Annotated in this window: 565 protein-coding genes, 2 tRNA genes, 9 pseudogenes and 1 riboswitch; of the genes and pseudogenes, 267 read left to right on the forward strand and 309 right to left on the reverse strand. The window is 44.3% G+C overall.

Annotation, left to right across the window (positions count from 1 at the left end):
• Positions 1–76 precede the first annotated feature (76 nt).
• The 3 genes from GZN30_RS18175 to GZN30_RS18185 form a co-directional block, all read right to left on the reverse strand.
• The gene (locus GZN30_RS18175; RefSeq protein WP_083627248.1) at positions 77–400 is read right to left on the reverse strand and encodes a helix-turn-helix domain-containing protein; all 324 of its coding nucleotides are present in this window, start codon (positions 398–400) and stop codon (positions 77–79) included.
• A gap of 305 nt (positions 401–705) precedes the next feature.
• Positions 706–1,017 carry a stress response translation initiation inhibitor YciH gene (yciH, locus tag GZN30_RS18180; RefSeq protein ID WP_075652614.1) on the reverse strand — a complete coding sequence of 104 codons (312 nt, stop codon included), beginning with the start codon at positions 1,015–1,017 and terminating at the stop codon, positions 706–708.
• A gap of 2 nt (positions 1,018–1,019) precedes the next feature.
• Positions 1,020–1,394, reverse strand: coding sequence for a DUF3319 domain-containing protein (locus GZN30_RS18185; RefSeq protein ID WP_075652615.1), 375 nt, complete (start codon positions 1,392–1,394; stop codon positions 1,020–1,022).
• Positions 1,395–1,502: 108 nt separating this feature from the next.
• Between GZN30_RS18185 and GZN30_RS18190 the strand changes: the two genes are divergently transcribed.
• Complete coding sequence (locus GZN30_RS18190; protein ID WP_075652616.1) at positions 1,503–2,459, forward strand: tyrosine-type recombinase/integrase; 957 nt, start codon at positions 1,503–1,505, stop codon at positions 2,457–2,459.
• A 5-nt stretch (positions 2,460–2,464) separates the two neighbouring features.
• Here the strand turns inward: GZN30_RS18190 and GZN30_RS18195 are convergent, their stop codons facing one another.
• The gene (locus GZN30_RS18195; protein WP_075652617.1) at positions 2,465–3,457 is read right to left on the reverse strand and encodes a D-alanine--D-alanine ligase; all 993 of its coding nucleotides are present in this window, start codon (positions 3,455–3,457) and stop codon (positions 2,465–2,467) included.
• A 153-nt stretch (positions 3,458–3,610) separates the two neighbouring features.
• On the reverse strand, positions 3,611–4,120 hold the full coding sequence (locus GZN30_RS18200) for an SPOR domain-containing protein (protein ID WP_075652618.1): 510 nt from the start codon (positions 4,118–4,120) through the stop codon (positions 3,611–3,613).
• 215 nt (positions 4,121–4,335) lie between these two features.
• On the opposite strand from GZN30_RS18200, the gene GZN30_RS18205 reads away from it, so the two are divergent.
• Positions 4,336–7,023 (forward strand): bifunctional acetate--CoA ligase family protein/GNAT family N-acetyltransferase, encoded by a 2,688-nt coding sequence (locus GZN30_RS18205; protein ID WP_075652619.1) that lies wholly within the window; start codon positions 4,336–4,338, stop codon positions 7,021–7,023.
• Positions 7,024–7,074: 51 nt separating this feature from the next.
• Here the strand turns inward: GZN30_RS18205 and GZN30_RS18210 are convergent, their stop codons facing one another.
• The 5 genes from GZN30_RS18210 to GZN30_RS18230 form a co-directional block, all read right to left on the reverse strand.
• Positions 7,075–7,962: a LysR family transcriptional regulator gene (locus tag GZN30_RS18210; RefSeq protein ID WP_075652620.1), complete on the reverse strand. Its 888-nt coding sequence runs from the start codon at positions 7,960–7,962 to the stop codon at positions 7,075–7,077.
• A 447-nt stretch (positions 7,963–8,409) separates the two neighbouring features.
• Positions 8,410–8,661, reverse strand: coding sequence for a hypothetical protein (locus tag GZN30_RS18215; protein WP_075652621.1), 252 nt, complete (start codon positions 8,659–8,661; stop codon positions 8,410–8,412).
• Positions 8,662–8,664: 3 nt separating this feature from the next.
• Complete coding sequence (locus GZN30_RS18220; RefSeq protein ID WP_075652622.1) at positions 8,665–10,359, reverse strand: SgrR family transcriptional regulator; 1,695 nt, start codon at positions 10,357–10,359, stop codon at positions 8,665–8,667.
• 67 nt (positions 10,360–10,426) lie between these two features.
• On the reverse strand, positions 10,427–10,660 hold the full coding sequence (locus GZN30_RS18225) for a DUF3389 family protein (RefSeq protein WP_075652623.1): 234 nt from the start codon (positions 10,658–10,660) through the stop codon (positions 10,427–10,429).
• Between the two features lie 15 nt (positions 10,661–10,675).
• Positions 10,676–11,140 carry a hotdog fold thioesterase gene (locus GZN30_RS18230; RefSeq protein WP_075652624.1) on the reverse strand — a complete coding sequence of 155 codons (465 nt, stop codon included), beginning with the start codon at positions 11,138–11,140 and terminating at the stop codon, positions 10,676–10,678.
• An 83-nt stretch (positions 11,141–11,223) separates the two neighbouring features.
• Between GZN30_RS18230 and GZN30_RS18235 the strand changes: the two genes are divergently transcribed.
• A complete protein-coding gene (locus GZN30_RS18235) occupies positions 11,224–12,012 on the forward strand; it encodes a M48 family metallopeptidase (protein ID WP_075652625.1) in 789 nt (262 codons plus the stop codon).
• A gap of 69 nt (positions 12,013–12,081) precedes the next feature.
• On the opposite strand, the gene GZN30_RS18240 is transcribed toward GZN30_RS18235, so the two are convergent.
• Complete coding sequence (locus GZN30_RS18240) at positions 12,082–13,164, reverse strand: site-2 protease family protein (RefSeq protein WP_075652626.1); 1,083 nt, start codon at positions 13,162–13,164, stop codon at positions 12,082–12,084.
• A gap of 263 nt (positions 13,165–13,427) precedes the next feature.
• On the opposite strand from GZN30_RS18240, the gene GZN30_RS18245 reads away from it, so the two are divergent.
• Positions 13,428–13,985: a PhnA domain-containing protein gene (locus GZN30_RS18245; RefSeq protein ID WP_075652627.1), complete on the forward strand. Its 558-nt coding sequence runs from the start codon at positions 13,428–13,430 to the stop codon at positions 13,983–13,985.
• Between the two features lie 73 nt (positions 13,986–14,058).
• Here GZN30_RS18245 and GZN30_RS18250 read toward each other — a convergent pair whose 3' ends face one another.
• The 4 genes from GZN30_RS18250 to GZN30_RS18265 all read right to left on the reverse strand — a co-directional run bounded on the left by GZN30_RS18250 (position 14,059) and on the right by GZN30_RS18265 (position 19,653).
• Positions 14,059–15,612 (reverse strand): methyl-accepting chemotaxis protein, encoded by a 1,554-nt coding sequence (locus tag GZN30_RS18250; RefSeq protein WP_075652628.1) that lies wholly within the window; start codon positions 15,610–15,612, stop codon positions 14,059–14,061.
• Positions 15,613–15,824: 212 nt separating this feature from the next.
• On the reverse strand, positions 15,825–16,013 hold the full coding sequence (locus tag GZN30_RS18255) for a hypothetical protein (protein ID WP_075652629.1): 189 nt from the start codon (positions 16,011–16,013) through the stop codon (positions 15,825–15,827).
• 287 nt (positions 16,014–16,300) lie between these two features.
• Entirely contained in the window at positions 16,301–17,257 is a 957-nt protein-coding gene (locus GZN30_RS18260) for a TerC/Alx family metal homeostasis membrane protein (RefSeq protein WP_075652630.1), read from the reverse strand.
• A gap of 383 nt (positions 17,258–17,640) precedes the next feature.
• Positions 17,641–19,653, reverse strand: coding sequence for a TonB-dependent siderophore receptor (locus GZN30_RS18265; protein WP_075652631.1), 2,013 nt, complete (start codon positions 19,651–19,653; stop codon positions 17,641–17,643).
• Between the two features lie 117 nt (positions 19,654–19,770).
• Here GZN30_RS18265 and GZN30_RS18270 point away from each other — a divergent pair, with 117 nt between their 5' ends.
• Positions 19,771–20,745, forward strand: coding sequence for a helix-turn-helix transcriptional regulator (locus tag GZN30_RS18270; protein ID WP_161987108.1), 975 nt, complete (start codon positions 19,771–19,773; stop codon positions 20,743–20,745).
• A gap of 222 nt (positions 20,746–20,967) precedes the next feature.
• Here the strand turns inward: GZN30_RS18270 and GZN30_RS18275 are convergent, their stop codons facing one another.
• Positions 20,968–22,701 carry a bifunctional metallophosphatase/5'-nucleotidase gene (locus GZN30_RS18275; protein WP_075652633.1) on the reverse strand — a complete coding sequence of 578 codons (1,734 nt, stop codon included), beginning with the start codon at positions 22,699–22,701 and terminating at the stop codon, positions 20,968–20,970.
• A gap of 164 nt (positions 22,702–22,865) precedes the next feature.
• On the opposite strand from GZN30_RS18275, the gene GZN30_RS18280 reads away from it, so the two are divergent.
• Complete coding sequence (locus GZN30_RS18280; protein ID WP_075652634.1) at positions 22,866–24,500, forward strand: ATP-dependent endonuclease; 1,635 nt, start codon at positions 22,866–22,868, stop codon at positions 24,498–24,500.
• 33 nt (positions 24,501–24,533) lie between these two features.
• On the opposite strand, the gene GZN30_RS18285 is transcribed toward GZN30_RS18280, so the two are convergent.
• Together GZN30_RS18285 and GZN30_RS18290 are read right to left on the reverse strand one after the other, a co-directional pair.
• Entirely contained in the window at positions 24,534–25,025 is a 492-nt protein-coding gene (locus tag GZN30_RS18285) for a DUF1097 domain-containing protein (protein ID WP_075652635.1), read from the reverse strand.
• A 237-nt stretch (positions 25,026–25,262) separates the two neighbouring features.
• On the reverse strand, positions 25,263–26,165 hold the full coding sequence (locus GZN30_RS18290) for a LysR substrate-binding domain-containing protein (RefSeq protein ID WP_075652636.1): 903 nt from the start codon (positions 26,163–26,165) through the stop codon (positions 25,263–25,265).
• 234 nt (positions 26,166–26,399) lie between these two features.
• On the opposite strand from GZN30_RS18290, the gene focA reads away from it, so the two are divergent.
• Entirely contained in the window at positions 26,400–27,845 is a 1,446-nt protein-coding gene (gene focA, locus GZN30_RS18295; protein WP_075652637.1) for a formate transporter FocA, read from the forward strand.
• Positions 27,846–27,920: 75 nt separating this feature from the next.
• On the opposite strand, the gene GZN30_RS18300 is transcribed toward focA, so the two are convergent.
• Together GZN30_RS18300 and GZN30_RS18305 are read right to left on the reverse strand one after the other, a co-directional pair.
• Entirely contained in the window at positions 27,921–28,490 is a 570-nt protein-coding gene (locus GZN30_RS18300) for a YceI family protein (RefSeq protein WP_075652638.1), read from the reverse strand.
• Positions 28,487–29,026 carry a cytochrome b gene (locus GZN30_RS18305; RefSeq protein ID WP_075652652.1) on the reverse strand — a complete coding sequence of 180 codons (540 nt, stop codon included), beginning with the start codon at positions 29,024–29,026 and terminating at the stop codon, positions 28,487–28,489. The genes GZN30_RS18300 and GZN30_RS18305 overlap by 4 nt, the downstream gene beginning before the upstream one ends.
• 278 nt (positions 29,027–29,304) lie before the next feature.
• On the opposite strand from GZN30_RS18305, the gene GZN30_RS18310 reads away from it, so the two are divergent.
• From GZN30_RS18310 to GZN30_RS18340, 7 genes are all read left to right on the forward strand, one after another.
• Positions 29,305–29,940 carry a hypothetical protein gene (locus tag GZN30_RS18310; protein WP_075652639.1) on the forward strand — a complete coding sequence of 212 codons (636 nt, stop codon included), beginning with the start codon at positions 29,305–29,307 and terminating at the stop codon, positions 29,938–29,940.
• A gap of 64 nt (positions 29,941–30,004) precedes the next feature.
• A complete protein-coding gene (locus tag GZN30_RS18315; protein ID WP_075652640.1) occupies positions 30,005–30,790 on the forward strand; it encodes a lipase family protein in 786 nt (261 codons plus the stop codon).
• 260 nt (positions 30,791–31,050) lie between these two features.
• A complete protein-coding gene (locus GZN30_RS18320; RefSeq protein ID WP_075652641.1) occupies positions 31,051–31,848 on the forward strand; it encodes an EAL domain-containing protein in 798 nt (265 codons plus the stop codon).
• 201 nt (positions 31,849–32,049) lie between these two features.
• A complete protein-coding gene (gene dcuC, locus GZN30_RS18325; protein ID WP_075652642.1) occupies positions 32,050–33,417 on the forward strand; it encodes an anaerobic C4-dicarboxylate transporter DcuC in 1,368 nt (455 codons plus the stop codon).
• A 335-nt stretch (positions 33,418–33,752) separates the two neighbouring features.
• Positions 33,753–34,493 (forward strand): 5-oxoprolinase subunit PxpA, encoded by a 741-nt coding sequence (locus GZN30_RS18330; protein ID WP_075652643.1) that lies wholly within the window; start codon positions 33,753–33,755, stop codon positions 34,491–34,493.
• A gap of 1 nt (position 34,494) precedes the next feature.
• Complete coding sequence (locus GZN30_RS18335) at positions 34,495–35,202, forward strand: 5-oxoprolinase subunit B family protein (RefSeq protein ID WP_075652644.1); 708 nt, start codon at positions 34,495–34,497, stop codon at positions 35,200–35,202.
• Complete coding sequence (locus GZN30_RS18340; RefSeq protein WP_075652645.1) at positions 35,199–36,149, forward strand: 5-oxoprolinase subunit C family protein; 951 nt, start codon at positions 35,199–35,201, stop codon at positions 36,147–36,149. Before GZN30_RS18335 ends, GZN30_RS18340 begins: the two co-directional genes overlap by 4 nt.
• A gap of 145 nt (positions 36,150–36,294) precedes the next feature.
• Here GZN30_RS18340 and GZN30_RS18345 read toward each other — a convergent pair whose 3' ends face one another.
• The 3 genes from GZN30_RS18345 to GZN30_RS18355 form a co-directional block, all read right to left on the reverse strand.
• Positions 36,295–37,743, reverse strand: a complete 1,449-nt coding sequence (locus tag GZN30_RS18345; protein WP_075652646.1) for an FAD-dependent oxidoreductase — start codon at positions 37,741–37,743, stop codon at positions 36,295–36,297.
• Positions 37,744–38,029: 286 nt separating this feature from the next.
• Positions 38,030–40,483 (reverse strand): ABC transporter permease, encoded by a 2,454-nt coding sequence (locus tag GZN30_RS18350; RefSeq protein WP_408646839.1) that lies wholly within the window; start codon positions 40,481–40,483, stop codon positions 38,030–38,032.
• Positions 40,484–40,487: 4 nt separating this feature from the next.
• Positions 40,488–41,159, reverse strand: coding sequence for an ABC transporter ATP-binding protein (locus tag GZN30_RS18355; protein ID WP_075651693.1), 672 nt, complete (start codon positions 41,157–41,159; stop codon positions 40,488–40,490).
• Here GZN30_RS18355 and GZN30_RS18360 point away from each other — a divergent pair.
• The 4 genes from GZN30_RS18360 (at position 41,158) to GZN30_RS18375 (ending at position 46,962) form a co-directional block, all read left to right on the forward strand.
• Positions 41,158–41,760 (forward strand): arylesterase, encoded by a 603-nt coding sequence (locus GZN30_RS18360; protein ID WP_123783682.1) that lies wholly within the window; start codon positions 41,158–41,160, stop codon positions 41,758–41,760. The genes GZN30_RS18355 and GZN30_RS18360 overlap by 2 nt on opposite strands.
• A 74-nt stretch (positions 41,761–41,834) precedes the next feature.
• Complete coding sequence (fabV, locus tag GZN30_RS18365) at positions 41,835–43,043, forward strand: enoyl-ACP reductase FabV (RefSeq protein ID WP_075651697.1); 1,209 nt, start codon at positions 41,835–41,837, stop codon at positions 43,041–43,043.
• Between the two features lie 274 nt (positions 43,044–43,317).
• On the forward strand, positions 43,318–45,231 hold the full coding sequence (locus GZN30_RS18370) for a sensor domain-containing phosphodiesterase (protein WP_075651699.1): 1,914 nt from the start codon (positions 43,318–43,320) through the stop codon (positions 45,229–45,231).
• A gap of 75 nt (positions 45,232–45,306) precedes the next feature.
• Positions 45,307–46,962, forward strand: a complete 1,656-nt coding sequence (locus GZN30_RS18375; RefSeq protein WP_075651701.1) for an ABC-ATPase domain-containing protein — start codon at positions 45,307–45,309, stop codon at positions 46,960–46,962.
• A 130-nt stretch (positions 46,963–47,092) separates the two neighbouring features.
• Here the strand turns inward: GZN30_RS18375 and GZN30_RS18380 are convergent, their stop codons facing one another.
• Positions 47,093–47,713, reverse strand: coding sequence for a DNA-J related domain-containing protein (locus GZN30_RS18380; RefSeq protein WP_075651703.1), 621 nt, complete (start codon positions 47,711–47,713; stop codon positions 47,093–47,095).
• 228 nt (positions 47,714–47,941) lie between these two features.
• Between GZN30_RS18380 and GZN30_RS18385 the strand changes: the two genes are divergently transcribed.
• Entirely contained in the window at positions 47,942–48,559 is a 618-nt protein-coding gene (locus GZN30_RS18385) for a DUF2238 domain-containing protein (RefSeq protein ID WP_075651705.1), read from the forward strand.
• On the opposite strand, the gene cutA is transcribed toward GZN30_RS18385, so the two are convergent.
• Positions 48,523–48,843, reverse strand: coding sequence for a divalent-cation tolerance protein CutA (gene cutA, locus GZN30_RS18390; protein ID WP_075651707.1), 321 nt, complete (start codon positions 48,841–48,843; stop codon positions 48,523–48,525). The genes GZN30_RS18385 and cutA overlap by 37 nt on opposite strands.
• A gap of 290 nt (positions 48,844–49,133) precedes the next feature.
• Between cutA and GZN30_RS18395 the strand changes: the two genes are divergently transcribed.
• The gene (locus GZN30_RS18395; protein ID WP_161987070.1) at positions 49,134–49,340 is read left to right on the forward strand and encodes a hypothetical protein; all 207 of its coding nucleotides are present in this window, start codon (positions 49,134–49,136) and stop codon (positions 49,338–49,340) included.
• A 22-nt stretch (positions 49,341–49,362) separates the two neighbouring features.
• Here the strand turns inward: GZN30_RS18395 and GZN30_RS18400 are convergent, their stop codons facing one another.
• Together GZN30_RS18400 and GZN30_RS18405 are read right to left on the reverse strand one after the other, a co-directional pair.
• Entirely contained in the window at positions 49,363–50,004 is a 642-nt protein-coding gene (locus GZN30_RS18400; protein ID WP_075651709.1) for an HAD-IA family hydrolase, read from the reverse strand.
• Positions 50,005–50,328: 324 nt separating this feature from the next.
• Positions 50,329–50,853: a flavodoxin gene (locus GZN30_RS18405; protein WP_408646845.1), complete on the reverse strand. Its 525-nt coding sequence runs from the start codon at positions 50,851–50,853 to the stop codon at positions 50,329–50,331.
• A 303-nt stretch (positions 50,854–51,156) separates the two neighbouring features.
• On the opposite strand from GZN30_RS18405, the gene GZN30_RS18410 reads away from it, so the two are divergent.
• A complete protein-coding gene (locus tag GZN30_RS18410) occupies positions 51,157–51,624 on the forward strand; it encodes a CreA family protein (RefSeq protein ID WP_075651711.1) in 468 nt (155 codons plus the stop codon).
• Positions 51,625–51,852: 228 nt separating this feature from the next.
• Positions 51,853–53,154, forward strand: coding sequence for an inosine/guanosine kinase (locus tag GZN30_RS18415; RefSeq protein ID WP_075651713.1), 1,302 nt, complete (start codon positions 51,853–51,855; stop codon positions 53,152–53,154).
• Between the two features lie 41 nt (positions 53,155–53,195).
• On the opposite strand, the gene GZN30_RS18420 is transcribed toward GZN30_RS18415, so the two are convergent.
• Entirely contained in the window at positions 53,196–53,795 is a 600-nt protein-coding gene (locus tag GZN30_RS18420) for a beta-phosphoglucomutase family hydrolase (RefSeq protein ID WP_075651715.1), read from the reverse strand.
• 138 nt (positions 53,796–53,933) lie between these two features.
• Here GZN30_RS18420 and GZN30_RS18425 point away from each other — a divergent pair, with 138 nt between their 5' ends.
• Entirely contained in the window at positions 53,934–55,697 is a 1,764-nt protein-coding gene (locus tag GZN30_RS18425) for a methyl-accepting chemotaxis protein (RefSeq protein WP_075651717.1), read from the forward strand.
• 31 nt (positions 55,698–55,728) lie between these two features.
• Here the strand turns inward: GZN30_RS18425 and GZN30_RS18430 are convergent, their stop codons facing one another.
• Together GZN30_RS18430 and GZN30_RS18435 are read right to left on the reverse strand one after the other, a co-directional pair.
• Positions 55,729–59,520: an Ig-like domain-containing protein gene (locus tag GZN30_RS18430; protein WP_139312271.1), complete on the reverse strand. Its 3,792-nt coding sequence runs from the start codon at positions 59,518–59,520 to the stop codon at positions 55,729–55,731.
• Positions 59,521–59,767: 247 nt separating this feature from the next.
• Positions 59,768–75,664: an Ig-like domain-containing protein gene (locus GZN30_RS18435; RefSeq protein ID WP_161987110.1), complete on the reverse strand. Its 15,897-nt coding sequence runs from the start codon at positions 75,662–75,664 to the stop codon at positions 59,768–59,770.
• Between the two features lie 555 nt (positions 75,665–76,219).
• Here GZN30_RS18435 and yddG point away from each other — a divergent pair.
• Positions 76,220–77,146 (forward strand): aromatic amino acid DMT transporter YddG, encoded by a 927-nt coding sequence (yddG, locus tag GZN30_RS18440; protein WP_075647634.1) that lies wholly within the window; start codon positions 76,220–76,222, stop codon positions 77,144–77,146.
• A gap of 69 nt (positions 77,147–77,215) precedes the next feature.
• On the opposite strand, the gene GZN30_RS18445 is transcribed toward yddG, so the two are convergent.
• From GZN30_RS18445 to GZN30_RS18455, 3 genes are all read right to left on the reverse strand, one after another.
• Positions 77,216–80,311 (reverse strand): DUF748 domain-containing protein, encoded by a 3,096-nt coding sequence (locus tag GZN30_RS18445; RefSeq protein WP_075651848.1) that lies wholly within the window; start codon positions 80,309–80,311, stop codon positions 77,216–77,218.
• A gap of 213 nt (positions 80,312–80,524) precedes the next feature.
• Positions 80,525–80,776, reverse strand: coding sequence for a DUF2999 family protein (locus GZN30_RS18450; RefSeq protein ID WP_075651846.1), 252 nt, complete (start codon positions 80,774–80,776; stop codon positions 80,525–80,527).
• Positions 80,777–80,912: 136 nt separating this feature from the next.
• Positions 80,913–81,314, reverse strand: a complete 402-nt coding sequence (locus GZN30_RS18455; RefSeq protein WP_075651844.1) for an NUDIX hydrolase — start codon at positions 81,312–81,314, stop codon at positions 80,913–80,915.
• 400 nt (positions 81,315–81,714) lie between these two features.
• On the opposite strand from GZN30_RS18455, the gene GZN30_RS18460 reads away from it, so the two are divergent.
• Entirely contained in the window at positions 81,715–82,383 is a 669-nt protein-coding gene (locus GZN30_RS18460; RefSeq protein WP_161987112.1) for a winged helix-turn-helix domain-containing protein, read from the forward strand.
• Between the two features lie 882 nt (positions 82,384–83,265).
• Entirely contained in the window at positions 83,266–84,159 is an 894-nt protein-coding gene (locus GZN30_RS18465; RefSeq protein WP_075651840.1) for a DMT family transporter, read from the forward strand.
• 115 nt (positions 84,160–84,274) lie between these two features.
• Here GZN30_RS18465 and GZN30_RS18470 read toward each other — a convergent pair whose 3' ends face one another.
• From GZN30_RS18470 to GZN30_RS18535, 14 genes are all read right to left on the reverse strand, one after another.
• Positions 84,275–86,215: an ATP-binding cassette domain-containing protein gene (locus GZN30_RS18470; protein ID WP_075651838.1), complete on the reverse strand. Its 1,941-nt coding sequence runs from the start codon at positions 86,213–86,215 to the stop codon at positions 84,275–84,277.
• Positions 86,216–86,386: 171 nt separating this feature from the next.
• The gene (locus GZN30_RS18475; protein ID WP_075651836.1) at positions 86,387–88,258 is read right to left on the reverse strand and encodes an EAL domain-containing protein; all 1,872 of its coding nucleotides are present in this window, start codon (positions 88,256–88,258) and stop codon (positions 86,387–86,389) included.
• Entirely contained in the window at positions 88,258–88,701 is a 444-nt protein-coding gene (locus tag GZN30_RS18480) for a hypothetical protein (RefSeq protein WP_075651834.1), read from the reverse strand. Before GZN30_RS18480 ends, GZN30_RS18475 begins: the two co-directional genes overlap by 1 nt.
• Positions 88,694–89,140 carry a hypothetical protein gene (locus GZN30_RS18485; RefSeq protein ID WP_075651832.1) on the reverse strand — a complete coding sequence of 149 codons (447 nt, stop codon included), beginning with the start codon at positions 89,138–89,140 and terminating at the stop codon, positions 88,694–88,696. The genes GZN30_RS18480 and GZN30_RS18485 overlap by 8 nt, the downstream gene beginning before the upstream one ends.
• The gene (locus tag GZN30_RS18490; RefSeq protein WP_075651830.1) at positions 89,141–90,379 is read right to left on the reverse strand and encodes an HlyD family efflux transporter periplasmic adaptor subunit; all 1,239 of its coding nucleotides are present in this window, start codon (positions 90,377–90,379) and stop codon (positions 89,141–89,143) included.
• Between the two features lie 3 nt (positions 90,380–90,382).
• Positions 90,383–91,750, reverse strand: a complete 1,368-nt coding sequence (locus GZN30_RS18495; RefSeq protein WP_075651828.1) for a TolC family protein — start codon at positions 91,748–91,750, stop codon at positions 90,383–90,385.
• Positions 91,751–91,817: 67 nt separating this feature from the next.
• Positions 91,818–117,086 carry an Ig-like domain-containing protein gene (locus GZN30_RS18500; RefSeq protein WP_161987114.1) on the reverse strand — a complete coding sequence of 8,423 codons (25,269 nt, stop codon included), beginning with the start codon at positions 117,084–117,086 and terminating at the stop codon, positions 91,818–91,820.
• Positions 117,087–117,883: 797 nt separating this feature from the next.
• Entirely contained in the window at positions 117,884–118,642 is a 759-nt protein-coding gene (locus GZN30_RS18505) for an SDR family oxidoreductase (protein ID WP_075651143.1), read from the reverse strand.
• Positions 118,643–118,651: 9 nt separating this feature from the next.
• Positions 118,652–119,548, reverse strand: coding sequence for a 3-hydroxyisobutyrate dehydrogenase (gene mmsB, locus GZN30_RS18510; RefSeq protein ID WP_075651145.1), 897 nt, complete (start codon positions 119,546–119,548; stop codon positions 118,652–118,654).
• Positions 119,549–119,557: 9 nt separating this feature from the next.
• Positions 119,558–120,703, reverse strand: a complete 1,146-nt coding sequence (locus GZN30_RS18515; protein ID WP_075651147.1) for an enoyl-CoA hydratase/isomerase family protein — start codon at positions 120,701–120,703, stop codon at positions 119,558–119,560.
• 10 nt (positions 120,704–120,713) lie between these two features.
• Complete coding sequence (locus GZN30_RS18520) at positions 120,714–121,490, reverse strand: enoyl-CoA hydratase (protein ID WP_075651149.1); 777 nt, start codon at positions 121,488–121,490, stop codon at positions 120,714–120,716.
• A gap of 20 nt (positions 121,491–121,510) precedes the next feature.
• On the reverse strand, positions 121,511–122,665 hold the full coding sequence (locus GZN30_RS18525) for an acyl-CoA dehydrogenase family protein (RefSeq protein ID WP_075651151.1): 1,155 nt from the start codon (positions 122,663–122,665) through the stop codon (positions 121,511–121,513).
• 78 nt (positions 122,666–122,743) lie between these two features.
• Positions 122,744–124,237, reverse strand: a complete 1,494-nt coding sequence (locus GZN30_RS18530) for a CoA-acylating methylmalonate-semialdehyde dehydrogenase (protein WP_075651153.1) — start codon at positions 124,235–124,237, stop codon at positions 122,744–122,746.
• A gap of 137 nt (positions 124,238–124,374) precedes the next feature.
• Positions 124,375–125,553: a thiolase family protein gene (locus GZN30_RS18535; protein ID WP_075651155.1), complete on the reverse strand. Its 1,179-nt coding sequence runs from the start codon at positions 125,551–125,553 to the stop codon at positions 124,375–124,377.
• 212 nt (positions 125,554–125,765) lie between these two features.
• Here GZN30_RS18535 and GZN30_RS18540 point away from each other — a divergent pair, with 212 nt between their 5' ends.
• The 6 genes from GZN30_RS18540 (at position 125,766) to GZN30_RS18565 (ending at position 132,843) form a co-directional block, all read left to right on the forward strand.
• Positions 125,766–126,152 carry a MerR family transcriptional regulator gene (locus tag GZN30_RS18540; RefSeq protein WP_075651157.1) on the forward strand — a complete coding sequence of 129 codons (387 nt, stop codon included), beginning with the start codon at positions 125,766–125,768 and terminating at the stop codon, positions 126,150–126,152.
• Positions 126,153–126,198: 46 nt separating this feature from the next.
• The gene (locus GZN30_RS18545) at positions 126,199–127,368 is read left to right on the forward strand and encodes an isovaleryl-CoA dehydrogenase (protein WP_075651159.1); all 1,170 of its coding nucleotides are present in this window, start codon (positions 126,199–126,201) and stop codon (positions 127,366–127,368) included.
• A 75-nt stretch (positions 127,369–127,443) separates the two neighbouring features.
• Complete coding sequence (locus GZN30_RS18550) at positions 127,444–129,051, forward strand: carboxyl transferase domain-containing protein (protein ID WP_075651161.1); 1,608 nt, start codon at positions 127,444–127,446, stop codon at positions 129,049–129,051.
• Between the two features lie 73 nt (positions 129,052–129,124).
• Positions 129,125–129,898, forward strand: a complete 774-nt coding sequence (locus GZN30_RS18555) for an enoyl-CoA hydratase-related protein (RefSeq protein ID WP_075651163.1) — start codon at positions 129,125–129,127, stop codon at positions 129,896–129,898.
• Position 129,899: 1 nt separating this feature from the next.
• Positions 129,900–131,969: an acetyl-CoA carboxylase biotin carboxylase subunit gene (locus GZN30_RS18560; protein WP_075651165.1), complete on the forward strand. Its 2,070-nt coding sequence runs from the start codon at positions 129,900–129,902 to the stop codon at positions 131,967–131,969.
• On the forward strand, positions 131,950–132,843 hold the full coding sequence (locus tag GZN30_RS18565; protein WP_075651167.1) for a hydroxymethylglutaryl-CoA lyase: 894 nt from the start codon (positions 131,950–131,952) through the stop codon (positions 132,841–132,843). The genes GZN30_RS18560 and GZN30_RS18565 overlap by 20 nt, the downstream gene beginning before the upstream one ends.
• A 211-nt stretch (positions 132,844–133,054) precedes the next feature.
• Here the strand turns inward: GZN30_RS18565 and GZN30_RS18570 are convergent, their stop codons facing one another.
• From GZN30_RS18570 to GZN30_RS18600, 7 genes are all read right to left on the reverse strand, one after another.
• Entirely contained in the window at positions 133,055–133,549 is a 495-nt protein-coding gene (locus tag GZN30_RS18570; RefSeq protein ID WP_075651169.1) for a GNAT family N-acetyltransferase, read from the reverse strand.
• Between the two features lie 168 nt (positions 133,550–133,717).
• Positions 133,718–134,155, reverse strand: a complete 438-nt coding sequence (locus tag GZN30_RS18575) for a hydrogenase (protein WP_075651171.1) — start codon at positions 134,153–134,155, stop codon at positions 133,718–133,720.
• 104 nt (positions 134,156–134,259) lie between these two features.
• A complete protein-coding gene (locus GZN30_RS18580) occupies positions 134,260–134,625 on the reverse strand; it encodes a hypothetical protein (RefSeq protein WP_075651173.1) in 366 nt (121 codons plus the stop codon).
• A 235-nt stretch (positions 134,626–134,860) separates the two neighbouring features.
• A complete protein-coding gene (locus GZN30_RS18585) occupies positions 134,861–135,202 on the reverse strand; it encodes a hypothetical protein (protein WP_161987116.1) in 342 nt (113 codons plus the stop codon).
• A 121-nt stretch (positions 135,203–135,323) separates the two neighbouring features.
• On the reverse strand, positions 135,324–135,740 hold the full coding sequence (locus tag GZN30_RS18590) for a hypothetical protein (RefSeq protein ID WP_075647677.1): 417 nt from the start codon (positions 135,738–135,740) through the stop codon (positions 135,324–135,326).
• 198 nt (positions 135,741–135,938) lie between these two features.
• Entirely contained in the window at positions 135,939–136,355 is a 417-nt protein-coding gene (locus GZN30_RS18595) for a hypothetical protein (RefSeq protein WP_075647676.1), read from the reverse strand.
• Positions 136,356–136,374: 19 nt separating this feature from the next.
• The gene (locus GZN30_RS18600; protein ID WP_075647675.1) at positions 136,375–136,734 is read right to left on the reverse strand and encodes a RidA family protein; all 360 of its coding nucleotides are present in this window, start codon (positions 136,732–136,734) and stop codon (positions 136,375–136,377) included.
• Positions 136,735–136,826: 92 nt separating this feature from the next.
• Here GZN30_RS18600 and GZN30_RS18605 point away from each other — a divergent pair.
• Positions 136,827–137,090 (forward strand): annotated as a pseudogene (locus GZN30_RS18605) (IS110 family transposase); the annotation flags it as partial.
• Here the strand turns inward: GZN30_RS18605 and GZN30_RS18610 are convergent.
• Positions 137,065–137,391 carry a hypothetical protein gene (locus tag GZN30_RS18610; RefSeq protein ID WP_075647674.1) on the reverse strand — a complete coding sequence of 109 codons (327 nt, stop codon included), beginning with the start codon at positions 137,389–137,391 and terminating at the stop codon, positions 137,065–137,067. The pseudogene GZN30_RS18605 and the gene GZN30_RS18610 overlap by 26 nt on opposite strands.
• A gap of 389 nt (positions 137,392–137,780) precedes the next feature.
• On the opposite strand from GZN30_RS18610, the gene GZN30_RS18615 reads away from it, so the two are divergent.
• The 3 genes and pseudogenes from GZN30_RS18615 to GZN30_RS21500 form a co-directional block, all read left to right on the forward strand.
• Positions 137,781–138,023, forward strand: coding sequence for a type II toxin-antitoxin system Phd/YefM family antitoxin (locus GZN30_RS18615; protein ID WP_075647673.1), 243 nt, complete (start codon positions 137,781–137,783; stop codon positions 138,021–138,023).
• Positions 138,024–138,029: 6 nt separating this feature from the next.
• The gene (locus GZN30_RS18620; protein WP_075647672.1) at positions 138,030–138,326 is read left to right on the forward strand and encodes a type II toxin-antitoxin system RelE/ParE family toxin; all 297 of its coding nucleotides are present in this window, start codon (positions 138,030–138,032) and stop codon (positions 138,324–138,326) included.
• A 104-nt stretch (positions 138,327–138,430) separates the two neighbouring features.
• A pseudogene (locus GZN30_RS21500) lies at positions 138,431–138,547 on the forward strand (IS110 family transposase); the annotation flags it as partial.
• Positions 138,548–138,903: 356 nt separating this feature from the next.
• Here the strand turns inward: GZN30_RS21500 and GZN30_RS18625 are convergent.
• Together GZN30_RS18625 and GZN30_RS18630 are read right to left on the reverse strand one after the other, a co-directional pair.
• Positions 138,904–139,206, reverse strand: coding sequence for a type II toxin-antitoxin system RelE/ParE family toxin (locus GZN30_RS18625; RefSeq protein WP_075647671.1), 303 nt, complete (start codon positions 139,204–139,206; stop codon positions 138,904–138,906).
• Positions 139,194–139,451: a type II toxin-antitoxin system Phd/YefM family antitoxin gene (locus GZN30_RS18630; protein ID WP_005448240.1), complete on the reverse strand. Its 258-nt coding sequence runs from the start codon at positions 139,449–139,451 to the stop codon at positions 139,194–139,196. The genes GZN30_RS18625 and GZN30_RS18630 overlap by 13 nt, the downstream gene beginning before the upstream one ends.
• A 149-nt stretch (positions 139,452–139,600) precedes the next feature.
• On the opposite strand from GZN30_RS18630, the pseudogene GZN30_RS18635 reads away from it, so the two are divergent.
• Positions 139,601–139,717 (forward strand): annotated as a pseudogene (locus tag GZN30_RS18635) (IS110 family transposase); the annotation flags it as partial.
• 469 nt (positions 139,718–140,186) lie between these two features.
• Here the strand turns inward: GZN30_RS18635 and GZN30_RS18640 are convergent.
• Positions 140,187–141,056: a DUF2971 domain-containing protein gene (locus tag GZN30_RS18640; protein WP_232060535.1), complete on the reverse strand. Its 870-nt coding sequence runs from the start codon at positions 141,054–141,056 to the stop codon at positions 140,187–140,189.
• Between the two features lie 329 nt (positions 141,057–141,385).
• On the opposite strand from GZN30_RS18640, the gene GZN30_RS18645 reads away from it, so the two are divergent.
• On the forward strand, positions 141,386–142,342 hold the full coding sequence (locus tag GZN30_RS18645) for an IS110 family RNA-guided transposase (protein WP_075650306.1): 957 nt from the start codon (positions 141,386–141,388) through the stop codon (positions 142,340–142,342).
• Positions 142,343–142,374: 32 nt separating this feature from the next.
• Here the strand turns inward: GZN30_RS18645 and GZN30_RS18650 are convergent, their stop codons facing one another.
• Positions 142,375–142,896, reverse strand: a complete 522-nt coding sequence (locus tag GZN30_RS18650) for a uracil-DNA glycosylase family protein (protein ID WP_139312260.1) — start codon at positions 142,894–142,896, stop codon at positions 142,375–142,377.
• 117 nt (positions 142,897–143,013) lie between these two features.
• Between GZN30_RS18650 and GZN30_RS18655 the strand changes: the two genes are divergently transcribed.
• Entirely contained in the window at positions 143,014–144,030 is a 1,017-nt protein-coding gene (locus tag GZN30_RS18655; protein ID WP_075650314.1) for an IS110 family RNA-guided transposase, read from the forward strand.
• A 365-nt stretch (positions 144,031–144,395) separates the two neighbouring features.
• On the opposite strand, the gene GZN30_RS18660 is transcribed toward GZN30_RS18655, so the two are convergent.
• From GZN30_RS18660 to GZN30_RS18670, 3 genes are all read right to left on the reverse strand, one after another.
• On the reverse strand, positions 144,396–145,163 hold the full coding sequence (locus GZN30_RS18660; RefSeq protein ID WP_075650302.1) for a hypothetical protein: 768 nt from the start codon (positions 145,161–145,163) through the stop codon (positions 144,396–144,398).
• A gap of 135 nt (positions 145,164–145,298) precedes the next feature.
• The gene (locus GZN30_RS18665) at positions 145,299–145,760 is read right to left on the reverse strand and encodes a hypothetical protein (RefSeq protein WP_075650300.1); all 462 of its coding nucleotides are present in this window, start codon (positions 145,758–145,760) and stop codon (positions 145,299–145,301) included.
• A 156-nt stretch (positions 145,761–145,916) separates the two neighbouring features.
• On the reverse strand, positions 145,917–146,429 hold the full coding sequence (locus tag GZN30_RS18670) for a hypothetical protein (RefSeq protein ID WP_075650298.1): 513 nt from the start codon (positions 146,427–146,429) through the stop codon (positions 145,917–145,919).
• 119 nt (positions 146,430–146,548) lie between these two features.
• On the opposite strand from GZN30_RS18670, the gene GZN30_RS18675 reads away from it, so the two are divergent.
• Positions 146,549–147,703, forward strand: a complete 1,155-nt coding sequence (locus GZN30_RS18675) for an IS110 family RNA-guided transposase (protein ID WP_075650296.1) — start codon at positions 146,549–146,551, stop codon at positions 147,701–147,703.
• Positions 147,704–148,121: 418 nt separating this feature from the next.
• Here GZN30_RS18675 and GZN30_RS18680 read toward each other — a convergent pair whose 3' ends face one another.
• Positions 148,122–148,421, reverse strand: a complete 300-nt coding sequence (locus GZN30_RS18680) for a hypothetical protein (protein WP_075650294.1) — start codon at positions 148,419–148,421, stop codon at positions 148,122–148,124.
• Between the two features lie 250 nt (positions 148,422–148,671).
• Here GZN30_RS18680 and GZN30_RS18685 point away from each other — a divergent pair.
• Positions 148,672–148,959, forward strand: a pseudogene (locus GZN30_RS18685) (phage integrase N-terminal SAM-like domain-containing protein); the annotation flags it as partial.
• Between the two features lie 54 nt (positions 148,960–149,013).
• Here the strand turns inward: GZN30_RS18685 and GZN30_RS18690 are convergent.
• The 13 genes from GZN30_RS18690 to GZN30_RS18750 form a co-directional block, all read right to left on the reverse strand.
• Positions 149,014–149,805, reverse strand: coding sequence for a CLCA_X family protein (locus GZN30_RS18690; protein ID WP_075650292.1), 792 nt, complete (start codon positions 149,803–149,805; stop codon positions 149,014–149,016).
• Between the two features lie 56 nt (positions 149,806–149,861).
• A complete protein-coding gene (locus tag GZN30_RS18695) occupies positions 149,862–151,262 on the reverse strand; it encodes a sensor domain-containing diguanylate cyclase (protein WP_075650290.1) in 1,401 nt (466 codons plus the stop codon).
• 338 nt (positions 151,263–151,600) lie between these two features.
• A complete protein-coding gene (locus GZN30_RS18700; RefSeq protein ID WP_075650288.1) occupies positions 151,601–152,941 on the reverse strand; it encodes a DUF1501 domain-containing protein in 1,341 nt (446 codons plus the stop codon).
• Between the two features lie 4 nt (positions 152,942–152,945).
• Positions 152,946–154,655 carry a DUF1800 domain-containing protein gene (locus tag GZN30_RS18705; RefSeq protein ID WP_083627189.1) on the reverse strand — a complete coding sequence of 570 codons (1,710 nt, stop codon included), beginning with the start codon at positions 154,653–154,655 and terminating at the stop codon, positions 152,946–152,948.
• 150 nt (positions 154,656–154,805) lie between these two features.
• The gene (locus tag GZN30_RS18710) at positions 154,806–155,459 is read right to left on the reverse strand and encodes a methyltransferase domain-containing protein (protein ID WP_232060536.1); all 654 of its coding nucleotides are present in this window, start codon (positions 155,457–155,459) and stop codon (positions 154,806–154,808) included.
• Between the two features lie 65 nt (positions 155,460–155,524).
• On the reverse strand, positions 155,525–156,727 hold the full coding sequence (locus GZN30_RS18715) for a phenylacetate--CoA ligase family protein (RefSeq protein WP_075650286.1): 1,203 nt from the start codon (positions 156,725–156,727) through the stop codon (positions 155,525–155,527).
• Between the two features lie 9 nt (positions 156,728–156,736).
• A complete protein-coding gene (locus GZN30_RS18720; protein ID WP_075650284.1) occupies positions 156,737–157,558 on the reverse strand; it encodes an ABC transporter ATP-binding protein in 822 nt (273 codons plus the stop codon).
• Between the two features lie 57 nt (positions 157,559–157,615).
• Positions 157,616–158,860: an ABC transporter substrate-binding protein gene (locus GZN30_RS18725; RefSeq protein ID WP_075650282.1), complete on the reverse strand. Its 1,245-nt coding sequence runs from the start codon at positions 158,858–158,860 to the stop codon at positions 157,616–157,618.
• Positions 158,861–158,963: 103 nt separating this feature from the next.
• Positions 158,964–160,031 carry a branched-chain amino acid ABC transporter permease gene (locus GZN30_RS18730; RefSeq protein ID WP_075650280.1) on the reverse strand — a complete coding sequence of 356 codons (1,068 nt, stop codon included), beginning with the start codon at positions 160,029–160,031 and terminating at the stop codon, positions 158,964–158,966.
• A gap of 11 nt (positions 160,032–160,042) precedes the next feature.
• On the reverse strand, positions 160,043–160,936 hold the full coding sequence (locus GZN30_RS18735; RefSeq protein ID WP_075650278.1) for a branched-chain amino acid ABC transporter permease: 894 nt from the start codon (positions 160,934–160,936) through the stop codon (positions 160,043–160,045).
• Positions 160,936–162,888: a long-chain fatty acid--CoA ligase gene (locus tag GZN30_RS18740; RefSeq protein WP_075650276.1), complete on the reverse strand. Its 1,953-nt coding sequence runs from the start codon at positions 162,886–162,888 to the stop codon at positions 160,936–160,938. Before GZN30_RS18740 ends, GZN30_RS18735 begins: the two co-directional genes overlap by 1 nt.
• Complete coding sequence (locus GZN30_RS18745) at positions 162,888–163,688, reverse strand: ABC transporter ATP-binding protein (RefSeq protein WP_075650274.1); 801 nt, start codon at positions 163,686–163,688, stop codon at positions 162,888–162,890. Before GZN30_RS18745 ends, GZN30_RS18740 begins: the two co-directional genes overlap by 1 nt.
• Positions 163,689–163,939: 251 nt before the next feature.
• Complete coding sequence (locus tag GZN30_RS18750; RefSeq protein ID WP_075650272.1) at positions 163,940–165,646, reverse strand: electron transfer flavoprotein-ubiquinone oxidoreductase; 1,707 nt, start codon at positions 165,644–165,646, stop codon at positions 163,940–163,942.
• A 153-nt stretch (positions 165,647–165,799) separates the two neighbouring features.
• Here GZN30_RS18750 and GZN30_RS18755 point away from each other — a divergent pair, with 153 nt between their 5' ends.
• The 9 genes from GZN30_RS18755 (at position 165,800) to GZN30_RS18795 (ending at position 176,774) form a co-directional block, all read left to right on the forward strand.
• Entirely contained in the window at positions 165,800–166,552 is a 753-nt protein-coding gene (locus GZN30_RS18755; RefSeq protein ID WP_075650270.1) for an electron transfer flavoprotein subunit beta/FixA family protein, read from the forward strand.
• Positions 166,549–167,475, forward strand: coding sequence for an electron transfer flavoprotein subunit alpha/FixB family protein (locus GZN30_RS18760; protein ID WP_075650268.1), 927 nt, complete (start codon positions 166,549–166,551; stop codon positions 167,473–167,475). Before GZN30_RS18755 ends, GZN30_RS18760 begins: the two co-directional genes overlap by 4 nt.
• Before the next feature lie 219 nt (positions 167,476–167,694).
• Positions 167,695–169,755, forward strand: a complete 2,061-nt coding sequence (locus GZN30_RS18765) for an acetoacetate--CoA ligase (protein ID WP_075650266.1) — start codon at positions 167,695–167,697, stop codon at positions 169,753–169,755.
• 621 nt (positions 169,756–170,376) lie between these two features.
• Complete coding sequence (pdhA, locus tag GZN30_RS18770; protein WP_075650264.1) at positions 170,377–171,471, forward strand: pyruvate dehydrogenase (acetyl-transferring) E1 component subunit alpha; 1,095 nt, start codon at positions 170,377–170,379, stop codon at positions 171,469–171,471.
• On the forward strand, positions 171,464–172,447 hold the full coding sequence (locus GZN30_RS18775) for an alpha-ketoacid dehydrogenase subunit beta (protein WP_075650262.1): 984 nt from the start codon (positions 171,464–171,466) through the stop codon (positions 172,445–172,447). The genes pdhA and GZN30_RS18775 overlap by 8 nt, the downstream gene beginning before the upstream one ends.
• Entirely contained in the window at positions 172,444–173,595 is a 1,152-nt protein-coding gene (locus GZN30_RS18780) for a dihydrolipoamide acetyltransferase family protein (RefSeq protein WP_075650260.1), read from the forward strand. The genes GZN30_RS18775 and GZN30_RS18780 overlap by 4 nt, the downstream gene beginning before the upstream one ends.
• Positions 173,596–173,674: 79 nt before the next feature.
• Entirely contained in the window at positions 173,675–175,333 is a 1,659-nt protein-coding gene (locus tag GZN30_RS18785) for an electron transfer flavoprotein-ubiquinone oxidoreductase (protein ID WP_083627188.1), read from the forward strand.
• Between the two features lie 432 nt (positions 175,334–175,765).
• On the forward strand, positions 175,766–176,398 hold the full coding sequence (locus GZN30_RS18790) for a winged helix-turn-helix domain-containing protein (protein ID WP_083627187.1): 633 nt from the start codon (positions 175,766–175,768) through the stop codon (positions 176,396–176,398).
• Positions 176,352–176,774: a hypothetical protein gene (locus GZN30_RS18795; RefSeq protein WP_075650256.1), complete on the forward strand. Its 423-nt coding sequence runs from the start codon at positions 176,352–176,354 to the stop codon at positions 176,772–176,774. The genes GZN30_RS18790 and GZN30_RS18795 overlap by 47 nt, the downstream gene beginning before the upstream one ends.
• Before the next feature lie 428 nt (positions 176,775–177,202).
• Here GZN30_RS18795 and GZN30_RS18800 read toward each other — a convergent pair whose 3' ends face one another.
• A complete protein-coding gene (locus tag GZN30_RS18800; RefSeq protein ID WP_161987118.1) occupies positions 177,203–177,748 on the reverse strand; it encodes a winged helix-turn-helix domain-containing protein in 546 nt (181 codons plus the stop codon).
• A 668-nt stretch (positions 177,749–178,416) separates the two neighbouring features.
• Entirely contained in the window at positions 178,417–178,740 is a 324-nt protein-coding gene (locus GZN30_RS18805) for a helix-turn-helix transcriptional regulator (protein WP_075650250.1), read from the reverse strand.
• Positions 178,741–179,338: 598 nt separating this feature from the next.
• Here GZN30_RS18805 and GZN30_RS18810 point away from each other — a divergent pair.
• Positions 179,339–180,538, forward strand: a complete 1,200-nt coding sequence (locus GZN30_RS18810) for an Arm DNA-binding domain-containing protein (protein WP_075647882.1) — start codon at positions 179,339–179,341, stop codon at positions 180,536–180,538.
• A gap of 154 nt (positions 180,539–180,692) precedes the next feature.
• Here the strand turns inward: GZN30_RS18810 and GZN30_RS18815 are convergent, their stop codons facing one another.
• The gene (locus tag GZN30_RS18815) at positions 180,693–180,938 is read right to left on the reverse strand and encodes a hypothetical protein (protein ID WP_075647881.1); all 246 of its coding nucleotides are present in this window, start codon (positions 180,936–180,938) and stop codon (positions 180,693–180,695) included.
• An 81-nt stretch (positions 180,939–181,019) separates the two neighbouring features.
• Between GZN30_RS18815 and GZN30_RS18820 the strand changes: the two genes are divergently transcribed.
• A protein-coding gene (locus GZN30_RS18820; RefSeq protein ID WP_408646770.1) for an IS3 family transposase occupies positions 181,020–182,554 on the forward strand; the annotation gives its coding sequence in 2 pieces (ribosomal slippage) (positions 181,020–181,473 and positions 181,473–182,554; 1,536 coding nt in all).
• 3 nt (positions 182,555–182,557) lie between these two features.
• On the opposite strand, the gene GZN30_RS18825 is transcribed toward GZN30_RS18820, so the two are convergent.
• The 17 genes and pseudogenes from GZN30_RS18825 to GZN30_RS18905 all read right to left on the reverse strand — a co-directional run bounded on the left by GZN30_RS18825 (position 182,558) and on the right by GZN30_RS18905 (position 200,405).
• The gene (locus GZN30_RS18825) at positions 182,558–182,848 is read right to left on the reverse strand and encodes a hypothetical protein (RefSeq protein WP_075650998.1); all 291 of its coding nucleotides are present in this window, start codon (positions 182,846–182,848) and stop codon (positions 182,558–182,560) included.
• Entirely contained in the window at positions 182,838–183,080 is a 243-nt protein-coding gene (locus GZN30_RS18830) for an ABC-three component system middle component 6 (RefSeq protein ID WP_075650996.1), read from the reverse strand. Before GZN30_RS18830 ends, GZN30_RS18825 begins: the two co-directional genes overlap by 11 nt.
• Entirely contained in the window at positions 183,080–184,045 is a 966-nt protein-coding gene (locus tag GZN30_RS18835) for an SMEK domain-containing protein (protein WP_075650994.1), read from the reverse strand. The genes GZN30_RS18830 and GZN30_RS18835 overlap by 1 nt, the downstream gene beginning before the upstream one ends.
• Positions 184,046–184,165: 120 nt before the next feature.
• Positions 184,166–185,053, reverse strand: a complete 888-nt coding sequence (locus tag GZN30_RS18840; RefSeq protein ID WP_075650992.1) for an HNH endonuclease — start codon at positions 185,051–185,053, stop codon at positions 184,166–184,168.
• Positions 185,050–186,738, reverse strand: a complete 1,689-nt coding sequence (locus tag GZN30_RS18845) for an AAA family ATPase (protein ID WP_075650990.1) — start codon at positions 186,736–186,738, stop codon at positions 185,050–185,052. Before GZN30_RS18845 ends, GZN30_RS18840 begins: the two co-directional genes overlap by 4 nt.
• 380 nt (positions 186,739–187,118) lie before the next feature.
• Positions 187,119–187,193, reverse strand: a tRNA-Gly gene (locus GZN30_RS18855).
• A gap of 114 nt (positions 187,194–187,307) precedes the next feature.
• Positions 187,308–187,421, reverse strand: a pseudogene (locus GZN30_RS21400) (LysR family transcriptional regulator); the annotation flags it as partial.
• A 4-nt stretch (positions 187,422–187,425) separates the two neighbouring features.
• Positions 187,426–188,844 (reverse strand): oligosaccharide flippase family protein, encoded by a 1,419-nt coding sequence (locus GZN30_RS18860; protein WP_075650988.1) that lies wholly within the window; start codon positions 188,842–188,844, stop codon positions 187,426–187,428.
• A gap of 19 nt (positions 188,845–188,863) precedes the next feature.
• The gene (locus GZN30_RS18865; protein ID WP_075650986.1) at positions 188,864–189,742 is read right to left on the reverse strand and encodes a glycosyltransferase family 2 protein; all 879 of its coding nucleotides are present in this window, start codon (positions 189,740–189,742) and stop codon (positions 188,864–188,866) included.
• 28 nt (positions 189,743–189,770) lie between these two features.
• Entirely contained in the window at positions 189,771–190,889 is a 1,119-nt protein-coding gene (locus tag GZN30_RS18870; protein WP_075650985.1) for a glycosyltransferase family 4 protein, read from the reverse strand.
• A gap of 17 nt (positions 190,890–190,906) precedes the next feature.
• Positions 190,907–191,932 carry an NAD-dependent epimerase/dehydratase family protein gene (locus tag GZN30_RS18875; protein WP_075650984.1) on the reverse strand — a complete coding sequence of 342 codons (1,026 nt, stop codon included), beginning with the start codon at positions 191,930–191,932 and terminating at the stop codon, positions 190,907–190,909.
• 14 nt (positions 191,933–191,946) lie between these two features.
• Positions 191,947–193,227, reverse strand: a complete 1,281-nt coding sequence (gene tviB / locus GZN30_RS18880; protein ID WP_075650983.1) for a Vi polysaccharide biosynthesis UDP-N-acetylglucosamine C-6 dehydrogenase TviB — start codon at positions 193,225–193,227, stop codon at positions 191,947–191,949.
• A 110-nt stretch (positions 193,228–193,337) separates the two neighbouring features.
• Positions 193,338–194,648, reverse strand: coding sequence for an O-antigen ligase family protein (locus tag GZN30_RS18885; RefSeq protein WP_075650982.1), 1,311 nt, complete (start codon positions 194,646–194,648; stop codon positions 193,338–193,340).
• Complete coding sequence (locus tag GZN30_RS18890) at positions 194,648–195,775, reverse strand: glycosyltransferase (RefSeq protein ID WP_075650981.1); 1,128 nt, start codon at positions 195,773–195,775, stop codon at positions 194,648–194,650. The genes GZN30_RS18885 and GZN30_RS18890 overlap by 1 nt, the downstream gene beginning before the upstream one ends.
• Before the next feature lie 585 nt (positions 195,776–196,360).
• On the reverse strand, positions 196,361–198,583 hold the full coding sequence (locus tag GZN30_RS18895) for a GumC family protein (RefSeq protein WP_075650980.1): 2,223 nt from the start codon (positions 198,581–198,583) through the stop codon (positions 196,361–196,363).
• A 35-nt stretch (positions 198,584–198,618) separates the two neighbouring features.
• Positions 198,619–199,149 carry a polysaccharide biosynthesis/export family protein gene (locus tag GZN30_RS18900; RefSeq protein ID WP_083627196.1) on the reverse strand — a complete coding sequence of 177 codons (531 nt, stop codon included), beginning with the start codon at positions 199,147–199,149 and terminating at the stop codon, positions 198,619–198,621.
• A gap of 23 nt (positions 199,150–199,172) precedes the next feature.
• Entirely contained in the window at positions 199,173–200,405 is a 1,233-nt protein-coding gene (locus GZN30_RS18905; protein ID WP_075650978.1) for an outer membrane beta-barrel protein, read from the reverse strand.
• A gap of 550 nt (positions 200,406–200,955) precedes the next feature.
• Here GZN30_RS18905 and GZN30_RS18910 point away from each other — a divergent pair.
• The gene (locus GZN30_RS18910; RefSeq protein ID WP_075652671.1) at positions 200,956–201,294 is read left to right on the forward strand and encodes an ArsR/SmtB family transcription factor; all 339 of its coding nucleotides are present in this window, start codon (positions 200,956–200,958) and stop codon (positions 201,292–201,294) included.
• An 89-nt stretch (positions 201,295–201,383) separates the two neighbouring features.
• On the forward strand, positions 201,384–202,451 hold the full coding sequence (gene arsB, locus GZN30_RS18915) for an ACR3 family arsenite efflux transporter (protein WP_075652670.1): 1,068 nt from the start codon (positions 201,384–201,386) through the stop codon (positions 202,449–202,451).
• A gap of 56 nt (positions 202,452–202,507) precedes the next feature.
• Here the strand turns inward: arsB and GZN30_RS18920 are convergent, their stop codons facing one another.
• From GZN30_RS18920 to GZN30_RS18940, 5 genes are all read right to left on the reverse strand, one after another.
• Positions 202,508–204,541, reverse strand: coding sequence for an EAL domain-containing protein (locus GZN30_RS18920; protein WP_075652673.1), 2,034 nt, complete (start codon positions 204,539–204,541; stop codon positions 202,508–202,510).
• 277 nt (positions 204,542–204,818) lie between these two features.
• Complete coding sequence (locus tag GZN30_RS18925; RefSeq protein ID WP_075652669.1) at positions 204,819–205,679, reverse strand: mechanosensitive ion channel family protein; 861 nt, start codon at positions 205,677–205,679, stop codon at positions 204,819–204,821.
• Between the two features lie 54 nt (positions 205,680–205,733).
• Positions 205,734–206,201 carry a DM13 domain-containing protein gene (locus GZN30_RS18930; RefSeq protein WP_075652668.1) on the reverse strand — a complete coding sequence of 156 codons (468 nt, stop codon included), beginning with the start codon at positions 206,199–206,201 and terminating at the stop codon, positions 205,734–205,736.
• A gap of 78 nt (positions 206,202–206,279) precedes the next feature.
• Positions 206,280–207,509, reverse strand: coding sequence for a peptidase T (gene pepT, locus GZN30_RS18935; RefSeq protein WP_075652667.1), 1,230 nt, complete (start codon positions 207,507–207,509; stop codon positions 206,280–206,282).
• Positions 207,510–207,817: 308 nt separating this feature from the next.
• Complete coding sequence (locus GZN30_RS18940) at positions 207,818–209,026, reverse strand: NupC/NupG family nucleoside CNT transporter (RefSeq protein ID WP_075652666.1); 1,209 nt, start codon at positions 209,024–209,026, stop codon at positions 207,818–207,820.
• Positions 209,027–209,544: 518 nt separating this feature from the next.
• Between GZN30_RS18940 and GZN30_RS18945 the strand changes: the two genes are divergently transcribed.
• Positions 209,545–209,769: a hypothetical protein gene (locus GZN30_RS18945; protein WP_232060538.1), complete on the forward strand. Its 225-nt coding sequence runs from the start codon at positions 209,545–209,547 to the stop codon at positions 209,767–209,769.
• Between the two features lie 269 nt (positions 209,770–210,038).
• Here the strand turns inward: GZN30_RS18945 and GZN30_RS18950 are convergent, their stop codons facing one another.
• A complete protein-coding gene (locus GZN30_RS18950) occupies positions 210,039–211,094 on the reverse strand; it encodes a S1 family peptidase (RefSeq protein ID WP_075652665.1) in 1,056 nt (351 codons plus the stop codon).
• A gap of 1,096 nt (positions 211,095–212,190) precedes the next feature.
• Between GZN30_RS18950 and GZN30_RS18955 the strand changes: the two genes are divergently transcribed.
• Together GZN30_RS18955 and GZN30_RS18960 are read left to right on the forward strand one after the other, a co-directional pair.
• A complete protein-coding gene (locus GZN30_RS18955; protein WP_075652664.1) occupies positions 212,191–213,618 on the forward strand; it encodes an APC family permease in 1,428 nt (475 codons plus the stop codon).
• A gap of 111 nt (positions 213,619–213,729) precedes the next feature.
• Positions 213,730–214,967, forward strand: a protein-coding gene (locus GZN30_RS18960) for an IS3 family transposase (RefSeq protein WP_408646766.1) whose coding sequence is annotated in 2 segments (ribosomal slippage) — positions 213,730–214,101 and positions 214,104–214,967 — 1,236 coding nt in all. Because the reading frame shifts where the segments join, the coding sequence is not laid out codon by codon here.
• Between the two features lie 797 nt (positions 214,968–215,764).
• On the opposite strand, the gene GZN30_RS18965 is transcribed toward GZN30_RS18960, so the two are convergent.
• Entirely contained in the window at positions 215,765–216,277 is a 513-nt protein-coding gene (locus GZN30_RS18965; RefSeq protein WP_075647871.1) for a hypothetical protein, read from the reverse strand.
• A gap of 316 nt (positions 216,278–216,593) precedes the next feature.
• Here GZN30_RS18965 and GZN30_RS18970 point away from each other — a divergent pair, with 316 nt between their 5' ends.
• Complete coding sequence (locus GZN30_RS18970) at positions 216,594–217,637, forward strand: IS110 family RNA-guided transposase (RefSeq protein ID WP_075647785.1); 1,044 nt, start codon at positions 216,594–216,596, stop codon at positions 217,635–217,637.
• 458 nt (positions 217,638–218,095) lie between these two features.
• Here GZN30_RS18970 and GZN30_RS18975 read toward each other — a convergent pair whose 3' ends face one another.
• Both GZN30_RS18975 and GZN30_RS18980 read right to left on the reverse strand, forming a co-directional pair.
• Complete coding sequence (locus GZN30_RS18975; RefSeq protein WP_083627126.1) at positions 218,096–218,896, reverse strand: hypothetical protein; 801 nt, start codon at positions 218,894–218,896, stop codon at positions 218,096–218,098.
• 21 nt (positions 218,897–218,917) lie between these two features.
• Positions 218,918–219,001: transfer RNA gene (locus tag GZN30_RS18980), tRNA-OTHER, on the reverse strand.
• 158 nt (positions 219,002–219,159) lie between these two features.
• On the opposite strand from GZN30_RS18980, the gene GZN30_RS18985 reads away from it, so the two are divergent.
• Positions 219,160–220,314 (forward strand): IS110 family RNA-guided transposase, encoded by a 1,155-nt coding sequence (locus GZN30_RS18985; RefSeq protein WP_075650296.1) that lies wholly within the window; start codon positions 219,160–219,162, stop codon positions 220,312–220,314.
• A gap of 501 nt (positions 220,315–220,815) precedes the next feature.
• Positions 220,816–221,880, forward strand: a complete 1,065-nt coding sequence (locus GZN30_RS18990) for an IS110 family RNA-guided transposase (RefSeq protein ID WP_161987121.1) — start codon at positions 220,816–220,818, stop codon at positions 221,878–221,880.
• Between the two features lie 454 nt (positions 221,881–222,334).
• Here GZN30_RS18990 and GZN30_RS18995 read toward each other — a convergent pair whose 3' ends face one another.
• Both GZN30_RS18995 and GZN30_RS19000 read right to left on the reverse strand, forming a co-directional pair.
• A complete protein-coding gene (locus GZN30_RS18995) occupies positions 222,335–223,981 on the reverse strand; it encodes a hypothetical protein (RefSeq protein WP_075647783.1) in 1,647 nt (548 codons plus the stop codon).
• Positions 223,982–224,115: 134 nt separating this feature from the next.
• Positions 224,116–224,730, reverse strand: coding sequence for a hypothetical protein (locus GZN30_RS19000; RefSeq protein WP_075647784.1), 615 nt, complete (start codon positions 224,728–224,730; stop codon positions 224,116–224,118).
• Positions 224,731–224,853: 123 nt separating this feature from the next.
• On the opposite strand from GZN30_RS19000, the gene GZN30_RS19005 reads away from it, so the two are divergent.
• Positions 224,854–226,008 (forward strand): IS110 family RNA-guided transposase, encoded by a 1,155-nt coding sequence (locus GZN30_RS19005; RefSeq protein ID WP_075650296.1) that lies wholly within the window; start codon positions 224,854–224,856, stop codon positions 226,006–226,008.
• Positions 226,009–226,453: 445 nt separating this feature from the next.
• Here GZN30_RS19005 and GZN30_RS19015 read toward each other — a convergent pair whose 3' ends face one another.
• The gene (locus GZN30_RS19015) at positions 226,454–227,110 is read right to left on the reverse strand and encodes a hypothetical protein (RefSeq protein ID WP_075652749.1); all 657 of its coding nucleotides are present in this window, start codon (positions 227,108–227,110) and stop codon (positions 226,454–226,456) included.
• 703 nt (positions 227,111–227,813) lie between these two features.
• Here GZN30_RS19015 and GZN30_RS19025 point away from each other — a divergent pair.
• Complete coding sequence (locus tag GZN30_RS19025) at positions 227,814–227,942, forward strand: integrase (protein ID WP_083627262.1); 129 nt, start codon at positions 227,814–227,816, stop codon at positions 227,940–227,942.
• A gap of 240 nt (positions 227,943–228,182) precedes the next feature.
• Here GZN30_RS19025 and tdh read toward each other — a convergent pair whose 3' ends face one another.
• Together tdh and GZN30_RS19035 are read right to left on the reverse strand one after the other, a co-directional pair.
• Entirely contained in the window at positions 228,183–229,214 is a 1,032-nt protein-coding gene (gene tdh, locus GZN30_RS19030; protein WP_075652747.1) for an L-threonine 3-dehydrogenase, read from the reverse strand.
• A 159-nt stretch (positions 229,215–229,373) separates the two neighbouring features.
• On the reverse strand, positions 229,374–230,570 hold the full coding sequence (locus GZN30_RS19035; RefSeq protein WP_075652746.1) for a glycine C-acetyltransferase: 1,197 nt from the start codon (positions 230,568–230,570) through the stop codon (positions 229,374–229,376).
• A gap of 421 nt (positions 230,571–230,991) precedes the next feature.
• Between GZN30_RS19035 and GZN30_RS19040 the strand changes: the two genes are divergently transcribed.
• Positions 230,992–231,915, forward strand: coding sequence for a LysR family transcriptional regulator (locus GZN30_RS19040; protein ID WP_075652745.1), 924 nt, complete (start codon positions 230,992–230,994; stop codon positions 231,913–231,915).
• Positions 231,916–231,918: 3 nt separating this feature from the next.
• Here the strand turns inward: GZN30_RS19040 and GZN30_RS19045 are convergent, their stop codons facing one another.
• The 5 genes from GZN30_RS19045 to GZN30_RS19065 form a co-directional block, all read right to left on the reverse strand.
• Complete coding sequence (locus tag GZN30_RS19045; protein ID WP_075652744.1) at positions 231,919–232,767, reverse strand: DMT family transporter; 849 nt, start codon at positions 232,765–232,767, stop codon at positions 231,919–231,921.
• Positions 232,768–232,812: 45 nt separating this feature from the next.
• Positions 232,813–233,505, reverse strand: a complete 693-nt coding sequence (locus GZN30_RS19050) for an aspartate/glutamate racemase family protein (RefSeq protein WP_075652743.1) — start codon at positions 233,503–233,505, stop codon at positions 232,813–232,815.
• 2 nt (positions 233,506–233,507) lie between these two features.
• Positions 233,508–234,266 carry a carbon-nitrogen hydrolase family protein gene (locus GZN30_RS19055; protein ID WP_075652742.1) on the reverse strand — a complete coding sequence of 253 codons (759 nt, stop codon included), beginning with the start codon at positions 234,264–234,266 and terminating at the stop codon, positions 233,508–233,510.
• A gap of 19 nt (positions 234,267–234,285) precedes the next feature.
• A complete protein-coding gene (locus GZN30_RS19060) occupies positions 234,286–235,035 on the reverse strand; it encodes a metallophosphoesterase family protein (RefSeq protein WP_075652741.1) in 750 nt (249 codons plus the stop codon).
• 79 nt (positions 235,036–235,114) lie between these two features.
• Positions 235,115–235,489 carry a hypothetical protein gene (locus GZN30_RS19065; RefSeq protein ID WP_075652740.1) on the reverse strand — a complete coding sequence of 125 codons (375 nt, stop codon included), beginning with the start codon at positions 235,487–235,489 and terminating at the stop codon, positions 235,115–235,117.
• 351 nt (positions 235,490–235,840) lie between these two features.
• Here GZN30_RS19065 and GZN30_RS19070 point away from each other — a divergent pair, with 351 nt between their 5' ends.
• Both GZN30_RS19070 and GZN30_RS19075 read left to right on the forward strand, forming a co-directional pair.
• Positions 235,841–236,317 carry a hypothetical protein gene (locus tag GZN30_RS19070; RefSeq protein ID WP_075649994.1) on the forward strand — a complete coding sequence of 159 codons (477 nt, stop codon included), beginning with the start codon at positions 235,841–235,843 and terminating at the stop codon, positions 236,315–236,317.
• On the forward strand, positions 236,307–237,419 hold the full coding sequence (locus GZN30_RS19075) for a GGDEF domain-containing protein (RefSeq protein WP_083627180.1): 1,113 nt from the start codon (positions 236,307–236,309) through the stop codon (positions 237,417–237,419). Before GZN30_RS19070 ends, GZN30_RS19075 begins: the two co-directional genes overlap by 11 nt.
• A 76-nt stretch (positions 237,420–237,495) precedes the next feature.
• On the opposite strand, the gene GZN30_RS19080 is transcribed toward GZN30_RS19075, so the two are convergent.
• The 6 genes from GZN30_RS19080 to GZN30_RS19105 all read right to left on the reverse strand — a co-directional run bounded on the left by GZN30_RS19080 (position 237,496) and on the right by GZN30_RS19105 (position 245,217).
• Positions 237,496–238,896 carry an undecaprenyl-phosphate glucose phosphotransferase gene (locus tag GZN30_RS19080; protein WP_075649993.1) on the reverse strand — a complete coding sequence of 467 codons (1,401 nt, stop codon included), beginning with the start codon at positions 238,894–238,896 and terminating at the stop codon, positions 237,496–237,498.
• A gap of 574 nt (positions 238,897–239,470) precedes the next feature.
• Positions 239,471–240,220: a phosphate ABC transporter ATP-binding protein PstB gene (gene pstB, locus GZN30_RS19085; RefSeq protein WP_075649992.1), complete on the reverse strand. Its 750-nt coding sequence runs from the start codon at positions 240,218–240,220 to the stop codon at positions 239,471–239,473.
• 46 nt (positions 240,221–240,266) lie between these two features.
• Positions 240,267–241,130: a phosphate ABC transporter permease PstA gene (gene pstA / locus GZN30_RS19090; protein WP_075649991.1), complete on the reverse strand. Its 864-nt coding sequence runs from the start codon at positions 241,128–241,130 to the stop codon at positions 240,267–240,269.
• 14 nt (positions 241,131–241,144) lie between these two features.
• Entirely contained in the window at positions 241,145–242,077 is a 933-nt protein-coding gene (gene pstC, locus GZN30_RS19095; RefSeq protein WP_075649990.1) for a phosphate ABC transporter permease subunit PstC, read from the reverse strand.
• 111 nt (positions 242,078–242,188) lie between these two features.
• Positions 242,189–243,010 carry a phosphate ABC transporter substrate-binding protein gene (locus GZN30_RS19100; RefSeq protein ID WP_075649989.1) on the reverse strand — a complete coding sequence of 274 codons (822 nt, stop codon included), beginning with the start codon at positions 243,008–243,010 and terminating at the stop codon, positions 242,189–242,191.
• A 335-nt stretch (positions 243,011–243,345) separates the two neighbouring features.
• Entirely contained in the window at positions 243,346–245,217 is a 1,872-nt protein-coding gene (locus GZN30_RS19105; RefSeq protein WP_075649988.1) for a fructose-specific PTS transporter subunit EIIC, read from the reverse strand.
• A 202-nt stretch (positions 245,218–245,419) separates the two neighbouring features.
• Between GZN30_RS19105 and GZN30_RS19110 the strand changes: the two genes are divergently transcribed.
• Positions 245,420–245,719: a PTS fructose transporter subunit IIB gene (locus GZN30_RS19110; protein WP_075649987.1), complete on the forward strand. Its 300-nt coding sequence runs from the start codon at positions 245,420–245,422 to the stop codon at positions 245,717–245,719.
• 9 nt (positions 245,720–245,728) lie between these two features.
• Entirely contained in the window at positions 245,729–246,505 is a 777-nt protein-coding gene (locus tag GZN30_RS19115) for a PTS sugar transporter subunit IIA (protein WP_075649986.1), read from the forward strand.
• Positions 246,506–246,547: 42 nt separating this feature from the next.
• On the opposite strand, the gene GZN30_RS19120 is transcribed toward GZN30_RS19115, so the two are convergent.
• Positions 246,548–247,387, reverse strand: a complete 840-nt coding sequence (locus GZN30_RS19120; RefSeq protein WP_075649985.1) for an AraC family transcriptional regulator — start codon at positions 247,385–247,387, stop codon at positions 246,548–246,550.
• Positions 247,388–247,761: 374 nt separating this feature from the next.
• Between GZN30_RS19120 and GZN30_RS19125 the strand changes: the two genes are divergently transcribed.
• Both GZN30_RS19125 and manA (GZN30_RS19130) read left to right on the forward strand, forming a co-directional pair.
• The gene (locus GZN30_RS19125) at positions 247,762–249,666 is read left to right on the forward strand and encodes a PTS fructose transporter subunit IIABC (protein WP_075649984.1); all 1,905 of its coding nucleotides are present in this window, start codon (positions 247,762–247,764) and stop codon (positions 249,664–249,666) included.
• 80 nt (positions 249,667–249,746) lie between these two features.
• A complete protein-coding gene (gene manA / locus GZN30_RS19130; protein WP_075649983.1) occupies positions 249,747–250,943 on the forward strand; it encodes a mannose-6-phosphate isomerase, class I in 1,197 nt (398 codons plus the stop codon).
• A gap of 448 nt (positions 250,944–251,391) precedes the next feature.
• Here manA (GZN30_RS19130) and GZN30_RS19135 read toward each other — a convergent pair whose 3' ends face one another.
• The gene (locus GZN30_RS19135) at positions 251,392–252,354 is read right to left on the reverse strand and encodes a transposase (protein WP_232060540.1); all 963 of its coding nucleotides are present in this window, start codon (positions 252,352–252,354) and stop codon (positions 251,392–251,394) included.
• A 321-nt stretch (positions 252,355–252,675) separates the two neighbouring features.
• Between GZN30_RS19135 and GZN30_RS19140 the strand changes: the two genes are divergently transcribed.
• A complete protein-coding gene (locus GZN30_RS19140; RefSeq protein ID WP_075649982.1) occupies positions 252,676–253,116 on the forward strand; it encodes a PTS sugar transporter subunit IIA in 441 nt (146 codons plus the stop codon).
• An 11-nt stretch (positions 253,117–253,127) separates the two neighbouring features.
• Positions 253,128–254,534, forward strand: a complete 1,407-nt coding sequence (locus GZN30_RS19145) for a fructose-specific PTS transporter subunit EIIC (protein WP_075649981.1) — start codon at positions 253,128–253,130, stop codon at positions 254,532–254,534.
• Positions 254,535–254,735: 201 nt separating this feature from the next.
• Here GZN30_RS19145 and GZN30_RS19150 read toward each other — a convergent pair whose 3' ends face one another.
• The 3 genes from GZN30_RS19150 to GZN30_RS19160 form a co-directional block, all read right to left on the reverse strand.
• Positions 254,736–254,969, reverse strand: coding sequence for a hypothetical protein (locus GZN30_RS19150; RefSeq protein WP_083627179.1), 234 nt, complete (start codon positions 254,967–254,969; stop codon positions 254,736–254,738).
• Between the two features lie 193 nt (positions 254,970–255,162).
• On the reverse strand, positions 255,163–255,903 hold the full coding sequence (locus tag GZN30_RS19155) for a sulfite exporter TauE/SafE family protein (protein WP_075649980.1): 741 nt from the start codon (positions 255,901–255,903) through the stop codon (positions 255,163–255,165).
• Between the two features lie 76 nt (positions 255,904–255,979).
• Positions 255,980–256,813 carry a DUF6279 family lipoprotein gene (locus GZN30_RS19160; RefSeq protein ID WP_075649979.1) on the reverse strand — a complete coding sequence of 278 codons (834 nt, stop codon included), beginning with the start codon at positions 256,811–256,813 and terminating at the stop codon, positions 255,980–255,982.
• 234 nt (positions 256,814–257,047) lie between these two features.
• On the opposite strand from GZN30_RS19160, the gene GZN30_RS19165 reads away from it, so the two are divergent.
• The 4 genes and pseudogenes from GZN30_RS19165 to GZN30_RS19180 all read left to right on the forward strand — a co-directional run.
• Complete coding sequence (locus tag GZN30_RS19165; RefSeq protein ID WP_075649978.1) at positions 257,048–257,410, forward strand: cystatin domain-containing protein; 363 nt, start codon at positions 257,048–257,050, stop codon at positions 257,408–257,410.
• A 208-nt stretch (positions 257,411–257,618) separates the two neighbouring features.
• Positions 257,619–257,996 (forward strand): hypothetical protein, encoded by a 378-nt coding sequence (locus GZN30_RS19170; protein ID WP_075649977.1) that lies wholly within the window; start codon positions 257,619–257,621, stop codon positions 257,994–257,996.
• Positions 257,997–258,171: 175 nt separating this feature from the next.
• The gene (locus GZN30_RS19175) at positions 258,172–259,503 is read left to right on the forward strand and encodes an IS4 family transposase (protein ID WP_075649976.1); all 1,332 of its coding nucleotides are present in this window, start codon (positions 258,172–258,174) and stop codon (positions 259,501–259,503) included.
• Positions 259,504–259,516: 13 nt separating this feature from the next.
• A pseudogene (locus GZN30_RS19180) lies at positions 259,517–259,948 on the forward strand (SLC13 family permease); the annotation flags it as partial.
• 73 nt (positions 259,949–260,021) lie between these two features.
• Here the strand turns inward: GZN30_RS19180 and hmpA are convergent.
• Complete coding sequence (gene hmpA, locus GZN30_RS19185) at positions 260,022–261,194, reverse strand: NO-inducible flavohemoprotein (protein WP_075650975.1); 1,173 nt, start codon at positions 261,192–261,194, stop codon at positions 260,022–260,024.
• Positions 261,195–261,426: 232 nt separating this feature from the next.
• Between hmpA and norR (GZN30_RS19190) the strand changes: the two genes are divergently transcribed.
• The 9 genes from norR (GZN30_RS19190) (at position 261,427) to GZN30_RS19230 (ending at position 271,191) form a co-directional block, all read left to right on the forward strand.
• Positions 261,427–263,022 (forward strand): nitric oxide reductase transcriptional regulator NorR, encoded by a 1,596-nt coding sequence (gene norR, locus GZN30_RS19190; protein WP_075650973.1) that lies wholly within the window; start codon positions 261,427–261,429, stop codon positions 263,020–263,022.
• A gap of 79 nt (positions 263,023–263,101) precedes the next feature.
• Entirely contained in the window at positions 263,102–263,461 is a 360-nt protein-coding gene (locus tag GZN30_RS19195) for a glutaredoxin family protein (protein WP_075650971.1), read from the forward strand.
• Positions 263,462–263,678: 217 nt separating this feature from the next.
• Positions 263,679–264,311, forward strand: a complete 633-nt coding sequence (locus GZN30_RS19200; protein WP_075650968.1) for an HAD family hydrolase — start codon at positions 263,679–263,681, stop codon at positions 264,309–264,311.
• A 30-nt stretch (positions 264,312–264,341) separates the two neighbouring features.
• Positions 264,342–264,959, forward strand: coding sequence for an NAD(P)H-dependent oxidoreductase (locus GZN30_RS19205; protein WP_075650966.1), 618 nt, complete (start codon positions 264,342–264,344; stop codon positions 264,957–264,959).
• Positions 264,959–266,881, forward strand: a complete 1,923-nt coding sequence (locus GZN30_RS19210; protein WP_075650964.1) for a monovalent cation:proton antiporter-2 (CPA2) family protein — start codon at positions 264,959–264,961, stop codon at positions 266,879–266,881. The genes GZN30_RS19205 and GZN30_RS19210 overlap by 1 nt, the downstream gene beginning before the upstream one ends.
• A 110-nt stretch (positions 266,882–266,991) precedes the next feature.
• Positions 266,992–268,320, forward strand: coding sequence for an MATE family efflux transporter (locus GZN30_RS19215; protein WP_075650962.1), 1,329 nt, complete (start codon positions 266,992–266,994; stop codon positions 268,318–268,320).
• Positions 268,321–268,513: 193 nt separating this feature from the next.
• Positions 268,514–269,437, forward strand: a complete 924-nt coding sequence (locus GZN30_RS19220) for a DMT family transporter (protein ID WP_075650960.1) — start codon at positions 268,514–268,516, stop codon at positions 269,435–269,437.
• A gap of 57 nt (positions 269,438–269,494) precedes the next feature.
• On the forward strand, positions 269,495–270,388 hold the full coding sequence (locus GZN30_RS19225) for a DMT family transporter (RefSeq protein ID WP_075650958.1): 894 nt from the start codon (positions 269,495–269,497) through the stop codon (positions 270,386–270,388).
• A gap of 188 nt (positions 270,389–270,576) precedes the next feature.
• Positions 270,577–271,191 carry a glutaredoxin domain-containing protein gene (locus GZN30_RS19230; RefSeq protein ID WP_075650956.1) on the forward strand — a complete coding sequence of 205 codons (615 nt, stop codon included), beginning with the start codon at positions 270,577–270,579 and terminating at the stop codon, positions 271,189–271,191.
• 97 nt (positions 271,192–271,288) lie between these two features.
• Here the strand turns inward: GZN30_RS19230 and GZN30_RS19235 are convergent, their stop codons facing one another.
• Positions 271,289–271,639, reverse strand: coding sequence for a hypothetical protein (locus GZN30_RS19235; protein ID WP_075650954.1), 351 nt, complete (start codon positions 271,637–271,639; stop codon positions 271,289–271,291).
• 243 nt (positions 271,640–271,882) lie between these two features.
• Between GZN30_RS19235 and GZN30_RS19240 the strand changes: the two genes are divergently transcribed.
• Entirely contained in the window at positions 271,883–273,742 is a 1,860-nt protein-coding gene (locus GZN30_RS19240) for a putative bifunctional diguanylate cyclase/phosphodiesterase (protein WP_075650952.1), read from the forward strand.
• Positions 273,743–273,797: 55 nt separating this feature from the next.
• On the opposite strand, the gene GZN30_RS19245 is transcribed toward GZN30_RS19240, so the two are convergent.
• Complete coding sequence (locus tag GZN30_RS19245; protein ID WP_075650950.1) at positions 273,798–274,286, reverse strand: hypothetical protein; 489 nt, start codon at positions 274,284–274,286, stop codon at positions 273,798–273,800.
• Positions 274,287–274,350: 64 nt separating this feature from the next.
• Positions 274,351–274,866, reverse strand: a complete 516-nt coding sequence (locus GZN30_RS19250) for a nicotinate-nicotinamide nucleotide adenylyltransferase (protein WP_075650948.1) — start codon at positions 274,864–274,866, stop codon at positions 274,351–274,353.
• A gap of 114 nt (positions 274,867–274,980) precedes the next feature.
• On the opposite strand from GZN30_RS19250, the gene nadE reads away from it, so the two are divergent.
• Entirely contained in the window at positions 274,981–275,808 is an 828-nt protein-coding gene (nadE, locus tag GZN30_RS19255) for an ammonia-dependent NAD(+) synthetase (protein WP_075650946.1), read from the forward strand.
• Between the two features lie 85 nt (positions 275,809–275,893).
• On the opposite strand, the gene GZN30_RS19260 is transcribed toward nadE, so the two are convergent.
• The 3 genes from GZN30_RS19260 to GZN30_RS19270 all read right to left on the reverse strand — a co-directional run bounded on the left by GZN30_RS19260 (position 275,894) and on the right by GZN30_RS19270 (position 278,972).
• Positions 275,894–276,565 carry a LuxR C-terminal-related transcriptional regulator gene (locus tag GZN30_RS19260; protein ID WP_075650944.1) on the reverse strand — a complete coding sequence of 224 codons (672 nt, stop codon included), beginning with the start codon at positions 276,563–276,565 and terminating at the stop codon, positions 275,894–275,896.
• 413 nt (positions 276,566–276,978) lie between these two features.
• Positions 276,979–278,097, reverse strand: coding sequence for a glycine cleavage system aminomethyltransferase GcvT (gcvT, locus tag GZN30_RS19265; protein ID WP_075650942.1), 1,119 nt, complete (start codon positions 278,095–278,097; stop codon positions 276,979–276,981).
• Positions 278,098–278,348: 251 nt separating this feature from the next.
• Positions 278,349–278,972, reverse strand: a complete 624-nt coding sequence (locus tag GZN30_RS19270; protein ID WP_075650940.1) for a helix-turn-helix domain-containing protein — start codon at positions 278,970–278,972, stop codon at positions 278,349–278,351.
• 413 nt (positions 278,973–279,385) lie between these two features.
• On the opposite strand from GZN30_RS19270, the gene GZN30_RS19275 reads away from it, so the two are divergent.
• The 5 genes from GZN30_RS19275 to GZN30_RS19295 all read left to right on the forward strand — a co-directional run bounded on the left by GZN30_RS19275 (position 279,386) and on the right by GZN30_RS19295 (position 286,824).
• Positions 279,386–280,681, forward strand: a complete 1,296-nt coding sequence (locus tag GZN30_RS19275; protein WP_075650938.1) for a serine hydroxymethyltransferase — start codon at positions 279,386–279,388, stop codon at positions 280,679–280,681.
• 22 nt (positions 280,682–280,703) lie between these two features.
• Positions 280,704–281,084, forward strand: coding sequence for a glycine cleavage system protein GcvH (gene gcvH, locus GZN30_RS19280; RefSeq protein ID WP_075650936.1), 381 nt, complete (start codon positions 280,704–280,706; stop codon positions 281,082–281,084).
• A 388-nt stretch (positions 281,085–281,472) separates the two neighbouring features.
• Positions 281,473–284,343 carry an aminomethyl-transferring glycine dehydrogenase gene (gene gcvP / locus GZN30_RS19285; protein ID WP_075650932.1) on the forward strand — a complete coding sequence of 957 codons (2,871 nt, stop codon included), beginning with the start codon at positions 281,473–281,475 and terminating at the stop codon, positions 284,341–284,343.
• 847 nt (positions 284,344–285,190) lie between these two features.
• On the forward strand, positions 285,191–285,988 hold the full coding sequence (locus GZN30_RS19290; protein WP_075650930.1) for a hypothetical protein: 798 nt from the start codon (positions 285,191–285,193) through the stop codon (positions 285,986–285,988).
• 515 nt (positions 285,989–286,503) lie between these two features.
• Positions 286,504–286,824 (forward strand): hypothetical protein, encoded by a 321-nt coding sequence (locus GZN30_RS19295; RefSeq protein ID WP_075650928.1) that lies wholly within the window; start codon positions 286,504–286,506, stop codon positions 286,822–286,824.
• Positions 286,825–286,919: 95 nt separating this feature from the next.
• On the opposite strand, the gene GZN30_RS19300 is transcribed toward GZN30_RS19295, so the two are convergent.
• Complete coding sequence (locus tag GZN30_RS19300; RefSeq protein ID WP_075650926.1) at positions 286,920–287,150, reverse strand: DUF3820 family protein; 231 nt, start codon at positions 287,148–287,150, stop codon at positions 286,920–286,922.
• 202 nt (positions 287,151–287,352) lie between these two features.
• Here GZN30_RS19300 and GZN30_RS19305 point away from each other — a divergent pair, with 202 nt between their 5' ends.
• The gene (locus tag GZN30_RS19305; protein ID WP_075650924.1) at positions 287,353–289,140 is read left to right on the forward strand and encodes a choice-of-anchor I family protein; all 1,788 of its coding nucleotides are present in this window, start codon (positions 287,353–287,355) and stop codon (positions 289,138–289,140) included.
• An 83-nt stretch (positions 289,141–289,223) separates the two neighbouring features.
• Here the strand turns inward: GZN30_RS19305 and GZN30_RS19310 are convergent, their stop codons facing one another.
• The 3 genes from GZN30_RS19310 to GZN30_RS19320 all read right to left on the reverse strand — a co-directional run bounded on the left by GZN30_RS19310 (position 289,224) and on the right by GZN30_RS19320 (position 291,552).
• On the reverse strand, positions 289,224–289,568 hold the full coding sequence (locus tag GZN30_RS19310) for a helix-turn-helix domain-containing protein (RefSeq protein WP_075650922.1): 345 nt from the start codon (positions 289,566–289,568) through the stop codon (positions 289,224–289,226).
• Positions 289,569–289,839: 271 nt separating this feature from the next.
• A complete protein-coding gene (locus GZN30_RS19315) occupies positions 289,840–291,006 on the reverse strand; it encodes a D-alanyl-D-alanine carboxypeptidase family protein (protein ID WP_075650920.1) in 1,167 nt (388 codons plus the stop codon).
• A gap of 195 nt (positions 291,007–291,201) precedes the next feature.
• Positions 291,202–291,552 carry an NADH:ubiquinone oxidoreductase gene (locus GZN30_RS19320; protein ID WP_075650918.1) on the reverse strand — a complete coding sequence of 117 codons (351 nt, stop codon included), beginning with the start codon at positions 291,550–291,552 and terminating at the stop codon, positions 291,202–291,204.
• 735 nt (positions 291,553–292,287) lie between these two features.
• On the opposite strand from GZN30_RS19320, the gene GZN30_RS19325 reads away from it, so the two are divergent.
• From GZN30_RS19325 to GZN30_RS19335, 3 genes are all read left to right on the forward strand, one after another.
• On the forward strand, positions 292,288–292,497 hold the full coding sequence (locus GZN30_RS19325; RefSeq protein ID WP_075650916.1) for a cold-shock protein: 210 nt from the start codon (positions 292,288–292,290) through the stop codon (positions 292,495–292,497).
• 123 nt (positions 292,498–292,620) lie between these two features.
• Positions 292,621–293,160: a YaeQ family protein gene (locus tag GZN30_RS19330; protein ID WP_075650914.1), complete on the forward strand. Its 540-nt coding sequence runs from the start codon at positions 292,621–292,623 to the stop codon at positions 293,158–293,160.
• Positions 293,153–293,689 carry a hypothetical protein gene (locus GZN30_RS19335; protein ID WP_075650912.1) on the forward strand — a complete coding sequence of 179 codons (537 nt, stop codon included), beginning with the start codon at positions 293,153–293,155 and terminating at the stop codon, positions 293,687–293,689. Before GZN30_RS19330 ends, GZN30_RS19335 begins: the two co-directional genes overlap by 8 nt.
• 40 nt (positions 293,690–293,729) lie before the next feature.
• Here GZN30_RS19335 and azu read toward each other — a convergent pair whose 3' ends face one another.
• Positions 293,730–294,182, reverse strand: coding sequence for an azurin (gene azu / locus GZN30_RS19340; RefSeq protein WP_075650910.1), 453 nt, complete (start codon positions 294,180–294,182; stop codon positions 293,730–293,732).
• Positions 294,183–294,925: 743 nt separating this feature from the next.
• Here azu and codB point away from each other — a divergent pair.
• The 7 genes from codB (at position 294,926) to GZN30_RS19375 (ending at position 302,016) form a co-directional block, all read left to right on the forward strand.
• Positions 294,926–296,164, forward strand: a complete 1,239-nt coding sequence (gene codB / locus GZN30_RS19345) for a cytosine permease (protein WP_075647786.1) — start codon at positions 294,926–294,928, stop codon at positions 296,162–296,164.
• Between the two features lie 9 nt (positions 296,165–296,173).
• Positions 296,174–297,451, forward strand: a complete 1,278-nt coding sequence (locus tag GZN30_RS19350; RefSeq protein ID WP_075647787.1) for a cytosine deaminase — start codon at positions 296,174–296,176, stop codon at positions 297,449–297,451.
• Between the two features lie 662 nt (positions 297,452–298,113).
• Complete coding sequence (locus tag GZN30_RS19355; protein WP_075649703.1) at positions 298,114–298,569, forward strand: dCMP deaminase family protein; 456 nt, start codon at positions 298,114–298,116, stop codon at positions 298,567–298,569.
• Between the two features lie 551 nt (positions 298,570–299,120).
• Positions 299,121–300,551, forward strand: coding sequence for a glyceraldehyde-3-phosphate dehydrogenase (locus GZN30_RS19360; RefSeq protein WP_075649704.1), 1,431 nt, complete (start codon positions 299,121–299,123; stop codon positions 300,549–300,551).
• Between the two features lie 237 nt (positions 300,552–300,788).
• Positions 300,789–301,001, forward strand: coding sequence for a hypothetical protein (locus GZN30_RS19365; protein ID WP_075649705.1), 213 nt, complete (start codon positions 300,789–300,791; stop codon positions 300,999–301,001).
• 148 nt (positions 301,002–301,149) lie between these two features.
• The gene (locus GZN30_RS19370) at positions 301,150–301,635 is read left to right on the forward strand and encodes an acyl-CoA thioesterase (protein WP_075649706.1); all 486 of its coding nucleotides are present in this window, start codon (positions 301,150–301,152) and stop codon (positions 301,633–301,635) included.
• 135 nt (positions 301,636–301,770) lie between these two features.
• On the forward strand, positions 301,771–302,016 hold the full coding sequence (locus tag GZN30_RS19375; protein WP_075649707.1) for a hypothetical protein: 246 nt from the start codon (positions 301,771–301,773) through the stop codon (positions 302,014–302,016).
• Positions 302,017–303,047: 1,031 nt separating this feature from the next.
• On the opposite strand, the gene rnb is transcribed toward GZN30_RS19375, so the two are convergent.
• Positions 303,048–305,063: an exoribonuclease II gene (gene rnb, locus GZN30_RS19380; protein ID WP_075649708.1), complete on the reverse strand. Its 2,016-nt coding sequence runs from the start codon at positions 305,061–305,063 to the stop codon at positions 303,048–303,050.
• 362 nt (positions 305,064–305,425) lie between these two features.
• Between rnb and GZN30_RS19385 the strand changes: the two genes are divergently transcribed.
• Positions 305,426–307,450, forward strand: a complete 2,025-nt coding sequence (locus GZN30_RS19385; RefSeq protein WP_075649709.1) for a DEAD/DEAH box helicase — start codon at positions 305,426–305,428, stop codon at positions 307,448–307,450.
• A 52-nt stretch (positions 307,451–307,502) separates the two neighbouring features.
• Here GZN30_RS19385 and GZN30_RS19390 read toward each other — a convergent pair whose 3' ends face one another.
• The 8 genes from GZN30_RS19390 to rbsD all read right to left on the reverse strand — a co-directional run bounded on the left by GZN30_RS19390 (position 307,503) and on the right by rbsD (position 317,516).
• Positions 307,503–309,620: a TRAP transporter permease gene (locus GZN30_RS19390; RefSeq protein ID WP_161987123.1), complete on the reverse strand. Its 2,118-nt coding sequence runs from the start codon at positions 309,618–309,620 to the stop codon at positions 307,503–307,505.
• Between the two features lie 100 nt (positions 309,621–309,720).
• The gene (locus tag GZN30_RS19395; protein WP_075649711.1) at positions 309,721–310,725 is read right to left on the reverse strand and encodes a TAXI family TRAP transporter solute-binding subunit; all 1,005 of its coding nucleotides are present in this window, start codon (positions 310,723–310,725) and stop codon (positions 309,721–309,723) included.
• Positions 310,726–310,964: 239 nt separating this feature from the next.
• Complete coding sequence (locus GZN30_RS19400) at positions 310,965–312,101, reverse strand: conjugal transfer protein TraF (protein WP_075649712.1); 1,137 nt, start codon at positions 312,099–312,101, stop codon at positions 310,965–310,967.
• Between the two features lie 463 nt (positions 312,102–312,564).
• Positions 312,565–313,566 carry a substrate-binding domain-containing protein gene (locus tag GZN30_RS19405; RefSeq protein ID WP_075649713.1) on the reverse strand — a complete coding sequence of 334 codons (1,002 nt, stop codon included), beginning with the start codon at positions 313,564–313,566 and terminating at the stop codon, positions 312,565–312,567.
• Between the two features lie 17 nt (positions 313,567–313,583).
• Positions 313,584–314,501 carry a ribokinase gene (rbsK, locus tag GZN30_RS19410; RefSeq protein ID WP_075649714.1) on the reverse strand — a complete coding sequence of 306 codons (918 nt, stop codon included), beginning with the start codon at positions 314,499–314,501 and terminating at the stop codon, positions 313,584–313,586.
• A 110-nt stretch (positions 314,502–314,611) separates the two neighbouring features.
• Positions 314,612–315,619 carry an aldose 1-epimerase family protein gene (locus GZN30_RS19415; RefSeq protein WP_075649715.1) on the reverse strand — a complete coding sequence of 336 codons (1,008 nt, stop codon included), beginning with the start codon at positions 315,617–315,619 and terminating at the stop codon, positions 314,612–314,614.
• 55 nt (positions 315,620–315,674) lie between these two features.
• Positions 315,675–316,997 (reverse strand): L-fucose:H+ symporter permease, encoded by a 1,323-nt coding sequence (gene fucP, locus GZN30_RS19420; RefSeq protein WP_075649716.1) that lies wholly within the window; start codon positions 316,995–316,997, stop codon positions 315,675–315,677.
• Between the two features lie 99 nt (positions 316,998–317,096).
• Positions 317,097–317,516 (reverse strand): D-ribose pyranase, encoded by a 420-nt coding sequence (gene rbsD, locus GZN30_RS19425; protein ID WP_075649717.1) that lies wholly within the window; start codon positions 317,514–317,516, stop codon positions 317,097–317,099.
• A 434-nt stretch (positions 317,517–317,950) separates the two neighbouring features.
• Between rbsD and GZN30_RS19430 the strand changes: the two genes are divergently transcribed.
• Together GZN30_RS19430 and GZN30_RS19435 are read left to right on the forward strand one after the other, a co-directional pair.
• Positions 317,951–318,091, forward strand: a complete 141-nt coding sequence (locus tag GZN30_RS19430) for a DUF3012 domain-containing protein (protein WP_375732250.1) — start codon at positions 317,951–317,953, stop codon at positions 318,089–318,091.
• A 201-nt stretch (positions 318,092–318,292) separates the two neighbouring features.
• The gene (locus GZN30_RS19435; RefSeq protein ID WP_075649719.1) at positions 318,293–318,841 is read left to right on the forward strand and encodes an MSHA operon transcriptional regulator; all 549 of its coding nucleotides are present in this window, start codon (positions 318,293–318,295) and stop codon (positions 318,839–318,841) included.
• Between the two features lie 71 nt (positions 318,842–318,912).
• On the opposite strand, the gene GZN30_RS19440 is transcribed toward GZN30_RS19435, so the two are convergent.
• Positions 318,913–319,206: a hypothetical protein gene (locus GZN30_RS19440; protein ID WP_075649720.1), complete on the reverse strand. Its 294-nt coding sequence runs from the start codon at positions 319,204–319,206 to the stop codon at positions 318,913–318,915.
• Between the two features lie 178 nt (positions 319,207–319,384).
• On the opposite strand from GZN30_RS19440, the gene GZN30_RS19445 reads away from it, so the two are divergent.
• From GZN30_RS19445 to GZN30_RS19455, 3 genes are all read left to right on the forward strand, one after another.
• Positions 319,385–319,921: a DUF924 family protein gene (locus GZN30_RS19445; protein ID WP_075649721.1), complete on the forward strand. Its 537-nt coding sequence runs from the start codon at positions 319,385–319,387 to the stop codon at positions 319,919–319,921.
• A gap of 72 nt (positions 319,922–319,993) precedes the next feature.
• Positions 319,994–320,404 carry a VOC family protein gene (locus tag GZN30_RS19450; protein ID WP_075649722.1) on the forward strand — a complete coding sequence of 137 codons (411 nt, stop codon included), beginning with the start codon at positions 319,994–319,996 and terminating at the stop codon, positions 320,402–320,404.
• A complete protein-coding gene (locus GZN30_RS19455; RefSeq protein ID WP_075649723.1) occupies positions 320,401–320,649 on the forward strand; it encodes a Rho-binding antiterminator in 249 nt (82 codons plus the stop codon). The genes GZN30_RS19450 and GZN30_RS19455 overlap by 4 nt, the downstream gene beginning before the upstream one ends.
• Positions 320,650–320,702: 53 nt before the next feature.
• Here GZN30_RS19455 and GZN30_RS19460 read toward each other — a convergent pair whose 3' ends face one another.
• The gene (locus GZN30_RS19460; RefSeq protein WP_075649724.1) at positions 320,703–321,269 is read right to left on the reverse strand and encodes an aldolase/citrate lyase/malate synthase family protein; all 567 of its coding nucleotides are present in this window, start codon (positions 321,267–321,269) and stop codon (positions 320,703–320,705) included.
• Positions 321,270–321,430: 161 nt separating this feature from the next.
• Here GZN30_RS19460 and GZN30_RS19465 point away from each other — a divergent pair, with 161 nt between their 5' ends.
• Entirely contained in the window at positions 321,431–322,942 is a 1,512-nt protein-coding gene (locus tag GZN30_RS19465; RefSeq protein ID WP_075649725.1) for a DUF3612 domain-containing protein, read from the forward strand.
• A gap of 312 nt (positions 322,943–323,254) precedes the next feature.
• Here GZN30_RS19465 and GZN30_RS19470 read toward each other — a convergent pair whose 3' ends face one another.
• Complete coding sequence (locus GZN30_RS19470) at positions 323,255–324,613, reverse strand: sensor domain-containing diguanylate cyclase (RefSeq protein WP_075649726.1); 1,359 nt, start codon at positions 324,611–324,613, stop codon at positions 323,255–323,257.
• A gap of 208 nt (positions 324,614–324,821) precedes the next feature.
• Between GZN30_RS19470 and GZN30_RS19475 the strand changes: the two genes are divergently transcribed.
• Both GZN30_RS19475 and GZN30_RS19480 read left to right on the forward strand, forming a co-directional pair.
• A complete protein-coding gene (locus GZN30_RS19475; RefSeq protein ID WP_075649727.1) occupies positions 324,822–325,403 on the forward strand; it encodes an alpha-ketoglutarate-dependent dioxygenase AlkB family protein in 582 nt (193 codons plus the stop codon).
• Between the two features lie 140 nt (positions 325,404–325,543).
• Positions 325,544–326,611, forward strand: coding sequence for a DUF3541 domain-containing protein (locus GZN30_RS19480; RefSeq protein ID WP_075649728.1), 1,068 nt, complete (start codon positions 325,544–325,546; stop codon positions 326,609–326,611).
• Between the two features lie 54 nt (positions 326,612–326,665).
• Here the strand turns inward: GZN30_RS19480 and GZN30_RS19485 are convergent, their stop codons facing one another.
• On the reverse strand, positions 326,666–327,577 hold the full coding sequence (locus tag GZN30_RS19485; RefSeq protein ID WP_075649729.1) for a DMT family transporter: 912 nt from the start codon (positions 327,575–327,577) through the stop codon (positions 326,666–326,668).
• 92 nt (positions 327,578–327,669) lie between these two features.
• Between GZN30_RS19485 and GZN30_RS19490 the strand changes: the two genes are divergently transcribed.
• Positions 327,670–328,563 carry a LysR substrate-binding domain-containing protein gene (locus GZN30_RS19490; protein WP_075649730.1) on the forward strand — a complete coding sequence of 298 codons (894 nt, stop codon included), beginning with the start codon at positions 327,670–327,672 and terminating at the stop codon, positions 328,561–328,563.
• A 161-nt stretch (positions 328,564–328,724) separates the two neighbouring features.
• Complete coding sequence (locus GZN30_RS19495; RefSeq protein ID WP_083627176.1) at positions 328,725–329,933, forward strand: GGDEF domain-containing protein; 1,209 nt, start codon at positions 328,725–328,727, stop codon at positions 329,931–329,933.
• Here GZN30_RS19495 and GZN30_RS19500 read toward each other — a convergent pair.
• Both GZN30_RS19500 and ppnP read right to left on the reverse strand, forming a co-directional pair.
• The gene (locus GZN30_RS19500; protein WP_075649732.1) at positions 329,865–330,149 is read right to left on the reverse strand and encodes a hypothetical protein; all 285 of its coding nucleotides are present in this window, start codon (positions 330,147–330,149) and stop codon (positions 329,865–329,867) included. The two genes, GZN30_RS19495 and GZN30_RS19500, sit on opposite strands and share 69 nt — an antisense overlap.
• Positions 330,150–330,439: 290 nt before the next feature.
• A complete protein-coding gene (ppnP, locus tag GZN30_RS19505; RefSeq protein ID WP_075649733.1) occupies positions 330,440–330,718 on the reverse strand; it encodes a pyrimidine/purine nucleoside phosphorylase in 279 nt (92 codons plus the stop codon).
• A gap of 221 nt (positions 330,719–330,939) precedes the next feature.
• Between ppnP and GZN30_RS19510 the strand changes: the two genes are divergently transcribed.
• The 3 genes from GZN30_RS19510 (at position 330,940) to GZN30_RS19520 (ending at position 334,020) form a co-directional block, all read left to right on the forward strand.
• On the forward strand, positions 330,940–332,253 hold the full coding sequence (locus GZN30_RS19510) for an ABC1 kinase family protein (RefSeq protein WP_075649734.1): 1,314 nt from the start codon (positions 330,940–330,942) through the stop codon (positions 332,251–332,253).
• A 101-nt stretch (positions 332,254–332,354) separates the two neighbouring features.
• A complete protein-coding gene (locus GZN30_RS19515) occupies positions 332,355–332,837 on the forward strand; it encodes a DUF2850 domain-containing protein (RefSeq protein ID WP_083627177.1) in 483 nt (160 codons plus the stop codon).
• An 88-nt stretch (positions 332,838–332,925) separates the two neighbouring features.
• Positions 332,926–334,020: a mechanosensitive ion channel family protein gene (locus GZN30_RS19520; protein ID WP_075649735.1), complete on the forward strand. Its 1,095-nt coding sequence runs from the start codon at positions 332,926–332,928 to the stop codon at positions 334,018–334,020.
• Between the two features lie 61 nt (positions 334,021–334,081).
• Here the strand turns inward: GZN30_RS19520 and GZN30_RS19525 are convergent, their stop codons facing one another.
• The gene (locus GZN30_RS19525) at positions 334,082–335,182 is read right to left on the reverse strand and encodes an MBL fold metallo-hydrolase (protein ID WP_075649749.1); all 1,101 of its coding nucleotides are present in this window, start codon (positions 335,180–335,182) and stop codon (positions 334,082–334,084) included.
• 155 nt (positions 335,183–335,337) lie between these two features.
• Between GZN30_RS19525 and GZN30_RS19530 the strand changes: the two genes are divergently transcribed.
• Positions 335,338–335,949, forward strand: coding sequence for a TetR/AcrR family transcriptional regulator (locus tag GZN30_RS19530; protein WP_075649736.1), 612 nt, complete (start codon positions 335,338–335,340; stop codon positions 335,947–335,949).
• A 78-nt stretch (positions 335,950–336,027) separates the two neighbouring features.
• Here GZN30_RS19530 and GZN30_RS19535 read toward each other — a convergent pair whose 3' ends face one another.
• From GZN30_RS19535 to GZN30_RS19625, 19 genes are all read right to left on the reverse strand, one after another.
• On the reverse strand, positions 336,028–336,402 hold the full coding sequence (locus GZN30_RS19535) for a VOC family protein (protein ID WP_075649737.1): 375 nt from the start codon (positions 336,400–336,402) through the stop codon (positions 336,028–336,030).
• A gap of 56 nt (positions 336,403–336,458) precedes the next feature.
• Positions 336,459–336,884: a VOC family protein gene (locus GZN30_RS19540; RefSeq protein ID WP_075649738.1), complete on the reverse strand. Its 426-nt coding sequence runs from the start codon at positions 336,882–336,884 to the stop codon at positions 336,459–336,461.
• A 42-nt stretch (positions 336,885–336,926) separates the two neighbouring features.
• The gene (locus GZN30_RS19545) at positions 336,927–337,142 is read right to left on the reverse strand and encodes a VF530 family protein (RefSeq protein WP_075649739.1); all 216 of its coding nucleotides are present in this window, start codon (positions 337,140–337,142) and stop codon (positions 336,927–336,929) included.
• Between the two features lie 144 nt (positions 337,143–337,286).
• Entirely contained in the window at positions 337,287–339,191 is a 1,905-nt protein-coding gene (locus GZN30_RS19550; RefSeq protein ID WP_075649740.1) for a bifunctional metallophosphatase/5'-nucleotidase, read from the reverse strand.
• A gap of 288 nt (positions 339,192–339,479) precedes the next feature.
• Positions 339,480–340,025: an AAA family ATPase gene (locus GZN30_RS19555; RefSeq protein ID WP_075649741.1), complete on the reverse strand. Its 546-nt coding sequence runs from the start codon at positions 340,023–340,025 to the stop codon at positions 339,480–339,482.
• Positions 340,022–340,459 (reverse strand): PTS sugar transporter subunit IIA, encoded by a 438-nt coding sequence (locus GZN30_RS19560; RefSeq protein ID WP_075649742.1) that lies wholly within the window; start codon positions 340,457–340,459, stop codon positions 340,022–340,024. The genes GZN30_RS19555 and GZN30_RS19560 overlap by 4 nt, the downstream gene beginning before the upstream one ends.
• A 20-nt stretch (positions 340,460–340,479) precedes the next feature.
• The gene (locus tag GZN30_RS19565; protein WP_075649743.1) at positions 340,480–340,743 is read right to left on the reverse strand and encodes a hypothetical protein; all 264 of its coding nucleotides are present in this window, start codon (positions 340,741–340,743) and stop codon (positions 340,480–340,482) included.
• Between the two features lie 41 nt (positions 340,744–340,784).
• Positions 340,785–341,627: a class II fructose-bisphosphate aldolase gene (locus GZN30_RS19570; RefSeq protein WP_075649744.1), complete on the reverse strand. Its 843-nt coding sequence runs from the start codon at positions 341,625–341,627 to the stop codon at positions 340,785–340,787.
• Positions 341,614–342,987: a PTS sugar transporter subunit IIC gene (locus GZN30_RS19575; protein ID WP_075649745.1), complete on the reverse strand. Its 1,374-nt coding sequence runs from the start codon at positions 342,985–342,987 to the stop codon at positions 341,614–341,616. Before GZN30_RS19575 ends, GZN30_RS19570 begins: the two co-directional genes overlap by 14 nt.
• A 106-nt stretch (positions 342,988–343,093) precedes the next feature.
• On the reverse strand, positions 343,094–343,384 hold the full coding sequence (locus GZN30_RS19580; RefSeq protein WP_075649746.1) for a PTS sugar transporter subunit IIB: 291 nt from the start codon (positions 343,382–343,384) through the stop codon (positions 343,094–343,096).
• A 38-nt stretch (positions 343,385–343,422) separates the two neighbouring features.
• On the reverse strand, positions 343,423–344,403 hold the full coding sequence (locus GZN30_RS19585) for a 6-phosphofructokinase (RefSeq protein WP_075649747.1): 981 nt from the start codon (positions 344,401–344,403) through the stop codon (positions 343,423–343,425).
• 741 nt (positions 344,404–345,144) lie between these two features.
• Positions 345,145–345,498, reverse strand: coding sequence for a 50S ribosomal protein L20 (rplT, locus tag GZN30_RS19590; protein WP_004401084.1), 354 nt, complete (start codon positions 345,496–345,498; stop codon positions 345,145–345,147).
• 40 nt (positions 345,499–345,538) lie between these two features.
• Complete coding sequence (rpmI, locus tag GZN30_RS19595) at positions 345,539–345,733, reverse strand: 50S ribosomal protein L35 (RefSeq protein ID WP_075650814.1); 195 nt, start codon at positions 345,731–345,733, stop codon at positions 345,539–345,541.
• A 118-nt stretch (positions 345,734–345,851) separates the two neighbouring features.
• Positions 345,852–346,403: a translation initiation factor IF-3 gene (infC, locus tag GZN30_RS19600; protein ID WP_075650585.1), complete on the reverse strand. Its 552-nt coding sequence runs from the start codon at positions 346,401–346,403 to the stop codon at positions 345,852–345,854.
• Positions 346,404–346,406: 3 nt separating this feature from the next.
• Complete coding sequence (gene thrS, locus GZN30_RS19605) at positions 346,407–348,335, reverse strand: threonine--tRNA ligase (RefSeq protein ID WP_075650587.1); 1,929 nt, start codon at positions 348,333–348,335, stop codon at positions 346,407–346,409.
• A gap of 326 nt (positions 348,336–348,661) precedes the next feature.
• Positions 348,662–350,290 carry a methyl-accepting chemotaxis protein gene (locus GZN30_RS19610; RefSeq protein ID WP_075650589.1) on the reverse strand — a complete coding sequence of 543 codons (1,629 nt, stop codon included), beginning with the start codon at positions 350,288–350,290 and terminating at the stop codon, positions 348,662–348,664.
• A gap of 240 nt (positions 350,291–350,530) precedes the next feature.
• The gene (locus tag GZN30_RS19615) at positions 350,531–352,159 is read right to left on the reverse strand and encodes a methyl-accepting chemotaxis protein (RefSeq protein WP_075650816.1); all 1,629 of its coding nucleotides are present in this window, start codon (positions 352,157–352,159) and stop codon (positions 350,531–350,533) included.
• A gap of 260 nt (positions 352,160–352,419) precedes the next feature.
• Entirely contained in the window at positions 352,420–353,415 is a 996-nt protein-coding gene (locus GZN30_RS19620; protein WP_075650591.1) for a porin, read from the reverse strand.
• A 148-nt stretch (positions 353,416–353,563) separates the two neighbouring features.
• Positions 353,564–354,004 carry an Lrp/AsnC family transcriptional regulator gene (locus GZN30_RS19625; protein ID WP_075650593.1) on the reverse strand — a complete coding sequence of 147 codons (441 nt, stop codon included), beginning with the start codon at positions 354,002–354,004 and terminating at the stop codon, positions 353,564–353,566.
• Between the two features lie 119 nt (positions 354,005–354,123).
• Here GZN30_RS19625 and GZN30_RS19630 point away from each other — a divergent pair, with 119 nt between their 5' ends.
• The gene (locus tag GZN30_RS19630; protein WP_075650595.1) at positions 354,124–354,711 is read left to right on the forward strand and encodes a LysE family translocator; all 588 of its coding nucleotides are present in this window, start codon (positions 354,124–354,126) and stop codon (positions 354,709–354,711) included.
• Between the two features lie 121 nt (positions 354,712–354,832).
• The gene (locus GZN30_RS19635) at positions 354,833–355,600 is read left to right on the forward strand and encodes a siderophore-interacting protein (RefSeq protein WP_075650597.1); all 768 of its coding nucleotides are present in this window, start codon (positions 354,833–354,835) and stop codon (positions 355,598–355,600) included.
• Positions 355,601–355,726: 126 nt separating this feature from the next.
• Here the strand turns inward: GZN30_RS19635 and GZN30_RS19640 are convergent, their stop codons facing one another.
• Positions 355,727–356,599, reverse strand: a complete 873-nt coding sequence (locus GZN30_RS19640; RefSeq protein ID WP_075650599.1) for a LysR family transcriptional regulator — start codon at positions 356,597–356,599, stop codon at positions 355,727–355,729.
• Between the two features lie 183 nt (positions 356,600–356,782).
• On the opposite strand from GZN30_RS19640, the gene GZN30_RS19645 reads away from it, so the two are divergent.
• The 5 genes from GZN30_RS19645 (at position 356,783) to GZN30_RS19665 (ending at position 363,707) form a co-directional block, all read left to right on the forward strand.
• Positions 356,783–357,931: an S-(hydroxymethyl)glutathione dehydrogenase/class III alcohol dehydrogenase gene (locus GZN30_RS19645; RefSeq protein WP_075650601.1), complete on the forward strand. Its 1,149-nt coding sequence runs from the start codon at positions 356,783–356,785 to the stop codon at positions 357,929–357,931.
• Positions 357,932–358,038: 107 nt separating this feature from the next.
• The gene (gene fghA / locus GZN30_RS19650) at positions 358,039–358,878 is read left to right on the forward strand and encodes an S-formylglutathione hydrolase (protein ID WP_075650603.1); all 840 of its coding nucleotides are present in this window, start codon (positions 358,039–358,041) and stop codon (positions 358,876–358,878) included.
• A gap of 350 nt (positions 358,879–359,228) precedes the next feature.
• Positions 359,229–359,630: a hypothetical protein gene (locus tag GZN30_RS19655; RefSeq protein WP_075650605.1), complete on the forward strand. Its 402-nt coding sequence runs from the start codon at positions 359,229–359,231 to the stop codon at positions 359,628–359,630.
• 104 nt (positions 359,631–359,734) lie between these two features.
• On the forward strand, positions 359,735–361,414 hold the full coding sequence (locus GZN30_RS19660; protein ID WP_075650607.1) for an RluA family pseudouridine synthase: 1,680 nt from the start codon (positions 359,735–359,737) through the stop codon (positions 361,412–361,414).
• A gap of 133 nt (positions 361,415–361,547) precedes the next feature.
• The gene (locus GZN30_RS19665; RefSeq protein WP_075650609.1) at positions 361,548–363,707 is read left to right on the forward strand and encodes a sensor domain-containing diguanylate cyclase; all 2,160 of its coding nucleotides are present in this window, start codon (positions 361,548–361,550) and stop codon (positions 363,705–363,707) included.
• Positions 363,708–363,780: 73 nt separating this feature from the next.
• Here the strand turns inward: GZN30_RS19665 and GZN30_RS19670 are convergent, their stop codons facing one another.
• Positions 363,781–364,341: a sugar O-acetyltransferase gene (locus GZN30_RS19670; protein ID WP_075650611.1), complete on the reverse strand. Its 561-nt coding sequence runs from the start codon at positions 364,339–364,341 to the stop codon at positions 363,781–363,783.
• 273 nt (positions 364,342–364,614) lie between these two features.
• Here GZN30_RS19670 and GZN30_RS19675 point away from each other — a divergent pair, with 273 nt between their 5' ends.
• From GZN30_RS19675 to yqfB, 3 genes are all read left to right on the forward strand, one after another.
• Complete coding sequence (locus tag GZN30_RS19675; RefSeq protein ID WP_075650613.1) at positions 364,615–365,547, forward strand: universal stress protein; 933 nt, start codon at positions 364,615–364,617, stop codon at positions 365,545–365,547.
• Positions 365,548–365,766: 219 nt separating this feature from the next.
• Positions 365,767–367,755: a U32 family peptidase gene (locus GZN30_RS19680; RefSeq protein ID WP_075650615.1), complete on the forward strand. Its 1,989-nt coding sequence runs from the start codon at positions 365,767–365,769 to the stop codon at positions 367,753–367,755.
• 677 nt (positions 367,756–368,432) lie between these two features.
• Complete coding sequence (gene yqfB, locus GZN30_RS19685; protein WP_075650619.1) at positions 368,433–368,750, forward strand: N(4)-acetylcytidine aminohydrolase; 318 nt, start codon at positions 368,433–368,435, stop codon at positions 368,748–368,750.
• 33 nt (positions 368,751–368,783) lie between these two features.
• Here the strand turns inward: yqfB and GZN30_RS19690 are convergent, their stop codons facing one another.
• Complete coding sequence (locus GZN30_RS19690) at positions 368,784–369,275, reverse strand: hypothetical protein (RefSeq protein ID WP_075650621.1); 492 nt, start codon at positions 369,273–369,275, stop codon at positions 368,784–368,786.
• 383 nt (positions 369,276–369,658) lie between these two features.
• Here GZN30_RS19690 and GZN30_RS19695 point away from each other — a divergent pair, with 383 nt between their 5' ends.
• Positions 369,659–370,174 (forward strand): AAA family ATPase, encoded by a 516-nt coding sequence (locus GZN30_RS19695; RefSeq protein ID WP_075650623.1) that lies wholly within the window; start codon positions 369,659–369,661, stop codon positions 370,172–370,174.
• Here the strand turns inward: GZN30_RS19695 and GZN30_RS19700 are convergent.
• The gene (locus GZN30_RS19700; RefSeq protein WP_408646840.1) at positions 370,171–371,028 is read right to left on the reverse strand and encodes a patatin-like phospholipase family protein; all 858 of its coding nucleotides are present in this window, start codon (positions 371,026–371,028) and stop codon (positions 370,171–370,173) included. The two genes, GZN30_RS19695 and GZN30_RS19700, sit on opposite strands and share 4 nt — an antisense overlap.
• Positions 371,029–371,183: 155 nt before the next feature.
• On the opposite strand from GZN30_RS19700, the gene GZN30_RS19705 reads away from it, so the two are divergent.
• Entirely contained in the window at positions 371,184–372,059 is an 876-nt protein-coding gene (locus GZN30_RS19705; RefSeq protein WP_075650625.1) for an AEC family transporter, read from the forward strand.
• Here the strand turns inward: GZN30_RS19705 and soxR are convergent.
• Positions 372,056–372,499 carry a redox-sensitive transcriptional activator SoxR gene (gene soxR, locus GZN30_RS19710; RefSeq protein WP_075650627.1) on the reverse strand — a complete coding sequence of 148 codons (444 nt, stop codon included), beginning with the start codon at positions 372,497–372,499 and terminating at the stop codon, positions 372,056–372,058. The genes GZN30_RS19705 and soxR overlap by 4 nt on opposite strands.
• 484 nt (positions 372,500–372,983) lie before the next feature.
• Between soxR and GZN30_RS19715 the strand changes: the two genes are divergently transcribed.
• Genes GZN30_RS19715 through GZN30_RS19725 form a run of 3 tightly spaced genes read left to right on the forward strand, consistent with a single transcriptional unit; the run spans position 372,984 to position 376,346 of the window.
• Positions 372,984–373,691 (forward strand): response regulator transcription factor, encoded by a 708-nt coding sequence (locus GZN30_RS19715; RefSeq protein ID WP_075650629.1) that lies wholly within the window; start codon positions 372,984–372,986, stop codon positions 373,689–373,691.
• Positions 373,681–375,111, forward strand: a complete 1,431-nt coding sequence (locus tag GZN30_RS19720; RefSeq protein WP_075650631.1) for an ATP-binding protein — start codon at positions 373,681–373,683, stop codon at positions 375,109–375,111. Before GZN30_RS19715 ends, GZN30_RS19720 begins: the two co-directional genes overlap by 11 nt.
• Before the next feature lie 2 nt (positions 375,112–375,113).
• The gene (locus GZN30_RS19725) at positions 375,114–376,346 is read left to right on the forward strand and encodes an ABC transporter substrate-binding protein (RefSeq protein ID WP_075650633.1); all 1,233 of its coding nucleotides are present in this window, start codon (positions 375,114–375,116) and stop codon (positions 376,344–376,346) included.
• A gap of 86 nt (positions 376,347–376,432) precedes the next feature.
• Here the strand turns inward: GZN30_RS19725 and GZN30_RS19730 are convergent, their stop codons facing one another.
• Positions 376,433–376,621 carry a hypothetical protein gene (locus GZN30_RS19730; RefSeq protein ID WP_075650635.1) on the reverse strand — a complete coding sequence of 63 codons (189 nt, stop codon included), beginning with the start codon at positions 376,619–376,621 and terminating at the stop codon, positions 376,433–376,435.
• A gap of 447 nt (positions 376,622–377,068) precedes the next feature.
• Here GZN30_RS19730 and glgX point away from each other — a divergent pair, with 447 nt between their 5' ends.
• The 3 genes from glgX to GZN30_RS19745 all read left to right on the forward strand — a co-directional run bounded on the left by glgX (position 377,069) and on the right by GZN30_RS19745 (position 381,970).
• A complete protein-coding gene (glgX, locus tag GZN30_RS19735) occupies positions 377,069–379,033 on the forward strand; it encodes a glycogen debranching protein GlgX (RefSeq protein ID WP_075650637.1) in 1,965 nt (654 codons plus the stop codon).
• A gap of 164 nt (positions 379,034–379,197) precedes the next feature.
• A complete protein-coding gene (locus tag GZN30_RS19740; protein WP_332058164.1) occupies positions 379,198–380,964 on the forward strand; it encodes a sensor domain-containing diguanylate cyclase in 1,767 nt (588 codons plus the stop codon).
• A gap of 136 nt (positions 380,965–381,100) precedes the next feature.
• Positions 381,101–381,970 carry a glycerol kinase gene (locus GZN30_RS19745; RefSeq protein ID WP_075650639.1) on the forward strand — a complete coding sequence of 290 codons (870 nt, stop codon included), beginning with the start codon at positions 381,101–381,103 and terminating at the stop codon, positions 381,968–381,970.
• Between the two features lie 64 nt (positions 381,971–382,034).
• Here the strand turns inward: GZN30_RS19745 and GZN30_RS19750 are convergent, their stop codons facing one another.
• From GZN30_RS19750 to GZN30_RS19770, 5 genes are all read right to left on the reverse strand, one after another.
• On the reverse strand, positions 382,035–382,466 hold the full coding sequence (locus GZN30_RS19750) for a YccF domain-containing protein (protein WP_075650640.1): 432 nt from the start codon (positions 382,464–382,466) through the stop codon (positions 382,035–382,037).
• Positions 382,467–382,635: 169 nt separating this feature from the next.
• Positions 382,636–383,370: a sulfite exporter TauE/SafE family protein gene (locus GZN30_RS19755; protein ID WP_075650643.1), complete on the reverse strand. Its 735-nt coding sequence runs from the start codon at positions 383,368–383,370 to the stop codon at positions 382,636–382,638.
• Positions 383,371–383,464: 94 nt separating this feature from the next.
• Positions 383,465–384,673, reverse strand: coding sequence for an MFS transporter (locus tag GZN30_RS19760; RefSeq protein WP_075650645.1), 1,209 nt, complete (start codon positions 384,671–384,673; stop codon positions 383,465–383,467).
• A gap of 7 nt (positions 384,674–384,680) precedes the next feature.
• The gene (locus GZN30_RS19765; RefSeq protein WP_075650647.1) at positions 384,681–384,860 is read right to left on the reverse strand and encodes a hypothetical protein; all 180 of its coding nucleotides are present in this window, start codon (positions 384,858–384,860) and stop codon (positions 384,681–384,683) included.
• A gap of 99 nt (positions 384,861–384,959) precedes the next feature.
• Positions 384,960–385,385, reverse strand: a complete 426-nt coding sequence (locus tag GZN30_RS19770; protein WP_075650649.1) for a rhodanese-like domain-containing protein — start codon at positions 385,383–385,385, stop codon at positions 384,960–384,962.
• Between the two features lie 153 nt (positions 385,386–385,538).
• On the opposite strand from GZN30_RS19770, the gene GZN30_RS19775 reads away from it, so the two are divergent.
• Together GZN30_RS19775 and GZN30_RS19780 are read left to right on the forward strand one after the other, a co-directional pair.
• On the forward strand, positions 385,539–386,498 hold the full coding sequence (locus tag GZN30_RS19775) for a helix-turn-helix domain-containing protein (RefSeq protein WP_075650651.1): 960 nt from the start codon (positions 385,539–385,541) through the stop codon (positions 386,496–386,498).
• A gap of 72 nt (positions 386,499–386,570) precedes the next feature.
• Entirely contained in the window at positions 386,571–386,861 is a 291-nt protein-coding gene (locus GZN30_RS19780) for a putative quinol monooxygenase (RefSeq protein ID WP_075650653.1), read from the forward strand.
• 59 nt (positions 386,862–386,920) lie between these two features.
• Here GZN30_RS19780 and GZN30_RS19785 read toward each other — a convergent pair whose 3' ends face one another.
• Positions 386,921–387,727, reverse strand: a complete 807-nt coding sequence (locus GZN30_RS19785) for a Cof-type HAD-IIB family hydrolase (RefSeq protein ID WP_075650655.1) — start codon at positions 387,725–387,727, stop codon at positions 386,921–386,923.
• Between the two features lie 386 nt (positions 387,728–388,113).
• Here GZN30_RS19785 and GZN30_RS19790 point away from each other — a divergent pair, with 386 nt between their 5' ends.
• The 4 genes from GZN30_RS19790 (at position 388,114) to secF (ending at position 393,467) form a co-directional block, all read left to right on the forward strand.
• Entirely contained in the window at positions 388,114–389,961 is a 1,848-nt protein-coding gene (locus GZN30_RS19790; RefSeq protein WP_075650657.1) for a M3 family metallopeptidase, read from the forward strand.
• 206 nt (positions 389,962–390,167) lie between these two features.
• The gene (locus tag GZN30_RS19795; RefSeq protein WP_228481359.1) at positions 390,168–390,647 is read left to right on the forward strand and encodes a hypothetical protein; all 480 of its coding nucleotides are present in this window, start codon (positions 390,168–390,170) and stop codon (positions 390,645–390,647) included.
• A gap of 106 nt (positions 390,648–390,753) precedes the next feature.
• Positions 390,754–392,568, forward strand: a complete 1,815-nt coding sequence (gene secD / locus GZN30_RS19800; RefSeq protein WP_075650824.1) for a protein translocase subunit SecD — start codon at positions 390,754–390,756, stop codon at positions 392,566–392,568.
• A 2-nt stretch (positions 392,569–392,570) separates the two neighbouring features.
• Complete coding sequence (secF, locus tag GZN30_RS19805; protein ID WP_075650658.1) at positions 392,571–393,467, forward strand: protein translocase subunit SecF; 897 nt, start codon at positions 392,571–392,573, stop codon at positions 393,465–393,467.
• Positions 393,468–393,577: 110 nt separating this feature from the next.
• Here secF and GZN30_RS19810 read toward each other — a convergent pair whose 3' ends face one another.
• The 3 genes from GZN30_RS19810 to ppsR all read right to left on the reverse strand — a co-directional run bounded on the left by GZN30_RS19810 (position 393,578) and on the right by ppsR (position 396,509).
• Positions 393,578–395,005 carry a coniferyl aldehyde dehydrogenase gene (locus tag GZN30_RS19810; RefSeq protein ID WP_075650660.1) on the reverse strand — a complete coding sequence of 476 codons (1,428 nt, stop codon included), beginning with the start codon at positions 395,003–395,005 and terminating at the stop codon, positions 393,578–393,580.
• Between the two features lie 102 nt (positions 395,006–395,107).
• A complete protein-coding gene (locus GZN30_RS19815) occupies positions 395,108–395,539 on the reverse strand; it encodes a hypothetical protein (RefSeq protein WP_075650662.1) in 432 nt (143 codons plus the stop codon).
• Between the two features lie 136 nt (positions 395,540–395,675).
• Positions 395,676–396,509, reverse strand: coding sequence for a posphoenolpyruvate synthetase regulatory kinase/phosphorylase PpsR (gene ppsR, locus GZN30_RS19820; protein ID WP_075650664.1), 834 nt, complete (start codon positions 396,507–396,509; stop codon positions 395,676–395,678).
• 175 nt (positions 396,510–396,684) lie between these two features.
• Here ppsR and ppsA point away from each other — a divergent pair, with 175 nt between their 5' ends.
• Complete coding sequence (gene ppsA, locus GZN30_RS19825; protein WP_075650666.1) at positions 396,685–399,054, forward strand: phosphoenolpyruvate synthase; 2,370 nt, start codon at positions 396,685–396,687, stop codon at positions 399,052–399,054.
• 136 nt (positions 399,055–399,190) lie between these two features.
• On the opposite strand, the gene GZN30_RS19830 is transcribed toward ppsA, so the two are convergent.
• From GZN30_RS19830 to norV, 3 genes are read right to left on the reverse strand one after another with little or no spacing between them, the layout of a single operon-like run.
• Positions 399,191–399,529: a DUF1971 domain-containing protein gene (locus GZN30_RS19830; protein ID WP_075650668.1), complete on the reverse strand. Its 339-nt coding sequence runs from the start codon at positions 399,527–399,529 to the stop codon at positions 399,191–399,193.
• Positions 399,530–399,558: 29 nt separating this feature from the next.
• Positions 399,559–400,710: an NADH:flavorubredoxin reductase NorW gene (norW, locus tag GZN30_RS19835; protein ID WP_075650670.1), complete on the reverse strand. Its 1,152-nt coding sequence runs from the start codon at positions 400,708–400,710 to the stop codon at positions 399,559–399,561.
• 10 nt (positions 400,711–400,720) lie between these two features.
• Positions 400,721–402,220, reverse strand: a complete 1,500-nt coding sequence (gene norV / locus GZN30_RS19840; protein WP_075650687.1) for an anaerobic nitric oxide reductase flavorubredoxin — start codon at positions 402,218–402,220, stop codon at positions 400,721–400,723.
• A 188-nt stretch (positions 402,221–402,408) separates the two neighbouring features.
• On the opposite strand from norV, the gene norR (GZN30_RS19845) reads away from it, so the two are divergent.
• Positions 402,409–403,947, forward strand: a complete 1,539-nt coding sequence (norR, locus tag GZN30_RS19845; protein WP_075650689.1) for a nitric oxide reductase transcriptional regulator NorR — start codon at positions 402,409–402,411, stop codon at positions 403,945–403,947.
• 148 nt (positions 403,948–404,095) lie between these two features.
• Here the strand turns inward: norR (GZN30_RS19845) and GZN30_RS19850 are convergent, their stop codons facing one another.
• The 6 genes from GZN30_RS19850 to GZN30_RS19875 all read right to left on the reverse strand — a co-directional run bounded on the left by GZN30_RS19850 (position 404,096) and on the right by GZN30_RS19875 (position 411,401).
• Positions 404,096–404,827 carry a DUF3726 domain-containing protein gene (locus tag GZN30_RS19850; RefSeq protein ID WP_075650691.1) on the reverse strand — a complete coding sequence of 244 codons (732 nt, stop codon included), beginning with the start codon at positions 404,825–404,827 and terminating at the stop codon, positions 404,096–404,098.
• Positions 404,824–406,563 (reverse strand): hypothetical protein, encoded by a 1,740-nt coding sequence (locus tag GZN30_RS19855; RefSeq protein ID WP_075650693.1) that lies wholly within the window; start codon positions 406,561–406,563, stop codon positions 404,824–404,826. The genes GZN30_RS19850 and GZN30_RS19855 overlap by 4 nt, the downstream gene beginning before the upstream one ends.
• Positions 406,564–406,673: 110 nt before the next feature.
• Positions 406,674–408,278 carry a BCCT family transporter gene (locus GZN30_RS19860; protein ID WP_075650695.1) on the reverse strand — a complete coding sequence of 535 codons (1,605 nt, stop codon included), beginning with the start codon at positions 408,276–408,278 and terminating at the stop codon, positions 406,674–406,676.
• A 114-nt stretch (positions 408,279–408,392) separates the two neighbouring features.
• A complete protein-coding gene (locus GZN30_RS19865) occupies positions 408,393–409,379 on the reverse strand; it encodes a membrane dipeptidase (RefSeq protein WP_075650697.1) in 987 nt (328 codons plus the stop codon).
• A gap of 67 nt (positions 409,380–409,446) precedes the next feature.
• Complete coding sequence (locus GZN30_RS19870) at positions 409,447–410,907, reverse strand: aldehyde dehydrogenase family protein (protein WP_075650699.1); 1,461 nt, start codon at positions 410,905–410,907, stop codon at positions 409,447–409,449.
• 95 nt (positions 410,908–411,002) lie between these two features.
• Entirely contained in the window at positions 411,003–411,401 is a 399-nt protein-coding gene (locus tag GZN30_RS19875; RefSeq protein ID WP_075650702.1) for a RidA family protein, read from the reverse strand.
• A gap of 155 nt (positions 411,402–411,556) precedes the next feature.
• Here GZN30_RS19875 and GZN30_RS19880 point away from each other — a divergent pair, with 155 nt between their 5' ends.
• Complete coding sequence (locus tag GZN30_RS19880) at positions 411,557–412,438, forward strand: LysR family transcriptional regulator (protein WP_075650704.1); 882 nt, start codon at positions 411,557–411,559, stop codon at positions 412,436–412,438.
• Between the two features lie 124 nt (positions 412,439–412,562).
• Here the strand turns inward: GZN30_RS19880 and GZN30_RS19885 are convergent, their stop codons facing one another.
• Positions 412,563–414,140, reverse strand: coding sequence for a phosphodiester glycosidase family protein (locus tag GZN30_RS19885; protein WP_075650706.1), 1,578 nt, complete (start codon positions 414,138–414,140; stop codon positions 412,563–412,565).
• Positions 414,141–414,373: 233 nt separating this feature from the next.
• On the opposite strand from GZN30_RS19885, the gene GZN30_RS19890 reads away from it, so the two are divergent.
• On the forward strand, positions 414,374–415,009 hold the full coding sequence (locus GZN30_RS19890; RefSeq protein ID WP_075650708.1) for an AcfA family outer membrane beta-barrel protein: 636 nt from the start codon (positions 414,374–414,376) through the stop codon (positions 415,007–415,009).
• Positions 415,010–415,197: 188 nt separating this feature from the next.
• On the opposite strand, the gene GZN30_RS19895 is transcribed toward GZN30_RS19890, so the two are convergent.
• From GZN30_RS19895 to GZN30_RS19905, 3 genes are all read right to left on the reverse strand, one after another.
• Positions 415,198–415,548: a DUF3147 family protein gene (locus tag GZN30_RS19895; RefSeq protein ID WP_075650826.1), complete on the reverse strand. Its 351-nt coding sequence runs from the start codon at positions 415,546–415,548 to the stop codon at positions 415,198–415,200.
• Between the two features lie 57 nt (positions 415,549–415,605).
• On the reverse strand, positions 415,606–416,898 hold the full coding sequence (locus tag GZN30_RS19900) for a hydroxymethylglutaryl-CoA reductase (RefSeq protein WP_075650710.1): 1,293 nt from the start codon (positions 416,896–416,898) through the stop codon (positions 415,606–415,608).
• Positions 416,899–417,194: 296 nt separating this feature from the next.
• Positions 417,195–418,124 carry a LysR family transcriptional regulator gene (locus GZN30_RS19905; protein ID WP_075650712.1) on the reverse strand — a complete coding sequence of 310 codons (930 nt, stop codon included), beginning with the start codon at positions 418,122–418,124 and terminating at the stop codon, positions 417,195–417,197.
• A gap of 280 nt (positions 418,125–418,404) precedes the next feature.
• On the opposite strand from GZN30_RS19905, the gene GZN30_RS19910 reads away from it, so the two are divergent.
• From GZN30_RS19910 to GZN30_RS19945, 8 genes are read left to right on the forward strand one after another with little or no spacing between them, the layout of a single operon-like run.
• Positions 418,405–419,388 (forward strand): porin, encoded by a 984-nt coding sequence (locus GZN30_RS19910; protein ID WP_075650714.1) that lies wholly within the window; start codon positions 418,405–418,407, stop codon positions 419,386–419,388.
• A 23-nt stretch (positions 419,389–419,411) separates the two neighbouring features.
• On the forward strand, positions 419,412–419,882 hold the full coding sequence (locus GZN30_RS19915; protein WP_075650716.1) for a copper chaperone PCu(A)C: 471 nt from the start codon (positions 419,412–419,414) through the stop codon (positions 419,880–419,882).
• On the forward strand, positions 419,882–420,508 hold the full coding sequence (locus GZN30_RS19920; RefSeq protein ID WP_075650718.1) for a cytochrome c3 family protein: 627 nt from the start codon (positions 419,882–419,884) through the stop codon (positions 420,506–420,508). The genes GZN30_RS19915 and GZN30_RS19920 overlap by 1 nt, the downstream gene beginning before the upstream one ends.
• The gene (locus GZN30_RS19925; RefSeq protein WP_075650720.1) at positions 420,501–422,180 is read left to right on the forward strand and encodes an Lcl domain-containing protein; all 1,680 of its coding nucleotides are present in this window, start codon (positions 420,501–420,503) and stop codon (positions 422,178–422,180) included. Before GZN30_RS19920 ends, GZN30_RS19925 begins: the two co-directional genes overlap by 8 nt.
• Positions 422,181–422,222: 42 nt before the next feature.
• The gene (locus GZN30_RS19930) at positions 422,223–423,323 is read left to right on the forward strand and encodes a YncE family protein (protein WP_075650722.1); all 1,101 of its coding nucleotides are present in this window, start codon (positions 422,223–422,225) and stop codon (positions 423,321–423,323) included.
• Between the two features lie 10 nt (positions 423,324–423,333).
• Positions 423,334–423,924: an SCO family protein gene (locus GZN30_RS19935; protein ID WP_075650724.1), complete on the forward strand. Its 591-nt coding sequence runs from the start codon at positions 423,334–423,336 to the stop codon at positions 423,922–423,924.
• Positions 423,924–424,451, forward strand: coding sequence for a TlpA family protein disulfide reductase (locus tag GZN30_RS19940; RefSeq protein WP_075650726.1), 528 nt, complete (start codon positions 423,924–423,926; stop codon positions 424,449–424,451). The genes GZN30_RS19935 and GZN30_RS19940 overlap by 1 nt, the downstream gene beginning before the upstream one ends.
• On the forward strand, positions 424,448–424,804 hold the full coding sequence (locus GZN30_RS19945) for a c-type cytochrome (protein WP_075650728.1): 357 nt from the start codon (positions 424,448–424,450) through the stop codon (positions 424,802–424,804). The genes GZN30_RS19940 and GZN30_RS19945 overlap by 4 nt, the downstream gene beginning before the upstream one ends.
• A 47-nt stretch (positions 424,805–424,851) precedes the next feature.
• Here the strand turns inward: GZN30_RS19945 and GZN30_RS19950 are convergent, their stop codons facing one another.
• Positions 424,852–425,568: a UTRA domain-containing protein gene (locus tag GZN30_RS19950; RefSeq protein WP_232060542.1), complete on the reverse strand. Its 717-nt coding sequence runs from the start codon at positions 425,566–425,568 to the stop codon at positions 424,852–424,854.
• 215 nt (positions 425,569–425,783) lie between these two features.
• On the opposite strand from GZN30_RS19950, the gene GZN30_RS19955 reads away from it, so the two are divergent.
• The 6 genes from GZN30_RS19955 to GZN30_RS19980 are packed head-to-tail and all read left to right on the forward strand — an operon-like array spanning position 425,784 to position 431,117.
• The gene (locus tag GZN30_RS19955) at positions 425,784–426,890 is read left to right on the forward strand and encodes an ABC transporter substrate-binding protein (RefSeq protein WP_075650730.1); all 1,107 of its coding nucleotides are present in this window, start codon (positions 425,784–425,786) and stop codon (positions 426,888–426,890) included.
• A gap of 37 nt (positions 426,891–426,927) precedes the next feature.
• Positions 426,928–427,749, forward strand: coding sequence for an alkaline phosphatase family protein (locus tag GZN30_RS19960; RefSeq protein ID WP_075650732.1), 822 nt, complete (start codon positions 426,928–426,930; stop codon positions 427,747–427,749).
• Positions 427,746–428,648, forward strand: a complete 903-nt coding sequence (locus tag GZN30_RS19965) for an ABC transporter permease (RefSeq protein WP_075650734.1) — start codon at positions 427,746–427,748, stop codon at positions 428,646–428,648. The genes GZN30_RS19960 and GZN30_RS19965 overlap by 4 nt, the downstream gene beginning before the upstream one ends.
• 3 nt (positions 428,649–428,651) lie before the next feature.
• Positions 428,652–429,440, forward strand: a complete 789-nt coding sequence (locus tag GZN30_RS19970) for an ABC transporter permease (protein ID WP_075650736.1) — start codon at positions 428,652–428,654, stop codon at positions 429,438–429,440.
• The gene (locus GZN30_RS19975; protein ID WP_075650738.1) at positions 429,437–430,456 is read left to right on the forward strand and encodes an ABC transporter ATP-binding protein; all 1,020 of its coding nucleotides are present in this window, start codon (positions 429,437–429,439) and stop codon (positions 430,454–430,456) included. Before GZN30_RS19970 ends, GZN30_RS19975 begins: the two co-directional genes overlap by 4 nt.
• A 1-nt stretch (position 430,457) precedes the next feature.
• Entirely contained in the window at positions 430,458–431,117 is a 660-nt protein-coding gene (locus GZN30_RS19980) for an HAD family hydrolase (protein ID WP_075650740.1), read from the forward strand.
• A 15-nt stretch (positions 431,118–431,132) separates the two neighbouring features.
• On the opposite strand, the gene GZN30_RS19985 is transcribed toward GZN30_RS19980, so the two are convergent.
• Positions 431,133–432,458, reverse strand: coding sequence for an IS1 family transposase (locus tag GZN30_RS19985; protein WP_139312261.1), 1,326 nt, complete (start codon positions 432,456–432,458; stop codon positions 431,133–431,135).
• Positions 432,459–432,634: 176 nt separating this feature from the next.
• Between GZN30_RS19985 and GZN30_RS19990 the strand changes: the two genes are divergently transcribed.
• The 4 genes from GZN30_RS19990 (at position 432,635) to GZN30_RS20005 (ending at position 435,793) form a co-directional block, all read left to right on the forward strand.
• Positions 432,635–434,182 carry a bifunctional metallophosphatase/5'-nucleotidase gene (locus tag GZN30_RS19990; RefSeq protein ID WP_075650744.1) on the forward strand — a complete coding sequence of 516 codons (1,548 nt, stop codon included), beginning with the start codon at positions 432,635–432,637 and terminating at the stop codon, positions 434,180–434,182.
• A 183-nt stretch (positions 434,183–434,365) separates the two neighbouring features.
• Positions 434,366–434,614, forward strand: a complete 249-nt coding sequence (locus GZN30_RS19995; protein ID WP_075650746.1) for a hypothetical protein — start codon at positions 434,366–434,368, stop codon at positions 434,612–434,614.
• A 70-nt stretch (positions 434,615–434,684) separates the two neighbouring features.
• Complete coding sequence (gene def / locus GZN30_RS20000; RefSeq protein WP_075650748.1) at positions 434,685–435,188, forward strand: peptide deformylase; 504 nt, start codon at positions 434,685–434,687, stop codon at positions 435,186–435,188.
• Between the two features lie 218 nt (positions 435,189–435,406).
• Positions 435,407–435,793, forward strand: coding sequence for a hypothetical protein (locus tag GZN30_RS20005; protein WP_083627195.1), 387 nt, complete (start codon positions 435,407–435,409; stop codon positions 435,791–435,793).
• 20 nt (positions 435,794–435,813) lie between these two features.
• Here GZN30_RS20005 and GZN30_RS20010 read toward each other — a convergent pair whose 3' ends face one another.
• Together GZN30_RS20010 and GZN30_RS20015 are read right to left on the reverse strand one after the other, a co-directional pair.
• Entirely contained in the window at positions 435,814–436,350 is a 537-nt protein-coding gene (locus GZN30_RS20010) for a peroxiredoxin-like family protein (protein ID WP_075650831.1), read from the reverse strand.
• A gap of 109 nt (positions 436,351–436,459) precedes the next feature.
• A complete protein-coding gene (locus tag GZN30_RS20015; RefSeq protein WP_075650750.1) occupies positions 436,460–436,990 on the reverse strand; it encodes a nuclear transport factor 2 family protein in 531 nt (176 codons plus the stop codon).
• Positions 436,991–437,093: 103 nt separating this feature from the next.
• On the opposite strand from GZN30_RS20015, the gene GZN30_RS20020 reads away from it, so the two are divergent.
• The 3 genes from GZN30_RS20020 to GZN30_RS20030 all read left to right on the forward strand — a co-directional run bounded on the left by GZN30_RS20020 (position 437,094) and on the right by GZN30_RS20030 (position 439,952).
• Positions 437,094–437,981, forward strand: a complete 888-nt coding sequence (locus GZN30_RS20020) for a LysR family transcriptional regulator (protein ID WP_075650752.1) — start codon at positions 437,094–437,096, stop codon at positions 437,979–437,981.
• Between the two features lie 135 nt (positions 437,982–438,116).
• Positions 438,117–439,004, forward strand: coding sequence for a hypothetical protein (locus GZN30_RS20025; protein WP_075650754.1), 888 nt, complete (start codon positions 438,117–438,119; stop codon positions 439,002–439,004).
• 168 nt (positions 439,005–439,172) lie between these two features.
• Entirely contained in the window at positions 439,173–439,952 is a 780-nt protein-coding gene (locus tag GZN30_RS20030; protein ID WP_075650757.1) for a lipid-binding SYLF domain-containing protein, read from the forward strand.
• 69 nt (positions 439,953–440,021) lie between these two features.
• Here the strand turns inward: GZN30_RS20030 and GZN30_RS20035 are convergent, their stop codons facing one another.
• From GZN30_RS20035 to GZN30_RS20050, 4 genes are all read right to left on the reverse strand, one after another.
• A complete protein-coding gene (locus tag GZN30_RS20035) occupies positions 440,022–441,380 on the reverse strand; it encodes a phospholipase D-like domain-containing protein (protein WP_075650759.1) in 1,359 nt (452 codons plus the stop codon).
• A 208-nt stretch (positions 441,381–441,588) separates the two neighbouring features.
• The gene (gene gltS, locus GZN30_RS20040; RefSeq protein ID WP_075650761.1) at positions 441,589–442,815 is read right to left on the reverse strand and encodes a sodium/glutamate symporter; all 1,227 of its coding nucleotides are present in this window, start codon (positions 442,813–442,815) and stop codon (positions 441,589–441,591) included.
• A 500-nt stretch (positions 442,816–443,315) separates the two neighbouring features.
• Positions 443,316–443,726: a VF530 family protein gene (locus tag GZN30_RS20045; protein WP_114765165.1), complete on the reverse strand. Its 411-nt coding sequence runs from the start codon at positions 443,724–443,726 to the stop codon at positions 443,316–443,318.
• 103 nt (positions 443,727–443,829) lie between these two features.
• Positions 443,830–445,434 (reverse strand): ABC-F family ATPase, encoded by a 1,605-nt coding sequence (locus tag GZN30_RS20050; RefSeq protein WP_075650765.1) that lies wholly within the window; start codon positions 445,432–445,434, stop codon positions 443,830–443,832.
• A 221-nt stretch (positions 445,435–445,655) separates the two neighbouring features.
• Here GZN30_RS20050 and GZN30_RS20055 point away from each other — a divergent pair, with 221 nt between their 5' ends.
• Together GZN30_RS20055 and GZN30_RS20060 are read left to right on the forward strand one after the other, a co-directional pair.
• A complete protein-coding gene (locus GZN30_RS20055; protein WP_075650767.1) occupies positions 445,656–446,249 on the forward strand; it encodes a LysE family translocator in 594 nt (197 codons plus the stop codon).
• A gap of 63 nt (positions 446,250–446,312) precedes the next feature.
• On the forward strand, positions 446,313–447,140 hold the full coding sequence (locus tag GZN30_RS20060) for an AraC family transcriptional regulator (protein ID WP_075650769.1): 828 nt from the start codon (positions 446,313–446,315) through the stop codon (positions 447,138–447,140).
• Between the two features lie 12 nt (positions 447,141–447,152).
• Here GZN30_RS20060 and GZN30_RS20065 read toward each other — a convergent pair whose 3' ends face one another.
• The 14 genes from GZN30_RS20065 to GZN30_RS20130 form a co-directional block, all read right to left on the reverse strand.
• Complete coding sequence (locus GZN30_RS20065; RefSeq protein WP_075650771.1) at positions 447,153–448,442, reverse strand: dicarboxylate/amino acid:cation symporter; 1,290 nt, start codon at positions 448,440–448,442, stop codon at positions 447,153–447,155.
• A 114-nt stretch (positions 448,443–448,556) separates the two neighbouring features.
• Positions 448,557–449,789, reverse strand: a complete 1,233-nt coding sequence (locus GZN30_RS20070) for an NAD(P)/FAD-dependent oxidoreductase (protein WP_075650774.1) — start codon at positions 449,787–449,789, stop codon at positions 448,557–448,559.
• A 278-nt stretch (positions 449,790–450,067) separates the two neighbouring features.
• Complete coding sequence (locus GZN30_RS20075) at positions 450,068–450,979, reverse strand: dihydrodipicolinate synthase family protein (protein WP_075650776.1); 912 nt, start codon at positions 450,977–450,979, stop codon at positions 450,068–450,070.
• On the reverse strand, positions 450,976–452,664 hold the full coding sequence (ilvD, locus tag GZN30_RS20080; protein WP_075650778.1) for a dihydroxy-acid dehydratase: 1,689 nt from the start codon (positions 452,662–452,664) through the stop codon (positions 450,976–450,978). Before ilvD ends, GZN30_RS20075 begins: the two co-directional genes overlap by 4 nt.
• Before the next feature lie 2 nt (positions 452,665–452,666).
• A complete protein-coding gene (gene dgoD / locus GZN30_RS20085; RefSeq protein WP_075650780.1) occupies positions 452,667–453,815 on the reverse strand; it encodes a galactonate dehydratase in 1,149 nt (382 codons plus the stop codon).
• Positions 453,816–453,825: 10 nt separating this feature from the next.
• The gene (locus tag GZN30_RS20090) at positions 453,826–455,106 is read right to left on the reverse strand and encodes a TRAP transporter large permease (protein ID WP_075650782.1); all 1,281 of its coding nucleotides are present in this window, start codon (positions 455,104–455,106) and stop codon (positions 453,826–453,828) included.
• The gene (locus GZN30_RS20095; RefSeq protein ID WP_075650784.1) at positions 455,106–455,618 is read right to left on the reverse strand and encodes a TRAP transporter small permease; all 513 of its coding nucleotides are present in this window, start codon (positions 455,616–455,618) and stop codon (positions 455,106–455,108) included. The genes GZN30_RS20090 and GZN30_RS20095 overlap by 1 nt, the downstream gene beginning before the upstream one ends.
• A 55-nt stretch (positions 455,619–455,673) precedes the next feature.
• The gene (gene dctP, locus GZN30_RS20100) at positions 455,674–456,675 is read right to left on the reverse strand and encodes a TRAP transporter substrate-binding protein (protein WP_075650786.1); all 1,002 of its coding nucleotides are present in this window, start codon (positions 456,673–456,675) and stop codon (positions 455,674–455,676) included.
• A gap of 20 nt (positions 456,676–456,695) precedes the next feature.
• Positions 456,696–457,343: a 2-dehydro-3-deoxy-6-phosphogalactonate aldolase gene (locus tag GZN30_RS20105; RefSeq protein WP_075650788.1), complete on the reverse strand. Its 648-nt coding sequence runs from the start codon at positions 457,341–457,343 to the stop codon at positions 456,696–456,698.
• Entirely contained in the window at positions 457,333–458,256 is a 924-nt protein-coding gene (locus tag GZN30_RS20110) for a 2-dehydro-3-deoxygalactonokinase (RefSeq protein WP_075650790.1), read from the reverse strand. The genes GZN30_RS20105 and GZN30_RS20110 overlap by 11 nt, the downstream gene beginning before the upstream one ends.
• A gap of 77 nt (positions 458,257–458,333) precedes the next feature.
• Positions 458,334–459,056 carry a FadR/GntR family transcriptional regulator gene (locus GZN30_RS20115; RefSeq protein ID WP_075650792.1) on the reverse strand — a complete coding sequence of 241 codons (723 nt, stop codon included), beginning with the start codon at positions 459,054–459,056 and terminating at the stop codon, positions 458,334–458,336.
• Positions 459,057–459,233: 177 nt separating this feature from the next.
• Positions 459,234–459,596: a RidA family protein gene (locus GZN30_RS20120; protein ID WP_075650794.1), complete on the reverse strand. Its 363-nt coding sequence runs from the start codon at positions 459,594–459,596 to the stop codon at positions 459,234–459,236.
• A 99-nt stretch (positions 459,597–459,695) separates the two neighbouring features.
• A complete protein-coding gene (locus GZN30_RS20125) occupies positions 459,696–461,171 on the reverse strand; it encodes a sodium:solute symporter family protein (RefSeq protein WP_075650796.1) in 1,476 nt (491 codons plus the stop codon).
• Between the two features lie 154 nt (positions 461,172–461,325).
• On the reverse strand, positions 461,326–462,081 hold the full coding sequence (locus tag GZN30_RS20130) for an IclR family transcriptional regulator (protein ID WP_075650798.1): 756 nt from the start codon (positions 462,079–462,081) through the stop codon (positions 461,326–461,328).
• A gap of 191 nt (positions 462,082–462,272) precedes the next feature.
• Here GZN30_RS20130 and GZN30_RS20135 point away from each other — a divergent pair, with 191 nt between their 5' ends.
• The 14 genes from GZN30_RS20135 (at position 462,273) to GZN30_RS20200 (ending at position 475,782) form a co-directional block, all read left to right on the forward strand.
• Positions 462,273–463,331, forward strand: coding sequence for a hypothetical protein (locus tag GZN30_RS20135; protein WP_075650800.1), 1,059 nt, complete (start codon positions 462,273–462,275; stop codon positions 463,329–463,331).
• A gap of 11 nt (positions 463,332–463,342) precedes the next feature.
• Positions 463,343–463,720, forward strand: coding sequence for a RidA family protein (locus GZN30_RS20140; protein WP_075650833.1), 378 nt, complete (start codon positions 463,343–463,345; stop codon positions 463,718–463,720).
• Positions 463,713–464,405, forward strand: coding sequence for an RraA family protein (locus GZN30_RS20145; RefSeq protein WP_075650802.1), 693 nt, complete (start codon positions 463,713–463,715; stop codon positions 464,403–464,405). The genes GZN30_RS20140 and GZN30_RS20145 overlap by 8 nt, the downstream gene beginning before the upstream one ends.
• 152 nt (positions 464,406–464,557) lie before the next feature.
• A complete protein-coding gene (rarD, locus tag GZN30_RS20150) occupies positions 464,558–465,490 on the forward strand; it encodes an EamA family transporter RarD (protein WP_075650835.1) in 933 nt (310 codons plus the stop codon).
• A 336-nt stretch (positions 465,491–465,826) separates the two neighbouring features.
• On the forward strand, positions 465,827–466,936 hold the full coding sequence (locus GZN30_RS20155; protein WP_075650804.1) for a tetratricopeptide repeat protein: 1,110 nt from the start codon (positions 465,827–465,829) through the stop codon (positions 466,934–466,936).
• A gap of 20 nt (positions 466,937–466,956) precedes the next feature.
• Positions 466,957–468,471 (forward strand): 4Fe-4S dicluster domain-containing protein, encoded by a 1,515-nt coding sequence (locus GZN30_RS20160; protein ID WP_075650806.1) that lies wholly within the window; start codon positions 466,957–466,959, stop codon positions 468,469–468,471.
• Positions 468,471–468,782: a hypothetical protein gene (locus GZN30_RS20165; protein WP_075650808.1), complete on the forward strand. Its 312-nt coding sequence runs from the start codon at positions 468,471–468,473 to the stop codon at positions 468,780–468,782. Before GZN30_RS20160 ends, GZN30_RS20165 begins: the two co-directional genes overlap by 1 nt.
• A gap of 67 nt (positions 468,783–468,849) precedes the next feature.
• Entirely contained in the window at positions 468,850–470,055 is a 1,206-nt protein-coding gene (locus GZN30_RS20170; protein ID WP_232060545.1) for an FMN-binding protein, read from the forward strand.
• A 3-nt stretch (positions 470,056–470,058) separates the two neighbouring features.
• Positions 470,059–470,277: a hypothetical protein gene (locus GZN30_RS20175; RefSeq protein WP_075650812.1), complete on the forward strand. Its 219-nt coding sequence runs from the start codon at positions 470,059–470,061 to the stop codon at positions 470,275–470,277.
• Positions 470,278–470,358: 81 nt separating this feature from the next.
• The gene (locus GZN30_RS20180) at positions 470,359–471,231 is read left to right on the forward strand and encodes a helix-turn-helix transcriptional regulator (protein ID WP_075650837.1); all 873 of its coding nucleotides are present in this window, start codon (positions 470,359–470,361) and stop codon (positions 471,229–471,231) included.
• Between the two features lie 426 nt (positions 471,232–471,657).
• Positions 471,658–473,192 (forward strand): IS3 family transposase gene (locus GZN30_RS20185; protein WP_408646770.1). Its coding sequence is split into 2 segments (ribosomal slippage): positions 471,658–472,111 and positions 472,111–473,192, totalling 1,536 coding nucleotides; the frame shifts between segments, so codons are not numbered across the junction.
• A gap of 75 nt (positions 473,193–473,267) precedes the next feature.
• Positions 473,268–473,708, forward strand: coding sequence for a DUF4468 domain-containing protein (locus GZN30_RS20190; RefSeq protein WP_075648407.1), 441 nt, complete (start codon positions 473,268–473,270; stop codon positions 473,706–473,708).
• Positions 473,709–474,040: 332 nt separating this feature from the next.
• Positions 474,041–474,802, forward strand: a complete 762-nt coding sequence (locus GZN30_RS20195) for a DUF2971 domain-containing protein (RefSeq protein WP_075648409.1) — start codon at positions 474,041–474,043, stop codon at positions 474,800–474,802.
• Between the two features lie 548 nt (positions 474,803–475,350).
• Positions 475,351–475,782, forward strand: a complete 432-nt coding sequence (locus GZN30_RS20200; protein WP_075648411.1) for a GNAT family N-acetyltransferase — start codon at positions 475,351–475,353, stop codon at positions 475,780–475,782.
• A 110-nt stretch (positions 475,783–475,892) separates the two neighbouring features.
• Here the strand turns inward: GZN30_RS20200 and GZN30_RS20205 are convergent, their stop codons facing one another.
• A complete protein-coding gene (locus tag GZN30_RS20205) occupies positions 475,893–476,609 on the reverse strand; it encodes a sugar isomerase domain-containing protein (RefSeq protein ID WP_075648414.1) in 717 nt (238 codons plus the stop codon).
• Between the two features lie 154 nt (positions 476,610–476,763).
• Between GZN30_RS20205 and GZN30_RS20210 the strand changes: the two genes are divergently transcribed.
• From GZN30_RS20210 to GZN30_RS20220, 3 genes and pseudogenes are all read left to right on the forward strand, one after another.
• Positions 476,764–477,627, forward strand: coding sequence for an AraC family transcriptional regulator (locus tag GZN30_RS20210; RefSeq protein WP_075648416.1), 864 nt, complete (start codon positions 476,764–476,766; stop codon positions 477,625–477,627).
• Positions 477,628–477,742: 115 nt separating this feature from the next.
• Positions 477,743–478,207 carry a GNAT family N-acetyltransferase gene (locus GZN30_RS20215; RefSeq protein WP_075648418.1) on the forward strand — a complete coding sequence of 155 codons (465 nt, stop codon included), beginning with the start codon at positions 477,743–477,745 and terminating at the stop codon, positions 478,205–478,207.
• A 14-nt stretch (positions 478,208–478,221) separates the two neighbouring features.
• Positions 478,222–478,368, forward strand: a pseudogene (locus tag GZN30_RS20220) (GNAT family N-acetyltransferase); the annotation flags it as partial.
• A gap of 80 nt (positions 478,369–478,448) precedes the next feature.
• Here GZN30_RS20220 and GZN30_RS20225 read toward each other — a convergent pair.
• On the reverse strand, positions 478,449–479,285 hold the full coding sequence (locus tag GZN30_RS20225) for an RNA polymerase sigma factor (RefSeq protein ID WP_075648420.1): 837 nt from the start codon (positions 479,283–479,285) through the stop codon (positions 478,449–478,451).
• A gap of 242 nt (positions 479,286–479,527) precedes the next feature.
• Between GZN30_RS20225 and GZN30_RS20230 the strand changes: the two genes are divergently transcribed.
• Entirely contained in the window at positions 479,528–479,905 is a 378-nt protein-coding gene (locus GZN30_RS20230) for a hypothetical protein (protein ID WP_083627136.1), read from the forward strand.
• Between the two features lie 128 nt (positions 479,906–480,033).
• On the opposite strand, the gene GZN30_RS20235 is transcribed toward GZN30_RS20230, so the two are convergent.
• Positions 480,034–480,633, reverse strand: a complete 600-nt coding sequence (locus GZN30_RS20235) for an FMN-dependent NADH-azoreductase (RefSeq protein ID WP_075648422.1) — start codon at positions 480,631–480,633, stop codon at positions 480,034–480,036.
• Between the two features lie 357 nt (positions 480,634–480,990).
• Here GZN30_RS20235 and GZN30_RS20240 point away from each other — a divergent pair, with 357 nt between their 5' ends.
• From GZN30_RS20240 to GZN30_RS20285, 10 genes are all read left to right on the forward strand, one after another.
• Positions 480,991–482,478, forward strand: coding sequence for a phospholipase D family protein (locus GZN30_RS20240; RefSeq protein WP_075648424.1), 1,488 nt, complete (start codon positions 480,991–480,993; stop codon positions 482,476–482,478).
• A gap of 112 nt (positions 482,479–482,590) precedes the next feature.
• Positions 482,591–483,529, forward strand: coding sequence for a LysR family transcriptional regulator (locus tag GZN30_RS20245; protein ID WP_075648426.1), 939 nt, complete (start codon positions 482,591–482,593; stop codon positions 483,527–483,529).
• A 148-nt stretch (positions 483,530–483,677) separates the two neighbouring features.
• Positions 483,678–485,615: a TonB-dependent receptor domain-containing protein gene (locus GZN30_RS20250; RefSeq protein WP_075648428.1), complete on the forward strand. Its 1,938-nt coding sequence runs from the start codon at positions 483,678–483,680 to the stop codon at positions 485,613–485,615.
• A 16-nt stretch (positions 485,616–485,631) separates the two neighbouring features.
• Entirely contained in the window at positions 485,632–486,510 is an 879-nt protein-coding gene (locus tag GZN30_RS20255; protein ID WP_075648430.1) for an alpha/beta hydrolase, read from the forward strand.
• 219 nt (positions 486,511–486,729) lie between these two features.
• The gene (locus GZN30_RS20260) at positions 486,730–487,731 is read left to right on the forward strand and encodes a metal-dependent hydrolase (protein WP_075648432.1); all 1,002 of its coding nucleotides are present in this window, start codon (positions 486,730–486,732) and stop codon (positions 487,729–487,731) included.
• Positions 487,732–488,066: 335 nt separating this feature from the next.
• Positions 488,067–489,443 carry a hemolysin family protein gene (locus GZN30_RS20265; RefSeq protein WP_075648434.1) on the forward strand — a complete coding sequence of 459 codons (1,377 nt, stop codon included), beginning with the start codon at positions 488,067–488,069 and terminating at the stop codon, positions 489,441–489,443.
• Positions 489,440–490,456 carry a CNNM domain-containing protein gene (locus tag GZN30_RS20270; protein ID WP_075648436.1) on the forward strand — a complete coding sequence of 339 codons (1,017 nt, stop codon included), beginning with the start codon at positions 489,440–489,442 and terminating at the stop codon, positions 490,454–490,456. The genes GZN30_RS20265 and GZN30_RS20270 overlap by 4 nt, the downstream gene beginning before the upstream one ends.
• Before the next feature lie 117 nt (positions 490,457–490,573).
• Positions 490,574–490,918, forward strand: coding sequence for an antibiotic biosynthesis monooxygenase family protein (locus GZN30_RS20275; protein WP_075648438.1), 345 nt, complete (start codon positions 490,574–490,576; stop codon positions 490,916–490,918).
• A gap of 158 nt (positions 490,919–491,076) precedes the next feature.
• Entirely contained in the window at positions 491,077–491,436 is a 360-nt protein-coding gene (locus tag GZN30_RS20280) for a MerR family transcriptional regulator (RefSeq protein WP_075648440.1), read from the forward strand.
• A gap of 45 nt (positions 491,437–491,481) precedes the next feature.
• A complete protein-coding gene (locus tag GZN30_RS20285) occupies positions 491,482–492,054 on the forward strand; it encodes an NAD(P)H-dependent oxidoreductase (protein ID WP_075648442.1) in 573 nt (190 codons plus the stop codon).
• A gap of 60 nt (positions 492,055–492,114) precedes the next feature.
• Here GZN30_RS20285 and GZN30_RS20290 read toward each other — a convergent pair whose 3' ends face one another.
• Entirely contained in the window at positions 492,115–492,654 is a 540-nt protein-coding gene (locus tag GZN30_RS20290; protein WP_075648444.1) for a TetR/AcrR family transcriptional regulator, read from the reverse strand.
• A gap of 309 nt (positions 492,655–492,963) precedes the next feature.
• Between GZN30_RS20290 and GZN30_RS20295 the strand changes: the two genes are divergently transcribed.
• From GZN30_RS20295 to GZN30_RS20305, 3 genes are all read left to right on the forward strand, one after another.
• Positions 492,964–494,019 carry an HlyD family secretion protein gene (locus GZN30_RS20295; protein ID WP_075648446.1) on the forward strand — a complete coding sequence of 352 codons (1,056 nt, stop codon included), beginning with the start codon at positions 492,964–492,966 and terminating at the stop codon, positions 494,017–494,019.
• Between the two features lie 21 nt (positions 494,020–494,040).
• Positions 494,041–495,564 (forward strand): DHA2 family efflux MFS transporter permease subunit, encoded by a 1,524-nt coding sequence (locus tag GZN30_RS20300; protein ID WP_197739803.1) that lies wholly within the window; start codon positions 494,041–494,043, stop codon positions 495,562–495,564.
• A 202-nt stretch (positions 495,565–495,766) separates the two neighbouring features.
• Positions 495,767–496,369, forward strand: coding sequence for a TetR/AcrR family transcriptional regulator (locus tag GZN30_RS20305; protein ID WP_075648450.1), 603 nt, complete (start codon positions 495,767–495,769; stop codon positions 496,367–496,369).
• 90 nt (positions 496,370–496,459) lie between these two features.
• Here GZN30_RS20305 and GZN30_RS20310 read toward each other — a convergent pair whose 3' ends face one another.
• Both GZN30_RS20310 and GZN30_RS20315 read right to left on the reverse strand, forming a co-directional pair.
• Positions 496,460–498,007 (reverse strand): MFS transporter, encoded by a 1,548-nt coding sequence (locus GZN30_RS20310; protein ID WP_075648452.1) that lies wholly within the window; start codon positions 498,005–498,007, stop codon positions 496,460–496,462.
• Between the two features lie 5 nt (positions 498,008–498,012).
• Positions 498,013–499,026: an HlyD family secretion protein gene (locus GZN30_RS20315; RefSeq protein ID WP_075648454.1), complete on the reverse strand. Its 1,014-nt coding sequence runs from the start codon at positions 499,024–499,026 to the stop codon at positions 498,013–498,015.
• Positions 499,027–499,292: 266 nt separating this feature from the next.
• On the opposite strand from GZN30_RS20315, the gene GZN30_RS20320 reads away from it, so the two are divergent.
• Positions 499,293–500,687 (forward strand): glutamate decarboxylase, encoded by a 1,395-nt coding sequence (locus tag GZN30_RS20320; protein WP_075648456.1) that lies wholly within the window; start codon positions 499,293–499,295, stop codon positions 500,685–500,687.
• Between the two features lie 62 nt (positions 500,688–500,749).
• The gene (locus GZN30_RS20325; RefSeq protein WP_075648459.1) at positions 500,750–502,477 is read left to right on the forward strand and encodes an aspartate:alanine exchanger family transporter; all 1,728 of its coding nucleotides are present in this window, start codon (positions 500,750–500,752) and stop codon (positions 502,475–502,477) included.
• An 82-nt stretch (positions 502,478–502,559) separates the two neighbouring features.
• On the opposite strand, the gene GZN30_RS20330 is transcribed toward GZN30_RS20325, so the two are convergent.
• Entirely contained in the window at positions 502,560–503,309 is a 750-nt protein-coding gene (locus GZN30_RS20330; RefSeq protein WP_075648461.1) for a 5'-methylthioadenosine/adenosylhomocysteine nucleosidase, read from the reverse strand.
• 235 nt (positions 503,310–503,544) lie between these two features.
• On the opposite strand from GZN30_RS20330, the gene GZN30_RS20335 reads away from it, so the two are divergent.
• The gene (locus GZN30_RS20335) at positions 503,545–505,095 is read left to right on the forward strand and encodes a glutamate synthase-related protein (RefSeq protein ID WP_075648463.1); all 1,551 of its coding nucleotides are present in this window, start codon (positions 503,545–503,547) and stop codon (positions 505,093–505,095) included.
• 275 nt (positions 505,096–505,370) lie between these two features.
• Here GZN30_RS20335 and GZN30_RS20340 read toward each other — a convergent pair whose 3' ends face one another.
• The 4 genes from GZN30_RS20340 to GZN30_RS20355 form a co-directional block, all read right to left on the reverse strand.
• Positions 505,371–505,985: a trimeric intracellular cation channel family protein gene (locus tag GZN30_RS20340; protein ID WP_075648465.1), complete on the reverse strand. Its 615-nt coding sequence runs from the start codon at positions 505,983–505,985 to the stop codon at positions 505,371–505,373.
• Between the two features lie 56 nt (positions 505,986–506,041).
• The gene (locus tag GZN30_RS20345) at positions 506,042–507,262 is read right to left on the reverse strand and encodes an MFS transporter (RefSeq protein ID WP_075648467.1); all 1,221 of its coding nucleotides are present in this window, start codon (positions 507,260–507,262) and stop codon (positions 506,042–506,044) included.
• Between the two features lie 57 nt (positions 507,263–507,319).
• The gene (locus tag GZN30_RS20350) at positions 507,320–508,483 is read right to left on the reverse strand and encodes a M20 aminoacylase family protein (protein WP_075648469.1); all 1,164 of its coding nucleotides are present in this window, start codon (positions 508,481–508,483) and stop codon (positions 507,320–507,322) included.
• Positions 508,484–508,558: 75 nt separating this feature from the next.
• Positions 508,559–509,890: a D-serine ammonia-lyase gene (locus tag GZN30_RS20355; protein ID WP_075648471.1), complete on the reverse strand. Its 1,332-nt coding sequence runs from the start codon at positions 509,888–509,890 to the stop codon at positions 508,559–508,561.
• 283 nt (positions 509,891–510,173) lie between these two features.
• Between GZN30_RS20355 and dsdC the strand changes: the two genes are divergently transcribed.
• Positions 510,174–511,127 (forward strand): DNA-binding transcriptional regulator DsdC, encoded by a 954-nt coding sequence (gene dsdC, locus GZN30_RS20360; RefSeq protein ID WP_075648472.1) that lies wholly within the window; start codon positions 510,174–510,176, stop codon positions 511,125–511,127.
• 334 nt (positions 511,128–511,461) lie between these two features.
• Here dsdC and GZN30_RS20365 read toward each other — a convergent pair whose 3' ends face one another.
• On the reverse strand, positions 511,462–512,415 hold the full coding sequence (locus GZN30_RS20365) for a glycyl-radical enzyme activating protein (protein WP_083627137.1): 954 nt from the start codon (positions 512,413–512,415) through the stop codon (positions 511,462–511,464).
• A gap of 88 nt (positions 512,416–512,503) precedes the next feature.
• Entirely contained in the window at positions 512,504–514,795 is a 2,292-nt protein-coding gene (locus tag GZN30_RS20370) for a pyruvate formate lyase family protein (protein ID WP_075648474.1), read from the reverse strand.
• Between the two features lie 262 nt (positions 514,796–515,057).
• Here GZN30_RS20370 and GZN30_RS20375 point away from each other — a divergent pair, with 262 nt between their 5' ends.
• The 10 genes from GZN30_RS20375 (at position 515,058) to GZN30_RS20420 (ending at position 527,129) form a co-directional block, all read left to right on the forward strand.
• Positions 515,058–515,744, forward strand: coding sequence for a GntR family transcriptional regulator (locus tag GZN30_RS20375; RefSeq protein WP_075648476.1), 687 nt, complete (start codon positions 515,058–515,060; stop codon positions 515,742–515,744).
• A 375-nt stretch (positions 515,745–516,119) separates the two neighbouring features.
• Positions 516,120–518,039 (forward strand): PTS fructose transporter subunit IIABC, encoded by a 1,920-nt coding sequence (locus GZN30_RS20380; RefSeq protein WP_075648478.1) that lies wholly within the window; start codon positions 516,120–516,122, stop codon positions 518,037–518,039.
• A gap of 201 nt (positions 518,040–518,240) precedes the next feature.
• Complete coding sequence (locus tag GZN30_RS20385) at positions 518,241–518,546, forward strand: DUF1330 domain-containing protein (RefSeq protein WP_075648479.1); 306 nt, start codon at positions 518,241–518,243, stop codon at positions 518,544–518,546.
• A gap of 32 nt (positions 518,547–518,578) precedes the next feature.
• Entirely contained in the window at positions 518,579–519,385 is an 807-nt protein-coding gene (locus GZN30_RS20390) for an SDR family NAD(P)-dependent oxidoreductase (RefSeq protein ID WP_075648481.1), read from the forward strand.
• Positions 519,386–519,802: 417 nt separating this feature from the next.
• Positions 519,803–520,222 carry a hypothetical protein gene (locus tag GZN30_RS20395; RefSeq protein ID WP_075648483.1) on the forward strand — a complete coding sequence of 140 codons (420 nt, stop codon included), beginning with the start codon at positions 519,803–519,805 and terminating at the stop codon, positions 520,220–520,222.
• Positions 520,209–521,750 (forward strand): OmpA family protein, encoded by a 1,542-nt coding sequence (locus GZN30_RS20400; RefSeq protein ID WP_075648485.1) that lies wholly within the window; start codon positions 520,209–520,211, stop codon positions 521,748–521,750. Before GZN30_RS20395 ends, GZN30_RS20400 begins: the two co-directional genes overlap by 14 nt.
• Before the next feature lie 2 nt (positions 521,751–521,752).
• Positions 521,753–523,351, forward strand: coding sequence for a hypothetical protein (locus GZN30_RS20405; protein WP_232060547.1), 1,599 nt, complete (start codon positions 521,753–521,755; stop codon positions 523,349–523,351).
• Positions 523,352–523,360: 9 nt separating this feature from the next.
• Complete coding sequence (locus GZN30_RS20410; RefSeq protein ID WP_075648487.1) at positions 523,361–524,197, forward strand: hypothetical protein; 837 nt, start codon at positions 523,361–523,363, stop codon at positions 524,195–524,197.
• Between the two features lie 58 nt (positions 524,198–524,255).
• A complete protein-coding gene (locus GZN30_RS20415) occupies positions 524,256–525,995 on the forward strand; it encodes a hypothetical protein (RefSeq protein ID WP_075648489.1) in 1,740 nt (579 codons plus the stop codon).
• A gap of 261 nt (positions 525,996–526,256) precedes the next feature.
• Positions 526,257–527,129: a radical SAM protein gene (locus tag GZN30_RS20420; RefSeq protein WP_075648491.1), complete on the forward strand. Its 873-nt coding sequence runs from the start codon at positions 526,257–526,259 to the stop codon at positions 527,127–527,129.
• A 46-nt stretch (positions 527,130–527,175) separates the two neighbouring features.
• Here the strand turns inward: GZN30_RS20420 and GZN30_RS20425 are convergent, their stop codons facing one another.
• Both GZN30_RS20425 and GZN30_RS20430 read right to left on the reverse strand, forming a co-directional pair.
• Positions 527,176–528,072, reverse strand: a complete 897-nt coding sequence (locus GZN30_RS20425; RefSeq protein ID WP_075648492.1) for a LysR family transcriptional regulator — start codon at positions 528,070–528,072, stop codon at positions 527,176–527,178.
• Positions 528,073–528,137: 65 nt separating this feature from the next.
• Positions 528,138–529,040, reverse strand: coding sequence for a LysR family transcriptional regulator (locus tag GZN30_RS20430; protein WP_075648494.1), 903 nt, complete (start codon positions 529,038–529,040; stop codon positions 528,138–528,140).
• Between the two features lie 110 nt (positions 529,041–529,150).
• On the opposite strand from GZN30_RS20430, the gene GZN30_RS20435 reads away from it, so the two are divergent.
• From GZN30_RS20435 to GZN30_RS20460, 6 genes are all read left to right on the forward strand, one after another.
• The gene (locus GZN30_RS20435) at positions 529,151–529,672 is read left to right on the forward strand and encodes an NADPH-dependent FMN reductase (RefSeq protein ID WP_075648496.1); all 522 of its coding nucleotides are present in this window, start codon (positions 529,151–529,153) and stop codon (positions 529,670–529,672) included.
• A 259-nt stretch (positions 529,673–529,931) separates the two neighbouring features.
• A complete protein-coding gene (locus GZN30_RS20440) occupies positions 529,932–530,546 on the forward strand; it encodes a DedA family protein (protein ID WP_075648519.1) in 615 nt (204 codons plus the stop codon).
• A 253-nt stretch (positions 530,547–530,799) separates the two neighbouring features.
• Complete coding sequence (locus GZN30_RS20445; RefSeq protein ID WP_075648498.1) at positions 530,800–532,548, forward strand: SgrR family transcriptional regulator; 1,749 nt, start codon at positions 530,800–530,802, stop codon at positions 532,546–532,548.
• Positions 532,549–532,937: 389 nt separating this feature from the next.
• Entirely contained in the window at positions 532,938–533,927 is a 990-nt protein-coding gene (locus GZN30_RS20450) for an ABC transporter substrate-binding protein (protein WP_075648500.1), read from the forward strand.
• A gap of 87 nt (positions 533,928–534,014) precedes the next feature.
• Positions 534,015–534,914, forward strand: a complete 900-nt coding sequence (locus GZN30_RS20455; RefSeq protein WP_075648502.1) for an ABC transporter permease — start codon at positions 534,015–534,017, stop codon at positions 534,912–534,914.
• Positions 534,907–536,160, forward strand: coding sequence for a quaternary amine ABC transporter ATP-binding protein (locus GZN30_RS20460; protein ID WP_075648504.1), 1,254 nt, complete (start codon positions 534,907–534,909; stop codon positions 536,158–536,160). The genes GZN30_RS20455 and GZN30_RS20460 overlap by 8 nt, the downstream gene beginning before the upstream one ends.
• Positions 536,161–536,220: 60 nt before the next feature.
• On the opposite strand, the gene GZN30_RS20465 is transcribed toward GZN30_RS20460, so the two are convergent.
• Positions 536,221–536,928: a lipoate--protein ligase family protein gene (locus GZN30_RS20465; RefSeq protein ID WP_075648520.1), complete on the reverse strand. Its 708-nt coding sequence runs from the start codon at positions 536,926–536,928 to the stop codon at positions 536,221–536,223.
• Between the two features lie 202 nt (positions 536,929–537,130).
• Between GZN30_RS20465 and GZN30_RS20470 the strand changes: the two genes are divergently transcribed.
• From GZN30_RS20470 to GZN30_RS20535, 14 genes are all read left to right on the forward strand, one after another.
• Entirely contained in the window at positions 537,131–537,751 is a 621-nt protein-coding gene (locus GZN30_RS20470; RefSeq protein ID WP_075648506.1) for a class I SAM-dependent methyltransferase, read from the forward strand.
• A gap of 21 nt (positions 537,752–537,772) precedes the next feature.
• Complete coding sequence (locus GZN30_RS20475) at positions 537,773–538,399, forward strand: HAD family hydrolase (RefSeq protein WP_075648508.1); 627 nt, start codon at positions 537,773–537,775, stop codon at positions 538,397–538,399.
• A 146-nt stretch (positions 538,400–538,545) separates the two neighbouring features.
• Positions 538,546–539,064 carry a flavodoxin family protein gene (locus GZN30_RS20480; protein ID WP_075648510.1) on the forward strand — a complete coding sequence of 173 codons (519 nt, stop codon included), beginning with the start codon at positions 538,546–538,548 and terminating at the stop codon, positions 539,062–539,064.
• Between the two features lie 37 nt (positions 539,065–539,101).
• Positions 539,102–539,908 carry an arylamine N-acetyltransferase family protein gene (locus GZN30_RS20485; protein ID WP_075648512.1) on the forward strand — a complete coding sequence of 269 codons (807 nt, stop codon included), beginning with the start codon at positions 539,102–539,104 and terminating at the stop codon, positions 539,906–539,908.
• 258 nt (positions 539,909–540,166) lie between these two features.
• Positions 540,167–540,490, forward strand: a complete 324-nt coding sequence (locus GZN30_RS20490) for a MazG nucleotide pyrophosphohydrolase domain-containing protein (protein WP_075647766.1) — start codon at positions 540,167–540,169, stop codon at positions 540,488–540,490.
• 17 nt (positions 540,491–540,507) lie between these two features.
• Positions 540,508–540,858 carry a hypothetical protein gene (locus tag GZN30_RS20495; protein ID WP_075647767.1) on the forward strand — a complete coding sequence of 117 codons (351 nt, stop codon included), beginning with the start codon at positions 540,508–540,510 and terminating at the stop codon, positions 540,856–540,858.
• Between the two features lie 7 nt (positions 540,859–540,865).
• The gene (locus GZN30_RS20500; RefSeq protein WP_075647772.1) at positions 540,866–541,507 is read left to right on the forward strand and encodes an HAD family hydrolase; all 642 of its coding nucleotides are present in this window, start codon (positions 540,866–540,868) and stop codon (positions 541,505–541,507) included.
• A 36-nt stretch (positions 541,508–541,543) separates the two neighbouring features.
• Entirely contained in the window at positions 541,544–541,858 is a 315-nt protein-coding gene (locus GZN30_RS20505) for a cupin domain-containing protein (RefSeq protein WP_075647768.1), read from the forward strand.
• Positions 541,859–541,980: 122 nt separating this feature from the next.
• Positions 541,981–542,904, forward strand: coding sequence for a LysR family transcriptional regulator (locus GZN30_RS20510; RefSeq protein WP_075647769.1), 924 nt, complete (start codon positions 541,981–541,983; stop codon positions 542,902–542,904).
• 203 nt (positions 542,905–543,107) lie between these two features.
• A complete protein-coding gene (locus GZN30_RS20515; protein WP_075647770.1) occupies positions 543,108–544,217 on the forward strand; it encodes an NAD/NADP-dependent octopine/nopaline dehydrogenase family protein in 1,110 nt (369 codons plus the stop codon).
• Positions 544,218–544,265: 48 nt separating this feature from the next.
• Entirely contained in the window at positions 544,266–545,672 is a 1,407-nt protein-coding gene (locus tag GZN30_RS20520; protein ID WP_075647771.1) for a YfcC family protein, read from the forward strand.
• A 182-nt stretch (positions 545,673–545,854) separates the two neighbouring features.
• Positions 545,855–548,554: a bifunctional acetaldehyde-CoA/alcohol dehydrogenase gene (adhE, locus tag GZN30_RS20525; protein WP_161987125.1), complete on the forward strand. Its 2,700-nt coding sequence runs from the start codon at positions 545,855–545,857 to the stop codon at positions 548,552–548,554.
• A gap of 508 nt (positions 548,555–549,062) precedes the next feature.
• Positions 549,063–550,202 (forward strand): iron-containing alcohol dehydrogenase, encoded by a 1,140-nt coding sequence (locus GZN30_RS20530; protein ID WP_075647880.1) that lies wholly within the window; start codon positions 549,063–549,065, stop codon positions 550,200–550,202.
• 377 nt (positions 550,203–550,579) lie between these two features.
• Positions 550,580–551,170, forward strand: a complete 591-nt coding sequence (locus GZN30_RS20535; RefSeq protein WP_075649124.1) for an outer membrane beta-barrel protein — start codon at positions 550,580–550,582, stop codon at positions 551,168–551,170.
• 552 nt (positions 551,171–551,722) lie between these two features.
• Here the strand turns inward: GZN30_RS20535 and GZN30_RS20540 are convergent.
• From GZN30_RS20540 to GZN30_RS20555, 4 genes are all read right to left on the reverse strand, one after another.
• Positions 551,723–552,328: a fructose PTS transporter subunit IIA gene (locus GZN30_RS20540; RefSeq protein ID WP_075649125.1), complete on the reverse strand. Its 606-nt coding sequence runs from the start codon at positions 552,326–552,328 to the stop codon at positions 551,723–551,725.
• Between the two features lie 12 nt (positions 552,329–552,340).
• Entirely contained in the window at positions 552,341–554,032 is a 1,692-nt protein-coding gene (locus GZN30_RS20545; protein WP_075649126.1) for an alpha-amylase family glycosyl hydrolase, read from the reverse strand.
• A 22-nt stretch (positions 554,033–554,054) separates the two neighbouring features.
• Positions 554,055–556,721, reverse strand: a complete 2,667-nt coding sequence (locus GZN30_RS20550) for a glycoside hydrolase family 38 N-terminal domain-containing protein (RefSeq protein WP_075649127.1) — start codon at positions 556,719–556,721, stop codon at positions 554,055–554,057.
• Between the two features lie 165 nt (positions 556,722–556,886).
• The gene (locus GZN30_RS20555; protein ID WP_075649128.1) at positions 556,887–558,290 is read right to left on the reverse strand and encodes a PTS fructose transporter subunit IIC; all 1,404 of its coding nucleotides are present in this window, start codon (positions 558,288–558,290) and stop codon (positions 556,887–556,889) included.
• 175 nt (positions 558,291–558,465) lie between these two features.
• Between GZN30_RS20555 and GZN30_RS20560 the strand changes: the two genes are divergently transcribed.
• Positions 558,466–559,113, forward strand: a complete 648-nt coding sequence (locus GZN30_RS20560; protein WP_075649129.1) for a MurR/RpiR family transcriptional regulator — start codon at positions 558,466–558,468, stop codon at positions 559,111–559,113.
• 327 nt (positions 559,114–559,440) lie between these two features.
• Here GZN30_RS20560 and GZN30_RS20565 read toward each other — a convergent pair whose 3' ends face one another.
• The 3 genes from GZN30_RS20565 to GZN30_RS20575 form a co-directional block, all read right to left on the reverse strand.
• Positions 559,441–559,911, reverse strand: a complete 471-nt coding sequence (locus GZN30_RS20565) for an ASCH domain-containing protein (RefSeq protein ID WP_075649130.1) — start codon at positions 559,909–559,911, stop codon at positions 559,441–559,443.
• A gap of 302 nt (positions 559,912–560,213) precedes the next feature.
• Positions 560,214–561,176: a transposase gene (locus GZN30_RS20570; protein WP_171972060.1), complete on the reverse strand. Its 963-nt coding sequence runs from the start codon at positions 561,174–561,176 to the stop codon at positions 560,214–560,216.
• Positions 561,177–561,408: 232 nt separating this feature from the next.
• Positions 561,409–562,800, reverse strand: coding sequence for an MATE family efflux transporter (locus GZN30_RS20575; protein WP_075649131.1), 1,392 nt, complete (start codon positions 562,798–562,800; stop codon positions 561,409–561,411).
• A gap of 280 nt (positions 562,801–563,080) precedes the next feature.
• On the opposite strand from GZN30_RS20575, the gene GZN30_RS20580 reads away from it, so the two are divergent.
• Positions 563,081–563,827 carry a class I SAM-dependent DNA methyltransferase gene (locus GZN30_RS20580; protein ID WP_167521325.1) on the forward strand — a complete coding sequence of 249 codons (747 nt, stop codon included), beginning with the start codon at positions 563,081–563,083 and terminating at the stop codon, positions 563,825–563,827.
• 84 nt (positions 563,828–563,911) lie between these two features.
• Here the strand turns inward: GZN30_RS20580 and fusA are convergent, their stop codons facing one another.
• The 3 genes from fusA to GZN30_RS20595 all read right to left on the reverse strand — a co-directional run bounded on the left by fusA (position 563,912) and on the right by GZN30_RS20595 (position 570,088).
• Positions 563,912–565,936, reverse strand: a complete 2,025-nt coding sequence (fusA, locus tag GZN30_RS20585; protein WP_075649132.1) for an elongation factor G — start codon at positions 565,934–565,936, stop codon at positions 563,912–563,914.
• A gap of 349 nt (positions 565,937–566,285) precedes the next feature.
• The gene (locus GZN30_RS20590; RefSeq protein ID WP_075649133.1) at positions 566,286–569,291 is read right to left on the reverse strand and encodes an efflux RND transporter permease subunit; all 3,006 of its coding nucleotides are present in this window, start codon (positions 569,289–569,291) and stop codon (positions 566,286–566,288) included.
• Positions 569,291–570,088 carry an efflux RND transporter periplasmic adaptor subunit gene (locus GZN30_RS20595; protein ID WP_075649134.1) on the reverse strand — a complete coding sequence of 266 codons (798 nt, stop codon included), beginning with the start codon at positions 570,086–570,088 and terminating at the stop codon, positions 569,291–569,293. The genes GZN30_RS20590 and GZN30_RS20595 overlap by 1 nt, the downstream gene beginning before the upstream one ends.
• Before the next feature lie 280 nt (positions 570,089–570,368).
• Here GZN30_RS20595 and GZN30_RS20600 point away from each other — a divergent pair, with 280 nt between their 5' ends.
• Both GZN30_RS20600 and GZN30_RS20605 read left to right on the forward strand, forming a co-directional pair.
• Positions 570,369–571,067 carry a response regulator transcription factor gene (locus GZN30_RS20600; protein WP_075649135.1) on the forward strand — a complete coding sequence of 233 codons (699 nt, stop codon included), beginning with the start codon at positions 570,369–570,371 and terminating at the stop codon, positions 571,065–571,067.
• 72 nt (positions 571,068–571,139) lie between these two features.
• Positions 571,140–572,390, forward strand: a complete 1,251-nt coding sequence (locus GZN30_RS20605; protein WP_083627157.1) for a sensor histidine kinase — start codon at positions 571,140–571,142, stop codon at positions 572,388–572,390.
• Positions 572,391–572,638: 248 nt separating this feature from the next.
• Here GZN30_RS20605 and manA (GZN30_RS20610) read toward each other — a convergent pair whose 3' ends face one another.
• The 3 genes from manA (GZN30_RS20610) to mngA all read right to left on the reverse strand — a co-directional run bounded on the left by manA (GZN30_RS20610) (position 572,639) and on the right by mngA (position 578,639).
• On the reverse strand, positions 572,639–573,844 hold the full coding sequence (gene manA / locus GZN30_RS20610; RefSeq protein WP_075649137.1) for a mannose-6-phosphate isomerase, class I: 1,206 nt from the start codon (positions 573,842–573,844) through the stop codon (positions 572,639–572,641).
• 83 nt (positions 573,845–573,927) lie between these two features.
• Entirely contained in the window at positions 573,928–576,567 is a 2,640-nt protein-coding gene (gene mngB / locus GZN30_RS20615) for a mannosylglycerate hydrolase (RefSeq protein WP_075649138.1), read from the reverse strand.
• 131 nt (positions 576,568–576,698) lie between these two features.
• Positions 576,699–578,639 (reverse strand): PTS 2-O-a-mannosyl-D-glycerate transporter subunit IIABC, encoded by a 1,941-nt coding sequence (mngA, locus tag GZN30_RS20620; RefSeq protein WP_075649139.1) that lies wholly within the window; start codon positions 578,637–578,639, stop codon positions 576,699–576,701.
• Positions 578,640–578,898: 259 nt separating this feature from the next.
• Here mngA and GZN30_RS20625 point away from each other — a divergent pair, with 259 nt between their 5' ends.
• From GZN30_RS20625 to GZN30_RS20635, 3 genes are all read left to right on the forward strand, one after another.
• Positions 578,899–579,618, forward strand: a complete 720-nt coding sequence (locus GZN30_RS20625; protein ID WP_075649140.1) for a GntR family transcriptional regulator — start codon at positions 578,899–578,901, stop codon at positions 579,616–579,618.
• A gap of 104 nt (positions 579,619–579,722) precedes the next feature.
• Complete coding sequence (locus tag GZN30_RS20630; RefSeq protein ID WP_083627158.1) at positions 579,723–580,358, forward strand: SGNH/GDSL hydrolase family protein; 636 nt, start codon at positions 579,723–579,725, stop codon at positions 580,356–580,358.
• A gap of 47 nt (positions 580,359–580,405) precedes the next feature.
• Entirely contained in the window at positions 580,406–581,296 is an 891-nt protein-coding gene (locus GZN30_RS20635) for a LysR family transcriptional regulator (RefSeq protein ID WP_075649141.1), read from the forward strand.
• Between the two features lie 45 nt (positions 581,297–581,341).
• Here GZN30_RS20635 and GZN30_RS20640 read toward each other — a convergent pair whose 3' ends face one another.
• Positions 581,342–581,728 (reverse strand): VOC family protein, encoded by a 387-nt coding sequence (locus GZN30_RS20640; RefSeq protein WP_075649142.1) that lies wholly within the window; start codon positions 581,726–581,728, stop codon positions 581,342–581,344.
• Between the two features lie 162 nt (positions 581,729–581,890).
• On the opposite strand from GZN30_RS20640, the gene gloA2 reads away from it, so the two are divergent.
• From gloA2 to GZN30_RS20680, 8 genes are all read left to right on the forward strand, one after another.
• Positions 581,891–582,277, forward strand: coding sequence for an SMU1112c/YaeR family gloxylase I-like metalloprotein (gloA2, locus tag GZN30_RS20645; RefSeq protein WP_075649143.1), 387 nt, complete (start codon positions 581,891–581,893; stop codon positions 582,275–582,277).
• Between the two features lie 89 nt (positions 582,278–582,366).
• Positions 582,367–583,767, forward strand: coding sequence for an ATP-binding protein (locus GZN30_RS20650; protein ID WP_075649144.1), 1,401 nt, complete (start codon positions 582,367–582,369; stop codon positions 583,765–583,767).
• The gene (locus GZN30_RS20655) at positions 583,745–584,395 is read left to right on the forward strand and encodes a response regulator transcription factor (protein ID WP_075649145.1); all 651 of its coding nucleotides are present in this window, start codon (positions 583,745–583,747) and stop codon (positions 584,393–584,395) included. The genes GZN30_RS20650 and GZN30_RS20655 overlap by 23 nt, the downstream gene beginning before the upstream one ends.
• A complete protein-coding gene (locus tag GZN30_RS20660; RefSeq protein WP_075649146.1) occupies positions 584,392–585,210 on the forward strand; it encodes a DUF2861 family protein in 819 nt (272 codons plus the stop codon). The genes GZN30_RS20655 and GZN30_RS20660 overlap by 4 nt, the downstream gene beginning before the upstream one ends.
• A 74-nt stretch (positions 585,211–585,284) precedes the next feature.
• Positions 585,285–587,549: a glycoside hydrolase gene (locus GZN30_RS20665; protein ID WP_075649147.1), complete on the forward strand. Its 2,265-nt coding sequence runs from the start codon at positions 585,285–585,287 to the stop codon at positions 587,547–587,549.
• A 301-nt stretch (positions 587,550–587,850) separates the two neighbouring features.
• On the forward strand, positions 587,851–589,194 hold the full coding sequence (locus tag GZN30_RS20670; protein ID WP_075649148.1) for a PTS transporter subunit EIIC: 1,344 nt from the start codon (positions 587,851–587,853) through the stop codon (positions 589,192–589,194).
• Positions 589,195–589,232: 38 nt separating this feature from the next.
• Positions 589,233–590,675 (forward strand): glycoside hydrolase family 32 protein, encoded by a 1,443-nt coding sequence (locus GZN30_RS20675; protein ID WP_083627159.1) that lies wholly within the window; start codon positions 589,233–589,235, stop codon positions 590,673–590,675.
• Between the two features lie 32 nt (positions 590,676–590,707).
• On the forward strand, positions 590,708–591,745 hold the full coding sequence (locus GZN30_RS20680) for a LacI family DNA-binding transcriptional regulator (protein ID WP_075649149.1): 1,038 nt from the start codon (positions 590,708–590,710) through the stop codon (positions 591,743–591,745).
• A gap of 85 nt (positions 591,746–591,830) precedes the next feature.
• Here the strand turns inward: GZN30_RS20680 and GZN30_RS20685 are convergent, their stop codons facing one another.
• From GZN30_RS20685 to GZN30_RS20695, 3 genes are all read right to left on the reverse strand, one after another.
• Entirely contained in the window at positions 591,831–592,340 is a 510-nt protein-coding gene (locus GZN30_RS20685) for a MerR family transcriptional regulator (protein ID WP_075649150.1), read from the reverse strand.
• Between the two features lie 88 nt (positions 592,341–592,428).
• Positions 592,429–593,052 carry an MOSC domain-containing protein gene (locus GZN30_RS20690; protein ID WP_083627162.1) on the reverse strand — a complete coding sequence of 208 codons (624 nt, stop codon included), beginning with the start codon at positions 593,050–593,052 and terminating at the stop codon, positions 592,429–592,431.
• Between the two features lie 164 nt (positions 593,053–593,216).
• Entirely contained in the window at positions 593,217–593,627 is a 411-nt protein-coding gene (locus GZN30_RS20695) for a PaaI family thioesterase (RefSeq protein ID WP_075649152.1), read from the reverse strand.
• A gap of 26 nt (positions 593,628–593,653) precedes the next feature.
• On the opposite strand from GZN30_RS20695, the gene GZN30_RS20700 reads away from it, so the two are divergent.
• Complete coding sequence (locus GZN30_RS20700) at positions 593,654–593,929, forward strand: DUF134 domain-containing protein (protein ID WP_075649153.1); 276 nt, start codon at positions 593,654–593,656, stop codon at positions 593,927–593,929.
• 34 nt (positions 593,930–593,963) lie between these two features.
• On the opposite strand, the gene nqrM is transcribed toward GZN30_RS20700, so the two are convergent.
• The 3 genes from nqrM to GZN30_RS20715 all read right to left on the reverse strand — a co-directional run bounded on the left by nqrM (position 593,964) and on the right by GZN30_RS20715 (position 595,354).
• Positions 593,964–594,158 carry a (Na+)-NQR maturation NqrM gene (gene nqrM / locus GZN30_RS20705; protein ID WP_075649154.1) on the reverse strand — a complete coding sequence of 65 codons (195 nt, stop codon included), beginning with the start codon at positions 594,156–594,158 and terminating at the stop codon, positions 593,964–593,966.
• Positions 594,155–594,592, reverse strand: a complete 438-nt coding sequence (locus GZN30_RS20710) for a NifB/NifX family molybdenum-iron cluster-binding protein (RefSeq protein WP_075649155.1) — start codon at positions 594,590–594,592, stop codon at positions 594,155–594,157. The genes nqrM and GZN30_RS20710 overlap by 4 nt, the downstream gene beginning before the upstream one ends.
• 114 nt (positions 594,593–594,706) lie before the next feature.
• Positions 594,707–595,354: a 3'-5' exonuclease gene (locus GZN30_RS20715; RefSeq protein WP_075649169.1), complete on the reverse strand. Its 648-nt coding sequence runs from the start codon at positions 595,352–595,354 to the stop codon at positions 594,707–594,709.
• 411 nt (positions 595,355–595,765) lie between these two features.
• Between GZN30_RS20715 and GZN30_RS20720 the strand changes: the two genes are divergently transcribed.
• Positions 595,766–597,859, forward strand: coding sequence for a methyl-accepting chemotaxis protein (locus tag GZN30_RS20720; RefSeq protein WP_075649156.1), 2,094 nt, complete (start codon positions 595,766–595,768; stop codon positions 597,857–597,859).
• Between the two features lie 67 nt (positions 597,860–597,926).
• On the opposite strand, the gene GZN30_RS20725 is transcribed toward GZN30_RS20720, so the two are convergent.
• From GZN30_RS20725 to GZN30_RS20740, 4 genes are all read right to left on the reverse strand, one after another.
• Positions 597,927–598,340 carry a GFA family protein gene (locus GZN30_RS20725; RefSeq protein WP_075649157.1) on the reverse strand — a complete coding sequence of 138 codons (414 nt, stop codon included), beginning with the start codon at positions 598,338–598,340 and terminating at the stop codon, positions 597,927–597,929.
• A 51-nt stretch (positions 598,341–598,391) separates the two neighbouring features.
• Entirely contained in the window at positions 598,392–598,631 is a 240-nt protein-coding gene (locus GZN30_RS20730; RefSeq protein ID WP_075649158.1) for a hypothetical protein, read from the reverse strand.
• 70 nt (positions 598,632–598,701) lie between these two features.
• Entirely contained in the window at positions 598,702–599,364 is a 663-nt protein-coding gene (locus GZN30_RS20735; RefSeq protein WP_075649159.1) for a hypothetical protein, read from the reverse strand.
• A 99-nt stretch (positions 599,365–599,463) separates the two neighbouring features.
• Positions 599,464–599,778 (reverse strand): helix-turn-helix transcriptional regulator, encoded by a 315-nt coding sequence (locus GZN30_RS20740; protein ID WP_075649170.1) that lies wholly within the window; start codon positions 599,776–599,778, stop codon positions 599,464–599,466.
• 138 nt (positions 599,779–599,916) lie between these two features.
• Here GZN30_RS20740 and GZN30_RS20745 point away from each other — a divergent pair, with 138 nt between their 5' ends.
• The gene (locus GZN30_RS20745; RefSeq protein ID WP_075649160.1) at positions 599,917–600,237 is read left to right on the forward strand and encodes a hypothetical protein; all 321 of its coding nucleotides are present in this window, start codon (positions 599,917–599,919) and stop codon (positions 600,235–600,237) included.
• 261 nt (positions 600,238–600,498) lie between these two features.
• Positions 600,499–602,412, forward strand: a complete 1,914-nt coding sequence (locus GZN30_RS20750) for a methyl-accepting chemotaxis protein (protein WP_075649161.1) — start codon at positions 600,499–600,501, stop codon at positions 602,410–602,412.
• Between the two features lie 60 nt (positions 602,413–602,472).
• Here GZN30_RS20750 and sigZ read toward each other — a convergent pair whose 3' ends face one another.
• Both sigZ and GZN30_RS20760 read right to left on the reverse strand, forming a co-directional pair.
• Positions 602,473–603,045: an RNA polymerase sigma factor SigZ gene (gene sigZ, locus GZN30_RS20755; RefSeq protein WP_075649162.1), complete on the reverse strand. Its 573-nt coding sequence runs from the start codon at positions 603,043–603,045 to the stop codon at positions 602,473–602,475.
• Complete coding sequence (locus tag GZN30_RS20760; protein WP_075649163.1) at positions 603,029–603,325, reverse strand: ArsR/SmtB family transcription factor; 297 nt, start codon at positions 603,323–603,325, stop codon at positions 603,029–603,031. The genes sigZ and GZN30_RS20760 overlap by 17 nt, the downstream gene beginning before the upstream one ends.
• A gap of 625 nt (positions 603,326–603,950) precedes the next feature.
• Between GZN30_RS20760 and GZN30_RS20765 the strand changes: the two are divergent.
• Positions 603,951–604,928: pseudogene (locus GZN30_RS20765) on the forward strand (IS481 family transposase).
• 82 nt (positions 604,929–605,010) lie between these two features.
• Here GZN30_RS20765 and GZN30_RS20770 read toward each other — a convergent pair.
• From GZN30_RS20770 to GZN30_RS20795, 6 genes are all read right to left on the reverse strand, one after another.
• Complete coding sequence (locus GZN30_RS20770) at positions 605,011–607,149, reverse strand: peptidase domain-containing ABC transporter (protein ID WP_075649164.1); 2,139 nt, start codon at positions 607,147–607,149, stop codon at positions 605,011–605,013.
• Positions 607,150–607,192: 43 nt separating this feature from the next.
• Positions 607,193–608,428, reverse strand: a complete 1,236-nt coding sequence (locus GZN30_RS20775) for an HlyD family secretion protein (RefSeq protein ID WP_232060575.1) — start codon at positions 608,426–608,428, stop codon at positions 607,193–607,195.
• A gap of 328 nt (positions 608,429–608,756) precedes the next feature.
• A complete protein-coding gene (gene lepB, locus GZN30_RS20780; RefSeq protein WP_161987129.1) occupies positions 608,757–609,476 on the reverse strand; it encodes a signal peptidase I in 720 nt (239 codons plus the stop codon).
• A 65-nt stretch (positions 609,477–609,541) separates the two neighbouring features.
• Positions 609,542–609,775, reverse strand: coding sequence for a hypothetical protein (locus GZN30_RS20785; RefSeq protein WP_075647969.1), 234 nt, complete (start codon positions 609,773–609,775; stop codon positions 609,542–609,544).
• Positions 609,776–610,936: 1,161 nt separating this feature from the next.
• Positions 610,937–611,704, reverse strand: a complete 768-nt coding sequence (locus GZN30_RS20790) for a class I SAM-dependent methyltransferase (RefSeq protein WP_161987131.1) — start codon at positions 611,702–611,704, stop codon at positions 610,937–610,939.
• A gap of 17 nt (positions 611,705–611,721) precedes the next feature.
• On the reverse strand, positions 611,722–612,153 hold the full coding sequence (locus GZN30_RS20795; protein ID WP_139312165.1) for a MarR family winged helix-turn-helix transcriptional regulator: 432 nt from the start codon (positions 612,151–612,153) through the stop codon (positions 611,722–611,724).
• An 846-nt stretch (positions 612,154–612,999) separates the two neighbouring features.
• Between GZN30_RS20795 and GZN30_RS20800 the strand changes: the two genes are divergently transcribed.
• Complete coding sequence (locus tag GZN30_RS20800) at positions 613,000–614,076, forward strand: permease (protein WP_075647775.1); 1,077 nt, start codon at positions 613,000–613,002, stop codon at positions 614,074–614,076.
• 99 nt (positions 614,077–614,175) lie between these two features.
• Here the strand turns inward: GZN30_RS20800 and GZN30_RS20805 are convergent, their stop codons facing one another.
• On the reverse strand, positions 614,176–615,414 hold the full coding sequence (locus tag GZN30_RS20805; protein WP_075647776.1) for a peptidoglycan DD-metalloendopeptidase family protein: 1,239 nt from the start codon (positions 615,412–615,414) through the stop codon (positions 614,176–614,178).
• Positions 615,415–615,584: 170 nt separating this feature from the next.
• Positions 615,585–617,327, reverse strand: coding sequence for a gamma-glutamyltransferase (ggt, locus tag GZN30_RS20810; protein ID WP_075652719.1), 1,743 nt, complete (start codon positions 617,325–617,327; stop codon positions 615,585–615,587).
• 207 nt (positions 617,328–617,534) lie between these two features.
• Here ggt and GZN30_RS20815 point away from each other — a divergent pair, with 207 nt between their 5' ends.
• Positions 617,535–621,125, forward strand: a complete 3,591-nt coding sequence (locus tag GZN30_RS20815; RefSeq protein ID WP_075652718.1) for a hypothetical protein — start codon at positions 617,535–617,537, stop codon at positions 621,123–621,125.
• A gap of 125 nt (positions 621,126–621,250) precedes the next feature.
• On the opposite strand, the gene GZN30_RS20820 is transcribed toward GZN30_RS20815, so the two are convergent.
• The 3 genes from GZN30_RS20820 to GZN30_RS20830 form a co-directional block, all read right to left on the reverse strand.
• Positions 621,251–621,676: a GNAT family N-acetyltransferase gene (locus GZN30_RS20820; RefSeq protein WP_075652717.1), complete on the reverse strand. Its 426-nt coding sequence runs from the start codon at positions 621,674–621,676 to the stop codon at positions 621,251–621,253.
• A gap of 106 nt (positions 621,677–621,782) precedes the next feature.
• The gene (locus GZN30_RS20825; RefSeq protein WP_408646841.1) at positions 621,783–622,382 is read right to left on the reverse strand and encodes a GNAT family N-acetyltransferase; all 600 of its coding nucleotides are present in this window, start codon (positions 622,380–622,382) and stop codon (positions 621,783–621,785) included.
• Positions 622,383–622,490: 108 nt separating this feature from the next.
• Complete coding sequence (locus GZN30_RS20830; protein ID WP_075652716.1) at positions 622,491–623,324, reverse strand: helix-turn-helix domain-containing protein; 834 nt, start codon at positions 623,322–623,324, stop codon at positions 622,491–622,493.
• A gap of 274 nt (positions 623,325–623,598) precedes the next feature.
• A riboswitch (FMN riboswitch) is annotated at positions 623,599–623,739 on the forward strand.
• Positions 623,740–623,847: 108 nt separating this feature from the next.
• Between GZN30_RS20830 and ribB the strand changes: the two genes are divergently transcribed.
• Positions 623,848–624,504: a 3,4-dihydroxy-2-butanone-4-phosphate synthase gene (ribB, locus tag GZN30_RS20835; protein WP_075652715.1), complete on the forward strand. Its 657-nt coding sequence runs from the start codon at positions 623,848–623,850 to the stop codon at positions 624,502–624,504.
• A 79-nt stretch (positions 624,505–624,583) separates the two neighbouring features.
• Here the strand turns inward: ribB and GZN30_RS20840 are convergent.
• The 3 genes and pseudogenes from GZN30_RS20840 to GZN30_RS20850 form a co-directional block, all read right to left on the reverse strand.
• Positions 624,584–625,779, reverse strand: a pseudogene (locus tag GZN30_RS20840) (ISL3 family transposase).
• Between the two features lie 109 nt (positions 625,780–625,888).
• Positions 625,889–626,368, reverse strand: a complete 480-nt coding sequence (locus GZN30_RS20845) for a hypothetical protein (protein WP_075648047.1) — start codon at positions 626,366–626,368, stop codon at positions 625,889–625,891.
• Between the two features lie 1,345 nt (positions 626,369–627,713).
• Positions 627,714–628,970 carry an adenylosuccinate synthetase gene (locus GZN30_RS20850; protein WP_075648122.1) on the reverse strand — a complete coding sequence of 419 codons (1,257 nt, stop codon included), beginning with the start codon at positions 628,968–628,970 and terminating at the stop codon, positions 627,714–627,716.
• Positions 628,971–629,115: 145 nt separating this feature from the next.
• Here GZN30_RS20850 and GZN30_RS20855 point away from each other — a divergent pair, with 145 nt between their 5' ends.
• Positions 629,116–630,003: a LysR family transcriptional regulator gene (locus tag GZN30_RS20855; protein WP_075648121.1), complete on the forward strand. Its 888-nt coding sequence runs from the start codon at positions 629,116–629,118 to the stop codon at positions 630,001–630,003.
• Between the two features lie 106 nt (positions 630,004–630,109).
• On the opposite strand, the gene GZN30_RS20860 is transcribed toward GZN30_RS20855, so the two are convergent.
• Positions 630,110–630,841 carry a nucleoside phosphorylase gene (locus GZN30_RS20860; protein ID WP_075648120.1) on the reverse strand — a complete coding sequence of 244 codons (732 nt, stop codon included), beginning with the start codon at positions 630,839–630,841 and terminating at the stop codon, positions 630,110–630,112.
• Between the two features lie 315 nt (positions 630,842–631,156).
• On the opposite strand from GZN30_RS20860, the gene GZN30_RS20865 reads away from it, so the two are divergent.
• Positions 631,157–631,837, forward strand: coding sequence for a Crp/Fnr family transcriptional regulator (locus tag GZN30_RS20865; protein WP_075648119.1), 681 nt, complete (start codon positions 631,157–631,159; stop codon positions 631,835–631,837).
• Positions 631,838–631,966: 129 nt separating this feature from the next.
• On the opposite strand, the gene GZN30_RS20870 is transcribed toward GZN30_RS20865, so the two are convergent.
• The 10 genes from GZN30_RS20870 to GZN30_RS20915 all read right to left on the reverse strand — a co-directional run bounded on the left by GZN30_RS20870 (position 631,967) and on the right by GZN30_RS20915 (position 639,717).
• A complete protein-coding gene (locus tag GZN30_RS20870; protein ID WP_075648118.1) occupies positions 631,967–633,172 on the reverse strand; it encodes a NupC/NupG family nucleoside CNT transporter in 1,206 nt (401 codons plus the stop codon).
• A gap of 6 nt (positions 633,173–633,178) precedes the next feature.
• The gene (locus GZN30_RS20875; protein WP_075648117.1) at positions 633,179–633,733 is read right to left on the reverse strand and encodes an NAD(P)H-dependent oxidoreductase; all 555 of its coding nucleotides are present in this window, start codon (positions 633,731–633,733) and stop codon (positions 633,179–633,181) included.
• A 224-nt stretch (positions 633,734–633,957) separates the two neighbouring features.
• A complete protein-coding gene (locus tag GZN30_RS20880) occupies positions 633,958–634,248 on the reverse strand; it encodes a hypothetical protein (protein ID WP_075648116.1) in 291 nt (96 codons plus the stop codon).
• Positions 634,249–634,451: 203 nt separating this feature from the next.
• A complete protein-coding gene (locus tag GZN30_RS20885) occupies positions 634,452–634,721 on the reverse strand; it encodes a DksA/TraR family C4-type zinc finger protein (protein ID WP_075648115.1) in 270 nt (89 codons plus the stop codon).
• Between the two features lie 123 nt (positions 634,722–634,844).
• Entirely contained in the window at positions 634,845–635,597 is a 753-nt protein-coding gene (locus tag GZN30_RS20890) for a phosphatase PAP2 family protein (RefSeq protein WP_075648114.1), read from the reverse strand.
• Positions 635,598–635,894: 297 nt separating this feature from the next.
• Positions 635,895–637,958: a heavy metal translocating P-type ATPase gene (locus tag GZN30_RS20895; protein WP_075648113.1), complete on the reverse strand. Its 2,064-nt coding sequence runs from the start codon at positions 637,956–637,958 to the stop codon at positions 635,895–635,897.
• Positions 637,955–638,254 carry a YtxH domain-containing protein gene (locus GZN30_RS20900; protein ID WP_075648112.1) on the reverse strand — a complete coding sequence of 100 codons (300 nt, stop codon included), beginning with the start codon at positions 638,252–638,254 and terminating at the stop codon, positions 637,955–637,957. The genes GZN30_RS20895 and GZN30_RS20900 overlap by 4 nt, the downstream gene beginning before the upstream one ends.
• Positions 638,247–638,552, reverse strand: coding sequence for a magnetosome protein MamC (locus tag GZN30_RS20905; protein WP_075648111.1), 306 nt, complete (start codon positions 638,550–638,552; stop codon positions 638,247–638,249). The genes GZN30_RS20900 and GZN30_RS20905 overlap by 8 nt, the downstream gene beginning before the upstream one ends.
• The gene (locus GZN30_RS21405; RefSeq protein ID WP_232060549.1) at positions 638,549–639,388 is read right to left on the reverse strand and encodes a YtxH domain-containing protein; all 840 of its coding nucleotides are present in this window, start codon (positions 639,386–639,388) and stop codon (positions 638,549–638,551) included. Before GZN30_RS21405 ends, GZN30_RS20905 begins: the two co-directional genes overlap by 4 nt.
• Positions 639,385–639,717, reverse strand: coding sequence for an HMA2 domain-containing protein (locus tag GZN30_RS20915; RefSeq protein ID WP_083627130.1), 333 nt, complete (start codon positions 639,715–639,717; stop codon positions 639,385–639,387). Before GZN30_RS20915 ends, GZN30_RS21405 begins: the two co-directional genes overlap by 4 nt.
• Before the next feature lie 216 nt (positions 639,718–639,933).
• On the opposite strand from GZN30_RS20915, the gene GZN30_RS20920 reads away from it, so the two are divergent.
• The gene (locus GZN30_RS20920; protein WP_232060550.1) at positions 639,934–640,221 is read left to right on the forward strand and encodes a hypothetical protein; all 288 of its coding nucleotides are present in this window, start codon (positions 639,934–639,936) and stop codon (positions 640,219–640,221) included.
• Between the two features lie 17 nt (positions 640,222–640,238).
• On the opposite strand, the gene GZN30_RS20925 is transcribed toward GZN30_RS20920, so the two are convergent.
• Entirely contained in the window at positions 640,239–640,673 is a 435-nt protein-coding gene (locus tag GZN30_RS20925; protein WP_075648109.1) for a hypothetical protein, read from the reverse strand.
• 207 nt (positions 640,674–640,880) lie between these two features.
• On the opposite strand from GZN30_RS20925, the gene GZN30_RS20930 reads away from it, so the two are divergent.
• The gene (locus tag GZN30_RS20930) at positions 640,881–641,771 is read left to right on the forward strand and encodes a LysR family transcriptional regulator (RefSeq protein ID WP_075648108.1); all 891 of its coding nucleotides are present in this window, start codon (positions 640,881–640,883) and stop codon (positions 641,769–641,771) included.
• 66 nt (positions 641,772–641,837) lie between these two features.
• Here the strand turns inward: GZN30_RS20930 and GZN30_RS21340 are convergent, their stop codons facing one another.
• The 4 genes from GZN30_RS21340 to GZN30_RS20945 all read right to left on the reverse strand — a co-directional run bounded on the left by GZN30_RS21340 (position 641,838) and on the right by GZN30_RS20945 (position 646,373).
• Positions 641,838–641,990, reverse strand: coding sequence for a hypothetical protein (locus GZN30_RS21340; RefSeq protein WP_167521322.1), 153 nt, complete (start codon positions 641,988–641,990; stop codon positions 641,838–641,840).
• Positions 641,991–642,745: 755 nt separating this feature from the next.
• Complete coding sequence (locus tag GZN30_RS20935) at positions 642,746–643,579, reverse strand: arginase family protein (protein WP_075648107.1); 834 nt, start codon at positions 643,577–643,579, stop codon at positions 642,746–642,748.
• A gap of 5 nt (positions 643,580–643,584) precedes the next feature.
• Complete coding sequence (locus GZN30_RS20940; protein ID WP_164675310.1) at positions 643,585–644,310, reverse strand: IclR family transcriptional regulator; 726 nt, start codon at positions 644,308–644,310, stop codon at positions 643,585–643,587.
• Between the two features lie 386 nt (positions 644,311–644,696).
• Positions 644,697–646,373 (reverse strand): DUF342 domain-containing protein, encoded by a 1,677-nt coding sequence (locus tag GZN30_RS20945; RefSeq protein WP_075648105.1) that lies wholly within the window; start codon positions 646,371–646,373, stop codon positions 644,697–644,699.
• Positions 646,374–646,837: 464 nt separating this feature from the next.
• Here GZN30_RS20945 and GZN30_RS20950 point away from each other — a divergent pair, with 464 nt between their 5' ends.
• Positions 646,838–650,116, forward strand: coding sequence for a mechanosensitive ion channel domain-containing protein (locus tag GZN30_RS20950; protein WP_232060552.1), 3,279 nt, complete (start codon positions 646,838–646,840; stop codon positions 650,114–650,116).
• Positions 650,117–650,196: 80 nt separating this feature from the next.
• Here GZN30_RS20950 and GZN30_RS20955 read toward each other — a convergent pair whose 3' ends face one another.
• Both GZN30_RS20955 and GZN30_RS20960 read right to left on the reverse strand, forming a co-directional pair.
• Complete coding sequence (locus tag GZN30_RS20955; protein ID WP_075648103.1) at positions 650,197–651,243, reverse strand: alcohol dehydrogenase family protein; 1,047 nt, start codon at positions 651,241–651,243, stop codon at positions 650,197–650,199.
• Positions 651,243–651,764, reverse strand: a complete 522-nt coding sequence (locus tag GZN30_RS20960; RefSeq protein WP_075648102.1) for a TetR/AcrR family transcriptional regulator — start codon at positions 651,762–651,764, stop codon at positions 651,243–651,245. The genes GZN30_RS20955 and GZN30_RS20960 overlap by 1 nt, the downstream gene beginning before the upstream one ends.
• A gap of 196 nt (positions 651,765–651,960) precedes the next feature.
• Between GZN30_RS20960 and GZN30_RS20965 the strand changes: the two genes are divergently transcribed.
• The gene (locus GZN30_RS20965; RefSeq protein WP_075648101.1) at positions 651,961–652,902 is read left to right on the forward strand and encodes an alcohol dehydrogenase catalytic domain-containing protein; all 942 of its coding nucleotides are present in this window, start codon (positions 651,961–651,963) and stop codon (positions 652,900–652,902) included.
• Positions 652,903–652,996: 94 nt separating this feature from the next.
• Here the strand turns inward: GZN30_RS20965 and GZN30_RS20970 are convergent, their stop codons facing one another.
• The gene (locus GZN30_RS20970) at positions 652,997–653,578 is read right to left on the reverse strand and encodes a TetR/AcrR family transcriptional regulator (RefSeq protein WP_075648100.1); all 582 of its coding nucleotides are present in this window, start codon (positions 653,576–653,578) and stop codon (positions 652,997–652,999) included.
• A gap of 120 nt (positions 653,579–653,698) precedes the next feature.
• Here GZN30_RS20970 and GZN30_RS20975 point away from each other — a divergent pair, with 120 nt between their 5' ends.
• Positions 653,699–654,580, forward strand: coding sequence for a DMT family transporter (locus GZN30_RS20975; protein ID WP_075648099.1), 882 nt, complete (start codon positions 653,699–653,701; stop codon positions 654,578–654,580).
• Between the two features lie 4 nt (positions 654,581–654,584).
• A complete protein-coding gene (locus GZN30_RS20980) occupies positions 654,585–654,983 on the forward strand; it encodes a TrmO family methyltransferase domain-containing protein (RefSeq protein WP_075648098.1) in 399 nt (132 codons plus the stop codon).
• 157 nt (positions 654,984–655,140) lie between these two features.
• Here GZN30_RS20980 and GZN30_RS20985 read toward each other — a convergent pair whose 3' ends face one another.
• Both GZN30_RS20985 and grxB read right to left on the reverse strand, forming a co-directional pair.
• Positions 655,141–656,328, reverse strand: coding sequence for a multidrug effflux MFS transporter (locus GZN30_RS20985; protein WP_232060553.1), 1,188 nt, complete (start codon positions 656,326–656,328; stop codon positions 655,141–655,143).
• A 9-nt stretch (positions 656,329–656,337) separates the two neighbouring features.
• Positions 656,338–657,015: a glutaredoxin 2 gene (gene grxB, locus GZN30_RS20990; RefSeq protein ID WP_083627129.1), complete on the reverse strand. Its 678-nt coding sequence runs from the start codon at positions 657,013–657,015 to the stop codon at positions 656,338–656,340.
• A gap of 132 nt (positions 657,016–657,147) precedes the next feature.
• Between grxB and GZN30_RS20995 the strand changes: the two genes are divergently transcribed.
• Positions 657,148–658,053 carry a LysR family transcriptional regulator gene (locus GZN30_RS20995; protein WP_075648097.1) on the forward strand — a complete coding sequence of 302 codons (906 nt, stop codon included), beginning with the start codon at positions 657,148–657,150 and terminating at the stop codon, positions 658,051–658,053.
• A gap of 24 nt (positions 658,054–658,077) precedes the next feature.
• On the opposite strand, the gene GZN30_RS21000 is transcribed toward GZN30_RS20995, so the two are convergent.
• Entirely contained in the window at positions 658,078–658,617 is a 540-nt protein-coding gene (locus GZN30_RS21000; RefSeq protein WP_075648096.1) for a dihydrofolate reductase family protein, read from the reverse strand.
• A gap of 88 nt (positions 658,618–658,705) precedes the next feature.
• Between GZN30_RS21000 and GZN30_RS21005 the strand changes: the two genes are divergently transcribed.
• A complete protein-coding gene (locus tag GZN30_RS21005; protein WP_075648095.1) occupies positions 658,706–659,272 on the forward strand; it encodes a TetR/AcrR family transcriptional regulator in 567 nt (188 codons plus the stop codon).
• Between the two features lie 77 nt (positions 659,273–659,349).
• On the opposite strand, the gene GZN30_RS21010 is transcribed toward GZN30_RS21005, so the two are convergent.
• Positions 659,350–659,775 carry a MarR family winged helix-turn-helix transcriptional regulator gene (locus GZN30_RS21010; protein WP_075648094.1) on the reverse strand — a complete coding sequence of 142 codons (426 nt, stop codon included), beginning with the start codon at positions 659,773–659,775 and terminating at the stop codon, positions 659,350–659,352.
• A 155-nt stretch (positions 659,776–659,930) separates the two neighbouring features.
• Between GZN30_RS21010 and GZN30_RS21015 the strand changes: the two genes are divergently transcribed.
• Positions 659,931–660,251 carry a DUF3861 domain-containing protein gene (locus GZN30_RS21015; RefSeq protein ID WP_075648093.1) on the forward strand — a complete coding sequence of 107 codons (321 nt, stop codon included), beginning with the start codon at positions 659,931–659,933 and terminating at the stop codon, positions 660,249–660,251.
• Positions 660,252–660,318: 67 nt separating this feature from the next.
• Here the strand turns inward: GZN30_RS21015 and GZN30_RS21020 are convergent, their stop codons facing one another.
• The 7 genes from GZN30_RS21020 to GZN30_RS21050 all read right to left on the reverse strand — a co-directional run bounded on the left by GZN30_RS21020 (position 660,319) and on the right by GZN30_RS21050 (position 668,359).
• On the reverse strand, positions 660,319–660,615 hold the full coding sequence (locus GZN30_RS21020; RefSeq protein ID WP_075648092.1) for an antibiotic biosynthesis monooxygenase family protein: 297 nt from the start codon (positions 660,613–660,615) through the stop codon (positions 660,319–660,321).
• A gap of 157 nt (positions 660,616–660,772) precedes the next feature.
• Positions 660,773–661,312 (reverse strand): GNAT family N-acetyltransferase, encoded by a 540-nt coding sequence (locus GZN30_RS21025; protein WP_075648091.1) that lies wholly within the window; start codon positions 661,310–661,312, stop codon positions 660,773–660,775.
• A gap of 224 nt (positions 661,313–661,536) precedes the next feature.
• Complete coding sequence (locus tag GZN30_RS21030) at positions 661,537–663,234, reverse strand: ATP-binding SpoIIE family protein phosphatase (protein ID WP_075648090.1); 1,698 nt, start codon at positions 663,232–663,234, stop codon at positions 661,537–661,539.
• A 9-nt stretch (positions 663,235–663,243) separates the two neighbouring features.
• Positions 663,244–663,543 carry an STAS domain-containing protein gene (locus GZN30_RS21035; protein ID WP_075648089.1) on the reverse strand — a complete coding sequence of 100 codons (300 nt, stop codon included), beginning with the start codon at positions 663,541–663,543 and terminating at the stop codon, positions 663,244–663,246.
• A 446-nt stretch (positions 663,544–663,989) separates the two neighbouring features.
• Entirely contained in the window at positions 663,990–665,996 is a 2,007-nt protein-coding gene (locus GZN30_RS21040; protein ID WP_075648088.1) for a tRNA(Met) cytidine acetyltransferase TmcA, read from the reverse strand.
• A 167-nt stretch (positions 665,997–666,163) separates the two neighbouring features.
• Positions 666,164–667,135 carry a ParB/RepB/Spo0J family partition protein gene (locus GZN30_RS21045; RefSeq protein ID WP_075648087.1) on the reverse strand — a complete coding sequence of 324 codons (972 nt, stop codon included), beginning with the start codon at positions 667,133–667,135 and terminating at the stop codon, positions 666,164–666,166.
• 6 nt (positions 667,136–667,141) lie between these two features.
• Positions 667,142–668,359: a ParA family protein gene (locus GZN30_RS21050; RefSeq protein ID WP_075648086.1), complete on the reverse strand. Its 1,218-nt coding sequence runs from the start codon at positions 668,357–668,359 to the stop codon at positions 667,142–667,144.
• Between the last annotated feature and the right edge of the window lie 6 nt (positions 668,360–668,365).

The following is a 668,365-nucleotide window of genomic DNA, read 5'->3' on the forward strand; positions in this document are numbered from 1 at the left end:
AATCACGGCGATAGCGAGACTGATAAATTCTAGGCTTACGTCTAGAGTATGGAGTCCATAGTCCGTCAGCGATCATTCATTTTCGGAGAGTTTCTTTAGAAACAATCAGATTGTGATGCTCAGAGAGTTTTTCTAGCGCAAATGTAGGTGAAAAGTCGGAGTATTGCTCACGTACAATCCTTAATACTTCGGCTCGGTAACGATCATTATAGCGGTGGTTACTTGGACGATCTCGAGCAGCATGTGCCAAGCTTTGAGAACCATAAGTTGCCAATTGATTTAGCAAGCGTCTGACATGTCGAGTAGAGATATTTAAAATATCAGCAGCATCGACTTGTCGTAAGCGTTTTTCTTGTACATCCGTTAGGACTTTGAATCGATTAATCTCGTGATCACTCATAGCAATAACATCAGTTTAGGTCCTCATAAGCAAACAATGATTTAAGCTTATGAGGACAATTCAACGTTGTTCAAACCGGACATTACTATATTGCTTTTACAATCATGGTGCGTATTATCTATCTTATGTTAAATAAGGTTTAGCGATAATGAGCGCTACCTGGGTAACGCTCTCTTCTCTCTTAATTATGGCTAGATTCACGAAGCATTTGATTTTACATAAGTGAATTTACCATAAAATACCTAATAATCAGTTAGTTAATCTTTGATTATCTACCAGTTTATTAGGAGTAAAACTTTTGGTAATTAACCGCCAGCAAGTTTTACTGTGTGTCCTTTTTTCTCAAGGTGCGCTTTGATCTTATCACGCGCATCACCTTGAATTTCAATCGTGCCATCTTTAATAGAACCACCGCAGCCACATACTTTTTTAAGTTCAGCAGCCATAAGCTTTAATTGCACGTCGTCCATATCTAAGCCGGTAACAATACTAACGCCTTTACCTTTGCGTCCTTTAGTTTGCTTTTGAATACGCACAATGCCGTCGCCCTTAGGACGAACTACTTTTTCTTCTTCTGGCTTAATGCGACCGACTTCGGTTGAATATACTAGTGTCATGTTTACTTCTTTTGTTGCTCAGCTTTCTTTTTAGCGATCAAATAGCTTTCGATATGCTTCTGAATAGCGGTTTTGCCGCCTTTTATCAGGCGTCCGTTAAAGAAACAGTACCACGCATTGACTTCGCCAGTGTCATTCTTAATGATATAACCATTGAAGTTTTCTTGCACTGCTTTATCAGAGCTTTCTCTTGGTTTTGCTAATGATGAGAATTCTTTCGGATCTATGATGGTTGCGGAGTCGCAAAACCAATCGATACTTTTTTTAACGGCAGCCATCTGTCCTTGTAATACGCGATTCTTAATTTGGACTTGCCAAATCTCAGTCGATGAACCAACTGTTTTAAGCTCAAAGCCTCGGTATGTTGCTATAGCCATAATTCTCGTTCTTATTTAAGACTTTAGTATTAATGATAATTGTAAATCTCACTTGCGCAAGTAGATTTGTCACGCTACTTTATCAATTTATCAGTTCGGTACCATTTTTTGAAAAAGAATGTTCCTGTAATCACAGATAGTGAAAAAATTAAGTACTTCATAACGTTACTTTCAAATTCAGTAACGAAAGACGTGGTTAATGAATTAACCGCTTCTGAATACTCAAATAGTTCGTTATTAGCACTAACCAAAGATTGGAATCTTTTCGTCGAGTTTTGCCTTAGCAAAAGTGTCGATGCAATACCTGCATCCACAACCGCAGTGCGTCTATTTATAGAAAAGAGTTCGACCAACAGAAAGTTTGCTTCGTTAAAGCGTTACATTGTCACTATATCTCTATTTCATAAAGTATTAGGCTTGCCGGACCCAACCAAAAACTCGCGAGTACAAAGTACCTTAGCTTCACTTCGCATCGATAAGAAAGGCGATCATCAGTCTACAAACGCCCTAACCCGCTCACATTTAACCCAATTGCATCAACAGCTTATCCGATCGCAAGAGATTAAGGATTGGCGCGACCTGGCAATTTATCATGTGATGTTTGAGGGGCTTTTGCGTCGTTCAGAACTGCGCGATCTGCACCTAGAACAGATTAAAGTTAATCACGATTATATTTCCATTTTTATCGGTCAAGATGAATTAACCCTAACCAAGGAAGCGAGTTTAGCGCTATATCGTTGGTTGAATGTGCGTGGAAGCCAAGGAGAATTTGTATTTACTGCAATTGACCGACACGGCAATCTCAGTTACGAACAGCTCAACGATTCCTCTATATATCGAACGATACGCAGAGCGAGTGAAATATTGGGCAGCAAGATCAACTTCTCAGGTCAGTCTTTACGTGTGGGGGCTGCGCAAGAACTTGCCCAGCAAGGTGTGAAAGTTCGAGATATTCAATACGCGGGTCGATGGTTAAGTCCTGCCATGCCTTATCAATATATTGGTAATAAAGCGAAGGCAGAACTTGAGAAAATGCGCTATTTATCCTTCAGTTATCTGGAATGATAACGTTAGATTGACGATTTTACGCAATCCGCTAGGAATTCATGGAATTTGTGACCGTGGTTTTCTAGCATTTTAGGGAACATAGAAATTGGTGTCATACCAGGGAACGTGTTCACTTCATTCAGGTAGATGTTACCTTCTGGCGTTAAGAAAAAGTCGATGCGAGATAGATGACGCAACTTCATTTGCTTAAATACTTTTTCAGCATTGACACGGATGGTTTCCAGTTGCTGCTCTGAAAGATTCTGTGCAACGATGTCAGTTGTAGAATGACTGGTTGCAGCATACTTTTCTTCGTAACTGTAGAAAGTATCTTCAGGTGCTTTCACTTCACCTGGAAGGGTTAGAACAAGTTCACCTTGGTATTCATAAGCTGCCACTTCGAGTTCGCGTGGTTTAACGGCTTTTTCGACCAACACTTGGTTTGAGTAGGTAAACGCATCATCGATCGCTTTCTGTAGTTGTGCGAGTTCTGTTACCTTGTAACAACCAACCGATGAGCCTTGGCAAGCGGCTTTGACAAATACACTTCCCCATTCTTCCATCGCTTTAGCTGTGCGTTGGTAAGCCTCTTGGTTGTTTTCTGAAAGGAACAGGTATGGTGTATTTGGGATACCCAATGCGTCGTACCATAGCTTTGATGTGATTTTATTAAAGCTATTGGTGCTTGCTTCCGCTTGACAGCCAAGGTATGGAATACCAGAAAGCTCTAACATCGATTGAATATCACCGGTTTCACCAGGGAAACCGTGAATGCAAGGGATAACAAAGTCGATATGTAGGCTTTTGCCGGCAAAGTTTAGTTGACCTGAATTGGTATCAAGCAGTGCAAGATCCCCTTGCTCGGTAAACCAGCCGTCTTTCTTCATCTCTACACGGATTACATCAAACTCTGGAGTCAGCTCCAGTTGTGACTGTAGATAATTGGCAGAAACTAACGAAACCTCGTGCTCAGAGGAGCCGCCGCCACAAAGAAGAAGAATGGATGTTTTGTTCATTTAAAATCTTTCCGTGATGCTTTCAAAGCTAGTGAGTCGCTATGATAATAAAATCGCAACCAAGTTACACTTGAAATGCGTGGATTTATCAGTGCTCTGACATTGATAGCTGAAAAAACAGACATTAAAAAAGGGGCTAAGCCCCTTTCGAAATTAGTTCAACTTGTTGAGAGTTGGGTATGGTGAGTTTTTGATTGCGTCAATGCTCTTAACAAAAGGCTTTAATGACTTGAACTCATTTGGTAGTCGGCTAATCGCTTGTTTCGCGTCTGCTTGTGTAGCGTAGTCACCAAACAGGACTGTGTACCACTTAGTGCCATTGACTACTTTATAGTTTTCCCACACAGGTTGACCATTGTTTGGCAAGTTACGCGCAAAGTGATCGACTTTGTTTTGTGAACCGACTGCGACTACCTGAATCGTATAACCGTAACGAGCAACTTGAGAGTTTTGTTGCTTATCAGACGGCGGAACGATAGTAACCGCTGGTGTGGTTACCACTTCTTCAACTACGGTTTCAGTTACGGTTTCAGTCACAGGTTGTTCAACTTGTGCAACTTTGTAGTCTTCACGGTAACTTTCTGAACTCACGTCTGTCGTGTACTGGCTAGAGACACAAGCAGACAGTAAAACAGATAAACCAACGATTGCTATTTTTTTCATGGATTCTTTAAGCCCTAGATATAAATTACATTAAATCATGCCGTTAGAACGCGGCATAATCAAGCTAACATCAGCATTATATTATGAGACTCTGTGACTTGTAACACAAAGTAATCATAGGTTTAGGTGATCTGATTAAAACTCCATCAAAAATCCCCATCTCGGCTATTTTTCTCCGTTAAGATATAGTAACGAACAAGTTAGGAAGATGATTTATGAGCAATCTTAACCACCTGTTGAAACCCAGCTCTATCGCCGTGATCGGTGCATCCACCCAACCAATGCGTGCTGGTAACATTGTTATGAAGAACTTGTTATTGGGCGGGTTTGAGGGTGCGATTATGCCAGTCACCCCTCGGTACAAATCTGTTTCAGGCGTGCTGGCTTACCGAGATATCGATTCACTTCCTATCATTCCTGATGTTGCGATTCTCTGTACTCACGCTAGCCGCAACGTGTCGTTGTTTATGCAATTGGCGGAAAAAGGCGTTAAATCAGTGATTGTGCTTTCTGCTGATATGCATGAATCGACGGCTTCTGGCGAAACTATTCAAGAGTTATGCGTCGCGATTGCGCGTTCGGTCGGGATGCGAGTTCTTGGTCCCAATAGCCTTGGTATTATCTTGCCGTGGCTCAAATTTAACGCATCTTTCTCACCAGTTAGCGCGCAACCGGGAAAAATCGCCTTTATCTCTCAATCAGCGGCGATGTGTACTACTATCCTCGACTGGGCAAATGATAAGAACATCGGTTTTTCTGCCTTTGTTTCTTTGGGTAACGCGGTCGATATTGATTTCGCTGATCTGCTTGATTACTTGAGTACCGATACTCACACCGAAGCGATTCTTCTGTACGTTGACTCAATTAAAGACGCACGACGATTTATGTCCGCCGCTCGCGGTGCTTCCCGTAATAGAAGAATATTGGTACTCAAAGGTGGTAAGACTGTAGAAGGTAGAAAAGCTGCCCAAGCACACACAGGTGGTAGCGACACGTTAGATATTATTTATGATTCAGCGATACGTCGTACAGGGATGCTGCGCGTGCAAAATTCTCATGAATTGTTTGCGGCGGTAGAGACACTGACCCATTCTGTGCCATTGCGTGGAGAGAGGCTGGCAATTATCACCAATGGTGGTGGTCCAGCAATCATGGCAGTCGATACGCTACTCGACCGAGGCGGTAAGTTAGCAAAGTTAGATGAGTATACCTCTGGCAAGCTCGACAACGTATTACCAACCAGTTGGAGTCGCAGTAATCCCATTGATATGGTTGGCGATGCGAGTGCGAAACGTTACGTCGATACACTCAATGCGCTTATGGACAGTGACTGCTGTGATGCTATTTTGATTATGCACAGCCCATCTGCCATTGCTCACTCCGAACAAACCGCCCAAGCCATTGTTGACGCCGTTAAAGCTCATCCCCGTCATAAGCGCTTTAATATTTTGACTAACTGGTCGGGTGAATTAACCGCTCGACCGGCGCGAAATATCTTTACTCAAGCTGGTATCCCAACTTATCGAACGGCTGAGAGCGCGGTCGTCGCCTTCATGCACTTAGTCGAGTACAGACGCAACCAAAAGCAACTGATGGAAACGCCAACTACGGCAGAACCGGTTCACGTCAATGAAGTGGAAAGTGCCAAACAGTGGCTAGCAACCCAATTAAAAGAGCAAGAGAGTGTTTCTTTAGATACGCACCAGATTGGTCCGTTTTTGAAATACTTTAATTTTCAAGTCTTACCAACGTGGATCGCCAGTGATGCCAGTGAAGCTGTTCATGTTGCTGGTGAGATTGGTTATCCCGTCGCGGTTAAATTACGCTCGCCTGATATTGCGCATAAATCGGACGTACAAGGGGTGATGCTTAATTTACGTAACAGCAATGAAGTCGCAAACGCCGCGCAGGCAATCCTCGATCGTACTCAACTCTCCTACCCGTCAGCCAATATTCATGGGTTGTTAGTACAAGGCATGGCAAAACTTGCCGGTGGTGAAGAGTTAAGAATTAAAGTTAAGTACGACGATACCTTTGGTCCGGTTATTTTACTCGGTCAAGGCGGTTCTGAATGGGACGAAAACATTGATGCCGCTTCCGCGTTACCACCACTCAACATGGCACTTGCCCGTTATTTGGTGGTTAGAGCGATAAAGAGTGGCAAAATAAGGCTGCAGAAGCTGCCGGAGCCAATCGATATTGATGGCTTATCGGAAGTACTGGTTAAAATCTCCCAGATTGTGGTGGATTGTCCTCAAGTGCATGAACTGGATATTCATCCAATATTGGCAAACGGCAGCAACTTCACAATTCTCGATGCCGATTTAACCTTGCGCCAATATGAAGGCGATGCTCAAAGACGATTGGCGATCCGTCCTTATCCGGTTGAATATGAAGAGCACAGTAAACTCAAAGATGGTTCGAGTATCCTTCTGCGCCCAATTTTGCCTGAAGATGAGCCACTGCATGCTGACTTTATTCATGGTGTGTCTCGGGATGATCTCTATAAGCGGTTCTTCTCTGAGGTTGGAGAGTTTAACCATGAAGCACTCGCAAAATTAACCCAGATTGATTACGACCGAGAAATGGCATTTGTGGCAGTATCGAATGTCGGCAATCGACAAGAAATCATTGGCGTAAGTCGTGCTTTAATTAACCATGATAATAGTGATGCGGAGTTTGCAGTGCTGATTCGCTCCGATCTGAAAGGTAAAGGACTGGGTAAAATTCTAATGACAAAAGTCATCGATTATTGCCGCAACAAGGGAACGTTGAGAATGTCGGGTATGACCATGCCTAGTAATCGTGGCATGTTGATGCTTGCTCAAAGCCTTGGATTTAAAACTGAGATTCAATTTGAAGATGGCACAGCGGATATGGTGATGCCATTGCAGCAGCAATAGTTCGTATCAAGCTTTGAACCGTTTACGCGGTTCAAAGCTAAAACTTCTTAATTAGTCACTCTTCCAGTGCTTTTTAAGGTACTGAATACACCAAGACTTCGCCTCGCCAATTTGATTACGCTTCCATGCTAAGATTACATCAATAGTCGCAATGTCAGTTCCTGCAATTTGTTTAAGCTTACCTTGCTCGATCAGAGGCTTGGCGATTGAGGTTGGTAATGTGCCGATACCCAACTCTGCGATGAGTGCATCAACCTTAGCAGCAAGGTTTGTCACGGTTAGCCTTGGTTGTCTTTGCAACACATTTACCGACAATGCCGGTTGCTCTCTAGCGGTATCGGCAATCGCAATCACTCGGTATTTTTCGCGCGCTTCATCATTAAACTCGCCTGCTCGGCGATGCACGTAGTGGTTGGTTGCAGCGACCCACATCATCGACATAGAGCCAATGGTTTCTGACTTTACATCCAACGGCAAGGTATCAAGTTTAGGGCAAACTAATAGATCGGCTCTACCCGACTCTAGTGCCTCCCAGCAGCCGGCTAAAATTTCTTCTTGAAGCCGAACTCGGGTACTGCTGACGTTACCCAACGCTTCTACCATCGGGAAAAAGTTTTTCAGCTGCACAATGCCATCAAAGGCGATGGTGATATCCAGTTCCCAACCATTGGCTAACACGCTAGCGTCGTTGACCAATTTTTCAGTAGCAGTTAACAGCACACGTCCGCGCTCAAGGATCAGTTTACCTGCTTCAGTGAAAACCGCTTTGTGACCAGAGCGGTCAAAGATGGTGATATCGAGGTCTTGTTCTAGTTTTTGAATTTGGTAGCTCAGTGATGAAGGCGCACGATCGAGTTCATTGGCTGCTGCTGCGAAACTGCCGCGTCGATCAATTGCATCAAGAATATGTAGAGCTTCTAACGTGATGGGACTTTGCAAAGCGACTTCCTGTATCTTATTAATATAATGCCGCTGTTACATTAGCACCATCTTAGTAATGATCAAGTTACCTGCGGTGGTTTCGTTGCTCCTAAAAACGACAAAAGCCAGCTAAGTGCCGGCTCTTCTGTCATATCATTCAGAAAAGTATATAAAAGTGTGTTGAATGATTGATTACTTAGACTCTGCCATCTCTTTCTTAACCATGATAGCTGCTGCTGCGATGAAAGCGATGATAAGACCTAGTTCCATGATTTACCCCTATTGGACAAAATTTGCGGTTCAAAATTAGTAAAATTCCCGAATAGTTTATCAGTTTTTTCCGAAGAATAAATCCCTGCGCCAAGTCATTATGAATTTTGTGAGTTATGCTGCATTAATAAAGGAATGGTTGGTAAATTTACATTTAAGTCAATCAACCAACCATCGACAGCGAATCAATTGGAACTATTTACTGGTAACTTTACCGCCAATTATCTTGTATGCAGGCGTACCACGTACCAGGGTGTCACGAGCGAACTCTTTTTCACAGTTGGGACAAAAACAGGGTTTAGTTGTGAAATCTTCTACAATTCGTTCTTTGAAACATTTCACTAATGAGCCTTTGCCGCCTTTTCGATACTTAAACAGCTTAAATTTACAGTTAGCGCAGAAAACATCGACAGTTTTGCTCGGTTGTCTCTTGTTCGGTTTTGCCACGCTTTACCCCTCACCGACCGGCTTAATCCATACCTGGCTGAAATCAAACCATCCGAGTGCATTGCATTTAGCATTCTGCAATGAGCCACACTGATCTTTACTTACCCCTAACCAACAGTGAAACATCGGTACAAGTTGCTGGGTGTGAGCCAAGCCTTTACCAATTTCATGCGCTGGAAATCCGTGGCTTTCTTGACTTTGCCAACGGGTAATCACTTCTGACCATGTTTCAAAGTCTTCACTGCGGCTCATTTTCTCAATATCACTGTAATCCAGTAGCCAGCCCGCGATGGCGTCGTCACGGTGGTTAGCGATGCTCATAGGTTTGACCCAAATATCGATATCTTGAATATTTGGCATCTCCATATCATAGGTATGAAGTTGGACCTCTAGCCCATCTTGTTTGAGCAAATGTTCCAATGCTTTCGCCAGCGATGGGAACATAGGATGCTTAGCATGATAGGCGATGTTGACCTTGCGGTAACTCGGCGGTGTGGTATAAGCAGTTTGGCGCGTATGATGATACCAACCAGGCTTTAATCCATGAGCAGGTAATGCACCCAACTCGACGATCTTATCTTGCGGTAGTTGGTGAAATACGTTGAGCGACGAAAGACGCTGACTGAAATAGGCAGCCCACTCATCTGACTTAGCCAGACCATCGCGTCGGTTTAACAGTAAGTATGTACAGCCAGGGTCAAGCTCGACCTCATCGTTGACCACCGCAGCCTGTGGCGCAATCGGTTTCGATAAGCTCGGAAAGACCATCGAGGAGTGAACATCATCAATCACCCACACTTCCACACTATCGATTAGCGGTCTAAATCCAAAGTAACCATCAAACGCCTGCAAGACTAATCGCTTCTCATCATTTTGCGCGACTTTATACGGTCCAGTACCGATTGGAAACTGATCGTATTCTTCACTGCGACTGGTTGCTGGCAGCAATACCTTGGCGCAAGACTCGGCAAGCAAAATAGGAAAATGGAAATCATCGCGGCAAAGGTGAATATCAATAACGTTTTTCTGAGTCGCGGTTATTTCTTCTATATGGGCAAACAACCTGCGTGTACGCAGCCCTCTTAAACTCTCTATAATTGCGTCAGATGTGAGTAGGTCACCATTGTGGAAACGCACCGCCGGTCGAATGTAGAAGCGCCAATGTCGCGCCGTGATCATTTCCCAAGTATGGGCGAGATCTGGCTTAAGCTCTTCGTTTTCATCCAGTTTGGTTAAGCCACTAAAGATTTGTCGAACTATATGACGCTCAGAGCGGCGAATGTTCTTGAGTGGATTAAGTGCCAATAATGGTCGGTAGTAAGGCAAACGAACGACTTGGCGACCTTCTTGCTGCTGAACGCCAAGGTAACTTTCAACTACTTGCGCCAATTTAGCTGGATCTTGATCCAAGACTTTGAGTGCGTGTCCGACTTTACCTTCTTCTAAATAGCGTCTGGCAAGGTTCTCACTCACATCGGAACGACTGCGACGGAAATTGAGTTGGGAAAGTTTGCCTCGCCCTGGCGAAGGATGCCATTCAATCCAACCTTCCTCTTCCATTTTGTTGAGGACAATACGCGCGTTTCGGCGGGTACAACAAAGGATGTCCGTAATTTCTTCGAGTTGAACACCACAATCCGTGCCATCGTAATGCTCGAATAAGGTTTCAAACTGAACTCTAAGGCGGGGGCTACTCATAAAGAGGAAAACTCACGTAATGAAATTACTGCTTATTTTCCTCATTTAATTTAAAACGATCAAGTGGTTACTGTATCGCGATACCAATTTGGTCAGAAAGTTGAACAAGTTGTTGTTCATTATCGAGTTTTATTGACCATTTTGCCTCACTGCAATTGACCGCAACCACATTCGCCCCTCGTCCAATCAATTGGACTGCATCAGTTTGTGCTTGTAATGTTAGCATTTGATCGCCGATGATCTTAATCACGATTTCATGCGGTGTGGCGATGATCTTGCCGACTGAAAATTCAATTACCATATTAAATCTTACTACTTATTGTTCACTTTGACTGGCTGTCATCGGGTTGCTTCTCGACGCTCTATGCTTTTTTACCGCAATCGTTAAGCGACTCGTACAGACTAAGCGTTCACGCTCATCTGTCATGTTGATCTGCCAAACTTGCGTTGAAACACCTAAATGAATGGGTGTCGCTTTACCCGTTACCACGCCTGATCGCATAGCGCGCACATGGTTTGCGTTAATGTCTAATCCAACACAATAGGAATCCTCATCAACGCAAAAGTTAGCCGCGACAGAACCTAACGTCTCAGCTAACACCACTGAAGCACCGCCGTGCAGCATGCCTAATGGTTGATGGGTGAAGTGACACACTGGCATAGTGCCACAAATGTAGTCTTCACCAAGCTCGCTATACTTAATTTGTAGGTGTTCCATCATGGTGTTGCGTGAAGTTTGATTGAGAAGCTCTAAATTAATGTCTCGTTTCCAAATACTCATAAACATATCCGCTTGCGTAGGTTACTGATATTGTAACCTAATGTTATGATTAGCCAACATAATGAATTTACATGGAGAGTGTTATGTCGTGGTTTAAGTTAAGCGCACTCGCAATCGCCGCAAGTTTAACTGCTTGTAGCTCATCGCCCACTGGGCGTAATCAATTACTGCTGTTTTCCGATAGTGATATGAGCAACTTGGGTGCTCAACCTTTTGAACAGATGAAGCAGCAGCAAAAAGTGAGTAACAACGTTAAATTGAACAACTATGTTCAATGTGTCGCGGATGCGGTAACGGCGCAAGTTCCAAAGCAACCCGAATTCGACAAGTGGGAAGTCGTAGTATTTGACAGCGAACAGGTGAACGCCTTTGCCCTTCCTGGCGGTAAAATTGGTGTTTATACCGGTTTGCTTAACGTTGCACAAAACCAAGATCAGTTAGCGACGGTCATTGGTCATGAAATTGCTCACGTGTTAGCTGACCACAGTAATGAACGCCTTTCTCAGTCTCAACTCGCCAATACCGGCTTGCAGCTCACCAGTGTTGCGCTTGGGGCGTCAGAGTACGCGCAATATCGCGAAGCAACCATGGCAGCCTTAGGTCTGGGTGTCCAAGTTGGCGTATTGCTCCCATACGGCAGAACCCAAGAGTCGGAAGCCGATATTGTCGGTTTGGAATTGATGGCTCGTGCCGGGTTTGATCCGCGCCAAAGCATTGCGCTGTGGCAAAACATGGCGAAAGCGTCGAAAGGACAACAACCACCAGAGTTGCTTTCTACTCACCCATCTCACGGTACCCGTATCCAAGATTTAACCGAAACCATGCGCAAACTGCCTAGCTACGGCGCAACAAAGCCGAATTGTAAGGTATAAAAGCAGTAAAGCCGGATAGCAAAAAGGAGCTAATAATAGCTCCTTTTTCATTTTGGTTGATTGTCGCGGTTAAGTACCAAGAATTTGCATTGGTAGCTGTAACAAGGCATCGCCAGACTGAGCGAAATACCAAATGATGCCGACAAGACCACTCACTAACGCAACATACCATACGCCAGCAACCACTTGTCCGTAACGATCAAGTGGTAATAAGTGGCTGGCATGGCGGTAACGCCATTCCATCAGTATTTCCAGCATCCCCATGATCAATAAAAAGCCAAGCAGACTCAAACCAAAGGTGTAGCTGAGTGCAATACCGCCGAGTGCAGCCAATGTACAAAGCACCAACCCGGTAATACTGTTCATCGAAAAGCTAATACTTTTTAAAATATGTCCACCATCTAAAGGCAAAATTGGCAGTAGATTGAACAAATTTAAGAATGCGTTAAAAGCAGCAAGTCCGGCAAAAAAGATTTCACCTGTGACCCAATAAACAACCAGCAGAACTAACGACAGAACAAAGCCAAACATTGGTCCCATGATTGAAATCACGACATCTTGCCAGCGTGTATTTATCTTTTCGTCTGATAAAGCTAACCCGCCAAGGAAGGGAACCAAGTAAATGCCTTTAGTTTTCATGCCAAAGTACTTCATGGCTTTAACATGACCGTATTCATGCACAACAAGACAAGCAATTAATGCTAAAGCAAATTGAAACGAGAACAACCATGAATAGGCGGCAAGGCTTGCAGAGGCTAATACCACTTTTATTAGTTTGGCGCTTTTGAGCATTTTCATACCCAAAGAGAACAAGCCAATCAGGCTAAATCGTCTTTCTGGTTTCGGTGGATTAACGGGTGTTTGCTGTTCAATATCTTTCGTTGAACGTTCACCTTGAGCCAATACTTCACCATTCAGCTTAGCGATATAGTTGAAAGTAAATGGCTGCCAAACTAATGCCACATCGAGCTCACAATGAAGAACCTCTTCCCCTTTCTGTAATTGGAAGCTATGGGATGTATTGTCACCTCGTTCTGAGTCGGCAACAACTTGTGATACCACTTGGTTATCCCAATACAGTTCTTGCCAGCCAGCCATACTGCCTTCCAGTCTTAGAGGTCGGCCAAGAAAATCAATCGAAAGAAGCTCCACTTTTAACCTATTAATTTGCTATATCAACTGAGCTGATTATGCCTCGCAGCACTAAAGAGGTAAAGAAAATGAAGCCTAATGTTACATTGTCACTCAACATAAGTTATTGACTTGATGAAAGGTGTTGGTTATTTAAACAAATAATGGCGTAAAAAATTAGTTTACAGCAGTTAATCCTTTGCTTTACCGAATACCCCTTTTAATTAGTCGGATAAAGTGCATAATAGGCCCCGTTATTAATCCCGACTATATGTGAGTCCATTATGTCTATTGAAGCTACAATGCTACAACGTTGCGAATCTAAGTGTGAATTATGTGCTGCTGAAGCACCTCTTACTGCTTACGCGGTACCACCGCACAGCCACGTAACTGTGGATTACGGCATCATGGTATGTGACAAATGTCTGGGCGAAATCGAAGAACCAAAAGACATTAACCACTGGCGTTGTCTAAATGACAGCATGTGGAGTCAAGTAGTACCTGTTCAAGTAACAGCATGGCGCCAACTTACTCGCCTAAACAGCGAGAGCTGGGCTCAAGATGCACTTGATATGATGTACATGGAAGAAGAAACTAAAAACTGGGCAATGATCGGTATGTCTTCAGATGACAAACCACTTGATTGCAACGGCGTTGAACTGAAAAAAGGTGACGACGTAACAGTAATCAAAGACCTTCCAATCAAAGGCTCAACTCAAGTAATCAAGCAAGGTACTGTTATCCGTGGTATCGGTCTTACAGATGATCCAACACACATCTCTGGTAAGGTTAACGGCGGTCAATCAATGTACGTAATCGCTGAATACTGCCGTAAGAAGTAATTCTTAGAGTACACGAAAGAAAAGCACCTTTTAGGTGCTTTTCTTTTGCCTGCTATTCGCGTTAATCTACTCCCTAACTCGCTATTTTTTCGATAACCAGTTTGAGATCGTTCGTGCTTTGCTGCACTTGAGCGTTCATCTCGTTAGTTTGGGTCATTAATTCGTATGAGTCTGTGTATTTAATGTTGATTGACTGGATGTTCTCATTTATCTCGTCCGAAACATGAACCTGTTCTTCAATTGCCACCGCAATTTGCTGATTGCGATCGACGACGTCTTGAACCAACTCTTCCAGTAACTGAATACTATCTTGAGCCTGCGTGATTGACTCCACAGTACTGCTGGATTTTTCATTACCCTTTTTCAGCGCATCAACAGCAGAATTACTTCCACTTTGAATGTTCTCAATTGCAGATTGAATCTCGGTGGTTGATTCCTGCGTTCTTTGCGCGAGGGTGCGAACTTCATCGGCCACAACCGCAAATCCACGCCCCTGCTCTCCCGCTCTTGCCGCTTCAATGGCTGCGTTAAGGGCAAGTAAGTTGGTTTGCTCTGCAATATCGTTGATGACTTCTACCACCGAACCAATTTGGTTAGTCTGTTGATTAAGGTCGGTAACTGTATGAGAGATTTCTTTCAACTCGTTAACCAGTTCCATAACAGAATGATTGACATTGTTTATCACATCTCGGCTTTCACTCATCGTGTGCTGTGCTTTTAACGTAGCATCAGCGGTCGCCTGCGCATTCTGAGAGATTTCTGCTGACGCAGCCTGCATTTCGTTGACTGATGTAGCCACTATGTCGATTTCAACTTTTTGCTCACTGAGATTTTGTGTCACCCTTTCACTGTTGGTCGCAGCATGATCGGCATTTTCTCGCGTGTCTTGGCACGAATCCATCACTGAGATACCGACTCGACCTAAAAGTGCGTTGGCGTATTGTTTACGCATTTTCATACCCAACTCGATTTCAGCGAGATCATTAACTCGCCCGCAGTAGATATGCTCCATTAATGGGTTATTAAAATCTTCGCGCGCTTGTTGGGCAATTTTTTCCAATGGGCGCGTTAAGGCAAATATCGATGCGACGGATAAAGATGCCATTGTAACGGTCGCGACCATTGCTGACTGTCCATAAGCGACCAATAGATTGGCAATGGCTGTAGATGCACCAATCCAAAAAGCACTGCGCATCCAAAGACGAGTCCTAGGTAACATTAAAGTAAAGGGCGTTTTATTGTTACGAAGCTTGGCGTAAGCTTTTTCTGCTCGTTCGACGTGAATTCTTTCGGGCTTGAAGCGTACAGATTGAAATTCGACTATTTTTCCGTTATGTAAAATTGGAGATGCGAATGCGTCAACCCAGTAATAACCTCCGCCTTTTCTTTGGTTTTTAACCATCCCCATCCAATGTTTGCCACTTTGTAAATGACTCCAAAGATCTTTGAACGCAGCTTTGGGCATATCTCGATGTCTGACGACATTATGTGGTTTGCCTTCTAGCTCACCGGGTTCATAGCCGGCAACTTCACTGAAATGATTACTCGCGTATTTTATATAACTGGATGGATCTGTAATTGAGATGAGGTTGTAACTGGAGGGATAATCGTATTCCATTTCGCCCATAATTATTTCCTTACCTAGACCTACTGACAATGCCACTCAATAGAGCAACAAGTTGCTTATCGAGTTAATGGTAAGCTTAGAGCATAATCCTTACTAATGTGATGGATATCGATTATTTTTGTCGATGTTACATATAAGCAGTTAGAAAGCTTAGATTTATTCCATAAAAAAACGCCAGCTAGTGGCTGACGTTTCTATCATTTGCTCGCTTATCAGTATAAACCGATATCTTTACGCATGTGACCTGACAAATCACTCGCATAATGTGTGCGATGTTCAGGACGATCAGTGAACAAGATATCTAATAAGTGAGCGATTAATCCTTTAATGTTAACCGAGTAGGTTTTGCTGTCCTTAGAGATTGGTGATAAAACTGTGTTAGCGTCAAGAACCTGTGCCATACGCGCCTCTCTTACAATTCGGATAACCTTCGATAGTTAAATATTAACCACTTTTTTTCGGTGCAAATAATGACAAATATTCGAAATTAAGATTAGTTTTTCTAATGAAACACATCGTTAACATTCAAGGTTTGTAAATATTCGAAAAGCAACACTTAGAGTATTTATTCTTGCATAATCGCTGCATAAATATTGAGGTTATAAAAAAGCCCCGTTAACGAATAACATAATATTTACATACTTTTGTTATCGCTACGAGGCTTTTATCACACTTTAATTATATGAGATTAAAGTGTTTCTTGTGTTACTTCTGCTGAACGACGTTGTTTCATCACAGAAGCAATCACTGCAACTGTCATTGTAATCAATAGTACTAGAAGCGATACTGGTGTTGGGATTGCCCACGCCGTACCAACCAGTAGCATTTTCACACCGATAAACATCATGATGAATGCTAGTGCTGGTTTTAGATAGATAAACTTATCCATCATACCTTGCAATACAAAGTAAAGTGAACGTAGACCCAATAGAGCAAACACGTTAGCAGCAAGTACTAGGAATGGTTCACGAGTTACGGCAAAAATCGCAGGAATAGAGTCTAGAGCAAACATCACATCCATAAATGCGATCACACCAATAACGATCATCATAGGTGTTACACAACGCTTACCATTCTCAATCACTGTTAGTGCATTTTCGCGGTAACCGTCAGTAACTGTCGCGAACTTACGAATGATTTTCTCTGGCAGTGGGTTAACTTCTTCTTCTTCACCTTTATCACGAGCAAGCTGAATACCCGTCCAAATTAGGAACGCTGCAAAGATGTATAGAATCCAGTGATATTGAGCTAGAAGCTGCGCACCGACACCGATCATGATTGCACGTAGAACAAGCGCACCGATCACACCCCAAAGTAGCGCACGTGGGCGTAAATGCTCAGGCACCGCATACTGAGTGAAGATAATCGCAAAAACAAACAAGTTGTCTACGCTGAGTGATTTCTCAAGCAGGTAACCAGTAATGAAGGATACGGTTGCTTTTTCCGCGCTGTAGCTACTACCTGGAGCATAAATGTCCCAGAAAAAGTAGATAGATGCCGCGAAAACGAATGCTAAAGCAAACCAGAATACACTCCAGATTGCCGCTTTACGGATGGTGATTTTTCCACCGCGAGTTTGCCAGATATCCAGCGCTACAAGCGTTAAAGTAAGAATGGCAAAGCCAATATAAGTAGACGGGGTCATGCGTCCTCCCAAAAATCGGAGGGATCTGGAATATAAAATAACGATCCCTACCGCAAGCAAAAGACCTCCTTCCCTAAGGAAAGAGAATTTGATTACGTTGGTCTCGTCGAAGCGCTAAGCGCTTATACTTACCGGAAAGGCTTGAAACCTAACGAGATGACGATAAGTAAACCAGAGGCGACTACTCCCCAAACGAGGCGGATTGTAAGGCTCACGCGTTAACTTTGCAACCTGAAAAAGTGCAGATATTGATTTAATTTATGTTTGTTTGTTGTATGAATAGTATGTGTGAATTTATTAAAAGCAAATTGTCGATTTTGTTTAAAAAGAGACCATAATTGGTCTCTTAATACGAAGACAAATAATCTCAAGACATACTCGCCTTAAAATTGGTAAGCGGCAGATATTTTGTAGTTTCTGCCCGGTTCATAATCATCCATCGTTATTCCATTCCAAGGAATAACGCCCGAACGTGAAGCATGTGAGGTATATTGCTCGTTAAAGATGTTATCTATACCAAAGGTCAGGTAGAAACTATCTAGTTCAGAAGGAATCCATTGCACATAGAGATTATGAACGTCATAGCTGGCTTTTGCAGGTTGCCCATCAAAGACATTATCTTCTTCTTTTACCCACATTGAGTTCCAGCCGAAAATACTATCAAGTGCATCTGACTGGTAGTTTACGGTCAACGCGATACTGTCTCCCATATCAATACTTCGACCATTTCCACCCGCGATAGGTTGATTGGTTTGTTTGTTTTTAGTATCGGATTTTGAATATGACACTTTGCTAGAAAGTGACTCATAACTGTACGTTATACTACTTTCAAAACCTTCAATCTCGACATCACCTAGGTTGTAGATATCATAATTGCGAGTCGCGCGGTTATAAGATTCAGCAATATAATCGTCTATCTCGGTTTGGAATAACGTAAAGTTCATGCCTAAAGCATGGCGACCGAATCTTTGATCATAGCGAGCACCACCTTGAGTATTACGTCCGGTTTCAGCTTTGAGTCCTTCTTGTAGATACGCTACGTTTTGATAAGCAATGAACGTTTCTAACAGTTCAGGACCTTTAAATAGCGTTCTAGTGCTCGCAAAGAATGTTAGACCGTCGATGGGTGTCAATTCAGTTGCAAGTGACCATGTCACGTCGTCATAACGATTGTTACCTACTTCAGCTTTACGCTGATAATCATCGTATCTCAATCCAGCTGAAAGGTTGAAGAAATCGGTGAAGATAAACTTGTTTTCTGCGAACAGTGCGGTTGAAACTGCTGACTCATCCATAAACTTACTTGAACCATAATAACTGGTTGAAGTTTTATCCATATAATCAGCACCATAAATCAGTTGGTTGTCAATTCCTAATAATGCTAACCCGGATTGAAACTTAACGTTAAGACCAAAATTCTGATTCTTCGCGCTATTTTTAGATGCTCGATTTCCAGGCCATGAACCAAGCATTACCGACTCATCACGCACGATTTCTGTTTCCGAATTGTAGAGGGTGACATCCCCTTTGTGTTTATCTTTCCGTAATTGATAGTTAAGAGTGATGGTATCACGCGAGTAATCCGTCGGGATAAGTTTATCATTTGATAAACCATTATTTGCGTTTCCTGACATGTCGGGACGAGGATTGTAGTCGCCACTATCTTTATATAGGTCATAGCTAAGTTCCAAACGGTGTACGCTACCAAACTCATAACCTAACTTGGTAAGAATATTATACACGTCCCCTTTCGTACCGAATGTCTTATTACCATCGCCATCTTCGAAGTCATCGCGCGTAACATAGTGACCGTAAATCATCGCATCAACGTTTTCGCCTAGTAAACCATATAGCGTTAATGATCCTTGCTGGCTATCATTGGATGCGTAACCTCCATATAAGCGAGCGCCGTAAGTTTCATCGTATCGAAGTAAATCTCGCGCATCTTTTGTTTCAAAATAGACTGACCCACCGAGCCCACTTTGAGTCACTGAGTTATTACCTACCTGAATATCCGCTGATTTTAGAATGTCCGGGTTCAGCGTTAAGTTTCCGATGTGGTGGAACATATTGGCATGCTGAGAAGCTCCGTCAAGGCGAATATCCAAATCAGTTTCACCTAAACCGCGAATTGCGATACGTTGATTTACCGAATGTGTTCCTCCAACGTCAACCCCCGGCACTTCTCTCAATAAGTCTGATAGATGGTCTGCTTGCTTTACCGACATATCTTCCGCAAAGATCGACTCTGTATTACTTGTAACTTTCGTTCCCCAGACAACAACATCTTCCACCTCAGATATTGCCTGCTCGGCGAACGCGGTATGACTGGTTGCGATCGTGACCGCCAAAGCAAGTGTTGAGGGTGTAAAGATAGATCTTATTGGGCTTTCCATAACAACAATCCTTAGATGGTAATGATAATATTTCGCATTGATGTTAAGGTCGTTATTAATCAATTTGAATACCAATCGGTTATGAAAAATCGTTGATATATTGTGAGGAATCGGCAAATGGTTACAGAATCAACAAAACGAATTAAGTTTGTTAAAGTGGCACTAACCAAAAAACTAGAACAATGTGAAAAACAGATTATCGTCGCGCCCGGTCAGGGTTCTCAGTCAACGCTTGCTGAGGGGCAGTTTTTATCGCATAAATACCATGAAAAAATATTTGTGCATGGTGGGCATAGTACCGAACTGGTCGACCGAAGTATTGTTTCAACAGCTCATCCAGCCCTTTTAATAACCTTGCTGCTACGCGGTAAACTCAATTTTGCGTACGACGACTTAGCGTTTGATCTTCAGACTGACAACGGTGCGCGAGGAGTCGTGGTTAACTTAACTCGACCTGCAAATTTCTATCGTTCTATGACTAAAGACAATCGTGTAAGCAAGATTAATATTCTCATCAAGCCCCATTGGTTGCAGGAACGATATTGCGGGCAAAACTCGTTAGAAGACTTTTTAGCTATCGACAAAAACCATTTTGAACTCATATTTGACTCCCGTCTGACTGATCTTTTAGGAGAAGTTCTTAGTAACCAAAAACCTGATTCCTTATTGGAAAAAATTGAAATAGAGAGTTTAGTTCAACAGATTATTGTTGCGTGCTTGAAACAAGTGCCAGAAAGAAGTGAACAAGTAAATATTTTAACTACCGTGAATAGCGATCTAACAGTTGAAGATATCGTCAGCTACATAGAAACCAATCTTAATCACCAGCTGACCCTCACTCATTTATCGGCACACTTTAATATGAGTGTTTCTAAACTTCAGCGGCTATTTAAACAATCATATAACTTAACAATTAACGGTTATATACGTGCAAGGCGTCTTGACAATGCGAGGCAACAAATTGAAAGAGGTCTAATTTCCATAACACAAGCGGCGTATGAAGCCGGCTATCAGCATCCTGCAAACTTCACTCATGCGTTTAAAAAAGAATTTGGGACAAGTCCGTACCAATGGCTAAATGATTCAAATTGACTCATCAATCATCTCAAAGTAAAAAGGAGCAAATCATTTGCTCCTTTCTATTACATAGCACCACTGGGAATGGCGTACACCATCACAGCCCAAACTAAAACCCAGCTTACTACGACCGCGACATCGAACCAGTCTTTACTCCACATGATGACTCCCTGCTATTGGATAGGATTCAGTGACCCCAAAACATAATTAGCAAAGAGCATACCAGTTGAGCGAAATTTAACCTTTGCTGTCAGCAGCTTGTGACTTTCGTTCAAGAACTTTCGGGTTATCAGTAAAATACGCAATCAAACAGTCTGCCATAGACTCGTTAGAAACTATGCCCTCACCTTGCATATTGAGAATCGCCTCGTAACCCTCTTTGCCTTTCATCGTGTAAGCAGAAGAGGTTCCAGTGTAGCACTCGTCGTCCAACACTGGTTGCCATACGCCATTAAGCATAATCTCGAGATGCGAAACTCTGTTACCCATCGGCGCTGTGGCATCATACTCATAACGTAGGTTGGCAACATATGGATATGAACCTGAGCCCGTCCCTTCCACACCGTTGTTGGTGGCATTGTTAATCGCACCTTCGATAATAGCGGCAATATATTGACCTTTAATCTTATAGACGCCAATTGGAACCAAAAACGGCAATACCTTTCCGGCGATGTCGGCAACCGAGATTTTGCCAGGGTCTATAGAGTTACGCACTCCTCCAGCATTATGAATCGCAAACTGCGCATGATGACCTTGCTTATTCATCATGTGGATAAACGACTCAGCAACAAGTGGTGCTATCTCACTGCCCCCCTTTTCATCGGGAATACGGATATGACGTAATTTACGTTTCGTCGTGGCAATAAATGTTTGCTGTAACTCGCGCACACGAGTCTGATAGCGCTCTTTCAAGATCAATTTTATCGTCGGATCTTTGCGACAAGCGGTCACGAGTGGGTGTCTATCTAGTAAGTCACGCAACGCTTGGTAATCGCTTTCTTGCCACGATTGGCTGCGACTGGTATCGACAAACAAACGACGTCCCACCAGCAGCTCGTTTCGACCACTGAAGTTGGTTATGATGCCATCTTGGTCAAAGTCGATGTCGCAATGACCGAGCGCGAGCGCATGAAAGCCCGCTTGAACCACATGGGTATTATTCACTCTAATGCCGTAAGGGTCGCTATTGCCTAGCCCTAGTGCAGAAAAGTCGCCTTGTAACACGTGACTATGCCCACCGACAATCAACGAGATACCATCGACATGGTTGGCAAAGTCGAGATCCGCGTCATACCCCATATGACTTAACAAGATAATCTTGTTAATCCCCGCCTTATGAATTTGATTGACGGTATTACGGGCGGTTTCAATCGCATTAACAAACGGAGTATCAGCATCTGGGTTTGAGATATCCGCCATTTTGTCCAGCGCCAAAGCGAAGATTGCGATAGGTTCTTGTTCTACGTGCTTAACAATCCATTGTGCCGATTGTGTCGAAGGTTTGTAGCTATACACATTTGGGTTGCCGCTCAAAACTACTGGGTTATCTTTTAATTCACGTGATAAATCCCAGTTTCCCGCTAGCAGTGGAAAGTCAATTCGATTGGCAAATTCTGCGACAGGTAAATTGCCCATGTCCAGTTCATGATTGCCTACTGCCATCGCATCAAGCCCTAACTGGTTGAGCAACGTAGAGTTCGCTTCGCCTTTAAATAGTGAATAGAACAGTGTGCCTTGGAAACAATCGCCGGCATGGAAGAATAGAAAACCGCGATTTTGTTCGGATGATTCGGCGCGCAGTTCTTCAACGCGCGTTTTGATTCTTGCGAAGCCACCAGCGCTGACATAAGGACTGGTTTTGGTCTCGTCATTATTTACATTGAGTTGTAGAGACGTTGGTTCAAAGTATGAGTGGGTATCATTGATATGAGCCACTCTAACGCTTATGGCTCTATTGTTTTTCATTGTCATTTCTCTTCTCACTTTTCACCGCCATGCTACTCCATTCTTTATGACATGTTGATTACTTTTTTAAGTAAAAACAGTGACACATAAGATATGTGACCTAAGCGTATGCTTATATTGAATTTTTCTTTTATGCTTAAATTAAGTTAGCAAAGTTTAAAGGTGAATTTATGTTGCTAGAGCGAATCGAGATTGCCGGATTTCGCGGCATCAAACGACTCTCAATTTCTTTTGAGCAACTCACTGCTTTGATTGGTGAAAACACTTGGGGTAAATCCTCGTTGCTCGATACTCTTTCTGTCGCCTTGCCCCCGGAGGGAGAGCCTTATCAATTCAAAATTACAGATTTTCACGTCGATTACTCAGTCTCTTCTCCGCAAACGCAAGATCTTCAAATCGTAATCAGCTTTTTGGCAAGTGATATCAAAGAGGTAAACTCTCGCCGTTATCGTCGGGTTAAACCTGTATGGGTCGTTAACCAAGACAACGAGCACAGAATCTATTATCGAATCAGTGCCAGTCGCGATGGTCATAACGTAGAAACACATTATGACTTTCTTAATGCCGAAGGCGATCCTTTAGCATTGCATCATTGCGAGAAGATCGCCCAAGAATTAATGACACTGAACCCAGTTATTCGTTTAAAAGACTCACGCCGATTTGAGCGAAACTTTGAAAGCAATGGCAACAGCTTGAATGAACGAGTGGAAAAACGCATCAATAATACATGTCGCCGTTTAATGGCTATCCCCGGTCATGTGAATAAGGGGGAAATGCGCAGTAGCCTCAAATCAATGGGAATGCTGGTCGAGCACTACTTTTCGTTCAAGTCGAACACCCGTATTGAGCATGATCAACCAAGAGATGGGATCTTTTTCGCACGTAAATCCGATTCGCTTTCTATTGGTGAGTACGTTGAGAAATCGAATAACAAACAAACACGATTGCTTTTACTTGGACTACTCAATGCTTACTTACAAGCGAAAGGACCAAACCGCCTTAGAAAAGGCGCAAGACCGATATTGATCATAGAAGATCCTGAAGGTCGCCTACACCCAACCCAACTCTCTCGCGCCTGGGGCTTGTTGCAACTCCTACCGATGCAAAAGATCCTTACCACCAACAGTGGTGCGTTGTTAGGGCAATTGCCGGTTCACTGTATTCGCCGTTTAGTCCGCCAATCTGACAAAACAATTTGCACCAGTCTTTCAACCCAAGGACTTTCGAGGGATGAGTTACGCCGTGTTGGCTTTCATATTCGCTTTCATCGCTCGGGCGCCCTATTTGCTCGCTGCTGGTTGCTTGTCGAAGGTGAAACAGAAGTTTGGCTTTTCAATGAATTGGCAAATCAATGCGGCTATAACTTAGCGGCGGAAGGCGTACAAATCATCGAATTTGCCCAATCCGGTTTAAAATCATTAATTAAAGTAGCAAAGGCGTTTGGTATTGATTGGCATGTGGTGACTGACGGAGACCCCGCGGGGAAAAAATACGCAGCCACAGTACGAGCAAGACTTGGGCACGATCAAGAAAGACACCGTTTAACCGAGTTGCCCGATAAAGATATCGAGCACTTTCTTTACAACAATGGTTTTGAACCGTTTTTCCGCGAGATGGTTAAGATTCCACTTGATCACCAAATTCCAGCCAAAAAGGTGGTCAATAAGGTGTTGAAGAAGTTTGCCAAGCCCGATCTTGCTTTGGCGATAGTTTCACATTGTGAGGATAAAGGGCTTGAGTGTATCCCTCTGCTCCTTCGTTGGACGCTAAAACGGGTAGTCACGATGGCAAACGGTAATACCTAACACCAATTTGGTCTATACCCGTTATCAATTTTCTTAATTGCGGTTTTGTGGTTGTGCTATAGCAGACTCTGTTGTTTGATTTAACTTAGCGTGCAGCCACAGACCCGTCGTTTTCATTGTGTATCCAAAGATCCCGCCAATAACTAGTGATGGCACCACGAGTTGCCAGTCGCCGTTTGCAGCAAAGGTGGCGCAAGAACCAATGAAAGTCCCGGGAATAAAGGCAAGCCAAGCGTTTTTGGCTTGTAGACACATAAATAGTGTCACCACACCAGTCAGCATGTAACCGAGTATTTCCATTGAGATATAATGACTGCCTTGAATAATCATCATCGCCCAAAACACGCCAGTTAAATTAGTGATAAGGCTTATCACTAATCCTTTTGCTCCTTCATAAGGTGCAGCAAAGAAACTTGTGCAGCCAAGAAAACCAGCCCATGCGAGCAAACCTAAACTTACCGCGACCCATCCCCAAATACCGGATAGGATGGCTGTAGTGATAGAAATTGCGACTAGTACGCTCATTGGTTGTCTCTTGGTTTCTAAACTTTGTGCACACTATAGTGGCAAATTGCACAAATAACACAATAGTGATCACACTTTTCAATTTCGAAACAACACAAGTTACACGCAAATATTGACGCAATCGATGTATCAACAGAATCAGTAATAATTAAATCAAACCTATTTATCCACATTCAAACAAAAAAGCCCAAGTCACACAAACTTGGGCTTACGAAATGTTTTAAGAACAATACGTATCTAAAAGACTGATTTACCTTTCATCATCCTTAAGCCTTCTCGTTTGATACACTCAACTAGAGGGTTTTCAATCATGTCAGCCCGCCAAACAAACGACAAAGTACGTTCCATATTGAGATCAGGTACATTCAAAGCAACCAAAGCACCACTTTCGATATAGCGTTCAACGTCCAAGTATGGCAAACAAGTTAAATATTGCCCATTTGCCACCATACGACGCAGCACTGGCACGTGCTCGTATTCACGCCAAACATCCAAATCTTCAACAAGATGATGAATCGAGCTATCAAAAATCATCCGTGTACCAGAACCATGCTCGCGCAATACCCAGCGCGCTTGCTCGAGTTGTGAAAGTGAAACGCGTTCTGACTTGGCAAAAGGGTGATGAGCAGACGCTACGACTGTTAAATGATCTCGACACCACTCTTCTTGGTGTAAACGGTTGTCGTCGCAGCGGCCTTCAATAATGCCAATATCAAATTTGTAATCAATTAACCCTTGTAAAACGTTATCGGTACTCTGCACATTGAGCTTAATTCGTAATTCTGGAAAGTCATTATCAATTCTACTGATAAGGTCAGGAATCAAGTGCTCAGCGGGAGTTTGGCTCGCGCCAATCGTAATTTCTCCACTTAATAGATGTTGTTCGATAAAACCTAGCTCAATTTGTTGAGCATCTTGAAGTAAGCGCTTAGCCTTCGGCCTGAGCCAGTTCCCCCAATGGGTTAATGCCATCTGCTTACCTTGCCTTTCAAACAAAGGTCTGCCCAACATCTTTTCTAATTGCGCAAGCGACATACTGGTCGCGGATTGAGTTAATGCGAGTTTATCTGCAGCTAGACTTACACTTCCGGTGTCAGCTACCGCATCAAAGACTGCCAACTGTTTCAAAGAATAACGCATAACACTCCTTTTCGTTATAACGCTAATGATTGTTGGTATTTAGTGCGATACGCGAGATGCGCACCAAAATCATTCTACTCGCATTTTTTTGCATATCAAATTTTCTGATGAGATTTGTAAACATTATCAATTTTACCTGTACGAAATTCCCCCCTAATCTGAAATGGCGATGCAGAGATTAGCTCGCAAATAAACATAAGGAGGTAATTATGAAAATCACAACTAGGAGCGCGTATGTCATCTAACCACGCGAACAATCAATGTTTTTCTCCTGTTGAAATGATGGCTGAAGCTGAAAAGTTTGCATTAAGTAAAGCCAAGAAAAACACCGGTATGACATTAAGTCTCGCCATCATGGCAGGCGCTTTTATCGGGCTGGCGTTTCTCTTTTATATCACAGTAACCACAGGTGCCACGGAATCTGGTTGGGGACTGAGTCGCCTGGCTGGTGGTCTCGCTTTTAGTATGGGACTGATCCTAATTGTGATATGTGGTGGCGAGCTTTTTACAAGTTCTGTTTTATCCAGCATCTCATGGGCAAATCGCCAAATTAGTTTTGGCAAGATGCTTTCGATTTGGGGAAAGGTTTACGTCGGTAACTTTATTGGGGCGATGTTGTTGCTGGTGATTGTATCTGCTGCAGGTTTGTATCAGATGGATCACGGACAGTGGGGACTGAATGCACTCAACATCGCCCAACACAAGTTACACCACACTACTGTGCAGGCCTTTGCCTTGGGTGTGCTTTGTAACCTTTTGGTTTGTCTCGCTATCTGGCTCACGTTTAGTAGTGGCAATGCAATGACAAAAGCAGCAATGACAATCATGCCGGTGGCGATGTTTGTCTCAAGCGGCTTCGAACACTGCGTAGCAAACATGTTTATGGTGCCACTTGGCATCGTAATTCAAAACTTTGCACCTGAATCGTTTTGGTCAATGACTGGCGTAACAGCGGCTCAATATGCAGATCTGAATATTATGCAGTTTATAACTGCAAACCTTATCCCGGTAACACTAGGCAATATTGTTGGTGGTGCAGTGCTTGTCGGGCTGGCGAACTGGTGTATTTACCGTCGCCCGCAACTTAAAGCAGCCAACATTTCAACAATAACTACTACCGCGAATATTGCGTCAGTTAAGGAGAACACTATGAACAGCAACATCATCGTCAAAAACATTATGAACACTCAACCTGTCACTCTTACTGCAGACATGACCACGCCAAAAGCGATCGATCATTTGCTTTCTAATCAGGAAGTAAGCGCACCAGTAACCGATGTTCAAGGTCGTTTGGTTGGATTCTTTTCTGCGCACGATGTGATGGTTGATTTATGGTGCCAAGATTATATCCCTACTCAGGGGCAAAAAGTGGTTGATTTAATGTCACGTGATGTCATCGCGATTGATGTTAATGACAAACTGGTCGATGTCGCTGAGTATCTTTGCATCGATAAAGAGCAACTATACCCAACAACTTCAATGGGTATTGCAACGCGCTTCTCTACACTTTCGTTAGAAGAACGTGCCAAGAGTATCAAAGTGAACAAACCACACGTATTGCCAGTACTTGAAGATGGTCAAATGGTTGGTGTGGTAAGCCGTCTAGACATTCTTGATGCACTTCGTTCAGTATATGGCAAGCCAACGGAGGTATTAGAAGCTCACCAGCAATCTGCATAGTAAACCGCTAGATAGCATACCCCTTGATAACAAAAAGCGCCTTAAGTCAGGCGCTTTTCTTCATTAATTAAATGATTATTTTTTTATGCCTTCGACATGCAGTTCCATATCGACATAGCTCGAATCCCCCATCACAGGGATATTAAAGTCAGCAAGCTCTAAACGTGTCGTACCAATAAAACCAGCTCGCTCGCCGCCCCAAGGATCTTGTCCTTGTCCGATCACTTCCGCGTTGATGGTAATTGGTTTCGTTACACCATGAAGATTCAAATCACCAATAAGATCAAAGTTACCATCACCTTTATCTACTACTTTATTGCTTGTGAAAGTCGCAGTAGAAAACTTGCTTGCATCGATAAAATCTGAACTGCGTATATGCTTGTCACGCTCAGCATGGTTTGAATCTAGGCTTGTGGTATCCACGTTAACCGTAATACTTGATGCTTCAATATTCGCTGGGTCATAAGAGAAGTTGCCATCGAAGGTATTAAAACGACCTTTGATAAAACTATAACCCAAGTGGCTGACTTTAAAGTTAATTGAAGCGTGAGCCCCTTTAGTATCAATTACATAATCCGCTGCGCTTGCACTCAATGGCGCTAGCATCGCCATAGCTAATCCCGTAGCAAGTAACGTTTTTTTCATTTTGAAGCTCCTATCATTTTGCGTAGCGTGTTGTCTTTATCAATAACGTGGTGTTTTATCGCCGCCAGTGCATGAACTGCAGCCATAAGTATCAGTGTCCAAGCGGCGTAGAAATGGATTTCTCCAGCGATATCAGCCTGCCCTTCAAACAAGGCACCTAAGCCAGGTACCGAGAACCAATCAAATACATCAATAGCTCGACCATCTTCGGTCGAAATTAAGTAACCAGAGACAAATAGCACCAGCAAAACAACGTACATCAGACCATGCACTAATTTGGCGGCGATCTTCTCAAAGGCGTTTCCCTCAACTTTTGGTGACGGCGTAACCCCCTTCCAAACTAAGCGAATCAAAGTCAATATAGCCAGTAACAAGCCAATAGACTTATGCCAGTGTGGCGCGGTTCGGTACCATTCACTGTAATAGGAAAGGTCAACCATCCATAAACCCACCGCGAACATGCCGATAACAACTATTGCCGAGACCCAATGGATCGCCCTGGCGACAATATTGTAATTCTTAACTTCAGGTTTCATCGTGTTGCCCATTCCCTATCTATTTGCTCGCTTTGATGTTGTAACACAATTATTAAATATGACCTGCAAAGTTAACATAAGTTATGATCGATGAACTTATTCAAAAATTTTGAATAGGTTCGAATGACTTAGCGCGTGAGTGATTAGATGTGACCTAAATTCAATCTTAAGCATAAATGTCAGGTGATTACTGAGTAACAACCAAAATGTGCAACGGTTTTTAGTGCACGCATGCTAATCTTTGATTTCTGTTGCAAATGGAAGTGAGGAGAAGAACTTTGTTATTGGATGTACTCATACAGAGTGTTAACGAGTTTCAAGCAGATTGCATGGCTCTGTGTGAAAAACACTACCCTACCATTCACAATCGTGGCATGAGTGAACATCATTTAGCATTGGCTTTTTCTCGTCGTTTAGCCCGAACGCTGACGGAATTTGGGCATGATTGTAACTACGCCCCATTAGAGACTCACCCTATTGTTGAGCAAGCAAGTCATTTCCGCGTTTCTTCGGATGTGGGGACCGTCTGGATATTAACCTCTCACCTATTAAGTGCCGGCAGTACTTGTCGAAATAAGTTGTTTAAAACAATTAAGAACTGGCAAGCGGAGTATGACTACGCAATTCAGCCGAATGACTTGTTATTGCTGTTGTCTGATCATTGGATTACACGCAGTAAGCAGAGCCGAGAATTAATTCATTGGTGGACAGGCTATTTACCTGATGATGTCGAGACTTACCGTGCACAAGGCGTGAGTTTATACACCAGTGATTCTCAACTGTCGCTTTCATTGGAAGAACGGTTCGCTATTTCTCCCTATTACACTAAAGTAACTCATCCACTCAAACGCGCATCAGATCAACAATTAGTGCGCAAGTACGTTCAGCTCTACTCGGTGGTCCAACTGAGTTAGCTTGTCATCTTTTTTTCACGCCCGATCTGGATACTGTTAAAAACCAGTCATCGAGTTTTAGGATTTGAAAAAGCTTAAACGATACCAATATGAACGATACGCAGTACTGTGCAGTCTTGCCTATAATCGCGTCTTAAAACAGACCCGATACGGATTTGCACCCAACGGTCAACGAGTGATTGCCAATCGATTTGGTAAGCCAATGATCAGAGTGTTATGGAGCAATGACCATGACGAAGCGATCGTCGTGATTAAAGGGTCTCATAACCTGGCAGATTGGCTGTTAAACTTAGCACTTTGGCAATATAGAGCCCTCAGAGAACTCAACTATTCCATACATGCTGGATATGGTTATCAAATTAACCAAGAGAGCCAACCTGTTCATAAACAAGATAAACTTGGTAGCACAGTCTACGAACGTCTAATAGCGATTATCTCTCCATTAATCCTTTCTGGTAAACGTATTACCTTCACTGGTCACTCATCTGGCGGCGCAATAGCAAATGTCCTTGCTGATGCTACCGAGTATCGTTTCCCTAATTGCGTTAAGCGTGTGGTAACTTTTGGTCAACCTGCTATTGGAGGCAGAGCTTTTGAGAGAAACTATCGGCTCAAACAACGGACTTATAGAATATGCTGCGATCTTGACATTGTGACCTATCTTCCCCCCCTGCCTATCTATTATCGCCATGTTGGAAAGATGCTTTGGCTATACAATGGTCGTATTTATGAAAATACATCGTCCATAATACGATTAGGTCGTTCCATAGGCTCGTGGTTAATTCGACCATTTTCATACCATCTGATGAGCAAGTATATTCGTAACAAAGATTTCTTTGATGAGCGGTAAGCAACGTCACCAGATAAAGCGTTAAAAACGTAGTAAAAATACCTAATAAAGCATGTTAATAGGGAGACAAGCGATTATTAGGCGTTAGGTCAATAAGATATTGATAATTATCGTAACTTTAGACTCAACATCAAATTTATCGAACTATGTTTTGCGTTATATCGGCTTTATTTATGTTATCCGTTGACAAAAATAGCGTCACAGACAATATGATAAATCGCGTATACACACGCTATTTAGTTCCCTGAGGCACCATAATAATGCTTTTGTCTACACAAACTCAGTTTCAAAGTCGCGTTCATTGCAACGAACACCTCGAACACACAGCTCAATACAAACAACTTCACTTGAGAAGCGTTTATCAGGCGATTTTTGATCGAGATTTACAGGTAATTGGCGTTGAAGCATTAGTCCGTATCACTGACGAAAATAAACAATGTATACGCCCCGATATGTTCTTTGACTCACCCAAGATCGACTTGGAAGATAAAATTAACGTCGAGCGTTTAAGTCGCGTTATCCATATTCGCAACTTTGCTAACTCTATTCATCGAGACAAGCAGCTGTTTCTCAATGTGCTACCATCAGCGGGTGAGTTTTTCGCCTTAGAAGACATCAGAGTCGATCTACTTAGCCGTCGTATTAAAGAATTAGAACTCTCTGCTAACCAGATTGTTATGGAAGTCGTTGAGCAAGATGCTAATGACGAACGTTGTTTGAAAAATGCCATGAAAAGATTGTCTGATGTTGGCTTTCAAATCGCTATCGATGATTTCGGCATGCAAGCGTCAAATCATCAGCGCGTCGAAGAAATTAAACCAAACATCCTTAAAATTGACCGTTCTCTGCTGCTTGCTTATATGGAGGGAAACTTAGAACCATTACTAAATGGCTTAGATCTCGCTAAACGAGTTGACGCAAAAGTCGTGGTAGAAGGCATTGAAACCGCAGAGCAATTAGAAGCAATGAAGTTATTAAATGTCGATTTTTATCAGGGTTACTATCTTGCCATGCCTCAACGCTTAGAAATGGTTAATTTACATACAATTGAGAGTTAGAATTTAGACTGCCCCATTTAATATCATCTATATTCCCGTCAAACTACCGAGTAAATCACTATTCATTCTAAAAATTGCAATTTATTGTTTTAGATCATGAGTAGTACAACTTTTACTCGTGCCACAAATCATTTTTCTGTAGATTTCCCAACACACTTTGACACAGTTTGTCATATTTTTAATTATCTACAGAGGTTATTTATGCTGGAGCTTCTAATTGGATTAGTTGTCACCGTTGCGGTCGGCTATTTTATTGTCAAGGGATACAAACCTGCCGGCGTTCTTCTCACTGCCGGTATTACATTACTGATTTTGACCGGTATTCTTGGTCACACTATTCTACCAAGCAAGATTGCATCAACTGGCAACATGATCACTGACTCACTTGAGTACGTGAAATTTATGCTGCAAAACCGCGGTGGCGGTTTAGGTATGCAGATCATGCTGTTGTGTGGCTTTGCTCATTACATGACTCATATTGGCGCTAACAATGTCGTTGTTAAACAGTTTTCTAAGCCACTATCTGTCATTAAGTCTCCTTATGCTCTGCTTGTTGCTGCGTACATTGTGGCTTGTTTGATGTCACTTGCGGTGAGTTCTGCAACGGGACTAGGTGTGCTTCTGATGGCAACACTATTCCCAATGATGACGGCGATGGGTATTTCTCGTCCTGCGGCTGTTGCCGTGTGTGCATCACCTGCCGCTATCATTCTTTCGCCAACATCAGGTGATGTGGTTATTGCTGCTGAAAAATCCGGCATGGCGCTTGATGTGTTTGCGGTTCAAACAGTTCTGCCAGTATCAATTGCCGCTATCGCAGTTATGTCTGTTGCGGCTTACTTCTGGAATAAATACCTGGATAAGAAAGACAATACCCCTATGGAGCGTGTAGACGTTTCGCATATTGAGGTAAAAGCACCTGCGTACTACTGCATTTTGCCATTCTTACCAATCATCGGTGTTTTCTTGTTCAACGGTCGCACTATCCCTGGTCTTTCACTGGATATCTATACCATTGTTGTGCTGTCAATTTTCGTTGGTGCTTTAGTTGATTACGCCACTAAGCGTTTTGACGGTAAAGCGACGCTGGTCGATTTAGAAGCGTGTTATAAAGGTATGGCTGACGCATTTAAAGGCGTAGTAATGCTGTTAGTTGCAGCTGGCGTGTTTGCTCAAGGTCTGATGTCGATTGGCGCTATTGATAACCTACTTCACTTAGCAGAAACAGCCGGTGCTGGCGGTATTGCATTGATGCTTATCCTGACTGGTTTAACCGTTGCAGCAGCAATCGCGACAGGTTCTGGTAACGCACCATTCTACGCGTTTGTAGAGCTTGCTCCTGCGCTAGCGGCGAAAATGGGTCTAAGCCCTGCGTTCTTGATTATCCCGATGCTACAGGCTTCAAACCTAGGTCGTACAATCTCACCAGTATCAGGCGTCGTCGTTGCAACATCTGGTATGGGTAAAATCAGTCCGTTTGAAGTGGTAAAACGTACTTCAGTACCGGTGTTGGGCGGTTTGATTACGGTCATCCTTGGTACCTTGGTTCTAGTGCCAATGTACGCATAACCCGTACACATAGACCACAATCTATCTTTAATTATGATTAAGGCGCCATTCGGCGCCTTTTTTCTATCTTGACTCCCTACTTATCCGCAGAGAGCGAATCTCATACAAATGCGCGGTTAATCGATATAAATCTGTGACTTAAGCTGGTAACACCATCACAGACGCTATAAGTAAATTTACGTTAAGGTATTACATTGCGGTATGGTGTAGTTAAAGATTAGGCTAGTGTTAGTTATGACAGTGAAAGAGATAAATTTAGTCACGACTCCAGTTTAGACACCTAGACCGACTGTTAGCGTTGATAGAAAAGCGCAGTGATAGCATAAGGAATGATGATGAGTAAGCCAACGATCACCTTGAATTGTGACATGGGTGAAAGCTATGGACATTGGAAGATGGGTAATGACACCGAAGTCATGCCATTGATTGATATGGCTAACATCGCCTGTGGTTTCCATGCTTCTGATCCAAAAACCATGGCAAACACCATCAAATTGGCAATTCAATATGACGTAAAAATTGGCGCCCATCCGAGTTATCCCGATATTCTTGGGTTCGGAAGACGTACGATCCCTATGGACAGTGACGAACTCACCTACAGTTTGATCTATCAAGTCGGCGCATTAAAAGCGATGTGTGAAAGCTTCAATAGTGAGTTGAGCTATATTAAACCTCATGGCGCTTTGTATAACGATATGGTTAAGGATCTCTCTATCTTTGAATCCGTGGTTGATGCTGCGTCCTGTTTTGGCGTGCCATTAATGATGCTGGCACATCCGAATACAGAACCGTTTCTCGATATCGCAGATCGATATGAAGTGCCACTTTTGTTCGAGGCATTTGCAGACCGAGCTTACCAAGACGATGGCACACTCGCTCCCCGTAATCACCAAGGCGCCGTTCACACCGAAGCAGATGTTGTCATAAATCAAGTTGAGCAATTGGTTCAGCATGGCAGAGTCGAAACCATTGATGGTCAAATTATCTCAATCGATGCCGATACGGTTTGCGTCCACGGGGACAACCCTCAAGCTTTAGCCATTCTGCAAGAATTGCGTGATTTAATCGGAGATTAATATGAGCATTGATATAACGGTCAATCCTGTCTCTGAGTGTGCACTCATTGTTGAGTTTAAAGCAGCAGATGAAAGCCTATTACCAATGATCATTGGTGAGTTTACCGAGGAGTTTTATCGCCAATACCATCCGGTGATTATGAATATCACACCTGCGGTCAACACAATCTTAATAGACTATCTACCTCACCGAGTGACTTTAGCTCACCTAAGTGAATTGATCACTGATTGCTTTCAAGAGATTGATATCGAGCAACTCGGTTTGTCGCGAGGTGGACTTATCAAGCTTCCGGTCTATTACAACAACGAAGTCGCTCCTGATATTGAGCGATACGAACGCAATGGGATTTCGTTAGCGCAATTGATTGAACTGCATACCGGACAGGTTTATACCGTTCAATCAATTGGTTTTGCGCCCGGTTTCGCCTTTATGGGCGACGTTAACGAGCAACTCAGGTCACCAAGACTCGAAACGCCGCGCCTGTCTGTACCAAAAGGAAGCGTCGGGATTGCAGAATCGCGCACAGCGGTATACCCGAACCAATCCCCCGGGGGATGGAATATCATAGGTAATTGCCCGATGGAACTCTACTCCCCTGAGAACGTGCCAATGATGCCCTATAAAGTTGGCAGTCGAATCCAATTTTATGCCATCGATCGTAATGAATATATTCAGCTAGGTGGGAGCATCCAAGGAGTGTTCGAATGAGTCAAGGAGTTCTCAAGGTAATAAAAGCCGGACCACTTAGTTTAATCCAAGATCTTGGTCGCTTCGGATTGGCTCACAATGGCATTACTCAAGGTGGGCCTGTTGATGAATATGCTTACAGTTGGGCGAACTATCTACTAGGCAACAAAGTAAATTTGCCTTGTATTGAAATAACTCTAGGGCAAGTTGAGCTTGAGGTGAGTGAGAAAAATGCCTTTGCCATATGTGGTGCCGATTTAAAAGCAACCTTAGATGGCGTACCACTCACCAATTGGGCAACATTCATTGCTAACAAAGGGCAAGTGATTAAGTTTGCTCTCCCAAGTAATGGCTTGCGCAGTTACCTCGCCGTGCTTGGTGGCTTTACTGTTCCTTGCCAACTGGGTAGTTGTGCCACGGTTGAACGAGACTCACTTGGTGGACTTGGTGGTGGCGCGCCGCTCAAAGATGGTGACGAACTTCCCTACCAACCATTGCTGGCTAATCAATACTTTGAAAGGAAGCAGTTAAGCTTCCGTTTTATTCCTGATTATGACCTACCGGTCACCTTACGTGTTGTTGAAGGCTATCAAAAAGCCGCATTGCCTAAAACCGTAATCAATTGGTTCTACAACACTGAATTTGAAGTAAGCAAAAACATCAACCGAATGGGATATCGTCTTCAAATAGATTCAATTGAAAAGCACACGGTTGAAATACCAGACATCAATATGCAAAGTGAAGGTATTGCGTTTGGCGCGATTCAACTGCCTCCAGATGGACAACCAATTGTGCTGCTGAGTGATCGGCAAACCATTGGTGGCTACCCAAAGATTGGCTGCGTATCACGCATTGACTTACCGAGATTAGCTCAAGCGAAACCCGGACAAAAAGTTCGTTTCGTCAAAGGAAATTTAGAAGAACTACAATCCGACTGGGTCATGTGGGCTAACTACTTTGGTTACTAATTTACCCTAGTTACTAAGCTAAAAAAGAAGCCAGCATTAAGCTGGCTTGTAATTATTTCAGTGACCTCATCATCGAAGCTTAAGGCTTATGGGCTTGTTGTTACTAAGCTTTTTATTAGTAGCCATTTTGTTAGTAGCCTTTTAGTTAGTAACCATAGATTTGTGCTAATTCTTGTGGATAGCCACGACTTGCTGCCAGTTGTTTGGCTTTAGCTTCTACGTCTACTTCACTTAAAGCGCACGCTAGTGGGTGAAGCTCCTCAATACTCTTATTTTCAATATCAGCGAGGTCCCACTCAGAAACGATCTTACGCACCGCTTCTAAAGCCGACGAACCTTTAACAACTTCAATTCGCGCATAGTGTTGCTGAGCGAATGAAACATCTGCCGCTCGTAGCGTTTCATCGTCACCCGGAATTTGCTGCGCTCCGAAAAGCGGCAAACCAAACTCTGCAGCACTTTCATAATCAGGTACAAATCGGCTCATGTGCTTAATCGCTTTAACACTACGATCAACACGGACCTCTTCTCGCCAACCGTTGACAATCTTATTCTCTAGTTGCGATGGCAGCTTAGGCTGGGAAGATTGCTGACAACTGCTAACTAAACCATCATCAAATAACGTAATACCTTTAGTCATGCCATGCAGTTGAAATACAGAGTTGGCGTAAGGCGTTAGCTGCGCCATACCATTCTCGGTTCCTCTCGGACCGTGAAAAATCACTTCAGGCCAAAGGGCGTTGTTGTCTGCCCATTTCGTGACATAAGCAGCCTTAAATTCGACCATTCGTTTGCGCGGTGCTTGGGCTAAATCATCAATATGACCGGTTTCATAACCACAAGCATTGATCACATAGTCATAAGCCACTTGCTGTTTAGTTATCAAGCCATCCTCTCGAGTTTCAAGGCTTAACAACCACTGCTGACCATTCCATTCCATATTGCTTAGTTTGGTCGATGTTTTGAGCGAACAGTAAGGTGATTGCTCGAGAACCAGCATTGCCGACGCCGCGATACGAAATACACTCCAACCGTACTCATTGACCGCCACGACCGGATATTTGATGTTGTCTAAGTCAGCGTGCTTTGCAAAAGGGATCAACCATTCATCGTAGTTTTGTGGATCGCTCGGTTGCTCGAGCATTTTCAACGCCTCAAGCTCTTCTCTATGGTAAAGCTTAAAGTACTGTTTCGGATCTCCCAGCACTTGGTTACGCCCATCTTGCTCAACTAGAGTTTGATAAACGGAACGGATTTGCTCTAGACGCGGTAACAATGCTAACGGATCCCCGCCATCGCAATGGGGAACCACGATCAATGTTGGACGGCGATTTAAGGTATGGGGATAAAGACGAACCGACTCAATAGACTGAGCCAATAAGTCAATACACTGTTCTACAGAAATCTCACGATATAGATTACCACCAGCATGCAGGTGACAAATGGGTGGACCGCTAACTAAACTCTCATTCTTTTCAATAAGATCGACTTTTACGCCGAGTTCGGCCAAATGAAGTGCAGCCGTCGAACCAGCGATACCGCCTCCAACAACTGCCACTGTAGGGCTAGAGATTTGATCAATCATTTGATTCATTAGATATTGAAATTCATTAATTCTCGGCACATTTTAATGCCTTTGCGATGTTAATAAAATCACATTTTTTCAAGGCAATTTGAGCTGATTTTCGCCGTAAAAAAAGATAAAAAAAGCTTGACGCATTTTCGCTGAATTCACAAAAAGCCATCTGTGTGAATAATAAAATTGCGCTAAACGCGGGTTTTACTGGCTTGCCGCGTTTGCGCAAATCTAGGGGAGTTAAGTTATCCCAAACTTTATCCACAGCTTCTGTGGGTAACTGTGAATTTTATTCAATACTAGGTTAGCTAAACTCTTTATTTATCGGCACTAATAGCCTTTTAATCAAGCTGTTCACAACTAAGCCAAGTGTGCAAAAAGCCAGCAGAGGAAGTAGGATCCATAAGCCAAAATGCAACTTACTTTCTAGCTCAAAACCCCATCTCATGATCGCGCCCACAACAATTTCTGCACCTAATACTGCAATCGACCCCGCAACGATCGCCATCACCCCATATTCGGCCCAGATGGTTTTCACTACGCGTTTTCGACTTGCTCCTAGAGTTCGATAAAGCTGAATTTCACTTTGCCTTTGCCCCAAACTGAGTCGCAACAAGGTAAAAATTAACACAACACCTGCTATCACACTTAAAGAAGCGAGCAAGGTGACCGCCCATACTATCTGTTTTACCAACTCTTGGATTTTTGCCCCCATGACCCGTATATCCATTAAACTCACGGTTGGATGTTGTCTTGAAAGACCATTAAGTAACTCGTCGTGTTGAGCATCAATTCTAAAGCTCACAAGATACGTCGCAGGGATCTGTGCCAAGACATCTGGGGTGAAGATGAAATAGAAGTTTGGCTTCATATCGCGCCATTCCACATGGCGGATAGAGTCAACCCTCGCTTTCACTGATTGACTGTTGATAACAAAGCTGAGTTCGTCACCCACTTTGATATTAAGATCTTCCGCCACCTCTTTCTCTACTGATACGCCACCGTTTGGCTGCCAGCTACCGTCGAGCAAATCATTGTGACTCGGGATTTGCTCAGCGAAGGTAAAGTTGATCTCACGTCTCAGCGAGTCATTGCCATTGCCGCCATTCGCATACTCTTTTGCTTCCTCACCGTTTATTTGCGACAAGCGCCCACGGATGATTGGATAGGCATTACTACGATTGATATTGTTGTCATCCAACACCTGTAGATAACTCTCTTTCTCATAAGGTGCGATATTCAACGCAAACGCATTTGGTGCATCTGCTGGCAGAGTTTGTTGCCAATCAGACAGCAAATCTGTTCTCACCAGCCACATCACAGCCAGCAGCATAAGCGAGAGTGACAGCGCGCCAAACTGAACACCCGTTGCCAAAGCTGAGCGATTAATACGGCTTAACGCCAATTTAAACTCTGTATTGAGAGGCAGTTTCGCTAAGGTTCGTGTTGCAATAAGGCTGACAAAACCTAACACTGCAAACAACACGACAATGCCGCCTAACACCAACCAAACTAACAAATTATTTTGATAGGCGATTAACATCGGTAACACAGGCACCAGTACTAACGCATACGACCATGGCGTTGTCTTACTCACTTGGGGTTGCATTACGTTAACCGCGTTAATACGCAGCAGATGAATAAATGGAATTCCCAGCGCAGGCACAGCTATAAGTAAGCTAGTACCGATGGCAATGACCGCTGGCATCAGCCCATAGCTTGGTAACGGACTAGGCAGTAGATCGACCAATGGGATTCTGAGCAGGAACTCAAGTCCAATACCGAACAGCACGCCGATGACAGAGGCACTGATCAACAGAATCGCTAATTGAATCGTTAGCCAGCGAATCAGCCAACCACGGCGTGCCCCTAAGCTTTTTAACATCGCGATGCTCTTTTTACGCGTGGCTACGTAATGCTGACAAGTTAATACTAGCGTTGTTGCGGCCATAATGACCACGATGGCGACCGTCAGTGAAAGATATTGCTGGGTACGCTGGAACATATCGTTAGTGCGACTGGCACTATTTTGATCGCGCCATGAATCACTCGGGGTTAATTCGACACTTTGTTTAACCGATTCAATTTGATTCTCTTGGCCATTTAAAAACAAGTTATAGCGCACTCTACTGCCGAGTTGGACGGCGCCTGTCTTATCAAGATCAGAGGAATGGATATAGGCACTCGGCATCTGCTGGAAAGGATTAAAACTGAGTCCAGGTTCCTCAACGATTCTGCCTGTCACTGTAAAGTCAGCATCGCCCACTGTGACAACGTCACCCTCATTAACCTCTAGCTGAGAAAATAGTCGCTCATCAAGCCAAAGTTGCCCTACTTGCACTTCACTTGCGGCTTCGCCCTGCTGACTCAATCTAAGTTCACCTTGCAGGGGATAACTGCTTTCCACCGCTTTCACCGTAATGAGCTTCATGGCGTTATCACTAAACGCCATGGTAGCGAAACGTACCATCGACGAAGATTGCAGATTTTCAGTTTTGACCGCAGACATCAAGGTTTCCGGAATTGGATTTGACGAGCTATAAACACTGTCAGCAGTCAAAGCCTCTTTGCCTTGTTTGACAATCACCTGCTCCATTCGCTCTGTAAGGGCAGTTAAAGCAAAAATCGAGGCGATAATTAAGGTTAAAGCAATAGATACTGGCCAAAGCTGACCATGGCGTATTTCACTAATACTCCAGTTAAACAGATACCGATTCAAAGCACTTTTGTTCAAACTGTTTTGCTTCATATGTGACATAGCACTAAACCTCCAATTGACCTGCTTGGATAGTTATTGTGCGATCACACTTAGCCGCTAATGCCATATCGTGAGTCACCAAAACCAAAGTAGTGCCATGCTTTTTATTCAGTTCAAATAGCAGGTCAATGACCTTTGCGGCTGTTTTTTGATCTAAGTTGCCGGTTGGTTCATCAGCAAAAAGAATTTTTGGTTCAATCATAAACGCGCGTGCTAAAGCGACACGTTGCTGCTCGCCACCAGAAAGCTGAGCAGGTGAATGGTTGATGCGGTGACCTAACCCAACTGACTCCAAGAGCTCTTTAGCGCGCTGTTTATCTTCTGCTTCACCTTTGAGCAAACATGGTAAAGTCACATTGTCGAGCGCCGACAAACTTGGTATCAGCAGAAAACTTTGAAACACAAACCCCACCGACTCACTGCGGATCTTTGCCCTTGCTTCGTCATCTAAGTGAGACAATCTTTGTCCCAATAACTCGACATCGCCCTCGCTCGGTGTGTCTAAACCCGCGAGTAAAGTCATTAAAGTCGATTTACCTGCTCCAGACGTACCAACAATCGCGACACTTTCTCCCGCTTCGATTTGCAGGTTAATGTCTTTTAAGATTGTTAAATTTTCTTGTTTAGTGGAAACTGTCTTATACAGAGACGTTGCCTTAATTACGGATGTTTGCATGTTACGACTTCTTTCCTTACTTCTCGCCAGTTTTATGATTAGTCCTGTGTCAGCGACCACGCTGCTCGTACTTGGGGATAGCCTAAGTGCAGGCTATCAAATGCCTATTGAAAAAGCTTGGCCAAGTTTATTACCAAATGTTTTAGCCGATAAAGGCAAACCCGTTACGGTAATCAATGGCAGTATCTCTGGTGACACCACCGGCAACGGTCTTGCTCGACTGCCAAAACTGCTTGATGAACACAAACCCAACATCGTATTAATCGAACTCGGTGCTAACGATGGTTTACGAGGTTTCCCACCTAACTTAATCGAGAACAACCTTGTTTCAATTATTGGTCAAGTTAAAGCTATCGATGCCCAACCCATTTTGATGCAAATTCACGTTTTGCCCAATTACGGTAAACGCTACACTCAGGCGTTTTCTGATCTCTATCCAAAAATCGCCAACGCGCAGCAGATCCCTCTTGTGCCATTTATGCTTGAGCCCATTATGCGCGACTACCCAGATTGGATGATGGCTGATGGTTTACACCCTAAGCCAGATGCTCAACCTTGGATTGCTGAATTTGTTTCTAAGCAGTTAATAAATCACCTCTAATTGCCATAGCTCAATAAAATTTACCTAGCTTTACGTTAACTTAGCTCTTTGACCTGTTGGTTTAGGAGAAAACAATGATAATTAAACCAGAAATATCGGGCGTGGTAGCACGGAGTGCGCATCCACTTGGTTGTGAAAAGGCAATCCTTCAACAGATTGATTACGTTAAAAAAGCCGTTCCGATCAAACAGGGTCCTAAACGAGTATTAATTATTGGTGCTTCATCGGGTTTTGGGTTAGCAGCACGTATTGCGTTGACCTTTGGTGGAGCAAACGCTGACACAATCGGAGTGTCATTTGAGCGTGGTCCTTCGGAAAAAGGCGTTGGCAGTGCAGGTTTTTATAACAACCTTTATTTCAAACAGCAGGCTGAGGCTGCTGGACGCATCGCTGTCAACATTCAAGCAGATGCTTTCTCACCACAAACAAAAGAAGATGTGATTGAAGCGATTGAGACCTATTTTGAAGGCGAAGTCGATCTAATCATCTATAGTGTTGCCAGTGGCGTTCGCCCTAATTATCAAACCGGTGAAGTCTGGCGCTCAGCGATTAAACCGATTGGTGAATCCGTTAAAGGCGCATCTATTTCTCTTGAGCACGATAAATGGCTTGATGGCGAGCTAAGTCCAGCTAGCGACGAAGAAATCGAAGGCACACTAAAAGTAATGGGCGGCGATGACTGGGAAGCTTGGGTTGATGCATTAATTAATTCTGAATCAATTGCTCAAGGGTGCAAGACCGTTGCATTCTCTTATATGGGACCAGAGCTTACTCACCCTATTTATCTAGATGGAACTTTAGGTCGTGCTAAAATTGATTTGCACCAAACCAGCCACTCACTTCATCTGAAGCTGGCGAATTTCGATGGCGGTGCATACGCAACGGTTTGTAAAGCCTTGGTCACTAAGGCGAGCGTATTTATCCCTGGGTTAACGCCGTATCTCATGGCTTTATATCAAGTAATGAAGCAGAAAGGTACCCACGAAGGCTGTATTGAGCAAATGCAACGTTTGTTCACCACCAAGCTTTATGGCGTGGACAAGGTACCTGTTGACTGTGAACGTTTAGTGCGTATTGATGATCTTGAACTTGACGTTGCGACTCAAAATGAAGTTGCCGAGTTAGTGAAAGCGATGAATCAGAATAATTTCCAACAAATTGGGGATTATGTTGGGTTGAAACGTGAATTTATGCAGCTCAATGGCTTTGAATTCGACGACGTCGATTATCAAACTGACATCGACTTACAAAAACTGGTCGCAACACTAAGTGACCAAGATTAGATAATCGTGACTCAAATGTAATACATTAGTGTCTTATTTATAAGATTGAATGTAATATCGAACAGCCTTCTGGTCTACTAGAAGGCTGTTTTTGTTAGAGTCTTGAATTATCTGTCCCACAGCATCTTACCAAGAAACCATTAGGTAGAGGTGTACATATAAGCAATAACACTGTTTAAACCGTGCGAGTGAAAAACGACGGGATAAATTCAGACTACTATTATTAAAGGAGCAAGGAGCGCTCTTCTCGTTGAGCCTCAAAGGATTACGTTTAATGTCAAAAGTAAATACCCGCGATTTAGTTATCCCACAAGCCATGAGCGATAGTTGGCAAAAAATCGTAAATCTGATTGCACAACTGATCCCGGTACCTTCTGCGCTTGTGATGCGTATCCACAGCAACTCTATCGAAGTATTTTCACGTAATGACAACGCAATCCATCCTTACCAATTAGGTGATAGCGAATGTTTGGGTAACGGTCTCTACTGTGAATACGTGATCGAAAACCAATGCCAATTAGTGGTTGAGAATGCGCTTAACGACGACAACTGGAACCAGAACCCAGATATTAAGCTAGGCATGATTTCTTACTGTGGTTTTCCCATTAATTGGCCAAATGGGGAACCCTTTGGCACAATTTGCGTCCTCGACAATAAACCGAGACAACTCTCAGAAACTGCAACTCAGCTCCTTGAAAGCTATAAGGACTCACTCGAAGCACAACTGGCTACTCTCTATCAAAACGAACAACTCAAGCAACTCAACGCTGAATTGCAATCACGCGTAAACACCCGAACTCAAGACTTAGTGGATTTAAACTTTTCTCTTAACCAAGAAATCGACAAACGCAGAGAAGCGGAGAAAAAAGTCCTTTATCATCAAAGGCACGATTTAGGCACCGGATTTCTCAATCGAAATTCACTCGAATATGAGGCGGTGCGCGCCGTCGACATATCAATTGAACATCCGCAATTTTCAGTTGCCGCCGTCCATATCGGCTTTAGTAATGGCAAATTAATTCAGAGTAAGTATGGGTTTGCCATTTGGGAAAGTATCTTAGTTCAGTTGCGCGAAAAGCTTGGTTACTTATCTCGCTACCATTTGCAAACCGCTCGACCAACGTCAACAGAGCTGGTGTTCTTAATTGAAACCAGCAAACTCGATGAAGATATTGAACAATTCTGTCAGCACCTGATTGATGTCAGTCACTCAGAGTTTGACATTGAGGGTGAATCACTGCATTTACACAGTTATGTCGGTGTCAGTACCACCAACGATGCCTCTTCCGGTGCGGTACTGCTACAAAATGCCTGCGAAGCGATGCGCTCATGTAAAGATTCAGGTCATAAAGTCATTCACTATTCTGAAGCGATCTCATTGGCGCAGAAAAATCTCAACCACTTAGAAAGTTATTTATTGCAAGCGGTGAGAAGCGAAGATTTGCTACTCTACTTCCAACCTAAAGTTTCACCTAAAACGCAACGCTGGATTGGTGCTGAGGCACTTTTGAGATGGCGCCATCCAATATTGGGTGATATTTCTAATGAGTCTTTAATCAAAATTGCTGAGAAAAACGGGTTAATTTTTGAAGTGGGTAATTTCGTGTTACGTTCAGCGATAGCGAAAGCGTCTGAATGGTCAAACAAAATTAGAGATTTTAAGATCGCAGTTAATATTTCCGCTGTACAGCTCAAAGATCAACACTTCGCCGAACAAATTGAAGATCTGCTTACCGCCTACCAGCTACCTGCTGACTACTTAGAATTAGAGGTAACCGAAAGTACACTCATCGCCGACGAACAAGTTGCGCAGTCCACGCTTGTCGCACTGCACCAACTAGGCGTGACATTGTCACTTGATGATTTTGGTACTGGTTACTCATCCTTTGATTACCTTAAGAAATACCCTTTTGATGCAATCAAAGTGGACAAAAGTTTTATTAAGCAACTTGATAGTAATGACAACGATAAAACCATCGTTCAGTCGATCATAAAAATCGCCAAAAAACTGGAACTAACCATTACTGTTGAAGGCATTGAAACACCAGAGCACGAAGCGTTTATCATTGAAGAAGGTTGTGAATATGGTCAAGGGTTCTTTTATGGTCGACCTATGCCATGCGACGAGTTTGAAGTGTGTTTGCTTAACAAACACTATCCAGAAACACTAAATCAAAGCTTTCAGTAGCTTAATACTTTACTCGAAGGCGTGTCATTTCTATAATCGCCGCCTTATTTCATCTCCAAAAAATGTGAGTTCACTATGGATCAATTGATCGCAACTCTGAAAAAAATCGAAAAACAGAACTACCGCGCTTACCAACAAATCAAGGGCAGTTATGATTTTACTGATTTCAACCTGTTTATCGATTATGTACAAGCAGACCCTTATGCTTCAGCTTCAAGATTGCGTGCAATTCGTCCTTGGTCGTTAACTGGTCTTGATTGGCTTAAACAGCAATCTCCAGCTTATCAAATTGCCGCTCGTGACTATATCGCGCGTAAATTTGCTGAATTTGCCAAACAGGAAGCTCACATTGACATTGCACTGTCTGGTCAGACTGTTCTTGATTCAACTTCCGTGCTGTTTACCGAGGAAGGCATTGAACTGCGTTTCCGTGCTCACCTTCCAGCAGAAGGGCGCTCAGCGTTAGGCAAGAAAGCAATCAATATTTTGACTTTCCATCTGCCAAAATTTATTCGCCGTGCAACGATTGAGCGTGAACTCGATAAAGAAGCGTTGATCGCACATTGCCAAGTAATTGAAGACCAACATGCCCTTCGCGAACAACTTGATGCGCACAACTTGGTGGCATTTATTGGTGATGGGTCTGTTCTTCCGCGTCTCGCTGGCAACAGTGATTTACCGATGAAAGAAGCGGTAACATTTATGGCACCGGACTCGCTCGCGGTAACGCTTAATACGCCAAACTATGGTGAAGTACGCGGCATGGGTATTCCAAAGGGTATTACTCTTATTGTCGGTGGCGGTTTCCACGGTAAGTCAACGCTACTAACCGCAATTGAACGCTCTATTTACGATCACATCCCTGGAGATGGCCGTGAACGTATTGTTAGCAATCAAGCGAGCATGAAAATTCGCGCGGAAGATGGTCGATGCGTTCATAATTTGAATCTTTCAAATTACATCAACCATTTACCAATGGGCAAAGATACAGCAGATTTTTCGACTCAAGATGCATCAGGCTCAACATCTCAAGCGGCGTGGTTACAAGAATCAATTGAGAGTGGTGTACAGAGCCTATTGATTGATGAAGACACATCAGCAACCAACTTTATGATTCGTGATGAACGCATGCAGGCGCTTGTAAGTAAAGGGGATGAACCTATTACCCCACTTGTTGATCGTATTGGTCAATTGCGTGATGAGCTGGATATTTCAACTATCATCGTAATGGGCGGTTCCGGCGATTATCTCGATGTTGCAAATACTGTGATTCAGATGCATGACTATCAAGCGGTTGACGTCACTGAAAAAGCGCAACAAGTGATTGCCCAGCACCCAACGCAACGTGAAAATGAAAGTGAATCGGCGCTAGCAACTTTCCGTCCGCGTAGTTTGAATCGTGCTGCACTTCAAAGCATCTTAACTGAAGGTAAATTCCGCGTATCAGCGAAAGGCACTGACTCGCTTCGTTTTGGTAAGGAATTCGCTGATCTATCAGCACTTGAGCAACTTGAATCAGCATCAGAAGTCAATGCGATTGGTTGGCTTTGGTTCCAACTAGCACAATTGCCAGGTTGGTCGAAAAACCCAGCCAAAGAAATCGAGCAAATGCTTGGCGACAACTGGTATTGCACAATGCCAAACCAAGGCGACCTTGCTAAGCCTCGAGTACTTGACGTGATGGCTGCATTAAACCGCATGAGAAAATCACAATTCAAAGCTAGTCACTAAAAAAAGCGCCTTCGGGCGCTTTTTTCTATTTTCACTTTCCTAAACTCTCTATTCTCAGTTCTCAATTCTAAGTTCTTTGAATCTCAACTCTCTGTTCTCTAAATTTCTTTTCTCAGCTCTCCATTCTCCATTAAGCCCTGAGCACATGCCAAGCTTCACATACCAGCCGAAATTGTTCGCTATCACCATTTTGTCTATCTGGATGCCATTTCAACGCGAGTTTACGCCAACGCTTTCTAATTTCCGAATCCGTCGCGTCGTAATGTAAATCAAACACTCTTAGTGCTTTATCTCTAGAGACATTGCCAAACTTTGTATGATGACTGCCGACATAATCACGGTAGCGACTCCAGAATTCATCGAGCAATCGTCTGATTTCCCCCTGCTCTGCTTCATAATTAGCCCAGTCTGTATAGTACTCTCTTAGAGGGTCATGCTCTTCAATGCTACGTCCCTGTTGCATACCTCGACTACTTAACAGCGCAATATTCATCGCCTCGACTTGTAAAAATTGCTCAGGATAGAGAGTTTCTTGCAATTGATAGAGAGCGTTCATAATCAGAAAGTTTCTTTTGAACAGATCTTTTTCCGGTTTACTATCAAGTATTGGTATTAAGCCGTGCTCAATAAGCTCGCTCGCCAATATGTGAACTTTCCAACCAGAAGGCTGCTTACGCAAGACTTCTAAAATGGGCCATAAAAGTGGATTTTCCAAATCTTGAGCAGTGGTTAGGCAAGAGTTTTGCTGCATAACTTCCGGTTTATGTTAAGAATATTATTTCTAGTGTAGCTTACTAAGATTGTTTTTTGATCTTCAACTAAACCACCAAATCGGCGATTAAGTTTTGAACTAACCCCTCATTTGGCAATGATAAAACGATGACACCCCAATAAAACAGTGTTCAAAATATAATTGAACACCGTTTTATTATGGTTTACTATGCTGATGTTGATTAGGAAATAAACATACGGAACGTATATGAAAAGCAATTCAAATCTGAAAGTTCTCACACTACTTACTCTTGCCTATTCGTTAGTCTTTGTGTTTTCTGCAATAGACCCTGTTTCTCGTGCGGTTTGGATTGCTGAGATCATTCCTGTCGTCGGTGCATTAGGTATAATCTGGTGGCTGTCTATCAGCTTTCAATTCTCAAAGACCGCCTACTTTTTGATGTTCGTTTGGATGGTGCTCCATACAATAGGTTCCAAGTACACCTTCGCTGAAGTTCCTTTTGATTGGTTTAACTCACTGATCGGCTCTGATGATCGTAACCACTTTGACCGTGTTGCGCATTACTCGATCGGTTTTTACGCATACCCTATTGCAGAATATCTAATTAGAAAACATGCCGTTAAGCCAGTATTGGCACTTATGTTTGGCTTGTTTTCGATTATGTCGCTCGCTGCGGGTTATGAAATCATTGAATGGTGGTATGCCGAACTTGCTGGTGGTGATGAAGGAATCGCCTTCTTAGGATCACAAGGCGATATCTGGGACGCTCAAAAAGATATGCTAATGGACACTCTCGGTGCCATCAGTGCTTTAACCTTGTTGGTTATTCAAAGACGCGTATTTTCTTTAAGCCATGATAAATAAGGGTTAAAGCCGTCAACAAATGGTAGCTTAACTACTTGTGGAACTTCATAGTTATGCAGTTCCACAATACATTTTTCCACTTGCTGATAACAACTCTGTGTAGATTTAATAATCAGCAAAAACTCATTGTCACTACAAACCTTACCTTCCCATATATAGTGACTCTCAATCGGCATGGTTTGAACACAAGCAGCAAGCTGCCGTCCAAGTAAGCTCTCAATGATTAACTTCTTATTGTCATCTGAATTGGTCGTCGTTAGAACAACACAAAATTCGCTTTCCATTTTTCACCCCATTAGAAATATTTTGAGACTTTAATTCAATTACTGACTTAATTCTTATTAAAATCACACACACATGACTTAACAATAACCAAATAGTGCTAACATTAACCAATATTTCGTAATTCATGAGTTGACTCTCATTGTTTAACGAAAAGCATAAAAAAAGCATATGTAAATACAAAGCTTGAACTAGACTAAATTTGAACAGAAAACGTACAAATAATTATAACAACAATTAATTTCCTACAGATCACTAAATATGATCTCAGTTGCTTGCTTCAGGAGATATTATGAAAGACCAACGAACGTCAGTAGAAGACGTAGAGTGCTGCCCTCTGTGTAACAGCGATGAGTTTTTAATCTCAAGTGCTGGTTCAATGTTATGCGCCCAATGTGGGTCATTTTTTGAGTCAGTGCACTTGATTGTACCCACTGTCACCTATCAAGCCAATGTTGATAGTATGATTTCCAGAACGCCATCCGTTCTTGCTAACTAAGTATAAAGACCCGAAAGGGTCTTTAAATGATTTCTTCTAATTCACTTAAGTTTTGAATCTTTTTACTTATCCCCGGATAGGTAGCTTTATTTACACCTTCCAGTTGAATTGTCATAATCCCAGCTCTAACACCCGCTTCTAAGCCCTTAGGTGAGTCATCAATATAGATACACTCTTCTGGGCGATACCCCATACTCATTGCACTATAAAGGATCGAGTCTGGCTCAGGTTTCCAGCTGTTGGTATCAAACGCAGAAAAGACCTTGCCACAGAAATAGTCAGCCAACCCCGTCAATTCAAGCGCGTGCTGAATTTTGTCTCTTGGACCGTTTGAAACCACACAAAACTCGATTTGATTACTTCCTAGATACTCCAACAAGGATTGTGCGCCAGGCATGGCTTTCAACTCTGACTCATATAAGTTTCTCAGTGTGATGCGATAAAGAGGCTCCAATACATCCAATGAAATTTTCAAGCCCAGTCGGTCTCGTGTTTCACTTAAAATGTCAGCCAATTTCCCCCCAACAAAGTGCTCCATCGCTTGCTGCACTGTCAATTCTGCGCCAAACGTTTCAAATACTGAAGATAAGGCTCGGCAGCATAATACTTCACTATCAACCAAGGTTCCTTCACAATCGAAAATTACACAGCGGGCTTTACTCATAAACTCAACATCTTGTTTTTATTTTTCGTCTCTAAATATTAAGGGCAATTTGTGATTGAGAAAGGTTGCAGTTAACAAATTTTGCCTTTTGATATGACAAATTTTTCAAATATTGCGACGTGTCACCTTTAGCTAATTATTACTCACTGAATGACTTGTTTTGTTTAAATAAAAAACATTTATCACGTTTATAAAATAGCTGAGGTGGTATGTAAACACAGAATGAAATGAAGCGGGCAGTAAAGTATATGTGGCTGAACGTGGCTTTTTAACTTAGTCACCACGCTCTAACGCAAGGGGGTTGTTAATGGCTTGTTGTGTTAATTAAAGCTCTAAATATCGATTTTGCTCATTCACTGACGTTAGTGACAGCTCAGTCTTATTTAATAGACCGTTAATAAACGCCACCTGCATATCATGCTCTTGAGTGTATAGATCTGATATTAAGAATTGCTCTTCGTGAAGCGTAACTATAGCTGTAGCGACCGGTTCGCCATTTTGGAAACCGATGAAGAGTTGACACGGTTCTGAATAGATAATTTGAGTTAAGAATTCAATGATCAATTCTTGATCTTGCTTCTCTTGCCAACGCTGCGCTTGTTGTAGTGCAAACATCACCGTTAAGCGATGAAAGTCAACTAAATAGATATCTTGTGCATCAAAACTGGCAGACGTCGAATGTTCAGCGAGGTACTGGTTCAAATTTACATAGTCTCTTTGGCTCACCCATTGCTGGTAAACGTCTTTGCCTTTCAAACTTTCTTGGGTCGGAAATTCGACATCAACTTGTTGGTACAGCCACTGATTCTTCACAGATGCGATTTGCGGAACTTGAGGAGACATATACATATTGCCATCTAATAATACTGCATGAAGCTTAATCACGCTTTGCTCTTAACACAAGCGTTATATGCCGATTGCTCAGAGAGATAATACCGATTGCTCATAAAATACAATCAAATCTCTGCTTTGATTACGCTTGCTGCATTTTCGCTAGTGTCTAATCACCATGCCCAACACGATTAAATCTCAGCCACGTCTTCCCTGCGCTTAGGCTGAGTGCCACTTTCTGGGTTGAATCTCATCGCTAAAACTCTCAAAGCTGCTGTTTATGTTATAATTTGTCTAAACCAACTCTCTAGGTAACCATAAATGAAAAAAACGTTAGTTGCTCTACTCTTCACTGCGCTACTCGCTGGTTGTTCTGACAACGAAGTAGGTGATGTGAGTTTAGGGATGTTCACTTTAAAAGATATTAAAATTGGTCATCTACAGGATGAAGTGGTAACAGGTGTTACGTGTCATATCGCCTCAATCGAAGCGGATTTAAGCTTGTCTGATCCAAGTGACAGCTCGATTTCATGCCGTCAAACCGGTGATATTACCCCAGATATGATCGCGAAAATTGATAAGAGTAAGTCAGGCGAAGTGGTATTTAAACAATCTAAGAGTATTTTCTTTAAAACCATGAAAGTTCGCCGTATCTACGATGCGGACAGCCAAACACTGCTTTATCTTTCATACACGACTAAAGAAACAGACGGTAGTTTCAAACACAGCCTGTCCACCGTGCCTCTTTGGGGCACCAAAGCTTATGTCGTGCCAGCCTCGAACGAATAACGACAAGTCAATCTTGGGAGTTACTAGATGCATATGCAATTAGTAACTCTCCTACTCTCATAATCCCTACACTCGTCATTTCTGAACCATCAATTGAAATTTGAGCCATCGTACCTGCTCAAAATTAGTTCAAACGACTTAATTGAACACAAATTTATGAAATTTTGATGAAAGGAATCTATCATCAATGTGATATGATGCAGAAAATTTTTTAGCCCCCTTTAAAAGATGAAATTTCCAGGTCAGCGCAAATCTAAGCACTATTTTCCAACTCACGCTCGTGATCCATTGGCTAAAGCAAAACAGCCTTCTAAGCTGTATCGCCCAATTGTTGTTGGTGTGGGTCAAACCATCGTAGACATTGAAGCTCGCGTTGATGATGAATTTCTCGCTAAATATGAACTAAGTAAAGGTCACTCACTGGTTTTAGAAGAGAGCAAAGCTGATGCGCTCTACGTCGAACTGGTTGAACGTGGACTGATTACTCACCAATACCCTGGCGATACTATCGGTAATACGCTTCATAACTATTCGGTACTTGCTGATAGTAAATCTGTATTGCTGGGCGTAATGTCGCGCAATATTGAAGTCGGCTCTTTCGCATACCGCTATTTATGTCGTACATCTGCGCGCATGAATCTTAACCATCTTCAAATGGTAGAAGGTCCTATTGGTCGTTGTTATACACTGATCACCGAAGATGGCGAGCGCACGTTCGCGATCAACGAAGGTCATATGAACCAATTGAATCCGGAAAGTATTCCTGAAAGCGTGTTTGATAAAGCATCTGCACTTGTGGTGTCTTCTTACCTAATGCGTGGTAAGCCAGAAGACCCGATGCCAAAAGCTGTTGCTCGCGCGATTGAGATCGCTAAAGCTAAAAACGTACCTGTGGTTCTAACGCTTGGTACGAAATGGGTGATTGAAGGCAACGCAGAATGGTGGCAAGAGTATCTAAAAGAGAACATCACCATTGTTGCAATGAATGAAGAAGAAGGCGAAGCACTAACAGGCATTAGTGATCCACTACAAGCAGCAGACCGCGCGCTAGAATGGGTTGATTTAGTTCTGTGTACCGCTGGACCAAACGGTCTGTACATGGCGGGCTATAGCGATGCAGAAACACTTCGTGAAAGTGACCATATGCTACAGCACGGCGTGATTTCTGAGTTCAACCGCTACGAATTCAGCCGCCCAATGCGTAAAGTAGATTGTGACACGCCACATAAAGTGTACTCTCACATTGGTCCTTACCTCGGTGGTCCAATTGAGATCAAGAACACCAACGGTGCTGGTGATGCAGCGCTATCGGCATTACTGCACGATATCGCAGCTAACAGTTTCCATGTGGTCACTGTGCCGGGTTCAACTAAGCATGATCGCCCATACTTAACCTACTCTTCTCTATCACAGATTTGTAAGTACGCGAACCGTGTTAGCTATGAAGTATTAACTCAGCACTCTCCTCGCCTATCAAGTTCTTTACCTGAGCGAGAAGACAGCTTAGAAGAAGCTTACTGGGATCGTTAATCGATTGATACAAATAGAGCCGCAATAGCGGCTCTATTGCTTTATTCAGCTGGATAGAATACTAATTCATTACCGACTACTAATATACAATCCATACCTGCCGCATGTGCCGCTTGCTTACCTAATTCTGTATCTTCAAAAACTAAACACTTATTGGGCTCAATATTCAACTTGGTTGCAGCCAGCAAAAAAGTATCTGGGTGCGGTTTATGGTTGTTAACATCATTAGCTGTCACTAGGGCATCGATTTTATCAATCAAGCCACTTTCGCTAAGCAAGTTTGTTGCACTATCTCTTTGACTGCCTGTCCCAATCGCCATTTTTTTCTTTGAATAGAAGCGTCTCAACACTTCGAATGTGCAATCAATAATCGCGACATCGTGCGCTAATTGACTAAATTGCGCCATTTTGTATCTTGATGCACCTTGCGGATCGATAGATAAGTTATAACGGCGATTTATCTCCCCAATAATCTTATAGCTTGGCATTCCGCCCATACTATGTATCCACTCATCCGAATACGGGAAGTTAAACTCTTGCGCCGTTCTTCGCCACGCTTGCAAATGTGTCGGCATGGTATCCAGTAAAGTGCCGTCCATATCAAAAATAAAACCTAGGTATTGATCGTAATTTACCAACATAAATATTCACTTAATCTCATTATTCTATAGATTGCATAGGGTTTAGTTTGTTTCATTAATGTTACATAATGAACATCTATTCAAATAAAAATAATAACAGCATCAGTTTTTCGGTCACCAAAAGTTCGGAAGTCACATATGAAAATAAAAACAAAATTATATCTACTCGGCGCAGTGGCAGTAGTAGGTATCGGATCGCTTTTAGGCACAACAGTTCACTTCGCAAACACCACTGAACAACTTAACAAAGCCAATCAACTTGTTAAAGATTTGGAGATACGCCTCTTAAACCTACGCAGAAATGAGAAGGACTTTCTTCTGCGTGAAGACCTTAAGTATCTGGATAGATTTACAGATAATATTGACCAATTCCTCACAAAAGAAAAAGCGCTGTCTACTGTATTGGTCGATCAAGAACTCACCAACAGCGGTACTCTTGAGCAAGATATCCTGGCTTATCAAAAATCATTTAAACAAGTCGTCGATGCATTTAAAACACTTGGCTTAGGTCCAAACGAAGGTTTATTAGGGGTCTATAACCAAGCTCTAATCTTAGAGAAAAATAAACTCAATAGCCAAGACGCTGCCAATTTAATTGAATTTGATATTCAGCTTAAAAATGGTGAATTTCGACCTGAGTTACTCGCCTACAGTGGCAATGAAATCATGGATGCAGCGCAAGACGTTTTCGATCAAAAACTCACCATAGGTTTGAACTATAAAGATGGTCTACTTGGTGATACACGTGCTGCATCGCACTCTGTCGAAGAACAATTCAAAACCTTTTCAACCGCGCTGACCAAACAAACTGATAAAAAAATTGCACAGCTCAATATGTTTAAGAATGTTCTGAGCATTTCAGTTTCGATCATTATTATTCTTTTTATTGCGCAAATTGCGCGCTCAATTATCACTAAAATCGAATCTCTACTGGCTGTTATCAGAGACATTTCAGACAACAATGATATTTCGCTGCGTGCTCGACTCAAAGGTAATGACGAACTGGATTCACTAAGTCAGTACTTTGATCAATTGTTAGATAAGTTGGAAGGTCTACTTTCCAATACTAAAGGTAAATCTCACGAGTTATATGACAGTACCTCTAACATGCACAACGAGCTCGAATCTGTAATCCAACAGTTCCAAGTCCAAGCTGACCACACCACAACCATGGCGACTTCCGTTCAGGAAATGGTGGCGACCATTCGCGAAATTTCTGAAAGCACCTCTGTGGCAGCAGAAGGCGTTCAGCAAGCGAGTATTAATGCACAAAGTGGACGTGATGTCGTGGTAGATACTGTCGAGAACATTACCCAGCTTTCGGCTCGTCTTTCTGGCAGCCAGACATCTATTAGTTCTCTTAACCACCATGTCGATAAGATTGGCGATGCCGTCAACATTATCCAAGAGATTGCTGAGCAAACTAACCTGCTTGCTCTCAATGCAGCGATTGAAGCGGCTCGCGCTGGTGAACAAGGGCGAGGCTTTGCTGTCGTAGCGGATGAGGTACGCGCGCTAGCAAGTCGCACCCATCAGTCGACGACTGAAATCACTAATGTGGTGGATGCTATCCAAAGCCAAATGGGCACGGTTATCACCGATATCGATCAATGTAATCAACAAGGCAAACTTACGCTTGATGGCTCCGATCAGCTCGATCAAAGCTTAAGCCAAATCCTCTCTGACATGAATGCAATTCAAGCAAACTCGGAACGCATCGCTTCTGCGATAGAGGAGCAAGGCGTTGTTATGTCGCAGGTGAGCGATTCAATTACTGAGTTGAACACCATTTCAGACAATAACACCAACTCCGCGAAGCACTGCTTAGTAGAAGTTGACAAAGTTGCTCTGCAAGCATCCGATATGGATAAAGAAGTCGCTCAATACAAGACGTCAGCGTAACTGAATAGCCCCCATCATGGGGGCTAACTCTTTATGGGTTGGGGTCACAAATTATCATACACAACTGGTCGTCGATTGAGCCACCTAACTGGTCGGCAATGTTTGTGAGTTGAATAGATTGCGACTGACCGCCTTTGGTGATAGTTAGCGTCAGATCATTGTCATTCACTTGAGCATCGAGATTATCCAGTAGGTCATCAATCGTTTCTCCTGGCTCGAGTAAATCTGATACATCAATGAGGTCTTCACCGATAGTGAAGTCATTGATGACATCTAGCCCGCCATCGAAGTCAACTAATTGCCAGGTGAATGTATCACCGCCACCAAAGCCAAACAGAATATCATCGCCCAGATTAGCATCCATGTAGTCTGCATCATCCGTTCCTTGCTGAATTGAGGAGCCTTCAGGTAATACGGTGATATCAATTGGGCTTGATTTTAACTCTACATTGTCTTCACTCAATACCACCACATCGAAACTGTAGTTTCCAGGCTCTGTCACTAAGACTGACAATCCTGACAGATCACCTTGATAAGCACTGACATCAATATGACCATCGCTGTCTGCAAATAGCTCATCGTCACCCATTTTATATTGGCTGCCTTGCGGTAGATTACTTACATCAAGTTTGACCTGAAAATCATCCAAGCTCAACGCGTCGCTACCCAAACTAACCATAATGTTATGCAATGGGAAATAACCATCTTCGTAGCCAACATTATTTAACGTTTCTAATTTGATATTATCAAGTAATGCCCCGTAGCTATCCGCATCGGTAGATTCAAACACCACTTTATAGTCGCCGCTTTCCGGTGTTTGGAAATGGATGATTTCAGATGTCCAACCTTTGCTTTGATCGTAGGTATAAAGTAACTCTTTAGACACGCCATCCGCCGCAACTAAAAAGACTGCCATTGGCGAAAAACAATGGTTTCGTTTGGCGACATCAAATGCCAATGTAAAAAATTGCCCATGTCGTGCATTTGTAATCTCAGTGTAGAGCTGATCATCCCCTCGACGAGCCTCAAGCTCAAAAACCTTATTGTTTCTGTCATCAGGACAATCTCGATAAACCTTCTCTTTACCTACTTCAACGATATCATTGTCGTTCGACGTTCCCCATACACCTTCCGCACCATCGCCTATCCCTTGTTCGGTATTAGCAAGGTTCAGGTTCTCCACATCTAAGTAACTCCAACGTTTACCGACGTCAATTTGCTCAAAATCATGATATGAAATGATGGTGTCTTCTTCTTGCTCTATATATACATCTACAATAGTGCCCGATGACGATACCCCCCCAACCGATAAGGTAAATTGTTCGAGGTTATCATCAAGATCGTCGATCACCGTTGGCAATATCACTGAGAATTCACTAACCCCGACAGGGACGGTGACAAGACCGCTATTGTCATCATAAGTAACGCCATGTGTAAATTGAATGCTGTCTACATCCACATCATCCAAACTTGCTTCATCACCCAAAGCACCGAGCACGAGTGCAAATTGGGTCGGCTGCAGTGCTCCGATATCCAGAGTGACTTTGTAGACTAAATTCTGCCCTTCTACGACGATATCGTCGCACAGCGACACATCGTGCACGCACGCATCAGCGAGTGCAGGATTGATGATAAGATTGACGGTTGCTTCTGCGTATCCGCCTCTATCGTCAGTAATTTGATAATCAAATGTCGTTGGACCGCTAAAGTCATCATCTAAATCAACGTAAACAATGCCATTTTCTACCCATATTTGGGCATTGTTCGCTTCAGAGACATACGTAAAACGAATATGGTCAGAATCAGGGTCGTAGTCATTGCCTAGCAACTCTTCGATTGGGATCTGTAATACCTCACCTTGGTTGGCGGCATATGCGCCAGTTCCAGAGGCAGTAAACCCAGTGAGGAAATAGTCGGAAGAATCACTGCCGCGAGCAGGTTCATTGACAAAATCCACGGCTTCAAACACAACTCGGTCAAAGGCAACGTCACCAGAAAACGTATAGCTGCCCTGGTTATTACCTTGGTTTGCAATAAACAAATCACTGGCGACAACCGTGTCGCCTAAATACGCAACCCACTTACCTTGCTCATGATTCCCTTCTCCTCCTTCGTTTAAAAATAGGTTAGAGAAGGTGAAACTAAACTCTGTCGCTGGCTTTTCTAGATTAAATACGAACTGTTCTGACAGCCCGTCTTCACGATTGAACTGAATTTGGTTAGCAGGTCCACCATTTTCATCGCCAGTAACGCCTCGCTTTAAACCATCCCCTGAAATTTCTCGCATTTCACTATCGTAGTATGCGGTAATCTCTGAACCTTCATATTGCCATACGTCATTATTAAATGTGCCGTAAGCAACACTGAATCCCATTGGGTCATCAATGGCTATTGGTGGTGTGTTTTCACCAGGTGCAATCGTAACGGTACTGACTTCACTGACATTGTTATCACTGTCTACTGCGCGATAATCAAAGCAATCATCCGGCGTGTTGGTTTCGAGGTAACGTAATTCCCAGTTACCCGGACCGTCTGTAGAGACCTCAACGCTGACAATCTTCGCCCCTACCGAACTATCTGGTACAGCGAAACTAACTTCTCTAAACAATTCTGTATTGCCAGACGTTGTTTTGGTCACCATTTCTTCCAGTACGGTACCATCATCTAACGTCACTTTAATCACTACCTTGGTTTCTTTTGGATGCCCTTCTTCAAACCATCCCCCCATACCGTCCAAACCAAGTGTGATCGAATCGGCGGGTCGCTGTGACAGATCAATCGTTATACTCTCGTCTTGCTGGATACCATCACCACCACCGACTCCAAGACCATAACCTATGTGATTCTTGTCGGCATAGTATTGCGTCGGCACCCCACCACTAGTCGTTATAACTATCTGATCGACAATGTTATCTTGGTCATCTCTAAAATTGAGCACGCGCACATTTGGATCATCGGTTGGTTCGCCCCAATTCATGAAGGCGGTCGTACTCTCATCGCCGTCTCTGCCTTCCGGAGCCTCTTTTACACCGAGTATGAAGCCTGTTGATTGGTCATCGTTTTGATAGCTAAACAAGTTAGGATCGAAAATGTTTAAATCTCCAATCACTTCATCGTTCTCATCAAATTGAGTGAGCATATCTTCAGTGACAGGGTCACCATCATAAAGCAAGGTCCCAGACTGAGGTAACTTAGTGATCACAACGCCCACCTGTTCACCTGTACTATCGTCCTCTAGGTCAGATATATGATCACTTTCTTCATCGTCACTGTCGAAAACGATTGGGGCTTGCCCGTCATCATCAAGCACAACTCTGAAATCTTCCGATTCCGGTGGTGTGTTGGACGATCCGCCTGGTGGCTCAACGCCCTCATCAAATGATGAGAGGAATAACGTGCGGAATTGCTCTAGCAAAGTTAAACTTTGAGTCGTCGATAAGCCTAGGCTATTAAATCCTTGAGTTTCAAATAAGGTTGCAGCAATGGTTTCATCGCCTACTCTCGATACGGTATCTAACACGGTACCGCTTGAGCTATCTTCACTGCCTGCTTCTGGATCTAATTCTTCGCTTAATTGCGTTGGGTCTTCGCCTTGCTGAACAGCCTCAATGACTTGGTTGACATCATCGGTTATGTTGATTGGTGTTCCATCTGCGCTGATTAAATTGGCTTGAGGGGCTTGTTGAGGACCTTGTGAAATAATCACCTCGCCAGAGTTTGGTGATTCACCCGGGTTTATGATTCGCGCGTTGCCCAAAGCATCTATGGCAATAGCCTGCCCGGCAGCTAACCTTGCGATTGTTGTCAATCCATCTAAACTCATAGCCATCACCATCCATCATGTCGTACAGGTCTTAGCTATAATTATTGACCATTTTGTTACTATGATTTTCAGCGGTGCTGCTCTGCTACTTGATTCAGAACGCGCAACTACCGCGACGCGTAAATTAACGAATAATAATCAACTGCTTGATTGCAACTACAACCTTGGTCTCAATTTTGAGAAGATGTGACTATGCTGCTTTGCGGGCACAAAAAAAGGACCTTGCGGTCCTTTTTAGATTAAGAATTTAGTCTGGTAAGTTCAGCAAATCTTGCAATATTGCGGTAGAGTCAACGACATCGCCATTAATGTGCTCTCGGAACTGGTTAGCACTATCTTCTAACACTACGTCGTGTTCAGACGTGCCATCACTGATGGTAACCTTGATATCATCGCCTTGCTTACTAGCGACAAATTGTAAGAGGTCATCAACATTATCATTACCACTTTCCAGAATTTCGCTAAAGTCGAGGATGTCTTCACCACGAATAAAATCTTTAATCGTGTCCGTTTCCCCATCACGAATGCCATCACCTTGGTCAACAAACTTAAAGACATCTTGATCGTCACCACCAATCAGAATATCGTTACCAAGACCGCCTATGAGGATGTCTTTGCCTGCACCACCCTCTAGTTCGTCATTGCCCTCTTGAGCGGATAATAAATCGTCTCCTGAACTTCCCGTCAGTTTTTCACCAATATCAGAACCAACAGTAACATTCGCAATTGAAGTGCTACTCTGCTCAGAGCCATTCGCCACCTCTTGTGACGTTGCCGTGACCGATAAATCGAAATCTAGTTCACCTTGATAAGACGATGGAACTTTAAGTTCTGCACCAGTAATCTCTCCTGAGAACGGGTCAGCAAGAGTTAAATCCAACGTATAGGTCTTGATACCGTTATCCAGAACAAAGTTCGTTTGTTCGACGCCATTGATAAAGAGTTCAACGCCATCAGGTACTCCCGTTAAATCAATGGTACCTTTTAGCTGTTCACTTCCATCGGAGTCCGTGACATTTACTTTGATAGTCTCAATAGCGATGGTCCAAGTTGGTCGCTCAACCACCAAACTTCCATTGATGTAGTCAATAAAATAGATACCATCATCAAATTGAATATAGTCAATATTACGCAGTGTCATATCTGTATCATGATCAGCGCGCCTCATTAAAAGAACACGATCATCTACGCCACTGATTTTATACTCTTGCTTAATATAGTCACTTAATGACCCTTGAAGCACTGCAATGTCAAAGTTGTTATCCCCATTTACTGTATAATTACCTCGACCAAACAACGAATCTGCAGCATTACCTGCAACGAGGATATCGCTTCCCCATCCACCTCGCAAATCGTTCTTGTCATTTAAATTGCCGACAAGCACATCGTCATCATCTGACGATGGCGAATGGTAATGGTTACCTGAGAGACTGTCATTTCCGCCGTGAATTGCCGCTATGTAGTCGTTAGATACTCCTTGCTTACCGAAAATAGTGTTTTCGTTACCATCAGTTGTGTCAAAAATCTTGGAATCAATATTGAACTTTTCGAAATCGAAGTTTTCTGGCAAAAAGTCTTCATAGACCATACCCCAAGTTTTAAACTTATCGTGAGATTGCGCAATTGCACCTAGTTTAATATCCACCGTAACGTTATCGGCTAGTGGGTTGATGTCAACAGTTAAGGTGTGCTCACCGGAGGACAACCCATCTTTAACAACCTCAAACTTAATTTCTTGATAGCTATTTTTCTGGTCGCCAACACCCGCTGCAGCGTAATCATTGCTACCGGAGTCATCATTCTCTGGCATATAACGAATGTCTCCCGCTTTGATTCTAGCGGCGCTTATCGAATCGCCATCCAAAATCTCCCACTCGTCATCATTTTTAATCTGCAACTGACCCAGAGTTACGGTGCTCCAATCAATTTCAACCTTAGCATTCACATCCCTAACGCCAAAATCTCCCAGCGTTAGTATGATAGCGGTATCCTCTTGTCCGACAATTTCCTTGCTCTCTGCACTTGGTGGTGGAAGATTGATAATTTGACCGGTAACTTCTTGACCGTTGAGCGTAATTGAATAGGTCTCGGTATCTTCAGCTAGTTGGTCTTTCAAAGTAGGAATAACAATAGAGAATGAACTCACACCAATTGGCACTACTAGTTGACCGTTTTCAAATTTTACACCGTTGGTGAACTGAACTCTGCTCAAATCGACATCTGTACTTGAGGCTGTGTCGTTAATTCCACCGTAGGAGAAATCAAATTTACCCGCTTCACCAAGAACGCCTTGATCAAGTTTGACCAAGAAAACCAACTCGTCACCTTCAGTAACTTCCGGCTCATAAACAGTAACCTGTGAAATTTGTGCAGCTTCAATTTGAGGGTTTACATGTACGGTTACTGTTGCCTCTGATTCTCCACCTTTATCATCCGTAATGGTGTACTTGAAGGTATTCGTACCTAAATCAGAAGATGTAAAATGGACATAACCATCTTTGATATAAACATCCGCGTTAACACCACTTTCACTAATCTGGGTGATGCGAATTGAATCACCATCAATGTCACTATCGTTATCTAATAGCTGTGACAGTTTGATTTTGAACTCTTCGTTCTGAGTCGCAACTAAACTCGTACTCCCTTTACCTTCAAAACCAGATAAGTAGTATTCCGACGAATCGGTACCTCGTTCATCGACAGGTTTAACACTATAGTCTGTTGCTTCGAACACTATACTGTCAAAAGCTACACCACCAAGATCATCTTCTGATACTGAATAACTTCCATCTCTATTGCCATCGTTAGCCACGAACATTCCGCTGGCTACTGCGGTCGTACCAAGGTAAGCGACCCATTTGCCTTGTTCATGGTTACCAGTGACGCCTTCATCTTTATATAGATTTGAAACGGTAAAACTAAACGAAGTGATCGGAGAACCAAGTTCAATCTTTAATTTCTCAGACTCACCTGACGCACGATTGTATTCAATTTGGGTTTCAGGTCCCCCGCTAATAGAATCGCCAAATGTATGGATCCCTAATGCGTCATTTTTCTCCACCACATCTTTCACCACGCCGTTATAGCTAGCAGTAATATTTATCGACTCATCTGTCCAACTGCCGCCGTTAAAGCTACCAAGAGACACAATGTAGTTAGCCAAACCATCATCTACAGCTTGAGGCGGATTATTGGGTGTACCGACTGTCGCACTGTCTTGACCTTGGGCAGAGGTGTTGTCCGCTTGGTCGGTTTGCGTCGCAGTGACAGTGATCGTCTCACCTTCAGCAGGTTTAGTCTCTGTCCAAGTGATGGTGCCCGTGGTTTTATCGTAGCTGTACGTCGCTTGCGCGTCACCATTGCCCAACACCAAGCCGTCTTGGGCGTCGTTAAGTTTCAGTTCGACCTGTTCACCATTCACTTTCAGCGTGACATAGCCGCCGTTGGCTAATTCAGCGTGGTTAACCTCTACCTGCACCTTGACGTTGTCTGCGCTGCCCACTTCACTCTCGTTCAGCCAGCCGTCGTTGTCAGTGTCTGAGCTGATTTCGACCTTAGGCACGAGGTCAGGATTAATCTCGCCGACCGCGATGGTGTCGACCGTGGCACTGTCTTGACCTTGGGCAGAAGCGTTGCCAGCTTGGTCGGTCTGCGTTGCACTGACGGTGATCGTTTCACCTTCAGCAGGTTTAGTCTCAGTCCATGTGATGGTGCCTGTGGCTTTGTCGTAGCTGTAGGTAGTTTGCGCGTCGCCATTACCCAACACTAAGCCGTCTTTGGCATCGTTGAGTTTTAGCTCGACGTCTTGACCATTGATGGTCAGCGTGACATAGCCGCCGTTGGCCAATTCGTTATGGTTAACCTCAACCTTGACGTTGACGCTGTCTGCGCTGCCGACTTCATTCTCGTTCAACCAACCGTCATTGTTGGTGTCTGAGCTGATTTCAACCTTAGGCGCGAGGTCCGGATTATTCTCGCCGACCGCGATGGTGTCAACCGTGGCACTGTCTTGACCTTGGGCAGAAGTGTTGTCCGCTTGGTCGGTTTGCGTTGCAGTGACGGTGATTGTTTCACCTTCAGCAGGTTTAGTCTCAGTCCACGTGATGGTGCCCGTGGTTTTATCGTAGCTGTACGTAGTTTGCGCTTCGCCATTACCCAACACCAAGCCGTCTTTGGCGTCGTTGAGTTTTAGCTCAACGTCTTGACCATTGATGGTCAGCGTGACATAGCCGCCGTTGGCTAATTCAGCGTGGTTAACCTCTACCTGCACGTTGATATGGGCTGCGCTGCCCACTTCACTCTCGTTCAACCAACCGTCATTGTTGGTGTCTGAGCTGATCAGCACTTTAGGACCAAGATCGCTACCGTTGTTACCTTCACCCTCACCGATGGCGGTAGTGTCGACCGTGGCACTGTCTTGACCTTGGGCAGAAGTGTTGTCCGCTTGGTCGGTCTGCGTGGCAGTGACGGTGATTGTTTCACCTTCGGCAGGCTTAGTCTCAGTCCACGTGATGGTGCCTGTGGTTTTATCGTAACTGTAGGTCGCTTGCGCGTCGCCACTACCCAACACCAACGCATCATCGGCGTCGTTGAGTTTCAGTTCGACCGTTTCACCGTTAATGGTCAGCGTAACATAGCCGCCGTTGGCCAATTCGTCATGGTTGACTTCAACCTGTACATTAACGCTGTCTGCGCTGCCCACTTCACTCTCGTTTAGCCAGCCGTCGTTGTTGGTGTCTGAGCTGATCAGCACTTTAGGACCAAGATCGCTATCGTTGTTACCTTCACCATCACCGATGGCGATGGTGTCGACCGTCGCACTGTCTTGACCTTCGGCAGAGGTGTTGTCCGCTTGGTCGGTTTGCGTGGCAGTGACGGTGATCGTTTCACCTTCGGCAGGTGTGGTCTCAGTCCACGTGATGGTACCCGTAGTTTTGTCGTAGCTGTACGTTGCTTGCGCTTCGCCATTATTCAGCACTAAACCGTCTTTGGCGTCGTTGAGCTTAAGTTGAACCTCATCGCCACCATTAACAGTAAGAGTGACATGACCGCCGTTGGCCAATTCAGCATGGTTGACTTCAACCTGTACATTAACGCTGTCTGCGCTACCCACTTCACGCTCGTTCAGCCAGCCGTCGTTATTCGTATCTGAGCTGATCAGCACTTTAGGACCAAGATCGCTATCGTTGTTACCTTCACCATCACCGATGGCGATGGTGTCGACCGTCGCACTGTCTTGACCTTCAGCAGAGGTGTTGTCCGCTTGGTCGGTTTGCGTCGCAGTGACGATGAGCGTTTCACCTTCAGCAGGTTTAGTCTCTGTCCACGTGATAGTGCCCGTGGTTTTATCGTAGCTGTACGTCGTTTGCGCTTCGCCATTATTCAGCACCAAGCCGTCTTTGGCGTCGTTGAGTTTCAGTTCGACCTGTTCACCATTGATGGTCAGCGTGACATAGCCGCCGTTGGCCAATTCAGCGTGGTTGACTTCAATCTGCACATTAACGCTGTCTGCGCTACCCACTTCAGTCTCGTTCAGCCATCCATCGTTGTCACTATCTGAGGTGATTTCGACCTTAGGTCCGAGATCAGCGTTATTGATACCCTCGCCATCACCGACCGCGATGGTGTCAACTGTGGCACTGTCTTGACCTTGGGCAGAGGTGTTGTCTGCTTGATCGGTTTGCGTTGCAGTGACGGTGATGGTTTCACCTTCAGCAGGTTTAGTCTCAGTCCACGTGATGGTGCCCGTGGTTTTGTCGTAGCTGTAAGTAGTTTGTGCGTCGCCATTACCCAGCACCAAGCCGTCTTTGGCGTCGTTAAGTATTAAGTCGACCTGTTCACCATTAATGGTCAGCGTAACATAGCCGCCGTTGGCTAATTCAGCGTGGTTAACCTCTACCTGCACGTTGACGTTGTTTGCGCTGCCGACTTCACTCTCGTTCAGCCAACCGTCGTTATTCGTATCTGAGCTGATCAACACTTTAGGACCAAGATCGCTACCGTTGTTACCTTCACCCTCACCGATGGCGGTGGTGTCGACCGTGGCACTGTCTTGACCTTGGGCAGAGGTGTTGTCCGCTTGATCGGTTTGTGTGGCCGTGACGGTGATGGTTGCACCTTCGCTAGGTTTGGTCTCAGTCCACGTGATGGTGCCTGTGGTGTTGTTGTAGCTGTAGGTCGCTTGCGCGTCGCCATTACCCAACACTAAGCCGTCTTTGCCGTCGTTGAGTTTCAGCTCGACGTCTTGACCATTAATGGTCAGCGTAACATAGCCGCCGTTGGCTAATTCAGCGTGGTTGACTTCAACCTGTACATTAACGCTGTCTGCGCTACCGACTTCACTCTCGTTCAGCCAGCCGTCGTTGTCAGTGTCTGAGCTGATTTCAACCTTAGGCGCGAGGTCCGGATTATTCTCGCCGACCGCGATGGTGTCGACCGTGGCACTGTCTTGACCTTGGGCAGAGGTGTTGTCTGCTTGATCGGTTTGCGTTGCAGTGACGGTGATCACTGCACCTTCAGCAGGTTTAGTCTCAGTCCACGTGATGGTGCCTGTGGTTTTATCGTAGCTGTAGGTAGTTTGCGCGTTGCCATTACCCAACACCAAGCCGTCTTTGGCGTCGTTGAGTTTCAGTTCGACCTGTTCACCATTGATGGTCAGCGTAACATAGCCGCCGTTAGCCAATTCATCATGGTTGACTTCAAGCTGTACATTAACACTGTCTGCGCTGCCGACTTCACTCTCGTTTAGCCAACCGTCGTTATTCGTGTCTGAGCTGATTTCAACCTTAGGAGCGAGATCCGGATTAATCTCGCCGATCGCTATGGTATCAACCGTGGCACTGTCTTGACCTTCGGCTGAGGTGTTGTCCGCTTGGTCGGTTTGCGTTGCAGTGACGGTGATCGTTTCACCTTCGGCAGGTTTGGTCTCAGTCCACGTGATGGTTCCTCTGGTGTTGTCGTAGCTGTATATCGCTTGTGCGTCGCCATTATTCAGCACTAAACCGTCTTTGGCGTCGTTGAGCTTAAGTTGAACCTCATCTCCGCCGTTGACGGTTAAGCTAACATAGCCGCCGTTCGCCAATTCAGCGTGGTTGACTTCAACCTGCACGTTGACGTTGTCTGCGCTGCCCACTTCACTCTCGTTCAACCAACCGTCATTGTTGGTGTCTGAGCTGATTTCAACCTTAGGCGTGAGGTCAGGATTAATCTCGCCGACCGCGATAGTGTCGACCGTGGCACTGTCTTCAGTCTCTGCCGACACGTTACCAGCTTGGTCGGTTTGTGTGGCAGTAACGGTGATCGTTTCACCTTCAGCAGGTTTAGTCTCAGTCCATGTGATGGTGCCCGTGGTTTTGTCGTAGCTGTACGTCGCTTGCGCTTCGCCATTATTCAGCACTAAACCTTCTTTGGCATCGTTCAGCTTAAGTTGAACCTCATCGCCACCATTAACAGTAAGAGTGACATGACCGCCGTTGGCCAATTCAGCGTGGTTAACCTCTACCTGCACCTTGACGTTGTCTGCGCTGCCTACTTCACTCTCGTTCAGCCAACCGTCGTTATTCGTATCTGAGCTGATTTCGACCTTAGACGTGAGGTCCGGATTAATCTCGCCGACCGCGATGGTGTCGACCGTGGCACTGTCTTCAGTCTCTGCCGACACGTTACCAGCTTGGTCGGTTTGTGTCGCAGTAACAATGATCGTTTCACCTTCAGCAGGTTTAGTCTCAGTCCACGTGATGGTACCCGTAGTTTTATCGTAGCTGTACGTCGCTTGCGCTTCGCCATTATTCAGTACTAAACCGTCTTTGGCATCGTTCAGCTTAAGTTGAACCTCATCGCCACCATTGATGGTCAGCGTAACATAGCCGCCGTTGGCTAATTCGTCATGGTTAACCTCAACCTTGACGTTAACGGTGTCTGCGCTGCCCACTTCACTCTCGTTCAGCCAACCATCGTTGTCAGTGTCTGAGGTGATTTCAACGTTAGGTCCAAGATCAGCGTTATTGATGCCCTCGCCATCACCGACGGCGATGGTATCGACCGTCGCACTGTCTCGACCTTCAGCAGAAGCATTGCCGGCTTGATCGGTTTGCGTTGCAGTGACGGTGATTGTTTCACCTTCGGCAGGTTTGGACTCAGTCCACGTGATGGTTCCCGTGGTTTTGTCGTAGCTGTAAGTAGTTTGTGCGTCGCCATTTGCCAACACCAACGCATCATCGTCTTCGTTGAGTTTCAGTTCGACAGTTTCACCATTAATGGTCAGCGTAACATAGCCGCCGTTGGCTAATTCGTCATGGTTAACCTCAACCTTGACGTTAACGCTGTCTGCGCTGCCCACTTCACTCTCGTTCAGCCAGCCGTCGTTATTCGTGTCTGAGCTGATCAGCACTTTAGGACCAAGATCGCTACCGTTGTTACCTTCACCCTCACCGATGGCGGTGGTGTCAACCGTGGCACTGTCTTGACCTTGGGCAGAGGTGTTGTCTGCTTGATCGGTTTGTGTGGCAGTGACGGTGATCGTTTCACCTTCAGCAGGTTTAGTCTCAGTCCACGTGATGGTGCCCGTGGTTTTATCGTAGCTGTAGGTCGCTTGCGCTTCGCCATTACCCAACACCAACACATCGTCGCCTTCGTTGAGTTTTAGCTCGACGTCTTGACCATTGATGGTCAGCGTGACATAGCCGCCGTTGGCTAATTCAGCGTGGTTAACCTCTACCTGCACCTTGACGTTGTCTGCGCTGCCGACTTCACTCTCGTTCAGCCAACCGTCATTGTTGGTGTCTGAGCTGATTTCAACCTTAGGCGCGAGATTTGGATTAATCTCGCCGATCGCTATGGTATCAACCGTGGCACTGTCTTGACCTTCGGCTGAGGTGTTGTCCGCTTGGTCGGTTTGCGTTGCAGTGACGGTGATCGTTTCACCTTCGGCAGGTTTGGTCTCAGTCCACGTGATGGTTCCTCTGGTGTTGTCGTAGCTGTATATCGCTTGTGCGTCGCCATTATTCAGCACTAAACCGTCTTTGGCGTCGTTGAGCTTAAGTTGAACCTCATCTCCGCCGTTGACGGTTAAGCTAACATAGCCGCCGTTCGCCAATTCAGCGTGGTTGACTTCAACCTGCACGTTGACGTTGTCTGCGCTGCCCACTTCACTCTCGTTCAACCAACCGTCATTGTTGGTGTCTGAGCTGATTTCAACCTTAGGCGTGAGGTCAGGATTAATCTCGCCGACCGCGATAGTGTCGACCGTGGCACTGTCTTCAGTCTCTGCCGACACGTTACCAGCTTGGTCGGTTTGTGTGGCAGTAACGGTGATCGTTTCACCTTCAGCAGGTTTGGTCTCAGTCCACGTGATGGTGCCCGTAGTTTTATCGTAGCTGTAGATAGTTTGCGCGTCGCCATTACCCAACACCAAGCCGTCTTTGGCATCGTTGAGTTTTAGCTCAACGTCTTGACCATTGATGGTCAGCGTGACATAGCCGCCGTTGGCTAATTCGTCATGGTTAACCTCAACCTTGACGTTAACGCTGTCTGCGCTGCCCACTTCACTCTCGTTCAGCCAGCCGTCGTTATTCGTGTCTGAGCTGATCAGCACTTTAGGACCAAGATCGCTACCGTTGTTACCTTCACCCTCACCGATGGCGGTGGTGTCGACCGTTGCACTGTCAGTCACTGGTGCCGATACGTTACCGGCTTGGTCGGTTTGCGTAGCAGTGACGGTGATTGTTTCACCTTCAGCAGGTTTGGTCTCAGTCCATGTGATGGTGCCTGTGGTTTTATCGTAACTGTAGGTAGTTTGCGCGTTGCCATTACCCAACACCAAGCCGTCTTTGGCGTCGTTGAGTTTTAGCTCGACGTCTTGACCATTGATGGTCAGCGTGACATAGCCGCCGTTGGCTAATTCGTCATGGTTAACCTCAACCTTGACGTTAACGCTGTCTACGCTACCCACTTCACTCTCGTTTAGCCAACCGTCGTTGTTGGTGTCTGAGCTGATCAGCACTTTAGGACCAAGATCGCTATCGTTGTTACCTTCACCATCACCGATGGCGATGGTGTCGACCGTCGCACTGTCTTGACCTTGGGCAGAAGCGTTACCAGCTTGGTCGGTTTGCGTGGCAGTGACGGTGATTGTTTCACCTTCAGCAGGTTTAGTCTCAGTCCACGTGATAGTGCCCGTGGTTTTATCGTAATTATACGTCGCTTGCGCGTTGCCATTACCCAACACCAACGCATCATCGTCTTCGTTGAGTTTCAGTTCGACCGTTTCACCATTAATGGTCAGCGTAACATAGCCGCCGTTGGCTAATTCAGCGTGGTTAACCTCTACCTGCACGTTGACGTTGTCTGCGCTGCCGACTTCACTCTCGTTTAGCCAACCGTCATTGTTGGTGTCTGAACTGATTTCGACCTTAGGTCCAAGATCAGCGTTATTGATGCCCTCACCATCACCGACGGCGGTGGTGTCGACCGTGGCGCTGTCTTGACCTTCGGCAGAGGTGTTGTCCGCTTGGTCGGTTTGCGTCGCAGTGACGGTGATCGTTTCACCTTCGGCAGGCTTAGTCTCAGCCCACGTGATGGTACCCGTGGTTTTATCGTAGCTGTACGTCGCTTGCGCGTCACCATTGCCCAACACCAAGCCGTCTTGGGCGTCGTTAAGTTTCAGTTCGACCTGTTCACCATTCACTTTCAGCGTGACATAGCCGCCGTTGGCTAATTCAGCGTGGTTAACCTCTACCTGCACCTTGACGTTGTCTGCGCTGCCCACTTCACTCTCGTTCAGCCAGCCGTCGTTGTCAGTGTCTGAGCTGATTTCGACCTTAGGTCCGAGATCAGCGTTATTGATACCCTCGCCATCACCGACCGCGATGGTGTCAACTGTGGCACTGTCTTGACCTTGGGCAGAGGTGTTGTCTGCTTGATCGGTTTGTGTGGCAGTAACGGTGATGGTTTCACCTTCAGCTGGTTTAGTCTCAGTCCATGTGATGGTGCCCGTGGTTTTGTCGTAGCTGTACGTAGTTTGCGATTCGCCATTATTCAACACCAATCCGTCTTTGGCGTCGTTGAGTTTTAGCTCGACGTCTTGACCATTGATGTTCAGCGTGACATAGCCGCCGTTGGCTAATTCAGCATGGTTAACCTCTACCTTGACGTTGACGCTGTCTGCGCTACCCACTTCACTCTCGTTCAGCCATCCATCGTTGTCACTATCTGAGGTGATTTCGACCTTAGGTCCAAGATCAGCGTTATTGATACCCTCGCCATCACCGACAGCGGTGGTGTCGACCGTCGCACTGTCTTGACCTTCAGCAGAGGTGTTGTCCGCTTGGTCGGTTTGTGTCGCAGTGACGGTGATGGTTTCACCTTCAGCAGGTTTGGACTCAGTCCACGTGATGGTGCCCGTGGTTTTATCGTAGCTGTACGTCGCTTGCGCTTCACCATTATTCAGCACTAAACCGTCTTTGGCATCGTTCAGCTTAAGTTGAACCTCATCGCCACCATTAACAGTAAGAGTGACATGACCGCCGTTGGCCAATTCAGCGTGGTTGACTTCAACCTGCACATTAACGCTGTCTGCGCTACCCACTTCAATCTCGTTCAGCCATCCATCGTTGTCACTATCTGAGGTGATTTCGACCTTAGGTCCGAGATCAGCGTTATTGATACCCTCGCCATCACCGACCGCGATGGTGTCAACTGTGGCACTGTCTTGACCTTGGGCAGAGGTGTTGTCTGCTTGGTCGACCTGCGTTGCACTGACGGTGATGGTTTCACCTTCGGCAGGTTTGGTCTCAGTCCACGTGATGGTACCCGTAGTTTTGTCGTAGCTGTACGTCGCTTGCGCTTCGCCATTATTCAGCACTAAACCGTCTTTGGCGTCGTTCAGCTTAAGTTTAACCTCATCTCCGCCGTTGACGGTTAAGCTAACATAGCCTCCGTTGGCCAATTCAGCGTGGTTGACTTCAACCTGTACATTAACGCTGTCTGCGCTACCCACTTCACTCTCGTTCAGCCATCCATCGTTGTTGGTGTCTGAGCTGATTTCAACGTTAGGTCCAAGATCAGCGTTATTGGTGCCCTCGCCATCACCGACGGCGATGGTATCGACCGTCGCACTGTCTCGACCTTCGGCAGAAGCGTTGCCAGCTTGGTCGGTTTGTGTCGCAGTGACGGTGATCGTTTCACCTTCAGCAGGTTTAGTCTCAGTCCACGTGATAGTGCCCGTGGTTTTATCGTAGCTGTAGGTAGTTTGCGCGTTGCCATTACCCAACACCAAGCCGTCTTTGGCGTCGTTCAGCTTAAGTTGAACCTCATCGTCGCCATTAACGGTAAGAGTGACATAACCGCCGTTAGCCAATTCATCATGGTTGACTTCAACCTGAACGTTGACGCTGTCTGCGCTGCCAACTTGACTCTCGTTTAACCAGCCATCGTTATTCGTGTCTGAGCTGATCAGCACTTTAGGACCAAGATCGTTACCGTTGTTACCTTCACTCTCACCGATGGCGGTGGTGTCGACCGTGGCACTGTCTTTACCTTGGACAGAAGCGTTACCAGCTTGGTCGGTTTGTGTGGCTGTGACGGTGATCGTTTCACCTTCAGCAGGTTTAGTCTCTGTCCAAGTGATGGTGCCCGTGGTTTTGTCGTAGCTGTAAGTAGTTTGCGCTTCGCCATTATTCAGCACTAAACCGTCTTTGGCGTCGTTGAGCTTAAGTTGAACCTCATCGCCACCATTAACGGTCAGCGTAACATAGCCGCCGTTGGCTAATTCGGCATGGTTAACCTCAACCTGTACATTAACGCTGTCTGCGCTGCCCACTTCACTCTCGTTCAGCCAACCGTCGTTATCACTATCTGAGATAATTTTAACCTCAGGTCCAATATCGCTATCGTTCTCGCCTGCGCCGTCACCCGGCGCAACCGTATCGAGTTTTGCTGAATCACTGCCTTGCGCCGATTCATTACCCGCTTTATCCGTTTGAGTGGCAGTGACCTTGATCGTGCCACCTTCTGCCGGTGTACTTTCCGTCCAAGCGATAGTGCCGTTATCGTAGTGGTAAATTGTCGCTTCATCAGTCAGCGTCACCAACTTGCCATCTACCAGTTTAAGCTGAACCTCATCACCGCCATGCACCGTCAGTGTGACATGACCGCCGTTGGTCAATTCGTTGTGGTTGACGGATACTTCGACCTGCACTTGGTCATCACCCAGCTCGTCTTTGCTGATCAAGCCGTCGTGATTGGTGTCATCTTTGATGTCGACCACAGGACCTAGATTAGCACCTTGAAGACCTTCACCTTCACCCGGTGCCTTGATATCAACCACTGTGTTGTCATTGACGCTGCCTGTATTACCTGCTTGGTCGGTTACCGTCATATCAACCGTTAGCTGACCGTCACCAAAGCCTTTAGCCGCTAGGTCAAGGTCTGTAATCGTCACCACGCCATTAACCAGCGTGTAATCACCATCTTGTAGCGTGTAGCTCTTATCGTTACCGTCGGTGTCTTCACCGCTGATGATGATCAACTCTAGCGTGCCGTTGGATTCAACTTTGCCGCTGAGGTCAACCGCGCTGAGCTCTTGCTCGTTAATCAAATCGTCTGCAAAGGCGATGCTGTTGGTATCGTTCGCAGGATCGCTGTCGCCATCGACGCCTTCGCCCGGTGCCGTGATATCAACCTGCGTACTGTCATTGACGCTACCTGTATTACCTGCTTGGTCGGTTACCGTCATATTAACCGTGAGCTGACCATCACCAAAGCCTTTAGCCGCTAGGTCAAGATCATTGATGGTCACCACCCCATTAACCAGCGTGTAATCACCGTCTTGCAGCGTGTAGCTCTTATCGTTACCATTAGTGTCTTTACCGCTGATAACAATTGACTCTAGCGTGCCGTTTTCTTCAACTTTACCGCTAAGGTCAACTGCGCTGAGCTCTTGCTCATTAATCAGCTCGTCCGCAAAGCCGATGCTGTTGGTATCGTTCGCTGGATCGCTGTCGCCATCGACGCCTTCACCCGGTGCCGTGATATCAACCTGCGTAGTGTCATTGACGCTACCTGTGTTACCAGCAAGGTCAGTCACCGTCATATCAACGGTCAACTGACCATCACCAAAGCCTTCAGCGGCTAGGTCAAGGTCATTGATGGTCACCACGCCGTTCTCGAGCGTGTAATCACCATCTTGTAGCGTGTAGCTCTTATCATCACCATTGGTGTCTTTACCGCTGATGATGATCGACTCTAGCGTGCCGTTGGCTTCAACTTTACCGCTGAGGTCAACCGCGCTGAGCTCTTGCTCGTTAATCAGCTCGTCTGCAAAGGCAATGCTGTTGGTATCGTTCGCTGGATCGCTGTCGCCATCGACACCATCACCCGGTGCCGTGATATCAACCTGCGTAGTGTCATTGACGCTACCTGTATTACCTGCTTGGTCGGTCACCGTCATATCGACGGTCAGCTCACCATCACCAAGGCCTTTAGCCGCTAGGTCAAGGTCATTGACGGTCACCACACCGTTCTCGAGCGTGTAGTCGTCAGTAGTTAGCGTGTAGCTTTTATGGTTACCGTCGGTGTCTTTACCGCTGATGATGATCGACTCTAGCGTGCCGTTTTCTTCAACTTTACCGCTAAGATCAACCGCGCTGAGCTCTTGCTCATTGATGAGGTCATCTGCAAAGTCGACGCTGTTGGCATTATTAGCCGCATCACCTTCACCCGGAGCAGTAATATCGACCGTGGCATTGTCGGTAACGCTTCCCGTATTACCAGCCAAGTCAGTTGCCGTCATAGATACCGACAGTTCGCCATCACCAAAACCTTTTGCTTTTAAGTCAAGATCAGTAACGGTCACAACACCATTAACGAGAGTGTAGTCCTCGTCTAAAAGGGTATAACTCGTTTCTTTGCCATTGGTATCTTTACCAACGATAATAATCTCGTCTATTTTCCCTGTAGTCTCAACTTTACCTGTCAAGCTTACGGCTTTAAGCTCAGTCTCGTTAATCAACCCGTCGATAAATTCTATATTGTTTAAATCATTATCTTTCGGCGTATCACTATCAACACCTTGGCCTGGTGCTAACGTATCAACAATAAAATCAACTTGGCTAGATACTGGGCCTTGGTTTCCCTGAGGGTCAGTAATTTGAGCTTCATACTGATGGCTACCATCTATGGGTTTTGTAACAGAAATCAGTATGGTTCCGTTATTTATATCTTCTTTTACAACCGTATGAGTCCCTACTACATTTCCATTATTTTCTCTAAGTTCTATCACATCACCAACGCCAGTACCGCGCGGTAATTCAACCATAACGCCAAGGTTTGTGTTAGCCTCATCACTGTTTAGCATGGCATCATCTCCCAACTCTGGGATAAAAATGACTGGGGTTTCATGCACGGGAGCTACGGTTACATCCACTGTGATGGTATCAATACCACCTCTTCCATCTGATACTTGCACTGTGAAGCTATCATCACCGTTAAAATACTCGTTTGGCGTATAAATCCAGTTACCATTTGCATCTACAGTAATTTCACCATTTAGAGGTAGTTCTTGCGCGATGAATGTAAGTTGGTCAAAAGAATTTGCATCAGCAGCAATTAACTTACCGCTAACCTGGGTACCTTCATCAGTTGACACTACAAGATCTTGTCCTGTAGGCGAAAAATTAACAGATTCAGCGTTGCCAATGACCGATTTCAACTGTGTAAATAGCGTATTGGTTTGTTGCTCAGTCAGACCTAATTGCGCAAAGCCAGTTGTTGTAAATGCGGTTTCTACTTTTGTTTCATTGAGGGTTCGTGTCACATTAACAGCATCAGTAATACTTGAGCTAAGTTCGGTGCCCGCTGCTGGCGAAAATGCATCATTTAGTTGTGTCGGGTCTTCTCCGCTCTCTAAACTCGAGATAACTTTTGCGACATCCGCACTGATGTCTCTACCATTGCCATCTGCATCAAACATGGACACTTCTAGTGAACTTGCCTTCTTTAGATCGGTTATTGCATGGTTGCTAACTATGATTTCGCCAGCTTTCGCAACTTCTCCGGGGATGAGTACACGTAGGTTGCCTAATCTATCGATCACCATAGATTGACCAAACACTAAATTCCCAAATGCATTCACTACTTCAATTCCCATATACAACCATCCGAATTAACTTACGCTCAAATAAAAATGAACTAAAAGGCTATTAATTTTTCACTCAATTAATAATTTATCATTATCTTTAAACACCATTAACCCCGAACGTAAACATTAGATTTACAAAAACCAAATATCACAACATGCCTCGCATTTTAATAAAATTATCAACTATGCATTTTCAGGTTTACTCTCTATCCTGTTGTATTTATAGACAATCAACAACGATCCTTTCAAATCATCATCGAGCCCATGTCAAGTATCTTTAACAAATAAATCTATATTTCTCAATTTTAGTAAGTAACAACATCTATTACTTAATTAAGGTTTGGTAAGCTAATTTATAGAATTCTTCCATTTTTTCTCCTATGTTTTTTGAGGTCAAAATATGATTTTTCTTTTGAATAAATATTGCTAATTTTTACTGTTCAATATTCATACAACCATACTCTCCACTAGTATCAGCGTTTAAGTGTGAATCTTGTTTTAAAAAGCATGATTTTCGGTAAAATCCCTCTCTTTGAAATATTAAGTTACATACTGAAGTGGTAAATGGATAAAGAACAATTGCGCTTTACACTGTTTGGTTGTGTCGCCATTCTGTTTTGGAGTTGCCTCTTGGCGAGTGCGCGCGTAGTCACTGAGCAACTTGGACCTGTCGGCGGTAGTGCCATGCTTTATAGTATTGCGGCATTACTGTTAGTAATTTTTATTGGTATACCTAAACCATCATTATTCTCACTGCGCTATCTTTTTTTAGGCGGTGCTTTATTTGTTTGCTATGAGATTTTCTTAACGTTGTCACTAGGCTATTCAAATAACCGTTCACAAGCGATTGAGGTATCTATCGTCAACTATCTATGGCCCGCATTAACTGTGCTATTTTCAGTCCTAGGCAGCAGCAAACGACCTAGCGTTTTTCTCTACCCTGCCATTTTGTTGGCATTCGCCGGTGTTGCTATTACGGTAAGTGGTGATCAAGGGTTCTCTGTTATGAAGCTAGCGGCGAATATAAGTAGCAACTCTTTAGTCTATATATTGTCTTTTACAGGTGCGATTCTTTGGGCAATCTACTGCAATCTCACTCGGCGTCAAAAATCAAAACACAACGCGATCACACTATTTTTTATTGCAACAGCAATTGCATTATGGATTAAGTATGCAATCTCAGACGAACCTGCTTTGATCTTTACATGGGAGTCGAGTTTCAACTTACTGATCACTGCATTTTTAATGGCGGGTGGTTATGGTCTTTGGAATATTGCAATCATAGGCGGGAATATGGTGTTTCTGGCGACACTTTCGTACTTTACACCTGTCTTCTCAGCAATATTTTCATCAATCATTTTGGGCGTTAGCTTGAGTCAAAACTTTTGGTCCGGTGTGGCATTAGTTACGATGGGATCACTAATATGTTGGTATGTGACGAGAGAAGCACCTAGTAAGTCTTTAGCTGAAAGTGAAAAATCAACTAGCTAATTTTTAGTAAAAAAAAAGAGAAGTACCGAGTACTTCTCTTTTTGATGCCTATAACTAGATATTAATAACCTAATTAACCTCCAGTGACAACGTCACCATACTCGCATCTTGATCGACATCGAAACGGCTATCTAATAAAAATACTCTTGACGCATCGACTTTGGTTACATCCACAAGATACGCTTTAACCGCTTGTGCGCGTCTTTGCGCAAGTTGCCCTAACTCTGCAGGCGTTACTTGCTGCTTATTGAGCACCAAATTATACAACGCAATATGCCAACGGCGATCGAGCTCTTCGTCAGTGTAATCCTGGTCTTTATTATCAAGCTCTTGTTCAATCGTATCTCGCACCGTATCTGCTTCAACGCCAAACTCTTGCTGATACATAACCATCAGAGCCTCAGACAATGGTCCCTGTACCGGGATGCTGCTGGCACTTAAATCCTGTGGTAATTGTTCAACTTGCATATTAGCCTGTGAAGCTAAAAGCTGATCAAACTTTGCCAGCGCCAATGCTTTACTGTCTTCAACCGCGTCAACCGAACCATCAACAGATAACGTCAACATTGGACGTGTTTCCAGTGCCTCGCCCAGTTGTGCTAATTTCTCTTGTTGCTCTGCATTCAGCTGATCGACACCAAAGTCGAAACTCACTTCATTGAGCTCATCATCTGCATCAGCAAGACCTGCAATAAACGAGAACGGCGCAGTGACAGCTTTAGTGATAATATTCGACAAGGTCTGCCAGATTACCGCACCAACACTAAAATCAGGATCATTAACATCACCTGATACATCCATACCTAAATCAATCACGCCATCACTATCTTGAAGCAGTGCAATCGCTAGCTTGATTGGAAGATCGGTCGCTAAATCACTTTCACTCGCCTTACCGAGTTGAAGCTGGTCCACTACGACATGGTTTGAACCTTTTAGTTGATTGTTCTCCAATTTGTAGTTTAGCGCCAACGTCAACTGACCTTTATCAATGTAGTGACCTGCGTAGGTACCGGAATAAGGGTTAACCGTTGTGAGTTCAATGCTCTTGAACAATACGTCCAAATCCAGATACGGCTTAGCAATGAGCGGGTTAATCTCACCTTTCACCTTTACTGGCGCATAGCGATCAATGCTGCCACTGATATCAACTGAAGCTTTCGTTCCCGGAATGCTCGATATATCGCCAATGCTGCCGCGTAACTGTTCAATACCAGACGAGAAGTTTGGCGTGAGTGAGTTATCAGCAAAGAAGGCCGAACCGTCTTTAAACGATACCTTGCGCACTTTTAACGCGAATGCTTTGCTGTCGTTTGCTTTATTCGCTTTATTGGATTGGGTATTCGACTTAGCCGATTTTGGCTGCTCGACAACCAAATCACCGATATTCGTCGAGCGATCTTTATTGATCACCACACGCGCATAAGGTTGACTCAAGCTAAGTGTATCGATATCCAACTTTGATTTGTTTAAATCGAAAGCGAACTTATTTACCGCTAAAGATTGCCATTTAACAAATGGCTTCTTCAACTTATTATCACGCACCGAAAGGTGATTAACTGCAGCACTGCCGCTCGCAACAACTTTGCCTGTCGCATCGGCACTTAGCTTCGTATTAGTGGTAAACTCACCACTGGTTAATGTCGCGTTAAGTGCTGTTGCAATGTAAGGTTGGAACTGACCCAATTTTAGTTGCTTAACGGCAATATCAGCATCAACACTCTGCGCAATCGCGTCAGCTTGCCCTTTAACATTTAAGTCACCTTTACCGTTTATCGATGCAGTCACTTCAAAGTCAATTGGCTGTGACAAATCGCTAATGATCTGTTTAGTCGACAGATTGATAGGTGCAACTTGCCATTTATTCGGCTTTTTGGTTAATAGGCTTTCTTCAATATTTAGCGCGTACTCTTTAAGCTCAATCCCACCTAGTGTTACCAACCAAGGCTTATTTTCACTAGGCTTATTTTCACTAGACTTGGTTTCGCGACTTGGCTTCTCAGTCGTTTTAGCGGACGCTTTCGCAGTTTCTTTGCTGTTGGCAGGTTGGGCTAAAGATTTTGGCGTAAATATTGTCGCAAGATCCGCACCTTTAGAATCCACTTTCGCAGAGACGGCTAGACCTTTCGAGCTCACTGCGTCAATCTTAACCTGTTGGCTTTCTGTATCCGCCGCAATTCCCGCAACCACAAAATTTTTCAATGACACTACGGATCTACCATTAGCGTCAAAGTTCACTTGATTGACTGCTAGCTCGCCAGAATGCGTCGAAACCGTTAGCGTATCTTGCTCAGGAGTATCGCCAATGGTTTGAGTCACTTTATATTGTGATGCGAAGTTAAACTCGCCAGAGGTCAGTTTAGCTGCAAACTCATGGTCGGCAAAGCGCCAAAGCCTTGGTAATTGAATGTGTTCAATCTCAACATCACCCGATACACGCAGTGGCTTTAACTGAACTTGACCGTTAAGTGCTAAGCGAGCTGAATCGCTATCAGTAATAACCACGCTATAGTGGTTCACTTTACCGTCTGCATCTAATAAATTTTGAGTTGCGAACTCGCTTAACGTGACATTAATGTCTGGATACGCCAGTTCTGTATCGGTTACTGCATCGCGAAAGTAGGCTTCACCACCAGTAAGCGCTGTTTGCTTGATATACACCGGGAAAAGCGGAGCATTTCTGTCAATGACCTCTTCACTCGTTTGCTCACTTTCTTCAACCGCAGGACTATTTTTTTCTACTGCAGCAACAATGTCACTAAAATTAAAAGTGGTTTGCGAAGAATCAGTGAGCCTTTCAATATTAACAAAAGGCTGGTCGAGCTTAATGTACTCTAACTCTAGGTGTCCGTTTAGAATCGACTGCCAAAAGTTAACTTGCAACGCTGCTTGATTGAATTTAACAAAAGGCTTATCCCCTTCTAAGATCGCAAACTGTTCGAGACTCACTTGCAGTGTAAAAGGATTAATTGTCACTTTACCCAATTGAACTGGACGCTCAATCAAGTTTGAAAGCTGTTTAGGAACCTGTTGCTGTGCAATGTATGGCACCAAAGCGCCGACTAATGCTGCATAAGTTAGATATCCACCAGCGGAATACGTTGCCCAACGAACCGCACGGGGTAAAGCTCGAAACTTAGTCATCGCTTGACTGAATTTGCTCGACATTATGACTTCCTACTCCTTCGCCTATATCGAATATTATGCGCATTATACGCGGAACTAATGGCTCGTTTTGTCAGAACAATCTAATTTCAAATGCTTAGAGCAAACTGAATGTGATCTGTTTCTAGAGAACTATTTATACGAAAGGTCGTTGAGAGAAACGCGAGAATCTCATGCAACGACCTTTTGCGGGTAACTTGATAAAGTTTTGTTAGCTTATTTTTGTAGTTGCTCTTTAGCGGCTTCTACTTTCGCAAAATCAAGACCAAGCTCATCAACTGCTTCTTTGATTAATGCTGGATTTTGCATAACTTGCGCCATCAACATTTGCAGTTTGTCTTGTGGCAAACCTAGCTGTGCGATTGTCGCCATCGCAGCTAGTGGGTTTTGTGTCAGCGTTTCAAAAATTGCGCTGATTTGCTCGTCACTGATATTGTTTTCTTTAAGTAACGCAATAATAGGGTTCATCTAAATACCTTTGAATACGATTAACAACTCTTGTCGCCATTTTACCATCAACTTGTCCCCTGTCTAACAGCAATACAAAGCTCGCCACCTGGTTGGACACTAGTTAAACGATAATGCTTAATGGTGACAATATTGACTAGTTAATTAGTTGTTGTTCAACAAGAGAATCTAATACAACCAACGCCGCTAAAGAACACACCGCTTTGTCTTGGCTATCAATAAAACGAAGCTCTTCGATTTCAGCGTCTGCCGCTAAGTCACCATTGAAATCAGCAAAATAACAAGTCAATTGCACTGTTACACCACTTGCTTTGCCGTCTGCTTGCGCACTATATGTGCCCGCATACTTGATAGAGTCCAACTCTAAGTCAACCGATAGCTCTTCTTTGATTTCACGAACTAAAGCTTGTTCATCACTTTCACCTTGCTCGCGTTTACCACCTGGTAAGTAAAAAAGCTCTTTTCCTTTTGAACGTACAGCAAGAAACTTACCATCGCGAATGCTAATCCAAGCGAGTTTATCAATGATTTTATCCATTTATGTGCCTAGTCATTTCTATTATGTCGCGCAATTATATTCGATTTGCCAAACAACTAGATAGTCCTTCATCTGACTTAACGTGCGCTACCCCATATGATTTCAATGACTGCTTCCTCAAACCACATGTTTATCGATTCACCTGTTTCAATTCTAAATTGATGAACGCCTGAGACACAAAGGAGAAAGGAGAAAGGTTGAAAAAATATTCAGAAAAGCAATGTTAAAAGACACTGATAAATCGATGTCGATCAAAGCTGACTTTCACAAATATGAGCTCATAACACTCTATTTTTATTCATAAATATTAATATTTGCAAGTTTCATACTCAACTGTATACTTGTCCGCCAACTTTATTATCACCCCATAAGAAAACAGAATTTTGACAACGGTAGCCAAGTGAATAACAACTATTTAGTACTAGGTAATTTATATTGGCGAAGGGATTCCAAAACACTATTTAAACCATTAGATGATGGCAGTCTAAAAGAAGAGAATGTTCTAACCCAAAAACAGTACGATTTAATTTGTTGTCTTCTGGATGCCTCACCGAAAACCCTTTCCAAAGAGGACATCATTGAAAAAGTTTGGGATAGTCGACATATCTCTCCTGAGAGTCTGCCACAATTGATTATCCGAACCAGACAAGCACTGGGTGATAGCAAAAAGACCGTATTGATAAATGAACCCGGTATCGGCTATAAACTCAACTTTTCTACTCGTGGTAAGCAAAGTCGAGATGACAATTCAGCCGTTGGCGTAACGACACCAATAAGTTCTCATTTGCAAACAAGCCATCTGAGTAAAAATGCGGTACTAACGCCAGAGCAAAGCACTAGAAAACTCAACTTTGTTAAACTGTTAGTCATAGCAATCCTACTGATCGCTGTTATTTTCCAATGCTTGTATTTATTGAGCGCCGTTCGTTATAAAAATGAATTCAAGAGTATTGGGCACAACACTCCTTACCCATTTGTACAAACTAAAGATGAACAAACAATCGTAACTATTGATAATTATGAATGTATATATCAAAAAGATCGAAAACTACTTAGTTGCCAAAAGTAAATTTCTTGTTGCAACATTGGTAATTGTCAATTTGTCGCTATTTTTCTTTATATCTCAACAAAAAACAGAATGGGTCGGATCAATTGAAACACCTATCTATCATTGGTCGACGTTCACTCAGCAACGAATGAATACTATTGATATGAGTGTGACCTATACAGAGCATGGTATCGAGAAAGGTTTTTCCAACAGCTTTGATTATGAACACATCGCGAGTAATGAATACATCTCATACAATTCAGACATGAAGATTAAGTTCTACCGTCAACGAGTCTATGCGCTTGATGATGAATGCTATTTGGTTTTTAGAGGTAGGACATTAATGCAAATTCACAATGTTTCTATGCGCTGTTTGTTGCTTTAACTTTTATCAATCAACCAGCTCAAGTGGTGTAATAGCTGAGAATGTAATTTATATAATTGATTTTTTTCTCAGTTAAATCAGCTATATCGGCATTTACAACACGATATAAGTGAGATGTAAGTCGCAAAACTTACTCGATACATTCATCATAGCGTCACCAAACAGTTCGTCACTGCATAGCCGACGTTTGGTTGTTAAATTTTGCTAACAACGTCAAGTTAGGCTGCTTTACGCCTACTGGCTCTAAGTCAGTAAGCTGAAGCGTTTTTCATAATAAAGCGACACTTTGATCTGGTTTTGTTTTAGTCACCTATATTTCCGGCTTAGGTGGATGTCACTAAAACAACGCCAGATCCTTTTTTCTCATCAGATTTCTCGCGACTTTCCCCTTCTCCATCAAACTTGAGTAACGCCACTCACAAAATCTACCTTACGAGCTATATTCTCGTATTCATTGGCATATAGTTCGGCAATCATCGTACGTAAACACCTTATCAGGTTGATCTTGGAGTAAACCTTTGCAGTACTTCGGAGAATTTGCCGCACTGTCTGCAGCAGCAGTTTGGGCAATCGCAACATGGATTTATGGGCAATTTAGCCATCATTTTTCTGCCTTACAGCTAAATATCGTTAAGGGCGTCATTGCTTCAGTGATGATGGTTTTGGTAATGCCCGTTGCCGTTACCTTTCCTGATAGTATCGATAGCACCCACCTACTTATACTCGCCATATCCGGTGTGATTGGAATTGCGATTGGCGACAGTGCTTATTTCGCCTCTCTTAAACGGATTGGAGCGAATAAAACGTTGTTACTTGAATCTCTTGCTCCGCCGCTTTCCGGCGTATTAGCACTTGTTCTATTGGGGAGTGTATTACCGCTACAAAGCTGGCTAGGTGTCGTTATTACAACCGTGGCAGTAACATTTGTCATAATGCAGCCAAGTGGCGGGGAAGTAAAAACGATCAACTGGTCCGGTATCGGTTTTGGTTTACTAGCAAGTACCTGCCAGGCTTCGGGGGTGGTTATTTCTCACTATGCTTTGGTTGCTGGTGACTTACCGCCTCTACTCGGCGCAATTATTCGCCTAACTGTTGGTGTACTTGCCGTTACAGCTATCATTATTTTTGTTGAAAAACGTCCTTTCTCTCAAATCAGAGATCATTTTACGCAGCTGACTCAAAAAGCCTTCTTGACCTTACTTCTCGCTATTTTCGTCGGTACCTTCTTGGCACTTTGGCTTCAGCAAGCCGCACTGAAATATGCGAACCCTGCGGTTGCACAAACCATTATCGCGACTAGCCCACTGTTTATGCTGGTGATAAGTGCGGTTAAAGGTGAAAAACCAACGATCAAGAGCGTACTAGGCACGCTTGCTGCCGTTGGGGGAATTTCGCTCTTCTTCCTCGAATAATGTAATTACATTTGATGTACAGAGACTTTAACTCTTTACCTCAAATGTCAGTCTTATTGTCGACTACTAAATCAACCATCTGAGATTTAGTGGTCGAGATACAGAAGCTCGCAAATTAAAGCCGCACTGTCGCGGTTTTAGTCTGCTCTACTCGCTTGTCCTTTACCTCATACACATTTTTAATCTGCCCGAGAATATTGCGATCGTGCGTGACAACTAAAACAATCGCATCTTTAAGTTCATTGCGTATATATTTGAGCATCGAAACGACATCGCCCACAGAAAGATTAATAAAGGCTTCATCAAGCACAACTAAACGTTTATGTTGATCGAGTGACATGTAAAGTAACAGCTTACGCTTCTGACCCGTCGACATCTCAATTGTCGAGATATCTCTTTGAAAAATAAACTCATAATCCAGCGGTATATCTACGAATATTTGTGAGCAAATTTGTGCAATTCTGTTCGGGTCTCGAATACCACGGATATAGAAATTGGAATAAATGGACCCGCGAATGAAGTCACTGCTTGGATCAAGATATGCGACAAAGCGTGAGAATACACTCCGGTCTAAATCGATACCATTGTAGAAATCATTGAACTGAACATTACCTGTGTATTCCGTGTGGTTCTGCAATATCGTCGCCATTAAAGTCGATTTACCGCTACCAATATTGCCACAGAAAGCGTAAATATTGCCTTTTGTTAAAGTTAAATTTACCCCTTCTAACAGCAGTCGTTCTTCCACCGAAACATTGACGTTCTTTAACTCGATTCTTGAGATGGTATCGATAGAAAGCCCTTTTTTCATCAAACGCGCTTCAAGTTTATCGAACACATCTTTAAATGCTGTATTCAAATGGTAAGTAGAAGTCAAAATAAAGAACGTTTTGGTAACCATGCTAATCATGCTTTGGGCTGCGCGACCATTAAGGATCAGCAAAGCTATCAAAACATTAAATATCGCCGCATCGGCTTTCGATGCAAAAAAGATGGTAGAAAACAATACAAAGCTTGCTAGAAACGAACTAAGGCGAACAAACTCATCCCAATTAAAGTTAAAACTTGCGATGCCATGATCACTCTCAAACGACTTTTTACACACTAATTCAAAGTTGTTTAGCGTCGCATCCGTATCCAAGAATCGCAGCTGTTTATTGTTTCTATAGTAAGAAATACGCTCGTTAAGCAAATCCTGTTGGGCGGATTCATGTTCAATGTACAGGGTGTAATTTCGATAACGTAGATACACTGAAATTGCGATGATAGTGAGGTAGAAAACCAGTAACAACAACGCATATTGACCAATAAAGACAAACAGTAAGGCAACGACTAGAGAAAAGTTTACAAAATCAATGATGAGTGAGGAAAGATTATCCCAAATAACCTTGCGGTTTGATTCAACCATTCTGACTTTGGTCAACACATCTTTGTGACGAAAGAATGGTAATACACTCAATATGTAACGCTCAATCTTTAGTGCATTTTTATCAACCGCGCTCAAGTGCTTCAATTTGACGAAATGTTTGAGCGAATATTCTATCCCCCACAACAAAATGAATGCGGTAGTAACATAAAACAGCGTTGTAATCAGCTCATTAAAGATCAGGCGAGTATTGAACAGGTTGGCGTAAAATGCCGGGATCAAAATAAATGGCACTGCCGCCACCAGCAAAAAATTAATCCGGGGGTAGAGCGAGAAAATCGTTTCTATAAATTCACGACTGCTCAGTTTTTTGGGGTACTCGCCGACATGGGCGATTTCTTTTCCTACTAGCTCCGCAGTATCTATCTGCTTTTTATCCTCGCCAACAAATGCATTGCCAACACGATGAATAAAGTTCGGTTCCCCCTCAAGCGTAACAAAAGAATCTGGCAAGTCATTAAAGTCCGCGACCGTAACGCGCTCAATATGATAGTCAAACAAAGTGTCTTGAAACAATGCATCAAGATGAGATAGAAACGAATCTAGGTTTTCGTATTCCAGCCGTTCAAAAGCCTTCCAATCAAAATTTGCTTTCGAGTTTACGATCAATTTTTTTACCGTCGCTTTCATCTACTTCTCACTGCGCAGTTTAGTCAGTTTGACTGATAAGAAATGGTGGGAATGATTGAAATCACTAATTCTTGGGGTTGCCACTCCTAAAAATGACACGGCTTGAGGCGAGCACAACACGCGACAAAGGTTAGACGAACCCTGCCTAACCTTCATCGCACCTATTGGTAATTACGCCTGTTCTAGTGCTTCTACCTTTAAGTATTCAACCTCAAAGTCGTCCGATGCCACTGGCTTACCAAAATGGTAACCTTGGAACAGCTTGCAACCTACTTCGATTAGTTTCTCAACTTGGTCTTGGTTTTCAACACCTTCAGCTTGCACTTGGATATTAAGTTGCTCTGCCATCATCATCACTGATTTCACTAGGCTGTAGCTTGCTTCATCGCCTTCAGCAATGCCTTTAATAATGTCGCGATCCACTTTAAGTCGGTCGATTTCGAAATCTCGCAGGTTAACTAGAGAGGTATATCCCGTACCAAAATCATCAATGAAGGTTTTGAGACCTAGATTATGCAGCTGACGTACTTTATCGCGAGCCGCTTCAGAGTTGGCAGAAATGGTATCTTCTGTAATCTCAATCGCAATAGAGCCAGGGGTCACACCAGACTGCTCAAGCGTCGTTTCGATATCATTGATAAAACCAGGTGAAAGAAGAAGGTCACTTGTTGCATTGATTGATGCCACCCACTCACGATCCCATACTCCTTGTTTCTGCCACTTAGAAACTTGGCGAATCGTTGAATGAACGACCCAAAGTTCGAGATCGACCGACAGCCCTTCTTGCTTGGCTAACTTGAACAGCTCGAAGTTAGAAATCGGTCCACGAACAGGATCAACCCAACGTATAAACGACTCTGCGCCAATCAAACTGCCATCTGCATTAGTCTGCGGTTGATACACCAAAGAAAAACCACCTTCATGAATCGCATTCTTCAATGATTCAGCAATTGGCAGTGCAGTAGCCACTCGAATGTCGTGAAGAATCTCAGCGACTTTGTTTAATTCATGATTAGTTTGTTCAATCACATTAGTGGTCATCTCTTGTGAACGTACAATGTCTTGCGACATTTCAACCACGCGCCCAGCCATCCCATCAACCGCATCAGTGACCTGAATAGCATCACGGCTCATTCTTTCCGCGTGCACTGATAAGATCTGCTCCATGTTTTGGTTAGCGATCGCCATCGACTCCATGCGCGAAGACATACTACTCAAGGTTTGCGCAGCTTCAGTCACTAATGTATTCATGTTTTCCGAATAACTAGAAAGGATCAGTTCCATCTTCTGATTGGTGCGTAACTGCTCTTCTCGCATCAAATCAATCTGCTCGGCTTGGTTTACTGCAATGCGATTGCTCTGCTCCAAACTTTGAGTAAATTGTTTCACTACCGTTGAACCTGAATTTGACTCAAGTAAGGTATGAAGATCCGTCCAGACTTTCTCTTTCGTTTGAACTAATTGCAAAGTGTCTTGCAAAGAGCCATGTACACGCTCAAAGTTTTGATTGATGATCTCATGATCGCTTTCGATGATTTCGTTCGCGCGAACCAATTGTGCATCATCCGTCGCATGAACATCAAAAAACGAGTTGAGGTAGTTAGCAGCAAAAAGGATAGAAACTGAAGTACCAACACCTAAGATCGAAGTCAGAAACGCCAGTGACATGGAGTCTAGCGCCAAGCCAATTGATTCAAGTAGCAGAGCCATTCGTTCAGCGAAGTCACCTTCAGCCGCCAAGCCGGATGCAATACCCGAGATCATATTGGCAAGACCAACGAAAGTACCAATTAGACCAAACGATACCGCCAGTGAAGAGGCAAGTGTTACCTGTGTACGAAAGTACTCGATATTGGCAAACCGATGGTGACGGAAAAAGAAAGCCACACAAAATACTGTAATTGGATAAATATAACTAATCGCAATTAAGGCGGTTATCTCAGGAGACAACTCAAAACACTGGACGATAAAACTTCTTGGTCCTTCAAAATAGTACGCCAATGCTGGAATAGTTATATACACCAACAAACCAAAGATATACATTAATTAGTCTCCCACCTAACTTTTGATATTACTGATTTACTTTCTACAATTTCTGTCGTTATTTTCATTGCTTCTGGAAGGTCCAGAATAGCTAAGAACCTCATGATATTAACCGCACTTTTCCTCTCCGAATCACGGCTTTCTATAATTACTTTTACGTTTTCAACGTCGTTTAATTGTGCTCTTATCTGTTCGACAAGTTGTGGCTCTAACTTGAAGTTCACCACATATTTAATCTCTTTATTCTCTAAGTCAGAACCAAATATTTCTCGATACACTATTGGGGTATAGGCTTGGTCTTCTACTTCGACTACCGCTTCCATTTTTGCAGCAGATGTAATAGCAGCAGACGTCTGAATCAAAAAGAAAATACACACTAAAACCATCACAATGAGTGATGATGCCAATGCATCAACAAACGGGGCGAGAGAGTCATCATTCATTATCAGTCTCCTGTATTGTTTCGCTAACCAAAGGCGATAAGTTGATGTCGATAAAGCAGGTATTAAACATTTCTGACTCTTCAATGGTGAACATCGGGGCTACAGGTACAGAGTCTGCAAAATACTGGGTCATCTTGATGTAGTTAAATGTGCCAACCTCTTCCATTTGGCGCTGCGTTGAATTGAAGCCGTAGTTACAGCCATTCTGATAAGAGATAACCCTCTGATCGATATCAATAACTTCGGATTGCATTATGACTTCGCGAATTAGATTCGCATCCACATAACTACTTTCCATTACATAGCGATATTTCTCATCATTGATTTTCACTAAACCGGTCTCTGGCATAATTGCCTGAACAAATGCAATCAACGTAGCAATTACCACCAAAACGATAACCGCTAAGGCTGATGAAATAGCAGAAACAAATCCAATCATCTACCACACCTCAAACTTAATATCATTTGGTAATACACTTAAGATAAACTCCATTACGTTAATTTGATCATCAATAACGAAGACTTGTACATCGATGCCCAAATTGAGGGACAAGTCTAGAAATTCTTGGTCCGGTTTTATGGTGACACGATAATAACGTTTACCATTTTTATTTTGTTCATCGTAGGCAATTGAGTCAGAACTTAATTCAACTATGGTACCGTTAAATATCTCATTAAAACCGGGAGAATTGATTTTTAGTTTCACTTCGCGACCGATACTTAAAAAATGACGATATCGAGAGTCAAACTTTGCGGTGACCTCCTGAGATGCGCCCTCTTTTTTAAGTACGAACATCTGCGCCGCCTCTTGGACGAAAGTACCAACCGCCAAACCATCCGTAAGCTCTAATATACTGCCGTTTATTGGTGACCGGATGACTGACTTTTTCTTTTTCTCAGCCAGGAGCTGCTTCTGGTAGCTCTTTTCTGTAATTTCTGACTCTAACGACGTTATTTTCTCATCCAATGTGAGTAGTCGCTCTGAGCGACGCATTTGAAATACCATCAGTTTGTCGTCGAGGTTTTTTTTCGCTTCAAGCTCAGACATCTTGAATGAAACTAACTCGCTATTTAGATCTGAAATTTCGGTTTCTAGATCATAAAAGCGAATTGTCTCGCCTTTTCCTCGGCGTAGTGCGCCTTTTTTCTTGGTGAGAATTTTGCGTTTTTTCAGCAGCTCATCGGCTTTCTTTTTGCGCTCCAATGCCAAATCAACCAGGTATTTCTGCTCTTGTAAGTAGTCTTCATAAAAACTCAGGATATAAAGACCACCAGCCCCTGCTGCATGAGATTCTTGATCACAACCGTAGTCAGAATGAGCAATTGGCGAAGCTGAAAAACGGTCACTGACTAAAAAACAGCGTTCGTCTTTATGTTGCGTAAGCAATCTAGAATTCTGCTCAAGCTCAACGGAGATTTGCTGCAATTGGTACTCATCAACCAAGTTTCGATAGCGCAGCATTGCCTGCCCAACTTGAACTTTGTCGCCTTGAGAAACCATTAAATCAACAATGTAGCTACTTGAGGGCGCTTTAAGAGAAACGTTACTCTCTTTGATCCCAGTTAGACCAGAGCCTGGGGCAACCACTTCAACTTGTTTGAACAACAAGATATAGCCTAAAAGACAGGCAATCAGAGCACCGACCGCCAGCTTGTGTCTCTTTTGAATTAGTATCATGTTTTAGTAAATCTTTTGTGACTTGAGCTCCATTAGTGAGTAGAGCTGGTCATAAAGGTTTAACTCCATGTTGAGTAGTGCAATTTCAGACTGATTGAGGGAAGAAATACTTTCCGCAATATCAAGGTAGGTCACTTTGTCAGTGAAGATTTCATTCTTCTGGTTTTCAATAAGTTCTCGGTTGATACGTAGTTGCTCGACCAGATTGTCGCGCTTCGCTAGGGTATTTTCATAGTCCAGTGTCATCGCTTCGATCTTTGCCAGCAACTTTTGCACATCATTGTCATAGCGTTCTTTCTGCGCTTTAAACAGTTTTACTGACGCTTCTTGATCCGCGGCAGTTGCGTGGTTGTAGAGATCAACCGTGACCGTAACTCCAACATAAGACTCATTGGTATCGCCAGGCAAAAATGAATCTTCCCCGCCATATAAAGCAACGCGGGTCTCGTTAACCAAGTCGACTTTAACGCGCTCTCGTTGCGCTTTAGCACTCTTTAAAGCTGCCTTAACTAAATAGTCCGTAGAACGCAGTGAATAGTTGTCTTGAACTAATGTATCGCTTTCAAACTGAGTCACATCTGCATCAAGAACCGAGAGTACTTTGTTATAGTCAAGACCGATTTTTTCAGTTTGCTCTTTGCTGTCAAACACCACACCGGTCTCTACTCGTAGATCACGAAAATACTTATCAATGTTGGAGACCACCGCAAATACTTGTTCTTCAAAGCGAGACTTTGTTAGCTCCACTTCCATCGCGTCTGACTGGGTTGAGACCCCTTCTTTCGTCGCATTCAACTGTTTCTTATAGAAGCTTTCTAATTCAATGCGAATGAGGTCTGATTGACGTTCGAAATGACGGGTTAATTCAATGCGAGTTAAGTACCTCAGTACGGTGTAGTAAATCTCTAACTCTTTACTTTTAAGGTTCATTTCTCCTGACAAACGATTGTTCTCACTCGCGTCAATACGTTCACCGACACTGGAACCCCACACTTTAGTACTGAGTTTAAAAATACCTTCCCCCGTCCCATCAGGGTCTGGGCGAGGATCGCCGTAGTACTCTTTAAGTTCAGAAGAAAGTGTCGCACTGGGGTAATAAAACTTCTCTTCCTTGTCTTGCAAAATTTCGCTCGATTCGAGCTCAAATTGCAGTGCTTTATACTCATGAGATACCGCTAGTGCTTGATCTAAGATCTCGACAAAGCCTAAATCATAGGGTCGAACTTGCGAAGGCGTTCCACTCTGAGAAGCGGAAGCTTTAGTATTGACTGGTAGTGTATCGACCAGCTCATCTGCGAACACAGAAAGTGGCATTAGAGAGAGTGTCGCCGACATTGCCACGACAAGTTTTGTCTTCTGAAAAAAGTTCATAGTGTTTCTTATCAATCCTTGAGTAAAACTAGCGAGCGTGTCACCGCTCGCTACCTCGATCAGAAATTTAGATAGTGAAGTCGTCCACTTTCGTTTCGTTGCCCGCAACATCGGATATAACGATGTCTACCGTTTGCCCACCCGTTATGTCGCTAACCGACCAACTACCGTCGGCAACCGTCGCTTCGCCCAACTCATTGCCTTGCTGGTCAAATATTTCAACGATATCTCCATCGTCTGTCGCTAGACCAGACAACGTTGTATCACTGTAACCAATACTATCGGGTATAATAGTTGGAGCTTGAGTATCTAGGTGGATAGTTCCTGAGTCGTTGCGTGTCACTTCACCATTTTGACTTTCGGTTAATGTGTAGTCGTTATCTCCTTCTGCCAAGGTCAGCAATTCACCGTTCTCAGCACTATCTTTGGATAAATCGATTTTCCACTCACCGTAGGAATCGACCTGCGTAGAAATCTTGTCTCCTGCAATCTCAAGAGTGATCTCTGAATAGGGTTCAGCTCGACCTTCGAAAGTTGGCTGTTCCTCACTAGTGACACCGTCTGTTCTATACTCGCCTGTATCGGTTGAACGCGTTAGCTCATTATTAATAAATGGCATTTGTTCGCGTGAGTCGTAAGTTAACTCGAACTCTTTGTCAGATGAGTTTCCTGCTTCATCTGTCGCCGTAAGTTTGACATCTACCGTCTCACCATCGACTAATTCATCCGTGAAGTTGAACTCCCATCGACCGTTGCTATCAACAGTGACATCAATAGCATCAGCGTCACCAATTTGAATGGTTAGTGAAACATCTCTATCGTTAAGCACTCCAGACAACTTGCCACTCTCGGTATTCCACAGAACATCATCGGTAAGGTAGTCGATATCACCTTCGATTTTTTCCATCGCGATAACAGGGGCGAAGGTATCGATTAGCATATCTTCTTCATAGTGGGTATCATTGCCCCACTTATCTTTGATAATCACATCGATTTCATATAAACCATCATCAAACGTCCGATCAGGGTTAAAAGTCCACGTTCCATCATCGGTAACTTCCACTGTCTCAATAATGCTTGGATTTAATCCGTTGCCAGATATGATAATAGTCACTTGAGCACCAACCTCTGCACCAAACCCCGAAATAACCGGTTTACTTTGACCGATATGTACCTTGTTATCCTCTGTATAGGTAACGCCAGTATCTAGGTCTGTCACTACAAACTCTGTAGTTAAATGAGTGCCTGTAGCAGTCGTTTTTTCATTAACGCTGACGATAAATTCAGTTTTAATATCATTGCCTGCATCATCAGTCGGGGTGTTACCTGCTTTATCCTTGTAAACGAGCTCTATTTTATACTGACTTGCGACACCATCAGTGTGAGGGAGTAGATCTCTGAGCTTAATTTCAAACACATCACCACTCTTAAGTTCATCAGTGCTATAGTTTTTGCTCCACGTCCCATCTAAGCTGGAAATCTTGACATAGAACGCACGTATTCCCTCTCCATCTTGACTGTTTTTATCCACTCGAACTGAGAAATTTGGATCATTGGTATAGAAAATTTCTAAGTCAGTATCCTCATGCTTGTCGTCGCTCTTATTGCGATAGGAAACAACCCCATTTTCATAGATGCTTATTTGTGGGTCTGGCATTTTGTCGAGCTTAGTATCAACAGTAAACTTAACGACTCTGTCATCCGCTGTGTTCCCCGCTTTATCACTCGCTTTGATAGTCATCTCATAGCTACCGTCAGCGTAGATATGCCCCTCATCACGCACATAGGTAAAAGCAGTACTTTCTGCATAGAAGGTTTCCGTATGCGTGTAGCCGTCTGGCCCCGTGATAGTTATTTCAATTAAGTTATCTTTCTCGGTATAGATCTTAACCTCAGGATTTGGATTACTAGTATTGTGAGTCCAATGCCAGCCATCTTCCTCGATAAAGTCAGCTGTTAACGTAATACCCGAATCAAAAATTACCGTCGAATTTTCCGTAACGACATGCCCCACATCATCAAGTGCCTGAATCATAAATGGATATTCAAGATCTGGCATAGGGTCGGTAGTAATCGACCACGTACCATCTTGTTCAACAATCGTCTTATATTCCACACCATGAATCGTAATGCGAATGGTATCGCCAGCTGTAGCTCCCTCACCTTGGAAATAAATCTCTTTGGCGTCATTGGCATCATTGACTACATAAATTGGATTGCCATTTTCATCTACACCGGTTTGTTCAACAGTGTTGTCTTTATCTGTCTTAGCAAGAATCTTCCAAGTACCAATTTCTGGTTCGGAGGTTCTGATGCTTAAGTCCATCTCTATTGGGTCACCAGACAGATTACCGGCTTTATCTTGTGAGGTTACTGCGACGATAAAGGTACCATCAGCTTGGTCGCCTAATAGTTGACCCGGTTCTGGTCGGTAACTCCATGATCCGCTATCACTGACCTGAGTCGACACAACGATAAAGGCATTGCCGCTCTTCTCATATTTTCCACTCGTTTGGTTATAGACAGACTGGTAAACCTTCAAATAGATATCTGCACCCGGTTCACCTTCACCCGTTATAACAGGATTCGCTTCCATGGTTTTGTTATCGGTCGCCACTGCATCATCAAACACTTCAATATCACCAGTGTCTGACGCACCATCCAATCCGATAGTGACCGTCGGTGGTGTTTTGTCGTAAACAATTTCTTGAGTCACTTTCTGATCGTCCGTACTCAAGTGGTTACCCGCTTCATCAGTTACGGTAAACTCAACCGTATATTTACCTTCTAGATACCCTCCATTTGGGTCAACGGGTAACAAGAAGGAGATATTGCTGCTGTTGGTTTGGTCCACCTCCACGTCCAGCGGTCCGCCAACAATATTCCCCTCTTCATCGTAGAGCGTTGCGGTAATCGTGTTATCTGCTTCGGTTAGGCATTTAAAGGTTAAGTAACCTTCTTCACCATCGACTGAGGTGAGATCTTTAGTAACAAAGTCGGTGGATTCCCCACTATCGTTTTCCAAGCTAACTTGGAAGTTGATTGCGGTTTTCACACGCATTACACCTTCAAACGAATCTTCGTTTCCTGCCACGTCGTTGGTGACTAAATCGAAGTTGTAAGTGCCATCTTCTTGATGAGGTAAAGTGTACGACCAATCCCATACGTCGGTTTCACCAGTACGCTCCACCAGAGTAATTACACCACCGTCAACCGCGATAGCTTTTTCACCACCTTGTGCAATGTAGAATTTTTGACTGCCGTTCAGCAAAATATAAGCGTCATTAAAGTCGCCTGTTAACGTTCCTTTAAAGGTCGGCGAATCATCACGGGTAATATAGTGCGCCGTTTCTACTGCATCATCTGGTCCCGGAGTAATATTGTTAGCATCTGCAACAACACCGCCCTCAATTTCTGGTGTGACACGGTCAATAATGATTTGACCAACACTACCACTCGGATATTTATTTGGCTCTTCTGGATTGAAGCCTGTCATATTGCCAGCTTCGTCGACACTTGTGATCCAGTAAGTGTACTCAACACCATCTTCTAAGTCGCTCGCAGCAACGGTAAAGCCACCGCTACTGTTGGCTGTATAAGATAAGTCTAATGCATCATCAGAGTCGTAACTTTCTCCTTTCTTGGTGAGAATAACTCTGACTTCTGCTCCGGGATCAGTCTTACCACTAATGTTGAGAGTTTGGCTGTTGGTTAAACCATCTTCACTACCTTCAACTTGAACGTTAGTAAGCGTATTTTGCGTATCGATTTCTAATCCGTTCAAGCTATTTGATGTGTAACTGTCATCTTTAAAGTCAACACCATCCTTACTTACGTTAACTTCAATATCGTACTTACCGTCTGGAAGGTAATAGTTGCCCGTCGCGAGTTGCTCATCTGTTACTGAAGCATCAATTGGTTTAAATTCACCCGCTGAATCACTGTTGTAAGTGCCAAAATCACCACTACCAAATTGCAGCTCCCATGTACCATCGATTTCTGCTGTGGTGGTAAACGTCACTTTCTGTCCGTTAACCATTAAACTGACTGAAACCGTTGAGTAAGGTGTTGCTTCACCGTAGATTTTCGGGTTGGTAATATTGGTTAAGGTATCTTCTAACGTAGACGAGTTCGCGTCATCATCGAGGAATACAGTCACCGGCAATTGATTTGGACGTATAGTAATTTGCTCTTGAATGACGGTTTCGTTACCCGCTTTATCCGTCGATACTAAGAAGATATCGTGGATACCGTAAGGCATTTCATCGGTCGTAATAGTGTACTTACCAGTACTGATGTTAACTATATCCGATTTGAGCAAGTTATCTGCTGATATAGAACCGACATAAATTGATATAGTCGCTTGGATGCTTTCTCCATGGAGATTCAATGCTTCTGATTGACCTGTGAAGGTCAACGTTCTGTCACTGGTGATAATTTCTTGGTCTTCACCAAGTATGAAATTGCGTGCAACCGTTTCCCCATCTTCAGTTACCAACAGTTTCTGCAAGTCATCGTTAAAGACTGGTGCCTCAGTATCGACAAAGAAGTCGCCAGTCACTTTGTCACTATCTGTTGTCGCGTTACCTAAATGGTCTACCGCGCTAATTTCATAGCTGTACTTACCGTCCGGGAACGGAATTGGATTATTCGGATCTTTGTTACTTGGATTGGTCGCAGTAATTGTCCAATTACCCTGTTCGGTAGCATTGGTCGACTCTTTCCAAACTTCCTTACCGTCTTTGTCAAAGATAGTGACGGTTATTACTGCATTTTCATCACTGGTACCGGTGAATTCTGGTTGTGGATTAAACGTCCAACCATCCTCTGGGTTTGCGGTATCTGACGTAAATTTGGCTTCCAGTTCAACGCTTCGGTCGATTTCTAGTACTGTTTCAAAAGCGTCTGATTCATTGCCTGCCTTATCAATTGCAACAATTTTTATCTCATGGTTGCCTTCGGTTAAGGACTTCGACAAGTCGCCCAACACGAAACTAAAGTCGCCATTGCTGTTCTGGTCTAGTACATCTTCAATATTTAAGCTGATCGCTGCCGTTGACTTGCCATCAATATAGAGATTAATCACCCCACCGTAGATTTCAGAAGGATCGATCTTACCGGTAATGGTTAACTCATCTTTGACGGCGTTAGTGAGCCACTTGTCGTCCGTTAGATCGAGCCCATTAGCGTCACCCGATGAGACCAGTGTAATATCGCTAATTTCAGGTGGCGTAGTATCAATACGGAACTCACCTTCAGCGGAGGTGCTGATATTGCCCACTTTATCGGTAGAAGTGACATAGTAATTGTACTTACCATCGTCACCAAACCAGTTTTCGTTACCAACAGTCATTCGCCACTGACCATCACTGCCGACAAGGTCTACCGCCGAGTATTCAAATACATTGCCCTTACTATCCTCTATGAACAGTTTAATTTGTGAACCTTCTTCCGCTGTCCCCTTGAAGTTCGGCGTCGTGTCACTCACTAAGTCGAGACCAGTAATACCATCATAATGATCAACCCCAGAATTGAGCTCAACCGTTGGCTCAACGGGCGCGGTAGTATCAATCTCAAATTCAAAGTTCTGAGTGGTCTGGTTGCCCGCTGTATCTTCTGCCATAACAGTCACTGTCCAATGACCATCTGCAAGTTGATCTATGCCATGATTGGCATCACTTAAATCGAGGAACCAAGTACCATCAGCATTCTTAGTCACTTCTAGATCCGTGTATACCGTGCCTTCACCATTCGAAAGCTCTACAGAAATTTGGTTAACATCGAGGTCGGTTGTACCTTCTATGGTTGGCGTCGCAACACGAATTATGTTGTCAGTCGGGTTGATGTCACTTTCGGTCAAACTGCCATCAACGCCGCTCTGGTGGTCAACTTTATCTTCTTCGGCAAGTTGAACGGTTAAATTAATCGTCGAGTCATTGGTTACCTGTTGTACAAACGATTCTTCGTTTTTGTTGCCTGCTTTGTCATACACGTCAACCGTAAACTGATAGGTTGAGTCTGCATCCATAATGCTGTTAGCACCTTCACCAAACTGGAAGTGCCATTCATCACTATCTGCTGTTGTGTACTTGGTGTAAGTTTCGGCATCGAAATCAGGATCAATCTGCGGCTTGCCTTCACCATCAAGTATCGGCTTGCCGTCTTCATCAAGCAGAAGTTTATGCACGGTAATGACCACGGTTGCTTCGTGTTCCGCCTTACCTGAAATTACCGGATCATTTTCTTTGGTCTTCCAGTCCCCAACATCACCGGTATCGTTGACCGCATCATTATCACCCCAAGTCGCTGGCATGGTGACTTCTGTGACCGTGTTAGGTAGTACTTTATCCACCACGACTTTAACATCGTCGCCAGAAATTTCGCTGTGGTTACCCTCAATATCCCACGCTTCAATTTTGTAAGGAACGTCTGACACACCGGTTAAACCGAGACTGTCGAACGACACCTCCCAGCTCCCATCATCATTCACGGTAACAATTAGTGACTGCTCCTGAGCATTATCACCAGGATACAGGGTCACTTTGACTCGACTGCCGGCATCATTGTCTGTCACTGTACCTGAGAATTTAAGTACGTCATTGTTGGTATAGCCATCATCACTGCTGCTACCGGAATCACTTTCTGCCGCAAGTTGTCCTTCTACAACCACTTGTGTATCTATCTCAAACACACTCTTGTCTGTAATGGTCACGTTGCCCGCTACGTCCGTTGCTTTGACATAGTATTGGTAATTACCTTGAGCCAGCAGGTTAATGTTGTCACTTGTCAACTCCCAGCGATTTTCACTGCTGTTCCATGTGATTTCATTGTCTGTAGAGCTGTAGCTTTGGATTAGGTTATCGTTTTCATCCAAGATAAAGAATTCAACCGCGGCATCACTTTCGTTCAAGTCGATATTGAACTGTGGTTTAGTCACGCTGGTCTTGTCATCAGAACCAAAACCTAGGTCTGTACCGCTCACTGCAAGATCCATGGAACTATCTGAGCCGAGATCTAAAGTGACATCTGCAATCGACAAACTTGGTGCTGTATCATCGATCACCAAGGTTTTCTCAAACGAGTCTTTGTTTCCATAGTCGTTACTTGCTTCAACTTTGTAGGTGTATGCACCTTCTGGCAGCGCTACATCACTTAACGTCCAAGAGCCCAAGTTGGTTCCATTGTCTGTGATAACTACACTGCCTTCAGTATCGGAATCGAACTGTTTGTAAACAACGCCATCTTTATAGAAGGTCACAGTCACGGTAAACTGCGCATCATCAGGGGTGGCAATTTGACCTGTAAAATCAGGCGTTAGATTATTGGTGATGCCATCACTTTGATTCAGACCTGTATCATTTTCCGTATCGGACTTCAGGCCGTCACTATCGTCAAGTGCTGGATCTTTAAACTTGATGTCGAGGTTGTTGTTGTCGGCATTACTGTCATAAACCGCAGTGTTCCCCGCAATATCGGTAACGGTTACTTTGTATTGATAAATATCACTGAAAGTATCGTTTGCTTCACTAATAAGACCATCAGCGGTGATTGACCAGTTGCCATCTTCATCCGCGATGACATAGTACTTACCGTCATGCAATTCTATTCCATCGCCCGCTGCATTCGGGAAACGTAGAACCGTTCCTCGGTCAAATTCTATATAGATACGCGAACCAGGCTCTGCATCACTACCTTCAATGACAGGAGCAATAACACTAGTTTTGTTATCGTCGTTGTTGGGACCGAGATCGCTACTTGCAGCAAGATCAGCAATGATTGAAGTTTCAGTGTCAATGGTGACTTTGCCATCATTCAGCACCGTTACATTACCTGCTACATCGACCGCCGTAATGATGTAAGGCTTATCAACTTGGTCAGTTAGTGTGACATTGTCACGTGAAATAACTGATTGTGAATTTGTACCAAAACCAATCACTTCTTGTAGCGGCTGCGACAGGTCAATCTCCCAATCACCATTTGACGCTGAAGCTTTAAAGGTTCTACCGTCAATGGTTAGGTAAATTTCAACACTCTCATCACTATCAGCGATAGCAGCATTGATACCACTGTATTCGCCACTGAATGTTGGTTGGTTATTGTTGGTAATACCATCATCAGCAGCAAAACCCGTATCGTTGGCACTGTCACCTGTGACAAAACCGCCGTCGACCTCTGGAGCGCTGTTATCTACCGTGAAAGCGCCTGTACTGCTATCACTGTTACCGGCGATATCAGTACTGTTCACCACGTAGCTGTATTCACCTTCAACAAACGTTGGCGCAGTTCCAGTTGGTTTGAGTAGATTGCCATCTGATAGATCGATTTCCCAATCCACTTGAGTATCAATCTGATCTGCTGTTGGGTATGGAAGCGTTAGTTCATAATCATACTCGACACCGTTATGCGTAACGGTAATCGTAATCACCGAACCCGCTTCCGCCTTACCAGAAATAATCGGATTATTATCACCGTTAGTATTGGTTAGATTGTCATCATTATCTGCACCAAGATCTGTTGAGCTGTCTAAGTCAGCGGTGACTGTGGTTGCACTATCGAATACAAACTCGCCGATATGCTCATCTGGGTTACCCGCAATATCTGTGACCGTGACTTTATATTCGTAGCTGGCTCCTTGCACTGGCGCGAAGGCAGTTAGACCATCGCCTTCACCCACGGTTAATTGCCAGCTCTGGTTGAGTTGCGATTGATCACCATCTAGCTTTTTGTTGGCAACTTTAACAAACTCTCCATCAACTTTGATGTAAATGTCTACCGTTGCACCGCCTTCGGCTTTACCACTGAATTGAGCGACATTAGCAGAAGTGATTTCAATCGCGCTGTCACCTGCAGCTTCATGACGATCACCAGTCACATTTGCCAATTTAACATCTGTCAAATCAACATAAGTATCGACGACCAAACTGCCCGAATCAGTTTTACTATTGCCCGCTGGATCAACCGCGATAATTTCATAGCGGTAGTCACTTCCTTGATTATCAGGATTTAGTTTCAAATCTGGGAAACTCGTTGTAAATTGGCCAGATGGAACAACCTGCTCACTTTCTACCAGTAACTGATCGCCTTTATAAAGTTTAAAAGTGACTTTACTGTTTTCTTCTACATCAACATTAAATGAAGGCGTTAGAACATTAGTGATTGCATCACTGTTGCTTTCACCGGAGTCACTATCGTCGGTTAACGTCACCTCAGCCTTACTCACTGAGTTATCATAGGTAAAGCTGTCACTAAACTGCTCTTTATGACCAGCTGCGTCCTCAACTTCAATTCGATAATGGAATTCACCTTCATTTGTTAACTTATCGACGTCGGCTAACTGAAGTGAGAAACTGCCATCATCACTTTCTACCTTGAAGTCATCGCCGGATTGGACGTAATTGCCGTCTCCATCGCGGATAAACAGTTTCACTATAGCGTTCTTTTCTGCCGTACCGACAAAGACAGGTAGTTCAGCCGAAGTGATTTTATCTTTATAGAAGCTACTATCTCGCCCCGTATCGCCTTGTTCACCCGCTTTCAGACCGACATTTTCAAGTCGCGCACTGGTATCTATGGTAAGCGTTTGGTCTTCGATAGCATTAACGTTACCTGCCGCATCTTCCGCTTCAATGCTATAGGTGTACTCAACGCCATCTGGATTGCTATTGTCGCGACCTGACAGGTCAATATCGATGTCCCAAGTACCATCAGCTGTAGTACCTGAGTCCACGGTATAAGTTTGGCTCCAACCATCGCTACCTTTAATCGTGATGCGTACCTTCGCTTCCGCTTCACCGTCCGTCGGTACTTCGACTGTACCTGTTAGCTTGATGTTTTCCGTATTAAATAACGGACTACCAGTAACAGCATGGTCAACTGTGGTATCGGCTACAGACGGATCGATCCTGTCAACTTTAAACTCCAGCGATTCTACGTCATTGTTACCCGCAAGGTCTGTCGACTTGATGTACAGTTTGTAGCTGCCATCTTTGTCCAGTGAGTCATTGACCGATAAACTCTCTAGCGCAGCGCTCCAACTGCCATCCACTGAAGCAACCACCTCTTGATAGCCCGACACTTCAACTTCTACGCCGTTAACCAGCTTCACCAATTTATATTCAATCGTCGCACCTTGCTCGGCGCTGCCAGAGGTGCCCGTAAAGACGAGGTGGGTTTCTCCATTAAAGTTGGTCAGCATATCCCCTTTATCAGATGAGTTGCTGCCATCACTCATATCGACAGAATTAATGTCGAGCGTGGTTTTTTGGTCGAGTGTATAGTGAATTTGCGTTTCGTCACTCTTGTTACCAGCATCATCTTTGACATACAGGGTGACACTTCTATCTATGCCTTGCTCCAACGATGCATCGCCTACATCTGGCAAAGGTATTGACCACACACCAGTGACATTGTCGGCATCCGCACTATAGGTTTGACCATTGAATTCAAGATAGACGCGCGCGCCCTTCTCTGCGGTACCACTAAAGACTGGATTCGCTTCACCGGTAATATAGTGATCATCCACGAATGCCAGATCACCAAGTAGCTGCTCCGATATCTTCGTCACTTCAACTGGAGCCGGAGCGTCGCTGTCAATGGTAAAGCTGCTTGTTTCACTGTCTGTGTTACCAGCGCGATCTACTGTGCTCACGGTATAGTTATACGTACCGCTTGCCAACTCTTTCGTTGTCACTGACCAATAACCATCGACATTGGTGATTGGGTCAAGAGTGTAAGGGCTGTTGCTGTCACCCTCAATGGTGACGGTAACGATTGAACCCACTTCCGCTTTACCTTCAATGGTTGGCGTGTTTAGTGAGGTTTTCTGATCGCTTAACGTTGCTTGTTTATCATTATCCGTGAGCCCCGTATCACTCGCTTGGTCGAGCTTAATGCTATCGTCGACTAGATCAGTGGTGCTATCAACGGTGAAATCCCCCGTTAATTGAAGTTCATCACCTTCGGCATTGGTGGTGTTCCCTGCAATATCAGTAACGGTGATCGTGTATTCATAGTCAGCACCCTCAACCAAAGAGACATTTTCTAATGCCAAGTCTATGCTCCAATCCCCCGAAGCATTCGCTTCCACAGTAATGGGTTCAGGGTTTAATACGCCTGATGTGCTACTCGTCAGAACCAATTTGATGGTGGCATTTGCATCGGATTGACCGCTAAAGGTTGGCGTTTTACCTGCGTAGTTTTGGTCATTAACATCACTACGGTTAGTGATTTCCAAAGCGCCATCGTCATAATCGTTGCCACTGGCGGTTAATTTTGCCACGGTATCCACAGTCAAAGTTTGGTCTTTAATCGTGGTATTAACGTTACCTGCCGCATCTTCCGCTTCAATGCTATAGGTGTACTCAACGCCATCTGGATTGCTATTGTCGCGACCTGACAGGTCAATATCGATGTCCCAAGTACCATCAGCTGTAGTACCTGAGTCCACGGTATAAGTTTGGCTCCAACCATCGCTACCTTTAATCGTGATGCGTACCTTCGCTTCCGCTTCACCGTCCGTCGGTACTTCGACTGTACCTGTTAGCTTGATGTTTTCCGTATTAAATAACGGACTACCAGTAACAGCATGGTCAACTGTGGTATCGGCTACAGACGGATCGATCCTGTCAACTTTAAACTCCAGCGATTCTACGTCATTGTTACCCGCAAGGTCTGTCGACTTGATGTACAGTTTGTAGCTGCCATCTTTGTCCAGTGAGTCATTGACCGATAAACTCTCTAGCGCAGCGCTCCAACTGCCATCCACTGAAGCAACCACCTCTTGATAGCCCGACACTTCAACTTCTACGCCGTTAACCAGCTTCACCAATTTATATTCAATCGTCGCACCTTGCTCGGCGCTGCCAGAGGTGCCTGTAAAGACGAGGTGGGTTTCTCCGTTAAAGTTGGTCAGCATATCCCCTTTATCAGATGAGTTGCTGCCATCACTCATATCGACAGAATTAATGTCGAGCGTGGTTTTTTGGTCGAGTGTATAGTGAATTTGCGTTTCGTCACTCTTGTTACCAGCATCATCTTTGACATACAGGGTGACACTTCTATCTATGCCTTGCTCCAACGATGCATCGCCTACATCTGGCAAAGGTATTGACCACACACCAGTGACATTGTCGGCATCCGCACTATAGGTTTGACCATTGAATTCAAGATAGACGCGCGCGCCCTTCTCTGCGGTACCACTAAAGACTGGATTCGCTTCACCGGTAATATAGTGATCATCCACGAATGCCAGATCACCAAGTAGCTGCTCCGATATCTTCGTCACTTCAACTGGAGCCGGAGCGTCGCTGTCAATGGTAAAGCTGCTTGTTTCACTGTCTGTGTTACCAGCGCGATCTACTGTGCTCACGGTATAGTTATACGTACCGCTTGCCAACTCTTTCGTTGTCACTGACCAATAACCATCGACATTGGTGATTGGGTCAAGAGTGTAAGGGCTGTTGCTGTCACCCTCAATGGTGACGGTAACGATTGAACCCACTTCCGCTTTACCTTCAATGGTTGGCGTGTTTAGTGAGGTTTTCTGATCGCTTAACGTTGCTTGTTTATCATTATCCGTGAGCCCCGTATCACTCGCTTGGTCGAGCTTAATGCTATCGTCGACTAGATCAGTGGTGCTATCAACGGTGAAATCCCCCGTTAATTGAAGTTCATCACCTTCGGCATTGGTGGTGTTCCCTGCAATATCAGTAACGGTGATCGTGTATTCATAGTCAGCACCCTCAACCAAAGAGACATTTTCTAATGCCAAGTCTATGCTCCAATCCCCCGAAGCATTCGCTTCCACAGTAATGGGTTCAGGGTTTAATACGCCTGATGTGCTACTCGTCAGAACCAATTTGATGGTGGCATTTGCATCGGATTGACCGCTAAAGGTTGGCGTTTTACCTGCGTAGTTTTGGTCATTAACATCACTACGGTTAGTGATTTCCAAAGCGCCATCGTCATAATCGTTGCCACTGGCGGTTAATTTTGCCACGGTATCCACAGTCAAAGTTTGGTCTTTAATCGTGGTATTAACGTTACCTGCCGCATCTTCCGCTTCAATGCTATAGGTGTACTCAACGCCATCTGGATTGCTATTGTCGCGACCTGACAGGTCAATATCGATGTCCCAAGTACCATCAGCTGTAGTACCTGAGTCCACGGTATAAGTTTGGCTCCAACCATCGCTACCTTTAATCGTGATGCGTACCTTCGCTTCCGCTTCACCGTCCGTCGGTACTTCGACTGTACCTGTTAGCTTGATGTTTTCCGTATTAAATAACGGACTACCAGTAACAGCATGGTCAACTGTGGTATCGGCTACAGACGGATCGATCCTGTCAACTTTAAACTCCAGCGATTCTACGTCATTGTTACCCGCAAGGTCTGTCGACTTGATGTACAGTTTGTAGCTGCCATCTTTGTCCAGTGAGTCATTGACCGATAAACTCTCTAGCGCAGCGCTCCAACTGCCATCCACTGAAGCAACCACCTCTTGATAGCCCGACACTTCAACTTCTACGCCGTTAACCAGCTTCACCAATTTATATTCAATCGTCGCACCTTGCTCGGCGCTGCCAGAGGTGCCTGTAAAGACGAGGTGGGTTTCTCCGTTAAAGTTGGTCAGCATATCCCCTTTATCAGACGAGTTGCTGCCATCACTCATATCGACAGAATTAATGTCGAGCGTGGTTTTTTCATCAAGAGTATATTTACCCTCCACAGCACTACTTGCATTACCAGCACTGTCGACAACTTTAATCGTATAATCGCGCTCAATTCCCGAGTCTAATTGGTTACCAATATCATCAACTTTGACACTCCAATCGCCATTTTCATCGACATTAGCGGTGAAAACATCTAAACCTTCAACTTCAATATAAACACGCGAATGAGGTTCAGCTTTACCTGCAAATACTGGGTTTTCTTGGTTGGTCAGATTGCCGTCTGAATCGAACGCTTCACCATGGATAGTTAAATTGGAAACACTGTCTGGCTTACTAGTATCAATAGTAAATTGCAAATCACCACTTTCTAATGTATTACCCGCTTTATCTACAGTAGTCACATTGTAGGTATACTCTTGGTCCTCAAGGTTGTTTTTATCAATCTCAATACTCCAGCTACCATCTTGATTTTCAACCTCGGTACTGTAGCTAACTCCATCAATCACCAAGGTTATTTTTGCCCCGAACTCAGCTTTACCAACAATGGTAGGAGTGCGATCTGAAGTGACTTGGTCCGAACGCGACGCTTCCGCTATATCATCATCACCCTCTAAGCCTGTATCACTATCCGTCGCTAAGCCAATGTCGGATAAGTGCGTTGACGGATCGACAGTAAAATGAGAGTTGATTACAAGCTCATTGCCATCCGAATCTTTGGTATTACCAGCCAGATCTTTCACCGTAATTTGATAGCTATAGTCACCCGCTGTAAGTTGCGAGCCAACTTCAACACTCCACTCGGCAAGTCCATTATCTGGATTAAGGTTTGCGACGGCTTCAATTGGATTGGGAGAAATGTTCAGCTTCGCGCGATTATCATCAAACAGTGTGATGTAAACCGTCGAGCCTTCATCTGCGGTACCGCTAAATACTGGCGTTTGATCGCTGGTGTAATTTTGGTCGGTTACATCAGTGCGGTTAGTTGTCTCCAAGCCACCTGTTAGGCTGGCTTGGGTATCAATAACAAGCGCTTCTGATGACTCGATTTCGGTTTTGTTACCTGCCTTGTCAGTCGCAATTATGGTGTACTTACCATAATCACCGTCTGCTAGTTCAATCGACTCAATCTGCCACTTTCCATCAACGACGGTAACTGGACCGAGGGTCGTTTCACCAAATTTAATCGTTACTGTTGTACCTTCTTCACCCGTACCTGCAAATTCTGGGGTGTTGTCATAGGTAATGCCATCAACAATGCCGGTATCCGATTCTTCGGTGAGTTTACCCGTTACCTCGGGCGCAATGTTATCAATCGTTACTTGTTGCCTTTCGACTATAGAGGTATTACCGGCTAAATCGGTGGCAATGATGTCATATTCGTACGTCTGATTGGCATCAAGTGTTACATCATTCACTACCCAGGTAGTGACAGTGTCACCATTAACAAAGCTGCTTACCGTGGCATCTATCGTATCGACAATAACACCGTTTAAGCGAATCACAAGTTGAACGGTCATTCCTTCTTGCGCTTCAACTTGACCATTGAAGTTCAATGTCGTGTTCTTCGTTTCACCAAACCCATTACTGGTATCACTCGCTAGGCTCAAACCGCCAGAAAGATTGAGTGGGTCTTGATTATCGATTACTAGCTTGTTGCCCGTATTTTCTTTGGTGTTACCAGCGATATCTTCTACCTTGACGCTATAGGTATATTCTCCGTCGGCTAGTTCTTCTGGCACTACAAATTTCCAATCGCCATCTGAATTTGCCTTAAAGCTAGCGTAACTGTTTTCAAAGCCATCAAACTTAATCGTTACAATTGCGTCAGCTTCAGTCTTACCGACTAATATAGGATTACGTACCTGAGTCACATCATCTGTCTGACTTGCACCAGTGTTATTCTCTTTGGTTTGTTCCAGACCAGCCGTCGGTTCCGCCAGTGTGCGATCAACGACTAAGTTTTGCTCAGGAAGTTGAGTATTGTTACCAGCTTTATCCGTTACTTCAACCACATAGGTATATTCACCTTCCGGTAATTGACTATCATGCTGATAAGTCCAACTCGCTCCATATTGAGAGTCATCGCTCGATACTGAGGCGGAAACCACGGTCGTATTATCGTTTTGATCTTTAAACGTAATTTTTACCTGAGAATCAGGCTCTACACTTCCAGAGAAGATTGGGCGCTCGGCTTTGGTTATGCCATCTTGTGTTGATATACCTGTATCTGACGTAGAATCATGTTCCAAACCACCATTGATGAACGCTGTATCGTCAATTGTAATTGAATAATCACTGTCTTGACCGACACCAAGCGTGGTGGTGTTACCCGCTAAGTCCTTCGCTTCAACGGTGTAGAAGTAAGTTTCGCCATGTACCAAGTCAGCCAATGCGCCGCTTGTGGGCGCATCACTTGAGAGATCGACCGACCACTTACCGTTTATAACCGTTGTTTGGTATTGCGCGCCGTTGATATCTAGCGTGATCGTATCACCCTCATCGCCAGTACCAGAGATGATCGGCTGCTTCACGTTAGTGATGGTATCGCTATTTGAACTCGCATCAAAGTCAACGCCACTATCAGACGCTGTGTCTAGTCCTGCTGTCACTGATATCGCGGTGTCTACAGTTAGATCTATCTTGTGCTCTAACTCATCTAACGTGGTGACGTTGCCAACACTGTCTATCGCACTAACTTCTACTGTGTAACTACCATCTGCAAGCACAGTATTGGTTTCAATCAACCATGTACCATCCTCTACATCAACTTGATACTCATCTCGATAGGTTCCGTCATTACTTGTGATAACGAGCGTAACCGTCGAACCAGCCTCGCTGGTACCTTCGAATTTTGGAGCCTGGCTCGTACTTGACTCTTGCAAGTTAGTGATGTTATCGCCATCGATATTACTATCGCTTTCTGCCGCTAGGTTTATAGTCAAGCCTTGGGGTGGAGTGCGGTCAACGACTAGCGTTTGTTCATTAGTCGAGGCGGGGTTGCCAGCTTCATCGGTTGCATGAATGATGTAATTAAACTCACCTTCAAAATCAAAGCCCGCTAGATCCGCGCTCCAATTACTGGTGCCGGCATCAAATACACCGTCCAAGGTAAGATCATCGCCCATTAATGCCTTAAGTTTCGCATCTAGATCAGCGTTACCCGTCGATGCAAAGACAATCTTGACTTGTGAACCTTGCTCAGCAGTGCCAGAGAAGGAAAACTCCTTCTTCGATGTTGCTTCTTTTTGTGTACCAGTCTGATCGACCAGGCTCAAGCCACCAGCAACAAAGGTTTTCGTATCAACAACAAACGAACCGCTTGTTTCACTGGTGTTGCCGGCATCATCAGTCGATACAACTTCATATGTATACTCTTGCCCATCCCAGTCATTGGCTTCGCCACTGTATAGGTCATCAGTTGGCTGCCATGCAGCTAAACCACCCTCTAACTGTACGCTCTCTACTTTTACGCCATCTCGATAGATGACGAGTTCGACGCTGGTACCTGATTCCGAATCGATGGCAAAATCTGGCTTGGTATCATTGGTTAACTGATCGATACTCACCACCGGTACTTTAGGATCGGTTCTATCGATAGTGAATGAATTGGTCACCTCACCTGAAGTATTGCCAGCCTTGTCCGATGCTTCGATTGAGTAAGAATATGACTCTCCATCTTCGAATTTACTCAGTGCGTCTGGTATCGTAACCGTCCAGTTATTCCCATCCAGCACCAAATAGTCACTGTAATCCACACCGGCAATGATAAAGGTCAATTGGTCAAGGTTAGCATCGGATACCGTACCTTTGAAAACCAGCTCATTTTCTTCGTTGGTTAGCTGATCGCCTTTAATCCCACTATCACTTTCTTTGGCTAAATCGCCACCAGTAATAACAGGCTTGGATGTGTCAATCTCCAACGTTTTATCGAGTTTTGTGGTATTGCCAGCTTCGTCCGTAGCAATGATTGCATAGTCAAGATTAATATCGTTGTCGAAAGTAATGCCTGGGGCTGCCGTCCAACTGCCATCGTCATTAACAATGGCGTGATAGGTCTGATTATCAATAACGACTTTAACCGTTGCACCCGGCTCAACCGTTCCGCTGAAGATTGGCGATTGTTCGTTAGTTAAGATTCCATCTTTTTCGCCCGAGTCGCTGCCATCATCCAGACCACCAGTGACTGTTGGCGGTGTCGTGTCGACATAAATATGACCGCTCACCGATGTTTGGTTATCTGCGTAATCGACAGCAGTGATTTTATAAGTATAACCTGGCAGCTCTTTCGACTCTGGCAGTTTCATGCTTTCAGGCAAGGTAAATGACCAAGCACCAGACTCATCATTGACGACAAAAGGTTCTACTTGAAACTCTTGCCACTTACCGTCTTTATCGTAACCTGCAATAACAATCTTAATCTGCGATTTGTGTTCTGCGACACCACTAAAAGTAGGTGTTTGATTGTTCGTTACTTCAAGATCATTCTGGAGACCTTGTGTCAATTCAAGGTCGGAAACCTTATCGTAAACAATAGTGATGGTTTGCGGCGTTGACGTGACATTACCCGCTTTATCGGTTGCTGTTACACTGAATTCGTAGCTTCCCTGAAGTACCACATAATCGCCAAGATCTAGACCATCGAAATCGTTGGTACTCCATTTACCATCACCATCCAAGTCATAGATATCGAAGCTCTTTTCACCTTTGATACTAAATGTAACCTTACCACCCGGTTCAACCGTGCCTTCAAATACTGGCGTCTTATTGGTGACCAAATCTGATTCACCAGCCAGTTCATATCCAGAATCATACCCGTCAGCGAGATCAATTGAGAGATCATCCGGAGCTGTGGTATCGATGACTAAGCTTTCTTGCTCAAGCTTCATATCATTACCAAGTGCATCGGTTATCGACACTTGATACAGGTAGTTGTCGTCTGCAGCGTTATCATCCAGACCTGGAATCGTAATACTCCAGTTTCCTTCCGGATTACCTGTGCTCGGAATTGTATGCGATTTTGACTTAACTACCGTCAAACCATCACTCGCATAGATGGTTACCGTGACTGTGGCACCAGCTTCACCTCGACCATTAAACGTCGGTGTATTGTCCTTGGTAATACCGTCATCATTTTCAAAGCCTGTATCTGATAGTGCACTTAACCCACCCGACACAGATGTTTCTACGTCTATTTTAAGCTCACCTGACAAGGTGTCCGATTGATTACCCGCTTTATCAATCGAATAAACTTGGTATGCGTATGGTGTTTCACTATGCGCGATATCATTTGGCATAGTGACGCTCCAACGTCCTTGATCATCAACGAGAACCGAACGTGTTTGCCCTGAGATACTAACGATAACCGCAGTTCCTGGCTCTCCAGTGCCGCTAAAAGTGGGGGTTTTATCTGCAACAGCCGGAACACCATCCATCAAAACATCAGATAATTGATCAAGAGCGACCGTTGGCTTAGTGGTGTCAATGGTCACGGTCTGTGAAAGCGTCGCTTCATTGCCCGCCTCATCAACAGCTTTGATAGTATAAGTATTATTACCTTCAGGCAGTGGCTTAGTCAGCACAGCTGTCCAGCTGCCGTCACTTTCAACCACCGCTGCGACCGTTTGGTTGGAGAAATAGAGGGTCACTGTCGCACCTGATTCAGCCATCCCCGAGAATGTGGGTTGCTCTTTTGAGGTGTAGTTGTCGCTATTACTACCAAATTTCTCGCCATCAACAATGAGGTTTGGTGCGGTATCTTCACCCGCTTTCAGCCCACCGCTTACGTGGGTTTTGTTATCAAAAATAAAGCTACCGCTAACGACATCACTTTCATTGCCAGCAACATCTGTCGCGACCGCTTCATAATCAATCTTAATGCCATCATAGTTAATTGCATCATCGTTACTTAAAAATTGGCTACCAAACAGCGCATCACCGTCGATTTGCCAATTGCCTGCTTCAATGTTGTTTAGTGTGTAAGAGATACCATCAATGGTCACCGTTATCGTCGCAACATCCTCGGTAACAGTACCACTAACGTCAGGGCGTATCTCATTGGTTAGTGCCGGTATATTTACCACAACATCGGCTGGCGTGTTGTCGATAGTTAACTTACCACTGTCAGTCTGAATATTACCCGCCAAGTCGATTGATTTAAGCGTGTACTCAATATCCTTGCCTTCATCGATACGCTCCGTAACGATTAATTCCCAGTTGCCATCACTATCTGCGACTGATTTATATATATCATCACCAATAAGCAATTGGATTTCTGCATTCGCTTCAGCAGTACCGTTAAATTTAAGCTCATCTTTACCAAGTTTTGCGTAAGAGGTGATGCCGTCACTACTCGAATCCCCAACATCATCACCACTGCTTAAGCCACCGTTAATCGCTTCGGTAGTGGTATCGATGACCAGCTGTTCCTGTTCAAGCGTCGTCACATTGCCCGCTTTATCGACTGCTTTTAAAGTGTAGTTGTAAGTTCCATCCGGCAAAGTCGTTGGCACTGTGATCTGCCAATCACTGTCTGTTACTTTTATCGTATAATCTTGACCCGCAATAGTCAGTGTTACAAAGTGCGGATCTTGCTCAGATGCCCCCGTTAATGTACCCGCAAACGTTGGCGACTGGACCGAGGTAATATCATCACTGTCTTTCGCATCTGCTACGCCGTCATCACGATAATCATCTTCTGCGCTGAGCTTTCCAGTAAAGCCTGTTGGATGTTGCGCATCAACCGTAATACTTCCCGATGTAGCGGCGCTATTACCAGCAGCATCCTCAGCATTGATCGTAAAGTCATGGTTGACGACTTCGCCATCATTGGCGAGCGCCTCGGTGACTTGAATTTGCCAAATACCCGAGTCCAAAACGATTGTGCTATACGTTTTACCACCAATCGATAGAGTTACCGTTGCGCCTGGTTCACCATTACCCTCAAACTTTGGTTTAGTCTCACTGGTATAGTTATCTGAATAGGTGCCCTCTTCGCCTGCATAAGGCACACCGGTATCGTCGGAAGAAGCAAGGTCACCGGACACTTCTGTTTTAGGGTCAACCGTAATCTTGCCAGTATCGCTGTCATGGTTACCCGCTTTATCAGTGACATCTATGGTGTAGTCAAAAGAGACGGATTCGTCAGAGTTTGGTTCCAGAAGGTTCTGAGTTACCTTTAGACTCCAATTACCATTGTCATCCGCTTTAGTGGTGTAAACCTGATTATTAATCGTAATGACTATTTTCGCATCTTTTTCCGCAGTGCCTGATAAGGTAGGCTGAACATGCTTAGTCAAACTATCGCCGCTGACACCAGAATCCCCTAACAACGGGTCTGAACTTAAACCATGAGTATAAGATTCAAGAATTGTGTCGATTGTGACGCTATCAGACTTAACCAGCTTGTTACCCGCAAGATCTTCTGCTGTAAGAACGTAGGTATAAGTGCCATTGGCTAATTCATCGGTGATTTGAACACGCCAACCACCTAATGGGTCGACCTCTGCTGAATACTCTTTACCATCAATTAGCAGGGTAACCGTCGCTTGAGGATCAGTTTCACCACTGAACCAAGGGTCACGAATGTTGGTATAACCATCAAGCTCACCTTTATCACTGTCTGCATCCAATCCACCAGTGAGCTTTCCAGGCACTTGGTTATCAACCTCAAGTTGCCCTTCATACTTCGCTTTGTTGCCCGCAATGTCGACCAAAGTAATTTGATAACTGTAAAGGTTGTCTTGCAAAGAGACACCTTCTTGTGCCAAATCAATACTCCAATTACCCTCTTGATCAACCGTTGTGGTGATGTCACCAATGCCGTTACCCAAGCTTAATGTAACCGTCGCACCAAGATCGCCCTTACCAGCAAAGGTAGGGTTACGAGTTTGAGTGATACCATCACTGTCATAGGCACCCGTGTCATCTTCACTGGCTAACGAACCCGTTACCGATGCTTCATTGTCCACCACTAAAGTGCTGTTGATAGGCGTTGTGTTACCAGCTCCATCTGTCGCGATTATTGTGTATGGATATTCACCATCTTCAAACTCGTTAGTATTGGTAAGTTCAATGGTCCAATTACCATCAGGATCAACCGTGGTCGCGTAAGTCTGTCCATTTAGTGAAAGCTCAACCTTGTGCCCTACTTCACCTTTACCTGAAAACTTAGGTAAGCGTGTTTGTGTTATGCCATCAGTGGTAATGTTTGTATCACTTGATGCAGCAACCCCACCGCTAAACACCGGGTCTTGAGTATCAACAGTGACAACGCCAGACTCAGAATCTGCGACACCAGCTAAGTCTTGGGCAACAACTTGGTAGCTCCATTCACCATCGCCAAGATCATCCTCAACTTGCTTAAACCACGTACCGTTTTCCGCTACTTTAGTGGTGTAAACTTTGGTTTCTCTGTCTGAGCCTTCGCCTTTGGTTAACGTAATAGTAATGATCGCATCAACTTCACCTGTACCGACAAATTCCGGTTTAGTTAGATTAGTATGAGTGTCATCCCAACCTGTTTTGGTCGCACTCGAAAGCGCGGCGGTTACCTCGGTTACGGTATCAAGCTCAATTTGACCTTCAATTGGGTCAAATTGGTTGGTGTTACCTGCCTTGTCTTGCGTTGTGATGGTGTAATCATAGCTACCATCATTTTTTAATTCGTTAGTAACATCAATTGACCATTCAACATCAGTATCAATGACGCCATCACCATTGTCTGCGACTTCCACACTGTATTCTTTACCATCGATGGTTACAGTAACGGTTGAACCTTCTTCCGCTGTACCACTAAAAGTTGGTGTCGTATCGCGTGTGTAGTCGTCATTATCAAAGCGCCCCGTATCACTACTTGCATCTAAGCCGCCTTGCAAATTAACTTCTGTATCTATGGTAATGCTACCCTGTTTGACCACTGGGTTACCCGCATCGTCCTTCGCTGTTAACGTATATGCTTGGTCTCCATCCGCTAATTGATCGGTCACCGTAACCGACCAAATACCTGACGCATCAACGTTCGCATCATATTCAACACCACCAATCAACAAGGTTACGTGTGAGCCAGGTTCTACCTCGCCACTAAACGTCGGTAAATTATCAGAGGTGTAGTTGTCATCATCCGAAGTACCTGTGTCACTAACATTCTCTAGACCACCTTTGAACAACTGAGGAGGTAAGGTATCGACATGGATTTGCGCCGTTGGTAATGAAGCGTCGTTGCCTGCCAGATCAGTGGTTTTCAACGAATAATCATAAGTGCGGTCTTCTAACTCAACATTGTGATCCGCAAGAGAAATCGACCAAACCCCGTTAACAACCGTCGCTTCAAGAGTGGTCTCCGGCGAGGTATTGAGCGTCAGATAGACCGTTGCCCCTTCTTCACCTGTCCCTGAAAACGTAGGTTGATTAAATTTAGTTAAATTGTCTGTATTTGAAATACCGGTATCAAACTCAGCGTCCAATCCACCAGTGAAAGTCACCACTTCCGTATCAATTGTGATGCTCTGATCGATGATCGCCGTTTTGTTACCCGCCAAATCATAAGCATTTAAATGGTAGTTATGGGTACCTTGGCTAAGAGGCTGATCAACGGTGATAGTCCAATTACCACTTGTATCAACTGTAGTTTGGAACGTCTTACCGTCGATAACTAACTCAACAATCGCATCCAACTCAGCAACGCCAGCGAACGTTGGCATGGTATTTTTGGTGATTTTGTCACTGTCACTTACCCCTGTATCTACCAGCGAGTTTTCAACCATGTCACCGCTAAATGGGCTTGGTGGCGTAAGATCTATCGTCAACTGACCGGTTTCATTCGATGTATTACCCGCGTAGTCTGTCGCAGAGACCTGATACTCGTATTCGCCATGAGGAAGTGCATCATCGACACGAACAGCCCAGTTACCCGAAGCATCCGCTTGAGTGGTGTAAGTGTTGCCGTTTATCTCGACACTAATAAAGCTGTTTGCTTCGGTAACACCAGAAATGTACGGGTTCTGTTTATTCGTATACTGGTCGCTATCTGAACGCCCGGTATCACTTGAAGCATCTAATTGCCAAGAGTCTTGCGTCGGTGCAACGCTATCTATGACAAACTGATTTTCAATTTCTTTAACGTTGCCTGCCGCATCTTCGGCAACAATCTTGTATTGATAAGTCCCGTCATCTAAATTCGCCAGGACATCATCGTAAAGTTGGTGACTGCTATCTAAAGTCCAACTACCGTCACTGGCGACATCTACCTCTAGCGCGCTAGTTGAACCATTAAAATAAAATTTTACTGTCGCATCAGCGTCAACCTTACCGGTAAATTCTGGTGACTTATGCTTGGTGATCGCGTCAGTCTGAGAGTAGCCCGTATCAATATCATCGGTTTGCTTCAAACTCCCAGTGAGTAACAGTGTTGTATCAATCTCAACGCTATCGGTTGTCTTATCAGACTTGTTACCTGCGGCATCAATGGCAATAACTTCAAACTCTTGAACACCATCAGCAACCTTCGTCGTCGCAGTCAGGCTCCAATTACCTTCTTTATCGGCTTGAGTTTCATAAGTTCGACCATCGATGGTCAATTGAATGGTGGCGAATGCTTCTGCTTCACCGTTAAAAGTAGGCTTGTCGTCTGAAGTTAGTTTATCACTGTTTGATACACCTAAATCGCTTTCTGCAGCAAGTGATACTGTTGGCGCTTCAGGAGGTGTGGTATCGATCGTCAGGGTTTTGTTTATTGTCGCTTCAGAGCCTGTCGGGCTCACCGCCGTGACTTGAATATCGAATTCGCCTTCAACAAAGCTCTCGTCTACATCGACTTTGAACGCCCCCGTTGAATCAGCAGTCACAATATAAGTTGACGAATTGATGACCAAAGTTACTGCCGCACCAGCTGTAGTGACACCATTAAAAGTCAAATCAGAGGTGACGTTGGTAACAAAATCGCCACTTTTACCGCTATCGTCACCCTTATCAAGAGTCAGTGTTACTTGGATTATTTCTTCTGGCTCTTCTTCTTGTTCACCATCTTGTGTTGGACGACTAGACGATGATGAACTTCCCGTTGGAGCAATCGGTTGAGCTTCTGGAACAAGTTGAACTTTTTTGTCTGGGTTCTCACTCTCACCTTCAAACTCAAATTCAGATACTTCAACGTCTGTTACTTGTTCTTGTACTTCAATAACGAAATCTTCGGCATCTGAAGGTCCATCGGGTTTCGGCGCTTCAGACTCATCAACGATCTCTTCTTGCTCTTTATCGAGTAATTCTTTCTCTTTTTCTGCTAGCTCTTGCTCTGCTTCTTCTAATTGTTCTTTAAGCTCTTCTAACCGTTCTAATTCTGCTTCTAATTCTTGCTGGCGCTGTTCTTGTAACTCTTTCTGTTCTTCAAGCTCTTGCTGAACTTCATTTTCTTCTTCAAATGGTGCACTTTGCTCTGAGGACAATACATTTTCAAGAAATACGTTTTCCAGCGATTCAAGGTTGACCTTAGTCGACTTAACCAGTTCTTGCATCGAAATGACTTTATCGCCTTGCATCACTTCTAGAGTGCCTTTAGCGATATCAATCAGCGCATCTTTAATTATCTGTACTTCGCCTGTCTCCGTTTTTAAGTGGAGATCGAAGCCAAAAACTCTTACGTCATCTAAAGAACTGATATTAACTTGTGCCATGAATCTAAGCCTTCCTTGCCAATCTTTGTCGTTAGAGTTCTCCACAACAAGTAAGAGAACGTAAACTGCGCGTTATTTCGGAAATAAAACACTCTAAGTATTAGATTTCACTATGTGCGTGATAAATATCTATTTTTTTCGCAGTTGAAACATACTACCAACAAAGAGTTCAAGTACTAAAAACACTTAAAGCCCAATATTCAGGCTTTCGAGTCGTATCACATATAATACCAATTGAAATGCAATTCTCATTTTTGATATTTACGGAAAATTATTTTAATTGCAATTGACAAGTAATCAAATTACATAAAACGAGCTAACATTTTATTATTGATAAAAGTGCAATTAGGAAACGCAAGAATAATTAAAATATTGATTTAAATATCATATTTATAAAATAATCCAGTAAAGGCGATAGTTCAGGTAAGCTGCTCTTATTTCAATAAGTTTCAGGAACGAAATGGACGGGTAAATTTTTTAAAATAATAACTTACACAAATGTCAATTGTGGCTGAGAGACAATTTGGCTTTTACATCAAATTACAGGAAGGCATGCTAATTAAAGATTTCATTAATCGCTAATACAAGGGTTCTATTTTTATTTGAGACCGGGTCTGTAAGATAGTTTCGTGGAGATAAAAGTTAGCATTGCAATATACTTAGCCGAGAGTTACCTATTCTGGTTAAAGATGCTCACTAACCAAACACGAATAGCAGGTAACCCTCATGATCCACATTGGAAATTAGTCTCTCGTCGACTCGGTACGGAGGCGATTTTTCTTACTCATGTTGTTCACTCACATTTTCATCCCGCCATCAATTTCTAAAACCCGCCCTGTGACAAAATCATTTTCCAGCACGAATTGAATGGTTGAGGCTATCTCTTGAGCATACCCTAAACGCCCTACGGGAATCATCGAGACCAAGCGCTCCATTGCTTGCGGTTTGATTTGATCAGTCATCGCTGTCTTAATAACACCAGGAGCTATCGCTACCGAACGGATCCCATAGCGCCCTAACTCTTTTGCCCACACTGATGCCATAGTGGCCACCGCCGCTTTAGACGCAGAATAATTGGTCTGTCCGATATTACCTGCTCGCGCGACACTAGATATATTGATCACTACACCTTTACTATCCGTGTTAAGCATCACTTTGACCGCTTCACGACCACAAAGAAATGTGCCCGTCACATTCACGTCCATGACCGATTGAAACTGCTCAAGGGACATGGAAGTCAGATCACCCTCTTTTAATCGAACAAACATGCCATCACGCATAATACCCGCGTTATTGACCACACCATTGAGCTGATTAAAGTCCGTCTCGATTTGAGTAAACGCGCCTACCACCTGAGTTTCGTCTGTAACATTCGCTTGGTAAGTTCGCACTGTCACATCGTACTGCTGGCATTTTTGCTTCGTTTCAGCCAACGGCTCCTGATTTAAATCGATGAGCGCAAGATTGACGCCACGCTTAGCTAAGGACAGCGCAATCTCTCTTCCTAATCCCTGCCCGGCACCTGTAATTGCGATAACTTTATTATCTAACTCCATAAGCGCCCCTTAACGGTTTGATTGCTTCTGATAAAACTCAAACAGACTCGAGAAGTCCTTTTCTCCATTGCCATGCGCGGTATGAAGATTAAATAAATTGCGCGCCACGCTGCCCATTGGGGTAGAAGATTGACTTGCCACTGCGGCTTCCATTGCTAAGCCGAGATCTTTTGCCATCAGTTGGCTCATGAAACCGCCTTGGTAGTCTTTGCTCGCTGGTGCATTTTCCATTACTCCCGGGCAAGGGTTGTAGAGCTCCAACGCCCAGTTACGTCCTGAGCTTTGCAACATAATGTCAGATAACACTTTCGGGTCTAAGCCATTGTCGATGCCCAAGTTGAGCGCTTCACACGTTCCGCTCATTAAGATACCTAACATCATGTTATTGCAGATTTTAGCCACTTGGCCCGCACCAGCTTCTCCCGCATGGAAGATATTCTTACCCATGTGTTGCAAGATATTTTTAGCTTCGGCAAAACTCTCCTCGCTCCCACCGACGATAAAGGTTAGCGTTCCCGCAGCTGCTCCAGCAACGCCGCCTGATACGGGCGCATCAACAAAAGATAACCCTTTTGCGCTGGCTTGAGCGGCGACTTGACGCGCAGTCCCGGGATCAATAGTGGATGAATCAATTAATAATGTTCCCGGGTTTACGCTGTTCAGCACCCCATCTTCAGCGAGATAGACACTTTGCACATGTGTACCTGCTGGTAACATAGTAACAACAACACTGGCACCCGATACTGCTTGAGTTAAAGAATCTGCACTGGTGGCACCTAAGGCCGTCAGTTCCGCAACCGCATTGGGGTTTAAATCAAAGACTTCGACGCTTAAACCCGCGCTTAACAGGTTTTTGGCCATCGGTGCGCCCATGTTTCCTAAGCCGATAAATGTAATCTTGCTCATGCTATTTCCTTATAAAATTGCGCTAACACTTTTCGCGACGACCAATGAATCCTCTGCCAGAGGATATTCGCTCGAATCTAAAGGCGAGAAGAAACGTGTCAGCTCTTGAGTGGTTACTTGATAAACATCGCTATGCATCCAATGCGGTTGATGAGTTTTATCGATCAATAGTGCTCTAACGCCTTCACGGAAGTCCCCTTCTAACCCACAACGAAGAGTTAGACCGAACTCCATTTCAAAACACTCCTTGAGGGTAAGTTGGTGATATTGCGTTAACTGCTGGTAGCATAAATGGAGCGACAATGGACTGGCATAAGCCGTAGTTTTCTTAGCGTTTGATAACCATTTATCATCGCTGTCTAACTGTGCAATCGACTCAACCATTTGCGGTAACGATCCTTGGCAGGTCGTTTCAATCAAATCAGCGTGAGCTAATAACAACCCTTGTTCATCAGGGCTTTGATGATGAGCGTTTAAAACTTGGTTGATAGCAACATCCACATCTTGGCTGTTTTGCCACTCGATTTGTGCAAGTTGATCAAGGACACCCTGTTTCTCACTCGCATTAACCACCCACTCACTCAGCCCTAAGCCTTGCATGTCAGTGGCATTCACTTGGCAGGCAGTAAGCGCAATAAATAGAGCGTAATGCTGGGGAATTTGGCTAAGGAAATAGGTTCCGCCAACATCAGGGTACAAGCCAATCTTAACCTCTGGCATGGCGAATCGGATATTTGCATCAACGACTCGATGGCTTGCCCCCATAAATAATCCAACGCCACCACCCATTAGGTAGCCGTGTCCCCATGCGATGATCGGTTTACGGTAAGTATGAATTAAAAAGTCACAACGATATTCTAGGCGAAAGAAATCAGCTGTGTTCTGAAATGCACTCTCAAAATCATTTTCTTTATTTTCCAGTACCCGATACATCGCCTGAACATCACCGCCAGCGCAAAACGCCCTCTCACCGTGACCGTGTAACATTACTGCCACGACATTGTCGTCCTCTTGCCATAACAGCAATTGATGATAAAGCTGCTCTATCATGTGATGAGTGAGCGCATTCAGCGAAGTGGGATTATCCAGCTCCGCGATCGCAATGATCGAACCATCACTACAAGTTTGATAAGAGAAGTTGACCTTACCTGTCATAGTATCTCCTTTAACTGTTTGTCCAGTTTGCCGCACGTTTTTGCAAGAATGCGTTAACGCCCTCTCGCTGATCATTGGTATTAAACAGCTGCATAAAGAGCTCTCGCTCTAACACTAATCCTGCAGCGTGAGTTGCAGTGCGGCGATTTTGAATCAGGGTTTTGCACGCAGAGACAGAACTTGGCGATTGCCCTGCAACGCGCTTGGCTAAAGTCATCGCTTTATTTAGCGCCTCTCCAGATTCTACTACTTCTTCAACTAAACCAATCCGTTCCGCTCTTTCAGCACCGACTCGCTCACCACATAAAATCATGCGTTTTGCCCAGCCTTCACCGACGAGCGCAGTCAGGTTTTGTGTCCCCCCTGCGCATGGCAGCAAACCAACGGATGCTTCCGGCAAAGCCATCTGCGCTTGTTGCTCAGCGATGCGGATATCACACGCCAATGCCACTTCTAAACCGCCGCCCATTGCATAGCCATTAATGGCGGCTATCGTGACACCATCAAACGCCGACAGCGCTTCAAATGCTTCACCAAATGCATACGCCATATCTAATGCCTCGCCTTTGTCTCCGGAAGCAAAGGTGTTTAAATCTGCGCCCGCAGAAAAAAACTTCTCCCCTTCACCGGTTATCACTAGTGCATAGATAGAGCGATCGAGGCTAAGCTCAACGGCCAATTGTTTTAACTGTTTAAGAGAGTCCAATGTCCAGGTATTGGCTGGCGGGTTACAAATCGTCACCTTGGCAATATGGTTGACTCTTTCTAGCTTTAACTGTTCTGTCATTATCGAATCCTTATGCTGACTTATAGCAGCTCAACGCCTTCCGTGAGTAAGCGTCTTGCAACGATTAAACGCATGATTTCATTGGTGCCTTCGAGGATCTGATGAACGCGGACATCTCGAAAATGCCTCTCAACCGGATACTCTTTGATGTAACCGTAGCCGCCGTGAATCTGCAATGCTTGGTCACAAACCTGAAAACCCACGTCGGTGGCAAAACGCTTCGCCATTGCACAATACGCCGCTTTTTCTACATGCCCAGCATCCAGTTTAGCCGCAGCCAAGCGCACCATTTGACGCGCCGCAACCAAATCGGTGGTCATATCCGCCAATTTAAATTGCAGTGCTTGAAATTGAGCCAGAGTTCGACCAAATTGCTTGCGTTCATTCATATACTGCTTGGCTTCATTCAACGCTTGCTGCGCTGTACCTACCGAGCAGGTCGCGATATTGATCCGCCCACCATCTAACCCTTGCATGGCAAATTTAAAGCCTTCACCTTCTTCACCTAACAAGTAGTCCGCTGGGATACGGACATTTTCAAACGTAATCATGCGCGTTGGTTGGCAATTCCACCCCATCTTGGCTTCTTTCTTACCGTAGCTAACCCCGACACTATTGGCCGGAACGATAAACGCAGAAATGCCCCCCGCGCCTTCCCCACATGAACGCGCCATTACCACCAGCACCTCGGTATCTCCTGCACCAGAGATGAACACTTTCGAGCCGTTCAAAACAAACTCATCACCCTCTCGAACGGCACTCGTGGTTAATGAAGCGGCATCAGAACCTGCGTTTGGCTCAGTTAGGCAATAGGATGCCAACTGCTCACCTGTCACAAGCTGCTCGCTAAACTTCGCGGCAACGTCTGGCTTAGCAAATGAGGTAATCATCCAAGTCGCCATGTTGTGTATGGTCATAAAGGCCGTCGTCGCGGTGCACCCCATCGCAAGGTGCTCAAAAATAATCGCAGCGTCTAACCGAGAAAGGCCTAAACCACCATGTTCTTCCTCGGTATAAATACTAAGAAAACCTAACTCACCGGCTTGGCGCAGAATTTCTTTAGGAAAATAGGCGCTCTCATCCCACTCTGCCGCGTTTGGCGCCAACATTTGCTCTGCGAATTGCTTCGCCGCTTCGGCAAATGCCACCTGGTCTTCGTTTAACTCAAAATCCATCTTGAAACCTCGACTTAGTTGTCGCTATTGTATGGTAAGCCAGACGTTTCTCTGCTCGCCTGACTTACCTTAAGAACACTATTTCAGTTGAATCGTCATGTTTGGACCGCTTGGGATGTCATCATCAAACCAACGTGCCGTGACGGTTTTGGTTTCGGTAAAGAAGCGTACCGCCTGCTTACCATAGGCATGGAGGTCGCCGTAGAAACTGCCTTTCCAGCCAGTAAATGAAAAGAATGGTAGCGGTACTGGAATAGGAACGTTAATCCCAACATTGCCCACTTCGATATTATGTTGATACTTACGCGCAGCTGCACCATTGGCAGTAAAAATTGATGTACCGTTACCAAATGGGCTGGCATTAATCAGGCTGATTGCCTCATCGAGATCGTCAACTTCCATCGTAAGTAGTACCGGACCAAAAATCTCTTCCGTGTAAATAGACATATCGGTGGTCACATTGGTAAACAGAGTCGGCCCTACCCAGTTGCCATTAGGATGTCCAGCGACCTGGCAGTTTGAGCCATCCAGCACACAGTTGGCTCCGGCTGCTTTACCCTCATTAATCAAATTAACGACTCGTTGCTTCGCTTGTGGACTGATAAGTGGTCCATAACCCGCGAGTTCATCATCCCATGCGCCCGGCTGCACTTGCGCTAACGCCTCCTTAAGCTCTGGAATCCACTCTTTTGTTTCACCAACAAACACCGCCACAGAGATCGCCATACAACGTTGACCCGCAGCGCCAACAGAGGCTCCGACCAAATTATTAATCACTTGTTGCTTGTTGGCATCAGGCATGATCACCATATGATTTTTTGCCCCAGCAAATGACTGAACGCGCTTGAGATTGTCAGTGCCAGTTTTATAGATGTACTCACCAACAGAAACCGAGCCAACAAATGAAATCGTACGAACTCGAGGGTCAGTAAGAATATGGTCAACTTGCTCTTTCTTGCCATGAACAATTTGCAACACACCTTTAGGCGCGCCCGCTTTTTCAAATAGTTCAGCCAGCAACATTGCGGTTAAAGGCACCTGCTCGGAAGGTTTCAAAACAAAGGTGTTACCGCAGGCAATCGCCATTGGGAACATCCATAACGGTATCATGGCCGGAAAGTTAAATGGTGTAATACCAGCACAAACCCCAAGCGGTTGCACATAGGAGTAACCATCAATACCCGTTGCCACATTTTCGACCGTTTCGCCCATCATAGAGCTGCAGATGTTCGCCGCTTGTTCAACAACTTCAATTCCGCGCCACACATCCCCTTTCGCGTCAGGTAATGTTTTACCCGTTTCACTGGATAAAAGAATCGCGATATTGTCATGATTCTCCTTAAGGATATGCTGATAGCGCAGCATCAAGCGTGCGCGCTCTGGTGCTGCAACTTCTTTCCACGTTCTAAATACTTCCTCAGCACTAGCAATCGCGGCATTCATCTCAGCTTCCGTTGCACACGGCACTTGAGCAATCACTTCATTGTTAGCAGGGTTGGTCACATCAACCCACTGCTCTGTTTGCGAGTTTGCAAACTCACCGCCGATATACTGTTTCACTTTTTCTGTCATGCTGACGTCCTTGTATCTATCAAGTTATCACTGGAGACTGACCTGCTTGCACACAATGGTTTTTACACAATAGCTTTTGCACAAAGGCATAAACATCGTGGCTTACACGTACAGTTTTCCTGTTTAGTAAAAGCCGATTAGCAGATCTCAATGGCAATTGCCGTTGCTTCACCGCCACCAATACATAAAGAAGCGATGCCTCGCTTACCACCGGTCTGCTTGAGAGCATGTATTAAGCTGACCAAAATTCGGTTGCCACTTGCACCAATTGGGTGACCCAACGCACACGCACCACCGCGAATGTTTACTTTCGCATCGTCAAGCTCAAGCGTTTTCACTGCGTATTGAGTAACCACGGCAAATGCCTCGTTAATCTCCCACAGATCCACATCTGATTTAGTCCAATTAAGCTTATCTAGTAACTTTTCAATCGCAAATACAGGAGCAATCGTGAATTCTTCTGGCACCCTTGCATGAGTCGCGTGGGCTAAAACTCTCGCTAATGGTTGCAGATTGTGGTGTTTACCATATTCACTACTCACCAAAACCATTGCCGATGCACCATCGGAAATGGAACTGGAATTCGCCGCGGTGACCGACCCGTCTTTGGCAAACGCGGGTCTTAAGGTAGGAATTTTTGTCTCATCTAACTGATGGGGTTGCTGGTCATCTTCACAAGTCACGTTAGTTCGTTTTTGTTTGATGGTGACGGGTGTAATTTCCGCTTTAAATAAGCCTTGTTCGATCGCTTGCTTAGCTCGATGTAACGACTGCGTTGCCCACGCATCCATACTTTCACGGCTAAATTGAAAACGCTGCGCTGTTTGCTCAGCAAAGACACCCATCAACTCTCCTTGATAAGCATCTTGTAATCCATCGTAAAACATATGATCGATAACCTGATCATGCCCAAGACGAAAGCCCTCACGTGCATTCGGTAATAAATAAGGAGAAGCCGACATATTCTCCATACCGCCAGCCACGACAGCATTAGCACTGCCCGCTTGAATCAAATCATGCGCCAACATGACGGTTTTCATCCCTGAACCACAGACCTTGTTTAACGTTGTACATCCCACACTTTGCGGTATCTCAGCTTTCAAACTCGCTTGACGCGCCGGCGCTTGTCCAACTCCAGCAGGCAGTACACACCCCATATAAACTTCATCGATAGCATCGGCTGGAACTTGACTTTGTACTAGAGCAGCACGTATGGCGTTAGCGCCTAGCTCAGTAACATCAGTATGAGCAAACTGACCTTGGAATGCGCCGATTGGCGTTCTCTTCGCTCCAACAATCCATGTTTGATGATTCATTTCATTAACCTTTTGTTGACGTTCACGTAATAACTATACTAACATTTACGTTAACGTCAAGTTATGAGGTTATTGTCTATTCGTTTGACGATGTGGATTGCAATAAAAGGCTGTAATTTCAAGGCTCCCGAGATACTGCAATTTATTTACTTTAACGTTAACGAGTTGTATATTCTTATGAAAGGTTATACGAAAGTCGCAAGGGTTAAGGGATGAATACATTTAAGATCAGTGAGCTTGCTAAAGAGTTTGATATTACAACCCGCAGTATCCGTTTTTACGAAGATTTGGGTTTGATTACTCCTCAACGTAAAGGCAGTACGCGAATTTACAATGGTCGCGACCGAATCAGACTAAAACTGATTCTGCGTGGAAAACGCTTAGGCTTTTCACTCGCAGACATCAAAGAGTTATTTGAACTCTACGATACCGATCAAAGTACTGAGCAGTTAACTTACATGATCAGGCTTATCGAAGAGAAAAAGGCGACATTGCAACAACAAGCAAATGACATCAACGCGGTAATGATGGAGCTCAATGCGGCGAAGTTGCGATGTGAAAACACACTTAAATCGATGAAAGGTGATAGCGTCATCTAACCACAGAACTTGGGGATGTAGGTGGCGCAATTGGCAAGGATAAGCAATGAAATCGACCTACTCTTCCCTAAATTTCGTCTACGACGAAAATACCGATTTGCTCCGCGAGCAGATTAATAGCTTTGCAGCCAGCGAAATCGCACCGCTTGCACAATCTATAGACCAATCTAACGAATTCCCCAGCCATCTTTGGTCTAAAATGGGTGATATGGGCTTACTAGGCGTGACCATCGACGAACAGTTCGGTGGTGCAGGCATGGGCTACTTAGCGCACGTCATCGCCATGGAAGAAATTAGCCGAGCATCTGCCTCTGTGGGCTTAAGTTATGGTGCCCACTCAAACCTTTGTGTCAATCAAATCCACCGCAACGGCACACAAGCACAAAAAGAGAAGTATCTACCAAAGCTGGTGTCTGGTGAGCATGTTGGTGCACTCGCCATGAGTGAACCGGGCGCAGGTTCAGACGTCGTCGCGATGCAACTCAAAGCTGAGCGCAAAGGCGATCATTTCATTCTCAATGGCAACAAAATGTGGATCACCAATGGTCCTGATGCCCACACTTATGTGGTGTATGCCAAAACCGATCCTACTGCGGACGCTAAAGGCATCACCGCATTCATTATTGAGCGTGGCTTCCCCGGCTTTTCTCAAGCGCAGAAGCTCGACAAATTAGGCATGCGCGGCTCGAACACTTGCGAACTGGTGTTTGAGAATTGCGAAGTGCCAGTAGAGAACATCCTTGGAGAAGAAAACCACGGCGTCAAAGTGTTGATGAGCGGTTTGGATTATGAACGTGTCGTACTCGCAGGTGGTCCACTTGGTATCATGCAGGCGTGTATGGATATTGTGGTGCCATATATCCATGACCGTAAGCAATTTGGCAAATCCATTGGTGAATTCCAACTGGTTCAAGCCAAAGTCGCCGATATGTATACTCAAATGAATGCCGCCAAAGCCTATGTTTATGCGGTGGCTTCTGCCTGTGATCGTGGCGAAACCAGCCGAAAAGATGCCGCAGGCGCGATCCTATTTAGCGCAGAACTTGCTACAAAAATGGCACTAGATGCGATTCAGCTACTTGGCGGCAACGGCTATATCAACGAGTTTGATACCGGTCGCCTACTCCGTGATGCCAAGCTGTATGAAATTGGCGCAGGCACCTCGGAAATACGCCGCATGCTTATCGGCCGAGAATTGTTTAACGAAAGTGCCTAGTGCACACCTTTAATACGCAGCTTTTCTGTATCAATAAACGCAGAAAAGCTTGTTCACTTAATGGAGAAGCAGTTCATGGCACACATTATTAGCAAAATAAATTCGCAATCCGAGCAATATCAGCAAAACTACCATTCAATGACGCACTTAGTCGATGAGCTCTACACCGTAGTCAACCAAATTGAAGATGGCGGTGGTGAAACGGCGCGTGAACATCAACGTAAAAAAGGCAAAATCGCAGTTCGCGAGCGTATTCTTGCCCTCCTCGACTCGGGCTCATCTTTCCTAGAAATAGGTCAATTTGCCGCCTGGGATGTCTACCCAGACTATGTGCCCTGTGGCGGTGTCGTGGCAGGAATTGGCGTGATCAATGGCACCGAATGCATGATCGTCGCCAATGACGTCACAGTAAAAGGTGGCAGTTACTACCCGCTAACCGTTAAAAAACACCTTAGAGCACAAGAGATCGCGCTCAAATGTCGATTGCCGTGCGTCTACTTAGTCGACTCTGGCGGCGCTAACCTACCAAGGCAAGATGAAGTCTTCCCCGACAAAGAGCACTTTGGTCGTATTTTCTATAACCAAGCTCGCATGTCTGCGCAAGGAATTGGGCAAATCGCTGTTGTTATGGGGCTATGTACTGCGGGCGGTGCGTATGTTCCCGCGATGTGTGACGTTTCAATCATTGTTAAACAACAAGGCACCATATTCCTCGCGGGACCTCCTCTGGTTAAAGCGGCGACCGGTGAAGAAGTGAGTGCCGAAGAGCTTGGCGGTGCCGATGTCCACTGCAAAACCTCAGGGGTCGCGGACTACAGCGCAGATAACGATCATCACGCCTTGGAGCTGGCACGTCGAGCTGTTGGACAACTCAACGTCCTCAAACCTACCCAGCTTAAACTCAAGCCAGTACTCTCTCCACGTTACCCCGCCGAAGAGCTTTACGGCATTGTGGGTAGCGATCTCAAAAAGCCGTTTGACGTCAAAGAAGTGATTGCTCGTATCGTCGATGCCTCTCAATTCGATGAGTTTAAAGCCCAATTCGGTGAAACGCTGGTCTGTGGTTTTGCGCATATCCATGGCATGCCTATCGGCATTGTCGCCAACAATGGCATTCTATTTTCCGAATCGGCACAAAAAGGCGCTCACTTTATTGAGCTTTGCGCGCAACGAAAAATACCTTTGCTGTTTTTGCAGAACATCACTGGCTTTATGGTGGGACAAAAGTACGAAGCCGAAGGGATTGCCAAGCACGGCGCCAAAATGGTGATGGCGGTCTCTTGCGCCGATGTACCTAAATTTACCGTGATCATTGGTGGCTCATACGGTGCTGGTAACTACGGCATGTGTGGTCGCGCTTATGACCCTACCATGATGTGGATGTGGCCCAATGCTCGCATTTCAGTTATGGGCGGTGACCAAGCAGCCAATGTTATGGCGCAAGTCACGCGAGATATCAAAGCACGTAAGGGAGAAAACTGGAGTGACGAGCAAGAGCAACAGTTCAAACAGCCGATCATCGACCAATACCAAACCCAGAGTCACGCCTATTACGCCAGTGCTCGCTTGTGGGATGACGGCATTATTGATCCGGTCAAAACCCGCGATGTGGTTGGCATAGCATTATCAGCTGCGTTAAATGCACCGATTCCAGAGAGCAAATTCGGTATCTTCCGCATGTAAATAACATATTGATCTTTATCTACTAAAATTAAAAAGACAAAGGTTCAACGTTAATTTTGACACAGGACGTCATATGACAGGACTACTGCTTGAAAAAGACAGCAACGGCGTGGCTTGGTTAACCCTCAATCGCCCTGAAAAGCACAACGCGTTTGATGATGTGCTGATTGCCAATTTAATCACCAAACTGGATGAGTTAAAACAAGACTCATCACTTAACGCGCTGGTTTTAGACGCGAATGGTAAACACTTTTCCGCCGGAGCGGATTTAAACTGGATGAAATCGATGGCGAGTATGTCCGAGCAAGACAACTTGCGTGACGCGCAGCAATTAGCCTTGCTGCTGCATAAACTCGATACCTTCCCCAAGCCTACCATCGTTATTGCCCAAGGGGCGGCATATGGCGGCGCGCTCGGCTTAATTTGCTGCTGCGATATTGCGATAGGCACACCTGATAGCCGCTTTTGTCTCAGTGAAGTCAAGTTAGGGTTACTTCCAGCAACGATTGGTCCTTATGTAATGCGCACCATTGGTCAAAGACAGAGCCGTCGTTACTTTTTAACGGCAGAGGTCATCGATAGTGATACAGCATTAAACTTAGCGATCCTCCACCATCTTTCCTATCAGCCCCATGAACTTGCCAAGAGCATCACACAACAGTTAGCCAACCATGGACCCAATGCTTTATCAGCGGCTAAACAGCTCTGTCTGCATTGTGACAATCAACCTATTGATCAAGCCTTGATTGATCACACCAGCCAAGCGATCGCTTCAGCTCGAGTCTCCAAAGAGGGTCAAGAAGGGCTCAGCGCATTCTTTGCAAAACGTTCACCGGTTTGGAGGTAATATGTTTAAACGAATTTTAATCGCCAACCGTGGTGAAATTGCCTGTCGAGTCATGCGCACAGCAAAAGAAATGGGCATCGAAACCGTTGCGGTTTACTCTGATGCTGACCGCACTAGTCAGCATTGCAAGCAAGCGGATATTGCTGAGTATATTGGCTCATCTCCTGCGAGTGAATCCTACTTAAATATCGATAAGATCATCCAAGTGGCTAAGCAGCATCAAGTGGACGCCATTCACCCCGGTTACGGTTTTCTTTCAGAAAACGCTCAGTTCGCCAAAGCGTGCCAAGAGAATGGGATTGTTTTTATCGGTCCACCTGTTGATGCAATTGACCAAATGGGCTCTAAATCCCAAGCAAAAGCGATTATGGAACAAGCCAAGGTACCATTGGTCCCCGGCTACCACGGTCAAAATAATTCACTCAAGCACCTTACCGAGGAAGCAAACAAAATTGGCTACCCAGTAATGCTCAAAGCAGTCATGGGCGGCGGCGGTAAAGGAATGCGGGTCGTCAACCGCGCAGAAGAAATGCCTTTCGCCATAGAGAGTGCTCAGCGTGAAGCTCAGTCAAGCTTTGGCGACCAACAACTTTTAATTGAAAAGTGCATCGTAAAACCGCGCCATGTTGAAATCCAAGTATTTGCAGATCAACATGGCAATTGCCTCTACTTATCAGACCGCGACTGTTCAATTCAACGTCGCCACCAGAAAGTGGTAGAAGAAGCTCCAGCGCCAGGATTGAGCGATCAACTGCGCCATGCCATGGGTAAAGCCGCTGTACAAGCTGCTAAAGCGATTAATTACGTTGGTGCAGGTACGGTGGAATTCCTGCTCGATAGCAGTGGCGAATTCTACTTTATGGAAATGAACACGCGCTTACAGGTTGAACATCCAGTGACCGAGCTCATTACCGGTGTAGATTTGGTCGAATGGCAGTTGCGAGTAGCATCAGGTGAAGCCCTACCAATTAGGCAACATGACATTGTCCATTCAGGGCACGCAATTGAGCTACGCATTTACGCAGAAGATCCTGCCCGTGACTTTATGCCCTCTACAGGGCAAATCCATTATCTCTCTGAGCCAAGCTTTCTTTCTGACGTGCGTGTAGACAGTGGGATTGTGCAAGGCGATAGTGTCAGCGAATATTATGATCCGATGATCAGCAAGCTGATTGTATTCGGCGATACTCGCACCAGCGCCATTAGACTGCTTAAAGAGGCATTAAGCCACTATCATGTCCTCGGCATCACCACCAATATTGGCTATTTGCACAGCATTATCAGCCAGGATGCTTTTGCTGACGTTGCTTTGGATACTGACTTTCTAATCACCCACCAAGAGTCGATCCAACAACGACAAACCTGCGAGCACGGAATCTTGCTGACTATGGCGACCGTCGCACGCCTAAACCAGCCATGCCAACTTCACCACAAGCTTGGAAAGTCGCTACCTGAACCAAGCCGTGAAGGCTTTCGACTCTCGCAGCAGCAAGTGTCTCGATTCAACTTCACTCATCCAAATGAAAGTAAGCAGATAGAAAATCACCAAACGGTCATTACCCATACTGGTCAAAGAAACAATCACTTCAAAGTGAATGTGCAAGACCAACTGTACCGCGTCACGATTATTGACACGAATATTGACTCGACTATTAAAAATGGCGCGGTCATGACTGTAGAAATCGATGGCGTACGCTACCGCTTTCACGCGCAAGTGACTCCAGATTCGACGGCTGTTTTCTATCAAGGGCAAGCTTATGAATTTACTCATCAGCCTAACTATGAATCGGCTCAAGATAACCAAGAAGAGCTCAACCCAACAGCGCCGCTCAATGGCATTGTCTCTGCCCTTCTGGTGGAGAAAGGCGACCAGGTCGCGCAAGGTGACCCATTGTTAGTAGTAGAAGCAATGAAGATGGAATACACCATCAATGCCACCCAAGCCGCAGTCATTGATGATGTGTTATGTGAGTTGGGCGATCAAGTTCAGCACGGCGCCGTGCTACTGCATCTCTCTACCCCAGATGATGATCCCACACCGGAGGTAAAACATGCTTCCAACCAAAGTTAACATCGTCGAAGTCGGTGCACGTGATGGTCTACAAAATGAACAGTCTGTCACACTAGACGATAAAGTTCGCCTAATCAACCGATTAAGCCACAGCGGACTCAAGCACATCGAAGCCGGATCATTTGTATCACCCAAATGGGTGCCACAGATGGCAGACTCCGCTCTGGTTTTTGCCAACATCCACCAGCAGCCAGGGATCATCTATAGCGCCCTCACCCCGAACCTTGCGGGTTTAGAGCGTGCGATAGAAAGTGACGTGAAACAAGTCGCGGTGTTTGGTTCTGCTTCCGAGTCATTTAGTCAAAAGAACATTAACTGTTCTATCGAGGAAAGCTTAGAGCGCTTTGAACCTGTGATCGCCCTCGCTCAACAACACAAAATTGACGTACGCGGCTATCTCTCTTGCACCATGGTTTGCCCTTATGAGGGCAACATCAAGCCAGAGCAGACCGCTTTAATCGCCAGTAAACTGTTTGATATGGGATGCTATGAAATCTCTCTCGGAGATACGGTCGGCAAAGCAACGCCGAACCGAGTCGAAGCGATGCTTGATGCACTGTTTAAGCAACTGCCAAAAGATGCCTTAGCGGTGCATTTCCATGATACTTACGGACAAGCCTTAGCGAACATATACCAAGCATTGTTGATGGGTATTGGTACTGTAGACAGCGCAGTCGCAGGTTTAGGTGGCTGCCCTTATGCGAAAGGCGCCAGTGGCAACGTGGCAACGGAAGATGTGCTCTATCTTTGTCACAACCTAGGCATTGAAACAGGCGTTGATATCGATGCTATCAACCAAGCTGGCTGGGAGATTTGCCGCGCCCTAGGTAAACAGCCAGTCTCAAAAGTGGCGTTGGCTTTGGGGGAGTCGTAGCACTAAATGAACCAAACCGCTCGAATATTGGTAAATCTATCCCAACAACTGGTTTTTTCTTACGCCAACCCTGATCCTGGCGACATCAAGGTTGGTGTTATTGGCTATCCGTATGATTCCAATCATGCCAATTAGATGTGCCTCATTGAAGCGCCAATGCACTTAACGCCACACTAAAGATGCCAAGTGTATATAGACAACTCTTAGCCAACTATCCTATCTCTTTGTATGCGAGCACATGATTTTCATGTAACTCTCCATCAAGGTCGAAGCTTAAGTTACCAACATGGTAGAACCCTAATTTTCGATAGAAATCGCTCGCTTTCTGGTTATTTACCCAAGTAGATAACCAAAATGAAGCGCCATATTGAGCTTTAATTTCATCGATCAGTTTTCTGCCAATGCCCTGGTGCTGAAAATGCTCAGACACATAGAGTGTTGTGATTTCATATCCATGATTTTCAAGATTAAAGTGTGAAGCCAAATCAACCGCAATGAAGCCCACAAGATGTTCTTCGCGCAGGTAAACCCATATTTGGCAATCAGGGTTGTTTAGTAACTGCTGGAAGTGATGTTCTGTAAATGTCGACAAAGCATAATGAGAAATTTTCGCACGCAACCCTTGGGTTGCGTATGTATTTAGCCAAACCTGCAATGATAAAGCCGCTAAATCAAGGCAATCACTTGGTTTTGCTTTCCTGATCATCTGAATACATCCATTTTATCGTAATAACTCCCTGATATTTTGGTCCTGGTATACATAACGTTAATCTGAAATTGCGCCTGTTTTATCAACTCGAGCATGTAAGACTCGTCCTGATCACCGAAAACAATCTCAAGACTAATCAGGTTTAATTCACTTAAATTACATCTATTACGAGTGTCGCAACAGTGGCAGTAATCCAAACGCCAACAAAGCACAGGTAATAAGTGATAGCAGTGATCCTGTAAGCACCATAACTTTAACCGCAATTTCGCTAATGAATGTTGCCGAAAATCCCGCGCCTGCAATAGGAAGCGCCTTACTTGCTCCGGTTATCGATGCGAGAGTTATTCCCAGCCAAATAAGTGTGAACCCCAAGGTGGAACCATAAGCAACAAAAATCCCTAGTGATGCAGGTAGTTCAACCAACGACCATATCACACCAAAAATCACCAGAGCCATTCCACACTGAACAGCCGTCAAGTGACCAGAAAGAGCCATGCGCGAGTTTTTTACTGCGGGTATTAATGCGCCTTGTATTAAGCCGGCGAGGAATAAAAACACGCCAATAAAGATCAGTTGTGCTCCTAGCTTTGTAAGTTCTATCATGACGTTCCTTATACTTGCTTAACAGGCTTGAGATGAGTAACACCTACCTAATCAATAAACGCAAGCATAATCAATGGCTATTGGTTGCCTGTTTGAAAAGCTGGCTATGAACCGTATTTCAAATAGATACCTTCTTGTCTGAGTTGGGCACGTATATCCAACATCTGTATTTTTGTAGAAATAAGTGAAAACAAATTCCCGATTGCTAATGCGAACATCAAACCTGATCCGTAACCCGGCCACATCGCGGAATCAAGCTCATTAAGACCATTAAACGCGAGGCAAAATAGCCCCATACTCTGAATAGACAAGAGTAACTCTCCGCAACTGAATTTGTATGTGTTAGTCGCATAATCATAGGTAACTTTTACTTTTGAAGACAAGCCACCAAGCTTAATGTACATCCTGCTTTCACCACTTTCATAAGCGATATTATTTAGATCTAGCACTTTCTTGATACGGTCAAGCATGTATTTCTTACTCTTTAAATTGAATAATTTTTTTAGGCTATTATCAAAAGCGAGTAAATTCATAATGTGTAAGGAATTTCACGACAGGTTTCACACCAAAACATAAATCATATTCGTTTAGTTCCAATTTCGACCAATTCTAGAAATAATGGTAGATAACTCGCGCTATACTCATTCACACCCATAGCGATCATTGCCCAAATCACCGAATGTTAGTTTTATAATTAAACAATCGTTATATGCTTGTCATACCATTGATCGACTTTATATAAATCTGTAAATCTTTTGTTTTATAATAAATATAAAGAGCTGAAAGCAAATAAAACAATGGTATAGCACCACAAAAAGTTGCAGTTACAAAATCATTAAACCTAACACTAACAACTATGTTAATTGAAAATATCAAAGCACAAAAAATGTAATTCCAGTACTGCTGTTTTAATTGATAGATGTTATGTGTCTCATTTCGCACTATGAAAACTGGCATCGTCGCCCATGAAAAACGAATGCTTATCCTTTCTCTTTCAACTTTTGCCTTGTAGCCTTTTTCGATCAATGCTTTCAGCAAACTATTCATCATCCTCTCCAATATCCACTCGATGCTTTACAAGTTTGTAAACATCAACCCATCAATCACTACACATTCGCAAACTAAAAATGCCCCACTTGGGTTGTCTGTTTGAAGCTTTTTTATACCGTTACTCTGTACCACCACTATTATCATATCCCACTCCAACATCGGTAAGACTGGATGGAGCCAAATTAGCATCGGAGGTATTAGAACTGACATCCGCTGAATACTGAATAACGCTCTCTACAGAGTATTCACCAGACTCATTGAAGAGTGTTTGATAAAATAGTGGATACAAATCGTCTAATTTCCCACATGAAGACGTTGATTCTAAAGACAAATAGAAGCTTTTATCCGCTAACATTGCGTAGGCTAAATGATAGAGGTGTTTATCCTTATCCTTTTCTTTTTCGACAGCAACCAAAGCCCAATCAATTTCAGAAGCATCATAAGCAGACTTTCGACCGTACTTAACAACGAGCCTTTTGGGTAATTCCTTAGCAAGAAACTTTATCGATGCTTTATTCCTAATTCTTTGAAACATTAAGACTCCTTCTAGATCATCGTACTAAATTAGGCGGTGAGCAACGCTACCAACTAATTAAAACTGGATGCAGTAAACACTTAATAAAATTCAAACCGAAAGTGCCACGCGTTGCGAGTCACTCTTAAACTTTTTGTGATAACACGACTATCGTATGACTTATTCCAAAGACCTGGTTAGCTCCAGTTATTAGTTTAGTTACTTAGAAAAAGTCCCAATTTCAATACCATATAACCTTAGCTCATCTAATAGATTGGCAATTTTCTTATCGTTATATGTTTGGATCTGCGATAGAGAATATGAATCATTAGCCGTATTTATAAATAATTTAGTAATTAAGCCTCCTGAATCCTGTTTGAGCTTAACATTTGTTATTTCATCAAGGCACACGGCAAACAATGTTGCTCTACCACTTTTTAATCCAAGACGACCGTTGTCTAAAAAAATGCATGATTTGGGCTTCATATGTCTGATAATTAGCCATGTTAACGCTAGCGCAATAGCTCCACCAACCCCGTTGAAGTACCAAGCAAAAGCGACACACGATACAATAAAAGCCGCAATAATAGCTCGAAATTTTGGCGAAGCTACTTTTTTAACTTGATAAATTTTCATCACTTTTACCCAAATTTTCTTAAGTGTTATAACGCCTTACCGCAGTTACTGTAACCTCAATAAGCACATCGCCTTCTAACGTAACACCAAGACATGCTCGTTGAGGCCAATGTTCGAAATTGTCACCTAACCACTCACACCAAACGTTATCCATGTGGGGTTTGTCTAGCATATTTGCGATAAACACTTGAGCACTGACAATTTGAGTTTTATTTGAACCCAACTCCTCTAGGTTTTTCTCAATCTTTTCCAGTGTCAGTTTAGTTTGGCCAACAATATCTAATGTTGTATCCGATGACGTCGCCACCGTCCAAACTAAGTCTTTATATGCGGAGGACTTATTTCGACCTAGATAAATGCCTCGCTTCCTTTCAATCATTTTGTTCTCCTTGAACTGCTAACGAATGATATGGATTCCCCTTCCCGAGGAACTGCCACACTTAAGTGGTACACATTTGTACCGGAGGCACCATGTCTGACTACTCTTATTATCGGGGGATTGATTTAGCTAAAAACCACTTCAGCATTCATGCTATTGACCAGTATGGCAAAGTTTTACTTCATAAATCAGTCACTCGCTCTAACCTGCTGACTACAATAGCAAATATGCCACCTATGCGAATAGGTGTCGAAGCGTGTGGTGGTGCACATTATTGGGCGAGAACATTACGCAAACTTGAGAATAATGACAGGGGGGAAGATTCATGTATTATGCCCGTCTTTCTAATAACGCCATCATTTCCTTTTTTAACTCATCCGATAGGCGTTCGAACTGCGCTTCTGCAACCAGATTTTCTTCACACATTAGCATGAGCTGAATAAATGCCTTATTCCGAGAATGACCATCAAAAATAAATTTCATTTGCTTTTCAGATGTTTTGGAATATCGGCACATGAAATGAAATCTTTCCCCTGCCGGTTGCGATTCGTCAGTAATAGTTTCAATAATTTCATTTAGTTGTCTTGCACAATACAACTGAATAGCTTCTTTTTTAATTTCACAAAAAACTTTCCAATCAGACTCTTTGATGCTCATACCGCCTCCATAAAATTTCATTTCTCATCAAAGAGTATAATGCTGTGTTCAGTAACTCATATACTGGGTTACCCGATGAACGTCTAGGGAAACGCCTAGTCTGATCCTATGACAAATCATAGGCAGCGGCGAAACCGCAATAAGAGACCTTTTATATGTGTTTGTCGTAAGTAATGCCTAATGACCGAAATGACAAAGCGAAGTAGATAACTTTGTTGTTCGAACAGCATTGGCTGCTCGCGCAGCCAACCGAATGTTATTGCCTATTGACAGGCAGAAGGCTCATATGTGTTAGTTTACCCTTCGCACAAATCGCACGATTTAATTATATTGACCATTTTGTGCGATAAACTATAATCTTACTGTAATTCCAAATTTGGAGATTGAGTATGCACACACTAACAGCAAATGATGCAAAGCGTAACTTTGGTGAGCTACTTCTAAGCGCCCAACGTGAGCCAGTAAAGATTAGCAAAAACAGTAAAGATGCCGTAGTGGTAATGTCTATCAAAGACTATGAAGAACTAGAGGCAATGAAAACTGATTACCTTAAACATTGTTTCGAGTCAGCTAAACAAGACTTAGCACAAGGCAATGTAGTTGACGGTGGAGATTTCCTAAGCGCCTTGTAACCCACTATGCAAAAGAATAAATACAAACTAAGTAAATTGGCTCAGGCTCATTTACGAAAAATTAAAAGCTATACCGTCAACAACTTTTCTGAAATGCAGTGGAACAACTATAAAGATACATTGCTAACTGGGTTTCAAATGCTTGCCGACAATCCAGCCGTAGGTCGCAGTTGCGATGAGATTTATCCAAGCGGTTTCTATTTTCCGGTAGGAAAACACACAGCTTACTTTACAAAAGAAGACGGTTTTATTTTAGTTGTGGCTGTACTTGGTCAATCACAACTCCCACAAAACCAATTGTAGCGAAGACATCACCCGAAATAAAAACTAGGGTGATGATCTTGATTGGTAAACTAACGCCCTGTTAAGGTGATGAGATGGTCTCTCCCTACCACTTCACATGACCATCAGCCATGGTTCATTTTGCTAGAGCGGCTTTAAGACGAGCCAAGTTCAAGTCCAACAAACTCATGCGGATCGCTTGGGCAATTATCGCCAAAAGCGAAGAGTATCAACCCGCTTAAGACACCATGCATCACTAACCCTTTGCAAAGTACGTAGTGAGATGAATAACAGGATAAATCCTACACGTTGAAAACCTTGTGCTCACACTGGCTTTTAAAGTCGATAAGTTGATCAGGACTGCGTGTTCAACTGCCTCATCTTAACCAAGGCAATAGCCGCAAAAACAGACCGTATATATGGTAGTTAACCTGCGCTTTTAATCATGCTACTGACTTGCAAAACTGGGGCAGACCATATATGTGAGCAACGTTGCCACATAGCCTAAGCACTTCACCGTAATCACCAAACCGATTGAAAATATAAGTGCCGAGCGTTGCGAATCAGTCTTAAACAGTTTGCCGCTCATTCCCAAAGGTTACTGTTTACTCAACAGGAACTTACGCAAATCTCTCTCTGCACGCATAACAAACAAAATAAACACTTTGTCACCGTCTTGTTTATAGAAAACGCGGCACGGATTTACTACAACTTCACGATAACTTAAATGTTCTAGCTCAGGTGGAACACGACCTGACTCTGGGAAAGTTTGTAGGCGTTGGACTTTGGAGAAGAACGTTTGCACTAAATGCTTTGCAGCAACGATATTTTCAAGTGCGATGTATTCAGCGATATCGTTGAGGTCAGATAACGCTGGCTCAGTCCAGATTATTTCAGCCATTTTGACATTTTGTCCTTGGCTTCATCATGACTTACCACTTTACCGTCAGCTAGCGCACGCTCACCTCGTGCAATCCCCTCAAGAATAGCTAAACGATTTTGCATAAACTCGTAATCATCAACATCAACGAGATACGCGGACGGCTTACCATGCTCAGTAATTAAAACTGGTTCTTTGGTGTCGTGGAGATCGGCGAGGATCTTAGTTGCTTGACGTTTGAGTGATGTAACTAGTTCTACTTTCATGAGAGCTGCTCCAAAGGAATACTAAAGTGATACTATTCTATCACTTTTAGTATAGCAAGCTCCATGACGGCTAACGAAAAGTTAAAGCGCGAATAACGCAATAACAGTGCCACTGCAAAAACCTTAATCACTAAAATCAACGCTTGTAAAAACGCATGAGCAAAGCCAAAGCGCTATCAGCGTTAGCTCATAAGCTGGGGCGATGTGTCTACTTCATGCTGAGGGACAAAACGGTGATTGATGAGAAACGATTTTTACCCCAATAAGTCGCACAGTGAAGTGAGCTGAAGGTCTAACTGGTGCTGAGTGAGAACACGCCACTGACTCTAATTTACTGGGATTTAGGCCCGAAAAGTCAGTTGTGCCAGGTAGTCCAAGCCCGCTTGCTTTGATTAGCCGCTTCATTAGTACGTATCCATAACAACGAACAGCAAAGTTGCTTACACCTCGGCTTAGCCTGAAGATAACTGGAAAACAACTGTTTAACCATTTTTTTGAATAGTGCCTACTGAGGTTAAGATATGTGTCTAGGGGGACGCCTAGTCTAACCCAACCAACAATGGTTGGCAGCGGCGAGACCGCAATAAGAGATCCTCAATATGTGTTTGTCGTGAGCAATGCTTGATGACAGAAATGACAAAGCGAAGTAGATAACTTTGTTGTTCGAGGAGCATTGGCTGCTCGCGCAGCCAACAGGATGTTATTGCCTATTGGCAGGCAGAAGGCTCATATGTGTTAGCCATCGAACTCAACACGCTCAATTTTACCTTTAACCGACTGAACTTTATACATTTTACATTGTGGATAGTGAGCTGCGATTAAACTAACTAAATTTGCAAGATCCTCATCGGCAATTCGAGCAGAGAAAGTTACCGACACCAACTCTTCTTTGTAAAACTCAAAGTCACTGTATCTTTTATCCTCCCCAGGGCGGCGTGTCATCACACGCCACTCTTTTTCATATTCCCACTTTGCAGTTTTGGTGTAATAAATTGCATCAGCAGTTTTGGCAAGCAACTCTTGACGCTCATCGTACAGTAAGAAGTCCAAAGCAGAGCCCAAATTAGGTTTACTGTCTGTATAAGTTACCTTTTTTGCCATTTGAAAAGGTGTGTCTAGCATTTCAATATGTCTAAACTCAAACATACAACCAGTATGATTGTCTCCATAGTGAGCCCACATAACTTCGTTGTTTTCATCTTCAGATAAGCAGATTATGCGTAAGGCACCGTTGTTATAACGTTCAGTTTCCTCGCGCAGGTTCTCTTCCAAACTCGACAAATTCAACTCAAGTGAAGAAAGTTCTCGATACAGTGTATCTTTACTGACTCCCTGACTTTTAGTCATTTGCATAAGAGAAACTAAACCCTCAGAGTCCGGAGAAAGCGATTTATTCAATTGCAGCTCTTCATACGCAACGTTCATAAGAGTTATTAAATATTCATCCTTACATGCGTCAATCGAAGGTTTGAAAGCAGGCATCCTTTGCAGTTCATTTATATCGTTAAATGAACTTGGGCAGGACCAACGAAGCTTTTGAGATTCAAGCACCAATTTTGCTGTATTAGCACTCATATATTTATATAAACGACTAGGTACTTCCAATTTTCCTCCTAGATGGCTAACGCCGCGTTAACCACCACGAAACCTAACCATACCACCATAAACACTAAACCCAACGATGGAATGAAAAATGCACCGCGTTGGGAATCTGTCTTAAACGCTTTGTATGGATAATAACCACTCAAATCGGGTAAGGCGAGACCCAGACTTTAGCTGCAACTAAAGTTCTTCTATCTGGTAGTTCGATTAAACGTTGGCTCCTCTAATGAGAGACCGGTAACAAGTACGAACGCCTGATAGAACTCCAAGCACCACACTCGAATAGTCTTCTGGGTCTCGAGCCCGCATTTGCAAGCAAGAGTTAGCTTATTATGAATACAGACACACTTCAAAACATTAATGTCGGCGTTGATACTGGCAAGTCACAATTAGACATTTACATCCGTCCACTCGATATTTACTTCACGGTTCCAAACACTGAGAAAGGTATCATCGATGCTATAAAAACCATTAGAAAACATCGGCCTCAAAGGGTCGTTATCGAAGCGACTGGTCGACTAGAAATGCCATTTATTCTAGCCTGTGACAAAGCCAATTTGCCTTATGTTATCGCCAACCCTTTGCATGTAAAAAGGTTCGCTGGCGCTATAGGTCAAAGAGCCAAGAACGACCGATTAGACGCGGCGCTTATTGCTCACTATGCCGAAGCCATTCAACCGAAACTCACTCAGTTAAAAAGCGAAAACATACGCTTAATGAGTGACTTAGTAACTAGACGCAATCAATTACTCTCGATGCAAACCATGGAGAAAAACAGAATACAAGTTCTACCCCAATCTCTTGCTTCTTCGATAAAACCCATCTTAACTGCACTCAAAAACCAGATAACCAAAATAGAAGAAAAGATAACAAAACTTATCGATACCTGCCCTGAGTACCAAGCCAAAAATGAGTTACTACAAAGCATGCCAGGAGTAGGAAAAATAGTCGCCGCTTCTATCATCAGTAACGTACCTGAACTCGGTTATATCACCAATAAACAAGCCTCTTCTCTCATTGGCGTTGCGCCAATAACAAGAGAAAGCGGTCGCCTCAAAGGTAAGCGAATGATCCAAGGTGGACGAGCTCAAGTGAGAACCGTTTTATACATGGCGATGATGTCGGCTATCCAGTGTAACCCCATTTTCAAAGCCACATATGAACGATTACTTGCGGTAGGAAAACCTAAAAAAGTGGCTATCGTTGCCTGCATGAGAAAGATGGTTGTGATACTAAATTCAATGCTAAGAGACGGTGTAATGTGGGATAAAAATAGCGCCAAAAATTAACTATTGACGCCATAGTCTCTTGTTAGCAGTATTTACCACAAAGCATCCAAACTATCTTGTGAAGCACCACCATTGGGATGTTTAGAATTTCTAACTATAAACTTGAATCTACCTGATTTCTTTAATGCAGATATAATTTGATTAGCTTCATCACCAAATGAAATTACTCGTTCGTATTGATGAGTGTTCAAATCGGCAATAAGTTTATCGACACATGAACAAATCGCCAATAAATCTGGTTTATTGTCTCGGCTGCTGGTACTTCCACTAAAGCAACGTATCAAATTTACGATGTCAAAATCATTACGTACAAAACCTGTACGCTCCCAAGATTGATAAATTCGAGCACCAGCAGTTCCACCAGGTTTAGTTATGTTTTGTATTGCTTTTCCGCACTCCCATTCTTCAACCCCAGGAGACTGAAATACGAGTAAAATTTTACTATTGTTGCTTTCGAGCCCTATTGGAGGTTCTAGACGGTTAGTTTTCTGCTTATCGGTGAGATGACGCTGTTGTTTATATGGGCAGTACCCACACGAATCGAAAGAACTCAATATATTCTCCATACTGCTAACGCCGCATTAAGGTGATGAGATGGTCTCCCCCTACCACCTCACATGACCATCAGCCATGCTTGGAGTGTTCAGGTCCTAAAGCAAAAGGAGAAGACCATGACTCAGCATAAAATCATCGGCATCGACTTAGCAAAAAATATTTTCTTTCTTTTTGAAATCAATCATAAAGGAAAGAACATTGGACGTAAAAAGCTTCAACGAAACAAGCTACTTGATTACATCGCTAATAAAGAGCCGTCCACTATTGCAATGGAGGCGTGTTCCGGAGCTCATTATTGGGCTCGTGAATTCAAACAATTTGGACACGAAGTTCTTCTATACCCTCCACAGCATGTCAAAGGTCAACGCCGTAGACAGAAGAATGACTATAACGATGCGGAAGCCATTGCTGAAGTCGCTCTCTATAAAAGACCTCATCCAGTGCCTCATAAATCGGTCGAACAACAAGACATCCAATCCCTCATCCGAATGCGTCGACTGCTTGTTACTGAGAGGACTCGGCTAATCAATCAAGTCAGAGGGCTTATCTCGGAATACGGCATCATTATACCCCAAGGTAAAGTTGCGTTCAGAAAGTCGATTCCTGAAATACTTGAGAGCAATGAAAATCAACTCTCTCCTATTCTTCGAGAGTTGGTATCACACCAATATGAACGTTACTTATATATCGACGAACACATTCAATGGTTCGACGATAAACTCAATCAAACCGTTAAACAATTTGATAATGCCAAGCGACTTATGTCTATTCCCGGCTTTGGACCTCTGACTAGCCAAGCCGTCGCTGTTTGGCTTGGCTCCGGGCAGCAGTTTAAAACTGGGCGGGATGCGTCTGCTGCCATGGGCTTAGTTCCGAAGCAAGACACAAGCGGTGACAAAGTCATTCTTCTCGGGATAACCAAACGAGGGAATACTTATATTCGGTCTTTACTGGTTCATGGTGCTAGAGCGGCTTTAAGACGAGCCAAGTTCAAGTCCGACAAACTCAGTAAATGGATGCTTGAGTTGCAAGAGCGACGAGGTGCCAACCGCGCTGCGGTCGCACTCGCAAACAAACTCATGCGGATCGCTTGGGCAATTATCGCCAAAAACGAAGAATATCAACCCGCTTAAGACACCATGCACCATCAACCCTTTGCAAAGTACGTAGTGAGATGAATAACAGGATAAATCCTACACGTTGAAAACCTTGTGCTCACTCTGGCTTTTAAAGTCGATAAGGTGATTAGGACTTCGTGTTCGACTGCCTCATCTTGGCCAAGGCAATAGCCGCAAAAACAGGTCGTATATATGGTAGTTAACCTGCGCTTTTAATCATGCTACTGACTTGCAAAACTGGGGGAGACCATATATGTGAGTAACGCTACCACGAAACTCAACCAGACCACCATAAACACTGAACTCAACGATGGAATGAAAAATGCTAAGCGTTAGGAATCACTCTTAAATTGTTTGTTATGACACAATTTTCTGCTTAACTACAAACCTAAAATTTCGTCTAATTCACTATTGCTTAAATAAAGTTTATTATCTACATGTATGGTTGTTAAGAAGTCCTCAAATGAAACTGTCACTGGCATATGATTTTTCCAAAAGACCTCTATATAGTCCTCTGGGTACTTCGTTAACATAAGCATCTGTATTGTCAGCAATACTATTTTTGAGCTCGTAGTGAGATCTTCCAAAATTCCGTTTCGGTTTCCATCATCTATAGGTATTTCAAATGCCCCATGTGCAATTTCATTTCTAAGCTGATAAACGGAGTAAACCCCATATCCGTGCTGGGATAAAAACTCACGAGGTTTTCTAATATGCTCAGAAAGGCGCTTCCGCACATTAGAACACTCTAATGAATTTGAAAGCTCGAGGTAACCTAAGGGCAAAGTACTTAAACTATACATGTTCTTTAAGTAGTAACATAATTTGTTAATCTTACCCTGGGGTCCGGCTGAAGTTGGCACATATTTATCTATTGCAACTTCAAGTGCTGACCAACAAAACTGAAACCGCGCGATTTCTGTAACAAGTTTTTGTTGCAACGCAACTTGACGGTCTGCCCAGTCATCCGCTGGTCCACACACCCCAAAACCTGTATTAAATAGGCTAGTATCGTAATCTACAGATTGAATACAAGCAGAAAGATTCAACCAAGCAGCGACATCTTCAGCACCCTCATAACCTCTGAAATCAGCTAATGCACCAAAAAATTGAACAAGATCGGCACAGTGTTCTTGTAATGTTTTCATAACGTTGCCTTTGTTTCATAACGATTAGTTAAGACGTGAGCCACGCGTCCACTAAAGCCACAGTAAACCCCGAAATCACTATACTAAACGCATACTAAAAATGCCAAGTGTGGGGAGTCCGTCTTAAATGCTTTGTTAAATGGCATTGTGCTGCTTAGTTTTAGTAAGCAGTAGATGCGGGTACTTTCTTTGTAAATGGCGCTCCAGTTTGTCATTATCATCCACGACAACAACCACTGTATGTATAGTTTTATTTTTCAAAGAACTATATGTGCTTAGCCTGATAGCACCTGTACCTTTAGGGTCCCCTAAATGTTCGTATGGTCTTTTCCCCAAAGACTTATCTTTACCCCAATATATTGGATATAGATTGCCCTCGATAGGGTTAAAGCTATCAAACGACTTTAAGAAATTTGCACCTCGTTCTTCAGCTTCGTTGAAAAAGTTTTCAGCTTCACATTCCGATAGCTCGACAGCAAACCCATAAATGCTTCCGGGAAACAGTTGAGGTTTAGGTGTTTCAAGAGTAAATGTCCCGGAAGCAATAACTTCTCTGACATCTATTTTCTCAAGCTCTTTTCTAATTATCTCGTACATTTACATTTTCACTTAAATCCCGATGAGTAACTTTCAGCCATTTAACGCCTTGCTAAGGTGCGACTAACCACCACGAAACCTAAGCGAAGCCACGTAAACACTGAAGCCAACCGAACCCAAAATGCCAACGGTTAGCCGTCACTCTTAAGCAATTTGTTATGTGAAATATTGCCACAACGTAGCGACCCCCAGTGAAACAACTAATAGAGCATAAATCTTACGTTTATCAGCAACACTTTTTGGATACACCCCTTCAAATGCGGGTAGCAACATACCAACAAAGAAAACCACCGAATAAACAAAAGCAAAAACAGTAATAACTGAGAGTTTTGCTGTCTCAAGCTCGCCATTGTATGCAATCAAGAACCCTAGCATTGCAGTAAAAAACGGGACTGTGCAGCCTACAGCCACATTGGGTAACCAAAGAAGAATTATCTTTCTCACTCCTGATAGATTCCTAGGAACCTGACCATAAATGAACACATAAATTGCGATGATAAACACTGCAATTGGGGCTACGATATTAAACAGTTCTGATTGAGCAAAATCTGCAATAAATGCGACCATCTGTTTTTGTTGTTCAATGTCTAAATTAGGAAATCGTATGCCTATAAAAACTCCAACCACAAAAGGAAGTAATAGGAATAGAAGTATTTTTAACTTTGCCACATAGACTCCTTTCACATAGACATAATGCCCCCCACGAGGTGCTAGCCTCCAATATCGTGGGTTAGCTTAAAGCCAGAGCCATAATTAGTGTGACTAAACAACTAAATTTGGAGGCTAGCATGAATAACGATAGCATAATTTTCATTGGCTTAGATACGCATAAGTCCTTTATCCAAGTCGCAGTTCTGCAAGGTCATCGTGGTGCTCAACCGCAACAACTTGGTCGTATTAAATCTAACAAGTCGGCGTTGGTTAAATTGGCCCAGCAACTCCAATCAAAATATCCTAAAGCTACCTTTCATTTTGTCTACGAGGCGGGCCCATGCGGATACTGGACTTATCGCCTGCTCACAAGCCTTGGGCACTGTTGCTTTGTTGTCGCGCCATCACTCATCCCCAAAAAACCTGGTGACCGAGTGAAGACTGACAAGCGCGATGCCGCTAAGCTTGCCAAACTCTTCAAGGCTGAAGAGCTCACACCTATCTACGTTCCAGAAGCCGAAGATGAAGCCATACGAGATCTCTCAAGAGCCAGAGAAACCGCCATGAAAGATCTTAAGGACGCTAAGTTCCAACTCAAAGGCTTCCTACTTCGCAATAATGTTCAGGCAACGGTGAATGACAACTGGTCTAAAAAGCATCTACGGTGGCTGACAGACCTCATCCTCCCTCACCATAGCCAACAGATCGTTCTGCAAGAGATGATCATTACTATCAGTGAACGAATGCAAAGGCTTCAGCGACTCGATAATGAACTGCTCCATCAGGTAAAAAATTGGCGATACTATCCTGTGGTCAAAGCGGTTCAAGCCATGCGAGGCGTGCGATTGCTGGTCGCTCTAGGCACCATCGCCGAACTTGGTGATTTACGACGGTTCGATCATCCCAGAAAGCTAATGGCTTACCTTGGTCTCGTTCCGACCGAAAGCTCTAGTGGCGGCAAAACTCGACGGGGCAGCTTAACCAAGTGCGGGAACAGTCGAGCAAGACGACTATTGGTGGAGGGTGCACATACCTACAAGCATAAAGCCAATATCTCTGTAGAGCTCCAACTACGGCAAGAAGGACTCCCCAAGGAGATCGTCGATATTGCTTGGCAAGCACAGCAACGATTATGTCGACGTTACCAACGACTACTTCAAAAAGGTAAACATAGGAATGTTGTGGTCGTGGCTATCGCTAGAGAAATGATCGCTTATATCTGGGCTATCGCAAGAGAGGTTGTCGTAAGCGACGTTGATCCCAAAACGCGCATCGCAAGGCTACCTGCATGAACAACGAATTAGTGTTATCGCAAAGAATGAAGCATCGGGTGTGGCACAACCACCGACGGCGTTAGGACGGCAATAGAGCGTAAGCTGTATTGAACCACGAGCATAGACTGAAGACAGGTGCCACGACGGAACAAGTAAGGTAGGCTCTGCTCACCAATGGTGAGTAATCCACGTATATCAGCATGAGAACCGACGACATTACTTGCTTCACCTATGCGGTAACACTACTACTGATTTACAAGTAAGGCTCTGGAAATGTGGGAGCAGAAACTTCTACGTTTTAATTGACAATGGGGGTCATATCAACGCCCAATTAAGTTGTGAGCAACGCTGCCACCTTACTAAAACACTGCGTCGAAATCACCAAACAAGTTGAAACCGAAAGCGCCGAGCGTTGCGAATCAGCTTGAATTGTTTGTTATGCTGCTGATTCCTCCGACTCAGTTTCTTCATTTTTGCCGCTTAAGTTCTTTATCTCAACATCAAAATATTCTGATAGTTCACGTTGAATGCGGTGGTATTCGTTTACTGGAACTTCGATTACACTGCCATTGAGTTCAGACGTGTAATAACCTGAATTGTTTTTATTTTGGTCTGCGATAACTAGATATTCACCGTTTGCAAGAGCAAGGTGAAAATCGTTTTCAAAAGTAACTACTTGAACAATATTGTGTTTCGCAACAGTAAATTGCTCGTTCAATTTTAAGCCAACTTTCATTATATATTCCTTATTTTCGTTGTTTCGATTTGCAGCATAACAGTTCTTAGACCGAAAAATTCTATAATTAAATACAGATTTTTTCTGCCTATTACTTTTATGAGAGAAACCATACCCCGTTTTTATGCAAAATAACAGTAACTTAAGCATTAAACACTTTACCCTAATCCCAAAATACAGACTTTTTCTATATAGCATAAATCGATGTGCCAAACTACAGGGCATGTATATATAAACAGTGGTAACAAAAGTGAAAAAATCACCATTTCTATCGTTTATAAAAGAGTATATGTTGGGTCGCCACTACGCTCTTCGAACAGTCGAAGCCTATATCTACTGGATTCACCAATACATCCTTTATCATGATAAAAAGCACCCGAAAAGCTTAAATTCGAGACACGTCGAAGATTTTCTAACGCATTTAGTCGTTAACAAAAAATCTGCCCAGAAAACCCAAAACTTAGCGCTCAATGCTCTCGTTTTTTTATACAAAGACATCATTCAAGAACCTATCGATATTGATATGCAGTTCCGTCGCTTGTACATAACTAACGCCCAATAACCAAAGTTTAAGACGCTAGATATGCGTTTACTATCGACTCAACGCCTCACCAAGCGGTTTAAAATAGGCTTGTAGTGCCTCATAAATGATCTGACGATGGTGCAGGTCTGGGAACACCTCGAGTGTTTCAGTGGCAGTAGTGCCAGACACTAAGTAACTATTCGTGATACCGGAGCAAGATTCCACCGCAGCTTCAAAAGCGCGCGCCATCATCTCCGTCGGGGTCGAAAAATAGTTCGAGCCCATCGCGAGATCGGCTTTTACACTGCGTGAAACATAGTCGTGCCGTTCTTTACCATCTTGACTTAGCAGTGTTTTATCAAAAATCGCTAGTAATTTCTCATTCAAGGGATGAGGGAAATGCGTTTTGTTTTTCAACCAACAGTCACTGGCAAACAAAATACAGTGCTGCGGACCGGACCGGTCACCGATATCAAAGGCTTTTTCCGCGATATAGTGATCAAACGCGTGCCAAAACTCATGGGCAAGAGCCCCTGCACCAGCATTTTTCGCCAACGCTAACTCACGCTGATTGGGTGCATAGTGCGCTTGAACCCCTTTACGACCACCAGTACCAAACGCCAAATTTAAGTTACCACGAAGCCCTATTGCGTGGGGAGGCAGTGCCAGTATGTATGCCAAATCCGCCAGTGAATCGAAGATCAAATTCGCTGCTAGGTCTTTTTCCTCTGAGTTAACCCACTTACCTACACGAATACCACCCATGCCAAATGTCTGTTTGATATCAACAAACGACACTTGTTCGCCATGGCGGTAGTCAGGACCTTGACGGGATTTGTATTTAAAATTTGTTAACTGCACTTGGCTATTCGTTGTTACGTTTATCCAGTTGTCACGATCTGACACTAATGTTTGTCTTATTGTACATTATCAACCCAACGAACAGCGACTTGATTACGACCATTATTTTTCGCTTGATACAACGCAGAGCTCGCTCGCTCCATAGCGGATTCAAAACTGTCCTGGTCAATCACTTCTGTAATGCCAATGGAAAGTGAAACCATCGTCTCTTTCACCACATGCTGGTTAATTCGATTGGCAATCGAGATCGTCTGTTTGGCGTTAAGATTCAGCAAAATTAAAAATTCATCACCGCCAAGTCGCAAAAATTCATCAGTTTCTCTGAGACTGCTTTTTACAATCTCTGCTACTTGTTTTAACACCCGATCACCTTCCGCATGACCATAGGAATCATTAATATTCTTAAAATAGTCTATGTCAAACGCAATCATCGAATAACCATTCTGTTTAATAAATTGCCAATAACTACTCTTCTTAATTTGGTTTTCCAGATAGTTGCGATTGCGACACTGAGTCAAAGAGTCATAGAATGCACTATGTTTCAACTGCTTATTTTGAAAAATACTGAGTGCCAAATTTGCAAAGACAACGAGTACAGTCACTGCCAAGCCGAGCAAAAATGAGTAGAAGTGTTGGATTTTCGATTCATTGTAATACTCACTCACATCCAATTTGAGCAGCAATACTCGGTTGATATCTTGCAGATAATGGAAATATACGAGGAATGTTTGAGAGTCATCATACTGCCAAAAAATCTGATCTTCATGGGATGAAGATTGAAAGCGTTCGCTCGTCATCGTAGGAAACAGGTTAAAAATAGATTCGCCTTTGACATTTTTTGGTAGCCTAACTTCACCACCTAGTGTGACGAAGGAGACAAAAATATTGTCATCTAGCCCTTTAATCCGTTCGTAAAACGCTTCGTAATCAATACCGATACCAAAAATTCCGATAACTTCACCATTATTATCTTTAATTTTGTGATCGTGAAAAAAAGAGTAAAGAGCGTCGTACTCTACCTCATCGGGGTCATAGAAGTTATAGCGATATTCTATAGGTTTATTAACAAACTCTTGAATCCACTTATCTCTATCCGAAGTGATATCTAGAGTCAATACACTCCCAAAGCTGTCTATGTAAAGATTTTTCCGAATGTCTACCAACCCCACATTCTTTACCGATAACATCTTCATTGTTTGTTTCAACTCGGTAAGCATGTCTGAAGTACTGTAACCCTCTTGTAATTTGGACGCATAAACACCTGCTAAAACATGACTAGCGTAAGCATAAGTCTGATTAACATCATTCAGAGTTCGAGTAATGTAGTTGGTTGTGCGATATAACGTTGTATCGACTAAGTTGTCGCGAAATACGCGAAGATTCATATAATAGTGCGCGACATTAAGTAGTGAAAACACCACGACTATAAGAATGGCTGTCCGTATTGAATCAACCATATAAACATCCCAAAATTCCCTTTTCCGACTCATCTGTACCTCATGAATAGCCAATTAAGCCACAAAGGTAGTCAATACAAACCATTCTGCATGACTACCCAACGATACTTACTTTAACTAGCCACCAGCGGATTAAACCGCATCTTATTCTTTTTACTAAGATACACAATAAGCTCACTAACATTAGTGACGAGGTTATGCTTTCGTACTTATATAACAACAAAAATGTTTTATGGAGAATGTACTTAGGCATAGGTTTGTAGTGGTCAAAGATGGAAAGTCCTAACGATGTTTATTGGGGGCAACGACTGCCCCACACATTAATCAATTGCTAGTTATTAAACTGCTTTAGTCACTGATATCGCAGCAAAGTTTTTATGGTTGGGAAAGACATGGTTGATCGCAGCTTCACTCGTTAAACCAAACCACTTAGCTAAGCTGATATTGACCTGGTCAGCCGCCGTGGTCGGTAGCAAACGTCCCCTTTCATACACGTCCAAGCCATCAATTTTGTACTCAGGAAATGTGCCAACAAACTGAGCTCCGTCAATATCACCGCCCATCAAAATCTGATGCCCTCCCCATCCATGGTCCGTGCCTGTGCCGTTGGAGTGCAAACATCGCCCGAAGTCCGACATAGTCACTGTGATTACGTCGTTGTGCAAACCGAGTGTCTTGAGATGATCATTGAATGCAGCCATCGCTTCACTCAGTTGCAGGTAGTTTTCGTCTAGAACTTCCGCTTGGTTTGCATGAGTGTCAAAGCCACCAAGGCGTAAGAAGAATACTTGACGACCATGACCAAGCTCCGCACTTTGACGTATCAACCTTGAGGTAATTCTGAATTGTGTGCCTAACATCGTATCGGGATACAAAGGTACATCTTCAGCATCATCAATATTGTTGATCGTATCAATCAGAGCTCCCGCAACATGAATCGAATCTTTACCTATGTTAAGTAATGTGTTGTCGAATGCATCGCCACTGGCGGAGTTAAAGTAATCGTCCATATGCGGTAGCATGGTTTTGCTTGCATTTAACTTAGCGATGTTTTCGCCTCGAATGATATTTTGATTCAAGGCACTAGCACGCAGTAGCTGCGCATCCCCTGCGTGGCTAAATAAAGGGCTTATTGCTGTACCAGTGCTAGTATGGATAACGTCCATCATGCGACCAGCCCAACCAGTAGTTAAACTTTGCCCTACTGCGCCTTTCGCCCATTCACTACGTTGGGAGTTATGTGAAAATAAAAACGGTGGTAACCGATAACCCTCAGTTTCTGCTTCGAGCTTAGTCAAAGGCTCGCGAAGTACACCACTATTGACCACAACTGTTGCGTCAAGATCGTTAAATACCTTCGCTAAAGCAGACATCTGCGGATGTAAGCCTAGTGTAACTTCTCGTCCGTATCTGTCTAAACCCTTGGCTGGAATGGCATGTAACTCTTCTTTTAGCAGTGCGATCTCCGGTCTTATTGATTGATATTCTTGATAGTTAATCTCCGAAGTTGGGATCACCATCTGTGCGGCATCGTTTCCACCATCAAGCAGCACATAAACAAGTGCTTTCGAACCTAGACGAGATTCATCACCTGCAAAACCAAAAGGAGATGCAAGCATAGTTGGCACCGCAAGCGAACCCATCGCGGCACCTTTCAAAAAATTACGACGTGAAACCATATTGTTATCTCTGAATCAAAAACTCTGGGCTAGCCGTTACTAGTAGTAAACCAATCATGACTTTGTTATTTGGATTATTCTCTGTCGCCGCCCCACTGATGATCGCGGAACGTAGTTCATCACTCATTGTGCCCGACAAGAAACGTTGGTTAATTAACTCAGGTAATAGGCTCACATCTTCGGACTGCGCAGCTTGCTGATATTCGCTAAGATCGAGATATACTGCATCATCACAGCGTGTTGGCTGCATTGCTCTAACAATGTATGTCCGAATCGTATTTTGATAACCGATAAACCCTGCCCAAGGCATAATTTCAAATTCAGGAGCAAGTAAATTCCCCTCCATTAATTCGCCACTTGGGGTAAAGTCCGGCGAATAGAAGTTAAAGACCGAGTTAGCTGAATGAATACCTTGGTTAACGTTGTTAATAACACTGTAAGCATCTTGCTCAAACTCTCCGTGAGTTTCAGCGCCTAGTATTCGCATCACTTCAGCTACCGCTAAAATTGGCTCTTTCATTTTTGCCACAGGGTGCAGATTGGTGTCAGAAGACCCACTAAGCGCCTCGGGATCAAGTAATATTGCCGCAAATACGCTTTTTAGATCACCTCGCTCACCTGCACCATTGTCATCAAACACGCCTGCTACGCGCGCGATATACTCAGGTGAAGGGTTTGATGTAACCATGCGTTGAATAAGCTGACGAGCCAAAAATGGACCCGTATTATTGTGCTCAAATAGTATGTCTAATACCGATTGAATATCTTGCAAAGGTGACTGCCCTGCTGGAATCGTGTGTCCTAAAATCAGCTTTTCACCTTCGTCATGATAGGTTCCGTGTTTATCTTCTAGCGGAATCATCGGCTTAACATAGCCATGCCCATGCATTGGTGTGCCGTCCGGATTACTCATCTTATCGGCATATGTCCAGCCACTAAATGCTCTGGCTACTTCTTGTACGTCGGTTTGCGTGTAAGTGTCGATTGGGTTGCCACGATCATCCGTAATCGCACTACCATCTGGATTGAGTTGATATAATCCAACGGTAAATAGTTGCATTACCTCGCGAGCGTAGTTTTCATCGGGATAGGTTCCACGCTTGGGATTGTGCTTTTTACTATTCGCCATACTTAAAAAAGCGCCCATTGATGGGCTCAAAGTCACTTCCTCTAGTAAATCACGATAGTTACCAAATGCATGGCGCTGTAAAATATCGTAAAAGGCGACTAGCGCTTGAGGGTTTCTTGAGTTCACCGGATTGTCTTTTTGACTCACAACCAAAATTTGGCTTAAGGCAAATGCTGCTCGATGGCGCAATGGGTCAACACCGTAAAGAACAGAGTCCCACCAAATACCTTCACGGATATCATGCTCACCATAGTGAATGAACTTACAGCCGTCGATGGGCGTTTTGCCACCAACCGTTGCTTTTGCACTCTCAAATTGCTGCAAGTGATTATTCACCGGTAAGTTAAATTGTTTATCTAACCAATTGATATAACCAAGGTTGGTCATTTCGTTGATTTGTTGTGGCGTCATACCCGCAGCGACACGAGTAGATAAACTGACGATCTGCGTTGGAGTTAAAGCGACTGGCGCGCTTTCAGGTAGCCAATAAGGAGAGTTTTCCAGAGCGATGTGCTCATTCTGATCTCCACCACACCCCGTAAGAGCGGCAGAGATTAGCAGTGCAATGATAACTTTGTTTGTCATCAGTTGTAATTCTATAAAAAAAGAGCGCAATTATAGAGTGATGCTCAATTCCTTCAAGACAGAAAGTCCCTACAAACACTTTCGGTGTAACTCACTGAACAGAAAATAGATCTTTATTCCAATTCAGCTAAGGCGCTTATTCTTGATACCTTATATCTTCTGCCAAATCATCCAATGTTCTTTCCCTGCGAATACCGCAACACTGTCGTCCACTGGTGATGAGCTAATCAGTTCAAATTTCGATCCCAGCGCTTGAGCTAGCTCGTTGGTTTTCAAACAAAATGGCGGGAAGCGAGAGCGGTATTCATCGCTGACAACAAAATAACCGATAATTAAGCCGCCACTTGGCAGTAACCTATCAAGCATGGCGAAATAGTCATGCCAATACTCTCTTGGTAGTGCAGCGAGAAATGCTCGCTCATAAATCACATCGAAAGGTTGCGCGAAGTCGGCTTTAAACACATCCCCAAGTACTACCGAATTACCCAACTCGCCGAGTTGATCTTTTGCCACTGCGACCGCTTGTTCACTGTAGTCCATCGCAGTGACATCACAGCCATAGCGAGTAAAAGCCTTCACTTCATAGGCGGCGCCGCAACCAGGGATAAAAACCCGGGAACAGGATTGCGTTAGCGCAGGCAGAGAATATTTTCCAAGAAACTCTAATAGCTCGTTGGGCGACTGCTTGTTATCCCACGGCATGTTGCCCGTGGTAAATAGCTCATCCCAAAACTGGGCGTCAATTTGTGGTACTGCTGACTTATCCATATTTAACCCTTCACTTAAAACGAAAGGGATAGACATTTATTGCTTCTATCCCTCTTGCTATCGCTTTTGCTACTCCTTTGAGTCAGCAATTGACGCGCTAGTTAACGCCGATCTTCAATCAATGACGGCACCTCTTGCTCATTAGGGGCAAAGATGACATCGCCTTTGAGTTTAGTGACGGATTTTAACGTCGCTTGGATATCTTCGGCAGAAACGTGATTGTCATGGCAATAAAACGTAATGGTGTCTTTCAATCCATCGCTATCAATCAACAAAGAGCCTCTTACAGCATGTCGACGACATATCTCTTGTACCTGATGCGGATAAATAAACAGCCCTTTCACTTTGATGGCAGAATCCGCTCGCCCCATCCAGCCTTTGAGGCGCATATTGGTATGAAGTGAGCTCGCATCCTGATCGACCTGCGCGGATAAATCGCCTGTAGCGTAACGAATCAGAGGGAATTTCTCATCAAACGACGTAACGACCACTTCACCCACCTCACCTATTTCAACTGGGTTGCCATCTGGGTCAACAATCTCGACAATGATGTCTTCCGCCACAACCAGCGCCATTTCTCCAGCGACTTGATAAGCAATCAAACCAAGCTCGGCACTTGCATAGGCTTGGGCGACGCTGACGCCGTGCTGATCAAACAAGGCTTGCATATCTGCAGTAACCGCTTCGCCAGAGACAAGTGCTTTGGTTATTGATATCGGCACTTGATAAATGCACTGATATTGCTCAAGTAGGTTGGCAAGGTAGGAAGGCGTGCCGGTATAGCCACTTGGTTGCAATTGGTGAATCGCTTCAAGTTGCGCTTCGGTGTTGCCGACACCTGCTGGGAAAACCGCACAGCCACAAGCACGAGCGCCGCCATCCATAATAAAACCACCCGGCGAGAAATGATAAGAAAAGCTGTTGTGGACTAACTCTCCTGCGCGGAAGCCAGCGGCATAAAACGCCCGCCCTGTGCGCCAAAAGTCTTGCTCGTGGCTTTGCCCTTCATAGAGCGGCCCTGGTGATTGAAACACGCGGGCAAGTTGCCCGAGAGCAACCGCATTAATGCCACCACAAGGCGGATGTTGCTTTTGCTGCATGGGCAGATGGAATTTGCGCGTAATCGGCAGCGTTGCTAATGTTTGGCGGTCGATAACCTCACTAGAGTCGACATGGGAATATAAAGCGCCATAATGTGCGCTTTGTTGGATTGCTGACTCAATTACACTAGGCAGCTTTGCAAACAAATCGCGCTCTCTTTGCGCGGCATCCTTAGACTCTTTATCATCAAATAGATCGTTCATCACCGCTCCTTATAGCCAACGCTTACGACGTTTATAAGACTTGAGGTTTTTAAAGCTTTTGCGCTCACCTTCGCCACCGCCAAGATAAAACTCTTTAACATCTTCATTGTTAAGCAGCGCGTGTTTAGAGCCATCAAGCACGATCTTGCCTGACTCCATGATGTAACCATAATCCGCAGCCTGCAGGGCAAAGTTGGCGTTTTGTTCCACCAGCAGCATGGTAATACCATGTTCTTTGTTTATCTTATCAATGATGCCAAAGACTTCTTTTACCAGCAGAGGCGATAATCCCATTGAAGGCTCATCCAGCAATATCATTTTAGGGCGTGCCATTAATGCCCGTCCAATTGCCAACATCTGCTGCTCACCTCCCGAGAGATAACCGGCAAGCCCCGTGCGCTCTTTTAGGCGAGGGAAATAGTTAAACACCATTTCAATGTCTTGCTCGACTTCATTGTCTGTTCGGGTGTAAGCACCTAAACGCAAGTTTTCGATAACCGTCATATCTTCAACGATACGACGCCCCTCCATCACCTGAAAGATCCCTGAGCGGACAATCTCTTCAGGGCTTTTGGTATCAATGCGCTCACCCATAAAGGTAATTTCACCTCGGGTAACTTCACCATCTTCAGTTTTTAGCAAACCTGAAATCGCTTTTAAGGTCGTGGACTTACCTGCCCCGTTGGCGCCAAGTAGAGTTACGATTTTTCCTTTGGGAACTTCTAGGCTCACGCCGCGTAAAACCAGAATCACTTCGTCATACACCACTTCAATGTTGTTTACTGACAACAGGATTTCTTCCGGTTCAAGCTGTTTTGCTAATTCACTCATTAAGCTGCTCCTTGCAAGATGAGGGTTACCCCTCATCTAATCAATCATCCTTAAACGTTAGTAACCTAGCCAATCGTCACGGCGTGACAACGTCACTTCGGCAACTTTATTGATATCGACCTTACCGCCTTGGTTATTACCCATAAACACATTGACCGTTGTCGTACCACGGTGATCATCTTGCTGCCAATTAGCCGGAATACACACGCCCTCTAAGCCTTGCGGTACCCAGTTATCGCGCACATACATACCTTTCTTAATGTTTTCACCAGTGATGCCACCGTTCGCTTTTGCCCACTCCATGGCTTCTTTCATGTAAAATGCCGAGCAGACCCCGCGAATATAGTGGTGGGTTCTAAACTGTTCTGGATCGCTTGACGACTGAGCTGAAATCTCTTGCACCAGCTTCATCCCTTCACTGTCATCACCCCAGAATGCTGTCATACCCGGGAAGACATAGTCTTTCAGTCCATCGCCGGCAGCCTCAATCACAGGTTTATCGCCGCCCCAAATATTCGCCATATATTGGAAGTCAGTGCCAACGGTATTACACGACTTAACCAATGAAATCACCGAGCCACCTAAGTTGGCAATGTAACCATAGTTCGTACCCGACTCTTTTAGCGATAGACATTGCGCCTTAAAATCACCTGGTTTGAGAGAAACCACCACTGGGTTTTGAACCTCAAAGCCCAATTCCTCTGCGTATTCAGCACAAGCTTTTTTCGGTGCATTCGGGAATGGGTGGTTATCACCAATATGGGTAAACTTCGGCGCGCCGCTATTGCCTTTGGCATCCCAATCATCCTTGGCCCATTTAACTAAGGCGCGACACGCATCGGAATAGGAAGCACCATAGAAGAAGTTATAAGGGGCAGGCTTGGCTGTTTTTGGGTTTTTACCGGTAGGATCGGTTAAGTGCCCCGAGTAAGAGGCGGAGAATACCGGCACTTTGTCTTTGGTAACAAACGAGATCAGCGCCTCCGTATCGGCAGTGCCCCAACCCTGCATCGCAACCATGTTTTTACGCGCAACCCAACGCTTATAGTTTGAAATCGCAACCGGCACTTTGTAAGCCATATCTACGGTTTCAAACTTAAGCTCTGTGCCATCGATGCCGCCATTGGCATTGATCCATTTCAACGCATCTCGCACTCCTGAACCATAAGGTTTGCTTACGTAAGCCGTCGGACCTGAAAAATCCACCAAGTGTCCAACAAATACCGAATCTTGCGCTTGTACTGTCGCCGTACATAGCACTGAAGATAGCGCCAACGTTGTTGCTAGATATCCTTTGTTCATAACTCGTAATCCTTGTTATTTAGGTTATTTACGCACATGCCAAACTCGGCGTGGCCAGCACGCCAAGTTTAGGTATCACACGTGAACTGCTTTCTGATATTGATTAATAAGAGAACGGATAATGTTTCCAATATGCTCGAATCTGCTGCCAGCGATGCGCGAGGCCCTGAGGTTCGAAAATAAGGAACAGCATAATTACCAGTCCGACAGCCATTTCTTTGATATAAGCCAGACCGTCAGTAAACGAGGTTGAAGTGCCAAAAACCGACAACCCAGCAACACTAAACTCTAATAGTTCTGGCAGGAGGACGATAAATATAGTCCCCATTAAGGTTCCTTTCACCGAGCCCAATCCACCGATAATGATCATGGCGAGAAACTGTATCGACATCATGATGGTAAAGCCCTCTGCCGATACAAAGCCTAAGTAGTGGCCATACAACGCACCACCAATACCCGCATAAAAGGCACAAATACCAAACGATAACAGACGATACTTGGTTAAGTTGATGCCCATGATCTCGGCAGACAGATAGTGATCGCGCACCGAGACAAAGGCTCGACCATCACGAGAACGAATCAGGTTTGCTGCCCACATATACATGAATACCAACGCAAACAGCGCGATATAGAAGAAGCTTTCATCACTGTAGAACTCATAGCCAAACAGATTGACCGGATTGGCACTCGCCCCATATGAGCCGCCACTAAACCATTCTGCGCGAGCAAAGAAATCTTCCAAAATAAACTGCGCAGCTAAGGTCGCAATGGCTAGGTAAAGCCCTTTGATTCGCGCGGCAGGCAAACCAAATAGCATGCCGACAATCATGGTCAAATAACCCGCCAGAGGAATCGCCAACACCACGGGAATATTGAACTGATTATTTAGCCAAGCTGAAGCAAATGCGCCAAAGCCAAAGAACGCGCCATGACCGAGTGAAATCTGCCCGGTAAAGCCAACCAAAATGTTAAGCCCTAGTGCCGCGATCCCTAGGTAAGCGATCTGAATAAACAAGTTTAAAAAGTAGATATCTAAAACCAACGGTGCAGCCAGCATCGCGATTAAACCCGCCACCGCAAGTGAACGGATGGTTTTAGTTTCAAAAATTGGGGTATCACTTTTGTATGTGGTACGAAAATCACCACACGGACGCATACTTACATGAGCCATATTGTTTCTCCTTAAATACGCTCGATGTCTTTCGTACCAAACAGACCATATGGCTTGAAGGCAAGGATGATTAGCAGCACATAAAATGGTGCAATGTTGTATAGGTTGCCCACTTGCAGATATTGGCTATCAACAAACTCGGCGAGGTTCTCCAATAAGCCGATAGTAATACCGCCAACTATCGCCCCTACCACCGAATCTAAACCACCTAAAATCACCGCAGGGAACACCTTAATGCCAATAATCGACAACGCGTCTGATACCCCGTTAACGATACCGATAACAATGCCTGCCGTTGCTGACACCATGGCGGAAATCGCCCAACTAATCGCAAAGACCTTTTTGATCGAAATACCAAGGCTTTGGGCAACCTGCTGGTTAAACGCGGTCGCGCGCATCGCCAAGCCCATCTTGCTGAATTTAAAGAACCAGTAGAAAGCGCCCATGATGATCACGGAGAAGATCAAACTCAGGATGTAAGCAAACTCGACGTTCAAGCCACCAATGTTCACCACATTGGTTTCAAATACTTGCGGGTAGGAAACCGCTGAAACGCCGAAGATCCACTTCATCAATGCTTGGAAAAACATCGATAAGCCAATCGTAACCATGATGACCGAAATAATCGGCTCACCAATTAACGGTCGCAATACGATGGTTTGCACCGCGATACCAAAAATGGTCATAAAGGCTAAGGTGAGTAGAAAGCCGAGAACGAATGGCAGCTGCAAGTGCACTAACGCCGCCCAACACACCCATGCACCAATCAGTAGAAACTCACCTTGCGCAAAGTTCACCACTTGCGTTGATTTGTAAATCAACACAAAACACATGGCGACCACACCGTATAACATGCCAACTATCACGCCATTAATGACGAGCTGTAATAATAAGTCCGTATTCACTATGCGATCCTCCGTTGTTCGCTTTGCTCTGCAACTGGTTCGTGTTCAATCAGTGTTTCCACCACCAGTGAAGTTTTGATACGTGTCTTAGTGCCATCTTGATAAGTGATCACCGTATCGACATCGACATTCGGTTGGTCGCTATAGATGGTCTCGATAATGTCGCCATACTTCTCTGCTACTACACCACGGCGCACTTTACGGGTTCGAGTTAACTCGCCATCATCGGCATCTAACTCTTTGTATAACAATATGAATTTACTTATTTTTTGCGCATCAGGCAGTGACTCATTCACCTTAAGTACTTCTTCGCGGATCGCCTGGTAAACCTCTGGCTGAGCAGACAGGTTGGTATAGTTGGTAAAAGCGATACCTTTTTGTTCTGCCCACTTAGCGACAATGGCATAGCGAATACAGATGATTGCAGACAACCAAGGACGCTGTTTACCCAGCACCACCGCTTCTGCGATAAATGGCGAGAACTTGAGTTTATTTTCAATAAACTGCGGAGAATAACGGTCACCATGGCTGGTTTCAGACATATCTTTCAGGCGATCAATCACCACCAAATGGCCTGATTCTTTAAAGTAGCCCGCATCACCGGTATGCATCCAACCATCACGAACGTCTTCCTCATAAGCCTTCATGTTGTTGAGATAACCGGTGAACATACCGCTGCTTTTCGCAATGATTTCCCCCACACCGTTACTGTCTGGGTTAATCACTTTCACTTCGGCATTATCAAAAGCGACACCAACCGAGTCATAGTCCACATCGTCCGATTGATGCACCGTGTAAGCGCCGCACATTTCTGTCTGACCATAGAGTTGTTTCAGCGGCACACCAATCGCTTGTAAATAACGGAAGGTATCGGGACCCATTGCCGCTCCGCCAGTTGCCGCCGATGTTAAGTTCGAAAAACCTAAGCGGTCACGCAGTGCACGCAGCAAAATAAACTCCGCCAATTTAGAACGTTTGCCTTGTTCAAGGGCTTGGTTGGCAAGCTTCATGCCCCAGTTATACATCTTCTGCTTAAATGGAGTGGAATCCATCATGCGTGCAGACACGTCAGCGACGATGTTTTCCCATACACGTGGGGCTAACAATACAAAGCTAGGACCGATTTCTCGCAAGTCAGACATCATGGTCTCTTGCTCTTCGACGAAGTTTACAATTTGACGCGCCACCAAAGCCTGACCCACCACGTACACTTGCTCCATAATCCAAGGTAACGGCAGTACTGAGACATAGTTATCGCCCGGACTACGGGGATCAGCACGCAGGTAAGCCGCACAATGGTCGAGAAATGTGCCGCTGTGCAATAACGCTAATTTCGGTTTAGACGTCGTCCCTGAGGTGGTACAAAGAATCGACAGATCGTCGCCTTTGGTAGCTGCGACTAGCTGAGTGTATCTATCTGGATGAGCTTGATCGATTGCTTGACCTTGCTGGTAGAGCTTTTCAACATCAATTAAGCGCGGATCATCATACTTACGCATGCCGCGAGGGTCGCAATAAACAATAAACTCAACACTGGGAATTTCATCGCCCAATTCGAGTAGTTTGTCACATTGCTCTTCATCTTCGGCAATGACCACTTTGGCTTTCGCGTAGTTAATTAGGTACGCCACTTCTTCATGCATCGAGTCTTGGTAAATCCCCAGCGAATAGGCTTTGATCGCGTGAGCGGCTAATTCTCCCCATACCCATTCAGGTCGATTGTCCCCTAACAGACCTACGACGTCGGTTTCACCGATACCTAACGCTTGCAAAGCCAGCGCCATCCACTTAACGCGATTTTGGTAATCTAGCCAGGTGAACTCACGCCAAATACCGAACTCTTTCTCGCGCATGGCGACATCGTTAGGCCAAAATTGAGCGTTGAACTGCAATACTTTAGGGAAAGTATCTAGGTTCTCGATGTCTGCCCAGTCATTACGTTGCTGCACCATTACGCGCTCTCCTCTAATGTTGGCATCTCTTCACCTAGATAAGCTTTCTTAACATGCGGATTTTCCATCACCTGATCCGGATTACCCATCGCGATGTGTTTACCAAAATCCAGCACTAACACACGATTCGAGATATCCATCACCACCCCCATGTCGTGTTCTATCATGATAATCGTGATGTCTAGCTCCTCATTGAGATCCATGATAAATCGCGCCATATCCTCTTTTTCTTCGAGGTTCATGCCTGCCATTGGCTCATCAAGCAGTAATAGTTTCGGTTTGAGAGCGATGGCTCGCGCCAATTCCACTCGTTTACGCAACCCATAGGAAAGCGTGCCTGCTGTTGCTTTGCGAATATGCTGAATTTCAAGAAAGTCGATCACTTCTTCTACATATTTTCGGTGTGCCATCTCCTCTTTTTGTGCATTGGAAAACCAGTACAGTGGGCCTGTAACAAAGTTATTCTTAAGCAAGTGATGACGACCGACCATGATGTTGTCTAAGACAGACATATGAGAAAACAGCGCAAGGTTTTGAAAGGTACGTCCAATACCGAGTTGGGCTCGTTGGCTTGGTGTTCGCTTAGTCACATCTTTACCAGAAAAAACGACTGAGCCTTTATTGGGTGTATAACGCCCTGAAATGCAGTTGAGCATTGAGGTTTTGCCAGCGCCATTTGGCCCAATGATTGAAAAGATTTCTTTTTCATTCACGTGGAAGCTCACATCGGTAAGCGCTTTAACCCCACCAAAAGCCAATGAAATATCGTTTACCTGCAATAGAGGTGTCTCCGATACCATAGTTGATCTCCCTATCATTTGTTTCGTGCGTTTCTATCAGCACTATTTGAAATCAAACTTAACTTTGATACCGGCAACAGCTTTAAAACCTATGCATCAACTTGTTAATTCAGTTTACGTAAACGTCAACTAGAATTCAGAATAGTGTCTCGATGGTTAAGTTGCAAACCAGTTCCTGATTAAAGATTTGAACTAGCGCAAGTTTTTGGTAAATAAAATGTTAACAGTTAATAAGTAGTTTATTCACTTAACTACATATTGGGATAGTTTGGTCCACCACCACCTTCTGGCGGCGTCCAATCAATATTTTGACTGGGATCTTTGATGTCGCAGGTCTTGCAGTGAATGCAGTTGGCCGCATTGATTTGCAACACGGGTTGCGCCCTAGATTCCGGCGAGGAGTTCGGCGCAGAATCCAGCGCAGAGTTCGACCCTGAATCAAACATAGTCTGCTTCTGAACTTGTACAATTTCATACACACCCGCAGGGCAATAACGCTGGGCAGGTTCAGCATACAATTCAAGGTTCTGCTCGATTGGAATTCGCTCGCTCTGCAAGCGTAAATGACAAGGTTGATTCTCTTCGTGGTAAATATTTGAGAGAAATACCGATGAGAGTCGATCAAAACTGAGTAACCCGTCTGGTTTAGGATATTCGATCACTTGAGAGGAATTAGCCAACATCAATGTTTGATAGTCAGGCCTGTCGCAACGTATGTTCCACGGGGCCTTGCCGTTTAGAATACTCTGTTCAAGTAACGCAATGCCACCCCCGCCTAATGTGCCATAGCGATGAATGCCATGGGAGAAGTTTCTTGCTTTATAGAGTTCGTCATACAACCAAGATTGCTTAAAATGTTTCTGGTAATCAGCCATTTCCGTTTTATTCGCTAACGCTTCAACCACCGATTCCGCAGCCAACATACCTGACTTCATTGCGGTGTGTGTCCCTTTAATTTTGGCGGGGTTGAGCGTACCTGCATCGCAGCCGATCAATAAGCCACCAGCAAACTGCTGAGTGGGTAAAGAGTGGTAACCACCTTTGGTTATCGCCCTCGCCCCATAGCTTATTCGCTTACCATTTTTTAAGTATTGGCTAAATAATGGATGGTGCTTGAGGCGTTGAAATTCTTCGAAAGGACTAAGGTGTGGATTGCTGTAGTTCAAGTCGACAATCAACCCAACAGCCACTTGGTTGTTCTCAAGATGATAAAGATAGCTACCACCTGTCGCCTCTTTTTGTAACGGCCAACCAGTGCCATGCACCACGAGACCAGGTTGATGCTGCTCGGAGGGCACTTGCCAAAGCTCTTTAAAACCAATGGCGTAATGCTGTGCGACTTGCTCAGAGTCTAGCTGGAAATGTTTGATCACTTGCTTGCCCAAATGCCCGCGCGCGCCCTCTGCAAACAAGGTAAATTGGGCTCTAAGTTCAATTCCAGGCTCAAAATTTGCCTTTTGCTCCCCCGCCTTATCCAGCCCCATATCTCCGGTGATCACGCCTTTCACTCTTCCATCATCAATAATGGGTTGAGCGGCACTAAAACCCGCATACACCTCAACACCGAGCGACTCTGCTTGCTCTGCTAACCAGCGGCACAAATTGCCTAGGCTTATTATATAGTTATCATGGTTATGCAGCGATTTGGGTACCGCCCAAGGTGCCAGTTCATAACTGTCGCTTTCACTAGTGAGATAACAAGTTTTATCCTCAGTCACCGCCGTTTGTAACGGTGCCCCAAAGCTTTGCCACTGGGGAAACAACTCCGCCAAGCTGGTGGTATCAAACAGTGCTCCAGACAAGATATGAGCGCCAACTTCCGAACCCTTCTCTACCACACATACCGAGATGTCTTGCTGCTGCTCAGCGGCTAATTGTTTGATCTTACACGCAGCCGAAAGCCCTGCGGGACCGGCACCAACAATCAGCACATCAAATTCCATGCAGTCTCTTTCCATGGTTTCTTTCCTTTTTATTGTTATGTTGCCAACTTGTTAACCATCAATATATTTTAAGTTGACGTAAACGCAAAGGTAAATTAACATAAATTTAAACAACACAACATGACGTACAAGTAACCACAATATCTTCACTGTAAAAAGGAATAGAACGTGAAAATACTAGTGCCGGTAAAAAGGGTCATCGACCCCTACATTAAGGTTCGCGTAAAGCCAGATAACAGCGACGTAGAAACGAACAATGTCAAAATGACGATTAACCCGTTTTGTGAGATAGCGGTAGAAGAAGCCGTTAGGCTCAAAGAGCAAGGGATTGCCGAAGAAGTTATTGTGGTCAGTGCGGGGGAAACAAGTAGCCAAGAGCAGTTACGCACTGCCCTCGCCCTCGGAGCCGATCGAGCGATTCATATTGATACCGAAAACAATATCGAGCCGTTGATTGTGGCTAAGTTATTGAAAGCCTTAGCAGAACGTGAACAAGTAAGCCTAGTGATCACGGGTAAACAATCGATTGATACTGACAATAATCAAGTCGCACAAATGCTGTCTGCCCTCATGGATTGGCCGCAAGCGACGTTTGCTTCCGAAATATCTATCTCCGATCAACAACTACAAGTCACTCGAGAAGTTGATGGTGGATTGATGACCGTTGCTATGCCTTTACCTGCCGTGGTCAGTACCGACCTTCGCCTCAACGAACCTCGCTTCGCTTCATTACCTAATATCATGAAAGCAAAGAAAAAACCGATGAGTGTCGAGACACCAGAGGATCTTGGGGTTGAAGTGAAATTTTCTCAGACCATTAATGAAGTGAAACCGCCACAACCACGCAAAAGTGGCATTAAGGTGGCGAGCGTTGAAGAACTGCTCGACAAACTACGTAATGAAGCCAAGGTGATCGAATGAAGAACTTAATCATCGCAGAACACGACAACCATCAACTTCATGCTGATACGCTCAAAGTCATTGATGCTGCTCGCCAAGTCAGTGAAGAAAACACGCTTTTAGTGATTGGTAGTGACTGCCAAACCGTTGCACAGCAGGCAAGCCAAGCTAATCATGTCACGCAAGTATTGGTTATCGATAGCCCCAACTATCTCCATCATTTCGCAGAAAACCTGGCTCCTGTGATTGCCAATCTCGCCTCAGACTTTCAAGCCGTTTGGTTTTGTGCCTCTTCAAAAGGTAAAGACCTATCTCCTCGCGTCGCCGCTAAACTTGATGTTGGGCAGATTTCCGATATCGTTCAAGTCGTCAATCAAGACACGTTTATTCGCCCTATCTATGCAGGTAACGCCTTCGCGAGTGTCACAACAAGCGATCCTGTTCGCGTGATCACGGTTCGTCCATCCGCGTTCGAACCTGTTGGGCTTAGCAACACCGCGCCTATCGAAAGTTACCAGACAGATTTAACTCAAGCGCCAGTGACGCTCATCAGCGTTGATAAAACTGAAAGTGAGCGTCCTGAATTAACCGCGGCTGAAGTGGTGGTGTCAGGCGGAAGAGGCGTTGGCAGCAAAGAAAACTTTGCTTTGATCGAGCAAGTCGCGGACAAATTGGGCGCAGCGATTGGCGCTTCACGAGCCGCGGTAGACGCTGGGTATGTCGCCAATGATCTGCAAGTAGGACAGACGGGTAAAATCGTCGCGCCTAAGCTCTATATTGCTGTTGGTATCTCAGGAGCAATTCAACATTTAGCCGGCATGAAAGAATCGAAAGTGATAGTCGCAATCAACAAAGATCCTGATTGTCCTATATTTGAAATAGCGGACTATAGTTTGGTCGGCGACCTATTTGAAATTCTGCCGCAGCTCGTAGAGCAGCTGTAATCAGTACAACTGATCAGTTATCAGGCTCTTTTGTGTATACAACTTTATGCATAATTGTATATTTGGATGTATACGCAGCTGTATACGATAAAGGGGATTAGCGGTTTGATCCCCTTTTGTCGTTACTACACAATCTTTAGTTGCCGTGATCAAGCGCCATCAGCAATAAACACTAACCAGGAACACCGTTTCAAGGGAAACATAACGGAGTAATTCATAATGAAGGAATCACCAATATGGTCGCCAACAGAAGAGCGAATTGCCAACAGTAACCTTGCTCGCTTTATCGATCAAATAAACCATCTTGATAACTCAGAGCCAATTTCGGATTACTCCTCACTTCACCAATGGTCACTAACGCACAACGAGGAATTTTGGCGCCAAACTTGGAATTTCTGTGATGTGGTTGGTGAGTTGGGCGAAAAGACCAAGACTATCGGCGCTCCTAAATGGCAACAGCCAGCCCTAAACAGAGATGCGCTATGGTTTGAAGATAGCCAATTGAATTACGCCGAAAACCTGCTTAAGGATGCGTTAAATGCTGCATTGAAGCATTCAGATCGCGCGTTTGTTACCTTTACTAACGAGCAAAATCAGCAGCGCTCTCTCACCGGACAGCAACTCATTGATCAAGTCTACTGTGTGCAAACTTGGTTACGAGAGTGCGGTGTGAGCCAAGGCGACGTTGTAGCAGGCTATTTGCCCTACATTCCAGAAGCGGTTATTGCTATGCTCGCCGCCACCAGCCTCGGAGCAATATGGACCTCAACCTCTCCAGACTTTGGTGTAGACAGTGTCATTGAACGCTTTGGTCAGGTTTCTCCCAAGGTTCTTTTCTGCTGTGATGGCTATCAGTTTAACGGTAAGATTTTCCCGATGCAGGAAAAGAACGCTGCCATTAGCCAAGAGTTAAATCACAGCAAATCACTTAACGACAAATCATCTAACGGAAAGATAAGCCGCAACATCAAGGTTTGCCAGATCGACTATCTAAATACTCAATCTCAGTCAAACCCAACAACCGAGTCTGACTTCATCACGTGGCAAAATCTTTTAACCAAATTCACAGCGAGCTCATCGTCACCAAGACTCACTTTTCAACGCGTACCATTCAACCATCCACTCTTCATTCTTTACTCCTCAGGAACAACCGGACAACCTAAATGTATCGTGCATTCTGTTGGAGGTACGCTGCTCAATCACTTAAAAGAGCACGTGTTACACTGTGACGTAAAACCTAGTGATAAAGTGTTTTATTACACCACATGTGGGTGGATGATGTGGAATTGGCATGTCTCGTCACTCGCCTCGGGCGCGACATTAGTGATTTATGATGGCAACCCCGTTTACCCTGATAGCAGCACACTATGGCGCCTAGCCGATCAGCAATCCGTCAGCTTATTTGGCACGTCTGCAAAGTACCTAGAAGCGATCGAACACAGTCATTATTCCCCAAATCAAGAATTTAAATTGCCGAACCTGCGCACCCTTTGCTCTACGGGTTCGGCGCTTTATCCGGAACAATTTAGTTATGTATATCAGAACATTAAGTCTGATTTACATCTTGCTTCCATCTCAGGTGGCACTGATATTTGCGGCTGCTTTGTACTCGGCAACCCTATCTCACCGGTTTACAAAGGAGAATGCCAACACGCAGGTTTAGGCGTGGATGCTCAAGTGCTAAATGACAAAGGCGAGCGAGTAATACAACAACGTGGCGAGCTCACCTGCGTCAATTCTCTACCTAATTTCCCTATCGGTTTTTGGAATGATGATGGCGAGCGCTACCACAACGCCTATTGGGACAAATTCCAAGATGTTTGGCACCATGGTGATGATGTCATGCAACGCAATACGGATGGTTTTGTATTCTATGGGCGCAGTGACGCGACCCTAAATCCCGGAGGAGTAAGGATCGGCACCGCAGAGATTTATCAGCAGGTTAATCATATCGCGGGCGTGGAGGATTCGATTGCAGTAGGCAAATTGCGTCTACAAACAGAAGAGATATGGCTGATGGTAAAGCTTGAGAAAAACATTGTTCTTAATCAGACACTTAAAAACCAAATTAGCGCTGTATTAAAAAACAACTGTTCTCCACGCCATGTACCTAAGCAGATATTTGCCATTAGCGATATCCCCAAAACCCGTTCAGGTAAAATCGTTGAGTTAGCGGTAAAACAAGTAATCAATGGTCAAGACGTAAAAAATGTCGGCGCTATCGCTAACCCAGAGATATTAGAAGAGATAAAAGCGCTCACCTCTGCTATCAACTCCTAATATCACGGCTGTATCGCTACCACTTAGCAGTTGTAGCCGTCATAAGATCCGCAATTAGAACGAGTTTTCTAGCTAAGAGGCGCAGGTAAGCACATCCACTTGCGCCTATTGCTAACCTTTCACTTTCAGTCGTTTTGCTTCGCTCTAATTAACCAAGCGTCTTTACCAAACTCGTGATTTATAAGTTATAAATCCCCAAATTACTCATTGACAACACTCTTTATTATGTTGCGAATTTGTTATTTCAACTAGTGATAAGATTCATATTTATTAAGTCGCCTTCTTAATTATTAGCATTTTACACTGTAAAACGCCCCTGTAAGACAGAGTTTACTGATTCCACTCAATAGATTTAATGCAATATTTAACATTTTATTTACACTTAACGTATAAGTTTGTATCGAGATTCGTCGCTGTTTTGCTCCGCTTTGCCAGCAGTAACTAGCAACACACTCTCCATTTGCAGCAGACAGTGTTGTGATTAGCTGAAAAAGCAAGTATTGAGCAAGTCGAAGATCGTTAGAGCTATCAGTAATCTTCAAAGTCTGACTACCCATACGGACTTTGATTAAAGTGAACAGTTGCCGTCCAAAAGACAAGCAACGTCAAAAGGAGCTTGAGATGAACGTTCAGGCATTACCCATGCACCGGTTTATCGACCATGATGGGAACCTCGTCAGCCAACTACCCAACTGGGCTGATCTCGACATTTTAGTCGGGTTTTATCAAGATATGGTGCTAACGCGCACCTACGACAACAAAGCCGTGGCGCTACAACGCACAGGCAAACTCGGTACTTACCCTTCACACCTTGGTTCAGAGGCAATTGGCATCGCCGTTGGGCGTTCACTCAAAGTCAGTGATGTATTCGTCCCCTACTATCGCGATATGCCCGCCATGTGGTGTCGCGGTGTCGCAATGGAAAAGAACCTTCAATATTGGGGCGGTGACGAAAGAGGCAGTGACTTTACGCCGCAAGGCAGCCCTTTTCCGAGTAAAGATTTACCGTTTTGCGTGCCAATCGCTACCCAATGTACCCATGCAGTCGGCGTTGCTTCCGCTCTCAAAATAAAAGGCAATCATGACGCTGCGCTGGTGATGTGTGGCGATGGCGGCACATCAAAAGGTGACTTCCTAGAGTCGATTAATTGCGCAGGTGCTTGGAACATACCTTTAGTATTCATGGTCAACAACAATCAATGGGCGATTTCGGTACCGCGTCGTTTGCAATGTGCCGCTGAATTTCTCTCCGAGAAAGCCAAAGGTGCCGGAATACCGGGAATTACAGTCGATGGTAATGATGTGGTCGCGGTTTACGACGCAACCATGACGGCATTAGAGCGCGCAAGAAAGGGGAAAGGCGCAACCTTAATCGAAGCCATCAGTTACCGTTTGAGCGACCATACCACCGCCGACGACGCAACTCGCTACCGTAACGAAGATGAAGTGCAAACTGCATGGCAATATGAACCGATTCGTCGCTTAAAACTGTTTTTGACCCACCAAGGTGTTTGGAGCCACCAACAAGAAATAGAGTGGCAAGAGCATTGCAAAAATGAAGTGGAATTAGCCGTCGAACGTTACTTAAATACGCCAAACCAAGCGCCAGAAACAGGCTTTGACTACCTCTATGAATCTCTTCCGCAAGAACTCCACCCGCAAAGAGATCATCTGATCAACAAAGCAATGCGTATGCAAGGAGGCAAACATGGCTGAACTAACACTAGTTGAGGCAGTGAACCTCGCTCTCCATCATGAAATGGAGCAAGACTCGAACGTTGTCGTACTCGGTGAAGATGTCGGCGACAACGGCGGTGTTTTCCGTGCCACGGTCGGTCTAAAACAGAAATTTGGTCTTAAGCGTGTGATTGATACACCGCTAGCCGAAGCACTGATTGGCGGCGTAACCGTGGGTATGGCGACGCAAGGACTACGCCCTGTGGCAGAGTTCCAGTTTCAAGGCTTTGTCTTCCCTGCTATGGAACATTTGATGTGTCATGCCGCACGGATGCGAAATCGCACACGCGGTAGGCTCACCTGTCCAGCTGTTTTTCGTGCGCCTTTTGGCGGTGGTATCCACGCTCCCGAGCACCACTCCGAGAGTGTCGAAGCCCTATTTGCGCACACTGCGGGTTTCAAAGTTGTCGTACCTTCTTCTCCACAACGAGCTTACGGTCTATTGCTCGCGGCGATTCGCAGTAACGACCCTGTGATGTTCTTTGAACCTAAGCGCATCTATCGTACCGTCAAATCGCAAGTGGTCGATAACGGCGAAGCGCTGCCACTCGATAGCTGTTTTACCCTGCGTAAAGGACGCGACATTACTCTAGTAACTTGGGGAGCGTGTGTGGTGGAGTCTCTACAAGCTGCACAAGCATTATCTACCCAAGGCATCGAGGTTGAAGTGATCGACTTAGCCAGCATTAAGCCGATTGATACCGCGACGATATTTCGCTCCTTAGAGAAAACCGGACGCTTACTGATTGTTCATGAAGCCAGTAAGACTTGTGGTGTCGGCGCTGAGCTGTTGGCGCGCACCGCTGAACATGCGATGTGCCTGCTCAAAGCACCACCAAAGCGCGTAACCGGAATGGACACCATCATGCCCTACTACCGCAATGAAGACTATTACATGATCCAACAAGACGACATTGTGCTCGCAGCGCGTGAACTTATGGAGGATTGGCAATGAAAACCTTTAACTTACCCGATCTTGGCGAAGGGCTCGCCGAATCAGAAATTGTAAAGTGGCATATCAATGTTGGTGACATGGTTGAGCTTGATCAGGTGGTTCTCACTGTAGAAACCGCCAAAGCCACTGTCGATGTTCCAGCGCCCTATAGTGGTCGCATTGTTTCTCGTCATGGTGAAGAAGGCGATATCGTCAATATTGGCGCTCTGTTACTCGAGATCGATGAAACAGGCGCAACCTCTTCCACTTCAGAGCACAGCAAACAAACAAAGAAAGCGGACGCTGCCACAGTAGTTGGTAACGTTTCCCAACACGCGCACAGTGTAAACGTTGACGATTTTTGGATTGGTGGCGAGCACAACCCATCAGCAGATAATTTAGTGACTGCCCTGCCCTCTGCTCGCTTGCTTGCCAACAAGTTGGGTGTCGATATCAATCGAATCAAAGGCAGTGGGCAGGATGGACTGATTGTTGACGCCGACGTTTACAACGAAGCAGGCAAACAACGCCCTGGTACTGAGGTGCTAAAAGGTGCGCGGCGCACAATGGTGTCGACCATGGCAGAATCGCACCACAACGTCGCAGCCGTAACCATTACAGAAGAGGCGGTACTCGATGGCTGGAAGCCACAAGAAGATATCAGTATCCGCTTAATACAAGCCGTCGTCCACGCTTGCCAAGAAGAACCTGCCATGAACGCTTGGTTTGATGCTGAAACCATGACCCGATGTGTGCACACCACAGTCAACATTGGTATTGCTGTAGATAGCCGCCATGGTTTGTATGTGCCTGTACTGCGCCATGCCGATGAATATCAGCCTCATGATGTGCGCCGCTGGTTAGATGAAACTGTTCAAGGCATTCGCGAGCGAAAAATTGGTCGCGAGCAGCTGCAACATGCCACCATTACCCTGTCTAACTTTGGCGCGATTGCAGGCATCTATGCCACACCTGTGGTGACTCCGCCGCAAGTCGCGATTGTCGGTGCAGGTCGAATAATCGAAAAAGTGGTGATAAGGGATGGAAAAACCATCGCAGTGAAAGCCATGCCTCTGTCGATTACCTTCGACCACCGAGCATGTACCGGCGGTGAGGCAGCAAGATTTACCAAAGCGCTCACTCAGCATCTCGGAAGATCAGGCAGTTAACGCTTTAATCCAGAGGATGCACACAAAACAACGACCAGCTTATAAGCGAGATAGGGACTTATAACCAGAGGGACCAAGGATGGACAGAGAGTGTATGGAATTTGATGTGGTGATTGTTGGCGCGGGTCCTGCGGGGCTTAGCGCTGCATGCCGCTTAGCACAACTCAACCAGCAGGCAGAATCACCGTTATCGATCTGTGTGATCGACAAGGGCTCCGAAGTTGGCGCACATATACTCTCTGGCGCGGTGTTTGAAACTCGTGCACTCGATGAGCTTTTCCCAGATTGGCAATCTCTCGGTGCACCGGTTTGCAACCCAGTCGAGCGTGATGCCATGCTCTATCTCACCACAGAGCATAATCATGTCCGACTGCCCCAGTTTTTAACTCCTAAACCGATGCACAATAGCGCCAACAACCATGTGATCAGCCTCGCCAACTTATGTCGCTGGCTTGGTGCACAAGCTGAAGGACTCGGCGTCGAGATCTACCCCGGCTTCGCGGCAGCGTCGATTAACTATGATGAGCAAAACAAAGTCACGGGCATCAATACCGTCGATATGGGAATCGATAAAAGCGGGGAGAAGAAAAGCAATTTTGAAGCAGGTATTGAGCTTAAAGCCAAGTTTACGATTTTTGCTGAAGGTTGCCGCGGACATTTAGGCAAACAGCTAATCCAACACTTTGAACTGGATAAAGGCAAGCAACCTCAACACTACGCGTTAGGCTTAAAAGAGATTTGGCAACTGCCAGCAGATAGCGCAGCCAAAGCTGGCACAGTAATTCATACCGCGGGCTGGCCACTCAGTGAATCTGATACCACCGGCGGCGGTTTTCTCTACCATATGGAAGATAACCAAATAAGCGTCGGGCTGATTGTCGACTTAAACTATACCAATGCTTACCTTAGCCCATTTGATGAATTCCAACGCTTGAAACACCACCCTGCTATTAGGCAACATTTACATGGCGCAGAACGCATCGCTTATGGTGCAAGAGCAATCGCCAAAGGTGGGCTCTCTTCCTTACCGAAACAACAGTTCCCAGGCGGTTTATTAATTGGCTGTGATGCCGGCACACTCAACGTTGCGAAAATTAAAGGCAGTCATACCGCGATGAAATCCGGCTTACTTGCCGCCGAAGCGATTCATCAAGCGGTTAAAGAGTCTAAGGTCGAGCCTGACTACCAAACTCTGTTTGAACAATCATGGTTATTTGAAGAGCTCCATGAGTCACGTAACTTTGGCGCTTCAATTCACAAGTTTGGCAGTGTGCTTGGCGGCGCGTTGTCGACTCTTGAACACAACCTTTGGCAGCCGCTACTCAATCAACCCTTGCCTTGGACGCTAACAGACCAGCTATACGATCATGAAACGCTAAAATCCATCCGCGATTGTCAGCCCATCCACTACCCAAAACCTGATGGGATTGTCAGCTTTGATAAGCCGACATCAGTCTATTTATCAGCCACGCAGCATGAAGAAAACCAACCTTGTCACTTGCACCTTGTCGACCAAACTATCCCGATTGATGTGCACTTAAGTGAGTTCGATGAACCAAGCCAACGTTATTGCCCTGCCGGTGTCTATGAAGTGATCGCCCACAATGGTACACCTCGCTTACAGATTAATGCCAGCAACTGCGTCCACTGTAAAACCTGTGACATTAAAGACCCGTCGCAAAACATCATTTGGAATGCGCCTGAGGGAGGGGGCGGACCAAATTATCGCAATATGTAATAGCGAAGCACGTGTCAAAACTGCCCCTTGAGCTGTTGCTTGAGTACCTAAAATATGATCGATAAGCCACCTCTGCGCGATAGTCATACGCTACCTTATCGATCAGTATGTTGATGCAGAAAAAGCCACGAACTCACGGATGTTATATAGATAATAATCTACTGTCAGTGACAATTACATTAAATTACATTCCATTACTTTCAAGAACTTACGCAAGAATTACTTGAAAGTAATGTCACTTAATTCGTTTCATATCAACCGATGCATGTAACTATTTTACACCCCCCCCTGCCTCTATAATCCCGCTCAAAATCACCACCACAGATTTTAAGGCGCTAACCGTTAGCAAACTGTCGCCTTAAAACGTTCGCAACTAACAACCGAGCTTGTGTTGCGAATTACATTTTTTGCTTAAGCAATATTAATTGAGCTATGAATAAAACAACGCTAATTATCGGCGGTTTTACATGGGATGTAGAATCAAGAAAACTGGAACGAATCCAAAACGACACAACTGGACACAACAGTAAAGAAGTCACCCTGACGCCAAAACAATTTCGACTACTACATTGCTTATACCACGCTCATCCAAGCGTACTGCAAAGAGATGAGATTGTAGATTTTGTTTGGGAGTCTAAACCGACCTCTCCGGAGAGTCTGCCTCAACTTATTAACCGAACTCGAATCGTTCTTGGAGACACTAATAAGGATATATTGGTTAACGAGCCGGGCGTAGGTTACTCGCTCAATTTCGAGTTGCAGACAGAACAACAAACAGCCGAAAGCAAAACCGCTAAAGAAAGCTCTGCAAAGCGAATCGATTATCTTGAAGCGAAGCCTATCGATCGAAAAATAATGCTCATCATGTCAGTACTGGTTGTATTGACGCTGTGTAACTTAGGTTCTGCCATCGAAGCGAGCTACTACAAACATCAATTTATGAGCGCTTTTTTCGCTAAGCCGTACCCTAACGCAAAACAAATTGACCACAACAATATTTCTATCGTGATTGATAACAATGAATGCAACTACACTAAGAACTCTCAACTACTTAAATGCCAATAAAGCGGTTACGGTAACCGTTCTACTGCTAATTAATATCGCATCGTTTTTTGTGACTTCGAACTCCGAGGTGAACGTTTACGGTCGAATTGAGGCTGAAGGCTACCGATGGGCGACTTACTCTACCCTGCTTAAGCAAGATTTTGAGACACGCATCATCTTCTCAAAGTTGGACGAACCTCATGCAAAAACTATCTCCCACACCAACACGTATGTGGCGTCTGAAGTGCATGGTAACTCATTTATCTCTCTAGGCAATGACGACTCAATCGCGATCAGTCATAACCAAATATTTGCGATTGATGATAAATGCGCCTTGTTCTTTAGTGGAAGAGAAAAATTTGCGATGGAAAACGCTTCACTTCGATGCTTTTACTAACAAACGCCCCAGAGCTCAGACTCTGGGGCTGCTTATTTATTAATTACATCTAATATAAACAGCGTAAAGCGACATTGCGAACCGTCATTTCTGCAAAATTACTGAAAATTAATCCACATCGCTCATCTAGGTAAAACACTCTATTGTGTCTTATGGGGGCGGGCTCTGATTTACCAATGACGATATATTCGCCACCTTTTGATTTACTCAAGCGATAATCATAAGAAAGCGACTTGGTTTGTGTCTCATCATCTGCCTTTTTCACCAAGATAACGAGACTTTCTAGGTTCTTATTGTGAAATTTGGTGTACGAGCTCCAAGAAGCACGCGGAGTCTCAACGGTGCCATAAAATTCTAGAGCACTAAATTGGTAAAGTGCGAAAAGAATGATGTTCACAATAATAAATAGCAAGATTGTCTTGAGCCGATTAGCATCGAAGAACGAGTTTTTTCTTTTCATAAACACATTTAGTTTTACCAATTAACACATCGACTTTACCGCCAGCAGCGCTCAAAACATTTGGATAAGGATTTGCTTGATGTACCTGTTTAAAAACAGAGGCAGAGTAGAAAGATTTCCCCACTTCAACGGCATGGTAAGCGGTACCTAAGCACATCAAAACCAATAGAAACTGCCACAAGCCAAATGTTTGTTTACTGTTAGTTATTTTGGCTGACTGACGCTCACTTAGTTCGCTATCTACCTTATCATCAACTGGCAGCTTAAAGTTAAGCGAGTAACCAATACCAGGTTGATTAACCAAGATCTGTTTTGTTGAATCACCAATTGCTTGTCTAGTACGAATAATCAATTGCGGCAGGCTTTCTGATGACGTAAACGTGTTACACCACACCTCTTCAACAATCTGTTCTTTTTTAAGTACGTTCGGGTAAGCATCATACAGACACTTCAACAACTGATACTGCTTTGGCGTCAACACAACTGCGACTTCATTGGCAGTATCGCCATCCATTTTTTTAAGCTCTTTCGACTCCACTTCCCATATTAAATCACCAAGAATTATAGTGTTACCTTGACTTATCATCGGATAATTACTCTATGGAATACTGTATAAAGAAAGCGCGTATTATACATAAACCACACAAAGTGTGAAGTTAATCACGATTATGTAAGGTTTAGTAATCAGTTAGAAAGGTGATTGAGAGTAATTAACTCGATGTAAATATCAGTGGAAATGAATATTTTTAGAATAGATCTAGTCGTTACTAAGCCATAAAACTTAGATACACAAAAACACGCCGCTAAGCGCTTTTTTCAGTAACTTGGAATTGGTAAACTATAGAAGAGATTTGGAGCGTACTGCGGGAATCGAACTCTTAGTATAGAAAATATTACTCATTGAATTGTATTGAAATTCAGACGGTTAACAAATCACACATCAAATGAAAGAAGCCTTCTATAGCCTAATCTAGCCTGAAAACTTACTAAATTCTTACCGAGTAATCACCGTTTTGAGCGAGTAAAACTAAACTGATCGTAACTCTTTAAGCATGTTTGTGCATCATCCGAATCTCGTATTCCTATATGTGGCGAACATATTAAGTGCTCACAAAACACAACAGATACATCATATGGTACGTTATCAAAATCTCGTAACCCTATATGTAGTCAACATACTATTCAGCCTTTTTGCCTCGCTTTAAGATCGTCGATAACCTGCGTTATCAATTCTTTGTGATTAATCGACAACTCAGAAAAACTTTTAACAGCTTGAGCTAGTTGAGGATCAGACTCATAGAAATACGAGAGCGGTGTGCAGGTTAGTTGAGATAAACTCACCATAAACTCATAGGAAGGAAAATGCCTGCCTTTTTCGTAATGGTTGATTCGACTCGAAGCACGACTTTTATCTAGCCCCAACATCTCCCCCAAATCGGCTTGAGTTAACCCAAGACGCATACGAACTTCCTTGATTCTAACCGCAACTATCGATGCCTCTGACATCCTTGCCAACCTTAGTCATTTATTTCTTGTTTATTTTTAAACCAGATTAACAGATTTACTTAGGAATACGAGATTTAGTATCGCATGGTCTGAGACAACTCAGCACCAATGCCGTGCCTTTCAACCATTTATCTGTAAAACATGCAAGCAAACTCACAAAGCGTGACTTAGATCACACTTTGTGCAAATCATATTTACGTGAGAACAATGTTCTTATTACTAAAAATTCATTTCAACTTAAAAGTAATAATCATAAAGTAAATACCATTAGTTCTTTTAATATCCACACTTACACGAGCCATTTAATATATCTAATAAAAAAAGTAGTCTAAATAAATAATAATTCAACCATAAAAATGTGACCTACATATATTTGTTGCACAAAAACAAATTAATCCTAACTTTAACATGTACGTTAAAACTTATAAGCGAAGCATTATGTGGGTAAAGTCAAATATCATATATAGAGAAATGGGAATATCATTAAATGCCTTAAACAAGAAACGCTATCGAAGTATATGGATCGAAGGTGTTCATTGGACTAAAGCTAAAGACAACGTGATCTACTACGAGATTGACGAAATTCAACGGTGGATTTATGAGAACAAATAAGTACCCAGGTGTTTACGCCAACACATCATCAATAAGTATGGTTTTCAATTACTTCGGTACACAAGTCAAGAAAACTTATAAAATAATCCCAAGTAAAAGAAACCTTTTATACGTATACAACGAAAAGTTAAAAATACTTGAACTCATAGAGAAAGGTGAATTCGACCTTGAAGAGTTCCGATCTGAAAATAAGAAATCAGGTGCTAAGTCGAAAGCCAGATCATACACATTTGAAGATATGTATCACGAGTTTGTATTAGCGTATGGCTCCGAAAGATCGCCTACCACTATGGATGGCTACAGGAGAATTGCAAATAAAATTGCAATTTCTGTTGGCAATAAACCAATGGATTACATTTCACCAAGTGAACTGCGTAAATTACTAAAAAGCGATTATAAAAATAGGAATGTGAAATCAATTTCCGAAATGATAAATGTATGGCGACGGGCGCATGAAATGCTAAGCCAACATCTTAAGGTAACAAGATATCAAACGTCAGAGTTCACTGGTTTAAAGTGGGAAGCGAAAAAACCAGATCCTTATATTCAGGAAGAAGTTCTCGTCATTTTCGAAAATCTGGATAAATTTACTCTTACTCCATTAGCCCTTGCATTATCAATTGCTACAGGGTTAAGACCTTGTGAGGTAGCCGCTCTTGCTCTAGAAGATATCGATATGTCAGCAAATCCGCCTACTCTAACTGTGAAAAGATCACTCACAGTTCGTGGAGGCTATAAGCTTCCCAAGTCCGAGACTTCTTACAGAACCATTGAGTTATCTCAATTTGCCGTAAATGTTATAGAAGCAATATTACCACTCGTTCACCACAAGAAAGAGGTGATTCATGTAATGCAAAAAGACTACCAAACCTTAATACCTGAAGAGATTACATTTCTATTCAGATCAATAAAAGGGGGAAGATTTAAGAGCACAAGCCACTTCACAAGACGTATAGCTGTGTCATTTGAGAATGAGCTTAAATGTCTCAACATCAAATACAAACCACTACGCTTTGGTCGCCAGAGCTTCGCTACGTTTTGTTTAGAAATGGGCGCGACTTTCATGAGCGTAGCAAAAGAACTAGGTCATCGAGATCAAAGGGTCTTGGAGGATCACTACAGTTCTGCAAAACATGCGGAACCTACGCATAAGATTCTAAATCGACGGTTTTATGGAACCAAATAGCAAACTTTTTTAAACTTAAAATAGACGTTACCAATTGAAATTTTTGATTTTATTCTAATCACAGTATTGATATGCCTCTATCGTGAAAAAAAACCCAACAAAAAGCTCAAAGCCTATATGTTGGGTTTTAGTTACTGTATATATCCTAAAGGTCTTAGCAATCAACACATTCTACTGGATTTACAATGTCTTCAATTGCATCCTCAAGGTTTGCATTTTTTAAGTAGAAGTAAAATGTAGAATCAATAATCTTAAGCATTCGAGTATTAGAGTCATATGCTAATACTGGTGGAGTAATGCCTTTTGCACTCTGCAATTCTGCAAGTTTCTTAAGAGCACTAGTTAAATGAGAACCTCTCAAATCATTACTTCGGTGGTGATTAGGCTTAATTTTTTGCATTAAAGTATCTTTGCTTACCCCCTCTGGCAGGATTGTTGTCACTGTTAAAATTTAACCAGTTTGGGTGGTAATGAGTGAGTTTTGAATCGCATTCCAACAGAAAGAAAAGAAGCCATATTGAAGAAGCTACTACCTCCTTATTCAATGTCTGTAAGCCAAGTAGCAAAAGAGGAAGGTATTAGCCCAGCAACCCTGTATCATTGGCGGCAGCAACTTAGACGTTCAGGAGCCGCTGTGCCAAATAGTAATACTTCATCAGAGCAGTGGTCTGCTCAAACTAAACTCGCCATTGTCGCTGAAACCTACTCGATGACGGAGAATGAACTCAGTCAGTATTGTCGCGAGAAAGGCTTGTTCCCTGAACAAGTGCAAGATTGGCGAAGTGAGTGTATGCAAGGGTTTATGTCTGTTAAAGAGCGTGAGGCTGAAGCCAAGAAACAAGCTAAAGCTGACAAGCTTGAAATTAAAGAGCTGAAAAAAGAGTTACGCTTTAAAGAAAAAGCGTTAGCTGAAACCGCAGCACTCTTGGTTCTGCGAAAAAAGCTGAGAGCCTTTTACGGGGAAGAGCCAGAGGAAGATTAACCTCAACCGATGAAAGGCACTACTTGGTCACTCTTATCCACGACGCTCAGCAAAGTGGTTGCCGATTGGAGTACGCTTGCCATGAGGTTCAAATCGACTTGAGGACGTATCGACGCTGGTATCAGCAAGGTGAAATAAGGGCAGACAAAAGACCGACATGCACCAGACCTGCGCCTGCTAACAAACTCTCACAGCAAGAACGTGATGCGATTATCGAGGTGTGCAACCGCCCTGAATACGCGAGTTTACCACCAACTCAAATTGTTCCGACGTTGCTTGATAATGGTGAGTATATCGCTTCGGAGTCGAGCTACTATCGGGTTTTGAAAGCGGAAGGTCAACTTCATCCCCGAGGTCGTCAGCGAAGTCGACAAAGGCAGGCTAAGCCAACAAGTTATACGGCAACAGGTCCCAATCAAGTGTACACATGGGACATTACTTACTTGCCATCTAGGGTTCGCGGTCAGCACTATTATCTCTACGTGATTGAAGATATTTATAGCCGAAAAATCGTTGGTTACGATGTTTATGAATGTGAATGCGGTGAGTTAGCATCACAGTTATTACAGCGGACGCTGATGCGCGAGCAGTGCTTTAATCAGTCACTGGTACTTCACTCGGACAATGGTGCGCCAATGAAGTCACTGACGTTCAGAGCGAAAATGGATGAGCTTGGTATTACTTCATCATACAGTCGCCCGAGAGTCAGTGATGATAACCCGTATGTTGAGTCGCTGTTCCGCACAGTGAAGTACATGCCTAGCTGGCCAACAAAAGGCTTTGAACAACTCGATGCAAGTCGTAGTTGGGTTGAGGCGTTCGTGCGTTGGTACAACACCGAGCACAAGCACAGTAAGTTAAATTACGTTACGCCATCAGAGCGTCACAGTGGTAAAGATAGCGAGATTTTAAGGCGTCGTTCTGATGTATTGTCGATAGCAAGAAAACGACACCCTGCGCGTTGGTCAGGCAAAATTAGGAACTGTGAACCCGTTGGTGAGGTTCATCTAAATCCAGAAAGAGAAGCCGCTTAATAACTAAGCGAATGATGACAACAACCTTGAAAAACGCCGCCTTCCATCAATCTCCACATCCAAAAATATTGGATAGCTTGTATAAACAATGTCTTTCGGCAAGTATTTTAGCCTAGATTTATCTACATCTTTTAAGAGACAGAAATTTATAAACTCTATAGCGATTGACTTACCAACGCCATTTCTTTTTTCAGAACCACTACTTCTTTCTCCTATAATCAGGTTAAAACCATTTTCAAAAAGTATTGGGTCGAAGAAAGAATCATCTGAAGAATAGAGTTTCTTAATTATCATTTACAACCTCAATATATGGTTCTTTAAATTCTATAGTAGATATCGAATACAGGAAGACAAGGGCATGAACAATTCTATTCTGCCCATAATTTGGATGAACCTTTTGAATCCTATTAAACAACTTAAATATTGTCATTCTACCATTATTTTCAACTAGAATTGATAAAATACTTGCTCCGATAATTGGTAGGGAAAATTCGATTGCTTCTGAAGTTTCAATCAATCTATACATTACTCTTCTCCTCTCAATATCGGGAAGACATTACATTCAGTTAAGTGTTTTAATACAAAAAACTTTATCGCAGTTTCATTATATTCAATGCATTGCGTTTGAAATATATGCTCTATGTGTGCAATTAAATCCTTTAATGCTTGCATTGCGTCAAAATCATATTTTAATAGCAACTCTGTACTCATATCCTTCAAGTACAAAGATACTTTGGAATTTTTCACACCATCATACGAGTCGTTACTTTCGACTTCAGCAAGTATGGGCAAATACTCTTGACAAAGATTAAAATATTGATTGTCAACAATAATTGCTTTATCTTTAAATCTCTTTGATATTTTCTTTCTTGGATCGATATCTGTATTTGAGTCAAACTTAGATTTTGCTTCGCTTTCACTTATCAAAGTAACTAAATTGATGATTGTGGCTACTTCATTTGAGACGGATAGCGTTTCACTTGGCAAAATAATGTTATTTTTCAACAACTCAAGTATTTCTTTTTGCAATACAGGATCTAAACCTTGAACTTTTGATAGTATGTCTTTTTTATCAAGTATGTGAACGCCTTTATCAAAGTTAAAGTCATTTCTAGTTATGGGTTCAACTTGATAACTGCGCTGCTTTGACGTTAGTATATATATAAAAAGCTGTCTATATTCTTTGTCTAACTCTTTATCTAAGAAATTAGACAAGCAATTTTTTATTTTTGATATTCTTTTGTTTGAAGTTACTTGAACAGAAATTCTATTATCTTGATCATATAAGTCAATTACATCGGAGTTTTGCTTTATAAGGTTCGCATTCTCAAGTTTGTACCCGTATACTAAATTCATTAACCGAGCACATAAATTTTCGCTTATGACTGAGGCATCATTCAAATTTATAGAGGATAACGTCTCTATATACTCTGACAGTACGCCAAGATACATTGAAATAGACTTAATATACTTTTCTTCAACTAATATCATTTAAATACTTCTAATTATTCTTATGCTAACATCTAATATAATACAAGTAGCTTACTAACACATAACATTTTTATAAATCATTAATGATATTCACCAATGATTTATACGTGTTGTATTTAATTATAAAACCATCTCTCTTTGCTTTACTTTTTGCTTTTTCATTGGTAATTCATCTTCAAGGAATAAGCTATTCAAATAATCTACCAACTCCTGATTTTTGAGAATCCCAATGTATAGTGAGGTTTCCCAGTTTTTGTTTCTCTCATCCAATATTCTTTCGTTTATCCTAGTTTGAAGAACCTCTGAAATATCAAAATCATTTTCTTTTAGTAAATTCTTCCAATGTCTTATTCTTCTATAGCTATATTTTTCAATTCTCTCTTTTATTTTGAGGTTCTCAAAGTGCATTTTCAGCCTAAACTCACCATCTTTATCGATATCATCACTCAAAAAAAATCTTGGCTTTACACTTATAACATTGCTATCTTTTTTATATTCAACATCAATATGAAATCCGACTTTAGATAATATGTCACTGTATAAAGGACTAATAAATATTGCCATACCTCTTTCGTGACAATAGTAACTATCCCCTTTGATAGGAGCACACTCTTTACATTGTGGGACAAGGTTATTCTGGAAAATAGAAAATTCTGGCCAATCGCTTTTTGGGACATAATGGTCTAGTGTACTAGGGGCTGTCGGTTTGCCACAAAATGGGCACTCATTAAGACCATGATCTATGCGTCTCTCTTGTATGAGCTTTTTTAATTTCGTTGGTGGGTGATTATAAAAATCTTTTAAGACATCAGAAGCTGCTAAAAATTTTGACTCCTTGACTTTGTTTTTATGGTTAATAACTATCTTATCATAGTTCTTATATACCACCTTAAGATCATCTTCTATTTTTTTTAACTCATTAACTTTAGCCTTTTTAGAGGACGTTGCTTTAACCAACCATTCTTCGTTCTTTTTACCATCGACTTTGAGCTGTTCTAAATATCTCATTTGTTTCTCTCAAACTCAATTTCATTATTACAAAATGATGATGAGTTAATATAAACTAATGCCTCATCTCCAACATCTTTAGAAATACTGCTTATGACTTTATTCAATTTGGTTTCGTTTGAAATCAATGCATCTATTTCATGTTGAAATGGTTTTATCGTGTCAAAATCATCAAATGCTTCGCCAATAATTACCTCTAAAGACTCCCCATAGGTTTGTATTTCAGGGGTACTAACACTTGTATACCCATCATTTTTCTTGAGTATTAGAATGCCATCTTTCGCTACTTCACGAGCTATAATGGCTGAATGCGTTGCTATTATAGCTGACGAATTCGTCTCACCAAGCAAACGTTTAAGCATGTTTATCAACCCGACCTCTAGTGTCGGATGTAAATAAAGTTCTGGTTCATCTATTATAATTAAGCTTTCATCTTCGATTTCAGAAACCAACGATGGAATCATGTACGAAAAAATTTCCTGTCCTGAACTTAAAGGAATTGGATGCCCATTTTTTAGAAAAAATAATCCTTCTTGTTCATCAATGTCCTCTTTGTACTTGTCAAACTCTTTATAAGAATCATCTTCAACGAGTTGAAACTTATTATTTGATTTTAGCTTAACCGCAATATCATCAAACTCCATACTTAAGGAAAGAGTAGATTTCAATATTTTTAATCGTGTATTATCCGTCCACCAATTTTCTTCTTTATCATATTTCATGATTGACTTCAAAGCATTAACACTAAATACTCTAGGCCAAGTTAAGCTAAATTCATTATTGTCATTTTTGAATCCAATGTATGCATACTTATTTATTTGACTACTTCTTTGCGCTTTGTATTCTTTGTTTTTTCTATTATTTTTGTTTTTCTTCTTATTTTTCTTAGTATCAAGCAAATCAAGAATCTGTTCTTTTGTATAAAAACTTTCAAATGGCGAGTACGCTGCAACAATCAACTTATGAAAAAATGGCCAAGCATTTTTGTTTGATGTTATTCCGAGCATTACCTCTGATAACCTCTTCAAAATATGACTTTTACCAGTCCCATTTTCACCAATCAATAAGCTTATATTGGTCTTAGCAATGCGTTTTGATACGTCAAATTTAAATTCGATCGGGTCTATCGATGCTGCGGGTGGGTCAAGAATTAAACTAAATGCTTCTTTTCTTTCATACGTGCCAATTGCAACATTATAACCTTTCATTATTAAGGAATTAGCCGTTTCTCCATCTCGGAAGATAGTTGCACTAAATCCCTCATAAGATTCATAGGATTCACGCTCTCCAAACAGATAGCTTGCGTCGTGGAGCATTTCAAGTAAGTTGGTAATATCTTTTTTATTATTTTCAAGCACCGCTCTGATTTTTTGGTAGTAACTTTTACTTGCCCCTATAGAGACAGCTTGCAAGCTACCAATTATTGCCGTTACATCCGTGATTTTGCCTGTAACGTCCAGACCTTTATCGAACAAATATTTAGCTGTATTCGTCTCCCCATTTATCAATAGCTTAAGTGATTCGATTTTCGTTTTGCATTCGTCCGATACGTGATAGAGATTAAAGGTTACGATGTAGCCAAAATCATCCCAAGGATTAATATGGCTTGTACCGATATGGTCTTGTATAAGATGAAATCCATCGTAATCATTTATGCCAAGAGTCTTTGAGATGTAAATTTTCATTAGATATGCATTGCGCTGTAATATTATATAACTTGATATTCTACAGCACGCTTATATTCATGCACATCAACAAGTTGCACTTTTTTGATCTAAACATCGTAATACTTACGTGTTAGTTTTGTGGTCGATGCCAGAAGTTAAGCTGCCAAAAGTATAGTTGTAGGTCGGGGAGGATCATCAGCTACCCTATTTCACATAAAGAATCGGAAAAGCTTACAGACACTTCATGGAGATTGAATGAGCTACGACGGTTACAGAGAAATGAAGAGGAGTTGGTTTTGATAAGAAACATAACTGACGTAAGAAACTACTTTGATTACTATAATCTTACTGCTAGTGAAGAAAATTTTGGTAAATGCCTGAAGCAAGAGGAGAAAATTTGGAGCGTACTGCGGGAATCGAACCCGCATCATCAGCTTGGAAGGCTGAGGTAATAGCCATTATACGAAGTACGCTTTATCGTGAAGGCGTAGTTAATATGCCACATATGACTGAAAAGAAAAGCATTTTTTCATCAAAAACCAACCGTTCGGTCATTATGCAACCACTTGGTTGTGTTTTCGTCCATTTTAGAGCTTTAAGCGCGGCTGGATAGCGTCGATAATGACGGATATGCGTCCTGCTGCGCTAGAACTACGATAGTAGACCGCATTAATCAACTCCCTGCCAGTACCCTGCAATCTAGAACTAAAGACTTATTATTTTCTTGAACTTAGCCTTGTCTACCATGCCTAAGAGATATAAACACGATAAGCACAGTGTATAGCTGAACACGCCAATTACGATCAGTAAATATAGGTTTTCGTACTCAAGCCAGTATCTTGAGTAAGCTAATGCCGACAGCATAATGATCGCTGATAGAATCAACCCGATCGTCTCCTTGATCACATTGAGCGTTGTTACACCAAGTAATTTACTCGTCTCACTATCTTGCTTATATAGTAATGGTATCAGGGATAAAAATAGCGCGATAAGTAACCCATAGATTTGCAAAGCAGGCACTAAGAAAACACTGCCTATAATTGCTATGACGGATGACAGAATCGTTGCCCACATTATTTTATGCGTTTGTTGCTTAATAACTAATAATGGAGGAACGAATAACTGCAAAGATAAAACGAGGTAGTAGAAACACAGCAGCATAGTGATGACCGAAGCTTCTGCCCACTCACTACCAAAAAACTGGGTTAGTAGTGGTAGCGAAATTGCTGCCATACCAAGATATGCCGGAGCCAAAACGAGAATACCGATGTGGTTTATCGAAACGAATACGTCTCGCAGCAAAAAATCACTATTCGCTGACGCTCTAAGCTTTCCTATCGCCCAAGTCGTCAATCCATAGCCAATCATCGTTCTTGGCACATCAACCAGCTTCATCGCCAAAGCAAATACGCCAGATGAGTAAGGACCGAGTAGAACGCCGAGCAGGATTAGCGCACCTCGATTTTTAAAGCTACCGTCTATCACCGACAGTCCCGAAGGGATGCCTTCTCTAAACAAAGCAACAAAAATCCCTGTTTCTTTTCGACTAAACCGAGTAAAAACCTTACTCAATGAAAAGAGCTGCGAACGTGTCGCCATAATCACAAGTTGTACCGAAATATCGACAAGGCTTTGTACTAATATCGCCAACTTAACCTTTCCCATATAAGCAAGTGCTATCCCTGCGACGACGCCTAATAGCTTTCCCAACACAGAACGTAATGCGATGGTTTTATATTCCTGATTCCGCAAAAGTTCAGCTAACAGCACTTTGGATATCGATGAGATCGGCACATGACAAATGCAGACGAGCACGAGCAACCAGTATTCGTCACCCCAATATGAGATCAATGCAAAATATAGTAGAGCGACCGTTACAACCGAGATTAGAAGCCAGCCTTTAATGCTGGCATACATTGCACTGGCAAAATCAAGATTAGTTGCAACCAACGGATTTTGCTGCATATTGTTTTGAATTGCTGTCACTAACAACGTTGTTGCAAGAAACATTGAAGCAATACCAAAGCCTTCCGGTCCTAAAAGGATCGCATACCAAAATGCCACAAGCATCGAAAGGGCTGCTAAACCAACTTTTTCAAACAGTACCCAAAGAAGTCCTTTCATTTAGTTGCTTAACCTTGTATTAAGTTTGAACTATTTTGTTTTTGACAATTTGCAGTAAAACTCGAGATGTAATCGCAACTCCAACTTTTTTCAGTGAAAAGTTAATCCACTGCCACACCGCTTGCTTTGTACCTAAATCACCAAGTATTTGAGTAGCAATTCGCCTTAAGTAGTTTTCCTCTCCCAGCCAATGGCGCTGTTTGTTGGCAGCGGTGAAACGATGTTCCATTTGAGCAATGCTAAGATACTTTTTTTGGTTAGTCTTACTGATGTGATTACCCGTTCGATAAAGAAACAGTGGCTCGCTATTAAAGTAGAAATTTCCTCTCTGACTCAAACGCGCAAACAACTCCCAATCTTCGCCAGATGGGACTTCTTCATCAAAGCGCACATTGAGCGCAACGCTCCGCTTGATGATCAAACCCGATGTTCCACAATAACTATTACCTTTTTTAAGTACCTCTTGACTCACACACCCTGTTGCAGGCGTATTTTTACGCTTTCGTCCATCCATAAAAACATAAGAGCACAACGTCGCTTCTAGGTTTGGATTATGAATAAAGTCCTTCGCTGCTGCCAACAAGCGATTGGGTAAAAAAGCATCGTCATCATCAAGAAAAGCAATAAACTCACACTCACTCGAGATCATATCTATTCCTAAATTTCTCGAATGACTCGCGCCATGCCCTTGGTCTTTAGTGATAATAGTGATTGGCAGATGACTAAACTCACTCAGCAGTGTTTGAACATCAAAATCCGAATTATCGTCAACAACCACGATCTCATACGCTGGCAACTGCTGGTCTTCTAAGCTTTTTACCGCGTTTAGCAAGAAATCAGGTCGATTGTAGCTAGTGATAACAACACCAAACTTAATGTCGTTGATTGCATGATTCATCTGGCTATCTCCAAAGGTTATTCATGTTTCAAATCGCCAACTGATAAAACTTGTCGGCTGTGCTTTTCCATGAGTATTTCTGTTTAGCCAATTGCTCTAAACTATCCCCAAGCTCTTCACAAAACTGTTGATCTGTACAGACGCGTTGCAAGTTTTGCTTTAGTAGCTCTAAGTTATCCTTTTCAAATAACGCATGCTCCAACTCCACCACGTCTCGGTTTTCCTCAATGTCCGCAGTAATTATCGCCTTACCGTTCGCCATCGCCGACAGTAAGCTGTTTGACATACCTTCGATAACTGACGGTAGAATAAACGCCCGACAATATTTCATAAGAGGTGCCAATTCTGCAGAACTGACATGACCGATAAAAATGACCTTATCACTCTGGTAGCTTTTTAATGTTGCTTCATACTCTTCACTTTGACAGTTGCCTCCTGCAATTATCAACGGCAACCTTTCCGCATTAGAAAGTGTCGAGTGAGCTTCAAGTAAAAGATGGAGACGTTTCACTGGGTCCAAACGTGCAGCAAACAAAAGATACCCATTTTCAGAAACTTGGTACTGACTAAGTTGTGATACATCCGTGCCTGATATGGCATTACAACCATTGGGAATGAAGTGCCCATCTCTTCTTCTTGTTTCAAAAGCAGTGACTATCTTCTTGCTATTAGCGGTAAAATGGGTCGAGAACTTCCACGCACAATACTCACCCAACTGCAAGATGCCCCTACTTACGCGTCCCCATTTATCACGTTCACTGTCCATACCTCGAATACTGGTCACGACCTTGATACCGAAGATGCGAAGGAATGGCGTGAAAATACATGGTCCTGATGCAAATAACAGCACTGTGGTCGGTCGCAATGAGAATATTGCGTGGAAAACGCAAGCTAGAATGTAGCCGTGCTGACCGAGTTTTTCATATATTAAGCGCTTTATTTCGGTCGAATATAAATTTTCCCCTGGCTCAAATACCTCGTCAGACTCACCTTCTACACCATAAACGTGAACTCTCAAATTTTCCCGTTTCGACAACTCCTTGGCGATCTCTCTCGTTGCATTTTCCACACCGCCATAACTAGAGAACAGTCCTCGCCCACCAATAAATGCAATTTTATGATCACGCATATTACCTACCTTGCTCATTTGCGTTCTTTTATGTTTCAAGCCGACAAGAACTTAATGTACCAAGGCATCGCTTGGCTAATACCAGCAGAAATATGGTACTCAGGCTGGTAGCCCAGTAATTCGCGCGCTTTACTAATATCGGCTTGTGAATGACGTACATCACCCGCTCTGAAGTCTCGATACTTCGGCTCGCCTTTTATCGAGATACCACTATCGCTTAACGCATCGTTGATAGCCTGATAGAGCTGATTTAGCGATGTTCTATCACCGACTGCCACGTTATAGACCTGATTTTTGGCATCTTCACTGGCTGTTGCGGCAAGGATATTCATCTGCACTGTATTTTCGATAAAACAAAAGTCACGACTCGTTTCACCGTCACCATTAATATGAACCTGTTCGCCCTCAATCATTGCTGCGGTCCACTTTGGAATGACGGCTGCATAAGCGCCATTTGGATCTTGCCGCTTACCAAATACATTAAAATAACGAAGTCCAATTGATTTAAAACCGTAGCTACGTGCAAATACATCTGCGTAGACTTCATTTACATACTTGGTCACGGCATAAGGCGACAACGGCTTGCCAATGTTTTCTTCTACTTTCGGTAATGCAGGATGATCACCATAAGTTGAACTGCTGGCTGCATACGTGAAACTCTTTACATTAGCTTCTTTAGCAGCGTTAAGCATGTTTAAAAAACCGGAGACATTTGCAGCATTGGTTTTGATTGGGTTAGCTAACGAGCGAGGAACAGAGCCTAGCGCTGCTTGATGCAATACATAGTCAACCCCTTCCACTACTTTTTCACATGCTGAATAATCAGTAATATCACCCTCGACAAAAGTGAAATTGTTCCACTGCTTCGATGACACCAAGCTCTTTACTTCATCAAGATTATGTTGATGACCGGTTTCAAAATTGTCCAGACCGACTACTCGTTGATCCAGTTTCAACAAAGCTTCCAGCAAATTAGAGCCAATAAAACCCGCTACGCCAGTAACCAACCAAACTTTTGGATCTGCTATTAACGCTTGCTGAACTTGAATAAATTTACTCATTTCTTACTCTCCAATTAAAGTCTGATATCTACTTCTTGTTTAGGTAGTACATATTTCAGGTCATAAACGACATGGTTTGATTTACCTAACGAGCGAATAGCACTTACGCCTAATTGTTTAAATTCTTCATGGGCAACCGCGATGATGACACCATCATAATGACTAGGTTCTAGCTTTGGCTTAAGCGCAATACCGTATTCTTCGAGCGCTTGTTGTGGCTCACACCAAGGGTCATAAACGTCAACGTTAATATTGTATTCGGCGAGCTCTTCGATAATGTCTGTCACCTTGGTGTTACGTAAGTCAGGGCAGTTTTCTTTGAAGGTTAACCCCATAACTAAAATATTCGCGCTTTCAACCTGGATGCGCTTTTTAATCATCTGTTTCACCAATTCAGAAACCACATGTTTGCCCATGCAGTCATTGAGTCGACGTCCTGCCAAGATCATTTCTGGGTGATAACCAACCGATTGCGCTTTATGAGTAAGGTAGTAAGGATCGACCCCGATACAGTGCCCCCCCACTAAACCTGGTCGGAATGGTAAGAAATTCCATTTTGTACCTGCGGCTTCAAGCACCTCAAGGGTATCAATGCCTAGCTTGTTGAAGATAATCGACAATTCATTGATCAAGGCGATATTCACATCACGCTGTGTGTTTTCAATTACCTTAGCGGCTTCTGCTACTCGAATCGAAGAAGCTTTATGGGTACCCGCTTCAATAATGGAAGCATATAAACGGTCAATAAATTCAGCGACTTCTTCATTAGAACCGCTTGTCACTTTAAGGATATTTGTGACCCGATGCTCCTTGTCGCCGGGATTGATACGTTCAGGCGAATAACCGGCAAAAAAGTCCTGGTTGAATACTAACCCCGATACTCTTTCTACGATTGGAATACAGTTTTCCTCAGTTGCACCCGGGAAGACGGTAGACTCGTAAACGATAATGTCATTGCTTGACACAATGGTGCCCAAGGCTTCAGATGCCTTAATAAGTGGCGTAAGGTCTGGCTGCTTATGCTCATCGATTGGTGTCGGTACAGTGACAATGTAAAAATTGCATGACTTTAGATCATTGAGCTCAGAGGAATATTGTAAGTATGTCGCCGCGACCAGTTCATTGTCACTACATTCTAATGTGCTATCATGCCCTCTTCTGAGTTCATCAATTCGGTGTTGGTTAATATCAAACCCCACCGTGTCGTATTTTTTGCCGAACTCTACGGCAAGTGGTAACCCAACATATCCTAGCCCGATAATCCCTATCTTTACGTTGTTAATTTCAAATGACATTTTCCGTCCCTTAATACATCATTAAATATTAGCAATAGCCGTCCCTAGCGAAGAAACACCAGTAAATATAACCATCTATTTAATTTGGAATTTAACTATTTAACAGGCTATTAAAGTTTAAAACTCTCTTTGTTGACCAAAGATTTTTTATTCAAATCAACCAAAGCAATTATTATTGAAAGAAATATAACTCCTTCAATTTGCCACAATGGCATTGTAGCTAAATTCAAGATAACAAAAGCAACAACCGAACCGAGTAAAAATACTTTTGCTAACCAATCAAAGCCATATAATGCCCTCATGATAATCATTATAAAAAACAAAATAAGGAGTATTACTCCAACTATCCCTAGCTCGTAAAAAAATGAGACAAATGTATTATGTGCATATTTTTCAAAAAAACCTTTCCATGAATCCATCCCGTGCCCGAACAATATTTGTAGCGTGGTTCCATTTAATGCTTCATGAATGTATGAAGACCAAAAATAAATTCGACCTGAGAAATATTTTCTTTCGTCACTATCATAAAGTTCAGGAAATACCGTCAGACCAGCAGAGTCATTTATAGCTTGCGGAATTTCCTGAAATCTCTCCATGACAGCGGAACTATCAACGTTAACTAGTACGCCAAGAGCAACTACGGCAAACAACGTAACTATTAGTTTATTCTTTAACTGGCTACGAAAATAGAGAAGTGTTGCAATCGTCATGTACATCCCAACACAAGCTAATATCGAGGTTCTATAATTTATTAGAGCGAGTAATAGCACTAACGTGAACATACTTCCAAGCACTAATTTTATGCGCCTCTCGAACACCCCAATCATTACATAAACAAACACACCACTAAAAATAATTACCGAAAAAACAGCCTCATGATTGAACCCACCGACATAGCTAACTGAACCATCATTTTCTGTGGCTTTTGATATTCCTAATACGACCGACGCTATCATTAGAATGATAGGGTAAAGGTAAGCAAAGCCAATCGACCGAAGCACTTTACTCACACCATCCTTGCTCAAAGCATCGTAAATTAAACTTACCAACAACAACAGCATTAACCACTTAACTATCGAGGCAACACTTTGGACATAGTGAGTATTTATTATTGCTGCTAGTACCATTGATACAAGGATCATAGAGATAATAAAAAAACAATAGTTTCTATTTATCTGAACATCATTAGAAATGATAAATAAAAGCAAAAATGACACAACAAAGATTGAGTAAAGTGAAACAATTGAAAATGGACCAATAATCTGAGGGTATGCAAACTCATGAAATGATGCGAGAACAAACCTAAAGAATACCACCCAAAACACTAATCTTGTCGATTTACTGCACGAATATGTCCACATCCATTTATGAGCAAAAATGGCGATCGTGATAAGAATTAGTGGCTTTAAAATATCTAACATTAGTGAAAACCAGGCACATAGTTTCGAACTATCGTGTTAAACTCGGTATAAAATTTGTCTTCACTGTAATGTTCTGCTCTCTGTTCACTTAGCATGCACAGTTCACGATACAAACCTTGATTATCATTGACTTCATCAAGTGCTTTGGTCAGCGCTACTTTATCTTTCGCGTTGTAAACTAGACCATATTTAGCCGTTTCAAATTCACCATGCTTAGGTAAACGACTAGGTTGTAGAATGTCTACTGGACCATCGGTTAAAGAGGATATTACTGGTTTACATAAAGACATTGCCTCAACCATAGCGTTTGGAAACCCCTCAAAGTGGGAACTTAGAACAAAAGAGTGAGCGCTTCCCATGTAAGGATAAGGGTTAGATACAAAACCTAAAAACTTCACTCTGTCTCCAATACCCGCATCTTTCGCATGCTGCTTCAAGAACTCAAGTTCTTCTCCATCACCAAGAATGACAAGTTCACGTGACAACTTTGACTTGGAAAAAGCTGTAATTAAATCATCAAACCCCTTAAGCTTTACTAATCGACCTATTGCTAATATATAGCCTGGCTCCAAGCCTTCAATGGCACTGTATTTTGCTTTATTTCGGATATCAACCAAGTTGTAAGAGTTATTTAAAATACTTATTTTATCAGGTGCTATACCATAATCATTTTTAAGGCAGTCACCTACACCTTTAGATACACAAATAGTCGTGTCACCACCACTGAAAACAAACTTAATAATCATCTTTTTCAGTGAAAACAATTTCCCCCTTAAACGTGCATTGGTATTACCTCGTTCACTGAGTAAACTCTTGTAGCTAAATAGCTTAGCGCCAATTATGTTGCACCAGTTTGATCGAAACAGGAAACTCACCACAAAATCTGGTTGAATTTTTTTAATTAACTCAATATATCGGTATGTTTGACCTATGACACCAAATTTATTTCCTAGCCTATGAATAGTGATCGACTCTGGAAGGCTATATAGTTCTTCTTTTTCATCTAGAATGATTACTTCCATGTCATATTGTCTTTTTTGGTCAGAATCAATCATTTTCATTAGTTTAGAGAACACTTTCTCAGCCCCACCTCCGGACAATGAATTGATTACAAAGATCCCTTTCATAAAAATACAACCTTACTTATTCACACAAGTATTTACTTAACAACCACGAGGCAAGGAAGCAAACCATCAACTAGAGAAAATTCAAACCTCACTTACATATTGAGCATTGACTGCTCACTAGAATTGCTGCCTTTCAATGTTGACGGACTTACTTATAAACAACTAAAAATAACTATGCCACAGCAACAAAAAAATTAAAGGCATTTAAACACCATTCCATTCTTCGTCTCTATTTTGATACATTTACTTTCTATAGATTTAGTTGCATTCATTATCCGACATTCTAAACATTAAGATTACGCCAAACTAAACCTCAATGATTATTGTGAGCTGGCAACTATCTTATATTTTGGAAAAATCCAACTTTTGAAACAGTTGTGCATTATTACCTTAAAGTTCGATAAACAGAATACATATTCAATCCCATAAAGAACACACTATTAAAATAAACAACAAACTACTGTTAGATCGCAACCAGTTAGCTAGGGACAATTAACACCAAAAATAACCGATGTAATTAAATTTGATACTAGTGGGGTATAAACGCTGCTGTGTAGCATTTATAACCCACTGGCGTACCCACTCTTAAGTGTTAGTTTGACTCTGCAGAGAATACTCTGAATAAGTATGCTTGCCTTCTTTTCTTACGTGGACCTGATTAAGTATCACGCCATCAATGGGGATTCCATGTCGAGAAACTAAATTCATTGCATGTTTGTAGACTGATTTACTAGTACTACTCGCTTTCATTACAAGAAGAATACCTTTCGCAATCTTCCCAACAATAAACGCATCCTTCACTGGCAAAATGGGAGGAATATCGATAATTATTCTGTCATAAGACTGAGAGAGCTTTTCAATAAGCTCTTCAAATGCTCTGCTACTTAATATCTCCTGCGGCTTGGCTACCACCATTCCTGCGGTCAAAACATCGAGTTTACCATCTTCAAAGGATGAAATGCTTTCCTCAATAGAGCTGTTCATAAGTAATATGTTGGTTAACCCTTTATGACTACAAGATAAACCAAAACGATCCGCAACTGACGGTCTTCTAAGATCGGCGTCAATTAACAACACCCTTTCCAGCTTCGACATCGAGTGTGCAAGACTAATAGCGGTCGTTGTTTTGCCCTCTTCCGGTATTGAGGAGGACACAGCTAGCACTTTGCGATTCGTCCCACGTATAGCTAAATATATCGATGTTCGTATAGAATCTACAGATTCCTGGAAAATATTGAATTGACCACTTTTGAAAATCGAGACATCTAGCGGCGCGTTTCTATATTTTCTATCTCTGATCATTGGTATTGTACCCGTTGGCAACAAACCCAATTTGTTTTCAAAATCTCGGCTTGAATCAATACGGTTGTTAAACACATCCAGCGTGATAATTAGCCCGGCAGATAGCATTAAGCTTCCCAATAACCCCAACACGACTATCAAGCCTCGATTTGGCTTAAACGGCAACTCAGGCACCAGTGCATAGTCACTAAAGCGTGCATTAGTTGAACTAAAATCGCTTGTCGCAGATGTCTCTTTCTGGCGAGTTAAGAATAAGTCATAGAGTTTTGCATTAGAGTCGACCTCTCTTTTCAATGCGTCATATTCACGTTCAACAACGCTCAATGTTTGAAATTCCGCTTTCTTACTCATCAATTCATTTTTCAATAGGGATTCTTGCTCTCGAGCTGTAACAAGCTCCTTTCGAATACCTTCGATCAACTTCTCAACTAGCTTGTTAGCTCTTAACTGGATCGACGCAAGTTGAGCTTTAGCCTGAATCATCTTGTCATGCTTGGGACCATAGCGCTTCGATAGCTCACTGACTTGCTTTTCTGTGTCAGCTTCTGCATTCCGAATGTCTCTAATTTGCGGATGGTTTGAAATCAACGAAATCGAAGCAACTGATGATATATCCGTATTTTGGTTGCTTTTTAGCGCGTAGTATAAGGACTGCGCTTCTATTCGTTTACTTGTCGCGTTAGCCAATCTCTCGGTGAGATTGGAGAGCTCTGAACTTGTCAACGCGGAAATCCCACGATTATCGATTAATTCTTGCTGTTTCAAAAAGTCCAGCAAGGCTTGTTCAGAGGCATCTAATTGCTGTTTGAGTGAAGCGAGACGATCATTGATCCAGCCTGTTGCTTGCTCCGTCGCCATTAACTTAGAGTCTAAGTTATTTTCAATGTAAGCGAGACCAATTTCATTTGCTACCAAAGCCGCCAATTTAGGGTCACGGGACTCAAATGATATTTTAACTAACTGAGTTTTACGGATTGGTGTTATGGTCATACTTGCTTTAAAGCGCTTCAAAACGTTCTGATTCACTGTAAGCGCTGTTTCATCCCTATCAATCGTGTCTTGAGTCGATACGCGAGAAAAGTATGTCTCTACTAAGGGCATCATTTTAATTTGACTGACTAAACCCTTAATCAAACTTGAACCTGCCACATCTGTGCTAGAGATAAACTCTGGGTGACTTTCAAGTGCTAATTTTTCTATTACACGTTGCGCTACTTGATTTGATTTAAGTATTTCAAACTGAGTTAAGTAATATTCTTTAGCCGAAGTATCAATTCCTACGACTTCTTCAATCGAAATTGCATTTTTTTGTGAAGATTCGATAAGTAGGGTTGCAGTCGCTTTGTAAGTCGGCTTTATCGACATCGCAACAAAAATCGACGCAATCGTACAAAAAACTGAGAAGAGTAAGACAGATAACCAACGCTTTTTGACTAAATGAAAATAGTAGCCAATATCGATGATTTTTTCCTTTTCAACTTGTCCAGTTTGAAAATTATTAAGCATAATATTATCCGATATAATTTTGTTAAATTGATCGATTAGAAGAAACTTTGATCAACAACGATAATGTCTCCAGGAAGCACGCGCGTAGAAAGACTTACTGACTTCTTTGCGGCTTTATCTGCTTGTGAAATGCTGATTTTATTTCTTGAGGCTCTGTCAGTAAATCCACCAGCTAGCGCGATTGCCTTGTCTACGGTTAGACCTGGGTGATACTGATATCCTCCTGGTTTTTTTACTTCTCCGTTGACATAAATGGAGCGAAACTCAACGATGCTCACTCTCACTTTCGGCGATATAAGATAATCACCTTGTAATCCGGACGTTAATTCATTTTTTAATTGTTCGAGTGTTTTACCCACAACAATGACTTGACCTAAGTAAGGATATTCAAATTTACCACTATTATTTACATATAGTTCATCAATAGAAAGCTCATCCTCACCATACACAGAAATTTGAATTTTATCCCCTGCTCCAATGATATAAGTATCCTCGAAAGCACTGGCATAAAATGAACTTAAAATAATGCTCAAGGCAATTAAAAGCGTATAGACTAATTTATTCATCACTAACATCCGAATTGTTTACTTTAAAAAGCTAAGCTTGCAGATAGATACCACACATTTTGAGAGTATGTATTTGAATTGAGTGTGGAATCATTTTTTTCATACCTCCATCCCATAGAAATATCTGCATCCTCTGTTTCACTATATCCAATGGAAACATCTATATTATTAAGTTTGTCTTTTCTTTCTGACTCAGAATAATCTTCTTTACTCAAAGAAAATCCTACTCGAGTGTAAAAATAGCTGAGCCAAAAATGCTGCCATTGGGATGAGAAATTCATTCGGTCAAGGTATGTCGAATCTTGCGCTGAGTCCTCTGCTTCCATACCTGTCATAATTGATATGGTTGAATGTCCTGCCGGACGCCAATCCAAATCCCCTTTCCAGCTCAAACCACTAAAGTCTTTTCTTGCACTCGATTCATAATCTTTATTTTGCAGACCAAGACGTAATCTTCCTGTCGTTTTTCCAGTGACATCCCACTCCGCACCAAAGTAGTAGAAGCTATTAAAGCTATCTTGCGATTGATTGTTTTCCGGTTCAGCCAAGCTGTAGTTTTTATCAAATAGCTCTAGTTGGGCAATTAACTGCGTACTATGTGATAAACGATAGTAAAACGCCAAACTCCCCCCTAATTGTTCAAAATCTTTATACCGTGTGCTATAGCGGGCTAAATCATCGTTATTAATTTCTCGGTAGTTAATGTGCTCTTTGCGTAAATACTTTAACCCAGATTCAATCTTCCCTTTAGCACCCTTGGAGCCAAAACTGTATCCAAAATCAACATTGTGAATGGTATAACGAACAGGTTCTGTAGCGATTTTTGATAATTCATCTCCAGCTAATAACCCCGTACCACGTTCTTCATGACCTTTGGTTAGCTCATAATTAAGCTGGAAACTATTACGTGGATTTATCTGTATTGTATTATGACTGATAACAAAGTGATCTAAAAAACTGTCATCCATGCTATTGAAATAGCTACCTGACGATAGCCGATAGGCTAATTCATATCGATTGCCATTTCTATTGGATAAAAACACCACACCAGGCTTAAGAATAGACACCGTCGACGATTCTAGCGATTCACTCTCAGACAAACGACCTACATTATCAATATGCTCAATTTTTGTCTCTATAATTGGTATAATATGAATTCCAGAATCAGTAATATATCCAGCAGAATTACTAGAGACACTAGCAAATGATGTCAGTGAACCTGACAACCACAAAATGCATTTGCTCACTCTTTTCATACTGTTCGATTCCTTTCTAAACCATTTATGCTGTGCCAAAATACGTTTTTTTGTCTTAGCAAATCTAATGCTGAAAATTAAACTGTTTTATAAATAGGTTCAAGCAAAGAAGGAATCAAAAGTTTATTATTCATTGTTAATCTCAGGTGTAAGACTAATCTACAACTCTCACTATTTACGCGGCATACTTCACATTTAACTTACAATAATTATTAAATGTCATCATTAATGAACATGGTTAATATTCAAAAAATAATTCAGCTATATATTCTTAGGCAAAATGTCTAGAAACACACAAATAAGTACTAGTTGCTGTTATTATTTACTAAACTTATATATTAGTTTTTATTACTAATGTAATTTAACTAGACATTGTTGGGAGATGAAGTGTTATGGTTTAGCGTGATGAAAAACGAGATCTGCGATCTTAAACGTACAGGGGTAACATCACACCTCTGTAGAATTCGAAGGAACGATTCAGAGATCACTTGATCAAATCGACACTTCGCCCTATTATATCGCCATTCGACGATTAACTATTTTGTAGTCTATGACACAGTGTAACGCAGCAGATGCATCGTTATTGGATGCAACACCAACTCAACTAGAGCTCGAACAACAATTTGCCGCACAAGCAAAAGCGCTGGCTCACCCTGCTAGAGTGCGCATTTTGAAAACACTCTTGGTTCTTGAAAGTATGGGCGGTTGTTTGAATAGTGATTTGGTCTCTCAGTTAGGTTTAGCACAATCAACCGTGTCAGAGCACTTAAGAATCTTGAAAGCTGCTGGCTTTATTATCGCGGAGCCTAATCCGCCGAAAATCTGTTATCGCGTGTCGCCAAATGCGACAAAACAGTTTATTGGTCTTTTCGAGCAGATCACTCAGTAATAACGATTAGTTTGGGGCTCATCCCCCAAACTATTCAAAATTTTTTGCATTATCACATCGTCATTCGACGATAAACGAAGAGAAACGTTATGAATGCTTCAACCCAACAGATAAAAACACCGAAAATGGGCTTTTTAGATCGCTACCTCACTTTATGGATATTTCTCGCCATGGCGCTTGGGGTATCGCTAGGTGCTCTATTCCCGCAAATCGCTCAATGGAATGATGCCATGTCGGTTGGCACAACCAATATCCCACTTGCGATTGGCTTAATCCTAATGATGTATCCACCTCTAGCGAAGGTAGACTACAGCCTACTCGGTAAAGTCAAAAAAGATAAACAAGCTATCAAACTCTCTTTGTTTATGAACTGGATTGTCGGTCCTATCTTGATGTTTATTCTCGCGCTAACCTTTTTAGGCGATCACCCAGGTTATATGGTAGGCATAATTTTGATTGGTCTTGCTCGCTGTATCGCGATGGTTTTGGTATGGAATGATATCGGTGGTGGCAATAAAGAATACGGTGCGGCATTAGTCGCAATCAACAGCGCCTTTCAAATCGTAACATACAGCTTTATGGCATGGCTTTTCATTACCGTATTACCACCACTGTTTGGCTTTCAGGGCTTTGCTGTCGACATTTCTATGCTTGATATTGCTGAGAGTGTATTAATTTACTTAGGCATCCCATTCCTAGCTGGGTTTCTGAGCCGTAAAATCTTAGTTAAAGCAAAAGGCGAAGCTTGGTATAACGAGCGCTTTATCCCTGCTATTTCGCCGATCACTCTAGTGGCACTATTGGCAACGATTGTTTTAATGTTCAGCCTGAAAGGTGAAATGATCCTGGAATTGCCAATGGACGTAGTCCGTGTCGCCATTCCGCTCGCAATCTACTTTGTAGTGATGTTTTTCGTCAGCTTTTATGTCGGCAAGCGTATGGGCATTGAGTACGACAAAAACGCATCCATTGCGTTTACTGCAACCGGTAACAACTTTGAACTGGCGATTGCCGTATCAATCGCTGTATTTGGACTGAATTCAGACCAAGCATTTGCAGGCGTTATCGGTCCACTTATCGAAGTACCGGTGTTAATTGCACTGGTTAACGTTGCGCTCAAACTAAAACAACGTTACCCAGTATTCGCTAAAGTGTAACGTTAATAGTAGATAACAAAAGAGGGCTTTCGCCCTCTTTTGTTATTAAAAAGTGTTTACTGGCAGAACATCTGCTTATCAACAATCTCATTAAATGGCATTGGTTTGTAAAAATAGAAGCCTTGAATTAAGTGAATGTTCTGTTCAACCATAAAATCAATTTCTTCCTGTTTCTCAACGCCTTCAACAACGATTTCCGCCCCTGTTGTTCTTACCAATTGGCTGGTCAAACTAAACATCTCTTTACCGTTCTTTTGGTTTAAGTTTAGAACTAAAGAGCGGTCAATTTTCACTTTGTCGAACTCATAACGGCTCAAGTAACCAATTGACGAGTAGCCGGCACCAAAATCATCCAAAGCAATACGAATACCTTTACTTCGTAATTGCTGTAATACCGACCAAGTCTTTTCTTCATCTTGGATCAGCAAGTCTTCGGTGATTTCAAATTCAACTTGTTCAAAAGATAAGCTACTTTTTTCAATCAGATTCGTCACAATGCTGGCGAAATTTTCCACCAAGAACGTGTCTGGTGAGATGTTAATCGAGACCTTGAACGTTGGATTAACCGCTAGAGGGCTCACTTCAGTCAGAGCTTGTTTCACTACCCACAAATCGAGCTCCGAGGTTAAACCAAGTTTAGCGAAACTCGACAAGAACCAAGGCGGCGTGATTTTACCATCATAGCCTTGGTGACGGATTAGCACTTCCAACGAATTAACACAGCCTCGGCTCATATCATATTGAGGCTGGTAGTAAAGTATGAAGTCACCACTAGACTGCAACTGACTAATCTCGCGTTGAGCCGACAGATTTGCACTCATTTGCGGCAATACCCCCATTACCGATCGGCTATTGCCTAGATCGCGGTAATTAAAGAAATTGTCAGAGAGTCCCTTAGTAAACACGGCATTCATACCAGCAACTTTATCCATCTGCTTAAAAAATGGCAGATAAATCGCGACACCCATCAAAACAATCACTAACTGTAATATTGGTGCTGCAAAGTCGTTACCCGTTGCGAGATAACCACTCAAAAACGCAGGTGTCATCCAGCTGATAAACGTTTGTACCGGTGCAACCCAGCCGATTGAAGTCGCAAAATAGGCGACAACCAAGCCAGCCATTGGCGTTAATAGAAACGGTATCACGAGCACTGGGTTGAAAATGATTGGTAGACCAAACAATATCGGCTCATTGATATTAAAGATACTCAGTACTAAGGTTGCAACCGCTAATGTTCTATAACCTTTATTTTTGGTAAAGAACAACATACATAGCACTAAACTAAGTGTATTACCTGAACCGCCTATACCGGCATAAACATCATAAAAATTGCTGGTTAAGATCGGTAGCTCGACGCCAAATGAACGGTAAAGCTCAAAACTTTGCTGAGTAAACTCATACAATTCACTCTTAATTGGGGACAGAATGATATGTCCGTTCACACCAATAGCCCAAAACAAGTTTCTGACTAATTCATAGACTAAAGCATCACCTAAAGAGTACTCATCGAGACTTGGTATAAGACGTACGAATTCGCTAAAAGACTGAATCCAACCTTTAAACAAAGAACCTGCGCCAGCATAGAGTACAACCATGAAGATACAAGCACCCACTAAGTTGATGGTTTGATCGACCACATTAGGTAGATCACTTTCCATAAACAATTTCTTGCGCTCTAAAATTTGGGTGGTTTTACTAACCAATAAAGGGATGAAGATCGCAAGTGGGTAGTTGGTTGGAATCATAGTACCTGGATGCAACATTCCCCACTCGTGACCCAAAATCACATAGATCAATAAAGAAGGAGTGATGACATTGGTACGAGATGTCTTATGCAGAGTCGCCAAAAACTGCGAGTAGTAGACAACGAGTAGAATTGGAAAAAGTTTCCAAATCAATGTACTAGTAAATAGAATTTTGTCGGCAAGAGCCGTCATACCGACAACAGTAAGACCATTACCTACCAGCATACAGAAAGCAGAAATCAAACTGATCGGTAAAAGCATTAAAAACACGTTACATAAGCCATTGATGTAACTGTTTTCAGATGTGCTCGCGATAAAGCGATACAACGATTTTAAATTCATGTTGGGCTTTTTCTCTTTATTTGCTTTTTTATAAAGCCTTGCAAATAGAAACGCCGCCCCATTCATTCCGTGTGGTGTCACCTCTAACTAGAGATGGTTGTTCTCTCAACAGCGCCAAATTGACTATTCATTATCAATTCACTTGCTTTAATAAGCACATAGAGTGATATATAAGCAAGTCGGCGCACAGTACTCCCAATGAAAGCAAACTTCCATTGGGATTTTTTGTTATGACGATAGCATTATCTAAAATTAGAGTTTTTAGTCTAAAAAGCATCTAAAGTGATGAAATATCGTTCGATTTCTCCACAAAACGTTGCTCATAAAGCACCATAAAATCTTCTCGAATCAATTGCTCAATATGGTTAGCTTGATCGGTTGGACAGAAGATCATTATGTGGATATTTTGCTCACCAGTTGCCGTACTATTAATATGAATATGCGGTTCGGAACCTGGTAGATCGACGCCAGCATGGCGCTCAATGATCGAGTTGTATCGTCTTGCGACTTCAATAAAATCCTGACAGTGGTTTTCAATCTTGTTAGTCAAATCAGGCAGCATTGGGTATAAGTTGACGAAATCACGTACCACAATCGAAAAATCGTGATACACGAATCGCTTCATAAAATTTAAGTTCTTAACTGGATAAGTAAAAAACATACTGTTTGGCAATGTCGCTGTTTTACCCGTAAAGTGATACTGCCCATGGTAAAGATCAATTTCTTGGATTACGGTTGCCATCATGTTGTGCTCTATCACTTCACCGCACAGCTTGCCTACTTCAATCCAATCCCCTATTCGAAATGAGCGCGAACTCGCTCGTTGAATTGATCCTGTAAAACAAAGAATAATTTCTTTACTCGCAACGACCACTGCAACGGCAATGGCTGTTAATGACAGTGCAAACTCATTGATTTCGGACTGCCAGAGAATAAAAAGTAATAAAACAATTGTGGTGAACGAGCCGTTTTTGGTACGCGACATCCATTTGCGTTGATCTTCAGAAACGAACGCCACATCACCACGTATTTTGGACAACGCAATCCGGCGGATGATCGAGATAAAAGTGATAATTAAAACAGAAAAGACTATTTTGTGAGTAAGAAGAAAATCGATTACAACTTGTACTTTCTCCACGAGTTACTCCTGTAAGCAGTTTTATTGGTTTACATTGAATCATTCAATGTTGAGTTAGTTATAGCGAGCCGATGTAATAAACTCACCAAAACTTTCGCACCATACTATCACTGTGTTGTATTCAGAAACATTAACCTCCGGCGGTAAATTCAAACTAAAGCGGTCAAAAGTTTTAATATCACCAATCTGAATCATTGTATCTTTGTACTGAGCAAATGCCTCTTCGGTTTCAATAAATACCGGTGATAGGTAGAGTTTGTAATCAGGACCTGGTGCAAGCTCGCCCATGAACACGATTTGAGTATCGCTGATCGCCACTGAGCCTTCACCCCAGTGCAAAAAGTCACTGTCTAGCCGCTCTCGTTGAAATTCAGCGTTAAACAGTGCATGTTTGGTGATGTCTTGTATCTCTTCTACGGCTGGTGCCGTAGGCTGGGTAAGAATAGGCAAAGCGTAGATCCCTAACGCGAAACCCACAGCAGCAAACGTAAGATGGGACCCAATTAATAAAAGAAATCGCATTTATACTCCTTCAAATTCAGTATTGAGCCAGACCGATTCCCAGTCTGGCTCTTACTAAATCCTAGAGCATTCAGGCGATTAACGGTATTCTAAAGCGGTTTTTTCTGCCAATTTTACTATCACGCTAACAGCTTGCTTCATTCCATCAACCGTAATGAATTCGTGAATACCGTGGAAATTGTAGCCACCAGTAAAGATATTCGGGCAAGGCAAACCCATAAATGACAATCTTGCACCATCGGTACCACCTCGAATCGGCTTAATCAAAGGTTCTACATCACACTCGAGCATCGCCTGTTTTGCTAGTTCAATAATGTGTGGATGAGGCTCAACCATCTCCTTCATATTGAAGTAGCTATCAGTGAGTTTTAGCTCAACACGACCACGGCTTAAGCTAGCATTTATGTCATCGGTAATACGCTGCATGAACGCTTTACGCTGTTCCAATCCATCGCGCTCAAAGTCACGGATAATGTATCCGAGTTCGCTTTTCGCCACAGACATCTCAGCAGATTTTAGATGGTAGAAACCTTGATAACCTTCGGTGCACTCCGGCGTTTCCTCTGCTGGCATCATCATTTGAAAACGCGCAGCGATGTTCATTGAGTTAACCATTTTGTCTTTGGCTGTACCCGGGTGGACATTGTTACCGTAGAAAATGACATCAGCATTGGTCGCGTTAAAGTTTTCAAACTCCAACTCACCTACAGGACCGCCATCAATGGTGTAAGCCCATTGCGCACCGAATTTTTCAACATCAAATAAGTTAGCACCACGACCGATTTCCTCGTCTGGCGTAAAGCCAATGCAGATATCTCCGTGAGGAATGGTTGGATTTTCGATTAGCGTTGCAATTGCTGTGATGATTTCAGCAATACCCGCTTTATTGTCTGCACCTAGAAGCGTTGTTCCATCTGTCGTGATCAGTGTGTGACCATGTAACTTATGTAAATCTGGGTATTGAACTGGTGAAAGAACTTGCTCACCAGTTCCTAAAGCAATATCACCACCTTGGTAGTTTTCAACCACTTGAGGTTTTACATTCGCTCCAGATGCATCAGGTGCAGTATCCATGTGTGCAACAAAACCTATCGCTGGTACTTCATAGTTTACATTACTTGGTAAACGAGCCATTAGGTAACCGTTCGCATCTAATGTTACATCGCTTAAGCCGAGTTCAACTAACTCCTGTTTTAGTTGATTGGCGAAAGTAAATTGTCCATCACTGCTTGGGCATGCAGCGTTAGCTGGGTTTGATTGAGTGTCAAAAGAAACATAACGCAGAAATCGTTTAACCAAATTATCCATATCTGTACTTCTCAAAATAGCTTTCGTTTAGGTATATGAAGCACAATATGAGCGACATCAAGGCTCGAGACAATGACTTAAACAATAGTTTTCCGATTTAATCAGTCAGATTTATTAGAGGATGGGAAAAGTCGCTAAAGTCATCAATAGAGAAGCGCGTTTCGCCTCCTCTCGCTGAATCATCGTCTTTGATATGAGTGAGTTGACTCATTTAAGTTGTTAATCACGCCTTCAAGCCTCATTAGCCTTCCGCGGAACAAAAAAAAGCGCCATCAAATGAAGGCGCTTAAACAAAACTGATTGGTTAATTAAAGCAGAATAAAGATACCCGCTAAACATGCACTCATTAGGTTCGCCAGTGTACCGGCAGCTACCGCTTTAAGACCTAGGTTGGCAACTTCAGAACGACGCTCAGGAGCAATCACACCAATCGAACCAAGCTGGATTGCAATAGAACCGATGTTAGCAAAACCACACAGAGCGAAAGTAATGATCACTTGCGAGTGTTCTGATAGCAGTTGTTTGTGTTCTACGAAGTCAATGAAGGCAACAAACTCATTCATTACCACTTTTTGACCAATGTATGAACCCGCCATCAATACTTCATTTGATGGTACACCGATAACCCAAGCAAGTGGTGCGAACAAGTAACCAAATAGACCTTGCAGCGTGACGCCTGAGAAACCAACAAGCTCACCCAAGTTTTCAAGACCCGTATTGACCATCGCGATAACCGATACAAATGCAATCAGCATGGTACCTACAGCAACGGCTACTTTCATACCATTCATCGCACCGCTTGCAAGCGCATCGATAACGTTAGAGTCTTGAGCTTTGTCCATTTCAATGTCTGACTGATCAACTGGTGTACCGCGTTCAGGTACAATGATCTTTGCCATCATCAAACTACCAGGGGCAGCCATAAAGCTCGCCGCAATAAGGTATTTAAGATCGACACCCAAGCCTGCGTATCCACCCAGTACACTACCCGCTACCGATGCCATACCACCAGCCATTACAGCAAACAGTTCAGAACGAGTCATACGAGAAAGGAAAGGACGAACAAGAAGTGGAGATTCACCTTGAGAAAGGAAGATATTACCCGTTGCAACGAGAGATTCAGCTTTACTTGTACCCAAGAATTTTTGAATAGCGCCACCGATGAACTCGATAACACGTTGCATGATGCCTAAGTAATAAAGCGCTGAGATAACCGCACTAAAGAAGATAATAATAGGAAGGACGCGGACAGCGAAGATAAAACCAGTATTAGCAAGATCGCCAAAAAGGAACTTGATGCCTTCATCGGCAAAAGAGAGAAGACTTGCAACACCACCACTTAAACTGGCTAACGCTACTTGCCCCCACGGGAAATAGAGAACTAAGGCGGCGAAACCAACCTGCAATAGCATCGCTCGCGATACTGTTTTCCAATTGATCGCCTTACGGCTCTCTGACAACAGCACTGCACATCCAACTAGGACTAGGATACCGATTAAACCAAAAATCACATTCACTTAAGATCACCTTTACAAGCATTGAATTAACAGCTGGTCCTGTCCTTGGGGTCATTCACTCGTCCATGTGACGGCTTGTATTGGTAGGGTTTTTGCCCATAACCGGGCGGCAAGTATAGCGATAGATACGAGACATTCATCACATATTTTTACGCAAACGTTCAAGCGCTCATTATTTAACCACGCAAACGTTTTTTAGTTTCATCGCTTTTCCATTCACTCCTGAATAAGGATCACACTTACGAACATAAAAGCAACAGAATGCATATTTAAATTGGCGCTAAACAGACTTTGTTTCTAACTTTAATTTAGTTAACGAATAACTCCTCGCGTTCTTAACATACGTCAGTTTGGCATTAGACATATACAACAACCTTCTGCCCCGCTTTGTGCGGGGTTCTTTTTTTGTATTGAAAAGCTTACAGTAAACATCGCCTAGGTAAACCACGTACTATAGACCAATAATTTGACTGGTGATAAATTGAACGATGTACGGTTTTATTGATAGGAATCAACGGATGATGAAAATCGAACATGCTATCTACCAACCCCATATCCAGCATGACTTAAAATCTGCGACTAAATTCATCGATCAAAGCTTGAAAAACCAAGGTGGTCATTTAAGTGCTTCGCTTAATCAGCACAATCAAATCCAAATTCGCAATGAAGACAATGTCGTGGTAAAGACATTTAAAGGCGAAAATGTTGTTCGAAAGATGCACCACATCGATGAATACGTCTAAATTTCGCCGAGTAATGCAAGCGATTCACTGATCATGTTTAACCTGGGCACAAACTTTCACCGACTGCGCACCTAGAGCACTCGAGAGGGCATTGTCTCCGTTGCTAACAACGCCCTTACAAGAGCGCATTAAACTTACTTTCTTTTTTGATTTGACTTGCCATTCGAACCTTCGCTTTCCAATCTATCGCTACTTGATAATACGATAAACAAGTAGTTATGCGCAGCAAGAAAACGAGCCGTTTGCGCCTCTGAGGATATAAGTGACCATTACGATCTAACAGATAATCGAGCAAAGCCAATCGCAGTTAAGCACAAGAGCATAAACAACGACGTACTACCACCGCTCGAATCGTTTACTGAAAATAATCGGTCTATCTCTTCAAAAGCTCGGTCTCTATCCCTATCGCCGAAATCATCAGATCCCTCGTACTGATCACGCTGCTCTGCCGTAACCGTAAAATTTGGTGTTTCATTCCCAGCAATAACGCTCGCTATCCAACTTGAATAGTCGGCAACTTCCGTGAATACCGAAGTATCATCCGAACTCGACTCATAACAGTCTATCCAACCATAACTCGAAATTCCGACTTGCTTGTATTCTGAACCATCAAACCAGTACAGCGGTCCCCCAGAATCGCCGCTACAGATTGCATTACGCACGTTTGTCGAATTATTGAATTCACCAGAGGTGCAGATCTGTGAATCACTAGCGCCTAGATCGCATGAAAAGCTTGGCTCATAATTGAGTTGAGTTTTTAACAACTCACCACTACTTCCAGTTTCAGTTACCCCATAACCCACGGCAACAAGCGGCTCACCGTCAATACGATAATTGAATGAATCCATCGATTGTCCAAGCTCAACGTAGTCAAAAGCAGAGACATTCATCGCCTCTTCAAGTTGAATGATCGCGATGTCATTTGGCCAGGCTATGCCATTGGCATCAGATGAGTCCACATAGTTAGGATGAATATAAAACGCTTGACCACGCACCTTGCCAGAACTTGCAAATTGACGACTGCTGTTGAGTTGAGGGGCGACCGAAGTGAACACCATGACTTCTTCATCTAAGTTACCATTGTAATATAGGCAATGGGCTGCGGTCATAACATGTCGATTGTCTAGTATCGTGGCGGTACAAAACTGACCATAAACATTGGGATCATCAACCGACTCATAATATAGCCCTGCGATAGACGGCCATTCTGCAGCGGAGGTATTGGCACCATTATAGATAAATGTTGAGATTTCCTGAGAAGCCAATGAATTAACTGCAACACCGCATGTTAATAGTGCCAACATCGCTTCGCGTTTAAGTTTCATACCAATATCCTTTTGATGTGACTTAGAGTTAACGCTAGAGGTTAGAAATATTAAAAATCACCGACTCAAATGATGTTTATCCATTTATAAACAGGCACCACCATCGATCTATCGTTATCTTTAATAATCAAAAGAATAGCACAACAGAGGCACTCACCCTGACTATATCGAATTCTGTGCGAGCAAAATGGGATTTTTATCAGTCAGTTACAGCGACATTCTCATGCTTATAACTACTGTTTATCACCTGACACAAATGCACATATAAACATATATTTATTACTAATCAATTATCTAGCTTTAGTCGTTAAATCTATTCCGCCATCATTTAACTTTATATAAGTTGTTTACATTAATATCTAACGCCTAATATCGCCTTCCCTTAATCGTTACTGAATACGCTTTTATGAACAACAGTACGGTTATCTTGCAACAATCATTAGTATCAAAATCAATCAAGTTCAGAGAATTTCTGGGGTTTTCTTGATTGGTTTATGCTCCGGTATAAGGAACCTAGAATATGTGCACACACCATAAATCGCTTCAAAGACTCCACCGCACCTTTCTACAAAAACTAGTGGGCATAAAAGAAGTTTATCAATGCAGTCAGTGCGGATATTTACTCAAGATCCGATAACGACTAAGCATTAGATATTGAGCAATTAAACAACACAGCGTAAAGTTTAGGTTTCACGCCAAGTAACTCTGTTGAATGAAATGTCATATTCAGATTGTTAGCGATATAAAGCATCTGTCCGTTTAACGCTTAACTTGCCTTTAACTTTCTCTGTGTTGTCTAACCTTTCTCCCGTAGTCCTATCGCGGTCTTTAAATATGCAAAACGACTGACGGAATAATTTGTTATATACATAACCATCATTATGCTTTTTTGTAATAGAATTACACCATTTTCGCCAAAGCAAACGTTTACAACAATCAAAGATCATTGCTCAACTTTTTTCTCCATTTTTGAGTAAATACATACCATTTTTGGCTATATACCAGCGGTTTGTCACCTTCCTACAATACGTACGTCTTACTTGTAGCACGCGCTTTTCCTATGTGTAGTACGCGTCACGATAACTAAAGGTATCGAATGAGCAATATCGCCAAATCCGCCGTCAAACTGAGTGTTTTTTCTGTCATTATGATTACGGTTACCTCCGTTGACAGTATAAGGAACATACCTGGCGCCGCCTTATTTGGCAGTCATGCAATCTCTTTCTTCTTATTAGCTGGGGTTTGCTTCTTCATTCCAACAGCTCTAGTCTGCGCAGAATTAAGCACTACCTACCCTCAACAAGGTGGGGTTTACTTGTGGGGTAAGGAAACCATCGGACCAAACTTCGGTTTTGCTACCGTTTGGTATCAATACGCTGAAAATATCGTCTATTACCCACCATTGATTTCATTCATTGTTGCAACAGGGACATACCCGTTTTTTCCTGAACTCGCACAAAACAACATCTTCATGCTGGTAATGATCAACGTCATTTTCTGGGCTCTGACTTTAGTGAATATATTCGGCTTACGGTTGTCATCCATGATCACCAATGTATTTGGTACTTTGGGCTTAATCTTTCCTATATTGCTGATTATTGCGCTTGGTGGTTACTGGGCTTACACCAACCCGAGCGAATCACATATTTCACTACGTCATGTATCTGACTGGCTACCTGATTTTTCTCAAGATGGCATTGGTGCTGGCTTTACCGCCGTGGTGTTATCACTAACAGGGCTAGAGATTACAACCTCATACGCAAATGAAGTAGACAACCCACAAAAGACCTATCCGAAAGCACTGATTATATCAACCGTGTTGATCTTAGTGTCTCTAACCGCTTGTTCTCTTTCGATCTCTTCTGTTGTATCAAGTGATCATTCAAGCTTAAGTGAAGGTGTTATTCTCGCGTTCAAAGCCTTTTTTGATGATCTAAACATGTCGTTCATGTTGCCAATCATTGCCCTTGCCATTGTCTTCGGCAGTCTTGCGAGCCTTAACAACTGGATCATCGCACCAACCAAGAGCCTACACGTCGCGGCGAAAGACAATTTCATGCCAATCGCGCTATCAAAAGAGAATAAAAACCAAGCGCCAGTACCCCTGTTGCTGCTGCAAGGTGCTATCGTCAGTGTTCTTTCTCTGGTGTTTATCTTGGTACCAAATGTTAACCAGGGGATGTGGCTACTAAACATTCTTATGACTCAGCTATACATGGTGATGTACATTTGTATCTTCATCAGCTTCTTGGTATCGCGTCGCAAACATTCAGAGTTTGAGCGCCCATTTCGTGTTCCGGGCGGAAAAGTAGGTATGGTGCTCGTAGCGGCACTGGGTTTGATGAGTTGCGCCATCACTATCATCGTATCCTTCGATGTACCGGCAGGTATCAGTGCAGAAACTGGCGCGTATGCACTTATTCTTGGCTTTATCACGTTTAGCTTGCCAGCAGTTGCGGCGGTGTTATACCGCAACCGTAAACACCAACAGCAAGCTCTATTGGTTGAAGCGGTGGCGAATTAAGCTCGCAAATTCAGTAACATCTTTAATCCATAAAAAGCCCCAAAATATAATTGGGGCTCTTGGCAATTTCTTGTCCCGTCCTGAAATGTGTTTACACATTGAGGACGAATTATGACCACGTCAAATAAACTCTACATTAAGCGCACTCAGCGTGATTACACACTAGGCTTTAAATTGCAGGTTGTTGATGCTGTAGAAAAAGGCGAAATGACCTACAAGCAAGCACAAGCCATTTATGGTATCCAAGGTCGCTCAACTGTTTTAACCTGGCTGAGGAAGCACGGGAAAATGGATTGGACGCAAAACCCAAGGAAGAACGCTATGCATGAGACTACCAAACCTAGTGAGTCTCCCGCTCAAAAAATTAAACGTCTTGAAAAAGAACTCGAAGATGAGCGAATAAGAAATCTGTTCTTGAATGAAGTGGTTGATATTCTTGACGCTGAGCATGGGACAAGCCTAAGAAAAAAGTATCTCGCCAAGGAGCGAGAAGCCTTCAAAAACAGAAAGGGATCAGCTTAGCTAGAATTTGCCGCCTATGTGGCATATCGAGACAAAGTGTTTACCAAAGAGAAAAGCGAGCAGCTGCCCGTCAAATTAAGCTCGATCCCGTAAAGCAAATGGTTTTAGAGCTCCGACGTTATATGCCTCGAGTTGGAACAAGAAAACTGTATTTCTTACTCAAGCCAAAGCTAGAAAAAGCAGGCATTAAACTAGGTCGGGATGCGCTCTTTGACTACTTACGTAATGAGAGACTCCTTGTTCGACCAAAACGCAGTTTTACAAAGACAACCAATAGCCGACACTGGATGCAAAAGCACCCTAACTTACTGAAGGAGCTTAAGCCGAGTCATCCCGAAGAAGTATTGGTCAGCGATATCACCTACGTCCAATCGGATAAAGGTGTTCACTATTTATCTCTTGTGACAGACGCATTTAGTCGAAAAATCATGGGGTATGAGTTGAGTAATGAGATGAAAGCAACAGATGTTGTAAAAGCTCTGCGCAAGGCGATAAAAGCACGTCAATATCGATGCTCTTGCATTCATCACTCAGACCGCGGTCTTCAATACTGCTCAACAGTTTATCAAGAGCAGTTGAAAAGTGGGCACATAAAGCCATCCATGACTGATGGGTATGACTGCTACCAGAATGCGTTAGCAGAGAGAGTCAACGGGATACTAAAACAAGAGTTCCTACTCGATAGGTGTCAAGACATCAAAGAGCTCAACCAACTAGTAAAAGAGTCTATTAGTATCTATAACAATATGAGACCGCATCTTAGTCTCGGGATGAAAACCCCAAATGAGGTTCATGAAAAAAGCCAACTGCTAACGCAGTTGGCTTAGTATAAAACTGTCAAGGTATTTTAGGACGAGACATCTTTTTATCTTCAGGACGTACCCAAATCAGGCTGCAGAGCCAAAAGCCTTAATCCAAGAAGTACTCGACTCATATGTTTTAGGTAAAAGTAAGTTAGTTACTTTGCCAATTCCTCTTGCAACAAATTATATAAAATATGTTGGACCTGTAATTGGTTAGTCAGTTGACGTATCCCATGATTCGATAAAATTAGCTATTCGAATCACTTTATGATTTGAATAAAAGAAATAATCACATCACCTTAAGCACACTATCACTATCGGCATATCCAATACTGACTGTTCAGATCTATTCATCATCAATCGCCGCTGGTCGTCATGTTAAATCACCAAACTATCAAAAGTGTCACTCATGCCCTCAGGAGATAGTTGATGTTTGTTAATTCAACCCCATCATACTCACCTCTAGCTCTGATTAGCCGCTTCATTGGTGCGCACCCATAACAACGAACAGCAAAGTTGCTTACACCTCGGCTGAGCCTGAAGATAACTGGAAAACAACTGTTTAACTATTTTTTGAATAGCGCCAGATGGGGTTAACCGATATGTGTCTAGGGGGACGCCTAGTCTGACCCTATGACAAATCATAGGCAGCGGCGAGACCGCAATAAGAGATCCTCAATATGTGTTTGTCGTAAGCAATGCTTGATGACCGAAATGACAAAGCGAAGTAGATAACTTTGTTGTTCGAAGAGAATTGGCTGCTCACGCAGCCAACAGGATGTTATTGCCTATTGACAGGCAGAAGGCTCATATGTGTTAGCCTACTTGGAATAGTAGTAACGATCACGTGGGTCGATACCTTTATAAATCCAAGGTTTCTTGCTCTTGAGGATTTCTCTCATTTTTCGACTACACTTCGACCGCCTTGGAAAAACAGGGCGACCTAACCGTAATTGGTGAAAAGAATAAATAGCTCTGTGATACTTTATAGGTGCATGATCATCGAATGTGAAGTAAACCTTATCTTCGACAACTGACCATAGAACAGCAACACTCTTGGTGTGAGAGTACTTTGCATGATGAATACGCCGACCGTTGCCCGTCATCTCGGTTCCAGAGGCTGGCACTACGCGAAAACTTCTTCGTTCTAGGTATTCTTCAATTTCTGGACTGTAGGCAAGCATTTCTTTCTGGGTTATTACTCCACCACCATTTCTAATGGCCAAATCCATAATAGCTTGAATAATCTTATACTGAATACCATTTGAGCTTTTTTTGTCTTTTAGCCAGCTACGATTGTATGTTTGGTTGCAAAAGAAAATCTCTGAATCCATTATTTAGCGTTCTCCTTACCACTGTTTATAAACTCTTCTGTAACGTACTTTAAACTAACAAAGATGCATATTAAATGTTGGCTATAATGTTTGGCTAATTACGTTACTCTTATTGAAGGCTAACGCCCAATTAAGGTGTGAAGCACGCTACCAAGGCACTCAAACTGGACGCCGTAATAACTAAATTAGACCCAAACCAAAAATGCCAAGCGTGCTGAATCACTCTTGAACAATTTGATACTCATTGAGCCTTCTCCTCCAACTTAGCCTCTCGACTAAGCTGGAAGGCGACGAAACCCAAAACGGAGAAGACTCGATGAGATTCTATAACAACCAGCATAACTATTACTGTGGCATTGATCTGCATGCGCGCTTACTTTACGTCTGTATTCTCGATTCACTTGGCAATAAAGTCCTACACAAGAAGATTGATGCAGATCCCGATGCGCTACTTGAGTTAATTACGCCTTACCAAGATAACATCATCATTGGTGTCGAATGCATGCACTGCTGGTATTGGGTTAGCGATCTTTGCCTTGATTATGCATTTGACTTTGTACTCGGTCATGCGCTGTATATGAAAGCGATTCACGGAGGTAAAACGAAAAACGATCGTATCGATTCTTTCAAAATTGCGTCACTGCTTCGTGGTGGTCATTTCCCTATCGCCTATGTTTACCCTAGAGCCATGCGAGCAACACGAGATTTGCTACGACGAAGAACCAAAATCATGCGCCATGGGGCTGACCTCAAAGCCCACGTTGCCAACACCTTTAGCCAATACAATCAGCAAAGCCACAATGTTCAGCTGCGCTACCCGTGCGCACGTGAACAGGTACGCAATCAGTTCGATGAGCCCTCAATCAATCGAAGTATCGATATGGATTTAAATGTCATCGCCTTTTACACCAAGGAATTGGCGAGCGTCGAACACATTATTGAAAAAACTGCCAAGCAGCACAGTGCTCAAGATTATACTCTCATCCAAACTGTGCCTGGTATTGGTCGCATTCTCGCCCTCACTATCTTGTATGAAATTGGCAATATTGAACGCTTCCCGTCGGTGCAAAACTTTGCCTCTTACTCACGGTTAGTCAAATGCAAAGCCGAATCAGCGGGTAAACAAAAAGGAACCAACGGCAACAAGATTGGTAACGCCTACTTAAAATGGGCATTCTCCGAAGCAGCGGTTCTTTATTTAAGGAGCAATGAACCCGCCAAGAAATACATTCAACGCTTGCAAAAACGCATGAGCAAAGCCAAAGCGCTATCAGCGTTAGCTCATAAGCTAGGGCGATGTGTCTACTTCATGCTGAGGGACAAAACGGTGTTTGATGAGAAACGATTTTTACCCCAATAAGTCGCACAGTGAAGTGAGCTGAACGTCTAACTGGTGCTGAGTGAGAACACGTCACTGACTCTAATTTACTGGGATTTAAGCCCGAAAAGGTCGGTTGTGTCAGGTAGTCCAAGCCCTCTTGCTTTGATTAGCCGCTTCATTGGTGCGCATCCACAACAACGAACAGCAAAGTTGCTTACACCTTGACTGAGCCTGAAGATCACTGGAAAACAACTGTTTAACCATTTTTTTGAATAGTGCCTGCTGGGGTTAACCGATAAATGTCTAATGGCCCAACCAATAATGGTTGGCAGCGGAGAGACCGCAATAAGAGACCTTCTATATGTGTTTGTCGTAAGCAATGCTTGATGACCGATATGACAAAGCGAAGTAGATAATTTTGTTGTTCGAAGAGCATTGGCTGCTCGCGCAGCCAACAGGATGTTATTGCCTATTGACAGGCAGAAGGCTCATATGTGTTATGTGTAATGTTCGACTAGATCTTTGATAAGTGCCGGACTAAAAATACTATAATTAACTTCCAACCATCTCTCGATTTGTCGCGTCCTTTTTTCACCTTTTGATTGCTTAGTTAACACAACAAAATCTCTTTCTTTATTCAAAATAGAAATAACATCCGCTATTTTCGTATTATTTACAAGGTTTAAATAATGGTCATCAATAGCATTACAGCATTTGATCAAAAACGTAGTGAGGGTCGTTGCTTCTTTTAAAGTCACTTTATCAGCACGAAAGTCTGAAATAGCTTTGTCCACATCAAAGTGATAATAATCTTTATAAATATCATTAGATTTACTTTGAAGAAATTGTTTATCTTTAGATGAAATATTTGCATTAGACTTAGCATGAACAATTTTATTACGCCAATGACACATTAATTCAGTTAATACGACCCACTCTCTTTCAATTCCAGGAATACTTTTACAAAACGCTGAAACCCTTTTGGCTTTAGAGTCTTGTGATTTCAATGCTATATTGAAATTTATCCCCGATGGAGACCAAAAAGGGTCTTTACTTAACTCTGAAAGATACTCAAATAACATTTCCGCATGAAAAACAATAGATGAGCGAATAGCAAATCGTCTGGCATTTTTGGATGCACCACCAACATTCACGGGCTTCCATGTAATATTTAAACCAGCTGGAGTTGTAGTGCTATTTGATAAATGAGAGAGTGAAACAGCGATTGTATTTAAACTATGGATGCTACCGCCAACTTCATCTGTTAGTTTGTGGAGATAAGGGGACTTTTTTGCCATCATTGAACCTAATGAGTGTAATGGTACTGTCGGGACTCGAACCCGCATTTCCAGATTTAAAGAAACTTTTAGTTTCTGGTGTCTTGCCAATTAGACGATAATACCATTACGCAAAGGATGCTACCACTATATGGTTACTCGATCAATGTATAATTACACATAGACATAATGCCCCCCACGAGGTGCTAGCCTCCAATATCGTGGGTTAGCTTAAAGCCAGAGCCATAATTAGTGTGACTAAACAACTAAATTTGGAGGCTAGCATGAATAACGATAGCATAATTTTCATTGGCTTAGATACGCATAAGTCCTTTATCCAAGTCGCAGTTCTGCAAGGTCATCGTGGTGCTCAACCGCAACAACTTGGTCGTATTAAATCTAACAAGTCGGCGTTGGTTAAATTGGCCCAGCAACTCCAATCAAAATATCCTAAAGCTACCTTTCATTTTGTCTACGAGGCGGGCCCATGCGGATACTGGACTTATCGCCTGCTCACAAGCCTTGGGCACTGTTGCTTTGTTGTCGCGCCATCACTCATCCCCAAAAAACCTGGTGACCGAGTGAAGACTGACAAGCGCGATGCCGCTAAGCTTGCCAAACTCTTCAAGGCTGAAGAGCTCACACCTATCTACGTTCCAGAAGCCGAAGATGAAGCCATACGAGATCTCTCAAGAGCCAGAGAAACCGCCATGAAAGATCTTAAGGACGCTAAGTTCCAACTCAAAGGCTTCCTACTTCGCAATAATGTTCAGGCAACGGTGAATGACAACTGGTCTAAAAAGCATCTACGGTGGCTGACAGACCTCATCCTCCCTCACCATAGCCAACAGATCGTTCTGCAAGAGATGATCATTACTATCAGTGAACGAATGCAAAGGCTTCAGCGACTCGATAATGAACTGCTCCATCAGGTAAAAAATTGGCGATACTATCCTGTGGTCAAAGCGGTTCAAGCCATGCGAGGCGTGCGATTGCTGGTCGCTCTAGGCACCATCGCCGAACTTGGTGATTTACGACGGTTCGATCATCCCAGAAAGCTAATGGCTTACCTTGGTCTCGTTCCGACCGAAAGCTCTAGTGGCGGCAAAACTCGACGGGGCAGCTTAACCAAGTGCGGGAACAGTCGAGCAAGACGACTATTGGTGGAGGGTGCACATACCTACAAGCATAAAGCCAATATCTCTGTAGAGCTCCAACTACGGCAAGAAGGACTCCCCAAGGAGATCGTCGATATTGCTTGGCAAGCACAGCAACGATTATGTCGACGTTACCAACGACTACTTCAAAAAGGTAAACATAGGAATGTTGTGGTCGTGGCTATCGCTAGAGAAATGATCGCTTATATCTGGGCTATCGCAAGAGAGGTTGTCGTAAGCGACGTTGATCCCAAAACGCGCATCGCAAGGCTACCTGCATGAACAACGAATTAGTGTTATCGCAAAGAATGAAGCATCGGGTGTGGCACAACCACCGACGGCGTTAGGACGGCAATAGAGCGTAAGCTGTATTGAACCACGAGCATAGACTGAAGACAGGTGCCACGACGGAACAAGTAAGGTAGGCTCTGCTCACCAATGGTGAGTAATCCACGTATATCAGCATGAGAACCGACGACATTACTTGCTTCACCTATGCGGTAACACTACTACTGATTTACAAGTAAGGCTCTGGAAATGTGGGAGCAGAAACTTCTACGTTTTAATTGACAATGGGGGTCATATCAACGCCGCGTTAAGTGGTGAACAACGCCAACCACCAAACTTAAGCCATTGTACCTTAAACACTTAACCTGACTGGAACTGAAATCGCCAAGCGTTGTGAATCACTCTTAAACAGATTGATACTCATTGAGCCTTCTCCTCCAACTTAGCCTCTCGACTAAGCTGGAAGGCGACGAAACCCAAAACGGAGAAGACTCGATGAGATTCTATAACAACCAGCATAACTATTACTGTGGCATTGATCTGCATGCGCGCTTACTTTACGTCTGTATTCTCGATTCACTTGGCAATAAAGTCCTGCACAAGAAGATTGATGCAGATCCTGATGCACTGCTTGAGTTAATTACGCCATACCAAGATAACATCATCATCGGTGTCGAATGTATGCATTGCTGGTATTGGGTCAGCGATCTTTGCCTTGATTATGCGTTTGACTTTGTACTCGGTCATGCGCTGTACATGAAAGCGATCCACGGGGGTAAAACCAAGAACGACCGAATCGATTCTTTCAAAATTGCGTCACTCCTTCGTGGTGGTAATTTCCCTATCGCCTATGTTTATCCAAAAGCGATGCGAGCAACACGAGATTTGCTGCGACGAAGAACCAAAATCATGCGCCATGGCGCTGACCTAAAAGCTCATGTTGCCAACACCTTTAGCCAATACAATCAGCAAAGCCACAACGTTCAGCTGCGCTACCCATGCGCCCGTGAACAAGTACGCAATCAGTTCGACGAGCCCTCAATCAATCGAAGTATCGATATGGATTTAAATGTGATCGCCTTTTACACCAAGGAATTGGCGAGCGTAGAACACTTTATTGAAAAGACAGCCAAGCAGCATAGTGCTCAAGATTATTCTCTCATCCAAACTGTGCCTGGTATTGGTCGCATTCTCGCCCTCACTATCTTGTATGAAATCGGTAATATTGAACGCTTCCCGTCGGTGCAAAACTTTGCCTCTTACTCACGGTTAGTCAAACGCAAAGCCGAATCAGCGGGCAAACAAAAAGGAACCAACGGCAACAAGATTGGTAACGCCTACTTAAAATGGGCATTCTCCGAAGCAGCGGTTCTTTATTTAAGGAGCAATGAACCCGCCAAGAAATACATTCAACGCCTGCAAAAACGCATGAGCAAAGCCAAAGCGCTATCAGCGTTGGCTCATAAACTGGGGCGATTTGTCTACTTCATGTTAAGGAACAAAACAGTGTTTGATGAGAAACGATTTTTACCCAATAAGTCGCACAATGAAGTGAGCTGAAAGTCTAACTGGTGCTGAGTGAGAACACGTCACTGACTCAAATTTACTGGGATTTAAGCCCGAAAAAGTCGGTTGTGTCAGGTAGTCCAAGCCCGCTTGCTTTGATTAGCCGCTTCATTGGTGCGCATCCATAACAACGAACAGCAAAGTTGCTTACACCTTGGCTGAGCCTGAAGATAACTGGAAAACAACTGTTTAACCATTTTTTTGAATAGTGCCTGCTGGGGTTAACCGATAGATGCTAGGGGGACGCCTAGTCTGGCCCAACCAATAATGGTTGGCAGCGGAGAGACCGCAATAAGAGACCTTCTATATGTGTTTGTCGTAAGCAATGCTTGATGACCGATATGACAAAGCGAAGTAGATAACTTTGTTGTTCGAAGAGCATTGGCTGCTCGCGCAGCCAACAGGATGTTATTGCCTATTGACAGACAGAAGGCTCATATGTGTTATATTATTTTTTGCACTGTACCAATAAACCAACAGGCGAGTTTGATAGTTTTTTATCCGCCTCTGCTAACTCTTTGTATTTTGCCGGTATATCTTTTATTTTAGGCGCATCAACTAATTGACCTACTCCCCAATTTAGAAAACCGTACAATGGTGTACCCGTCGCGACAGCTGTGAGCTCAATAGCACCAGTACAAAGCATAGAGCCTATTTCTATTCCACCAAAGCGCCATTTTTTGCTCCTTAATTCAGCAAGTTTCTTATTGTGCTCATCAAAGGCATTTTGAAAGTTCTTATACACTTGATAGGTTGTCTGCCCGAAATTATCTGGTGATGCTTTGATTAGACTCTCTAAATTGGAACCAACCATTTCACGCAGTTCTTCCAAAGCTCCTTGCTCACGAATTTCAATTAGCGACTGAGGAGGAATACTACCAAGCCAACTCAATTCTGTGCCATCTAAAGAGGTAAGAGCATGGGAGCAATGCAATAACTCTTTGTTCGCATAGTCCAGTTGAGAACTATCGAGTTGTAACTTCCAGTTAAAGTATCGCCACGAAGTTGGCGCATCTATAACTGGAACCCCTCTCAATCTACGACTCTTCAAAAGAGCATCATTGGCTTGCCCCATGCGCCCAAGAAAATTAGTGAACACTTTTTGCCCAACATTAAATTGCGCCATTGCGCCAAAAGGAACATCGCACAACTGTTTAAGCTGCTTTTCAGGATCATTCCCTAACTCTATATCTGCAAGCAATTTAGTGTCATCTTTAACCTCTTTGAGAACTTTAGAAGCACTATCGAGAGAAGAAAAATATTCGTAAGCTTCCTCAATAGATTCAAATTTACGCTCAAACGCTTGCTCTGCAAGCTTAAGACTATCGGCTTCCGCAAGGCTTTGAACAAACTCAGCTTCATTTTCTTCGAAAAATTTGGGTTCTGGAAGTATTGCTACTATGGGTGCAGTAAACTCTGCAAGAGCCAAATCCTTATATGCGAGAACTCCGAGTGCGTGCTTGAGCAAATAATATACTTTTTGTTGGTCGTCCCACATTGGATATAGTTCTAAAGTACGGACAAAGGGACAAGGGAGTACGATTGTATCGCTATAAATTCCACATTTTGATGCAATATTATGAGAGTAAGATGGAAATAGGTCTCCGGCATGAGATAACTTGAGAGTATTCATATCTTCTAAATGATCCCAAGCTACATCCCCACATGACAGCCATAGCTCTCTTATATGATTCAAAAACTCAGGAATAGACTTCAGTAAACCAGCTCTCTTTTCGTGATCCTGCGAAAAGAATCTAGCTGTTAGATCTGGATCTTTATTAGCTTTGATCATCATTTCATAAAAGAAAGAGAAATTCGTTTCGATGAAGCCAAAGTAAGCTTTTTGAATTTCACTCAAAGGTAAAAGCTTTTTATTTTCTTCTCTATCGTGAAACGTCGTAATGGCATTTGCCATCGCTCTAACAGACGCATCAACTGTGTTTAGATCTACTTTCCCATTTGAGTCCATTCGGACAAGTTCAAGGCTTTTTCCAACCTTTTCATAAACTTCTGGACTAACCCGAACTTTTCCTGCCTTAAAGTTTTCCTGCAGGATACTCAAGCGTCTTTGCATTTCATCTTCATTACTACTCATAACTTTCCCAAATAATATAACGCCGCGTTAAGTGGTGAACAACGCAACCACCCAACCTAATAATTACACCCTAAACACCGCAACAAATTTGAACTAAAAATGCCAAGCGTTGGGAATCACTCTTAAATGCTTTGTTATGCATTTTCAATCACATACCACAACTGCGCACCAAGATTGCATGCCTCGAAAGTAACTGGGATTTTACCATCATTTGTCACCTTTGCTTCGTACTTACGTCTTAGTAAGCCAAGATTAGCCAGCTCTTCGGGATGATCAGCATCATAAGCAAAAGCATACCCATTTCCATTGCTGTAATCTCTTGGCAAATACCAAACGTCTAAGGTGCTTTTCAGAGTGGGGCTAAAGCGCTCGATTGTATATACCAGACGCTCGAAAGTATCTAGACAGTAACGCCCCTCAACAAGACCAATAACTGCCTGAGCAATCCATTTGGACTTATCAACATTGCTAACTCTTTCTAGGATGAACACTAGATCACTGCTAATCTTTTGGAGCTGCTTTTTATTTTCAACTCCAACATCGATGTTATCAATATGGCTGTTTTTCAACTTGATAAGGAAAGCCTCTAATTTCTTGGCAAACAAATAGTTCGTTATATCTCCTTTGAGTTGTAATACTTTGACGGCATTTCCCAACAACGGAATGTCCTTAAGCAAACCATTTTCAAGCAGGGAATCAAATATCAGTTCACCATTACTTACAGCTAGATCTACTACTTTTTCTTTCATCTAAACTCCAAGAAAATGCATAGACATAATGCCCCCCACGAGGTGCTAGCCTCCAATATCGTGGGTTAGCTTAAAGCCAGAGCCATAATTAGTGTGACTAAACAACTAAATTTGGAGGCTAGCATGAATAACGATAGCATAATTTTCATTGGCTTAGATACGCATAAGTCCTTTATCCAAGTCGCAGTTCTGCAAGGTCATCGTGGTGCTCAACCGCAACAACTTGGTCGTATTAAATCTAACAAGTCGGCGTTGGTTAAATTGGCCCAGCAACTCCAATCAAAATATCCTAAAGCTACCTTTCATTTTGTCTACGAGGCGGGCCCATGCGGATACTGGACTTATCGCCTGCTCACAAGCCTTGGGCACTGTTGCTTTGTTGTCGCGCCATCACTCATCCCCAAAAAACCTGGTGACCGAGTGAAGACTGACAAGCGCGATGCCGCTAAGCTTGCCAAACTCTTCAAGGCTGAAGAGCTCACACCTATCTACGTTCCAGAAGCCGAAGATGAAGCCATACGAGATCTCTCAAGAGCCAGAGAAACCGCCATGAAAGATCTTAAGGACGCTAAGTTCCAACTCAAAGGCTTCCTACTTCGCAATAATGTTCAGGCAACGGTGAATGACAACTGGTCTAAAAAGCATCTACGGTGGCTGACAGACCTCATCCTCCCTCACCATAGCCAACAGATCGTTCTGCAAGAGATGATCATTACTATCAGTGAACGAATGCAAAGGCTTCAGCGACTCGATAATGAACTGCTCCATCAGGTAAAAAATTGGCGATACTATCCTGTGGTCAAAGCGGTTCAAGCCATGCGAGGCGTGCGATTGCTGGTCGCTCTAGGCACCATCGCCGAACTTGGTGATTTACGACGGTTCGATCATCCCAGAAAGCTAATGGCTTACCTTGGTCTCGTTCCGACCGAAAGCTCTAGTGGCGGCAAAACTCGACGGGGCAGCTTAACCAAGTGCGGGAACAGTCGAGCAAGACGACTATTGGTGGAGGGTGCACATACCTACAAGCATAAAGCCAATATCTCTGTAGAGCTCCAACTACGGCAAGAAGGACTCCCCAAGGAGATCGTCGATATTGCTTGGCAAGCACAGCAACGATTATGTCGACGTTACCAACGACTACTTCAAAAAGGTAAACATAGGAATGTTGTGGTCGTGGCTATCGCTAGAGAAATGATCGCTTATATCTGGGCTATCGCAAGAGAGGTTGTCGTAAGCGACGTTGATCCCAAAACGCGCATCGCAAGGCTACCTGCATGAACAACGAATTAGTGTTATCGCAAAGAATGAAGCATCGGGTGTGGCACAACCACCGACGGCGTTAGGACGGCAATAGAGCGTAAGCTGTATTGAACCACGAGCATAGACTGAAGACAGGTGCCACGACGGAACAAGTAAGGTAGGCTCTGCTCACCAATGGTGAGTAATCCACGTATATCAGCATGAGAACCGACGACATTACTTGCTTCACCTATGCGGTAACACTACTACTGATTTACAAGTAAGGCTCTGGAAATGTGGGAGCAGAAACTTCTACGTTTTAATTGACAATGGGGGTCATATCAACGCCCTGTTAAGGGGTGAAGCACGCAATGACCAAGCCACCGCATTGCACTTCAACACAAAAACCAACGCATACTAAAAATGCCACGCGTGCTGAATCCCTCTTGAACTGTTTGTTAGCTGATACCGACCAACCTCACACCTAGCTTGACTCTTTCTCTCTTTCCCACTCCACACCCAGCCCTTTAAATTTTTGGATGTATGGCATTAGTAATAATGCAATTGAGCCACCAACAAGAGTTAAACGTTCTGCACTTAAAAGCTTTATGCCAAAAAGCTCCAAAGTAAAATCAGCGATTACAATAAGCAATGATAAGAAAGCTAACAACGTTGTAGTCAATTTAAATGAATTAGTTATTTTATCTGACTTAACTACTAAATTTCCTTTCCGTTCTATTGATGCTTGGTTGCAAAGAGCATCATATGTAGGAAACAAAGAATAATCGATTTCGCTAAGCTCATGGTTTTCATCAAACCCATATATTTTTACCTCAGTATCATTTGGTAACAGCGCAACAAGATAGATGGGCATCCTTTCATTATTTCTAGCTTTGCGATAGAGGTCGAGGTCTCTGTATAGAAGTTTTCCGGCATTACTAACACGACAATCTTTAACCTCAATTGCAGCTAATACTTCTTTTCGTTTCGGCTCGATAATGAGAAAGTCCGGTCTATAATGCCTTCTTGGAGCTTCAACAACTATCCATTCAGGGTCGTATATAACAGAGCCAGAAGGAAAACCTTTTTGTGTTAGAAACTCTGAAAAAAGCTTCTCCCCCTCTGATTTTTTTCTATCCATTTTATCCACAATCTTTGATTAATCAGCTAACAGTTCTTAGACCGAAAAATTCTATAGTTAAATGCCGAATTATTCTGTCTAGTATTGTTTTGAGATAAATCATACTCAACTTTTATCATAAACAACAGCAAGTTAAGCATTCAAAGCCCCTACCTAAATCTCAAATTACAGACTTTTTCTATATAGTATGAATCAGTGTTACAAACTCAACAACATGTATGTATAACCAGTTAACATTTAGATAAAAACTCAAGTCTTAGCACCAAATGCTTTCGATATAACCCTTGCTCTTTTTCCCTTACCTTTCACAGCAAATTTGTCGGCTGATCTACCGATGTAAAAATATCCACATAAACAACAAAGACAAATGAAGAAAGAATTGTGGACCTATTTCCACCTGCTATCGAAGCGTTGAAAGCCCAACAGCTCTTGACCTTAACTGAAAGTTTTCCAGCAAAAGAATACAATGTTGAGGCTCCAGACTTAACGTTATATCAGGAATGATTGCGCTTTGTATTTAATCCAAAAGCGGTAAGAGCTCAAAAAGGAAGTGATTATGGGCCATAGAGCCATTGGTCGAATCTGGAAATCAATGTGCAGTATCGCCAGAGTCAAATATCGAAACCCATATCAACTCAGACACACCTATGGGAGTTGGTTAATCACGCATACAAATGTAAATGTTAGCTATTTAGCCGAACAAATGGGACATGCCGCTGTAGCAATGATTGCAAAAATATACGGCAATTGGCTAAAAGAGGCGAATAAAGCCGAGTCTGAACGTGCATGGAAAGCACTGATAGAAGCCCATAGATTGAGTCTTGATGATTGATTTTTCCGATAATGGGCCTTACACATTAAAACGCCACAGAGACTTTCTGCGGCGTTTTCATTTTATATCAGATACTTGGAGGAAAAATGGTCCCAAAGAAAATTAGGCGATTTTCCCCTCTGATTTTGGGACCAAATTGGGACCATTCGCTAGGCTAAATGGGGTTATGTTTACCATTTATATAGTCGAATAACCCGTATTCAAACAAATCGAACGACAGCCGATTTAGCCTGCTTTTAGTTATTCCCAGTCGAGGATAACTTTGCCAGACATCCCGCTACGCATGATGTCGAAGCCTTTTTGGAAATCATCCACCTTGAATTGGTGAGTGATGATTGGCGTCAAATCTAGACCAGATTGAATCAATGATGCCATCTTGTACCACGTCTCGAACATTTCACGACCGTAGATACCCTTGATCACCAAGCCTTTGAAGATAACTTGGTTCCAGTCGATACCCATGTCTGATGGTGGAATGCCTAGTAGTGCAACGCGACCACCGTGGTTCATGGTTTTTAACATTGAGTTAAACGCTGATGGGTTACCCGACATTTCGAGACCCACATCGAAGCCTTCAAGCATACCCAGATCAGACATTACGTCTTCTAGAGACTCTTCCGCTACGTTAACCGCGCGAGTCACACCCATTTGACGAGCAAGGTCTAGGCGGTATTCGTTCACATCTGTAATTACAACATGGCGAGCACCAACGTGTTTTGCCACTGCTGCAGCCATAATGCCAATTGGACCCGCACCCGTGATCAGCACGTCTTCACCGACTAGGTCAAATGACAACGCTGTGTGTACTGCGTTACCAAATGGGTCAAAGATTGATGCTAGATCATCAGAGATGCCATCAGGGATCTTGAATGCGTTGAACGCAGGGATCACTAGGTATTCAGAGAAACACCCCGTGCGGTTTACGCCAACACCAATAGTGTTGCGGCATAGGTGGGTGCGACCAGCGCGGCAGTTACGGCAGTAACCACACGTGATGTGACCTTCACCAGATACGCGGTCACCAATGTTGAAACCACGCACTTCTTGACCAATCGCCACAACTTCACCTACATACTCATGACCTACAACCATAGGTACAGGAATGGTTTTTTGTGACCATTCATCCCAGTTGTAGATATGAACGTCGGTACCACAAATTGCGGTCTTTTTAATCTTAATCAGTAGATCGTTGTGACCAAGCTCTGGCTTGTCCACTTCGGTCATCCAAATGCCTTCTTCAGGCTTTAATTTTGATAATGCTTTGATTTTCATACTACACACCGAAATTTGCTCTGAAACACTCAGAACAATGAAATCTTATCTATAAAAATAGTGTATTTTTTGGCTTAGGCGATTTGTGTCTCTACTCAGAAGAGTTCTATCTGAGTAGAGATCGTTTTATCGGTTCGCTCTAAAACAAGAACTGCAAATTTATTGAATGATGCCCATATCGCGACCTACTTCGATAAATGCATCGATAGCGCGGTCAAGTTGCTCACGTGAGTGCGCAGCAGACATTTGTGTACGGATACGTGCTTGGCCTTTTGGTACCACAGGGAACGAGAAACCTACTACGTAGATATCTTTCGCTAGACAGCGCTCAGCAAACTCTGCCGCGATTTTTGCATCACCTAGCATGATTGGAATGATTGCGTGGTCCGCGCCCGCAAGCGTGAAGCCTGCTTCAGTCATACGTGCACGGAAATGCGCAGCGTTTTCCCATAGGTGGTCACGTAAGTCGCCACTCTCTTGCAGTAAGTCAAGTACGCGTAGAGACGCGTTAACAATGGCTGGAGCAACAGAGTTAGAGAATAGGTATGGACGAGAGCGTTGACGTAGCCAATCGATCACTTCTTTCTTACCAGAAGTGTAGCCGCCTGATGCGCCACCCATTGCTTTGCCAAGTGTACCTGTGATGATATCGATGCGGTCAATAACGTCATGGTATTCGTGAGTACCTGCGCCATTTTTGCCCATAAAGCCCACTGCGTGAGAGTCATCAACCATCACTAGCGCGCCATATTTATCCGCTAGGTCACAAATAGCAGGAAGGTTCGCCACAACGCCATCCATTGAGAATACGCCGTCGGTTACGATTAGGGTGTTACGTGCGCCCGCTTCTTTCGCCGCAATAAGCTGCTCTTCTAGCTCTTGCATGTTGTTGTTTGAGTAGCGGTAACGCATTGCTTTACACAAACGAACGCCGTCAATGATTGAAGCGTGGTTTAGTGCATCAGAGATGATTGCATCTTCAGCGCCAAGAATGGTTTCAAATAGACCTGTGTTGGCATCAAAACATGAGGTGTAAAGAATTGTATCTTCTTTACCTAGGAATTGAGAAAGCTTTTGCTCAAGTTGTTTATGGATATCTTGCGTACCACAGATAAAACGAACTGAAGCCATACCAAAACCGTGTTGATCCATACCCGCTTTACCCGCTTCAATTAGAGCTGGGTGGTTAGCAAGACCAAGGTAGTTGTTAGCACAGAAGTTTAATACTTCTTGACCCGTCGAAATCTGTACTTGGGCTTGTTGCTGTGAGGTAATGACACGCTCAGACTTGTAAAGGCCTTCTGCCTTCACTTCTTCAAGTTGTTGTTGGATCTGTTGGTAAAATGCAGAGGACATGTTCAATTCCTTCCTATCTTTATAGTTTTAATCACGCACATCATCGGGCAGTTTAAGCATGGAATGATGGCATCAGGCTATTGAAGTGATTACTCGAATAGCCTTTTCCATAAAGTGTAATCTAGGTTAGGAATTAGAATTATCCCACTAGGTGGAAAAACATTATTGAATCACAGGCACAAATCAGTTTTACTTACCGCTGTTCATCGTCAACTGTACAGCAGCAAGAAGACATAAAGCAGAGGCAACCATCATAATATTTTCCAGCGTCGACCAAAGGTCGAGCATTGCGTCAGCGTAATACATCTTGGTCTCCTTATTGGTTTTCGTTGCTGACAACATTACAGTGCAAACTGAGCCAAAACCGCGAACTAAATCGCAAAAAACCTTTATTTTCATATATATCAACATGTGACAAATTATGATAAACAGCCGTCTTATAGCCCTACTTCCTGACCTTGCGACCTTTATTCTAATCGTCAACCAAGGCAGTTTTACTGCGGCTGCTAAACAACTCGATGTGACCCCATCGGCGCTCAGTAAACTGATCACTCGCCTAGAGAAAGCACTATCTATCAAGTTATTTGAGCGAACCACCCGCAAGCTAATCATCACCCCTGCGGGTCAAAAAGTGTATGACCAAGCTCTGCTCATGGTCAATGCGGCCCAACAAGCAATAGAACTCTCCAATAGTGACCACACAGAAGTCAGCGGCTCGATTACTGTTGCCGCGCCAGAGGCATTTCTAAACTCGGTGCTGCAACCCCTGGTTGTCCCTTTTTTACAACAGTACCCAGAAACTGAACTGAAGCTGCGTGTAGCCGATGGTGAAATGGACTTATTGCGCGATCGCATCGATATCGCGTTTAAACTGACCGACAAACCCGACGAAAACTTAGTACTAAAAGAGATCGGTAAAACCCATTTACGCTTATGTGCCAGTCCGGATTACATTGAGCAATTTGGCATGCCTACACACCCGACTGAGCTAATCGATCATCAATGCCTCTACCTTGCTGAACGTGAGCGAGACAATGTGTGGGATTTCTTTAAAGATGATGAGTACCACTCTGTAGCTGTTGCGGGGAGATACGCCGTTAACCATTCGCAAATGCGCCTTACCGGGGTTAAAAATGGCTTAGGGATAGGCATTTTCCATGATTTCGTTATCGCCGATGCACTCAAAGATGGCAGCGTGGTCGAAGTGCTGAACGACTGGACTCTTAAGAGTAACTACCATGGTGCCATCGCGATGCAGTACCCACAAACCCAATATATGCCCGCTCGCATAAGAGCATTTATTGATTTTGCGGTCAAACATCTGGTCGAGAAATTGAACGCCTAAGGATTAACTCTCTTGCGGGTCTGAGGCCACACGCTTTCGCTTGGGTTGATAAAGGTTAACGATGTTGCCAACCAACATCAGCAAAGCACCTATCAGCAGTGTCACCTCTATCTTTTCAGCGTAAAAAAGTGCGCCTACGATGGCGATGGCAGGTAAACGTAGGAAATCCATCGTTACCACTATCGCCGCATCGGCGTACTTCATCGCATTCGACAAACAGTAGTGGGCAGACATAGCAGTAATACCAATGGCTGCCATCCACAGCCACTGATTACTATTGGGCGACTCCCAATGAGGTAGCGCAAAAACCAGCGTGATTGGAAACTGAATAATGCACATATAAAACAAAATCGTTAGAGGCGCATCAGTACCTGCCAGTGCTCGCGTGCTGATATAGGTAAAGCTATAACAAATTGCCGCAAGCAAAATAACGACTACACCAAAATCTATTTGCTTAAATCCTGGTTGTACGATGATCAATACGCCAAGAAAGCCACACAGAATCGCAATAAGCTTGCGCGCCGTTAAGGATTCTTTTAGCACCACGTAGGCTAAAATCGCGGTCCAAAATGGCACGGTGAACTCGAGTGCAAATACTTCTGCTAGCGGAAGCAGGCCGATAGCGACAAACCAACCATATTGTCCGGCAAGATGGCTAATATTCCGAAAGCTATGCCATTTCAACCGCTGAGTGCGGAACAGATCAGTTTTGCCGCTGACAGCAATGATCGCCAAAACAACCCCTAAGCTTATCGAACTGCGCACAAACAGTACTTGAAAGGTATTTAGCTCACCGCTGAGTTCTTTGGCACCAATCGCCATCAAGCAAAAAGATGCCAGCGCTCCTAGCATCCATACCGCTGACTTATAGATAACCGGCTCCTTATCTGTGGAAATTTAGCTCAATGCGAATTTAACCGCCGCCTCCGCATGTATCTGCGTCGTATCATACAGTTTTGTATCGGTATGCTGTTGCTCAACCAACAACGCAATCTCAGTGCAACCAAGGATCACCGCTTGTGCGCCCTGCTTGACTAAATCATCGATGATCTCGAGATAACGCTCGCGGGAATCAGGCTTGATCTCGCCCTTGCATAACTCTTGATAAATCACGTCATGGACGACGGTGCGCTGCTCGTCACTTGGGATCACGACTTCAATACCAAACTTATCCACTAAACGCTGTTTGTAGAAATCCTGCTCCATTGTAAAGCGTGTGCCCAATAGACCCACTTTACTGATCCCATCCATAACCAGTTGCTCGGCTGTTGCATCAGCAATGTGCAAAATAGGTTTGGTGATGTGAGGCTCAATCTGAGGAACGACTTTATGCATGGTATTTGTGCATATCAGCACAAAATCTGCCCCACCCGCCTCGACCGATTGCGCAGCCTGAGTGAGGATCTCAGCGGTTTCATCCCACTTCCCTTGATGTTGCAGTTGCTCAATTTCATGGAAATCGACACTATACAGACATATTTTTGCCGAGTGTAAACCGCCAAGCTTATTTTTGATGCCCTGATTCAGTGCTTTGTAATAGCTCGCGGTAGACTCCCAACTCATCCCACCAATCAATCCAATTGTTTTCATTTTTAGCTCTCTAATGGGTATAAGTGACCACTAATTCGGTTGCCGGTAATTTCAACCATACCCAACACTGGGTCGGTTGTTTCCGTCGCAAAACGAAGATTTCCTTTACCACTCCATACTGCGTTATTGCCTGCAGTTTGCCAACCGCCAGTTTCACTGATGTGGTTGGCAAGTAACACTGGGAAGCGATGTTTTTTAGCGATTCTTGCCAGTAATTCCGCGTCCACCTCATAACCGTTTGGTGACACTAACGCACTAACCAAATACACATCCGCTTCATCTTCAGCGGCTTCGCTACTATGAATCGGCTGAGTAAAATCCGCGCAAATTGCTAATGCTAGTTTGTAACCTTTTAGTCGTAACGTGTAATTATGTTGACCTGCTGAACAGTACTCATTTTCACCGCTATGCAGATACTGCTTAGCATAGTAATCAAGCTCGCCTGTTGGCTTGCATATCACAGCGCTTATAGATGGTTTCTTTTTCGCCTGTTTTAAAAAACAACCCGCGACAATCGTGATTTGCTGAGTCACCGCTAATTCCGATAGGTCACGTAAAATACTATGTTTTGCATCAAAACATAATTCTGCCGCCATCGGCAGCACATACCCTGTCAAAGAAAGCTCAGGAAATAAAACCAGATCTGCGCCTTGCTCCGCTGCTGTTTTAGCCGCTCTCAAATGTTGACGAAAATTCGCCTCAACATCACCATCAATCACTGGAATCTGTGCTAACGCCACTGAAAGGTTATTTGTATTCATAACAATACTCCAACGACAACTACTGACCACGACCTGTGGTAAGAAAATGTACCCAGTCTTGCCTGTCGCGCAAGTTCGCTTGTTCAGCGGCAAACTCAACCGGATAAGAAACTTTATGAAATGCTACATCCCATCCACCAGATTCACTCTGTGAGAGAATGGCGTAGCTTGCTTTAGAGCTATAGGTTTCCATCGAATGTAGATGGGGTTCATCATCGGTATAAGCTGGCATCCCCACACTACCAGGGTTAATCACTAGCTGACCTGTCGAGAGTTCAACGCAGCGTGGAATATGTGTATGACCACATAAAATCACCGGTGAAGCGTTGCCTTGAAGCAAGTCCAAAATGTCCTTATCACTACGAAGAATGGGAAAGCCTTGCTCCGTCTCTTCCAACAAATAAACCAAATCATCACTTGGAGTTCCATGACAGGCATAGATATGCTCAGATATCTGACAATCAAAAGGAAGTGATGTCATCCACTCGATTGGTTCTACGCCCAGATCTTGCAAAATGAACTGCATGGTGGGATTCGATGAGATTTCTTGCTCGCCAGCTTGGTAAATTTGGCGATCTTGATTGCCACAAATCGTAATGGTATCAAGCGACTGGAGAAGCTCAAACGTTGCTTTTGGAGCTATTGGACCATAAAGAATATCGCCCAAATTAATAAACTTATCCACGCCCTCTGCTCGAGCATGTTCAACTACCGCTTTTAGTGCGTAGTAGTTGCTGTGAATATCGGAGACCAGTGCGTATTTTGACATCCTACTCAATCCTTGAGTTGTGACTAGTACGTCAATATAGCAGTATAATTATCGTTCAAACAATAAGTTAAAGTGATATTTATAAGACTACTCGAATTATGGGAGGTGCTCTGGGTATTGCAGGTTCAAACCGCGTGCTTTGAGCCAATAAAGCGTAATCGGTCTGCTCTGCAACAAGACTGTGTTTGATGTAGAGTGTAGGTGTCGTCGTAAAGTCTGGTAAAGATGAAAAATAGGCGAAAGGACAGGGTTTACTGTGCTGCGTAGAAGCGGTGGCTTGCTCTACTTGTACATACTCAAAACCATTAATGGTACACAAACGCGCCCACACACCAGCACTAGCGCCATGAGCATTGATTATTGGCATTAGTGTCACCAATACCCAACTCAAAGCACTCACTAGCAACATCCGCTGTTGAAACACATTTCTATGTTTTGGCGTTGGTGTTTGCATCTTTGCCCTCTTAACTTGAAGCACAAATATATAACCAACTTGAAACACAATCAGAAAAAGTGTTTAAAATTCATCCACAGATCATAAAATTACTCAAATTTTCAACCTATCAGACAAGCTTAACTAAAGAGTCCCGATTTCAGATAAGCTCGGCTACCGGTTATCAATCAAGGCATTCAGTATCCGTAGCCCGTTTAACCTTTATGTCACGAATTGCTGTTACTAGAAGGCAATTGAGAATCTTTCGATAAACATTCTTTCATTTATTGATAAAAATAATTTTATTTGTGGAACTATACACATATAATTATAACAAAATCATTAAACTTATAATCCGATCAAGGAATCGATATGAAATACTTGATTACCTTGCTGTTATTTCTTTTTAGTCCTTTGGTTTTAAGCTCACCGCTCAAAATCTATCTTGCTGATGGCACAGCAATTGAAACCAATATGGTTGATTTGCTGGAAGAGTTTCCTACGACAAGCTTTGAAACTCGCCTCCCTTGGTTCCCTGATCAACGGTCATTTACTGGTATTCCCGTGACCAAGCTCGTTGAACGTTATGGTGACGACAACACCTTCGCTGTGACATTCCTCGCTCTGAATGACTACGCCGCCACCAGCACAGTGGATGACATACGAAAGTTTTCTCCAATCGTCGCGGTCAAAATGAATGGAGAGCCTATGAAAATTCGCCACAAAGGTCCCTATTGGCTAATTTTTAATCTTAATAAACACCCTGAAATCGACCATATTGGCTATCATGCCCAAATGGTATGGCAAATTGACGAGATAATTTTACATAGTAAAGACAATGGCAACTGATAAAACTTCTTATATGAAAAGTCTGCTAAAGCGCTCAAAAGTCTTACTTATCGTACTGTCTATCGTACTGGTGCTGGCAAACTACTTTGTCATGCTTGAAACTCGAGATCTCACTCGCTCTTTTTCTGAGCAACAAAATCAAGCAACTTGGTCTTTGTTTCATCTCACAAAAGAGTTTTCTTCGCTAGTGACCATTGCACCACTATCAGCAAACAACAAGCAATATCAGCAAAAAGCAGAATTGGCTTATGAGCTAACGTGGAGCAGATTTGATTTACTGCTTACCTCACAAGAATCCAACAGCTTTATGCAGATTGACGGGACTCGTCAATTCTTCAGCCAACTATTTGATCGCTACAAACAGTTGGAGTCATTGTCACTGCAACTCAATAGCAGTGATAGCAGACAAAAATTCGTTCTGCAGATCAACGGCATTTATCAGGATTTGTTGAACTACTTAAACCACAACTTTCGAATTAAGAATCCATTTTTTCAGAAACAAACTGAGAGAGCCAAATCACTCGAGCACTTACAAATCGCATTGATGTTTTTACTCTTTGCCTGCTGCGCGCTCGTCGGTTATATCCTCCAGCTGGAATCTAAAACCAATAGACGCCTTGCTATGACGGATGTGTTGACCCACATTCCAAATCGATTAGCAATGGCGCAATCTATCCAAGATGATATTGAACAGGGTATCCCTTTTACCCTGTGCATTCTCGACTTAAATGGGTTTAAGCAAATCAATGATTTGTTTGGTCACCAAGCTGGCGACCGTGCTTTACAAGAGCTCGCCAAGCGCTTTATGAGCTCGGAAAACCGCACACAATTTTCCTGTTATCGAATCGGCGGTGATGAGTTTGCATTGATTCTGCGAGATAAATCCAGTCAAGATATGGAACATGCACTGAACTGTGCATTAGATTGCTTTAACGAAAAAATTGAAGTCACCCACGGGATCTATCATGCCTTATCTGCAAGTGTTGGCTTAGCCAGTTTCCCTAGCCAAGCAATCACCTTTAGTGAGCTGATCAATATTGCCGATAGAAACATGTATCAAATGAAGTTTGCGACGCGCCCCCACGCCAAACAGCCACAATAATGAAAAAAGCCAAGTGACAACAACGCTGCACCTTGGCTTTACTCAATGCTACCCGACCTAACAAATTCACCCCGATTTAGTAGGCAGTTTTGCCAATAAAACCTTTAAAAATAGTCAGAAAAATGATCTTAACATCCCACCATAGCGACCAACCGCGAATATAGTTAAGATCATACTCAACGCGCTTTTCCATCTTATCTAATGTGTCGGTTTCACCTCGGTAACCATTGATTTGCGCCCAACCAGTAATGCCCGGCTTCACTTTATGACGAAGCATATATTTATCAACAATTTGGCGATACTCTTCATTGTGGGATACCGCATGAGGTCTCGGTCCGACAATAGACATACGCCCCTGCAATACATTAATAAACTGTGGCAATTCATCCAGAGAAGTGCGGCGAATAAAAGCGCCGAATTTGGTTACGCGAGGGTCACCTTTGGTTGCCTGTTTCACTTCGGCACCATTATCCATCACACGCATGGAACGAAATTTCCACACTTTAATTTTCTTGCCGTCAATCCCATAGCGATCTTGCTTAAAAATAATCGGTCCTGAAGAGGACAATTTAACGCCTAGAGCAACAAACAGAAGAACCGGGCTAATCATCAGCAAAATTAACGAAGAAACAATGATATCTTCCAAACGTTTGACAAATGTCGACATTCCATAAAACGGCGTATCATGAATGCTAAGCGTTGGCACACTACCGACATTACGCCAACGTGATTGAATTAAATCAAACGTAAAAAAATCTGGCACAATATATACACGCGCAGTACTGTCTGCAAAGTAATTCACGACTTCTTTAATTCGACCACTAGCAGCCATTGGCAGAGCGACATAAACGTGGCGAAAATTACGTTCTTTTGCCATTTTAAGAGCGTCATTTATCGAGCCCTTCACTTTCAATTCGTTTTTTTCTTCCGATAATCGTTTTTGACTACGGTCATCAAATACACCAACCAGTTGTAGTCCATGGTCTTTATTCGTTTCAATTTCTTTCGCTAGCGCCAAACCAGAATGAGTGGCACCAATAATAATTGTTTTCTGCGTATAACAATTTTCACGACTAATAGTCCGCGTTTTTTTAGCAACAAATCGGTATAAGACAAATAGAATCGGTGTTGATACAAACCAAATTGATAAGGTCACTCGAGAAAAATGTTCTGTGATCTTAAATCCGAAACTTAGCACTAAGACAAAACCAACAGCACACAGCCATGAGAGTAAAACCGGGGCTAAGGTTTGACGCAAAGAAGAAGTGAACGAAGGGTTATATACGCCTAACAATTCTGCCATAACGCTATATGAAACCAGGGCGATACACGTTGCTAGAACATAGTAAATATCCCAAGTTCCCGTATATAAATAAGACGTAGTTAAAATAGATACAATGATCACCATTATATCCATCACCCGATAAGCCATGATGTGCTCATCGCCGTGTCGTTTAATTATACTGCTTTCTCTCATGAGCGATGTCCCTAGTTATTCAACACCCGCAACCACTCCATGGAACTCAGGCATTAACAATCCATTTAATTTAGTGGCATAGTTTGTATGTTTTCGGAAAAAATAAAACTATTTTTGTAACCACAATTTATTATTTCGCCCATTTGAGATGAAAGAACTTCCAACTATTGAGAAGCCTATTTAAATGAAATGTTTTACTCAAATCTTACACTAACCTAAAGCACAGTATATTTACCAAGCAAAACTACGACTTTACTATTAAATACAGCCACACAAAATTACGTTTAAAGTCAAATATTCATTTTCAATATAACTACAACAATCAACAGATTCATTTTAGAGACATTTCCAACTTAATTATCCATGTAATTACATAACATTTAACTGGTTCACAAGTTAAAAACGCAGCTAGTACTTTTGCTTGTGAGATTAACTCAACATAAATAGGTAAATATTATAATTAATATTACGGTATCAATGACACAGTTAACCGTGCGTACAAAAAAGCCCCTCTAAATAGAGGGGCAAATGTTACCATCGCTTATAGTTATAGTGTTATGCCAGTAAATTCTGCTTAACCGAAATCGCCGTTTACGTAACCTTGAGTGCGGTCATCACGCGGAGCGCTAAAGATCACGTCGGTTGCATCATGCTCGACCAGTTCACCCATTAGGAAGAATGCGGTGCGATCTGAGATACGACGCGCTTGTTGCATTGAGTGTGTCACGATAACAATCGTAAACTTCTTCTTCAGCTCTTCCATCAACTCTTCGATTTTGTGCGTTGCAATCGGGTCCAGAGCTGAGGTTGGTTCATCCATTAGAATCACATCAGGTTCCATGGCAATCGTGCGCGCGATACATAGACGCTGTTGCTGACCACCAGAAAGACCAAATGCATGTGATTTAAGACGATCTTTTACTTCATCCCATAGAGCGGCGCCACGTAGTGAACGCTCTACCACTTCATCAATGTACTTTTTGTCTTTGATACCTTGAGCACGCAGACCGTAAGCGACGTTCTCGTAGATGCTCATTGGGAACGGGTTTGGCTTTTGGAAAACCATGCCAACTTTGATACGCAGGTCAGCGACATCAATGTTGCCATAGATATCTTCATCATCCATGGTCAACTTACCGGTAATTTTTACGCCTTCAATCAGGTCATTCATGCGGTTCAAACAGCGTAGCAGTGTTGATTTGCCGCAGCCTGAAGGACCAATCAATGCGGTTACTTGACGCTCTGGGATTGGTAAGTTGATTGACTTAAGCGCTTGGTTTTCGCCGTAAAATAGGTCTAGGTTTTCGATACTAAATTTGTTCATTTTGTTTATCTCTTAATTCTTAAATTCGTCTGTAATGTGCTTTAGCTTAGTAAGTAGCAGTATTAAAACGGCTTGCAATCAATTTGGTTACCATGTTGATAACCAGCACTACTACAATCAGCACTGTCGCTGTACCGTACGCTTGGTTCCATTCTTCAATGGTGAACAGCTCGGTAGTTAATTTGTAAAGGTGTACTGTCAGGGTTCGACCTGAATCCAATAGCGAGTCTGGAATACGCGCTACCATACCTGCGGTTAAGAACACAGGCGCAGATTCACCAATTACACGACCAATACTCAGAATGACCGAAGTTAAGATACCTGGCATTGCACTTGGCAAAATTAGACGCCAGATGGTGTAGATTCTTGAAGAGCCTAGGGCATATGAGCCTTCGCGGTACGTTTGTGGTACTGCCATTAGCGCTTCTTCAGTGGTACGAATAATCACAGGTAGGATTAAGATACTTAGTGTTAGTGCGCCCGATAGAATCGAGAAGCCCAAACCAAGAATGCCTACAAAGAAAGTCATACCAAATAGACCAAAGATGATTGACGGGATACCGGCAAGAGATTCCGTACAGAAACGAATCACTTTCACTAGGCGGCTACCCACTTTCGCATACTCAGTCAGATAAATTGCAGTCATGATGCCCAGTGGCGCTGCAACTGCGATTGACGCAAATACCATGTAGATAGTTGATACAATCATTGGGAAGATGCCGTGCTCATCCCCTGTTCTTGTGTAGTTGTCGGTAATAAAGTTCCAATCAACATGTTGTAAACCGTTAGATAGGATGTACCAAATAATCCAGAATAAAAAACCAACGGTCAACGCGGCAGCTGCCCAAATAAAACCATTTAGCACTTGGTCTTTCACTTGGCGAGCTTGTTTAAGTTTTGCAAAATCCATCGTCATCACCCGTCTTATTTCGCTTTTTGGCGGTTTAGGTATAGTAGCGCGGCGTTCAGTCCCATGATAAACACCAGTAGAACCACGCCCGTTGCGTATAGTGCATTGGCGTGTACGCCACTTGCGTAAGACATCTCAATCGCAATGTTCGCGGTTAGTGTACGTGCTGAGTCTAAGATGCCCTGTGGCATCGCTGGCGCATTACCCATTACCATGATGATTGCCATGGTTTCACCCAAAGCACGACCGATACCCAAGATCACGCCAGTCATAATGCCCGAACGAGCGGCTGGAACGAGAAGTTTGAAGATGGTATAAATTTTTGATGCGCCTAATGCCAACGAACCTTCTTTGTACGTACGTGGAACTGCGCGAATTGACGTTTCTGATACAGTAATAACTGTTGGCAGAATCATCACACCCAACACGATGATACCCGCTAAGATGGTGTTACCCGCTGGTACATTAAAAATATCTTGGATAAGTGGAACGATGATTACCAAACCAAAGAAGCCATAAACCACAGAAGGAATACCCGCAAGCAGCTCAACTGCCGGACGAATAATGTCTGCAACGCGTTTAGGCGCGATTTCAGCAATAAAGATGGCTGTCAGTACACCCACTGGCACACCCACAACGACAGCACCAAAAGTTGACACCATAGAGGCGACAATCATGGTCGCAACACCGTATAAAGCTGGCGGTAACCAGTCTTGTCCAAATACGATGCCTGTTACACCTGCTTCTTGAAACGCAGGGATAGATTCTTTAACAATGAAATAGGCAATTACTGATAGAGATACAATCCCGATAACAGCACTGGTCAGAAATAAGCCATGGAAAATGCGCTCTTTCCAATCTACTCGCTTCTTGGCGCGTAGACCCGACTTAGCAATTTGAGTCGCTTCAGTGTTCATAAGCTTTTCACTATTTGTTGCGATGGTCATAAATAAATCTCACTAGACTGGCGTGATTAAGACAACCAGCTGTGAAAGAAAGAGCTCAGCCCAATGCGGGCTGAGCAAGGGTATTTCTATTAATTCAAATCTATCGCTAGATTAGTTAACTGAGATGTAGCCTTTTTGGTCTACTAGTGCTTGTGCATTGTCAGATACCATCCAATCTAGGAATTTCTGAGCTTCTGCTGAAGGCTTGCCTTCTTTGTATAGCACTAGGAAAGGACGCGCGACTTCGTAAGATTTGTTCTTAACGTTGTCTACTGTTGGCTCTGTACCGTTGATTGCTAGCGCATTGACTGAGCTATCCACTGTACCTAGCGAGATGTAGCCGATTGCGTATGGGTTAGATGCAACCATAGTCTTAAGTGCACCGTTGCCGTTTGCTACTTGAGCGCGTTGAGAGATTGCCGATACTTTTACATCACCAATCTTTTTCTTAAGCTTCATGATGTCTTCAAATGCACCGCGAGTACCAGAGGCGGTATCACGAGTGATTGCGACGATAGGCTTATCCGCACCACCAACCTGTTTCCAGTTTGTTACTTCACCTTTGTAGATTGCTGTTACTTGCTCAGCCGTTAGACCTTGAAGGTCGTTTTTAGGGTTAACAACAACTGCGATACCGTCTAGAGCCACTGTTAGTTCTTTCAGTGCTGGCTCTTTTTCAGAATCTTTTAGGTTACGTGAAGACATACCTAAGTCTGCACTACCATTTTTTGCTGCTTTCACGCCTGCCGATGAGCCCGGTCCTTGGACTTCAATGAATACGCTTGGATTTGTCTTCATGTATGTTTCAGAGAAAACTTCCATCAGCGGAGTCACACTGCTAGAACCTACTGCTGAGATAGTTTCTTTCGCTAGAGCTGGAGTTACTGTCAGAGTACCTAGTAGTGCGATTGCACCGATAACTGTCTTTTTCATCACAATTTCCTTTAATGGCTTTATTGCCGTTGTGTTTCATTCAACGGTTGTCACTTTAGAATCCGAATATGACAGTTGTGTTTCACTTAATTGAAGCCTATATGACATTTCATCGCGTATTGAACCAATTCGTACAAATAGCATTCAGCTTGGTTATTTTTCATTCTTATCCAAGATTACGGAGTAGATTATCTTGTTACTTCACTGGGATTTAGATGCTAAAAAGCCAGCCGACAATGCCGACTGGCTCAAGCCCAACAACGTTGGTTTGCAGGAGCATAATTGTCTGGGGGAAAGACAAATATACTTGGGGGAACTGTAATATAGCGTTCACGCTATCTTCGCGTAGATTGTAATAACCCTGCCGCGTTGATCATTGCATCTTTGGTACAGACATCGATGATCTTGATATTGCTAAACCGCTCAGGATCCTTAATTGCCACATCATGAGCAAAAATCACGCAACGTGCATTTCTAATGTCGGTACTAGTTATGCGGTTATTTATACCGTTGGCACCTTGGGTTTCGACCTTGATCTTGATACCCATGGTATGCGCCGCTTTCTCAAGCGACTTTGCCGCCAAGAAAGTATGTGCCACGCCTGAAGGGCAAGATGTTACTGCCAACACATCAGCCACACCTTCACCTTCCACCGATGAATAAGCTTGCCTTGTTGTCAGGCTTTCCTCATCTTCAGAGACGGTTTTCTTTAGCAGTATCGCTATCGTTGCTGTCGTTAATGCGCCCGCTAACGTACCAACAATGTAGCCCAGCTTGCCATCAACTACTGGCAGTACTATCCATCCGCCCCAGGGCGCGTGGTTAAGTACATGGAACATAAAGCCGACCACGTTACCGACAATACCACCCGCCACAATCGCCGGCAGTACTCGCGCCGGGTCAGCCGCAGCAAACGGAATCGCACCTTCACTAATGCCAATCATACCCATGATGCCCGCCGCCTTACCGGCTTCGCGTTCATCACGTTTAAATTTCTTTGGCGCTAATATTGTTGCCAAAGCCATACCCAATGGCGGGGTACAAATTGCAATGCCGACGCCGCCCATCAGCCAAGGCTGGGTATTAACTTGGGTTTGCGCAAACAAAGTCGCCACTTTATTAATCGGTCCGCCCATATCAAAAGCCGTCATCGCGCCAAGCACCGTGCCTAATAACACCTTACCTGAACCGGCTAGCCCAGCGAGCCAATCATTGAGCGATGCCATCGCACTGGCGATCGGCGCTCCAATAAGCCACATGACCGCGCCGCAAGTCACAAACGTGCCGATTAGCGGGTAAATGAAAATCGAACTCAGCGATGCCATGCTGTCGGGCAATTGAATTTTCTTTAACGCCGCAACGGTATAGCCCGCTATAAAACCGACAATAATAGCGCCTAAAAAACCGGTATTGTAATGACTCACCGCAATCCAAGAACCAATCATCCCCGGCGCTAAACCGGGCTTATCCGCAATCGAGTAAGCAATGTAGCCACCCAGTACCACGGTAAACAAGGTTAAGCCTGCGATACCCATCTGCGCCACATCCGCAAGGATGCCTTGCGTTGGCAATGCGCCGTGCCCTGACATCATCACTGATAAAGAGAGTAATACCCCACCCGCGACGATAAACGGGATCATATGGGAGGTACCAAACAGCAAGTGCTCTTTGCCACGCGCTAACTGCTGCTTCCAAACACTTGGCGGCTCGCTAATGGTTTCAAAACTGAGCGCCTCAATACTCTCTGATTGATTCGCTTCAATATCCGTGAGCAGCTCTAACGCTTGCTGTGATGATTCAGCAGCCTTTAACTTGGCGACAAAATCATCTTCAATTAACTTAGATGAGATCTGCGCCAGCACTTCAATATGGTGATGATCATCACCATTGGGCGATGCCAACATAAAGAACACATCGGATAGCTCGCCATCTTCTGCGCCGTAATCAATCCCAGCGCGACTGATGCCGATCACCACACCAGGTTTAAGCACCGCGTCACTTTTGGCATGCGGAATCGCAATGCCATCTTCAAATCCTGTATTACCAATTTGCTCACGCTTCCAAATATCACGTAAAAATTGGTCTTTATCAGAGAGCCTGCCGGTGCAGTCGAGAATATCGACCAACTCAGCCAGTACTTCCTCTTTGGTTTGCGCCTGAAGATCGAGGCAAATGGTATTTGTATCTAATAGCGTGGTGATGTCCATTTTGTCTTACCTAACCATTCATGCGCACCGATAGATTAACCAGAGCGATAGCGACACGATATAGTACGAATCAATCATTAACTGGAGTAATGTAACACAGCTTTTAAACTGTGATAGAGGTCTAACCTTTACTTGGCTTATATCAATGCTTTCTGTTACTGATGTGCTAGTATCCTGCAAAAATAAAAAGCCGAGAATTACCATGAAAATTGTAGCGGTGACAGCATGCCCTACCGGCATTGCACATACATATATGGCTGCTGATGCGCTAGTGAAAGCAGCACCAAAATTTAATGTTCAAATCAAAGTTGAAACTCAAGGTGCGATGGGTATTGAAAACCAACTCACCCCCCATGATATCGCCCATGCTGACAAAGTATTGATTGTCTCTGATATTGATATCGAGCAAGCTGCGCGCTTTGAAGGCACCAATAAGGTACATATCTCTATTGAGGAAGTCCTGCTCAATGTCGACAAGGTTTTTCAAGTACATTGCCGCTAAACTAGCCTAATGAACGAATATCAAATCACCTTTCTGGTCGATAGCCCAAGTGGCAGCGCCTACGTCGCGCAGCCACTCAATCGCTTAGCGAAAAAATTCAAATCGTCATTGCATATCATCAATATCACTCAAGACCGCTGCGCTGACCTGTGTAAGCCTTCAGCGATGTTGCGTGCCGGTTTGCAGCAAGGCGATTTATGCCAAATTACCGCCATAGGTATTGATGCCGAGCTTGCCTGCTTTGTACTGAAAGACATTATCGCTGAGCACTTTAGTTTGGTCGGCGCGCATATTAACTATCAGTTCTCAAGCCAACTTGCTGAGCGATTACCGCAAATCAGCCCGCCATGTGAGATAAAATGGCACTACGCCAAAGCGCAAACCGAGCTCACCAAATTCGAGTGTCTTAAAGGTTTAGCGCAGTTGATTTATCCCAAACACCCTGATGAACTGATCTTAGCGTTTGTTAAACGCGAAGAGCGCTCATCGACGTGTGTCACACCCGGTATTGCCCTTCCCCACGTGATGTTTGCGGATGTCAGCGAAATCTCGATTGCCGTCATCAGTAATGATCAGGCGATAGATTGGGCATCACAAATGGGCGAAGTGCATATTGCGATTGCTCTGGTCATGCCACAAGCCCCTTCTCGTGAGCAAATTGTTGCTGCCACCAACCTCACGCGCAATCTGCTTTCTGGTCAAATGGCAGAACGTTTGTTACTGACTCGTTCAAGTGTCGATTTGCAAGCACTGCTAATGTATGCCATGTCACGCCTACTGGCTTGACGCTATTGGTGGCATATACAAGCCCTAGCACCAGAACATTAATTAAATCGAGCCACGGTATTCTGACGGTGTCCGTCCGGTTTTGTTTTTAAATACGCGACAAAAGTAGTTAACATCTTTAAATCCACAACGCACCGCTACTTCATTAAGTTTGAAATTGTATTTCTTAAGCATGAATTTAGCGCGATCGACCCTTACCCACGTAATGTAATCCGCTAACGTCATGTGTCCTTGTTGGCGGAACAAACGCGATAAATGGTTAGCGGAAATACTAAAACGGTCAGCGATACTGTCGCGCGTAATTTGGCGATGAAAGTTCTCTTGGATATAAATGCAGATCCCTTGATAAAGATCTTGCACGCGATTGTGTGATTGCTCGACCGGTTGCTCAAGCATAATTTTGCTGTACTGCAGCAAGGCTTGCAGCAACAGCTCATCCATTGGCTTTTTATTGCTTTCTCGCGCAAGAGAACTCAATGCTTCAAGGATGTTGTCGATAGCAAAACCAGAACGAGTTTGAATACTGTGCTTTTGAATATCATAAAAGCCGGCTTCACCTTTGCGTTTACTGACAAAGCTCAACCCCAGTTGTCTGCGACCAAATAGCATGCTCAGCACGGAACAATCGCTATCCCAATTCGGCTTATTCCAACAGTTTGGTGGGATAAAAATTGCATCACCTGGCTTAGCCACGATTCTTTGCACTTTTCTTTCGTGATCTTCCATCTCATTGATGTATTCGCCATCCAGTACCAACTCTAAACGTGGAAAGTTAACCTGATAACTGCACTCTGGCGGTGTGTGAAAATCTCCAGCAAACCAAATGTTATGGAAAGGTTCGCGTTCACTTAAAACGGTTGAAATCAGGTCATGGAAAATCATCTTGGCACTCTCAAAATGCACCTATGGTGCTATAGACCTAGGTATAAACCCTACATTTAAAAATCGCTATAGCGTCAAATCACAACTCCAACTAGTGGTTACAATATTACAGCAAAAGCCTCTATTTTCCAGCCCAACACCCACCAGCCCAACTCATCACCCTGAATTTACGGAACCAACACCGAAATTACTTATTTTCCACCCAGCCTCAACCAGTTACATATTTCCAGATCACAGTTTGATTAGCGATCTAGTTCACACTCTGTTTTTAGTGATACAAAAATCCAGTCAATGCACTTTTTCTTCACTACCTAACTTTTATAAAACCTCACAAAATAACCTCAATAGATAACGATAAAAAATAGGGGTGTGAGATGATCACAAAACTTATTAATCAAGATTTGATTTCGCTTGATCTTAAAGCGACGACTAAAGAAGAGGTTTTCCTTGAGCTGATTGACGTATTACATGCTCAAGGTCGAATTTCAGATAAAGCACAATTTCTAGCTGACATTAAAGCACGTGAAGAACTGGGTAACACTGGTTTTGAAGAAGGCGTTGCATTGCCGCACGCAAAAAGCGCTGCGGTTATTGAGCCAGCGGTTGTGATTGGTGTGAGCCGCACGGGTATTGAATACGGTGCAGAAGACGGCTTGCCATCAAAACTATTTTTCATGATTGCCTCTCCAGATGGCGGCGATAATCACCACATCGAAGTGCTTGCAGAACTCTCTTCAAAACTGATTGAAGATGGTTTTATTGAGCGTTTCTTTGCAGCGCAGAACAATCAAGAAGCACTTGCACTACTACTTGAAAAGCCTGAAGAACAAGTGGCTGTCCAAGCTGAAGTAAGCAAAGGCTTTGTTATCGGTGTAACCGGTTGTCCTGCTGGTGTGGCGCACACTTACCTTGCCGCAGAAGCGTTAGAAAAAGGTGCAGCCGAGCTAGGTTACGAAATCAAAGTAGAAACCAACGGCTCTATCGGCGTTAAAAACAGCCCGACTGACGAAGAAATTGCTCGTGCAGACGCAATCATCGTGGCTTGTGACAAACAAGTCGACATGGCGCGCTTTGCTGGTAAACGCTTAGTTGAAACCAACGTTAAAGCGCCAATCCGCGATGCAAAAGGTCTGATTAACCAAGCGCTGAGTGCACCTGCTTACCAAGCATCGGCTTCTGCAAGCAAAGCGACAACCGCAGAGAAAGCGTCACAAACTCGCTCTGACCTATACCGCTACCTAATGAATGGCGTATCACACATGATCCCATTCGTAGTAACCGGTGGTCTATTGATCGCACTTTCACTGGCTATTGGTGGTAAACCAACCGAAGCGGGTATGGCAATTCCAGATGGCAGCATGTGGAACCAAATCCTAAACGTAGGTGTGGTTGCCTTTACGCTGATGATCCCAATTCTAGCAGGTTACATTGCTTACGCAATTGCTGACCGCCCAGCTCTTGCACCTGGTCTAATCGGTGGTTGGATTGCAAACAACGGTTCATTCTACGGTGCAGAAGCTGGTACTGGCTTTATCGGTGCTATCATTGCTGGTCTACTTGTTGGTTACTTCGTGAAGTTCATTACTTCAATCAACTACCACAAGTTTATCCAACCGCTTGTACCTATCATGATCGCGCCAATTACAGGTTCGCTATTTATCGCTGGTCTATTCATCTTTGTTATTGGCGCGCCAATCGCAAGCTTGATGGATGGTCTAACCGCAATGCTAACTAGCATGAGCACAGGTAACGTTGTTCTACTAGGTATTGTTCTAGGTGGCATGGCTGGCTTTGATATGGGTGGTCCATTCAACAAGGTAGCGTTCCTATTCTCTGTAGGTATGATTGCAAGTGGTCAAACACAGTTCATGGGCGCAATGGCGTGTGCTATCCCTGTAGCACCACTTGGTATGGCGCTAGCAACAGTGCTTGGTCGTAAACTTGATCTATTCGAAGCTTCTGAAATCGAAGCAGGTAAAGCATCAGGTGCAATGGGTCTAGTTGGTATCTCAGAAGGTGCTATCCCATTTGCGGCGCAAGACCCAATGTCAGTAATTCCTGCTAACGTGCTTGGTTCAATGGTTGCAGCAGTAATGGCATTCTCATTCGGCATCACCAACAGCGTAGCGCACGGTGGTCCAGTGGTTGCTCTTCTAGGCGCAATGAACCTGCCAATCCTAGCTCTAGTGTGCATGGCATCAGGCGCAGTAGTAACAGCACTGACCTGTGTAACACTTAAGAAAATCCGTAAGGCGAAACAAATTGCAGCTACTGCATAACTCGCTATAAACTCTCTAGGCCTAGGCAATTTTGCTTAGGCCTTGTTGCATTTCAAGCTTGCATATTTATGGTGACAATGATGTCTGATTTCCTACACTCTGTATTCTTCCCGATGACTAACGTCATCCAAAACTACGCATGGGGTAGCACTACCTCGGTAAACCAACTGTTTGGTATTGAAAACCCAAATGGCGAGCCACAAGCTGAAGTTTGGATGGGCGCGCACCCTAACGGCTGTTCTATGGTTGAAAGCCAAAGTACAACAACCAAACTTTCTGAGCTGATTGGCAGCGATATGAACGCTTTCCTAAGCGAAAAAGTTGCTAAGCGTTTTGGTGAACTGCCTTACCTGTTTAAGATCCTAGCGGCTGAAAAAGCACTTTCAATTCAAGTGCACCCAAATAAACAGCAAGCAGAAGCTGGTTTTGCTCGTGAAGAGCAACAAGGTATTGAGCTTTCTGCCGCTAACCGTAACTACAAAGATCCAAACCACAAACCTGAATTGGTTTATGCTCTGACCTCTTACCAAGCGATGAACGGCTTCCGCGCGACTGAAGAGATCATTGCGAACTTTACTCGTTTAGATATTGCAGAGCTCGCTACTCTGCTTGCAGGTCTAGTAGCAGACCAAACAGCGCAAGGTCTAAGTGACTTCTTCTCAGGCTTGCTTTCTCTGCAAGGTGAAGAGAAAGATAAAGCGCTGGCAGCATTACTTACTTATGCCAACAACTCTCAAGACCCATTATTGGCACTGATTGTTGAATTAGAGACACAATACCCTGGTGATATCGGTCTGTTTGTACCGCTAACGCTTAACATCATCACCCTTGAGCCGGGTCAAGCAATGTTCCTAGACGCGGAAACGCCACACGCATACATTAAAGGGACAGGTCTTGAAATCATGGCGAACTCAGACAACGTACTGCGTGCTGGTCTAACGCCAAAATACATGGACATTGAAGAGCTCGTCGCTTGCACTATTTTCGAAGAGAAGCCTTTCGACACACTGCTACTAGAGCCAAACGTGAATGACGAAGTGCTGGAGTACCCTATCCCAGTCGAAGACTTCAAGTTCGCGATTATTCCAAGCTCTACAGCGCGTACAATCGAGATCTACAGTGCTGAAATCCTTCTACCTCTAGATGGAACCATGACCCTAACCCACAGCAATGGTCAACATTGCGTGATTGAGAAAGGTCAATCTGTGTTTATTCCTGCTTACGCAGAGCACTACACCCTAGAGAGCCAAGGTCGCGTCGCACGCGCTTATAGCTAATCCTGACTCGCTTCCGGAGCCCTGCAAAAGCAGGGCTTTTTTGTAAGGACACACATCCTAAGATCATACCCTGTTGTTATATCGAACCAACGTATCTTATCTAGAATTTAAGGGCTTTTTATAAGAGGGCTTTTTATAAGGACACACACCTCAAGCTCATACCCTATTGGCATATCTAACCAACATATCTAACCAACATATCTAATCAGGACTATCTAATCAGGACAGACGTCATTATCTAACGAGGACAGGCACTATAAAATAGAAATACTATCGCGTTCAGAATTACACTGAACTATTGCTAATATTAAATCACTTGAACAAAAGGAACCGATTGAGATAACAACGAAGAAAAACTGAAGGGCTGATTTAGGTTTTGCACCATGCCGATACCATTAAGAATAGATTTGAAGTAACAGAAAATGGTTTAAAAGACGAATCGACTAACTTACCCATCCAAACGAAATAAATGCACCCGAGTTTTACTCAATGTCCGCCTGACAAGTTCTCGATGCTCTACTCCACCCACTACCATAGCGCGATGCCTTTCCAGTTCCGTACATGCTTTTGCCCAATTTTGTTGGTTTAGACCAAGCCGCTGCAATATGGGAGGAACTTGAGAGCTTAACGTAAATTTGCCTTCGCGGTATTGCCGAGCTGTCCAATCTACAAGCTCGATATAATCTAACAGTCTAAACGTAATACCATCAAGCTCTGCACCATCACGATTCCCGACAAAAGGATGGAGGCAAGGTGTTGTTTCTTGCTGATTTTTCAATGAATCCAACCGGGCTTGAATTGAAGTAAAATCTGACGTTTCTGGCTTACTCGCGATACCCGCTCTTAAAGGGTTGAGATCAACATACGCCATAGCAGCAAGCAGCGCTTTTTCGTCTAGTAATGCCTGACTCTTAAATCGACTCTCCCAAAAATGCCCACGGCACTCATCTTCCTGGTTCGCTTTGCAGGCTATTTCAAAGTTCAGCTCTTTCATAAACCAACTGAGACTCCATAGACGAGTTCGCCACGAATCGATAATCAGTAAGCACGCATCGATTTCAGCCTCACTTTTTAATTGATCAGACAGCCAACGTTCAACCAGATGTGGCAGCTTATGCTCTTGTTGCCATCGTTCGACCACCTCCCTATTGGATAAACAGAGCGCTTTATCTCGGTTAATGTGTACAACTAAATGATAGTGGTTACTCATTATCGCGTAAGCGCAAATATCAATGCAGTAGACATGAGAAAGCGCGTAGATTTTCTGCTTAATCCACTCTCTGCGGTGCTCGTAGCTTTGTTCTGTAACAGGGTCGACTCCGCATAGATAACTTCGCCTAACACACCGTGATACACAATGATAGTAAGGCGTCGCTTCCACCGATACTTGCTGTTTTCGAGCCGTCGTCATGCTGGTATCCAAATCAAGATGAGTATTCATAGGCTAAAAACTATCAGTCAAAGCGACAAGAATAGATCGCGTAATCTATCGCGGTGTTAACAGTAATTCATACTTTGTTTACTTTACGGTGTGTGTCCTTTTATAAAAAGAAGACAGATTCAGGATGTTCAGCCCGCCTTAGGGTGTGTGTCCCTATAAGGAAAATAATGACCGTTATCACACTCAGATTTGCTTGATACAAAAGTATAGTGATTGGATTTTTTTTGCTATTTCGCTGAATAAGCAATTGATTTAATTTTAGCTCATAGCATGAACACCCAGAGTTAAAAAATGATTACTACACTAACAAACGTCAATTTAATTAAACACCAACTTCAAGCGAACAATAAAAAAGAAGTTTTTGAAGAACTGGCTCAAGCGTTATTTGAAAATAACCGTATTAATAGCAAAGAAGCATTTCTAGCTGATATCGAAGCACGTGAAGCGGTAAGTGTTACTTCAACTGAAGGCATTGCTTACCCACACGCAAAGAGCAAAGCAGTTATCGAGCCTGCAATTGCTGTTGGCGTAAAACGTGAAGGTATCGAGTACGGTGACGAAGATGGTATCAAACCAACCGTATTCTTTATGATTGCATCACCAGATAACGGTGCTGATCATCATATTTATGTACTACAAGAACTATTCGGAAAATTCAGCGATGAATTTATCGAAGAAATTAACAACGCACAAAACCAAGAACAAATTCTAAATATTTTAATCAATTCATAGGTGGAATAATTATGAGTACCCTAACAGCTCAAGCTACCAATAATAATAGTGATCTCAAAAAGACACTTAGCACTTTAAAGGGGCACCTACTTTTTGGTACCTCTCATATGTTACCTTTTATCGTTGCTGGTGGTGTTTTACTTGCTCTTGCGGTAATGGCGTCAGGTAAAGGTGCCGTTCCTGCAGACGGTCTACTAGCAGATATCTCTAACATCGGTATTAAAGGTCTAGTTCTATTCCCAATCATCCTAGGTGGTTTCATCGGTTACTCAATCGCCGACAAACCTGCACTTGCTCCAGCAATGATCTCTTCAGGCATCATGGCTGACATGGGCGGCGGTTTCCTAGGCTGTATCGTAGCGGGTTTCATCGCGGGTGGCGTGGTTTTCCAACTTAAGAAAATCCCTCTATCACCAAACATGACGGCACTAGGCGCATACTTCATTTATCCTCTAATCGGTACACTAGTTTCTGCGGGTATCGTTCTATGGGGTATCGGTGAGCCAATCAAACTGTTCATGACTTCTATGAACGAGTTCCTAGCTTCAATGGCTGGCGCATCTAAAGTGGTTCTAGGTACTATCCTAGGTGGTATGACAGCATTCGACATGGGTGGTCCAATCAACAAAGTAGCAACGCTATTTGCTCAAACTCAAGTTGATACTCAACCATGGCTAATGGGTGGTGTTGGTATCGCTATCTGTACACCACCTCTAGGTATGGCTCTAGCGACTTTCCTATTCAAGAAGAAATTCACTAAAGAAGAGCAAGAAGCCGGTAAAGCAGCAGCAATCATGGGTTCAATCGGTATCTCTGAAGGTGCTATCCCATTCGCAGCAAACGACCCAATGCGTGTTCTTCCTTCAATCGTAGCGGGTGGTATCGTAGGTTGTGTATTCGGTTTCCTAACTGACATCCTATTGCACGCACCATGGGGCGGTCTAATCACGGCACCTGTTTCAAGCAACATCCCAATGTACGTAGTCGGTATCGCACTAGGCTCTCTAACTACCGCTCTTATCGTTGGTTTCTGGAAGCCAGTAGCAGAAGAGCAAGCTGAAGAAGAAACTGAAGTAGCAGCACCAGTTCAAGCAGCGGCAGCAACGCCTGTAGCAGGCGAAGGCGAGTACGACGTAGTAGCAGTTACATGTTGCCCATCAGGCGTAGCACATACTTTCATGGCGGCGAAAGCGCTAGAAAAAGCAGGTGCAGCAGCAGGCATCAAGATTAAAGTTGAGACTCAAGGTCAAAACGGCATCCAAAACCGCATTACTGACCTAGACGTAGCAAACGCGAAGCTAGTTATCCTTGCTCACGATATTCAAGTAAAAGATGCACACCGCTTCGCTAACTCTAAAGTGATTGAGTGTTCAACCAAAGAAGCAATGAAACAAGCAGCAACTTTGATTCAATCATAAATTTTCATCTCTAGCTCCTAACGGTTAGATTGAAAAACAGAGCCGATACCTAGGTATCGGCTCTTCTCGTTTATTGCTACCATTCACCACTCTAAGTTCTCAATTCTCAGCTCTTCAAACTCCAAGCCAACAAAAAAGCACCGTACAACTAACGTTATTACGATGCTTTATCCGTTACCTGCTCGATTTATTAAGTAAACTCTACTCATCAACATGAATGGTCACTTTACCGCTGTGTGCTTTAACCAAAGCATGCGCGTGGCTAAAGTCCACCACCCGATCCTTAATATAAATATAGGCTGCGCAGATTAGAGCTAAAACAGTAAAGGTGAATAGAGCGTGCATGTTCAAAAACCATGCAAATAGAGCAGTAAGAAACGCGAGGAAAGTAACCATACGGCTACTTGTCATAACTTGACCTAACTTTTTATTCATAACCCCTCCTTAACACAGAAAAGCACGAACAAAACTTAATCAGTTTGGTTTGTGGCTCACTAAGTGCAACAACTTGTGAACACAACTATTATCGCTTGATTTTTACACAAGAAACCGTCCTAAGATCTCAATTAGAACAAAATACGATAACAATAATTTAAACTGCGACAGAGAACAAAATGAATTTTGGTTGTTACGCGTAAACGTCAACAAAGAAATACAACGTCATCCCAACACTCGATAGCGTAACAAAATTACGCACATAACTCGGATTAATTTGCCGCGAGACACGTGCAGCGATATAGCCACCAATCACACTGCCAACGAGAACAGCCAAACCGGGCAACCACTCAATCACGCCCTGCCAGAAAAATATCACAATCGCACTCAAGGAGACGCAACTAGAAACGAGTAGTTTTAAGCCGTTCATTTGGTTGATATCGGTGTACTTTGCCACCACGAGATAACTCAGCACCACAATACCTAAACACGCATTGAAAAAGCCACCGTATGCGCTGACGAGCACCAACATGAGTGCCAATAGGATACGAGCCCCTTGGTACTGAGCAAGATGCTGACTGAGCTTATCACCGGCAACAAACAAAAAAGTGGCAAAAAGAAGCAGCCAAGGAATAGCTTGTGCAAACAGTTGGTCGGATATATTAAGCAGGAGAATGGCGCCTAACGCTCCACCAAGCAAGCTCAACAACACAATCGGTAAAACAACTTCCGGTTGCTTGGCAATATCATGGCGGAAACCATAAGCACCACTGATATAGCCAGCACTCACGGCAAAGGTATTGGTTGCGTTAGCCATAATGGGAGGAATACCCACAAACATCAGTGCAGGAAAGGTGATAAAGCTGCCACCACCAGCAACGCTATTCAAAATACCCCCAAACACCCCCGCGACAACCAACACCCACCAATCCATGTATACCTCATTACTCCGTTTGTCTTGCCCTATTGTATCGAAATGAACTCAAGGCGATATTCAACTTTAGCCAAACTTATAGCGTTAAATCCATAGCTATCTCTCGCCAGTCTTCTAATTCACTTTTGACATTGCGGGTTTGCTTTGGCGTCATAAGGTTAATAATTTGCACAAAGTATCGCTGACCCGTTTGGGTGTTTAAGTCAATCCGCGCCGCTAATTGAGGCGGATAATACTGTTGAGGACGAAAGATAAGCTCGCGTATCAAGGCTTGGAGTTGGTCAGGATTACGACGCTCAGCAAACATTTTACTCAGCTCAACTCTAATCTGGGTTTGATACTCTACCCAAAACGGCGTGGTCACCAACCACTGCTGAGACCACGCTTCGACCAACACCTGCTGCTCTTGGGTCAAATCCCCCAGCCAATTCTGCAAGTTTTCTTCCACACGCTGGCGATAGAGTTTACGCAACTCTTGTTCCGAATTAGATTGGTATTTTTTCTTGTATTTAACATGGCGAACACGGATTTCATCCATCAATTGATCGACTTGTTCATCACTCATGTCAGAAACAATTTGGGTAATGGCAGGCAAAAAATGTTCTGCCAAGCGCAGCGAGTGCTGACGAAAGGTCTCTTGCTGCTCTACTAAATCTGCAACCGTTAACTGAGAAGGATTGATCTGAAGCAGCTGATCAAGATGATTAATGTAAATCGGTATTTCTTGAGAACGATGCCACGGTGTCGCCGCTTGAATTGACTGTCTAAGCATCGTTTGCTGGCTATTGTCGAGATCAACAAAATCCTCAACGTATTGGATCGCAAACCAATCTAAATTGTCGTAAACCAATTTAGTGCCGCATCCAACTAATCCCAGTGAACACAGCAATATCAACAACCAGCGCCTCATAACAATCCCTATCCTTGTCCAACATCTGTTGTACGCGCTTCCTACGCGGTTAGTACAGTCAGCTAAAGTTTAATACATTCAAGCCACGCATCATCACCCTAAGTGTAATCGTGTGAATTTTAACGCTGGGATGACGTAAACCGATAAAATAACTTTGACAATAAACGCAACTGAGCTCACATTGACAACAAAACAAAAAATCACTTGAGCTGTCAACTCAAGTAAGGAGAAAACATGAGTCGTACCTTTATCGTTAGCGCGCTTGCTCTTGCGGCACTGAGCGGTTGTAGCTACCACGCAGAACCAGAAAAACCAGTATCACCTATGTGCCAGACAGCAAATATGCCAGGTGGTTGGCAAGATGCTGAAATTACCCCAGAAGTGCAGCAAGCCATCAACACCTTGATGGATCGCATGAATAACGCTTCACCTCTCGAAGAAGTCACTCGCGTTCGTACTCAAGTCGTGAACGGCATTAATTACGCTATCGAGGTAAAACTGGAAAATGATCAATACTGGCATGGTGTCGTCTACCGCAACATCCGTGGCGACTATCTAATTGACAGCGTCGCTCAGCAAGGCAAACTTTGCCCATAGCCTGCCCACATTGAAAGAGCACGTAAGCGCTTAGTGTTAAACTCAACTACCACTAAGCGCTCCAATCCCTTCTCATTTCCTACTGTTCCCATCACGATAGATTGAAGATATTTCAGGACATTTTTTGACAATAGTCACAGTAGCGCTCACATTAAATCTATGCAAAACGTAATTTTTGCCTAATTTATCGCTCGCGAGGGAAGCATCTATGAATAAAATTTTACTGGCAGTTGGTCTGACACTCTTTACTATTCATGGCTACGCAGCCAATCACGACGCTGAGGAATCTAGCACAGCAAAGCCCATGATGAGCGACTGCAGTGCGGATAAAAAGTATTCGACCTGGCAAGAAGCAAAATTAACCGCAGATGTGCATCAAGCGTTCAACCGATTTACCCAAAATATCGAATCCGATTCACCTGTTAAGCAGGTGCTACAAATTCGAACATTGAACATGGATGGTCGTTACTTTGCTTTTGAAGTTGAGTTGAAAAACGGAGAAGTATGGCATGGCAAAATCCACCATAACCCCCGCGGCGACTACTTGGTAAGTGGAATACCACACGAAGGTAAACTGTGTCCTTAGCCGTAAACGTACGCTCAAGCAGGCACTCACACAGTTGGCGATAATGACTACCCTGTAAACAAAAAAGCGCTGAATCATCAGTAATGCCGATCAGTTAAGAAATTTGTGAGATCATTTGACCGATCCTCAAAAGGCTTCAAAATCCGATATTAGGAAACTAATATCGGATTTTTTTATGTCTTTAGAAAGCCAACTTGCCAATACTTTTCGGTCATGTAATACCTTCCACCACTTTGATAAATACTCTGACATTCTTAGTCCAGAGCTTATCCAGCAAGGTTTTGAGCAAGCTGGTGTAGCAACCGTTAGAAGAAGACGGTTACCTTTAGAAGCCGTACTTTGGTCCGTTGTTGGAATGAGTCTCTTTCGTCAACAATCTGTTTGGGATATTGCTAACCAACTCGATATTGTCTTGCCAGACAAACAACGTTTTGTTGCACCAAGTGCAGTTGTTCAAGCGAGACAGAGATTAGGCGAAGAAGGTGTAAAGCAAGTCTTTAAGAAGATGGCTGCGCATAGCTATCAGTCGTCTAACTTCGAAACTTGGTGTGGACTAAACCTTCTATCTGTCGATGGTGTCGTTTGGAGAACGACAGATACACCCGAAAATCATCAAGAGTTTAAAGCGCAGCGCAATCAATCATCTGAGAATATTTACCCTAAGGTCCGCATGGTTTGCTTGATGGAGCTTACAAGTCATCAGCTAATCGATAGTGCATTCTCTGACTATCGCACCAGCGAAATGCGGCTCGCAGAAGAGCTTATTGAACAAACGCCAGATCAATCACTGACCATTTTTGACAAAGGATATTACTCTTTAGGGCTGCTTAATCGCTGGAACAAAGTAGGTCAAGAAAGGCATTGGATGCTCCCTGTGAGAAAAGACTTTCAGTATGAAGTTGTCCATAAATACAGTCAGAGTGATGCTATCGTTGCTATAAAAACATCACCTCAGGCAAGGAAGAAGTTCAGTGACCTGCCTGAGATAATAGAAGCAAGGTTGGTATCGAAAGCCATTAAAGGTAAGGAGTATCAGGTTCTTACCTCAATGCGTGATGGGTTGCGCTTTCCCGGAGAAGACATTGTAGAGCTCTATCGCTATCGTTGGGAAATCGAATTAGGCTATAGAGAAATGAAGCAAACCTTGCTTGATAGTGAGTATACATTGCGAAGTAAGCGCCCAGATATGGTTAGACAGGAGCTCTGGGGGATTTTGCTAGCCTATAACCTTATAAGGCAGGTTATGACAAAAGCGGCGAGCAAGTTAGATAGCGTTTGGCCGAACCAATTAAGCTTTACGAGTAGTGCCATGGCTGTGACTCAATACTTTGCAGCTTTACCTTTAACGAGTCCAGGGAAACTCCCTAAACACTATGAAGTGCTACTACAGCAAATATCCATGTTTATCCTACCCCCCCGAAGAGAAGATAGAAGTTATCCTCGTTGGGTGAAACTGAAACCCAAGAAATATGCGACAAATAGAAAAAATGCCAGTCAGCTTAACTGACTGGCATTACACCGACTGGGGCGTTTTGTTGCTGTTTGGTGGTGGTATCTGCTTAAGCAATATTTTAAAAACTACCGAGACCAGCGCGTTTCTAGCGACAGCATTGAGTCAAATTGTTGCCGATTTAGGCATCGTATTGGTGGTGATGTTGGTGACCGCATTCGTCGTGTTTCTCACTGAGTTTGTGAGTAATACCGCACTGTCAGCGCTATTCATCCCACTGTTTGCAAGTGTCGCAGAAGCATTCGGTATGTCGCCGATTATGCTGTCCGTGTTAATTGCGCTTGCGGCGTCTTGCGCCTTTATGATGCCGGTCGCGACACCGCCGAATGCCATCGTGTTTGGCACAGGTAAGATCAAGCAAAATGAAATGATGCGAGTCGGCTTTATTCTCAACGTGGTTTGTATCGCGATACTAACGGCAATTGCCATCCTAATTTGGTAGTGTTGTGAAACTTTAAACGCCAATAATGACAAAGCTCCCACTCAGGGAGCTTTGTTATAGCTTAAAGATTCACTTATAAATACGCGTGTGGACCAAACACCTCATAGTGGATACGGTCACGAGAAACGCCCATTTGATCGAGCTGTTTTACGGCAAATTCCATAAACGCCACTGGACCACAAAGATAAAACTCACCGTCAGCTAGCGGTAATGAATCAACTTGGGTGAGATTCATCATACCATCTTGATCGCGCAGCCAAACTTGATGCGACCAACCATGTTGACCAATTAAAGCCTCTGTTTCTTGAGCAAAAGTATGCTGTGACTTGGTCTCACAAGCATAGTAGTAGCTAACGTTTTGTTTACCTTCAGCAGCTAAAGTCTGCGCCATCGCTTGAATTGGTGTCGCACCCACACCCGCAGCAATCAGTACTACTGGCTTATCGGTAACTTTATAGAAAAATTCACCCGCTGGTGGGTAAACCATTACTGAATCGCCTGCTTGTAACTCGTTATGTAGGTAATGAGAGACTAGCCCTTGGTACGAACCTTCCGCATCTTGCGTGCCTTCGCGTTTCACCGAAATGCGGTAGCTGGTGCCATTTGACGCTTGTGACAACGAATATTGACGGATCTCAACATGCTCACGGTGAGTCGGTTTAACTTCAATACCCAAATATTGACCCGGTTCGAACTCAGCAATTGGCTCGCCATCGACAGGGCGCAGTTCAAAACTGGTGACCAAATCCGACTCAGGTGTTTTTTTGTAGATGACAAACTCACGAGCACCACGCCAACCACCATTGGTATTCTCATTCGCCTGGTAGATCTCTTCTTCACGATTAATAAACACTTGTGCCAAGAACAGATAAGCAGCTGTCCAAGCCTCTTCGACTTCTTGAGTAAAAGCATCTGGCGCAAGTTCGCGCAAAGTCTCAATTAAGTGATGACCCACAATTTGGTAGTGCTCAGCTTGAATATTGAAGCTGGTGTGTTTATGCGCGATACGCTCTACCGCTTGGGTTAGCGCAGAAAGGTTTTCGATATTTTTAGCGTAGGCAGCAATCGCCTCAAACAACGCTACACTTTGACGCCCGGTCTTTTGGTGCGTCATATTGAAGATGTCTTTTAGCTCTGGGTTGTGGCTAAACATACGTTGATAAAAGTGCTGTGTCAGTGCAGGACCTGCACTTTCGAGCAATGGAATAGTGCTTTTAACAACTGCAATATGGTTTTCGTTGAGCATAAGATTTTTTCTCCTGATTATTTTATCCCCAAGCAACGACATAATGCCTGAGGTATTGCTCTCTATCTTTTGTGAGAGCTTAGTCTCCTAGAGCAGGAATGATGCCAAGTTCGAAAATCCCTAAATCATTAGCATTTCATCGAGTTACACCGCTTAAAAGAGTCAAAATGACTACTTTATTTTGAGTCAAAATGACTCTAAAATAACAAATGAACTCATTTAAGGTTAGCTCATGCAAGATATTTCGATTTCCACCTTGCTGGATATGGCAGCAGGATTAGCCAGTGGTCACAACGACCAAGACAGATTCAACAAGTTACTCGATGCGATCCGCAAAGCCGTTCAATGTGACTGCGTTGCCCTACTTGGTCTACAAGGTGATACGTTAGTGCCACTTGCCATTCAAGGTGTGACACGCGATACCTTGGGTCGACGCTTTAAAGTCAGCGACCATCCCCGTTTCGAGTTGATTTGCCAAGCACAAGGAGTGGTGCGTTTTGATGCCGACTCTAATTTACCCGACCCGTTTGATGGCTTGCTCATCGACTACGACGGTGAATTGCCAATGCACGCTTGTATGGGCTTACCGCTCATCTATGCAGAACAACTACTTGGCGTACTCACCTTTGACAGTCTCACGCCAAACGTATTTGATGCGATTCCTGAACGTAGTTTAGATGCGCTCTCGGCAATTGTCGCCTCACACCTTAAGGTGGCATTAACCGTTTCACAGCTTGAACAGCAAGCCAAGCAAACCCAGCAAAAGCTGGAAGAACTCAACCAAGAAGTTTGGGAGCGTGATGGGGGCGAAATCATTGGCGAGAGCACCGCGATGCAAATGCTCAAACAAGACATTTCTGTTGTCGCCCCCTCTGATTTCACCATTTTAATCCATGGCGAGACAGGCGTAGGTAAAGAGCTGGTTGCGAGAAGTCTGCACCATCAATCTTCACGTAGCCACCAGCCATTAATTTACGTTAACTGTGCTGCGATAGCCGAATCCCTAATTGAGAGTGAATTGTTTGGTCACGTTAAAGGGGCATTTACTGGTGCTGACAAATCTCGCTTGGGTAAATTTGCCCTCGCCGATGGCGGCACACTATTTCTCGATGAAATTGGCGAGTTAAGCTTAACCGCACAAAGCAAACTACTGCGCGCACTGCAAAACAATGAAATCCAGCCAGTGGGACAAGACTCGGTTCAAAGCATTAATGTCCGTGTGCTTGCTGCAACCAACCGCGATCTAAAACATGAAGTAGAACAAGGTCGATTCCGCGCTGACCTTTATCACCGCCTCAGCGTCTACCCACTGACTGTACCACCACTGCGAGAACGCGATGAAGATGCGATATTACTGGCGGGGTATTTCCTCGAACAGGCACGCAAAAAGCTCGGCATTGTGCAGCTTAAATTCACCCGCGAGGCACTATTACATCTTCCGCGTTATGACTGGCCGGGTAACGTGCGCGAATTGGAGCATGTGATAAACCGCGCCGCATTAAGAGCGCGTGCACAAAGTAGCAGTACCAACACGGTCTCAGTTAGTGCCATCGACCTTGCTTTAGACCTTTCACTGAATAACAGCATTCATGCCCCTTCATTAGCAACGCAGCCAGAGAAAAGCAGCGCTATACATCAAGTAGAAATCAAAGATCTTCGTCAAGCGACTGATGAGTACCAAGCTACGTTGATCATTGCCGCACTTGAGCACGCTAAATTCAACTGGGCACAAGCGGCAAGAGAGCTTAAAGTCGATCGGGCAAACCTAGTTAGATTAGCCAAGCGCCTCGGCATACAGGTCACCAAGCAGCACAAGATCAACTACTGATGATAAAGATTCTTGTTTATACAATGTAGCTTACTTGTTACAATAGACGGCATAATTATATGAACTAGAAAGGAATGTTATGAAAGTCATCCGCTGGATTTTAGGTCGCATTATTCTTGTATTGAACTTTGTTTTTTCACCTCGTGGTGTGAAACGTTCACCTGAAGCTCAACAGGTGGTTGATCAGAAAGCTGCTCAGCTCGCACTGTATCAATTTGAAGCCTGCCCGTTCTGTGTAAAAGTGCGCCGTGCGATGAAACGTCAGTCGGTACAGTTCGATTTAAGAGATGCGAAGAACAACGCACAACACCGTTCAGAACTTGAAGCCGGTGGCGGTCAAGTCAAAGTACCTTGTCTACGCATTGAAACTGACGAAGGTACTAAGTGGATGTATGAATCTTCGGACATCGTCGCTTATTTAGAAAAAGAGTTTGCCTAAAACCCTCGCAAGCAACTATCTTAAAATCATATAGATATATCCTTTCTACCACATAAAGTAGGAAGGATAAATCAATGACCAGCGCTTATCTCGCCTCTAAGTACAACACAGTAAATGGACACTGTGACGCGGGTTAAGCAAGTGGAATAGCAGCCACTACTCTCAATTGAAAGCGCCTCAAATATAGAGGAGCAGATGGGATAAGGAGCGTGATTTTATGGATAAATTCACCGTAGTACCATTTGAACCACAAAACATCAAAGCGATTGTATTTGACCTGGATAACACCTTAGTTAGTTCCGATATGGACTTTTTCTGGCTACGTGATGAACTCGGTTGCCCAGCCGACCGAGACCTACTCACTTTCACCGAACAAATCACTTGCCCTGACCAACGCGCGATAGCAGAACAGCGCATTCTCGATCACGAACTGGAAGATGCCAAAAGCTCCTACCCTATGCCCGGCTGCGTCACGATACTGCGCTATATCGAGTTTAAAGCACTGCATACCGCAATCATTACCCGTAACTGTTTTGAAGCCGCTTCGGCTAAAGTAAAACACAATAACCTCAATATCGAACGCATCATCAGTCGTGAGCATTTCGCCCCTAAACCCGCTCCTGATGCACTCAACTCTCTTGCCGATGAATGGCAACTTGCCCCTAAAGAAGTCCTGTATGTCGGTGACTACCTTTATGATTTGCAAGCCGCTCATAACGCCAATATGCCCTCCTGTCTAGTCAATCACGGTGTTGAAAAGCCTTTTGAGCACCAAGCTTCTGTTGTGGTTCCACACTTAAATGACTTAACCGTGTTGCTAAATTTAGACAATCCGAGTAACAATAGGTAACAATTTCAATAATATGGTAGGAAGCCAACAATGCCTAAAAATAAAGTGCTGGTTTTATACGCTCATCCGTCCCAACATCGTTCGGAAGTAAACCAGCCACTCTTCGATGCTGCCAAAAATATTGAAGGTGTTACCACCGTTGATCTTTATTACGAATACCCAAGCTACAACATCAATATCGACCGCGAACAAAAGCGCTTAGTCGATCACGATGTGATCATATTCCAATTCCCACTTTACTGGTACTCTACGCCAGCGATGCTCAAAGAGTGGCAAGACTTGGTATTGGAATATGGCTTTGCCTACGGCAGCCAAGGTACTGCGCTCAAAGGAAAACGCTTTTTATGCGCTCTATCAGCTGGCGGGCGAGCAGACGCCTATCAAACTGAAGGCTACAACCACTTCACCATTCGTGAATTGCTCTACCCAATGGAGCAAATGGCGGCGTTAACCGGGATGAAGTATATGGCGCCTCTTGCGTTGTTTGGCGCTCGTACTGCTAAGGAAGAAGGTCGCATCGCACAGCATGTCGAGCGTTGGAAAAAATTACTCAATGCACTAGTTAACGATCAGTTTGACTACAAACGTGCTTACGAAGTTGAAAAGCTCAATCCATACCTCAAGCAACTGATCTTAGGAGATAAATAATGACAGGTTATTTTCTGCAAGCTTTTATCTACCTAGTGGCAGCTGTGATTGCAGTGCCAATCGCCAAACGTCTTGGTTTAGGCTCCGTGCTGGGTTACCTAATTGCAGGTGTTGTGATTGGTCCAATTATCGGTTTAGTCGGTGAAGAAACCACCACTATTCAACACTTCGCTGAATTTGGCGTGGTGATGATGCTGTTCTTGGTTGGCTTAGAGCTTGAACCTAAAATGCTGTGGAACATGCGCAATCGCCTGTTGGGTTTAGGTGGTCTGCAAGTTGGCTTAACAGCCGCTGCCGTAATGGGTATCGCGCTGGTATTTAAACAGCCTTGGACTATCGCGCTGGCTATCGGTTTGATCTTCGCTCTATCATCAACTGCAATTGTCTTACAGACCTTTAACGAAAAGGGCTTAACCCGCACCGAAGGCGGACAAAATGCCTTCTCGGTACTGCTATTCCAAGACATTGCTGTGATCCCAATGCTGGCGTTTATTCCCCTGCTGGCACTGCCAGAATTAGTCGAGAAAGCACAAAGCGCCGCCGCAACTGCCGCAGAGCATCATGAGGAATTGAGCTTAGTTGCGGGACTGCCGGGTTGGGGCTATGCCCTGGTGATTGTTGTTTCGATTGTGGGGCTAGTCGTTGGTGGGCATTACTTAAGCCGTCCACTATTTCGCTTTGTTGCCAGCTCAGGTTTGCGTGAAATCTTTACCGCTACCGCACTAATGCTAGTTGTGGGCATTGCTGCACTAATGAGCCTAGTGGGTCTTTCACCTGCGTTAGGCACATTCCTCGCTGGTGTCGTTTTGGCAAACAGTGAGTTCCGCCACGAACTCGAGTCCAATATCGACCCATTCAAAGGGTTATTGCTTGGCTTGTTCTTCATCACCGTCGGTGCGGGAATTAACTTCGGAATTCTATTTGATGATTTCTTCTTGATCATCGGTTTAACGCTAGGCGTGATGTTACTTAAAGCACTGATACTTTATGTGCTCGCTTTCTGCTTTAGAATTCGCAAAAGTAACCGTTGGCTGTTTACTCTTAGCTTGGCACAAGCAGGGGAGTTCGGTTTCGTACTACTTAGCTTTACCATGCAAAACCATGTTATCCCGCTTGAAATTGCGCAAACCCTTTCCTTGGTTGTGGCGTTATCAATGTTCCTAACCCCGGGGTTATTTATCTTCTTCGATAAAGTGATCTTACCGCGTTATCAACATGCTTCTAATGAAGGTGAAGCGGATCAAATCGATGAGAAAGGCACTGTCATCATTGCGGGTATTGGACGCTTTGGGCAAATCGTTAACCGCCTTTTAGTCGCTAATGGCATCAAAACGGTTGTACTTGATCACCAAGCCGATCAAGTGGACATGGTGCGTCAAATCAATACTAAAGCCTATTTCGGCGATGCCACTCGTCCCGATTTACTCCATACCGCTGGTATCGAAGAAGCCGCAATGGTGGTCGTTGCCATGGATAACCGCGACGCATCATTGGAGCTGGTTAAGTACATTAAGCATACTTATCCAAAAGTGACCATTCTTGCACGTGCGTTTGACCGTGGTGACAGTTATCTGCTTCGCCAAGCGGGCGCGGATATTATTGAGTCTGAAACCTATCACTCTGCGATTGAACTTGGCGCGCATGCGTTGCGTGAATTGGGACAACACCCTTTCCATGTTGAGCAGCAAAAAGCGAGTTACAAACGAGTGGAAGAGAAAAAGTCAGATATGCTTTATCAAGCTTGGCTTGATGATGCTTCTGGTGAACGTTTCGACAACAATTATCGTCAACTGTTTATTCACCTTGAAGAGCAGATCAAACTGGCTCTTGCAACTGATAGAGCGGATAAACACAACAATGATGAGCGTGGTTGGACTCCGCCACCAAAAGGGTATGCAGAGGATTTTAAAGAAAATCTTTAAAGTGTTTTAACCGCTAACTACTCGATTTATGGTGCGAATCAAGTAGACTAATACTATGTTCCTAAGCCGAGGTTATCCTCGGCTTATCTATAATAAGCGCACTGTTATTTATGACGACTTCCCAAACAACATCACTTGCACGTCAACTATTTAATATGACGTGGCCAATGCTATTTGGCGTACTTTCTCTGATGAGCTTCCAGCTTGTTGATAGTGCGTTTATCGGTCAACTTGGTATTTTACCTTTGGCGGCTCAAGGTTTTACTTTACCGATCCAAATGATCATCATCGGCATTCAAGTCGGGCTAGGTATTGCCACTACCGCAGTGATTGCGAAAGCGATTGGCGCAAATAAAACGCGCTATGCGCAGCAACTTGGCGGCTTGGTTATTGTCATGGGTTCCGTCGGCGTAGCGCTATTTGGCGTGCTGATCTATCTATTGCGCGAACCATTGTTATCGTTACTCAGCGCTCCTGACACTGTGTTCCCTATCATCGACAGTTATTGGATTTACTGGCTCATTAGCTCTTGGACTGGTGCCCTACTCTACTTTTTCTACAGCGTTTGTCGAGCTAACGGTAACACCATGCTACCAGGTACGTTGATGATGGTAACCAGCCTAATCAACCTTGCGCTCGATCCGCTATTCATCTTTACCTTTGATCTTGGTATCAATGGGGCAGCCATTGCAACCATCGTCGCCTTTGGCATCGGCATTCTTGTCGTTGCGCCAAAAGTCACCCGCAAGCAATGGATCTGTTTCGACTGGCATGATCTTGATTTACCCGCCAGTCTAAAATCGATTGGTAATATCATGGGTCCGGCAATGATAAGCCAATTGTTACCGCCGCTCTCTTCAATGCTGGCAACCAAACTACTGGCTGGTTATGGCACCGCAGCTGTCGCTGCGTGGGCACTAGGCTCGCGCTACGAGTTCTTTGCCATCGTATCTGTACTCGCCCTGACTATGTCGATGCCACCGATGGTTGGGCGTCTTTTAGGTGCAAATAAAATCAACGAAATCCGCCAACTGGTGATCATCGCGTGTAAATATGTGCTGGCATCCCAACTTGTCATCGCATTAATCACATTTTTGAGCAGTGGCTTCCTTGCCCGCTTGATGACCAGTGATATTAAAGTTGAACAAATTTTAGACTGGCACTTAATGATCGTTCCTTTCAGCTTGGGACCGCTTGGTATTTGCATGCTGATGGTTTCGATCAACAACGCGCTGGGCAAATCTTATACCGCGCTCACCATTTCGGCACTGCGCCTGTTTGCTTTCTTCCTCCCTTGCTTATGGGTGGGGTCAACCCTTGCTGGCATCGAGGGCATCTTCTGGGGAGCACTTATTGGTAATATTGCCGCTGGCACTTGCGCTTGGTTTATGTACCAAAATGCCGTCTCCCAAGTTGAGCAACGAGTTGAATTAAAATAAGTTGCATTATTTTTAACCAAACGTTAACCTAAATTTTCGCAAATTAGGATGTTCGCTATGCAATTTTCGTTTACTTACCTTTGGCTCCTTCTCCTCAATGCCTGTAGCCGGTAGGTAAACCTATGCCTGGCTACGAGTATGTAGCCAGCTTGCATTAACTCGTAGCCTCTTTTTTACAACAAGGAACGAGTTAATGACCCAACAACAGCAAAGTTTATTGATCCCCAGAATCACTTCACAGCATCAAATTGGCTTATTGTGCGCCTTTATTGGCTGTCTGTTGTTTTCGCTCAAACCTATCTTGGTCAAGCTCGCCTATCAAGCCGGAGGAGACGCTGCCTCTATCATGGCATTACGCGCATTGAGCTCTCTGCCACTCTATTTATTCACTTTAATTTACCTATGCCGTAACGCCGCGAATCGCAGCAAGATTCGCCAGTCTGGTTTTGCCGCGGCAGGTATCGGTATTCTTGGCTATTACGTCGCCAGTTATCTTGATATCTCTGCTCTGGCATTTATCTCCGCTCAATTGGAACGCTTGCTAATCTTCTTGTTCCCCTCTTTTGTGGTTTTGATTAGCTGGGTGGTTTACAAACAAGTCCCGACTAAAGCCGCGGTTGGTGCAACGGTCATCGGTTATGCGGGTACTGCCCTTATTCTTGCCCACGATTTCCAAACGTTGGGAAGCTCAGTAACGTTAGGTGCAGTCCTTGCCATTGCCTCAGCGTTTGTATTTGCGATTTACTTAGTCGCAAGCAAGCCCTTAATCGGTCATTTGGGGAGCTCTTTGTTTACCAGTATTGGTATGGGAAGTGCGGGTGTGGCGATTTTGATCCACCTCTATATCAGCGGCGCACAAGTTGCAGACTGGTCGTTAGAGTTAATTACCATCGGCGTCGTACTCGGCATTGTCTGTACTGTGCTGCCGTCCTATTTTGTCGCGGCAGGAATGGCGAGGCTCTCTCCGACTCAATTGAGTTTGACCAATAATGCCGGACCAGCAATTACTGCGATATTTGCCGTACTGATACTGGGGGAATTGTTCACAATTTGGCACGCAATCGGTCTTGTTTTGGTCATATTCTCAGTAGTTCTAATAAATCGTTCAAAAAATTAGAGAGTTCTAAACCATTAAGTCGTATGATCCACAAACCTTTTTCGAGTATCCGTTTTTATGAGCAGTAATCACCACCCAATTAAAGGCGCAAGCTGGATGCTAACCGCAGGTCTCGCTTTCGCAATTGTAAATAGCTTGGCTCAAGTAGCCAGTATCAACCATGGTCTTTCTTCGACGACGGTCGCTTTGGTTCAATATGCCATCGCACTTGTGGTTATCTTGCCATATTTAAAAACACTCGGTATTCGCCAATCGCTTAGAACCCAAAAGCTAGGCTGGCATGTGTTCCGCGTCTTTCTATCCGTAATTGGTATTCAACTTTGGCTGTGGGCTCTTGCTTACCCGGTACCAATTTGGCAAGGCATCGCCTTGTTAATGACCTCTCCTCTATTCGCGACCATTGGCTCTGGGCTGTTTTTAAAAGAGAAAGTGGGAGCGGCGCGTTGGGGCGCAACCTTGACGGGTTTTGTTGGCGCAATGATCATCTTAGAGCCATGGTCTGATGATTTTAACTGGGCAACGCTACTGCCTGTCGGCGCGGCTTTTTTCTGGGCTTGCTATTCTTTGATGGTGAAAAAGCTTTCTTCTGACGATTCACCTTCAACCATGGTGGTTTACCTACTGATCCTCATTACACCATTCAATATCTTGTTGGCAATTCCAGAATGGAGCACGCCTTCGGGGCTCAACGTTTGGTTGATTTTGCTTGCTGCTGGCGCTGCGACAGCATTAGCGCAATGGGCTATCGTTAAAGCTTACTCTGTCGCTGATGCATCATTTGTGCAGCCTTTTGACCACGCGAAATTACCGCTGAACGTACTTGCCGGTTGGGTGGTATTTGGTTGGGTGCCACCAGGTCGTTTATGGCTTGGCGCAGCGATTATCATTGCTTCGGTCGCCTTCATCACTCAGTGGGAAGCACGTAAACCGCGAGTAACGCAATCTAAATAACTTATTCATTGCTGAAAGAAAATCTCTCGCGGGTCGTTCTACTTAAATAACAAGAATTTTGGGGTGATGCACAATTCACCAAAGTGAACCAAACTCACCCCAAATCAGTAAACGAACTTAACTGCAGTTTGGCTAAGGCGAGAGATACCATCCAAGCGCCTCGCTAAAGAACCTTTAGGGAGATCACCATGACGACACCAATCAAAATTACGCTTTATCGCTGGGCTGGAAGTTGGGGACCATTTAAAGTCAACATTCCTTGTGGTGAATGCACTTTAACTAAAGATATTCTCCAAGATACCTTCGATAACGAACTCGCCGGCATTCCAATCGAGCTTGAAGTAAAAGATTGGCTTTCTCACTGGTGGGAACCACTGAAACTGGGCGCTTGGCACGCACCGATTCTAGTGGTTGAAGGTAAAGTAATTAGCCAAGGTGAAGCGTTAAACCGTGGAGTCTTAGTACAATCGGTGATCCAAAACTGGACCAAGCAAGATACGCTCAAAGGCAATATTGTTTACGGAAAAGCGACTTGCCCATTCTGCGTGAAAGCAAAAAAAATGCTTGATGATGCAGGAATTGAATACCAATACCATGACGTAGTTAAAGAGAGCGCCGCGCTGTATCGCATGATCCCTGAAGTGAAAGCCATCATTGGTATGAAAACACCGGTGACCGTACCACAAATTTGGCTTGATGGGCATTACATCGGTGGAGCAGATAATCTAGAAGCGTGGATTGAAAAAAAGGGGCTGAATAAAGTGCCCGACAATGTCGTCAATCTCGAAGCTAATCAAGGTTAAGCAGCTTTGTTTCTAATACCTCTGCGTCAAATACCATAAACAAACAACCCCAGCACTGGCTGGGGTTGTTTGTTACTAATTACGCTATATTGCAAAATTAGCCGCGCTTAGGCTGCTGGTAAGTCTTACCTGCTGCTTGATAGGTGTCTTTACGCTTCACTTCAAACATTGCGTCAAAGAACCATGCCACAAAACGAATTACGTCATCACCTTCATTCATTACATGCTCAACGAACTCTTGCTCTTCGCCTTGTTCGTTTTCATGCGTAGTAACGTGATAAATGCGTTTTTCGCCTTCAACTTCTGCTAACGCAAATTGACCTGCTAGTGATTCCGCCGCTTCCGCAACTTCTTGATCATCACTGGCTTTGAAAATCGCAAGTGCTTGAGGCAGGTTTTCTTGCTGGCAAGCTTCTTTCACCAATGCTTCGAACTGTTTATGTTCCATTGTGTCACCTAACTGGCTTTGTTCATTGTAATCGGCGGCATTGTATACCTAACTGACTGTTTGAGGCTAGCTTCCTCATCAATCAACTAATAGCTCAGCATTGCCCTAGTCCTTTTGTCTGAATCACTTCCCTCTGTTGATAAAAACACGACACAGTTTGAAAAAATATGCCACCTGTACCATATTTACACCTAAGACATACAAAACTAAGTGACAAAGATCACGTGTCAAAGGAGATGTCAGGTGGCAGAAAACAACATCCCAACGTCGCACTTTATCGACGTAGAAACCATCAACCGCATTGTCGCGCTTGATGGACATGAACTACTGCATCAAGTCACAATGCTGCTGCATCGTGAATTTGGTAGTCAGTGCACTTGCGTGGTTGAACTGGATAAACTTAACTTTTTTGCTCAAACGCTCTCTTATTCATGCCAACAAACGATTCAAACTCCATTTTGCTATTCGTTGGTTGGAACGCCCTGCCACGAAGTGAGCAAATCTAATCAACTGTTTCTCATGTTCAGTGAAAATGTCGCTCAAGATTTCCCTCAAGACGTGTTTCTAGCAGAAAATGGCATCGAGGCTTATTTGGGTATCCCGCTCAAAGCTAATAACGGCGAAAACCTTGGCATATTACTGTCTACTTTCACGACTCCGCTCAGTCAATTAGACGAAGAAAGCCAAAGTCGCTTAATCTACTACCACACATTTTTTGCTAACATCATTGTCCATAGTCTACGCGCTAAATGGTTTTCTGCCCGTTCGGATAGTTTAGTCAACCAACTGAGTTATGAGATTTCTCATGATGCGCTAACCGGTTTACTTAATCGCCGTCGTCTCTCGGATATGTTGGAACACTACTCAGATACAACCAATGAGCCGTTGACGCTGGTTTATATCGATATCGACAACTTCAAATCAATCAATAACTTATACGGTAACTATATCGGTGATCAGGTTATTAAGTTTGTTGGGTTGAGTGTTGAAGAAGCTTTGCCTGAGAAAAACCATGCTTTTCGCATTTCAGGCGATGAATTTGCCTTTATCACCTTCTCTAGTGACCCTTTGACCATTTGCCAAAACATTACTGCGAAATTACGTAACGGGTACAAAGATTCGTCACACAATATAAAGATCAGTGCCAGTATTGGCTTAGCCTGTAAGTCAGATAAAAGCTTGTCGGCAGACCAGTTGATGCTCAATACCTCTTTAGCTTTGAAGGATTGTAAGCAAACGCACAACAACCAAATTCAAAGTTATGATATTCACCTTAGCGATCAATATTATCGCCGCACTATGGTGATTGACGCGCTGAGAAATGAGCTCGATAAGTCCAACACAGAAGAGAGTGAAATATACGTACTGCTGCAACCTATCGTCTCAATCAAAGATAACTCTTGGAACTATTTTGAAACTCTCGCGCGTTGGCAGAGTAAAACTCTGGGTGCGATATCACCAATAGAATTTATTGAAGCAGCAGAGCAATCCGGATTAATTATAGAGCTAGGCGAGCGAATTGTTGAGTTGGCATGTAAAGCCAAGCATGACGTTGAGCAAGGTCTCGATTACAAAGTGAGACTAAGCCTGAACTGCTCAGCCCATGAATTAGCCGATTCAGCGCGTTATATGCGCCATTTAAATAGCTCAATCGCCAAATACCACTTTCATCCCGATGAGTTTACTATCGAATTAACTGAAACCGTGCTGCTCTCTCGCACTAACGAAGTTCGTTACATACTTGATACTTTGAGAGAACAAGGGTTTACTGTCGCGCTAGATGACTTTGGTACCGGTTATTCAAGCTTAAATTACATTCATAGCTACCCAATCGATACTATCAAGATCGATGCAACTTTCGTACGCAATATCCTATTTAATGAAACAGCTGAAAGAGTGGTAAATCTGATCATTCAGCTTGCTAAGCAGCTCAATGTGAGTCTCATTGCTGAGGGGGTAGAAACAGAAGCTGAGCTGCAAAAGCTCACCATCATGGGGTGCACTCAAATCCAAGGCTACTACTTTTCTCGCCCTGAAAAACCAAGTGTCATCATCTCACATGTGCAGAAAACCATTGAACAGTCGCTGTTCCAGGGAGACTAAATGGCGTGTGGATCTGCTTGACCACACGCTATTTGACAACCAAAATGAAGGCAGACTAAAACGGCACCTCAACCTGCATCATGACGTTATCTTGTTCGTCTTCATGCCACATATAATCAAACCTTAAACGTGGCTCTCCGAGCTTTTTCTCACCAAAACCAACACTAAACTGCAAACCATGGTTCATCAGCCACTCTTGTGTCGTCAGTTCTTCTTCATCTTCGAATTCGGTTGGCGACCAAACACCAATGCCAAAATAACTGTCTGAATAATGTTGGCTTAAAAATGGATTGGATTCTGTCTTTAACACCCAATCCGACCAATACCCCTCATAATCTTTTCGCGGGGCATTTCCCAACGAATCATAGTCCAAATGATTGTTTCTTGGCGCATTCAATGAGGGCTCTTTTGGGCTGCAATCAGTAAACACTGAGGTTGTTTCCGCAGATAGACCGTTATCGCGAACCCCATAATACTCGTATTCACAAGCGAAAATACTCGCTGAAAGAAGACTAAAAACAAGCGCGAAGCTTATCTTTGTCATATCGACCTCTAACTTTGTTATTATTGTTTGAACTATACACACTTAGGTGCTTATCACAGTATATTTAGTAGTAACTGTTTTCAGTTAAAATTTTGCAAACTTTTTCGGTTGTTAGGTGATTTATAGACTGCTTTTGCTGTAAAGCCAAGCGAATGTCCGTGCTGCGTACATTCACTCTTTCCGGGCAAGCCATAACAAACCATCGTTTGGCGATTTCTTGCGCATTGTAGAACTTCGCAAAACTAAAAAAGTTATCTGGACCCATAACAAAGGTTAATTCCGCTTCAGGGTATTTCTCTTGTAGTGCTGAGAGCACGGCAAAAGTTGTCACGGGCTGATTAGACTGAGCAAAAAGCTCTTGCTCGATGGTACAACACTCCAGATTAGCTAAAGCAAGATCCTCAATGAAAGCATAAATAAGATCGACTCGAATTGAGTAGTCCAACATCTCCTTTCCCCAAGCATGAGCAATGCTCGGCAATAACAGCACTCGATCAAAATGACCAAGAGACTCTATAACGCTGCGATGACCTAAGCTTGGTGGGTTAAACGCACTACCAAATACAGCGATTTTTGTCATTTTTTGTCCTTGTATGAGATGAATTCCGTGATCTCGGTTTTCTATTTACTGGTTTTCGGTATGATACTAACTATACCTTATGATTTATATAACAATGCTGCAGGAAGAATACTAATGGAACAGTTGATTCGCGATGAAATGCGCGTTCTACCGTCGATTGACCCTCATTTTGAAATCACTCGCCGTGTTGATTTCATCAAACGCAAACTAACCGAAGCTGGCTGTAAGTCACTTGTACTTGGTATCAGCGGTGGCGTTGACTCAACCACATGTGGTCGCTTAGCACAACTGGCAGTAGACCAGTTGAACGAAGAGCAAGGTGGTGGTTACCAATTTATCGCCGTTCGCCTTCCATATGGTGAGCAACAAGACGAAGACGAAGCGCAGCTCGCTCTGCAGTTTATTCAGCCAACACACTCTGTTTCAGTAAACATCAAACCAGGTGTTGACGGTTTGCATGCCGCTTCACATGTTGCGCTTGAAGGCACAGGTCTTATTCCTCAAGACAAAGCGAAAGTCGACTTTGTTAAGGGCAACGTCAAAGCGCGTGCTCGTATGGTCGCTCAATATGAAATCGCCGGTTATGTGGGTGGCTTAGTGCTCGGCACTGACCACTCTGCTGAAAACATCACGGGTTTTTACACTAAATTTGGTGATGGCGCGTGTGATATGGCGCCCCTGTTTGGCTTAAGCAAGCGCCAAGTGCGTGAAGTAGCAGCAACTCTTGGTGCACCAGAGCAACTGGTACAAAAAGTACCGACCGCAGACCTTGAAGAGTTAGCACCACAAAAAGCCGACGAAGATGCGCTAAACCTGACGTACGAACAGATTGATGACTTCCTTGAAGGCAAACCAGTTTCTGCAGAAGTATCTGAGCGCCTAGTGAAGATCTATCAAATCACTCAGCACAAGCGTAAGCCGATTCCGACGATTTACGATTAAGCGTCAAATTTTGATGAAACCGGTCAATCCAGAATCACAAAGGGAGCCAATGGCTCCCTTTCTCTTTAGCACCCGCAGATTGCGTTTAAACGCGCTCTTCTAACCCGATATTATTGTTTGCCCACAGTAGGGCTTGCAGACGGTTCTTGGCGTTAATCTTTTTAAAGATATTATGCAGGTGGGTTTTGACCGTATTTTCGCTCACGAATAGCTCGTCAGCGATCTGTAGGTTCGAAGCGCCATGACCTAGTAAACGCATGATCTCTTTCTCACGTTTAGTCAGGTTGGCGTACGCTTGTGAGGTCGTCACTGAATTGGCACAACGGAAGTGTTCGATGTAGTCTTGAGCGACGCGACGAGACAGCCACATCTCATCTTGCATGATTTTTTGCATGCCTTTAAGCAGTAAACTGATTTCATCATCGACATAAAAGACACCAACAAGATTACGCCACTTAAACAGTTGTGGAGAAGCGACGTCAGTCGGACAGTTAATCACTATCTCTTTTGCACTGATATTCGATGCCTGGCGGAGTTGGTTGTATTTTTCAAAGTTGGCATCATCAAAATAGTTGAAATCAATCAACACATAATCGCCCAACAGAGATTCATCTTCTTCAGCAACTCTTATTAAGTCATCTAACGAAGCCAAGTGAACATCAAGCTCAATTCCTCTTTCCAAAGAGTCCTTAAACAGTTTTGACTGCATGCTCACATCTGACAGCAGGGTGATCTTACAATTTTGTGCAGGGTCCATTCTAATTCTCCGACTTTGCTTGGGTGCTTATTTAAAACTATCGTTTAGTGCCAAATAGTCAACATTGACATAGATCACACTTCTTATGACCAAAGCATAATTTCCATTATAAACAATTAGATACAATCGGATTCTTAATTTTGAGAACCGGTTGGATTACTCATTCCGGGTCAAATTCCACCTTTTCAGATCCCTTGTTGATGTAACTGTCTAAATAGAAAGTCTTAATTATGAGTTATCTGTATCACATTTGAAGCGCACAATTTGGAACGAAATAAAGCCGATTCAGTGGCTTAGAAGTGGATTTGAGGTGCTTAGACACATAAAAAAGCCCCAAACCAAAGTATCAGTGAGGGGCTAAGGGTTAGCTAAATATGGGGTTGTCTATATCAACAAACTTGTTCGTCAGGCAATTAGCCGCGGTAGTAACGCTGTGGCACAAACGGCATTTTTTCTACTGTCATCGCCAGCATCTTGCCACGAACTTCGGCAAAAACTTGTGTGCCAATTGCGGCAAATTCGCTAGCCACATACCCCATTGAAACAGGTTTACCTGCATTTGGTCCGGCAGTACCACTGGTCACGACACCAATCTTATTACCGTCAGCATCAAACAGTTCCGCGCCTTCACGAACTGGCGCTTTGGTTTCGCCTACTAAGCCAATACGCTTACGAGAAACCTGCTTGGTTTCGATTTGTTCTAGGATAATCTCTGCACCAGGGAAGCCACCCTCGCGCTCACCACCCGCGCGGCGGATCTTTTGGATGCCCCAAAGCAGGCTGGCTTCAACTGGCGTGGTTGTTTCATCAAGATCGTGACCGTAAAGACATAGACCACACTCTAGACGCAGTGAGTCACGTGCCCCTAAGCCGATCCACTCCACTTCTTCCTCGGCAATTAACAGCTTAGCCAATTGCTCTGCTTGCTCGTTTGGCACTGAGATCTCATAGCCATCTTCACCGGTATAACCACTACGTGAAATAATGCACTCAACGCCAAGCAACTCTAGCTTCGCCACATCCATAAACACCATGCCTGCCACCGCAGGTTGGAAGCGCTTAAGTACCTCAACCGCTTTCGGACCTTGCAGAGCCAATAGCGCGCGATCATTAATCACCTCGAGTTCCACTCCTTGCGGAAGGTTCGCTTCAAGGTGAGCGATATCTTGCTTCTTACATGCCGCATTAACCACAACAAATAGGTGATCACCCAAATTCGCCACCATCAAGTCATCCATGATGCCGCCTTGCGGGTTAGTAAAAAACGCATAACGTTGATTGCCCGATGGCAGATCAACGATATCTACAGGTACAAGCGTTTCAAGAAATGCTGCCGCACCCTCACCTTTTAGTCGCAACTGCCCCATGTGCGAAACATCAAATAAACCGGCGTGTTCACGGGTATGTAAATGCTCTTTCTTAACACCAAGTTTGTACTGTACTGGCATATCATAGCCAGCAAACGGCACCATTTTAGCGCCCGCTTCAACGTGTAGTGCGTGCAGTGGTGTTATCAGTAGCGCTTCATTCATGTGATGTCTCCAAATATCCGTTTCGAGTTCTGCTTAAGAAAACTTGTTTCCGATAATAAACACGATAGCGCAATCTTTGCACGATTAAACTTTCATCACAGCATCAAAGTGTGACATTTAACATTTTTAGAACATGCAAAAAGCATAGAGGTTGACTGAATCGTAATTGCTGACAACAAAAAAAGAGCCGGCTTACGCCGACTCCATTCAAACTTAACCAAAACAATTTCCAATTGGAAACACTGAGCGTATTACTTAGCCGTCACCCACAAGATTAATGCATCTTCTTCACTGACCGAGACCAACATATGCCCCATGTTTGCATCGTAATACGCACTGTCGCCTTCGACCATTTCGACCGGCTCGTAGAACTCAGAAAAGAAGGTTACCGCACCTGACAAAATCAATAAAAACTCTTCGCCATCATGCCTGACCCAGTCGCTATATTCTTCAAAACTGCGCGCACGAACACGGCTTTTAAATGGCATCATTTTCTTATTAAGCAATTGAGTTGCCAGTAGTTCATGTTCATACGTTTGGGTAGGATGAGGTTTACCTTGCCCTGCTCGGGTTAGATCTCTGCGTCCAGCTGCTACTTTCTTCTCTGGTGGCTCAAACAACTGCGGCATATCGATTTGCAAACCGTGGGCAAGTTTCTGCATCGCTTGAAAAGTCGGAGATATTTGTTCGTTTTCAATCTTACTTAACGTTGAACGGGCCAAACCTGTCCGCTGACTCGCCTCTTCAAGCGTAATGCCTAAACGGCTGCGAATGTCTTTAATACGCTCACCTAATTTAAGTGGCGCAATAGATTGATCTTGGCTCTCTTTAGCTAAGGTCAATGATGGATATTCATCGTAGATCTCTTCTGACATGCATCCCCCATGCAGTTACAACTTCCTGTCTTTCATTTCATTGTGCAATAACCACTGCCAATAAAAAAGGATAAAAGTTGACCAATACGTGTTGCTGTTAACAAAATTAGAAACTATGTTTCCTATAGGAAATTTTTGGTTGATTGTTTTTGCGCCAACCGTTATGTTACCAACTTGTTAGTTAGCGAGATGCTTTTGCCATTGATGCTAGAGCCACATAGAGGGCGAGTGGAAATGGATTTACCCACTTTGGGATGAAATTGATCGTGCTGCCAAATTCGTTTGAGCAACAGTAAATCCAGACAACTTGAAGTAGACGCTAAAAAACCAGCGTGACTGCAAGTGAGAAAGGAATAAAGTCATTTACAGAAGCAAGGTATAACCTTGCCGACCATTAAGGAAGGTCACTGATTATGAACCATCGATATCAAAATCATCATCTAGAGAACTTCTTCTCCACTCAACTCTCCGCCACTGATGACGCTGTTTTTGCCGGCATCCAGGCAGAGTACACTCGCCAAAATGAACAAATCGAATTAATCGCTTCTGAAAACATCGTTTCAAAAGCGGTGATGCAGGCGCAAGGCACCTGCCTAACCAATAAATACGCCGAAGGTTATCCAGGTCGCCGTTATTACGGTGGCTGTGAACACGTGGATACTGTTGAGGCTATTGCAATTGAGCGTGCTAAAAAGCTTTTCAACTGCGAGTTCGCCAACGTGCAGCCTCACTCCGGCGCACAAGCAAACGGCGCAGTCAAACTGGCACTACTGCAACCGGGCGATACCATTTTAGGTATGTCATTGGATGCGGGCGGTCACCTTACCCACGGCGCAAAACCTGCTCTATCGGGTAAATGGTTTAACGCCGTTCAATACGGTGTAGACCGCGACACATTAGAAGTGGATTACGAAGCCGTTCGCCAACTCGCATTAGAACATAAACCTAAAATGATCATCGCGGGCGGCAGTGCGATTCCTCGTACTCTTGATTTCGCCAAGTTCCGCGCCATTGCCGATGAAGTAGATGCCCTATTGATGGTCGATATGGCGCACATCGCTGGGCTTATTGCCACTGGTGCGCACCCTAGCCCGCTGCCACACGCGCATGTAGTCACAACCACCACGCACAAAACCTTACGCGGTCCTCGCGGCGGTATGATCCTCACTAACGATGAAGCGATCATTAAAAAGATTAACTCTGCGGTTTTCCCTGGTCTGCAAGGCGGTCCACTGATGCACGTTATCGCTGCCAAAGCGGTCGCATTTGGTGAAGCGCTGGGACCTGAGTTTAATACTTATATCGATTCGGTGATCGGTAACGCAAAAGTTCTCGCTGAAGTATTGCAAACTCGCGGGTGCGACATTGTAACCGGCGGTACCGATACACACTTAATGCTGGTTGATTTAAGACCAAAAGGTCTTAAAGGCAATCAGGCAGAACACGCGTTAGAGCGTGCAGGTATCACATGTAATAAAAATGGCATCCCGTTCGACACAGAGAAGCCTATGATTACATCGGGGATCCGTTTAGGTACCCCAGCTGGTACAAGCCGCGGCTTTGGCGTAGAAGAATTTAGACTGATCGGTAATTGGATTGGCGATGTGCTAGACGGGTTAGTTGAGAACCCAGAAGGCAATGCAGAAGTGGAACAACGTGTCCGCAAGCAAGTTAAAGAGCTCTGCGCTCGCTACCCACTTTACCAATAAAATTAAATTTGGAGATTTAGCAATGGACAAAACCCTCAAGTTTACTGATAGCCACGAATGGGTACGTGACAATGGTGACGGTACCGTCACAATCGGTATTTCTGAACATGCACAAGAAATGTTAGGCGACGTTGTATTCGTTGACCTACCAGAAGTTGAAGATTCAATTGATGCAGGCGAAAGCTTCTCACTGGTTGAGTCTGTAAAAGCCGCTTCAGATATCTACGCACCAGTAACAGGTGAAATCGTAGAAATAAACGAAGAGTTGGAAGACAGTCCAGAGCTTATCAACGAAGAGCCTTATGAAGGTGGTTGGATCGCTAAAGTGAAACTTTCTGATCCAGCAGAGCTCGACGATCTAAAAGACGCCGACGAATATCTAAGCTCTATTGAAGAAGAGTAATTAAGGAAACAGCAAAAAGCTGCCCGTGAAAGTGGGCAGCTTTTTTTAAAGGTTTGTATATACCCAAGTAACCTCAAGCTGCTTGGTTCAGCGAGAATGCCTTGATTCGCAGACAAGGCAACGATTTGAAGATCTAGTGGTTCTAAATCAAAAATCGTTAACGATGTATGCGAACCAAGGCAACTCGCCCTTTGGGAGCGTGTCATAGCCTCAATTTCGGTGTAAAACAACTTGAAAATAACTCACTATTTCACTGTGTTGTTTTCCTTGAACTTGAACCAATGACAGCGCTCTGAATCCTGCATCTTGAAGTCACTTGGGTATAAGCCGTCGCGAGGGTCACTCAACTCTTTCGCAGAATATGGACCTTTCGAAAAGGTAAAGGACAATGACAACACTACTTCAAAGCCTCAGCACTCAACATGAATTTGTGGCTCGCCACAATGGACCAAATCAAGCCGACCAGCAAAGCATGCTGGCAGCGATCAATGTAAGCAGTTTGGACGAACTAATCGCCCAAACAGTCCCTGCACAAATTCGCCTTGAGCAACCACTTAAACTTGCCGAAGCGCAAAGTGAAGCCGATATGCTCACCGCGATGAAACAGTTCGCCGATCAAAACGAACTTAAGCGCACTTTCATCGGTCAAGGTTACTACAACACCTTTACGCCGAATGTTATTCTGCGCAACGTGATGGAAAACCCAGGTTGGTACACGGCTTATACGCCTTACCAACCAGAGATATCTCAAGGTCGTCTAGAAGCACTGCTGAACTTCCAACAGATGGTGATGGACCTCACCGGCATGGAGATCGCCAACGCTTCATTGCTTGATGAAGCCACCGCAGCCGCTGAAGCGATGACCTTATGTAAGCGTGCAGGTAAGAGTAAAAGCAACGTATTCTTCGTCGCTGCTGACGTGCACCCACAAACTATTGAAGTAGTGAAAACCCGTGCCAAATTTATCGGCTTTGAAGTTTTAGTTGATGAGCTAGATTCACTACCAACTCACGATGTGTTTGGCGCATTGGTACAATACCCGTCAACCACCGGTGAAGTACGTGACATCACCGACCTCATTGCCAACGCGCAAGCCAACAAAACCGTTGTGGCAGTTGCGACCGATCTTCTCGCCAGTGCACTCATCAAACCTGCAGGAGAAATGGGCGCAGATGTAGTGATTGGCTCAGCGCAACGCTTCGGTGTGCCTATGGGTTACGGCGGTCCGCACGCGGCCTTTATGGCAACCAAAGACAAGCACAAGCGTACTATGCCTGGTCGTGTCATTGGCGTTTCTATTGATGCCAACGGCAACCAAGCACTGCGCATGGCAATGCAAACTCGCGAACAACACATTCGCCGCGAGAAAGCGACCTCTAACATCTGTACTGCTCAAGCCCTGCTTGCCAATATGGCGTCATTTTTCGCCGTTTACCATGGCGCAGAAGGCTTGCGTACCATCGCGCGTCGCACGCACCACATGACTGCAATTCTAGCCGCAGGCTTAACCAAGGCTGGTTACGAGCTAGCGCACAACAGCTTCTTCGATACCATCACCGTTAACACGGCGAGTAACACCGAAGCGCTGTATCAAAAAGCACAATCTGCTGGTATCAACCTACGTTTGTTAAAAGCGAGCCAACAACTTGGCGTAAGCTTTGACGAAACCACTACCATCAGCGATGTGGCAGCCCTGTTTGCGATCTTCGATGTGCAAGAGAACGTTGCCAACCTATCAGCAGATATCGAGAACAACGAGTTCGCGGCGATTCCTGAATCTTGCCGTCGTACTTCAGATTACCTAACGCACCCTGTGTTTAACACGCACCACAGTGAAACTCAGATGATGCGTTACCTAAAACAGCTAGAGAATAAAGACTTCTCGCTGACTCACGGTATGATCCCACTCGGCAGCTGTACTATGAAGCTTAATGCCGCCGCTGAGATGATCCCGGTCACTTGGCCTGAATTTGGTGCACTACACCCATTTGCCCCTATCGAGCAAGCCGCTGGTTACAGTGCACTAGCGAAAGATCTTAAAGAGAAACTGTGTGAGATCACCGGTTATGACGATTTCTCACTACAACCTAACTCAGGTGCCTCTGGCGAATATGCTGGTCTTATTGCGATTCAGCGTTACCATGAAAGCCGTGGCGATGCGCACCGCAACGTATGTTTGATCCCAAGCTCTGCGCACGGTACTAACCCAGCAACCGCATCTATGGTTTCAATGAAAGTGGTGGTGGTTAAGTGTGACAACGACGGCAACATCGACCTTGTCGACCTCGCTGAGAAGATTGAAAAGCACCGTGAAAACCTTTCGAGCATTATGATCACTTACCCTTCAACGCACGGCGTGTACGAAGAGCAAGTGAAACAAGTGTGTGAGATGGTGCACGAGGCAGGCGGTCAGGTGTACCTAGATGGTGCGAACATGAACGCGCAAGTAGGTTTGACGACACCAGGGCTAATTGGCTCTGACGTTTCGCACCTTAACCTGCACAAAACCTTCTGTATTCCACACGGCGGTGGCGGCCCAGGTATGGGACCTATCGGTGTGAAATCGCACCTTGCGCCTTTCCTACCAGGTCACATTGAAAATGGCGTGGAAGGTGAAGACTTTGCTGTTTCAGCCGCGGATTTAGGCAGCGCCTCTATCCTACCTATCTCATGGGCATACATCGCGATGATGGGTGAAGTTGGCTTAACCGAAGCAACCAAAGTAGCGATTCTTAACGCTAACTATGTGATGGAGCGCCTGCGCCCACACTACCCTGTGCTATACCGTGGCACCAATGGTCGCATTGCACATGAGTGCATCATTGATATTCGCCCACTTAAAGAAGAGATTGGCATCAGCGAAGAAGACATTGCTAAGCGCCTAATGGACTACGGTTTCCACGCGCCAACCATGTCTTTCCCAGTCGCGGGGACACTAATGGTAGAGCCAACGGAATCGGAAGATTTGGAAGAGTTAGACCGTTTCTGTGAAGCAATGATTGCGATTCGCCACGAGATGGACAAAGTGAAAAACGGCGAATGGCCACTGGATAACAACCCGCTAGTAAAAGCGCCACACACTCAAGTTGACCTATCCGCCGATGAATGGACGCGTCCATACTCACGTGAAATTGGTTGCTTCCCTTCTAAAGCGACTAAGCAATGGAAATACTGGCCGACAGTTAACCGCGTAGATAACGTCTATGGGGACCGTAACTTGATCTGCTCATGCCCTAGTATCGATAACTATGAAGAGTGATTATTGATTTGATCACAGATAACCAAGTTGGAAACGAACTTGAATAACAAAAGGCGAGCCATTGGGTTCGCCTTTTTCACGTTACTAAAACTAGCAATCACTGTCACCAAATTACTAGCAGATAGAACCCCGCTACATCATTTCAATTTCATCTTGAGTAAACCAGCCAGATTCTAAACTCTTCCTCTTTACCGCCTCGGGATCTTTGGCATATGCAACGACAGCTAAACTCTTTTCTGCCCTACTACATATCACATAAAATAACCTTTTAGTTCTTGATAGAACAGTGTCTTTGGTGATGTTTCAATGCATTGATATCAAATTTCGTAGTCAATGTTTTAATTAAAAATAAGACATTTCTAAAGCAGGTTATATGTTTTGAAGTGACTTAACCACACTACCCAAGCCTTAAGGTTTAAGCGCCAAACACAATTTCAGTAAATCTCCTGATCTCTATGCTTTAAAAATTTGGAGAAATTCGTCAAATCTCAACGCAAAGAAAGCCAAAGAGTATTAAGAAAAACAATCATTTGAGAGAGGTTACCTTGCAATATTAATTGACATACCTTATTTGTCGTTAAGATAAATATTGCAAATGAAAATGAATTTTTAATTTGATAAAAAACAATCTATTAAATAATTGTTATCGGTAAAATTCGCCTCGTTTCATATCGAGGTAAAGATGACGGTTGCCGCGCATACCGTAGTAAGTGGGTAAGCTGATAATACAGCGTAGTAAAGCAAATTCTATTTACTCGCGTAGCCTAAGTGTAATGGCATTACTGGGACATACAAAAAACAAAGATAAGAACGCCGAAGCCGCTCAAAAACTAAAATGGATAAACAAATGACTACCGAATTGAATCACCTAAAACCAGAATACGCTGAGTTTCTACCAAAGCACAAAGAGCAGCCAGAATATGAAAAAATGACGGTTACTGCGACAGCCGTTACTTCTACAATGTGTAAAGTGGATGAAGAGATGCAGCGCCGCTATAGAGGAAAATTCCTTAGCTGGATGCCTTCGACAACGCTTAATAAAGTGGAAAAAATTCTGCGCACCCAAGTAAGCTACATTGATAGTAATGGTGAAACTCGCAACTTCTACTTCTACGACTATGAAGGTCTAGTAAATGTTGGCGACTCAGTAACTCTTTTGTTCGTCAAAACAAGCGCATGCCAAGTGCAACAGTTTATCGCATTGGGAAACAACACCACAGGTGAATCAGCGAGCTTCCTAAACAAAAATGCCATTCGCAAAATTGTCGAGCATGCAGAGCAAAAAACATGGAATATTGTTGTACGCCTGCAACAGCTTATCGTGATCGCTATTGCTGCTTGGGTAGGTTTAGACATCTACAATTACTACGCTACTACAGGGCACCACCGTCTATGGCATGCATACTACATGTATTTCTTACCACTTTTCTGTTTTTTCATGTGGGCTTGGAATTTTTACGGTCACCACCTATTGTTCCACCCTATCCGCGAATATAAGTCAATGGCAGTACGTCACGGAATGTTCAACATCGTTAAAATTGAAGTAGGTGGCAAAATTGCACTTCACCGCTTATCAAACCAGAGTAAGCACCACCACAAGCGTTTGATGTCAGGTGTTGTCGACCATGAACCTTGCGCGGATTAATAACAATCCGACAGGCACTAAAAAAGCAAGTCATAGACAACCTCAGCGCTATAGGTAATCAGGAATTTGCGATCCGCAGATAACATGAATATACCGGATTTAAACTACGGACATTCAAGTCGCTTTATGATAGCGCCCATTCAGACAATGCAGACCTGTCGCCTGAGGTTCAACTATTTGCAGCAAATATAGCTGGTAGCGCAGAGACGATAATGAAATAGAGTGTATTCAACGATATTGATCCTGTTTTTGTCTCTGCGACTCGAAAGGCAAGATGTCGTCCACAGAAAAACTAAAATTCAGGATTGAGTACCACAGTAGGTACGAAGAATACTGGATTGGCTACTTCTTCAATGACGATGCCTATATCTATCACCTAAAAAACAAGAGTTGAGATACAAATACATTTCTTAAAAATTATCTTGAAAGTGACTATCAAAATAACGTTAGAACCCCTTCTGTATTTTAAATGGGGCTCAGATGCATTCTAAACTAACAACATAGAGATTATAAAAATGGATTCAATTGTTAACTTTTTCAACGGCTTTATTACTTCATTTCAAGATATTCGTAGCCTTGCTGATTTAGTTATATGGTTACTCTTTGTTATTGCGACTGTACTATTTCCTTTAGTCTTTTTGCTGAAAATCGGCATTCTTGAGGTCAATTTTAAAAAGTTCCTAATTGCAGGTGTCACATTTGCCCTAATGGGATTTGCCTTAGGGTTAATCAGAGGTGGTAACGTAAATATGATAAACTCACTGTTAATCTTCGCAGTTATCTGGCTGTTGGGTATCCCATTTCGTGCTTACCGAAAAGATGAAGCAGAAGACTGAGACAACCACTAAAATATACCTAGAAGCCGCAGAGTCACCTTGCGGCCTTATCCTCTTTAATTGGTTTCGATTCAAGTATCGATACGCGACTGTAACTATGAATCCTCCAGATATTGGTACTTAAGAGGCTTAACTACACTATCCAAGCCTTCAATTTTAAGCGCCAAACATAATTTCAGTAAATCTCCCAACTCACCACTCGGCCAGCCCTTTTTGTCGAACCACAGCAAATACTCTTCCGGCAAGTCAATTAATGCACGCCCTGCATACTTACCAAAGGGCATTTGCATTCTCGCTAATTTAATCAAGTTTTCTTTTTCTAACATTCAAGCGACCCGACTTATTTATGTAATCAGAGAGTAACACTGTTCCATGGCTGTTATAAAGCTCGAGAGTTAACCAACAATACTTGCCTCCAAGCTCGCGCAATATAAGCTTCATAAATTAATCATATCCATTTGATAAATTTCTCAATGATTCATGCAGTTAACTAGGTTCACAAAGTATCGTGGTGAAAAAGGAGATTCAATGACCACCCCACTAAAAACAATCAGTGTTTTGACGTTATCAATATTGGCGGCTGCCTGTGCAAATACCAAAACCACTACTTCAAATGATTTGGCGATCCAATGTATCAATACCAAATCAACCAAGAGTGCGCAGGATACAGACCAGAAGGAAAACGAAGCAACCAATGGAAAAGTAAAAGGACTCACGTTTGTGGGTACATCGGCTTCCAATGCGCCGTTTGACTCGTCAGCAGCTGAAATTGTCAATTACGACAGCTGTACAGATAAGCTCTACGTGGTTAACGCCAACGCAAAGCGCGTGGACGTAATGAGTTTAGACTCAGAGAGCAAACCGACACGAACATCTTATATTGATCTATTCACTGCCGGTATCACTGCCGAAATCAATATTGGCGCTGCAAACAGCGTTGCAGTACATAATGGCTTGGTTGCCGTTGCAATTGAAAGTGAAAACAAACAAGAAGATGGCATCATCGCGCTATATCGTTCAGACGATCTGTCTCTAATTACTACCTATCCAGCGGGTGCACTTCCTGACATGGTGAGTTTTTCTAAAGATGGTCGCTATATTGCCGCTGCTAATGAAGGCGAGCCAAATGCTGATTACAGCGTCGACCCAGAGGGTTCGGTTACGCTAGTCGATTTAAAAAAAGGTCCTATGGATGCCAAAGTGAGCCAAGTTTCGTTTAGTGACTTAAAGTCGGTGGATGAAAACGTGCGCATCTCAGGTAAAAATGCATCAATTGCGCAAGACCTCGAGCCTGAATACCTAACGTTTGCGGGCAATGGCAAGCTATATGTTGCGCTACAAGAAAACAACGCATTTGCGATCATCGACCCTAAAAAAGCCAAACTTGAAAAAGTAGTCGGTCTTGGTTCTAAGTCTTGGTCAGAGTCGAAGCTTGATGCGTCAAATAAAGACGGCATTTTAGGCAATTTGCAGAGCTATCCGAATCTCGTTGGTTTGTACATGCCAGATAGTATCGACAGTTACTCAGTGAAAGGAAAAACCTATATCATCTCGGCAAATGAAGGAGATGGTCGAGAGTATGGCGTTGAAACGACGCAAAAAGTATGTGATGAATTAGGTTTCACATGGGATGGCGATGACTATAAACGCACACGCAACTATGCCAAGAAAGAAGATTTCTGTATCAGTCATATCGATGAAGTTCGTGGCAAAGACTTACAAGTGGCAGCAAACCATCCGCTATTTCTTGCCCTAAAAGATAATGACCAACTTGCTCGACTAAAAGTTGTTAAACCTAGCGGCATTTTATCAGCAGAAGATAATGTTGAAGCGTTTGGCTCGCGTTCATTTTCTATTTGGGATGACAAAGGCGAATTAGTATTTGATAGTGGTGACCAATTTGCCCGCGCAATTCGTACTCGCAACAAACAAAACTTCAATAGCTCTAACGACTCCAATGATAGTGCTGATGATCGCAGTGATGATAAAGGTGGGGAGCCAGAGGCGATTGAAGTGGCAACCATCAATGATCGTCACTATGCATTTATCGGTTTAGAACGCCAAGGAGGGATCTTAGTGTATGACATTACCGATCCAGAGAAAGCGCAAGTGATCAGTTTTACCAATCGCCGCGATTTTTCTCAGAGCGTTTGTACGCAAATGAAAGATGGTGAGTGCGCCAATGGTCGTTACAACCCTGCTGCAGGAGATCTAGGTCCAGAGTCCATTAACTACTTTAGTCGCAATGGCGACCATTTTATTGCCGTTGGTAACGAAGTCAGTGGCACCACCTCAGTATTCAAGATTCGACTCTAACAGAGCCCATCATCTCAGCGCTCATCCACTAGGACGAGCGCTTTATTACCGCCTATTTTAACCACTTGCCGATCAAACCCAGCTTAGTGAGTTACTCGATGTAGATACTCGACCACAACTTGATTACCGTCGATATAAGCTCGCTTAATTTCGCCATCCACCGTCATACGACTTTCTAAATACACTTCTTTAACATCAGGTTGTGAGCGAAGCGAAGGAATCACTCGGTCGGATTCCAAATTTAAAAGGTTACAAAAACGAGAAACAAACGCCATCGAAAGTGGACGCTCTCCTCTCAGAATGCAAGAAAACTCCAGTTGGCTAATACCCAATTTTTTTGCAAATTCCATTTGTGTTAAACGCATTTTAGACTTTTGAGACATCCATACTTGGTACAAAGCTTCGCTATCTTTTGCGGTAAATTCCATCATTCATTCCTATTTCTACACTGCTGCGCAATATGCTCTGGCAAATCATTGACTCGCTGCCAGCTTAAAATCTTTGCGCGAATTGTGGCGTAAAATAACGAGCCATTGTCAGTGAGACGTAAAGGAAAGTTTAGATTTACGGTAAGATTGCGAAGGATGTGGGTTTGCTTCAAGAAAGAGTGAAATTCAGTGATGAATCAGAGTTAGATGTCGTCAGATAGGTGCAGCGACTTACTGCACCTATGTTGTAAAAAGGGAAAGTGTGTGTTGCTTAGAACCAGCTAGCAACCAGCATTTTTAACCAATCCAAAATGCGTTTAAAGATACCACCTTCCTCTACTGCCTCTAGCGCGGTCAGTTCGGCTTTCGCCACCTCATCACCACCGACAGTATAAATCACCTCACCAATAACTTGCCCAGCAGCAATAGGAGCAACGAGATCGCCGTCATACACTAACTCGGCTTCCACATTTTTAACGTCAGCCTTTGGTAGAGTCAGGTAGATATTATCAGCCGTACCGACGTTAAGTGAGTCTTGCTCGCCCATCCAGACTCGCGGTTGATTGATCGACTTACCTGCTTCACTCGCTAACACCGTATCAAAAAAACGGAAACCGTAACTCAGTAACTGCTTACTCTCAGACTCTCGGCTTTTGGTACTACTTGAGCCCATTACAACCGATATTAAACGCATGTCACCACTGGTTGCTGACGTCGCCAAACTGTATCCCGCACCACTGGTGTAGCCGGTCTTCATACCATCAACATTTAAGCTTCTATCACGAAGCAGACCATTTCGGTTGTATTGAGTAATACCGTTATAAGCAAATGAGGTTTCACTGTATAGCGGATAAATGGTTGGCAAATCACGGATAATCGCTTGACTAAGCAGCGCAATATCGTATGGCGTTGAATAAAGCCCATCGCTGTCTAAGCCGTGTGGGTTAGTATAGGCGGTATTGTTTAGCCCAAGCTTTTTCGCCCAGCTATTCATCAACCCGACAAATGCCCCTTCACTGCCTGCGACATGCTCTGCTATCGCGACACTCGCATCATTACCTGACTGAACCACTAGCCCGCGATAAAGATCCATCAAAGAAACAGACGTCCCCACCTCAATAAACATTTTTGAAGAGTCTGGAAAGTTCTTAGCCCAAGCATTTTGGCTGATAGTGACTTGATCATCTAGCGTCACATTACCAGAATTGACCTCCTGTCCGGCAACATAAGCGGTCATAAGCTTAGTTAAGCTTGCTGGATTCAGCGGATCATGAGCATTCTTCTCTACTAATACTTGACCTGTATTGTAGTCCATTAAGATATAGCCTTTCGCACCAATTACAGGCGGGTCAGGAGTTATAGAAGGCGCAGCCAAGGTTGCAGAAGCACTAAATGCACTGATAACCAAAGCTGATTGTACTAGACGTTTTGTTTCCATGGCACTCTACCAATTAAAAGACTGATCTCAGTATATTGAAAGCGTAGGTTGTTTCAGCAAGTCTGTTACGCTTCGTTACGGTTATACAAGATTTGAGGCAAAGAAATGTGACATCTTGCAAAATGCCGTTCTAAAACATAAAAAAAGCCAACTAAAACAGCTGGCTCTTATTTCTGTAACGAATTAGTCAACCGACTATGCGAGTTGCTGCGGTACTTTGGTAATCGAATCGCGATAGCTAAACCACAAGTAAGTCACCACTAACGAGAAGAATAGATAAGAAAGCGCAAACACCAGCGGTGAGGTAATCAATGCTTGAGAAATGCCAAATGCTACGCCGAGTACTGTAACGGTCACTTTAGCCAGTAATCCACAAATTAATAAGAACATCGCTAAATGAGGAAAACGAGTGGTTCGAAAAGCAAACCAATAACAGCTGCCTACCGCCAAAGCCGCCACTGACAATCCGAGCATAAATGAGTGAAGATGATCAGCTGAAGCTGCGCCAACTGAGATTGATGCCATCAAAATTAGAACTAGTTTCATAAAGCTTGCCCTCTAAAGAGTGTTGGAAGCATCCTTTCAATAATGAAAACTCATTTTGCGGTCATTTTCTCATCAATTTTTAAAATTACAAGTGCTATTTCTATGCTCATATGTACAAAAAATGTCACTAGCGACCATTTTGTACATTTAATTAACATCAGGCTTGTGAAATGTCTTTTTTAATCTGTTAATTAGGTTTTAAAGAAAATAGTCTCCATGATAATTAACATTAAATTAACAGCAATCATTCTTGTGCCAAATAGAAAAAATGTGAACTTTAAACTCATTTGTCACTTAAACTGACAAAATACTCATTCACTCCCCCAACCAATGAAACAAGCTATCGATAAACAGAAACTTGCCTTCTCATCTGACCTGTTAATATTAATTTTGTATTGGTTATAGACATCACACTTTAAATCAAGCTCTGATATGCAGTTCTCATTCCAATAAACATAGAATTGTGACAACAGCGCGTGAGTCCGTATTAAATTCCAGTCAAATTTTCTCGAGGCGATATTTAGTTCAAATTATTGGTTTAAATTCACTTGAATTTTATTGACTTAGATTGGTTAAACCTTAGACTGTTTGTTAGCTAGAAAACGGTTCTTGTCTAGAACGCCGTTTCGTTGGAGCCCTTGTGTATCTGCCGTAACGTCGTGCGCAATAGCAATCTCCTTTTCCACGCTATCCGTGCCACTTTAGGCGAAACAGTGAAATACAAAGGAAAGACAGATGTCAGATACAGTGACTGGTACAGTAAAATGGTTCAACGAAACTAAAGGCTTTGGCTTCATCAAACAAGAAAACGGTCCAGACGTTTTTGCACACTTCAGCGCAATCACAGGTGACGGCTTCCGCACTCTAACTGAAGGTCAAGCTGTTGAATTCAGCATTACTCAAGGTCAAAAAGGTCCACAAGCTGAGAACATCAAAGTTCTTTAATTTGTCGACAAAATAGATTTTAATAGCCAGCTAATTTAGCTGGCTATTTTCATTTTTAGGTACAGATAAATGCGCCTTTCCGCCATAGCTAAATTGCTCTCCTAGATAACTTTGGATATAAACATGGCACTTAAACCAACAATATATAAATTCCGTATTGCTCTATCTGACACCAACCGCGACTATTATGATTCGCTTAATTGTACTATCGCCCTTCACCCGTCAGAAACTGTGCCTCGAATGATGGCTAGAGTGATGGCTTACTGCCTAAATGCCTCTCCAGAGCTTGTTTTTACCAAGGGATTATCAAACATTGAAGAACCCGATCTATGGCAAAAATCTTTAGATGGCACCATTGAACATTGGATTGAAGTTGGCGAACCTGCAGTAGATCGCGTTAAAAAAGCGACTCGATTAGCAAACAAAGTCGATATTTACACGTTCAATAGCAAGTCTGACGTATGGTGGAATCAATCAAAAAATAAACTGGCGGCGTTCAATGCCAACATCCACCAGTTTGATGTCGATTCCATTGAAGCGTTGGCAGCTAACGTACAGCGCGGTATGGAGCTGTCTGTGATGATCACCGGCAACAGCCTGTTTGTTGATGGCAACGACACTTCAACTGAAGTTGTCTGGGAAACGCTGCAAAGCCATGACTAATTTACAGCAAGCCATCTGTAACATCAAAGCCGACGAGTTAAATTGCGTCGACTTTGATTCTGTTCAGTGGCAAACCTTTGTGCAAAGTAATGCTGAGCTGTTTGCCAAAGTGCAGCAAACAAAACCGGATAGCTCAGTAAACCATCATTTATTAGGGCTACTCACGAAAAACCACATCGAAGTGTTAAGCCGAATTGAAGCTCACCAGCAGTCTGTTCAAGCAATGCAACAAGCACTCAGCCAAAAAGTGGGTGAGAAGCATGCTGCGAGTTTTCACTACCGTGACGGTGAACAACTGGTCTTCATCACACATCTATGGCTCTATCTGCAAGGTTACATGGCAATGGATTTCAGCCTAGCTAACGACCATGCCGAGCAAAGTGCTACAGCGCTGACTCGAGCGGTGGGAGGGGATGTACAGGAAATACGTAGTGACTTCATGTCCAGTTTTTATCAAGGGAAAGGTCACAGCAACAGCAACGAACCAACTAATCCTTTAATAAAGTGGATTCGTAGTCTATTTGAATAAAAAAACGCCTCAATAGAGGCGTTTTTCTGTTTAAACTTAATTATTTAAACTCAAACTTGCCTTTCATAATCGCCCAGTGACCAGGGAATGAACAAAAGAATGAGTAATCACCACCAGCTTTCAACGCTGATGTATCAAAAGTCAGAACGGTCTCTTCTCCACCACCGATCACTTTAGAGAATGCATATACGCGATCATCACCAGGCTTGATATAGCTATTATCAATACCTGCACTCATACCATCTGTACCCACACCCTGCACGTTTGCAGTATCAGTAATAACAATATTGTGACCCATCGATGCGGCAGGCAGTTTGCCTGTGTGTTTCAGTGTAATTGACACTTCTTCACACGTTGCTGGAACACTAATTACATCCGTTGAGAATTTCATCATATCGTTTGCTTCAACTGTCACTTCACAGCTTGCGCTCGCTTGGGCTGAGAAGGCTGCTGCAAATAGCGTAGTGATAGAAAGCAGGTAACGAAGTTTCATTATTTATCTCCTTATGTGAAAGCCAGGACAATTATACGTAGAAAACGTATAAATTACTGGTGCAAAGCTCTCAATTAACAGTTACATATCAAATGCATTACTTAATCGAGATCACTTTATCAACATTTGCTTTAAAGCTTGGTACGGCGTCATGATTTTTATACGCAATCTTAAATGAGGCAATCAAAAACAAAAACACGAAGACTACAGCAAACTAGTAAACAAAACACTCATCAACCCAAGTCAAAACCTATCACATTATTTTTTAAGACAAAAATTTAAAATAATCATAAGCATTAAAGCCTAACAAACCCCACTAAAAACAAACACAAACCAATACATTTAAAGACCAAGCAAGAATATTGATGACAAATCGCCATAAACACAAGTTAGCGCTCAAAAAAAAGCGCACACAACGAGAAAGACACCATGAGATTGAAGTAAATCATTCCGTAATCAATCCCCGCCCCAAGCAATGACTTACATTTCTCCGTCATAACAAAAAATGTAACCCAAACTGATATACCAACCATAAAACCCACCAAAAGCAAACGGTTACATATATGAGTAAAACAAGACCATCAAAAATTAACTTATTAAAAATCAATAAATAAGATTCAACACCACACAAAACAAGCCACTATTGGTGAATTTATAATTGACATGCAAATTTATATCATCATAATACGCGCCGTTTAACTAGAGTTTGGCAATAAATCTATTTTTTAAGCGCGGAGGTTAAAATGGCTGGTGACAACAACTATAGCCTAGGTCCTGTTCCTAATTCGGCACGTAAAGGAGTGGCTTCACTAACAATGGTGATGTTGGGATTGACCTTCTTTTCAGCCAGTATGTGGACCGGCGGTTCACTCGGCACTGGTCTTTCCTTTAATGATTTCTTCCTCGCTGTTCTCATTGGTAACCTAATTCTCGGTATTTACACTTCTTTCCTCGGTTACATCGGCGCCTCTACTGGTCTCTCTACTCACCTTCTTGCTCGTTTCTCTTTTGGTTCTAAAGGCTCTTGGCTTCCCTCTGCTCTTCTTGGTGGCACTCAAGTTGGTTGGTTTGGTGTTGGTGTTGCAATGTTTGCTATACCGGTGCATAAAGCCACAGGCATTGACACCAACACGCTTATCCTTGTTTCAGGTCTACTGATGACCGCGACGGTCTATTTTGGTATTGCCGCACTCATGATTCTATCGGCTATCGCCGTGCCTGCCATTGCTCTACTTGGTGGTTACTCAGTCATCGAGGCAATCAACAGCATCGGTGGCGTAAGCGAACTACAAAAAGTAGAACCCGCTCAACCGATCGATTTCTCAATCGCACTCGCGATGGTGGTTGGTTCATTTATTAGTGCTGGTACTTTAACCGCTGACTTTGTCCGCTTCGGCAAAAAACCAAAAGGTGCGGTGCTGGTTACCATGGTGGCGTTCTTTATCGGCAACTCTCTGATGTTCATCTTTGGTGCAGCGGGCGCGTCAGTGACCGGTCAATCGGATATCTCTGAAGTGATGATTGCTCAGGGTCTGCTTATTCCTGCCATCATCGTACTCGGTTTAAATATTTGGACTACCAACGACAACGCGCTCTATGCTTCAGGTTTGGGATTCTCAAACATCACTGGATTACCAAGCAAATACATCTCAATGGTAAACGGCGTTATCGGCACACTTTGCGCGCTTTGGCTATACAATAACTTCGTTGGTTGGTTAACGTTCCTGTCGCTGGCTATTCCACCAATTGGCGGCGTGATCATCGCAGATTTCTTGGCAAACCGTAAACGCTACGCTAACTTCGAAACAACCCAATTCCAAACTGTCAATTGGGCAGGCATTATTGCAGTCGCACTGGGTGTAGCAGCAGGTCACTTCCTCCCAGGCGTTGTTCCAGTGAATGCCGTATTGGGCGGAGCTCTAAGCTACCTTGTTTTAAACCCTATTATTAATAAAAGAACGTTAGCAGCTAAGCTGGCGTAAGGAACCATCATGACAACTATGTTGATCAAGAACGTAACACTGCAAGGACAGGAAGGTCTGAAGCAAATTTTGATTGAGGATGGTCAATTCAAGCGTATCGAAGACAATCAGCTAGAACTTAGCTTCCAAGGTGATGTATTAGATGCTGAAGGTGGCATGGCGGTAGCACCGTTTTGTGAACCACACATTCACCTAGACACGACACAAACCGCAGGTGAGCCAAGCTGGAATATCTCTGGTACTTTGTTTGAGGGCATCGAACGATGGGCAGAACGTAAAGAGCTACTATCAATCGAAGATGTAAAATCACGCGCCAAACAAACCCTAAAGTGGCAAATTGCTAACGGTGTGCAACACGTACGTACCCACGTTGATGTCTCTGACCCAACACTTATCGCACTCAAAGCAATGGTTGAAGTGCGTGAAGAGATGAAAGAATGGGTAGACATTCAAATCGTGGCATTTCCGCAAGAAGGCATTCTGTCTTACCCAAATGGTAAAGAGTTGCTTGAAGAAGCTGTACAACTCGGCGCAGATGTCATTGGTGCTATCCCTCATTTCGAGTTCACCCGAGAGTATGGCATTGAGTCACTGCACTACGTTTTCGAACTTGCGCAAAAATACGACCGCCTAATCGACGTTCATTGTGACGAAATCGATGATGAACAATCACGCTTTGTCGAGACGTTGGCTGCATTAGCACACAAATACAACATGGGTCATAAGGTAACCGCAAGCCACACCACGGCAATGGGCTCATACAACGGTGCGTATGCTTCTCGACTATTCCGTCTATTGAAGATGTCTGGCATCAACTTTGTTGCGAACCCACTAGTTAACATTCACCTACAAGGTCGTTTTGATGACTACCCGAAACGTCGTGGTGTAACACGCGTGAAAGAAATGCTTAACGCAAATATTAATGTATGCTTCGGTCACGATGATGTTTTTGACCCTTGGTACCCATTAGGCACAGCCAATATGCTACAAGTGCTGCATATGGGTCTGCATGTGTGTCAAGTAATGGGCTATGACCAAATCAACAACTCACTGGATTTAATTAGCCGCAACTCTGCTCGCACACTCAACATTCAAGACAAGCACGGTATTGAAACGGGTAAACCAGGTAGCCTACTGATCCTTCCTGCAGAAAATGGCTTTGATGCGGTACGTCGTCAAGTGCCTGTTCGTTACTCAGTACGTCACGGCAAAGTGATTGCTGAAACTCAACCAGCAAGCACAAAAATTCACTTAGCTGAGAGCGAAGCGGTAAGCTTCAAACGCTAATAAAAAAATAGACAAAGCGTTACATAAAAATATTGGCAACGTCAGCCAAGCTAGAAAAAGAAAACCCCGCTAGGCTCTCGCCTAGCGGGGTCTATTCTTACTCGCAGCATCCGGCTACTTATAAGTGCTCCCTGCATCTATTCCTTGATAGTACGCTGTATCCCTCAGCACTTCCTTAACATCGCTGTCCTAGCGGTGTCCTTTGCAATCCTTGCTAGCTATCAATCCGCGATAACTATATCTTCTTCCTGAAGATGACCAATCCTTGGGTCTTTCCTGTTCCGTGTCTGCATCCTGCCGACACCTATAAGTTACGTTATCCTCAGCTCAGGAACAATTACTCAGAGAAAAATTTATACAATCAATTCTAAATCAACAAACATATATACATTAATAAACAACAGCTTAGAATTAACCCATGTATTTATCTGCTTATATTTGTCTTTTGTTTCGCACACGCCTGTGAGAGATCTCTTACAAGCCTGAAAGCCAATTATCCGTATTCGGTAAGGTATGCTATTACTACCAAACATTGATTAAATGTCTCTAACGCACTAAACACAGTACTAAGTCTATAAAAAGTGGCATAATATAGTTTAGCTAACAGAGATTGAGGCTAGTCAGTCTCATCATCACAGTATATTTCTAGCTGAGGAAAAAAAATGATCTCAAAATGGGCACAACGTTTTTACCAAATGGCAGAACTTGTTGGCTCTTGGAGTAAAGATCCATCAACGCAAGTTGGCGCTGTTATCACTAAGCAAAATCGAATCGTCTCGGTTGGCTTTAACGGCTACCCACATGGTATTTCGGACAGCGCAACGACAGATGAACGCGAAATGAAATACCTTAAGACGCTACATGCGGAAGAGAATGCGATTCTATTCGCGAAACGTGATTTAGATGGCTGTGAAATTTGGGTAACACATTTCCCTTGCCCAAACTGCGCGGCAAAGATCATTCAAACCGGTATTTCAGCCGTTCATTGCCCGGAACAAACGGATGACTTTCTTTCTCGCTGGGGCGACAAAATTAAAGTCAGTCAAGAAATGTTCTTGCAAGCGGGTGTAAAAGTTAACTGGCTGCCTCTTGATGAGCTTGGTCAATCTGCCCGATAGTTGTTCACGCGCTGTGGAAAACGCAGCGCTGTCTCCTTTGCTCCTGCGCCAAAGCAACTACTCGTCAGTTTCTGAGTTAAAGAAGTACTATACTTTCAGCCTTCCCCTTTACAAAAATTGCGTGATATAGCTCGCAGATATAAGCTAGCAAACTACAGCCTCTCTAGCACTTCCTCTGAGTTTTTAGCCTCAAAACAATCCATCCCTCTTTCCCATCACTTAGCTATTACTATAACTGTTGATTAGTTAACCAACCTCACATAAAGAACTGCAATACAGAACCATGTTACACAACAAAGATCGAGTCAGTATTTTTATCAAAAAATTAAGATTGGCTTATTTTGAAAGTCAATTGTCTTTTTAGAGCACAAATTCATCAAAAAACCACGCAACTAAATAAAAAAACCGCCAAAAAACCGAGATTTAATTTTCCTAGCAGAATAAGCATTCGCCCTTTACACTTCCGCCACATAAAAATTACAACGAATTCACTACTCCTTTAACCCTTGGAGTGGAAGCTCAACCCAAAACGTGAAAAGGTCCTAAGTTCAATGAGTCCTGAAAAACATCTTCTTGACTGGCAAACGAACCAAACAATTGCTGAAACGATTTCTCCCCTTCTCGGTCAACTTTACCGTCAGAAAGGCGTAGAAGTACTGCTCTTTGGCAAGACGCTCGTTAACGCTGCCACAATCGACATCATCAAAACTCACAGATTGTCTCGCCACTATAGTGGTACCGCACTCACCCCAACTCAGACCTTACCTCTTATTCAAGCACTGGCAGATATGCCTTTATCGCCTTGTAAGATCGATATTGGTCAGCTGGCTGACAAATACTGGCAAACCCATGACGATACACACTCTCTAAAAGACTTTCTTCATTCGGCATTAGTTTCTGCAATGAATGGTGAGGGTGTCGGCACGCCTAAAGACGTTGTGCTTTATGGTTTTGGTCGTATCGGTCGTTTGTTGACTCGCTTATTGGTGGAAAAAAGCGGTCCGGGTTATCCGTTACGCCTGCGTGCTATCGTGGTTCGTGGTGGTAAAAATGGTGACCTGCAAAAGCGCGCGAGCTTACTTCGCCGCGACTCAGTCCACGGACAATTCAATGGTAGCATTGTTATTGATGAGGAGCGCAAAGCTATCATTGCTAACGGCAACTACATTCAAGTCATCTACGCAAATCAGCCAGAAGACGTGGATTACACTCAGTACGGTATTAACGATGCATTAATCGTGGATAACACTGGCGTATGGCGTGATACAGAAGGACTGAGCAAGCACTTAAGCTCTAAAGGTTCACAAAAGGTACTGCTTACAGCGCCAGGCAAAGGTGACATCAAAAACGTTGTGTTTGGTGTAAACGATCAAGTGATTCAGCCAGAAGACAAGATTATCTCTGCTGCCAGCTGCACAACCAATGCCATTACCCCTGTGCTCAAAGCCCTTAATGATCGCTACGGTATCGACTCTGGTCATATTGAAACCGTTCACTCATTCACTAACGATCAAAATCTCATCGATAACTTCCACAGCGGTGAACGCCGTGGTCGTAGTGCATCATTGAACATGGTACTAACATCAACGGGCGCCGCCAAAGCGGTCTCTAAAGCGCTACCGGAACTTGCAGGTAAGCTAACTGGTAATGCGATCCGCGTACCGACACCTAACGTCTCAATGGCGGTAGCAAATCTTAACCTAAACAATACCGTTGAGCGTGATGAGCTAAACACTTACCTACGTGAAATGGCGCTAAATTCAGAGCTTGCAGGTCAAATCGATTACACCGACTCGACTGAAGTCGTCTCAACAGACCTCGTAGGTTCTCGCTTTGCAGGTGTGGTTGATGGTGCGGCAACCATCGCACAAGACAAACGCTGTGTACTATACATCTGGTATGACAATGAGTTCGGCTACAGCTGCCAGGTTGTTCACTGTATGGAACAAATGATGGGAGTGCGTTACAAAACGCTTCCTTAAGAATTATGACTCCACAACATAACGATTATAAATTGCTCTAACCAACTTATGTTGGCAGGGCAATAAGTTCTGACTTTGCCGCCTCGATTGAGGCGGCTTTTTTACACAAACTTACTCTTGCTGAACTTCACATTCATCTTCGATTCATCTACTCTGGCTTATTCTAGTTGCACTCATTCGTCGTCAATTCTTTTTTAAGCACTTTACAACGACTGAACAATCAATGAGGAAACAAGTATGACTCGTGTATTAACAACATTTATCGCTCTGATCACTGGCTTCTTCGTTTTAATCGGCAGCCTTTTAATTGCCATACCATTGACTATCCTCGGCGCTATCACGGGTAGAAGATTGGTAAAAGCAGCAGAAAAAGCGCAGTTTACGCAAGCTCATCAAGCAACTAACCACGCTCACGTTATTGAGGGTGAATTTGAAGAAGTACGAAAGTAAAAACAAACCAACAAGTTTGCGACAATAGCAATAGATCCTTTAGCTAAAGTATTGTTATATTTATGTAAACCCAAACAATATTCCAGACTCTGTTCTAGATGTGATGCTGTATGGGGGATAACAATATGAAGAATCAAAGGAGTGAGCGATGAGCAAACAGCAGCGAGAAGTAACGTTACGCTTCTTAGCCGAACCCAGTGATGTCAATTTTGGCGGTAAAGTCCATGGTGGTGCTGCCATGAAATGGATTGACCTTGCAGCTTACGCTTGTGCTGCAGGTTGGAGTGGCAAGTACTGCATAACGGCTTATGCGGGTGGTATTCGCTTTGTCTCACCCATCCACGTTGGCAACCTTGTTGAGGTTAGCGCTAAAGTTATTTATACCGGTAGCAGCTCTATGCACATTGCGATTGATGTGCAAGCCAGCGATCCGAAAGAACTCACCAACCGTTTAACCACCCACTGCATCGTTATTATGGTGGCAGTTGACGAGCAAGGTAAACCGACTCAAGTGCCAGAATGGGTTCCGACCCAACCTGAAGACATTGAGCTACGCGAGTCCGCAATACGCCTTATGAATATGCGCAAGCAAATTGGCGAAGAGATGCAAGCACACGTCAAATATCTTAAATAGTTATTACGCGGCTAAATCGATGAACGCGAATCATGGCAGCCTGTTAAAACTTGGTCAAAGTTTTCATGCTGTCATTTTTCTTTCATCTAGGTTTGATTAAATCCAAACTTCTATATGTTCTGAAAGGATCGAAGCTTGGCTGTCAAAGATACAACATTGGATGAAAATACCTTAACTAATACCAAGTCAGTTGAGTATCAATGGGTGAGAACCATGTATGTTGAAGGTTACAACGACCAGCAAATCAATCACTATATTCAGGCGTGTTTTGGTGGTGACGCCGTTTTCGCCGATCTATTTCGTCGTGTAGCACTTTCTCAAGAAAGCCTTTACGTGTTACTACAATACCTTGGTTGCGCCCCTTCTAGTCGAGAGTTGTAGCACTAAACAACTTCACTACAAAGCACAATATTTCTCTTCTCACTTTCCGGTAAATTCCCCTCCAATGACCGTTTATGCGTAGTTCATCGCATTACATGCGGTCAAATCTTTGGCTAACCGTACTGTGTCTTTATTATCCACATATACACATTAGTGCTTATCTAACTGTGTTGCTCCAAAAACAAAAAAGCCTGAGCGATTTCACTCAGGCAGGTTACAAAAACTGTTAGAACTGAAGGTAAGGAATCTGAGCTAACAGCCAGCTATGCGTAACTTTAATTTTGTTAGCTGCTTAACTGATCGGCGGCCAAACCAAGACGTTAGGCAGGCTATACAGGTGGCGACCGTAGGGTCGCCTTATTATTGTTGTATGCCCCCTTGAATCAAACTCAATCTCCTCCGACGGTCTGACTCGAAGGTGGCGTAAAACAACCTTTCATTCACAGGCTAAAGCTCTGCTAATTATCCAAGGCTTAGTGGAATATGTTAGCTAAGAACTTCCTGTCAATATCAGCGATAGTGTGTCTCAATAACGCTTAGAAAGCAACCTCGTTGCGAAACATTATCTCTTAACATCAAGCAGTTAATCGCTACCCCACTCATTTTTCGCAAACTCAAGACTCTAGAAACAATCCACTGTTTTGTAATAAATACCCACACAGACAAATGTTTATTGTTTGTATCGCAAAAAAAATCCAATTCATTCACCTAAACAATCCCACAACTAAATATTTAGACTTTTTTTCGTAACCATCTAGCTAAATGATCTAACTAAAGTTGCAAAGTGTGATGCCAACTGTATTTATTCACTAAAATATATGGACGGCTTTCTCATTACACAAATCACTACTGAAAAGTGAGTTTGCAATTATGATTTAGCACAGAACCCCTCTGCCACCATTACATTCTAGCAGCAACTGAAAGCTTGTATTTGTGCTCTAAGGCACGAACTTCCAACAAACTAGTAATAAAAATCCCCTAAACCGTATAAACGACTTAGGGGATTTATCTTGCTCAAGATTGAGAATGGATTACTCAGCTGGCGCTTCAGTAACCTGCTCTGATTGTGCTTCGCTTTCTAACGGTGCAAACACTCGAGTAGGCTTCGCAACTAAACTGCGATTCTCTTGATTAACTTCTGCCAACGTTACTTGTAAAGTATCGCCTAAACGGAACTCGATTTGCTTGTCGATAGCAACCGTACCATTGTCAGCATTACATTCGATGCGCTCTTTATTATCCATAATCAGCGAGCTAGGAATAAACGCCGCAGCACCATTCTCTAACAGACGGACACGCATACCTGCGCGGTTAATGTCAAAAATTTCCGCATTAAACTGGGTTCCTTTTGCTGGTTCTTCCGCTAAGGTGCGTGCATACAACCAGTCAGAAACGCTGCGCTCAGCCATGTTGTGATGCTTACGGTGCAAAGCAAGTTCTTCACCAACTAGCTCATCCGCCAATTGTACAGGCTCTTTACCCAAGATGTGTGCTTTCAGCATACGGTGGTTAATCATGTCACCGTACTTACGAATTGGCGAAGTCCATGTTGCGTAGATAGCTAAACCCATCGCAAAATGCGGTAACGGTTGATTGCCGATTTCACTGTAAGTTTGCATCTTACGAATACGGTTATCAAAGTAACTGCTATCTTGAGCACCTAACCAACGACGTAGCGCAGCAAAACCTTCCAACGTCGCAATTGATTCAGCGGTAAATGGCAGCTCACCCTCAGGGTTCACCATTTCGATTACTTCAGCAATCTTCTCTGCTTTAATACCGGCATGGTGGTTGAAGACACCAGAACCAAAACTTGCTTGCAATGTTTTACCCGCACAAATATTGGCAGTGATCATTGATTCTTCAACCAGTCGGTTTGCGCTACGACGCATGTCGGCATGGATGGCAATTACGTCGTTGTCTTCGCTTAGTTCAAAGCGATAGTCTGGACGATCAGGGAAGACCACTGCGTTCTTTTCACGCCAGTCAGCGCGAGCCAATGAAAATTCGTAAAGATCGCGAACAATCTCTGCAATCTCGTCGCTCGGTTGCCACACTGGTGACTCACCATTTTCAAGCCAATCCGATACGTGATCGTAAGCCAAACGTGCGTGAGACTTAATGTTAGCCGCGAAGAACTTAATATCATCGCCAATCACGCCATCTTTACTTACCGTCACGGTACAACATAAAGCAGGGCGTACTTCATCTTGCATTAATGAACAAAGTTCATCAGCAAGATCTCGCGGTAGCATTGGAATATTGCGCCCAGGTAAGTAGATAGTAAAGCCACGTTCACGCGCAACTTTGTCCATATCACTGTCTGGCGTGATGTAAGCGGTTGGATCAGCAATAGCAATTGTCAGCGCAAAATCACCATTGTCGAGCTTTTTCGCGAACAGAGCATCATCCATATCTTTGGTTGATTCACCATCGATAGTAACAAACGGTACGTGGGTCATATCGATACGCTCTAGATCTGCGTCATCTTTAATTTCCCAGTTATCAATACCTGCTGGTTCACTGTTAGGCAAATCGTTTTGCGCCAGCGTTACCCACCATGGTGCAATCTTGTCATTTTCGTCAGTGATTTTTTGTGAAATCTCAACAAAGAAACCATTATCACCTTTCAAAGGGTGCTGGATTAGGTGTGCAACGACCCAATCACCTTCGGCAAAGTCATTTGGGTTAAGACCTTTCTTCACTTTTGCTTTAAGTGATTGCTTTTTCAATTGCGGGTGATCAGGAACAACGTTAAGTTTGCCCTTAAACATTTTCACGCGACCAATAAAGCGAGTTAAGTTTTGCTCAATTAGCTCTTCTGGCTCTGCAACTTCACGTTCATTTTCAGTACGAATGATCGCTTTAACTTTATCGCCATGAAGACACTTTTTCATGTACGGAGGCGGAATAAAGAAGCTGGTTTTGCTATCCACTTCTAAGAAGCCAAAGCCTTTTTCAGTGGCTTTGATTGTCCCTTCCTTTTTTGGTAGGTTTTCTTGGATTTGCTGCTTTAACTGAGCCAGTAGCGGGTTGTCTTGGAACATCTTAACTCTAATATCGCTTGTAAAATTGCGCACACTATAACATTCGCAAAACTGCCAATCTATAAAAAGCACAGATTGTTCGTCATTCCTATTTTCGAATTTGAGCAATTTGAAAGCAAATTCTCACTTATGTGACGACAAAAGAGCCAAATTTACCACCTAGAAGAAATTTTTGTGATGAAATTCAATTTTTTCTGGCTTTTTTTGTGCTTTTGGTGAATAATCCGCATCCCTTATGTCCCTAGCGGCTTGATGCGATTTAACACTTATCCGCATCTGAATGGAATCAGCTCAATCTGGATCGGTATTGGAATTGGTAGAGCTCGTGGGACCTTTTGTTTTTTTTTGTTAATGGGATCCCAATGACAGATACTGTAATTCAATTTAGTGATTTAGCACTAAATGACGCAATCCTTTCAGCTCTTGATAGCATGGGTTTTGTTTCTCCAACTCCTATCCAAGCAGCGGCAATTCCGCACCTTCTTGATGGTGCTGATGCTCTAGGTAAAGCGCAAACAGGTACAGGTAAAACAGCGGCTTTCTCTCTTCCGCTATTGAACAAACTAGACCTTTCTCAACGTAAACCTCAAGCGGTTGTACTTGCTCCTACTCGTGAGCTTGCGATCCAGGTTGCGGCAGAAATGAAGAACCTAGGTCAAAACATCTCTGGTCTTAAAGTTCTAGAAATCTACGGTGGTACTTCAATCGTTGATCAAATGCGTGCACTTAAAAACGGTGCTCACGTGATCGTTGGTACTCCTGGTCGTGTTCAAGACCTTATTAACCGTGACCGTCTACACCTTGACGAAGTAAACACCTTCATCCTAGATGAAGCTGATGAAATGCTTAACATGGGCTTCGTTGACGATGTAACTGCAATCATGGAGCACGCTCCTGAGTCTGCACAACGCGTTCTTTTCTCTGCAACTATGCCTCCAATGCTGAAAAACATTGTTGAGCGCTTCCTACGCGAACCAGTAATGGTTGACGTTGCAGGTAAAAACCACACTGTAGACAAAGTAGAGCAACAGTTCTGGGTTGTTAAAGGTGTAGAGAAAGACGAAGCAATGTCTCGTCTACTTGAAACAGAAGAAACTGACGCTTCAATCGTGTTCGTACGTACACGTCAAGATACTGAGCGCCTAGCTGATTGGCTATGTGCACGCGGCTTCAAAGCAGCAGCACTGCACGGTGATATTCCTCAGTCTCTACGTGAGCGTACTGTTGACCACATCAAAAATGGTGTAATCGACATTCTAGTTGCAACTGACGTTGTGGCTCGTGGTCTTGATGTTCCACGTATTACTCACGTATTCAACTACGACATCCCATTCGATGTGGAATCTTACATCCACCGTATCGGTCGTACTGGCCGTGCAGGACGTCAAGGTAAAGCGATCCTTCTAGTTCGCACTAACCAAATTCGTATGCTTCGCACTATCGAGCGCGTAACTAAGTCTTCTATGGAAGAAATCCAACTGCCTCTACGTGACGCAGTAGCAGAAGCACGTCTAGTTAAACTAGGTGCTGAGCTAGAAGCTGAAAAAGAACACAAAGCACTAGACAAGTTTGTTGAGCTAGTTGAGAAACTACAAGAGACTCTAGAGATCGACTCTACAACTCTTGCAGCTATCCTGCTTAAGCGTCAACAAGGCAAGCGTCCTCTATTCTACATTGGCGAAGACCCAATGGTTGAAGCAATTGCACGTGACAAACAACGTCGTCAAGACCGCCGTGAAGGTGGCCGTGATGGTGGTCGTCGCGAAGGTGGTCGTAGCTTCAATACCCAAGATTGGGATACTTACCAACTACAAGTTGGTCGCGAGCAAGGCGTACAAGTTAAAGACATCGTTGGTGCACTAGCAAACGAACTAGGCCTAGTTAAAGGCTCTATCGGTGCTATCAAACTAGACCAAGGTCAAACTTACGTTCAGCTTCCAAAAGCGATGGACTCAGAAACGGCTGGCAAACTAAGCAAACTACGCATCCGTCAAAAAGATGTAGGTGCAGTAGTATGTGACTTTGATGATTTCCGCGAACCTCGTGGTCGTCGTGAAGGCGGTCGTCGCGACGGTGGTCGTCGTGATGGTGGTTTCCGTGGCAATCGTGACGGTAACCGTGAAGGCAACCGTGAAGGCGGCTACCGTGGCAACCGCGATGGTAACCGTGACGGCAACCGTGAAGGTGGCTACCGTGGTAACCGTGATGGCAACCGCGATGGTGGTGGCTACCGTGGTAACCGTGACGGCAACCGTGATGGCGGCTACCGTGGTAACCGCGATGGTAACCGTGAAGGTGGCGAGCGTCGTTTCGACCGTAACCGTGGTGGTGATCACCGTGGTAACCACCGTGGTGAACGTGGTCACGGTCGTCGTAACGAAGACTAAGAAAACTGAAAAACCGGCGCTTGCGCCGGTTTTTTTATGCCTTTAATTTGGCTTAACTCACTACTGCTGAGTGCCGATGGTAAAGCCTTGAGCTATAAACAAAACCCGCCACAAACACCATCACCGCAATCAGTTTGATTATCAAATCAATACCTGGCCAAACTAAGCATACCCCGGTAGCCAGCATTACTACGCGCATTGCCCAATTGAGTGGTCCTTCTAGATAGCCTTCGATAGCCGCGATCAATGCATAGGTACCAATAATCGCCAGTAGACCAACTTGTAATACGTGTCCGATATCCCACGATACCAGTCCTGTATACGCGATAAGCAATGGCACTAAATAAAGCCCCTTCGCAATCTTCCACGCCATTAAACCAGTGCGCATAGGTGGGGTTTTCGCTATCGTCGCGGCAGCAAAAGCTGTGAGACAAACCGGAGGTGTCACGTTACTGTCTTGCGACAACCAAAAGATAATCAAATGCGCGGAGAGCAACGCAAGTGCAACGGTTTCAACGCCTAAAGCTTGCTCAAGTAACATGCTCATAAAGTCCGCTGGCACTAATGCAATAAGCTCGTTCGCGGTCACCTCTAGCATCGGAGCCTCAAGCAAAGCAAGCTTGTCTGGCGCAGCTAACATAAAGATCGCCTTCGCTTGTTCTGGCAATTCACCCGCAACCAGCATCGCCACCAACTGATGCTCTGCTAAAAGCTTATACAAAGCCGGCGCAGAGAGTGTGCCTAATACGATATAAGCAGCCGTTACCGGAAGCCCCATGCCTAGTACGAGAGAAGCCAACGCAATCAAAGCCAACATGATCAGCAAATCACCACCAGCCCAACTATCGATCATCAATGAGAAGGTATTACCGATACCAGTCGTACTGATTACATTGATCACCAAACCAATCCCCACCAGTAGAACAGCCGTGGTCGCCATATTTCGCGCCCCTTGAGCCATAGCCTCAACGATCGCTTTAGGTCCCATTTTATGCTCTTTTGAAAACCAGCTTGCGACCACAACCGAGATGATCGACAAACCCGCCGCATAAGTAGGCGTAAAACCTTGTACTAAGAGGCAAACTAGCACGACCAAAGGGATAAGGTTGTGCCAACCTGAAATCAGCACCTTAGTCAGAGACTGCTCTGATACGGTAATTTTCTGTACGCCACTACGCTTGGCTTCAATACGCACAAAGAAACCAACTGAGAGAAAATAGATCAAAGCAGGCATAAACGACACCGCAATAATATCGACATAAGGAATCTGGGTATAAGACGCCATGATGAACGCCCCTGCCCCCATCACAGGTGGCATAAGTTGCCCACCAGTCGACGCCGCCGCTTCTACCCCAGCCGCAAATTTAGCCGGGAAACCCGCCTTACGCATCAAAGGAATACTGATCACGCCAGTCGACACCGTATTGGCAACGCTTGAGCCAGATACCGATCCCATTAATCCGCTACCAATAACAGCGATAAAACCCGGTCCACCGATAATTTTACCTGCGGCTGCTCGCGCAACGTTGATAATGTAATCCCCAACACCAGAGCGCACTAAAAATGCGCCAAAGAGGATAAACATAAACACGAAGCTCCAACTGATACGCGCGATGGGACCAAACATCCCCTCGGAGGAGTAAAAACTGCGGTAGAGTAAAGTTTCCAGACTAAGACCAGGAAAATGGAAAATACCCGTCGCCCATTTGCCCCACCAGACAACATAGGTTAAACAGATAACAATAAGAACAGGGATAAACCACCCCATGGTGCGACGAATCAATTCCGTCACGATAACAATTGCCATAATGGCAAATACCCAATCGCTGGTGACAAACTTAACTCCGCGCTCATAGAGCGCATCTTCAGCCAAAGGCAGATAGATAAGACAAGCGACTGCACCTAGTGCCAGCACGACATCAAATGCTAGTGCCGTCTTACTGTGGATCAAGCTTCTATGGGCGGGATAGAGTAAAGCGCACATCACCGCAAAACCGGCAAAGTGCGTGGCTGATATCCATAATTCTGAAATGGTCGCGAAGGTATTAAACCAGATATGTAACAGTGACAGCGCGACAGCAAATACTGTAATGGTGGCAGTCACCCATTTAACATCTTTTCTCGTTGCAAGCTCAAATTGACTGAGCTCTACTTCTTGGGCGTCACTCATAACTACTCCATCAACAATGAGAGACAAATGCCTCAATGTATATGTTCCATTGAGGCATGAACGCCATTAGCCAAGCGTTTATCGGCTAATGCAACGGGATCTATTGAAGTATCAGCGAAGCCGGTACTTCTATTCCCATCTCTTGGTAATATTTTGCTGCACCTGGGTGCAGCGGAACAGGCAAACCTGCAATTGCTTTTTCTAGTGCCATCGCTTTAGTAGCTTTATGAATGCCTTGTAAGAATGGCAGGTTTTCATAGATCGCTTTGGTTAACTCATACACATCTTGATCCGATACATCATGACGTACCGCAAGGAAGTTTGGCTGAGCAATGGTATTAACCACTTTATCGACGCCAGGGTAAGTGCCCGCAGGGATCTCATACTTAGTCCAAAGATTGTACGAGCCGTTTGCTTGCTTGATCTGCTCATCGGTAAAAGAAAGGATCTGAATCTCTTCGCCCAAAGCGGCAAACGCTTGGGTGACCGCACCAACAGGCACACCTGCCGGAGTATTCATGCCATCAATGGTGCCATTTTGCAGCGCACTCGCACTACCACCATAACCCATGTGAGCGAGATTAAAGCTGTCAGCATCAACACCAAGCCCTTTCATAATCTGTCGACCAGAGTTTTCCGTACCGGAGTTTTTCTTACCGATGGAGAACTTCTTATCTTTAAGGTTATTCAGATCTTCTACCGTACCTGAGCTCGCTAACTCACTGCGCACGATAAAGTGCTCAACGTTTTGCCAAAGCATCGAAACTGAACGCAGATCTTCCTGACGCTGCTTGTACGGTCCTTCACCATTCCATGCCCATGCACCATACAGACCTTGCAAGATTGCAAACTGCGCTTCGTTTTCATTAAGCAGTTTAACGTTCTCACCCGATCCAGCAGAGCTAATCGCAGAAAGAGAGAACTTATACTTTGGCGTCAGCTTCACTTTACTCAGCGTTGCCAATGCCACACCTACTGGGTAGTAAGTACCGCCGGTGGAGGCAGTAGCAAGAATGTAACTGCGATCTTGGGCTACTGCTTGGCTGGTAAAGCCTAAGCACGCCGCGGTAAGTGCAAGGCTTTGCGCCAACTTCTTAATTTTCATCTGTGACTCTCCATGTTAACTATCGGCAATCACTACTGCTTGCCATAACGTTGCACGCCTATTCATTACCCTCAGTGAAACAATTAGATAACGAACGGATTGCTTATAAAGTAAGCGATAAAAATTAGTGAAGGAAGGATCTAGCTCTCACTTATTGATAACAAAATATTAACAGAAGATATTTGCATACAAAAAGAGCGCCAATCGAGGCGCTCTTCATTTACAGTCTCGCGTTATATTTAGAAGGTAAATGCGAGATTAGCAGAGGCTCCAAACTGGTTTTCACCTGCGTATGAGCCTGCGATATCTAAGCTAACCACATCGAACGGACTGATGCCGATACCTGCGGTGATTGAATCATCCAGCGTATCTTCCATATCCATTTCGTAACCGGCACGGAGTTGAGCCCAACCCCACGCATTCGCTTCAACACCAAAACGTAGGAAGCGTGTATCGTCGTCAAGTTCTTTAAAACGTTCTTGTTTGGTTAGGTCAAAGTCAACGCTTGCTGAGAAAATCTCACCCGCATAACCTAAACCCAGTGTAGCTTGTGGGCTAAGTTCATAGGTGTAGTCGCCAGTTGCAGTGCCGATTTCCTGTGATAGCAAGTTTTTCAGAGCCAAACCTGCACGCCACTCATCTGCATGCCATGCTACGCCCATATCAAAGTTAAACGCATTCTCGCTCACTTCACTTTCGTCATAGTTGTCCAGATCAAAATCATCCAGAATCCCTTCTTGTGAATAAGTGATCAGCTCTTGGAATTTTGGCGAAATACCAAAGGCAATATCTTGACCGCCTAAATTAAAGCTTTTAGCCAAAGAAATACCAAATTCGGTTACACCAAAAGCGCCCATCTTGTAGGTAGATGCTTCGTAACGATCTTGTGCAGTAGCACCATCACCAACCTCTGTTCCTGCGACAACTTCTACAAAACCACCAGCAAATAGGTTCACCGCTACAAGCTTGCTTGGAATTGCGACAGCTAAATTAACACCACCAGTCACATTAATCGGTGCATTACCGTCTAGCTCATCCAGCAATCGATTCAGCTCCGCTTCATCAGCTGGCGTTATATTGCCTGGGTTAGCGAAACGATCATCATATAAATCCTGCGCATCATCAATCGTCTGAATCGACTCATCTTTATCGTGCGCATTGACACCGACAGCAGGGATCAAAATACCCACATCGTCATTTTCGCGGTGCAGTGCACCTAACGCAGGGTTGTGGAATGGAGCTAGAAGATAGTCAGCAGAAACAACACCGGTGTTACCCATAGCGTTGCTGCGTGCGTCCGCGACAATCGATGCAGCCATAGAAGACGTTGAAATGGCACCTAGAGCACATGCCACTGCGAGTACTGTTTTTTTCATAATAAATCCGTTTGCTTGTTTGTTATATCTCAAACATTTATAAATAGTGTGAATGAGTAACAACAATACTAAACCTTTTGATTAACCAGAAAAATTAACAGCCACCAACAAATTCAACTTTTTTATAATAATGTGTCCCAGTTCAACTGTTTCATATAGTTTTAGTGTTGTTTATAAAATATGCCTGTATTGAACGCAGAGAAGGAGAAAGGAAAGAGAGGAGAGAAAGAGTTGAGAATTGAGAGTTGAGAATTGAGAGTTGAGAGTTGAGAAAGAGTCGAGAATAGAGAATAGAGAATTGAGAATTGAGAATTGAGAAAGCGAAAGAGAAAAACTGAGAGTCGAGAGGCTGGACACAAAGAAAAGATCCAACATTGTAGGCAAACAAAAGAGCCGAGAAGCAGTTCCCCTCGACTCTCAATTCTAAACTATTGATTCTCCACCTAAACTCTTTAACTGTGGTTTAAATCGTCTGTACGGATGCACGCTCAACCAATGCGGGTTCTAGTTGCACCACTTGAACATCACGAGTTTTATCTTCCAGCTTACTTAGCAGCGTTTCAACCGCCGCTTGTCCCAAGCGATACTTAGGTTGATGAATCGTTGTCAGTGGCGGCGTCATAAACTTGGCAATTTGAATATCATCGTAGCCAATGATGGAGAAGTCTTGCGGGATTGAAAGCCCTTTCTCATGGGCTGCGTTAATCACACCCATCGCCATCATATCGTTACTGACAAATATCGCACTTGGCAGCGGTCCCTTGCGATACATCCGATTGAATGCCTCATAGCCACCTTCACACTCGAAGTCAGACTCAACAATCCAATCAGGATTTAGATGTAGGTTGGCTTCCAATAGCGCTTTTTTATAACCTTCATAACGCATTTGAGCCTGGTGGCGATCCAACGGACCGGTAATACAGCCGATGTCAGTATGTCCATTGTCGATCAGATATTTAGCCGCCATATACCCGCCTTGTAGAGAGTTGTCTTGAATCTTATCACTGGCGAATAATATTGGTCCCCAATCCATCACCACAACCGGTACATCGGGATATTTATCAAAGATATCGATACGCTCACCTTCCAGAGATGAACACATTAAGATCATGCCATCGACACGTTTTTGCAAAAGCGTGTTGATGGAGGTTTTCATGCGCTGATGATCACCTTCCGTATTGCACAGAATGAGGTTGTAGCCTTTTTGATAACAGCAACGCTCAACCCCTTTAACCACCTCACCAAAAAATGGGTTAGTAGACGTGGTCATTAACATACCAAGTGTTTTAGTTCGATTGGTCTTGAGGCTGCGCGCTAAAGCGGAAGGCGTGTAGTTTAAACTCTGAGCGGCGCGGTTAACCCGCTCAGAGATCTCTTCGCTCACATAACGAGACTGATTGATAACATGACTGACAGTCGAGGTTGATACTCCTGCCAATTTGGCAATATCTTTCATTGAGGCCACGCTATCTTGCTCCTTTACTACTGCTTGGCGAGAAACTCCTCCACTTCTGTGCGTTGAGGAATCGAAGTTTGCGCACCAAATCTGGTTACACTAATCGCAGCTGCTGCATGTGCAAACTTTATCGCTGATTCTATCGGCATTTGTTCAAGCAAACCAGTGACGAATGCCCCATTAAACGTATCCCCTGCTGCGGTGGTATCCGTCGCTTTAACTCTAAAGCCAGCAATGATTTTGCCGATACCATTTTGACTTAACCAAACCCCTTTAGCACCTAGGGTTATCATCACCGTCTCAATTCCTTTTTGGTGAAGAATTTCCGCTGCCTGTTGCGCTGATTGCTCATCGTTAATCGCGACGCCAGTTAGAATTTCAGCTTCCGTTTCATTGGGAGTGATAATATCAACATTGCGTAACAGCGCTTCAGATAATTGACGAGCAGGTGCAGGGTTCAAAATCACCTTCGTGCCCGCCGCTTTAGCTACCTCAGCCGCCTTCTCAATGCCACACATTGGGGTTTCAAGTTGCATGAGCAAATACTCAGCTTGCTCAATACGCGCAATATCTTGTTCTATTGCTTGAGCGGTCAAATGATCGTTCGCTTCGGCAGAAATACAAATGCTGTTCTCGCCGCTATCTGCAACTTGAATCATCGCGATGCCTGTTGGGCAATTAGGCTGCATTTTTACCGCACTAATATCGATGTTGTCCGCTTGGAATGTTTGACGGATATTAATGCCAAATGCATCGTCACCCACACAAGCAATAAAACCAATATCAGCGTTTAGTCGAGCTGCGGCTACCGCTTGGTTAGCCCCTTTTCCGCCCGGAATAACCTGATAATTGCGCCCATGTAACGTTTCGCCAGGGCGTGGAAAAGAAGGGACTTGAAGAACATGGTCAGCGTTAACACTACCTAATACCACTAACTTATTCATATTGTTTTCCTAGAGTCTTAAAATGCATATTCAAAGCTGATTTGCATTATTTGCTAAATCACGCTTTACCGTTTCAGGCTGAACGTGGCTAAAACGGTATAAAAGTTAAATTAATGCACGATGCCTGTGCGAACCGTAAAACTACGTTCCTCTTGCGGAGCAAGGTAGATCAAGGTTCCTTTCTGTTTCGCGGTCAAAAAACCCTCTGGACGGCACGTCGCGGGCAGCGCATAAGCGGCAACTTGCTGATCACCACTGCGTAAGATCCAGCGAGTAACGCTATTGAATTCTTGAGTGCTAAACTCTGTCACTAGTGTTTTACTGCCCACCTGCATTGCGAACTTTGCGTGATCGACATACTGAGCAACGTCATCTAAGCAGTAAACAATTTCCGGGTCATACATTTCAGGCTGATCAAGCGTTGAGATTGGAGCCGCGCCCTTAAGAGCTTCATTAAATGCTAACCATTGCTGATTTGGCTTCACGTGCGCAGGAACGCTATCACGAAGTTCGAATGCGCTATCCGGGATATTTTGTGTCATCACTGCCCCTTCGATAAACGCGGCATTGATATGACACATATATTGTAATGGCATTTCGACACTCGCCAAGTTTTTCACTGTCATGCGAATATCAAACACACTCGCGTCTTTGCCTAGCGTCACCGATGGCGTTGCCAAATAGTGATCGCCAAATCCCATCACATATTCATAGCTACCTGCTAACTTAACTTGCTCTTCGTCTATCTCCAGCCAAGCAAAGTCCATCGCAGCACAAGGCATTTCACCATGTAAAACATGATCATCTTGAGGGGTTGGGCAGCCCATTCGAATCATACCGGCGTGAAATGCAAAACAGCCATAAGTTTCAACAATGCTCTTAGCCGGTTTTGGCTCTCTGAACATATTCTTCATACATAAATCGGTATCAAGAAATTCAGCATCCCAAATCATCTGCCCCATAAATGGCAATACAACTAAATGACCTTGAGAGTTTTTGATTTCTATCGCTTCAACACCCGAATTGTACTTAAACGCTGACACTTCAAAGTGCTCGGATTGCGCTAATAGCGATTTGTGCGCTTGAAACTGCTCTTTGTATAGTGGGATCTTAAACATTTTCGTGTTCCTTATTAAGTGCCACACCCTAAGCGAATATGGCACTCATCTAAATTTAAGCTTGTGCGGTTACGTAACTAAATGACTGTTTGTATTTCTTTTCACTCATGAAGTAACAGAACACGATAGCAAAGCAGGCTGCACTGACAATAAACGACGTTTGCATTCCCATTGAGTCAGCAAGTAAGCCCTGTACGACTGGAATCGCAGCACCACCAATAATCGACATTACAACAAAACCACCGGCTGTTTCCGTATAGCGTGTATCAACAGATTGCAGTGTCGAAGCGAAGATAGTCGCCCAGCAAGGTGCAAATAGAGCAGAAGTACCTACAGCTACCCAAACCGCACTAAAGTTAGGAACAAACGTTACGTAAAGCAGACATAAGAAGCCGACACCTGCGTAACCCATTAGAACATTTTCTTGTGAAGTCTTAGTAAATAGGAAGTTTGCTAATAGCTTACCTAAGAAGTACATAATAAATGCATAAAGCAGATAGTTCGCCGCATCATGCTCTACCATGGTTGAGTCCATTTCCAGCGCAAGACGAATGGTGAACGACCACACCGCTACTTGCATACCTACATAAGCAAATTGCGTTGCGATACCTTTAAAGAAGCGTTTGTTACCAGCTAGGTAAGTTAATGTTTCTGCAAAAGAAGGTTGATCATCAACTTTATCACTTACAGCTTTACAATTCGGGTATTCGGTAATGGCAATCAACGTTGCCACTGTTGCGATGATACCTACTAACCATTTATATGGTTCAAGAGTCTGTTGTAGCACTTGCTCTTTAAACAGTTCAAGCTCAGGTCCAGTTAAGGTTGCCATCATATGTTCAACATCGACACCTTCTTGGAAAATCAGATGCTTACCAAGCAATAAACCAATGATGTAACCCATCGCATTGATGGTGTGTGACACATTCAGACGCAACGTCGCACGCTCTGGTTCACCGATCATTGCCGAGTAGGTGTTACATGATGTCTCAAGGAAAGACAGACCAATCGCGATACAGAAAATCGCCGCTAAGAACATGGTGTATGTGCCCGCATGAGAAGCCGGGAAGAACATCAAACAACCAAAGATATACAACGCTAAACCAAGCAAGATTGCCAGTTTATAAGAGGTCTTTTTCACCACCATTGACGCTGGAATCGCAACCAAAAAGTAAGCACCATAAAATGCCGATTGCACCAGAGCAGACGCGAAGTTCGACAAATGGAAGATAGATTTAAACTGAGTAATCAGAACATCATTAAGCGCTGCGGCTGCCGACCAAAGTGCAAATACAGTCGACAACAATAGAAATTGGAATATTGGTGTTTTGTTTAAGTATCCATCCACATGCTGGGTGGTATTATTTTTTATAAACATATTTCTCTTCCTTCCTCATACCGCTCACCTCGAGTTCCAGCAAATGGTATGGATTAAATCTGAGTGTTCTTGAGAGTGTGTAATGAATTGGGCTCGTGCTTAAAACACCACACCGGCTTGGAAAATAACGTTGGCATAAGGAGTACATTCACCAGTACGAACCACTGCCTTACTTTGATGAGTTCGTTGCTTAAACTCCTGATGTGAAACATATTCCATCTTGAATTGTTTGCCACAACGAGCCTGTTCTAGCTCTAATTCATCGAGTAATGCTTGGTGCAACTCTGGGCTAACCTCAGCAAACTCTTTAGCGATAACAACGCCTTCAATCTGAGACTCAGTCAAAATCACTCGCACGGTATCAATAAAACTTGGCACGCCGTGAGTCAGGGCAAGATCAATGCGAGTCACGTGGTCTGCTATCGGCAAACCCGCATCGCAAATGGTTATTTCATCGGTGTGCCCAAGCGTAGACACTAAGTAAGAAATTTCTGAATTTAGTAGGGTACTTTTTTTCATTTTATCGACCTTTAATCACACGTTTTCCGTCATCAGTTGTTAAATCAACTCGTGGTCCAAATCGGTTATCAAACTGGATTCACTTGCTGATAAAACATCCATCGAAACGTTTCGATGAGACTATAGATCAGAATTTTTTGCGGTCACTAGCCATCAGGTATTTATGTGACTTTGATCGACAAGAATCGCCACTACCACAGCGATTTATTGATATTAGTCACTTTAATAACAGCTAAAAATGATAAATGAACAAGTAAATTCCCTAAAAAAACGCTCACCAGAGACATGCTTTGGTTTGGGGCGAACATTGTGCCGATTTGCGGCTCATGTGGTTGGTTTTCTGACTTACCTATCACGATCTTGCGCACTCATCGGTATATACTTAGAGCATCAAACATCGCTAAAAATAAGGAATCATTTTGAAAAAGTTATTAATTGCTTTCGGCTTAGTTCTACTGGTTGTGGGGTGTACTGAAGTTGGCAGCGAAGAGTGGTGCGATGATATGAAACAAAAAGCAAAAGGCGACTGGACAGCGAACGAAGCAACAGACTTTGCGAAGCACTGTATTTTCTAACAATCAGGCTTGCCTTAGCTTAGTGATAGGATTATTCTCTAACCAACAACTTCTCAATGCCTAATTAAGCCGCCGTTATATCTGCATACATCTATTTGCTGGCAAGGCATTGGTAGTTGGAATAGACTCTTTAATCCTTGTTACTATTACACACCTGCCACGGTGCTCAAGCATCTCGGCACATTATTAGTGTTTGCGCTTATGGACCAAGATAAGTTTACCAATATTTATCGTTTACCAACTGCATTACAGATCCGTATCGGACGCTGGCAACAAACGTTTAATGGCACGTCAGATATCGTTTTACATAATGCGATTGAAGTACGAAACAAGCAATTTAAACGCCCAGAGTTTTTACCAACTGGCTGGCATGTAAAACCATTTAAGCTCGACGATATTTCCATTACTCATCATGGAAAATATATTCAGACAGCGATGCGCACTATGCTTGACCGTAAGGTTTCTTATAAACGTGTCTATTTGTCACGTGTCCCGTTTGAACAAGCGGAACCGGCGCTGCATGATTACAAACTTGAATGGATCAAAAAGCACAACCGAGTCGCCAATAAATATAACCAAATCAAGAAAAAGCAATTTATGCGCTTTGCTTATGAAGAAGTAGAAACTCTCTACCCTTCGATTCCTAAAGGTACATTTGATAAAGCACTATGGAATAAGCTGGTTATTTCAGAGATCGGTCCTGAGAAGAAGTTTGATAACCCTTACTTCGTAAAAAAAGCGTGTTTCTAGAACCAACTCGCAACCGTGATGAACCACTATAGAAAAGGGAGCTTATGCTCCCTTTTTCACTCTCTACCGATTTAAACCGGCTTAAGCAGCAAGTTGTTACGCTCTAAACCACGGCGAACGCTGCTACACATCTTACCAAAACGACGTATCTCATCAAATTGAGGCACCACACCACGCGATAGAGCACTTTGCCAATAGGTGAGTTCCCCATCAACCATCTCTAGCAGCTTTTTCGGGCAACCTACGCAGTTCCCTTTGGTACCACAAATAAATGTTTCTGGCTCATACAAAGGAAGTTCAGCCAAAACTTGTTCAATCAGATTGTGCATCGCGGTTGCGCGATCAGGTTTCTTTGCAATGATCATTTAAAATCGGCTCGTGGTTTTTGTGTGAAGCGGATTATATGTGCCACGCGCAAGATTTCAAGAACTGTTCAATTCAGCTATATTGATGAGCTATCTAGGTAAACGATCAGACAAACTAAGGTATATTATGTTTGCGTCGTCATATCAGCTCAAGCAACGATTTCAGAGAGGGAATTTTATGCCGCAACAAGTGCTCGATTTTTGGTTTAAGCAACTGGAACCAAAAGATTGGTTTGTCTCCAACCCTGAGGTCGATAAACGGATCGAAACGCTATTTGGCGCTTTACTTAAGCAAGCAGCACAAGCTGAGTTGTACTCTTGGCGAGAGACCGCGCAAGGTCGCTTAGCAGAAGTCATCGTCTTAGATCAATTCTCGCGCAATATCTACCGCAATACACCACAAGCTTTTAGCCAAGATCCATTGGCGTTAGCACTGGCACAAGAAGCGGTTCGACTAGGAGTAGACAAAGAGCTTAACACCATCGAAAAGTCGTTTCTCTACATGCCTTATATGCACAGTGAATCCGTATTAATCCATGAACAGGCGGTAAAACTGTTTGCTCAGCCAGGCATGGAAAACAATTACGATTTTGAACTTAAGCATAAAGTGATCATCGACCGCTTTGGTCGCTACCCACATCGTAATGAAATTTTAAACCGTACAAGCAGTGCAGAAGAGATTGAGTTTCTTGCCCAGCCAAACTCGAGTTTTTAATGGGTACCTATTTTTCTGGATTAGCGCTTAAACTAATAATGTAAAACGCTTGCTATCAACAAAGGGAAAATCATGATTGAGATTAAAGGGCTGGATCATATTGTCTTGCGCACCACTCAACTCGAGAGCATGTTGCACTTTTATCGTGATACGCTGAATTGCCCTGTTGAACGCACTCTGCCGGAACTTGGTTTGACCCAACTGCGTGCTGGTAGTGCGCTGATTGATATTGTTACTGTTGATAGCCAACTTGGCATGTTAGGCGGCAAAGCGCCTCAACAAGACGGGCGAAACGTTGATCATTTCTGCCTGCAAATTGCCGCTCTTCCTGAAGCCGAAGCGCTCAAACTGGTAGAAAAATATAACCCCAGTAACCGAGAGTTCGTTGAACGTTACGGAGCCCAAGGGTTCGGTCGTTCTATTTACCTAACCGATCCCGAAGGGAATGTTGTTGAACTCAAGCCAATTAAGGACACGCTATGATCTCGTGTAACCAATATGATTATCTTGAAATCGCCTGTATGTATCACTTTCCTTTACGACTTGTGTTACTTGATGGTTCCATCGTTGAAGGAATCGCTAGCGATACTGGCTACAATACACATAAACAAGAGTGCCTCATCATTGAAAGTAACGGCGAACCACGCTTTATCCCAACAGAACAACTCAAGAGCTTGAGAGTTACTATCGACAACCCACATTTCTCATCAGTGGAATTTCAACAATAAAAAATCCAGCCAATGCTGGATCCTTTATTGATTTATTACTGGCTGAGCAAAAACTAAAGTTTGTAACAGCAATCTAAGCGGTAGTCGTCGCCATTTTTGGCGGTGTACTCTTTATCTTCACTGCATGCCATCGGCTTACCTTTATGATCACCTTTAACCAGGCTGATCCAATGACGCATTGCAGAACTCGATTCCATTTGTGGAAACGTTGTGCAAGTCTCCATTTGAATATCATCGATAGTAATGAATTCAACACTACCCGTGCCTCTTTGACGACCAAAAATCACTTCCATGTGGCTACCAGTGCCATCGCGGAACAGAATTGAGTGTGGCTGCTCTTTTTCACCAGTAAAGGCAACAAAGTGCTTAGGGTGCTTTAGACCACTGTGGGTGCCATCTTTAAAGAATGCCATTACATGGCGTAGGTCGATAACATACTCAGTTACATCACAGTGCGAACCGTTCTCTAATGGGAACAGGCGATCGAGCAACTGTTTCGTCTTCATCTGCTTTTCTTGTGCTTGGTCCGCTTTCATTGCTTCCACGGCAAAGACTGCATTAGCAATAAAAGAAGTCGAATTTGTTTGGATTTCATTGTTTTCGAACGTTTGCATATTCATAGTCTTTCCCTCGCGTTATAACGCACAAATTTCTTATCCCTGACAGCTCATGTAAATTGAATTTCAATTTGATGACAAATGTGTGAACTGCTTACTAGGAAGATTAGCGAATTTTTGACTACAATTTCACAACAAAAATTTTACACTGTGAATTTTACAAAATGCTGCTGTCAAAAAGTTTAATCCGTCAGTCCCATTTTTTAGGGACCAAGATAAGAAATCTTAGAAAACGTAACCACTTAACCATGGAAGATCTCTCTGCACGTTGTATACGAGTCAATCCAGAGTATGCTCCGTCGGTCTCTTACCTCTCGATGATCGAACGCGGAAAACGTGTACCGAGTATCGACATGCTTGAAGTGATCGCCGAAGTTTTCCAAAAAGATCCTGCATGGTTTTTAGATGATGAACCCAGTCACGAAGATATTACCCCCGATAAAGGTAATCGTGGTGGCATTAGTGGTATGGCGCTAGAGCCCAGTTTTCTATTTTCCAAAGAAATTCTACAAATCGCGATTCCTGAGATGTTGTCACAAACGGGAATTACTGGTCGCCAATTTGCTCACCTTCTGATCCGCGCCCACCAAGAGAGTCACCAAAACCATTTCCCAGATCTAGAACGCGCGGCTGAAGAGGTTGGTCTCAAACGTCTTAATCTCTCTACCCAAGATTTGATGGATATCGCTCGCAGTATGGGACTTACCATCCGTTGGATTCAACGCGCTCCTCAAGATGTGGTTGATGAATTAGGTATGAGTGCCAAACAAGTCGTCACCTCATTTTTCGAGCCTCCGGGCAGTATCTACCTTAATGAAATTCTGCGCGACTACCCTACTCGTTTGAAATATGATTTGGCGGTCTATATTGGTCACTGTGTACTGCACAGCAAAGAAGGGCTTAAAAGTGTCCTGTCTGTTGGACACGCCAATACGTGGGAAGAGCAGCCTGAACAAAACAACAATACCGAACTAAACTCACAGCACATATTACAAGCATGGCGTGATTTCGAATCCAGCTTTTTCGCCGGTGCACTGCTGTGCCCGAAAGTCCCCTTCAGACAGTTACTTGATCGTAACGGCTACGAGATTGATGTACACAAAAAAGCGGGTGTGTCTCCCTCAGTAGCGATGCGTCGCATGACCGTCGTCTCCCCTTACCCACATTGGCATTACTTTGATGCCTATGGTCAAAACAAGCTAAAAGCCGTTTACCGGGGCAATGGCATCCCTTTACCTTGGGGCAACATGCGCAAAGTGAATGATCCTTGTCAGCACTGGGCAGTATTTCGTCGTCTCTCAGAACCACAAAATGGCAGTTCAGCACAGATCTCTATTTTGCACGTTGGCGATGAACCACGAATTTACTGCTGCGAATCAATGAATATGACCGATCCAGCGGGCAACAATCGAGTCTTGTGTGCAGGTATAGATCTGAACCCCGCAATTAACGCCCAAGGCGGTCATGCACTATCAATAGCGGAAGAGCTTAAATCACTTTGTGTTTCAAACGGTGGCAGTGCACCGATTCCACACCATATCAAACGCGAATTCACAACCATTGCTAAAATCCTCAATATAAATTGGGTTGAACGGGGGTTGAACTTTGATGCAAGAGTGATCTGTTCTCGGGGAGCGGTATGCCCAAGACAACCTAGCTGTTATGGTGATAATTAACTATGCAGGGATAGTAAGTGTTTGAAACGCTGGCGCTAAAAAGAAAAAAAGCCAATCACAACATCATGATTGGCTATATATGAATGTGAACAAATTAGTAGGTTCACTAACAACGTCAGTTGGCTAGGTGACCCTCGGCTTAATAAGGGTCACTTTACATAAAGCAGCTATCGTGCCAACTTTTCAAACCACTAAAAATCAGTGAATTAGCACAAATATACATCAATTGCAGCCAAACGACGTGCATAACTTCATTGCAAAATGCAAATTCAGTTTTAAAATGCAAAAATCATCCTTTGCAAAATGCAATTACTAGTCAGTAATACGCAATTTGTTGCGATACATGGCGGCATCCGCAATTTTGAACATGTCTTCCACTGACTCCATATCAGGCTGATAAATCGCATAACCAATACTGGCGTGCAACTTGATCGGTAACGAGTCATATTGAATCGGTTCACTGGTCAAATGGTTACGAATGCTCTCGATGACCGACTCTAAATGAGACGACTCCATAATACGCGGCAACAAAATTAAAAACTCATCCCCACCAACTCGAGCAACCACATCAGATGAACGCAAAGCGAACTGTATCCTTTGTCCCGCCACTTCCAACACTTTATCACCGGCATCATGACCATAGAGATCGTTAATCTCCTTGAACTTATCCAAGTCGATGTTTAGCAGTGCAAACCTCTCTTTTGAGCCAGCTCGCTTTGCAAGGTCAAACTGGCGCTTAAAAGTGAACATAAAGTAACGTCGATTAGGCAGACCGGTTAACTCATCATGCAATGAACGTTGATTGGCATTACGGTAGAGACGCGAAACCGCGAAATAGGCTCCACAGAGTAATAACAAAGAACTGTAGCCAATCAAGCGAGCGCTGTTTAAATGGAACCAATTCACATTCGAGAAAGCACTCTGATTCGCCGAGGCTGCAATTATCCATGTACCATTGGGAAACAGCACCAATTCACTAGCAAAGGCAGATTGGAGCGTAGAGGCATCACCCAGCAGAAACGATTGTGGCTTAAGTTGTTCATCGACTGCAGCGATAGCCAAACTATAGTTCTTGGCAAACTCACTCACACCGGCATTATCTAGAAGGTTTTCTAGGTTGATGACAACACTGACGTTTCCCCAGTAACGTTGATTAAACGGCGGATCCGTATAAATCGGCACTCTAGCAACTAGACCAAGATCGCCATTATCTAACTCTACCGCATCCGCAACTAATGGTTCTTGGTTAAGCTGATAGTCAAGTTTAGCGCCTTGATTGCGTACCGGCTTACCGATAGGAGTGCCAATATAGCGATCATACTTGTATGGATAAACCAGCTTAATCACGTCATCAGGAGCCAAAATGATCCCTTTAATATGAGAACTACGCTCAATAACAATTTGTGCGACTTCGCGCCAACGTAAACGTGAGAACTCACTGTTTGCCGCCACCACAACAGGGAGGCTATTGACTAGATAAATATCAGAAATGATTAATGCTTCTAAGCGTGAGCGAATAATAGAGAGCTCTTCTCTCACACTGTCTCGCTCAGTCTGTTGAATATATTGGTGCTGTACATTGTTAATGTACTCAATGCACGCGATAGCTAAAGCAATGAGGATAGCAAAACACCACGTTAACCAGCGGTGCCAGCTACGTTCAAACCTCATAAAGTCCCCCGGTAAAAATGAGCTCAATATTTATTGCTTGAGTGATCGATGATCTTGCGCCATCGTTGTTCAAACTACGTACAAGCGATAAGTCACTAAAATTTGGTGATATCTTTATCAATTATTACAAAATATAGTAAACGTGACGAAAAAACATCGAAAATCTTGCTTTTAATAACAAAAATGACAACAAAGGAGTGCGAAAAGTATGTCTAACTCACCAAATTGGCTGCAGGTCGACAAAGGAAATCTGTTACACGTTGAACAGTTTTTGACGCAAAACCAAGCGGATCAGCTTTTCCAGAACTTAATGAAAGAGATCACATGGAAACAAGAATCCACATCCATGTTTGGTCGTTCAGTATTGCAGCCTCGACTTCAAGCATGGTTTGGTGACAGAGCTTATCAGTATTCAGGACTCAGGCTTGAACCAAATCCAATGCCACCAGCCATCGCGCAGTTAAAACATCAATGTGAACAGATTTGCCAGCAACCATTCAATACCGTCTTGCTCAATCTTTACCGCGATGGACAAGACTACATGGGCTGGCATCAAGATAATGAAAAAGAGCTTGGACTCAACCCCACCATCGCATCAGTTAGCCTTGGTGCCGAGCGCAAATTTTCACTCAAACAAAAGCGTGGTGACGAAAAGATTGATTTTCAACTGAGCCATGGCAGCCTATTAGTCATGGCAGGAGAGACACAAAATCATTGGCGACACGCTCTCCCAAAAAGCCGTAAAGTGTCACAACCTCGTATCAATCTGACCTTTCGCAATATCCTTTAAGTTGTCAGATTGCAGCTAAACTTAACGCTAAGATTGAATTTATTGCACCTACCGGGTATCAATCTGACATGCGGCTCACATTGATATGTGTGATGTTTGCTACTCTGCGCACTTCATAACTCATCAGCTAGGATATGCTAATGCGTCACACCTTACTCTCTCTGCTACTTGGCTTTGCTCTATCGCACAACGCGTTTGCCGATACGTCTTCTGCATACCAAGAATCAGCCAATCTGATCAAGCAAACCTATGAGCAACAGCTTTACACTTTGCCCGCTTTCAAGGAAGGTCACTATGCTCTCAGAATGTATCGCCAAACTCTCGACCCAAAGTACGCTGCAGCAATTTGGAGCGATTTAGCTCGTGTTGCTAGTCGCTTGAATTACTTCGCCGCCGAAGTGAATACACCAGAGAGTATCTATATCTACTCCGAAGGGCGTCTATCTGGCTATATCGGTGATGATGACGAACGCAGCATCCGCCGTTTTAAAGCAACCAAACATATGCCTGAGTATCTCTATCTGGGCGTCGACCTGCTAGGTTCAATGGCGAGAGCGAATGAATACGGTTTAAAACACCAGCAAGATGAAAAACTGCGTCAAGTCATCCGCCGTTATGATTTTTCTCGCTACGCCACCGAACCAGATATGATCCGCGCATGGGCAGCACAATTAGCCAATCAAGTCTATTGGCTACGTCAACTTGGCGAACAGGATGTCGTGGATGAGTTCGTCAGCAGTTTCCGCCAAACCTACCCGGACAGCAGTGATAAAAAACTCTCACCACAACAGTATGGTAATAAGCTTTACGGTATGACCCACATCATCTTTGCCGACTCTCAATATTACCAAAAGCAAGTGGATGAAAAACAACACCAATGGATTTACGACTACTTCCGTAAGAACATTGACCAAATCATACTTCGAGCAAAAGAAGATGTGATTGCGGAGGTCGGCATTTCGTTCTTGCTCGCGGGTCTAGAGGACGACCCTGTGGTAGAAAAAACCCGTAAAGCGATCAATAAAGCGATCGATAGACAAAAAGGTATGGTGCCATCTGTCACTGGGGATTTCGATTTCTCTCATGGTGAGCACCGTAATGTTTTAGCGATTATGTTATTAGATTGGCAGCAAGTGAATAAAGCACCGACCTTCTTGAACCAGCCAGAAATATTTTCTCGTATGCCTTATGGTTTAGAAGCAAAATAGAGTAAGCAAAATCGGATAGAGCCCTAAACCAATAGGGCTCTAGTTACCCCTCAATCACACCAACTTGGATTGCCGATATGCTAACCACCGAGGTAGCAATACATTGGCGATTGTCGAGACAATGATCAGACTCAAGCCCATCAACTGATAATAATTAAACGACACATCGAAAAACATCAGTTGCCAGAGTGCAGTAAAAAGTAAGTTAGTAAAGATTAACGGTGCGAGTTGAGAACCGGAATCTGCCAGTTTGTATGCTTTGGCACGGAATACTTGGGTATTAATGATCAATACAGCAAGGACCAGCAGTATCACCATGACCAACAGCGAACTCATCTCTTGAGGATGCCAAAGTGTCGCATCAACACTAGCGCTCACGAGCAATATTGGCGCGATAAACAGTGCGGCAAAAATGAATGTCCAAAAGTTTATCTCATAAGGATTGAGTTCACTTTTACTCGCGCGATACAAGCTCAATTGAGAGCCCGCATTAAACACGCCTGCAGCCAAGCCAACCAATAGTTCAACCCGAAACTCGATCCCACTGACGTCACCTGCCAGTAAAACAACACCCGCGAATGTTCCAATGAGTGCCCCTATGGTAAGCCCTGAAATCGACACCCCATAGATTAATTTTTCTAACAAAGGTAAGAAGAGTGGTCCGGTTCCAAACAACACCACACTTTCCACCAAAGTTAAGTGAGAAAGAGAATAGATAAAACAGACTTGGCAAGCGCCGATACAAAAAGCCCTAACCCAAATTGGCTTGAGTAATTGATGGGGAGGCACGCGTAACTTACGACCAATAAAAAACACCATCAAAATAATGCTTGGAAGCAAGAAGCGTAGAAAACTAAGTAAGTTAGAGTCTAACTGAGTAGTCAGATATTTCGTCAGCAAGCCGGTTAATGACAAACTGAACGTTGAAGACAACATAAATAGTACTGGGTACCACTGGCGCAACATAATCACCTCCCGATAGTTGCACACATTGTAGCCTGCCTATACCCTATTGAATAACGAATAAAATTAACGCAACTTGTAAGGAATACTTACAGATGAAGACTCTTCCACCTTTAAAGTCGCTTTACTCATTTGTCGCCGTAGCACAAACGGGCAGCATGACCGAAGCAGCGAATCAATTGCACGTCAGCCACTCTGCAATCAGCCAAGCCATCAAGAGTCTTGAAACTCAATTGGGACGTCCGCTATTTAAACGTAAGGGAAGACAAGTCATCCTTAATGCAACTGGTCAAAAATATTATTATCAAATCGCTCCCGCATTGGAGACCATTGTTACGGCAACCAACGCTCTGCGCGCTGTGGCTCATTCACCCCGAATCACGCTTAATATGGTTAACTCGCTGGCAATGCATTGGTGGATCCCCAATATGCCCAGCTTTAGTCGTTACGCACCACAGATTGATGTGCGTATCTCGACGTTAATTGGCAGCTTCCCCCTAGAAGAAGAGGGCGTCGATATTGCTATTATTCATGGAAAAACCGATGAGTGGCTTGACTACTATTGTGAAAAGCTTGCCGATGATGAACTTGTAATGGTCTGCCACCCTGATCTACTTAACTACGCTACGACGCCCGAAGCATTGCTAGAAAAATTCCCTGCAATTCTCGCCGCTAACGATAGACGTAAGTATGACTGGCAAGTTTGGTGTAGTGACAATCAAATTCCAATGCCAGAAATTAGTCAAAACCTGAGCTTCGCTGCGTCTGTGCAAGCCGTACAAGCGTGTGTTCGTAAACTAGGTGTGTTTGTCACCCATCGACTATTTATCAAAGATGATGTGGAACAAGGGTTACTGGTAGAGGTAGGAGGAACCACATTAAATCCCTATCAAGAGTTTTATTTTGCCTGCCAAAGAGAAAGTCTGAGAAATGAAAATGTCCTGATGATCAGAAGCTGGCTCCGAGAACAATTTGCATCGCTAAACTAGAGCGCTATTCCGAGCAATCCGGTGTTTTTGTTGAGTTCGGTATTTATAATTCATAAATATAATTGATGCTCATCACATAATTTAAGCTTCTAGCAACTTCATAGACCAAATTCTTCTCCTAGACTTAGTTCTGCAATATGAACATAGGGACACATCAAGAAATGAGTAATTTCGTTGGCAGTCATCTAGAGGAAATGGCAGATATTCGTGCAACACGAAAGTGTAAGCTCGTGCGCTTGTGTTCTATTGTCGCTCTCATTGTAATGCTCGGCTACGCTGCTGATCACTTCTACCATCAAGAATATACCTTTACTACGATTAATCTTGTCTGCAGTTTAATCATCAGCTTCAACCTATGGCAGCTGAAACGCAAAGATGGGCTTTACTATACCGATGTGACCCTAACCGGGGTTTTAATGTTTCAAGGCTTAACGCTGTTATTGTATGGAGCACAATTTCCAGACCGTTTGATTTGGTTATTCCCTTTAATGGTTGCGGTGATCATTATTAATGAGTTCAAAATCGGTTTAATATGCAGCTCTATTTTTTGCCTTCTCGCCATCGCCACTAATGTTTTCAATCAAGGAACTGAGACAAGCTACGGCTTACAACATAGTTTCCTGCTTGGGTTAATTGTTAGCTGTATCATTTGTAATACCGCCTCTTTCTACTACTCCAAACTCCTCAACTACATCCAGTCCCTTTATCGCGAGGGCATTGAAGACCTCGCCTACTTAGATCAATTAACCGGGCTAGCAAATCGCTGGAGTTTTGAAAATTGGGCTCGAACCAAACTCACTGAAGTGCGTAATTTATCAACCACGACCGCACTCGTATTTCTTGATATTGATGACTTCAAAGAGATCAATGATACCTACGGTCATGAAGTGGGAGACCGTGTTTTACAAAATTTTTCTCGACGGTTAAAAAACAACATTCGCACTCGAGATCGTAAAAACAACCATCACGATTACTCGATCGCCCGTTTTGCTGGAGATGAATTTGTTATCTTGCTTTATGACGTGAGAAGCAAAAAAGATCTCGATGGTATTCTGGAGCGCATCAGTAACCTATTTCACGACAGTTACGCCGGCAATAATAAAGTAAGCAGTTTGACAGTCAGTGTTGGCGTGGCTTTGTATCCACAAGATGCAGATAACTTACATGAACTCACTCGATGTGCAGACAAAGCGATGTATGCCGCCAAACACTCGGGGAAGAATCAATACAGATACTACAGCGGGGCGATTCTAAATTCACTTGAAGAGATGCCTCAAGAGCACAATGTGCATGATATTAGCTCAGCCGGTCACGTACATAAAACTAAGCAAGGCAATCAGCGCGATAGACAGCCAAACAGCGTAACGTAAAGCCTGAGTTTGCTCACGGTTATTGGTGGGTTTATTTGGTTTAGGATCTTGATCCTCTGCTCTCGTGGGTTTTGTTGGCGTCAGTTTTTTCTCCAGATCGCGATTACTTTGCGCTTGGTTGGCAACGTAACCAAAACGACGCAACTGATCTTGAGTAAAATCTTTGTTCGCATCATAACGACTATTGGAGTTAGTTTGTCGTGGACCGACTGCCATATCAACCTCCTCTTCTATACCGACAATGTTAGTATAGTCAAAAGGTTGATATTTTACCGAATGCATAGCTCTAAAGAAGATTGATTAAAAGTAGCGAAACCTAAGCTCTGTTTCTGTCGCTCGCTGGTCTGCCGTCGATTCGGAGCTAAACGATTTTGTAGGGAATACCACTTTATAACCACAAAAGGACTCAATCCACTGCCGTCCTATATTGTAATAAAAGCAATATACTTGGTTATCGCCGCGCTTTAAGCGCGGCTTTTGTTTGGGGTTAACCGAACGTGTTAAGACTATAGATATTCACAAAGATAAGCAGTAGCAAGCTCAACTTTGATGTCGAATGACGAATCTCCCGCGACATTGAAAGCTTCACCATCACGATATGTAATCCACTCTTCTTCGCCATCACGTTTAATGGTCAAAGCCCCTTTAATTACGGTCATTTTCTCAGGTGCTGCGGTACCGAAAGTGTATTCACCTGGTGACATCACGCCAACACTTGATTCATCGCTTTGTTGAGTAAAAGCTAGCGACTGGACACTTCCTTCAAAATATACATTGTGTTTCATTTTTATTCCTTATTGACTTGAACGACTACCGCAGCTCCCACGTATAGAAAACCAGGTCGATAAAACCGTTGCTCGAATAACACAACAATTCACGGCAGCTTGTCTCTATTGCAAAAATTGCAGTGTCTGTTTTGTATACCAAAACTTGCACAACAACAAGCAATAACTTACGGTTTAGGCTTATGTTTTCCCACTCAATACAAGGTTAATTAGCGAATAATATGGCAGACCAAGAATCAAAGATCCCAACTCATCGACTCGCCAGGATAGGACAATTTGCTTCTCTTGCCACTCGAATTGGCGGCAATGTTGTTGCCCAAGGCACCAAACAACTGCTTAAAGGTGAGAAACCGCAGGCAAAAGACTTGGTCTTAACGCCAGCCAATATTAAACGCGTAGCTGACCAACTTGCTCATTTGAGAGGGGCGGCGATGAAAGTGGGACAAATGCTATCGATGGACAGTGGGGACATGCTCACGCCTGAACTGGCTGATATTCTGGCGCGTTTGCGCTCTGATGCAAACCCAATGTTGTCAAAACAGCTAAACCAAGTTTTAGAGAGTGGTTTAGGTACACAATGGAAACAACACTTTTTATCGTTCAATTTTAAGCCCGTCGCAAGCGCCTCTATTGGTCAAGTACATCAAGCCTACACCGACGATGGTGAAAACGTTGCAGTCAAAGTTCAGTACCCAGGCATTCGCAATAGCATCGACAGTGATGTCGATAACGTGGCGACACTACTTAACGTCGTCGGTATCATTCCTAAAGACATTGACTTCAAAAGCTTATTAGAGGAAGCAAAAAAGCAGTTGCATGCTGAAGCCAACTACCAATTGGAATGTGAATACTTACAACGCTATAAGCACAACCTCAGCCAACATGACAACTTCATTGTGCCCCGTGCTTATCCGCAATTAAGTAGTGAAACCGTGTTAACCATGGAGTATGTGGATGGTGTCGAGATAGAGAGTTTAATCGATGCCCCTCAAGAATTGCGTGATAAAGTCATGCACGCTTTGCTTGAGTTGTTTTTTGCAGAGCTATTTGAATTCCAATTAGTGCAAACTGACCCAAATTTTGCCAACTATCGCTACAATCAACAGCAAGACAAGGTTGTACTACTCGATTTTGGCGCAACGCGAGAGTACAGCGATAATATTAGCCAAGGGTATCGCAAAGCATTCCGCGCGGTGATGCAAGATGACAGCAATGCGCTTGAGTCTGCCCTGCGACAAATCGGATTTTTCAGCCAAACGATTGTCGAAAGCCAAAAGCAAGCAATCATTGGTCTAGTTCAACTTGCTTGCGAACCGATGAAACTCGATGGTGAGTACGATTTCGGGCAATCCGATTTAGCCAACAAAATTCGCCAACAAGGCACAGCCCTTAGCATGCAAGAAAACTACTGGCACACGCCTCCGATTGATGCAATCTTCTTACATCGGAAAATTGGCGGTTTATATCTGCTGGCTGCCCGTCTAAAAGCGAGGATTAACATTCAAGCACTTGTCACTCCCTATTTAGATAATTAATCATTGTTTGCGCAGAAGATCAAAGATCGCCACATTTAAATTGCCTTCAAGTCACTATTTTAACAAGCTGTTCACCATGGTACTCAACTTGAAGACTAGAAATGGCAAAGGAACGGAAACGATCAAGTGCCGCAGATTATAGCGACAAGTTTGCTGTCGTCGCCAAGTGCCTATTTTTATTGCTTGGTAGTGCTGGGATCGGCGCTGCAGTTGTGTACTCCTATCATGCCTATCAAGACTCCATTGACCCAAAACATATCTACGGTCGTTGGATTGAAGTGGGTACGTCGAGCCAAAGCCGCAACTCCATCGAATTCAATCAAACCGGTTTTTTACGCAACCATAGACTCACTTCGACTCAATTTGAGTTTAACGGCAGTGAAGTTCAAGTCACCACGGGCTCCGGCAATTACGTTTATCAACTTGCCTACATCAATGAGATTCCTCGTCTCAGAAGGATCAAGCCAAGCAGTCCTGCTCTTCACTTCGTTAAGCAGGGTTATGAAGATCAAATTGACATGGAAGGCGGTGGTATCGCTAATAAAAGACGCAGTGCCATATCAAATCACTTTAGTGAAAAGTAACCAAGTCCTCTCCTGGCTAAGCAAAGTCGATTTGAGTCTGCCTGACAAATCGTTATACTCGCCCTGACACAATAGTTAGACGAAAAATATGAACCAAATCAAATCACTAATTCCTACTAGCTGGGAGTCTTTGTATCAGCAACTCGATACCAATGTCGTGCTACTGACAGCCGCCAGTTTAATTATCTGGCTTATATGGCGTGTCATCTACGGGCGCTTAGAAGCTCTCGTCGAACGTACCACTATTCATTGGGACAATCTGACACTACAGGCATTAAAAACACCTGTCAGCGCTTTAATTTGGAGTTGGCCGGCGACTATCTCTATTGGTTTTTTACTCCAACAACAGATGGGAAGCAGCCTAGATTGGTTGAGTACAGTAAAACTGATCTTAGTTATTGCTATCTTTGTTTGGTTTATCATGCGCCTGATCAATAACGCTGAAGAGTACGTTTTAGCACAGAAAAAGCGCGATGAAACCACAGTGCAAGCCGTAGCAAAAGTTGCCCGTCTGTTCTTTTTGACCATCGGTGCACTGACCATAATGCAAGCGTTTGGACTCAGCCTATCAGGGTTACTCACCTTTGGTGGTGTAGGTGGTCTAATTGTCGGTTTAGCCGCAAAAGATCTACTCTCCAACTTCTTTGGCGGCATGATGATCTATTTCGATCGCCCATTTAAAGTCGGAGACTGGGTTCGTTCGCCCGATCGTCAAATTGAAGGGACCGTCGAACGTATTGGCTGGCGAATGACCATCATTCGTACTTTTGATAAACGCCCACTCTACGTACCTAACTCTGTTTTCAGTAATATCGTGGTAGAAAACCCATCTCGCATGCTCAATCGAAGAATCTATGAAACCGTAGGATTGCGTTACGATGATGGCAGCAAGGTAGAAAAGATCACCCAAGATATCAAAGCGATGCTGGAGAACCACCCAGATATCGACGCCAATCAAACGCTTATCGTCAATCTAAACGGATTTGGTGCATCTTCGTTAAACGTGATGGTTTACACCTTTACCAAAACTATTAACTGGATTCGCTATCAAGAAGTAAAGCAAGATGTACTGCTAAAGATCATGGCGATCGTGGCGGATAACGGCGCGGATATCGCGTTTCCAACCCAGACCCTCAAAATCGATCCTATCTCAGCTGGTGAAGTGTATTCACCAAACCAGTAAGATCATGAAAGCCTTCCGAAAGGAAGGCTTTCATTCGTTTCTTAGCACTCAGCTACTGCACTTATCCTTGGTAACTCAAGTTCGTTTTCTCTAGACTAACGTCAGAATTAAGCCACCAATGCTTAGTATTTAGCTCTGAATTAAGTTCAAAACTCTCCCCGACCATTGGAGTCACAAGTTTTGCGTCGATTATTTTAGCCTCTTCCAGCAAATCATAAATCGGCTCATCCCAATAATGAGCAAACAATTCATAAGTTGACCAGTGAACGGGCATTAATACCTTGGCTTGCAAGTCTTGATAGGCACGTGCGGTGTGTCTGGCTTGCATATGCCCCCAATTTTCCACCGGAAAACCTTTGCCTTGCTTAACGTTAGCCGCAACTTCAATAAAAGCGATATCAAAAGGTCCAAAACGATCTCCAATTTGCTTAAAGTGGTTATCATAAGCAGTATCACCACTGTAGAACAGCGAGCCACTTATTCCTTTAATTACCCATGATGCCCAGAGCGTTGCATTGGAGTCGAATCCTGTACGACCTGAGTTATGATTAGCTGGTGTTGCGGTTAACTCGACACTATCAATCACCACGGATTGCCACCAATCTAACTCTTCAATTTTCTCCGGCGCGACACCCCACTTTTCAAGATGACGTCCCACCGATAATGGCACAATAAATGTCACCGCTTTATCCGCATAATAACGAATCGTAGCTTCTTCCAAGTGATCGTAGTGATCATGTGAAATGACAATCGCATCGGGTGTCGGTAATGATTCACGCTCAATTGGTGCGCTCACATTACGAGAGAACAAGCGTTTAGCGAACCACGGAGAGGCATAGTCAAAGACCGGATCAAGCAACAACTTTTTGCCATCAATTTCGATAAACAAGCTCGAATGCCCCAACCAAGTTACTCGCGGTGACGTCGGTATCGTATCAAACAAATCCGGGTCAATCGGCTGGTATGGTAGTGGTGCATTCGGCTTTAGTAATGAACGTTCAAAGAAGAACTTCTTCATAACACTCGACATACTTTCATTGCTCGCGACCTTAGGTAAATGGCTTACAACTTTGCCGTTTTGAAATTGAGGAGATTGTGCAATACGCTGCTGGCGTACCCTTTCACTGTTCAACACCGCTGTCGAATGACGAAACGGATTCATTTTCTCAACCAAATTAAAAACTACCGAGTTAGTAAGCTTGCCCATTTTTATGACCTATTCACTATCTTAAAAAGTAAACGATGGTGTATACTTTAGAAACTAATTAATTAAAAGTAAACACCATCGTTTACTTTTATTCATAGTGAAGCTGAGTCATGGTTAAAATTAGCGATTTAAAACAAGAAGATATCATCAATTCTGCCATTCAGGTTTTTTCTCAAAAAGGCTTTGAGCAAGCAAGTATGGAAGGTATCTCAAAGCAAGCTGGTGTATCTAAACGCACGCTTTACAAGTACTACCCAAACAAAGATGCCCTGTTTGAAGTCATTGTAGATAAGATGATATGTCGATTTGATGACCAAACGACGGCAAAATTTGAACCTTCAGTGTCAATTGAGCAGCAGCTAACAGAATTAACCCTAAAACAGCTGTGCTATATCAATACTGAAGATTTTCAGATGACCGCGCGCATGGTGATGGCTGAGTGCATCCGCTGTCCAAAAGCATCGAGTATGCTTATGAGCAAATTTGAGACCATTGAAGATTGTTACGGTCTACACGAATGGGTTCGTCAAGGTATTGAGGCAAACTACCTAGAGGTGAGTAACATTCCATTAGCCGTAGAACAGTATATTGGCAGCATTAAAGCCGTCGTGTTTTGGCCACAATTACTAGCGCACCAAACACCACCAAGTTGTGATCAGCTAAAGCTTACTGTTGAATCTGCTGTGAAGGGTTTTGTCGCGACTTACAAAGTCGCTAAATAGCTCAGTATCTCAGTTAAATAGATGGGTATTAGTTCAGCGCATTGAAACGCGCTGAACTCTCTAGCGCTAAGCTCAACCTTAACACTCAGGATACACACTGACCTCCACTAAATTTTGGTCAGGGTCTAAAAAATAGACGGACGTTATCGCGCCTAATGCTCCCGATTTCGTCACCGGCCCTTCGATGATTTCAACATTTTGAGCGGTTAAATGTTCAGTGACCTGCTCTAGCGACCAATTAGTAATCAAACACAAATCACCCGAGCCAACCTTAGCTTGATTCCTTGGTTCTTGACCTAACAATTGAAAATTAATCTTCTGCTGACCAAACCTGACCGCTCTGCGACCATTAGCAAAAGTGACAGGCTCCATCTGTAGCACTCTATGATAAAAATCCACTGCGCGTTCAATATCCGCAACCGTCAATACGATATGATCGAAACGATTAATCATAACTCTCTCCTTGTTTTACTATTCGGATATGTTCTTCGCCAATATCCCGACTAAAACTAACTGCCGTGTCGTTTAGCAATCGGATGATCCGGATTTAATTGTAATAAATCCCACAAGTTACCGTAGAGATCTTTAAATACCGCGACAGTACCGTACTCTGCTTCTTTCGGTTCCCTAACAAACTGAATTCCAAGCGACTGCATCCGATGGTAGTCTCGCCAAAAATCATCAGTATTAAGGAACAGAAATACCCGCCCACCCGCTTGGTTGCCTATATAGTCCAACTGCTCAGGCTTTGAAGCTCTAGCGAGCAGTAAAGTCACTCCATTCGATCCCGGCGGCGACACCACAACCCAACGCTTATCTTGTTCAGGCTGATAAGTGTCCTCAACCAATTCAAAATTGAGCTTACTAACATAAAAATCGATGGCTTCGTCGTAATCTTTCACAACCAGCGCAATGTGTACTATGGATTGTTGCAATGTGTATCCCTATCTTTAAACCTATTGGTTTATAACCTTGAGTTAAGAAAAAGTATTGATATACAGCGCTTCAACTTTATCGCGAGCCCATTGAGTCTTACGCAAGAATTTTAGTGATGACTTAATTGATGGATCTTTACTGAAGCAGTTCACTCGCACCTCATCATAAAGCCCTGCCCAGCCATAATGTTCAACGAGACGAGTTAAGATCTTTTCTAGTGAAAGACCATGCAGGGGGTTGTTTGGTTGGTTATTCATGAAGCTAAGCTTCCTTCGTGATTGATATTTAGATTTCCCGCTATCATACCAAGTGCTACCCCAGTTACCTATTTAAACTCAAGCTAGAACGAAAAAAGCCTAGCGTATTGCTAGGCTTGGTATGGCGAGGATTTCGACTGTTGATTAGTTCAATGCTTCAATCAGCTTAATCTCGCGCTGCAGATTAATTTTGTCTGCGTTTGACGCTTGCTTCAAGTTGGCTTTTCGCTCAGCAATCGCTTGTTGTGCGGCTTGGTCATTGTCAAACATCAATGTTTTAACGTTGATCGAAGCAATATTGGTGTATCGACCATCTTCACTCATTGGAACATCTATTTCACCAGCGTTAATCAATGCTTTCACCACTTCACGTTGCTCAGCATATTGATTATCTAACCCGCTCAGGTGCCAACGCTGCATAGGTTTGCCTTGGTAAACGCCATCTTTCTCTTCGCTAAGGTACTTAATGGTTAGGTTGCGAATCGTACCCGCTTCTTCGCCGTACTCTGCTTCAGTATCGAATAGCACTGGGAATTGACGGTTTTCTAATACACCGCCTTTCTTAGTCAAATGCCCCATACGGTAGCTATTCATACCTAGACGAATTTCTGTATCATTGGTAATCGCTTCACCATCAGCAAACTTTAGTTCAGTAATACGTTGACCTTTAGGTTGAGTCAAATCGATGGTGTAAGTTACACCGGCAAAGAAATCGTTGGTCGAGTACTTAGACGCTCGGCGAATTGGATCGAAACTATAGGTCACATCGCCCGGAACCACCGAGTTAAAGTAGCCTGCTGACCACTCCATATACGTTTTTAGTTCTTTACCTGTCATCTGATAAACGGTGATCTCACCACCCGCATACTGGTAGTTGTAAGCAATATCCTTCGCTTTAATCGGTCCGACATCCAACTCGGCATTATCGTTGTCGATTTGTAGCGCAATCACATTCGCTTTCGGCGCGTAGAAGAAACTTGCTTCTTGGAATAGCGCGCTGATACCCGTATCTTGGATATGAACTTGTGGAATACCGCGAATTTCATTCTCTGGAACTAAATCAACTCCTTTCAGCTCTGCAACGGCGCGGTTAGCCATCTCACGTAAACGCTTGTGATACGGTTGATATAACGCATCCATCTGCTTATCAGAATCGACACCGTTAATTTTATAGGTGTAGCTGTCTTTATTAACTAAATTGAACTTACCATCACGCTCTTCAAATTGCAGATCAATTCGAGAAAGAGCACGACCGTATTTATCAGGCTCAGTGATAATCACACCATTGACGACGGCTTTATCAATGCGAGTATGCATATGACCCGCCACAATTGCATCAAGCTCTGGGTTGGCATTCGCAATATCAGTCACGCCCGTATTGGCGATATCGTTCTCGTTATCCAAGCCCATATGCGCGACCAATACAATCGCATCTACCTTGTCATCAATTTGCTCAATAACCTTCTTAACTTCTAACGTTGGGTTGGTAAATGTCACCCCTTCTAGGCGGTTAGTACCTTCAGCAAACACTTGTGTCATTGGCGTATCCATACCAATCACACCGATTTTGATCCCATCACGCTCAATAATGGTGTAACCCGGCAGGAATGGGTTGCCGTCAGGACGTTTAATGTTGCCGCCCAATGATTGACCTTTGAATTGGCTTAGCGAACGATCTAATACGTTTAGCCCGAAATCAAACTCGTGATTGCCTAATACCCAGACGTCGTAATTCATGTGGTTAAAACCCAACATCATCGGATCGACAGGCTCATCTTTAAAGGTTTCGACAAAGTTACCTTGAATGGTATCACCCGCATCAACAAGGATAGTATTCGACTGTTCTTCGCGGATCTCCGCCACTTTGGTGGCAATCTGGCTCAAACTACCACGCATATTGAGTTTATCTGCCGCGTAATCCCAAGCCATAAAATGACCATGCAGATCAGAAGTGCCTAAAATCGTTACTTGATGGATATCGCCATCAGCGGCCAAGGTAGGAAAGGCAAGAGAGAGCAAAATAGCGTTCGATAAGATGTGTTTTTTCATTATTTGTATTCATCTGGTTGTAAACAAATCATGCGCATACTAGTGAAGACAAACTCGATCTAATGTGATCCATCTCGATGTTATCATAGTGGAACACCTAGTCATTTCATTCTATTGTGATGAACATTTCAAAAAACACAGATAAAGTAACTATGTATTATCAGAAAAATCAGTCATAACAACCAAATAAAGGTTCTTACTAGAAACTTTATCCGAATGACTATAAAAACTCTCTTCCCAACCATAATTGGTTGAAAAGAGAGCATGCAGAATCATAAATACAGTTGATCAAGCGACTTCTCGTCCCCAAAGATGGGTTTTGACTTGCTGTTTTAACACATTTAGGTCGATTGGTTTAGCATGATCCACTGTGATTACTTGGCTAATAGCCATAGCTTGCGCTCGTTCAGCTAGTGCATATAACTCAGGAATATATTCTTCACCAGGATGCCCAGGTTTACGGTCGGGTAGACGCTGTCGGTAACGTTCTACCACCAATTCTGGTGATACTTGATTCCAGATCTCCAGTACTTCAGTCACTCCCGCGGAGGTTAGATAATCCTCAAGTAGTGCCTTAGGTTGAAAACCAAACCAAGCATCAATCACATAAGTGCACTGATGCGGCGCACTGGAGACGGTATCCCAAATCACTTGATAAGCAGCTTTACCCATTTCACGATTGAATGCTCGATCTATATCACCATGAATATCCATAAATGGCTCTTTAATCGTATCGATAGAGAGATAAGGGAAACCAAATTCATTTGCGATCGCTTTTGCTGTGGTACTTTTACCGGAAGCCGGCACGCCGTTAACTATAATGACTCTTTTCATAATACGCTTAACACCTCTTCCCTTGTGGTTGCCATGCGGATCTTACTTCTGGCATCATCATTAGATAGCATTTCGAAAATCGGTCTTAGACCTTGCTCTATGTGACTGCGACTATCGACCGCCGACAACATAATAATCATGTCCACTTCCGGGCTGGAGTTGATTGATATTGGGTGTTTCAACGTCACTAAGCTAAAACCCATTTTATTTACGCCTTGCTCTGGTCTGGCGTGAGGCAAAGCGAACATCTCATCTTCAAATACGTAGTACGGTCCCGACTCTTGGGTGGTATTGGTTATTGCCTCTAAATACTCAGGCTCAATCACTTTATGTTGCAAAAGCGGCTTAGCGGCAATGGCTAACGCTTCTTTCCAATCATTGGTCTCCACCTGCAACTGAATGGCGTCAGTTTCAACGAGCAGTTGTTTTAACATTGGCGGCACTCCTATCGCGGTTAAAAATTGCTACGAGCCATGTTTCTCAGCTCATTTAGACGAGTAAAAACATCATTAACTTGCCCTCGGAATGAAGGCGCTTGCGAATAAACAGAACTGGCTTGGCTATATTTGGCAATTAATGCCTGTTGCACTTCAACATTGGCAGGCTCACTCTCTAAATGACTTTCGAGAACCCGTATCTCTTGTTGCAACGATTGAGCTTGCGACTCATCAATTGGCGCTTTTTCCTGACGACCAAATAAGTTTGAAAACAGTCCCATAGACACCTCAAAATAGCCCCGCCGGAACGGGGCAAATACTGTTACTGGAATAAACGGATTTTCTCTGCGATCACTTCTCGTACCGCTTTTCTTGCTGGAATAAAGAATTTACGCACAGAGTCATTGACCTTGCCGCTAGCAAAAGAATCCTGACAATTTTTTACCCACTGCACATTCATCTCAGTACCGACATTTACCTTATCCATGCCATGACGAACGACAAAGCGCATATCTTCATCACTCACGCCTGTACCACCATGCAGTACTAAAGGAATATGTGTTGCCTGAGCCAACTGCTCTAACAAGTCATGCTGAATGTTAGTTTTGGCTGTATAGGAACCGTGAACTGTACCGATGCTCACTGCCAACATATCGACTGGTGCCTGCTCTATAAACGCGACCGCATCTTCAACTTTGGTAAACGCGATGTCTTCATCATCAATCTGTTTACCATCTTCAGCCCCACCAATGGCTCCCAATTCAGCTTCAACAGTCACATCACGTGCTCGGGCATACTCAATGACCAAGTTGGTATTGGCAATATTCTCTTCTAAAGGCAAATGTGAACCATCGTACATCACACTGCTAAACCCTTTATCGATAGCGGTTTTAATATCTTCGATATTTGAGCAGTGATCTAAGTGCAAACAAGTTGGCACTTGATGTGCTTCGGCTAACGCTTTAACCGAACCAACCAACAACTCATAGCCAAGATACTCTGCGGTGCCAGTCGAAATCTGCAGCATTAGTGGCGAGTTGGTATCCATAGCGGCTTCAAAATAGCCTGGTAGCATCTCTAAGCAATGAACATTGAACGAACCTACCGCATTGAAACCGCGCTCTTCAGCGATTGGCATAAGTTGTTTAAAGTTAAGCAGTTTCATTGTGTAGCTCCTTCTGTTCTTCTTTGTTAGCCAGTGATTTATTTACGAACCAAGTTACCGCAACAACAAACACGATGAAGGTGATAACAAAGCCCCAGTTGCCGTTAAATGCATTACCAAGTAATAGACCTGTAGAAATTACGTCCGAGTCACTAAACGTCACGCCAACGAAGCCGTAAGTTTCTAACAACGGAATTAAGATAGCCGGTAGGAATGTGATAAATAGACCATGCACCACACCACCGATGATGGCGCCGCGACGACCGCCCATCGCGTTACCGAAGATACCAGCCGTACCACCAGCGAAGAAGTTAGTCAGTAGACCCGGCAGAATCATAGCCAGACCAAACATAGGGAATACCAACATACCAATCACTGTACCAACGGTGGTTGATAGGAAACCTAGGATTACCGCGTTTGGTGCATATGGGAATAGTACTGGGCAATCAAGTGCTGGTTTCGCATTTGGCACTAGACGCATTGCAATACCTTGGAATGCTGGTACCAACTCTTGTAGCAATAAGCGAACACCGGAGTAAAGGACGAATACACCAGCAACAAATACCATTGCCTGCATAAAGGCATACATCAGGTAATTCATGCCATTAGAAAACTCGCCAATATATTGTGGACCCGCAGCAATCGCTGGAATCAAATACATTGGGATCATGACCACAGCCATTGATAAGTAGGTATCGTTTAGGAAAGAAAAACTCTTTGGTAGCTCAATGTCTTCTGTCGATCTCGAGCCTTTGCCAACCACTTTAGCGACAGCAGCTTGAACCATATAACCAATCGTACAGAAGTGACCTAGCGCAATGTTGTCGTTACCTGTGATACGGCGTACGACTGGTTGTGCGATGGCCGGCATTGCGACCGCCATGATGCCGCCGAAGATACCGCCGGTCATGACCAATGTCATGCCTGTCAAACCTGCTTTATAACCGATGACTGCACCGATGGTACTCATCCATAATAACGCTTGCCCGGTTAAGAAGATGTACTTCCACGGAGTGAAGCGCGCGATAATGATATTCGTCGCGAAAATAACAATAAGCGTTAACGCCACTTCGGTACCCAATTGTTGGTTTGCTAACCCAGCAATCGCTGCTACATCCGTGATGTAACCTGTCATACCAAAACCATGGGTAAAGATGTTGTTTAGGAATGTGAGTGTCTCAACAATAATGTTGATACCCGCCATCATGACCAAGAAGCCAAGCATGGTTTTAAAGGTACCTTCAAATATTTTGCCAAAACCTTTTTTTTGTAGAATCAAACCCAGCATAGCAATAAATGCTATCAATATAGATGCTTGACCTAATAAGTCTTTCACGATAAATTCAAAAAAAGCGTTCATGATATGCTCCATGCAAATAGTTTGCTTTTTATTTTCAGGGTGCAGAAAACCTACCTAATAAAGGGGGAGTTTATTAGGTGGTTATCTTTCAGGAATTTAATTAGTGCTATTTATTGAAGAAACTGGAAAGTTTTTCTTCCATTTCTACGCTATCGGTAAATTTGTTTATTGTAATAATTTTTTCTGCATCTTCTGGTGATGCACTTGCTTTTATTGCGTCAGAAAATGTAGATGAAGTAATAATTGCATCTGGTTTAAGAGCCAATACTTCAGATACTGTTGTATGATCTAATTTAAAATCTAAACCTAATTTTTCTAATATCGGTTTCGCTGTCATTTCTAATGCGAAACTCGAGCCTAAACCACAGCCACAAACACACCAAATATTGTAAGCCATGCTAATTCTCCTTGTGTTAATGCAATAATTCCTAAGATCTAAACAATGCCAAGTTGTTGGGCTAATTTAAAATAGTGACCTTCTTTGTCGACAACACGATTCGTCATTGCACCTAGGTCCACTGGTATAGGTTTATTGCTTGAATTAATGATGATTACTTTGTTCGCCATTCCACTATGTATACAACGTACAACCTCTGCCGCTGCGATAGTGCCTTGATAAATTTCCTCTGTTGTTGGGTCTCCGCTTCTCAAACCAAAGCCCATTGTTGTTTTACGAATACGAACACCGATTAATGGCTCGAGGCTCGCTGACACTGTATCAATTGCCCCTTGGAAACCAGGCTGATACTCGTGGGTATAACTTTCAGCACAAAGAATCACGACGCTATTTTGTAACGCTAACTTCTGTTGAATTCTTTCAGCTAAATCTTGTGTTGATATTTGATGTTCAGGTATTAATGCAAAGTCTGCGTTGGACTTGATTGCCGACTGAAGCGTAAGCTCACCACAGTAAGCGCCTAATACTTCGACCATGAATACTCGATTTGGCAACGCGCGACCTGTCGTTCTTAACTTAGCAACTTCTTTTAGTACCTGTTCACAAGCCGTTGAAAAACCGATGGTGAACTCGGAGTCTGCTAAGTCATTATCGACCGTCATACCGACACCAAAACAGTTGACACCAAACTCACTCAAGCGATGTAAAAAACGCATTGAACCATCGCCACCAGCACAAATCAGCGCGCTAATTCGGTCCTTTTTCAGCCTTGTTGCAATCGCGTCATATTCGCTGTCGTTGAGTAGGCGCTCTGTACGCCCTGAACAAATAATTGGCATTGAAGATATCGAGTAATCCGCTAAGTCACGAAAACCAATCTCCTTCTTACTGCCACTTAACAAGCCAAGTATGCCGCCGTTGTATATCACGATATCTGCCTTAGAAAGCCTTGCGACTTGGAAGACAAAGTTGTTGATCCCGGAGGCATCGCCTCCGCTTAATACAATTCCGATTCTCATAGCCTTCTCTCCTTTGCCTTAATTATTATTTAATCAACAAAACAAAAAAGAGATCAAAATCACTAATTTTGCGCATTTATTGATCAATCAAAATCAAAGACCAACCAAATTCGAGCAAATTTAGTGACACCCATCACAACCATGAGTTTAGATGTTAAATTAATTAACAATTGACACTCGATTTTCATTGGCTTTGTCGAAAAAACCATCATCACCAAGTTGCAAAAATGTAAATACCACTCTTAACTGCGTAATTGTTATTTATGTGAATTAGCTCAAGTTCGATGTATTGAATTCTAGATTAACTCGTTCGTTTTAATTAACGACGTTTATGAAAACAAATAACCATGGTAATTAATTAAGACATTGGATGCATATTTGAGAATTGAGAATTGAGAATTGAGAATTGAGAATTGAGAATTGAGAATTGAGATTTGAGATTTGAGATTTGAGATTTGAGATTTGAGATTTGAGATTTGAGATTTGAGATTTGAGATTTGAGATTTGAGATTTGAGATTATTAAAAATAAGTAGCGCTTGGTGGGCAACTATTTATTTTTGTATACCACCTTAGATAGATATTTATATGCTATATCACTCAACTCTTTTGAAATATTAATTTATCTTTGTCTACTCCCTCGCGAACCACTATTCAGTTAACGAACTGGCTCACACAAGCTGATTTTACGCCAATAAAAAAGGAGAGCCGAAGCTCTCCTTTCCTTAAACCTAAACTGCTAATTAAAGAGCAGCTTTCGCTTTTTCAACTAGTACAGCAAATGCTGCTTTGTCGAATACTGCGATGTCAGCAAGAATCTTACGGTCGATCTCGATAGATGCTTTCTTAAGACCGTTGATGAAACGGCTGTAAGATAGACCATTTTGACGAGATGCAGCGTTGATACGTGCAATCCATAGTTGACGGAATTGACGTTTCTTGTTGCGACGGTCACGGTAAGCGTATTGACCAGCTTTAGTAACTGCTTGGAAAGCTACGCGGTAAACACGTGAACGTGCACCGTAGTAACCTTTAGCTTGTTTTAGAACTTTCTTATGACGTGCACGAGCTTGTACACCACGTTTTACGCGAGGCATTATGCTTCTCCTAAACTAAACGATTGATAACTAAAAAGAATTAAGCGTATGGCATCATACGAGCAACTGCAGCCACTTCACACTTAGGAAGGATTGCATTTGGACGTAGCTGACGCTTGTTCTTAGTAGTACGCTTAGTCAGGATGTGACGTTTAGTAGCGTGCTTGTACTTAATACCACCAGCAGTTTTCTTGAAACGCTTAGCAGCACCTTTGTTGGTTTTCATCTTAGGCATGATGAATAACTCCGCATTGTTGAGTTGTTTATAACAATAGTAATTAGGGCGAACAAAACCCAACCGCTAGACCTTTTCGGGTCAACGGCTAGGTTTTCTTACTTGTAAAAGCCGTTAATTACTTCTTTTTAGGGGCCAGCACCATGATCATCTGACGGCCTTCAATCTTCTTAGGGAAAGATTCGACAACAGCAAATTCTTCTGTGTCAGCTTTCAAGCGATTTAGTACGTCAACACCGATGTCTTGGTGAGCCATCTCACGGCCACGGAAGCGAATTGTTACCTTCACTTTGTTGCCGTCTTCTAGGAAACCAGTCAGGTTGCGTAGTTTTACCTGATAGTCTCCAATGTCAGTTCCAGGACGGAATTTAACTTCCTTAATCTGAACCTGCTTTTGCTTTTTCTTCTGCTCTTTCGCAGATTTGCTCTTTTCAAAGAGGAATTTGCCGTAGTCCATCACGCGACAGACTGGTGGCTCAGCGTTAGGACTGATCTCAACCAGATCCATGCCTGCTTCTTCAGCAGCTGCGATCGCTTCTTGAATCGATACAACACCAACTGATTCACCGTCAGCGCCAGTCAAACGAACTTCACGAACGCCACGAATTTCACCGTTCAAACGGTGCGGGTTTGTTTTTACCGGCTGTTGGCCGCGTCTTCCGCCTTTAATAGCTTATTCCTCCAGATTGAGCTTACGGCTAGCGATCTCGTCTTGGATGAATGCTACAAAGTCATCCACTTTGAATTTACCGAGATCCTTACCTTTACGAGTACGTACTGCAATTTCGCCAGCTTCCATTTCTTGGTCGCCACAAACTAGTAGGTACGGTACACGCTTTAAAGTGTGTTCGCGGATTTTAAAGCCAATCTTCTCATTTCTCAAGTCCGCTTTAGCTCTAATTCCACTTTTTTGTAGTTTTTGAGCAACTTCTTGTGCGTAGTCAGCCTGTTTGTCAGTAATATTCATGATTACTGCTTGTTCTGGCGCCAACCAAGTTGGGAAGAAGCCCGCGTAGTCTTCGATAAGAATACCGATGAAACGCTCTAGAGAACCTAGAATTGCACGGTGAATCATCACTGGCACTAGGCGCTCGTTGTTTTCACCTACGTAAGTTGCACCAAGGCGACCAGGTAGGTTGAAGTCTAGCTGAACTGTACCACATTGCCATGCACGATCTAGACAGTCGTATAGTGTGAATTCGATCTTAGGACCATAGAATGCACCCTCGCCTTCTTGAATCTCGTATGGAATTTCCATTGATTCTAGAGACTGTTTCAATGCTTCTTCAGATTGATCCCAGATTTCATCCGAACCTACACGCTTCTCAGGGCGAGTAGACAGTTTCACAACGATGTTGTCGAAACCAAATGTTTGGTAAGTATCGTAAACCATCTTAATACAGCTGGTTACTTCCTCTTGGATTTGGCTCTCAGTACAGAAGATGTGAGCGTCATCCTGAGTAAAGCCGCGTACACGCATGATGCCGTGTAGTGCGCCTGATGGTTCATTACGGTGACAAGAACCAAACTCTGCCATACGTAGTGGTAGATCACGGTAAGATTTCAAACCTTGGTTGAAGATTTGTACGTGACCTGGACAGTTCATTGGCTTGATCGCGTATTCACGGTTCTCAGAAGAAGTTGTGAACATCGCATCTGCGTATTTGTCCCAGTGACCAGAACGTTCCCAAAGAACGCGGTCCATCATTAGCGGACCTTTCACTTCTTGGTAACCGTATTCGTTTAGTTTATCGCGAACAAATACTTCTAGATCACGGAAGATAGACCAACCATTGTGATGCCAGAACACCATGCCCGGTGCTTCTTGTTGCATGTGGAATAGGTCTAGTTGCTTACCGATTTTACGGTGGTCACGCTTAGCCGCTTCTTCTAGGCGAGTAAGGTGCGCTTTAAGTGCCTTCTTGTCGTGGAAAGCAGTACCGTAGATACGTTGCAGCATCTTGTTGTCGCTGTTACCACGCCAGTATGCGCCCGCAACGTTCAGCAGAGTGAAATGTTGACAGAAGCCCATGTTTGGAACGTGAGGACCACGACACATGTCGATGTATTCTTCGTGATGGTATAGACCTGGACGATCGTCGCGAGAGACGTTCTCATCCAAGATTTCCATCTTGTAAGTTTCGCCACGCGCTTCAAATGTGTCGCGCGCTTCCTGCCAGCTTACTTTCTTTTTAACAACTTCGTATTTGGTTTTCGCCAGCTCTTTCATACGCTTTTCGATCTTTTCTAGATCTTCTTGCGTTAGCGATTCTTCTAAATCGATATCGTAGTAGAAGCCATTGTCGATGGTTGGACCAATCGCCATTTTCGCATTTGGGTAAAGCTGCTTAATTGCGTGACCAAGAAGGTGAGCACAAGAGTGACGAACGATTTCTAGACCGTCTACTTCATCTTTAACCGTGATAATTTCAAGGCTTGCATCTTCTTCGATTAGATCACATGCATCTACGCGTTGACCATTCACACGACCCGCGATGGTTGCTTTCGCAAGACCAGGACCGATAGATTGAGCTACTTCTAAAGTAGAAACTGGGTTGTCAAATTGACGCTGACTGCCGTCAGGAAGTGTAATAATAGGCATTTTTAATCCTTACAGTGGTGTTGCATACCAAGCAACACTTGCTGGTTTTAACCATTTCAAAGTATTGAAATAATTAGTAAATTTGGTTGTTTGATTCGAGGTCAGAGACAAATACGGATGCCCCTTTCTACGACCAAGCGCACATTGTAACTGAAGTTGACAAAATAACAATCAAAGTCACAAAATTTACTGAATGTTATCGTAACGCATTGAGCCACTGCCACTATCTACTTCACCGTTCAAGATAACTCACCGCGACTCAAACAATAAAAAAGCCGGCAAGATTGACTCTCACCGGCTGTTGATTTCATTGCTTTCGCGTTCTGTTATAGCTTGAAGAACGACAATTGTGCTTTTTGCTTTTCAGCTAGTTGCGAGAGCTCACCACTTGCAGCGGCACTTTGGGTAATACCTGATACATTCTGGCTCACCAATTCAGACATATTCACGACGTTACGACTAATATCTTGCGTTACTTGGGACTGCTGCTCTGCCGCTGTCGCCACTTGTGTATTGGTGTCATTAATACGAGAAACCGCATCCGTAATACCTAACAGCATATCGTTCGCATGACGTGCCAACTCATTGTTCTTATCCAACATATCAAGGCTTAGCTGCATACTTTCGTTCGCTACGCCCGATTGTTTTTGCAGCTCTTCAATAATGCCTTGGATCTCAACGGTTGATGCTTGGGTACGAGCGGCAAGCATACGCACTTCATCCGCTACAACAGCAAAACCACGTCCTGATTCGCCAGCGCGAGCCGCTTCAATAGCGGCATTCAATGCCAGTAAGTTCGTTTGCTCAGAAATACCGCTGATCACTTCAATCACATTGTTGATTTGCTCAGACTGCTCTTTCAGCTTAGTCACCACTTCTGCGGCATCATTAAGCGCATAACTCATTTTTTCACTTGCCGCGCTGCTTTCTGCAAACGTTGCCAATGCCGTTTGTGCTAATTGGTCTGTATCACGTGCAGTACTATCGGCAACTTGCGCGTTGTCACTGACATTGTCTGCAGTACAAGAGAGCTCATTAACTGCTGACGCCACTTGCTCAATCTCAGCCATCTCTTGATGGGCATTTTGTTCTGCTTGAGTCATCACTGCTGCAAGCTCAGTCGACGCGGATGCGACCTCTTCACTAATGCGAATCAACTGATCCACTGTGTGAGAAAGCTGCTCAACCGTAGCATTTACATCTTTACTCAGAGCGACAATCTCATTGTCACCCTCTTCCACAGCGCGCACCGATAAATCACCTTGCGCCACTCGACGCATGACATCTTGCAACTTCTGTACTGGCGTTACGATAAGTCCTGACAAATACCAAGCAACCATCAGAGATATTACAAATACGCCAATCACCACCCACATTGCGATGTTTTGCACTTTCTGATTGTCTTTTTCGCTCTCAAGCATCGCTTGATTCGCCGTCGCGTTAACGCGCTGCGCCAAATCGTTGATTGCTTTTACCATCACGTCGCCTGACTTGCGGTATTTAGCGATAAATGCGTTGTATTCTTGCTCTGAGACTAAGCCTTGGTCACGGCGGTCAAAGAAGCTGACCGCTTGGTATGAGTAATCAACATACTGACCCACTGCGGTCTCTACGTTACTGAGCTCACGGTTAAATGTGCCGCGCTGTTTCATCATATCGAAGTCCATTTCGATCAGATCCATACCGCGCTTTAATTCAGCAACAAAACTGTCACGACGTGACGAGTCATAAATGGCGTAAACTGCGCTTATGCGTAATGGGTAGATAATGTCGTCGATATGCGACAGTTTGTCGGTATAGAAAACCTGCGAATCTGCGTTTGCGGCAATTTCAGCTTGTTCTTGTTGTAATGCATTTTGCGTTGCCCATAAAGCAGTAAATAGCGCAACAGTTGTAAACAGAACAGGGACGAGGATCTGTTTACGAATAGATAGGTTGTTCAAAGAGAAAAGCATGCATAGCCTCAGTAAAATAACAATCTGTGTGCATCCATGCTGTGGGAATTATCCCACCCTCAATTCCGGGGGCGCGGAGTTTATTACAGATTATGTCACTAAGTCTAGCTATTAAGTTGCTAATTTTTATGGACTTATATTGGAGAACGAAAGAAAGTTAAGGAATTGATATCAAAGCGATGAGCAAGTCGACCCAAATATCTCTGATCGACTTGCTAAGGGTAAGGAAAACCCTGCAAATTAGAGCTTAAAGAAAGACAGCTGAGCTTTCTGTTTTTCAGCCAATTGCGACAACTCATTGCTCGCCGAAGCACTTTGACTAATACCTGACACATTTTGACTGACTAATTCAGACATATTAACCACGTTGCGATTGATGTCTTGTGTCACTTGCGACTGCTCTTCTGCTGCGGTAGCAACTTGTGTATTGGCATCGTTAATACGAGTAACCGCCTCGGTAATCCCCACCAACGCATCATTCGCATAACGAGACAGCTCGTTATTTTTTCCTAACATCTCCAAGCTTAACGTCATGCTATCGTTCGCCAGTCCCGATTGTTTTTGTAGCTCTTCAATAATGGCTTGAATCTCACCTGTAGACTCTTGAGTACGAGCTGCTAGCATACGCACCTCATCAGCAACGACAGCAAAACCTCGTCCAGACTCTCCCGCGCGCGCCGCTTCTATCGCCGCATTCAGTGCAAGCAAGTTGGTTTGTTCAGAAATACCACTGATCACTTCTATGACGTTGTTAATCTGTTCTGACTGCTCTTTCAATCTTGTGACGACAACAGCAGCGTCATTGAGTGCGGCACTCATTTGCTCACTTGCCATACTACTTTCATTGAACGTCGACAGCGCAGACTGCGCGAGTTGCTCAGCTTCTCTAGCCGTGCTGTCCGCCATTTGCGCATTATCACTCACGTTATTTGCCGTACTCGCCAACTCGTTAACTGCAGAGGCAACTTGCTCAATTTCCGCTTGTTCTTGATGGGAATTCTGTTCAGCTTGATGCATCACCGCAGCCAACTCGGTAGATGCCGAAGCAACATCCTCACTGATACGGATTAATTGATCTGTCGTTGCAGCGAGTCTCTCAACCGTTTGGTTGACATCTTTATTGAGTTTAGCAATTTCGTTACTGCCGTCAGAATCACAACGAACCGTCAAATCACCCTCTGCAACACAACCCATAACTTGCTGCAGTTTCTGAATTGGCGCCACTATTTTGCCTGACAGTAACCATGCCACAACGACCGAAAGCGCTAATACAGCCAAGACAGTCCAAATCGCAATGTTTTGTACCTTAACCATATCCGCATCTGTTTTCGTCATTACCTCAGTATTGACCGTATTTACTCGGCTAGAGAGTTTATTGATAGCGTCAGACATTTCATTGCCAGCCAAACGATATTGCGCAATAAAATTATTGTAAGCACTGTCAGTGATAGCGCCTTGTTGCTTTTGCGAAGCTAACTCAATCGCCTGTTTTGTCATTTGGACATAATTATTAATTCGATCTCGCACGGTTACCGCTTCGCTACGAAATGTCCCTCTCGCCTCCATTGAGTCCAATACGGCATAAACGTCTTGCAAACCACGGTTTAACTCATTAAGAAACGTGGCTCTGCGAGATGAATCGTAAATCGCATACACCGCACTGATGCGCAACGGATAAACACTATCATCGATATCAGCCAGCGAGTCTTTATAGAACATCAATGACTGAGTGTGATCAGCCATCATAGCTTGCTCATGCTGTAGATTATTTTTCGTAGTCCAAAGCGCAATCAATAGCGCGACAATAGTAAATACTACTGGCACTAACACCTGTGCGCGAATGGAGAGATTTTTCATCGAAAATTGCATATTTTCCCCCGAATTATTCCCAATACCTGCCAAAAAATACAATTTAGGCAAGAAAACGCGCAGCATACTATTGCATAAAGACACATAAGATCGTGATTTTGGTCATAAAAACCATCAAGAAGGCACTTTTGCGAGATTTAAAACCAGATTTAACCAATAAACCGAATTTAAAATAAATAGAAATCAACATTTATCAGACATAAAAACCAAAAAAAAGCCAGAGTCATAACTCTGGCTAAGGTTGTAAAAAGCGACAGCGACTAGAAGTCGTAACGTACGCCCAAGCGTAAGGTATCTTCACCGGCAGTCACTAAGCCAGTAGCAGGATCCTTCGCTTCATCGACATTATTGATGTAGTAAGACAAGTAAGTACGGAAATTACTGTTGAATTTGTAGTAGCCGACCAACTCGATACCATCTGTATCATCATACTTGGTACCATCACCACGCTCATTTTCTTGATAAGTGTAAAGCGCCGCAGCAGAAAACTCTTTGCTGAACTGATACTCCGCAGCAAACTCCATTGCGACAAATTCTTTATCATCAGTACCGCTAGCCTTATCGTCGATATCACCCTGAGAGTAGGTGGCTGCGAGATATAAGCTCTCTAGTGTGTAGCCGATACCAAATAAAGCTTGAGATTCACTGCCAGCACCTTTGCCTAAATCACCACCTGACAAGGCTAAACCGAGATCTAATCCCAGCGGCAACGAGTACACGCCAGCGATACCATAAGCATCGCTATCTTCTTCTTTCTCTGCTTGATAAGTGGCTTGCACGAGCAGTGCATCAGATTCAAATGCATAAGCAAACACGCTATCTTGCTTATCACTTGATGCATCAATCACCTGCTGAATGCCCGAGAATTCAGTGATATCAGTAAAGTCAGAAACGATCACAGACGCCATATCTTGACGCCCAAAAGAAACGGCTTGGCTACCAAATTCAACGCCAGCATACATATAGCGATTTTCAAATTCGCTCGCCCCTGTATCCTGCTCTGCTTCATAGACTGCGAAAGCAGTTAACGAATCGTTGATTTGCGACTTACCTTTGAGGTTTAAGCGGGCACGAGTGCTGTCATCCATTGAGCCTTCAATTTCTGCACCTTTAGAGGTACCAATAAAGTCACCACGAAACTCTACTCGACCGCCTACTTTTAGCTCAGTACCTTCTGAACTATATACTTTTGCTGCCAATGCTGAACCTGAAGTTAGACCTGCGAAAACGGCTAACGCCACTGCTGCGTGTTTCATCTTTCTTTCCCTAATCGATTGATGGTGAGCTTATCGCTCTGTGTTTGAATACCCATTAACCTAAACAAGAAAAATGAAGCTCAAGTGGCACATTTGTTATGATTATGTTTAATAAATTATTGATTTACATGACAGATACATGAATCGGTTAGCGTTCATCTTTTGGCGAAGCCATCACCACCATGGTGGCAATCGAGTTTACAAACTCACATTCACCCAAAACATCCGCGTGGAATTTCTTGTAGCTTATGAGATCCTGAGTCTCTACCCGCAATAAGTATTCTGTCGCCCCCGTAATGCTATGGCATTCCACCACTTCATCAACAAAGCGAACATGCTCTTCAAACGCCAATTGAGCTTGCTTACTGTGATTGGATAAACCAATCGAAACATACGCAATAAAACCAATCCCGAGCTCGCTCGTGTTCAGCTTGGCTTTATAACCAGAAATGACGCCACGCTTCTCTAAATCTTGCACACGACGTAAAGTCGCTGAGGGAGAAAGCCCTATTCTTTCTGCCAGTTCGACATTGGCAACCCGACCATCCTTTTTTAACTCTTGCAATATTCTTTCGTCAAATCGATCCATTTCGACCTCTTATTGTGAATTTAATCCTCATCCACACAATAAAAGCACAAAATTGAGCCAAGTTCTACGTAGACTATTTCTTAGCCACCCGTACTTACTTCAAGGAGATCCGCAAGATTATGCAATGGGAACATTTAACGGCTTTGGCTTTATTTGCCTTTGTCTCAACCTTTACCCCCGGTCCGAACAACCTCATGCTAATGACCTCTGGCGCGAATGTCGGCTTCAATCGCACCTTGCCACATATGCTGGGTATTACGATTGGTTTCCCAGTCATGGTGATTTTGGTTGGATTTGGCTTAGTCGAAGTCTTCGCTCGCTATCCTGTCATTCACCAAGTATTGAAAGTCATGAGCTTGAGCTATCTGTTTTACTTAGCGTATAAAATCGCACGTAGTCAGCCGCCCCAAACAGGAAATGAAACGTACAAACCGCTCAGCTTCTTACAAGCCGCTAGCTTTCAATGGGTCAATCCCAAAGGTTGGTCGATGGCGCTCACCGCAGTTACCGTTTACAACCCAGACAATAGCTTGCTCGGTCTTGGACTGATCGCGTTTATCTACGCCTTGGCAAATCTTCCATCAGGCACGTTTTGGATCGTTGCAGGCAAGCAGTTGCAATACTTCCTCACTAATGCCAAACGTATTCGTCTGTTTAACTATTCGATGGCTGCGCTATTGGTGATTTCAACCTTACCGATGATGTAACGCACTATTAGTAAACAACATCGAAACGACGTAACAAATGTAAATTAGTTAAAAGATGCTGCGTAGTAGCCGAAATAGGTGGTAATCTAAATGAGAAGAAGAATACTTATCGAGTGCCACAATGCAAACAACGCCATCTCAAGCTGTTACGGTTCGTAGTAACCAAATCATTACACCAAACATGCAGCGCCTTGTGCTACAGGGCGACGTGCTAGCAAACTTCCCCGCTGATTGTGAAGGCGGCTACATCAAGCTGCTATTTAATGCGCTAGGGGGCACTGATCTATCCAGTGTTCCTGAGGGTCAACGTCCAATGATGCGCACCTACACAATTCGTCGCTTTTTGGTCGATGAAAATGCAATTGAAGTGGATTTTGTTCGCCATATTACTGAAGATAACCAATGTGGCTTTGCCTCTCGTTGGGCAATGAACGCACAACTTGGTGATACCATTGAGATTCGCGGTCCTGGTTCGATTTCTAACCTAAACCACGATGCAAATTGGTTTGTACTTGCAGCCGACATGACCGCACTTCCGGCGCTATCGGTCAAGGTAAAACAACTGCCTAGCGATGCAAAAGGCTATGCCGTAATCCAGGTGCTAAACCAAGAAGATATCCAGCCTTTAGAAGTACCAGCAGGTATTGAAGTCCATTGGGTAACGGAAGAACTATCACAAGCAGTTCGCGCTCTACCTTGGCTTGAAGGTCAAGCTTCAGCTTGGGTGGCATGTGAATTCGATTCAATGCGTGGACTGCGCCAGTACCTTCGTAACGAGAAAGCGCTTGAGCGCGACTATATCTATATCAGCAGCTACTGGAAGCAAGGCGTGGCTGAAGATGGTCATAAAGTTATCAAGCAGCAAGATGCTCAAGAGAACGACCAGTAATCTCTAACTAACGCTGTTTAGTTTGCATTAGCCCTTCATTGCCGGCGTGACAGCTCGGCAATGAATACCAAAAGCCTCACTTCTTGAGGCTTTTACATCCAACACATATCTCTTCATTACGAGATGCTATTCCGCCATACGCTCTGCAAGGAAATCAATCAACAAACGTACTTTCGGTGATAGGTTACGGTTTTGCGGATACAGAGCCCAAATCCCCTCCCTCTCATCACGATACTCCTTAAGCACCTCAACCAACTCGCCACTATCTAAGGCACTTTGCACATAGTAGTCCGGCAGCTGAATCAAACCGAGCCCGCGCTTCGACGCATCCATGAGTGCAAAACCGGAGTTACACTGAATTCGACCGCTCACTCGAACCGATTTTTCACTGTTGTTTTGTCTAAAACGCCAATGTGCCATATTGCTGACTAAGCATTGGTGATGAACCAATTCTGATAGGCTATGGGGCGCGCCATACTTTTCAATGTATTCAGGACTGGCACAAACATACAGTTGGCGTGAAGCCAGCCTTTTCGCCACTAGCGTCGAATCACGCAGACGACCAAGGCGGATTGCCACATCAAACCCAGCTTCAATTAAGTCCACGGTTTGGTTGGATAGATCCAATTCCAAATCAATTTGCGGATAACTCAGTAAAAATTCATTCAGCAAAGGGGCAACATGCATTTCGCCATAAGTGACTGGAGCTGTAATTTTAATCTTACCTTTCGGCACTGCTTGTAAGTCAGTCACCGCGAGCTCTGCGAGCTCCAAGCCTTCCACTAAAAGCTTACATTGCTCAAAGTACACCATACCCGCTTCCGTCAAGGTGACTTTACGTGTGGTTCGATTAAGTAGCTTAACCGCTAAACGCTCTTCCAATGCAGAGACTCGGCGACTGATTTGCGCCACTGAGGTATTCAGTTTTTTTGCTGCTCCGGTAAAACTAAACGTTTCTGCCACCGCAACAAACTCACTGACTCCTTCCCAACTCGCCATATTAAACTCTCATTATTACATGTACGTAAAAATCATTTACATAATAGCCCGATTATCATTTGAAATGAAATACATAAAATAAGCACCATCTTGATGAGGCAGCAATACTGCTTAACCTCAACTACCTTTAATAGATTATTCGATGCCGGTGTTAAACACGGGCAACACTAGAAGGAAAATGCAATGGCGCTTGAAATCAAACCAGGTCAAACTCACATCAAATCAAAAGCTATGGTTGCTTGGGCAGCTGGCGAACCATTAAAAATGGAAGAAGTGGATGTTCAACTTCCAAAAGCAGGCGAAGTATTAGTTCGCATCGTAGCAACTGGCGTATGTCACACTGACGCATTCACGCTTTCAGGTGACGATCCAGAAGGTATCTTCCCTTCAATTCTTGGTCACGAAGGTGGCGGTATCGTTGAAATGGTTGGTGAAGGTGTAACGAGCGTTGAAGTTGGCGACCACGTTATCCCTCTTTACACCGCTGAATGTGGCGAATGTAAGTTCTGTAAATCGGGTAAAACTAACCTATGCCAAGCCGTTCGTGAAACGCAAGGTAAAGGTCTAATGCCTGACGGTACTAGCCGCTTCTCAATCAACGGCGAAACTATCTTCCACTACATGGGTTGTTCAACTTTCTCTGAGTACACAGTACTGCCAGAAATTTCATTGGCGAAAGTAAACAAAGAAGCACCACTTGAAGAAGTTTGTCTACTAGGTTGTGGCGTAACCACAGGTATGGGTGCGGTACTAAACACAGCTAAAGTAGAAAAAGGCGACAACGTTGCGGTATTCGGCTTAGGCGGTATCGGTCTATCTGCAATCATCGGTGCTCGCATGGCTGGTGCAAACCGCATCATCGGTGTTGACATCAACGAAAGCAAATTTGAGCTAGCAAAACAGCTTGGCGCAACTGACTGCATCAACCCAATGAAATTCGATAAACCAATCCAAGACGTGATCGTTGAGATGACTGACGGTGGTGTGGAATACTCATTTGAATGTATCGGTAACGTTAACGTGATGCGTCAAGCACTAGAGTGCTGTCACAAAGGTTGGGGCGAATCAGTAATCATCGGTGTTGCTGGTGCAGGTCAAGAGATCTCTACTCGTCCATTCCAACTTGTTACTGGTCGCGTATGGCGTGGTAGCGCATTTGGCGGTGTTAAAGGTCGCTCTGAGCTACCAGAAATCGTTGAGCGTTACATGGCGGGTGAATTTGGTTTGCAAGAGTTCATCACTCACACCATGGGTCTACAAGACGTAAATGAAGCATTCGAACTGATGCACAAAGGTGAGTCTATCCGTACTGTTCTACATATGGATAAATAATTCCACCCAGTTCAAACAAACTCGCTCTCTAGGTTTTGCCTAGAGAGCGGACTAACGATACTAACGTTCATCATTGTAAAGCCTAGAAACTGACCGAGAGATTATCCATGACCATCGAAAACCTCAGCCAAGCAAAAGTATTTGGTGGCTGGCATAAGCAGTACTCACACCAAGCAACTAGTCTAAATTGCGCAATGCGCTTTGCGATTTTCTTGCCACCGAATGCAACACCAAGCAACCCGGTTCCTGCCGTTTACTGGTTGTCAGGTTTAACCTGTACCGATGAAAACTTTATGCAGAAAGCTGGCGCATTTCGCGCAGCCGCTGAACTGGGCATCGCTATCATCGCACCCGATACAAGCCCAAGAGGTGACGACGTCGCGGATGATGAAAACTACGATTTAGGCAAAGGCGCTGGTTTTTACCTTAATGCGACGCAAGCCCCGTGGTCAAAGCACTACCATATGTACGACTACATCGTAGATGAGCTACCTAAACTGATTGAAGCCAACTTCCCTGTCTCAAGCGTGAAAAGTATTTTTGGTCACAGCATGGGCGGTCATGGCGCACTCACGATTGGTCTAAAAAATAGCGACAACTATCGCTCTATTTCAGCATTTAGCCCGATCACTAACCCAATGCAATGTCCTTGGGGGCAAAAAGCATTCACCGCTTACTTAGGTAAATCGGTAGAAAGCTGGAAAGAGTATGACGCCACCGAGCTACTAAAACTTGGGCGAGCAAAGTTACCTATGTTGGTAGACCAAGGCGATGCAGACAGCTTTCTTCACGAGCAACTAAAACCAGAATCACTTATCCATGCAGCGAATATGCATGACAGTGAGCTGAATTTGAGAATGCAAGCAGGCTATGACCATAGCTATTACTTCATCTCGACCTTTATTGAAGAGCATTTGCGCTTCCACGCTAAATACTTGTTCGCTTAATCGCTACAACACTCAATAAAGCACTTTCAAATTTCTTAAGATGAATACCAATCAGCACAAGTCTTTGATCATTCTTGCTGATTAAAATCGCTGATAACGTTGTTGCAGATTTGGTAATTAGAATAACTAGTTAACGGCAATCTGCGCCTAGTTCTAAGCGATTTTCCTTGCGCAATTAACTGACCACTTACTTATCCCGATTGGTATTAGCCCTTTTCACTGCCGAAAAGGGCTTTTTGTCTTAATCATCCCATTGTAAATGCCGTAGCATTTACCCGCATAGCTTTGCGCATACCCTTGGCTGCGCTACACTAGCAGCAACTTTCGTTTGCTTGTTAGAACAACTCAACATGTCTAAATTAAAAATCGTTTTCTTATCTATAGTGGTGATCGCTGCTGCGGTAGCTGCATGGGTCTTTATCCCAACGCATACCAGTTTAGGTCCACAAATCGCTTCAATCCCTATTGGCAATGATCTAACGTTAGTCGGTCATAAAATTGCGTCGACTGAAAAGAAACTCAATAAACTTAACCAATACTTCTTAATTGCTAATGGCGCTGAAATTGGCGATCAAGAGCCTGTGCTAACTACTTCTGATCAATTCCTACGCGTCGAGTCTGTCAAAGACAACACGTTCACACTGAGCGTTAAAGGTCGCATTGAACAATATCGTAATGATATTTGGGTAGAAAAATCAGATGGTACGGTTCACCACTGGCTGATTAGCTTAGATTCAAGCTACGTGCGCTAAACGTCCCCAGTAAAGTAAAAACACCACCTTGCTTAGACAAGGTGGTATTCCTCGCCTAAACGGGTAAAATCTCGGCTCTCAATTACGCTGATAGAAGTTTTACCATGCACCAACCAGAGCAACTGTTCACTCGTTTTAACGCCGATATTGCAGGTATTGAATTACCAAATGCGTTTACTTTCCCATTTTACTATCAGCCTCACCCGCTTTGTGTCCTTGCAGCCCAAGAGCTGCAACAGCACCTTGTTGAGCAATCAAATTGGCAGCACAACTTTGGCAGTGAAAACGATCCAACCGGCACTGGGAAAATGTTTGGTGTACTTTTGGTACGCTCTCCACAAGGCGAACTCGGTTATTTAAGTGCATTTTCTGGCAAAATCGCCGAGGAAAACCTGCTTCCACACTTCGTCCCACCTGTTTTTGACATGTTGGCGGAAGAGTGCTTTTTCCGCACAGAATTAGCCGAAATTACCGAACTAAACAGCCAAGTAAAACAGCTTTCCGCGAACCCGAAATTAGCCGAGTTAAATGCATCATTGACTCAGCATAAAAACGACTATCAGCAACAAGAGCAGCAGCAACGCCAAGCCATGATTGATGGACGCGCTGCTCGCAAAAATCAGCGTCAGCAAGCTGAAGAAACATTGCATGGTGAAGAACTAAAAACCATTCTCGATGATCTCGCCAAGCAAAGTGTGGCTGAGAAAAACGTACTGAAATATCTCAAGCTAGAGTGGGAAGCGAAAATTGCGCTACTGCAAAGCGAGCTCGAGCAACTAAACAGTGAAATTAATCACGCCAAACAGCAACGTAAACATCTGTCTAACGCGCTACAGAATAAGTTGTTTGAGCAGTACCGTTTTCTAAATGCCAATGGTGAACAAAAATCCCTAAAAGCCATTTTTGCCGAGACGACAAACCCGACACCTCCAGCTGGTGCAGGTGAGTGTGCAGCCCCTAAACTGCTTCACTACGCCTATAAACATGGCTTTACGCCGTTGGCAATGGCTGAGTTTTGGTGGGGCGTATCACCAAAATCTGAAGTTAGGCAGCATAAAAAATTCTACCCGTCTTGCCACGGCAAATGTAACCCGATCCTCGGTCACATGTTACAAGGATTAGACGTCGATCCAAACCCGCTGGAAGACAACTGGGGTAAAGACAAAGAGCTAGAAATCATTTACCAAGATGAAGCGATTGTTGTGGTCAACAAGCCTTCTGGTCTGCTTTCAGTGCCGGGTAAAACAATCAAAGATTCAGCCTATACTCGCGTCCAAGCCCTGTTTCCTGACGTAGAGGGTCCTTTTGTGCTGCACCGTTTAGATATGGCAACTTCTGGCTTATTGGTTTTCGCCCTCACCCGTCGTGCCAACAAAAGCTTGCAAAAACAATTCATAACTCGTGGCGTAGAGAAACGCTACCTAGCGATGGTGGAAGGCGTAGTTGAGCAAACCAGTGGCGAAATCAACTTGCCTATGCGTGGCGACCCAGATGACCGTCCACGTCAATTAGTGTGCTTTGAACATGGCAAACCGGCGACAACCTATTGGGAGCTGGTCGAAGTGAAAGATGGACGCAGTAAGCTGATCATGTACCCTAAAACCGGACGTACCCACCAGCTGCGCGTACATTGTGCTCATCATCAAGGGCTTAATATGGCGATGGTTGGTGACGGTTTATATGGCGAAAAAGACTCTCGCTTACATCTGCATGCTGAGCAATTGTCCTTCGATCACCCTTACACCCATCAACGCGTGATCTTTATTGCAAACTGCGAATTCTGAGCTGTAGGATAAATCCTACAAGTCTCGGAAAATTCACTGTAACTCATTGAGTAAATAGTGATTTCACGCTTGTCATAGTTATTCATCTTCCTCCGGCTAAAACTTATAATCACAGTGCTCCGGAGGAAAGTGAATGAGTCACGCTGCATTAGAAAAAATACAAGCAATCATGTCTCAACTGCCTTTAACACAAGGCGTTGAAGGCGTTGAGCAATCTATAAATAAAATAAATCAAGTTTGCCAAGAGCATAACTACACATTGCCAAAACTCTTCACGTTAATTCTTGAGGGTGTAAAAGGCAATCGCAACGACAACCGTCAATATTCAATCATCGTGTTTGAAGAAGCTCTGACACTATGTCGTGAAACAGACATTGTTCAGCGGCTGCAAGTCAAAACTTTGCTTGGCTCTATTTATGCCGATTATGAAGAATTTCACAAAGCTTACGATCTCTACAGAGAAGTTCTAGAAAATGCTTATTATCTAGATGCTAACTACTTGTCGCTTGCCTACACTAACATCAGTGATTTTTATCTCTGCCTAGAGCAATATGAGCAAGCTTACCAAATTGCGTCATATGGTGCTCAGTACGGGGAAAAAATTGGTCACCATTCTAACCATGCGATTTGCCTACTCAATATGGGATACGCACTAGGTCACTTGGAAGGACAACATCAAAAAGCGATTTTACACTGTAAAAAAGCAAGAGATATTGGAGCAACGAACGGCGCAACGCGTAGCGAAGCTATTGCGAATGGCTATATCGCGCAAATCATGGCGAAACATCATCAATATTATCGAGTCGAAGAGATCCAATATCACTTCTCTCTTGCCGCAGAATTGTTCGTCGATATTTATGATGTGCACAATCAAACCGAATGTCAGGTACAGCAAATTGTTTACCTAACAAAGACGGGAGATTACGTTACCGCTTTACCTTTAGCTCTAGAACTCTATCAATCCATTCGTGCTGATGAAAACTATGGCTTTTTCTCATTATTGTGCGAAAGCCTATGTGAACTTTTGGCTCACGCTGGCGATCAAAAACGTCTTTGTGAAATTCAAACGGTCTATCTCCAAGCTTCGAACAAACAAATTGAAAAGCTACAACGCAAAGAGTTTGATAACCTTCTGAATCAGATTGAAAAATCAACTCAAGATCACGAGCGCTTAGTACTCGACAAAATGCAGCAGCATATTGGCGCGGTCACCGAAGTGGGACAATCTATTGCCACCTCTGAAAACATCGCAAATAACTTGCCCTTGATCTACGAAAAGATTTGTTCGATTTTCCCGACCCAAGAGTTTGGTATCGCGCTGTATCATGAAAAAGCTGACACATTAGAATATTGCTACTTTTACGACGAAAATGGTCCGGTCGAAAACTTCAAAGTAGATTGTGCACACCAATACTCCGTTGGCAGTTACGTGGTAAAAAATCGCCGTACCGTGCACTTAAACCGTATCAATGATGAAGCGCTAAGTGTGTTTGTGCCAGAACAAGAGCGTAACAACAAAGAGTGTAAGCACTTTAGAAATGACTCGCCTGTGCAGTCAATCATTCTGACGCCAATCATGATGCAAAATAAAGTACTCGGCGTCCTGTCGATTCAACACTCTTTAGCCGATCAGTACTTACAATACCACTGTAATCTATTTGAACAATTGGCGAGCTTCATTGCTGTTGCGCTGGAAAACCACATGCAGCGAAACAAACTGGAAATTGCCTACCAAAAACTGGAAACGCTTTCGAAAACCGATCCATTAACCGGTCTATATAACCGTTACCAGCTGGATGACATCGCACCGAAGTTAATCGATAAAGCAATAGAATCAGATACCTATTTAGCAGCAGCCGTCATCGATGTCGATTACTACAAAGGGTATAACGACTATCATGGTCATCACCAAGGTGATATTGCCCTCGAGCGTATCGCTGGCGAAATGCAAAAAGTGTTTGATCGCGGTACCGACTATCTATTCCGCTATGGTGGGGACGAATTTCTATTACTAAGTATTGATTCTTCTCCAGAGGAGTTACATCAACGCTTACTCGACCTACAGCAAGCCATACAAGATTTAGCGTTAGCTAACCCCTTATCGATATGTAGTGATTTACTTACCTTATCGATTGGCGCAGCAAGTTTGACCAATTTGCAGCATGCTACTCATGGCTTTGAAACATTATTCAACCTCGCCGACCAAGAACTTTATAAAGTGAAAAAAGCGGGTCGTAATGCGGTCAGTAACACTGAACACCATCTGAGTAGAGAGACTATCCTCGATACTTAAATCACACCTCATTGAGAGATGCGCTCCAATGTATCTGGAGCGCAGTTTACCACTTCACAGAGTCTTAAAGCCGTTACTTCTGCTCAATTGGGCGAATCACGCGACATGGGTTACCTGCCGCAAGCACATTATCTGGAATATCTTTCGTTACTACGCTACCTGCGCCGATAACACTGTTGTTCCCAATCGTCACGCCTGGGCAAACTATCGCTCCGCCACCCAGCCAAACGTTGTCACCAATGGTGATCGGTAAACCAAACTCAACCCCCTCTTCCACACGTCCTTGCACATCTAATGGATGACCTGCGGTGTAAAGTTGTACATTGGGAGCAAGCAGCACGTTATCACCGATGATCACTTCAGCCACATCTAAAACCACACAATTGAAATTGGCGTAGAAATTCTTACCTACCTTGATATTGCTACCATAGTCGCAACGAAAAGGGGGCTCTAAAAACGCCTCACTACTATTTGGAATTAGCTCATTGATCGCGTCACGCCAATCTTGGGTATCAGGAATGCTGTTATTTAACTTTTGTAATGTCTTGCGACAAGCAATACGCGCGGAATAAAGTTCTTCATCCCAAGCGTTATAAGGCTCTCCAGCCAACATTTTTTGTTTTTCTGTTTTCATGTCCATCATCGCGGTAGGGGTACATATTTTCGCCAAATACGGTTTAGCAAATCAATGCCCATTCTATCGTTAATCACCAACCGACGTATCAGGAAATTGTTAGCCTATTCTCGCTGGGTAATGTTCGAGCTCAATGACCCAACAAACCTAAAACTTAGTCCTCAACAAACTGAATATTCGCCAGTTTTACTTTTTCCTTACTAATAACCTTATTAGTAAGGTGGATTTTTTCATTAAGCAGTACAACACTTATAGCAGCAACGGGAGGTGATTATGAAAGAGTTCAAGAACATTCTTTTCGTTAGCCAAGGGCTACCTGAGAACCGAGACTCAATCGAGCAAGCCCTTACGCTATCAAAACGCAACAACGCGTCATTGATGGGTTTGATCGTTTCCCCTGCTTTACCAAAAAACATGGCTAACTACCGGGATGCGTATCAGCAATCCCTGCGCGATACTCTAGATAAAGAAATTACGCAGGTCCAACAAACCATTGAAGACAACGCTGACTTACCATTAGCGGTCGAAATTGCTTGCGGCGATAAACCGGCTTTAAAAATCATTCAGTGCGTACAAAACCACCATAGAGATTTACTGATTAAACAAGCGGAGCCTATCAATGATGGTGCTGAAGGTTTCAAAGCACTGGATATGAAGTTACTGCGCAAATGTCCATGCCCAATATGGCTTCACCGCTCGAGTGTAAAACCTCATAGCCATAAACGAGTCGCGGTTGCGATTGACCCTATCGTGCACAGTGAAGAAGACAAACAGCTCGTGTTACAACTGCTGACTGTTGCAAGATCTATCGCCGACAGTTGTGACAGTCGCCTTCACATCATCTCATGTTGGCAATATGAACTAGAAAGTTATCTAAGACACCACTCTTGGATACAAATCGATGATGAGCAGTTAAATCAAGAGATTGAGCTCTTACGTGATAATCATCGGCAGCAACTCGACAATCTCATTGAAGAATCGGGCATTGCTGGCGAATTTACAGTCCATCACATTAATGGGCGCGCCGATGATGAAATACCACAATGTGTGGCGATTCTTGAAATCGATATTCTTGTGATGGGCACCATCGCCCGCTCAGGTATCAAAGGTTTGGTGATGGGTAACACGGCTGAAAATATCCTCCAGTCGCTGACCTGCTCCCTCGTCGCATTAAAACCTCAGGGCTTTGTATCACCAATCACATAAACGGTATTGCGATTGCCCCTTAACTGAATTAAGCCAAACCTCATCAGCGCTTTTCCCCTCGCATGATGAGGTTTTTTTCTTAAAGGGGATAGGTTGTGATCAAGCAGTTTGATGCTCAGCCGCACTGCAATAGCTGCACCGCTCTCTAAATTAAATTCGCTTCCTCGGAGTGAAAACCGTAAAATGCGCGCCTATTTTTGTTGAGTAAGAAGATAAACAGTGACACGCGATCAATTTGAGTTGTTAGCTCCAGGCGGAGACTTAGAGTCAATTAAAGCGGCAATTGCTGCAGGTGCGGATGCCATCTACTGTGGTTTAGATCGATTTAATGCCCGTAACCGTGCAGCCAACCTAACGCTTGATAACTTAAATGGTGTGTTAGAACTTGCTCATCAGCACAGCTGCAAAATTTTTCTCACACTCAATGTATTGATCTTAGAGAGTGAAATTCCCGCGATTGTGCGTCTGCTCAGCCAATTGAATACCACAACCATCGATGGGGTGATCGTTCAAGATTTAGGTCTCGCCTACATCCTTAAGCACCACTTCCCGCAACTGGACGTGCACGCATCGACTCAGCTCAACACGCATAATGAAGGGCAAATTTTATTTTTGAATCAACTCACGGCAAGTCGAGTGAACTTGTCACGTGAATTGAATATCAATGAGATCAAGCACCTCGCTCAATTCGGCAAGCAACACAATGTGCAGATGGAAGTGTTCGTTCACGGTTCATACTGCATCGGCTTTTCCGGTATTTGTTACATCAGCTCTGCACGTAATGGTGCTTCGGGTAACCGTGGTCGCTGTAGTCAACCTTGCCGCGAACAATACGAAACGACCAAAACGGGAAACAGTTACCCGCTCAATATGAAAGACAATTCTGCTTTTAGTGATTTAGAAGCCTTAGCAGAGGCAGGCGTATACTCACTTAAAGTCGAAGGGCGGATCAAAAAGTCCCACTACGTATACACTGTGGTCGATAACTGGCGTCAACAAATCGATCGTCTAGTTGGTGGTAAGGAGCTCTCTCAGGACACGACAGAGCTGTATACTGTTTTCAACCGCGACTTTTCCAACGCCTTCTTACAAGGTGAATACGGTAAATCGATGTATATCGATAACCCTCGCGATCACGCAGTAAAACACTTCTCGACCATCTATCAATGTCAAAGTGTTGATGATATTCAGCAAGTGAAAAAGAAACTTTATGATGACAAAACTGCCATCATAGAAAACGTCGCGAACAAGACTCAAGACTTTGATATCAGCGGTTTTGCAAACAAAAGCAGTCTAAAAGGCGCGATAGATGTCCCTAGCCTACCTTCTATCCCTGCGCCACCGAATCGCGAAGGTGCAGCACGACTCGCTGTGCTAATTTCTTCCAATGAAGATTGTCACCTTGCTCAGCAAGACAATATTGATGTCTATTATCAAATGCCTATGGGGCTTGCTGATGAGTGGCAAAACCTCGTCACCCTATTTGAAGCTAACCCGAGGCTAAAGCCATGGTTCCCTGCCATTTTAATTGGTGACGACTACCAAGCCGCACACCATTTCTTAGCGGCAGTAAAGCCACAATGGCTTATCACCAACAACTCAGGTGTCGGCGTAATCGCAAAACAACTTGGGTTAAATTGGGTTGCGGGTCCACAGATGAATACCACCAATTCCTACGCACTAAAATGTTTGCATGAAGAATTTGGGGCGAGTGGTGCCTTTATCTCCAACGAACTCAATATGAAGCAGATGCGTCATATCAAACGCCCTGCAAGCATGCGCAGTTTTTACAGTGTTTATCATCCCAACACACTACTGACTAGCCGTCAGTGTCTGTTCCAACAAACAGAAGGCTGCAAAAAGATTAAGGTGAATAAAGGCTGCTTAAAGCGTTGTAATAAGCGCACATCGATTATCAATCTCAAAGACAATCCGTATGTGATTCAAAAACAGCGTGGCAGCCATAACGCGATTTATAGCGAGCACAATGTAATGAACCTTGAAGTGCTGCAAGATCTCCCGCAACTGTTCACCGATATCCTGATCGATTTGCGTGATATCCAAACCGAAACGCAAGTTAATGCCACTAAGGCGCACATCATTGAGCAGTTTATCACGCTACTTAATGCTGCGACGGGCAATCAAGCGGAGCAATTGCATCAAATGATCCAACCTACCGCCAATGCGCAATACCATAAAGGGCTGTAACCGTCTTATTCAATCTGGGGGAGTGACGCGTTTACTCCCTCCACCACCTCTTCAAATTAAACCTACCAGCTTCACAATTTCCACAATTAAGCGTATCGCGTTTCTGTGGAACTCTCTATCTTAATAACGGGGCGATTGGCCTCATATTATTAAGGAAGTTGTATGTTAGTTTGGTCTCTCACTGGTTTAATTATCTTTTTAGCTATTCAATTTTTCTCGCCATCTCAAGCTTTCACTACCAAACGCATGTTATGCGCTTTCATGTCCTGCGTTCTCGGTCCACTTATGCTTATTGCCGCCGTCGGCTCTCAAGTCAACGCTAATTGCTGGGTAAAACGCTCCGCATCTGCATAAACAATCTGTTAGACAATGACCAGCCCAGATGGGTAATCAATTTGCGGCAGGTCATTATGTCATTGCTTTCTCGCTCTACTCGTCACTACCAAATTTTGGTGTAATCTTGCTTCAACGCTTTTCCAATCCAGCCATCGTTCACACACGACTGTTGTGAGTAAACCGGCTCGAATAACTAGACCTATCCTGCTTAAAAAAACGCTCGCATCAGAGGCTAATCTGATCATTTCTACAAAGTCTGTCGAAATTCAAAACATAAATTCAGATACTGTCCAACTGATATAGTTTACAATTGAGATTAGTATCAACGAGACCACGCAATCATGACGCAAGCACCGACTAAAATTACCTTTTTCGAATTTCTAACGCCACTTATCACCTCTGGTATGAAAACCATCACCATTCGTGATGAAGCTGAAAGCCATTATGTCCCAGGTACGCAAGTGGAAGTGTTTACCTTGGAAACCGATAAGAAAGTTTGTGAAATTAAGATTCTATCTGTGGAGCCTTTACAGTTCGATGAGATCAATGAATTTCACGCACAACAGGAAGCTTTACCTCTTGACGAACTAAAGCGCTTAATTGCTGAAATTTATCCGAATTTGAACGAGCTTTACATGATCAGCTACGAGTTGATCTAGCAAAGTCAGAAAAGGGGCGAATGCCCCTTTTTGTTAGACGAATTTTGGTCGTTGATAATGGTTTGCGCGGCGTGTCGCAATAAAGAAAACCAGAATAAAAATCGGTAAGTAAGCCATTAAAGCCTCTATGAAGCCAAGCTGACTACTCACTGGAATTTGGATACCTAGCTCAATCAAGCGCTGATCGTAATCGTGCATTGCCGCAGGCAATAAGATATACAGACAACCGAGCAAAGCTCCCCATATTGCATAATGAGCAACTCGGGCGACGTTGTAAAAGGCGTCCAGCAAAATGCTAAAAAACAACGCAAAGAAAAAACTTAACGGTATTGAACGCATCACCATTAACAGCCACTCTTTAGCCAATAGCTCGCGACGGGAAATCAGTGATGTTGTATCTACAACAAACAAACTCAGCTCTTTGGAAAGTGATAAATACCATTGCGCAGACAGCACGACACCGTAACCACCGACGAGCAGCAGTCCAAGAATCAAAGCAGCGATGCCACACAGTATGTTTTTCACAATTTCCTCGGTGTTAAATAGCTACATATTCATGTATGTTTTGCGTAGATAATCACCAAACTTAAAATAAAACCAAGATAAATATATCAAACTTATTGTATATATCGCACTTCCTCATACCAAGCCAATACCCAAACTCGCTCATATCGTGATATCAGATACGGTAAGATAGAGTGTCGTCAAGGTCGATTGATTATGAATTTTTAGATGACTTCTGCTTAATTTACTATTAGCTTTTGACTAACCATGATTTCTTATTACACGACCTACCATGAATGTAACCACCGACAATCAACTGCTGATGTTTCAACCTATCGTCAAAAAGCTAAACGAGTCAGGGTATTGATTGAGTTTCTATTGGAAAAAATTTCGCAGGAATCACAATGACCCAACCCACTCTTTATATATTCTCTGGGCTACCAGGCAGCGGTAAAACCACTCTCGCTCAAGAGTTAGCTAAACACACCGGCGCGCTGTTTCTGCGTATTGATACTGTCGAGCAAGGACTACGAGATCTCTGCAATTTTAAAGTAGAAGGTGAAGGGTATCGCCTAAGTTATCGCATTATTAGTGATAACCTTAAACTGGGTATCAGCGCCATTGCAGATAGCTGTAATCCGATTCCATTGACGCGTAAAGAATGGCAGCAGGTTGCTCTAGATGCCAATGCTCACTACGTCAATATCGAAATCTTGTGCAGCGATCAACTTGAGCATAAAAGACGTGTTGAGGAGCGTATCTCTACCATCCCCTCACTGAAACAACCTTCTTGGCAACAAGTGGTTGAGCGTGAATATCACCCGTGGTCAACACCGGTGATTCGTATCGACACGGCGGGTAAATCGATTCAAGACTGCGCAAACGAATTGCTTACGAAGATCGCTCAGTTACCCCGTTAAAGCTTTTGCCACTCATTGATTGCTGAATGACCTAACTCAAGCCCCAACTGATACGCGCTTTGTAACGAACTTGCATCGCGGCTTAGGCGCTTGAGTTTGAAACTTTCCGGCGGACACACCTGGATAATTTGCACGCCTGGCGGTGGATTCTCGATAAGCGCTAACGTTTGATTATAGCGCTCACTGCGAGTAAGCATGGGCTCAATCAACTCTGGCGTATCGCGCAACAAACGCTTAAGCAAAGGCTTAAATTTCTCACCACCCTTACGATAACTGGCAGGACGACTGCGTAACACCATAATCTTACGCGCACCACGCGCAATGGCTTCAGCGACAGGAATCGCATCGGCAACCCCGCCATCTACGTAACGATGCTCACCTAACTCAACACCATGCCGATACATAATGGGTAACGCACTCGACGCTTTCATTGTTTCTGCCAGGCTGTCGACATCCGGAGTATGGTACTCGGCGTATCCTGAATCTTGACGCGCTACAACCAAGAAAAATGGTCTCGGATCTTCGCGCAATACGCGTTTATCAATACCAAGCTCTTCGAGGGTAATTCGCCACATCCAATCCAAATCCATTAAGTCGCCACCACCGAGATACTGACGTAAGTTAATGAACTCTTTACGACGACTATAATCGAGGTAAATTTTAAGGTTTCGACCCGGCATTTTTGCCAAATAGGCAGCAAGGTTACTCGCACCAGCTGAGACGCCCCAAAAACTATCAAAAGGAGAAAACTCTTGCGCTAGAAAGTGGTCTAGTACGCCACAAGAAAACACGCCGCGCATTGCGCCACCTTCAACAATTAATGCTGACTCACCCACTTGCATTATCGTATCCATACACCCTTCAATTTTTATTCCTGATCGCCCCAACATTACCAGAAACGCCATGCTGTTAAACAGCAAAAATTATCCAATCCGAATTTTGGAGTAGTGACCTAAGCCGGTAAGACTGCTAAGGTTTGTCTCTTACTTGGATTTTTTGCGGCAATGGAATGTTCGAACAAGTCATAGGAATACTGTTTCCAGTTTTTGCGTTAGTGGTCGTAGGTTATTCGGTTGGGCGTTGGATTCGCCCCGACTTTAAAGCCATTAACCGTATTAACATGGATACCTTTACTCCTGCTCTGGTCTTTTCCTCTTTGGTCGCCATGCCGCTCGATACGGAGCAGATCCCGCTGCTTAGCGCGGCATTAATTGCCGTACTAGTACCAGGGTTGGTGATGGTGCCAATCTGTAAATTAATGAAACTTGAGTTTCGAGCTTGGGCTCCACCGCATATGTTCCGCAACAGTGGCAACCTGGCGATTCCACTGTTTACTTACACGTTTGGCGACTCTGCACTCGCTGCCGCGGTATTATTATTTGTTGTGTCTGCTTGTACCCATATTAGCCTCGGCTTAGCGGTACTAAGTAATGGCAACCCATTCAAACAAGTGATTCGCATGCCAGTTTTCCTTGCCGCCGCAGCAGCACTCGCGATTAACCTTGCTGGGTTCTCCATTTGGACACCGCTTTATGAAGCGACCGCGTTGTTGGGGCAAGCAGCTGTTCCCGTAATGTTGCTCTCTCTTGGCGCGCAAATGTGCAATATGCGTCTATCTGGACTTAAAGTGGGATTATTGTGTACGGCGCAGTCTTTATTTACCGGCGCAGTAGCGTTTGCTTTGATTTACTATTTTATTCCGCTACCAACCATGCAATTACAGATGATGGTGCTGTTCGCCATGCTGCCACCAGCAGTAATGAATTATTTATTTGCGGAGCGATTTGATATTCAGCCGGAGCAAGTGGCATCGATGGTATTGTATGGCAACTTCTTTAGTATACTGACGTTGCCATTGTTGCTCTCATTTGCCTTATCGCTTTAAAAGTTGTCCTCTGGTTCAGTCAGCAGCGATTCTCCTGTGTGTTCAGCGGCACGAGTATCTTCTGGGTTGCGTAAATTACAGCTGTCGAGAGACAAGCAGCCACAGCCAATGCAGCCGTTAAGATCTCGCTGTAACGCTTTAAGTTGCAAAATCCGATGCTCAAGATCGGCGTGCCATTGCGTCGCCATCGCTTCCCATTGAGCTTTGGTAGGGGCTTTATGCTTGGGTAAAGCTGCAAATGCTTGAGCGATTTCTTCTAAGCTCATCCCAACTTGTTGTGCTGCTTTGATTACCGCAACACGACGAATCACACTGCGGTCATAACGGCGTTGATTCCCTTGATTACGCCAACTACTAATCAAACCTTTCTGTTCGTAGAAGTGTAAGGCAGAAACCTTAACACCAGCCCGCTCAGCAACTTGCCCTACCGACATCTCCATACCATCCTCCCAGCAACAAATTCTTTTTATAAAAGCACTTTACCTCAGCTTAACTTGAGGTTCTAGGATGAGGGCATAACTTAACTATTGCTCACAAGGATGTTCGAGTATGTTCAAAATTTTTCCGTCCCAGAAAAAAAGCCAACCGATGAAGGTTGGCTGCACAACTTGCCTAGGCTACCCGCTGGGTCAGACAGCTCTGGGGCAAGACAGGTGACTACACATAAACAAGTTCATTCGGTAAATAGCAATACCGCTACGAAGTGAGAGTATGTACTGCAACGGCAGGGAGTTGTGCTATTTGCCAAATCGAACTTATGATACGAGTGATCGTCATGCTAAAGGTTGCAAATTCCCTCGCATTTGTAAGAGCTCACTTACAAAAATCCCCTCTCAAAACCATCACTTTATTGAGTAAGAGATTGAGAAACCTCACTTGAATGGCATCATATACCGAGTAAAACACGATATGGCTGGGTGAGTGATGGGTGAGAAACAAATTTTAGTCGTGGATGACAACCAAGATCTGCGTGAAGCGCTGAGTGATTATTTAGGCAAAGCCGGTTTTGATGTCATAGGCGCTGAAAATGGGGTGGCAATGTGGCAACAACTAGACGTGCATCAACCTGATCTCATCATTCTCGATATTATGATGCCAGGCGACGACGGCTTTAGCTTGTGTCAGCAACTAAGGAGAACTTCTAACGTACCTATTATTATGCTCACAGCGGTTACCGAAGAGGCAGACCGTGTTGCAGGGCTTGAAATGGGGGCTGATGACTACATTACTAAGTCGTTTAGCCCGCGCGAATTGCTGGCACGCATCAAAACCATACTGCGCCGCAGCGTCACGACTCAAAGCGCCAAACTTGCACGCAAGGTGCGTTTTGCTGAATGGCAGCTAGATACCGTAACTCGTCAACTGACTCACACACCAAGTAAAACCGTTAAACAACTCAGCGGAGCCGATTTGTCGCTGTTAGGGCTATTTATCTCTCATGCCGAATCTATTTTGTCGCGTGACGACATTGCTCGTGAAATTTGGGGGCGTGATGCCGACCCATTTGAGCGTGGTATCGATGTACAAATCAGCCGCTTACGCCATCATCTCGACGATAAAGATCGCTCATTGATTCTCACTGTACGTAACAAAGGCTACATGCTTACCGCTGGTGTGCAATATGAAGGCTAAAGGACTCACCCACTCACTAGCAATGCGCACCAGCTTGTTTTTACTGTGCGTGATCGTGATTGCACAATTCCTAGCAGGTTTAATCTGGTACCAACACAGTAGCGATAAAGATGAGCAAGGCTTGAAGACGACCGTGAACAGCCTTGCCCTCAGTGCGGCCTCAACGATTTCTTTTTTCCAAACGCTACCGCCTGAATATCGCCATCTGGTGCTAAATCAGCTGCGTAATATGGGCGGCACGAGATTTTTTGTTTCACTCAATAATCATCAAATTCCGGTGGCCCCCCTACCAGAAAGTAACAGAAAAACCATGGTCATCAGTGAAGTGGAACAGGTTTTACATAACGAGCTGCAAGATGCGCCCGATATCCAGGTCGAATTCACCCGTCGTGACAAACTCAAAGTGTTCAACAAAGAATTGCCAATCGATGAATTGCCAATGTTGTGGGGGCACTACTCACTCTCATACGGCGATCTCAATCCACCCATTTTGGTGATTCAAGTGAAAGTCGATCAGCAAGCTTGGTTCTATCTTGCGGCGGTGTTACCTGCACCTTATATCAACTTAGAAACCAGCTATTTCGACATCCGCGAATGGTTCACCATGCTACTCTCGGCACTGTTACTGTTGATTTGCACTTGGTTTGTCGTCCAGCGTGAAATCCGTCCTATTCGTCAACTGGCGAAAGCGGCGACCTTGATGTCGAGCAGGCTCAAGGTACCAGAGGTTAAAGAAGAAGGAAGTGCCGAACTTCGCGCCGCGGTACACGCATTCAATAAGATGAACCGACGTATTGATAGCCACATTAAAGATCGTGAAATGCTATTTGGTGCGATTTCTCACGACTTAAAAACACCGATTGCTTGCCTAAAACTTCGCGCAGAGATGCTGGATGATGATACCGAGCGAGAACGCTTTAGCCGTATAGCGAATGACCTAGACTTAATGGTTAAGGGCGCACTGCAATGTATCAAAGAGACCGACATTCACGAAGATATCGAGCCTATCGATCTTAATCAGTTAGTCACCCATATCGCCAGTGCTATCGACCCAAACGGCGATAAAATCACAGTTCATAACCATAATGTTGACTATTACGCGGGTAAGCCGCTGGCAATTAAACGCTGTATTCAAAACTTGGTCGATAACGCGATCAAATATGGTCATAAAGCCGATATTTATCTTACCGAGTCCATTGATGCCATCACGATTCGCGTACAAGACCACGGCAAGTCACTTGACCCAACTATATTAGAAAAATTAACCCAGCCCTACTACCGAGGTTCAAGTGACCAAGAAGGTAATGGACTTGGTCTAACGATTTCCCAAAGCATTGCCAAAGCTCATGGTGGACAACTCTCACTTGAGATGACTTGCCAAGGTGGGTTAATCGCAACGCTTGCATTCCCAAGAGATTAGTTATGAGAAAAATAGCCCTAGCAGTCATTCTTGCTAGCCTTTCAGCCAATAGTGTCGCTGACGTTGAGTTCCTGCATTGGTGGACATCTAAAGGTGAGAAAAAGGCGCTCGATGCTCTCGAGCAACAGCTTCTAGCACACGACATTCCTTTGTTGCCATCACCGATTCTAGGTGGAGGCGGTGATAGCGCAATGACGGTACTTCAAGCTCGCGCTCTCGCTGGCAATACGCCAGATATCGCACAGATAGAAGGTCCTAGCATCAAAGCCTGGGATGAGGTGGGTATTGTTCATACGATCAACCAAACCGCCACGGAACAAGGCTGGGATGACAACCTCTATCCGCTCACGATTAACATCAATAAAACCGATAATGGCTATGTAGCACTACCCATTACTCTCCATCGCCTTAACTGGATGTGGGTAAACCATGACGTGTTAGAAAAACTGGAACTGAGCGTGCCAAAGACATGGCCTGAAATGTTCCAAGCAATGGAAACCGCAAAACAAAACAACGTTGTGCCTCTTGCCGTTGGTGAGCAAGCTTGGCAAGTTGCCTTGTTATTTGAAAGCTTAGTGATTGCTAACGGAGGGGTCGATTTCTATTACAAAGCCCTCGTCGAACTGCAGCGTGATCACATTGATAGCGACCAGATGCGACTAGCACTGCGCCAATTGAGAAAAATTGCCAATCTAGTTCCAGCGCAACAACCCAATCAAAATTGGGATACCGCAACCCAAGCCTTAATTGATGACCAAGCGCTATTTCAGCTTGGTGGTGATTGGATATTAGGTGACTTGCTCGCCTCTGACGTTAGCGTCCCACAAAAAATAGGTTGCTACCCTGCCCCACAATCACATAACGCATTTCTCTATAACATGGATAGCTTTCTATTTATGGCAGCCAGTGACTTTACACAACAACAAGCGACGCAAGTCGCCAATGCACTCGCTGACAAAAAGTTTCAAGCGCGATTCAACCAAATTAAAGGCTCAATACCAGTGCGAACTGACATCGATCTTCAGGATTTCAATCCATGTCAAATTCAATCGCATCAAGATTTTGTTCAAGCAACCGAAAAAGGGTTGGCAGTTCCTAGTATGACAGACTCCATGGCGGTGAACCCCGTCGCTCAACAAGCCATCAACTCTGAAATATTCCGCTATTATCGCAGTTCAGAAGTGACGGAAGATGAAGTGCTTAAACGCATTATCTCCATAGCCAAAAGTACCTAGCTGTTGCTAATGGGTCTAAAACGTATAAGACCGCCTCAATGGCGGTCTAGCTTAAGTTGTTATCCTTTGCTGATTAAGACACTAACTTACAAAGACAAACCCGCATCTTCCACACGCTGAATAAAAGCGTCGACACTTTCCGCTTGATAAGTAGGTGAGCCATTAAAATAGCGCGGTTTTTCTGGTGCTAGTGCATTCTTCAACGCTTTTTCCTGCTCAATGTCGTCGTGATACACGGTTACTCGATTGGGAATATCCTGTTTAAATGTCGCCATTATGGTCTCCTTTCATTTGGCTGCCGATTACTTCTAAGCGTAGATAAGCAAACAAAAGAGTCAAAGCAGGCGCACTCATACTGTGTAACAAAAGTTTTTTACAAACGAAATAAACAACTAATTATTAGAAACTTACATCAAATAGATGATAGTGATCATTTCCTCTACTTTGTGATCCCAGTTGCAGTAACTCACACCTACTACTACCAACCGCTATTTATTGACAACAAAACCATTGCTACAGGGCAACATTGCCCATAAAAAAATAACGTTATTCGAACTCGATCACTATTTAGACAACAAATTACTGGCTGGTGCACACTTTTTGTCACGAGTAATGCCCTATAGTTCACTATTTAAGACACAAATAAAAAGCGATGCGTTCATAACAAGAAAAAATCATCTTCATCTAACCGTATCGCCCAGCATTGGTAATAAACGACAAACATGACAACAACAGTTTCTAGCCCATTCCCACTAGGGGTAACCTTGAACGATCAAGGTTGTAACTTCGCTATCTATGCGCCTGACAGCGACGATATTCGTTTGGCTCTTTTTGACGCTCAAGGTCAACACACCACTTATGAGTTAACCGGTGAATATGCAGGCATCAAACACGTCTTTATTGAAGGTATTCAAGCCGGTCAACGTTATGGCTATATATCACTAGTACAAGGTCAAGAACACTACATCGCAGACCCATACGCTAAAGCGCTTGATCATCCTCTTGACTACAAAACACCTTTTAATGCGCGAAAGAGCTTCCAACTTGCAAAATGTGTGGTCACTAACGATCACTTTGATTGGCAAGGGGTTGAGTCACCTAAACGAGCCAAAGAAGAGATGATTTTGTTTGAGACGCACGTAAAAGGTGTCAGTAAACTCAATCCTGAAGTAAACCCTGAACAACAAGGGCGTTATCTAGGGCTCGTCAGTGAGGCTATGCTGAACTTCTACAAACAGCAAAATATCAACACTATTCAGCTGCTCCCTGTCGCAGCTTGTATGCACGAACCTCACCTACTCAATATGGATAAGGTGAATTATTGGGGTTACAACCCGTACCTATTTATGGTGCCAGACCCAAGATATGCGGACAAAGACGCGGTCACGGAATTGAAAACTGCGATTCGTGAGCTGCACAGAAACGGTATCGAAGTCATACTGGACGTCGTCTACAATCACACGGCCGAAGGCGGTCCAGATGGTCCTGTATTTAACCTTAAAGCGCTAGATAAGCGATACTATCTTAAACATGGCAAATACTTTGCCAACTATACTGGCTGTGGCAACACCCTAGACCTCGCCTATCAGCCGACACTAAACTTAGTGATGGATACGTTGCGCTATTGGGTAACTGAATATCATATTGATGGATTTAGATTTGACTTGGCCGCCACTCTGGGGCGAGAAGGAGAAAACTTCAATCCAAACGGGGGGTTCTTCAAGGCTGTCGCCCAAGATCCGACTTTAAAACAAACTAAGTTGATTGCCGAACCTTGGGATATTGGACCAAATGGCTACCAAGTAGGCAACTTTCCATTTGGCTGGAACGAATGTAACGATCGCCTGCGAGATACCAGTCGCAGCTTTTGGCGAGGAGACCAAGGTTACCTTACTGAACTTGCAACACGCATTATGGGTTCTCGCGATCTGTATAGTGCCGCCAACTGGCCCTACCGTCTCACGATCAACTACATCACTTACCATGATGGTTTCTGCTTACAAGATCTGGTTTCTTATAAGTCAAAACACAATGACGCAAATGGCGAACAAAATCGCGATGGTCATGGTGATAATCGCTCAGCAAACTACGGTCAAGAAGGCGAGACAGATGATCCTCTAATCCTCGAACGACGCGAAATCCAAAAACGTAATTTCGTCACCACTTTATTATTCTCTTTTGGCATACCTCACTTCTTAATGGCGGATGTGCTGTCGCATAGCCAAAAAGGCAACAACAACGCTTACTGCCAAGACAATGAAATAAGTTGGCTCAACTGGCAATTGGATGACACAAAGCAAGAATTTCGTTCCTGGATGGCAGAAATGATTGCAGCGCGGCAAACTTACATGACGCCATTTATCCATGCTTTTAGTGGCGAAACTCGTAACAGCAACCGAGTCTATTGGCGCAAACTGGATGGCAATCCACTCAGTCATCAAGATTGGAATACGATTACCGCAGTTGGGCTGCATATGGGCATTGGCGAGTATGGTGATCAACTCTTTTACGCGATCAACCAAACCGATGCCCCCGCGAGATTTACCCTGCCAAATAAAACGGGTCAACAGTGGCAGATGGTATGCGACACTTCATCAACATTGATGCACCAGTCGGTCGAACGAAAACACGTTATGCTAGAGCCTCGTTCGATGGCCATTTTTAGCTGCAAAGCGAGTAAGGGTTAACCGATAAATCGAACATTAACTGGTAAGATAGAAATAAGCAGAGTAATCCCCTTCGACTCTGCTTATTCTTTATTGGTGCATAGGAACGGATTGCTTATAACAAGAATTGCCTTTAAAATAAGACACAAATCACAATATTTACACATAAGTTGGCAATTCCTATCATGAGTTTACCTAAGTTGGTCACGCAAACCCTTAGACCGTACGTTATTCTGTTGTCTATCGGGATGTTATATTTAGCCTACGATCAACTTAAAACTTCCGAGCACAATGCCCACTCGCAGTCGTTAGACAACCTTAATACCGCGACAAACTTGGTCTCCTATCAAATCGAAGCTGCGTCGAGTAAATTATTTTTACTTGATGACGCACAAACCCTGCATGATTTTGACAATGCGGCTAGAAGCATTTTGAAACACTCGCCAATCTATGCTGACATCATTTCGGTCAACTTGGAAACAGGGCAATATCGCTCCACCATGCTCCACCCTACTCTGCCAGAAAAAGATCCGAATATTGTTTGGACACCGCTTGTTAACCTGTCGCCAAAGATTGCCATCTCATCGCTGTATGAAAAATATCCTGACTACTGGGTCTTTGCGGTCAAATACACCCCAAATGATGACAAACAATTGTGGCTAGAATTTGACTTGATGCATACCACTCAAAGCTTACGCGGATTACGTACGTTAGATAACGGCTATGTTTTTGTCATTGATAGGCATACTGGTCGTTTGATCTTCCATCCAGATCCTAAACGCATTGGTACTGCTTCAATTAGTTATAACGGCGGCATCAGTCAGTTGGTAGAGAGCGGCACAACATTTTCCGATTATGAGTACTACTATCGCAATAAAAACAAAGTGGCTGTCTTTGATGCCGATAATAACTTTGACTGGGTGTTTATTGCGGGTACCGATCGTTCTGATATTTTAGCTGCCTCCTATCAATTTGGCTTAACTGCGATTTTTATCGTCTCACTGCTCTATATCGCCATTGCAATAAGTTACGTCACAAGACAGCTTAGTTCATCATTATCTGACTTAAACCGACAGACGGATGTCAGTAATTTTAAACTTCAATTACGCTATACCCTCGATAGATTCATCTCTCATCGCGGCGTGCAGTTCTGTCTGTATGATCAACAAAGTGGTAATTTTTCTACTGTCGACTTTCATGGCAACAACCGAATTGTCCTCAATGACAAAGCGCTGGTCGCATCATTGAAACCAAACAAGATAAGATTTTCTGGTAAAAGCGAAGCTGATTGTCTGGCAAGGAAGTTACACATTCGTACCAACCACTATGTTGTGCCGTTATTTGACCAAGAGCAATTGATCGCGGTTCTCTATATTCAGATGCGCTTACCTTCATGTGGCAATTTACTGCGCATGATCCGCGACCATAGCGAAGTTGCACTAACTAACCTTTTGTTGCGTAAAAGTCTGCTCTGCAAGGACGTGATGACCAAGCTTGATAGTCAGCATACGATGAATGCGTCTATTGACTGCCACAAAAACAGCGACAATGTGTTTTTTGCTCAGCTTGAAGTCGATTTCTTTGAACAGATCCTCAACCATCATGGTTCATTGTGCGCTGACAAAATAACCTTAGCGGTAGCAGAAATGATGCAAACTTGTTTCCCTAAACCGCGTGCCATCAGTTTGTCACGCGATGGTATGGGCAAGTTTAGCCTTCTGTTCCACGCTCACGATCAGCAAGATGCACTGACTCGCTGTGAGGAACTGCGCCTTATGATTGAGAAAAACCCAGTCCACATTGGTGAGCAAAATATCCCATTCAGCTGCAGTATTGGTGGCGGTCCAGTTAGAGCCTCACATCAAGAAACGATTTGCCAAGTTGAAAAAGCCCTATTTAAAGCTAAGGGGGCTGGTCGCAACCAAGTAAGTTTCGAGGTCTATGCTAGTTAACGATTAACCGACAAGGAGGCTAAGCCTCCTTTTGTTTTACCTAAATCACCGCGCCCACTCTCATATTCGCCGATTTCGCTTGGCGAACGATTAATGCACTGCGAAAATAGGTTCGCTATCTTGATTAGGAGCTATCATGGCAGCAGATAAACTTTCGACTTCGCAACTTGCTAAACTGCGTGACATTCCAACTAAAGAGTTTTTCCAGCAACTCAAACGTGCAGGCTACATTAACCGTAGTGACGATGGTTGGGTCTTGACCGACATTGGCGCTAAATTTGGTGGTGAGTACGTACAACATACCAAATTTGGACAATTTATCGTTTGGCCAGAAAACCTGTTGATAGATGATACCTTAAGCAGCGGCAACTTACTTAGTGCCACTCAACTGGGTGAGCGACTAAAACTCACCGCCAAACGACTCAATCTACTACTGAGTGAATTAGGTTGGATTATTAAGACCGAACAGGGCTGGCAAGCAACGCCCGCCGGTCTTACTCATGGGGCTCAACAAAAGAGCGATAAACAGAGCCAACAATTATTCGTGATGTGGCACGACACGATTACGCGTAATCAACGCCTCAAGCAAACTGTCCTTGAGTACTTAGGGCAAGATGCCGAAGCCAAGGCAACCGATAAATCTTTTTCTAACTTCCAACAGAAGTTCGCTGCCAAACACCGCACTCTTGATGGGCACTATGTGCGTTCTCGAGCGGAATTGATCATCGATAACTGGCTCTACATGAACGGTATTGTCCACGCGTATGATCGCCCACTCCCTATCGAAGCAGATCAACTGAGTGATTTTTACTTACCGAGCGGCAAAGTCTATTTGCAGTATTGGGGAAATGATCACGGCAAAATGAGCGAGCAAGAGATTGAGCGTATTCGCGGCATTTACCAGCAACATCAATTTGCATTGGTCGAAGTATTCACGGATGAGATTGATAAGTTAGACGACATACTACCAAGTAGGCTGCGCCCTCACGGGATCAAAGCTTACTAAAAAGCCGTTAGTCAGTGACTAACGGCTTCTAATCAATTTAGCAGACTATGTTACTTACGAAGTGTTACTTGCGAAGTGAGTAACGCGCCGCTGCCGCTTCTTCTTTTGATACGACGGTCTTACCAATTGGTGCGAGTGAAATTACCGCCAATTTCAAATGCTGCAATGCAAATGGAATACCGATAATAGTAACAAAACACGCTACTGCCGATAGGATATGACCGATAGCGAGCCAAACACCGGCCAACAAGAACCAGATCACGTTGCCAATCACACCGAGAGGACTGGTACCAATGTCCATTTCATTGGTCAGTTCATCACGAGAAATCGCTTCCTGGCCGAACGGGAAGAATGAGAAATTACCCATTACGAAGCAAGCTCGACCCCATGGAATACCGACAATACTGATAAATGCCAGCAAACCAAATAGCCACCACATCAATCCCATAACCACACCACCACAGATAAACCAGATGATGTTTCCTAATGTGCGCATAGTTTTAGACCCTCTTTGTAAAAACTGGCAATCATTCAAATAGACAATGTATCACTCACAACTATATGAATGAGTATAAAAGTCGAGAGCGACTATACCTTATTCTTTCTAAGTATGTGGTTCATATTTATTTGGATACTATACTTAACCAACATGAACCTGATATGAATTAAAGCGAGTTAAATCCTTGCCATACTGCGGTCGCCCCACTTATCGAGCATAGCAGTAACGCACCGATGCGGATTTTTTCTTTAGGTAAGCTATCTGTTGTTTTACGTGCTAATTGATAGCCAAGCCAGCCAGCAGGGAGCAACGGAATCGTAAGCCAAATATGGTGCAGAGTTAAGAAACCCGCTGGCGCTTGTACCGCAAGCGAGATCATTGAACTAAAGACAAAGAACGCTGATAAGTTGCCGCGCAACTGATTCGCTTCTTGATGCTGAAGCAGAAGCGCCATCGGTGGACCACCAATCGCAGAACTGGTGCCAAAAAAGCCTGAGAAGAAGCCTGCAATCCCCATTCGAGTTGGCGTCGGCTCCACGCGAAATGGCAGTAAACTCACCAAAACGGCAAACAGTACCAAGAACCCCAACCATAGCGCCAAGACATCCCCAGATACCAACACCAGTAGCAAACCACCTGCGATAGATCCTGGCACACGCCCAATCAAAGCCATTTTTAACCCGCCAATTTCGACATTATTGCGGTACTTGTAGGCATTTAACATCGAGATAAACAGCGCCACCATCACAATTGGCGATGGTACGTAGATTGGTGAAACAAAAAACAGCAAGGGTGCCGCTACAATAGCGAGACCAAAACCAATAGAGGTCTGAACGAAAGAACCAACAAAGATCAGCAGCGCAGCCAACAGCGCTTCTGAAGTGAACCACTCAGAAAACATGGATGGGATCCAACAAGAGATGAAAAAAGAGAGCTAAGTATAACTCAGCTCTCTGCAGATTGGTTAGTGATTAACCTTATAATAAGCGGCTGTTTTATGCCGTTGCCAAACGGGCGACTGGCTTATCGTTGATTGGTAGATGCAGCAGCGCGGCAGCAAATGCCAGTACCACCGTTGACCACCAGATTGGATCGTAGCTGCCATAGTAGTCATAGATACGACCACCTACCCAAGCACCTAAGAAACTGCCGACTTGGTGAGTAAAAAACACCAACCCGTACAGCGTCGATAAATAGCGTGCACCAAAGATTTGGCGAACTAATCCTGACGTCAGTGGCACGGTACCCAACCAGCAAAAACCAATCGCACCACCAAAGATGGCTGCGGTATTTTCAGTAATTGGCAGAGTCACAAAACCCGCAATTACGATAGTGCGCATCAAATACAACGCAGACATCACATAACGCTTGTTGAACTTGTCACCCATGATGCCCCAAAAGTAAGAGCCAAAGATGTTAAAGATGCCCACGTAAGCCAATGCCATCGCCGCGCTTGAGGCAGGTAAATGCTTGTCGGCTAAGTAACTTGGTAAGTGTGTCGCAATGAACATTACATGGAAACCACACACAAAGAAGCCAGCGTGGATCAACCAATAACCTTTGTGACTAAACGCTTCTTTCAGTGCTTGCGATAAGGTTTGATCATCTTGAACTTGGTTTACTGCACCGGCATTCGCTTTTTGCGAAGTTTTCATAAACAGGCTTAACGCCATGATAATGGTACACAGCATCGCAAACACTTGCAGTGCTTCTTGCCAACCAAAGTCAGTTAACAGCCACTGCGCGCCCGGGATCACTGCAAACATGCCAAATGAACCCGCTGCGGTGGTTAAGCCAAATGCTTTTGCCGCATGCTCAGCAGGCACCACTTTCGCTACCGCACCAAGCACAATCACGTAGCTCGTCGCACTTAAACCTAAACCAACCAAAGCGCCAAGCGAAATATAGAGCATGCTCGCTTCACTGGTGATGGAAGTTAAGTAGAGACCCAACGCATAAGAAAGTGCACCTAAAAAGATAATGCGTTTAGAGCCGTACTTGTCTGCTGCCATACCAACAAACGGCTGGAAAGCACCAAATAAGAGGTTCTGCAAAGCAATGGCAAAACTAAAGAACTCACGTCCGGTCCCAAAATGCTCTGAAATAGGCATCATGAAAATACCGAACGATTGGCGAATGCCAAGGCTAGTGATCAGAATACCGATCCCGAGCCATACTAATAATGGAAAACGAAAAATACTCATAGCAACCTTAGTGATGATGAGAGTGTGAAGAGTGTCCCTCTGAGCCACTATTTTGGTGGCAGCCCATATCAACCGCTTGCTGAGCCAACAACTCAAGCAAAGGTTCGCAGTGATGTACCGCAACCAAAGTGATGCCAAGCAGCAACACCATTCTGGTTAACTGAGCAGTCAAAGATTGTGAGAACATACTGTGTCCTAGAAGAAAAAGAGCGCGGAGTGTATGGATGAAAAAATAAAACATCCAATGATATTTTTTCACATCGTATATGCGCTCTATGCATGGCGATTATACTTTGGCTAAAGCTTGTGCATAATCAACCTCTGGCACTAATTCAAACCCTTCATCGAGCCAACCCGTGACACCACCAATCATCTTTTTCACTGGTCGACCGAGCTTTGCTAAGCGTATCGCCGCTTTCTCTGTCCCGTTGCAATGAGGACCTGCGCAGTAAACCACAAATAAAGTCTCAGGCGGGTATTGGGCTAAATTTTTCTCGTTAAGGCGTGGATGGGGAATGTTCACCGCACCAGCAATATGGCCTTGAGCAAACAGCTCATCACCACGCACGTCAACTAACACAAAATCTTGCCGCTGATTGCTGATCGCATGATGAACATCCCAACAATCTGTCTCAAACTCTAATAGTCGACTAAAGTGAGCGAGCGCTTGCTCGCTAGTTGCAGCTGGAACTCTGGATACTGCACTTAACATAAACTCTCCTTGTTTTCTTTTGCAAATTGACCATTTCATTATTACGCGATGGTTAAATTTCAACCATTGGCTTTCTAGTCAATGTTCGCTAACATCAAGCCAAGATAATCAAAAACTACTCTATACTTTCACGACGGCTTAGCGAGGTAATGGATGACCAAACAACAAGCAACCCAGTGCCGAGTCGCAATACTGTCGCACCCAAACGTCTCTCTATTTGAACTTGGCTGCGCGGTTGAGCTATTTGCACTGCCGCGTCCTGAATTCGAAGTTTGGTATCAAACCGAGATTGTGAACCTTAACAACCAGGCGATCTCCACCACTGGTGCTATTGTGATGCAAACCCAGTATGTGGCGGACTTAGAAAGTTATGACATGCTCGTTGTACCCAGTTGGCCAACCGACCCATTCGACATCGACCCGCATTTGGCGGAGCAAGTCAGTCAATTTGCCAAACAAAACAAACGTATTATCTCATTCTGCTCTGGTGCTTTCTTGCTTGCAGAGCTCGGGCTTTTGCAAGGCAAGCGAGCAACCACTCACTGGGCATTCGAGCGCAAATTCCGCGAGCGTTACCCAAACGTGAATTACGCCAGCAATGTATTGTATGTGTTTGATGGTCAAATAGGGTGTTCAGCGGGAAGCGCAGCTGGTCTTGATCTCGGACTGGCCGTCATTCGCCAAGACTTGGGTTATGAGGTCGCCAATCAAGTCGCAAAAAGGTTGGTTGTTTCTGCCCATCGTAGTGGCGGGCAAGCTCAGTTTGTTGATACCCCAATGCTGCAAGTCCCTAATCAGTTTTCTCAAGCATTGGACTGGGCAAAAGCCAACTTAGCACAACCGATTCAAATCGATACTCTGGCAGAAAAAGCCAATATGTCTCGTCGTACCTTTGATCGTAAGTTTCGTAGCAGCATGAACCTTACGCCGCAAGAATGGCTCATTCGTCAGCGAACAGAATTAGCCAAAGGCTTACTGGAAAGTAAAGAGATCAATATTGAACAATTGGCAATTGAAGCAGGCTTTAATAATGCGGTGAGTATGCGTCACCATTTTCGGCGCATTGTTGGTGTCTCGCCGAAACAGTATCGCTCACAATTTCATTGCGACTAGTATCACGGCAGAACTGACTAAAACCTCTACACTTAGCAAATCTATACGAAACAAACTCAAATAAGGAACGTTATGGCTCACCTCACTATCGTTGCCAATATTGTGGCAAAACCAGATAAAGTTGATTTAGTTAAACAAGAACTGCTTAACCTAATTGAATTCACCCGCCAAGAGGAAGGCTGCGTCAATTACGACTTGCACCAAGATAACAGTAACCCTGCCCATTTCCTTTTTTTTGAAAATTGGACCAATAGAGAGCTTTGGCAGCAGCATATGGCAAACTCTCATATAGAAAAGTACCTCGCCGCGACCGAAGGCGCAGTAGAAAGCTTTGTCGTTAATGAAATGACGCACATTGGCTAACAAAAAAGCCCTGCGACTATGGCAGGGCTCAATGTATCCGGCATTGGCAAACACTGTTGTTACCCAGCGTTAAGCACTTTTTCTTTAATCACGGTCAGCACACCGTTGTCGATATTACTTGGTGCACTAAAGCGCGCCAATTTCTTCACCTCTGGATGCGCATTTTCTACCGCATACGAGTGATAGCTCGACTTAAGCATCTCAACATCATTGAAGTAATCGCCAAAACTCATGGTTTGCTCATGCGTAAAACCAAGTGTTTTTTGCAAATGCTCAATCGCAGCGCCTTTAGACGCCTCTGCATGCATAATATCGAGCCAGATACGAGCACTCACCACCACTTGGTTGGTCGCACCAAACTTCTCATTCAATATCGGGTAAACATGCTTTTCAGTACTATCAAAGTGACAAATCGCAATCTTGATAAACTCGTCTTCAACTTGCAGTAAGTCATCCACATACTGGCATTCCGCGTAGTATTTACTCAGCTCGTCAATTGCTTGTTGATCTTGCGTTTCAATATAAGCGGTACGTTTACCACAAAGCACAATGTATGCGCCTTCAATTTGACGAACTTGGGTAATAATACCTTCAACCACTTGATTACCAAGTGGGCAACAATACAGTTCTTCTTCACCCCGCATCACCAAAGTACCATTTTCAGCGATATACATCAGCTCATCTTGAATCGGCGCAAAAGTTTTACGCAAACTCGCATACTGACGCCCCGAGGCTGCAGCGAAAATAATGCCCTTCTCGGTCAGTTGGCGATAAACATCGTAAAACTCAGGTGACAACTGAGAAGATTCGTTCAGTAGCGTGCCATCCATATCGGATGCGATAAATTTGATCTGGTATTGTGACATTGAGAAATAGCTTAAATGAAACTGGGGCATTGAGATTGCTTGATCTATCGAGGAATGTAAACCCCTTATTCGATGTTGCCCGATGAGTTTATACATCTCACTGCAAAGCCCTAATCGTTACGATTAAAAATGAGCAGTAATATACTAATCACTCACTTAATGCCCTAGGTCGGTGAACAAAAACTTCAGCTAATATTAAACCGCGACCAATAAAAATCCTCACTGCTTGCTCTATTTACCTTACTTGATCGCAGTTAAATGAGAATGGTTACGCTAAAACTCCACAAAACTAGGATTCACCAACACAATATGCATAATGAACGAACAAAGTTGGACAATCCGGCAGTGAAGCCCGGTGACTCAGTACACAGATGTAAAGGAATAAAATGAACGCTACTCAATTTCTCAATCAATTGAACCGTCAATATTTGGCTATTCACCGCTGTAAAGAAGATTTCTTTTGGGAAACCTATATGGGGATCAGTGATGACCACCAAGGTGCCGCCCAAGCCCAAACTGAATGGACACAATTTCTTGGTAATGCGGATAACTTACGTCAAGTAAAGCACTACCTTGAAATGAGCAGCGAAATTACCGATGAGCAAGAAAGACAAGCGACTACCCATGCATTAAATGGCTGGCTTGCTGTGTTTAACTCGCACGGTATTGAAGATCAACAAACTGCGCAGCAACAAGCCGAGCTGATTCAATTTGAGTCTGAGCTTTTCAAAGCGAAACAGAATCATCCAATGCTTTACATCAATGATAAAGGCGAGCAAGTAGAAGGCTCGCTGCCAGTACTGTCTTCCGCTATTCGTACCAGCGATAACCCAGTCACTCGCCAATCAGCCCACCAAGCACTATTGGATTTAGAGCAATGGTTACTTGGCAATGGCTTTCTTGACTTGGTTAAGCGTCGTAACCGCTTTGCCCGCGCGCTCGGTTATGCCAACTACTTTGACTACTCAGTACAAAAAACTGAGCATATGAGCAGCGAAACATTGTTCTCTATTCTAGATGACTTCGAGCAACGCACCCGTACGGGTCATCTGCAGGCTCTCGAGCAACTGGCGCAACAAAAAGGGGCAGAGTCACTGCAAGGACATAACTTTGTTTACGCTTATTCCGGCGACGCAATGCGCGATCTTGACCCGTATGTACCGTTTTCACAGTCGCTGCGCCGCTGGATTGAATCCTTTGGTCGTTTAAATATTGACTACGCAGAGGCTGAACTGACCCTCGACCTGCTCGACAGAAAAGGGAAATACCAAAACGGCTTCTGTCATGGTCCTATCCCTTCATTCTATGACCAAGGTCACTGGGTGGCGGCTAAAGTGAACTTCACGAGTAATGCCAAACCCGATCAAGTCGGCAGTGGCTATAGCGGCATCAACACTTTCTTCCATGAAGGCGGGCATGCTGCGCACTTTGCCAACATGAAGCAAAACTCACCTTGTTTTTCAATTGAGTTTGCACCGACTTCGATGGCGTATGCAGAAACCCAATCAATGTTCTGCGATAGTTTGCTCAACGATGCCGACTGGCTAAAACGCTACGCACTGAACCATGAAGGTAAACCCGTGCCTGACAGCATCATTGAAGCCATTACTACCAGTAAACAGCCATTCAAAGCGTATGAAGAACGTTCAATTCTGGTTGTACCCTATTTTGAGCGCGCGCTTTATCAATTGAGCGATGAGGAATTGCAACCGGCACGCGTCACTGAGCTTGCCCGCCAAATGGAAAAAACTATTCTTGGCTTAGAGTGCAGTCCTCGTCCATTAATGGCGATTCCGCACTTACTTTCTGACGAAGCCGCGTGTGCTTACCAAGGTTACTTATTGGCGCACATGGCGGTCTACCAAACGCGTGCTTATTTCCTCGACAAGTTTGGTTACCTAACCGATAACCCAGAAATCGGACCGTTATTGTGTGAGCACTACTGGCAACCAGGTAACAGCGTGACCCACAATGACACTATCAAGAGTCTGACTGGCGAAGGCTTCAATGCTAAATACCTTGCTGACGAGTGTAACTTAACCGCAGAACAAGCTTGGCAAAAGCAACAAGACAAAATAGCAGCACTTGCAACGCGCACACAAACTAAGCCGAGCCCGCTCAATGCAAAAATTACCGTGGTGGATGGTGCAACCGTTTTGGCAAGTAATCAGCTATCTGACTGGGATATGTGTGAGCAATTTGAACGTTATATTTCTCACCAGTATGGTTGTTAACGTATCGATTTCATTGACATTTTCCACTGAGTAAATACTTACTAACTAAAAGCCGCATTGCGGCTTTTTTTGTTTAGATAACCACCCGCATAGATGAACATTTTTTCACGCAGCGTGATAGTTAATTTGCAACAATTAACAACTACCACTTGTTGAATACCAAAAGCAAGCTTATGATAGCGGCGATCAGAGATGTGAGTGATTGTATGAATTGTCAGTGGATTAAACAGTGCCGTATGGTGAGCGTAATGCTTAGCCTGCTGCTCGCCTGTTTGTTTGCTGGTAGTGCACTCGCTAGCCAAACAACTAGCGTCGCGCCAATCATTAAGCCTCTGCTCACCCAGCCTATCGAAGTTACTGTTTCAACCGCGCCTGTTGAACAAGACGATCCTGCGCATTTTTTCCAAATTGAACAACGTGCTCCGGCTAAATCGCTCTCTCCTAGCCTAGCCTCAATCCTGCGCAACGGTTCGTTTATTCCAGAACGCTTACACGAAGCAGAACCTACTTATGAATTAGTTTTCGACTTTACTGATTCAACCGCATCGACCTTAGTTTGGCGTGTCTACCTCACGCTCGATAATTGGTACGACTGGACACTTCATCCACCCTCGACCATGCACCGCATTGCCGGCTGGAAAGAGTCCAACATCCTCTATCGGTTTATCAGCCAAGCCGACGCATAACATTTTCCTCTCTATCGTTGCTCGTTGTTAACGAGTGTTTTGCTGCGCGTATAAAACGCACGGCATGAAATTAATCATTTGGCATTAGCCAAAGAGACGAATGTTTATGCGTACAAAAAAAACCAATCGTACCGTGCTGAACCATTACTCAGCATGGAAATATGTGGTTCTGGTAACCACGATTATCATTATGCTGCTAAGCGCCCTGCCATCTTGGTTTGGTGAAGATGCCGCTGTCATTGTTAACCATAAAGACACACCACTTTCTGTCGTCACCGTCAAACAACAACTTGAAGCCCATGGCATGGCGGTCAAGCGTATCGACCAAAGTGATGGTGAAACCACAGTCGTTTTAGATGATGCTGCGGATCAAAACCACGCCAAAACATTTTTGGCTGACTTCACCCCTGAAGATGACGTGGTAACGCTAGCGATGGTTCCAGCCGCTCCGGCTTGGCTACTTGAAATGGGCTTTAAGCCAATCAAACTGGGTCTAGACCTTCGTGGTGGTGTGCAATTCCTACTTGATGTCGACATGAATGAAGTGTTCCACTCACATGCCGAACAAGCTCTAGAAGCGATCAAAGATTACGCACGCCAAGAACGCCTACGTGGTGTTCGTGTTGAAACCAGCCGTGAATCAGGTTTACACATCAAAGCGCCAAATGAAGAAGCGATTGCGACTATTCGTCAATTTGTCCGTGAGCAATACCCTCAGTGGCAAGTACGTGGCGAAGGCGATAACGGCTTAGAAATGGCGCTGACTGATTCAGAAAAGCAAACACTAACCAGCCTAACCGTACAACAAAACTTGCAGACGATGCGTAGCCGTATCGAAGAGCTAGGCATCACTGAAGCGGCGGTTCAACGTCAAGGTGAACACCGTATTCGTATCGAACTGCCTGGTGTTCAAGACCCTGCTGCTGCGAAAAACGTTATTGGTGCGACAGCAAGTTTGGCTTTCTACGAGGTGAAACCAGAACGCACCATCAATACCATTATGATCCCTGACCAAGATGGTCGCCCTGTCTATGTGGTTCGCAAACCCGTTCTAACCGGTGAGCATATTGTCGATGCGCGCGCCGGAATGGGCGAAATGGGCATGCCAGAAGTCAACATCACGCTGGACTCGACTGGCGGTCACATGATGTCTGACTTCTCGGGCAAACACATTGGCAAACCAATGGCAACGGGCTACAGCGAATACAGCCGCGATGCCAAAGGGAATGTTGAGCAATCAAACACCATCATCAGTATCGCGACGATTCAGTCTCAATTGGGTAACCGCTTTAGAATCACCGGTGTTGGTCAGCTTAATGACGCTCAAGACCTAGCATTGCTATTACGTGCAGGCTCGCTGACTGCGCCAGTGACCATCGTAGAAGAACGTACCATCGGTCCATCTCTCGGTGCAGAGAACATTGAAAATGGTTTTGCTGCGTTAGCACTTGGCTTAAGCCTTACTCTACTCTTTATGGCGGTTTGGTATCGCAAACTGGGTTGGGTCGCGAACTTCGCACTGATGATCAACATGGTGATGCTGCTAGGCTTGATCGCCTTGTTACCAGGCGCGGTATTGACCCTACCAGGTATTGCCGGTCTAGTTTTAACTATCGGTATGGCGGTTGATACGAACGTACTGATCTTTGAACGTATTAAGGAAAAACTGCGTGAAAGTCGCAGTATGGCGCAATCCATCGACCTTGGCTTTAGCAGTGCTTTCGCCACCATCCTTGACTCCAACATCACAACACTGATCTCAGCGGCAACCTTGTACGCTATCGGTAATGGTCCAATTCAAGGCTTTGCACTAACGCTCGGTCTTGGTCTGCTGACCAGTATGTTCACTGGTATTTTCGCTTCGCGCGCAGTGATCAACATTATTTGGGGTAAAGATTCACGTCGTGGTGTGAGGGTATAACTATGAATAAATTAAACAAACTAACCAAATGGCGTCACGCAGGTAGCCTGCTTTCATGCCTATTTATCATTATCTCGATCTTCGCGCTTACAACGAAAGGGCTTAACTTCGGTCTTGATTTTACTGGCGGTATGATTAGTGAAGTGCGCCTCGATAGCACACTCACTGCGCCAGAGATCCAAACCAAATTAGAAGCTGCATTACATCAGCCGGTTTCAGTCGTTGCCACAGGCGATCAAGGTCAATGGATGTTGCGTTACGCAGCGCCAGAGAATCTCGAGCAACAACCTGAAATTAAGCCGCTATTAGAAAGCTTCTCTAAACAAGTCGAAATGCTCAACGTTAGCTTGGTTGGTCCACAAGTCGGTCAAGAGCTTGCCGAGCAAGGTGGTTTGGCAGTGCTGATCACCCTACTGGTGATCTTGGCTTACCTAAGCTTCCGCTTTGAGTGGCGTTTGGCTTCGGGTGCACTCCTCGCCCTAATGCACGATGTGTTTATTCTGCTTGGTTTCTTTGCTTTAACCGGATTGGAGTTTAATTTAACCGTACTCGCAGCCCTATTGGCGGTATTGGGTTACTCACTCAATGACTCAATCATCATCTCGGACCGCATTCGAGAACTATTAAAAGCCAACGTAAAACTGCCTATCGCTGAATTAAATAACCAAGCGATCCTCAATACCTTGTCACGTACCTTAATCACGTCTGGTACTACCTTGATCTCCGTGGTCTCTCTGTGGTTGCTTGGTGGTGAGCCGTTATACGGTTTCTCAGTCACTATGTTTATCGGCATTGTTGCTGGTACGTGGTCAACGATGACGATCGCAACGATTATCCCTGAATTGGCGAAACTTGGTCCTCAACACTACGCGCCAGAGCCAATTTCAGACGCGCCATAAACAGACTAACTGCCAGTAAAGTCAGCCTCAAAAAATACGATAAAGTGCTAAGTAAAACAGACCCGATTGGGTCTGTTTTTTTGTCTCTCATTTCAGAAAAATCCATCGGCTCAGCGTAACAACAGCTTTGACAGTAATTGTTTAAAACGAGCTTGATGCTCGATAAGCCATCGAGCGCGCGGTAGCCATGACGGGGTCGTTAGAACGGTTTTCGCTTTCGAGAAAGTACGAAAACCTTCCACACCATGATAATGCCCCATTCCAGCCTGACCAATACCGCCAAACGGTGCGTCCTTCGCTGACACGTGCAGCAAAGTGTCGTTAATGCACAAGCCACCACTGTGGGTTTGCTGGCGCACTTTTTCAATCAACCCTTTATCATTACTCATTAAATAGAGCGCCAATGGTCTTGGCTTATTCTCTATATACTCAAACACTTGGTGAATATGGCGATAACCAATCACAGGTAAAATAGGTCCAAAGATCTCTTCTTTCATCACTAACATGCTGTCAGTAAGATTGGTGACTAAATGTGGCAACAAAACGCGATCTTGTGCGTCGGCTTCGATGGTATGAATATTTGCGCCCTTTGTTTTAGCATCTTCGAGATAACCGTTTAGACGCTCAAATTGGGCTTGATTAATCACTTTAGTTAGAGGCTGGCAAGGCTCAATAAATAGCTGTGAGAAACGCTGTAGGTAACATTCAACAAACGCTTGCTGCTTGTTTTCAGGTAGTAATACGTAATCTGGAGCAACACAAATTTGACCAGCGTTAATCGATTTACCCATCAAGATCGCATCGACGGATTTTTCGATATCCGCATCAGGCGCAATGATCACTGGCGACTTACCTCCCAACTCAAGAGTTACTGGCGTCAGGTTTTTTGCCGCCTCTTGCGCCACCAGCTTACCCACCTGAGTCGACCCCGTAAAAAGCAAATGATCAAATGGCAGCTGCGAAAAGTACTGAGCGATTTCCACATCGCCTTCCACCACATAGACATGGTTATCGACTTCAGAAAATACTTGGGTTAGCACTTGATTAGTATGCGGGGTATGTTCGCTCAACTTAACCATCACTCGATTACCCGCGGCAAGAGCCGTAGCAATCGGACCAATACTGAGAAAAATTGGAAAGTTCCAAGGTACGATCACCCCAACCACACCCAGTGGCTGGTAGATGACTTCAAGCTTTGAAGGAGTGAGCATCAGCCCTGAACGACGTTTTGAGGGTTTCATCCATTGACGTAGGTGTTTACAACTATAGTTGATATGCTCTATCGCAGGCAGCAAGTCGCATATGACGCTATCAAACTCGCTGCGATAGCCATAATCATCACTCAACGCTTGTTGTAACTGTGGCTGAAAGCGAAGCAAAGCCAGTTTCAGTTTTTCCAACAAGTTCAGTCTTAAAGATAAATTGGCATAAGGCTCGGTTTGATACAGCGCACTCATCTCTTCAAATAGAGCATTTAACTCCGCTTGCGATTTGACATGTGCCTTTTGCCAAAGATTCAGATCGACGACTTTCTCCATTACCCTACTTCACTTCTAAGCCTATACAGATAATTAACGCAGATTCTAGAGTGGTTTACTCTTGAGCGTGTTGTATAAGATTAGCCATTATTGAGTCAAAAATCACTGGCGACGCATCATCCAAATGCCTTTACACGGACCATTAGTCAAAAACCAGCGTCCCTCAATCTGGTTGGCAACGGCTTGCGCTGAAAATCGATAGTCCCATTGGCGATTGTTGGCATACAGTTGCAAATTGCCTTGCGTATCTATCCAACCCTGCAACAGCGTTCCGTTATAGGTCAGAATCAATTTGGCAAATCCATTTTTCACCGTGCCTGTCATCGTGGTGCGCTCACAAAGATTGTTACCGGTGACATCAATACGACGTCCTTGCCATTCTCCATCAAATTGCTGCGAAACTTCAAAATCCGCTTCATCAGGTAATTTCGGAAACCGATCAGGGTTATTTGACCCAAACCAACCGAATTGGCGCCCTGCGACCAATAGCAATCCAAACCCTATCGTTGTCGCGACCAACAGCACCTTCTTCATTCAAATTACTCCTCTTCTACACAGAGCTAACTCTATCAATCACAACCAAGAGACGGAAAACTAGCTGCGTGATGCGCACCGCATACCGATTAGCATTTGATAACTATCCCATCATTTACACCAATATTTCATTGTTTTATAGCAAACGTCGTCTTAAACCAGATTTCTCCAAAATGCGGGTCGAGATTTCTTCTACCGACAGTGCCGATGTATTGATATAGGGAATCGCTTCACGGCGGAACAGAGCCTCAACGCTGGCAAGCTCCGCTAAACATTGCTCACTGCTGGCGTAGTCGCTGCCCGCTAAACGATTTTCACGAATTTGCGTTAAACGCTCAGGATCGATGGTTAAGCCAAACAGTTTGTGGCGGTGAATTTCAAACTCAGGTAATAGGCGAAGACGACGGATGTCCTCTTCGATAAAGGGATAATTCACCACGCGCAAACCAAACTGCATTGCCATATACAAGCTCGTTGGTGTCTTACCGCTGCGAGATACACCCAGCAAAATGATATCAGCCTTTTCTAACCCTTTTAGGGTGATGCCATCATCGTGTGCCAAGGTGTACTCAATTGCCGCAATACGATCAAAGTAAGTCTCTGAATCTTTGCTGACACTGCGAGACCGCTGCAACTTTGGTTCAGGGATTAAATTGGTATCGTTCTGCACTCGTTGCACCATGCTCTCGATCACATCGTAACAGTGAGCTGGTGCCTCTAGCAGCATTGCCTTTAGTTCAGGCAATACAATAGAGAAAAAAACTAACGGCTTTTCGCCATTTTTTTGATATGAGTACTGGATTTCCTTTAACAAATTTGTCAACTTTTCTTCACTTTCTATGAAGGGGAAAGTTTTTTCATTTGCTTTGAAAGGAAATTGACCCAGAACAACATGCCCTAAGGTCTCACATGTTATGGCGGTTCCGTCAGAAACATAGAATACATCACGACTTTGACTATTAATTTGCATGTTTTATTTAAACTTTCAAAATTATTTGATTAGGATAGCCCCATAATACAAATAAATAACCCGAGCAGACTATTACGCTGAGCACAGCTTTGAAAATTTGTTAAAAATTTTTTGAGATCTCACGTAAACGTTTGCCATAAAACCCTACACAAAATGCTGCATTCTGGAGAAAGACATGCAAAACAATACCCTATGGTTTAATGGCCTATCCATGGAAGATGTTGATAAGGTTGGTGGCAAAAATGCCTCGCTGGGTGAGATGGTTTCCAACCTCTCTAAAGCAGGCGTTTCCGTTCCTAACGGATTCGCGACGACCTCTTATGCCTTTAACCAATTCCTAGACCATGACGGTCTTGACGATCGCATTCACCAACTACTGGATGAACTCGACGTGAGTGACGTTGACGCGCTGCGTAAAACCGGTGCGCAAATTCGCCAATGGGTGTTAGATGCCCCTTTCCCAGCCGATTTAGAACAAGATATTCGTGCCAATTATGAGGAACTGACAGCCGGCAAGCCTGAAATGTCGGTTGCAGTTCGCTCATCTGCAACTGCGGAAGACTTACCAGACGCTTCCTTCGCAGGTCAGCAAGAAACCTTTCTCAACGTTAAAGGTATCGACGCAGTATTAGAAGCGACCAAACACGTGTATGCCTCGCTGTTTAATGACCGTGCGATTTCATACCGCGTCCACCAAGGCTTTAACCATCGTGGTATTTCGCTTTCAGCGGGTATCCAATGTATGGTTCGTTCAGACAAAGCCTCTTCTGGGGTTATGTTCACTCTAGACACTGAGTCGGGTTTTGACCAAGTGGTATTCATCACCTCTTCGTGGGGCTTAGGTGAAATGGTGGTTCAAGGCGCGGTGAACCCAGATGAGTTCTACGTTCACAAGCCAATGCTTGAAGCTGGCCAGCATCCGATTGTGAAAAAGACCTTCGGATCGAAACAGATCAAAATGATCTACTCACCAAACCCGGAAATTGGTAAACAAGTTGAAATCATCGATACCGATGAGCAAGAGCGCAACCAGTTCTCACTCAACGATGAAGAGATCAAAGAACTTGCCAAACAAGCGATGATCATCGAGCAGCACTACCAGCGTCCGATGGATATTGAGTGGGCAAAAGATGGTATCGATGGTCAGCTTTACATTGTGCAAGCTCGCCCTGAAACAGTGTGTTCCCAAAGCAACCAGAACGTGATTGAGCGTTACGAGCTAAACAACAAAGCGGAAGTACTACTGGAAGGTCGTGCGATTGGACAACGCATTGGTACGGGTCCTGTTCGCCTGGTCGATTCACTTGATCAAATGTCACTGGTACAAGATGGCGATGTATTGGTTACCGACATGACTGACCCTGATTGGGAACCAGTAATGAAAAAAGCCTCTGCCATTGTCACCAATCGCGGCGGTCGCACTTGTCACGCAGCCATCATTGCCCGTGAGTTGGGTATTCCTGCTATCGTTGGCTGCGGTAACGCAACGGAGCTGTTAGCCGATGGTTCGACTGTGACCGTTTCTTGTGCTGAAGGTGAAACTGGCTATGTTTACCAAGGCGAGTTGGACTTTGCCGTTAAACGCTCATCAGTAGACGAGCTACCACTGCTGCCAACCAAAGTGATGATGAACGTGGGTAACCCTGACCGAGCATTCGATTTTGCCCAAATCCCAAATGAAGGTGTGGGTCTTGCACGTTTAGAATTTATCATCAACAAGATGATTGGCATTCACCCGAAAGCACTGCTTAACTTCGATGCACAAAGCGATGAACTGAAAGCAGAGATCAGCCAACGCATTCGCGGCTACAAAGACCCTGTCGATTTTTACGTGAGTAAGCTGACCGAGGGTATTGCGACTATCGCGTCTGCGTTCTGGCCTAAGCGCGTTATCGTACGTATGTCTGACTTCAAGTCAAACGAGTATGGCAACCTAATCGGCGGTAAAGAGTACGAACCACACGAAGAAAACCCAATGCTGGGCTTCCGTGGCGCTTCTCGCTATATCTCACCAGACTTTGAAGAGTGCTTTGAACTAGAAACACGTGCAATCAAACTTGTCCGTAATGAGATGGGACTGAAGAACGTTGAAATCATGATCCCATTTGTACGTACTACCGATGAAGCCGCTTCGGTTATTGATCTGCTGGGTAAATTTGATTTGCGTCGTGGTGACCAAGGCTTAAAAGTAATCATGATGTGTGAGCTACCTTCAAACGCAATTTTAGCGGAAGAGTTCCTTAAGCACTTTGATGGCTTCTCAATTGGTTCAAACGACATGACTCAGCTCACTCTTGGCTTAGACCGTGACTCTGGTGATGTCGCCTATCTATTTGATGAGCGCAACCCAGCGGTGAAAGCTATGTTGAAGATGGCCATTGATGCCGCCACAAAAGCGGGCAAATATGTCGGTATTTGTGGTCAAGGTCCATCGGATCACGATGATCTTGCTCAGTGGTTAATGGAGCAAGGTATTAGTTCGGTATCACTAAACCCAGACACCGTTATCGATACCTGGCTTAAGTTGAGCAAAGTCGGTCAATAATCACGCCCACTCACAAAAAGAGTGAAAATCGATAAGATTAAGCCCCTGATTTCAGGGGCTTTTCCTAGGTACTACTTTTTCCCGATAAATAGACCTAATTCAATACCTATCGCTGTATATATAGTTATGGGTATCGCTATTTCTTAGTTTGAAATAACGCTGTACCGCTTTTATCTTGATTCGACCAAAAATTAATATTGAACTGCGCGTCTTCACTCATCTCAATACGGTGCCAGTACTGAGGTGGGCTAGTAGCAAATTGCCCTGCATTAATCACCACGGTCATTTCAGGTTCCGTCGCATACTCATCAGCGAACCCATAATACGTTACGACGCCCTCCATAACGCATATCTGACCAAATACACCTTGAGCGGTATTATGGTGAGTGAGCAATGCACTAGGTACTGTCGCTTTAGTAAAAAATGGCGTAGAACGTTGAACCGTCCAATCTTTTGGAATGCGTAGATGTGACATATTGATCCCCTTATCTAATTTACTGTCGTTCACGATGTAGACGCTGAGGTAGATAGCTCTCTAAGCAAAGGGAAAGCCTGCGTCACTTGTTCTCCACTGACGACAAAGCCTGTCAGCTGGTTATTGGCATTTTCTGCTTTTGCAACAATCCCGCCTTTGGAAAACTGCACACTCCAAGTCTCAACTTGAGCGAAACTGCCCGCCAATTGGATTGGATAACTGGGCGTTTTTACTTTCACCATCATTGGCGGCAATACTAAGCGCGCCTCCTCGCCCAGCAACTGTTTAGCCAGTACATTAGCGCTTAATACGATGGGTTGCAGATAAGGAAGCACCTTCCCTTCTATCTCAGCGCAATCGCCCAAGGCATACACATTGGTTACGGAAGTTTGCAGTTGAAGGTTAACGCAGATACCTTGATTGATTGCGATACCTGCCTCTCTTGCCAATGTGGTATTGGCTCGCAACCCTGCAGCACAAATTACCGCATCAGTGGCGATAGTATGTCCATTACTCAAGGTTACCACCTTAGAACCATTGGCATAATTCACCTCTGAGACACTGCGGCTAAGCCGCAACTTGATACCTTGCTGAATAAGATGATGCTCTAGAGGCAGCGCCACAAACTCGGGCAGTAAGTTTGCCAGTAAGCGCGTATTGGGTTCGACAATACTCACCTCTTTACCACTGCTCGCCAGATCCATCGCAAGCTCAACACCAATCAAGCCGCCGCCGATGACTAGAACTCGTTTAGCATCGCTTAATCTTGCTTCAACCGCTTGATACTCTTGCAGCGAGTTTAAGGTAATCACTTCTTGCACCGCATCACCTAGCATTGGCGGCACGAAGGCTTGTGCCCCGGTCGCAAACACCAATTTGGCATACGGATAAGTGCAGCCATTCACCACGATTTGTTGTGTTTGAGTATCGATACGTTCAACCACGCTATGGCTGAAAAGTTCAATACTATGCTGCTGGGCAAACTCTTGCGCCGTTTTTACCACTAGATCTCGTGCGGTTTGTTGCTTACTAAACACATGGCTAAGATCTGGCTTATTGTATTCAGCACCGTCATCAGCAGTAAACACTTGAATCGGGCTTAAGGCGTCGAGACGGCGCACGGACTTAACTAGCTGATAAGCTGCAAAGCCGCTACCAATAATAACAATCGGTGCTTTCATCTCGCCCTCCTTAACCTTGGTACTCAACAAACACATCTTTGCCCAAATGACACTCTGGACATAGGAAGTAATCCGGCACATCAGACCAAACTGTTCCGGGCTCAATGCCTTGGTTCGGCTCTCCTTGCGCAGGGTCATACACCCAATTACATACCGTGCATACCATACATTGGCAGTTATCTGGATGCACTTGAACACTCGCTTTATCTGATTCAACGACCACAACAGATTGGGTAGTCTCTTGGACGACTGGTTGCTCTGCATTGATTTGGCGAGTAAACGAAGAGGGATTAACCACTGAATGAGTTAGCTCTTTTGTTGCCCATAGCTTAGCTATGTTCTGACCGTGTTCGCGACATTCACGCATCGCTTTACCATCAGGTCGCCATTTCGTTTTCAGGCTTAACGCGGTTTCAAAACCAGCATCAGTTAAACGAGCATGAATACGGTCTACCGCCCCACCATTCCAACCGTAACTACCAAACGCTGCTGCTTTCTTTGCTTTAAAGCGAAGCCCAGTGATCTCCTCTAACATGCCGGCGATCTTAGGCATCATCACATTGTTCATGGTTGATGAGCCAACCAAGATGCCTTTCGAGCGAAATACATTCGCCAGAATTTCATTTTTATCCTGCTTCGAAACGTTGAAGACTTTAACCGCAACACCAGGATCAACATCGTGGATACCCTGAGCGATAGCATCTGCCATCATGCGAGTATTATTAGACATCGAGTCATAGAAAATGGTAATGCGGTCTTCTTGATAGTTGTCTGCCCACTCTAAGTACTGCTCGATTATTTGGACTGGGTTCTCACGCCAAACAATACCGTGTGATGTGGCTATCATGTCGACGGGCAAATTGAAACTGAGTACCTCTTTAATCTTAGCGGTCACTAAGCTGCTAAATGGCGTCAGAATATTTGAGTAATAACGTAAGCACTGTTCCATCAACTCATTTTGATCCACTTCGTCATTAAACAACCGCTCATCGCAGTAATGCTGACCAAATGCATCATTACTGAATAGCACAGCATCACCAGTTAGGTAGGTCATCATGCTGTCTGGCCAATGCAGCATTGGCGCTTCAACAAAGATCAGTTGCTTACCGTTACCAATATCAATACTGTCACCTGTTTTGACGGTTTTGAAATTCCATTCCGGGTGATGGTGATGACCAACAATCGAGTCAATCGCCGCTTCAGTACAGTAAATCGGCGTATTAGGGATTCTTTCCATCAAGGCAGATAACGCACCTGAATGGTCTTCTTCAGCATGGTTGATTACAATAAAGTCAATGGTATTCAAATCGACTTCCATCGCTAAATTTTGAATAAACTGCTGGCTAAATCGATGGTCAACCGTATCAATCAGGACTGTTTTTTCTTCACGGATTAGGTAACTATTGTAACTCGTGCCTTTGGTCATTTTATATTCGGTTCCGTGGAACTCTTGAACTTCCCAGTCGCGTTGACCAACCCAATGAACGTTGTTTTTTACGTGAATTGTCATAATTACAGCCTCAGATAACAAATAATCAAAAATATTGTCTTAGCTATTGCATCGTGTGTGCCAAGTTTTTATATCGAATAAATTCAGATGCTTAACCAAAAACAAATCACCAAAAGTGTCTTATTGACACAGTTGAATTTTGTTATTAAGACACTACAATTGTCATATGGACACAGACGGTATTCATCATGACTTCATTAATTGCTCAGTGGCTTCACATTACACAAGATCTCAACTCGGCACTGACTCGACAGGCGCGCTTTGACACTCTACTCACCACCATTCGTGAGGTACTTCAATGCGACTCTTCGGCTCTACTTCTTTTTGAAGAACAGCACTTTAAGCCACTAGCAATCAACGGATTGGCAAGCGAGGTCCTAGGCAGACGCTTCTCTATAGAGCAGCATCCTCGTCTAGAAGCCATCGCTCGTGCAGGAGATATCGTCCGTTTTCCATCGGATAGTGATTTACCCGACCCGTATGATGGATTGATTCCCAACCATGACGATAAACTCCACGTGCATTCTTGTATTGGTTTACCGCTATTGATTGATGATCAATTGATTGGGGCGATTACCATCGATGCCTTTGACCCCAACCAGTTTGATGGTCTATTAAACCAAGAGTTACGCTTTATTAGCGCGCTAGCAGCGGGCGGTTTGCATACCGCGCTATTGCTAGAACAGTTGGAAACCCAAACCAGCCTGCCGCGCGATTCTTATGCGGAAAAGCGAACATTAAGTAATGAGATCATTGGTCACTCCAGTGGTATGCTCGCACTACAACAACAAATCGATGCGGTGGCAGATACTGAACTGTCCGTATTGGTCATGGGAGAAACCGGCGTTGGTAAAGAATTGGTTGCCAATGCGCTCCATCATCGCTCGAACCGAGCCAATCACACCTTGGTCTATCTCAACTGTGCCGCGTTACCCGAGTCTGTCGCAGAAAGTGAGCTATTTGGCCATATCAAAGGGGCGTTTACTGGTGCAATCAGCAATCGAAAAGGCAAGTTTGAGCAAGCCGATGGCGGCACTCTATTCTTAGATGAAGTGGGGGAACTCTCTTTAGAGCTACAAGCGAAATTATTGCGAGCTTTACAATATGGCGACATTCAGCGTGTTGGTGATGATCGTCATATCCGAGTCAATACTCGGATTGTTGCTGCCACGAATCGGGTGCTACATGAAGAAGTGACGGCTGGTCGTTTCCGCGCTGACTTATACCATCGTTTGAGTGTATTTCCTCTGCATGTGCCGCCACTGCGTGAGCGAGAAAACGATGTCGTGCTGCTCGCTGGCTTCTTTGCCGAGCAACTGAGAAATAAGTTAGGGCTCAACAGTATCCGCCTTGCACCGACTCTCGTCCTGGCTCTCAAAGAATACGCATGGCCAGGAAACGTGCGTGAGTTAGAGCATGTAATTAAACGCGCGGGTGTACTGGCTAAAGCACGCTCGAACAGTTTAGATATTGAATTAGTCGAACAGGATTTTGATATCAAAATGCCGAATCAAAGCTTAGTGGAGACACAAACCACCACTAACAAGGCACAAGCATTACCTATCCTAGCTGAAAAAGGATTGAAACAAGCGACAGACACCTTTCAGAAAACCATGATTGTACAAGTGCTAGAACAAAATCAAGGTAACTGGGCTGCCACCGCACGGCAATTAGAGATCGATAATGGCAATTTGCATCGTTTAGCGAAAAGATTAGGGCTTAAGTAACTCGCTAAATATTAGAATATACGCACAAAGTATTTTCCAAGCTCTCTTAACCAAGAAAGCCAAACAACATCAACACAACAACTTACTAGTTGATGGGCGTAAGCACGCTGCCTACGCCCTATAGATTGCCATTTTTAACCAGACAGTATTACACCAACTCCCCTGCCCCTTGAACCGAGCGTTCACTGTTTTCAACTAGGAAAACCGTAGCAGTTTGCTTAAGCGCTTCCCATTCTGCGTCTTCGATAAAGATACCCTCTTCCCATGATGTTTTCTGCGCACGGCTCAGCTCTTCACCATCAATATGAATTGCGTAACCTTGAGAGCTCGCTTCAATATCAAAATCCGTTACGGCAAGCTCTATCGTCATACTGTGATAATCGGTACTGTTGTCTTCAATCTGATCAGAAAAGAATACCTCTGGTGTAATCCGCCCACGGTTTAACACATACAAGGTTCGCTTTGGACTAGTGCCGTTAACCCACTGAGCACGGCACGCAATGCCTTTGGCAGAGAGCCTGACTAGCTCACTAAATGCTAACCAGCGATTGTGGCATTGTTTAAGAGTAATGATGACGCTCTTACTGTTGACCATTTTCTCAAGCGCAAAATCCAATACCGCAGGTAAATGACAAGCGATACTGCCATTATGCAGATCGACTTCAATATGAGACTCTGTATTGCTCGTAATGCTGACTGCGCAGTCCGAATCTAAGTTGAGAAACAGGCTGGCGTTGTTGAAGTGACGCACACCATGCAAACCCACCATTTGCAAATCCGCAACCATATTGGCGATCACATCCGCCTCGCCACAGTGACGGCGCATACCAAGAAAGGCTTTGTTTACCGCTGCTACCAGCTCGTTATGCGAGACGATCATAATGCAAAACCTCCACTGATTTTTTGATTTTCGCTTTGTGCGATTTCTTCACGCTCTGGCATGGTTGGAAAAATCCACGTATCGCTGAAACGCGGGTCTTGAATCTCATCGAGCAATGGGGCACCTTGGAAGAAGGTCACGCGAACCCATCGGTCTGAACGAGGATCAAACTTGGTCGCCCCGAAGATCGCTAATTTACAGCGTAGTAGATGCATCGGCAGTGCGTCTTCACGAAGCACGTTCATCTGGATATCACCCATTTCTCGATTGCCAAGCGTCCATACACGACGAGTGATTGCTCGATATTGCGGATGTTGCAATAAAAACTCTGCCAACGATGTCTCTGGCTGACACGTTTGCAGCGCATGGTATAGACGGTTTACTTGTCGCCCGACATCAAGCGGCAACTCACGTTCTTCACCAATCTCTTCCCCACGAACACCCAGTCTCGGTTCTTCTTTGTCTTGCGAACGATACCAGAACCAATAGTTGTTATCTGGTAACGCGTAGTCAGCATCGATTGACCAACGATATTTATTCTCTAGTATTTGCAAAACATCATGAACACGTTTACCTCCAGGAATAGAAAGCGATTCATCAGTGTTCATTTGATTTTCAAATTCATCAACCAAAGACGGGTAAAGCTCTATCAAACATGAAGTTAGGATTTCTTGGGCTTCCAAACTCATGGTTGTGGTTTGTTTAACCAAGCTTGCCCAATTCGAGTGCTCTGTCATCAAAGCATTTAAGTTAATTTGTAGAGCTTGGAGATCAGCAATGGCTTGATGGTTAAGTTGATCTTGATGTTGATTGATTGTTATCACTTGCTCTAAGTGTCGCTGTGCTTTTTCCAGCAAGGCTTTTAGCGGCAGCTCTAACTCTACAGGTTCACATGGCATGGCAAGTACATTGGCAATCGCACGCTCACGTGATGTCATCCATTGGTCAACAATACATGGATGGTTGATTAAATATGGCGCCATACCCAAGCCAGTTGCGTTCCCTACACCGAGATAGCGCTGCAGACCTTTATGGAGTGCAACTGCGTTATCTCCGCCTTTTTTCGCAGCAAGGTAATGAACCCAATCTAAACTGAATTCACGCAGCATATAAACGGCACACATTTGAGCACTGAACGACTGGTTGAAATCAGGGTTGTTCTCAAGCAATTTAAAATCGGCAATGCCAAATTTACCGTTACCATAAACGGCGGTGGTTCTTAGAATATAGCCAACTTCCGCAAGCTCAGCGGGCTCTGGCTGCCCACCTTTAGCAAGTGCACTCACGATGTGTTCAAACACACGAACACTCTTATTTGCACGAGCAAGCACAAGCACGTTGTTTGGATTACGTCCCGCTTCTTGGAGAGGCACATTAGCACGAAGTCGTTCTATCAGTTCAACATTGACTTCACCTTTAACCAGCGCAAAAGTCACGTCCCATTTTTCGGCAATGACTCGGTCGTTACGCTCTTCATCAGCAATTTCATCACAGAACACAACCAAGTGATACACATGTTCCGGTGTCGCTAATTTGTAAATCACATGACCAAAACCACGTGGACACAATTGCCACTCATGTTTACTCACTTGCCATTCCTGACTTGCCATTTTTCGAATCAAGCTTCGCACAAAGCTGATTCGATTTTGGTGCATAGCCCCTAGCCTGTCTGGTGCCATCACAATAGCAGCGTTGCGAAGTGTTGTTTCAGTATAAGTAGAACGATGTGCATCCATTTTGCTCACCACCTATTTTTATTGTAAGAATAAGGGCTTGTTTAGGTGCAGGAGGATTCACCCGCACAAGCTCCACGTTATTGAATTTGCTCGTGTTGTTATTGCCGTTGCTATAACCCTTGCTCTTTTGCCATCTTGATGGCGATCTGCGGAGCATTCCAAAGTGACGGCAACAATATTAATGACACTGGAACGGCCGTAATCACGATGAACGATTGCAATGCTGAAATACCACCAGAGCCAAGTGAGATGAGAATCAATGCCGTGATCCCCATAGCCACGCCCCAGAAGGTACGAATAATCGCATTGGGTTCTGTCTCACCACTGATCACCACACTGATGGTGTACGTCATTGAGTCACCGGTAGTAACGATGAAGATAGTCGTCAAAATCAAGAACAAGATTGAAACCAACATTGGCATCGGCAGTTGTTGAGTCACTGCGAGTAACGCGCCGGGTAAGTTGAAACCTTCAAATGCCGCACTTACACTGCCTGGATTGGCAATTTCAAATGCTAAGCCAGAGCCACCAACGATGGTGAACCAAAAACAGGTGGTAAGCGGAGCAACAATGCTGATAGTCGTGATAATTTGGCGAATGCTGCGACCACGAGAAATGCGGGCAATAAAGATTGCCATCATCGGTCCATAGCCTAAGAACCAGCCCCAGAAGAACACTGTCCACCAGCTCAACCAACCTTCATCGCCACGGTAAGTTGCCATTGGGATGAAATTATCTAGCATGCTACCCACACCTTGAATGTAACCATTGAAGATGAAATCTGTTGGACCAAATAGCAGGATATAAACCATCAACGCCAGCGCGAGAATGACGTTGTAGCGACTCAGCATTTGCATCCCACGGTTCAAGCCACTTAACGCAGATACGGTGTACAACACAATCGCGAACAAAATAATGATCAACTGCGTAGTAAAGCCATCTGGGATATCAAACAGCGCATTTAACGCATAGCTAACCTGTAAACCTAAGAATCCAATCGGACCAATGGTTCCTGCCGCTACGGCGATGATGCAGCATGCGTCAATCAACGCACCTGTTTGACCTTTTAACGCTCGCTCCCCCAATACTGGATAAAGCAGAATACGAGGTTTTAACGGTAAGCCTTTATCATAATGTAAATGCATCACCACGATAGACGTTAAACTGCCAACGATAGCCCACGCGAGAAATCCCCAATGCATAAAAGATTGCGATAGCGCGTTTACGGCACCTTGCTGCGGGTTATCTTGCGGACCATACAAAGGTGGAGGACTCACGTAATGCGCGATAGGCTCTGCCGCCGCCCAAAATACACCGCCGCCAGCTAAAAGCGTACAAAAGATGATTGCCATCCAACGAAAACCATCCATCTCCGGTTTTGTTGTTCCGCCTAAAATCACCTTACCTGTTCGCCCTGCCGCCAAGCCAAGACCAATAAGAAAAGTGAGAAGAAGCAGTATCTGCCAATACGGACCAAAGACTTTTACTGACCACGCAAAACCAGTATTGACTAACGTTGATAGCAGCTCTCCGTCGTAAAGCGCGATCGCTACGAACAAGGCAATAAATCCACCGCTATACCAAAGCGCAGGGTTACCCAGTCCTAACTTGTCCGGTGAGTTTTCTATTGCTGATGTGTCGCTGTGTTTTGCTTGGTGCTTCTTTGATGACACGCTCATCGTTGAAGCTTTCATGCTATTGCTTAGATCAGACATACTCTGACTCCAGAGGTTGTTTGCAGCTGCCTTAACGGCTACAAAAAGTGACTTTAACACCCGCCTTATTATTATTTTTTGAGCAGGCTATTCCATGTTCAGTTGGGTTATGACTTAGTTAGCCCCCAATCCTTCTTTCAAGAAGTTAAACCAGTTCTCACCCAGGATTTTTCCTGCCTCAGATTCACTGAATCCATGACGCATTAAGCCGTCGTAAATGTTCTCCATCCCTTTGCTGCCACTAAACCAAGGTAGCGCGTCTGGCCACCCTGCGTTGCTGGCGGATCCTTCTCCATAGTCCATTGCTTTCGACCAACGCCCGTTACGCATCCACTCAAGCACTTGCTGTGGCTGATTTAAACAAAGATCACTGCCGATGCCTAAATGATCCACACCAAACTGGTCGGCAGTTTTCGCGACCATTTGGCAGAAATCTTCTAGCGTGCATTGGCTGCCGTTTGGAAGATGGAATGGGTAAAGACTAAAGCCAATCAAACCGCCACGTTCGGTGAGCGCTTTAATGACGTTGTTCGATTTGTTGCGCAGAGCATCATGAGCAAAGGTTGGGTTAGCGTGACTAATACAAATGGGACGTGAAGAAAGGTCAATCGCTTCCAACGTTGAGCGCTCTGCGCTGTGGGACATATCGATGATCATCCCGACACGGTTCATCTCTTCGATGGCTTGTTTACCAAAGCGTGTGACACCAGAGTCGTTCTGTTCATAACACCCTGTCGCCAGCAAGCTTTGGTTGTTGTACGTCAGTTGCATAATCAGCAAACCTTGGCGACGCATAACTTCTATTAAGCCAATTTCATCGTCAATTGGGGAGCAATTCTGTGCGCCAAAAAAGACACCGACCTTACCCTCTGCTTTTGCTTTCTCGACGTCAGCCATCGAGTAAATAGGCATAATCAGATCTGCATTTTGTTCAAATCGCAGATTCCACTCGGCAAAGCGAGTTAAGGTCTCGCGTGCATTTTCATGATAAACAATCGTCGCATGCACAGCCGTAATACCACTCGCCTTCAGCGTTTGGAAGTATTCTCGATCCCAATTGCAGTACTGCAATCCATCAATCACAATCCGTTGTTGGTACATAACCACTCCTTAAACGTTAATGATCCTTTAAAGTGGGGCAGCAGAATCCTCGGCTGCCCTATTTCACTTAGTAAGGACGTTGATAAGCGGTTTTCACCACGGTGTAGAATTCTTTCGCATACTGACCTTGCTCACGTGGACCAAAGCTTGACTCTTTACGACCACCAAACGGCACGTGATAATCCGTCCCTGCAGTTGGTAGGTTGACCATCACACAACCCGTTTGAACCTGCTGTTTGAAGATGGCGCTATTACGAAGACTTTGTGTGATAATGCCACCCGTCAAACCAAAGCGAGTATCGTTCGCGACAGCAATCGCTTCATCCAAGTCAGAAACTCGAATCACGCTCGCCATCGGCGCAAACACTTCTTCTTGATTCACTTCCCAACTGTTTTGCGTATTGAGGAAAAGGGTCGGCGACATGTAGAAACCGTCATGTTCTAAGTTCAAACGCTCGCCACCAAATGCTAACTCCGCACCACTTTGACGTGCTTTCTCAATCCATTCAAAGTTGGCATTCAACTGGTTTCCATCAACAACCGGTCCCATGAAAACGCCGTCTTCTAAAGCGTGACCGACTTTAAGTTCACTCATACGTTTAATCAGTGCTTCCACGTAGGCATCGTGAATGCCATCCATAACGACCAGACGAGATGACGCGGTACACTTCTGACCTGCGCCAGAGAAAGAACCTGCAATAGTTGCTTCAACGGCGATTTGAATGTCAGCATCATCGGCAACCACCAGTGCGTTCTTACTACCCATTTCTAGCTGGCAGCGAACAAAATTTGGTGCCGTCGCTGCGGCTACTTTGCGTCCGGTATCAACCGAGCCAGTAAAGCTCACACCATTTACGTCTTTCGAGTTGATGAGCGTGTTACCCACTTGCGAGCCGCTGCCTAACACAAGGTTGAACGTGCCTGCTGGTAAGCCTTGACGATGGATAATCTCCGTCAGTGCAACCGCACTAGCGGGCGTTAGGTTAGCGGGCTTCCATACTACGCTGTTACCGAACGCAAGCGCTGGTGCGATTTTCCATGCCGCCGTAGCAGTTGGGAAATTCCAAGGAGAGATAATGGCGATAACGCCGACGGCTTCACGAGTTACCTCAACGGAAACGCCTGGACGGACAGAAGCTGCGTTATCGCCAATTTGACGCAGCACTTCCGCCGCGAAATATTGGAAGAATTGACCTGCACGGTAGATCTCACCACGACCTTCAGCAAAAGGTTTACCTTCTTCACGTGAAAGCAGTGTGCCAAGCTCATCACAACGAGCAATCAACTCATCACCAATCGCCTGCAAAACCGCTTGTTTGCGCTCAATCGGTGTTTTTTCCCACTCTGGCTGCGCGACTTTGGCAGCTTGAATGGCTTGCTCTACTTGACCTTCGCTCGCCTGAGCAAAATCACCTAAGTTCTCACTGATGTCTGAAGGGTTAATGTTCGCAACCGTATTAATACCTGATTGCCATTCGCCTGCAATATAGAGAGATTTCTCTGCTTGAACACTATTGATAAAAGTCATTGCTCTGTCCTTATTCTTCCTGACGACTGGTGGTCGTCACCAGCTCACTAATCTCACTGACAAAAGCCCTATGGTGAGGCTCTGGTTGTTATTCTTTACTCTGGCTGACTCGCAGATGCGTACACCACAAACTCCACTAACATCTCTTCACGTGCTAGTCCTGCGACAACCATAGCGGCACGATTAGGGTAAGGCGCGTCAAAATACTCCGCGTAGACTTGGTTAACCGTTTTTAAGTACTCACGATCCGTCACATAAATCAGCACTTGCAGAACAGAGTCTAAGGACTCCCCTGCACACTCCAGTGTGTGAATGAGATTATTGAAGGTTTGACGAGTTTGCGCTTCGATACCGCCTTCCACGACAGCACCTGTATCATCAATTGGGATTTGCGCCGTGTATAAAGTGCCATTGTTGACGATTGCCCATTCCAGCGGTGCTTTAGACGCAAACAATGCGGTTTTGACTGGGTATTTTTTCGTAGAAGTATTCACGTGCTTTTCAACCTTTGTAACAACCTTGTTTCGAGATAGTTAAATACTGCACATTGACAGGCGATAAATCTAACGGTAAATTTTTTACATTTGATAAGAAAAATCTATCACCTTATAAAAACTAAGGTAAATAAAGGGATTGCAGAGGTTTCGCCGTGAGTATCAAGCTTCAACAATTAAAGCATTTTGTGATGGTGGTCGAGGAAGGTGGTTTTCGTGCCGCTTCACATCGAGCAAATCGTTCTCAAGCAGCACTGTCGACATCCATAAAAGAGCTCGAAAAGATACTGGGGCAGAGCCTATTTGAGCCTGGAAACAAATCCAAACTCACTCCTTTCGGCGAGATCTGCCTGCCTAAGATCATTCAATTTCTCAACATCTATAACGCACTGGATAACGACCTTAAAGCCGCCGCCGCAGGGCAACAAGGTCGAGTACGCATCGCCAGCGTTCCTTCTGTTGCAGCCAAGCTGATTCCTAGTGTGCTTGGCGCATTCTGTGAACGATACCCGAATGTAGAAGTCAGCTTGATTGATGATAACGCCGCTGGTGTCGAAGCCCGTTTATTATCAGGAGAAGTGGATTTAGCATTAGGTAATCCATCACATTTAGATGAAGGTGGCATTGAGTTTACCCCATTAATCTCTGATCCCATTGGCGTGGTGTGTTTGAAGGACAACCCTATCGCTCAGCATCCAGAAGGTATTGAGTGGCAAACTCTGTTAGAACAACCTTTTATTCGCAACGGGACTTGCACTCTACTCGATCCCACTCCTGCGCGCGCGTTGAGTGAACAAGCTTTGTATTCGGTTGAAAATATCACCTCTTTATTCTCAGTTCTTGAGCTCGGTATTGGTGTTACCACCTTGCCAAAGTTGGCGTTCCCGACCAATGAAACTCGATTAGTTTGGATTCCGCTAATTGATCCTCCTTTAAAAAGACAAGTGGGAATCTTTACCTTAACGGACCGAACTATCTCACCTCAAGCCAAAGCTTTTCATCAATTGTGTATTCAATATTTAAACTACCAGAACTAATTAAGGTCTGATGTTTCTATCTGTTGGTTATCAATACCAACGGATTAACAACGACAAACACAAAAAAAGCTCCCGAAGGAGCTTGTTCTGTGTCTATTTACCTAGCAGTAACGACTTAAAAGTATTATCGAGTAAAGATAATCGCGTCTGAGACTTCCCTTTCACTTGCGTCAGAAGAAGAACCTGTGCGCTTGCCTTCAAGCACCATCATTGATGAGCCGCCACCATCAAGGTTAATCGCGCTCTCAGTATCAAGAGCTTCCATGAGCGCAGCCATATCGGTAATGCTGGCTCCCTCGGTTACAGTTGGTGCGCGCCCATAAACAACCGCGGCGTACAATACATTGTTATCTGTAATACCTAGCGCGGTACGAGGATGACGACGCAGCACCCAACCGTTGTAAAAACCTTCTCTATTTTCCATCGCCCCACTTACACCCAAACCATCATCATCTTGAGAACCGGCGTGATCGCCAGTGGAAGGATAAGGATTGAAACCTTGCGTATTGCGCGAGGTAATATCAATAGCTGAATTGGTGACAAGAGTTGGTCCAGCATTTAACATCGAAACGCCTTCACTAAGCTTATACTCTTGACCATCGACCATAACTTTACTGTTTAATTCAATGCTATCGCCAACTTCGACATTTAATTGAGAATCACCGGTTAGTTGCACATAGAGATAGTTCGGCTCAATCACGCGTCCACGCTGAGTGAAGATCTCCGTAACCTTACCAGTAGAATCAATCACGACCTCTTGACCTGCACCTTGTGGCGTTTGGTCATCATAGGCAGCGTTGTAAACAATAACTTCACTTACATCGGTACAAACAAAATCATGTATCGCCTCGATAGATGGCGTATCGTCGTAGCCGCCACAGTTAAGAATGACGCCAGGTTTACGGTTAATACCATCAATACGTACTGTCTTACCGTTGATATCAAGCAACACTTCCGTTGTTACTGAGTTACCAATCGATACTTTTGAGTGTTTTCCGGAGTTATCAATAATCAACACCGGACGCTGATTTGCCGCTTCTCGTAATAGCTGACCATTTTTTACATACAGACCTGCAGGAGCACCTAGATCACCGACTTGATCATTAAAGGCAAAAAAACCACCGTTAATAGCCGCCAATGCTTCATTTCGCTTTGCCATACTTGATACAGTTTCAGCTGTCGTGACCTTATCGTTAGCCAGTATGCTCGCGACTTTGCCTTGATATTGGTTCAAATCAACCCGTAGCAAGCTAATCTCAAATGGTCCATGGGTTTTATAACCGTCTTGCGCAGAAAATCTCAGAGAGAAGTTGAGACCATGTTGTTTGAACACTTTCGCCTGCTCTGCTGCTTGCTCAGCAGATTCAAAGCCTCGCAGACGAATAATTTTATCCATTTTTTCGCCGTTTGGGGCGGTTTCTGGCGCAGATTCAATATGATACTCAACCTGAAGTTCATTGAGTTTCGCTGAGTAATCCTTGATGGTAGCGTCATTAACAATACCACTCGATAGCAGGTACTCCTCCCCTTGGGAGGTTCCTCTTTGGATTTGATAGTAGTCGACGCCATCGACTAACGATTGATGCTCAACTGACTGAGGTAATTCAGCGCCGCCAATTGCTAAATCTGGTACGTTCCACTGCGCAGCATAAGAGCCAAATGCAATACTAGAGACTAGAACAGCAAGTAAGGTTTTTTTCATTATTTGATCACTTTTATTTCACGGATAAAAATAAGTTTATAAGCGAAATAATGGTTCTGTCTGCGAGAAAACTCACATGCTTTCAGCATATCATTCTGAAACTGTGAATTAGCACAGCAAAATACCCACTCGAAAGTTAGTGCGATCGAAACCTTCTAATTCTCTTTATTCTTCACGAACACTTCACGTTGAGCGTTTGATAATGCTGCGGAGAATTTAAAGGACAACAAACAATGAAAAAAACAATACTTGCAGCGGTACTCTTGAGCACATCTTTTGCCGCGATTTCGGCACCATACATTGGTCTTGAATACGGCTTTGGCTCAACCAGTCATGATGCACAGAGTGATTTTAAAGATCCATCAATCAAACTTGATCCATCATTAGAAGATGGCATCTTTGGCGGCTTCGTGGGTTACTCTCTCACCCCTTCTTGGGCTGTTGAATTGGGTTACAACCATTTTGAACTTAGCGATGGTCGCTCACAGCAAGTTAGCATGACAGCTGACTACGAAGAAGAGCGAGAGTGGGATGCCAAAGTGAAAGCAACACAATTTTCGCTCGCGCCTGTATATACTTATGCAATGAACGATCGCTGGTCGGCGAAAATTAAGGCTGGTTTCACCTATACTCAATACGATGTAAGTGGCTCGCAAACACTAGAAAAGGAATTTCACGTCACTGATGTAGAAACCAGCAAGCATGAAGACGGTTACTCGAGCTCATCAAATGAAATTGGTGGATTAGTGTCGCTGGGTACTGAGTACCGTGTACTACCTCAATTAACTGTTGGCGCTAATGTTAAATACCAATTCGATAGCTTTGCCAATACCGCGTCGTTCAACCTTGGTTCAACCTATTACTTCTAAGCCTAGCAGCTTACGATGGTTGGAGCCTGGTTTACGCATCAGAGTACACCACTGATAATAAATCAACCACAGAACTGACGATGTGCTTTGAGAAAAAGTACTAATCTGGCGAACAAATCGCTTGATAACAAATAGACTAATGGCGGAATCGCTCCGCCATTTTTGATCGCGCATCGAGAGTAGCGTATCTAGGTTAGCTCAATCCCAAACTGCTTCACGATAACAGCCACAGTAAAAAAGCACACTATTGAAATAAGCGCGCAAATACCCAATGCTGGCCAGAAAGAAAACTTACTGAGCAAAAACGGAAAGGCGAGAAACATTGGCAAAGTAGGCAGCACATACCAAAACGTATAATAAGCATGATTAGCGAGTTTCGCTTGTCCCTGCCCTTCAATATACATCCAAATCAAAGCCAATATGGTGACCGTCGGCAAAGCAGCAATTAGAGCGCCTGCTTTATCACTTCTTTTGGCAATTTCGGAAATTAATACCACAATTCCAGCCGTCAGTGCGTATTTGGTAATAATCCACAGCATCATTTCACGTCCATGTCAGGAAAATCCATCTAAGGAAAATACTAACCTAAATCCCTCTTAATTGGTTGACGATGGGCTCACCTTTTTACGTGCCAATTTTTGATGGGCACGGGAAAAGTGCCCTGCGCAAAATGCACCGATAATCGACAACTCGCCTGCTAAACATAGCCCTGCGGCAACTTCCGCGAGTGCTTTGGCCTTGCCGTTACCATGTAAACCAAGGATATCTAAACATGCTTTTTGGGTTGGCAGCCCTGTCCCGCCACCAACGGTGCCCACCATGATGTTGGGTAACGTCACCGATGCGTACAAATCACCTTGCGTAGTAACTTCCATGCGGGTAATACCAACAGCCGACTCGGCAACACACGCCGCATCTTGCCCACACGCAATATATAGCGCGGTTAACGCATTCGCGTAATGCGCATTAACGCCAATCGAACCACTGAGCAGTCCACCGATAGTATTCATCTGGGTGAAACTTGCCATAGCCTCAGGCGTGGTATGCAGATGTTTATGGACGAGCTGTTTGGAAATCGTAACATCCGCAGAAACCTTCTTACCTCGCACTGAGCGCAGCACATAACCACTGGCTTTCTTATCACCCGATAGATTGCCATCTAAGAACGCTTCGACAGGCTGAATTGGACTCGCTTGCAAAATATAGCTAAACACCTGCTGAGTCGCGATGGTCACCATATTCTGACCAGATGCATCGCCAGTCACAAACTCGAACACTAGATAGACATGGTTACCTTCGATATTAACGTTAATGTCCTTTAACTTACCGTGTGATGTGGTGGACTGAGCAATTTCACGAAACAGATCATATTGCGTCACCACCCAGCTAACAAACTGCGCCGACTCAGCCAGAGATTGGAAAGCAAATACCGGAGTGCGGCTTACCCCTTCGTTAAGCAAAATCGCACTCACGCCACCAGCCGCCGTGATAAGCTTCGAGCCACGATTGTAAGAGGCGACTAAAGCCGCCTCGGTCGTTGCCAAAGGAACCAGATAGTCGTCGTTAGCAAACAAGCCATTAATACGCAGCGGTCCAGCAATACCCACCGGAACGTTTACCGTACCGACGAAGTGTTCAATGTTATTGGCATACTCTTGGTAATGCTGCTCGGTAAAAGCGTCAAACAGTACTTGTTTGTCCGTCATCGAATCTAACACTTTCCAACGCCGCTCAAGATGCTTATCCGTAATTCCAGCACTCAACCCGATATTTTTACTCGAGCGTTGATACTTAGGGGTTAGAGCGGATTCGAGTTTGTCCGTCATTTGTGTATCAGAAAATACACTGCCGCTCTTGGCATGATTCAGGTTTAGATTCAATTTAGGCATACAACAGATTCTTTGAAGGTTCGATATCAGCAATACCTAACCTAGTCATTCGTTAACCACTCATCGGTGGCTATATTTATGCAGCGTCAAAACGCCAGTGAGTGGGCAATTCTAACTAAGTTGGCTAGATAAGTGGTTGGAGCAGGGGTAGAAGATATAATAGCAAAAGGGAAAAAGCATAAAATGAGTCAGGCTAACGCTATAGAATCAGCAGGTTAACAATAAATACGCAGCAAAAGAAAGATGTTACAAATCATTGTTAACCTCGAATATAAGCGTTTAGCACTGAGCTATGGCTACTCACCTCGCCAACGATATAAATCGCTGGCATCTTTTCGATTCAGGAACTGGCGTAACTCTTCAATAAAGACGCGAAAACGAGTCGGTAAATACTGCCTAGAACGATACACTGCATAGATTTGTCCATGTTGACCAAAATTGCCATCAAACAACATTTTCAGCTCGCCACTATCTAGCTTAGGGCGAACTTGATCTTCAGGTACCAGTGCGACTCCCATACCAGACAACGACAAATTGGTCGCAATATCCACAGAATCAGTTGTGATAATTCCCTCAATGCCTACTGTGCCTGTTTCACCGGTCACGCTTTCGTAAAACCACTCTGTCTCACGCTTGAGTGAGTTGGTATTGGTGATGCACTGATGCTGCGCGAGTTCACTTGGGTGATTAGGTACACCGACTCGAGCCAAATATTCCGGTGAGGCACAAAAAATACGACGGTATTTCAATATCGGTCTTGCGACCAGTGACAGATCGGTTGGCAACAGCGGGGAAATCATAATATCGCAACTGGCCATCTCGCGTAACAGAGTCGGATGCAAGGTCACGAGATTGAGACGAATATTAGGATGAAGCTGTTTAAATTGTCTAAAGAAATACTGACTTAACCAACGCCCCATTGGGTGCAACAAACCGACACTGATCTCGCCACGAATGCTTTCTGAGGTGTCGTGCAAACCATCTACAGTGTTATCGAGGTCTTGCAATATACGCTGACAAGATTCAAGGAAAACCAGCCCTTGCGGCGTGAGATGAATTTGATTTCCCCCACGATGAAATAGACGGAGCTTTACCGCCTGTTCAAGTTGACTGATTTTTCGACTCAACGTCGGTTGGCTGATTTCTAGTTCATCAGCGGCTTCAGTAAAGCTGAGTTTCTCCGCGAGTAGGCAAAACATGCGAAGGGTATCGATTTGAAAAGACATGGTCGATCTGGCTAGTAAAGGTCGCGCCAGTTTAGCAAAGAATGAGTTCGACACTAGTCCCACAGTTGTGCAACATCATCCACACAACTCAACAACAGACCATAAAATAAATATAATTCAACAAGTTATACTAGAGCGCCATTATTCAGATTCGCTTTAAATGATACCTCGATCACCTTATTTATTTTCTGCATAACAGCAATTCTGATTGCGTCATTTTCTTCAAAGCCATCATTCATATACTCGCCGTGAAGAATTATTTCAATTTATGACACCTATTATGAAAATAAATCAATGTTCGTTAATCCTCTTTAGCCTTTTTTCTGCCGGTGCAACAGCCCAAAACGTTGAACTTGGTAAACCTGATTTTTATGGCTCAATTCGCGCTCAAGCCGCTTGGCATGAAAATGTTGACTACACCACCGACATATACCAAGCAGAAGCAGGTGTTATCGGCATGCTTGATACCGATTTTTTCAAGGCTCGTTATCAATTAGAAGCTGAATACTCAGAATCAATCAGTCACGCAGCCGACGATAACGATCTGATAGTTCGTGAAGCCAATATCATTCTGATGAATCCAACTTTCGGTGGTGCTTTTATTGGCTCAGGTACCACTGGTACTTGGGCTGATCTCTACGCAAAAGTGGATATCTTCGAAAGCAACAACATGGAGCGTCATAGCGACAACCTTTTACTGGGTGGTAAACGCTATGCAACCAATCAGCTGGCTTACATTACCCCTCATTTTGGACCATTCCATTTTAAAGCTGCGATTGTTTCACCCGATGAAAATAACGACAAAGATGCTGACATCGTAGGTCTACGTGCACTCTATACCCAAGGTAACTTCCAATTGGTTGTTAACCAGTCGCTCACGTCAGAAGAGATGATGAACGGTGCGACGGAAGACAGCCAGCGCACAATCGTTGCCACGAGCTATGAGTGGGACAACCTCTACCTTGGCGCGGTTGCAGAGTTTGACTACGACGCTCCATTTGGTGAGCGCAATGTCTATGCACTATCGAGCAAATATCAGCTCAATGATACCGCGTTCAGCCTAGGTTATCAGTTCGCCGATTGGCTGGACAACCGCAGCAATGAGTCACTGATTTTGGCCAATGTACGTCACGACTTTAATTCAAACGTCGCGATGTTCATTGAAGGCGCACTATTTGAAGAAAAATACCAAGCTAATAATCCGAAATCAGTGGCAAAAACCAAAGGTGACAATATCAACCTAGGTTTGATTGTTTCTTTCTAACCCATCACGTTAGGACTCAACCAATGAAACGTACCCTACTCTCTGTTTCGCTCGCGATAATGAGCTTTTCCACGTTTGCTTCGATCAACGTGGATAACTGTGTTATTCGCGAACCAGCACCGGGCACAGACAAAACTGGGCTCTACTTTACAATTAACTACCAACCTGATGCAGAAACAAAATCTTTGCGTCTACCAGCACCAGAAGCGCTATATGGCGCGGCGGTTCCAGCGCTGACTAGTTATACCGAGCTGCATGACATGAAACATGCTGACGGCATGATGACAATGCAACGCATTCCTCAATTGCAACTAAAACCGGGCAGCACCCTAAACCTTAAGCCAGGTGGTCAGCATGTAATGCTATTTGACTTAAAACAACGTCCTAAAGCTGGTGAAGTCTACGACGTTGAGCTTTGGCTCGCCTTTGCTCCAGAAGTCACTTGCCAAGCTGTTGTAAAAACCTCTGCTGAACTGGCCAAAGGAACTCACTAATGCGATCTCTATTTAAACAAATTCGCTCGGTAAAAGGCGCTGTACTCGCCGCAATACTTACAATAGGTGCGGGTATTGGTTTACTTACCGCACTCCCTGCAACAGAAGTTCTCCACGCATTTAGCACCAACGAGTACTGTGGCACCTGCCACACGATGGAGCCTGCTGCGGAAACTTTTGCCAAGAGTGTGCACGGTGGTAACAACTCGCAAGGCTTTGTGGCTGAGTGTGTCTCCTGCCATCTACCAAACTCTAACGTGGTTGATGAACTGTGGGTCAAAGGAACTTCCGGTATGCGCCACTTATTTGGTGAATACGTATTGCAAATGGAATCTTTGGACTACGAGGAGCTTCATCCTAAACGAACCGAATATGTGTTTGATTCAGGATGTATCAATTGCCACCGTAAATTAGAAGAGCGCGCGAAAGTTGCGACCACTGAATCCCCAATTGCCGATCAAACCCACCAAATCGCTTTCGCTCGTAAAGACAGTGACAGCAATTGGCAGTGCTCAAGCTGCCACTACGATATCGCGCACCCAGATCTCAAACGCTCAATGCGCCTACGTGACGAAGAACGCATGCGTGAAATGGCGACCCTACTTGGAGTTGAAAACAATGGATAATCGTCTCAAACATCGTACTTTAGTCGCGCTAGCGATCGCCCTTAGCTTGAGCCCATTAAGCGTGCTTGCCGAGCAAACTGACGTAGTGACAGATATTGATAACGGCTATGAGGATTACACCATTCGCCGTTCGCCAAGTGATTTAACGGCAATGGAACGCCAAATTGCCAATCGCAATATCTACGCTTGCTATCTTGGCTGCCATCGCCCGGCAGTAGAAGAAGTTCCGGAAACCCTCAGTCCAAAACTGGAAGGCTTTGATCCGCAATATTTCTACAATCAATTTGTTGATATGGATATGGAACGTCAGGCGGGTGTTTCTTCACAAATGAAAGAATACGTTTACACGATTCCACCAAAAGAGATTGCCGATCTTGCGCTTGTGCTGAGTGAACGCACAGCCAAATGGAATCCACGTCCAGAAGTCGTCGCTAGTGAGGCGTATGCACGTGGCAAACAGAAATATGATGCCAGCTGTAAGATGTGCCATGGCGAGCAAGGCGCCAGTACCAACCCAGCTTACCCACCATTAAAAGGTCAAATGCCAGCTTACGTATTTGAACAAATGACTGCATATCGAGATGGTAAGCGTGCCAACCGTCAAGCTGCGACCATGGTGCCATTCGCCAAAATGCACAGCGAACAAGACTATGCTGATATCGTCGCCTATGTTACGGGTATGTTCTACACCCCAATCGAACGTCGTGAGTACATCACAGGTGAAGGCATGCCTCCAGTTGATGGATTTAAGCTACCAGATACCGGACAAATTCAGAACTTTATCGACATGAACGGTGAAGATAGCGACTATCCACAAAACCCTATGAGCTACACCATCAGTAAGTCGGGCAAAACCGTCATCGACAACAATACTAAGCTCGTCTGGGAGCGAGATTCTTCTCGTTTGTGGATGACCGCGAAAGAAGGTGAAGCTTACTGTGACGACCTAGTGTTAGATGGCTACGATGACTGGCGCTATCCACTAATGAAAGAGTTGCAAAGTATCGCTGACCTTGGTGAATTCCGCCCAGCAATCAATACCGAAGCGTTCTTAAACATGCCGCGACTCAGTTCGGGGGTATGGGGATTCCCTGTCAGTGACCATCCAGATCACGCTTGGCACATCGGTTTCCCTGAAGGGCACATTATGGGTCAACACACAGCATCCACCAAATTGGTACGCTGTGTGCGCGCTGATAACGGCGCTGCCTATCACAACATGAGTTACGTTGATAATGGCAATGGCACGGTAACAGAGAAAATCACCGACCGCATGTGGCAACAGAATATCGATTACAAACGTCGTAACTGGCTTGATTCAATTGAGTACTGTGAAAACCTCGATTACGCAGGTTATCAGGACTGGCGCCTACCAAACATCAAAGAATTGGTGTCGATTGTTAACTACAACAAAACATCACCTGCGATTGATGAAGAGTTCTTCCCGAATACACCAATCAAATACTTCTTCTGGAGTAGCTCAAGTGATTTACCGGGACCAACGCTGTTTGTTCGACCATTGCCACCACGCAAAAAAGACCAAAGCCCTGAGATGCTCGATTTACGCCAAGACACCGGCAACAAAGGCTGGGCACAAGGCTACCAAATCGGCTCTGGTTTAGGCATGAGCAAAGACGTTGAGTTTTACGCTCGTTGTATTCGCAATCCATAAGTTTGAGAGAAATGCCCCCTTAATGGGGGCATTGGAGTTTTTATGCTATTGAAAAAGATAACCTTAGCATCACTATTGCTAGTGAGTTGCTGGAGCCATGCTTATGAACCGGGTCGCTACGATGATGGTGCTCGCTGGGCATTCATTACCGATGAAGTCAGTAAAAATATCGCAGTGATCGACACCTTTAAACATAGCCATGTCGACACCCTGCAAATGCAAGCTATCCCAACGGCAATGGAAGTGTCCGATGTACAAGATATGCTGCTCTACATCGATGGAAAAAATCCGGTTGTTTACGTTTATGACTTAGTGGAGAAAAAACACTGGCAAATGGCCGTTGAATCGGTGCCGATTTCACTCACTGTCGCCCCCGATGGTGCTCGCCTCGCGGTTGGATTAGCCAATAAGCTGGTCATGCTGGAGCCTTTAACTGGTCGCTACCTTGAAACCATCAACCAGTTGGCTCAACCATACAGCGTCAACTTCGACACGGGGGGGTATAACCTCTATATCACCGAACAAAATAGCGGTCGCACCTTAGTTTGGCGCGTACATGACGAAGCGACACGGGAAATCCAGCTTGGCAGTGGCGGCAAAGTGTCGGAAGTCACCCTCTCTCCCGATGCTCGCTTAGTGATGGTCGGTGATTTAGAGAAAAATCGCGTCACCGTTTGGGACCTATTTATGAACCAAGAGTTTGCTCAGATTCCTTTACAATCTAAACCATGGCGACCTTATGTCAGCTCAGACAGTGAACACATGATCTTAGCCGCAGAGAATGGACAAGGATTGGTGGTCAATAGCTGGAGTGGTCAAACAGTCAAAAGCGTTGATTTCAAAGACCAAACAACCGAAATACGTACCGGCTGGCTTGAATCTATCGGTGTCGTTGCCACACAAACTGGCTTAAACGTTTTTAACCTAACCAACAGCGAGCCGACCAAACATTTTCCACTGAAGTCACCGCTCGGTGACGTGGTCGTCGTATCGGATTCAAAAACATTGTTTGCTACCCAAGCCAATGATTCTCAACTACTTGTGGTCGACCTACGCAAAGAGACATTACTTCCGCAAGTTAATACCGGATTACAACAACCCAACCTGATTGCAATGGGTTTGACCAATACCATTTGTCACTAGGGATATCACCATGGTTAGAATGACTATTAATTCCATTCGCTTAAGCATCACGCTGCTGCTATCAAGCTGTTTACTGATGAGTGCCGCGCAAGCTGCCCCTCTTCGTTTTACGCTAAATGAAGCAACAATGGGTGAAGTGACTGAAAAAAACTGGGTGGATCAATATCTTTTTATCGCGATTGGTTACACCTCCTGTCCTGAGATATGTCCTACCACAGCCTTGGATATGGCAGGAGTCATGACGCGTCTCGGAAAATTTGCAGATAAAGTCACACCGTTATTTATCTCTATCGATCCTCATCGCGATAGTGCGGAAAATATCGCTCAATACGTACAGTATTTTCACCCAAAACTGAAAGGCTTAGTCGGCGGCGAGCAACAAACCAAAGCGATGGCTAAATCGTTGCGCGCGACATATGGCTATTCACGCGATGGAAAACCCGTTTACCCGCCGTTACCGCAGCTATATGAAGTCTTTCATTCTACCTACCTTTACCTTTACAACCCTCAACGCGAACTAGTCGATGTTTATGGTTATGGTGACGGGGCAGAAAAGATCAGCCAATCGATGTTGGCAGAACTAGGCTCTAAGGAGGAGTGATGACCAAAATCGTCACCAAACTTACCTTGATCATCGTTCCGTTACTTACTGCCATATTGCAGAGTAACACCGCATACGCACAAGCTCGCCAGTGTGCAGCTCCGCCACCGTTTGAGTCCACTCAGGTCGAGCTTGCAAATTTGCCTTACCAGCTGCAAAACAACTTAAGCCATGCGCCCGTAAGCATGCTTAATTTATGGGCGATATGGTGTGCCCCTTGCCGTAAAGAACTGCCGATGCTGGTTGAACTCGCAGCGCAAGTATCCGATGAAGTGGCTGTCTCTGCCCTGCATGTTGGCAAGCTCAACTCCCAAGTCGAGCAAGTACTTACGGAACTTGATGCAACCTCGTTAAATCGAGGCTTCTTAGCGGATTTCAGTCTACTGACTGAGCACGGCATTCATGGTTTGCCGGCTACCGTGGTCGCTGTAAATGGCAAAGTGCAATTTATCGCGACCGGTTACTTAGCGCGTTCTGCGCAAGAGTATTCAACATGGCTTGAGTGTTTAAAGGAGCACAAACAATGAACTCGACTTGGTCAATCACAGGCTTTGCCATAACGCTACTCTGTGCAACTAGTGTATTTGCAGCCCCTTCACCGCAGTCGGTCCAATATTCATTAGGTGAAGAACTCTACCTCAATCCTGGTAGAGGCGGATGCACGCAGTGTCATGGTAAAGCTGGTAACTTTCCTGTCATGCCGCTCTACCCAAAGATTGGTGGGCAATCAGAACTCTACCTTTATAACCAAATGATCGATTATCGAGAAAAGCGTCGTCAAAATGGGCTTTATGTTCCGATGGAAGTGGCGATGCAGCCCTTTAGCGATGAAGAAATCAAAGCAATGTCGGTCTATCTCGCCCAACAAAATGCATTTTAACCGTATCAGAGCCCTTGAGTGATTGAGGGCTCTATCAGCAAGGTCGACTATAGTCGTTCACTATCAATCTGAATTTTCACCGCATCCGGACGCCAATACTCAAACTCACAATCCATCAACTCGCCATCTTGTTTGTAGTTCACGCGGCATATTTTTAGCACTGGCTGACCTTCTGCCAAGTTGAGTGCTTTAGCAACATGACTCGGTGCGGAGGTTGGGATCACCTCAAAACGAGAGCGTTGGGTTTGATAGCCATACTCGTTACGGTAAATAGCGGTTAACGAATCTGTTAAGTCAAAACACAAGATCCCAGCAAATAGGTACTCTTTCAGCACATTTTCAACAAAAAGGACCGCTCGACCATCGATATAGCGCAAGCGTTGAATAAGCAAAAGTGGGCAGCCTCGCTCCACGCTAAGCACCTCCTGATAAACACCAGATGCCGGCATTTTCACGACATTTAGCAGCTTAGTATCTGCTATTCGTGACTGTTCATGAATCATTTGCTGAAAGTGATAACGTGAGAGAGGGTTGTAACAGATTCTCGGTGGCGAGACATACCAACCCCGTCGCTCTTCGCGATAAATCAGCCCTTCCGTTTCCAGCGCAATCAAGGCGTCTTTAAGGGTGATACGCGTAGTAGAAAACTGCTCGCTAAGTGCTCTTTCTCCCAGTAGTTTTTGCCCTTGCAGCAGCTCCCCTGCAGCAATCTGCTGGCGAATATCGGCTTTGATTCTGGCTAATTGGGTATTCACTCGACTCAACGGTTTCATCCTTGTATTGGCGGGTTCAAATTTTACAAAACCCAGCACCTTAATCACCATTTATGACGGAAATATGAAATTAAACAGCCAGTTAAAGTGAAATAAAACTGCCACACAATTGCCGAAAAACTGTCAGATTTATTGCGCTAAATCGTCACATTCCATCCCTAGCATACAACTCGAACTTACTGACCTAGTCCAGAAGGATAGAGACAATGAACAAATTGCTAAGTCGTACCACTGCCGTATCAGCTACTCTGATCGCAGCGACACTTTCGATGCCAGTTATTTCAGCAGAAAGCCATTCATCAGAAATCAATTCAGCAGCAACCAATAGCGCTGATTTACAAACTCTGATCAGCGCAGCGCAAAAAGAGGGCGCGGTATACAGTGTCGGCATGCCAGATAGCTGGGCGAACTGGAAAGGCACGTGGGCAGATCTCAAATCAAACTACGGCTTAAAACATCAAGATACTGACATGAGCTCAGCGCAAGAGATCGCAAAGTTTGCTGCAGAAAAGAAAAATGCAACCGCAGATATTGGTGATGTCGGTTTTGCCTTCGCTCGCGTTGCAGTGAAAAAAGGTGTGACTCAGCCATACAAACCGACCACTTGGAATGACATCCCTGATTGGGCAAAAGATCAAGATGGTCACTGGGCGCTCGCCTACACCGGCACCATCTCGTTTATCTCGAACAACAACCTAGTAAAAAATGCGCCGACCAGTTGGGATGATTTACTCAAAGGCGACTACAAAGTCACTGTTGGTGATGTCGGCGTTGCCGCTCAAGCAAACAACGCCGTACTTGCGGCAGCATTTGCCAAAGGGGGTAACGAATCTAACCTGAAACCAGCAATTCAGTTCTTTGCCAAACTGGCTAAACAAGGTCGTTTATCTTTTACCGACCCAAGCATCGCCAACCTTGAAAAAGGCGAAGTTGAAGTGGCAATCATGTGGGATTTCAACGCGCTAAACTATCGCGACAAAATCGACCGCGAGCGTTTTAGCGTTAACATTCCACAAGATGGTTCGGTTATTTCAGGTTACACCACCATCATCAACAAATACGCGCAAAACCCAAACGCAGCCAAATTGGCGCGTGAATATATCTTTAGTGACCAAGGACAAATCAATCTTGCCGAAGGCTATGCGCGACCAATTCGCAGCAGCGTAACCTTACCTCAATCGGTGCAAGATAAGCTGATCGCTAACGACCAATACAGCAACGTGCACCCAGTAACCGACTTTACTGCATGGGAAAAATCAGCGCGCAAACTTCCACGCCAGTGGCAAGAAAGCGTCTTGATTCACCAACAGTAACCCGCTCTTTTGAGTCATAACAAGTAAGTCATAAACCATGAGCAATAAGACCATTCTTGTTGTTTTAGATGGACTGAACTATCAAGTAGCCCAACAATGTATGGGCTACTTAAACGGTCTAATAGAACAGCAGCGCGCCACATTATACAAAGTACAATGTGAACTACCTTCACTCTCACGCCCTCTCTATGAGTGCTTGCTGACTGGAGTACGTCCTGTCGACAGCGGTATTGTCCATAACCATGTGGTGCGCCGCTCTCACCATGAATCAATTTTTAGCCTCGCACGCGCACAAGGCAAAGTGACGGCTGCCGCGGCTTACCACTGGGTAAGCGAACTGTATAATCGCGCCCCTTTTGATGCCGTTCGCGACCGCTTTACCCACGATAAACAGCTAAACATTCAACATGGCTGTTTTTATTTCTGGGATCACTACCCAGACGAAGCGTTATTTTTGGATGGTGAATACCTGCGCCGCACCTACCAGCCTGATTTTCTCCTCATCCATCCAATGAACATCGATGATATGGGGCACAAACACGGTCTGGACTCCGTGCAATACCGTAATAGTGCGCGTCAAGCTGACATCATTCTGTCGAACTATATCGACGCTTGGATGGCTGATGGCTATCAAATCATCATCACCAGTGACCATGGTATGAATAACGATTTCTCTCATGGCGGGATTTTACCATCAGAGCGTGACGTTCCGCTGTTTGTGATTGGCGAGCGTTTTAGCCACCAATTCGCTGAGGTCGAACAGACCACGATCAAACAAACCGAGATTTGTGGCGCTGTCTGTCAGTTACTCAATCTTGACCATAGCAAACCCTACCCTCAGGAATTGTTAGCACTATGAGCAGTTCTGCTATCTCGACCGATCGCACTATCAGTGCCACGGTAAACACCCAAGCACGACCACAACAATGGTGGGCGCGCCTTAAGCCAGCGTTATGGTTAATTCCATTTGGTCTGTTTTTCTATCTATTCCAACTTGCACCAATGTTGTGGGTACTGTTCAACAGCTTTATTTATGAAGAGGAAGCCTCACTAGCGAACTATTACGAGGTGCTCGATTCCGCCTTTATGATGCAGGCGTTTGGCAACAGTTTATGGTTAGCGGTTTGGTCAAGTTTACTTGGCTTAGCCATTGCGACCTTGCTGGTTTCTTCTTTACGTCGCGTGAATTGTCGCCTACGTGATGGGGTTATCGCCTTTACTAACATGAGCAGCAACTTCTCGGGCGTCCCCCTTGCCTTTGCTTTTATCATTATCCTTGGTACCAATGGCGCGATTACTTTACTCCTGAAACAGTATGGATTGCTGGGCAGTTTTGATCTGTATGGCAAATGGGGATTGTTAGCCATCTACATCTATTTCCAAATCCCACTGGCGGTATTACTGCTCTACCCGGCATTTGATGCCTTAAACGATGATTGGCAAGCCGCAGCCGCGTTACTGGGCGCGAAAACATCACACTATTGGACCAAGATAGCCTTACCGGTGCTTTCTCCGGCGCTGTTTGGCACCTTTATTATTCTGATTGCCAACGCAATTGGCGCTTATGCCAGTGTTTATGCGTTAACCGCTGGGAACTACAACGTCATTACCGTGCGTATTGCGAGCCTCGTCTCTGGTGATCTGTTCCTAGAGCCCAATCTAGCGGCAGCCATCTCTGTCGTCCTAATGGCATTACTGGCATTCATTACCGTCATCAACCAGTGGTTGATTTCTAAAAGCTACGCAGGCAGGAAGTAACTGATGCAAAACGTAAATACTCGCCTTCATAAGACCGTAGTGTATTCGATTGTTGGCATCATGTTAGTGCCGATTATCGCGACCTTTATCTATTCTCTGTCATCAAGCTGGGGGGCAACCATCCTGCCCGATGGTTTTACATTCGATTGGTACATCAAACTGCTGACAGACCCGCGCTTTTTACAAGCATTTGGACGTTCGCTGTTTATCTGTCTGTCAGCCTTGGCACTCAGTGTTGTGCTGATTTTGCCCGCCATTTTTGTCGTGTTTTACTACTTTCCTAAACTCGATAAGCTGATGAATATTCTCATCTTGCTGCCGTTTGCCGTGCCGCCAGTTGTCTCATCTGTCGGTCTATTGCAGCTGTATGCCGACAGTGAAATCAGCTTAATTGGTACGCCTTGGATTTTAATTGGCACCTACTTCACCATTGCGCTGCCCTTTATGTATCGCGCAATCGCCAATAGCTTTCAAGCCATCAACCTGCATGACTTAATGGATGCGGCGTATCTGCTTGGCGCAAGCACTAGCAAAGCGTTCTTATTGATTATTTTACCGAACCTAAAGAAAGGCTTATTAGCCTCCCTGTTTCTTTCCTTTTCATTCCTTTTGGGTGAGTTTGTATTTGCCAACATTTTGGTCGGCACTCGCTATGAGACGTTGCAGATTTATCTCTACAACATGCGTCAAACCAGCGGACATTTCACCTCAGCATTGGTGATGACTTATTTCCTATTTATTTTCTTACTGACTTGGCTAGCCAGTCGTTTTAGCCGAGGAGCACAACAATGAGCTACGTAACTGTAAAAAATCTAACCAAACGTTTTGGTGACAACACGGTATTTGAACAGATTCAATTCACCATAGAGCAAGGCGAATTCATCACCCTACTTGGTCCAAGTGGTTGTGGTAAGTCGACACTGTTACGCAGCCTCGCAGGTTTAAACCCGGTTGATGAAGGGGAGATTTGGGTTGATCAGCACAACATCACCCATCAAGTGCCACAAGAACGCGGCATCGGCATGGTGTTTCAGTCTTACGCGCTGTTTCCCAATATGACGGTCGAAGGCAATATTGCCTTTGGACTTAAAATGAAAAAGCTCTCAGCCGACGAAATTCAGCAATCGGTCGCGAAAGTGATTGAATTGGTCGATTTAAAAGGTAAGGAAAAGCAGTATCCGCATCAACTCTCTGGCGGTCAACGACAACGCGTGGCGCTCGCGCGTGCTTTAGTCGTCAAACCACGCATTCTGCTGCTTGATGAACCACTCTCCGCGCTGGATGCCAAAATCCGTAAGCATTTACGCCAGCAGATCCGTGATATTCAGAAAGAGATGAACCTCACCACGGTCTTTGTTACCCACGATCAAGAAGAAGCGATGATCATGTCAGATAGAATCTTCCTCATGAACAAAGGCGAAATCGTCCAAGCTGGCAGCCCGGAAGAGATCTACACCCACCCAGCTAATGAATTCGTGGCTGGATTTATGGGGCACTACAACTTAGTCGATGCCAATCAAGCCAAGAAGCTATTCAATATTGAGAGTCAATCTAAGGTCGCGATTCGCCCAGAATCTATCTACGTTAAGGAGCATGGTCGCCACTACGGTAGCCATATTTCAGCACCCCAAACTGGCATCATTAAAAACCACCAGCTACTTGGCAACGTGATCCGTTACCAAGTCGATGTTCAAGATTGTGAACTCACCGTCGATTTATTGAACCGTTCTTCAGAGCGCCTACTGGCAAATGGTAGCCAACTGGATCTACTATTTAATCTCAACGAAATTCAACCAGTGAGTGCTTAAAATGTCGAATCCCTTGTATGTATTTGATATGGATGAAACTCTAATCAATGGTGACTGCGCCATGATTTGGAATGAGTTTCTGGTCGAAAAAGGCATTGCCAATGCAGACAATTTCCTCGCCGAGGATAAGCGTCTGATGGCGCTCTACGCGCAAGGCAAAATGAATATGGAAGATTATCTGCAATTTTCCATGGCGCCACTTGCCAACATGTCGATTGCACAAGTAGACCAACTGGTACTCGAGTGCGTTGAGCAGCGAATTCTGCCCAAGCAGTTTGAACGCTCACAGCTGCTTATCGAACAACTCAATCAGCAAAATGCGGATATGGTGATCATCTCCGCGACCGTCAGTTTCTTAGTCGCCGCCGTGGGTCGTCGTATTGGTATCCCTGCTGCATTGGGGATTGATATGGTGGTCGAAAACGGCTGCTACAGCGCAAAAATCGATGGCATCCCAAGCTATCGAGAAGGCAAAGTTGCCAGATTGGAACAGTGGTTGTCAGAGCAGTCTCAACACTACTCTGAGGTGCACTTTTATACTGACTCAATCAACGACTTACCGCTGTGTGAATACGCGGATCATGTCCACTTAGTTAATCCTTGCCCGCAGCTTAAAGCACTCGCTGACCGACCAAATTGGCAAGTATTAAACTGGCGTTAGTGACACCAATCCTAGCTAGAGAGCTTGGTTATAATTGGCGGCAAGCGCCAGCAGCAAGCTCTCTAATCGTGAGGCGGTCATTTGGTCTAAATTAAGCCGCTGACTGTGCTGCTCAATATATCGCAATGCTTTTGTCGCGCTGAGTAAACTTATCTCATCAGCGCGCATCTCTGTCTTACCACACAGCACTGAATAGGCTTTCGTCGCGCCTGATTCATCCCCATATTCCTGCCAAATGTTCTGCCACCAGCCTAACTTACGTGTGGTAAGCAAACGAGTGGTAAGCAAACGTGTGGTAAGCAAACGCACGCTCGCTTGCGTTTCACCTGCTGTTTCTCCCACCACGTAGACCAGTGCCATTTGTTGGTTTTTCACTTGTTGCGCATATTGAGTAATACAGGCACCCCGTAAGAACACCTCATGAGCCAATACATGCGCCCCTCCCTGCTCGCCATGATGCAATGCCTTAAGTAAGGCAAAATGCGCATGCGCAGTCAGCACAGGCAAGGCATGAGACTGGGATGATTTACTCAGCTTGCCTTGCCCAAAATCGCAACGGTCAAACTGCTGACGATGGAGAAAACGCTGCTCTTGTTTGTGGGCAAGGTCGATAGCGCTGTCCGTTGATTCAACCACCAACGGCGGCGCATCAATGCAGGACTGATAGCGCCCTAATGTCGGCAGCGCGAGCGGCAGTAATGTGGTACTTAAATGGAGGATCTTGCCACTTTGCATATCGGTGGTGAGGATCCCCCAAAGATTATTATCTCTGCCTTTATAACCCAAGGTGAACACCACACTCGCCATATTATCCGCAGCTGGTTGGGACCATAACGTTTGCCACGCGCGACGTTTTAGCTGCTCACAAGCGCGGTCGAAATGCACGCCGTATTGCGCAGCCAATTGAGTCAAATCGCCATTTTGTCCTTCATCTGCCCGTAGCTCACTTTCTTGTTGCTGATTTCGGCAAAGCTCAATCGGCTTGGCGATCTGTTTGTCCATCGGCTTATCGAGCGGCTTATCCAGCTGTTCATCAATCTGGGAAACTAACTGCTGCTGCCCTTTCATCACCGAATTACGCACAGAATACGTTTTGCCGCACGTCTTACAGCGAAAACGCGCCTTACCATTGCTGCTATGCCCGAAACGTTTAACCGCCTGTGAACCACAGTCTGGGCAATAATTCCCCATAACCAGGGCAAGCTGCTGCTGCCAATGTTGCCAAATCAGCTGATAACTTTGGTTATCAAGCATTGGCGGAGTCGCGGAGCAAGCATCACAACGCATCGACAAAAAGCCGAGCGGACGAACGTTATATTGGTATTCAGGCGCATTCGCCACACCAAGATTTTTGCAATGACGACTTTTGCAAACGTTTAAATCAAGCACTTAGTTAGCAACAAAAAATGAAAATCGCGCCATTCTATTGATTTTTCCAAATTAAATTGTGATGCACTTCTGAATTTCTAGCCAAACGTTTTCGTATATTGCCGCCCGTTTATCTAAAGGAGAAGAACATGAAAAAACGTTTGCTTGCATCTTTGATCGCTTTAGCGGCAACGCCGCTATGCGCGAAGGACCTTACCATTCTGTACACCAATGATATTCACGCTAAGGTTGATCCTTACATTGCGCGCTACATTGACGCAGAGCGCGCAGTGGGTGGTTTTGCCAACCTCGCAACGTACATCAAACAAGAAAAAGCAGTACAGCCAGAAAGCACAATCGTGCTAGATGCAGGCGATTACTTCTCAGGTTCAACGGTAGATACCCTAACTGAGGGTGAAGCCATTATCGATATCATGAACACCATGGGTTATGACGTGGCTTCTATCGGTAACCACGAATTCGACTACGGTTGGGATAACACACTAGTCCAACTTGCCAAAGCAAACTTTGAAATCCTACTCGGCAACGTGTTCTACGAAGGAACAGATAAACCATTTTGGGATAAGCCTTACACCATCGTTGAGCGCGACGGTCTAAAACTAGGCATCATTGGTCTACACGGCAAATTCGCTTTCTACGACACCGTAGCAGCCAACATGCGTCAAAACCTTGAAGCGCGTGATGAAATTGAATACCTACAAAAATACCTTGATGAACTTCGCCCACAAGTTGATGTGACCATTTTGCTGGTTCACCAAGGTACACCTGCGCGTCAATCAAGCCTAGGTAACAACGATGTTCGTCGTGCTTTAGATAAAGACATTCAAACTGCCAAACAAGTAAAAGGTTTGGACATTCTAGTGACTGGTCACGCGCACGTGGGTACACCTGAAGTCATTGAAGTGAATGATACACTGATCGTTTCAACCGATGCTTACGGCATCAACGTGGGTAAACTGACCATCGATTTTGATGAAAAAGCACGTAAGATCAAAGATTACGAGTTCGACCTAAAAACCATTTGGGCTGACGAATGGCAAGCAGACAAAGAGACTCAAGCGCGCATTGATAAATGGAAAGGCGTGGTTGAAACCATCGTTGCTGAGAAATTAACTCACAGCGAAAACACTCTAACTCGCTCGTACGGTGAATCATCAACACTTGGTAACCTAGTGGCAGACTCTATGCTACCAAACTTCCCTGATGGTGAACTGGCGTTTACTAACAGTGGCGGCATTCGCGCAGACATCGAAGCGGGCGACATTACTTACGGCGACGTAATCGATGCGCTGCCGTTCCCTAACTACCCAGTTGTGATGGACTTAACCGGTAAGCAAATCCGTTCGCTGATGGAGCATGCAGCAGGTCTAAGCAATGGCGTTATGCAAGTATCAAGCGGCGTTTACATGGCTTACGACTCTTCACGCCCAGATGGCAAACGCGTACTGGAACTCAAGCTTAACGGCAAGCCAATGGTGGATGAGCAAGTTTACCGCGTAGTAACCAACAACTTCCTCGCTGACGGTGGTGACGGTTTTGCTGCCTTCACTGAAGGTAAGAACCGCCAAGAGCGTGCAGGCGAGCCTCTTTCTCTAGGCTTCAAAGCTTACTTAGCTCGCCCAGATGCACTGGCGAAAGTAACGGAAGTTCGTATCGAAGATCGCAAAGCGCAATAATTCGAAATCACTCAAGGGTCACATTACTGTGACCCTTGTCTATTTCTACAACTAAATTCGCTAAACCGTTGATCTATATCTGCCAGCTCTACGAAAGCAATTTTGTAAATCGATGATATCACTCGAAAAATATTATCTGCTTTTCCGTCATCATGGCGTTTAGCAGACAATTGGGAGGTTTGAATGCGCGCGATTAAAATTGAAACGTTCTCTTATCGTTCTGGAGAACTGGTCGACTCTATCTCTGTGCCAGCAACGCTAGCACGCTCATTGGTCAAATTACTGCCACGCAATGCCTTATCTCGCTTTGATGAAAACGGCGACCAACTGAGAGAATTACTCGAAACCATCGCTGACCCTACATTTAACGGCACGATACTCGATATCACAGATGTACAAGAAAATGAGCGCGTGGTGATCTCCGCGGCTTGATCAAGACTCTTGATCATACCCACAACTCCGTGATACACCGTCGCCTCAAAGTAAAGAGGCATCACCAGCTATGGCAGTTTTAGAAATTCTTACCGCGCCTGATCCGCGCTTAAAAGTAAATGCAGAAAAAGTGGAAGACTTTGCGTCAATCCAAACTTTTATCGACGATATGCTCGACACACTTTACGCAACCGACAACGGCATCGGCTTGGCTTCAACTCAAGTCGGTCATAAAGAAGCGGTTGTGGTCATTGACCTATCAGAAGAGCGCAATGATCCGCTGATTCTGGTTAACCCAGAAGTCGTTAGTGGCAGTGACAAGGCAATGGGTCAAGAAGGCTGTCTTTCAGTACCAGAATACTACGCTGATGTTGAACGCTACACATCTGTCGTCGTCTCTGCTCAAGACCGTCACGGTAACCCAATCACCATCGAGACCGACGAGTTTCTCGCGATTGTGATGCAGCATGAAATCGACCATCTGTCAGGTAACCTGTTTATTGATTACCTCTCGCCGCTTAAGCGTCAAATGGCGATGAAAAAGGTCAAGAAACACCTTAAAGCACAAGCGTAATTCAAACTGTAAAGCTCCTTCTGGGGCTTTATTTTTATCTGCCACTTGTACTCTCCCTACCATTAACATCTGGTATAGGCTCTGCATGAGAGGGTTTTCTCGATCTATATTGCATTTTACCCCTCTAATATCGATGAGACATTGCACTCTAACCCATTGATATGCAGCATGACCTCCATTGTTTAGCGCTTTATAAGCCACCAATGATGGAGTCACTTGTGATAACCAATCAAGATTTCACTGTCTGTGATAAGCAACTTCACTTCAAAAAAGACAGCTATCCACTAAGCAAGATTAAGGCAGCGAGAGTCAAAACCAACACCTTGCGTGATCATGCCCTGCGCGTGACATCAATTGGCTTAATTGTTTCGAGTGTGGTGTGGATGATTTGCCCAGACTTGTTTGGAATGTTTACCGGTCCGTTGGCGATATCAATAGGCATGCTTGCAGCGCTCGCCTCATTGAGGAAATACGAGCTACAAGTGGAGTTTCAGCACATTGATGAAACGGGGTTACAGTGGGTTTCGGTGGCGAAAAGCAATAAAAAAGCGATTCGGCATATATTCGAACAGCAAGCCAACGAGATTAATAACCAAATCGCCTAACCACCATAGCCGCTCACACATTATTTCTCGTAAGTGCCACGAATCGGATAGTTGTTAGCCGGGTTGCGAATAAACTCAATACCCGCCAACAAAGTCTTGAGATCTGGACGAGTAAAGGGAGCATTCGAAATATCCACAATCTGCACTTGTCCTTGCTCATTCACCACAAATAAACCCGGTTCGGCAAAAAGATGATCGGTTTCTTGCTCAGAGCGAGGGCTGGATACATATAGCCCTAACGACTTCATCTGTTCAAAGTTCAGACCATAAGCAATTGGGAAACTGACATGCAGTTTTTCCATATGTTGCTGCAGTTGCTCTTTACTATCGGCAGAAACAGCAATCACATCTACACCGATATTTTTAAACTCAGCTTGCAGCGTCTCCAGTTCATTAAGGTAGCGCGTACAAAGCGGGCAGTGCTTACCACGGTATATAACCACCAAACGCCAATCAGCGCTTCCCTGTGGTTTAGCAATCTCAACTAGGCTTGCATTAAGAGTGGGTAATTCGATTTTAGGAAAAACAGCACCTGCACTTAATTTACTCATCATCATCGATTCCTCTAACATCGGAAAATCATTCATTTCTCAAGGGTTCGCGCCCTACATCAAGAGCGCGATGAAACAGTAGAGTGTATTTGTTCACTCTCCTGGCTACGCAACATTAAACGTACTGGTAGCTACCATCGGTTTTGTCGCGTTTGCCAACGTACTTGTCTTCAAAGTTTGGTGACCAAACTGCACTCGCTGCTTGGTTTTGGTTCCAGTCAAACGCTGTCATACGGTGCGTCATTTTCCACTCGCCATTACGACGCTCAAACTTATACCAATGGCGTCCACCCAAGATGCCCTCTTTATCAACGCCATCTTCTTCATGGACATGGTAAGCCCAGACATAGCTCTCAGCCGTTGCAGTATCACCATCAACATTAATCAGCACATTACTAATTCGATGCTGAGTAATTTTGATCGCTTTAAAACCTTGCATCGCAGGTTCAACAAACGCGTGTGCATTGTCGTTATAGAAAAACAAATCTGGGAATATTGGGTCTTGGTGATCTTCAATCGCATCTTCCCAATAAGTCGACTTCATCAACTCAGCGTCCATACGATCTAATGAGCGAGCGTGGCGATAAATGACTTCGGTGATGTCTTGTTTATCTAGCATGATTTGAAGTTTGTTTTGCATGTTCATAAGGCTCTCCTCTTGTGTTGGGATGAATCTTAGACCCAAACAAAAAAGACTAAAACTATGCTAGAATGACTACCAATTATGCATATTTGGAATAATTGAAAACATGGATCAACTTGGGGCAATGCGTGCTTTTGTTCGTGTGGTGCAAACTGGGAGCTTTTCCGCAACAGGAAGAGAGCTCAATACCACCCAAACCACCATCAGCAAAAAGGTCGCCGCACTAGAAAGCAAACTCGGAGTAAAACTACTCACTCGCAGCAGTCGCGACCATGCATTGACGCCTGCAGGGGCGCAATACTACGAAACTTGCGTATTGATCCTTAACGAGCTGGATGAGGCGGAAGCTAAAGCACGCTCCGAAGTGGCTTTACCACAGGGTACCATCCGTATTGCCGCCCCTATCGCTTTCGGACGTTTAGTGATTGCCCCAATCATTGCGGAGTTCTTCGAACGCTATCCAGATATCCAAGTTGATCTTTCTCTGAGCGACAAGCACATCGATATGATTAGCGAAGGCATTGATGTCGCCATCCGAGCGAAACAGCTAGAAGATTCCTCATTGGTGGCTCGACATCTATTTGAGAACCGGATGTTGCTTATCGCGAGCCCTGAATATCTCGCTAAATGGGGAGAACCCAGCAAACCTGAGCAACTTAAACAGCACAACTGCTTGGTCTATTCTCGTCTGCAATCGCTCAACGTCTGGCATTTTGAACGCCAAGGCAAAACCTACTCCGTGCCAGTCAGTGGCAATTTTAAAAGTGATAATGGTGATGTGTTGCTGGAAGTGGCGTTAAACCATATGGGGATTGTACAGATGCCGATTTGGATGGTTGAGCTACACCTAGCAGACGGGCGACTTAAACAAGTATTGTCAGACTACGATGGGCAAAATTTACCTTTCAACGCCATCTACCCTCGTAGCCGATATGTGCCACTCAAAGTACGTTGCTTTGTTGATTTTCTAAAACAAAAAATCGCTGGCTATTGAGAGTCTAAGTTGTGACGACCTAATAAGGTCTGAGGGGGATCAGCGAGCGACGCAATCCGTTATTTTTAGACCTTAGCCACAAAACCACTTACTTGGTTGGGCGTATATTAAGGCAATAAGTCGGAGTATTGCCTTATGAACTCAGTGATCAATGAACCTCGATATCATCAACTTACTGACCGAGAAATTGAAGAGTATCTATCTCAATTAACGATTCTAAAACAAGAGCTCAACCACCAACTTGATGAGTTTTGTCGCTCTCTTAATATCGAAGCCAACTTAACCCGTGTCAGCGAAGAATTTGAACAGGCTTGCCGAGCACGCTGCCAGCAACCCATTACCATTACATTGCACGAGTCGCATAGCCACATTAATATCAAAATCGCGCTGACCAATCAGCTCAAACGCGAACTAAACCTTGCTATCACTCAATTTCTCACACACTTAGCCAAAGACCTGGTTGATGATGCGATGACACAGCCGCACAACAGCTTGATATTTAGAGGTTCACTCTCTTCTGTCTGCCGTAAGATGATCTTTTACTACACTCGACCCGATGTGAGTTTAAAGGATATCGAGCATTTCAATATCGAGAACACCTTCAGTTCCAACATGGCTGAGCTGAGTTTTGACAATCTCCTCGCCCACACCATTGATTACTATCGCGAGCACTTTCATCGCTACAAACTTTGGGATACCCGAGCCATTCAGCTCTTTGCCCTTTTTCTATTTGAATCAAGGGAGTATTTCACGCCACCTAACTCAAGCCACAACCTGCACTATTTAGTGGAAAGTAAAAACCCGATATCCAAACAGCGCTTCAAAGAGCTCTGCATCAACTACTGGAACCATTACTGCGATGACCCTTTGGTTGCTAGGTATACCGAGCAAGCCTTTCCCAACCAATCAGGGGTTATTTTTGCGGAATATATACCGCTAGAACATGTCAGTGAAGCCGTCTGGTTTACTCTCTATCAATGCTACCAAGATCGCAGTCATATCGCCGAGATTCCGTGTGATTGAGCACCTATACTGCCAAGCTATGCAAGCGCTTCCAGTCCGGTGAGCCTTGAGTGTCAGCTTGGCTAAAACATGTGTGATGTGTATCCGCTCCTAACGTGCGAGCGGTTCTCTTTCACGCTAATTCGCCTAAACTTTGCGTAAGGATCGACAACACAATCGCGGGACTTGATGAAAAAACAACTCACCATCGCCATCTTAAGTGCACTTGCCTGCTCTTCTGCCTATGCCAGCTGGGGAAAAGTAACAGCAACCTTTGATACCTTGACCGACACCATTGCCGACGGCGCCAAAGACGCTTGGGATAGCACTAAGGAATTCTCGCAGCAGGCGTGGCAAGACTTATCACAATGGTCGTCAGACGCTATCGATACCATTGGCGAATGGACCGATGCCAGTGTTGAGCAGAGTAAAGAGTGGCTCAGTGCAGCAGAGACAAAAATCGATGAATTGATTCAAGGCGATACACCTGAAGAAGCGCGCCAAGCGATCGATCTGATGGCAGAAACCGCGTTAGTTAAGCTGTTTAACCAAGACGCCAGTGCTAAGACTCTTTACGATAAAGCCTATGGCTACGCAGTGTTTGATTCACGTAAGTTTTCACTGATGTTCCACACGAATTCCGGCTCTGGGGTGGCGGTTGAACGCCAAACCGATAAACGCACCTACATGCGCATGTTTGGCTTAGGAGCATCATTGGGGATTGGTGGCAAATTCTACCAGCAGGTCGTACTATTCGACTCTAAATCGGACTTTGATAACTTTGTTGAGAAAGGCTGGGAAGCCGCAGGGGAAGCTTCAGTCGTCGCAGGAGATGAGGGGGAAGAACTCAGTGCGCACTTCAATGGTGGCGTCGCGATTTACCAACTTGATCCGAAGGGACTATTGATTGATGCCAATATTTCAGGCTCAAAGTATTGGGTCAATGAAGAGCTAACCAACTCGCAATAGCACTGCTTATTGACCTTAATGACTCACCCACCGTTGACCATACCAACTGACTAAAACTACCAGCCAAGGCTAAATTGGCTGGTAAGTGTCTTTTAGTTTAATCAAACACTCAAAATGCTGTGCGAGTTGATTTGCTAAGTCTGCAGCATTCTCTCGAATAAAATAGCCATTGACCTCTGAAAACGTCCCTTGGTACGAGCCATCGAATTTCTCAAACTTATCAATGTTAATTGCCTCATAGACAAACTGTGTCAGTGTGAAATTACCAGTTGAGATAATCACATCATCATCCACCACAATAAATTTCAAGTGCACATCTTGGTTGAAGTAATACTCGCATGGCACGTTTTGTTTGAGTCGAGCGATAAACTCTTTAAAGCTTCTCGGGTTTGCGGGAACACGCGTGTTTTCAGGTTTCCCGGCAACTAACACTGTATGGTCAGGGTAACGAGTGCCGTTTGCCTGCTCTTGGTGCGTCTCATCAATATAGGTTTGAGAAAGCAGCTTTATCTTAACTGCCCTCTGTGTGGATGCTGTCGCCTGGTTCAACTCTGCCTCAAAGGTGTTGATATGCTGAGCACACAGCAACACTCGCCTTTGTGCAGACGCAATTTTCTGCCTGATTCGACCTTCAATCTCTTGATTAGAATGGGCTAAAAATGGCGCGGTAAAGAAAAGCTGCTCCTTGCCTGATACCAAGCGACTCTCAATTGGATTAAACGGCTGGCGGTAATGGGAATAGTCACGCTCCGTGTGCAAATCAACATCACTAACCTGTTTGGAATGCTCAATCAGGTGGCGGTAAAAGGCTCGACTGTAGGCAAGATCATCGGCAGTGTTTTGGACGATCAAACACAGCTCTTCTTTCAATGTATCTCTTAACGCCAAGTTAGATGAAGTCAGCACACTAAAGCTGCTGCCATCGCGCATTTCAATTAACATACTTTTGATATGCAGGCTAAATGGCACCCTACCTCGAGAAAAACGATTCACCCTTGGTGAGCGCAAATAGACATGTTCAAATTGATGTAAACTGTAATCACCGCTTTGTCTTAGATAACGGTAAATGCGCTCAGCAAAATCGTATTTGCTGCGCGACTCGCCAATATGTGGGCAACCCTCACCAGTGAAATAGGAATTAAATCCCTCACAACGAGCAGGCTGAGTATCATAGCCTTCAAGCGGAATAGAGATAACATTCACTTTGACACCTAACTGAGCAAGCCTCCGCACTTGATTAGCAAATTGCAGGTTATTGAACAAATAGTTGGCTAAGGTGATCTCCGTAATATCGTCCTTACGCCGCTCTAAAAAACTAACCAGTTGGCGGAAAATATTAGGACTCGAGCCCTCTGCATAAAATTCGTAACGACGCTTCGATTGATTACGATGAAGTCCATCAAATATAAGATGTGCAGAGTTACCCATATTGCCCTTCACTTAACGAAAACATATTGGAGCCATTATGCGCAGCTCACTATCGTCAATAAAAGCCAATCACCGCTTTTAGTTAGATTATTGTTTTAGCTTGTGATTAGCCTCATAGCACCCCCTGTTTACCTAAGTTTGAGCGGACACAAAAAAGGTCAGTAACTGACGTTACTGACCTTTTCAATCGACTTTTAAAAATCACAGTTTAGTGGGTGAAAGCAATAAAGCCTTGCAGGATCACTAAGTTAACGATGTCGATAAAGAACGCACCAACAATTGGCACCACCATAAACGCCTGTGGTGATGGACCGTGGCGATTAACGATTGAACCCATGTTCATTACTGCGGTTGGCGTTGCGCCCAAACCAAAACCACAATGACCACTTGCCATTACTGCTGCATCGTAGTTTCTGCCCATCAATGTAAAGGTCACAAAGTAAGAGAACAGAGCCAAGATCACTGATTGAATTACCAAGATGATTAAGAATGGGATCGCTAGGTCGAAGATGTTCCACAGCTTCAGGCTCATTAGCGCCATTGCCAAGAACAGTGACAATGATACCGTACCCAATACATCTACCGTTTCCAGATCCAGCTTACGTACCTTAGTCACCTCAAGAATATTAGTGATCACCACACCGATAAACAGAGCGTAAACAAAGTCCGGGATCATCAACCACTTGACGCCTAATGAACTCACGAAGCCTTCCAGATAGTCAGCACCAGTAACACACAGCATGATCAAAGCCAAACCTTCAATCACTTTACGTGCCGTTACGCGGTCTTCTTCGTCTTCGTTGTAGTTCACCAATTCAGGGAACTCTTTGTGGCTTTGACTAGTACTACCGTAGAATGAAACCAGCTTACGCTTTTCAATCAAACGTTGCGCCACTGGGCTACCAATAATACCACCGGCAATCAGACCAAAGGTCGCTGATGCCATCGCGATTTCTAATACATTATCTAGGCCATAAACATCCTGGAAGGTTTGCGACCATGCCGCGCCCGTACCGTGGCCACCCGAAAGTGTAATTGAACCAGCAATCAAGCCCATTAGCGGGTCTAAACCCAGCACACTTGCCAAAGAAACGCCCACTACGTTCTGGATCAAAATATAGATCGATGCAATCGCTAGAAACAGGAACACTTTTGCTCCGCCTTTGACTAACTGAGTGTAGTTAGCCGCCAAACCAACGGTCGCAAAGAACATCAACATAAAGGTGTTCTGCAAAGGCAAATCGAAAGTCAGTTCAACGCCGTTAAAGTGCATCATGGTGATCGCGCAAGCGACAATCAAACCACCAACAATAGGTTCAGGAATATTGAATTTCTTAAGGATAGGTAATTTTGAATTGATAAATTGACCTAAAAACAATACGCAGATCGCGACTAAAAATGACTCCTGTGGGCCAACAGATATTATCTGGCTCATAAATCCTCTTATTCTTTTTCTCACCAGCAGAGCTTCGAGCTCAAACTGTGAGTTGTATCTCTAATAATCAGGTTGCCTGTTAGCGAGTTACATTACCAGACTCAATCCTTATCTTATTCTCAGTTAACGAGAATAAGATAAGGATTAATGGCATTTAGTTTTCATTTAATGAGAAAACTATACTCAAACTTATCCTTGACAAATCGAATAAAGACCTGATTTACAGTAAAAGAGATGAACTAAATTTGTTCATCTCGGTTATTTTTCGACTTAAATTCGGCAAAAAATCGGGGGTTTGTGCGATTAAAATCGATGGAAAATTAGCGTTCTGAAATTGATTTACACAAAATAAAAAACCAAGCACTTTCGCACTTGGTTTTTTAGTTAGAACTCAAATCTTTTGCTTGATTGAGCAAGACTCAATCTTCACATCTCCACCAGACCTAGAAGCCAAGTTATTCTTACTCAAACTCGGCTCATGAGGTGATTGGAAATGCTAATTAGCGGCGATTGAAACGACCGCGTGATGAACGCGCTTTAAACGCCGATGCCGCTTTAGCTTGTGATAACTGGATTGACTCTACTGTCAATTCCATTGGCTCACGTGGTTTTAGACCATGCGGGAAGGTACGTGCACGTGGTGGCAAGTTGTATTCATATTCTGAAGCTTTAGGCATACGCTTAAAACGGTATAGATAAAAGTTCTCTACTCGCTCTCTTGCCCATTCCGTCTTCTTCAAGTACTTCACACTGCTCGCAACACTTGGCTTAGTGTTGAAGCAATTCATGCGCATTGCCGCATCAAGAATTTCCCAACCATAGTGGTCCACTAGCTGCTGGATCATGTCTTCAATTTTAAGACCGTGTAGCGGGTTATTCTTTTGTAGTTCAATTCTCAATTCATCTGACATCATCGGTTCAGTCATGACGCTTTCCTTTTATTGAGGGCTGAACAACGGTTCAACCGCTCGAATTCAATTTGATATGGTCGCAAACTCGTGGCGACCATGCATGTTATGCCGCGCTTAGTACTTTCTGTTGGTGGTCCATATACTCATCAAAAGTACCGTGGAAGCTCACAAGTTGGTTATCTTTCACATCGATGATTGATGTCGCTAGCGACGAGACAAATTCACGGTCGTGGCTAACAAAGATCAGCGTACCTTGGTAATTTTTCAACGCACTATTGAGTGCTTCAATCGCTTCCATGTCCATGTGGTTCGTTGGTTCATCCATAATCAGTACGTTAATATCTTGCATCATCAACTTACCAAACAATAGACGGTTTTTCTCACCACCTGAGCAATTTTTTGCTTTCTTGTTGGCATCATCAGCGGTAAATAGCAGACGACCAAGAATCGCACGGACCATCAAATCATTGTGCTTCACTGTGCGCCACTGTGAAATCCACTCAAAGATAGTTAGATCGTTATCAAAATCAGCGGTGCTATCTTGCGGGCAGTAACCGATCGAAGCATTTTCAGACCACTTCACCACGCCTTGAGTCTGTTCAAGCTCACCAACCAAACAACGCAATAACGTGGTTTTACCTACGCCGTTTTCGCCGATAATCGCCAAACGTGTACCCGCTTCTAGCAGCAAATTGCCACCCGAGAACAGGGTTTCTCCATCAAAGCCATGACCAAGTTCTTGCAGTTCTAGCGCCAAACGGTGCAGCTTTTTACCTTCACCAAAATCAATTGATGGGCTAATACGGCTACTCGCTTTAACTTCATCAAGCTGAATTTTATCCATACGCTTAGCGCGTGAGCTTGCCAGTTTTGCTTTTGATGCGTTAGCACCAAAACGGTTTACGAACTCTTGCAGCTCACTGATTTCTGCGGCTTTCTTCGCGTTTGAAGCAAGTAGTTGCTCACGGCGCAGACCTGATGCTTCAAGGAAGTACTCGTAGTTACCAGGGTAAATACGCAGTTCACCATAATCGATATCCGCCATGTGCGTACATACCGAGTTTAGGAAGTGACGGTCGTGCGAGATAATGATCATCGTACACTTACGCTGATTAAGCTCTTCCGCCAGCCAGTTGATAGTGTGGATGTCCAAGTTGTTGGTTGGTTCATCCAGTAGCAGAATGTCTGGGTTAGCAAACAGGGCCTGAGCCAGTAGCACACGCAGTTTCCAACCCGGAGCCACTTGCTGCATTAAGCCGTAGTGGAACTCTTCTTCAATACCCGCTTGCAGTAGGATATCGCCTGCGCGCGCTTCTGCGGTATAGCCATCCATCTCAGCAAATTCGCTTTCAAGTTCCGCTACTTTCATGCCGTCTTCTTCGCTCATTTCTGGCAAAGAATAGATACGATCACGCTCTTGTTTTACTTCCCACAGTTTGCGGTCACCCATGATCACCGCATCAATCACGCTGTACTGTTCAAACGCGAACTGATCTTGGCTCAAAACGCCCAGTTTTAGTCCTGGCGTAATCGAAACGTTTCCTGAGCTTGGCATCAACGCGCCACTTAGGATTTTCATAAACGTCGACTTACCGCAACCATTGGCGCCAATCAGACCATAGCGGTTGCCATTGCCGAATTTTGCCGAAATATTTTCAAATAGCGGCTCAGCACCAAACTGCATGGTGATGTTATTTGTACTAATCACAACTGTATCCTCGAGGTAAATTTGCCTTTAACAACAAGCTCTTAATTCACTTTCGAGATACTGTTTGAAAAGGTCTATTTGAGTGGGTGCGCTATTCTATATTTAAAGGTGATGAAGATCACTAAAAAGCAGCAATATTCACACATCCGCCACTACTGCAATATCGTTCAATAATTTCCGATTGGCTTGCCTTAATCTTGCTTAAAAAGAGAGAACAAGCCATGTTAAGTCAATTACTCGCCATGATGATGTTTGCCATTGTCGGCGCTGTCACACCCGGTCCCGTCAACCTAATTGCCACCAGCACAGCAATGAATCGAGGGATGCGTACCGCGCTTATGTATGTCGCTGGGGCTTCGGTCGCTTATGCCTTGGTGGTTTTTCTGTGCGGCTTGTTGATGCACTCAATCGCTTTAGCGTTACCAAAACTACAATTGACTATGCAGATTGTCGGTAGCCTTTTCATCCTATACCTTGCCTACAAAATTTTTTCAGCCCCAATCGTCAGTTTGCAACTTCGTGAACGTTATTTAGTGGGCTTTTGGAGTGGCATCTTTACTCAAATGGTCAACCCCAAAGCTTGGTTGGTCGCAATGTCGGGCATTAGCCTTTACGTCATCGGTGCCCGTGATGAAATGCTACTATTACTGATGTTTACCACCATCTCATTAGCGGCGTGTTTAACGGGGGTTGGCGTATGGGCGTTATTAGGGCGTGTTCTAACCCATCATTTACAAGATTCGACTAAACAACTCGTTTTTAATAAAGTAATGGCAGGGCTACTTGCGGTGTCTGTCAGTATGATTTGGCTATAAAGCAAGTATTCGCACTTAGGCATAAGCTTCTCAGGAAGAGAGCGTTAACAATGATTAGGGATTATGAAAGCAGACAAAACGGTCACATTCAAACAAAGCACTTTGCTCCCTTGGATTGAGCTACGCATTGCCGATCAAAGTAACGCTTGCTACGAAGCCCATTCTCACGATGAATTCTCGTTTGGCATTATTGATAGCGGCAATGCCAACTACCTCAATCAGCAGCGAAAAAACCAAATCCGCCAAGGCGATGTTGTCACCATCAATCCTGTCGATATCCATTCCTGCAACCCTGAGCAAAACGCCGATGGCGTCAGTAAATGGTCATATAGAATGTTATTTGTCGATACCTCAGAGATGGCAAAATACCAACGCGAGCTCCTGCCTAAACAAGATTTTGATTACACTCCTTTTAACGCGGATTTCGAACGTTCAGCGCAGGTTGCAGCCCAATTTAACCGTTTGTTCGCCTCACTCCATAGTGAGGAGACGCCTTTAGAGGCGCAGACACAATTTTTGCAGTTCCTAGAGCTTTGCTTTTCCCAGCCATCAAAGCCTATCCTATCCCCTGCAAGCACCAACCTGAAACTTGCCCATGAGATGCTGTTAGATGATATTACCAATAGCCATCAACTTGACGAGCTTGCACAGCAAGTGGGATTGAGTCGCTACCAACTGGTACGCGCGTTTAAACAGCAATATGGCTTACCACCACACGCCTATTTAATGAATGAGAAAATCAAACGCGCCAAGCATATGCTCAAGCGAGGTGATACGATTTCAGATGTAGCGCTTGACCTTGGATTTTCCGATCAAGCGCACTTTCAACGCCACTTTAAGCGCAAGCTTTCCGTGACGCCAAAATTCTATCAATCTCACTTTATTGATTAAGCCACAAAGGAACTAGCACAGCTCACTTGAAGCGCGCCAACTTGCCTCATCTGACAGCGCTGGTTTCGCCGAAGTCCACTTGTCTATCACTAAAGAAGCAATCAAGTCCCCCTCCACATTCACGGCGGTACGGAAAGTATCTAAAGGTCGCTCGATGATCAGTAAGATAGCGATCGCTTCAAGTGGAATGCCTGCAGCCAGCAATACCATTTGCATCCCAGACATCGAACCCGAAGGCATACCCGGGGCACCAATAGAAGAGACCATCGCCATGATAAAAATCATCACCAAGCCAGAAGTCGTCAGATCGACACCAAACAACTGAGCAAGAAATATTGCCGCAACGCCTTCAAACAGCGCCGTACCATCCATATTCATCACCGCGCCAAGCGGTAGAACCATACTACTGGTACTTTGTGAAACACCGAGTTCATTCTCTGCGGTTTGCATCGAGAGTGGCAGTGTTGCTGAACTCGAAGAGGTAGCAAATGCCATCGCCATTGGAGCTGATAACGCTTTAAACAAACGACGCATGCTGATGCCTGTCGCAAGCTTAGCAATACTTGGCAGCACGACTGCACCGTGAATCAAGGTAAGCACAAAAACCAACAGCGCAAACATCAAAAGTTGGCTAAATAAGTTGTCATTACCTGCTAGTGAGAACTCAAACACAATCGAGAACACCGCTAACGGTGCTAAACGAATAATCGCACTGACCGCCTTGTTCACCCCGCTATTTAGCCCTGACAGAACCGCAAATAGAGGGTGTTTTTCTGGCAAAGCAGACAGCAATGCCACCCCCAGCATGATAGAAAACACCACGATGGCAAGCAGGTTACCTTGTGCCAACGCCGCAACTGGATTGACTAACGCCATTTCCAACAACTTACTGGCGATCGCGCCACCACCCGTTGCATCAGAGCTGATCAATTTAACCCCTTCCGCCACTTCTACTGGCGCAGATAAAGGCTGCCACGCTGGCATCATTAAAGCAGCGCCTAAACCTAAGCTAATCGCTAACACACTGGTGAAGCTGTAGAAGGTAATAGTGGTATAACCGATTTTCTTCAGTCGCATAGTGGAACCAATGCTGGTTATCCCCTGCAATAGTGACAACATCACCACAATGCCCACCACCATTTTCAGCAGTCCGAGATAGAGGGTTTTACCCAAGGTGATGAACTGAAACCAAGCTTGGTCGGCAACAACCGTTCCATTGGTCACTAAGCTCGATGCTGCCCAAGCAGTCAGCGCTGCAAATACCAACTGAAGAGGCAATGACGTACGTAATTTATTCCACATATTTGGCTTCCAAAATAGTGTTGTTTAATTCTTACCAATAAAAAGCAGAAAATAGAAAGCAGAGAAGCGCATCAGCACTTCTCTTTGCTGTGATAAAACCAGAGTCGACAATAACTAAGAGATATTGTGCTTATAGAATGGATTGAGCGATCCTTTCACACGCTTAAGTAGCACTAAAGCCGTCACTCGCCTCCAACCAAACAAAATTCGTTGGTGTAGCCTAAAGATAGTGTCGTAGAGGTTACGAACCAAGCGACCGCGAAGAATCAGTTTGTCATTAAGCAGCGTACCGACGGCATAGTCATGACCAACTGCAATCACCATCCCCCCATCATGAAACACAAATGGCTTCATCGCTTTACTTTTTAACAAGCGCTTAAGCTGTGTTGCAAGATGCCCTGCCGCTTGATTGGCGGCTTGTGCGCGTGGTGGAACAAAGCTGCCATCCGCTTGCGGACACTCAGCGCTGTCACCAATGACAAACACGGCATCATCAATCGTTGTACGTAAAGTCGCATCAACTTTTAACTGATTAAGACGATTGGTTTCTAAACCATCAAGCTGACTTAGCCAGGGTGCACATTTGATTCCGGCAGCCCACAGTTGCAGGTCCGCAGCGATAACTTCACCATCTGCTGTCACCAACTGACCTTGCTCAGCACGATTAATACGTACATTGGTACGCACATTAACGCCAAGCTTAGTCAGCGCTTTAAACACCTTATCAGACATGCACTCAGGGCCAGCTGGCAATACACGTTCAGCGGCTTCAATCAGAGTGATATTCAATTTGTTGTTTTGGCGATAACGCTCAACTTTGGCACTCACCTTGGCAAGCTCTGCGGCTAACTCAACACCAGTCGCACCAGCGCCAATAATCGATATGTTTTGCTGACCATTTCGTTTAAGCAACGGGTTAATCTGTTCCCAAGCTTGTTTTGCTTCTAATGCTGAATCTAAAAACAAGCAGTGCTCGCTGACGCCTTGGGTTTTAAAGTCATTGCTCACTGCACCCACAGCAATCACTAGGTAGTCATAATCCAAGTTAGAGGTTTCACCATTCATGTCGCGTACCTGAATGGTTTTCTCTTGGCGGTTTAACCCCATCATAGCCGCTTGCACATACTCATATTGGTTGCAATACGAATGCTGCAAGTAGCTTACGGCATCAAGTTCATCGTCAAACGTACCCGCCGCAATTTCATGTAAACGCGGTTTCCAGTAATGGTGACTAGCAGGTTCAACCAATACCACTTGGTGCTGGTTACGACGCGCAAAACTCTTTCCAAGACGGGTCACTAACTCAAGACCTGCCGCACCGCCTCCGACAACAACGATTTTTGACATCCCACTCTCCCCCATTCTGTATCTAAGGATAAAACGTCAAGCGCTGACGGCTCTTAAAAACATCTAAGATGGCGTCAGCACAAATTTGAATGGGGGCATTATATTGATGACACAAAAAATGATAATCATGGCAAATTACAAATAACTATTACGTATTTGTAATAATTAACGGTAAAGAGAGAATATGTATCAGTAAATAAAAAAGCCAATAGTGGATACTATTGGCTTAAGTAGTGACTGAATAAGCAAACTAAAATAAGGACAACGTATTGTCTTACCTAGCGGAGGTAATCAGCAAACAAATCCAAAAACTCTTCTATTTCAGCATAATTTTCGCCAACATCATAACTAGGCAATCGACAATAATCACTGGAGATAATGCCACGCAACGCTAGTATTTGCTTTTCGACCTTAATAATATATTCACAATGACTCATCCAGCGTTGGATATACGCTAGAAGCTCTGCATGCAATTTCGCCGCCTTTTCAAGCTCTCCTTGCTGATATAAACCATATATCGATACGTAAATCTCGGTGAACGAACAGCCAGGCATGACTCCTTTACCACCGACATTCAACATATCCATCATATAAAGACCAGCATAACCATTTAAGATTACCGCTTCCGGTCTATATTCTAATAGCTCTCGGCTGTATTCCACTGGAGGGTTGCATTCAATTTTAAACACTGCATGTGGATAGCACTGGCTGATTTCCGCCATAGCCTTTGGAGGAATGTCTAAGCCAGTTTCTCCGGGCGCATATTGAACTAATACTGGAATAGTAACTGCCGCCAGTACACTGCAGATATGATGAACTATTTGCTCGGTGCTCGGTTTCAAGAAAAAAGGAGGGAGTAACATCAAACTGTCACTTCCCAACTCCTGATAAAACTTTGCCCTTTCTACCGCAACTTCAGTAGCGTGATCCGTTACCGAGATACAACTATAAACATCACTTGTTGAAAGCGCTTGGACAAATAGTGTCGCGAGTTGCTGTTTCTCAAGATCTGTTAACTTGTAGAACTCACTCGCGATACCAAACAAGGTGATGCCATTACAACCAGTGGTTTTTAAGTGCTCAACTAGGTTAACAAAAGAAACCATGTCAACTTTACCGTCAGTTGCAAAAGGCATTGCCACAATCGGATTCACTCCCGCAAGATCTGCAGGTTTATAGGTTTTATTCATCGTAATACTGCTCCTTCTGCGGCTGAAGCTGCGCGTTCGCGATAAAGGTTAAGAAACCCTGATGGCACATGCTTATTCAATGGTTGCCATCTCGAATAACGGGACTGCAACTCTAGTTCGTCAACCGCCAAAACCAGTGTGCGAGTGGCAATATCAATCTCAATGATGTCACCATCTTTAATCAATGCGATAACTCCTCCATCAGCAGCTTCAGGAGAAATATGTCCCACAAATAAACCTCGATTTGACCCAGAAAATCGCCCATCAGTAATCAAAGCACAGTCATTCGCCAACGCCATCCCTTCTAGGAATTTCATAGGTTTGTACATTTCTGGCATACCAGGACCGCCTTTGGGTCCCTCATATCGCAATACGAGCACACTACCTTTGGCAATACCACCCTGTTGAATACGATCAATCGCCTCTTGCTCTGAGTCAAAGACAACCGCAGGACCCGCAAACTGGTACATATGTTCAGGCACTGCTGCAGGTTTTATCACTGCTCCTAAAGGAGAGATATTGCCATTAAGCACGGCCACCCCAGCATCTGGCTTGATGGGCTTACTTAAACAACTAATCACCGGGTTTTCCGCCGATACCTGAACTGCTTCAAGAACATGTTGTTTTGTTCCTGCAACCGTCAATGCATCAAGTTTCAACTGAGTCATCAACTGTTTCTCAACTGCAGCAATACCACCAGCATTGTGAAAATCTATCATGTCATGCTCAGAAGCCGGATAAATGGCCGCTAATAATGGTATCTTACGGCTGAGTTTGTCGAATTCCGTGAGAGGTAAGTTACCAAGTCCAGCCTCATAATGAATAGCTTGCAGATGCAAGATCGCATTAGTCGACCCACCAGTGGCAAGCAGTGCGCACATAGCATTATGAATAGCTTCCTTAGTCAAAATTTGGCGAGCAGTGATGCCATCATGCACAAGCTGTATAATTCTTTCACCTGCAGCAAAGCCAACTTCGAAACGCGCTGAGTCAATCGCTGGGATGGTTGATGTTTGAGGTAATGCCATGCCTAACGACTCTGCAAGACAAGACATCGTATTCGCCGTACCATACATGGTGCAAGAGCCTGGACCGGGTTCAGCTAAGTCCTCGATTTGACGGAATTCTTCTTCTGAAATTTCACCACGTTGTTTCCAACCAATTGCTTCGGTGACAATATTTCCATCCCAGTGTTTGCCCTGATATTCCGCAGGATACATAGGGCCACCATTAACCAAAATCGCTGGAATATCCAATCTTGCCGCAGCCATCAGCATTCCGGGGACAATTTTGTCACATGAACCAAGTAGTACCATGCCATCAAAACGATGTGCTCTAACCATGATCTCAATTGAAGCAGTGATGACTTCTCGTGCAGCAAGGATATAGCGCATACCCAAATGACCTTCAGCAATCCCGTCACAAGGGGCTATCGTGCCGAACATCATAGGAACACCACCCGCTTGACGAATGCCATCCATAACTCGGGTAGCGACGTCATTAAGATTAACGTGCCCCGGAGTGGCATTTGTATAGCTATTTACAACGGCGATAACAGGTTTCCGAAGGTCACTGTCCGTGTGACCCATAGACTTATACAGTGCGCGTTTAAGCGCACCGTCATCGCCCTGTAGAATTGAGCTAAAGTGAGAGCCACAGTTGCCGCAGTTTCCACAGTTAGACATAATTACCACTCCGCAAAAGAGCCATCTTTATGGCGCCAAACCGGATTACGCCAACGATGACCGATTTTCGTCATCTCACGTAAAAACTCCTCATTAATGTCCACTCCCAGACCAGGTCCTGTCGGAAGTGTGCAATAGCCCTCTTTAAAGCTAAAAACTTCTTTGTTATTAACGTAATCAAGTACGTCACAGCCCTGATTATAATGAATACCGATACTTTGCTCTTGGATCACGGCATTAAGTGAAACGGCATCAACCTGAATACATGATGACAAAGCCACTGGTCCCAATGGGCAATGCGGAGCAAGTGCTACATCAAAAGCTTCCGCCATAGCCGCAATCTTCCTCACTTCTGTGATACCACCAGCGTGAGAAAGGTCTGGTTGAATAATGTCGACCCCACCACGTTGCAACAGATTTTTAAAATCCCAACGCGAGAACATTCGTTCACCTGTCGCGATTGGTATTGCACCATACTGAGCTATTTCGTGGATTGCATCTAAATGCTCTGGTAATACAGGCTCTTCTACAAACATTGGTCGCATTGGCTCTAGTTCTCTCATGAGCACCTTAGCCATACCTTTATGCACACGCCCGTGGAAATCGATACCAATTCCCATATCTTTATGCGTCGCATCGCGAACCGCTTGAACACGTTCTAGTACGGCATCAACTTTACTGTAATCATCAATATAGTTAAGCTCTTCGGTTCCATTCATCTTAATTGCCGTAAAGCCTAATTCCATACGCTCTTTTGCCATACGCGCTACATCGTCAGGACGATCGCCGCCGATCCAAGAATAAGTACGAATTGAATCGCGGCACTTACCACCAAGCAATTGATAAACGGGAACATTCAAGTCTTTACCTTTAATATCCCAAAGAGCTTGATCAATGCCGGATAGAGCACTCATCAATACCGGACCACCACGATAAAATGTAGATCGGTAGAGCACATTCCAAATATCTTCAATATCACGAGGGTCCTTGCCTATCACGTAATCCATTAACTCATCAACCGCAGCTTGAACCGTATGAGCACGACCTTCGAGCACAGGTTCCCCCCACCCAACTATGCCTGTATCGGTTTCTAGCTTTAAAAAACACCAGCGCGGCGGTACTAAAAATGTTTCATAACTTACAATCTTCATAGCAACTACTCTATTTGGCTAAATCTGGTAAAAAGGTGATAACGCTTGGAAGGAATACCAACGCTATTTGAACCAACAACATACTAATGAGGAAAGGGACAACGGCACGAGACAGTTGGACCATTGAAGATCCGGTGATACCTTTTGCCACAAAGAGGTTTACCCCGACTGGTGGCGTTATAAGTGCGAGCTCTGTACCAACGATTAAAATAATACCGAAGTGGTATGGGCTAATACCCAATTGCACGAGAATTGGCAAAAACAATGGGGTGTAAATAAGAATCTGCGCAGCTGTCTCAATGAAAAGACCGGTGAACATAATCAATGCTACAAATATCAAAAGGATAATAGTCGGGTTATCAGTAACTTGTAGAATTGCCTCACCTATCATTTGAGGGATTTGGCTCATCGTTAAATAACGTGCAAATGCAGTTGCAAAACCTAAAATAATAATCACACAGCCGGTTGTAATAGCGGATTTCACAACAATCGGACGAATATCTTTAAGCGTAATTTCCTTATGTACATATAAGCTAACAATTAAAGTGTAGATAACCGTAATACATGCGGCTTCAGTTGCAGTAAACACACCAGAATAGATACCACCAAGAATAATTACTGGTGTCAGTAGTGCCCACTTAGCATCCCAAAATGCTGACCATACTTTCTTACTATCAAACTTTTCCGCCATACCCACGTAACCGCGTTTCTTCGCGATTAAATAAACGGTAAAAATTAGACCTAGACCAACCATACCGCCAGGAATAAAGCCCGCTAAAAACATGTCTCCGATTGAAATCTCTGCCGTTACCGCATAAATAATCATTGGAATCGATGGGGGAATCAAAATACCCAGTGAACCCGCGGATGCTGTTAACGCACCAGCAAAATGACGGTTATAGCCTTTCTCAATCATTGAAGGCACCATCATAGAACCAATGGCGGCAACAGTAGCTGGCGATGAACCGGAAATCGCCGCAAAGAACATACACGCAATTACCGTGACAATACCCAAACCACCAGTTGTACGACCGACTAGCGTTGATGCAAAACCAACGATACGACGTGAAAGACCACCAGTTTCCATAACGAAACCAGCCATAATAAACATCGGAATCGCAAGATATGTAAATGAATCCAAGCCAGAAAACGATATTTGAGCAATGAAACCGCCTGAAATATCATTCATCAAAAGTGCAGCGAGTGTCGACATACCAATACAGATAGCTATTGGCATACCAACGAACAGCAACGCTACAAAAATTAACATGGTTATACCAAACGAAAACATTACTGAACCTCCAAATCGTTTTGACTTGTCATCAATACTTCACGATTTTGAAAACGCTGATACATACGCTGAATTAAGCGAAGAGAAATCAAAAAGAAGAACACTGGCACAATCATATAAATCCAACCGATTTGCCAACCAAGAGCAGGAGTTACTTGTGATACACGCAACGCTTCAACCGTAATTTCAACGCCGTAAATACCAACATAAATCATGAACGCACACCAAGTAGCTTCAATAACTTGGTCGAGATAATACTTCGCTTTACCCTGAACAAAGTTATCGATAATTTCTACGCGAACGTGAGCACCTTTAATTACCGCCAGTGAAGAAGCTGCGTAAACCAGCGCAATAAAAACATATCGTGCCAACTCTTCTGTCCATGACAGAGAAAAGTTAAATACGAAGCGGAATAGAATTTGAAGAAGACATAAAACTATCAATGCTAGAAACAACGCAACACTGAGATATTCTTCAAATTCATCATTGAATACTTTAGACAATTTAGACATAACGATTCTCGGTATAATCTATGAGACTGAGGGGCGAGTCATCGCCCCTAGAGCATTAAGAAAGTTTATTTACTTGTTGTTGCAGTTCAGCAAAGAACACAGGATCTATTTCATCACCATGCTGTTTCACCACAGGAGCCACGGCTTCACGGATCTCTTGTTTTGCCGCATCGGTTAATTGATGGAATTTAACCCCTGCTTCAATCATCTTTTGTAACGACTCTTCATCTTGAATACGCACTGCAGCACGCATTTCTTCCTTGGCTAAATCAGCACCTTGTTGAAGGATCTGTTGGTATTCTGGTGTTAACCCATCATAAAATTTCTTACCGACAACGAATACAACCCAGCTATATACGTGTCCGGTATCTGAAGCGTAAGGCTGCACTTCAAATAAGCGTTGAGAATAAATATTAGTGAATGGGTTCTCTTGCCCATCCACTGTGCCAAGTTGTAATGATGAGAACAATTCTGAGAATGGCATTGGCGTAGGGTTAGAACCCAACGCACGAAACGCATCTAAGTGAGAACGGTTTTGCATCGTTCTTAACTTCATTCCCTCGAAGTCACTAAGCTGAGTGATTGGCTTAATACTGTTTGTCACGTGACGAAAACCAAAGTTTCCGTAACCAAGACCTACGTATCCTGCATTTTCTAGTTTGCCTAATAAGTCTTTACCCCACTCACCATCAACAACCTGATTGGCAACCTCTTCAGTTGGGAATATAAAAGGCAGTTCTAAAATGTTAAATTCTTTAACGATATTCCCCATTACCGCAGGCGCTGGTAAATTCATTTGCACCGTGTTGAGTTTAATAGACTCCAGTACTTCTTGGTCGTTACCTAGCTGGTTACTTGCATAGATTTGTACATCTAATTTGCCTTGTGTTTGTTCTTCAACAAACGCTTCAAATGATTTCATCGCCTTAAATTCAAAGTGAGACTCAGGTACACCAATACCTACTTTCATCACTTTCACTTCGTCTTCTTTTTCTCCGCAACCTGTTAAGCCAAGTACGGCCATTGAGACAATTATTGAGGTAAGAGTCTTTTTCATTTCACATTTCCTTGGGTATTTTAATTATTAGATAAAGCCCATGCGTCACGGTATTGACGGGCATTCTTTATTAGTTGTTCTAAGTCCATTCCCGGTTTGTATAGGCCGGAACCTAAACCAAAGCCATTCGCTCCAGCCTGTCTAAAATCTGCCATTTGTTTTGCGTCAGCATTTATCCCACCAACGGGTAAACACGCTACCTGAGTTGGTAGCACGGCACGGAGTGCTTTCAAGTATCTAGGCTCTACGCTATCTGCTGGAAAAAACTTCAAACCGCTTGCTCCACATTCAAGTGCAGTAAACGCCTCAGTTGCGGTCATAACACCTGGTAAAGTGACGCAACCACATTGAGCAGCACGTCGAATGACCTCTGGATTCATATTTGGAGTAACCACTAAACGAGCCCCAGTCGCTAAAACACTTTCTAGATGAGCAACATTGGTTACGGTTCCTGCCCCTACTATCGCTTGATCACCCAATTCTTTGACTAGATGGGTAATACTGATTAATGCGTTAGGACTATTAAGAGGCACTTCAATTAACCTATAACCTTCTGCAATCAAAGTTGTGGCAACAGGAATGATCTCTTCAGGTGTGATACCGCGTAAAATCGCTACTAAAGGCAACGAAGTAAATGCATCTTCATTGATAAATTGCTCAGGCAACATTTCGCATGTCCTTACTTTGTTTATAAATAGTGGTCAAGCCGCTCAAGAAGCACTCATCACCTGAAAATATCTCTGTATTTAAACCAATATGTGCAAGAGCTAATTGGTAGAGTTGACAAAGACTATTTTCACCTACTAGGTACACCAGAGCTTGAGTCTTTATATCAGCCAGTTCAGCACCAATTAGCACACCAGATAAGTAGCTCTCCACATGCGACGAGGAGATATGCTGGAACAGTTTCTGAGTCCGAACAGAAAAAAGTACTGAACTAAGTGCGCCATTTAAGCCCGCGTCAACACCACTTAAAAAAGCACTTTGGTCAACCTCTTGTTCTGGGAGCTGGCGACCTAAGATCGAGTATTGCTTCAGTACTGAAAACAACTCGCCAGTCATATAAGTTTGAAAGTGAGTAAGTGACTGATTCTCAATTAAGGCATGTTTACTATGAGTACCGGGTAAAATAGCAAAGCCTCTATTTGAACCGAGCTTGCTCGCTAAACCCATCAGTTGAATTTCTTCACCACGCATTACGTCAGGTAAATTAAGGCGATTGTTGCCGGTCGCCCCGGCAACGATCCAGCCTTTGTTGCCCCATGGCAGATCGACATCCATCAAGTGTTCACTCAACTGATGGATAGAGACGGGTAAATTGGCGTACGGAACATCCCGCCACCCTTGCTGTGAACCAACCATCCCTCCCATTAAAACAGGTAGCGATTCAACGATTCCTTGCCAAGAGCAAGTCAGCTGACGGAACGTTTCAGAAAACTGACCAGATTGGACTGCCAATAAGCCGCATGATGCACTCAACTTATCGATCACTTGCCCCTCTTCAGTCATTAAGAACGCTCTAAAGTTTGAGGTTCCCCAATCGACTGCAATCCAACTTGGTATAAGATGTAATTTTGTCATACATAATTTCCTATCTTGTATGACAAGTATAATAGGTGCTTTTTTATCCTAGGTATGTGATCAAATCCAAATATCTTTTAACGAATCAAAGAAACAAAATCTGGGTCTTCTGGCAGTACTTTTCGCATAGAAGCTAGTACCATTTCTCGCATCCGTGCACGTGCACCTTCGGCATCACGCATTCGAATCGCTTCCAAGACATCCCAATGCTCTTGTAAAGCCGGTCCACTTAAGCTGACATCTTCTTCCAGGGTATTGGAAAACGACAGTTCCATGGTCGCTGCAAGCATATCGCCCAATGCCAACAAAAATGGGTTATGAGACGCATGAATAATGGCATGATGGAACTGAATATCGCCCTGATTGAACTTATCTCGATTCATTTCTTCTCTCGCATCACGCATGATTTCAAAACCCGCTTCAATGTCAGCGAGATCCTTTCCCGTTGCGTTTAATGCTGCCAAAGCCGCAATGTTGGGCTCAAAAATCAAACGTGTCGCAATTAAGTGACGTAGAACTTTATCGCTGCTTTTTACCTGAGAAGTCCAACGTAACACATCACTGTCCAACCAATTCCAATGATCAATTGGTGCAACAGTTGAACGCTTTTTGGGCTGAATAACGATCATTCCCTTTGAGGCAAGACTTTGTAGTGCCGATCTCACTGAAGTTCGAGATTTATCAAATTGGCGGGCGATTTCATTTTCACCAGGCAGTTGCTCTTCTGAACCATAGTGACCAGATACAATGAGGTTAGCGATGTCCTCAGCTAGGGTTTTCGATACAGGTGTTGTCTTCATATATGCACATCATGTAATACAAGTTTTAAAGCAAGAATACAGTATTTCTTCTATTACTCAACATCATGTAAGGCAAATCATATTAAATTGTATCGATTGTCCCATTTGCTACGTTGAACCATTAATTTGTTTCCCTCAAATAATAATATCCGAATACCGCTACCCACATAAACTTAGCTAGCTATACTTTTCACCAGCAGCAGCAACAAACGACATCTCTACCAGTAAACTAGGGTTTGCCAACTCGACTTTGATACATGCACGACTTGGAGCACACCCCTCAGGAAACCAGTTATCCCAGATAGCATTGAGCTGTTCAAAATGCGCAAAGCTTGTTACATAAATTGTCACTGCTAGTATTCGCGTCCTATCACTTTCGATTGCAAATAGCCTCGCTTCAGCTTGTTCCAATATTTGTTCTACCTGCCCTTTTATATCTGCTGATAGGTCAGACTCAGCAACTTCCACAAAGTGAGCGATACCATTATAAATGGTAATATCAGACCAGCGCTTAGATGGGTTGATTCGATAAATTGTCATAGCTACTCCTCTATATTGGTATATTTCGACACTTACTTTAGACAACACAGAACGTTGCAACTGAATAGCTGCAACGGTTCTAGTTATTACTTAAAATATTTATTGAGCAACTTGAGGTGTGCGTGTTGACTCACCGCGCTGCGACTTGATTAATTCTAAAGCTTGAGCCTCAGACAATGATTTTTTAGGAGTCATCAAACTAACAACAATACCAGCTGCTGTTGCAAACAACATTGATGGAAATACTGCATAACCAAACATCTCGTTCATCACTGAAATGTATTGGAAGCATAGTGAACCAACTACACCGCCAACAATAGCTGCAATGGCACCTTGCCAAGTCGCTCGTGGCCATAGTCGTCCCATGACACCTGCTACTGCTTGACCTGTGATTAATAATCCAACCATACTAGTGATATAGCTAATAATGTCTTCTGCAGTCAGTGTTCCAACCAGTGCAGCGAGAATTGAGATAGACACTGCCATCTTTGACAACATAACCACTTTTTCCTCTTGTGGTGCATGACCAAAGACTAGTTTGTATACATCGTTGACCATGATATTCATCGCCGCACTTGCATCACCAGCAGCCGACGACATGGTGGCACTCAAACCAGAAATCAGTGCTACGGCACCTAACCACAGCGGTAAAACAGTCATCGCTAAATATGGGAACGCGTAGTTAACTTGATCTAAATTAGGATTATGGGCATAAGCTGTCATACCCAATATCGGTGGAATAAAGCAAAATGAAAGACTGATCAGACCTGTAATATAGAAACCAGTTTTTAGGCTTTTTTCATCGGAAGCCGAGTAGATACGTTGTCTAAATGATGGCACCGCTAGGATAGCCATAATTTCAGCACAAACTATAGAAATTGCATGAATAGGATTAAGTTTATCTAAACCTAGGAAAGAATATGCTCCCTCAGGTGCTGCTGCTTTTAATCCTTCAAAACCACCAACAGTGTTAAAGGAAGCGATTGCTAGAATAATAAATCCAACGAAAAGAATAACAGCTTGTGCAGATGCAATCCACGTTACACCACCATAGCCATCTTTCAGTACAAAAAGCGCAACAATGACACCAATGATCAGCCTTGCACTAGTCACATCAATATCTGTTAGCCAAGCTAAGTACATACCGCCACCAACAATATGTGCACCCAGCCAACCAACAGACGCGAGATACATACCAATAGTAACAAGATTCATCACCCATTTATTACCTTCGTAGTAAACACCAATCTCTTCCGACATAGTGTTTACTTCCCAAGTACGCGTATGGGCGAAGAGTTTACCGCAAATTGAAATACCAATTGCCATGCCAAGACCGTATAGAACAGCAGCCCAGCCATTAGTATAGGCAAAGCCAGTCGCCCCCATACTTGAGCCAGTGCCTACCTGAGTAGCCACCGCCGAACCAATAATTAACATTAGAGGAACGCTTCGACCTGCCAAATTAAAGTCTTCACCAGTTTTATTTTTGTTTTTACCTGCCGTTAGATGACTTATCACAAACATAAGTACGATATATGCGGCAAAACAAAACAAGAGTAGGGTTTTGTTATCCATAAGATGCTCCACTTAGAGTATAGTTTTCATTTGTGAATGCATTTTTCACATATGAAATATTTTTTCACAAGCAAAAATAGGCTAGATTTTGATCTATTTCTCAGTGAGGTAGTGGAATGTGAGTTCAGGCATACTTTTGTATGCCTGGAAAAGATTAGAGTTTTAAGCGAGAGGAAATATTAGCTGCGGTGGTTTTTAGATCAGATTTGATCTCTTCTAAACTGATGTTGGAGTGTTGCCAAGAAGACTTATATAGCTCTAGATAAGGGCTAGTGATAATGCCGGCGATCTCACCTTTATCATCATAAATTGGGCATGATAAGTTGGTTACTGCGACTATATCCTTACTGGGTTCCGCGACTATTCCGCTAGATTGTGAACGTTGAATAGCGTTTGCGTTTTCAGCAAAAAACTCATCCTTCAATCCAACATCACGAGTGATATTTTGTTGACTTTCTTCTTTAGAAAATGCCATCAAACACAAGCCGGATCCTGATGTGGGGATATCAACAATCGCCCCTATTCGGATATTCACTCCAATCAGAGTTGGTGGGTCTATCTGATGCACAACAACCAAAGCACCGTTATTGTATACAGATAGATGGCAAGGCTGTTGTGTCTTACTAGAATAGCTCGCCATCTCAGTTCGCGCAGATTCCACCAGCCTTGTGATGGCTGACTCGCTGACAATCAATTGATTGAGTTTGTGTGTCAGGTAATACAGTCCGTTAACGGAGCATATGTACTGACGTTTCTCTAAAACAGAAATGGTACGAAATACTTGAGACGTTGTTTTACCAAGCATCGCAGCAATTTCAGACTTACTCAAACCTGTACGTAATCTAGCTAAAAGTTCGATGATATCTAAACCTTTCTCTAACGCCTCAGATTTATAGACTTTTTCGTTCATAAAACTTCCCGTGATATTGATCATAAATAGCTTACAAGCTACTTGCCATCCGTGTCGAATAAAATAGTATTTTTCATATATAAAAAATACATTCAAATAGGAAAATACAGATGTTGAATATATACGAACATTTAGGCATTAGCCCCATAATAAATGCTGCTGGCACGTATACTGTTATAGGTGGATCTCGAATGAGTCCAACTACGCTGCAAAAAATGACCGAAGCCGCGAACGAACATGTAGAAATAAGAGAATTACAAAAAGTCGTCCATGCAAAAGTCGCCGAAATGACTCGCAACGAGGCTGCGTTCATATCTAATGGTGCGGCGTGTGGTTTGTACTTGTGCACAGGTGCCGCTATTGCTAAGAAACTGAACAAGCCCGCATATTACCTGGATAAACAAGAAATCGTTGATAGTGAAATCATCGTTTTTGCAGCACATAAGAATCCTTATGGCCAAGCTATCTCACAATATGGTGCGACCGTTAAAGAAATAGGGTACCCAAATATCATATTGCCGCTAACCGAGCGCGACTTGGAAATGGCAATCAATGAAAAAACCGCCGCAATTTTCTTCTTTGCTGGAGACAATGGAGGTTGGGTCGCAAAAGGAGGCTTATCCTTTGAGGCGACAGCAAAAGTTGCCAACGCACATGGCATCCCTCTTGTTGTCGACTGTGCCGCGCAAATTCCTCCGATCGATACACTTTGGAAATACACACAAAACGGAGCTGATGCCATCGTTGTTTCCGGCGGCAAAGATCTAAAAGGTCCACAAGCCAGTGGATTGATTCTAGGTAAAGAGCACCTACTTAAGCACGTTCAAGAAACAGGATTCCCAAATTATGGCTATGGTCGAATGCTCAAAACTGGACGAGAAGAAATCATTGGTTTGTATTGGGCATTAAAAGAAGCACTTGAAACCGACCATCAAGCTCGAGATGAATGGGCTGAGCAGCAAATACAAATATTATCTGCTGAGCTAGAAGAGACTTCTATTTTCAAGGTTGTTAGAACCTACCCTAACGAAGCTGGCCAACCTATGGCCAGAGCATCGGTTCAATTTCCTATTGATGTGTCATCTGAAACTGTTCTTAAGTTATTAATGGAAGGTCAGCCTAAGGTGATGTGCAACTCCGAGCATCCAAACCAAGTTTTTGTAAACCCAATGACTCTGCGTGATGAAGAGATTTATCTCGTAGCTAATAAATTCAAACAAATCGAACAACAAATTAAACGAGGTCTGTAATGGTGCGATTAATGCCGGAAAATGCGACTCAACACAAAACCGCTGGTCCTTACAGCCCGGTGTTGGAAGTGAAAGGAACAAACCTAGTCTTTCTCTCAGGACAAGCGTCGCTTGATGTGGAAGGCAATACGATCGGCGACACAATTGAAGAACAAACACACGTTACCATCGAGCATTGTATCAAACAGCTTAAAGAAGCTAACTGCACGCTAGATAACGTAGTAGAAGTAACCGTTTACTTGGCAGACCTATCTGAGTGGGATCGTTTTAACGCTGTATATCGAGATTACTTCAAAGCCCCTTACCCTGCTCGTACCGCCGTCGGTGTACAGCTACTAAATAACTTTAAAGTCGAAATCACTATGAGAGCAGTAAAACATCATGAATGAGATCAGTTGGCAAAATGATAAAGAGTTATTTGCATTAGCAAAAGAAAAGCTATTTGTTGCACTCGTTGGCGACATTCTTGACTCACTTGGGTACACACATCAGTTCTTGTCGCCTCAACTAAAGCCAATCCGTACAGATATGGTTATCTTGGGTCGAGCCATGCCAGTACTAGAAGCCGATTTCTTTGGTGATCATCAAGGTCACGCGAGCATTAGTAGTAAACCATTTGGATTAATGTTTGAAGCCTTAGATGACCTCAAAGAGGACGAAGTCTACATTTGTGCGGGTAGTTCGCATCGTTATGCTCTTTGGGGTGGTTTAATGTCAACTCGCGCAATTCAATGTGGTGCAGCAGGCGCTGTCGTACATGGATTCCATCGTGATACCAATGAAATTGAAAACCTCAATTTCCCTCTAGCCTCTTTTGGTAGCTACGCTCAAGATCAAGGAGTAAGAGGAAAAGTAATCGACTGGCGTGTGCCAATTGAAGTCGATGGCGTATTAGTACGTGACGGCGACATAATTTTTGGTGACCGAGACGGTATTGTTGTCGTACCGAAAGAGCTTGAGGAGGCTGTATTTAAAGGCGCTTTTGAAAAAGCACTAGGTGAAAACCAAGTATTGCTAGCTCTACAAAATGGGATGACAACAGTAGAAGCCTACGAAAAATTTGGCATTATGTAAGATCCAATTGATTCTCTATGCGGCGCGAAGCTAAGTCCGTGCCGCAACCTAATTATCAAAAACTAAAAGTCGCAGATGCGGCTTTTTTTGTTGCCTATTTCTTTCTAAATCGCCAAAGTAGCGGCAGATCTCTCAATGATGCATTTTCAATCATGTTTAATAAATATAACCATCTGATGTCCGAACAATCCAAAGGCGTTTCGGCATCCATTTTATGTTCGCTGCTGTTCGCCTTAATCCCAGCATACGTTCAACTGCAACCCGATATGGCACCAAGTTTAATTGCTGGCGGTGACAGTCATTGGTTGGCGGTACAACGTATCTTCTGGAGTACCTTGCTGTTTGGTGTACTGCTTTTGCTTACCAAGCGCCTACCTCTGCTTATCGAAGCGTTAAAAGAGCGCAAACTATGGGGCAGATACCTTATCTCAGCCATTTTGGTTGCACCGCAATATTGGCTGTTTGTGTGGGCACCCGCTAACGGCGAGACGTTAAACCTTGCACTGGGTTACTTCACTTTGCCGATAGTAATGGTGTTGGTAGGTCGCTTCGTCTATCACGAAAGCCTGACTCGATTGCAGAAAGTCGCTTGTCTGTTTGCACTGTTGGGTACCATTTGGGCTTACGTGCTCTCTTCTGGCGTATCTTGGGTGGTTCTGGTTGTAGCGTTAGGTTACCCGCTCTACTTTATCAACCGAAAATCGATTCCACTGGCAGCCGATGTTGGTTTGGCTGTCGACCATATTATCCTGTTGCCATTTGCGATAGCGGGTATGTTCTTCCTCTACCCTGCCGAGTACTTCTTGCATTTATCAGTAAGTACTTACTTCTACTATGTCGGTTTGGCGATAGTGGCGGTAACGCCAATGCTGCTGTATTTGTATGCTTATTCAAAACTCACCGTGTCACTCTTTGGTCTGCTGGGTTATGTTGAGCCGACGTTTATCTTTATCGTTGGTTTACTGATTGGTGACACCATTGCATTGAACGAAATGCCGACTTACCTGTTTATTATTTTCGCGCTCGTTGCTCTGGTTGCCGATGGTTATAAACGCATGAGAAGTAGCCGTGCGCTGAGCCGATAGTCACCCCACCAATGAGTAACGACTTAACGTTCTCACTCCCCTCACCTAAGGTTACTCCAGACCAAAGTGAGGGGATGCTCTCCAACTGATCTACCAACGATTCTGCCAACGTCCCCAACCGCTCAATGACATCAATGAATGCTCCACCCTAACGAACTCACGCGACAAATGTTAAATCGATCACACGTGGAATAATTTACATTACGCTATACGATTTGATCGAAATCATGTTTGATTTCAAAGGGTAGATTTCTACCACTTTAGGGTAAAAAACTACCTTTTGACCATTTACCGAATGCTGAATATTAGCGCTGAAATTTAAGTAGGACGTTATTCATGATCAGCAGTAAATGGCTTGAACTTTACCAATACCTCAATAGCCACATCGCTTCCCTTCCATCAATCGAAACCATTGAGCCAAAGCTCAACGACCGCTTGATGTTTCTCTCTGCTCAATTTGCCAAAGCGGATGAAAAACCTGATCACAACAAAACCGATTGGCTCGAGCATGAAAGCTTTACGTTGGTGCTCAGCGAGCAGTTAGAAAACCTTGAGCTTGCTACACCTCAAGTGCAGTTTCTGTTTGAAACCCTTATGGCAGCGCAGATGTGCCAACTAGCGATGGTCGTGACCAACCAATTTAAGTCGCAGCTGACTGAAGATGATTTCAAAACCAAATGTGGTTTGGTCTATCAGCAGCTTGGTGACTATGAGATGGCAAAGTCGATGCTTGAAGAAGCGATTGCCATTAACGCTCACAACCCAATGCTGCACTGCCACCTTGGCTTCAACCACCTTTTTACAGGCGAAAGTGACATCGCGGTTGAACACTTTAAACAAGCCATAGAGATCGACCCTAAGTTTGTCGGCGGTTACCAAAACCTTGCCGGTCTTTACTATCAAGAAAGCAATTTTGAACTGGCAGCCGAATACGCAGAGCAAGCTTTTGCCTGCGATAAATCGTTAGTCTCCACCTACATTACGGCTGTCAGTTCATACCTCGCATTAGGCAACAAAGAAAAAGCCGAGCAGTGGATCAACGCTGCTTTTGAACACCATGTGTCATCGATTGAACTGGTGCGTTTAGCGGGCATCTCAGCTCACCAAAACGGTCGCTTAGAAGAAGCCCTTGAAGCGCTAAACCACTACCTAATGATTAACCCGTCGAGCTATGACGTCGTCAGCATTCGTGCCCGCGTTAAAGCAGAGCTTGGGCGCTATGGCGAGCTTGAAGATGACATCAAACAGCTACTGATTTTTGAACCTCACGACGAGTGGTGCCTAGAGCAATTGTTCCTGTGTTATTTCCATGCAGAGCAATGGGCTGATGCACAGCTTGTGATGGTTGACCTTAACCGCTTAGCCGGTCACTACAAAATTACCTACCGCGAGCAGCTCAACACCATCAACAAGAAACTGAGCCTCGATGTAGTCGAAATTAAATAAAAATAAATCTGGGAGTTAATGTGAAAGATCAAGTTGAATCAGGCGTAGCCGATACGTCTCGGCGCGATTTTCTCAAGTTAGGTGGCGTTGCGGCGGCAACTGCGACCATAGGTGCCGCGGCAGGTGCTGGCTTTGTACTCGGTCGCGATCCTGACGCTAACGTGGGTTGGGGTCGTACCGAGTCAGGTCATGATATGTACTTCAACCGCGAACCGTTTCGCGTTGATGTGGCTCCAACTATGGAAGTGGCTGGCGAGCTTATTCGCCCAGAGTGGAGTGATTTCCTTTTCCACCGCACTCGCGTACTTGGCGCTGAAATGAAAAAAGGTTGGATCCCAACCAAAGACTGGCGCGATATTCCCAACGAGCGCGTGCGTGAATACTACTCACGTTACCCAGAGCGTTGGGACGACATGTACCAATCGTTTGAAGAGAAAGCGGAGCACTCGCAAAACTTTGAGCGTCACCGTTCACGCTTCGCGATTGGCTGGGCGTACTCAGCGGCTTACATGCGCGGTGTCTACAGTGACTTCCCGCCAAAACCACAAGGTCACCCAGACGAAGTGGACTTCCAGTGGGTTAAACGCACTAAGCAAGAGTTTAAATCGCCAAAACACGCTTCTGAGCTAATCAAGAAGATGGCGTTTAAATTCGGCATGAGCATCGTGGGTATCACTAAGCTAGATCCGAACTTTGTGTTTAAAAACACCATGCGCGGCATGCCAGATTGGGATGAAAGTATTCCGAAACACTGGAAGAACGTGATCATCTTCGGTACGCCAATGAACTGGGACCCAATGTACGCCGCAATCGGCTACTCAACCTCATACGATGGCTACTTCCGCGCCAAAAACGCGGCGGGTTTGATGGCAGCCTTCCTTGGTGAGCTTGGCTATGCGGCTCGTCCACAATGGCCAGGTTCAGACTATGAAATCGTTGTGCCACCACTGGCTATCCAAGCGGGTATGGGTGAAGCGGCGCGTAACGGTATTTTGCTTACGCCAGAGCTTGGTCCAAACATTCGTTTGGCTGCGGTGATCACTGAGCTTGATCTAGAAGCCGATAAACCGATCGACACCAAGGTTAAGCACTTCTGTGAAGAATGTAAGATCTGTGCCGACTCTTGCCCAAGTGGCTCAATCAGTAAAGCCGATAAGCCGGATGATATCGTGCGCGGTTATCGCAAGTTTGCCTTTAACCAAGACAGCTGCTGGACCATGTGGCGTCAAGGTCCAACTGAAACGGCAATGGGTTGTCGTGTTTGTATTGCGGTGTGTCCTTACACGCGTAAAAACAACTGGATTCACGCACTGGTGAAAGAAACCGACCCGCGCGATCCTACCGGTATGACGCGTAAAACACTGCTCGCGATGCAGCATAACTTCTTCTACTACCCAGAAGCAGAAGCCTACCACGGCGACTGGAATGGCGGTTGCTTTGCTGGCTACCACCAACCACCAGAATGGATGCGCAGCGAGAACTACCTCGCGGTAGAAAAAACTTGGGAATACGACGGTAACTGGGAGGGATTCTAATGTTTCCACAATCGACTGTACTCGACCCGCTATTTTGGATGGCATTTGGCGCGCTGCAAGTGCTGGTGTTTGCTGGCGCAAACCAATGGGCTAAACAGTTCCAACTCGGCATGAACTGGTGGAAATGGGCATTGGTTGGCGGTTGGTGGGCATCACTGGTGCTAACCGTCGCTGGCGCCTTTACCCTACTGGGTGAAAACGAAGGTATGGCAGGCTGGTACTTCCTCGGCTTCGTTGGCACAGGCTTAATCATTGGTGGTGCTATCTTGCTACGAGTGCTTATCGCACTTAAGCCAAAGACAGCAAACTAATCGGTGTTTTAGAATAAGTTAAGGAGCAAGCCACAAGGTCAGTATTCACTTGTGGCTTGTTAGTTTTATGGCTGAACGAAAACAAAAAACAAATCGAAATAAAAACCTAGAGAAGATCGCCAGCATCGCATCTATTTTGCTGCTGATTTTAGCTTGGTATTTGGGCGGTCTGCGCACCAACAACTCGCAAACGCAATTCTTCCAACACATTTCCACTGCGGGCAGTGAGCTAGTTGAAGTCTCACCTAACTTGTACCAACTTGTTAGTGCTGATGGCGACAAAGCACAAGCTAAATGGGTTAGCTTTGGCTCAGGCGTAGGTTACGGCGGCGAACTGAGCGTTGGCGCTGTGTTTACTCCATCAGGTGAAGTGGAAACAATTTCGCTGCTTTCATCCAAAGAGACCTCGTCATACTTTGACAAAGTAGTAGAAGAAAAACTGCCAGAGAACCTGTTAGGTCAGCGCGTGAAAACGTCACTGCATGTCGATGCGGTAACGGGCGCAACGCTCACCTCAGAGGCATATATTACTGCCGTAGATCAAGCTGCAGATCCAGTGCGCGAGGCACTGTATGGCTACCGTCTATCAGAGCAAGCGTCTGCATTAAGTTACTTCAAGTGGTTAGATGCAGCGGCGTTGGTGTTCTTTGCTTTAGCGGTTTGGGTTAACCGTACCCGCTCGGAGCACAAAGTGAAGTTCAATATCGCTATTCTTGGTGGTTCAACCATCTTATTTGGCTTCCACTCTGCTTCGCTTTACTCGGCTTCTATCATGGGCGGCGCGATTTATGGCTCATGGATTTCTGGTGTGGCTAACTACACGCCGTTTATCTTGCTGGCTCTGAGTATCGGCTACATTCTTTACTACAACCGCAATATCTACTGCGAAAGCTTGTGTCCATTCGGTGCAGTACAAAAATGTTTAGCCAAAGTGGGTAACGCCAAATCCTCGCCTATTCGTAACGAGCTATTTATCTGGTTCCCGCGCGTCTTACTGTTAGTCACGCTTTGCCTTGGCGCGTACTTCCGTAGCCCAGCCGCATTTGTCTATGAACCGTTTGGTATTGCCTTTGGCATGATTGGTGGCATGTACCTATTTGTGCTGACGGTGATGATCATCTTAACCTCGCTAGTAGTGCGTCGCCCTTGGTGTCAGAGCCTTTGCCCAGTTAATGCCATGACAGACTTCTTGGTGTTTAACAAGAACTGGTTCAAGCAGTCTCGTGCGAAAAAGAGCAAAGCCCGTCGCCCGATGAAACAGGATAAGGAGTAACTCATGAGAAAACACATCTCTCTTGCTTTCTACTGTTTAGCCTCGGTGGTGATTGTGCTGCAGCTTGCCACCAGCTTTGTTAGCCTAACCAGCGAACAAAGCCAGCAACAATTACTGCATAGTGTGACCAAGCCAGTAGAAAAACCAGTGGTTGTAGTAGAAAGTAAGCCACAAGTTGACTTTAAGCAGATGGCGCAAGATATGGAAAGCGAACAGTACTAACCATATCGCCTCATCAATCACTAGAAAAATAAAATCAGGAGCTTAGTGTTACCGTTAGCACTAAGCTCCTTCGTGCTATCTATGAGTTGTAAAAGTATTCCCCTTGAGCGCATGCGCTCTGAATCCGGATTAACCAATCCCTACATTTACCGCATTTCTGAGCTTTACCAAGCGCGCAGCTTGGAAGATGTTTCATGTCATCATCGGCTTAACTTCAGTGCTTTGATTTACATAACTGAAGGTGAAGGTCAGCACTATATTGATCACCAGTTGCATCGCATCAAAGCGGGCACGCTGATTTCATTGGGTAAAAACCAGATCCACGCCTTTGCCAAAACCCGCACTGTCGACGGCTTTGTGGTGCCGTTTAACTGCACCTTTCTTGCTGAGCACAAGCAAGACCCTTACTTTGATTCGATTATCGCCGCATTGGTGCACATAAACTGCACCCACGATATTGGCGAAGATATTGATGCCCTCTTTCGCGTCATGGTCAGCGAGTTTTACTCTGACTCTGAGTTTCGTGCTGAGATCATTCGCAATCTGCTGCGCACCATCTTGCTTAAATCGATTGTGCCGCTTTACAAGCAAAACGCCCAGCAAATGCAAAACCTTGGCGCCAGTGATTTTTACCGCCTGAAAAACTACATTGATGAGCACTTTAGCCAGCGCCCATCCGTCGCCGAAATGGCGCTGGTGCTAGGTAAAAGTGTGAAGCAGTTAGATAAGCTTGCTAAAGATAACGCAGGCATTAGCGTCAAAGAATTGCTCGATGAACGCGTTTTAATTGAAGCCAAGCGCCAACTGGCATTTAGCCAATACGCGATAGCGGATATCGCCGCTGATCTTGGTTTTAATGAAGCGACCAATATGACGAAGTTTTTTAAACGTCATACCGGGGTAAGCCCGAAGGATTTTAGGCAGTTGTGTCGGATGGGGTTGAGGAATCAGTAAGGGGCTTTGGATCCGGGAGTAATTTTAGTTATATCTGTATGTCCCGCTTAAAAGCCTGTCGATCTCTTGCCCCTTACTGCAAGCGGTCCAGTTACTCTTTGTCTTACCAAAGAGTAACCAGAAAGGCGCTTTTGTATCTCTGATTTTGTCCGGCCGGTTTTAGGCGTTCCCGACGCCGAAAACCTAAAAATGCTGTCCTGCATTTTTGCCTAGGGTGATGGTTATCTTTAACCAATTGAAAACATCTGCGCGAAAAATATTTAAACTCAGTTCTGCCCCAAAACGTGTTGCAATCAGTATTAGAACAAATATTAATTTTTGACGTTGGTACAACTAGTGATGAGGTCTAAATCACATGATTACCCCCTCTGGCAGGATTGTTGTCACTGTTAAAATTTAACCAGTTTGGGTGGTAATGAGTGAGTTTTGAATCGCATTCCAACAGAAAGAAAAGAAGCCATATTGAAGAAGCTACTACCTCCTTATTCAATGTCTGTAAGCCAAGTAGCAAAAGAGGAAGGTATTAGCCCAGCAACCCTGTATCATTGGCGGCAGCAACTTAGACGTTCAGGAGCCGCTGTGCCAAATAGTAATACTTCATCAGAGCAGTGGTCTGCTCAAACTAAACTCGCCATTGTCGCTGAAACCTACTCGATGACGGAGAATGAACTCAGTCAGTATTGTCGCGAGAAAGGCTTGTTCCCTGAACAAGTGCAAGATTGGCGAAGTGAGTGTATGCAAGGGTTTATGTCTGTTAAAGAGCGTGAGGCTGAAGCCAAGAAACAAGCTAAAGCTGACAAGCTTGAAATTAAAGAGCTGAAAAAAGAGTTACGCTTTAAAGAAAAAGCGTTAGCTGAAACCGCAGCACTCTTGGTTCTGCGAAAAAAGCTGAGAGCCTTTTACGGGGAAGAGCCAGAGGAAGATTAACCTCAACCGATGAAAGGCACTACTTGGTCACTCTTATCCACGACGCTCAGCAAAGTGGTTGCCGATTGGAGTACGCTTGCCATGAGGTTCAAATCGACTTGAGGACGTATCGACGCTGGTATCAGCAAGGTGAAATAAGGGCAGACAAAAGACCGACATGCACCAGACCTGCGCCTGCTAACAAACTCTCACAGCAAGAACGTGATGCGATTATCGAGGTGTGCAACCGCCCTGAATACGCGAGTTTACCACCAACTCAAATTGTTCCGACGTTGCTTGATAATGGTGAGTATATCGCTTCGGAGTCGAGCTACTATCGGGTTTTGAAAGCGGAAGGTCAACTTCATCCCCGAGGTCGTCAGCGAAGTCGACAAAGGCAGGCTAAGCCAACAAGTTATACGGCAACAGGTCCCAATCAAGTGTACACATGGGACATTACTTACTTGCCATCTAGGGTTCGCGGTCAGCACTATTATCTCTACGTGATTGAAGATATTTATAGCCGAAAAATCGTTGGTTACGATGTTTATGAATGTGAATGCGGTGAGTTAGCATCACAGTTATTACAGCGGACGCTGATGCGCGAGCAGTGCTTTAATCAGTCACTGGTACTTCACTCGGACAATGGTGCGCCAATGAAGTCACTGACGTTCAGAGCGAAAATGGATGAGCTTGGTATTACTTCATCATACAGTCGCCCGAGAGTCAGTGATGATAACCCGTATGTTGAGTCGCTGTTCCGCACAGTGAAGTACATGCCTAGCTGGCCAACAAAAGGCTTTGAACAACTCGATGCAAGTCGTAGTTGGGTTGAGGCGTTCGTGCGTTGGTACAACACCGAGCACAAGCACAGTAAGTTAAATTACGTTACGCCATCAGAGCGTCACAGTGGTAAAGATAGCGAGATTTTAAGGCGTCGTTCTGATGTATTGTCGATAGCAAGAAAACGACACCCTGCGCGTTGGTCAGGCAAAATTAGGAACTGTGAACCCGTTGGTGAGGTTCATCTAAATCCAGAAAGAGAAGCCGCTTAATAACTAAGCGAATGATGACAACAACCTTGAAAAACGCCGATTATAAAATACTCGGCAGTTGCTCTTTGTTTTCTTTTGTCTGGATGTGCATCCCACCAAGTTGCAGATCTTAATGTTCAAAAAACATTTACGTATGATTGGAAATTTGATGACCAATCTAAGACAGAATTATGGGTGAAGGCTCGTAATCACTTTGCGCAGTCTTTTGGAAATAGTAATAGTGTGATAAGAGTTCTAGATAGAGACTCTGCCATGATTCTCGGAAAGGCTGGAGTAAAGTGGACACTTAGTGGTTTTGGTAGTTGCTATAGTGAATATAATTTAAAGTTTCAAGCAAAAGATGGAAAAGCTCGTCTTCAGTATGAGTTGTTATACGGTGCTGCTCCTTATAGTGAATGTACAGGATGGCCTTGGCCGATTGTTACAGGATACGAGGAAGTTAAAACAGAGTTTAATGATTCGGCTCAAAAACTAGAAGACTATTTAAGAAGTGAAGATTCTTTTTCTGATTTTTAAGAAGCCCTTATTACATCCTTCAAAATTTCAAGGGAAAACTTACTAAACTATTAGTGCAGTGTTTCTAGTTTATTTCTGTCCAACGTTGAGCTAGCAGCCTTTTAGTTAGCTCAATGCTTAGCATCAACGAACCAGTAACTAGACGAGTATCGCATTGTACCAGTACTTGTGCAGAATTATTTAAGGATAGTCTGAGGTAAAAGGCGAGCGCTAAATAAACAGCGACTAACAATAGATTTACAACGCTAGACGCTTTCAATTCAAGCAAGTTTAGTGTTGATGGAAGAATAGATTAGACATAGAGTCAGCGTTGTTCAATTTGATGCGACTACATGGCAAATCCAATTAATGAGGAGATTTATTTGAGCCAGTTAGTTTATAAATATCGAGATTATGATCTAAGAGCCCTCGAGATTATCATTAGTAAACAATTATGGTTGGCAGAGCCAAGCACTTTAAATGATCCTTTTGATTGTCAAGTCGAGTATTCACAAGCATTTGAAGCTGCAATCTCACATCTACAACTGTCTGCTGAAGCAATTAAGTCATTTTCAAGAGCTAGTACTGATGTAGTGAAAAACCTAAGGGTTTTGAGCTTATCTAAAACCGCTGAGAACCCTTTGCTGTGGGCGCACTACGCCAATAGCCACAAAGGGGTTTGTTTAGGCTTTAACCCGCAGTATTTATCCGGTTGGCACAATCCTCAACTCCGCCCTCAAGACGTTAAGTATAGTAATGAATCCCCAATATTAGAGTTTCCACGGTACTTAATGGAATCTGATTTCAAAGATCCCAAGCATCGAAGTAACCTTGTCTTTATTCTTGAAGAATTTCTTCATCAATTAGCTCTTACTAAACCGAAAATATGGGAAGTAGAGGAAGAAATTAGAGTTGTTACGAAGCATCCAATGCAAGGTAAATCAATAAGCTTTTTACCAATTGCATTAGAAGAAGTCGTTTTTGGATTAAATATGAGTCCTCAGGCTCAGTTGACAATTCGAGGGCTGTTTACTGAGAGTCAGTGGCATCATGTTAATTTTTTCAAAATGACTAAGTCAGCAGGTAGCTTTGTGATAAAAAAAGAACTCATCTAAACTACCGTAACTAGTTGCTTAACTTGTAGTGGGTAATTGATTATTGTCAGCCGGTTATAGGTTTTCAATATCTAAATTAATTCGTTAAGTACTAGTTTAGTAAAGCCCCTGACTTACTTTTGTCCAAAAACGCTTTAGCCAAAATAAACACTACCCTAGGCAAAAATGCAGGACAGCATTTTTAGGTTTTCGGCGTCGGGAACGCCTAAAACCGGCTGGACAACGCGCGCAACACAAAAGCGCCTTTCTGATTACTCTTTGGTAAGACAAAGAGTAATTGGACCGCTTACACCAAGCTCAAAAGGATCACTCCAGTTTTAAGCGGGACATACCCACCCACCAACTCAATAAATTAACAACCCAATGAATTTAAAAAAGATTCCCGCCTGCGCGGGAATGACAAAGTTTGAATCGAAAGCTCCAGCGAGATTCCCACCAACTCAAAAATAACAACACTACCGATTAGACCAATAGACACCATCTCCCCGATCACCTAAAATACCCTCTCGCGGCTGCACATGAATTTCAGTCAACTTAAGAGAAACCCAATGATTGTAGAAAATGTGCTTCCTGAACATTACGCAGAAATGCTTAACGTTTGGGAAAATTCAGTCCGAGCAACTCATGACTTCATAACAGAAGAAGATATTGAGTTTTTTAAACCCATTATCATTGAGCAAGCTTTTCCTGCTGTCACGTTAAGATGTGTGAAAAACGAAAGTGGCTCTATCCTAGGTTTTGTGGGAACTCACGATGCTAAGGTTGAGATGCTATTTGTCTTAGATGAGGCTAGAGGAAAAGGTATTGGTAAAGTGCTACTGCAATATGCAATAGAGCAGTTGGGCGCAACCAAAGTCGATGTAAATGAACAGAATCCACAAGCGGTAGGCTTCTACGAGCGAATGGGATTCAAAGTTACTTCGCGCTCACCCCTAGATGATATGGGAAAACCATTTCCAATTCTGCATATGACGCTTTAACGCTCGGTTGGTCGTAACCAAATTTGCTAGAAGAAACGCCCAAAGCTAATAACTTTGGGCGTTTCCGTATACGGTAAATACTTCGAAATAAGGCTCCGAGCTAATCCAACTTACATCGACTTCAATCGAGAGCCAAAGTGTTGATACACATAATCGTTATCAAAACCATCTACATTCTGGCTCGAGAAAATTAGTGGTGTCACGCCCTGTTTTAGCGCTTCTTTCTGAGAGTCGACCACCAGCATATTCATGATCATCATGCCTGCGATGCTCGAGAATGCGCCAGTCACTTTACCATTCACATTACACAATCCATCACCAGGAGGAACCTGGTTGTCGATAACGATATCGGCAATATCCATCAATTTCAGCCCTGAACTATGGCGGCTTGGGTACTTTGATGACTGTTCAACTGACGTAATCGCGATAACCGAATGACCTTTCGATTTGGCAATCTGGGCAAATTCAATTGGCAACGCATTACGTCCAGAGTTGGAAATCACCATAACCACATCATTTGGCGAAATATTCTGATCATTCCAAATCACTTCTGCCAGACCCGGCAATTTTTCCATTGCTGAACCTCTTAAAGCACCGTCGTTAGTGAGCAGTACTGAGTCCAAAATAGCATTAATATTGCCAAGACCACCTGCACGAATAAATCCCTCTAGACCAATCATATGCGAGTGACCTGTTCCTAGAACTTGGATCATGTTGTCTTTAACAATGGCTTGGGTAAACAACTCGGTTGCCTCAGCAAGAGCCTTTTGATTAGCTTCCACAAGAGAGGTCAGTTTTGGCAGTAAGCAATTAAAATATTCGGACATTTCTGGGTCTCCTGTACTGTGCCGACCTAATAAACATATCAGCTCTAATGGTCACTTCTGATACTATTCCAACGACTTATGATACTTTTATTGATTTGAGCCAATTGTGTGCCATCATGCATCTAACTGATAAGTGAGCCGAAGAGCCATTAGAATGAAAGCAACCGTACAGAAAATACCGCAAAGGCATGGCTGGTCATGGCGCTATAAGATGTTCGAAGAAGTCGTCAAACCAGAAGACTGGCATGTTCATCAAGAATTTGAGCTGGTTTTACATAGAAACTTTAACGGCAAATCTAGGGTCGCCCATTTTGAAGGGCAGATCGAGCACAACGAACTGCTTTTACTTGGTCCTGGTCTTGCTCATAGTTTTGAATCAATAGATTCCGATGAGCAAAACCCTTGTGAAGCTCATGTTATCTGGTTTCGAGAAGAGTGGATTGCCAAACTCATGTACAGCTGCGTCGAGCTTAGGCAGCTAGCGCCTATTGTCAGAGATGCCAACAAAGGGATAAGGTTCTCGACGCAAACCGCAGAAAGGGTTTTCCAACACCTCAATGATTTTAATGCTCTTACCCCGATTGGGCAGCTTGCAGTATTAATTCAGATTCTAGGGGAACTGTGTGCCGATCAATCACGTTCGACTTTGCTCCCTTACGCCTCAGCAGAAAAAAAGGAAATCTCCAATAGCGATTTCAGCAAGATTGCTCAAGTCTGTAAGTACATCGACAATCATTACTCATCAGATATCACGTTAAAGAAACTTGCGGATTATATGTATGTAAGTGAAAACACGGTTCACCGTTGGTTTATTCAACACTTCAACGAAAGCTATATCTCTTATTTGACCAAGCTCAGATTGAATCATGCGTCTCAATTGCTCACAACGACCTCACAACCGATAAGCTTAATTGCCGAGAATGTCGGCTACACCAATCGTTCCAACTTCAACCGCTTGTTCAAAAAGTACAAAGGCATCTCACCTTCACAATATCGGCAGCGATTTAAGTCGCGATAGCGGCAGTTTAGTCCTTGAACTATTTAGATCTAATTCTTAAAACAACGACGTCATATCTATTAGAATCTGTTAAGATTCAATGAATTGATAGCCATGCAGCGTTGGTAACATAACTATGAAAAATGAGATAAGTTTCAGAGCTTACACCCCTAGCGATAAAGATGCTTGCCTGCAAGTTTTTGATAGCAACTGCCCTGCTTACTTTGCCACTAACGAGCGAGAAGATTACGCAAGTTTCTTAGAGAGCAATCCTACCGGCTATGAAGTGTGCTTATTAAATAACAACATCATCGGAGCTTATGGATTAAGTGGCTCATCGCTTGAGTTTTACTCTCTCAATTGGATCTTAATCTCGCCGAATGCACAAGGTGTTGGTGTGGGTGATCAATTTATGAATAGAGCCATAAGCAAAGCAAAACAGCTTAACGTGGCAAAAATCAAGATCGCTGCTAGCCATTTGTCTGCACCATTTTTTGCCAAATATGGCGCAATAGAAATCAGCACTATTCCCGATGGATGGGGATTAGGGATGCATAGAATCGATATGGAACTGAATCTGTTGCACCACCTTTTCGCTTAAGTAACTCAGGGTCAGAGCAGTTGGGCGCAACCAAAGTCGATGTAAATGAACAGAATCCACAAGCGGTAGGGTTCTACGAGCGAATGGGATTCAAAGTGACTTCGCGCTCACCCCTTGATGATATGGGAAAACCATTTCCAATTCTGCATATGACGCTTTAACGCTCGGTTTGTCGTCACCAAATTTGCTAGAAGAAACGCCCAAAGCTAATAACTTTGGGCGTTTCCGTATCCAATGAAAGCTAGTTCAAGACTTGATATCGCCCTGATTCCATCAGGTTACTGACAATATGAGAGAAAGAGTCCGGCGAGTCATATTCTGGGTAGAGTCTAAACATCGCAATCACTCGCTCTATCTCCTCAAATTCATCCAACTGCGCCAGCAGTTCGGCGCGCCCTTTCTTAGAAGAGAGCTGAGCACTACAGCTTATTGATGACTTAACCCCGCTTTGATGCTGCAATCTGATCGCTGCTGGCTGGTGACATTGGCAGGAATTGTTTTTGTTAATCAGACCACAACGCTGATCCATAAACTGCTGTAATAGCTTTTTGCCACGCGAAAGCCGAGCGCGATACGCATCCGGAGTGATGTCTAAAATCAATGCGCCTTCTTGGCTGGTGACACCGTAAGACTCACTTAGAATAAAAATAAGTCGCGACTCTTTATCTAAACAACTCAGCATTGCCTGCAAACAACTGAGGCGTGTTTCCTCTAGCAGTGCACTTCTTTCAGGATCTGACGCCTCTAAAGTCGGGGCTTGCTCGGTCATATTGGCGATCAGTTCACCGAACGATTCAAAGGTGAGTTCACTCTTTACCTTACTTTGCTTGCTAATCAGGTGGTTGCAAGCAATACGATATACCCAAGTCGTAAACGCGCTCTCTTCTCGAAAACTACTTAGGTGAGTAATCACCTTAATTAAGATCTCATGCGTTTGATCTTCCGCATCTTCAGGGTGCCCTAACATGCGAAAAGCTAAACCATAAATATTATCCTTAATGTGCTTAACAAGCTGATCAAGGGCGGCCAGATTGCCGTTTTTTGCCTCTTTAACGTAACGCTCTAAATCTGAATTCATTCAATGCTCGAGTTTGTTCTTCTCAGGTATCTCATTGAAAGTGTGACATAAAAAGAGTGGCTAATATGAGAGGCGCGTAGCGAATGCATCGCTCTGATTTTTAACTGACCAAATGCTGTACGGAGTTATTTTAAGAATCGACAAAAAAGTGCTTTTTTGCTGTCACAGTTTTTGAGCTGAAACGTCTAAAGGTAAACGAGTGAATCACTCATTACTTAAAACAAGTTAGGACAAAAACAAAAATGAATAGACGTAAATTTATTAAGCATGGATTAGTCGGTGTGGGCGCAACTATTGTCACTTCCAACGTGATCGCGAACGAACTAATTCCGCAGCCTGCCAAACCAAGCATTAAGTTTCCATCCGTTGGCAACCAAATGACAGCAACCATCGTTTCCAGTGAGGTACCTTGTACGATTGGTATGACACCGGGCGATGAGTTTAAGTTAGGCTTTCGTCAATGTGGTGATTTCTGTGGTTTCTTTTATAGCAGCATTCACAAATCGATAATGGAAATGCAGTTCGACAAAACCGCTTCAGTTTCTGATATGCGAGTATTCGAATGCCCGAATCCAAACAAAAAAGTGAAAATTGAACTGCGAATCGATCAAGTCGCTTAGTGCTTCGTATTAATCAAGTAATTAAAGATTGGCTGACTAGTCAGCCAATCTTTAGCTCAGCGAGAAAGGCAGGTAGATAAACAACGCCTTAATGCGTTTCCCCCTATAGTCTCAAAGTGACAATCTCTTTAAAGTTTGCTAGGCAGTAATGAGAAAAGTTCATTACTCGCTTTTTCTAGAGACTGCTGTGCAAACTCAGGGCTGATCGTCATACCTTCAGCATAAACAAATTGAATATCATCAATACCGATAAAATTTAAAACAGTAGTGATGTAGCTTGTTACATGGTCTCTATCCGTATTCTGGTGTATGCCGCCTCTAGAGGTAACCACAATGGCTTTCTTATTGTTAATTAAACCTTTAGGTCCCTCACTGGTATGAACATACGTATGCCCAGCTCGCGCAATAAAATCAAACCAGCTTTTTAGTTGGCTTGGAATGGTAAAGCAATACATCGGAGCAGCGATTATCAAGGTATCTGACCATTTAATTTCATCAATTAATTGATCAGAAAGTGAAACCGCTGCTTTTTGATGAGGTAATGAATGGTCTTGACCTGCCAATGCTGCTGCAATATCACCATTAACTTGTGGAATAGGCGTTTCAACTAAGTCACGTTCAATGATATTTGTGTCATCACTAAGTTGCTCTGTAAACCGATCGATCAGTTTTGTTGTTACAGAGTGGGAGCCAAGAACGCTTGATTTTAAAACTAAGAATTTTTCCATTTTAAACCTATAGAAAATCAATTACCTAAGGATAGATTATGAATCACAGAACTCAACACTTAGAAACAATCAAACATTGAGGATGCAAATAGTAAAATACTTGATAAAGGCGCATCAAGAAATATTCATTACCTTTTATTTATAGCCTCAGGTAAGACAATAAGTAATTGGATCGCCGGCACCAAGCCTAGAGAAACCCTCACCGCTTTAATCAGGAGATACAAATCATAAAAAGTGAGCTCCCTACCTGCGCTAAAATAGCAACGGTATGGATTAGATCGATATAAAAAACAACGAATTGTGTTAACTTAAGCCATCACGCTATTCAAAGGATGAATTGAGTTGAAAAGATGGACGATGGCGCTGATCAGTATCTTATTACTGGTTGGCTGTGAATCAAGCGCAGAGTTAAGCCCCAAGGTTGCCACTTACCACGCAGGCTTTGATAACACTTCAGAATTAGCGGCATTTTTCCAACCGCCGACCAATATGCCTGCGCAGTATTCTGGCTTTTACCCGCTTGGCACAGGGCACGATGCGCTGCTAACACGCCTTGCGATGATCGAGTCCGCTTCAAGCTCTCTTGACCTTCAGTACTACATTTTCCGAGATGATGAGACCAGTCAATTGCTGATCTGGCGCGTATTTGAAGCAGCCGAGCGAGGGGTAAAAGTCAGGCTACTGCTTGATGATATGCAAAGCCGTAAAGACAGCACCATCGCCTATTTGAACAATCATCCCAATATTGAAATTCGTCTGTTTAACCCGCATCAGCACCGTTATTTGCGGATGTTGTCATGGGTGACCGAAGGTGATCGCCTCAATCGTCGCATGCACAACAAATCCCTCACAGCTGATGGCGTGGTCTCGGTAGTGGGCGGGCGTAATATTGGTAATGAGTATTTTTCATTCCGCTCTGATGTCGAGTTCGGGGATTTCGATTTACTGCTCTACGGTCCGGTCGTAGAGCAAACTCAAGTTCAGTTCGATCATTACTGGAACAGTGAGTTCGCCGTCCCTATCGCCTGGCTGCACAAAATTGATGGCGCGCTAAGCCAGCAAGACATCGAGCAATGGCGTAAAACATCAAGAGTTGAGCATGAGTTCACCAGTGACGAGTACAGTTTTGAGACGCTACCGCTGTATCAAAACATTATGCATAGGCAAGTTGACCTCAATTGGGGTGAAGCAGTTTTACTGTACGATTTACCCGAGAAAATCGACAACGGACAAAGCCAACTTATTGATGGTCTTGCGCAGTTACTTACCAACGTAAACCACTCGGCAATTATTGTTTCACCGTACTTTGTGCCAACAGAAGCCGGCACGAAAGCGCTAATCAAAGCAGCCAAAAGTGGCAAAAAAATCACCATCCTTACCAACTCTCTTGCGTCTAACGATGTGTTTGCGGTGCACGGTTGGTATGCCAAATACCGCGAAGAGTTAGTCAGAGGCGGTATCGGGCTGTGGGAGATGAAAGCCAACGCTAAAATCGAGCACAAATGGAGTGTCACGGGTAGCAGTCGATCAAGTCTGCACGCTAAAGTGATGTTACTTGATAAACAGAAGATGTTTGTTGGCTCTATGAATATGGACCCGCGCTCGGCTGAGCTTAATACTGAAATGGCGGTGGTGTTTGACCACCCTGAGTATGTGCAAACGGCTCAACAAGGGTTGTTGGAACTACTAAAAATGAGCGCGTATAAATTAGAGCTACAAGACGATGAGCTAGTATGGCGAGACTATCAAACCCAACAGATACTCGATAGCGAACCCGATGCGGGGTGGCTACTGCGCAGCGGTGCTTGGTTAAGTGGGCTGTTGCCTATCGAGAGTTTTCTTTAGGTTGATAGTAATACGATAGCCCCACTCTATTCTGGGTTACCGTCATGACTTTTGCTTATCTCACTATCTGAGTTTGTGTATCATAACACCAACGGTATATGGACATCTCAACATGAACATCGCTCAGATAGACTTAAATTTACTTTTTATCTTAAAACACTTACTCGAAGAAAAGCATGTTTCCAATACAGCGATGGCACTAAATATGAGCCAGTCTGGGGTAAGTCGTGCATTGCAGAAGATGCGGATTTTCTTTGATGATGAACTTCTTGTTCGAAAGAAATATGGCTATGAACTCACGCCGAAAGCAGAGTCGGTAAAGTACGATATTAATAATGTCATCGCGAGCCTAGAAAAATTAGCCCACAAGCAATCTTTTGATCCGAGCAATGTGAACAGTACAGTGAAGATTTATGGCTTACTGCCACAGATCAACACTCTCATGCCGAAAGTCATCGCAAAAATTCGCCAGCAAGCCCCTAACTTAGTAGTGAGCTTAGACTCAGTACCTAAACGTCATTTTGAAGCTCTGGTTGCTGGAGATGTACACTTTGCTCTTTCGTCTCATCAACCCCCAAGTTCAGAGCAAAACATTTATCGAATGGTGGTGGCGAAACGCACATTTCGACTGCTGATGAATCGAGAACATCCGCTCGCCACTCAAGAGCTCACACCGGAGAAATTGGCTGACTACCATTTCGGTCAAGTCTCTCTTCAAGGGGAAAAAAGGCTCTCTTTTGAACATAAGTATCAGGAACTTGGCTTGGCAAATAAAAAACGTCGTCTTTCTGCTCCTGTAGAGCTGAGTAACTTTAGTTCAGCACCGAGTATTGCGGCTGAAACCGACATTATTTTTCACCTGCCGACCCCGTTCGCTGAATCGGCATGCCAAGATCCACGCTTAGTCACTCGAGAAGTGCCAGCAGAACTTCAATTAGACTTTCAGGAAGTCTATTTGTATTGGCACAAACGATTTCACGATGACCCTATGTGCGAATGGGTAAGAGATATCTTCAAAGAGCTTTATGTCGGGGAAGACACCCTAGCTTAATGCCCAAATGAGATAGGGGCATCACCACTATGCACAATCTGGATAGTCATATTCCGACTTCAAGATAGCGAATATCTTGTCTGCAAAGCCAGAACTCTGTTTAAATGCGAATAATTATTAAATGCAATTTAATTTAAACAGAGCCAATATGAACTATCCTTTTTCGTTTGCACGTTCCCCTCTTTCGAAGGCTATTGCTTCTGCTTGTATTGCTATTCCAATGATCACTGTTGCCGATGACGCAACCAGCAAGGATGGCACTAATGCAGCAATGGAAACCATGGTCGTTACCGCCGCAGGTTACGAACAGGTTATGACTGAAGCTCCCGCTACCATCAGTGTGATAACACGAGACCAATTAGAAAATCGCTCATACAGAGATTTGACTGATGCTCTGAAAGATGTGCCTGGCATCACTGTCACCGGTGGCGCTGATGGTCAAGATATATCAATTCGTGGCATGCCTGCTGCCTACACTGCTATTCTCGTGGATGGTAGAAAACAATCCGGTCGCGAAACGCAAACCAACGGAAGCACATTTACTGAACAAGATTGGTTACCACCGCTAAACGCAATTGAGCGAATTGAAGTCGTCCGCGGTCCGATGTCTACTCTGTATGGTTCAGACGCACTAGGTGGTGTAATCAACATTATCACACGTAAAGACTACCAAGAATGGCAAGGTAGTGTCCGTGGTGAAACCACTCTTCAAGAGAACTCGTCGGCTGGAAACAGCTACCAAGGTCAAGTTTATCTTGCCGGACCAATCATCGATGGTCTGCTAAGTGCGTCTCTAACGGGTTTATATCAAGAGCGCAAAGAAGATGAAATTGAAGGCGGTTATGCAGGTAAGAACCTCGAAAGCTACCGAGCTTCTCTCTATCTAACGCCAACAACCGAAGATACCTTTGGCGTAGAGCTAACTTCTCATGATCAAGAGCGAACGACAACCGAAGGTAAATCTTCAACCAGTGACTCTGAAAGACAGTATGACCGCCAATCCATTGGGGTGAACCATACTGGTCACTACAACTGGGGAACAACATCATCGTTTGCCAGCACAGAAACTGTCAAAAACATTGGTGCCGAAAAAGAGATTGAGAACAATCTACTCAACACCCAATGGAGCATTGATCTTGAGAACCACTACCTATCTGTAGGTGCTTCTTACGAGCATAAAAAACTCACCGATGACAATCTCGAACTGAGCGCAACCAACAGCCAATGGGCGCTATTTGTCGAAGATGAATGGTATCTAACCGATTCATTCGCACTAACACTTGGTGTGCGTTACGATGAAAATGAAATTTTTAACGGTCAACTAAGCCCTAGAATCTACGGAGTTTGGTCTATCGATAGTAATTGGACGCTAAAAGGTGGTGTATCTACTGGATATCGAGCACCAAGCTTAACGGAAATGGACCAAGACTGGATTCAAGAAAGCTGTAAAGGTCAGTGTTCGATTTTCGGTAACCCAGATTTAAAACCAGAAACATCAGTCAGCAGTGAAATGGGACTCTACTTTGTTGGTGACAATAGCTTGGCAGCTAACGTGACCCTGTTCCATAGTGACTTTAAAGACAAAATTGAGAACGAATTTGTCGACCCAAGCTGTACAGATCGCCGCAAGTGCGACCGTACCTATGTCAACATTGATGACGCAACTAGCTATGGCGCCGAAAGCTCTATTTCCAAAGATATCACCGACGCTGTCACACTAGGTGCTTCTTATACCTACACACATAGTGAAAAACATACCAATGATGACGATAACGGACTACCGCTAGTTCAAGCGCCAGAGCACCTCGTTGCAGTCAATGGTAACTGGGCGATACGCGACGATGTTAACTCATGGATGCGTATTAACTATCAAAGTGAAGAGAGCGACAATATTACCAGCACGAGCACTCGTACACTTGCTCCAGCAATTACCTTTGTTGATCTTGGAGCAAACTGGCAAATTAACGACAACCTAAAAGTGATGGCAGCAGTATACAACCTATTAGATAAGCAAACGACATTAGAAGAGTTTGGCTACGTCGAAGATGGACGACGTTACTGGTTAGCTGCTGAAGCGTCATTTTAATTGAATATAAAAAATCATGAATAATCAAATCAAGTTCTTGCTAATACCAGCATTGATGGCACCACTCACTTGTGCTGCCAATAATTTCAACGTTGAAAAAGACATACTGTTTAAAACGATAGGTGATCGTGAGCTCTCGCTTGACCTTTACACACCATCAATGGCACAAGATCACCCTTACCCTCTATTGGTATGGGTTCACGGCGGAGCATGGAAAAGAGGCAGCAAAAATGAACTGCCGAGCAAAAACCCACTCCTGTTAAAATCGGTACTTGATGAAGGTTATGCCTTGGCAGCGGTCGATTATCGTCTTAGTGGCGAAGCGACTTTTCCTGCACCAATTCAAGATATTAACGATGCATTGAACTATCTACATGACAATGCAAACAGCTTAAACATTAATGGTGATGAGCTAGTCATGATGGGGCGCTCCGCAGGCGGTCATCTTGCGGGCTTTATCGGTGCGACGAACGCAGCATATAGTGATGTGAACTTCTATCAGCAACCTAAGTACAAAGTTGCTGCGGTAGTAAGCTTTTTTGGTCCAACAGACTTAGTGGCACTCGGCAACAAAGCGGGTAAACCCGTTAGCGAAAAATCTTCGGTCTCACGTTTTCTCGGTAATAGCCCTGCAAACATTCCGGAGCTAGCCAAACAAGCCTCAACGACAACTTATATCAATGAGCAAACGCCACCCTATATTCAGTTTCATGGCACTTTAGATAAACGTGTACCGCTATCTCAAAGCGAGAGCTTAAAGCAGAAACTGGATCAGTTTGGTGTCGCAAACCAATTGTTTATTGAGTCTGGCGTTGGTCACAGCGCACCTATTTTTGATAGTGAAAAATACGTTCCAAATGTCATAAGCTTTTTGCGCCAACATTACCAGAATTAAGCTTATACATCGGTAAAACGTAGCGCTGAATAAAAGACCAGTTCTGAGTCAATGACTTTGAGCTGGTCTTAGCTGATGACTTATTTAATCACTATCGAATTCTCGAACTATTTCGCCAATCTAGTATTTAGATTTCACACCCTTCCCTCGAGAGCCTCTCTCGAGATTTGCTACACTCAATTGATACGTTTTAGTCTCGCGCTATCAATGAGTTAATTTATGGATCCATTAACACAAGGTGTACTGGGCGCTTCTTTAAGCCAATCGGTCAGCAACAAGAATCATCTGTTGGTTGCTGGCGCTTTGGGTATGCTTTCTGGAATGGCGCCAGACTTAGATGTGTTGATCCAATCATCGAATGACCCGCTACTGTTTTTAGAATACCACCGCCAATTTACCCACTCACTGCTGTTTATCCCATTCGGTAGCTTACTCTGTGGATTGGTTTTGCACCCTCTCATCACCAAACGGCAGGGGTTTTCATTTAAACAAAGCTGGCTCTACTGCGCGCTCGGTTACTCGACTCATGCCCTGCTCGACGCGTGCACGACTTATGGCACACAGCTTTTATGGCCCCTATCCACTGAGCGATTTGCGTGGAACACCATCTCAGTGATTGATCCACTCTTCACCTTGCCACTGCTGATCTTACTGTTTTTCGCCACATTAAAACGCGCGCCTTGGTTGGCACGAATTGCTTTTGCTTGGGCATTGCTTTATCCCTCTCTAGGGATGATTCAGCGAGATCGCGCAGAAACAGCTGGATGGCACTTAGCCCAGCAGCGGCAACACACACCTACTCGGCTTGAAGCCAAACCTAGCTTTGGCAATATTCTGTTGTGGAAAGTGGTTTACGAAACCGAGCATCGCTACTTTGTTGATGCGGTCAGAGTGGGTACATCCGTCAAAACTTATCCAGGCGAATCCATCACTAAACTTAAAATAAGCAGAGATTTACCTTGGCTCACGCCTGATTCGCAACAAGCGAAAGATATCGAGCGTTTTCGCCGTTTTTCTGATGATTATTTGGCTCAAGACCCAAATGATGCAATGCGGATTATCGACGTGCGCTATTCAATGATACCCAACCAAATCAATGCGCTTTGGAGTATAGAAATCTCCCCCTCTGCACACGCTGACGAGCATGCAGAATATATGACACATCGAGATAATAGTGCGAGTAACCGACAGATCTTTTACGAAATGCTATTTGATTTTTAAATCACAGTTCAACCTGAACCATCACTTCTATCGTGCGTTTTAACGCCTTCAGCAACACTCAAACTGGTGATATTTGTAACATACGGTAACGTGCTAGAAGCGCTTCTCCCCCATAATATTGCTCTAACCTAGTGAATTTATTAGAGACAATCACTTATTGGAGCGTCCGTTCTCATTTTGTTGTCAAAGCGATACAAAACTATTAATAGACGATTTTATTACAGCAGAAATATACTGCGCTTCCTGTTTTTACCTTAGGAATACTGTGTGGATACCGATTCAAGTCGATTGTGTAACTCCTTAATAACTCTGTGTTACCAAAGGAGGGACCAACAATGATTGAACCTCTAATTACTCTTCTGTTTGGCATTCTATTTATCTTGGCAATTATTGCTGCAAATGGCTATTTCGTTGCCCAAGAGTTTGCCTATATGGCGGTCGATAGAACCAGACTCGCCACTTTCGCCGCCTCCGGCGATCCCGCCGCTAAACGCGCCCTTTCCGTCACGAAACGCACCAGCTTTATGCTGTCAGGTGCGCAGCTTGGCATTACTGTTACTGGTCTTGTGCTGGGCTTTGTCGCTGAGCCTTTGGTCGGTCGTTCACTTGGTGTGTTGTTGCAAAACTTTGGCATGGAACTAGAAACGGGCATCGCAGTCGGTACGGTGGCAACGTTAGTCATCGCCATGGTGGTACAAATGATCCTGGGTGAGCTATACCCAAAAAACCTCGCCATTGCCAACGCAGAGCCGATGTCTCGCATGCTATCTCGCTCAACGCTGATTTACATGTCGGTGTTTGGTTGGATCATCAGTTTCTTCGACAAATCTGCTAACCTGCTATTGCGTGCCGTACGCATCGAGCCGGTGCATGATTTAGACGTCAGTGCCTCAGAAGAAGATCTGCACCATATCATCGCCAACTCCCGCAACAGCGGCGATTTACCCGTGGAACTCTCGTTCATGATGGACCGCATCCTCGACTTCCCTGAGCGCGATGTCGAGCACGCAATGGTGCCTCGTTCACAAGTGGATTGGGTTGAACCAGAGACAACACTTACCGAGCTTTTATCGCTGATGGCACAGGCTCATACCCGCTACCCAGTGATTAATGACGATGATGCGCCAGTGGGTGTTGTGCACCTTGCTGATGTCCTGAATAAAATCGAAACTGGGCATGCTGATGCGACCGTTGCATCTGTTATGCGCCCAGCGACTGTCCTACCAACGCTGATGAGACTGCCTGACGCCCTAGACCAACTCGTGACATCAACTAACCAATTGGCTTGTGTGATCGATGAATACGGCGGTTTCGCTGGGGTGTTGACCATCGAAGATTTAGCGATGGAAATCGTTGGTGAAATCACTGACGAACACGATATGGACAATAGCAATGCCGTCGTCGCGGAAAGTGACAAAGTCTGGTTAATGACCGGCGATGTCCACCTTGACGAAGTGAAGCGTGCGATTGGTTACGATCTGCCAAGACGTGATGTAGAAACCATTGCCGGGATGCTGATTGCCGAAAAAGGCGCACTGCCTGTTAATGGAGAAATGATTACCGTCGCGCTGCCAATCGATCCTTCCGAACTCGCATCTGGCGAACCACTATTACGTCACTTAGAGGTAAGCGTGCTGCGTATCGAAAGACATGTGCCAACGGAAGTGCGTGTAAAACTGGTAGAGAAATCAATCTTGGAGAAGAAAAAATGAACGACCCATTGATTGTTTCTGTTATCACTTTCGCGCTGATTGTTTTAAGTGGTTTCTTCGTCATCATCGAGTTCGCTTTATTGGGTGCTCGTCGACATCGCCTTGAAGAAATGGCGGTTGAAAGCCGCTCTGCACGCGCGGCACTACGAGGCATGAACGACCTAACGCTAATGCTGGCAGGTGCACAGCTCGGTATTACTTTCTGTACCTTTGCATTAGGCGCGGTCACCAAACCTGCTGTTGATCAATGGGTCGGTCCGGTCTTTATTGCGCTTGGCATGCCAGAATGGCTAGCAGATGGCGCAGCTTTTGGCTTTGCTCTGTTTGTCGTGACCTTCCTTCACTTAGTTGTCGGCGAAATGGCGCCGAAATCATGGTCGATTGCGCATCCTGAGAAATCCGCGCTAGCTATCGGTATTGTCGCGAGAGCCTATGTTTGGCCGCTGCGTCCTCTGCTTAACTGGATTAACAGCATCGCTAACCGTTTGGTGAAAGCCTCGGGTGTTGAACCAGTGGAAAGCGCGGCTGTTGGCGGGCAAGATATTGACACCATTCGCCAGTTGGTGGAGCATTCTGGCAACGTTGGTACCCTACAACCAAAAATTCAAAAGCAGCTTTCTGGTCTTATCGATCTTAGCTCGATTCAGATTGAATCTTTGGTTACTGAAGGTCAGGTGATGGCGCATGTCGACAAGAATGCCACCGTGGCAGACGTGCGTGCAGCCGCGATGGAATCGGGGCACTTGCGTATTCTCGTGTTTGGTAACAGAGGGCTAAAACCTCTAGTTGTCCATGTGCGCGATACGTTACTCGAGCCTGCAGATAGACCAGCCCGAGAAGTGGCACGTAATGCTTATGTACTCGACTCGAAAACACCGGTCTACGAAGCACTCGCCCGCATGCGCGAAGCCAGTGTCCAGTTAGCGGTCGTGAGTAAAGATGAAAAAATGGTCGGTGTGGTAACACTTGCCGACATTTTAAAGCGCGTTCTACCGACAACTTCAGTAAACTAAGTTGATAAACTTATCAACCGCACTACTCATCCCCAGGTAACTTAAAGTGCTTGGGAATGTAAGTTAACAACGCTGCCATCGGGCGGCGTTTTTTATCGCCAGACGAAGAGAAACACCATGATTGCTGTTATTTTTGAAGTTCAAGTTGCTGAGGGCAAAACCTCACAATACCTCGACATTGCCAGTGAAATTAGACCGCTTCTCGCTGAGATTGATGGATTTATCTCGATAGAGCGCTTTCAGAGTTTAACTGACCAAACTAAGGTGCTATCGCTGTCATTCTGGCGTGACGAAGCTGCAATTGAAGCGTGGCGTAATTTAGAAGCGCATCGTTTTGCTCAAGCTCAAGGTCGCGGCGGTATATTTGAAAACTACCGTTTACGAGTCGCTGGGGTGATTCGTGACTATGGCATGAGCGAGCGAGAACAAGCGCCACAAGATAGCCGACAAGCACACGCTTAAGGCACTAATATGCCTCGCAAACTCTAAAATAAAGCGGGGAAGTCATTGCGTTTGTTAGCCCTGTATCAGTAAGGTGAAGAGTTCTACAAATCCGAAGTCGCTTATTACAAAATGTCGCTGCACATACCTCCAAAGCCACTCACGCCAAAGGGATAATTATGTATATCAAGCAAGCATCACAACTGACTGGTGCCACTCAAAGAGCAATTCGGCTCTATGAATCTCTCGGATTACTTGAAGTTGCGCGTTCAGGAAAGTACCGCATCTATAGCCAAGCTAATATCAATCTCATCAAGATCATTAAGGAAGCGCAAGCACTCGGCATCCATCTCTCTGATATGGTGGAGATGAAAAACAGCCAAGACGATTTTGACTGGCAGTTGGTGCATGACTTCTTGATTGATAAACATCAGCAAGTCGAAAAACAGATTATCGAACTCAAACAACAGCAACGACGAATCGAAGCGTGCAGAGCGTCCATCGATAATTGCTTAAAAGGGGTTGACTCTTACCCGTAGGTGAGAGTTTACACTGCATTTTTCAACGATATGGAAATGCAGAAAATGAAAAAAGTTCTCGTGATTAATGCCAACCCTAAATCAGACAGTTTGTGTAAAGCGCTTGCCGAGCGCTACGCATTAGCGGCATCCAACCAGCATCAAGTTGAGCTGATTCACCTCGACAATCTAGACTTTGCGATTAGCCTCGACCAAGGGTATGACACCAAAACAGCGCTCGAGCCAGACTTACTTCACTTTCAGCAGCAAGTTGAATGGGCAAATCACGTGGTCATTGTCAGCCCGGTTTGGTGGGGTACATTACCAGCCAAGTTTAAAGGGTTAATTGATCGAACTTTTTTACCCGGCTTTGCGTTTAAATATGTCAGCGGTAAAGCCATCCCCAAGAAGCTCCTAGAAGGGCGCACCTCACAGCTGATATTTACCCTCGACACTCCGCCCTTTTGGTATAAGTATATTAAAGGCAACGCAATCTATCGTGAGTTGAAACGTTCTATTTTAGACTTCTCTGGTATTAAGAATCAGTCTGCCACCTACTTTGGACCGGTGATCAGTTCAGATGATAAGACTCGCCAGGCATGGCTAGAAAAAACAGAGCAATTGGTGAATAACTGCTAGCACTTGTACAACAAAGGGCACATTGTGCCCTTTGCTTAGACTTGCTCGCTTGGTGTCGATTTAGCAATACTTCTTAATGAATTCTTGCTGTACTGCTTCAAGGGGGAAGTCATCATTTAAAAGATAATTGAGTGCAATCCCATCAATTTCTGCGACAAACATGCGGCTAATGACTGCTGGTTGCGGATGACCAAGGTAGTCAAACACCTCTTCTGCTCCCGCACGCAATGCGTCCATCCGCTCATCAATCAAATCAATCAGTAGTGCTCGCGTGGTAGGTTGCACCATGACATTGAAGTTAAACTGGTAAATCGCTCTGTGTTCCGGCACTGCCATACCGGCAAAAATCGCTTCTATCAGCGTTTTTAGTCTCTGTTTAGGATCTTCTACCGCGAGGAAGCTATCATCCGTTTCATCGATGATTTTAGTGATGTATTTAAATACTTCTCTAAGCAGTTCATTTTTATTTTTAAAGTGGTGGAAAACCAATCCTTTAGAGACTTCAGCCTCCTCACAAATCGCCGATACCGGTGTCTTTTCAAAGCCGTTTTTAGCAAACAACTGAAGCGCAACTTCGATGATTTGGTCTTTTTTGTCCATGTTTTCACTCACTTCTCAAACAAACTGACCACATGGTCAGTGGTGCGCAGTTTAATGATCTTTGCACTAAACTGTCAAACAGTATTCAGCAAATGAAACTCAAAACAATATGCCAAGGAAAACCAAGATAGCCTTCTTATTTTCCAAGTGTAAAGTAAATTGACCAGTCGCTGCGTTTCTTTTTTGCGCTAAGTCGTTGTTCGTGATGTGATCTAGATCTACTATCTTTGTAAGTAAATGTAACTAAGCAATTCTGCATCAAATTAAAACGTCCAAGCAATGGGCATACAATCGAGTTGGGTTATAACAATGAGTGAAAATACCGCCCCTTCCCATTTTCTCCGCAATCTTACTATTATGGTGATCTTCGCGGCGATCCTTGCAACCGCTGGCTATTTCTATGTACAGCACCAAAAAAATTACCCAAGTACTGATGATGCCTACGTACACGCCAATGTGATTTATATTGCGCCCCAAGTGAGTGGCAAAGTACTTAACGTCAATGTTTCTAACTATCAAGAAGTTAGCCAAGGTGACTTGCTCTACCAAATTGACCCAGCGCCTTTCCAAGCAAAGCTTGATGAAGCGCAAGCCGCATACGAAGTTGCAATCCAGAGTAATGCCGCCACTGATGATGCAATTCTTGCTGCCAGTGCCAATGTAAAAAGCACACTCGCCCTACTTGCCGATGCGCAATCCACTTACCGCCGCATCGATAACCTGGTTAAAAAACAACTGCTCCCAGCTCAACAACTGGATGACGCCAAAGCCAAACTCTCCAGCGCTGAAGAAAACGTGATTGCCGCACGCGCGAATATGTCGCAGTTGATTAAAGCACAAGGTGCACAAGGTGAAGCTGCGCCTGAAGTGAAACGCGCTGCTGCAGCCCTTAGCCAAGCCAGCCTTTCTCTCTCATACACCAACATCTTCGCACCTAGAGACGGTCACTTGGGTAAACTCAGTGCTCACGCAGGCAGCGTTGTTTCTCCAGGACAAGCGCTGGTTCCACTGGTTGAAAGCAATACCTTCTGGGTACAAGCCAACTTTAAAGAAACTCAGTTAGAGCGAATCACCACTGACATGCCAGTCAGCATCGAGTTAGATCTTTACCCAAATGCTGAGTACCACGGCACAGTGAAAGCGATCTCGCCAGCAAGTGGCTCGTCGTTCTCTCTATTACCACCGGAGAATGCCACCGGTAACTGGGTTAAAATTCCACAACGTTTCCCTATTTTGATCCACTTAACGGATGAGTCAGAACACCCAGCCTTCCCGCTTCGCGTTGGTGCAAGTGCAACTGTAACCGTAGATACAGTGACTCACTCTAGCTCAGCTTCAGCGTCACCTAGCCAACAAGAGCAATAATATATGGCGGAAATAGCACACATGGCGACCTCAGGAGATGAGGAAGCCAATGTTATGAGTGAGGGGACACGGAAGTTAGTCACACTCGCGGTTATGCTGTCCGCCATTATGGTGCTACTTGATATGACCATTGCCAATGTCGCCCTTCCTCACATGATGGGCGCGTTGGGGGTAACATCTGATCAAGTCACTTGGGTACTCACCTCCTACTCAATGGCAGAAGCAATCTTTATTCCTTTGGCGAGCTTTCTTGCACTGAAATTTGGTATCCGCCGATTGCTGCTGCTCTCCGTTAGCGGGTTTGTCATTACCTCGGCACTGTGTGGGCAAGCCGATACCATTGCTGAAATGGTGACTTTCCGCATCATGCAAGGTGCATTTGGTGCATCGGTGATTCCGCTTTCACAATCAATTATGGTGCAGATTTATCCAAAAAATCAGCGCGGTAAAGCGATGGCATTGTTCAGCGTTGGCGTACTACTTGGACCGATTCTTGGTCCTACACTCGGTGGCATTATCACCGAGAACATGGACTGGCGTTGGATCTTCTACGTTAACTTACCGATCGGTGCCATCTGTTTAGCGCTGCTGTATTTCTTCGTCAAACTTGATGGACGTGGTGAGAGTAAAATTGACTGGCCACTGGTGATTGCGATGACCATCGGTATCGGTTTGCTGCAAATGGTACTCGATAGAGGTAATGAAGAGTCTTGGTTCCAATCCAATGAAATCCTACTTGCGGCGATCATCAGTGGTATCGCGATCATCTTTTTTGTTGGGCGCTCAATTATGACCAAGGGCGACATTGCCCCTATCTGGTTATTGCGCGACCGCAACTTAGCTATGTCGTGTATCGTTATGGCCGGCTTCTCGATGGGGATGTTTGGCATCACGCAATTGCAACCAATGATGCTGGAGCAGCTGCTCAATTATCCGGTAGAAACCACCGGCTTTATGATGGCACCACGCGGGCTGACTTCGGCGATTGTTCTATTGGCGCTGGCGCGTTATATGGACCGCATCGATGCTCGCGTGCTGATCGTGATTGGTCTTTCGCTCAATGCCGCGGGTACCTATTTGATGACCCAATATTCAATGGACATCAATATCTACTGGATTTTACTGCCAAGTATTGTCCAAGGTGCGGGCATGGGCTTAGTGTTTGCGCCACTCAGCCAACTGGCTTACGCCACACTGGCACCAAAAGACACCATTGGTGGTGCGGTGGTGTTTAACTTGTGTCGAACCATCGGTGGCTCTTTTGGTATTTCGATAGTAAATACTTACTTTTCTCGCATTCAGCAGAAAGAGTGGAATGAGTTAGGCGGCGCACTTTCGCCAACTAATCCGGCCCTACAGCAAGCAGCACACGCCCAAGGCACGACGATTACCGATCCAACCTTTTTGGCGCAAATCCAAAACTTGTTGCATCAGCAATCTACCCTAACGGCGTTTGTTTATACCTTTGGCTTCTTGCTGTTCTCGTATTTGTGTTTGATTCCTCTGTTGGCGCTATTCAAACCGAAACCGAAAATGAATGACTAATAGACCGTACCTAGTCAACTATTCTTGGTAGACCGAGCAAAATAGCCACACAACGTGGCTATTTTTGTACGCCATCGTTGGAGTCCCCTCTCTCCTGAATGCAAAAGTTTCTATTGCATCACACACTTTTGACCCAAACCTTGTGTAGTCAGCACACATAAATGGTACTGTACCGAACAGTATTAATTTAAGGTCTAGGTTTATGCGAGCTTCCACTCAAGAAAAACGAACTCGAATCATCGAAGTTGCCACTAAACTGTTTATCGAACAAGGCTATAAAGACACCGCACTGGATCAAGTCGTGGCTATTTGTGGTGGGTCTAAGCAAACCCTTTATCGCTACTTTACCAACAAAGAAGGCTTGTTTGTTGAGGTGCTAAAGCACAATACCAAAACCACCTTAGAGTCTGCGTTTCAGCTATCCGATAAGCAGCATCAATCTGTACAACAAACGCTTGAAGAGTTCGCTATGGAATACCTCAAGGGTATCTGCTCAAACCCAATTTTGGGTCTGTACCGCATCATTTCCGCTGACTTTAACAAGCATGAATCGGTACCACATCAGTTCTGGTTTAATGGTCCGGTCAGCATTCGCCAATATTTGATTGAGTATCTCAAGTCAGACTTGGTATCTAGCCAACTTGCATTCAGCGACGTTGAGCTTGCCTGTGACCAATTATTAGGGCTCATTAAGCTCGATTATCAAAACATGGCGTTAATTGGGTTAGACCTGCCAGATGACACGACGCTTGAACAACATTGTCAGCAAGCCGTATCTGCATTTTTATCGCTGTATCGCCAATAAGCTATCGATTTATTCGAGACATAATAAAGGGGGAGCGTAAATTACACTCCCCCTTTTTAAACATTGCCCGTTGTTATCGGCTCTTTGCTACTAAGCCATCGCTGCGGCTTGCTTGGCTCGTTTAGCAACGATCTTTTTACCTATCAGTAGCACCGGCGCTAAGGCAACAATTGAGAAAATAAACACAATTAGTGAGTTGTTTAGTGCCAACGTTGTCGCTTGCTCTTTAACGACCATGCTCATCTGGCTCATACCCAATGACGACGACGGGATATGACCGTTGGTTAAAATCGCGCTACTCAATGCTTGCTCATAATTGGCAAAACCATTACTCGTACCGGCAAAAGTACGACCAATTTCACCGGATGCCTGCGCGCTATGATTTTGGATAACCCGCGAGAAAAACGCACCACCGATGACCCCACCAAAGGTTCTGAATAAATAGAAATTGCTGATTCCTTCAAGTCGCTGTTGCGGTTTGAAGTGCAGCAAAACGGCAATGGTCACTGAGACATTAAGCAGACCGATACCAAAGCCACGCAGCAACATTGGGATGAGCAAAGCATCCGTTCCGGCGTAGCTTGGTAGCTGACTGAAATCGTACACCGAGAGCAGAATCATCAGCACACCAAAAGGGACAAACGCATCAGCCAATGGTCGTTTGAAATAGAACACAACCACACTCAGTAGCATGCCAACTAACATGGTCATGAACGAAGGCACCTGCCAATAACCCGCATTGAGACTGTTGTACGCCAGCGCCATCTTGAGAAAATTATTGAATAACGCCGTACTCGCCATCACCGCAAAACCGGCTAAAAAGGCGTTGTACATAAATACGTTGGTTTTAAGGTCATCATGTAACTGCATCGAAGCGGTATTAAGTGAGCGCGTTCTCACCAAAATAAATATCACCGCCAACCCCAGCGCCGAAGCCACCACGACCCAATTCGCAAACCATTGCGAATCTAGCCAGTTATAATGCGAACCACGCATGAGCAGAAATACACTTAATGCCGCGGTCACCGCCAGCACAAGATAAACGGAGAATGATGATTTCAATTTTTCCGCTATCGTCACCTCACCTAACGGAAAGCATGCCGTGACAACCAATGCCGAAAAGAGTAACCAAGCAGAGACCACACAAAATAGCGACCAATGGTAATACTCGACGAACTGCGCCATTAACCATGGGTAGACGCCCATTGGAAGCAGGGTTGAAAACAATAAGGTGAAAGCAATGATCGCTGGTAAAAGCTGGTGTTCAAATCGCTCAAGTAGATAGAGGTTCACCACCACCAGCAATGCACTCATGGCGAAACCATTGCATAGCCATAGAAAGGCAAACAACCCTTCGCTTACCCCATGCCAATAGAAGATCGCACTGACGGCTAGACTAACCGACAAGGCGATACTTAAAACGTATTGACTACCGATGCGACGCGCCAAGATGGGAGTAAACATATACCCCAATATTTGGGCGATCATAAAACCGACTTTCACTCGCTCGACTTCATCCAAAGACAGACCAACAGACGCCGCCATATTAGAAGAAAGTTCGGTGAACATTGCTGAGTTGATGCCATAAGCGGCAATGACCACGGTTGCCACAAACAGCAAGGGTAAACGTGCTTTCATGATGATTAACCTTGCTGGGTAGTATCGATAGAAACCTGTGCAGATAACCCTGGGTAGACGCGCTGCTTCAACTCAGCAGGGATATCTAAAGCAATTTTTACTGGCACGCGCTGAACCACTTTGACGAAGTTACCAGTCGCGTTCTGTGGTGGCAGCAAGCTAAATTGTGCCCCCGTTGCTGGTGTAATAGAGCTAACATGACCACTAATTACGGTATCAGGATACATATCAAGTACCACATCAACGCGCTGACCCGCCGCCACATGCTCTAGTTGCGTCTCTTTGTAGTTCGCTTCGACCCAAACATAGTCTGGCACCATGACAATTAAGCCCATACCCGGTTGCACAAACTTACCCACTTGCACTTGTCTGTCGGCAACAAAACCATCAAAAGGGGCTTTAACTACGGTGCGCTCAAGTGCGATATCAACCAACTTGAGTTTAGCTTCTGCTTGTTTGTGTTGTGCCAGCAGTTGTTGATGCTCTGTGCGTAGCGCATCCAGTTGCTTTTTCTCCGCAGCCAGCGCTAATTTAGCCGTCTCTAAGTTACTATTGGCTTCAATCGCGCGAGTCTTTTGCGCCTCAAACTGATTACGACTTACTGACTGCTTCGCCACTAGGTTAGACAAGCGTTTATATTCTGAGTTTTGATGCTGAGCATTGGCTTGCGCGCTGGTGATCTTCTGCTTGGCTTGCTCAATTTTAACCAACTGCATATCGGTTTTGGTTTGGTTCGCTTCCAGCGCAGCATTCGCCACTTCAAGTGCCGATTTCGCGATCTCTTGATTGGCAATGAAATCCTCATCATCAATAGCAAACAGAGCGTCACCCTTTTTCACCCATTGGTTATCTTCAACAAAAATCTTGCTCACCTGACCACCGACTTCTGGTGAAATCGCCGTTACGTCTGAGTGAATGTAGGCGTTGTCAGTGGTAACCACATTCGGAGAGTAAAACTGCGTAGCAACCGCTGCCGCAGAGCCAATGATTAATGCCAAAGCAATGAGCTTTTTGTTCATGTTCGAAATCCTACTAAACTGGAATGCACAAACTGTACTGTACGGTACAGTATTAGTAAAGGGCAATTTGATCTTTTTCTCTTCATTGATCCTTGATGTTGGCTAACTCTCTTTATGCAAAAGGATCAATAACCAAAGGTGTAAATTTAATACTCACATCTAGCTAGAGATAAACTTATCGATCGGGGAGCATAATGAGTTAAACAGCACTATATTTTATCCAGTAAAGCTTAACTCCTAGGCTTTTATACCAGTAAGGATTTGATATGCCTCTACATAAGAAATCCACCCTTTCAGGGTCAGTTCTAGACGATGTTTACTCAGCAAAAGACCTCTCTGTCGTTATGCCCAAGTACCGTATTCCTGATAATGAACAAGCGGCAACGCACGCCTACCAAGTGGTACACGATGAGCTGATGCTTGATGGGAACTCGAGACAAAACTTAGCCACATTTTGTCAAACATGGGTTGAAGATGAAGTGCATACGCTGATGAACGAATGCATTGATAAAAACATGATTGATAAGGATGAATATCCGCAAACCGCTGAACTTGAATCACGCTGTGTCCATATGCTCGCTGATCTTTGGCATGCCCCTGATGCCGCGAACCCGATGGGTTGCTCTACCACCGGTTCCAGTGAAGCCGCCATGCTGGGTGGGATGGCGCTAAAATGGGCTTGGCGAGAAAAAATGAAAGCGCAAGGCAAACCAACGGATAAACCCAACTTGGTCTGTGGTCCGGTGCAAGTCTGCTGGCATAAGTTTGCCCGTTATTGGGATATCGAACTAAGAGAAATCCCGATGGAAGGCTCACGCCTTATCATGACGCCTGAAGAAGTCATTAAGCGCTGTGATGAAAATACCATCGGTGTTGTTCCTACCTTAGGGGTAACATTCACTTGTCAATATGAACCGGTAAAAGCGGTACACGAAGCACTCGATCGCCTACAAGAGGAAACAGGTCTCGACATTCCTATTCACGTCGATGGTGCCAGTGGTGGTTTTCTTGCGCCATTTTGCCAACCAGAGCTGGAATGGGATTTCCGTCTACCACGGGTAAAATCTATCAATGCTTCTGGTCACAAATTTGGTCTCGCCCCGCTCGGTGTGGGCTGGGTGGTATGGCGTGATGCTGAGGCGCTTCACCCTGATCTGATTTTCAACGTCAATTACTTAGGCGGCAACATGCCAACCTTCGCGCTGAACTTCTCGCGCCCTGGTGGTCAAATCGTCGCGCAATATTATAACTTCCTTCGTCTTGGACGTGAGGGCTACACCAAAATCCATAATGCCTGCTACGAGACGGCGCAATATCTTGCCAATGAAATTGAGCAGATGGGACCATTTGAGATCATCTATGATGGTCGCGGTGGGATTCCCGCCCTTAGCTGGACGTTAAAAGCGGGAGAAAATCCGGGCTTTAACCTCTATGACTTATCCGACCGTATTCGCTCACGTGGCTGGCAAATTGCCGCTTACGCGATGCCAGCCAATCGGGAAGATCTTGTCATTATGCGGATTCTGGTTCGTCATGGTTTTAGCCGCGATCTCGGCGATCTGCTGATCCAAGATCTCAAACATTGCGTCGAATTCTTCAAACAACATCCTGTCATCAACGGCAGCGATGCAGATGAATCCAGCAATTTCAATCACGGTTAATCTCTAACCAATGGTCAGGCTAGAGTCACGCTCTGCCTGACCATTCAAAATAAGGTGGGAATATGGAATTTCTATTTCATTATTTAGCCGCAAACCCGTTTGTGTTTCTCTTCCTTTCATTAGCGATTGGCTATCCATTAGGTAGTCTTAGTCTAAAAGGGGTCAGCTTAGGCACAACAGCCGGTACCTTGGTGGTTGGGGTGTTACTCGCCCTCGCTTCATACTCAATTTATGGTCTTAAGATCGCCGAGCCTGGGCTCGTCTCTGACATCTTCCTAATGATGTTTATGTATGCGATTGGGATGAAAGTGGGACCGCAGTTCTTCTCGGGACTTGCTCGAGGCGGGATTGATTTTGTGGTGATTGGTTTAATCGTCGTATTCAGTAACTTCGCTATCGTGATGCTTGGGGCAAAAATGCTCGGTCTTGAGCCAGGATATGCTGCTGGCATCATCTCTGGAAGTTACACCGTCACGGCAGTGATGGGAGTAGCCCAATCGGCGATTGATTCTGGCGCATTTAAAATACCAGCAGGCATGACCGCCGATCATATCAGCGCGAATATCGCCGCTGGCTACGCGATTAGCTATGTCCTTTCTACTGTGCTTATCATCCTCTTGATCAAATACTTACCTGCCATGTTTGGCATTGATCCAGTCAAAGCAGGTAAAGATGCAGAGGCTGAGTTTTCGACCGGTGGCGATAACGAAAAGCTACCAAGTACTTTTGGCTTCTCCGATTCAGGCATACTGCCAATCGATGTTCGCGCTTATCAAGTTACCCATGAAGAATTGGTGGGACAAACCGTCAATGATCTGTTCCAACAGTTCCCAGATGCAGCCATCCTCAAAGTCGTGCGTGGAGATCAAGTCATTGATGCCGCCGATAATCCGACTCTACAAATGGGCGACATCATCGGCATTCGTGGTGAATATCGAGTACTTATCGCCGAAGGTGAAACGGATATCGGTAACGAAGTCGATGAACCGCGTGCACGTAATGTCGATATCGAAGTAGCTGACATTCACCTTGGTAAATCCATTCATGCTGGCAAAGCGTTGTCAGAGCTGCATGGGGATGTGGGTTTTGGTGTCTACTTCAAAGCGCTATTCAGACAAGGGCATCAACTGCCATTATTGCCACAAACCCAAGTAGAAGTGGGCGATGTTATCCGAGTCGCGGGTTCAAAATGGTGTGTTGACCAAACCGCCAAAAAACTCAATGGCGTGGCGATTGTGGAAAGTACGGTCACCGAGACGTTCTACCTCGCACTGGCACTCTTGATTGGCTATGTCTGTGGTCACTTCAGTGTCAGCATCATGGGTATCCCTTTTGCACTCGGCACTTCAGCTGGCTGTATGCTAACAGGGATCATCTTCTCCTTCCTTCGTACACGCAACCCTACCTTTGGTGGACCAATGAGCGAAGGGGCAAGAAGCTTTTTGCAAGATATCGGTTTGAACCTATTTGTTGCCGTGCTTGCAGCGAATGTCGGTCCGAAAATTTTGGAGTCGTTTCAAGGCACCATTGTTATCAAAATCGCGCTATTGGGCGTTACGGCAGCGTTAGTTCCTCCACTGCTTGCTTGGCTCTACGGTTTGTACATTAGAAAGATGAACCCAGCGATTCTTGCCGGCGCCTGTGCCGGGGGGCGAAACAGCACACCAGCAATGAAGGGAGCGCAAGACGCAACCCAAAGCGATATGCCAGCCATCGGCTATCCCGTACCATACGCCTTAACCTCAGTGATCGTGTTGATTCTGGGTTATATCGCGATGGTTATCGGCTAATTGTAAGAGCAAGAAACGAAAAAGGCTCGGTATTCGACAATAAATCGGATACCGAGCCTTTTCTTTTTTAGTGCGGAACGGGTTATTTCATCATCTCAAGAATGATCGCGACTGAGTTGTCTGCTGTCGCTTTTTTCATTTCTTCATAAGTCAAAGCTGCAGAGCCGTCAGCTTTATCAGAAATAGTGCGGATAACGACATAAGGAATATCAAATTGATCAGCGACTTGTGCCAGTGCAGCCCCTTCCATCTCAACCGCTTTGGCATTGAATTCTTTGTACAGGTAAGCCACTTTTGCTTTGTCTGCAATAAACTGGTCGCCAGAAACAATCGTACCTGTGGTGACGAGATCTTTACCCAACACAGTTTGCGCTGATTTAAGCGCATGCTTTACCAATGCATCAGACGGTAAGAATTCACGACTATCAAAGCCATCCAACAAGCCCATTGGCGCGCCAAACACAGTCAGGTCAACGTCGTGCTGCACGAGTGCTGTCGAAATTACTACATCCATTGGATCGAGCTCTGGTGCACTCGCCCCCGCGATACCAGTGAAAACAATTGAATCCACACCAAACTCTGTGGCTAATAAGGTGGTCGTTAGCGCGGCATTCACCTTACCGACACCTGATTTAGTCACAACGACAGGCTTTCCGTTGAGTTGACCGATATGGAACAAGTGTTTACCAATCGTCTTCTGTTCAACATTGGTGAGTTTAGGCAGTAGACCTTCAATTTCCACATCCATCGCGCCAACAATAGCGGTACGCTCTGAAGCAGCGGTCACGTTAAAAGAAAGAAGGGTCAGAAAAAGGGCAAAAAAGCGAAACATAAAGTAATCTCCTCGATAGGGCGCGAATCATACTTTACAAATCGCTCAATAACAAACGATTGCGCAATCGTTTGCTTTAAAATAATCACCCAGTGAGAATTGGTGAATATCGCAGCGGAAATCGCTCATCTCTCACCCTTGTTCATTCTCTCGTTACTTTCAAATCTCAGCCAAGAATCTACGCTTTAAAGAAAGTCATCGTTTAGGTGGCATCAAAAACAAAGGAAGTAGAGTGATGAGCAAACCCGTGATCGCAGATAACAAGCCTATCAAGGTTGAACTAACACAAGGTCAGGAGTATTACTTCTGCACCTGTGGACTCTCCAGCAACCAACCTTATTGTGATGGCTCCCATTCTAGTACCGACTTCAAACCCAAAAGCTTTGTTGCCGAAGAGAGTGGCGATGCTTATCTTTGTCGTTGTAAACATTCCAATGACCTCCCCTTTTGTGATGGTAGCCATAAACAATTTAGCGCCGAGCAAGTGGGACAAGAAGGACCGGGCGTACAAATCCAGTCCGCAGAAAAAGCCCCCTCTGCCACCGCTACCGTCGAAGAACCCACCGTGGAGTTTATTCACCAATTAGCCCGAGAAGGACTAAGCAAAATGGGACATCATGGTCCTATGACATCGATGGGTGTACCTCGCCATCTACTGCCACATTGGGATGATATTCAGGTGATGGTGGCGCAAATGGCGACGAAACCGCTACAAGAAGATGTACCTGTCAGTAGCGAGCTAGTCATTGGTCCAAATGCGAAAAAGCCGCTCAAGCTTGCGATACCGTTACTGGTTTCAGATATGAGCTTTGGCTCGCTGTCCCAAGAAGCCAAGGTGTCATTAGCCACTGGCGCTGAATTAGCTGGGACAGGCATCTGTTCGGGTGAAGGCGGCATGCTGCCTGAAGAGCAAGCCGCTAACTCTCGTTACTTTTATGAGCTCGCCAGCGCCAAGTTTGGCTACAGCGAAGATAAGTTAAAGCGGGTGCAGGCGTTCCATTTTAAAGGTGGGCAAGGTGCTAAAACTGGCACCGGCGGGCACTTACCAGGCGCAAAGAACATCGGCAAGATTGCCGAAGTGCGCGGCATTGAAGCCGGTACCGCGGCGATCTCCCCTCCGACATTTGCCGACCTACATAGCGTGGCAGACTTCAAACGGTTTGCAGATCGTGTTCGTGAAGTCACGGGAGGCATCCCGATTGGTTTCAAACTCAGTGCCAATCACATCGAGCAAGATATCCAATTCGCTCTCGATGCAAGTGCGGATTACATTATCTTAGATGGTCGTGGCGGCGGTACAGGTGCTGCACCTGCTATGTTTCGCGACCATATCAGTGTGCCGACCATTCCAGCCTTAGCCAGAGCGAGAGCCTATCTGGATAAAGTGGGCGCGAGTGGCAATGTCACACTGATCATCACAGGTGGCTTGCGCGTCCCAATGGACTTTGTCAAAGCACTGGCACTGGGTGCAGACGGTATTGCCATTTCCAACAGCGCGATGCAATCGATAGGCTGCGTGGCAGCAAGAATGTGTAATACCAATAACTGCCCCGCAGGCATTGCGACTCAAAAAGCCGACTTACGCCAGAGACTGAATGTGGAAAAAGCCTCACACCAATTGAAAAATTTCTTTGAAGCGTCAACAGAATTAATGAAAGTGATGGCGCGTGCTTGCGGGCACAGTAATCTCAGTGATTTTAACCACGATGATCTCGCCACTTGGAATCGAGAAATGGCGCAACTGTCAGGTATTCGTTATTCAGGAATAATACCTTTAGGCAACTAATCTTGTTCCATGTTTTTGTTTAGGGAAGTGGCGAGTATGCGCTTCCCTTTTGATTAACAATACGAATGGGTCAAAGGGTTGTTTGTACCGCTTAAAACGATGAAGGCTATTTTGACTAGAAGATATTGAATGTTTTTTACGATATACGGAGATGACACACCATTTAAACATTGCTTAACAACCAAGCGCCCAAATTCGAAACTGTATTTAAACATAAAAATCCCCCAACAATCGGTTGTCCAACTGTTGGAGGTCAGTTTTAAATGGTATTTTTTTTATTTATCAGAATATGCCAGTGGTAATGACCAATTAAACAACATTGATGCAAGCCTAATTATAAGTGTCACAACCACACACATAGAGAAAGATGTCATGTTGTCTACACCAACATTCAGAGCCATGGCATATGTCATACCACCAATTAGGCAGGACGTCGCGTATATTTCTTTTTTAAGTACGCTAGCCACTTCACCTGTTAGCGAATCTCTAAGGATTCCCCCTCCGCATCCTGTAATTACTCCCATGGTCGTTGCTACTACATATGAATCTTGAAACTGCATTGCCTTATCAAATCCAATTCCAACGAACACGGCTAGACCAACTGCGTCACAAATGACCAATAGCCAGTTTGGTATGGTCTTCTTGTTTCGAACAAGAATGAGTGAAGCAATGCATGTAATTAAGATTGTCCAAAGGTATGTGTTGTCATTCATCCAAAATACAGGGGTAGCACCAAGTGCAACGTCACGAATCGTTCCGCCTCCAATTGCAGTTAGACCACCAAGGACAACAGCGCCAAACGCGTCCATTCTGAAGCGTGAAGCAACCAACACACCAGATATCGCAAAAATTGCAGTGCCGAATATATCGAAGAAGTAAATTAATGACATATAAAGAATGTACCAAAGAAAAGCCCTCTTTCGAGAGCTTCTTTATCAATTAGAATTTAGACAGCTTCGCTGGCTACTAACGGCTTTTCAGCTTTCGACTTAGGGAACATCATCTGAGCCAAGATAGGACAAACCACCAGAATCACAAGAACGTAGTAGAACGCACTAACAAAGCTGCCAGTCATATCTACTAAGTATCCAACTATCTGTGTGTTTACCGTAGCCAAAATGTACGACGCAAGCCAGAACGTAGACATAGCAAACATGATTGTGTTTGTTGATGGGTTCTTAAGAAGTTCACGAGGTAGAGAGAAGATGAAACTGAACCAAGAAGACAGCATCATACCCGCACCAAACGCACCAGCGACAATAATGTACTCATTTGAGCCAAAGAACATCATGTAAGTTGTAACCGCCATTATTACTGAGGTGACAGCAAACAGCTTCTTGTATTGAACGCCTTTGCCTTTCAGCCAAATAGATAGTGCCGCACCAACAACAATACCAATCTGGTTAATTGAAGGGGCAAGGTAAGCAATACTGTCTGCAGGAAGATTTGCATACTCTGCATAGTAAGTCGGCAGGTATGTGAATGGCACTAGGAGCATTAGCAAGCCTCCAACATACTGAATGATCATGCTCCAAACTACACGAGACTTAACAACGGTCTTAATCTCTGCACGCTTCTCTTCTGGCGTCGGCTCTTGACCTTTTTCTTGTTTAAAATCCTTGAAGAAGACGACCCAAGCAACAGCAAATGCAAGCGTGATCCAACCGTAAGACGCTAAAAGTGTTTTCCAGCCACCAGCAAATTCGATTAGAGGCGCTGCAAACATAAGAACAATCGCAGAACCGATAACGTTAGGAATACCATTGATACTGTTAAGCTTCGCTCCCGTTTTTGCATCAAAATAGTGGGCCACCACAGGTACCATTGATACTAGGCACATCGCGCCACCCAAACCATTTAGAAATCTGATTAGAACAAGCGTGTAAAAGTTATCAGTAAATGGGACGAGCACTGCTGTACCAACTAAAAGTAATGCAAGAAGGTAGGATCTTTTGATCCCAAGCTTGTAGGTAACAACGGCAATGCCAAGCGCACCAAGAATTTTCGCCCAAAGAATTGCGTTGGTCATCATAGCTGACTCGGAAACACCCACACCATAGTCCTGCATGATTTGCGCACCAACCGCGCCAGTGGTACTCCAGCTCGCACCAAACACGAGATAAACTGCGAACATTAAAAATTCGACAATGTATTTTTCTGATTTCATAGATTGACCTTATTTTATCTTGCCACCCCTGCTGCTAGAGGCGGTGGCTATAGTTGCTTATTTAGCAGGAAGGTTGTGCTCAACTAACTTCACAAACATTGATGCACCAAGTGGAATGATGCTGTCATTAAAGTCGTAAGATGGGTTGTGTAGAGACGCCCCCTCGTTGCCAACGAAGAAGTAGCAACCTTCAATCTCTTGAAGCATCCAAGAGAAGTCTTCGCTGCCAGATAGTGGTCGGCAATCAGCGTTAACCTTGTCTTCTCCAATTAGGTTCGCCGCTATCTTAGCAACAAGTTTGGCCTGTTCTGGATTGTTAACCGTCGCAGGACAACTACCGTCACGAACGAGAAGAGTTGCTTTAGCACCGTGCGCTTGGGCTGTCATTTCAACAATCTCTTTTAGTCGCTTAAGCGTAAGTTGGCGAATGCCTTCATCAAATGCACGAACGCAGCCTTTTAAGGTCGCCGTTTTAGGCATGATGTTGTAAGTACCAGAACCTGCATGCACGTCGGCAAAAGAGAGAACTACCGACTCTAACGGTGATACGTTACGAGATACGATAGTGTGCGCAGCCATGATGATGTGGCTCATAACCAACGGACAGTCAATCATGCTTTCTGGCATTGCCGCATGACCACCCTTGCCTACAATCTCAATATCGAATCGGTCACAGCTTGCCTCAATTGCCCCTTCACGAAGCCAAATGTGACCTTCCGGTACGTGCGGCATGTTGTGCTGTCCATAAATAACATCACAAGGGAATCGTTCGAATAGACCGTCGTCGATCATAGTCTTTGAACCAGTAAGCTCTTCCTCTGCTGTTTGGAAAATGAAGTGAACCGTTCCGCTAAATTCTCGATCTTGCGATAAGTACCATGCCGCAGCTAAAAGCGTTGCCATATGACCGTCATGACCGCAAGCATGCATAACACCGCTATTTTTTGATGCATGTTCGAAATCATTAAGCTCTTCCATTGCTAAAGCATCCATATCAGCGCGAAGACCAACAGCCTTTTCTGATGGATATTTTCCCTTAAGTACACCAACTAAGCCCGTGCCACCAATGCCAGTATGCACCTCGTCGAATCCGAAACTCTCAAGCATTTTAGCGATCTTCTTTGCCGTTTCATGTTCTTTGTAGCTAATCTCTGGATACATGTGGAACTCACGTCGCCACTCTGCAAACATGGATTTGTTGATCTCTATTTCTTTTATCATTGTGGGTACTCTTTGCTATTGGAATTATTAGGAATTTCTTAAAAGGAGCGCTACTCTGCGCTCCATTTTGATTTACTATCGGGCTGACTTCGTTAGGTACGCCGTCATTTCTTCTGCCGGAACCATGCCGCCACCAGTAGCCCATACAAGGTGTGTTGCGTTCTCTAGCATCTCCGCTGTAAAACCCATTCGCTCTTGGTAACCTTTATCCTTTGATACGTGAACAGGACCAACCATGCCAGATAGTGCTGAAGGCTCTAATTGCACATTCTCTAGCTCTGAAAGGTCGCCCAAGTGCTTGTACATGTTCTCGTCCGTAATTGTGTAGAAGCCATCAAGCAGACGCTCCATTGCACGACCAACAAAACCAGAAGCACGACCAACCGCTAGACCGTCTGCTGCCGTGATGTTATCGATGCCAAGATCTTGAACAGAGATATCGTCATGCAGACCTGTATAAACGCCAAGCAGCATGCAAGGAGAGTGCGTGGGTTCTGCAAAAATACAACGGACATTGTCACCAAATGCGAGCTTGAGACCGAATGCAACTCCGCCCGGACCACCACCTACACCGCACGGCAGGTAAACGAACAATGGATTGTTGCTATCAACTTTGATACCCATATCTTCAAACTGCTTCTTAAGTCGCTCACCAGCAACTGAGTAACCTAGAAAAAGGTTTCTTGAATTCTCATCATCGATGAAGAAACACTTTGGGTCACCTTTCGCATCTTCGCGACCTTTCTCAACAGCAACGCCGTAATCTTGCTCGTACTCCACAACTGTTACACCTAAAGAACGAAGCTTGTTCTTCTTCCACGTTCTCGCGTCAGCTGACATGTGAACACTTACCTGAAAGCCAAGCTTTGCACTGATGATACCAATGGACATACCTAAGTTACCCGTAGAGCCCACTGCGATACTGTGTTCGCTAAAGAACGCCTTAAGCTCATTCGAGTAAAGCTTTTCGTAATTGTCTTCCACTGAAAGCAGCCCAGCATTAATCGCTAGCTCTTCAGCGTGTTTAAGAACCTCATAAATGCCACCTCGCGCCTTGATAGAGCCAGAGATTGGAAGATGGCTGTCTTTCTTCATTAGCATCTTGCCAGAGATTTTTACCCCGTAGTGACCGCATAAATGCTTCTGCATTGCAGGAATTGCTTGAACCTCAGATTCAATAATGCCATTGGTTGCCTCCAGTTCAGGGAATGCTTTACACAAGTATGGCGCGAAGCGCTTAAGTCGTTCACTTGCGTCCTGAACGTCATTTTCATCAAGTCCCACGTAAGGAAGACCAACCTCAAGAGTTGTTGCATTTGGATTAAACCAAACTAGTTCTTCTAAGTTCATGAGGTTGTGTAGAAGTGGGAAGCTAGAAGTAAGCTCGGCTAGTTTCTCTGGGTTCATTTCTATCTCTTTATTTTGTGATTAAGGAGCAAAGTTGTATATCAAGTAGTGGAGCAACTTTTAATATTGCTATGGGGTATAATTTTCGGGTTATCCGACAGAACGGTCAAACGATCAAAATTCACAACTAAGTTGAGCTAGATTGAAACAAGAAGGGGATGACTTCACATTTTTTGTCTTTATTGGGTATTTTCGTTAAAACTTGAGCATTTTGCGTGTTTCTGGCTGTTGCTGATAGTATTCTAGCTCACCACTAAGTTGGCACTTTCACCATGTATCTACCATGTACACAAATAACAGTAACCGAACTAAAGATTGGGCATTGAGCAGCCACCAACTATCAAAACTTCATACTTTTGAGGCTGCCGCACGTCACCAATCATTCTCACTGGCTGCTGAGGAACTTTCTCTAACTCCTAGCGCAGTTAGCCACCGGATCAATATTCTTGAAGAAGAACTTGGATTTAAGCTTTTCCATCGATATCACCGAAAGATAAAGATCACCAGTGAAGGAGAGCGTGTTTATTCTTCATTGTATTCTTCACTGCAAGCAATAAACCAAGAGATTAGTGAAATCAAAAGCAGCGAACTTTCCGGTCAGCTATCTATATACTCCAGGCCATCCATTGCTCAGTGCTGGCTAGTTCCTAAGCTGACTGATTTCTACAAGAAATATCCGCTGATAGACCTAAACATCCTTACGGGCAATGAATACATTAACTTCAACAATTACAACGTTGATGTTGCTATCTACTATGATGACAAGACCCCTGAAGGCATCCATCACGAAAAACTAATGAGCGAATCAATTGTCGCTGTGTGTAGCCCTCAATATGCGGAAGATCACCAGCTCATAGGCTGCGTTGACGCTCTTGCTAACTGCACTTTGCTATACGACAAGCAGGCTTGGGATTACAAGTCAGAATTTAGTGAATGGTCGTTTTGGGCAGAGTCGTTTGGTATCGATTGGTTGGATGATTGTCGCAAAGTTGGCTTTGACCGTTCAGACCTATCGATTATTTCAGCAATAAATCATGGTGGCGTGGCCATTGGACGTAGTCGATTGATAGATAAGCATATTGAAAGCGGGGTTCTGGTTAAGCCCTTCCCAAACCTAGAACTTAATTGTAAGCACGACTATTACGCTATCACCCCTTACATGAGCCAAAGTCCAAGAGTTAAAGTCTTTGTTGAGTGGCTTATAGAGAAAGCACAAGAGGACAACATCAACCTTTGATGCCAATAACAGATCTATCTTTGGCTAATAATGCTTATTCAAACAATAGTTTCCTGAACAATCCTCAAAGACGGTCAAAATCCGATAACTTCTCAAATAGATAGGATTGAAACCGGTCGGACAACACCTACGCATAAAAAGCGCCTTTCTGGTTACTCTTTGGCAAGGCAAAGAGTAACTGGACCGCTTACGAATAAGCTCATGGGATGTGCATGAGTAATAAGCGGGACATACTCCATCGCGACTACTTAACAACTATTAAAAGCGAGATTCCCGCATGCGCGAGAATGACAATGTTTTAGTTCAGCAGACACTAAAAAACAAAGCTCCCTCTTTAACTCAACGTCACCTCGACTTCCCCATAGCTTCGGATCTTCTCAAGCCACTGATTAACCAACTCATCCTCAGGAAGTTCGGCTTCTACGCTGTATTCACGACCAATCTCGGTCGCTTTGCCTTTACCAAAATTATGATACGGCAGCACTTCCACCTTCTGAATATTTGCCATCGACTCACCAAGGTGCGCGATTGCAGCAAAGTGTTGATCGGAGAGGTTATAACCTGGGATGATCGGGCAGCGCAAAATCACCTGCGCGCCAATCTCATTTAACAACTTAAGGTTGGCATCAACCAGCTTACGCGTCATACCGGTAAGTTGTTTATGTAGCGTGTCGCCTGTCGCCTTATAGTCAAACAAAAACAGATCCACATACGGGGCAATGTCGCGGTAATGATCTGCTTTAGACGCACCGTTGGTTTCAATGCAAACATGAATACCATGCTGCTTGCACTTTTTCGCCAGCGCTAAACAGAAATCAAACTGCTTTAACGCCTCGCCACCAGAAAGCGTAATGCCGCCGCCTGATTTATCAAAGTAGACTTTGTCTTTAATCACTTCGGCAAATACTTCATCGACCGACATTTCTCTGCCGTAAATTTTTAGCGCGTCCTGCATACAGGCATCAACGCACAACCCACACGCTTGGCAAACGCCAAAGTCGACTAAATGCAGCCCTTGTTCGGTAAAACTGTGCACACCGTTAGGGCAGACTTGCTCACAGCTGCGGCAACCAATGCATTTTTGCGCATTAAAGGCCAACTGCTTTTTACCACTCAGTGATTCAGGGTTATGGCACCACAAACACTTCATTTGACAGCCTTTCATAAACACAGCAGTGCGCACACCCGGGCCATCATTGACACTGAACTTTTGAATATCAAATACAATACCCATAGGTTGGGTGGCAGTGGTCGCCGTGGTTTGATTGGTAGCAGAATTGGTTGGCATAGCGAGCCTCAATAAAATCAAAGCGGGAAAAAAGAGGGTGACCTAAAACAGCCTAGTCACCCTAATGCTAGTGTTATTGGTTAGAGAGTTAGTCGTTAAGCGTGCGGTTTAAGATTTCTAGCTGCACGTCTTTATCGAGGTTAACGAACTTGGCACTAAAACCACCGACACGAACGACTAAGTTCGGGTATTTCTCTGGGTTGTGGTAGGCATCTTCTAGCTCCCCTTTACCGACAACACTGACCATGATCTGTGGACCGCCTTGCTCAAAGTAGCCATCAAGCAGCGCTTCAACAATCATGCGCTTGTTTTGGTACATGTTTTTGCTGAACTTCATGTTTTGCACTGAGCCTGCATGAACTTCAGCTTTGAGCTTCACTAATGAGTTCAGCATCGCAGTTGGACCATTCTTATCGGCACCACTTTGCGGGTTATTGGCATTACTCATATAAACGCCGCGATGACGACCATCAGCAGAAGCACTGGTTGCACGTCCCCATTCGGTGTTCACTTGGTTATTGATGATCACCACTAGGTAACTGTCCATGCCGACTTTGGCTGCCGAGTCTTTAATGCCATTACAGATGTATTCGTGCATCTCGACGGCAATGTCATCCACATACGCATCGTCGTTACCAAACTTCGGCGCATTGATTAAGTCATACTTCATGCGGTCATAGCCGTCGAAGTTAACCTTAAGCGCTTGAATCAATTCGGTATAGCTGTATTTGTTATCTTCAAAGATAACTTTCTTGATCGCCGCCAACGAGTCATACGCATTGGTGTTACCGTAAGTTTCATTAGTGCCGCCAAGCTTATACACACCGCCATCTAGTAGCGCTTTGCTGCGACCGATACAGTCATCAGTCAAGATACTGGTGAACAAGAAACCGACTTCTTGGTTCATCACCTTATACGAGAATGATTGCGCATTTGAGGTCAGTTCGATGTAGTAATCGAGCAAATCTTTGTAGTTTTGCATTACATCATCAAAGCAAGTGATTTGCTCTGGCTGTAGCAGGGCTGTGCCACCGCTTTTATCCTGTCCATCCCAGAAATCGGTACCGCCAGTCAGGGCGATATTGAGAATCTTTAGAATATTGATACAGGTATTTGGCGTGCCGACACTTTTGCCTGACAAGACAAACTCACCACAGCCAAACGGTACATAATGCTCAGCATCACTTTGCGAGATCTGCATCGAGTTCATTACCGCAGGCACGTTAACGTCATCGTTGTACAAAATTGGGTAAGTTAACCCTTCACCAATTGCATCGAGCGCATCTTGGTAAACCGCTTGATTCATGCCTTTGTAGATACGTAAGGTAAATTGCGGTTCAGTATCTTTATTCTCACGCACCGCTTGAATGGCAAGTTTGCAGTAAACATCGGCATTGTCTGGGTTACGACGACCTAAGCCACCGACCACAACACGACCGTTAACCGTGGTTTTACGCGCTTCAATTAAACGATAGTGAGAGCGAATGTAGTTGATCGCTTGGCGTTCAGTAATGCGCCCAGCCTCAAGATCGCCCACCAGCAAATCACCAAGGTAATCATCCATACGACCGAAGTTCACCACCCCAGAACACAAGCTGTAAAGCCATGAAAGCTGAATACCTTGTAGGAAGGTTTGTGGCTTGTCGGTGCGAATCGCGTTTAGCGCATCAATCAAATCATTCATCTGATGCTTGCGCGTTAGATCGCCAGTACGCTCTAACTCTTGTGCGCAAAGCTTGATATGAAAATCAATCACGCGCTCGACAATGTCGAAACAGCCTAAAAACGCCGTATGCAGTGAAATTGCCTTTTCATCACCGACCTGTTTTGCTGCCGCCAATTGGTCTTTGATACGCGCACGCATGCCGTTGATGCCATTGTCGATCAAGGTGTTGTAATCAAGGTACATACCGCTCAAACGTGCAGTCGCAATCGCTGGGTAATTAACGTCAACAAACTTACCTAGCGTGGTTTCAGTAATGGTTTGACGGAAGTAGATAGAGCGAGTGTCGCGATCTTGCCAGTAGCTAAGTAGCTCATCGACACGGGCATGATCGTGCTCTTCGAGCTCACTTTTAAACGCTTCCAGTTTGTCGAAATTACAGTAGTGACCGACACCACCTACCGAGGTCACGCTACCAAAACCGATTGGCAAAGCATCTAAACGTCCCACCACGCAGTCTTCTGCTTCTAGTTGTCTAAATAGAACTGGGTAAAGCTCTGACAAACAGGCAACTTCACGTTGATAAACGTTACTTTCATTATGATGGGCACGAGTGTACGCCTCCATGATATTTAGCTGCACACTAGCAGGCTTCTCACATGGGATTTTCTTGTTTACATCAACTTGGCTTGGGTTGTTCTCAATTTTGGATGACATGGTAGGGCTCCTCGTTATCTTTATGAGCTAACCATAAATCCACACTTAAAATATGTAAATACAAATAACATGGCATTTCTAAAAATGATGATCTTGATCATGCGTTACAAAAACGAACCAATCGCTTTGTTTTCTTGCCCTAATTTCTGCTAACATCCTCAGCATTAATGGCTCATTCAATAAAAACATAACCTGTATATGTGTTAACAGGTCTGTTTTTTACTACCAAGAGCCGACTATTTGTAAAGTGATAAGTTGTGTTATGAAGTACGTTGAAGTTTATCAGGCGATAAAAACAGACATCGTCAGTGGTCTATACCCTGCTTGGTCTCAGCTCGATGGCGAGCACGCGCTATCTAGTCAGTTTGGTGTCAGTCGCCCGACTCTTAGAAAGGCGATCGACAAACTTAAGCAGGAGTCATTTGTCCATTCTAGACAGGGTTCTGGCATATTTGTAAACCCACCAGAGTTCTATCAAGACAACAACTTAACCAGTATTTCTGAGCGTATAAACAAAGACACCGACCTGAAAAACATTGTGTTGCAGTTCGCTTCCGTCAAAGCAGACCAAGCCTTGGCAGACAAGTTTCGCATTGAGGTTGGCGCAAAGCTGCATCACTTTAAGCGTATGCGTATTATCAACGGTGAGCCGGCGATTTTAGAAGAAACCTGGATGCCAAAAAGCTTGTTCCCAGATTTTAGCGAAAACCATTGTGAGCAGTCGGTTCTGACCTATATCGAACAACAAGCAGGGCATAATATCAGCCACGACGCGAAAACCATTTCAGGCAAAATCCTTAACGAGCAAGAAGCGTTTTTACTTCGCGTTGAGCCAAACCACCTCTGCCTATCGATAAAACACAATGTCTATTTGCTCCATTCGGTATTGGCGCAATACACAATAGAAACCCTAGTTTCCAATGACTTAACCACCGTTTCTATCCGATAATCAAAACCTTAGCGCAGCTATGCGAGATGTATAGCTGTGCTTTTTTATCAACGTACCCATTCTCGTTTCTCACCTCTCAATTCTTCTCTTTTCTCTCGTTTCTCACCTCTCAGTTCTTATTTCCCTCTAATCTCTCTCGCTTCTCAACTCTCAGTTCTCTCTACTCTTCAGCAACTTGACAGTACAAGTAGAAACGTGAACTTGCTCAACTTCGAACCGCTGAACATTCGTTAGCCACTTCACACTTCCCTACAAATAAGCCTTAACTCGGTCAATATACTGATTTAGATCAATCTTAACTAACAAATGCATCACTAAGATTCACTTAAATTTGTAAATACATAAATTCAAACCCTACACAAAGAGATCCACACTATGATGAATGAGATCCTCAATACGCAGCTAATCAAACTCGATTTGACTGCTACCGACAAAGAATCGGTATTTAATGAGCTAGCGCAAGTGCTTGTCGACGCGGGAAAAGTATCTGACCACCAGCAATTTGTTAAAGATGTATGGGCTCGTGAAGAAACCGGTAACACAGGTTTTGAAGATGGCATTGCTCTGCCACACGCGAAAAGTGCAGCGGTACTGTCACCTGCCATCGCGGTCGGCATCAGCAAACACGGCATCGAATACGGCGCGGAAGACGGTCAACCATCGAATCTGTTCTTTATGATTGCTTCGCCGAAACAAGCCAGCAACTTCCATGTTGAAGTACTAGCTAAGCTTTCTTCTAAAATCGTTGAACCCACTTTTCTAGAAAACCTGCGCAATGCACAAACCAACGAAGAAGCACTAGCACTACTGACCGCAGAAGAGAAAGTCGAGCCCGTGCAAGCGTCAGCAAGCAAAGGCTTTATTATCGGTGTTACTGGCTGTCCGGTTGGGGTAGCGCATACCTACCTTGCTGCTGAAGGCATTGAAAATGCCGCAGCTGAAATGGGCTATGAGTGCAAAGTGGAAACCAACGGCTCAGTGGGCGTGAAAAACGTGCCAACGGCTGAAGAAATAGAACGTGCTGATGCGATTGTGGTGGCGTGTGACAAACAAGTCGACCTTAACCGCTTTAAAGGCAAACGCGTGGTGATCACCGGGGTTAAAAAAGCGATCAAGGAATCGAGATCTTTAATTGAACAAGCACTGGAAGCGCCTTTGTATGAAGGTGACGGTAAAACAAACTCTGCGCAAGCGACAACCAGCCCAGGTGGCAGTGGTAAAGATCTCTACAAATACCTAATGAATGGTGTATCACACATGATCCCGTTCGTTGTGGTGGGCGGTATCTTGATCGCGCTATCACTAGCGATTGGCGGTGAACCAACACCGGGTGGTCTGGCGATACCTCAAGGCAGCTTCTGGAATAAAATCCTCGATGTCGGTGTGGTTGGTTTCACCTTGATGATCCCAATTCTGGCAGGTTACATCGCTTACGCAATTGCCGACCGTCCAGGTCTTGCTCCGGGCATGATTGGCGGCTGGATTGCCAACAACGGTTCTTTCTACAATGCGGATGCAGGTACTGGCTTTATTGGTGCGATTATCGCGGGTCTGTTAGTCGGTTACTTCGTTAAGTGGATTGTTAGCTTTAACTACTCGAAGATGATTCAGCCGCTAGTGCCGATTATGATTGCGCCAATCGCGGGCTCACTGTTTATTGCTGCTGTCTTTATCTTTGTTATCGGCGCACCTATCGCTGACATCATGGAAACCATGAACAACGTACTTGCAAACCTGTCTACCGGTAACGTGATTCTTATCGGTTTGGTGATTGGTTTGATGCAAGGTTTCGACATGGGTGGTCCATTTGGTAAGGTGGCGTTCCTATTCAGTGTGGGTCTTATTGCTGAAGGTCAAACCCAATTTATGGGCGCGCAAGCCGCTGCAATTCCTGTAGCACCACTAGGCATGGCACTTGCTGCATTTGTCGGTAGCCGCATGAAGCTATTTGAAGGCGAAGAAGTCGAAAACGCCAAAGCGGCGACGGCAATGGGCATGGTCGGTATCTCTGAAGGTGCAATTCCATTTGCCGCACGTGACCCATTTACCGTTATCCCTGCGAACATGATCGGCTCTGCTGTCGCGTGTGTGCTTGGCTTTATGTTCGGTCTAACTTGTAGTGTTGCGCACGGTGGTCCTATCGTGGTTCTACTGGGTGCGTTCAACAAACCATTACTGGCACTACTTGCTATGGCAATTGGTGTAGTAACCACTGCCGCGGTTGCTATCGCTCTTAAAAAGGTGCGTTACAACAAGGCAAAAAAAGAGCAAGCGGTTCAACTAGCCACTAACTAGTCCCAAATCGCTAAGCTCAACGCAGAATCTGCGAATGAAAGATCAAAGTCAGCTCCCCCGCTGGCTTTTTTCTTGAATAGCGCAAAGCAAACTCAAAACTCTATCTTCAACCAAATCTAAAAAGTCTTTCCTAAAATCTACTACTTATCATCTAAGTTCAATCGACTATCCTAAATACAGCCCATTTATAGGAGAACGGCGATGTCTATTTACTACTCGGTCCTTGAAGTAACCCCAACCAAGCAAGATTGGGTTCCTGCCTATGTTGAAAACTCAAACCGTTTGGTTGAAAAGCATGGTGGTAAATATATCGCTCGAACCAGTGTTCATGAGCGCCTCGAAGGTGATAGAGAAAATCCAGCACTGCGCATTATCATCCAATGGCCATCTCGCCAAGCTGCGCTTGATTTCATGCAAGATCCTGAATATGCCCCGCACCTTGCTGGACGTAGTGCAGGCTCAATCAGCCACCATGCTCTAATCGAAGGTGTTGACGCGCTGGCGTAACGACCGTTTTTAATCTCTATAGGAATTTGATTATGCAGAAAGTTATCCTGATCACTGGTGCAACAGACGGCATCGGTTTTGTTACCGCGACAATGCTGGTCGAGCAAGGTCATCACGTCATTGTGCACGGTCGTAACCCTGCCAAAATTGAACAGGCAGTCGCTAAGCTCTCCGCGCTTTCTGCTGATGCGCAAGTTGAATCGATAGCCGCGGATCTCTCAGATCTAAAATCAGTTAGCGACATGATTGCCGAGGTTTGTGAACGCTTTGGTAAAATTGATGTGCTTATCAACAATGCTGGCGTTTACAGCACGCCACACACGATAACCAAAGAAGGTTTAGACGTGCGCTTTGTGGTCAATACCCTCGCGCCTTACTACCTAACCAAAGAGTTACTGCCTCTACTTGGTGAGACTGGTCGTGTGGTTAACTTATCTTCTGCGGCGCAAGCGCCTGTTAACCTTGCTGCACTTGATGGTGAAAAAACGTTAGGTGATGGTGATGCTTACGCGCAAAGTAAGCTTGCTCTAACCATGTGGTCTCGTGCGCTCGGTTTAGCCAATCAAAGCAGGGGTCCAATGATTGTTTCGGTAAACCCGAAATCCTTCTTGGGCAGCAAAATGGTTAAAGATGCTTATGGTATCGCTGGCGGAGATCTACGCCTTGGCGCAGACATCTTAGTGAGAGCCGCGCTCTCTGACGAGTTTGCCGATGCACATGGTAAATACTACGACAATGACATTGAAAGCTTCGCCACCCCTCATCCTCAAGCATTAGATCAAGACAAAGTAAAACAAGTGATAGCTTCTATAGAAAATCTAATATTACGTTTATCATAAGGTCAATTGTTCGACACACAATTTAGCTTAAATGGCAGGTCATACCGATGCTTTTTGTTCCATTTGGGCTAACTTGTGTGATATCCATTCAAGCCCTTCAAAATAAAAACACTCAAAAACAACCAAATGGACACAAAGGCAAAAACGCAAACATACAATTTCGCCACAATCACACTCAATTATTCAACCTAACACATTGCCATCAGTTGACCTAGCTCACAACTTACAAACTATAACTAAACTTTATGCTTAGTAACACTTGATTCCATTTAGTTATATTTGTGAGAATTGCCCTAAAAAAATTCATTAACAATCACATCAGCAAGCATAGGTTTCTTTATGGATGGCTCAAATTCTTTGCATTTTCCACGGTACACCCCCTTTAAAGTTCATCATCATTAACAAAAGCTGATAAAAATGGGTCTAAGAACGACTTTTTTTTCAGTGGCTGCCTTGTTAGCTGTTGTCACTAGCTATGTGTTTTATTCACCTTTCCCAGTTCCTGAATGTAAACAATATTCGGGAGAGTTGCGCACGGGTGAAGAAATTACCACGTTCAATTTTTTGTTTGGTCGTAAAACTGTCAACCTGAAAACAACGTTTAATCAGCCATTACAACAGTTAGGAATGCCAAGCTCGATAAATTATCAATTTCAAATCCTAGCGGTGACAGAAGATGTCGACCTCTGGCGATATCAATTGAAAGAATCCACCAGTGGCTTACTTCAAGAGCTAGAAATCAAACCAATAGGTAACCTTTTCTCCATTCACTGGGTCAATGACCGAACCCACAACATAACTTACAAATGCACGGAATTAGATGATGCAAAACTTTAAAAAAGTAGCGATCGCGGTAAGTGTATCTTTAGCGGTAACTAGCTGCTCAAGTACCGGAGATTATGGCGGCATTAGCACCACAACCATGATCGGCTGTGCTGGCGGGATGATCGTTGGTGGTCTTGCAGGCAAAGCAATTGGCGGGAAGGAAGGCACATGGATCGGTGCAGGTGTCGGCGCACTAGTTGGATGTTCGGTTGGATATTACTGGGCACAACGCGAAGCAAAACTAGCTGAAGCGGCTGCTAAACAAAATGTCGAAGTAGAATTTGAACGCATCGGCTCCCCTGATGACGACGAAGTCGATAGTATGGTTGTTGTTCAGTCAAAAGCCATAATTGAGGCAGAATCAACTGGTAAAACCGAGCAAATAGAACAAGTAGTGGGCGACTCTGAAGTAGTGGGGCTTTCCGCCACTGTTAAAGGCGATATATTCCGCTCGGGGCAAACCAGCATATCTAGTGCAAAACACAAACGCTTCTTTAGCGAGTATGCAGAAACCGTAAAAACTAGCGGCAGTGCTGTATTGATCGTTGGTCACACTGACAATACAGGCTCGGCAAAAGTGAATGCTGATGTATCACTTAAACGTGCAAGCAGCGTAGCTCGTGAATTGATTCGCAATGGTATTCCTAGAGAAAACATTTATATCTACGGAGCTGGTGAATCTCAACCGATTGCTTCAAATAACTCAGCAAAGGGTCGAGCAGAAAACCGTCGGATTGAAGTTGTTACACTGGATAATAAACCAGAGTACGTTACGAACTATGTGCGATACAAAGCGACTGAGCCTAGCTATGCAAAGTTGAGAACCACTGACAACATAGCTAAACGCAGTAAAACTGTCAGTCAGCAAGTGGCAAAAGGTCAAGCGACTTCAACTCAGAGTACCGCAGCAGTCCATGATGTAATCGATAAAAACAACCGTCGTAGCAGTAATAACCGCTCTTTCGTTGATTTTGGTGGTGAGGCATATCGCGGTACAGACGACAACTTGTTTGTCCACATCGGTGCACGTGAAACCAATAGCTTCTCTATCATTGGTCAAGCAGTGGCAAATACACTTGATGAGTCATCATGTATCTTTGATGAACCAAGCGTTACAACCCCCGTATTCAAAATCAGCGACAATGACCGTCATACAACCGATTACCTACCGGGTATGAACCGTACAGCTTGGGGTGGAAAAGTTAACAGCCATCTCGTCGCGTTGGCACCTCTAGCAGTCGACCGTAGCACTTTAGAAGCAACTGAAAGTCCATCAGTTTATGTCTATGAAGGTTACAGTTCCAACAGTAAGGTAAAACCTCAGAAAACTCATAAAGCTGTTGATGTGAATATCTACAACGGCTCTGAAGGTGTTATCTATCGCGCATTTATACAAGATCAAAACTATCCAATTAAGTGTATTGATATCGCTGTAGACAAAAAACACAAACAAGGTGTTTTTAGCGCGTTTGCAGGAAAAATCTACTATCAGGGCCCTAAAGGCTTAATGATTGCTGACTATAAACCAGGAAAAATATAATCATGAGTGAACTAACAACTTGGCTACTACTCAACCGCATGCTTGTGGCTGGTATCAGCTCAATTCTTGTTGCTGTCGTCGTTTACCTAAGTAACCGAGATCTGTGCAACTTATATCTAAAAGCTATCTACTATCGTCTACCATTAATCGGCAAAAACGCACGTTTGTCAAAACGCCTAGGGCTAGACGACCAACGCTGGTTTAACTCAGAACGCGAAGTATGCAACAGCTTCCTTCCATTTTTTGATCAATACAACGCTGACGAGTACCACTACGAGCAATCAAGCCGCTACCTAAACAAAGTAGGTGATACAGGTATTGCTCCAATGAAGTGGTACACCTGGCTTGGTTTGTCGGTTATGGTGTTGATTGAAGCAGCTGGTTTTGCATACGTACTAGCAGGCTTCACTATTCAAGATGGTAGTGAGTCTATCCAGATTCAAGCAGCTGTCGGTATTGCGTTATTAATTAGTGTACTACTGGTTGGCTTCACTCATGCGATGGGTGGTGAGCTGTACCGTAACCAACAAATCGGAAAAGTCCGTCTTCACTGGAATCATGATCCACAAAAACCTGGGGTGATTGCTCCTGACTTAAACGTAGGTTTGAAATCTAAAACTAACGCACTTGACGATAACCAGCCAAGCTGGCGCCAAATGGCAAACCGTTTGTCAAAAGCGAATGCTGGCTTTACTAAGTCTTGGACCATGAGTATCGTCACTATTGTATTCATCTCCATCGTTGCTGTTGGCGCAACTTACGTGCGTGGTCAAGTGCTAGAAAAATTAGCAATTGAAGAGATTAGTGGTCATGAGCAAGAAGCAAATAGCCCATTTCAAGTGAATGACCCATTTGCAGAAAGCGCCCCTGCAGAGCTGACAGCGTACAACGATGAAGCAGAAGATAAGGCGTTTAAGGATGCAATTAACGCTCACAAAAAAGGTGGCTGGATGACGTTCATCATGCTAGCTGTCATTTTTGCCGCAATGCAAGCTTACAGTATATACCTTGGCTTTAAGAGTACCTTCTCAGGTAAAGAGTCATCCGCTGCTTACGATGCCACTTACAAATTCTCTAACGTGAATGCATATATTGAATACTATGCGGCACAACAAGCAAATGTAGAACGTGTAGCGCAAAGCGTACTCTCGCACCTTCAAAGTAAAATTGCGATCAATGCACAAAGAAGCGCGGGCGAACAACACGTTATCTATGCAGCTAACAATCCTTCAAGCCGTAATTTCTTGAACTACTACAAACTACGTGCCCTAAAGAGTGCTGAAACACCAGAATTGATTAAAACTCAATACCATGACTACCAGCCAACTCAACAAGTTGCACCACAAGTCGCACCACAGCCATTAGCGTCAGAACCTGCATATCAGCCAGTTCCTGAAACTGCACCTCAACCGACAATGGCGGCGGCAACAGCATCAGTACTTAGCGACGTTGAAATTATCCACAAGGTAAAAAACAACGATCTCGATGGCTTAACCGACGAACAAATCGTTACTGCATTGAAAGCGATCAGCAATGAGCCTAAGCCGGAAACCGCTGAAGAACGTCTTGCTCGCCTTCAACAACAAGCGATGTCGCAATAAAGGACTAACATGAAAAAAGTAACCTTAGCTGTTTGTGCGGCACTGGCACTAGTAAGTCAAATTGCCAACGCTGCAACACTACGTAACGATGTACCAAGCTGTACGAGTGAAGTTCCTGCGGAATATTACCAACTGCCGAACGAGCGTGAGCTTGTCATTTTGGTCGATAAAACGATGGCTCACTCATTAGCCCAAGATATCAAATCAGAGCTATACCAAAGCGTAAAACGATTTATCCAACCAGGCGATAAAGTACAACTGGTTGAGTTTTCATCGTTCGCACAAGACAGCTTCACTAAAGTTGCCTTTAACGGTCAGCTAGATACTCAACTTAGTGACGACAGTCGCAGTGAAATCAAAAAGTCTGTTCTGAAATCATTAGATAAATGTCTAGTGAAACAACACAACTTTATGTTGAGCAAGGTTGGAATTGCCTTAAAAACGGCATTTGAACCACAAGATAAACCAACCAACACTGAGTTAATTGGTACATTAACGGATATCAGCAACCAAGTACTGGCTCAATCAACTGCAAAACGTAAAGTCGTACTGTTGGTCAGTGACATGCTAGAAAACTCTGACATCACTTCGTTTTATAAAAGTAACCAGACTCGCGTGATCAACCCGCAACAAGAACTTGAGCGCGTGGCGGCTTCACAAATGTTTGCCAACTTTAATCAAGCCGATGTTTATGTCATTGGTACAGGTGTTATTCCAGGTAACCAGCAGTACATTTCTGCTCAGAAGATGAACAAGCTAGAGCAGTTCTGGAAAGGGTATTTTAAACAAAGCAACTCAACATTGCTTGGCTTCGGTAAGCCAATGTTGCTTGGAGACATTCGCTAACTTCACTTTTACTGGGGCAAAATGATTTGCCCCTTTTTTATATAAATAGGAACCTAACATGAAACATTGCCAAAGCACGATATTTCATGGCGACATATACTGCGCTGACTGTGGCGAAGTACTCACCGACATACCAGAAAAGCACAGCGTTGAAGATATCTACCCAAATATTTTCGACGACGTTCGAAAGTATTACAAGGATGTAGAAGCGAAAACGGGTCGAGTGCTTGAATCAAGGCTATACAAACGCTTTTCGAAAACATCTTCACAAAACCTTGAATACTCATACTGGTGGGTCAAGCTAGAAACCAATCAAGGCGAAATCATTGAGACCTCAATTTCAGCAGAGCACAAATACACTGCTTCAGTTGGGCGTGGTGATATCCTAACTCTCTACTACCCAACTACAATGAGTCTGCTCTATAAGCAAAGTCGCGAATCAAAAAGTTTCGTGAAAAATAATCAATCTGCTCCGTGTGTGGTGGTTCATGACAATGAGGGTCAGCGTTATACGGTAGAAAATCTTTACCCAGCCCCTAGTAAAAAGTCTCCTTGGCTTTGGATTGTTGCAGGCATACTAACCGCCCTTCCTTTATTCAGCGCCCCTGGTTCTAGCGCGAATTCAGCATGGATCGTTACCGTAGCTGTCGCCTTAGTTGCTCTGTTCTTGGAGATAAAACGAAACAAAAAGAAATTTGAGATTGCCACAGCAAAGCATGAAGCACTAAATGCTTCATTTAAAAAACTGCTTGATGTTACCAAGTACCAATTGGGGTACAACAACATTGAACGGCATAAACAGCCATCGGATGTGATTTGTATTCAATGTAATGCTCGCCTACCAGAAAATACTGCATACTGCGTGTGTTGTGGAAACCAAAGTGCAGTAAAACCATCACCAGCACTTACTTCACATCAACTATCCGGGTCAGACTTTGGTTATATTGGTTCAGTCGATCCAATGCTTGAACCTAACAACTCAGACCCAAATATTACCCAACACGCTGTCACGCAAACAAGTTCCGAACCAACATCTATCTCTGTCAGCGATATTCAGCAACGTTTGGACGAAATCTACTCTTACTACTCACAAAATACTTATACCCATTACTATGTGCTGCATTCTGCTCGCCAAGGTAAAGTATCTAATGAATTCATTCTAGCTCGAGTGAAATCGCTGTCACTCAACGCAGATGTATCCGACATTACACGTCGCACTACGACTACCACAGAAACCAAACATTATCGCGGTGGTAACTACCAATACTCAACGTATGACACCGAGCACTCGAGTTATCGTAACCGCTCATCCACACTTAAAGGTAAAGTGTTACTTGAGTATGTTTCTGGGCAAACCGTTACTTTCACACTTTCTGAAGATATTTTAGGGGATGTTGATGTAGGTGATTGGCTTGCTATTGCCGACAGCTACCTAGAATTTGAAGATCAAAACTATTATTGTTTTGAGTACGCTTACAACATAACCAAAGACAAAGAATATTCCGACAAGTCATTCGTCAACTATTCCGATGTACGCGGAAGCAACGCTTGGTGGGGATGGAATTTACTATTTTTCATCGGTTTTATTGCTGGAGCCTTCAGTGACTCAGACGCCTTAATATCCATGTCTGCCATTGGTTTCACGTTGTTCAACGTTTATGCGATCTGCAAACTATGTATTTCGTCGCGTAAAAACAAACGCCAACGCAAAGCACTTCTTAAACCACTACAAGCCAAAGTAGCTGGATTCAAAGAATCCTTACGTCAATTGAAGAAACAACTAAACGTACTTGGATAATCCTATATAGCCAGCGTTCTAGCATCGCTGGCTTACTCTATTTCCAGTCACATTCCCTCTTGTTACTCCTCTTTGTTAACAACCGGACCACTTGGTAATTATCAATAAAAACTAAAAAGTCATTCCATTTTAATGTCAATTATCAACGCTAACTTCAATTGATAGACTTCTTCCATCGAAACAGCCAAGCAAGATTGGCAACTAGCAAGTTCTCGCTGAGATGACTCTATTCTCATCCAGCACCATAAGCGGAGAAACACCATGAACTATGAGGGCAAAGTATATCGACCATGGATTGAAGCACGCAGCATCTTGATTCAAGTCACGCTCGGATGCAGCATCAACACCTGCACCTTCTGCAGTATGTTCGATGATAAACGCTTTAAAGTGCGCGATATTGAAGATGTATTTAAAGATATCGAAGAGGCACGCCAAATCTACCCCCATGTAGAGTCGATTTTCCTTATCGACGGCAATGTCATGGCGGCGCGTACTGATTATCTGCTCAAAGTACTCGATAAGCTGCGCTCGATCTTCCCTGAGAACAAGCGAATCTCGCTCTACAGTGGCTTAAACGACTTCCGCCGTAAAACCCCTGCGGAGCTAAAAGAGTTGGTTGATGCCGGCTTAAACATGGCTTACTCAGGACTGGAATCTGGCGATCGTTTGATCTTAGAACAGATCAAAAAACGCATGTCACCAGAGCAAGCGATTGAAGGGATGGCGATGGCAAAAGAAGCGGGCATTGAGATGTTGCTGTCGTTCATCTTTGGCTTAGGTGGGCGTGATCGCTCAGAAGAACACATTATCGCGACCACCGATATCTTAAACATTATGCAGCCTGAACATATTGCCCCAATGGCGCTAGCCGTTCAGCCTGGTACCGAAATGGAGCGCGATGTTCAAGCGGGGCGCTTTATCATGCCAAGCCAAATGCAGGTGCTTGAAGAAGAGAAATACCTGCTGGAAAACCTCAATATCGATACCTTCTATTGGGGCGACCATGGCAATAACTTGATTCAACATAAAGGCTACTTGCTTGATTCACGCGATTGGTTCCTTGCCAATGTTAACGGGGCAATCAAAAACAACCCGATGGCAAAAGAGAACGTGATTCAGACCTTCTCTTGGTAGTCATGCTGCTAAAACAATCCCTTCATTTGAAGGGATTGTTTTAATTCTACTTATTCTCCCAATAAGGTGGGTTGCCATAAAAGTCGGCAAAGTAGTCGATAAATGCGCGTACTTTGGGCGCCATTAATCGCGAGCTTGGATAAACAGCCCAAATAGCCGCATTCGAAGTCAGTGGGTAGTCTTGCAGTATTTGCACCAGTTTCCCACTCGCAAGCTCTCTGTAGACGCTCCACTTGGAGTTGATTGAGATGCCTAGTCCATCAGTGGTCGCATCACGCATCGCGTCGCCATTATCAACACGGATACTGCCTTTCGCTTTGATGGCGACTACCCCCTGCGGAGTTTCAAATGACCAATGATCCATCCCCATAAGCAGTACGCAATTATGCTCGGTTAACTCACTTGGGTGCTGCGGCGTGCCATACTTTGCGAGATACTCTGGTGATGCGCAAACAATGCGTGGGTCGCCTGCAATCTTCTTCGCTACTAAACTTGAGTCTTTCAGCTCCGAGATACGAATCGCTACATCAAACCCACCTTCAACCAGATCCAATACCGAATCAGAAAAGCGCAAATCAACACTTAACTCAGGGTAAGCTTGAAGGAAGTTTTTTAATGCTGGCATCAAATGCATACGCCCAAAAGAGGCAGGCGTTGTCACGCGCAACGTGCCACTTGGTGAAGCTTGACCAACACCAATAGCACCTTTTGCAGCGTCGACACTGGCGAGAACATCTTCAGCGTGTGGAAGAAAAGCTTCCCCTTCTTGAGTCAGCGAGACTTTACGCGTGGTACGATGCACTAAACGCACACCCAAGCCTTCTTCCAATTTATTAATGTGGGCACTTGCCACCGCCGGTGATAAACCCAGCTCTTGCCCCGCCATACTAATGTTGTGAGTTGAAGCCAAGCGCACAAATAACTTCAAGTGCTCAATATTCATAACAGTCCTTATTACGTCCTAACTGCACATATATGCTTTGCTTAGCATAAGCTAATTCTTACCTTTTAACGAAGCTCTTCCACCACCAAATCGATAAAGCGGCGCACTTTAGTCGACATATGTTTGCGGCTTGGGTAGACCAAGCACATCTCAATGCGATGGACAGGCAAGTCGGTAAATAATTCCACTAACTCACCGCTATTGATCCCATCCATCACCAGCGCCTCTGGCAGTCGGCAGATACCTTGCCCGAGCAAACAAAGACTGAGCTCCATTTCTGGACTATTGGTGGTCAGCACGCCCGTTACATCGACTTTGAGTAAACTGCCGTCACTATCAATATAGCTCCATACATACGGCTGCTTATGGTTGCTATAACAAAGCAGCTTATGTCGCGTCAGTTCTGAGGGATGTTTCGGCGTGCCAAATTGTTTCAAGTATTGTGGTGAAGCAACTGTTCGAGTGCACGAGCGCTGCACCAAGCGGCTGATCAAACTCGAATCCTCCGCGCTGGCAGAGGAACGTAATACCACATCATAACCGTCCCCAATCAGATCGACACGGTGATCGCTGGCAAATACTTCCACTTTCACTTTTGGGTAAAGTTGCATGTATTTCGCCAGCACTGGGCTTAACTGACTGGCACCAAAGTTAACCGGACAACTGATCTTTAATGTGCCTTTAGGCTCTTCTTGCTTACCGCTGATGGCTTGTTCTAACTCTTGAGCGCTCTCAATCAACTGCTTAGTTTGTTGAAAATAGTGCTCGCCTTCTGGGGTTAAGCTCAATGTTCGCGTGGTACGGTGCAGTAAGCGAACACCAAGTCGCTCTTCTAGTTTATTGATTTCTTTACTGATGAAAGAAGTAGAGTGCCCTGTGGCATTGGCGGCATTAGTAAAGCTGCCCTGCTCGACGACCGTGGTAAAAATTACCATACCATCAAGTAAATTAGTTGCTGAAACGACCATAGCGCACCTTATTAAGAGTCATATGGAAATAATAATTACACATTTACCCTATTAATCAAAATATGGAATCAAACTAAACTACATCCATCAACCGAATTGAGGAAAGAACGATGAAAGTATTAGCATTTGGCGCAAGCAACAACAAACAATCTATCAACCAACAATTGGCTCACTATGCTGCAAAGCAAGTACCAAACGCAGAAATCACTATGTTGGATATCCACCAGCTAGAAATGCCAATTTTTAGTGATGAACGTGAAAAAGAACTGGGTCAACCAGAACAAGCGAAACAGTTCTTTAAAGCGATTGGCGATGCTGACTTAATCGTGATTTCATTTGCTGAGCACAATGGCTCTTACACCGCGGCTTACAAAAACGTATTCGATTGGACGTCACGTATCGATATGAAAGTGTTCCAAGGCAAGCCAGTGATCATGCTAGCGACTTCACCAGGTCCTGGCGGTGCGAGCAGCGTACTAGCGGCAGCATCTGGCTCAGCGCCTTATTTCGCAGCAGACGTTAAAGCAAGCATCTCGCTACCAAGCTTTTACGACAACTTCGATATGGAAGCGGGTCAAGTAACTTCTGAAGAGTTTAATCGCCAGCTATTAGACGCAATCGAAACACTGTAATTTTAGTCAAGTAACCTCAAGGTCCTTGATTCAGCGAGCCACCCTGCTGTTAGTACAGTCGGGTGGCTGCTTGCATTTCTGTCATCTCAATCTTGCTCACATTTCTCCGCCTAAAAAACTCCGAATGCGGACTGGTTCTGTACAATTTATCTACACTATTTTTAAGGTAACGTCAGAATTAGCCGAAGCGCATCACCTTGGCTTGATCAAGCTTAGCCACAGGAGTATTAAAACGCTTTGCATGTTGTGGGAGCCGAACTTGGAACACATCAATCAGTTACTCGACGCCATGTCCCCATTACTGGATCAATATGGCTACCTCGCATTAATCGTTAGCATCTTTCTCGAAGGCGTAGGCGTCCCCATGCCCGGTCAATCGTTGATGATTGCCGCTTCAATTCTCGCATCACGTGGCGTAATGAACCTTTCAATGGTCATGGGCGCCTCTTGGCTTGCTTGCTTTATTGGTAACACCTGCGGCTACCTGATCGGCTACTACTTTGAAACTTGGTTGGATAAAAAAGGCTATATATCTGGCGACAAATTTAAAAAGCTGCAAGGCGCGATTCAAAAATATGGTCCTGCTTGCTTGGTAATCAGCCGCTTTATCGAGGGTATGAAACAATTTATGCCACTTGCCTGCGGCATCGCTAAGATGCCAAAACGAGAATTCCTACTCGGTAACGCGCTCGCGTCGACGATCTGGGTTGCAGTATTTAGCCTACTCACCAATTTTGCCTTTGCGCATCTACATCAACTCGCCACTTTCTATACCAATAATCAGCTATTAGTGTGGCTTGTAGTCGGTACGCTACTTCTTTCTGTTATTACATTCGTGCTGCGTCGTCGCAAGCAAAAACTGTCAAAGAAATAATCAGAAAGCAGAGAAAGCAGCAGTCGATAGACGTTCTGGGGGTACAGGAGCGGGCGACTAACCACTACTGCTTTCTCTGATCTCTTTATGATGCTATTGTCCTTTACTATAAGGAAAAGAAATAGTGAGCAATTTTTCCAACTCCATTCCTCATTTCGCTTAATCAGCGTGAATATCAGCAAATTTCTGCGCAATTAGCGCAATATGAGGAACTGACATCGTGAATCATTGCTTGATTTAAAGAGATCGCCCTATGTCAGACTTAAACTTACTCCGTTATTACACTCGCCTCACTCCTCTGGGTTTTGATCAAGAAATCAAAATTGCATTAGCGGATGTTGCCAACACCTTATTTACCAGCACCCGTCATGCGCGAAACTTACTCGGCGATATGCACAAAATGGGTTGGCTCAGTTGGGAGCCAAAAGTCGGCAGAAACCAGCGATCTATATTGCGGCTTAACATTGAGTTAAGAGAGCTAAAACTCCAGCTTGCCACTAAACGGGTCGAACAAGGGAAATACGAAAAAGCGCTCTCGATCTTAGATAATGATGAACATGCGTTTGGCTTACTACTTCAATCCACTTCTGGTGCGTCGATCCGTGAAGGACGTCTGCACATTCAGCTCACTTACAAACGCCCATTCGAGCGACTCGTCCCTCACCAACTACACCGTTCCAGTGAGCGCTATTTAATACGCCAAATCTACTGTTGTTTGGTCAGTAGTGATTTTGATGGACAACTGCAACCTCAACTTGCTCACCACTGGCAATACGACGAGCAACAACTGCAATGGACGTTTTATCTGAGACCGGGACTGACCTTTCATAATGGTGCCCCGATTAATGCACAGAGTATTGCTGAGCTGTTTAATCGCCTGGTTGAGCTTGACCATTACCACCCCGATTTAGATCATCTCGCCACAGTCACTGCCCCCATGGATAACAAGGTTGTGTTTCAGCTTTCTGCACCCGATAAAGGCTTTGCAGGTTTACTATCGGGGATCAAATTCTCTATTCAGCCGCTATCACAACTCAAAGATAATCATCAAGAAGCCATCGTCGGCAGCGGTGTATTTGAGGTGATTGAACACTCCAGTACCAAACTCTGTTTGCAAGCATTCGAGCGCTACTACGCGTGCCGCGCGTTGACTGATCTTGTGACTATTTGGCAACTTGATGAGCATGATTTGAAGCAAAAACAGATTGAAACCAATCAATCAAAGAATCAGCATAGCCATCCTTGCCACTACTACTTGACCTCCGAAGCCGATGCAAACTCAGAAGCCATTCAACAGACTCGTATTGAAGATGGCTGTATGTTCTTGCTGTTTAACCAACGCAGTAATGCGCCTCTAAACCAAGCCCAGCAGTGTTTTCTATCGAGTGTCATTACACCCGAGGCGACTTACCAAGCCTTAGTCAATAAAGGGAGGAACTTCGGTACTGAACATGCTTATAACCTGCTGCCGCAGTGGCACAAAGTGGTTCGCCCAATCGCAGACACTGCAGAGCTACCAAAAGAGTTAAGCATTGCCGTTTACGACTACAACTCATTAGTCAATTGCGCTTATGCGATTGCTGAACAGTTGGAAAAGCTTGGCGTAACGGTCAAAGTCAATGTCTACTCATTCAGAGAATTAAATCATTTGTCAGAATCGCACCAGCTAAATGAAACCCTAGTGGTCAACAATATCAACCTTGATGACAATCGCCACTCTTCCGCGTTTTCTAGCTTATTCCATAATCCAATATTACAAGCAAGCATTGGCTACAAAGCCCAACGATGGCTGTCAGAGTCGCTGAAACACGTCCGCGCTGAGACTGAACTACATGACTACTTAAATGCTTTAGAACCCATTGCAGCATCATTGATCAATCAGTATTTGCTCTTGCCAATTTTCCATCATCGACAAACTTTACGCTTCCATGGCGTACTCAAAGACGTTGCATTAACTAACTGGGGTTGGCCAGATATTCGCAACGTATGGTCAGCGGACTAATTTATAAACTATCTACTCTTTTCATGAGCCCTTCTGGGCTCATATCCAGCAAGGTAACCGATCGTTGTCGAGCTTGCTCACATCAATATTTTCTTCGAACCCCATTACATTTTATAAAACTAAGTAGCCACACAATTTTCGCCAAACTGCGACACAACTCAAACGATTAGACCTCTAATCATAAATGTTTCATCACAGACTAAATTATGCTGACTAAACTTAGCTACAGGCGATATTTATTAGCCTTTCAAACTAAAACAATAGCGTAAATAAGGGTTTATTTATCCATCCAAGCAACATCATATCGTTATGGTTAGCTTTCTCAATAGTTTGAACTCTAATAAATCTTTAGGTAACCTTATAGGGTACTATTTAGAAAGGATATCGAAATGAAACTGAAACTAGCGACGCTAGTAATGGCTGGACTGGCCGCTACTCAAGCTTCAGCAGACGAGTGTGGCAAAGTCACTATTGCAGAAATGAACTGGAATTCAGCAAGCTTAATCGCCAACCTTGACCAATTTATTCTTAGTGAAGGTTACGGCTGTGAAGCAGAAATTGTCCCAGGGGATACCATGCCGACCGGCACATCAATGATTGAAAAAGGTCAGCCTGATATCGCACCAGAAATGTGGACCAATAGTATGAAAGAAGCACTCGACCGCGGTGTGGCAGAGAAACGTCTACGCTATGCGGGTAAAGCACTAGTTAATGGTGGTGAAGAAGGTTTTTGGGTACCGAAATACATGGTCGATAAGTATCCAGAACTGGCGACCATTGAAGGCGTTAAGAAGCATGTCGAGCTTTTCCCACACCCAGAAGACTCTTCGACCAGTGCATTTTATAGCTGTCCTGCAGGTTGGAACTGTCAAATCAGTGCAGGTAACCTTTTCAAAGCTATGGACCTAAGCGAAGCGGGTTTTACCATTGTTGACCCAGGTTCTAGTGCGGGTTTATCCGGCTCAATTGCTAAAGCATTTGCACGTGAAGAAGCATGGTTTGGCTACTACTGGGCACCAACCGCGATCTTAGGTAAATACGAGATGGTAAAAGTTGATTTTGGCTCTGGAATCGACAAAGACGAGTTCCTCAATTGTATTACCCAAGAAGATTGTGACTCGCCAAAAGCAACCATGTACCCACCTTCGCCTGTCAGCACAGTCGTGACTGAAGCTTTTGCTAATCGCGTTCCTGCGGTTCAAGATTATTTAAATACGCGCGGCTTTACTAACGAGCAAATGAACCAATTACTTGCTTGGATGGAAGACAATCAAGCCAGTGGTGAAGATGCGATGTTCCACTTCCTAGAAACCTCACCTGACACCTGGAAACAGTGGCTGCCAAAAGACGTTGCAGACAAAGTAGCCAACGCACTTTAACCCTTCCAACAAAAACAATTGCAGACTAACTCACATCTGTAGTTCTGGAGCGGCAGGAGCCGCTCCAGTATTGATAAGGAATTTTACATGTCTGATACAAGCTGGCTCAGCGAATTTCCAGAAATGGAACGCGCCGATCTAAGAGCCATCCGCAAAACCTTAGATGGCGCCTATCGTGATTTTTCACGTGAATATGGCGACCTGATTGAATCGATCTTTGATCCTCTGCTGTCATTCCTTGTATGGTTTGAAAAGCTGTTACTCTCCACTCCGTGGATCATCGTACTCGCCGCCTGTTGTGGCTTAGTTTATGCAGCTAGCCGTTCTTGGAAACTGGTCGTAGGTTGTGCTGCATCTCTATTACTGATTGGTTACTTTGGCATGTGGGAAGACACCATGCGCACACTCAGCATCATCACAGTGTGTACCATGCTCGCCATTGTACTCGGTATCCCTATTGGTATTGCTATGGCTCGCTCTAACCGAGTTCAATCCGTGGTTACACCAATGCTTGATATCATGCAAACCATGCCTGCATTCGTTTACCTTATCCCTGTCGTCATGCTGCTGGGTATTGGTAAGATCCCAGGATTGATCGCCGTCGTTATCTACGCGATTCCACCTGTTATCCGCCTCACCAATTTAGGCATACGTTTAGTCGACAAAGAAGTGTTAGAAGCAGCAACAGCATTTGGTGCCAGCAATAAACAACGCTTATTTGGCGTCCAATTACCGTTAGCGATGCCAACAATTATGGCGGGAATCAACCAAACTATCATGATGGCACTTTCTATGGTGGTGATTGCTTCGATGATCGGTGTGAAAGGCTTAGGTCAGCCGGTACTAAAATCCATCACCAACCAATACTTCACCCTTGGTCTACTCAACGGTTTTGCTATTGTTGCGCTAGCTATCCTATTTGACCGCGCGTCACAAGCTTACGCAAAACGAACTCAAGCTCACTTAGGAGACCTAAAACATGACTAAACCACTGATTGAGATCACCGGTCTATACAAGGTGTTTGGTCAGGCTCCTCACTCGGTGATGGAGCAGGTCAAACGCGGTGATAGTAAAGATAAAGTGCTCGCAGAAACTGGGCATACTGTGGGCTTAAAAGACATTAACCTCAATATCAAACAGGGTGAAATCTTTGTCATCATGGGGCTATCTGGCTCCGGTAAGTCAACGCTGATCCGCCATTTTAACCGCTTGATCGACCCAACTGAGGGTAAGATCATGGTCGAAGGCATTAACGTGATGCAGCTTTCGAGTAAGGAGCTCGAAGAGTTTCGTCGCCATAAAATGTCGATGGTATTCCAGCGCTTTGGGCTGTTACCACATCGTACCGTCATGGATAACGTCGCTTATGGGCTAGAAATTCAAGGGATTGACAAAGGTGAGCGTTACAAACGCGCACAAAACTGGCTTGATACGGTGGGATTAAAAGGCTACGAAAAACAATACCCAGCGCAGCTTTCCGGTGGTCAACAGCAACGTGTCGGTTTGGCACGTGCATTAGCAACCGATGCTGAGATCCTACTAATGGATGAAGCCTTTTCGGCACTCGATCCATTGATCCGCAGTGAGATGCAAGATCAGCTGATTGAACTGCAAGAAAAGCTGCACAAGACCATTATCTTTATCACCCACGATCTGGATGAAGCCCTACGCATCGGTGATCGCATTGCGATTTTGAAAGATGGCGTGTTAGTGCAGCAAGGTACACCGGACGAAATCTTACTCTCCCCGGCTGACGACTACGTTGAAGCCTTCGTTAAAGATGTAAACCGCGCTCGCGCGCTTACCGTCGAAACGGTGATGCAGCCACCAGCACTGCGCATTACCGCATCGACCATTGAAGAAGCACTGCAACAAATGAAGCGCTCGAAACACGACTATGGTTACCACGTTACCGAAGAAGGCTATCAAGGCTTAGTGACACAAGAGAGCCTGATTGATGCAGTAGAAGATGACACTTGTGACGATTGGCATGAAGAAATCTATGAATCAGTGCCCGTTGTATCGCCAGATACAGCCATTGAGGAAGTGCTTACCGAAACCATCTCTTCGGATTATTCACTACCGGTTGTCGATGATGAGGGTAACTTACAAGGTGAGCTTGAGCGTACCGCTGTAGCAGAAATCTTCTCTGAGCCAAGCAGTGAAGGCGAAGAAAACCATTCGGAAGAACCTAAAAAGCCAACAGACCCAACGTTGGATAAAGCCAGCTAATTCAGCCGGTGTGGTTTACTTTTTTATCAATGCCTCAAGCTTGCTTGAGGCATTGGCTTGTTATCTTGGTAAGTGGCTTAAAAATGCCTCCGTCAGCGCTTGAAAGAGCTCATCAACACTTGGTCTTTCAGTGATATGGTCAAACAAACTCGTGTGTACCGCGGCTTCAATATGGGCTGGATTGTGGCAGATTTGATTACAGGTAATCACGGGTTCGACAATCTTATTCACGTCAGCATCGATAATAATACAAGCCTGAGACAGCACTACTCGTCCGCCACCTTTCTTCAGTAGCACGCGCTGCGCCGTACCGACAATTTTCTGCCCCGCAATATTGAGGTTATAGTCACCATCACAGTAAGAATTTGCTGTGGCATGCACGTCAACTTGCACACCCAATGTTTTGAAAAACTCAATCAGTACATCGCACAGCTGCAAATAGGCCGCTTTAATGTCGTACTGCTGTTCTTCCGGCAGATAGTAGATGTGTGACAAATTAATGATTCCCGGCAATTGAGGGACCGGAGCTCCGCCGGTTTTACGTGCGGATAACTGCCATCCGGCACTCGCCAGCGCATCGATCAGGTCATCACTCTGGGGCCATTTCTTGCCAGCAGGCAAAACCAGCGTTTGTTGCTTGGATTGCCAAAGCAGAAGCACTTGCTCCAACTGATTGCTCTTCACTTGCTCGATTAACTGATGTTCTTTGTCAAACAGCGCGTCGACTTCTATCGCTGAATGGCGGATGATCTTATTCTTAATCGCCATCATAGCCCCCTATCTTATAAATCCACTCAATGGGCACCCTATTTTCTATGTGCTCATCCGCGTTGACCTCATGCTATCAGAGAGAAATTAGATCTGCTTACTAATATCTGTCAAATCCTGGTATACAGCCACATCGCTTAGCACTAAACTTATGAAAGAAAAGTAATTTGATTGATGATTAATTGTTAATAAGGAGCCGTGTTTGTCTGCGAGTTTCAAAGCCAACTATGATGCGATTGCCTCGCAATGGTTAGCCGTTCGCACTCACCTCGCAAGCATTGACCAAGCAATGTTTGAGCGGTTTGTTGCTCTGCTACCGAGCGAAGCCAAGTTATTAGACTTAGGATGTGGCAGTGGCGAACCCATTAGCAAACTGCTCTCTAAATATGGCTTTAACATCACTGGCGTCGATCGCTCGCATAAGTTACTTAAACACGCGCAAAGCATTCTTCCTCAGCATCAATGGCTTCAAGCTGAGTTGGAAGAGTTTAAGCCAAGTGAGCATTACCATGGCGTGGTGATTTGGGATTCAATGTTTCACCTACCGCGTGAACAACATCTATCATTGCTCAAAAAAGCTTATCACTGCTTAAACTCGGGTGGCGCTGCCATTATTTCTAGCGGCGGAAGCGAAAAAAGTATTCCCGCTTTTGTCGATACTATGTTTGAGCAACCATTTTACTATGATGCTTTTCCTATCGAAGAGCTATTGCAACACTGCCAAAATATTGGGTTTGAAATCGTTCACTATGAACTGGTCAATAAACCCGATGGCAAACGAGATAAAGGACGCCTTGGCGTCATACTGCATAAACCACTCTAAGTTGTTTTTTGGGAGAACAGGATGTCATCAAAGAGCATTAAGAACATTATTTTCGATTTAGGCAACGTGATCGTTCGCTGGTCACCGACAGAAATTGTCCGCCTTACCTTTGGCGACTCACCAAGGGTCAACACACTCACCAAGCAAATATTCCAATCACAAATTTGGCAAGCAGCCAATCGTGGCGAGTTAAGCGAGCAAGAAGTGCAAACGGCGCTGAAAAAAGAGTTTGGACTCTCTTCTCTGCAAGCGGAAAAACTTAGCTACTACGTTAAACAGACGCAGCTGGTGCTGTTCGGTTCAGTTGAACTGGTAAAACAGGTTAAAGACGCCGGTTACAACGTCTATGCGCTTTCCGACAACGTGCATGAGATCGTTGATTATCTGAAACAGCAATATGATTTCTGGTCACTATTTGACGGAGTCGTAATCTCTGCAGATGTCGGCTGCCTAAAACCGAACCCTGAAATCTATCACGCTCTACTTGAGCAATATCAGCTTGACGCCGCAGAGTGCCTATTTATTGATGATATGCCTTACAACGTTGAGGGGGCACAAGCCGTCGGTATGTCAGCGCTGCAATTTGAGCATGCTGAACAGTGCTTACAAGACTTAAAACGACTCGGCGTGCTAAACGAAGACGAATAGCCAAGACGAATAGCTAAGAAAAATAGCAGTTAGTTCCGAGCAGGTTCGTAGCGACATCGTGATGTTGATAAAATAATGCTTTACCTCAACCTAGGTTGAGGTTTTACAGTGACAACCAATGCTTAATCAACCTCACGGACGAACACATGAAAACATTGGTTTTATTTTCTAGCGCCGATCACCAAGGCAATACGGCTAAGGTGCTCGAGCGCGTTGCTTCACTGGCAACACTCGAGATTATTAATATAGATAAATTAACCATCACTCCCTACAACTACCCGAACCAATATCCAGCCGATGATTTCTATGGATTGGTAGAGAGAATGTTAGCCGCTGACAACCTGATGTTTGCTTCTCCCAACTATTGGCACGCACCCACCGCGCCAATGAAAGCACTGATGGATCGGATTACTGAATTGACTGATGTTGAAAAATTGAAGCCAAAAGGACGCGCATTGGCAGGAAAAAATGGTTTGGTATTAACCAGCTCATCTGGTCGTGACATATGCCCTATTTTTGACCAAATTTTCGCGATGTTCTTCCGTTACTTTGATATCCACTATAGCGGGAAACTCAACGCGGATTGTCGAGATGGTATTGAACTCGATCAACATGAGTTAGAGCGTTTCATCGCTCAACTTAAAACCGGCAATCTTTCTGGCTAATCATTCAAACAGACTCGTACTAGGAACCACAACAAACATGCACCAACCAATTGAATACTATCTAGAACAATTAGAGATCCCTACTGAGCTAGAAGGTCTTGAACGCATCAATCACATGATCAAGAAACACCTCAGTTTGTTTGCCTTTAGCAGTACGAATGTCGTGCTCGATCGCGAATTACCATTGGATATTGAATCGATTGTCGAACGACTCGTCGAACGAAAACAAGGTGGTTATTGTTTTGAGCACAACAAACTGATGCAGCTAGCACTTGAACAGCTGGGCTATCAGGTACGCCCTATTTTAGCTCGCGTGTTACTGAGTGGTAACGAGTTCAACCGCCGCTCGCACCGCTTGACCATACTCACTTGGCAAGGACAAGAATATATTGTCGATGTAGGCTTTGGTATTGGCACACCACAAGAGGCCATCCCGTTAGAGAACCGTGAGTATCACTGGCAAGAGTCACATGTGCGTTTACAAGCCATTGAAGGGCAAGATTACCGCTTGGAAAAACTCGAGAACGACACTGTGCTCACTATGTATCGTTTTGATCTGAGTGAAACAACCGAAGATGACTGTGATGCCAGCCATTTCTATACCCATAAGTTCCCACAGAGTAACTTTGTAAACAGCCTAGTGATCTCCAAAATTCACGCCAATAAAAGACAACTCGTTAGACGTTTAGAAGTGTTTGAATATGATGATTTGGGCAATGAAACTTCATCGACCATCACATCAGCTGAACAGATGCACCAAGTCATCAGCCAACAGTTAGGACTCAACGTTAGCCAGCAAGAAGCAAAGGCGGTATTTGAGCATCAGTTACAGCGTGCGCAATAAGGCGGGATGCGGGATGCGGGATGCGGGATGCGGGATGCGGGATGCGGGATGCGGGATGCGGGATGCGGGATGCGGGATGCGGGATGCGGGATGCGGGATGCGGGATGCGGGATGATTGTAAATACGCTCTAGTTTTCTGCAAATCAATTTATACCAACCCTCGCAGCGCTATCACGTAAGTTCTCGATTAATTGGCAATCTATCGCTGCGCTGGGTACCCTGGCTCAATAAGTTCAATCAAAGATTTATGGAGACCTTATGCCTGAGCTAAAACCTGCACCGACTTTGTCTGACTATCAAGATTATGTCGCGCAACTTGAAGTAGAACGCCACTTTGCTGATCAGCCAGTGCTAGAGAAATGCCTCCTACTTGGCGAAGAGGTCGGCGAACTCTTTAAAGCAATACGTAAAGCCCAAGGCATCGCCATCGACCCTCACTCCAAAGTAGGGGAAGTTGGTGATGAACTTGCCGATATTTTTATCTATCTCTGCTCAATCGCCAACCGCTATGAGATCGATTTAGAGCAAGCTTTTCTCGCCAAAGAAGAGAAAAACAAACTACGCAACTGGCAAAAAAGTTAGCTGGATAGGATCTCATTATGAGGCAAACAATAAAATTCACCGTACTGAGTAACATCGTGGTTGTTTCACTGATTGCACTGCTTGAGGCAACCACAGGGTTTCTTGGCATCCACTTTCTCTCCGATTACGCGTTTTACGCCGCGATGATCTTATGGGGAATAAGTGGACTGCTTTATCTCTACCCGCCAGAAAGTGGCATATCATCCAACGACAAAGCAGAAGTCGTTACGTCATCAATGGTGGATAGCAATCAAGCCAATGCCATTGATGATATTCGCCAACATGAAAACACCCTGTTGTTCATCAAGTTTTTTGTCGCGGGTTGCCTACCAATGGTAATCTGCGTGCTTGCCAACTATCTCACTTAATCATGCCATGAATTTAGCCCTGTTCGACTTTGACGGTACCATCACCCACCAAGATGCTTTTACTAAGTTTCTCTTTTTCGCGACGCCAAAGACGCGCACCCTAGCAGGCTTGATTGTTACGTCACCTGTCATTGGTCTGTATAAACTCGGCTGGTTACCTGCACGTTTTACTCGCCCTATCCTCGCCAAAGTCGCTTTTAGTCACCGTTCGGTAGAAGAAGTGGATGCGTTTGGCGCTCGATTTGCGAGCGAATATTTACCAACTGTGATGAGAAGCGAAGCTTTGCAGGCGCTAGAATGGCACAAGCAGCAAGGTGACAAAATTGTGCTGGTTTCAGCCTCTCTCAGCCCTTACTTAGATATTTGGTGCCAGCAGCAAGGAATTGAAGTAGTTTGCAGCCGCTTACTCAAGAAAAATGGACGTTATACAGGCGGTTACTTAGATGGTGACTGCAGTCTAGACAATAAAGTTCGCTTAGTTAAAAAGCACCTCGATAGCCAGCAAATTTGCCTCAAGCAATTTGACAAAATATACGCCTATGGCGATACCTATGAAGATATTCCGATGCTAGAGCTTGCTGATGAAAAGTTCTTCAACTGGCAAAAGGTCGCCGATACGCAGCAGATACGAGAGCGGTTAGCTAAGTAGACAACTGCCGCGGTCAACCAACCAATAAGAGGCGCTATGAACAACCTATTTTCCCATATTCCACCATTTCTCGATCACGAACAATTCAGTGATATTGTCAAAACGGAGCAGGTTCGCATTGAGCGTATCGTCTCTTATGGTCAAAGCTCTCCAGAACAAGGATGGTATGACCAAAAGGAAAATGAGTGGGTGATGGTGCTGACTGGCTTCGGTATTGTTGAATATGACAATGGCGAAACCTTCGAGCTAAAACAAGGTAACTACCTCACAATTCCTGCGCAGCAAAAACATCGCGTTAAAGCCACGTCTGAAAAAGAGCCGACGGTTTGGCTCGCGGTATTTTACCCCTAACAGCAAATATTCAATTATTAGATCTAACCCAACCATATCAAACAGAGATATTATGCTGGCCAATAAACGCTCCTTCGGTAGGAGCACGTTAGCACTGTCTCATTTGAAATATAGGGTATGTTGTGAAGTTCTCCCAATTAAGTGCTTTTAAAGCGATTGTTGAATGTCAAACCATGACGTCCGCGGCCAACAGACTGCATTTAAGCCAGCCAGCCGTAAGCCGTCTGTTATCGAATCTCGAAGAACAAATTGGTTTTAAGTTATTTACTCGTCAAGGCAACCGCCTAATTTTAAGCAGTGATGGGCAAGCATTTTACATTGAGGTGGAAAAAGTCTTTGATTCATTATTGGGGTTAGAGCAAGCGGCCAAGCTAATAAAAACCAATCAGTTCGGCTCAATCAACATCGCCGCAATGCCACTCCTCTCCAACGCCTATCTACCCAAAGTTCTCGGCAGATTCCTACAGCAAACCCCTAAGCTCAAAGTAGGCTTAAAAACCTACCGCTCCGAAGATGTATTACGCCATGCGCAAAGCCAAGCGATTGATATCGGTTTTTCATTCGTGGGTCAGGGCTTCTCCGGTGTTAACTATCAACATATTGAATGCGAGTGTGTGTGCCTTCTGCCCGCCTCTTCCCCTCTCGCACAGCTGGCAGTGATTGATATTCACGATATTGCGAATCAAGTGATCATTCGCCATGAAAAAGATAGCCCACAAAATCGTATCGATACTCTGCTTAGGCGTTATGACTTAGGTATTAATGAACAAATTGAAGTTTCACTTGCCAGCACTGCTTCTGCGCTGGTGGAACAAGGTGTCGGCATCGCGCTTACCGATCCATTCACTGCGGTGTTAGACAGTGCAAATCCTCTTCTCGTCATGCGTCCTTTGGCATTTAGCTTGCCCTTCGAATTCGACATTCTTTACCCAGCGCTTAAACCGATAAATCGTCATGCCGAACGTTTTATCGAACAGTTTTTATTGCTGGCTGATGAACTGGGAATTGAGCTAAAAGTCGGCCAGCTGCTCAAAGCAAATCACTAGACATTTGTTGAAAATCACACTTTTCGACAGAGTGACTGCAAAAATAAGAATGGTTATTTTCCTTACATATCCTATGGTTAAACTCATGACATAGTTTAACCATAACTTTTTTGCATAGCTGACAAAAGCTTTGGCATTGGTCGTAGAGATCGTGCTGACCTTAATCTGTGCTCGAGAAATTTAACACTATTAAGGAAAAATTTATGTCTACTCGAGTTTCTGTGATTGGTTCAGGTAACGCTGGTTTAACGGCTGCATATCACTTCTCTTTGCATGGCGCGGACGTGTGTCTTTACGGCTCAAAAGGGTTTGATCATCCATTGGCGGATATCGAACAACGTGGCGGTATTGAAGCATTAGCAAGTTTTAACGATGTTTCTCTCGAGTACGCGGGTTTTCAGCCTATCGACAAACTAAGTCGTGATATCGCAGAAACCGTTGCTTATGCGGATCTTATCGTTTTGCCGGTGCCCGCTTTTGCTCAAGAACAACTATTCCTCGACATGCTGCCACACTTGCGTGATGGGCAAATTATCATGTTGATGCCGGGTAACTATGGCTCTCTCGTGCTCAATAACATCAAATTTGAACAGGGCTACGAAAACCTCGATATTACCTTCGTTGACGCTATCTCTATTCCTTGGGCAACACGCATTGTTGGTCCTGCTCAACTGGCGATTCTTGGAATGAAAACACATCTACCCGTCGCAGCGCTACCCGCTAACCGCACTCAGCAAGCAATTGATGCCCTACAACCTGTGATGCCACTTCCACTCAAACCTCTGAGCAATGTTATTGAGGCAGGTCTCGAAAACATTAACTTTGGCGGGCACCCTCTGCTGACAACTCTTAATATGGGTTTACTAGAAAACTTTGATGGTCAATTTAACTACTACAAGGACTGCTGTTCAGTTTCAACCGCCAAAGCTGCGGCTGTGATGGAAAATGAGCGGATTGCGGTTGGCTCTGCTTTTGGTTTGGCACTAAAGCCAGAACTCATCGCGATGAATGAACTGTATGACATGGAGTGCACCAGCGTTTATGAAGTCAACCGTACTTCAGAAACTCATGGAAAACTCAATAGTGCACCAAATTCAGCCAGCAACCGCTATATCACTGAAGATGCGGCCTATCTTCTGGTGCCATGCTATGAACTGGCTAAGCTCGCACAGGTTGAAACGCCGATGATCACTAGCTGCCTGCATATCGATAATGCCTACAACGATACTAACTACTTTGAGAATGGTCGAACACTGAAAAAAATGGGGCTTAGTAACTTAAGCATTGAAGAAATCATGGATTGTGTTGCATAACTGGCGTAGCTGCTTAGCAAGGCGTTAAGCCTGCTATAGGATGAAATAATGAACAAAATAAAATTTCCTTCCGCTTATACGATTTTGATGCTTCTTACCGTTCTAATGGCTGGTCTTACTTGGGTTATCCCTGCAGGCCAATACCAAATGGTAATGAATGAAACTTTGGGCAAAATGGTTCCTCTGGTTGGCTCTTACCAAACCATTGAAACCAACCCTCAAGGTCTGTTTGACATTATCATGGCGCCGATCCAAGGCTTCTATGATCCGTTAAGCTATGCGGCTCGAGCGGTCGATGTTGCCCTATTCGTTCTGGTGATTGGTGGTTTCCTTGCTGTAGTGACAGACACGGGCGCTATTGATGCTGGCATCGGCGGTACGATGAAGCGCCTTGCTGGTCGCGAAAAGTGGATGATTCCAATTCTAATGGGTCTGTTTGCACTCGGTGGCACAGTTTACGGCACGGCTGAAGAAACTATCCCGTTTTATGCGCTACTCATCCCTGTCATGATTGCCGCTGGCTACGACAGCGTGGTGGGTGTGGCCATAATTATGATTGGTGCAGGCATTGGCTGTTTAGGTTCAACCATTAACCCGTTCGCAACAGTTATTGCCTCTAACGCAGCTGAAATCAACTTTATGGATGGCTTTGCTCTACGCCTAGCAATTCTAGTAGTCGGTTGGTTAATCTGTGTCATTTACGTGATGCGCTACGCAGCAAAAGTAAAGCAAGATCCAACGCGTTCTATCGTCGCCCATCAATATGAAGACAACCTACGTCACTTCTTACACGCGAAAGATCAAGCCGTTCCTGAGCTGACTACCACTCGTAAAGTCGTGTTGATGATCTTTGGTTTCACCTTCGCACTAATGATGTGGGGCGTATCAAGTGCAGGTTGGTGGATGGCAGAACTGTCTGCATTGTTCCTCGGTGCAAGTATCGTCGTTGGCTTTGTCGCTCGCATGACCGAAGTGGAGATCACCGATAGCTTTATTAACGGTGCGCGAGACTTACTTGGCGTGGCATTTATTATCGCCATCGCTCGAGGTCTAGTCGTCGTCATGGACAACGGCAATATTACCCACACCATTCTCAATTATGCGGAAGATATATTGGCAGGCTTAAACCCTATCGCCTTTGTCAACGCCATATATTGGATTGAAGCGGTGCTATGTGTGGTTGTGCCATCATCATCAGGACTGGCGGTACTATCAATGCCAATCTTAGCGCCACTAGCCGACTTTGCCGGTGTAAGCCGTGAGCTAGTTGTGACTGCTTTCCAATCAGCATCTGGTCTACCAAACCTTGTCACGCCTACCTCTGGGGTAGTGATGGGTGGTCTTGCGATTGGTCGTGTCGCCTACTCTTCATGGCTCCGTTTTATCGGTCCACTGATTGGTATCATCACTGTGATGATCATGCTGTTCCTAAGTGTTGGCGTGATGTTTAGCTAACCAATATTAAACTCAACAGCATTCAAACTTAATACTCAATTCGCAGCGTAATGACTGCCGTTCCTTAACACGTTAGTTGGCGTGGGACTAATTACGCTGCCACTTTATCAAATCGCTATTTTAAGCCTCAATGAATGAATCAACTATCACCCAAATAGTTGGTGATTTAGGACAAATAAATTATGTACGTAAGTAATCTATCTGAACTCGATGCGCTAGTAGAACGCGTAAAAGCGGCTCAAGCTGAATTTGCTACTTACTCTCAAGAGCAAGTAGACAAAATTTTCCGCGCAGCATCTTTAGCAGCTAACCAAGCTCGTATCCCGCTAGCACAACAAGCGGTTGCTGAGTCTGGTATGGGTATTGTTGAAGATAAAGTAATCAAGAACCACTTCGCATCTGAGTTCATTTACAACAAATACAAAGATGAAAAAACGTGTGGCATTCTTGAAGAAGACGACAACCTAGGCACAATGACTATCGCTGAGCCTGTAGGTATCATCTGCGGTATCGTTCCAACTACTAACCCAACATCAACAGCGATCTTCAAATCTCTGATCTCTCTGAAGACTCGTAACGGTATCATCTTCTCACCACACCCACGTGCGAAAAACTCAACTAACGACGCAGCTAAACTCGTTCTAGATGCAGCAGTAGCAGCAGGCGCACCAAAAGACATCATCGGTTGGATCGACCAACCTTCAGTTGAGCTTTCAAACGCTCTTATGAAGCACGATGGTATCGCTCTTATCCTTGCAACTGGTGGTCCAGGCATGGTTAAAGCCGCTTACTCTTCTGGTAAGCCAGCAATCGGTGTAGGTGCAGGTAACGTTCCAGTTGTTATCGATGAAACTGCAGACATCAAACGTGCTGTAGCCTCTATCCTAATGTCTAAGACTTTCGATAACGGCGTAGTATGTGCTTCTGAGCAAGCTGCAATCGTTGTTGACTCTGTATACGACGAAGTGAAAGAGCGTTTTGCTTCTCACAAAGCATACGTACTAAACAAAGCTGAAGCGGACAAAGTTCGTAAAGTTCTGCTAATCGACGGTGCACTAAACGCGAAAATCGTAGGTCAGCCAGCAGCAGCAATCGCTGAAATGGCAGGCGTTAAAGTTCCAGCTGATACAAAAGTTCTAGTTGGTGAAGGTCTAGGTAAAGTTTCATACGATGACGCATTTGCACACGAGAAACTATCTCCAACACTAGGTCTATTCCGCGCTGACAACTTCGAAGACGCAGTAGCTCAAGCAGTAACAATGGTTGAGATCGGCGGTATCGGTCACACATCTGGTCTATACACTAACCAAGACGTGAACGCAGACCGTATCCGTTACTTCGGCGACAAGATGAAGACGGCTCGTATCCTTGTAAACATCCCGACTACTCACGGTGGTATCGGTGACCTTTACAACTTCAACGTAGCACCATCTCTAACGCTAGGTTGTGGTTCATGGGGTGGTAACTCTATCTCTGAAAACGTGGGTCCTAAGCACCTAATCAACAAGAAAACTGTTGCGAAGCGAGCTGAAAACATGTTGTGGCACAAACTACCTAAGTCAATCTACTTCCGTCGTGGTAGCCTTCCAATCGCTCTTGGCGACCTAGAAGGTAAGAAACGCGCATTCCTAGTAACTGACCGTTTCCTGTTCAACAACGGTTACGCAGATGACGTTGTTCAACTACTGAAAGCACAAGGTATGGAAGTTCAAACGTTCTTTGACGTTGAAGCTGACCCAACGCTATCTGTAGTTAAGAAAGGTGCAGAAGCAATGCAAAGCTTCCAACCTGACGTAATCCTAGCGCTAGGTGGCGGTTCACCAATGGATGCGGCTAAGATCATGTGGGTAATGTACGAGCACCCAGAGACTCACTTCGAAGAACTCGCAATGCGCTTTATGGACATCCGTAAACGTATCTACAAGTTCCCTAAAATGGGTCAAAAAGCTGAGCTTGTATGTATCACTACCACTTCAGGTACGGGTTCAGAAGTTACGCCATTCGCAGTTGTTACAGACGACGAGACGGGTGCTAAGTACCCACTAGCTGACTACGAACTAACGCCTCAAATGGCTATCGTAGACGCGAACCTAGTAATGAACATGCCTAAGTCTCTAACCGCATTCGGTGGTTACGACGCAGTAACACACGCTCTAGAAGCTTACGTGTCAGTTCTAGCGAACGAATACTCTGACGGTCAGGCTCTACAAGCACTTAAGATGCTAAAAGAGTACCTACCTTCAAGCTACGCGAACGGTGCTGGTGACCCAATCGCTCGTGAGAAAGTACACAACGCGGCAACCATCGCTGGTATGGCATTTGCGAACGCATTCCTAGGTGTTTGTCACTCAATGGCACACAAACTAGGTGCTGAGTTCCACCTACCACACGGTTTGGCTAACGCACTACTAATCTCTAACGTGGTACGTTACAACGCGAACGACAACCCAACGAAACAAACTGCGTTCTCTCAATACGACCGCCCACAAGCACGTCGTCGTTACGCTGAAGTTGCTGACCACCTAGGCTTAAGCCAAGCTGGTGACCGCACTGCTCAGAAGATTGAACGTCTACTAGCATGGTTGGACGAGCTGAAAGGCGACCTAGACATTCCACTGTCTATCCAAGCGGCTGGCGTAAATGAAGCTGACTTCCTAGCGAAAGTTGATGAACTAGCGGTAGAAGCGTTCGATGACCAATGTACTGGTGCGAACCCACGTTATCCACTGATCAGTGAATTGCGAGAAGTACTAAGCTGCTCTTTCTACGGTGAGCACTATTCAGAAGCAAATTTAGGCGCGAATAAAACAACCTCAGCGACTAAAAAGAAGGCTGACCAACCAAGCGTAACTAAAGAGACAAAAGAAGCAGCGCACGCCTAAGGTCGGCGCTTAGGTAAGCGGGGAACGTGCAGCAAAGCTGCACTACGGAGGAGGGAACGCAAAGCGGATGCTTTGCTACAGAAGACGGAGCGCCCTTTCCAACCTTAAACCTTGTCATTCCATAGAGCGCGTAGCGCGAGTAGGGAATCTTGTTTTTGCTATAAAGAACGAGATCCCCAACTCGGTCGTCCCTCCCTCTCGGGGATGACAATTTTTGGAGTAGCGCTCGCTTTTTACCGTAGCTTGGCTATACCAAGCGTTCCCTTATCCCGAAGAGAGGCGAAGCCGAACGTTCCGTATTCCGTAGCTAGGCAACGCCTAGCGTTCCCTTACCCAACTCTTTTTTGCAATCACTTTTGGATGAATTTGATAAGCGACTCCTAAATTTTCAAATCAAAATAAGTCCACTAAAAACACCGTTACCCGATATGATACGGATCAATTTTGCTTGTGCAGACGCGGTTAATATTTCCTCAGTTTGTTTTAAAATCATACTGAAGGAAAAAACATGAAGATGTTTAAAATCCCAGAGAGCATCTACTTTGGCGAGGATGCCATGAACGCTCTCAAAACCCTACAAGGACGCAAAGCCGTTATCGTAACGGGCGGTAGCTCGATGAAAAAGTTTGGCTTTATCGCACAAACTCAAGCACTACTTGGTGAAGCGGGCATCGACTCTCTAGTATTTGACGGTGTCGAGCCCAATCCATCGGTGCAAACCGTAGTAAAAGGCGCACAAGCAATGCGAGATTTTGAGCCTGATTGGATCATCGCAATTGGCGGCGGCTCGGCTTTAGACGCGGCGAAAATTATGTGGTGTTTCTATGAGCACCCACAATTGGGATTTGAAGACATTATTCCGGTTGGTTCAATGCCAGCGTTGCGTAACAAAGCCAAATTCGTTGCTATCCCTTCAACCAGTGGTACCGCATCGGAAATCACTGCATTTTCAGTAATCACTGACTTAGAAAACCATATTAAGTACCCGATCGTCTCATCACATATTGTGCCTGACGTAGCAATTATCGACCCTGCACTGCCCGCTAAAATGCCACCACATATTACCGCAAACACGGGTATGGACGTTATGGCGCACGCATTAGAAGCATTTGCTTCAACCGTTGCAAATGATTATTCAGACCCACTGGCGATGCGCGCGGTGAAGCTAGTATTTGAAAACATAGAGACTGCCTACCAGCAAGGCGACGATATGACCGCACGAGACAATATGCACAACGCTTCAACTCTTGCGGGAATGGCATTCTCAAATGTCTCGCTTGGTTTGGTTCACTCACTCGCACACAAAATCGGTGGCGAATTTGGTGTTACTCATGGTTTAGCCAACGCAATCTTGATGCCTTACATCATTGAATATAACAAACAGTCAACTGACAAATACGCTGAGATTGAGCGCTACCTTGGCATTGATGCAATTGAAAATGAGCTACGTTCACTGAACACTAAATTGGATATCCCACTAACGTTCAAAGAGGTAACCGAAGTTGAAATCACAGAAGAAGCATTTCTAGCTGTGCTGGATCGCATGAGCCAAAATGCGTTCGACGACCCTTGCACACTCACTAACCCGGGCACGCCAAGCCCTGAGGATGTTAAAGAAATTTACCGCCGCGCTTACTTTGGCGAGTAGTTTCTCAGACACTCCATTTATTACCAAACTTCCCTTACTTACTACCTAGGTAGTGATGTTTGCCCCGCTTAGCGGGGCTTTTTTCTGCTCAACTTTGTTCAAATATCGACATAAGATTTAGCAAAACATCACTATATTATTATTTCCCAAAAAGCAATAAAACATCAAAACCGAGCTTAAATTAAAAATACAATTATCAAAGAATCGATTTGTTGACATTATTTTTTGGAAGCAAAACCATTTAAAAATAAACATCAAGTAAAACATTCTTATTATTTAAACAGAGGTTAAACATAATAAAAAAGTATCAGTCTGAATGATAGAGTACAGGAAAATCTTGAATACCCAAGCGGCATTATAGTTAAAAAGGACTGAGTATGAATTATAAAGCGATTACAGCTACCCTATTAACGAGTTTAGTCTCATTTTCCATCTGTGCAGAAGCCGAACATAAACTAGGCTTAAAAGGCAACTATATCAACCAAGACGCGTCTAATGATCTTCTCACGGGTAAATCGAGCGACAGTACTTTTGGCTATGGTGTTGAGTATACTGCTCTATTACCCTTTTCTACCTCTCCTGACAATAAAGCCAAAGTGGGGCTAAACTTAAGCTTCGACGCCTTCGAACTCAAACACAATATATTTGGTGGCTCTAACAATTTAGGTTCTGATTTTGATGTCTTCACTATCGCACCTATCTTTGCGTATTCGATTGACAACAACATCGATGTATACACAAAAATTGGCATGGCTTTCTGGGATGCTAGTTTGCTACTGGACGAAATACCATATTCCGCTAGTTTGGATGGGGAAGATATCGTATTTGGTATAGGTGCGACTTACCAGTCTTCCAATGGTGCCTATTCTGGCATTGAAATTACCAAACAAGAATATAGTGATTCAGGATTTTCATCTGACACTATGATACTCACCATTAAAGCCGGCTTCAAATTTGGTGGTCATTAATAACAAATCGCTTTGCGCGATAATATCCTGAATCGCTTTCATTAATTATTGAGCTTGTTTTTGAATACAAATCACATGACTAATTCTTAATATCGAAAATTCCCGAAATCAATCGTGGAATATTCTAACTAATTGCCGCTGTAGCTAGGCGACCAGTGAGAAAAGCCTCTGAGCACAGGTTCACTATGTGATGAGGTTTTCGAGTGCCAGTCAACAACGCTACAGAAGCAAATCAGCAATGTTCTAGTGCGCAATCCGTACGTACACGGGTAATACTCTAACTAGTTGCCGCTGTAGCTAGGCGACCAGTGAGAAAAGCCTCTGAGCATAGTTCTACTATGTGATGAGGTTTTCGAGTGCCAGTCAACGACGCTACAGAGATAAATCAGAAATGTGCTAGTGCGCGCAATCCGCGCGTACACGGGTAATACTCTAACTAGTTGCCTCTGTAGCTAGGCGACCAGTGAGAAAAGCCTCTGAGCATAGATCTACTATGTGATGAGGTTTTCGAGTGCCAGTCAACAACGCTACAGAGGCAAATAGGACGAGTATTTAGAGCATCAGGAATAGTAGGACCGACACCGCTAAACCCACACCCAACACTAATGGATACGCTTTAGCACTAATATCACGCGCCATTTCTGGCTGAGTAAACTCTTGTTGCTCACTTGGTTGCTCTGCTTCTGTTGGCTGAAGCTCTTCTTCGCCGGCACCAAACAGCGCCATCACTTCCTCGGTCGTTTTGGCTTGTAGCAAGGCTTCACGGAACTCATCTTCTACCAATGAAGAAGTTAGCGTGGTCAGCACTTGCATGTGAGTTGAACCAGCTTCGGCTGGCGGAATAGCCAGTAGGAAGATCATATTGACTGGCTCATCACCATCTAGACCTTGCCATTGCAGTTCATCTTTAACAAACGCGCAGGCAAACACCGGCTCAGTAACGGCGATAGACTTACCGTGCGGCACCGCTAGGTACTCACCTAATGCGGTTGGACCTTCTTCTTCACGCAGTAGAACGGCATCTAAAAACTGTTGGCGATTAGTCAGTTTACCGGCTTGATCAATTCGGTCGGTTAGCGCATTAATCGCCTCGAAACGGTCAGTAAACACCGCATCAAGCATGATCAAGTTTTCAGAAGTAAGTTGTGCTAATTTCATCTGCGGCTCCTATTAGTTTGCTAGCCAAACAAATTGATATGGGTTTAGAGTAAATTGTGCATCGAACGTGTCACCTGAAACTAGGTCGCGCCCACCAGCTGCTAAAGTCACGTCTTGCGCTGCCTCAGAGAGGTTAACCACAAAGCGAATCGCCTCGTCACCTTCACCACGCTGCAAGCCAAATAGCTGCGGCGATAGCTCCAGCACTTGTTGCTGCGAGGTTGGAGCAAACGCATGTTGCTGTTTACGCAGTGACAATAGGCGAATCATCTCGTTATAAATTCGATGACGCAATGAGCCCTCTTCTGTCAGTTCCGCTTCTAGTTGTTCAAGCTCAAACTTCTCACGGTTGATACGACGGTTAATTCCAGACTCCACCATACCTTGCACGTCGTTCTCACTACCCAATAGGCTGTGGTAGTAAACCGCAGGTACACCGACAAATGAAAGTAAGATCGCTTGCGCAGCCAGGAATTTGTTTGCCTTGGTTGCAACATCATCTTCAGGCTCAGTGATTGCACTTAGGTAGTTAATATTTAACTCGTATGGCGATTGTGTCCCATCACCATTGTGCTTGTAGTTAACGCGACCGCCTTTACGCTCGACTTGCTCGCACATCATTTGACGATCTTGGTTGGTTAAAATGCCTTCCGTTGGGCGGACACCAATACCATCATGGCTCGCTAGGAAGTTGAAGTAGGTCGTCTTACGCCCTTCTTCAAGCGATGCCATCGCTTCTGCCGTTAAACCTTTTGCCCATTGCGTTAATACTTGGCTGTCTTGGCATAGGAACGCATGTAACGTCAGTGGCGGCAGTGGGAACTGATACACCATGTGCGCTTCATTGCCGTTGCCAAAGTAAGAGATGTTCTCTTTGTGCGGTACGTTAGTTTCCGTAATAAGCAAGCTACCTGGCATCACTTCGTCTAACACAATACGCCATAACTTGATGATCTCATGCGCCTCCGGCAAGTGAATACAGCTGGTATTCAGCACTTTCCAAATAAAACCGATCGCATCAAGACGAATTGAACGACCACCGTTAGCCGCATACATCAACAAGATATCGATACTCTCTAACAACACTTTTGGCGAGTGGAAGTTAATATCAATTTGGTCATCTGAGAACGTCGTCCAGACGTGAGCGGTTTCGCCATTGGCTTTGGTAAATGGGGTCAGCAACGGCAGCGCACGAGGACGAGTAACGCTTGAGTAATCCAAACTAGGGTCTGAGACAACAAAGTAGTCTTGGTAAGCTTCATCACCCGCGAGGAAGCGTTGGAACCAATCACTGCTTTGCGAGATGTGGTTGATCACGCAGTCGTACATCAAATCAAAGTTTTCAGCTAACACATTTAACTCCGCCCAATCACCTAGGTTTTCATCCACTTTGCGGTAATCGACAACGCTAAAACCATCGTCTGACGTATACGGGAACATCGGCAGAATATGAATGTTGCTGATGGCGTCTTTTAGATACTTATCAGAAAAACGCTTCATCGTTTGTAGCGTTGGCTCATTGCCACTGCGGAAGCTATCGCCATATGTGATTAGGTATGAGCTAGTTTGGTCTACCCAGTTAGGATATTGCGGCGCTTTACCGCGCCATTTTTCAACCAGCACTAGAATATCAGCAGTAATCGACTCAGCTTGCGCCTCGCCGTACAGTTGCGCCACTTTGGTATAGATTTGTTGTTTGATCATTTTATTATTCCTAACCCGAGACTTAAATTTTAAAACTGACACGCAAGTCGATGGTGTTATTTGGTTTCACTTGCCACGCTTGCTCTGCACTTTGCTCAACAAGCTGTTCACGATGGTTCACTCGCTCCACTTGGGCAAAGTGGGCAAATGCTGTGCTATCTATGGAAATTGCCTGCTCTGTTGGGTTGTATAGACGCACTATCACAGCGTTATCCTGATAGAACGAGTGACCCACACTCGACAGTTGCAGCGCTTGTTCTAGTTCAAATAGGCTAAAGCGTTGGCTCACTTCTCGCGTATCAAAACGAACTTGGAAACGCTCTAAACGGTTTTCAAAACTGTTCAGCGTCTGCTTTTGATAACTAAATGGCGTATCCAAAAACTCTTGCTCTAAACGGCGAACCGTGTGGTGGCTGGCTTCTTCGCTCAACGCAATTGAAAAGTTGAACGTCATCGCTTTTTGTAGCTGGGCATCCGGTGTATAAACCACCGTATTATTGATGCCTGAAGCGCGTCCCGGACGCCATAGCAAGTCATCTTTACCAAGTCGACCTGTCGATTTGAATAGCGTTAATGCAATCGCATTAGATTTGCGGTTCACATGTGAGTTGTCCGCGGTCAGGATCTGGAACTCTTTAATACCACGACCATTGACGATCATCGCTTTACCCGTTTCGGCAATCGCGACGGCTCCATCAGTCGTCTCGATATCAATTGGACATTCACGAAAACGCTCTCGCCAGCCCTCAACGGAAGGAGCAACGGGGCGCGTCATCAAAGCGAACGGTTGAGTGCTGATCGATTCAGTGGTGTTAACATCCGAATTAATCACCACACGTACGCGGTGATCACACACTTGGTTAATGGTGTCGATATCTACACGCAGCTGCTGCTCACCTTGGACAAGGTTCAAGGTAATATCAAAACTTGCCAATGCGGTTTTATCACCTGCCACTCGCGCAGCTAAGTCTTGTGGTAATGCAAGCTCTGTACGCAGTGACATGCTTTGTGTCATCTCACCTTGCGTCACGCTCAGGCAAGTCATCTCAGCACAAGTTAACGGTGTATCACCTTCAAGTGGTGAGAAGTCATAAGAGTCGCCATCATCGGCTTGCTCTTCAAAGCTTAAAAGCTGTTTGATAACTCGTCCTGACAGCTTATCTTCTAGACTTAGCTGACCATCAACAAAGCTCACTTTTAGCGCTTGGTTTTCAATGCTTACACACTGCTCTGCTGCTTGTGCTTGTGCTTGTGCTATCGTCGCAGGCTCAGTCGCAACGACTTGGAAGACTTGGTAACCTAATGCAGGCAGATCTTGCACTGCGACATTAAGCTCAAAGCGGTAGTACGGTGGTACGTCAACTTCACGCTCACCATCTTTCGTCACTTCAATCACTTTACCGCCATCAAGTGTTTCACGGCGGATAATTTCACTTTCAAGACGCTTGGTCCCATCACTCAATGCAATATGTTCAGCTTTAGAGAAGGCAACCACTTTAGCTACGCCTGAATATGTCGTTGGACGCGAGTTGAAGACCATCACTTCGCTGTCTTGGCAAGCGTTGCTAGCAATCTCTTTGACCACCAAGTTGTATAAGCCGTGGCAGATTTCTTGTGCTTGCTTTAGGCGATGCATAATGTCAGCGTTGGTCGCATCGCTGTTGCAACCACCCATACTGTCATGCGCATGGCACTCTAGGATCTTCTTCCAAGCCACATCGACTAGCTCTGTGTGCACGGTAATGCCTTGCGCTTTAGCAATCGCAATCACCACTTCTAGCTTCTTAACTAAGAACTGCTCGATTTCAAAGTTGAGCTTTTTGATGTCATAACGAACCGAACCGATGGTTTTGTGGATACGGGTGTAACGTGGCGCTTTAAACTCCCCGTGGTAGGTTTCGAATTCTTCACTGTTGTGGCGCAAGTACTCAACAAAGTTCTCCATTGACGAAATCGTATAGATATCGCCTGCTGGTGAGCGTTCAGTCGCCGCTGCCAGTGTCGCTGGCAAATTTGGATCAATATTAACTTGGTCACCACCGGATGGGATCAGTACTTCATCCAAACCAGATTGCGCTTTGATTTTCTCTACCATTGGGAAGATTTTTTTATCCAGATGATCCGCATCTGGCACAATGTTTTTCGCCGCACCATAGCCATGCACTAGGTTGTAAGCGTAGATAGTATCGCCACCAGCGGAATGCCAATGGAAATGCGATTTTTCAACTTGTTGGTCGTAATCAATCCCGCGCCAGAAAACGATATTGTCAATGCCCATGCCTTTAAACAGCGTTGGCATTTGCGCGTTATGACCAAAGGTATCCGGCAGGTAACCTACCGTCATGCTGTGTCCCATTTCCTCGGCAATATGCATGCCGTACTTTAGGTTACGAATGATCGACTCAGCACCAACGTTATAGGTATCGGTTTGAGTGTACCAAGGACCGACAAAGAGCTTCCTCTCGCTGATCAGCTTGCTCATGCGCTCACGCATGTGTGGCAGCACTTTCAAGTAATCTTCAACAATCGAAGATTGACCATCTAAGTGGTAACAGCTGTAACTCGGTTGGTTTTCTAGCGTCTCAATAACTTTAGTGAAGTTATAGGTGGCAAGCACGTCACTGTCTTGCTGAGTAAAATACCACTCACGGTCCCAGTGAGTGTGTGGGATGACATGTACTTTAGCCATAGGGAAAATCTCTTCTACTTAACTTGAGCCCCTTGATGTTGCTGCAGTGTTGACTGACAAAACATCAAGCATGTGGGTTTGTTTTTCTTAGTGCTTATTGCGAGTCGCAAAAGCTTATGTGTGAGTTATTCAAAAGAGGGGCGAGTGCATCGCCCCAGTGACGTGTTATGCGTTTGCGTTGTCCGGCTTAGTGCATAGCAGCAATGCTACAGCGATAAAGCTTGAACCGATGAGTACTGAAATGGTGTAGCTGATTGGGTCTGAAGATAGGAACCAACCCCAAACTGCTGGTAGTGGCAGGCTTTGCCATACGTTCAGTAGTACACCCACTTGCGTACCGATGATTGAACCTAAGATCATGATTGGAATCATTTTTGGGTTCTTAAGAATGAATGGGATCGCGCCTTCTGAAATACCAATTAGACCCAGCATTAGCGATGTTTTACCAACAGTTTGCTCTTCACTTGAGAACACTGGCTTACGGAATTTGCCATCTAGTAGAGCAGCAATACCAACGCCGATTGGTGGAATAACAATACCCAACTCACGCGCCAGTAGGTCAAAACCTTCGCCCATGCCATTTAAGCCTAGTGCTACCGAACCTGCTGCTTTGTTGATAGGGCCGCCCAAGTCAAATGCGGTACCCGCTGCGATAACCATTGAGTAGATACCACGACCGGCATCACCTGCTTGAGTGAACAGTTCGATCATCGCCATGTTTAACGCGCCAAAGAATGGGTTGATCGCGTATTCCATGGTCAGCACCATCACCACACCAGTAATTGCTGGCACGAGTAGCATGGTTTTTAGCGTCGTCAGTTCAGTCTTAACCTTGATGGTGTCGTTAAGGTAACGAACGAGGTAACCCACTAGGAAACCAATCGCAATCGCACCAAAGAAGCCCGATGGCGCCCAGCCTTCTAGGTCAAAGAAGCGTTTGTACACTTCATCACTCATGATGCCGCCAATAAAGGCAGGGATAAGCGCAGGTTTACCGGCAATAGAATAAGCTAGGTACGCCGCGAAAATTGGGTACATAAACTTGATGGTCATAAAACCAAGCTTATCTAGTGTTTGGATTGGCGTACCGGAGATATCGATGAACTCACCAGTGATCTTTGCCACTGCCATCAACAAACCACCCAATACCACCACAGGTAGCATGTAGCTGATACCCGTCATGATGTGACCAATCGCCACTTGGTAAGCTGAACGTTTCTCTTCAACGACTTGCGCGCCGCCTTCGCTCTTCTCTTTACCAAGGTTAAATACGGTCGGCAGTAGCTCATCGACACGTTTGATCAGCTCTTGAGTGCGCACTTTCAGTGGATTGGCGTTATCAAAACGCTCCATTTCCATAATTGGCACGTCGATAGCTAAAACCACACCGTCCGCTGTCGCGATATCGTGTGCAGTTAACTTGTTTTTCACCCCGTCGCTGCCTTGGGTTTCGACTTTCACTTCGTAACCTTGCTGCTCTGCCCAGCTTTGAATTTTCTTCGCCGCCATAAAAGTGTGTGCAATGCCGGTAGGGCAAGCGGTCACTGCAACAATTTTTTTCTTCGCCATGGTTTTTCACCGTTATATTTATTTGACTGCTGGCAGTATATTTTCCAGTGATGTATCAAGATACTGTTTCATGGTACAAGCCATGTATGACGATACTTTTGTGAAGCGCATCAAGGAAAAATATGCCGATTTCGCGCCTAATAGCAGCCAATTCGTTCCTAATTAAGTGTAAGTGATGAACACCTTTAAGGGCATTGAGCGAGCTATCTACGAATACCTCATTACCCATGCCAACGAGCTGCATGAAATTTCAGCCAAAACCATCGCCAATAAAGCGTTGACGACGACGACGTCGGTTAATCGTGTGTGTAAGAAAATGGGCTATGCCAGTTACACAGAACTGCGCTATAAACTGGTACAAGATCTGCGTAAGCAGACGGTGGTAGGTGAGGAAGAAGAGTCACAATCACAGCGTATTACGCTGGTTGCTCAAGCGCTAAATAGCTCGCCAGTGGTTTATCTTTATTCGCGTGGCGCATCGATTGTCAGTGTTACTTATCTTTCGCGTTTTCTATCGCTCGCCAATATTCCACACTTAGTGATCACCGACATCCACCAACTCGCACGCGCAGAAAAAGGTACTTTAGTGGTGGTGAGTAAATCCGGCGAAACGCAAGCCGTGGTGGATATGGCACACAACGCCAAACGTAAAGGGTTGAAGGTATTTGCCATCAGCCATCTCGGCTCTACGCTAGCTTCTATCGCCAACACTAACCTCGATTTGGAAGAGCAAGTCGACGGTATCTCGCCATACAGCCGCGAATCACAGATTCAGATTTTGAAGATTATTGATTTGATAGGAAAAACCTTGCTGGAAGGTTGAAGAGCCGCGTTCACGTATGAGTATTAATATCGGTGATTAAGACTTCGGACTAAATTCATTTTATGGTGTCTGTCCCTATAAAACTTTTTGAAGTGTCTGTCCCTTCAACTTTTAATACGACTGTCCTTATAATTTCCAACCAAAGAAAAACCCACTCAAAGTGGGTTAGTTACTAGCGCATTTAAGCGGGTACAAATCTATTTAGGACGATTTTGGAAAGCAATTTTTGAAGGGACAGACACTCTAAAAGCACCACTGAACTTTTGATGCCACCTTCTATAGTGTCTGTCCCTTTATCATTAATCGAGCTGACAACCCTTGCTGCTATTAACTTTCTGGATAGACTGTTTTGAATCTTTCCAATACCAAAAGCATGTTATCTGATGGCTCTATGTTGAGCTCCTCACACTCTTTTGAGAAGAAGTTCCAATGTGCTTTTCGCCACCAAGTTAAGCTTTTATCACCCTCACCTTCTGCGGCAGCAAATTCATCGGTAACTTTGTCGAACTGGCACGTCGTTACTGAGGTAACCTCAATGATACAAACAGGTTCACCGTTCCAGTTAGTCACCACTTGGAGATGACCGACTTCAGGCATTGACTCGCCTTTTTCACTATACCAGTACTCTAAACTGCAAGATGCTCGCTTCTCCCCTCGCAAGATAAGATCCGCACAAATGTTGGCATTATATTCATCTGCGCAAAAGTAGTCTGAGCTAAATGAAATATACTTAGCGGCAACCTCTTCCGGTAACAGACCAAGGTATTGTTTTAGAAACAAGTGACTTCTTTCATCCATGACTCAAAATTCCTGATTGAGAAAACATATATCGAGTTACTTTATAGTGTCTGTCCCTATTAGGAAACACCTGTTAAGAAACAAGATTATTAAAAGGACATACATTACAAAAACTCTGCTGAAATTTATCCAACTCCAGCCAATATTGACTTGGTGAAGTCAGAAATTTGAAGGAAAAGTGCTTTTTTGTGTTTTAGCTGGCGCCAATAGGCTTAAGAACTGAATAATTAACGAACTAAGCTGGCTAGCATCCATCGATGCTAGCTATTTGAATGTAGAGGTGAAGAGAGAGCGAATAATACTTATCCATCCAAACGTAACAAATGTATCCGCCTCTTACTCAAGCCATTTCTTACTTGCTCTAAATTGTGTACACCCCCAATTACTGCCGCTCTCTGCCTTTCCAAATTCGTACAAACCTTGATCCAAGTTGTTTGGTTGATATTAAGTCGCTGCAATATTGATGGAGTATCCGCACTTAATGAAGCCTTATCGTCTCGATATTGGCGTGCTGTCCAATCCACCAGTTCAATATAATCAACTAATCGAAAAGGTATGCCGTCTAACATTGTATTGGTTGGATTACCGATAAATGGATATAAACAAGGAGCGGTTTCTTGTTGGTGATCTAGTGCCTCAAACCTAGCTTGAATTGATGTAAACTCAGATGCTTCAGGAGTCTCGGCAATGCCCGACCGCAAGGGATTTAAATCCACATAAGCCATTGCCGCTGCTAATGCTTTTTCATCCAACAGAGCTTGGCTTTTAAACCGACTCTCCCAAAAATGACCCTTACACTCATCTTCTCGATTCGCCCGACAAGCAATATCAAAATTAAGCTCTTTCATAAACCAACTTAGGCTCCACAAACGAGAGCGCCACGAATCAATAAGTGTCATACACGCTTCAAGTTCGGCATCACTGGTTAATTGATTCTCTAGCCAACGCACCACCAAATATGGAAGCTTGTGTTCTTGCTGCCAACGCTCTACGACCTCATCGTTCGATAAACTCAGCGCTTTCTCTCGATTAACATGCACAACCAGGTGGTAGTGATTACTCATAACTGCGTACGCACAAATATCGATACAATATACCTTCGCAAGCGCATACATCTTTTGTTTTATCCACTCACGTCGATGCTCATAATTTTGCTCTGTTAAGGGGTCAACGCCACATAAGAAACTGCGTCGAACACAGCGAGAAACACAGTGATAATATGGGGTTACATCTACGGATATCTGTTGATTTCTTGCGGTTGTCATAGTGAGCCTCTCGATAGAGTTAACTCACTCCAGAATAAGGCGTCGTAAAACAAGAACAACGTAAACTCTGCAAGCATCCAACATGAGTATCAGCAAACCATACTTTCGTTACGTTAGGGCGTCTGTCCTTTCAATAAAGAGCTTCATTAAAGTGTGTGTCCCTGTAAAGAAAAAGCGCGTTACCAACATGCAGTAACGCGCTTTGCTTCTATAGAATTAATTAGGTTTGAGATTAACTCACCGCTACGCCAACTGTCGGCATTGTATCGCGGCGCTTAATCACAAAGCGCAGGCGCAGCAGCATTAGAATTGCGGCAACCGTTAAGCCAGTCAGAATGCCGACCCAAAAGCCCTTCTCGCCCATTGCTGGCACAACGTAGTCTGTTAAGCCGAGCACCACACCCATTGGCAGTGCCAAGCCCCAGTATGAGGCAATCGCCAAAAACATCGGGATCTTAGTGTCTTTGTAACCACGTAGCGCGCCATTAGCAGAAGTTTGCAACGCATCACTGAATTGATACATCGCAGTAAACACCAGCAGAGTCGCTGCCGTCGCACTGATGGCAGGATCGGTAGTGTACAGACGAATAATCCACTCAGGGAACAGCAAAAATACCGCAACAGAAATCAGTGACACTAGAGCGGCAACCAAAATACCGATTTTACTGCGCTCTACTGCGCTTAACTCATCACGCTCACCCAGAGAGTGTCCCACGCGGATCGTAATACCAAACGAGATACTCATCGGAATCACGTAAGTTAAGCTCGAGATGTTCAGCGCGATCTGCGCCGCCGCCACGTTCTCGGCGCCAATGCGACCAATCAGCAGTGCGATAACGGCAAAGATACTGCCACAAACAGCGATATTCATACCAATCGGTAAGCCTAACTTGAGCAGATTAAACATCTCTTTGATGCGAGGTTTAGCATCAGAAAATGAAATGATTTTTTTGTAGTGATGGTGCCCACGAATATACGAGTAAAGCAAGCCAGACATGACCCAATAGACCAAACTGGTTGCCCAGCCACAACCCACAGCACCCAATTCAGGGAAACCAAGCTTACCGTAGATCAGCACATAGTTAACTGGGATGTTAAGTAGCAAACCAATCACCGAAATAACCATTGGCACTTTGGTATTGTTCATCCCTTCGCAGAAGCCGTTTAAGGTATAGAACAAAGCAATACCCGGCACACCAAACGCTAAGGCGAACGCATAGTCACTGGCAATAGGGATGATCTCGGAGGCAACGCCAATCCATTCCAAAATAGGTTTCGCACTGACCAAATAACCAATCAGTAACACGCTAGAAAACAGCGCTAGCCAAACCATCTGGAAAAACTCAACTGAGATACTAGAAAAGTCACGCGCACCACGATGGTAAGCAACCACCGGTGTTAACGCCATGATCACGCCGCGCAGCAATAGCAAAACAGGGATCCAAAGGCTACCGCCAAGTGCTATCGCAGCAAGATCCGCAGGGCTAACTTGACCCGCCATAGTGGTGTCAACAAAACCCATCGCTTGCGTAGCGATTTGCGTCAAAATGATAGGAATCGACAGATGCATCAAAGCACCCGATTCACGAGTAAAACGAGAAAAAGGACTAAGTGTCGTTTGCATGGAATTTCACAAACACCAATATAAATGCACCAGTGATGGCAGGATAGCGAGTGTGCATTTTAGGGTGTGCCCGTTGGGCGGCGATAATATAAACAGCTATCCAAAAACGGTCAAGCGTCACGTTTCACGATAAAAGCAACTCATTTCACGACGGTCAAACGATTGCCTAAGTACGGCTATATTGACAACAACAAATAGTTATTTTTTTGCTTCGTAATTAAGCAATGTTGATATAGGATGCGCAGCCCAATTATTTACGAGCATAACAACTGTGGGAATCATTCCTTCAAACGCCCTCTATACCGACCTTTCTGGTTACTACGATTTAATGTGTGCCGATATTGATTACAAAGCGCAAAGTCACTTCGTAAGCCGCCTACACCAAATTTTTGGTAATGAAGGAAAAAGACACTTGGATCTAGCTTGTGGCACGGGTCCGCATATTCGTCACTTGATTGATGCCGGCTATCAAAGCAGCGGTCTGGACCTAAACCAACCGATGCTTGATATTGCTAAGCAGCGTTGTCCAGAAGCGGAATTCATCCTCAACAATATGTGTGACTTTACCGTTGAGCAACCATTGGACCTGATCACCTGTTTTCTTTACTCAATCCATTACAGCGATGGGATTGAAAACCTGAAAAAATGCATCGCCGCTGCCCATGCAGCACTAGCACCAGGTGGTATGTTCTGCTTTAACTCGGTCAACCGCAACAAAATTGATAACCGCTCTTTCGTTCGCCATAGCGCGCAACACGAAGGCAGTGAATTTACTTTTAGCTCAGGTTGGCGATACAGCGGTGAGGGTGAACAACAGTTCCTGACACTGAGTATCGAAAAGCACTCTGAAGATGAAAAACAGCTTTGGAATGATGAGCACCCAATGGTTGCGGTTAACTATGACGAACTAAGCGCATTACTTGAACCGTACTTTGAAGTGCATATCTTTGAGCATGATTACGAAAAAATCCTGCCTTGGAATGGTCAGTCAGGCAACGCATTCTTTGCTTGTGTAAAGCGCGACTAATACCGACAACGTCGACAAAAGAAGCTTATAAAAACGCCCTCTATCAAAAACGAGGGCGTTTACTTTACCTGACGCTGCGACCGATTAATTCGTTTGAGCAGCCTTATCACACACCCGTTTTTGCACTAATGGCGGCGCGGGCTCATAGTGACTAAGCGACATATTAAAACTGCCTTCCCCACCCGTAATCGAACGTAAACGTTGCGAATAACCTTGCACCTCATTTAACGGCGATTTCGCCCGCAGCAACGTAAAATGACCATCGATAGGCTCAGTACCTTCAATCAAGCCGCGATTACCCGAGAGATCCCCAGAAACATCGCCGACATTCACCGTCGGCACGCGCAGCTCCATTTGTACGATCGGCTCCAGTACAATTGGGTCGGCATTGTTGATCGCATCTAGAAACGCTTTTTTACCCGCAATCACAAAAGCGATCTCTTTCGAGTCCACCGAATGATATTTACCGTCATAGACAGTCACTTCGATATCTTTGATTGGATTACCAGAAATCGCGCCCTCTTCAAGCGCTTGGACAATGCCCTTTTCCACCGCAGGGATCAGCGAAGTTGGAATCGAGCCACCCACAACCTTATTAACAAATTGGAAGCCAGCGCCGCGTTCTAGCGGTCGAACCCGCAGCTGCACCTCACCAAACTGCCCCGCTCCACCACTCTGTTTCTTATGGCGATAATGCCCTTCAGCAGGTTTGGTCACGGTTTCAAAGTACTCGACACTCGGTTCACTGGTTTCGACTTCAAGCTTATAAACGCTTGCCATCTTTTCTAAGGCGATTTTAAGGTGGAACTCACCTTGCCCACTTAAAATGGTTTCATTCGTTCGAGCACGATGTTCCACGCGTAGAGATGGATCTTCGCTGACTATCTTATGCAGTACATCACCCAGTTTTTGCTCATCCCCCCGTTTCACCGGTTTAAGACAGATTGAATACATTGAATTGGGGAAGTTTAAGGTCTTCAGCGTCACGCCATCTTCGTCATGAGAATCATGCACGATAGAGTCAAACTGCAACTCATCCACTTTAGCCAGCACACAGAAATCCCCTGCTAATGCTTTCGTGATCTCGCTACGCACCTTACCTTGAAGTTGATACAGATGCCCTACCTTAAACGCTTTATTACTCTCACCGATATAGAGTTGACTGCCAACATGGATTTCACCTTGATAGACGCGCAAGTAAGCCAGTTTGCCCATATAAGGATCCACACTCACTTTGTACACATGCGCCACGCTATGCTCTAACGTTTCACAGTTAACCTTAATCATCTTACCGTTTTTCTCCAACTGAGGTGGGTTACCTTCGTTTGGCATCGGCATAATTTCAGTTAAGGTTTTTAGTAGAAGATCCACGCCTGCACCAGTTTGCGCAGACACGAAGCAGATTGGCACGACATGCCCAGTTCTGAGCGCTTCTTCAAATGGATCATGCAGCTGTTCAGGCGTAAGTTCAGAGCCCTGTTCTAGATAAAGCTCCATCAACTCTTCATCCACCTCAATCACTTGGTCGATTAACGTCTCATGCGCCGCTTCCACCGTTGATATCAAAGTCTCTGTCGCCACTTCCGGCTCAAAGAAACAGTCGACAACTGAGTGACCATCCGCTGAGGGCAAGTTGATTGGCAGGCAGTTGTCACCAAAGTGCGCAACAATACTTTCCATCAGAGCTTCGAGCTGATCACCATGATTGTCCAACTTGTTGACAATAATCATCCGACACATTTGTCGCTCTTGAGCAAACTCAAATATCCGCTCAGAGGTTTGGTTGATAGGGGCTTGCGGATCGATGATTAGTGCGGCGGTTTCCACTGCGGGGAATACGCTGAGGGTGCGTCCAAGTAATTCGTTTTGTCCGGGAGTATCGATGATATTAAGGCGGTGCTGATTCCAACTCAGCGCGACAGGGGTGGCTTCAATACTGTGTTGATACTGAATCGATTGGTCGTCAAAATCGGTAACCGTGTCCCCTTTTTCGACACAACCTAAATGGGTCGTGGAGTCACAGGTAAACAACAATTTTTCAATCAACGTCGTTTTACCCGTCCCCGTTTGACCAACAAAGGCGATGTTGCGGATCTTATTGATAGGCATAAAGCCTCCTTGCAAATGACACGTTGAACACGACTCACGCGGCTAAGCGGGTCGATTACAAAGCAAACTTGATACAAGCTCAATCGCCATCAAGTCAGCTACGATAAAGTTACAAACGGCATTAAATCGGCGGGATTACCGCCTGCTCGTCTGCCATGTCATTTTTCGGATCACTCCATGCATTTCACCACCACTCACACAGATTAATGGCTAGTCACTCTAGGATGGCTCAATATCCTTATAATTAATGTGACTAATTTCATTATATCCGCTAGAAATCACTTTGCAGGATTGAGAATTGATGAATGGCATAAAAAAGCCCGCCGAAATGGCGGGCTGGTCAACACTATCAATCGAGATTGGTTTTAGCAAAACACAGGGCATAGAGCGCAGGAATAACCAGTAACACAACAGGCAATGAGAATAGCAAACCATAACCAAGTGTTAATGACATTGGTCCCATAAATACATCAGTTCCTCCTAAACCATAAGCCAAAGGCAATAAACCCACTACGGTGGTGATTGATGTCATCACAATTGGACGGAGTCGACTCACAGCCGCTTCGGTTATCGCAACATGAATATGCGCGCCCATACTTCTCAACTCGTTAATTCGATTAATTAATACTAACGAATTGTTGACGACCACCCCAGTCATACCAAGGACACCGATCAAACCAAATAAAGACAAAGGCTGCATGTGAATCACTAAAGCCATCAATGAAGCCATAACAGCAAACGGAATCACCACCATCACAAGTAGCGGCTGCACTAGCGAGTTGAACATCACCGCTAAAACAAAATAGATGGCAATCATCGCGGCTGGAAACACCACCATAAAACCGCTCATCGTCTCATTAGTACTTTCTGCTTCACCACCCACATCAATAGTGACAGAAGAGGAATAGTGTCCAACTAAATCGCGAAGCAACTCATTAGAAAGCGCGACAGGGCTGATACTGTCATCTGATAGAGAAGCCGAAACGGTCACCTCTCGTTCGCCATTGTAGTGCTTAATCAAGCGTGGAATTTCTATCTGTTCGATTGTCGCAACTCGGCTTAATGGTACCTGTTGACCATCAGCTGTGTATATTTTGGTACTGCTGAGTCTATCGATATCACGATACTGCTCGTCTAAAACCACACGAATATCAACTTCTTGATCACCCAACCACGTTGATGTCACGCTGGTACCATCAAAACTGGTGCGCAAGGCATCGGATAAATCAGCAACTGTAAGATTGTATTTTGCTAACCAATGATATTGCGGAACAACATTCAACTGCGGATCTTTCAGAGATTCACTGTGATTAACGTTAATCACTCCTGGATAATCATCTAGCCACGACATTACTGATTCAACCGCGTGGTCGCGCTCAGCTTCAGTACCACCGAGCACTCTAATTTCAACCGGCTCTCCGGGAGGTGGACCACCAGCATCAATAGAAAACTTGATGAAAATATCTTCTGACCATTCACCTATGTTCTGGTTCAGTGATGCGATGATTTGCTCCGCAGAACGTTCGCGCTGATCGTAATTTGTTAAGGTCAAAATCCCACCAGAAACTGGAGAGCCATACTCCATCTGATAACTGACCAGTTCTGACTCAGGCAATGATGCGATTGCTTCTTCTATCTTACGGTGAGCTTCACGCACCTTATTTAGTGGTGTACCCGCTTTAACTTCGGTATACACATCAATGTATTTACCTGCTTCGGTTGGAAAAATATCCAACTTCAACTGATAGACAAATAGACCAGACACAACACACACCGCTATCGCGATAGAAATCACCGTCTTTCTATATCTCAAACAACGCTCAAGCAGTAATGCATAGCGCTTAGATAACCATTGAAACTTATCTTCTTGCTCTTTTTTCTGCTCTAATTCTTTTGCGGTAGAGAGGTGGGCAGGCAGCGTTAGCGTACATTCAATAAACGAGAACAGCAGCGCCGCGATGACCGTCACCGGAATAACCGCCACCACTTTCCCCATCGTGCCCGGAATAAATAACATTGGGATAAAGACAAGTGCTGTCGTCACCAAACTGGCAATCAGCGGTTTAATCACTTTTAGCGTCCCTGAAACTGCAGCTTCAACGCCTTTTTTTCCAGCTTCTTTCTCTTGAAATATACTCTCTGCGATGATTACTGAGTCATCAACAATAATACCAATGACCAGCAATAAAGCCGCTAACGTAATGCTGTCGAGATTTAAGCCAAAAATGGGCAAAATGATCATTACACCGAACACGCAAAACGGAATGGAGACAGATACCCAAAAAGCCACTCTGCGTTGCAATATCAAGCTTAATACTAGCAATACCAGCACCAGACCAATGGCACCATTTGTTGCCACAATTGAGAACTTGTCACTCATATCTTGACCAAGATCGAGCCCAGTCGCAAAAACAAACTGATCACCAACTCGTGCCGCTTCTTGGTCGAGTAACGCTTGAATATTGGCGATAGTCGCTACGACATCAGCACTGCTTGAAATTGAGAACGTAATTGCTGGTTTACCATTCATGACTGGCATTTCCGTCGCGCGAGCGAACGTATCAACCACTTCAGCCACATCAGAAACACGTATGACCTGCCCAGAATCAAGTGCCTTAATGACAATACTGGCAATATCCGCGCTTGACGCTACCTTGGTCATCGTGACCATTTTTTGCTCTTGGCTCCAAGACTCTACAACACCGCCCGATTGAGACAAATTATGTTGCTCTATCGCTTTGCTCACATCGGCAAACGTGACTTGATAACGACGTGCTTTTTGCGGATCTACCTTTACCCAAAACTCACGTTCATTAAAACCAGCTAAAGTAATGGTTCCTACGCCACCCAAGCTATTGATTTTCTTTTCCAACTGATAAGCATAATTCTGCAATGAAGACTCATCAAAATTGCTGTCTGATAAACTGACGCCAAAACGGTAAACATCAAGCAGCGAGGTTTTTTCTTGAGTCACCACGGGGGGCGCATCAATGTCTTTCGGCAAATTCCCTACACGGTCGACGGCTTGTTGGATATCACGAAGTACAACTGTTGCGTCTTCACCCGGCAAATATTCCACTTCAATCAATGAACGACCTTCAGAAGATTGCGAAGCAAAATAAGCAATACCATCAACTGAACGTAATTCTTTTTCTAACGGGTTAGTGATGTTCAGTTCGATATCTTGCGCGGTCGCTCCAGGATATGAAGTTTCGATGGTGGCAGTATCCATCGTGACTTCAGGATACTCTTGCAACTTAAGCTGTGTTAACGACATGGCACCAGTAAATAGCACCATGACAGTGATCACTCGCGCGAGGAACTGACGATTAGCAAAGTAAGCTAAAAAACGCATTATTTCGCCTCACTCATCTTAAGCTTATCTAAATTCAGCAATGAAGTGTCGGTGGAGACATAGACCGACATCCCCGGTTTAAACAAAGCGCCATGATTTTCAATTTCCACTAATATTGGATAAGTCTGCGATTGGGTGTGCATTTCAACACCAATACGCTGAACTTGAGCTTCGATCTTTAGACTTGGGTTACTTTCCGACCACACAACCACCGGTTGCTGTACTGAAAATTCATCAAGATCATATTCACTCGCCATAAAAGATAAGGTGACCTTGTCGATATTCGTGATTTCGTAAAGCAGTTCTCCTTCATTGACCCAAGCACCAATTTGCGTTGGTTTATTGGTGATGTATCCCGAGAGTTTTGCTTGCACTTGGGTATCTGCCAAATCTTGTAAACACTGCTGATATTCAATTTTCGCAACATCGACGGATGCTTTGGCACTTAAAAATGCCGCTCTTGCGCTATCTAGCTCCCCGACCGATAAACTATTTTTCTGACTCAATGCCTGATAACGCTGATAAGTCGCTTTACGCAAGGTCAGATCCGCCTCTGCCAGCGCCACATTGGCTTTGGCTTTATCAACACTAAACTGAAAGTCGTTGGACTTAATCTGGGCAAGAACTTGATCTTGTTGTACCTGATCGCCCACCTCTAAGTTGGCAATTTCTACAACGCCACTGACTTGGGCGACGACACTGTGCCTATTTAATCCCTGTACATGTCCGATAAGGTCTGTTGCTTGAGCTGTAGTGACAGTTAACAGGCTAGCGAGCGCGATAATTGTCTTATTCATTGTTGTACTCCACATTTAGATGGCGGCATTGTGGAGACCGATTTGTCGAATTAAAGTCGAAGCCCGATGACAAAGTTAGCTAAGCCGATCCATTCGACATAAATTCGACAAAAAATCATTACAATTTGTTTAGATACCTCGGTATCGAAACGACAGCGTTGTTATTTCAAATCAAAAGTTATTTCAAATCAAAAGTCATTTCGAATAAAAGGCAACGCAAAGTAACAACGATGCTGAGTCAAACAAACGCTAATAGAGATGGGCGTATTAGGATCCAAAAATGCTGAAACAAAGCCGAATTTTAGTGGTAGAAGACAACATTGAACTGCAAGGCACCATTGCTGACTTTCTTGAAATAAAAGAAGCAGTCACCGACTTTGCTACCGATGGAGAGCAAGGGTTTAATCTCGCGAGCCAACATGAGTTTGATGTCATCATCTTGGATGTCATGCTTCCCAAGTTAGATGGCATGCAAGTTGCCGAAAAACTTCGGCAAAATGGCATTACTACCCCTATTCTAATGTTAACCGCTTTGAACGGTCAGCAAGACTTGCTCAACAGTTTTGATTCTGGCGCCGATGATTTTGTGACCAAACCTTTTCAATTTCTCGAATTAGAAGCTCGATTGAGTGCTTTAATCAAAAGAAACAAAGGGTTAGTTGCAAAAAAAACGCTCCAGTATGGTCAGATCATCATTGATGAGAAAACCCACACCGCAACGAGAGATGGAAACGCGCTCAACCTTTCTCCGATTCTGTTTCAGATTCTCCGAGCGCTCGTGACAGCGCAAGGTGAAATCGTCTCGCGAGATAGTATGATTTACCTGCTCTGGGGTGATGAAATCCCAGACAAAGACGTTTTACGCAGCCATATCTACCTACTTCGCAATGTGCTGGATAAGCCATTTGAATTTTCGATGTTAAAAACGGTACCTAAGTATGGTTTTCAATTGGTGTTACCCACCCAACAATCGACGTAGACACGAGTTAGCACAATCATGATACTTTTCTCTAAACTAGGAAACTCCATTGAGGATGTCAGAATCCGTGCGATGCGTACTTTTGCCTTGATCGCATTGGTTTCCTCATTTTTCGTCTTTTTCGCTTTCTCTATTCGACTTGTTTGGCAAGAAGAAGCACAAATGGAGGAGCACTTAAAATCGTTTAAGGGCGTCGCTGAAGAGTTCTACAAACTTTCACCAAAGACCAGTTTGGCTTTGTCGGAGCACGTCACCGTCTACTACGGTGAAGCTGATTTTACCGACCAATTACAGAGAATCAGCCCCATCCCTGTCGATAGCGTCAATCGTCTACGATACGAATTCAAAATCAGCGATGATCAATTATTGCACGCAGGCATTGTCGCCTATCATTTTGATTTTGAATATCAAGGTGAAACCATTCCTACATACATTACTATAAGTTCTTTTAATATGGACTTGTGGGACGATAGTTGGGATGGGTTAATGCTCATCTCCACGCTACTGATGATCTTTCTAATCGTGGTATTACGCTTCACCCTCAAACGCGTGGTCGACCAAATCATGTCACCAATTACAGAATTGAGTAGCCAACTGCGCAATCATCAATCCGAACAGTTTGTGATTCCGCCACACTCCGTCGATGAACTCACTCAGCTCACCGCGCATCTCAATAGCTATTCCAAAATGAAAGACCGCTTAGCCAAGCAAGAGTTGATGTTTGCCAAGTACGCCAGTCATGAACTGAAAACACCAATCGCCATTATCTTGAGTGCCGCAGAGTTACAAGCGATGAAACCTCAAGATAGTGAGTTTCAGGCAAAGCAGCGTGAGCGCATTTTGAACTCGACCAAAGGAATGAGAAATACCGTCGAAGCGCTGCTTAATATCGTCAAGCAAGAGAATGCCTCCACCGAAAAATCATTAACACCGATCGTTTCCTCTTCCATCGATCTAGAAAAATACCAAGCGATGGTTACCGACGGTGTAACCCTAAGTTTGGAGGTCGCCCCAAACACTCAGTTGAATATGCCCATGACGTTGGTCGAAATGGTACTGAAAAACTATGTTGAAAACGCAATTCGCTTTACCTCATCGGGAGAGATTCACGTAAAAATAACGTCTAATGAGATTTCTGTTACTGATACGGGCAGCGGATTGACTGAGCAAGGTAAAACAGAACATGGTCTGGGACTGATCATTGTTGAGCGCATCGGGAAAAGCTACGGTTGGAGCTCGACACTTGAGAACCGAAGTGACAACAGCGATAAGCCCAATCGCAGTGGCTGCATAGCACGATTACAAAAAAACACCGTAACCTAACAGAAAGACAACGCATAAAAAAGCCCGCCGAAATGGCGGGCTGGTCAAACCGTATTAAACACAACGGTGAATATGATACTTTCCAACGATGTTGATAATCAGCAAGTGACGCTAATTAAATTGAATAGTAGCGGTTTAATACTTATTCCAAATCCCCTTGGATACGACCAAAACAATATCACGGTTACCCATAAGGCTATTGACCCACGCTCGGGGGAACATGATCTCAGCCGTTAGGAGCTTCTCAATCAGTTAAACGCACGTGCTAATGTGCCAACACCATGATACTGATAAACTTTTGCTTTGTTACAAACAAAGGCTGACTCACCTGCGGCAAGGGTAACGAACTCACTGCCACAACTAAGCGTTGCTTGACCTTCAATACAGAAAATAATCTCTGCACCACGAACATATTGCGCTTTATCCTCGGCATCGAGCGCGATAATTTCAAAACCAAAATCATCCACCGGGATCGGATAACCGAGCTTATTACCACTGCAAAATGGTGCCAGCTTGATTTCGTCAGCAGCAATAGAGTGGAACTGAGTATTAGCAATAAGCTCCGCCACATCCATATACTTCGGCGTCAAACCGGCACGCAGTACGTTGTCAGAGTTCGCCATAATTTCTAAGCCAGTACCTTTAACATACGCGTGCGGCGTTTCAGCATGGAGGAACATCGCTTCACCTGGTTCAAGCTCCACCACATTTAACAGCAGCGGTGAAAACAGACCGATATCATCGCTATTCCCTTGGCTAAAGTCTTGACTAAACTCTTGAATGAGTTCAAATGCTTCACGTGCTAGTGCCGTTTTAGCGGGCAGTTCGACTCGCGCCACAAGCTCAGCGATCGCTTGCTGCTTACGCTCACCGGTAAGGTTCATCACCACAGAGAAAAACTCTGCTAAACCTTGCTCGTTCGGCAAAGCACTCAGCGCATCAACTTCATCACGCAGCGTATCAATTCCTGCTTGTTGAAACAGCGCCACAATCTCTGCAACAGGACGAAAACCATTCATCGCTTTGTAAAACGTTAACGCGTAAACCAACTCGGGTTTATGGTTAGCATCTTTATAATTGCGGTTCGCCGCACTTAACTCAATGCCTTGCTGGTTCTCTTTCGCAAAGCCTGCCATCGCTTTCGCTTTACTTGGGTGAACTTGTACCGAAAGCGGTTTTGCCGCAGACAATACTTTAAACAGATAAGGCAGTTCGCCAAAACGCTCCGCCGTATACTCGCCTAAAACGCCATGTGGATCTTGCGCGATAATCTCAGCTAACGACTCACCGCTGCCGGCTACTTTTGAGCAACCATTTGGGTGCGCACCCATCCAGATTTCAGCTTGAGGTTGATTGTCAGGGTTAGCGATACCAAATAGCTCACCCATCGCCGTTTTACTACCCCAAACATAATTTTGAATTACGTTATCGAGTTTAAATAGTGTTTTCGTCATCGTTGAATCTCTTGCGAGCGAATGGAAGTGAAATAAAAAAGCTCAGCACATCTATGAGGCAATGTGCTGAGCAAAACCCGTAATTAGAACTTCACTAGGAATGACTTAGCTTGACATGATTTCAAAGTGCCAAAGCTCGTCTCAATTTGAGGTTGTGCTAGAGGCTTCTCATCCATGCTCACTTCTTGCCATGCGCTTACCGCTTGAGTGAAGCAAACACCATCTTCTAACTCACCCGTTTCTGCTGGGTTGTAAACACGAATCACAAGACCTTGCTCATCTTCCGCTTTCTTCAGTACGCTCAATACCGCGCCACGTTGCTCTTTTTCAAGCAAGCTGTATGTAAGTGGCTTGTCTTGTTCACCCACGTTTAGCTTCATCGCATTGTATGGAATCTTGTTGTAGCACTGAATTGGAGTGACGTTGTCACGAGATTCAGCCATGATGTTCGCACTGATGTGATCACCTTGGTAACCAAACAGACTGAAGTTACACACTAGCTTGCCACGCGTTTGCGAGTCAGGCGTTGGGATCTTAATACCTGAAGGGCGACCAGGACGCAGCAGCAGCTCTTCTTTACCCAGCGTACCAACACCACGAAGCAATGTTAGAGCAAAAGTATCACGTTCTTCGTTGTTCTTGCTTGAAATGATTTCAAACTCACGCAGACCATTGGTCATCAGCGCCATACCGCCAGCCGAGTTCTCAACTGCCGCAAAGTTCATAAGTTGGTAAACTGGTACTGGCGCTTCTTTCCAGCCCTCTTGTTCCCAAACTTCCATCGCAGGATCGTTGGTTGGGCGAGTGATCAAGCCAAACTGGTTATCCGCAACCACAGTTTCAGAGACAAATGGCGTCGGGATAAGCACACGTACACGGTGATCATCAGCTTGGTTATCAAGCTCCATGCGAACTTCAATACGGCGGCTAGCTTGTTTTAGTACCACTTGACAATCAACATCTAGGAAACCATTTTGACCTGCACGCTCTTCACGCTCCTGTAGATTTGCAGGGACAGACATGCGTAGCTTAATGTTCGCAACCGATTGGAAGCCTTCATGTTTGATCTCTGTTTGCACTTCAAACTCATCTGAGTAGAGTAGCCATTCTTTACGTGATGGAGAGTAATCGTATTCGTCGCCATCATCAGAGCCATCTTCGATACGCAGCGCTTGGTCGTAAGTGTGTAGCGTCTCTTTGTCGAAAATCGTTAGGGTACCGTTGGCGTTGACATTGATGCGGTAGAAGTCGTTCTCTAGAACGTGTTCACCCTGCTCAGCGACTTTTTGCGTGCCTTTGCTGTGCGCTTCAATGTGCAATGTCGTGAAGCCCATTGCTGGTACTGTGTGTTTAAATTGGATGTCATATTCGATGAACGGATCGTAGTTACCGTAGTGAACGATCTGACGGTCAATCTTACCTGGGTCAATCACGCGTTGGTCTTGAATGAAGTACTCAATCGCGTTGCCGTTATCATCAAACAGATTAAATTCATTAGCACGTAGCGTAATCGTGGTATTGATCACCTCTTCACGCGCATATGGAGATAGGTTGAACAGCGCTAGCTTGTCACAGCCTTCACGCGCTGGCATGTGGTCAACAATCTTACGTTTGTAGAAGTTGATTAGGTTGGTCGCCATATCATCCGCAAGGATGTAGCGGTTTAGGATCTCAGCGTGTACTTTGTCTGAGCAGCAGCAACCAATCGAGTCATGAGCGTGGTTCTTCATGCTCTCTTTCCACATTTTCTCAATCAGACCGTGATGGTATTCAAAGCCCAAGCTCCAAGCGATAGACGCAAGCGGCTCTAGAATGTTGACGATCTTGTTCTCAACTTCTGCGTGGATCAATTTGATGTCCATACGAGTTGAAGAAATCGTGCGGTGAACACGCATGTATTTACCGTCGTTAAACTCACCTTTTACTGTATCCAATTGATCGCGCAGCGCTTCAATACGCTCAAACACTTCTTCGTAGCGGCTCATCACAAACTCGCGATCAGGGTAGATTTCGCGCAGCTTATCCATCACTTCAAAAATGTCTTTCTGAATTGGCATTTGGTCGTGACCGTTTGGCAACAGAATGTCTTTCGTCACTGACGGCTTTTCAAGCACAGGGAAGTATTTGTCTAGGCGATCACGCAGACCTTTTTCATCCTGAGGTAAGTACTTACCAATCGCATAGCCCAGTGGTAACACTTGTGCTGTCACTTCACTGCCATCATTCGATTGCCATACAAATTCGGTTTTATCTGTACCGTGACGCTCTGAACAGCCGCGCCAGAACATTGCACGATTGATACCAAAGCCGTTGTAAATCATAGGTAGTTGCGAGCTCATTGAGAATGAATCTGGTAGGTAACCAATCTTCATTACTTCACCAAACTCTAGGCAGTCACGAATACCGTAAAGCATATTACGTACAATTGATTCGCCAGACACTTGCATGGTATCCGTTTGCGAATACCAAGGACCGATGATCAGTTTGCCCGCTTCAACTAGGGCTTTAACGCGCTCTTTGTTCTCTGGTTTGATCGCGAAGTAATCTTCTAGTACCGCGGTTTGACCATCGAGTACGTAGTATTTGTATGCAGGGTCATTTTCTAGACGCTGCATGATCTCTTCCATGTTGTTAATCAGAAGAATACGTGACTCTTCAGTAGTGAAATACCATTCACGATCCCAGTGCATGTGTGGAGTAATATGAACGCGTGATGTAGTCATAACTGTATTACCTATTGAGCGATTTACTTAAGCAGTAAAGAGACTCGAAATTTGAAATTTGAAAATATGGGGATTAAATCTTGTTACTTACTTGCACAGGGCACATAACTTGTGCCCTGTACTATTTAGCGTTAGTTTGAAGTCGCAGCCTGAGCGTCAAATTGACCCTTTTTTACTGCGTGTGCTCGCCAGCCGATTAGCATTGCGGTAGAAATCGCCGTACCAATTAGAGCAGCACCTAGCCAGATTGCGCCGGCACCGAATGCGCCGATTTCAGGGCTGTAATCCAGTAGGAATAGCGACACGATACCCGCACCTGGCGCTTGCAGACCGATACCAGCCGCACCTACGATGGCACCACAAACTGCCGAACCCACTAGGAATGAACCGATTACGCGTACTGGATCTTCAATCGCCATTGGAATCGCACCTTCAGTGATACCTGCAAGACCTAGTAGCCAAGTTGACTTACCCGTTTCAATCTCAAAGTCTTTAAACAGACGTGGACGAAGCATAGTCGAGAATGTCACTGTAAATGCCGAAACCATTTTCACTGAAGCAAAGATTGCATACGGCGCAAAGTTACCGTTCGCCATCGCACCCACACAGAATAGGTAAGCTGCTTTGTTAATTGGACCACCAAGGTCAGACGATACAAACAGACCGATTACCGCGCCTAGGATGATGGCATTGGTGCCAGATAAACCATTTAGGAAATCGGTTAGCCCTTGGTTAAGCCATGCCACAGGTTTACCCACCACGAACAGCATCAATGAACCAACGATCAAGGTGCCAAGTACTGGGTAGAGGTAGAAGGTTAAGAAACCATTAAATGCAGGGCTAACACGAATGTTCTCTTTCACCCAGCGCATGAAGTAGCCTGCTAGCAAACCACCAGCAACACCACCAAGGAAACCTGCACCGATTAAGTTCGCTGCAAGACCCGCTGCAAAACCAGGACCTAATGCCGGTTTGTCAGCCAAAGAGTAAGCCGTGTATGCCGCTAACACCGGTACCATGAGTACGCCGAGTAAACCGCCACCAAGCTTACGGTACATGTTTAACCAGCTGCCCGCTTCGTTATATAGCGCAAGCATTTCTGGGTTGATACGTGAAAGCAGAACCGCGATCGCCAGCACCGTACCACCCGCCACGATCAGTGGCACAGCAAACGAAATACCAGAGAGCAGCGCTTGTTTAACATCGGTTTTCCAAGAGTTACGTTTCTTCGGCGCATCCATTGCAACTGCACGCTCAGCACCAGAGCCATTTTTCGCCGCTTCCAACGCTTCATTAAGAATACGCTCAGCATGTTTAATCGGCTCAGCAACTGGCACTTCAACGCGAGGAATACCGTTAAAACGCTCTAGCTCTTTGATAGCCACTTCTGCCGCAAATACACAAGCATCAGCTTTATTCAGTTGCTCAGCTGTTAAGCGATCTTCAATACCATTGGCACCTTGTTTTTCAACATGCACGTTGATACCAAGCTTCTTACCCGCTTTTTCTAGGTATTCCGCAGCCATATAAGTATGAGCGATACCAGCAGGGCATGCTGTCACACAGACAACGGTTGGCGCATTTGTATCTAAGTTGTCTTGTTCTTCAACCACTTCGTCAGGCTTGTTGAACAGCGCCAGAAGTTCATCTGTGGTGGTCGCATTCAGCACGGCTTCACGTACGTCGTCATCAACCAAGGTTGTAGTGAGCTCTGTAAGCAGGTGCATGTGCGTAGAGCCTGCTTCAGCATTTGGAATCGCAATTAGGAAGATCAGATTAACATCTTCATCTTCGTCCAAGCCTTTCCACTTTAAATCTTGTTTTAGTGTCGCTACCGCGAAGGAAGCTTCTTTTACTGCATCTGTCTTACCATGAGGTACAGCAAGACCTTCACCTAAAGCGGTTGGTCCTTGTTCTTCACGCGCAAATACCGCATCTAGGTATTGTTGTTTATCGTGCAGTTTGCCTTGTTGATCTAATTGTTCAGCCAGCGCACGGATCGCTTCGTCACGACTTGTAAAAGTCGTTTGTAGGTTAATCAGCGATGGGTGGGTTAGAGAGGTCAGATTCATAACGTTTGTCCCATTGTCACATTATTCATTGTTGTCCGTACAACAATGAGACCAATGATACCTATTAAATACAAATGATCTGCGATCTAGATCTCAGTTGAATTAAAATATGTATTATTGTTGTATTGTTTACTTTCAAATTATACCAAACAACTGCTTGTCATATTGAATCGAATTCGTATGATACGATTAACTATAGCGTATATCAGTACTGTTCCATCAAATCGAGTCGTAACGGAACAGTGTAAGAGAGGTAGCCATGGCAAGATTGCCTATGTATCGACAAATAGCAGACGCCATTCGTGGCAAGATCAGCTCAGGTGAATATAAAGTCGGTAATGCCCTTCCTACTGAGGCACAATTACGAGAAGAGTTTTCCGTTAGCCGCGTGACCGTGCGCCAAGCGATTAAATTGCTGGTTGAAAGCGGCGAGCTAGAAAGCAAGCAAGGTAGCGGAACCTACGTGAAAGAAAACAAGGTGAATTACGACATCTATCAGCAAAGTAGCTTTGCTGAAAAATGGTCACACCTTGATTCTGTTACTCGCAGTGATGTACTGGCATTTGAGATCCGCAGCGCCTCACTCACCATGGCAGAACACCTTAATATCTGTGAAGGCGACCGCGTCTTCTATGTTAAACGCGTGCGCTACGTTGATGAGAATCCAATTACGGTTGAAGAAACTTGGCTACCAACCGAAATGTTCCCAGACCTCACCTACCAAGTGATGCAAGGTTCAAAATACGAGTTTATTGAAAATCAAAAAGGCATGGTCATTGATCGCAGTGAACAGGAAATCATCCCTGTGTTGCCACCCAGTGACATTGCCGAGCTCCTTGGTATTGACCCAGCGCAACCGATCATAGAGAAACGTACCCGCAGCCATTTAATCGATGATACAATTTTCGAATACAGTCGAAACTACTTTAAATCAAGCGATTACAAATTTACGTTGGTAGCAAAACGACATCGTTCATAACGAATTTCAAGCCAGTATTTTCTTAGAGCACTGACCTTGAAAACACTTTTTTGAACGCGCGTGTTTAAACGCAAGCAACTCGAATTTGTTGGCAAGGATAGAAAATGAACTCTGGTGTGAAATCTGTTTTATGTTTTGGTGACTCAAACACGTGGGGCTACATGCCCATCAAAGGCGGTCGCTACCCAGCCGAGCTTCGCTGGACGTCGCTACTGGAGCAACAACTCCCAGCAGACTGGCAAGTGATCAGCGAAGGCTTGCCAGGCAGAACCACCGGTTTTCATGAATCGATTCACAGCCCTCACTCCGGTCTCGGCTACTTCCTACCTTGCTTAGAGAAATACCAACCAGAAGTAGTGGTGATCATGCTTGGCACCAACGACTTGCAAAGCCACCTAGGTTTATCCGCCGAAGCGATCTCTTTTGGTGCGGCGCAACTGGTTAAACAAGCCCAGCACTTTGCCAGCCACAACCATGATGTCGCGACCAATATCGTATTGGTTTGTCCGCCGCCTATTTTTGAAATCGGTTTCGCTGCCACAGGGTTTAGCGGCGGCGCTGAGAAGTCGCAACAATTTGCCGAGCACTATCAACAAAGAGCCCAAGAGCTTGGCTGCTATTATTTAGATGCAGCTAAATGGGTGTCATCGAGTGCAACGGAAGGGGTACATTGGCATGAGGATCAGCCTGCCAAGTTTGCCGAAGGTTTATACCAGACGATCAAGCATCTGTTTGCTTAATTACCATCAAGCCACGATAACTGGCAGCGACGAATCATAGGAACCGGATGAAAGTACTTCAGGACTTCAGTGTCTTTATTGAAACCGCACGCCAAGCGAGCATCACCCAAGCTGCGAATACGCTGGCAATAACGCCTGCCGCGGTAAGTGCCACAATAAAACGCCTTGAAGCGCAATTTGGTTGTGCGCTGTTTATTCGCTCGACACGCAGTATTCGCCTGACGCCTGAAGGTCAATTAATGCTGGAGAAATGCCAGCAAGCCGTGACTGCGATTGAATCTGGGGTTGAGTCAGTAAAGCGCGATCCAAACCAAATCACCGGGCACCTGCGTTTAGCGATGCCATCAGATCTTGGGCGCAACATCATCATTCCGTTGCTCGATGAATTCATGGAGCAACACCCAACTCTTTCGGTCTCACTTGAGCTTAGCGATAGTTTGATTGATCTCTACACTCGCCCGATCGATGCTTCACTGCGCTATGGCACGCCGCCAGACTCAACCATGGTTGCCCTACCGATCAGTCCAGACAACGATCGCATCGCTTGCGCCTCGCCTGAGTACCTTGCCAAATATGGCACACCAACTCACCCGTCAGAACTTGTTAATCACAACTGCATTAACTTCATTACGCTAGTGAAGTACCACACCAAGTGGCGTTTTACCAAACAAGGGGAAATGTGTGAAGTGGTCGCCACAGGCAACCGTTTTGCCAACGACGGTGACGCAGTCAGACGCTGGATGATCTCCGGAAAAGGGATTGGCTATAAATCGCGAATTGATTCAATACCAGATATCGAAAACGGCAGCCTCGTACCCCTGTTTGAAGATTGGCAAGGCGATGCGATTCCTCTTAATCTTGTCGTCACCGACAAACGCCAGCTGACTCCCGCACTTTACCTGCTGCGTGATTTTTTACGCGAGCGTTTAAGCAGCTAGTTCGTATTGCTATTAACCAACGGCTCATGTACTGCAACGTTGCAGCTATTGAGAAGCCACCGGCGAGCAAATCTCTACTAAGTAGCCATTAAGGTCGCTGACGTACGCGGTGGTCTGTCCCCACGGCATCTCTTCAACGTCTTGCACTAACGTTGCACCAGCCTTTAATGCCTGACTAAGCTGCTCTGCGACTTGCTCAGTCTCAAAGGCAATTTCAAATGTCGGCGCACTAGCCTTCGGTTTTACCGCGCCTTTGCCCAGTTGGCTCATCAACTCCAGCGAGCTAAACGAAAGCGTGGTTTCACCAGTATTAAGCGCACCGTAGTCGCCGCTTGGGTGCAAAAATTCAATATCAAAGCCAAATGCTGCTCGATAAAACTCTAACGTCGCCTCTACGTTTTCGACATACAAAATGGTGTATTTCAGTTTCATGTTATTCCCTTAATCACTCACTTAAGTACATATTGCGCCACTGCGTGCTTTTTAGCCGCCACAACGAGTCTGATTTGCGACACTGAAAAGCAAAATAATCACTAGTGAGCGCGGGCGATTGTGGTTACTCTAATTCTGTATTCACCACTAAGGATCGATATCTTGAAACTGGAAGCCATTCATCACGTTGCCATCATCTGCTCAGACTACTTAAAATCAAAGCACTTCTATGTTGAGTTACTGGGTCTTGAGATCATCGCAGAGAACTACCGCCAAGCGCGCGACTCTTACAAGCTGGATTTAGCACTGCCAAACGGGAATCAACTTGAGCTGTTTTCATTTCCCAATCCACCAGCGCGCCCAAGCAACCCTGAAGCGCAAGGTCTACGCCACTTAGCTTTTGTGGTTGAGTCCGTTGAACAGAGCGCGCAATATTTAACGCAGCATGGTGTTGAAGTAGAACCGATTCGCATTGATGAGTTCACCGGCAAAGTATTCACCTTTTTCAAAGATCCCGACGGCTTACCGCTGGAGCTCTATCAGAAATAATCCGATATCGAATCAATGTTGACAGATAGATTACAAAACCCGCTTAAAACATTCTAAAATTCGCACATTGATTCGAGCTGAGATCTTCCATGATTGGGCGTCACTACATTCTAACTCTAATAAGTCTGTTACCTTGTCTGGCACATGGAAAAAACATTCAAAACCAATGGCAAGAGCTGTACCAAAGTGCATGGCAGCAACTTCCCTACGTTGTGACGCAAAAAGAGCTTAGCCAATACCCAATAGAATTACTTAAAAGCAATGCTGCATATCCTAACTTCGAGCAAATTAATTGGGATGATTTGCGTTTAATTAACCGCATCGCAACGAATTGCCAGTGGCTTAAATCTGATAAAAGCGCGCTGCAAACCACAATTGAATTTGAGTATGCCCTTTGTGCGCACACGCGGTTGAATTCTGATTGGTTCAAGGCAAACACTTTACTTCACTCGGCAGGTGGTAGCTTCGCTGATCGCTATTTAGCAAGTCGTTCTAAAACAGAATTATCACTTGCATTACTCCCATTCACGACACTTTCCAATCCACTGCATCCGTTACACAGCAAACTTAAGCGGTTGTCAAATGCGGGTCGTGATGCGCTCCTCAATGGCTACCGCGCATGGCTTGAGAACGATACCTTATGGCTAGCAGGAGAAACCGGATGGAAAGCCGCGCCTGTGAGCATCTGGCAGCCGATCGCCGACAAAACAAAACTGACATTAAACGGTGATAGCTGCGCCCTAACCTACAGTAATCTGTGTCTCAGTGAAAAGCAGCCATCCCCAATGCTGCTGAAAATGCTATTACTGTTGCTCGGTGGAATTAGCATTAGCGTTATTGCCCGCTTAAGTTTTTTAAAGCATAAACAGCGCCGAGAAAAACGCTTCATCTTGCAATTACTCACACACGAACTGCGTACCCCGATTACCAGTTTAGGCTTAACCATTGATATGTTTCGCCATAACTTCGATAACTTAGATGACAACTCCCAAGACGTTTTTTGGCGATTAGTCTCTGATTATCAGCGACTGGCACAGTTGACTGAAAATAGTAAGGTCTATTTAAGCGCTTCAAAAACGAAAGGACTGCTCCATCAATCCGCTTCATTTGCGGATTGGCTCAGCCACTACTGTGAGAAAAATCAAGTCACTTACTCACTGAACGCGGATAAACAACTTAATTTACCTTACTATTGGTTAGCCATCTGCTTAGAAAATTTGATTAAAAATGCCAAGCAACATGGCAAAGGAGAGGTGGTTGTTAACGCCATCATATCAACCAATTTAATCATCGCAGTAAGTGACCACGGCGACTTTCCTTCTCGCTGGCAAAGATTATTTAAACCTAATAATCATCAATCTGAAAATATGGGGATTGGTTTAGATATAGTCGATCACCTTATCAAAATGATGAATGGCAAACTCACCATTCTTCGCAATCCTACTCGTTGTATTTTGGAGCTGCCTTATGAGCACAATTCTGCTAATTGAAGACGACCTATTACTTGGGCAAGGATTAGTCAGTTTCTTTAGCTCTCATCAGTTTGATTGTATTTGGGCAACCAATACCGAGCAAGGCACTAAACTCTGGTACAAAGCTGATCTTGTGATTTTGGATAGACAATTAGCCGATGGGGATAGCTTACAGCACTTATCACAATGGCTATTACTAAAAGCCCTACCAGTAATCATATTAACGGCAAAGTTCGAGGTTGAGCAGCGCATTGAAGGTTTGATGGCTGGAGCAAAAGATTATGTCACCAAGCCATTTTCTAGCGAAGAATTATTAGCTCGCGTTCACACTCAACTTCGCCCAATCGGAACAAGCTTAATCACGTATGCTGATATTGAAGTTGATTTAAGTCAGCGACTTGCCCGCATTAATCAGCAAGAAGTGCCTCTCAAACCAAAGGAACTCCAACTTTTGCTATTGCTGCTACAAAATCAAGGTCGAGTCTTCCATCGAGATGAATTGCTCAACAAAATTTGGGGTTATGAAGCCTTTCCTAGCACTCGAACCGTAGACAATCACGTGCTGCATTTACGCCAAAAGCTGCCTAGTCTGAATATTCAAACGCATCGTGGCGTTGGTTATCGTTTGTTGGAAGCCAAAAAATGAACGTCAACCATACTAAAGCACTACTGATTGTCGCAACACTTACGTTGCCTCTCTCAACGCATGCGAGTCTTTTTGCAGAAACCCCGCTCCAGCACGCTTATCAAGCAACACTGACCAAGCAACCTAAACTGGCGTGGCAAGAACTTATCCTAGCGTTAAGCCAACACCCAATTGAAAGTCGTTATTGGCTGCCAATCAAAAGTGAGGTGTTAACACAAACAGATTGCGGCAGCCAAATCTTGACAATGTCAGCGCCTGACGCGCAACTGCGTCTTAGTTTAATAAAACGTTCAGGACTCGCCTCACAAGGCTACCAATTCCGATTGTCGACAGAAAATACTCAGCAGGCATTGCCCGTTACACTGACCTCCCCAGAAGGCGAACTATTGCTGTCTGGGAGACTGAATGCGAAAAATGATTATCAAGAGATAGAAAGTGATGAACTGTTGCAAGCGCCCTCTCAGGGGCTATTTCAATTAACACTCGGTGAAAACAAAATACCGTTATTACTGGCTTCTCCTAGTAGTGGAACTTGGTTGTCGCTCATCCATCGCTCAGAACAAATACAAGTCAGAGTGAGTGCACCCACTCCGGTACCATCTTGCCCAAAAGCTGCCGCCAGTTGGCAGTGGTTTGATCAAAACTACAATCTTATCGGAACAAAGATACCGTTTAATAGCGACATCGAATCAATACCTAATGATCATGAAGTGAGAAAACAAGCAAAGTATCTCAGCGCGAGTGTTGAACTCGTAGAGTTTCAGCAAGGTATCCGCATCGAATACATCCAAAGGTTGGCGATCCCTTACCGATAAATGTAGACATATAGGTGACATGCGCTCTGGTAAATCCGGCTTAAATAACATGATTGTTTTATCGGAGTATTACCATGTCATTCAACAACCTAGCGCACAAACTGTTATGCTTTGTGCCTATTCTTTTCGCCTCCACCAGCAGCAATGCAACGACCATACAATTACAAAGCGGCAGCGACTCGGTGTTAATTTCACCGCAGACGTTAGCGATTAATTGGAATAACCTGGTTATTAACCAAGCCGCCCTGAATGTCGAACAAAAGTCACCTCAAAGCTATCGACTGATCACACAATCAAATAGTCATGCCACATGGCAAGTTCTGCCGTCAAAACTACGTATCTCTGCTTCGCTGCAAAACAGTGAACTATCCGTGTCACTCTCTCTTCCTCGCCAGCATTCCGTTTCTAGGCAAAATCCTATCGATGTGGAGTGGTTTAACCTCGACAATAACCTCAGCCAAACTCTTTACCTGCCGTTCAGTGAAGGAATGCGTGTTCCTCTAGCGAACTCAGACTGGACAAATTTCCTTATCGAAAACTACTCCGGCTCGAATACCACTCAAGACCTCAAAATGCCATTTTGGACCGTGGAACAAAATGGACACTTTATTAGCTATCTACTGACGACCCCAACCAACAACCGGCTTACTTTTGCTGACACTCATGCTCGCCTTGATATGTCGGCTGCACATCAGTTTACCCAACTCAATGCGAACCAACCATTCACCTTTCAAATCACACTAGGTGATACGCCTCTCAGCGGCGCATTAAGTTATCGTCAATGGCGACAACAAACCGGAGTCAGCGAGTCTCTGAGCGAAAAGTTAAACCGCAACCCTGAGTTGGAAAAATTGATTGGCGCAAGTCATGTCTATCTCTTTGGCAAAGATGCACTTAGCACACACGATGTCAAAGACTGGAGGGGCTTAAACCACTGGTATCTGACAAAATCAGGTCTATCAGTACCCAGCGATATTCAACGTGAGTTATCTAACATAGACAAACAACAAGATTGGTTCAGCCAGTACCACAAACAACTGCTCATTGATGCCATCAGTGACTCGTTGAACGACAAATTTAAGGTCGGATACCCAACTCTTGCCAATAATACCATTGCAGACCAATATCATTCCGCCCAGTCAATTAGGCGTTGGTTAATAGAACACGCGGGGAATTACCTAGTTCCAGCGAAACAATGGGGACAGGCACTTTCAAGTGATATGCTAAATAGTTTCCAACAAGCCGGATTAAGCCGCCTCTGGCTCGGTTTCGACAACTGGATGCCCAGTTTTTACCATCCGGAAATTAACCTGCAAGCGCAGCAGCATGGCTATTTAGTTGGCGTATACGATTCTTACAACACCGCGATAACCCAGGGAAGCAATGACGGATGGCTAACTGCAAACCTACCCGACGCAATGCGCTTAGGCTGCGCGATTGAACTCGCGACTGGTAAGAAAAAAACTGGATTTCGCGGTCATGGCTTTTACCTCAATCCAAACTGCCAACTCAACTACGTTAAGCAGAGAATGTTGGATATTGCACATTATGGTCGGTTTAACAGTATCTTTCTTGATGTCGATGCCACCGCAATGGCGCGCGAAGATTATCGCGATGGCACCAATCAAGCAGCAATACTGGCAGCATTTAATCACCGGTTAAGTTGGCTATCAAAACAGCCCAATATCGTTCTTGGTTCAGAAGACGGAAACAGCTTAACCAGCACGGGGATGGCTTTCGCTCATGGTTTAGAAACGGTTGGGTTTGGTTGGGTGGATGGCGATATGACTAAAAATAGCAAATCAGAATACTATTTAGGTCGCTGGTACCCAGATCATAAACCCGACTACTTTTTTAAGTCTGCCAAGGTTAAACAACCCTATCGCACATTACTGTTCGCCCCGCAGTATCGTGTGCCACTCTATCAGGCGGTTTTCCACGATGAAATCATCAATAGCCATCACTGGCATAGCGATAGTTTGAAATTTACTAACGTGAAAATCAAGCGCGATCTTACTGCAATGTTATATAACACTCCGCCAATGGTACATTTAACTCGCGATGAAGCGCTGTCAGCCAATAGCCCGCGGATAAAACAATTGAAACATTATCAAAGCGGTTTTGCACCGATCCATCAACAGATCTGGAACCAAGCAATGACCAACTTTTCATGGTTAGACAAAGAAGGTTATATTCAACAAACCACCTTCGCTGATGGCAGCATACTCACCGCCAATTTCTCAAAACGCCCCTATAAATTAGGTAACACACAAATTGCAGCACAATCCATTTATGCCAAACTTAGCAACCATAAAGAGCTGCATTGGACACCTAAGTAACTGAGTGCTTGGAACCGTTGCGAAGCCAATCAAACTCTTGATAGATACCACCGCTATGCCCAGCCTATTTGGCTTGGGCATACTCAACCAATTCCTTATGAACCCCTTACTTTCTTCATTGCTTGCTAAACTTTTCTTGCCAACAGGTAATTGATTTACACTCGCTCATTCAGCTTAAGAATGTGATGTAAACCATATTATTGATGATCAAATTTAGATCCAACTTGATGAAATTTTGATGATGTGAAAACCTTACCACATTAAAACATGAAAACCTTTTCACACATTAAGGGTAGAACAGATGAACAACAAAATTGCAGTGAGTTTACTCAATGCTTTGGGTGGAAAAGAGAACATCCGAGCGCTTGAGCATTGCGCGACTCGTTTACGCGTAGTGGTGAAAGATGACGCTAAAGTTGACGCAGATGCGATCAAAAAGACCGCTAAAGTAGCAGGTTACTTCCTGCAATCGGGTCAGCACCAAGTGATCTTAGGCACGGGTCTAGTGAACGCCGTTCACGGCGAAATGACCAAACTGGTTGATGGTGAGCTAGAAAGCACCAAAGGCGCAGCGTATGAAAATATGAGCCCGTTCCAAAAGGCACTGCGCGCGCTGGCTGACGTGTTTATCCCGCTAATTCCGGTGCTGGTTGCAACGGGTCTGTTCATGGGTCTGCGCGGCTTTGCACAACAACTGGGCGTTACTTTCTCACCTGATGTTCTGACTATGACGCAAGTTGTAACAGACACAGTATTTATCTTCTTGCCTGCTCTTGTTGTATGGTCTGCTTTCCAACGTTTTGGCGGCACGCCAGTCGTCGGTATGGTGCTAGGTCTTATGTTAATCGCGCCAATGCTACCAAACGCATGGGCGGTTGCATCGGGTGATGCAGAGAGATTGTCACTGGGCATCTTCCAAGTGCAAGGCTTCCAAGGCACCATCATTCCTGCTCTTATCGTTGGTATCTTTGGTGCAAGCCTAGAGCGTTGGATCAAGTCTTGGATGCCATCGGTAGTGGCGCTGGTATTCACGCCATTTTTGACCATCACTATCGGTATGTTGGCGGGTCTTTTGATCATTGGTCCTATCTTCAACGTGGTTGAACACGGCGTAATGGTCTCTTCTGAAACGATTGTGAACCTACCATTTGGTATCGGTGGCGCTGTCTTTGGTGCATTCCAACAAGTTCTGACGGTAACGGGTCTGCATCACAGCCTAATGGTTGTAGAGCTAAACTTCCTATCAACGCTGAAAGTAAACCCTCTTAACGCATTGATCACTGCCTCAATGGCTGGTCAAGCAGGTGCTGCCATTGCTTACACCATGTCACTGAAAGACAAAGAACAGAAAGCGCTTAACTACTCATCAATCGCGCCATGTTTCTTCGGTATCACTGAGCCATTGCTATTCGGTATCACGCTGACTAACAGCAAGGTATTTGCATCAGGCATGATTGGTGGTGCTATCGCCGGGGCATTCGCAACCATGATGCACATCGCGCCTTCAGTGATGGGTGTGACCTACTTGCCAGCAATCCCTGCTTACCTTGGTAACGGCTTGATGATGTACATCGCCATGATTGTTATCGGTATGGGCTCAGCAATGATCGCAACCAAAATTCTGCTTAAAACTTCAAAAGCTTAACTATCAAGGGAGCCCAGCAATGGGCTCTCTTTACTTATATGAATACACTACTTAATCAAGCGAATGCAGTTTTAGCAAGCGCGACAACAGCAACCAATGACCACTGGCGTCCAAAGTTTCACATCACGCCGCCGGCAGGACTGTTAAACGACCCAAATGGCTTTATTCAGTTTGATGGTCAATACCACCTGTTTTACCAATGGCACCCTTTCGCTTGCCAACACGGTTCTAAATTCTGGGCACACTGCACCAGTGATGATCTTATTCATTGGGAATTAAAACCAACCGCACTTGCACCAGATGCCAGCTACGACAAGAATGGTTGTTACTCAGGTAGTGCTTTTGTACTTAATGATGAACTGCACCTGTTCTACACCGGCAACCTCAAAGATGAAGCCAACCAACGCATATCAACTCAATGCCTAGCAAAACCGATCGATAGCAAGCTAGAGAGCTACGAAAAGCTTGGTCCAGTGATTGGTGGGCAACCAGAAGGCTACACTGCACACTTTCGCGATCCAAAAATCTGGCAACATGACGAGCGCTGGTACTGCGTATTGGGCGCACAAACAGAGCAACTGACCGGACAAGTGCTGCTTTACTCTTCTGACGATGCAAAGCAGTGGCAATATCTAGCACCCATCGTTGGTGATGGCATCAATGGACTGACTGAGTTTGGCTACATGTTTGAGTGCCCAGATCTTTTTGCCCTTGATGGTCAAGATGTCTTAATTGGCTGCCCACAAGGAATTCAGCCGCAAGGGATGAATTTCCATAACCGTCATAACAACGGTTACTTTGTCGGTCAGTTAGATTACGCAACCACTCAATACACCCATGGTGAGTTCCTGCCACTTGATCGCGGCTTTGAATTCTATGCACCGCAAACCACCCTTGCCGATGATGGTCGTCGCTTGCTAAGTGCATGGCTAGGCATCCCCGATGAAGATGATCAACCAACGGTGGAACATAACTGGATTCACGCCTTATCGCTCGTTCGCTCTTTGCACCTAGTCGATGGCAAAGTTCAGCAGCGTCCGGTGGAAGAGCACAAACAATTGCGCTGCAGTCAACAGCAGTGGGCTGAGCAAAGCCTCAACGCACAGCAATCGCTGAGCTTTAGCAGCGAAAACTGTTTTGAGTTAGCACTCAAGGCTGAGCAAATTGACGGAGTGTTATCACTGCGTTTAGCAGAAGTGGGTGAGCACTTTGTTGAAATCAGTTTCGATAGCGCAACTGGCGTATTCAAAGTCGACCGCAGTCATGCCCTTTATCAAGATGGCAGCCGTGAATGTCTGTTGAGTACTCGCGACAGCTTAGAGCTACAGATCTTCTTTGACCGTTCGATTCTGGAAATTTTCGTCAACAATGGCGAAGAAGTCTTCTCTGGTCGCGTATTTCCTGCTCAGGCGGTATCAAACACCACTGTGACATCGACTAAGTCGTGTATAATCAAGGAGCTTATTCGATACGACTACTAGGGAACACCGCCCTAAAGAAAAGGACACGGGACATGCCAACCATCAAAGAAATCGCGCAATTAGCAGAATCTTCTATCTCTAGCGTGTCCCGGGTCATTAACAATTCTGGTTATGTCGGTGAAGAAGCGCGAAAGCGTATTCAAAAAGTACTCGATGAAACGGGCTACCGACCTAACGCGCTTGCCAAAGCCCTGCACTCTAAACGCAGCCAAACCATCGGCGTGATCTTGCCAAAAATCAATGCGACCTCTTCAGGTGAAAACATTGCCGGTATTGACCAATACTATGCCGACAAAGGCTATTCCATCATCCTAGGCAACACCAACCACTCTGTAGATAAAGAAGTTGAGTTTTTGGATCTGTTCGCCGAAAAACAGGTGGACGGCATCATCTTGATCGCGACCACCATCACCCCAGAGCACGAAGCCAAAATTAAGAAACTGCGCGTGCCTTTAGTTGTGATGGGACAAACCGCCACCGATGGCTCACCAAGCGTGCTGTTTGATGAGATCTCTGCAGCAAAAGATATGATGGCGCATTTGGTTGCGCTCAACCACCAGCGCATCGCGTTTATTGGTGTGTCTGAGCTGGATATCTCGGTGGGTCAAAAGCGTAAACAAGGTTACTTAGAATCACTCGCAACACATGGCATGCACGCAAAGCCTGAGTGGATAAGCATTGGTGACTTCTCGGTAGAGAGTGGTTATAAGGCGTGCGAAACCATTTTCACCAATAGCCAAACTAAGCCAGATAGCATCTTTGCGGTAAATGATAAAATGGCAATCGGCGCAATTAACTACCTGTTAGAAAATGGCTATCGCGTACCGCAAGACATCAGTGTATGTGGCGTGGGCGGCGGGGCAATGTCGGCTTACTACAACCCAAAGATCACCTCACTGGTGTATGACTTTCACGAGTCTGGGCGCATGGCTGCGGAGCTGCTGCACGGCTTAATTGAAAAGACCCAAACTATCGCCAAAAACCACATCAGTTTTGTGCCTTACTCGTTGGCTCAACGTGATAGCACTAAACAGAAAAGTACTGAACCGAAAAGCACAGAGCAGAAATAGCCGCCAATAAGTCAGCACCTAAAACACAAAAAGCCAGTCACTCGACTGGCTTTTGGTTAGTTAGCGATAGCCACTGGCGAGATGGTTACATCTTACGGATCTGCGCTATCTCATCAGCATCAATAGCTAAAGATTCAAGAAACTTCTGATGCTCCTGTGGCTCCATCTCTTCAAACTTCTGGTGCCACTTCACCATGTCTGCTTCGGTAAAACCGGCGGCTTGCATAATTTCGACCCAACGTTGTTTATTCACGCTCTTATCCTCTCTTAGATTTGGTTCTTGCAGCAGGGCAACAATCGCGCTTTGCTGCGCGCGTAATGTTTGGATCTCTCGCTCTAACTCTTCAAAGTGATCTTTCAAGATAGTCGCTTGAGATTGCCCCTGTTTGTCCAACAAAGTGCGAATACTGGCTAACGGCAAGCCATAAGAGCGATAAGAGGAGATGGCTTTTAACCGTGCAATCTCTTTGTCGCCATACCAGCGATAACCATTTTCACTGCGCAACGTAGGCAGCAATAGCTGCTCTTTTTCGTAGTACAAAATCGTAGTGCGCGAAATCCCGCACTCTCTCGCCAGTTGAGTGACCGTTAACATATTCTTGCCTCTTTGTGGTTCAGACTGCATCTTCAACCCTCGACTGATAGACGGGTCAACACGTTTTTTTCATTAGGCTCTTTTCACCTTAAGCGTGACCGAGTAAACGGAAATTCCAGTTCTCAACTTCACCAGTGGCAATACGCTGCAGCACTTTGTCTCGCCAACTCTTTGAGAGCCTTTCCTGCGATTTAAGCTGCTCAAGACCTTCTGGATTAAGCGGGTCACCAAAATAGCGCTCACACACCGCTAAGATAGAGAGCGGATTGGCCACTCGCTCAATCAAGACTAGCGGCGCATCTACACTCACCACGCCAGGCTGTATCACGCGATATAGCCAGCCACAGCGACTAACATCTTGCATATCCACAGAGAAATTCTCAACGCCCCAGCGCTGGCTTAACTTCATGCAAGGTGAACGCGGCTGGCTCACTTCAATAATCGCCTCACCCCACTGGTAGCGATCGCCAATACAAACATCGGCTTCAGACATACCCAAAGTACTGATGTTTTCGCCCATACCCGGCGCCTGCCACGTATGCTCACTGCGGTATTTGCTCGCCCAATATTGATAGTGCTCGGCAGGATATTGATGCAACGCACGCTCTACACCACCATGAAATTTCATCTCGGCACATTCGTCGCCTTCCAGACCGGTCTCCGATAAATAGATCTTGCCCGTGATTGGTGATTTGTCTATCGCGGTCGTCATACCAAAACGCTCGGCGACTTTCCCCGTATAGACTCCGGATAACTTATACTGTTGAGACACGTGACTGCTCTCCCTGTATTGATTAACTGCGCGCTATTTTGCTGTGCTGACTACAAAATGATATGGCTATGCTAACACGGAAAGCTCACAGGAAAACGGGGAAGTTAATTGGTGTCAGGTAGCGATAAAAACTGACTTTTAGCACTCGAACAGACCTGCCCTTCAACACTGATTTGACTGCTCAGTTGATGCAAGTTGCGCTTGGTGGCGAGCCACCTCGCCTCCACCACAATACTGACACCAACCGGAACTGGTTGATGAAATCGAGTTTCTAATTTGGCAGTCATTGCGGTGATGCCCATGCTAAACAAGCAATGCAGCATCGCACTGTCATGTAAGGCAGTGATTAACCCACCTTGCATAATGCCAGCGTAGCCTTGCACCCTATCTGTTGTTACAATCTCAGTTCTAACCACACCCGGTTCAACGGTTGTGAATTGAAGAGTGTTATCAGCAAAAAATGGCTGTTGGCAAACCACGCAATCCGCATGATTGTGAGGAAATATTGGCTTCATGGCGTACTAGCCTTTAGGAAATAGTTATGGCTCGACCTAAAATCCATCGCGAAATCTGCACTCGCGCCCCTTACTCATGTTTTAAGCCAAACGGGGTTCCGATGACTGACTTAGAGCAAGTTGAGCTGCTACCAGAGGAGTTGGAAGCGCTGCGACTGGCGGATCAGGAAGGATTGAGCCAACTCGACGCCGCAGCCCAGATGCAGGTATCTCGCCAAACCTTTGGCAATATTGTTAAACGAGCAAGAAACAAAGTGGCACATTGCTTAGTCAATGGTCATGCGCTGGTACTGAGCAAATAACTTACTAATAAACAGCAGATACCAGATCTCGCTGCTATTTAGACGGCTCTTGAATTTGATACAGCACTTTGTGTTCCGCGCACACCTCTTCGCAATTGCACTCACGTTCAATATCAATTGAAGCCAGCCCTCCGCAACTGCCAGCGATTGGCTTACGCGAGAACATCACGCCAATCGCCATCAAAGCAATAATCGCCACAAAAGCCAGCACAGTCAGTATTAGCGTCATTTGCCGATCCTAGTGATCTTGGCAAAATTCGCCGGTGCTAATCGAGCCAATAGCGATGGCTTAGCTGCTGGCTTACTGCCACAACAGCCACTTTGCTTACGTGGCTCTCTGCCATATTCCAAGCTTTTCACTTGCTCTAAATTGGCAAAGTCGAGTTCTTGCACGGGCATTTTTGCCGGGGATACCAATACGGTTAGTTGTCGGTCAAACAGGCGTTGCAGCATTTTTTTACCAATCGCTCGGACGACCACCGCATCAACTTGGTAGGTATCGAGAATTTCCATCCACTGTTTTTTCTTACCACATTGCGATGGGGTTTCCACTAAGGTAATAAGTTGATGGGTATTGCGCTCATCATCAACGATCAGCACTTGCGGAGAGCGAGAGAAGTGATTGGCAACTTCAGCGTTGCGACTAGGAATAGCGTATATCATGGGCACTCGAAATAGGTGACTTCACTGTGCCTCTATTATTGCTAGTTATTGGCATATGCCAATAACTAGCAATGAGATCTTAGATTGCACGCTTGCTTAATGATTAAACGGATTTTACAAACTCAGCTTATTCGCCATCTTCTGCGCTTCTTTGCGTAGCATCTGATCAACCACCGCTTTCGAGGTTTTACCTACTTTGACCATTAAATCAAAGCTCGGCTCAGCAATCGCATATTTTTCTTGCACCGTCGCCAACTGCACTTGCCACAAATGCGCGGTCATTTCGGCATCGGCTAACGCGCGGTGAAAAACACCATCATTGGCAATTTGATGGTACTTCACCAAATCACCGAGCTTATGCGAGCTACTCTCTTGATGCAGGCGTCTTGAAACCAGCAGTGAACAAGCAAACTTACCATCGTAGTTGCGGTTGATTAGCTGTAACTCACCATCAAGAAAACGTTGGTCAAAAGAGGCATTGTGCGCCAATAAGTTACTGCCTTGAATAAAGTCAGCAAACTCATCCATCACCTCGGCACAACTTGGCGCGGTCGCCAGCATATTGTTGGTGATACCGGTGTAGCCTTCAATGAAGCTACTCACGCGAAAGCCTGGGTTCATCAAACTTTGGAAACGATCGACAACCTCACCTTGATGCAATTTAACCGCACCAATTTCTATCGCGCGATCACCTTGCTGCGGTGAAAGACCTGTGGTTTCAAAGTCGAGAACAATAATCGAGCTTGCTGCTGATGGAATAATCACAAAACACCTAATAGAGAACAGGAAACCGGGTGAGTTTAACGGCGGATTGGATTAAGCGCAAAACATCGATTCACTCAATTTAAAATTTGACCTAACGCACTAAATAATCAAATAATTTCGAGTGTTTCCTCTGTTATCATCACAGGAGTCATGCGTCAATTTCTCGTCGCATCACTGCCATCACTGAGATATGTTTATTAAAATTCATATAGTTAGGAAAATTCCTACGCCGCATATGAAAATTCTCTCACTGCCATAATACAAGCACACCAACCATCCCATTCATACTGCAACTTAAATCATTAACAATCAAACACATACACAAATAACCCATTCAATTCTTGCCGCTATAATCGCCGCCCAATCACACAAAAATAATAAATTCACATAACTGAGAGTTAATTGAGAATGTTTAATAGTATTCGCACTCGAATTGCTGTGACAGCTGGTGCGGCAATGGGCTTTACCCTGCTTATTGCCATGGGCATGACCACTAATGCGTTTACCGACGTAAACCAGCAAATCTCAGCAAAAGTAACCACCCAACTGACTGAAGCAACCACATCTCACTTACGCTTTACCGCTTCAGAGCAGAGCAAAACCATCGCAACTGAGCTATTCCCTGTTACGCGCAGCCTAAGCCAGTTACGCTCAATTATGGAACATAGTGCCGCGGATAAAGCTGGCGCCGATGCGCTGGTTAACCATTTTATCGCCGCACTTAAAGCGCAAGACGAAGCGGTGTTCGCGGGTTACTTAGTATTTGAAGAGAAAACTTGGGCGCCAGAAAGTGAAGCCGCGGTTGCTGCTGCATTTAGCCCAGATGGCTACCTTGCTCCATTCTTTTCGCCAAATAGCCAAGGCGGTTTTGATGCGCTGGGCATGGCAAGCTTTACCAATACCCAGCTTAACGCCAATGGCGAACGTACCGATGAATGGCACTTAGCGCCATTTGAAACAGGGCGTCCATTTGTGATGGAGCCTTACATGTACCCGGTGCGTGGCAAGCAAGAGCTGATCACCACCATCAGCCAACCGATTCGCTTAGACGGCAAGATCATTGGCTCGCTGGGCTTTGACCTATCACTCGAGAAGCTACAAGGTCAAAGTGAACTGCTTTCACGCGATCTATTTGGCGGACAGGGCAATATCATCATTGCTTCGTGGAAAGGGGCGACGCTGGCGAACAGTAACCTGCCAAGCTCGGTGGGTAAAAAAGTACCAAACCAGCTATTTAAGCAATGGTCAAATATCCAAGATCTCGCGACCCAAGCGGATATCGGCATGATGACGCAAAATGGTCAAGAATATGCCATCACATCAATCAAAACCTCAGGCGCACCATGGGTAGTGATTGTTTCTGTTCCTACCCAAGTGCTACAAAAAAGCATCACTGAGTTCGCAAACTGGAACGATGAGATGAACAGCAGCGCACTGGAGAAAGGTATTTGGGCAGGCGTACTAGCGATGTTGGCAGGCGTGATTGCCATGACCTTAATTGCCTCATCATTAGGACGCGTATTAGCGAACCTAGTAGAGCGTTTTAAAGATGTCGCACAAGGTGATGGTGACCTAACTTACCGTCTAGAAGTAAAAGGCAAAGACGAAACTGCGCAGTTGGCACAATGGTTTAACGCCTTCTTAATTCGAATGCAAGAGATGATTAAAACCGCCAAGCAGACCGCAACGCAAGTGGAGCACCACGCAGGTGAAGGTCAAGCCAGTGGTGAAATTGCCAAAGATAAACTGAATGCACAACTAAACGAAGTCAACTCTCTCGCCACGGCGATCAACGAGATGACTGCGGCAGCCCAAGAAGTTGCCAACTCAGCAGTACAGGCGGCAACAGCCGCAGGTCAAGTGCAAGTTAGCAGCCGTAGCGGTATGGATCGCATGGATAATGCAGCCGTTGCGATGGAAGATCTGGCAAGCCAAGTTAACCACGCACAGGCGCAAACTCTTTGCTTGGCTGAATCAAGCGCCAATATCCAAGGCATTTTGACTGAAATTGGCGGCATTGCCGAGCAAACCAATTTGCTGGCACTCAATGCAGCAATTGAAGCGGCTCGCGCGGGTCAAGCTGGTCGTGGTTTTGCCGTGGTTGCTGATGAAGTGCGTAACCTCGCTAATCGCACCCAAAGCTCGACTGAGGAAATCCGCACTATGCTGGCGCGTCTAGAGCAAGACACACAAAACATTGTCGGTTTGATGCAGAAGAGCCAACAACAAGCGGCAGACACCAAAGGCGAAACTCAAGCGGCTCAAATGGCACTATCTGAGATCAACCAAGCGATTGAAGTGATCAACGATATGAACAATCAAATCGCTTCAGCGGCTGAAGAACAAAGCCTAGTGGCAGAAGAGATTAACCGTAACGTAGTGATCATTAACGACACCGCAGTGGATGTGATGGATACCATGACGCAATCGGTTGAAATCAGCCATGAGCTCTCTCACGGTGCCACCGAACTGCATCAAGAGTTGAATAAATTTAAGATCTAATCTGACTCGCTCTCTCAAACAAAACAGCGTCCTTAGCGACGCTGTTTTACTTTCTAAGGCTGACCGCCTAAGGTTGACCATCTAAGGCTTTAACGCCTTCAGGGATTTGATACCAAGAAACCTTTTCTTTTACCCACACATGCACCTTAGGTTCAAAGATAGAATCATCTTCAAGCGCGACCGGTTTAAGCTTGAGTTTGATCAGCTGAGGCTCTTGCGGATTGAGGTGGTAAATGCGGTTGCCACAACCCGTGCAGAACTTCGCGGCATTGATATTACCGCTGTCAGTTGGGCGACTCCACTCACCCATCTCGCCGCTAAATTCAATATCTTCTGCTTTCACTACCGCTGTCACGCTAAACGGCGCAGTCGCAAGCTTTTGACACTCTGTACAATGGCAAGCTGCCACCATCTGCGGTGCGGCTTTAAGTTGATAGGTTACCTGACCACACTGACATTTCCCTTCAATTGGGTAACTCATGACACTCTCCTTGTCTCTCACTATTTCGTGTAACTAAAGCTATTACTACAGCTATTGAAACTCTTCGCCCTTGTTGTCTAGCGTCATATGCTGACAATGAGAACACTGCTCATAGCGATCAATCAGATCCAATGAAGCTAATGGCGCACTCAAAGTGGCTGCGGAAAAGAAGCCAGACAAAAAAGCTTTAAACTGCTCTTTACGACTTTTGCCATAAGGTGAAGGTTTCTGTTTTATGATTTCTTTGTGCTCACATGTTTTTCCACAATTTGAGCAATAACGGACAGTCATAACACTACTCAATACAACAGTGATGTAAGTATCAGTTCAGCCTACAAATTCACGCCACAAAGATCAAATTTTAATCAGACTTATTCATTCGTTGATGATTGGGTTGATGATCGGATGGGTGACTGGATTGCTGATGAAACTGTTGCTGGTTAAGTTGCTGCATGATCACTTGCTGCTGTTGTGTACTCGACTCTAGCTCCTGAGCGGTAACTTGAATCGCTTTTGCCATTGAGGAGATGTTGGTGGTTGCGGTAACCAGTCCATGTTGCAATGGGCGTAAAACAAACCAATAAATGGCTGCCAGCGCAACCACCAGTAATAAACCAATCACCACAGCGACGATGATGATCTTAGTCTGTAAATCATCCATAAACTTCTGACTGGTTGATACCATCTTGGCACTGGTTTGATTGAACGCCGTTGGCAGTTGCTCAATCGACTCTCTTGAAAGTAATACCAATTGATCGAGATTTTCGAGAGTATGCCCAAGCACCTGCTTTTGCTGCTCAGTCAAATTGTCGCTTGTCGATATCTTCTCCAATGCGAGACCAATTTGATCTAGTGAACCTCTAGTCGCATCAAGAGAGCGCTCAATACCATCGAGTTCGAGTGATACGTTAACATTCACTAAGGAAGCAGAATCTTCAGTGTCAGACGCTTGCTCTGCCTTGGCAAGGCAGAGAGGAGAAGAGAGTAAAAATATCACTAGCCAAACGGCTTGTTGCCACTTCATTAATATTACTCCTAGCTATCGTCGATATATCAATGGTAGTGGCTTAAATGGACTAACGCTTAAAACAACTTTTACCGTGTGACCACAATGGTCACATCACTACTTTTTCGTCACTTGCATAATAAAACGCACCAGCATCGCTTGCGCTTCTGGGCTCAGTAAGCGAGCAGCAGCCAACAAATCAGCGTTGGTAAATGGCTGGATCTCTTTGACATCGAGTGCAATATCTAAATCGGTTAAGTTCAATGCACGGATGATCGAACGATATTGGGAAATCTTCATATCGGACTCTCCACGCTCAATACGCTGATAAGTCTTCAAACTCATTCCGGCGACATCCGCCATTTGCTGACGTGTTAACTTGGCAAGTTTTCTGCGGGTTGTAATCACTTGCACAATAGGATCTATCATAATCACTCCCCTAAACGGACATATTTGACCTAATAAAGGCAATAACTAGACCATGTTAACTAGGTGATGTTTACCCCGCCCCGCATCAACCCAAAATAGCCCAACTTTTTAATCACTTAGATGTGGAAACGTTGGCTAAGCATGGAAAAAGAAAAGAACAGCTTTGATGCAAGTTGCGAAAACGACCTTTGCAATTTGCAAAAAAACATAGCAGATCTGGTTGCATATGTGGAACTGAGAGCACTAAGCAAACAACAAGATACTCATACCGCGTTGAAGCAATCTCAATATCGCTTAATTAAGTACAAAGAGTTGCTGCTGCACGCAGAGCATCTCGATGAAACCGAACTACTTTTGATGTATACCGAGCTATCAAAAGTAGAAAAATCGACCGCCAAATTGGGCGTTGATGCCTTAACTATCACCATCGATAGATTAGACAAAGCGTTTCTAAATAACTAACACACACAAGCCGAGATTAAGCTCGGCTTGTATGTCATCCTCACCTTATCGCACTTACTGCCCCTCCCTCTTTGGTGAGCAAGGTGCAAATCACCACACTCTCCTACAACAGTTAGATCTCATTTTTTTGTAAAGAAATGAAACAACCTGCCGTTACCTTATGCGTATTGGAACTATCTACGAACGGATGACCGCCTATTAGGGTAAGCAGGCGAACCCAATCATCACCATATGACACGCTATAACAAGGTAGATGAACCAATGAAGTTGAATTCAATTAGCATCAAACAAAAGGTTGTTGCCGGGATCACTTTCGCTGTGCTCGCATCAACGATCATCATGGGCGTTCTTGCCTACAATCAATCTCGCAGTGTAATCGAGCACCATCTGATCGACGTGGAACTGCCATCACTGCTGGATGACATCAGCAGCCAAATCGATCGCGAAGTGAGCGAAATGCTACTCGCAGCGGAACAACTCACCAACAATGAGTTTATTAAACACGCTGTTGATGGCAATGAAATAGACACCACTACTCAAGCAATGTTGGTAAAAGAACTCAACAATGTTCGCCAGCAATATCAACTGAATGATGCCTCGGTGGCTAACCGCCAAACCGCGTACTACTGGAACCAAAATGGCTTCTTACGCCAACTGAATCAGCAGCAAGATGGCTGGTTTTTTGGTTTCACCCAATCAGGCAAACAGACCTCTGTGAGTATTTTCCAAGAGCCGACTGGTGAAGTGAAGATGTTTGCCAACTTCCAATTAGTGCATGGTCTAACCATGGCGGGTCTATCAAAATCGATGGACGACATGGTTTCTCTGCTCAACAACTTTAAAATTGAGCAAACTGGCTTTGTGTTTCTAACCGATGCGCAAGGTGCGGTAAAAATTCATCGCGATCGCTCGATGGCAGACTCAACACTTTCTCGACTCTATGGCGCCAACGCGACCAATTTGCTTAATAAGCACCACTTCAATTTGATTGAGGCGGATTACCAAGGGCAACGCGTATTCGTTTCTAGCGCTTATGTGCCATCAATGGATTGGTATGTAGTTGGCGTAGTGCCAGTAAACGAAGTATTCGCAGACCTTGCCGATGTTGCGAAAGAGATGGTGATGACAACGGCGGTTATCGCCGCAATCTTTATCTTTATGGGTTTACTGTTAGCCAATAGCATCACGCGTCCAATTCGTTCTCTTGCACAACGTTTTAGCGACCTTGGCAAAGGTGACGGCGACCTGTCACAACGCATTGAAGTGAAAAGTCGTGATGAAATCGGTCAGCTTTCAGAAGGCTTTAACGGCTTTATTGATAAAATTCACCAATCGATGAAAGAAGTGGCGTTCACCAGTCATGCATTGCAAGTGGCGGCGGATAGCGTATCGGATCGCGCTCACTCTACACACGATAATAGCCAACAGCAGCATGACCAAACCATTCAGTTAGTCACCGCGATTAACCAGATGGGGGCAACCATCAGCGAAATCGCGTCTAACGCAGCTACAGCCGCTGAAACAGCAACTCTTGCGTCAGACAACACCCAAGTGGGTCAAAGCGTTGTAAACACCGCCAAAGAGGCGATAAGCCGCTTAGCGTTGGATATTGATAACACAGGTCAGGTGATTGAGCAGCTTGCATCAACCACTCAAGAGATCGGTTCAATTCTCGATGTGATCCGTGATATTTCCGACCAAACCAACCTACTCGCTCTGAATGCAGCAATCGAAGCGGCGCGCGCAGGCGAACAAGGTCGTGGATTTGCCGTCGTTGCCGATGAAGTACGCAATCTAGCCAGCCGCACAGCATCATCAACCGATGAAATCCAAAAGATGATTAACCAGCTACAAAGCGATGCGAAAGATGCCGTAATGGCGATGGAAGCAGGTAAAGCGGTGACTCATGAAGGGGTTGCGTCATCTGACGAAGCGGTTGATGTGCTGCGCAGCATTTCAGAACGCATCCACGATATTTCGGATCGCAATACGCAAGTGGCGACGGCAACAGAAGAGCAATCGACCGTGGTTTACACCATCAATAGCAACATTGATGAAATCAATGCGATTAACTCAGCCACCACCAGCACCGCTGAAGAGTTGGCGCTAGCCAGTGCGGAACTTAAAGATCTATCACAACGCCTAGACAGCATGGTGGGTAGCTTTAAGCTGTAACTCATTATCTAATACAGGTATGTTTTGATGTAGCAAAGCCCCGCTTTTTAAGCGGGGCTTTTAGCAATGGGAACACCCTTTGCCTTTTGGATAGTAGTCGACCACGTTACCGTGTTTGTCTAACTCGAGCTCACAGCACTCTTCAAACAGCTTTTTCAGCTCTGTGCGGCTCTTTTGCACGCGAGATTTCAGGGTGGAGTAGCTAACACCTTGCTGCTCAGCCAACTCTTTTTGACTCACGCCCTCTAGCTCAACACTACCGAGAAGTTCAGCACTCGAGTCAGGTAGAGCCTGAATAAATGGCGCAATGCAATTTGCCAGTTCTTGCTCAACACTTTCTGGAGCTTGTTCAAACCACAAATCATCCGCTTGAAGATCACTATCACGCTGAGTACGAGCACGCTTGCGATAAAAATCGATGATGGTTCGCTGCGCCAACTGGAATAACCAAGACTTCACACTGGATTCGCTTTGTACATCCGCCAAGCTTTGATAGGTTTTTATCAAGATCTCTTGTTGCAAGTCCTCAACATCTGCCTCATTGGCGACTTTGCTGTGCAAAAACGCCTTTAACGAATGCTGATACTGACGCCAAACCTCATCAAGATTCAGCGAATTACTGACACTTTTCATCTGCACAACACTCAGCTTGCAGAAAGCCAATCACACCTTCCAAACACTGATATTCAGCGACACAGAACAGGGTGCGACCTTCGCGACGTTGACTAATCAAACCAGCAGATGCCAAGCTCGCAATATGGTGTGATAGCGTTGAACCTGGGATATCCAACTGCTCTTGTAAGCCACCTACTGCAATACCTTGATGACCCGCTTTGACGACGCTTTTGTAGATCGACAAGCGAGTCGGATGCCCAAGCTCTTTAAGGGCTTTAGCAACGCATTCTAGTTCCATTGTGTTCTCCGATTTTCGATATATTTCCACAATAGTCGAAATGTCGTTTAAATGCAATCTTAAAGCGTGGGGTTGTTTGTTGTGGGACTAAAAGTAGGGCATTTTCGCGAAGGCGGAAATCTCGGTTTTGATCGGTCTAGTGGGTTAGTTGGTCAAGAGGTTATGTCCCGCTTAAAAGTCTGTCGATCACTTTAGCTCAGTGTCAGCGGTCCAGTTACTCTTTGTCTTACCAAAGAGTAACCAGAAAGGCGCTTTTGTATAGCACGCGTTGTCCAGCCAGTTTTAGGCGTTCCCGACGCCGAAAACCTAAAAATGCTATCCTGCATTTTTGCTTATTGTAGTGGTTGTATTGGCTAAATCGTTTTTGGGCATAAGTTTGTCAGCGATTTTGCTAAATTAGAAAACTACGGATTAGGTTGGGTATGGAAAAGTGACACCGCATTAAGGTTTGAGCAACGCTATCACGAAACTAAACCTTACCACCGTAAACACGAAACCCAACGATTCAATAAAATAGAAAACACCAAGCGCCTAAAATCACTCTTAAATGCTTGCACGCGGCCTTATCTGAGACAGAATTGAGGTGTGTGATTCATAGACATCCTTTTAACTATACTGGGTGTCTATGGACAGAGAAATCCAACAGAGACTACAGTGGGTAAAAATGTATGAGGAATGTGGTGGCGCAGGTCTCGTATGTCGACGCTGTGGTATTTCCAGACCAACATTACGCAAGTGGGCTAAGCGATATAAGAAGAGTGGAATAGCTGGTCTGGAAAGCCAGAGCAGACGCCCTCATTCATCTCCAGATACTAAAGTCACTGATGAGCTAAGAGCATTGATCCTTACGATGCGTGAGAAACGCAATTTAGGGGCGCGGCGTTTACAAACGGAATTAATCCGACTTCACCAAATGCACCTAAGCACCGCGACACTCCATAAAGTTTTATTTGAAGCATCAGTCAAATCCATCGTAACTTACCGGCGCAAAAAAGATTTCCAAAGATATGAGCGCCCAATTCCATGTGATAGAGTCCAGATGGACACATGTAAAATAGCGCCTGGAGTTTATCAGTACACAGCTATTGATGACTGCTCTCGCTATCGGGTTCTGAGGTGCTACTCTCGGCGCACAGCAGCAAATACTGTCGATTTTATTGATTGTGTCGTGGAAGAGATGCCATTTCCTATCCACCGTATTCAGACGGACAGAGGGCGTGAATTCTTTGCTGAGAAAGTCCAGAAACAATTAATGATCTATGGAATCATAGTTTCGCCCAAATAAACCAGGCTCACCTCACTTGAATGGCAAAGTGGAACGCTCTCAGAAAACAGATAAAAGTGAGTTCTATCCGACTATAGATGTCTCCGTGGGGCTGGAAGAGCTGGATCTGCTACTAGCTGAAGGCAACACTACTACAACTGGGAACGCCCCCACAGCTCGTTAAATAGGCTAGCCCCGATAGACAGGATTACTGAGATATCTGATCAAACTCCTTTGTCTGAAGAGGTATCTCAGCAATACCAGATCGAGAAAGAGCGGTTTCAAGAGCAGAATTACAAGCTTGATCTTCAGCTAAGAAAATTGAAACCATCTCTATGAATCACACAATTGAGACCACACTTTGTTCAGTCACCAAATATAAGGAACTAAATCATAATACAACATGTGCCAACGAATGGTTTCAATCATCATCAAAGCATAACTGAACAACTCTATCTGCAGATGCTATTGTTTCAGGTCTATGTGCGATTAAAATGCGTGTAATATTTAGGGCTGTTATATTCTCATTAATCTCTAGTAGTGTTTTTTGGTCTAGATTACTCGTTGACTCATCTAATAACAAAACATCTGGGCTTCCGTAAAGAGCTCGCGCTAGTAACACTCTCTGAATTTGACCACCGGATAGCGAACTCCCCATATCACCAACTAAAGTGTTAATGCCCATTGGAAGCTGCTCTAAAAAATTATCTAAACAGGCTACCTCGCAACACCGTTGTAAATGATGCTCATCATAGTTAGCATCAAACATCGTAATATTATCAAGTAGAGAACCAGACAGTAATGTGTCATCTTGCATAACCGTGCCTATCTTTGAGCGGTAATCGCTTAAATTGAAACGGTTAATATCAACACCATCAAAAGTGATATAACCTTGCTCATATTCCAATATCCGTAGCATTGCTTTCATCAGGCTTGATTTACCACACCCAGACGGACCTACGATGGCGACGGACTCACCGGGCATAACTTCAAAACTGATGTTTTCAAACACATAGTCTGAGTTTTGAGAATAACGTAATGAAAGATTGTTTACGCTAAGTTTGCCTTGGAGAGTTTGACCGACAGCAACGTAATCTTTATTATCATCCTCCTGTTTATGAAGTGTTATATCCGACAGTCTTTCTAAGTGTAAGCCTAAAAATTTAAAATCAAAAAATAGGTCAATCAGTTGATACACACTATTATTAAACATTGATTTATATGCGATGAATGCCAATAACATACCTACCGTTAGTGACTGTTCAATCACCGCTAGCGCCCCAAAATACAGAACGAAGATCATCTCCAAACCAGAGATGATTTTTATTAATGCAGCTTCAGAAAGATCTAGTTTAGCAAGTCTGATGCTAGAGTTGATTACATCGACATTTCGATTTAGCCACAGACTTGAACGATGGTTTTCTTGGTTATATAGTTTTATTGTTTGCATTGCTCTTAGTGTTTCTAAAAACGCTGATTGCTCCCTAGCCTCTTCATTGATCAACTCTTCTTGAATACGTCTGCTGGGAAAGTAAAAAGCCCATTGAATTGCAAAAGCCAATATCAATACAACTATAACTATGCAAGTTAGCAATGGCGAATACAGGAACATCATAACCAATATTAAAATCGCCATTAAGCCATCTACAACTACCTCAATAATCCCATTAGTTAGTAGTTCTTGTACATTTGATAATGATCCAAATCTTGATGAGATATCCCCAAAATGGCGCTTTAGAAAATAATCTATTGGAAGACGAATAAGATGATGAAATAAGTTCGCGCCCATTTGAATGCTAAGATTGTTGGAAATACGTATAACAACCCAAGATCGGAACGTTTGAACTGCTACCTGTAGAGCAACAATAATGCTAAAGGCTATAGCTAACACAAGCAAAAGTGAAGTATCGCTTGTCAATAAGACCTTATCTACTATCCATTGAGTGTAATATGGTGTGGTCAAAAGTAGGAACTGCAAAACTAACGAAATAAAGAGAAGTGAAGTGAGGCTTCTTTTTAGTCCAACCATATTCTTCCATAAGTCATTAACTTTCATTAGAATACGATCATCAACTTTCTTGAAAGTCGAAACTGGCGTTAATTCTAATGCGATACCTGTAAAATGCTTACTTGCTTCATCTAATGTTAAAATCCGTTTACCTACACCTGGGTCATTAATATAAATTCTATTTCTTTTAACTGAAGTTAGAACTACAAAATGGTCGAGATCCCAATGTAGGATTGCTGGAACTTTTAATTCGCCAAGTTCGTCAAGATCACACTTTAAAGCTCTGCTTGAAAGACCAAGTTTGCTCCCAACATCTGAAATATCATTTAAGCTCATTCCATGACTGCCAATATGGTAAATATTTCTTAAGGCAGGAAGATTTACTTTATGTCCAAAATAAGAAGCTATCATTCCCACACAAGCTAAACCGCATTCGGTGACTTCTGTTTGTAAAATGAGAGGCACAGAACGTGAGTTGGTAAAGGTAATGAGTTCATGAGGTTGTGTTCCGATTCTATTAGCTAAATCATCTTGATTGGTTGTTATGCTCATCCGTAATAAATATTCCAGTGTCGAGTGTCTTGTGGTTGATTCTTTACAATTTGCCTTTGATGGAGAAAATAGGTTCTAAAAACCACTCTAGTAGTGTCCTTTTCTCAAGGACGATATCTGCTTGAGCCAACATTCCAGCCTTAAGAGGAAACTGCTTCCCATAAGCAGTGATAGATTGCGAATCAATTTTTGCTTGAATTCGATACATAGCTTGATTGATATTAAGGGGGGAGTTTGTATCATTTGGTAATAAGATCGACTTATCAATATGTGAAACGGTTCCCTTTAAGAGTCCAAATTTTTGATATGGAAATGCATCAAATCTTACATTTATAGTATTTCCAGCCTCAATAAAACCAATAGAACGACTAGGCAATAAGAGTTCCAAGTGCAACGGTGAATCTATAGGTATAATACTTAGAATAGGTCTTGCTTGAGTGACCGGACTACCATTATTAACTCTAATGCCAGTGATGTAGCCAGCTTCAGGAGCTTTAGCAACAAATTCAAATTGATTATTCAATTGTAATAACTGCGATTCCAGCTCTGACACTTGACGCTCTAGCAATGCCATTTCCACTTCATGCGTATGAGGTAAACGAACAAGATTTGATTTAAGATTGTTGATCTCCATATCAACTTGTAATTTTTCCCCTTGAGAAACATTCAAAGCCACTTGAGTATCTAAATAAAGTTGATTAATCTCATCCAATGTAGATTTAGAAATATGACCATTTTCATGCAATTTTTTAGATTTTTGAAAATTAGAGCGAGACAGAATTAGTTTATTTTGATCTGTAAGTATTGTATTTTCAATTACTTTCTTTGAGTCTTCTAGCTTATTTATTTGAATTTCCAAGCCAACAATTTCACTTATATAAAGTTGGTTTTTAGCATTCACCTGGTGCTCTATAGATTCAATTTGGGATGTAATCTGGCTTATAAGTTCATCAGATAGCTCAATGCCATTGGTTAAACTTTCACTATTTCTAACTTTAACTAACATATCACCAGATTTTACTAACTCACCCTCAGATACTAAGATTTGGTCCACAACGCCTGTACGATTACTGTGAATGCGAACTGTACCTTTTTCTGGAACCAGGTAACCGGACACAGTCTCTTTACGCGCATATGTTGATGTACTCAATAAGTAGAATGCCGCAATTAGTAGGGTGAGTAAAGAAATTGCTATAATATGAGTTGAAAATGATTGTTTAATTATTACCTTACCCATATTTCTTTGTTTTTTATACTGATATATCTCTTCTCTAAACATATTAACCAAAGTATTAACCATCCCTAAACAAAGGTAAGAGGTTAAACTATAACTCCGTTTGCATATAACATAACTAATTTCAAAAACAAAAAACCAACCAAAAAAAACATTACATTAACCTCTGGTCAATAACTTATGGTGCATGTATTTTACATATGAAAATTAATAAACATTATGATCAACAAGAAAAAGTACACACAATTCTCCACTCCAAATATACACTCTAGTCAAAGGTTAGTCTTAAACTGGCATGTAAATAGGATATTCAAACTTAATAAAACGCACAGTGAAATATTTGATGTGATATGATTTTATAATCCGCTTCAATCTATAAATAACCTAATACTTTTGATTTTATCGCCATTCTATTTATATAAATCTCTTCAAATTCTCGTGAATCTATTGAGTTTACTGGATTATCACCCAAGACAAAATAACTTCCTTCAGGAATCTCAGTCATTAGGGTTCTCTGGTGTTTTTTATCAAGTATATATCCCACTAATTTACTATTAATATATATTCTATCTCCATCAATCTCTAACCTATCTTTAGGTAAACCAACCACCCTTTTCATATATGGAATATCTAAATCTCTTTCGAACGAAACCAGATCATCTCTACTTATTTGGTCTTGTTCGGATAATTTGATAAGAAAGATAATATTATCCTCTGAAACGGTAGGCTCCATACTTACCCCCTGTCCCTGCATAACTTCCAAAGTCGATACAGGAAATATGTATAGCATTAATAATAGGACTGTATTTAACCAAACTAGAGGATACTTAAACTCACTTGTATTTTTCGCCTTCACAGAGACAAAAAAACCGCTAAAAAATAAAAACATCACAATCAAAAACTGAAAGAACATTGAAACCAAAAATAAATCAAATGAAAAAAAATATTTATTATGGGATATTATAGAAGTTATACTGAGAAGAATAGCACAAATAACCCCATGTTTTTTATCATGCAGAGTAGCAATCAAACCACAACTGAAAACGTTAACAATAGCAGTTGTGAATTTTTTAACCAATGTGATAGCGAACAATTTATTTACCTAAAGATGCGTTCTATATTATAGAGGGTGACATAAATCACCCTCTGTTTAATTACCTAGTTTTCAATTAAGCGACCGCCACTTCCGCGTTGAGTTCGGCCTTCTCGCTTAGCATGGTCTGAGCGTCTTAATTTACGCAATTCTTTATCCTCATTACTATTTAGCTTTCTTGAATGAAAAGCAAGGCGTATCGGTTGTCTTTTAACAACTGCTTTTGCAACTGTTTTAACATCATCAAACCAACCGCCACCAACGACTAGCTTCGACTCATTAAGGCTTAACTCTTTCATGTTTTTGATTTCCCTGATTGAATTTAAAAGAACTATCTATTATCAATGATGCGCATCACTAGGACGCAAACATAACTTAAGTGAATATGTTTTCAATCATTATATTTATTGTGATTAATAAATTGTGAATCAAATTAAAGAAAGTCATGTTTTAAATGATAGTCATACCAAAAAACTCTTCTTATTCATTACTTGCCAATTAAACAATTGATAAATAATGGTTTTCTTTATTAGCAAACCATATACATAAGATATTACATTAGAGTGCCTCTGACCTTTCCCCTAGATTAGTACTACCGTCTCTATGAAATTTCTTATCTTCACGCCGATTGATTGGTTTAACATTAGTTATGTGTACGGACAATAATAATTTCATTGCAATTGAGGCATGAGAAAAAATATGGTAAATAGAATCACTGAGGATGGCAATGTTGAGTGTCACTGACACGAAAAGGGGCAAATCTGAGTTATAACCATGCTTCTATACTGGTCGCCCATTTACTTACAAAAAGACTCCTCTACACAGCCAAAAATATGCATCATCTTAGGTAAAAATGCAGGACAGCATTTTTAGGTTTTCGGCGTCGGGAACGCCTAAAACCGACCGGACCACACCAGCAGACTAAAGCGCCTTTCTGGTTACTCTTGGGGAAGACAAAGAGTAACTGGACCGCTTGCTGCGAAGCAAAAGAAACCAACAGACTACTAAGCGGGACATACCCACTAACTAAGTCACCGAATCAAAAAAACAAAAGCCAGATTCCCCGCCTTCGCGTGGAATGACAAAGTTTGAGTCTATCGTTCAAAAATACATGAGTAGCAAACCATAACGGCAAGACAAAGAGTAACTGGACCGCTTGTCGCAGAGTGAAAGAGAGCGACACACTACTAAGCGGGACATACCCACTAACTAAGTCACCGAATCAACAAAAAACAAAAGCTAGATTCCCCGCCTTCGCGTGGAATGACAAAGTTTGAGTCTATCGCTCAAAAGCGCATGAGTGGCAAATCATCATGGCAAGACAAAGAGTAACTGGACCGCTTGTCGCAGAGTGAAAGAGAGCGACACACTACTAAGCGGGACATACCCACTAACTAACTCGTCGAATAAACAAAAAACAAAAGAAACCAACACACTAACTCACAGCTAGTTCTGACCCACTAGGCGAGTTTGATTGCCTTGGTCGCCATACTACTTTTTATGTGTTTATCTAGAACATCGTCATGGCTGATGTCTTCATACATGCCAATGATTGCAAAGCCTGCTGCTGTTTGCCCGCCTATTTGTGTTTCAAGAGAATGACCATACTCGAGCGTATCATTGTTACTAATTCTTTCTTCAAGTTCAGCCTTGGATAGCTGCTCTATGTCTGAATACGGAATAGTGTTTGTGATTTTCAACTCACCTTTCTCCATACCTTTTAAGTCAAAAAGATACAGTAATGGGTTCACAAATCCTGATAGTAATAAACCACCCTTTTTTAAGACTCGATAACACTCTGACCAAACAAGATTGGGGTTTCCAATAAAACAGTTTGATATAGGATGAAAAACAATATCGAATGATTCGTCATCGAATATTGAAAGATCACACATATCTCTTTGAATTATTTCCATGCTGAGATTCTCTCTCTCCATGACCATTCTATCTTTGTTGAGTTGACCTAGACTCATATCCGTTACTGTGACATTTGCTCCCATTGCAGCGAATACCGGTGCTTGTTGTCCCCCACCAGAAGCGAGACATAGCAGCTTTTTACCTTTTATGGGCATATACCAATCAGAAGGTACTGGTTTGGAGTTAGTCAGAAGAACTTCTGCAATCCCATTTCTTGCGTCGTTAATTACGTCAGATGACACAGGTTGCTTCCACTCTTCAAACCCATCATCTTTGTCCCAAGCGGTACTGTTGTGCTGTGTGATGTCCATAGATCAATCAACCTCAATTATTTTTCTTTATACAGATTTCCAACAAACCCTAATATTTCACAAAATTTATCAAGTTCCTTTTGTGAATAAGCCTCTTTAAGTTTGGATTCCACCCAATCATCAGTTTGGTTGTATTGTCCTTTTTCGGGGAATGTTGCTAAGTTTGGGTGTAAATAGTGTTTTCTTTTATCACTACTACATTGAACTTTCTTGATTAGATTGAGCTTCTCTAAAGCATTTATTTTTTGTGTTACCGCTGGGCGAGCAACCATCAGTAAATCTGCGATTTCAGAAGCAGTGTACTTTCCTGGATAGCCCATAATAATGTCCAGATATAAGATGCTGTGGTAACTCAACTTGGATTTTTCTAAGGAACCATTCATGATTCTCAGGTCATTGATTGCCATATCATGGTAAAACCTATCAATGACTTGCGTTAAATTGCTCATCTTCACTTATTCTCAATCAAAAGTAGTTACTTTTGATTAACTATCTTGCTTTGAGGTGTTCTTGTCAAGCAATCGAACAACCAAGACTCATCAAAAAAACTAAGAAGCCAGATTCGCGCATTCACGACAACTGCAATGTTTCAGTTCAGCACTCAACTAGGTAAAAATGCAGGACAGCATTTTTAGGTTTTCGGCGTCGGGAACGCCTAAAACCGACCGGATAACACCAGCAAACTAAAGCGCCTTTCTGGTTACTCTTTGGCAAGACAAAGAGTAATAGACAACTAATCGAGACATACAGCAATACTCAAGCTCAGACAGAATCCAAAAACAAGATTCCGCGGTCACGAGAATGACAATGTTTCAGTTCAGCACTTAACTAGGTAAAAATGCAGGACAGCATTTTTAGGTTTTCGGCGTCGGGAACGCCTAAAACCGACCGGACCACACCAGCAGACTAAAGCGCCTTTCTGGTTACTCTTTGGTAAGACAAAGAGTAACTGGACCGCTTGTCGCAGAGTGAAAGAGAGCAACACACTACTAAGCGGGACATACCCACTAACTAAGTCACCGAATCAAAAAACAAAAGCTAGATTCCCCGCCTTCGCGTGGAATGACAAAGTTTGAGTCTATCGACTAAACGGGACATACAGCAATACTCAAGCTCAAACAGAACCCAAAAAACCACTATCCAACTGATTTTAAAAACAATCACCCTAAAAAAGACAAGTTTATTAGCTATCCCTAATAAAATTATTTCGAATTTTATCGAAATAACACTTGATCATTACCGAGATATTTCTATAATTCGAGAAACTTCGAAATTAAACTGAATTTGAGGCTCCTATGAGTAATGAATTGATGACAATGGCACGCGACGCCCTAGACATGTTCGCGTTTTTAGCGGTAGAGTTGATTATTCTATTCCTAGCAATCAGCTACATCGTAGGTGTGTTGCAAGAATTTCTAACCCCAGAAAAGATCCAATCGATCCTAAGTTCGCGAAACGGTAAAGGTTACTTTATCGCGGCACTATTAGGTTCTATTACACCGTTCTGCTCGTGCTCAACCATCCCTTTCCTAAAAGGCTTGCTACGTGCGCGTGCTGGTTTTGGTCCGATGATGGTGTTTCTATTCGCAAGCCCACTACTTAACCCAGTAATTATTGGTCTATTCGTAGTGACGTTTGGCTGGCAAGTGGCGTTGTTCTACTTTGCTATCGCAATGACAGTATCGGTTGTGGCGGGTTATGTGTTAGAAAAACTGGGCTTTGAGCGTTACGTAAAACCTGAAGCTTACGAATCTGCGAATGCATCAAGCTGCTCTAGCAAATCAAGCTGTGGCGATAGCAAACCAGCAGTAGAAGCGGCAACGTCTTGTTGCACTAAATCTGAGCCTGTACCTGCACCGACTAGCTGCTGCACAAGTTCAAAACCAGAGCCTGAAGTGAAAGTATCTTGTTGCTCAACTGACGGTACCGCGACTGCAACTATGGTTGAAACCAAACAACCAAGCCGTTGGATGCGTATTTGGCTTTCAACTTGGAAAGACTTTAAACAAGTACTGCCTTACCTAATGTTAGGTATTGCGATTGGCTCATTTATCTACGGCTTTATTCCAACTGACCTAATCGCGGAATACGCTGGTGCAGGTAAATGGTATGCGATTCCTGTAGCGGCTGTAATTGGTATTCCTTTGTACATTCGTGCTGAAGCGGTCATCCCACTAAGTGCAGCATTGGTACAAAAAGGCATGGCGTTGGGTTCAGTAATGGCGTTGATTATCGGTAGTGCGGGTGCAAGTTTGACAGAAGTTATCTTGCTTAAGTCTATCTTCAAGAACCAAATGATTGCGGCATTCCTAGTGGTTATTCTAAGTATGGCGATTGGCGCAGGCTTCCTGTACACAGTGATCTTCGGCTAAATGATTTTCGACTAAACCAGTTAATCCACTAGTCTTTCAAATTTCAAATCACTTAAGACAAAACAGCAACTCAATGAGTTGCTGTTTTTCTATCTCTATCTAACCTGATCTATTCTCAAGTAACCGTTGATCAAAGGCTTTAACCCTCGCGATAAAAGCAGGCTTATCAGCGTCAGACACTGATGAAGCAAGCGGCAGATCCGCTTTCATTGGGTCAACAGCGCGATTACGCACTAGCACTTCAAAATGCAGATGTGGTCCAGTTAAACGACCGGTCGCCCCAGACAGCGCAATTTTTTGACCGCGTTGAACATATTGCCCTTTCTTAACCAGAAACTTATCCAGATGCAGATAACGCGTTTTGTAGACACTGTTGTGCTCAATCACCAAATATTTGCCCGCATAAGGATGATTTCTCACCCCGATCACTTTGCCATCGCCGATTGAATATATCGGAGCGCCAACTGGGGTGGCGAAATCTGTACCATTATGTGGCGTCACCCTACCTGTGACGGGGTGTTTACGCTTGGGATTAAATGGTGAGGTAATTCGGCGATACTGCTTGTCAATTGGATAACGGTTAAACGCACGCTCCAAACTATTACCTTCGCGATCGTAAAACCGCCCGTCCTCTGCAAGAAAAGCCGCTACTTCTCCATGCGCTAGCTTAAATGAAATCGCTTGAATCTCACTGTTACCAGTCGCATGTTCGCCAAGATATTGCTCTTTGACTAATACATCAAAGCGATCCCCTGCCCTTAACGCGCGAGAGAAATTGAGCTTATCTTTCAATACTCGAGTTATGTTCGCGATCTGCTTAGAAGAAAGCCCAAGTTTATGTGCAGATAAGGAAAAGCTGCCATCAACACTTCCCGAATAAAGGTTCTCACGCCACGTCGAGGGAGACTCAGTAAATTGGTAACCAAACTCCCCATTTTGCTCCCGGCTATAAATGGCTTTCTCTACCAAACTAATATGGTAAGTCAGACTATTGAGTCGTCTTGTCTGTTTATCGAGTGAAAATTCTAAATAGTCACCCGGCTTAATGGTATCAAGTTGCAAGGTCGCATGGTCTACTGAGAGTATCTGCTGCAAATCTGTATAGGGAAGATTCCAGTCGGAAAAAATGCCACTGAGGGTATCGCCCACTTTTACAAAGTAGTGAACCCGTATTGGTTGATCCGATGCGGAACTATTCGCGGCTTTAGTGACAGGTTGATAAGCGGTGACTTTAATTGGTGCTGCAGGCTCTGGCTCAATCGGCTGCTCGGAAATAAGCGCTGCAACTGCAAATGCACTAAGCGCAACCGCTACTAATGTCAGTCTGATTTTGTTCATGGGTAAAAGCATTGATGATTTTTAGTTATGTTATAACATAACAATTAATCACCAAATCAGACAAATGTTAATTTGTAAGTCAGACAATGAGGAAGACTCACTGCTCCCTCATCCATTTATCCAAACCATTCGGTTCTTGATGCCCAAACCTAGCTTTCAGATCAACGTAATCAATCACCCAACACGATGCCTTCTCGCCTTGGATCAGCGCCACCTATCATCTGACCTTCGGTAAACACCACACCTTGCAGACCGGAATTCAAATCACGAATATCGACCTTGTAGCCCATCTCCTCAAGTGCCGGTTTAAGCTTCTCCGCGTCAGTACCTTGCTCCAAATCATAACTGCCAAAACGGTTGAGCATACGAGGCATATTGATCGCCTGTTGGATGTCCATGCCCCACTCAAAGTGGGCGATAAGCGTTTGTGCCACATACCCGATGATACGAGAACCGCCCGGCGAGCCCAGTGCCATATAGGGTTTGCCCTCTTTCATCACAATGGTTGGCGCCATTGACGAACGTGGGCGCTTGCCCGGCTCAACGCGATTGGCGATTGGGTAACCATTTTTGTGTGAAGCAAACGAGAAGTCAGTCAGTTCGTTATTAAGCAGAAAACCGTTGCTCATCACCCGTGAACCGAAGCCATTTTCAATCGTGCTGGTCATGGAGATAATGTTGCCCTGCTTATCAACAATTACAATATGGGTGGTACTTGGCAGCTCAATTGATTGGTCATCAGCTTGTGCAATTCGCTGGTTCCAAGGTGGATTGCCTGGTTCTACTTGCTCAAGAGCTTTACCCTGTTGAATCAAACGAGCTCTCTCTGCCAAGTAGTCAGGATCAAGCAAGCCATGCGGCATTGGGACAAAATCCGTATCAGCGATATAGCGCCCACGATCAGCAAAAGCTAAACGTGAGGCATCACCAATGATCTGCCAAGATTGTGGATCATCAGCGCCCATTTTGCTCAGATCAAAGTGCGCGGTGATGCCAAGGATCTGTCCGACAGTTAATGCGCCAGAGCTTGGTGGTCCCATGCCACATACTTGATACTGACGATATGGTGCACAAACTGGCTCTCGCTCGATAACTTTGTAAGTAGCAAAGTCCTCAACAGCCAGCGAACCGGGGTTATCCGTGATGCCTTGAACTTTGCTGACAATATCTTGCGCGATCTTGCCACGATAGAAGGCTTGCTCGCCCTCTTTCGCCAGTAATTCTAGCGTCTGAGCATACTCGGCATTTTTCAACAGGCTACCTTGCTGCAAAGGCTGTCCGGATTCAGTAAAAAAGTAACGCTTGGTATCTGGATAGCGGCTTAATCGCTCGTTATCACGCGCAATCGAGCTTGCTAAACGTTCCGAGACCTCAAAGCCATCTCTTGCAAGGTCAATCGCGGGCTTCAGCAAACTTGCCCATTGAAGCTGACCGTATTGGCGGTGAATGTCAGCAAGAAGCTTTACCGTACCTGGCGTACCGACAGAGCGCCCACCGACAACCGCATCAAAGAACTTAAGTGGCTCGCCGTTTTCATCCTGAAACAGCTCCGGTCTTGCGGCTAGCGGCGCAGTTTCTCGACCGTCATAGGTGGTGAGATGTTGCTTCTCAGCGTTGTAGTAAACCAGAAATGCGCCGCCACCTAAGCCTGAAGATTGCGGCTCAACCAAGCCTAATACGGTCTGCACTGTCACTAAAGCATCTGCGGCACTGCCACCGCTTTTCAACACTTGATAACCCGCCTCCACCGCCAACGGATGCGCCGCAGCAACCACAAATTCTTTGGCGGTCACGCTCTGTTTTGCATTGATTTGACTGGTGAGTTCAGGCGCGACACTGTCAGCAACATCAGCAGCAAATGTTAGGTTCGACAACAGTGCCAAACTTAATATCAGCAACGGTTTTTTACCCATGGTCCTCTTCCTTGTGAGCGCGGATACCTTGTAAACACTTTAGCAATGGCAGTAATACTCTGCTGATTTCTCGACCAAAATGGGGATCTTAAGGCAGTTTTTTCTGCCGTTAACTGCGTTAGCTCTGCTTTCTGCTACAAGCGTGTTTTCGGCGTTAACATTTTAAATTACTGTATTTGCAGTTATTTCATCATGCAGTATCGGTCCATGAACCAGTTTGATAAAACCCAAATCATCACCCTCGATATCCACCAGCCTGAACAAATTGAATCTGCACTCATTCAGTATCAAGCGCTATTAAAAAGTGGTGAGGCTTTTAACCAACATCAATTTGATGTGGAGTTCAAACAGCAAGACGCACAAGGTGTGCGCCGCTTGCAGCCAAGCGATGCAGGCGACAACCTTGAACTGCTTAAATCCGCCCTGCATATGGGGCAAGAAGGTGGCAGCCATTATTACGCCCACGAAATTACCGATCAGCGAGAAGTCTATATCTCAGAAGTGATTTTGTTTGCCGCTGCCCTACAGTACCCAGAGCTAAAAGCAACCGTAGTCGAAACCGCCAAAGCGATTGTTGCTTACGCGCGCCGCGTTAATGATACCGACGATATGTGGATCGACGACATGCGCGTATTTGGCATTGAAGCGGTGTATATGCTGGCAAAAACCGATCTGCAATACGCCTACTTAGTCGGTCAGTTCTTTGTGCCTTACTGGGACGATGAACACGCGACGCAATACGAAGAATACCTCGCCGCGTTTTTGAATGAACATGGCTGGCACCCAGAGGTGATCAAAGCCTTTATTTGGTGTGATAACCCTAGCTTTCGCTTGGCAATGTTTATGGATGATCCATACAGCAACGACACCACTTATCAGCCACTCGGCGAATACTTACAACAGAACCCATGCCAATACGCCAGTTTCAAACAGTTGATGGTGGAGCGCTTTAAAGCTGAGCCAGTGCTACTTGTAAGTTATGACGAGAGCGACGATGACGAAGCCGATTTAAGCGGCTACAAACCGGTTATCTGGCTCTATCAAACTCTGTTTGCCCGTAGCCATGACCATGATGAGCAAGAAGACGACGCCTTTATGCAGCAGCCATTTATGGCAAGTACCCTCGAAGATGAAGCCTACGATCTGCAATGCTATATCGAAAGCCATGTTTCTGGAGACCTCGTTAAGCCTGCTGAACGTGCATTGGAAAAACGCGCCAAATACCGAGCGTACCTTGAACGTGACGACCGCCGCTTTGATCTTAACTATGGCAGTGAAGTACTTAAACCGTTGATCCTTGCACTGCCACAAGGTGAGCGTTTATGGCGCTACATCGAAGATGGCTCTGAGTTAGAAGCGCTAGAATCATTGCAAGAGATCGAACTTTTACCTCTTGCCCATCAACATGCATCTGAGATGGCGGATCATATCGATGATCATGTTTGCAAATGGGAATACAACAACCAAGGCATCGCTGAAGAGATCGAAAGTATTCTTGAGCTTGTGCGCGGGGATTTATTGACGGATCACTTTGGTGAAGGGACCACAATTGAGCACGCCAATGGCTTGATCACCACTCTCACCATCACCCCTGACAGCGAAGTCTCGCTTCTCAAAGCGCGATACGCACAGTATTTGCGCGTCATTGATGTTTTCTATCGCGCACTAGGCAAACGCGAGTTTAGTGAGTATATGATGGAGTCGCTTACTGATGACGATGAGCCGCTCATTTCTCGCCAAGATTACTATCGCCGCTACAGTCAATTGCCAGAGCCAAAAACCGAGGCTGGCGATGAGCAAGATGGTGCGCTAACACGTGAAATGCAATCCATCTTCTACTCCTTCACCGATAACGATGAAATTCTGTATAAAAAGAATTTTCAGTTGGTCGACAGTGTGCTGCGAAACTCACGAGAGTTATGTCATCCCGATCATTACCCGCGAGCGCATATGGGCTTTATTGCGCTTGCCTGTTATCAACTGCATGCGGATTTTAATCAACGCATTGGCGATGATGTTACCGAAGCGCTGTTCAACTACTTAAATCAACAGAATATTTGGCAACAAGCGGTCGATAAAATTCTAGAAGAAGCCTTTATCAAAGGGAACTATCACTGCCCTGAGCATAAAGGACTCACTGAGCAAGATATTGCCCGAGTACGCGACTACTTTTGCGCGGAAAATCCGAGCGAAGATCTAGCCAGCTTACTAGCACTGTTAGAGCCGCAACTGCATCGTGATGATTGCTGCCGAGGCAATCTCTATCTCAGTAAATTCAGCGAATACCAACCGGGCTATGAGTTCTTACACGATCATGATGAAGACTTCCAACGCTTCACCTTGATTGCCTTTTGGCTCAGACAACTGCCTCTGCCACTGCGGGCACAAGCGGATCGCCTATGGCAATTTATCAAAACGCTAGCGCCTGTCCGCGTTGCACGCAACGTATTACGCGCCTACTCTGATGGTCCATGGGGTATCGAATTCGACAACGTGTTGGATGATATTGAGATTCACGAGCAACTTGAAAAAGCGGGCATCGATTCCGGCATTCTCAAAGCCTACGAGATGAGCCGAGTGAGTGGCACTCGCGATATTGAAAAGTACTCCCACTGGCTGGATCGCTACAGCGAGATCACCAATACCTCAACCAGTATGTTTGGCAGTCTAGATCGTAAAAAAGCCGAGGCGCTGCATGAAGGTTTGAAGTTTATTAATGAAAGTACCCGTGTGGCTTTCTTACATCACGCATCGCTAAAATACCCAGACATCAAGTTAGATATTGAGCATGACTTTGAGCGCGCCTTGCGACTGGTAATTCAGCGCAACACCACTTCGTGGGAGTTTGCCCTCGGTCACGAGCTAGGCACAAATTGCCTGTATGTGGGTGAAGGAGACAAAGTACCCGCTAAACTGCGCAAACAAGTGATCGTAAATGAGCACACCGTACACGATAAGCGCTGCCATATGGATGGTATGAGCTGGCTCGCGAGCACCTTAGTGCAAAAACAAGGCGATAAATATGTTGTGCTGATGGCTGATAAAGAAGTGCCACTCGAGGTTTATCAAAACGGGCTGCCAAATGGCATGCTGGTTATCCTTGATGAAGCCGTTGACCATCAAGCGGTACTAACACGCGTTGATGAACTACAACAAACGCCGCAACGTATCGAGCATCTACTGGAGCAAACCTTAGCCTACCTTGCTGGGAATATTGATTATCCGACCATTTCCGCCCTTTATCGCGCGCAGATCGAAACGGAAAACTTGCGTCCAAGCTTGGATGAATACCGCCTTTACAGCTTAGGGCAATTATTGTGGATGCTGGAGAAGCCTCAGCGTGACAAACTGGCTAAACTGTTATTTAACCATGATTATCGCGGTTTTAAATTCATCGAGCGACAACACGAGAAAGCTTGGCTAATCCATCAATTTGCCGAGGGTGAGATTGATTTCGATAGCTATTTGGAGCAAGAGCGTGAAGAAGACGTCTCGGAAGAAGGCATGCTATTTTTACTTAACTGGATGCTGCAATTAGAGATCGATGCTGCGCACATGACTTTATTCTGCATCAAGCATGCTGAATTTGAAGCCTGTGGCGAGTTTATTCAAGTCCATGCTCGTGGGCAATATGGCGACTTTAAACGCACGCTAAACTACCTGCACGCAGGCAGACGTGCACAACTGCCAGAGATCTTAAGCCAAGCGGATGATGCCACGCAGTTGATGGAACCGCTGACCAAAGATCGTTCACGCGTAGTCAAAGAAGCGTTAGCTAAGTGCGTACTGTTAGCCTAAGCCCTCAAAACTAACCTTGCGAAATAATAAAACCCCCATGGAATACCAAGGGGGTTTAAGTGCATTTCGTCGATTACACCAAGTCACGCAAGTAACCAACACACGCATCTTTGGCATAACGAGGCTTACTTTAAGGTCTTTCTCAAACCAATACGGCTATGACCTGCAGGGAAGTTGTCAAAAGTCGTGAACTCTTCAAAGCCAAGGCGTTTATAGAATACCGGGGCTTGCCAGCTTTGTGTCCATAGCCATAAACCAGACAGGTTGTGCGCGATAGCATGCTGTTCTGCTTGCTGCATCAATTGGCTGCCCATGCCTGTGCCTCGACAACTTTCATCAACCCACAGTTCACTAATGTAGAGCCAATCCCAAAGCAAGTCAGCGGTGAGCGCGGCGACTAATTTGCCCTGCTCATTTTTCACCGTCCAATTGAAATGTTGTTTATCGTAAGTCGGTGCTGATAAGTTTTGGCTGTGTGCTTCAAGACCTGTCGTCAGTTCTAAATGGGTTTGCGCATCCAGTGCGCCAGTAGCGAATTCAATCTTAGACATGTTTCATCTCTTATAGTTATAAAAAAGCTCCTAGCACATTAGCAAGGAGCTCGTATTTTAACTCAATCTTAGAACTGCGAAACGACAATTGATCGTCGGTATGCGTCTAAATTTGACTAAACTCTGCTTGAGTCATTCCGTAATACAGCTTGTCATCAAACCCATGCTGCGTTTTGTAGTAATCCTTCTGACGACCTTCTTGTTTAAAGCCACATTTCTCAAGCGTCTTGTATGATCCTACATTGGCAGCGTAACAATCAGCTGAAATCTTATGTGCACCCAATTGGTTAAAACCAATTTCCGTCATCAGTTGGCAAGCACGAGTCGCAATGCCTTGTCTCCAAGCGTGATAAGGCAATTGATAACCCACTTCATAGTTGCCTACCAGAAACATCACTGCCGTTACCGCTGTCATGCCCATATATTTTCCAGCAAGATCGCGTATGACAAAGACTGGTGACTCTGCCCATTCTCCCGCTTCAATGGCTTGTTGGGTGCTTTCAATCAGAGGGTTAAAATATCCTTCATATAAGCTATTGTCCGCAGGTGCAAAATAGAGATATGGGTTTACTCGGTCATCGTTTAACATCTCGATGATATCGGCTAAGTCTGACGGCTTAATTTGGGCGATGGTTAAGCCTTCAGAAAACTCAACTGCATGTCCCTGTTTAAGCTCTAAAAAATTGATTGTCTTGTGATTAGTCATTGTTACCTTTCCTAGCGCTGGTTTTATTGCGCCTTATTCTGCAACGAATACTAACAAAGCGCTGCAACTACAAATTGGATTTTTGCGACAACTTTGAGCATCAAATGACTATTCAAAATCACCGTAGATATCGATAGTTAAATCCCGCTGCTTGAGGTATTTCGTGGGCGTTTTGCCCAATTGCTGTTTCAGAGTACGAATCAAATGAGATTGATCACTAAAACCAAATTGCTGGGAAAGTTCTGTCCAATCAATGTCACTTTGTTGCTGATAAATGGACAGAACCATCAGCTCTAAACGCATCATCTGTAGATATTGTTTCACGCTTAAACCCACCACAAGCTTAAAGCTACGCTCAAGGGTTCGACGCGAACAAGCGCATTCGTTAGCCAACCATGCCACATCCACCCTATCTGGCGATTCGATGTGGTGCTCAATCAAAGTCACTGCTCTCTGTGCCAGTAAAAATGCCTTATCTTGATTGGGAGAAATCGAGAGCGAGTCAAAATGCTGCTTTACCGTATTGAGTAACTGCGTCGCATCGTCTGAAGATTGCCAAAGTACTCGCTGAAACTGTTTATCAAATAGCGATGTTAGCCAATCAAACCATTGGCACTGATTGATGGGTTGCACAGCTTCTTGATTCAAACAATAAAGCGCTTCAGGGCGAAACGTAATGCCGATACGTTTTAGTGGAGGGTGATCATCCAGCAATAGCAGTTTATCGGTCGCCGTCAGCAAATGATTTCCCCACCCCGAGAGTATCAACTCACCATTGTCATAGCTGTAAGCCTGCGTCTCAGGCGTAAACAACAAGTGCGCACGCATATTCGGAATCAAGTATGGTTTAGGCTCGATCACCTCGCCTTCCTCAACTTCCAAGTACCACACTTGATGGATAAGCCATTCATAGCCAGGTAGAGGCTTCTTCCACGCTTTCATTAATTTTGCTTCTTAATCAGACACTCAATAACAGACGAAGCATGGCACACTAGCGCATAGATCACCATTGCCTATCTTCATCCTGCTGCATTTCCTAGCTCTCCCCCTTCTCGATTCTGCCTTCTCGATTTCTTTGTTCTCTCTTCTCTTCTCTTCTCTTCTCTTCTCTTCTCTTCTCTTCTCTACCATCTCAAATTCTCAATTCTCAATTGCCATCACAACCCATTCTGTAATACCCTTTAGGCGCCTAACTTGTTGGGCAAACAATTAAAACTGAAATTCTCAGGGCAGGGTGAAAGTCCCTACCGGCGGTATATCTTTTTAGATGAGCCCGCGAGCGCTCGATTCGTCGAGGTCAGCAGATCTGGTGAGATGCCAGAGCCGACGGTTATAGTCCGGATGAGAGAGAATGAGTAACACACCAGATCAAAGGCAGATTTTGCCTGCCGTGAGCTGGTGCATTTTGCATTGTGTTCTATCCCTCCCAATGAGCCCTGATTCTGGTAATGAATAGGAGTTAACCATGAATCAGACATCACTACTTGCCGAATTTGGCGACCCAATCACACGTGTAACCAACGCTATCGAAGCGCTTAAAAACGGCCAAGGCGTTATGCTGCTGGACGATGAAGATCGTGAAAACGAAGGCGATATCATCTATTCAGCCGAACACCTAACCGCTGCGCAAATGGCGCTGATGATTCGCGAATGTAGCGGCATTGTGTGCCTATGTTTAACCGAAGAGCACGCGAACCAACTTGAGCTACCACCAATGGTAGAGAATAACGACAGCGCCAACCAAACGGCGTTTACGGTATCCATTGAGGCAAAAGAAGGGGTAACAACTGGTGTGTCAGCGCAAGATCGCGTGACCACAGTAAAAACGGCTGTTGCTGCGAATGCCAAACCAAGCGATCTCGCTCGTCCGGGTCATGTATTCCCACTGCGCGCTCGTGCTGGCGGCGTTTTAACTCGTCGTGGTCATACTGAAGGCACCATTGATTTGGTAACACTAGCAGGGTTACAACCTGCAGGCTTATTGTGTGAACTGACTAACCCAGACGGCACAATGGCAAAAACACCTGAAATTGTGACATTTGCAAAAGCGCACAATATGCCAGTATTGACGATTGAAGATATCGTTCAGTACCGCACGCAGAATATGCAGAAAAGTGCTTAATTGAGCACACTGAAGTAATTAGGGCATCCCATAAACTGGGATGCCCTAATAACTGGTGTTTCTACAGTAAAAGTAAGGTTCATCGCGGCTTTCCGGGGAAAGCCGCTTTTATCTTTAAGAAGAAATAATCGGTATCTCGATAACCATAACCCATCCGCTTGATTAACTTTATTTTGTTGTTTATCCCTTCAAGAGTGCACGTATTCAACGGATAAATGGCTGAAGCGGTAATACCATGAAGGTAAGGAAGAAGCTTTCTAGCAAACTCTTTTAATGGCTTTATCCCGCTCTCATTCACTTGCTCCCACCATACCTTCCATAAGTTTTTTTGCCTGAAGTTCAGACTCACAACGCCAGAGTTCCTTTAATTGCGCTCCCAGTACATAGGTAGTCATCAAGTCCTGATTTATCTTCAATATTTCAGTGAGATAGCTCTCCTGTTGTGTGTTTAAATTATCTCTATTTTTCAATAATACCCAACGAGAACGCTTGACCCATTGTCTCGCTTTTTTATCATGCTTTAGCTTATTGGCTTGATCGACTCGGACTCTATCTATGACCTCACGACCGAACTTAGCCACAACATGGAACAAATCATAAACGATACGTGCATTTGGGCAGTGCTCTTGGACTTCAAGGTCAAAAGCAGTATTCATATCCATTGCTACCGCCTCGATATTTTTACCATATTCGCCTAACCGCTCGAAGAACGGTCGAATGTCCTTACGACTACGACCTATACCTATCCAGATAACCTGATGAGTCTTTGCATCAGCAATGACAGTGGCATAACGATGTCCCTTAAAAATGGCGAACTCGTCCATAACGAGTTGCCTTAATTCGCTCCATTTAACTTGCGGTACCACTTGTTGAAGTCGACGCTTATCTATCTCTTTAATTGTGTGCCAATGAACACCAGTGATTTGTGCGATATGCTTAATGGGCAAAAAGTGGCAGTAGTTGTTCGATATAGCTTCGTAAGCGATTAGTGATGCGAGAATAAGGCTCTAACCAAGATAACAGCTCTGTTTTAATGCCACATTTACTACACCTAACTCGTCGAGTTTGAACAAGTAACTCAACAGATATTCCAAGCAGTGTTGCGTCTTTCACGTTGCGCCATTGGTACTCATGTATTGCTTGAGCGTGAAGTCCACAGGGACATCTACCGAGAGAGTTAGGTTTAAGGGTGAGTGTAATAAGTGATTCTGTCTGATGAGACTTTGCTACATGAAAGCCTTCCCAGAACGAAGATAGGAAAGTATGATTCGGCATGAAAACGGTAGTTTGTGTAGGTTTTGTTTGGCGATAAAACTCTATCACTTACTACCGTTTTTGTTTTGAGTTCCCGCTTATCCGCGATGAACCAAAAGTAAGCCATGACCTACTTAACGGTAAAGTATTGTCTGGTCACCACACCCCATTTCTCATCCTGATACTGATCTTCGCTCCATTCTCCTTGAATACAGCCAGCTAGCGCGTAGTCACCCACTACATCGCGCCAAAACTTCACAGCATGATCAGCCCCTTTAACCTGTTTGATCTCCCAAGATCCTCGCAAGTTATCGAACATTTTCGAGATAAACTGTTTACCAACTTTATTCTTACGGAAATACGGCACCACATAGAAATCACAAATATCGAACTGCTGTGGCGCTTTTTCAGCAATTGAGGTCAAAGCCGCTGGAACACCGTCAATATAAAGCAGATAACCAGTGACGTTGTCACCTAGTTGAGGGTAGATTTCAAACAGGCCATTTTCATCGGGTTTATCATCAATAATTCGAGAAAACTCGGCAGCGTAACCTTGATACAAGTTGGCAAAAACGTGCGCATTACTGCTATCAACTTTGACTATTTTCATATACTTGTCTCTATTGTTATTATGTTTAAACTACATCTTAGCCGTACAATTGGAAAAGTTTTAATAGAAAATTTAAAAATAATACTAGTAATTCAGTTTAAAAGGTGTATATTGCGCTCTTGCTCTGACAATCGAATTGTTAAAGTATAGTAAGTCTTCCAGTGACATCCCTAGCAAGATTCTCCCTGAAATACCCTCAAATCTATATTGAAGAATGAATTCCAAGTTCAGTGCATTAAGAGAAATTCCGAAACAATAGTGTAATTTTTTGCAGTAACTTCTTGATAGCATGAAATGATATCAATAACGTTTAACAGCCAATGACTATTGTTTGCGAAGGTTAGAAGGTCTAATGAGAGACCAAGAGCATCTTTTACTTCACAACGACTAACGTGCAAAGTAACAGATACTAACGATGCGCCCCCTAATGACGTCGATGGGGCAATACAACCTTCCCTAATTTCTTATATACCAAAACCTAGTTGCAGCCTTGTGCGTAGCACTCGTTGCTTTGGCGCTGTCGATCTGTTTCCTCACAGTATATCTGTGCTGGGAAGCTATTGCTTGCCGTTCGCAAAACTGTAATCAAGCGTTGCTAAGGTATAACTCTAGCCCTTAAAAACTCAGACTAGCGCTGTTTAACGCAGCTATTTGTTTGAATCGAAAGGGGATATTTAAACTTCCACAAATAGGTAAATAATATGGCTCGTTCTATCGGTCGAAAAAGATTTTGGTTCCAACAAAAACGTGATAATTCAACATTTAAAAAATAGGTACGCTATTGCTAATTACATTTAATATATTCAAAAACAAAACAACTTGGAGTGCGAACATTCATCAACTTAATAGTGACATTTTAAAGCGTCTTGTGCTGGCAAATAGTCCTTTAAGTGAATTAGATTTAGACTTCTCTTTCTGTGAAGAAACATCGATGGGCAGTATTACTGGCAAAGATAATTCTCAGGTAGGTGAGTTCATTGTATTTTTTTGATGATTTTGAAGCTTACGCTTCATTCGTCACCCCATTCTTCAGACAATCCTCTCGTCTGTCGAATAGCAGCGACAACAACAGCTGAACAAATGCTTTTCTAGAATAGAAAGTGCACTCAGAGAACAAGGGCAAAGCCAAACGCTTTAACCGCTATAAATGAGAAAGACACAGCGCCACCTGTGGATTTATATGGCTTAGCCCTTACCCTTAACACCCAACCACCCCGTATAAAACTGAACGATCCCGATCAGTTAAGAAATACGAAGTAAGAATTTCCGGTTTCCAAACCCCAAATAGAAAGAAAGCCAACCTTCCATGGTCAGCCTTCCTATTCTATGCAATTTCAATCACTGATTATCGAACGATCATTTGCTCGCGACCAGGACCAACAGACACCATCTTCACTGGTACACCCATTAGCTCTTCGATACGCAATACGTATTTTTGTGCCGCTAGTGGTAGCTCTTCAAACTGACGACAACCTGTGATGTCTTCGCTCCAGCTTTCCATCTTCTCGTAGATTGGTGCGAGTGCAGCCGTTTGTGGCCAAATTGGGTTCTCGCTGTGCTCACCTTCGTAGCCAACACAGATCTTCAGATCTTTCAGACCAGTTAGGCAGTCAACTTTAGTTAGCGCGATTTCCGTTGCCGCTTGTAGCTCCACACCATTCTTAGTTGCAACTGCATCGAAGTAACCCATATCACGAGGACGGCCCGTGGTTGCACCAAATTCGCCTGCTAGTTCACGGAATGCATCTTGCTCTTCCATGGCTGTAATTAGCGTGCCCGTACCCACTGATGAGCTGAATGCTTTCGCTACCGCAATAACGCGCTCAGGACGAAGTGCTGGTAGACCACTACCAATACCTGCGTACATAGAAACTACGTTAGATGACGTTGTCCATGGGTACTCACCGTACACAAGATCACGACCCGCACCTAGCTGAGCTTCAAATAGCAACGTTTGCTGATTTGCTTGTAGCTCTTTTAGAGGCAGCGTTACGTTGCAGATAGCATCACGCCAAGGCGCTGATACTTCTAGCAGCCAATCCGCCATCTCTTGTGCAGTTTGCTCAAATTCAAAGGTTGGGTATAGCGCGCGCAATTGCGGCAGTTTCCAGTCCATCCAGAATTTGATGCGCTCAACCAACACTTCAGGCTGTTTTAACCAACCAACCAGAATGCCTTTTTTCATTACTCGGTCACCGTACGCAGGTGCAATACCTTGGCGCGTTGAACCGTAAGCTTTGTCGCCTAGGCGCACTTCTTCTAGCGTATCTTCTAGAGCGTGTAGAGGCAGACATAGCGTTGCGCGGTCAGAAATACAAAGATTTACTTTCACGCCTGACTCTTCCACTTCAGCAATCTCTTGCGATAGTGACGCAGGGCTAATTACCATGCCAGGGCCAAGAACTGCGATACAGTCTGGGTTAAATACGCCGCTTGGTAGTTGGTGTAGTTTGAATGTACCAAAGTCATTAACAACAGTGTGACCTGCGTTATTACCACCTTGGAAACGGATACTTGCTGATGCTTGGTCTGCCAAATAATCAACGATTCGACCTTTACCTTCATCACCCCAGTTTGCACCAACAACGACAATAGACGACATAATTAACTCTCCTCAAAAGCGATGGACTTATCCTAAACATCCGCTCAAAATAAGAAAAATTAATAATCGTTATAACCCTAATAAGAATTCCATATGGGATTATAATGATTTTTGCGATCGGCCTAGAACCCTAACGAGGACAATTATGATAGACCTCAACTGGCTCAATACTTTTGTTGTTTTGGCTCGTGTGGAGCACTTTGGCAAGACCGCCAATGAACTGCATATGACGCAGCCCAATGTCAGTCTGCACATTAAACAGCTTGAGCAAGCGACCCGAGTTAAACTGATTGAACGCAACCCATTTCGCCTTACTCAAGCGGGAGAGCGGCTGCTAAAAAGTGCCAAAAGCACCCTGATGGAATTGCAAGTTTGCCAAGCTGACATCAACGCTATCAATGACTTAGACCAAGGTACGTTGACCATCGCTGCAAGCGATATCATCTCGCGCTTACTGCTTATTTCGCCGTTTCAATCGTTCAAAAAGCAGTTCCCAGGAATTGATCTATCGCTGCTTAATACCACCTCTTCACAAGCGGCAGAATTGGTCAAAAGTGCCAAAGCGGATCTCGGCTTTGTGATGGCGCAAAAAGAGAGCCAACCACTGCATTTCACCGAATTGCAGCAAGTGAAATGGTGCGCGTTAGGCGATGGTTTACAAGCCTGGCAACAAGGTCAATGGGACAGCAAACAAGAAGAACCAACATTGATCTTACTTGGTCACGATACTCGTACCCGCGATCTACTCGACCTGGCTCTGCCTACGCTTAATTTGCCTAAATATCGCGTGATGGAAGTCGGCAGTGTCGATGCGCAAATTGACTGGGCAGAAGCGGGATTTGGCGTTGCCATCGTGCCGGAGTTTTCCTTACATCCTAAGTTGAATTTGAAGACTGCGATTACGCCTTTACCTGAATTTCCTACCACTAGCCTAGGTTACATCGTACGACAAAATCAGGTGCTTTCTCGTGCGATTAAACAGCTATTAAATTGGGTAAGTGAAGAGATTGTTCGCTCGCAACAAAGCAGTTAAGCCTTTAAGTTAAGCGTTGCAACTTCAAAGCGAACGCGGCTGAAAAAAACGCCCCAAAAGCCTAAAGAGCATTTGGGGCGAGATTGAATTAGAGGCTTAACAAACCTTATGCTTGAGCGATAAGTGCCTCTAAGGCGGCTAGAGAAGCTTGTTTTTCGCCCTGCATCATCACTTCTGCTTCATTGACGTATTGATCGACGCCTTCTTTGACATCTTGCTGGTAAAGCACCACGTTATTCAAAATAGACGCCACTTCAAGACCGCGCAGACGACCCACCGCAAACAGTGCTGAAGTTTCCATATCCGCACCTAAAATGCCCTTTTTATTCCAATAGTGGCAAATGGCCTCTTCATCATCGGTGTAAAAACTATCGTGTGAACGCACGACACCAAAGTGATAAGCGTTCGTTTGACTCGCAAGGTAATTATCCAGCGCTTTTAACAATGAGAAACTGGCGTACGCTGGGTAAGAAGCTTCAACATAAGACTTTGAGCCCCCCTCATCACGGACCGCACCCTCTGCCACAATCAGCTCACCTAAACCAATACCTGACTGCATTGCCCCTGCTGAGCCAACACGCACAACATGAGTCACACCACATTGCTTAAGCTCTTCGATCGCAATAATCATCGAGGGCGCACCAATGCCAGTACTGCACACCGACACTGGCACACCTTTATATGCGCCAGTAAACAAGCGGTACTCGCGATTTTCCGAGACCAACTCAGCGTGATCAAACAGAGCGGCAATACGGTTTGCGCGGTCCGGCTCACCACAGACAATCACCAAGGGGGCGACTTGCGTTGCATCAACACCAATATGGGGCTGTTTCAGCATGGATTGCTCCTTTTACTTCTTATACGTCAGACCGTTAGATTGCGCAGATCATAGTTGAGTGATGAGAAATCCATCATTTCAACCATGCGCATATCGAAGTCCGATAATAATGTGTTTAAACTACGCCAATCTTAGGCGAGTTACTCCTGAGCGCAGGAGGACTTTTGTCCCGCACAAACCTATTTAAATCGTAGCCATTGTTACCATGTGACAATCATCAAATAGCAGGTGCTCTTGAGCATTTACATATAAATAGCGCTGCGATAATTGGACCGAAAACACTTTGCGGTGCCAACAGCAAAAACGTGAGAAAAGATGAGAATTAAACCCTACGCCAATGGGCGCTTTAGTGACCTTTTACAGCAGAAGAGTGCTGCATTTCGCCAGTTTATCTATCAATGCCAAGTGGGCAGCCGCTACTTTGGTGCTGGTGAAGCAATTCTGACCCAAGGCGAGCCATTACATTACATCTATGTCGTACCTGCAGGTCGGGTTTCTATGAGTATTCTCGCCGCTAACGGACGCCGTTTTCAGCTTGGTGAAGCCAACTGTGACGATCATATTTTTGGTGAAATGGAGTTTTTCACTCAAACACCTTGCCAGTGGAATGTCGTCGCCGATGAACATATGCAGGTCGATATTATCTGCCTGAAAAAGCTGGCTGAACTTCTGCAACAGCAACCAGAGATGCTATTTTTCTTTGCCTCAGCACTGGCCGATGATTACCAAGATTCGCTGGATATTTACACCAGTCGCTTATTGCACCCAATCACCTATAACATTGCTTATGATTTATTGATGCAGCAAAAGACCAGCCCATCGCTAACGGGCTTTGACAAAGTGAATCAAGAAGCAGAACGTTTTGGCACTTCGGGACGCGTCTATCGCCGTGCGGTCAAAACACTGATGGAGAAAGAGCTTATCCGTAAAGGGGAACAAGGATTAGAAATTGTTGATGAGCAAGCTTTGCGTATCTTCCTTGATACCTATGAATAATCGCTGCGACTTTCTCAAATAAAAAAACGCCACTGGCAAAATGCGAGTGGCGCTATCTCTATCCCGGCTGGTTAGGAGATCAGTTTCTATCAGCAACTGGGGGCAGCCACGAGTGACTACACCGAAAAATTAAACGAACAAACCTACGATCGCCGCGTTCATCAAGTTTGCTAGTGTTGCCGCAAGCAGCACTTTCATACCTAATTTACCAATCAGACCCGAACGTTCTGGGATCATGCTACTTAACGCACCACATACCATGGCGACTGAGCCAATGTTAGCGAAACCACACAGCGCAATCGTCATAATCGCAGTTGTACGGTCACTAAGCTCTACTGCGCCCATACTTGCAAAAGCAACGAACTCGTTTAGGGCAATTTTCTGACCTAAGAACGAACCTGCAGACATCGCTTCATCCCAAGGCACACCAATTAGCCATGCAACTGGTGAGAAGAAGAAACCTAAGATCACGTCAACGGTTAAGCCTTCAAAGCCGAAGTAAGCACCAATGGCACCTAGACCACCGTTTAACAACGCCATCAAACCAATACATGAGATGATAATTGCACCGACGATAGCGGCGATAGAAGTACCCGCAATCGCACCTTTTGCTACCGCATCAATAAAACTGGTTGGCTTTTCGTTATCTGGTAATTCTGGTACTTCATCGATGGTTGCTTCTGTTTCTGGAATGATCAGTTTCGCAAACATCAATCCAGCAGGTGCAGACATGAAACACGCCATGATCAGGTAGTTCAAATCTACCCCCATGCCTGCAAGACCTGCCAGAATTGAACCTGCAATAGAAGATAAACCACCAACCATGATGGCAAAAATCTGTGAACGAGTAAGAACTCGATGGTAAGGCTTAACCAAGAGCGGCGCTTCAGTTTGACCTAGCACGATGTTACCTGCCGCATTCATTGATTCAGCACGAGAAGTACCAAGAACGCGTTGTAGACCACCGCCAATGATGCGTACAAACCACTGCATAATACCCAAGTAGTAAAACAGTGAGGTTAGCGAGGCAGTAAAGATGATTTGCGGTAACACTTGCAGTGCCCAAACAAAACCGATGCCATCAACACTGAAATTAACCAAGCTACCAAAAGCAAACTTAATCCCTTCTGCTCCGTAGCTAAATACCTGACCTACTGCGTTAGATACCGCTAGCAGCACATCAGCGCCCACGTCTGTTGCCAGAACAAAGCCAGCCACCACAAGAATGATGCCAAATGCACCTGCTACAGCGCGCCAGCTAATTTGACTTCTATTTTCAGAGCATAGGAAGCCCACGCCAAGAAGTACGGCGATGCCAATTAATGATTGAAACATAATAATTTATCCGATGTGAGCGTTGACTGTATTCTTGACTGCAAAAATAATTTGGTTCGCGTGTTGATGAGCCAGTGCGATAGTCTTTTCCACATCGCCCCCTTCCTCAGGAATCGCGTTCATTTCAAACGTGACAACCGTGTCGAGAATATCCATTTCAGCAGCCTTAAATGCATGCTCAAAAGAACGTTGATAGTTCTCAAGCGGCATAAAGTTAAAGCCTGTTTCAGAGTAAGACTCAGCCGTCGCGCCTGCGGTAATTGAGAACAGCAGTTTTTTGCCTTTTAGCTGACTGCCATCGGGACCAAACGCAAAACCATAAGTGAAAACTTGATCAATCCACTCTTTCATCACCGCAGGAAAAGTGCTCCAGTACAAAGGGAACTGTACAATGATCAGCTCTGCGTCCAACAGACGTTGCTGCTCGGTTTTGATATCACCGGCAAAATCTGCTGCATGCGCCACGCTCCAATCGGTGCGCTGTTCGAGCAATTTTAGAATCTCAGCATTGGCAAAAGATTTGTCTAGGTTCGGGTGACCATTAATAACAAGTACGTTCATAGAGTTGACCTATCGTGCCTTCATTTCTCTCTAAAGATGTAAAGCATCTAAAGAGAACAATCGAATCGTTTGGTGTATTGATATTTCTTGCGCCAAGCATAACGCTGGCTTGATAAGAACAAGAGGACAAAAGTCCCTCTGGCTCGGTCTCAGGTCAAAAGTTTCTAAATTGGTCTTTATTTGGTGGATTAATTGACAGGATAAAAGTGCAGAAGCGAAACCGATCAGCCGATAGGCTTGCATGTCCCTAAAAATGTACTTTGGTATTTGTAGTTGATAATATCGCCTGAGGCATCAGTATAAAAAACATAAGTGCAACTATCATTGAATAATTTGTAAATCAGTTCCTGACCGCCATTTTCTAGATTGGTTGTACTCTCAGGCTCTCCCCAGTGTCCCGTCAATTGTTCAACAGACTCACCTTTCCAACCCTCACCAAAGTAATCTTCACCCACAAGTAGCGAGCAGCCACTCAGCACGGCAGAAACGCACAATCCCAACAAAAATTTCTTCATCAAATCACCTCTATTTCAATTCTAATTATCATATCAAGCACGCCAGATTAATGCGAAGCCGTGCCATACATTTACAGTAGAACAAAACTGGCAGTTGATATCCAAAGTCGCCATGACTCAACGCAATAACTAAAGAACCGGACCTAACCAACACAGTACCTAGCAGGGAGAATCTAGTATCTCACACCTTGGATATCACACGATTAACGTAATTGACTGTCTTTACTTGCGCGACGATTAAAGCCCGAGGTTGCTCTCTGGCGCACGTCTTGTTGTTGTTGACACTCAACGCACAATTCTACGCCAGGCATAATTTTGCGACGAGCTAAGGGAATAATTTCACCACACTCCAAACAATATTCTGTATGGTTGTGTTCGCGTTGTAGATTGGCACGAGCACGGTGAATTGCATCGACAATGGTGGCATCGATTTGTTCTTGAACGCCACCATCTCTGGTAAATCCATTGGCCATAATGGTCTCCAAATTAAATGAATGACTGGAGACTCATTATTATTTATTGATGGTTATTTGATAATAAGCAGATAAATGAATCACTATTACTTCAGCGTAATAATGCAGACACTTTTCGGTAACTTAGTGTGTGCAGCGCTTAACTAGGTTTAGTTGCTGACTCAGCTTACTCGCTAAACCATCAAAGTGAGGCAATAAAGCATAAGCGACCATCACAAACAGAATTGAACCAATCAAATCTATCGGTCTATGCATCCCTAACCACAATCGACTATAAGCCACACTCACCGCCCAAATCATTAAGCCAGCAGTGAGCATATAGCGTTTATGTTCCATGAACAGCCCACCGAAAAACGCCACGCAAATCGCAACGAAAATCGTATGCCCAGAAGGAAATGAATAATCGGTCTCGCCCATCCAATGTTGAGTACGCCAATGACTGACATTATCTGTTACTTGAGTGATGACTTTTTCTTGTTGGGTCGCAGAAAGGTGATAAAAATGGTCAGGATTAGGGACTAATAATTGATGGGATAAAAGCTCTGTGTAAGGTCGTGGGCTTTCTGTGACTTGTTTCAACCCCGTTTTAGCAGCAAAACCAATCACTAAAATCAAACCAAGCTGCATCGCTTTCGCCAAATGTTCTTTGCGTGAGAGCTTAAGGGTCAAAACGCTCCCCACAAGTACCGCGAGCGTCACAACAAAGCCACCGCTACCTGCTGAGTTCGTCACTAATGTAAAAAACATCCCCTGCAGATCACTCACTGGTGCTAACAGCTCAATATGACTCACCAAGAGTTTCATCGGCGCAATTAGCATCAATAGTAATACAAGTAAGAACAAGCCATTACGCTTGCCTAAAAGGATATTTTTCATAACCAGCAACTCATCTTATTGTAGTCTTTTGTACGAGAGGGAAATTCCTAGAATTTTGAAATACGTACGTAAACCAGTAGCTACCGTAAAAACAGGTAACTCACCAAAAAAGAAGTGTCGGCAAAGAGCGATTACTCTCTGTCACCTAATGCATCGCATATTAGCCATCGAGCTTGGTCGAATTATCAATTTGCTGTCAATTTGCAGAAAGTTTGCGCTTATTTTAGACAAAAACAACGTAGATCGAAAAATGCCTGCTCATTCAAGCAGGCATTTAAGGGGGGAAATGTGTTTTAGCTAGCCATTCTTAATCGCAACCGAACGCCCTAATATTGCCAACGTTGTCCCGTTATGAAGGAGTGCACTCATGGTTGGATTAAGCATGCCTAACGCGGCGGCAAGCATAATGCCACTGTTAACATACTCAGCGACCTTAATGTTCTGATTAATCATCTTCATCGCGACATGAGCTAAATTTACTGTCTCAGATACGCCAGCTAACTTATCTTGCAATAGAACCACATCAGCTGCTTGGCGCGCCAGTTCGGTGCCGCGGCACATCGCTACGCCGACATCGGCTTTAGTCAAAGCTGGCGCATCATTGACACCGTCACCAACAAACATCACGTTGTGCCCTTGCTGTTGCAATTGCTCAATAATGCTCGATTTACTCGTTGGTGTCGCTTCAGCGAATACTTGGTCAAGTTTTAGCTCATCACCTAACATATGCGCCTTGTAAGCACTATCACCTGAAATCATCACTAGATGATTGATACCTAACTCACGTAGCTCAGTCAGCGTTTGATAAACATCTTCACGCAAATGATCACGTAAACCAATCATACCAATGAGCTTTTTCTCGGATGAGATAAATATCAAATGGCGACCAAGTTGCTCGAAATGGCGAATTTCTTGTTCCACTTCACTAAAATCAACCTGTTCATGTTCTTCAAGAAAATGACGACTTCCCATCACCAAACAGTGATCTTTCAGTGTACTGCGCAAACCATGTGCAATCACATATTCCACTTCACCGTGCTCGATATGAGGAAGTTGGTGGTTAGTTGCCGCATTCACCACCGCTTGCGATAATGGATGATTACTGTGTTCTTCCACAGACGCAGCGATCGCTAATAGATCTCGCGCACTATTTTTCGGACACAAAGGAATCACATCGGTGACTTCCATATCACCGTAGGTCAGCGTTCCCGTCTTATCAAACACGCAGGTATCAACACGAGCCAGCTTCTCAATTGCACTGCCCCCTTTAAGCAAAATACCTTGCTGCGCAGCGCGATACATGATCGACTTAAACGTCACTGGTGTGCTCAGCTTCAACGCACAAGAGTAATCTACCAAAAACACTGAAGCAACACGATTTAAGTCTTGCGTCAAAGCAAACACCGCCGCCCCAATCCCTAAGGTGATCTTAACTCGGCGGTTCGCCATATCTTGCGTGACCTGTTGAATCTCACTCTTCTCGCTCAGAGAGTCGTAGATCAACTTAGCAATCTGTGCTGTCGTCGCTTCACTACCAACTTTCTCGACACGAACCTTAACCGTGCCTTCATGAACGGTAGTGCCAGAATAAACGTAAGCTTCAAGCTCTCGTCTCACAGGCACATTTTCACCGGTTAGAGCTGACTGATTCACCAGTGCTGCGCCTTCAACGATCACCCCATCAATAGGGATCGCATCACCAGGCACCAGTTCAATAACATCACCAGCAATAAGCTCTGTCGAGCTGACTTGATTCTTGCTGCCATCACAAGCAACTCGCCACACTAATGACTCTTGGGGACGCATCAAATCAGCCAGCAGTTGATCACTATTACGGCTGGTTTTCTGCTCCATGTATTCGCCAAGGCTAATCAAGCTCTGGGTCATCATCGCGGTGCGATAATCACCACGCCATGCAGAAAGCCCGACCGCGATAGCATCCAACACCTCTACCGAAATACGTTTCTCACGCAGTTCTTCGATGCCTTCAAACATTGTAGGAGCGATTAAGGTCGCAGTAGACAGAGCTCCCCATTTGTTCGGCAGCATTGCAGCAGCAAGGGTACCAATCACGTTCATGGCGATATCACCACGCGTATATTCGTGTTCAGTCTCTTGTTGTTCTGCTTGGCTAAAGTCCAGCTCTGTTAGTCGAGCGCTCAACACCTTGCTACTTAATACGGTCGTGTCGTACTCGATCACAATAGAGCAGGCAACAGAGTTGACACGAACATCGCGAATACCTTGAATGGCCATCAAACTATGCTTGATCCATTCACCAATATCGCGATGCTGCTTTAACTCAGCAACTTTAAAGCGAACTCGCCCAGGAAAATGATGTTTGATCTGCAAACCGATCATTCCTCATTTTTGTGCAAATTACGGTAATATTCGAGCTCTGCTTGGGTATCTTCTAAGCGCTCTTTTAGCTCTTCAACTTCACCGCGCACGGTTGACCAAGCTTTTTCGCCTGTCGCCGCGACACCTTGTTGAAACTTCTTATTGCTCAGAATATAAGCCACTGCCGCGCCAGCAACCAACCCCATCGCAAAATGTGTTTTACTGTTTTGCTGCTTGTATGGCTGCTGTTGATTGTTGGCTTGCTCTGGCTGACCGTAGTAAGGGTAGCCGTAGTAGTATGGGTGATTGTTATTCATCGCTTGTTTTTTCCGTCAGCTGATCCATCAGATACACACCTGCTGCACCAACACTTAAAATAGTTAGAAGAGAAAGTACTGGACGACCCGCCATTTTTTCCGCCACATAGGTCGACGCGCCACTAACGACACCAGCCTTAACAGCAGAAACAGATGCCTGCGCAACCAAATCATTGGTTGCCAGTTCACCTTGTTGATGATTTTTCCAGTTACTCAGCACTGACGCACTACCACCTGCCATGGCACCAATGATCATGGCTCGACTGGCTGCGCTTAGTTTGTCACTTGAGTTACTCATACCGGTTTAACATCTTGATTTTCTTCAGATACTGGTTGAATAACTTGCTCAGGTTCCACTTGCGTAGTCTCTTCCTGCTTTGCTTCTTTATGGCGTTCAACCGACTCTTGGAAGCCTTGTTTACCAGCAGCATAAGTATCACGGAAGATTTCACCACCCGTACTCACATTCTCTTTAACGCTATGAGCGGTATTCGTCGCCGTTTCTTTCACCGCACAACCACCCGTCTTCAATGCATCACCAGCACCGGAAACTAAACCCATCAACTTGCCGCGCACATTTTCATTGCTCAGTAGAAGTGCCGCTGCAGCGCCAACCATTGCGCCTTTCCAAAATTCTTTATCGTTCATGCCTAAACTCCCTAAAATTTCTTTAAACATACCGGCTTCTTCGCCCATCGCACCCTCTAGCATTGCTTGTGCCTGTTCGAATAAAGCGTCGTTGGCCTCGTTCTGCTCCTGATTTGGCGCAGCCGTAGGCGATTGCATTCCTTGGTACATTCCTTGATGCATTCCTTGAGACATAGCTTGATGCATTGCAGGATGCATGTGTGGGTGATGCCAATTGGGTGGCGGCATCATAGATGGGTGACAAAATGCTGGATGCTGCATCCACATAGGGTGGTGCCACATTGGTGGAGGCATATGCCCTGCTGGTGGAAATTGTGTTTGCCCCATCTGCTGGTGTGGGTGCTGGTGCGTAAACTGGGGATGCATCATGTGCGGAGGGTAGCCGTGGTAATGACCATATGGTGGCGGTTGAGTGCTTTGCGGGTCTTGATTGTATGCAGCATTTTGCTCGCCGCTACCAACACCTTGCGGATTGTTATCACTCATGAACTAACTCCATTTAAATTCAAACTTTTTGCGATGTCATAGCAAGCTTGCTCGGCTTCTTGTTCCGTTCCGGAAAACAACACATCAATAAGGAGTGGTTGAATGACCGTCGGATCATACTCGAGCAAAATGCTGCCAGTAACACTATTAAGTTTGTAGTTTTTGAACGCTGGAATAGACGCTAAGGCATGTTCGATATCTTGCACTTTATATTTCGCCAGATGCGCAACAATGCCCACTTTGTACTTCAAGCGAACTCGCCCCGGAATGTGATGGCCAATCACAACCCATTTTCTAAGTTTTAAGGCCGTGTCAACATGTTGTTTCATACGCAAAATATATACGAGTGCAACAAAAAGCCTACATAAAAAGTGGATATTTTGCGTACCGGTTAGTGTTTTTTTGCGCTAAGTCATATAGAATGCTATTGTATACAAATAACAATAGTTATCGTTTGCATTAGGCTTTTTATGAACACTTACATTCACAAAACAAATCAAAGAGTTAGAGTTAGATCGGACTTTATAAAAGAGCATCAAAAAGAGGTGATTTCGCTGATTTCACAGCTAGAACAGATTGATGCGATCACTGCAATCAAGCATAAAAAACACGCAGGTTCAGTGGCGATTTCATTCAACCCTGATGAGTTGGATGCTGATAGTGTTATGGAAATATTAGAAAGTCACGGCTGGCTGCGAAGCAACCCAAAACCATCATTTGTTGAGAATGCAGTAATTAGTGGTACAAAGACTTTTGCCAAAGGCATGGCAGGAATGGCACTTTCTCGCTTAGTCGGACCGTCAGTAAGTCGCGTAATTATGAGTTTAGGTTAAGTGCAAAACCGATTAGATTAAGCCGATTTTTGCAGTTTTTTAGCCGCACATTTACACACACCATTACTTAAGGCCGGGCAACGTTTACACGGTGGTGATTTCATCGGTAAATGAACGATAGACTTCATATTAGGGCGCGCATCGGCGCTCTTTTTGTTGGTCTCTACTGATGTTGTTGAAGCAAAACCAACCGGCGGCAAAGTAATCACATTGCCATCATTGAACCAAGATAACACCGGGTTAAACGGCGCTGCTAACTCACTCGCAACATTAACCAAAGCCTGCTGTGAAACCTGCTTAAATTCGCTGCGCCATGCACTGTTAGAAGCCTGCGTAACTTGCTTATTTGACTGTTCAGGCAGAGATAAGCTTTTTAGTTGCTTTAAAGATCGAGTCTGTGCTTGCTGCACCACTTTCTTCTTTAACTTCTTCAGCGATTTTTTCGCACTCATTACTACTCCTAAAACAATTTATTCGATAAAACAATCGACGGTAAGATTATCAGAAATACGAGTGCAAATAAATCTCATTTATATTTTGTTCAGTATTAGTGCTTTAGACTAACTTCCAATAAAAATCATTGGCTCGTAGTGTTTCAGAATGTTCCATTATGATTTAATCTTGTTTGTATAAATTATGATTATCAGAACAGTGTAACCATGCTAAATCCATTGTGGCTCAAAACCTTCGTGACTCTCATCGAGACAGGTCACTTTACTCGCACCGCTGAAAAACTGTTTATGACTCAACCCGGCGTGAGTCAGCACATTAAGAAGCTAGAAGCAGAATGCGGCTATGCTCTGATTGAGCGTAACAACAAGAGTTTTGATATCACCTCACAAGGGCAGGCGGTTTTTGATTACGCGAAAGAGATGCAGATGCGCGAGTCTATGCTTTTAGCAAGCTTAGAGCCAGACTCCCCCTTTAAGGGAGCAGTACGTATTGCTTGCTCAGGCTCTTTAGCTTTGCTGCTCTATCCGCACCTTTTGCATCTTCAATGCCAGCACCCTGATTTAATCCCACAGATTGAAGCAGCACCCAAAAGAAAAGTATTGGCAGACATTCTCTCTGGTGAAGCCGATCTCGGCATTGTCACGAGCGTACCAACCGACAAGCGCTTGGTGAGTACAAAGCTTAGTGCTGAGCCGCTGTGCTTAATGTTACCGATTGCTTTCGCTAATCAGGAGCTCGATCTCGATAAACTGAAACAATTGGGAATGATCAACCACCCAGATGCTGAAAACTGTTTGGCGCTCTATGGTGAAAGTTGCGGTGAAAAATGGCTACAAGAATTACGCTTCGATCAACTGCCGATCCGCGGATACGTCAACCAACTCAGTCAGATCTTATTACCAGTATCAAAGGGACTTGGTTTTACGGTGTTACCACTGGGTGCTCTGGAAAGTTTTCCCGATAAAGATAAAATCGCTATCTACCAAGCCAAGCGTGAAGTTGCAGAAGATTTGTACTTGATTACTAAGCAGCGTGGCAATACGCCATTGCGCTTTAAAACTGTCATCGAACAGATCGAAGCCATTCTCTCCCGTTAATCTGTTTTTTTACTTACCCAAAAGCTGAAAAAGAGCCGTTAGGCTCTCTTTTCACACTCAGCGGTTTCATGCTTCTAGCACGTCTTGTCCCGTCATTTCACAAACAAGTAAAGCGTCAGAGGTATCCACATGTAGCCCCATCATGGGTAATCCGTGGTGGCATACCCAAGAGCCAAAAAACACGCCTATAGCGACTGCTAGAAATGCTAAAACTAACATAGCGTTACCTCTCATTGGTTTAACAGATACTTACAATCTACGCCTTGAAAATCGCTTAGTCAATCAAGTGAATAACAAAAGCGATACAAGGTCACAAAATTTATGCCAACAAAAAAGCTGTATTGAGGTTGTTTTTTGTTCGATTTTATAGGCTTAGAAACCTGTCACATTTCCATCATTAAACATGATTAAAATCACACTCGAATTCAGGCTATATATGACATGAGCACTAAAAAATTTTGGCATCAAACATGCTTGAAATGTATGAGCGGCAACTTGATAGTTAAATAATTGTTTTATTTAAATTTAATTTAAGTGGCATTTTTATGACTTTTTATTGTCACGGAGATTATAGTGAGATGTCAGCCATATTAAGAGTTAAAGACAACAGGATTTCGGCACAAAAATGTGATCAAAATCCTAGCTATAGAAACCGAACACAGCTACATTCAAAGAGTTCATGAGGAACTGTATTCACACATGCGCATATCGCAGCAAGAATTAAGTGAGGAAATTTCATGAAGAAAATGAGAAAAGCACAATTACATCGAATTCGCATTCAGTACTGGAAAGAAGTCAATAAACCAGTAACGAAATCGTAAAATTGTGGATAAAAAGCAACGTCTAAGCTGGCTCTTTAGCCAGCTTTTGTATTTTTGGTCGATATGGAATCGAGCTTGATATCTCTATCGCGATAGCCGCCAAGAAAGCACCATCTGGGGACTCTATTCAAGCTTTAATCGATAAATTGCTGGTTACGCGACTTTATCAGTCGTTGGCACCATTCCTGCCAATTCTTGTAATATCGCTAATGTTGATTTAGCGAAAATATGCTTGTCTTTCCAACCAACCAACTGAACCATCTTGACCTTGCCGGACACTAAACACTGACGAATGATACGATTCACCATCTGTACTTCCAATTGTCGACCAGTGCCAACGAATGATTGCGAGCACAATGACGCCAAATCGATGTTCAATACCACTTGGTCACAATGGGCTAAGTAGCTGGCAAGTTGCTCTTTCATATGAAAACGGTGAGCAAACTGGCACTCTGACAACGTCATCCAATCACAACCAAGATCTTCTGCGTACTCAAGTGTTTTTTCACTCTGACGCGAGCTATCAATGCCCATACAGAACAACCGTAGTTCGCTAAAACGCGCCAACGCGAAGTGATAAGCAGAGCCCAATTCTGGGTCAAGACTTGGTTTTATCTCAAATTGATTACCAATATGAATAATCCCAAGCTCTTTTTGATGACTGTTGATCAATGGGAGTGCATGAAGCACTCCCTCGGTGCAATTACTGAACACAACTGGAAGGGTATGTGAGCCCAAATAGCGGCTCAAATTGAGTTGGTAGCGACCAATCATCTGTTCAGATAATGTATAGTGACCGCCATTTAACCAGCGACTCTTTTCTTGCTCAGCCAACCAATCAAAAACGTCCTGCAAACTTTGATCAGCCATTTCGAACTCAACTGCTTTCATCGGTTTTATGGATTGAGAAATACTCATTAACACCATTGAGAAAGCGGAAACACCAGTAATACTGTGAGTTTTATTGCGTCGAAATAGGCCGAACATATGCATTACCTTTCTGGGGGCAGAGCCCTCGCTGCTTGAAGAACGTGAAGGATGATCCTTTGCTGATTTTGTTGAACTCGATGTGCTGGTGCCATTACTGAGATTGCACCAACTAGCTTCGATCCTTTCATTACCGGCGCACTGATACCAGATACACCGGGATCGATCTCAGAAGTACTGAATGCGTAGCCTTGCGCACGGATCGCATCAAGATCTTGCTGCCACTCATTAATACGGTGAGCTTCACCAAAGTAGCGTAAAATCTTTTCACGACGTTGCGCTGGCATAAACGCAAGCATTACCTTCGACGATGCACCGCGCAGCAGTGGTTGGCTCTGTCCTTGAACATAACTACAGCGCAGGGCTTGCATACTCTCTTTTCGGCTCACGCACAGTGCTCGATATCCAACTGGCACCATGTACGCAGCCATTTCACCAGTTTGCTTTTGAAGGCGGTTGAGAACGGCATCAACCGCATCCAAGTCGTGTTGGCTGGTTTCATAACTACGCATTAAAAGTAGTGCCGCCGGACCTATGATCAAGGTTTTGTCACTTGGACTTTCCTCAATCAAGTTCCACTCTTTGAGTAATTTTAAGTGGCGGTAAAGACTACTAATTGGCGTGCCTAAAAGATCACTAAGAGTCTTAGCTGTTACAGGCTCGTCATTAACGGCAACTTGCATTAATAGCTGCAACAGTTTTTCGTTAACCTGACCGGAATTTTGCTTCATCGAATTCATACTATTGTTGTAACGTTTCGGATTGGATTGACCAAATGGTATTCCTAGGATATGAGAATTTATAAAGACAAAGAATAATGAATTCTCATAAGGTAAGAATGTGTCATTTTTTATTATCTGACAATAATAACTCGGGCAAACGTTTCTCTAAATTGTCGCCAATTCTATGCATATCAATATGAGTCATTGCATTCTACGTAAGAGATTTTGCCAGCAAAGGAAAATATAGATAGTGAGCAAATCCGCAAAACAAAAATCTAACTATTCTTGCTATGCGAGAAATATAATTTGTTATCAGTTGGGATTTCAGCAGCAATTTTCACTGCGATAAAAAGGGAGTTGGTAAGAAAATCTCTCAGATACACCAAATCATGTTTTTAGAGGTCTTCTTGCAGCAACTCTTCATCGATCATTGAGCTACATTCAACTTTGAAGTGATTGTAAGAAAACACCGCAGCGCCATGGACACGCTTGGTGGTCACTTTATCTTCACCAAACTGCACAATCACACGGGTATAAACCTTTTTGGTTGCTTGAACGGTATTCTCAGCAAGAAGACGCTCAAATTCGGTTTGATGAGTTTCTTTAGCCATTTTAATTCTTTCTAACTGGGCATTAGCAGCGATTTTGCTTGCTTCAATGCTTTCCGCTTCTTCTTCGCTTCGCTCGGCTTTAGGACGCTTTTTGAACTCTAATTCCTTACGAATGATATCCATCGTTGACTCTTGCGCAGCTTGGTAATGCTCACGGAATTTTGTTTGACGATCTTTATGCATTTTGTAACGAGCAAAGCCATGCACGTATGTCGCGGTGTCACCTTCAACACCTAAATTGACGCACAATACTTTACCGCCCACTTTGGCATGACCACCACTCAACGTTCCTTGACGCGCGCTCTTATCTGAAACCGTCAGGTTATTACCACAGCGAATTTCATTGTTCATACAATGAATTGCCAATTCAATGTCATGTCCAGCTTGTAGTTCCGCAAATTGCGCGTAGCTTGCTTTGATTGAGCCACCCGCTTTAATCACGCATGATTTTTTCTGGTTATCCGATACGTTATGACCAATAACCCCTTTGGCAATTTCTACGTCACCATGGGCTTGAATGTCAGCAGACTCAACGAACCCACCGATAATAATATTGCCTGTCGCTCGCACCTTCATGTCTGATTCGACATTGCCTTTCACCAGCAAGTTACCTTTAAATTTCACATGACCTGTGGCAACACCTATTGTTTCAAGGATTAAGACATCATCTACATCCACGCTGGTTTCATGCAGGATCGGCATTCCGGTCATTGCTGCAATCAATAGATCCGGATCTTTCTCGGAAATCAGCGATCCTTTACCCTCTTTCAAAGGAAGATCTTTACCATCAGCAGCAGGGATCACTTTGCCTTGAACGGTTAACCCCGGAACGCCTTGCGTTGCAGGAATACGACGCATTAATGGTTGCGATTTCGCCACACTGACGGTTTCGCCAAGATTAAGCATATCCACCTTGCCGGTTTCATCTTCTACCGGAGCGAGGACCTGCTTAGAGACATCTTTAACCAGAGGTATAAATTGGCTATCTTTGCCGTCGATAGGCTTTTTGCCCGCGGCAATCGCTTGGGAGAATTGTTCACCTGGTTTAAGTTGACGACTGACCGCTAACACCTTCTTCAGCGCCAGTTTATTGATGCCTTTAGTCACAGAGCCACCTGCTAGGGTTTGCACCAATCTAGGACCATCAATCGCTTTACCACCGTAGGCACCTGTCACCACCATGGTCGCCAGCATCCCATCTTCTGAAATGCTCATTTCAACAACCGCATCCAGTTTTTCTGCAACAACAATACCTTGAAAAGACTCCGCTTTGCCTTCTTTGGCTAAGGTGAGAAATCGTAAAACCTCTTCTTGATAAACGAAAAAAGATTGTGCCTCTAGAGCAATAAGCGCTTGAGTAAGATCGCCAACTCCCGCCTCAGGCGCAACTGACATATCCTTCGGCAACTTTGCGATTATTTGCTTACCATCATCAGATCGGACAACGATCTCTTTCCACATGCTTCACCTAGTATTGTTTTAGTTTAATGGCGCGACTGCTAGAAAATTCTTGCTCGAAACTGGCATCACTAAGAGTGAAATTGTGGCTGCAATAACCCTCTTATATCCAAGTGTTTACCTTTCTCAGTGTATATAAGTTGTTTGAATATAAGTATGAAAGCGCTAGCATTTTCCAACACATGTCGACATTTTTCTCAACAGTAAGGTTACTAAATGTGTCAGATTGGTTCTAAATTTAAGCAAAAATACTTGATCACCAACCAATTATATAAGCCTAGTTGCAACGCATAGAAACCATCACCGCACTAATACGTAGCGTGGGTTTCCTTAACGTAGAAACAGTCGCGTTGCTCTCAATCTCGTATCTTGAAGCTTGTTAAGCATCGCTCAAGTTATGCAATCAGGCTGAATAGCCATTTTGCATATACACTTATCCTTACTTTGGGTAGAAGTAGGAGATGAGTTTGCTTGGAATAAGACCGATCTTGATACCTCAACTGTGCCTGTTGCTCATTTTAGCATTCGTTTGTATACCAGTTGGCGCTCAAGCGTCGCCTTCCGTAGAAAGTGTTGAAGCTGAAATTAGCAAACTTGAGAATGAATCACCAAAAGACGAACTGCTGATTGCGAAATACGACAAACTCCGTGTGCAACTCAACAGTTTTGAGAAACTCAAATCTGAGCGCGATAATTTTCAGCAGATCATCAATCAATACCCAACACTGCGTGAGCGCCTCAATCAACAAATAGAGAATACCGACGATCTCAAGATTTTCGCCACCGATAAGCTACGCAGTTATAACGACTTAACTCAAGCGATCGCTTCTCTTCAAGCGGCAATGAGTGAGTGGCGTAGTTCCTACCAATCCAATAGTGACCAAGCAAATAAACTCAATAGCGACCGAACAGCGCTTCCTGTCAGCCTAGCTCAACAAGACAAACAAATTGAGCAAGCATCTCTAACCACTCAATCACAAGAGAGTGAGATAGAACAGTGGTCGCAAAGTGCTAATTTGGCGGAGCTAAAGCTCAAACGCGAGGTGACCTCATTTGAACTGCAAAGTCTCGACGAGCGCACTGAACTGCTTAGGCTAGAACAAAAGCTATTAGAAAAGAAAATTCAAACCGCCACGCCCTTGATCATTAATCTGCAAGAGCGACTCACTCAGGTTGAACAAAAGTCAGTTCGAGCACTGATTGCCGAAGCACTCGATGTGAGCGAAAAGGTAGAGAAAGACCAACCAGAGAGGCAAGCGGCTGTCGACCAACTTCGTCAGTACGCCCAAGAGTTAGAAAAAGTGTTGGTCGATATAGACCAAGCACGAATTGAAACCCAAAAAACCGAAGCTCAGCGCCGCAGCTTGGCAGAAGAGCAACAGCTCATAAAACAGAATCTCGCTTGGTTACGCAATAGTACCGCGTTTGGTGCTTCAATCAGAGCGCAGCTACGCCGCTTACCCAATTCAGTCAACAGCAAAACCATTCCCGATACGATTGCGAACACGCATATCAGAAAATATGAAATTAGCCAGTTACTCACTGACTACTCGCTCACGACTGCCGTATTGGCGTCGCAGCCTCAAGCAGCCCCAAACGATCAGCTAGCAGATTTATCCAATCAACTGCTCACTCAATTATCTCAAGATTATGAAAAATTGATCGTCGCATTAGGCAAACTGCAATTATCGCTCAACCAATACGCTCTCGAAGTCGAGGATGCGCGCAGCTTCTTACGAGAGCAACAATTATGGACTCGAAGCAATGTTCCGCTATGGGAGCACTTAGCCAGTTTTAATAAGACCGTCTGGTTTGGTTCACCCACCCCGTTCGCATCAACGATGGAGCGTCTAGATACAACGAAACTGACTAAGGTTGGTGCCTTATTCATTGTCTACTCACTGGTTTTCTACTTCATTTATCGCAAGCTAACTGAGCACTCACTGCACAAAAGAGATGAGTTTAAAGCCGTATTTGGACACCCAGTAAAAGATCGCTTCCAAAATAGTGTGCTATTACTGCTATCTACACTAATCAGAGCCGCGATTATGCCCATTTGGTATCTCATCACCGCTGCGCTTTTGTTCTGGCTCCTTCCCTCTGATAACACTAATGATTTTCGCACCCTGATAATTGGCAGTGCTGCCTCACTATTTGTGCTTGAGTTTAGCCACACTATTAGTAGCAAAAAGGGATTACTTGAACTCCATTTAAACTGGCCAGAATCCGTTTGTGATTACTTACATAAGCACAGTAAGCGCGTACGTTGGCCGTTTACTCTGTTTCTGTTTGTGATTTTTTGTGTGGAGCTAGTCGCTCAAGATCAGGAAGCCGAGGCATCAAGGGTGTGCTTTCTGATCTTTATTTTAAGCTTAACAGCTGTCTATTCGGCATTGCTCAAACATCACCGCGTGCCCACAGCCTTACCTAGCTCTCTAGGGCAAGGAGTGGGGTTAATGATCTTACGAAGTTTGATCATGGGCTCAATGCTCGCAATTGCCATTATGGCCATACTCGGGCTCTATATCGCCGCATGGATGTTACTGGTTTACCAACAAGCCACCATTTTTGTCGCTTTAACCATTCTATTTATTTACCAACTTGGTCAACGTTGGTTAAAGCTCGAACACCGTCAACTCAACTATCAACGCCTACTTGCACGGCGAGAAGAACTGATAGCCCTGCAACAAAAACAAGCCGATGAACCACCAGAGATTGCGGAGTTACGAGAAGATTTTCCTGAAGTTGAGGAGCAAGGGTTAGCGAGTGAACAAGTCAGTGAGCAGTCACTAACACTACTGCGTGGGTTATCAGTCATTGGGTTAGTGATCGCAATCATTACGCTTTGGTCGAGCGCACTCGAAATGACCTCTCTACTTAACAATGTGGTGGTTTGGCAGGTGAGCGAAACCATCAGTGGCAGTGCCACACTGGTTGATGTCACCCTGCAATCCCTCATCTACGCTCTAATTACCTTGCTCGTCACCTTTGTGGGTGTCAGGAACTTACCCGGCATTCTCGAGCTACTGGTACTACGCCGCTTAGAGCTAGCACCGGGTACCGGTTATGCAGTCACAACCTTACTGCGTTATCTGATCCTCATGACTGGGGTATTATCAGCCTTTGCATTACTTGGCTTTCAATGGTCTCGCCTACAATGGCTGGTCGCTGCGTTCGGTGTTGGGCTGGGGTTTGGTCTGCAAGAAATCTTTGCCAATTTCATCTCGGGCTTAATCTTATTGTTTGAGCGACCGATTAGAATAGGTGACATTGTCACAATTAATGATTTATCAGGCACAGTGAGTAAGATTGAAACCCGGGCAACAACCATCATTGATTGGGATAACAAAGAGATCGTGGTACCCAATAAAACCTTTATTACTGAAAAGCTGATCAACTGGTCGCTGACCGATTCGATTACCCGTATCGTGATCCCGATTGGCGTCGCTTATGGATCGGATGTGGAGAAAGTAGAGGATCTCCTCTATCAATCAGCGCAAGAGCATCCGTTGATTCTCAATGATCCTGCACCTTCGGTATTTTTCTTGGCATTTGGAGCCAGTAGTTTAGATTTTGAATTGCGTATCCACATCAATTCGATCGATCACCGCTTATCAACCATTCATCTGGTTAACAAGAAGATCGACCAGCTGTTTAAACAGCATGGTATCGAGATTGCGTTTCCACAGATGGATGTGCACGTGCGGGACTGGCCGGATGCGCCCGATGCCGATACAAAACAATAGGATAAACACCCAAGTAACCTCAAGTTACTTGGGTATATACAACCAAATAGAGATCGAGAACTGTGCAGCTTAAACAGGCGTTAAGCCACCGATAATACGATTTTACCGACATGACATTTTTGTTCAAACGTCTCCTGAGCCTGATTAATATCTTTCAAATCAAACGCTTGAGCAAGAATTGGTTGAATTATCCCTGATTCAATCACTTTAACAAGGTTATGAAACACTTGCGGCTCTAGCACTGTACAACCAAAAAAGCTTAAATCCTTTAAGTAGAGCGTTCGCACATCAAGTTCAACCATCGCTCCACCAATAGCGCCCGATACTGCATAACGCCCTTTGGGTTTCAGTACTTTAAGTAACTCAGGCCATTGCTGACCAGCAACGAGATCGATCACCACATCAACGCTGTTCTGACCCAACACTTCAACCAGATCGTCACTGCGATCCACAATCACATCTGCACCAAGATCCAATAACTGCTGTTTTTTACCTGCACTGGTGATCGCGATCACGCGAGCGCCACGCGCCTTAGCCAATTGCACAGCCGCCGATCCAACGCCCCCTGATGCGCCTGTTACCAATACCGTATCTTGATCGATAACTTGAGAGCGGGTGAGCATATTTTCTGCCGTGGAATAGGAACAAGGAAAAGTTGCCAACTCAACAGAAGAAAGCGGGCTATCAATAGGATAAGCATGTTTCACCGATACGACCGTGTATTCCGCGAAACCACCATTACATTCTGAGCCAAAATACCAAGGAGATGTTAATTGCTCACCATTGATTTCCTGTAAGCTCGGCTCTATCAGCACGCGTTCACCAATACGTGCAGAGTCGACACACTCGCCCACCGCCACTATCACTCCACACACGTCCGCACCTTGGATAAGTGGAAGTTCAAGCGCTTTCCCAGACCAACTCGCGTCTGCACTATCGTTATCGCCTTTCGAATACCAAGCGGTGCGTGTATTAATATCTGTGTTATTCACCCCCGCGGCTAACACTTGCACGAGCACTTCGTACTCTTTCGGCTTAGGCACTTCAATATCTTCTCGATAACGAAGCATCTCAGGACCACCATGGCCGATTAGCTCGACGCCTCTCATCTGCTTTGGAATATTCATTATTGTACTTCTCCATGTAATAACGTAGTCGCCAATTGTTTTGCACTGACTATTGATTGCTCACCCAACACAGTCCATGAGTTTGAAATACCTTCATGGATTAGCAACAAGTGAGTTGCAACTTGAGGCTGCTGGCTTTTTTCACTCAATAATTCCAGCACGTCGAGTTTATGCCTTGTGACAGCTTGACGGATTTCACTATTGTCTGGGAAAGCCGCCACAGCATTACTCGACATGCAGCCATTAGGGGCAAATTCACGCATCCAAACCGCCAATTTATCGAAAATATTCAACACGCCTTCTAACCCTGTTGCATGGTTATCTTCTAGCAGAAATTGAATATAGCGCTGATGACGGTGCTCTAACGCCGCAGCAATCATCTGTTCTTTTGAGGAATAGTATTTGTAGAGCGTTCTTAAGCTGACATTGCAGGCATCTTTTAGCTGTGACACGCTCGGTTCTGCAAAACCGAATTGGCTGAAGGCTTTCTCCAGATCCGCTGCAATTTGATGTTTAAGCATAAATTTAACCTCAGGTAGAACGTTTACTCTACCTTTAAAGTAAAGCGTTCATTCTACCTTGTCAATGAATTGCTCAATTAAACGCCAAATCTCATGCGACAAGTCTGACAAAAAATATTCAATTTACATTGTAAACATCGACATATAATTTACTGACAGAAGACAAATTACGCGGACACAGATAAGGATTAATTCAATGCGCACACAACATGCCACTTGGGCTTATCAACCAAACCAAGGCAATGTTTCGCTGGCTATCCAAACCATTCCGACTCCACTGCCAAATCAAGTGTTAGTTCAAAATCAAGCGATTGGTATCAACCCTGTTGATTGGAAATTTATTCAAGCCAACCCTATAAATTGGCAAGAAGGGCATATTGCAGGTGTAGATGGTGCAGGGATCGTTGTTGCGGTAGGAGAAAACGTCGATAAAGCTTGGATAGGTCAATCGGTCGCTTATCATGCCGCTCTAGCGCAACATGGCAGTTTTGCCGAGCACACGCCTGTTTATGTAAATCGAGTAATGAAATTACCAGAAACGATGACATCAAGCCTCGCAGCTGCATTGCCTTGCCCGATGTTAACCGCATGGCAAGCTGTGGAAAAAATCCCAGTAAAATCAGATTATAAGGTGCTTATTTCTGGGCTCGGCGCGGTAACAAAACTATTGACACAAATGCTGGTACAAAGAGGTTTTGTGGTCGATGTATTATCAAAAAGCTGCTCAGACGAACTGGCGAAAAAACTGAATATCAACAAGGTTTATCGCCAACTTGAGGGTGTAGACGGTAAATACTTCGCAGCATATGACGCTGTCAGCCCGGAGAGTGCAGCATCACTGGTGCCGCTACTTAGCTCTAATGGTCATCTGGTGTGTATTCAAGGTCGAGTTGAACAACCCGTCGATGCACCTTTCACTACCAACATTTCCTACCATGAAATCGCGCTTGGCGCGTTGCATAACTTTGGTGATGAACAAGATTGGGCGCAACTCATGAGTGATGGCGAAACACTATTAGCACAAGTTGCCTCTGGCTCTATCTTAGTAGAATCCCCGCAACAATTCCATTTCGACGCAATGCTCGATGCGCTTGAGCACAGTCAACACAGTAAACAAAAATCGGTGGTGACGGTTTAATTAACCGTAATAAGACTCAGACCCTGCGCTCTCAAAACCTAGGATTGAGAGCGCAGAGCTCTTTGAATCAGTTCCAACTAAAGACCATCATCGTTTAAGCTGACAAAGCCGCTAAGAAAAAGTCCGTCGCTTGTTTGGCATGTTGCTTAATCTGTTGCTGATTTAAGTTTTGCATCCCAAGCAAAGCACCATTTCTCGGCGCGAGTAACATTGCTAGCCAAAGTTCCGTTTTATCAACGTGCTGCGGGAAATGCTGCTGCATAAAATCCGCTAATACTTGATCTGTCGAGTCTGGCCCCACTTCAAAGAAGCTTTGCACCATTTCGGGAGCTTGGACACTTTCGTTTACTAGTAATCGATAGGTTGCCAGATGCTCGGTTGAAAGGTGAAATTGAACAAAACCTTCGGCGAAACCAACCAGCGCCATACGAACGTCATTTTGTTGCAATGCTTTTACATATGACTGGTCGTGCTGGCTCGCAATATCATGCAGTGTCGCCTCAAACAACTCTTGTTTGGAAGCAAAGTAGCGATACAACGTCTGCTTCGTGATCTGTGCTCGACTCGCAATTTCATCCACGCTAGTCGCGACATAGCCTTCCAAAAGAAAGCTCTCTCTCGCTGCGCTTAATATCGCCTGCTTTTTTCTTTGTCTATTCTGTTCAATCTTACTCATCAACTCGACTTGCTCAGTTTACTGCCAAATAATAATCATACTATACGGTATGATTTCTCTTGACTCAAGTTATACACAAAATCATACTCATTGGTATGATTTTTAATAAGAGTAATTCTCATGAACTTAACCAGTGACATGACCCAGCCAAACCCAACCCGCCGTCATGGCTTTTTGCTCGCGATTGGTGGCGCAATGCTAATGAGCTTAGATCCGATATTTATTCGCTACGCCAACGTCAGTGGCTTCGATACCGCTTTTTTATTTGGCTTATTCAGTGCTATCTCAATGCCGATCCTGCTTAAAATCAATGATAAACGCGGAATCAGACAAGCCGTCAAACAGAGTGGTTGGCCATTGCAGATTGCGGGGATACTTATGGTGGGGAGCGCTTCCGGCTTAGTATTTAGTCTCAAAAATACCTCGGTCGCGAACACATTTATCATCTTAAGTGCCACGCCAGCCATCGCCGCGATGTTCAGTTGGCTAATGTTGAAAGAAAAGATCAACCACTCAACCGTAGTGGCGATCATCGCAGTGATGATCGGTATTAGTGTGGTGGTTTCAGGATCATTTGGTTCCGGCTACTGGCTTGGTGATCTACTTGCCCTGTTCTCCGTGATCTGTCTTTCGCTAATGTTTACCTTACTACGCAAATTTCATCACGTTAGTCGCTTAGCTGCTGTTGGCTTAGGTGGATTGCTACTGGCAGTCGTCATGTTTTTCTTTGCCGATCCTAGCGAATATAGCCTAGAGACCTGGCTGATCATGGCAGCAATGGGATTACTTACAGCACCGCTAGGGCGCGTTTTTTCAATGGTCGCCACGCGCTACATTACCTCAGCTGAAGTCTCAATGACATTAATGCTAGAAACGGTTCTCGCTCCAATTTGGGCACTCATTTTCTTTGCTGAAATACCAGCCAACGCAAGCTTAATTGGCGGAGCCATCATCTTAATCACTCTGTTTTTCTATAGCTTAATTTCAATGCGTGAGGAATAACGCCATGAATAATGTTTTAAACTACATCGGCTCCATCCAAACTCCTTTTGCAACCCTTGATGCATGTCCACATAACATCCATAAACATCAAAGCCCTTGCCGCATTCAGCTAGAGCATCAATACAAAAGTGCTCTAACCGGTCTCGCGAAAGGGCAGCCCATTCTTATTCTTTACTGGCTTGAACAGGCAAAGCGCGATCTCATGCTACAAAGTAGACAAGGACAACAGTTAGGCACGTTTGCACTCCGCTCACCACACCGTCCTAACCCTATAGGTGCGGCCATTCTTCCGATTGCGGAGATTGGTGAAGACTATCTGATCGTTAGAGGGTTAGATTGCTTAAACGGCACGCCTTTACTCGATATAAAACCGGCAATTTATCAAGAGAGAAATGAGATATGAGAATTGAGAGTTATAGATCTGAAAGTTTGAAGCTAAAGATATGAGAATAGATGATTAGAGATGTGAGAGGTCTTAAGAGTACAGAAAAAGCGGTGATTTCAACTCACCGCTTTTTCCGTTTTACAGTGTAAACTCACTCAAAAGCATCAGATTAATCTCAACTTTTTGATGGTTTGCGTTGAAATTTGCCATGCAAAACAATCATCAATATCGGCAAAACTGACAATAGATAAACTATCGCTAAGCTCAATGTACTTTCGGAAGTCACCCACCCTGATAGTGCCACAATCATTGCACCACCAACCATACGCAAGAAACCATCCAGCGATGCTGCCAATCCGGCACAGCTCTCAAAAGGTTCTAGTGCCAATGAGATTGCCGCACCTGACATCAAACTGAAACCACCACTGGCCATCGCAGCAACAACAAAAAATCCATAAATATTAGCTGATGCAAACAAGATTAGCCCGATACCTGCCAGCGCGGTTAAACTAGAACCAACTAACACCGTGTGGTTGCGCCCCACTCGCTGGATTAATTTTGGTGCGAGCAAGCTAAACAAGATTTGTGCGCCGCCAATCGCGCCAAACAGAACAGAAAACATCACTTGGCTTAAGCCAGCTTCGACCATTGCAACACTTGGTGCCACAGCGACATAAGTTAATAACCCGGCAAAGCTAAGCATGTTCGCCACAGAATAGCGAACAAACGCTTTATTACGGAAGATTGCTTTCACATCACAGGTCAGTATTTTGTTATTCTGAGCTAGGTTTGATACTGACTTACTCGGCTTTTCCAAACTCACCCACGCCGATAAAGTGAGTAGCGCGCCAATCGCGGTCATCATATAAAAACCGCCTTGCCAACCTAGCACTGTCGCTAAACCACTTCCAACCAAAGGCGCGATCGTCGGAATAGCACTGGTCACGCCACCGATATAGCTGAGTAATTTCCCCGCTTGGTTGCCATGATAGTTATCTCGCACCCACGCCATTGCGGTGATCATTGTGAACGAAGCGCCCAAACCTTGCAGAGCACGGGCAAAATATAACGTTTCAATCGTCTGCGAATAGATCGCAGTTAAGCTGCCTAATGCATAGATCAAGCTGCCGATCACCGCAGAAAATCGTCGTCCAAATCGGTCTGAAAGTGGTCCCGCGATCAATTGACTGAAACCCAGCACTAAAATATAGATCGAAATGGTCTGACGCATCGCGGCATCCGTGACAGAAAACACCTCGATCATCTGAGGAAACGACGGCAAATAGACGTCAATTGCCAAAGGCCCCAGAGGTACCAATGAGAAAATGATCAGCAGTGGTAACAGCTTGCTATTTGCCATCATAAAACCCTCTTATTGAGCAAAAACTGGCGTGTATAGCGCAACACCGCTAAGACGAGAAATCGTCTGCAAATAAGCAGTGATTGAACTAGGCATCGTTAGCTCACCAATCATGGTCAAATTGCGTAACTCAGCGAATAACGCGATATCATCAATCGTCAGATCACGTGATTGGTTAGCTGCACTAGCCAAATCCAATTGTTGGCTAATCTCAGAGAGAGCCTGCTCAAGCGCTGGAAGATACGTTGAGGTTTGCGCTAACAACTGATCTAAACTAGTGTCAAACATTTCCTGACGTGATTGCGTAAACATGGTAACCGCGCTCTCAGTAGCAAGTTCAGGTAGGTTTAAATGCAGCATACGCGGATAGCATAACTGAGCAGTCAGAGGCTTAAGCTGAGCCAAAATTTGCTCCAGTTGCGAAGAAAGTTGATAGCTGGCTAGATAAGGCTGATAAAGTGAATCTAACCTTTGCAGAATATCTAAGCTTTCTGTCATCAGCTCTGTGCCGCTTTCAGTATTGCTATATTCGAGGATTGGAACCGTAAATTGAGTCAGTTTATCTGCGACTTGCTGCGGTAATTCACCGAGGGCAAACGGCTTTAGTTCGACATCAAGCCGCTTCAAACCAATCAATGTTTTTACGCGAACGCAGTAAGGACAGCTATCAAATACATACAACTTCATCATGATCTCTCTTTCAAAATGGGCAGTAGCGACACTTATTAACGTCGCTATCTATTGGCGAGAGCAAAGATAATTCCTATACTGTTTGGGCACAATTAGCACAAATATCATTTAACAATATACAAATAGTATCGAATGGATAAATACCGAAACATGCAGCTGTTTTGCACCGTTGTCGATCAGGGCAGTTTTGCAAAAGCGGCAAAATCTTTGAAGCTCACACCGGCGATTGTCGGTCGCCATATCGCGGCATTAGAGAATCAACTCGGCTTTGTTCTGCTCAATCGTACAACGCGCAGTATGCAGTTAACCCCAGGAGGCAGAGGCTATTATGAGGGAGCAAGAGCGATCTTAAATGAGATCGATGCACTGGAAGATTCACTTAGCAGCACGCACCAAGTGAATCCGACGGGGTTGATCCGCCTATCTGCGCCCGATGCGATGGGACCAATATTGATGCAAGCGATCAAATTGTTTCGTCACGACTATCCAAACATTCGCTTTGATCTGGTACTTGCCAACCAACAACTTGATCTTATTAAACACGAAATCGATCTTACCTTTAGATTCGCCTTTGAATTACAGGACTCATCTTACATCGCGACCAAGTTAGGTCAGACAACGATGGGGCTCTATGCGTCGCCTGGTTATTTGCAATTACGTGGCACACCAACCAATCTTACCGATCTCGAGCAACATGATTGTTTGCACATGGGAACAAATCGCTATGGTGACAACTGGATCTTGAGCGTTGATGGTAGGAACGTTACTTTTAGACAGCCGTGGATCGCGGTCATCTCAGATACTCATACCTTAATCCAAGCCGTGATTGATGAAATGGGTATCGTGATGCTGCCAAAAATATTTGTCAGCCAGCCTTTATCCAAGGGCGAATTAGTCGAGATTAAAGGGATTGCTGAATTTCCGCCTGTTGGTATTTATGGGATGTATCCTACGCGCAAACACATCCCATATCGCCTCTCGCTGTTTTTAGATCACCTTAAACAGTGGATGCCACATAACCTGCCAAATATTGTTTAGATAGCATTGGTGTGGCGTTTTTAACTATCTCAGGCGCACGAAGTGGTTTTGCACCAAACAATCTAGGAAACGTTCGGTTGCAACGTGGGTAAATCTAAGTGCGGCGGCTAACTCACCAAACAGTGGCACCCCGCCACCCAGCACAACTGGAATGGTGGTAATGATCATCTCATCAATCAGATCTTGTTCAAGGAAGCTTTGCACCGTCTTTCCACCATCAATGTAGAGACGTTGATATCCTTGCTGATTAAGTTCTGCCACCACCTGCTTTAGGTCGCCTTTGACTAAGAACACTTTGTCTTGATACTCACTTGGGATTGACGACAGTGTATTGCTGAGCACAAATACCGGTTTGGTATATGGCCAATCGCAATCAAAGCTCGCCACCATTTCAAAGGTATTTCTCCCCATCACTAGCGCATCGACCTGCTGCATAAACGCTGCGAAACCAAAATCCGAGCCGTCGAGATTAGGATTCGGGGTATCGTGCAACCAATCAACCTGATTATTCTTATCAGCGATGAAACCATCAATACTTGTGGCGATATAAACAATATTAGACACAGCAATACTCCAGTAAATGAGTTGGCAAAGAGAAGGAACTTTTCTATAATTTCTACACCGTAGAATTAAAGTTTATTAGTTGATCCCGATGAGTGTCAAGAGCAAGAGTAGAGGACGACCTAGTGGCGTTGCCGGTCGTTTAAACCGTGATTCGATCATGATTCAAGCCAAACGCATGATGCTTGATCAAGGTAAAGTGCCAAGTATTCGCAACTTAGCCGCTGAATTAGATGTCGATGCCATGGCGATTTATCACTATTACGCCAATAAAAATGATCTGCTTGAGTCGATCACTGTGTCACTGATCGATCAGATCTACCAACCGCAACAAGGCGCGAGTTGGCAACAAGAACTCAATAGTCTCGCATGGAGCTACTTAGAACTCTTACAGCGTTACTCGGGGCTGTTAGATACCTTGTTATCGATGAAGTTGGAAGGACCAGCAAACCGCTTTGAACAGCATTTTAATGCCATTGTCGATGAACTAACGTTGCCGGCAGAACATCAACAAAACGCGCTGCATTTGCTGGTGGATTATCTACATGGTGTCGCGTTGGCGATGAAGTGCAATCAAACTCAGGTCAAAATCACGCTAGAAATGATTGAGGGACCGTTAAATCTTATTTGCGACTCGATACATAGAAAGGATGTTTAAACGCTGTAGAAGGCGTTTTGGGGCGCTATGCGGGCATATTAAGCCTGCATAGGCGCTTCTAGAGGGTTTATCGCCTATCAATCGTTGAGGTTTCGCACCATTTGCCCGGCGATTTGCTCAAACAGTTCAAGCTGCTCAGCGCTCAGGTCTGCGGTCATTTTATCATGCAGCTTAGTATCCACACTGGCTATCTGGCTCACTATCGCTTGACCACTCTCGGTTATTTTTAAGCACTGGCTGCGCTTATCTTGCGGATTCGGGCGTTTTTCAATCAACTGCTTTTCAATTAGGGTGTTGAGCAATCGCGTGACCTGCGCCTTATCACGGGACAAAAAGCCGGCTATATCGACAGCCGTGCAGTTCGGCTGATGGGTGACTATCTTCAAAACCCTGACATGCATCGGCGCGATATCCAAATCCAACAGCTCTATCTGCTCATGTAAATTCCGCTTCAAACTGTGCACTAAGTGAAACAGAGTTTCTAACGATTTTTCATCAGCCATTTTATACCCTCAAAATATAGTTGACTTTATCAACCAAAATACTATAGTTGACATTATCAACTTAATTAACGGTTGTTGCAATCTTTCCAGTCACTGCAAACAACCAAGTTGTAGAAAATTTCGCCCGAAACCAGTTTTAAAAATGAGAGCATAAGATGATTGATAAAATTCGCCGAGAAAAACGTTACCGCGTCACTATTGAAGAGATTTCGACTAATGACGAATCTATTCAACGCACTGAATTTGAACACTGCGATCGAGAAGACCTGTTTAATACCATCGACAAACTCAAACAAGGCACCGATCTAGAAACTAATACCGCGACCAAAGTCGCCGTTGCATTGCGTCTACTTGGACCAACAATGATGGCTCATCGTAAACATCCTTTGTTCGCTGAGTTAATGCCGCACTTTAAAAACTTTATGCATAACCTCAAAACCACAATTAAACAAAAACTCAAAGCACAAGACGCGTAAGCGCCAGTTATGATTAAGGGGCAACAATGCCCCTAATTCTCAATTCTCAATTCTCAATTCTCAATTCTCAATTCTCAGCATAAGCGTAGCGCCTTTTAATCTCGACAACTTCGACACTGTAAGATTGATACCACTTGTCGCGCCCCAACTGTTGAGCGATTTGATGTTGGCTATCTTGATGCCAATTGCGAATGTCCTCTTCGTTATGCCAATAGGAAATCGCAATCTCTTGCTCACCTTCTGTCACCGCAATGAAGTCTTGGCAGTGATAGTGATTGAAAGCCAACTCGCGCATTAAAGCGACCATCTTGCCATACTGCTCATCTTGAACGCCTACCTTGGCTTTAAAAATTACCGCATACATTATCAATTCCCTTTTCATCAAATCTATCGCTTAGAATTGTCATACATCTAGTTTGATGCTTGCCAAAATCATGGAGCGCCGAATTTACTAAAAATCGAATCTCATCGACTACCTCAGTTTACATTGTAAATTTGTTCGCCGTCGAGAGGAGCATTGATTAGTACCTCTCACACCATTCATCAACACGAATGGCATAAACCACAGTATCCCACCATTGGCGCTTAAAATAACGGTGTTGGCGGAAGTGCCCCTCTTTGACCATACCCAGTGTCTGGCACAACTTAATTGCAGGGAGATTCGCACTGACTGTTTCGGCATACATACGATGAACACCAAGCTCGCTAAAACCAAATTCAACCAGCGTACTCATCGCTTCTTGCATTAAACCGACACCTTGGCTCGAGCGTGACAAACCACAGCCAATCGATGCTTGCTGGTCCGCTTCTAAGCGTAAACAAGCGGTACCGATAAACTGACCTGTCAGAGTATCCTCTATCGCCAATTGATAAGCCTTACGTGGTTGCTCTAAAGCCTGAGCGATAAATAACTTGGTAAGCTGTCGATACTTCTCAGCATCGCAATCTTCTTCGCTGTAGAAGCGTTGATATTTACTGTCTTGAGAGAGTGCGACAAAAGCCGCTTCGTCGGACGCCATCATATCGCGTAAAGTTAACCGGCGAGTTTGTAGCTTAAACATGAGAACTCCAACACAAAGAGAAAAGTCGACTTTTCATCCAAAGTCTGCACGCTCAATATGCCGCGCGAGGAATGGCGATTCAAATCTGTGAATAGGGAGTTAGACTTAGCTCGCAGCTTGTCGTTGATAGCTGCGCGCGATTGACTGCCAATAAAAGAGACATTTGATGACGACAGAAATTCAGCTTAAAAGCCACCCCATAATTTACAATGTAAATTGCGCTTTTAACGCGACGTAGGAAAACGATGTGGAGCGTCGAAACGGTATATTGCCTTAACCTTGGTTCCCTGCTGTGAATAAGTCAGCGAGTCACACAACTCAGTAGCAAGCACTATTCCCCTTCCATAAGTGAGTCGGTTGGATGATTGTTTAGGATAATTCTCATAATCAAATCCCACACCGTTGTGCTCTATCTCCATTACCAGTTCACTTTGTTGTGGTTGATAGTTGAAATTTATCTTAAGCCAGGCAACCTCACTTAGCTGTGCCAATTTCTGCTCGCGTTGCTGATAAAACAGAAAGAAGCCTTCTGGCTGCTCTTTGATTGAAGAGTCCATATCTAACAAACCGTGGTCAATTGCGTTAGTCACCAGTTCAGATAGAATTGAGCAGATTAGATCAAGATGAGGACCGCCAAACACAATTCCGGTTAGGTAACGTCTAATATCGCCCATCAAACTTGCTTGCTTAATTACCTCAGCAGGAAAATGTAACTGGGATTGGATAGGCAGGCTACTGTAGAAATCGCTCGCTGCTACTTCAACCGTACTTTTATCACTTGATATAGGGAATTGCATCGAAAGAATAGAGAGGTCGTCTTCTACACTCTTATACGCAAATTCGCGCACCGACTGATACAGAGTTGGTATCGTCATACATCCCGACTGCAACACTCGCTCTAGCCGCTCTTGCCCAAACAGTTCACCATCGGCATTCACAGCTTCGATAACTCCATCAGTGTAGGCGACGATACGCTGATTTGGTTCGAGATTTAAATGCACCAAATTGGCTTCAAACTCTTTATTCGATAGCACGCCCAAAGGCATGTGTTTGGATTCCAATCGACGCAAGATACTGCCATCGTGATCGAGAATATAAGCGTCAGGTAAACCGCCCCCCCACCAGGAAACTTCAAAACCACTTGCACGTACTTCAAAGAAACTCGCGGCAAGCATCATTCCCGAAGGAAGAAAGCGTTCTAGCACATCATTTATTTCGCTAACAATATCACCTAAAGAAAACCCTTTAACCGCCATAGAGAAGAACGCTCTGGTTGCAGGTATTGCAGATATAGCCGCTGGCAAACCATGCCCGGTCGCATCCGCTATCATCACATAGACACCGCCATGGGGACGATTCGCGACAACGATCAGGTCGCCATTGAAGATGGTGGAAGGCGTGGAGATATAATCAATGCCAAACACATGTTTAACTTGCGCACTCATCTCTTCTTTCAAATTAGAGAAAATCGACTCAGCGATGGCGTAGTCATAACGGATTTGTTCATGGAAGAGAGAGAGTTCATCGCGCTGCGCCATTACCTCATTGTGCATAGTGACAATGCGGTAATGAGCCTGAACTTTTGCAAGCAGCACACTGCTCTCGACGGGCTTTAATACGAAATCATCGCCCAAAGATAGACAACGCTCAAATGAATCATGATCATCTAGCACAGTTAAGAATATGATTGCGATATGTTGATTGGGGAAAGCCTGTCTGATTTGCTGTGCTGTGGTAAAGCCATTTTGCTCTGGCATCATCACATCGAGCAGAACGATGTCAGGTGGAGTCGGTAGCGCTTTCATCGCATCCACGATACCAACACCGCTTTCAAAGGTATCAATTCTTGAGGTAACGTGGCTTAGCATCATGCGACATAATTCTCTATTCGTCGCTTGGTCGTCAACAATCATGATTCTCATGTTTGTTCCTCACTGAATAGAGAACTTTTTATCAAAGCGAGATATCGCCAATACTTTGCGAACTTGGGGCAACGTATTGGTTAAGCGAATCTGACCGTCCGCCTGCTCGAGATAATTTTGCATGTTGATCAAAATACCAAGCCCTGCACTATCTATGTAGTCGACCATGCGCAGATCAATCGTGAAGCCATAACCTCGCTTATCGGCATAGCAACGTTTAAAATCCTGAATCAAATTGAAGCCAAACGCCCCTTTCACATAGATGGTCACTTGTTTTGACTCGGTGTCAATCTCAGTTGTAACAGACATGAGTCCCCCCTCTCGGTTGCCAAGATGGCGTATTCTGAATGGAAAAACCTTTGGTCGACACTAGCGTAAATTATTATGGATACCAGTCGCCGCATTAGTCATGCTAAATGCGGCGACCTTTCTTGTGCACGCTGACGCTATCAAGCGAAAATTGTGACTGATAAGGTTTGAGCAAGTAAAACTGGTTGCTTATTGTTGAGTGTAGAAAGAAATAACTATTAAGCAAATGCCACTCATCTATTCCATCGGCAAAATATAATTTGAGAACATGTTTTTTTGCCAATATTGACGATGATTCAGTTAAATAGCCTGGCGAGATTTTTTTTGGCAATGACCAGACTGATTATTAATAGTTATGTCATTAGTGGAGTATTTACAGTGTAAAACGGAAAGAGGATTTACACTGTAAAGCGGAACTGCGTTTACAGTGTAAATTACAACAGAGATTACTTGATACGGTTGAGCAGCAACTGTCGGATACGCATTTCAACTTGTTTGCGTCCCGCGAGGTTAAAGTCATGAGCGCAATCAGCCCAAGACCATTGCTGTAACACTTTGCGAATTAATAACCCATCACTCTCATCTAGCGCACTATGCCAAATATGTTTGGCTAAAAGCATCGATACATTCTCGTAGCTAGAGCCACCTTGGGCATAATTCTCAAGTATGTTGATTTCAAACCTAGAGAGCGCGTGATTGCGGTCGGTAAAAGAATCGACCAAAGCTTGCACCAGAGATGTATCAAGTTGATGGTAAAGTTCACTCATTTGATAGCGCAAACTCTGACTTAGCAAATCAACCCCTGATTCAATCCAGTTGCCCTCTCCTTTAACCATAATAAGAGAATGACAGCCACTTGCTTGGTCACGTTGAATGCCGAGCTTAATTGGACGATAACCGTTAGTAGACCAAAATCTAAATAACTCTTCAGTGACACCAAAACTAGTAGAGTAAAATTGATAACCAGTCTGCTGATAGAGCTGACTTAAAATATCGCTACCAATACCACGATTTTGCCAACTAGGGTGAACCGCAATACGCATGATGCGCAGGCTCTTGTCCAAAGCAGGCTCGTTCACAGCGAGATGGGCAGCCAGTGACGAAGCAACCAAATGTCCCTTTGGTCGACGCTTACCGGCGATAACTTGCTGCACCAAGTCTCTATCCAATCCCCCTTCTTCTACACCAACAATACAAGCCACGCAGTTGTTACCTTCAAAACTGGCAAATAACTTCATTGCAGGATCGCTCAACAACAGCATTAAATCATTAGGCGTTGTTTGATAATGCGCATTCACCAATAATGCAAAGCATTGTTTGAGTATATCCGGAGAGTTGAATAGCTCTTCTTGTCGGTAATGGGTAAGCACAATGGACAATTTGTCAGGAGCAATATTCGCGGGTAACTCATCTAATTCCGCATCAAGAAGGAACGATTGATACTGCCAACTTTCCAGAGGGTCGTTGCTTGCCCAGCGGATTGGCGTTTCCATATGATAAAAACGTGTACCGGGACGATTGGTAGTTAACCAGCTTTGAAACTTCAACGTAAAACCACGACCACATCCTTCGTAACCATGAATCGTAGTTGCGAAAACCGCTCGATGATATTGTTCAACCATGCTGATCAACATCGGCAATGGAATCGCTGATGCTTCATCCACCAAAAGCAAGTCACATTGAAGATTGCCTCTCACCACTTCATCCGGCGCAACAAATTCAATCGATGACCCTTGCCACTCTAACTTGAACTTACTTCTAGTCACTGAGCCCAACAGTTTTTCAGCATGCTCAAATAAAGGCGATACATTGCCGATGGTTGGTGAAGTGACGATAATTTTGAGCTTACGCTCCAACATTAGTTGCGCCGAAGCAATACCCAATGCACTGGTTTTACCTCGACCTCGGTCAGCAGTAAGCACCACCGGGCGACGACGATGCCCAGTGACCACCTTCTTTATCAGCGTCACAGCTTGAGACTGCATCGCAAAAGCGTCGCGTTGTGACTCGGACAACTGATCACAAAGCGGCACTACCGGTAAATCACTCCCCTGCTCTACCACTAATAAATGCTGCAGTGCGCGCAACAACCATTGATTAGCAAAACTCGTTTGGCTTTGACTTGCATGAATAAAGATTGCCAGACCACCACCGCGAAGCGTACCGAGTACCGAAGTCACGCTATTCGCGTCAAACTCATTGCTCAAATCAACAATTAAAAGCTCGCACTCATGTCCCAATAATTGTTGCCCTTTGTTCATTGGACAGAATTGCGTGACAAACGGAAGCGCTTCGCCTCCCAATTGAAAGCAAGTTGCCTGGTTTAACTGCGCGGCATGATGACAGAACTCTTTAGACCAAGCGTCATCACCCTTAAGGAAGAGACCAAATCGATGATTGCTTACTTGCGCTGCTTTTTGCAGTTCGATGAGAAATTGTTGCTCAGATAACATAGCTTAGATGTGCGATTGTATTTCTCGCTAGTATATACCCAACCAAAGCGCAGAGGGACAATTGTCGAGCTGTTATGATTTATAACCCCAAAACTTATTGTCTAATCCAGTTAATCAGGCACAAAAAAAGCCGCTAATAGCGGCTTAATAAATGAATACGACGGGGACTATTTTAGTCGTTCTTGCAAAAATGCGAGAATATCTTGCATGGTATTCTCATCAATTTTCTTTAGATTCAATGCAAGATTCGCCCCTTTACGACTGTAGCTCACACGACCTTTAATTAAATCAACTTTATTGCTAACCGCTCGCTTGCTTGGCGATAGCTCTTCAATCCATGCTTCAATCATTTCAGAAACATCTTTGGTGATGCGAGCAACGCCTTGAGCGTCACTACGTTGCCACGCGAAACCTTCTTTATCACTGCACTTTTTCAGTAGCATGCCTTTGTCAGCATGGCTCAATTGGCTGAACTGTTTGTGCAATTTAACAATCGTCGGACGACCAAGATCCGCCACATTAGGATACGCTTGCAACAATTCTAACGGTAAATCCGCCGCTTTCAGAGCACCACTGACTAACGCTTCGCTGCACTGGAACATTTTTGCTAGCGCTTTTTGATCTTCCGCTTCGCCGCTAGCAAGCTTCGCCTGCATTTCTTTACCTTTCTCATAAAGTGATAACGGCTTGTGCGCGTTAGCTACATCAGAAAGGAACTTCGCGTGCTCTGCATTAATATTTTGAGCAACATAAACTAAAAATGGCTTACCCGCTAAAATACACGACATTCGACGACGGCTACCATCGAGAACTTCGATTTTGCCATCTTCACGCATGCGACCCACTGCCGGGTACTGTTGACCGCGCTCGCGCAGTGTCACTAATACATCTGAAAGTGCATGTTCATTTAAAAATGATTGCTCACGTGCATTATCAGCAAATACGACGGTTTGCTTTTCTACTTGATCCGCTTCAATGCGAGTCAACTTAAACTCAACCATCTCCTCGCCTGCAACTGAAAGTTCAATAACGTGCGCTTGCTCTTTTGCCGCTTGCTGAGCTTCTTGTGGTGTCGTGGCAATGCGTTTATTGGTCTTGCCAAATAATCTAGCGTTTAGATCTGAGGTTTTAATTGCCATGAGTTATTACCCTTGGTTTAGTGAATTCCAATGACTGTGTAGCACGCGCTCAAGCTCTAATGCGCTCTTCTGTACCGCATCTTGCGCTGTAGCTAGGGTCTTTTTGCCCCCTTCAAAGTCACCGGTTGTTAAATCAAAAACAGTACTGTAGGTATCTGCACAGGTTTCAAATGCACGACTACGTGGAATCGTTGCCATCATCACTTGATCACCCAGCAAGTAGTTCATCTCGGTTAGTACCGATACCTGCTTCTTATTGTCATCTTCAAACATGGTCGGCATTAAACGCACGAATTCCAACCCTTTCCAATCTTCTGGGAACATTTCGTAAACCGTTGGAAGATGTTGGAAGAAGTTTACCGTTGATGCCCAGTCAAGACGCTTAGCAGCACATGGGATCAGCAGCGCGTTAGACGCATACATCGCATTCCATACTAGCGGGTCCACGTGAGGACCGGTATCAATCATAATCACATCAAAATCATCAGCAATTTTATCGATCAACTTCTCTTTAAGTAGCTTAACGATATCTAATGATTGGTTCTGTGATAGATTTTGCCACGCTTCTGCGTTAAACATTGCGTCTTCAGGGAAAGCAGAAACTGTCTTAAGGTTAGGATATTGCGTCGGTAGCAACACGTTTTTATGCAAGAAATCCTTAGTGATCTCTACCCCTTCAGGTACGTTTTCTAGCATCACATCCACTGCAGAATAGATGTTGTCATGATCCGTCACACTGATTTGCGGATTCAAGAACAAACGTAGCGAGCCCTGTGGGTCTAAGTCGATAAGACAGATGCGGTAACGCTTATCTAAATTTAATGCAAGACAAGCTGCCAAGTGTACCGCTGTCATAGATTTACCCGTACCACCTTTTTGGTTTTGTACGTTGATAATCCATGGCTTATTCACTGCATTCTTTTTACGCTCATAAAACTTAGGTACGCCAGCCGCGTCCATCAGCATATGCGCTTCTTGCAATGAAATTGAATAGTGGTTGGCATTGTTTTTAGTAAATTGATGACCTTCGGCTTCCAACTTACTGATCGCTTCATCCAATTTACGACGAGTCAAACCAGAACGAGTTTCCATCAAAGCTTTTGACATTGGAGGAAAATGTTCATCACTTCGTTCTTCCAACACAATTTCAATGCGGTCTGCTTGAACCTGCGCTGTTTGTTCTGCTAGCTGAATGAGATTCTCAATAGTTTGTTCTCTTTTCATCGCCAA

The organism is Vibrio ponticus, assembly GCF_009938225.1.
Taxonomy (GTDB): domain Bacteria; phylum Pseudomonadota; class Gammaproteobacteria; order Enterobacterales; family Vibrionaceae; genus Vibrio; species Vibrio ponticus.

Coding starts and splice junctions, on each gene's coding strand:
- GZN30_RS20545 (WP_075649126.1), bottom strand. CDS start 554,032: ATGATCAAACAACAAATCTATACCAAAGTGGCGCAACTGTACGGCGAG.
- GZN30_RS19195 (WP_075650971.1), top strand. CDS start 263,102: ATGAAAGTCATCCGCTGGATTTTAGGTCGCATTATTCTTGTATTGAAC.
- GZN30_RS19015 (WP_075652749.1), bottom strand. CDS start 227,110: ATGGATAGAAAAAAATCAGAGGGGGAGAAGCTTTTTTCAGAGTTTCTA.
- GZN30_RS21050 (WP_075648086.1), bottom strand. CDS start 668,359: ATGAAAAGAGAACAAACTATTGAGAATCTCATTCAGCTAGCAGAACAA.
- GZN30_RS18705 (WP_083627189.1), bottom strand. CDS start 154,655: ATGACAAACAAAGTTATCATTGCACTGCTAATCTCTGCCGCTCTTACG.
- GZN30_RS20890 (WP_075648114.1), bottom strand. CDS start 635,597: ATGAAAAATATCCTTTTAGGCAAGCGTAATGGCTTGTTCTTACTTGTA.
- GZN30_RS18200 (WP_075652618.1), bottom strand. CDS start 4,120: ATGAAAAAAATAGCAATCGTTGGTTTATCTGTTTTACTGTCTGCTTGT.
- GZN30_RS19365 (WP_075649705.1), top strand. CDS start 300,789: ATGACTCGTGTATTAACAACATTTATCGCTCTGATCACTGGCTTCTTC.
- GZN30_RS19250 (WP_075650948.1), bottom strand. CDS start 274,866: ATGACAAAAATCGCTGTATTTGGTAGTGCGTTTAACCCACCAAGCTTA.
- GZN30_RS20905 (WP_075648111.1), bottom strand. CDS start 638,552: ATGAGTAACTCAAGTGACAAACTAAGCGCAGCCAGTCGAGCCATGATC.
- nqrM (WP_075649154.1), bottom strand. CDS start 594,158: ATGACGCTAATACTGACTGTGCTGGCTTTTGTGGCGATTATTGCTTTG.
- GZN30_RS21030 (WP_075648090.1), bottom strand. CDS start 663,234: ATGAGAATCATGATTGTTGACGACCAAGCGACGAATAGAGAATTATGT.
- arsB (WP_075652670.1), top strand. CDS start 201,384: ATGAATGCTTCAACCCAACAGATAAAAACACCGAAAATGGGCTTTTTA.
- GZN30_RS18745 (WP_075650274.1), bottom strand. CDS start 163,688: ATGGTATCGGAGACACCTCTATTGCAGGTAAACGATATTTCATTGGCT.
- GZN30_RS21015 (WP_075648093.1), top strand. CDS start 659,931: ATGATTGATAAAATTCGCCGAGAAAAACGTTACCGCGTCACTATTGAA.
- GZN30_RS19220 (WP_075650960.1), top strand. CDS start 268,514: ATGACCCAACAACAGCAAAGTTTATTGATCCCCAGAATCACTTCACAG.
- GZN30_RS18395 (WP_161987070.1), top strand. CDS start 49,134: ATGAAAGACCAACGAACGTCAGTAGAAGACGTAGAGTGCTGCCCTCTG.
- GZN30_RS20655 (WP_075649145.1), top strand. CDS start 583,745: ATGAGCACAATTCTGCTAATTGAAGACGACCTATTACTTGGGCAAGGA.
- GZN30_RS19005 (WP_075650296.1), top strand. CDS start 224,854: ATGAATAACGATAGCATAATTTTCATTGGCTTAGATACGCATAAGTCC.
- GZN30_RS18300 (WP_075652638.1), bottom strand. CDS start 28,490: ATGAAAAAAACGTTACTTGCTACGGGATTAGCTATGGCGATGCTAGCG.
- GZN30_RS20725 (WP_075649157.1), bottom strand. CDS start 598,340: ATGAGTTACCCAATTGAAGGGAAATGTCAGTGTGGTCAGGTAACCTAT.
- GZN30_RS19225 (WP_075650958.1), top strand. CDS start 269,495: ATGAGCAGTAATCACCACCCAATTAAAGGCGCAAGCTGGATGCTAACC.
- tviB (WP_075650983.1), bottom strand. CDS start 193,227: ATGTCATTTGAAATTAACAACGTAAAGATAGGGATTATCGGGCTAGGA.
- GZN30_RS19815 (WP_075650662.1), bottom strand. CDS start 395,539: ATGAAGAAGGTGCTGTTGGTCGCGACAACGATAGGGTTTGGATTGCTA.
- GZN30_RS20350 (WP_075648469.1), bottom strand. CDS start 508,483: ATGATAAAAGAAATAGAGATCAACAAATCCATGTTTGCAGAGTGGCGA.
- ilvD (WP_075650778.1), bottom strand. CDS start 452,664: ATGTCTAACTGTGGAAACTGCGGCAACTGTGGCTCTCACTTTAGCTCA.
- GZN30_RS20915 (WP_083627130.1), bottom strand. CDS start 639,717: ATGAAACAACATGTTGACACGGCCTTAAAACTTAGAAAATGGGTTGTG.
- rnb (WP_075649708.1), bottom strand. CDS start 305,063: ATGTTCCAAGACAACCCGCTACTGGCTCAGTTAAAGCAGCAAATCCAA.
- GZN30_RS20380 (WP_075648478.1), top strand. CDS start 516,120: ATGATGAATGAGATCCTCAATACGCAGCTAATCAAACTCGATTTGACT.
- GZN30_RS20195 (WP_075648409.1), top strand. CDS start 474,041: ATGGCAAATCCAATTAATGAGGAGATTTATTTGAGCCAGTTAGTTTAT.
- GZN30_RS18610 (WP_075647674.1), bottom strand. CDS start 137,391: ATGAGCATCAAAGAGTCTGATTGGAAAGTTTTTTGTGAAATTAAAAAA.
- GZN30_RS20960 (WP_075648102.1), bottom strand. CDS start 651,764: ATGCTTAAACATCAAATTGCAGCGGATCTGGAGAAAGCCTTCAGCCAA.
- GZN30_RS20395 (WP_075648483.1), top strand. CDS start 519,803: ATGGGTCTAAGAACGACTTTTTTTTCAGTGGCTGCCTTGTTAGCTGTT.
- GZN30_RS20735 (WP_075649159.1), bottom strand. CDS start 599,364: ATGAAGTGGCAACAAGCCGTTTGGCTAGTGATATTTTTACTCTCTTCT.
- GZN30_RS20235 (WP_075648422.1), bottom strand. CDS start 480,633: ATGGAAAAATTCTTAGTTTTAAAATCAAGCGTTCTTGGCTCCCACTCT.
- GZN30_RS19915 (WP_075650716.1), top strand. CDS start 419,412: ATGAAACGTACCCTACTCTCTGTTTCGCTCGCGATAATGAGCTTTTCC.
- GZN30_RS21045 (WP_075648087.1), bottom strand. CDS start 667,135: ATGGCAATTAAAACCTCAGATCTAAACGCTAGATTATTTGGCAAGACC.
- tdh (WP_075652747.1), bottom strand. CDS start 229,214: ATGAAAATCAAAGCATTATCAAAATTAAAGCCTGAAGAAGGCATTTGG.
- GZN30_RS20490 (WP_075647766.1), top strand. CDS start 540,167: ATGCCTGAGCTAAAACCTGCACCGACTTTGTCTGACTATCAAGATTAT.
- pstB (WP_075649992.1), bottom strand. CDS start 240,220: ATGAACAAATTTAGTATCGAAAACCTAGACCTATTTTACGGCGAAAAC.
- GZN30_RS19610 (WP_075650589.1), bottom strand. CDS start 350,290: ATGCTTTTCTCTTTGAACAACCTATCTATTCGTAAACAGATCCTCGTC.
- GZN30_RS20540 (WP_075649125.1), bottom strand. CDS start 552,328: ATGAAATTAGCACAACTTACTTCTGAAAACTTGATCATGCTTGATGCG.
- GZN30_RS21020 (WP_075648092.1), bottom strand. CDS start 660,615: ATGTATGCGGTAATTTTTAAAGCCAAGGTAGGCGTTCAAGATGAGCAG.
- nadE (WP_075650946.1), top strand. CDS start 274,981: ATGGAACAGTTGATTCGCGATGAAATGCGCGTTCTACCGTCGATTGAC.
- GZN30_RS20060 (WP_075650769.1), top strand. CDS start 446,313: ATGAAAGCAGACAAAACGGTCACATTCAAACAAAGCACTTTGCTCCCT.
- GZN30_RS19400 (WP_075649712.1), bottom strand. CDS start 312,101: ATGAAAAAAACAGTACTCGCAGTGGCATGTGCTCTAGGTGCCATTTCA.
- dcuC (WP_075652642.1), top strand. CDS start 32,050: ATGCTGGAGCTTCTAATTGGATTAGTTGTCACCGTTGCGGTCGGCTAT.
- GZN30_RS20300 (WP_197739803.1), top strand. CDS start 494,041: ATGGCGACCTCAGGAGATGAGGAAGCCAATGTTATGAGTGAGGGGACA.
- GZN30_RS18445 (WP_075651848.1), bottom strand. CDS start 80,311: ATGTCGAGCAAATTCAGTCAAGCGATGACTAAGTTTCGAGCTTTACCC.
- GZN30_RS20335 (WP_075648463.1), top strand. CDS start 503,545: ATGAGCAAACCCGTGATCGCAGATAACAAGCCTATCAAGGTTGAACTA.
- GZN30_RS20850 (WP_075648122.1), bottom strand. CDS start 628,970: ATGTCGTCTATTGTCGTTGTTGGTGCAAACTGGGGTGATGAAGGTAAA.
- GZN30_RS18890 (WP_075650981.1), bottom strand. CDS start 195,775: ATGAAAGGGATCTTTGTAATCAATTCATTGTCCGGAGGTGGGGCTGAG.
- GZN30_RS20530 (WP_075647880.1), top strand. CDS start 549,063: ATGAAGATGTTTAAAATCCCAGAGAGCATCTACTTTGGCGAGGATGCC.
- GZN30_RS19305 (WP_075650924.1), top strand. CDS start 287,353: ATGACCACCCCACTAAAAACAATCAGTGTTTTGACGTTATCAATATTG.
- GZN30_RS19970 (WP_075650736.1), top strand. CDS start 428,652: ATGCAAAACGTAAATACTCGCCTTCATAAGACCGTAGTGTATTCGATT.
- GZN30_RS19965 (WP_075650734.1), top strand. CDS start 427,746: ATGAGCAGTTCTGCTATCTCGACCGATCGCACTATCAGTGCCACGGTA.
- GZN30_RS18385 (WP_075651705.1), top strand. CDS start 47,942: ATGAAAAGCAATTCAAATCTGAAAGTTCTCACACTACTTACTCTTGCC.
- GZN30_RS18575 (WP_075651171.1), bottom strand. CDS start 134,155: ATGATAGAACTTACAAAGCTAGGAGCACAACTGATCTTTATTGGCGTG.
- GZN30_RS20035 (WP_075650759.1), bottom strand. CDS start 441,380: ATGGGTAACTCTGCACATCTTATATTTGATGGACTTCATCGTAATCAA.
- yqfB (WP_075650619.1), top strand. CDS start 368,433: ATGACGCAAGCACCGACTAAAATTACCTTTTTCGAATTTCTAACGCCA.
- GZN30_RS20870 (WP_075648118.1), bottom strand. CDS start 633,172: ATGTTTCAATCATTAATTGGCATCGCCGTACTTCTTGGCGTGGGCTTC.
- GZN30_RS18275 (WP_075652633.1), bottom strand. CDS start 22,701: ATGACAATGAAAAACAATAGAGCCATAAGCGTTAGAGTGGCTCATATC.
- GZN30_RS18495 (WP_075651828.1), bottom strand. CDS start 91,750: ATGAACTTTTTTCAGAAGACAAAACTTGTCGTGGCAATGTCGGCGACA.
- GZN30_RS18475 (WP_075651836.1), bottom strand. CDS start 88,258: ATGTATATCTTTGGTTTGTTGGTGTATATAACTATTCCAGCATTGGCG.
- GZN30_RS19275 (WP_075650938.1), top strand. CDS start 279,386: ATGAACCATCGATATCAAAATCATCATCTAGAGAACTTCTTCTCCACT.
- GZN30_RS19770 (WP_075650649.1), bottom strand. CDS start 385,385: ATGTTAAGTGCAGTATCCAGAGTTCCAGCTGCAACTAGCGAGCAAGCG.
- GZN30_RS18410 (WP_075651711.1), top strand. CDS start 51,157: ATGAAAAAAACGTTAGTTGCTCTACTCTTCACTGCGCTACTCGCTGGT.
- norR (WP_075650973.1), top strand. CDS start 261,427: ATGCAAGATATTTCGATTTCCACCTTGCTGGATATGGCAGCAGGATTA.
- GZN30_RS19000 (WP_075647784.1), bottom strand. CDS start 224,730: ATGAAAGAAAAAGTAGTAGATCTAGCTGTAAGTAATGGTGAACTGATA.
- GZN30_RS19460 (WP_075649724.1), bottom strand. CDS start 321,269: ATGAATATGCAAACGTTCGAAAACAATGAAATCCAAACAAATTCGACT.
- GZN30_RS18985 (WP_075650296.1), top strand. CDS start 219,160: ATGAATAACGATAGCATAATTTTCATTGGCTTAGATACGCATAAGTCC.
- GZN30_RS19630 (WP_075650595.1), top strand. CDS start 354,124: ATGCAATGGGAACATTTAACGGCTTTGGCTTTATTTGCCTTTGTCTCA.
- GZN30_RS18955 (WP_075652664.1), top strand. CDS start 212,191: ATGAGCAATATCGCCAAATCCGCCGTCAAACTGAGTGTTTTTTCTGTC.
- GZN30_RS18255 (WP_075652629.1), bottom strand. CDS start 16,013: ATGGCACAGGTTCTTGACGCTAACACAGTTTTATCACCAATCTCTAAG.
- GZN30_RS18400 (WP_075651709.1), bottom strand. CDS start 50,004: ATGAGTAAAGCCCGCTGTGTAATTTTCGATTGTGAAGGAACCTTGGTT.
- GZN30_RS20965 (WP_075648101.1), top strand. CDS start 651,961: ATGCGCACACAACATGCCACTTGGGCTTATCAACCAAACCAAGGCAAT.
- GZN30_RS20685 (WP_075649150.1), bottom strand. CDS start 592,340: ATGTTAACGGTCACTCAACTGGCGAGAGAGTGCGGGATTTCGCGCACT.
- GZN30_RS20375 (WP_075648476.1), top strand. CDS start 515,058: ATGAAGTACGTTGAAGTTTATCAGGCGATAAAAACAGACATCGTCAGT.
- GZN30_RS18780 (WP_075650260.1), top strand. CDS start 172,444: ATGAAAACCTTTAACTTACCCGATCTTGGCGAAGGGCTCGCCGAATCA.
- GZN30_RS20025 (WP_075650754.1), top strand. CDS start 438,117: ATGAACTCAGTGATCAATGAACCTCGATATCATCAACTTACTGACCGA.
- GZN30_RS20305 (WP_075648450.1), top strand. CDS start 495,767: ATGCGAGCTTCCACTCAAGAAAAACGAACTCGAATCATCGAAGTTGCC.
- GZN30_RS20825 (WP_408646841.1), bottom strand. CDS start 622,382: ATGACTAATCACAAGACAATCAATTTTTTAGAGCTTAAACAGGGACAT.
- GZN30_RS19730 (WP_075650635.1), bottom strand. CDS start 376,621: ATGGCGACATTTAAACAGGATATTCCCAATCGAGTAACCGTGTATCAC.
- GZN30_RS21005 (WP_075648095.1), top strand. CDS start 658,706: ATGAGTGTCAAGAGCAAGAGTAGAGGACGACCTAGTGGCGTTGCCGGT.
- GZN30_RS18795 (WP_075650256.1), top strand. CDS start 176,352: ATGAATGCAACTACACTAAGAACTCTCAACTACTTAAATGCCAATAAA.
- GZN30_RS20720 (WP_075649156.1), top strand. CDS start 595,766: ATGTTTAATAGTATTCGCACTCGAATTGCTGTGACAGCTGGTGCGGCA.
- GZN30_RS20385 (WP_075648479.1), top strand. CDS start 518,241: ATGTCTATTTACTACTCGGTCCTTGAAGTAACCCCAACCAAGCAAGAT.
- GZN30_RS20480 (WP_075648510.1), top strand. CDS start 538,546: ATGAAAACATTGGTTTTATTTTCTAGCGCCGATCACCAAGGCAATACG.
- GZN30_RS19725 (WP_075650633.1), top strand. CDS start 375,114: ATGAGAAAAATAGCCCTAGCAGTCATTCTTGCTAGCCTTTCAGCCAAT.
- GZN30_RS19750 (WP_075650640.1), bottom strand. CDS start 382,466: ATGCGCACATTAGGAAACATCATCTGGTTTATCTGTGGTGGTGTGGTT.
- GZN30_RS19155 (WP_075649980.1), bottom strand. CDS start 255,903: ATGGATTGGTGGGTGTTGGTTGTCGCGGGGGTGTTTGGGGGTATTTTG.
- mngB (WP_075649138.1), bottom strand. CDS start 576,567: ATGACTACATCACGCGTTCATATTACTCCACACATGCACTGGGATCGT.
- GZN30_RS19440 (WP_075649720.1), bottom strand. CDS start 319,206: ATGATCATTGCAAAGAAACCTGATCGCGCAACCGCGATGCACAATCTG.
- GZN30_RS19625 (WP_075650593.1), bottom strand. CDS start 354,004: ATGGATCGATTTGACGAAAGAATATTGCAAGAGTTAAAAAAGGATGGT.
- yciH (WP_075652614.1), bottom strand. CDS start 1,017: ATGACACTAGTATATTCAACCGAAGTCGGTCGCATTAAGCCAGAAGAA.
- GZN30_RS19310 (WP_075650922.1), bottom strand. CDS start 289,568: ATGGAATTTACCGCAAAAGATAGCGAAGCTTTGTACCAAGTATGGATG.
- GZN30_RS19570 (WP_075649744.1), bottom strand. CDS start 341,627: ATGAAACTGCTTAACTTTAAACAACTTATGCCAATCGCTGAAGAGCGC.
- GZN30_RS20485 (WP_075648512.1), top strand. CDS start 539,102: ATGCACCAACCAATTGAATACTATCTAGAACAATTAGAGATCCCTACT.
- rbsK (WP_075649714.1), bottom strand. CDS start 314,501: ATGAATAAGTTAGTGGTATTAGGTAGTGTTAACGCTGACCATGTTCTT.
- GZN30_RS18280 (WP_075652634.1), top strand. CDS start 22,866: ATGTTGCTAGAGCGAATCGAGATTGCCGGATTTCGCGGCATCAAACGA.
- GZN30_RS19360 (WP_075649704.1), top strand. CDS start 299,121: ATGAGTCCTGAAAAACATCTTCTTGACTGGCAAACGAACCAAACAATT.
- GZN30_RS18230 (WP_075652624.1), bottom strand. CDS start 11,140: ATGAGTATTTGGAAACGAGACATTAATTTAGAGCTTCTCAATCAAACT.
- GZN30_RS19935 (WP_075650724.1), top strand. CDS start 423,334: ATGGTTAGAATGACTATTAATTCCATTCGCTTAAGCATCACGCTGCTG.
- GZN30_RS19550 (WP_075649740.1), bottom strand. CDS start 339,191: ATGAAAAAACACATCTTATCGAACGCTATTTTGCTCTCTCTTGCCTTT.
- GZN30_RS19395 (WP_075649711.1), bottom strand. CDS start 310,725: ATGAAAATTAAGAAGTTGGCGCAAAGCCTTGCACTTACCGCGGCGTGC.
- GZN30_RS20565 (WP_075649130.1), bottom strand. CDS start 559,911: ATGGATGAAAGAAGTCACTTGTTTCTAAAACAATACCTTGGTCTGTTA.
- GZN30_RS20200 (WP_075648411.1), top strand. CDS start 475,351: ATGATTGTAGAAAATGTGCTTCCTGAACATTACGCAGAAATGCTTAAC.
- GZN30_RS19860 (WP_075650695.1), bottom strand. CDS start 408,278: ATGTCTGATCTAAGCAATAGCATGAAAGCTTCAACGATGAGCGTGTCA.
- GZN30_RS20010 (WP_075650831.1), bottom strand. CDS start 436,350: ATGATGATGAGTAAATTAAGTGCAGGTGCTGTTTTTCCTAAAATCGAA.
- GZN30_RS19930 (WP_075650722.1), top strand. CDS start 422,223: ATGCTATTGAAAAAGATAACCTTAGCATCACTATTGCTAGTGAGTTGC.
- GZN30_RS19455 (WP_075649723.1), top strand. CDS start 320,401: ATGATCTCGTGTAACCAATATGATTATCTTGAAATCGCCTGTATGTAT.
- GZN30_RS19855 (WP_075650693.1), bottom strand. CDS start 406,563: ATGGATGCACATCGTTCTACTTATACTGAAACAACACTTCGCAACGCT.
- GZN30_RS20640 (WP_075649142.1), bottom strand. CDS start 581,728: ATGAAACTGAAATACACCATTTTGTATGTCGAAAACGTAGAGGCGACG.
- GZN30_RS18615 (WP_075647673.1), top strand. CDS start 137,781: ATGCACACACTAACAGCAAATGATGCAAAGCGTAACTTTGGTGAGCTA.
- GZN30_RS20945 (WP_075648105.1), bottom strand. CDS start 646,373: ATGTGGAAAGAGATCGTTGTCCGATCTGATGATGGTAAGCAAATAATC.
- ggt (WP_075652719.1), bottom strand. CDS start 617,327: ATGGGTAAAAAACCGTTGCTGATATTAAGTTTGGCACTGTTGTCGAAC.
- GZN30_RS20265 (WP_075648434.1), top strand. CDS start 488,067: ATGATTGAACCTCTAATTACTCTTCTGTTTGGCATTCTATTTATCTTG.
- GZN30_RS18555 (WP_075651163.1), top strand. CDS start 129,125: ATGACAGGACTACTGCTTGAAAAAGACAGCAACGGCGTGGCTTGGTTA.
- GZN30_RS18975 (WP_083627126.1), bottom strand. CDS start 218,896: ATGGCAAAAAAGTCCCCTTATCTCCACAAACTAACAGATGAAGTTGGC.
- grxB (WP_083627129.1), bottom strand. CDS start 657,015: ATGATGAAGTTGTATGTATTTGATAGCTGTCCTTACTGCGTTCGCGTA.
- GZN30_RS19660 (WP_075650607.1), top strand. CDS start 359,735: ATGCACCAACCAGAGCAACTGTTCACTCGTTTTAACGCCGATATTGCA.
- GZN30_RS18775 (WP_075650262.1), top strand. CDS start 171,464: ATGGCTGAACTAACACTAGTTGAGGCAGTGAACCTCGCTCTCCATCAT.
- GZN30_RS20340 (WP_075648465.1), bottom strand. CDS start 505,985: ATGTCATTAATTTACTTCTTCGATATATTCGGCACTGCAATTTTTGCG.
- GZN30_RS20365 (WP_083627137.1), bottom strand. CDS start 512,415: ATGCCAACCAATTCTGCTACCAATCAAACCACGGCGACCACTGCCACC.
- GZN30_RS19475 (WP_075649727.1), top strand. CDS start 324,822: ATGTCTAACTCACCAAATTGGCTGCAGGTCGACAAAGGAAATCTGTTA.
- GZN30_RS18950 (WP_075652665.1), bottom strand. CDS start 211,094: ATGAAACTTAAACGCGAAGCGATGTTGGCACTATTAACATGCGGTGTT.
- GZN30_RS20320 (WP_075648456.1), top strand. CDS start 499,293: ATGCCTCTACATAAGAAATCCACCCTTTCAGGGTCAGTTCTAGACGAT.
- GZN30_RS19955 (WP_075650730.1), top strand. CDS start 425,784: ATGAACAAATTGCTAAGTCGTACCACTGCCGTATCAGCTACTCTGATC.
- GZN30_RS20675 (WP_083627159.1), top strand. CDS start 589,233: ATGAATACACTACTTAATCAAGCGAATGCAGTTTTAGCAAGCGCGACA.
- GZN30_RS18790 (WP_083627187.1), top strand. CDS start 175,766: ATGAATAAAACAACGCTAATTATCGGCGGTTTTACATGGGATGTAGAA.
- GZN30_RS20290 (WP_075648444.1), bottom strand. CDS start 492,654: ATGGACAAAAAAGACCAAATCATCGAAGTTGCGCTTCAGTTGTTTGCT.
- GZN30_RS19560 (WP_075649742.1), bottom strand. CDS start 340,459: ATGTTAAAACAACTGCTCGTTGAAACTGACGCCATTCAGTTGCAGGTG.
- GZN30_RS18235 (WP_075652625.1), top strand. CDS start 11,224: ATGTCGTGGTTTAAGTTAAGCGCACTCGCAATCGCCGCAAGTTTAACT.
- GZN30_RS19925 (WP_075650720.1), top strand. CDS start 420,501: ATGGATAATCGTCTCAAACATCGTACTTTAGTCGCGCTAGCGATCGCC.
- GZN30_RS19945 (WP_075650728.1), top strand. CDS start 424,448: ATGAACTCGACTTGGTCAATCACAGGCTTTGCCATAACGCTACTCTGT.
- GZN30_RS18830 (WP_075650996.1), bottom strand. CDS start 183,080: ATGTATAGATTGATTGAAACTTCAGAAGCAATCGAATTTTCCCTACCA.
- GZN30_RS20885 (WP_075648115.1), bottom strand. CDS start 634,721: ATGGCCAATGGATTTACCAGAGATGGTGGCGTTCAAGAACAAATCGAT.
- GZN30_RS18175 (WP_083627248.1), bottom strand. CDS start 400: ATGAGTGATCACGAGATTAATCGATTCAAAGTCCTAACGGATGTACAA.
- dsdC (WP_075648472.1), top strand. CDS start 510,174: ATGTACACAAATAACAGTAACCGAACTAAAGATTGGGCATTGAGCAGC.
- GZN30_RS20240 (WP_075648424.1), top strand. CDS start 480,991: ATGGCGCTGATCAGTATCTTATTACTGGTTGGCTGTGAATCAAGCGCA.
- GZN30_RS20415 (WP_075648489.1), top strand. CDS start 524,256: ATGAAACATTGCCAAAGCACGATATTTCATGGCGACATATACTGCGCT.
- GZN30_RS20935 (WP_075648107.1), bottom strand. CDS start 643,579: ATGTTCGGCCTATTTCGACGCAATAAAACTCACAGTATTACTGGTGTT.
- GZN30_RS20090 (WP_075650782.1), bottom strand. CDS start 455,106: ATGTTTTCGTTTGGTATAACCATGTTAATTTTTGTAGCGTTGCTGTTC.
- azu (WP_075650910.1), bottom strand. CDS start 294,182: ATGAAACTTCGTTACCTGCTTTCTATCACTACGCTATTTGCAGCAGCC.
- GZN30_RS20600 (WP_075649135.1), top strand. CDS start 570,369: ATGCTGAAACAAAGCCGAATTTTAGTGGTAGAAGACAACATTGAACTG.
- GZN30_RS18285 (WP_075652635.1), bottom strand. CDS start 25,025: ATGAGCGTACTAGTCGCAATTTCTATCACTACAGCCATCCTATCCGGT.
- GZN30_RS20940 (WP_164675310.1), bottom strand. CDS start 644,310: ATGAAGCAAAATTCCGGTCAGGTTAACGAAAAACTGTTGCAGCTATTA.
- fucP (WP_075649716.1), bottom strand. CDS start 316,997: ATGTTTATAAAAAATAATACCACCCAGCATGTGGATGGATACTTAAAC.
- GZN30_RS20635 (WP_075649141.1), top strand. CDS start 580,406: ATGAAAGTACTTCAGGACTTCAGTGTCTTTATTGAAACCGCACGCCAA.
- GZN30_RS18265 (WP_075652631.1), bottom strand. CDS start 19,653: ATGGAAAGCCCAATAAGATCTATCTTTACACCCTCAACACTTGCTTTG.
- GZN30_RS20055 (WP_075650767.1), top strand. CDS start 445,656: ATGTTAAGTCAATTACTCGCCATGATGATGTTTGCCATTGTCGGCGCT.
- GZN30_RS20135 (WP_075650800.1), top strand. CDS start 462,273: ATGAGTCCAACTACGCTGCAAAAAATGACCGAAGCCGCGAACGAACAT.
- GZN30_RS19995 (WP_075650746.1), top strand. CDS start 434,366: ATGCGCGCGATTAAAATTGAAACGTTCTCTTATCGTTCTGGAGAACTG.
- GZN30_RS19580 (WP_075649746.1), bottom strand. CDS start 343,384: ATGGCTTACAATATTTGGTGTGTTTGTGGCTGTGGTTTAGGCTCGAGT.
- GZN30_RS19510 (WP_075649734.1), top strand. CDS start 330,940: ATGGCAGACCAAGAATCAAAGATCCCAACTCATCGACTCGCCAGGATA.
- GZN30_RS20760 (WP_075649163.1), bottom strand. CDS start 603,325: ATGGAACTAGAATGCGTTGCTAAAGCCCTTAAAGAGCTTGGGCATCCG.
- GZN30_RS21035 (WP_075648089.1), bottom strand. CDS start 663,543: ATGTCTGTTACAACTGAGATTGACACCGAGTCAAAACAAGTGACCATC.
- GZN30_RS20770 (WP_075649164.1), bottom strand. CDS start 607,149: ATGAGCATAACAACCAATCAAGATGATTTAGCTAATAGAATCGGAACA.
- GZN30_RS20925 (WP_075648109.1), bottom strand. CDS start 640,673: ATGAGTGCGAAAAAATCGCTGAAGAAGTTAAAGAAGAAAGTGGTGCAG.
- GZN30_RS20855 (WP_075648121.1), top strand. CDS start 629,116: ATGATAGACCTCAACTGGCTCAATACTTTTGTTGTTTTGGCTCGTGTG.
- GZN30_RS18515 (WP_075651147.1), bottom strand. CDS start 120,703: ATGACAGGTAAGGTCAACTTCTCTTATCAAACTTGTAGTGATGGTTCG.
- GZN30_RS18655 (WP_075650314.1), top strand. CDS start 143,014: ATGACTCAGCATAAAATCATCGGCATCGACTTAGCAAAAAATATTTTC.
- GZN30_RS19465 (WP_075649725.1), top strand. CDS start 321,431: ATGCTGCTGTCAAAAAGTTTAATCCGTCAGTCCCATTTTTTAGGGACC.
- GZN30_RS19040 (WP_075652745.1), top strand. CDS start 230,992: ATGATAAACAGCCGTCTTATAGCCCTACTTCCTGACCTTGCGACCTTT.
- GZN30_RS18810 (WP_075647882.1), top strand. CDS start 179,339: ATGAGAACAAATAAGTACCCAGGTGTTTACGCCAACACATCATCAATA.
- glgX (WP_075650637.1), top strand. CDS start 377,069: ATGACAACAACAGTTTCTAGCCCATTCCCACTAGGGGTAACCTTGAAC.
- GZN30_RS20070 (WP_075650774.1), bottom strand. CDS start 449,789: ATGTCAAAAATCGTTGTTGTCGGAGGCGGTGCGGCAGGTCTTGAGTTA.
- GZN30_RS18675 (WP_075650296.1), top strand. CDS start 146,549: ATGAATAACGATAGCATAATTTTCATTGGCTTAGATACGCATAAGTCC.
- GZN30_RS20535 (WP_075649124.1), top strand. CDS start 550,580: ATGAATTATAAAGCGATTACAGCTACCCTATTAACGAGTTTAGTCTCA.
- GZN30_RS18995 (WP_075647783.1), bottom strand. CDS start 223,981: ATGAGTAGTAATGAAGATGAAATGCAAAGACGCTTGAGTATCCTGCAG.
- gcvT (WP_075650942.1), bottom strand. CDS start 278,097: ATGAATGAAGCGCTACTGATAACACCACTGCACGCACTACACGTTGAA.
- GZN30_RS19045 (WP_075652744.1), bottom strand. CDS start 232,767: ATGCTAGGAGCGCTGGCATCTTTTTGCTTGATGGCGATTGGTGCCAAA.
- GZN30_RS20460 (WP_075648504.1), top strand. CDS start 534,907: ATGACTAAACCACTGATTGAGATCACCGGTCTATACAAGGTGTTTGGT.
- GZN30_RS20270 (WP_075648436.1), top strand. CDS start 489,440: ATGAACGACCCATTGATTGTTTCTGTTATCACTTTCGCGCTGATTGTT.
- GZN30_RS19640 (WP_075650599.1), bottom strand. CDS start 356,599: ATGGCGAGTTGGGAAGGAGTCAGTGAGTTTGTTGCGGTGGCAGAAACG.
- GZN30_RS20205 (WP_075648414.1), bottom strand. CDS start 476,609: ATGTCCGAATATTTTAATTGCTTACTGCCAAAACTGACCTCTCTTGTG.
- GZN30_RS19105 (WP_075649988.1), bottom strand. CDS start 245,217: ATGGACATCACCACGCTATTAGATACAAATACCATTTGCCTCGATCTT.
- GZN30_RS19150 (WP_083627179.1), bottom strand. CDS start 254,969: ATGAATAAAAAGTTAGGTCAAGTTATGACAAGTAGCCGTATGGTTACT.
- GZN30_RS18945 (WP_232060538.1), top strand. CDS start 209,545: ATGATGAAAATCGAACATGCTATCTACCAACCCCATATCCAGCATGAC.
- GZN30_RS20660 (WP_075649146.1), top strand. CDS start 584,392: ATGAACGTCAACCATACTAAAGCACTACTGATTGTCGCAACACTTACG.
- GZN30_RS20605 (WP_083627157.1), top strand. CDS start 571,140: ATGCGTACTTTTGCCTTGATCGCATTGGTTTCCTCATTTTTCGTCTTT.
- GZN30_RS19140 (WP_075649982.1), top strand. CDS start 252,676: ATGATTACTACACTAACAAACGTCAATTTAATTAAACACCAACTTCAA.
- GZN30_RS20970 (WP_075648100.1), bottom strand. CDS start 653,578: ATGAGTAAGATTGAACAGAATAGACAAAGAAAAAAGCAGGCGATATTA.
- fusA (WP_075649132.1), bottom strand. CDS start 565,936: ATGCCTATCAATAAGATCCGCAACATCGCCTTTGTTGGTCAAACGGGG.
- GZN30_RS18550 (WP_075651161.1), top strand. CDS start 127,444: ATGGCACACATTATTAGCAAAATAAATTCGCAATCCGAGCAATATCAG.
- GZN30_RS20865 (WP_075648119.1), top strand. CDS start 631,157: ATGAGAATTAAACCCTACGCCAATGGGCGCTTTAGTGACCTTTTACAG.
- cutA (WP_075651707.1), bottom strand. CDS start 48,843: ATGGAAAGCGAATTTTGTGTTGTTCTAACGACGACCAATTCAGATGAC.
- GZN30_RS20285 (WP_075648442.1), top strand. CDS start 491,482: ATGAAAAAAGTTCTCGTGATTAATGCCAACCCTAAATCAGACAGTTTG.
- GZN30_RS19480 (WP_075649728.1), top strand. CDS start 325,544: ATGCGTCACACCTTACTCTCTCTGCTACTTGGCTTTGCTCTATCGCAC.
- GZN30_RS20500 (WP_075647772.1), top strand. CDS start 540,866: ATGAATTTAGCCCTGTTCGACTTTGACGGTACCATCACCCACCAAGAT.
- GZN30_RS20465 (WP_075648520.1), bottom strand. CDS start 536,928: ATGGCGATTAAGAATAAGATCATCCGCCATTCAGCGATAGAAGTCGAC.
- GZN30_RS20815 (WP_075652718.1), top strand. CDS start 617,535: ATGAACCAGTTTGATAAAACCCAAATCATCACCCTCGATATCCACCAG.
- GZN30_RS18785 (WP_083627188.1), top strand. CDS start 173,675: ATGGACAGAGAGTGTATGGAATTTGATGTGGTGATTGTTGGCGCGGGT.
- GZN30_RS19520 (WP_075649735.1), top strand. CDS start 332,926: ATGAACCAAATCAAATCACTAATTCCTACTAGCTGGGAGTCTTTGTAT.
- GZN30_RS18350 (WP_408646839.1), bottom strand. CDS start 40,483: ATGTCACATATGAAGCAAAACAGTTTGAACAAAAGTGCTTTGAATCGG.
- GZN30_RS20880 (WP_075648116.1), bottom strand. CDS start 634,248: ATGAAGAAATTTTTGTTGGGATTGTGCGTTTCTGCCGTGCTGAGTGGC.
- GZN30_RS19635 (WP_075650597.1), top strand. CDS start 354,833: ATGCAAACAACGCCATCTCAAGCTGTTACGGTTCGTAGTAACCAAATC.
- GZN30_RS18545 (WP_075651159.1), top strand. CDS start 126,199: ATGAAATCGACCTACTCTTCCCTAAATTTCGTCTACGACGAAAATACC.
- GZN30_RS18375 (WP_075651701.1), top strand. CDS start 45,307: ATGGATCAATTGATCGCAACTCTGAAAAAAATCGAAAAACAGAACTAC.
- GZN30_RS18885 (WP_075650982.1), bottom strand. CDS start 194,648: ATGTTAGATATTTTAAAGCCACTAATTCTTATCACGATCGCCATTTTT.
- GZN30_RS20020 (WP_075650752.1), top strand. CDS start 437,094: ATGGATCAACTTGGGGCAATGCGTGCTTTTGTTCGTGTGGTGCAAACT.
- gltS (WP_075650761.1), bottom strand. CDS start 442,815: ATGAGCCAGATAATATCTGTTGGCCCACAGGAGTCATTTTTAGTCGCG.
- GZN30_RS20095 (WP_075650784.1), bottom strand. CDS start 455,618: ATGTCTAAATTGTCTAAAGTATTCAATGATGAATTTGAAGAATATCTC.
- GZN30_RS18805 (WP_075650250.1), bottom strand. CDS start 178,740: ATGTCAGAGGCATCGATAGTTGCGGTTAGAATCAAGGAAGTTCGTATG.
- adhE (WP_161987125.1), top strand. CDS start 545,855: ATGTACGTAAGTAATCTATCTGAACTCGATGCGCTAGTAGAACGCGTA.
- GZN30_RS19905 (WP_075650712.1), bottom strand. CDS start 418,124: ATGTCTTTTCAAATCGATACCCTTCGCATGTTTTGCCTACTCGCGGAG.
- GZN30_RS19670 (WP_075650611.1), bottom strand. CDS start 364,341: ATGAAAACAGAAAAACAAAAAATGTTGGCTGGAGAGCCTTATAACGCT.
- GZN30_RS19355 (WP_075649703.1), top strand. CDS start 298,114: ATGATCTCAAAATGGGCACAACGTTTTTACCAAATGGCAGAACTTGTT.
- GZN30_RS18490 (WP_075651830.1), bottom strand. CDS start 90,379: ATGATACTAATTCAAAAGAGACACAAGCTGGCGGTCGGTGCTCTGATT.
- norW (WP_075650670.1), bottom strand. CDS start 400,710: ATGAAAGCACCGATTGTTATTATTGGTAGCGGCTTTGCAGCTTATCAG.
- GZN30_RS18270 (WP_161987108.1), top strand. CDS start 19,771: ATGGTTACAGAATCAACAAAACGAATTAAGTTTGTTAAAGTGGCACTA.
- GZN30_RS19325 (WP_075650916.1), top strand. CDS start 292,288: ATGTCAGATACAGTGACTGGTACAGTAAAATGGTTCAACGAAACTAAA.
- GZN30_RS20800 (WP_075647775.1), top strand. CDS start 613,000: ATGAGTAATGAATTGATGACAATGGCACGCGACGCCCTAGACATGTTC.
- GZN30_RS20805 (WP_075647776.1), bottom strand. CDS start 615,414: ATGAACAAAATCAGACTGACATTAGTAGCGGTTGCGCTTAGTGCATTT.
- GZN30_RS19205 (WP_075650966.1), top strand. CDS start 264,342: ATGCCTAAAAATAAAGTGCTGGTTTTATACGCTCATCCGTCCCAACAT.
- GZN30_RS18845 (WP_075650990.1), bottom strand. CDS start 186,738: ATGAAAATTTACATCTCAAAGACTCTTGGCATAAATGATTACGATGGA.
- GZN30_RS20180 (WP_075650837.1), top strand. CDS start 470,359: ATGAGTTGTAAAAGTATTCCCCTTGAGCGCATGCGCTCTGAATCCGGA.
- GZN30_RS18715 (WP_075650286.1), bottom strand. CDS start 156,727: ATGAACGATCTATTTGATGATAAAGAGTCTAAGGATGCCGCGCAAAGA.
- GZN30_RS20125 (WP_075650796.1), bottom strand. CDS start 461,171: ATGGATAACAAAACCCTACTCTTGTTTTGTTTTGCCGCATATATCGTA.
- GZN30_RS18580 (WP_075651173.1), bottom strand. CDS start 134,625: ATGCTTGACCGTATCAAGAAAGTGCTAGATCTAAATAATATCGCTTAT.
- GZN30_RS19080 (WP_075649993.1), bottom strand. CDS start 238,896: ATGAGAGAAAGCAGTATAATTAAACGACACGGCGATGAGCACATCATG.
- fghA (WP_075650603.1), top strand. CDS start 358,039: ATGACCATCGAAAACCTCAGCCAAGCAAAAGTATTTGGTGGCTGGCAT.
- GZN30_RS18765 (WP_075650266.1), top strand. CDS start 167,695: ATGAAGGAATCACCAATATGGTCGCCAACAGAAGAGCGAATTGCCAAC.
- GZN30_RS20215 (WP_075648418.1), top strand. CDS start 477,743: ATGAAAAATGAGATAAGTTTCAGAGCTTACACCCCTAGCGATAAAGAT.
- GZN30_RS19100 (WP_075649989.1), bottom strand. CDS start 243,010: ATGAAAAAGACAGTTATCGGTGCAATCGCACTACTAGGTACTCTGACA.
- ribB (WP_075652715.1), top strand. CDS start 623,848: ATGAATCAGACATCACTACTTGCCGAATTTGGCGACCCAATCACACGT.
- GZN30_RS18250 (WP_075652628.1), bottom strand. CDS start 15,612: ATGGGCGAAATGGAATACGATTATCCCTCCAGTTACAACCTCATCTCA.
- GZN30_RS20370 (WP_075648474.1), bottom strand. CDS start 514,795: ATGTCATCCAAAATTGAGAACAACCCAAGCCAAGTTGATGTAAACAAG.
- GZN30_RS19765 (WP_075650647.1), bottom strand. CDS start 384,860: ATGTTCTCACAATCTTTGACTGCTCAGTTAACCAGAATGGTGTTGCTG.
- GZN30_RS20120 (WP_075650794.1), bottom strand. CDS start 459,596: ATGACAATTTATCGAATCAACCCATCTAAGCGCTGGTCTGATATTACC.
- GZN30_RS19870 (WP_075650699.1), bottom strand. CDS start 410,907: ATGACTTTTATCAATAGTGTTCAAGCAGAGAAATCTCTCTATATTGCA.
- GZN30_RS19115 (WP_075649986.1), top strand. CDS start 245,729: ATGAACGAATATCAAATCACCTTTCTGGTCGATAGCCCAAGTGGCAGC.
- GZN30_RS20400 (WP_075648485.1), top strand. CDS start 520,209: ATGCAAAACTTTAAAAAAGTAGCGATCGCGGTAAGTGTATCTTTAGCG.
- GZN30_RS19830 (WP_075650668.1), bottom strand. CDS start 399,529: ATGTCACATCTACGCATTCCAAAAGATTGGACGGTTCAACGTTCTACG.
- GZN30_RS19705 (WP_075650625.1), top strand. CDS start 371,184: ATGTTCGAACAAGTCATAGGAATACTGTTTCCAGTTTTTGCGTTAGTG.
- GZN30_RS19260 (WP_075650944.1), bottom strand. CDS start 276,565: ATGGACCCTGCACAAAATTGTAAGATCACCCTGCTGTCAGATGTGAGC.
- GZN30_RS18645 (WP_075650306.1), top strand. CDS start 141,386: ATGAATACAGACACACTTCAAAACATTAATGTCGGCGTTGATACTGGC.
- GZN30_RS21405 (WP_232060549.1), bottom strand. CDS start 639,388: ATGAGTGATAACAATCCGCAAGGTGTTGGTAGCGGCGAGCAAAATGCT.
- GZN30_RS19165 (WP_075649978.1), top strand. CDS start 257,048: ATGAGTCGTACCTTTATCGTTAGCGCGCTTGCTCTTGCGGCACTGAGC.
- GZN30_RS18815 (WP_075647881.1), bottom strand. CDS start 180,938: ATGCAAAAAATTAAGCCTAATCACCACCGAAGTAATGATTTGAGAGGT.
- GZN30_RS20455 (WP_075648502.1), top strand. CDS start 534,015: ATGTCTGATACAAGCTGGCTCAGCGAATTTCCAGAAATGGAACGCGCC.
- GZN30_RS18335 (WP_075652644.1), top strand. CDS start 34,495: ATGAGCATTGATATAACGGTCAATCCTGTCTCTGAGTGTGCACTCATT.
- GZN30_RS20900 (WP_075648112.1), bottom strand. CDS start 638,254: ATGAATAACAATCACCCATACTACTACGGCTACCCTTACTACGGTCAG.
- GZN30_RS19530 (WP_075649736.1), top strand. CDS start 335,338: ATGGTTAAAATTAGCGATTTAAAACAAGAAGATATCATCAATTCTGCC.
- GZN30_RS19445 (WP_075649721.1), top strand. CDS start 319,385: ATGCCGCAACAAGTGCTCGATTTTTGGTTTAAGCAACTGGAACCAAAA.
- GZN30_RS19990 (WP_075650744.1), top strand. CDS start 432,635: ATGAAAAAACGTTTGCTTGCATCTTTGATCGCTTTAGCGGCAACGCCG.
- GZN30_RS19675 (WP_075650613.1), top strand. CDS start 364,615: ATGAAAGAGTTCAAGAACATTCTTTTCGTTAGCCAAGGGCTACCTGAG.
- GZN30_RS18415 (WP_075651713.1), top strand. CDS start 51,853: ATGAAATTTCCAGGTCAGCGCAAATCTAAGCACTATTTTCCAACTCAC.
- GZN30_RS18800 (WP_161987118.1), bottom strand. CDS start 177,748: ATGGATGGCGATACTGCCAATGAAGTCGCAGTTGTGTTGACGCCAAAG.
- GZN30_RS20420 (WP_075648491.1), top strand. CDS start 526,257: ATGAACTATGAGGGCAAAGTATATCGACCATGGATTGAAGCACGCAGC.
- GZN30_RS18480 (WP_075651834.1), bottom strand. CDS start 88,701: ATGAATGATGACTCTCTCGCCCCGTTTGTTGATGCATTGGCATCATCA.
- GZN30_RS19620 (WP_075650591.1), bottom strand. CDS start 353,415: ATGAAACACGCAGCAGTGGCGTTAGCCGTTTTCGCAGGTCTAACTTCA.
- focA (WP_075652637.1), top strand. CDS start 26,400: ATGTCATCTAACCACGCGAACAATCAATGTTTTTCTCCTGTTGAAATG.
- GZN30_RS19060 (WP_075652741.1), bottom strand. CDS start 235,035: ATGTCAAAATACGCACTGGTCTCCGATATTCACAGCAACTACTACGCA.
- GZN30_RS18340 (WP_075652645.1), top strand. CDS start 35,199: ATGAGTCAAGGAGTTCTCAAGGTAATAAAAGCCGGACCACTTAGTTTA.
- GZN30_RS18600 (WP_075647675.1), bottom strand. CDS start 136,734: ATGATTGAAAGGAAGCGAGGCATTTATCTAGGTCGAAATAAGTCCTCC.
- GZN30_RS19760 (WP_075650645.1), bottom strand. CDS start 384,673: ATGAGTATTTTTCGTTTTCCATTATTAGTATGGCTCGGGATCGGTATT.
- GZN30_RS18665 (WP_075650300.1), bottom strand. CDS start 145,760: ATGTACGAGATAATTAGAAAAGAGCTTGAGAAAATAGATGTCAGAGAA.
- GZN30_RS19295 (WP_075650928.1), top strand. CDS start 286,504: ATGGATTCAATTGTTAACTTTTTCAACGGCTTTATTACTTCATTTCAA.
- GZN30_RS19740 (WP_332058164.1), top strand. CDS start 379,198: ATGAGTTTACCTAAGTTGGTCACGCAAACCCTTAGACCGTACGTTATT.
- GZN30_RS19470 (WP_075649726.1), bottom strand. CDS start 324,613: ATGAGGTTTGAACGTAGCTGGCACCGCTGGTTAACGTGGTGTTTTGCT.
- GZN30_RS18565 (WP_075651167.1), top strand. CDS start 131,950: ATGCTTCCAACCAAAGTTAACATCGTCGAAGTCGGTGCACGTGATGGT.
- GZN30_RS19780 (WP_075650653.1), top strand. CDS start 386,571: ATGGCTCACCTCACTATCGTTGCCAATATTGTGGCAAAACCAGATAAA.
- GZN30_RS21040 (WP_075648088.1), bottom strand. CDS start 665,996: ATGTTATCTGAGCAACAATTTCTCATCGAACTGCAAAAAGCAGCGCAA.
- GZN30_RS18900 (WP_083627196.1), bottom strand. CDS start 199,149: ATGAATAAATTAGTCTATACGCTTTTAATTGCCTTGAGCATTATTTTA.
- GZN30_RS20245 (WP_075648426.1), top strand. CDS start 482,591: ATGAACATCGCTCAGATAGACTTAAATTTACTTTTTATCTTAAAACAC.
- GZN30_RS18595 (WP_075647676.1), bottom strand. CDS start 136,355: ATGAAAATTTATCAAGTTAAAAAAGTAGCTTCGCCAAAATTTCGAGCT.
- GZN30_RS20860 (WP_075648120.1), bottom strand. CDS start 630,841: ATGCTGAAACAGCCCCATATTGGTGTTGATGCAACGCAAGTCGCCCCC.
- GZN30_RS18730 (WP_075650280.1), bottom strand. CDS start 160,031: ATGGCTCATGTAAGTATGCGTCCGTGTGGTGATTTTCGTACCACATAC.
- GZN30_RS18875 (WP_075650984.1), bottom strand. CDS start 191,932: ATGAGTAAATTTATTCAAGTTCAGCAAGCGTTAATAGCAGATCCAAAA.
- GZN30_RS19940 (WP_075650726.1), top strand. CDS start 423,924: ATGACCAAAATCGTCACCAAACTTACCTTGATCATCGTTCCGTTACTT.
- pstA (WP_075649991.1), bottom strand. CDS start 241,130: ATGGATTTTGCAAAACTTAAACAAGCTCGCCAAGTGAAAGACCAAGTG.
- GZN30_RS19745 (WP_075650639.1), top strand. CDS start 381,101: ATGGCAGCAGATAAACTTTCGACTTCGCAACTTGCTAAACTGCGTGAC.
- GZN30_RS20295 (WP_075648446.1), top strand. CDS start 492,964: ATGAGTGAAAATACCGCCCCTTCCCATTTTCTCCGCAATCTTACTATT.
- GZN30_RS18870 (WP_075650985.1), bottom strand. CDS start 190,889: ATGAGCAAGGTAGGTAATATGCGTGATCATAAAATTGCATTTATTGGT.
- GZN30_RS18405 (WP_408646845.1), bottom strand. CDS start 50,853: ATGTATATGTCTCCTCAAGTTCCGCAAATCGCATCTGTGAAGAATCAG.
- GZN30_RS20710 (WP_075649155.1), bottom strand. CDS start 594,592: ATGATATACGCTATTCCTAGTCGCAACGCTGAAGTTGCCAATCACTTC.
- GZN30_RS19300 (WP_075650926.1), bottom strand. CDS start 287,150: ATGTTAGAAAAAGAAAACTTGATTAAATTAGCGAGAATGCAAATGCCC.
- GZN30_RS20560 (WP_075649129.1), top strand. CDS start 558,466: ATGAACACCTTTAAGGGCATTGAGCGAGCTATCTACGAATACCTCATT.
- GZN30_RS18930 (WP_075652668.1), bottom strand. CDS start 206,201: ATGCGATTTCTTTTATTAATTGGGTCCCATCTTACGTTTGCTGCTGTG.
- hmpA (WP_075650975.1), bottom strand. CDS start 261,194: ATGCTCAACGAAAACCATATTGCAGTTGTTAAAAGCACTATTCCATTG.
- GZN30_RS19585 (WP_075649747.1), bottom strand. CDS start 344,403: ATGAGAATCGGAATTGTATTAAGCGGAGGCGATGCCTCCGGGATCAAC.
- GZN30_RS20225 (WP_075648420.1), bottom strand. CDS start 479,285: ATGAATTCAGATTTAGAGCGTTACGTTAAAGAGGCAAAAAACGGCAAT.
- GZN30_RS20280 (WP_075648440.1), top strand. CDS start 491,077: ATGTATATCAAGCAAGCATCACAACTGACTGGTGCCACTCAAAGAGCA.
- GZN30_RS19055 (WP_075652742.1), bottom strand. CDS start 234,266: ATGAATACAAATAACCTTTCAGTGGCGTTAGCACAGATTCCAGTGATT.
- GZN30_RS19535 (WP_075649737.1), bottom strand. CDS start 336,402: ATGATTAATCGTTTCGATCATATCGTATTGACGGTTGCGGATATTGAA.
- GZN30_RS19495 (WP_083627176.1), top strand. CDS start 328,725: ATGAGTAATTTCGTTGGCAGTCATCTAGAGGAAATGGCAGATATTCGT.
- GZN30_RS18205 (WP_075652619.1), top strand. CDS start 4,336: ATGAGCAATCTTAACCACCTGTTGAAACCCAGCTCTATCGCCGTGATC.
- GZN30_RS20065 (WP_075650771.1), bottom strand. CDS start 448,442: ATGTGGAATAAATTACGTACGTCATTGCCTCTTCAGTTGGTATTTGCA.
- GZN30_RS19980 (WP_075650740.1), top strand. CDS start 430,458: ATGTCGAATCCCTTGTATGTATTTGATATGGATGAAACTCTAATCAAT.
- GZN30_RS20130 (WP_075650798.1), bottom strand. CDS start 462,081: ATGAACGAAAAAGTCTATAAATCTGAGGCGTTAGAGAAAGGTTTAGAT.
- GZN30_RS20595 (WP_075649134.1), bottom strand. CDS start 570,088: ATGAATAAGACAATTATCGCGCTCGCTAGCCTGTTAACTGTCACTACA.
- GZN30_RS19885 (WP_075650706.1), bottom strand. CDS start 414,140: ATGAAAAAAACCTTACTTGCTGTTCTAGTCTCTAGTATTGCATTTGGC.
- GZN30_RS18370 (WP_075651699.1), top strand. CDS start 43,318: ATGTCAAAAGTAAATACCCGCGATTTAGTTATCCCACAAGCCATGAGC.
- GZN30_RS19810 (WP_075650660.1), bottom strand. CDS start 395,005: ATGGAGAAAGTCGTCGATCTGAATCTTTGGCAAAAGGCACATGTCAAA.
- GZN30_RS19145 (WP_075649981.1), top strand. CDS start 253,128: ATGAGTACCCTAACAGCTCAAGCTACCAATAATAATAGTGATCTCAAA.
- fabV (WP_075651697.1), top strand. CDS start 41,835: ATGATAATTAAACCAGAAATATCGGGCGTGGTAGCACGGAGTGCGCAT.
- GZN30_RS18625 (WP_075647671.1), bottom strand. CDS start 139,206: ATGGCTGAAATAATCTGGACTGAGCCAGCGTTATCTGACCTCAACGAT.
- GZN30_RS20210 (WP_075648416.1), top strand. CDS start 476,764: ATGAAAGCAACCGTACAGAAAATACCGCAAAGGCATGGCTGGTCATGG.
- GZN30_RS20450 (WP_075648500.1), top strand. CDS start 532,938: ATGAAACTGAAACTAGCGACGCTAGTAATGGCTGGACTGGCCGCTACT.
- GZN30_RS19050 (WP_075652743.1), bottom strand. CDS start 233,505: ATGAAAACAATTGGATTGATTGGTGGGATGAGTTGGGAGTCTACCGCG.
- GZN30_RS18695 (WP_075650290.1), bottom strand. CDS start 151,262: ATGGTTGATTCAATACGGACAGCCATTCTTATAGTCGTGGTGTTTTCA.
- GZN30_RS20275 (WP_075648438.1), top strand. CDS start 490,574: ATGATTGCTGTTATTTTTGAAGTTCAAGTTGCTGAGGGCAAAACCTCA.
- rpmI (WP_075650814.1), bottom strand. CDS start 345,733: ATGCCTAAGATGAAAACCAACAAAGGTGCTGCTAAGCGTTTCAAGAAA.
- GZN30_RS20775 (WP_232060575.1), bottom strand. CDS start 608,428: ATGTTTAGAGAAGAGATATATCAGTATAAAAAACAAAGAAATATGGGT.
- soxR (WP_075650627.1), bottom strand. CDS start 372,499: ATGGAGATGTCGGTAGGGCAAGTTGCTGAGCGGGCTGGTGTTAAGGTT.
- GZN30_RS18520 (WP_075651149.1), bottom strand. CDS start 121,490: ATGACAGAACAGTTAAAGCTAGAAAGAGTCAACCATATTGCCAAGGTG.
- GZN30_RS20405 (WP_232060547.1), top strand. CDS start 521,753: ATGAGTGAACTAACAACTTGGCTACTACTCAACCGCATGCTTGTGGCT.
- GZN30_RS18500 (WP_161987114.1), bottom strand. CDS start 117,086: ATGGCACAAGTTAATATCAGTTCTTTAGATGACGTAAGAGTTTTTGGC.
- GZN30_RS20330 (WP_075648461.1), bottom strand. CDS start 503,309: ATGTTTCGCTTTTTTGCCCTTTTTCTGACCCTTCTTTCTTTTAACGTG.
- GZN30_RS18590 (WP_075647677.1), bottom strand. CDS start 135,740: ATGTTTCAAAGAATTAGGAATAAAGCATCGATAAAGTTTCTTGCTAAG.
- GZN30_RS18185 (WP_075652615.1), bottom strand. CDS start 1,394: ATGGCTATAGCAACATACCGAGGCTTTGAGCTTAAAACAGTTGGTTCA.
- GZN30_RS19890 (WP_075650708.1), top strand. CDS start 414,374: ATGAAAAAAACAATACTTGCAGCGGTACTCTTGAGCACATCTTTTGCC.
- GZN30_RS20695 (WP_075649152.1), bottom strand. CDS start 593,627: ATGAAGCCAATATTTCCTCACAATCATGCGGATTGCGTGGTTTGCCAA.
- GZN30_RS19335 (WP_075650912.1), top strand. CDS start 293,153: ATGACTAATTTACAGCAAGCCATCTGTAACATCAAAGCCGACGAGTTA.
- GZN30_RS21025 (WP_075648091.1), bottom strand. CDS start 661,312: ATGTTTAAGCTACAAACTCGCCGGTTAACTTTACGCGATATGATGGCG.
- GZN30_RS20355 (WP_075648471.1), bottom strand. CDS start 509,890: ATGAACCCAGAGAAACTAGCCGAGCTTACTTCTAGCTTCCCACTTCTA.
- GZN30_RS18320 (WP_075652641.1), top strand. CDS start 31,051: ATGCTTTTGTCTACACAAACTCAGTTTCAAAGTCGCGTTCATTGCAAC.
- norR (WP_075650689.1), top strand. CDS start 402,409: ATGACTTCATTAATTGCTCAGTGGCTTCACATTACACAAGATCTCAAC.
- GZN30_RS18560 (WP_075651165.1), top strand. CDS start 129,900: ATGTTTAAACGAATTTTAATCGCCAACCGTGGTGAAATTGCCTGTCGA.
- GZN30_RS20175 (WP_075650812.1), top strand. CDS start 470,059: ATGAGAAAACACATCTCTCTTGCTTTCTACTGTTTAGCCTCGGTGGTG.
- pepT (WP_075652667.1), bottom strand. CDS start 207,509: ATGGATAATTTGGTTAAACGATTTCTGCGTTATGTTTCTTTTGACACT.
- GZN30_RS19525 (WP_075649749.1), bottom strand. CDS start 335,182: ATGAATCCGTTTCGTCATTCGACAGCGGTGTTGAACAGTGAAAGGGTA.
- GZN30_RS20315 (WP_075648454.1), bottom strand. CDS start 499,026: ATGAACAAAAAGCTCATTGCTTTGGCATTAATCATTGGCTCTGCGGCA.
- rbsD (WP_075649717.1), bottom strand. CDS start 317,516: ATGAAAAAAAGTACCCTACTAAATTCAGAAATTTCTTACTTAGTGTCT.
- GZN30_RS19645 (WP_075650601.1), top strand. CDS start 356,783: ATGGCGCTTGAAATCAAACCAGGTCAAACTCACATCAAATCAAAAGCT.
- GZN30_RS20430 (WP_075648494.1), bottom strand. CDS start 529,040: ATGGTCGTTTCAGCAACTAATTTACTTGATGGTATGGTAATTTTTACC.
- GZN30_RS18290 (WP_075652636.1), bottom strand. CDS start 26,165: ATGCGTTATTCTTTGAAACAGTTGGCAGTCTTTGATGCGGTAGCTGAC.
- GZN30_RS18725 (WP_075650282.1), bottom strand. CDS start 158,860: ATGAACAAAGGATATCTAGCAACAACGTTGGCGCTATCTTCAGTGCTA.
- GZN30_RS19555 (WP_075649741.1), bottom strand. CDS start 340,025: ATGAAAAGAGTCATTATAGTTAACGGCGTGCCGGCTTCCGGTAAAAGT.
- thrS (WP_075650587.1), bottom strand. CDS start 348,335: ATGCCTATTATTACACTTCCTGACGGCAGTCAGCGTCAATTTGACAAC.
- GZN30_RS18380 (WP_075651703.1), bottom strand. CDS start 47,713: ATGCAGCAAAACTCTTGCCTAACCACTGCTCAAGATTTGGAAAATCCA.
- GZN30_RS20250 (WP_075648428.1), top strand. CDS start 483,678: ATGAACTATCCTTTTTCGTTTGCACGTTCCCCTCTTTCGAAGGCTATT.
- GZN30_RS18620 (WP_075647672.1), top strand. CDS start 138,030: ATGCAAAAGAATAAATACAAACTAAGTAAATTGGCTCAGGCTCATTTA.
- GZN30_RS20875 (WP_075648117.1), bottom strand. CDS start 633,733: ATGAACGTACTTGTTATTAATGGTCACCCGAACCTAGACAAATCTTTT.
- GZN30_RS20230 (WP_083627136.1), top strand. CDS start 479,528: ATGAATAGACGTAAATTTATTAAGCATGGATTAGTCGGTGTGGGCGCA.
- GZN30_RS18420 (WP_075651715.1), bottom strand. CDS start 53,795: ATGTTGGTAAATTACGATCAATACCTAGGTTTTATTTTTGATATGGAC.
- GZN30_RS20475 (WP_075648508.1), top strand. CDS start 537,773: ATGTCATCAAAGAGCATTAAGAACATTATTTTCGATTTAGGCAACGTG.
- GZN30_RS19655 (WP_075650605.1), top strand. CDS start 359,229: ATGTCTAAATTAAAAATCGTTTTCTTATCTATAGTGGTGATCGCTGCT.
- GZN30_RS20650 (WP_075649144.1), top strand. CDS start 582,367: ATGATTGGGCGTCACTACATTCTAACTCTAATAAGTCTGTTACCTTGT.
- GZN30_RS21010 (WP_075648094.1), bottom strand. CDS start 659,775: ATGGCTGATGAAAAATCGTTAGAAACTCTGTTTCACTTAGTGCACAGT.
- GZN30_RS19720 (WP_075650631.1), top strand. CDS start 373,681: ATGAAGGCTAAAGGACTCACCCACTCACTAGCAATGCGCACCAGCTTG.
- GZN30_RS18245 (WP_075652627.1), top strand. CDS start 13,428: ATGTCTATTGAAGCTACAATGCTACAACGTTGCGAATCTAAGTGTGAA.
- GZN30_RS20140 (WP_075650833.1), top strand. CDS start 463,343: ATGCCGGAAAATGCGACTCAACACAAAACCGCTGGTCCTTACAGCCCG.
- GZN30_RS19715 (WP_075650629.1), top strand. CDS start 372,984: ATGGGTGAGAAACAAATTTTAGTCGTGGATGACAACCAAGATCTGCGT.
- GZN30_RS19315 (WP_075650920.1), bottom strand. CDS start 291,006: ATGGAAACAAAACGTCTAGTACAATCAGCTTTGGTTATCAGTGCATTT.
- GZN30_RS20550 (WP_075649127.1), bottom strand. CDS start 556,721: ATGGCTAAAGTACATGTCATCCCACACACTCACTGGGACCGTGAGTGG.
- GZN30_RS20820 (WP_075652717.1), bottom strand. CDS start 621,676: ATGTCTAAGATTGAATTCGCTACTGGCGCACTGGATGCGCAAACCCAT.
- GZN30_RS18835 (WP_075650994.1), bottom strand. CDS start 184,045: ATGATATTAGTTGAAGAAAAGTATATTAAGTCTATTTCAATGTATCTT.
- norV (WP_075650687.1), bottom strand. CDS start 402,220: ATGACAATTCACGTAAAAAACAACGTTCATTGGGTTGGTCAACGCGAC.
- GZN30_RS19790 (WP_075650657.1), top strand. CDS start 388,114: ATGAACGCTACTCAATTTCTCAATCAATTGAACCGTCAATATTTGGCT.
- sigZ (WP_075649162.1), bottom strand. CDS start 603,045: ATGAAAAGTGTCAGTAATTCGCTGAATCTTGATGAGGTTTGGCGTCAG.
- GZN30_RS18970 (WP_075647785.1), top strand. CDS start 216,594: ATGAGATTCTATAACAACCAGCATAACTATTACTGTGGCATTGATCTG.
- GZN30_RS19065 (WP_075652740.1), bottom strand. CDS start 235,489: ATGCAAACACCAACGCCAAAACATAGAAATGTGTTTCAACAGCGGATG.
- GZN30_RS18360 (WP_123783682.1), top strand. CDS start 41,158: ATGTTACGACTTCTTTCCTTACTTCTCGCCAGTTTTATGATTAGTCCT.
- GZN30_RS19125 (WP_075649984.1), top strand. CDS start 247,762: ATGATCACAAAACTTATTAATCAAGATTTGATTTCGCTTGATCTTAAA.
- GZN30_RS20495 (WP_075647767.1), top strand. CDS start 540,508: ATGAGGCAAACAATAAAATTCACCGTACTGAGTAACATCGTGGTTGTT.
- GZN30_RS19215 (WP_075650962.1), top strand. CDS start 266,992: ATGACGACTTCCCAAACAACATCACTTGCACGTCAACTATTTAATATG.
- GZN30_RS20075 (WP_075650776.1), bottom strand. CDS start 450,979: ATGAATAAAACCTATAAACCTGCAGATCTTGCGGGAGTGAATCCGATT.
- GZN30_RS18540 (WP_075651157.1), top strand. CDS start 125,766: ATGAATACATTTAAGATCAGTGAGCTTGCTAAAGAGTTTGATATTACA.
- ppsA (WP_075650666.1), top strand. CDS start 396,685: ATGCAAAACAATACCCTATGGTTTAATGGCCTATCCATGGAAGATGTT.
- GZN30_RS18700 (WP_075650288.1), bottom strand. CDS start 152,941: ATGGTTTCACGTCGTAATTTTTTGAAAGGTGCCGCGATGGGTTCGCTT.
- GZN30_RS20115 (WP_075650792.1), bottom strand. CDS start 459,056: ATGAAGACAACACCTGTATCGAAAACCCTAGCTGAGGACATCGCTAAC.
- manA (WP_075649137.1), bottom strand. CDS start 573,844: ATGACGAAAACACTATTTAAACTCGATAACGTAATTCAAAATTATGTT.
- GZN30_RS18355 (WP_075651693.1), bottom strand. CDS start 41,159: ATGCAAACATCCGTAATTAAGGCAACGTCTCTGTATAAGACAGTTTCC.
- GZN30_RS19385 (WP_075649709.1), top strand. CDS start 305,426: ATGACAGATACTGTAATTCAATTTAGTGATTTAGCACTAAATGACGCA.
- codB (WP_075647786.1), top strand. CDS start 294,926: ATGGCTGGTGACAACAACTATAGCCTAGGTCCTGTTCCTAATTCGGCA.
- GZN30_RS18425 (WP_075651717.1), top strand. CDS start 53,934: ATGAAAATAAAAACAAAATTATATCTACTCGGCGCAGTGGCAGTAGTA.
- GZN30_RS18905 (WP_075650978.1), bottom strand. CDS start 200,405: ATGAAAAGAGTGAGCAAATGCATTTTGTGGTTGTCAGGTTCACTGACA.
- GZN30_RS19075 (WP_083627180.1), top strand. CDS start 236,307: ATGGCAACTGATAAAACTTCTTATATGAAAAGTCTGCTAAAGCGCTCA.
- mmsB (WP_075651145.1), bottom strand. CDS start 119,548: ATGAGCAAGATTACATTTATCGGCTTAGGAAACATGGGCGCACCGATG.
- GZN30_RS18525 (WP_075651151.1), bottom strand. CDS start 122,665: ATGGATTTTGAGTTAAACGAAGACCAGGTGGCATTTGCCGAAGCGGCG.
- GZN30_RS20570 (WP_171972060.1), bottom strand. CDS start 561,176: ATGACAACCGCAAGAAATCAACAGATATCCGTAGATGTAACCCCATAT.
- GZN30_RS19500 (WP_075649732.1), bottom strand. CDS start 330,149: ATGGCAGTCGGTCCACGACAAACTAACTCCAATAGTCGTTATGATGCG.
- GZN30_RS20750 (WP_075649161.1), top strand. CDS start 600,499: ATGAAGTTGAATTCAATTAGCATCAAACAAAAGGTTGTTGCCGGGATC.
- GZN30_RS18260 (WP_075652630.1), bottom strand. CDS start 17,257: ATGACCCCGTCTACTTATATTGGCTTTGCCATTCTTACTTTAACGCTT.
- GZN30_RS20955 (WP_075648103.1), bottom strand. CDS start 651,243: ATGAATATTCCAAAGCAGATGAGAGGCGTCGAGCTAATCGGCCATGGT.
- GZN30_RS20790 (WP_161987131.1), bottom strand. CDS start 611,704: ATGGACATCACACAGCACAACAGTACCGCTTGGGACAAAGATGATGGG.
- GZN30_RS19920 (WP_075650718.1), top strand. CDS start 419,882: ATGCGATCTCTATTTAAACAAATTCGCTCGGTAAAAGGCGCTGTACTC.
- GZN30_RS19575 (WP_075649745.1), bottom strand. CDS start 342,987: ATGAACGCTTTTTTTGAATTTATCGTGAAAGACTTATTAGGTCAAGCA.
- GZN30_RS19235 (WP_075650954.1), bottom strand. CDS start 271,639: ATGGAACATAAACAGTTCGAAGCATTGGTGAAAGAAGCTTGCCAGCAA.
- GZN30_RS19695 (WP_075650623.1), top strand. CDS start 369,659: ATGACCCAACCCACTCTTTATATATTCTCTGGGCTACCAGGCAGCGGT.
- GZN30_RS20690 (WP_083627162.1), bottom strand. CDS start 593,052: ATGACGACCGCGATAGACAAATCACCAATCACGGGCAAGATCTATTTA.
- GZN30_RS19485 (WP_075649729.1), bottom strand. CDS start 327,577: ATGTTGCGCCAGTGGTACCCAGTACTATTTATGTTGTCTTCAACGTTC.
- GZN30_RS19170 (WP_075649977.1), top strand. CDS start 257,619: ATGAATAAAATTTTACTGGCAGTTGGTCTGACACTCTTTACTATTCAT.
- GZN30_RS20520 (WP_075647771.1), top strand. CDS start 544,266: ATGAACAAAATAAAATTTCCTTCCGCTTATACGATTTTGATGCTTCTT.
- GZN30_RS20980 (WP_075648098.1), top strand. CDS start 654,585: ATGAATAATGTTTTAAACTACATCGGCTCCATCCAAACTCCTTTTGCA.
- GZN30_RS19035 (WP_075652746.1), bottom strand. CDS start 230,570: ATGTCCTCTGCATTTTACCAACAGATCCAACAACAACTTGAAGAAGTG.
- GZN30_RS18570 (WP_075651169.1), bottom strand. CDS start 133,549: ATGATCAGGAAAGCAAAACCAAGTGATTGCCTTGATTTAGCGGCTTTA.
- GZN30_RS18840 (WP_075650992.1), bottom strand. CDS start 185,053: ATGAGATATTTAGAACAGCTCAAAGTCGATGGTAAAAAGAACGAAGAA.
- GZN30_RS19245 (WP_075650950.1), bottom strand. CDS start 274,286: ATGACAAAGATAAGCTTCGCGCTTGTTTTTAGTCTTCTTTCAGCGAGT.
- GZN30_RS19900 (WP_075650710.1), bottom strand. CDS start 416,898: ATGCCTAAATTGAATCTAAACCTGAATCATGCCAAGAGCGGCAGTGTA.
- GZN30_RS19370 (WP_075649706.1), top strand. CDS start 301,150: ATGAGCAAACAGCAGCGAGAAGTAACGTTACGCTTCTTAGCCGAACCC.
- GZN30_RS20975 (WP_075648099.1), top strand. CDS start 653,699: ATGAACTTAACCAGTGACATGACCCAGCCAAACCCAACCCGCCGTCAT.
- GZN30_RS18585 (WP_161987116.1), bottom strand. CDS start 135,202: ATGAATAGTTTGCTGAAAGCATTGATCGAAAAAGGCTACAAGGCAAAA.
- GZN30_RS18630 (WP_005448240.1), bottom strand. CDS start 139,451: ATGAAAGTAGAACTAGTTACATCACTCAAACGTCAAGCAACTAAGATC.
- GZN30_RS18530 (WP_075651153.1), bottom strand. CDS start 124,237: ATGACAGAAAAAGTGAAACAGTATATCGGCGGTGAGTTTGCAAACTCG.
- GZN30_RS18305 (WP_075652652.1), bottom strand. CDS start 29,026: ATGAAACCTGAAGTTAAGAATTACAATATTGTCGCCAGGGCGATCCAT.
- GZN30_RS19795 (WP_228481359.1), top strand. CDS start 390,168: ATGAATTGTCAGTGGATTAAACAGTGCCGTATGGTGAGCGTAATGCTT.
- GZN30_RS18825 (WP_075650998.1), bottom strand. CDS start 182,848: ATGATAATTAAGAAACTCTATTCTTCAGATGATTCTTTCTTCGACCCA.
- GZN30_RS19910 (WP_075650714.1), top strand. CDS start 418,405: ATGAAAATAAATCAATGTTCGTTAATCCTCTTTAGCCTTTTTTCTGCC.
- GZN30_RS19270 (WP_075650940.1), bottom strand. CDS start 278,972: ATGTCAGAAGAGATCTACGATGAATATCCATCATTGACCTTAGCTAAA.
- manA (WP_075649983.1), top strand. CDS start 249,747: ATGTCTGATTTCCTACACTCTGTATTCTTCCCGATGACTAACGTCATC.
- GZN30_RS20165 (WP_075650808.1), top strand. CDS start 468,471: ATGTTTCCACAATCGACTGTACTCGACCCGCTATTTTGGATGGCATTT.
- GZN30_RS20030 (WP_075650757.1), top strand. CDS start 439,173: ATGAAAAAACAACTCACCATCGCCATCTTAAGTGCACTTGCCTGCTCT.
- GZN30_RS20930 (WP_075648108.1), top strand. CDS start 640,881: ATGCTAAATCCATTGTGGCTCAAAACCTTCGTGACTCTCATCGAGACA.
- GZN30_RS18220 (WP_075652622.1), bottom strand. CDS start 10,359: ATGAGTAGCCCCCGCCTTAGAGTTCAGTTTGAAACCTTATTCGAGCAT.
- GZN30_RS20575 (WP_075649131.1), bottom strand. CDS start 562,800: ATGCAAACGACACTTAGTCCTTTTTCTCGTTTTACTCGTGAATCGGGT.
- GZN30_RS18990 (WP_161987121.1), top strand. CDS start 220,816: ATGAGATTCTATAACAACCAGCATAACTATTACTGTGGCATTGATCTG.
- GZN30_RS19565 (WP_075649743.1), bottom strand. CDS start 340,743: ATGGGACTGTTTTCAAACTTATTTGGTCGTCAGGAAAAAGCGCCAATT.
- GZN30_RS19865 (WP_075650697.1), bottom strand. CDS start 409,379: ATGTACCAACAACGGATTGTGATTGATGGATTGCAGTACTGCAATTGG.
- GZN30_RS18195 (WP_075652617.1), bottom strand. CDS start 3,457: ATGAACAAAACATCCATTCTTCTTCTTTGTGGCGGCGGCTCCTCTGAG.
- GZN30_RS19230 (WP_075650956.1), top strand. CDS start 270,577: ATGACGACACCAATCAAAATTACGCTTTATCGCTGGGCTGGAAGTTGG.
- gcvH (WP_075650936.1), top strand. CDS start 280,704: ATGGACAAAACCCTCAAGTTTACTGATAGCCACGAATGGGTACGTGAC.
- GZN30_RS18455 (WP_075651844.1), bottom strand. CDS start 81,314: ATGGATAAAATCATTGATAAACTCGCTTGGATTAGCATTCGCGATGGT.
- GZN30_RS20170 (WP_232060545.1), top strand. CDS start 468,850: ATGGCTGAACGAAAACAAAAAACAAATCGAAATAAAAACCTAGAGAAG.
- GZN30_RS20665 (WP_075649147.1), top strand. CDS start 585,285: ATGTCATTCAACAACCTAGCGCACAAACTGTTATGCTTTGTGCCTATT.
- GZN30_RS20390 (WP_075648481.1), top strand. CDS start 518,579: ATGCAGAAAGTTATCCTGATCACTGGTGCAACAGACGGCATCGGTTTT.
- GZN30_RS20105 (WP_075650788.1), bottom strand. CDS start 457,343: ATGTTGCCTGAGCAATTTATCAATGAAGATGCATTTACTTCGTTGCCT.
- mngA (WP_075649139.1), bottom strand. CDS start 578,639: ATGAATCTGACCTCTCTAACCCACCCATCGCTGATTAACCTACAAACG.
- GZN30_RS20785 (WP_075647969.1), bottom strand. CDS start 609,775: ATGAAAGAGTTAAGCCTTAATGAGTCGAAGCTAGTCGTTGGTGGCGGT.
- GZN30_RS20730 (WP_075649158.1), bottom strand. CDS start 598,631: ATGACTGTCCGTTATTGCTCAAATTGTGGAAAAACATGTGAGCACAAA.
- GZN30_RS20895 (WP_075648113.1), bottom strand. CDS start 637,958: ATGATCGGTTTGCAGATCAAACATCATTTTCCTGGGCGAGTTCGCTTT.
- GZN30_RS19070 (WP_075649994.1), top strand. CDS start 235,841: ATGAAATACTTGATTACCTTGCTGTTATTTCTTTTTAGTCCTTTGGTT.
- GZN30_RS19210 (WP_075650964.1), top strand. CDS start 264,959: ATGACAGGTTATTTTCTGCAAGCTTTTATCTACCTAGTGGCAGCTGTG.
- GZN30_RS20045 (WP_114765165.1), bottom strand. CDS start 443,726: ATGTCAGATGAATTGAGAATTGAACTACAAAAGAATAACCCGCTACAC.
- GZN30_RS19665 (WP_075650609.1), top strand. CDS start 361,548: ATGAGTCACGCTGCATTAGAAAAAATACAAGCAATCATGTCTCAACTG.
- GZN30_RS19435 (WP_075649719.1), top strand. CDS start 318,293: ATGGACCAAGATAAGTTTACCAATATTTATCGTTTACCAACTGCATTA.
- GZN30_RS19450 (WP_075649722.1), top strand. CDS start 319,994: ATGATTGAGATTAAAGGGCTGGATCATATTGTCTTGCGCACCACTCAA.
- GZN30_RS19200 (WP_075650968.1), top strand. CDS start 263,679: ATGGATAAATTCACCGTAGTACCATTTGAACCACAAAACATCAAAGCG.
- GZN30_RS20505 (WP_075647768.1), top strand. CDS start 541,544: ATGAACAACCTATTTTCCCATATTCCACCATTTCTCGATCACGAACAA.
- GZN30_RS18225 (WP_075652623.1), bottom strand. CDS start 10,660: ATGGTAATTGAATTTTCAGTCGGCAAGATCATCGCCACACCGCATGAA.
- GZN30_RS20670 (WP_075649148.1), top strand. CDS start 587,851: ATGAACAACAAAATTGCAGTGAGTTTACTCAATGCTTTGGGTGGAAAA.
- GZN30_RS19895 (WP_075650826.1), bottom strand. CDS start 415,548: ATGCTGTGGATTATTACCAAATACGCACTGACGGCTGGAATTGTGGTA.
- pdhA (WP_075650264.1), top strand. CDS start 170,377: ATGAACGTTCAGGCATTACCCATGCACCGGTTTATCGACCATGATGGG.
- GZN30_RS19975 (WP_075650738.1), top strand. CDS start 429,437: ATGAGCTACGTAACTGTAAAAAATCTAACCAAACGTTTTGGTGACAAC.
- GZN30_RS19490 (WP_075649730.1), top strand. CDS start 327,670: ATGAAGACTCTTCCACCTTTAAAGTCGCTTTACTCATTTGTCGCCGTA.
- GZN30_RS20985 (WP_232060553.1), bottom strand. CDS start 656,328: ATGATGGCAAATAGCAAGCTGTTACCACTGCTGATCATTTTCTCATTG.
- GZN30_RS20345 (WP_075648467.1), bottom strand. CDS start 507,262: ATGAAATCAGAAAAATACATTGTCGAATTTTTAATGTTCGCAGTTTAT.
- GZN30_RS19110 (WP_075649987.1), top strand. CDS start 245,420: ATGAAAATTGTAGCGGTGACAGCATGCCCTACCGGCATTGCACATACA.
- GZN30_RS19755 (WP_075650643.1), bottom strand. CDS start 383,370: ATGTTTTCTGAGTGGTTCACTTCAGAAGCGCTGTTGGCTGCGCTGCTG.
- GZN30_RS20425 (WP_075648492.1), bottom strand. CDS start 528,072: ATGAATATTGAGCACTTGAAGTTATTTGTGCGCTTGGCTTCAACTCAC.
- GZN30_RS18660 (WP_075650302.1), bottom strand. CDS start 145,163: ATGAAAACATTACAAGAACACTGTGCCGATCTTGTTCAATTTTTTGGT.
- GZN30_RS20255 (WP_075648430.1), top strand. CDS start 485,632: ATGAATAATCAAATCAAGTTCTTGCTAATACCAGCATTGATGGCACCA.
- GZN30_RS20745 (WP_075649160.1), top strand. CDS start 599,917: ATGGAAAAAGAAAAGAACAGCTTTGATGCAAGTTGCGAAAACGACCTT.
- GZN30_RS20155 (WP_075650804.1), top strand. CDS start 465,827: ATGATCAGCAGTAAATGGCTTGAACTTTACCAATACCTCAATAGCCAC.
- dctP (WP_075650786.1), bottom strand. CDS start 456,675: ATGAAAAAGACTCTTACCTCAATAATTGTCTCAATGGCCGTACTTGGC.
- GZN30_RS19515 (WP_083627177.1), top strand. CDS start 332,355: ATGGCAAAGGAACGGAAACGATCAAGTGCCGCAGATTATAGCGACAAG.
- ppsR (WP_075650664.1), bottom strand. CDS start 396,509: ATGCAAATTAATAGTCAAAGTCGTGATGTATTCTATGTTTCTGACGGA.
- GZN30_RS18710 (WP_232060536.1), bottom strand. CDS start 155,459: ATGTCTATCCCTTTCGTTTTAAGTGAAGGGTTAAATATGGATAAGTCA.
- GZN30_RS20410 (WP_075648487.1), top strand. CDS start 523,361: ATGAAAAAAGTAACCTTAGCTGTTTGTGCGGCACTGGCACTAGTAAGT.
- GZN30_RS18435 (WP_161987110.1), bottom strand. CDS start 75,664: ATGGGAATTGAAGTAGTGAATGCATTTGGGAATTTAGTGTTTGGTCAA.
- GZN30_RS18860 (WP_075650988.1), bottom strand. CDS start 188,844: ATGAAAGGACTTCTTTGGGTACTGTTTGAAAAAGTTGGTTTAGCAGCC.
- GZN30_RS18740 (WP_075650276.1), bottom strand. CDS start 162,888: ATGGTGCAGCAACGTAATGACTGGGCAGACATCGAGAACCTAGATACT.
- GZN30_RS19850 (WP_075650691.1), bottom strand. CDS start 404,827: ATGATCGTCTCGCATAACGAGCTGGTAGCAGCGGTAAACAAAGCCTTT.
- dgoD (WP_075650780.1), bottom strand. CDS start 453,815: ATGAAGATTGTAAGTTATGAAACATTTTTAGTACCGCCGCGCTGGTGT.
- GZN30_RS20680 (WP_075649149.1), top strand. CDS start 590,708: ATGCCAACCATCAAAGAAATCGCGCAATTAGCAGAATCTTCTATCTCT.
- GZN30_RS19135 (WP_232060540.1), bottom strand. CDS start 252,354: ATGACGACGGCTCGAAAACAGCAAGTATCGGTGGAAGCGACGCCTTAC.
- GZN30_RS20845 (WP_075648047.1), bottom strand. CDS start 626,368: ATGAAAATAGTCAAAGTTGATAGCAGTAATGCGCACGTTTTTGCCAAC.
- GZN30_RS19785 (WP_075650655.1), bottom strand. CDS start 387,727: ATGTCACAATACCAGATCAAATTTATCGCATCCGATATGGATGGCACG.
- GZN30_RS19700 (WP_408646840.1), bottom strand. CDS start 371,028: ATGGATACGATAATGCAAGTGGGTGAGTCAGCATTAATTGTTGAAGGT.
- GZN30_RS18965 (WP_075647871.1), bottom strand. CDS start 216,277: ATGGATTCAGAGATTTTCTTTTGCAACCAAACATACAATCGTAGCTGG.
- GZN30_RS20260 (WP_075648432.1), top strand. CDS start 486,730: ATGGATCCATTAACACAAGGTGTACTGGGCGCTTCTTTAAGCCAATCG.
- yddG (WP_075647634.1), top strand. CDS start 76,220: ATGGATAAAGAACAATTGCGCTTTACACTGTTTGGTTGTGTCGCCATT.
- GZN30_RS20625 (WP_075649140.1), top strand. CDS start 578,899: ATGGCAAGATTGCCTATGTATCGACAAATAGCAGACGCCATTCGTGGC.
- GZN30_RS18920 (WP_075652673.1), bottom strand. CDS start 204,541: ATGAATTTAAAATCGTTGTATCGCTTTATCGCGAGCACATCTGAAAAC.
- GZN30_RS18750 (WP_075650272.1), bottom strand. CDS start 165,646: ATGGAAAGAGACTGCATGGAATTTGATGTGCTGATTGTTGGTGCCGGT.
- GZN30_RS18760 (WP_075650268.1), top strand. CDS start 166,549: ATGAAGAACTTAATCATCGCAGAACACGACAACCATCAACTTCATGCT.
- GZN30_RS19960 (WP_075650732.1), top strand. CDS start 426,928: ATGAGCAATAAGACCATTCTTGTTGTTTTAGATGGACTGAACTATCAA.
- GZN30_RS19025 (WP_083627262.1), top strand. CDS start 227,814: ATGGGACATGCCGCTGTAGCAATGATTGCAAAAATATACGGCAATTGG.
- GZN30_RS20310 (WP_075648452.1), bottom strand. CDS start 498,007: ATGAAAGCACGTTTACCCTTGCTGTTTGTGGCAACCGTGGTCATTGCC.
- GZN30_RS20110 (WP_075650790.1), bottom strand. CDS start 458,256: ATGACAAAATTACATCTTATACCAAGTTGGATTGCAGTCGATTGGGGA.
- GZN30_RS20795 (WP_139312165.1), bottom strand. CDS start 612,153: ATGAGCAATTTAACGCAAGTCATTGATAGGTTTTACCATGATATGGCA.
- secF (WP_075650658.1), top strand. CDS start 392,571: ATGAATAAATTAAACAAACTAACCAAATGGCGTCACGCAGGTAGCCTG.
- secD (WP_075650824.1), top strand. CDS start 390,754: ATGCGTACAAAAAAAACCAATCGTACCGTGCTGAACCATTACTCAGCA.
- GZN30_RS20515 (WP_075647770.1), top strand. CDS start 543,108: ATGTCTACTCGAGTTTCTGTGATTGGTTCAGGTAACGCTGGTTTAACG.
- GZN30_RS18895 (WP_075650980.1), bottom strand. CDS start 198,583: ATGCTTAATAATTTTCAAACTGGACAAGTTGAAAAGGAAAAAATCATC.
- GZN30_RS18910 (WP_075652671.1), top strand. CDS start 200,956: ATGACACAGTGTAACGCAGCAGATGCATCGTTATTGGATGCAACACCA.
- GZN30_RS19390 (WP_161987123.1), bottom strand. CDS start 309,620: ATGAGTGACGCCCAAGAAGTAGAGCTCAGTCAATTTGAGCTTGCAACG.
- pstC (WP_075649990.1), bottom strand. CDS start 242,077: ATGACCATCGCAACAAATAGTGAAAAGCTTATGAACACTGAAGCGACT.
- GZN30_RS18865 (WP_075650986.1), bottom strand. CDS start 189,742: ATGAATCATGCAATCAACGACATTAAGTTTGGTGTTGTTATCACTAGC.
- GZN30_RS21340 (WP_167521322.1), bottom strand. CDS start 641,990: ATGTTAGTTTTAGCATTTCTAGCAGTCGCTATAGGCGTGTTTTTTGGC.
- GZN30_RS20445 (WP_075648498.1), top strand. CDS start 530,800: ATGTCAGACTTAAACTTACTCCGTTATTACACTCGCCTCACTCCTCTG.
- GZN30_RS19415 (WP_075649715.1), bottom strand. CDS start 315,619: ATGTTTAAGATCCCACTATACAAAGAGCAGTTTCAAGCGCACAAATCG.
- GZN30_RS19160 (WP_075649979.1), bottom strand. CDS start 256,813: ATGAGGCGCTGGTTGTTGATATTGCTGTGTTCACTGGGATTAGTTGGA.
- GZN30_RS18720 (WP_075650284.1), bottom strand. CDS start 157,558: ATGAGTGAATTAGCAAAACAGCTTGAACCGGAAGAAATCCTGTTGTCA.
- ppnP (WP_075649733.1), bottom strand. CDS start 330,718: ATGAAACACAATGTATATTTTGAAGGAAGTGTCCAGTCGCTAGCTTTT.
- GZN30_RS19175 (WP_075649976.1), top strand. CDS start 258,172: ATGTCTTTAGAAAGCCAACTTGCCAATACTTTTCGGTCATGTAATACC.
- GZN30_RS19120 (WP_075649985.1), bottom strand. CDS start 247,387: ATGATTTTCCATGACCTGATTTCAACCGTTTTAAGTGAACGCGAACCT.
- GZN30_RS19615 (WP_075650816.1), bottom strand. CDS start 352,159: ATGCAATTTTCGATGAAAAATCTCTCCATTCGCGCACAGGTGTTAGTG.
- GZN30_RS18330 (WP_075652643.1), top strand. CDS start 33,753: ATGAGTAAGCCAACGATCACCTTGAATTGTGACATGGGTGAAAGCTAT.
- rarD (WP_075650835.1), top strand. CDS start 464,558: ATGTTTAATAAATATAACCATCTGATGTCCGAACAATCCAAAGGCGTT.
- def (WP_075650748.1), top strand. CDS start 434,685: ATGGCAGTTTTAGAAATTCTTACCGCGCCTGATCCGCGCTTAAAAGTA.
- GZN30_RS20700 (WP_075649153.1), top strand. CDS start 593,654: ATGGCTCGACCTAAAATCCATCGCGAAATCTGCACTCGCGCCCCTTAC.
- GZN30_RS20830 (WP_075652716.1), bottom strand. CDS start 623,324: ATGAAAGCGTGGAAGAAGCCTCTACCTGGCTATGAATGGCTTATCCAT.
- GZN30_RS20325 (WP_075648459.1), top strand. CDS start 500,750: ATGGAATTTCTATTTCATTATTTAGCCGCAAACCCGTTTGTGTTTCTC.
- rplT (WP_004401084.1), bottom strand. CDS start 345,498: ATGCCTCGCGTAAAACGTGGTGTACAAGCTCGTGCACGTCATAAGAAA.
- GZN30_RS19320 (WP_075650918.1), bottom strand. CDS start 291,552: ATGAAACTAGTTCTAATTTTGATGGCATCAATCTCAGTTGGCGCAGCT.
- GZN30_RS20015 (WP_075650750.1), bottom strand. CDS start 436,990: ATGAACATGCAAAACAAACTTCAAATCATGCTAGATAAACAAGACATC.
- GZN30_RS18485 (WP_075651832.1), bottom strand. CDS start 89,140: ATGATTGGATTTGTTTCTGCTATTTCATCAGCCTTAGCGGTTATCGTT.
- GZN30_RS19290 (WP_075650930.1), top strand. CDS start 285,191: ATGACTACCGAATTGAATCACCTAAAACCAGAATACGCTGAGTTTCTA.
- GZN30_RS18430 (WP_139312271.1), bottom strand. CDS start 59,520: ATGAGTTTAGATGGATTGACAACAATCGCAAGGTTAGCTGCCGGGCAG.
- gcvP (WP_075650932.1), top strand. CDS start 281,473: ATGACAACACTACTTCAAAGCCTCAGCACTCAACATGAATTTGTGGCT.
- GZN30_RS20435 (WP_075648496.1), top strand. CDS start 529,151: ATGAAAGTATTAGCATTTGGCGCAAGCAACAACAAACAATCTATCAAC.
- GZN30_RS20555 (WP_075649128.1), bottom strand. CDS start 558,290: ATGGCGAAGAAAAAAATTGTTGCAGTGACCGCTTGCCCTACCGGCATT.
- GZN30_RS19545 (WP_075649739.1), bottom strand. CDS start 337,142: ATGAATAACCAACCAAACAACCCCCTGCATGGTCTTTCACTAGAAAAG.
- GZN30_RS18345 (WP_075652646.1), bottom strand. CDS start 37,743: ATGAATCAAATGATTGATCAAATCTCTAGCCCTACAGTGGCAGTTGTT.
- GZN30_RS18470 (WP_075651838.1), bottom strand. CDS start 86,215: ATGAAAGCGACGGTAAAAAAATTGATCGTAAACTCGAAAGCAAATTTT.
- GZN30_RS18450 (WP_075651846.1), bottom strand. CDS start 80,776: ATGAACCCTATTATTGCGTTACTTAAAGAAAACAATATCAGTGACGAG.
- GZN30_RS20145 (WP_075650802.1), top strand. CDS start 463,713: ATGAATGAGATCAGTTGGCAAAATGATAAAGAGTTATTTGCATTAGCA.
- GZN30_RS18505 (WP_075651143.1), bottom strand. CDS start 118,642: ATGGAGTTAGATAATAAAGTTATCGCAATTACAGGTGCCGGGCAGGGA.
- GZN30_RS18680 (WP_075650294.1), bottom strand. CDS start 148,421: ATGAAAGTTGGCTTAAAATTGAACGAGCAATTTACTGTTGCGAAACAC.
- GZN30_RS20630 (WP_083627158.1), top strand. CDS start 579,723: ATGAACTCTGGTGTGAAATCTGTTTTATGTTTTGGTGACTCAAACACG.
- GZN30_RS20590 (WP_075649133.1), bottom strand. CDS start 569,291: ATGCGTTTTTTAGCTTACTTTGCTAATCGTCAGTTCCTCGCGCGAGTG.
- GZN30_RS19330 (WP_075650914.1), top strand. CDS start 292,621: ATGGCACTTAAACCAACAATATATAAATTCCGTATTGCTCTATCTGAC.
- GZN30_RS18535 (WP_075651155.1), bottom strand. CDS start 125,553: ATGAATCATCAAACATGGATTGTTGGAGCGAAGAGAACGCCAATCGGC.
- GZN30_RS20995 (WP_075648097.1), top strand. CDS start 657,148: ATGGATAAATACCGAAACATGCAGCTGTTTTGCACCGTTGTCGATCAG.
- GZN30_RS19350 (WP_075647787.1), top strand. CDS start 296,174: ATGACAACTATGTTGATCAAGAACGTAACACTGCAAGGACAGGAAGGT.
- GZN30_RS19775 (WP_075650651.1), top strand. CDS start 385,539: ATGACCAAACAACAAGCAACCCAGTGCCGAGTCGCAATACTGTCGCAC.